Source organism: Dinoroseobacter sp. S124A, from assembly GCF_049801015.1.
Lineage (GTDB): Bacteria > Pseudomonadota > Alphaproteobacteria > Rhodobacterales > Rhodobacteraceae > Dinoroseobacter.
Genome location: NZ_JBNAGD010000001.1, coordinates 110,182 through 956,989 on the forward strand (window position 1 = coordinate 110,182; position 846,808 = coordinate 956,989).

General features: G+C 64.8%; 824 protein-coding genes, 6 tRNA genes, 1 other RNA gene, 6 pseudogenes and 1 riboswitch (1 of these 838 cut by a window edge). Of the genes and pseudogenes, 485 read left to right on the forward strand and 352 right to left on the reverse strand.

The annotated features are described in order from the left end of the window. A protein-coding gene (locus tag ACP15I_RS00555) for a bifunctional metallophosphatase/5'-nucleotidase (protein ID WP_424973439.1) crosses the window boundary here: on the forward strand, positions 1 to 337 show its 3' portion. It extends 1,250 nt beyond the left edge of the window; 337 of the gene's 1,587 nt are visible here — the last part of the coding sequence; its start codon lies beyond the left edge, outside the window; its stop codon occupies positions 335 to 337. Between the two features lie 72 nt (positions 338 to 409). Here ACP15I_RS00555 and ACP15I_RS00560 read toward each other — a convergent pair whose 3' ends face one another. Then, positions 410 to 2,758, reverse strand: coding sequence for a DEAD/DEAH box helicase (locus ACP15I_RS00560; protein ID WP_424973440.1), 2,349 nt, complete (start codon positions 2,756 to 2,758; stop codon positions 410 to 412). Positions 2,759 to 2,915: 157 nt separating this feature from the next. Here ACP15I_RS00560 and ACP15I_RS00565 point away from each other — a divergent pair, with 157 nt between their 5' ends. Further along, positions 2,916 to 3,581 (forward strand): SOS response-associated peptidase, encoded by a 666-nt coding sequence (locus ACP15I_RS00565; RefSeq protein ID WP_424973441.1) that lies wholly within the window; start codon positions 2,916 to 2,918, stop codon positions 3,579 to 3,581. Positions 3,582 to 3,719: 138 nt separating this feature from the next. Beyond that, positions 3,720 to 4,373, forward strand: a complete 654-nt coding sequence (locus ACP15I_RS00570) for a trimeric intracellular cation channel family protein (protein ID WP_424973442.1) — start codon at positions 3,720 to 3,722, stop codon at positions 4,371 to 4,373. A gap of 66 nt (positions 4,374 to 4,439) precedes the next feature. On the opposite strand, the gene ACP15I_RS00575 is transcribed toward ACP15I_RS00570, so the two are convergent. The 10 genes from ACP15I_RS00575 to thiD form a co-directional block, all read right to left on the reverse strand. Beyond that, a complete protein-coding gene (locus ACP15I_RS00575; RefSeq protein ID WP_424973443.1) occupies positions 4,440 to 5,165 on the reverse strand; it encodes an ABC transporter permease in 726 nt (241 codons plus the stop codon). Next, positions 5,162 to 5,893, reverse strand: coding sequence for an ABC transporter ATP-binding protein (locus ACP15I_RS00580; RefSeq protein WP_424973445.1), 732 nt, complete (start codon positions 5,891 to 5,893; stop codon positions 5,162 to 5,164). The genes ACP15I_RS00575 and ACP15I_RS00580 overlap by 4 nt, the downstream gene beginning before the upstream one ends. Next, positions 5,890 to 6,561, reverse strand: coding sequence for a thiaminase II (tenA, locus tag ACP15I_RS00585; RefSeq protein ID WP_424973446.1), 672 nt, complete (start codon positions 6,559 to 6,561; stop codon positions 5,890 to 5,892). The genes ACP15I_RS00580 and tenA overlap by 4 nt, the downstream gene beginning before the upstream one ends. Continuing rightward, on the reverse strand, positions 6,558 to 7,493 hold the full coding sequence (locus tag ACP15I_RS00590) for an ABC transporter substrate-binding protein (protein ID WP_424973447.1): 936 nt from the start codon (positions 7,491 to 7,493) through the stop codon (positions 6,558 to 6,560). The genes tenA and ACP15I_RS00590 overlap by 4 nt, the downstream gene beginning before the upstream one ends. Next, the gene (locus ACP15I_RS00595) at positions 7,490 to 8,455 is read right to left on the reverse strand and encodes a HesA/MoeB/ThiF family protein (RefSeq protein WP_424973448.1); all 966 of its coding nucleotides are present in this window, start codon (positions 8,453 to 8,455) and stop codon (positions 7,490 to 7,492) included. The genes ACP15I_RS00590 and ACP15I_RS00595 overlap by 4 nt, the downstream gene beginning before the upstream one ends. A gap of 118 nt (positions 8,456 to 8,573) precedes the next feature. After that, positions 8,574 to 9,173, reverse strand: a complete 600-nt coding sequence (locus ACP15I_RS00600) for a thiamine phosphate synthase (protein WP_424973449.1) — start codon at positions 9,171 to 9,173, stop codon at positions 8,574 to 8,576. After that, positions 9,170 to 9,964 (reverse strand): thiazole synthase, encoded by a 795-nt coding sequence (locus ACP15I_RS00605; RefSeq protein ID WP_424973450.1) that lies wholly within the window; start codon positions 9,962 to 9,964, stop codon positions 9,170 to 9,172. Before ACP15I_RS00605 ends, ACP15I_RS00600 begins: the two co-directional genes overlap by 4 nt. A 3-nt stretch (positions 9,965 to 9,967) precedes the next feature. Next, positions 9,968 to 10,162 carry a sulfur carrier protein ThiS gene (gene thiS, locus ACP15I_RS00610; RefSeq protein ID WP_424973451.1) on the reverse strand — a complete coding sequence of 65 codons (195 nt, stop codon included), beginning with the start codon at positions 10,160 to 10,162 and terminating at the stop codon, positions 9,968 to 9,970. Next, the gene (locus tag ACP15I_RS00615) at positions 10,146 to 11,123 is read right to left on the reverse strand and encodes an FAD-dependent oxidoreductase (RefSeq protein ID WP_424973452.1); all 978 of its coding nucleotides are present in this window, start codon (positions 11,121 to 11,123) and stop codon (positions 10,146 to 10,148) included. Before ACP15I_RS00615 ends, thiS begins: the two co-directional genes overlap by 17 nt. After that, complete coding sequence (gene thiD, locus ACP15I_RS00620) at positions 11,120 to 11,917, reverse strand: bifunctional hydroxymethylpyrimidine kinase/phosphomethylpyrimidine kinase (RefSeq protein WP_424973453.1); 798 nt, start codon at positions 11,915 to 11,917, stop codon at positions 11,120 to 11,122. The genes ACP15I_RS00615 and thiD overlap by 4 nt, the downstream gene beginning before the upstream one ends. Positions 11,918 to 11,979: 62 nt before the next feature. Then, a riboswitch (TPP riboswitch) is annotated at positions 11,980 to 12,083 on the reverse strand. A 202-nt stretch (positions 12,084 to 12,285) separates the two neighbouring features. Here thiD and ACP15I_RS00625 point away from each other — a divergent pair. After that, on the forward strand, positions 12,286 to 13,320 hold the full coding sequence (locus ACP15I_RS00625; RefSeq protein ID WP_424973454.1) for an efflux RND transporter periplasmic adaptor subunit: 1,035 nt from the start codon (positions 12,286 to 12,288) through the stop codon (positions 13,318 to 13,320). A gap of 13 nt (positions 13,321 to 13,333) precedes the next feature. Further along, the gene (locus ACP15I_RS00630; protein ID WP_424973455.1) at positions 13,334 to 16,504 is read left to right on the forward strand and encodes an efflux RND transporter permease subunit; all 3,171 of its coding nucleotides are present in this window, start codon (positions 13,334 to 13,336) and stop codon (positions 16,502 to 16,504) included. 75 nt (positions 16,505 to 16,579) lie between these two features. On the opposite strand, the gene ACP15I_RS00635 is transcribed toward ACP15I_RS00630, so the two are convergent. Genes ACP15I_RS00635 through ACP15I_RS00665 form a run of 7 tightly spaced genes read right to left on the reverse strand, consistent with a single transcriptional unit; the run spans position 16,580 to position 23,010 of the window. Beyond that, the gene (locus ACP15I_RS00635) at positions 16,580 to 17,512 is read right to left on the reverse strand and encodes an AEC family transporter (RefSeq protein ID WP_424973456.1); all 933 of its coding nucleotides are present in this window, start codon (positions 17,510 to 17,512) and stop codon (positions 16,580 to 16,582) included. Next, positions 17,509 to 18,318 (reverse strand): MBL fold metallo-hydrolase, encoded by an 810-nt coding sequence (locus ACP15I_RS00640; protein ID WP_424973457.1) that lies wholly within the window; start codon positions 18,316 to 18,318, stop codon positions 17,509 to 17,511. The genes ACP15I_RS00635 and ACP15I_RS00640 overlap by 4 nt, the downstream gene beginning before the upstream one ends. Beyond that, positions 18,318 to 19,139, reverse strand: a complete 822-nt coding sequence (locus tag ACP15I_RS00645) for a TatD family hydrolase (protein ID WP_424973458.1) — start codon at positions 19,137 to 19,139, stop codon at positions 18,318 to 18,320. Before ACP15I_RS00645 ends, ACP15I_RS00640 begins: the two co-directional genes overlap by 1 nt. Before the next feature lie 24 nt (positions 19,140 to 19,163). After that, positions 19,164 to 20,333, reverse strand: coding sequence for a DNA polymerase III subunit delta' (locus ACP15I_RS00650; RefSeq protein ID WP_424973459.1), 1,170 nt, complete (start codon positions 20,331 to 20,333; stop codon positions 19,164 to 19,166). Continuing rightward, the gene (tmk, locus tag ACP15I_RS00655) at positions 20,330 to 20,956 is read right to left on the reverse strand and encodes a dTMP kinase (protein WP_424964833.1); all 627 of its coding nucleotides are present in this window, start codon (positions 20,954 to 20,956) and stop codon (positions 20,330 to 20,332) included. Before tmk ends, ACP15I_RS00650 begins: the two co-directional genes overlap by 4 nt. 22 nt (positions 20,957 to 20,978) lie before the next feature. Beyond that, positions 20,979 to 22,175, reverse strand: a complete 1,197-nt coding sequence (locus tag ACP15I_RS00660; protein ID WP_424964832.1) for a D-alanyl-D-alanine carboxypeptidase family protein — start codon at positions 22,173 to 22,175, stop codon at positions 20,979 to 20,981. A gap of 13 nt (positions 22,176 to 22,188) precedes the next feature. Then, the gene (locus tag ACP15I_RS00665; RefSeq protein ID WP_424974099.1) at positions 22,189 to 23,010 is read right to left on the reverse strand and encodes an SPOR domain-containing protein; all 822 of its coding nucleotides are present in this window, start codon (positions 23,008 to 23,010) and stop codon (positions 22,189 to 22,191) included. A gap of 245 nt (positions 23,011 to 23,255) precedes the next feature. Here ACP15I_RS00665 and ACP15I_RS00670 point away from each other — a divergent pair. Further along, positions 23,256 to 23,345: transfer RNA gene (locus ACP15I_RS00670), tRNA-Ser, on the forward strand. Positions 23,346 to 23,624: 279 nt separating this feature from the next. Here the strand turns inward: ACP15I_RS00670 and ACP15I_RS00675 are convergent. The 10 genes from ACP15I_RS00675 to ACP15I_RS00720 all read right to left on the reverse strand — a co-directional run bounded on the left by ACP15I_RS00675 (position 23,625) and on the right by ACP15I_RS00720 (position 35,101). Continuing rightward, positions 23,625 to 27,050 carry a type I restriction endonuclease subunit R gene (locus ACP15I_RS00675; protein WP_424973460.1) on the reverse strand — a complete coding sequence of 1,142 codons (3,426 nt, stop codon included), beginning with the start codon at positions 27,048 to 27,050 and terminating at the stop codon, positions 23,625 to 23,627. 37 nt (positions 27,051 to 27,087) lie between these two features. Further along, on the reverse strand, positions 27,088 to 27,882 hold the full coding sequence (locus ACP15I_RS00680; RefSeq protein WP_424973461.1) for a hypothetical protein: 795 nt from the start codon (positions 27,880 to 27,882) through the stop codon (positions 27,088 to 27,090). Further along, complete coding sequence (locus ACP15I_RS00685) at positions 27,879 to 29,081, reverse strand: restriction endonuclease subunit S (protein WP_424973462.1); 1,203 nt, start codon at positions 29,079 to 29,081, stop codon at positions 27,879 to 27,881. Before ACP15I_RS00685 ends, ACP15I_RS00680 begins: the two co-directional genes overlap by 4 nt. Beyond that, positions 29,078 to 31,192 (reverse strand): N-6 DNA methylase, encoded by a 2,115-nt coding sequence (locus ACP15I_RS00690; RefSeq protein ID WP_424973463.1) that lies wholly within the window; start codon positions 31,190 to 31,192, stop codon positions 29,078 to 29,080. The genes ACP15I_RS00685 and ACP15I_RS00690 overlap by 4 nt, the downstream gene beginning before the upstream one ends. Continuing rightward, the gene (locus tag ACP15I_RS00695) at positions 31,189 to 31,392 is read right to left on the reverse strand and encodes a type II toxin-antitoxin system Phd/YefM family antitoxin (protein ID WP_424973464.1); all 204 of its coding nucleotides are present in this window, start codon (positions 31,390 to 31,392) and stop codon (positions 31,189 to 31,191) included. The genes ACP15I_RS00690 and ACP15I_RS00695 overlap by 4 nt, the downstream gene beginning before the upstream one ends. A 256-nt stretch (positions 31,393 to 31,648) precedes the next feature. Continuing rightward, on the reverse strand, positions 31,649 to 32,413 hold the full coding sequence (locus ACP15I_RS00700) for a hypothetical protein (protein WP_424973465.1): 765 nt from the start codon (positions 32,411 to 32,413) through the stop codon (positions 31,649 to 31,651). Further along, on the reverse strand, positions 32,352 to 32,867 hold the full coding sequence (locus ACP15I_RS00705; RefSeq protein ID WP_424973466.1) for a DUF488 family protein: 516 nt from the start codon (positions 32,865 to 32,867) through the stop codon (positions 32,352 to 32,354). The genes ACP15I_RS00700 and ACP15I_RS00705 overlap by 62 nt, the downstream gene beginning before the upstream one ends. 70 nt (positions 32,868 to 32,937) lie before the next feature. After that, entirely contained in the window at positions 32,938 to 33,345 is a 408-nt protein-coding gene (locus tag ACP15I_RS00710; RefSeq protein WP_424973467.1) for a hypothetical protein, read from the reverse strand. Then, the gene (locus ACP15I_RS00715; protein WP_424973468.1) at positions 33,342 to 34,652 is read right to left on the reverse strand and encodes a recombinase family protein; all 1,311 of its coding nucleotides are present in this window, start codon (positions 34,650 to 34,652) and stop codon (positions 33,342 to 33,344) included. Before ACP15I_RS00715 ends, ACP15I_RS00710 begins: the two co-directional genes overlap by 4 nt. After that, entirely contained in the window at positions 34,649 to 35,101 is a 453-nt protein-coding gene (locus tag ACP15I_RS00720) for a DUF2924 domain-containing protein (RefSeq protein WP_424973469.1), read from the reverse strand. The genes ACP15I_RS00715 and ACP15I_RS00720 overlap by 4 nt, the downstream gene beginning before the upstream one ends. Before the next feature lie 338 nt (positions 35,102 to 35,439). On the opposite strand from ACP15I_RS00720, the gene ACP15I_RS00725 reads away from it, so the two are divergent. The 22 genes and pseudogenes from ACP15I_RS00725 (at position 35,440) to ACP15I_RS00830 (ending at position 54,779) form a co-directional block, all read left to right on the forward strand. Further along, positions 35,440 to 36,681: a hypothetical protein gene (locus ACP15I_RS00725; protein ID WP_424973470.1), complete on the forward strand. Its 1,242-nt coding sequence runs from the start codon at positions 35,440 to 35,442 to the stop codon at positions 36,679 to 36,681. Next, positions 36,641 to 37,579 (forward strand): hypothetical protein, encoded by a 939-nt coding sequence (locus tag ACP15I_RS00730; protein WP_424973471.1) that lies wholly within the window; start codon positions 36,641 to 36,643, stop codon positions 37,577 to 37,579. Before ACP15I_RS00725 ends, ACP15I_RS00730 begins: the two co-directional genes overlap by 41 nt. A gap of 149 nt (positions 37,580 to 37,728) precedes the next feature. Beyond that, positions 37,729 to 39,384 carry a GmrSD restriction endonuclease domain-containing protein gene (locus tag ACP15I_RS00735; RefSeq protein WP_424973472.1) on the forward strand — a complete coding sequence of 552 codons (1,656 nt, stop codon included), beginning with the start codon at positions 37,729 to 37,731 and terminating at the stop codon, positions 39,382 to 39,384. 153 nt (positions 39,385 to 39,537) lie between these two features. Further along, positions 39,538 to 40,134, forward strand: a complete 597-nt coding sequence (locus ACP15I_RS00740; protein ID WP_424973473.1) for a sigma factor — start codon at positions 39,538 to 39,540, stop codon at positions 40,132 to 40,134. A gap of 22 nt (positions 40,135 to 40,156) precedes the next feature. After that, positions 40,157 to 40,510, forward strand: coding sequence for a hypothetical protein (locus tag ACP15I_RS00745; RefSeq protein ID WP_170846693.1), 354 nt, complete (start codon positions 40,157 to 40,159; stop codon positions 40,508 to 40,510). Further along, positions 40,510 to 41,043, forward strand: a complete 534-nt coding sequence (locus ACP15I_RS00750; protein ID WP_424973474.1) for a hypothetical protein — start codon at positions 40,510 to 40,512, stop codon at positions 41,041 to 41,043. The genes ACP15I_RS00745 and ACP15I_RS00750 overlap by 1 nt, the downstream gene beginning before the upstream one ends. After that, on the forward strand, positions 41,040 to 41,915 hold the full coding sequence (locus ACP15I_RS00755; RefSeq protein ID WP_424973476.1) for an ATP-binding protein: 876 nt from the start codon (positions 41,040 to 41,042) through the stop codon (positions 41,913 to 41,915). Before ACP15I_RS00750 ends, ACP15I_RS00755 begins: the two co-directional genes overlap by 4 nt. A gap of 19 nt (positions 41,916 to 41,934) precedes the next feature. Then, on the forward strand, positions 41,935 to 42,546 hold the full coding sequence (locus tag ACP15I_RS00760; protein WP_424973477.1) for a hypothetical protein: 612 nt from the start codon (positions 41,935 to 41,937) through the stop codon (positions 42,544 to 42,546). 13 nt (positions 42,547 to 42,559) lie between these two features. After that, on the forward strand, positions 42,560 to 44,242 hold the full coding sequence (locus ACP15I_RS00765) for a DEAD/DEAH box helicase (protein WP_424973478.1): 1,683 nt from the start codon (positions 42,560 to 42,562) through the stop codon (positions 44,240 to 44,242). Continuing rightward, positions 44,239 to 44,457 carry a hypothetical protein gene (locus ACP15I_RS00770; RefSeq protein WP_424973479.1) on the forward strand — a complete coding sequence of 73 codons (219 nt, stop codon included), beginning with the start codon at positions 44,239 to 44,241 and terminating at the stop codon, positions 44,455 to 44,457. Before ACP15I_RS00765 ends, ACP15I_RS00770 begins: the two co-directional genes overlap by 4 nt. Beyond that, on the forward strand, positions 44,450 to 44,656 hold the full coding sequence (locus ACP15I_RS00775; protein WP_424973480.1) for a DUF6511 domain-containing protein: 207 nt from the start codon (positions 44,450 to 44,452) through the stop codon (positions 44,654 to 44,656). The genes ACP15I_RS00770 and ACP15I_RS00775 overlap by 8 nt, the downstream gene beginning before the upstream one ends. Further along, the gene (locus ACP15I_RS00780; protein ID WP_424973481.1) at positions 44,656 to 45,414 is read left to right on the forward strand and encodes a hypothetical protein; all 759 of its coding nucleotides are present in this window, start codon (positions 44,656 to 44,658) and stop codon (positions 45,412 to 45,414) included. The genes ACP15I_RS00775 and ACP15I_RS00780 overlap by 1 nt, the downstream gene beginning before the upstream one ends. Next, a complete protein-coding gene (locus ACP15I_RS00785; RefSeq protein WP_424973482.1) occupies positions 45,366 to 47,786 on the forward strand; it encodes an AAA family ATPase in 2,421 nt (806 codons plus the stop codon). Before ACP15I_RS00780 ends, ACP15I_RS00785 begins: the two co-directional genes overlap by 49 nt. Positions 47,787 to 48,163: 377 nt before the next feature. Next, positions 48,164 to 48,685, forward strand: a complete 522-nt coding sequence (locus ACP15I_RS00790; protein WP_424974100.1) for a crossover junction endodeoxyribonuclease RuvC — start codon at positions 48,164 to 48,166, stop codon at positions 48,683 to 48,685. 5 nt (positions 48,686 to 48,690) lie between these two features. Next, positions 48,691 to 48,885 (forward strand): hypothetical protein, encoded by a 195-nt coding sequence (locus ACP15I_RS00795; RefSeq protein WP_424974101.1) that lies wholly within the window; start codon positions 48,691 to 48,693, stop codon positions 48,883 to 48,885. Further along, positions 48,878 to 49,300, forward strand: coding sequence for a DUF6362 family protein (locus ACP15I_RS00800; protein ID WP_424973483.1), 423 nt, complete (start codon positions 48,878 to 48,880; stop codon positions 49,298 to 49,300). Before ACP15I_RS00795 ends, ACP15I_RS00800 begins: the two co-directional genes overlap by 8 nt. Positions 49,301 to 49,388: 88 nt before the next feature. Then, positions 49,389 to 50,909, forward strand: a complete 1,521-nt coding sequence (gene dgt / locus ACP15I_RS00805) for a dGTP triphosphohydrolase (RefSeq protein WP_424973484.1) — start codon at positions 49,389 to 49,391, stop codon at positions 50,907 to 50,909. Further along, positions 50,893 to 51,666: a hypothetical protein gene (locus ACP15I_RS00810; protein ID WP_424973486.1), complete on the forward strand. Its 774-nt coding sequence runs from the start codon at positions 50,893 to 50,895 to the stop codon at positions 51,664 to 51,666. Before dgt ends, ACP15I_RS00810 begins: the two co-directional genes overlap by 17 nt. 439 nt (positions 51,667 to 52,105) lie before the next feature. Next, positions 52,106 to 53,359, forward strand: a complete 1,254-nt coding sequence (locus tag ACP15I_RS00815; protein ID WP_424973487.1) for a site-specific DNA-methyltransferase — start codon at positions 52,106 to 52,108, stop codon at positions 53,357 to 53,359. A 115-nt stretch (positions 53,360 to 53,474) separates the two neighbouring features. Continuing rightward, positions 53,475 to 53,867: pseudogene (locus tag ACP15I_RS00820) on the forward strand (DNA cytosine methyltransferase); the annotation flags it as partial. A gap of 112 nt (positions 53,868 to 53,979) precedes the next feature. Continuing rightward, on the forward strand, positions 53,980 to 54,552 hold the full coding sequence (locus ACP15I_RS00825) for a hypothetical protein (RefSeq protein WP_424974123.1): 573 nt from the start codon (positions 53,980 to 53,982) through the stop codon (positions 54,550 to 54,552). A 2-nt stretch (positions 54,553 to 54,554) separates the two neighbouring features. Then, on the forward strand, positions 54,555 to 54,779 hold the full coding sequence (locus ACP15I_RS00830) for a DUF7220 family protein (protein WP_424974102.1): 225 nt from the start codon (positions 54,555 to 54,557) through the stop codon (positions 54,777 to 54,779). 53 nt (positions 54,780 to 54,832) lie between these two features. On the opposite strand, the gene ACP15I_RS00835 is transcribed toward ACP15I_RS00830, so the two are convergent. The 3 genes from ACP15I_RS00835 to ACP15I_RS00845 form a co-directional block, all read right to left on the reverse strand. Beyond that, positions 54,833 to 55,354 carry a DUF3489 domain-containing protein gene (locus ACP15I_RS00835; RefSeq protein ID WP_424973488.1) on the reverse strand — a complete coding sequence of 174 codons (522 nt, stop codon included), beginning with the start codon at positions 55,352 to 55,354 and terminating at the stop codon, positions 54,833 to 54,835. Between the two features lie 90 nt (positions 55,355 to 55,444). Beyond that, the gene (locus ACP15I_RS00840) at positions 55,445 to 55,636 is read right to left on the reverse strand and encodes a hypothetical protein (protein ID WP_424973489.1); all 192 of its coding nucleotides are present in this window, start codon (positions 55,634 to 55,636) and stop codon (positions 55,445 to 55,447) included. A gap of 5 nt (positions 55,637 to 55,641) precedes the next feature. After that, positions 55,642 to 55,911, reverse strand: a complete 270-nt coding sequence (locus ACP15I_RS00845) for a hypothetical protein (protein WP_424973490.1) — start codon at positions 55,909 to 55,911, stop codon at positions 55,642 to 55,644. A 416-nt stretch (positions 55,912 to 56,327) separates the two neighbouring features. Here ACP15I_RS00845 and ACP15I_RS00850 point away from each other — a divergent pair, with 416 nt between their 5' ends. The 27 genes and pseudogenes from ACP15I_RS00850 to ACP15I_RS00980 all read left to right on the forward strand — a co-directional run bounded on the left by ACP15I_RS00850 (position 56,328) and on the right by ACP15I_RS00980 (position 84,206). After that, a complete protein-coding gene (locus tag ACP15I_RS00850) occupies positions 56,328 to 56,582 on the forward strand; it encodes a hypothetical protein (RefSeq protein ID WP_424973491.1) in 255 nt (84 codons plus the stop codon). Next, a complete protein-coding gene (locus tag ACP15I_RS00855) occupies positions 56,530 to 58,521 on the forward strand; it encodes a phage terminase large subunit family protein (RefSeq protein ID WP_424973492.1) in 1,992 nt (663 codons plus the stop codon). The genes ACP15I_RS00850 and ACP15I_RS00855 overlap by 53 nt, the downstream gene beginning before the upstream one ends. Positions 58,522 to 58,523: 2 nt before the next feature. Next, entirely contained in the window at positions 58,524 to 58,733 is a 210-nt protein-coding gene (locus ACP15I_RS00860; protein WP_424973493.1) for a phage head-tail joining protein, read from the forward strand. Between the two features lie 55 nt (positions 58,734 to 58,788). Further along, complete coding sequence (locus ACP15I_RS00865; protein WP_424973494.1) at positions 58,789 to 60,345, forward strand: phage portal protein; 1,557 nt, start codon at positions 58,789 to 58,791, stop codon at positions 60,343 to 60,345. Positions 60,346 to 60,350: 5 nt separating this feature from the next. Continuing rightward, a complete protein-coding gene (locus tag ACP15I_RS00870) occupies positions 60,351 to 61,259 on the forward strand; it encodes a hypothetical protein (protein ID WP_424973495.1) in 909 nt (302 codons plus the stop codon). Between the two features lie 11 nt (positions 61,260 to 61,270). Next, a complete protein-coding gene (locus ACP15I_RS00875) occupies positions 61,271 to 62,404 on the forward strand; it encodes a prohead protease/major capsid protein fusion protein (RefSeq protein ID WP_424973496.1) in 1,134 nt (377 codons plus the stop codon). Positions 62,405 to 62,483: 79 nt separating this feature from the next. Next, positions 62,484 to 62,819, forward strand: a complete 336-nt coding sequence (locus ACP15I_RS00880; RefSeq protein ID WP_424973497.1) for a DUF2190 family protein — start codon at positions 62,484 to 62,486, stop codon at positions 62,817 to 62,819. Positions 62,820 to 62,823: 4 nt separating this feature from the next. After that, positions 62,824 to 63,129 (forward strand): annotated as a pseudogene (locus tag ACP15I_RS00885) (head-tail joining protein); the annotation flags it as partial. After that, positions 63,126 to 63,788 (forward strand): DUF6441 family protein, encoded by a 663-nt coding sequence (locus tag ACP15I_RS00890; protein ID WP_424973498.1) that lies wholly within the window; start codon positions 63,126 to 63,128, stop codon positions 63,786 to 63,788. The pseudogene ACP15I_RS00885 and the gene ACP15I_RS00890, both read left to right, overlap by 4 nt. 69 nt (positions 63,789 to 63,857) lie before the next feature. Continuing rightward, positions 63,858 to 64,058, forward strand: a pseudogene (locus ACP15I_RS00895) (cold-shock protein); the annotation flags it as partial. A gap of 1,136 nt (positions 64,059 to 65,194) precedes the next feature. Continuing rightward, on the forward strand, positions 65,195 to 65,614 hold the full coding sequence (locus ACP15I_RS00900; protein WP_424973499.1) for an acyl-CoA transferase: 420 nt from the start codon (positions 65,195 to 65,197) through the stop codon (positions 65,612 to 65,614). Between the two features lie 24 nt (positions 65,615 to 65,638). Next, positions 65,639 to 66,578 (forward strand): annotated as a pseudogene (locus tag ACP15I_RS00905) (phage tail tube protein). After that, positions 66,578 to 67,015, forward strand: a complete 438-nt coding sequence (locus ACP15I_RS00910) for a hypothetical protein (protein WP_424973500.1) — start codon at positions 66,578 to 66,580, stop codon at positions 67,013 to 67,015. Before ACP15I_RS00905 ends, ACP15I_RS00910 begins: the two are co-directional and overlap by 1 nt. Positions 67,016 to 67,113: 98 nt before the next feature. After that, entirely contained in the window at positions 67,114 to 67,242 is a 129-nt protein-coding gene (locus ACP15I_RS00915) for a DUF7697 family protein (protein ID WP_424973501.1), read from the forward strand. Then, complete coding sequence (locus ACP15I_RS00920) at positions 67,235 to 69,652, forward strand: phage tail tape measure C-terminal domain-containing protein (protein ID WP_424973502.1); 2,418 nt, start codon at positions 67,235 to 67,237, stop codon at positions 69,650 to 69,652. Before ACP15I_RS00915 ends, ACP15I_RS00920 begins: the two co-directional genes overlap by 8 nt. Beyond that, positions 69,652 to 70,275 carry a phage distal tail protein, Rcc01695 family gene (locus ACP15I_RS00925; RefSeq protein WP_424973503.1) on the forward strand — a complete coding sequence of 208 codons (624 nt, stop codon included), beginning with the start codon at positions 69,652 to 69,654 and terminating at the stop codon, positions 70,273 to 70,275. The genes ACP15I_RS00920 and ACP15I_RS00925 overlap by 1 nt, the downstream gene beginning before the upstream one ends. Beyond that, on the forward strand, positions 70,275 to 71,159 hold the full coding sequence (locus tag ACP15I_RS00930) for a DUF2163 domain-containing protein (RefSeq protein ID WP_424973504.1): 885 nt from the start codon (positions 70,275 to 70,277) through the stop codon (positions 71,157 to 71,159). The genes ACP15I_RS00925 and ACP15I_RS00930 overlap by 1 nt, the downstream gene beginning before the upstream one ends. After that, entirely contained in the window at positions 71,156 to 71,587 is a 432-nt protein-coding gene (locus tag ACP15I_RS00935) for an NlpC/P60 family protein (protein ID WP_424973505.1), read from the forward strand. Before ACP15I_RS00930 ends, ACP15I_RS00935 begins: the two co-directional genes overlap by 4 nt. A gap of 9 nt (positions 71,588 to 71,596) precedes the next feature. Continuing rightward, positions 71,597 to 75,565, forward strand: a pseudogene (locus ACP15I_RS00940) (baseplate multidomain protein megatron). A 9-nt stretch (positions 75,566 to 75,574) separates the two neighbouring features. Further along, complete coding sequence (locus ACP15I_RS00945; RefSeq protein WP_424973506.1) at positions 75,575 to 76,651, forward strand: DUF2793 domain-containing protein; 1,077 nt, start codon at positions 75,575 to 75,577, stop codon at positions 76,649 to 76,651. Between the two features lie 55 nt (positions 76,652 to 76,706). After that, positions 76,707 to 76,961 carry a DUF6127 family protein gene (locus ACP15I_RS00950; protein WP_424973507.1) on the forward strand — a complete coding sequence of 85 codons (255 nt, stop codon included), beginning with the start codon at positions 76,707 to 76,709 and terminating at the stop codon, positions 76,959 to 76,961. A 73-nt stretch (positions 76,962 to 77,034) separates the two neighbouring features. Next, positions 77,035 to 77,709 carry a YcbK family protein gene (locus tag ACP15I_RS00955; protein WP_424973508.1) on the forward strand — a complete coding sequence of 225 codons (675 nt, stop codon included), beginning with the start codon at positions 77,035 to 77,037 and terminating at the stop codon, positions 77,707 to 77,709. Then, positions 77,706 to 77,963: a hypothetical protein gene (locus tag ACP15I_RS00960; protein WP_424973509.1), complete on the forward strand. Its 258-nt coding sequence runs from the start codon at positions 77,706 to 77,708 to the stop codon at positions 77,961 to 77,963. The genes ACP15I_RS00955 and ACP15I_RS00960 overlap by 4 nt, the downstream gene beginning before the upstream one ends. 429 nt (positions 77,964 to 78,392) lie before the next feature. After that, the gene (locus ACP15I_RS00965) at positions 78,393 to 80,624 is read left to right on the forward strand and encodes a hypothetical protein (RefSeq protein WP_424973510.1); all 2,232 of its coding nucleotides are present in this window, start codon (positions 78,393 to 78,395) and stop codon (positions 80,622 to 80,624) included. Between the two features lie 35 nt (positions 80,625 to 80,659). Beyond that, entirely contained in the window at positions 80,660 to 81,397 is a 738-nt protein-coding gene (locus tag ACP15I_RS00970) for an alpha/beta hydrolase family protein (RefSeq protein WP_424973511.1), read from the forward strand. Beyond that, entirely contained in the window at positions 81,382 to 83,001 is a 1,620-nt protein-coding gene (locus ACP15I_RS00975; protein ID WP_424973512.1) for a formylglycine-generating enzyme family protein, read from the forward strand. Before ACP15I_RS00970 ends, ACP15I_RS00975 begins: the two co-directional genes overlap by 16 nt. Positions 83,002 to 83,369: 368 nt before the next feature. Then, a complete protein-coding gene (locus ACP15I_RS00980) occupies positions 83,370 to 84,206 on the forward strand; it encodes a DUF3883 domain-containing protein (RefSeq protein ID WP_424973513.1) in 837 nt (278 codons plus the stop codon). Positions 84,207 to 84,337: 131 nt separating this feature from the next. Here the strand turns inward: ACP15I_RS00980 and ACP15I_RS00985 are convergent, their stop codons facing one another. The 7 genes from ACP15I_RS00985 to ACP15I_RS01015 form a co-directional block, all read right to left on the reverse strand. Continuing rightward, positions 84,338 to 85,915 carry an MFS transporter gene (locus tag ACP15I_RS00985; protein WP_424973514.1) on the reverse strand — a complete coding sequence of 526 codons (1,578 nt, stop codon included), beginning with the start codon at positions 85,913 to 85,915 and terminating at the stop codon, positions 84,338 to 84,340. Continuing rightward, a complete protein-coding gene (locus ACP15I_RS00990; RefSeq protein WP_424973515.1) occupies positions 85,902 to 86,198 on the reverse strand; it encodes a GNAT family N-acetyltransferase in 297 nt (98 codons plus the stop codon). The genes ACP15I_RS00985 and ACP15I_RS00990 overlap by 14 nt, the downstream gene beginning before the upstream one ends. Before the next feature lie 89 nt (positions 86,199 to 86,287). Continuing rightward, positions 86,288 to 88,147 (reverse strand): amidohydrolase, encoded by a 1,860-nt coding sequence (locus ACP15I_RS00995; RefSeq protein WP_424973516.1) that lies wholly within the window; start codon positions 88,145 to 88,147, stop codon positions 86,288 to 86,290. A gap of 65 nt (positions 88,148 to 88,212) precedes the next feature. Further along, complete coding sequence (locus ACP15I_RS01000) at positions 88,213 to 88,902, reverse strand: hydrolase (RefSeq protein WP_424973518.1); 690 nt, start codon at positions 88,900 to 88,902, stop codon at positions 88,213 to 88,215. Between the two features lie 70 nt (positions 88,903 to 88,972). Continuing rightward, entirely contained in the window at positions 88,973 to 89,227 is a 255-nt protein-coding gene (locus ACP15I_RS01005) for a DUF1427 family protein (protein ID WP_424973519.1), read from the reverse strand. Beyond that, positions 89,224 to 89,850 (reverse strand): alpha/beta hydrolase, encoded by a 627-nt coding sequence (locus tag ACP15I_RS01010; protein WP_424973520.1) that lies wholly within the window; start codon positions 89,848 to 89,850, stop codon positions 89,224 to 89,226. The genes ACP15I_RS01005 and ACP15I_RS01010 overlap by 4 nt, the downstream gene beginning before the upstream one ends. A 12-nt stretch (positions 89,851 to 89,862) precedes the next feature. Next, complete coding sequence (locus ACP15I_RS01015; protein WP_424973521.1) at positions 89,863 to 90,792, reverse strand: ring-cleaving dioxygenase; 930 nt, start codon at positions 90,790 to 90,792, stop codon at positions 89,863 to 89,865. Positions 90,793 to 90,902: 110 nt separating this feature from the next. Here ACP15I_RS01015 and ACP15I_RS01020 point away from each other — a divergent pair, with 110 nt between their 5' ends. Beyond that, complete coding sequence (locus ACP15I_RS01020; protein ID WP_424973522.1) at positions 90,903 to 91,817, forward strand: LysR family transcriptional regulator; 915 nt, start codon at positions 90,903 to 90,905, stop codon at positions 91,815 to 91,817. On the opposite strand, the gene ACP15I_RS01025 is transcribed toward ACP15I_RS01020, so the two are convergent. Continuing rightward, entirely contained in the window at positions 91,814 to 92,179 is a 366-nt protein-coding gene (locus ACP15I_RS01025) for an ArsR/SmtB family transcription factor (RefSeq protein WP_424973523.1), read from the reverse strand. The genes ACP15I_RS01020 and ACP15I_RS01025 overlap by 4 nt on opposite strands. 89 nt (positions 92,180 to 92,268) lie before the next feature. On the opposite strand from ACP15I_RS01025, the gene ACP15I_RS01030 reads away from it, so the two are divergent. The 4 genes from ACP15I_RS01030 to ACP15I_RS01045 all read left to right on the forward strand — a co-directional run bounded on the left by ACP15I_RS01030 (position 92,269) and on the right by ACP15I_RS01045 (position 95,408). Beyond that, a complete protein-coding gene (locus ACP15I_RS01030) occupies positions 92,269 to 92,964 on the forward strand; it encodes an aspartate/glutamate racemase family protein (protein ID WP_424973524.1) in 696 nt (231 codons plus the stop codon). A gap of 295 nt (positions 92,965 to 93,259) precedes the next feature. Beyond that, on the forward strand, positions 93,260 to 94,087 hold the full coding sequence (locus ACP15I_RS01035) for a winged helix-turn-helix domain-containing protein (protein ID WP_424973525.1): 828 nt from the start codon (positions 93,260 to 93,262) through the stop codon (positions 94,085 to 94,087). Positions 94,088 to 94,188: 101 nt separating this feature from the next. Continuing rightward, a complete protein-coding gene (locus tag ACP15I_RS01040) occupies positions 94,189 to 94,755 on the forward strand; it encodes a tetratricopeptide repeat protein (protein ID WP_424973526.1) in 567 nt (188 codons plus the stop codon). A 101-nt stretch (positions 94,756 to 94,856) separates the two neighbouring features. Beyond that, positions 94,857 to 95,408: a hypothetical protein gene (locus ACP15I_RS01045; protein ID WP_424973528.1), complete on the forward strand. Its 552-nt coding sequence runs from the start codon at positions 94,857 to 94,859 to the stop codon at positions 95,406 to 95,408. 174 nt (positions 95,409 to 95,582) lie between these two features. Here the strand turns inward: ACP15I_RS01045 and ACP15I_RS01050 are convergent, their stop codons facing one another. From ACP15I_RS01050 to ACP15I_RS01075, 6 genes are all read right to left on the reverse strand, one after another. Then, on the reverse strand, positions 95,583 to 96,368 hold the full coding sequence (locus ACP15I_RS01050; RefSeq protein WP_424973529.1) for a heme ABC transporter ATP-binding protein: 786 nt from the start codon (positions 96,366 to 96,368) through the stop codon (positions 95,583 to 95,585). After that, on the reverse strand, positions 96,365 to 97,444 hold the full coding sequence (locus ACP15I_RS01055) for a FecCD family ABC transporter permease (protein ID WP_424973531.1): 1,080 nt from the start codon (positions 97,442 to 97,444) through the stop codon (positions 96,365 to 96,367). The genes ACP15I_RS01050 and ACP15I_RS01055 overlap by 4 nt, the downstream gene beginning before the upstream one ends. Then, the gene (locus tag ACP15I_RS01060) at positions 97,434 to 98,267 is read right to left on the reverse strand and encodes a heme/hemin ABC transporter substrate-binding protein (protein WP_424973532.1); all 834 of its coding nucleotides are present in this window, start codon (positions 98,265 to 98,267) and stop codon (positions 97,434 to 97,436) included. The genes ACP15I_RS01055 and ACP15I_RS01060 overlap by 11 nt, the downstream gene beginning before the upstream one ends. Then, complete coding sequence (locus tag ACP15I_RS01065; RefSeq protein ID WP_424973533.1) at positions 98,264 to 99,295, reverse strand: hemin-degrading factor; 1,032 nt, start codon at positions 99,293 to 99,295, stop codon at positions 98,264 to 98,266. Before ACP15I_RS01065 ends, ACP15I_RS01060 begins: the two co-directional genes overlap by 4 nt. A 48-nt stretch (positions 99,296 to 99,343) precedes the next feature. After that, on the reverse strand, positions 99,344 to 99,841 hold the full coding sequence (locus tag ACP15I_RS01070) for a hypothetical protein (RefSeq protein WP_424973534.1): 498 nt from the start codon (positions 99,839 to 99,841) through the stop codon (positions 99,344 to 99,346). Positions 99,842 to 100,159: 318 nt separating this feature from the next. Next, positions 100,160 to 101,245 (reverse strand): tetratricopeptide repeat protein, encoded by a 1,086-nt coding sequence (locus tag ACP15I_RS01075; RefSeq protein WP_424973535.1) that lies wholly within the window; start codon positions 101,243 to 101,245, stop codon positions 100,160 to 100,162. A 191-nt stretch (positions 101,246 to 101,436) separates the two neighbouring features. On the opposite strand from ACP15I_RS01075, the gene ACP15I_RS01080 reads away from it, so the two are divergent. The 4 genes from ACP15I_RS01080 (at position 101,437) to ACP15I_RS01095 (ending at position 106,494) form a co-directional block, all read left to right on the forward strand. After that, positions 101,437 to 101,847 (forward strand): globin domain-containing protein, encoded by a 411-nt coding sequence (locus ACP15I_RS01080; protein WP_424964811.1) that lies wholly within the window; start codon positions 101,437 to 101,439, stop codon positions 101,845 to 101,847. 92 nt (positions 101,848 to 101,939) lie between these two features. Beyond that, a complete protein-coding gene (locus ACP15I_RS01085; protein ID WP_424973536.1) occupies positions 101,940 to 103,085 on the forward strand; it encodes an FIST signal transduction protein in 1,146 nt (381 codons plus the stop codon). 21 nt (positions 103,086 to 103,106) lie between these two features. Next, positions 103,107 to 105,869 (forward strand): PAS domain S-box protein, encoded by a 2,763-nt coding sequence (locus ACP15I_RS01090; RefSeq protein ID WP_424973537.1) that lies wholly within the window; start codon positions 103,107 to 103,109, stop codon positions 105,867 to 105,869. A gap of 10 nt (positions 105,870 to 105,879) precedes the next feature. Next, positions 105,880 to 106,494, forward strand: coding sequence for a response regulator (locus ACP15I_RS01095; protein WP_424964808.1), 615 nt, complete (start codon positions 105,880 to 105,882; stop codon positions 106,492 to 106,494). A gap of 18 nt (positions 106,495 to 106,512) precedes the next feature. Here ACP15I_RS01095 and ACP15I_RS01100 read toward each other — a convergent pair whose 3' ends face one another. From ACP15I_RS01100 to ACP15I_RS01120, 5 genes are all read right to left on the reverse strand, one after another. Beyond that, complete coding sequence (locus tag ACP15I_RS01100; RefSeq protein WP_424973538.1) at positions 106,513 to 109,065, reverse strand: calcium-binding protein; 2,553 nt, start codon at positions 109,063 to 109,065, stop codon at positions 106,513 to 106,515. A gap of 29 nt (positions 109,066 to 109,094) precedes the next feature. Further along, positions 109,095 to 110,504, reverse strand: a complete 1,410-nt coding sequence (locus ACP15I_RS01105) for a nucleotide sugar dehydrogenase (protein ID WP_424973539.1) — start codon at positions 110,502 to 110,504, stop codon at positions 109,095 to 109,097. Positions 110,505 to 110,724: 220 nt separating this feature from the next. Next, on the reverse strand, positions 110,725 to 112,155 hold the full coding sequence (locus ACP15I_RS01110) for a mannose-1-phosphate guanylyltransferase/mannose-6-phosphate isomerase (RefSeq protein ID WP_424973540.1): 1,431 nt from the start codon (positions 112,153 to 112,155) through the stop codon (positions 110,725 to 110,727). A gap of 157 nt (positions 112,156 to 112,312) precedes the next feature. Beyond that, a complete protein-coding gene (locus ACP15I_RS01115) occupies positions 112,313 to 113,905 on the reverse strand; it encodes a glycosyltransferase (protein WP_424973541.1) in 1,593 nt (530 codons plus the stop codon). Next, on the reverse strand, positions 113,892 to 115,298 hold the full coding sequence (locus ACP15I_RS01120; RefSeq protein WP_424973542.1) for an HlyD family secretion protein: 1,407 nt from the start codon (positions 115,296 to 115,298) through the stop codon (positions 113,892 to 113,894). The genes ACP15I_RS01115 and ACP15I_RS01120 overlap by 14 nt, the downstream gene beginning before the upstream one ends. Positions 115,299 to 115,515: 217 nt before the next feature. Here ACP15I_RS01120 and ACP15I_RS01125 point away from each other — a divergent pair, with 217 nt between their 5' ends. The 9 genes from ACP15I_RS01125 (at position 115,516) to ACP15I_RS01165 (ending at position 126,801) form a co-directional block, all read left to right on the forward strand. Further along, positions 115,516 to 116,886: a phosphomannomutase gene (locus tag ACP15I_RS01125; protein ID WP_424973543.1), complete on the forward strand. Its 1,371-nt coding sequence runs from the start codon at positions 115,516 to 115,518 to the stop codon at positions 116,884 to 116,886. Between the two features lie 188 nt (positions 116,887 to 117,074). After that, positions 117,075 to 117,662 carry an alginate O-acetyltransferase AlgF gene (locus ACP15I_RS01130; RefSeq protein ID WP_424973544.1) on the forward strand — a complete coding sequence of 196 codons (588 nt, stop codon included), beginning with the start codon at positions 117,075 to 117,077 and terminating at the stop codon, positions 117,660 to 117,662. A 3-nt stretch (positions 117,663 to 117,665) separates the two neighbouring features. Then, positions 117,666 to 119,042: an MBOAT family O-acyltransferase gene (locus ACP15I_RS01135; RefSeq protein WP_424973545.1), complete on the forward strand. Its 1,377-nt coding sequence runs from the start codon at positions 117,666 to 117,668 to the stop codon at positions 119,040 to 119,042. Between the two features lie 11 nt (positions 119,043 to 119,053). Then, positions 119,054 to 120,067 carry an alginate O-acetyltransferase AlgX-related protein gene (locus ACP15I_RS01140; protein ID WP_424973547.1) on the forward strand — a complete coding sequence of 338 codons (1,014 nt, stop codon included), beginning with the start codon at positions 119,054 to 119,056 and terminating at the stop codon, positions 120,065 to 120,067. Further along, positions 120,064 to 121,440, forward strand: coding sequence for an alginate O-acetyltransferase AlgX-related protein (locus ACP15I_RS01145; RefSeq protein ID WP_424973548.1), 1,377 nt, complete (start codon positions 120,064 to 120,066; stop codon positions 121,438 to 121,440). Before ACP15I_RS01140 ends, ACP15I_RS01145 begins: the two co-directional genes overlap by 4 nt. A gap of 128 nt (positions 121,441 to 121,568) precedes the next feature. Beyond that, the gene (locus tag ACP15I_RS01150; RefSeq protein WP_424973549.1) at positions 121,569 to 122,990 is read left to right on the forward strand and encodes an FAD/NAD(P)-binding protein; all 1,422 of its coding nucleotides are present in this window, start codon (positions 121,569 to 121,571) and stop codon (positions 122,988 to 122,990) included. A 156-nt stretch (positions 122,991 to 123,146) separates the two neighbouring features. Beyond that, on the forward strand, positions 123,147 to 123,629 hold the full coding sequence (locus ACP15I_RS01155) for a hypothetical protein (RefSeq protein WP_424973550.1): 483 nt from the start codon (positions 123,147 to 123,149) through the stop codon (positions 123,627 to 123,629). A 134-nt stretch (positions 123,630 to 123,763) separates the two neighbouring features. After that, positions 123,764 to 125,803 (forward strand): molybdopterin-containing oxidoreductase family protein, encoded by a 2,040-nt coding sequence (locus ACP15I_RS01160; protein WP_424973551.1) that lies wholly within the window; start codon positions 123,764 to 123,766, stop codon positions 125,801 to 125,803. A 65-nt stretch (positions 125,804 to 125,868) separates the two neighbouring features. Beyond that, on the forward strand, positions 125,869 to 126,801 hold the full coding sequence (locus ACP15I_RS01165) for an aldo/keto reductase (RefSeq protein WP_424973553.1): 933 nt from the start codon (positions 125,869 to 125,871) through the stop codon (positions 126,799 to 126,801). A 46-nt stretch (positions 126,802 to 126,847) separates the two neighbouring features. On the opposite strand, the gene phnF is transcribed toward ACP15I_RS01165, so the two are convergent. Beyond that, positions 126,848 to 127,585: a phosphonate metabolism transcriptional regulator PhnF gene (gene phnF / locus ACP15I_RS01170; protein WP_424973554.1), complete on the reverse strand. Its 738-nt coding sequence runs from the start codon at positions 127,583 to 127,585 to the stop codon at positions 126,848 to 126,850. Between the two features lie 167 nt (positions 127,586 to 127,752). Between phnF and ACP15I_RS01175 the strand changes: the two genes are divergently transcribed. Further along, positions 127,753 to 128,355, forward strand: a complete 603-nt coding sequence (locus ACP15I_RS01175; RefSeq protein WP_424973555.1) for an HAD family hydrolase — start codon at positions 127,753 to 127,755, stop codon at positions 128,353 to 128,355. Positions 128,356 to 128,464: 109 nt separating this feature from the next. Continuing rightward, the gene (gene phnN / locus ACP15I_RS01180; RefSeq protein WP_424973556.1) at positions 128,465 to 129,010 is read left to right on the forward strand and encodes a phosphonate metabolism protein/1,5-bisphosphokinase (PRPP-forming) PhnN; all 546 of its coding nucleotides are present in this window, start codon (positions 128,465 to 128,467) and stop codon (positions 129,008 to 129,010) included. Here the strand turns inward: phnN and ACP15I_RS01185 are convergent. Next, positions 128,992 to 129,708: a DUF1045 domain-containing protein gene (locus ACP15I_RS01185; RefSeq protein WP_424973557.1), complete on the reverse strand. Its 717-nt coding sequence runs from the start codon at positions 129,706 to 129,708 to the stop codon at positions 128,992 to 128,994. The genes phnN and ACP15I_RS01185 overlap by 19 nt on opposite strands. Positions 129,709 to 129,712: 4 nt before the next feature. Here ACP15I_RS01185 and ACP15I_RS01190 point away from each other — a divergent pair, with 4 nt between their 5' ends. Further along, the gene (locus tag ACP15I_RS01190; protein WP_424973558.1) at positions 129,713 to 130,855 is read left to right on the forward strand and encodes an alpha-D-ribose 1-methylphosphonate 5-triphosphate diphosphatase; all 1,143 of its coding nucleotides are present in this window, start codon (positions 129,713 to 129,715) and stop codon (positions 130,853 to 130,855) included. A 15-nt stretch (positions 130,856 to 130,870) separates the two neighbouring features. Here the strand turns inward: ACP15I_RS01190 and ACP15I_RS01195 are convergent, their stop codons facing one another. The 4 genes from ACP15I_RS01195 to ACP15I_RS01210 form a co-directional block, all read right to left on the reverse strand. Further along, positions 130,871 to 131,686, reverse strand: coding sequence for a siderophore-interacting protein (locus tag ACP15I_RS01195; RefSeq protein ID WP_424973559.1), 816 nt, complete (start codon positions 131,684 to 131,686; stop codon positions 130,871 to 130,873). 33 nt (positions 131,687 to 131,719) lie between these two features. Continuing rightward, positions 131,720 to 132,487, reverse strand: coding sequence for a nuclear transport factor 2 family protein (locus ACP15I_RS01200; RefSeq protein WP_424973560.1), 768 nt, complete (start codon positions 132,485 to 132,487; stop codon positions 131,720 to 131,722). Between the two features lie 12 nt (positions 132,488 to 132,499). Beyond that, a complete protein-coding gene (locus ACP15I_RS01205; protein ID WP_424973561.1) occupies positions 132,500 to 132,994 on the reverse strand; it encodes a nuclear transport factor 2 family protein in 495 nt (164 codons plus the stop codon). A 69-nt stretch (positions 132,995 to 133,063) separates the two neighbouring features. Continuing rightward, positions 133,064 to 133,957, reverse strand: a complete 894-nt coding sequence (locus ACP15I_RS01210; protein ID WP_424973562.1) for an MBL fold metallo-hydrolase — start codon at positions 133,955 to 133,957, stop codon at positions 133,064 to 133,066. Between the two features lie 153 nt (positions 133,958 to 134,110). Here ACP15I_RS01210 and ACP15I_RS01215 point away from each other — a divergent pair, with 153 nt between their 5' ends. Then, positions 134,111 to 135,019 (forward strand): LysR family transcriptional regulator, encoded by a 909-nt coding sequence (locus ACP15I_RS01215; protein WP_424973563.1) that lies wholly within the window; start codon positions 134,111 to 134,113, stop codon positions 135,017 to 135,019. On the opposite strand, the gene ACP15I_RS01220 is transcribed toward ACP15I_RS01215, so the two are convergent. The 6 genes from ACP15I_RS01220 to ACP15I_RS01245 form a co-directional block, all read right to left on the reverse strand. Continuing rightward, positions 134,998 to 135,681: a D-lyxose/D-mannose family sugar isomerase gene (locus ACP15I_RS01220; RefSeq protein ID WP_424973564.1), complete on the reverse strand. Its 684-nt coding sequence runs from the start codon at positions 135,679 to 135,681 to the stop codon at positions 134,998 to 135,000. The genes ACP15I_RS01215 and ACP15I_RS01220 overlap by 22 nt on opposite strands. Beyond that, positions 135,678 to 136,958, reverse strand: a complete 1,281-nt coding sequence (locus tag ACP15I_RS01225; RefSeq protein WP_424973565.1) for an amylo-alpha-1,6-glucosidase — start codon at positions 136,956 to 136,958, stop codon at positions 135,678 to 135,680. Before ACP15I_RS01225 ends, ACP15I_RS01220 begins: the two co-directional genes overlap by 4 nt. A gap of 23 nt (positions 136,959 to 136,981) precedes the next feature. Further along, positions 136,982 to 138,025, reverse strand: coding sequence for an ABC transporter ATP-binding protein (locus ACP15I_RS01230; protein ID WP_424973566.1), 1,044 nt, complete (start codon positions 138,023 to 138,025; stop codon positions 136,982 to 136,984). Positions 138,026 to 138,058: 33 nt separating this feature from the next. Then, entirely contained in the window at positions 138,059 to 138,904 is an 846-nt protein-coding gene (locus ACP15I_RS01235) for a carbohydrate ABC transporter permease (RefSeq protein WP_424973567.1), read from the reverse strand. Then, a complete protein-coding gene (locus tag ACP15I_RS01240; protein ID WP_424973568.1) occupies positions 138,901 to 139,746 on the reverse strand; it encodes a carbohydrate ABC transporter permease in 846 nt (281 codons plus the stop codon). Before ACP15I_RS01240 ends, ACP15I_RS01235 begins: the two co-directional genes overlap by 4 nt. Positions 139,747 to 139,868: 122 nt before the next feature. After that, positions 139,869 to 141,134 (reverse strand): ABC transporter substrate-binding protein, encoded by a 1,266-nt coding sequence (locus ACP15I_RS01245; protein ID WP_424973569.1) that lies wholly within the window; start codon positions 141,132 to 141,134, stop codon positions 139,869 to 139,871. Positions 141,135 to 141,494: 360 nt separating this feature from the next. On the opposite strand from ACP15I_RS01245, the gene ACP15I_RS01250 reads away from it, so the two are divergent. Together ACP15I_RS01250 and ACP15I_RS01255 are read left to right on the forward strand one after the other, a co-directional pair. Beyond that, entirely contained in the window at positions 141,495 to 142,526 is a 1,032-nt protein-coding gene (locus ACP15I_RS01250) for a LacI family DNA-binding transcriptional regulator (protein WP_424973570.1), read from the forward strand. A gap of 163 nt (positions 142,527 to 142,689) precedes the next feature. Then, a complete protein-coding gene (locus ACP15I_RS01255; protein ID WP_424973571.1) occupies positions 142,690 to 143,847 on the forward strand; it encodes a hypothetical protein in 1,158 nt (385 codons plus the stop codon). A gap of 66 nt (positions 143,848 to 143,913) precedes the next feature. Here the strand turns inward: ACP15I_RS01255 and ACP15I_RS01260 are convergent, their stop codons facing one another. Beyond that, positions 143,914 to 145,347 (reverse strand): MFS transporter, encoded by a 1,434-nt coding sequence (locus ACP15I_RS01260; protein WP_424973572.1) that lies wholly within the window; start codon positions 145,345 to 145,347, stop codon positions 143,914 to 143,916. A gap of 74 nt (positions 145,348 to 145,421) precedes the next feature. On the opposite strand from ACP15I_RS01260, the gene ACP15I_RS01265 reads away from it, so the two are divergent. After that, positions 145,422 to 145,817 (forward strand): MerR family transcriptional regulator, encoded by a 396-nt coding sequence (locus ACP15I_RS01265; protein WP_424973573.1) that lies wholly within the window; start codon positions 145,422 to 145,424, stop codon positions 145,815 to 145,817. Between the two features lie 180 nt (positions 145,818 to 145,997). On the opposite strand, the gene ACP15I_RS01270 is transcribed toward ACP15I_RS01265, so the two are convergent. The 3 genes from ACP15I_RS01270 to ACP15I_RS01280 all read right to left on the reverse strand — a co-directional run bounded on the left by ACP15I_RS01270 (position 145,998) and on the right by ACP15I_RS01280 (position 147,389). Continuing rightward, positions 145,998 to 146,531, reverse strand: coding sequence for a hypothetical protein (locus ACP15I_RS01270; protein ID WP_424973574.1), 534 nt, complete (start codon positions 146,529 to 146,531; stop codon positions 145,998 to 146,000). Positions 146,532 to 146,624: 93 nt separating this feature from the next. Then, the gene (locus tag ACP15I_RS01275) at positions 146,625 to 146,768 is read right to left on the reverse strand and encodes a hypothetical protein (protein ID WP_424973575.1); all 144 of its coding nucleotides are present in this window, start codon (positions 146,766 to 146,768) and stop codon (positions 146,625 to 146,627) included. Between the two features lie 270 nt (positions 146,769 to 147,038). Next, the gene (locus ACP15I_RS01280) at positions 147,039 to 147,389 is read right to left on the reverse strand and encodes a hypothetical protein (RefSeq protein WP_424973576.1); all 351 of its coding nucleotides are present in this window, start codon (positions 147,387 to 147,389) and stop codon (positions 147,039 to 147,041) included. A 574-nt stretch (positions 147,390 to 147,963) separates the two neighbouring features. Here ACP15I_RS01280 and ACP15I_RS01285 point away from each other — a divergent pair. The 4 genes from ACP15I_RS01285 (at position 147,964) to ACP15I_RS01300 (ending at position 151,597) form a co-directional block, all read left to right on the forward strand. Continuing rightward, positions 147,964 to 148,545, forward strand: a complete 582-nt coding sequence (locus tag ACP15I_RS01285; RefSeq protein ID WP_424973577.1) for a hypothetical protein — start codon at positions 147,964 to 147,966, stop codon at positions 148,543 to 148,545. Between the two features lie 1,085 nt (positions 148,546 to 149,630). Continuing rightward, a complete protein-coding gene (locus ACP15I_RS01290; RefSeq protein ID WP_424973578.1) occupies positions 149,631 to 150,803 on the forward strand; it encodes an ATP-binding protein in 1,173 nt (390 codons plus the stop codon). Between the two features lie 19 nt (positions 150,804 to 150,822). Continuing rightward, positions 150,823 to 151,152 carry an STAS-like domain-containing protein gene (locus ACP15I_RS01295; RefSeq protein WP_424973579.1) on the forward strand — a complete coding sequence of 110 codons (330 nt, stop codon included), beginning with the start codon at positions 150,823 to 150,825 and terminating at the stop codon, positions 151,150 to 151,152. Between the two features lie 4 nt (positions 151,153 to 151,156). Further along, positions 151,157 to 151,597 carry a hypothetical protein gene (locus tag ACP15I_RS01300; RefSeq protein ID WP_424973580.1) on the forward strand — a complete coding sequence of 147 codons (441 nt, stop codon included), beginning with the start codon at positions 151,157 to 151,159 and terminating at the stop codon, positions 151,595 to 151,597. A gap of 311 nt (positions 151,598 to 151,908) precedes the next feature. On the opposite strand, the gene ACP15I_RS01305 is transcribed toward ACP15I_RS01300, so the two are convergent. The 16 genes from ACP15I_RS01305 to ACP15I_RS01380 form a co-directional block, all read right to left on the reverse strand. Beyond that, positions 151,909 to 152,532 (reverse strand): hypothetical protein, encoded by a 624-nt coding sequence (locus ACP15I_RS01305; protein ID WP_424973581.1) that lies wholly within the window; start codon positions 152,530 to 152,532, stop codon positions 151,909 to 151,911. 287 nt (positions 152,533 to 152,819) lie between these two features. Then, complete coding sequence (locus tag ACP15I_RS01310; RefSeq protein ID WP_424973582.1) at positions 152,820 to 153,314, reverse strand: helix-turn-helix domain-containing protein; 495 nt, start codon at positions 153,312 to 153,314, stop codon at positions 152,820 to 152,822. Positions 153,315 to 153,874: 560 nt separating this feature from the next. Then, positions 153,875 to 154,084 (reverse strand): MerR family transcriptional regulator, encoded by a 210-nt coding sequence (locus ACP15I_RS01315; RefSeq protein WP_424973583.1) that lies wholly within the window; start codon positions 154,082 to 154,084, stop codon positions 153,875 to 153,877. Between the two features lie 141 nt (positions 154,085 to 154,225). Continuing rightward, entirely contained in the window at positions 154,226 to 155,107 is an 882-nt protein-coding gene (locus ACP15I_RS01320; protein WP_424973584.1) for a hypothetical protein, read from the reverse strand. Positions 155,108 to 155,124: 17 nt separating this feature from the next. Further along, entirely contained in the window at positions 155,125 to 156,300 is a 1,176-nt protein-coding gene (locus ACP15I_RS01325; RefSeq protein WP_424973585.1) for a tyrosine-type recombinase/integrase, read from the reverse strand. 148 nt (positions 156,301 to 156,448) lie between these two features. Beyond that, a tRNA-Arg gene (locus tag ACP15I_RS01330) sits at positions 156,449 to 156,525 on the reverse strand. A 123-nt stretch (positions 156,526 to 156,648) separates the two neighbouring features. Then, entirely contained in the window at positions 156,649 to 157,881 is a 1,233-nt protein-coding gene (locus ACP15I_RS01335) for an HlyD family secretion protein (RefSeq protein WP_424964768.1), read from the reverse strand. Next, positions 157,882 to 158,298 carry a hypothetical protein gene (locus ACP15I_RS01340; protein WP_424973586.1) on the reverse strand — a complete coding sequence of 139 codons (417 nt, stop codon included), beginning with the start codon at positions 158,296 to 158,298 and terminating at the stop codon, positions 157,882 to 157,884. Positions 158,299 to 158,440: 142 nt separating this feature from the next. Beyond that, a complete protein-coding gene (locus ACP15I_RS01345) occupies positions 158,441 to 158,983 on the reverse strand; it encodes a DUF2478 domain-containing protein (protein ID WP_424964766.1) in 543 nt (180 codons plus the stop codon). Positions 158,984 to 158,998: 15 nt separating this feature from the next. Beyond that, the gene (glp, locus tag ACP15I_RS01350) at positions 158,999 to 160,267 is read right to left on the reverse strand and encodes a gephyrin-like molybdotransferase Glp (protein WP_424973587.1); all 1,269 of its coding nucleotides are present in this window, start codon (positions 160,265 to 160,267) and stop codon (positions 158,999 to 159,001) included. Positions 160,268 to 160,283: 16 nt separating this feature from the next. Further along, on the reverse strand, positions 160,284 to 162,419 hold the full coding sequence (locus tag ACP15I_RS01355) for a HEAT repeat domain-containing protein (protein ID WP_424973588.1): 2,136 nt from the start codon (positions 162,417 to 162,419) through the stop codon (positions 160,284 to 160,286). A 66-nt stretch (positions 162,420 to 162,485) separates the two neighbouring features. Next, a complete protein-coding gene (locus ACP15I_RS01360; RefSeq protein WP_424973589.1) occupies positions 162,486 to 165,161 on the reverse strand; it encodes an arsenate reductase (azurin) large subunit in 2,676 nt (891 codons plus the stop codon). A gap of 12 nt (positions 165,162 to 165,173) precedes the next feature. Next, on the reverse strand, positions 165,174 to 165,761 hold the full coding sequence (locus tag ACP15I_RS01365; protein WP_424973590.1) for an arsenate reductase (azurin) small subunit: 588 nt from the start codon (positions 165,759 to 165,761) through the stop codon (positions 165,174 to 165,176). A 15-nt stretch (positions 165,762 to 165,776) separates the two neighbouring features. Next, positions 165,777 to 166,907, reverse strand: a complete 1,131-nt coding sequence (locus ACP15I_RS01370) for a cytochrome-c peroxidase (RefSeq protein WP_424973591.1) — start codon at positions 166,905 to 166,907, stop codon at positions 165,777 to 165,779. 11 nt (positions 166,908 to 166,918) lie between these two features. Next, the gene (locus tag ACP15I_RS01375; RefSeq protein ID WP_424973592.1) at positions 166,919 to 167,995 is read right to left on the reverse strand and encodes a cytochrome-c peroxidase; all 1,077 of its coding nucleotides are present in this window, start codon (positions 167,993 to 167,995) and stop codon (positions 166,919 to 166,921) included. A 465-nt stretch (positions 167,996 to 168,460) separates the two neighbouring features. Next, positions 168,461 to 170,683: a hybrid sensor histidine kinase/response regulator gene (locus tag ACP15I_RS01380; protein ID WP_424973593.1), complete on the reverse strand. Its 2,223-nt coding sequence runs from the start codon at positions 170,681 to 170,683 to the stop codon at positions 168,461 to 168,463. 81 nt (positions 170,684 to 170,764) lie between these two features. Between ACP15I_RS01380 and ACP15I_RS01385 the strand changes: the two genes are divergently transcribed. Together ACP15I_RS01385 and ACP15I_RS01390 are read left to right on the forward strand one after the other, a co-directional pair. Further along, positions 170,765 to 171,550, forward strand: coding sequence for a response regulator transcription factor (locus ACP15I_RS01385; RefSeq protein ID WP_424973594.1), 786 nt, complete (start codon positions 170,765 to 170,767; stop codon positions 171,548 to 171,550). 81 nt (positions 171,551 to 171,631) lie between these two features. Next, positions 171,632 to 172,312 carry a Crp/Fnr family transcriptional regulator gene (locus ACP15I_RS01390; RefSeq protein ID WP_424973595.1) on the forward strand — a complete coding sequence of 227 codons (681 nt, stop codon included), beginning with the start codon at positions 171,632 to 171,634 and terminating at the stop codon, positions 172,310 to 172,312. 70 nt (positions 172,313 to 172,382) lie between these two features. On the opposite strand, the gene ACP15I_RS01395 is transcribed toward ACP15I_RS01390, so the two are convergent. The 3 genes from ACP15I_RS01395 to ACP15I_RS01405 all read right to left on the reverse strand — a co-directional run bounded on the left by ACP15I_RS01395 (position 172,383) and on the right by ACP15I_RS01405 (position 176,873). After that, positions 172,383 to 174,557: an NADP-dependent isocitrate dehydrogenase gene (locus ACP15I_RS01395; protein ID WP_424973596.1), complete on the reverse strand. Its 2,175-nt coding sequence runs from the start codon at positions 174,555 to 174,557 to the stop codon at positions 172,383 to 172,385. Between the two features lie 220 nt (positions 174,558 to 174,777). Next, positions 174,778 to 176,226, reverse strand: a complete 1,449-nt coding sequence (locus ACP15I_RS01400) for an aldo/keto reductase (protein WP_424973597.1) — start codon at positions 176,224 to 176,226, stop codon at positions 174,778 to 174,780. Further along, positions 176,223 to 176,873: a GntR family transcriptional regulator gene (locus ACP15I_RS01405; RefSeq protein ID WP_424964754.1), complete on the reverse strand. Its 651-nt coding sequence runs from the start codon at positions 176,871 to 176,873 to the stop codon at positions 176,223 to 176,225. Before ACP15I_RS01405 ends, ACP15I_RS01400 begins: the two co-directional genes overlap by 4 nt. Before the next feature lie 113 nt (positions 176,874 to 176,986). On the opposite strand from ACP15I_RS01405, the gene ACP15I_RS01410 reads away from it, so the two are divergent. The 9 genes from ACP15I_RS01410 (at position 176,987) to ACP15I_RS01450 (ending at position 184,883) form a co-directional block, all read left to right on the forward strand. After that, a complete protein-coding gene (locus tag ACP15I_RS01410; protein ID WP_424973598.1) occupies positions 176,987 to 177,367 on the forward strand; it encodes a TIGR04076 family protein in 381 nt (126 codons plus the stop codon). Beyond that, positions 177,364 to 178,446, forward strand: coding sequence for an aldo/keto reductase (locus ACP15I_RS01415; RefSeq protein WP_424973599.1), 1,083 nt, complete (start codon positions 177,364 to 177,366; stop codon positions 178,444 to 178,446). Before ACP15I_RS01410 ends, ACP15I_RS01415 begins: the two co-directional genes overlap by 4 nt. Beyond that, positions 178,443 to 179,216: an ABC transporter ATP-binding protein gene (locus ACP15I_RS01420; protein ID WP_424973600.1), complete on the forward strand. Its 774-nt coding sequence runs from the start codon at positions 178,443 to 178,445 to the stop codon at positions 179,214 to 179,216. The genes ACP15I_RS01415 and ACP15I_RS01420 overlap by 4 nt, the downstream gene beginning before the upstream one ends. Next, positions 179,209 to 179,937 (forward strand): ABC transporter ATP-binding protein, encoded by a 729-nt coding sequence (locus tag ACP15I_RS01425; protein WP_424973601.1) that lies wholly within the window; start codon positions 179,209 to 179,211, stop codon positions 179,935 to 179,937. The genes ACP15I_RS01420 and ACP15I_RS01425 overlap by 8 nt, the downstream gene beginning before the upstream one ends. After that, complete coding sequence (locus tag ACP15I_RS01430; RefSeq protein ID WP_424973602.1) at positions 179,934 to 180,851, forward strand: branched-chain amino acid ABC transporter permease; 918 nt, start codon at positions 179,934 to 179,936, stop codon at positions 180,849 to 180,851. Before ACP15I_RS01425 ends, ACP15I_RS01430 begins: the two co-directional genes overlap by 4 nt. Further along, a complete protein-coding gene (locus ACP15I_RS01435) occupies positions 180,848 to 181,801 on the forward strand; it encodes a branched-chain amino acid ABC transporter permease (RefSeq protein ID WP_424973603.1) in 954 nt (317 codons plus the stop codon). The genes ACP15I_RS01430 and ACP15I_RS01435 overlap by 4 nt, the downstream gene beginning before the upstream one ends. A 17-nt stretch (positions 181,802 to 181,818) precedes the next feature. Beyond that, positions 181,819 to 183,102, forward strand: a complete 1,284-nt coding sequence (locus tag ACP15I_RS01440; protein WP_424973604.1) for an ABC transporter substrate-binding protein — start codon at positions 181,819 to 181,821, stop codon at positions 183,100 to 183,102. Between the two features lie 137 nt (positions 183,103 to 183,239). Then, positions 183,240 to 184,163, forward strand: coding sequence for a ribokinase (locus ACP15I_RS01445; RefSeq protein ID WP_424973605.1), 924 nt, complete (start codon positions 183,240 to 183,242; stop codon positions 184,161 to 184,163). Between the two features lie 24 nt (positions 184,164 to 184,187). Next, complete coding sequence (locus ACP15I_RS01450) at positions 184,188 to 184,883, forward strand: hypothetical protein (RefSeq protein ID WP_424973606.1); 696 nt, start codon at positions 184,188 to 184,190, stop codon at positions 184,881 to 184,883. Here ACP15I_RS01450 and ACP15I_RS01455 read toward each other — a convergent pair. From ACP15I_RS01455 to ACP15I_RS01465, 3 genes are read right to left on the reverse strand one after another with little or no spacing between them, the layout of a single operon-like run. Further along, entirely contained in the window at positions 184,880 to 186,151 is a 1,272-nt protein-coding gene (locus tag ACP15I_RS01455) for a DUF2201 family putative metallopeptidase (protein ID WP_424973607.1), read from the reverse strand. The two genes, ACP15I_RS01450 and ACP15I_RS01455, sit on opposite strands and share 4 nt — an antisense overlap. Positions 186,152 to 186,153: 2 nt before the next feature. Further along, complete coding sequence (locus tag ACP15I_RS01460; protein WP_424973609.1) at positions 186,154 to 187,272, reverse strand: AAA family ATPase; 1,119 nt, start codon at positions 187,270 to 187,272, stop codon at positions 186,154 to 186,156. A 55-nt stretch (positions 187,273 to 187,327) separates the two neighbouring features. Then, on the reverse strand, positions 187,328 to 188,119 hold the full coding sequence (locus ACP15I_RS01465; protein ID WP_424973610.1) for a FadR/GntR family transcriptional regulator: 792 nt from the start codon (positions 188,117 to 188,119) through the stop codon (positions 187,328 to 187,330). 326 nt (positions 188,120 to 188,445) lie between these two features. Between ACP15I_RS01465 and ACP15I_RS01470 the strand changes: the two genes are divergently transcribed. The 19 genes from ACP15I_RS01470 to ACP15I_RS01560 all read left to right on the forward strand — a co-directional run bounded on the left by ACP15I_RS01470 (position 188,446) and on the right by ACP15I_RS01560 (position 226,887). Further along, positions 188,446 to 189,498: a TRAP transporter substrate-binding protein gene (locus tag ACP15I_RS01470; RefSeq protein ID WP_424973612.1), complete on the forward strand. Its 1,053-nt coding sequence runs from the start codon at positions 188,446 to 188,448 to the stop codon at positions 189,496 to 189,498. 144 nt (positions 189,499 to 189,642) lie between these two features. Then, the gene (locus ACP15I_RS01475) at positions 189,643 to 191,709 is read left to right on the forward strand and encodes a TRAP transporter large permease subunit (RefSeq protein WP_424973613.1); all 2,067 of its coding nucleotides are present in this window, start codon (positions 189,643 to 189,645) and stop codon (positions 191,707 to 191,709) included. 14 nt (positions 191,710 to 191,723) lie between these two features. Further along, a complete protein-coding gene (gene dld / locus ACP15I_RS01480; protein WP_424973614.1) occupies positions 191,724 to 193,424 on the forward strand; it encodes a D-lactate dehydrogenase in 1,701 nt (566 codons plus the stop codon). 232 nt (positions 193,425 to 193,656) lie between these two features. Further along, a complete protein-coding gene (gene aceE, locus ACP15I_RS01485) occupies positions 193,657 to 196,314 on the forward strand; it encodes a pyruvate dehydrogenase (acetyl-transferring), homodimeric type (RefSeq protein ID WP_424973615.1) in 2,658 nt (885 codons plus the stop codon). A gap of 26 nt (positions 196,315 to 196,340) precedes the next feature. Continuing rightward, positions 196,341 to 197,606: a dihydrolipoyllysine-residue acetyltransferase gene (gene aceF / locus ACP15I_RS01490; RefSeq protein ID WP_424973616.1), complete on the forward strand. Its 1,266-nt coding sequence runs from the start codon at positions 196,341 to 196,343 to the stop codon at positions 197,604 to 197,606. Positions 197,607 to 197,618: 12 nt separating this feature from the next. Then, complete coding sequence (lpdA, locus tag ACP15I_RS01495) at positions 197,619 to 199,364, forward strand: dihydrolipoyl dehydrogenase (protein ID WP_424973617.1); 1,746 nt, start codon at positions 197,619 to 197,621, stop codon at positions 199,362 to 199,364. A 147-nt stretch (positions 199,365 to 199,511) separates the two neighbouring features. Then, complete coding sequence (locus ACP15I_RS01500; protein WP_424973618.1) at positions 199,512 to 200,519, forward strand: TylF/MycF/NovP-related O-methyltransferase; 1,008 nt, start codon at positions 199,512 to 199,514, stop codon at positions 200,517 to 200,519. 162 nt (positions 200,520 to 200,681) lie between these two features. Continuing rightward, on the forward strand, positions 200,682 to 201,596 hold the full coding sequence (locus ACP15I_RS01505; RefSeq protein ID WP_424973619.1) for a sulfotransferase family protein: 915 nt from the start codon (positions 200,682 to 200,684) through the stop codon (positions 201,594 to 201,596). Between the two features lie 214 nt (positions 201,597 to 201,810). Then, on the forward strand, positions 201,811 to 203,535 hold the full coding sequence (locus ACP15I_RS01510) for an HAD-IIIC family phosphatase (protein WP_424973620.1): 1,725 nt from the start codon (positions 201,811 to 201,813) through the stop codon (positions 203,533 to 203,535). Between the two features lie 35 nt (positions 203,536 to 203,570). Further along, entirely contained in the window at positions 203,571 to 203,906 is a 336-nt protein-coding gene (locus ACP15I_RS01515; protein ID WP_424973621.1) for a hypothetical protein, read from the forward strand. A gap of 183 nt (positions 203,907 to 204,089) precedes the next feature. Continuing rightward, positions 204,090 to 212,129 (forward strand): SDR family NAD(P)-dependent oxidoreductase, encoded by an 8,040-nt coding sequence (locus ACP15I_RS01520; protein WP_424973622.1) that lies wholly within the window; start codon positions 204,090 to 204,092, stop codon positions 212,127 to 212,129. Further along, positions 212,126 to 217,066, forward strand: a complete 4,941-nt coding sequence (locus ACP15I_RS01525) for a beta-ketoacyl synthase N-terminal-like domain-containing protein (RefSeq protein WP_424973623.1) — start codon at positions 212,126 to 212,128, stop codon at positions 217,064 to 217,066. The genes ACP15I_RS01520 and ACP15I_RS01525 overlap by 4 nt, the downstream gene beginning before the upstream one ends. Before the next feature lie 29 nt (positions 217,067 to 217,095). Continuing rightward, the gene (locus ACP15I_RS01530; RefSeq protein WP_424964729.1) at positions 217,096 to 217,386 is read left to right on the forward strand and encodes an acyl carrier protein; all 291 of its coding nucleotides are present in this window, start codon (positions 217,096 to 217,098) and stop codon (positions 217,384 to 217,386) included. A 13-nt stretch (positions 217,387 to 217,399) separates the two neighbouring features. Beyond that, complete coding sequence (locus ACP15I_RS01535; protein WP_424973624.1) at positions 217,400 to 219,004, forward strand: alkaline phosphatase family protein; 1,605 nt, start codon at positions 217,400 to 217,402, stop codon at positions 219,002 to 219,004. Between the two features lie 4 nt (positions 219,005 to 219,008). After that, positions 219,009 to 219,926: an alpha/beta fold hydrolase gene (locus ACP15I_RS01540; RefSeq protein ID WP_424973625.1), complete on the forward strand. Its 918-nt coding sequence runs from the start codon at positions 219,009 to 219,011 to the stop codon at positions 219,924 to 219,926. A 26-nt stretch (positions 219,927 to 219,952) separates the two neighbouring features. Next, the gene (locus tag ACP15I_RS01545) at positions 219,953 to 222,559 is read left to right on the forward strand and encodes an NAD-dependent epimerase/dehydratase family protein (RefSeq protein ID WP_424964726.1); all 2,607 of its coding nucleotides are present in this window, start codon (positions 219,953 to 219,955) and stop codon (positions 222,557 to 222,559) included. A 59-nt stretch (positions 222,560 to 222,618) separates the two neighbouring features. Next, on the forward strand, positions 222,619 to 224,046 hold the full coding sequence (locus ACP15I_RS01550; protein WP_424973626.1) for a tetratricopeptide repeat protein: 1,428 nt from the start codon (positions 222,619 to 222,621) through the stop codon (positions 224,044 to 224,046). An 81-nt stretch (positions 224,047 to 224,127) separates the two neighbouring features. Then, positions 224,128 to 225,078: an NAD-dependent epimerase/dehydratase family protein gene (locus tag ACP15I_RS01555; protein ID WP_424973627.1), complete on the forward strand. Its 951-nt coding sequence runs from the start codon at positions 224,128 to 224,130 to the stop codon at positions 225,076 to 225,078. Positions 225,079 to 225,102: 24 nt separating this feature from the next. Beyond that, the gene (locus ACP15I_RS01560) at positions 225,103 to 226,887 is read left to right on the forward strand and encodes an NAD-dependent epimerase/dehydratase family protein (protein ID WP_424973628.1); all 1,785 of its coding nucleotides are present in this window, start codon (positions 225,103 to 225,105) and stop codon (positions 226,885 to 226,887) included. A gap of 84 nt (positions 226,888 to 226,971) precedes the next feature. Here ACP15I_RS01560 and ACP15I_RS01565 read toward each other — a convergent pair whose 3' ends face one another. Both ACP15I_RS01565 and ACP15I_RS01570 read right to left on the reverse strand, forming a co-directional pair. Beyond that, positions 226,972 to 227,907, reverse strand: a complete 936-nt coding sequence (locus ACP15I_RS01565; RefSeq protein ID WP_424964722.1) for an alpha/beta hydrolase family esterase — start codon at positions 227,905 to 227,907, stop codon at positions 226,972 to 226,974. 65 nt (positions 227,908 to 227,972) lie between these two features. After that, a complete protein-coding gene (locus ACP15I_RS01570; RefSeq protein WP_424964721.1) occupies positions 227,973 to 228,689 on the reverse strand; it encodes a hypothetical protein in 717 nt (238 codons plus the stop codon). Between the two features lie 324 nt (positions 228,690 to 229,013). Here ACP15I_RS01570 and ACP15I_RS01575 point away from each other — a divergent pair, with 324 nt between their 5' ends. After that, entirely contained in the window at positions 229,014 to 232,466 is a 3,453-nt protein-coding gene (locus ACP15I_RS01575; protein ID WP_424973629.1) for an efflux RND transporter periplasmic adaptor subunit, read from the forward strand. Positions 232,467 to 232,635: 169 nt separating this feature from the next. On the opposite strand, the gene ACP15I_RS01580 is transcribed toward ACP15I_RS01575, so the two are convergent. Together ACP15I_RS01580 and ACP15I_RS01585 are read right to left on the reverse strand one after the other, a co-directional pair. Continuing rightward, positions 232,636 to 233,214: a sulfotransferase domain-containing protein gene (locus ACP15I_RS01580; RefSeq protein WP_424973630.1), complete on the reverse strand. Its 579-nt coding sequence runs from the start codon at positions 233,212 to 233,214 to the stop codon at positions 232,636 to 232,638. Positions 233,215 to 233,283: 69 nt separating this feature from the next. Then, the gene (locus tag ACP15I_RS01585) at positions 233,284 to 234,633 is read right to left on the reverse strand and encodes a hypothetical protein (RefSeq protein ID WP_424973631.1); all 1,350 of its coding nucleotides are present in this window, start codon (positions 234,631 to 234,633) and stop codon (positions 233,284 to 233,286) included. Positions 234,634 to 235,033: 400 nt separating this feature from the next. Between ACP15I_RS01585 and ACP15I_RS01590 the strand changes: the two genes are divergently transcribed. The 10 genes from ACP15I_RS01590 (at position 235,034) to ACP15I_RS01635 (ending at position 246,006) form a co-directional block, all read left to right on the forward strand. Then, a complete protein-coding gene (locus tag ACP15I_RS01590; RefSeq protein WP_424973632.1) occupies positions 235,034 to 236,062 on the forward strand; it encodes a BMP family protein in 1,029 nt (342 codons plus the stop codon). Beyond that, a complete protein-coding gene (locus ACP15I_RS01595) occupies positions 236,062 to 237,606 on the forward strand; it encodes an ABC transporter ATP-binding protein (RefSeq protein ID WP_424973633.1) in 1,545 nt (514 codons plus the stop codon). The genes ACP15I_RS01590 and ACP15I_RS01595 overlap by 1 nt, the downstream gene beginning before the upstream one ends. Next, entirely contained in the window at positions 237,596 to 238,645 is a 1,050-nt protein-coding gene (locus ACP15I_RS01600) for an ABC transporter permease (RefSeq protein WP_424973634.1), read from the forward strand. The genes ACP15I_RS01595 and ACP15I_RS01600 overlap by 11 nt, the downstream gene beginning before the upstream one ends. A gap of 1 nt (position 238,646) precedes the next feature. Continuing rightward, a complete protein-coding gene (locus ACP15I_RS01605; protein ID WP_424973635.1) occupies positions 238,647 to 239,594 on the forward strand; it encodes an ABC transporter permease in 948 nt (315 codons plus the stop codon). A 33-nt stretch (positions 239,595 to 239,627) separates the two neighbouring features. Further along, positions 239,628 to 240,374: a class I SAM-dependent methyltransferase gene (locus tag ACP15I_RS01610; RefSeq protein ID WP_424973636.1), complete on the forward strand. Its 747-nt coding sequence runs from the start codon at positions 239,628 to 239,630 to the stop codon at positions 240,372 to 240,374. 6 nt (positions 240,375 to 240,380) lie between these two features. Beyond that, positions 240,381 to 241,649: an amidohydrolase family protein gene (locus ACP15I_RS01615; RefSeq protein WP_424973637.1), complete on the forward strand. Its 1,269-nt coding sequence runs from the start codon at positions 240,381 to 240,383 to the stop codon at positions 241,647 to 241,649. A 169-nt stretch (positions 241,650 to 241,818) separates the two neighbouring features. Next, entirely contained in the window at positions 241,819 to 243,159 is a 1,341-nt protein-coding gene (locus ACP15I_RS01620) for a GSCFA domain-containing protein (protein WP_424973638.1), read from the forward strand. A 208-nt stretch (positions 243,160 to 243,367) separates the two neighbouring features. Further along, entirely contained in the window at positions 243,368 to 244,381 is a 1,014-nt protein-coding gene (locus tag ACP15I_RS01625; protein WP_424973639.1) for an ABC transporter substrate-binding protein, read from the forward strand. A 75-nt stretch (positions 244,382 to 244,456) separates the two neighbouring features. Then, a complete protein-coding gene (locus tag ACP15I_RS01630; RefSeq protein WP_424964709.1) occupies positions 244,457 to 245,245 on the forward strand; it encodes an ABC transporter ATP-binding protein in 789 nt (262 codons plus the stop codon). After that, positions 245,242 to 246,006, forward strand: coding sequence for an ABC transporter permease (locus tag ACP15I_RS01635; protein ID WP_424973640.1), 765 nt, complete (start codon positions 245,242 to 245,244; stop codon positions 246,004 to 246,006). The genes ACP15I_RS01630 and ACP15I_RS01635 overlap by 4 nt, the downstream gene beginning before the upstream one ends. Before the next feature lie 178 nt (positions 246,007 to 246,184). Here the strand turns inward: ACP15I_RS01635 and truA are convergent, their stop codons facing one another. Further along, on the reverse strand, positions 246,185 to 246,952 hold the full coding sequence (truA, locus tag ACP15I_RS01640; protein ID WP_424973641.1) for a tRNA pseudouridine(38-40) synthase TruA: 768 nt from the start codon (positions 246,950 to 246,952) through the stop codon (positions 246,185 to 246,187). Between the two features lie 118 nt (positions 246,953 to 247,070). Between truA and ACP15I_RS01645 the strand changes: the two genes are divergently transcribed. The 6 genes from ACP15I_RS01645 to ACP15I_RS01670 all read left to right on the forward strand — a co-directional run bounded on the left by ACP15I_RS01645 (position 247,071) and on the right by ACP15I_RS01670 (position 255,881). Beyond that, on the forward strand, positions 247,071 to 248,483 hold the full coding sequence (locus ACP15I_RS01645; protein ID WP_424973642.1) for a YcjX family protein: 1,413 nt from the start codon (positions 247,071 to 247,073) through the stop codon (positions 248,481 to 248,483). A gap of 28 nt (positions 248,484 to 248,511) precedes the next feature. Continuing rightward, the gene (locus ACP15I_RS01650; RefSeq protein ID WP_424973643.1) at positions 248,512 to 249,534 is read left to right on the forward strand and encodes a YcjF family protein; all 1,023 of its coding nucleotides are present in this window, start codon (positions 248,512 to 248,514) and stop codon (positions 249,532 to 249,534) included. 18 nt (positions 249,535 to 249,552) lie between these two features. After that, positions 249,553 to 251,172 carry an FAD-dependent oxidoreductase gene (locus ACP15I_RS01655; protein WP_424964705.1) on the forward strand — a complete coding sequence of 540 codons (1,620 nt, stop codon included), beginning with the start codon at positions 249,553 to 249,555 and terminating at the stop codon, positions 251,170 to 251,172. A gap of 382 nt (positions 251,173 to 251,554) precedes the next feature. Then, positions 251,555 to 254,545, forward strand: a complete 2,991-nt coding sequence (ileS, locus tag ACP15I_RS01660) for an isoleucine--tRNA ligase (protein ID WP_424973644.1) — start codon at positions 251,555 to 251,557, stop codon at positions 254,543 to 254,545. 209 nt (positions 254,546 to 254,754) lie between these two features. Continuing rightward, complete coding sequence (gene yghU, locus ACP15I_RS01665) at positions 254,755 to 255,624, forward strand: glutathione-dependent disulfide-bond oxidoreductase (RefSeq protein WP_424973645.1); 870 nt, start codon at positions 254,755 to 254,757, stop codon at positions 255,622 to 255,624. After that, complete coding sequence (locus ACP15I_RS01670; RefSeq protein WP_424973646.1) at positions 255,621 to 255,881, forward strand: DUF3253 domain-containing protein; 261 nt, start codon at positions 255,621 to 255,623, stop codon at positions 255,879 to 255,881. The genes yghU and ACP15I_RS01670 overlap by 4 nt, the downstream gene beginning before the upstream one ends. A gap of 36 nt (positions 255,882 to 255,917) precedes the next feature. Here ACP15I_RS01670 and ACP15I_RS01675 read toward each other — a convergent pair whose 3' ends face one another. The 3 genes from ACP15I_RS01675 to fsa are packed head-to-tail and all read right to left on the reverse strand — an operon-like array spanning position 255,918 to position 258,262. After that, the gene (locus ACP15I_RS01675; protein ID WP_424964701.1) at positions 255,918 to 256,844 is read right to left on the reverse strand and encodes a tyrosine recombinase XerC; all 927 of its coding nucleotides are present in this window, start codon (positions 256,842 to 256,844) and stop codon (positions 255,918 to 255,920) included. 4 nt (positions 256,845 to 256,848) lie between these two features. Continuing rightward, a complete protein-coding gene (locus ACP15I_RS01680; RefSeq protein ID WP_424973647.1) occupies positions 256,849 to 257,550 on the reverse strand; it encodes a DUF484 family protein in 702 nt (233 codons plus the stop codon). 58 nt (positions 257,551 to 257,608) lie between these two features. Continuing rightward, positions 257,609 to 258,262 (reverse strand): fructose-6-phosphate aldolase, encoded by a 654-nt coding sequence (gene fsa / locus ACP15I_RS01685; RefSeq protein ID WP_424973648.1) that lies wholly within the window; start codon positions 258,260 to 258,262, stop codon positions 257,609 to 257,611. A gap of 77 nt (positions 258,263 to 258,339) precedes the next feature. On the opposite strand from fsa, the gene ACP15I_RS01690 reads away from it, so the two are divergent. Beyond that, positions 258,340 to 260,523, forward strand: coding sequence for a primosomal protein N' (locus ACP15I_RS01690; RefSeq protein WP_424973649.1), 2,184 nt, complete (start codon positions 258,340 to 258,342; stop codon positions 260,521 to 260,523). Positions 260,524 to 260,547: 24 nt separating this feature from the next. Here the strand turns inward: ACP15I_RS01690 and ACP15I_RS01695 are convergent, their stop codons facing one another. Both ACP15I_RS01695 and ACP15I_RS01700 read right to left on the reverse strand, forming a co-directional pair. Then, positions 260,548 to 261,168, reverse strand: a complete 621-nt coding sequence (locus ACP15I_RS01695) for a hypothetical protein (RefSeq protein ID WP_424964697.1) — start codon at positions 261,166 to 261,168, stop codon at positions 260,548 to 260,550. Positions 261,169 to 261,311: 143 nt separating this feature from the next. Beyond that, positions 261,312 to 262,379, reverse strand: coding sequence for a YeeE/YedE family protein (locus ACP15I_RS01700; protein ID WP_424973650.1), 1,068 nt, complete (start codon positions 262,377 to 262,379; stop codon positions 261,312 to 261,314). A 126-nt stretch (positions 262,380 to 262,505) separates the two neighbouring features. Here ACP15I_RS01700 and ACP15I_RS01705 point away from each other — a divergent pair, with 126 nt between their 5' ends. Then, a complete protein-coding gene (locus ACP15I_RS01705; RefSeq protein ID WP_424973651.1) occupies positions 262,506 to 263,735 on the forward strand; it encodes an MFS transporter in 1,230 nt (409 codons plus the stop codon). Positions 263,736 to 263,740: 5 nt separating this feature from the next. Here the strand turns inward: ACP15I_RS01705 and ACP15I_RS01710 are convergent, their stop codons facing one another. Continuing rightward, positions 263,741 to 264,178, reverse strand: coding sequence for an ABZJ_00895 family protein (locus ACP15I_RS01710; RefSeq protein WP_424973652.1), 438 nt, complete (start codon positions 264,176 to 264,178; stop codon positions 263,741 to 263,743). Positions 264,179 to 264,356: 178 nt separating this feature from the next. Between ACP15I_RS01710 and msrA the strand changes: the two genes are divergently transcribed. The 3 genes from msrA to ACP15I_RS01725 all read left to right on the forward strand — a co-directional run bounded on the left by msrA (position 264,357) and on the right by ACP15I_RS01725 (position 266,549). Beyond that, positions 264,357 to 265,019, forward strand: coding sequence for a peptide-methionine (S)-S-oxide reductase MsrA (gene msrA, locus ACP15I_RS01715; protein WP_424973653.1), 663 nt, complete (start codon positions 264,357 to 264,359; stop codon positions 265,017 to 265,019). 166 nt (positions 265,020 to 265,185) lie between these two features. Continuing rightward, entirely contained in the window at positions 265,186 to 266,058 is an 873-nt protein-coding gene (locus ACP15I_RS01720; RefSeq protein ID WP_424973654.1) for a 50S ribosomal protein L11 methyltransferase, read from the forward strand. A gap of 167 nt (positions 266,059 to 266,225) precedes the next feature. Further along, positions 266,226 to 266,549: a hypothetical protein gene (locus ACP15I_RS01725; RefSeq protein ID WP_424964691.1), complete on the forward strand. Its 324-nt coding sequence runs from the start codon at positions 266,226 to 266,228 to the stop codon at positions 266,547 to 266,549. Between the two features lie 170 nt (positions 266,550 to 266,719). Here the strand turns inward: ACP15I_RS01725 and ACP15I_RS01730 are convergent, their stop codons facing one another. Next, positions 266,720 to 266,986 (reverse strand): DUF1127 domain-containing protein, encoded by a 267-nt coding sequence (locus ACP15I_RS01730; protein WP_424964690.1) that lies wholly within the window; start codon positions 266,984 to 266,986, stop codon positions 266,720 to 266,722. 267 nt (positions 266,987 to 267,253) lie between these two features. Between ACP15I_RS01730 and ruvC the strand changes: the two genes are divergently transcribed. From ruvC to ACP15I_RS01800, 14 genes are all read left to right on the forward strand, one after another. Beyond that, the gene (gene ruvC, locus ACP15I_RS01735; RefSeq protein WP_424974103.1) at positions 267,254 to 267,760 is read left to right on the forward strand and encodes a crossover junction endodeoxyribonuclease RuvC; all 507 of its coding nucleotides are present in this window, start codon (positions 267,254 to 267,256) and stop codon (positions 267,758 to 267,760) included. Then, a complete protein-coding gene (ruvA, locus tag ACP15I_RS01740; RefSeq protein WP_424973655.1) occupies positions 267,757 to 268,422 on the forward strand; it encodes a Holliday junction branch migration protein RuvA in 666 nt (221 codons plus the stop codon). Before ruvC ends, ruvA begins: the two co-directional genes overlap by 4 nt. Before the next feature lie 3 nt (positions 268,423 to 268,425). Then, a complete protein-coding gene (gene ruvB, locus ACP15I_RS01745; protein WP_424973656.1) occupies positions 268,426 to 269,493 on the forward strand; it encodes a Holliday junction branch migration DNA helicase RuvB in 1,068 nt (355 codons plus the stop codon). A 57-nt stretch (positions 269,494 to 269,550) separates the two neighbouring features. After that, complete coding sequence (locus ACP15I_RS01750; protein ID WP_424973657.1) at positions 269,551 to 270,177, forward strand: hypothetical protein; 627 nt, start codon at positions 269,551 to 269,553, stop codon at positions 270,175 to 270,177. Continuing rightward, the gene (ybgC, locus tag ACP15I_RS01755) at positions 270,174 to 270,584 is read left to right on the forward strand and encodes a tol-pal system-associated acyl-CoA thioesterase (RefSeq protein WP_424973658.1); all 411 of its coding nucleotides are present in this window, start codon (positions 270,174 to 270,176) and stop codon (positions 270,582 to 270,584) included. The genes ACP15I_RS01750 and ybgC overlap by 4 nt, the downstream gene beginning before the upstream one ends. A gap of 95 nt (positions 270,585 to 270,679) precedes the next feature. Then, positions 270,680 to 271,354 carry a protein TolQ gene (tolQ, locus tag ACP15I_RS01760; protein ID WP_424964685.1) on the forward strand — a complete coding sequence of 225 codons (675 nt, stop codon included), beginning with the start codon at positions 270,680 to 270,682 and terminating at the stop codon, positions 271,352 to 271,354. Between the two features lie 84 nt (positions 271,355 to 271,438). Next, positions 271,439 to 271,852: a protein TolR gene (gene tolR, locus ACP15I_RS01765; protein WP_424973659.1), complete on the forward strand. Its 414-nt coding sequence runs from the start codon at positions 271,439 to 271,441 to the stop codon at positions 271,850 to 271,852. A 6-nt stretch (positions 271,853 to 271,858) separates the two neighbouring features. Further along, positions 271,859 to 272,935, forward strand: a complete 1,077-nt coding sequence (locus tag ACP15I_RS01770; protein WP_424973660.1) for an energy transducer TonB — start codon at positions 271,859 to 271,861, stop codon at positions 272,933 to 272,935. Continuing rightward, the gene (gene tolB / locus ACP15I_RS01775; protein WP_424973661.1) at positions 272,932 to 274,272 is read left to right on the forward strand and encodes a Tol-Pal system beta propeller repeat protein TolB; all 1,341 of its coding nucleotides are present in this window, start codon (positions 272,932 to 272,934) and stop codon (positions 274,270 to 274,272) included. The genes ACP15I_RS01770 and tolB overlap by 4 nt, the downstream gene beginning before the upstream one ends. A 74-nt stretch (positions 274,273 to 274,346) precedes the next feature. Next, the gene (gene pal / locus ACP15I_RS01780; RefSeq protein WP_424973662.1) at positions 274,347 to 274,874 is read left to right on the forward strand and encodes a peptidoglycan-associated lipoprotein Pal; all 528 of its coding nucleotides are present in this window, start codon (positions 274,347 to 274,349) and stop codon (positions 274,872 to 274,874) included. A 15-nt stretch (positions 274,875 to 274,889) separates the two neighbouring features. Continuing rightward, a complete protein-coding gene (ybgF, locus tag ACP15I_RS01785) occupies positions 274,890 to 275,717 on the forward strand; it encodes a tol-pal system protein YbgF (protein ID WP_424973663.1) in 828 nt (275 codons plus the stop codon). Next, positions 275,714 to 276,970, forward strand: a complete 1,257-nt coding sequence (gene tilS / locus ACP15I_RS01790; protein WP_424973664.1) for a tRNA lysidine(34) synthetase TilS — start codon at positions 275,714 to 275,716, stop codon at positions 276,968 to 276,970. The genes ybgF and tilS overlap by 4 nt, the downstream gene beginning before the upstream one ends. Positions 276,971 to 277,050: 80 nt before the next feature. Beyond that, positions 277,051 to 278,967: an ATP-dependent zinc metalloprotease FtsH gene (gene ftsH / locus ACP15I_RS01795; RefSeq protein ID WP_424964678.1), complete on the forward strand. Its 1,917-nt coding sequence runs from the start codon at positions 277,051 to 277,053 to the stop codon at positions 278,965 to 278,967. Between the two features lie 122 nt (positions 278,968 to 279,089). Then, a complete protein-coding gene (locus tag ACP15I_RS01800; protein ID WP_424973665.1) occupies positions 279,090 to 279,752 on the forward strand; it encodes a hypothetical protein in 663 nt (220 codons plus the stop codon). Between the two features lie 10 nt (positions 279,753 to 279,762). On the opposite strand, the gene ACP15I_RS01805 is transcribed toward ACP15I_RS01800, so the two are convergent. The 16 genes from ACP15I_RS01805 to ACP15I_RS01880 form a co-directional block, all read right to left on the reverse strand. Beyond that, positions 279,763 to 280,182, reverse strand: coding sequence for a PaaI family thioesterase (locus ACP15I_RS01805; RefSeq protein WP_424973666.1), 420 nt, complete (start codon positions 280,180 to 280,182; stop codon positions 279,763 to 279,765). A 60-nt stretch (positions 280,183 to 280,242) separates the two neighbouring features. Further along, a complete protein-coding gene (gene pdeM, locus ACP15I_RS01810) occupies positions 280,243 to 280,917 on the reverse strand; it encodes a ligase-associated DNA damage response endonuclease PdeM (protein ID WP_424973667.1) in 675 nt (224 codons plus the stop codon). Between the two features lie 43 nt (positions 280,918 to 280,960). Continuing rightward, positions 280,961 to 283,369, reverse strand: coding sequence for a ligase-associated DNA damage response DEXH box helicase (locus tag ACP15I_RS01815; protein WP_424973668.1), 2,409 nt, complete (start codon positions 283,367 to 283,369; stop codon positions 280,961 to 280,963). Positions 283,370 to 283,414: 45 nt separating this feature from the next. After that, positions 283,415 to 284,722, reverse strand: coding sequence for an ATPase (locus ACP15I_RS01820; protein ID WP_424973669.1), 1,308 nt, complete (start codon positions 284,720 to 284,722; stop codon positions 283,415 to 283,417). A gap of 36 nt (positions 284,723 to 284,758) precedes the next feature. Further along, positions 284,759 to 285,268, reverse strand: coding sequence for an A24 family peptidase (locus ACP15I_RS01825; RefSeq protein ID WP_424973670.1), 510 nt, complete (start codon positions 285,266 to 285,268; stop codon positions 284,759 to 284,761). A 7-nt stretch (positions 285,269 to 285,275) separates the two neighbouring features. Beyond that, entirely contained in the window at positions 285,276 to 286,127 is an 852-nt protein-coding gene (locus ACP15I_RS01830) for a tetratricopeptide repeat protein (protein ID WP_424973671.1), read from the reverse strand. Positions 286,128 to 286,172: 45 nt separating this feature from the next. Next, positions 286,173 to 286,775 carry a tetratricopeptide repeat protein gene (locus tag ACP15I_RS01835; protein WP_424973672.1) on the reverse strand — a complete coding sequence of 201 codons (603 nt, stop codon included), beginning with the start codon at positions 286,773 to 286,775 and terminating at the stop codon, positions 286,173 to 286,175. Next, positions 286,744 to 287,733 (reverse strand): type II secretion system F family protein, encoded by a 990-nt coding sequence (locus ACP15I_RS01840; RefSeq protein WP_424973673.1) that lies wholly within the window; start codon positions 287,731 to 287,733, stop codon positions 286,744 to 286,746. Before ACP15I_RS01840 ends, ACP15I_RS01835 begins: the two co-directional genes overlap by 32 nt. Before the next feature lie 10 nt (positions 287,734 to 287,743). Beyond that, positions 287,744 to 288,712: a type II secretion system F family protein gene (locus ACP15I_RS01845; protein ID WP_424964667.1), complete on the reverse strand. Its 969-nt coding sequence runs from the start codon at positions 288,710 to 288,712 to the stop codon at positions 287,744 to 287,746. Between the two features lie 2 nt (positions 288,713 to 288,714). After that, positions 288,715 to 290,163, reverse strand: a complete 1,449-nt coding sequence (locus ACP15I_RS01850; RefSeq protein ID WP_424973674.1) for a CpaF family protein — start codon at positions 290,161 to 290,163, stop codon at positions 288,715 to 288,717. Between the two features lie 19 nt (positions 290,164 to 290,182). After that, on the reverse strand, positions 290,183 to 291,427 hold the full coding sequence (locus ACP15I_RS01855; RefSeq protein WP_424974104.1) for an AAA family ATPase: 1,245 nt from the start codon (positions 291,425 to 291,427) through the stop codon (positions 290,183 to 290,185). 258 nt (positions 291,428 to 291,685) lie between these two features. Beyond that, a complete protein-coding gene (locus tag ACP15I_RS01860; RefSeq protein ID WP_424973675.1) occupies positions 291,686 to 292,330 on the reverse strand; it encodes an OmpA family protein in 645 nt (214 codons plus the stop codon). 4 nt (positions 292,331 to 292,334) lie between these two features. Next, positions 292,335 to 293,759 carry a type II and III secretion system protein family protein gene (locus ACP15I_RS01865; RefSeq protein WP_424964664.1) on the reverse strand — a complete coding sequence of 475 codons (1,425 nt, stop codon included), beginning with the start codon at positions 293,757 to 293,759 and terminating at the stop codon, positions 292,335 to 292,337. Positions 293,760 to 293,937: 178 nt separating this feature from the next. After that, positions 293,938 to 294,780 carry a Flp pilus assembly protein CpaB gene (gene cpaB, locus ACP15I_RS01870; protein ID WP_424964663.1) on the reverse strand — a complete coding sequence of 281 codons (843 nt, stop codon included), beginning with the start codon at positions 294,778 to 294,780 and terminating at the stop codon, positions 293,938 to 293,940. A 194-nt stretch (positions 294,781 to 294,974) separates the two neighbouring features. After that, entirely contained in the window at positions 294,975 to 295,190 is a 216-nt protein-coding gene (locus ACP15I_RS01875) for a pilus assembly protein (protein WP_424964662.1), read from the reverse strand. Positions 295,191 to 295,435: 245 nt separating this feature from the next. Beyond that, the gene (locus ACP15I_RS01880; protein WP_424964660.1) at positions 295,436 to 295,651 is read right to left on the reverse strand and encodes a Flp family type IVb pilin; all 216 of its coding nucleotides are present in this window, start codon (positions 295,649 to 295,651) and stop codon (positions 295,436 to 295,438) included. Positions 295,652 to 296,081: 430 nt separating this feature from the next. On the opposite strand from ACP15I_RS01880, the gene ACP15I_RS01885 reads away from it, so the two are divergent. Then, positions 296,082 to 296,828, forward strand: coding sequence for a lytic transglycosylase domain-containing protein (locus ACP15I_RS01885; protein WP_424973676.1), 747 nt, complete (start codon positions 296,082 to 296,084; stop codon positions 296,826 to 296,828). A gap of 6 nt (positions 296,829 to 296,834) precedes the next feature. Here ACP15I_RS01885 and ACP15I_RS01890 read toward each other — a convergent pair whose 3' ends face one another. The 7 genes from ACP15I_RS01890 to tldD form a co-directional block, all read right to left on the reverse strand. Next, positions 296,835 to 297,125: a GNAT family N-acetyltransferase gene (locus ACP15I_RS01890; RefSeq protein WP_424973677.1), complete on the reverse strand. Its 291-nt coding sequence runs from the start codon at positions 297,123 to 297,125 to the stop codon at positions 296,835 to 296,837. A 5-nt stretch (positions 297,126 to 297,130) separates the two neighbouring features. Further along, entirely contained in the window at positions 297,131 to 297,757 is a 627-nt protein-coding gene (locus ACP15I_RS01895; RefSeq protein WP_424964656.1) for a 3-oxoacid CoA-transferase subunit B, read from the reverse strand. 24 nt (positions 297,758 to 297,781) lie between these two features. Then, entirely contained in the window at positions 297,782 to 298,798 is a 1,017-nt protein-coding gene (locus ACP15I_RS01900; protein ID WP_424964655.1) for a PAS domain-containing protein, read from the reverse strand. 11 nt (positions 298,799 to 298,809) lie between these two features. Continuing rightward, a complete protein-coding gene (locus ACP15I_RS01905) occupies positions 298,810 to 299,505 on the reverse strand; it encodes a CoA transferase subunit A (RefSeq protein WP_424965410.1) in 696 nt (231 codons plus the stop codon). A 124-nt stretch (positions 299,506 to 299,629) separates the two neighbouring features. Next, entirely contained in the window at positions 299,630 to 302,347 is a 2,718-nt protein-coding gene (gene topA / locus ACP15I_RS01910) for a type I DNA topoisomerase (RefSeq protein WP_424973678.1), read from the reverse strand. Positions 302,348 to 302,479: 132 nt separating this feature from the next. Further along, positions 302,480 to 303,628 (reverse strand): DNA-processing protein DprA, encoded by a 1,149-nt coding sequence (dprA, locus tag ACP15I_RS01915; RefSeq protein ID WP_424973679.1) that lies wholly within the window; start codon positions 303,626 to 303,628, stop codon positions 302,480 to 302,482. A gap of 265 nt (positions 303,629 to 303,893) precedes the next feature. Next, entirely contained in the window at positions 303,894 to 305,315 is a 1,422-nt protein-coding gene (gene tldD, locus ACP15I_RS01920; protein ID WP_424964652.1) for a metalloprotease TldD, read from the reverse strand. A gap of 198 nt (positions 305,316 to 305,513) precedes the next feature. On the opposite strand from tldD, the gene coxB reads away from it, so the two are divergent. From coxB to ACP15I_RS01965, 9 genes are all read left to right on the forward strand, one after another. Continuing rightward, positions 305,514 to 306,368, forward strand: coding sequence for a cytochrome c oxidase subunit II (gene coxB, locus ACP15I_RS01925; protein ID WP_424964651.1), 855 nt, complete (start codon positions 305,514 to 305,516; stop codon positions 306,366 to 306,368). 81 nt (positions 306,369 to 306,449) lie between these two features. Then, complete coding sequence (cyoE, locus tag ACP15I_RS01930; protein ID WP_424973681.1) at positions 306,450 to 307,397, forward strand: heme o synthase; 948 nt, start codon at positions 306,450 to 306,452, stop codon at positions 307,395 to 307,397. Between the two features lie 3 nt (positions 307,398 to 307,400). Further along, a complete protein-coding gene (locus tag ACP15I_RS01935; protein ID WP_424973682.1) occupies positions 307,401 to 307,586 on the forward strand; it encodes a hypothetical protein in 186 nt (61 codons plus the stop codon). Continuing rightward, positions 307,583 to 308,197 (forward strand): cytochrome c oxidase assembly protein, encoded by a 615-nt coding sequence (locus ACP15I_RS01940; protein WP_424973683.1) that lies wholly within the window; start codon positions 307,583 to 307,585, stop codon positions 308,195 to 308,197. The genes ACP15I_RS01935 and ACP15I_RS01940 overlap by 4 nt, the downstream gene beginning before the upstream one ends. A gap of 21 nt (positions 308,198 to 308,218) precedes the next feature. Beyond that, positions 308,219 to 309,025: a cytochrome c oxidase subunit 3 gene (locus ACP15I_RS01945; protein WP_424964647.1), complete on the forward strand. Its 807-nt coding sequence runs from the start codon at positions 308,219 to 308,221 to the stop codon at positions 309,023 to 309,025. Positions 309,026 to 309,124: 99 nt separating this feature from the next. Then, positions 309,125 to 309,823: an SURF1 family protein gene (locus ACP15I_RS01950; protein ID WP_424973684.1), complete on the forward strand. Its 699-nt coding sequence runs from the start codon at positions 309,125 to 309,127 to the stop codon at positions 309,821 to 309,823. A gap of 9 nt (positions 309,824 to 309,832) precedes the next feature. Further along, a complete protein-coding gene (gene thrC, locus ACP15I_RS01955) occupies positions 309,833 to 311,224 on the forward strand; it encodes a threonine synthase (RefSeq protein ID WP_424973685.1) in 1,392 nt (463 codons plus the stop codon). Beyond that, a complete protein-coding gene (locus tag ACP15I_RS01960) occupies positions 311,221 to 312,501 on the forward strand; it encodes a M16 family metallopeptidase (protein ID WP_424973686.1) in 1,281 nt (426 codons plus the stop codon). The genes thrC and ACP15I_RS01960 overlap by 4 nt, the downstream gene beginning before the upstream one ends. Beyond that, positions 312,501 to 313,085, forward strand: a complete 585-nt coding sequence (locus ACP15I_RS01965; protein ID WP_424964643.1) for a GNAT family N-acetyltransferase — start codon at positions 312,501 to 312,503, stop codon at positions 313,083 to 313,085. The genes ACP15I_RS01960 and ACP15I_RS01965 overlap by 1 nt, the downstream gene beginning before the upstream one ends. A gap of 70 nt (positions 313,086 to 313,155) precedes the next feature. Here ACP15I_RS01965 and infC read toward each other — a convergent pair whose 3' ends face one another. From infC to cysG, 8 genes are all read right to left on the reverse strand, one after another. Next, positions 313,156 to 313,701, reverse strand: a complete 546-nt coding sequence (gene infC / locus ACP15I_RS01970) for a translation initiation factor IF-3 (protein ID WP_424965409.1) — start codon at positions 313,699 to 313,701, stop codon at positions 313,156 to 313,158. A 167-nt stretch (positions 313,702 to 313,868) separates the two neighbouring features. Further along, positions 313,869 to 314,462, reverse strand: coding sequence for a class IV adenylate cyclase (locus ACP15I_RS01975; RefSeq protein WP_424973687.1), 594 nt, complete (start codon positions 314,460 to 314,462; stop codon positions 313,869 to 313,871). A gap of 289 nt (positions 314,463 to 314,751) precedes the next feature. Beyond that, a complete protein-coding gene (locus ACP15I_RS01980) occupies positions 314,752 to 315,612 on the reverse strand; it encodes a ferredoxin--NADP reductase (RefSeq protein WP_424964641.1) in 861 nt (286 codons plus the stop codon). A gap of 68 nt (positions 315,613 to 315,680) precedes the next feature. Further along, positions 315,681 to 316,103: a DUF934 domain-containing protein gene (locus ACP15I_RS01985; RefSeq protein ID WP_424964640.1), complete on the reverse strand. Its 423-nt coding sequence runs from the start codon at positions 316,101 to 316,103 to the stop codon at positions 315,681 to 315,683. Next, on the reverse strand, positions 316,100 to 316,855 hold the full coding sequence (locus ACP15I_RS01990) for a phosphoadenylyl-sulfate reductase (RefSeq protein WP_424973688.1): 756 nt from the start codon (positions 316,853 to 316,855) through the stop codon (positions 316,100 to 316,102). The genes ACP15I_RS01985 and ACP15I_RS01990 overlap by 4 nt, the downstream gene beginning before the upstream one ends. Next, positions 316,845 to 318,512 carry a nitrite/sulfite reductase gene (locus ACP15I_RS01995; protein ID WP_424973689.1) on the reverse strand — a complete coding sequence of 556 codons (1,668 nt, stop codon included), beginning with the start codon at positions 318,510 to 318,512 and terminating at the stop codon, positions 316,845 to 316,847. Before ACP15I_RS01995 ends, ACP15I_RS01990 begins: the two co-directional genes overlap by 11 nt. 55 nt (positions 318,513 to 318,567) lie before the next feature. Then, positions 318,568 to 318,873 carry a DUF2849 domain-containing protein gene (locus tag ACP15I_RS02000; RefSeq protein WP_424973690.1) on the reverse strand — a complete coding sequence of 102 codons (306 nt, stop codon included), beginning with the start codon at positions 318,871 to 318,873 and terminating at the stop codon, positions 318,568 to 318,570. Then, on the reverse strand, positions 318,873 to 320,258 hold the full coding sequence (gene cysG, locus ACP15I_RS02005; protein ID WP_424973691.1) for a siroheme synthase CysG: 1,386 nt from the start codon (positions 320,256 to 320,258) through the stop codon (positions 318,873 to 318,875). Before cysG ends, ACP15I_RS02000 begins: the two co-directional genes overlap by 1 nt. Positions 320,259 to 320,395: 137 nt before the next feature. On the opposite strand from cysG, the gene ACP15I_RS02010 reads away from it, so the two are divergent. Next, entirely contained in the window at positions 320,396 to 320,863 is a 468-nt protein-coding gene (locus tag ACP15I_RS02010; protein WP_424964635.1) for an Lrp/AsnC family transcriptional regulator, read from the forward strand. 6 nt (positions 320,864 to 320,869) lie between these two features. Here ACP15I_RS02010 and ACP15I_RS02015 read toward each other — a convergent pair whose 3' ends face one another. Together ACP15I_RS02015 and ACP15I_RS02020 are read right to left on the reverse strand one after the other, a co-directional pair. Then, a complete protein-coding gene (locus ACP15I_RS02015) occupies positions 320,870 to 322,315 on the reverse strand; it encodes a protein adenylyltransferase SelO (RefSeq protein ID WP_424973692.1) in 1,446 nt (481 codons plus the stop codon). A gap of 32 nt (positions 322,316 to 322,347) precedes the next feature. After that, entirely contained in the window at positions 322,348 to 323,304 is a 957-nt protein-coding gene (locus tag ACP15I_RS02020) for a nucleoside hydrolase (protein WP_424973693.1), read from the reverse strand. 502 nt (positions 323,305 to 323,806) lie between these two features. On the opposite strand from ACP15I_RS02020, the gene ACP15I_RS02025 reads away from it, so the two are divergent. Continuing rightward, positions 323,807 to 324,301, forward strand: coding sequence for a Hint domain-containing protein (locus ACP15I_RS02025; RefSeq protein WP_424973694.1), 495 nt, complete (start codon positions 323,807 to 323,809; stop codon positions 324,299 to 324,301). Position 324,302: 1 nt separating this feature from the next. Here ACP15I_RS02025 and mazG read toward each other — a convergent pair whose 3' ends face one another. Then, a complete protein-coding gene (mazG, locus tag ACP15I_RS02030; protein ID WP_424973695.1) occupies positions 324,303 to 325,154 on the reverse strand; it encodes a nucleoside triphosphate pyrophosphohydrolase in 852 nt (283 codons plus the stop codon). Positions 325,155 to 325,218: 64 nt separating this feature from the next. Between mazG and ACP15I_RS02035 the strand changes: the two genes are divergently transcribed. Next, entirely contained in the window at positions 325,219 to 326,379 is a 1,161-nt protein-coding gene (locus ACP15I_RS02035) for a M20 aminoacylase family protein (RefSeq protein WP_424973696.1), read from the forward strand. Positions 326,380 to 326,390: 11 nt separating this feature from the next. On the opposite strand, the gene ACP15I_RS02040 is transcribed toward ACP15I_RS02035, so the two are convergent. Both ACP15I_RS02040 and ACP15I_RS02045 read right to left on the reverse strand, forming a co-directional pair. Beyond that, entirely contained in the window at positions 326,391 to 330,044 is a 3,654-nt protein-coding gene (locus ACP15I_RS02040; protein WP_424973697.1) for an efflux RND transporter permease subunit, read from the reverse strand. Further along, positions 330,041 to 331,192 (reverse strand): efflux RND transporter periplasmic adaptor subunit, encoded by a 1,152-nt coding sequence (locus tag ACP15I_RS02045; RefSeq protein WP_424973698.1) that lies wholly within the window; start codon positions 331,190 to 331,192, stop codon positions 330,041 to 330,043. Before ACP15I_RS02045 ends, ACP15I_RS02040 begins: the two co-directional genes overlap by 4 nt. A 228-nt stretch (positions 331,193 to 331,420) precedes the next feature. Between ACP15I_RS02045 and ACP15I_RS02050 the strand changes: the two genes are divergently transcribed. The 3 genes from ACP15I_RS02050 (at position 331,421) to der (ending at position 335,013) form a co-directional block, all read left to right on the forward strand. Next, on the forward strand, positions 331,421 to 332,083 hold the full coding sequence (locus ACP15I_RS02050) for a hypothetical protein (RefSeq protein ID WP_424973699.1): 663 nt from the start codon (positions 331,421 to 331,423) through the stop codon (positions 332,081 to 332,083). Between the two features lie 4 nt (positions 332,084 to 332,087). Next, positions 332,088 to 333,410: a PQQ-binding-like beta-propeller repeat protein gene (locus tag ACP15I_RS02055; protein WP_424973700.1), complete on the forward strand. Its 1,323-nt coding sequence runs from the start codon at positions 332,088 to 332,090 to the stop codon at positions 333,408 to 333,410. A gap of 124 nt (positions 333,411 to 333,534) precedes the next feature. Further along, positions 333,535 to 335,013 carry a ribosome biogenesis GTPase Der gene (gene der / locus ACP15I_RS02060; RefSeq protein ID WP_424964624.1) on the forward strand — a complete coding sequence of 493 codons (1,479 nt, stop codon included), beginning with the start codon at positions 333,535 to 333,537 and terminating at the stop codon, positions 335,011 to 335,013. A gap of 3 nt (positions 335,014 to 335,016) precedes the next feature. Here der and ACP15I_RS02065 read toward each other — a convergent pair whose 3' ends face one another. Then, positions 335,017 to 336,360, reverse strand: a complete 1,344-nt coding sequence (locus ACP15I_RS02065; RefSeq protein ID WP_424973701.1) for a M48 family metalloprotease — start codon at positions 336,358 to 336,360, stop codon at positions 335,017 to 335,019. A 52-nt stretch (positions 336,361 to 336,412) separates the two neighbouring features. Between ACP15I_RS02065 and ACP15I_RS02070 the strand changes: the two genes are divergently transcribed. Both ACP15I_RS02070 and ACP15I_RS02075 read left to right on the forward strand, forming a co-directional pair. Continuing rightward, a complete protein-coding gene (locus tag ACP15I_RS02070; protein WP_424973702.1) occupies positions 336,413 to 337,588 on the forward strand; it encodes a pyridoxal phosphate-dependent aminotransferase in 1,176 nt (391 codons plus the stop codon). Between the two features lie 181 nt (positions 337,589 to 337,769). Continuing rightward, positions 337,770 to 338,912, forward strand: coding sequence for an N-acetylmuramoyl-L-alanine amidase (locus tag ACP15I_RS02075; protein ID WP_424974105.1), 1,143 nt, complete (start codon positions 337,770 to 337,772; stop codon positions 338,910 to 338,912). A 2-nt stretch (positions 338,913 to 338,914) separates the two neighbouring features. Here ACP15I_RS02075 and ACP15I_RS02080 read toward each other — a convergent pair whose 3' ends face one another. Further along, positions 338,915 to 339,529, reverse strand: coding sequence for a class I SAM-dependent DNA methyltransferase (locus ACP15I_RS02080; RefSeq protein ID WP_424973703.1), 615 nt, complete (start codon positions 339,527 to 339,529; stop codon positions 338,915 to 338,917). A gap of 176 nt (positions 339,530 to 339,705) precedes the next feature. Between ACP15I_RS02080 and ACP15I_RS02085 the strand changes: the two genes are divergently transcribed. The 7 genes from ACP15I_RS02085 (at position 339,706) to ACP15I_RS02115 (ending at position 346,669) form a co-directional block, all read left to right on the forward strand. After that, positions 339,706 to 342,231 carry a penicillin-binding protein 1A gene (locus tag ACP15I_RS02085; RefSeq protein WP_424973704.1) on the forward strand — a complete coding sequence of 842 codons (2,526 nt, stop codon included), beginning with the start codon at positions 339,706 to 339,708 and terminating at the stop codon, positions 342,229 to 342,231. Between the two features lie 117 nt (positions 342,232 to 342,348). Beyond that, positions 342,349 to 343,473 carry a peptide chain release factor 2 gene (gene prfB, locus ACP15I_RS02090; protein WP_424973705.1) on the forward strand — a complete coding sequence of 375 codons (1,125 nt, stop codon included), beginning with the start codon at positions 342,349 to 342,351 and terminating at the stop codon, positions 343,471 to 343,473. A 101-nt stretch (positions 343,474 to 343,574) separates the two neighbouring features. After that, entirely contained in the window at positions 343,575 to 344,360 is a 786-nt protein-coding gene (locus ACP15I_RS02095) for a DUF2189 domain-containing protein (protein ID WP_424973706.1), read from the forward strand. A gap of 192 nt (positions 344,361 to 344,552) precedes the next feature. Continuing rightward, a complete protein-coding gene (locus tag ACP15I_RS02100) occupies positions 344,553 to 344,879 on the forward strand; it encodes a hypothetical protein (RefSeq protein ID WP_424964617.1) in 327 nt (108 codons plus the stop codon). A 23-nt stretch (positions 344,880 to 344,902) separates the two neighbouring features. Beyond that, positions 344,903 to 345,703, forward strand: coding sequence for a DUF2145 domain-containing protein (locus ACP15I_RS02105; protein WP_424973707.1), 801 nt, complete (start codon positions 344,903 to 344,905; stop codon positions 345,701 to 345,703). A gap of 39 nt (positions 345,704 to 345,742) precedes the next feature. Next, complete coding sequence (locus ACP15I_RS02110) at positions 345,743 to 346,348, forward strand: TetR/AcrR family transcriptional regulator (RefSeq protein WP_424973708.1); 606 nt, start codon at positions 345,743 to 345,745, stop codon at positions 346,346 to 346,348. 198 nt (positions 346,349 to 346,546) lie between these two features. Beyond that, positions 346,547 to 346,669: an SEC-C metal-binding domain-containing protein gene (locus ACP15I_RS02115; protein ID WP_424964614.1), complete on the forward strand. Its 123-nt coding sequence runs from the start codon at positions 346,547 to 346,549 to the stop codon at positions 346,667 to 346,669. A gap of 121 nt (positions 346,670 to 346,790) precedes the next feature. Here ACP15I_RS02115 and ACP15I_RS02120 read toward each other — a convergent pair whose 3' ends face one another. From ACP15I_RS02120 to bcp, 4 genes are all read right to left on the reverse strand, one after another. Beyond that, positions 346,791 to 347,297 (reverse strand): bactofilin family protein, encoded by a 507-nt coding sequence (locus ACP15I_RS02120; RefSeq protein ID WP_424964613.1) that lies wholly within the window; start codon positions 347,295 to 347,297, stop codon positions 346,791 to 346,793. Continuing rightward, on the reverse strand, positions 347,287 to 348,621 hold the full coding sequence (locus ACP15I_RS02125) for a DUF5930 domain-containing protein (RefSeq protein WP_424964612.1): 1,335 nt from the start codon (positions 348,619 to 348,621) through the stop codon (positions 347,287 to 347,289). The genes ACP15I_RS02120 and ACP15I_RS02125 overlap by 11 nt, the downstream gene beginning before the upstream one ends. A gap of 166 nt (positions 348,622 to 348,787) precedes the next feature. Beyond that, positions 348,788 to 349,645, reverse strand: a complete 858-nt coding sequence (locus tag ACP15I_RS02130; RefSeq protein ID WP_424973709.1) for a ferritin-like domain-containing protein — start codon at positions 349,643 to 349,645, stop codon at positions 348,788 to 348,790. A gap of 38 nt (positions 349,646 to 349,683) precedes the next feature. After that, the gene (gene bcp / locus ACP15I_RS02135) at positions 349,684 to 350,145 is read right to left on the reverse strand and encodes a thioredoxin-dependent thiol peroxidase (RefSeq protein WP_424964610.1); all 462 of its coding nucleotides are present in this window, start codon (positions 350,143 to 350,145) and stop codon (positions 349,684 to 349,686) included. 92 nt (positions 350,146 to 350,237) lie between these two features. Here bcp and ACP15I_RS02140 point away from each other — a divergent pair, with 92 nt between their 5' ends. Together ACP15I_RS02140 and queA are read left to right on the forward strand one after the other, a co-directional pair. Further along, a complete protein-coding gene (locus ACP15I_RS02140) occupies positions 350,238 to 353,561 on the forward strand; it encodes an AsmA-like C-terminal region-containing protein (RefSeq protein ID WP_424973710.1) in 3,324 nt (1,107 codons plus the stop codon). A 29-nt stretch (positions 353,562 to 353,590) separates the two neighbouring features. Then, a complete protein-coding gene (gene queA / locus ACP15I_RS02145; protein ID WP_424973711.1) occupies positions 353,591 to 354,646 on the forward strand; it encodes a tRNA preQ1(34) S-adenosylmethionine ribosyltransferase-isomerase QueA in 1,056 nt (351 codons plus the stop codon). Between the two features lie 68 nt (positions 354,647 to 354,714). On the opposite strand, the gene ACP15I_RS02150 is transcribed toward queA, so the two are convergent. Continuing rightward, positions 354,715 to 355,395, reverse strand: a complete 681-nt coding sequence (locus ACP15I_RS02150) for a VPLPA-CTERM sorting domain-containing protein (protein WP_424973712.1) — start codon at positions 355,393 to 355,395, stop codon at positions 354,715 to 354,717. A gap of 131 nt (positions 355,396 to 355,526) precedes the next feature. After that, positions 355,527 to 356,912, reverse strand: coding sequence for a dipeptidase (locus tag ACP15I_RS02155; RefSeq protein WP_424973713.1), 1,386 nt, complete (start codon positions 356,910 to 356,912; stop codon positions 355,527 to 355,529). Between the two features lie 187 nt (positions 356,913 to 357,099). Here ACP15I_RS02155 and hemA point away from each other — a divergent pair, with 187 nt between their 5' ends. The 3 genes from hemA (at position 357,100) to ispG (ending at position 360,994) form a co-directional block, all read left to right on the forward strand. Beyond that, positions 357,100 to 358,323 (forward strand): 5-aminolevulinate synthase, encoded by a 1,224-nt coding sequence (gene hemA / locus ACP15I_RS02160; RefSeq protein ID WP_424973714.1) that lies wholly within the window; start codon positions 357,100 to 357,102, stop codon positions 358,321 to 358,323. Between the two features lie 216 nt (positions 358,324 to 358,539). Then, on the forward strand, positions 358,540 to 359,778 hold the full coding sequence (locus tag ACP15I_RS02165) for a helix-turn-helix domain-containing protein (protein WP_424973715.1): 1,239 nt from the start codon (positions 358,540 to 358,542) through the stop codon (positions 359,776 to 359,778). Between the two features lie 73 nt (positions 359,779 to 359,851). Beyond that, a complete protein-coding gene (gene ispG, locus ACP15I_RS02170) occupies positions 359,852 to 360,994 on the forward strand; it encodes a flavodoxin-dependent (E)-4-hydroxy-3-methylbut-2-enyl-diphosphate synthase (RefSeq protein ID WP_424964603.1) in 1,143 nt (380 codons plus the stop codon). 3 nt (positions 360,995 to 360,997) lie between these two features. Here the strand turns inward: ispG and ACP15I_RS02175 are convergent, their stop codons facing one another. The 8 genes from ACP15I_RS02175 to ACP15I_RS02210 all read right to left on the reverse strand — a co-directional run bounded on the left by ACP15I_RS02175 (position 360,998) and on the right by ACP15I_RS02210 (position 370,417). Beyond that, complete coding sequence (locus ACP15I_RS02175; protein WP_424973716.1) at positions 360,998 to 362,113, reverse strand: BamA/TamA family outer membrane protein; 1,116 nt, start codon at positions 362,111 to 362,113, stop codon at positions 360,998 to 361,000. 8 nt (positions 362,114 to 362,121) lie between these two features. Continuing rightward, positions 362,122 to 362,883, reverse strand: coding sequence for a hypothetical protein (locus ACP15I_RS02180; RefSeq protein ID WP_424973717.1), 762 nt, complete (start codon positions 362,881 to 362,883; stop codon positions 362,122 to 362,124). A 92-nt stretch (positions 362,884 to 362,975) separates the two neighbouring features. Next, a complete protein-coding gene (rsmA, locus tag ACP15I_RS02185) occupies positions 362,976 to 363,812 on the reverse strand; it encodes a 16S rRNA (adenine(1518)-N(6)/adenine(1519)-N(6))-dimethyltransferase RsmA (RefSeq protein WP_424964600.1) in 837 nt (278 codons plus the stop codon). Positions 363,813 to 363,815: 3 nt separating this feature from the next. Then, entirely contained in the window at positions 363,816 to 364,796 is a 981-nt protein-coding gene (pdxA, locus tag ACP15I_RS02190) for a 4-hydroxythreonine-4-phosphate dehydrogenase PdxA (RefSeq protein WP_424973718.1), read from the reverse strand. After that, positions 364,793 to 365,995 carry a peptidylprolyl isomerase gene (locus ACP15I_RS02195; RefSeq protein WP_424973719.1) on the reverse strand — a complete coding sequence of 401 codons (1,203 nt, stop codon included), beginning with the start codon at positions 365,993 to 365,995 and terminating at the stop codon, positions 364,793 to 364,795. The genes pdxA and ACP15I_RS02195 overlap by 4 nt, the downstream gene beginning before the upstream one ends. Before the next feature lie 14 nt (positions 365,996 to 366,009). Then, entirely contained in the window at positions 366,010 to 368,157 is a 2,148-nt protein-coding gene (locus ACP15I_RS02200) for an LPS-assembly protein LptD (protein WP_424973720.1), read from the reverse strand. Next, positions 368,157 to 369,254 carry an LPS export ABC transporter permease LptG gene (gene lptG / locus ACP15I_RS02205; protein WP_424973721.1) on the reverse strand — a complete coding sequence of 366 codons (1,098 nt, stop codon included), beginning with the start codon at positions 369,252 to 369,254 and terminating at the stop codon, positions 368,157 to 368,159. The genes ACP15I_RS02200 and lptG overlap by 1 nt, the downstream gene beginning before the upstream one ends. Next, a complete protein-coding gene (locus tag ACP15I_RS02210) occupies positions 369,251 to 370,417 on the reverse strand; it encodes an LptF/LptG family permease (RefSeq protein ID WP_424973723.1) in 1,167 nt (388 codons plus the stop codon). The genes lptG and ACP15I_RS02210 overlap by 4 nt, the downstream gene beginning before the upstream one ends. 122 nt (positions 370,418 to 370,539) lie before the next feature. Between ACP15I_RS02210 and ACP15I_RS02215 the strand changes: the two genes are divergently transcribed. Together ACP15I_RS02215 and ACP15I_RS02220 are read left to right on the forward strand one after the other, a co-directional pair. After that, positions 370,540 to 372,009: a leucyl aminopeptidase gene (locus ACP15I_RS02215; protein ID WP_424973724.1), complete on the forward strand. Its 1,470-nt coding sequence runs from the start codon at positions 370,540 to 370,542 to the stop codon at positions 372,007 to 372,009. Between the two features lie 13 nt (positions 372,010 to 372,022). After that, complete coding sequence (locus ACP15I_RS02220) at positions 372,023 to 372,478, forward strand: DNA polymerase III subunit chi (protein WP_424973725.1); 456 nt, start codon at positions 372,023 to 372,025, stop codon at positions 372,476 to 372,478. A 4-nt stretch (positions 372,479 to 372,482) separates the two neighbouring features. On the opposite strand, the gene ACP15I_RS02225 is transcribed toward ACP15I_RS02220, so the two are convergent. The 6 genes from ACP15I_RS02225 to tpiA all read right to left on the reverse strand — a co-directional run bounded on the left by ACP15I_RS02225 (position 372,483) and on the right by tpiA (position 381,301). Beyond that, the gene (locus tag ACP15I_RS02225; RefSeq protein WP_424973726.1) at positions 372,483 to 373,643 is read right to left on the reverse strand and encodes a cytochrome P450; all 1,161 of its coding nucleotides are present in this window, start codon (positions 373,641 to 373,643) and stop codon (positions 372,483 to 372,485) included. Between the two features lie 2 nt (positions 373,644 to 373,645). Next, entirely contained in the window at positions 373,646 to 375,880 is a 2,235-nt protein-coding gene (locus ACP15I_RS02230) for a TRAP transporter permease (protein ID WP_424973727.1), read from the reverse strand. Between the two features lie 97 nt (positions 375,881 to 375,977). Continuing rightward, positions 375,978 to 376,961 (reverse strand): TAXI family TRAP transporter solute-binding subunit, encoded by a 984-nt coding sequence (locus ACP15I_RS02235; protein WP_424973728.1) that lies wholly within the window; start codon positions 376,959 to 376,961, stop codon positions 375,978 to 375,980. Between the two features lie 286 nt (positions 376,962 to 377,247). Then, positions 377,248 to 378,600, reverse strand: a complete 1,353-nt coding sequence (locus ACP15I_RS02240; RefSeq protein ID WP_424964588.1) for a sigma-54-dependent transcriptional regulator — start codon at positions 378,598 to 378,600, stop codon at positions 377,248 to 377,250. After that, a complete protein-coding gene (locus tag ACP15I_RS02245; protein WP_424973729.1) occupies positions 378,597 to 380,474 on the reverse strand; it encodes a sensor histidine kinase in 1,878 nt (625 codons plus the stop codon). The genes ACP15I_RS02240 and ACP15I_RS02245 overlap by 4 nt, the downstream gene beginning before the upstream one ends. An 83-nt stretch (positions 380,475 to 380,557) precedes the next feature. Continuing rightward, complete coding sequence (tpiA, locus tag ACP15I_RS02250) at positions 380,558 to 381,301, reverse strand: triose-phosphate isomerase (RefSeq protein ID WP_424964586.1); 744 nt, start codon at positions 381,299 to 381,301, stop codon at positions 380,558 to 380,560. Positions 381,302 to 381,486: 185 nt separating this feature from the next. On the opposite strand from tpiA, the gene ACP15I_RS02255 reads away from it, so the two are divergent. The 3 genes from ACP15I_RS02255 to ACP15I_RS02265 are packed head-to-tail and all read left to right on the forward strand — an operon-like array spanning position 381,487 to position 384,319. After that, entirely contained in the window at positions 381,487 to 382,347 is an 861-nt protein-coding gene (locus ACP15I_RS02255; protein ID WP_424973730.1) for an MBL fold metallo-hydrolase, read from the forward strand. 29 nt (positions 382,348 to 382,376) lie between these two features. Further along, the gene (locus ACP15I_RS02260) at positions 382,377 to 383,795 is read left to right on the forward strand and encodes an FAD-binding oxidoreductase (protein WP_424973731.1); all 1,419 of its coding nucleotides are present in this window, start codon (positions 382,377 to 382,379) and stop codon (positions 383,793 to 383,795) included. Further along, complete coding sequence (locus ACP15I_RS02265; RefSeq protein WP_424973732.1) at positions 383,792 to 384,319, forward strand: GrpB family protein; 528 nt, start codon at positions 383,792 to 383,794, stop codon at positions 384,317 to 384,319. Before ACP15I_RS02260 ends, ACP15I_RS02265 begins: the two co-directional genes overlap by 4 nt. A 110-nt stretch (positions 384,320 to 384,429) precedes the next feature. On the opposite strand, the gene ACP15I_RS02270 is transcribed toward ACP15I_RS02265, so the two are convergent. From ACP15I_RS02270 to ACP15I_RS02345, 16 genes are all read right to left on the reverse strand, one after another. After that, positions 384,430 to 385,053, reverse strand: coding sequence for a VPLPA-CTERM sorting domain-containing protein (locus tag ACP15I_RS02270; protein ID WP_424964582.1), 624 nt, complete (start codon positions 385,051 to 385,053; stop codon positions 384,430 to 384,432). A gap of 122 nt (positions 385,054 to 385,175) precedes the next feature. Next, on the reverse strand, positions 385,176 to 385,715 hold the full coding sequence (locus ACP15I_RS02275) for an adenine phosphoribosyltransferase (RefSeq protein ID WP_424964581.1): 540 nt from the start codon (positions 385,713 to 385,715) through the stop codon (positions 385,176 to 385,178). 330 nt (positions 385,716 to 386,045) lie between these two features. After that, positions 386,046 to 386,681 (reverse strand): hypothetical protein, encoded by a 636-nt coding sequence (locus ACP15I_RS02280; RefSeq protein WP_424973733.1) that lies wholly within the window; start codon positions 386,679 to 386,681, stop codon positions 386,046 to 386,048. 31 nt (positions 386,682 to 386,712) lie between these two features. Then, positions 386,713 to 387,198, reverse strand: a complete 486-nt coding sequence (locus ACP15I_RS02285; RefSeq protein WP_424973734.1) for a hypothetical protein — start codon at positions 387,196 to 387,198, stop codon at positions 386,713 to 386,715. 213 nt (positions 387,199 to 387,411) lie between these two features. Beyond that, positions 387,412 to 387,861 carry a hypothetical protein gene (locus tag ACP15I_RS02290; protein ID WP_424973735.1) on the reverse strand — a complete coding sequence of 150 codons (450 nt, stop codon included), beginning with the start codon at positions 387,859 to 387,861 and terminating at the stop codon, positions 387,412 to 387,414. Positions 387,862 to 388,162: 301 nt separating this feature from the next. Next, complete coding sequence (locus ACP15I_RS02295; protein WP_424973736.1) at positions 388,163 to 388,423, reverse strand: hypothetical protein; 261 nt, start codon at positions 388,421 to 388,423, stop codon at positions 388,163 to 388,165. A 134-nt stretch (positions 388,424 to 388,557) separates the two neighbouring features. Then, entirely contained in the window at positions 388,558 to 388,722 is a 165-nt protein-coding gene (locus ACP15I_RS02300) for a hypothetical protein (protein WP_424973737.1), read from the reverse strand. A 217-nt stretch (positions 388,723 to 388,939) separates the two neighbouring features. Further along, on the reverse strand, positions 388,940 to 389,299 hold the full coding sequence (locus ACP15I_RS02305) for a response regulator (RefSeq protein WP_424973738.1): 360 nt from the start codon (positions 389,297 to 389,299) through the stop codon (positions 388,940 to 388,942). Positions 389,300 to 389,326: 27 nt separating this feature from the next. Continuing rightward, on the reverse strand, positions 389,327 to 390,397 hold the full coding sequence (locus tag ACP15I_RS02310) for a PAS domain-containing protein (RefSeq protein ID WP_424973739.1): 1,071 nt from the start codon (positions 390,395 to 390,397) through the stop codon (positions 389,327 to 389,329). 438 nt (positions 390,398 to 390,835) lie between these two features. Further along, a complete protein-coding gene (locus tag ACP15I_RS02315) occupies positions 390,836 to 392,404 on the reverse strand; it encodes a GMC family oxidoreductase (RefSeq protein ID WP_424964573.1) in 1,569 nt (522 codons plus the stop codon). Between the two features lie 14 nt (positions 392,405 to 392,418). After that, positions 392,419 to 392,943 (reverse strand): Twin-arginine translocation pathway signal, encoded by a 525-nt coding sequence (locus ACP15I_RS02320; RefSeq protein ID WP_424973740.1) that lies wholly within the window; start codon positions 392,941 to 392,943, stop codon positions 392,419 to 392,421. 54 nt (positions 392,944 to 392,997) lie between these two features. Beyond that, positions 392,998 to 393,393 (reverse strand): VOC family protein, encoded by a 396-nt coding sequence (locus ACP15I_RS02325; protein WP_424964571.1) that lies wholly within the window; start codon positions 393,391 to 393,393, stop codon positions 392,998 to 393,000. Between the two features lie 76 nt (positions 393,394 to 393,469). After that, positions 393,470 to 394,054: a VPLPA-CTERM sorting domain-containing protein gene (locus tag ACP15I_RS02330; protein WP_424973741.1), complete on the reverse strand. Its 585-nt coding sequence runs from the start codon at positions 394,052 to 394,054 to the stop codon at positions 393,470 to 393,472. 140 nt (positions 394,055 to 394,194) lie between these two features. Next, complete coding sequence (locus ACP15I_RS02335; protein ID WP_424964569.1) at positions 394,195 to 394,485, reverse strand: ribbon-helix-helix domain-containing protein; 291 nt, start codon at positions 394,483 to 394,485, stop codon at positions 394,195 to 394,197. Positions 394,486 to 394,693: 208 nt separating this feature from the next. After that, positions 394,694 to 395,569, reverse strand: coding sequence for an S-methyl-5'-thioadenosine phosphorylase (locus ACP15I_RS02340; RefSeq protein WP_424973742.1), 876 nt, complete (start codon positions 395,567 to 395,569; stop codon positions 394,694 to 394,696). Between the two features lie 65 nt (positions 395,570 to 395,634). Further along, on the reverse strand, positions 395,635 to 396,597 hold the full coding sequence (locus ACP15I_RS02345; RefSeq protein WP_424973743.1) for a calcium-binding protein: 963 nt from the start codon (positions 396,595 to 396,597) through the stop codon (positions 395,635 to 395,637). 251 nt (positions 396,598 to 396,848) lie between these two features. Here ACP15I_RS02345 and ACP15I_RS02350 point away from each other — a divergent pair, with 251 nt between their 5' ends. Continuing rightward, positions 396,849 to 398,453: a SulP family inorganic anion transporter gene (locus ACP15I_RS02350; RefSeq protein WP_424973744.1), complete on the forward strand. Its 1,605-nt coding sequence runs from the start codon at positions 396,849 to 396,851 to the stop codon at positions 398,451 to 398,453. A gap of 119 nt (positions 398,454 to 398,572) precedes the next feature. Next, positions 398,573 to 398,848 carry a peptidase gene (locus tag ACP15I_RS02355; RefSeq protein ID WP_424973745.1) on the forward strand — a complete coding sequence of 92 codons (276 nt, stop codon included), beginning with the start codon at positions 398,573 to 398,575 and terminating at the stop codon, positions 398,846 to 398,848. Positions 398,849 to 398,855: 7 nt separating this feature from the next. Here ACP15I_RS02355 and ACP15I_RS02360 read toward each other — a convergent pair whose 3' ends face one another. Beyond that, complete coding sequence (locus tag ACP15I_RS02360; RefSeq protein WP_424973746.1) at positions 398,856 to 399,461, reverse strand: flavin reductase family protein; 606 nt, start codon at positions 399,459 to 399,461, stop codon at positions 398,856 to 398,858. A 76-nt stretch (positions 399,462 to 399,537) separates the two neighbouring features. Between ACP15I_RS02360 and ACP15I_RS02365 the strand changes: the two genes are divergently transcribed. Then, on the forward strand, positions 399,538 to 400,029 hold the full coding sequence (locus tag ACP15I_RS02365; protein WP_424973747.1) for a GNAT family N-acetyltransferase: 492 nt from the start codon (positions 399,538 to 399,540) through the stop codon (positions 400,027 to 400,029). 93 nt (positions 400,030 to 400,122) lie between these two features. Then, positions 400,123 to 400,890 carry a vWA domain-containing protein gene (locus ACP15I_RS02370; RefSeq protein WP_424973748.1) on the forward strand — a complete coding sequence of 256 codons (768 nt, stop codon included), beginning with the start codon at positions 400,123 to 400,125 and terminating at the stop codon, positions 400,888 to 400,890. 6 nt (positions 400,891 to 400,896) lie between these two features. Here ACP15I_RS02370 and ptsP read toward each other — a convergent pair whose 3' ends face one another. From ptsP to ACP15I_RS02400, 6 genes are all read right to left on the reverse strand, one after another. Continuing rightward, positions 400,897 to 403,140, reverse strand: a complete 2,244-nt coding sequence (gene ptsP / locus ACP15I_RS02375; RefSeq protein WP_424964561.1) for a phosphoenolpyruvate--protein phosphotransferase — start codon at positions 403,138 to 403,140, stop codon at positions 400,897 to 400,899. Positions 403,141 to 403,361: 221 nt separating this feature from the next. Next, complete coding sequence (locus ACP15I_RS02380) at positions 403,362 to 404,600, reverse strand: aspartate kinase (protein WP_424964560.1); 1,239 nt, start codon at positions 404,598 to 404,600, stop codon at positions 403,362 to 403,364. Positions 404,601 to 404,896: 296 nt separating this feature from the next. After that, a complete protein-coding gene (locus tag ACP15I_RS02385) occupies positions 404,897 to 405,487 on the reverse strand; it encodes an AAA family ATPase (protein WP_424964559.1) in 591 nt (196 codons plus the stop codon). Then, positions 405,471 to 406,136 (reverse strand): SDR family oxidoreductase, encoded by a 666-nt coding sequence (locus tag ACP15I_RS02390; RefSeq protein WP_424973749.1) that lies wholly within the window; start codon positions 406,134 to 406,136, stop codon positions 405,471 to 405,473. The genes ACP15I_RS02385 and ACP15I_RS02390 overlap by 17 nt, the downstream gene beginning before the upstream one ends. A 2-nt stretch (positions 406,137 to 406,138) precedes the next feature. Then, positions 406,139 to 406,654, reverse strand: a complete 516-nt coding sequence (locus ACP15I_RS02395) for a DUF1178 family protein (RefSeq protein WP_424973750.1) — start codon at positions 406,652 to 406,654, stop codon at positions 406,139 to 406,141. Between the two features lie 202 nt (positions 406,655 to 406,856). After that, the gene (locus ACP15I_RS02400; RefSeq protein ID WP_424973751.1) at positions 406,857 to 407,273 is read right to left on the reverse strand and encodes an NUDIX hydrolase; all 417 of its coding nucleotides are present in this window, start codon (positions 407,271 to 407,273) and stop codon (positions 406,857 to 406,859) included. A 237-nt stretch (positions 407,274 to 407,510) separates the two neighbouring features. On the opposite strand from ACP15I_RS02400, the gene ACP15I_RS02405 reads away from it, so the two are divergent. The 4 genes from ACP15I_RS02405 to pqqB all read left to right on the forward strand — a co-directional run bounded on the left by ACP15I_RS02405 (position 407,511) and on the right by pqqB (position 410,358). Beyond that, positions 407,511 to 408,104 carry a glutathione peroxidase gene (locus tag ACP15I_RS02405; RefSeq protein ID WP_424973752.1) on the forward strand — a complete coding sequence of 198 codons (594 nt, stop codon included), beginning with the start codon at positions 407,511 to 407,513 and terminating at the stop codon, positions 408,102 to 408,104. Continuing rightward, positions 408,101 to 409,249, forward strand: coding sequence for an acetoin utilization protein AcuC (locus ACP15I_RS02410; protein WP_424973753.1), 1,149 nt, complete (start codon positions 408,101 to 408,103; stop codon positions 409,247 to 409,249). Before ACP15I_RS02405 ends, ACP15I_RS02410 begins: the two co-directional genes overlap by 4 nt. An 85-nt stretch (positions 409,250 to 409,334) precedes the next feature. Then, positions 409,335 to 409,439, forward strand: a complete 105-nt coding sequence (pqqA, locus tag ACP15I_RS02415) for a pyrroloquinoline quinone precursor peptide PqqA (protein ID WP_424964553.1) — start codon at positions 409,335 to 409,337, stop codon at positions 409,437 to 409,439. A 22-nt stretch (positions 409,440 to 409,461) separates the two neighbouring features. Then, on the forward strand, positions 409,462 to 410,358 hold the full coding sequence (pqqB, locus tag ACP15I_RS02420) for a pyrroloquinoline quinone biosynthesis protein PqqB (protein ID WP_424973754.1): 897 nt from the start codon (positions 409,462 to 409,464) through the stop codon (positions 410,356 to 410,358). Between the two features lie 21 nt (positions 410,359 to 410,379). On the opposite strand, the gene ACP15I_RS02425 is transcribed toward pqqB, so the two are convergent. After that, the gene (locus tag ACP15I_RS02425) at positions 410,380 to 411,318 is read right to left on the reverse strand and encodes a LysR family transcriptional regulator (protein ID WP_424974106.1); all 939 of its coding nucleotides are present in this window, start codon (positions 411,316 to 411,318) and stop codon (positions 410,380 to 410,382) included. 53 nt (positions 411,319 to 411,371) lie between these two features. Here ACP15I_RS02425 and ACP15I_RS02430 point away from each other — a divergent pair, with 53 nt between their 5' ends. The 3 genes from ACP15I_RS02430 to ACP15I_RS02440 all read left to right on the forward strand — a co-directional run bounded on the left by ACP15I_RS02430 (position 411,372) and on the right by ACP15I_RS02440 (position 416,803). After that, positions 411,372 to 412,355 carry an aldo/keto reductase gene (locus tag ACP15I_RS02430; RefSeq protein ID WP_424973755.1) on the forward strand — a complete coding sequence of 328 codons (984 nt, stop codon included), beginning with the start codon at positions 411,372 to 411,374 and terminating at the stop codon, positions 412,353 to 412,355. Next, the gene (locus ACP15I_RS02435; RefSeq protein ID WP_424973756.1) at positions 412,352 to 412,738 is read left to right on the forward strand and encodes a carboxymuconolactone decarboxylase family protein; all 387 of its coding nucleotides are present in this window, start codon (positions 412,352 to 412,354) and stop codon (positions 412,736 to 412,738) included. Before ACP15I_RS02430 ends, ACP15I_RS02435 begins: the two co-directional genes overlap by 4 nt. 414 nt (positions 412,739 to 413,152) lie before the next feature. After that, positions 413,153 to 416,803, forward strand: coding sequence for an Ig-like domain-containing protein (locus ACP15I_RS02440; protein ID WP_424973757.1), 3,651 nt, complete (start codon positions 413,153 to 413,155; stop codon positions 416,801 to 416,803). A gap of 165 nt (positions 416,804 to 416,968) precedes the next feature. On the opposite strand, the gene ACP15I_RS02445 is transcribed toward ACP15I_RS02440, so the two are convergent. The 5 genes from ACP15I_RS02445 to ACP15I_RS02465 all read right to left on the reverse strand — a co-directional run bounded on the left by ACP15I_RS02445 (position 416,969) and on the right by ACP15I_RS02465 (position 422,153). Then, complete coding sequence (locus ACP15I_RS02445; protein ID WP_424964546.1) at positions 416,969 to 417,553, reverse strand: cupin domain-containing protein; 585 nt, start codon at positions 417,551 to 417,553, stop codon at positions 416,969 to 416,971. Positions 417,554 to 417,557: 4 nt separating this feature from the next. Continuing rightward, on the reverse strand, positions 417,558 to 419,456 hold the full coding sequence (locus tag ACP15I_RS02450) for a TRAP transporter permease (protein WP_424973758.1): 1,899 nt from the start codon (positions 419,454 to 419,456) through the stop codon (positions 417,558 to 417,560). A gap of 5 nt (positions 419,457 to 419,461) precedes the next feature. Next, positions 419,462 to 420,379, reverse strand: a complete 918-nt coding sequence (locus ACP15I_RS02455; protein WP_424964544.1) for a TAXI family TRAP transporter solute-binding subunit — start codon at positions 420,377 to 420,379, stop codon at positions 419,462 to 419,464. Positions 420,380 to 420,595: 216 nt separating this feature from the next. Next, positions 420,596 to 421,279: a fumarylacetoacetate hydrolase family protein gene (locus ACP15I_RS02460; protein WP_424973759.1), complete on the reverse strand. Its 684-nt coding sequence runs from the start codon at positions 421,277 to 421,279 to the stop codon at positions 420,596 to 420,598. Between the two features lie 211 nt (positions 421,280 to 421,490). Next, a complete protein-coding gene (locus tag ACP15I_RS02465; protein ID WP_424964542.1) occupies positions 421,491 to 422,153 on the reverse strand; it encodes a FadR/GntR family transcriptional regulator in 663 nt (220 codons plus the stop codon). 184 nt (positions 422,154 to 422,337) lie between these two features. Here ACP15I_RS02465 and ACP15I_RS02470 point away from each other — a divergent pair, with 184 nt between their 5' ends. The 6 genes from ACP15I_RS02470 to ACP15I_RS02495 all read left to right on the forward strand — a co-directional run bounded on the left by ACP15I_RS02470 (position 422,338) and on the right by ACP15I_RS02495 (position 428,035). After that, complete coding sequence (locus ACP15I_RS02470; RefSeq protein WP_424973760.1) at positions 422,338 to 423,264, forward strand: fumarylacetoacetate hydrolase family protein; 927 nt, start codon at positions 422,338 to 422,340, stop codon at positions 423,262 to 423,264. A 60-nt stretch (positions 423,265 to 423,324) separates the two neighbouring features. Further along, positions 423,325 to 424,353 carry an ABC transporter substrate-binding protein gene (locus ACP15I_RS02475; protein WP_424973761.1) on the forward strand — a complete coding sequence of 343 codons (1,029 nt, stop codon included), beginning with the start codon at positions 423,325 to 423,327 and terminating at the stop codon, positions 424,351 to 424,353. Further along, positions 424,353 to 425,162, forward strand: a complete 810-nt coding sequence (locus ACP15I_RS02480; protein WP_424973762.1) for an ABC transporter ATP-binding protein — start codon at positions 424,353 to 424,355, stop codon at positions 425,160 to 425,162. Before ACP15I_RS02475 ends, ACP15I_RS02480 begins: the two co-directional genes overlap by 1 nt. After that, entirely contained in the window at positions 425,159 to 426,022 is an 864-nt protein-coding gene (locus ACP15I_RS02485) for an ABC transporter permease (protein ID WP_424964538.1), read from the forward strand. Before ACP15I_RS02480 ends, ACP15I_RS02485 begins: the two co-directional genes overlap by 4 nt. Beyond that, on the forward strand, positions 426,015 to 427,088 hold the full coding sequence (locus ACP15I_RS02490; RefSeq protein WP_424973763.1) for an Ldh family oxidoreductase: 1,074 nt from the start codon (positions 426,015 to 426,017) through the stop codon (positions 427,086 to 427,088). The genes ACP15I_RS02485 and ACP15I_RS02490 overlap by 8 nt, the downstream gene beginning before the upstream one ends. Before the next feature lie 122 nt (positions 427,089 to 427,210). Continuing rightward, on the forward strand, positions 427,211 to 428,035 hold the full coding sequence (locus ACP15I_RS02495) for a sulfite exporter TauE/SafE family protein (RefSeq protein WP_424973764.1): 825 nt from the start codon (positions 427,211 to 427,213) through the stop codon (positions 428,033 to 428,035). 20 nt (positions 428,036 to 428,055) lie between these two features. On the opposite strand, the gene ACP15I_RS02500 is transcribed toward ACP15I_RS02495, so the two are convergent. Next, the gene (locus ACP15I_RS02500) at positions 428,056 to 428,922 is read right to left on the reverse strand and encodes a LysR family transcriptional regulator (RefSeq protein ID WP_424973765.1); all 867 of its coding nucleotides are present in this window, start codon (positions 428,920 to 428,922) and stop codon (positions 428,056 to 428,058) included. Between the two features lie 139 nt (positions 428,923 to 429,061). Between ACP15I_RS02500 and ACP15I_RS02505 the strand changes: the two genes are divergently transcribed. The 3 genes from ACP15I_RS02505 to ACP15I_RS02515 all read left to right on the forward strand — a co-directional run bounded on the left by ACP15I_RS02505 (position 429,062) and on the right by ACP15I_RS02515 (position 431,343). Then, positions 429,062 to 429,688 carry an NAD(P)-dependent oxidoreductase gene (locus tag ACP15I_RS02505; protein WP_424973766.1) on the forward strand — a complete coding sequence of 209 codons (627 nt, stop codon included), beginning with the start codon at positions 429,062 to 429,064 and terminating at the stop codon, positions 429,686 to 429,688. A 507-nt stretch (positions 429,689 to 430,195) separates the two neighbouring features. Then, the gene (locus tag ACP15I_RS02510; RefSeq protein WP_424973767.1) at positions 430,196 to 430,972 is read left to right on the forward strand and encodes an alpha/beta fold hydrolase; all 777 of its coding nucleotides are present in this window, start codon (positions 430,196 to 430,198) and stop codon (positions 430,970 to 430,972) included. Beyond that, positions 430,969 to 431,343, forward strand: coding sequence for a nuclear transport factor 2 family protein (locus ACP15I_RS02515; RefSeq protein WP_424973768.1), 375 nt, complete (start codon positions 430,969 to 430,971; stop codon positions 431,341 to 431,343). Before ACP15I_RS02510 ends, ACP15I_RS02515 begins: the two co-directional genes overlap by 4 nt. A 286-nt stretch (positions 431,344 to 431,629) precedes the next feature. Here ACP15I_RS02515 and ACP15I_RS02520 read toward each other — a convergent pair whose 3' ends face one another. The 3 genes from ACP15I_RS02520 to ACP15I_RS02530 all read right to left on the reverse strand — a co-directional run bounded on the left by ACP15I_RS02520 (position 431,630) and on the right by ACP15I_RS02530 (position 433,622). Beyond that, positions 431,630 to 431,866 carry an alpha/beta fold hydrolase gene (locus ACP15I_RS02520; RefSeq protein ID WP_424974108.1) on the reverse strand — a complete coding sequence of 79 codons (237 nt, stop codon included), beginning with the start codon at positions 431,864 to 431,866 and terminating at the stop codon, positions 431,630 to 431,632. A gap of 168 nt (positions 431,867 to 432,034) precedes the next feature. Further along, entirely contained in the window at positions 432,035 to 432,679 is a 645-nt protein-coding gene (locus tag ACP15I_RS02525) for a hypothetical protein (RefSeq protein WP_424973769.1), read from the reverse strand. A 223-nt stretch (positions 432,680 to 432,902) separates the two neighbouring features. After that, positions 432,903 to 433,622, reverse strand: coding sequence for an alpha/beta fold hydrolase (locus ACP15I_RS02530; protein WP_424973770.1), 720 nt, complete (start codon positions 433,620 to 433,622; stop codon positions 432,903 to 432,905). Positions 433,623 to 433,864: 242 nt separating this feature from the next. Here ACP15I_RS02530 and ACP15I_RS02535 point away from each other — a divergent pair, with 242 nt between their 5' ends. Further along, a complete protein-coding gene (locus ACP15I_RS02535) occupies positions 433,865 to 434,455 on the forward strand; it encodes a TetR/AcrR family transcriptional regulator (RefSeq protein ID WP_424973771.1) in 591 nt (196 codons plus the stop codon). A 162-nt stretch (positions 434,456 to 434,617) separates the two neighbouring features. After that, complete coding sequence (locus ACP15I_RS02540; RefSeq protein WP_424973772.1) at positions 434,618 to 436,192, forward strand: ABC-F family ATP-binding cassette domain-containing protein; 1,575 nt, start codon at positions 434,618 to 434,620, stop codon at positions 436,190 to 436,192. Positions 436,193 to 436,269: 77 nt separating this feature from the next. On the opposite strand, the gene ACP15I_RS02545 is transcribed toward ACP15I_RS02540, so the two are convergent. The 5 genes from ACP15I_RS02545 to ACP15I_RS02565 all read right to left on the reverse strand — a co-directional run bounded on the left by ACP15I_RS02545 (position 436,270) and on the right by ACP15I_RS02565 (position 441,891). Then, positions 436,270 to 437,418: a helix-turn-helix transcriptional regulator gene (locus tag ACP15I_RS02545; protein WP_424973773.1), complete on the reverse strand. Its 1,149-nt coding sequence runs from the start codon at positions 437,416 to 437,418 to the stop codon at positions 436,270 to 436,272. 143 nt (positions 437,419 to 437,561) lie between these two features. Then, the gene (locus ACP15I_RS02550) at positions 437,562 to 439,433 is read right to left on the reverse strand and encodes a serine hydrolase (protein WP_424973774.1); all 1,872 of its coding nucleotides are present in this window, start codon (positions 439,431 to 439,433) and stop codon (positions 437,562 to 437,564) included. A 950-nt stretch (positions 439,434 to 440,383) separates the two neighbouring features. Further along, a complete protein-coding gene (locus tag ACP15I_RS02555) occupies positions 440,384 to 440,758 on the reverse strand; it encodes a hypothetical protein (RefSeq protein ID WP_424973775.1) in 375 nt (124 codons plus the stop codon). 83 nt (positions 440,759 to 440,841) lie between these two features. Further along, positions 440,842 to 440,916: transfer RNA gene (locus ACP15I_RS02560), tRNA-Asn, on the reverse strand. A 63-nt stretch (positions 440,917 to 440,979) separates the two neighbouring features. Further along, on the reverse strand, positions 440,980 to 441,891 hold the full coding sequence (locus tag ACP15I_RS02565; RefSeq protein WP_424973776.1) for an MBL fold metallo-hydrolase: 912 nt from the start codon (positions 441,889 to 441,891) through the stop codon (positions 440,980 to 440,982). A 51-nt stretch (positions 441,892 to 441,942) separates the two neighbouring features. Between ACP15I_RS02565 and ACP15I_RS02570 the strand changes: the two genes are divergently transcribed. Continuing rightward, positions 441,943 to 443,259: an ATP-binding protein gene (locus tag ACP15I_RS02570; RefSeq protein ID WP_424973777.1), complete on the forward strand. Its 1,317-nt coding sequence runs from the start codon at positions 441,943 to 441,945 to the stop codon at positions 443,257 to 443,259. Here ACP15I_RS02570 and ACP15I_RS02575 read toward each other — a convergent pair. Next, positions 443,231 to 443,449 (reverse strand): hypothetical protein, encoded by a 219-nt coding sequence (locus ACP15I_RS02575; protein ID WP_424973778.1) that lies wholly within the window; start codon positions 443,447 to 443,449, stop codon positions 443,231 to 443,233. The genes ACP15I_RS02570 and ACP15I_RS02575 overlap by 29 nt on opposite strands. Positions 443,450 to 443,726: 277 nt before the next feature. After that, a tRNA-Ile gene (locus tag ACP15I_RS02580) sits at positions 443,727 to 443,803 on the reverse strand. 107 nt (positions 443,804 to 443,910) lie between these two features. Between ACP15I_RS02580 and ACP15I_RS02585 the strand changes: the two genes are divergently transcribed. The 5 genes from ACP15I_RS02585 (at position 443,911) to xth (ending at position 448,325) form a co-directional block, all read left to right on the forward strand. Then, positions 443,911 to 444,369 carry an ABZJ_00895 family protein gene (locus ACP15I_RS02585; RefSeq protein WP_424974109.1) on the forward strand — a complete coding sequence of 153 codons (459 nt, stop codon included), beginning with the start codon at positions 443,911 to 443,913 and terminating at the stop codon, positions 444,367 to 444,369. Positions 444,370 to 444,452: 83 nt separating this feature from the next. After that, positions 444,453 to 445,508 (forward strand): phosphoribosylformylglycinamidine cyclo-ligase, encoded by a 1,056-nt coding sequence (purM, locus tag ACP15I_RS02590; protein ID WP_424973779.1) that lies wholly within the window; start codon positions 444,453 to 444,455, stop codon positions 445,506 to 445,508. Further along, complete coding sequence (purN, locus tag ACP15I_RS02595) at positions 445,505 to 446,098, forward strand: phosphoribosylglycinamide formyltransferase (RefSeq protein ID WP_424964517.1); 594 nt, start codon at positions 445,505 to 445,507, stop codon at positions 446,096 to 446,098. Before purM ends, purN begins: the two co-directional genes overlap by 4 nt. Positions 446,099 to 446,215: 117 nt before the next feature. After that, the gene (rnd, locus tag ACP15I_RS02600; RefSeq protein WP_424973780.1) at positions 446,216 to 447,373 is read left to right on the forward strand and encodes a ribonuclease D; all 1,158 of its coding nucleotides are present in this window, start codon (positions 446,216 to 446,218) and stop codon (positions 447,371 to 447,373) included. Between the two features lie 172 nt (positions 447,374 to 447,545). Then, positions 447,546 to 448,325 (forward strand): exodeoxyribonuclease III, encoded by a 780-nt coding sequence (xth, locus tag ACP15I_RS02605; RefSeq protein ID WP_424973781.1) that lies wholly within the window; start codon positions 447,546 to 447,548, stop codon positions 448,323 to 448,325. Positions 448,326 to 448,337: 12 nt separating this feature from the next. Here the strand turns inward: xth and ACP15I_RS02610 are convergent, their stop codons facing one another. Both ACP15I_RS02610 and dksA read right to left on the reverse strand, forming a co-directional pair. After that, on the reverse strand, positions 448,338 to 449,507 hold the full coding sequence (locus tag ACP15I_RS02610) for an FAD-dependent monooxygenase (protein WP_424964513.1): 1,170 nt from the start codon (positions 449,505 to 449,507) through the stop codon (positions 448,338 to 448,340). Between the two features lie 132 nt (positions 449,508 to 449,639). Further along, on the reverse strand, positions 449,640 to 450,062 hold the full coding sequence (gene dksA / locus ACP15I_RS02615) for an RNA polymerase-binding protein DksA (RefSeq protein WP_424964512.1): 423 nt from the start codon (positions 450,060 to 450,062) through the stop codon (positions 449,640 to 449,642). Between the two features lie 175 nt (positions 450,063 to 450,237). Here dksA and ACP15I_RS02620 point away from each other — a divergent pair, with 175 nt between their 5' ends. The 7 genes from ACP15I_RS02620 (at position 450,238) to ACP15I_RS02650 (ending at position 455,497) form a co-directional block, all read left to right on the forward strand. Next, positions 450,238 to 451,080, forward strand: a complete 843-nt coding sequence (locus ACP15I_RS02620) for an AAA family ATPase (RefSeq protein ID WP_424973782.1) — start codon at positions 450,238 to 450,240, stop codon at positions 451,078 to 451,080. Between the two features lie 84 nt (positions 451,081 to 451,164). Continuing rightward, a complete protein-coding gene (locus tag ACP15I_RS02625) occupies positions 451,165 to 451,620 on the forward strand; it encodes an N-acetyltransferase family protein (RefSeq protein ID WP_424973783.1) in 456 nt (151 codons plus the stop codon). After that, positions 451,617 to 453,014 carry a DUF2927 domain-containing protein gene (locus ACP15I_RS02630; RefSeq protein WP_424973784.1) on the forward strand — a complete coding sequence of 466 codons (1,398 nt, stop codon included), beginning with the start codon at positions 451,617 to 451,619 and terminating at the stop codon, positions 453,012 to 453,014. Before ACP15I_RS02625 ends, ACP15I_RS02630 begins: the two co-directional genes overlap by 4 nt. Then, positions 453,014 to 453,181: a hypothetical protein gene (locus ACP15I_RS02635; RefSeq protein ID WP_424964508.1), complete on the forward strand. Its 168-nt coding sequence runs from the start codon at positions 453,014 to 453,016 to the stop codon at positions 453,179 to 453,181. Before ACP15I_RS02630 ends, ACP15I_RS02635 begins: the two co-directional genes overlap by 1 nt. 6 nt (positions 453,182 to 453,187) lie before the next feature. Further along, complete coding sequence (locus tag ACP15I_RS02640; RefSeq protein WP_424964507.1) at positions 453,188 to 454,375, forward strand: vWA domain-containing protein; 1,188 nt, start codon at positions 453,188 to 453,190, stop codon at positions 454,373 to 454,375. Between the two features lie 58 nt (positions 454,376 to 454,433). Further along, complete coding sequence (locus ACP15I_RS02645) at positions 454,434 to 454,880, forward strand: MarR family winged helix-turn-helix transcriptional regulator (RefSeq protein ID WP_424973785.1); 447 nt, start codon at positions 454,434 to 454,436, stop codon at positions 454,878 to 454,880. Next, positions 454,877 to 455,497, forward strand: coding sequence for a cysteine hydrolase family protein (locus ACP15I_RS02650; RefSeq protein WP_424973786.1), 621 nt, complete (start codon positions 454,877 to 454,879; stop codon positions 455,495 to 455,497). The genes ACP15I_RS02645 and ACP15I_RS02650 overlap by 4 nt, the downstream gene beginning before the upstream one ends. Before the next feature lie 3 nt (positions 455,498 to 455,500). Here ACP15I_RS02650 and ACP15I_RS02655 read toward each other — a convergent pair whose 3' ends face one another. From ACP15I_RS02655 to ACP15I_RS02670, 4 genes are all read right to left on the reverse strand, one after another. Further along, positions 455,501 to 456,622: a lytic murein transglycosylase gene (locus tag ACP15I_RS02655; protein WP_424973787.1), complete on the reverse strand. Its 1,122-nt coding sequence runs from the start codon at positions 456,620 to 456,622 to the stop codon at positions 455,501 to 455,503. A 94-nt stretch (positions 456,623 to 456,716) separates the two neighbouring features. Beyond that, positions 456,717 to 458,012: a serine--tRNA ligase gene (gene serS / locus ACP15I_RS02660; protein WP_424973788.1), complete on the reverse strand. Its 1,296-nt coding sequence runs from the start codon at positions 458,010 to 458,012 to the stop codon at positions 456,717 to 456,719. 297 nt (positions 458,013 to 458,309) lie between these two features. Beyond that, positions 458,310 to 459,011: a VPLPA-CTERM sorting domain-containing protein gene (locus ACP15I_RS02665; protein WP_424973789.1), complete on the reverse strand. Its 702-nt coding sequence runs from the start codon at positions 459,009 to 459,011 to the stop codon at positions 458,310 to 458,312. A gap of 283 nt (positions 459,012 to 459,294) precedes the next feature. Then, positions 459,295 to 460,956: a pentapeptide repeat-containing protein gene (locus ACP15I_RS02670; protein WP_424973790.1), complete on the reverse strand. Its 1,662-nt coding sequence runs from the start codon at positions 460,954 to 460,956 to the stop codon at positions 459,295 to 459,297. Between the two features lie 266 nt (positions 460,957 to 461,222). On the opposite strand from ACP15I_RS02670, the gene yajC reads away from it, so the two are divergent. From yajC to ACP15I_RS02725, 11 genes are all read left to right on the forward strand, one after another. Next, complete coding sequence (yajC, locus tag ACP15I_RS02675) at positions 461,223 to 461,540, forward strand: preprotein translocase subunit YajC (RefSeq protein ID WP_424964498.1); 318 nt, start codon at positions 461,223 to 461,225, stop codon at positions 461,538 to 461,540. 7 nt (positions 461,541 to 461,547) lie between these two features. After that, a complete protein-coding gene (gene secD, locus ACP15I_RS02680) occupies positions 461,548 to 463,212 on the forward strand; it encodes a protein translocase subunit SecD (protein WP_424964497.1) in 1,665 nt (554 codons plus the stop codon). Positions 463,213 to 463,215: 3 nt separating this feature from the next. Next, positions 463,216 to 464,184, forward strand: coding sequence for a protein translocase subunit SecF (secF, locus tag ACP15I_RS02685; protein WP_424973791.1), 969 nt, complete (start codon positions 463,216 to 463,218; stop codon positions 464,182 to 464,184). Further along, positions 464,177 to 464,929: a TSUP family transporter gene (locus ACP15I_RS02690; protein ID WP_424973792.1), complete on the forward strand. Its 753-nt coding sequence runs from the start codon at positions 464,177 to 464,179 to the stop codon at positions 464,927 to 464,929. The genes secF and ACP15I_RS02690 overlap by 8 nt, the downstream gene beginning before the upstream one ends. A gap of 10 nt (positions 464,930 to 464,939) precedes the next feature. Continuing rightward, positions 464,940 to 465,299 (forward strand): Mth938-like domain-containing protein, encoded by a 360-nt coding sequence (locus tag ACP15I_RS02695; protein WP_424964494.1) that lies wholly within the window; start codon positions 464,940 to 464,942, stop codon positions 465,297 to 465,299. 44 nt (positions 465,300 to 465,343) lie between these two features. Further along, positions 465,344 to 465,961: a heme ABC exporter ATP-binding protein CcmA gene (gene ccmA, locus ACP15I_RS02700; RefSeq protein ID WP_424973793.1), complete on the forward strand. Its 618-nt coding sequence runs from the start codon at positions 465,344 to 465,346 to the stop codon at positions 465,959 to 465,961. Continuing rightward, entirely contained in the window at positions 465,958 to 466,614 is a 657-nt protein-coding gene (ccmB, locus tag ACP15I_RS02705) for a heme exporter protein CcmB (protein WP_424964492.1), read from the forward strand. The genes ccmA and ccmB overlap by 4 nt, the downstream gene beginning before the upstream one ends. 56 nt (positions 466,615 to 466,670) lie before the next feature. Then, a complete protein-coding gene (locus ACP15I_RS02710; protein WP_424964491.1) occupies positions 466,671 to 467,402 on the forward strand; it encodes a heme ABC transporter permease in 732 nt (243 codons plus the stop codon). After that, on the forward strand, positions 467,402 to 467,566 hold the full coding sequence (gene ccmD / locus ACP15I_RS02715) for a heme exporter protein CcmD (RefSeq protein WP_424964490.1): 165 nt from the start codon (positions 467,402 to 467,404) through the stop codon (positions 467,564 to 467,566). Before ACP15I_RS02710 ends, ccmD begins: the two co-directional genes overlap by 1 nt. Then, positions 467,553 to 468,089 carry a redoxin family protein gene (locus ACP15I_RS02720; protein WP_424973795.1) on the forward strand — a complete coding sequence of 179 codons (537 nt, stop codon included), beginning with the start codon at positions 467,553 to 467,555 and terminating at the stop codon, positions 468,087 to 468,089. Before ccmD ends, ACP15I_RS02720 begins: the two co-directional genes overlap by 14 nt. A gap of 88 nt (positions 468,090 to 468,177) precedes the next feature. Further along, the gene (locus tag ACP15I_RS02725; RefSeq protein WP_424973796.1) at positions 468,178 to 468,915 is read left to right on the forward strand and encodes a choice-of-anchor W domain-containing protein; all 738 of its coding nucleotides are present in this window, start codon (positions 468,178 to 468,180) and stop codon (positions 468,913 to 468,915) included. 76 nt (positions 468,916 to 468,991) lie between these two features. Here ACP15I_RS02725 and acnA read toward each other — a convergent pair whose 3' ends face one another. Next, positions 468,992 to 471,688: an aconitate hydratase AcnA gene (gene acnA / locus ACP15I_RS02730; protein ID WP_424973797.1), complete on the reverse strand. Its 2,697-nt coding sequence runs from the start codon at positions 471,686 to 471,688 to the stop codon at positions 468,992 to 468,994. 218 nt (positions 471,689 to 471,906) lie between these two features. Between acnA and ACP15I_RS02735 the strand changes: the two genes are divergently transcribed. Next, a complete protein-coding gene (locus ACP15I_RS02735; RefSeq protein ID WP_424973798.1) occupies positions 471,907 to 472,611 on the forward strand; it encodes a DUF1223 domain-containing protein in 705 nt (234 codons plus the stop codon). Positions 472,612 to 472,633: 22 nt separating this feature from the next. Here the strand turns inward: ACP15I_RS02735 and nthA are convergent, their stop codons facing one another. From nthA to purB, 7 genes are all read right to left on the reverse strand, one after another. After that, positions 472,634 to 473,245 carry a nitrile hydratase subunit alpha gene (gene nthA / locus ACP15I_RS02740; protein WP_424973799.1) on the reverse strand — a complete coding sequence of 204 codons (612 nt, stop codon included), beginning with the start codon at positions 473,243 to 473,245 and terminating at the stop codon, positions 472,634 to 472,636. Beyond that, entirely contained in the window at positions 473,235 to 473,522 is a 288-nt protein-coding gene (locus ACP15I_RS02745) for an SH3-like domain-containing protein (RefSeq protein WP_424964484.1), read from the reverse strand. The genes nthA and ACP15I_RS02745 overlap by 11 nt, the downstream gene beginning before the upstream one ends. Further along, positions 473,515 to 473,880, reverse strand: coding sequence for a ScnB-like protein (locus ACP15I_RS02750; RefSeq protein ID WP_424973800.1), 366 nt, complete (start codon positions 473,878 to 473,880; stop codon positions 473,515 to 473,517). Before ACP15I_RS02750 ends, ACP15I_RS02745 begins: the two co-directional genes overlap by 8 nt. Before the next feature lie 64 nt (positions 473,881 to 473,944). Continuing rightward, a complete protein-coding gene (locus ACP15I_RS02755) occupies positions 473,945 to 474,937 on the reverse strand; it encodes a flagellar motor switch protein FliG (protein WP_424973801.1) in 993 nt (330 codons plus the stop codon). Positions 474,938 to 475,062: 125 nt separating this feature from the next. Continuing rightward, the gene (locus ACP15I_RS02760) at positions 475,063 to 475,596 is read right to left on the reverse strand and encodes a tetratricopeptide repeat protein (protein WP_424973802.1); all 534 of its coding nucleotides are present in this window, start codon (positions 475,594 to 475,596) and stop codon (positions 475,063 to 475,065) included. A gap of 102 nt (positions 475,597 to 475,698) precedes the next feature. Continuing rightward, the gene (locus tag ACP15I_RS02765) at positions 475,699 to 475,866 is read right to left on the reverse strand and encodes a hypothetical protein (protein ID WP_424964480.1); all 168 of its coding nucleotides are present in this window, start codon (positions 475,864 to 475,866) and stop codon (positions 475,699 to 475,701) included. 97 nt (positions 475,867 to 475,963) lie between these two features. Next, positions 475,964 to 477,268: an adenylosuccinate lyase gene (gene purB / locus ACP15I_RS02770; RefSeq protein ID WP_424973803.1), complete on the reverse strand. Its 1,305-nt coding sequence runs from the start codon at positions 477,266 to 477,268 to the stop codon at positions 475,964 to 475,966. Between the two features lie 99 nt (positions 477,269 to 477,367). Between purB and ACP15I_RS02775 the strand changes: the two genes are divergently transcribed. Further along, complete coding sequence (locus ACP15I_RS02775) at positions 477,368 to 477,784, forward strand: DUF6314 family protein (RefSeq protein WP_424973804.1); 417 nt, start codon at positions 477,368 to 477,370, stop codon at positions 477,782 to 477,784. Here the strand turns inward: ACP15I_RS02775 and ACP15I_RS02780 are convergent. From ACP15I_RS02780 to ACP15I_RS02795, 4 genes are all read right to left on the reverse strand, one after another. Continuing rightward, positions 477,781 to 479,010 carry an alpha/beta fold hydrolase gene (locus ACP15I_RS02780; RefSeq protein WP_424973805.1) on the reverse strand — a complete coding sequence of 410 codons (1,230 nt, stop codon included), beginning with the start codon at positions 479,008 to 479,010 and terminating at the stop codon, positions 477,781 to 477,783. The two genes, ACP15I_RS02775 and ACP15I_RS02780, sit on opposite strands and share 4 nt — an antisense overlap. A 154-nt stretch (positions 479,011 to 479,164) precedes the next feature. Further along, the gene (dddP, locus tag ACP15I_RS02785) at positions 479,165 to 480,487 is read right to left on the reverse strand and encodes a dimethylsulfonioproprionate lyase DddP (protein WP_424973806.1); all 1,323 of its coding nucleotides are present in this window, start codon (positions 480,485 to 480,487) and stop codon (positions 479,165 to 479,167) included. Between the two features lie 165 nt (positions 480,488 to 480,652). Next, positions 480,653 to 482,059 (reverse strand): type I glutamate--ammonia ligase, encoded by a 1,407-nt coding sequence (gene glnA, locus ACP15I_RS02790; RefSeq protein ID WP_424964475.1) that lies wholly within the window; start codon positions 482,057 to 482,059, stop codon positions 480,653 to 480,655. 77 nt (positions 482,060 to 482,136) lie between these two features. Next, positions 482,137 to 482,475 carry a P-II family nitrogen regulator gene (locus ACP15I_RS02795; protein WP_424964474.1) on the reverse strand — a complete coding sequence of 113 codons (339 nt, stop codon included), beginning with the start codon at positions 482,473 to 482,475 and terminating at the stop codon, positions 482,137 to 482,139. Positions 482,476 to 482,645: 170 nt separating this feature from the next. Here ACP15I_RS02795 and ACP15I_RS02800 point away from each other — a divergent pair, with 170 nt between their 5' ends. Next, the gene (locus tag ACP15I_RS02800; protein WP_424973807.1) at positions 482,646 to 484,280 is read left to right on the forward strand and encodes an NAD(P)H-hydrate dehydratase; all 1,635 of its coding nucleotides are present in this window, start codon (positions 482,646 to 482,648) and stop codon (positions 484,278 to 484,280) included. Here ACP15I_RS02800 and ACP15I_RS02805 read toward each other — a convergent pair. Further along, positions 484,266 to 485,312, reverse strand: a complete 1,047-nt coding sequence (locus ACP15I_RS02805) for a Hint domain-containing protein (RefSeq protein WP_424973808.1) — start codon at positions 485,310 to 485,312, stop codon at positions 484,266 to 484,268. The two genes, ACP15I_RS02800 and ACP15I_RS02805, sit on opposite strands and share 15 nt — an antisense overlap. A gap of 139 nt (positions 485,313 to 485,451) precedes the next feature. Here ACP15I_RS02805 and ACP15I_RS02810 point away from each other — a divergent pair. Beyond that, positions 485,452 to 485,536 (forward strand) — tRNA-Leu (locus ACP15I_RS02810). A gap of 54 nt (positions 485,537 to 485,590) precedes the next feature. Here ACP15I_RS02810 and ACP15I_RS02815 read toward each other — a convergent pair. After that, a complete protein-coding gene (locus tag ACP15I_RS02815; protein ID WP_424964471.1) occupies positions 485,591 to 485,773 on the reverse strand; it encodes a hypothetical protein in 183 nt (60 codons plus the stop codon). A 440-nt stretch (positions 485,774 to 486,213) separates the two neighbouring features. On the opposite strand from ACP15I_RS02815, the gene ACP15I_RS02820 reads away from it, so the two are divergent. Then, entirely contained in the window at positions 486,214 to 486,396 is a 183-nt protein-coding gene (locus ACP15I_RS02820; protein ID WP_424973809.1) for a hypothetical protein, read from the forward strand. A gap of 44 nt (positions 486,397 to 486,440) precedes the next feature. Here ACP15I_RS02820 and ACP15I_RS02825 read toward each other — a convergent pair whose 3' ends face one another. After that, positions 486,441 to 486,980: a hypothetical protein gene (locus ACP15I_RS02825; protein WP_424973810.1), complete on the reverse strand. Its 540-nt coding sequence runs from the start codon at positions 486,978 to 486,980 to the stop codon at positions 486,441 to 486,443. 419 nt (positions 486,981 to 487,399) lie between these two features. Between ACP15I_RS02825 and tig the strand changes: the two genes are divergently transcribed. Then, on the forward strand, positions 487,400 to 488,728 hold the full coding sequence (gene tig / locus ACP15I_RS02830; RefSeq protein ID WP_424973811.1) for a trigger factor: 1,329 nt from the start codon (positions 487,400 to 487,402) through the stop codon (positions 488,726 to 488,728). A gap of 74 nt (positions 488,729 to 488,802) precedes the next feature. Here tig and ACP15I_RS02835 read toward each other — a convergent pair whose 3' ends face one another. From ACP15I_RS02835 to rpsF, 4 genes are all read right to left on the reverse strand, one after another. Next, on the reverse strand, positions 488,803 to 490,764 hold the full coding sequence (locus tag ACP15I_RS02835) for a bifunctional 2',3'-cyclic-nucleotide 2'-phosphodiesterase/3'-nucleotidase (protein ID WP_424973812.1): 1,962 nt from the start codon (positions 490,762 to 490,764) through the stop codon (positions 488,803 to 488,805). A 168-nt stretch (positions 490,765 to 490,932) separates the two neighbouring features. After that, positions 490,933 to 491,562, reverse strand: a complete 630-nt coding sequence (gene rplI, locus ACP15I_RS02840; protein ID WP_424966949.1) for a 50S ribosomal protein L9 — start codon at positions 491,560 to 491,562, stop codon at positions 490,933 to 490,935. Between the two features lie 12 nt (positions 491,563 to 491,574). Then, entirely contained in the window at positions 491,575 to 491,802 is a 228-nt protein-coding gene (rpsR, locus tag ACP15I_RS02845; RefSeq protein WP_005982441.1) for a 30S ribosomal protein S18, read from the reverse strand. 28 nt (positions 491,803 to 491,830) lie between these two features. Next, on the reverse strand, positions 491,831 to 492,184 hold the full coding sequence (rpsF, locus tag ACP15I_RS02850) for a 30S ribosomal protein S6 (protein ID WP_424966948.1): 354 nt from the start codon (positions 492,182 to 492,184) through the stop codon (positions 491,831 to 491,833). 318 nt (positions 492,185 to 492,502) lie between these two features. Here rpsF and ACP15I_RS02855 point away from each other — a divergent pair, with 318 nt between their 5' ends. After that, positions 492,503 to 493,087 (forward strand): YceI family protein, encoded by a 585-nt coding sequence (locus ACP15I_RS02855; protein ID WP_424973813.1) that lies wholly within the window; start codon positions 492,503 to 492,505, stop codon positions 493,085 to 493,087. Positions 493,088 to 493,141: 54 nt separating this feature from the next. Here the strand turns inward: ACP15I_RS02855 and ACP15I_RS02860 are convergent, their stop codons facing one another. After that, positions 493,142 to 493,843, reverse strand: a complete 702-nt coding sequence (locus tag ACP15I_RS02860) for a cyclic nucleotide-binding domain-containing protein (RefSeq protein WP_424973814.1) — start codon at positions 493,841 to 493,843, stop codon at positions 493,142 to 493,144. 108 nt (positions 493,844 to 493,951) lie between these two features. Continuing rightward, positions 493,952 to 495,172 carry a cytochrome b/b6 domain-containing protein gene (locus tag ACP15I_RS02865; RefSeq protein WP_424973815.1) on the reverse strand — a complete coding sequence of 407 codons (1,221 nt, stop codon included), beginning with the start codon at positions 495,170 to 495,172 and terminating at the stop codon, positions 493,952 to 493,954. A gap of 175 nt (positions 495,173 to 495,347) precedes the next feature. On the opposite strand from ACP15I_RS02865, the gene fabD reads away from it, so the two are divergent. From fabD to cysE, 23 genes are all read left to right on the forward strand, one after another. Next, positions 495,348 to 496,295 (forward strand): ACP S-malonyltransferase, encoded by a 948-nt coding sequence (gene fabD / locus ACP15I_RS02870; RefSeq protein WP_424973816.1) that lies wholly within the window; start codon positions 495,348 to 495,350, stop codon positions 496,293 to 496,295. Then, positions 496,295 to 497,032: a 3-oxoacyl-[acyl-carrier-protein] reductase gene (fabG, locus tag ACP15I_RS02875; protein ID WP_424973817.1), complete on the forward strand. Its 738-nt coding sequence runs from the start codon at positions 496,295 to 496,297 to the stop codon at positions 497,030 to 497,032. The genes fabD and fabG overlap by 1 nt, the downstream gene beginning before the upstream one ends. A gap of 175 nt (positions 497,033 to 497,207) precedes the next feature. After that, positions 497,208 to 497,441: an acyl carrier protein gene (locus tag ACP15I_RS02880; protein WP_424966943.1), complete on the forward strand. Its 234-nt coding sequence runs from the start codon at positions 497,208 to 497,210 to the stop codon at positions 497,439 to 497,441. 182 nt (positions 497,442 to 497,623) lie between these two features. Next, positions 497,624 to 498,886, forward strand: coding sequence for a beta-ketoacyl-ACP synthase II (gene fabF / locus ACP15I_RS02885; protein WP_424973818.1), 1,263 nt, complete (start codon positions 497,624 to 497,626; stop codon positions 498,884 to 498,886). Beyond that, positions 498,886 to 500,040, forward strand: coding sequence for an endolytic transglycosylase MltG (gene mltG, locus ACP15I_RS02890; protein WP_424973819.1), 1,155 nt, complete (start codon positions 498,886 to 498,888; stop codon positions 500,038 to 500,040). Before fabF ends, mltG begins: the two co-directional genes overlap by 1 nt. A gap of 435 nt (positions 500,041 to 500,475) precedes the next feature. Beyond that, a complete protein-coding gene (locus ACP15I_RS02895) occupies positions 500,476 to 501,852 on the forward strand; it encodes a DNA-packaging protein (RefSeq protein ID WP_424974110.1) in 1,377 nt (458 codons plus the stop codon). 109 nt (positions 501,853 to 501,961) lie between these two features. Continuing rightward, positions 501,962 to 503,155: a phage portal protein gene (locus ACP15I_RS02900; protein WP_424973820.1), complete on the forward strand. Its 1,194-nt coding sequence runs from the start codon at positions 501,962 to 501,964 to the stop codon at positions 503,153 to 503,155. Continuing rightward, positions 503,152 to 503,412 carry a GTA head formation protein, RCAP_rcc01685 family gene (locus ACP15I_RS02905; RefSeq protein WP_424966938.1) on the forward strand — a complete coding sequence of 87 codons (261 nt, stop codon included), beginning with the start codon at positions 503,152 to 503,154 and terminating at the stop codon, positions 503,410 to 503,412. Before ACP15I_RS02900 ends, ACP15I_RS02905 begins: the two co-directional genes overlap by 4 nt. Before the next feature lie 56 nt (positions 503,413 to 503,468). Then, positions 503,469 to 504,035 carry an HK97 family phage prohead protease gene (locus tag ACP15I_RS02910; RefSeq protein WP_424966968.1) on the forward strand — a complete coding sequence of 189 codons (567 nt, stop codon included), beginning with the start codon at positions 503,469 to 503,471 and terminating at the stop codon, positions 504,033 to 504,035. A gap of 3 nt (positions 504,036 to 504,038) precedes the next feature. Continuing rightward, positions 504,039 to 505,256 (forward strand): phage major capsid protein, encoded by a 1,218-nt coding sequence (locus tag ACP15I_RS02915; protein WP_424966937.1) that lies wholly within the window; start codon positions 504,039 to 504,041, stop codon positions 505,254 to 505,256. A gap of 158 nt (positions 505,257 to 505,414) precedes the next feature. Then, entirely contained in the window at positions 505,415 to 506,005 is a 591-nt protein-coding gene (locus ACP15I_RS02920; RefSeq protein ID WP_424973822.1) for a head-tail connector protein, read from the forward strand. Continuing rightward, positions 506,002 to 506,340 carry a phage head closure protein gene (locus ACP15I_RS02925; protein ID WP_424966935.1) on the forward strand — a complete coding sequence of 113 codons (339 nt, stop codon included), beginning with the start codon at positions 506,002 to 506,004 and terminating at the stop codon, positions 506,338 to 506,340. Before ACP15I_RS02920 ends, ACP15I_RS02925 begins: the two co-directional genes overlap by 4 nt. Continuing rightward, a complete protein-coding gene (locus tag ACP15I_RS02930) occupies positions 506,337 to 506,747 on the forward strand; it encodes a DUF3168 domain-containing protein (RefSeq protein WP_424973823.1) in 411 nt (136 codons plus the stop codon). The genes ACP15I_RS02925 and ACP15I_RS02930 overlap by 4 nt, the downstream gene beginning before the upstream one ends. 21 nt (positions 506,748 to 506,768) lie before the next feature. Further along, a complete protein-coding gene (locus ACP15I_RS02935) occupies positions 506,769 to 507,182 on the forward strand; it encodes a phage major tail protein, TP901-1 family (protein WP_424966933.1) in 414 nt (137 codons plus the stop codon). A gap of 5 nt (positions 507,183 to 507,187) precedes the next feature. After that, positions 507,188 to 507,517: a gene transfer agent family protein gene (locus tag ACP15I_RS02940; protein ID WP_424966932.1), complete on the forward strand. Its 330-nt coding sequence runs from the start codon at positions 507,188 to 507,190 to the stop codon at positions 507,515 to 507,517. Continuing rightward, a complete protein-coding gene (locus ACP15I_RS02945; protein WP_424973824.1) occupies positions 507,514 to 507,720 on the forward strand; it encodes a rcc01693 family protein in 207 nt (68 codons plus the stop codon). Before ACP15I_RS02940 ends, ACP15I_RS02945 begins: the two co-directional genes overlap by 4 nt. Beyond that, a complete protein-coding gene (locus tag ACP15I_RS02950; protein ID WP_424966930.1) occupies positions 507,713 to 508,381 on the forward strand; it encodes a phage tail tape measure protein in 669 nt (222 codons plus the stop codon). The genes ACP15I_RS02945 and ACP15I_RS02950 overlap by 8 nt, the downstream gene beginning before the upstream one ends. A 9-nt stretch (positions 508,382 to 508,390) precedes the next feature. Next, positions 508,391 to 509,023 (forward strand): phage distal tail protein, Rcc01695 family, encoded by a 633-nt coding sequence (locus ACP15I_RS02955; RefSeq protein ID WP_424973825.1) that lies wholly within the window; start codon positions 508,391 to 508,393, stop codon positions 509,021 to 509,023. After that, positions 509,020 to 509,910 carry a DUF2163 domain-containing protein gene (locus ACP15I_RS02960; protein ID WP_424973826.1) on the forward strand — a complete coding sequence of 297 codons (891 nt, stop codon included), beginning with the start codon at positions 509,020 to 509,022 and terminating at the stop codon, positions 509,908 to 509,910. Before ACP15I_RS02955 ends, ACP15I_RS02960 begins: the two co-directional genes overlap by 4 nt. After that, the gene (locus tag ACP15I_RS02965; RefSeq protein ID WP_424966927.1) at positions 509,907 to 510,347 is read left to right on the forward strand and encodes an NlpC/P60 family protein; all 441 of its coding nucleotides are present in this window, start codon (positions 509,907 to 509,909) and stop codon (positions 510,345 to 510,347) included. The genes ACP15I_RS02960 and ACP15I_RS02965 overlap by 4 nt, the downstream gene beginning before the upstream one ends. Before the next feature lie 2 nt (positions 510,348 to 510,349). Next, positions 510,350 to 514,261: a baseplate multidomain protein megatron gene (locus ACP15I_RS02970; protein ID WP_424973827.1), complete on the forward strand. Its 3,912-nt coding sequence runs from the start codon at positions 510,350 to 510,352 to the stop codon at positions 514,259 to 514,261. Next, a complete protein-coding gene (locus tag ACP15I_RS02975) occupies positions 514,254 to 514,958 on the forward strand; it encodes a DUF2793 domain-containing protein (RefSeq protein ID WP_424973828.1) in 705 nt (234 codons plus the stop codon). The genes ACP15I_RS02970 and ACP15I_RS02975 overlap by 8 nt, the downstream gene beginning before the upstream one ends. 369 nt (positions 514,959 to 515,327) lie before the next feature. Further along, entirely contained in the window at positions 515,328 to 516,134 is an 807-nt protein-coding gene (gene cysE, locus ACP15I_RS02980) for a serine O-acetyltransferase (RefSeq protein WP_424973829.1), read from the forward strand. 1 nt (position 516,135) lies between these two features. Here the strand turns inward: cysE and ACP15I_RS02985 are convergent, their stop codons facing one another. The 6 genes from ACP15I_RS02985 to ACP15I_RS03010 form a co-directional block, all read right to left on the reverse strand. Next, positions 516,136 to 517,419, reverse strand: coding sequence for a pyruvate dehydrogenase complex dihydrolipoamide acetyltransferase (locus ACP15I_RS02985; protein WP_424973830.1), 1,284 nt, complete (start codon positions 517,417 to 517,419; stop codon positions 516,136 to 516,138). A 13-nt stretch (positions 517,420 to 517,432) separates the two neighbouring features. Further along, positions 517,433 to 518,785, reverse strand: coding sequence for a pyruvate dehydrogenase complex E1 component subunit beta (locus tag ACP15I_RS02990; RefSeq protein ID WP_424973831.1), 1,353 nt, complete (start codon positions 518,783 to 518,785; stop codon positions 517,433 to 517,435). A gap of 14 nt (positions 518,786 to 518,799) precedes the next feature. Next, positions 518,800 to 519,795 carry a pyruvate dehydrogenase (acetyl-transferring) E1 component subunit alpha gene (pdhA, locus tag ACP15I_RS02995; protein ID WP_424966921.1) on the reverse strand — a complete coding sequence of 332 codons (996 nt, stop codon included), beginning with the start codon at positions 519,793 to 519,795 and terminating at the stop codon, positions 518,800 to 518,802. Positions 519,796 to 519,888: 93 nt separating this feature from the next. Then, complete coding sequence (locus ACP15I_RS03000; protein ID WP_424973832.1) at positions 519,889 to 520,191, reverse strand: FtsB family cell division protein; 303 nt, start codon at positions 520,189 to 520,191, stop codon at positions 519,889 to 519,891. Between the two features lie 110 nt (positions 520,192 to 520,301). Beyond that, entirely contained in the window at positions 520,302 to 521,186 is an 885-nt protein-coding gene (locus tag ACP15I_RS03005) for a fructose bisphosphate aldolase (protein WP_424973833.1), read from the reverse strand. 102 nt (positions 521,187 to 521,288) lie between these two features. Then, the gene (locus tag ACP15I_RS03010; protein WP_424973834.1) at positions 521,289 to 522,467 is read right to left on the reverse strand and encodes a phosphoglycerate kinase; all 1,179 of its coding nucleotides are present in this window, start codon (positions 522,465 to 522,467) and stop codon (positions 521,289 to 521,291) included. A 189-nt stretch (positions 522,468 to 522,656) separates the two neighbouring features. On the opposite strand from ACP15I_RS03010, the gene ACP15I_RS03015 reads away from it, so the two are divergent. The 4 genes from ACP15I_RS03015 to ACP15I_RS03030 all read left to right on the forward strand — a co-directional run bounded on the left by ACP15I_RS03015 (position 522,657) and on the right by ACP15I_RS03030 (position 526,101). Then, complete coding sequence (locus ACP15I_RS03015; RefSeq protein WP_424966917.1) at positions 522,657 to 523,163, forward strand: peptidylprolyl isomerase; 507 nt, start codon at positions 522,657 to 522,659, stop codon at positions 523,161 to 523,163. Then, entirely contained in the window at positions 523,156 to 523,701 is a 546-nt protein-coding gene (locus tag ACP15I_RS03020; RefSeq protein ID WP_424966916.1) for a peptidylprolyl isomerase, read from the forward strand. The genes ACP15I_RS03015 and ACP15I_RS03020 overlap by 8 nt, the downstream gene beginning before the upstream one ends. 90 nt (positions 523,702 to 523,791) lie before the next feature. Continuing rightward, complete coding sequence (locus tag ACP15I_RS03025; RefSeq protein ID WP_424973835.1) at positions 523,792 to 525,066, forward strand: hypothetical protein; 1,275 nt, start codon at positions 523,792 to 523,794, stop codon at positions 525,064 to 525,066. A 75-nt stretch (positions 525,067 to 525,141) separates the two neighbouring features. Next, complete coding sequence (locus tag ACP15I_RS03030) at positions 525,142 to 526,101, forward strand: DUF3179 domain-containing protein (RefSeq protein ID WP_424974111.1); 960 nt, start codon at positions 525,142 to 525,144, stop codon at positions 526,099 to 526,101. A gap of 255 nt (positions 526,102 to 526,356) precedes the next feature. Here the strand turns inward: ACP15I_RS03030 and tyrS are convergent, their stop codons facing one another. Continuing rightward, complete coding sequence (gene tyrS, locus ACP15I_RS03035) at positions 526,357 to 527,610, reverse strand: tyrosine--tRNA ligase (protein ID WP_424973836.1); 1,254 nt, start codon at positions 527,608 to 527,610, stop codon at positions 526,357 to 526,359. A 51-nt stretch (positions 527,611 to 527,661) separates the two neighbouring features. Between tyrS and ACP15I_RS03040 the strand changes: the two genes are divergently transcribed. After that, positions 527,662 to 528,744 (forward strand): anhydro-N-acetylmuramic acid kinase, encoded by a 1,083-nt coding sequence (locus ACP15I_RS03040; RefSeq protein ID WP_424973837.1) that lies wholly within the window; start codon positions 527,662 to 527,664, stop codon positions 528,742 to 528,744. A 13-nt stretch (positions 528,745 to 528,757) separates the two neighbouring features. Here ACP15I_RS03040 and ACP15I_RS03045 read toward each other — a convergent pair whose 3' ends face one another. Further along, positions 528,758 to 529,186, reverse strand: coding sequence for a cupin domain-containing protein (locus ACP15I_RS03045; RefSeq protein ID WP_424973838.1), 429 nt, complete (start codon positions 529,184 to 529,186; stop codon positions 528,758 to 528,760). Positions 529,187 to 529,595: 409 nt separating this feature from the next. On the opposite strand from ACP15I_RS03045, the gene ACP15I_RS03050 reads away from it, so the two are divergent. Beyond that, complete coding sequence (locus ACP15I_RS03050; RefSeq protein ID WP_424973839.1) at positions 529,596 to 530,333, forward strand: spondin domain-containing protein; 738 nt, start codon at positions 529,596 to 529,598, stop codon at positions 530,331 to 530,333. Between the two features lie 101 nt (positions 530,334 to 530,434). Here the strand turns inward: ACP15I_RS03050 and ACP15I_RS03055 are convergent, their stop codons facing one another. Together ACP15I_RS03055 and eno are read right to left on the reverse strand one after the other, a co-directional pair. Then, positions 530,435 to 531,355 carry a DMT family transporter gene (locus ACP15I_RS03055; protein ID WP_424973840.1) on the reverse strand — a complete coding sequence of 307 codons (921 nt, stop codon included), beginning with the start codon at positions 531,353 to 531,355 and terminating at the stop codon, positions 530,435 to 530,437. Positions 531,356 to 531,511: 156 nt separating this feature from the next. Next, positions 531,512 to 532,786: a phosphopyruvate hydratase gene (gene eno, locus ACP15I_RS03060; protein ID WP_424966909.1), complete on the reverse strand. Its 1,275-nt coding sequence runs from the start codon at positions 532,784 to 532,786 to the stop codon at positions 531,512 to 531,514. Between the two features lie 186 nt (positions 532,787 to 532,972). Here eno and ltaE point away from each other — a divergent pair, with 186 nt between their 5' ends. Beyond that, positions 532,973 to 534,004: a low-specificity L-threonine aldolase gene (gene ltaE / locus ACP15I_RS03065; RefSeq protein WP_424973841.1), complete on the forward strand. Its 1,032-nt coding sequence runs from the start codon at positions 532,973 to 532,975 to the stop codon at positions 534,002 to 534,004. Positions 534,005 to 534,160: 156 nt separating this feature from the next. Here ltaE and ACP15I_RS03070 read toward each other — a convergent pair whose 3' ends face one another. From ACP15I_RS03070 to ACP15I_RS03095, 6 genes are all read right to left on the reverse strand, one after another. Continuing rightward, positions 534,161 to 535,072 carry a pirin family protein gene (locus tag ACP15I_RS03070; RefSeq protein WP_424973842.1) on the reverse strand — a complete coding sequence of 304 codons (912 nt, stop codon included), beginning with the start codon at positions 535,070 to 535,072 and terminating at the stop codon, positions 534,161 to 534,163. An 85-nt stretch (positions 535,073 to 535,157) separates the two neighbouring features. After that, a complete protein-coding gene (locus ACP15I_RS03075) occupies positions 535,158 to 535,571 on the reverse strand; it encodes a Fur family transcriptional regulator (protein WP_424966906.1) in 414 nt (137 codons plus the stop codon). Positions 535,572 to 535,667: 96 nt separating this feature from the next. Further along, positions 535,668 to 535,928, reverse strand: coding sequence for a hypothetical protein (locus ACP15I_RS03080; RefSeq protein ID WP_424973843.1), 261 nt, complete (start codon positions 535,926 to 535,928; stop codon positions 535,668 to 535,670). A 105-nt stretch (positions 535,929 to 536,033) separates the two neighbouring features. Next, positions 536,034 to 536,780: a DUF533 domain-containing protein gene (locus tag ACP15I_RS03085; protein ID WP_424966905.1), complete on the reverse strand. Its 747-nt coding sequence runs from the start codon at positions 536,778 to 536,780 to the stop codon at positions 536,034 to 536,036. An 85-nt stretch (positions 536,781 to 536,865) separates the two neighbouring features. Then, positions 536,866 to 537,621, reverse strand: a complete 756-nt coding sequence (locus ACP15I_RS03090; RefSeq protein WP_424973844.1) for an SDR family NAD(P)-dependent oxidoreductase — start codon at positions 537,619 to 537,621, stop codon at positions 536,866 to 536,868. A 58-nt stretch (positions 537,622 to 537,679) separates the two neighbouring features. Beyond that, complete coding sequence (locus ACP15I_RS03095) at positions 537,680 to 539,008, reverse strand: cation:proton antiporter (protein ID WP_424973845.1); 1,329 nt, start codon at positions 539,006 to 539,008, stop codon at positions 537,680 to 537,682. Positions 539,009 to 539,088: 80 nt separating this feature from the next. On the opposite strand from ACP15I_RS03095, the gene ACP15I_RS03100 reads away from it, so the two are divergent. Next, positions 539,089 to 539,979: a DMT family transporter gene (locus ACP15I_RS03100; RefSeq protein WP_424973846.1), complete on the forward strand. Its 891-nt coding sequence runs from the start codon at positions 539,089 to 539,091 to the stop codon at positions 539,977 to 539,979. Positions 539,980 to 540,138: 159 nt separating this feature from the next. On the opposite strand, the gene ACP15I_RS03105 is transcribed toward ACP15I_RS03100, so the two are convergent. From ACP15I_RS03105 to ACP15I_RS03120, 4 genes are all read right to left on the reverse strand, one after another. Next, positions 540,139 to 541,311: a LysM peptidoglycan-binding domain-containing protein gene (locus tag ACP15I_RS03105; RefSeq protein WP_424973847.1), complete on the reverse strand. Its 1,173-nt coding sequence runs from the start codon at positions 541,309 to 541,311 to the stop codon at positions 540,139 to 540,141. A 127-nt stretch (positions 541,312 to 541,438) separates the two neighbouring features. Further along, on the reverse strand, positions 541,439 to 542,089 hold the full coding sequence (locus ACP15I_RS03110; RefSeq protein ID WP_424966900.1) for a protein-L-isoaspartate(D-aspartate) O-methyltransferase: 651 nt from the start codon (positions 542,087 to 542,089) through the stop codon (positions 541,439 to 541,441). Next, on the reverse strand, positions 542,086 to 542,871 hold the full coding sequence (gene surE, locus ACP15I_RS03115) for a 5'/3'-nucleotidase SurE (protein ID WP_424973848.1): 786 nt from the start codon (positions 542,869 to 542,871) through the stop codon (positions 542,086 to 542,088). The genes ACP15I_RS03110 and surE overlap by 4 nt, the downstream gene beginning before the upstream one ends. A gap of 207 nt (positions 542,872 to 543,078) precedes the next feature. After that, positions 543,079 to 543,747 carry an SDR family NAD(P)-dependent oxidoreductase gene (locus tag ACP15I_RS03120; protein WP_424973849.1) on the reverse strand — a complete coding sequence of 223 codons (669 nt, stop codon included), beginning with the start codon at positions 543,745 to 543,747 and terminating at the stop codon, positions 543,079 to 543,081. Between the two features lie 122 nt (positions 543,748 to 543,869). Here ACP15I_RS03120 and ACP15I_RS03125 point away from each other — a divergent pair, with 122 nt between their 5' ends. Both ACP15I_RS03125 and ACP15I_RS03130 read left to right on the forward strand, forming a co-directional pair. Then, complete coding sequence (locus tag ACP15I_RS03125; protein ID WP_424973850.1) at positions 543,870 to 544,463, forward strand: biotin transporter BioY; 594 nt, start codon at positions 543,870 to 543,872, stop codon at positions 544,461 to 544,463. Between the two features lie 85 nt (positions 544,464 to 544,548). Further along, positions 544,549 to 545,028, forward strand: a complete 480-nt coding sequence (locus ACP15I_RS03130) for a GNAT family N-acetyltransferase (protein WP_424973851.1) — start codon at positions 544,549 to 544,551, stop codon at positions 545,026 to 545,028. A 15-nt stretch (positions 545,029 to 545,043) separates the two neighbouring features. Here the strand turns inward: ACP15I_RS03130 and ACP15I_RS03135 are convergent, their stop codons facing one another. From ACP15I_RS03135 to alr, 10 genes are all read right to left on the reverse strand, one after another. Further along, positions 545,044 to 545,679 carry a MarC family protein gene (locus ACP15I_RS03135; RefSeq protein WP_424966895.1) on the reverse strand — a complete coding sequence of 212 codons (636 nt, stop codon included), beginning with the start codon at positions 545,677 to 545,679 and terminating at the stop codon, positions 545,044 to 545,046. A gap of 48 nt (positions 545,680 to 545,727) precedes the next feature. Further along, positions 545,728 to 546,180, reverse strand: coding sequence for a DUF1284 domain-containing protein (locus ACP15I_RS03140; RefSeq protein ID WP_424973852.1), 453 nt, complete (start codon positions 546,178 to 546,180; stop codon positions 545,728 to 545,730). Beyond that, positions 546,177 to 547,637 (reverse strand): amidophosphoribosyltransferase, encoded by a 1,461-nt coding sequence (gene purF / locus ACP15I_RS03145; protein ID WP_424974112.1) that lies wholly within the window; start codon positions 547,635 to 547,637, stop codon positions 546,177 to 546,179. The genes ACP15I_RS03140 and purF overlap by 4 nt, the downstream gene beginning before the upstream one ends. Before the next feature lie 441 nt (positions 547,638 to 548,078). Next, positions 548,079 to 548,303 carry a hypothetical protein gene (locus ACP15I_RS03150; protein WP_424973853.1) on the reverse strand — a complete coding sequence of 75 codons (225 nt, stop codon included), beginning with the start codon at positions 548,301 to 548,303 and terminating at the stop codon, positions 548,079 to 548,081. Positions 548,304 to 548,402: 99 nt separating this feature from the next. Beyond that, positions 548,403 to 548,963 (reverse strand): CvpA family protein, encoded by a 561-nt coding sequence (locus ACP15I_RS03155; protein WP_424966890.1) that lies wholly within the window; start codon positions 548,961 to 548,963, stop codon positions 548,403 to 548,405. Positions 548,964 to 548,989: 26 nt separating this feature from the next. After that, positions 548,990 to 550,357, reverse strand: a complete 1,368-nt coding sequence (radA, locus tag ACP15I_RS03160) for a DNA repair protein RadA (RefSeq protein ID WP_424973854.1) — start codon at positions 550,355 to 550,357, stop codon at positions 548,990 to 548,992. Between the two features lie 62 nt (positions 550,358 to 550,419). Next, a complete protein-coding gene (locus ACP15I_RS03165; protein WP_424973855.1) occupies positions 550,420 to 550,908 on the reverse strand; it encodes a paraquat-inducible protein A in 489 nt (162 codons plus the stop codon). Positions 550,909 to 551,015: 107 nt separating this feature from the next. Continuing rightward, positions 551,016 to 551,762 (reverse strand): ABC transporter ATP-binding protein, encoded by a 747-nt coding sequence (locus ACP15I_RS03170; RefSeq protein ID WP_424974113.1) that lies wholly within the window; start codon positions 551,760 to 551,762, stop codon positions 551,016 to 551,018. A gap of 20 nt (positions 551,763 to 551,782) precedes the next feature. Further along, positions 551,783 to 552,559, reverse strand: coding sequence for an MlaE family ABC transporter permease (locus tag ACP15I_RS03175; RefSeq protein WP_424973856.1), 777 nt, complete (start codon positions 552,557 to 552,559; stop codon positions 551,783 to 551,785). Further along, positions 552,556 to 553,605 (reverse strand): alanine racemase, encoded by a 1,050-nt coding sequence (gene alr, locus ACP15I_RS03180; protein ID WP_424973857.1) that lies wholly within the window; start codon positions 553,603 to 553,605, stop codon positions 552,556 to 552,558. The genes ACP15I_RS03175 and alr overlap by 4 nt, the downstream gene beginning before the upstream one ends. Before the next feature lie 190 nt (positions 553,606 to 553,795). On the opposite strand from alr, the gene ACP15I_RS03185 reads away from it, so the two are divergent. Next, positions 553,796 to 554,617: a class I SAM-dependent methyltransferase gene (locus ACP15I_RS03185; RefSeq protein WP_424966885.1), complete on the forward strand. Its 822-nt coding sequence runs from the start codon at positions 553,796 to 553,798 to the stop codon at positions 554,615 to 554,617. On the opposite strand, the gene ACP15I_RS03190 is transcribed toward ACP15I_RS03185, so the two are convergent. The 5 genes from ACP15I_RS03190 to pyrC all read right to left on the reverse strand — a co-directional run bounded on the left by ACP15I_RS03190 (position 554,614) and on the right by pyrC (position 560,298). Next, on the reverse strand, positions 554,614 to 555,441 hold the full coding sequence (locus ACP15I_RS03190; protein WP_424973858.1) for a DUF1194 domain-containing protein: 828 nt from the start codon (positions 555,439 to 555,441) through the stop codon (positions 554,614 to 554,616). The two genes, ACP15I_RS03185 and ACP15I_RS03190, sit on opposite strands and share 4 nt — an antisense overlap. A 136-nt stretch (positions 555,442 to 555,577) precedes the next feature. Further along, the gene (locus ACP15I_RS03195) at positions 555,578 to 557,074 is read right to left on the reverse strand and encodes a replicative DNA helicase (protein ID WP_424966882.1); all 1,497 of its coding nucleotides are present in this window, start codon (positions 557,072 to 557,074) and stop codon (positions 555,578 to 555,580) included. Positions 557,075 to 557,320: 246 nt separating this feature from the next. Then, positions 557,321 to 558,001: an orotate phosphoribosyltransferase gene (locus ACP15I_RS03200; RefSeq protein WP_424973859.1), complete on the reverse strand. Its 681-nt coding sequence runs from the start codon at positions 557,999 to 558,001 to the stop codon at positions 557,321 to 557,323. Positions 558,002 to 558,097: 96 nt separating this feature from the next. Further along, a complete protein-coding gene (locus ACP15I_RS03205; RefSeq protein ID WP_424973860.1) occupies positions 558,098 to 559,105 on the reverse strand; it encodes a VPLPA-CTERM sorting domain-containing protein in 1,008 nt (335 codons plus the stop codon). Between the two features lie 155 nt (positions 559,106 to 559,260). Further along, complete coding sequence (pyrC, locus tag ACP15I_RS03210; protein WP_424973861.1) at positions 559,261 to 560,298, reverse strand: dihydroorotase; 1,038 nt, start codon at positions 560,296 to 560,298, stop codon at positions 559,261 to 559,263. Between the two features lie 243 nt (positions 560,299 to 560,541). On the opposite strand from pyrC, the gene ACP15I_RS03215 reads away from it, so the two are divergent. The 8 genes from ACP15I_RS03215 (at position 560,542) to ACP15I_RS03250 (ending at position 565,767) form a co-directional block, all read left to right on the forward strand. After that, complete coding sequence (locus tag ACP15I_RS03215) at positions 560,542 to 561,372, forward strand: urease accessory protein UreD (RefSeq protein WP_424973862.1); 831 nt, start codon at positions 560,542 to 560,544, stop codon at positions 561,370 to 561,372. A 100-nt stretch (positions 561,373 to 561,472) separates the two neighbouring features. After that, on the forward strand, positions 561,473 to 561,775 hold the full coding sequence (locus ACP15I_RS03220; RefSeq protein WP_424966877.1) for an urease subunit gamma: 303 nt from the start codon (positions 561,473 to 561,475) through the stop codon (positions 561,773 to 561,775). Between the two features lie 17 nt (positions 561,776 to 561,792). Further along, the gene (locus ACP15I_RS03225) at positions 561,793 to 561,921 is read left to right on the forward strand and encodes a hypothetical protein (RefSeq protein WP_424973863.1); all 129 of its coding nucleotides are present in this window, start codon (positions 561,793 to 561,795) and stop codon (positions 561,919 to 561,921) included. Next, entirely contained in the window at positions 561,918 to 562,223 is a 306-nt protein-coding gene (locus tag ACP15I_RS03230) for an urease subunit beta (RefSeq protein ID WP_424966875.1), read from the forward strand. Before ACP15I_RS03225 ends, ACP15I_RS03230 begins: the two co-directional genes overlap by 4 nt. Next, the gene (locus ACP15I_RS03235; RefSeq protein WP_424973864.1) at positions 562,223 to 563,053 is read left to right on the forward strand and encodes a hypothetical protein; all 831 of its coding nucleotides are present in this window, start codon (positions 562,223 to 562,225) and stop codon (positions 563,051 to 563,053) included. The genes ACP15I_RS03230 and ACP15I_RS03235 overlap by 1 nt, the downstream gene beginning before the upstream one ends. Before the next feature lie 110 nt (positions 563,054 to 563,163). Beyond that, positions 563,164 to 563,481 carry a hypothetical protein gene (locus ACP15I_RS03240; protein WP_424966873.1) on the forward strand — a complete coding sequence of 106 codons (318 nt, stop codon included), beginning with the start codon at positions 563,164 to 563,166 and terminating at the stop codon, positions 563,479 to 563,481. Between the two features lie 152 nt (positions 563,482 to 563,633). Further along, positions 563,634 to 565,343, forward strand: a complete 1,710-nt coding sequence (ureC, locus tag ACP15I_RS03245) for an urease subunit alpha (RefSeq protein WP_424973865.1) — start codon at positions 563,634 to 563,636, stop codon at positions 565,341 to 565,343. 196 nt (positions 565,344 to 565,539) lie between these two features. Then, positions 565,540 to 565,767 carry a hypothetical protein gene (locus ACP15I_RS03250; protein WP_424966871.1) on the forward strand — a complete coding sequence of 76 codons (228 nt, stop codon included), beginning with the start codon at positions 565,540 to 565,542 and terminating at the stop codon, positions 565,765 to 565,767. Between the two features lie 15 nt (positions 565,768 to 565,782). Here the strand turns inward: ACP15I_RS03250 and ACP15I_RS03255 are convergent, their stop codons facing one another. After that, positions 565,783 to 566,172 (reverse strand): hypothetical protein, encoded by a 390-nt coding sequence (locus ACP15I_RS03255; protein ID WP_424973866.1) that lies wholly within the window; start codon positions 566,170 to 566,172, stop codon positions 565,783 to 565,785. A gap of 206 nt (positions 566,173 to 566,378) precedes the next feature. Between ACP15I_RS03255 and ACP15I_RS03260 the strand changes: the two genes are divergently transcribed. From ACP15I_RS03260 to ACP15I_RS03290, 7 genes are all read left to right on the forward strand, one after another. Further along, the gene (locus ACP15I_RS03260; RefSeq protein WP_424966867.1) at positions 566,379 to 566,585 is read left to right on the forward strand and encodes a hypothetical protein; all 207 of its coding nucleotides are present in this window, start codon (positions 566,379 to 566,381) and stop codon (positions 566,583 to 566,585) included. Positions 566,586 to 566,810: 225 nt separating this feature from the next. Beyond that, a complete protein-coding gene (locus ACP15I_RS03265) occupies positions 566,811 to 566,987 on the forward strand; it encodes a hypothetical protein (protein WP_424973867.1) in 177 nt (58 codons plus the stop codon). Further along, positions 566,950 to 567,486 (forward strand): urease accessory protein UreE, encoded by a 537-nt coding sequence (locus ACP15I_RS03270; RefSeq protein ID WP_424973868.1) that lies wholly within the window; start codon positions 566,950 to 566,952, stop codon positions 567,484 to 567,486. Before ACP15I_RS03265 ends, ACP15I_RS03270 begins: the two co-directional genes overlap by 38 nt. Next, complete coding sequence (locus ACP15I_RS03275; protein WP_424974114.1) at positions 567,479 to 568,132, forward strand: urease accessory protein UreF; 654 nt, start codon at positions 567,479 to 567,481, stop codon at positions 568,130 to 568,132. The genes ACP15I_RS03270 and ACP15I_RS03275 overlap by 8 nt, the downstream gene beginning before the upstream one ends. Next, positions 568,129 to 568,518, forward strand: a complete 390-nt coding sequence (locus ACP15I_RS03280; RefSeq protein ID WP_424973869.1) for a carboxymuconolactone decarboxylase family protein — start codon at positions 568,129 to 568,131, stop codon at positions 568,516 to 568,518. Before ACP15I_RS03275 ends, ACP15I_RS03280 begins: the two co-directional genes overlap by 4 nt. Then, entirely contained in the window at positions 568,511 to 569,119 is a 609-nt protein-coding gene (ureG, locus tag ACP15I_RS03285; protein ID WP_424966863.1) for an urease accessory protein UreG, read from the forward strand. The genes ACP15I_RS03280 and ureG overlap by 8 nt, the downstream gene beginning before the upstream one ends. A gap of 255 nt (positions 569,120 to 569,374) precedes the next feature. After that, positions 569,375 to 569,761: a DUF4345 domain-containing protein gene (locus ACP15I_RS03290; protein WP_424973870.1), complete on the forward strand. Its 387-nt coding sequence runs from the start codon at positions 569,375 to 569,377 to the stop codon at positions 569,759 to 569,761. A 32-nt stretch (positions 569,762 to 569,793) separates the two neighbouring features. Here ACP15I_RS03290 and speB read toward each other — a convergent pair whose 3' ends face one another. The 3 genes from speB to ACP15I_RS03305 all read right to left on the reverse strand — a co-directional run bounded on the left by speB (position 569,794) and on the right by ACP15I_RS03305 (position 572,021). Then, positions 569,794 to 570,753, reverse strand: a complete 960-nt coding sequence (gene speB / locus ACP15I_RS03295; RefSeq protein ID WP_424973871.1) for an agmatinase — start codon at positions 570,751 to 570,753, stop codon at positions 569,794 to 569,796. After that, positions 570,750 to 571,376 (reverse strand): LysE family translocator, encoded by a 627-nt coding sequence (locus ACP15I_RS03300; protein ID WP_424966963.1) that lies wholly within the window; start codon positions 571,374 to 571,376, stop codon positions 570,750 to 570,752. The genes speB and ACP15I_RS03300 overlap by 4 nt, the downstream gene beginning before the upstream one ends. 78 nt (positions 571,377 to 571,454) lie before the next feature. Further along, a complete protein-coding gene (locus tag ACP15I_RS03305) occupies positions 571,455 to 572,021 on the reverse strand; it encodes a carboxymuconolactone decarboxylase family protein (protein WP_424966860.1) in 567 nt (188 codons plus the stop codon). Positions 572,022 to 572,180: 159 nt separating this feature from the next. On the opposite strand from ACP15I_RS03305, the gene ACP15I_RS03310 reads away from it, so the two are divergent. Continuing rightward, positions 572,181 to 572,774, forward strand: coding sequence for a TetR/AcrR family transcriptional regulator (locus ACP15I_RS03310; RefSeq protein ID WP_424973872.1), 594 nt, complete (start codon positions 572,181 to 572,183; stop codon positions 572,772 to 572,774). 93 nt (positions 572,775 to 572,867) lie between these two features. Here the strand turns inward: ACP15I_RS03310 and ACP15I_RS03315 are convergent, their stop codons facing one another. Together ACP15I_RS03315 and ACP15I_RS03320 are read right to left on the reverse strand one after the other, a co-directional pair. Beyond that, positions 572,868 to 573,482: a hypothetical protein gene (locus tag ACP15I_RS03315; protein WP_424973873.1), complete on the reverse strand. Its 615-nt coding sequence runs from the start codon at positions 573,480 to 573,482 to the stop codon at positions 572,868 to 572,870. Continuing rightward, the gene (locus ACP15I_RS03320) at positions 573,483 to 574,703 is read right to left on the reverse strand and encodes an acyl-CoA dehydrogenase (protein ID WP_424974116.1); all 1,221 of its coding nucleotides are present in this window, start codon (positions 574,701 to 574,703) and stop codon (positions 573,483 to 573,485) included. A 157-nt stretch (positions 574,704 to 574,860) separates the two neighbouring features. Between ACP15I_RS03320 and ACP15I_RS03325 the strand changes: the two genes are divergently transcribed. Together ACP15I_RS03325 and ACP15I_RS03330 are read left to right on the forward strand one after the other, a co-directional pair. After that, positions 574,861 to 575,772, forward strand: coding sequence for an AAA family ATPase (locus tag ACP15I_RS03325; protein WP_424973874.1), 912 nt, complete (start codon positions 574,861 to 574,863; stop codon positions 575,770 to 575,772). A gap of 98 nt (positions 575,773 to 575,870) precedes the next feature. Further along, the gene (locus tag ACP15I_RS03330; RefSeq protein WP_424973875.1) at positions 575,871 to 577,133 is read left to right on the forward strand and encodes a vWA domain-containing protein; all 1,263 of its coding nucleotides are present in this window, start codon (positions 575,871 to 575,873) and stop codon (positions 577,131 to 577,133) included. Here the strand turns inward: ACP15I_RS03330 and ACP15I_RS03335 are convergent. The 3 genes from ACP15I_RS03335 to ACP15I_RS03345 all read right to left on the reverse strand — a co-directional run bounded on the left by ACP15I_RS03335 (position 577,130) and on the right by ACP15I_RS03345 (position 580,891). Continuing rightward, the gene (locus tag ACP15I_RS03335) at positions 577,130 to 578,272 is read right to left on the reverse strand and encodes an MFS transporter (RefSeq protein WP_424973876.1); all 1,143 of its coding nucleotides are present in this window, start codon (positions 578,270 to 578,272) and stop codon (positions 577,130 to 577,132) included. The genes ACP15I_RS03330 and ACP15I_RS03335 overlap by 4 nt on opposite strands. Positions 578,273 to 578,361: 89 nt before the next feature. After that, positions 578,362 to 579,531, reverse strand: coding sequence for a DUF1501 domain-containing protein (locus tag ACP15I_RS03340; protein ID WP_424973877.1), 1,170 nt, complete (start codon positions 579,529 to 579,531; stop codon positions 578,362 to 578,364). A gap of 13 nt (positions 579,532 to 579,544) precedes the next feature. Further along, positions 579,545 to 580,891 carry a DUF1800 domain-containing protein gene (locus tag ACP15I_RS03345; protein WP_424973878.1) on the reverse strand — a complete coding sequence of 449 codons (1,347 nt, stop codon included), beginning with the start codon at positions 580,889 to 580,891 and terminating at the stop codon, positions 579,545 to 579,547. A 184-nt stretch (positions 580,892 to 581,075) separates the two neighbouring features. On the opposite strand from ACP15I_RS03345, the gene ACP15I_RS03350 reads away from it, so the two are divergent. Both ACP15I_RS03350 and ACP15I_RS03355 read left to right on the forward strand, forming a co-directional pair. Further along, the gene (locus ACP15I_RS03350) at positions 581,076 to 582,065 is read left to right on the forward strand and encodes an XdhC family protein (RefSeq protein WP_424973879.1); all 990 of its coding nucleotides are present in this window, start codon (positions 581,076 to 581,078) and stop codon (positions 582,063 to 582,065) included. Continuing rightward, entirely contained in the window at positions 582,062 to 583,075 is a 1,014-nt protein-coding gene (locus tag ACP15I_RS03355) for a molybdopterin-binding protein (protein ID WP_424973880.1), read from the forward strand. Before ACP15I_RS03350 ends, ACP15I_RS03355 begins: the two co-directional genes overlap by 4 nt. 9 nt (positions 583,076 to 583,084) lie before the next feature. Here the strand turns inward: ACP15I_RS03355 and ACP15I_RS03360 are convergent, their stop codons facing one another. The 3 genes from ACP15I_RS03360 to ACP15I_RS03370 all read right to left on the reverse strand — a co-directional run bounded on the left by ACP15I_RS03360 (position 583,085) and on the right by ACP15I_RS03370 (position 584,849). Next, positions 583,085 to 583,450, reverse strand: a complete 366-nt coding sequence (locus ACP15I_RS03360; protein ID WP_424966848.1) for a HesB/IscA family protein — start codon at positions 583,448 to 583,450, stop codon at positions 583,085 to 583,087. A gap of 76 nt (positions 583,451 to 583,526) precedes the next feature. Continuing rightward, positions 583,527 to 583,889 carry an SUF system Fe-S cluster assembly protein gene (locus ACP15I_RS03365; RefSeq protein ID WP_424966847.1) on the reverse strand — a complete coding sequence of 121 codons (363 nt, stop codon included), beginning with the start codon at positions 583,887 to 583,889 and terminating at the stop codon, positions 583,527 to 583,529. A 63-nt stretch (positions 583,890 to 583,952) separates the two neighbouring features. Then, positions 583,953 to 584,849, reverse strand: coding sequence for a LysR family transcriptional regulator (locus ACP15I_RS03370; RefSeq protein ID WP_424966846.1), 897 nt, complete (start codon positions 584,847 to 584,849; stop codon positions 583,953 to 583,955). A 277-nt stretch (positions 584,850 to 585,126) separates the two neighbouring features. On the opposite strand from ACP15I_RS03370, the gene ACP15I_RS03375 reads away from it, so the two are divergent. Together ACP15I_RS03375 and tgt are read left to right on the forward strand one after the other, a co-directional pair. Next, a complete protein-coding gene (locus ACP15I_RS03375) occupies positions 585,127 to 585,348 on the forward strand; it encodes a hypothetical protein (RefSeq protein ID WP_424973881.1) in 222 nt (73 codons plus the stop codon). Positions 585,349 to 585,444: 96 nt separating this feature from the next. Further along, positions 585,445 to 586,578 (forward strand): tRNA guanosine(34) transglycosylase Tgt, encoded by a 1,134-nt coding sequence (gene tgt, locus ACP15I_RS03380; protein ID WP_424973882.1) that lies wholly within the window; start codon positions 585,445 to 585,447, stop codon positions 586,576 to 586,578. Between the two features lie 61 nt (positions 586,579 to 586,639). On the opposite strand, the gene ACP15I_RS03385 is transcribed toward tgt, so the two are convergent. Together ACP15I_RS03385 and ACP15I_RS03390 are read right to left on the reverse strand one after the other, a co-directional pair. Then, positions 586,640 to 587,296, reverse strand: coding sequence for a response regulator (locus ACP15I_RS03385; protein ID WP_424966843.1), 657 nt, complete (start codon positions 587,294 to 587,296; stop codon positions 586,640 to 586,642). After that, on the reverse strand, positions 587,293 to 588,753 hold the full coding sequence (locus tag ACP15I_RS03390; protein WP_424973883.1) for a cache domain-containing protein: 1,461 nt from the start codon (positions 588,751 to 588,753) through the stop codon (positions 587,293 to 587,295). Before ACP15I_RS03390 ends, ACP15I_RS03385 begins: the two co-directional genes overlap by 4 nt. A gap of 210 nt (positions 588,754 to 588,963) precedes the next feature. Between ACP15I_RS03390 and ACP15I_RS03395 the strand changes: the two genes are divergently transcribed. The 4 genes from ACP15I_RS03395 (at position 588,964) to ACP15I_RS03410 (ending at position 597,288) form a co-directional block, all read left to right on the forward strand. Further along, entirely contained in the window at positions 588,964 to 590,049 is a 1,086-nt protein-coding gene (locus ACP15I_RS03395) for a TRAP transporter substrate-binding protein (protein ID WP_424966841.1), read from the forward strand. Between the two features lie 115 nt (positions 590,050 to 590,164). Then, positions 590,165 to 591,118, forward strand: coding sequence for a TRAP transporter small permease subunit (locus ACP15I_RS03400; protein ID WP_424966840.1), 954 nt, complete (start codon positions 590,165 to 590,167; stop codon positions 591,116 to 591,118). Between the two features lie 18 nt (positions 591,119 to 591,136). Continuing rightward, entirely contained in the window at positions 591,137 to 593,491 is a 2,355-nt protein-coding gene (locus ACP15I_RS03405) for a TRAP transporter large permease (RefSeq protein ID WP_424973884.1), read from the forward strand. A 515-nt stretch (positions 593,492 to 594,006) separates the two neighbouring features. Next, positions 594,007 to 597,288 carry an Rne/Rng family ribonuclease gene (locus tag ACP15I_RS03410; RefSeq protein ID WP_424973885.1) on the forward strand — a complete coding sequence of 1,094 codons (3,282 nt, stop codon included), beginning with the start codon at positions 594,007 to 594,009 and terminating at the stop codon, positions 597,286 to 597,288. Positions 597,289 to 597,361: 73 nt separating this feature from the next. On the opposite strand, the gene ACP15I_RS03415 is transcribed toward ACP15I_RS03410, so the two are convergent. After that, complete coding sequence (locus ACP15I_RS03415) at positions 597,362 to 597,589, reverse strand: sulfurtransferase TusA family protein (protein ID WP_424973887.1); 228 nt, start codon at positions 597,587 to 597,589, stop codon at positions 597,362 to 597,364. Positions 597,590 to 597,722: 133 nt separating this feature from the next. Here ACP15I_RS03415 and ACP15I_RS03420 point away from each other — a divergent pair, with 133 nt between their 5' ends. Together ACP15I_RS03420 and ACP15I_RS03425 are read left to right on the forward strand one after the other, a co-directional pair. After that, on the forward strand, positions 597,723 to 598,907 hold the full coding sequence (locus ACP15I_RS03420) for a hypothetical protein (protein WP_424973888.1): 1,185 nt from the start codon (positions 597,723 to 597,725) through the stop codon (positions 598,905 to 598,907). Then, a complete protein-coding gene (locus tag ACP15I_RS03425) occupies positions 598,904 to 600,304 on the forward strand; it encodes a cytochrome P450 (RefSeq protein WP_424973889.1) in 1,401 nt (466 codons plus the stop codon). Before ACP15I_RS03420 ends, ACP15I_RS03425 begins: the two co-directional genes overlap by 4 nt. Here ACP15I_RS03425 and ACP15I_RS03430 read toward each other — a convergent pair. The 14 genes from ACP15I_RS03430 to ACP15I_RS03495 all read right to left on the reverse strand — a co-directional run bounded on the left by ACP15I_RS03430 (position 600,271) and on the right by ACP15I_RS03495 (position 610,235). Further along, entirely contained in the window at positions 600,271 to 600,507 is a 237-nt protein-coding gene (locus ACP15I_RS03430; RefSeq protein ID WP_424966834.1) for a ribbon-helix-helix domain-containing protein, read from the reverse strand. The genes ACP15I_RS03425 and ACP15I_RS03430 overlap by 34 nt on opposite strands. Next, on the reverse strand, positions 600,500 to 600,679 hold the full coding sequence (locus ACP15I_RS03435) for a DUF4169 family protein (RefSeq protein ID WP_424966833.1): 180 nt from the start codon (positions 600,677 to 600,679) through the stop codon (positions 600,500 to 600,502). The genes ACP15I_RS03430 and ACP15I_RS03435 overlap by 8 nt, the downstream gene beginning before the upstream one ends. Before the next feature lie 60 nt (positions 600,680 to 600,739). Further along, positions 600,740 to 601,339, reverse strand: a complete 600-nt coding sequence (locus ACP15I_RS03440; RefSeq protein ID WP_424973890.1) for a 2-hydroxychromene-2-carboxylate isomerase — start codon at positions 601,337 to 601,339, stop codon at positions 600,740 to 600,742. 1 nt (position 601,340) lies between these two features. Continuing rightward, the gene (fumC, locus tag ACP15I_RS03445) at positions 601,341 to 602,732 is read right to left on the reverse strand and encodes a class II fumarate hydratase (RefSeq protein ID WP_424973891.1); all 1,392 of its coding nucleotides are present in this window, start codon (positions 602,730 to 602,732) and stop codon (positions 601,341 to 601,343) included. A 127-nt stretch (positions 602,733 to 602,859) separates the two neighbouring features. Further along, complete coding sequence (locus ACP15I_RS03450) at positions 602,860 to 603,390, reverse strand: SspB family protein (protein WP_424973892.1); 531 nt, start codon at positions 603,388 to 603,390, stop codon at positions 602,860 to 602,862. Between the two features lie 96 nt (positions 603,391 to 603,486). Further along, positions 603,487 to 604,746: a chromate efflux transporter gene (gene chrA / locus ACP15I_RS03455; protein WP_424973893.1), complete on the reverse strand. Its 1,260-nt coding sequence runs from the start codon at positions 604,744 to 604,746 to the stop codon at positions 603,487 to 603,489. A 40-nt stretch (positions 604,747 to 604,786) separates the two neighbouring features. Beyond that, a complete protein-coding gene (locus ACP15I_RS03460) occupies positions 604,787 to 605,131 on the reverse strand; it encodes an antibiotic biosynthesis monooxygenase family protein (RefSeq protein ID WP_424973894.1) in 345 nt (114 codons plus the stop codon). A 24-nt stretch (positions 605,132 to 605,155) separates the two neighbouring features. Next, positions 605,156 to 605,818, reverse strand: coding sequence for a DUF1194 domain-containing protein (locus tag ACP15I_RS03465; protein ID WP_424973895.1), 663 nt, complete (start codon positions 605,816 to 605,818; stop codon positions 605,156 to 605,158). A 97-nt stretch (positions 605,819 to 605,915) separates the two neighbouring features. Beyond that, on the reverse strand, positions 605,916 to 606,545 hold the full coding sequence (locus ACP15I_RS03470; protein ID WP_424973897.1) for a phage tail protein: 630 nt from the start codon (positions 606,543 to 606,545) through the stop codon (positions 605,916 to 605,918). Between the two features lie 90 nt (positions 606,546 to 606,635). Beyond that, positions 606,636 to 607,328 carry a VPLPA-CTERM sorting domain-containing protein gene (locus ACP15I_RS03475; RefSeq protein WP_424966824.1) on the reverse strand — a complete coding sequence of 231 codons (693 nt, stop codon included), beginning with the start codon at positions 607,326 to 607,328 and terminating at the stop codon, positions 606,636 to 606,638. A 229-nt stretch (positions 607,329 to 607,557) separates the two neighbouring features. Continuing rightward, positions 607,558 to 607,908, reverse strand: a transfer-messenger RNA (tmRNA) gene (gene ssrA, locus ACP15I_RS03480). Between the two features lie 2 nt (positions 607,909 to 607,910). Further along, complete coding sequence (locus ACP15I_RS03485) at positions 607,911 to 608,261, reverse strand: DUF4345 family protein (RefSeq protein ID WP_424973898.1); 351 nt, start codon at positions 608,259 to 608,261, stop codon at positions 607,911 to 607,913. 103 nt (positions 608,262 to 608,364) lie between these two features. Then, a complete protein-coding gene (locus ACP15I_RS03490) occupies positions 608,365 to 609,411 on the reverse strand; it encodes an extracellular solute-binding protein (protein ID WP_424973900.1) in 1,047 nt (348 codons plus the stop codon). A 95-nt stretch (positions 609,412 to 609,506) separates the two neighbouring features. Continuing rightward, entirely contained in the window at positions 609,507 to 610,235 is a 729-nt protein-coding gene (locus ACP15I_RS03495) for a FadR/GntR family transcriptional regulator (RefSeq protein ID WP_424973901.1), read from the reverse strand. 79 nt (positions 610,236 to 610,314) lie between these two features. On the opposite strand from ACP15I_RS03495, the gene ACP15I_RS03500 reads away from it, so the two are divergent. From ACP15I_RS03500 to ACP15I_RS03550, 11 genes are all read left to right on the forward strand, one after another. Next, positions 610,315 to 611,070, forward strand: a complete 756-nt coding sequence (locus tag ACP15I_RS03500) for a DUF2182 domain-containing protein (RefSeq protein WP_424966820.1) — start codon at positions 610,315 to 610,317, stop codon at positions 611,068 to 611,070. 38 nt (positions 611,071 to 611,108) lie between these two features. Beyond that, positions 611,109 to 611,813 (forward strand): DUF1326 domain-containing protein, encoded by a 705-nt coding sequence (locus ACP15I_RS03505; protein WP_424966819.1) that lies wholly within the window; start codon positions 611,109 to 611,111, stop codon positions 611,811 to 611,813. After that, positions 611,810 to 612,316 (forward strand): DinB family protein, encoded by a 507-nt coding sequence (locus tag ACP15I_RS03510; RefSeq protein ID WP_424973902.1) that lies wholly within the window; start codon positions 611,810 to 611,812, stop codon positions 612,314 to 612,316. Before ACP15I_RS03505 ends, ACP15I_RS03510 begins: the two co-directional genes overlap by 4 nt. Continuing rightward, the gene (locus ACP15I_RS03515) at positions 612,313 to 613,419 is read left to right on the forward strand and encodes a dimethylsulfoniopropionate demethylase (RefSeq protein ID WP_424966817.1); all 1,107 of its coding nucleotides are present in this window, start codon (positions 612,313 to 612,315) and stop codon (positions 613,417 to 613,419) included. Before ACP15I_RS03510 ends, ACP15I_RS03515 begins: the two co-directional genes overlap by 4 nt. A gap of 48 nt (positions 613,420 to 613,467) precedes the next feature. Continuing rightward, positions 613,468 to 614,454, forward strand: a complete 987-nt coding sequence (gene acuI, locus ACP15I_RS03520; RefSeq protein ID WP_424973903.1) for an acryloyl-CoA reductase — start codon at positions 613,468 to 613,470, stop codon at positions 614,452 to 614,454. 193 nt (positions 614,455 to 614,647) lie between these two features. Continuing rightward, entirely contained in the window at positions 614,648 to 616,078 is a 1,431-nt protein-coding gene (locus ACP15I_RS03525; RefSeq protein WP_424973904.1) for a cryptochrome/photolyase family protein, read from the forward strand. Between the two features lie 97 nt (positions 616,079 to 616,175). Further along, the gene (locus tag ACP15I_RS03530; RefSeq protein WP_424973905.1) at positions 616,176 to 617,420 is read left to right on the forward strand and encodes a class I SAM-dependent methyltransferase; all 1,245 of its coding nucleotides are present in this window, start codon (positions 616,176 to 616,178) and stop codon (positions 617,418 to 617,420) included. A gap of 19 nt (positions 617,421 to 617,439) precedes the next feature. After that, positions 617,440 to 617,880: a TrgA family protein gene (locus ACP15I_RS03535; protein WP_424966813.1), complete on the forward strand. Its 441-nt coding sequence runs from the start codon at positions 617,440 to 617,442 to the stop codon at positions 617,878 to 617,880. Between the two features lie 13 nt (positions 617,881 to 617,893). Further along, a complete protein-coding gene (locus ACP15I_RS03540) occupies positions 617,894 to 619,024 on the forward strand; it encodes a gamma-glutamylcyclotransferase (protein ID WP_424973906.1) in 1,131 nt (376 codons plus the stop codon). 134 nt (positions 619,025 to 619,158) lie between these two features. Next, the gene (locus ACP15I_RS03545) at positions 619,159 to 620,196 is read left to right on the forward strand and encodes a cysteine synthase A (protein ID WP_424973907.1); all 1,038 of its coding nucleotides are present in this window, start codon (positions 619,159 to 619,161) and stop codon (positions 620,194 to 620,196) included. Between the two features lie 191 nt (positions 620,197 to 620,387). After that, positions 620,388 to 620,477, forward strand: a tRNA-Ser gene (locus ACP15I_RS03550). Between the two features lie 118 nt (positions 620,478 to 620,595). Here the strand turns inward: ACP15I_RS03550 and ACP15I_RS03555 are convergent. Continuing rightward, positions 620,596 to 620,978, reverse strand: a pseudogene (locus ACP15I_RS03555) (transposase); the annotation flags it as partial. Between the two features lie 119 nt (positions 620,979 to 621,097). Here ACP15I_RS03555 and ACP15I_RS03560 point away from each other — a divergent pair. Both ACP15I_RS03560 and ACP15I_RS03565 read left to right on the forward strand, forming a co-directional pair. Next, positions 621,098 to 621,493 carry a DUF2254 family protein gene (locus ACP15I_RS03560; RefSeq protein WP_424973908.1) on the forward strand — a complete coding sequence of 132 codons (396 nt, stop codon included), beginning with the start codon at positions 621,098 to 621,100 and terminating at the stop codon, positions 621,491 to 621,493. Beyond that, positions 621,397 to 622,032 (forward strand): DUF2254 family protein, encoded by a 636-nt coding sequence (locus ACP15I_RS03565; protein WP_424973909.1) that lies wholly within the window; start codon positions 621,397 to 621,399, stop codon positions 622,030 to 622,032. The genes ACP15I_RS03560 and ACP15I_RS03565 overlap by 97 nt, the downstream gene beginning before the upstream one ends. A gap of 519 nt (positions 622,033 to 622,551) precedes the next feature. Here the strand turns inward: ACP15I_RS03565 and ACP15I_RS03570 are convergent. Beyond that, positions 622,552 to 622,869, reverse strand: a complete 318-nt coding sequence (locus ACP15I_RS03570) for a hypothetical protein (RefSeq protein WP_424973910.1) — start codon at positions 622,867 to 622,869, stop codon at positions 622,552 to 622,554. A 339-nt stretch (positions 622,870 to 623,208) separates the two neighbouring features. On the opposite strand from ACP15I_RS03570, the gene ACP15I_RS03575 reads away from it, so the two are divergent. From ACP15I_RS03575 to ACP15I_RS03605, 7 genes are all read left to right on the forward strand, one after another. Continuing rightward, the gene (locus ACP15I_RS03575; RefSeq protein ID WP_424973911.1) at positions 623,209 to 623,403 is read left to right on the forward strand and encodes a hypothetical protein; all 195 of its coding nucleotides are present in this window, start codon (positions 623,209 to 623,211) and stop codon (positions 623,401 to 623,403) included. Positions 623,404 to 623,726: 323 nt separating this feature from the next. Then, positions 623,727 to 624,215 (forward strand): hypothetical protein, encoded by a 489-nt coding sequence (locus ACP15I_RS03580; RefSeq protein ID WP_424973912.1) that lies wholly within the window; start codon positions 623,727 to 623,729, stop codon positions 624,213 to 624,215. Then, positions 624,208 to 626,775, forward strand: a complete 2,568-nt coding sequence (locus ACP15I_RS03585) for an HWE histidine kinase domain-containing protein (protein WP_424973913.1) — start codon at positions 624,208 to 624,210, stop codon at positions 626,773 to 626,775. The genes ACP15I_RS03580 and ACP15I_RS03585 overlap by 8 nt, the downstream gene beginning before the upstream one ends. Before the next feature lie 232 nt (positions 626,776 to 627,007). Continuing rightward, entirely contained in the window at positions 627,008 to 628,672 is a 1,665-nt protein-coding gene (locus ACP15I_RS03590) for a mechanosensitive ion channel family protein (RefSeq protein WP_424973914.1), read from the forward strand. 86 nt (positions 628,673 to 628,758) lie between these two features. Further along, the gene (locus ACP15I_RS03595; RefSeq protein ID WP_424973915.1) at positions 628,759 to 629,001 is read left to right on the forward strand and encodes a hypothetical protein; all 243 of its coding nucleotides are present in this window, start codon (positions 628,759 to 628,761) and stop codon (positions 628,999 to 629,001) included. Positions 629,002 to 629,018: 17 nt separating this feature from the next. Then, positions 629,019 to 629,159, forward strand: a complete 141-nt coding sequence (locus ACP15I_RS03600) for a hypothetical protein (RefSeq protein WP_424973916.1) — start codon at positions 629,019 to 629,021, stop codon at positions 629,157 to 629,159. A gap of 350 nt (positions 629,160 to 629,509) precedes the next feature. Next, positions 629,510 to 630,385 carry a YihY/virulence factor BrkB family protein gene (locus tag ACP15I_RS03605; protein WP_424966803.1) on the forward strand — a complete coding sequence of 292 codons (876 nt, stop codon included), beginning with the start codon at positions 629,510 to 629,512 and terminating at the stop codon, positions 630,383 to 630,385. Positions 630,386 to 630,481: 96 nt separating this feature from the next. On the opposite strand, the gene ACP15I_RS03610 is transcribed toward ACP15I_RS03605, so the two are convergent. From ACP15I_RS03610 to ACP15I_RS03620, 3 genes are all read right to left on the reverse strand, one after another. Then, the gene (locus tag ACP15I_RS03610; RefSeq protein WP_424966802.1) at positions 630,482 to 630,679 is read right to left on the reverse strand and encodes a CsbD family protein; all 198 of its coding nucleotides are present in this window, start codon (positions 630,677 to 630,679) and stop codon (positions 630,482 to 630,484) included. A 116-nt stretch (positions 630,680 to 630,795) separates the two neighbouring features. Continuing rightward, positions 630,796 to 631,749, reverse strand: coding sequence for a zinc-binding metallopeptidase family protein (locus ACP15I_RS03615; RefSeq protein ID WP_424973917.1), 954 nt, complete (start codon positions 631,747 to 631,749; stop codon positions 630,796 to 630,798). 129 nt (positions 631,750 to 631,878) lie between these two features. Beyond that, on the reverse strand, positions 631,879 to 632,325 hold the full coding sequence (locus tag ACP15I_RS03620) for a hypothetical protein (protein WP_424966800.1): 447 nt from the start codon (positions 632,323 to 632,325) through the stop codon (positions 631,879 to 631,881). A gap of 299 nt (positions 632,326 to 632,624) precedes the next feature. Here ACP15I_RS03620 and ACP15I_RS03625 point away from each other — a divergent pair, with 299 nt between their 5' ends. The 4 genes from ACP15I_RS03625 (at position 632,625) to ACP15I_RS03640 (ending at position 635,336) form a co-directional block, all read left to right on the forward strand. Further along, positions 632,625 to 633,140, forward strand: coding sequence for a hypothetical protein (locus tag ACP15I_RS03625; protein WP_424973918.1), 516 nt, complete (start codon positions 632,625 to 632,627; stop codon positions 633,138 to 633,140). Continuing rightward, positions 633,137 to 633,535, forward strand: a complete 399-nt coding sequence (locus tag ACP15I_RS03630) for a phage holin family protein (RefSeq protein WP_424973919.1) — start codon at positions 633,137 to 633,139, stop codon at positions 633,533 to 633,535. Before ACP15I_RS03625 ends, ACP15I_RS03630 begins: the two co-directional genes overlap by 4 nt. Then, positions 633,528 to 634,301, forward strand: a complete 774-nt coding sequence (locus ACP15I_RS03635; protein WP_424973921.1) for a hypothetical protein — start codon at positions 633,528 to 633,530, stop codon at positions 634,299 to 634,301. Before ACP15I_RS03630 ends, ACP15I_RS03635 begins: the two co-directional genes overlap by 8 nt. 72 nt (positions 634,302 to 634,373) lie before the next feature. Next, on the forward strand, positions 634,374 to 635,336 hold the full coding sequence (locus ACP15I_RS03640) for an AI-2E family transporter (protein WP_424973922.1): 963 nt from the start codon (positions 634,374 to 634,376) through the stop codon (positions 635,334 to 635,336). Between the two features lie 71 nt (positions 635,337 to 635,407). On the opposite strand, the gene ACP15I_RS03645 is transcribed toward ACP15I_RS03640, so the two are convergent. After that, complete coding sequence (locus ACP15I_RS03645; protein ID WP_424966795.1) at positions 635,408 to 635,569, reverse strand: DUF1328 domain-containing protein; 162 nt, start codon at positions 635,567 to 635,569, stop codon at positions 635,408 to 635,410. Between the two features lie 157 nt (positions 635,570 to 635,726). Here ACP15I_RS03645 and ACP15I_RS03650 point away from each other — a divergent pair, with 157 nt between their 5' ends. The 7 genes from ACP15I_RS03650 to ACP15I_RS03680 all read left to right on the forward strand — a co-directional run bounded on the left by ACP15I_RS03650 (position 635,727) and on the right by ACP15I_RS03680 (position 639,705). Then, positions 635,727 to 636,035 (forward strand): hypothetical protein, encoded by a 309-nt coding sequence (locus ACP15I_RS03650; RefSeq protein ID WP_424973923.1) that lies wholly within the window; start codon positions 635,727 to 635,729, stop codon positions 636,033 to 636,035. Between the two features lie 95 nt (positions 636,036 to 636,130). Beyond that, positions 636,131 to 636,412 carry a hypothetical protein gene (locus tag ACP15I_RS03655; RefSeq protein ID WP_424966793.1) on the forward strand — a complete coding sequence of 94 codons (282 nt, stop codon included), beginning with the start codon at positions 636,131 to 636,133 and terminating at the stop codon, positions 636,410 to 636,412. Between the two features lie 153 nt (positions 636,413 to 636,565). Continuing rightward, positions 636,566 to 637,417 carry a mechanosensitive ion channel family protein gene (locus tag ACP15I_RS03660; RefSeq protein WP_424973924.1) on the forward strand — a complete coding sequence of 284 codons (852 nt, stop codon included), beginning with the start codon at positions 636,566 to 636,568 and terminating at the stop codon, positions 637,415 to 637,417. 44 nt (positions 637,418 to 637,461) lie between these two features. Beyond that, positions 637,462 to 638,418, forward strand: a complete 957-nt coding sequence (locus ACP15I_RS03665; RefSeq protein ID WP_424973925.1) for an amidoligase family protein — start codon at positions 637,462 to 637,464, stop codon at positions 638,416 to 638,418. After that, a complete protein-coding gene (locus tag ACP15I_RS03670) occupies positions 638,415 to 639,137 on the forward strand; it encodes a gamma-glutamyl-gamma-aminobutyrate hydrolase family protein (RefSeq protein WP_424973926.1) in 723 nt (240 codons plus the stop codon). Before ACP15I_RS03665 ends, ACP15I_RS03670 begins: the two co-directional genes overlap by 4 nt. A gap of 75 nt (positions 639,138 to 639,212) precedes the next feature. Further along, positions 639,213 to 639,407: a hypothetical protein gene (locus tag ACP15I_RS03675; protein ID WP_424966790.1), complete on the forward strand. Its 195-nt coding sequence runs from the start codon at positions 639,213 to 639,215 to the stop codon at positions 639,405 to 639,407. Between the two features lie 124 nt (positions 639,408 to 639,531). Further along, positions 639,532 to 639,705 (forward strand): hypothetical protein, encoded by a 174-nt coding sequence (locus ACP15I_RS03680; RefSeq protein ID WP_424966789.1) that lies wholly within the window; start codon positions 639,532 to 639,534, stop codon positions 639,703 to 639,705. 81 nt (positions 639,706 to 639,786) lie between these two features. Here the strand turns inward: ACP15I_RS03680 and ACP15I_RS03685 are convergent, their stop codons facing one another. Beyond that, on the reverse strand, positions 639,787 to 640,641 hold the full coding sequence (locus tag ACP15I_RS03685) for a formate/nitrite transporter family protein (RefSeq protein ID WP_424973927.1): 855 nt from the start codon (positions 640,639 to 640,641) through the stop codon (positions 639,787 to 639,789). 152 nt (positions 640,642 to 640,793) lie between these two features. Here ACP15I_RS03685 and ACP15I_RS03690 point away from each other — a divergent pair, with 152 nt between their 5' ends. From ACP15I_RS03690 to ACP15I_RS03710, 5 genes are all read left to right on the forward strand, one after another. Next, a complete protein-coding gene (locus tag ACP15I_RS03690; RefSeq protein ID WP_424973928.1) occupies positions 640,794 to 642,251 on the forward strand; it encodes a TrkH family potassium uptake protein in 1,458 nt (485 codons plus the stop codon). 5 nt (positions 642,252 to 642,256) lie between these two features. Next, positions 642,257 to 642,907 carry a potassium channel family protein gene (locus ACP15I_RS03695; protein WP_424966786.1) on the forward strand — a complete coding sequence of 217 codons (651 nt, stop codon included), beginning with the start codon at positions 642,257 to 642,259 and terminating at the stop codon, positions 642,905 to 642,907. A 77-nt stretch (positions 642,908 to 642,984) separates the two neighbouring features. Next, positions 642,985 to 643,257, forward strand: coding sequence for a DUF7218 family protein (locus ACP15I_RS03700; protein ID WP_424973929.1), 273 nt, complete (start codon positions 642,985 to 642,987; stop codon positions 643,255 to 643,257). Positions 643,258 to 643,264: 7 nt separating this feature from the next. After that, a complete protein-coding gene (locus ACP15I_RS03705; RefSeq protein ID WP_424973930.1) occupies positions 643,265 to 643,477 on the forward strand; it encodes a DUF2945 domain-containing protein in 213 nt (70 codons plus the stop codon). A 21-nt stretch (positions 643,478 to 643,498) separates the two neighbouring features. Then, the gene (locus tag ACP15I_RS03710) at positions 643,499 to 643,693 is read left to right on the forward strand and encodes a PLDc N-terminal domain-containing protein (RefSeq protein ID WP_424966783.1); all 195 of its coding nucleotides are present in this window, start codon (positions 643,499 to 643,501) and stop codon (positions 643,691 to 643,693) included. A 216-nt stretch (positions 643,694 to 643,909) separates the two neighbouring features. Here ACP15I_RS03710 and ACP15I_RS03715 read toward each other — a convergent pair whose 3' ends face one another. Continuing rightward, the gene (locus tag ACP15I_RS03715; protein WP_424966782.1) at positions 643,910 to 644,638 is read right to left on the reverse strand and encodes a Crp/Fnr family transcriptional regulator; all 729 of its coding nucleotides are present in this window, start codon (positions 644,636 to 644,638) and stop codon (positions 643,910 to 643,912) included. 61 nt (positions 644,639 to 644,699) lie between these two features. On the opposite strand from ACP15I_RS03715, the gene ACP15I_RS03720 reads away from it, so the two are divergent. From ACP15I_RS03720 to ACP15I_RS03745, 6 genes are all read left to right on the forward strand, one after another. Then, positions 644,700 to 645,065, forward strand: coding sequence for a hypothetical protein (locus ACP15I_RS03720; protein WP_424973931.1), 366 nt, complete (start codon positions 644,700 to 644,702; stop codon positions 645,063 to 645,065). A 203-nt stretch (positions 645,066 to 645,268) separates the two neighbouring features. Continuing rightward, positions 645,269 to 645,487, forward strand: a complete 219-nt coding sequence (locus tag ACP15I_RS03725; RefSeq protein WP_424966960.1) for a DUF1328 domain-containing protein — start codon at positions 645,269 to 645,271, stop codon at positions 645,485 to 645,487. Then, positions 645,484 to 645,846: a hypothetical protein gene (locus tag ACP15I_RS03730; protein WP_424973932.1), complete on the forward strand. Its 363-nt coding sequence runs from the start codon at positions 645,484 to 645,486 to the stop codon at positions 645,844 to 645,846. The genes ACP15I_RS03725 and ACP15I_RS03730 overlap by 4 nt, the downstream gene beginning before the upstream one ends. A gap of 12 nt (positions 645,847 to 645,858) precedes the next feature. Then, on the forward strand, positions 645,859 to 646,248 hold the full coding sequence (locus tag ACP15I_RS03735; RefSeq protein WP_424974117.1) for a hypothetical protein: 390 nt from the start codon (positions 645,859 to 645,861) through the stop codon (positions 646,246 to 646,248). Beyond that, the gene (locus tag ACP15I_RS03740) at positions 646,248 to 647,903 is read left to right on the forward strand and encodes an acetolactate synthase large subunit (RefSeq protein ID WP_424973933.1); all 1,656 of its coding nucleotides are present in this window, start codon (positions 646,248 to 646,250) and stop codon (positions 647,901 to 647,903) included. Before ACP15I_RS03735 ends, ACP15I_RS03740 begins: the two co-directional genes overlap by 1 nt. 57 nt (positions 647,904 to 647,960) lie before the next feature. Then, entirely contained in the window at positions 647,961 to 648,455 is a 495-nt protein-coding gene (locus ACP15I_RS03745) for a Dps family protein (protein WP_424973934.1), read from the forward strand. A 59-nt stretch (positions 648,456 to 648,514) separates the two neighbouring features. Here the strand turns inward: ACP15I_RS03745 and ACP15I_RS03750 are convergent, their stop codons facing one another. Next, positions 648,515 to 649,330: a response regulator gene (locus tag ACP15I_RS03750; protein ID WP_424966777.1), complete on the reverse strand. Its 816-nt coding sequence runs from the start codon at positions 649,328 to 649,330 to the stop codon at positions 648,515 to 648,517. Positions 649,331 to 649,398: 68 nt separating this feature from the next. On the opposite strand from ACP15I_RS03750, the gene ACP15I_RS03755 reads away from it, so the two are divergent. The 11 genes from ACP15I_RS03755 (at position 649,399) to ACP15I_RS03805 (ending at position 659,783) form a co-directional block, all read left to right on the forward strand. Next, positions 649,399 to 649,623: a NepR family anti-sigma factor gene (locus ACP15I_RS03755; RefSeq protein WP_424973935.1), complete on the forward strand. Its 225-nt coding sequence runs from the start codon at positions 649,399 to 649,401 to the stop codon at positions 649,621 to 649,623. Then, on the forward strand, positions 649,620 to 650,183 hold the full coding sequence (locus tag ACP15I_RS03760) for an RNA polymerase sigma factor (protein WP_424966775.1): 564 nt from the start codon (positions 649,620 to 649,622) through the stop codon (positions 650,181 to 650,183). Before ACP15I_RS03755 ends, ACP15I_RS03760 begins: the two co-directional genes overlap by 4 nt. A 51-nt stretch (positions 650,184 to 650,234) precedes the next feature. Beyond that, positions 650,235 to 651,902: a histidine kinase dimerization/phosphoacceptor domain -containing protein gene (locus tag ACP15I_RS03765; RefSeq protein ID WP_424973936.1), complete on the forward strand. Its 1,668-nt coding sequence runs from the start codon at positions 650,235 to 650,237 to the stop codon at positions 651,900 to 651,902. Further along, positions 651,892 to 653,322, forward strand: coding sequence for a phospholipase D family protein (locus tag ACP15I_RS03770; protein ID WP_424973937.1), 1,431 nt, complete (start codon positions 651,892 to 651,894; stop codon positions 653,320 to 653,322). Before ACP15I_RS03765 ends, ACP15I_RS03770 begins: the two co-directional genes overlap by 11 nt. Before the next feature lie 71 nt (positions 653,323 to 653,393). After that, the gene (locus ACP15I_RS03775) at positions 653,394 to 653,576 is read left to right on the forward strand and encodes a hypothetical protein (RefSeq protein ID WP_424973938.1); all 183 of its coding nucleotides are present in this window, start codon (positions 653,394 to 653,396) and stop codon (positions 653,574 to 653,576) included. Between the two features lie 3 nt (positions 653,577 to 653,579). Continuing rightward, complete coding sequence (locus tag ACP15I_RS03780; RefSeq protein ID WP_424966771.1) at positions 653,580 to 654,095, forward strand: pyridoxamine 5'-phosphate oxidase family protein; 516 nt, start codon at positions 653,580 to 653,582, stop codon at positions 654,093 to 654,095. Positions 654,096 to 654,274: 179 nt separating this feature from the next. Beyond that, positions 654,275 to 654,451, forward strand: coding sequence for a YqaE/Pmp3 family membrane protein (locus tag ACP15I_RS03785; protein ID WP_424966770.1), 177 nt, complete (start codon positions 654,275 to 654,277; stop codon positions 654,449 to 654,451). Further along, positions 654,444 to 654,839 carry a DUF4112 domain-containing protein gene (locus ACP15I_RS03790; RefSeq protein ID WP_424973939.1) on the forward strand — a complete coding sequence of 132 codons (396 nt, stop codon included), beginning with the start codon at positions 654,444 to 654,446 and terminating at the stop codon, positions 654,837 to 654,839. The genes ACP15I_RS03785 and ACP15I_RS03790 overlap by 8 nt, the downstream gene beginning before the upstream one ends. Positions 654,840 to 655,348: 509 nt before the next feature. Continuing rightward, positions 655,349 to 656,554 (forward strand): glycosyltransferase, encoded by a 1,206-nt coding sequence (locus tag ACP15I_RS03795; RefSeq protein ID WP_424973940.1) that lies wholly within the window; start codon positions 655,349 to 655,351, stop codon positions 656,552 to 656,554. A 79-nt stretch (positions 656,555 to 656,633) separates the two neighbouring features. Then, on the forward strand, positions 656,634 to 658,031 hold the full coding sequence (locus tag ACP15I_RS03800) for a mechanosensitive ion channel domain-containing protein (RefSeq protein ID WP_424973941.1): 1,398 nt from the start codon (positions 656,634 to 656,636) through the stop codon (positions 658,029 to 658,031). Between the two features lie 366 nt (positions 658,032 to 658,397). Next, the gene (locus tag ACP15I_RS03805) at positions 658,398 to 659,783 is read left to right on the forward strand and encodes a phosphomannomutase (RefSeq protein ID WP_424973943.1); all 1,386 of its coding nucleotides are present in this window, start codon (positions 658,398 to 658,400) and stop codon (positions 659,781 to 659,783) included. On the opposite strand, the gene ACP15I_RS03810 is transcribed toward ACP15I_RS03805, so the two are convergent. Continuing rightward, positions 659,777 to 660,331 (reverse strand): helix-turn-helix domain-containing protein, encoded by a 555-nt coding sequence (locus ACP15I_RS03810; protein WP_424973944.1) that lies wholly within the window; start codon positions 660,329 to 660,331, stop codon positions 659,777 to 659,779. The genes ACP15I_RS03805 and ACP15I_RS03810 overlap by 7 nt on opposite strands. 378 nt (positions 660,332 to 660,709) lie before the next feature. Between ACP15I_RS03810 and ACP15I_RS03815 the strand changes: the two genes are divergently transcribed. From ACP15I_RS03815 to ACP15I_RS03860, 10 genes are all read left to right on the forward strand, one after another. Further along, positions 660,710 to 663,169: a GcvT family protein gene (locus tag ACP15I_RS03815; RefSeq protein WP_424973945.1), complete on the forward strand. Its 2,460-nt coding sequence runs from the start codon at positions 660,710 to 660,712 to the stop codon at positions 663,167 to 663,169. A gap of 177 nt (positions 663,170 to 663,346) precedes the next feature. Next, complete coding sequence (locus tag ACP15I_RS03820; protein ID WP_424973946.1) at positions 663,347 to 664,669, forward strand: ABC transporter substrate-binding protein; 1,323 nt, start codon at positions 663,347 to 663,349, stop codon at positions 664,667 to 664,669. Positions 664,670 to 664,757: 88 nt separating this feature from the next. Then, positions 664,758 to 665,630, forward strand: a complete 873-nt coding sequence (locus ACP15I_RS03825; RefSeq protein WP_424973947.1) for a carbohydrate ABC transporter permease — start codon at positions 664,758 to 664,760, stop codon at positions 665,628 to 665,630. A 5-nt stretch (positions 665,631 to 665,635) separates the two neighbouring features. Next, complete coding sequence (locus tag ACP15I_RS03830) at positions 665,636 to 666,463, forward strand: carbohydrate ABC transporter permease (RefSeq protein ID WP_424966761.1); 828 nt, start codon at positions 665,636 to 665,638, stop codon at positions 666,461 to 666,463. After that, on the forward strand, positions 666,463 to 667,521 hold the full coding sequence (locus ACP15I_RS03835; protein ID WP_424966760.1) for an ABC transporter ATP-binding protein: 1,059 nt from the start codon (positions 666,463 to 666,465) through the stop codon (positions 667,519 to 667,521). Before ACP15I_RS03830 ends, ACP15I_RS03835 begins: the two co-directional genes overlap by 1 nt. Positions 667,522 to 667,525: 4 nt before the next feature. Then, on the forward strand, positions 667,526 to 668,836 hold the full coding sequence (gene hisD, locus ACP15I_RS03840) for a histidinol dehydrogenase (RefSeq protein WP_424966759.1): 1,311 nt from the start codon (positions 667,526 to 667,528) through the stop codon (positions 668,834 to 668,836). Between the two features lie 5 nt (positions 668,837 to 668,841). Further along, complete coding sequence (locus tag ACP15I_RS03845; protein ID WP_424973948.1) at positions 668,842 to 669,936, forward strand: LacI family DNA-binding transcriptional regulator; 1,095 nt, start codon at positions 668,842 to 668,844, stop codon at positions 669,934 to 669,936. A gap of 12 nt (positions 669,937 to 669,948) precedes the next feature. Beyond that, positions 669,949 to 670,920 carry a cupin gene (locus ACP15I_RS03850; protein ID WP_424966757.1) on the forward strand — a complete coding sequence of 324 codons (972 nt, stop codon included), beginning with the start codon at positions 669,949 to 669,951 and terminating at the stop codon, positions 670,918 to 670,920. Next, entirely contained in the window at positions 670,917 to 671,612 is a 696-nt protein-coding gene (locus ACP15I_RS03855) for an alpha/beta fold hydrolase (RefSeq protein WP_424973949.1), read from the forward strand. The genes ACP15I_RS03850 and ACP15I_RS03855 overlap by 4 nt, the downstream gene beginning before the upstream one ends. Beyond that, on the forward strand, positions 671,597 to 672,307 hold the full coding sequence (locus tag ACP15I_RS03860) for an RraA family protein (RefSeq protein WP_424973950.1): 711 nt from the start codon (positions 671,597 to 671,599) through the stop codon (positions 672,305 to 672,307). The genes ACP15I_RS03855 and ACP15I_RS03860 overlap by 16 nt, the downstream gene beginning before the upstream one ends. Positions 672,308 to 672,449: 142 nt before the next feature. On the opposite strand, the gene ACP15I_RS03865 is transcribed toward ACP15I_RS03860, so the two are convergent. Then, positions 672,450 to 672,836: a YciI family protein gene (locus ACP15I_RS03865; protein ID WP_424973951.1), complete on the reverse strand. Its 387-nt coding sequence runs from the start codon at positions 672,834 to 672,836 to the stop codon at positions 672,450 to 672,452. Positions 672,837 to 672,934: 98 nt separating this feature from the next. Here ACP15I_RS03865 and ACP15I_RS03870 point away from each other — a divergent pair, with 98 nt between their 5' ends. From ACP15I_RS03870 to ACP15I_RS03900, 7 genes are read left to right on the forward strand one after another with little or no spacing between them, the layout of a single operon-like run. Then, the gene (locus tag ACP15I_RS03870) at positions 672,935 to 673,822 is read left to right on the forward strand and encodes a fumarylacetoacetate hydrolase family protein (RefSeq protein ID WP_424973952.1); all 888 of its coding nucleotides are present in this window, start codon (positions 672,935 to 672,937) and stop codon (positions 673,820 to 673,822) included. Then, positions 673,819 to 674,484: a malonic semialdehyde reductase gene (locus ACP15I_RS03875; protein WP_424973953.1), complete on the forward strand. Its 666-nt coding sequence runs from the start codon at positions 673,819 to 673,821 to the stop codon at positions 674,482 to 674,484. The genes ACP15I_RS03870 and ACP15I_RS03875 overlap by 4 nt, the downstream gene beginning before the upstream one ends. A gap of 3 nt (positions 674,485 to 674,487) precedes the next feature. Next, positions 674,488 to 674,943: an OsmC family protein gene (locus tag ACP15I_RS03880; RefSeq protein WP_424973954.1), complete on the forward strand. Its 456-nt coding sequence runs from the start codon at positions 674,488 to 674,490 to the stop codon at positions 674,941 to 674,943. A gap of 26 nt (positions 674,944 to 674,969) precedes the next feature. Continuing rightward, positions 674,970 to 676,058: a C4-dicarboxylate TRAP transporter substrate-binding protein gene (locus tag ACP15I_RS03885; protein ID WP_424966749.1), complete on the forward strand. Its 1,089-nt coding sequence runs from the start codon at positions 674,970 to 674,972 to the stop codon at positions 676,056 to 676,058. 16 nt (positions 676,059 to 676,074) lie between these two features. After that, a complete protein-coding gene (locus ACP15I_RS03890) occupies positions 676,075 to 676,596 on the forward strand; it encodes a TRAP transporter small permease (protein WP_424973955.1) in 522 nt (173 codons plus the stop codon). After that, positions 676,593 to 677,897 (forward strand): TRAP transporter large permease, encoded by a 1,305-nt coding sequence (locus tag ACP15I_RS03895; protein WP_424966747.1) that lies wholly within the window; start codon positions 676,593 to 676,595, stop codon positions 677,895 to 677,897. The genes ACP15I_RS03890 and ACP15I_RS03895 overlap by 4 nt, the downstream gene beginning before the upstream one ends. Before the next feature lie 17 nt (positions 677,898 to 677,914). Further along, positions 677,915 to 678,787 carry a dioxygenase gene (locus tag ACP15I_RS03900; protein WP_424966746.1) on the forward strand — a complete coding sequence of 291 codons (873 nt, stop codon included), beginning with the start codon at positions 677,915 to 677,917 and terminating at the stop codon, positions 678,785 to 678,787. 4 nt (positions 678,788 to 678,791) lie between these two features. On the opposite strand, the gene ACP15I_RS03905 is transcribed toward ACP15I_RS03900, so the two are convergent. The 6 genes from ACP15I_RS03905 to iolD all read right to left on the reverse strand — a co-directional run bounded on the left by ACP15I_RS03905 (position 678,792) and on the right by iolD (position 685,248). Then, positions 678,792 to 679,496: a GntR family transcriptional regulator gene (locus tag ACP15I_RS03905; protein WP_424973956.1), complete on the reverse strand. Its 705-nt coding sequence runs from the start codon at positions 679,494 to 679,496 to the stop codon at positions 678,792 to 678,794. Between the two features lie 217 nt (positions 679,497 to 679,713). Beyond that, entirely contained in the window at positions 679,714 to 680,703 is a 990-nt protein-coding gene (gene iolG, locus ACP15I_RS03910; protein ID WP_424973957.1) for an inositol 2-dehydrogenase, read from the reverse strand. Further along, entirely contained in the window at positions 680,700 to 681,542 is an 843-nt protein-coding gene (locus tag ACP15I_RS03915) for a class II fructose-bisphosphate aldolase (RefSeq protein WP_424973958.1), read from the reverse strand. The genes iolG and ACP15I_RS03915 overlap by 4 nt, the downstream gene beginning before the upstream one ends. After that, positions 681,539 to 682,381 carry a 5-deoxy-glucuronate isomerase gene (locus tag ACP15I_RS03920; protein WP_424973959.1) on the reverse strand — a complete coding sequence of 281 codons (843 nt, stop codon included), beginning with the start codon at positions 682,379 to 682,381 and terminating at the stop codon, positions 681,539 to 681,541. The genes ACP15I_RS03915 and ACP15I_RS03920 overlap by 4 nt, the downstream gene beginning before the upstream one ends. Positions 682,382 to 682,384: 3 nt before the next feature. Continuing rightward, positions 682,385 to 683,383, reverse strand: a complete 999-nt coding sequence (gene iolC, locus ACP15I_RS03925; protein ID WP_424973960.1) for a 5-dehydro-2-deoxygluconokinase — start codon at positions 683,381 to 683,383, stop codon at positions 682,385 to 682,387. After that, on the reverse strand, positions 683,383 to 685,248 hold the full coding sequence (gene iolD, locus ACP15I_RS03930) for a 3D-(3,5/4)-trihydroxycyclohexane-1,2-dione acylhydrolase (decyclizing) (RefSeq protein WP_424973961.1): 1,866 nt from the start codon (positions 685,246 to 685,248) through the stop codon (positions 683,383 to 683,385). The genes iolC and iolD overlap by 1 nt, the downstream gene beginning before the upstream one ends. A 125-nt stretch (positions 685,249 to 685,373) precedes the next feature. Between iolD and ACP15I_RS03935 the strand changes: the two genes are divergently transcribed. The 6 genes from ACP15I_RS03935 to ACP15I_RS03960 all read left to right on the forward strand — a co-directional run bounded on the left by ACP15I_RS03935 (position 685,374) and on the right by ACP15I_RS03960 (position 694,312). Further along, complete coding sequence (locus tag ACP15I_RS03935) at positions 685,374 to 686,492, forward strand: Gfo/Idh/MocA family protein (protein ID WP_424973962.1); 1,119 nt, start codon at positions 685,374 to 685,376, stop codon at positions 686,490 to 686,492. Then, positions 686,489 to 687,385, forward strand: a complete 897-nt coding sequence (locus ACP15I_RS03940) for a TIM barrel protein (protein ID WP_424973963.1) — start codon at positions 686,489 to 686,491, stop codon at positions 687,383 to 687,385. Before ACP15I_RS03935 ends, ACP15I_RS03940 begins: the two co-directional genes overlap by 4 nt. A 10-nt stretch (positions 687,386 to 687,395) precedes the next feature. Next, on the forward strand, positions 687,396 to 688,532 hold the full coding sequence (locus tag ACP15I_RS03945) for a Gfo/Idh/MocA family protein (protein ID WP_424973964.1): 1,137 nt from the start codon (positions 687,396 to 687,398) through the stop codon (positions 688,530 to 688,532). 267 nt (positions 688,533 to 688,799) lie between these two features. After that, positions 688,800 to 690,446: a hypothetical protein gene (locus tag ACP15I_RS03950; RefSeq protein ID WP_424973965.1), complete on the forward strand. Its 1,647-nt coding sequence runs from the start codon at positions 688,800 to 688,802 to the stop codon at positions 690,444 to 690,446. Positions 690,447 to 690,706: 260 nt separating this feature from the next. After that, the gene (locus tag ACP15I_RS03955; RefSeq protein ID WP_424973966.1) at positions 690,707 to 692,353 is read left to right on the forward strand and encodes a hypothetical protein; all 1,647 of its coding nucleotides are present in this window, start codon (positions 690,707 to 690,709) and stop codon (positions 692,351 to 692,353) included. A 282-nt stretch (positions 692,354 to 692,635) separates the two neighbouring features. Next, positions 692,636 to 694,312: a hypothetical protein gene (locus ACP15I_RS03960; RefSeq protein WP_424973967.1), complete on the forward strand. Its 1,677-nt coding sequence runs from the start codon at positions 692,636 to 692,638 to the stop codon at positions 694,310 to 694,312. 18 nt (positions 694,313 to 694,330) lie between these two features. Here ACP15I_RS03960 and ACP15I_RS03965 read toward each other — a convergent pair whose 3' ends face one another. Then, positions 694,331 to 695,338, reverse strand: coding sequence for a LacI family DNA-binding transcriptional regulator (locus ACP15I_RS03965; RefSeq protein ID WP_424973968.1), 1,008 nt, complete (start codon positions 695,336 to 695,338; stop codon positions 694,331 to 694,333). 279 nt (positions 695,339 to 695,617) lie between these two features. On the opposite strand from ACP15I_RS03965, the gene ACP15I_RS03970 reads away from it, so the two are divergent. From ACP15I_RS03970 to iolB, 6 genes are all read left to right on the forward strand, one after another. Further along, the gene (locus ACP15I_RS03970; RefSeq protein ID WP_424973969.1) at positions 695,618 to 696,568 is read left to right on the forward strand and encodes a sugar ABC transporter substrate-binding protein; all 951 of its coding nucleotides are present in this window, start codon (positions 695,618 to 695,620) and stop codon (positions 696,566 to 696,568) included. A 69-nt stretch (positions 696,569 to 696,637) separates the two neighbouring features. Continuing rightward, entirely contained in the window at positions 696,638 to 697,765 is a 1,128-nt protein-coding gene (locus tag ACP15I_RS03975; RefSeq protein ID WP_424973971.1) for an ABC transporter permease, read from the forward strand. A 1-nt stretch (position 697,766) separates the two neighbouring features. Further along, positions 697,767 to 698,561, forward strand: a complete 795-nt coding sequence (locus ACP15I_RS03980; protein WP_424966729.1) for an ATP-binding cassette domain-containing protein — start codon at positions 697,767 to 697,769, stop codon at positions 698,559 to 698,561. Further along, positions 698,548 to 698,835 (forward strand): hypothetical protein, encoded by a 288-nt coding sequence (locus ACP15I_RS03985; RefSeq protein ID WP_424973972.1) that lies wholly within the window; start codon positions 698,548 to 698,550, stop codon positions 698,833 to 698,835. The genes ACP15I_RS03980 and ACP15I_RS03985 overlap by 14 nt, the downstream gene beginning before the upstream one ends. Further along, a complete protein-coding gene (locus ACP15I_RS03990) occupies positions 698,832 to 700,001 on the forward strand; it encodes a phytanoyl-CoA dioxygenase family protein (RefSeq protein ID WP_424973973.1) in 1,170 nt (389 codons plus the stop codon). Before ACP15I_RS03985 ends, ACP15I_RS03990 begins: the two co-directional genes overlap by 4 nt. 10 nt (positions 700,002 to 700,011) lie before the next feature. Beyond that, the gene (gene iolB, locus ACP15I_RS03995) at positions 700,012 to 700,818 is read left to right on the forward strand and encodes a 5-deoxy-glucuronate isomerase (RefSeq protein ID WP_424973974.1); all 807 of its coding nucleotides are present in this window, start codon (positions 700,012 to 700,014) and stop codon (positions 700,816 to 700,818) included. Between the two features lie 175 nt (positions 700,819 to 700,993). Here the strand turns inward: iolB and ACP15I_RS04000 are convergent, their stop codons facing one another. After that, complete coding sequence (locus ACP15I_RS04000; protein ID WP_424973975.1) at positions 700,994 to 702,241, reverse strand: aminotransferase class V-fold PLP-dependent enzyme; 1,248 nt, start codon at positions 702,239 to 702,241, stop codon at positions 700,994 to 700,996. Continuing rightward, positions 702,241 to 702,717, reverse strand: a complete 477-nt coding sequence (locus ACP15I_RS04005; RefSeq protein WP_424973976.1) for a PaaI family thioesterase — start codon at positions 702,715 to 702,717, stop codon at positions 702,241 to 702,243. Before ACP15I_RS04005 ends, ACP15I_RS04000 begins: the two co-directional genes overlap by 1 nt. Before the next feature lie 344 nt (positions 702,718 to 703,061). On the opposite strand from ACP15I_RS04005, the gene ACP15I_RS04010 reads away from it, so the two are divergent. From ACP15I_RS04010 to ACP15I_RS04065, 12 genes are all read left to right on the forward strand, one after another. Next, on the forward strand, positions 703,062 to 704,759 hold the full coding sequence (locus ACP15I_RS04010; RefSeq protein ID WP_424973977.1) for an NAD(P)H-dependent oxidoreductase subunit E: 1,698 nt from the start codon (positions 703,062 to 703,064) through the stop codon (positions 704,757 to 704,759). Next, a complete protein-coding gene (locus tag ACP15I_RS04015; RefSeq protein WP_424973978.1) occupies positions 704,756 to 705,124 on the forward strand; it encodes a VOC family protein in 369 nt (122 codons plus the stop codon). Before ACP15I_RS04010 ends, ACP15I_RS04015 begins: the two co-directional genes overlap by 4 nt. Positions 705,125 to 705,169: 45 nt before the next feature. Next, entirely contained in the window at positions 705,170 to 707,965 is a 2,796-nt protein-coding gene (gene fdhF / locus ACP15I_RS04020) for a formate dehydrogenase subunit alpha (RefSeq protein WP_424973979.1), read from the forward strand. Between the two features lie 363 nt (positions 707,966 to 708,328). Next, entirely contained in the window at positions 708,329 to 709,996 is a 1,668-nt protein-coding gene (locus ACP15I_RS04025; protein ID WP_424966720.1) for a formate--tetrahydrofolate ligase, read from the forward strand. A 91-nt stretch (positions 709,997 to 710,087) separates the two neighbouring features. After that, positions 710,088 to 710,387 (forward strand): chorismate mutase, encoded by a 300-nt coding sequence (locus ACP15I_RS04030; RefSeq protein ID WP_424973980.1) that lies wholly within the window; start codon positions 710,088 to 710,090, stop codon positions 710,385 to 710,387. Then, positions 710,384 to 710,953: a hypothetical protein gene (locus ACP15I_RS04035; RefSeq protein ID WP_424966718.1), complete on the forward strand. Its 570-nt coding sequence runs from the start codon at positions 710,384 to 710,386 to the stop codon at positions 710,951 to 710,953. The genes ACP15I_RS04030 and ACP15I_RS04035 overlap by 4 nt, the downstream gene beginning before the upstream one ends. Continuing rightward, positions 710,950 to 711,843, forward strand: a complete 894-nt coding sequence (folD, locus tag ACP15I_RS04040) for a bifunctional methylenetetrahydrofolate dehydrogenase/methenyltetrahydrofolate cyclohydrolase FolD (RefSeq protein WP_424973981.1) — start codon at positions 710,950 to 710,952, stop codon at positions 711,841 to 711,843. The genes ACP15I_RS04035 and folD overlap by 4 nt, the downstream gene beginning before the upstream one ends. An 89-nt stretch (positions 711,844 to 711,932) precedes the next feature. After that, positions 711,933 to 712,250, forward strand: a complete 318-nt coding sequence (locus tag ACP15I_RS04045; protein WP_424973982.1) for a hypothetical protein — start codon at positions 711,933 to 711,935, stop codon at positions 712,248 to 712,250. A gap of 3 nt (positions 712,251 to 712,253) precedes the next feature. Continuing rightward, a complete protein-coding gene (locus ACP15I_RS04050; RefSeq protein WP_424973983.1) occupies positions 712,254 to 712,937 on the forward strand; it encodes a helix-turn-helix transcriptional regulator in 684 nt (227 codons plus the stop codon). Positions 712,938 to 713,181: 244 nt separating this feature from the next. Beyond that, positions 713,182 to 713,865 carry a GntR family transcriptional regulator gene (locus tag ACP15I_RS04055; protein WP_424966714.1) on the forward strand — a complete coding sequence of 228 codons (684 nt, stop codon included), beginning with the start codon at positions 713,182 to 713,184 and terminating at the stop codon, positions 713,863 to 713,865. Continuing rightward, positions 713,858 to 714,703 (forward strand): HpcH/HpaI aldolase/citrate lyase family protein, encoded by an 846-nt coding sequence (locus tag ACP15I_RS04060; protein ID WP_424973984.1) that lies wholly within the window; start codon positions 713,858 to 713,860, stop codon positions 714,701 to 714,703. Before ACP15I_RS04055 ends, ACP15I_RS04060 begins: the two co-directional genes overlap by 8 nt. Further along, the gene (locus tag ACP15I_RS04065; RefSeq protein ID WP_424973985.1) at positions 714,700 to 715,890 is read left to right on the forward strand and encodes an amidase family protein; all 1,191 of its coding nucleotides are present in this window, start codon (positions 714,700 to 714,702) and stop codon (positions 715,888 to 715,890) included. The genes ACP15I_RS04060 and ACP15I_RS04065 overlap by 4 nt, the downstream gene beginning before the upstream one ends. Here ACP15I_RS04065 and ACP15I_RS04070 read toward each other — a convergent pair. The 5 genes from ACP15I_RS04070 to ACP15I_RS04090 are packed head-to-tail and all read right to left on the reverse strand — an operon-like array spanning position 715,887 to position 720,034. Next, positions 715,887 to 716,729, reverse strand: coding sequence for an FAS1-like dehydratase domain-containing protein (locus ACP15I_RS04070; RefSeq protein WP_424973986.1), 843 nt, complete (start codon positions 716,727 to 716,729; stop codon positions 715,887 to 715,889). The genes ACP15I_RS04065 and ACP15I_RS04070 overlap by 4 nt on opposite strands. Continuing rightward, positions 716,726 to 717,520 (reverse strand): enoyl-CoA hydratase, encoded by a 795-nt coding sequence (locus tag ACP15I_RS04075; protein WP_424973987.1) that lies wholly within the window; start codon positions 717,518 to 717,520, stop codon positions 716,726 to 716,728. The genes ACP15I_RS04070 and ACP15I_RS04075 overlap by 4 nt, the downstream gene beginning before the upstream one ends. After that, positions 717,517 to 718,302, reverse strand: coding sequence for a short-chain dehydrogenase/reductase (locus ACP15I_RS04080; RefSeq protein WP_424973988.1), 786 nt, complete (start codon positions 718,300 to 718,302; stop codon positions 717,517 to 717,519). The genes ACP15I_RS04075 and ACP15I_RS04080 overlap by 4 nt, the downstream gene beginning before the upstream one ends. A 24-nt stretch (positions 718,303 to 718,326) precedes the next feature. Further along, positions 718,327 to 718,710 (reverse strand): cupin domain-containing protein, encoded by a 384-nt coding sequence (locus tag ACP15I_RS04085; RefSeq protein ID WP_424973989.1) that lies wholly within the window; start codon positions 718,708 to 718,710, stop codon positions 718,327 to 718,329. Further along, entirely contained in the window at positions 718,694 to 720,034 is a 1,341-nt protein-coding gene (locus ACP15I_RS04090; RefSeq protein ID WP_424973990.1) for an MmgE/PrpD family protein, read from the reverse strand. The genes ACP15I_RS04085 and ACP15I_RS04090 overlap by 17 nt, the downstream gene beginning before the upstream one ends. Before the next feature lie 365 nt (positions 720,035 to 720,399). Here ACP15I_RS04090 and ACP15I_RS04095 point away from each other — a divergent pair, with 365 nt between their 5' ends. The 8 genes from ACP15I_RS04095 (at position 720,400) to ACP15I_RS04130 (ending at position 729,237) form a co-directional block, all read left to right on the forward strand. Continuing rightward, entirely contained in the window at positions 720,400 to 721,563 is a 1,164-nt protein-coding gene (locus ACP15I_RS04095) for an ABC transporter substrate-binding protein (protein ID WP_424973991.1), read from the forward strand. A gap of 8 nt (positions 721,564 to 721,571) precedes the next feature. After that, complete coding sequence (locus ACP15I_RS04100) at positions 721,572 to 722,486, forward strand: ABC transporter permease (protein ID WP_424973992.1); 915 nt, start codon at positions 721,572 to 721,574, stop codon at positions 722,484 to 722,486. Between the two features lie 9 nt (positions 722,487 to 722,495). After that, positions 722,496 to 723,386 (forward strand): ABC transporter permease, encoded by an 891-nt coding sequence (locus tag ACP15I_RS04105; protein ID WP_424973993.1) that lies wholly within the window; start codon positions 722,496 to 722,498, stop codon positions 723,384 to 723,386. 18 nt (positions 723,387 to 723,404) lie between these two features. After that, entirely contained in the window at positions 723,405 to 724,508 is a 1,104-nt protein-coding gene (locus ACP15I_RS04110; protein WP_424973994.1) for an ABC transporter ATP-binding protein, read from the forward strand. Between the two features lie 8 nt (positions 724,509 to 724,516). Then, positions 724,517 to 725,449, forward strand: a complete 933-nt coding sequence (locus ACP15I_RS04115; RefSeq protein WP_424973995.1) for a polysaccharide deacetylase family protein — start codon at positions 724,517 to 724,519, stop codon at positions 725,447 to 725,449. After that, positions 725,446 to 726,621, forward strand: a complete 1,176-nt coding sequence (locus ACP15I_RS04120) for a CaiB/BaiF CoA transferase family protein (RefSeq protein ID WP_424973996.1) — start codon at positions 725,446 to 725,448, stop codon at positions 726,619 to 726,621. Before ACP15I_RS04115 ends, ACP15I_RS04120 begins: the two co-directional genes overlap by 4 nt. Positions 726,622 to 726,630: 9 nt before the next feature. Then, a complete protein-coding gene (locus ACP15I_RS04125; protein WP_424973997.1) occupies positions 726,631 to 727,821 on the forward strand; it encodes an acyl-CoA dehydrogenase family protein in 1,191 nt (396 codons plus the stop codon). A gap of 132 nt (positions 727,822 to 727,953) precedes the next feature. Further along, complete coding sequence (locus tag ACP15I_RS04130) at positions 727,954 to 729,237, forward strand: DUF3422 family protein (RefSeq protein ID WP_424966699.1); 1,284 nt, start codon at positions 727,954 to 727,956, stop codon at positions 729,235 to 729,237. On the opposite strand, the gene ACP15I_RS04135 is transcribed toward ACP15I_RS04130, so the two are convergent. Then, positions 729,170 to 730,267: a YeeE/YedE family protein gene (locus ACP15I_RS04135; RefSeq protein WP_424973998.1), complete on the reverse strand. Its 1,098-nt coding sequence runs from the start codon at positions 730,265 to 730,267 to the stop codon at positions 729,170 to 729,172. The two genes, ACP15I_RS04130 and ACP15I_RS04135, sit on opposite strands and share 68 nt — an antisense overlap. A gap of 344 nt (positions 730,268 to 730,611) precedes the next feature. On the opposite strand from ACP15I_RS04135, the gene ACP15I_RS04140 reads away from it, so the two are divergent. Continuing rightward, entirely contained in the window at positions 730,612 to 731,778 is a 1,167-nt protein-coding gene (locus ACP15I_RS04140; protein ID WP_424973999.1) for a M20 aminoacylase family protein, read from the forward strand. A gap of 49 nt (positions 731,779 to 731,827) precedes the next feature. Further along, the gene (locus ACP15I_RS04145; protein WP_424974000.1) at positions 731,828 to 732,568 is read left to right on the forward strand and encodes a glutamine amidotransferase; all 741 of its coding nucleotides are present in this window, start codon (positions 731,828 to 731,830) and stop codon (positions 732,566 to 732,568) included. 72 nt (positions 732,569 to 732,640) lie between these two features. Here the strand turns inward: ACP15I_RS04145 and moaA are convergent, their stop codons facing one another. The 6 genes from moaA to glmU all read right to left on the reverse strand — a co-directional run bounded on the left by moaA (position 732,641) and on the right by glmU (position 738,849). After that, entirely contained in the window at positions 732,641 to 733,651 is a 1,011-nt protein-coding gene (moaA, locus tag ACP15I_RS04150; protein WP_424974001.1) for a GTP 3',8-cyclase MoaA, read from the reverse strand. Positions 733,652 to 733,805: 154 nt separating this feature from the next. Continuing rightward, positions 733,806 to 734,501 (reverse strand): DNA alkylation repair protein, encoded by a 696-nt coding sequence (locus ACP15I_RS04155; protein ID WP_424974118.1) that lies wholly within the window; start codon positions 734,499 to 734,501, stop codon positions 733,806 to 733,808. A gap of 8 nt (positions 734,502 to 734,509) precedes the next feature. Beyond that, a complete protein-coding gene (locus tag ACP15I_RS04160) occupies positions 734,510 to 735,100 on the reverse strand; it encodes a GNAT family N-acetyltransferase (RefSeq protein WP_424974003.1) in 591 nt (196 codons plus the stop codon). Then, the gene (locus ACP15I_RS04165; protein WP_424974004.1) at positions 735,097 to 735,645 is read right to left on the reverse strand and encodes a pyridoxamine 5'-phosphate oxidase family protein; all 549 of its coding nucleotides are present in this window, start codon (positions 735,643 to 735,645) and stop codon (positions 735,097 to 735,099) included. Before ACP15I_RS04165 ends, ACP15I_RS04160 begins: the two co-directional genes overlap by 4 nt. A gap of 3 nt (positions 735,646 to 735,648) precedes the next feature. Continuing rightward, a complete protein-coding gene (glmS, locus tag ACP15I_RS04170) occupies positions 735,649 to 737,469 on the reverse strand; it encodes a glutamine--fructose-6-phosphate transaminase (isomerizing) (protein ID WP_424974005.1) in 1,821 nt (606 codons plus the stop codon). After that, the gene (gene glmU / locus ACP15I_RS04175; protein ID WP_424974006.1) at positions 737,470 to 738,849 is read right to left on the reverse strand and encodes a bifunctional UDP-N-acetylglucosamine diphosphorylase/glucosamine-1-phosphate N-acetyltransferase GlmU; all 1,380 of its coding nucleotides are present in this window, start codon (positions 738,847 to 738,849) and stop codon (positions 737,470 to 737,472) included. Positions 738,850 to 738,975: 126 nt separating this feature from the next. On the opposite strand from glmU, the gene ACP15I_RS04180 reads away from it, so the two are divergent. The 4 genes from ACP15I_RS04180 (at position 738,976) to ACP15I_RS04195 (ending at position 742,615) form a co-directional block, all read left to right on the forward strand. Then, on the forward strand, positions 738,976 to 739,650 hold the full coding sequence (locus ACP15I_RS04180; RefSeq protein ID WP_424974007.1) for an HAD-IA family hydrolase: 675 nt from the start codon (positions 738,976 to 738,978) through the stop codon (positions 739,648 to 739,650). A 42-nt stretch (positions 739,651 to 739,692) separates the two neighbouring features. Further along, positions 739,693 to 740,904 carry a DegT/DnrJ/EryC1/StrS family aminotransferase gene (locus tag ACP15I_RS04185; protein ID WP_424974008.1) on the forward strand — a complete coding sequence of 404 codons (1,212 nt, stop codon included), beginning with the start codon at positions 739,693 to 739,695 and terminating at the stop codon, positions 740,902 to 740,904. Between the two features lie 151 nt (positions 740,905 to 741,055). Continuing rightward, entirely contained in the window at positions 741,056 to 742,219 is a 1,164-nt protein-coding gene (locus tag ACP15I_RS04190) for an acyl-CoA dehydrogenase family protein (protein ID WP_424974009.1), read from the forward strand. Between the two features lie 57 nt (positions 742,220 to 742,276). Beyond that, the gene (locus ACP15I_RS04195) at positions 742,277 to 742,615 is read left to right on the forward strand and encodes a hypothetical protein (RefSeq protein ID WP_424974010.1); all 339 of its coding nucleotides are present in this window, start codon (positions 742,277 to 742,279) and stop codon (positions 742,613 to 742,615) included. Positions 742,616 to 742,683: 68 nt separating this feature from the next. On the opposite strand, the gene ACP15I_RS04200 is transcribed toward ACP15I_RS04195, so the two are convergent. Continuing rightward, positions 742,684 to 743,298, reverse strand: coding sequence for an OmpW/AlkL family protein (locus ACP15I_RS04200; protein WP_424974011.1), 615 nt, complete (start codon positions 743,296 to 743,298; stop codon positions 742,684 to 742,686). Positions 743,299 to 743,447: 149 nt separating this feature from the next. Here ACP15I_RS04200 and ACP15I_RS04205 point away from each other — a divergent pair, with 149 nt between their 5' ends. From ACP15I_RS04205 to ACP15I_RS04370, 34 genes are all read left to right on the forward strand, one after another. Continuing rightward, positions 743,448 to 745,052, forward strand: a complete 1,605-nt coding sequence (locus ACP15I_RS04205) for a carboxyl transferase domain-containing protein (RefSeq protein ID WP_424974012.1) — start codon at positions 743,448 to 743,450, stop codon at positions 745,050 to 745,052. Beyond that, positions 745,052 to 745,477 carry an ASCH domain-containing protein gene (locus ACP15I_RS04210; protein ID WP_424974013.1) on the forward strand — a complete coding sequence of 142 codons (426 nt, stop codon included), beginning with the start codon at positions 745,052 to 745,054 and terminating at the stop codon, positions 745,475 to 745,477. Before ACP15I_RS04205 ends, ACP15I_RS04210 begins: the two co-directional genes overlap by 1 nt. Before the next feature lie 81 nt (positions 745,478 to 745,558). Next, positions 745,559 to 747,511, forward strand: coding sequence for a biotin carboxylase N-terminal domain-containing protein (locus ACP15I_RS04215; RefSeq protein WP_424974014.1), 1,953 nt, complete (start codon positions 745,559 to 745,561; stop codon positions 747,509 to 747,511). After that, positions 747,508 to 748,203 carry a glutathione S-transferase family protein gene (locus ACP15I_RS04220; protein ID WP_424974015.1) on the forward strand — a complete coding sequence of 232 codons (696 nt, stop codon included), beginning with the start codon at positions 747,508 to 747,510 and terminating at the stop codon, positions 748,201 to 748,203. Before ACP15I_RS04215 ends, ACP15I_RS04220 begins: the two co-directional genes overlap by 4 nt. Then, positions 748,200 to 749,048: a hydroxymethylglutaryl-CoA lyase gene (locus ACP15I_RS04225; RefSeq protein WP_424974016.1), complete on the forward strand. Its 849-nt coding sequence runs from the start codon at positions 748,200 to 748,202 to the stop codon at positions 749,046 to 749,048. The genes ACP15I_RS04220 and ACP15I_RS04225 overlap by 4 nt, the downstream gene beginning before the upstream one ends. 59 nt (positions 749,049 to 749,107) lie before the next feature. Continuing rightward, positions 749,108 to 749,548 (forward strand): hypothetical protein, encoded by a 441-nt coding sequence (locus tag ACP15I_RS04230; RefSeq protein WP_424974017.1) that lies wholly within the window; start codon positions 749,108 to 749,110, stop codon positions 749,546 to 749,548. Then, positions 749,541 to 750,071: a DUF6653 family protein gene (locus ACP15I_RS04235; RefSeq protein ID WP_424974018.1), complete on the forward strand. Its 531-nt coding sequence runs from the start codon at positions 749,541 to 749,543 to the stop codon at positions 750,069 to 750,071. The genes ACP15I_RS04230 and ACP15I_RS04235 overlap by 8 nt, the downstream gene beginning before the upstream one ends. Next, on the forward strand, positions 750,058 to 750,852 hold the full coding sequence (locus ACP15I_RS04240) for a crotonase/enoyl-CoA hydratase family protein (RefSeq protein WP_424974019.1): 795 nt from the start codon (positions 750,058 to 750,060) through the stop codon (positions 750,850 to 750,852). The genes ACP15I_RS04235 and ACP15I_RS04240 overlap by 14 nt, the downstream gene beginning before the upstream one ends. Before the next feature lie 644 nt (positions 750,853 to 751,496). Further along, a complete protein-coding gene (locus ACP15I_RS04245; protein WP_424966675.1) occupies positions 751,497 to 751,862 on the forward strand; it encodes an NADH-quinone oxidoreductase subunit A in 366 nt (121 codons plus the stop codon). Further along, complete coding sequence (locus ACP15I_RS04250; RefSeq protein ID WP_424966674.1) at positions 751,853 to 752,386, forward strand: NuoB/complex I 20 kDa subunit family protein; 534 nt, start codon at positions 751,853 to 751,855, stop codon at positions 752,384 to 752,386. Before ACP15I_RS04245 ends, ACP15I_RS04250 begins: the two co-directional genes overlap by 10 nt. Positions 752,387 to 752,404: 18 nt before the next feature. Then, positions 752,405 to 753,013 carry an NADH-quinone oxidoreductase subunit C gene (locus ACP15I_RS04255; protein WP_424966673.1) on the forward strand — a complete coding sequence of 203 codons (609 nt, stop codon included), beginning with the start codon at positions 752,405 to 752,407 and terminating at the stop codon, positions 753,011 to 753,013. 3 nt (positions 753,014 to 753,016) lie between these two features. Continuing rightward, positions 753,017 to 753,895: a sulfotransferase family protein gene (locus tag ACP15I_RS04260; protein WP_424974020.1), complete on the forward strand. Its 879-nt coding sequence runs from the start codon at positions 753,017 to 753,019 to the stop codon at positions 753,893 to 753,895. A 7-nt stretch (positions 753,896 to 753,902) separates the two neighbouring features. Beyond that, the gene (locus tag ACP15I_RS04265; protein ID WP_424974119.1) at positions 753,903 to 755,114 is read left to right on the forward strand and encodes an NADH-quinone oxidoreductase subunit D; all 1,212 of its coding nucleotides are present in this window, start codon (positions 753,903 to 753,905) and stop codon (positions 755,112 to 755,114) included. Then, on the forward strand, positions 755,114 to 755,380 hold the full coding sequence (locus tag ACP15I_RS04270) for a hypothetical protein (protein ID WP_424974021.1): 267 nt from the start codon (positions 755,114 to 755,116) through the stop codon (positions 755,378 to 755,380). Before ACP15I_RS04265 ends, ACP15I_RS04270 begins: the two co-directional genes overlap by 1 nt. Further along, positions 755,380 to 756,582: an NADH-quinone oxidoreductase subunit E gene (locus ACP15I_RS04275; protein WP_424974022.1), complete on the forward strand. Its 1,203-nt coding sequence runs from the start codon at positions 755,380 to 755,382 to the stop codon at positions 756,580 to 756,582. The genes ACP15I_RS04270 and ACP15I_RS04275 overlap by 1 nt, the downstream gene beginning before the upstream one ends. Before the next feature lie 31 nt (positions 756,583 to 756,613). Beyond that, positions 756,614 to 757,324, forward strand: a complete 711-nt coding sequence (locus ACP15I_RS04280) for an endonuclease (protein WP_424974023.1) — start codon at positions 756,614 to 756,616, stop codon at positions 757,322 to 757,324. Further along, a complete protein-coding gene (locus ACP15I_RS04285) occupies positions 757,321 to 757,551 on the forward strand; it encodes a DUF5337 family protein (protein ID WP_424974024.1) in 231 nt (76 codons plus the stop codon). Before ACP15I_RS04280 ends, ACP15I_RS04285 begins: the two co-directional genes overlap by 4 nt. Positions 757,552 to 757,554: 3 nt before the next feature. Further along, entirely contained in the window at positions 757,555 to 758,856 is a 1,302-nt protein-coding gene (gene nuoF / locus ACP15I_RS04290) for an NADH-quinone oxidoreductase subunit NuoF (RefSeq protein WP_424966667.1), read from the forward strand. Between the two features lie 27 nt (positions 758,857 to 758,883). Beyond that, positions 758,884 to 759,159, forward strand: a complete 276-nt coding sequence (locus ACP15I_RS04295) for a hypothetical protein (RefSeq protein WP_424974025.1) — start codon at positions 758,884 to 758,886, stop codon at positions 759,157 to 759,159. A gap of 26 nt (positions 759,160 to 759,185) precedes the next feature. Continuing rightward, on the forward strand, positions 759,186 to 759,557 hold the full coding sequence (locus ACP15I_RS04300; protein ID WP_424974026.1) for a DUF5333 family protein: 372 nt from the start codon (positions 759,186 to 759,188) through the stop codon (positions 759,555 to 759,557). Continuing rightward, complete coding sequence (locus ACP15I_RS04305) at positions 759,554 to 760,057, forward strand: DUF3291 domain-containing protein (protein ID WP_424974027.1); 504 nt, start codon at positions 759,554 to 759,556, stop codon at positions 760,055 to 760,057. The genes ACP15I_RS04300 and ACP15I_RS04305 overlap by 4 nt, the downstream gene beginning before the upstream one ends. Before the next feature lie 3 nt (positions 760,058 to 760,060). Then, positions 760,061 to 762,079 carry an NADH-quinone oxidoreductase subunit NuoG gene (nuoG, locus tag ACP15I_RS04310; protein ID WP_424974028.1) on the forward strand — a complete coding sequence of 673 codons (2,019 nt, stop codon included), beginning with the start codon at positions 760,061 to 760,063 and terminating at the stop codon, positions 762,077 to 762,079. A gap of 272 nt (positions 762,080 to 762,351) precedes the next feature. Continuing rightward, positions 762,352 to 763,389, forward strand: coding sequence for an NADH-quinone oxidoreductase subunit NuoH (gene nuoH, locus ACP15I_RS04315; protein ID WP_424966662.1), 1,038 nt, complete (start codon positions 762,352 to 762,354; stop codon positions 763,387 to 763,389). Positions 763,390 to 763,391: 2 nt separating this feature from the next. Continuing rightward, positions 763,392 to 763,886, forward strand: coding sequence for an NADH-quinone oxidoreductase subunit NuoI (gene nuoI, locus ACP15I_RS04320; RefSeq protein ID WP_424966661.1), 495 nt, complete (start codon positions 763,392 to 763,394; stop codon positions 763,884 to 763,886). Further along, positions 763,883 to 764,293 carry a carboxymuconolactone decarboxylase family protein gene (locus ACP15I_RS04325; protein ID WP_424966660.1) on the forward strand — a complete coding sequence of 137 codons (411 nt, stop codon included), beginning with the start codon at positions 763,883 to 763,885 and terminating at the stop codon, positions 764,291 to 764,293. Before nuoI ends, ACP15I_RS04325 begins: the two co-directional genes overlap by 4 nt. Next, positions 764,290 to 764,904 (forward strand): NADH-quinone oxidoreductase subunit J, encoded by a 615-nt coding sequence (locus tag ACP15I_RS04330; protein ID WP_424974029.1) that lies wholly within the window; start codon positions 764,290 to 764,292, stop codon positions 764,902 to 764,904. The genes ACP15I_RS04325 and ACP15I_RS04330 overlap by 4 nt, the downstream gene beginning before the upstream one ends. A gap of 114 nt (positions 764,905 to 765,018) precedes the next feature. Then, complete coding sequence (locus ACP15I_RS04335; protein ID WP_424974030.1) at positions 765,019 to 765,495, forward strand: hypothetical protein; 477 nt, start codon at positions 765,019 to 765,021, stop codon at positions 765,493 to 765,495. 82 nt (positions 765,496 to 765,577) lie between these two features. Further along, on the forward strand, positions 765,578 to 765,883 hold the full coding sequence (gene nuoK, locus ACP15I_RS04340; RefSeq protein WP_012177998.1) for an NADH-quinone oxidoreductase subunit NuoK: 306 nt from the start codon (positions 765,578 to 765,580) through the stop codon (positions 765,881 to 765,883). A gap of 4 nt (positions 765,884 to 765,887) precedes the next feature. Then, positions 765,888 to 767,981: an NADH-quinone oxidoreductase subunit L gene (gene nuoL, locus ACP15I_RS04345; RefSeq protein ID WP_424974031.1), complete on the forward strand. Its 2,094-nt coding sequence runs from the start codon at positions 765,888 to 765,890 to the stop codon at positions 767,979 to 767,981. Next, positions 767,981 to 769,531, forward strand: a complete 1,551-nt coding sequence (locus tag ACP15I_RS04350) for an NADH-quinone oxidoreductase subunit M (RefSeq protein WP_424974032.1) — start codon at positions 767,981 to 767,983, stop codon at positions 769,529 to 769,531. Before nuoL ends, ACP15I_RS04350 begins: the two co-directional genes overlap by 1 nt. A gap of 11 nt (positions 769,532 to 769,542) precedes the next feature. Then, complete coding sequence (gene nuoN / locus ACP15I_RS04355; protein WP_424974033.1) at positions 769,543 to 770,982, forward strand: NADH-quinone oxidoreductase subunit NuoN; 1,440 nt, start codon at positions 769,543 to 769,545, stop codon at positions 770,980 to 770,982. Continuing rightward, entirely contained in the window at positions 770,972 to 771,727 is a 756-nt protein-coding gene (locus ACP15I_RS04360) for a biotin--[acetyl-CoA-carboxylase] ligase (protein WP_424974034.1), read from the forward strand. Before nuoN ends, ACP15I_RS04360 begins: the two co-directional genes overlap by 11 nt. 16 nt (positions 771,728 to 771,743) lie before the next feature. Continuing rightward, positions 771,744 to 772,514 carry a type III pantothenate kinase gene (locus tag ACP15I_RS04365; protein ID WP_424974035.1) on the forward strand — a complete coding sequence of 257 codons (771 nt, stop codon included), beginning with the start codon at positions 771,744 to 771,746 and terminating at the stop codon, positions 772,512 to 772,514. Continuing rightward, complete coding sequence (locus ACP15I_RS04370; RefSeq protein ID WP_424974036.1) at positions 772,514 to 774,184, forward strand: ribonuclease J; 1,671 nt, start codon at positions 772,514 to 772,516, stop codon at positions 774,182 to 774,184. The genes ACP15I_RS04365 and ACP15I_RS04370 overlap by 1 nt, the downstream gene beginning before the upstream one ends. A gap of 197 nt (positions 774,185 to 774,381) precedes the next feature. Here the strand turns inward: ACP15I_RS04370 and ACP15I_RS04375 are convergent, their stop codons facing one another. After that, a complete protein-coding gene (locus ACP15I_RS04375; protein WP_424974037.1) occupies positions 774,382 to 775,854 on the reverse strand; it encodes a DEAD/DEAH box helicase in 1,473 nt (490 codons plus the stop codon). Positions 775,855 to 776,075: 221 nt separating this feature from the next. Between ACP15I_RS04375 and ACP15I_RS04380 the strand changes: the two genes are divergently transcribed. Further along, positions 776,076 to 777,401, forward strand: a complete 1,326-nt coding sequence (locus ACP15I_RS04380; RefSeq protein ID WP_424974038.1) for an esterase-like activity of phytase family protein — start codon at positions 776,076 to 776,078, stop codon at positions 777,399 to 777,401. A 6-nt stretch (positions 777,402 to 777,407) separates the two neighbouring features. On the opposite strand, the gene ACP15I_RS04385 is transcribed toward ACP15I_RS04380, so the two are convergent. From ACP15I_RS04385 to ACP15I_RS04395, 3 genes are read right to left on the reverse strand one after another with little or no spacing between them, the layout of a single operon-like run. Then, positions 777,408 to 777,992, reverse strand: a complete 585-nt coding sequence (locus ACP15I_RS04385; protein ID WP_424974039.1) for an exopolysaccharide biosynthesis protein — start codon at positions 777,990 to 777,992, stop codon at positions 777,408 to 777,410. 22 nt (positions 777,993 to 778,014) lie between these two features. Next, on the reverse strand, positions 778,015 to 779,622 hold the full coding sequence (locus tag ACP15I_RS04390; RefSeq protein ID WP_424974040.1) for a peptide chain release factor 3: 1,608 nt from the start codon (positions 779,620 to 779,622) through the stop codon (positions 778,015 to 778,017). A 42-nt stretch (positions 779,623 to 779,664) separates the two neighbouring features. After that, positions 779,665 to 779,856, reverse strand: a complete 192-nt coding sequence (locus tag ACP15I_RS04395; RefSeq protein ID WP_424974041.1) for a hypothetical protein — start codon at positions 779,854 to 779,856, stop codon at positions 779,665 to 779,667. A 112-nt stretch (positions 779,857 to 779,968) separates the two neighbouring features. Between ACP15I_RS04395 and ACP15I_RS04400 the strand changes: the two genes are divergently transcribed. Next, positions 779,969 to 780,355 (forward strand): SnoaL-like domain-containing protein, encoded by a 387-nt coding sequence (locus ACP15I_RS04400; RefSeq protein ID WP_424974042.1) that lies wholly within the window; start codon positions 779,969 to 779,971, stop codon positions 780,353 to 780,355. Between the two features lie 124 nt (positions 780,356 to 780,479). Here the strand turns inward: ACP15I_RS04400 and ACP15I_RS04405 are convergent, their stop codons facing one another. Continuing rightward, positions 780,480 to 781,322, reverse strand: a complete 843-nt coding sequence (locus ACP15I_RS04405) for a universal stress protein (protein ID WP_424974043.1) — start codon at positions 781,320 to 781,322, stop codon at positions 780,480 to 780,482. Positions 781,323 to 781,460: 138 nt separating this feature from the next. Here ACP15I_RS04405 and ACP15I_RS04410 point away from each other — a divergent pair, with 138 nt between their 5' ends. The 3 genes from ACP15I_RS04410 (at position 781,461) to ACP15I_RS04420 (ending at position 784,881) form a co-directional block, all read left to right on the forward strand. After that, entirely contained in the window at positions 781,461 to 782,240 is a 780-nt protein-coding gene (locus ACP15I_RS04410) for an SDR family oxidoreductase (RefSeq protein ID WP_424974044.1), read from the forward strand. Between the two features lie 117 nt (positions 782,241 to 782,357). Then, on the forward strand, positions 782,358 to 783,740 hold the full coding sequence (locus ACP15I_RS04415; protein ID WP_424974045.1) for a sodium:proline symporter: 1,383 nt from the start codon (positions 782,358 to 782,360) through the stop codon (positions 783,738 to 783,740). 52 nt (positions 783,741 to 783,792) lie between these two features. Then, entirely contained in the window at positions 783,793 to 784,881 is a 1,089-nt protein-coding gene (locus tag ACP15I_RS04420) for an ABC transporter ATP-binding protein (RefSeq protein ID WP_424974046.1), read from the forward strand. Here ACP15I_RS04420 and ACP15I_RS04425 read toward each other — a convergent pair. Further along, positions 784,878 to 785,552 (reverse strand): helix-turn-helix transcriptional regulator, encoded by a 675-nt coding sequence (locus tag ACP15I_RS04425; RefSeq protein ID WP_424974047.1) that lies wholly within the window; start codon positions 785,550 to 785,552, stop codon positions 784,878 to 784,880. The two genes, ACP15I_RS04420 and ACP15I_RS04425, sit on opposite strands and share 4 nt — an antisense overlap. Before the next feature lie 182 nt (positions 785,553 to 785,734). Here ACP15I_RS04425 and ACP15I_RS04430 point away from each other — a divergent pair, with 182 nt between their 5' ends. From ACP15I_RS04430 to ACP15I_RS04445, 4 genes are read left to right on the forward strand one after another with little or no spacing between them, the layout of a single operon-like run. Then, the gene (locus ACP15I_RS04430; protein WP_424966641.1) at positions 785,735 to 785,953 is read left to right on the forward strand and encodes a twin-arginine translocase TatA/TatE family subunit; all 219 of its coding nucleotides are present in this window, start codon (positions 785,735 to 785,737) and stop codon (positions 785,951 to 785,953) included. A gap of 18 nt (positions 785,954 to 785,971) precedes the next feature. Beyond that, entirely contained in the window at positions 785,972 to 786,448 is a 477-nt protein-coding gene (gene tatB / locus ACP15I_RS04435; protein ID WP_424966640.1) for a Sec-independent protein translocase protein TatB, read from the forward strand. A gap of 8 nt (positions 786,449 to 786,456) precedes the next feature. Continuing rightward, complete coding sequence (gene tatC / locus ACP15I_RS04440; protein ID WP_424966639.1) at positions 786,457 to 787,434, forward strand: twin-arginine translocase subunit TatC; 978 nt, start codon at positions 786,457 to 786,459, stop codon at positions 787,432 to 787,434. Continuing rightward, entirely contained in the window at positions 787,431 to 788,279 is an 849-nt protein-coding gene (locus ACP15I_RS04445; protein WP_424974048.1) for an ATP-binding protein, read from the forward strand. Before tatC ends, ACP15I_RS04445 begins: the two co-directional genes overlap by 4 nt. Before the next feature lie 123 nt (positions 788,280 to 788,402). On the opposite strand, the gene ACP15I_RS04450 is transcribed toward ACP15I_RS04445, so the two are convergent. Together ACP15I_RS04450 and ACP15I_RS04455 are read right to left on the reverse strand one after the other, a co-directional pair. Beyond that, on the reverse strand, positions 788,403 to 788,990 hold the full coding sequence (locus tag ACP15I_RS04450) for a retropepsin-like aspartic protease family protein (protein WP_424966638.1): 588 nt from the start codon (positions 788,988 to 788,990) through the stop codon (positions 788,403 to 788,405). Between the two features lie 42 nt (positions 788,991 to 789,032). Then, positions 789,033 to 789,659 (reverse strand): MarC family protein, encoded by a 627-nt coding sequence (locus tag ACP15I_RS04455; RefSeq protein ID WP_424974049.1) that lies wholly within the window; start codon positions 789,657 to 789,659, stop codon positions 789,033 to 789,035. A gap of 103 nt (positions 789,660 to 789,762) precedes the next feature. Between ACP15I_RS04455 and ACP15I_RS04460 the strand changes: the two genes are divergently transcribed. Next, entirely contained in the window at positions 789,763 to 790,470 is a 708-nt protein-coding gene (locus ACP15I_RS04460) for a hypothetical protein (RefSeq protein WP_424974050.1), read from the forward strand. Positions 790,471 to 790,474: 4 nt separating this feature from the next. Here ACP15I_RS04460 and ACP15I_RS04465 read toward each other — a convergent pair whose 3' ends face one another. Further along, a complete protein-coding gene (locus ACP15I_RS04465; RefSeq protein WP_424974051.1) occupies positions 790,475 to 792,331 on the reverse strand; it encodes an ABC-F family ATP-binding cassette domain-containing protein in 1,857 nt (618 codons plus the stop codon). Between the two features lie 243 nt (positions 792,332 to 792,574). Here ACP15I_RS04465 and ndk point away from each other — a divergent pair, with 243 nt between their 5' ends. Together ndk and ACP15I_RS04475 are read left to right on the forward strand one after the other, a co-directional pair. Then, positions 792,575 to 792,997 (forward strand): nucleoside-diphosphate kinase, encoded by a 423-nt coding sequence (gene ndk, locus ACP15I_RS04470; RefSeq protein ID WP_424966634.1) that lies wholly within the window; start codon positions 792,575 to 792,577, stop codon positions 792,995 to 792,997. 130 nt (positions 792,998 to 793,127) lie between these two features. Further along, positions 793,128 to 793,517 (forward strand): hypothetical protein, encoded by a 390-nt coding sequence (locus ACP15I_RS04475; protein ID WP_424974052.1) that lies wholly within the window; start codon positions 793,128 to 793,130, stop codon positions 793,515 to 793,517. On the opposite strand, the gene ACP15I_RS04480 is transcribed toward ACP15I_RS04475, so the two are convergent. Next, a complete protein-coding gene (locus tag ACP15I_RS04480; protein ID WP_424974053.1) occupies positions 793,514 to 793,849 on the reverse strand; it encodes a TfoX/Sxy family DNA transformation protein in 336 nt (111 codons plus the stop codon). The genes ACP15I_RS04475 and ACP15I_RS04480 overlap by 4 nt on opposite strands. A gap of 723 nt (positions 793,850 to 794,572) precedes the next feature. Here ACP15I_RS04480 and ACP15I_RS04485 point away from each other — a divergent pair. The 7 genes from ACP15I_RS04485 to ACP15I_RS04515 all read left to right on the forward strand — a co-directional run bounded on the left by ACP15I_RS04485 (position 794,573) and on the right by ACP15I_RS04515 (position 802,116). Continuing rightward, a complete protein-coding gene (locus ACP15I_RS04485) occupies positions 794,573 to 795,883 on the forward strand; it encodes an ABC transporter substrate-binding protein (protein WP_424966954.1) in 1,311 nt (436 codons plus the stop codon). Between the two features lie 64 nt (positions 795,884 to 795,947). Next, the gene (locus ACP15I_RS04490) at positions 795,948 to 797,198 is read left to right on the forward strand and encodes a carbohydrate ABC transporter permease (RefSeq protein WP_424974054.1); all 1,251 of its coding nucleotides are present in this window, start codon (positions 795,948 to 795,950) and stop codon (positions 797,196 to 797,198) included. 85 nt (positions 797,199 to 797,283) lie between these two features. Further along, entirely contained in the window at positions 797,284 to 798,498 is a 1,215-nt protein-coding gene (locus ACP15I_RS04495; RefSeq protein ID WP_424974055.1) for a carbohydrate ABC transporter permease, read from the forward strand. Continuing rightward, on the forward strand, positions 798,495 to 799,772 hold the full coding sequence (locus ACP15I_RS04500; protein ID WP_424974056.1) for an MGH1-like glycoside hydrolase domain-containing protein: 1,278 nt from the start codon (positions 798,495 to 798,497) through the stop codon (positions 799,770 to 799,772). Before ACP15I_RS04495 ends, ACP15I_RS04500 begins: the two co-directional genes overlap by 4 nt. Further along, entirely contained in the window at positions 799,760 to 800,818 is a 1,059-nt protein-coding gene (locus ACP15I_RS04505) for an ABC transporter ATP-binding protein (RefSeq protein ID WP_424974057.1), read from the forward strand. The genes ACP15I_RS04500 and ACP15I_RS04505 overlap by 13 nt, the downstream gene beginning before the upstream one ends. Continuing rightward, positions 800,815 to 801,588, forward strand: a complete 774-nt coding sequence (locus ACP15I_RS04510) for an SDR family NAD(P)-dependent oxidoreductase (RefSeq protein ID WP_424974058.1) — start codon at positions 800,815 to 800,817, stop codon at positions 801,586 to 801,588. The genes ACP15I_RS04505 and ACP15I_RS04510 overlap by 4 nt, the downstream gene beginning before the upstream one ends. Positions 801,589 to 801,738: 150 nt before the next feature. Further along, positions 801,739 to 802,116 carry a Zn-ribbon domain-containing OB-fold protein gene (locus ACP15I_RS04515; protein ID WP_424966626.1) on the forward strand — a complete coding sequence of 126 codons (378 nt, stop codon included), beginning with the start codon at positions 801,739 to 801,741 and terminating at the stop codon, positions 802,114 to 802,116. Here the strand turns inward: ACP15I_RS04515 and ACP15I_RS04520 are convergent. Beyond that, entirely contained in the window at positions 802,105 to 803,127 is a 1,023-nt protein-coding gene (locus ACP15I_RS04520; protein ID WP_424974059.1) for an ester cyclase, read from the reverse strand. The two genes, ACP15I_RS04515 and ACP15I_RS04520, sit on opposite strands and share 12 nt — an antisense overlap. Before the next feature lie 129 nt (positions 803,128 to 803,256). Between ACP15I_RS04520 and ACP15I_RS04525 the strand changes: the two genes are divergently transcribed. The 3 genes from ACP15I_RS04525 (at position 803,257) to preA (ending at position 807,491) form a co-directional block, all read left to right on the forward strand. After that, positions 803,257 to 804,663, forward strand: coding sequence for an FAD-binding oxidoreductase (locus ACP15I_RS04525; protein ID WP_424974060.1), 1,407 nt, complete (start codon positions 803,257 to 803,259; stop codon positions 804,661 to 804,663). 160 nt (positions 804,664 to 804,823) lie between these two features. Next, positions 804,824 to 806,158: an NAD(P)-dependent oxidoreductase gene (locus ACP15I_RS04530; RefSeq protein ID WP_424974061.1), complete on the forward strand. Its 1,335-nt coding sequence runs from the start codon at positions 804,824 to 804,826 to the stop codon at positions 806,156 to 806,158. 34 nt (positions 806,159 to 806,192) lie between these two features. Next, complete coding sequence (gene preA, locus ACP15I_RS04535; RefSeq protein WP_424974062.1) at positions 806,193 to 807,491, forward strand: NAD-dependent dihydropyrimidine dehydrogenase subunit PreA; 1,299 nt, start codon at positions 806,193 to 806,195, stop codon at positions 807,489 to 807,491. Between the two features lie 16 nt (positions 807,492 to 807,507). Here preA and ACP15I_RS04540 read toward each other — a convergent pair whose 3' ends face one another. Then, a complete protein-coding gene (locus ACP15I_RS04540) occupies positions 807,508 to 807,864 on the reverse strand; it encodes a hypothetical protein (protein WP_424966621.1) in 357 nt (118 codons plus the stop codon). 121 nt (positions 807,865 to 807,985) lie between these two features. Then, positions 807,986 to 808,666: a TetR family transcriptional regulator C-terminal domain-containing protein gene (locus ACP15I_RS04545; RefSeq protein ID WP_424974063.1), complete on the reverse strand. Its 681-nt coding sequence runs from the start codon at positions 808,664 to 808,666 to the stop codon at positions 807,986 to 807,988. A 223-nt stretch (positions 808,667 to 808,889) separates the two neighbouring features. Here ACP15I_RS04545 and ACP15I_RS04550 point away from each other — a divergent pair, with 223 nt between their 5' ends. The 10 genes from ACP15I_RS04550 (at position 808,890) to ACP15I_RS04595 (ending at position 817,825) form a co-directional block, all read left to right on the forward strand. Next, positions 808,890 to 810,215, forward strand: coding sequence for an aspartate aminotransferase family protein (locus tag ACP15I_RS04550; protein WP_424974064.1), 1,326 nt, complete (start codon positions 808,890 to 808,892; stop codon positions 810,213 to 810,215). 4 nt (positions 810,216 to 810,219) lie between these two features. Then, complete coding sequence (locus tag ACP15I_RS04555; protein ID WP_424974065.1) at positions 810,220 to 810,600, forward strand: ACT domain-containing protein; 381 nt, start codon at positions 810,220 to 810,222, stop codon at positions 810,598 to 810,600. A 15-nt stretch (positions 810,601 to 810,615) separates the two neighbouring features. Beyond that, the gene (locus ACP15I_RS04560) at positions 810,616 to 811,890 is read left to right on the forward strand and encodes a Zn-dependent hydrolase (RefSeq protein ID WP_424974066.1); all 1,275 of its coding nucleotides are present in this window, start codon (positions 810,616 to 810,618) and stop codon (positions 811,888 to 811,890) included. Further along, positions 811,887 to 812,138: a hypothetical protein gene (locus ACP15I_RS04565; protein ID WP_424966616.1), complete on the forward strand. Its 252-nt coding sequence runs from the start codon at positions 811,887 to 811,889 to the stop codon at positions 812,136 to 812,138. The genes ACP15I_RS04560 and ACP15I_RS04565 overlap by 4 nt, the downstream gene beginning before the upstream one ends. A 13-nt stretch (positions 812,139 to 812,151) precedes the next feature. Next, positions 812,152 to 812,544: a barstar family protein gene (locus tag ACP15I_RS04570; protein ID WP_424974067.1), complete on the forward strand. Its 393-nt coding sequence runs from the start codon at positions 812,152 to 812,154 to the stop codon at positions 812,542 to 812,544. An 18-nt stretch (positions 812,545 to 812,562) separates the two neighbouring features. Continuing rightward, positions 812,563 to 813,300 (forward strand): class II aldolase/adducin family protein, encoded by a 738-nt coding sequence (locus ACP15I_RS04575; RefSeq protein WP_424974068.1) that lies wholly within the window; start codon positions 812,563 to 812,565, stop codon positions 813,298 to 813,300. Positions 813,301 to 813,368: 68 nt separating this feature from the next. Further along, complete coding sequence (gene hydA, locus ACP15I_RS04580; RefSeq protein WP_424974069.1) at positions 813,369 to 814,820, forward strand: dihydropyrimidinase; 1,452 nt, start codon at positions 813,369 to 813,371, stop codon at positions 814,818 to 814,820. Between the two features lie 186 nt (positions 814,821 to 815,006). After that, positions 815,007 to 815,816, forward strand: coding sequence for an ABC transporter ATP-binding protein (locus ACP15I_RS04585; RefSeq protein ID WP_424974120.1), 810 nt, complete (start codon positions 815,007 to 815,009; stop codon positions 815,814 to 815,816). Between the two features lie 195 nt (positions 815,817 to 816,011). Next, positions 816,012 to 816,929, forward strand: coding sequence for an ABC transporter permease (locus tag ACP15I_RS04590; protein ID WP_424974070.1), 918 nt, complete (start codon positions 816,012 to 816,014; stop codon positions 816,927 to 816,929). After that, positions 816,926 to 817,825 carry an ABC transporter permease gene (locus ACP15I_RS04595; protein WP_424974071.1) on the forward strand — a complete coding sequence of 300 codons (900 nt, stop codon included), beginning with the start codon at positions 816,926 to 816,928 and terminating at the stop codon, positions 817,823 to 817,825. The genes ACP15I_RS04590 and ACP15I_RS04595 overlap by 4 nt, the downstream gene beginning before the upstream one ends. A 61-nt stretch (positions 817,826 to 817,886) precedes the next feature. On the opposite strand, the gene ACP15I_RS04600 is transcribed toward ACP15I_RS04595, so the two are convergent. Continuing rightward, positions 817,887 to 818,501, reverse strand: coding sequence for a VPLPA-CTERM sorting domain-containing protein (locus tag ACP15I_RS04600; RefSeq protein WP_424974072.1), 615 nt, complete (start codon positions 818,499 to 818,501; stop codon positions 817,887 to 817,889). A gap of 249 nt (positions 818,502 to 818,750) precedes the next feature. On the opposite strand from ACP15I_RS04600, the gene ACP15I_RS04605 reads away from it, so the two are divergent. The 4 genes from ACP15I_RS04605 to ACP15I_RS04620 all read left to right on the forward strand — a co-directional run bounded on the left by ACP15I_RS04605 (position 818,751) and on the right by ACP15I_RS04620 (position 822,578). Then, the gene (locus ACP15I_RS04605; protein ID WP_424966608.1) at positions 818,751 to 819,737 is read left to right on the forward strand and encodes an ABC transporter substrate-binding protein; all 987 of its coding nucleotides are present in this window, start codon (positions 818,751 to 818,753) and stop codon (positions 819,735 to 819,737) included. 120 nt (positions 819,738 to 819,857) lie between these two features. Beyond that, entirely contained in the window at positions 819,858 to 820,271 is a 414-nt protein-coding gene (locus ACP15I_RS04610; RefSeq protein ID WP_424974073.1) for a hypothetical protein, read from the forward strand. A 3-nt stretch (positions 820,272 to 820,274) separates the two neighbouring features. After that, a complete protein-coding gene (locus tag ACP15I_RS04615; protein WP_424974074.1) occupies positions 820,275 to 821,105 on the forward strand; it encodes a hypothetical protein in 831 nt (276 codons plus the stop codon). Positions 821,106 to 821,375: 270 nt separating this feature from the next. Continuing rightward, positions 821,376 to 822,578 carry a type III PLP-dependent enzyme gene (locus tag ACP15I_RS04620; protein WP_424974121.1) on the forward strand — a complete coding sequence of 401 codons (1,203 nt, stop codon included), beginning with the start codon at positions 821,376 to 821,378 and terminating at the stop codon, positions 822,576 to 822,578. Between the two features lie 132 nt (positions 822,579 to 822,710). Here the strand turns inward: ACP15I_RS04620 and ACP15I_RS04625 are convergent, their stop codons facing one another. The 9 genes from ACP15I_RS04625 to ACP15I_RS04665 form a co-directional block, all read right to left on the reverse strand. Continuing rightward, positions 822,711 to 823,508 (reverse strand): creatininase family protein, encoded by a 798-nt coding sequence (locus ACP15I_RS04625; protein WP_424974075.1) that lies wholly within the window; start codon positions 823,506 to 823,508, stop codon positions 822,711 to 822,713. Continuing rightward, the gene (locus ACP15I_RS04630) at positions 823,501 to 824,403 is read right to left on the reverse strand and encodes an isopenicillin N synthase family dioxygenase (protein WP_424974076.1); all 903 of its coding nucleotides are present in this window, start codon (positions 824,401 to 824,403) and stop codon (positions 823,501 to 823,503) included. Before ACP15I_RS04630 ends, ACP15I_RS04625 begins: the two co-directional genes overlap by 8 nt. A gap of 3 nt (positions 824,404 to 824,406) precedes the next feature. After that, positions 824,407 to 825,042, reverse strand: coding sequence for an NAD(P)H-dependent oxidoreductase (locus tag ACP15I_RS04635; RefSeq protein WP_424974077.1), 636 nt, complete (start codon positions 825,040 to 825,042; stop codon positions 824,407 to 824,409). Then, positions 825,042 to 825,635, reverse strand: a complete 594-nt coding sequence (locus tag ACP15I_RS04640; RefSeq protein ID WP_424974078.1) for an NAD(P)H-dependent oxidoreductase — start codon at positions 825,633 to 825,635, stop codon at positions 825,042 to 825,044. The genes ACP15I_RS04635 and ACP15I_RS04640 overlap by 1 nt, the downstream gene beginning before the upstream one ends. A 124-nt stretch (positions 825,636 to 825,759) precedes the next feature. Next, entirely contained in the window at positions 825,760 to 827,166 is a 1,407-nt protein-coding gene (locus tag ACP15I_RS04645; RefSeq protein WP_424974079.1) for an FAD-binding oxidoreductase, read from the reverse strand. Then, positions 827,163 to 828,437, reverse strand: a complete 1,275-nt coding sequence (locus tag ACP15I_RS04650) for a cytosine deaminase (protein WP_424974080.1) — start codon at positions 828,435 to 828,437, stop codon at positions 827,163 to 827,165. The genes ACP15I_RS04645 and ACP15I_RS04650 overlap by 4 nt, the downstream gene beginning before the upstream one ends. Continuing rightward, on the reverse strand, positions 828,437 to 829,294 hold the full coding sequence (locus ACP15I_RS04655; protein WP_424966597.1) for an ABC transporter permease: 858 nt from the start codon (positions 829,292 to 829,294) through the stop codon (positions 828,437 to 828,439). The genes ACP15I_RS04650 and ACP15I_RS04655 overlap by 1 nt, the downstream gene beginning before the upstream one ends. Next, entirely contained in the window at positions 829,291 to 830,088 is a 798-nt protein-coding gene (locus ACP15I_RS04660; RefSeq protein ID WP_424966596.1) for an ABC transporter ATP-binding protein, read from the reverse strand. The genes ACP15I_RS04655 and ACP15I_RS04660 overlap by 4 nt, the downstream gene beginning before the upstream one ends. Positions 830,089 to 830,195: 107 nt before the next feature. Beyond that, on the reverse strand, positions 830,196 to 831,194 hold the full coding sequence (locus tag ACP15I_RS04665; protein ID WP_424974082.1) for an ABC transporter substrate-binding protein: 999 nt from the start codon (positions 831,192 to 831,194) through the stop codon (positions 830,196 to 830,198). A gap of 240 nt (positions 831,195 to 831,434) precedes the next feature. Between ACP15I_RS04665 and ACP15I_RS04670 the strand changes: the two genes are divergently transcribed. Next, positions 831,435 to 831,839 carry a RidA family protein gene (locus tag ACP15I_RS04670; RefSeq protein WP_424974083.1) on the forward strand — a complete coding sequence of 135 codons (405 nt, stop codon included), beginning with the start codon at positions 831,435 to 831,437 and terminating at the stop codon, positions 831,837 to 831,839. On the opposite strand, the gene ACP15I_RS04675 is transcribed toward ACP15I_RS04670, so the two are convergent. The 3 genes from ACP15I_RS04675 to ACP15I_RS04685 form a co-directional block, all read right to left on the reverse strand. Further along, positions 831,840 to 833,189 (reverse strand): hypothetical protein, encoded by a 1,350-nt coding sequence (locus ACP15I_RS04675; RefSeq protein ID WP_424974084.1) that lies wholly within the window; start codon positions 833,187 to 833,189, stop codon positions 831,840 to 831,842. A gap of 165 nt (positions 833,190 to 833,354) precedes the next feature. Further along, positions 833,355 to 834,614, reverse strand: coding sequence for an ATP-dependent Clp protease ATP-binding subunit ClpX (gene clpX / locus ACP15I_RS04680; protein ID WP_424966591.1), 1,260 nt, complete (start codon positions 834,612 to 834,614; stop codon positions 833,355 to 833,357). 209 nt (positions 834,615 to 834,823) lie between these two features. Further along, entirely contained in the window at positions 834,824 to 835,450 is a 627-nt protein-coding gene (locus ACP15I_RS04685; RefSeq protein WP_424966590.1) for an ATP-dependent Clp protease proteolytic subunit, read from the reverse strand. 214 nt (positions 835,451 to 835,664) lie between these two features. On the opposite strand from ACP15I_RS04685, the gene ACP15I_RS04690 reads away from it, so the two are divergent. From ACP15I_RS04690 to ACP15I_RS04705, 4 genes are all read left to right on the forward strand, one after another. Further along, the gene (locus ACP15I_RS04690; RefSeq protein WP_424974085.1) at positions 835,665 to 836,891 is read left to right on the forward strand and encodes an FAD-binding domain-containing protein; all 1,227 of its coding nucleotides are present in this window, start codon (positions 835,665 to 835,667) and stop codon (positions 836,889 to 836,891) included. 103 nt (positions 836,892 to 836,994) lie between these two features. Further along, a complete protein-coding gene (locus ACP15I_RS04695; protein WP_424966588.1) occupies positions 836,995 to 837,369 on the forward strand; it encodes an NADH:ubiquinone oxidoreductase subunit NDUFA12 in 375 nt (124 codons plus the stop codon). Positions 837,370 to 837,451: 82 nt separating this feature from the next. Next, entirely contained in the window at positions 837,452 to 837,904 is a 453-nt protein-coding gene (gene mlaD / locus ACP15I_RS04700; RefSeq protein WP_424966587.1) for an outer membrane lipid asymmetry maintenance protein MlaD, read from the forward strand. Then, complete coding sequence (locus ACP15I_RS04705) at positions 837,901 to 838,440, forward strand: DUF2155 domain-containing protein (protein WP_424974086.1); 540 nt, start codon at positions 837,901 to 837,903, stop codon at positions 838,438 to 838,440. Before mlaD ends, ACP15I_RS04705 begins: the two co-directional genes overlap by 4 nt. Positions 838,441 to 838,448: 8 nt before the next feature. Here ACP15I_RS04705 and aat read toward each other — a convergent pair whose 3' ends face one another. From aat to accB, 3 genes are all read right to left on the reverse strand, one after another. Next, positions 838,449 to 839,087 carry a leucyl/phenylalanyl-tRNA--protein transferase gene (aat, locus tag ACP15I_RS04710; protein WP_424974087.1) on the reverse strand — a complete coding sequence of 213 codons (639 nt, stop codon included), beginning with the start codon at positions 839,085 to 839,087 and terminating at the stop codon, positions 838,449 to 838,451. A 169-nt stretch (positions 839,088 to 839,256) separates the two neighbouring features. Next, positions 839,257 to 840,603 carry an acetyl-CoA carboxylase biotin carboxylase subunit gene (gene accC, locus ACP15I_RS04715; RefSeq protein ID WP_424974088.1) on the reverse strand — a complete coding sequence of 449 codons (1,347 nt, stop codon included), beginning with the start codon at positions 840,601 to 840,603 and terminating at the stop codon, positions 839,257 to 839,259. Between the two features lie 9 nt (positions 840,604 to 840,612). Continuing rightward, on the reverse strand, positions 840,613 to 841,110 hold the full coding sequence (gene accB, locus ACP15I_RS04720; protein ID WP_424974089.1) for an acetyl-CoA carboxylase biotin carboxyl carrier protein: 498 nt from the start codon (positions 841,108 to 841,110) through the stop codon (positions 840,613 to 840,615). A 281-nt stretch (positions 841,111 to 841,391) separates the two neighbouring features. Here accB and ACP15I_RS04725 point away from each other — a divergent pair, with 281 nt between their 5' ends. Then, a complete protein-coding gene (locus ACP15I_RS04725; RefSeq protein ID WP_424974090.1) occupies positions 841,392 to 842,933 on the forward strand; it encodes an SGNH/GDSL hydrolase family protein in 1,542 nt (513 codons plus the stop codon). A 385-nt stretch (positions 842,934 to 843,318) separates the two neighbouring features. Then, positions 843,319 to 844,842, forward strand: a complete 1,524-nt coding sequence (locus ACP15I_RS04730; protein WP_424974091.1) for an SGNH/GDSL hydrolase family protein — start codon at positions 843,319 to 843,321, stop codon at positions 844,840 to 844,842. Positions 844,843 to 844,927: 85 nt separating this feature from the next. On the opposite strand, the gene acs is transcribed toward ACP15I_RS04730, so the two are convergent. Continuing rightward, a partial coding sequence (gene acs, locus ACP15I_RS04735; protein WP_424974092.1) for an acetate--CoA ligase occupies positions 844,928 to 846,808 on the reverse strand: 1,881 nt, incomplete at its 5' end.

Consider the following 846,808-nt stretch of genomic DNA (forward strand, 5'->3'; position numbering starts at 1 on the left):
GGAGAACGGTGTGAGCAAGGTCGAGGAAGGCGCTGGGCGCTTCCCGCAAGTGGCCGGCATGAAGTTCACCTGGGATCCGGCATCCGAGCCGGGCAGCCGCGTCTCGGACGTGATGGTCGCCGAAGGGGACGGGTTCGTCGCCATCGACCCGGCCAAGACCTATCTGGTGGTGACCAACAACTACGTGCGCAATGGCGGCGATGGCTATGGCATGTTCGCAGGCGACGACAAGAACGCCTATGACTTTGGCCCCGACCTCGCCGATGTGACCGCGGCCTTCCTTGAGGCGGGCGGCACCTACCAGCCCTATACGGACGGTCGGATCACCTCGAAGTAAGACACCGCTCTTTCAACGCAAAAGGCGCCCTGCGGGGCGCCTTTTTTCATGTCTGTCAGGCTGGTGCCTGTGTCAGGATTTCGGTCCGCGGCGTTTCGGGACCGCGTTGGCGCCCTTGCCGGCAAAGGTCTTGCGCCCGGGCCCGCCAGAGGGCTTGCCGCCGCCCCGGCGCACGGGTTTGCCATCGGGTCCGAGCTTCTGCGAGGGGTCGCTGGCGGCCTTGAACCGGCGCGGAGCGTCAGCGCTGCGCGCCTCTTTCGGTCCGCCCTTGCCGCCGGATTTGTACGGTCCGCCGGGTTTGCCCCTGCCACCCTCGCCCCGGGGCGGTCGCCCGGACCCGTCGCGATCCGTGTCGCGGAAGGCAGGCTTTCCACCGCGATGTCCTTCGGGCTTTCCGCCGGGTTTTCCGCCGGGCTTGCCCGCGTATTTCCCGGCCGGTTTGCCAAAGGGTTTGCCGGATTTGCCCCGATCCGAACCTTCACCGTCGCGCGCCCGCTTGTCATAGGGGGCCTTGCCAGGCCCGCCCTTGGCGGCTGGCCCGTCGCTTTTATGGCGTGGCTTGCGCGGCGCGGGGGCCTCGGCGGTCTCCGCGCTTGGGCTTGGGCTCGGGCCGGGTGCAGGACGGTCGTCGCGCTGGGGCTTGGGGCCGCGTCGTTCAGAGCTGTCGCCATAGGCTTTGCGCGGCGGCTTGCCATGGGCCTTGCGGTCCTCGCGCGGCGGGCGCGGGCTGGGCCGCGGTCCGGGGCCCTTGCCGCGCCCGGGGTGTCCTTCGCGCGGCTTGCGTTGCATGCCCGAGCCATCCCGCTGGGACAGGTCCGGCGCTTGGCTCATCCGCGTCAGCACGGCCTCGTCCTCCAGCTTGATCGAGGCCCCGTCGCCCTGCAGCGTGTCCGGCACGGCGGATTCGAGGATCTCCACATAGGTCTCGGTCTGCTGGATGCGGATCGCGCCGATCTGTTCGCGATCGAACCCGCCGACCCGGCAGAGCAGCGGCAGGATCCAGCGCGGCTCGGCGCGGCTGTTGCGCCCGACCGAAAGGGTGAACCACACGCTTGGCCCGAAGGGCGCACGCGGAGCCGGGGCGGCATCGCCCGCGCTGATGTCCTCGGGTGCCGAACGCTGGGTCGCGCCGGCGCGCAGAACCGCTGCCGCCAGTTGCGTCGGCGTGAACCGGTCGACCATGCGGGCGATCATCTCGGCTTCGGCCTCGGGGATCTCCGCCTCCCAGGCCGGATCCTCCATCAGGCGGGCCTCATCCTGGGCGCGCACCTCGTCGGCGGTGGGGGGCGTGACCCAATCTGGCGTGACCTTGGCCCATTTCAACAGCCGCTCGGCCTTCTTGCGGAACCGCACAGGCACGATCATCGCGCTGACGCCCTTGCGCCCGGCGCGGCCGGTCCGGCCCGAGCGGTGCAAAAGCGTGTCCGAGCTGGTCGGCAGCTCGGCATGGACCACCAGTTCGAGATTGGGCAGGTCGATCCCGCGTGCGGCCACATCCGTGGCCACGCAGACCCGCGCGCGCCCGTCCCGCATCGCCTGCAGGGCATGGGTCCGCTCCGATTGGGTCAGCTCGCCCGACAGGGCCACGACCTGGAAACCCCGGTTCGAGAAGCGTGTCGTTAACCGGTTGACCATGGCGCGGGTGTTGCAGAACACGATGGCATTGGCCGCCTCGTAATACCGCAGCACATTGATGATCGCGTTTTCCTCGTCGCGCGGCCCGACAACCATGGCCCGGTACGAGATATCCGCGTGTTGCCGCGTCTCGGCCCGGGTGGTGATCCGCTGGGCGTTGCGCTGATAAAGCTGCGCGAGGCTGGCGATCGCCGGAGGCACCGTGGCCGAGAAGAGCAGCGTGCGCCGCTCCTCGGGGGCTGCGCCGAGGATAAACTCGAGGTCTTCGCGAAAGCCCAGATCGAGCATTTCATCGGCCTCGTCCAGCACCACTGCCCGCACCGCACTCAGATCGAGATTGCCGCGTTCGATATGGTCACGCAGCCGCCCCGGGGTCGCGACGACCACATGGGCCCCGCGTGCCAGCGCGCGCCGTTCGTCCCGCGCGTCCATCCCACCCACGCAAGAGGTCAGCACCGCGCCCGCAGGCCCATAAAGCCATGTGAGCTCGCGCCGCACCTGCATCGCAAGCTCCCGCGTCGGCGCGATCACAAGGCCCAGCGGCGCATCCGGCTTGCCGAATGTGTCGTCCTCGCCCAGAAGCGTCGGCGCAATGGCCAGCCCGAAGGCCACGGTCTTGCCCGAGCCGGTCTGGGCCGAGACCAGCAGGTCGGCCTCGGTCAGACCCGGATCCGACACCGCGATCTGGACGGGGGTCAGCGTGTCATAGCCCTTTTCCTCCAGCGCCTGCGCAATCGGGCTGGGCAAAGGGGGCAGGGGCGGTGTCTGGCTTTGGTCACTCGGCACGGGTCAGCTTTCGGCAGATGGGGTGGCGCCTCTCCCCAAGCGCCCGATGAACCCGCTGCGTGTAGGGGCTTTGGCGCGCGCCGTCTAGGGGCAACCGCTGCCGGGGGCTGCGGCATGGCGGCTGTACCTCGGTCCGGGCGCGCGCTAGCCTCGGCCCATGTGCGGACGCTTTGCCATCACCCTGCCCACCGACGCCATGGCGCAGCTCTTTGCCGCGACGCCTGCCAATGACCTGCCCGAGGCAGAGCGGTTCAACATCTGCCCCACCAACCCGGTGGCCGCGGTCACCTCGGATGACGGCGCGCGGCACTTGCGGCCCATGCGCTGGGGCTTTCTGCCCCATTGGTACAAAAGCCCGACCGACGGTCCCCTCCTGATCAATGCGCGGGCCGAGACCCTGGCCGAGAAACCGGCCTTTCGGGCGGCCTGTCGCGCGCGGCGCTGCCTGATCCCGGCCACGGGCTTTTATGAATGGACCAAGACGCCCGAGGGCGCGCGCCTGCCCTGGTATATCCACCGAACCGACGGCGCGCCCATCGCCTTTGCAGGGGTCTGGCAGGCCTGGGAGGCGCAGGATCAGGCCTTCGTCACCTGCGCCATCGTCACAACCCGCGCAAACCAGCCCATGTCAAAGATCCACCACCGGATGCCGGTGACGCTGCCACCCGAGGACTGGGCGCTCTGGCTCGGTGAGGCTGGCAAGGGGGCCGCGCGCCTGATGGAGCCTGCCCCGAACGAAACCTTCAACTTCTACCGGGTGGATCCGGCTGTGAACTCCAACCGCGCCACGGGTCCCGGGCTGATCGCCCCGCTGGACGCCTGAGCATTCGCAGATATCCGTTTGACCCCAATGGGGTTCACGCGGATCATGGCGCTCCGGCACCGGGGAGGAGACCACGATGCACCACATGTCAGATCAGGCGAGGGCCCGTTTTCGCAGCCCGCCCGCGGGGGCGGGACCATGGACCCCGCGGCAGGTCCCATGCTGCTGACCTCGCTCGGCCCCATCGTGTTCGCGCTGACCGTGCTGGCCACGGCGGTCATGGCGGCTTCGGCCGCGATCCAGGGCGCGCGCCAGGGGTTTGACCCGTTCGGTGCGACGGTGCTGGCGATTGTCACAGCGGTGGGCGGCGGGACCCTGCGCGACATCCTGATCGGGCGTTTCCCGGTGTTCTGGATCAACGATCTGACCTATCTCGGCACCGCCGTTCCGGTCGCCCTGCTGACCTATCTGGCCGCGACCCGCATGCGGGCCGGCGGGGGGCGGCGGCTCCGGCTGCTGCTCTATCTCGACGCGGTGGGGCTTGCACTTTTCACGCTGGTCGGGGTCCAGATTGCCCTCGGCGCGGGCCTCTCGCCGGTGATCGCGGTGATCCTCGGCTGCACCACGGGCGTGGCGGGCGGGATGATCCGCGATGTGCTCTGCGGGCTGCAACCCTCGATCCTGAAAGAGGATCTCTACGCGACCATCTCTCTCGGCGGTGGCACGGTCTTCGTGATCTGGCGCGAAGCCCTCAGCCCGGAAACCGGTTTGATGACCGCCTTTGCCCTGATGACCGCCGCGCGGTTCTTCGTGGTCTGGCGCACGCGCCCCAAGGACGAACCCCTCGCCTGAGGGCGCGACCCCCAAACTTAAGTCTCCAAATATCCTCGCCGAAGGCTCCCGCAGGGGCCGCCCGCGCTACCGCGCGAGGCGACGCGCCGCCCGGTCCGCCAGCACATAAAGCAGCACCGACATCACCCCGAGGGTCAGCATGGCGGCAAACATCAGGTCGGTCTTGGCCCGGCCATTGGCCAGCAGCATGAGATAGCCCAACCCCTGAGACGACCCGACCCATTCCCCGATCACAGCGCCAATCGGGGCATAAACCGCCGCCAGTTTCAGGCCTGAGCCGAGGCTCGGCAGAGCATTTGGCACCTGGATCCGCCACAGGATCGCGGCGCGGCTGGCCCCCATGGTCTGGGCCAGATCGAGATAGCCTTTCGGCACCCGCATCAGCCCGTCAAAAAACGCCGAGGTGATCGGAAAGAAGATGATCAGCACGGCCATGGCCACCTTGGAGCCCAGCCCATAGCCGAGCCAGAGCGTCAGGATCGGGGCCAGCGCAAAGACCGGCAGGGCCTGAGAGAACACCAGGAGGGGTCGGATCAGCACCCGTGCGGTGGGACTGATGGCGAGGCTCAGCGCGGTGACAATGCCCAAGCCCCCGCCGATCAGGAGACCGAGCGCCACCTCCGTCAGGGTGACCAGCGCATGCTCGCCGATCAGGGCGCGGCTCTCCCACCACGTGTTCCAGACCCGCGCGGGACCGGGCAGGATGAAGGATGGCAGCCCGGTCATGCTGACCACCGTCTGCCACAGGGCCAGCAGGAACAGGGTCGCGGCGAGGGCATGGCCGAGCTTCACGCGACCTCCTCCCGCAACCGCCGCAACAGGGCGCCCTGCATGGCGAGCGTCTCCGGGTCGTCGACCGAGCGGGGCACGGTGCCCGCAGGCGGTGCCACCTCGGTCAACCCATTCGGGCCGAGCACCTCAATCGCATGGCCGAGCCGCGCCGCCTCGCCGGGATCATGGGTCACCAGAAGAACCGTGCGCCCGGCCAGAAGTTCTACCGCCAGATCCTGCATCTCGGACCGGGTCCGCGCGTCCAGCGCCGAGAACGGCTCGTCGAGCAGGATGACAGGGCGATCTTCCATAAGTGTCCGGGCCAGTGCCGCCCGCTGGCGCTGCCCGCCCGACAGGGCATCGGGCCGTTTCCCGGCATGCTCGGCCAGCCCCACGCGTTCCAGCAGGCGCGCGGCTCGGGCGCGGTCCGGACGGGTGCCGCGCAGCCGAGCCCCGAGGCAGAGATTGTCGATCACCTTGCTCCAAGGCAGCAGAAGATCGCTCTGGGCCATATAGGCCACGCGCCCGGCGAGGGGCGCGCCATCCTGCGCAGTGATCTGGCCGTCAAAGGTCACATGGGCGTCGAGCCCCGCGATCATCCGCAGGATGGTGGACTTCCCCGCCCCGGACGCGCCCAGCAGGCAGGTCCAGCGCCCGGCCTCCAGCGTCAGGTCGAGCCCCCGAAACAGCAGGTCGGCCCCGCTCCGCGCATCGCCGGTGATGCGGATGGAGGGGGCCGGGATGCTCATGCGGGCGCGAGCCCCATATCCCAGAACCCGACCTCCAGCGTCGTGGCCTGGGCAAACCGCGTGCCGAGCTGGGCAAACCGGGGCAGGTCCTTGTAATCGGGGCCCAGCCGATGGGTCAGCGCGCCATCGATCAGGGTGCCGACGCTCTCGCAAATCTCCTGATACTCCGACCCGCCATAGGTCGCGATCCAGTCTGCGTAGTCCGGGGCATGATCCTGTGCGAGCCGCTGCCCGATCTCGCCATAGCCCAGCACGCAAGGCGCCAAAGCCGCCAGCAGATCGAGGAAATCGCCGGAATACCCGGCCTCCAGCACGTACCGCGTATAGGCCATGTTGCCGGGCGCTTCGGGCGTGGCCCGCAGCTCCGCCTCGGAGATCCCGGCCGCGCCGCAAATCTCCACATGCAGGCCCATCTCGTGATGCAGCAGCCCGTGTACCGTGGCGGCTGCCGCCTCCATCTCGTCCAGCGTATCGGCCTTGGCAATCGCCAGACCCCAGGCCCGGCTGAAATGCTTCAGGAACACGTAGTCCTGCGCGAGATAATGCAGGAACGCCGCGCGCGGCAGCGTGCCGTCGCGCAACCCCTCGACAAAGGCATGGCGCGTATAGGCGTCCCAATCGGGGGACGCCGCACGCCAGAGGCCAAAGGCCGCGCCATAGCCGGTCATTGCGCGGTCACATCCACGGCGATCTTTGCCACCGGGTTCACGCTGTCGATCAGGCCGGAGTCCTTGAGGAACTCCTCGAACCGCGCATAGCGGCCCTCGTCCAGGGCCGCCGGGCGCAGGGCAAAGCGGGGCAGGGTGTCTTCCCAGGCCATGGCGTTCAACCGGTCATCCAGTTCCGCCGAGGTGCCTGAAAAGATCTCCCACGCGTCCTCGGGGTGGTTGATGATGTACTGCGTGGCCTTTTCGACCGCGCCGAGAAAGCGCGTGATCTTGTCGGTATCCATGGTCTCGGCATGGGCCACATAGATCAGCTCGTCATGGGGCGGCACGCCCTCTTCCTCGATATAGATGCAGTTGCCCGCGATCCCTTCGATCTCCATCTGGTTGAGCTCGAAATTCCGGTAAGCGCCGATCACCGCATCGACCTGCCCGGACATGAGCGAGGGCGAGAGCGAGAAGTTCACGTTCACCAGCTCGACCTCCTCGAAGGCCACGCCGTATTTGCCGAGCACCGCGCGCAGCAGTGCCTCTTCGACCCCAGCGACCGAGAAGCCGATCTTGCCGCCCTTGAGGTCCGCCGGGCTTTTGATCGGGCCGTCTTCGAGCGTCAGCAGGCAGTTCAGCGGCGTCGCCACCAGCGTGCCCACGCGCAAAAGCGGCAGGCCCTCATGGACCTGCAGATGGGTCTGGGCCTGATAACTGACGGCCAGATCCCCCTGACCAGCAGCCACCAGTTTCGGCGGGGCAGAGGGGTCCGCCGGTGCGATCACCTCGACCTCGAGCCCGGCTTCGGCGAAATAGCCGCGCTCCTCGGCGAGAATGATCGGCCCGTGATTGGGGTTCACAAACCAATCCAGCAGCAGGGTCATCTTGTCTGCGGCCAAGGCCGGGGTCGCGGCTGTCAGGGCCGCGGCAAATGCCAGGTATTTCATGGGGTGGTCTCCTGTTGGGGATCGGCCGCGAGGACAATCTCGCCGGGCCAGGTGTCACAAAGAGCGGTGCCCGCGCGCCAGGCCCGCAGGCCGGAGGTGCAGGCGAGAACGGTGCGGTGCCCGGGGCGCAGATCACCCGGGCCCGGGGTCGTGATGCGGCGGGCATGGGGCGCGACCGGGCGCGGGGCCTCGGCCTCGGGGCGCAGCTCGATCACCGTGTCCTCGGGGGTGATCTGACCCGGCGCGATGAAGGGCAGGGCGCGCGCAGGCTCGGGCGCGGTGTCAAAGCGGAAGCTCGCGACGCGCCAGCTCGCGGTATCAAGCGTCACGACCTGCCCGAGCGGCGACGGGTTCAGGTCCAGCAAGACGCTCAACGCCATCTGCGCCTGCAACGCGCCGAGTGCGCCGACCACGGGGCCGAAGACCCCGGCGGTGGCGCAGGAGGCCGCGCTGTCGGGCGGGTCGGGAAAAAGCGCGCGCAAGGAGGGCGCGCTGCCGCAGCACCCGGCCACGTAGCCGGACATGCCGAGGACGGAGGCGGTGATCAGGGGCGTGGCTCCGCAGAGATCCGACGCGCTGTAACTCGCCGCATAGCTATCCGCGCAATCCAGCACGAGATCCGCCGCCGCAAGGGCGGCAGGGCCGGTTGCGGGGCTGAACGCTTCGATAACAGGGGTGACATGGCACTCGGGGTTGAGTGCGCTCAAGCGCGCGGCGGCACTCTCTGCCTTGGGCACGCCGATATCGGTCACCGTGAACAGGGTCTGACGGTGCAGGTTGCTCAGGCTGACCCGGTCCGCATCCATCACCGTGATCCGCCTGATCCCCGCCCCGGCGAGATAGCTCAGAACCGGCGCGCCAAGCCCGCCCGCGCCGATCACCAGAACATGAGCCGCGGCCAGTCGGGCCTGCCCGTCCACCCCCACCTGCGGGAGCTGAAGCTGACGCGCGTAGCGGGTCATGGGGCGGGCTCCCATTGCGTGCAGGGTGCCCCGAACGCAACGCTGGCCATGTCGCGGGTCCGCGCCGCGCGCATGCGTGCGGCGCCTTGGTCCCCAGCGCGCGCTTCGGGCCCAAGGCTCATCCCAGCTGCTCCAACCAGGTGCGCACCCGCGCCTCCGGGTCGTCATTCAGCGTGATATCCGTCACCGCCGAGACCACATCCGCCCCCGCCTGCCGCGCCAGCGCCGCGCGCTCCGGTGTCATGCCCCCGATGGCGATCAGCGGCAGATCCCCGATCCGCCCGCGCCACTCGCTGAGCTTGTCGATGCCCTGCTGTTCCCATTTCATTTTCTTCAGGATCGTCGGATAGATCGGCCCCAGCGCCACGTAATCCGGATCGCAGGCCAGCGCCCGGTCGAGCTCGGCTTCGTCATGGGTCGACAGGCCCAGTTTGATCCCGGCGGCCCTGATCGCGCCCAGATCCGCTGTGTCGAGATCCTCCTGACCCAGATGCACCCAGTCGCAGCCCTCGGCGATGGCGATTTGCCAATGGTCATTCACCACCAATGTGCAGCCATGCTCGCCACACAGCCCCTTGGCGGCCCGGATCTCGGCCCGCACCACCTCGGGCGGTTGGTCCTTGATGCGCAACTGCACAAGCTTGATGCCCAGCGGCAGCAAACGGATGAGCCATTCGGCCCGGTCGAAAATCGGGTAAAACGGATGCAGCGCGCTCATGACAAAAACGCCTGTCCGATGACCGGGGTCGAGGGGGCGGCCATGTCGCGCGCCTCCATCGGGTCGGCTGCACAGGCCAGCGCCCCGGCCTCGGTCGCGCGGGCCATGGCCACGGCCATTGCCACCGGGTCGCCCGCCTTGGCGACGGCCGTGTTCAGCAGCACCGCGTCATAGCCCATCTCCATCGCTGCTGCCGCGTGCGAGGGCAGGCCGATCCCCGCATCCACCACCATGGGCACCTCGGGAAAACGCGCCCGCAGGGTCCGCAGACCGTAAGGGTTATTCAGCCCCAGCCCGGTGCCAATCGGCGCGCCCCAGGGCATCAGGACCTCCGCCCCGGCGGCCAGCAGTTTCTCGGCCACCACCAGATCCTCGGTGCAATAGGGAAAGACCTTGAAGCCCTCCTCGGTCAGGACCCGCGTCGCCTCCACCAGCTCGAACACATCCGGCTGCAGCGTGTCGGTATTGCCGATCACTTCGAGCTTGATCCAGTCGGTCGCGAACACTTCACGGGCCATCTGGGCCGTGGTGATCGCCTCGCGCGCGGAGTGACAGCCGGCGGTATTGGGCAGGACAGCCACCCCGAGATCGCGGATCATCGCCCAGAAGGTCTGGCCCGCCCCGCCCGCGCCCTCGCGCCTGAGCGACACCGTCGCCACCCCCGCGCCAGACGCGCGGAACGCCTCGGCCAGAATGGCGGGCGAGGGGTATTGCGCCGTGCCCAGCATCAGCGGGTGGCTCAGCACCGTGCCATAAAACGGCTTGGTGGTCGGGGTCGGAATATCTGGCATGGCTCAGCCGCCTTGCATCGGGGCGAGGATCTCGATCCGGTCGCCGGGGGACAGGGTTTGGGTTGCCCGCGCGCCCACGGGCACGAAGGTCTCGTTCAGCGCGGTGGCCACGGTGCCGGTATGGCCAAGCTCGGTGAGCAGATCGCCCAGCGTGGTCGCGGTGACCTCCGTGGCGGTGCCGTTAATGACAAGCTGCATCGGCAGTCTCCACGGGACGCGGGCCCAGCAATGCCTCGGCCGCCTGCTGCGCCATGGCGGGTGCGAGCAGATAGCCGTGACGGTAGAGGCCGTTGACATAAGTGACATCACCCTGCCGGGTGACCCGGGGCAGGTTGTCCGGGAAGGCCGGGCGCAGATCCGTGCCGATCTCGAGGATCTCGGCCTCCACAAAGGCGGGGTTGAGCGCGTAGGCCGCGCTCAGAAGTTCCAGCATCGCGCGGGCCGAAATCCGGCCCCGGTCCTCGGCCTCGACCATGGTCGCGCCCAGCATGTAGACCCCATCGCCACGCGGCACGATATAAAGCGGGATCCGCGGGTGCAGAAGGCGCACAGGGCGGCTGAGCGTCAGCTCAGGGGCCCGGATCACGAGCATCTCGCCCTTGACCCCGCGCAGCTCGGGCAGGGCCTCGCGCGCAGCGAGACCGGTGCAATCCACGATCCGCGCGCCGGGCGGGGGCGCGTCATCCCGCACGGGCATGCCCCGTGCGGCCAGGCTGTCCGCGAGGTCCCGCAACGCCCGGCGCGGGTCGAGATGGGCCTCATCTGCGAAATAGAGCCCGGCAGGGAAGCGCGTGCCCAGATCCGGTTCCAGCGCGGCAATCTCTGCGTCCGATACTGGCGAATGCCCATGGGTGCGGCGGGCAAACCGATCCAGATCGGACCGGTCGCGCGCATGGGCCACCACCATCGTACCGCGCGTGGTTACTGCGGTCTTCTCCGCCCACCAACCGAGGGCCGCCTGTCCGTGGACCAGCACCGGCTCTTCGGCATTCTCATACTCGCACCACGGGGCCAGCATGCCGCCCGCCCACCAGGAACACCCATGCCCGCCCGGGCCGCCCGCCGGGTCGTGCAAACTGACCTGCGCCCCGCGCGCGGCCAGTTCGGTCGCCACGCAGAGCCCGGCCACCCCGGCCCCGAGAACCGCGACGCGGCTCATGTCCACATCTCGTGAAAATGGTGGACCGGGCCATGGCCGGATCCGATCTCCAGCGTATCGGCCGCCGCGATCGCGCCTTGCAGATAGCCATGGGCCGTGGTCACGGCGCGGCGCAGATCGGCGCCCTTGGCAAGCTCCGCGGCGATGGACGCCGACAGGGTGCAGCCCGTGCCATGGGTGTTGCGGGTCGCGATGCGCGCGGCCTCCAGGCGCAAGGGGGGCTCATCCCCATCGATCAGCAGATCCACGCAGGTCTCGCCGCGCCCATGCCCGCCCTTCATCAACACCGCCGCCGGGCCCATGGCCCGCAGGGCCTGCCCGGCCTCCAGCATCGCGGCGGGATCATCGCTCTCGTCGCGGCCCAGCAGCCGCGCGGCCTCGGGCAGGTTCGGGGTCAGCACCGTCGCGCGCGGCAAGAGCCGGTCGGCCAGTGCCGCCTCGGCCTCCGCCGCCAGAAGGGCATCGCCGGATTTCGCCACCATCACGGGGTCGAGCACAACGGGCCCGTCGAACCCGGCCAGCCCGTCCGCCACGGCGGCAATCACCTCGGGCGTGCCCAGCATGCCGATCTTGACCGCGTGAACCGCAATGTCATCGAAGACAGCGGCCATTTGCGCCCGGATCATCTCGACCGGTGTGATCTCGACGGCGGTGACGGCCTGGGTGTTCTGCGCTGTCAGGGCAGTGATGACGCTCGCGCCATAGACCCCCCGGGCAGAGAAGGCTTTCAGATCCGCCTGGATCCCCGCGCCGCCGCCGGAATCCGAGCCTGCAATTGTCAATGCGGTCGCCATCGCACGCCTCATTTGGGCGGGCCGTTCCGGCGCGTTCGGGAGTGGGGGCGCCGTGCTCGTTATCGCATGCGCGAACCGTTCCCTCCGCCGGTATTGCCCGGATCAGGTTCCATGGGTTGACGCATCGCGTCTCTCAGCCCGAACCCGGGCACCCCAACGGTAAGTTCCCAAGACCTAGGCGCGAAATTGATCGAGTGCAAGGAGGATCTCCCTTTGCACCTGCAGCAGACGTGCTACCCTCAGCCTCCGGAGTCGTTTGGAAAGTACCGCCCATGTCGTTGTTGAGGTTTTGTGGATATTTATTGGCCACTGTTTCGCTTATCGCGACAGTCGGGTCGGCGCAGGCTCAGGGGCGCCCCGCAGCCGTTGTGACCGAACTGGTGGAGCGGCGCTCGCTGGCCGAAACCCTGCCGGTTTTCGGGCAGATCGTCGCCTCGCGTGACAGCGAGGTCGCCGCACGCGTGGCCGGGATCGTGGACGAGGTGGCCGTGCTGGTGGGCGATACCGTGGTCGCCGGCGCGACCTTGGCCGTGCTGGACACGGAGCTTGCGCAGATCGAGCTGAAACAGGCGTTGGCCGAGATCGAGGAGGCCCGCGCGGGCATCGCCATCGCCGAGGCGCAGCTGCGCCGGGCGCAGGATGCGCTGGACCGGGCCGAAGGGCTGCGCGATACGACCTCGTTCAGCTCGGCGCGGTTTGACGATGCCACCAGCGACCGGGCGGCGGCCACGGGCCAGATCAACCAGGCCCAGGCGCGCTTGCTCAATGCCGAGGCTGCCGAGGCGCGCGCTCGCTATACGCTGGACCGGGCCCGGATCACCGCGCCCTTCGAAGGGGTTGTCCTGTCGGTCGAGGCCGATCCGGGGCAGTTCATCTCGGTCGGCGCGCCGGTCGCACGGCTGATCGATATCAGCGCGCTCGAGGTCGAGGCACAGGTCCCGGCCGAGTTCGCACCGGCCATTCCCGACGGGGTGCAAGTCGTCGCCGAGAGCGAGGCGGGCACGGTGCTCGACCTGCGGGTGCGGGCGATCCTGCCGACCGAGAGCCTGTCGACCCGGACCCGGCCCGTGCGCCTGTCGGGGGATTTCACCGGGCTCGGCGCGACGCTTGCAGTGGGCCAGTCGATCACGCTTCTGGTGCCGGTGAGCCCGCCGCGCGAGGCCCTGAGCGTGCCCAAGGATGCCCTCGTGCAGGGCGCGCAGGGCTGGACCGTGTTCGTCGATGCCGATGGCGTGGCCCAGCCGCGCCCCGTGCAGATCGGGGTGGCCATGGGCGAGCGTTTCGAGGTGCTGAGCGGGCTTGCCGAGGGCGACGCGGTCGTGGTGCGGGGCAACGAGCGCCTGCGCCCGGGCCAGGCCTTGCAGGCTATGGGCGGCGGCGCGCCGCAGCCGCAATCGAATTGAGGAAGGGCCGGTCATGAACCCCATTCGCTTCGCCATCGAGCGGCCCATCGCGGTGATCGCTGCCGTGATCATGGCCGTGCTCTTTGGCGTGATCGCCCTGTCGCGCATCCCGATCCAGCTGGCGCCCGATGTGCGCAAGCCCGTGGTCGTGGTCGAGACCCAGTGGCCGGGCGCCGCGCCCGCCGAGATCGAACGGGAGATCATAAACCCGCAGGAAGAGGCCCTGCGCGGCCTTGAGGGGCTCGACATCATGACCTCTCGCTCGCGCTCGGGCTCTGGCGAGATCACGCTGGAATTTTCGCCGGGCACGGATATGAGCCAGACGCTGCTTCTGGTGTCGAACCGGCTCGACCGGGTGGGGGATTACCCCGACGAGGCGAGCGAGCCGTCGCTGGACACGTCCGGCGATGATGACAGCCCGATCGCCTGGGTGATCGTGACCGATGCGGGCAGCGCCGAGCGTCCCTTGCCGACCTATGGCGATTTCATGGAGGACGTGGTCAAGGACCGGATCGAGCGGATCGAGGGGGTCTCGGCGGTCAATGTCTTTGGCGGGGTCAGTCGCGAGTTGCAGATCGTGGTCGATCCGCGCCGTCTCGCGCGGTTTGGGTTGACCGTGCCCGAGGTGGTCGCGCGGCTGCGGGCCGAGAACATCTCGCTCTCGGCGGGCGATGTCGAAGAGGGCAAACGCCGCTATATCGTGCGCGCCGAGGGGGCCCTCGATACGGTGGACTCTGTGGGTGGCGTCGTGCTGCGCTCGGAGGCGGCGACTGGCACGCTGGGCCGGGTCCTCGTGCGCGATGTGGCGCGGGTGCAATTCTCGTTTGGCGAGCCGCAGGCGCGGCTGCGTTTCAAGGGCGAGTCCGGTCTGGCCTTCAACATCGTGCGCGAACGCGGTGCGAATGTGATCGAAACCATGGGCGAGGTCCGCCGCGTTCTGGGTGAGCTGCAAGCGGGTCCCGTGGCGGCGCAGGGGCTGCTGCTCGAACAGGTCTATGACGAGACGATCTATATCGAGGGTGCCATCGATCTGGTGACCCAGAACATCTGGATCGGCGGGGCCTTGGCGGCGCTGGTCCTCTTGATCTTCCTGCGCAGCCCACGCGCGACGCTGGTGGTGAGCCTAGCGATCCCGGTCTCCATCGTGGCGACTTTCGTGGCCATGGCCGCCACGGGCCGGACCCTCAACGTGGTCAGCCTTGCGGGGATCGCCTTTGCCGTGGGCATGATCGTGGACGCGGCCATCGTGGTGCTCGAGAACATCTACCGTCTGCGCGAGCAGGGCAGATCCCGATCCGAGGCGGCCTATCACGGGGCGCGGCAGGTCTGGGGTGCGATCCTTGTCTCGGCCCTGACCACGGTTCTGGTCTTCGTGCCGATCCTGATCATGGAGCTGGAGGCCGGGCAGCTCTTTCGCGACATCGCCGTGGCGATCTCGGTCTCGGTGCTGCTGTCGCTGGTGGTCGCGGTCACCGTGATCCCGGCGCTGGCCAAGCGGCTTTTGAAGGACGGGCAGCAGACGACGCTGCCGCTCTGGGGGATCGACCATCTGGCGCGTGGCTTCAAGGCGGCGGTGATGTGGTATGTGCGGATGACCGTGCGGGTCCGGCTTCTGGGGATCCTGATGGTTGGCGCGATCGCGGGGACGGCGGCGGTGGCCACGGTGGTGTTCCTCCCGCGGCTCGAATACCTGCCCGAGGGGAACCGCAATCTCGTCTTCGGTCTGATCATTCCGCCGCCGGGCTACAATCTCGACACGACCGAGACCATCGCCGAGCGGATCGAGCGCGCGGCCCAACCCATGTGGGAGGCCGCCCCCGAGCTCGAGACGCCCGAGGGCGGGCCGACCATCGAGAACTTCTTCTTCGTGGCCACCCCGGGGAACTCCTTTGTCGGGGCGACCGCGCTGGACGGGCCCCGGGTGGCCGAGCTCATCCCGCTTCTCTCCGGGCCGATCTTTGCCGAGCCGGGGACGTTCGGTTTCATGACCCAGCCCTCGCTCTTCGGGCGCGGGGTCGGGGGCGGGCGGACCATCGAGCTCAATGTCTCGGGGCAGGATCTGGAGCAGATCCTCGGCGTGGCGGGGCGGGCTGCCGGGCTGGTCTCGGGCCTCTTGCCGCGCGCGGAGGGGCATCAGTTTCGCCCGATCCCGGGGCTAGAGCTAGGCGCGCCGGAGGTGCGGCTGGTGCCGGATCGGCTGCGGCTGGCGGATGCGGGCGTCGATGCGGGCGCGCTGGCGGCCACGGTGGATGCCTATAATGACGGGTTGCGGGTGGCCGAGATCACCGAGGGCGCGGATCGGCTGAACCTCGTTCTCAAGGGCGATACCTCGCTCGCGGCGGGGTTCCGGACGCAGGATGTGGGCGCCTATCCGGTGGTCACGCCCTCGGGGCGGATCGTGCCGGTCTCGGCCCTCGCCGATGTGGTCGTTACGGCTGGGCCCACCGAGATCCGTCACCGGGACCGGTTGCGGACCGTCACCCTTGAGGTGCGGCCCTCGGATGCCCTGCCTCTGGAGACGGCGGTCGAGATGCTGGAGACGCAGGTTGTCGCCGTGCTGGAGGATCAGGGCGTGCCGCCGGGCATCCGGCTCAGCGTGTCCGGGACCGCCGATCAGCTTAGCCAGACCTGGGAGGCGATCCAGATCAACCTCGTGGTGGCGCTGGTCATCGTGTTCCTTGTCATGGCGATCCTGTTCGAGAGCTTTGTGCTGCCGCTGGTGATCCTGATCTCGGTGCCGGTGGCGGCGGCGGGCGGGGTCGGGGGGCTTGCCCTGCTGAACATGTTCCAGACCCAACCGCTCGACATGCTGACCCTGCTGGGGTTCATCATCCTCGTGGGGATTGTGGTGAACAACGCGATCCTGATCGTGCACCAGTCGCTCTATCATTTGCGTGAGGAGGGGATGTCGCCCATTGATGCCATCGAGGAGGCGACCCAGAACCGGATCCGGCCGATCTTCATGTCGACGCTGACCAGCATCATGGGGATGCTGCCGCTGGTGGTGTTTCCGGGCGAGGGGTCCGAGCTCTATCGCGGGCTCGGGGCGGTTGTGGTCGGGGGGCTGTCAATGTCGGCCTTCCTGACGCTGCTCACGGTGCCGCCGCTCTTGCGTTTGTGCCTTGTGGCACCGGAGCCGGAGGAGACGGTGTCGCCGGACCTGCAGGGGCAGCCCGCAGAGTAGGGGATCGCCGTTGCGCGGGATGGCGCGCGGCAGGATTTGAGTATTTGAAGAACAATGAAGGGGGCGGTTTCCCCTTCAGGGCAGGACGCTGAGCCAGAAGGCCGCCGACAGGATCGAGACGGCGGTGCCGGCGAGGACAGCCGTGGCGACCACGCGCTTTGCGACACCGTACATATTGGCGAAGATATAGGTGTTCACGCCGGGCGCCATGGCCGCGGTCAGGGCGGCGGCGCGCAGCATCGGGTCGGAGAGGTCAAACACCCCGTTCCCCAGCCCCCAGGTGATCACCGGATGCACCATGAGCGAGACGAGGCAGACAAAGACGACCTCGCGCAGATTGCCCTCGGGCTTGTAGCGATAGAGCACCCCGCCCAGCCCGAAGAGCGCGGCGGGCAGGCCCGCGCGGGCGATCAGGGTAACCGCCTCTTCCACCACCACCGGTGTCACCAACCCGCTGAGATTGACCGTGAACCCCAGCGCCACCGCGATCATCAGCGCGTTCTGGGACATGGTTTTCGCGATTGACCACATGGTCCTGAACAGGCCCTTGGAGGAGGCGCGCACGATCTCCATCGTGGTGATCCCGACCATGTAGACGAAGGGCGCGTGGATCGAGATGATCGCGAACATCGGCTCTAGGGCGGCCACCCCATGGGCACGTTCCATGATCGGCAGGCCCAGCAGCACCGTATTGGCGAACATGCAGCAGAACCCGATGGCGACCGCATCCTGCATGGGACGGCCAAAGAGCAGCCTTGCGCCCAGGATGCCGATCGCGAAGGAGCAGAGCACCCCGGCATAATAGCTGGTCAGCAGCCGCCAGTCGAAGACCGCCTTCAGATCGAGGGTCGAGATCGCCGCGAAGAGCAGGCAGGGGATCGCGAAATTCTGCGTGAAGCGCATGAGCGCATCCACATTGTCATCCGAGAACACCTTGGCCCAGACCGCCACATAGCCCGCGGCAATAACGAGAAAGACCGGGAGGGTGACCTCCAGCAGCACACTCATGCGGGACGGTCGGGCGCCGGGCGTTCCAGGACCATGCCGTCATAGGCGGGGGTCACATGGGCGGGCGTCTCGGCGGCCACGGTCGCGTAGTCCAGATCGATATGCATATTGGTCAGCACGGCTTGTTTGGGTGCGAACTCGGCGATCCAGTCGAGGGATTGCGCCAGATGGGCATGGGTCGGATGGGGATCCCGGCGCAGGGCGTCGAGGATCAGAACCTCCAGCCCGCGCAGGGCCGCATGGCTCTCGGGCAGCAGTTGGGCCACGTCCGGCAGGTAGGCCAGATCGCCGATCCGGAAGCCGAGGCTGTCGATGCTGCCATGATTGACCGGGAAGGGCGTGAAGGAGATCGGACCGCCGGGCCCGTCAATCGTCACGGGGCCGTCGAGGTCGTTCATCTCCAGAATGGGCGGATAGGGGCTGCCTTCGGGCTGTTCAAACGCGTAGCCGAACCGGGCAAAGAGGCTCTCTTGCGTCGGGGCGTCGGCCCAGACGGGCAGGCGCGCGCGCATGTTGAAGACGATCATCCGCAGATCGTCGAGCCCGTGGGTATGGTCCGCATGGGCATGGGTATAGACCACCCCGTCGAGCCGCCCGATCCCTGCATCCAGAAGCTGGGCGCGCATGTCGGGCGAGGTGTCGATCAGCACGCTGGTGGTGCCCTCGGGCCCGTCCCTCTCGACCAGAAGCGAGCAGCGCCGCCGCCGGTTGCGCGGGTTCTCGGGGTCGCAATCCCCCCAGAGCCCGCCCAGACGCGGCACCCCGCCCGAGGAGCCGCAGCCCAGGATCGTGAAGCGCATGCCCATTACGCAGCAGCCTCCGGCGTCCAGGCAGCGGCCTTGGCGAAGAGCCGGTCGAAATTGGCGCTGGTCTGGGCGGCAAAGGCCTCGGGGCTCAGGCCATAGACCTCGGCCCCGGCGGCGGCCGTATGGGCGACATAGGCGGGCTCGTTGCGCTTGCCGCGATAGGGCGGGGGCGCGAGATAGGGGGCGTCGGTTTCCACCAGTACGCGGTCAATGGGCGCATCGGCGAAAATCGCGCGCAATTCGGTCGACTTCTTGAAGGCGGCGATGCCGGACATGGACAGGTAGAACCCCAGATCCAGCGCGGCCTCGGCCAGCGCGCGGGTCGACGAGAAACAGTGCATCACGCAAGCGTAGGGCGCGGCGCGGTGCTCCTCGGTCAGGATCCGGGCCATGTCCTCATCCGCGTCGCGCGCATGGATGATCAGGGGCAGGCCGGTCTGACGCGCCGCCTCGATATGCAGGCGCAGGCTTTCCTGCTGCACAGCCGCGCTTTCGGCGGTGTAGTGGTAGTCGAGCCCGGTCTCACCGATCCCGACGAATTTCGGATGGGCGGCAAGCGCCACCAGCGCCTCGACCGTCGCCATGGGCTCGGCCGCGACGCTCATCGGATGGGTGCCCGCCGCGTAGAAAACCGGCGCATGGGCCTCGGCAATCGCGCGCACCTGCGGCTCGGTCCGCAGCTTGGTGCAGATCGTGACCATGCGTGCCACCCCTGCCGCCACGGCACGGTCGATCACCTGCGGAAGGGTGTCGGCAAAGTCCGGGAAGTCGAGATGGCAATGGCTGTCAACGAGCGTGGGCTGGGTCGGAATGGAAGCCATGGAATGCCTGAAATCGCTAAGGGATTAGGCAGCGGCGGGTCCGGATGCCACCGACTGCAGTCCGTGGAACATATCCAGCAGAAGCATCGAGGCGTCAAGGTTTACAGCGCGCCCGGCGCGCACGCGCGGGACAAGTTCCGCATGGGCCGTCGCCCAGGCCTGTCCGGCGCGGGGATGGGGGGCGAGGCGGGTCAGAAGCTCGGCCTCCGCCGGGCTGGCCAGCGCCGGGGCCGCACCGGTCGCACCGGTGCGCGCAAGCCGGTGGAGAAAGACCTCCGTCAGGCTCAGGAGCAGGTCAAGCCGCCCCTCGGCACCGCGCGCGCTGGCGCTATCGGCGAGGGCGGCCATGGCCTGCCGGTCGAGCCGGGGCAGATCCCCCAGAAGCCGCAGAAGGCTCTCATAGGCTTCGGGTCCGCCCGCATCCCGCAGGCTGAGGGCCTGGCCGACCGAGCCCTCGGCGAGGGGCAGGAGGCTCTGGATCTCGGCCTCGGGCAGGGGCGCGCCCGTGGCCTGAGCAAGGGCTGCGCCCAGATCCTCGGGACTGAGCGCGGCCATCCGCAAGGTGCGGCACCGGCTGCGGATGGTCGGCAAGAGCTTGGAGGGCGCGTGGCAGATCAGGAACATCACCGTGTCGGCGGGGGGTTCCTCCAGCACTTTCAGGAGCGCGTTGGCGGCGTTCGCGTTCATCTCGTCCGCGGCATCGACGATCACCACCCGGCGCCCGCCATCCATCGCCGCCATCGAGAAGAAGCCCTTGAGCCCGCGCGCCGCATCCACCGGGATGTCCTGCTTGAACCGTCCCAGCTTGGCGTCATAGGGCCGCCGCAAGAGAAACAGGCGCGGCTCGGACAGCGCCGCCACCCGGCGCGCCACCGGGTGGTCGGGATCGAGATCAAGACTGGTCGGAGCCGCCAGCGGTTCAGGATCGCCAAAGAGGCTCGGCCCCGGATCCTCGGTCGGCAAGGCCAGAAGGGCGCGCGCCGCCCGCCAGGCAAAGCTCGCCTTGCCGATCCCCTTGGGACCCGTCAGCAGCCACGCATGGTGCAAACGACCGGAGCCGATCGCGTCGAGCAGCGCGGCCTCAGCCGCGTCGTGGCCAAAGACCTGCTCGGCAAAACGGGGATGGGGCGCACCGGGCAGGGCATCGGCCTCGGGCAGGGCATCGTCCCGGGGCACCTCTGTTGCGCGGCTCATGCGTGCATCCCTTCCCATGCGGTGCGCACATCCCGGGCCACGGCCTCGGGGGCGCGATTGCCATCGACCAGAACGCAGCGCTCCGGCGCGGCCTCGGCCAGGGCGCGGAACCCGGCATGAAGGGCTGTCTGGAAGGGCAGGCCAAACTCCTCGAACCGGTCCTCGCCGCTTTGCCGGGCAAGACCGCGACGCAGGGCCAGCTCGGGCGGCATGTCGATGATCACGGTCAGATCCGGCTCGCGCCCGATCATCAGCGCATGGAGCTCGTCCACAAGCCCGCGCAGATCGCCCCGCGTGGCCCCCTGATAGATCCGAGTGCTGTCCGCGAAGCGGTCGGTGATCACGTCGCGCCCGGCGGCGAGCGCGGGGGCGATCGTCCGCTCCAGATGATCGCGCCGCGCGGCGGTGAACAACAAGAGCTCGGTCTCGGGCGACCAGCGATCCGGATCCCCCTCAACCAGCAGGCGGCGGATTTCCTCGGCCCCGGCAGAGCCGCCGGGCTCGCGGGTCAGGACCGGATCACGGCCCACGGCCCGCAGATGCTCGGCCAGCAGGCGCGCCTGCGTGGACTTGCCACTGCCATCAATGCCTTCGAAGCTGATCAGCCGACCAGGAGCGGTCATCAGGAGAGGTCCGGCGCGGGGGTCACTGGGCCTCGGCGGCACCGCTTTCGGCGGGGTCCTCTTCGGTCAGCTCTCGGTAGAGCACCTTGGCTGCGGCCTGCATCCGGACCCAGGCGCCGCCCTTGGCAACGGCCTGTTCGGCCACGAGGGGGAAGCGCTGCGGCGGCATCTCGGGCCCCGAGATCACCAGCTCGCCCAGCTGCTGCCCGGCGGCGATGGGGGCCTTGATCGGGGTCTCGGCCTCGATCTCGGCGATCAGGCTGCCGGAGGCCACCAGCGGGACAAGCGGGCGTACATCCGTGGGCGAGACCAGTCCCACCATGGCCTGTTCCCCGACCCAGACCGGCAATTCCGCGAGCTGCGTATCGGCGGCGGCGAGGTCTTTCTGGACGAATTGGCGAAAGGCCCAGCTGACGATGCGTTCGGATTCCTCGGCCCGGGCCCGGTCGGTTTCCAGCCCGGTGATCACAAAGACAATGCGCCGTGCCCCTTGCTGGGCGGAGCCGACGAGGCCATAGCCCGCCTCCTGCGTGTGGCCGGTCTTGAGCCCATCGGCCCCGATCCCGAGCTTCAGCAAGGGGTTGCGATTGAACCGGTTCTGCGGCGCGCGCCCGTCATAGCCCCATTCGGACATGGAGAAGTAGCCGTAGTATTCCGGATAATCCTCGATCATCCGCTCGGTCAGGATCGCGAGATCCTTCATGCTCATCCGGTGGAGCGGATGCGGCCAGCCGGACGCATTTGCGAAGGTCGAGTGGGTCATGCCCATGGTCTGGGCCTTTTCGGTCATCAGGCGGGCAAAGGCCTCCTCGGTGCCGGCAAGCCCCTCGGCGACCACCACGGTCGCGTCATTGCCCGACTGCACGATGATGCCCTTGATCAGCTCTTCGGCTGTGGGGCGGTCACGCTCGGTCAGGAACATGGTCGAGCCGCCCTTGGCCATGGCCCGGGCCGAAACCCGGAAGGTCGTGTCCAGCGTCACGGCGGGGTTCTTGTGCAGCGCTTCGAACAGCATGTAGAGCGTCATCAGCTTCGACATGCTGGCCGGGGGCAGCGGGATATCCGCGCTCTTTTCCAGCAGGACCGTCCCCGTGGTCAGATCGACCACATAGGCCGCCGTGGCGCGTGTCTCGAAGGCGGCGCTGGCGGGCTGGCCCAGAAGCAGGCCGAGGGACAGGAGCGTCAGCGCAACAGGGCGCAGGCAAAGCGAAAGGCGCATCGAACAGTCTCCGTCAGTTGGTCACGAAATAGGCGTCGGCAAAGCCCAGAGACTTCGCGCTTTCAAGCGCCGCGGCCCGGGCGCTCTCGTTTTGGGCCGGGCCGACGATCACGCGGTAGAAGGTGCGGCCCTGGCTTTCCTGGGTAAAGGTCTGGGCCGCCAGCCCGGCACCACGCAGCTGCGCCTCTGTCGCCTCGGCGTTGGCCGCAACGTTGAAAATCCCGATCTGGATGTAGGGCCGGTCGAGAGACGAGGTTTGGGGCGCCGGGGTCGGCAGGGGCGCTGCGGCTGCCTCGGTCTCGCCCAGTTCCACCTCGGCAATGGCAGCTGCGGCGAGCGCTGTGGGGTCGACCGGATCCGCCGCAGGCTCAGGTTCTGTTTCGGGCGGCGGAGCGACGGTCTCGCGGCTCAGGGCGATCACCTCGATCTCGGTCGGCGCGCCCGCCAGGATGTTCAGTGCCTCGGCCGCATCCGACGAGATCTGGAAGCGCGGCCCCGGATTGTCCCGCTCGCGCCGGAACAGGGCGCCGATGACAGAGCTGCCGTTCTCGACATTGCGAATGACCACCCGCTCGGGCTCGGGCACGTCCGGATAGGCCACCCAGACCCCGCCCAGAGATGGGCGCCCGTCCCAGAGCCCGGCCTCGGCCTCGGCAAAGATTTCGGGCGCTTCCACATCGCGGGTCTCGCCATCACGCGGCGCGCTGGCCTCGGCGGGGGCAGCGGCCTCGTCGCCGGGCTTGAGGAAGTCGAAGGACGGGACGCTGTCGCACCCCGCCAGTGACACCATGAGGACAAGCCCCAAGGCACTGCGTGTTCCGACCATCCAGCCCATATGTCGCCCCTCATCCTCGACCCGCGCGGGCACGGTCTTGCTCGTGCCGTTTTGCCTGCGCTCTGGGTCCGCTGCTCTGTTTTGTCATACTGCCTCGCCGCTGCAATGAAAAGCGCCTCGACCGGGGGGATCGGTCGGAGGCCGCTGATATGCCCAAGTTTTGATCAGCGCCCGGGCGGGGCCCGGACGGGGCTGTTTTTGCGGCTTTACGCGGGCCGGGTGGCGCAGTACCAACAGGCTGCGCCGGAGAGGTGGCAGAGTGGTCGAATGCGGCGGTCTTGAAAACCGTTGAGCGTGAGAGCGTTCCCAGGGTTCGAATCCCTGTCTCTCCGCCACTTGCCCCAGCGAAAGCGTTCTCCCCATCCGGCAGCGGCCGGATTTTCTCGTTGTTTTCGAGGGTTATGCGGGAGGGGCCGCTAACCGGCCCCGGTGCCAAGTGCCCCGGAAGCGGTCTCTCAGGGCCGATATTCTCCGGACCTGTTAACCGCACGCAATCCGGTTCAGAGCGCCATGTTATTGAAATCATGAGATTTAGATTGCACCAATACTGCGCACAGTTTGCAGTACTGTTCGCCAAGCTGCCGGAACCTGGATCGAACTATCAGCGAACGAGCCTATGCCGCCTGCGCGAAGCCACCATTCACGGCCTGTTGCCACACATGGGCGTAGACGCTTGCCGCAAGTGCTTTCTTTTCATCGGGCGTGAACGGCGGTGACGGTAGACTTGCAAAGACCTCGTCCAAGATGAAGACCTCGACGTCTGCCTTGGTCTGTTCCTTCTCCCAGAAGCGATCGAGTTCAGCCAAGCGCGTCTTTATGGAAGCCAGGAGGTCACGGCTTGCCTGCTTCACCCGCTCACGGGACGTCTTGTCCAGGTTATCCTTGAGCAGCAGGTCGAAGAGCGCGAGCTCATCCTCACCAAGCCCCTCCTTCGTTGCGCGCTTCTGTTCCTCGTCCAGACTGTTCACGAGCTCGACCAGTCGGCGGAAGGTCTCCTCGATGGTGGTTCGGTCTTTCTCCCGATTGTAATCGGCGATGATTGCCTCGTACTTCACCTGATAATCCATCCTTGCGGGATTGCGCGCCAGCATCTCGGCAAGTTTCTGTTCAACGATTTCTCGGATGTCCTGAAGCGCGGTCGCTTTGCGTCTGACCTTCTTTGCGAATTCATCGCGTAGCTTCTCAAGGTCGATCTGACTGAGGTCGAAGGTAAGTCCCTCGGCTTGGTCGTCTCCTGGCGCCTGCGTCCGGATGGCCTCGTTGACGATCCGGTGCAACTCTTTCAGCAGCTCGGTAACGTCAGCCGTGTCGCGCCGCTCGGTCAGTTTTTTGTAGATTGCCTCAATATTGTCGTGTCGTTCGGCGTATGCCCAAGCGCTGGGCTCCATCAGCAGCGCCTTGAAGCGGATGAACACCTGCCGTGCGAGAATCTCGAAGCGCCGCTTGGCCTCGTCCGTCGAATAAACGGCTTCCACGGCGTCCTTCAAACCCTTGATGCGCACAAAGCCCTTCGAACCGAGTAGCACACATGGATCGAATCCGATGCCGCGCAAATGCGCCTCGGTCGCCTCGATAGCTTCAAGCAGGGCCTGCACCCTCTCTTCGATGGGGGCGATGATCTCTTCTCCGCCTGTGCCATCATCGCCCAGCGCGTACTGAGCCAGCGCGGCTCGCAGGCTGGCGAGCATCCCATTGTAGTCGACAATCAGGCCGAAGTCCTTGCCAGGATACACCCTGTTCGCACGCGCTATAGCCTGCATCAGCGTGTGCGCCTTCATCGGCTTGTCGATATAGAGCGTCGACAGACTTTCCACGTCGAAGCCGGTCAGCCACATCGCACAGACGATTGCGACGCGGAACGGGTGCTTGGGGTTCTTGAAGGCCGTCTCGACATCGATGCGCTCGGCATTCCCAGTATCGAAGCCCTGCTTCATCAGGGCACGGTGCGGGATGATGTCGAATCCCCACTTCTTGAAGTCCGCGACCTCGTTCTGCGCTTCGCTGATAATGATCTCGACTATGGTTTCCTCGAGCCACGTTGCCTGCGCATCCAATTCTTGCGCTTCCTCCTCGAGGACAGCGCGCATGCTTTTGTCGGCCGTGGTATCCGCCTGGGATTTCTTGGCATCGGCCGCCGCCCTGACTTCTGCGGCTTTCGCCCGCCATCGCGGGACGATCATCTGGTGCATCCGGGCGCAGGTGATCTTGTCGATGCAAACAAACAGGGATTTTCCGGATTCCCACCTTGTTGCGCAGTGATCCACGAAATCGGCTGCGATCTTGTCGAGCCGCTCGTCGGCGGTGATGACCTCGTAGTCCTTCCCGAGCAGCTTATCGAGGAGCGCCGCCTGATCCGGGTCGAGTTCCGCCTCCTCGATCTTCTCGGCGATCCGGTCGTTCAGATCCGTCTTGGCGACACCCAGCTTCTCGCCTCGGTTCTCGTAGACCAGCTTGACGGTGGCCCCGTCCTCCTCGGACCGCTTGAAGTCGTAGCGCGAGACGTATTCGCCGAAGATGCGCTTGGTGATTTGGTCCTGTTTGAACAGGGGCGTACCAGTAAAGCCGATGAAGGCAGCGTTTGGCAGCGCCAGGCGCATATTACGGGCGAGCCGCCCCGCTTGCGTGCGGTGCGCCTCGTCCGAGATCACGATGATGTCGTCGCGCTCGCTGTAGGGCTTTTTCGGGTCCACGTCCTTGTTGAACTTGTGGATCAGGCTGAAGACGTACTGGTTGTTCTCCTTCAGGATCCGTTCCAGATCATCGCCGGAGGCCGCGCGCGGGGTATCGTTCCCGGCAATGCCGCAGCCGACGAAGGTCTTGTAGATCTGGCTGTCGAGATCATTCCGGTCGGTCATCAGCAGGAAGGTGAAATTGCCCGGAACCTTGCGCCGCACCTTTTCGGCAAAGAACGCCATCGAGTAGGACTTGCCACTGCCCTGCGTGTGCCAGAATACACCCAGACGACCTAAATCGGGATGCGCCCTTTCGATAATGTCGACGGGACCTTCGGGAATGAAGGACGGAAGTGAAGGTTCCGCTTCTAGCAGCGCCTGATCATCCTTTTTGCGCTTGGCTGGCGTTTTTCGTTCCAGCGGCAACTCCACCACGCGGTGGCGCAGGCGTTCATCAGGCGGAATCTCGGCCTTGATCGCCTCTTGCCTAGCGACGGAGGCCACCGCACGGTTCACGCCCAGAACTTGGTGATTTCTGGCAACGACCTTTCGTGTCGTACCTGCCTTGCTTTCGTCGAATAAGATGAAGTTTTCGACCAAATCAAGCAATCGATCATGCGCGAGCATGCCGTTCAACAGCCGCTCCGCAGCCACGCTGCCTTCGTCCGCCTCATCTAGCCGTTTCCACTCGTTGAAATGCTCCCAAGTGCTTGTAATCGAACCATATCGGGCGCCATCACCGTTCGAGACAATGAGGAAGGCGTTGTGATGGAAGGCGTGTGCGATGACGTTTTCGTCCATATAGTCGCGCAGGTTGCTGTCAAATCCGGCTCGGATGTTCTTGTAGACGGCCTTCAGTTCAATAAAGATCAGCGGCAGTCCGTTGACGAAGCAGACCAGATCGGCGCGGCGGTTGTAGTTGGGCGTCCGCAAGCCGGTCAGTTTCAATTCGCGCACAGCAAGGAAGCGGTTGGCACCGGTTGCATTGTCGAAGTCGATCACCTTGGCACGGGCGGATTTCTGTCGTCCTTTTGAATCGCGATAGGTCACCGGTACGCCGCGGCGCAACATGCGATAGAAATCGCGGTTGTGCTGAACCATCGACCGACTGACGTCATAGACGGTAAGGCTTCGGATTGCGTCCTCGATTGCCGGAGCAGGCAAATCTGGGTTTAGACGGTGCAGCGCCGCACGTAGGTCTCGGATCAGGACAGCCTCGTTCGTATCCTTACGTCCAAGCGTGCCGTCAGGCCCAAAGGTCTCTTGGTTCCAGGCATATATGCTGTCCCAGCCAAGCACCGTCTCCAAGTGCTCGGCGAAAGTCGTCTGGACCAAGCGGTCTTCGCTGTTGATGCCGGTGACAGCCATGGAAATCCTCTCAAAAAATCAGACCACGCTCAGTCTGCTAAGCTTCGCGCTTCTCTAAATACTCTCCGACGCCATCAAGAACCTCGTCAATCAACTTCAGGCAGTGCTGAATGAAATCCTCGCTCATGTAATAGATCCAAGGGACATCATTTTTGGATGAGTGATGGAACCAATTTTCTGGCCAATGCTTGTTCTTTACCCTGTTTTGGAACTTTTCGACTTTGTTGGCTGGCCATTCGAAGCCATTGTGAAACATGTTGTTTCTATATGCGAACAACGCCGTCAGCGTCTTTTCATATCCGTCCGGTAGAAACAGTTCCAATCCAGAAAACCTTGCCAACTCTTGGATGCCCCGAATGAGGTCATTCCCGAATTCACCCTTTTTGATGACGAGTTGAGGGTTCCAATACAAATCACGAAAAGCATTTTGTCGTGGGTCCACTTCGTCCGTGGGTTTCTCTACCTTTCGAATAGCCTCGAAGATTGCGACGAAAAGCGACTCGATGAATGGGGCCAGCATACCGACTGCGGACATCGAGTGTGCGGCGTCGGAGTAGACGCTTTCATGGAACATGTCCGTGAGATGGTCGTTTAGATGATCTGCGTTGCGGTGATCTTCCGGGTCAAGAAGATCAATTTGGCTCCGCATGTGCTCGATATTTTCGACGGCCTTTTTCTCTGCCTCCTTGTTCCGAGACAACGCGGCCTTGATGGCATATAGCTGCGCTTCGAAATCGCGCTCATTCTCAATGAAGAATAGCGCGTGATCTTTGCGGCTGAGCCGGAACTTCTCAAAGCCTCTAAGTTCATCAGCTTCCCACTCAATGGTCACACCGCAATCTCCCCGTTCATCAGCCGCGGCAGGAGGAGGTCGCGGGCTTGGGAGAGTGCTCGGTTCTGAAGCGCGAGCGTTTTGCACTGCTGCGTGATGGGCAGCACGGTGTCGTTGAAAACTGAAAGCAGGCCCTCGGGCGGCTTGGGGATCGAATAGCCCTGCAAGACCTTCACATCGGCGCGTGGCATCTTGGAACCTTCGCGCACCGTCTTTGAAGCCACGGCAACAAAATGATCGCTGGATGTCGCGCAGACAACCAGCGGCCAGTCCTCGCTTTCCTTGACCCGCCAGACGATCGCATCGGACGAGGCCAGCCCAGACCGCAGCGTGAAGCCGACTTTGTGGAAATATGGCCTGATCTTGCAGAACAGGATGTCGCCTTCGGAAAATCGGTTCTTTCCGCTCGCCAGATCCTCGGCGGGCTCCCAATTGGCGAGGGTAAATGACCGGCGCGGGATGTGTTCCAAGCCAACGTGGATGTCGTCTTCCGCGAAATCGGCTGGCTTCACCGTGTCTTTGATCACATCAACTACATCACCCAGCGTCCGCCGCTCCCAGCCTTCGGGCACGCCGTCGGTGATCTTGACGTGTTCGTGGCCGGGGAAGCGGAAGTGGACGAACCATTCACGGTAGAGCAGCCGCGCCGCCTCCTCCCACAGCGCAATCCGCCGCCGGTTGTTCTCGATCAGGTCGTCGTAGGCAGAGGCGACTTCAGTGATTCTGCCTTGAACGATTGGCTGCGGAAATGGAACCTCCATCCGCTCCAGAATTGACTGATTCAAGTTATTGATGTTAGTGCCTTTGCCCTGCTGAGAGAGAACACGGCGGAAAAGAGACGTCCGGAAGAACAGAGACAAGAATCTGCTGTTTGTATTTGGGTCACTCGGCCGGAAGCGAATGCAGAACCCGGAAAACGAGACGTCTTCAAGGTCGTCCTCGATCAGCATGGATCGCCCAATCAGCTCCTTGTTTCCATTTGATCGCACAAAGACTATGTCGCCGCGCTGAAGGTTGGAGTTCGCTATGCGCATCCCGGCTGGGCTGATCTCATCGAGTATTGTCAAATCCGGTCGCCACCGGTCCCCAAAATCCTTGACGCTTATGACCTTCAGGCCTGTTCCAAAATTTTCCTTCGAGTAGTTCAAACCGTTGCGGAACTCACCAAGTTCACCCAGCTTCCGTTTCGGAATGGTCACGCCCCCAGCTCCTCGAAGTTCCGGGCGATCCGCGCCGCAAGCTCTGCCGCCTCCTCGTTCAGACCCTTCAGGTCGATGTGAATCGACCGCAGTGCCTCCTCGAAGTCGAAATCCTCGTCCACCTCCTCGGGCGCGACGCCGACATAGCGGCCTGGCGTCAGGCTCCAGTCATGCTCTGCGATCTCGGCCCGATCCACCAGCTTCACCAGCCCTTCGACATCTGCCAAGACCGCGTCCGGGAACCGTTCCTGTAGCCAGTCGGCTTGCTTGACGAAATACCGCGCGCCCCGCAGCGCCTCCACCGCGTCGGCACGGACGCCTTCCAGTGCCTTACGGGCCTTGTTGACCTCTACGTTGACCCAAAGATCTGAGTCTTTCGCCTCCAGTTCCTTCGTCGCCACATCGACAGCGCGCCCCGCCAGCTTCGCCGCTAGATCGATCTGCTTGGTCAGATCCCGGCACCGCTCTGCCATGTCATGCAACCCTTTACGGGCCGCATGGAGCGTATCGTTGTCGCGGCCTTCTCCATTTGCGCTTTCGGCCCAGGCCTTCGCCCGACCGGCAACCTCCGCCGCGAAGCCTGCGATGTCGTCCTTGAGCGTCGCCTGCACGGCGGTCAGTTCCGCCCATGTCTCCGCCAGCGGGTCCGGATCGCGCGCCGCTATGGCAAACGGGGCCATTTGGTCGATCAGTTTGGCGAGCGTGTCTGTAAACCCGCTCAGTGGTTCGGCCGTAGCCTGTCCATGCGCGATGGCCTCAGCAAGGTAACTTGTGACGAGTTCGAGGTATCGGTCGGACTGTCCGCGATAGAGCCAGATGATCGCCGCGATGTTCTTCTGCTGCTCGGGCGAGAAGTCGAAAATGGCGCGCGACACTTTCCGATAGATATTACGTGCGTCGAGCATCAGGACGTGGTCGGCGCGTTCCGGATCGCGTTCCTTCGCCCTGTCAAAAAACCAGAGCTGACACGGCACGGTGCGGGTGTAGAAGAAGTTACCGCGGATATCGATCATCACGTCGACAGCACCGGTCTCGACCAGCTTCTGGCGCACCTTCGCTTCATCTCGCCCCGCGCTGGACGCTTGTGACGACATGACGACGCCGGCACGGCCGCTGTCGTTCAGGTAGCTGTAGAAATAGGACATCCACAGGTAGTTGGCGTTGGAGATCTTCTTGCCCTTGTTCACGCCGGGTAGACCGAAGGGCAGACGCGCGTCGCCTTTCACCTTGTCGGCGTCGACCTCGTCCACGTTGAACGGTGGATTGGCCATCACAAAGTCGCACTTGCCGACAAGTTCGTGCGGATCCTTGTAATAGGTGATGGCCTCGTTCCCGGCTCGGATGGTGCCCTGCAGACCGTGAACAGCAAGGTTGGTCTGGGCGAGCTTGGCGGTCGTCTCGTTCTTCTCGTGACCGTAGAAGGTCACGCGTTTCATCGTGTCTTGGCCTTCTTCCTCGATGAAGTGGCTGGACTGCACGAACATGCCTCCCGAGCCGCAGGCCGGGTCGAAAACGATACCGTGGTCGGGTTCGATGACGTTAACGATGGTCTGAACGATTGAAGGCGGTGTGAAGAACTCTCCGTTGTCGTGGGCGCCCTGCTTGGAAAATTCAGCGAGGAAATACTCGTAGATTCGGCCAAACACGTCGCCCGAGGCATTGCGCAATGCCTCGGTGTCAAACTTGCGCATCATGCTTTCGAGAAGATCGTTGTCGAAGCGCTCGTAGTCCTTGGGAAGTTGACCCGCAAGCGGCGGGAAGTGTTCTTCCACGGCCTCCATGGCTGCAGTCAGCGCCCCGCCGAGCTCACCGTCCTTAGGCATGTCGAGGATCACATCGTAGCGGGCCGCTTCAGGCAACATCATCGCGCGGCGACGCCGGAAGTCTGCATCGACCAGGGGCCGATCTGGCATTTTTCCTGCAGCTTTGTCGGCTTCGATTGAGTCGAGAGCTGCGTAGTAGCGGTTCGTGGCCTGCCGCAGAAAAAGGAGCCCCATGATGGGCATGAAATACTCGTTGGATGCCAGCCCGGAGTTGGCCCGCAGATCATCCGCCATCTTCCAAAGGTCTGCACCGAACTGCTCAATTCCGGTCAGGTGGTCTGCAATCATTCGCTTGTGTTCTTTCCTACGCTATGGCGCTTTGAAGTGACGGTAGCTTCATCCAGCGCTTTCAACCGCTCGTATTCTTCGACTGACATCACGACGACGACAGTGCGACCGTGCTTGGCTACTGCGACCGGCTCTGCTCGGGCGAGATCAATCAACTTCCCAAAACCGTACTTCGCGTCCTTCGCAGTCAAGATCTGCATCTGGCTCTCCGCTTGTGTCCGGCGCATTTTGGCCAATTTGGCTAAAAACACAAGTCGGCGCTTGGGCCGGTTTTGATCGTCAGAGACGCCTCCGGCCCTCAAAATCGCAGCAATGTACGCAACGCTTCCAATCCCCAAAGAGCTCTATCCACGGAAATTCCGGCGTCACGCTAGGCAGATGCTCCCCCTTGGGATGTCCACTTTCGGTCGGGAAGTGTATCGAAGGCTGGGACCGTTGCCGCGATCGCGAAGATGCTTAGAACAATGCTGGTTGATCTGTTTCGTCAACCCGAAGAACGCCGAGCAACTGCCATGTCTGCGGGCGCTTAGCCATGTTGCCGACGCAGAAGAGCATTCCCCGTTCTGCGTATTGTTCGTTGAACGTTGCGCTCATCCAGTCGAGCGTCGCCTTGTCCGATCCTTCACGCCTTCGCCCGTTGAAGAACATGGCATGAGCTTCCCAGTCCCCATTTGCGTAATCATGTGGGCCACTGCCATCTTCAAATTTGAAGCGAAATTCAAAAGGGCTTGGCTCCAGTGCCGCAAGCTGCTTGTCAAAAAAGGATCCCTGGCTTGCGGCTTGTTCATAGATTTTTCGCTCGGCTTCGAGCTCCGCATCTGCCTTTGCCTTGTAATAGAAGCGCGTATTCCTGGGCCGAATTAGTGCGAGAGACTTACCGGCGGCAGCAGCGTCTTTCACCGAGTTTGAAACAAGTGGGTCGAGAAATGCTGAGCGGTCCTTTGCAGGCATTGACCCGTCTACAACGATGGAGTCCTCCATCACATGGCAACTTTCACTTCTGCGGTCGCTTGTTGGTGGCCGATATTTGAAATCGACCCAATCCCATCGCTTAAAAGAAGCACCTTCGCCCAAATGCCGAAAACGAACCGGAAATAACCGTTTGAATTCGCCGTAGGGCGTCACCCCGGCGCAGCAAACTGTTTCCCCATGTGTAGCGCTACGCTGCGGTAACGCTTTCACTAGGATGGAAACGCGGCAATTTTGCAGCGTGACGGACATAGCGCTCTGGATCGTCAGCAAAAAGGTTAAAAATATTGAAGCCGAGTTGATCGGTTACTTCACGAGCAACGATCGTTCGATGGCAAGTTTCTGGGTCGCGCTCGAAACACAGCAAGCACGTGGCCGCAGTGCTGACCGTATCCTTCAGATCCTGAAGTGCATCCTGAGCAGCATCTGTTTCGATGTGGTCGCCATAGATCGAACGAAATAGATCAAATTTGCCTGCACGGGCCGCTTCCCTGCCAGGTTTCGGATCTCCAAGTGCGACGAAATGAAAATACTCAATGCCTTCTTCAGCGAGGCGCTGGGAAAGCTTTTTCTTAGAAAATCCGGGTTTGCGTGAAACTGCAACCGCACGCACATCGGCAAGTTGTTGGACCCCGGCAGCCTTCAGAGTCCGCACGAACCTATCGATATCTGTGCCCTCATACCCAACGGTGAATAGAATGCTCATGCCTGTATCCTTTTCTTGAACCCTAACACGCCTGAATCTTGTCGTGAATCCCCTGAATCGCACAGATTCCTTAAGTTTCATGGTGACGGCAAAGGGCTGCCAAGTGGCTTCTTTGGCGCGCCCACTCAGATGGTAGCGGCTTGCGAAGCGCCTCCAGAGTGAGATCGGCAGGCTGGCAACCACTGAGAATTGCCTCGACGATATCTGGGTCAAGCTGCGCCAACCGCAGAGTTCTGCTGAGATACGGCGCCGCGATTCCTTCATGTGCAGCCAGTTCGGAGATCGTCGGGAAAGCTCCGCCTTCAAGCATTTTCTGCCAGCGAAAGGCACGCGACAGCGCCTTGACCAGCGTGTTGTCCGTTCGTCGTGCCTGCGCCGCGCCCTCCGGCATTTGCATCTCCTTCCGGCCGCCACGTCTAACAATGTGGAACGGGACGTGCAGCGTCACGGTGTCCGGGATCGGCGTCCTTCTGGTCATGCTGCCGCCTCGATACCGCCTGCAAGCATCTCGCGCGCAAGGCCACTGAGGCCGTCGACGCGCAGGCGCACGTTGAGCCCGTCCGTGCCGATGTCGACGCGTTCGACCAGCAGCGCCACGATGCGCGCTTGTTCGGCGGGGAACAGTTCGTCCCACAGCGGGTCGAATTGTTGCAGGGCCGTACAAGCTTCGGCCTCGGTTATCTCGCCCTCCTGCGTGTGTGCCGCTTTCCATGTGCCCGCCACGATTTCGGGTTGGCGGAACACGGCGCGGAGCTGGTCGATGACGGCGGCCTCGATCTCGCCTGCTGGAACCCGGCCAACCGGGCATGACCCCGCACCATGCTTCAGCACTGTCTGGCTGACATAGTAGCGGTAGAGCTTGCCGCCCTTCCGCGTGTGGGTCGGGGAGAACGCCGCGCCATCCGGACCGTAGAGCAGCCCTTTGAGCAGCGCGGGCGTATCGGCGCGGGTGCGGGCGGCGCGCTTGCGGGGGCTTTCGGTCAGGATCGCGTGGACCTTGTCCCAGACCTCCCTGTCGATGATCGCATCGTGCTCGCCCGGATAGCTCTCGCCCTTGTGGACCGCCTCGCCGACATAGGCGCGGTTGTTCAGCATCCGGTAGAGGTATTTCTTGTCGATCCGGTTGCCGCGGGGCGTGCGGATGCCGCGTTTCGCGACTTCGTGGGCCAACTCCGTGCCCGATCCGATCTCGAGAAACGTGGCGAAGATCCAGCGGACATGGTCAGCGCGCTCATCATCGACCACCAGCTTCCGGTTTTCCACCCGATAGCCGTAGGGCGGCACCCCGCCCATCCACATGCCCTTCTTCCGGCTCGCGGCGACCTTGTCGCGGATGCGTTCGGCGGTCACCTCCCGCTCGAACTGCGCGAACGAGAGCAGGATGTTCAGCGTTAGCCTACCCATCGATGTTGTCGTGTTGAAAGACTGCGTCACCGAGACAAAGGTCACGCCGTTCCGATCGAACACCTCGACCAGCTTGGCAAAATCGGCCAGCGAGCGGCTGAGGCGGTCGATTTTGTAAACGACCACCACGTCGACCAGCCCGTCCTCAATGTCTGCCATCAGCTGCTGCAGGCCCGGCCGGTCTAGCGTGCTGCCGGATATGCCGCCATCATCATATTGATCGCGGACCAGCACCCAGCCCTCCGACCGCTGGCTTGCGATGTAGGCTTCACAAGCTTCTCGTTGAGCGTGGAGGCTGTTGAATTCCTGCTCGAGTCCTTCCTCGGAGGATTTGCGGGTGTAGATCGCGCAGCGCAGTTTCCGGACAATCGGTTTGGTCATGCGCCCCTCCGATGGTTTTTCAGGCCGAAGAACACCCAGCCGTTCCAGCGCGTGCCGGTGATGGCGCGAGCAATGGCCGACAGCGATTTGTAAGGGCGACCCTGCCAGTCGAAGCCGTCGGCGGTCACGGTGACGACATGCTTCACGCCCTGCCATTCGCGGATCAATCGCGTGCCGACGATGGGCATTTGGTCGGCGCGTATACGGCTCTTTTTGCGATCACCGCCATCGAGTTGCTCGCCGAGTGCTTCCAGCCGTTTCACCGTTTCCGGCTTCAGGCCGCCGTAGGCCAGTTCCTGGATGCGGTAGGCGAGGCGGCTTTCCAGATAGCGCCGGTTAAACGGCGGCGGTTCGCTGTCGAACAGCTCACGCCATTGCGTCTTCAGGTCTGGTGTCGATGTGGTCTTGAGCGCGGCCAGGCGGGCTGGAATAGGATCTTGTTTGGTCATGCATTTCTCCGTTGAGTTGGAGTTGCATGACGCCATTCTTCGGCCGGATAGTGTAGGCTACTTTCTCCAATTTTATCAGATACTTCCGCCCGATTTCGCAGCCGCAACCGAACCAGCCCGAGAGCCAGCGGGCCGCATAGCTCGGCGCGGCGTTCTGCGGGCGTCATCTGGCAGGGTGGGAGTGGATTGGGTCGTTTCATACGGGCCTCGGGGCGGTTGTCTCCCTGGGCCTCTACTCATCGGCCTCGGGAACCGTCCCAACCGTTCGCCCGACGGTTGCGGCCCTATGGGTGAGAACATATTATGAACATTCAATTCATGGAAAAAGGGGATTCGCGATGGCCGGCAATTTGAAAAAGTTCGTGAATCCTCGGTTCATCAAGACAATTGATCTGAGCCTGATGAAAGCATTGCTTGCCCGTCACGAAGGCAAATTCACTGATTTCTCCATCGATGTGCTCGATCAGGAAGAAGATGTGGCACGGGGCGCGCTACACGACCTCCTGACGGGGGCTGAAGACAGTTATCCAGAAGGTTTGCGGGCCGATCTCCACCGTATCGCCGAACTAGGCGACAAACGCGGCCTTGAAATTATCCAGACCCAGGCTGATCGTCAGGGCATCGATCTATTTCCGGACATTAAAACCGGCGATGAGGATGCGCCTAACAGGGCACATGAGCCGAAACACATCGCCGTCCGGGTATTTCTGGAACATCCCGACCTGTTCGACGCCGCCGCCGATCACATGGCGATGCTCGCAGCTGATCGACTGCACGAGTACGCCGGCAAGGAACGGGGCGTCGCGATCGATCTGACGCCAGAAAAGGTCGAGGCGTTCAAGACGGCTGTCGCTGACCTGTTCCGCGATGCGTTCCTGGGAGATTACTGCCGAGTCGGTGATTACGCCGATGGCGACGAGATCAACCTCGTGGTCAGTCACGGCTCCATGGTCTCGACCATGCCGGTCGTCGAAGGCCTGCAGGAGCGGGTCATCAGTGTTCGGCAGATCGCCCATGCTGTGCTGCGATATTCCGAGAACACTGGGATGCTTCGGCTCGCGCGGATCAGAAAAGCCCACCAACCAGAGATCGCCGAACTCTTCGCTGCGATCATCCTGGGGCGGCCCGGCTTTTTCGATGGTGACGATGCACAAGACCTTTACACGCTAAGACCGATTGAACTCGCAGGCCCCGATTTCGCTTTTGATCATGCCTACGATCCCATGATTGACCGCGTCCTGATCATCGAGGCGGCGGCGGACCTGATGGTGCCTGGCAAGAAGGGTTATCCACGGGTGGCGCGCACGCTTCGGTCGCGCGATCTTGGCGGGGAAGCGCTTCGGCACTATGGCGGCACGCCGGTGTCGTTTGCCGGAGCATGGCGTCTTGGCGAATTTGTTTTTCGGATTTTGTTCAAGGGCGATGGTAAGCGACAACCACAGGTAACCGTCAAACTGCGCCCACCCGGCGTCCTGCAGTTCCGGCGCACTCAGCACGAGGCGCGGGTGATGACCTTGATCGAACGAAACGGGCTGACGAATGACCGAGACGATTTTGCAGTTATTGACGCGGCTGAGTGAGGCAGGCGACGACGCCGTTCTCTCGGGGGCTATCGCTCAATCGCATTACGGATCTGAGTTTGACAGACTTTTGCGCAAGCGCGTCTTGGTTGAAGTAGCACCAATAAGCGAGTGGGATGTCTGCGATCGCTGTGAATGCGAAATGATCTCGCGGCCAATTCGACAGAATGGCGATCGATACCAAGCCGATTGCCCGCTCGATTCTCGAGAAGACGTGGTTCTGAGTGCCGAGGACATCCGGTCTTTTCGAATCAATCTCCACGGTCTTGCCGGAGAGATTTCCACCAAGGCTGCGTTGCGAGGTCACGCTGTAGCTGTCGCGGGAGGTCTCTGGAAATTGGGTGAAACAGAGGCTGGGAGACTTGTTTTCCTGATCTTTCAGACGTCAGTTCTGAAGCTGGAAGGGCTTTTGCCGATTATGCGAAGGTTGTCAGGTTCAGGCTCGGTGACCCTTGTTGCGCCACGACCACCGGCAGAGAGAGCGGCCTATCTGATCGACGCAGGGGTCCACGTCATTGGATTTGAAACCGTCTTTGCCGCGCATTCCGCCAGCCGAGACAACGCGGTTCTCGATCCCCCATCAGAAGAAGCGGAGTTGGTCGTTCACGTGCAATCGGGCGCAGTCGAATGGCGCAATTGCCTCATTTCCTTTCCTCACCAGCTTTTTCCGTCACTTCGACGGCTGGTGGACAAAGCGCTTTCAAGGGATACGCTTGCCTCGAAGGCGTATCTTGAGGACACAACCGGTCGCGCGGCATCAGATCTTGTGCGGGAGATGCGCGACAAGATCGTGGCCTCTGGTTTCTCGCAGGCGGATGCCAAGGATCTGATCAAGACGGTACATGGCAGAGGCTATCGACTGCAGATCGACCCGTTGCGGATCAGGATTATCGAGTAGCCGTCGGCTGCCGGGCATCACGGCCGTGAATAGACTGCGCCGGATCTACAAACCATCGCCGTGTACCACCATCGCTGAAAAAGCGGCTGTCATTCTCTTTGTGGACTGTAGTAGCGTTCAGAAGCAGTAGTTTAACGTAGGAATTTCATATGGAAGCCCGCACGAAGACGGTCGAAGACTGGTTCGCAATGATCCGCGAGGGGCTTTTGACGCTGCCCAGGTTCCAGCGTTTCGAGGCGTGGCGACCAAACCAGATCGAAGGTGTTCTGGAGAACATCCTCCGCGTACCGTCACTGCCGATCGGCGCGCTTCTGCTCTTGGAGGTTGGTGACAAGGAGCTCTTTCATTCGCGACCGCTTTCCGGGGCCCCAAATCCAAAGGGCATGCCGCAAATGAACCTGCTTGATGGGCAGCAGCGCATGACCGCTTTGTGGCGATCATTAATCGATGACTATGACGAGTTCACTGTTTTCGTATCCTTGGAAAACGAAGAGCGCCCTGAAATCGAAATTGTGAAGCGATACATTTCCAAGTCAGGCAAACGCATGCCGCTTTGGGCTGACATTCCGGCCGAGTGTCTGGAGCGCAGTTATTTCCCTGTTTCGATACTTTGTCCTGGTTCCAAAGGCGAGCATGCGATGGACGAATGGACCGAGGCAGCGGAGACGGACAAGGCGACTGACAAAGCCATCATGCGTTTGCGCCAAAGGCTTGCCTCTTATCCCATTCCGTTCTTGTCGCTGCCTGTGACCACGGAACAGGAAACGGCGCTCGACGTCTTCATCAAGATGAACACGTCGGCATCGCCGCTGAAGGATTTCGACATCGTTGTTGCACAGCTTGAGGGCGCTGTCGGCGACTCGTTGCACGACATGATTGCCGAACTCAACGAAAAAGTTCCTGCCGCGGCCGACTATGGAAAGGTAGAAGACGCGGCCTTGGCGATTGGGGCTTTGCTGAACGGCAAGCCGCCACTGAAGCGCACGTACCTTGATCCAGCGTTCGGCAGCGAGCTGGCCAATGTTTGGGATCAGGTTGTGGTTGGATTGAAGCGCGGCGTGTCGTTCTTACGGGACGAAGCGATTTTCAATGAGCGTTTGCTGCCAACTGAGGTGATTGTCTACCTGACTGGTGCGCTATGGGCGTATGTTCCTGTCGACGGTGCGGATCAAGAGGGGCGCGCGCGAACGTTGATCAGGAAAGCAATCTGGCGTGCAAGCTTCACCGATCGCTATCTCAAGACTGCGACCACCCGTGCCTTTGCCGACTACAAGGCGATCCAGGACATGATCGTAAATCCAGACTCGAGCGCCGCGCCGGATCTGTTTGATGAAGCCCAAAATCCGTTGCCTCCGGCTGTCGAACTCATTCGCGGCGGCTGGCCGAGCCGCAAGGACAGACTTGGACGGGCAATCATTGCGGTCTCGCTCTACGGCGGAGGCTATGATTTCGCCGATGGCGCGAAAGCAACCGCAGACAACGTGCGCTTTCGCGAGTACCACCACGTCTACCCGCGTAGCCTTGTGCAGGATCAGTTCCCCGATCACGAGGTCAACTCCGCTCTGAATTGTGCGCTGATCTCTTGGAAGACCAATCGAAAGATCGCGGCCAAAAACCCCAAGCAGTATCTTGAGGAGCGCGGGCAGGATGCCAATGCCACTGAAGAACAGGTTCGGCACAGGCTCGAAAGCCATCGCGTGCCTTACCACGATCTGCTTGACGGTGATTTTCAGAAGTTCATCGAAACGCGCGCCGATCTGATCCACACGTCGATGCAGAAACTCTGCGAAGGCTCCGTCCCTTGAACTGATCGTGCAACGGTCCGGCTGGGATATTGGTAGGTTGTCGCGCTAGCGGCTCCCAGAAACCCACAGAACTTTCCCAGATCGTTCCCACCAAAGCACCAGCTGCATCCGGCAGTTTCGGCTCATCAGAAACGATGACCGAGGCGCACAGCGATGCAGATCGAACTCTCACCCGACGACATTGAAACCATCATCTCCGAGGCCGACTCCGCGGCCTGGAGGCTGCGGCGGCGGCTGGGCTTGCCCGCATGCGATCGTGAGGATCTGGGTCAGGATCTCCTGATCGATCTTCTGCGCCGCTTGCCAGCTTTTGATCCGGCACGCGGCAGCCTCGGCGCATTCGCAGGTCTGGTCCTACGCAATCAATCCTCACGGATCGCGATCCGGATAATGCGTGAACGCAGGGCGCAGGGTGGCGGGTTGCTGTCGCTCGATGCGCCCTCGGGTTCTGAGGACCAGCGTCCGCTCGCCGAGACCATCGGTGAGGACGATGGGCTGTCTGCTTGGCACGGCCAGGCGACCAACGCGTGTGCATTCACTGAGCAGCATCAGGCCGTGCAAACCGCGGTTTCACGGTTGCCGCCGGAGGACCGGCGTCTATGCGCAGCGCTGGCGCATCGCCCGATTTCGGCGCTGGTCTCCGAAGGTTTCGGCAGCCGGTCCACGCTTTACCGCCGCCTTGCCGATCTCCGCCACGTCCTCACCGCTCATGGCATCGGTCTCTCCTGGGACGATGTGGCTGCGGCCTGAGTAGAGGCGAAAGGAGGAGATCATGTTCATGGGAACCACACCCTTTATTACCGTTCGCGCCAGCCGACCGCTGTCCGAGATTGAGTTCTGCGCCTGGGTGGCGCAGGCCGTTCCCGGCGACCGGCTGGAATACCATCGCGGCTTTCTGGTGCTCGACATCTTCCCTGTGTTTTCGGGGCTATCGGATGCGGCGCGGGCCGAATTGAGCAGGCTTGGATCGCGGGCCTTCTGGGCCGCCGAGCAGGGTCTCGTGCATCTCGTGCAGGAACGCGTGGGCCCGGATCAGTTCGCCTACATCGCCGTCGCCCGACCCAAGCCCAAAGCTGCTGCCGTCTCGCTCTCCGAGCTGCTGCTCGCCGAACAGGAGGCCGCGTGATGCCCGCCTTCCAATCCTTTTTCACCGATCACGGAGACCATTTCATGCCATTCCCCGAGAATACCCCCACGCCTGACGATCTGCCATCTCTCAGCGCCGCCGAGATCGCGGCCTTGCCGGTCGAGTTGCTGGCAATCCTGCAGCGCGAGATCGACGAGCACCTGAAGCGTGACAAGGCGGCCAAGACCCGCTTCGATGCCGGACTGGCCATCCGTTATGCCACCCGGGCCGCCGAAGAACGGCAGGTTCAGGCCAAGGACACCGGCTCGGTTCGGTTCGACGATGGTGATTTCACCGTGGTTGCCGACCTGCCGAAGCGGGTGGACTGGGACCAGGGTCGGCTGGCCGACATGGTCTCTCGGATCCGCGATGCAGGCGACGATCCCGCCGAATATGTCGATCTCGCTTACAAGGTGCCCGAACGCAAATACGCGAACTGGCCCGAGGCGATCCGGCAGGGCTTCGAGCCCGCGCGCACTGTCCGTCCCGGAACGCTGAAGGTCGAGATCCTCGCACAGGGGGCAGACCAGTGAGTCTCCCCATCATCAGCGCCGACCAGCGGCTGGCCGAACCGCGCGGCATCAAGGGCTGCATCTTCGGCAAGAGCGGTATTGGCAAAACAAGCCTGCTCTGGACCCTTGATCCCGACCGCACCTTGTTCATGGATCTCGAAGCTGGCGATCTGGCCATCGAGGGCTGGGCCGGTGACAGCATCCGTCCGCGCACATGGACGGAGTGCCGGGATTTCGCGGTGTTCATCGGTGGGCCCAACCCGGCGCTACGCGATGAGCAGCCCTACAGCCCGGCGCACTATGCCGCCGTCTGCGACCGTTTCGGCGATCCGGCAGCACTCGATCGCTACGACACCATCTTCGTGGACTCGATCACCGTAGCGGGGCGGTTGTGCTTCGGCTGGTGCAAGGGCCAGCCCGAGGCGCTGTCGGAGAAGACCGGCAAGCCAGATGTGCGCGGGGCCTACGGGTTGCACGGCCGCGAGATGATCGGCTGGCTCACCCATCTCCAGCACACGCGGGCGAAGAACGTCTGGTTCGTCGGGATCCTCGACGAGAAGCTCGACGACTTCAACCGCAAGGTGTTCCAGCCGCAGATCGACGGCTCAAAGACTGGGTTGGAACTGCCGGGGATCGTCGATGAGGTGATCACCATGGCGGAACTGAAGTCTGAAGGCGGCGATCCGTATCGCGCCTTTGTCTGCCACACGATCAACCCCTGGAGCTTTCCGGCCAAGGATCGCTCCGGCCGCCTGGCTCAAGTCGAAGAACCCCATCTCGGCCGACTGATGGCAAAGATCCGGACGCCTGCAGCCCCAGCGGTGGATCGCCTGACCTACGCCCCGCCGCCCGCCGATCCGGCGGCTGACGACCAATCCCAACCACAATCCTGATCAGAAAAGGAGGTTCCCCATGGGTTCCTGGAACGACTTCAATGACGCGCAGAGCAACACCAATCTCATCCCCAAGGGTACGCTGGCCAAGGTCCGCCTGACCATCCGCCCCGGTGGTTTCGACGATGCCGCGCAGGGCTGGACCGGCGGCTATGCGACGCGCGGCTCCACCGGTGCGGTGTACCTGAACGGCGAGTTCACCGTGACCGAGGGTCCATATGCCCGACGCAAGATTTTCACGCTGATTGGCCTATACAGCCCAAAGGGGCCGGACTGGACCAATATGGGCCGCAGCCTGGTGCGCGGCATGCTGAACTCGGCGCGCGGGATTTCCGACAAGGACATGTCGGCCGAGGCGCAAGCCGCGCGGCGCATCAGCGGCTTTGCCGATTTGGACGGCATCGAGTTCATCGCTCGCATCGACATCGGCACCGATGCAAGCGGTGACGACAAGAACGAGATCCGCAGCGCGGTCACGCCCGATCATCGCGACTATGCGCAGATCATGGGCACGGCGCCCCTGCAGTTCAGCGGCAATGCCCCGCAGCAGAATGCTGCCGCCCCAACGTCCTCGTCAAATCCGCCAGCGGCCAACCCCGGTGCTCCCGGGCGGCCGAGCTGGGCACAGTAAGGGGGGATCGGTCATGCGCCTTCGCCCCCGCCAGAAGACCTTTGTCGAGCGCAGTGTTGCAGCGCTCGCCTCCCGCGGCAACACGCTCGGCGTGGCACCCACCGGCGCGGGCAAGACCATCATGCTCTCGGCGGTCACCGGCGAGATGATCAGCGGCGGTGCCAAGGCCTGTGTTCTGGCCCATCGTGACGAGCTCACGGCGCAGAACCGCGCCAAGTTCCAGCGTGTGGTGCCGGAGGCATCCACCTCGGTGATCGACGCCACCGAGAAATCCTGGAGCGGTGACGTCACCTTCGCCATGGTGCCGACGCTGGCACGGGCGTCGAACCTGGCCGACATGCCGCGCCTTGATCTGCTGGTGATCGACGAGGCGCATCACGCGGTGGCGGACAGCTACCGCCGCATCATCGACCGGGTGCGCGACGCCAATCCTGACGCCCGGGTGTTCGGGGTGACGGCGACACCGACCCGTGGCGATCGCAAAGGTCTGCGAGAGGTCTTTGACAATGTCGCCGACCAGGTGCGTTTGGGCGATTTGATCTCGTCTGGACACCTCGTGCCGCCACGGACCTTCGTGATCGATGTGGGCGTGCAGGAGGAATTGAAATCCGTCCGCAAGACCAGCGCGGATTTCGACATGACCGAGGTGGCGGACATCATGGACCGCGCACCCGTCACCGACGAAGTGATCCGCCACTGGCGTGAGAAGGCGGGAGATCGTCAGACGGTCGTGTTCTGTTCCACCGTCGCCCACGCGGACCATGTGACCGAAGCGTTCAAGGCGGCTGGGATATCCGCCGCGCTGATCCACGGGGATCTCGCGGCCGAGACTCGCAAGGCCATCCTCGCCGATTACGCGGCGGGCAATATCCGCGTGGTCGTTAACGTGGCCGTGTTGACGGAAGGCTGGGATCATCCGCCGACGTCCTGCGTCGTGCTGCTGCGCCCCAGTTCCTACAAATCCACCATGATCCAGATGGTCGGGCGCGGGCTGCGCACAGTCAATCCGGAGGAACACCCGGGGCTGGTCAAGACCGACTGCGTTGTGCTTGATTTCGGGACGTCGAGCCTGATCCACGGCACGCTGGAACAGGATGTCGATCTGGATGGCAAGATCGGCACCGGCGAGGCCCCGACGAAAACTTGCCCGGCGTGCGCGGCAGAGATCCCGCTCGCCGCCACTGAATGCCCGCTCTGCGGCGAGGTATTGCTGCAGGACGAAGGCGAGACCGGCGCGGACGCAGTGCCGCTCTCGGGTTTTGTCATGACCGAGATCGATCTGCTGAAACGGTCCAGTTTCGCATGGGTCGATCTCTTCGGGACGGACGACGCGCTGATGGCCACGGGCTTCACCGCCTGGGGCGGCATCTTCTGGATGGAGGGCGTCTGGTACGCCATCGGCGGGGCCAAGGGCGAGCGGCCACGCTTGTTGGGCGTCGGCGAACGCACCGTCTGCCTCGCGCAGGCCGATGACTGGCTCAACACCCACGAGAGTGATGAAAGCGCCTTTAAGACGCGAGGATGGCTGCGCCAGCCACCGACGGACAAGCAGCTGAAATACCTGCCGCCCGAGTGCCGCCACGACTTCGGTCTGACGCGCTACCGTGCCTCGGCGCTGATGACCTTCGGCTTCAACAAGCGCGCCATCCATGCAGCCGTAAATGCGGTGGCTGGTCCCGAACGGAGGGCGGCATGACCCATGAAATCTTCAGCCCCCATCACGGCCGAGGAACGGCGGCGTCTCTGGCATCCGCGTGGAACGCTCTGTGCTGTCTGCCAGCAACCCACGCGTGGTTTTGGCTGGCGCGATCCGGTCCGGTCGAGGCGGCCCCGGCCATCGGTCTGGTTCTGCTCGATGCACTGCCAAGGCTTGTGGACGCGTTTGGCGCGGGAGCGTTTTGCGATGGTTGACCTGACAGAAGAAGAACGCGCCGCCGTCACCGCCACCATGAAACGCGTCGCGCTGCTGATGGACGAGATCGGCTGGCAGACCGCGTTCGCGGATCTGACCGAGGCACAGGTGCGTGCCCTGATCGAAGAGGCCGTCGAGGGATTCCGTGAGGCCATGTCCGACATCGCCCGGGCCCAGACACCGGAGGTGCCGTTCTGATGCTGGATTTCAATCATCGCCCCTCCATGGCCGAGCGGATCAACAAACTGATCGACGCCGCTCTCATTGCCGAGCGCGAGGCCACGCCACCCCGGATCTATCTCGGCGCATCCCGCTTGGGGCATGCTTGCGAACGCGCGCTTCAGTTCGAGTTCGCCGGTGCACCCAAGGATGAGGGTGCCCACTTCGGCGGGCAGACGCTGCGGATCTTCGCGATTGGTCATCAACTCGAGGATCTGGCGATCCGCTGGCTGCGCGCGGCCGGGATCGATCTGGCGACCCAAAAACGCGATGGCGGCCAGTTCGGCTTTTCCGTCGCGGGTGGTCGCATCCGGGGCCATGTCGACGGGATCATCGCTGATGCCCCGGCAGCGCTTGGCATGCGCGCCCCGGCGCTTTGGGAATGCAAGACCATGAACGCGAAGAACTGGCGCGCCTGCGTCAAGGACGGGGTGACTGTCTCCAAACCCGTCTATGCCGCCCAGATCGCGATCTATCAGGCCTACATGGAGCCCTCGGTGCCGGGAATTTCGGCCGCACCGGCGCTGTTCACCGCGATCAACAAGGACACGGCCGAGCTGCACCATGAGCTCGTCCCCTTCGATGCCGATCTCGCGCAGCGCATTTCCGACCGCGCGGTGCGGATCCTGCAGGCCACAGACGCAGGTGAACTGCTGCCCCGCATCGCCGCCAACCGCGACTTCTTCGAATGCCGGTTCTGCGCCCACGCCGAGCGGTGTTGGAGGCTGGCTGGATGACAGACGACCCCGCCGAACCATCAGACCCCGTCCAGGACACACCCATGCGCGACGACACAACGCCCGACATGCCCGCGGAAAACATCGTCCACTTCAATCCGTGGCGCGACTTCAACGACGCGGCCCCGCAGATTGATGTGTTCGGCGATGAGCCGGACCCTGAGCAGATCGCCCAGTTCATGCAGGTCGTCTTCGGCTACTGCGACGGCCTGATTCCGGTCCGCAGTTTTATCGACAAGGGCCAGGGCATCGATGGCCGCCCGCACAATATCTGGCTCGAGGTGGATCAGGCCGCCCCGGAGAAGATGGCAACCTTCGCCACATGGGCCTCACGCGAGGGCGCAGCGGTCTACGTGATCCCCGGCACTGTGGCTGCGTCAGGCCAGGCCAAGGCTACGGAAATCCAGCAAATGCAAACCGTGGTCGTCGACCTCGACACCGGAGACATTGCCGCAAAGCGTGCCCATCTGGAGCGCCATCTTGGTACGCCGACCATGGTGGTGGAAAGCGGTGGCGTGACGCCGGAGGGACAGCGAAAGTGCCATGTCTGGTGGGCGCTAACCGAGCCCGCCGAGGGGGATGACATAGCGCGCGTCTGCCGTCTGCGCGGCGACATTGCCGCCAAGGTCGGTGGCGACATGCATTTCCGATCCGCCCATCAGCCGATCCGGGTGGCAGGCTCAGTCTACTACAAGAACAGCCTGAAAACGCAGGTGCGCATTGTCGAGCTGAACGCCGCCCACGAGCGTGATCTGGCCGAGTTCATCGAGGCCGTGACCGACATGTCGCCCGCGGCGGGCGTGTCCCTGCAGCCCGAATTCAGCCATCCCGACAAACCCGCCATCGACGAGGTTCTGATCACCCCAGTGCGCGAGGGTGCGCAGGATGATTGGTCCCGTTTCGAGGGCGCATCCGCCGCGATCGGGCATTTCATCCGCATGGTCCACGAGGGCCGGATGTCAAAGGACGAAGGCTGGGAAGGCATCTGTGGCTACAACGCCGCGATGTTGCGGCCCCAGTGGCCAGTCGAACGGCTCAAGCGCGAGTCCGAGCGGCTCTGGGATCGGCATGTCGAGAAATACGGACCGCCGGTTATCCGATTGGACTCCGGCACACCGGGGCCGGTCGAGATGCCCACTTTCACCCTCGGCGCTCTGCTGGACGACCAGAGCCCGATGCCCGAAGACATCATCGCACCCCGCGTCCTGACGCCGGGCGGACTCCTGGTGCTGGGCGGCGCGCCAAAGGTCGGCAAAAGCGACCTGCTGATCTCCTGGCTCGTGCACATGGCGGCAGGTGCGCCGTTCCTCGGCTTCACCCCGCCGCGTCCGCTGCGGATCTTCTATCTGCAAGCGGAGATCCAGTATCATTATCTGCGGGAACGGCTGAAGCAGATTGCCCTGCCGCCAGAGGTATTGGCCGCCGCGCGCGACACCTTTGTAGCGACGCCAAAGCTGAAGATGCTGCTCGATAATGAAGGCAGCGTACGCGTGGCGCGCGCTATCCAGACCGCGTTCCCCGACGAACCGCCCGACATCCTTTGCGTCGACCCGATCCGGAACCTCTTTGACGGCGGTCCCGATGGCGGCGGCGAAAACGACAACACCGCCATGATGTTCTTCCTCAAGGAACGCATCGAAGTCCTGCGCGACCATATCGACCCCGACTGCGGGGTGATCCTGATCCACCACACCAAGAAGCTCAGCAAGCAGCAGGTGAAGGACGATCCCTTCCTCGCGCTCTCCGGCGCCAGCGCCCTGCGGGGCTTCTACACCTCCGGCCTGATCCTGCATCGACCCGACGAGGAGGCCGCTGAACGCAAGCTGGAGATTGAACTTCGGAATGGTCCGGCGCTGCCTTCCAAGCTGATCGACAAGGTCGGCGGCCAATGGGTCGAGATCAACCCGATGAACGAGCGTCTGGTGCGCCAGGACGTTGGGGCGAAGCACGACGCAGAACGGGACCGCAAGGCCGAGGTGATCTGCGGCCTGCTGTACGAAGAGGCCCTTCAGGGTCGGATGTACACGATGACCCATTTCGCTGAGACCTTCGAGAACACCGGGGGTCTTGGCGGGCAATCGATCATCCGCGAACGACTGAACGTGCTGACCACGAAAGGCTACGTGAAGTTCGTCCGCGGGGCCGCTGCGACAGCGCTGGATCTGGCGACAGAGCGGAGCAAATACGGCTATCTCTGCGTCGAGACCATGCGTCTGGCGACCAGCCGGGAGCGTGTCGATCCAGGCACCGGAGAGGTCTCGCCAGAGCTGATCGACGTCCTGCCCAGCCACTACAAATGCCCACAGACCGGTGCCGTTCTGCCCGTCGAAAACCCCTCCGTCTGGGTCTATCGGGAGGTGGAGGACGCATGATGAAACACGCAGTTTCGCCTCCCGAAATCTGGCCGCAAAGTTCCGAAATCTGGCCAGATTTTGCAAAATCTGAAATCCTGGCGAAATCTGGAATCTGGCTTTTTCCATTTGGCTTCAGGGGTTTGGAACGTCCTTTCCAGATTTCGGAAGGGTGTTTCCGAAATCTGCTCCGCAATCTGGATTTTGTCAACAAAATCAGTGCGCTGCGCCAGATTTCAGATTTCAGAAAAGTCCCCCCTAAAGGGGTAGGTGTCCTCCCCGCTACAGGCGGGGAGAGCCACCACCTACCCCTGGGCAATTTCTCGGGTCGCAGTCTGACCCGTTCCACCCCTCGAGCAGCCAATCACAAAAGGAGAAAGCCCATGGCGGACCAGACCATGACCAACCCCAATCAGAACGCCGTCCGAAATGTGCCGCCCGCGTTTACCGGCCAGCGCACATTGCTGGCGCTCGATCTTGGCACAACCACGGGCTGGGCGCTGCATGGCACCGACGGGCTGATCACCAGCGGCACAGCATCGTTCCGCAATGGCCGCTTCGATGGCGGTGGAATGCGGTACTTGCGCTTCAGCAACTGGCTGGGCGAGTTGGACAGGCTGTCCGGTCCCATCGCTGCCATCTGGTTCGAGGAAGTCCGCCGCCACGCGGGCACCGACGCAGCCCACGTCTATGGGGGCCTCATGGCCACCTTGACCGCGTGGGCCGAGATGCGCGGTGTGCCTTACGAGGGCGTGCCCGTCGGCACTATCAAACGGTTCGCAACCGGAAAGGGCAACGCCAACAAGGAGGCCATGATCGCATCCGCCCGGGCACGCGGCTTCAGCCCGGCCGATGACAACGAGGCAGACGCCATCGCGATCCTGCTCTGGGCCATGGAAACCCAAGGAGGTGCACAATGACCGGCATGCGGTTCACGCCGAGGGGTTATGGCGGGCACCGCCGCCAGCCCGAAGAGGTCAAACGGGACGGCTGGAAGGAACAGGGGCTGCTGGCCGTCGCCATTGACGATGACCGGTTGACCTGGCCCGAGCGGGAATTGGTGCGCCAGCTTGGCGAGCGCCTTTACGGCAAGCGGGAACCGGAGGCGCGCCATGGGTGAGTGGACCACAGCGCGCGTGGAGGACCAGCTGGAGAGCGCGGCCGAAGTCTTCCGCACCTTGCCCGGCGTCATGCCTAAGGGCTTCTTTAATGCCTGGCCCGAGTATTTTCACAGCTTCGCGGACAAGGTCGGACAGGAACCCCAGATGCGGCGGCCCCGGCCGGGACCGCGCCAGATCACCGAAGCCGAGGAGGCGTTGCTCTGGCTGCGCTGGCTGGAACGGGATGATGCCCGGATCGTCTGGCTGCGGGCCGAGCGCACGCCGTGGAAGCCGATCTGCTGGCAGATGGGGATTAGTCGGGCGACTGCGAACCGCAGGTGGCAGTACGGCATTGCTGTCATCGTTTGGAGGTTGAACGGAAGGCAGGCACCGCGGAACAGGTCCAGGGATTTCGTTATTGGGAAGGCACGGTAGGTCTAGATGCGGGGTGGCTACTCTGATAAACCCCTACAAATAGTAGGGAGTTCGATCCGGATTCGTCGTGTGAGGAGGCAGTCGAAGCATGTCTGATTGGTCGCTTTTTTTGTGTGACAAGCGATTCGCGGGCTTGCTCAATAGGCCGAAATCCAGCGGAGGCCCCGAGCCCCTCGATTTTGCTGCATCGCAGTTTCGTTTGCCGCAAGAGCGTGATCATGATCGGATCTTGTTCTCTACGCCGTTTCGACGGATGGGGGACAAGACGCAGGTATTCCCGCTTGAAAGCATAGAAAGCATCCGAACCCGGCTGACGCACTCCTACGAGGTCGCAAACCTAGCGCGGTCGCTTGGGGTTGAAATTGCTGTCAGCCTTGCTGACAAATTGCCCGAAGACGCTCTTAGGAAAATTCCAGCATTGCTGGCCGCAGTCGGCCTGGCACACGACATCGGGAACCCGCCGTTCGGCCATCAGGGCGAGTATGCCATTCGGTCTTGGTTCGAACGCAACTCAGACGCCCTGTTTGAACCACCGGACATTGAAAATTATCCTGACATTGCGGCGGATGTCGATCGGCTCACGCAACAACACAAGAACGATTTCCTTCTGTTCGAGGGAAATGCACAGACTCTGCGGGTCGTAACAAAACTCCAGGTTATTGGTGATGACCTTGGTTTGAATTTGACCTTGGGTACGCTGGCAGCCCTGATGAAGTATGTGGCGGCATCTGACGAAATCGATAAGAAGGTTCAGGCACAAAAAAAAGTTGGTTTCTTTGCTTCAGAACAGTCCTTGGTAGCGAAAATTCGCAGTGAAACAGGATTGAAGGGGGATTCTCGCCATCCCTTGGCACTGGTGATGGAGGCGTGTGACGATATTGCCTATTCAGTACTCGATGCTGAAGATGCGATCAAAAAAGGCCTTGTCTCGCTGAATGATCTGCTAGCATCACTTGAGTACCATCCGGACGGTGCAGACGGGCTCGACCCGGTCGTAAAGCACCTCTGCGAATTGTCGCGCTGGGAGTTTGAAAAACTGCGGAAGCAGAAACTGCACCCAAGTGAGCTACAAGATGTGGCAACCCAGAAATTCCGAGTTCATGCAATCCATCTAATGGTTTCAGCTGTCGCTGCCGCCTTCCAAGAAAACTACCAATCCATTTTGAACGGAGAGTTTGCCGGGGAACTCGTGAAGGTTTCCAAGGGTGGGGCTCTTTGCAAAGCTCTGAAGGACTTTGATAGAGAGAACGCCTTTAGCCATAAATCAGTGCTAGAGGTCGAGCTCAATGGCTATAATACGCTCAACCGCCTGATGGACTTTCTCTGGATCGGCATTTGTGAGCGCGAGAAATACGATGACCTCGAAAGCAAGAGAACTTCTCCATTCGCAGCCTATGTTTATAGCAGGATCTCCAAGAATTATCGGCGGATATTTGAGGGTAAGGTTGACCAATACCATGCTGACCCCAACCTCCCTATTCGATATAAAGAGATGCAGTTGCTGACTGACATGGTGTCTGGAATGACGGATCAGTTCTGCATTGATCTGCATGACGATCTTCTGAAACACTATCGCGAGATGCACACAGTTAATGGAACGCCAGCTTGAGAATAGGGTTCGCTATTTCTTGAACTCGCGGTATCGCGGGCGTGAAGACGTGCGACAGACACTTAGCGAGCTTCGTGGATATGGCCGTCTTGTGCTTATTGGCGGAATGCTGCGTGATGTTGCTCTGTTCGGAAATGCGGGGTTCAAATCAGATCTCGACTTCGTAATCGACACATACGATCTGTCGTCTTTCGAGGGCCATATGAGATCAATTGGGGCACGTGTTAATCGATTTGGGGGTTATTCGCTTCCCTCGAGGAAGTGGCAGATTGACATTTGGCCATTGCAGCGTACTTGGGCGCATCTTGCAGGGCACGTTCGGGTCCGAACAGTTGCAGACTTACGAGACGTGACCTTTTTTAAGTGCGACGCGATAATATACGATCTGGCCTATAAAAGACTGCGTGCGAAGTCCGGTTACTTCGATGACTTGGATCGCAAAGTTTTGGAAATTAACCTCCGGCCGAACCCAAACCCGAGAGGAAATGCTGTTCGAGCGTTCCGATACTCGTTGATGAAGGGGTTTCGCTGGGGCCCAAACCTCACGCATTTCATCGCCGAGACGATTGACGAATTTGGTTGGAATGCTCTTCGAGAAAATGAGATGCGTTCATTCAAAACGCAGTACCTTGACATGCTGAGGATAAACGAACTTCAGCGTGAGATTGAAAATCACGCATCGGATCCCAACGATTTGCTGTTTGAACCATCAGCCTTCAAAAGAAATGTCCAATTGGAACTGCCGTACGTCCATTGACGATTTGTCAGGGCAAGTTCCCTTGTTCACTTGTCAAACATTAGCGGCCCCGTGAGACGTTTTTGCGTGAGACATCGCAAGGCGAGACAAATCCGGATCTGGCGGCTACAAATTGGATATGATCGTGAGAGGCGCGTGCATGACGGCCCGCGCCGCTGGACCCCAGAATTCCACGAGGGGTCCAAGCGGCTAGCCCACTGACTTTACGGGTCCTTCCTCGCCCCAAACGTATACGGGCGGGCGAAGCGCGCAATATCGCCAGCGTCAGGGCCGGTTTTTTGGGAAGCCACCCCTAGCAGGCATCCACCCGCGATCCGCTGAAAACCACGACAAAACAAACCTTTGGCACCGGATACGCCTGGTGGCCGCTGGACCCCTCGCGGAGTCCAGGCTGGCTGCCGGTGTCCGGAGTCCACCCGATTGAGGCGAACCGATCCGCATGACCTTGAGCTTTGCCCCGGAGGCGATCGAGACCTGGCCGCTGGCCAAGCTCCAGCCCTATGCGAAGAACGCTAAGCTGCATGGGCCCGACCAGGTCGCGAAGATTGCCGCCAGCATGGCAGAGTTCGGCTGGACCGTTCCCTGTCTGGTCGCGGACGACGGAGAGTTGATTGCGGGCCACGGCCGGGTTTTGGCCGCGACGCAACTCGGGCTGACCGAAGCACCCGTGATCGTGCTGGGGCACCTGACCGAGGCGCAGCGCCGGGCGTACCGGATCGCGGACAACAAGCTGACGGAACTCGGCACCTGGGAGGAGGCGCTGCTGTCGGCCGAGCTGAACGACCTGCTGGCCGAAGACTACGACCTGTCGCTCATCGGTTTCGATGACGCAGAACTCGAAGAGCTCTTGGCCGGAGAGGTCGATCCCGAAACCGCCTCCCGCGAGGGCGAGGACGATGTTCCAGAGGCCCCCGAAACCCCGATCAGCCGTTCCGGCGATCTCTGGGTGCTGGGCAAGCATCGGTTGCTCTGCGGGGACGCGACGATGGCAACAAATGTCGAGCGACTGCTCGGCGACGTGAAACCGCTGCTGATGGTCACCGATCCGCCTTACGGCGTGGAATACGATCCCGGCTGGCGCAACAAGGCGGGAGCGGCCGCGACCAAGCGCACCGGCAAAGTGCTGAATGACGACCGCGCGGATTGGCGCGAGGCCTGGGCGCTGTTTCCAGGCGACGTGGCCTATGTCTGGCACGGCGCGCTGCATGCGACGACGGTTGCCGAGAGCCTCGAAGCCTCCGGCTTCAACATCCGCTCGCAAATCATCTGGGCCAAGGATCGTCTGGTGCTGAGCCGGGGCGATTACCACTGGCAGCACGAACCCTGCCTCTACGCCGTGAAGAAAACCGGCAAGGGCCATTGGGCCGGTGACCGCAAGCAGACCACTCTGTGGCAGATCGCAAACAAGGATCAGGACGCGGAAACCGTGCACGGGACCCAGAAGCCCGTCGAATGCATGCGCAGGCCGATCCTCAACAATTCCAGCCCGGGCCAGGCGGTCTACGAGCCTTTCATGGGGTCTGGCACCACGCTGATCGCAGCGGAAACCACGGGCCGCGTGTGCCTCGGGATCGAGCTGAACCCGGCCTATGTCGATGTCGCCGTGCAGCGCTGGCAACAGTTCACCGGCCAGGCGGCCGTGCTGGACGGGACCGGCGAGACCTTCACCGATCTCACGGCCAATCCACGCTGAGGCGATGCATGACCTGGCTTTACCTTCCTCCGGACGCGCTTCCGGAGCCGGAGACCTGTTCGGCCTCTCGCTCTGTTCCGGCGCGGGCGGGCTCGACCTCGGGCTCACCATCGCCATGCCCGGATATCGAACTGTGGGCCATGTCGAACGGGAAACCTACGCCGCGGCCATTCTCGTGGCCCGGATGGAAGAGGCGGCCCTGGATCCAGCGCCTGTCTGGGACGACGTTGCCAGCTTCGACGGCCGCCCGTGGCGCGGCGCGGTGGACATCGTCACTGCGGGCTATCCGTGCCAGCCGTTCTCCGTCGCGGGCAAACGCCGGGGCTCGGACGACCCGCGCCACCTCTGGCCCCATGTCGCGCGGATCATTGGCGAGGTCGAGCCGCCTTTCGTCTTCCTCGAGAATGTCGCCCATCATCTCCGCCTCGGTTTCCCCGAAGTCGCCGGAGGACTGGTCGGCATGGGCTACCGCCTTGCGGCAGGCCTCTTCACGGCGGCGGAAGTCGGTGCGCCCCATAAACGGGAGCGGCTGTTCATCCTTGCCCACCGAGAAGGACGCGAACTGGCCGACCCCGCGCGCCTGCTCCGGGACCCGCTCGAGCGGTGGGAACCGGACGGAGATGCTGCGGCTCTGGCCGACGCCACGGGCGAGCGCCAACGAAAACCGGCAGACGAAACCGACGCCGTCGCAGGAAGCGGGCAAGCATGGGATGAACCTGGCGACCTCGGCCGCGATGTGGCCAACGCCGCAGACCGACAGCTTCCGCAGCCGGGGCGGTGCCCGGAAACACGAGAAGGGCCTCGACGGGATGGCCCGGGACTGGCCGACACCGATGGCAACCGACGGCAACAAGCCGAGCGCGGGCAATCGCAAATCGGCCGACCTGACCAACGCCAGTCAGCTGTGGATGACGCCGACGGCGCGGGATCACAAGGACGGGGCGACGACATTGGCGAACACGCCGGTGAACGGCCTGCTTGGCCGCCAGGTCCTGGCGACGCCGACGGCTGGGAGCGATACCTCCGAACCGCGCCGGACGCTGAACCCAGCGTTTGTCGAGGCGCTGATGGGCTGGCCCACCGGGTGGACCGCCTTCGGCTCTGCGGCAACGGCGTGGTCCCACTGGTTGCCGCGCATGCGCTTAGAACTCTCGCGGCTCAATTGCTGGCCGACGGATGAGGTGGTCGCATGATCATGAAGCAGTCGCGCCTCATGTCGCTTGTCGAGTCCATCGCCAATGTGGCGGTTGGCTACGGCGTTGCGGTTCTCACGCAAATCATGATCTTCCCGGTTTTTGGCTTGCACACGACGCTGGCGCAGAACCTGAAGATGGGTGCGGTGTTTACCGTGGTGAGCATCGCGCGGTCTTTTGCCCTGCGGCGGGTGTTCGAGGCGATACGGATGCGAAGCGCCAAATGAGCAACCGCCGCCCCAGAGGGACGGCGGCCAGCGAATTGTTGGTGTCCGGTGCGTCAGGCGGCAGGGAGTTTGTACACGCGGCCCCGATCCTCGATCTTCTCCGAGGTTACTTCGAGCCCGAGCTTTTTCTTGAGCGCGCCCGACATCGCGCCGCGCACCGTATGCGACTGCCATCCGGTTGCGGCCATGATTTCTGCGATGGTTGCGCCCAGTGGCGCGCGCAACATGGCGATGAGGGTGGCCTGCTTGGTGCCCTCGCGCGGCGTGCGGGTCTTGGGGGCCGAATCCTCGGTCGGTTTGACCTCCGCGCTGTCAGTCTCGGTGCCGATGGCGGCGAGGCCTGCGTCGGTCGCGACCAGCGTGACGCCGTGACCGTCTCCGGTCTCGCGCCAGACGGGCTCGCCGTTGCGCATATCGGCCTCGACCTCTTCGAGGAAGCCTTTGGCGAGCATCGCGCCGATCACCTTTGCGGCGGCCCCGCCGCGCAGGCTGTCGGGTAGCGGCAAGGCAATCTGACCGTCGCGATTGGCGGCGGTGCTGAGAATGATGGCTTGGGTGTCGGAAAGTTTTGTCATCTGTGCCTCCGTGGATCAGCCGCGCGGAATGCGTGGCTTCTACCGAGGCGAGCCCGCCGCTTGGGCGGGCCGGGACCGACGCGCGAGGGCTCAGTCGTCGCGCGCGATCAGGGCAAGGAGGACGGCCGCCATGCCGCCGAGATATTCGCTGCGGCGAAACACGATCTCGTCGATCTCGCACGCGGTGTTGATGGCCGGTTCGACCTGAAGGTCGCTGCCCATGTGCGGCATCAGGCGGGCGGCCTCGCGGTTGTAGCGCTCTGCAAGGGTGCCGATTTCCATGGTGCTCACTCCGCGTGCTCGCCTTCGCTGAAGGCGCTGTCGGTGATGCGCTTCAGGAGGCTGGCGTAGTGCTCGAGGCTGCCAACCGTGGCCCAGCCGATCTCGTCGGGATGGCAGTTGAAGTGTTCGTCGCTGAGGCCCTGTAGCCGGGCGAGCATCTCGTCGATCTCGGCCTTCTTGCCGATGAAGGCGTTCACAGCCGCCTCTTTGTTGCGACGCGCTTTCTCGTCGCGAAGCTCATGGCGGGGCGTTGTCTGTGGGTTAAGGCGGGTCATCGTGGCGGCTCCGTGGTGAGTTGCATCGTTTTCGTAGGACCACGTTCGCTCTGGTGCGGAGGCTTATCAACTACATAAGCACATGATTTTGAATGATAATCGGAGCGTTCCATGGATGGTCTGAGCGAGCGCCAATACGCCGCCCGCGTCGCTCTCTCACGCGGAGCCATCCAGAAGGCCAAGGCGACGGGAAGGCTGGTTCTGCATTCCGATGGCAGTATCGACGCGGAGGCGAGCGATGCGCTGCGTGCGCAGGCAACCGACCCATCGAAAACCCGCAGAGCGCCGAAGCCGAAGCTCAAGCCTGTATCCGAGGCTGCGGTCTCAGCTGTCGGCGAAACGCTGCGCGAACAGGGAATGTCTGCCCCGCCGGGGGGGGCGGCACCACGTTCCTGCAGGCCAAGACAGCCAACGAAGTGCTGAAAGCGCAAGAGCGCCGCCTCCGCCTGCAGAAGCTGAAAGGCGAACTGATCGACCGCGCCCGCGCGCTGTCGCTGGTTTTCAGGCTGGCGCGGCAGGAACGTGATGTCTGGGTCAACTGGCCCGCACGCGCGGCAGCGTTGATGGCTGCCGACCTCGGCGTCGAGCCCGCCGCGATGCAAAAGGTTCTGGAGAAACATGTCCGTGCCCAGCTCGACGACCTTGCCGAGGTCAAACCCGATCTTCGGTGAAGACGACTTCGAGGGCGCGGTGGAAATCTTGCGCGCCTGGGGCGCGGGCCTCACGCCGGATCCGGATCTGACCGTGTCCGAATGGGCTGATCGGCACCGGATGCTGTCTGGCCGCGCATCGGCCGAACCGGGCCGGTATCGCACGGCGAGGACGCCCTACATGGGCGAGATCATGGATCGGCTGTCGCCCGGTGATCCGACCCAACGGATCGTGTTCATGAAGGCCGCGCAGGTCGGCGCGACCGAGGCGGGTAACAACTGGATCGGCTTTGCCATCCATCAGGCGCCGGGCCCGATGCTCGCGGTCCAGCCGACGGTGGAACTGGCGAAACGCAACTCGCGCCAGCGGATCGATCCGCTGATCGACGAAAGCCCGGAACTGCGGGAGCGGGTCAAACCGGCGCGCTCGCGCGACGCGGGCAACACGATGTTGTCGAAGGAATTCGCGGGCGGCATCCTGATCATGACCGGGGCAAACTCGGCGGTCGGGCTGCGGTCCACCCCGGCGCGGTACATCTTCCTCGATGAGGTCGACGCCTATCCAGCCTCGGCTGACGATGAAGGCGATCCGGTCACGCTGGCCGAAGCCCGGTCGCTGACATTTGCCCATCGGCGCAAGGTGTTCCTGGTCTCGACGCCGACCATACGGGGGATGAGCAGGATCGAACGGGACTATGAAGCCAGCGATCAGCGCAGGTTCTTCGTGCCGTGTCCGCATTGCGGCGCGATGCAATGGCTGAAGTTCGAAAGGCTTCGCTGGGAAAAAGGGCAGCCGGAAACAGCGGAATATCACTGCGAGGGTTGCGAGACCCCCATCGCGGAACATCACAAGACGGCGATGCTGGAGGCTGGTGAATGGCGGGCGACCGCTACGGCAGCGGATCCCAATACCGTCGGCTACCACCTCTCGGCGCTCTATTCGCCCATCGGCTGGCTGAGCTGGGAGCGGATCGTGCGGGCGTGGGATGCGGCTCAAGGGTCGGACGAGGCGATCAAGGCCTTCCGCAACACAATCCTCGGCGAGACTTGGGTTGAGACAGGCGAAGCGCCGGACTGGCAGCGGCTCTACGACCAGCGAGAGCGCTGGAAACCGGGCATTGTACCCGCAGGCGGGTTGTTCCTGACCGCCGGCGCCGACGTGCAGAAGGATCGCATCGAGGTCGACGTCTGGGCCTGGGGCCGTGGCCTCGAGAGTTGGCTGGTCGATCACATCGTGATCGAGGGCGGGCCCGACCGGCATGAGGCGTGGGGCGACCTGACAGACCTGCTTGGTCGAACATGGCCGCATGAACGCGGCGCGCATTTGAACATCGCGCGGCTTGCCATCGACACGGGCTATGAAGCCCCGGCGGTTTATGGCTGGTCGCGGGCACAAGGGTTCGCACAGGTGTCGCCGGTAAAGGGCGTGGAGGGGTTCAACCGGGCGAGCCCGGTGTCGGGGCCCACCTATGTGGACGCGACCGAGGGCGGCAAACGTCTGCGCCGGGGCGCACGGCTCTGGACCGTGGCGGTGTCGACCTTCAAGGCCGAGACCTATCGCTTCCTGCGACTGGAACGGCCGACCGAGGAGGACATCGCAGCCGGAGCGGCGTTCTCACCCGGCACGGTGCATCTGCCGCATTGGGTCGAAAATGAATGGCTGAAGCAATTCGTGGCCGAACAGCTGGTCACCGTGCGCACCAAACGCGGCTTCGCCCGGCTGGAATGGCAGAAGCTGCGCGAACGCAACGAGGCGCTGGATTGCAGGGTCTACGCCCGGGCCGCCGCCTGGATCGCGGGCGCGGACCGCTGGACCGACGAGAAATGGCGCGACCTCGAGGATCAGCTTGGGGTCGCCGACGCTTCTGCTGATCCCGCGGGGCAGATCAACCGGCCGGGACAGGCCCCGCAGGGCAAGCGCCGCTCCGACTGGCTCGGACGGCGCGGAGGATGGTTTTGAACATGACCGACTGGACGGAAACCGAGCTCTCGGCGTTGCGCCGGGCCTATGCCAGCGGCACGACCCGGGTCAGCTATGACGGCAAGTCCGTCGATTATGGCTCGGCCGAGGATCTGCTCGCCCGCATCCGCACCATCGAGCGCGCTATCGCAGGCACGTCCCGGCCGCTGCCGGTCGCTGGTCTCGCGAGCTTCTCGCGCGGGGACAGATGATGAAAGGCATGACCTTGTCCAAAAACCGGTTTCCACTTTTTGGGGTCATGTCGTGATGCCCCCCAACTGGTTTGACCATGCGATTGCCACGGTGGCACCGCGCGCTGCGGCCCGCCGAGTCCTTGCCCGGCAGGCCTTCGAAACCCTGACGCGGGACTACGAAGGTGCCGCGAAGGGGCGACGGACCGAAGGCTGGCGCGCGCCGGGAACTTCCGCCGATACCGAGGTTGGCGTCGCCGGGGCGCTCTTGCGCGATCGCATGCGTGATCTGGTGCGCAACAATCCGCATGCGGCGAAGGCCGTGGCGGTTCTGGTGAACAACATCGTCGGTGCGGGCATCATGCCCCGGGCGGCCAGCGGCAATGACAAGCTGGATCGAAAGGTCGATACGCTCTTCGCTCGTTGGTCGAATGTGGCCGATGCGGACGGTCAGCTCGACTTCTACGGGCTGCAGACACTGATCTGTCGCGAGATGGTCGAAGCGGGCGAGGTCCTGGTGCGCCGCCGCCTGCGGCGCGCCAGCGACGGGCTGCCGGTGCCGCTGCAATTGCAGGTGCTGGAGGCCGACTTCCTCGACGCCACGAAATCCGGCGCACTCGGCGCAGGACGGCTGGTTCAAGGGATTGAGTTCGACCCGGTCGGCAAGCGCCGGGCCTACTGGCTCCATGCCGAGCATCCGGGTGATGCCTATGGCGCGCTGCAGAACGGCCTGCAGAGCCGTCCGGTCCCTGCGACCGAGATAGCCCATGTTTACGAGAAACAGCGGACGCAGGCGCGCGGCGTTCCCTGGGGCGCGCCGGTGATCCGCAGCTTGCGCGACCTCGACGACTACGAAGTCGCCGAACTGGTCCGAAAGAAGACCGAGGCCTGCGTGACCGCCATCGTCTTCGGCGATGACGAGGCGCAGCAGGGCATCGCGCCCTCTGTGGTCGACGCCGATGGCAACCGGGTGGAGCAGTTCGAGCCGGGGCTGATCGCCTATGCCCGCGGTGGCAAGGACATCCGCTTCAACCAGCCGTCGGCCACCGGAGGCTATGCAGAATACAAGCGTGCGAGCCTTCACACGATCTCGGCAGGGTTCCGGGTGCCCTACGAGCTGCTGACCGGCGATCTCAGCCAGGTGAACTATTCCTCGATCCGTGCGGGGCTGGTGGAGTTCCGCCGTCAGATCGACGCTGTCCAGTGGCAGCTGTTCATTCCGATGTTCTGCGCCCCCACCTGGCGCTGGTTCACCGAAGCCGCATGGGCGGCAGGCCAGATCCCGACCCCGGACGTGCCGGTCGAATGGTCGCCGCCGAAGTTCGAGGCGGTCGATCCACAGAAGGACGCGATGGCGAACCTCTTGTCGATCCGCTCTGGCACCATGACCCTGGCGGAGGTGATCGCACGGCAGGGGCGCAACCCAGACGCGGTGCTGACGGAGATCGCTGCCACCAACGCCAAGCTCGACGATCTTGGGCTGGTGCTGGACAGCGACCCGCGCCGCGTCACCAAGACCGGTAGCGCCCAATCCAATAACGGGGTCGGCGATCCTGCCGCCGATGATCCGGATACCGACGAGCCCGCCGTCGACACAGACACCGACCCGGCGCAGGCCGACCAACAGGACTGACCAATATGGACACGATGATCGAAATCCCGGCCTTGCGCCGGATGGCGGAGCTTGCGCCGAACTCAGCCGATACCGACGCTCGGACCGTCGAAGTGATCTGGTCGGCTGGAGCGCGGGTCCGCCGCTCGACCCTGTCCGGCGAGCCCTATGACGAGGAACTGAGCCTCGATCCGACCCATGTGCGGCTGGATCGTCTGAACGCGGGCGCGCCGTTCCTGAAGGTGCACGAGGTCGACACCCTCGACGCCGTGATCGGCTCGGTGGTGCCCGGCTCGGCCCGGATCGAAAACGGTCGCGGCATTGCGCAGGTCAGGATCTCTGAGCGCGCAGATGTCGAACCGATCTGGCACGACATTCAGGCCGGGCACATCCGCGCTGTGTCCATCGGATACCAGGTCCACCGCTTCGAGGTCTCGAAACCCGAAGCAGCCCGCGAGCTTTGGCGCGCGGTCGACTGGACGCCTTTCGAGGTATCCGCCGTTCCCGTTGGCGCGGACCCCGCCGCAGGCTTTCGCGCCCAATCCCCCCTTCACGACTGCGTCCTCCATCGCCGGGACGTCCCACCTACAAACACAGGAGCCATCCCGGTGACGGACAAACCCAATGCCCCGGCCGCAGAGGCCAAAGACCAGCCCAGCGACATCAATGCTGTCGAGGACACCACGATGACTGAACCGAAAACACCCGTGACCGAACCGAAAGCTGTCGCCTGCGAAACCCGGGCCCAGCCCAAGCCTCAGAAACCCGACGCTGCCACCGCACCTGATACCGAAGCGGTCGCAACCCGCGCCCGTGAAACCGAGCGTGACCGCGTCTCCACGATCTACGATCTGGCCGGTCGCCTGAACCTGGAGCGCAGCTTTGCCGAGGATCTGGTGAAACGCGGCACCGACGTCGATGAGGCCGCCGTCTGATCCTCGATCAGGTGGCCGCCAAATCCGAAGAATCCCGCACCTTCAGCCAGGTGTCGATCCCGCTGGGCGGCCGCGATGAGCAGGTCACCCGCCGCGACGCCGTCGCAAACGCGCTGCTGCACCGCTACAGTCCGACGCTGTTCCAGCTGGAGGACGCCGCCCGCCAGTATCGCGGCATGACGCTCATGGAACTGGCCCGGGAAAGCCTCGGCAATGTCGGGGTCAATACGCGTGGCCTGTCGCGCGACGAGGTGGCCACGCGGGCCCTACATTCGACCTCGGACTTCCCCGAGATCCTCTCGGCGGTCACCAACAAGACCCTGCGGCAGGCCTATGAGGCTTATCCCCGGACCTTCATGCTGTTCTGCCGCCAGGTGTTGGCCACCGACTTCAAGGCGATGCACCGGGTCCAGCTTGGCGAGGCACCGCAACTTCTGGAGGTCAGCGAGAGCGGCGAGTTCAAGCGCGGGACGCTCGGTGAGAGCAAGGAAAGCTACAAGGTCAAGACTTATGGCCGGGTGGTCGCCATCACCCGCCAGACGCTGATCAACGACGATCTCGACGCCTTCACGCGGATCCCGGCTATGTACGGCAACTCCATCGCGCAGCTGGAGTCGGACGTTGTCTGGGGCATCATCACCGCCAACCCGGCGATGGCCGATGGCAACGCTCTGTTCCACAACAGCCATAAGAACCTGGCAGGCACCGGTGCGGCGCTCGATGTGACCAGCGTCGGTGCGGCCCGCGCCGCCATGGCCAAGCAGACCGGCCTCGACAAGAAGACGGTGCTGAACGTCCGGCCAGCTTTCCTGATCGTGCCTGCATCGCTCGAACTTAAGGCCGAGCAGATGGTGGCCCAAAACCTTGTACCCGCCGCAACCTCCAACGTCGTGCCGCAATCGATCCGCACGCTCGCGCCCATCAGCGAGCCCCGGCTCGATGCCTCCAGCGAGACCGCCTGGTATCTGGCGGCCAGCCCGAACCAGATCGACACCATCGAGTACGCCTATCTCGAGGGCCAGCAGGGCGCCTATATCGAGACGCGCAACGGCTTCGACGTCGACGGTGTCGAGATCAAGTGCCGCCTCGACTTCGGCGCCAAGGCCATCGATTGGCGCGGCCTCTACAAGAACCCGGGCGCATAATCCGGGCAATCCCTGACATCACACCTCTGACGGGCGGTCCGAACGGGCCGCCCGTTCCTGTTTGCAAAGGAACGTGCACATGAAGAACTACGTCCAGCCCGGCAATACTCTCACCCTGACTGCGCCCTATGCAGTGACATCCGGCGATGGCTTGCTCGTTGGCTCCATCTTCGGCGTCGCCTCCGGGGACGCTGCCCTAAACGATCCAGTTCAGACCGCCCTGACCGGCGTGTTCGACCTCACCAAGGTAGGCTCGCAGGCCTGGACAGTCGGGGCGAAGGTCTATTGGGACGACACCAACAAGCGCACCACGAGCGTGGCTACATCGAACACGTTGATCGGCGTTGCCACTGAACCTGTTGCTGGCGGAGCCGGTGACACGATCGGCCGGGTGCGCCTGAACGCGAGCTTCTGATGACGCGTTTGCCGCTATTCTGGATGCGCTGTTCGCGGATCCCAATATCGGGCGAGAGGCGGTCTACACCTCCGATGGTGGTGCGCCCGTTCTGGTGCGCGTCGTCTCGCGGCAGGCTGATGCAATCACCGACTTTGGCGACGCGCGGCTCTGGTCTGAAACAATCTGGATCGACCTGCGCGTGGCCGATGTCGCGAACCCGCGCCCCGGCGACCGCGTGGAAATCGACGGGGACGCGTTCCTAATCCAGGGGGAGCCTGTCCGCGACCGTGAGCGGCTCGTCTGGACTGTGGATCTGCGCCCGGCATGAAGCTGAAGCTCGACATCACGCCCGATCTCGTCGCCGCCATGGCGGCCGGGGTGAAGGCCGGCGAGAAGGCTGTCACGGCCGCAATGCGCGAGGCCGGGACCGGGTTGAAGTCTTCGTGGCGCATGCAGGTTACTGGCGCAGGTCTCGGGCGACGGCTCGCCAACTCGATCCGTAGTCAGACCTTCCCGCGCTCCGGCGAAAGCCTTGATGCCGCCGCGCTGGTCTGGTCGAAAGCACCGGTCATCGTGGGCGCCCACGACACTGGTCCGCTGATCCGCTCGAAAGATGGGTTCTACCTCGCGATCCCGACCGAAGCAGCAGGTCGAGGCCTGCGCGGTCGCCGGATCACCCCAGGCGAATGGGAGCGGCGGCGCGGTTTGCGCCTGCGCTTCGTCTATCGCCGCCGAGGACCCAGCCTGCTGGTGGCCGAGGGGCGGCTCAACACAAAGGGCCAGGCGGTGGTGTCGCGCTCCAAGACCGGGCGCGGAAAAGTCACGGCGCCGATTTTCTTTCTGGTGCCGCAGGTCAAGCTGCCTAAGCGGCTAAACCTAGACCGCGATGCAGAGAGAGCGATGGACAGTGTGCCGGGGCTGATTGTGGCGAATTGGGCGGCTTCTAAGTCAATAAAATATAGCGATAATATTGCAGTTGGAACGTGAAGGCCGCCGCTGTAACATCTCTAGATAGCCGAAAGCATAAGAATTGGCGCGGGCCGGAGGGACTAGAGGTTGGTCAAGGGGACAGTTAAATGGTTCAACAAGGCCAAAGGATACGGTTTTATTGTGCCTGAAGGTGGAAAAAGAGATGTATTTGTCCACATCTCAGAACTTGAGCGCTCTCGCATCCGTGCACTCAAAGACGGTCAGGCAGTTACCTTTGATATTGAAGCTGGGCGCGACGGACGAGAAAAGGCCGCAAACCTAAGCTTGGACGGTGTTGGTCCTACAAGCCGTATGGGCACGGACAAAGGGACTGGCTCATCTGGTTCTGAGGGTAAAGAGAAAACCAGAAGTGATGTCGCATTCTATTACCCAGGGCACCTTTGGCACGAAGCTGATTGGGTTAAAACGCTTCTTCTTTTCTTCGATGGCGTAGGTTTGTTGGTTCCTGAACGCAAAAAACATGAAATCGAACTCGTTGATCCAGTATTGGCCGAACCGCTAAAGGACAAAGGTCTTCTTCACTACTTGATTGCAGAAGAGATTGTCGACCACGAGGCTACGCAGCGCATGGTAAAGCCTATGCTTGAGCTTGCGTCGTCCGGCGTATTTGACGAATTGGCCAAAGAAGGAACTGCGTTCCATTCAATTTCCATGTCTCGCATGGGGTTTGATGGGAGCAGCGAATTGGCTGAAGAGTTGTATGACGCTCTCAGGTCAAAGGGTCTTGCAGCAGTTTCAGAAGATGGCGTTTCTGTTCCGTTACACCCGCAAATTAGATACCTGATCTTGGTACTGCTTTCTCAAATCCTTCGAGCGAAGGGAACTGCGCTTGGATTTGAACTTTGTCCCGCAACAGACATGCCCAATGTGGTGGACGCACTTATTGAGCTTCTTGATGTTCCTTCGAACGCCTCGACTGGCCACGTCGTTGCCTTCGACCTTCAAACCGTTTCCGTCGACCTGTCTGCCGTTCCCTTGGATGAGGTTCTCGACTTCAAGGAAGCTCACGGCGAGGATTTTCGCAAATACGCTCGGTCTATTAGGCGTTTCACGAGAGACATTGGCCGACTTCCATCTGGGGATAGAGACAAAGCTTTCGAAGATCGGCAAGCTGAGCTCGATGATTTCGCTAGCGATCTAAAGAGAACGGCGAAAACGGCTTGGAAGCGTCCAGCGACTTTCGCGCTTGGTCTTTCCGGGGCAGCGTGGACTTATGGGACCGGTGACTGGATCGGCGCACTCCTTGGAGGGGGGGCGCTTCTTCTTGAGGAAGTGGGATCGCAAGCAGATGAACGATCAGCTTACACCTATTTGTTTCGAGCGCATGAGCGCTTCTCGTAGAATGGCTGCCTGAGACAGCTTCTTCAGTGACGAAGTATCGCTCCACACAGCTCTGAGTCCCGATGCCCAGCCCCCGCGAAACCATCCTCACCGCGCTGCACGCGCGGCTCTCGGCGCTGCCCGCCACTACCCTGCGGGGTGAGGTGCTGCCCGAGCGCGTGCCGGCCGAGGGCCTGCTGATCCTGCGCGATGGCGAGCCGGGCGAGCCCGAGGTGACGCTCTCGCCGCTGGCTTACCACTACCAGCACCGCGCCGAGATCGAGGCGGTCGTCCAAGGCGCAGCGCGTGACGCCGCCTTCGACACGCTGACCGCGAGCATCGGCGCCAGCATCTCCGCCGACCGCACGCTGGGCGGGCTTTGCGACTGGGTCGAGGCCGAAGCCCCGCGGCCGGTCGATCTACCGGTCGAAGGCGCGGCAAGCCTGAAGGCGGCCGTCATCCCGGTAGTGCTGCACTATTCCACGGCTGACCCACTCAGCTGACCCCTACAACCCGAGGAGAACACCATGGCACGAGCCCAGGGGGCGCGGGCGCTGATGGCGCTTGCGTTCGAGACGACCTATGGAACGCCCCCCCGTGGGCGGTTTCACCAAGATGCCCTTTGCCAGCACCTCGCTGGGGGCGGAACAACCACTTCTCAATTCCGAATTGCTGGGTTATGGCCGCGATCCGCTGGCACCGATCAAGGACGCGGTGACGGCCGATGGCGATGTCGTCGTACCGCTTGACGCCGAGGCCTTCGGGTTCTGGCTGAAGGCGGCTTTTGGTGATCCAACCACGACCGGCACCGGCCCCTGGACGCACGAGTTTCAGTCGGGTTCTTGGACACTGCCCAGCATGTCCATCGAGACAGGCATGCCCGAAGTGCCGCGCTATGCGATGTATTCCGGCTGCGTGCTCGACCAGATCACCTGGCAGATGCAGCGCTCGGGGCTCCTGACCGCCACCGCGCGGTTGGTAGCGCAGGGCGAGACGATTGGAACTACGACCAGTGCAGGCACGCCTGCCGCTCTCGAATTGCAGCGCTTCGGCCACTTCAATGGGGCGATCACCCGCAATGGCTCCGCCCTCGGCAACGTCGTCTCGGCCGATATCACCTATGCCAACAACCTTGACCGGATCGAGACCATCCGGTCGGACGGGCGCATCGACGGGGCAGACCCCTCTATCGCCGCGCTGACCGGCTCCATCGAGGTCCGGTTTGCGGATCAAACGCTGGTGACGCAAGCGATCAATGGCGATCCCTGCGAGCTCGAGTTCGCCTATTTGCTGCCCTCTGGCGAGAGCTTCACCTTCACCGTCCACGCCGTCTACCTGCCGCGCCCACGCATCGAGATTTCCGGGCCGCAGGGCGTGCAGGCTACCTTCGACTGGCAGGCCGCTCGCGACAGCGTTGTCGGCCGGATGTGCACGGCCACCCTGATCAACGACATTGAGGTATACTGATGCTGACGCTCGATCTGACGAATACACCGCGCTGGCATGACCTCGCCCCCGGCGTCCGTGTTCACCTGCGCCCGCTGACCACGGCGCTGATGGTGGCGACGCGCAGCGACTCGACCGTCGAGGCAATTCCGGAGAACGCATCGGACGAGGAACGCGCCGTCGCCTTCGGCAAGGCGCTCGCGCGACGGGCGGTGCTCGCCTGGGAGGGCATCGGCGATGCCAGCGGCAATCCCATCGACCCGAGCCCCGAAGCAATCGACGCTCTGCTCGACGTCTGGCCGATCTTTGAGGCCTTCCAGCTAACCTACGTCTCGAAGGGCCTGCTGCTGGAGCAGGAAAAAAACGTCTCCGCGCTCTCGCCGAATGGTCCTTCGGCGGGGGCGAGCGATACTGCCAAGCCTGTGCGCAAGCCTGCCCGGACTGCCCGGCAAGGCTGAACCGGCCCCTTACGCATGAGGGTTGGCAGGTATGGGACCTTGTCGGACGTCTCGGCGGTCAGCTCCGTGTCCTGCCCGGCGCCGTCGTCGGCTGGGACATGTCGGCGGCACTGGCGCTCGGTAACGCCTTCGGCGTGCCGCCGCTCGCCATGGCTGAACTGCTGCCGGTCATCGAAGCGGTGATGGTGGCCAAGCTCAACGAACAGATGGAACGTCCCGATGGCTGAAAAACGCGTCAGCGTCCGCCTCGCTGCGGTCGGCGGGCGACAGGTGCGCGCCGAACTGGAAGGTGTCGGCGAGGCCGGCGCGCGCGGCTTCGGCCGTCTCAGTCGCGAGATGGAGGCGGCCAACGCCCGGCTCGCAGGTTTCGCACGGCGTGTCCGTGTCGCAGCCGCCGCCGCCGTGGCAGCCGCTGCCGCCGCAGGCGTGGCGATGATCCGCTCCGGCCTGCAGACCGTCGACGCTCAAGCCAAGCTCGCGCAGTCCCTCGGGACCACCGTCGCCTCGATCCAGACGCTGGAGCGGGCGGGCGAACTGGCGGGCGTGTCTATGTCCGGGATCGAGCAGGCCACCAAGGATCTGACACGTAGGCTCAGCCAGGCGGCCGCCGGCAGCGGTCCCGCGACGCAGGCGCTTGAGCGGCTGGGGCTCTTGGCGTCCGATCTGTTGACCCTGCCGCTCGACGAACGCGTCGGCGCGATCAACGCCGCCATCGAGGATTTCGTGCCCGCTGCCGAACGCGCTGCCGTCGCGGGGCAGCTCTTCGGCGAGGAAGGCTCCATCGCCATGTCGCGGATCGACACCGCGACGCTGCGCCAGGCGACGGAGGACGTGCTTGCCTTCGGGGTGGTGGTGTCGGAGCAGGATGCCGACCAGATCGAGCGGACGAACGATGCGATCTCCCGGCTCGGGCTGATCTGGCGCGGGCTCTCGAACCAGCTCGCCGTCGCCGCGGCGCCTGCGCTTGAGGCCGTCGCCGACGCCATGGCAGCCGTCGCCAGCCGCACCGGACCGCTGGGCACCTCGATCCGCGGGCTCTTCGACAACATCGGCCGCCTGACCACCTACGCCGCCACCTTCGCGGCCTTTCTCGCGGGCCGCTGGGTGGCGGGAATGGCCGCCGCGGCGCTTTCGGTCCGTGGCCTTGCAACCGCGCTCGTCGTTTTGCGCGGCGCGCTGATCCGGACCGGTATCGGGGCGCTGATCGTCGGCGCTGGCGAACTCGTCTACCAGTTCACCCGGCTTGTGTCGGGAGCTGGCGGCTTTGGCGAGGCAATGTCGCTCCTGAAGGACCTGGCGGTCGAGGTCTGGGACCGCATCAAGATGGGGGCAGCGGCGGCGGGCGCTGCGGCCACGGCGATGTTCTTCGATCTGAAGTCCGATGCGGCGTCTGGTATGCAGAGAGCTATCGAGAGCGTCGTGGCTTTCGGCAATACGGCGGCGAACACGTTTGAGGGTGCCTATGAGGCGATCAAGGCGATCTGGGGAATGCTGCCCGCCGCCATCGGCGATCTCGCGTTTCAGGCGGCGAACAGCCTGATCGACGGTGTCGAAGCGATGCTGAACGGCGTTGTTTCTCGGATCAACACATTCATCGGCGGGATCAATCAGGGGCTGGAAGCGCTCGGGTCGGAGCGACGTATCTCGATCATCCCCGATCTCGAACTGGGCCAGATCGAGAACCGTTTTGAAGGTGCAGCGGCCGCCGCAACCACCGCCGCGCAGACGGCCTTCGACCGGGCCTTCGAGGACAATCCGCTCACCGCGCCCGATCTTGCGCTCACCCAGGCGGCCAATGCTTCACTGGCCACGGCCAACACGTATCGCGGTGCCGCGCGGGATTTGGCCGAAGACGCGCGTGCGCCACTCGCCAGCTGGCAGGCCCTGCGTGACGCGGTGCAGGGCAGCAATGAGGGTGGCGCAGACGCGCTGACCGAGGCCACAGGCGCGGCCGAGCGGCTGGAGACGGCGCTTGGCGATGCCGGACACGCGGCCACGGGTGCGAGCGCAGCGGCCGGGGCTGCAGCGGCGGCCGCCGAACCAAATACCGAAGCCGCAGTTTCCGGCTGGCAGGCAGTCACCGCAGCGCTCAGCGACTATGCCAGCAAGGCGCGCGAGATTGGCGGGGACATCGGCCAGGCGCTGGTTGGTGCATTTCAGTCGGCTGAGAACGCCGTCGGCGAGTTCGTGAAGACCGGCACGCTGGATTTCCGCGATCTGGTCACCTCTCTGCTGGCCGATCTCGCGAAGCTGGTGGCGCGGCGTTTCATCCTCGGGCCGATCGCCAATGCGCTTTCCGGCACGCTTGGCGGCGCGGGTGGTATCTTCGCGAACATCCTGCATGCGGGCGGCATAGTTGGATCGGGCGGGCCTTCGCGCATGGTCCCGGCCATGGCTTTCGCCGCTGCGCCCCGGATGCATGGCGGTGGCATGGCCGGCCTTCGTCACGACGAGGTTCCTGCGATCCTGCAGCGTGGCGAACGTGTCCTGTCGCGGCGGGAGGCGCAGAGCTACGGCACGGGCGACGGCGTCAACGTCACCATCATGGCCCGCGACGCAGAGAGCCTCCGGCAGTCGCGCACGCAGGTTGCGGCCGACATCGCCCGCGCGGTGTCGCTCGGGCGGAGGGGCATGTGATGGCGTTCCACGAGGTCCGGTTTCCCGACAACATCAGCCGCGGCGCGCGTGGCGGACCGGAGCGGCGCACCCAGATCGTCGAACTCGCCTCGGGCGACGAGGAGCGCAACGCCAGCTGGGCCAACTCGCGCCGGCGCTACGACGTCGCCTATGGCATCCGCCGCGCCGACGATCTCGCGGCGGTGGTCGCCTTCTTCGAGGCGCGAAACGGCCGCCTGCATGGATTCCGCTTCAAGGACTGGGGCGACCACAAGTCCTGTCTGCCCTCGGGTACGCCATCGCCGACCGACCAGACCATCGGCACCGGCGACGGGACGACGATGGCGTTCCAGCTTGTGAAACGCTACGCCTCGGGCGCGCAATCGTGGACGCGCGCTATCGCCAAGCCAGTGGTGGGAAGCGTGCGGATTGCGCTTGGCGGGATGGAACAGCCCTCCGGGTGGTCGGTCGATACGACCACCGGCGTCGTCACCTTCGACAGCGCGCCCGCCGAGGGCATCGTCCTCACCGCGGGCTTCGAGTTCGACGTTCCGGTCCGCTTCGACACCGATGCGCTCGATGTGACCCTCGATATTGAGCGGCTCGGCTCGATCACCTCCATCCCTCTGCTGGAACTTCGCTGATGAAAAACATCGCCCCCGACCTTCAGGCCCATCTCGACGAGGGCACGACGAGCCTTGCATGGTGCTGGCGGATCGCCCGTGCCGATGGCACGAGTTTCGGCTTCACCGACCACGATCGGACGCTCAGCTTCGAAGGCACCGATTTCGAGCCGGAAAGCGGGCTGACGGCGTCCGAAGTCCGCTCAGGCTCGGACCTGTCGGTCGATGCGCAGGACGCGGAGGGCGTGCTGACCTCGGACCGGATCACCGAAACCGACATACTCGATGGCCGCTGGGACAACGCTGAGGGCGAGGTCTGGCGGGTGAATTGGGCCGATCCGAGCCAGCGCGTGCTGATGCGACGCGGGGCCATTGGCCAGATCCGACGCGGGCGGTTGGCCTTCGTCGCCGAGGTCCGTTCGCTCGCCCATGTCCTCGGCCAGACGGTTGGGCGGACCTTCCAGGCGACCTGTGACGCGGCCCTTGGTGATGCACGCTGTGGGATCGATCTCGAGGGGTCCACCTTCAAGGGCGCAGGCGCTATCATAGATCTCCTCCGTGATCGGGCTTTCACCGCCTTTGGCCTTGGTTCCTTCACAGCCGGATGGTTCAATTTCGGCACCGTGGAATGGACCAGCGGCGAGAATGCGGGGCGGCGCACCGAGGTGCTGGGCCATGACGTCACCGACGGTATCGCTGTGCTGACCCTGCTCGAAGCACCAGTGCGGCCTATCGCGAGTGGTGATGCTTTCACCATTCGTGCGGGCTGCGACAAGCGGATGGAGACCTGCGGGGCGAAGTTTGCCAATACCGCCAACTTCCGAGGTTTTCCGCACATCCCCGGCCAGGATGCGGTTCTGCGCTACGCCACCAAGGACGGCGGGCACGAGGGTTCTGTGCTGTGAACGCCGATCCCACCGACGTCATCGCCGTTTCTCGGTCTTGGCTCGGCACGCCGTATCACGATCAGGCCAGCCTACGTGGCGTTGGCTGCGACTGCCTCGGGTTGGCCCGCGGCGTCTGGCGCGAGGTCGTTGGGCCAGAGCCGTTCCCGATCCCGCCCTACAGCCGCGACTGGGGCGAGACCGGCCCACGCGAGGTTCTGGCCGATGGCGCGCGGCGCATGATGATCGAGGTGTCGCCCGCCGACGCCGGTCCCGGCGCGCTGGTCCTGTTCCGCATGAAGCCCTGCGCCGTCGCCAAGCATGTCGGGATCCTGATCGGGCCCGCCACCTTCCTTCACGCCTACGAGCGGCTCGGCGTGATCGAGGAACCGCTCACCCCGTCTTGGCGGCGAAGTATCGCCTTCGCTTTCTTGTTCCCGCAACGCTGAGACCCCGACATGGCCACCCTCGTTCTCGGTGCCGCTGGCGCCGCCATTGGCGGTTCGATAGGCGGTGCAATCCTCGGCGTCAGCGCCGCCACAATCGGTGGCTTCATCGGCTCCACCATTGGCTCGGTTGTCGACAGTTGGATCATCTCGTCTCTGGCGCCGACCCAGCGGATCGAAGGCGCGCGGATGGACAATCTGCGCATCACATCGGCGACCGAAGGGGCGGTGATCCCGCGCCTCTATGGCCGCATGCGGATCGGCGGCAATATCATCTGGGCGACGGATTTCCGCGAGGAGACCAAGACCACCACGCAGGGCGGCGGCAAGGGTGGCGGGGGTGGCGGTAAGGCCAAAACTACCGAATACTTCTACTATGCCAGCTTCGCGGTCGCACTGTGCGAGGGGCCGATCACCGGCATTGGCCGTATCTGGGCCGACGGGAAGCTACTGGACACCGCCGGGATCACCCGGCGCTGGTATCCCGGCGACGAAAGCCAGACTGCCGATCCGCTTATGTCCGCGAAGATGGGCGTGGCCAACACGCCAGCATATCGCGGCACGGCCTATGTCGTTTTCGAGGACCTGCCGCTCGGGAATTACGGCAACCGCATCCCGCAGCTGAGTTTCGAGGTGTTCCGCCCGCTGGCTGATCCGGACACGGCGGAAGGGCTGACACAGGCGGTCACCATGATCCCGGCATCAGGTGAGTTCGCCTATGCCACGCAGGGCATCCGGAAGGGCAGTAGCGGGTCGTCCGAGCCCGAGAACCTCAACGCGCTGACCGACACCGCCGACATGGTTGTGGCGCTGGACCGTCTGCAGACCATGGCCCCAAAGGTCGAAAGTGTTTCGCTGGTGGTCGCCTGGTTTGGCGACGATCTGCGCGCTGGAAACTGCGATGTGCGGCCGGGCGTTGAGGTCACCGCGAAATCGACCACGCCGTCGACATGGTCCGTGAATGGCATCAGCCGGGCCAACGCCTTTCTGGTCAGCCGCGATGATCAGGACCGGCCTGTCTATGGCGGCACGCCCGCAGACTTCGCTGTCGTGCAGGCAATCCAGGAGATGAAGGCGCGCGGTCTACGCGTCACTTTCTATCCGTTTATCCTGATGGACGTGCCGCCGGACAACCTGTTGCCGAACCCATATTCGGACAATGCCGCCGAGACCGGACAACCCGCGTTCCCCTGGAGGGGGCGGATCACCTGTTCCCCGGCAGCTGGCTACGCGGGGACCGTAGACAAGACCGCCACGGCCGCCAGTCAGGTCGCCGCGCTGTTCGGCGCGGCGACGCCCGCGAGCTAAAGCGTCTTGGGCGAAAGCGTAAGCTGGACCGGACCATCCGGCGACTGGGGCCTGCGGCGCATGGTACTGCACTACGCCCATCTCTGCGCGGCGGCGGGCGGGGTGGATGCCTTTCTGATCGGCACAGAGATGCCGGGGCTGACGACGATCCGATCGGGCGCGGCAACCTATCCGGCGGTGCAGGCCTATCGGGATCTGCTTGCCGATGTGCGCTCGATCCTCGGATCCGGGACGAAGATCAGCTATGTCGCCGACTGGTCGGAATACTTCGGGCACCAGCCGGGCGACGGCAGCGACGACGTGTTCTTTCACCTCGACCCGCTTTGGGCCGATCCCGAGATCGATTTCGTTGGGATCGACAATTACATGCCTCTGTCAGACTGGCGCGATGGGTTCGAGCATGCGGACGCGGCCGAGGGCTGGCCCGCGATCTACGACCGCGCCTATTTGCAGGAGAACATCGCGGGCGGCGAAGGCTTCGATTGGTTCTATGCCAGCACGGCGGATCGCTCGGCGCAGGTGCGCACCCCGATCACGGACGGCGCGGCGGCCAAGCCATGGGTCTTCCGCTACAAGGATCTGCGCGCCTGGTGGTCGAACCCCCACTACAACCGCCCGGGCGGAGTGGAGAGCGGGACGCCAACGGCCTGGGCGCCGCAGTCCAAGCCGGTCTGGTTCACCGAACTCGGCTGCCCGGCCATCGACCGTGGCACGAACCAGCCGAACGTGTTCTTCGACCCGAAGTCGTCCGAGAGTTTCACGCCGCATTTCTCGCGGGGCCGGCGCGATGACGCGATTCAGCGCGCCTATCTGGAGGCGACGTACCTCTGGTGGGGCGAGGCAGCGAACAACCCTGTGTCCTCGGTCTACGGCGGCCGGATGGTGCATGTGCCCGAATGCGCCGCCTGGACCTGGGACGCGCGGCCGTACCCTTTCTTCCCGGCGCTCACCGATGTCTGGACGGATGGCGCGAATTGGCGCCTCGGACATTGGCTGACCGGGCGGCTCGGCGCGGTGTCGCTGGCGGCACTCGTCCGGCACCTCTGCCTGCGCGCCGGGTTTCCCGAGGAACGGATCGGCGTCACCGGCCTCTGGGGCGCAGTCGAGGGTTACGCCATCGGCGCGCTGGAGAGCCCGCGCGCGTCCATCACCACGCTGTCGCGCCATTTCGGCTTCGATGCTGTCGAGACCGAGGGGGTGATCCGGTTTGTCATGCGGGGGCGCGCCGCAGTCGCAAACGCAACACATGACGATCTGGTGGCTGCCCGCGAAGGCGATGTGCTGGAATTGACACGCGCGCAGGAAACCGAACTGCCACAGGCGCTGAAGTGGCAGGTGGCCCGTGCAGACGAGGATTACGACGCCGCCCTTGTTGAGGCGAGCCGCATCACCGTGGACACGTCCCGGATCGCCTCAGAGAGTTTTCCCATGGCAGTGCCGCCAGAGGAGGCCGAGCGCCGCTGCCGCCGCGCGTTGATGGAAGCCTGGACCGGGCGGGAGACGGCAGCGTTTCGCTTGCCGCCTTCGCGGCTGGCGCTGGATCCGGCCGATGTCGTCACGCTGGCACATGACGGGCGGCACATCCCGTTGCGGCTGGTCTCCATCGCGGATGCCGAGGCACGCGGCATCGAAGCCGTCCGCCAGGATCGCGAGGCCCACGACCTGCCGCCCGGATCGCCACGACAGTCGTCACTTTCAGGAGCCGTGGTGTTCGGCGCACCCGAGGCAGTGTTTCTGGACCTGCCGCAACTGACCGAGGATCAGGCGGCCCATCGCCCGTTTGCCGTAGCTCATGCCGTTCCCTGGCCGGGCGAGATGGCAGTGTTCCGCAGCCCATCGACGGACGGGTTTGAACTGCTGACGACATTTGGTGGCCGGGCCCGGATCGGGGCGCTGGTCTCAGATTTCTATGCGGGGCCGACGTCGCGCTTTGATCTCGGCAACGTCCTCGCGGTCGATCTGCTCTCGGGCACGTTGGAGAGTATCACCGACCTGACGCTCTTCGGCGGTGCCAATGCGCTCGCCATCGAGAGCGCGCCCGGGGTCTGGGAGCTCGTGCAGGCGGGCGTGGCCGAATTGCTGGCGCCGGGCCGCTATCGTCTGACGCGCCTCCTGCGCGGCCAGCGCGGCACCGAGAACGCGATGGGCAATCCGGCTCCGGCAGGCGCCCGGGTCGTGGCGCTCGACGACAGCCTCGCCTCGCTGCCCATCGCCGAGGCCGATCTCGGGCTCCCCTGGAACTGGCGCATCGGCCCCGCGAGCCGCCCGGTGAGCGACGAGATCTATGTCGCGCAGGCCTTCACGCCTTCGGGTGTCGGGCTGCGGCCGTTCTCCGTCGCCCATGTCGAGCAGCCGTGGCGCAGGCCGCGCGCTTCCGGGGACCTGACCATCCGCTGGACGCGCCGGTCGCGCGCGCTCCCGGCCGACAGCTGGGGCGGGTTGGATGTGCCGCTGACCGAAGAGTTGGAGGCCTACGAGGTCGAGATCCTCGATGGCGTTGCCGTGAAACGGGTGCTGAGCGCGACCACAACCAGTGCGAATTATGCGGCCGCCCAGCAAATAGCAGATTGGGGTGCGCCGCTCGGGCCAGGCGACACGCTCGATATCCGCCTCTTCCAGCTCTCCGCCCTCGTGGGGCGGGGCGCGCCCAAGACCGTCACGCTGATACTCTGAGGCCATCCCATGTCCGACGCCACGACCCATCTCCTGCTGCCCTACATCCTCGCGGCGCAGGCCCAGAAGCACGTCACCCACAACGAGGCGCTGCGGCTGCTCGACGGGCTAGTCCATCTCTCAGTCCTCGACCGGGATCTGACGGCGCCGCTTGGCAGCCCGGCCGATGGCGACCGCTACATCGTCGCCTCGGGCGCGACGGGCGACTGGGTGGGCTGGGACCTGAACGTGGCGCTGTTCACGGATGGGGCCTGGCTGCGCCTGCCGCCACGAACAGGCTGGCGGGCATGGGTCGAGGACGAGGGGCTGCTGCTCGTCTACGACGGCGCGAGCTGGGTCGGGACCACGCCTACGGCGCTACAGAACATGGCACTGCTCGGGCTCGGCACGACGGCGGACACGTCGAACCCGTTCTCGGCCAAGCTGAATGCCGCGCTCTGGACGGCGAAGACCGTAGCCGAGGGGGGCACCGGCGATCTGTTCTACACCATGAACAAGGAGGCCGCAGGCGACGATCTCGGGCTGACAATGCAGACCGGTTTCGTGACCAAGGCGCTGGTGGGGCTGTTCGGCTCCGACCGCTTCCGCCTCGCGGTCTCGGCCGACGGCAGCACCTTCTTCGACGGGCTGAGCGTCGACAACGCCACCGGCATCGTCGATCAGCCGCAACTGCCGCGCTTCAAGGCGTACACGAACTACGACAACTATGTCGGCGTCGGGACCTGGACGAAGATCGGCCTCAACAACACCGACTATAACGATCAGAGTGCCTTTGATGCCGGGACCAACCTGTTCACAGCGCCCGTGGACGGCACCTACCTGTTCGGCGCGACGCTGCTCTACAAGGTCAATTCCAGCACCTCAGCCCGGATGCGCGGTCGTCTCGTGCTGAACGGCGCGACCGAAATCCGAGGCTCTTACGGGGAGATTAGTGGCGCGCATGTCTCGGAAGCCACGGTCCTCTGGCTGCAGACGATGGTGCTGCTGACCGCTGGCGATACGGTTGAGCTCCAGGGGTATTTCCGCGCGCAGGATGGGTATTTCGCGGCCGATCACACGTCCCTTTGGGGCTGCAAGATCGGCTGAGCATCGGGAGGACTGACCCATAACACCACCCCGATCCGATCAGGGCTTCGTCCGCATGCCCGACGCCGAGTTCGAGGCCATGCTGGCTCGCGCCGCAGAGGAAGGCGCAAAACGCGCATTGGCCGATGTCGGCCTCGATGGTGAAGAGGCAGCGCTCGATATCCGCGACCTGCGATCATTGCTCGACTGCGTCCGCCTGGTGCGCCGCACCGCGATGCAGACCGCCGTCCGCATGATCACCACCGGCGTAATGCTAGCGCTGCTCGCGGGCATCGCGATCAAGCTCAAAATCTTCGGCGGCGGTCCATAGCTGCTCACGATCCCAAACCGTTAGCCCAACTGACCCGCCCAAGTGGCGGGTCTTTCTGTTTCTGGAGAACACCATGATGACGACGTTTTACCACCATTGGCGAGATGTACCGCAAAGTGCCTGGCGCTGGCCGAATTTCAGCCCCGCCGAGATCGCCTGTCGCGGAACGGGTAAGTTGCTCGTCAATGAGCCGGCGCTGGACAAGCTGCAGGCGCTGCGCGACCGGCTGGGCAAGCCGCTGATCGTACGCTCTGCCTATCGCAGCCCCGAGCACAACCGCGCCGTTGGCGGCGCGGCGCGCTCGAAGCATATGGATGGCGCGGCCTTCGACATCGCCATGTCGAACCACGATCCGTTGGCGTTCGAAGCGGCGGCGCGGGAGGTCGGGCTCCTCGGGTTCGGTTTCTATCCGCGCTCGGGGTTCATGCACATCGACCTCGGCCCAGCCCGCCAGTGGGGCGATCGGTTCCCGATCCGGTCGACGGCCTTCGTCGAGGACACGCCGCCCGCGCGCGAAGTTCTGGCTGCAAGCCGCACCATGAAAGGCGGTGGGGCCGCATGTGTCGCAACTCTGGGCGCAGCCGGCGTGGAGGTGGTTCAGCAGATGCTTGCTGAGACGCAGACCGCCATCCTTCCGCTCGTCCCGTATCTCGACACGCTCCGTTGGGTGTTCATCGCTGTCGCGCTCGGGGGGATTGCGGTCACAATCTACGCGCGGCTCGACGATTGGAAACGGGGTCGGCGGTGATCGGCGGGCTTGTCGCCACGCTCGTCGGATCGTCATGGGCAAGCACAGCGCTCCGCTACGGCGTCACCGCCCTCGCGATCCTTCTGTTCCTGCTGGCCCTGCGCCGTTCTGGCGAGCGCGTCGGTCGCTTGGCCGAGCAGCTCGAGACCTTGGAGAAAACCAATGAGGTTCAGCGAAGGATGCTGGAGGCGGCGGCTCGCCGTCCTCGTAATCGCGACGAGCTTGTTGACCGGTTGCGCGACGGCGGGTTTTGAATCTGGCGGCGTGGCAGCATGTCCGCCGGTCGTGGAATACAGCAGGGAGTTCCAGGAGCGGGCAGGCGAGGAACTGTCTTTGCTACCGGAAAGTTCGCCGATCGCAGAGATGTTGAGCGACTACGCTGTGATGCGGGCGCAAGCTGCCGTCTGTAAGGGCGTTCCCAAATAGCGCCGGCGTCGCTCGCGTACATCTCTTGAAAGAGACTCCTCGCACCAATGCGCGCGCTCGACCAAACGCGTGACATACGCCTTCACTGGCAGCGGCAGGTTTCCTGCTAGCGACAGTAGCCTCCACATGCTACCTCTGAGCGCATAGGGCCAAAACCCTAGCGGAGTGAATCCTATAGGGGAACGAACGTGCCATATGATCTATTGAGTGACGAACGTCTCCAAATGCCACGGTCATCAATTCTGTCCTGATTTCCAATGCTTGATGCCTTTAACGAACCACTTTGCAATGTGCTTGCGATCTGTTCCCAAACTGACCAAGGCGTCTTCTGGGGAGTAACTGCAAGCGTGTTGGCTGGTATCCTACTCAGCATTCTCGTTTTAACACGAAAACTAATCTGGCGCCTTATTGTCACGATTTCTCGCGGCGTAACCCGGTTGTTAAAAACTGTAAGCGGCCTTCTCCGCGGAAATCTCACGATAAAAGAAAGCCATAAATCAAATAGCCATGACAAATTTCCTGCTGTTGAGAGCATTCATTGGCACCCTCAGTTCTCAAGGATTGTTAGGTCCGTCTTGGAGCGCACGTCTGCGATCGTATCTGGACCCTCCGGGTCAGGACGAACGGAGCTTGGGATCGCTGCGTTAAAGGATATCGGCTATCCTGAGAACTCAGAACCATCTGAATGCAGCTTCATCCTAATCGATTGTGCGGCCAAGCAATCCGCAGAGGCGGTGCTCGACAGCATTTTGGAAGCCAACAACGTCTCGGTCTCCACGCAAGAAGGTGTTGACCGGAAACTGGAGCGCATTGCGGTCTTATCGCAATCTCGCTACTGCTCAACTCTATTAGGTAATTTAGATTATCTGCTCGCCTCTGACCAGAATATCATTCTGGCGCTTCCGGGTCGAACGTCTACTAAGTTTCGGTTTGTTTTCACATCGCAACCATCCGTTAGATTCGATGCGCCCGATATTGCGCGTATTTCGCTCCATCCTCTCGAGCGTAGCCAGATCGAACTTATTTGCCAGGCCTCGTCAAGCCAATCAATTCGAGCTTTGAGCGCCTCAGACTTAGACCAAGTGATTGAGGCAACTAAGGGTGCTTTCGTCCCAATAACTGCCGCTGTCCGAAATAGTGAATCTCGAGAGGCTCTATTCCTACTCTTAAGCGAGACAGGCGACGAAGCTGGCATAGTACGCACAGCAATCCTCAAGCCTATCTCGCACATGAACGACAGTAGACGACGCGCACTTGTTTTTGTAGCGCGCTATGGAGGAAAAGCATCCTGGAAACTTCTGTCGCATGTCTTCAATCTTGAGGATCAGGATGTTAAGGAGATCAAGCAGCAACTGGCTCTCACTCCATCAGTGTTCTTTCGAGGCGATGCCGATGCAGGCACTATCGAATTTTCGGGATATGCCGCCGATAACATTTCAGGGGAATACAACAGAAAGTATAGCTATGGGCGATCCGCAGCTATAGCAAATCTGGTTCAGTTTTTTTCAAGCTTCGACGAGATAAAGGGGCTGCATACGCAATACTCAGAGTTTTATGCAGATAGGTCAATCCTGAAGCCCATTTTTGACGACATTTCAGAATCGATCGAAGCTTCACTTCTATTTGATTTATACCAATCATTTTGTGAGCTTCTCTACAACCGTGGGTACTTTGAACAGCGGATTCTGCTTGGGCTTGAGGTGGGAAGATCCCTCGAGAAGAAGGGGAGTCCAGAATTAGCATCTTGGGTTATTTGCTCGGCAGGATCCGTTGCCACGGTGCTTGGGCAAACTGAAATTGCCAGGACCCATATAGATCGGGCGAAGCAGTTGGCGTTGCGTTCATCAAGCACGAACGATGTTTTGCGCGCAGAGAGGGCGCTTGGTTCAACCTTCTACCGCGACGGAAAGAGCAAATTTTTTGAGGCGAACAGATCCGTTGACTTCGTGCTTCAACATCCTGATGTGAAGCACGATCTCACAAACCTGATTGATGCGATCTACCTCAAGATATGCATCCGGCTTCGTGAAGTAACGATGCCACTGACAGAGAGTGACTCACTCTCTGTCAGTGATCTGGTCGATCAAATGAAAAGTGCTTGCGAGCAGGCAGGTTGGCAGCGCGGGCGCGCCTATGCCTCACTTGAAGAAGCAAGGCTATCTGCAGCTTTGGGAAATTTGGATGATGCGCAGAGGATGGCAGATGAGGCGCTCTCGATCGGTGAAGACTATGAAGACGCAAGGCATGTTGCACGCTGCCAAATGTTTGTTGGTCAAGTGGCGTTAGCGAAATCACGGAGGCTGCTTGGAAAGGGGTTTTCTACAGGGCTTGCCAAGATTCGCACAGCCGGTTCAGAGTTCTCGCGGCTTAAAATGGACAATGAATTAGAAGAGGCGAGAGCGCTACTGGCGGCGGGCTCGGCAGTCCGAGTGGGACAAAGATTGCCTTTCCAGCTTTGGCTATCCATTTATCCAATCGGCGGTGATTAAACTGCTGCGGCGCAAATATAAGAGAGGAATCGGTGATGTCGGCTGAAATTGTAAAATCTGCAACAGGCAACCTAAATGTGGTAATCCGCGAGAGCGAGGGAGCGCTTGGTACATTGCTGTGCCTTCACGGCGGCCCCCAAGGCGATCTTCGAGGAAACGAGAATATCTTTGATGAGATAAGTAAATATGCTGTGCAAGACGGCTTCTGGGTATGTCAGTTTGATTTTTTTGGCTCGGGTAGCAGTGACGGCTCACAACGAGATTTTGATCTCGAGACCATGCGGCAAGACTATTCTGCGATGCTGGACTTTGTGCGGCAAAGGTGTCCAAACCCACTAATAGTTGTTGGAGAGAGCATGGGCGCTACAGTTGCTGCGTTGGATTGGTCTCAGCAAGCTGAACGGCACGTATTTCTTTGGCCTGCCTTTGATCTAACCGACACTGATTTGAAGCCATTTCTTTCTGGAGAGCACTACGACATCGCCCAAAAGAACGGCTACGTTGATGTTGATGGAATGGAGATGGGAGGCGCGTTTCTGAGGCAGATAAACGAATGTGACTTTTCTACTTTTTTTAGTCTACCTGCACATGACTGTCTTCTTATCCATGGGAAGGCTGATTCTGCAGTTCCCTTTCAGCAGTCGGTGCGTGGCGCGATCGAAGCTCGTGGGCCGGTCGAACTTCACCTGCACCCCGATGGCGACCACGGGCTGCAATCTTCGAGCGAGCGCCAATACACGCACCAAATCGTCCGCAGATGGTTGAGTTCCTAACCTCAAGGCCATCCGTTACGCTCTTAAGCAACCTCCCCAGCAGCCTAGAAGATAGGCAGCTGGAAGAAGCATCGTTGCGCTTCAAGATCGCTTCTTTCTCGCATGCCACTAGTGGCGCACACTGGAACAAAAGGAACCTTGAAAGGCGACTTCGCCACTTCAACGACCGGTTGGCAATCATGATCTGCGAGCTCCGCGGAACACAGATTCGAATTGGCCGGTGCGAGTTTATGGAAGTCTCAGAATTTCTCGAGCACGTCTCCAATTCCAAAGCGCGCTTCATTATCCTTTTTTGGAGGTCGGGGAAGCCAGGCATTTCAAATTTGAAATTGCCCAAGAATGTCTTGCTATCGTCATACGTTCTCGCTGATGGGGTAATCATCTATGCAATGCTGGCAGAGCTTATATCGCTAAGCTGGGGGACCCTAAGTCTCAGGGAAAATCCGGTCCGATTAGGCGCCATTGTTGACATCGCGGAGCGGCTCCTGGATCTCGGCGTCGAAGCATCGGATATCAAACTTGAGAAGATTGTTGGTGAGCGACCGAGTGAAGTAGCTTGGACGGAGCGAGCTATCTTCAGTGATCGCGTAGACTTTGAAAAATTTATTCATGGGAGCAGAGCTGAGCAGAAGTCTGATACCTTGACGAGAATGTTGGATGCTGAAGCGACGAATATTTCGTACCATAGCTCATCAAATCACAGAAGGACGCGCGTTCAAGCGCTTTTCTGGTTGATGGAAGTTGGTGAAGAATTCGAGCCTGGAATCCTTCGGTCGACTTCTACTTTTCGTTTTCTTTCAAATGGCGAAGACTTGATTGTTGAGGCCGCTCGGAAAACCGTTCGTCCAAGGACGTCGCCAGATAGGAAACGCCTCAGGGAGTTCGTGGACGCCTTTGTCGACGTACCTTCTGGCGAATACTCAATTGGAGAAAACTCAATTGAAAAATTGAGTGAGCCGCCGGCTAGTCCTAGGCTTGTAAGTGTGCCGTCCTTTCGGATCTTAAATAGACCTGTAACCTACAGTGACTGGTTACTCTTCTGTGAGGCTGCTCCGTCGTGGTCGCGTATTAATGATGACCTCTTGTTGCCGGTTGTTAGTATGAACATTGCCGAAGCAATGCTATTTGCAGAGTACGTGACACAAACCCTTACGGAAGAAAGCCTCCTGCCGTGCGGGTCTTCTGTCGAGATTCCACCGGAAGAATTTTGGGAAATCGCGGCGCGGGGACATGAGAGTCGGCAGTATCCGTGGGGAAACGAATTCGACCAGGCTCTCTGTAACGCGGATCAAGTTCTTGGAAGGACAAGCAGAGCATTCGCGTGCTCGCCGGGTGGTGACAGCATCTTCGGTTGCTCCGATATGGCGGGTAACGTTCGTGAGTGGACCAGTTCAAAGGTGCCGCCCTCTTCGTCTTGGGGGGATGAAGTGATCGGGGAAAAGATTGATTTGGCTCATGTTTCCGCCAGCGATAGGTACGTTGTCCGTGGTGGAAGTTACTCGTACGACAGAGAGTGTGTTCGATCTTGGGTTCGCAACACCCAAGTAGCTGCGCGGCCGGGGTACGATCCGCAGACTGGGTTTAGGTTGGTGATCTGCCGGTGATAACAGTATAGATTGGAGAAGGTTCGACGGGGGTCCCATTCCCTCCGCCATTTTCCCTCGCATCCCAAGGTTCTGTGGCCGGGCTTGGTCCTGTTTGTCAGAGGGGGCGTCGCTTGCGCGTTCTGACGCGCTTCTCGGCGCGGAGCGGCGGCCAGATCCCCCCGTTAATGCGCGGAGAGTCGCTTGCGCCGGCATTTGAACGAGCATTCGCTGGCTTTTCAAACCCTGCCCAGTTGAGCTGGCCGTTTCACAAACCCAGGTTCTGCTTGGTTGCGACGGGGCTTCACCCAGCGGGGGGCGCGCCATGAGCTGCTTCAGCGCGCAAAACCTCTGGTGACAGCGCTGCGGTCTCTGCCTAGCCTGGCCCCATGTCAAACGGCCCCTGGACAGATGGCGAGAATGACCTGATCGTTGCGGATTACTTCGCGATGCTGGCCGAGGATATCGCGGGGCGCCCTTATAACAAGGCCGCGCATCGTCGTGCGCTTTTGCCGAGGCTCAATGACCGCTCGGAGGGATCGGTCGAATTCAAGCACCAGAACATCAGTGCGGTTCTGAAAGGGCTCGGCGAGGACTGGATTCCCGGATACAAGCCCGCGTTCAATTTCCAGATGACGCTGGTCGACGCCGTCGCGCGGTGGCTGGCGGCGCACCCGGTCTGGCTCAGTCGCACGCGGAACGGGGCGGTGGCAGGAGGGATGCAGGAGGCTGCGACTCTCTGGGTCGGGCCTGCGCCCACGGTGTCGAACCGCCCGCCGCCGCAGGAGCTGGAGCAGATGCTGCAGATTGCGCGCAAGTTCGACGTGGCCGCGCGCGACGACAGGAACCGCGCACTTGGCGAGGCGGGCGAGGCGCGCGTTCTGGCCCATGAGCAGAGCACTCTGCGATCCGCAGGGCGCGAGGATCTCGCCCGCAAGGTGCGTTGGGTGTCCAAAGAAGATGGCGATGGCGCGGGCTATGATATCGCAAGCTTCGCGCCGGATGGGCGATCTCGCCTGATCGAGGTGAAAACTACCAACGGCTGGGAGCGGACCCCGTTTCACCTGTCGCGCAACGAGTTGGCGGTCGCCGAAAAACGTCGTCGGGAGTGGTGCCTGTTCAGAGTATGGAACTTCGCGCGTGCCCCGAAGGCTTTCGAGCTCCATCCGCCTCTGGAGGCCCATGTGTCCCTCACGGCGACGTCCTTTCAGGCGCGGTTCCACTGAGGTCCGGCCTGCGCGGAGCCCCGTGATCCGGTCACTCAAGCGGTCTTTCTGTGTCTTTCGGCGCGCGGCGCGTCTCTCTGGCCAAGCCCCAGGGGGGCGCTGGCCAAGTGTGGTCGGACCCTTGCGGCGGATCAGGCGACGAAGTGCCTGACCACGGGGCCTCCCTCCCGTTGATCGAACCGTGTGACGCGGGCCTGCAGGTCGGCATCGGTTTGGGTCACACGCTCATGTTGCGCCAGATGCTCCGCCCAACTCGGCAGGTGAAAGCTCTCGATCCAGAGGCCGGGCTCCTCGACGCTTTGGTGGAGGTGCCAGCGCGTTGCGCCATCGCGGTATCGCTCCTTCGAGAACGCCCGGATCGCGGCGGTGAACGCGTCCCGGTCCTGCTCGGCGATCCTGTATTCAACGGTCACCAGGGCGGGGCGGTCCCGGGCTTCGGGATCTGCAAGGGCAGGGGCTTCGGGCCAAAGCGCGGCGGCGGACAGATCCAGCGCCTCGCCCTGTCCAACCTCGAAACGCCGCGTCACCAGCAGACCAAGGATCAGTCCGAGGGCTGCAATCCCAAGCGCAACGGGAACGGAGGTGAGGCTTGCCACCTGCCCCCAGAGGACCGAGCCGAGGGCCATTGCGCCGAAAAATGCCATCAGAAAGACCGCGAGACCCCGCGCACGGACCCAATCGGGCAGGGCCATCTGGGCAGAGACATTGAACGAGGTCAGAACCGCGATCCAGCTCAGCCCCCCCAGAAACGCGGCCAGCATCAGCGCCTCAGGCGTTGTCGCCGCGGCCAGTGTCAGCAGTGCGAGCGCCGTGCCAATGGTTCCGCCCATCACGGTCCGGTCAGAGGTGAACCGGCCCTGCAGCCGGGGAAGCACCAGCGCGCCGGTGACCGCGCCGGCCCCGATCAGGGCCATCAGGCTGCCATAAAGGGCGGACCCGCCGCCCTCGGCCTGCCGGGCGATGAGCGGGAGAAGGGACCAATAGGCCGACGCGAAGAGGAAGAAGGCCAGGGCCCGGATCAGGGTCGCCAGCATCGCCGGGTTGTGGCGCACATGGCGCAGGCCCGTGGCCATCTCGGCGGGGATCGAGCCGCCTGTCCTGCGCGGGGTCGGCGCCTCAGGTCGCCACAGGATGAGCGCTAGAATGATCACCAGATGGCTCAGCGCGTTCAGGGCAAAGGGCGCGGCAAGGCCAATCGCTGCGATCAGCACCCCGGCCAAAGCAGGTCCGATCGCGCGGCTGATATTGATCCCCATGGAGTTCAGCGCGATCGCGGGTTTGAGCGTGTCGCGCGGCACAAGCTGCGGCACGACCGCCTGCCAGGCCGGGGCCATGAAGGCCGCCCCGGTGCCAATCGCAAGGGTGAAGAGGATCAGCAGAAGCGGCGTCATCGCCTCTTGCCAGACCAGCAGCGTCAGAAGGCTGATCACCACCGTCATTGCCACATTGATCAGGATCAGCATCCGTCTTTTGTCGAGCCGGTCCGCCAGCGTGCCCGCGAAGAGCGCAAAGAGGAAGACAGGCAGGGTCGTTGCCGCCTGCACCAGCGTGACGACCGAGGGGCTGGAATTGAGCGTCGTCATCAACCAGCCCGCGCCCACATCATGCATCCAGGTGCCGATGTTCGAGATCAGCGTCGCGGTCCAGAGCAGGGCGAAGGCCCGGTGCCTGAACGGGGTGAAGGCGCCGGGCGTCTCAGGCGATGACATCGGCAGTGTCCTCCCTGTGGCGCGCGACATAGGCCTTGAAGAACGGGCATAGCGGGACGATTTTCTGACCGGCGGCGCGCGCATCCGCGATCACCGCCCGGGCCAGGGCCTTGGCAACGCCCCGCCCGCGCATCGTGTCTGGAACCGCCGTGTGATCGACCACGATCAGGGTCGCGGAGGCTTTCGACAGGGTGAGTTCGCCCGCGCCCTCCAGACCGTCGATGGTCGCAAGGTACCGCGCCTTGCTGTCTGTATCGCTGCGGGTGATGTGCAGGTCGCTCATGGATGTGTCTCTCTTCGAAGGGGGAAGGGGGGGGGCTAGGTGTCAGGATTACTCAGGGCTGACCGGATGGCCGGACCGCCCAAATTGGCTCAGACCGCAAAGCAGGAGCATCCTAGCGCCCCCCAGAAGGCGCCCTTGTCCCACACAGGGATCGGCGAGGCCCACGCGATGCCATGCTGGTGCCCGTGCAATCCGCAGCCCGAGGCGCAGCCGTCATGGCAGGCGCGCATGCTGAGCTGGGCCGGTGCCAGAGGGACATCGCGCTCTGCCGGGCTCGCGAAGAGGGCGTTGGCGGACCAGTCGGGGCTCGCGGGCGGAAGCGGCGGGTTGTGCTCTGCAAACTCGCCCTCGGCAAAGACGATCCGCCCTCCGACAACCGTCATCACGGAGGTGATCGACCGGATCCGGTCATCGGGGACCTGCATCAGATCTGCGGATAGAACCGCAAGATCGGCATACATCCCGGCCCGCAAGCTGCCCTTGACGTCTTGCTCGCCGGAAAACCACGCGGAGCCCGTGGTCCAGATGGCCAGCGCCTCTTCCCGGGTCAGCAGGTTCTCGTCGCCGTAAAGGGTCAGCCCCCCGACGGTCTTGCCCGTGGTGAGCCAGTGCATGGCCACCCAGGGATCATAACTGGCCACCCGGGTGGCATCGGTGCCCCCGCCGACCGGCAAACCGGCATCGAGCATCTCGCGCATCGGCGGCGTGGCGCGCGCCGCCTGCGCCCCGTAGCGATCCACGAAGTACTCCCCCTGAAAGGCCATGCGGTGCTGCGTGGCGATCCCGCCGCCCAGCGCCTTGATGCGCGCGATGTTGCGCGGCGAGATCGTTTCGGCATGGTCGATGATGAAGCGGGTCTTGAAAGGCTGGTTCTGGTTCACGCGCTCGAACACGGTCAGGAACCGGTCGATGGTCTCATCATAGGTGGCATGGATCCGAAACGGCCATTCATGCGTCGCCAGAAGCTCGACGATCCTTTCAAGCTCCGCCTCCATGACCGGTGCCGGATCCGGGCGCGGCTCCAGAAAGTTCTCGAAATCGGCTGCCGACCAGGCAAGGTTTTCCCCGGCACCGTTCATCCGCAGCCAGTGATCGCCTGCGCCGGGCTCGGTCATGGCGACCCATTTTTCATAATCCGTCAGCTCCTGCCCGGGGGTTTGTGCAAAGAGGTTATAGGCAATGCGCAGGGTGAGCTGCCCCTCGTCATGGAGCTTTTGCACCACGTCGTAATCATCTGGATAGTTCTGTCCGCCGCCCCCGGCATCGATCACCGACGTGACCCCGAGCCGGTTCAGCTCGCGCATGAAATGGCGGGTGGAGTTGATCTGGTCTTCCAGCGGGAGTTTCGGCCCCTGGGCCAACATCGCATAGAGGATCAGGGCCGAGGGCCGCGCGATCAGCATCCCCGTGGGATGGCCGTTTGCGTCCCGCGCGATCTCGCCGCCGGGCGGGTTGGGGGTGTCCTTGTCGATCCCCAGCGCCCTGAGCGCGGCCCGGTTCAGCAAAGCACGCGCGTAAAGATGCAGGATGAAGACCGGTGTCTCCGGGGCGGCTGCGTTGATCTCGTCCAGGGTCGGCATCCGCCGCTCGGCGAACTGAAACTCGGACCAGCCGCCGACCACGCGAACCCATTGCGGCGCGGGCGTGTTGTCCGCCTGCTTGCGCAGCATGGCCAGCGCATCGGCGACCGAGGGCACGTTTTCCCAGCGCAGCTCCATGTTATAGCTCAGCCCGCCGCGGATCAGGTGGGTGTGGCTATCGTTCAGGCCGGGAATGACCCGTTTGCCGCCAAGATCGATCACCGTTGTCCCATCCGCGGCCAGTTTCATGATGTCGGCATCCCGCCCGACGGCGGCGATCCGGCCATCCCGGATCGCGATCGCGGTGGCGTCGGGCGTTTCGGGATCGAGCGTCGTCAGACGCCCGTTATGCAAGATGAGATCGGTCAAGGCTGGCCTCCAGTTCGGGTCGGGATCGGAGCGGCGGGGCCCTGCACCCCGCCGCGCACAGGGCGCTAGGTCGCGGGAACGGGCGCGAGGGTTTCCCCGGCATGCGTGCCGCGCCGGGGCGCCTTGTGAACCATGGTGTAGGCGTAATCGACGCCCATCCCGTAGGCGCCGGAATGCTCCTGAACCAGGCCGATCACAGCATCATAGCTGTCCTTGCGGGCCCAATCCCGTTGCCACTCCAGAAGAACCTGCTGCCATGTGACGGGGATCACCCCTGCCTGCAACATCCGGTCCATGGCGTAGTTATGGGCATCGACCGAGGTGCCGCCGGATGCGTCTGCGACCATGTAGATCTCGTAATCTGTGTCGTTCATGCAGCTCAGGGCGAAGGTGAGGTTGCACACTTCGGTCCACAGGCCGGACACGACGATCTTCTTGCGCCCATCCCGCGCGCCCGCAGCCAGCGCATCGCGCACCTTCTGGTCATCCCAGGAATTCATCGAGCTGCGTTCCAGCAGCGGCGCGTCGGGCTGCACCTCCAGAAGTTCGGGATAGGTATGACCGGAAAAGCTCTCGGTTTCGACGGTCGTGATCACGGTGGGAATGTCAAAGATCCTGCCGGCCTTCGCGAGCGCCACCGTGTTGTTCTTGAGGGTCTGGCGGTCGATGGATTGCACGCCGAATGCCATCTGCGGCTGGTGGTCGATAAAGATCAGCTGACTGTTCTGCGGTGTCAGCACTTCGAGGATCGACATGGGGTTTTCCTTTCTCTGTCGGGGAAGGGCATGCGCGCCCGGCTGATCTGCGAGGCGCGTGGGCTCGGGCTCAGCTGTCCTGTTGCTCGCGGTTCGGGCGGGTATCGCTGGTCTCGCCGACCGCGAAGGACTTCAGGTGCAGGGCCTCGGCGGCGGGTTGCGCATGGCCTTTCAGCCATTGCACGCCGGCCTCGCCCGCCAGCATCCCAAGAAGCCCGAGCAGCGCGATGATGGGCGGGGCGGGCGAGCGCACCGCGAGCAGGCCATAGAGCCCGCCCACCGCCACGCCGACAGCGAGGGACAACAGGTACGGGGTCCAGCTCATGCCGCGGCCTCCCGGGCGCGGCCCGAGAACAGGGCGGCGAGGGCCAGAACCTCTTCGCGCCGCAACTCATGCCCACCCTCGTGGATCGAGGTTGCCACATGGGCGCCCTGGGCCTCTGCCCAGCGGATCAGTTCCTCGCTCAGGGGCCAGGGGCAAATGGGGTCATTCCGCCCCGCTGTGATGAGGATCCTGCGCCCGTCAAGCCCCTCGGACGGGCCCGGCGCCCATGGGATCAGCGGATGCAGAAGCCCGATCCGGTCGATCAGGTCGGGCCGCGCCATCATCACCGAGGCCAGGATATTGGCCCCGTTCGAATAGCCAAAGGCGAAGACCGGGCTTTCCGGGAACCGGGATTTCCAGCCTTCCACATAGGCGATCATCTTCGCCGTGGCGCGCCGCAGGTCCGCCATGTCATAGACCCCTTCGCCGCTGCGCCGAAAGAACCGGGCGGCCCCCCGCTCGGAGACATCACCGCGCGGCGAGATCACGCCGCCCTCGGGCACGAGGTCCTGCGCGAGGGCGAAGAACTGGTGCTCGTCCCCGCCGGTGCCGTGCAGGGCGAGCACCAGAGGCGCACCCTGCGCAGGTGGTTTGGTCAACGCGGTATAGGAGGTGTCGGTCATGGGCATGTCTCCTCAGGCGATCTCGGGCAGGGTCCGCTCGATCTGCGCGCGGTAGGGCTGGTAGCGGTCCGGCAGCTTCAACGCCTGACCGAGATGGGCGGTGTCCTCGTCGCGATCAAAGCCGGGCTCGTTGGTGGCGATCTCGAACAGGATCCCGCCCGGTGTCCGGAAATAGATCGCCCAGAAGTAATCCCGGTCGATCACGGGCGTGACCTGATAGCCGGTGTCCATCAGGGCCTTGCGCATGTCGAGCTGCGCGGCGCGATCCTCGACGGCGAAGGCGATGTGATGGACCGATCCGGCGCCTTGGGTCGCGTGCCGGGCGTCGGGCAATTCTTCGAGATCAATCGTTCTCGCGGCGTTGCCCCCGTCGATCCGGTAGCGGGTCACGGAACCCTCAGTGGCCTCTTTCTGGTATCCCATGAAAGACAGAAGCTCGCCGGTCGCAGCCGTGTCCCGCAGGCGGAACCGCGCGCCGTGAAAACCCAGCACGCCGGTCTCTGCCGACAGGGCCCCGCCCGTCCACGGAGTCCGGCCATCGGGATCCGCCTCGACGAGGGCGAAACTGTCCCCGTCGGGCCCGTCAAAGGTCAGGCGGGCCTCACCCAGAAATGTGCTGTCCGTCAGGCCGGTGACGCCCTGCGCCGCCAGATGCGGTTTCCAGAAGGACAGCGCCCCTTTCGGAACGGCGAATTCAGTGACGCCGACCTCGCCCGCCCCCCTTTGGCCACGGGGCATGGGGCCGAAGGGAAAATAGGTCATGACCGAGCCCGGCGTGCCGACCTCGTCGCCGTAATACAGGTGATAGACCTCCGGCGCGTCGAAATTCACGGTTTTCTTGACGCGCCGCAGCCCGAGCGTCTGGGTGAAGAACGCGTTGTTCTGCTGGGCATCCGCAGCCATCGACGTGACGTGATGCAGCCCCTTGATCAGTTTTTCCATGGTCCGCCTCAAAGCTTGTGACATCAGTTGAGACAGAGGTAGACGCTGGATTGAGAAAAACTATATCAATGAAAATTCAGAAACTATACTGATTTGGATCACTAATAACGATGCAACAGGACCTCAAACCCATTCGGGTGTTTCTCGAGGTGGCGCGCCTTCAGGGATTTGCCGCCGCCGCGAAATCCCTTGGGATGACGGCGGCCTCGGCCACCCGGATCGTCGCCAGGCTGGAGGAGGAGTTTGGCCAACAGCTCCTTCTGCGCACGACCCGGCAGGTGTCGCTGACCTCCACCGGGGCGCTGGTCGCGGCGCGCTACAAGCCCATTCTCGAGGCCTTCGATCAGGTGAAACGCGACCTTGATCGCGAGATGCAGCCCCATCGCGGTCGGCTCTCGATCAATGCGCCGATGGCCTTTGGTCTGCGGCTCATGCCCGGGCTGATCGACAGTTTCAAACTGGCCTATCCGAATATCGATCTGAATATCCGGCTCACGGACCGGCTCGTGGATATCGTGGCGGAGGTCAGCGATCTGTCGATCCGGGTGTCCGAGCCCCCGACGGACAAGTCCACGATCTGGCGCAAGCTGTGCGAGATCCCGATGCGCGCCGTGGCGGCACCCTCCCTGTTTGACCGCTACCCCCGACCGCAGACGCCGGAGGATCTGGATCCGAAGATCTGCCTGTCCTATGGCGACACACCGGACCGAGAGGTCTGGCGGTTCGAGAAAGCGGGCGCCAAGCGGCTGGTGACCGCCGGGCAGTCGCTGCATTCCAACAATGGTGATCTGTTGTACCGGGTGGCGCGCAAAGGGCTCGGGATCGCCGTCCTGCCGGAATTTCACGTGGCCGAGGGTGTCGCGCGCGGGGAGGTTGATGTCATCCTCCCGGACTGGGATCTGCCCTCCTTGTGGCTCTCGCTCTACTACCCGCCCTATGAAGCGCTCCCGCCGCTCGTGGCGACCTTCACGGAGTTCTTTGAGGCTTATCTGGCGGATGAAACGGGGTTCGCGTTCGACAGCTAGTCTGGCCGGGCGTCCCCCGCGCGTGGGTCCTGCGATGGTGCGGGGGCATCTGCGTCTGCGAACTTTCCGGCGAGCTGTGCCAGCGTGGCGCGGGCCAGCGCCTTGTTTGGTTTGTAGAACACCCAGTTCTTGATGGATTTTGCGGTGACGAGCCCCGCGGCTTCGAGGATTTTCATGTGGGAGGTGACCGTCGGCTGCGACAACCCGATCTTCTGGGTGATGAAGCCGACGCACACGCCGTCCTCGACGAGGTCTCCGTCCCGCTGCTCGGGAAAATGAGCGCGCGGGGACGAGATCCATTCCATGATCAAGAGCCGCTTCTCGTTCGAGAGCGCCTTGAGGATTTGAAGGTCAGTGGACATCCGGCCCTATCCGTCGGGAGCCGCTATATTGACACATGTAAATATAGATTGCACGGTCCCCGCGACGGGCCCGGGCAAGGACATGGTGGATGCATATCGGACTGATCGGTGGAATAGGCCCGGCTGCGACGGTCCTGTATTACCAGCGCCTCGTGGCGGCGTTCGGCGCTGCGCAGCTGCCGCTTTCATTGACCATATCCCATGCCAGTATCGAGGATCTCGCGGCACATGCCAAAGCCGATGATCGCGCCGGGCAGGCCAGGGTCTTTGCCCGCCATCTCGCAGCGCTCGAAGGGGCGGGGTGTGACATCGCCCTGATCACGGCGCTGACTGGTCATTTCTGCTTTGACGAGACCCAGGCCCTCGCCGGGATCGCCATGCTTGACGGGGTGGAAGTGATCGACCGGTTTTGCGCGGCACAGGGCATTCGGGTTCTGGGGCTGCTGGGGAGTCCGCCCGTGATGTCGACACATCTCTTTGACCGGTTGAATCGGGTGCAGACGGTGGTTCCCGACACCGGATTGGACGGGATCGGCGCGACCTATATGGCGCTGGCCCGCTCCGGGACCTGCAGGGATGACCAGCGGCAGATGTTTCTGGAGACGGCCACGCGCATGGTCGAGGTGCAGGGCGCAGAGGCGATCCTGCTCGCGGGCACCGATCTGGGGTTGGCCTTTGACGGGCACAGCCTGCCTTTCCCGGTGATCGATGCCGTGGAGGTCCATATTCAATCCTTGCTGCAGGAAGCCATCGACCGTGGTGCTGGCGGAGACGCTGGGACCTGACACAAGCCAGTCGCGCGGTGTGCTGGGGGGCTCGGCCCGGTCTTTGCGTGACGCGATGATCTTGGCCTTGCGGCCCGCGCGAACCCGCGGCGCGGCGGCGGCATCGGCGCGCCGGACACAGGACTTCGGCCCCGCATCCGCGCATGGATCTCGCAACGGCGCAGCGCGCCACGCCCCCATGACCGGGTCATCGCCCCATCGCCCCACAAGCCGCCTCCGATCGACGAGATGCGGCGTGGGGACGGCACGAATGTCCACGTTCGACAGGGGTCGGTTTTCCGTTATAACTCCCGCCATGATCCGCTTGCTGGCAATTCTGAGCATGGTTTGCGTCGTCGGCGCCTCAGTCGCGCTTGGTCTTCCGGGCCCCTGGGCCAAGGCCGAGCAACGCGCTGCAGAGGATGCCGAGCGGCTGTCGGCCCTTCTGGTCAGCCCCGATAAAGTCAGCTGGCGTCTGATGGAGGATATCCCGCTTGTCCGCACGATGCTCTGGGATGCGGAGGGCGCGCGCCGCTATCCGCCGCCGGACGGCATGGCCCCTTTGCCCTATGAATTCTCGGATGATGCGGAACGATGGCTGAACGCCTTCATGGCCGAGGTCGACACGGCGGCCTGGGCACCCTTCGACGTCTCGGGCAATGAGCTTGTCTATTGCAGGGCCATGCCTGCGGCCTGCGTGATCTACGAACGCGTGGCCCTGGAAGAGGCGTTGGAGCTGCGCCCCGGGTCTCTGGCCTCGGCGGGGTCCGCGCGGGGCGCGGCGCTCTTGCTGGGGGCGGCGGGTCTCCTGCTGGCCTGTGCCAGTCTCTGGTTGCGACGCCGGGCGAGTTCTCCGCCCGTGGGGTTCAGCCTGATCCGGGACCGACATATGGCTATCCGCGATATGCTCGAGGTGTCGCTGACCCCGCGCGATCTGAAACTGCTGACCCTTCTCGAGGAACGCGGTGGCGCGGTGGTGACCAAGGACGAGCTTTATGATGCCGGGTGGGGGCGGGATTACATGCCGAACTCCCGGGCGCTGGACCAGCATATCGTCAATCTGCGACGCAAGCTCGACCCGGACAAGTCGCGCCCCGTGCTGATCGAGACGGTCCATGGGGTCGGCTACCGGCTCGTCACCTGATCCGGTTTTTGCAGATTTTTTGCAACTCGCTTGCGGAAATCTCACACATCCGGGACCCCGATACGCTCCGCTGAGCCCTGCCAGACCAGATGGAGGGCCCCATGACACCGACCGCAACACCCCTTGTCCTTGCGCTTTGCCTCGCCTCGCTCGCCTCAGGGGCAGCGGCGGAGGTCCCGGTCACCGCCGAGGATGACCACGGCATCCTGAACCCGGATGACACCGGCAAGGACATGATCGTGCGCAAGTTGGAGATGGGGGTCGTCGACAGCGTCACCTGCTCGCTGGGGATCAATGTGACGAAGAAGGACGACCCGGTCCTGTCGCGCAAGCTGATCCGGAAATGCGCCGATGCGGGGATCACCAAGGCGATGACCTGGATGAGCCATCTGGAAAACAACGGGCTCGGCGGACCCTATAATCCCGACGCCTCTGCCGAGTGGGACCGCAAGGCTGCCGAAGCGGGCGATCCGATCGGCAAGTTCAACCACGGGCTCAACCTGATGCGCGGCCATGGCACAACCCAGGACGAGGCGCTGGGCCGGGCCTTCATCGATGAGGCTGCCCGGGACGGGCTGCAGGTCGCCAAGCGGTTGCAGGGGGCGGATTACGATCTCGATGAGGTCACTCCGGACGCGGATAACTGGAAATACGCACCGCTCTTCTGAGCGCGCGGCCCCGCGGCGCGCCCTGCGGGATGCCGCCCGTGCCGGGGCAACGGGACCTGATCCGAACACGCACCAACACCACGATCCAAAGGGAGGACAAGATGAGATCACTGACACGCCGGGACGGTCTGGCAGCCATCGGGACCGCGGTATCCGCCGTGGTTCTCGGGGCGAATGCCAGCGAGGCCGCCACCAAAGTCGCCGCGGCTTTTGACGATCGCAACGTCACATGGAACACCCTCGAGGGGATCGACCATCTCTGGTATCACGTGCTGAACGTGGATCGGGACCAGAAGGTCGTGGACCTGCTGCTGAAATTCGCGGCCAATGAGAAGGTCGTGCTGCACAAGCACCACGCGGATTACAGCACCTTCATCATCCAGGGCGAGCTGCGCCTCTATGACGCCGAAGGCACCCTGACAGAGATCCGTCCCACCGCGAGCTTTGTCCAGAAGCCCGGTGGCGGCGCCCCGCATACGGAAGGGGGCGGTGCGGAGGAATGCATTGCGTGGTTCAGCAACAAGGGCACCGATGGGGTGATCTACGAGATCCTGGGGCCCAACGGGGAAACCCTCGGCACCCTTGGCCTTCCAGAGTTTGAAGCCCTGATGCAAGCCCAGGACGAGCCGGTGCAACCGATCATTCCCGGCTAAATCCCCGCAGGCTGCGGCTGGCATTTGGGTGTGTCAGCCTTGGCTGCCGGGGGGAGGGCGGGCCCTGAACAGGCTCGGGTCGCGGTTTCAGAGCCCCGCGCGCCGCCGTGCGCGCGGGGCGTCTGGCCTTGGCGGCACCGTCGGGCGGTCTCCGGGGCCCAGGGGCCCAGCGGCTCAGGCGTGCCCGGCGGCGTGCGGCAGAAGGAAAGGCGTATCCGTCGGCGGCGCCGTGTTGACCCGCAGCGGGCAATCATAGGCTAGGCTGAGATTTTGATCGGTCAGCACGGCCTGCGGCGCGCCATGGGCCTGCAATGCGCCGTCTTTCAGCAGGGCCACGGTATCGGCGAACATGGCCGTCAGGTTCAGGTCATGCATCACGGCGATCACCCCGCCGCCCCGCGCGGCGTAATCCGCCGCGATCTGCATGATGCCGAGCTGGTGCCCGATATCGAGGCTTGAGACCGGCTCATCGAGAAACAGCCAGCTCGGCACGCCGTCGCAGACCGGCTCCCAGACCTGACAGAGGACCCGGGCCAGTTGCACCCGTTGCTGCTCGCCGCCCGAGAGCTCCTGGTAATAGCGATCCTCATAGCCGCGCAGCCCGACCCGCTGCAGCGCCTGGGCCGGCAGGGTCCGCCGCGCTGCGTGACGTCCGGCCTCGAGCCCCATGGTGACCACCTCGATCACCGAGAAGGGGAAGGCGAGGGCGGCGGCTTGCGGCAGCACCCCGCGTCGGGCGGCCAGGGTCCAGGGCTTGGCGGCGGTGATGTCCGTGCCGTTCAGATGCACCTGGCCTTGCGCCTGGATCTCTCCAACCAATGCGCGCAGGAGCGTGGTCTTGCCCGATCCGTTTGGCCCGACAATGGCGGTAAGCGCACCCGCGCGCGCGGAGAAATCCACCCGCGAGAGGACCTCGCGCCGACCAAGACGCACGGTGATCTGGCGTGCGTCGAGGCTCATAGATCCACCACTCCGCGCGCCCGCAGCAGGATCCACAGGAAGACCGGCGCGCCCAGTACGGCGGTGACGATCCCGATCGGCAGTTCCGCAGGCGCGATGATCGTGCGGCTGATGCAATCGGCCAGCACCAGTAGGCTCGCCCCCAGGACCGCGGCATTGGGCAGAAGCGTCCGGTGATCCGGCCCGACCGCGATCCGCAGCAGATGCGGCACCACGATCCCCACGAAGCCGATCCCGCCCGAGACCGCCACCGCCGCCCCGGTGGCGCTGGCCACGATCAGGATCGCACCGGTCTTCAACCGCTCCAGCGCGACCCCCATATGGGCGGCTGCGGCCTCTCCCAGGGCCAGCCCGTTCAACCCCCGTGCCAGAAGCGGTGCCGACAGGAAGGCCAACGCGATGAGCGGCCCGGCCACCAGCACCTTGGTCCATGTCGCCCCCGCCAGCGAGCCCAGCCCCCAGAAGGTCAGGTCCCGCAGCTGACGGTCATCGGCGATATAGACCAGAATGCCCGACAGCGCCCCGGTCAGGGCCGCCAGCGCGATCCCGGCCAGCAGCATGGTCGCGACCGAGGTCCGCCCGCGCCGGGTTGACACCTTGTAAAGCAGGATCGTGCTGCCCCAGCCCCCGGCGAAGGCGGCGATCGGGACAAGGTAGTCCCCGGCCACATCCAACAGCGCCACAGGCAGCGCCGCACCCAGCACGATCGCGAGGATCGCGCCGAGGCCAGCCCCGGCGCTGACCCCCACAAGGCCCGGGTCCGCCAGCGGGTTGCGAAAGAGCCCCTGCATCACCGCCCCCGAAACCGCGAGAGCCGCCCCCACCAGCAACCCCAATGCGAGGCGGGGCAGGCGGATGTCGAACAGGATCACCTGTGCGCCCGCATCCAGCGTGCCCGTGCGGATCCAGTCGAACAGCGCCAGCCTCACCTGTGTGCCCGCAGCACCGATCCCCAGCGAAAAGAGTGACACGAGGATCAGGAATGCCCAGAGCCAGAGATGCAACCGCATGGCCCGCGCATGGCGGCTGCCACGGGAGGCCTGCACCGCCGGGCTCTGGGTCAGGTCAGCTGCCATAGAGCGCGCCGGAGAGGTCCCGCACCGCCTGTGCCGTGCGGGGCCCGAAACCCAGAAGGAACAGCCCGTCCATCCGCACCACCGCGCGGTTCTGCGCCGCCGGGGTGGCGGCGAAGGCGGGCAGGGCCAGCAGCGCATCGGTGGCCATGCCGTGATCTCCGCCGCGATCCATCATCAGGATCAGGTCGGGGGCCATGGCGGCCACGGCCTCGTCGGTCAGCGGCTTGTAGCCTTCGAACCCGGTATTCGCGTTCACGCCGCCAGCCAGCTCGATCATCGCCGCCGCCGCCGTGTCCGTCCCCGAGGCGAGTATCCGCCCGCCCTGGGTCGACAGCACGAAAAGCACGCGTTTCGGGGCCTCGCCGGAAAGCTGGGCGACCTGGGTGCGCGCAGCCGCAAGATCTGCGCCAACCCGTGCGGCCAGCGCCGCGCCGCGATCCGGCACACCGAGCGCCTCGGCGACCTGAGAAATCTTTGCGATGAGGCCGTCCGCGCTCGGCTCATCGCGCACCATGACAATCGGAACACGCGCGGAAGAAAGAACATCAAGCGCCTCCGCCGGGCCCGCCCCTTCATCGGCAATGATGAGATCGGGGGCGAGGCTGAGGACACCCTCCGGGGACAGGGCGCGCATGTAGCCCACATCGGGCAGGGTCTCTGCCTCGGGCGGGAAGGTCGAGGTCGTGTCCCGCCCCACGAGCCGGGCCTCCTCTTCGAGGGCGTAGACGATCTCGGTCAGGGCACCGCCAATCGTCAGCACCCGGTCCGAGGCCAGCACCGGACCGGCCAGCAGGAACACCAGAAGGGTCAGGCGAAACATCATGACACGGGCTCCTGTCCGGGCAGGCCATGGGCCAGTTCAGCGAAGGCGGCGCGGGTGTCGTTGCCGTCCTTGGGCACGCCGAAGATCTGAAGGATGAGCATGCCCTGGGCGTCAAAGGCCTCGACCGAGATCGCCGCGCCGCGTTGCGTGGGTTTCTCGACCTGCCAGACCTCGGCAATGCGGTCCCGCCGCAGATGCAGGTTGAACCCGGGATCGAGCACATTCTGCCAGGGACCCATGGGCTCCAGCCGGCGGATCGGGCCCGTATGGATCTCGATACACCCGCGATTGCCCACAAAGAGCATGATGTCGAACCCCGCGCTTTGAACGCCCTGCAGCAGGGTGTCGACCGCCTCGGGGGCGAGGGCGCGGACAAAGGGCGCTTCGGCGATGCGGTAGGCCCCGAGCCGGTTCATTTTGAGCTTGGCACAGAGCCGGAGGAACTGGTGCGTGTCCGTCAGCCGGGCCCATTCCTTGAGCAGGATGTCCCGCTTTTCGAGATTGATCTTTGCGGCCTCGGGCGGCTCGCGTTCGGCCAGTGTGACGCTGTCGGTCTGCTCGGGCAGGGCGCAGGCGGTCTTGAACGCCTCCCACCCGGTCAGATCCGCGTCCTGGGGCAGATAGGCCTTGTGAACGGCGTCCCCGGCGGCATCAAAGACCTGCAGGCTGTGACGCAGACCGCTGCGCACCTCCTCGGAGAGGGCAAAGGCGTGGCGCCAGTGACGTGGGAACATGCGCAGATCGATCCCCGCGTTCAGGGTCATCGTTGCATGCTCGCCGCCGTGATAGTCGGTGTATGCGCCGTTTTTCTCGATAACGCAGGCGTCGTTCCGGGTCAGCGCCATCATCGGTCCTAGCGCGCCAAGGGACGGGATCAGCGTGTTGGGATGGGCATGGAGCGCGGTGGCGCCATGCCCGACCTCTGCCGCGACGAGCGCCGCCTCCGAGATCCCCAGCGCATCGGCAATATCCCGGGCCCGCCCGGGACGCTGGGTGCGGGCTTCGCGGATTTCATGGGCATCAAGCATGGGGTCCCCCAAGGGTCAGTGGTGGCTGTGGGCGTTGGGCATGGTGGATCACGGCGTCGGCGCGAGCGTGCGATCCGCTGTGGCATTCACCAGCCGCAGCTGTGCGGCGAGAAAGGAATCCACCGGGTTCATTTCGCACAGCAGCATCGCGTAGGAGAACGCCACCGGACGGCGGTCGTCCCTTAGGGCGACGAAGCTGCGCATGAAAAGCCGCTCATGCTCTGACAGGATCTGCGAGCAGGTCACGCAATGGGGATTGTTGAACCGAAAGCAGGACTGCCGCGACAGTCGCATGGTTTGCACGCTGTCCAGCACAAGCGCGGCGACCCGCGCGCCCTCGGCCTCGCCGTAATGCACGCTGGGGCAATCAAAGCCGAGGATCCAGCTTTGCCCCTGAGGATAGGCGAAACTGTCAAAGAAGTAGCGTGCGGTTTGCAGGATGATCAGCTCGCGCGGGCCGAAATCCGTGTCATCGAGGCGGGTGGCCTGTGTTTCAAGCGCGCGGCTGCAGCAGTCGTCGCCGGCGGGTTTGCGTTTAGCCACCATGGGACACACTCCAGAAATCGCAGGTTTCCGGTGTCCAGAACGCGTCAAATCCCCATCTGGGGCGCGGTGTCTCGGAAAGGGTCAGTAGATACAGCAAGCAGGGCCTCCGCCGGTGCGATGCGCGCGGGGCACATCGGGTCTCGGTACGTGTTCGGACCGGGCTCAGGCAGGTGCTTGGCTGGGTTGCGCTAATCCTGACAGATTTAGTGGGTTAAGACAAGCGCCTTGGGCAGCGCCCGCATGGGGCGGCGTGTCTCGGCCGGGATAGGCTCTGCCGCCGGCCCCAAACGGGCGACGGCAGGGGGCCGGAGGCCGCGCTCATCCGGCCACAGGCGGGGCGCGGCGGGTGGCAAGCTCGGCGGCCACGGCCTTGATGGTGACCGATTTCAGCGGACCAAGGCGACAGCTCTCGCTGATCCCGGTATCGCGGCAGAACTGGTTCACTGCCCGGATCAGTGGCGCGTTGAGATAGGGGCTGGGCCGCCCGGTCCGGTAGCCGAGCGCGGTCAATTCCGCCTGCAGCACGCGGATATAGGCGTTCTTGTTCAGTTTCGAGGTCACGGTCAGCGCCCGGGCAAAGACCGGGTTCGGAGCCTCTTGCAAGAGAACTTCGGAGGCCAGCCAGAAGCGCGCCGGTTCGCGCTCGACCGCCAGGTAGAGCCCTTCCTCGATCCGGATCTTCGCGCGCATCCCGGGCGTCTCCAGCAGGGCGGCGCGGGTCCGCGCGGTCTCGGCACCGAGACCGCGCAACCGGTAATAGCGCAAGAGCCCCTCGGCCGCCTTCGCGTCCCCCTCTGCAGCGCGCGTCTCGAGCCGCGCGAGCACAGCCTCCGTCGCGCCGGGCTCTTGCGGCTGCTTCAAGAGACCCGCCAGCAGGAAGATCTGCGCATCCCGGCTGTCCTGCGCCGCCAATGCGCGCAGCGTGGCCAAGCCCCGCGCGGGATCCGACCGCGCCCCGAGCCGTTCCGTTGCGTGGGCCCAGCCCAGCACCGGTGCCGCGCTGTCCAATCCCTGGGCGATCGCCCGTTCCAGGCTGTCCTCCGCCAGAGCGAGGTCCCCGGTTTTCAGGGCCAGCTTGCCCAGTGAAACGAGGGATCGGTCATAGCCCGCCGCGATCGCCTGCGCATAAAGCGCCTGCGCCGCGCCGAGATCCAGTGGCACGCCATGCCCTTTCGTGTGGAAATAGGCGAGCCGATCCATGGCCCGCGGATAACCGGCCTCGGCCAAGGCGCGTATGGCGGTTGCGGCGGCATCCGGTGCGGTCTCGCGCAGGGCCATCGCCTCGGAATAGCTCGCCTTGTGGAGCTTGCGTGTCTCGGCATCGGTGTCGGCTAGGGCCCCCGCGCCAGACAGCGCCGCGCACAGGGTCAGGGTCAGAAACGGGGTCGTAAACAGCTTTTTCATCATCGGAACCTCATTGTTTGAGCCCAATCTATCGCCGCACGTGTCCCGAATGCGCCTAGCCATCGGGATAGGGGCGCGCGCATTCGCATAACCCCGCCCGGCCATCGCCCGTTCCGGCCATGGACATGCCCGGGCGGCACTGTTTAACTCGCCCAACCCCGATGCTGAGCCACCCAAGGAGCCAGAGCACCGTGACCACATCCCCCACCCACCGCGTTCAAAAGACCTGGGCCCAGGTCGCCCCTCTGTCCGAGGATGTGGCGCGTATCTTCTACGCGAACTTGTTTCGCGGCGATCCGACGACCAAGCCGCTCTTTGTCGGCAATCTGGAGCTTCAGGGGCGCAAGCTCGTGCAAACCCTTGGATTTGTGGTGGATCATCTGGAGGATCCCGACGCGTTGCTGCCCGCGGCGCGGGATCTTGCGATCCGCCATGTGGCTTATGGCGTAACCGCAGACCAATACGCCTCGGTCGGAGCGGCGCTGATCAAGTCGCTCAAACATGTGTTGGGTACCGAGTTCAGTCCCGAGGACGAAGCCGCCTGGGCCGAGATCTATGGCGGGTTGTCCGAGGCGATGGTTCAGGCCGCTTACCCGGCTTAAACTATACGTTGGTATAGGCCGCTATACCGAGTTGATGACCCGCCCGACAGCACCGCGCCGTAGGGTGCGCGGGTGTAGACAGGTTGGCGGATATGAAGATCAGAGTTCTTTCCATCACGGCTCAAGCCGGGGCCGAGGCAGTGCAAGAACTGCGCTCGGCCAGTTTCGTCGCGGTCCATGGCACATGCAGCCTGGATCCCCACGTCCTTGGACTGGTTGAATTGCAGGGCCAGGTGCATGGGGCGACCTCCTGTCTGGGGGCCATGAGCCATGCGGGCGTGACCGACGGGGTCGCGGTCTTTGCGATTGACGATCCGGACGGCGCCTATGGCACGGCCATGCTGCCGTTCGATCCCGACAGCTACAGCGCGGCCCGGGCGGCGACGATGCAGGCGCTGGCGGCTGCGGACCGGCTCGGCGAGAAGCCCGAGCTTGTCTGGGTTTCCAGCACCCCAGGCACGGAGGAGGCGATCCTTGCCGGGATCGAATCCGTGATCGGCACAGATGTTCCGATCATCGGCGGCAGTGCAGCGGACAACGATGTCAGCGGCCAGTGGTTCGTCTTCGACAAGTCCCGGCGCGAGGCGGCGGGCGTGGTCGTGACAGTCATGTTCCCCTCGCGCCCGGTCTCTTTTGCCTATCACAACGGCTACTCGCCCACCGAGAAATCCGGGACCGTCACCCGGATCGAGGGGCGCCGCGTGATCGAGATCGATCATCGCCCGGCCTTCGAGGTCTATCGCGCATGGTGTGAGGGCGCCGTCTCGCTGGACCCGGGCGATCCGGGGATGCAGTCGATCCTGTCGGACAGCACCCTCGCCCCGCTCGGGCGCAGGGTGGCCGAACTCGATGGTCTGCCCTCCTACCTGCTGGCCCATCCGGCGGCGGCCAACACCGCCGGCGCGCTGGAGCTCTTTGCAACGGTGGAAGAGGGCGAGGTTCTGACCTGCATGACCGGCACCCAGGCCGGGCTGATCGACCGGGCCGGCCGGGTGGCCGCCCTTGCGCGCGCCGCGGGCGGCATGGAGACATCGCCGATTGCCGGGGCCCTCATGGTCTATTGCGGGGGCTGCATGCTCTCGGTGCGTGATCGCCTTGAGGAGGTCGTGGCCGGTGTTGCAGGCTCGCTCGGTCCGGCGCCGTTCCTCGGGACCTTCACCTTTGGGGAGCAGGGCCAGATCATCGGGGCCGGAAACCGCCATGGAAACTTAATGATTTCCTGCATAGTGTTCGGATAGCCCAGCTTAAGGGACCCGATCATGGCCGAAGATGAGCGGCTGCGCGAGGCGCTGCTCGAATTGCAGCTCCTGCGCGAACGCGAGGCGAAATCTCTCAACGAGACGCGCAAGCTTCTCGAATGCCTTGAGGCCTATTCCAGTGCGCGCACGCCCGGTGACGCGCTGGGCAGCATCTTTGTTTCTCTGCGCAACAAGATCGGGGCCGACCTTGCCGTTCTGGGCGAGATCGATGGCGATGGCAGCTTCCTGATCTCGGCCAGCGACGAGGCTCGCATGATCGGCAAGCGGCTTGTGCCGCCCTTTGATCTGGCGGCCCGCGCGCGCGACATCATCGATCTGTCCGTGACCGGGGCCTGGGGCGGGGATCTCGACATCTCGGGCTATACGGGCTTTGAATGCGCGCCGCTCCATTCGGATGGGCGGCGCTATGCGCTCGCGGTGTTCAAGGCATCCCCGCCGGCCTTTGCCCGGGGCTCACTCAGCCTTGTGGAACGGCTCGCCGGGCTCGCCCTGCGCGCGCTCCAGGGCAGCAAGATCGCCACGGAAAACAAGCTTCTGGCGGCGGCGATCCAGGGCTCATCCTCGGGCTTTGCCATTGCGGATGCGACGCGACCCGAACGCCCGCTGATCTATGTGAACAGCGCCTTTGAAGAGATTTCCGGCTACACGGCGGAGGAGGTTCTGGGCGAGAACTGTCGCTTTCTCTCGGCCGAACCCGTCGACGGGGCGGAGCGTAGTCGGCTCCGCGCGGCGGTGCGGGACAATGCGCCGGGTCAGTTCCTGCTGCGCAATCGACGCAAGGATGGCAGTCTGTTCTGGAACGAGCTGACCCTCTTTCCGGTGGAAAACGAGGCGGGCAGGATCGTCAACCTCGTGGCGACCCAGAACGATGTGAGCGGGCGGGTCGAGGCGGCGGCTGAGCGCGACAAGACCCGGGCGCAGATGGCCCGTGCGCTGACCGCGACCGAGGATGCCTTCCTCGTGCTCGAACCCGGCCACGTGGTGGCGTTTTCCAATGACGCCACGCGGGATATCTTCTTTGCGCCCAATGTGGACTGGTCCGTTGGCTCGACCTTCGGGGAAAACTGGGCGGCCTATCTGATGGCCTCGGACGATCTGCCGGGGCGGGTCACGACCCTGCTGGCCGAGCCGGATCTGGAAGCGTTGTCACAATTGCCCAACGGGCGCGAGATCGATCTGCCCGACGGCCATACGGTGCTGATCCGTGCCTCGAGCTTTGCCGATGGCGGCATGGTGCTCTCGGCGACGGATGTGACCCCGATGAAATCTGCGCAGCGGCTGCTGTCCCAGCGATTGGCGGCGATCGAGGCCGCTCAGGACGGCATCGCTGTGACCGATGTGGCCGGGCGGCTGACCTTCCTGAACCGTGCGGCCTCCGAACTGTTGGGCTTCGCCTCGCCGACGGCGGCCTTGGGCAAGACCTGGTACACCCGCTATGACAGCCAGACCCAGTCCGCTAACCAGGAGCCCTTCGACATGACGCTGGAGCGTCAGGAGAAGGGCAAGACCCGCACCCATGAGGTCACCGGTACGGTGCTCGACAGCGGCGGGACGGTGATCGTGTTCCGCGACATCACGGACCGGCTGGAATACGAGACCCGCGAGGCGGATCTGAAACAGGGGTTGCAGCAGTTGCAGAGGCAGGAGGCCACCGCCCAGCTCACGGCAGGGATCGCCCATGATTTCAACAACCTGCTTTCGGCGATCAATGGCTCGGCCACGCTGATCGGGCTCGAAGAGCAGCTGACCGACAGCCTCAAGGCCCATGTGAACCGGATCTCGACCGCGGGGACGCAGGCGGCGAAACTGGTCAATCGCCTGCTCGATATCGGCGCCAATAACGACGCGCAGGGCACGTTCGATTTGCGCTCGGCCATCGCGGATATCCCCGCGCTGGTGGAGCCGAGCCTGCCCCAGGGTGTGTCGCTCTCCATGGCAGCGGGGGAGGGGAGCTACGCGCTCTCGGGTGATCCGGGCTCCTTGACCCAGGCGATCGTGAACCTTGTGCTGAATGCCCGCGATGCCATCGGGTCGGGCGATGGGCAGATCGCGCTCGAGGTGTCCTCCCTGTCCGGGCGTCGCATCGATGGCACCCATGTGGGGGAGCTTTTGCCCGCGCGACGCTATGTGCGGATCGACGTCTCCGATACCGGCAGCGGGATCGATCCCGGCCAGCTTGAAGCGGTGTTCGAGCCGTATTTCTCGACCAAGGGCCGCCACGGTACGGGGCTGGGCCTTGCCATGGTGTCGCTACAGGTGCAGGCGATTGGCGGTGCGGTCGGCATCCGATCAGTCAAGGGGACGGGGACAACCGTCTCGGTCTACTGGCCCATCGCCTCGCCGGAGGAGGCGGGGCAGGCGGGGCCAGCGGCCGCCGGGCACCATCTGGGCGGGCAGACCATCATCCTTGTGGATGATGACGAGGATGTGGCGACGGTCGCGGCCGCCTATCTTGAGGCGCAGGGCGCCGAGGTTGCCGTCTGCATCGATCCGCGCGATGCGGTGGAGGCAGTCGAGGATGCGCCCGAGGCGTGGTCTGCCGTGGTCACCGATTACGACATGCCTGAGATGAATGGCGGTGATCTGGCCGAGCGCGTGAAGCGCGCGAACCCGGATATCCCGGTGATCCTTGTGACCGCATTGGCTCGTCGCCTGTCCGATCCGCGTGTCACAAACGGTACGGTCGACATGGTTCTGGCCAAACCGACGGACCTTAACCATTTATCTTCTGTTCTTTCGGAATATCATGGAGACCCCAACTGAGGCTCCTGCCATGCGTGTATTGCTTGCTGACGACCATGATCTCGTTCTGGAAACGCTCGCGTCCTTCCTGAAGGCCGAGGGCGGGTTCGAGGTGGAAACCTGCGGATCGCTGGACGCTGCCTGCGAGAAGATCAGCAATGATATCGCCTATGATCTCGTGCTGCTGGACTACACCATGCCGGGGATGGATGGGCTCAACGGGTTGAAGAAAGCCATTGATGCGTCCTTCGGGCGGCCCGTGGCGATGATGTCCGGGACGGCCTCCAAGGTGATCGCACAGGATGCCATCGATGCGGGGGCGATCGGCTTTCTGCCCAAGACCATGGCGGCGAAATCCATGGTGAACGCGGTGAAATTCATGGCAATGGGGGAAACCTATGTCCCTCTCGATTTCCTCAATGCCGAGGAGGAAACCGCCGAGATCCCCCTGGCCAAGCAGCTCTCGGAGCGGGAGCATCAGGTGCTGGGCGGTTTGTGTCGCGGCCTGTCGAACAAGGAAATCGCACGGGAGCTGGATCTGCAGGAGGTGACGATCAAGCTCCATGTGAAGACCCTCTGCCGCAAGATTGACGCCAAGAACCGGACCCAGGCGGCGATGATCGCGAAGGAGGCGGGCCTCTTTTGAAGCCCGCCCCATAGGGTGTCAGAACAGGATGCCGTCGCAAATCTCGAGATAGAGCGCGTCGGCGGGCCCTCCGTCGCGGGCATCGAAGCTGATCGTGCAGCCGCCCAGATCCACCGAGACGCTGTTATCCTGCTCCTGGGCCACGAAGCTCGCGATCCAGAGATCCTCGGTCATGGCATCGGACAAAAGGTCCAGGGACCGCAGGTCCAGCCGATCGGATTCGCTGCCCGCATTGCGGAAATCGGTGATCTGATCCTGGCTGCCATCGAGGTCATCCGCGCGGAAGATGAACCGGTCACTGCCCGACCCGCCCGAGGCGATATCCGCCCCGGCCCCGAGATAGAGCCGGTCCGCTCCCGCGCCGCCATCGAGGATGTCATCCCCGACATAGCCCGACAGCTTGTCCTTGCCTTCGCCGCCGACCATCAGGTCATTGCCGGAGCCGCCCTTGATATAGTCCGCGCCGTCCCCGCCGAAGACCTCGTCATCGCCGGTGCCGCCATCGAGCTTGTCGTCCCCGGCATCGCCATGGAGGATATCGGCCCCCGAGCCGCCCTTGAGGTCGTCCGCGTCTGCGCCGCCCGAGAGGGTGTCATCCCCGCTGCCGCCGATCATGACGTCCTGTCCGAGCTCGCCATAGAGCGTATCGTGACCCGAGCCGCCATTCATGGTGTCGGCGCCATCGCCGCCCCAGAGCGTGTCCTGATCGCTGCCGCCGTTGAGGATGTCGTCGCCGGCATCGCCATAGAGCTCGTCGAACCCGGTGCCGCCATCCAGCGTGTCATTGCCAACCCCGCCATGGAGCTTGTCGTGACCCGCCGAGCCGCTGAGGTAGTCATCCCCTTCGCCGCCATAGAGCGTGTCGTCATCCTCGGGCAGGATGTTGCCATCGGCGTCGTAGCGCACCCCGTCCGCGTCATAGGTCGAAACCGTTGTCGAGGTGCTGTTCGGGCCTGCACCGCCATAGATCGCGTCGTTCTCGGCCCCACCGCTCAGGGTGTCGCCGCGACCCGCGCCGATGATCGTGTCCTCGCCATAGCCGCCATAGACCGTGTCTGCGTCGGCGCCGGAATGGATCTGATCGTCGTAAGTGGTCGCGTCATCCGGGGTCTCGACCACTTCGGGCGAGCGGATCAGGACCTGGGCGTATTGGTCCTTGTCGGCGAAGGGATCCATGGTGCGCGGATCCACCGCGCCGTCATTGGAACTGGCCTTGGGCGCATCCGAGACAAGCTCCAGCGTGACGACTCCGGTCTCGGTATCGGTGAGAACCTGATAGATCCCGCCCGAGGAGTTCGTGGTGCTGTCCATATCATGGTCGCCGCTATTGCCACCGGCATAGAGGTTGCCATCGCCATCGACCACGAAGGCCCCGAAGGTGATCGCGGGCACCCCGTCCAGCAGAACGCCGTCGATCACCGTGCCGCTTATCGGCGTGGTCGAGAAGATCGGCTCACCGCCGCTTTCAACCTGCGAGATGTCGATCTGGAACAGCTTTGCCGCGTCGCCGGCCACCTCGGGTTTGACGATGCCGTAGAAGGTGTTCGTGGCGGCATCGAAGCCCACATCCCAGACCTTGTCGGTGATCATGTCCTTGGGGAATTTGTAGGTCTCGGTGACCGGGTTGCCCTCCGCGTCGAGCTGGTCGAGATCGATCCGCGTGACGCGGTCCATGCTGGAGTGAAACGCCCAGAGATTGCCGTCATCATCGATATCGGCGGTCCAGCTGCGATAGGGGGTCTCGCCGATCCGGTAGGCCGCGCCCGAGGCGTCATACATCATCAGATCCGCTTCGGCGACCGCGTTGCCGAGCGCGTCCACGCCGGGCTTGACCGCGAGGCCGTAGATCAGGTTGTCCTGCTGGTTGAACCCGATCGCGTTGACCACGACGGTCGCCTCGGCTCCGGCGGGCGTGTAGGTTTCGGTCACCGGATCGAAGATATGCAGCTTGCCGTTGAGCACCTGATAGATGTGGGATTGACCCTCGGCGATGGATTTTACCGTGACGGTCTCGCCGCCAATCTCCTTGTCGGTCTCATAGTAGAAGACCGGCAGATCCGTCAGGATCTCGGGGCCGCTTGATGCGGTGGACTCGACGGATCGGAAGGTCAGCTCCCCCGGGCCGCCCGTGCCTTGAAAGGCCACCATCTGGTCCTGAAACACCGCGCTGTTGGTGTCGAACGTGCTGATGACCTCGCCATTCCACAGAACCTCGACCGCGCCGCTGAGCACGTTGGCCCCGTAATTCGCGGCCAGCTCGAAGCTGATCTCGTAGGTGGCCCCGGCGAGCGTGTCGACGGACTGGGTCATGCTGGAATGGCCATTGCCTTCGTCGCGCACGGTCCAGGCTCCGGTCTCGCCATATTGGGCAAAGCTGGTGGCGGTGTCGGCCCCCTCGAGCAGGTTCTGCCCGATGAAGTCGCCATAGATGACATCCTCGCCTCCGGCGCTTTCGATCACGTCATCGCCGGCCAGGGCCAGGATTTCGTCCGCTCCCGAGGTGCCCTGCAGGGTCTCGGTTTGACCGGTTCCCAGGATTTGGGTGCGGTCAGATGTGGTTGTATCTGGCATGATTATTCCTCTCTTGTTCAATCACAACTTCACCAGCCAATGCCTTGATAGGCTTCGGTTTTCGGGCACTCCTCGAAGAGGCGCACAACATCGATGATCGGGGTTTCGCACCGGGTCGCGGCATCATGGGCGATCTGGGCGTAATGGGGGTTGGACTGAGTCACGATCAGCGCATCCGCCTGTGCGGCCACATCCTCGGGGCACGCCACGAGGAAATCGCGCAGCTCCCCTGCGAGGGCGGCGAGGCCGGGGCTGCCATGTTTGACATAGCCGAGCTGGCTCTCGATGGCGGTGTCAGCGGTGATGGCCGGATCGTGCACGACGATCTCGATCCCTTCGTCGCGCAGGGCGGCAATCACCTCGAGGATCGGGCTTTCGCGCAGGTCATCGGTGCCCGGCTTGAAGGCCAGTCCGAGGATCCCGACGCGGCGCGCTCCGGTCTCGCGGGCCATGCGCACGGCGCTCTCAATCTGCTCGCGGTTGGAGGTGCCGAGATTTTCGATCATCGGCAGCGAGACCCCGGCGGCCTTGGCGATATGGGCCACGGCGCGGACCTCTTTGGGCAGGCAGGAGCCGCCATAGGCAAAGCCCGGCTTGAGGTAGTAGGGCGACAGGTTCAGCTTGGTGTCCTGGCAGAACACATCCATCACCGCGTGGCTGTCCACGCCCTGGGATTTGGCCAGCCGGCCGACCTCATTGGCGAAGCAGACCTTGGTCGCGTGCCAGACATTGTCCACGTATTTGACCATCTCGGCGGTTTCGATCGAGGTCAGGATCGGCTGCTCATCCACCGGCGCATAGATCTCGCGCAGCATCTCCGCCGTCCGCGCACAGGTGGCGCCGATCACGGTCTTGGGCGGGGCATAGAAATCCGCAACCGCCACGCCCTCGCGCAGGAACTCGGGGTTGAAGGCCACGCCGAAATCCTCGCCGAGCCGCTTGCCCGACACCTCTTCGAGGATCGGTGTCATCACCTTCATGGTGGTGCCCGGCGGGATTGAGCAGCGCATGACGAAGACGTGGAAGTCGGATTTCCGTGCGAGCCCGGCGGCCATGGTCCGGGCGGCGGCCTCGATGAAGCGGTAGTCGCAGCCACCATCCGGGGCGGTCGGCGTGCCGACGGAGACGAAGGTCACATCGGTGCCGAACACCGCCTCGGCCAGATCCGCAGTCGCCGAGACGAGCCCGTTTTGAACCCCTTCCTCCAGCAGCTTGCCCAGATCCTTTTCGTGGATCGGCGAGCGGCCCGCGGCGATGTCGGCGACCTTGGCCGCATCGATATCCACGCCCACCACCTTGTGGCCCAGGCTGGACAGGCAGGCGGTCGAGACCGCGCCCACATAGCCCAGTCCGACGACGGAGATGGCCAGTTTGGCGGTGACGGGGAGGGCGGCCTCGAACCCGGCGCGGGCGAAGTCGAAAGATGCGATGTCCAGCATGGTGAAAACCCTTTCACGTAAACTCTTGTTACCGTTGATGAGATTTTAACGTGCTGAATTCGCGAAGTATTTTAACTGAAAGACTAGATTTTTCCGCAAAAGCATCGCCGCCCTGTTCTTTCGGATAGGAGGGGCGCGCGGATGGGATTGGCGCATAAAAAAAGGCCCGCGCCACCGGCAATCCGGTAACGCGGGCCAAGCCTGATGTCCGTGAGTGGGGTCAGGCGACTTGTTGCTCGGGGGCGCGTGCGTAGACGTCCTCGTAGCGAATGATATCGTCCTCGCCGAGATAGGCGCCGGACTGGACCTCGATCAGGTTGAGCGGGACCTTGCCGCGGTTCTCGAGCCGGTGAACGGCGCCGAGCGGGATGTAGACCGACTGGTTCTCGCTCACGAGGGAGACGTCGGTATCCACGGTCACATGGGCGCTGCCCTCGACCACGACCCAATGCTCGGCTCGGTGGAAATGGCTCTGCAGGCTGAGCGCGGCGCCCGGCTTGACCATGATCCGCTTGACCTGGAAGCGTTCGCCCAGCGACAGCGTCTCGTAATAGCCCCAGGGGCGGTGGCACCGGCGGAAGCCCTCGGCCTGCGGCGCGGCCTGGATCTTGAGCTCGGCCACGACCTCCTTGACGCGCTCGCTGTCGTCGAGATTGGCCACGAGGATCGCGTCATCGGTGGCGATGGCGGCGATGTTTTCGAGCCCGAGACCCACGAGTTTGGTATCCGTCGCGTTGGATTTCAGCAGGGTGTTCTTGCAATCGATCTGCAGGGCGTCGCCCTCGACCGTGTTGCCCGCCGCGTCCTGATCCGACGCGCCATGCACCGACCGCCAGGAGCCGAGATCGGTCCAGCCGCAAGACACCGGGATGACCTGCAGGGCTTCGGCGGCTTCCATGATCGCGTAGTCGATCGAGATGTCCTCGCAGCGATCGTAGGCCTGCTCGCCGAGGCGGAAGAAGCACAGATCGTCCTTGCCCGCCGCCAGTGCCGCGCGGACCGGCATGACGAGGCGCGGGGCCAGCACTTCGAAGGCCTCGATGATGGTGCGGACCTTGAACATGAAGATCCCGGCATTCCACATGTGGCGGCCATCCTTGAGCAGCTGCTGCGCCAAGGCCTTCTTGGGCTTCTCGACGAAGGATTTCAGTTCCTGCGGCTTGCCCAGTTCCGGCGCGCCGGTCAGTTCCAGATAGCCATAGCCGGTCTCGGGCGCGGTGGGCTTGATCCCGAAGGTCACGAGATGACCTTCCTGGGCTGCTGCCTCGCCGGCGGCCACGGCCTCGAGAAAGGCCTCGGTGTGGGCGATCTTGTGATCGGAGGGCGACACCAGCAGGACCGCATCCGGGGTCGCCTCGTGGCGCAGGGCGGCGGCGAGGATCGCGGGGGCGGTGTTGCGGCCCGCAGGCTCGAGCAGGATCGACGCGCCCTCGATGCCCGCATCATCCAGCTGTTCAGCGGTGATGAAGCGGAAATCGTTGCCGGTGATGATGGTCGGGGCGGCAAAGGACGCCCCCTGCAGACGGGTCACGGTGTCCTGGAACAGGCTGCGCGCACCCACAAGCTCTGTGAATTGCTTGGGGTAGCTTTTGCGCGACGCGGGCCAAAGACGGGTACCGGAGCCACCAGCGAGGATAACGGGGATGATCATTACGAAAACTCCTTTGCTTGATCTCTTGGAGAGACCATGCCGGTCCGGAGCGACAAAATCGTCTGTCCGAGAGGATCGAACCCGCGCCCTTTCGAGACCGGCGCTATCCTTTGGGATAGGCCGGGTCTCGGGGCGGGGGGGACGGGCACGGGCGCGCTCAAAACCAGCTCGGGGCGGGCAGGGCGCCGATATAGATCGCAAGCCCCGAGACAAAGGCCGCCACGGCGATCACCAGCTGGGCTTTGGCGGTCCAGTTCTGCATCCGCGCCATCAGCCCGCCGCCGCCGCCCGCGCTCTGGTTGCCGCGATTGGACCATTTCTGCTTGGACAGGTGGAAGATCATGAAGATCTTCACCGAGGCGTTGATCACCTGATTGAAATACAGGATGAACGGCCAGCTCAGATCCACGGTCCGGCTGTAGCGGAACAGGAACAGGCACAGCACCACCCGGCTGAAGATCACCCAGATGAGCGCGCTCACCAGATACATCGGGTCGACAAAGGCCGCGAGGATTGCCAGCGTCGGGCTGACCATCATGGTCCACATGGCGATGCGCTGATCCACGATGCACCACCAGATAAACGGCTTCACCCGACGCGGCCCGAGCGCGATGGCGCGCGTCCCGTTGCGCAGCATGTTGCCGGACCAGCGGCGGAAGTTCTGGATCATCCGCTCCAGCCCGTTCTCCTTGATCACCTCGATCGTGTAGACGGTGGCGTCGGGCACATAGGTCATCTTCGAGCCGCAGGTCAGCATGTGATACCAGGTCGACTTGTCGTCCCCGGACAGGAAGCGGAACCGCCCCCAGAGCCAGTGGTCCAGATGGTCCGCCTCGATCGTGCGGATGAACCGCTCGCTCAGCATATGCTGGGCGCGAAAGACGCTCATCCGGCCGGTCAGGGTCAGCACCTTGTCGGACATGGCATGGCTCTGCATGGCGAGGCGGCGCTGGGCAAAGCGCATGTCGAGCCAGTTGGCGATCCATTTCGGGCCATAGCAGATCACCTCTTCATCGGTGGTCAGGGCCTGCAGCTCGGGATCCGCGCCGAACATCGACAGGGTCTTCTCCATGACGTCCTGCCCATAGAGCGCATCGCCATCCATGAAGATCACCAGGTCGTCGGGATCCACCCCGTTGCGATTGATCGCCCGCAGGATCAGGCCAATGGCCATGCGCTTGCCCGGTTGGTTCTGGCGGATGAAGACGAGCTCGGCGAGGTCATCGGGGATGTCCTGCGCGTGGGTTTCGACAAAGGACCGGATGATCAGCTCGTCATAGGCCGAACCTGTGCCGATATAGAGCGTCGTGGGGATCCCCTCGCGCTTGATCTGACCGAGGATCGAGCCGATGACCCGCTTGGTGATCGCCGGTTCCTCGTAATAGGTCGTCATCTGGATATGCAGCCGCCGGGGCCGCCAGCCCGATTGCCAGACCGCATCGGCCTTGGCGCGCATGCGCGGCCATTTCACCCGGCGGTAGATCTCGGCGCGCACCGCATGGGTGAACCACCAGCCGAACCGCCAGCATCCAAGCGTGCCGAGCACGAGCGTCACATGGAGAACATCGGGCTGAAAGAACCGGTTCTGCGTGCTGACCACCAAATAGACCAACCCGGTCATCCCCACAGCAAAGGCAAAGAGCTGACCAAAGGACCATTTGGCGAGACCCCGTTTGGCCGGGCGTTGATAGCCACGCAGCCGTTGGGTCAGATCCTTGTCAAAGGCGTATTCGCTTTCAGGGGCGTACATCGATCAGCTCCTTCAGCGCGGCAAGCCAGGCCGGGTTGCGCGCGAGGCGCAGCTCCATGGGCGCGTCCGGGCGCAAAAGCTCCGGCGCATCCCGCATCACCCAATCCGCAGGCAGGACCGACACCCGCAGCCCGAAGCTGCCGGCGCGGTCGGGATTGGCCATCGCGACCACATCCTCGACGACGCCGCGGATCTGGCGGGTTTCGCCACCGCTGATCGCGGTCAGGTTGGCGACCATGCCGGGATAGACCGCCGCGGCCATGCCCTCATCCAGCCAGCCGATCACCCGGCGCGGGCCGGCCTCTTCCAGCGTCAGGGCCACGTCGCCCCGGGCGAGAAACTGATCCTCGAAGGCGGGGATCTCGGCGATGATGCCATCGGCAAGGGCCACGATATCCGCAGCCCCGCCCACATCCTTTTCGGCGCTCAGTTCGCGCTTGAGCTGGGCAATGTCGTCCTTCTGGGCGCGCAGCATATCCTGCAGGTATTCGCGCCGCGCATGAAAGTCGTCGGCCCGTTGCGAGATTTCGGCGTCGAACAGGGCCAGCGCCTGCTGGGCGCGGCGCATGTCCTGCAGCGTGTGATCCCCGAGGAAATCCCCCACGCGCCGGGCCGCGATGGCCTGAGCCAGAGCCGCCTCGAACGGGCGGCGCGCATCGGCCAGACCTTCCATATGCAGCGCGAGCGCCTTGCGGCTTTGGCGGGCATCGGCCTCGGCCCGGCGCAGATCCGTGCGGATCTCGGTCAGGGTGCCGCCATGGCCCGGGCTCGACAGCACCACGAGGGTCTGACCCTGGCGCACGGCCTCGCCCGGAGCCACGCGGATCTCGTCCACATAAGCCCCGGTGGGGGCGCGATGTTCGACCAGCTCGGCCACGACCCGGGCTTGGCCCACGGGGATCGAGCTGAGCCGTGTCCAGATCTGCTGACCCAGCAGGCCAAAGACCACCACCCCGATCAGGCAATAGACCAGAAGGTTCCAGACCACCCGCAGGCTGCGCGGGGTCTTGCCCTGGGTTGCGACGGTCTTTTCCTCTTCGGTCTCTTCCATGGGGACGAGATCGACCGGGGTGTCGAGGCTGGTGATCACCTCTTCAGTGCTTGCCATCCGACCCGACAGGATCGAGCGATAGAAGACCGCGAGGGTTTCGCGCTGGCGCCCGGTCAGCCCGTCAAAGAGCAGCTCGCGCCCCTCTGCCCCCGGCTTGAATTGCACGGGAAAGCGGATATCCACCCCCTGGAAGGGGATCGACAGGATACCCTTGCTGGGCAGCACATCGCTGTCGCCGGGGAATTGCAGCCCGCTCAGAGACCACTCGGCCACGCCCACGACATCGCCCGTGGCCAGCTCGAGCCCGAGCGGCGCGCGGACCTGAAAGGACAGGTCGGACATGGGTCTTTCGTGGCGGATCTTCACGGAACTGGGCCTCGGAAACTGGAAAACTGAGGGCTGTCTACCCTTTCGACCCGCGCAGATGGCGGGTGCGGAGGGATAGCGGAGGTCTCGAAAGTATAGTCCCGATGCATCGGTATAGAGCGGCGCGAAAAGGCTTCTCAGGGCGCGGATCTACCGTTTATCCCAAGGTCAGTTTCATAAGGAGTGTGAGCCGATGAGTACCCTGACCTGTTTCAAAGCCTATGATGTCCGCGGCCGTGTGGGCGACAATCTGGATGCCGATATTGCCTACCGGATCGGGCGCGCGCTGGCGCAGACCCTCTCGGCGCGCTCGGTGGTGGTGGGCCGCGATATCCGCGAAAGCTCGCCGGTGCTGCTGGCGGCGCTGGTCGAGGGGCTGCGCGATGCGGGGGCGGATGTGCTCGACATCGCGCTGTGCGGCACGGAGGAGGTGTATTTCGCCACCGACCATTTCGGCGCCGATGCCGGGGTGATGGTGACCGCGTCGCACAACCCGATCGACTATAACGGGGTCAAGATGGTCGGGGCGGGCGCGCGCCCCCTCAGTGATACGACCTTCCGCGAGATCGAGCGCGTTGCGGCAACGGCGGCCTTCGCGCCGAAGGCGAGCACACGGGGCGGGCACAGCCCGGTCTCGGCCCGCGCGGCCTATGTGGAACGGGTCTGTGCCTTTGTGGATCCGGCGGCCATCGGGCCGCTGCATCTGGTGGCCAACCCGGGCAATGGCTGTGCCGGGCCGACCTTCGATGCGATCATCGCGCATCTCCGCGCGCGGGGGGCGCAGATCCGCGTCACCCGCCTGCACCATGCGCCGGATGCCCACTTTCCCAACGGCATTCCCAACCCGCTCCTGCCCGAGAACCAGCCGGTCACGGCAGAGGCGGTGACCGCCCATGGCGCGGATCTGGGCGTGGCCTGGGACGGGGATTTCGACCGGTGCTTCTTCTTTGACGAGGCGGGCGGGTTCATCCCCGGCGAATTCGTTGTCGGTCTGCTGGCCGAGGCGGTGCTGGAAAGCGCCCCGGCGGGCAAGATCGTCTATGACCCCCGCGTCGTGTGGAACACACGGCGCATCGTGCGCGATTGCGGCGGCGAGGCGATCATGTCCCGGACCGGCCATGTGCTGGTCAAGGACAAGATGCGGGCCGAGGGCGCGCTCTATGGCGGCGAGATGTCGGCCCATCACTACTTCCGCGACTTCATGTATTGCGACAGCGGCATGATCCCCTGGCTTTTGATGCTGGAGCGTCTGTCGCGCGCCAAGACCTGCTTTTCGAGCCTCGTGGCCGAGATGCGTCAGCGTCACCCCTCCTCGGGCGAGATCAACTTCCGCGTCGAGAGCACCGACGAGGTGACCGCCTGCCTGCGGGCCCGCTATGAGGGCCGCGCCGAAACGGTCGATCGGCTCGACGGGATCAGCATGGAATTCGACAGCTGGCGGTTCAATCTGCGGGCATCGAATACCGAGCCGCTCTTGCGTCTGAATGTCGAGACACTGGATTGTCCCGACCTGCTGCAGGCGCGCGTCCACGAGCTGAGCGAGGCGATCCGCGCCGCCGCCTGACCGGGTCCACATTTCTGAACAGCGCCGTCCGAGGGTCCCCCTCTCGGGCGGCGTTTTCATGTGGGGAAGGGCCTTGCCCGCCTGTCCCAAGGGGCAGTGGCGTAGCCCTCCGAGAGGGGCGGCTATACTTTTGCGCAGCTCGCGCGCACCGCGCCTCCGGTATGCCGGTTCCAACAAAGGAGCCTGTTATGCCAGTTCGATTTTCCCCCGTGTCCCTTGCCCTTGGGGTGTTTCTGTCCACCGCTGCCACCGGTCTTGCCGCGGACAATACGCTCTATGACGCGCCCCGGCCCGAGGATGCTGCCTTTCTGCGCTGGATCGAGCCGGGGCCCGCGCCCGAGATCTATGGCATTGCCGCGCTCGGTGCCGAGGGCGATGTCTTCCACCCGGTCTCTGCTGCCGCCACCAGCGGCGCACAGCCGGGGGTCTATTATACTGCCGCCCGGGATGCCGGGGGCGCCGTGGTCGTCATCGAGGAACCCGCCCGCCCGGATCGCAGCAAGGTGCAGCTCACGCTGGTGAACCTCGCAGATGCGCCGGTCCGGCTCGAAGTTGCCGAGCCTGCCATGGTTGTCGTGGCCGAGACCGAAACGGGGGCCGCCGCCGCCCGCGCCGTGAACCCGGTGGCGGTCACGCTTGCCGTGGTCACGGCCGATGGCGCGGATCTGGGCCGGTTCGAGGTCAGCCTCCGGCGCGGTCAGAACGTGACCTTCGTGGCGCGTCCGGACGGCGCGCAGCTGATCGAGAACCGCTTTGGCCCCACGCTGGCGGACTGATCCATGGTATTCTCCACACCCATCTTCCTCTTCGGGTTCCTGCCGGTCTTTCTGGCGACTTACTACGTCATCCCCAAAGCCGCGCGGAACTGGCTGATCCTGCTGGCCTCGACCCTGTTTTACGCCTGGTGGCGGGCGGATGCGCTGATCGTGCTTTACGCCATTGCCGGGGGCAGCTTCGTCGCCGGTCGCGTCGCGGCCGGGGCCAGCCGGCCCGAGGTTCGGAAATGGGCCGTGCGTCTGGGCGTTGGGTTCAACCTCGCCGTTCTGGGCTGGTTCAAATACACGACCTTCATTCTCGGCAACCTCAACACGGCGCTGGGGGGCGATGCCCTCACTGTGCCCGAGATCATCCTGCCGATTGGCCTGTCCTTCCTGGCGTTCCAGTCGATCAGTTACGTGATCGACGTGGCGCGCGGAGACGCGCCGCCCGCCCGCAAGCTGGTGGATTTCCTCGCCTTCTCGTCGCTCTTCCCGCAGCTGATTGCCGGGCCGGTCCTGCGCTACAAGGACCTCGCCCATCAGTTCGAGGCGCGCAGCCATTCCCTGTCGATCTTCGCCCGGGGCGTGCGCCGCTTCGTTGAAGGGGTGGCGATGAAACTGCTGGTCGCGGACAGTGTCGCGCCGCTTGCGGACCGGATCTTTGCCCTGCCGGACCCCACGGCCGCCGAGGCCTGGCTCGGGGCGCTGGCCTATTCCGTGCAGTTGCTGTTCGACTTCGCGGGCTACTCGGCCATGGCCATCGGGCTTGGCCTGATGATCGGCTTCCGCTTTCCGGAGAATTTCGACGCCCCTTATACCAGCCGCTCGATCACCGAGTTCTGGCGGCGCTGGCATATCAGCCTGTCGCGCTGGCTGCGTGACTATCTCTACGTGCCGCTGGGCGGGAACCGGGGCGGGGCGGTGAAAACCTATCGCAACCTGCTGCTGACCATGGTGCTGGGCGGGATCTGGCACGGGGCAAACTGGACCTTCGTGGTCTGGGGGATCTGGCATGGCGGGCTGATGGCGCTGGAGCGCGCGCTGGGCGCGAAATCCCGCGACACGGTCTGGCCGCGCGCCATTGCATGGCCGCTGACCATGGTCTTCGTGATCCTCGGCTGGGTGGTGTTTCGGGCGGAAACGCTCGCCGATGCGCTGGCCATCTATGGCGGCATGGTCGGGCTGAACGGCGTCGCCCTGCGGCCCGAGCTGATCACCCTGACCGCGCCGACCGAGGCGATCTTCCTGATCATCGGGCTTGGCCTGTCCCTGCGGCGGCCCGGTCGCTGGCAGGTCCCGAGCCTCGCGCAGCGCCTGAAACCGGCGGTTCTGTCCCTCCTGTGCTGCGTCGTGGTGCAGGCCCGGACCGAGAGCCCCTTCCTGTATTTCCAGTTTTGAGGAGACGAGAAATGGATCCCAAATCCGATACCGTCATTCCCCTGGCCCTGACCGCTGGCCTTGCGGCCCTGTCCGTCGCGGCCCTGATCAATGTGGACGCGGGCACGCCGCTGGAGGGCTGGGCCGATGGCAGCTATCAGCGCAGCTTCGAGGCGCGGTTCGAGACCGCCCTGCCGACCCAGTCCGCCGCGGTGGAGCTTTGGGCCGCCCTGCGCTGGCAGCTTTTCCGCGAACCCGCCCAAGGGGCGGTTGCGGGGCAGGGGGGCTGGCTCTTCACGGCTGAGGAATTCGCCGAGCCCGAGGCCCCTCGGGATCTGGCGGCGGAGCTCGCCCATGCCCGGTCAGTACTTGCGGCGCGCGGCATTCAGTTGGCCCCGGTCATCGTGCCCGACAAGGCGCGGATGCAGGCCCACCGCCTGCCGCGCGGGCGCTCCGCCGGGTTTGCCGGACGCTATGACCGGGCGCTGGCCACGGTCGCGGCGGCCGGCCTGCCGGTGATCGACCTGCGGCCCGCGCTCGATTTCGACACATCGTTCCTGCGCAGTGACACCCATTGGAGCCCCGAGGGCGCCCATCGCGCTGCCGAGGCCATCGCCGCCGCGCTCGCCGATACACCGCTCGCCCAAAGCACGGTCGAGACCCGCAAGACCGGGTTCCGCGCCTTCGAGGGGGATCTGGCGGCGTTTGTCGCCACCGGCGCGCTGCGCCCGCATGTCGGCCCCCATCCCGACCTGATCCGGACCTATGACACCGCGGTGGCCTCGGCGGGGGGCCTCTTTGGCGCGGCGGAGATCCCCGTGGCGCTGGTGGGCACGAGCTTCTCCGCCAAGCCTGCCTTCCACTTCGCCGGGTTCCTGAGCCAAGCGCTGCAGGTCGATCTGCTCAATGCCAGTGCCGTGGGGCAGGGCCCCTTTGCCCCCATGGACGCCTTTCTCGCCGAGCTCGACACGCTCAGCACCCCGCCAACCCTTGTGCTCTGGGAGATCCCGGAACGCTACCTCACAGCCAGGAGCCCCCAATCATGAAAACCGCCCTGAAACACATCGCGAAACACACCGCGAAACACGCCTCGCAATACTGCGCCAAACTCGCCTCGGTGATCGGAGCCGCCGCGCTTCTGGCCGCGCCCCACGCGCAGGCCGCGCCCTATTGTTCCGCGCTGCTGGAGGCCGAGAGCCTGCCGAAGCGCTATGCCAAGGTTGCGCCGATCTACAGCGATCAGCAGAGCGGCTGGATGTTTACCCGCGACCAGCTCAAGGACCGCTACGACATGAAACGCAGCGCAGCGACGCTGGTCGGGGAAATCGCCCAAGCCTTCGCGGCGCGGGATGTGGCGCTCGCCATCCTGATCGCGCCGCCGCGTCCGGTCGTGGCGGGGCAGGCGCAGCTCGATGCCGCCATGGGGACCGAGCGCTACGATGTGGCCGCCGCGCAGGCCTCGTTTGCCGCGTTGCTCGCCCAGCTGGCCGAGACCGGCGCGATTGTCCCCGACCTGCAGGGGCTGGCGCTCGGGGATCCGGCGTTGCGCGACCGCTTCTATTTTCGCCGTGATACCCACTGGACCCCCTTGGGGGCTGCGGCGAGCGCGTCCCGCCTCGCGGCGCTGACGGCGACCCAGCGTCCGGGTCTGTTTCCGGCGGCGGCATCCTTTGTCCCTGCGGCCAAGGCTGATGAGAGCTATCGTGAAAAGGGCTCGCTCGCCGAGATCCTGCGCAAGGCCTGTGATCAGGATCCAGGGGTCGAGGAGGTCCAGCTCTACGATCTGACCCGGCCCACGGCGCTGGACCTGCTGGATGACACGCAGGCGGGTCCGTCCATCGCCCTGCTGGGCAGCAGCTTCTCGAACCGCAACAAGTCCGACGATTACCGGTTCGGCGATGCCCTGGCCCGGGCGTTTGACGCGGATGTCGAGAACCTGTCGGTGTCTGGCGGCGGGCCGATCGGCGCGATCGAGGCCTATGTCCTCTCGGGTGCGCTGGAGCGGCGCGACCACGCCATGGTCGTCTGGGAGCTGCCCTATACCGAGAGCTTCAACTCGACCTCCTTCCTGCGCCAGCTTCTGGGGGCGTTGCAGGCCGCCGGGGCGTCGCAACGCGCTGTGCCGGTGGCCGTGACCCCGGGTAAATCGGTCGACATCCCTCTTTCGGGTGGCGCACCGGGCGGGATCGAGATCGTGACCCAGGGCCTCAAGCATCAGGACATGCGGCTCGAGCTGCGCTTTGACGACGGATCCACGGGCAAGGTCTCGCTCCGGCGGCGGCGCGCTGTCCCGGTTGAGATGCGGTCCCACAGCGTCTTTGGCAGTCTCGATCACTTCGGCTCCAAGACGCCGGTGGCCCTGACCCTGACCCCGGCCAAGGACGCGGAGATCGCCGAGATCCGCCTGTTCCCGGGGTGAGTGGGGCGCCGTGTTATCGGTGGCACCTGTCGCGATCCTGCGGCACGGGGCACCGGCGGCACGGCGCCGAGTTGACCAGAGGGGGCGCGCGGGACTAATGCTCGCATGTCCCGAACTCAGAGAAAGCGATGCGCGTGCTGCCCGAAGAGCGACCCCATGTGATTGTTGGCGATGGCATTACGGCGCTGGCCTTCCTGGAAATCTGCGCACCCGCGCCCGGACAGCAGGTGGTGGTTCTGGGGGAGGCCGCTTCGGATCTGGGCCGCGGGTTGGCCTATGCCAAGGGCACTCCGGGCACGCCCTGGCGCTACGCCTATCTGTTGAATTCGCCCGCCGACGATATCGATCCCGATTTCGCGAAATGGCTGGCGGCGCGCTGGGACCAGATCACCGAGACCATGGAGGGGCGCGCGCCGGACTGGCTGGGCGCGGCACAACCGCTGATCGCGCGTGGAGATCTCTACGGTGTAAACGCGCCACGGGAGTTTTACGGGGATTTCATGGCCGAACGGGCCGAGGCCGCCATCGCGCGCCTCGCGGCGCAGGGCGCGACGGTCGAGCTGATCAATGATCAGGCGCTGGCCCTTGAGGTCAGCGGTAAGGGTGTCACCCTGCGCACAAAGGCCGGGCGCGAGATCGTGGCCAGCGGGCTCGACGTGGCGCCGGGCGGTCCGTCGACCATGCGGTTCGCCGGGGATGACAGCGCGTTCAGCGCGCCCTCGGTCTTTGGTCACGAGGACCGGATCGCCGCCCATATTCGGCGCGGGGCCGAGATATTCTGCGTCGGGGGGAACGCGGCCATGCTCGATGTGCTGCGCCTGTGCCAGAGCCTGCGGGATGAGGCGGATCTGCGCTTCGTGGCCTGCACGCCCGATGGCGAGATCCCCGCGCCGCTGGTCCCGCGCCTGCCGCGCAAGCTGACCGAGCCGCGTCTGACCAAGGGCCATGCCCGGGCCGAGACCTTTCTGGCCGAAGTCGCCGCCGAGATTGCCCGTGCTGCGGAGGCAGGCGACGAGATGCGCGAGATCCGGGCCGGGTTCCGGGCGCATTTCCTCGCCAACCCGTTGACCGATTATGTGCCCGACCCGGAAGAGGCGCGCCATGTACCCGGCAAGCTGCGGCTCTGGCTGCGGGGCGGAACGCGCGACACGATCGCGGATATGCACCGCTTCGTCGCGGCGGGCTCGGCGCGGGTGATCAAAGCCATGGTCTCCGCGATCGAACCCGGCGCCGAGGGGGCCACCGTCCTCTTGCGTGACGCGCAGGGGCAGGAGCATCGCCACGAGACCGGCTTTGTCGTGAACTGCGCCGGAGCAGGGCCAAACTCGCGATTCGATCCGCTGTCGGAAGACATGTTGCGCCAGGGGTTGATCACACTTTGCCCGACCACGCGGGGCATCCGCGTAGGACCGGGGTGCCAGACCAACGCCCCGGGTGTCCGCTACCTCTCGCCAGTCACCAGCGAGATCGGCGGGGATGTTGTGGCCATGCCCTTGTTCGACGCCCATATGTTGCGCGCCTATGTGGCCCGGGCGGCCTCCGGCATCTGATTTTGCAAAATTCCTGATGCGCGGCGCAGCGCTTTGGCCTGCGCGCGAATTCGCGTGCGCAAACCTGAAAAGTATACTAGGGTTTAAGCGGGGCGTGGAGTGCAACCTATGCATGCATTTACTGTATGCCGGGGCCAGAACAGGAAGGCGCATGCCATGTCCGATTTCCTCAAGACCGCCGGGGTCGCCTTCGTGGTGATTGGCACCGGTGCGGGCACGGTGAGCGTGATGAACGATGATCTGCCGGATCTGTCCGTTCCTGCATTGCCCTGGGCCCAATCTGGTGCGTTGGATGGTCGTATCTTCGTGACCCGCGATACGATCGATGAGACCGGAGAGGTGGTCTATGACACGCTGCGGTTCTTCGACGGCCGGTTTCAGTCGTCGCGCGCGCAGATCTACTGCGATTTCGGTTGGACCGACTACCAGACATGGCTCGAAGAGGATGTGGTCCATTTCACCACGACGACCGTCTGTGACGAAGCCCCCCACACGGTGGTCTGGTACGGCACGGTGCGGGGCGACGCGATCCTGCTTGAGGGGACATGGACCACCCGGCGCTGGTACTGGACCCAACAAACGCTGGTGATCGGCATCGGGGAATCGGCCCTGACCATCCACGGAAAGCAGAACAGCTAGGCTCGCCGCGCGCCGCTTTGCCGGGTAAAACCGCGCGTAGCCGTTCGGCGCGATGTCGCCTGACCCCTGCGGACTGGCCTGCGCGGGGCTTGCCTGCGTAGACTGGACCCCGCAAGAGCCAGCAGAGAGCCGCCATGACACAGACCTTTCGGACCATGTGCCCCATGAACTGTCACCCGACCCTGTGCGGGATGGAGGTGACCCGGGACGCGGCGGGCGCCGTCACGATCACCGGTGACGAGAGCAATCCCGACAGCGCGGGCTTTCTCTGCATGCGGGGCAAGGCCGCCCATGAGATCGTCGGCAACGACCAACGCCTCTTGCAGCCGATGGCCCGGACGCAGCGCGGCTCGGACACCTGGGAGAGGCTGAGTTGGGACGGGGCGCTGGACCGGATCGCCGCGCAGATGCAGGCCGTGGGCCGCGAGGCGGTGGGCTTCTGGCAGGGGCATGGGAATTGGGGCAATGACTATGCCTTCGGGCTGAAACGGGCCCAGATGGACCGGTTCGCGAACCTTTATGGATGTCAGGCGTGGAACCCGGCGATGATCTGCTGGGGGCTGGGTGCGTTCGGGCTGGGCCTGACCGGTGCGATCGAAACCTCCACCAAGGAGGATCTGAGCGCCCATTCCGAGATGGTGATCCTCTGGGGGGCGAACACGGTCAGTCAGGCCAACACCCTGCGCCATGTGGAGATCGCCAAGCGCCGGGGCGCGCGGGTGGTCGTGGTCGATGTGCGCCGGACCGAGGCCTCGGCACTGGCGGATGAGGTCCTGCTGCTCCGGCCCGGAACGGATACGGCGCTGGCGCTGGCGATGATGCAGGTGATCCTGGCCGAGGGGCTCTGGGATCGCGATTTCGTGGCCGCCCATACCGTGGGCTTCGACGCGCTTGCCGATCACCTGACCCGGAACACCCCGGAATGGGCCGCGGAACGGACCGGCCTGCCCGCCGAGCAGATCGCCGATCTCGCCCGGCGCTACGCGGCCAGCCCGGCGGCGATGATCGTTCTGGGGGGCTCTTCGGTGCATAAGGGCGACAACACATGGCAGGCGGCGCGCGCCATCGGCTGCCTTCCGGCGCTGACCGGGAATTTCGGGCGCGCCGGGGGCGGGATCGGCCCGCGCCATGGCGGGCGCAGCCATGGGGTCGGGTTCGTCGATGTCTCGGCGGCGGATCGTCGGCTGCCGGGCACCTATATCCCTAACCAGATGGAGGCGATCCTCGAAGCGCTGGAAAGCGGCGCGGTCAAGGTCCTCGTCTCGCTTGGCTCGAACCTGCTCTCCTCCTTTCCCGACACCGCCCGGACGCGGGCGGCTCTGGCCCGGGCCGAGCTGGTCGTGACACACGACATCTTTCCCAACCAGACGATCCGGGAGGCGGCGGATATCGTCCTGCCGGGGACGATCTGGCTCGAAGAGATCGGGGCGAAATCCACCAACACCCATGTTCATCTCTGCGACCGGGTGCTGCCCCCCGCCGGAGAGGCCCGCCCCGTGCACGAGATTTATATCGGGCTGGCCGCGCGGCTGGGCGTAGAGGATGTCTACCCCTGGACGGATCAGGAGGCGGCGGTGAACGCGGTGCTCGACCATCCGGCCACGGGCCATGCCACGGTTGACAGCCTGCGGGCGGCGGGCGGGCGCGCGGCGCTCGCGGTCTCCCATGTGGCCTATCCGACCCATTCCTTCACCACGCCCTCGGGCAAGATTGAATTTACCTCCGCCCGCGCCGTCGAAATGGGCTTGCCCGCGCTGCCGGAGATGCCGGACCCGGCGGAGGAGGGGGGGCTCGTGCTCGCCCATGGCCGGACCTTCGCGCATTTCCACTCCTTCTTTGACCACGCGCGCGCCCTGCCGACCCTGGCCGCGCGGGAGGCCGCGCCCGCCCTCTGGATCGCGCCCACGGATGCGGCAGAGCGCGGGATCGAGGATGGCGCGGCGGTCGAGATGCACAACGCACGCGGATGTTTCACGGCGCAGGCCAAGGTCACGCCGCGCATCCCGGCCGGTGTGGTCTGGATCCGCGATGGCTGGCCCGGGCTCAATGCCCTGACCGATGCCAGCGCGGTCCTGCCCGAGGCGGCCCTCGGGGCCTTTCCCTTCTCCGTAGGTCAAAGCCGGTTTGGCGCGCGGGTCGAGCTGCGCCCGGTGCTGGCCGGATCTGGCGCATGATCCATGCCTGACTTGTGGTTCCGCCCGGCCCTGCCATCCGTCCCGCCCCCGCTTGGAGCATTTAGATGACCCGTTTGATGACCTTGGATGGCACGCCCATGTCGCGCCAGTGTTTCGGCTGCATGCAGTTCGGCGGCACCGCGGACCGCGCGGCGAGCCACGCGATGTTCGACGCCGCCTGTGCCGCCGGGATCAACATCTTTGACACGGCGCATCTCTATACCGAGGGGCGGTCCGAGACCTGGCTGGGCGAGGTGATCGGCCCGCGGCGCGACGCCCTGCTGATCGCCACCAAGGTGGGGTACACCGGCGGCAGCGGGCGCGCGAATATCCTGTCGAGCTTCGACGAAAGCCGCGCGCGGCTCGGGCTCGATATGGTCGACATCCTCTACCTGCACCGCTGGGATGGGACGACCCCGCTGGAAGAGACCTTCGAGACGCTCGCGGGCCTGCAATCCTCGGGCCGCATCCGCCATATCGGCGTGTCGAATTTCGCCGCATGGCAGGTGATGAAGGCGCAAGCCGTGGCACAGGCGCTGGGCATGCGGATCGACCTGATCCAACCGATGTATTCTCTGGTCAAGCGTCAGGCGGAGGTAGAGCTTCTGCCTATGGCCGCCGCCGAGGGGATCGCGGTGCTGCCCTATTCACCCTTGGGTGGGGGGCTGCTGACCGGGAAATATGCGCGCGGCGATGTCGGTCGGCTCTCGACCGATCCGCGCTACGCGGCGCGCTATGGTCCGGCCTGGATGCACGAGGCCGCAGCGGGGCTCGCCGCGCTCGGCGATGAACTGGACATGGACCCAGCGACCCTGGCGGTGGCCTGGGTCATGACGCATGAGGCGATCTCGGCCCCGATTGTCAGCGCGCGCTCGGAGGCACAGCTGCGCCCCTCGCTTGCGGCGCTGACCTACCCGCTCTCCGACACGCTCCATGCGCAGATCTCGGCCCTGTCGCCGCGTCCGGCACCGGCCACGGACCGGCTTGAGGAAGCTTAGGAGCGCCCGTGTTCCCCCGATGGGCCTTGGCGCAGGCGCACCGGGCCTAGAGATCCAGCGTCAGGGTCACCCGGTCTCCGGCAAAGAAGGCGCGCCCGAACTCGATGGGCCGGCCTTGGGGATCGACATTGACCCCGGTGGATTTCAGCAGCGGATCGCCCTCGCGCATCTGCAGATGCAGCGCCTGGGTCGCATCCGCGAGCACAGCGGTCAGACGGGTCGAGGCCCGGGTGTAATCCTCGACGCCCACCACGCGCAGGGCATCGGTCACCCCGCGCTCGGCCAGAAGAGCGTTCTGGATCCCGGGCAAGCGCGTGGCGGGAAAGACGCTCTCGAACAGACCAATCGGCTGGGCATCCGCGAGGGAGAGGCCGAAATAGGCGCAGATCTGATCGCCTTCGGGCACCTGAAGGGCCTGCGCCTCGCCCGCGGTGGCGGCCCGCTCTTCGATGTGAAGGATGCGTTTCTCGGGCCGACGGCCCGCAGCGAGCAGGTTCTCGTGAAAACGCACCCGGCTGCTGATCGGGTAATCCGTGGGCCGCGCCGCCACGAAGGCCCCCGCGCCACGCCGGGTCCGCACAAGACCATCCTCGACCAAGGCCGAGAGCGCGTGGCGCACCGTGTGCCGGTTGACCCCGAACCGCTCGGACAGCGCGGCCTCAGTCGGCAGCTTGTCCCCGGTGCCATAGCGCCCCTCGGCAATGTCGCTGCGCAGGGCGCTGGCGATGGCTTTCCAGATCGGTGTGCGCCCGCTGCGGCGCAAAGAGTCTCGCCTGTCCTGCATTTCTGTATTGGGTCTTGGCTCGGTTGCTGATAGGATGTGTCTAGTTGTATAGTAAACTCGAAAGTTGTCGAGATGAAAGACCCCATCGATCCCCAAGGCGCCGGGCGGACCGCGCAGGGTGGCGGCATCGCGCTGTCCTTTCGCGAACCCCCGCAGGCGGGCGCCGCATGAGCGCGACAGAGATCGTCTTTGATATTGGCGGTGTGCTCGTGGACTGGGACCCCCATCTCGCCTGGATCGAGGATCTGGGATCTCGCGGCGCCGTCGCCGAGTTCATCGAACGGACCGATTTCATGGCGCGCAACACGCGGGCCGATGGGGGCGCGTCCTTCGCCGATCTGGCCGCCGAGATTGCGGACCCAACGGACCGCGCGCTCTTTGCCAAATATGTTGCGCAGTATGGACGAACGGTGCCTGAAGTCATTCCGGGGACATGGGATCTGCTCGACCGGCTGGCGGCCAAGGGGCACGGCATTCACGCCATCACCAACTGGTCGGCGGAGACCTGGCCTGAAGGGGTCAGGGCCCATCCCCGGCTGGGGGAGGTCTTTGACACGCTGATCGTGTCCGGGGTCGAGCGGATGCTGAAACCGGGGCCGGAGATCTTTGGCTTGTTCTTTGACCGTGCCGGGGTCGCGGCACGCGCGTGCCTCTTTATCGACAACACCTATGAGAACGTGGCGGGGGCCAGAGCGGCGGGTATGGATGCCGTTCACTTCACCACGCCCGCGGCGCTTGAGGCCGATCTGGTGGCGCGGGGGCTCTTGTGATGCGGGATGCTCTGCGCGTGTGCGACGGTCAGCTGCCCCGCCGACCGGTCCGGATGCCTGATCTGGCTGAGGTCACGTATCCCCGGCGCCCCCGGGAGCGCGGGGCCGCATGAGCGCCGGGCGTCTCATCGCCGTGGTCGGCCCGTCCGGCGTGGGCAAGGACAGCGTGATGGCGGGACTGGTCGCGCAGTGGCCCGAGCTGTCTCTGCTGCGCCGGGTCATCACCCGCGCGCCGGATCTGGGCGGCGAGGCCTATGAGGCGGTCAGCCCCGAGACCTTTGACCAGATGGTGGCAGAGGGTGCGTTCTGCGTCCATTGGGGCGCGCATACCTTGCGCTACGGGATCCCGTCGACGGCCCTTGACCAGGTCCGCGCGGGCCAGTGGTGTCTTGCGAATTTTTCCCGCGATGCTCTGGTCGAGGCGACCCGGATCTTTCCGACGCTCACGGTGCTGAACCTGACCGCGTCCCCCGAAACCCTCGCCGCGCGGCTCGCCACGCGCGGGCGCGAGACGCCGCAGGTGATCGCGCAGCGGCTGGCGCAGGCGGATAAGGCGCTGCCTGCGGGGCTCGACGTGATCACCCTGAGCAATGATGGCGCGCTGACGGAGACTGTGGCCCGCGCGCTGGCGGCTCTTCAACCGGTGAGGGCGTAGCGTTGGATCAGCTCGAACCGCCCATCTGCGCGCTCGCCGACAAGGCCGAGACTGTCGATCACGAAGGGTGCTGGCAACGGGGGCAGGGCGGCGCGGAGGGTGTCCTCCCAGCTTGGAAGGTCGGGTTTGGGAAGCCGTCCGGTCAGGGTCATGTGAAAGCGGAACTGGTCGCGCACATAGGGATAGCCCCACTCCACGAGGTTCGCCTCCTGCGCAGGGCTCAGCCCGGCGCCGCGACGGCGGGCCAGTTCCTCGGCGCTGGGCGGGGCGCGAAAGAGGTCGAGTTCGGTCACGCACGCCTCGGCCAGCGCGGCCAGCGCGCCAGTCTCTCCGACCGGCGTCAGTGCCAGAAACCGGCCAAGGCGGCTGAGCTGCAGCCCGTCGCACCGGGCAGACCCCTGCCGCGCCGCCAGCGTGGCCATGGCGGTCTGCAACGCCGCGAGATCCAAGCCCTCGGCCAGCCGGAAGGGCGGCTTCAGGGTGCCATGGAAGCCATATTTTCGCGGGGTCTCGGTCGCCTCCGCCCGCCCGGCAACGTCCAACGGATCCGCGGGTGTTCCGGTGATCACGTCCCATCCCAACCAACGCGCGCCGAAGCTCGCAAGAGGGCCCTCCGGGGCTATGTAGTAAACTGCAAACCGAGAATAGCCCATGAACTCCCCTTTCGTGCCCAGTCCTGTGCCTGATGGATCCGACATGTCCATGGCAGACTCCGTTTGTCTTGCCAACGCGCAGCTTGTGCTGCCGGACCGCGTGCTTCTTGGTGCGGTTGAGATCACCGATGGGGTGATCACCGCCGTGACCGAAGGGGATCGCGTGCCCGGCGGTGCCGTGGATTGCGGCGGTGATTACGTGCTGCCGGGGCTGGTCGAGTTGCATACGGACAATCTCGAACGGCATATCGAGCCGCGCCCGGGCGTGGGCTGGCCCCATCTGCCCGCGCTAATCGCTCATGATGCCGAGTTGGCCTCGACCGGGATCACCACGGTGTTCGACGCGCTGCGCGTGGGCTCGATCCACAATTCCAAATCGGGCTACAAACCCTATGCGCGCGGCCTCGCCGATGAGCTGCTGCGCGCCCGGGCCGATGGCATGTTCAAGATCAGCCACCTGATCCATTTGCGGGCGGAAATCTGTTCCGAAACCCTGTTGGAGGAACTGGCCGCCTTCGGTCCTGCGGATCGCATCGGGATTGTCAGCCTGATGGATCACACCCCGGGTCAGCGACAGTTCCGCGATGTCTCGGCCCTGCGGACCTATGTCTCAAAAAAGCGGGGCATGACCGAGGCCGATTTCATCGAGCACATGGCCAATCTCAAGGAGTTGCAGAGGCTCTATGGCACCAAGCACGAGGCCGGCGCAGTGGTTGAGGCCGCCCGGCTGGGTGCCGCGCTGGCCAGCCATGACGACACCACCGCCGCGCATGTTGAGACCTCCAAGGACAACGGCGTGCAGTTTGCCGAATTTCCGACCACGGTCGAGGCGGCGGAGGCCTGCCGTGCCCATGGCATCGCGGTGATGATGGGCGCGCCCAATATCATTCGCGGTGGTTCCCATTCGGGCAATGTCTCGGCGCTGGAACTTGCCGAGGCAGGGCTGCTGGATATCGTCTCGTCGGATTACGTGCCCTCGGCACTTTTGCTGTCGACCTTCCGGCTGGCCGCGCTGTGGCAGGATCTGCCTCGGGCGGTGGCCTGTGTGACGCGCACGCCCGCGCGGGCCGCCCGTCTCGCCGATCGCGGCGGGCTTGAGCCGGGCTTGCGCGGCGATGTTCTGCGGGTGCAGGCACCGGGGGGCACGCCCCTGATCCGGGGCGTCTGGTCCCGGGGCGCACGGGTAAGCTGACGGGCGCGCCGGGGCTCAACCCTCGGCGCGTTTGACTTTCTGGTGCTCATCTTCCACGAGGCCGATCTTCCAGTAGCCAGAGATATAGGTGTCCTTGCGCGGCAGCGCTTTCTCCTGCGCGAGAAACGCCCGCAGGGCGCGGATCACGCCACTTTCCCCGGCGATGCAGGTCTGCACCCGCCCGGCGGGCCAATCGAGACTGCGGATCAGATCCTCCTGCGCGGTGGAGGCGCTGTGCGGATCGGGATGGACCAGCCAGTGGGCCTCGATCCCGGCGGGCATGTCGATCTCCTGCCGGTCCTCGGGGGCGGTGATCTCGAAAATCGCCACGCCCTTGGCATCGCGGGGCATGGCCTCCAGCGCGGCCGCGGCCACGGGCAGGGCCGAGGGGTCAGCGGCCACCAGATACCAATCGGCCTCGAAATGGGTGAGTTTGGGTGTGCTCGGCCCGGCAAAGCCGAGGAAATCCCCGGGCTGCGCGTGGCTCGCCCAGCGAGAGGCGGGTCCCTCATCCCCATGGGCGACGAAATCGATGCTGAGTTCCTGACGCGCGGCATCATAGGCGCGCACCGTATAGGTCCGCTTCACCGGCGCCGGTCCTGCGCTGAGACGGGCGGCAAACGCGTCGCGCGTTTCGCCCGGCTCCGGGATCAGCAGCTTGCAATTCGCCCCTTCGCGGCCTTCGGGAAAGTCGTCAAGCTCCGGTCCTGCAAAGACCACGCGGATCATGTTCGGGGTCAGCCGCCCGGCGCGCGTCACCGTGAGGATCCGCGGCCCCGGGCGCTTGGCGACCTGTTGCACTGCCTGTTTCAAACCGCTCAAGACGCCCATCTCCGATCTCCTGCTCTCGTACCTGTTTCGCGGCTAGAATTTGCCGGAATTGCCCCACATCTCCGGGGGGCTGATCTCTTCCTCGTTCATCCAATGCTCGACAATCTGTCCCCCTGCAACGCGGTAGAGGTCGAAGACGGCGATGTCCTTGCCACGGGCGTGGCGCTTGCCATAGGTCACGACGAAATCGCCCTCTCCGAAAATCTGGAACAGCATCTCGTAGCGACCGGCTTGGTCCGAGACGAGCCAGTCCGCGAGCCCGGCGCGCCCGGCACCGATGGTGGGCGCATGCTGGATCAGATCCCCGGCGACGAATTCGGCGATCTTGTCAAAGCCGCGCTCCTGCCGAACCTGCTTGGTGTATTCGAGCACCAGCGCCTTGCTGGCCGCCGTATCCGCCGCCGGATCGACCTCTGTCGCGCCGCCAACCATATCCGCGCCGGAGGCTGTCTTGGATTCATAGGCGGCGATGGTGTCCCAATGCTCGAGGATGCGCCCGTCTGCATCGGTGTAGAACATGTCCATGGTCACCCATTGCGCGGCTCCGTCATTGAGCGACTGATAAGCGGTGCAAAACACCCAGGGCCCGTCTTCGAAGCTGCGCAGGATCCGGATGTCGCGCTTGGGATTGCGGGCGACGAAGGGCTCGAAGAACGCGAGGAACCCCTCGACCCCGTTGCCCACGCCGGTCGAGTGCTGGGTGTAGCGATGCCCGGTATAGGCCTGCACCGCCTCGCGCGCATTGCCGCCCGCGATCCCCTCGAGATAGATCCGATGCACGTTCTCAAGCCCTTTGCCCATGTGCCGCTCTCCTTATTTGCCGTGATAGGCTTGGCTGAGGGCGAAGCTGTCCTCGAACCAGTTCCAGAGCACCACCTGACCGTCGCGCACCTTGGCGCGCAGGGCAAAAGTGAACTCGCCGGTCTCCTGACCCGAATGGGTGGTGATGCCGTTCATGCGGCCAAACACGGCCACCGTATCGCCCGAGGCGAAAGCATCCTGATTTTCCCATTTCGTGACCTGCAGATTGGCCGAGAAGACGCCGAGGAATTCGAAAATCGCTTCCTTGCCAACGGTCTCGCCGATCCAGGGCAGGCTGGTATCGCCTTCGTTATGCCAGACCATGTCATCGGCAATAAGGGCGGACATCGCCTCCATGTCGCCGCTGCCCATGGCGCCCATGAAGGCCATGACGGTGTCGAAGCTGGCCTGCGAGGTGGCATCCATGGACTGGGCGCTCGCATGGGAGGCGAGGCCTAGGGGCAGGGCCGCGCCGAGGGTGGTCTTGATCAGGGTTCTGCGCTGCATGGGGATCTCCGCATCTGGCAGTGGGGGTAAGAGCCGGGGCGGCATCACCTGCCGGCCCCGGCTCGGTTGTTACTTGGTCCAGTAGTCCGCCATGAGCGACAGCAGGAACTCGCCCGCATAGCTCGGGAAGGCGGCCTTCATGCCCGCGATGGCGTCGTCCGGCGTGGCGGCGGCGGTGATCACCTCGTCCATCTTGGTGACAAAGGCGATGGCCGTGTCGAGATCGCCGCGTGTCGTCGGCAGGCCGTGGCCGACCAGCAGCGTGTCGAAGGCCGGATCATCGCGCAGCCCTTCCAGGGTCGCGATCCAGTTTTTGCGATCTATGCCCGGGGCGAAGAACACGCCGTTATAGACGAGGTCCTGCACGATCGCGGCCTTCTGCTCGGGCAGGACGGTGACGACCATATGCGGGGCTTCGTTGTTTTCGTAGTGGCGAAACTCCACGGGCACGCCGCCAATCTCGGTCATCCCGATCTCGAGATCGGGACCGTCGAGCACGCTCGAGGGGGTGCCGAACTGGCCGCCCGCGGCCTCGGCGGCCACGGCTTCGCGGATCTGCGGCAGGGTGGCGAAACTGGCCCCTTCGATCAGGGGCGAGCCGCCCCAGTGGTCCGGATGCTCATGGCTGAGCACGGCCATGGCGATGGGCTTGCCGGTGGACTGGATCAGCGCCGACACCTCTTGCGCGGTGGGGGGCAGCATCGTGCCATCCACCACCAGCAGCCGATCGGCAAATTCCACCACATGGGAGGTGACATGCACCGCTTGCGGTGGCGACACATAGGTGTGGAAGGTCACGCCGCCGGTGGCAAAGCTGTGCACGGTCCCGGGGGGTAGGGCGCCTTGCGCGCGGGCAACCGAGGGGACCAGCGCGCTGCGCAGAAGCGTCGCCGCCCCGAGGGTCAGCGCGGTGCCTTTCAACAGGTCCCGGCGGGACAGGTCAGGGGAAGAGGGCTGTGTCATCGCGGATACTCCGATCTTGTTCGGTTCTGGGTCACAGGTCGAAACGGCGGCGCGGCGGGCCTTGGCCCCTTGCGCCTCGGAGCCAATCTATTGACGGGGGTCGTTCTGGATTAGACAGTAATTGCGGAGGGAACTATTCCGCTGAGGTGAACAATGATCGACAAGCTGCGCAGTATCGCGATTTTCTCGACCGTGGTGCATCAGGGGACGTTCCGCGGCGCGGCGCTGCATCTGGGGCTGGCCCCTTCGCGGGTCAGTGCGGTGGTCTCGGATCTGGAACGGGATCTCGGGGTGACGCTGCTCTATCGCTCGACCCGGCAGTTGTCCCTGACGCAGGAGGGGCGGATCCTCCACGCCAAGGCGCAGGAGATGCTGGCCGCCGCCGAGACCGGGCTCGACGCGATCAACCCGCTCTCGACCGAGCCGAGCGGCGCGCTCCGGGTGTCGGCCCCGGCCTTCGTGACCCAGACCGCGCTGATGGACGACATGGCGGCCTTCGCCAAGACCTATCCCAAGGTCGCGCTGGAGCTCTATTTCACCGACCAACAGCATGACCTGATCAAGGACCGGTTCGACGTGGCGATCCGCGCCGGCTGGCTGTCCGATAGCGAGCATCTGACCCGCAAGATCGGCGATGCCGACCGTCTGCTGGTGGCGAGCCCGGACTACGCGGCCTCGAAACCCGCGCCGACCCATCCCAGCGATCTGGAGAGCTGGGACTGGGTGCGGTTCGCGGTGCGCCCCGACCAGACCGAGCTGACAGGCAAGGATGGGACCGTGGTCTCGGTGACCGGGCAATCCCATGTCACGGTCAGTTCGGCGGATGCGCTTTACGAGTTCTCGGCGCGCGGGTTGGGGGTGACAGCGATCCCCGAGCATCTGGCCTGTCGCGGCTTTGAGCGCGGGGATCTGGTGCATGTCCTGCCGGACTGGTCGCTCAAGGCGCTTGGCATCTTCGCGGTCTGGCCGGACCAGTCGCGCCGCGAGAACCTGACCATGCTGTTCGTGCGCTTTCTGGCCGAGCAGGGGGCCTGCACCGATCAATTGGGCAAGTCGTCGTAATCCGAGACCAGCAGGCGGAGCGGGGCCTCGTCCTCTTCCACCTTGGCAAAACGCCCGATGGGCTCGCGAAAGATATTGTCGGTCAGGTCGTCATTCACGGTCGAAACCTCGCCGATCAGAACCGGTCCGCCCTCGCCCCAGAAGGCGTGCCAGTCGCCCGGTTGCAGGGTAATGCTCTCGCCCGGGGCCAGTTTCAGCACCTCGCCCGGTGCAAAACGACGCGCGATCCCGTCACAGATCACCTCGCCACCGCGATCCTCGGCGAAGTTGCCCTGATCGTCGGAGCCATAGAGCTCGATCGCCAGCGTCGCACCGCCGCGATTGATGATGTCCTCGGTCTTCACGATATGGGTGTGCATCGGCGAGAGCTGATCAGCCTGCGAGATCAGAAGCTTCTCGGCATAGACCATGCCGCGCCCGCGTTCGAGATTGGCCAACTCCCCATTGCGCATGGTGAAGAGAAACAGCCCCATCTCGTCGAACCGGCCCGCACCGTAATCGGTGATGTCCCAGCCGAGCCGGGCCCCGGTGATCCGGCCGATATCGGTGCGGGTGCGGAAGGTCTCGGGCGCCCAGTCGGCAAAGGGAGGCAGGACAACTCCATGGCTGGCCATGAAGGCCGCGCCCTCTGTCAGGACCTCGTTGATACGCGATCGTTTCATGCGGCCAGCTCGTAGGTGTTGAGGATCTCGATCACCATGGCGGCGGTCCATGTGAAATGGGGGCCGCCACAGGGCTCGGCGGTGATCGGATCGTGATATTCCGCAAAGCCGCTGGTCTCGATCAGCCGCAGGCAGTCATTGATGATGCGCGGGATGATCTCGGTCTCGCCCGCCCGGGCAAAGCCATCGGCGACCATGTAATTGACGATCAGCCAGACCGGCCCCCGCCAATACCGCAGCCCGTCAAAGGCTGGATGCGTCGGGTCGTGGCTGGGGATCAGGTAGTTGCAGCTATCGGCCAGTGTCTCGATCCGGCGGACGAGGGCGGCGGCCCGTGCCTTGGGGATCGGGGCGAAGGTGGCGAGGATGCCGCTGATCGAGGGGCTCTGGATCAGCGCGCCCTGACAACGATCATAGCAAAGGTACTGGCCCATCTCGTCGCTCCAGAGCGTCTTCATCGCGGCGACGCCCTTGGCAACCATCGCACGGGACGCCTCGGCGATCTCGTCCATGCCAAGCCGCGCGGCCAGATCGGCCACATCCTCGCAGGACCGGATCAGGATCGCGTTGAAGCCGGGATCCACCACCTTGAAGGGGGAGGCATCATGCAGCTTGGTATTGTCCCAGCCGAGGCTGCGGAATTTCTGCACGAGCCAGATGTAGCGCTTGTATTGCTCATCCGTGGGCCGGTGGGCCGGGTTGGCATGGGTCGTGTCGCGGCGCACGAAGGCGCCGACGCCCTCGGTGGGCACGCGTTCGAACGCGGCGTCCCAGTCCACCGAATTGTCCCGCCCGGATTCCCACGGGTGGAGCAGGGCGACAAGCCCGGTCCCCTCCGGGTCGCGGGCCCGGTAGAACCACTCATGCCAGGCGTGGATCTTGGGCAGCAGGGCGCGGGCCTGCGCGCGGGCCAGCCCCTTGTCGCGGGCCCGGTCATGGATGCGGCGGACCGCAAAGCCCGTGACCGGGGGCTGGGTGATGCCCGTCGTGGGGACCGTGCGACCGGTCCCCCAGACATCCGGGCCGGGGAAGTAGCCATCATCGGGCTGGTGAAAGATGATGTGCGGCACCATCCCGTCTTCCCATTGATGCGCCATGAGCGTCTCGATCTCGCCCCAGGCCCGGGGTTCGTCGAAATGCGCGAACCCCAGGGCGCTGAGCGCGGAATCCCAGTTCCACTGGAACGGGTAGAGCCCGTGGGTGGGCACCGTATAGGTGCCCCTGTCATTGTCGCTCAGCACTTGCCGCGCGTGCTGGAGCATGTCGGTATGGTTCATGCTATTCATGTCACTCTTCAGGGTCAGGCCACCGCGAGGGTGGTTTCCGGGTCGAACCAACGGATCCGGTCCGGCATGGGCGAAAGCTTCAGCGTCTCGCCCGGCTTGACCTGCATCTCGCTGTCGAGGATCGCCCGGAAGAGGTTGCCGTCCAGATCGCAGGTCACCAGCAGATGCGCGCCAAGGGGTTCGACCACCTTCGCCACTGCCGGCAGCCCGTCCTCGGACAGACGCATATCCTCGGGACGGATGGCGAATTGCAGGTTGGCATTCGCCGCCGCAGGCCCGTCAAAGGAATGGCCCGCCACCGAGAACTTGCCACCGCCCTGCGGTGTGGCCGCGAGGAAGTTCATCGGCGGGTTGCCGATGAAACCCGCCACGAACTCGGCGGCCGGGTTGCGGTAAACCTCGATCGGGGAGGCCGCCTGCACGATCCGCCCCTGATGCATGACGCTGATCCGGTCGGCCATGGACATGGCTTCGACCTGATCATGGGTCACGTAGATCGCGGTCGTGTTGCTCTCGGCGAGCACGCCCTTGAGCTCGGCCCGCATCTCCATCCGCAAGAGCGCGTCGAGGTTCGACAGGGGCTCGTCCATCAGGATCACGTCCGGCTCCATCGCCAGCGCACGGGCCACGGCCACTCGCTGCCGCTGACCGCCTGACAGCTCGCCGGAATAGCGGCTCAGAAGCTGGTCGATATGCATCAGACCGGCGGTCCGTTCGACCCGGCGCGTGACCTCGTCATCGGGCAGTTTCTGCATGCGCAGGCCGAACCCGATATTTTCGAACACGGTCAGGTGCGGGAAGACCGCGTAGTTCTGAAACACCATCGAGATCCCGCGATCCTTCGGCGCCAGGTGATCGACCCGGCGCCCCCCGATCCAGATCTCGCCTTCCGAGGCGGTCTCCAGCCCGCAGATGATCCGCAGAAGGGTGGACTTGCCGCAGCCCGAGGCCCCGAGCAGGACCATGAACTCCTGGTCCTGAATGGTGAGGTTGATGTCATGCAGCGCCTGGTAATCCCCAAAGCGTTTCGCGACGTTCTTGATTTCGATAACAGCCATCTCTCTAGGCTCCTTTATCTGGCAACCGCGTAATCAGCGGTTGGCGATGCCCCACATCGCGAAGAGGTATTTCCGCACGGCGAAGATGAAGATCAGCGCCGGCACGACGAGAATGAACCCCCCTGCGAATTTCAGGTGCAGAGGCGAGGTGTCGAGGTTCTGCAGAAGGAACGCGGTCAGCGTTCGGTTCTCGATGGTCAGAACGGCGGCGGCGAAGACCTCGTTCCACGAGATCACGAAGGCGAAGATCGCCGAGGCCGTGATCCCGGGCAGAACCAGTGGCAGGATGACCTTCTGGAAGGCGGTCAACCGGTTGCACCCCAGGGTCCATGCGGCTTCTTCCAGCTCGATCGGGATCCCCGAGAAGAGCGAGAAGGTGATCAGCACCGCGAAGGGAATGGCGAGCGTGGTATGCACGAGCGCGAGCCCGAACACCGTGTCGTCGATGCCAGTGCGGATGAACATCACCGCAAGCGGCAGCGCCAGCAGGGGCAGGGGAAAGGCCCGGGTCAGCAGGATCAGGAGCCGGAACAGCTCCTTGCCGCGAAACTCGAACCGCGAGAGCGCATAGCCCGCCGGGGCCCCGATCACGATGGACATGACCATGGTCATCGCCGCCACCAGGATCGAGTTCTTGAGCGCCGTCAGAATGCCTTCGAAATTGGCAAAGAAGGTCAGGCTGCTGAGGTCGAATTCTGGCACGAAGGATTTCGGGTAGGAGTTCACCGCTTCGGGGGAACTCAGGGTGTTGATCAGCAGAAAGTAGAGCGGAACAAGCACCCAGGCGCAGAGCAGGACCACGGCCGTGATATAGACATAGCGTCCCGCTTTCCTGGAATCTGCCGCCTTTTCGACGACATCTGTGGTTGCAGCGGTCATATCGTGGCTCCTTTCGGAACGCGCAGCGCACGCATGATGATGAGGGTGAAGGCGATGGAAATCACGAGGATGATCAACGCGATGGCCGCCGCCGCGCCGCCATTGAGCAGCTCGAACTGATAGGCATAGGTCTCGCCCATGAGCACGGGGAACAGCGTTCCGCCGAGGGCCTGGACAACTGCGAAGACCTCAAAGGCGAGGATCACGCGCAGGACCAGCGCCGTCTGCAGCGAGGGCCGCAGCATGGGGAGGGTGATCTTCAGGAACCGCTGCCAGGGCGTGGCGCCAAAGACCTCGCCCGCCTCGTAGTATTCCTTGGGGATCAGGCCGATGCCCGCCACGAGGATCACGAGCATGATCGCGGTCGCCCGCCAGATCTCGGCCAGCATGATCGCCACGAAGACCATCACGGGGCTGGTATAGCTGAGGAAGTTCGTCGGACTGTCGATCAGGCCGAGCCCGCCCATCATCGAGTTGAGGAAGCCGGACTGCTCGAAGATCGCGAGCCAGATGATGCCGGCAGCGAGATCCGAGATCCCCAGCGGGATCGTCCAGATATACAGGATCATGTCCCGGCCCTTTTTCATCTTCGTGACCATGGTCGCCATCAGAAGCGACAGGGCCAGCTGCACGGGCACAACGGCCAGGGCCAGCAGGAAGGTGTTCTTGAGCGAGATCGGGAATTTCCAGTGCGTGGTCACATCCCGGAAATTGTCCATGGTGAAGCCGGAGCCGTTGCTGAACGCCTGCTGTGCCACCAGAACGAACGGGTAGAGAAAAAACAGGCAAAGAAAGAGCGTGACCGGCAAGATCAGGAAATAGGGTAGTAGTCGCGGGTTCATGTGCCGCCCCCCGGTTTACGCCTAAGCGCGGTGTATCAATGAGAAGTTGGGCAGTTCGGACCGGTGCGCGATCCGAACTGCGGTGCGGGGGCGCGGCGCGTGGCAGCGCCCCTGCGGGAGGATTACTCGACCGGGCAGGCGCCTTCGGAGGGCGCATCAGGTGCCCAGCAGGGCGCGCCGGTGTCGTTCATGATCCGCACGAGGGTTTTCTTTTGATCCTCAAGCACGCGCTCGATGGGCTGACCGGCCAGCACGATACGCTCGAACGTGTCCACGAAGACCCGGTTGAAGTCCCCGCCTTTGTTGCCGAGACCTGCGGGCAGCAGGCCCGGGTTCGCATCGGGCGAGGCGCTCATGATCGCAACCGCATTGCCCGCAGCCTTTACCGACGGGGGCAGGTCATCGGGCAGGTCCACATCCACGACCGGGAAGAAGTTGGTCGCGCGCAGGGTGGCCACCTGCGTCGCGGGGTCCATCAGATGGGCGATCAGCGCCTTGGATGCCTCCATATCCGGCGCGGTGCGCGGAATGGCGATCCCGGCGATCACCGGCATGAACCCCCGACCCTCGGGCCCTGCGGGCGCGGGGAAGGCCACGAAATCATCCGGGCGCTCGTTGAACGCTGCGGCCAGTCGCGAGGTGTGGTCAAAGGCGATCCAGACATCCTCGTTCAGCAACTGCTCCTGCAGGAACGAGAAGTTGGTGGAGCCGGGATTGGTCACGGCCCAGAGCTCTTTCATCTTCTCCCAGGCCGTCACGGCCTTGTCCGAGGCAAAGGTGCGCACCACACCATCGGTGTAGGACGGGTACAAGTAACCTTGGAAGAAGCGGTGCTTCAGCCCCTTGGGCCCGGCCGGGAAGCCGAACTTGGCGGATCCGGTCGCCTCTTTGACATTGGTCGCCCAGGCGATGAGCTGGTCATAGGTCAGGGTGTTGATATCCGCGCCCTCGGGCAGATGCTCGAGCGCCTTGGTATTGGCCGCCATGATGTAGCTGGCCTGCATCCAGGGGATGTATTGCTTGGCGTCCGTGCCGAGCTGCGCGAGGCTGTTGAACGTGTCGCTCTGCGCCCCGAGGCCGAGCTCGTCCAGATCCACGAGATCATCCGTGCTCATGGCCGAGAAATCGCCGTGCAACGCCCCCAGAAGACCGATCGAGCCCGACCCGGCCTTCAACTCGGCATTCAGGCGGGTCAGCCACGGACCTGCGTCATTGGGCTGGTAATCCACCTCGCCCGCACCATCCAGAACCTGCTCGCGCACAGCCTGGGCTTCTTCCACCGGCTTGGCCTGGGTCGACCAGAACAGAACCTCTGCCTGAGCGGCGGTCGCTGCAACCAGCAGCGCCAAACCCGAAACGGCACCGGCAAACTGAAACTTAAGGGTCATAATCTCCTCCCAATTTGAACCCTAGGGGGACAACTCATGTCGCCTCCCTCCAGCATCGCGGGGCGGCCATGGGCCCGTCCGAGATGCGTCGTGCGTCCCTGCGCGGTCATTCACCTGGGTGAGGGGCCGCCGCGGAATCTGCCCTTAGGGTGGTATAACGTTATACCTCAGGTCAAGAAAAATTCTCGATACACGGAACCGCAGGGCGAGGGAGGATATCTATTGGTTGTTTTAATACGAAAAGTCGCAAAAACTGCGCCAGAGATGTGGTTAAACGATGTATCTGATATATGCTCAGATCGGATGCGGCTATACTTGAGCGTCCCTTGGATCACCGTCAGAACAGGAAGACCCGCGATCATGTCCGTGAAGCCCAAGCTTGAAACCGTGGCGCGCGAAGCTGGCGTTTCGGTGGCGACTGCAAGCCAGGTGATGCGCGGCACCGGGCGGATCTCGGAGAAGACCCGCAAGCGGGTTTTGCAGACCGCCAAGCGGCTGAATTACGTGCCTGACGGACGCGCAGCCTCCATGCGTTCGGGCGAGAGCCGCGAGATCGGATTTGCCATCCATCAGATCGCCAACCCGTTCAATGCCGAGGTGATCAGCGGAGCCAGTGACCTGCTGGAAAGCGAGGGCTACCTGCTCTCGGTGCTGGATGCGCGCGACGATGCGCTGCGCCAGCGTCAGCAGCTGGAGGCCTTCATCCGCAGCTCTCGCGCCGGGTTGCTCTGGGTTCCGGCGCAGGACACGCCGCGAACCACCTATGAGCTGCTGGCGACCCATTCCCTGCCGACGGTGACTTTCCTGCGCCGGGCCGATGTGGACAGCATCGACCATGTGGGGATCCAGAACGCCGCCGCGACCGCCATCGCAACCGAGCATCTCGCCGATCTCGGCCATCGCCACATCGCCTTTCTTGGCGGGACCGCGCAGGTCGAGGTCCGCAACGAGCGGATCGAGGGCTATACCCGTGTTCTGACGGAGCGGGGGCTCGGCGCGCCCATCGTCTGGGACTCGGAGGATGACAAGCCGTCGGGCATGCAGGCGATGATGGATCTGCGCGCCTCCCATCCCGAAATCACGGCGATTGTCTGCAACGGCGACATGGTGGCCATCGGCGCATCTCTGGCGCTGATCCGCATGGGGCTGGAACCCGGCAGGGATGTCTCGATCGTCGGTTTCGACGATATTCAGGACGCCGGCATCGCGACCCCACCGCTCACCACCATGGCAATCTCGCCCTATGATCTGGGCCGCAAGCTGGCCCGGGTCGTGGTTGATCGGATCAAGGAACCGGACATGCCCGCCGCCCTGTCACTTGTCCCGGCGCGCCTCGTGGTGCGGGGCACGACCGTGCCGCCCCGCGACGCCACGGATCCCGCGCGGGGCTGACCCAAGGTCACCCGGACCGACCTTCGCGAGACCTGAGGGCGCGGGCGAAAATCCCGTCCCGCAGGCCGTTGACTTGGTCCGGCCGCTAGGGTTAACGGAACCCAGCTAGCAGCAGCCAGCCTCCCCAAACATCTCAATATGCACACTCAACGGAGGCTCTCTGATGGGACGTTCCCCCTTGGCGATTTTCATCGCCACTACCGCGCTGACCTCACCGGCGGTTGCGGCCACCACCCAGGCGCTGTTTTCCGACCAGACCACGGATCAGGTGATCTATGCCGCTGATCTGAACGGCGATGGCGATACCAATGATGCGGGCGAAACCAAGGTGTTCTTTGACGCCGATGATGCCAGCGGGCTGGTGGCGCCCACAGGCAACGTGATTCAGCTCACCCAGTCCGAAGCGGGCGATGTCTATGTGGGCGATGGCGCCAGCGACACGGTCTACCGCCTGCGCGATCTGAACGGCAATGACACGGCGCAGGACGCAGGCGAGGCTTCGGTCTGGTTCTCGTCCGACAATGCCAATGGCTTTGCCCTGCAAACCGCCAACGGGGTTGCCGTGGGCGGCGATGGGGCGGTCTATATCGTCGAGGCCGATACAGTCGGCAACCCGGCGGGCGACGTGGTCTACCGGACCGAGGACCTCAACGGTGACGGGGATGCGAACGATCCGGGTGAGAGCGCGATCTGGCTCGACCTTGGCGCGCTGGACGCGTCCTCCTCGCCCTTCGAAATCGCGTTTGACGGCGACACGGCCTATATCACCGACACCGCCGGGGGCAGTCCGCGGATCTACCGGGCCGAGGATCTCGACGGCGATGGCACGATCGGCGGGGCCGAGGTGGTCGAATATGTCGCCCAGGGGGATGCGCCCTTTGCGCTGGCCCTCGCGGCGGAGGATGGTGACCTCTTTGCCCAAGACCTCTTCACCGATGGTCTGATCCGCTACACGGATCTCAACGGGGACGGCCTGATCGATGTGAGCACCGAGGCGTTTGAGCTCTGGGATCCGTTGGGCTTTGTCGACGGGGCGATCTTCGATTTCGCCATCGAGGACGGGCGGGGCCTGATCCCGAGCAATGATTTCAACGACAATGACGAGATCCTGTTGCTGACCGATCTGAACGGGGATGGGGATTTCCTCGATGATGGCGAGACGACCAGCCTGCTTCTGGCCAGTGAGCAGGGCAGCCTGCCGCAGCGCCCGCGCTCGGTGCTGTTTTATGACAGCATGGCCCCGGTTCCGCTGCCTGCGTCGGCGTTGCTTCTGATCGGGGCGCTCGGGCTGCTGGGCGCACGGGCTCGGCGCCGGGCATGACCCCTTGGCTGGCGGGGGTGATCCCGCCAGCCTTTTGATTTTTTGCAGTGCTTTACGGGGCGCAGTTCAAGTGGTTTCTGAGGTCATACATGGGCTCGGCCGTTCCATCCTGTGCAGCAGGAGAAGCGCCGTCAGCGCGAGCGCCGTTGCCAGTACAAAGCTGGCGACCATGGCGGCACCGGCCGCACTGTCCATCGGGTAGGTTTCTGCGACCTGTGCGCGGATCCCGAGAAACAGCGCGGTCATTCCGCCCGCACCCAGCACGAAGCCGATATTGCGCGACAGGGTGAAGAGCCCTGCCGTCACCCCTTGCTCAGCGGGTGGGGCCGCTGCCATGACCCCGGTTGTGAGCGCGGCCTGCACCAACTGATACGCCATGGCCAGACCGGCAAAGGCCAGTGCGAAACCCGGAACACCGAAGAGCACTGGCAGGCTCGCCATGGCCAGCGTGGCCGCGCAGAGCGCGCGCGCGCCCCACAGCGCGGCCCGGCGCGGGCCCAGCCGCTCGGTCAGCGCGCCCGCAGGCACTCCGCTCAGGGTCGAGGCAACCGGCCCGATGGCCATGCAGAGCCCCATCTCGCGCGGGGCCAGCGACAGCCCCTGGGTCAGGAAAAACGGGCCCACCACGAGGATCCCCATCATGATCACCGAGAGAAACAGGTTACAGGTCAGGCTCAGCGCCAGATGTGGGTTTCGCAGTCGTGCGAGCGGAAGCAGGGCGTCCGGGATCCGCGCTTCATGGGCAATCAGCAGCGCAAGCCCCGCCGCGATCCCGAGCAGGGCGGGAAGATGCCACAGGGCGGGCCCGGCCGACAGGCTCGAGAGCCAGAGCACGCCGCCCGCAAGCACCAGTGCCAACAGCACCGCGCCCGGCAAGTCAAAGCCAGCACGGGTCGCTGGGCGGGGCATGGCCGGGATGAACATGCGCGTCGCGACCAGCGCCAGTAGCGGCGCGGGGATCTGGACGAGATAGACGGCCTGCCATCCGAAGCTGTCGGTCACCAGCCCTCCGAGGGCGGGGCCCGAGGCGGTGCCGATGGCCGACATCGCGCCCATCACGCCGACCCAGCGCCCGATCTGGGCTTTGGGAACGGTTGCGCGGACGAGGGCGAGCGGCAGCCCGATCATGGCCGCGGCGCCGACCCCCTGGACGCCGCGGGCGGCGATCAGGCCCCACAGGCTGCTGGTGCTGCCGGCCCAGACGGCTCCGATGGCAAACAGGGCAAGCCCGATGGACAGAACCGGGCGTGCACCGAACCGGTCGCCGGCCCGGCCTGCGGGCACCAGAAGCGCCGTGATCGCCAGCAGGTAGAGCGAGACCACGAGGTTCGGGTCCGGTCCGGGCTCCGGAAAGGCCAGGGCGAGGGCGGGCAAGGTCACCGCCGCGAGGCTCATGGCGGAGGCGGCCGAGACAATGGCGAGGGCGGGGCCCATGAGGCGGGTCCAGACCGCGCCTTTGGGCGCCGGGGCGGAGAGGGGAAAATCGGGGGAGGTGTCCATGCTTTCTGCCTGTCTTGAATCATCGGGACAGGCAGTCTACGACTTGAAGTCAGCTTTAGGACAAGGGGGCCGGGATGGATATTGCCGAGGTCGCCGCGCAGAGTGGTGTCGCCCCCTCAGCGCTGCGGTATTACGAGAAAATCGACCTGATCCGTTCGACCGGGCGCAATGGGTTGCGCCGGCAATACGACCCGGATGTGTTGCACCGCCTTGCCCTGATCTCCATGGGCAAGACGGCGGGGTTCGCGCTGGATGAGATCGCGGCGATGTTCCGTCTGACCCCGACGCTGGAGCTGCCCCGGGCCGAGATCGCGGCGCGGGCCGCAGCGCTGGAAGAGGAGATCGCCCGTCTCGAGACCCTCGCGCGGATGATGCGCCACGTGGCCAGCTGCCCGGAGGAGAACCATATGGACTGCCCCCGGTTCCGCACCATGCTGCGTGCGAGCCAGCGCGCCCTCACGCGGAGCTAGCTGCCCGGTGCCCCGTCGGACGGGCCGTAGTACTGCATGATTGTGTCGAACCGCCCATCGACCCGCAGGGCGGTCAGGTCCTGATCCAGCGCGCCTGCATAAACCAAGGCGCTTTCGAGCGCGGGGGAGACGGCGAGGAATAGTCTGATTGGCTTGAGGAATCCTGCGAGTTTCAGGTCCTTAGCTAGCCCCTGTTACTGCATTAGGCAGGGGTTGGTGATGCGGTTGGCCAGAAAGGCGTCGATCCGGCTCTAGGCGACCTTCTCGGGATTGCGCCGGGCGGTCCTGCCCCCCTTGAGCAATTGGACCCGGTTGGCAGGGGCGTCCATCTACGCGCTGAGGACCCTGTATTTGCTCCCCCCCCCCCCTGATCGCCCCGATCGAGATCGCCTTCAGCGAGGCGATCTCGTCAAAGATCCAGTCACTGTTCGTGTAGACGACAAAGCATTGCCGATCCACACCGGTCGAGACGCGGTGCCATCCATAGTCGCGATCCGGCGCTTTCTCGATATGCAGAACCCCGTCCTGCGCGCCCTGAGTGATGTCCTTGAACTGTCCGGCAAAGGGTTGCGGAGCAAAGAGCACATCGTAGACCTGATAGACCAGCCGGTCCCGCACCAGCTCGGTGGCAAAGCCCGGCGCGTCGGGCAACAGCACCGCGATCTCGTCCACCCGCACATTAAGGATGGAGAGGAACTGCGAGACCTGGAACACCAGCCCCGCGACCCTGGAGAACTGCAGGGATCAGCCAGTGGCATCCAGCGATTGCACGATGTAGAGAAAAACCCGGAGCCCGGCACTGGCCACTCAGGTGACCTTGCCCAGAACGATCAGAACATGGGCGGGACCTCTGCTCAGGGCGTCGCTCAGCTCGGCCTCGAAGCTTTCCTGCTGGCCTGGCATTTCGTTGAAGGCGGTGATCTCCCCGCCCTTCTCGTCACGGGTTTGCATCGGGTTGACCATCGAGGCCGCCTCGGTCCGGATCAGAAGCGCCGTGCGTCCCCGAACTGGGTGGTCGCATTACAACGGGTCACTGCTTCGATCACGCTGAGCACCCCATCGCGCTGAGAAACATCAGTATATTGATGATGCCCAAGAAGCCGTGCCGAACGGAGCGGTGGGCGGGCATCACCGCGCTCATGATTGTCATGCTCCGGGGCAGGGCGGCTCAGGCAGCCGCCAGAGTGTGGTAGCCATCGCATGCCTCCCCTGCCAAAAGGATCAGGCGATCGCGATGCGCTGAACCCGCAGGTCGCCATAGACATATCCCGCGCCGGACACCGCGTTCGGCACCATGGTGGCCGGACGGATCTCGAGCGTCAGGAACAGCACCGCAAGACGGGCGGCAACAGTCACCCCGAGCAGGATGGGTTGCGCCTGTTTCAGGCTGAGCATCCCAGCCCGCACGAGACCCGCTACGACGAAATCCGAGACCGGACCGCTCTGGGTGATGGTGATCATCATCGTCCCGAGCTGCATCCCGCGATTGGGCCGGTCGGTGGAACGCGCGATGGCCCGCCGCAGCTGGTGGCTGGCTAGCTGCCTCAGGTTCTGGCTGAGAACGTGCAGCACAAAAGAAGAAGATCCCAGGCCGGCCGAGGATGTCCGCACTCATGCTGATGGAGAACGGCATGGCGCGAAGATCAGGCCAGACGCGCGTGCGTCAACCGGGCCGATCGGGTTCAAAGGGCCCATGGACGCATCGAAGCCATGCGCGGGACCATCGTCGGGCGCTGCTGTCTTGGTCGGATCAAGGTCGCGTCCCCCTATTCCAGAACGCCCGCGTCCATGCGATTGTCGGCTGGAAACTGTTGCGAGCCTAGAATGCTCTACCTCGAGAACAGGCGTCCTCCGGGCGGTTTGCTCAGGTGGGACGCGCCCGCAAACTACGGCGGAGATCCACTGTTGCCATCCCATAAGTACGGGGCAGCTATGGCCAACTCTGGGCCCTAAGCTCGATCGAACGCGTTGATCTTAGAGCAAGCGAAGGGTTTGGTGTGACCGAGTCCATGGTCAACATGATCGTCGCAGAAGACGCCCTCGCGATACTCAGACATGGGTCAAGAGCCTTGCGAACCAACCGCATTTCCACCTTGTGGCCCAATACGCGAGCTTCGCCGAAGCGGCTTCGCAGCGCGCCGATGTGATGATCACCGACCTGAAAACTCCCGATGAGGATGGCTTCGACCTGATCCGGCTCGCGCGCAAGCAATCGCCCGAAATGGAGAATCCGGTGATCTCGGTGCTCGGCGACAAAGAGAGCGTGGTGACGGCGATCTCGTCCTCGCTCTTGGGCTGTTGCCCTTGCCGAGGGAGATTGCCCTGCTGCGGGTGGCGGAGTTCTCCCAGGGTGATGCGGCCTATTCGGTCACATTGCCGAATGACTGGTGCGCTGACCCCTACCGCCCGCGCGCGGTCGGGCAGTATCGCATTCAGCTGCCGCGCCCCCCGTAGGGGAAGCCTGAGCGTTCTACATACCGGCATCCTCGGGGCTTTTCGCTCACGCGCCGAGCAGCAGCTCACCTTGTCCGGGATCACCCTCGACTGGAAGATGGTCGAGATCCCTTCCATGGCCGGTCAGATCCCTTCGCTTGCCCTGCACATTCTGCGGGTCATGCAGCAGGCGGTGACACGTGCGGTGAAGCATTTCCGGGGCGGATCGCGTGACCATCCGTTTCGCCGCCGACAAGGACCCGTCCATGTAGCTGAACATTACGGTCGAGGATAACAGTACGCGTACCGAAGGCGGCAAAGGCGTCGGGCACGGGCTGCGCGCCATGGCTGAGCGTGCCCGGAGCCTCGGTGGCGACCTCAAGCTGTCCTTCACGGAAACGGGGACCGTCATGCGCCTGAGCGCTCCCACCGAGACACAGGGCAAAACCAGCCTCTCGCGCGCCGCGGAATGCTGCATGGCCCGGTCTCGGTCTGGTTGTGATGGAAAGGCAGTGGCGGTCCCTGAATCCGCCGTGAATATCTTATAAGTATCTGATAATTTTTTGATATTTGAGTGCATTACGAGGTTTATACCACAATAAATACCACGCAATGACGCCAAACGGCGCAGCAATTTGCGACAGTGCAGCTGGTCCTTGTCAGCTCTGCGGCCCAACCGTTCCCATCCTGTGTCAGGAGTGGCGGCAATGGTCCGTCTTGGATGCTTAGTCCAGGCCACTTAGCGGCCAAGCCGTTGCATGGCACGTGAAAAGTGGGGCCGTTCTTTCCAGCATTCAGGAAAGCATCTAGACCGAACTGTAACCATTTCTCGGGGTGGTTTGGGCGTGGTAGCGAAGTCACAATCTTTTTTGCTGGGACGTAGGATAGAGCGGCTTCCGCGACGGTCCTTCGAGTGCCTCCCGCAGCGATCAAGGCACCCCCCTTGGGCGGGGTGATCGGCTGCGCCGCGACACCGAAAGAGAAAGGCGAACGGGCGATGCTAGTGTTGTGCACCTAGCGCACGGTTCCTAGCCTACCTCCGCTGCACCTTCAACGTTTGGACGACTGTCCGAGCGTCTGCCATGCGCAGGTTGCGGGCTTTGCAAAATCCTGCAGCGTTGCCCCAGCCGATATAGAAGCCCATAGAAGACGCTTGTAGCATAGTTGAGCGCAGCAATGCCGCTTGCTCATTCCTGACGCGAGCGCGTTGCGCAGGGATTAAGTAAAGGCTACGAGTTTACTGCTCAAGCATCCCATGTTTGGGGTTCTAGCCAGTTCGGCAAACATTCAGTGTTTTGCGCCACTGTTGCCTAGTAGCTGGAGACTCTAAGATGTAGCAAGATTCTTACGCCGACCTTATTCTTTAAAAAGAGTTGGACCATGAAAAAACTCACTAAATCTTACAAAAAATGGTTGTTGCACAGAGCCAGGGTCGAAGCCAAGAAACCAGTTCGAATTAGAGTGCGGGAGAAAAGAAGCCACGTAGTCCGAGCTTGGTATGGCGAGGATATCGAGGAGGTGGTGTCAGAAAATCGCCCAAAAATTCCACCACGCGAAATATGTTTGTCAGAGAACGCTGACGAGACACTGGAATTTATCTCCGAGTGGCGTAACAGTTTCAAATCCTTGTTGTCATCTGCATCAGGGGCGATTTTTAACTGGTTCAAGGATGCGAAATCGCAGCGCGGCCGGCGGCGCATCGAGGGATACACGGATTTTAGTCAGATTTCTCGCTTCTCAACGGCACCGGCGTTAGTTGTGACTGCGGAATATGACAGGCTACGCATTTTAATGGATGATGTGCCGCCAACCATTAACCTTGATGAGTGGAAGGATCCGGTTTTTCGGCGTCTCTATGAAATGGGCTTCTTCGAGATCTTAGGCCTAACCGAGAGTGTATCTGACAGATACTTCACTTTGGGTGACGTAAGGACGATGAAGATTATTTCTGGAACCAACTCTGCAGAGCTGGCTGAGGCAAGTCAGAGTATTTTGGGATTGTGCGACTTCCTTGGCGAAGGGCCACAAATCCAAGAGGATGTGGAGTTAGCACTAAACAATGCTCTGTCTGAAGCTATGATAAACGTGTCGAAACACGCGTACCCGAATAATCACGATTTTAAGTTCAGACATGTTAGTAAATGGTGGGTTACTGCATCGGTCGATAGAGGTAGTAGGGAGTTAACCGTCGTGATCTATGATCAAGGCGCGTCGATTCCAGTGACTTTTTCCCAAAAGAACTGGTCGCAGACGGTGCGCGACTTCTTCAAATCGGTCCTGGCACCGAAGCCGAGCTTTGAATTCGAGAACGATGGAACCTACATAGAAGGTGCGATGAGGCCAAGGAGCAGTCAAACCGGGAAGGCGTACAGAGGCCTGGGGTTGCCTGAAATGAAGGACTTGGTGGACATCTGTGGTCGCGGTTCGCTGCGGATTTTCAGTAGAGGTGGAGAGTGCTACTATGAAGCTGGAAGACAGTTGCAACGAAGATCCCGCGATCACTCTATCGGGGGCACACTCATTGAGTGGACGCTTCATCTTCGTGGGGGATGATAAATTGAAAGAGCCATACATGCTTTCTATTGCCAATGATTTTTGGCCTTTTCCTGCGGGTCGTGTCGCAGCTGACGGCCCCTACAATGGCGAGGAGTTTAGGAAAAAACATCTACTCCCGGCCCTGATAGCCGCAGAGAAAGCGGGTGCCGTTCTTGTTGTTCGTCTCGATGGCCTGAAGAGTTGTGGCTCGTCGTTTTTGGAGTCGGCGTTTGGTGGTTTAGTGCGATATGATGGATACACTGCAAGGAATCTTCAGAAGCTTATCCGGATTGATTTTAATAGTGCGTCGCTCGAAAGATACAAAATTTCCATTGAAAACCATATTAAACGCGCAGTGGCAGAGTAAATAGTTGGAGTTTGCAGTAGCGGTATTTGCTGCGTTCGCAGGCGCGTTGATAACCTACATCGCTCAAAATTATTTAGCGATGCAGTCAGAAGACTCCGCGCATCTGAATGATCATATATCCGAGATAAAACTTATAGAAAGCTACGCAGTAGCGTACTGGTTGGCGGAACCGGACGACGTAGAGCAAAGGCTGTATCAGGCTAAGCTGGAAGGAGCTATTTCGGCGTCAGGTTGTTTCAACAAGGATGCGCAGCGAATTCTCGGAAATAAGTACAACGAATATGTGAAACTGGATCAGGCTATTTATGAAGCGGCCACCGGTGGCCAGTTTGGAACAGCTACAAAAAAAATTGACTATAACAGAGTTGTCGAGATCATGACGCTCTGTAACGAATTGCGATCTTTATTGAGGCAATCGAGAAGAAGTCAATATTGGGCGCACTGAGTTGTTGTCACTGTCCGCTATCACTGGCTGCTGCCATTGACGTTCTCGCTCGCATTACTTGCTTCATAACCTCAAGCCTGCATTCACACGGGCCTCTTGCGTCGGGTGTAGAACACTAGCTGTTCAAGGAAGTTTTAACACCGGGTAAACCCTTTGATTTGTGGATACGCAAATTTCGTTACCCGCGCCGGTCCCTGAGCTTGCAGCCGAGAAGATGTAAACACCCCCCCGTTACCGCGAAATTCATGGATCAAGGGTCAACATTCTTCAACAGGCAGGGCGGCAGGCCAACTGGTCTAAGTCAGCCTATTTTAGAAACGGTATTCGTCTGGCAGGTCGAAGCCGAACTTTTCAGCAAAACCGGCCAGAGCACGGTCTGCGAAGCGGTCATGTTTCCAGCGCAAACGGTCAAAGGTGGCTTGGTGCATCCCTTTGGGTTTGTTCCATGGCTCAGGGCCGTTCAGCACGCCGCCTTCCCAACCCAATTTGTCTCTGATCCTGTCAGCCATGCGGGTCGCTCGATCCCCCGGCCTTTCCCGCTGAGACGGATATGCCAGCCGGTAGCAATGACGGCAGGCAAAGATTGCCCCGCCGTAGAGGATGGCGACCCGGCGACCGCACCCGCGAGCAGGGCAGAGAAACCAATGCCGCTCGCCGCCCATGTGGCAGGGCGTGGTGTCGAGAAAGACGGGATAGCGTGCGGGTTGCCATTCCCCGCTTTGATCCCGGTGGCGATAGTCCAGGATTACGCGCCCCGGCTCTGACTGAATATTGATCGAGCCTGTCACCTCGCCGCCGCGCGACCAGGTAATGCGGCGACTAGTCCCGGATTCCAGAAGCCCCTCGCGTTTCAGCCACCGAATATCAATCGAACGGTAATCGTCCGTCGTGTCTGCCCCGAACTGCCAGTGTCGTCCACTACCAATTCCACCCATGCCTCACCTCAGATTTTGCCGAAATCATTTGGGAAATTTATCGGTATCGGTTTTTTGTGCGGTAGCTTGGCAATGCGACCGGTTATGGTCGTATCGCGGCTAAGGTATGCGTGGTCTCTCCGAAGTCTGGGCAAAAGGCGCGGAAGATGCCTCAGACCCGGAATACGGTACGCTATCAGGCTGGGCCAGCCGAAGGGGGGGCAGACCCGAAGCTTGCAGTAAACCCGCTGCCTGTGGCCAGATGTATATGTGTCTAGTTTCTTGTGCATCGGGCGCACTGGATAAAATTACCCTCCCGTCACAATTTTCAGAACGGTCCCGGGCGGATGGTTCCCGGTACCCAAGTCGGTGTCACAATTCCTGTGGCGGGATGGCTTGTTTTTTGTTCCGGGATTTTGCTTTGCGCGCCAGCTTCGGAAAGCCCATGTCGCGGGCTTCCCGTCCACTGTGGCGACTTCCGACAGCGCCCAGAGCGGTGCCTGCCCGACGCCAGAGGGTCCGAGGTATGCCGCTCGTGTCATGAAGATGAAGCCGCGTTCTTCCAACTCTCGGAACCATGGGCCAACCGTATTGCGGTGCACGTTCAACGCCCGCGCGGCATCGCGTTGGCTGAGCAAGAGCTGGCCATTGTTTGTGCCCACGTAGCGCCGCTTGAGTTCGAGATAGAGCACCTTAGGCCCAGGTTTCAGCGTGGCCCAGGCCTCGGTTACCTGCAAGGCCTCTGACAATTGGACATGCTTTCCACAGCCGCGCTTTCCACGCTTGTAGTGCCGCTTAGCCATGAGTGCCCCTCCACGCGCCGTATAGCGCCTCTGAGAGGGCAGGGGGCAACAAGGCCGCCCCCATATCTCTATCGCGCGCATTACCCATCTTGAGCGTCCTCGGGGCCGTCCGCAGAAAGAGGCCGCGCCGACCGTGGCCACTTTAGCCGTTGCTGGTCGCAGCTCTTGGGCAGGCTGTAGTGGGCGATCCTGTCTGGTCCTCGGTACTCAGTATGAATGGGCCAGCCGTATTTGTGGCGCAGGTTATGGATGATGGCTCCAAGCCGCCATCCGCGCACCTCTCCGATTTCGTCCATGTGGGTTATGGTGCGCCCTTCTCTGAGCGCCTTGCACGTCCAGAACACTTGCGTGCGGTTGCTGTGCCAATGGTCATTCATGTGCGAGGGTCCCCAATTGGAGCGCCCAGCGCTGGACGGAGTGACTGCGGCGGTCCCAGTAGTAACGCGCCTTGGTCGGACTTGCGTGAGCTGCGCCGCGTGTGTCATCTGTTGCACGTACCACCGTGGCATTTGATGTCACACGAAAGGCCCCGGCCCCGCCTGCGGAGTTGGGGTTTTTCATTAGGCGGCCTCCCCATTCGGTTCGACGCGCTGGGCGGCAAGGTAGGCGTTCAGATCGGTCCCGTGGTAGCCGATGCGCCGCCCGATGCGGATGAAGGCTGGCCCGCGATTACGGTGCCGCCATTGGGCCAGTTTTTCCACGCTGCCTAGCACGCGCATTTCCGGGTCTTCAGGGAAGAAAACACGGTCGTGATCGAAGATGTCTGCCATCGTTAATGCCTTTCGTTGCATCGGTTGCGATGACACAGCATTAATCGAGCAGGGTTTTGTTCTAAACCGTTGATTTCAAGTTAATAAGTAACTCTGCCTTGGCGGCTCAGTCACCTATCGGTGTCCACAGATATACAGAGGTTACTCAAGTGAATTTCGGAAAAGCCTGTCGAATCTGGCCTTAAAGGGTTGCTCCGATCGTAGAGCCACGCAGTAGTGATTGAATTGGCCGTGCCCATATTCGCCGGGAGGAATTGCGTTGTTGAAGGCGACACGCAAAACCATGTCTTCGTATTCTCGCAAGTCGTTGTTTTTGTCATAAACGGCTTCTACCTCGTCCATGAATACGCGCAAACGCTCGAACCTTCGGTCTGCCGAGCCGCTCTTCCTTCCCTTGGCAATGTTCTTCTGACGCGTTTCCTGAGCTGCCAGAGCGCTTGGTTCCAATGTCACTATGTTTTGGACAGCGGAGAAGTTTCGTCCTGCTGTAAAACCAACGTCGAACATGAAGTTTAGGACATCGGCAACTTCGGGGTCGCTGCCGATGATTTGGTCTCTGATATCGAACATCTGCAACGTGGCAACGCTGTCGATTTCCGTTCTAGTGTAGTTTCTGTCAGGATCGCAACTGCTAGCGCTTAGCTCCAGATAGTCAGCAAAATCGACAATATGTGCGTACTCAACCTCTGGACCCACTGCGTTATTGCTGAGTAAATGGTTCAAGCAGCCTTGGAAGTTTCCGTACAGGCTGACGAAGGTGTCCTCGGAGATTAAAACTCGCCGCACGTTCAACCCAGATTGGCGCAAGGCAACTATTGAATCTTCAAAGCGACCGGCGGTTCGTATGAACATCACATTCACCCGGTCAGTGCACCACTCCATCGGTCCCCGTTTGTCGATTGCGTCCGCAGCATCCCGGAAGGTCTTCGGGAAATCTGTTATAGGCAGTTTCTCGCGCTCGCTCCACTTTTTTAGAGTAAGCCAATCGATAAGTTCGATGTTCTGAGGTCCGTCACTTGGCATAAGGTTTCCCCTTCGGCTCAATCGGCGCCGGAAACAAATTTACTCCATTGGGCAATCAAAGCGCGTCTGCGTGCAAGCAAATCTGACCGCGCGTAGGCGCGTTCCACCTCAGACCCCACTTGATGCGCGAGTGCCGCCTCCGCGACTTCACGCGGCGCGCCTGCAGCCTCTCCGGCCCAGTCGCGAAAAGAGCTACGAAATCCGTGCACGGTGTATTGGTCGCGCCCCATGCGGCGCAGGAGCATGAGCATGGACATATTGGAAAGGGGTGCGGCGCGTTTCTGACCCCGAAAAACGTAATCGCCGCCCAGCGCCTTCATCGCCTCCAGTATTGCCAGCATTTCCTGTGTGAGCGGCACGCGATGCTCAACGCCACCTTTCATGCGCTCTGCTGGGATAGTCCAGAGCTGGGCGTCCCAGTCGATTTCGCCCCAAGTCATCCCCAGAACTTCGGATGTGCGGCACGCGCTCAGAATGGTGAATTGCAGCGCCCGCGCCGCAGTTGCGGAGCGCTCGCTCAGCTCGGCATAGAAGGCGGGCACGTCCTGCCATGGCATTGCGTCGTGATGGTGCCTCCGAACCTGCACCTTGGGGAGTACGTTGCCTTCCTTGATGGCCGTGACCGGGTTCTCCCCGTCGCGGAAACCTGCGGACCGGGCCACGTCCAGAACTGTCTTTAGGCGCTGGGCGAGCCTCTTGGCGGTCTCATGCTTGGCGGTCCAGATCGGGGACAGGCACATCAGCACCTCGGGTTGCCCGATACTGTCTACCGGCATGCGGCCTATCTTCGGGAATGCGTAGTCCCTCAAGGTGTTCAGCCATTGCTGGCCGTGCTTGGCGTTCTTCCAGGTGGGCAGTCGTTCAATATGTACCTGCCGCGCCATTTCTTCGAAGGTCGGGATTTCGCGCTTGGCGTTGTAGCGAGGGTTCAACCCTGATTTGGCCATGCGGCGGTATTCCAGTGCCCGCTCGCGGGCTTGGTTCAACGTCACCACATCCGCGCCGCCCAGCCCAAAATCAGTTCGGAGTGGCGCGCCTTTTGAGTTACGTTGTCCTTTGACGGTAACCCGGACAATCCAGCGCCGTGCGCCGGACGGGTCCACCACGAGGTAAAGCCCCGCGCCATCGCCGTGCCGCCCCGGTCCGAGATTGTCCACAAGTCGCTTTGTTAGCTTGCCATTGAGTGCCGCCACGTATCATACCACTTTCTGTACCACTTAACGAAAGCGTATCAGTGAAAGTGGGTGAAGGCCAACAAAACCGAACACCTAGCAGTATTCTTTAAAATCAACGATTTATGCGTGATTGTATGGCTCGGTACTGGTGGGGGCTAAGTGGAGGTGGCGGTCCCTGAAGGATTCGAACCCTCGACCGATCGCTTAGAAGGCGATTGCTCTATCCAGCTGAGCTAAGGGACCTCACCGCATTCAGGTATGGCACAGCAAAGTGCTTTGTAAAGACTGTTATCCCGGGCAATCGCGGGGGAGGGGCGTTCCGCGTCGCGGACAGGCAAGAGGGGGCCTTTCTGCCCCCTCGCAAGATCAGTGGCCGGTGAAGACCAGCAGGTTGAACGGCATCAGCAGCGCCCGCAACCGCAGGCCCGCAGCATGGACCACGCCCACCGTGTCGATCACGTGCAGACCGATGAATTGCAGGGTGCTGAGATCCTCGTTCTCAAGCCGGTCGTGGTTGTTGGTATAGGCTGTAGCCAGGCACCGGCTGCCGGGCGGCAGGAGGTCGGTCGTGCCCGCATAGATCGGCTCCATGAACACGGTCACCGTCCCCGGAGCACGCCGCCGCGAGGTATCCAGCAGCTCGTCCGACGGGCGGATCTGCCCGGCGGCGATGACATCCTGTACCTCGGTAATGATCATCGGGATGATCGTGAAGGGTTTGCCGATACAGGTCATCTCTGCGACCGTGCCAGGCTGCACCACCTGGGTGGCGACCTGGTCGAACCCGGCCTGGAACCGACCGCGCCCCGCATCGCTGGGCACGAGGATCCCGGCAGGACGCAGGATCGGGTTCACCACGTCGCCGGGGCGCAGGGTGAACTGTTCTATCGTGCCATCGACACCCGCATAGATCGTCAGCTTCTCGATGGTCGCCTGCGCCTGGGCCAGCGCGGCCTCAGCCGTGGCCCGTTGCGCGGGCAGCAGCACGTCGATCTTCGTGTTCACCGCTTCGAGTTCGGCCTCGGCCGCATCCACCGCGCCCTGGTTCTGGTCGCGCTGGTTGCGCAGGGTGTCAACTTCGCGCTGGGTTACGGCCGATGAGCCCTCGGCGATCAGGGTCTCGCGCCGGTTCAGATCGTCCTCGGTCTGGGTCAGCGCAGCCATGGCCTGTTCCAGCGCGCCGGTGGCCGACGCCCGTTCGGACTGGGCGAGCTGCAGTTGCGCGTCTATCTCTTCGATCTGGCGGCGCGCGGTCTCGGCGGCTGCGTCCTCGCTGGAGCTGTCCATGCGGAACAGCGGATCGCCCGCCGCGACCAGCTGGTTATTGCGCACAAAGACTTCTTCGACGCGCCCGGCCGTGGTGGACACGATGGTCAGGGTGCGGAAAAACGACGTGACATTGCTGGTTGTCGGGTGAAAGTAGAAGACCACGGTGATCAGGCTGATGGTGAGCATGGCGCACATGGTGATGCCCCAGCGCAGCTCGTACCACACTGTGAAGAAGTTGATCTCGGCGCCCCATTTCCGCCCCTGAACGCGGCTGCGGAACAGGTAGTCGGGCAGGATCGTGATCAGCGAGCAAATCGTCAGTTCAAGCATTTACTCTGTCTCGCGCTCTGGCATGGTCTTGGGCTCGGCGGCCTTGCTCGTCAGATCCCTAAGGGAGGACGCAATGGAATTCAGCGGCGTGATCAGATCCGGGGGCCGGAAGGCCGCAATCACCAGCGCACCGACCCAGAAGAGGTTGTTGTGGGTGAACAGGGCGAGCATCGCGAGCACGCTGATCAGTTGCAATTGGGTGCTGTTGGAATGATGCGCCATCTTTTCCGGCATCGCGTGGAGGGTGAAATAGGCGACACCCAGTCCAAGAATGACGAAAATGACAAAGAAGATCATAACAGTCATGAGGTAGTCGCTGCCATCGGCGGCGGCGACGAAGCGGGGCAGGTGCTCGGGCGCCATCGGGTGGGCTTCGGGGGTCATGCGGGTCACGCCTCCATCGGTCAGGGCTTGCATAATCGTCGGGCAGGCTACGCCTGCCACAGCGGCTTGGCCAGCCGGATCTGCCAAAAACAGAGGTTATTCGCGGGCTCAGCCCCCGTATTTCACGCGCGTTCCGTCGCAGGATGGCCCGGCCGGTCGGCATGGCGGGCCGGGATCAGGCGCTTTGGAGCCCTGCGCCCGTTTCGGTCTCGCCAAGCGCGGGGAGGATCGTGCGCAACCAGTGCTCCACATCCTCGACCGTGGGGTCCAGAACCTGGGCAACCCCGCCGGTGAAGGTCTCGAACGCCTCCCGATTGAGGCTGTTCAGACCGACCAGAACCGGGATGTCCCGCGACAGGGCCTCGGCGATCAGAGGGCGGAAGCCGCGACCCCCGGCTTCCTGCTTGCCGAACTTGTTGACCACCAGCAGGTCCGCATCGGGCAGGAAGGATTCCGAGATCCCGATGGCACTCTCCAGCGCCTGCGGATCGAGGCGACAGCCTCGCGATCCGGCGCCAAGGCTTTGCGAGATCCGCACCACAGGCCCGTCGGGCAGGATTTTCACATCCATGTCGCAGGGTTTGTCGTCGCCGCAATCGGTGTTGGTCTGAACGGTACCGCATAGCTTGAGCCCCGCATGTTGCAGGCGCGCTGCGACCTCCCAAAGCAGAAGGTCGGTGCCCCCGCGGGTCGAAGCCATGGTGCAGGCGATATTCATCGGCGATCTCGTTTCTCAGTCTGGCGGGCCAAAGGGCAGAAAGGCAAGTTCGGTTCCCGCCGGTATATCGCCAGTCGGGGCCGGAAGACAAATGAGACCATCGGCCTGTGCCAGCCATGTGATGTGCCCGCTGCTCCGGCTGTCCGGGCAGATCACCGTGATCGCACCGGGCCCGGCGGTTCGGTCGATGCATGCCAGACGGTACTCGGCCCGTCCCGCGCGGTGCTGCAGGGGGTGAGCGCATCGGGCGCGTTCTGTTAATTTCGTATTCTTGTCAATGCCTTGGAGTCGGTTCATCATGTGACGCCCAAAGAGCTGCCAGGTGACAAAGGCCGCGACCGGGTTGCCCGGCAGACCGAGCCAATGCGCCTTGCCAAGCTGGCCGGAACACACCGGCTTGCCTGGCTTGATCGCGACGCCTGCGAACGCCATCCGTGTCCCGAGCGCGTCCATCGCCGGGCGCACATGGTCTTCCTCGCCGACCGAGATACCCCCGGTGGTGACGATCAGATCGACCTCTTCCGCCAGCCCTGCCAGCAAGCTGCGGGTCGCTGCGCGGTCGTCGGGGGCGTGATGGACCGAGACCTCCGCCCCGCTCGCGTTGAGCGCAGTCTGGAGGAGCGGGCCATTCACATCCCAGATCCCGGCGGCATCCCGGGGATCATCCGGGCTGCGGATCTCATCGCCGGTGATCACGAGGGCCGCGCGCGGGCGGCGCGAGACCCGGACCGTGCTATGGCCTGCTGCGGCGATGGAGGCGATCTGCCTTGGTCCCAACCGCTGCCCAGCGGCGGCCAATTCGGTGCCTTGCGCGGCGATCTCGCCCGCGCGGCGTACATGGCTGCCGCAAGGCGGGCGCTCGGGCAGGGTGATCCCGCCGTCCCGGCGCGTGACATCCTCTTGCATGACCACCGTATCGGCCCACGCGGGCAAGGGCGCGCCGGTGAAGATCCGCGCCGCGCCGCCGGAGGGGCCCTCGGGCCACTGACCCGCTGCAATACGCGCGCCCACGGGCAGGTTCCATGGACCGTCGCCAGCCAGATCCGCCGCGCGCAGGGCGTAGCCATCCATGGCGGCGTTGTCGAAGGGGGGCAGGGCAGCCCGGGCTGTCACCGGTGCGGCGAGGACCCGACCCGATGCGTCGGTCAGGCGGAGCTCCTCGTAATCCCGAAGGGGGCGCACCGCCTCCCCAAGCCGCGCAAAGGCGGTTTCGACAGAGATCAGCGCTGCCGTTCGGGCCGGATCATCGCAGGCACAGACCGGGTTGCGCATCGGGCGGTTCATGGCACGCTCCCATCCCTCAGGCGGTCGGGGCCAATTGGCCTGCCGCGTCCAGCAGGATGAAAACCGCGCGATCGCCCAACCCGGGGGTGCCGAGCCGCTGGTAATACCACTGGCGCGCAGGCCCGGACTGAGCCAGCGCATAGGCCAGCGTATCGGCTCGTTCCGCCGCGGCGATCTCATCCGCCATCTGGCGCTGCAGGGCGTCACTTCCTTCGGCGAGCACCACATCCACCGCCGCGTGACGCGCGGGCATCGCGTCATCGACGAGATGGGCCATGGCCACCTCCGGAGGCTGACGGCGGATGGCCGCCGCCCGGATCAGCGCATCCGGATCCCTGAGCGCGGCGGCGAGGCAGGGGCTGTCGGGCGCGCCTGCGGCCAGCACCGCAAAGGCAGCGCCACGAATGACCGGGTCCTCGTGGTCATGGGCGGCATGGGCCGCAGTCAACAGATCCTCGGCACAGGCCGGGTCGGGCGAGGCTTGGCAGAGCGCCGTCCAGATCGCGCGCTGTGCGCTGTCCGGCGCCGCAAGGCGGGCGCCCAGCAGGGCCGGGACCATGCCATCGATCCGGGCGGTGCCGCAGATCTGGATCGCTTCGGCGACCAGCGCCTCGGTCACGGCGGCAGGCCCCTCGACGGCGCGGCGACGGCGACGTTTCGACGGGGCCTCTTCGGGGGTGTCCTCGGCCAGATCCGCGTCCTCTGGCGTGGCCTCCATCGGGGCGAGGATGGACGCAAGGGTCGACTGACCGGTTGCCTTGGGGGCCTCGGCCTGTTCGATGATCTCTCCTTCGGGGGAAATCCGGATCCGGCGCGGGCCGCTCTCGCCCTCCTTGGGCACGGTCATGTCCGGCCCGTCGCCGAGGGCGGTGTCCTCTGCTTGCGTTGCATCTTCGGCCAAAAGCGTGCCGTGAATGGCCGCGCGGACGGCCTCGGCCGCCGCGTCATCCCCGGCCTCGGCCCGGTCGCGCAGGGCGACCAGCGTCGTGGCGCGGATCTGCTGCGCCGGGTTGGCCAGAAGCGCGGTCAGGCACCCGGTCTCGACGGCCGGATCCATCCCGGCCAGTGCTTTGACGGCAGCGATGCGGGCATCGAGCGGGCGCAGAGGATCCGCGATCAATGTCAGCAATGGCGCGCGCGCGCGGTCCGGTGCTCGGCGCGGCAAGTGCCGGGCGACGGCGCGGACAAGCGCCTGCGCGCCCTGATCCAGCCAGGCCAGCATGTTGTCCACCAGCGCTTCGGCCACGTCGGGCGTAAGATCCTCGGCAAGGGTGTCCAGCGCGGCGGCTTGCACCTCGGGCGCGGGATCCCGCAGGGCAGCGATCGGCAGATCCGGCTGCGCGGACGCGGCTTGGTGCAGCGCGGCCACACGCACGGATGCCGCCGGGTCCTCGGCGGCAAGCCGGGCCAAACGCGGATCATCCGGATCCATCTGGCTCAGGGCCCGGGCCCGAAGTGGCGCATCGGGGCTCGTGATCAGCGCGTCCAGATGATCGGCCAGCGCCGCAGGGTCCAGCCGACACAGCATGGACAGCGCCCGACGCCGGGCCGGTCCGCCCTCGGTCTGCAGGATCGCGAGGAGCCAGACGACCCCTTCATTGCCCATCTTCGAGAGCGCCTCGAAGACCGGGATGTCGAGGGTCTGGCCAAGCTCATCATCCCGTGCCGCCATCAGATCGGGAATGGCCGCCGTCACACCCATCTCGCCCAAAGCGTCGATGGCCGCGATCTGGATGTCGAGCCAATCCTCCCAATCGCTGTTCTCATCCTCCCAGGCCACATGGTCCTCGCAGCGCGAGAGGCTCAGCGTGCGGATCCGCGCCAGCGCCGAGGTGTCGCGCAGACGTGCCAGCCCGGAGAGGGCGGCGCGCTTGACCTCGCGCACGGGATCGTTCTCGAGCGAGAAGATCAGCGTCTCGGCATGATCGGGCGCGGCACTAAGGCTCAGCGCCTCCATCGCATCGGTCCGCACATCGGGGTCGGGGTCCATCAGCGCCTCGGTCAGAAGCGGCAGGGACAGGGCAGGGGCGACCCCAAGACCGGCGAGGGCCTTGATCGCCGCGCTGCGAAGAATTTCGTTTTCACTCCGGATGTGAGTGGCCAGCATCGCTGCGGTCTCGGCGGGCATGGGGGCCATGGGCAAGTCACGCATCGGATCTCTCATATGTCTGGAAAGGTCCCTCGGCGCAGGGCGCGCCGAGGGCAGAAGCCTTTGAAATCAGGCGATGTCGCGGCGGGCGAAGGACATCGAGCGGAATTGCGACTTGTAGGGGCTCTCGCCCATCTTGCGCACTTTGCCGACGCCCATCTTGTAGTTGTAATTGCCGCTGATCCAGTCGACGACCCGGCCCGACAGCGCATTCGCAGGCTGCGCGGTATGGAGGAAATCCATATAGCCGAGGTTTTCCTTCACCGCCGGGGTGACGATGGCCACCGCCGTGATCGAGGCGCGGGTCAGTTCGATATGGCCGTTCTTGAGCAGCTCGGCGAAATCGAAATCGGACCCTTCGACGCCCACGATCGTGTCCTTCTGCACCGGGATCCGGTCAGAATAGACCTGCACGTAGTCGCCGTTCTCGATCCCACGGGCCTCGGCCACGCTCGGGTGGATCTCGATCCAGTTCTCCGGCCAGCGCTGCACGATATAAGGGCGGCGGCGGTCGTCATAGCCGGACTGCCAGCGCTCGTTGATCCGGCCCGAGCTGATCCAGATCTCGTCTTCGCGCGGCTTGAGCCATTCCCAATAGCTGGAGAACAGATCCCAAGGCGCTTTCTGGATGTTGCACTTGCCGGTCTGGCTGTTGAAATGGGTGAGCTTCTTGTTGAAGACGTTCTTGCCCACGGGCCCTTCGGCAGGCAACTCGCGGTTCACATCATGCAGACGCTTGGTCCCGACGAGATTGCCCTCGCCATCCATGAGTACCGGTCCCTGGATGCCGTTGGTGCCGAACTCGGCGAACTTCTCATGGAGCGTCTTGCCCTCCTGCCGGGCCTTGACCAGCACCATGTTGAAGTCCTTGCGGCTGCCGCGGGAATGCCGGGCACCTTCCTCGAGCACTTCGTTCGAGGTCTCCCAATCGAAGCCTTCAAAGCCCATCTTCTTGGCGAGGTTCGCGATGATCCACCAATCCGGCTTGGCGTCGCCTGGCGCATCGTAGAACTTGGGATAGAGCCGCAGACGCCGCTCGCCATTGGCGCGGGTGAAGGTGTCCTCGCCCCAACCGCTGGCCGGAAAGACGATGTCCGCATAGCGCGCGCCAATCGGGTCGACCAGATAGATATCCTGGTTCCACACCACCATGCCGCCGCTATCCGCGCGCCGTTTCAGGGTGTCGATGATGTCCTGTTTCTCAAAGGACATGACCTGATGCGGGTTGCGGGTCGTGAGCTCATCGAACTTCGCCTGCAAGCTTTGCGAGCCGCACATGGCCTGCACCCAAGTGGTGCCGATGACATGGGCGAGACGGGTGTGCCCGCTCATGAGATACCGGTCTGTATCCATGGCGCGCCGCCGCCGTCCGGGCAGCTTCTCTGGCGATTTGTTGCGGGGGTATCCGCCGCCGCGCAGGCCGCCACGCTGGTGCCCACCGGCCCGGCCGATGACCTGACCCGGCCGTCCGCCCGCGCCGCAGACGATCCCGAGGGCCGAGATTGCCTGGGTGTTGCCGGTATTGTTGGACCAGTAGAAGCCTTTCTCGATCATCAGGCTGGTCTTGGGCCGCGAGCCGTCTTCCTTGGGCTTGGCCATCCACTCGGCTGCGGTATAGATCTTTTCCACGTCGATCTGGGCCATCTCGGCGGCAACCTCGGGCTTGGAATAGTCCTGCGCCAGCAGCCATTCTTTCCAATCCTCGAAGCCCGCTGTCTGGAACTTGCCCCAAGTCGTGCGCCACTGCCACGGGGTGTTCCGTGTGCCCTGGCCAAAGCCGGACGAGCTTTCCCATTTGTTGTTGACCCAGTTCTGGATCCACTCGGTGTCTTCCCAGCCATTCTCGACGATCACCCGGGCAATCGCGAGCACCACGGGCAGGTCCGTGCCCGGCTGGATGTCGAGCAAGAGCCCGCCGTTCTTGACCGCAAAGGCCACACCGGCGGTCGAACGCGGCAGCATGAAGATCGCCTTCTGGCCGCCCTGGATCGCGGGCATGATGTAATCGGTGAACAGGATCGTCTTGGACTCGTAGGGGTCCGTGCCACACATCAGCAGGGTATCGGCCTCGGCCCAGTCATCATAGCTGGGGCCAAAATTGTCGAAACCCGCATCCCGGAAGCCAGGGGTCGAGGTTACATCCGACGGCGTATCGTGGAAGGTGAAATTCGCGGTCCGCACATGGCGCAGGGCGTATTTCGTGATCGCGTAGGTGTTCTCCATATAGCCATAGGAGAAGGTCTTGACCCCGTAGGCATTCGTCCCGTGCTTTTCGAGCACGTGGTTGCCCACCTCGGCGGCGATATCGAGCGCGAAATCCCAGGTCACGGGCATCAGCACGCCGAACATCCGCACCATGGGCGAGGTCAGACGGTCCCGCGTGGGCGTTTGCGGGTTGTAGACCTTCTGCGCCAGCGCGCCGCCCCGAATGGACGAGTTGCCGGAGTAGTTCACGAATTCCGTATCCTTGTCGGGGATGATCACGATGTGATGCGGCTCGCCGTTATGCAGCACGATGTTGTGCATGTTCGGCGCGATCCACGGGCCCAGCGGGGCCACGGGGAAATCCTCGCCAAAGGCGTTGTCAGCGGCCGCCGGGCCGCCATTGCGACCGCCCCGGACGGGCCAGCGATAGACTTTGTAGCCGCAGGCGACGATGCAATAGTCGCAGGCCGTGCTCAGCACATCCGCGTCGGGCGGCGGCAGGGGGACGGATTCTTCGGGGACGTAATACGGTGTGGACATATCGGTTTCTCCTCAGCCCTGCAGATTGTCGAAGCGGCCATAGATCAGGCCGAACATGCCCACGGCGTAGATGTCGTCGCCGTCGAGCTCGAGAAGCACTTGCGGCAGCGACTGATACGCTTGCCCCGAGATGAAGATCCCGTGCCGGGTCAGATCGAAGGTGGTCAGGTGCAACGGGCAGGGCCCAAGCGCCTTGTCCGCCGCCTGGTAAGTGCCCTGAAGCGGACCGCCCTGGTGGGTGCAGGTATAGTTGAAGGCCACCACGTCCTTTTCGGGGCCGAGGCCACCACCGGCCTCCTTGCCGAGTTTGACAAGGATCGATTCCGCGTATTGCCCCTCATCGGGGTATTCGAAATCGAAGGGCTCATCGACGCTGAGCTCGCTCAGCTTGGCGATGAACTTGCGCGGATAGGTCGAGACCGCCGCGGGGGTCTGCGCCTGAGGCAGGCCGGGGATGCCGACCATCACCACCGTGGTGGCGATCCCGCCCGTGAGCAGGAATTGCCGCCGCGTTTGCAGGCACTTGCGGGTGCCAGCCTTGCTGGCCTCGCCCTCTTCGCCATTGATGGCTGCGAGGATCTTCGGATCTACGTTGCTCATAATCGTGTCTCCTCGTCAGTTCTGCGCGACCGCGGGGAGCGGCTGCATGGAGGGAAGTTCGGGGGGCTCGGGCAGGATCTCGTCGCCCGAAAGGCTGCCCAGGAAGGCCACCAGATCGGCTTTTTCCTCCGCCGTCAGGCCAAGGGGCTGGATCAGCTCGGACTTGTTGGCAGAGAACTCGTTCTCGCCGCCGCCCTGATCGTAGAACTCGACCACGTCCTCGAGGGTCTCGATCATGCCATTATGCATGTAGGGGAAGGTGTAGGCCGTGTAGCGCAGGGACGGCACACGGAACTTGCCCTTGTCGGCCTTCTGCTTGGTGCGGAAATAGAGACCCGGATCGTCCTTGGTCGACCGGTACATCTCCTCCGTGGAGCCCTTGGCATAAAGCTCGAACCGGAAGGTGATCTGGGCCAGCTCGTCCTCTTCCCAGCCGTCATAGGGCGGCACGCCGGTATTGTAGTAACCCTCGTTCGACAAGAGCGGTCCGGAATGGCAGGCGATGCAATTCGCCTTGCCCGCAAAGAGGTCAAGTCCGCGTTTCTGAGCCTCATCAAGGGCTTCGTCATCGCCGTTCATGTAATTGTCGAAGGGCGTATCGGTCTGCACAAGGGTCCGCTGATAGGCGGCGATGGCCATATAGGCATGGCGCACGGACGGCCAGTCATCGCCGAAGACCTCATTGAAGGCCGTGACATATTCCGGCACGAAGGCAAGCCGCGCCTCCATCCCGTCATCCTCGCCATTGCCCGCGACCCCGCCACGGGCGGCCGAGCGGGCCTGATGCTCCAGCGAGCCCGAGGCACCCGCCCAAAAGAGCTTACCGTAATACGCCGAGTTGATGACCGTCTGGCTGTTGCGCCAATGGGTCGTGCCCGGATAGCCGAAGCTGATCCGGTCCTGCACCGCCCAGCCTGCCTCGGGCAGGTGGCAGGCCGAGCAGGGCATCCCGTAGTTGCCCGACAGGATCGGGTCGAAGAACAGCATCTCGCCAAGCGCGACCTTTTCCGGGGTTTGGGGGTTGTCCGCCGGGATCGGCGGCGGCCCGAGCGCGGCGAGTCCTTCGGGGCGCGGGGCGTCCTGAGCCCAGGCACCACTGGCGACGGCCAGGGCGGTGAGGGCGGTGAAAGTGGTTCTGATAGACATCTGGGCCTCCCTCAGTTGTTCACGTTGCGCCAGTCTTCGATCAGCGCGTAATCGAAGTCGTCATCGGGCCAGACATAGGCGTCGGTCTCGAAGCTCTCGCCCGAGAGGGCCTGCAGGAAAGCGACCAGATCGGATTTCTCGGAAGGCACGAGGCCGAGCGGTTCGAGCCGCGGGTCCTTCAAGGCGTCATTGCCGCCCCCGGCGTCGTAGAAATCGACAACCTCTTCGAGGGTCTCGAACACGCCGTTATGCATGTAGGGCGCCGTCCAGGTCAGCTCGCGCAGGGACGGGGTCAGGAAAGAGCGCCGCGTCTCATCCTCATGGGTGCGGATATAGGCGCCGATATCCTCGCGCAGGTTCATGTAATTCGGCACGCCGAAGAACTTGGCATAGGTGACATAGACCGAGTGCCGTTCCGGATCGCTCCAGATGTCGGGATTGTTTGGCACGCCGATATTGTACGGCTGATCATCGGTGTAGCGCACGCCCGCATGGCAGGCGGCGCAGTTGGCCTTGCCCTCGAAAATGTCCTGCCCGCGCAAGGCGGCGGCGGACATCTCGCCGGTATCGATGGGGGCATTGCGCGACTGGATGGTCTTCATGAAATCCATCAGCGCATTGCGCGCCCCGCCATTGGAAGGCTCGGACATGCCGGCGGCTGCGAACATCTCCACATAGACCGGATCCTGCTTCAGCCGCTCCTGCATGATGCGCATGTCCATGTTCATCAGGTAGGTTTCGGTGATCATCTCGCGGGCGACATCGTTGAGGTTCGTCCCCAGCCGCCCGTCATGCATCCACGCATCGCGGAAGCCCACATTGGCGAGCGTCGGCGTGTTGCGGAAATGCGCGCCCCCGGTATAGGCCGCCGAGAGCGGCAGCCCGTCGGTGAAGGCCTTGTCCGGTTGGTGGCACGAGGCGCAGGCCAGCGAGGTGTCGCCCGACAGGCGCGTGTCGTAAAACAGCCTCTTGCCCAGCTCCGCCCGGGCCGCATTGACCTCGAGCGGGGGTTCGGGCGTGGCCGCCTCCTGCGCGGTGGCGGCGCCACCGGCAAGCACAGCTCCTGCCAGTAGGATCCTGAGTATCATCTATGTGCTCCTTGTCCTGGCAAAGGCGGGGCCGGTCCTGTCCCTGACCGGCGGGTCCCGCGCTTTTGTTCAATCTGCTGGGGTGCGGATCCCGACCGGGGTCGGGCTCGCGCTTGGCAAGGGGTCAGACGACGGACGGTTCCGTCGTCTGTATCGGGGCATGATCCGCCATGGATCGCGGAGACGCGGTTGCGGCACGGCGTGGCGCAAACCAGGGGCCTTGCGTGAATGCGCAATGCTGGCAAAGTGTCCTTGGGCGCGTCCCGGTCATGGCTGTCCTCAAAACAGGAGGTCTCACGCCGCAAATCGCAGCGCTTCTGCCGGGCTGGCAGAAGGTCGAAATTCAGGGAGACAAAACCTTGAGTTGAGTGTAGCTCGCGGCGCTCGTGGCGTTGTTTCGCGCCTGCGCCGAGTTGTGACGAAGTGTGACGAGATCTTGCGGCGACCTAATTCAGGTCAAGAAAATCAGGGGGTCGGGATCTTTCCATTATCGATAGCTGTGCGCACTTGTCGCGCAAACAGCACCGGATCTACGGGTTTGCCGAGGATGTTCGGCACCTCGCCGGGCAGATCGATCAGCCGCGGGGGGTATCCGCTGCAAAAGATGACGGGCAATCCGGGGCGGCTGGCTCGAATCGCGGCTGCAAGTTCCAACCCGCTCATATCGGGCATCACCATGTCGGAAATCACCAGATCATAGGCATCCGGGGCGGCGGTGAAGGCCGAGAGCGCCTGACGCGGCGCGGTGAAGGCATCGACCCGGTATCCCAGCCGGAGCAGAAGCCGCCGCAGGGTGCCCGCCACCTCGGCCTCGTCATCCACCAGAAGCACCCTTTCCGAGCCGCGCGGCAGGGTCCGTTCCGCATCCGCCTGCGCGACCGCCACCTCGTTGGCGCGGGGCAGGTAGATGTCGAACCGCGCGCCTGCGCCGGGCGCGGAATCCACGGTAATGACCCCCTCCATCTCTTCGACCAGGCCGAACACCACGGCGAGGCCCAGGCCAGACCCCTTGCCCAGGGGTTTGGTGGTGAAGAACGGATCGAACAGGTGTTTGAGCGTCTGGGGCTGCATGCCCGGTCCGTTGTCGCGGACCTGCAACCGGACCCATGCCACCCGGTCCCGTGCCATATCCTCGGGCGGGGCGTCATCGGTGACGGTGACCTCGACGATGCCTGCCGCGCCGGTCATCGCCTCGGCGGCATTGCGGCACAGGTTCATGATGATCTGATGCAGGTGGGTCGGATCCCCCAGCACCGTCAGCGGCGCGGCGTTGGCCGTGTAGCGCAGCTCCACCAGAGGCGGGATCGAGGCGCGCAGCAGCATCAGCACCTCGGAGACGATCTCGTCCAGCAGCACGGGCTGGCGCTTGCCGGGTTCCCGCCGGGCAAAGGTCAGCAATTCGCGCACGAGGCTTTGCGCCCGACGGGCGGCGATCTCGATCTGGTCGATCTCCTGCGCCAGATCGCTGCCTTCGGGGGCGTCAAGCGCGGCCAGATGGCTCGCCCCGACAATGGTGGTCAGGATGTTGTTGAAATCATGGGCCACGCCCCCGGCGAGCTGGCCCACTGCCTCCAGCTTTTGGGCGCGGACCACGTGATCGCGCGCGCGCCGGGCCTCGGTGATGTCCTCGCCCAGCCCGGCGAAGTTCTGCACCGCGCCCTGTGCATCCAGCAGCGGCAGAAGCGTCGTCTCGGCCCAGTAGCTCGACCCGTCCTTGCGCAGATTGCGGAACACCCCGCGCCAGGTCTCGCCTCGGCCCAGCGTCTCGCGGATCTCGGCATAGGCGTGATCCTCGGTATCGCCCGATTGCAGAAAGGCCGGGGTCTTGCCGTGGATCTCGTCCCGGGACCAGCCGGTCAGGGCTTCGAACTTGGCGTTGGCATACTCGATCCGGCCTTGCGTGTCGGTCATCAGGATCGTCGTCGGGCTCTGCTCTACGATCGTGGTCAAACGCGCCTGCGCCTGCTCCAGCAGGGTGCGCTCCGCCAGTTCCCGGGCGAGCCGGGCGTTCGCCGCGTTCAGATCGCGAAACATCAGATAGAGCAGCCAGCCGATCACCAGAGCGGCCAGAACCAGCGCAGCGATGGACCAGAACCCGATCCAGATCAGCCGGTTGCCCTCGGTGACCGAGGCGAGGATGCGCTGGGTGCTGGCGGCCTGTGCCTCTCGCCAGACCCCTTCGAGCCGGGCGAGGGCGGCCAATGCCTCGGAATCGTCGACCCGAACCAATGCATCCGTGCGCGCCGGGGGCCAGCCGAACCGAGCGGCGGTCTGGGCTTGCGGCAGGGTCTGCTCATAGGCGCTGATCGTGGCGGCGATGGCGTCCAGCGCGTCACGCTCGGACGGGACCAGCGCGAGGGTGCCGTACTCCGCGACCGTCTCGCGGAACTGGGCGATCTGCGCCGTGGTGGCCTGCAGATACACATCCTCCTGCCGCAGCACGAAGTTCTTGAAGTTGTGGATGATGCCGCCATAGCCGAGATAGCCGCGGATCTCGCTGATCAGCGCACCCTTGCGCTCGGCACTCACGGTGTAGCTGTCCCAACTGGCCGAGATTTCGCGGAACTGCGTCCGGGTCTGGAGACCCAGCGTCACCCCGAGCCCGACCGTGACCGAGATCAAGGCGAGCGCCGCCGCGGCGATCCATAAGGGTCGTGTCTGGCGGAGGCTGGGGTCAGGGACACGCATGACGCGAACCATGGCCCTGCCAGACGCCACCGCGCAAGGGTGGAGTGGCAGGCCGCGTCACCACGGAGGGTCAGGGCGCCGATGAAAGAGCATATTGTGATCGTGGATGACGACCAGCAGGTGACGTCCTTCCTCAAGCGGTTCTTCTCGAAACACGGATATCGCGCCACCGGGGTGTCGACCTCGGCGGAGTTGTTCGAGTTGCTGGATCAGCAAGCCGCCGATCTGGTGGTGCTTGACTTGATCCTGCCCGACGAGGATGGGCTCGACGTGGCCCGGCGACTGCAGCAGCACTGGGATGTGCCGATCATCATGCTCTCGGCGCGCGATGAGCTTTATGACCGGATCATCGGGCTGGAGGTCGGGGCCGATGACTATGTGACCAAACCCTATGAGCCGCGTGAGCTTCTGGCGCGGGTGCGCTCGGTCCTGCGCCGGATGCAGCGGCAGGGACACGGGCCGGGCCTCGGGCGCGACGGGATCACCCTCGCCGAGGGGCAGCGCTATCGGTTTGGGCCGGTGGAGTTCGATCTGGTGGCACTGCGGGCGAGCCGGGTCGCGGATGGCCGGAACCTCGAGCTGACAAATACCGAGGCCACGCTGCTCAAGGTCATCATGGCCGGGCAGGGGGATGTGGTCACGCGCAGCGAGATCCTCGATCAGGTCTATGGCAATGCCACCACGATCACCGATCGGGCCATTGATGCCCATATCGTGCGGCTGCGGCGCAAGCTGGCGCTGGCCTCGCCCGATGCGGACCTGATCGTCACCGTCCACGGGGCGGGGTACCGGCTCGCGGCCGCCGTTCTGCCCGCGCCCGCCAAGCCGGCCCCGCGGGTCGAGATGGGCGACGCGCTGCGGACCTGATCCCGGCGCGCTTGCGCTGGTGCCGCGCGCGGGGTTTGCTAGACTTGTCGCGGAGCAGAGCGCCGGCAGAGGAACAGTCAATTGAGCCAAGAGACCGAGAGCTGGATCGCGCGTTTCGCCGGGCTGGCCGCCTTGCCCGCGGATCTGCGCCGTGCGCTGGTGGCGGGCAGCCGGATCCTGTCCGTGCCCGAAGGGACCGAGGTCTTTGCCCCGGGCCAGTCCCCGGATCACCTGCTGCTGCTGCTGGAGGGCTCGGTGCGCGTGCAGCAAGTCTCCGATACCGGGCGGGAGGTGTTTCTCTACCGGGTGCATGCCGGGGAGAGCTGCGTTCTGACAACGGCTTGCATGCTGGCCTTCGAGGAATACGCGGCCTTCGGTGTTGCCGAAACCCCGGTCCGGGCGGTGGCGATCCCGCGCGGTACCTTTGACGATCTGACCGCGCGCTCGGAGGTCTTTCGTCAGTTTGTCTTCAAGGCCTATTCCCGGCGCATCACGGATCTCTTCTCGCTGATCGACAGCATCGTGTTCCAGCGCATGGATGTCCGGCTTGCCGCGCGGCTGCTGGAGCTGGCCGATGGCGACGGGGTCGTGCGCGCAACCCATCAGGTGCTCAGCACCGAGCTTGGCACGGCGCGCGAGGTCATCTCGCGTACCCTGGCGGAGTTTCAGCGCCGGGGCTGGGTCGTGCAACGGCGCGGCGCGGTGGAGCTTGTGGGCGCCGAAGCGCTGGAGCGGATGAGCCGCGCCTCCGGCGCGCGGTAGGAGCGACTGGCGGGCATGAAAAAGCCGCCCGGGATGCGGGCGGCTTTCGCGATGTCGGTCTTCTGCGGCCTTAGCCGATGATGGCGTTCAGCGCCGCGCTCGGGCGCATGACGGCGGCCACCTTGGCCGGGTCGCCATGGTAGTAACCACCCAGATCCGCCGGGCTGCCCGCCCCGGCCGACAGCTCGGCAAGGATGGTCTCTTCCTGAGCGGCCAGTTGCTCGGCCACGGGCGCGAAATGGGCGGCTAGCTCGGCATCGTCGGTTTGCGCGGCCAGCGCCTCGGCCCAGTAGCGGGCGAACCAGTAATGGCTGGCGCGGTTGTCCGGCTGACCGACCTTACGGCCCGGGGAGCGGTCGAATTCCAGCACTTTCTGCGTTGCGGCCTCGATCCCTGCGGCGAGCACGGCGGCCTTGGCATTGTCATGGGTCTGGGCCAGGAAGGCGAAGCTTTCACCCAGGGCACAGAACTCGCCAAGGCTGTCCCAGCGCAGGTGGTTCTCTTCCATCAACTGCTGGACATGCTTGGGGGCCGAGCCGCCCGCACCGGTCTCGAACAACCCGCCGCCCTGCATCAGCTTGACGATGGACAGCATCTTGGCCGAGGTGCCCAGTTCGAGGATCGGGAAAAGGTCGGTGAGATAGTCGCGCAGCACGTTGCCGGTGATCGCGATGGTGTTCTCGCCCTTGGTGATCGTCTCGAGGCTGGCAACGGTGGCCTCTGCCGGGGACATGATCTCGAACTTGTCGGCCACGCCGGCGGCTTCGAGGATCGGGGTGACATACTTGATCAGCTCGGCATCATGGCCACGGGTCGCGTCGAGCCAGAAGATCGCCCGGTAGCCGGTCAGGGCCTGACGCTGGATCGCGACATTCACCCAATCCTCGATCGGTGCTTTCTTCGTGGTGCAGGAGCGCCAGATATCGCCCTTCTGGACTGTGTGGGCGTGTAGGACATCGCCATTGGCCGCGATCATCCGCATGGTGCCGTCAGCCGCCGCCTCGAAGGTGGTCGGGTGGGAGCCGTATTCTTCGGCCTTCTGCGCCATCAGGCCGAGGTTTTGCACGGTTCCGGCGGTGGTGACGTCGAGCTTGCCGTTCTTCTTGAAGAAATTGATCGCCTCGTCATAGACCGGCGCGTAGCTCGAATCCGGGATCACGCAGACCGTATCGGCCTCGCCGCCATCCGGGCCCCAGCCCTTGCCGCCCGCGCGGATCACGGCGGGCATGGAGGCGTCGATGATCACATCCGAAGGGACGTGCAGGTTGGTGATGCCCTTGTCGGAGTTCACCATGTACATCGGGGGCTGCTTGGCCAGAACCGCCTGGTAGTCGGCCAGAACCGCGTCCGAAGCTCCGTCGAGCACGGTACCCATCCCACCGCGCGCGGCGGCGGCCAGATCCGGGTGCTTGGCGAAGAGCTCTTCGAAGAAGATCTCGACCGCATGGCCGAAGAGGATCGGGTCCGAGACCTTCATCATCGTCGCCTTGAGGTGCAGCGACCACAGGACGCCGTCCTCTTTCTGGGTCGCGGCGATGGTTTCGGCGAGGAAGCTGCGCAGGGCGGCGGCGGACATGAAGGTCGCGTCCACAACGGTGCCTTCGGGCAGGGCGATGCCCTCTTTCAGCACGGTTACGCCATCGGGGCCTTCGAATTCGATCCGCGCATCGCCAGCCTGCGCGGCAGTGACGGTGGTCGAGGTCTCGTTGGAGCGGAAGTCATTCTGCCCCATGGTCATGACGGTGGTCTTGCTGTCCGAAGACCATGCGCCCATCCGATGCGGGTTGGCCTGAGCGAAGTTCTTGACCGCCTGCGCGGCGCGGCGGTCCGAGTTGCCCTCGCGCAGCACGGGGTTCACGGCCGAGCCCTTGACCGCGTCATAGGCTGCCTTGATCTTCTCTTCTTCCGGGGTGGACGGGCTGGCCGGGTAGGAGGGCACGTCATGGCCCTGCGCCTGCAGCTCGGCGATGGCCGCATCGAGCTGGGGCTGAGAGGCCGAGATATTCGGCAGCTTGATGACATTCGCTTCGGGCGTCTTCACCAGACCACCGAGCTCTGCCAGTTGGTCCTGTGCGCCGGCAACGGCGGCAAGGATCCGGCCAGCAAGGCTGATGTCCCGGGTGCCCACGGACACGCCCGCAGGTGCGGCGAAGGCCTGGATGATCGGCAGGAGCGACGCGCTCGCCAGCTCGGGTGCCTCGTCAACGGTGGTGTACACGATATCCGGGTTCGTTTGATCGGCCATAGTCAGTTACCTTCCGGCGAAAGTGGATCAGGTCCGCGCCGAGGCCTGCGCCCCGGGCACGCGCATGTGAGCAGTCAGCAATCGTTCCGTACACGACGGTATACGATCGTCACAGACCGCCTAAATCAGCCCTGATGCGAGATCAACCGGACAAACGCGCGCGGGGGGCGGAAATGCGCTTTGCAGGGCGATGGGCGCAGGCGCGCGGGCCCGATCTGCCTCAGCTCTGGGCGATCCGCGCATCCGCGTCGATCTCGACCCGGTAACCGCCGATGAGCCCCGCCACCACCACCAGCGTGTTGGCGGGCTTGATTGCGCCAAAGACCTGGCCATGGGCTTCGGAGATCGCGTCCACATCCGCCGGGTCGGTGATATAGATGCGCGTGCGGATCACATCTTCGATGGATCCGCCCAGAGCGGCAAGGCTCGCCGCGATGCGGTCGAGGATGAAGGTCGTCTGCGCCCCGGCATCCTCGGGCGCGACCACCCGGTCGCTGCCGGCAGTGGCCGTGGTGCCCGAGATCGAGACGATCTCGCCGTCCCGTCGCGCCCGGGCATAGCCGGCGATGTCTTCCCATTTCGTGCCCGTCACCACATGGGGGCCGCGCAGCCCGTCCGAGGCGCGCACGGCCCGGGGCATCTCCGCAAGGTGATGGCTCAGATCCCCGGACGCGGTCAGGAAGGGCGGCACCCGGTATTCATCGCCGCAATCCCCGGGGACCATCTGCGTGCCCTCGAAGGCGGCGTCCAGCACCGCGTGATCCTCCGCGCTCAGTGAAAACCCGAAGAGCTGCGCATTGTCCGCAATATGCGCCCTCTCACCGAGCCGCGCGCCGATGATCACACCGGCCACATGAGGCTGTTCCAGCACCCAGCGCGTGGCGACATTCGGGATCGAGACCCCATGCCGGTCCGCCACGGTCTTGGCCGCGCGCAGGATCCCCTGGAACCCGTCCCAACCCCCGGCCGCATCGATGAAGCGGTGATACTTCATCTTGCTCCAGTCGGTGATTTCCGCAGGTTCGGGCTGGTCCAGCCAGCGTTCGGACAGAAACCCGCCGCAGAGCGTGCCATAGGCCAGCAACCGCACACCGAGATCGGCGCAGGTCGCGGCCAGCGGTCCTGCCGCCCGGCGATCCAGCAGCGAAAAGGAGACCTGATTGCTGATCAGCGGCACGCCATCGGCCACGGCCACGCGCAGATGGGCCGCGTCGAAATTGGTTACCCCGATCTCGGCGATCAGCCCTTCGCGGCGCAGAGCAGCCAGCTGATGCAGCGCGTCGAGCCATGCGGGATGCTCGAAGCTCCACCAGTGAAACTGCAGGAGGTCCACCTGCGCCACGCCCAGCCGCTCCATCCGTTCGAGCACACCCGCGCGCACGATCTCGGCGGTCATCGGGCCCGGGGGCGGGCACCATTTCGTGGCCACCATGGTCGGCGGTTCCGGGGCGCGGGCCAGAAGGCGCCCGGCAATGATCTCGGCGCTGCCATAATGGTCCGCCATGTCGAAACTGGTGAACCCCGCCGCGTGATAGGCGGCCAGATGATCGGCGGCGGTCTCGGGGTCGAGGGTCGTGCCGTCCTTTTCCATATCGGCCACCTGCCACAGGCCGGTAAGGGCGCGGCTGATGCGCAACTGGCCGAGATCGGTTTCGTCGGGGCGGGTCATGTCTTGTCCTCTGGTAGAAGCACCCGGAAACTGCGGGCGATATCCTGGCGCAAGGCCGTTTGCGCGGCGTCCCGTGCGCCCGCGCGCAGGGCGGCGATGATCTCCACATGGTGGGTGTGCTGGGCGATCTGGCGGGCGTCCTCATGCTGCATCACCAGATGCAGGCAGGCCCCGTATTGCAGCCAGAGCGCTTCGATCAGCGGAAGGATCACCGTGCTCTGGGACTGGCGATAGAGCGTCAGGTGGAAGTCGTAATTCTGCTGCAGGTCAGGTTCGGGGCCTTGTGGCGTGGCCAGAATCGCCTCGAGCCGGTCGATCAGGGCCGGGTCCATCCGGTCCATGCTGAGATCCAGCGCAAGGGCCTCGAGCGTTTCGCGCGCGCTCTTCAGCTCGCGGATCCGCGCCGTATCTAGCGGCGGCACCATGAGCGAGCGGTTCGGCATATCCACCAGCGCGCCCTCCGCCACGAGCCGCCGCACGGCCTCGCGCACGGGGGTCATCGAGGTCCCGAGCATATCCGCCAGTGTTCGCAGGCTGACCTGATCCCCGGGCCCGAACTCGCCGCGCGTGAATGCGCCGCGCAGCTCCTGATAGACGGTGTCGCGCAGGCTGGTCGGGTCGATCCGGGCGATGTTGAGCGCGCACATGGGGCGGACCTCTCGGGCACGGGACGGGGCTTCAGGTGGAGCATAGGGCGATTGACACGTCAAGAATAACCTATCTACGATAACATATCACAGTTCGCGACCGGCAGGGGTGGATGCAGGATCACAAGACCGAAGACGGCGTCTGGCTCTACGACCTGCGCGTGGAGACCGTGCTCGACCCGGACCGACCGCCGGTCTGCCGCCATGTGGCGGGGGAGAGTTTCCGCGTCGAAGGCGAAGCACTTGTCTTCGAGGCCGGGCAGCGGGTCTCGATGTATGCGCTCGCCGCGCTCCTGCCGCTCTTGCCCGCCAAGCAGCGCGAGACCGCACCCGGGGACTGGATGTCCACGGATGCCGAAGTGGCCTGCCCGGATCCCCATTGCGGCGGGCGGTTCCGCATTACGCGCGAGGCCAAGCGTTGGTTCGCCCATGCCGAGACCACGGGCCTGCCCGAGGCGCGCGGCTCCCCCTATTGGACAAAGGACAGGCCATGAGCGCGGTTGAAACGATCGCCTTGCGCCCGGATCACGAGATCTCGCGCGTGATCAAGGGCGGCTGGCAGCTTGCCGGGGATCATGGGGCGGTGGACCGCGCCACGGCGATCCGCGACATGGAAGCCTTTCTCGATGCGGGGATCACCACCTTCGATTGCGCCGATATCTATGTGGGCGTCGAAGAGATGATTGGCCAGTTCATCGCCGATCTGCGCCAGCGCCGTGGCGCCTCGGTCGCGGGGCAGGTCAAGGTCCATACCAAGCTCGTGCCCGATCTCGGAAGGTTGGCCGAGCTGCGCCCCGAGGAGGTGATGGCGATCATCGACCGCTCGCTCCGGCGGCTGCAGGTGGAGCGTCTCGATCTGGTGCAGTTCTTCTGGTGGGACATGACGCAAGGCGTGCCGACCGAGGCGCTTGCGGTGCTCAAGGCCGCGCAGGCCGACGGGAAGATCGGCCATCTGGGCGTCACCAACTGGGATATCGCCGAGACCGCGCAATTCGTGGAGGCCGGGTTCGACCTGATCTCGACGCAAGTGCAGTATTCGGTGCTCGACCCGCGCCCGCGCAACGGGTTGACCGAGTGGGCCGCCGCGCAGGACATCCAGCTTTTGTGCTATGGCAGTCTGGCGGGCGGGTTTCTCACCGAGGACTGGTTGGGCGCGCCGGATCCCGGGTTCGAGTTTCAGAACCGCTCGCTCATCAAGTACCGCCTGATCATCGACGAGTTCGGCCCTTGGGCGCGGTTTCAGGATCTTCTGCGCGTGCTGCGCGAGATCGGGGCCAACCATGGGGTCGGGTTGAGCGCGGTCGCCACGCGCTATGTGCTCGACCAGCCGCAGGTCGGCGCGGCCATCGTCGGGGCGCGCTATGCACGGCATCTGCCGCGCACGCTCGAAGTCTTCGGCTGGACGCTGGATGCCGAAGACCGTGCCGCGCTGGACGCGATCCTGTCCCTGGCCAAGGGACCCAAAGGGCCGGTCTACGGGTTGGAGCGGGACCGCTCCGGACGCCATGGCCGGATCATGAAATACAACCTCAACACCAAGCCCGATGACGCGGTGCTGGGGGCAGGCACGTGAGCGCGCCGATCCTCGCCACGCGCGGGCTGTCGCATTTCTTTGGCCCGTTTCAGGCGCTGAATGATGTGTCGCTCGAGATCACGCCAGGCAGCATGACCGGGCTGATCGGGCCGAACGGCGCGGGCAAGTCGACCCTGTTCAACGTGCTCACCGGGGCGTTGCGCCCGAGCGCGGGGCAGGTCCTGCTGGAGGGCGCGGAGGTGACGGGCCATACGCCCGACGCGCTGTTCCGGGCCGGGCTTGCGCGCAGTTTCCAGATCCCGCGCCCCTTTGCGCGGATGACCGTGCTTGAGAATGTCATGCTCGCGCCCATGGCACAGGTGGGCGAGCGGCTCTGGGGCGCGTTTCTGAGCGCCAAGGCCATGCGGCGGCAGGAGGAAGAGATCCGCGCCCGCGCCATGGAGGTGCTGGACTTCGTGACCCTCGCCAAGCTTGCCGATCAGGCCGCCGGGCAGATCTCAGGCGGGCAGATGAAGCTGCTGGAACTGGCGCGGGTGCTGATGGGGGATCCGGCGGTGATCCTGCTGGATGAGCCCGCCGCGGGGGTGAACCCGGTGCTGACCGAGGTGCTCATCGACAAGATCGAGACCCTGAACCGGGCGGGCAAGACCTTTGTCATCATCGAACATGACATGGATTTCGTCATGCGCCACTGCACACCGATCATCGCGCTGGGACAGGGGCGGGTGATCTTCGAGGGCACGCCCGAGGATGCGCTGGCCGATCCGGTGCTGCTCGACGCCTATCTCGGGGCGCAGGCCGATGGCTGACGCTCTGCGGATTACCGGGCTGGTGGCGGGGTATCGCCCGCATCTGCCGATCCTGCACGGGGTCGACCTGCGCGCGGCGGCGGGCAAGGTGACCGTGATCATCGGTCCCAACGGGGCGGGCAAATCCACGCTGATCAAGGCGGTGGCGGGGCTCGTTCCGGTCTCGTACGGGGTGATCACCACCGAGGCGGAGACGATCACCAATCTGCGCCCGGACCTGCTGGCGCGCCATGGCGTGGCCTATGTCCCGCAATCGGACAACATCTTTCGAACTCTGACCGTGCGCGAGAACCTCGACCTCGTCCTGCGCCACGCGGGGCGCGAGACCGGCGACCGGCGCGCGGCCCTGCTGCGTCAATTCCCGGTTCTGGCCGACAAGCTGAGCGACAAGGCCGGCGCCCTTTCGGGCGGGCAGCGTCAGTTCCTCGCCGTGGCCATGGCCTTGGCCACCGAGCCGCGACTGGTGCTGATGGACGAACCCTCCGCCGGGCTGGCCCCAAAGGCCGCGCAGGAAGTACTGGAGCACGCGCGCAGCCTGACCGAGCGCGGGGTCACGATCCTGCTGGTGGAGCAGAACGTGAAACAGGCCCTGCGCCTGTCGGATCACTGCTACATCCTTGCCGATGGCCGAAACCAGCTTGACGGGGCGGCGGCGGATCTGCTGACCGATCCGGTGGTCGGGCAGATTTATCTCGGAGGCAAGCGGGTGGCGGCGTCATGATCCAGCATCTGCTCGACGGTATTCTTGTGGGCGCGATCCTGTCTCTGGGCGCGATCGGTCTGACCATGACCATGCATATGCTGCGCTTTGCCAATTTCGCCCACGCGGAGCTTCTGTCTATCGGGGCCTATGCGGCGGTGGTCTTTGACGGGCTCTTTGCCGCCCTGCTGCCGCAGCTGGATGCGGCGCTGCCGATGCTGAGCCTGACCTGGACGCTGAGCCTCGCCACGGTGCTGAGCATGGTCCTCACCGGCCTGTCAGCCATCGCCATAGACCGGCTGGTCTTTCGCCGGGTGCGCGAGAAGGGCGGCGAGCTATCGATGGTCTTTGCGTCCTTTGGGGTGGCGATGGTGATCCGCAACCTTCTGGGCCTTGGCTTCGGGCTGAACACACGGCTTTACTCGGACGAGATCGTCTTCGCCCAAGTGCTGAGCTATGACCCGCTGGTGCTGGTCAAGCCCGATCAGGTCTTTGCGCTGGTCGCGGCGCTGGTTTTGATGTTCGTGCTGCATCTGGTGCTGTCGCGGACGACCTTCGGGTTTTCCCTGCGCGCGGTGGCCGAGAACCCGAGCCTCGCGCAGGTCTCGGGCATCAATCTGCAGCGCATGGTGGCGCTGATCTGGATCATCGGGGGCAGCCTCGCCGCCGTGGCGGGGATCTTTTACGGGCTCACGAACCAGATCACCCCGGTGATCGGGCGCGATCTGGTGCTGCCGATTTTTGCGGCGACCATCGTCGGCGGGATCGGATCGATCTATGGCGCGGTGCTGGGCGGGTTCCTTGTCGGGATTGCTGCGAACCTCGCATTGGTGATCCTGCCCTCGGGTTACAGCCCCTCGGTGCCTTTTCTCATTCTTGTGCTGGTGCTGGTCCTGCGGCCCCATGGGCTCTTTGGGGAGGCGCGGGAGACATGATCGGCCTGCTATCCTACCTCGTCTTTTTCAGCACGCTGGCGGGCATCCTCGCCATCGCGGTGCTGGGTCTGAACCTGCAATGGGGCAATACGGGGCTCTTTAATGGCGGGGTGGTCGCGTTTTTCGGCGCGGGCGGCTACGCGACGCTGATCCTCGGAGGCGCGCCGCAGACCGCCCATCTGGGGGGCTATGACCTGCCTTATGGGCTGGCCTTGGGCGGCGGCATCCTGATCGCAGGGCTCTTGGCCTGGGGCGTCGGGTTGCTGACCCTCCGCCTGCGCCATGATTATCTGGCGATTGCCACGTTCGGCGTCGCCGTGGCGTTTGAGAACCTCGTGCGCAATGCGCAAGGGCTGGCCGGGGGCGCGTCGGGTGTGCGCGGGTTCGAGCGGCCGCTGAGCGACCTGCTCGGAGCAGGGCTCAGCTATAACATCGCCTTTCTGGCCTTCGTGCTAACGGCGCTGATCCTGACCTATCTCGGGCTGGAGCGGTTGATCCGTGGCCCGTTCGGGCGGCTTCTGCGGGCGATCCGCGAGGATGAAACCGCGGCCCGCGCGCTGGGCAAGACGCCGGACCGCGTGCGCCTCGTCGCGTTCATCGCGGGGTCGGTCATCATGGGGCTGGCCGGGGGGCTCTATGCCACCTTCTATGCCTTCATCAGCCCGCAGGATGTCTTGCCGATCCTGACATTCCAGATCTGGGCGATGCTCATCGTCGGCGGGGCGGGCAACAACCGCGGGGCCATCGCGGGGGCGTTCCTGATCTGGGGTGCCTGGACCGCGAGCGGCTGGGCCCTGTCGCGGTTCGCGCCCGTTGAGGTGCAGCTTTACACCGGGTCGATCCAGTTCGTGCTGATCGGCCTTGTCATCGTCGGCATGTTGCTCTGGCGGCCTCAGGGCCTGTTCCCGGAGCGGCTTGTCGTGTCACAATCGGGACAACCCGACAGATAAAAACCAGGGAGACTTTCATGACCGGATCCAAGACGTTTTCACCTAGATTGACACGGGCCAGCCTGATGCTGGGCGTGACCTTCATCGCCGCCAGCCTCGGCGGCGCGGCGGCGGCGCAATCCTGCACCACCAAGATCGGTGCGGTGCTGCCGACCTCGGTGGACTGGGGCAAGCCGATCGCCGCCACGGCGCAATTCGCTGTGGATCAGATCAACGAAGCCGGTGGCGTGAATGGTTGCCAGATCGAGATGGTCCTGCGCGACAGCCAGGTCGACCCCAAGGTCGGCGTGGATGCAGCCAAGGCGCTGGTGGATCTCGACGGGATCGACGTGCTTCTGGGCGCGGTCTCGTCCGGGGTGTCCATGCCGATCCTAACTTCGGTCACGGTGCCGTCGGGTGTGATGCAGATGTCGTGCTGTTCGTCCTCGACCGTGTTCACCGGGCTCGCCGAAGAGGGCAAGACGGAAGGCCTCTGGTTCCGGACCTTCGCCACCTCGGGCGTACAAGCCGCCATGGGGGCCAAGTTGGCCGCTGATCAGGGCTACAAATCCGTGGCCGTGCTCTACAAGAATGACGATTGGGGGCAGGATATCGGCAAGCTCGTGGCCGAAGATCTGGCCGCGCTCGGGATCGAGGTGACCGGCTCTGTCGCGCTGAATGACGGCCAGCCGTCCTACCGGGCGGAGGTGACCGAAGCCCTGCGCGGCAAGCCCGAGGCGATTTATCTCGCGCTCTATCCCAAGGAAGGGATCGCGGCGGTGCGGGAATGGATCTCGCTCGGTGGGACCCAGAACATGATTGTTGCGAATTCCCTGAAATCCGAGGAGTTTGTCGAGAATGTCGGCCTGCAGTTCCTCGGCAACACGCTCGGCACGGACACGGCCTCGCCCCGTGCGGCCTCGGCGGATGCCTTTGTGGCAAGCTATACCGAGAAGTTCGGCAGCGCCCCCACGGGGCCGGGCCTCGCCAACAGCTATGACGCGGCGATGATCGCGCTTCTGGCCATGCAGGCGGCGGGCGAAGGCGCGTCCGGCGCAGAGATTGCAGCCCAGATCGGGCGCGTCACCAACCCCGAAGGCACGCCGATCACCGCCGATGGGGCGGGCTTCACCGCCGCCGTCGAAGTGCTCGCCGGGGGCGGGGATGTCTTTTACCAGGGCGCCACGGGGAATGTGCAGTTCGACGCCAATGGCGACGTGTCGGCCCCGGCCGTGATCTGGAGCTTCTCGGAAGAGGGCATCACGGAAGAGGAATATGTCTCGCTCGATGATGTGAATGCCTTCATGGCCGATCTGAACTAAGCCGGTTCAACAGCGTCCAGGGCAGGGCCGTCCCGAGGGGCGGCCCTGTCTGCATTCGGGCGCCATCGGACCCGAGGATCATTGCGCCCGCGCCGCGCCGCGCTAGAGTATCCCCAAGCCGGGGAGGGCCGCGCATCATGGGAAAACCGATTGTCATTCTGGGCATCTTCGTTGCCGATTGCGCCTTTCGCGCGGGCCGGATGCCGAAGATGGGCGAGACCATTCTCGGCAACAGCTTTGCCCTCAATCCCGGCGGCAAGGGATCGAACCAGGCGATTGCCTGCGCCCGGGCCGGGGGCGACGCGCATATGATCACGCGGCTCGGGGCGGATGCCTTTGCAGAGATGGCCGACGGGATCTGGCAGGAGGCGGGGGTGACCCCGCATGTTCACCCCATGCCCGAGAGCTATACGGGTGCGGCCCATATCTTCATCGAGGAGGCGACGGGCGACAACGCGATCATCGTGGCCCCGGGCGCGGCGGGTCATATGGATGGCAGCGATCTGGAGGCCGAGGCCGCGCTGATCGTCGGGGCCGGGGTCTTCATGACCCAGCTCGAGCAACCGCTCGTCGCGGCCCATCGCGGGCTTGAGATCGCGCGGGAGGCCGGGGTCATGACGATCCTCAACCCGGCACCTGCCGCGGAGCTGTCCGATGCCATGCTGGGCCTGTGTGACCTCATCACGCCCAACGAGAGCGAGGCCGAGGCCCTGACGGGGCTTCCGGTGACCAATCTGGCCGAGGCCGAGGCCGCCGCCGATGCCCTGCGCGCCCGTGGGGCCGGGGCCGCCATCATCACGCTGGGATCCCAAGGGGTGCTCTACAAAGATGCGACGCAGTGCCTGTACCAACCCGCAAAGGCACCGGGCCCCGTGGTCGAGACCACCGGGGCGGGGGATGCCTTTAACGGTGGGCTCGCCACCGCGCTGGCCGAGGGGCAGAGCATGGCCGACGCGTTGGCATTCGGCTGCGCCACTGCGGGGATCTCGGTCACCCGGCCCGGCGCTGGCCCCTCCATGCCGACGCGCGCCGAGATTGAGGCCTTCCTTGCCGAGGCCTGAGCGTAACTTGTACGGAGGCGGGCGATGATCCTCGTGGTCACGCCCGAGACGGTGCTGGGCAAATCCACGCTGGACACAAGCTACGTGCCGCGACGGCTGATGTCGCTGGGCGTCTGGGTCTATCCGCGAGGTGGTCTCTTTTCCAAGCTGTTCTGGCGGATCGTGTTCGAGAAATCGCTTGCGCGCTACGTGATTGCCCTTCTGCCCTTTCCGCTCCTGATGATCGCGCGGCCCGATTGGGCGCTGGGCCTGAGCCAGGCGCCGCTGGCGATGTTCGGTTTCGTGCTGATCATCGAGACCTATGTCCTGACCGTGTCGGATCGCGACAAGCGCCGCGCGCTGGCGACGGAGGCCGAGGTTGCGCGGGTGCAGGACCTGCTGCAGGTGCGGGCGCGCTCGGTTCTGGCCCGGATCGCAGCCGCACGGGACATGCGCGCGGGCGAGCTGCATTTGATGATCGAGCAATCGGGCCTGATCCGAGTGCCGCAGCTCACATTCCTATCGGTGCAAGAGGGCGGGGAGGATCCGCGTTTCCTGTCCCTGACGCCTGCGGAACGGCAGGACGTGCAAGACACGATCTTTGCCGAGGGCCTGACCGAGGACGCGTTGCAGCGGGTGAACCTGTCTCAGAACAAGCTTGAGGTCAGCGTCCCCTTCGACCCGGCGGAGGTTTCCGCCCATGCGCGCCTTGCCGCCATGGCGCGGGCGCGGCCCTCCTAGCGCTCCATTGTCAGGAGCGTGCCGAACGGGGGGCGCTGGATCGGTGGCTCGGCGCAGGCCCAGATCACGGGCAGGCGTCCGGGCGGGTCGCCGAACGGACCGTCGCAATCGGTGAGCAGGATGAGGACCGAAGGGCTGAGCGACGCGGCCTCGGCGACAACTTCGACATAGGAGGTGCCGCCGTCGCGGGCGAAGTCCCAATCCGCAAGGCTGTCGGACCAGCCTGCGCCGCGCATCTGGCGGTGGCTCTGAACCACCTCGTCAAAGAGCATCACGTGGATCTCGGCCATCACGCGCCGCCCGATCCGGGCGACCTGGGCGGCGAAATGGGCCAGATCCTGCCCCGTGATCGAGCTTGAGCAATCGAGCGCCAGCACGATCCGGGGCTGCATATGATCCCTCTGGCGGGCGGGCTCAAACACCGGGACCGGGCGGCCATTGGCGCGGGCCTCGGTCTCGGCGGCGACCCAGCGCCCGGCCGGGCGGCGAAAGCTAGGGCGGGGCGCGTCACGCAGGGCCCGGTCCAGAAGGCTGCGCAGGGTCTGCTCCCACGGGGTGCGGCTCTCGGGGATATCCGCCAGACGAAAGCCGAGCGCGCCGATCCCGCGCCCGGCAAGCTTGCCCGCCTCCAGCGCGCGGGCCAGATGCTGCCGCCATTCGAAATCCTGCGCCTCTTGGGTGTCGTCCTCTCCGCCTCCATCGTCCTGCTCGGGCGCGAGATCGGCTCTGTAGCCATCGGCTCGGGCGGCCTCGGTCAGCGCCTCGCGCGCCTGTTCGGCCCGGCCTGCGTCGCCCCCATTGCCGCGCAGGGCCATGTAAAGCCGCTCCGCATCATACTGGCCCAGAAGATCGCGCGCGGTCGCTGCCGGGGCCGCGCGGCCCAGGGTTGCGAGGGTCACATGGGGGCGGGGCTGGATGTAGCCCGCAGCCAGCAGGGTCTCGTTGATCAGAACATCGGCGGCAATGCCAAAAAGCTCGGGCGCATAGGCTGGCCCCAGCCGAAGTTCCAGCGCATTGGCGCGGGCGCTGTGGCGCAGGGCGACATGGAGGATGTGATGGGCGCAGAGCCCCATCTGTTCCGACAGGCCAAGCCCTTCGAAGGCCGGGCCATAAGCGATGCGCACGCCCTGGCTTTGTGCAGGTAGCGCGCCGAGATCCCGGTCGCGATGCTGGCACCAGAGGGCCAGTGCGGCAAGGGCCGGGTCCGCCTCCGAGAGCTTCTGCAGCGCCCGTGTCGCCCGTTGGGAATGCGCAGCGGCGCGGGTCATGGTCAGGCCAGCCCGGCCTCTTCGCGCTGGCGCGCGTAGTCGGCATAGGCGGGGGAGTCGAGAAAGCTTTCGGCCAGATCGAGCGCAAGACCCCGCTGGATCAGCAATTCGAACCCATGGGTGCGCAGCTCTTCCAGGGGCAGGGTGCGAAAGACGGGTTCGGGCCGCGCCTCGGCGAGCCGGGTCAGATCCGCCATGCAGGCGATGACCCCGGTTGCAGTCTCGGCGTTCAGCGCGCCGATCAGCCCGTACACCAGCGCATGAAGGCCATGCATGCTGTCCGGGTAGAGGGCGAGGCGCTTGCCGGGCTCGGCCTGCAGCAACTCATCTATGCGCACGGTCGCGGCGACCTCGTCAGCGACGAGTGCGAATTCCGCGCCGATGGCCTCGCCCACCGTGCCCGCCACGAGGATATTGCGCAGCCGCCGGTCCGGTGTGGCGCGCAGGATGGCGCTGACCCGGGCCCATGCGCGCGGGGTGGCGGCGATCAGGTCGTCACGCTCCTGTGCGGCGCGCACCGTGCTGAGCAGATCGCCCCGGCTGCGCAGGAAGGCGATCACCGCCGGGTGGAGGCCATTGGGGATCGCGTAATTCTCGAGCCAGTCCGACGCGCTTGCCACCACATGCAGATGTACCAACCGGTCCGACAGGGCGCTGCCCATCTCGTAGGCGATGGCGCCATCCTCGACCGTGTTGCCCGCGGCCACGAGAAACACGGTATCGGGCAGTCGGTGCTGGCCCACGCGCCGCTCCTGCAGCAGGCCATAGACCGTGGGCTGCAGGGATGGGGCGGCGGCGGTCAGCTCGTCAAGAAACAGCACCGCCGGGCGCGCCGGGTCATCGGGCAGATCCTCTGGGCGGTACCAGACGGTCTTTTGCGCGTCGTGGTCGTAATAGGGCAGCCCGCGCAGATCCTGCGGCTCAATCGTGGTGAGGCGCAGATCGAAGAGCCGCGCGCCGATCTCCTCTGCGAGTTGCTGGATGATCTCGGTCTTGCCCACCCCGGGCGCGCCATGGAGCATGTAAGAGGCGGTGAGCTGCCCGGCCTGCTGCGCGCTCCAGGCCGTGCGCAACACGTCCAGCGCGGTTCCGGCGGACACGGTCATTGCATTCAGTGCCATGGCACCCCCTCTCTCGTCTTCGCAGAGCTAGGGCGCGGGGCGGGGCGGTCGAGCGTCAGTGGGTAGTGACCTTGTTGGCCAGCGCATAGCGTTTCTGGGCGAGGGCCTCGCGGCGCTGTTGCTCTTCGCCCTTGCGGAAGCTGTCGCCCACGAAATCGATATGCTCGCGGGCCGCGGCCTCGGCCGCGTCGGCGTCCCGGCGCAGGATGGCCGCCCCGATCGCCTCATGCTGGGCCAGCAGCATCTCGCCCGTGCCGTCGATCGCGCGCAGGTAGTCGCGGTTGTAGAACACGCCGCGCCGGGTGAGCTCATAGATCGAGGACATCATATGGCTCAGCATGGTGTTGTGCGAGGCGTCCACGATGGAGGAATGGAAGTCGATATCCGCCTCCATGGAGGTGCGGGCATCATGGGCCTCATGGGCGACGCGCATGGTCTCGAGATGCTGGGTGATGACCTTGGCATCGAATTCCGTATGGCGATCCGCGGCGAGACGGGCGGCGAAGGCCTCCTGCTCCTTGCGGTATTCCAGATACTCGAAGAACGCCTCGCCATGGCGCGAGAAGAGATCGAGCAGGGCAGGGGACATCGCCTTGTTTGTCAGCTGGGCGATGAAAGAGCCTTCGCCCTTGAGCGTCTCGATCAGGCCGTGATCCTCCAGCCGGCGCAGGGCCTCGCGCAGCTTGGGCCGCGACACCGAGAGCGCTTCGGCCAGGTCCCGTTCGGGGGGCAGTTTGCTGCCCTGTCGCAGGACGCGGCTGACGATGAGCTCCTCGATGCGCTCAACGACCGCGTCCGCCACCGATTCGTGGTCGATGGGTTGGAATATAGAAGCTTCGACAGGCATGGAGTGATCCTCTGTACTGGCCCACGTGGTAAATAATATTGTCCTGAATCTCGATTTGGCAATACGCCTTTCGTGCCGCAGGAGGCCGAATACCTTTGTATACGGCGGTATTTAGCCAATCCGACATCCCAGATGCCGATTAAAAAACAGTCAATGCCCTGCAGCGCACGCATAGGTGGTATGCGCACAGATTGTCGCGGCTGGTAAATAAAGTTTGCCACACTGCCGTGGTAAAGTTTATGAACCATGGCAGGGTGGCGGAGGACACATCCAGCGCCCCAAACATTGAAATGGCCCCGAGCCACGGTTTTTTGTGGAGGAAACACATGAAAAAGACCCTGACCTGCCTGCTGGCAGCCGCGACCATGTTGACCGCACCGGTTGCGCATGCAGCAGACAAGATGCTGCTGAAGACACCCATCGCCTTCTCGACCGCTCTGCCGGGTCTGGGATCCCCGATCCCCCGTGTGGCCGAAGCGCTCAAGACCATGTCCGGCGGCACCCTGCGCATGAAAGTCTATGAGCCCGGCAAGCTGGTTCCGGCCTTCGAGATCCTCGACGCGGTCTCCTCGGGCAAGATCAACTCCGGCTACACCACTGCCGGATACTGGGCGGGCAAGATCCCGGCTGCGCCGCTCTTCTCGGCTGTGCCCTTCGGCCCCGAGGCCGGCGAGTATATGGCGTGGCTCTATTACGGCAACGGCATGAACCTCTATCAGGAGATGTATGACCAGGCCGGCTACAACGTCAAAGTCCTGCCCTGCGCGATCATCGCGCCCGAGACCTCCGGCTGGTTCGCCAACGAGATCAACTCCGCCGAGGACCTGAACGGCCTGAAGATGCGCTTCTTCGGTCTGGGCGGCAAAGTCATGCAGAAGCTCGGCGTTGCCACGTCGCTGCTGCCTGGTGGCGAGATCTTCCCGGCGCTGGAAAAAGGCGCGATCGACGCGACCGAGTTCTCCATGCCCGCCATCGACGCCCGTCTCGGCTTCCACAAGCTGGTGAAATTCAACTACTTCCCCGGCTGGCACCAGCAGGCGACCGTGTTCGAGCTGATGATCAACAAGGACGTGTGGAACGAAGCTTCCGAGCAGCACCAGGCGATCATCGAAAGCGCCTGTAAAGCCTCCATGGCCGACAGTTTTGCCGAAGGCGAAGCCATCCAGCACGCCGCTCTGATCGACAATATTGAAAACAACGGTGTCGAGATGAAGCAGTGGTCGCCCGAGATGCTCGAGCTGTTCCGGACCACCTGGGACGATGTGGCCGCCGAAGAAGCTGCCAATGACGAGTACTTTGCCAAGGTTCTCGCCGACATGACCGAATTCCGCGAAGGCTATGCCCTTTGGAAGCGGAACGCCTTCCTGCCGCGTCAGTAACGCGTCTGGACCGGGGCGGCGCCCCTCCCCCCTCCCAATTCCCGCGCCGCCCCGACTACCCCCTGATTTTCAGACATTTCAAAACCTTATGCAAAAGCGGCTGGGCAATTGCGCCTGCCATCTGGGGACCCAAGGAGAGGACTAATGGCCGTGCAGCCCAATCAGATCCAAGATCCAATCGAAACGTATGAGCACCTGCTCGAACACGAAGAGCGCGACACGCAATCCTTTGCGATCGCGCTCGACAAGACCGTCAAAGGCGTCGGCCATGTGGTCATGTGGGCCAACATCCTGCTCATCACCGCAATCGTGGCGCAGGTGCTGTTCCGCTATCTTCTGAACCAGAACTTCCCGAAGCTCGACGAGATCCAGTGGCATTTCTATGGGGCTGTCACGATGATCGGGATCTCATACGCGCTCGTCACCGACAGCCATGTGCGCGTTGACCTGCTGCATATGCAGCTGAGCCGCCGGTCGCAGCGGATCATCGAGGTGATCGGGATCCTGACCCTGTTGGTGCCTTTCATCTACCTGATGGTGGATCAGGGCTATGACTATTTCTACGAGAGCTACCGGGTGAACGAGCGCTCCGACAGCCCGACGGGCCTGCCCATGCGCTGGGCGTTCAAGGCGATCATCCCGTTCAGCTTCGTGATGCTGGCAATCGCCGCCCTGGCGCGTCTGGTCCATGACGGGCACGCATTGATGGTCGGCTACGAGGACGAGAAGGCGGGCAAGGGGCTTGGCCTGATCCTCGCGGCGCTGGCAGCCTTTGCCGTCGTGGCCTTTGGCCTGACCTTCCTGGTGGAGACCACCGAGGAGAAGCTGGTCGTGGCGATGTTCATGACCTTCATCGCGCTTCTCTTCACCGGCTATCCGGTGGCCTGGACGCTTGCCGGGGTGGGGGTTGCCTATTGCGGGCTCGCCTTCCTCTTTGACAATGACCTGATGCTTTGGACCGGGCTTGAGGGCACGCTGACCGGGCTCGACTACCTGACCCTGGGTGCCACGGTGAACCGGGTCTACGCGACCATGTCCAACGCGGTGCTTGTCGCCCTGCCGATGTTCATTTTCATGGGCCTCATGCTGGACGAATCCGGTGTGGCCGAGCGGCTGATGACCTCGATGCAGCGTCTGTTCGGCAAGACCCGTGGCGGTCTGGCGATCACGGTGACGATGATCGGGATCATCCTCGCGGCCTCCACCGGCATCATCGGTGCCTCGGTTGTGCTGCTGGGGGTTCTGTCCCTGCCGTCGATGATGGAGCAGAAATACTCGCCCAAACTGGCCGCCGGTGTCGTCTCGGCCTCGGGCACGCTGGGCATCCTGATCCCGCCGTCGATCATGCTGGTGATCATGGCCGACCAGATGGCCCTGTCTGTCGGCGATCTCTTCATGGCCGCGGTCTTCCCGGGCGTCATCATCGGGGGGCTCTACCTCGTCTATATCTTCGTGATCTCTTACCTGAAGCCCGATGTGGCACCGGTGCCCGAAGGGGCCGTCTCGCCGGATTGGGACGCAGTCAAGGACGTGCTGATCGCGGTTCTGCCGACGCTGGGCCTGATCCTTGCGGTGCTGGGTTCGATCTTTGCGGGCATCACCACGCCGACCGAAGCCTCTGGTGTGGGCGCCTTGGGCGCGACGCTGCTGGCGCTGGGCTATCGCAAGCTGACCCTGCAGAAGCTGGTCAATGTGCTGGTCTCTACCTTCAACACGACCGCCTATATCTTTGCGATCTTCCTTGGTGCCACGGTCTTCTCCTATGTCCTGCGTGAATTGGGTGGAGACGAGCTGATCGAGCATATGATCGCCTCGACAGGTCTGGGCCCGAACGGCACCGTGCTCTTCATCCTGTTCATCGTGTTCCTGCTGGGCTTCGTGCTGGACTGGATCGAGATCACCCTGATCGTGCTGCCGCTGATGCGTCCGATCGTGAACGGGCTGGGCATCGACATCCCCGGATTTGACGTCATCGACGAGCCGGCGCTCGTGTGGTTCGTCATTCTTGTCGCAGTCACCCTGCAGACATCATTCTTGACTCCGCCGGTCGGGTTTGCCCTGTTCTATCTGAAGGGGGTATGCCCGCCGGAGATCAAGCTGCTGGACATCTACAAAGGGATCATTCCTTTCGTCCTGCTGCAGCTGACGGGGTTGGCGCTGGTGTTCCTGCTGCCTGCACTTGCAACCTGGCTACCTTCCGTAGCCTACTGAAGGAGGCTGGGCACATGACCGATCAAGAGCTTGTCGAGACCCTGCGCGGCATCGTTGGCAAACGCCACATCCTGACCGATGCCCGCAAGACCGAGCGGTTCCGCAAGGGCTTCCGCTCGGGGGAGGGCGATGCCCTGGCGGTCGTGCAGCCAGCGACAATCCTAGAGCAATGGAAGGTCCTGCAGGCCTGCGTGAAGGCGGACAAGATCGTCATCATGCAGGCGGCCAATACCGGGCTGACCGAAGGCTCCACCCCCAATGGCGGTTATGATCGGGACGTGGTCCTGATCAACACGCGCCGGATGGACAAGCTGATGACGCTCGATGGCGGGCGCCAGGTGATCAGCCTGCCGGGGGCCACGCTGTTTGCGCTGGAAAAGCTGCTGGATCCGCTGGGGCGCCAGCCCCATTCGGTGATCGGCTCCTCCTGCATCGGCGCGTCCATCGTCGGCGGAGTGTGCAACAATTCCGGCGGTTCCCTCATCGAGCGGGGGCCGTCCTATACCGAGCTGTCCCTCTTTGCGCAGATCTCGGCGGATGGCGAGCTGGAGCTGGTCAATCATTTGGGCATCAATCTGGGCGAAACCCCGGAAGAGATCCTGACACGTCTGCAGACGGGCGCGTTCACCGATGCGGATGTGGAGTATTCCAACAAGCAGGCCTCGGATACTGAATATGCGACCCGCGTTCGCGACGTGGATGCGGACACCCCTGCGCGGTTCAACGCGGACAAGCGGCGGCTCTACGAGGCGGCGGGCTGCGCGGGCAAGCTGGCGGTCTTTGCCGTGCGGCTGGATTCCTATCCCAAGAACGAGGCCGAACAGGTTTTCTATATCGGGACCAATGATCCCGAGGAGCTTACGGCGCTGCGCCGCCACATGCTGGCGGAGTTCAAGACGCTGCCGGTCTCGGCAGAATACATGCAGCGCGAGATCTTCGATATCTCGGAGAAATACGGCAAAGACACCGTGATGATGATCAACTGGCTCGGCACGGACAAGCTGCCGATGTTCTTTGCGATCAAGGGCGCGGTGGATGCCAGGCTGAACAAGTTCGCGCTGACCCGCGGGTTTACCGACAAGTTCATGCAATTTGCCAGTCGCTTGGTGCCGCGCCTCATCCCCCCGCGGTTGATGGAGTATCGCGACCGCTACGAGCATCATCTGATCCTCAAGATGCGCGACAGCGGGATCGACGAGGCCCGGCTGTTTTTGAACGGGTTTTTCGCGACGCGGGACGGTGACTATTTCGAATGCACCCCGCAGGAAGGCAAGATTGCCGGTCTGAACCGCTTTGCAGCGGCTGGGGCGGCGATCCGATACCAGAATATCCATTTCAACGAGGTCGAGGACATCCTTGCGCTCGATATTGCGCTCAAGCGCAACGAGCGGGCTTGGCTCGAAGAGCTGCCGCCCTCGATCGCCGACAAGCTCGTGCACAAGCTCTATTACGGGCACTTCATGTGCCATGTTTTGCACCAGGATTACATCGTCAAGAAAGGCGTCGACGTGAAGGCGCTTAAGGCGGAAATGCTTGAATTGCTTGACCAAAGAGGGGCGGAATACCCGGCAGAGCACAATGTCGGCCACCTCTATCCGGCGAAACCGGATCTCGCGGCGTTCTACAAGTCGGTGGATCCGACGAATTCCATGAATCCGGGGATCGGCAAGATGTCGAAAGCCAAGTATTACGGCGAAGAACGGGAGGAAGTTTAATGTTGAACCATTGGTATGCGTCAGATGCGTAGCGCTATGCATCTGGCAGGGGTTCTGACCTAACAGGCCCCGTGTTAACACGGCATCAGAGACATAGGAGCGTCAGTCGCACAGCGTCCCACGGGGCGTGAGCGGAAGGGGGGAGGCATTTTGCCAACCGGACTTTGCGATTGATTTAGTGTTAAACGAATTGGAGCCGGCTCCGAACGGGGCTCCTGAGGGATAGAGGACCATGACTGACACCAAACACGATATTGATCCGGTCGAGTCACAGGAATGGCAGGAAGCCATTGAAGATGTGATCGCACGGGATGGCGCGGATCGCGCGCATTACCTGCTCGACAAGGCCGTGCAACAAGCCCGCGCCGCAGGTGCCACACTGCCGTTCTCGGCGACAACGCCTTACCAGAACACCATTCCCGTGGACGATCAGCTCGAATTCCCGGGCGATATGGACATGGAATGGCGCATCCGCACCATCAACCGCTGGAACGCCATGGCCACGGTCGTGCGCCGCAACAAGGTGTCCTCGGAATATGGCGGGCATATCGCGTCCTTCGCCTCTTCGGCGGTCATGTACGATATCGGTCTGAACCACTTCTGGCGCTCCAAATCCGCAATCCATGGCGGCGATCTGGTCTTCTTCCAGGGTCACGTGATCCCCGGGATCTATGCGCGCTCCTTCATGGAGGGCCGGATTTCCGAAGAACAGCTTGAAAACTTCCGGTCCGAAGTGGACGGCTCGGGCCTGAGCTCTTATCCGCACCCCTGGCTGATGCCGGATTACTGGCAGTTCCCCACGGTTTCCATGGGTCTTGGTCCGCTCATGGCGATCTACCAGGCGCGGTTCATGAAATACATGCACAACCGCGGCCTGATCGACATGGCAGACCGCAAGGTCTGGGTCTTCCTCGGCGATGGCGAGATGGACGAGCCGGAAAGCCGTGGCGCGATTGACCTCGCAGCGCGCGAAGGTCTCGATAACCTGATCTTCGTGATCAACTGCAACCTGCAGCGGCTCGACGGCCCGGTGCGCGGCAACTCCAAGATCGTGCAGGAACTGGAAGGCGACTTCCGGGGCGCGGGCTGGAACGTGATCAAGCTGCTTTGGGGCAAGGGCTGGGACGACCTGCTGGAGAAAGATGTCTCGGGCAAGCTGCGTCAGCTTATGGAAGAGACCGTGGACGGCGACTACCAGACCTTCAAGTCCAAGGACGGCGCCTATATCCGCAAGCATTTCTTCGGCAAGTATCCGGAGACAGCGGCGCTGGTCGAAGACTGGACCGATGATCAGATCTGGGCCCTGCGGCGCGGCGGTCACGATCCGCAAAAAGTCTATACCGCCTTCAAGAAGGCCTCGGACACCAAGGGTCAGCCGAGCTGTCTGCTGGTCAAGACCGTCAAGGGTCACGGGATGGGCTCGGCCGGTGAAGGTCAGAACACCACCCACCAGCAGAAGAAAATGAACGAGGATCAGCTGCGCGCCTTCCGCGATCGGTTCCAGATCCCGGTCAGCGACGAGGATGTGGCCAAGGCGCCCTTCGTGTCGCTCAACAACGCGCAGAAGGCCTATATCCTCGAGCGCCGCAAAGAATTGGGCGGGGAATTCCCCAAGCGCGAATGGCGCGACACGCCCAAGCTTGAGATCCCGGCCCTGTCGAAATTCGACGGGCAGCTCAAGGGCACCGGTGATCGCGAGATCTCGACCACTATGGCCTTTGTCCGGATCCTGACCACGCTTCTGCGGGACAAGAATATCGGCAAGCAGGTCGTTCCGATCGTCCCGGACGAAAGCCGGACCTTCGGGATGGAAGGCCTCTTCCGCTCGGCGGGCATCTACAACCCGATGGGTCAGAACTACACCCCCGAGGATGCCGACCAGATGATGTTCTATAAAGAGAGCATCGACGGGCAGGTTCTCCAGGAGGGTATCAACGAGGCCGGCGCCATGGCCGACTGGATCGCGGCGGCGACGTCCTATTCCAACCACGGCGTCCCGATGATCCCGTTCTTCATCTACTACTCGATGTTCGGGTTCCAGCGGATCGGCGATCTGGCCTGGGCCGCAGGCGACAGCCGCGCACGGGGCTTCATGCTGGGCGGGACCGCCGGGCGGACGACCCTGAACGGCGAAGGTCTGCAGCACGAGGACGGGCATAGCCACATCCTCGCCGGGACCATCCCGAACTGCATCACCTACGATCCGACCTTCAGCTACGAAGTGGCCGTCATCGTCCATAATGGTCTGAAGCGGATGTATGTGGATCAGGAAGATGTCTATTTCTACCTGACGCTGATGAACGAGAATTACAGCCATCCGGACATGCCGATGGGTGTGGAGGATGACATCGTCAAAGGCCTGTACCGGTTCAAGAAAACCGCACGTCCGGGCAAGAAGCATGTCAACCTGATGGGCTCGGGCACGATCCTCGTGCAGGCGATCAAGGCGGCGGAAATGCTCGAGGAAGACTTCGGTGTGACCTCGGATATCTGGTCGGCCACCAGCTTCAACGAGCTGGCCCGCGACGGTCAGGATGCCGCCCGCAACAACCGCCTCAACCCGCTAGGTGAGCCGCAAGTGCCGTTCATCACCCAGCAGCTTGAGGGGGCCAAGGGTCCGATCATCGCCGCCACCGACTACATGAAGAACTATGCCGAGCAGGTCCGCGCCTTTGTGCCCGGGGATTACACCGTGCTCGGGACCGATGGCTTTGGCCGCTCGGACAGCCGCGTGAACCTGCGGCGCTTCTTCGAGGTGGATGCGAACCACATTGCAGCCACGGCGATGGTCCAGCTCTTCAAGGCAGGCAACATCACCGAGAAAGTCCTCAAGGACGCTTTGGCAAAATACGAAATTGACGGCGAGAAGCCGAACCCGCGGCTGGTCTAAGGCTAGGGACGAGAGGAGTTAAGAACATGGCAATCGAAGTCAAAGTGCCTGACATTGGGGATTTCACCGACGTACCTGTGATCAGCATTCTGGTCAGTGTTGGGGATGTGGTGGCCGAAGAAGACCCGCTGGTGGAACTGGAAAGCGACAAGGCCACGATGGAGGTTCCGTCCTCTGCCGCCGGTAAAGTCGCCGAGATCAAAGTGGCCGAGGGGGACAGTGTCTCCGAAGGCACGCTTCTGCTGATCCTCGAAGGGGAGGGGGCTGCCGAAGCGCCCGCTGCGGCTCCGGCTGCAGCGCCCGCCGCGGCACCTGCCGCTGCTCCGGCACCTGCGCCTGCCACTGCTGCCGCTCCGGCGCCCGTCACCGATGCGGGCTTCGGCAAGGCGCATGCCTCGCCCTCCGTCCGGGCCTTTGCCCGGGCATTGGAGATTGACCTGAGCAAAGTGAACGGGTCGGGCCGCAAGGGTCGTATCCTGCGCGAAGACGTCACCGCCTTCTTGAAATCGTCCACCGCTCCGGCTCCGGCCAAGGGGGGCGCTGCCGCCGGTGGCATGGGCATCCCGCCGATCCCGGTTGTGGACTTCTCGAAATTTGGCCCGGTCGAAGACGTGGAAATGCCCCGGATCAAGAAGATCTCGGGCCCGGCGCTGCACCGCTCCTGGCTGAATGTGCCGCATGTCACCCATAATGACGAAGCGGACATCACCGACCTTGATAAGTACCGCAAGGAAATGGACACGATGGCCAAGGAAAACGGCTATCGCGTGACCCTGCTGTCTTTCGTGATCAAGGCCTCGGTCAGCGCGCTGAAAACCCATTGGGAGTTCAACAGCTCGATCCATCCCGATGGCGACAAGCTGATCAAGAAGGACTTCTACAACATCGGCTTTGCGGCGGACACGCCCAACGGTCTGATGGTGCCGGTGATCAAGGATGCGGACCGCAAGGGTCTGGTGGATATCTCCAAGGAACTCATGGAGTTGTCGGCCAAGGCCCGTGCAGGCGAGCTGAAAGGCCCGGACATGCAGGGCGCGACCTTCACCATCTCGTCGCTGGGCGGCATTGGCGGCACGTCCTTTACGCCCATCGTCAACGCACCCGAGGTCGCGATCCTTGGTCTGACCCGGTCCAAGATGGCGCCGGTCTGGAATGGCGAAGAGTTCGTGCCGCGCCTGATGCAGCCGCTCTCGCTCAGCTATGACCACCGCGCCGTGGATGGGGCTCTGGCCGCACGCTTTGTCGTGACGCTCAAGACCCTGCTCGGCGATATGCGCAAGTTGATGTGGTAAGGAGACGGATCGATGGAAGTTAAAGTACCTGATATCGGTGATTTCTCCGATGTACCCGTCATCTCGATCCTGGTTGCGGTCGGAGACACTGTCTCCGCCGAGGACCCGCTGATCGAGCTGGAATCCGACAAGGCGACCATGGAAGTTCCGAGCCCCGCCGATGGCGTGGTCAAGGAGATCAAGGTGGCCGAGGGCGACAGCGTCTCCGAAGGCACTGTGATCATGGTGTTCGACGCGGCAGGGGCGGCTGACGCGCCCGTCGAGGCCGCGCCCGCCGCGGCCGCAGTCGCGGCGCCGAGCGCTGTGGCGGCCACCGGCACCGCAACGGGGCCCGGCGATGTCCATGGCGAGGTCGTCGTTCTGGGCTCGGGCCCGGGCGGCTACACTGCGGCGTTCCGGGCGGCGGATCTGGGCAAGAAGGTCGTTCTGATCGAGCGGTATCCATCGCTCGGCGGGGTGTGCCTCAATGTGGGTTGTATCCCGTCCAAGGCGCTTCTCCATGTGGCCAAGGTCATCACCGAGGCCGAGGAGATGGGCGGTCACGGCGTGAGCTTCGGCAAGCCCAAGATCGATCTGGATGAGCTGCGCAGCTTCAAGAACAGCGTGATCGGTCAGCTGACCGGCGGTCTGGGCGGTTTGGCCAAAGGCCGCAAGGTTCAGGTCGTGAACGGCTACGGCAAGTTCACCGGCCCGAACATGATCGCGGTCGAGGATGACGACGGCAAGGTGACCAATGTCAGCTTTGACCAATGCATCATCGCGGCGGGCTCCGAGCCGGTGAACCTGCCCTTCCTGCCGGAAGATGACCGGATCATCGACAGCACTGGTGCGCTGGAACTGGCTGACATCCCCAAGCGGATGCTGGTGCTGGGCGGCGGGATCATCGGTCTGGAAATGGGCACGGTCTATGACGCGCTCGGCTCCGACATCACTGTGGTTGAGCTGATGGATCAGATCATCCCGGGTGCGGACAAGGATATCGTCAAGCCGCTGCATAAGCGGATTGAGGGGCGCTATGAGGCCATCAAGCTCAAGACCAAGGTCACCGCGGTCGAAGCGCTGAAGAAAGGCCTCAAGGTCTCCTTCGAGGATGACAAGGGCGAGGTCACGACCGACACTTTCGACAAGGTGCTGGTGGCCGTGGGGCGCAAGCCGAACGGCAAGCTGATCGATGCGGACAAGGCTGGTGTGGTCGTGGATGAGCGCGGCTTCATCGCCGTGGACAGCCAGCAGCGCACCGGCGTGCCGCATATCTTCGCTATCGGCGATCTGGTGGGCCAGCCCATGCTGGCGCACAAGGCCGTCCACGAAGGCAAGGTGGCGGCCGAGGTCGCTGCCGGGCACAAGCGGCATTTCGATGCGCGTCTGATCCCGTCGGTCGCCTATACGGACCCCGAAGTCGCCTGGTGCGGCGTCACGGAATCCGACGCCAAGGCCAAGGGTATCAAGTACGAGAAGGGTGTCTTCCCCTGGGCGGCGTCGGGCAAATCCTTGTCCAACGGTCGGTCCGAGGGGATCACCAAGCTGCTCTTTGATCCCGAAGATGATCGCGTGATCGGCGCCTGTATCGTTGGTACCAGTGCCGGGGATCTGATCTCGGAGGTCGCGCTGGCCATCGAGATGGGGGCGGATGCCGTCGATCTCGGCCACACCATTCACCCGCACCCGACCCTGTCGGAGACGGTGAACTTCGCCGCCGAGATGTTCGAAGGCACCATCACGGACCTGATGCCGCCGAAGAAGAAAAAGAAAGCCTGACCTGTCGGTCACTGGCAGCTTTGCGCCCGGCTCGATCCGTTCGAGCCGGGCGCTTGCGTTTGGGCGAGGGCTGTTTACGGTTGGTTTGCAAAGATCGCTTTATACCGGAGTTATTGATTAATCCCGGACCGAGAGGTGAGTATGCCCGTGACCGACCTGACGGACTCCCAGCGCTACGCGGCGTTTCTTCTGGCCAACCTGCACAAGCTCAAGGCCTGCGCCCTCCACGCGCCAGAAAGTGACCGGGTCACCCGCACCACCGTGCTGCCGACCACGATCGATGTGGTCGCGGATCAGCCCGGGCTGGGGCTGGAATTCGGGGTCTGGCGGGGGCGGTCGATCAATCTCTGTGCCGACGCGCAGCCGGACCGAAGCTGGGTCGGCTTCGACAGTTTCGAAGGCTTCCCCGAGGATGGTCGCATCGACTGGCAGAAACCCTTCAAGGTGGTCGACCTGCCCGAGGTGCCCGAGAATGTCCGGCTGGTGAAAGGGTATTTCTCAGACACACTGCCAGGATTTCTGGAGGAAAATGAAGACCCTGTCGCCTTCGTGAATATCGACTGCGATATCTATTCCTCGACCGTGGATGTGTTTACCGCGCTGGAGGCGAAGGGCCATCTGCGCCCGGGCCTGCCGATCTATTTCGATGAACTGGTGAACTACGCTGACGCACTCTGGAACGAGATGCTTGCCCTGTTCCAGATGCTGGAGCGGACCGGGCTGGGCTTTCGCTGGCTGGCGCTGGACAAGAACCTCTGGCTGCCGCGTGAAACGCTTGAGATGATCCGCGACAAGACCTTTCCGACGTGGCGCGAGCAGATGGGGGGCTCCTATTGGCAGCAGGCCTCTCTGGTGCTGACCGAAGACGGGATCGACTACGGCCCGCTGGAGGATCCGGACTACCTCGCCGAGGTGACCTCGCTCGCGGCGCTCTATGACCAGGTGTCCGAGCTGCGGGTGGTCCGCGCCGAAGAGCTGCGTATTCAGAAAGCCAAGGAGCGGGAAGAGTTCGAGGCGCGTCGCGCCGTGATCATGGAAGAGCGCCGGCAGGAGCGTCTGAAACTTCAGAAAGAGCGTCAGGCCGCCAATCTGGCCAAACGCCGCGAAGAACAGGCCCGCCTCCGGACCGAGAAACAGGCGGCTTCGAACGGCTGACGGCACCGTTCCGCCAGCGGGCCTTTGTGCCAAGAGGCCGCGGGGCGGGGCACAGCCTCCATTTGCAACACATCCGGGATCATGGTTCAGTGAGCCCATTCTCGACACGGCGTGCCGGCACGGGCCGGGCGCTGCAAGTCTCTGAGATTTAAGAGGTCATATATGGCGCAGCCCCTCGTCCTTTTGGGCCCCGGTCGCTCTTTCACGACAGTCGCCGCCGGTATGTTGGGGCAGCATCCCGAGCATTACGGCATGCCGGAGCTGAACCTGACGCTGGGCGAGACCATCGGAGAGTTTCTGCGCAACACCGGAGGCGGGCGCAACGGGCTGGCCCATGGCATCGTGCGGGCCATGGCGCAGCTCGAATATGGAGAAGTGACTGCCGAGGGTGTCGACGAGATGCGCGCCTTTCTGTTCAACAATCCCGGCATGACCACTGCAGCGCTCATGGCCGAGTTGCAGGCAGCCGTGGCCCCCAAAGCGATCGTGGAAAAGAGCCCGTCCATCGTGGCGGACCCGCAATATCCTTTCCGCCAGGATCAGATCCTGCCCGGGGCCAATTACCTGCATATCACCCGGCACCCGATGTCGGCGGGCCGCTCGATGATGACCGCGGAATGGTACGCCATGATCCTGGCCTCGCCGCTCGGCGATTCCTGGGACCGGCGGATGACGCCGCCCGTGCTCGACCCGCAGGTACACTGGTTCGTTGCCCATGAGCGGATAATGGATTTCCTCGACACGATCGAACCGGAACGCCATATGCGGATCCGTGGCGAGGACCTGTTGACGGACCCGGATCGCTGGCTCAAGACAATCTGCGATTGGGTCGGGGTGTCCTCGGATGCCGAGGCGATCGAGGCCATGAAGCACCCCGAAACCTCGCCCTTTGCCCAACCCGGCCCCGAGAATGCGCCATGGGGCGGCGACCCGAGTTTTCAGGAAAAGCCGGCGCTGCGGCCCTATACCGCCAAGCCGGAACCGCTGACCGGGGCGCTGCCCTGGCGCGATGACGGTATGCCCTTTGCGGACCACGTGGTCGAAATGGCCAAGTTTTTTGGCTATAAAGACGGCTGAACTGCGCGAGTTTCCGGACTTTTTAGGATCTTGGAAACGATAAATTTGCAATTTGGTGCGATCCAAGGCCTAAGCTGTGAAACGCAGCCAAGGCCGGGGGCGCAGGTCCCACGGCGACCCGCGGGAACACCGCGTGATTTGCGCCAGAAGGCGCGCGGCCTGCCGGGCCCGAACCCGCTCCTGAACGGAGCGTCTGGAGACAGGAGCACGTGACGTGAGCACGACCTTCGAAGCTGTGACGTCTCAGGTCAAACTGGTGATATGGGACCTTGATGAAACCTTCTGGCAGGGGACTCTGTCCGAAGGCGGCATGACAGAGCTGGCGGCCCACACGCAGATGATCAAGGCGCTCGCTGATCGCGGGATCATGTCATCGATCTGCTCCAAGAACGACCTCGAGACAGCGCGCGCTGCGCTCGAAACTCTGGGCGTGTGGGAGTATTTCGTGTTCCCCCATATCGACTGGACCCCGAAGGGACAGGCGATCGCCAGCATCCTGGACCGGGCGCAGCTGCGTGCCCCCAACGTCCTGTTTCTGGACGACAATCATATGAACCTCGAAGAGGCGGGCTTTTTTAACAAAGGGCTCATGTGTGTGCAGGCCCAGGGCGATCTGAGCGGATTGCTCGACCTGCCCCAGCTCAAGGGCAAGGATGATCGCGCGCATTCCAGGCTGGCGCAGTACAAGATGCTGGAGACCAAGCAGGCTGAACAGGCGGCGGGTGCGCTCGACAATATGGAGTTCCTGCGTCAATCGCAGATCCGGGTCGAGATCATCACCGAGATCGAGCCGCATATGGACCGCGTGTTGGAGCTGATCAACCGTACGAACCAGCTCAATTTCACCAAGAAGCGGGTCGAGACCACCGCCGCGCGTGCTGAGCTCGATGCGCTGCTGGCGACCTCCGGGGTTCACGCGGGACTGGTACGTGTCACGGATCGATACGGCGATTACGGCATCGTCGGCTTTTTTGCGGCACGGGTGAAGTTCAACGGCACGACTGTGCACCATTTCTGCTTCTCCTGCCGCACCCTGAACATGGGGGTGGAGCAGTTTGTCTGGCGTCGGATCGGCGCGCCGGAATTCGCTGTGAAGGGGCCCGTGGCCAATCCGCTCGATGAGCATGACGAGATCGACTGGATCGCCGAGGCCTCCTCCTCTGATCAGGTGTTTTCCGAACAGGATGACCGGACCTTGTGCCTCGTCGGTGGCTGTGACCTGCTCCAGGTGTCCTTCTATTGCGGCACCAATCGCCACGAGTTCGTCAACAAGGAGGATCGCGGCTATCTGGTGCGCTATGACGATCCGGGGTTCTTTCTCAATCCGCGCAAGCCGCTCAAGCATGACCAGACGCTGAAGAAGTTTCCCAGCTGGTCACATCAGGATATGGAGGCGCTGGATACCGCTCTGGCCAGTTCGGATGTGGTGCTGCTGTCGCTCTATTACGCTGTGCCCGGGGACACGTTTTTTACGTTTGGGGGCAAGGAATGGGGGGGCGAGTACCTGATCAAGGTGCCGCCGCGCACCCTCAAGAAATTCATCAAGTCCGATCAGGCCCTTTGGTTCGCCAAGAGCTTTTATCACCGTCGATATACGCTTGACGAAAGTCTCGAGCTCACCCGCCGCAGTCTGGAGCGGGTGATGTCATTGGTCGCTCAGAACACGCAGGTGTTCCTGCTGACGGCTGCGACCAAAACCGGCCAGCAGGCAGAGCGGACCGGCGGGATGCGACATGCCTATAATGCCATGTGCCGGACCTTTTGCGATGGGCAGGCGCAGGCCCATCTGGTCGATCTGGATGCGCTCTTGCTGGAAGAGGATTTCCAGGACAGTGACCATTACACCCGGGCCGGCTATTTCAAGATCGCCAGTTGCGTCAATGATTTCATGACGCAAGCGGAGGCGCAGACCGGTCTGTCCGAGGTCGCGGCGGAGTAGGAGACGAGGTCCGGAGCCCCGTCTGGCCAAGGATCTTGCGCCCTTGGCGTGCTGACAATTCAGGCAAGCGCTCAGGGATTGCGCTATTCTCGCGTTTCAAACTCATCATATCGTTGCGTAAAGCGGCGAGTCTGGATACAGTTTTCGCGAGTGATGGTATTGATCGCGCGGATATCGACCGCCGCGACATGAGTAGAAAAATGAGGTTAACTGCGACAAGATCGATCGGCCCGGGTCCTCACCACGATCAACACAACTTGCGAGAAATGCCGCAAAAAGCTAGTCTGGCAGCGCATGCTGCTGTGACATTTGCTGCATTGCAATATTTCGACGGCCACTTACGCTGCGGCTTTGAAATAAGCGAGGATTGAAGGCGGTCCTAACGGTTTTCTAACGTCCGTTTGATTTAGGAGACGGGTCAGGGCCGCGTGTTGAAGCGCTGGGTGCGAGCGCCTTTCATCTTGGCTGTTGACATTGGAAATTTGGGGCATCGCCCCTCTATGCGTGCTGCCTTCGGGCGCCGGTTTGAAAAAGTGCTTTTGGGAGCGCAACCTATGCCACTGTATTCGAGTGACTTTCTGGTGTTGGCATCTTCCGTGCCGAACGTGATCAATCCTGCGATCGCGATTTCGGCCAGCCGATCCGGGCATGGGGGACTTCTCGATCTGGAATACGCGGATCCGGCCTCGGTGGAGACCGGGCGCGCGGTGCAGTTGCTCTCGGAAAAGGCGCGGGGCCTCTGGGGGGTGAAAGCTTCGGAAGCCGATATCTCGGCCCTTATGGCGCGGCACGGTGACGCGCTCGCCGGGGCGACACTGTTTGTGATCGTGCCGGAAGGTGGCGACACCCTGGCGCAGTCGGTTGCCGCGCTGCGCGAGGTTGCGCCTGACGCGCGCTGTCTTGTCGAGGTGCTCGACGATCATCTGTTGCCCGCGCTTGAGGCGGTCGCAATTGATGGCCTTGTTGCGAAAGGGCATGAGGCAGGCGGACGGGTTGGCGATGATACGACCTTCCTTCTGGTGCAGCGTCTGACCAAGCAAACCACTTTTCCGGTCTATGCCCTGGGCGGTGTGGCCACCAATACGGCGGCGGCGCTGAAGGTTGCGGGGGCTGCCGGGGTGGTGCTCGACTGGCCCTTGCTCGGGTTTGAGGAGGCGCAGGCTCTGGAGCCGCTGATGCGCAGCGTGCTCCGCATGGATGGCAGCGAAACAAACTGTCTCGGTCAGGATTTCGGGGCCGGTCACCGTGTGTTCTGGCGCGCCGATCACGCGGCCGCGCGGAAACTCGATGCGCTCGACATCCCCAATAGTGACCCGCAAGCTTTTCGCGCGGCTGTGCGCGCAGCGATCCTCTCGAAGCCCGCTGAGGATGCCCTTTGGCTGGTCGGGCAGGATGCAGCCTTCGCCCAAGGCTTGAAGGCGCGTTTCGGCACGCTGAAATCTGCGCTTGATGGGATCGCCGCCGCTGCTGTCGACCTGGTGGCACAGGCCAAAACCCTGGCGCCGCTGGCCCCCGGCAGTGGGCTGACGGCAACGACCGGCACGCAATACCCGATCATCCAGGGGCCCATGACCCGGGTCAGCGATGTGTCCGGCTTCGCGGTGGCCGTGGCCGAAGGGGGCGCTTTGCCCTTTCTGGCCTTCGCCCTGATGCGCGAGGCAGAATGCGCGTCGCTTCTGGCCGAGACCAAGGCTCAGATCGGTGACAAGCCCCTCGGGGTCGGGATCCTCGGCTTTGTCGACGATGCGCTGCGGGCCGAGCAGACGGCGGTCATCACCCAGCACAAACCGGACTTCGCCCTGATTGCCGGGGGGCGTCCGGATCAGGCGCTGGCGCTCGAGGCCGAGGGCATTCCCACCTATCTCCACGTCCCGTCGCCGGGGCTTCTGGCCTTGTTCCTCGAAAGCGGCGCGCGTCGCTTCATCTTCGAGGGGCGCGAATGCGGCGGGCATGTGGGGCCGCGGTCCAGCGCCGTGCTCTGGCAGCAGGCGATTGACGCGATCGAGGCGGCCTATCCCGATGGTGCCGAGATCGATTGCGAGCTGCTCTTTGCCGGGGGGGTGCATGATGCACAATCCGGCGCCATGGTGTCCGCGCTCGCGGCGGGGCTCGCGGCGCGCGGGGCCAAGATCGGCGTTGTCGTCGGGACCGGCTACATCCTGACCCATGAGGCCGTCGAGACCGGAGCGGTGCTGGAGAAGTACCAGGAGCTTGCTCTGACCTCTGCCAAGACGATGTTGCTGGAATCCGCGCCCGGCCATGCGACCCGGGTGGTCAAAAGCCCGATCGTCGATGAGTTCTTTTCCGAAAAGGCGCGCCTGCGGGCGGCCAGCGTCGATCCGGATGAGATCAAGGACAGGCTGGAGAAATTCAATGTCGGGCGCTCGCGGATCGCCTCCAAGGGGATCGACCGCAACCCGGACTTCGGAAAGGTCGACGGTGCCGAGAAATTCATGTCGGTCGATCCGGCAACGCAGGAGCAACTCGGCGTCTACATGATCGGGCAGGCGGCCAGCCTGCATTCCGACCCGATGAGCATTGCTGAGCTTCACGCGGGGATTTGCGAAGGCGCGGCTGATGTCTTGGCGCAGGCGATGCCGGCCGAGCCCGAGCCGGATGTGCGTCCCATGCCCGAAGGACCTGGCGCGCGGATCGCGATCACAGGCGTCGGGACGATTCTGCCGAAAGCGCGGGATTTCGCCAGCTATTGGGAGAATATTCTGGACGCGGTCGACGCCATCGAAGAGGTGCCCGAGCGCCGCTGGGACTGGCGGCGGTACTTCGACGAAGACCGCGATGCGCCGGACAAGATCTACTCCAAATGGGGTGGGTTCATCGACGAGATCGACTTCAACCCGGTCAAGTACGGCATTCCGCCGAAAACCATGCCGAGCATCGAACCCTTGCAGCTGCTCGCGTTGGAAACGGTGCGCCAGGCGCTGGAGAATGCCGGGTACAAGGATGGGGTGATTGACGACCCCGAGCTGCGGCGCAAGACATCGGTGATTATCGGGGTCGGCGGTGGGGCCGGGCCCTTGGGTCAACGCTATGCGGTGCGGTCCTCCATGCCGGCGATCAACGGTCACATGACCGAAACCGCCGACGCACGTCTGCCCAACTGGACCGAGGACAGCTTCCCCGGGATCCTGCTGAACGTCATCGCGGGCCGGGTGGCCAATAGGTTTGATCTGGGCGGTGTGAATTTCACGGTCGATGCCGCCTGTGGCTCATCCTTGGCCGCGGTTATGATGGCCTCGCGCGAGCTCGAGAATGAAACTTCGGACATGGTGATTGTCGGCGGCGTCGACAGCTTCCAGAACCCGTTTGATTTCGTGGCCTTTTCCAAGACGCGGGCCCTGTCCCCGCGCGGCAAGTGCCGCACTTTCGACGCCAGCGCCGATGGGATCGCGATCTCCGAAGGGCTCGCCATGATGGTGCTGCGCCGTCTGGAGGAGGCCGAGGCCTCCGGAGACCGGATTTACGCGGTCATGCGCGGGGTTGCGGGGTCGTCTGACGGCAAGGACCTGTCTCTGACCGCGCCACGCGCCGAGGGCCAGCAGGAGGCGCTGCGCCGGGCCTATGACCATGCCGGGGTCTCCCCGGGAACGGTCGGCGCGGTTGAGGCGCATGGCACCGGGACGGTTGTCGGGGACCGCACAGAAATCCAGAGCCTATCCAAGGTATTCGCAGAGTCGCGGCCCGAGACCCAGTTCTGCGGGGTTGGTTCGGTCAAATCGATGATCGGCCATACCAAGGCCGCGGCGGGCTGCGCGGGCATGATCAAGATGGCGATGGCTCTCCATCACCGGGTGTTGCCACCGACCCTCAATGTAACGGAACCCAACCCGTCTGCGGACTTCCCCAACAGTCCCTTCTACGTGATGACCGAGACGCGTCCCTGGTTGAACACGGCTCCGACGCCACGGCGCGCGGGCGTCAGTGCCTTTGGCTTTGGGGGCACGAATTTCCACGTGGTTCTCGAGGAGTACACGGGCGGTTACCTGCCCAAGCATCAGGAGCCGTTCCGCAAGAACTGGTCGCATGAGCTGTTCCTGTTCTCGGCGGCATCGCAAACCGATCTGGCGGACAGTCTCAAGCGCGCCTCTGCGGCTTTGGCCCAGGCCTCGCGCGAGATCCGGCCGGCGGATGTGGCCGCCAGTCTGGCAGCGGTGTTCGACCCAACCGCCAAGGCACGTTTCGCCATCGTTGCCGCGTCGCTCGACGATGCCAGCGCGCGCATCTCGCGTGCTGCGGAAGGGCTGCGCGAGGATCAGACCGATCTGCGTTCCATCGATCCCCAAGGCGCATTCTTCTCGGCGGACGCTCCGCTGAAGACGGAGGAGGTTGCTTTCCTCTTCCCGGGGCAGGGGTCGCAATACCCCGGCATGGCCGCAGATCTGGCCATGACCTTCCCGCAGATGCGCGAAGATCTCGAGGCTGCCACGCGCAGTCTGCAGGGTCGGCTGGCGCAACCGCTGTCGGACTACATCTATCCGCGTCCGACACTGGACCCGGCGGAGCATGACGCTCAGATCGAGGCGCTCAAACAGACCTTCGTGGCCCAGCCTGCCATCGGTGCCGTGTCCCAGGCGGTGCTGAAGCTCGTGCGCAGCTTTGGTCTCGAAGCCACTCAGATGGCCGGGCACAGCTTCGGCGAGTACACCGCGCTCCACGCCGCGCAGAGCTTTGACGCGGACACGCTGATGCGCCTCGCGCACGCGCGCGGTGACGCCATCGTCAAGGCGGGCGGTGACGATCTCGGGACCATGGCCGCTGTGAATGCGGGGCCCGAGGCCGTGCGCGCCGCGCTGGGCGATCTCGCAGCGATCACGCTGGCCAACATGAATGCGCCGGATCAAACCGTGATTGCCGGCCCGACCCAGGCCGTGCATGCGGCGCAGCAGCGACTGAGCGATGCGGGGCTGAGCGCCAAGCTCTTGCCCGTGGCCTGTGGCTTCCATTCCGATTGCGTGGCCCCGGCGCGAGACCTGCTCGCATCGGCTTTGTCCGAGGCACAGATTTCTGCGCCGGAGACGGCGGTTTTCGCCAACGCCACCGCGGCCCCCTATGCGACCGCGCCGGAAGAGGTGCGCGCGCAATTGACCGAGCATCTGGTGGATCCGGTCAATTTCGCCGGCAGCGTCGAAGCGATGCATGATGCGGGCGCACGCCTCTTTTTCGAGATCGGACCCGGGGCTGTCCTGTCACGGCTCACGAACCGTATTCTCGATGGAAAGCCCCATCTGGCGCTCACCGCGGATATGAAGGGTCGCTCGGGCATCCAGCAGTTGTTGTGCCTTTTGGCCGGGGCCGCAACGGCCGGTCTGCCTCTAAGACTTGCCGGGCTCTGGGCCGGTCGCGAAACCCGTAGCCTCGATGTAAAGACCTGGAACCTCTCGGTCCCACCGCATCCTCAGCGCGCGATGCTCTGGAAGCTTGACGCCGCCAATGCGCGGCCCATCGATGGTGAGCCACCGCGTCGCGGGTTTGCCGCGCGGATCGAAGAGGACCCGGCGCCCGAGACGGTGGTCTCGGCTCCTGCGACCCCGGTGCCTCCCGTATCTGCACCAACGGCGGTGGCACCCGCGGCGGCTGCGCCGGTTCACCTCACGGCGTCGCCGCCCGAATCTGCTACACAAGGCGGGAACCCGGTCCCCGCGCCTCAAGTGCCTGCTTCAGCGAGAAACGACATGAGTGAGACGGTAATGCGACGCCACCAGGAGCTGATGGCGCAGTTTCTCGACAATAACCGGGCCATCATGATGCATTGGCTCAATTCCGGTGGGATGGATGCGCAAGGCACGAAGCCGGTGCCCACGTCTATGCCGCACCCGGTTCCGGTAGCACCGGCTGCCGCGCTGACCCCGGTTGCGGCACCTGTTGAGGCAGCCGCTGTTATGCCTGTTCCGGAACCCGCCAGCCCCGGACCGACACCAGCGCCCGTGGCGCCGCCGCCGATGCCCGTGGTTGCGTCCGAGCCTGTACCGCAGCCCGGGACTGCGATCACCGAAGATCTGGCGCGCGAGGCGCTACTGGCCCTCATTTCCGATCGCACTGGATATCCGATCGAGATGCTCGACCTGGATCTCAATCTCGAGGCAGATCTGGGGGTCGATTCCATCAAACGGGTCGAGATCCTCGGCGCGCTGCGGACCGAACTGATGCCCGATGCGGGCGACGCAGCCCGCGAACGAATGGGCCCGGTTTCGCGGGAGCGGACCGTCCGCGGCATCGTGGCGAAATTCATGGATGTGGTGGCCGAGTTTGCCGGATCCGCGCCCATGCCGGTTCCGGTTGAGGCGTCTTTCGCCGCACCGGCTGCGGGGCCTGCCCTGACCGAGGATGCCGTCACGGCCGCCCTGCTCGATCTGATTGCGGATCGCACTGGCTATCCGACGGAGATGCTCGATCTGGACCTCAACCTCGAGGCGGATCTTGGCGTTGATTCCATCAAACGTGTTGAGATCCTTGGTGCCTTGCGCGGAGAATTGCTCCCGGATGCCGGGGATGCTGCGCGCGAGAAGATGGGCCCAGTTTCTCGCGAGCGGACCGTCCGTGGTATCGTGTCCAAATTCATGGATGTGGCGTCCGAGTTTGGCCCTGCACCCGTGGCTGCGACCACTGCGCCCGACCTTGGTCCAGCCGAAGCCGCCGCGCCTGTTTTATCGCCCGAGGCTGTGACGACCGCTCTTCTGGATCTGATCTCGGACCGCACCGGTTATCCGACCGAAATGCTCGATCTGGATCTCAATCTCGAGGCGGATCTTGGCGTGGATTCCATCAAGCGCGTGGAAATTCTCGGAGCTTTGCGCGCCGACCTCCTCCCCGATGCGGGCGAAGCTGCCCGGGAAAAGATGGGGCCCGTTTCACGCGAGCGCACCGTCCGTGGCATCGTCGCTCAATTCATGGCGGTCGTGGCAGAGTTCCAGCCCGGCGGGCAGCCTGAGACTCCGGTCCCTGCGGTGGCAGACGCGCGCCCGTCGGTGGATCCCGATACATGGCGGCCGCGCTTCATCATGGCGGCCCGTCCCATCCCGGCGCCACAGCCCAAGACTTGGGTGGTGAGTGGCGCCACTTATGTGATCACAGATGACGAAACCGGCGTCGCCGACACGGTGGCCCGCCATATCGAGGTCCAAGGGGGCAGTGTGCGTCTCCTGAAGCCGAGCACGCTGGATTTCGGGGATGATGCGGCTCTGCGCTCGGCAGTGATCGAGATGGACGGGGCCGTGGCCGGGCTCTTGCATCTGGCGCCATTGGCGAAAACTCCCGCCTTCATGGACATGTCGCGCGCCGAGTGGCGCGCATCTGTCGATACCGCGACACGCGCATTCTATACGCTTCTCAATGCCTTGGGCGAGGGATTGAGTATTCGTGACGACGGCATTGTCCTATGTGCCACGGCCATGGGTGGTGCCTTCGGATTTGATGGCGCTGTCCCGGCGGATCCGTCCGCGGGCGGTGCGCCGGGCCTTTTGAAGACCGTGGCCAAGGAATGGACGACACCCCATTGTCGCGCCGTTGATTTCGCTCCTTCCGCGCCGGTGGATATGCGGGCGGCAGAGATTATTGCCGAGGCCGGGCGCCCCGGACCCGAGGTTGAGATCGGTTGGCTCGATGGTGCGCGCCATGGGTTGTTCGCCGAACCGGCACCCCTGGGTGCGGACTCCGCAATCGTGCAAACGATCGACCCGGGCGCAATTGTCTTGGTCACTGGCGGCGCGCGGGGGATCACTGCAAAGATCGCGCGTCATCTGGCCGAGTTGTACAAGCCGCATTTCATCCTGGCCGGGTCGACGCAGCCGCCCAGCGGGGATGAACCGGCTGCGACAGCGGGGATCAACGATCCGCGTGCCCTGAAGGCGGCGCTGATTGCCCAGACCAAAGCATCTGGCGGTGCGGTAACACCAGCAGCCATCGAAGCGGCCTTCGACGCCGTGCTCAAGGCACGGGATATCCGCGCGGCTTTGGCGAGCATCAAAGAGGCGGGCGCGACGGCGGAGTACATGGCCTGCGATGTGCGCGATCAGGACGCGCTCGAGACCATGGTGTCCGGGATCTATGACCGGTTCGGTCGGATCGATGGCGTGATCCATGGCGCCGGCGTGATCGAGGACAAACTGGTTCTCGACAAGACGGTGGACAGCTTCGACAACGTGACGCGTACCAAGACCGAGAGCGCCTTTGCGCTCAGCCGTGCGCTGCGTCCGGATAGCCTGAAGTTCCTCGTGTTCTTCACCTCGGTCGCTGGACGTTTCGGCAATCGGGGGCAAGGTGACTATGGGGCTGCGAACGAGACGGTCTCAAAGCTGGCCCGGGTGCTTGACGCCCAATGGGCCGGGCGGGTGACCGCGATCAGCTGGGGGCCGTGGGACAGTGGCGGGATGGTCTCGCCCGAGATCAAGGCCCAGTTCGACGCGATGAAGATCGAGCCGATCGATCCCTATCTCGGGGTGCGTGCGCTCGAGTTCGAGATCACACGTGGCGATGACGCTGCATCGGAAGTTGTCTGGGGAAGGGGCCCCTGGGAGGACGATGCAGAATCCTATGCCGCGGCTTATGGTGCGGGTGGTACAAGAGAGGCCGCTGAATGACATCACGTGGTGGGCCATCGCGCCTGCCGGAGAACGAACCGATTGCGATTGTCGGGATTGCCTCAATTTACCCGGAGGCGCCCGATACCTCTACGTTCTGGCGTAATATTACCGACAAGGTAGACGCCGTCGCAGACGCGCCGGATGACTGGTGTGGCGATCTGTTTCTCGATCCGGATAGCAAGGCAAACGATCGGATCTATACCAATCGTGGTGGGTTCCTGCGGGATTTGGCCGTGTTCGACCCCTTGCGCCATGGCGTGATGCCGACCTCCATCGATGGTGGCGAACCGGACCAGTTTCTCGCCCTGCAGGTGGCAGCCGAGGCCGTTCAGGACGCCGGGTTCGACACCCGGCCCGTGCCGGGCGACAGGGTCGCCGTCATCCTCGGGCGGGGCACCTATATCAATCGCGGGTTCACCAGCGTTGTGCAGCACGGGATCATGGTGGACCGGTTTCTATCAATCCTGAAGAAACTGCACCCGGACACATCCGAAGACGAGCTGACCGATGTCAAAGCGCAGCTCAAGGCTTCCTTGCCGCCCTTCAATGCCGAGATGGCGCCGGCACTCGTCCCGAACCTGGTCACGGGCCGGATATCCAACCGGCTCGACTTCAAGGGCGCGAACTACATCGTGGATGCGGCCTGCGCGTCCTCCCTGATCGCCATGGATCGCGGCGTGGCCGATCTGCGGGCGGGGCGCTGCGACATGGCGGTCGTCGGCGGCGTGCACGCCTCCACCCCGGCGCCGATCTATCAGATTTTCTGCCAACTCGAAGCGCTCTCGCGCAAGGGCGCGATCAGGCCGTTCTCGGCCAATGCCGATGGCACCCTGCTGGCTGAGGGTGTGGGCCTGATGTGCATCAAGCGGCTCTCGGATGCGGAGGCTGCGGGCGATCGCATCTATGCGCTGGTGCGTGGGGTTGGCGTGGCCAGCGACGGCAAGGGCCTTGGAATTCTGGCCCCGCGGATCGAGGGGGAGACGCTCGCGCTGGAGCGGGCCTATGAGGATGCCGGGATCGCGCCCGAGACCGTGGGGCTGATCGAGGCGCATGGCACAGCGACAGCCCTCGGCGACGCGACCGAGGTTGAGGCTTTGACCGGACTGATGGGCCCGCGCGAGGGCGAGGCGCCGTCCTGCGCGCTCGGCTCGGTCAAATCGATGATCGGGCATTGCCTCCCGGCGTCCGGCTCGGCAGGGCTGATCAAGTCCGCCATGGCGCTGTATCACAAGACCTTGCCTCCGACGCTTCTGGACGAGGCCAATCCGAAACTCGGCATCGAGGGCTCGCCGTTCTACCTCAATACCGAGACGCGCCCGTGGATCCACGGGGCGGACACCCCGCGCCGCGCGGGCGTCAATGCGTTCGGCTTTGGCGGGATCAACGCCCATGTGGTGCTCGAGGAATATACCGGGGCGCCACAGCCCCAACCGAACCTGACGCGCAGCAGCGAGCTTTTGGTGGCCTCCGCCCCCGATGCGCAAAGCCTGTCCACGCGCCTGAGCGAGATCCGTGCCGCCATCGGCGCGCAGCCGGACCTGGCCGAGGTGGCGCGCACCGCGAACGCCGTGCCGGATACCGGACCCTGGCGGGCGGCGATCGTGGCCCGGGACGCGACCGATGCCATGGCCAAGATCGACAAGATCCTGTCGCGGATCGCTAAGGGCAAGGACCGGCTCAAGGACCGCAAGGGGGCTTATCTCAACGCCAAACCTCTGGCGGCCGAGGGCAAGGTGGCGTTCATGTTCCCGGGCGAGGGGAGCCAGCATATCGGCATGCTGCGCGAGCTTATGCTGCACAGGCCCGAGATGCGGCACTGGTTCGACCTGGTGGATGGGGCCTTTGCCGGGCACAGCCGGAACCTTCTGCCGAGCCAGGTGATTTTCCCGCCCCCCGAGACCGCCGAAGAGGGCGGCGCGCTTTGGCGCATGGATATCGGGCCCGAGGCGATCTTTGCGGCGAACCAGGCCGTCGCCGCGCTTTATGACGGAATCGGGTTGAGTGCCGATATGCTGGTGGGTCATTCCACCGGCGAGTATTCCGCGCTCTATGCGGGCGGGGTCACGCGCCGCTCCGACATGGCCCAGCTGCAGCAGGAGATGCGCGCGCTCAACGATCACTACGAGACACTGTCGTCCGAGGGACTGATTGCCGAGGGCGCGTTGGTTGCCTTGGGGGCGGTGGATGGTGCCGCGCTCGAAGACAAGCTGGCCGGGCGCGAGGACGTTTATCTGGCCATGGATAACTGCCCCAATCAGAAGGTGGTGGCGGCGTTCACCGAGGCCGGGCGCGACTACGCCCTGAGCCTTGCGCCCGCCCTGGGGGGATTTGAAGAGCTGCTGCCTTTCGCCCGTGCCTATCACAGCCCGGCTTTTGCCCCGTTCAGCGCGCGTCTTCTGTCTTTCCTTCAGGGAATGGAAATCGCGCCACCCGAGCGTCCGGTTTATTCCTGCCTCAGCACCGGGATCTTCCCGGATGATCCACAGGCCATTCGGGCCCTGACGGCGGAGCAGTGGTCGGGCCGGGTGCGCTTTGTCGAAACGGTCCGGAAGATGTATGCGGATGGGGCGCGGATCTTTGTGGAATGCGGGCCGCGCAACAACCTCTCTGCTTTTGTGAACGACATTCTGCGCGGGCAGGACCATCTGGCCGTTGCCGTGGATACGCCCTCGGTCAAGGGGCTGGACCAGTTGCATCATCTCGCTGCGCAGCTTTCGGTCGAAGCCGTGCCGATGGATCTTGGCGCGCTGGCCGCGCCCATGGTGGGGGCGGTGGCCTATGACGGTCCGAGCCGTCCGCAGGTCCTGAAAATGGGGGTGCAACCCATGGATGTTGCCGCGCCCCCCAAGCGGGCGGCGCAGACACCGAAAGACACTTCTCGGGGCGCGGCTCCGACATTGGAACCCGGTCCGGTTGCCACGGGCTCCGAAGAGAAGAGCAAGCCGGGGCAACCGTCCGGAGTGGCCAATTCCCCGCAGGCGCCCGCGCCGCTGCAAGGGCGGGTGTCCGAAACCACCCCGCGCGGTGCATCGCCTGTCGCGGCCAGTGCCCCCACGATGCAGCCCGCTACGCAGGCCCCGACCGAGGCGGCTGCGGTGGTTGACGCCTATTTCAATACGCTTGAGACCTTCCTCTCCTCGGAAACGGACATCATGTCCGCCTATCTCGGCGGTGGGATCCCGGCGCCGATCACGGACCCGGCGACCGCGGTCCCTGTCTCAGCAGAGGTGGCTCCGCAACGGTTCCCGATGTTGGCCTCGGTAACACCTGCGTTGGACGGGCGCAGCCTGACCGCGCGGATCGAGATCGACCCGGCCTCGGCGCCCTATCTGAACGATCACAGCTTCGGGCGGGGCCTGTCCCAGCGGGATGCGGGTCTGACGGGCCTGCCGGTCGTGCCGCTGACCTTCTCGATGGAGGCTTTGGCCGAGGCGGCTGCCGCGCTCCGCCCGTCTCTTACTGTGGTCGGGATGACGGAGGTTCGGGCATCACGCTGGTTCGCGCTGGACACGCCGCCCCTCGTGGTCGAGGCGCAGGCCGAGCTGCGCGAGGAGGGGGCAGAGACCCTTGTGCGTGTGCGGATCCGGGCCGCCGATGGTCCGGCTCTGCGTCCGATCCTGATCGAGGCGGATGTGCGTCTCGCGCCGTCTTATGCGCCAGCGCCCCCGGCGGAGGCTCTGAGCTATGGCGCGCCGCGCGATGTGATCTGGTCCCAGTCGGATGTCTATGAGCGGATCATGTTCCATGGTCCCCGGCTCTGGGCCGTGGAGACCATGGATGTGGTCGGCTCCGAGGGTGTCGAGGGCACGCTGGTCGGGCTGCCCCATGACGATCTTTATGCGGGGATCCCCAATCCCGGGTTTGAAACCGACGCGATCACCTTGGACGCGGTGGGTCAGCTGGTGGGCGTCTGGTCTGCCGAGATGCTGCCCGAGGCGTTTCACATTTTCCCCTTCCGGGTGGAGCGTCTGGACGTGTTCCGACCCCGTCTCGCCCCGGGGGAGCGGGCCCGCTGCCGCGCGCAGATCGCGCTGGTCGGGGGCGACGAGATGCGCGCCTATATCGATGTGGTCACGGCCGACAATCGGCTGCAATGCCGGATCGAAGGGTGGTGGGACAAGCGGTTCGAGCTGCCGGAGCGTTTCTTTCGGGCGCGCCTTGCCCCGGCGCAGAACCCGCTTTCGCGCCCCATGGCGCTGCCCGGCGGCGCGGCTCTGCCAGAGGGCGTGGCCCTCATGGCCTGCGATGACATTTCCGATGACCTGTTGGATGGCTCGGGCGGGATCTGGGCCAAGGTGCTGGCCGGGTTGATCCTCTCTGCGCCGGAACGGGCGGAGTTTGCCACCATGGCGCAGGCCACGGACAAGCGCCGCTGGGAATGGCTGCGCGGACGGGCGGCGGCCAAGGATGCGGCGCGCGCCTGCCTCGGGCTGGCGATCGCGCCTGCGGATCTGCCTCTTGTGGTGCCGGGCGAGGATGATGGGCCGGTGATTGACCCGACCTTCCCCGAGGCCTGGGGCCGTGCGCCGCTGATTTCCATTGCCCATAAGGGCGCGCAGGCCATCGCGGTGGCGGCGGATCCGGCGCGCTATGCCGGGGTTGGTGTCGATCTGGAACAGGTCGCACCCCGAACGCCGGCCTTTCTCGACACCGCCTTCACCGCATCCGAGCGCGCGATGATCGCGGCGCAAACCGATCCCGCCGCGCAAGCGCGCATGAGCACCCGTCTCTGGTGCGCAAAGGAAGCAGTCGGGAAAAGCTTTGGGGTTGGCCTCGCCCAAGCCCTTGATCGATTCGAGGTCCAGAGCGATGCACAGGGCGACCGCCCGGCTGTCGTTCGCGACCGGTCTCTAAACCTGAATATTGCGGTGACTGGACTTGCCGAGATTGCCCCTGATCTCATCGCCGCCGTTGTGCTCAGACCGCATGACTGATGACCGCACAAGCGCAGAGGAAATAGGACATGGCTGCCGTAACATATGAAGACGCCTACAAGGTGATGCAGGAGATTTTCGAAGATCTTGCGGATGATCTGGGCGAGGATGAGATCGAGCTCACACCGGAGAGCAAGGTGCTCGACCTCGGCGTGGAATCGATCAGCCTTGTGTACCTGATCTCCGAGCTGCAGCAGAATTATGGCCTGGGCGACCAACTCTTCCGAAAGATGCGGGAAGAGGACCGACTTCTTAAGGATATGTCCGTAGACGATATCCTAAAATCTGTCGTCGAGCTGAGCGCCCGGCAGAACGCCTGAGGAAGGACTGGATATGTCAGAGACGACCATTCAAACCGTCATCATCGGTCTCGACGGCGCGACCTACGATATGCTCGACCATCTGGTGGCGGACGGGATCATGCCAAATCTTGGCCGGATCATGGAGGAGGGCGCGCGCGGCATCCTCGCCTCGACGATCCATCCGCTCACGCCGCCTGCCTGGGCGACGCTGATGACCGGGCGATCGCCTGGCAATCACGGGGTCTTTGACTTCATTCGTGTGGACCGCGAAGGGTCCAAGCCGAGCTATACGCTCGCCACCTCTGCCGATGTGAAGGTCCCCACGATCTGGCAATTGGCCAGTGCGGCGGGCAAGCGGGCGACGACGCTGAACTATCCGGTGATGTTCCCGGCCAAGCCGATCGATGGTGTGGTGATCCCGGGTTATGTGCCCTGGTCCTATCTAGGCCGCGCGATCCATCCGCGCGAGACCTTCAAGATGCTGAAGGCGAAGGGTGTCTTCAAGGCCTCCGAGATGTCCACAGATTGGCAGCATGAGCGCAAGGCGGTGCAGGGTCTCTCCGAGAACCAGCTGACCGATTGGGTGGAATTCCACATCACGCGGGAGCAGCGCTGGCAGGACATCCTCCTGACGCTCATGGAGGAGGAGCCGTCCGAACTGACGGCGGTGCTCTTTGATGGCGTCGACCGGATCCAGCATCTGTGCTGGCATCTCATCGACCCGGTGACCCGAGACGATTACATGACGCCGGACTCCGTGGCCGCGCGGGAGCTTGTCCTGCAGTATTTCCGCAATGTGGATGACTACATCGTGCAGATCATCGACAAGGCCGGGCCGCAAGCGCAGGTGTTTATTGTTTCTGATCATGGCTTTACCCGCTCTGGTACGCGCATCTTCTACGCCAACACCTTCCTCGAACATGCCGGGCTTCTGTCCTGGAATGACGGGACGCCGATGGATGATCAGGGCCGCGTGGCCCTTGATGAGAATACCGAGGCCAGCACGCTGATCGACTGGACCAGCACCAAGGCCTACTCCCTGAGCTCTTCCTCCAATGCGATTTTCATCCGCCGTGCGGCGAACCCGGGCGATCCCGGAGTGACCGATGCGGAGTATGAAGCATTCCGCGATGAGCTGATCGCGCAACTGCTGGATTTCAAGGATCCCGACACGGGCAAGCCGGTGATCAAGTCGGTCTTCAAGCGCGAGGATGCCTTCCCGGGCACGCAGACGGACCGGGCCCCGGATCTGACTCTGCAGCTTCATGATTTCAGCTTCCTGTCCGTGCTGCGCGCGGACCAACCGATCAAGGATCGGCGTGTTCCCTATGCCACCCACCATCCGGACGGCATTTTCGTGGCTACGGGCCCCGGCATCGCGGCCGGCGCGCGGATAGATCCGCTCTTCATCGCCGATGTGGCGCCCACCGCGCTCTATTCCTGCGGGGTCGAAGTGCCGTCGGATATGGAGGGCAAGGTTGCCGTGCAGGCCTTTGCCGAAGGCTACAAATCGGACAACCCGATCCGCTACACCGAAAGCGATGAGGCCGCCGCCGGGGAAACCGATGATGCCGCGCTGACCGGAGATGCCGAGGAGCAGATCCGCGAACGCCTGAAATCCCTGGGGTATCTGTAAAACCATGCCCAGAGCGTCCCTCCGCGGGCAGACCATCCATTATCAGCAGGTCGGGACTGGTCCCGATGTGGTGCTGATCCATGGGTTGTTCTGCAACATCGCGTTTTGGTGGTTCCGCGTGGCCCCGAAACTCGCGGAGACCTGCCGTGTGACCGCGCTCGATCTGCGCGGACATGGGTTCTCGGCCATGTCGGACGAGGGCTATCGCACGGTGGATCTTGCGGGGGACGTCATCGCCTTGATGGAGCATCTGGGTATCCAGGACGCCCATGTGATCGGGCATAGTTTCGGCGGCGCGGTGGCACTGGCGGTTGCGACGCTGGATGACGCCAAGGTCCGGCGCCTCACCCTTGCGGATGCCTGGGTGCCGTCCTTGCAGGCCATGCCGCCGCTGTCGGATACCAGTGCCTGGCCTGCGTTGCAAAAACGCTTGCGGGCCCGTGGTATCGTGATCGAGGGCGAGCTCCCGCGCGTCGCCCATGGGTTTTTCGAGGAACTTCTCGAGACCGATGCCGATGGGGCGAACGGCCAGCCCGGCGGGTTCGGGGATGCGGCTGTTTTGTCTGCCATGCCGGTCAGCACGGGCGCGAAACGACGGCCCTCCCGGGCCATGCGGCGCTGGCGCGAATTGATGGCGCGGACCAATGCCCATGAGGAAATGCATGATCAACGTGGCCTCGAAGAGGAGAAGATCCGCCTCGTCCGCCGCCCGGTGGACCTGATCTACGGCTCCCGCTCCCGCTACCTCAAGACACGCGACGGGCTGGAGCGCTTGATGCCGGACACGACCACCGTCACAGTGCCCAATGCCGGTCATTTCTTTCCCTTGCTGAAGCCCGACGCCCTGTTACACGCCCTCGATACCGGTGAGATCCCGGCCCGCCCCCTCCGCCGCAGACAAACCGAGCGAGCAAGATTTTGACGAAGCCGACGAAAGCTGCTGCACCTGTGACCGATGAGGTTCCCCGCGGACGTCAGCCCCACCCGGATGCGGGCCCGGCGCTGACCGCGGGTAATTTCCGACGTCTGGCCAAGAACGGGATCGGCGATCCGGCCAATGCCTATGTCCACGGGATGGAGTATTTCGAGGGGCGGCTCTATTGCGGGATGACCCGCAACTCTTTCAAACTGCTCAACCTTTTCCCGCCGATCGATCCGCCCGCCCTGGATCCATGGCCGGTGGATGTGCCGCCCAACGTGCGCGACCTGGACATGCAGGGGCAGATCTGGCGCTGGACGCCGGAAGGCGACAGTTGGGAACTGGCCTATCGGTCCCCTCTGATCGAGGGCAAGACCGGAGAGGAAGCGCCGCGCGATCTCGGCTATCGCGGCATGCGCGTCTTTCAGGGCAAATCCGACAGCAAGCCCAACCTCTATGTTTCGACCATGTCCACGGTTCTGCGGGGCTGTGCCGCCCATGTGCTGCGGTCTGAGGACGGGTTGAATTTCGAGCCGGCCTGCGAGCCCGGCATCGGCAATGACAACATTTCGACCTTCCGCGAGCTGGTGGATTTCGACGGCTATCTCTACGCGCCGCCCGCGGGCGAGGGGATCCAGTTCAACTCGAACCGGACCGGGGTGCTGAAGCGGTCGAATGACCCCAAGCCGGGCAATTGGGAAGTCGCCTGCGATCTGGGGTTCGGCGACAAGACCAATAACGGCATCTTCATGATGTCGAAGGCGAATAACCAGCTCTATGCCGGGACCTTCAACCATTACGAGGGCTACCAGGTCTGGACCACGCCCCCTTGCGGCGACGGCCCGCTGAAATGGCGCCGGGTGATCGAGAAGGGGGCCTATCGCGGCCCGCTCTCGGAGATCGCCATGGGCATGGTCGAGTTCAACGGCGCGCTCTATGTGGGCTCGTCGATCCAGAACGGGGGCTATGACCGCACCAATCTGGTGGGCCCGGGCGCGGGGGAGATTATCCGGATCTGGCCCGATGACAGTTGGGATCTGCTGATCGGCATGCCGCGGGACACGCCCGACGGGTTCAAATACCCGCTCTCGGGGATCGCGCCGGGCTTCGACAATATCTTTTCCGGTTACACATGGCGCATGTGCGTCCATGACGGCTGGCTCTATGTGACGACCTTTGACTGGTCGGTCTTCCTGCAATACGCCCACCGTCCGTCGCCGACGGCGAAGCGCTTGGTGGACGCCGTGAGCTTCGAACAGCTGGCAGAGGTTGGCGGCGGCTTTGAGTTGTGGCGGACCAAGGATGGCGTCAACTGGCAGCCGGTGACGATCAACGGTCTGAACAACCCCTATAATTATGGGGGGCGCACCATGGTCTCGACCCCCCATGGCCTCGCGGTCGGCACGGCGAATGTGTTTGGTGGCAAGAGCCCCGCGCGCTTTGCCTCCGGGTGGCAATATGTCGAGAACCCCGATGGCGGGACCGAGATCCTGCTCGGGGATGCGGGGATCGAGCCCTATTCCGCGCCTGAGCGTGCGGCGCCGGTCGCCACCGAAGCGCCGGAGGCGCGCTGCGATGTGGCGATCCTCGGGGCGGATGGCTATCTCGGGCGGCACGTTTTGCCCAAGCTTCTGGCCAAGGGCTATTCGGTGCGCGCGCTCGTTTCCGAGGACCGGGCTGACAAGCTTAAGGCTGAGCCGGGACTGCAGGTCATGGTGGGCGGGCTCGACACGCCCGGCACGCGCGAGGCCTTCGTCAAGGGCGCGCGGATCGTGCTGCACATGTCGGATCAGCAGCCGTCATCGGGGTCCTATGAAACGCTGCGGCAAGTCAATGTGGCCCAGACCCATGAGCTGTTGCGTGCGGTGAATGCCGAAGAGACCTGCGACCGATTCGTATTCTGCAGCTCGGTGGCCTGCTACCAGAGCCAGTTCATCGAAAAGGAATGGCCGATCCATGAGAGCGCGCCCTTGCGCGTGGATGGGGGCAATGATCTGGCCGATTACGGCATGACCAAGATCGCGGGGGAAAATCTCACCCGGTTCTACAGCAAGAAGTTCGGGTACGAGCATGCGATCCTGCGGCTCGCCTTGGTCTATGGGATCGGGGATCCGGTGATCGACCAGATGGTCCGGGCCGAGGCCCCGGATCCTGAGTTCGGGCAGGATGATGCGGGCAAGTTTCCGCGCCAGTTCGTCCATGTGTCGGATGCGGCCGAGGCGATCCTGCGGGCCTGTTTCGAGGCGGATGCAAAGAATGACACGTTTACGGTCGCAGGTCCGGACGTGGTCAGCTATCGTGATATCGGGCGCATGACCCGGATCGCGATCGGGCGGGCGACCAATGACGACATGGATCCGGACCGGACCCGCGTCTGGCGTCGGTATGTGCAGCAATACGATATCTCAAAGGGAAAAACACATTTGAAGTTCTACCCTTCGGTTCCCTTTGCCGAGGGACTTCGTGCTATCGTTGAAGCGGCACAATCCAAGGGCGAGCTGCCACGCCCGGGGCAAAAGCCCCGCTTGGCGGAAACCGGGCCCGTCCCATCTGGGCGGACCGGCACAGATCAGGAGGCGGCGCCGGGGCAATCGGCGCCGAACGAGGACCGAGGCGCGGCCATCAGCGCGCAGTGATTGTTTGAAGTGATAAGGGCGACAGAAGTCGTTCAACGAAACAGGAAGGAGTGAGGACAATGTCCCAAACCCCAGATTGGACCCCGAATGTTCAGCAGGTCGGAGGCGACCAGAACGAAGCGATGAATTACGTGCGCAGCCTGATGAAAGAGGGCCGCAATGACGAGGCCCGCGCCGAGCTGCAGATGATGATGGAAGCGGACCCGTCGGACACTCGAGCGATGCTGGCCTATGGCGTGTCGCTGGTCCGCGAAAAACGCCTGGATGAGGCGGCCCCTTATGTCGAGCGCGTGCAGGAGATCGAGCCGACCAATACCACCGCGGCCCTCATGGCGGCGCAGATCGGTGTGCGCGGCGGCAATTCCGAATATGCCGAGGCGAATTACCACAAGGCCTTGCAGGTCGACCCGCGCAACATGCGCGCGCTGATGGGGCTGGCGCGCCTCCACAGCCAGAACAAGAAACCCGAAGCAGCGATCGAGGTTCTCAAGACCGCCGTGGAAGTGGATCCGCAATCGGCGCGGGTGCGGCGTCAGCTCGCCGCGCTTCTGCGCCAGAACAGCCAGGCGGATGAGGCCAAGGCGCAGCTCGAGCATGCGCTCGCCGCCAATCCGTCGGACACTGGGACCGCGGTGCAACTGGCCAATGTTTGCATGCGCGAAGGCAACAAGGCCGAGGCAATCTCGATCCTCGAGAAGGCGCTTGAAGGGCAGCCGGGCAACCGCCGCCTGACCATGTCCCTGGGCCGTATGAAGCTGCGCGCTGAGGACTACGAAGGCGCCGAAGCGGTACTGCGTCCTCTGGCATCTGCCGAACGGGGGGCACTGGCAAGGATCGCGCTGGTCCAAAGCCTGATCCCGCAGCACAAGCTGAGCGAAGCACGGTCGTTGCTGGCGCGCAGTTCGCGGGGCAACAAGACCACGAGCCTTGTCCATCGCCTCTATGGTGATGCCTTCGTCGAAGAAGAGAAGTGGGAATCCGCGGAACAGTCCTATCGCGCGGCTATTTCCGCCATGCGGCAGGGCGGCGACACGCTTCTGGCCGAGGTCGACGCGGCCAAGGCGGCCAATGCCGGTGCGACCGGCGCGGCGCTGATCCAGATCTACAAGGATGTGTTTGCCGCCAAGCGCGCCGAGCAAGTCGCAGCCCGCAAGGATGAAGATCCGCGCGCCCGTCGCCGCGCCCGTCGCGCCAAGCGTCAGGAGAACCGCGAAGGTCCGAATGCGAACCGTCGCCAGCAGGTGCTGCAGCGGCTCGCCCAGCAGCGCAACGGTAACAACGCGAACGGCCAGGCGCCGGGCGGGTTGCGTGCTCGGATCCAGGAAAGGCGCGCCCAGCAACAAAACGGCGCGGCAGCCGAGACCGCGGGCGGATCGGCCGTCACCGGAGAGGTTCTGCCACCCCAGGGCCAGGGCCGTCGCGGCAATGGCGGTGTGATGCGCAACATCCTCCAGCGCCGCCGCGGCAACCGCGCTCCGCAGAACTAAGCCAGACGAAAACCAACCGTTCCGGGCGCGCGCGTGCCCGGAACGACACCCCACCGGAGAGACCCCAGCGTGCGCATACTCGTGACCGGACCAACCGGTGCCATCGGGCAATACGTGCTCGAAGCCCTGATGCAGACGGACCACGAGGTCCGGGTCCTGTCTCTGCCGGACAGCATGCACCGCATCAATTATCGCGACCGGATCGAGATCGTGATGGGGGAGCTGTCGGACCCGACTGCCATGGCCGAAGCCGTCGACGAAATCGACATTATCTACCATTGCGCTTTGGTCGGTCCGCCCCCGGCGAAATCGGCCAAGCACATGATGCATGTAAACGCAGACGGGACCCAAAACCTCATCGATCATGCCATCGGCAAGGTGAAACGCTTCGTCCTATGTACCTCCAGCGTGGTCTACACGTCCCATGAGAAACCCTGGCAATGGCCGGTGACCGACGAGGCGCATCGCGAACCCTTTGGTGGTGCGCAACAGATTGCCCATTCGGAATCGCTGATGGCCGCCGAGGATGCGGTGACCCGGGCGCATCTGACCCATGGTCTCGAATATGCGATCCTGCGTCCGACGCTTGTGTCAGGGCGCAAGAGCCACTTCATCGAGCAGATGGTCATCGCCGTGTTGCGCCAGCCCGATGGGCTCGACACCCTGCGCCAGGTCTGGGACACGATGCAATGGGTGCATGGCTCGGATGTGGCCTCTGCTGCGTTGCTCGCGGGGGAGCATCCGAAGGCTGCGAACCAGCGCTACCTCGTGGCCAATGACGAGCCGATCACGATTTACGATGTGCAGGCCCTGACCTGGGACATCATGAATGTCGGCAAGACAGATAACCCATTTCGCGATCTGGCCGCGCGTCACAATCTCGGGCTGCGCAAGTATGATCCGGCCAAGCTCCACGCTTTGGGCTGGACGGCGCGAATGGATGTCAAAGCCTGCATTTCTGAGGTTTTGGGCCGTCTAGAATTCTATTCATCGGCGGGCATCAAATTGCCTCCGCATCTGATCGGCGACTGAGCGCGTGAAGGGGAGTGACCAACGATGAACGTGCTTGTCACCGGGGCGGATAGTTTTCTTGGCCAGCAGTTGATCGCGGCGCTGCGCGCGGCCGGGCATGGCGTTACGGCACTGTCCCTGTCCGAGGAGCCGTCGCGCTTTGCCGATGATCCGCGGGTGATCTGGCGGGCCTGGCCGAGCCGCAAGGATGTGTTTGCCAAGCTTCTGGACGGGTGTGAGCTGGTGCTGGCCGTGGATCTTGCCGAGCCGCCCTCTGACCCGGACGCCCTGCGCGACAGGCGGTTGTTCAAGCTGTTTGCTGCGATTGACGCGACACCCGGCATCCGTCTCGTGGTTCTGGGCTCGACGGAAATCTATGCGGCGCCCAAGGGTGTCGCCGGGACCCTCGACGAAGATGCTCCGCTGCGCGAGCCCTCCGAATTGTCCGCGTCAGCGCGGCTGACCCTTGAGGTCGAGGCACGCTTGGCAAAGAGCGAGATGAACTGGGCCATGCTGCGCGCGCCCTTGATCCTCCACGCCGAGAACCCTGCCGCCTTGTCTTTCGTGCGGGGCATCCTCGTGGAGGATGCAGCCGCGCCCGGGCGCTTCCAACCGGTGGAGAGCCGCGATGTCATCGCCGCTCTGACTGCGGTGGCCCGCGCGGATACGACCAAGTGCATGGCCCTCAACGTGGCAGCGCCGGTCGCTTTTTCCGATCGCGTTCTGGATCAGGAACTTGGGCGTCTCGCCCGGATCCTGACCAATGAGGCCGAGGCCCATGACGCATTGCGCCCGGCTCATCAACCGACCGTTGCGGTGATCTCGACCGAGGCTTTGACCGATCAAACCGGGTTCAAACCGAGACACCCCATCTGGCCCGCGTTGTCGCAAACCGTCCAAGCGGTCATTCGCGAATTGGGGGCCGAAGGTCTGCTGGAGGCTTTGCCACGCAAGAGCGGTTTCGTGTCCCGCGCGCTCGAACTTGGGGAAACGCCCCTGGCCGGCAAGGTCGTGGTGATCACGGGCGCAACCCGCGGCGTCGGACGGGCGACGACGCTGCTTCTGGGGCGTCTGGGCGCGACTGTCGCCGCGGTCGACAGCAATGCGCGGAGCGGCAAGGCCCTGATGCAAGAAGTGGAAACCGGGTTTAACGGGGTCGCCGGGACCTTTCTCGAAGCGGATCTCTCAAGTCTCGAGGCGCTGCGCGATGTGGCGATGGATCTCTCCGCGCGCCACCCGAAGATCGACATTCTGATCCATAGCGAAGATCGCCGCTTCAACACACGGCGCGAGACGGAGGAGGGGCTCGAGATGACGGTTGCCCTGCACCATATTGCGCCCTTCCTGTTGTCGAACCTTCTCGCCGCGCCCCTTCAGGCTGCCGATGCGGCGCGGGTTGTCATGGTCAGTTCCGATGAACATCGTGACGCCACGGGCGCCATTGCCGAGGAGGGGGCCTTTCAGGGCACCGATGCCTATGCCGAGGCGAAGTTTCAGAACCTGCAGGCAAGCTATGTGATGGCCCAGTTGCTGGAGGATAGCAGCGTCACGGTCAATGCGATCAACCCCGGCGAGGCGCGGCCGGAGGCGGCCGGTGACGGCGAGATCCCGGACCAGCCGCAACAACGCGCGACATCGGTCAAGGAATCCGCCATGGCCATCGTGACCTTGGCCTCGGCGCCAGACTTCGCTGGAAAGACGGGTCTCTATCTGGAGATGGAGACGATCGCGTCCTCGGCGCCGCGCACCTATGACGAGGACGCGGCCTGGCAGGTCTGGGAAGACGCCGCGCGTCTGACCGGTCTTTCCGCAGTGCAACAAAACGCCTGACCGCGCGCCGTCGCGCCTGCATCGGTCAGGACCGACGCGGGTCTGCGGCGGGCTCGTCAGAGGCCGCCGCCATGGCATCTGGGCTCAGAGCTTCGAGCGGAAAAAGCTGATCGCCGCACCCGCGCCGTTCAGATCCCCGCGCGAGGGCCCGAATGTCTTCTCGCCGCGTTTTCCACCGGCGTGGCCGGGCCACCAATGGCCCATATTCGGAACGGCGCAAACGGTCACCTCGGCCCCGCCAGAGCAGCTCTTGTAGCTTTCGCAGCTGGCCCCTTTCAGGCGCGAGCTGGACGATTTCCCGCCGCAGCCATTGGCGCCCTTCCAGAAACTCGCCATCTGCCCGACCGAGGGAAGCTCTGCGCCGCGTCCGGTTTTATTTAACGAGCTTTTGCCGCCCTGATAGGGGGCAATCGTGTCTTCAAGCCCATGCATGATGAAAACCGAGACAGGCGATCCGCGCCCGCATCCGCCCAGATCCTGTTTGACGGCGCCGCCCCCGGCGATCCCGCGGAACCGGTCCGGCATCTGGCATGCGACCTGCTGGCTCATGACCCAGCCATTGGAAAACCCGGCCGCGAAATTCCGGCTCTTGCTGATCGGTCCGAAGTTTTCCAGATCCTTGAAGATTGCTTTCACGAAACCGAGGTCATCGATATTGCGCCGCTGTGCCGGGCCGCAACAATCGCCGCCATTCCAGGTCCGGCGGAACCCTTCGGGATAGACAATGATGAAGTCTTCCGCCCCGGAGGCCCGGTGCAGATTTGCCTGATCGACGAAGCCCTTGCCGGAGCCAAGCGCGGGGTGGAACGCGATGATCACGGAGGTTTCGCGCCCCGCGCGCACACGGTCGGGAACATAGGCGCGATAACTCCGCTCCCGGTTGCCAACCTTGATCGTCCGCTCGACCACCTCGAATTTCGCCTCTGCCGGCGTTGGTGCGGTGGTGACGGCCACTGCCGCGAGCAGGGCAATGCAACTGAGCTTGAGGGATATGTATCTGAGAAGTGTGGTGCGGAGCATCATCATACCTTGTGTAACGTTGACCAAGGTTACCCTACACCACACCCCCTTGCTATCCGATAGTGTCAGGCCGGCGCGGCGTCGAACTCTTCCACCGGATTGGCGAAATCGTTCCCGATTGTCCCGTCTCTGATCAACATGACGCCAATATAGCGATGGGTCGTGCCGGGGCAGGGAATCGCCTTGATGTTCGGCAGGCGTGCCACGTGGAGGCTCTGCGTCGTATCGATCGCATCCTCCGGCGTGTAATAGAGACGCACGGCCTTCACCTTGTCCGGGTTCGCCTCGATCAGCGGCCAGGCGTCGAGATAGCGCGGCTCCATCCCCTGGCTGGTATAGAACTCGACCATGCCTTCCATGGCACCGGGCACACGCTCACCCGCGCCATTGAGCGCGTCACGGGTATTGGGGTCGACGAAGGTCACCGTGCCAACGGTGATCACGTCATCGCAGCCCACCAGATACCCGTAGATCAGAGCGGCATAGCCACCGATGGAGGCACCGAACATGGTCACCCGCTTGGGCCCCATCTTCTTGATGAAATACTGCAGGAACTCGACGGTTTCGTCGAGATCATTGCTCAGACCGAGGATGCCGTTATGGAATCCGGTGTGAACGCTGGTTTCTCGAAGGAAAAGAAAGGTTTGCGGGAGGTCGCGGGCATAATCCTTGAAGTCGAAGGACTTGCGTCGCACCGCGGCGTTTGAACTGAACATGATGATAAGATGATCGGGATCGCCGTACTGAACGGCGGCGCATTCGGAAATAAATTCGAGACTCATGAGGGACCTGTGTCGCTGAATAGCTCTGGGAGTGTGGACTAGGATGTATCACTACATCGCAAGCCTAGGGTGAATTCTAGCTTAAGATCTACGCATTTGCACGAACTGCGTCGTTTTGCAGGCGAAAAAACACCGCTGCGCACACCAAATAGCAGTATCTTGTTGGCAGTCTTCTTCATGGCCCGGGGTGGCCCTCCCTGACCGGCGATGCGGGTGATCCGCGCAACAATGGTCAATTGCGACACGCTCTGTGATTGAAAAACACATTGTGTTGTGGGATTTAAACCCTAAGGCCGAGTGTGTTTTTTCAGCAGGCGGGACCGTATGCCCCGAGGCAATGCAGCGCTGGTGCCCGACGGGGCGCCCGCGAAACGATACAAGCTCAATCCAGATGCCAAGGTCTCCCGGTCGGAGGGAGGCAAGGGCACCCATGGGTTCTACAAGGACGCGAAGTCCGGTCGGCTGTTTCGTCTTGGCACGGAAGAGTTTTTTCTGCTGTCGCAACTCGGACGGGGGCGCAGCTTTGAACAGGTCGGCGCCGCCTTCAAGACCTCGTTCGGTCAGGCGGTGCGCAAGTCCACCCTCGCGGGGTTTGCTGCGCAGATGGTTGCGGCGGGGGTGCTTCTCGAGGATCCGCGCGCCGGACAGGACCTTGCGCCGGGGGGCGCTATCAAGGGCGCGCCCGGAACAGAGCCCGAGACGGCAAAGTCCGACGAGGTGGCGGCCAAGGCCGAGATGGAGGCAGACCTGCTGGCGTCCGAGCCGGAAACGCTGCCCAATCCGGACGAAGATATCGACGGGCTCGAGGATCTGATCTTTTCGGAAAAGGCCGCAGCGGCATCTGACAACGGCGCGGCTGATGTCGCCCCGGTCCCTCCGCGCGCAGCAGACCCTGCCAAACCGGCCTCCGCGCCCGATGCCGCGCTGGACCCGGGTAAGGGGGCAGAGGCGCCGAAGCCTTCCCCGGGTGCGACACCGCCCAGCTTCCGCGCCGCCGCGCAAGCCGCACGGGCGGCGGCACAGGCCAAAGCGCAGGAGGATAAATCTGCGCAGGCGGCAACCGAACCGGAGCAAACGACCGAAGAAACCGCCGCGCCGACGCCCGACGCGCCGCGTGAGGCAGCGGAGACATCAAAGGACACCGCCGCAACCGAGGAGAACCGCGCGCCCTCCGGCAACGCGGATCGCTCTGATGCCACGCCCGAACCGGATCAACCCGCCGGCAAGATCCCCGGTTTTGATCCCAAATCCTCTCGCTTCTCCGCAGGGCGACAGCCTGCGGCCCCCGCCGCGATCCCGCCGAGCCCGGCAGGGCGTGACACAGGCGGCACGCCAGACGCCGCATCCGCATCAGGGGAGGCGGAGAAACCCGCGCCCAAAAAGCCGGTCTTTCGCAAAACCGGGCTCAGCGATGGGGTCCCGCACAAGCCCAACAGCCCGAAACCCGGGGCGCAGGCCCGGGATCATGCCGACCCCGGCGCAGGTCCAACCCCGTCTTCCGACCCGGACCCGGCGGAAGAGACGCGCGAAGACGCACCCCAGATCGCCAATGCCGCCATTGCCGGGCGCAAGCTCAAGTTCGAGCGTCACGCGGATCTGAAATCCGACAGCGCCGCGAAAAGCATCCGCAAGGTGTTCAACCCCACGGGGCTCTTTGCCGGGGTCAATGCGGTCCTTGGCTGGCTTGGCTGGTTCAAATGGCTGCTCTGGCCATTGACGATCTTTGCCTTCATGGCGGTTTTCACGCGCTTGTCAGAATACGGCACCAGCATCAGCAGCGCGCGAGGGGCAATCGACCTCTTCTGGCGGATCATCGCCTCCACCCTGACGGTGAATTTCTTCACCGCGTTCCTGACCGGGTTGGCGATCCACCGGCAAGGGGGCGAGACCCCGGGCTTCGGCTTCAGGATGCTCCTCTTCGTGATCCCGCGCTTTGCGGTGGATGAGGGCGGTGTGCGCAAGCTTTCGCGCGAGGGCAAGCTTGCGGTTTATGCCACGACCATGCGGACGCGGCTCGCGATTTTCGCCCTGGGCACCGTGTTCTGGGCCTTTGCGCGGTCCTCGCAGACCGTGTTGCCAGATGTCGCGCTGCTGGTTTCGCAGATCGCGCTGATCACGCTGGTGCTGACGGCTTTCCCGCTGTCGTCGGGGGATGGTTACAAGTATCTCACCACCTATTTCCGGCAGGAGATGCTCAAGCAGCGCGCCTATGCGTGGATGTTCAAGGGCAATCAGAGCAAGCTGGGCATCACGCTCCCCGATCCGACCCCGGGGGAGAAGAAGATCTTCGTCTCATATGTGATCGGCTCAATGCTGTTCACCGGCTTGATCCTGAGCTTTCTCGCGGTGTTTGTCTCGACCGCGCTGGTGGGGCGGTTTGGGGGCTCGGGCGTGGCGATCTTCTTTGCGCTGCTTGTGGCGTTCGGCGTCTGGATCCTGTCCATGAAGGCCAAGAAGGAAGAGATGGCCAAGGCCACGATGAAGACCGTGATCGCCGAGAAAATGGCCGAGAAGGCCGCGCAGGGCGGATCCGGTGGCGGGGCGGCCGGCGGGTTTGGCGGCGGTGCCGGGGGCTTCGGGGCGCCGGGTGGTTTCGCGGCTGGCGGCGGGGCGGCGGCCCAGAGCCGCGCGCTGGTGCCCGTCCCGCAGAGCAGTCGCGCCCTGGCCCTTGGACAGAGCCGCGACCTGACCAAGGCCGGGCCGCGCCCCTTGCCGGGGCTTTACGCCGAGAACACCGCAAAATCCCGGCGCAGCAAATGGGTCTTCCGGCTGAGCACGCTGGTCTTGCTGGGGGCGCTGGCCTATGCGGCCTTCCAACCCTACGAGTTCGAAGTGGGCGGGGATTTCGTGATCCTGCCTGACACCCGGTCCGAAGTCGGTGCCCGTGTCGCCGGGGAACTGATCGAGATCTTTGTGGCCGAGGGTGATGTGGTTGCCGAAGGGGATCTGCTGGCGCGGATGTCCGACTGGGAACCGCGGATGGAGGTTGAGGTGCGGCGGGCCAAGCTGGCCCAGGCCGAGGCCCGCCTTGAAGACTTGCTTGACGGGGCCACCCCCGAGGAGATCGCGATTGTCGCGGAAAGCGTCGCCCACGCTCAGGCGGAGCTGCCCTTCCTGCTGTCGCAGGCGGAACGCGCTCAGGAGCTTCTGGATCGCAATGCCATCTCGCAGGTCGAGTATGAGCGGATCCGCATGCAATACGAGACCGGCCAGATCGAGCTGCGCAGTGCCGAGGCGCGCCATGCCGAGATCACCGCGCCTCCCACAACCACCGATGTGGCCGTGGCAGAGGCAGAGATCGAGCGGCTGAAGGCCGAGCTCGTCTATCATCAGGATCAGCTCGACAAGGTGGAGCTGCGCGCCATCGCGCCGGGTCGGATCGTCTCTGAAAACGTGCACCTGCTGCGCGGCAAGTACCTCAATGTCGGGGAGCTGTTTGTCGAGATCGAAGACCATGAGGTCGCCCGGGCGGAGGTCAGCGTCTCGGAGACCGATATCGGACTGGTCCAGCTGGGCGACGTGGTCCGCCTCAAGGCTTGGGCCATCCCTGATCAAGAGCGGTTGGGCACAGTGGTCTCCATTGCCCCCTCGGCAGAGGTCGAGGATTTCGGCCGGGTAGTGCGGGTGAAAACCCAGTTCCCCAATGAAGAGGGGTTCTTCCGCCCGGAGATGACCGGGTTTGCCAAGATCGACGGGGCGGAGATGAAGACATGGGAGGCGTTCACCCGTCTCTTTGTCCGCTTCTTCCTGATCGAAGTCTGGGGCTGGATCCCGTAACGGGCTTGCCCTTACCCGGGGCGCAGTCACCTGCCGGTTATGGGGCCGTCCCCATTGGCGCGGCGCGCGTCGGGAAAGCCCCTCGTCCCACCGGCTGGCGGTGAACCGCACTTCCACAGGCAGTATCGGACTGTGACCAATTGCCCCGCCAAGGGGCAGGTGGGCGCGGTCAGGCGCGGTTGCGATAGAGGGTCGGGTCCACGGCCTCGGCCATGGCCTGCACATCCAGCCCGCAATCGAAGAACTCTGCAATGCGCGCGGCCGAGGAGGCCGGGTCGGTCACGATGGTGCTGTAATCCACGAAGAGGATCTCGATATTGCGCTGGGCGCGCGCCCATTTCTGAAAATCGAAGACCTCGCCCTGGAAGAGCTTGATCATCAGATCCCGGTCCACCGCATTGGGGTCCAGCCCTTCGCGTTCCAGCATCTTCTCCTGGCTCGCGACCACTTCACCCAAGTCCCGTTGGAGGAAAACGATCCGGTAGGGCACGTCGATGGGCAGATCATAGACCAGCTTGTAGATCACCTTGACCACTTGGCCGGTGGATTTCGCGACCCAGCTGTCATCCTCCTTCAGCGCCTTGACCGGTTCGAACTCGAAATAGCCGAGCGGATTGTCGTCATTGGGTTCACGCTCATGGTCGACCACGGGCGGAAATCCCCCGGCGGTCAGCATCCGCATCATCATCGATGTGCCGGACCGGGGCAGGCCGGACACGACGGCTACGAAATCAACAGAGTCGTGCATGAAAGATCCTTCGTCGCAAAAGTCGCGGGGCGAGATGCTGCTGCATCCGCGCAGGGTTCCAAAGAGTGTTTACACACAAACCCCTAACGCGGCATACCGGAGAGGAGGACGGCGCGTCCATGCGCGCTGTGTCACATCAACGCATTCAAATCCCCGGACCCTATTCTCACAGGAGTTTTTGATATGGCAAAAAAACCGGCCAGTCCCAGTAAACCCGCCGCGAAAACCACACGCGCCAAGAGCGCGACGGCGAAAACTCCATCGAAGACCGCAGCCAAAGCGCCTGCAGCCAAGGCACCCGAGACGAAGGCCGCACCAGCGGCCGAGGCGGCTGCGGCTCCGGCGACCGGGTTCGGTGGCGGCGCGGCCCCGGCAGGGGGCCTGCGCGGCCGCTTCGGTCGCGGTCGTTTCGCTGCGCAGAACACCGGCGGTGCGGCGGCCGGCGCGGGGGCTGCGGGCGGGGCAGCCGGCGGCGGCCGGTTCGGCGCCGGGGCCGGCGGCGGCTTTGGCGGTGGTCAGGGCGGATTTGCCGGTGGCGCCGGAGGTCAGGGTGGCGGCTTCGGGGGCCGCTTCGGACAAGGTGGCGGCCTGGCAGGTGGCCAAGGCGGTCAGGCTGGCGGGTTTGGCGGTCGTTTCGGCGGTGGTCAGGCCGGCCAAGGGGCCGGTCAAGCTGCGGCAGGCCAGGGCGGCGGGTTCGGCGGCCGCTTTAGCGGTGGTCAGGCAGCCCAAGGCGGTGCCGGTGGTCAGGGCGGTGGCTTCGGCGGACGGTTTGGCGGTGGCCAGGCTGGTGGACAGGGCGGCGGCCAAGCAGCCGGTCGCTTTGGCGGCGGTCAGGCCGGGCCAGGTGCCGCGGGACAGGGCGGCGGTCGGTTCGGCGGCGGCCAGGGCGGCGGTCGCTTCGGGGCCGGTCAGGGCGCTCAGCAGGGCGGCCCGCAAGGCGGTCAAGGCGGTCAAGGCGGGTTCGGGAACGGACGCCTCGCGGCCTTCCTCGCCAATCGCCAGCAAGGCAATCAGGGCGGCGGCCAACAGGGCGGTGGCTTCGGAGGGCGTTTCGGCGGCGGTCAGGCCGGTCAAGGCGGTGGCTTTGGTCAGGGTGCCCAACAGGGCGGTCCGCAAGGCGGGCAGGGCGGCCAGGGTGGTTTCGGCAATGGGCGTCTCGCGGCTTTCCTCGCCAATCGCCAACAAGGCAACCAAGGCAATCAAGGGGGCCAGCAGGGCGGCGGTTTCGGCGGCGGTCGCTTTGCGGAACGGCTCCGCAATGCGCAGGGTGGCCAGCAGGGCGGCCAGCAGGGCGGAGGGTTCGGCGGCGGACGCTTCGCGGAGCGGCTCCGCAATGCCAAGGGCGGCGGTGATGGCAACGCGGCTCCGGGCAATGTGCAGCCCGGGCGTTTCGCGGGACGGTTCGGCGGTGGCGGCCAAGGCGCCGACGCGGCCCCGGCCCAGGCGGCTCCGGCCCCCGCAGCCGAAGCCCCGGCAGCCTCCAAGGCGCCCGAGGGCGGTTGGACCAACTGGAAGAAAGACGCGGCCAAGGACTGAGCCGCGCTCTGATCAGACCAATGGGCGGCCCCTGCGGAGGCCGCCTTTTTCATGTACGGGCCACGCCCGCCCCATGCTTGGCCTCTGTCCTCGGCGCAGGAAATCCTCCCGCCGGGGGCGCCTGCGTCTTGAGCGTTCCAGCGTTCCGTGCCTATTCTTTCATCGGGCGTGCAAACCGCCCCAGCCCGGGCATGGCCCCGCGCCGGTTTCAGCTTGATGCCGCCCGCGAGCCGATTTTCCGTCAGGGCGGATTACAAAAAAACACCGATAGGGAGCCCACCTCATGACCCAACGCAAGACCTCACTGCCCGGCTCGGGGCTGTCCCGCCGCGCGCTGCTCAGCTCCGCTCTGGCCCTTGTGGCCGCGGGTGCGCTCGTGCCCGGGGCCCGTGCGGCCGAGCCGATCAAGGTCGCCGGGATCTACACCGTGCCGGTCGAACAGCAATGGGTGAGCCGTATCCATATCGCCGCCGAGGCCGCGGCGGCCGCAGGTCAGATCACCTATACCTTCTCGGAGAACGTGGCGAATACGGATTATCCGCGGGTGATGCGCGAATATGCCGAGAGCGGGATCGAGCTGATGATCGGCGAGGTTTTCGCGGTCGAGGCCGAGGCCCGCGAAGTGGCTGCGGACTACCCCGAGGTGGCCTTCCTCATGGGCTCGTCCTTCCTTGAAGATCCGGGCCTCGCGAATTTCGCGGTCTTCGACAATTACATTCAGGATGCCGCCTATCTCACTGGTTTGATTGCCGGTTCCATGTCCGAGGCAGGCAATATCGGCATGGTCGGCGGCTTCCCGATCCCGGAGGTGAACCGCCTGATGCACGCCTTCATGGCCGGTGCGCGCGAGACCAATCCGGATGTCACCTTCCAGGTCAGCTTCATCGGGTCCTGGTTCGATCCGCCCAAGGCCAAGGAGACTGCCTTTGCCATGATCGAAAACGGCGCCGACATGCTCTATGCCGAGCGGTTCGGGGTCTCCGATGCGGCGCAGGAGCGGGGGCTTCTGGCCATCGGCAACGTGATCGACACCCAGGCGGATTACCCCGACACGGTCGTCGCCTCTGCCCTGTGGCATTTCGAGCCGACCCTGCAGGCCGCCATCGCGGCAGTGAATGCAGGCACGTTCGAGGCCGACAATTACGGCGTCTATTCCTACATGAAGGAAGGCGGCAGCAGCCTCGCACCCCTCGGCACCTTCGAGGGCAAGGTCCCCGCAGAGGTCATGGATCTGGTGAAGGCGCGCGACGCGGCGATCCGCGATGGCAGCTTCACGGTGGAGATCAACGACACCGAGCCGAAATCCTCCTGATGACCGGACTTCCCGGGGCGCAGCCTGTGCTGCGCCTCGACAGCATTACCAAACGCTTCGGCGCGCTCACGGCCAATGATCAGATCTCCTTTGATCTGGCCGCGGGCGAGGTGCTGGCCCTGCTCGGTGAGAACGGGGCGGGCAAGACCACGCTGATGAACATTCTGTTTGGCCATTACACGGCCGATGAAGGCGGGGTGGAGGTGTTCGGCCAGCCGCTGCCACCCGGGGAGCCGCGTGCCGCGCTCTCGGCCGGGGTGGGGATGGTGCACCAGCATTTCACGCTGGCCGATAACCTCACGGTGCTGGACAATGTGATCCTCGGGACCCAGTCGATCTGGCGCACCGCACTTGGCACGGGGGCCGCGCGGCGCAAGCTCGCGGATCTGGCGCAGTCCTTTGGGCTTGAGGTGGATCCGGATGCCCGGGTCGGGACCCTGACCGTGGGCGAACGGCAGCGGGTCGAGATCCTCAAGGCACTCTACCGCGATGCGCGGATCCTGATCCTCGACGAGCCCACGGCCGTTCTGACCCCGCAAGAGGCGGACGCGCTGTTCGCGACGTTGCGCAAGGCCGTGGCCCAGGGCATGTCAGTGATTTTCATTTCCCACAAGCTGCACGAGGTCATGGCGATTGCGAACCGCGTCGTGGTCCTGCGCCATGGCAAGGTGGTGGGCCGGGTGGCCACGGACGAGACCGACCGCCACAAGCTGGCCGAGATGATGGTCGGCGCCGAGATCGCGCCGGTGGCCCCGCGCCCGGCGACGCCCGGTCCGGCGCTTCTAAGCCTTGATCAGGTCAGCACACCCAGCGAAGGCGCGGCGCCGGGGTTGGCCAAGGTGACGCTGGATCTGCGCGCGGGCCAGATCACCGGGCTGGCGGGTGTTTCGGGCAACGGGCAGGCGGCCCTTGCGGATCTGATCGGCGGGTTGATCGCGCCGGCCTCGGGCGAGATGCGGCTCGGCAATGCACCGGTCGCGGACTGGTCGCCCCGCGCGGCTCTGGCCCAACGGATCGGGCGGATCCCCGAGGACCGGCACAAGACCGGAACCATTGCCGATTTTTCCCTGACCGAGAACGCGATCCTCGAAGCGTATCCCAGCGCCGGGTTCAGCCGCCGCGGCTGGATGCGCTGGGGCGCAGCGCGGGATTTCGCGCGCGAGGTGATCGACACTTATGACGTGCGCTGCCCGGGGCCCGAGACGCCGATCCGGCTGCTTTCCGGGGGGAACATGCAGAAGCTTATTCTGGGCCGGGTTCTGGAGGATGCGCCGCGCATCGTGCTGGCTAATCAGCCCGTGCGCGGCCTCGATATCGGCGCGGTGACTTACGTGCAGGAGCAGCTGATCAAGGCCCGCGATGGCGGGGCGGCGGTGCTTTTGATTTCCGAGGATCTCGACGAGGTGCTGGCGCTCTCGGATGTGATCCATGTGATGTCCGAGGGGCGGCTGTCGCCCGAATTCGCCCGCGGGACCATGACACCCGCCGAGCTGGGCGTCTGGATGGCGGGCGACGGATTTGCGGAGGCCTCCCATGCGGCTTGAACCGATTGCAGACCCGGGGATGGGCCGCACGCTGGGCCTGCCCGCGATTGCGCTGACACTGACGGTGATCGCGGCCTCGGGGCTGGCACTGCTGGCCGGGGGCGACCCGTTTTCGGTGCTGGGGCTGATCATCCAAGGGGCGGTCGGTTCGAAATTCGCCCTGCTGGAGACGCTAAACCGGGCGACGCCGCTCATTTTCACCGGGTTGGCTGTGGCCGTCGCCTTTCGCGCGAAGCTCTGGAATATCGGGGCGGAGGCGCAGCTTTACGGCGGGGCGGTGATCACGGTGCTTCTGGGGACAGGGTTTCTGCCCTGGCCGGCGGGGCTGCTGCTGCCGACGCTGGTGATCGCGTCGATGGTCACAGGCGCGATCCTGCTGCTGGGCCCGGCGATCCTGAAGACGCGGCTCGGCGTGGACGAGGTGGTCACGACGCTCTTGCTGAATTTCATCGCTCTTCTGTTCGTGTCCATGCTGCTTGAGGGGCCGATGAAGGACCCGATGGGCATGGGCTGGCCGAAATCCGAGCGCCTGATTGCCGAGGCCCGCTTGCCACGCCTGATCGAGGGGCTGCGGCTCCATTGGGGGTTCGGGCTCGCGCTGATCGCGGCGGGGGTGGTCTGGGTGATCCAGACCCGCACCACGCTGGGCTACGAGATGCGCGCCGTGGGCCTGAACGCCCAAGCCGCGCGGTTCGCGGGCATCCCTGTGGGCAAGGTGATCCTCAAGACCGCCTTTCTGTCGGGCGGGCTCGCGGCCTTGGCCGGGTTCTCCGAGGTGGCCGGGCTCAAGGGCTCGCTCACGCTCGATCTGAGCCCGGGCTTTGGCTACACGGGCATCATCGTCGCCATGCTCGCGCTGCTCAACCCGCTGGGCGTGGTGATCTCGGCGCTCTTCGTCGCGGGGATCTTTGTCGGCGCGGACAGCATGAGCCGGGCGGCGGGCGTGCCCACCTATATCGCGGATATCCTGCTGGCGCTGGCACTGCTGAGCATGGTGCTCGCGATCATGCTGACCCGGTTCCGGGTGGTGCGAGGCTGAGATGGCAGAGCTGTTCGATATCCTGCTCTCGGCGAGCTTCTGGGCCGCGGCGATCCGCATTGCGAGCCCGCTGATCTTTGCCACCATGGGCGAGCTGATCTGCGAGCGGGCGGGGGTGCTCAATCTCGGGATCGAGGGGATCATGGTCGCCGGCGCCTTTGCGGGCTGGATGGCGGTCTATTCCGGCACCGATCTCTGGACCGGGGTGGCGATTGCGGCCATGGCCGGGATGCTGTTCGGGCTGGTCCACGCGACGCTGACCGTGCCCTTCGGGCTGAGCCAGCATGTGGTGGGCCTCGGCGTGACCTTGCTGGCAACCTCGGCCACCTATTTCGCCTATCGCGTGGCGCTGCCCGAGGTCTCAAGCCCGCCGCGGATCGAAGCGTTTCAGACCTATGAGGTGCCGGTCCTGTCCGACCTGCCTCTGGTTGGCGAGGCGCTCTTTTCCCAGACGCCGCTGACCTATCTGGCCTTTATCGTCGCGATCCTGACCGCGCTGGTGCTCTACCGCACGCCCCTGGGGCTGGCGGTGCGCGCGGCGGGCGAGAACCCCAGCGCGGTCGAGGCGCAGGGCTTGTCGGTCACGGGCTTGCGCATGGGGGCGGTGATCGTGGGGTCGGGGCTGATGGCTGTGGGCGGGGCGTTCCTGACCATGTCGGCCTTCAACTCCTTCTTTTTTGAGATGGTGAACGGGCGTGGATGGATCTGCATCGCGCTGGTGGTGTTCGGCGCGTGGCGACCGGGCAAGGCCCTGCTGGGGGCGCTGCTCTTTGCGGCGTTTGACGCGCTGCAGGTGCGGCTGCAACAGACGCCGTTGGGGGCGGATATCCCCTATCAGGTCTTCCTGATGCTGCCCTATATTCTGTCCATTCTTGCCCTTGTTGTGATGTCGCGACGCGCAGAGGTTCCCGCAGCGCTCATGGTGCCCTATAACAAGGGCACACGCTGAGGTGGTGCTCGCGCGTAAAAGACAGGCAAGCTCATGAAGTTTCGCGACTATTTCTACACCGAGGACCCCTATGCCGGTTTCGATCTGGACAGTGTTCCGCCCGACCGACAAGGCTGGGGCAGCACGGCGGGCATCTTTGCAAAGCTGCTGACCGAGCTGAAACCCGCCAAGATCGTTGAGGTTGGCACCTGGAAAGGGGCGTCGGCGATCCATATGGCCGAGGCCTGCCGCGATGCCGGGATCGAGACCGATATCCTCTGCATCGACACGTTTCTTGGGGCCAGCGGGCTCTGGCTGCGGGCGGGCTATGCCGAAGAGACTCTGAAGATGCAGGCGGGCCTGCCGACGATCCACGCGACCTTCATGCGCAATGTGATCGATGCGGGGCTCACGGATGTGATCACCGCCCTGCCGCTGCCCTCGCGGGAGGCGGCGACCGTGCTGATCAAGCGCCGGATCAAGGCGGATCTGATCTATATCGACGGCGATCATTCCTATGAGGGCTGTCTCGAGGACATGCGCAGCTATCGCGGTGCGCTGGCGCCCGATGGTCTGATGCTTTGCGATGACTTCACCTTCGACAGCGTGGCCCGGGCGATCACCGAATTTGTCGCCGAGACCGGGTGCGAGATGCTCGAGGTCGGCAACAAGGTCGTGCTGAGCTTCGGGCGGGATATCTCCGGTCTGCGCCAATGGCAGACGGATATGCTGGCGCGTCAGGCGGCGCATCGCGCGAAGAAAGAGGCTCTGGCCGCCGAGGCTCAGGCAAGCGAGGGCTAGGCGAGCATGATCGACATTCTGGTGCGGGGCGGCACGCTGCCCGATGGGCAGGTGGCCGATATCGCGATTGCGGGGGACCGGATTGTAGATATCGCGCCGGGGATCGCGGCCGAGGCGGGTCTGGTGATCGATGCCATGGGCGATCTGGTGAGCCCGCCCTTTGTCGATCCGCATTTCCATATGGATGCCACGCTCAGCTATGGCACGCCGCGGATCAACGCCTCGGGCACGCTGCTGGAGGGGATCGCCCTCTGGGGCGAGCTGAAGGAGCAGGCGACCATTGACGAGATGGTCGCGCGCGCCCTGCGTTATTGCGACTGGGCGGTGTCCTTGGGCTTGCTGGCGATCCGCTCCCATGTGGATACCTGCGATGACAGCCTGAAGGGCGTCGAGGCGATGTTGCAGGTGCGCGAGACGGTGAAGCCCTATCTCGACCTGCAGCTTGTGGCCTTTCCGCAGGACGGCTTCTACCGCGACCCCACGGCCGAGGCGAATACGCTTCGGGCATTGGATATGGGTGTGGATGTGGTCGGCGGCATCCCGCATTTCGAACGGACCATGGCCGATGGTGCAGCCTCGGTACGCGCTTTGTGCGAGATCGCGGCGGAGCGTGGCCTGCCGGTGGATCTGCATTGTGACGAGACCGATGACCCCATGTCCCGCCATATCGAGACGCTGGCCGCCGAGACGATCCGCTGCGGGTTGCAGGGGCGGGTGGCCGGATCGCATCTCACGTCGATGCATTCGATGGACAATTACTACGTCTCGAAACTGCTGCCCATGGTGGCCGAGGCGGGGATCGCGGCGATCCCCAACCCGCTGATCAATATCGTGCTGCAGGGCCGGCATGACACCTATCCCAAGCGGCGCGGGCTGACCCGGGTGAAGGAGATGCAAGGCTTGGGCATCCCGGTGGGCTGGGGGCAGGATTGCGTCCGTGATCCCTGGTATTCGCTGGGCACGGGCGACATGCTCGACGTGGCCTTCATGGGGCTGCATGTGGCGCAGATGACCGCGCCCGAGGAAATGGCCCGCTGCTTCGAGATGGTGACCGAGACCAACGCGGCGATCATGGGGCTTGAGGACTACGGGCTGGCGCCGGGCAAGATGGCCTCGTTGGTGGTGCTGGATGCGGGCAATACGATCGAGGCGGTGCGGCTGCGCCCGGACCGGCTGGCGGTGATTTCAAAGGGAAAGCTCGTGGCGCAGAAGGCGCGCAATGACAGCCGTTTGACCCTGCCCGCGCGCCCGGACAGCGTGCACCGCCGCCATTGATGCAGATGCCTGATCGCCCCACGGACCGGTGGCGCGGTCCCCATGGGGACCGCGCGGACGCGCCATGGGGGCGGGTGTTGCGGCTTTATGGGAAGCCGATTGCCCTGTCGCGGGTCCGCGCGGTCCTGCAAGGACCGCGCCGCCGAGCGCCCGGTTCTGCGAGGGCTGCATGAGCAGGCGCGAGACGGCCCATGAGGTCCTCCGTCGCGCCGGGCGCAACCCGTTTCGCCGCTATCCCATGCCTGACGCCGGGGGCGACCGTCTCTATCCTTTGGCCATGCCAGCTAGCTCGCCCGGGTTCCGGATCTCTGCCGAGGACACGGTGTTCGCCATGGGCTCTTGCTTTGCGCGCGAGATCGAGACGGCCCTCGCGGCCTCGGGCATGACCGTCCTCAGCCGAGATCTCGATCTCGGGCCGATCGGCGCCTCGCTCGAAGATCCGGCCAATTTCTTCAACGCCTACACGGTGCCCGCCATGGCCACCGAGCTGCGCTGGGCCTTGGAGCGCGACAGCTTTCCCGGTGCGCCGCTCTTCTATCCGCTCCGCGAGGATGACAGCGCCTATCGCGACCTGACCCTCGGCTCGGCCAAGCTGGCTTTCCCGCGGGACGAGATCCTCGCCTTTCGGCATCGGGCCCTCGACGTGACCGCGCGGGTGGCCGAGGCGGACCTGATCGTGCTGACCCTCGGCCATGTGGAGAGCTGGCGCGACATCGTGCTCGACATCCCCCTGAACATCGCGCCGCCGCCGGCGGTCTGTGCGCGGTTCCCGGAGCGCTTTGCCTTCGAAGTCCTGGGTTACGACCAGATCCTCGCCGGACTGCGCGAGATCCACGGGTTGCTGAGCCGGGTCCGCACCAAACCCTTGCGCATGTTGCTGACGGTCTCGCCCGTCCCGCTGCGGGCCACGTTTCGCGACATGGATGTGCTGCTGGCCAACAGCTATTCGAAATCCGTCCAGCGGGCGGCGGTGGACGCCTTTGTCGCCGAAGCCGAGGGGGTGGATTACTTTCCATCCTATGAATGCGTCACCCTGAGCGACCCGGCTGCGGCCTGGACCGAAGGGGATTTCCGCCATGTGGCCCCGGATCTGGTGGCGCGGATCATGGCCGAGGTCCGGGCGCGCTACATGACGGGCGAGGATGACGCCCTGCGCCGCGCGGCCCTTGTCACCAATGCCCGGCTCCTGACGCGGATGGAGCGCTATGGCGAACTCATCGATCTGCTCGGGGACGCGCCCGAACGCGCCCGGACCCCGGAGCTGCAGCAGGCCTTTGCGGTGGCCCTGCGCCGGAGCGACCGGATCCCCGAGGCGGTCGCCGCGATCTCGGACGTGGTAGAGCAGGATCCCGAGGATCACCGGGCGCTCGAACGGCTGATCCGATGGCTGGAGCAGCTGGACCGCATGGCCGTGGCGCGCGACTATCTCGACCTCCATGGCACGCGTTTTCCCAAGCGCCGCAAGTTTCGCCGTGGCCGCAAGGCGCGCAAGGCAGCGCGGAAGCGTTAGCCGCGCGCGCGCATGGACCGGGCCGGCCGGACCCGCCTGATCCCGAAACCCTTGCCGGTTTCTTGGGCAGATGCCCCTCCTTGCAGCAAAAAACCACGTCCAGCGCTTGACCTTCCCGCGCCCCTTTCCGAACCTGCGCGCTGATCGGGCCCTCGGGCCATGACCCAATCAGGTCCGCAAATGGGCCGTAACCACAGGGAGACGACGCGTGTTTCAACGCTTTGCACAGATTTGCGCGGCTGGGGCCGTGCTCGCCGCAGCCACGACCGCCGGTGCCGAAACAAAGGTGCCCTTCGCACTGGACTGGAAATTCGAAGGCCCCTCGGCCGCCTATTTCGCCGCCGTGGATAACGGACATTTCGGCGAGGCCGGGCTCGATGTCGAGATCTCGGCCGGGCAGGGCTCGCTGGACGCGATCCCGAAGGTGGCGACCGGGGCTTTCCCCATGGGCTTTGCGGACATCAACAGCCTGATCAAGTTCCTTGACCAGAACCCGGGCGCGCCGGTGATCGCGGTGATGATGGTCTATGACAAACCGCCCTTCGCGGTTGTGGGCCGCAAGAGCCAGGGGGTGATGGCACCCAAGGATCTCGAAGGCCGTGTGCTGGGCGCGCCGCCCCCCGATGGCGCCTGGGCGCAGTTCCCTGCCTTTGCCACTGCAAATGACCTCGACGTGGACGCGATCACGGTTGAGCCGGTGGGCTTCCCGACCCGCGAACCGATGCTGGCCGAGGGCAAGGTGGATGCGGTTACGGGCTTTTCCTTCTCGTCCTATCTGAACCTCGTGCGCCTTGGTGTGCCGGAGGATGACATCTCGACCATTCTGATGGCCGATCACGGGCTCGCGCTCTATGGCAATGCGATCATCGCCAATACCGAGTTCGCTGCAGCAAACCCCGAGCTTGTCACCGGCTTTCTCGGGGCGGTGGCCAAGGGTTGGGCGGACGTGATCGCTGACCCAGCTGCAGGTGCGGCCATGGTTCAGGACCGCAACCCCGCCGCCGATGTCGCGCTGGAGCAGCGCCGCCTGCAACTGGCGATCGACGCCAATGTGGCCACGGACTATGCGCTCGAGAATGGCATGGGCGGCATCGATGCGGCGCGCATGGAGACGGCGCTGGCGCAACTGGCCGAGAATTACGAGTTCCAGACCACGCCGGATATGAGCCTCTATTTCACCGACGCCTATCTGCCCGATGCTGCCATGCGGATGCTCAAGTAAGCACGCGACGTCACTGACACGCCGGGGCGGAGGCCGCCCCGGCCCTATGGGAAAGGGCCGGCGATGTCCGCAGCCATGATCGAAATCGCCGGCGTCACCCACGCCTACAAGACCGAGAGCGGGCCGCTCCCGGTGTTGCGCGACCTTAGCCTCTCGGTGCCCGAGAACGGTTTCGCAGCGGTGGTGGGCCCGTCGGGTTGCGGCAAGTCCACCCTGACGCGCCTGATTGCCGGGCTGATGAAGCCCGATGCGGGCGAGGTGCGCCTGCATGATGCGCCGGTCAAGGGCCCGAAATCCACGGTGGGGATGGCGTTTCAGAACCCGGTTCTGCTGGAATGGCGGACGATCCTCGACAATGTCATCCTGCCGCTGGAGATCGTCGCGCCGCGCATGCCGCGCAAGGATCGGGTGGCACGGGCGGAGCATCTTCTGGGGCTCGTTGGCTTGGCCGGGTTCGAGGACAAGCGGCCCTCGGAGCTGTCGGGCGGGATGCGCCAGCGCGCCTCCTTGTGCCGGGCACTGGTGCATAAGCCGGAGGTCCTGATCCTCGACGAGCCGTTCGGGGCGCTGGATGCCTTCACGCGCGAGGATCTGTGGCAGCTCATGCATACCTTGCGCGCTGAGGAGCCCTTTACCTCGCTCCTGATCACCCATGACCTGCGCGAGAGCATTTTCCTGGCCGATCAGGTGGTTGTCCTCTCCGGACGACCGGCCACGACGCAATACGTTCTGGATGTGACTTTCGAGGGCGACCGCGTGCTCGACGATCTCTACACGCAAAAGGCCACGGACATGCTCGCCATCCTGCGCCACCAGATCCAGGTCGCCCAGGGCCGGGCCGAGACAGCGGAGGCGGCAGAATGAGAACCTTTCAGAAAATCGCGATCCCGCTGGCGGCCATTCTGGCGTTTCTGGTGTTCTGGGAATGGCTGGTCTGGGTGAATGAGTGGCCGAATTACAAGATGGCGTCGCCGAGCGACCTCTGGCCAGCCTTCTGGAAGTTCCGGGGGCTGTTCTTCGAATACGGATGGCAGACCCTGTGGCGCACCGTGGCAGGGCTGCTGCTGGCGGTGGTGTTCGGCGTGGCGCTGGGCATGGTGATGGGGTTCAGCCGGACCATGCGCGATGCGCTCTATCCGTTGCTGGTGGGGTTCAACGCGATCCCCAAGGCCACCGTGGTGCCGGTGATCGCGCTGATGTTCGTGGGCCAACATGACATGAACACCATCCTGATTGCCTTCCTGATCTCGTTCTTCCCGATTGCCGTCTCGGTCTCGATCGGGCTCAGCACGCTGGAGCCGGAATATCGCGACATCCTGCAATCGCTGGGGGCATCGAAGACGACGATCTTCTGGAAGATAGCCCTGCCCAAGACCTTGCCGGAATTCTTTGGCGCGCTGAAGGTCGCGGTGACATTGGCCTTCATTGGGACGAACCTGATGGAGATCGTGGAGCCCCATGGCAAGGGGCTCGGGCATCTCTTTGACAGCGGCAAGATCAGTGCGGATTACCCGCTGATGTTTGCGGTGCTGATCGCCTTGGCGTTTCTGGGGATCGTACTCTATTACATCGTGGTTGCGCTGGAAAAGGTCTTTGCGGGTTGGGCCGAACGGGCGGAGACCTGAGACGTGGGGCTGCCAAGCGCGGCGCGCTTGGCCCGGGCGCGCTCCACATGTGGAGCGCGCGGTCGCACGAGACGATCGGCGTGGGGCGCAGACTGGGCGCCCTCGGTCCGGGCCCTTGGGACCGCGCTCCCAACGGGAGCGCTCAGTGGCCTCGGGCAGGCCGCCGCGGGCATTGCGCCTATTGAAAGGGCGGGTCCGGATAGATCACGTCGCGCAGATACAGCCCCTCTGGCGGGCAGACCGGGCCACAGGCGGCGCGGTCCCGCGCCTCCAGCGCGCGGCGCACATCCTCGGGCATCCAGCTGCCCGCGCCCACGCGTTCCAGCGTGCCAACGATGCTGCGCACCTGATTGTGCAGGAAGGATCGCGCCCGCAGGTAGAACCGTATCTCGGTGCCATGGGCCACGGGCGTTTCCTCGATCGTGATCTCATCGAGTGTTTTGACCGGCGAGGCCGCCTGACACATCACCGAGCGGAAGGTCGTGAAATCATGGTGCCCGATCAGATGGGCCGCCCCGGCGCGCATGGCCTCCACATCCAGGGGGCGCTGCACCCGCCAGACCAGCCCGGCATCATGGGTGGCGGGCGCGCGTCGCGCCAGAAGCCGAAAGAGATAGCGCCGTTCAACGGCCGAGAACCGCGCGTGGAAATCGTCGGATACCTGCGCTGCGGCCAGGATCGCCACGGGCAGGGGACGCAAATGATGGTTCAGCGCCTCGGACAGGCGAAACGGATCCCACGGCTTGTCCAGATCCACATGGGCCACTTGCCCCGTCGCATGCACGCCCGCATCGGTCCGCCCCGCCGCGGCGATCCCGGCATGGTTGGGCTGCAGTTTGCGCAAGGCATCCTCGACGGCTTCCTGCACGGATGGCTGCGCCTTCTGGCGTTGCCAGCCGGAAAACGGCGCGCCGTCATACTCGATCTTGAGGGCAAATCTGGGCATGTCGCGTCGCATACCCCGGGCGCGGCCCCATGACAATTCCGCAAATCCCTGCGCGCAAGGCCTTTGAACCCCGCGCCGTGCATCCTTATGTTAAGCCCCGAGCACGAAGGACGCGATTTTGGTATTCTCCACAATAACCGACGGCATCGAGCGCGGGGTAACCGGGCTCACGGGCGCTGTCTCCGAGACTTTTTTCGAACCGGTGATCCGCCTCGGCGTCACCGGGCTAAGCCGTTCGGGCAAGACGGTGTTCATCACCTCGCTCGTCGCCAACCTGCTGGAGCGCGGGCGCATGCCCCAGTTTCAGGCCGCAGCCACCGGCGCAATCCAGAGCGCCTATCTCCAGCCGCAGCCCGATGACACCGTCCCGCGCTTCGATTTCGAGAACGCGCTGGGCCAGATGACTGGCACCACGCCGCGCTGGCCGGACAGCACGCGCACCATCTCGGAGCTGCGCGTGTCCCTCCGGGTGCAGCCGCAAGGGCTGCTCGGGGCGCTATCGGGCCCAAAAACGGTGCATGTGGACATTGTGGATTATCCGGGCGAATGGCTGCTGGATCTGGCCCTGCTCGACAAGAGCTATGCCGACTGGTCCGCCGAGATGCTCAAACGGTTGTCCAGCCGCCCTGGGGCGGAGGCGTTCCTCGCAGCCCTCGCGGAGGCCGACCCGGGCGCGAAACTGTCCGAACCCGAGGCGCAGCGTCTTGCCGCCAGCTACACCGCCGCGCTGCACACTGCGCGCGAGGCGGGCTTTTCGGATTGCACGCCGGGCCGCTTCATCCTGCCGGGCGAGCTCGAAGGCTCGCCGGTGCTGACCTTTGCGCCGCTGCCGCCGGGCCGTCACGGGCGCGGCACGCTCGGGCGCGAGTTCGAACGCCGGTTCGAAGCCTACAAGACCCAGGTGGCGCGGCCGTTCTTTCGCGACCACTTCGCCCGGATCGACCGGCAGATCGTGCTGGTGGATGCGCTGGGCGCGCTCCATGCAGGGCCGCGCGCGGTCGAGGATCTGCGCAACACGATGGAGGATATCCTCACGGCGTTTCGCCCCGGCAGCAATTCCTGGCTGAGCGCGATCCTCGGCAAGCGGGTGGAGCGGATCCTGTTTGCCGCCACCAAGGCGGACCATCTGCACCACACGCAGCACGGGCAGCTTACCGCCATCATGGAGGCGCTGGTCCGCGACGCCCGCCGCCGCGCGGATTTCGCCGGGGCCGAGACCGGGGCCATGGCGATTGCCGCCCTGCGCACCACCATCGAGGAAACCCGCACCCATCAGGGCCAGCCGCTGGATCTTGTACGCGGCACCCTTTTGGAGACCGGCAAGGAGGCTGCGTTTTTCGCCGGAGAGCTCCCCAAGGATCCCAATGCCATCCTTGCCCCGGCCCGCGAAGGCGCGGCGACCTGGCTGGAGGGCGACTATGCCGCCATGCGCTTTGCCCCCGCCCGCGTGGCGCTTGCCCCGGGGGAGGGGCCGCCCCATATCCGTCTGGATCGTGCGGCGGAGTTTTTGCTGGGGGACCGTCTGCGATGACCGCACCCCGTGACCGGAGGGTCCTGCCATGACCACCAAGAAAGGTGCCGTTCTGATCGAGCTGGAGGAGGAGGCCAAATCCGGCGAGACCTCTGCGCGCGAGACCCCGGCCTCGGCCCCGCCCGTGCCCGATCTGCCCGGCGCGGTTCCGCAGGGGCAGGCCCTGCAAACCGTCGCACAGCTGGCCGCGCGCCCGCCCTCCCGGCTTTTGCGCATGTTCCTCTCTGCGCTGCTGGCGCTGGTGCTCTTCATGGCCGGGGTGGCGGCAACGAATTTCGTCACCGGATTGCTGGCCAGCGCGCCGGTTCTTGGGGCGGTGGCGGCGGGGCTTTTTGGTCTGGTCTGTGTCACGGCCCTGATGATCGCCGGGCGCGAATGGCTGGGGTATCGCCGGCTGGCGCGGCTCGACGGGATCCGGGCGGCGGCGGATGCGGCCCTGGCCGCGGGCACCCTGTCCGAGGCCAAGACCGTGGCGACCCGGATCTCGACACTTTACGCCGACCGGCCCGAGTTGCGCGGCCCGCGTCAGGATCTCGACCGGACGGTGAAAGACCAGTTCGAGGTGGGGGCTGTCTATGAGCTGGTCGAGGCACAGTTGCTCGAACCGCTCGATAGTCGGGCGCAGGCCGAGATCGCCGCGGCAGCCCGGCAGGTAGCAACTGTGACGGCGCTTGTGCCGCTGGCACTTGCGGATGTCATCGCCGCGCTGACCGCAAATCTGCGCATGATCCGGCGGATCGCCGAGATCTATGGCGGGCGCGCGGGCACCCTTGGCAGCTGGCGTCTGACCCGATCGGTTCTGACCCATCTGGTGGCCACGGGCGCGGTCGCCGTGGGCGATGACCTGATCGGCTCGGTGGCCGGGGGGAGTGTTCTGTCCAAGGTGTCGCGCCGTTTCGGCGAAGGCGTGGTCAATGGCGCGCTGACCGCACGGGTCGGGGTGGCCGCGCTTGAGGTTTGTCGGCCGCTGCCCTTCGGTGAAACCCGCCGACCCTCTGTCACCGGATTGGTGAAACAGGCGCTGGGCGGACTATTCTCAAACGGAAGCTAACCCAGCACGGAGCGCGCGATGGACACCCTTGCCCCTGATCTCAACACCATGGTGCGCACGCCGCTCGACCCGGCCCATGTGACGGCCATGCGGCGGATCGGGACCGAGGTCCGCTATGGGGCGGGGGACAAGATCACCCGGCTCGGTGAGACGCAGACCCATTTCCACTATGTGCTCGAGGGGGAGCTTGAGGCGATCGACCCGGTCACCGGCGGACGCTACGGCGATGCCACGCTGGGGCCGTCCCAGTTCACGGGCGAGATCAGCTTTCTCAATGACGGCAAGGTCATGCTCGCCAATCGCGCGGTGCAGGACAGTGTCCTGCTGCAGGTGCCCCGGGCCGAGATGCTGCAGCTGATGTCCGAAGTGCCGGAGATGAGCGATATCATCGTCACCGTTTTCGCCGGGCGGCGGCGGCGTCTGCTCGAGAGCCAGCAGGCGGCGCTCACCCTGCTGGGCGCGGATCAGGACCGGCAGATCCGCCGCATCGCGGCCTTTGCCAGCCGGAACCGGATCCCCTATCGCTCCCTCGAGCTGGAGGATCACGAGGCCGAGGATATTGCCGAGCAATGCGCGATCCTGCCCCGGCACCCGTGCGTGATCTTTGGCAAGAACACGGTGATCGAGGACCCGAACCCGCGCAAGATCGCGCGGCTTCTGGGCATCGATATGCCCCTCGGCGGCACCCATGTCTTCGATGTGCTGATCGTCGGCGGAGGGCCCGCGGGCATCGCGGCGGCGGTCTATGCCGGGGCCGAGGGGCTCAGCGCGCTGGTGGTTGAGGATCTGACCATCGGCGGGCAGGCAGGCACCTCGAGCCGGATCGAGAATTACATGGGCTTTCCCACCGGGATTTCCGGCGCGGATCTCTGCTGGCGCGGCGAGGTTCAGGCGATGAAATTCGGCACCCGCTTTGCCATGCCCCGGCGCGCGGCCCATGTGGACCCGCTCGAGGATGGGAGCTTCTGCGTCCGGCTCGATGACGGCGAAGAGGTCCGCGCCAAATCCATCGTCATCGCCACGGGGGTGCAGTATCGCAAGCTGCCGATCCCGCGGCTCGAAGAGTTCGAGAGCGCGGGCGTCTATTATGCCGCCACGGATGTGGAGGCGCGCTATTGCCGGAACACCGATGTGGTCGTGATCGGCGGGGGCAATTCGGCGGGGCAGGCGGCGATGTTCCTGTCGCGCACGGCCCATCATGTGCATGTGCTGATCCGGGGGGACAGCCTTGCGGCCTCCATGTCGTCCTACCTGTCCGAACGGCTCGACCGCGATCCGTCGATCACCCTGCACCGGCGCACGCAGGTCACGGCGCTCCATGGTGAGGACAAGCTCGACAGCGTGACGATCCGCGACGGTCAGATGGGGCAGGACTGGACGCTCAAGACCGGTGCGGTCTTCGTGATGGTGGGGGCGGCGCCCAATACCGGCTGGCTCGACGGGCATGTGACGCTGGATGAGAAGGGCTTTGTCCGCACGGGCCGCGAGGTGGGCGGGCGCTCCACCTTCGAGACCTCCTGCCCGGGGATCTTTGCCGTGGGCGATGTGCGCGCAGGCTCGGTCAAACGGGTGGCCTCGGGGGTGGGCGAAGGCTCGGTGGTCATTTCCAAAGTGTGGGAACATGTGAACGCGCCTTGACCCTGGCCCGGCGGGGGCGTGGGGTGGTCCGGACAACCACGTGGCCCGCTCTTGCAGTGCCGGACGCACGGATCTGTGCCGCGTGATGCACGCCGTGTCGCCAAGCCGGCTAGGGACTGGCCCTGATCAGCGCTCGAGATCGCAGACACCTTGCGCAGATCTGCCCAATCGCGCCCCATGCCTGCCGATCGGCTCGCGGCGAAATGTTGCGATTGTCCCCATGGGGATAGGGGCCTATAAGCGCCCCATGACATGGTTCGCGGTGATCATTTCCCGAATTAGCAACCCGGCGCTCGCTTGATCCGAGCCGCCGGGCCAAGGCGTATGGGTTTCCGCGCCGCCCCCCTTTTTTGACCGACATGACGATACAGGATGACCGGACATGTGCGCCGACACGCCCAGTGCGAACCAGTACAAAGACACGCTGAACCTTCCGAAGACTTCGTTTCCCATGCGCGCAGGCCTGCCCAAGCGCGAGCCTGATTGGCTGGCCCGCTGGGCCAAGATCGACATCTACGAGCGCCTGCGGGACAAGGCCCGGACCGAGACGCGGCCGGCCTTCACGCTCCATGATGGGCCGCCTTATGCAAACGGGAACCTCCATATCGGCCATGCGCTGAACAAGATCCTCAAGGATATGGTCGTCCGCTCCCAGCAGATGATGGGCAAGGATGCCCGCTACATCCCCGGCTGGGACTGTCACGGCTTGCCGATCGAGTGGAAGATCGAGGAAAAGTACCGCGCCAAGGGCCGGGACAAGGACGAGATCCCCGTGATCGACTTCCGTCAGGAATGCCGGGCCTTTGCCGAGGGCTGGGTGGATATCCAGCGCGAGGAGTTCAAGCGTCTGGGCGTCACCGGCAAGTGGGACGACCCCTACCTGACCATGAACTTCCATGCGGAGCGGGTGATCGCCGAGGAATTCCTGAAATTCCTGATGAATGGAACGCTCTATCAGGGCTCCAAACCCGTCATGTGGTCGCCGGTCGAGAAGACTGCGCTGGCCGAGGCCGAGGTCGAGTATCACGACCGCCAGACGGATGCGATCTGGGTGAAATTTCCGGTCGTCTCGGCGCGCGCGGTGACCTCCTCCATGGAGGGGGCCCATGACACGATGGGCGGCGATGGCGACCTGCTCGCCGAGCAGCTCGAAGAGGCGACTGTCATCATCTGGACCACCACCCCCTGGACGATCCCGCAGAACCGCGCGATCTGCTTTGGGCCGGGGATCTCCTATGGTCTTTACGAAGTGACCGCGACGCCCGAGGAATGCTGGGCCTCCGTAGGGGAGACCTACATCATGGCCGATGCGCTGGCCGAAGGCGCGCTGAGCCAGGCGCGGGTGGAAGGGTTCACCCGGCGTCGCGATGTCTCGCCCGCCGAGCTGAGCCGTTTGACCTGCGCGCATCCCTTCGCCAAGGCGGACGGGGCCGGGGGCGAATGGGATTTCGAGGTTCCGCTCCTGCCCGGGGATCACGTGACCGACGATGCCGGAACGGGCTTTGTGCATACCGCGCCGAGCCATGGTGACGACGACTACGCGATCGGGGTCAAGCATGGCCTGCCGATGACCTATAACGTGCTCGATGACAGCTCCTATCGTGCGGACCTGCCGTTCTTTGGGGGCGAGTGCATCCTCAAGCCCAATGGCAAGCCGGGCGGCGCGAACAAGGCGGTGATCGCCAAGCTGGTCGAGATCGGCGGGCTGCTGGCGCGTCAGCGGATCACGATCTCGGATGCCCATTCCTGGCGCTCCAAGGCGCCGGTCATTCGCCTGAACCGTCCGCAATGGTTTGCCGCAATCGACAAGCCCGTGGGCGACGGCAATGACACCTATGGCGAGACGATCCGTCAGCGGGCGCTGACCTCCATCGACCAGCTCGTGCAATGGACCCCCCAGACCGGGCGCAACCGGCTCTATTCGATGATCGAGGCGCGGCCCGATTGGGTGCTCAGCCGTCAGCGTGCCTGGGGTGTGCCGCTGCCCTGCTTTGTGAAGAAGGGCGCGCAACATTCTGATCCGGATTACCTTTTGCGCGATCCCGCCGTTAATGCGCGGATCGTCGAGGCGTTCGAGGAAGAGGGCGCGGATGCCTGGTATGCCGAGGGGGCCAAGGCCCGGTTCCTCGGCAACGAGCATGATCCAGAGGCCTATGAACAGATCTTCGATATCCTCGATGTGTGGTTCGATTCTGGCTCCACCCATGCCTTCGTGCTGCGGGATCGCGAGGACGGGTCGAGCGACGGGCTCGCCGATCTCTACCTTGAGGGCACGGACCAGCATCGCGGCTGGTTCCATTCCTCGATGCTGCAGGCTTGCGGGACGATCGGGCGCGCGCCCTATCGCGCGGTTCTGACCCATGGGTTCACCCTGGATGCCAAGGGCAACAAGATGTCGAAATCCATCGGCAACACCGTGGCCCCGGAGAAGGTCGTCCAGCAATATGGCGCGGATATCCTGCGGCTTTGGGTGGCGCAGTCCGATTACACCGCCGATCTGCGGATCGGGGACGAGATCCTCAAGAATGTCGCCGACAGCTATCGCCGCTTGCGCAACACGATGCGCTATCTGCTCGGTGCGCTGGAGGGCTTCACCGAGGATATGCGGGTCGATCCGGCGGAGATGCCGGAGATGGAACGCGCCTTTCTCCATATGATGAGCAATCTCGATGAGCAGGTGCGGGTCGGCTACGAGAAATACGACTTCCAGGGCGTGTTCCAGACGGTGTTCCAGTTTGCGACCGTCGCGCTTTCGGCGCAGTATTTCGACATCCGGAAGGACGCTCTGTATTGTGATCGTCCCGACAGCCTGCGGCGCCGCGCGGCGCTGACGGTGATGGATGCGATGTTCCACCGGCTGACCACCTGGCTGGCCCCGATCCTGGTCTTCACCATGGAAGAGGTTTGGCTGGAGCGGTTCCCGGGCGACGAGAGTTCCGTCCACCTGCAGGACTTCCCGGAGACGCCGAAGGAATGGCACCACCCGGAGGCGGTTGGGCGCTGGGACACCCTGCGCGGCGTGCGTCGGGTTGTGACCGGCGGGCTGGAACTGGAACGGCAAGCCAAGACCATCGGCGCGTCGCTGGAGGCCGCCCCCGTGGTCCATGTGCCGGGCCATGTGGCGAGCATGATCAAACCGGAGCTGTTCGCCGATACCTGCATCGTCTCGCAGCTTACGGTCTCCACCGACCCCGTGCCGGAAGGGGCTTTCACCCTGCCGGATGTGCCGGGGGTGGGGATGGTCTTTGCCAAGGCCGAGGGCGAGAAATGCCAGCGCTGCTGGAAGATCCTGCCGGATGTGGGCACCCACAGCCATCCCGGCGTCTGCGCGCGCTGCGATGACGCGCTCAGCGCCTTGGACGCGGCCAGCTGATCCCGGGATCCGGGCGCTCAGGCGTCCGGCGATGGCCCGGTTGACATGTCAACCGGGCGGACCCGCGCCGCGGCAGGCCCTCCGAGTTGAGCCAAGCCCTGTTCACAGCTGCGCGATCTGAGACTTGCAGTCTCATTCTTCGCTTCCGTTTCTGGGCGGGAGGCTGCCAAACTCTACCTCCTGCCGTATCGCGATGAATAGGCCTGACCATGACTGACAGTACGTATACCCCGCCCGCCATCTGGACCTGGGAAGGTCCCTCCGGGGGCAAGTTTGCCTCCACCAACCGGCCCATCGCGGGCCCGACCCATGATGCGGAATTGCCCCGGGGTGCGCATCCGCTCCGGCTTTACTCGCTTGCGACACCGAACGGGGTGAAGGTCACGGTCATGCTCGAAGAGCTGCTCGAGGCCGGGCATGACGGCGCCGAATACGACGCCTGGCCGACCCGGATCGGCGACGGCGATCAGTTCGGCTCGGGCTTTGTCGAGATCAACCCGAATTCCAAGATCCCCGCGCTGCTGGATGAGACCGGCGACACACCGGTGCGGATCTTTGAATCTGGCGCGATCCTGCTGCACCTCGCCGAGAAATTCGGCGCTTTCCTGACCGGCCCCGAGGCCCGGGCCGAGATGCTGTCCTGGCTCTTCTGGCAAATGGGCAGCGCGCCGTATCTCGGCGGCGGGTTCGGACATTTTTACGCCTATGCGCCAGAGAAATGGGAATACCCGATCAACCGTTTCGCCATGGAGACCAAGCGCCAGCTCGACGTGCTCAACCGGCATCTGGCGACGCGCGACTGGATGGCCGGCGACACCTATACGATTGCCGATATCGCGATCTGGCCCTGGTATGGCCAGCTTGTGCTCGGGCGTCTCTATGATGCGGCAGAGTTCCTCGACGTGGCGAGCTACACCCATGTTGTGGAATGGGCCACGCGGATCGATGCCCGCCCGGCCGTGCAGCGCGGGCGCATGGTCAACCGGCTCTTCGGCGAGCCTGCCATGCAGCTCCATGAGCGCCATGCGGCCTCGGATTTTGACACCCAGACCGAGGACAAGCGCGTCGCGGCGGAGTGATCCCGTTGGAGGACGAGCTGCGCGCAGCACTGCTGGACCTCGCCCATCAGCGCGGCACCGCCAAGAGCTTTTGCCCCTCCGAGGTTGCACGCGCATTGACCACGGAGTGGCGCCCGCTCATGGCGCCGATCCGCCGCGTGGCCTCTGACCTCATCCGCGAGGGCCAGCTGATCGCGACGCAGAAAGGCCGCCCGGTCGATCCCGAACAGGCGAAGGGTCCGATCCGACTGGCCCTGCGGCCCTCTCATTGTTCTTGAAATACTCCGGGGGTGCGGGGGCTGGCCCCCGCTGGCTCAGGCCTTGGGATGCGCCGCGTTGTACACCTCGAGCAACCGGGTCGTGTCCACCGCCGTATAGGCCTGGGTGGTGGACAGAGAGGCATGGCCCAACAGCTCCTGTATCGCGCGCAGATCCCCGCCCGCCGCCAGCAGATGGGTGGCAAAGGAGTGGCGCAGGGCGTGGGGCGTCGCCGTCGCGGGCAGGCCGAGCTGCATCCGCGCCTGTTCCATCACCTTGGCTACGAGCCTCGGGTTCAGCCGCCCGCCGCGCACGCCGCGGAACAGCGGATCCTCTGCCTCGCAGGGATGGGGGCTGAGCGCCAGATAGCTGTCCACCGCCTTGCGCGCCGCGGGTAGGACCGGCACGATCCGCTCCTTGTCGCCCTTGCCGCGAATGCGCAGCACCTCGGGCAGGGGGGCGTCCGCGCCGGTCAATCCCAAAGCCTCCGATATCCGCAACCCGCAACCATAAAGCAGCGTCACCACCGCCACATCCCGGGCCGCAACCCAGCCTTCGCCGGCCTGCAATTCCACCTGTGAGATCATCTGCAAGGCGGCATCCTCGGCCAGCGGGCGCGGCAGCTTGCGTTGGTATTTTGGGCTGCGCGCCGCCAGAACGGCGGTCGGTTCGAACCCTTCCCGCTCCCCCAGCCAGCGGAAGAACGACTTCACCGCCGAGAGCGCCCGTGCCAGCGAGCGCGCCGCCAGCCCGCGTCGTCGCTCCGCCGCCATCCAGGCGCGCATATCGGTCTGGGAAATCTCGCGCAGCCGTGCCGCCCCGGAGGCCCCGCCGTCATGCAGCGCAAGAAAGCCTAGGAACCCGGCCACGTCGCGGCGATAGGCGGTCAGGGTGGTGTCCGGTGCATCCTCGAGCCCGCGCAGATGGGTCAGCCACCCCTCCAGCAGCGCGGCGGTCCCGGGCTGCAGCGCGATCTCGGTCATCCGCTCAGGCGATCCAGCGCAGGATCGCGCGCTCGACCACATGGGCGAAGAAGGCCAGCAGGTCCGTGCCCTGATTGGGGTGGAACAGCTCGGGATCCTGCGCGCCCAAGGCCAGCAGGCCGGGCAGGCGGCTCTCGCCGAACTCGAGCCGCAGCAGCGCTTCGGATTGCATTTCCTTACCGTGCGTGCCGTAGAGCGCGCCATCGGAAACATGGCGCAGGGTCACCTTGCGCGCCGGCAGGCCATCGGGCGTGCCGATGATCCGGTCGATCTGGCCCGCGGGCACCACTTGCAGGATCTCGCGCAGGGCGTCGAGGGCCGGGTCCGGCGCGTCCTCATGGCTTTCGAGGACGAGTTGCACCGCATCGACCTTGAGCATCGCGGCCACATCGCCGCCGAGATTGGACAGAAAGGCGGTGAAATCCACCGGCTCTAGCACGCTGAGCACGGCCCGGTGGATCTGGTTCGTCCCCGCCAGATTGTCATAAGCCGCCGCGATCACGCTGCGATGGGTGTCCTCGAGCCGATCAAGCCGCGCCTCGAGCCGTTCCATCGCAACTCCGCGCAGGTCGATGATGTTGCCGCCGAGCCGCCGCTCATTCGCGGCCATCAGGGCCCGCATCACATCGCGGTCTTCGAGAATCACGTCGGGGGCCTCCATGATCTTCGTCTTGAGATCATGGGGCATCAGGGCTGGTTCACTCATGGGCCTGCCGTTCTGTTTTGAATGTCTGCTCGTCTTATTTTCCGAGCAGCTTACACCATCACAGAATCGTCTGGCCAGTTTTTTCCCAATCTGAGAGGAAAGCCGCCAATCCCTTGTCCGTGAGAACATGATTGGCCATCGCCTTGATCACGTTGGGCGGGGCCGTGGCGACATCGGCGCCGATCAATGCGGCCTCTTTCATGTGGTTGGCGCTGCGGATCGAGGCGGCGAGGATCTGCGTCTCGAACCCGTAATTGTCGTAGATCGTCCGGATATCCTCGATCAGTTCCATCCCGTCGAGATTGATATCGTCGAGCCGCCCGATGAAGGGCGAGATGAAAGTCGCCCCCGCCTTGGCCGCCAGCAGCGCCTGATTGGCCGAAAAACAGAGCGTGACATTCACCATCCGCCCCTCATCGGTCAGGGTCTTGCAGGCCTTCAGCCCGTCCCAGGTGAGCGGCAGCTTGATGGTGATGTTCTCGGCGATCTCGGCCAGCTTGCGCCCCTCGGCGATCATGGCGTCGGCTTGGGTGGCGACGACCTCGGCGCTGACGGGGCCTGAGACCAAGGCGCAGATTTCCCGGGTAACCTCGGTGATGTCGCGTCCGGATTTCAGGATGATCGATGGGTTTGTGGTCACCCCGTCGACCATGCCAAGATCGTTCAACTCTGCGATCGCAGCGACATCGGCGCTATCTACAAAAAACTTCATGGGCTCGGTTCCCTCGGGGTTGCAGCACTGTTACCGCTCTCATATCGCAGGCATCAGGACGGGGAAAGGGGCGCAGGGTGCGGTTTGAGACAGGAGATCTGATCGCGGTCCTGACCACTCAGCCCCTCGACCGGACGCTGGATTACAAGGCCCCGGAGGGGGGCTGCGAGATCGGTGATTTCCTCGAAGTGCCGCTGGGTCCGCGCAAGGTTCTGGGGGTGGTCTGGGGCGCGGGACAGGGCGGCTGGGACCCGGCCAAAATCCGCGCGGCCCTGCGCGTGCTCGACACCCCACCCATGCGCGACGAGATGCGGGCCTTCCTGACCCGTGCCGCCCGCTACACCCTGACGCCGCTGCCCGCGATGCTGCGCCTGGCCACCCGGGCGCCGGGGCTGGGGGATGCGATGTCCATGCGCAAGGTGCTGGTGCCCGGGCAGGGGGAGCCGTCGCGGATGACCGATGCGCGCCTGCGCGTGATGGATGCGCTGGCCGAATATGGGGGCGCGCCGGTCACTCAGGCCGAGCTGGTCTCGGCGGCGGGGGTAAGTGCCTCGGTGGTCAAGGGCCTCGTGGCGGCGGGCGCGATCTACGAACAGGACACGCCCCGCGATCTGCCCTATCCGCCGCTGGATGTGGCGCGGCCCGGCAAGCCGCTCACCGAGGAACAGGAACGCGCGGCGGGCCAGCTCCAGCATGGGATCGAAAGCGAGAGCTATGGCACGACCCTCCTGAAGGGGGTGACCGGCTCGGGCAAGACCGAGGTCTATCTCGAGGCGGTGGCGGCCTGCCTGGCCAAGGGGCGTCAGGCGCTGGTGCTCTTGCCCGAGATCGCACTGACCTCGGAATTCCTCACCCGGGTGGAGGCCCGGTTCGGCGCGCGCCCGGCGGAATGGCATTCCGGGGTGACCATGACCGAGCGGCGGCGCTGCTGGCGGATGGTGGCCGAGGGTGGGGCCAAGCTGGTGGTGGGGGCGCGATCCTCGCTCTTCCTGCCGTTCCAGAATCTCGGCCTGATCGTGGTCGATGAGGAACACGACACCTCCTACAAGCAGGAGGAGGGCGTGCTCTACAACGCGCGCGACATGGCCGTGCTGCGCGCCTCGTTTGCCACGGCGCAGGTGGTGCTGGCCTCGGCCACGCCCAGCCTCGAAAGCTGGGCCAATGCGGAAGCGGGCAAGTACCAGCGCGTGGATCTCGGCGCGCGGTTCGGCGATGCGGAACTGCCGGAGATGCGCGCCATCGACATGCGCGCCGAGGATCTGCCCTTTGGCCGATGGGTCTCGCCCAGCCTCAAGCGCGCGATCACCGCGCGGATCGAGGCCGCGGAGCAGTCGCTGCTCTTCATCAACCGCCGGGGCTATGCGCCGGTGACGCTCTGCCGGGCCTGCGGGCATCAGATTGGCTGCGAGATGTGCGACGCCCGGATGGTCGAGCACCGCTTTCAGAAGCGCCTGATGTGCCACCAATGCGGCGCGACACGGGCGATCCCCGAGGCCTGCCCGTCCTGCGAGGCCGAGGGCAAGCTGGCCGCCGTGGGTCCGGGGGTGGAGCGTCTGGCCGAGGAAGCCGCCGAGGCCTTTCCGGAGGCGCGGATCGCGGTGCTGTCCTCGGATCTCTTCGGGTCGGCCCGGGCGCTCAAGGCGCAGATCGCCGAGATCGCCGAAGGGGCGGCAGATATCATCATCGGCACGCAGCTGGTGGCCAAGGGCCACAACTTTCCGCTGCTGACGCTGGTGGGGGTGATCGATGCGGATCTCGGGTTGCAGGGCTCGGACCTGCGCGCGGCCGAGCGGACGTTCCAGCTCATGCGGCAGGTGGCGGGCCGGGCCGGACGGGCCGAGCGTCGCGGCGAGGCTTTGTTGCAGACCTATCAGCCCGAGCACCCGGTGATCCGCGCGATCCTGACCGGCGACGAGGAGGCGTTCTGGCGCGCCGAGGCGTCCGAGAGGCAGGCCGCCGGGATGCCGCCCTATGGTCGGATGGCGGGGATCATCCTGAGCTCACCGGACCTGCAGGAGGTGTTCGACACGGGCAACATGCTGGCGCGGATGACGGGACCGATCACGGGCGTGGGCGCCTCGGTTTACGGCCCTGCGCCCGCGCCTATCGCGCGGATCCGCGGACGGCACCGGGTGCGGCTGCTGGTGACGGCGCCCAAGGGCGTGGCCCTGCAAGACGCACTGGCGCAGTGGACGGGTCAGATCAAGCCCGGCCCAAATCTGCGCCTGTCGATCGATATCGACCCGCAGAGCTTTTTCTGAGCTGTTGGGAAGGGGTCTGCGCAATCAGACCTGCGCGCGGCGGCGGGTCAGACCCAACGCCCCAAGACCGGCCAGCCCAAGCCACAGCGCGCCGGGCAGGGGCACCGGGGCGACATTGGTCACCATCAACTGCCCGGTCATCGCGATGTCATGGGGCGCGCGGGCATCCACGGCGAAAAAGCTCGTGCTGACAGCGCTCGAGAAGTCGAGCGCGGCCACGGCCTCCAGGCTGGCATCCATGCTGTCGGAGGCGAACTCCCAGCCCAGCGTGAAGCTGCTCAGGGGCGCGTCGCTGACGAAATTGCCCGGGTTGAGATAGATCTGCACCGAGTTCAGCGCATCCTTGCGGTTCACCACCACCAGATAGATCAAGGCGTCCGGGCGGCTCTGATCCACCTGCACCCCGCCGATCTGCGCCTGAAACGCCTCGACCTGATAGAGCTTCTGGACGAAATGCGGATAGACGCTCGACATGATTTCAGGGCCAGACACCGTCGCGGTGAAGCTCAGCATGTCCTTCTCGTCCACGCCGACACCCTGTTCGGCGCTCTCGACCTGACCGGTTCCCGAGATCTGGATGGTTGCGGCAGGGGCGCTGAGCGCGCCCAGCAAAAGCAGGGCAGTCGAAATCAGGAAAAGGCGCATAACGAATCCGGTTTGAGAATGTCTATTAAGACTTTCTTAACACAGATTAACGCCGTAATTCCTGAGACATAACGCCCATGATTAATCGCCCGCATGTGCTGCGCCGCAGCGCGCGCCTTGTGGGACAGGCGGTCGGGGGCGCGCTATTCGGCCGGAACTCCGCGCGGGCCCTTTTGATCCACCAGATGATCCGCGATCACCGCGCCGATCCACATGCAGGTCAGCGCGAGGCAGGCAGTTCCGGCAAAGATCGAGCCGCCGGTCACACCGGCCCCGATGGCGCAGCCCCCCGCGAGCATTCCGCCAAAGCCCATCAGCGCTGCGCCGATCATCGAGCGGCCCATGGGGCCCGCCCCGTCAAAGCCCTGCAAGCGCAGATCGCGGCTGAGCCATGCGGCAAGAAACGCGCCGAGAAACACGCCGGGCACGAGCCCGATATCGAATTCCAGTACCGGGTCGGGGATCAGAAAGAACATGAGCATATTCGCCGAAGGCCCCGTAAAGGTGGCGCTTTCGATCTGAACTGGGTCAAAGGCGACCGTGCTGAGCGCAAAGGTCAGCACCCAGCCAAGCGCCACGGCAAAGCCCACGCCCGAGGCCATGACCAGCACCCGCGCGCCGATCCGGTTGCGGCGCGCGATCTCGAGCGCCAGCAGCGCGAGCACAAGGCCGAGGACCAGACCGGTCTCCCGTGGGAGATGGGCCGCGTCGAGGAGGTTCACATTGCGCCCGCCGCCGGTCATCCAGAGCGAGGCGATCCAGTTGCGCGCGGGCGCCAGCGCCCCCTGCAGGGCCATGATCGCCACCACCGCAAAGATCAGCCCCGACACCACCGAGCGCAGATTGCCCGTCGCCGCCAGCACCAGCAGCCGCCCGGAGCAGCCCCGCGCCAGAACCATACCGACCCCGAACAGCAACCCGCCGACAATCGCCCCGGACCAGGAGCCGGTCACGGCCATCATCCGGGCATCCTCGATCCGCATCAGACCGGCGAGGGCCGCGCCCTGCACCCAGACAAGGGCGGTGGAAAAGCACAAAAGCCAGACCGCCATGCGGTGGCCGAACTGGCCGCGGGCAAACTCGACGCAGGCCGCGCGCAGGCAAAATGAAGAGCGTTGCGCCGCGATCCCGAACACCATTCCGGTGATCAGACCGAACACCGCCGCGGTTGGACCTTCGCCGATCCGCTCCACCAGTGGCAGAATATCCATGGTCCCCTCCCGGACGAAATCTGGCATTCGAAAACTGGAATATGTTTGCCATGCCTGCGACCACGCGGCTTTGACACAGATCAGTTTTTTCTCGCCAGCGCGGGGCCACGGGCGTAGACCACGCCCATGCGACTCGTGCCCCTCGCTCAAGCCCCGGATCTGCCCCGCTGGCGGCAACCGGTGACGCTGCTCTTTCTGATGGCCTTTGCGATGCCCATCGCCTTCGCCACCTGGAGCGCGCTTCTGAACAATTTCGTCATCGAGATGGCCGGGTTTGACGGGGTCAATATCGGCTGGCTGCATACGGTGCGTGAGATCCCGGGCTTTCTGGCCGTGGGCGTGATCGCCCTGATCATGATCATCCGCGAACAGGTGCTGGGCCTCGCCTCGCTCTGTCTTCTGGGGATCGGGACGGCGCTGACCGGTTTCTTCCCGAGCTATTACGGCATTCTCGCGCTCACCCTGCTGAGCTCGATCGGGTTTCACTATTACGAGACGGTCAACCAGTCCCTGCAATTGCAATGGATCGCCAAGGACCGCGCGCCCGAGACGCTGGGCTGGATCGTGGCGGCGGGTTCGGCGGCCTCACTGGTCAGCTATGGCACTCTGGTGGTGAGCTGGAAGGCTTTCGATCTGAGCTACAGCTTTGTCTACATGACCTCCGGCGGGATCACGGCGGCCATCGCGATCTTTTGCATGATCGCCTACCCGCAATTCGAATCCCCCAATCCCCAGAACAAGCGGATGGTGCTGCGGCGGCGCTACTGGCTCTATTATGCGCTGCAATTCATGTCCGGCGCGCGGCGGCAGATCTTCGTGGTCTTTGCCGCCTTCATGATGGTCGAGCGGTTCGGCTTCGAGGTGCATGAGGTCACGGCGCTCTTCCTGATCAATTTCGTTGCCAACATGCTCTGCGCGCCGCTCATGGGCAAAGCTGTGGCGCGTTTCGGCGAGCGCAACGCGCTGGCCTTCGAATATGTCGGGCTGATCTGCGTCTTTCTCGCCTATGGCGGGATTTACTGGCTGGGCTGGGGCATGCTGGTGGCGGCCGGGCTCTATGTGCTGGACCACCTGTTCTTCGCGCTGGCCTTCGCGCTCAAGACCTATTTTCAGAAGATCGCGGATCCTGCGGATATCGCCCCCACGGCGGCGGTGGCCTTCACGATCAACCATATCGCGGCGGTGTTTCTGCCCGCCTCGCTCGGCTATCTCTGGGTGGTGTCGCCGGGCGGCGTCTTCTGGCTGGCGGCGGGCATGGCGGCCACGTCGCTCTGTCTTGCCTTGCTGATCCCGCGCCATCCGGCGCCGGGGCATGAGACGATCTTTCAGTCGCGTCTGGCCGCGCCCGCCGAGTAACCGGCTCAGAGGGTTTGCGGCGGGGCGTCCGGCTTGGCTCCGAACCACAGGCCCAGCACTACCACCCCGTATTGCAGCACCAGCGCGACCATGAAGACCAGCGTCGTGAGCCAAGTCACCGTGCCCAGGCTTGTTTCGGCGGCGACCATGCTGAACTCGTTGCGCCCGCCCGCATACATGTAGAGCCACAGGAAGGTGAGACTGGCGATCCCCATGATCACGGTGGCGACCATGGCAAAGTGCCGACGCTCGCGCGGGACCAGACTGCGCCCGTTGAGGCGGGTGAAAAGGCTGGACACCACCATGGCCGCAAGCATCGCACCAAGGAACGGTAGGGCCGCATTGGGCGCGATGCCCAGCAAGGTCGCGGCGACGGACAGCCCGTAGCTCAGAAGCGCGCTCAATACGAAGAAGATGATCTGTAGCAGCCCGGTTTGCGTCATCGGGTCCTCCTTGGTCGGGGCGGTGCCGTCATGGCCTCGTCCGACCCTCGCGCCGAAGCGGGGCGGGGTCAGGGCAGGGGCAGGGCAGGGTGGTGACCCTTCCGTGACCCCCTGCCTGGTGGAATCTGGCCCCCGGCTTCCTATATTGTGAGCACCCCCCAGACACAGGAGACCGCCAATGTTCTTCATGAGCCGCAAGAAAGCCGAAATGGTCAGCGCCGCCGACGCCCTCCCCGGGCGCAGCGTTGCGATCCCGACGGCTGAGACCCACCACATCTCGGGGCGTCCGCTGACGCTTGAGGTGCCGGACGGGCTCGAGGTGGCGATGTTCGGCATGGGCTGCTTCTGGGGGGTGGAGCGGATGTTCTGGAAGCTCGACGGGGTCTACCTGACCATGGTCGGCTATGCCGGAGGCTTTACGCAGAACCCCACCTATCAGGAGGTCTGTACCGGACAGACCGGCCATAACGAGGTGGTCCGCGTGGTCTATGACCCGGAGGTGATCTCTTTCGAGGCGCTGTTGCAGGTCTTCTGGGAAGGGCATGATCCGACCCAAGGCATGCGTCAGGGCAATGATGTGGGCACCCAGTATCGCTCGGGCATTTACACGACTACCGAGGCACAGGCCGAGACCGCCCGGACCAGCAAGGCCGCCTTTGCGCCGCGCCTGATCTCGGCGGGCTACGGGGCGGTCACGACCGAGATCCTGCCCGCGCCGGAGTTCTTCTTTGCCGAGGACTATCACCAGCAATACCTGTCGAAGAACCCCAATGGCTATTGCGGGATCGGCGGAACGGGCGTGACCTGTCCGATCGGCACCGGGGTCGCGCAGGCGGGCTGATCCGCCCGCCCCCCGGGCAATCCGACCCGCCTGAGCAGTGCGACGGGCACTGCACGAGACATCGCGGGGCAGGGGGCGACCCTTGCCCCCCATCGCGGCGCGTGGAATACCAACGGCTCAACCCCGCGCCCGACCCTCACCGGGCCCACGTCCCGGAGCCCTCATCATGCCCACCTTCACCGCCCTCACCACCTTGCCCGGCAAGGCGGCTGCCGAACGCCTTGGCGACGCCCTCGAGACCATGACGCCGGAGCCCACCGGGGTCGGCGTGTTCGAGATCGAGGATGGCTCGGGCCTGTGGGAGGTGGGCGCCTATTTCATCGAAGCGCCCGACGTGGCCGGGCTTGCGCTCCTTGCGGCGGCTTTCGAGGCCAAGCCCTTCTCGGTTTCGGAGCTGCCGGAAACCGATTGGGTGGCCAAGGTCAAACGCGAGCTTTCGCCGGTCACGGCGGGGCGCTTCTTTCTCTATGGCAGCCATGATGCCGATGCCGTGCCGGTCGAGGCTGTCCCGCTTCTGATCGAGGCGGCGATGGCCTTTGGCACGGGCCATCACGGCACAACCCAGGGCTGCCTGCGGGCCTTTGACGACCTGCTGACCCAAGGCGCGCCCATGGGGCCGGTGCTTGATGTGGGCTGCGGGACGGCGGTGCTGGCCATGGCGGCGGCGCGGGTGCTGGAGGACGCGCCGATCGTGGCCAGCGATATCGACCCGGTGGCGGTCGAGGTGGCCGAGGCCAATCTGGCGGCCAACGGGTTGGCGATGCGGGTCCATTGCCTTGAGGCGACCGGGCTCGATCACCCCGAGATTGTCGGCCACGGGCCCTATATGCTGGTCTTTGCCAATATCCTCAAAGGGCCGCTGATCGATCTGGCCCCGTCCATTGCCGGGGCCATGGCCTCGGGCGGGCATGTGATCCTGTCGGGGCTGCTGAACGAGCAGGCGCAGGATGTGATTGACGCCTATGGCGCGGCAGGGCTGGACCTGCAGGCGCAATGGGCCATCGGGGAATGGACAACCCTGACCCTGTCGCGCCCCTGAGCCCGGAAACCGAACCCGTCGCTGAACCGCCGCCGAGCGGGCGAAAGCCCGCCTCGCGCCGGGGGTGAGGGCGCCGGGCGGGGTTTAACCTTAACGAAAGGTTACCCTATCCCAAGGGCGTCTTCGAAAAGTATCTTCAAATTCGAATTGAATCGTGGAGATACCCGATGTCACAGGATGACAATCTGGCTCTGTTCGGAGACCGGGTGGAAAAGATCACCGCAGCCCATGAGGCCGGGCGGAGCCGCAAGACCGCTCAGGTCAATCGCGGGTATCGTGGCGAAGGCTCGATGCTGCCGCTGGGCAAGATCCTTCTGGCCTGTGTTCTCTATGTGGTGTTCAAGAGCCTCGCGATTGCCGTGATGTCCGAGGGAACCTACCGCACCCATGTCATGTATCTCGAGACCGGGACCATGACCGAACGTTTCGTCGGGGCCGCGCTCGCGCCTGACCGCCTCTCGCTTGAGCTGGCCCGACGCCTGTCGCTGTGATCGGTGACCGGGACTTGCGGGCATAGCGCCCCGCGGGTCCTGCGTGGCACCCATCCAGGACGACAGCAAAAAGCGCGCCTCTCGGGGCGCGCTTTTTGAGTATCATGGTGCCGGACAATCTGGTGGATTGCCCGGCGTCATGACCTGGCCGGACAGGGAGGATGCCCGGATCAGTGACCGCGCCGCGACACCGCGTCGATATCGCCGCGGATCAGGCCGACATCACTCAACTCGCGTTCCGACAGACGGCTCAGCTCGTTGCGGGTGACGCGCGCGTCATTCCACGCGATCAGCGTGCCGAAAAAGCGGGCCAGACCTGCCTCGAAACGGGGAAGGACGACATGGGGGCGGGAGGTGTCAAAAGCTGCCATCGGGCGAAACCTTATCTGCGGCGCACGGCCGGTTTGAGTTGCATTGCGTTTCGTTGTGAACTGCATCTAGACCCGGCACTTTGCCTATACAATGGGCAAAAAATGCATGGCGCACATGCGTTTTCGGAATGCCTCGGAACTGGTGATAGGCGTCTGATAAAAGGGTGGAAATTCGACCTGTCCCATGTCGCATTCAGACAGCTTTTCGGTCGCAGGGGACCATTTTCGACAGATCCGTGTCGGGTTTGAACCCGGTCTGCCTGGATCAAGAGTGTTGGCAGATGTTCGCGTTTCGTGCTAGTTGAAGAAAAACGAGCAGAAAAAGAGACAATGATGCGCGTTCTGGGGATTGATCCCGGCCTGCGAAACCTTGGTTGGGGGGTAATCTCCTCCGAAGGGAGCCGCTTGCGCCATATCGAGAATGGGCAGATTCGCTCGGAGGGCACGGATCTTGCGGATCGCCTGCTCAGCCTGCACCAGCAACTGACAGAGGTGGTGGCCCGGCTCGCGCCCGATGCGGCGGCGGTGGAGCATACCTTTGTCAACAAGGACGCGACCGGGACCCTGAAGCTGGGCCAGGCGCGGGGGATCGCCCTCGTGGTGCCGGCGGCGGCGGGTTTGAAGGTTGCGGAATACGCGCCGAACCATGTGAAGAAATCCGTGGTGGGCGTGGGCCATGCGGGCAAGGAGCAGATTCAGCATATGGTGCGTTTGCAGCTGCCGGGGGCGACCCTCGCAGGGCCGGATGCGGCGGATGCGCTGGCGGTCGCGATCTGTCATGCGCATCACTTGCAATCCCAGGGCAGCCTGGCCCGGGTCACGGCGATGTCCGCCTCATGATCGGGCGGTTGTCGGGCGTGCTGGTCTACCGGGCGAAGGATCACATCCTGCTGGATGTGCGCGGGGTCGGTTACGTGGTCTATTGTTCGGAGCGCACTCTGGCCGCCCTGCCCGGGCCGGGGGAGGCTGTGACGCTTTTTACCGAACTGCTGGTGCGCGAGGATCTGTTGCAGCTCTTTGGGTTTCCGACGCTTCTGGACAAGGAATGGCACCGGCTGTTGATGTCGGTGCAGGGGATCGGTGCGAAGGCGTCGATGTCGATCCTGTCGGCGCTCGGGGCCGAGGGCGTCGGCCGGGCGATCGCGCTGGGGGACTGGTCCGCGGTGCAAAAGGCGCAGGGGGTTGGCCCCAAGATTGCGCAGCGCGTGGTCAATGAGCTGAAAGACAAGGGGCCGGATGTGATGGCCATGGGCGCGGTGCTGGAAACCGGGGAGGCCTCGGTCGGAATGGCCGACACCGGGGGCATCGAGCCCCCGGCGCCGGCGCGGACGGCTGCGCCATCCGCCGCCTCGGATCAGGCCGCAGCCCTGTCGGCCCTGGTCAATCTGGGCTACGGGCAGGGGGATGCGGCCAGCGCCGTGGCCACGGCCTCGGGCGAGGGGGCCACGGGCGAGGCGGCGCTGATCCGCGCCGCCCTGCGCCTTCTGGCGCCGAAAGGGTAAGCGATGGCCACGGATCCCAATCTGCGACCCGAACCGATGCCCGATGAGCGGGATGGGGCGGATCGTGCCCTGCGCCCGCAATCGCTCGAGGCGTTTATCGGCCAGGCAGAGGCGCGGGCCAATCTGCGGGTTTTTGTCGAGAGCGCCCGGCGGCGGGGTGAGGCCATGGATCATGTGCTGTTCCACGGCCCACCGGGGCTGGGCAAGACCACGCTGGCGCAGATCACGGCGCGCGAGCTGGGCGTGAACTTCCGCATGACCTCGGGGCCTGTGCTGGCCAAGGCGGGGGACCTTGCGGCGCTCCTGACCAATCTCGAGGCGCGCGATGTCCTGTTCATCGATGAGATCCACCGCCTGAACCCGGTGGTGGAGGAGGTGCTCTACCCGGCGCTGGAAGACTTCGAGCTGGATCTGGTGATCGGCGAGGGGCCCGCGGCGCGCACGGTGCGGATCGAGCTGCAGCCCTTCACGCTTGTGGGGGCCACCACCCGGCTGGGATTGCTGACGACGCCCCTGCGCGACCGGTTCGGGATCCCGGTCCGGTTGCAGTTCTACAGTGCGCCCGAGTTGGAACAGATCGTTGCCCGGGGCGCGCGGCTGCTGGACGTGCCCGCCGAGCCCGACGGGATCGCCGAGATCGCCCGCCGGGCGCGGGGCACGCCTCGCATTGCCGGGCGGCTTCTGCGCCGCGTGGTGGATTTCGCGCTGGTCGAGGGCGATGGGCGCATCACCCGCGCGGTGGCCGATGGTGCGCTGACGCGGCTTGGCGTGGACCGCGCCGGGTTGGATGGCGGAGACCGGCGCTACCTGTCGCTGGTGGCCGAGAATTACGGCGGCGGGCCGGTGGGGATCGAGACGATCTCGGCGGCCCTGTCGGAGGCGCGCGACGCGGTGGAGGAGGTGATCGAGCCCTACCTGTTGCAGCAGGGCTTCATCCAGCGGACCCCGCGGGGCCGGATGCTGGCGCGCAAGGCCTGGGATCATCTGGGCCTGCCCATGCCCCGCCCGGCGGATGCGCCGAGCCAGACCGACCTCTTCCCCGGCGGGGCCCCGGACGATCCGCCCGTTTGAGCCTGGTGGCGAAAGCGGTTATGTCCCGCCCGAGCGAGACCAGACGAGGACGACCCGGTGCAACCAGACGAGATCGAAGCGCTGTTCACCCGCAGTGACGCCACCTATCTTTGCGCGCGCTGGGGGCGGCCCCAGGCCCCCGTGGTCTTTGGCGTGGATGACGCGACCCTGAGCGTTGTGAAAGGCGCGTTCGAGGCCGTGGCCCAGCTTGCCGGGGTCGAGATTGCCGAGACCGATCCGGAGCTTGGCGCCAATATCATGGTCTTTTTCTTCGAGGACTGGTCCGAACTGACGGAGACCCCGAATATGGACCGGCTGGTGCCCGATCTCGGCCCGCTTGTGGCGCGGCTCGAGGCGCAGGAGGCCAACCAGTACCGGTTCTTCCGCTTCGATCCGGATGGCGGGATCAAGGCTGCCTTCGTTTTTATCCGTATGGACGCCCATCTGCGCGATGTGCCGGCCGAGACCCTCGCGCTGAGCCAGGCGGTGCAGACCATCCTGCTCTGGTCCGATACTGCGTTTCTCGGCCAATCGCCCCTCGCCAGGACCGAAGATGGCGCGACCCTGTTGAAGCCCGAGATCGCGCAGGTGATCCGCGCGGCCTACGACCCGATCCTGCCCGTGGCCGCCACCGATGCGAGCCATGCCCTGCGCCTGTCAGCCCGGATCGGGGCGCTGCAATGAGCGCGCATCGCTTCGATCTGCGGGTCTATTACGAGGACACGGATCTCGCGGGCATCGTCTATTACGCGAATTACCTGAAATTCATCGAGCGCGGGCGCAGTGAATACCTGCGGGATCTGGGGGTGGACCAGGGTGCGCTCAAGGCCGAGGCCGGCCTCGTTTTTGCCGTGCGCCGGGTCGAGGCGGACTATCTGATCCCAGCAAAATTCGACGATCACCTGTCCGTGACCACGCAAGTGGCCGAGGTGTCCGGCGCGCGGATCACACTCGATCAGGCGGTCCTGCGGGGGGCGGAGGTGCTCTTTTCTGCAAGGGTCACAATCGTTTGCCTGTCTGACACCGGGCGTCCGGCCCGGGTTCCGCCCGAGGTGCGCACAGCCTTCGAGGCCACGGCAAAAACACGCTAGAGGTCCTGCGACACCTTCCAAAGAAGCCGCTTTGCGCGTATCTTGGGGGGATAACACACGGCCCACGAAGGCCGGAGAGCAGGATTGAGCAGGCCATGACACCCGAGATAGACTTCTCGTTTCTCGCGCTTTTCGCGCGCGCCACCCTGACCGTGCAGCTTGTGATGATCCTGTTGATCGGGATGTCCTTCTGGTCGTGGTCGATCATCATTCAGAAATGGATCACCTTCCGGCGCGCCCGCACCGAGGCCGAGGCCTTCGACGCGGCCTTCTGGTCCGGCGAGCCGCTCGATGACCTGTTCGACCAGATCGGGCCAGCGCCCGAGGGGGCCGCGCAAAAGGTCTTTGCCTCCGGGATGACCGAATGGCGGCGGTCACACCGCGAGACGGGGGATCTGATCCCCGGTGCGCAGCAGCGGATCGATCGGTCCATGGATGTGGCCATCGCCAAGGCGAGCGAGCGGTTGCAGAACGGGCTGAGCTTTCTGGCCACGACCGGGGCCACTGCGCCCTTCATCGGACTTTTCGGCACGGTCTGGGGCATCAAGCACAGTTTCGAGCAGATCGCGATCCAGCAGAACACCAACCTTGCCGTGGTGGCCCCGGGCATTGCCGAGGCGCTTTTGGCGACGGGGCTGGGCCTGCTGGCGGCGATCCCGGCGGTGGTGGCCTATAACAAGCTCTCGGCGGATGCGGATCGTATCGTTGGCGGTTACGAGGCCTTCGCCGATGAGTTCGCCACGCTTCTGTCGCGGCAGTTGGACGCCTGAGCCGTGAAGGCCGGGGTCTCATCCGGGGCGGGCGGCGGCGGGCGCCGGCGCGGTCGGCGCAGCGGGCGCGGCGGTGCCAAGCCCATGTCCGAGATCAACGTCACGCCCTTCGTGGATGTGATGCTCGTGCTTCTTATCATCTTCATGGTGGCCGCGCCGCTTCTGACCGTGGGCGTGCCGGTGGAACTGCCGGAAACCTCGGCCAATGCCTTGCCGGGCAGTGAGGAAGAACCCCTGACCGTCACGGTCGCCGCCGATGGCCGGGTGCTGATCCAGACCACCGAGGTGCCGCGCGACACGCTGATCCCGCGCCTGCGCGCCGTGGCCGCCGAGCGCGAGGGCGACAAGATCTTCCTGCGGGCCGATGGCGGCATCAGCTATGCCGAGGTGATGCAGGTGATGGGCGCGCTCAACGCAGCGGGCTTCAACAATATCGGCCTTGTTACCGAGACCGGTGGGCCGTCGCTGGGCGGAGCGGATGCCGGGTCCGAGGGCTGAGGGCGCGTGCTGCGTCTGCCCCATATCGACACCGGGACCGCGATTTCCGGGGCGGGCCATCTGGGCCTGCTGGCCTGGCTCGCGCTGGGGGGGCTGTTTTACTCTGCGCCCGAATTGCCGCTGCCCTCGGCGACCGATGTGACGCTTCTGTCCGAAGCCGAGTTCGCGGCGCTGACAAGCGCGCCGGAGGTGCCCGAGGTCGTCGAGCTGCCGCAGCCCCCGGCGCCCGAGACGCCGCCCGCACCCGCACCGGTGCAATCTGCGCCGGCCCCTGTCGTGTCGGCGCCGCCGCCTGAACCAGAACCGGACCCTGTGCCCGCACCACCCCCGGCCCCGGCAGCGCCCGCCCCGCCGCCCCCGGCACCGCGCGTGGCCCCCGAACCCGTGCCGACCCCCGCGCCCGAGGCAGAGATCGCGCCCGAGCGGTCCGAGCCCGTGACCTCCGAGGCCGAGGGGGAGACCACGACAGAGGCCGAGCGCGAAACCGCGCCCGAGGCCGCCACAACCCGCATCATTACCGAGGCCACCGAGACCGATCCGGACAGTCAGGCCGCCGATCCCACGCCCGAGCTGACGGCGAGCCCACGCCCGCCTTCGCGCCCTGCACGCCCGCGCCCGACGCCTCCGGTGGCGGAGACGCCGCCTGAACCCGCCTCGGACCCGGTGGCCGATGCGGTCGCCGCCGCCGTGGCCGAGGCCACCGAGAGCGCGCCGGACCCTGCGCCCAGCACGCCCGCGCGCCCCGAGATCCCCGTGGGTCCGCCCATGACCTCGGGCGAGCGCGAAGGGCTGCGGGTTGCGGTGCAGCAATGCTGGAATGTGGGCTTGCTGTCCTCCGAGGCCCTGCGCACCACCGTGGTGGTCGGGGTCGAAATGGAACAATCGGGGCGGCCCATTGCCGGGTCGATCCGGATGCTGAGCTCCGAAGGGGGCTCCGAGGCCGCCGCGCGTCAGGCGTTCGAGGCCGCAAGGCGGGCAATCATCCGCTGCGGCAGCGCCGGATTTGATCTGCCGGTTGAGAAATACGGCCAGTGGCGCGATATCGAAATGACATTTAATCCCGAAAGGATGCGGATCCGATGAGACGAGCCTTTTTGAGTGCCCTGATTGCTGGTTTGGCGAGTATTGGTCTCGCCGCCGCTGTGTCCGCCCAATCCAGTCCGGGGCCCCTCCGCATCGAGATCACCGAAGGGGTGATCGAACCCTTGCCCGTGGCGGTGCCACCCTTCGTGGCCGAAACTCCGCAAGCCACCGAGCTGGCCCGCCAGATCGCCGAGGTTGTGGCCGCCGATCTCGAAGGGTCGGGCCTCTTCCGGGTGATCCCCGAGAGCGCCTATATCAGCCCGATCACCAGCTTTGCCTCCCCGGTGCAATATGCAGACTGGAAGGCGATCAATGCCCAGGCGCTGGTCACGGGCTCTGTCTCCGTCGCCGGAGATGGGCGGCTTGTGGTCAAATTCCGCCTGTTCGACGTGTTCTCTGACGCGCCCCTCGGCAAGGGGCTGCAATTCGTGGCCAGCCAGTCCAGTTGGCGGCGCATGGGGCACAAGGTGGCGGATGCAGTCTATAGCCGGATCACCGGCGAGGGTGGCTATTTCGACAGCCGCGTTGTCTTTGTGTCGGAGCAGGGTCCGAAGAATGCCCGTCAGAAACGCCTTGCGATCATGGATTATGATGGCGCGAATGTGCAGTTCCTGACCGATAGCAGCGCGATCGTGCTCGCGCCGCGTTTCTCGCCCACCGGGGACCGGGTGCTTTATACCTCCTATGCGACCGGGCGGCCGCAGATCACGCTGCTCGATGTGGCGCAGGTGCGCAGCCAGTCCATCGGGTCGGCCACGGGCGGGCAGATGAGCTTTGCACCGCGCTTTGCCCCGGATGGCCGCTCGGTGGTGTTCTCGCTGACCAATGGCGGCAATAGCGACATCTATCGCCGCGACCTGTCCAGCGGGTCGCAAACCCGGCTGACGGCGACACCGGCCATCGAGACCGCGCCCAGCTTTTCGCCCGATGGCCGCCAGATCGTGTTCGAAAGCGACCGCAGCGGCTCGCAACAGCTTTATGTCATGTCGGCCACGGGCGGCGAGGCACGCCGGATCAGCTTTGGCGCAGGGCGCTACGGCACGCCGGTCTGGTCGCCGCGCGGAGACCTCATTGCCTTCACCAAGCAGAACCAGGGCCGGTTCCATATCGGTGTGATGCGGGTCGATGGCTCGGAGGAGCGTCTGCTGACCTCGTCGTTCCTGGATGAAAGCCCCACCTGGTCGCCCAATGGCCGCGTGATCATGTTCACCCGGGAGACTGCAGGCGCACGCGGGGCCCCCGCGCTCTATTCGGTGGATATCTCCGGGCGCAACCTGCGCCGCGTGCCCACGCCGGGGGCGGCCTCGGACCCGGCCTGGTCGCCGCTCCTGCCCTGAGATCGGCCGGTGCGGGCGCTGACGAACCATGTTAACACTCCCTTCAAGAACACTGAGCAGATGAGGAACGGGCCATGGAATTTGCAAAGACGTCTTCGCGCGCGAGGCTGAGCCTCGCGCTGGTCGCGGCCCTCGCCGTATCGGGCTGTGCCGGATCGGGCGGGCTTTTCGGCAGTGCCGGGGGCGCGGGCGGCGGCAGCGGGCCGACCACCGCTGGGGCCTTCGGCGATCCGAGCTCGCCGCAGTATTTCCAGCAGGCCATCGGCGACCGGGTGCTCTTTGCCGTGGATCAGAGCACGCTCTCGCCCGAGGCGCAGCAGCTTGTCTCACAACAAGCTGAATGGCTCATGAGCAACGGGGCCTATACGGCGGTGATCGAGGGCCATGCGGATGAGCAGGGCACGCGGGAATACAACCTCGCCCTCGGCGCGCGCCGGGCCAGTGCCGTGCGGGATTTCATGGTCGCCCAAGGGGTTGCCGATAGCCGCCTGACCACCGTGACCTTCGGCAAGGAACGCCCGATCGAGATCTGTTCGGACGAATCCTGCTACGCCCAGAACCGCCGCTCTGTCACGGTTCTGTCGGCGGGGCCGAGTTCCTAAGCGCCGGAGCCAGCCATGACACGACCTCTCCTCGTTCTCGCGGCCACGGGCCTGTTCGCGCTGGCCGCCCCGCTGGCGGCGCAGGATCGCGCGCAGACCCTGGCGGATATCCGACAGGAGCTGTCGATGCTCTATGTCGAGTTGCAGACACTCAAGCGTGAGCAATCGACGACGGGCGCGCCGCAGATCGCCTTGCCGTCGAGTGCGCTCGACCGGCTCAACACACTGGAGAGCGAGCTGTCGCGGCTGACGGCGAAGACCGAGGAGCTCGAATTCCGCATCGACAGCATCGTCAAGGACGGTACGAACCGGATCGGGGATCTGGAATTCCGGCTGGTCGAGCTGGAGGGCGGCGATCTCTCGACCCTGGGCGAGACCACGACCCTCGGCGGCACGGCTGCGGAACCCAACACGCCCGTCGCGCCGGTGGTGCCGCCGGCGGCGGGTGGACCCGAGCTCGCCGTGGCCGAGCAGGAAGATTTCGACGCGGCCAAGGCGCTGCTCGAAGGCGGGCAGGCGACAGCGGCGGCTGAGGCGTTCTCGGCCTATGCCACGACCTATCCCGGCAGCCCGCTGGTGCAGGAAGCCCATTACCTTCGCGGAGAGGCGCGCGCCTCGGACGGGTCCTGGACCCTGGCGGCCCGCGCCTATCTCGATGCGTTTTCCGGCGCTCCGGACGGCACGCTCGCGCCGCTCGCGCTCTATCGTTTGGGGATCAGCCTCGCGGAGCTGGGACAACGCGAGGAGGCCTGCCTGACCCTGCGCGAGGTGAGCCTGCGCTATCCCGGTGGGACGGCGGCGGTGGATGCCAACACGGCGCGCTCGGAACTGACCTGCCCGTGACCGCGCCCGCCGCTCTGGCCCGCGCCTTTGCGGATCAGATGGCGCAACTCGCCCCCGGGGCGCAGCGGATCGGCGTGGCGGTGTCCGGCGGCGGGGATTCCATGGCCCTTTTGCAGCTTGCCCATGCCTGGGGCGCGTCGCGGGATGTCACCATCTTGGCGGCCACCGTGGAACACGGCCTGCGGCCCGAGGCGGCAGAGGAACAGGCGGTGGTGGCCGCGCTCTGTGCACGGCTGGGCGTTGCCCATCAGGTGCTGCGCTGGACCGGCTGGGACGGACAAGGCAACCTGCAGGCCGCCGCACGGGAGGCGCGGCTTGGCTTGCTCGCAAGCTGGGCGCGGGCCGAAGCCCTCGACGCGGTTTGTCTTGGACATACGGAGGACGATCAGGCCGAAACGGTTCTGCTGCGCTTGATGCGCGGCTCGGGGGTGGACGGGCTCGCGGCCATGTCCGCGCGCCGCGCGGGGCAGGGGACCCTCTGGCTGCGCCCGCTGCTGGAGCAGCGCCGCGAGACCTTGCGCGCCCATCTGCGGGCCGAGGGAATTGCCTGGTGCGAGGACCCGAGCAACGCGGATCCGCGGTTTGACAGGGTTCGGATGCGCCGCGCGATTGACACGCTGGATCTGGACACCGGCCGTCTGGCCCAGACCGCACGTGCCATGGCCCGGGCGCAGGAGGCGCTGGGTCTGCGCGCCGCAGACGAGGTCAGCGCGGGCCATGTGCGTTTTGAGTGGGGCGATGTCCTGCTGGACCGTGCGCGCCTCGACGCGCTCGACGCGGAAACGCGATTGCGGCTGCTGGCCGAGGCGGTGCGCTGGGTGTCCGGTGCGCCCTACAGGCCCCGGCTCAGCTCGCTCGAAACCACTTGGGGGCGCTTGGGCACGGGGGCTGCACCCTTGCAGGGCTGCCTTTTCACGCCCGAACGCGGACGCATTCGCGTCTCACGCGAACTTGCTGCTGTGGCCGCAGAGGTCGCCCCGCTGGGCGCGCTGTGGGATGGGCGCTGGCAGATCTCGCTGCGCGATCCCGTGCCGGACGCAACCACGCCTGAGCTGCGTGTCCTCGGCGCGGAGGGCGTGACACAGGTCGGCCGCCCCGAGACAGGCCCGCCTTTCGCCAGCCTCTGCGCCAGTGTTGCGGTCTGGGATCGGGACCGGGTTTTGGCCGTTCCGCGCCTGAATTGGGGGCTGTCAACGCGAATTGACACTCAACCTGACCCGTCTTCGTTCATATCAAGCCTGATTCCACATTGAACTGCGCCGTTCCGTAGCTATTTTAAACACAAGTCCGCAGAGCGCGCCCGAGCGCTTTGCCACCTTGAGGAGAATTATCCGTGGGCAATTTGCGTAATGTCGCGTTCTGGGTTGTGCTGTTTTTGCTCATCCTGGCCCTGTTCAACCTGTTCAGCGGGGGGCAATCGACGGTCAACGCACGCTCGATCACCTATTCCGACTTTGTCGAGCGCGTGGAGCAGGGCGATGTGGCCAGTGTCATCCTGGATGGCGAGCAGGTCATGATCCGCACCGGCGACGGCCAGCAATACACCACCGTCAAGCCCGAGGGCGTGGATGTCACGCAGCTCCTGCTTGACGAGAACGTCCAGATCGAAGCCCGCGCGCAAGAGCAGAGCGGGATCCTGTCCTATATCGGGACGCTGCTGCCCTTCCTGATCCTGATCGGGATCTGGATCTTCTTCATGAACCGGATGCAGGGCGGTGGACGCGGCGGGGCCATGGGCTTTGGCAAGTCCAAGGCGAAACTGCTGACCGAGAAGCATGGCCGCGTCACCTTCGACGATGTGGCAGGGATCGACGAGGCCAAGGAAGAGCTCGAAGAGATCGTCGAATTCCTGCGCAACCCGCAGAAATTCTCGCGGCTCGGGGGCAAGATCCCCAAAGGCGCGCTGCTGGTGGGCCCTCCGGGTACCGGTAAGACCCTGCTGGCCCGCGCGATTGCGGGGGAGGCGGGCGTGCCCTTCTTCACCATCTCGGGTTCGGACTTCGTTGAAATGTTCGTGGGTGTCGGCGCGAGCCGGGTCCGCGACATGTTCGAGCAGGCCAAGAAAAACGCGCCTTGTATCGTGTTCATCGACGAGATCGATGCCGTGGGCCGGTCCCGTGGTGTCGGCTATGGCGGCGGCAATGACGAACGCGAGCAGACCCTGAACCAGCTTCTGGTGGAAATGGACGGGTTCGAGGCCAATGAAGGCATCATCATCGTGGCGGCGACCAACCGTCCCGACGTGCTCGACCCTGCGCTGCTGCGTCCGGGCCGGTTTGACCGTCAGGTGCAGGTACCGAACCCGGACATCAAGGGACGCGAGCGCATCCTGGGCGTCCATGCCCGCAAGGTGCCGCTGGGCCCCGATGTGGATCTGCGCATCATCGCGCGCGGTACGCCGGGCTTCTCTGGTGCGGATCTGGCGAACCTCGTGAACGAAAGCGCGCTGATGGCGGCCCGCGTGGGGCGTCGCTTCGTGACCATGGAAGATTTCGAGAGCGCCAAGGACAAGGTCATGATGGGGGCCGAGCGGCGTTCCATGGTGATGTCCGAGGAAGAGAAGATGCTGACGGCCTATCACGAGGCCGGCCATGCCATCGTGGGTCTCAACGTGCCGCAGCATGATCCGATCCACAAGGCGACGATCATCCCGCGCGGCCGCGCATTGGGTCTGGTCATGTCCCTGCCGGAACGCGATCAGTTGAGCGTGACGCGCACCAAGTATACCTCCAAGATCGCCATGGCGATGGGGGGCAAGGTCGCCGAAGAGCTCAAGTTCGGGCCCGAGAACGTGACCTCGGGGGCGACCTCGGACATCCAGCAGGTCTCCAAGATCGCGCGGGCCATGGTGACGCAATTCGGCTTTGCCGAAGAGCTGGGCCATGTGGATTACGCCAATGAACAGCAATCCTATCTCGGCAGCTATGGCGGTGGCACCAATCACAGCCAGGAGACCCAGAAGATCATCGACCAGAAGGTCAAGGAGATCATCGACGAAGGGTACGAGACCGCCAAGCGGATCCTCACCGAGCAGAACGAAGGCTGGGAGCGTCTGGCCCAGGGTCTGCTGGAATATGAAACCCTGACCGGGGCCGAGATCCAGAAGGTGATCAATGGCGAGCCGCTCAACCGCGGCGATGACGAGGACGACACGCCGACCTCGGGCACGCCGTCCCTGACGGCCGTTCCCAAGTCCAAATCCCGCTCCAAGCCGCGGGATGGCGGGATGGAGCCTGAGCCGACAGCCTGATCCTGTATCAAACCAGTGACACAGCGCCGCCCCCCGGGGCGGCGTTTTACATTTCGGTTGCAGGACTCAGGATGCCTCCGCTACGCAATGCGCTCTTTTTGCGGGATCTTCAGGAGGCAGCTGTGGCACAAATCGACGATGGCCCCGGGGCAAAGCGGGTGCTTTGGCCGTTCTACCTGGCTCTGGCGATCTTCGTGGCGCTGGTCGTGCAGGCCACGATCCAGGGGCACGGGCTGGACTATTACAAGACCGAGGCCGGCCCGTTCGAGATCGGCGCTTTCGTGGCCATGGGCTGCGCGCTGATCGGGTTTGTCGCGCTCGCCCCGCGGGTCGTGTTCGGCCCCGGCTGGCATGTCGCAGTGCTGATGGCGCTCTTGATGATGCGCGAGCTCGATTTCGACAAGCGGTTCACCGAGAAGGGCGTGCTGCAGCTGCGGCTCTATTCCGGGGATTATCCGCTCCTCCACAAGCTGATCGGGGTTTTCGTGCTGATCGTGATTGTCGTGACGCTCTATCGTCTCGTCCGGCATGGGGCGGGCCCGTTCCTGCGCGGGCTGCGGGATCGTGCGGCCTGGGCCTGGTGGCTGGCCGGGGCGATTGTGCTGGTGGTGATCGCCAAGAGCCTCGACGGTCTCGCCCGCAAGCTGGAGCCCTTCGGCATCGCCGTCTCCGCCGAAACCGATTGGTGGGCCAGCTTCATCGAGGAAGGGCTCGAATGGATCTTTCCGATGATGATCATCCTCGCGATCACCAGCTGGGTGCAGCAGGACCGCGCGCGCCGCTAAACGAGCGGGGCTAGCCCATGGGCGTCCTGGGCACAGGCACCATGGTCCCTTGCAAAAGCGCGACGCAGGTGCCGTCCTCGCGCGCGACCTCGGCTGTGACCACGACCAGCCGCTTGCCGGGTTTGACCACCCGCCCGGTGGCAATCAGGGCCGGACCGCTGCCCGGGGCGAGCAGGTTGATCTTGATCTCGGCCGTTACAACCTCCGCCTCCTCGGGCATCAGGGTCAGCGCGGCGTAGCCCGCCGCCGAGTCCCCGATGGCGAAGGTCAGCCCCGCATGGGCGACCCCATGCTGCTGCCCGGTCTCGGGGGTCACGGGGGCGCGGATCACCACCTCGCCCGGCTTGACCGAGACCAGCTCTGCGCCGAGCGTGCCCATTAATCCCTGACGCGCGAAACTGCGCGCCACCTTGTCCTGAAGATCGCTCATCTGCCCCCCGGTCCTTGTCTGCGCGCAGTGTGCGGTGGATGGGCGGGCGGGTAAACCACCCTAGCCGCGCGGCATGGGCACCATGCAGGGCTGCGGTCCGATCAGGATCGCGCGCGCATCGGCACCCATGAGCGTCGAGAGCGGTGCGCTATGACAGTGCAGGCCCCCCGTATACGCGCCATAGGCCGGCAGGATCAGCCGGGTCGCATCCAGCAGGAAGCAGGCCCGGGAGACCCGCCGCCCCCCGCGCAATTGCAGGCTGCATTTCGGGTGGTAATGGCCCGAGACCTCGCCGGGGCTGGGCGTGCCGTCTTCGGCGATATGGCGAAACCGCAGGGGGCCACTGCGCCACTCGGTCGCCTGTTGGCCCGCCAGGTCGAGCGGGCCGGGATCGTGGTTCCCCTCGACCCAGATCCAGCGCCGCCCGGATTGCGCCAGCGCGATCCGCTCCCGCAGGGGGGCGGGCAGGGCGCGGCTCGCCGCCGGGTCGTCGAAACTGTCCCCGAGGCAGATCACCTCATCGGGCCCGGTCGCGGCCAGATCGGCCTCCAGTCGGGACAGGGTTTCGGTGGTCTCATAGGGCGGCAGAAGCGCCCCGTTTCGCCGTGCGATCCGCTCGGACTTGCCCAGATGCAGGTCCGAGACCACGAGCACCTGCCGCTCCGGCCACCAGAGCGCACCGCTGGGAAGCGCGCGCAGCGCGGCACCGGCAAAGCTGAAATCCTGCGTGTTCATGCTTTGGTCCAACACCATTTCATCGGGCGGTGCAAGCGCGATCTCAGGTCAGACCCGCCTCGGTCATCAGGGCAGCCGCCGCTTCGGCGACCATCCGGTCCTCGGCCGCCCCGGCGATCGGCACCCGTCCGCGTTCGAGCATCATCGGCGCGGCAAGCGGGCTCAGCCGGTCGAGCCGGTAGTGATCGATCCGCCCGGTGGTCCGTTCCAGCAGCTCTTCGATGCGCGCGAAATCCACGAGCCCCCGGCGGGCCTCCTCGCGGGTGATCTGCATCAGCACATGGTCCGGGTCGTATTTCAGCAAAGTGTCATAGAGGATATCCGATGAGAAGGTCGCCTGCCGCCCGGTCTTGCGCCGTCCCGGCGTGTTCCGCTCGATCAGCCCGGCGATGATCGCCGAGGCGCGGAAGGTCCGCTTCATCACCGCATTGCCCGACAGCCAATGGTCGAACCCGTCGCGGATCCCGTCAGGGCGCACGAGGGCGGCGGGATCCGTGACCTCGCTCAGCCCCCAGAGCATGGTGGCGTAATCGGTCGCGACGAAGCCCACCGGGTCGAGCCCTGCGGCCTCCATCCGCTGGCTGAGCAACAGGCCGAGCGTCTGCTGCGCGTTGCGGCCAGCGAAGCCGTAGCAGACGAGGTAGTTGCGATCCTCGAAGGGAAAGGTCTCGATCAGCATCCGCTCGGCCTCGGGCAGTTTCGAGACCCGCCGTTGCAGGTGCAGCCAGTCGCGCGTGGCCTCGGGCAACTCGGGCCAATCGTCCTGCTGGAACATCTCGAGGATGGTCTGGCTGAGCTGGGTTGAGGTGGCGAATTTCGTCCCCATGAAGGTCGCGATCTTGGGCTGCTTGTCGGCGCGGCGCGTGACCTCGACCGTGAGTTCGTTGAGCCCCTCATAGCGCACGATCTGCCCGCCGATCAGAAAGGTATCGCCCTGGGTCAGCGTGGCGGCGAAGCCCTCCTCGACCTCGCCGAGCGGGGTGCCGCCGCGCCGGTTCTTGAGCCGGACCTTGAGGGTTTCGGTGTCGATGATCGTGCCGATATTCATCCGGATCGCCCGGGCGCTGCGGGGATCGCGGAGCTGCCATTGCCCATCCGGGCGCTGCAACAGCCGTTGCCAGCGGTCATAGGCGCGCAGGGCATACCCGCCCGTGGCGCAGAAGTTCAGGCAATCGTCGAAGGCCGCGCGCGTCAGGCTCTGGTAGGCGCCCGCGCTGGTCACCTCGTCAAAGAGGTGATCGGCGTCGAACGGGCCCGCCGCCGCTACGTTCAGGATATGCTGACACAGCACATCGCGGGGGCCCTCGTCGCGCGCCTCGCCATCGAGCTTGCCCTCGGCCATGGTCTTGAGTGCCGCATGGCATTCCACCACCTCGAAGCGGTTCGCAGGCACAAGCAGGGCCTTGGACGGCGCATTATAGCGGTGGTTGGCGCGTCCGATCCGCTGGACCAGTCGCTTGACGTTCTTGGGGGCACCAACCTGGATGACCAGATCCACATCCCCCCAGTCGATGCCGAGATCGAGCGAACCGGTGCAGACGATGGCGCGCAGGCTGCCCTCTGCCATGGCGGCCTCGACCTTCTGGCGCTGCTCCCGCGCGAGGGAGCCGTGGTGGATCCCGATGGGCAGGGCGTCCTCATTGGCGAGCCAGAGCGCATGGAAGAACAGCTCGGCCTGGGCGCGGGTGTTGTGGAAGATCAGGGTGGTCTTGTGGCTGCGCACAGCGTCGAGGATCGCGGGGATCGCGTAACGCCCGCCGCCGCCGGTCCAGGGCGGGGGGGCGTCGGTCTGCAGCATGGTGATATCCGGCGCCGGGCCGGGATCCGCATGGAGGATGGCGCAAGGATCCGGGTGACGGGCGAGAAACTGGGCGATGGCCTCCGGATCCTCGACCGTGGCCGAGAGCCCAACGCGGCGGAGTTCGGGCACAAGGCTTTGCAAGCGGGCGAGCCCGAGCATGAGCTGATCCCCCCGCTTGGATTCCGCCAGCGCATGGATCTCGTCCACGATCACCCGTTTGACCCCGGCAAAGGTCCGGGCGGCGTCCTCATAGCTGAGCATCAGCGCAAGGCTTTCCGGTGTGGTCAGCAGGATATGGGGCGGGTCCGCGCGCTGACGCTTGCGCTGGCTTTGGGAGGTATCTCCGGTCCGGTCCTCGATCCGGATCGCCAGGCCTGCCTCCTCGACCGGGCGGCGCAGGTTGCGCTTGATATCCGCCGCCAGCGCCTTGAGCGGCGAGATATAGAGCGTATGCAAACCGGCCTCGGGCGTCGGGCCCAGCTCGGCCAGCGTCGGCAGAAACCCGGCCAGCGTCTTGCCGCCGCCCGTGGGCGCGATCAACAGCAGTGCGGGGTCCGCCGCACGGTCCAGCATGTCACGCTGATGGGGGTGGAGCGACCAGCCCTGATCGGTGATCCAGCGGGCAAGCTCCGGGGGCAATTGCAGGTCCATCCTCCGGAAATAGGCCAGCGCGGGCGGCGGGCCAAGCCGGATTGATCAATGGGCGATTTCGCCCTCATCCACATAGAGGTTCGACCAGGCCCGGTCGATCAGATCGGGCGACATGTGGTTTGGCACGCCTTCGTAGCGGCAGACCGCAATCATTTGATCCAAAAGGAAATTCGCGTGGAAATTGGCATAGACATGATCCACCTCCGGGTATTTCCGGGTCATGAGATGCACAAGGCTCGCCTCATCCAGCGGCACGTTCTTTGCCTTGGCGACAAGGCCGAAGATCTTGAGAAACTCCTCCTTGGTCGGCCCGTCGATCTTGAGCTTGAAGAACACGCGGCGCAGGGCGGCGTTGTCGAAAATCTCGTTCGGGTGAAAGTTGGTCGAGAACACCACCAGCGTGTCGAAGGGCACGATGAATTTTTCACCCGATTGCAGCGCGAGGATGTCATAGCCCGCCTCCATCGGGACGATCCATCGGTTGATCAGGGCCTGGGGCGGCTCCGCCTGACGGCCCAGATCGTCGACGATGAAGATCCCACCCGTCGCCTTCATCTGCAACGGCGCGGTATAGGTCCGCGCGACCGGGTTGTAGTTGAGATCCAGCATCGCCAGCTCAAGCTCACCCCCGGTGATCACCGCAGGGCGTTTGCAGCAGACATAGCGCTGGTCATGGCCGATGCTGCGCCGCAGGCTCGAGCGCGACTGGGTCGGGGAGGCCACGGGCGTGTGGACGACCGGATCGAAGACGGTGATGATCTGGCCACCATAGCTGATGGCGCGCGGGACATAGACATGGTCCCCCATGGCGTCTCGGATCCCGTTGGAGATCGAGGATTTCCCGTTCCCGGGCGGCCCGTAGAGCAGCACCGAGCGCCCCGATGTGACCGCGGGACCAAGCTGCTGCAGCAGGCCCTTGGGAAGTACCAGATGCCCCATGGATTGCGCCAGCTTCTCGGGCGTGAGCACGACATTCTTGATCGACTGGCGCTCGGCCTGTTCGGCGAAATGCTCCATCGGGACGGGGACAGCGCCGTAATATTCCGATTGCGTCAGCGCATCGAGGGCACGGGCCTTGCCCTGATCCGCGATGGCAAAGCGCATCTCCTCGGCCCCTTCGGAGGTCAGCGAGCCAAGCGCCTCGACCATCTTGAGCTGCCGCGCGGTGTCGATCAGGTCCTGCACCACGGGCACGGGGATGGCCATCGCCTCAGACAATTCGGTCGCGCGGGTCAGGGACCGACGAAACATCGTCTTGAGCAACAGATCCTGCAACATGGTGGCAGGCAGCCCCAGATCCGCGACGCTGCGCGGACTGGTCGGGGCAATGGACGGCGTGCTGTGATGAGTCATCCCGGGTCTCCCACGGGCAGTCTAGATCCCGGGCCCCTAACGGAGTGTTACCGCCGGCAGGATCAGCGGCATCGCCAGGTAAAGCATGAGCGTTCCGCTCAGCGCGAGGCCCATGGGGAAATCGCGATCCCGCGTCCAGCTTTCCCAATCTGGGGTCAGGCTGCGCAGGGCCGGGACCCTGCGCGCGGCGCGATGGGTGGCAAAGGCTGCCAGCAATACCGCAGAGAACAGCACCAAGACCAGCGCAGCATCCTGCAGGGCGACGAAGGGCGCCATGGCGGCGGCGAACTTGGCATCCCCGGCCCCGACCATCCGCAGCGACGAGACCACAAAGCCGATCCCGAGGATCACCAGCCCATGGACCCAGCGCCAGCCATACTCGGCCAGAGGCATCAGGAAGGGACCGGCACAGGCAAATACCGCGAGAAGGGTCAGCACGGTCCAATTCGGGATGCGCATGAATTTCATGTCGCTCCAGGCGATAAAGAGGCAGATCGGCGACACGAACAGCAGGAACAGGAATGTGCCGGTCGCCGGGTCTGTCATCGGGGCCTCAGGCTTCGCTGTCCAGCGTCCTCAGCGCGCGCACGGCGGCTTCAAAATGCTGGGGATGGGTGTCAATCGCTTCGCGCAGCAGGCCGCGCCCGGTTGCAATATCCCCCTGTTTGATCGCCGATAGGGCAAGAGTGTGCAACAACTGTGCCCGTTCGATCTGGGTCACGGGGACGGGGGGCAGGGCATAGTTGCGCTGCGCCCCGCGGGCGAGAACGAGGTTGTTCTTGGCGATGAACAGATCCGGGTCATAGCCGATCGCTTCGTTGAAAAGCTTCTCCGCCCCGCGGAAATCGCCGCGCGACAGCTTGGAATAGCCCCAGTTGTTGAGCACGCCGGAGGGCCGCGTGGTCAGGCCCACGGCGATCTCGTAAAAGCTGTCGGCCGCGCGCCAGTCTTTCTCGCTATCGGCGACCATGGCCTCCAGCCGATACCGTTTGAAGGTCTCGAAAGTGGGGGGAACGGAATCCAGTTGCGCCTGCGCCCGGTCCCACTCGCCGGCCCGGATCAGGGCATCCGCGAAATCGACGCGATCCTCGTCGGTGACCTCGTCGCTGTCGATCACGGTTTGCCAGGCGGAGACCGCGGAGGTCGCATTCCCGCTGCGGGTCATGGACTTGGCCAGACCACGCTGAAGATCGATACGCTCCGGCATGTCCTGGGTCGCGCGCTGGAAATAGGCGACCGCCTCTTCCGGGTCGGCCGAATTCAGCATCAGGTTGTTGAGATTGTTCTCATCGATGACATTCACCGCGTCCAACTCGCGGGTCACATCGATCTCCTCTGAAGGCGCGCAGGCTCCAAGAACCAGCAACGCCAGGCCCGCGGGGGCCAAAGCCTGCGAATAACGCATGTGTCGCGTCCTTTTTTGCTCGATGTCGGTACGATCCCAATGCGGTCAGGGCGCGATCAGCAGGTAGCTGCCATTGCCTTGCCAAACCAGGTCGAACTCGTTGTTATCGCTGGCGCCAGCGTAGCTCACCTGGTCGCGTTTTGCGATAGCGAGGCGGAGGTTGTTGCGAATGTCGTCCGAATTGCCACTGTCGAGGGCGAAGGCTTTTTGAAAGACGCGCGAGGCCTCGCCATATTCGCCCCGTTCCATGAGCACCGCGCCAAGATTGTTCCAGGCCGGGACAAAGGCGGGATCCTCCTCGACCGCTTGCCGCAGCAGGCTTTCAGACTGCTCCAGCCGGCCAAGTTTCAGATTGGCCGACCCGATCGCGCTGAGCACATCGGCGGTCATGCCCTGTTCCGCCCCGGCCCGGAAGAATGCGCGCAACGCGAGATCATATTCCCCGGCCTCCATCAGCCGATTGCCGACCACGAGCCCATCGACAGCTTCGCCATCCACCGCGAGCGCGCTGGGCGGGAAGGGGTTGTCGCCGAGATCGTCGAGGCTGGGGGTGGAGGGGCTGCACCCGATCAACAGGCCCGCCGCGCCACACAGAAGTGCGATCCGGGTTGGAGCGCTAGGGGCCACCGCGTTGAGACAAGCTTTCATAGATGCTCCACATGGACGGCCCGATCAGGATGATCAGGAGTGGCGGCACCGTAAACATCATTGTCCCGAGTGTCAGCTTTGTCGGAAGGACATTGGCCTTTTCTTCGGCGCGCATGACCCGTTTGTCACGCATCTCGCTGGCATAGACCCGCAGCGCATCGGCGATGGAGGTACCGAAGGATTGCGATTGGATCAGCACCGTGACGAAGGAGGTGACATCGCCCACCCCGCAGCGTTCGGACATGTCCTTCAGCACCGTGATCTTGTCCTTGCCGGCCTTAATCTCGAAGGCGACCATCTCGAATTCGTCCGCGAGCGCGGGGAAGCCGGCCCGGATTTCATGGGCCACGCGGATGATGGCCTGGTCGAGCCCCTGGCCCGCCTCGACACAGACCAGCATCAGATCGAGGCTGTCGGGGAAGCCGTTGGTAATCTCCTCCTGGCGTTTTTCGATCCGCTTATCGACCCAGTATTTCGGCAGGTAGTAGCCGCACAGGCCTGGCACCAACGTGGTCAGGGCTGCTTTGGTGACATCCGGTTCCTCGCCGCCGCCGAACAGAAAGGTATAGACCACCCCAACAAAGAGCAGGCCGAGCCCCAGGGCGAATTGCGCGAAATGGAAGATCTTGACCGAGGATTTCTGCCGATAGCCCGCCTGGATCAGCTTGAGGCGAATGGCAGACAATTCCGCGTTGTCCTGCGGTTCGAGATATTGCGAGAACCGTTCCAGCTTCTTGCCCGGATCATCCTGCCGCAAGGCTGTGGCGCGCTCATCTCCGCGATCCGCGGAGCTTTTGCCCAGACGCTCTTCCTTGAGCTTCAGCAGCGGATCCTGTTCCTTTCGGAGCAGGATCGGCAGCGTGACGAGGATGAGGATCGCGCCCAGGAACCCGACCGAGAGGACCGGACCCAGCGGGCCGAGATACTGCACCAGCAACGCGTTGACGGCTTCGAACACGGGCGCGCTCCTAGACTTTGATATTCACCATCATCTTCATGAAGATGATGTTGATGGTCAGGAACACCGCGACTATCACACAGGCGGGAATGAAGGCGGGGGTGTCCTTCACATCCGCATAATAGTCCGGTTCCATCAGGTTGATGCCGACAAGCGCGAGAAAGGGGAAGCCGGACAGGAACATCCCGGACCATTTCGCCTCGGCGGTGATCGCCTTGACCCGGCGAAACAATTTGAACCGCGCCCGGATCACTTTTGCTAGGCCGTCAAGGATCTCGGCCAGATTGCCCCCGGATTGGGACTGGATCGAGACCGCAACCGCCAGAAAGCGCAAATCCTGCATATCCATCCGCTCGGCCAGTTCCTTGAGCGCTTCGGTGACATCCCGGCCATAGGCGGCTTCATCCGCGATCATGCCAAACTCTGTTCCCAGGGGGTCGGCAACCTCCTTGGCGACGATGTTGATCGCCGAGGAAAAGGGGTGCCCCACGCGCAGGGACCGCACCATCAGCTCGACCGCGTCGGGCAACTGCTCCTCGATCATCGCGAGGCGCTGCTTGGCCTTCTTGTTCACCCACATGTACACGGCGCCCACGCCGATCGCGACCGCCGCCACGCAGCGCACGGGCATGGAGGCCTGCGTGCCGATGGACAGCCCGACAAAGGAGACCACCGTCAGCAGAAGCATGATCATCATGAGGGCCGCGGGTGAGAAGGCGACATTGCCCTTCTTCGCCTTGTCCGCGAGCATGGCATAGAGCGGCAGGATCGACGTAGTCTTGTGCTGCGACATTTCCTTGCGGAGTTGGTCGAGCACGGCGTCCCGCGTGGCGCCTTTGTCGAGCATGTCGAGGCGGCGATTGACCTTGCTGTTCAGGCTGATCGACTTGCCGAAGGCGACGAGATAGATCCCCTCGACCAAAAACAGGACGCCTACGAAAATCCCAATATAGATAAGGGGTTCGATGCTCAGTTGCATGGTTAGCCCTTCGTTGGTTCATAGATGGAGGCGGGAATGTCGTAGCCCCATTGCTTGAAGCGGTCCGAGTAGTGGGAGCGCACGCCGGTGGCGGTGAAATGACCCTTGATCTTGCCATCGGGCAGCAGGCCTGTCCGCTGGTAGCGGAAGACCTCCTGCATGGAGATGATATCGCCCTCCATCCCGGTGATCTCGGTGATCGACACCATCCGGCGGGAGCCGTCCTGGAGACGCGATGCCTGCACGATCAGGTTCACGGCCGAGGAGATCTGGGCCCGCAAGGCACGGATCGGCATCTCGATCCCGGCCATGGCGACCATGTTCTCTAGACGGCTCACCCCGTCGCGGGCGGAGTTGGCATGGATCGTGGTCATGGAGCCGTCATGGCCGGTGTTCATCGCCTGAAGCATGTCGATCACCTCTTCGCCGCGGGTCTCGCCGACGATGATCCGATCCGGGCGCATCCGCAGGGCGTTGCGCAGGCAATCGCGCTGGGTCACCGCGCCCTTGCCCTCCACATTGGCGGGGCGGCTTTCCATACGGCCCACATGGACCTGCTGCAATTGCAGCTCGGCGGTATCCTCGATGGTCAGGATCCGTTCCGAATTGTCGATGAAAGAACTGAGTGCATTCAGCGTCGTCGTCTTGCCCGAGCCCGTACCGCCGGAGACGATGACATTCAGACGGCAGGCCACGGCGGCCTGCAGATAGACCGCCATTTCCTCGGAGAACGCACCGAAATTGACCAGATCGTCGATGCCCAGCTTGTCTTTCTTGAACTTCCGAATGGATACGAGGCTGCCATCGCAGGCAATCGGGCCAACCATGGCATTGAAACGCGAGCCATCGGCGAGCCGCGCATCCACATAGGGGTTCTGCTCGTCGACGCGGCGGCCCACCGCCGAGACGATCTTGTCGATGATGCGCAGCAGGTGTTTCTCATCCCGAAACTTCACATCCGAGAGCTGCAATTTGCCGGCCCGCTCGACAAACACCCTTTGCGGGCCATTGACGAGGATATCGTTGACATCGTCATCCTTGAGCAGGGGTTCCAGAGGTCCGAGGCCGCGCACCTCGTCATAAAGCTCCTCGTAGAGGGCGCGCCGTTCATCCTTGTTCAGGGCCACGCTCATACTGGCGAGCGACTCGTTGGCGATCTGGGCGATTTCGGCGCGCAGCTCCTTTTCGCTGGCGCTTTCGAGGGCGGCAAGGTTCAGCTCCTCAAGGAGTTGCTTGTGCAGCGAAACCTTGAGCTCGTTGAGCTTCTGCTCGCGCCGGGCTTCCTTTTCGGACACCTCGCCGGTTGCGGGCTTGGTCGATGGTTGCGCGGCTTTGGCCGGGGCAGGCTTGGGCGCCGACTTGACCGGCGCGGCAGGTGTTTGTGCGGCCGCCGGGACCGGGGGGCGCGCGCCGGGTTTGGCGGGGGCGTCTTTTCGGTATTTTGCAAACATGTCTCGCCCTTTCCCGACCTCAGCCGCCTGCGGCCGCCGACCCTGCGCTGATCTCGTGCAGAGACTTGGCAAGCTTCGCGATCTCTTTGCGCAAGGGGTTCTTGGCGGCGCGCTGGGCCAGCGGTGACCCGTGATCATTGGATTCCGCCACGGCCTTGCCGCCATCGGGGAGTTTCTCGCCAAAGGAGATGTCGAGGCTTTCGGCCATGCGTTTCACCCGCGCCTTGCCCGACAGATCGGTCATCTTGGGCGCGCGGTTGAGCACGAAGCGCAGCTTTTCCACGGGCAGATCCTCGAACCTCAGGGTTCGAACAAAGCGCAGCGCGTTTTGGGCCGAACGCAGGTCCAGTTCGATCACCGGGAAAAAGACATCCGACATCCGCAGAGCGGTCTCAGTCCAGTTCACCAGGGCGCTGGGCATGTCGATCACGAGATAGTCGAACATGCCGGCGGCGGTCGCGATCAGCTTTTCCATATCCTCCGGCGGCAGAAGATCCAGTGGCAGGATCTCGGTCGGTGACGTGAAGACGCTGAGCTTGCCATCCACCGTCTGCAGCGCCTGCCGGAACACATCCTCGTCGAGGCTTTCGATATCCGACATCAGCTCAAAGATCATGTCCTTGCGGGGCAGATCGAGATAGGTCGCGACAGAGCCAAACTGCTGATCCATGTCCAGCAAGCCGACCCGCGGCGTCTCTCCCTTCAGAGTGGCGAGTTCCCAGGCGAGGTTGACCGCAAGGCTCGTCGCACCGACGCCCCCCGCCAAGCCCTGGATCGCAAAGATCGTGCAGCCGGTCGTGGTCCGCGAGGGCAGGATCGCCTCGGTTGCAGGCGTCTGTTCGGTATGTACGGCGTTCGGCGCGGCAAGGGGCGGACGATCCGCCTTCGAGAGCCGCTCCACCGCTTCGGACAGGCCCGCCTCGGGCATCGGATAGGGCAAAAACTCCCGCGCGCCGGCCTGCAACACCTGATGCAGGATGATCGGGTCCAGTTCATCGGCGATCAGCAGAACCGCGATCGACAGATCCGTTGCCTTATGCACGATGGACAGAATGGTTTCGATATCCGCCTCATCCTCGATATCGAGGGCCAGCGCGATCACCTTGAGCAGGGCAGCATCCGGCTGGTCGAGAAAGGACATCGTGTCAGAGATCCGCAGATCGCCCCAGCCATCCTTGAACTCGGCTTCCATCTCGTCGATCAGGATTTCGAAATTCTGAACGTCGCGCGACACGGTACAGGCGAGAATGGGCGCCCCGTGCATCGGATCGCCCGCATCGCCCTTCGGATTGCTCCCATTCAGCTGCGCTGCCGCTGTCATTCCTGCCACCTCGGTCGGGTCCGTTCCAACACCGACCTCTACAGTTCGTCACAGCGAGTATCGTTATCGAAGGTAAACAGGGCAGTAATGGCGCCGCTCTTGCCGGCATTTGAGCCGGAGAAGAACAGACAATTCTAAGAAAAAGCCCCGCACGTGAGGTGCGGGGCGAGCCTGTGATGGATGTGACGTGTATGTGCCGGTCTAGCCGCCGTCTCCGCCAGCGGCTTCGGTTTTTTCGAAGCGCGTTTCGTAGGTTGCGCCCTCAACGAACTCTCGGTTGATGACCGCGGCATACTTGCCGTTGAGCTTGATCGGGTCGGTTTCGAGAAAGCCGCTGACCTCGGTGACCGTGCGACGGTTGCGCAACTCGCGCCCCTGGGTCACGATCAGCGGCTGCGTCTCACCCAGTGAGACAAGCGCCTGCAGCTGACGCCGGTCCACGCCTTGGGACACCAGATAGTTCACCGCTCGATTCGCGCGTGCGCGACCGAGCCGCTGGTTATAGGCCGCCGAGCCCACAAGATCCGTGTGGCCAAAGACCGAGAAGCGCAACTCGGGGAATTGTCGGATGAAGCGCGCCTGCACATCCAATGCAGCGCGGGCCTCGGCACTGAGCGTGGATTGGTTGAAGGCGAAATTGATCGTGCTGGGCACCTCGCGCGCGAAGCGCTGAGCCAGGCTGACCGTGGCCGAGATCTCACCGGTCTGGACAAGCGTGTTGTTCAGGGTCGGGGTGCCGAAGCCCCCTTCATCGATCTGGCTGCCGACCTCGGCATCGGGGTTGGCGCAGGCGGCGAGGGCGAGCAGGGCGGCGGCCCCGAGAAGCTGGGTCTGGCGCAGGGTCATCGGATCACTCCATCACGTAGCCATAGGACCCCGAGAAGTCCTGTTGCGCGACCTCCCCAGCCGCCCCGCGCCGCGGGGTGCGGTCGCTCACGAGCTTGCCGTTGAGGAAGAACTCCCGTTCCGAGGGGATGCGGATCCGGTCCGTGGGCAGGACCAGCGCCTCGCCCCGGGTCGGGCTGACGAGATGGGCGGTGACGATGATCACCAGTTCGGACTGGCTGCGCGCATAATCCGCACTGCGGAAGAGGGCGCCGAGCACGGGGATGTCGCCGAGCCAAGGCACCTGTCCGGCAAAGTCCCGGAAGTCATCTTCGAGCAGACCGGCGATCGCGAAACTGTCCCCGTCGCGCAGCTGTACGGTGGTGTTGGTCTCGCGGCGGCTGAAGCCCTGAACCGTCAGAGAGTCGGTGATGATCGAGGCCGACGAGTCGAGCGCCGAGACCGCCGCGGCCAGCTCCAGGTTGATCACCTTGTCTTCAAGCACCGTCGGAATGAAATCGAGCTCCACACCGAAGGGCTTGTAGTCGACCGAGATCCCGCCATCGCCATCGGCCACGGGGATCGGATACTCGCCACCGGCCAGGAAGCTCGCGCTCTGACCCGAAAGTGCGGTCAGGTTCGGTTCGGCCAGCGTGCGGACAACGCCCTTGTTTTCAAGCGCTTCGAGCAGAATGCCCAGGCTGACATTGCCCAGGTTGAAGCCAAGGCCGATGCTGCCTGCGGCCTCGGGATTGAGGTTCAGGATCGTGCTGTTGGCGCCGCCAATCGGCTCCCCCGAGGCGATGGCCCCGGACCCGAGCCCGATGGAGAACGCGCCATCGCTGCCATTGAACACCGCGGTCATGCCGTTGGACAGCTGCTTGCTGACCGAGCGCTGCATCTCGGCAAAGCGGACCTTGAGCATCACCTGCTGGGTGCCGCCCACGGTCATCAGGTTCGAGACCCGGTCCGGGGCGTAGCGCTGAGCGAGATCGAGCGCCCGGTCGAGGGCGGTCAGGCTGGAGGCGGTACCGCTCAGGACGATCCCGTCATTGGCGGTGCGCACCTCGATCGCCTCATTGGGCAGGATCTGCTGCAGGCGTTCCTTGAACTCGGCGATGTCCGGGGTGACCTGCACATCCACATTGGTGATCAGGCGGCCATCGGCCCCGAGCAGGGTCATGGTGGTGCGCCCGGCGGATTTGCCGAGGACATAGATGCTGCGATCTGAGAGTGTGGCGATATCGGCAATGCCGGGATTGGCGATGGAGAGTTCCGCGAAGGGAATCTCGCTCTCGACCACGACGGCGCGATTGAGAGGCACCTGCAATGTCGAGGTGGCCTGACCCTCCTGAACGCGGAGGACCTGTGACATCGCCGGGGCGCTGCCGAATGAAATGCCAAGAGAGAGGCCCAGAAGCCCCGCGCTGACCCAGTTTCTCAACGTCATGTGATCCTGCCTCTATGACCACTCTATATACGGGGTCTATCGCCCCTTATCCCGCCACCATGACGGATCCTGCGCTTTTTGGCAAGAATCATGCGGTTAGAGGTCGCTGCTGACAAAAACACCGGAGCGAGGCGCCCCGGTGGTGACTATTTTGCAACTGTTAACCTTTCTAAAGGCGTCAGTTGGTGCAGGGGATCGGGATTTCCACAACCTCGGAGCCGCGGCGGGTGCGGATCGTGCACACCTTCTCGATCTCCGCGCGTTCGACGACCTTTTCTTCCTCGATGATGCCCAGCAGTTCGTTCTGGTCGATCTCGATCGAGCCGGTATAGGCCTCATCAGCGGCGCCGACGAGGGACAGAGACAGGCTGCCGGTGCGCTGCGCCTGGGCGAGGCCAGCCACCTGTTTCGGATCCGCCTCGACGGTCACGGTGCGCGCGATGGTCGGGGCGTTGCGGTCCATATCGGCATTCTGGTCGATGCCGATGATCTGCATGCTGGACTGGATCAGTTTGGTCACATCCTGCCCCTTGGAGGCCCCGCTCCAATAGACGTCGATCCGGTCTCCGGGGCGCAGGAAGCCCGAGACGCCGGAGGTGACATTCACGCTGATCGCGAAGGCGCGCATGCCCTTGCTGAGCCGCGACGACACGCCGGCATCCTCGCCGGGTTCCGTGACCTTGACCGCGAGCACGGGCTCATTGGCCTCCATCGCGCGGGTGGCGGTGCGCAGGCGCCCTTTCTCGTCAGGAAAGAGGTCGGCTTCGGTCAGATAGGCGCCCTCGGGCACGGCGTCCTTGGGCCAGCTGACCTTGCGCACATCATCCTTGGTGATCTTCTCGCCATAGCGGATGGGCTTGCCCATCACATAGACCTCGACCACATCGACGGCCTTGGCGAGCTTTTGTTGCTGTTTGGCGACCACGGTCTGGTACTGGTCGAACCGGTCTTTGGCCATCATCACGGCAAAGCCGGCGAGACCGACCCCCAGGATCAGGACGAGTCCGAAAATCAATCGCATGATACGCCTCCGCTGTGGTCAGGCCGCATGGGCGGACCGGGTGTTCTTGTGCCTCAGGCGGTGCCTTGGACCGCAGCGAGGCCGGAATGCGGCCAATTTGTGGCCACGGGGCCGCCCGCGCGGAGAGGGCAGGGCCGGAGTGAGTGGCAAAGGCCGCGCCACTGGCGCGGCCCGCTACAGGCGTCCGACAGGACTTAGTCGGCCGGAGCCGCCGCCGGGAAGGAGGTGTTGATCTGGTCGGTCTCAAGCTGGGTGTCGATATCGCCGGACAGGTTGGCAATACCGCCGGAAACAACGCCGTAGACGGCGATTCCGAGGCCCACGATGGCTGCGGTCAGCACGACCCAGTCCACGGTCACGGCACCGTCTTCTTCGGTGCGGAAAGTCTTGGCAAGCTTGAACAGTTTCATGGTTTTGTTCCTTAGGTTCTTCGGTGTCAAACCGTCACGACGCCCGTATGGTGTTCGTTTCGATGGGATCAGTGTCCGTTTCAAACAGGGCGGCAATGTGGTGGGTTTCGGGTGATTGCCGGTACGTTTTCGAGCAATTGCAAATGAAATATGCAGAGTTTGACGGGGGCACGTGTCGGACTCCGGGGCCCGAAAGCGCAAACGACCGCGCGTCCCTGCGCGGTCGCTTGAGGGTTGTGACCGGATCAGTCGGCCGGGGCCGCCGCCGGGAAGGAGGTGTTGATCTGGTCGGTTTCGAGCTGTGTGTCGATGTCGCCGGACAGGTTGGAGATGCCGCCGGACACCACGCCATAGACGGCGATGCCCAGACCCACGATGGCCGCGGTCAGCACGACCCAGTCCACGGTGACAGCACCATCTTCTTCGGTGCGAAAGCGATGTGCGAGCTTGAAGAGTTTCATCTTTTCAGTCCTCCAAAGGATCCATGTGTCTTCAGTACCGAACCTTTTGGGGCGGGATTGCCCATGGGGCCGACCGGGGCTCCGTCTCGGTATGGAAACACTCTGTTCTCAAATTCGGGCCAAATTTGGTCCGAGCTTCGACCCAAGCGGGACTGTTTTGCGCGCTCGGCGCGGCAGACCTCTGCGAGTATCCCGGGCAATGCGTGCCCCAAATCCCCTATGTTTTGTGTGTTTGCCGCCACAAGCCTCGCCTCACATGCCGCCGAAGTGCCATTTTCCGAGGCCAAGGATCGCGCGGACGGGTTAACACTTTGGAAAAACACGAGCGGTGAAAATGCGAGGATTTGACGAAACCCGACGGTGGATTCCGGCGCTTTGTGCGGTGCTGTGCCTCGCGACTGTGCCTGCATCGGCACAGGATGCTGCGGCTGTGACACCGCCGGGCGGCTTCACCTTCAAGAAGATCGCGCCGCCACCACCGGGCACCACCCGCCGCATCAACATCCAGATCGCGCCGCGCCCGGATCCGGCACTCCCGGTGCCGCCTGCCAGCGTCGCGCAAGATGCTCTGCCCGAGGAACTGCCCTATCAGCGCGCCTTCTGGGAGGCGACGGGCACGGATCTGGCCGGGGCGGGGCCTGCGCGGTTCCTCGATGCCGCCGAGTTCGTGGCGCGACCGGACAATATCGGTCCCGCGGCCCCCAGCCTTGGGGCGCTGCAGGCTCTGGCGGCACAGCATGGCCGGACCATCCTGGCTGAAACCATCGGCACCCGGGTCTCTCCGGCGCTGGTCCTCTCGGTGATGGTGACGGAATCCTCCGGTCGGAGCGAAGTCGTCAGCTCTGCAGGGGCTCAGGGCCTGATGCAGCTCATCCCCGCCACGGCGGCGCGCTTTGATGTGGCGGATCCGTTCGACCCGGCCCAGAACATCGCCGGGGGCGTGCGCTATCTCGACTGGCTGATCGGCACCTTCGACGGCGACGCGATCCTCGCGCTGGCGGGGTATAACGCGGGGGAGAACGCGGTCAAACGGGCCGGGGGCGTGCCGGCCTATCCCGAGACGCGCGCCTATGTGCCCAAGGTGCTCGCGGCCTGGCAGGTGGCGCGGAGCCTCTGCGCCACGCCGCCGGATCTGGCGTCGGATGGGTGCGTGTTCACGACCATGGCCGCGAACTAGCCCCGGCTAGACCTGAAACGCGTCGGCCCAATCCGGGTGCTTGCGCCGCTCGGCATTCACGAAGGGGCAAAGCGGCACGATCTTGATGCCCTGCGCGCGGACATCCTCCACCATGAAGGCCACAAGGGCATGGCCCGCGCCGGTGCCGCGCAGGGCCTCGGGCACGCCGGTATGGTCCGCGATGATGGTCTGCGGCGAGGCCACGGAAAACGTGACCTCGGCCTCTTCCCCGTCGCGACGCAACACATAGCGGCCCTTAGAGCCGTCCAGTTCCTTGGAAATCACCGCGCCGGACACGTGGCTCAGACCAGCGTGGCCTCGGTGGCCGCGCGCAGCTCGTCCTCGGACACACCCTCGGCGCATTCCACGATCTTGAGCCCGCCATCGACCACGTCGAGCACACCGAGATTGGTGATGATCCGGTCGACCACGCCCTTGCCGGTCAGCGGCAGGGTGCATTCCTTGAGAAGCTTGGTCTCGCCACGCTTGTTGGTGTGATCCATCACGACGACCACGCGGCCCACGCCGGCCACGAGATCCATCGCGCCGCCCATGCCCTTGATCAGCTTGCCCGGGATCATCCAGTTGGCCAGATCGCCATTCTCGGCAACCTCCATCGCGCCAAGGATCGCCATGGCGATCTTGCCGCCGCGGATCATGCCAAAGCTCTGGGCGCTGTCGAAATAGGCGGTCTGGGGCAGTTCGGTGATAGTCTGCTTGCCCGCGTTGATCAGGTCGGCATCCTCATCGCCCTCAACCGGGAAGGGGCCCATGCCGAGCATCCCGTTTTCCGACTGCAGGGTGACGGTGACGCCCTCGGGGATGTAGTTGGACACCAGGGTCGGAATGCCGATCCCGAGGTTCACATACATTCCGTCCTGAAGCTCCTGCGCAGCGCGCGCCGCCATTTGGTTGCGGTCCCATGCCATCGTCGGCCTATCCTTTTCTAGTCGTCACGCACCCGCAGGCACGTCAATAATTACCACTGTCCCGGCCGCGCCGCGGACATAGGTCAGCGTGCCTTCGAGACTGTCAATCAGTTCGGTGGCGATGCGCCCGCCCAAGGTCTGCGTGCTCGGGATCGGCAGGTCGCTGGGAATGCCCACGCCATCATCCGAGACCACCACGCGGAAGCCGCCCTCGGTCAGCGCGATCACCTCCATCCGAACCGTGCCCGCATCAAGCCCGATAAAGGCATGCTGGAACGCGTTGGTCAGCACCTCGGAGACAATCAGCCCGGTGCGCGTCGCGGTTTCCAGCGAGGCCTCGAACCGGCCCACATCGATCGAGAAGGCCACCCCCGGACGTCCGTCCGAATGGGCGATGGCATTGGCCACACGGGTCAGGAAGCTGCCCATGCTGATGCCTTCCTTATAGGCGTCGCGATCGGCCAGTCGCATCTCTTCATAAAGAAGCTGCAGACACTCGATCCGGCGGGCGAGGGCGGCGAAGCCTTCCTCGGAGCCCATCTTGTTGGACTGGTCGCGGATGATGTCGATCAGCATCGACAGATCCTGACGCACCCGGCGCTGCACCGCGTTAAGCTGCTTTTCGATGCTCAGGGTCGAGCTGTCGATATCCCGGTCCGACATCGCCTTCTGAATGCCGATGAAATAGTGGCAATGCCCGTCCTCGGACTTCACCGGCGCGATGATCAGCCGGTTCAGAAACGGCTCGCCACTGGCGCGGTAGTTGAGGATATCAACCGTGACATCCTCCTCGCGTTCGATGGCGCGGCGCAGCTTGGCCACATCGGCCTCATCGGTCATGCTGCCTTGCAGGAACCGGCAGTTCCGTCCGATGGCCGCAGTGCGCGAATACCCCGTCACCCGTTCAAACGCGTCGTTCACATAAACGATCGGGTTGTCATGGATGTTGGGATTCGTCAGCACCATGGCCACACGCGCACGCGAAAAGCCCGCGAGGGCCTCGCGGTCGTCCAGAACAGTTCCCAGTGTGCGTGGCTTCATGTTTACCCCCCTCAGGCGGCGCGCGTTGTCCGTTGTTCGATCCGCTTTTCGTGCTCGCCCTGGATCAGGCGGTGCACGTAAATGCCCGGAAGATGGATCGAATCCGGATCAAGCGTACCGGTCGGCACAATTTCCTCAACCTCGACAACGCAGACCTTACCACACATTGCGGCGGGTGGGTTGAAATTGCGCGCCGTCTTGCGAAAGACAAGATTTCCGGTCTCGTCGGCCTTCCACGCCTTCACGATGGACAGGTCGGCAAAGATGCCTTCCTCCATGATGTAGGTCTCGCCGTTGAAGTCCTTGTGCTCCTTGCCCTCGGCAATCACGGTGCCCACGCCGGTCTTGGTGTAAAAGCCCGGGATGCCGCAGCCACCGGCCCGCATCCGCTCGGCCAAGGTGCCTTGCGGGTTGAACTCGATCTCCAGCTCGCCGGACAGGTATTGCTGCATGAAGAGGTCGTTTTCCCCCACATAGGAGGACATCATCTTTGCCACCTGCTTGGTTTGCAACAACAGTCCCAGCCCGAACTCGTCCACGCCGGCATTGTTGCTGGCAATGGTCAGACCCTTGATGCCGCTGTCGCGGACCGCCGCAATGAGAAGTTCGGGGATCCCGCAGAGGCCAAAGCCCCCCGCAGCAATCAGCATGTTGTCAGACAGGAGCCCATCGAGCGCTTCCGCGGCCGACCCGTAAATTTTCTGCATTGGTGCATCCTTCGAAAAACTTGCCCATGTTCTGCCGCTGCAGGGCAGCAGTGTCAATCAGACGGACCGGCAGAATCGGGGATTCTGTCCGTTCGGGCTGACGCGTGGGCCACAGGCCCCTGCGCTACTTGGCAGATGCCTTCTTGGTAGTCGTTTTCTTCTTGGCTGCGGGCTTCTTGGCGGTCTTCTTCTTGGCCGGAGCCTTCTTTCCGGATTTGGCCAGACGCTCTGCGATCAACTCGACCGCCTTTTCCATGGTGACGTCATCGGGCTCGATCGTGTCGGGAATGGTCGCGTTGACCTTTTCCCATTTCACATAAGGCCCGTATTTGCCCTTCATGATGTTGACCGGGCCGCCAGCCTCCGGATGCTCGCCCAACTCCCGCAAGGGTTTGGCGGCGGCGCCACGGCCACCGCGCGAGGCGACCTTCTCCGCCAACAGCTGCACCGCGCGGTTCATGCCAACGGTCCAGACCTCGTCGATCCCTTCGAGATTGGCGTTGGTGCCGCCCCGGTTCGACGTGCTGTCCGCGTGTTTGAGGTAGGGCCCATACCGACCGATATTGGCCCAGACCGGCACGCCGTCCTCCGGGTGCAATCCGATCTGCCGGGGCAGGGAGAGCAGCATGACCGCCCGCTCCAGCTCCAGCTCCTCGGGCGCCCAATCCTTGGGGATCGACTGGCGCGGAGGCTTCTTGTTCTCTTCGGTCACGGCGCCGCGCTGGACGTAAGGTCCGAACCGGCCCTTGAAGACGCGGATCTCGTCGCCATTATCCTCGCCCAGCAATTTGCCCTCGGGCGGGATCGAGCTGGCCTCCTCCATGCCCGGCGGGCCGAAGGGGCGCGTGTAGCGACATTCGGGATAGTTCGAGCAGCCGATAAAGGCCCCGCCCGACCGCGCCGTGCGCATCGACAGCTGCCCCATGCCGCAATTCGGGCATTGCCGGGGCGGACTGCCATCCTCGCGCGGCGGGAAGAGATGGGGGGCCAGAACCTCGTTGATCTTCTCGAGCACATCGGTGATCCGCAGCTCGGCAGTTTCTGCAATGGCCGCCGAGAAGTCGCGCCAGAACCGGTCGAGCACGTCCTTGTAGTTACGATCTCCGGCGGACACCTCGTCGAGCTGGTTTTCCAGATCGGCGGTGAAGTCATAGCCGACATATTTGCGGAAATAATTGCTCAGGAACACGGTCACCAGACGGCCCTTGTCCTCGGGCTTCAGCCGGTTCTTGTCCTTGATGACATAGCCGCGATCCTGGATCGTGGTGACGATGGAGGCATAGGTTGAGGGTCGCCCGATTCCGAGCTCTTCCATCTTCTTGACCAGCGTCGCCTCGGTATAGCGGGGCGGGGGCTGGGTGAAATGCTGCTGTCCGAAGACCGCGCCGTTTTCCGACAGGATGCCGCCCGCGTTGCGCTGCATCCCCGCGCCGGGCGCGGTGGCCTCGATCACCTCGGCGCCGGTTTCGCCCGCCTTGGCGAAAACCCCGTTCAGCCCGCCCGTATGGAGCGGGGCCGCATCCCCCTGGGTGATCTGGGGCAGGCGCTTGTCGTCATCGCTGGTGCTGTCCTCGTCCTGGCCCTCGGTATAGATCTTCATGAAACCGTCGAACACGATCACCTGACCGGTGGCCCGCAGCTCGACCTGGCCATCGGGCGCGCCGATCTCCACCGTGGTCCGTTCCAGCTTGGCGGCGGCCATCTGGCTCGCCAGGGTCCGCTTCCAGATCAGGTCATAGAGCTTGCGCTGATCCGGCTCGGTGACCTTGAGGTCATCGGGCGCACGGCCCATCTCGGTGGGCCGGATGCATTCATGGGCTTCCTGGGCGTTCTTGGCCTTGTTCTTGTAGATCCGCGGGCTGCCGGGCAGGTATTCCGCGCCGTAGCGGGTCTTGATCGTGTCGCGGGCATCGGTGACCGCCTCTGGGGCCATGTCGATCCCGTCGGTCCGCATATAAGTAATGTAGCCCGCCTCGTAGAGCCGCTGCGCCGTGGACATGGTCTGGCGCGCGCCGAAGCCGAACTTTCGGCTCGCCTCCTGCTGCAGGGTCGAGGTCATGAAGGGGGCAGAGGGGTTGCGTGTCCCCGGCTTGGCTTCGACCGAGGTCACGCTGAGATTGCGGGAGGTCACGGCCTGCACCGCGAGCTCGGCCGCCTCGGCCGTGGCCAGATCGAACCGGTCGAGCTTCTTGCCGCCAAGCGATGTGAGCCGCGCCTCGTAGGTCTGGCCGCGGGGCGTTTCGAACACGGCCCGCACGGACCAGTATTCTCTGGGATCGAAGACCTCGATCTCCATCTCGCGCTCGACGATCAGGCGCAGGCAGACCGATTGCACCCGGCCTGCCGATTTCGCGCCCGGCAGCTTCCGCCAGAGCACGGGAGAGAGGTTGAACCCCACGAGATAATCGAGCGCGCGGCGGGCGAGATAGGCCTCGACCAGCTCCATATCCACGTCACGCGGGGCTTTCATCGCCTCGGTGACGGCGGTCTCGGTGATGGCGTTGAACACCACGCGGCTGACATCGGTGGTCTTCTTGATCGCCTTGCGCTTGGTGAGCGCTTCCTGAAGGTGCCAGCTGATCGCCTCGCCCTCGCGATCAGGGTCGGTCGCGAGGATCAGCGTGTCGTCATCCTTGAGCGCATCGGCGATCGCCTTGACGTGTTTCTTGCTGTCGCTGGCGATCTCCCAGAGCATCTCGAACCCGTGCTCGGTATCCACCGATCCGTCCTTGGGCGGCAGGTCACGCACATGGCCATAAGAGGCCAGAACGGTGTAGTCGTTCCCGAGATATTTGTTGATTGTCTTGGCCTTGGCGGGCGACTCGACGACGACAACGGGCATGCGATTTCCTGAAAATTCGGTCTGGGCGGTTGCGCGCAAGATGTGGAGGCTTGCGAATGAATGTCAATGCCGGGCGGGCTGCGCAAGGGTCGCATGGGCGGTCCGCTGCCGCGAAAGCACAGCCCGTCAGGCTCAGCCCCGCAGGCTCAGAAAGCCGCCCGGCGCCCGGGTAATCGTGCCCGACATCTCCAGTTCGACCAGTGCGGCATTGACCGGTGCCGCGGGCAGGCCGAGGGCGCGGATGACCTGATCCTCGGGCAGGGGAGCCGCGCCGAGATGGGCGAGGATCCGGCCCCGCAGCTCGTCCATGGGCGGGGTCTTTTGCGGCATGGGGGGCGCGGTCTCGGGGGGCTCCAGCGGCAGAAGGCCCTGGGGCAGGCTGGGCGGCAGGGCCAGCAAAATGTCCTCGGCATTGCGCACCAGCGTCGCGCCTTCGCGCAAAAGCTGGTTGCAGCCTGCCGCGCGCCCGTCGAACGGGTGGCCCGGCGCGGCCATCACCTCGCGCCCTTGGTCGGCCGCGTCCCGCGCGGTCAGCAGGCTACCCGACTTAATCGCCGCCTCGACCACGACCACGGCGCGGGACAGGCCCGAGATCAGCCGGTTGCGCCGGGGAAAGTGCCGCGCCTGGGGCTGCATCCCCATGGGCTGCTCTGACACGATCAGGCCCTTCTGGGCGATCTGCTTGTAAAGTTTCAGGTTTTCCTGTGGGTAGATGACATCGACCCCGCCGGCCACGACGGCTATCGTCCCGGTCTCGAGCGAGGCGTCATGGACCGCGGTGTCGATGCCGCGCGCGAGACCGGACACGGTCAGCAACCCCTCCGTCCCGACCCCCTTGGCAAAGGCGCGGGCGAGCCGCTGTCCCAGGGCAGAGGCATTGCGCGCGCCCACAAGCGCGAGGCAGGGCCGTTTGAGAAAGTCGAGATCCCCGAGACACCACAGGAGCGGCGGCGCATCCTCGATCTCCGCCAGCACCGGCGAATAGAGCGCCCCGCCAAAGGCCGCGAGCCGCGCGCCCTTCTTGCGCCCGGCGGCATATTCCCGTTCCACCCGGTCGCGAGGAATGAGCTGATAATCCTTCAGGCCAGCCGACGCGGTCACCTGGGGCAATGCCTCCATCGCGGCGCGGGCCGTGCCGTGTTCGCTCAGCAGTTTGTGGAAGGTCACCGGGCCGATCCGCGGGCTGCGCAGCAATTGCAGCCAGTCCAGCGCTTCATCGACAGAGGTGGGGGCGGCGTAATCCGTGCGAACCGGCTGATCCGGTGCGATATCCTTGGCCATGGCTCAAGCGTCCTCTTGGCAGATGGTCTGCCCGACGCCTGTTTCACGGGAAGACTGGATCAGACGAATGCCGGGAGGGGTTGCCTGCGCCCCAAGTCTGAGGTGGTGCGAGGGTGGGTGGGTCGACAGAGACACAAGGCACCCGACATCCGCCTGATCTGGAGACAGATTGCCCTTAAGAATCTTAACGTTGAGTAAAAACTTTCCAAAAATCTGCTTTGAAAGTCACTTTTTCGCCCGATTGAATTCCGGGCCTCGCGGCGGCTCAGGTAGCTGAGCCGCCGACGGTCAATCCGCCGATCATCAGGGTCGGCTGGCCGACCCCGACAGGCACCCATTGGCCCGCCTTGCCGCAATTGCCCATGCCCGGATCGAGGGCCATGTCATTGCCGATTCCGCGCACCTGTTGCATGGCCGTGGGACCGTCGCCGATCAGGGTCGCGCCTTTGACCGGCGCACCGACCTTGCCGTTGCGAACCCGGTAGGCCTCGGTGCAGGAGAAGACGAACTTGCCGCTGGTGATATCCACCTGACCGCCGCCGAAGCCGACCGCATAGATCCCATCCTTGAGGTCCGCCACGATATCCGCCGGGGCCGCATCACCGCCCAGCATATAGGTGTTGGTCATCCGGGGCATCGGGATATGGGCGTAGCTTTCGCGCCGTCCATTACCGGTGGGCGACACCCCCATGAGCCGGGCGTTCTGGCGATCCTGCATGTAGCCCACAAGGATGCCATCCTCGATCAGCACGGTCTTGCCCGAGGGCGTGCCCTCGTCATCCACTGTGAGCGAGCCGCGCCGGTCCGGGATGGTGCCGTCATCGAGTACGGTGACCCCGGGCGCGGCCACGCGCTGGCCCATGAGCCCGGCAAAGGCCGAGGATTCCTTGCGGTTGAAATCCCCTTCGAGCCCGTGGCCCACGGCCTCGTGCAGCAGGATCCCCGGCCAGCCCGGGCCCAGCACCACATCCATCACGCCCGCCGGCGCAGGCTCGGCCGAGAGGTTCACCACGGCAACCCGCAACGCCTCGCGCGCGGTGTCCTGCCAATGATCGGCGCTCATCAGGCTGGTCAGGCCGTAGCGCCCGCCACCCCCGGCCGAGCCGCTCTCGCGGCGGCCATCCTGCTCGACGATGACCGAGATGTTGAGCCGGGTCATGGGGCGGACATCGCGGACCCAATGCCCCTCGGGGCGCAGGATCTCGACCTCCTGGATCGAGGCCGCGAGGGAGGCTGAAACCTGCACCACACGCGGATCGAGCGCGCGGGCAAAGGCATCGATTTCGCGCAGGGTGTCGATCTTGACCCCGAAGGCGGCGCCGTCCATCGGGTTTTCATCGGTATAGAGCTTCTGGTTGGTGGCCTGGGGCGGGGCGGCCATCACGCCGCCGCCATCACCCACGGCCAGCCGCGCGGTGGTCGAGGCCCGGCGCAGGGCCTGTTCCGAAAGCTCGGTGGAATGGGCGTAGCCCGCCGTCTCGCCCCGCACCGCACGCAGGCCGAATCCCTCGGATGCGTCGTAATTCGCGGTCTTGATACGACCATCGTCTAAGAGCAGGGATTCGGAGCGCCGGCGTTCGAGGAAAAGCTCGCCATCATCGGCGCCAGCCACCGCTTCGCGCAGGATCGACAGCGCGATCTCGCGATCCAGTGCCGTATCGAAAGGTCGGAATGCAGTGTCAGGCATCGCAGGATTTCCTTGATCCATGTCAAATCGCGACAGGAGAACGCAGGGCAGGTTCTTGTCTGGGCCATTCATATATGGTTCACACGGATGCAGGACACAACGGCATACCAGAGCAGCTGCTCGTGATGCTGGCGCGCTGAGGCGCATCGACCAGACCAATAGGAGCGGCAGCGGCCGCGACAAGACAGGAAACGACCAATGGCAAACATGACCCGGATCACCGGCGTTCTGGCGGCTGCGATGGCCGCAATTGGCGCGCCCGCCCTGGCAGATAACCGCGAAGGCATGGAGATTATCGGCCAGCCGCTGCCCGGTGGGGTCGGCTTTCAGCCCGCCGCAACCGAGCTGGCGCGCGAGCTGCAATGGCTCGACGGCATGCTGCTGGTGCTGATCACCGTGATCGTGCTCTTCGTGACGGCGCTGATCGCCTGGACGATCATCCGCCACAACGCCAAGGCGAACCCGACGCCGGCGCGCTTCAGCCACAACACCCCGATCGAGGTGACCTGGACCGTGGTGCCGATCCTGATCCTCGTCTTCATCGGCGCGTTCTCCCTGCCGGTGCTGTTCAAGCAGCAGGAGATCCCGGAAGCCGAGGTCACCATCAAGGCGACCGGCTACCAGTGGTACTGGGGCTACGAGTATCCCGAGCATGATTTCGGCTTCGAAAGCTTCATGCTGGATCGTGCCGCACTTGAGGAATACGGCTATTCGGACGAGCAGTACCTGCTGGCCACGGACACCGCCGTTGTCGTCCCCGTGGACACGACTGTCGTGATCCAGGTGACCGCTGCGGACGTGATCCACTCCTGGACCATTCCGGCCTTCGGCGTGAAGCAGGACGGTGTTCCGGGCCGCCTCGCGGAGCTGTGGTTCTCTGCCGAGAAGGAAGGCATCTATTTTGGTCAGTGCTCCGAGCTTTGCGGCAAGGACCATGCCTATATGCCGATCACCGTGAAAGTCGTCAGCAAAGAGGCCTATGCCGAGTGGCTCGAGACCGCTGTCGCCGAGTATAACGGCACGCCGCGCAGCGTAGAGTACGCAGCGCGCTGATCCTTCCTGCCGGGGCGGTCTGCGCCCCGGTCCTCCGGCCCCCAGGCCGGTTCATGACATGCCAGTGGATGACTCGAACCCATGAGTGACGCCAGCTTTGACAGATCCGCCCCCCTGAGCGGCGAAGGCAGTTTCGGAGACTATTTCGCGTTGCTGAAACCGCGGGTGATGTCGCTCGTGGTGTTCACCGCGCTGGTCGGCCTGCTGGTCGCGCCGGTTTCGGTGAACCCGATTGTCGGCTTCTGCGCGATCCTTTTCATCGCCATCGGGGCAGGGGCTTCCGGGGCCCTGAACATGTGGTGGGACGCGGATATCGACGTCATCATGAAGCGAACCGCGCGCCGTCCCGTCCCGGCGGGCAAGGTGCAGGCCGGTGAGGCGCTGGCCCTGGGCCTCGGGCTCTCGGGTCTGTCGGTGGTGATGCTGGCGCTGGCCACGAACCTGCTGGCGGCGGCGCTGCTGGCCTTCACGATCTTCTTTTACGCCGTGGTCTATTCAATGTGGCTCAAACGCTCGACGCCGCAGAACATCGTGATCGGGGGCGCTGCGGGTGCCTTCCCTCCGATGATCGGCTGGGTCGCAGCCACAGGCTCGATCAGTGTTGAGGCCGTGCTGATGTTCTCGCTGATCTTCATGTGGACGCCGCCCCACTTCTGGGCGCTGGCGCTGTTCATGAAGGCCGATTACCACAATGCGGGGGTGCCGATGCTGACGGTCACCCATGGCCGCAAGGTCACCCGGACCCATATCCTCGTCTATACGATCCTGCTGGCCCCCGTGGCGCTGGGCCTCGCGCTCACCCCCGTGGCCGGGCCGCTGTATCTGGCGACGGCCGTGGTTCTGAACGCGATCTTCCTCAAGGGCGCGCTGGACATCTGGCGCCGCGACGAGACCGCCGCCGAGGCGGATAACTACGCGACCGAGAAAAAGTTCTTCAAATTCTCGCTTCTGTATCTGGCACTGCATTTCGGGGCCCTGCTGGTCGAGGGCATCCTCACCCGCAGCGGGCTCTGGACCATGGGAGGGTAAGGCATGTCATTCGGGAAAGACCACGAGCTGCACACGCGGCGCGCGGGACGGAATTTCGGGGTGGCGGGCCTGCTGATCGGGTTTGCGGCCATCGTGTTCGGTCTGACGGTTGCCAAGGTGACCGAGGACGGCCCGGTCGAAGGGTTCGATCACGTCGCCCGCCCGGCTCTGGTGGAGCGCGTCGAATGAGTGACGCACAGATCCCCCAGCCGAACCACGGCAAGACCGCGCTCAAGCTGGTCGGCGTGGTTGTCACCATGGGCGCGCTGGCCTGGGCCGCGGTGCCGTTCTACGACTGGTTCTGCCGTGTCACCGGGTTTGGCGGCACGACGAACACCGCCGAGACCGGGTCGGAAGTGATCCTGGACCGGACCATCAAGATCAAGTTCGATGCGTCGCTCGAGCGTGACATGCCTTGGAGCTTCAAGCCCACGGTGCACGAGGTCGAGATCCGTATCGGCGAGACCGGGCTGGCCTTCTACGAGGCCCACAACCCCACCGATGAGCCCGTGGCCGGTTCGGCCAGCTACAACGTGGCGCCCTTCAATGCGGGCGGGTATTTCACCAAGATCGACTGCTTCTGCTTCGAAGAGCAGGTGCTGCAGCCCGGCGAGACCGTGCTCATGCCCGTTACCTTCTTCGTGGATCCCGAGATCATCGAGGATGACGAGGCCGCCGCAAACAGCCACATCACCCTGTCTTACACGTTCTACCAGATCGATCTGCCCGAGCGGGTGGAGGACACCGCCGCCATGACGCCCGACGCCGCCCCGGCACCGACGCGTACGAGCTATAACTGACCTGCCTGAGGAGAGCCCCCTATGGCACATGAAAAAAATCACGATTATCACATTCTGCCACCTTCGGTCTGGCCCTTTGTCGGCGCGGTTGGCGGCTTCATCATGCTGTTCGGGGCCACGCTCTGGATGAAGGGCATGCCTCCGTTCATGTTCATCGCGGGCCTTCTGACCGTGCTGGTGACCATGTTCGGCTGGTGGACCGAGGTGGTCCGCGAGAGCCATGCGGGCGACCACACCCCGGTGGTGCGCATCGGCCTGCGCTATGGCTTCATCTTCTTCATCATGTCCGAGGTCATGTTCTTCGCGGCGTGGTTCTGGAGCTTCTTCAAGCACGCGCTCTACCCGATGGATCCCGGTGGCATGAGCCCGGCCATCGATGGTGTCTGGCCGCCGGCCGGGATCGAGACCTTTGATCCCTGGCACCTGCCGCTGATCAACACGCTGATCCTGCTCTGCTCTGGCGCGGCCGCCACCTGGGCGCACCACGCGCTGGTCCATGAGGACAACAAGCAGGACATGAAGACGGGCCTCTTGCTGGCCATCGGCCTCGGCGTGATCTTCACCGCCTTCCAGGCCTATGAGTATGGCCATGCAGCTTTCAGCTTCTCCGGCAACATCTATGGCGCGAACTTCTTCATGGCGACGGGCTTCCACGGCGCGCATGTGATCATCGGGACCATCTTCCTGTTCGTCTGCTACCTGCGGGTGCGGCGCGACCACTTCACCGCCGACAAGCATATCGGCTTCGAGGCGGCGGCCTGGTACTGGCACTTCGTGGACGTGGTCTGGCTGTTCCTCTTTGCAGCCGTCTATGTCTGGGGCGGCTGACGCCCGGCTCTGAGTTGTTTGTGCGGCCGGGACTTGTCCCGGCCGTTTCTCTTTTGGCGACCGGCCCCGTGTGATCCAGGCCGGGGGTGAGGAAATCCGATGCGGCGTATGGCCATTCCGTTGGCGTTTGGGGTGATCGGCACGCTGATCCTGTTGGCGCTGGGCAATTGGCAGGTGAACCGGCTGGCCGAGAAAGAGGCCTTTCTCGCCGAGATCGACGCCCGGATTGCCGACCTGCCGGTGGAGCTTCCGGCGTCGCCGGACCCGGAGGCGGACCGCTTTCTCGCGGTGGAACTGCGCGGCACCTATACGGGCGAAGAGATCGACGTGCTGGCCAGCGCCAAGGGCATCGGCGCGGCCTACCGGGTGATCTCGGTCTTCGAGACGGAGGAGGGGCGCCGGGTGCTGGTCGATCGCGGCTTCCTGCCCGTGGCCCGACGGGAGACCCTCCGCGACTTCCCCGAGGCCCGACTGCAGGGCAACCTGCACTGGCCCGATGAGGTGGACGGGTTCACCCCCGAGCCCGATGCCGCCAGCAACACCTGGTTCGCCCGCGAGGTGCCGGCCCTGGCCGCCACCCTGAACACCGAGCCGGTCCTGCTCATCCTGCGCGCCACCTCCGAGCCTGCGCCTTTCGCGACACCCTATCCGCTGGACAGCAGCGGGATCCCCAATGACCATCTCGAATACGCCGTAACGTGGTTTTCCCTCGCAGCGGTCTGGTTCGGGATGACTCTCTATTTCCTGTGGCGTATGAGGCGCTCGGAACGACGTAACGACAGCCCTGAGGCTGAGTAAGGCACGGTGATGCGGTATATCTCTACCCGGGGGCAGGCCCCGGCGATGGCTTTTCACGAGGCGATGCTGGCGGGGCTCGCCAGTGACGGGGGGCTATACGTGCCCGAGACCGTCCCGACGCTGAGCCCGGACGAGATCCGCGCCATGGCCGGTCTGTCCTATGAAGAGATCGCCTTTCGCGTGATGCGCCCCTTTATCGGCGACAGCTTCACCGATGAAGAGTTCCGCACGGATATCGCCACCGCCTATGCGGGCTTCGGCCATGATGCGCGCGCGCCGCTCAAGCAGCTCGGGCCGAACCACTTCCTGCTGGAGCTGTTCCACGGTCCGACGCTGGCCTTCAAGGACTTCGCGATGCAGCTCATCGGGCAGCTCTTCCAGCGCGAGCTCGCGCGCCGGGGCAGCCGGGTGACCATCGTGGGCGCCACCTCGGGCGATACCGGCTCGGCGGCCATCGAGGCGTTCCGCGGCATTCCGGCGGTGGATGTGTTCATCCTCTATCCCCATGGCCGGGTCTCGGAGGTGCAGCGCCGCCAGATGACGACCCCCAGTGAGGACAATGTCCACGCGCTGGCCCTGCACGGGCATTTCGACGATTGCCAGGCGCGGCTGAAGGACATGTTCAACGACCACGATTTCCGCGATGGCGTGCGGCTGGCAGGGGTGAACTCGATCAACTGGGCACGGGTCCTGGCGCAGGTCGTCTATTACTTCTCGGCGGCCACCAGCCTGGGCGCGCCGGATCGCGAGATCAGCTTCACCGTGCCCACGGGCAATTTCGGGGACATCTTCGCGGGCTATATCGCCAAGCGAATGGGCCTGCCCATCGGACAGCTGGTGATTGCGACCAACCAGAACGACATCCTGCACCGCTGCCTGACAACCGGGGCCTACCAGACCGACGAGGTGATCCCCTCGATCAGCCCGTCCATGGACATTCAGGTCAGCTCGAATTTCGAACGGCTGCTCTTTGATATCTATGACCGGGACGGGGCGGCGATTGCTCAACTGATGGACGAGCTCAAGACCGCAGGCGGCTTCACCCTGTCCCAGGGGGCGCTGTCGCGTCTGCGCGAGGAGTTCGCCTCGGGCCGCGCCTCGGAGGAGGAGACCTCCGCGACGATCACCCGGGCGCGCGCCACCATGAACGAGCTGCTCTGCCCTCATTCCGCCGTGGGCGTCCATGTGGCCGAGCAGCTTGCAGCGCCCGCAACCCCCATGGTGACGCTGGCCACGGCGCATCCCGCAAAGTTCCCCGCGGCGGTCGAGGCGGCCACCGGTGTGCATCCCCCCCTTCCGCCGCGCATGGAAACCCTCTATGAGCGATCCGAGCGGGTCACCGAGGTTCCCAACGACCTGACCGCGCTGCAGACCCTGATCCGGGAGCGGATAACGACATGACCCAGACGCCTGACACGGACACCCAGCTGACCACGCTGTCCAACGGATTTCGCATCGTCTCCGAGCATATGCCCGGGTTGAAATCCGCAGCGGTCGGGATCTGGGTGCTCGCCGGAGGGCGCCATGAACGGATCGAGCAGAATGGCATTGCCCATTTCCTCGAACACATGGCCTTCAAGGGCACAGAGAAACGCTCGACCCTGGCCATCGCCGAGGCCATCGAGGATGTGGGCGGCTATATCAACGCCTATACCTCGCGCGAGGTGACCGCCTATTACGCCCGGATCCTTGAGCCGGACGTGGCGCTGGCGGTGGATGTGATCGCCGATATCCTGCGCAACCCGATTTTCGATCCGAACGAGATCGAGGTGGAGCGGGGCGTGATCCTGCAGGAGATCGGTCAGGCCCTCGACACGCCCGATGACGTGGTCTTCGACTGGCTGCAGGAACGGGCCTTTGCCGACCAGCCCATGGGGCGCACCATCCTCGGCCCGGCGGACCGGGTGCAGGGCTTTGCGCGGCAGGATTTCTATGATTTCGTGGGCGAGCATTACCGGCCCGAGACGATGATCCTTTCGGCGGCGGGTGCGGTGGACCATGCGGCCCTCGTGGCGCAGGCCGAGGCGCTCTTTGGCGATATGGGGCAGGGGCGGCGAGCCGAGGCCCAGCCGGCGACCTTTACATGCGGCGAGGCGCGCGTGATCAAGCCGCTGGAGCAGGTGCATTTCGCCATGGCCCTGCCGGGACCGGGCTATCGCGATCCGGCGATCTACACTGCGCAGCTCCATGCGACGGCGCTCGGCGGGGGCATGTCCTCGCGCCTCTTTCAGGAGATCCGCGAGAAGCGGGGCCTGTGCTATTCCATCTTCGCCCAGCCCGGCGCCTATGCGGATACGGGCATGACCACGATCTATGCGGGCACCTCCGCAGGCCAGATCGCCGAATTGTCGGACATCACCCTGCGCGAGATCCAGCGCGCCGCCGAAGACATGTCGACCCATGAGGTCGCGCGCGCCCGGGCGCAGATGAAGGCGGGTCTGCTCATGGGGCTCGAAAGCCCGTCCTCGCGGGCCGAACGTCTGGCCCGGCTGGTCGGAATCTGGGACCGGGTCCCGCCCATCGACGAGACCATCGCGCGGATCGACGCGGTCACCACCGGCGACGTCAAGGATTACGCCGCCGCCCTGTGCGAGAAGGGGGAGGTGGCCATGGCGCTCTATGGTCCGGCCGATGCCGCGCCTGATCTCGATGCAATCCGGGAGCGGCTGGCCGCCTGATGCTCCTGCGACGACCGGCAGTCAAGATCGAGACGGAGCGCATGACGCTCCGCCCGCCGGTCCATGCCGATTTCCGGGACTGGACGGCCCTGCGCGATACGAGCCGGGCGTTCCTGACCCCGTGGGAGCCCACATGGTCGCCGGACCATCTGAGCCGCAAGTCCTTCACCAATCGGGTCTATTGGGCCAACCGCTCGATCAAGGGGGGGACGGCCTATCCGCTGTTCCTGATTGACCGGAGCACGCAACGCCTGCTGGGGGCGATCACGCTGGACAATGTGAAACGGGGGCCTGCCCAATCCGCGACCCTGGGCTACTGGATCGGCGCGCCCCATGCCCGGCAGGGGTTCATGCGCGAGGCGATCACGGCCCTGACCCATTACGCCCAGAAGGAAATGGATCTCAGCCGGATCGAGGCGGCCTGCCTGCCGGAAAACACCGCGTCGCGCGGGGCGCTCGAGAAATGCGGGTTCAAGTATGAGGGCGTCGCCCAAAGCTATCTGCAAATCGCGGGCCGCTGGCGGAACCATGTGCTCTATGCGAACCTGCGGCTCGACCGCCGGGGCCGCACGGATGTGGGCTAGCACGCGCGCCTTGCGCCCATAAAAAACGCCGCCTCGGGGGGCGGCGCTTTGCGTCTCGATCAGGGGCGGCTTACTTGGTCAGCGGCCCGATCATCATGACCATCTGACGGCCTTCCATCTTGGGCATGTTCTCGACCTTGCCGGTCTCCTTGGTGTCCTCGGCCACCCGTTCCAGAAGTTCCCGGCCCAGATTCTGGTGTGCCATCTCGCGGCCCCGGAAGCGCAGGGTGACTTTCACCTTGTCGCCATTCTCGAGGAATTTGAACACGTTGCGCATCTTGACCTCGTAGTCATGCGTGTCGGTGTTCGGGCGGAATTTGACTTCCTTGACCTCGATGGTCTTCTGCTTCTTGCGGGCTTCGCTCTCGCGTTTCTGCTGTTCGTATTTGAACTTGCCGAAATCCATGATCTTGCAGACCGGCGGATTTGCGTTTGGCGAGATCTCCACCAGATCGAGACCGGCCTCTTCGGCCATCCGCATGGCTTCGCGGGGGCTGACCACGCCGACATTCTCACCGTCAGCATCAATCAGTCGAATTTCAGGGGCGCGGATGCGCCCGTTTACGCGGGGGCCAGTGTCACGTTGCGGCGGAGCGTTATGGGGTCTGCGGGCTATCGGTTTGGTCCTTGTATCGTTCACCGTTTGAGTGGGCGAAGGTAAGCGCTAAGCGGCGCGCGATCAAGCGGGTAATGCAGGGCGCGTTTCGCAGCTGGGGCGGGGTCCTGCGCGCGATATGGGCCGGAATGCCCGCGTCCAGAGGATCCGGGAACCGGCGTCGCGCCTCAGTCGGGATGCTGCTGCAGCGCGCGATAGGACTGCGTGACCAGCGCCTCGTCCTCCAGACCGAGGGACCGGGCGGCGGCGCGCACATCCCGGCGCATCGTCTCCAGCGCTTCGGTGTCATCGGTCATCGCGGCGACTTCGACAAAGGTGCCGAGCCCCTCAACACGGTCCAGCGTCACATGCTGCGCGCCCAGAAAGTAGATGTCGCGCTGTTTGGTGATCGACAGCGTCTGCTCGAAACCAAGCGACTGCAGCATCGCCAGCGCGGGTGCAAAGGCCGGAAGGTCCATGGCCAGGCAGGCATCCGGTGCCGGACCCTTGGAGATCCAGAGCACCCGCCCGGAGGGCCGCATCTCGCGCAGCACCTGGGTCTGGGCATTGGCGGCAAGCCGTCCATCACCGAGATCGAGAAAGACATCGGTCTCTTCATTTCCCAGCACGAAGGGCACCGCATACAGTTGCGCCAACCGGCGGCGCAGCGGGGCCAGATCCGGCACCTCGAACTTTAACTCCACCTCGTGCCGCCCTTTGAAGTGATCGCCCGGGTCGGCGAGCATGCCCTTTCTGGCGAGGTCTGCGCTGTGATTGGTCATCGCGGTGGCGTCCTTGGTTCGTGTGAGATCCGTCTAGCAATGCGCAGGGCGAACACAAGCGCTGAGCAGGCATTGCCGCGCGCCGCGGGCCGGTTGTCGCGCGATGCCGAACATCCAGAGCAAGGCGCCTAGATACGCAGCATCCGGTGGATTTCGCTCGGACGCGCTATCGCCCCGACGGACACGCAGCTCCGCAGGCCGGGGGTTTGCATAGGGTGCGGGGAGGGCAAACAAGAACGCCCACCGAACATGTCGGTGGGCGCTCTTGCGTTTCGAATGGAGGAGAGGCTCAGTCGAGGAAGGCCTTCTCGACCACGTAATGGGCAGGCTTGGAGTTTGCCCCTTCCTCGAGCCCGTAGCTTTCCAGCATCGCCTTGAGCTCCAGGTTGAAGGCGAGGTTGCCGCAGATCATCGCCCGGTCCGTTTCGGGGCTGAGCACCGGCACATCCAGATCCTCGAAGCACTCGCCCGAGTTCATCAGGTCGGTGATCCGGCCCATCTTGGGGCTCTCTTCGCGGGTGGTGGTCGGGTAGTATTTGATCTTCTTCCAGAAGCCCTCGCCGATCACCTCGTTCAGCAGCTCGTCTTCCTTGAGGGCCTCGATCAGCTCGCGCCCATAGGTCAGCTCGCCCGCCTCACGGCAGGTATGGGTGATGATGACCTCGTCGTAATCCTCGTAGGTCTGCGGCTCGCGCAGCAGGCTCGCAAAGGGCGCAAAGCCGGTGCCCGTGGCAAAGAACCAGATCCGCTTGCCGGGGATCAGCGCGTCATGGACGAGCGTGCCCACGGGCTTAGGCCGCAGGATGATCTCTTCGCCGGGCTGGATATGTTGCAGCCGCGAGGTCAGCGGGCCGTCGGGCACCTTGATCGAGTAGAACTCCAGCTCCTCATCCCAGGACGGGGAGGCGATGGAATAGGCCCGCAGCAGCGGTTTCTGCTTGCCGGTTTTCGGGTCCGGATCGCCCATCAGGCCGATCATCACGAACTCGCCCGACCGGAACCGCAGGGTCTGCGGCCGGGTCACACGGAAGGAAAACAGACGGTCTGTATAGTGCTGAACGGCGGTGACGGTCTGCGCATCGGGCAGCGTGGGAACTTTGATCGGAGTTGCGTCGGTCACGGTACGGGCCACATCGGTTGGTTTATTCATGCTGTCTACTGAGGTTGACACCTCGGTCCCACTGTTAAACGGAATTGGACACTCTGCAAAGAGGACAATCAGGCGCGCAGGCGGGCCTGATAGTTGTGCTCCTGCCAGGCGGCGCGGGCGCGCCATTGCTCTTCGGGCTGGCGCGTGGCGAGGGCGGCGTCGATCTCGACCTCGTCAAAGCCCGAGCGACGCGCCATCGCGTATTGATCGGCCAGGACATGGCCGCGCGCGCGCAGACGCCCGGTATAGCCCGCATTGCGCAGACGACGCGCCAGCGAGAAGCCGCGCCCATCGGCAAAGCTCGGGAAGTCGATGCGGATCATGGCGATCCCGTCGAGCCGTGTCAGCAGGGGGGCGACATCCGCGTCGCTGGGCAGGTCGAGGCTGATCACGTCATTGGCCGGGGCCTCGTCGAGCGGGGTAAAGCCGCCATTCCAGGTCTCGGGGCCGAAGCCCGCATCGGTGACAATCGTTGCTGCGGTCTGGGTCATGCCGCGTCTCCTTTGGGCAGGGGGCCGCGCACGACCTTGCCATTGATGAAATGAATGCCGCATTCTTCCTTGTCGGCGTCCCGCCAGCGGCCCGCGCGCGGGTCTTCGCCGGGCTTGACCGGCGAGGTGCAGGGCGCGCAACCGATGGAGGGGTAGCCCTTGGCCACCAGCGGGTGGCGCGGCAGGCGGTTGTTGATCATGTAGTCCTGAACATCCGCCGGGTCCCAATGGGCCAGCGGATTGACCTTGATGCGGGCGGGGCCATCGGCCTCAAAGAACTCGAGCGCGGCACGGGTCCCCGCCTGAAAGCGTTTGCGCCCGGTGATCCAGGCGTCATACCCCTCCAGCGCGGTCTCCAGCGGTCGCGTCTTGCGCAGATCGCAGCAGGCATCCGTATCGCGCGTGTGCAGAAGCCCGTCCGGATCCTCGGCCGCCAGTGCTGCCGGGGCGGCGCGGATCACCTCGATCCGGTGCAGGCCGAGCTTGCGCGCCACCTTTTCCTGATAGGCGAGGGTCTCGGGAAAGAGCATCTGCGTGTCGATGAAGAGCACCGGCGTCTTCGGCGCCTTCTTCGCGATCATATGCAACAACACCACGGATTCCGCCCCGAAAGAGCTGACCAGCGCGATCCGCCCCACGGTCGGATCCCCAAGCGCCCGTTCGACCACCGAGGTGGCCGAATGGTGTCGGTAGCGCTGGTTCAGATGGGCGACCCGCTCGCCCACCGGAGGGAGAGGCGCCTCAAGCGGCATCTTTCCGCGCGGCCTCCGGGTAGAGGGCGGCCTTGAACGGCACGGCGCCCAGACGGCGATAGGCCTCAAGGAAGGTCTCGTCTGCGCTGTCGCGCACATCCAGATAGGCGTAGATCAGACGTTCGATGGCGGGCACGATCTCGTCATAGGCAAAACCCGGACCGGCCCGCTCGCCAATGGCGGCGGTTTCGGTGCCGTCCCCGCCCAGGGTGATCTGGTAGTTCTCGACGCCTGCGCGATCCAGACCGAGGATCCCGATATGGCCCACATGGTGGTGCCCGCAGGCATTGATGCAGCCCGAGATCTTGATCTTCAGCGCACCGATATCATGCTCCAGCTTCAGCTCGTCGAACCGCGTGGCGATCTGCTGGGCCACGGGGATCGAGCGGGCCGTGGCCAGCGCGCAGTAATCCATGCCCGGGCAGGCAATGATGTCCGAGATCAGGCCCACATTCGCCGTGGCCAGCCCTGCGGATTTGAGCTCCGCATGGATCTTGGGCAGATCGGCGCGGTGCACATGGGGCAGGATCACGTTCTGCTCATGGCTGATGCGCAGCTCATCATGGCCGTAGGCCTCGGCGAGATCCGCCATCAGGCGCATCTGGTCCGAGCTGGCATCCCCCGGCGTCGCGCCATGAGATTTGAGCGAGATCGTCACGATGGCATAGCCCTCGGCCCGGTGCGCCGCGATATTCGTATCCACCCAGGAGCGGAAGACCGGATCGGCCTCATAGGCGGCTTCATAGGCCGCAACGGAGCCGGTCTCGAATGCGGGCGGGGCGAATTGCGGGGCGATGGCGCGCAGCAACTCCTGATCCGCGCCACCGAAGGCCGCGCGGGTGATCGCGAATTCCGCCTCGACCAGATCGCGGATCGTGTCGATGCCGTTCTCGTGGACGGTGATCTTGATGCGCGCCTTGTACTTGTTGTCCCGGCGGCCAAGCTGGTTGTAGACCCGCACGATGGCCTCGGCATAGGGCAGCAGATCCGCCATGGGCAGGAACTCCCGCACCACCTTACCGATCATCGGGGTCCGGCCCAGACCGCCGCCGATGATGACTTTCACGCCAATCTCGCCATCCTGCCGAACGATCTGCAGCCCGATATCATGGGCCTTGATCACCGCCCGGTCGGCCTCGGCCCCGGTCACGGCAATCTTGAACTTGCGCGGCAGGAACTGGAACTCCGGGTGATCCGTGGACCACTGGCGCAAAAGCTCGGCGATGGGGCGCGGATCGGCGATCTCATCGGCGGCGGCCCCGGCGAAATGGTCCGCGGTCACGTTGCGGATCGTGTTGCCCGAGGTCTGGATCGCATGCATGCCCACATCGGCCAGCGCGTCGATCATGTCCGGCACGTCGCGCAGTTTGGGCCAGTTGTACTGGATGTTCTGGCGCGTGGTAAAATGGCCATAGCCGCGATCCCAGCGATCCGCGATCATCGCAAGCTGGCGCATCTGGCGACTGTTCAGGGTGCCGTAAGGGATCGCCACCCGCAGCATATAGGCGTGCAGTTGAAGGTAGAGCCCGTTCATCAGGCGCAGGGGCTTGAACTCGTCCTCGGTCAGCGACCCGTCGATGCGACGCTCGACCTGGGCGCGGAACTGGGCGGCGCGTTCGCGCACGAAGGCTTCGTCGAAATCGGTATAGCTGTACATGTTGGCTGTCTCCGGTTGCGCCCATGGGGGAGGGGCGGGCGCGCTGTCTCTGGGGTCAGGGGCGCTGCAGTTCCTGCTTGCCATGGGCGTAGTTCGAAGGACCCTTGGCGCGGAAGGCTTCGCGGAAATGCACGGGGGCCGCGCCCTCGGGCGTGGGGCTTACATCGGCGAGATAGACGCCGACCACGCGGTCGACCTGTGCCTCGGCGTCCAGCAGGCGGATCTGGGCATGGGCCTCGTCATCGAGCACTTCGGCCTCGTCCAGATGCCGGGTCCAGCTGTCATTCGGGGCCAGATAGATCACATCGCCTTCGAGCAGGTCGTTGGCGGTGATGACTTTCGGGGTGAAGTTGCGAGGCATCAGGCGAATTCCTTCAGGTCGGTGAGGGCGGCACGAGCCTCGCGTGGGGCGAGGCCGTACATCAGGATGGCCGGACCGGAGAGCCGCTGGGCGACCTCTCCGAGGGCGTTGAGGTCGGTGGCATGGATGCGCTGGTCGGCGCGGCTGACATTCTCGATCAGGGTGACCGGCGTAGCCGGGGCCGCGCCATGCATCAGGAGACGCCCCTGCAAAAACCGCGCGGCCTTCTTGGCCATGTAGATCGCGGCCACCTGTCCCGGCTCGGCCAGCGCGCGCCAGTCATGATCGGCAAAGCCTTGCGTGTCATGCCCGGTCAGGAAGCGCAGGGAGGAGTTGCGCCCCCGCTTGGTCAAGCTCTGTCCCAGCCCTGCGGCAGCCGCCGACGCGGTGGTGATCCCCGGTACGATCCGCCAGGGGATCTGCGCGGCCTCCAGCGCGTCGATCTCTTCGTCGAGACGGCCATAGACCGCCGGGTCGCCGGATTTCAGACGCACGACCTGCGCGCCCGCTTTGGCATGGGTCACGATCAGCGCGTTGATGTCTGCCTGTGCGGTGGAGGCGCCAAAGCCCTCCTTGCCCGCATAGACCAGCACGGCCTCGCGGCGCGCGAGCTCGAGGATTTCGGGCGTGACCAGCCGGTCATAGATCACGACATCGGCTTCATCGAGCGCCTTGCGCGCCTTGAGGGTCAGCAGCTCCGGGTCGCCCGGACCTGCGCCGACCAGCGCCACGCTGCCCGCGCGGGCCTCGGTGTTCAGATGCCGCTCAAGCAGGCGATCGAGGGCGGCCTTGGCCCCTTGCGGACCCTCCGCCTCTGCCGCTGCGGGCCCCGCGCCGAAATAGTAGTCGCGCCAGAAGTCCCGGCGCGCGCGGCCCATGGGCAGGGCCTCGGCCTTGGGACGGAAAGATTTGCCGACCCGCGCGAGAATGCCGAGCAGGGGCGAGAGCTTCGCCTCCAGATCCGCCTTGATCGAGCGGGCAAGCACCGGGGCCGCGCCCTCGGTGCCAATCGCGATGGTCACCGGGTCGCGATCGACAATGGCCGGGGTGATGAACTGGCTGTCGCCCAGATTGTCGACGATATTGACCAGCGCGCCATCGGCCTGCGCCAGCTTGCGCACGCGCGCATCTTCCTCGGGATCCTCGCTGGCCGCATAGACGAGGCTGGCGCACATCCCGTCCCCGGGCTCGAACGCCCGCAAGGTCAGGGTCAAACGCCCTTCGGCCGCCCAATCGTGGATTTCCGGGGCGGCCTCGGGGGCCACCACGGTCAGGCGCGCTTCGGTCTTCAGAAGCAGACGCAGCTTGGCCAACGCGGCGTCACCGCCACCGGCGAGGACGATGCGGCGACCGGCCACCGCGAGGAAAATGGGAAAATGCTGCATAGGGCATCCTGGGTTTGTCTCTGCTGTATATAGAAATTTTTCCCGTAAAATTGCTAGACGAGGGAAAATATAAGGAATAAATAGTCTCCAGAACGCCAGCGGGCGTCAGAAAGTTCTAAAATGCGAGGGCGCATAGGATGTCGGTTTCACTGGATGCGACGGATCGGAAAATTCTCAAGGCGTTGCAGCGCGATGCGAGCCAATCGCTCGAGGAAATCGCCCGTCAGGTGGGCGCGTCAAAGACCCCGGTTTGGAACCGGATCCGCAAATTGCGCGAGGCCGGGGTCATCCGACAGCAGACCGCCGTTCTGGATCCGGAGGCGCTGGGGCTGGAGGCGTGCTTCTTTGTTCTGATCCGTACGTCCGAGCATGAGGCCGATTGGCAGCAGCGGTTCCTCAAGGCGCTTCTGGACCGGGATGAGGTGCTGGAGGCGCACCGGCTCGCGGGGGATATCGACTATATCCTCAAGGTCCGGGTTGAGAATGCCCGGGCCTATGATCAGTTCTACCAGGCGCTGATCCAGGAGGTGCGGATCTACAACGTGACCGCGCTGCTCTCCATGGAAGAGATCAAATCCACTTTCGCGCTGCCGATCCGCGACTAGCGCGTCTCAGGTTCCGCAAAACGTCTCGCGCACGGCTTCTTCAGGCCGGGCCGGGGCCTGATAGGCGGCGTGCTCGGGCTGGTCAGCAAAGGGCTGCTGCAGCACGGTGTTCAGCGCATGAAACGGCGCGAAATCCCCGGTGAGCCCGGCCTGAATGGCCTCCTCCACCCGGTGGTTGCGCGGGATATAGGCGGGGTTTGCCGCCTTGAGCCGTGCGGACAATGTCTCGGCGGGACCGGCATCCTCAGCCAGCCGCGCGCGCCAGCCTTCGGCCCAGCCATCGAACCGCTCCGGCTCAGGATAGAGGGCGCGGACCACGTCCACCCCTTCGGCGAGCCCCCGGAAGGCCAGTGTGAAATCGACCCCGGCCCCGGCCATATGTCCAAGCAGGTCATGGGCCAGTGCGGCATCCCCGGGCTTGTCCGAGATCAGCCCCAGCTTGGCACGGAACACCTCCGCCCAGGCGGCCTGATAGAGATCGGCAAAGCCCTGCACCGCCTCGGTCGCCACGTCTATGGCGCGGTCCTTGTCCGGATCGATCAGCGGCAGCATCGCCGTGGCCAGCTGCGCCAGGTTCCAAACCGCAATTTCCGGTTGTTTGCCATAGGCATAGCGCCCGAACTGGTCGATCGAGGAATAGACCGTCTCGGGATGATAGGCCTCCATGAAGGCGCAGGGGCCGTAATCGATCGTCTCGCCGGAGATGGTCATGTTGTCAGTGTTCATCACCCCATGGATGAACCCCAACCCCATCCATTGGGCGATCAACCGGGCCTGCCGGGCGATCACGCCCTTGAGCAGGTCAAGCGCGGTTTCGGCCCCGGGATCGTGGCGGGCGCGGGCGAAGGCGACAAGCTGCTCCACCGCCTCCAGATCGCCGCGCGCGGCGAAAAACTGGAAGGTGCCCACGCGCAGATGACTGGACGCGACGCGGGTGAAGACGGCACCGGGCATGGGCTGCTCGCGCAGCACCCGCTCGCCCGTGGTGACAGCGGCCAGAGCGCGCGTGGTGGGCACGCCGAGCGCATGCATCGCCTCCGACAGGATGTATTCGCGCAGGACCGGACCCAGTGCGGCGCGCCCGTCGCCCCGCCGCGAGAAGGGCGTGGGCCCGGAGCCCTTGAGCTGGATGTCGCGCAGATGGCCATCCGCATGGCGCAGCTCCCCCAGCAGGATCGCCCGACCATCGCCCAGCTGCGGATTGAACCCGCCGAACTGATGCCCGGCATAGGCCTGCGCCAGGGGTGACGAGCCCTCAGCCACCGCATTCCCGGCGAGCATCGCGACGCCCTCGGCGCTTTCCAGTACCTCCGGGTCCAGTCCCAGCTCCCGTGCCAGCCGGTGGTTCACGGCGATCAGCGCCGGGGCGGCCACGGGGGTCGGCGCCATACGCGCATGGAAACGGTCGGGCAGGGCGGCGTAATGCGCCTCGAAGGGGATGTGCATGCTCATGGCTCGCATGTAGGCGGGCGGGGGCGGGAAAGCTAGAGGCGACCGATCCGCTCGGTCAGGAGGGCGAAGAACCCCTCCGCATCCACATCGCCGATAAAGAGCGCGTTGGGGGCACGGTCCGTGACACCCCACCAGTCCGCAACGGTCATGCCACGGGTCAGGGGGCTGTCGACCTCGATCTCCACATTGATGAGCCGCCCGGAAAAGAGCTCGGGCTGCAGCAGATAGGCAATCACGCAAGGATCATGGAGCGGCGCACCCTCGGAGCCGTATTTTTCCTTGTCGAACCGCTCGAAGAAATCGGTCCAGGCGGCGACCATATCGCCCACACGGGTGCCAAGCGCGCGAAACCCCGCGATATGGGGCGCGGTGGTCAGCGCCTTGTGGGTCACATCGAGCGGCATGACCACCAACGGCACCCCTGCGGCAAAGACAGCCTTGGCGGCCTCCGGGTCCACGTAGATGTTGAACTCTGCCGCCGGGGTGATGTTGCCCACCTCGAAATAGGCCCCGCCCATCAACACGATCTCGGCCACGCGCGGGATGATGTCGGGGGCCTCGGCAAAGGCCGTCGCGATATTGGTCAGCGGTCCCAGCGGGCAGAGGGTCACCGTGCCTTCGGGCTCGCGGCGCAGGGTTTCGATGATGAAGGCCACGGCATGCTGATCGGCCAGCGGCATGGTCGGATCCGGCAGGACCGGCCCGTCGAGCCCGGTCTTGCCATGGACATGCTCGGCCGTGACCAAGGTGCGGGCGATGGGGCGGTCACAGCCCGCATGGACCGGGATCTCCGGGTGCCCGGCCAGCTCGCAGACGATGCGCGCGTTTTTCGCCGTCAGCTCCAGCGGCACATTGCCCGCCACCGCCGTGATCCCCAGCACGTTGACCTCGTTGGGGGAGGCCAGCGCCAACAGGATGGCGACCGCATCGTCCTGTCCGGGGTCGGTGTCGATGATGATATTGCGGGGCGTGGCGGAGCCGTCTTGCATGGGAGCCTCCTGAAGGGATGGGAGAGGGTCGCAACTCGCCCCCGCGCTGTCCAGACGATTCTGGCCCGGCTCGGAGGCAGGCCGCGCGCGGCGCAGGGGCGCCGGAAACACTCTATCCTCAAGGCGGAAACGCAAATAAGGCAGGAGGTTGTCAGGCGCCGCGCGCGGATTGACCTTGGGTCAGCGGTAATCCCGAGCCAAAGGCCGCCGGTGTTCCGAGTTGCGCGACAGCGGTCCGCCAGACTGCCCGTTTGCGGGGCAATTCCGGGTATCCTGCCCGTCAAACCGGCGAGATCCCGCCGCGTCCAGCCCCATGAAATCGTCACAGTTCGGCCTGTTACCGCCCGGCTGGTGCCGCAGTTCTCCTGTCTAACGAAACTGTAACGCCTCAGGGGCCGACCTTGGGCGCAGTAACGAGTATCTGAGTAGCCTGTGGCGCCCTCTTCGGAGGGCGTCACTTGCCCCAGACGGGAGATACCGCGTGCGGGACGCCGGAAAAATCTTGGAATTCAAAGGACCTGCGGAGGCAGGGGGCGCCGGGGCCCCAGTGCATGCCGAACCCTGGAGCGTACCGGGCTTTGGTCCGGATGTGCGGATCGAAACCAATCTCGGGCCCGTGCCGGCTGCGCTGTTGCGGCGGGGGGATCTGGTGGTGGCCCCGTCCGGGCAATATGTGCCGATCGAGTGGATCGACCGGTTCGGCTTGGATGTCCCCTTTCTGCAGACCCGCCCGGCGGCGCGGCCCCGGGTCCTGCCTAAGGGCAGTGGGCCCGATGGCGTGCCCCATGCGGATCTCTTGCTCTCCGGAGCGCAGACCTTGCGCTGGGAAGCGGGGCAGATGGTGTCCTGCGCCGCGCTGAGCATCGGTGCGCAGCATCCGCTCGAGGCGATCCAATACACCGTCTTTCATTGCGACGGGCCTGTGCTCGTCTGTGCCGAAGGCATGTGGTGCCTCGTGGACCCGGCCACCAGTACCGAAGGCCGCGCGGCGGGCTGAGCTAGAGCCCCTTGGCCTTCGCCTCCTGCCAGAGCGCTTCCATTTCGTCGAGACTGGCCGCATCCGGACTGCGCCCCTGCTCGGACAGGCGCGCCTGGATATGGGCGAAGCGGCGGGTGAACTTGGCATTGGCATCGCGCAGGGCGTGTTCGGGGTCGAGATCCAGATGCCGCCCGAGATTGACCGCCACGAAAAGCAGATCGCCAAATTCCTCGTGCAGCTCTGCCGGGCTGCCGCTCTCGCGGGCGGCGGCAAGCTCTTGTGCCTCTTCCTCGAACTTGGCCAGAACCTGATCCACATCGTCCCAGTCGAACCCGACCCGGCCTGCGCGCTTCTGCAGCTTCAGCGCGCGCATCAGGGCGGGCAGGCCGAGCGCGACGCCGTCGAGCACACCGGTCTCGGCCTTGGCGGCGCGTTCCTTGGCCTTTTGGACCTCCCAGTCCCGGGTCTGCTGCGCGGCGGATTTCGCGTTGCTCTCGGTCCCAAAGACATGGGGATGCCGGTCGAGCATCTTCTGCGCGATCCCGTTGGCAACCTCGTGGAAATCGAACAGATCGCGCTCGGCGCCGATCTGGGTCTGGTACACCGTCTGCAACAGCAGATCGCCCAACTCAGCCTTCAACTCGGTCCAGTCCTGCCGGTCGATGGCATCCGAGACTTCATAGGCTTCCTCGATCGTGTAGGGTGCGATGGTCTCGAAGCTCTGTTCCACATCCCAGGGGCAGCCTGTCTCGGGGTCGCGCAACCGGCGCATGATTTCGAGCAGTCGCGGCAGCCCGCCCTCCGGATCAAAACAGAGCGCGTCGCTCTGGTCTCGGGGCAGGGCCTGTGCCTTGGGCTTGGGATGTGCCATCGCGCCCTCCCTTTTACAGTCGGCAAAGAAGGTTACATACTCGATGTAACAAGGAGAGCAGCACATGGCGGTTGTCAATCGCATCGCGGAATACGGGCCGGATATGACGGCCTGGCGGCGCAATCTTCACCGTCACCCGGAGTTGGGGTTCGAGTGTCACCGCACTGCGCGCTACGTCATCGCCCGACTGCGGAGCTTTGGCGTCGATGCCGTCCATGACAAGATTGCCACGAGCGGGGTTGTGGCCCTGATCAAGGGGCGCGCACCGGGGCCGGTGATCGGCCTGCGGGCGGATATGGACGCGCTGCCCATCGCCGAGGAAACCGGGCTCGACTATGCCTCCGAGGTGCCGGGCGTGATGCATGCCTGCGGCCATGACGGGCATATGACCATGCTTCTGGGGGCCGCGCGCTATCTCGCCGAAACGCGCAATTTCGCGGGCACGGTCGCGGTGATCTTTCAGCCCGCCGAAGAGAATGGCGGCGGCGCGCAGGTGATGTGCGAGGAAGGGCTGATGGAGCAGTTCGACATCGCCAAGGTCTATGCGCTGCACAATGCGCCGGGCCTGCCCGAGGGGTTTTTCCTGACCAAGGACGGCCCGATCATGGCGGCGGTCGATACGTTCCACATCCATGTGAAGGGACGGGGCGGGCATGCGGCCATGCCCCATGAGACCGCCGATCCGATCATCGCCGCGCTGGGCATCGCACAGGCGATCCAGACCATTGTCAGCCGGAACCACGTGGCCACCGAAGAGCTTGTGGTCTCGATCACCCAGATCCATGCGGGCACGGCCGATAACGTCATCCCCGACACCGCCTATATCTGCGGCACCGTGCGCAGCTTTGACCCGGTGGTTCAGGGCATGGTGATCGACCGGATGCGCAAGATTGTCGAGGGGCAGGCCGCCAGCTACGACGTGGAGGCGGCTTTGGACTATGAGCGGGGCTATCCCCAGACCGTGAACTCCGCCGAGGAGGTTGCGCAAGCCGCGCAGGCCGCCGAGGACGTCTCGGGCGCGCAACTTGTGGACACCCGGTCCGCGCGGCAGATGGGGGCCGAGGATTTCGCCTATATGCTGCAGGCCCGGCCGGGCGCGTATCTGTTCATCGGCCAGGGGAGCAGCGCGACGCTGCACCACCCGGCCTATGACTTCAACGACAGGATCGCGCCGATCGGGGCGAGCTTTTTTGCCCGCCTCGTGGAGCAGGCGCAGCCGCTCTGATCACGCGATGATCACTCGGCGGCGCGCAGGGGCGGCTTGATCGTCCCATCGGGGGGCGTGGGGTCATCTCCCTCGTCACCACGCGCGGTGCTGTCCACGATCCGCTCTGCCAGGGTGCGGGCCTCGGCAGGGGCCCCGCCGGTCTCAGCGTCGGTTTGGGGCTGATCATCCTCGATCCAGAGGATCTCGGGTGATTTCACCGCGCGGGCGGCACGCTTCAGTGCGAGGTCACGGGCCACCCGGCTCGATTTGCCGAGCGACATGGCACGCAACTGCCGGACCGAGCTATAGGCCCCGACCGTCAGCCAGACCCGCAGCGCCAGAAGCGACGGGGTCAGCACTAGCGTCAGCACCGTCGCCACGCCGAGGCCGAAGACCACCGCCGTCGCCAGCTGCTTCCACCACAGGGCTGTGGGGCTGTCCACGGTGTAGCCCCCGCCGAAAAAGTCGAGGCTGAGCCCGAACATCATCGGCGCCAGACCGGCCATGGTCGTGATCGTCGTCAGCAGAACCGGACGGATGCGGACCTGCGCGGTGCGGGCAATCGCTTCGAGCCGCGGCATGTAGCGCGCATATTCCTGATAGGTGTCGATGAGCACAATGTTATTGTTCACCACGATCCCGGCCAGCGCCACGATCCCCGTACCGGTCATGATCACCGAGAAGGGCTGTTCCATCACGATCATCCCGATCAGCACGCCCGTGGTCGAGAGCACCACCGCAAGCAGCACGAGGAACGCGTTATAGAAGCTGTTGAACTGGGCCAGCAGGATGATGAACATCAACCCCAGCGCGCCAGCAAAGGCGTTCATGAGGAAGGCCTGGCTCTCGGCCTCGTCCTCCTGCTCGCCAGTCCATTCCCAGCTCACCCCCTCGGGCAGCTCGACCTCGGTCTCCATCCATGTGGTCAGCAATGCGATCCGCTCTGCGGCATTGATCACCGCGCCATCCTTGTTCAGGAGCCCGGCCCGCACACCTGCCTTCACATCGTAGTAGCGATGGCCGTCCACCCGGTCGATCTGGCCCAGCTTGGGCACCGGCGCGCGGGTGATGAAGTTCGACAGCGGCACGAGGCCCTGGGCCGTGCGCACCCGCAAGGTGTCCAGCGTCGACAGGACCCGGTCCTCTTCGGGCAGGCGCACGCGGATCTCGATCTCTTCATCCGAACTGGGCACGCGCATCGTGTCGAGCAGGATGCCCCGCGTCACCAGCTGGACCATCGCGCCCACGGTGGCCACATCCGCGCCATAGCGTCCGGCGGCGGCCACATCCACGTCGATCTGCCAGTCGATGCCGGGCAGGGGGCGGGTGTCTTCCACATCGCGCAACCCTTCGGTGGCCTCGAACCCGGCGCGCACGGTGGCGGCGGCCTCGGCCAGCGCGTCGAAATCATCCCCGGTCAGGCGCATATGCACGGGTTTGGCCCCGGCCGGACCCTGGCTCATCTCCAGGATCTCGGTCTGCACCCCGGGGATTGTTTTCAGCTCCGCCTCCAGCGCGTCGAGAATATCGTTGCCATCGGCCCAGTCGCTGCCCTGCCGGTCCTCCCACGGGGCGAGCTCGATCTGGATCGTGCCCACAGTGTCGAGCGGCGCTGCGGCCCCGCCCGTGTTCTGGTTCAGCCCGCCTTCACCGGCAAAGGCAAAGACCGATTCGATCCCTGGCCTGGCCATGGTGATCTCCTCGGCCTGACGCAGCAGGGCGTCCTTCTCTTCGAGAGAGTGATTGCCCCGCGCCCGGACATAGACGATGGCCTGCTCGGGTTCGGAGGCGACAAAGAACTCGACCCCGCGATTGTTCTCCTGGAACACTCCGAAGGTGGTGACCACCAGAAAGATGACCGTGCCGATGGCCACCAGCGGCATGATCGGATTGCCGGTCAGGAACCGGATGAACCAGCCAAAGGGCGAGCGACGGAAGCCGGCGCGCACCCGGCGGCGGCTGCGGCGGAACCGGATCGAGGTCAGCGTCACCGACAGCGACAGCGCCGCCAGCAGCATCATCCCGGCACCGGGCAGATAGGCTTGCCAGCCCTGATCCGCCGAGGCCGGTCCCAACAGATAGGTCGGGTTCAGGAATTGCAGCACGGCCGTGTACATGAACCCGGCCGAGGCCAGCGCGAGCGCCGCGCGCACGAGCCAGGGCAGCCCCATCAGCCCCTTGGCCATGTTGTCCAGGGTGCGGCTGATGCGTCCGGCCACCCCGCCCACCACGGGCAGGTAGATCAGTGCCACCACAAGGCTCGCGGTCAGCACGAAGATCAGCGTGACCGGCAGCATCCCCATGAACTGCCCGGCCACCCCGGGCCAGAAGAGCATGGGCAGAAACGCGCAGAGCGTCGTCGCGGTGGAACTGACGATGGGCCAGAACATCCGCTTGGCGGCTTCGGTATAGGCGGCCATGGGCCCCGAGCCCTCGCTGATGCGCCGGTCGGCATACTCCACCACCACGATGGCGCCATCCACCAGCATCCCCACAGCGAGGATCAGGCCGAACATCACGATATTCGACACGGTGATCCCCATCACGGCGAGCAGGGCAAAGCACAAGAGGAAGGAGGTCGGGATCGCAAATCCTACCAGCAGCGCCGAGCGGGTGCCAAGCGCGGCCAGCACGACGATCATCACCAGCGCGATCGCCGTGAGGACCGAGCCTTCGAGCTGCCGGACCATGGAATCCACGATCCGCGACTGGTCCATGGACACGTTGATCTCGATTGATTCCCGCAACTCGCGGGGCCAGCTTTGCCGTTCGGCCTCGACGGTTTCGCGCACAAGGGTCGCGGTGTCGATCAGGTTGAAGCCCTTGCGCTTGACCACCTGCAGGGCGACCGTGTCGTCGCCGTTATAGCGCGCAGTGCCTGTGCGATCCTCGAAGGTCAGGCGGATATCGGCGATATCGCCCAGGGTCACGACCCGGTCGCCGCTGACCTTCACGGGCAGGGACAGAACATCCGTCTGCTCGTCAAAGGCCGAGGGGATCTTGACCGCAAAGGCGCCCTGGGCGGTTTCCACCTCGCCCGCGGCGATCAGCTGGTTGTTGTTCTGTACGACAGAGAGCAGCTCACCCGCGGTGACGTTGTAGCTCTCGAGGCGCAGGGGATCGATCACCACCTCGAGCATCTCGTCCCGGTGGCCTGCAAGACCGGCCTCCAGAACGGGTTCAAGCCCTTCAAGCGTGTCCTGCAAGTCATTGGCCACACGCAACAATGTGCGCTCGGGCAATGCGCCCGACAGGTTCACGACGATGATCGGGAACTGGCTGAAATTGATCTCGTTGATCGAGTATTTCTCATAGCCGGAGGGGAACTTGGCCTCGGCCGTGTTCATCCGGTCGCGCACATCGGCGATGATCTTGGTCTTGTCCCAGCCGAACTCGAACTCCAGCACCACGCCCGCGTAATTGTCCGAGGCGGTCGAGGACATCCGGTCGAGCCCGTCAAGATCGCTGAGCTCGGTCTCCATGACCTGCACGACCAGCTTCTCGGAATCCTCTGCCGAGATGCCCGGGAAGGGCACCGACACAAAGAGCGCTGGGATTTCGATATCCGGCTCACCCTCCTTGGGCAGACCGATATAGGCCATGGTCCCCGCCAGCAGGGACAAGGCCACAAAGGCAATCACCATCCGCGCGCGGGAGGCGGCCCAATCGACGAGACCTGTCACGCTTCGGGCTCCCGCAGGGTGACCTCAAGCGGGGTGCCCGCGGTCACGAAATCCTGTCCCACGACGATCACCTTGACCTCGCTGGGCAGCCCGCTCAGCCATACACCGTCGATGGTGTCGCGCACGACGCTGACTTCGGCAAAGGCGGCCTCTGCGCCCTGATCGGTCTCGACCACGTGGCGCACGCCCAAGCGGCCCTCGTCATCGAGGGTCAGGGCGGATGCCGGCAAGAGATGGGCAACCGCGCCCTCGGCGGCCACGCCGACACCGGCGGTCTGGCCCGCGCGGATGCTCAGGTCCGGATTGGCGATCTCGATCTCGACGCGGAAGGTGCGGGTCGTTTCCTCGGCGGAGCGCGACAGGAAGGTCACCGTCCCGGTGAATTCCCGCCCATCCGACAGCTCGGCCCGGGCCAGCGCGCCGGTGGTAATTTTGGCGACCTGCAACTCGGGCACAAAGCCCACGATCTTGATCGGATCGAGCTGAAGGATGGTCGCGCAATGGGATCCTGACGCGCTGTTCGGCCCGAGATAGGCGCCAAGCTCGGCGGTGTCTTCTTCCAGCACGCCGTCGAACGGGGCGCTAATCATCGTATCGGCCAGCGATTCCTCGGCCCGTTCCACCCCGGCGCGCGCTGCTTCCAGAGCGGCCTCGGCGGCCACCCGCCGGGTCACGGAGCCAAATCCGCCATCGGCCAGTTCCGACGCGGCGCGGGCATTGATCTCGGCCTCCACCAGCCGGGCCCGGGCCTCGACCAGCGAAATCTCCATCGTGCCGCGATCCAGCTCGCACAGGGCCATGCCCTCGGTCACCTGCGCGCCGCGGCGCAGCGGGGTCGAGATCACCTTGCCAGACACTTCGGCCGAGACCGCGACCTGCCGAGACGCCTCGGTCCGGCCGCGCAAGATCACAGCGCTGTCAATGGTTTGCGCCGAAGAGGGCAGGGCCACCACGGAGACGCGGCGCAGCCCGTCCGCCGGAGCGTCGGTCTCGGGGGGCGGGGCCGCCGCCGATGTGTTAGGGGCCACATCCTCCATTTCGGGCGCGCTGCCGACCCCTGCAAAGGTCAGCACACGGTCCCGTTCAAACACCAATGCGTAAAGTGCACCCACGACCACAAGTGCCGTGAGGATCGAAAACAGTTTCATTCTAGCCTCCGGAATGTTCGACGCGGAGCCGCGCTCCCGGGCTTGGGTGCACTGTCCAAAAGGCTCGATCCGGTCGAACTAAACCATCCAGTTCAGAAATAGGCCTTCGCTGGTTTTTGCTCAAGACCCAAACGGTCGCAGAATTGGCCATCGGCAAGGGCTTGCAGGGCTTGGCTTTGCGCGGTCGGACGGTGTATGAGGACGCGACGTGGTGGAAGAGGCAAGCGCGTGAGCAATCCCGACAGTTTTATCGAAGAAGTCTCCGAAGAGGTCCGGCGCGACCGGATGAACCGCCTGCTGCGCAAGTATGGCTGGATCGGTGTCGTGGCCGTGATCGTGATCGTCGGGGGCGCGGCCTTCAACGAGTATCGCAAGGCCCAGGCCGCTGCCGAGGCGCAGGCGCTGGGGGATGCGATCTATCAGGCGCTGGAGGGGACGAGCGAACAGACCCGTGTGCTCGCGCTCGAGGAAATCACGCCGGATCCGGCCAGTGCCGCGGTGCTCGGCCTGCTCACGGCGGCGGAATCGGTGACCGGAACCGAGACGGCCATCGCGGCCCTCGAGGCGGTGATCGCAGGACCCGAGACGCCGGATCTCTACAAGGATCTTGCGCGTCTGCGACTGGTTCTCATGGGCGATTCCGGCCCCGCGCGCAGTGAGCGCCGCGCCATGATCGACATGCTGACCCTCGGGGCCGGACCGTTCCGCCTGCTGGCGCTGGAACAGCGCGCGCTGCTCGAGATCGAAGAGGGCGCGTCCGACGCGGCCATCAGCACCTTGCAGGATGTGATCCGCTCCGCCGGGGCCAGCGCCGCGCAGCAACAGCGCGCGGCCCAGCTGATCGTGGCGCTGGGCGGGGATGTGGCGTCGCTTCTGCCGGAACAGGGGTAAGCCCATGATCCGCAACGCGGCGCTGTGTTTCGCGGCCACCCTGGTCCTGGCCTCTTGCGCGCAAGAGGAACTGATCCTGCCCGGTGAGCGGCTGGATATCCGTGCTTCTGTCGATCCGGAGGCCGAAGCGCCCGAGGCGGTGGATCGCACGCCGCGCGAGGTCGCTGTGTCCCTGCCGGGGCAGGTGGTCAATACGGATTGGACCCATCGCAACGGCTCGGTGCGCCATACGATCACCCATCCGGCGCTGGGCGACGGGCTGCAACTGGCCTGGTCCGCCGAAATCGGCGAAGGCAACAGCCGCGGCAACCGCATCGCCAACCCGCCGGTCGTGGCCGATGGCCGGATCTTCACCATCGACAGCCTGGCGACCGTCTCGGCGTTTTCCATTGGGGGCGCGCTTTTGTGGCAGCGTGACCTGACCCCGCCCACGGACCGCCCGGACGAGGGTGCGGGCGGGGGTGTCTCGGTTGCGGGGGACACACTTTATGCCTCCTCGGGCTTTGGCACGCTCACGGCCATGGATGTCGCAACGGGCGAGACGCGCTGGGTGCAGCGCCTTGATGCGCCGGTCAGCGGCAGTGCCACGGTCGATGGCAATATTGCCTATATCGTCACCCGCGACAGCGTTGCCTGGGCCATCGACACGCGGAATGGCCGCGTGCTCTGGACCCTGCCGGGCGCACCGTCCGGGACCGGCATCGTCGGCGGCGGGGCCCCCGCGATCAGTGACCGGCTCGTGATCCTGCCCTTCCCGTCTTCCGAAATCAGCGGCGCGCTGCGCCAATCCGGTGTGCGGGTCTGGGGCGGCGCGGTCTCCGGCTCCCGCATTGGCAGCGCCTATACGGGCTTTTCCGACATCAACAGCGACCCGGTCGTGGTGGGCCGCACGATCTTTGCGGGCAACGCGGCGGGCCGTGTGGCAGCACTGGACGCGATCACGGGCGAGCGGACCTGGACCGCCCGCGAGGGCGCGTTCGATGTGATCTGGCCCGTGGGCAATGCGCTCTTCTTCGTGTCGGACCGCAATGAGCTGATCCGGCTGGATGCGGCCACGGGGGCCGTGACCTGGGCCGTGCAACTTCCCTATTACACCGACGACCGGGAGCGTCGGCGCAAGGCGATCTTTGCCCATTACGGCCCGGTACTGGCCGGTGGGCGGCTCTATATCGCGTCGGGCGATGGCCAGTTGCGGGCCTTCGATCCGGCGTCGGGTCAGCAGATCAGCCAGATCACCATGCCCGACGGCGCGGCTGCGGCGCCTGTCGTGGCGAACCGGACCATGTATATCGTGACCGAGGCGGGCGAGCTGCGCGCCTATCGCTGAGCGGATCCGGGGTCCGCGCCGGGCCCGGGATGCGGAGTTTCCGCAAAATCTCCATTGCCGAGGCGGCGGTCGCGCGATAAAGCCCGGGCTTCTCATCGCCCGCCCTGTCTCGTGGAGAGCGCCCATGTCTTTCACTTTGGCCATTGTTGGTCGCCCCAATGTGGGCAAGTCCACGCTGTTCAACCGGCTGGTGGGCAAGCGTCTGGCCCTGGTCGATGACCAGCCCGGCGTGACGCGCGATCTGCGCGAGGGTGCGGCCCGGCTCGGCGATCTGCGGTTTACGGTGATCGACACTGCGGGGCTCGAAGAGGCCACGGATGACAGCCTGCAGGGCCGGATGCGGCGGCTGACCGAGCGCGCCGTGAGCATGGCCGATGCCTGCCTGTTCCTGATCGATGCACGGGTGGGGGTGACGCCCACGGATGAGGTCTTTGCCGATATTCTGCGCAAGGCCAACGCCCATGTCCTGCTGGGCGCGAACAAGGCCGAGGGCCGCGCCGCCGAGGCCGGTCTGATCGAGGCCTATGCGCTGGGTCTGGGCGAGCCTCTGGCGATCAGTGCCGAGCATGGCGAGGGGATGGCCGACCTGACCGCGGCGCTGATGCCCCTGATCGACGCCTATGAGGAAGAGGCCGAGGCGGCCCGGGACGAGGATCCGGAAACCGATGTCAGCCTGAGCACCGAAGAGGCCGAGCTGGGCGCAGATGCGCCGCGCGTTCCCACCACGTCGAAGCCGCTGCAGGTGGCCGTGGTGGGCCGTCCGAATGCCGGGAAATCCACGCTGATCAACCAGCTTCTGGGCGAGGAACGCCTGCTCACCGGGCCAGAGGCCGGGATCACCCGCGACGCGATCTCGCTGGCGCTGGACTGGGACGGCCTCCCGGTGCGGATCTTTGACACCGCCGGAATGCGCAAGAAGGCCAAGGTGCAGGAGAAGCTCGAGAAGCTCAGCGTCTCGGACGGGTTGCGCGCGGTGAAGTTTGCCGAGGTGGTCGTGGTCCTGCTCGATGCGGGGATCCCGTTCGAACAGCAGGATCTGCGCATCGCCGATCTCGCCGAACGCGAGGGCCGCGCCGTGGTCATCGCGGTGAACAAATGGGATCTTGAGGATGACAAGCAGGCCAAGCTGCGGGACCTGAAGGAGGCGTTCAACCGCTTGCTCCCGCAGCTCAAGGGCGCGCCGCTGATCACCGTCTCGGCCAAGACCGGGCGGGGCATGGACAGGCTGCGCGAGGCGATCCTGCGGGCCCATGCGGTCTGGAACCGGCGGGTGCCCACGGCCGCACTCAACCGCTGGCTTTCGGCCATGGTCGAGGCCCATCCGCCCCCCGCACCGGGCGGGCGCCGCATCCGCATGCGCTACATGACCCAGGTGAAGACCCGGCCCCCGGGCTTCGTCGTCATGTGCTCCTATCCCGACAAGATGCCCGAGAGCTATACCCGCTATCTCGTCAATGGCTTGCGCGAGGATTTTGACATGCCGGGCACGCCGATCCGGCTGACTCTGCGCAGCCAGTCCGACGCGAACCCCTACAAGGACAAGAAGAAGTCCACACCCTCGCGCCTGCGCAAGCATCTGGGCAAGCCGTCGCTCAAGGGCTGAGGCTCAGCGTTTGGCGGCGCGTTCAGCGGTGCGGGCGATGTCCTGTGCCCGGGCAAAGCCCGGCGAGCCCTGGGGCAGCAGCCCCAGCGCCCGGCGCGCATGCAGCCCCGCATCCCGCAGCCGTCCCGACAGCGCATAGCGCTCGGCGGTGGTGACCGAGGCCATGCCGTTCTGCCCCGCGCGGGCATAGGCCTGGGCCAGATCCCGCAGCATCGAAGGGTTGCCCGGATCCTTGCTATAGGCCGATTGCAGGATCTGCAGCGCCTTGCGGTCACTCGCGCTGGATTTCTGGGCCAGCAGGGCGCGCCCGAGATGGGCCTGGATCAGCGGTTCGCGCGGGGCCAGCGCCACGGCCCGTTCATAGGCGCGCACGGCATCCGCGTAGCGCCGGGTCTCGAAGGCGATCTGCCCCTGCAACTCTTGGTAATACGGGTCGTTCGGGCGCATCTGCACCAGTTTGGCCACTTCGCGCGCGGCCCGGGCCGGGTCCGGTTTCTCGTGATAGGCAATCGCTCGGCGCATGGTCGCGATCTCGGACCCATCGGACGCCTTGACCCGGCGCAGGGTCCAGTTCGGATTGCGCAGAAAGGCCGTCAGCTTGCCCTGCATCCGGGCGAACCAATAGGCCTCCGATTGCCGCGAGAGCTCGTTGACCTTGTAGGCCGCCGCATAGCCCTGAGCCGCGCGCAGCCGGTCCCGCGTGAGGGGGTGGGTGCGCACATAGGGATCCTGCCGGTTGGTGGTCAGCGCTTCCTGTCCGCGAAAGATCTCGAGCACTTCGACCATCGCCACGGGGGAAATCCCGGCATTGGCGAGAAACCGCGCAGAGGACTGGTCTGCGGCGGCCTCTTCGGCCCGGGTATGGCTGAAAAAGCCCCGGCGGGCGAATTCCGCCGCGCCAAAGCCGACCACCGCACCGACGCCCGGATCCCCCGCTGCCGCGCCGGCCGCTGCGGCCAGAACGAGGCCAAGCTGCGCCAGCCGGTTCGACGCTTTGAAATTCGCCATGCGCCGCGCAATATGCCCGTTTGAAATATGCGCGATTTCATGGGCGATGACCGCCTGGACCTGCTCGGGGGTCTCTAGCGTCATCAATAACCCTGAATGCAGTACCATTGTTCGGTTATCGGCAACAAAGGCGTTCAGTTTGCTGTCATCGATCACCCAGATATCCACCTGAGACGGGTTGATCCCCGCCGCCGCCATCAATGGCCGGGCCAGTTCGCGCAGGGAGCGTTCGATCTCTGCATCGCGAATGATCGTCACCGCGCTGGCGGGCAGGGCGGTGATCGCCAGGGTCAGGGCGAGAAGGAAACCTGCGAGACGGCTGTGCCAGAGGCTTGTCATTGACCTTACTCCACCGGGTTGCGACATACGCCTGCACCCTAGGGAGGCTGTGATGCAAAACTCAACCCGTGCCGACGTGGATCCGTTTATCGTGATGGATGTCATGGAGGCCGCGCGCCGCGCCGAGGCGGCGGGCCGGGACATCATCCATATGGAAGTGGGTCAGCCCGGCACCGCCGCACCCGCCCCCGCAAGGCAGGCCGTGGCTGCCGCGCTCGAACAGGATGCGCTGGGCTATACGGTGGCGCTGGGCCTGCCGGAATTGCGCGCGGCGATCGCACAGCTCTACGGGCGCTGGTACGATGTGGATCTTGCGCCGGACCGGGTCATCGTCACGGCGGGGTCCTCGGCGGCGTTTCTGCTGGCCTTCACCGCGCTCTTTGATGCGGGCGACCGGGTGGGCGTGGCCGAGCCGGGCTATCCGTCCTATCGCCAGATCCTCAAGGCGCTGTCGTTGACGCCGGTGGGCCTGCCGACCCATGCAGAGCAGGGACATCGCCTGCCGCCCGCAGCCCTCGCCGAGGCGGATATCCGGGGCGCCATCGTGGCCTCGCCGAACAATCCCACGGGCACCATGCTGGATCACGCAGAACTCGGCGGGCTGATCGAGGCCTGCCAGTCCCGGGGCCGCTCCTTCATCTCGGACGAGATCTATCACGGGCTCCATTACGGGGCGCGGGCGGTCTCGGCGCTGGAGATCTCGGAGGATGTCTGTGTCATCAACTCCTTTTCGAAATACTTCTCCATGACCGGCTGGCGGATCGGCTGGATGGTGGTGCCCGAACCGCAGGTCCGCGTGATCGAGCGGCTGGCCCAGAACATGTTCATCTGTGCGCCCCATGCGGCGCAGGTCGCGGCCCTCGGCGCGCTCCAGCCCGAGGCCGAGGCCGAGCTGGAGGCCAATCGCGCGGTCTATGCGGCCAATCGCAAGCTTGTGATCGACGGGCTCACGGCGGCGGGGCTGACCGCCTTCGCGCCGCCCGACGGAGCCTTCTATGTCTATGCGGATGTGGCACATCTGAGTGCTGACAGCCGTGCGCTGGCCGCGGAAATCCTTGCAGAGGCAGGGGTGGCCCTGACCCCGGGGCTCGATTTCGATCCCCATCGCGGGCACCGCACGATTCGTCTGTCCTATGCCCGGGCGACCGGGGATATTGCCGAGGGAATGGCCCGTTTGGCCCGGTTTTTTGCCTCGCGGGCGGTCTCGGCCCCGATGAATGGTTCCTGACACCGGCAGACTTGCCTATACTGCGCCGAAAAAGACTGGCAGGCACAATATGCGTGGGCAGAGCCCCCATCACGGCGGCAGATCGATCCTTGCGACGTGGACAGAGTGTCTTCTCGTTGGGCTGATCTGCCTTCTCTTTGCATCTCCTCTGATCGCGCAAGAGCTTCGGGCTTTGGCGCGGGTGGATCCCGCGACCTCGGCGATCTCAGGCGGATCCGAGCAACTTCAGATCACGCTGGGCCTCTCCCAGGCTGTGCCCTATCGGATCGAGGCGCGGGCCGAGCCGGATCGCATCGTGGTGGAGTTTCGCGAGGTGGATTTCAGCGGGGCCGAGCCGGGCAGCTACCTGACATCGGACGCGTTGCGCGGGGTGATCGCGGGGCCGGCCCAGCCGGGCTGGTCGCGGCTGGAGTTTCTGCTGAGCGCGCCTATGGGGCTCGAGACCGCGGCGATGACCGTCGATGACGCGATCGGGACCGCCCTGCTGGACATCACCCTCGGCGCGGTCTCTCCCGAGGCCTTCGCCGCGACAGCGGTCAAGGGCGATCTGGGTGTCGTGCGGCCCGAGCCGAGGGATTTGCCGGATGAGGCGCAGACCCCGCAGCGACAGCGCGGCGACCGCCCGCTGGTGATCGTGCTCGATCCCGGCCATGGCGGCTTTGACCCCGGGGCCGAGCGGGACGGGGTCTCGGAAGCGGAGCTGATGCTGATCTTTGCCCGCGAGCTGCAGGAGGCGATCATCCGCGAGAGCGGGCACACGGTGCTGCTCACCCGGACCGAGGATGAGTTCATCCCGCTGCCCGACCGGGTGCGTATCGCCCGCGAGGCGTCGGCGGATCTCTTCATCTCGCTCCATGCGGATGCGCTGATCTCCGGGCGCGCCTCGGGTGCGACGGTCTACACGCTCTCCGAGGTCGCCTCGACCGAAGCCTCGGCCAAGCTCGCCGAACGGATGGACCGGGCGTCGCTGCTGGCGGGGATGGACCTGACCGCGCAGGATGACACGCTGGCAGGTGCGCTCATGGATATCGCCCGGCTCGAAGTGATGCCGCGGGCCAACAGCCTTGCGGATAACCTGGTCGCGACCCTGACCGAGACCGTCGGCGATCTGCATAAACGCCCCCGGCAATCGGCGGATTTCTCGGTGCTGCGTGCGCCGGATATCCCTTCGGTTCTGGTCGAGCTGGGCTTTCTCAGCAATGACAATGATCTTGCGCGCCTTCTGTCCTCGGACTGGCGGACGCAGGCCGCCGAGGGGATCCGCCTTGGCATCGATGCCTGGGCCGTGTCCGACGCGGCAGAGGCCAATCTCGTCCGGCAATAGGCTCAGGCCCGGCGGCAGAGCCACCAGCTATGGCGGGTCAGCGCCGGATCATTGGGCCGAAAGCGCAGCACCCGGAACCCGGCCCGTGTCAGCATGGTCCGGTAGCAGAGCGGGTCATGGCTTGCATGATAGACCGGCGCGCCATCCACGGCGCCATAGGCTTCGTCCCGCGCAGGCCCGCTGGAAAAGACCAGCACGCCACCGGGGCGCGTATGGGCGGCAAAGACCGGGAACATCCGGCTCTGCGCCACGGGGTCGAGGTGAAAGAAACTGTCCCAGGCCAGCACCGCGTCAAAGCACCGCCCGAGGGCCAGCCCGCGCATGTCCCGGTGGACCCGGCCCGCGCCGGGCACGTTGCGCCGGTAATGGGCGAGCATCTCGGCGGCGCCATCCACGCCGGTGATCCGGAACCCGCGCCGCCGCAGGTCCTGCGCCAGGGGACGTCCGGTGCCGCATCCCAGATCCAGCAAGTCCCGCCCGGGGGCCGCGCGGTCGAGCGCGTCGAGCATCGGGCGTTCGAACAGCGACGTGTTGCGAATGACCGCATAGCGCGCGGCCTTCCGGCGATAGGTCGGCAGGATGTCGCCGGGCAGGGGACGGGGCGGCTCGGACGGCATGGCTCTCTTCGGGCAAAGTCTCGCTGATCCGCGCAGATTGGCAGGGTTCGGGGTTTAAATCGCCCCCTGACGTCACGACGTTTTGTGTGCTGCGCCACGAACGCGCGCCGAGGGCTTTTGACCGGGGCCGGCTTGGCGCGTATACCGGGCGCGTAACCCTCCGCAGGAGATCGCGTGTGATCCGTTTTGTTGCTGGCTTCTTTGGGGCCCTGTTCTCGACCTTCACCCTTGGGCTGTTTGCCGTGGCGCTCAGCATTGGGGCGGTTTTGTGGATGTATGGGCGGGATCTGCCGGATACCGAGGCGCTGGCCCAATATGCCCCGCCGACGATCAGCCGAATCTATTCCGGCGAAGGGGCACTGATGGACGAGTTCGCGCGCGAGCGCCGGATCTTCGCGCCCGCCGACGAGATCCCCGATCTGGTGAAACAGGCATTCATCTCGGCAGAGGACAAGAATTTCTATTCCCATCGCGGCTATGACCCGCGCGGCATGGCCGCGGCGGCGGTGGACGCGGCCACGGGCGGACCCCTGCGCGGGGCCTCGACCATCACCCAGCAGGTGATGAAGAACTTCCTTCTGGGCGGCGAACGCTCGGCGGAGCGCAAGATCAAGGAGCTGATCCTGTCCTCCCGCATCGAGGAGACCCTGACCAAGGAAGACATCCTCGAGCTTTACATGAACGAGATCTTCCTCGGGCAGAACAGCTTTGGCGTGGCGGCTGCGGCCCAGACCTATTTCAACAAGCCTTTGGCCGAGCTGGAGGCCCATGAGGCGGCGTATCTTGCGGCGCTGCCCAAGGCGCCTTCGACCTACCATCCGGTCCGGGCCTATGACCGCGCGGTGCAGCGGCGCAATTTCGTGCTGCGCGAGATGAACGAGAACGGCTATCTCGACGACGCGGCCTACGAGACCGCGCGCAATGCCCCGCTCGAAACCGTGCAGACCGGCGATATCGCGTCATTCCGCCGGGCCCTGCCGAAGCGGGACTATTTCACGGATGAGATCCGCCGACAGCTCTCGGGTCGGTTCGGCGAGGAAGAGTTCTTCACCGGCGGGTTGTCGATCCGCGCAACCGTGGATCCCACCCTGCAATCGGAAGCGGCCAGCGCGCTGCAGACAGGGCTTGAGAAATACGACCGCAGCCGGGGCGTCTATCGCGGCGCGACCGATCAGATCGATCCGGCGGTGGCCGCCGAGGGCGACTGGGCGGCGGCCCTGGGCGATCTGCGCGTGCCGCGCGATATCGAGGGCTGGCGCCCGGCCGTGGTGCGCGGCTTCCGCGACAGCGGGGCGTTGCTGGGCGTCGAGGATGTCTCGGGCGAGCGCGACCAGATCCTGCCCAACACGGATGTGCGCTGGGCCCGTCCGCGCCGCGCGGATGGCAGCGTCGGCGGCACCGCCAGCCGCGCCAGCGATCTGCTGGAAATCGGCGATGTGATCCATGTGCGGGCGGGCGATGCGGCAAACACGTGGTCCCTGCGCCAGATCCCCGAGGTACAGGGCGGCTTCATGGCCATGGATGTGAACACGGGCCGGGTGCTGGCCATGCAGGGCGGGTTCTCTTACCAGTCCTCGGTGTTCAACCGCGCCACGCAGGCCACGCGTCAGCCGGGCTCCAGCTTCAAGCCGCTGGTCTATGCCGCGGCACTCGACACCGGATATTCGCCGGCCACCATCGTGATCGACGCGCCGATCGAGATCGACACGGGCGGCTCGATCTGGCGCCCGAAGAATGCCTCCAACAAGTTCTATGGGCCTACCCCTCTGCGGACGGGGATCGAACGGTCGCGGAACCTCATGACCGTCCGTCTGGCCCAGGAGGTGGGCATGGATACGGTGGCCCAGTATGCCGAGAGCTTCGGGGTCTATGACACGCTGGAGCCCTATCTCGCCAACGCGCTCGGCAGCCAGGAGACGACCCTGTTCAACATGGTTGCGGCCTACGCGATGTTTGCCAATGGCGGCGAGCGGGTGGAGCCGACCCTCGTGGACCGGGTGCAGGATCGGTGGGGCAAGACCGTCTATCGCCACGACCAGCGGTCCTGCCTCGATTGCGATGCTGACAGCCTTGCCGAGGGCGCCGCCCCGCGGATCATGGCGAACCGGACCCGGGTGATCGACCCGATCACGGCCTATCAGCTGACCTCGATGATGCGCGGCGTGGTGGACCGGGGCACGGCGGCGCGCACGGTCAACCTGCCGGTGCCGATCGCGGGCAAGACGGGCACCACCAATGACGCCAAGGATGTCTGGTTCGTGGGCTTTTCGTCGAACATCGTGGCGGGGTGCTATATCGGCTATGACCGTCCCCGCACGCTGGGGCGCGGCGCCTCCGGGGGCGGCATGTGCGGCCCGGTCTTCAACCAGTTCATGGAGACGGCCATCGCCTCCTATGGCGGCGGGCGTTTCACGGTGCCCGAGGGCGGCCGGTTCGTGAAAATCGACCGGTTCTCCGGCGGGCGGCTCGAAGACAGTGCGAGCGGTGCCAATGTGGTGGCCGAGTATTTCCGCGAGGGCGAAGAGCCGTTTTACGGCGTGGGCGCGATCCTCGATGGCGGCTTTGCCATGGGCACCAACCTGCCGATGTATGCCCCGGGCGAGGACGACAACGCGCGCGAGGTGGTCACCTCCACCGGGCGCACGGCGGTCGTGCCCAATACCGCCAATGTAAGCACTGTGACCGCAGGCGGGCTTTACTGACACCCCCCGCAAGCCGGGCACAACCGGGCAGGGCGGTGCAGCCCTTGCCCGCCCGCGGCCCTTATTCTACACCCGGGATCCGAGGGGGCATCCCTCGCCAAGGGAAAGACCGAACCGATGCGCGCAGAGATACAGAACACCGTCGAGGCCATCCGCAAATCGCTGGAGCTTCTGGCGCAGCGGCTCGATTACGAGACTGCGCCCCATCGGCTCGAGGAATTCAACGCGATGATCGAGGATCCGGACCTGTGGAATGATCAGGCCCGCGCGCAGAAGCTCATGCGCGACCGCCAGATGCTGGTCGATGCCATCGGCACCTATGAGGGGATCCGGCAGGAGCTCGACGACAATATCGAACTCATCGAGCTGGGCGAGATGGAGGACGATGCCGAGGTTGTGGCCGAGGCCGAGGGGGCGCTCAAGGCGCTGACCGAGACCGCCGCCAAGAAAGAGATCGAAGCCCTGCTCGACGGCGAGGCCGACAGCAATGACACCTTCCTCGAGATCAATTCCGGCGCGGGCGGCACCGAAAGCTGTGACTGGGCCTCGATGCTGGCGCGGATGTATGTGCGCTGGGCCGAGGCCAAGGGCTATTCGGTCGAGCTGCAATCCGAGAGTGCGGGAGAAGAGGCGGGCATCAAGTCCGCGGCCTACAAGATCAGCGGCCATAACGCCTACGGCTGGCTGAAATCTGAATCCGGGGTCCATCGGCTCGTCCGGATCAGCCCCTATGATAGTGCGGCGCGGCGGCATACCTCCTTCAGCTCGGTCTGGGTCTATCCGGTGGTGGACGACAATATCGAGATCGAGGTGAACCCGGCGGATATCCGGATTGACACCTATCGTTCCTCCGGGGCCGGGGGGCAGCACGTGAATACGACCGATTCCGCGGTGCGGATCACCCACAACCCCACGGGCATCGTGGTGACCAGCTCCGAGAAGTCGCAGCACCAGAACCGCGATATCGCCATGAAGGCCCTGAAATCCCGGCTCTACCAGCTTGAGCTGGACCGCCGGAACGCCGCGATCAACGAAGCCCATGAGAGCAAGGGTGACGCGGGCTGGGGCAACCAGATCCGGTCCTATGTGTTGCAGCCCTACCAGATGGTGAAGGACCTGCGCACCGGGTTCGAGACTTCGGACACCCAAGGCGTGCTCGACGGGGATCTCGACGGGCTCATGGCGGCGACCTTGGCGCTGCAGGTGTCCGGCAAGAGCCGCGCCGAGGCGCAGGAGGGCTGACACCCTCACGCCGCCCATGCGCGGCATAACTGAGCGGTCCGCCGAACCCACCTTTTCGCATGGGGTGCCCCTTGCTAGGTTTTCGGCAAGGAGGACCCGAGATGTCAGACACAAGCGCCGAGGCCCCGGCGGCCTTTCGTCCCCAAGTGCGTTCGATCACGCGCGAAGACCTGCGCGCGAGCCTGTCGCTCGGCTGGGCGGATTTCAGGAAAGCGCCGGCTTTCGGTTTGTTCTTCAGCGCGGTCTACGTGCTGGGCGGTCTGGCGATGGTGTATATCCTGCTCGCCACTGGCAAGAGCTGGGCGACCCTGCCGATCATCGTGGGCTTTCCACTGATCGGACCCTTTGCGGCGGTGGGGCTCTACGAGGTGAGCCGACGCTTGCAGACCGGCGAGCCGCTGGACTGGGGCGCGGTGCTGGGCGTGGTGGTGGCCGAAAAGAACCGGCAGATGCCCTCGATCGCGGCGGTGATCCTGATCTTCTTTTTGTTCTGGAACTTCCTCGCCCATATGATCTTTGCGCTGTTTCTCGGCCTGGCGGTGATGACCAACATCACCTCCTCCTTCGCGGTGTTCCTGACGCCCAATGGCCTCTTGATGCTGCTGGTGGGCTCTGCGGTGGGGGGCGTGCTGGCCTTCATCCTCTACGCGATCACGGTGGTGAGCCTGCCGCTGCTTCTGGACAAGGAGGTGGATTTCGTGACCGCGATGATCACCTCCTTCTCGGCGGTGACCGAGAACCTGCAGGTGATGCTGGTCTGGGGCGTGCTCGTGGCGGCCCTTCTGGTGATCGGGATGATCCCGGCCTTCGTCGGGTTGCTCGTCGTTCTGCCCCTGCTGGGCCATGCGACGTGGCATCTCTATCAACGCTTGATCACCGAGGCCTGAGCGGCGCAGACCGTCCCGGGTTGCGCTGCCGTAAGGTCATCCAAGACCATCTTTCTTGCAAGAACAGCGGCTTAGGTCGCTGTTTGCCTATTTGCGCAGAAAAAACGTGAACGGCGTTCATGGAAAGCCTTGAAGCCGGCATGGGGCGCTTCCATCTGTTGTGAACATTGTTCACGAAAGAGGAGTAACACCATGCTGACCAAAGCCATGATCCTTGCCACCCTGACCACCCTCGCGGTTGCGCCGGCCTATGCCGGTGCCAGCGAACGCCATTCTGCCGAGGCCTCGACCCATAGCGGGCAGGCGGCCAGCCACGGCTCCGCCGCGGTGGCCAGCGGCGCGGCCAGCGTCACTGCCGTTCCGATCATCGCCGTGGGCAGCGCCATCGCGGTCACCGGCTCCGCCCTTGCGGAAGTGGGGGACAGCACGCTCGAACTGGGCAGCGAGCTCAGCACGCTCGACACCTATGCCGAGCCCGTGATGATCCCGGCGCCGAATGGCCCGCCGAGCCTGGACTGAGCGCAAGAGAGGGGAGAGTTCTGATGCGACGTTTCTTCATGATGTTCTGGCTGGCCCTCGCGGTTGCCTTTCCGACCCTCGCCCCGGCGGGCAGCAGTGAGGCGGGCACCCCCCGTCTCCCTGCGGCCGAAGTCGCGGCGTTTTCCAACAAGCTGCAACAGGATCTGGCGGCGCGCGGGGCCAATGTGGCCATCGTAGCGCGGATGGGGCGGGATCCGTCCGCGTTGCCAGCCGGGGTGCGCTACACCCATGTGGGGTTCTGGGTCTATTCCCGGATCACCCAGTCGGATGGCACGACGGGCCTCGGCTACCGGGTCTACAACCTCTACCAGCAGAGCGATGACCCGACCCGCAGCCAGCTGATCCAGGACAGCCCGGCGGATTTCTTTGCCGGGGCGCATCGGCTGGATGCCGGTGTGATCATCCCCGAGCCGCAGTTGCAGCGCAAACTGCTGGGCACGATCAACAGCCCGCGCTACGCCCAGTTGCACAACCCGCACTACGCCGTGCTGGCCAACCCGCGCACGATCCGGTTCCAGAACTGCACCGAGCATACGCTCGATGTGCTGATGGCGAGCCTCTATGGCACCAGCGATGTGGGGCAGATCAAGGCAAATATCGCGGCCTATTTTGAGCCGCAGCCGATCGTACTTGGGGGGCTCAAGCGGACCCTGGCCCCGATGGCTTCAGGGGCGCTGACCACGCAGGACCATGGCCGCCACGTGGCGACGACCACCTTTGGCGCGCTGGCCCGGTTCATGGAGGGGCATGACCTCGCCATGACCGTCTACCGCATGACGCCCGATCATGTGGCCCGGTTCTAGGATTTGACATGGGCGGGGGATTGTCCCAACTACGCGGACATGGCTGAGCAGCGCACCATGTCGAAACGGGACCAGAACCTCGCCCAGATCCGCGAGAAGGCGACCGAAATTGCCGAGCGCATCGTCCTCGAACAGGGGCGCGATGCGCTCAGCGCGCGGGGGCTGGCCGCCGAGATCGGGGTCTCTGTCGGCTCGCTCTATAATGCGGTCGGGGATCTGGAAACGCTGCTACGCACCGTGATCGCGAAATCCGCGGGGATCCTGTCGCGGGCCCTCGAAACCGCCGTCGCCTCGGCACCGCAGGACAAGCGGGCCCGGCTCGTGGCACTGGGGGAGGCCTATTTCGACTTCGCCCTGACCGAGCCGCAGCGCTGGTGGCTGTTGTTCGAGTACCGCGCCCATGCCGTGCCCGATCAGAAGATGCAGGATTTTCAGGCCCGGCTGCTCGAGATGCTGATCCGCGCGGGCGAGGGGGATGTGAGTTCGGACCGCCACCGGCAGGTCTTCCTGCAGCTTTGGGCGTCCGTGCATGGGTTGGTGACGCTCGCCTGTCGACCCACCATCGTCACCGTCGATCCGGTCGAGGCGCGCACCTATATCGGCGAGCTCGTCGATACCGGCCTGCATGTGGTGGCGGAAAGCTGACGCCCCCGGCGTTGCCTTGCAGTCTGGGGGAAACAGCGTATACGCGCTCTCTCGCAAACCACAGATGATGGAGGATCCCATGGCAAAACGCATGACCCCCGAAGATCGCGCCTCCTTTCGAGGTGATGTCCAAGCGGCGTAAATCCTTCCCGTCCGAAACGCGCGTCAAAACCGGCGTGCAAATGGTGCGCGGGCGATGTGGAACTGCTGGAGAAGCTCGGGCGCAATGATCCCTGTCCCTGCGGCTCGGGCAAGCGCTTCAAGCGTTGCTGCCTCAAGGGCGGCCGGTTCGATGGCAGTCTCCGGGACCACTACTTTTAGAGAGCGTGGATGACACCGCCCCTCGGCCCGTGCGGGCAGGGGGCAAAAGGAAACCGCCGAAAGCGATGCTCTCGGCGGCTCCGAATTCTGAACTGAGGGCCCTGCGGCCCCGGCTTGGCGCTCAGCCGTTCTGTGCCGGGGGCTGCTTGGGCGCTTTCTGCTTGCCGCCGCCGCCGCCGAGCGGATCGTCCTGCCGCTGCACGGAGCCTTCGAAATGCGCACCGCTCTCGATGGCGATGGTCTTGTGGATGATGTCACCCTCAACCCGCGCAGTGGAGGTCAGGCGGACCTTCAGGCCCCGCACGCGGCCGATGACGCGGCCATTCACGATCACGTCGTCCGCCACAACCTCGCCATTCACGGTGGCGCCTTCGCCCACGGTCAGCAGATGGGCATGGATATCCCCCTCGACCTGACCTTCGATCTGGATGTCACCGGAGGTGCGCAGGTTGCCCACGACCTTGAGGTCCGAAGACAGGATCGACGGGGCCGGTTTCGGCTTTGCCGAAGCAACGGGCTTGCTGTCGGACATGGAGGCGCGCGGCACGGCCGGAGCGGGGGCGCCGTCTGCGCCTTCGGCGTCGCCAGCCTTTGGTCCGGGCTCGTTGATTCGGGATTTAGAGAACATTCTTGCCTGCCTTGATAAAGCTCATCGGATTAACGGGTTTGCCAGACTGATGCACCTCGTAGTGGAGGTGCACACCGGTGGACCGGCCCGTGCTTCCCATATCACCGATCCGCTCACCACGCGAGACCCGTTGACCTTCTTTTACACGCAGTTTCGACATGTGCGCGTAGACTGTTTCATACCCGAAGGCGTGGCGGATCTTGACCATCCGCCCGAAGCCGCGATTCCAGCCCGCCTTGACCACGACGCCCTCGGCGGTCGAATAGATCGGCGTGCCCAGAGAGGCGGCGAAATCTGTGCCCTTGTGCATCCGCGTGCCACCGCCCTTGGGGTCCCGGCGATAGCCGAACGGGCTGGTGAAGCGGAACGAGGATTTGACCGGCATGGCAAAGGGCAGCTGGTCCACGGCCATGCGGTGCAGGTTCAACCGGTCGAGCCCGGCGAGGATCTGCTCGGTGCGGTAGCTCAGCTCATCCTGAGGCAGGCTGCGGGTCGAGAAGCTCATGGGCACGAGCGGGCCGCCCTGACCCGAGGTGGAGCGACGGATCTCTTCGAGGATGCGGTCGGCGGGGACACCGGCCTCTTCGAACATCCGCTCCAGCGGGGCGACCGAAACGGTCACGGCATCCTCGAGGATCTCGAAGACGCGGTTGTTGCGCTCGGCCGTCAATTGCTGGGTCAGCAGCAGTTCTTCGATCTCGGCGGTCGCGGCGCTGTGGGCGCCCTCCAGACCGTCCCGCTCGGCGGCGGTGCCGGTCAGGGCATCTGTGAGGAAGGCGAGGGTCATTTCGAGATCGCGCATCTGCGCGGCCTCGGTCGTGCCTGTGCCGGTCAGGGCGGCCAGCTCGCGGGCGGCCTCTTCCTGTGCGGCGCGGGCGGCATCCCGTTCGGCCATGGCCGTGCGCAGGGTCGACTGAACCACGGCAACGCCGGTCTCAAGCTCGCTACGCTGTTCTTCCGAGGCCAGTAGCTGCGACTGCATGCGGCTGACCTGCTCCAGCGCCAGCGTGAACCGCTCCTGCGCGGCGCGAGCCTCCTCGGCGCGGGCGTCCCGCTCCACGGACAGGGCGTTGAGCCGCTCGGCATACATCTGCTGGTCGCGCGCGGCCTGATCCCGGGCCTCACCCGCGCCCAGGCTGGTGATCAGCACCATCGCCGAGGCGAAGGCCGTCCATGTCAGCAGAGCCGCCCCGCCCACGGCCATGGCCGCTTGCGTGCCGCTCGACAAGCGCACGAAGCGCGTCGCATCGTCGGATTTCAGAAAGAGACGTTTTTCGGGGAAGATCCCCTCCAGACGCTTCGAGAAACGCGTGTGTACTGCCAATGCCCCAGTTCCCCAACCTTTGTGCGCCTTGTTCGCACCCTATAGGGCAACAGCGCTTACGTGTTGGTAGGCCATCTGGTGTCGCAGATGCAAGTTACACGGGCAGTTCGGCGCGCAAGCGCCTTGTTTTGCTGGATATGGGCAAATTTCCGCCGATTTTCCTGCTCTATTTTTCAGCTTTCGGTGAAACCTGATCGGCTGGCTCGGTCAGGGGCCAGTAGAAATCCGGCGGCAAACCGGCCTCGGCGCGCTTTTCCTCATTGAACGGCGGTTTGAGCGGGCCGTGGAAATAGGTGCGCACCAGTCGGTGGAAGGCGTCCTTGGGGTCAAGGTCATGGCGGCCGCAGAGGAAGTGGAACCACTTCGCGCCGTAAGCCACATGCCCGACCTCTTCGCCATAGATCACCTCGAGCGCCTCGACCGCCCGGTCATCCTTGGCGCGGCGAAAGATCTCGATCATCCCCGGCGTGACGTCGAGCCCGCGCGCCTCGAGCACCATGGGCACCACCGCGAGGCGCCCCATGAAATCGTCGATGGTATCCTCGGCCGCCCGCCACATGCCCGCATGGGCCGCAAGCGCACCATAATGGCTGCCGGTGGCTTCAAGGCAGTCGGACACGAGGTCGAAATGTTTGGATTCTTCGTCCGCGGCCTTGACCCAGTCATCGTAGAACCCGATCGGCATGGGCGTGTCCGTGAACCGCGCGATGATATCCCAGTGCAGGTCCACCGCATTCAGCTCGATATGCGCCACCGCGTGGAGGATCGCCTGCCGACCCTCCAGGGTGCCGGGCTTGCGGCGCGGTACATCCCGAGGGGATAAAAGCTCGGGTTTCTCTGGTCTTGCGGGCCGAAGTGGAGGTTGCGCCACACCGACCGGCATGGGGGTGCCACTGCTGCGTGCGGTGAACCAGGCCTCGGCACAGGCCCGGCTCAGGGCCGTTTTCGCGCGCCCGTCGGCCGTGCGCAGAACAGCATCGGCGCAGGCGGCCAGGGTTTGCGGCAAAGGGTCAGGGCGGGTCATCGGGCAGCGCTCCGTTACGGGGGGACCCGCCCCTTGGATCACAGGGCCTTGACGGCCTCAAGCACCTCTTCGACATGGCCGGGGACCTTCACCTTGCGCCAGATATTGCGCACGACGCCCTCGCCATCGACCAGAAACGTGGCCCGCTCGATGCCCATATAGGTCTTGCCGTACATCTTCTTTTCGACCCAGGTGCCCCAATCCTCGCAGACCGAGCCTTCCTCGTCGCTGACCAGCGCCACGCTCAGCCCGTGCTTGTCGCGGAACTTGTCATGCTTCTTCACGCTATCTTTGGACACACCGATCACCGTGGCCCCGGCGGCGGTGAAGGCGTCCAGATGCTCGGAAAAGCCGATCGCCTCTTTCGTGCAGCCGGGCGTGTCATCCTTGGGGTAGAAATAGAGCACGACCTTCTGCGGTTTCTGGGCCGACAGGGTCAGCGTGTCGCCGCCGTCTCGGGGCAGGGTGAAGTCAGGGGCGGTTTGGCCTGTTTCGATCATGGTATCCTCGCTGTACACTCCGCCCAAGGGTAGCCGCCAAAGACCGGAAAGAAAGGCCCCGATCCAAGAACACCGTTGAGGAAACCACGCAGGTGAGCATCGATCCCAGCGACAGAGCCGCGCCCGCGCGCTCGGCAGAGCGGTCCGGGCCGCGCCGCAGGCGTGCGCGGTCGGGGCTCGTGGTTCTGCTGGCGGCGGCGGTGCTTCTGGTGGCGTTCGGGGGATTGGCGGCACTGGCCCTGCGCGGCAGCGTTGCGGTGCCCGCCGTCGTCGTGGACCGGATCGAAGCCCGGCTCGACACCCTGCTTGACGGGGTGGCCGCCGCGGATCTCGGCGCGATGGAGCTGTCGCTCAGTGCTGCCGGGCGCCCGCGTCTCCGGCTTCGCGATGTGACCCTGCGCGCCACGCGCAGCGGCGAGACTGTGACCTTGCCCGAGCTTGAGGTGTCCTTCGCCCGACGCGCGCTGATGCGGGCCGAGATCCAGCCCGAGCGTATCCGGCTCGAGGGGGCGCGCCTGCGGCTGAGCCGGGACGAGACTGGCCTTCTGAGCCTTGCCCTGCCGTCGCAGGGGGCCCAGACGCCTGCGCTCGCACTGCCGGATCTGGTGGCGCAGGTGACGGATGCGTTTCAGGCGCCGGTCCTGAGCTCGCTGCGGGATGTCGAGCTGTCGGGCCTAACGCTGGATGTCACGGCGGCGGGGGCCGGCGCGCCGGTGACGCTGAGCGACGGGGTGGCGCGGCTCGATGTCGGGCGCGGGGGGCTCGAGCTTTCGGCCGCGTTCGAGCTGCCCGAGGCCGGGGCGACGGCGCAGTTCGGCCTGCGTAGCCCTGCATCCGCACCCGGGATCGCCTTCGAGCTTGCGGTTGCCACATTGCCCGTGCCGCTTCTGGCCGAGCAAGTGCCCGCCCTCGCCCCGCTGGCCCGCTATGGCGGGAGCCTCTCGGGCCGGGTCGCGGGCGCACTCAGCGCCGAAGGGCAGCTCTCCACGCTGTCGGGTCAGCTTTCGATGGGTCCCGGACGGGTGGATCTGGGCACACGTCTGGGCCGCGCGGTGGTGGAGCATGGGGCGGCGACCTGGATATACGATCCGGCACAGCGGCGCGTGCATGTGGATGACATGATCCTCGTGTCGGACCGGCTCCGCGCCAGGGGGGCGGCCTATGTCGAGGCGCGCCCAAGCCCGGGGCCGTCCCCGGCCAATGCGGTTTTTCAGCTGGATCTGACCGAGATCTGGGCCGATGCGGATCCGTTTCTCGCCGGCCCGGTCGCGGTCGCGCGGGTGCTGACCTCCGGCTGGTGGCAAGGCGCGACGCGCGAGGTGGATTTCGGCCAGATCCTCGTGTCGGATATCGATGGCGCGGCCAGCATCACCGGCCATGGCGCGGCGCGGATCCCGGCGGAGGCGCCCTTCACCGCCGAGTTCGCCTTCGCCAGTGCCGCGCTCCCGGCGGAGCGTATCCTGGAATTCTGGCCCGCGACCGGCCGGGCCGTGCGCCCGGGCACATGGCTGCGCCAGAACCTCGCGGCCGGGCAGCTCGAGAATATCACCGCCCATCTGCGCCTGACCCAGGGGGAGCGGCCCAAGCTCGCCGCGAGCTTTGACTTCGATCAGGCGGAGGTGCGGGTGCTGCCTGCCTTTCCGCCCGTGCGCGGTGGGCGCGGGCACGGGGTGATCTTCGACCATACGCTCACGATCACCGCCAGCGCCGGACAGATGGACAGCGACGCGAACGGGCCGGTGGACCTGACGGGCACGACCTTTCAGATCTCCGATACGCGGGTGCGGGGCGGCCCGGCGGACCTGCATCTGCGGGCCTCGGGCAGCATTCCGGCGGCTTTCGACGTGCTCGACCGGCACCCGGTTCTGCTGTCCGAGAAACTGCGTCTGCCGGCGGATCGGCTCAGTGGGACGGCCCGGGCCGAGGGGGATCTGCGCGTGCCTCTGCGCAAGGGGGCGAAGATGGACCTCAACACGCTGGCGCTGACGGCGCAGCTATCGGATGTGGTCTTCGACGAGGTTGCGCCGGATCGCGACCTTGCCGAGGGCGAAGTGACGATCCGCATCTCCGACGGGGCGGTGACCCTGAACGGGGCCGGTGCGCTTGAGGACGTACCGCTCGATATCGGCCTGGTCCGGCAGCTGGCCACCCCCGGCGCCGAGGGAACCGAGGTGACCGGCACTGCCATGGTCAGCGATGCCGGGTTGCAGGCTCTGGGCGTCCGTCTGCCGCCGGGCACGCTCAGCGGGCGGACCGAGGCGGACTACCGCCTGACCCTGATGCCCGGGCGCGCTCCGCGTCTGACGCTGGAGACCGATATGCGCGGGCTTGGGGTGCGGATCCCGGCGCTTGGCTGGCAAAAGGCCGAGGGCATCGAGGGCGCGCTCTCCATGGCGCTGGAGCTTGGGCCCGACCCGGCGGTCGAGGCGTTTCGCCTCGCGGCCCCCGGTTTTCTCGCCGAAGGCGCGATCAGCCTGCGGCCCGAAGGGGCAGGGGTGGACCGGATGACCCTGGACCGGGTGCGGATCGGGTCCTGGCTGGACGCACAGGGCGTGCTGACCGGGCGCGGGGCGAATGTGCCGCCCGCCGTGGCCCTGGCCGGCGGGGTGCTCGACCTGCGCGCGCTGCCCAAGGGGAGTACCCGACCGGGCAGCGGCGCTGCGGGGCGGCCGAGCGAGATCCCGCTCCGGCTTGATCGGGTCATTGTATCGGACACGCTCAGCCTGCAATCGGTGCAGGGCGCGATCCTGACCGATGATGTGATCGGCGGGCGGCTGACCGCAAGGGCCAACGGGGGCGCACCGGTGGAGATCACCCTGACCCGTGGCGCGCGCAACACCCAGCTGGTGCGGGTGACCAGCGCCGATGCGGGCGCGGTGCTGCGCGATGCGGGCGTGCTGCGCACCCTGCAGGGCGGCGCGCTCGACCTGCGGCTCGAGGCCCGTCCCGGCACGCCGATCTATGATGGCACGCTTGAGATTGCGGATGGCCGATTGATCGAAACCCCGGGTGCGATGCAGTTCCTCTCGGCGATCAGCGTCGTCGGCCTGCTGGACCAGATGGCCAATGGCGGGATCGCCTTCAGCACCATCGCGACCGGGCTGAGCTTCTCGCCGGAGGGGATCACCCTGCGCGAGGGGCGGGCCAATGGTCCGGCCATCGGGATCACCTTCGAGGGGGCGGTGATGCCCGCCCAGAACGCGCTGGACCTGCAGGGGGTGGTGTCGCCGATCTACATGCTCAACGGGTTGGGGGGCGCGCTCATGGCGCGGCGCGGCGAGGGGCTCTTGGGCGTGAGCTACCGTGTGAGCGGCTCGCCCCAGCAGCCCGAGCTGCAGGTCAATCCGCTGTCGCTCTTGACACCGGGCGTGTTTCGCGACCTTTTCCGCCGCGCGCCCCCTGACCTGACGCAATAGCGTCTCTGCCAAACGGAGCGGATCTGCCCGTGCATCTGAGTGATTTCGATTTCGATCTGCCTGACACGCTGATCGCCACCCGCCCGGTGCGCCCGCGCTCTTCTGCGCGGCTTCTGGTGGCCGAGGGGGCGGCAGCCCTGCGCGATCGCCACGTGACCGACCTGGTCTCGGAACTGGGGCCGGGGGACCGGCTGGTGCTGAACAACACCAAGGTGATCCCGGCGCGGCTTTTCGGGACCCGGACCCGCAACTCGGCTCAGGGGAGGGTGACCGCGAAGGTCGAGATCACCCTGCTGGAGCCGGCCGCCGAGGGCTGGATGGCGCTTGCCAAACCCCTGCGCAAGCTGGCCGAGGGAGAAGAGATCGTGTTCTCCGACGCCCTGCGCGCCACGGTCGCCGAAAAGATCGACGGCCATGTGCGCCTGATCTTTGGCCTGACGGGGGAGGATTTCGACGCCGCCCTGGCCGAGGCCGGGGCGATGCCCCTGCCGCCCTATATCGCCGCCAAGCGCCCGGCGGATGCCCGCGATCACGAGGATTACCAGACGGTCTTTGCCGAGCGCTCGGGGGCGGTGGCCGCGCCCACGGCCTCGCTCCATTTCGACGCGCCGCTTCTGGAGGCCCTGCGTGCGCGCGGGGTGCAATTCTCCCATGTCACGCTGCATGTGGGGGCCGGGACTTTCCTGCCGGTGAAGGTCGAGGACGTGACCACCCACAAGATGCACGCGGAATGGGGCGAGATCAGTGCCGAGGCCGCTGCCGAGATTTCGGCCACGCGCGCTGCTGGCGGGCGGGTGATCCCCGTGGGCACCACGGCCCTGCGCCTGATCGAGACCGCCGCGGCGGAGGACGGCAGCCTGAGCGCCTGGGAAGGGGACACGGATATCTTCATCTATCCCGGCTACCGGTTCAAGATCACCGATGGGCTGATGACCAATTTCCACCTGCCGAAATCGACTCTGATGATGCTGGTCAGCGCCCTGATGGGGGCCGAGCGGATCCGCGAGATCTATGCCCACGCCATTGCCGAGCGCTACAGGTTCTTTTCCTACGGTGACAGTTCGCTGCTCTTGCCCGCCCGCTGAGGCGCGCGTAAAAAAGCCGCCCGGGTTACCGGACGGCTCTGCAGGCCGAGGCCATATATCTGTTCGGGTCAGGCGCTGCGCTTGCGCAAGCGTGCGACACCCAATCCGCCCATCGCCGACAGCAGCAGCCACGCCCCTGCGGGCAACGGAATGGGCGTCGTTGCAACGAGTTCATTCGGAACCGTGTTGATGTCCTTGGAGCTGCCGCCACCGCCATTGGGCGCGGCGCCGAGGCTTTGGGACCGGATGCCCACCCGCGTCAGGGTCGACGTGGACAGCATGAAGGTGTCCGACACATCGAGGTCGAAGCTCAGGCTCGTGATCGAGCCATTCGCGCTGCCCTGGGCGCCGACGCGCAGGATGTAGTCGAAATCGTCGCTGGTCGCGCCATTCCAGTTGCACCCGCCATTGCCGCAGCTGGTGCTGTCGGTAAAGAACCCGGTAATGCCCTCACCCGTCGACGAGGTGAAGTTGCTGATATCGGATTGGGTCAGGCCGGTATCGGCCAGATCGAAGGCAAAGCCCAGAATGTCACCGGTTGCCGACGACCCTGCATCGATGCTCACATCGAAGGACAGGATGCCGGCGGTGTCATCATTGACCGAGACGCGCCAATCGACTTGTTCATTCGCGCCTGGGTTGTTGTAGGTCCATCCCGGGGATGCAAACTCGACCGTCGTGGCCTGTGCAATCCCTGCGCTTAATCCAAGCGTGGTGGCGATGGCCACCAGAGTTGTTTTGTAGTCCATTACTCGTTCCCTCTTCACACATACATGCAAATGCAAAATGTTAAACTGCGTGTATTTTAATCTCAAAAGCGCCTAAAAGGCAATCGTTTTGAAATGGAGCACAATCAACCCTTTCGGGATGTATAGGCCGTTCATCCCGCGACTTTCCCGAGGAAACGTGCCCAACTCCGCGTCCCTTTGCGGAAGCTTTCCACGTCGTATTTCTCATTAGGCGAGTGCAGGCCGTCATCGGATTTTCCGAACCCGGCCAGCAGCGAATCGATCCCGAGGATTGTCTGGAAATAGCCCGCCACGGGGATCGACCCGCCAGCCCCGGTAAAGGCAGCGGGGGTTTCCCATTCCTCCGTCAGCGCTTCGCGGGCCAGTTCAAAGGCCGGATGTGTTGTGTTCATGTGAGAGGCCGGGCCCGCGCCGTGATTGGTGAATGCCACGGTGACATCGGCGGGCAGGGCGGCCTCCACATAGGAGCGCAGTGCGTCGAGGATCGCCTGCGGGTCCTGCTGCCCCACGAGGCGGAAGCTGATCTTGGCGCTGGCCTGGCTCGGCAGCACGGTCTTGAACCCCGCGCCGGTGTAGCCGCCGGTGATCCCGTTGATCTCGCAGGTCGGGCGGGACCACAGCATCTCGAGCGCCGAAAACCCGTCCTCGCCCGCCAGCTCCGACAAGTCGACTTCGCCGAGAAAGCCCGCCGCATCGAACCCGAGCGCCTCCCAGGAGGCGAGCTGCTCTGCCGGAACCTCGGGCACGCCTTCGTAGAAACCGGGCAGGGTCACGCGCCCGGTCTCGTCATGGAGCCCGGCGAGGATCCGGCTCAGGATGCGGATCGGGTTGGCCGCCGGGCCGCCAAAGCCACCGGAATGCAGGTCGCGATCCGCGCCGGTCAGGGTGATCTCGATCCCCGCCAACCCGCGCAGGGAGGTGATGATCGACGGCGCCCGGTCGTCAAAGAGCCCGGTGTCGCAGATCAGGGCGAGATCGGCCTTCAGCAGGTCCTTGTTGCCTTCGAGGAAGGGGATGAGGGAGGGCGAGCCGCTCTCCTCCTCGCCCTCGAAGAAAAAGACCACTTCCATGGGCAGGGTCTCGTGATGGGCCAACCAGGCGCGGCAGGCGGCGATGAAGGTCATCAGCTGCCCCTTGTCGTCACACGCGCCACGTCCGCGAATGACCTGCCCCTTGGGCGTGTCCTGCAGCTCGGGCTCGAAGGGCGGTCTGTCCCACAGGTCGAGCGGGTCGACAGGCTGCACGTCGTAATGGCCGTAAAACAGCATGCGGGGCCCGTCGCCCGGCAGGTGCCCGACCACCATCGGATGGCCCGGGGTTGGGTGCTTGGCGGCCGTGGCCCCCAGCGAGGCAAGCTCCGCCACCAGCCAGTCGGCCGCAGCGTCGCAATCCCGGGCATGGGCCGGATCGGTGGAGATCGAGGGGATGCGCAGCAGGGCCATCAACCGGTCCAGTTCCTGCGGCAATTCGGCATCGATATGGTGGAGAACGGCGCTCAAATCGGGGGTCGGGGACATCTGGCCTCAGCATATTCAAAGGTGTATTCGCGGCGCAGGGTATCCCAACCGACCCGGGTGTCCAGTCGATCTGCCACGCCCAGAGGTTGATCTTGGTCAATGCAGCGTCATTTTGCGCCTTGTTAAACATCGTCAACGCCGCCTAGCTATGCGGTGTCAGCGATACTCAAAGCCCTAGGAGAGCCCCTTGGACTATACCGGCCATCTCGACACCGCCCTGCAACGCCTGCATGACGAAGGCCGTTATCGCACCTTCATCGATATCGCCCGCAAGAAAGACGCCTTCCCCCATGCGGTCTGGACCCGGCCCGACGGGACCGAGCAGGACATCACCGTGTGGTGCGGGAACGACTATCTGGGCATGGGCCAGCACCCGGTCGTGCTCGACGCCATGCACGAAGCCCTTGACGCCACCGGCGCGGGCTCGGGCGGGACGCGCAACATTTCCGGCACCACGGTCTTTCACAATGCGCTGGAGGACGAGCTCGCCGACCTGCACCAGAAAGAGGCGGCGCTGCTCTTTACCTCGGCCTATATCGCCAATGACGCGACGCTTTCGACCCTGCCGATCCTGTTCCCGGGGCTGCACATCATCTCGGATGAGCTGAACCACGCCTCGATGATCCAGGGCATTCGTCACGGCAACTGCCCCAAGCATATCTTCCGCCACAACGATCTGGCGCATCTGCGCGAGATCCTCGAAGGTCTGCCCAAGGACGCGCCCAAGGTGATCGCCTTTGAATCGGTCTATTCCATGGATGGCGATTTCGGCCCGATCGCGGCGATCTGTGATCTCGCGGATGAGTTCGGCGCGCTGACCTATATCGATGAGGTTCACGCGGTTGGCATGTATGGTGCGCGCGGGGCAGGGGTCTGCGAAGAGCTGGGCCTGATGGACCGGATCGACATCATCAACGGCACGCTGGGCAAGGCCTTTGGCGTGATGGGGGGCTATATCGCCGCCTCGGCCAAGATGGTGGATGCGGTACGCTCCTATGCGCCGGGCTTCATCTTCACGACGTCGATCCCGCCGACCATTGCCGCCGGTGCTGCGGCCTCCGTGCGACACCTCAAGGGCGACACGGCCCGTCGCGAGGCCCATCAGATGGGCGCCAAGATCCTCAAGATGCGGCTCAAGGCGCTGGGCCTGCCGATCATCGATCATGGCAGCCATATCGTGCCCGTGCATGTGGGCGATCCGGTGAAATGCAAGATGATCTCGGACCGTCTGCTGGCGGATCACGGCATCTATGTGCAGCCGATCAACTTCCCCACCGTACCGCGGGGGACCGAGCGCCTGCGCTTCACCCCGTCGCCCGTGCATACGCCCGAGATGATCTCGAAACTGGTGCATGCGATGGACGAGCTGTGGAGCCATTGTGCCCTGTCGCGGCAGGAGATGAGCGCCTGACAGCGTTCTGGCCTCGCAGCGGGTCGCCTAAAAAACAGGATCAAGCCGCGGAAATCCCGCGGCTTTTTGCTTATGTGACGTGCGGTTTCGGCAGGAATCGCCCCGGTCCCAATTTTAACTGCCCCTTGAAAGGGGATATGGTACCGTCTCAATCAGGCAGACAGCACTCGAATCGGTCAAACCCGGTGAACAGGTGCGACATCAAGGGCAGGTGGCATGATCGGGCGCAAGACACCGCGCACGGAAGAAGAGACGTCTAACCTGAAGGGGTTCGACGACTACGCCCTGTCGCTTGGCGATGTGATGCGCGGCGAACGCGCGACCCTCAACAAATCCCTGCTCGATGTGCAGCGCGAATTGCGCATCAAGGCCCCGTATATTGTCGCGATCGAGAATGCGGATCCGGCGGTGTTCGACACGCCGGGCTTCATCGCGGGCTATGTTCGCTCCTATTCGCGCTATCTCGGGCTCGATCCCGACTGGGCGTTCCAGAAGTTCTGCGAAGAGAGCGGGTTTTCCGGCGTCCATGGCATGCAGCCCGAGGCAAGCAGCCCGCGACCGGGGGCGAGTGCGGAGCCTGCCAAGCGTGGACGTCGCCGCGCGAAAGTCGAAGAGGACCCGCTTCTGGCCTCGGCCACCGCCCTGATGCCCCAGCGACCCTCACCCTTTGAGGGGATGAATGCAGGCGCGCTTGGCTCTTTCGTGGTGCTCGCCGGTTTGATCGGGATGCTCGGCTATGGCGGCTACTCGATCCTGCAGGAGGTGCAGCGCGTGACCGTCGCCCCGGTGGACACGGCCCCCGTGCTGGAGCCGGAGCTCGATCCCCTGTCCACCCGCAACATTGCCCAGCAAGCGACCGTGACCACCGATGTGGTAACCCCCTCGCAAGAGGCGCTGGGCCGGCTCTATCGTCCCAAGGCGCTGGATGCGCCGATCCTCGTGGCCCGCGACGGGCCGATCGGGATCATCGATCCCGAGACCGTGGGGGTCTGGCGCGCGCCTGCGGCGCCCAGCTCCATGGACATCGCCATTGCCGAGGCGACCGCCAAAACCGCAGACCCCGTGCCGCCGGTGCAGGTCGTCGCCCCGCCGCCGCCCGTCGTTGCCATCGTTGCCCAGCGTCCGGCCTGGGTGCGCGTGCGCGCAGCCGATAACACGATCCTGCTGGAGAAGATCCTAGATGCCGGGGAGAGCTTCGTCCTTCCGAATTCCGAGGAGCCTGCGACCTTGCGCGCGGGCAATTCCGGCGACGTCTATTTCCTCGTGGATGGGGACACGTTCGGTCCCGCCGGGGCACCGGGGGCCGTGGCGTCCAACGTGGTTCTGTCCCGTGAGACCCTGAGCACGGATTACGCCCTCGCCGATCTCGACGGCGATGCCGCCCTGCGCGAGGTGATCGCCACAGCCGAAGCCCGCATCCTCGACCTGCCCCCGGATCCCGAAGGGGCCGAATAGGACGCGCGCCCGTTGCCAGCGGGCGACTGTGTCCTTAAGTTGACACTGAACACTGTCTACCGGAAGCACTCCCATGTCGCTCAATGCCGTTCGTCCCTGGCGCAACATCTATCGGCGCAAGTCCCGTCAGATCCATGTGGGTAATGTGCCGGTGGGCGGGGATGCACCGATCGCGGTGCAGACCATGACGAACACGCTGACCACGGATATCCCGGGCACGATCGCCCAGGTGCAGGCCGCTGCCGAGGCGGGTGCGGATATCGTGCGCATCTCGGTGCCCGATCAGGACAGCTCCCGCGCGCTCAAAGAGATCGTGCGCGAAAGCCCGGTGCCCATCGTCGCGGATATCCACTTCCACTATAAGCGCGGTATCGAGGCGGCTGAGGCAGGCGCGGCCTGCCTGCGGATCAACCCGGGCAATATCGGCGACGAAAGCCGGGTCAAGGAGGTCATCAAGGCCGCGCGCGACCACAATTGTTCGATCCGGATCGGGGTGAATGCAGGCAGCCTGGAAAAGCACCTGCTGGACAAATACGCCGAGCCCTGTCCGGAGGCGATGGTCGAAAGCGGTCTCGATCACATCAAGATCCTGCAGGACAACGATTTTCACGAGTTCAAGATCTCCTGCAAGGCGTCGGACGTGTTCCTTTCGGCCGCCGCCTATCAGGCGCTGGCGGATGTGACGGACGCGCCCATCCATCTCGGCATCACCGAGGCCGGCGGGCTGGTTTCGGGCACGATCAAATCGGCCATCGGACTGGGCAACCTCCTTTGGATGGGGATTGGCGACACGATCCGCGTCAGCCTCTCGGCGGATCCGGTCGAAGAGGTCAAGGTCGGCTACGAAATCTTGAAGTCCCTCGGTTTGCGCCACCGCGGCGTGAACATCATCTCTTGCCCGTCCTGTGCACGGCAGGGCTTTGACGTCATCAAGACCGTCGAGGCGCTGGAGCATCGGCTGGAGCATATCAAGACGCCCATGAGCCTCTCGATCATCGGCTGCGTCGTGAATGGCCCGGGTGAGGCGTTGATGACGGATGTGGGCTTTACCGGCGGCGGTGCGGGTTCGGGCATGGTCTATCTCGCGGGCAAGACCAGCCACAAGATGTCGAACGAGCATATGATCGACCACATCGTGGAGCAGGTCGAGAAGAAGGCCGCCGAGCTTGAGGCACAGGCCGCCGAGGAGGCGCCGGCGACGGAGCCTGCCGAGTAACGCTCAGAAGCGCTGCCCGACATAGACATAGAGCAACCCGTCCCCGTCGCTGTTGCGCGACAGGTCGATGGCATAGTCGACAGGGAAGGAGTTCGACAGGCGGATGCGTGCGCCCAACCCGGCTGCACCGCGCAGCCCCGCGTCGAAGACGGAGCCCAGCCTTGATCCGCTGCCGCCGAGCCCGGCGAAGGCCACATAGCCCAAGCGCCCGACAAGCCGGCCCCGATACTCGATCTGTCCCGACATCAGGGCGCTGTCGATGAATTCCGTCGCGCCATAGCCCCGGAACGCGTCGGTCCCCCCGAGCGAGCAGGCATCGAAGAACGGCGCGTCCTCCGTGGCGCTGCAGCCAGTCACGGTCCAGGCCAGAACACCCCGGTCAAAGACCGGATGGTAGCCCGACAGGCTGCCCACGCCCTTCCAATAGTCGCGCCCCCGCGCGTTGAGCAGATGCCCGTAGCTCAGCTCGGCACGGGCCAACCGGCCTGCGGTCGGATAATCGGTATTGTCGCGCGTGTCCCAGTCGGTCGAGAAGCTGATCTTGGCCAATTCGAGCCTGGCATCCGGCTGCAGGCGCGGTGGCAGGATCGCGCCGTTCCCCGCGGCCAGATCCGAGCGCAGATAGCTGAGCCCGGCCCCGAGCGATACGGTATCGCTCAGGCTGCGCGCGAATTTCAGTTTCGCGCCCGTGCCGGTCTGGCGCACGGGCAGGGGGGTGCCATTGACGAAAAGATCGTAGTTCAGGCTCAGATCCCCGAGCAGCAATGTGCTCTGCCATCCGGTCAGCCCGAAGTTCAGATCCACGCCCAGCCCATAGCCTTCGCTGCCCTCTTCGGTGCGGAAATAGGCAAGTCCAAGGGTCGAGGTATCCGCCCCGAGCGTATCCTTGAACAGGTAGGCGCCGCCGACCGCCACGCCGGATCCGAGGACCGGGTTCCGAAAGGGCACTGGCGCGAGGATGAAGGACCCGCGCGAGAACCCGATCTTCTCGGTCGGGGTGGCATTGGCAGCCTCGGCTGGCTCTTCGAGCGCCACAGGCTGCGCCGCCCCCGGTTGGGGGCTCAGGGCCAGAAACAGGGCGCAAAGCCCCGCACGCAGTGCCATAGCTCGCGTCGTCATGTCGGGGCTCAGAACCGGGCGGTCAGCCCGACCACGGGGCCTGCTTGTTCCACATCCCAGATGAAGTCCCGGTTGGTCCGGTCCACGGATTGGTAGCGGATCCCCCCCACCAGCGCGACAGTCTCGGTGATGTCGTATCCTGCGCCGAGAAAGAGGTCGGTCATGGAATCCGAGCCCGTGCCAAAGCCGCCGAGATAGGCCCAGCCCGTCACGTAGCTCGAGGCGCCCAGCGGCATCCGCCCGCGCAGTCCGACCACCGGGTCCCACCAGCTGTCACTGCCGCGCGCGCGGACCTGTCCGGGATCGCCTGCGCCCAGGGTCAGTGTCGTCTCGACATTCCAGTAGCGCAGGCCCCCGGTCACCCAGAGCTCGACGCCATCGCCCTCATAGGCGAGATAGTCGAGCTGCGCGGTTGCGCTCTGGATCGTGGCATCGACCTTGGCGGCCACGACGCCCGCCCCGCCGACCGACCCCTCGGACCGCGTGCGCACATGTTGCAGATCCAGTTGCAGGGCCCAATCGCCCCTGCGGGCCTGACCAACCACCATGGCCGCGACTTCAAGATCTTCGAGGATATCGCTGAAGGACAGGTCCACCTCGGCCGGGGGCAGGCCCGGGATCACACCCGCATCCCCCTCAAGGCTCGCGCCCCAGAGATAGGGGGAGATCTGATAGCGCCACGTATCCGGCTCGGCGTCTTGCGCCACAGCGCTCAGCGGCAGCAATGCAACGAGGGTCGCGCGGGTCAGGATTGGGGCTGGGAAGGGCATCTTGGGGCTCCGGGTATTACGGGATTGCCGTTCAACCCTAAGATGTCCGTGCCGAGGACGCACGCAAAAAGGCCCAGGCTGATCACGAGGGCTCAGGCCAGGTGTCGGGCGAGCGCGCAGAATTCCTCGAGGCTGAGGGTTTCGGCCCGCCGCGTGGGGTCGATGCCAATCTGTGTCAACCGGGCCTCGATATCCGGTGCGAGACCCTTGAGGCTGGCGCGCAGCATCTTGCGCCGTTGGTTGAACGCCGCGGCGACGACCCGGCTCAGGACCGCCGGATCCGCCGGAAAGCGCGGTGCGGGCAAGGCCTTGAGGTGGACGACAGCGGAATGGACCTTGGGCGCGGGGATGAAGGCCTGCGGCGGCAGGGTCAGCGCGATGCGCGCCTCGGTCCGCCACTGGGCCAGGATCGCGAGGCGGCCATAGGCCTTACTGCCCGGCTGCGCGACGATCCGTTCGGCCACCTCGCGCTGGAACATCAAGGTCAGACTGTCCCAGAAAGGCGGCCAGTCCGGGGGCGTGAGCCAGCGCACCAGCAATTCCGTCCCGACATTATAGGGCAGGTTCGCCGCGATATGGATCGGCGGGCGCAGATGGCTGGTCGGATCCACCTCCAGCGCATCGCCATTTACCACCTCAAGCCGTCCGGGATAGGCGTCGGCGATCTCGGCCAGCGCCGGCAGGCACCGCGCATCCTTTTCGATGGCCAGCACCTTGCGCGCGCCCTCGGCCAGAAGCCCGCGGGTCAGACCGCCCGGTCCGGGCCCGACCTCGAGCACGTCTGCGCCGCTCAGATCACCCGGCACCCGGGCGATCCGCGCCGTGAGGTTGAGATCTAGCAGGAAATTCTGGCCGAGGGATTTCTTGGCCGAGAGCTGATGCGCCGCGATCACCTCGCGCAGGGGGGGCAGGTCGTCGATCCGGGCCATGGCTCAGCCTCGCCGCCGGGCCATGTCATCGGCCATGCGCAGGGCCGCGATCAAGCTGGTCGCATCGGCGCGCCCCTGTCCCGCGATGTCGAGCGCCGTGCCATGGTCGGGCGAGGTGCGGATGAAGGGCAGGCCGAGGGTGACATTGACCCCGCCCGCGAAATCGATGGTCTTGATCGGGATAAGGGCCTGATCGTGATACATGGCGATGGCCGCGTCATAGCCCGCCCGCGCGCCCGCATGGAACATCGTGTCCGCCGAGAGCGGTCCGCGCAGATCGTAGCCCCCCTCGCGCATCCGCGCGAGCAGGGGGATGATCCAGTCGAGCTCTTCGGAGCCCATCGCGCCGCCTTCGCCCGCATGGGGGTTGAGCCCGGCAATGGCAATCCGGGGGGCGGCAATGCCGAAATCCCGGCGCAACCCGTCGCGGGTGACGCGGATGACCTCCTCCAGCAGGGCGGGCGTCAGGGCCTCGGGCACCTGAGCGATCGCGATATGGATCGTGGCGGGCACCACGCGCAGCTCGGGACAGGCGAGCATCATGACCACGGGCACGTCACCGCCGAGATGGGCGAGAAACTCCGTATGGCCGGGAAAGGCGAACCCGGCCCCGTCCTGCAGGGCCTTCTTGTGGATCGGCGCGGTGCAAAGCGCCCGGGCCGCGCCGCTGCGGGTCAGGGCAACGCCCGTGGCGATTGCGTCGATCACGCCCTTGGCATGGGTGGGGTTCGGTCTGCCGAGGGTCAGGGGACCCTCATAGGGCTGCGCCAGAACCGGGAGGCCGCGCTGCGCGGCCAAGGCCGTTTCTGCAGGGTCGGTGATCGCGACGAGGGGGGTGTCTGGGGCGTGGGCCGCGACATGCTCTGGCGCGCCCAGAAGGCAAAAGGGCAGCTCCGCGCCCAGCTCAGCCCAGGCCTTGGCAGCAATTTCGGGGCCTACGCCTGCGGGTTCGCCACAGCTCAGCGCGATGGGGGCAAGGCTCATTTGATGGTGGCGTCGGCGCGCAGTTCTTCGAGGTAGTTCTCTGCGTAGGACGCAAGGCGGCGGTTCACGAGCTGCCGCTCGATGGTGCCTTCGGCATCCTCGGTCAGCGCCGTGGTGCGCGCGCAGAGCATGACATGGATCGGTCCGGTCGCCCCGAGGATCTCGGTCGTTTCCTGATTGTCCAGATCGGCGATCGCCACTGCCAGGTCGCGGGGAATATCCTCTGCGGCATAGACCGCGCGCTGCAGAACGCCTTCGGGCAGGTTGCGCGCCAGACCATAGAGGTCGTCACAGACGTCGATCTCGCGCGCCAGCTGCGCGCGCAACCGGGCGGCGGCTTCGGGATCCGTCGAAAGCGGCAGGGTCGCGATATCCGCGGCAATCGTGGGCTGGGTCTGCAGAGCGGTTTCCTGAAATCCGCGAACCTGAAACAGGGCCAGCGCCTGACCGCCCAGCGGAATGACGGGCGAGACTTCGCCCGGGGCCAGGGTCAGGATCGTCTGTGCCAGGGGCCCGGGCAGCTCTGCGAGGGCGATCCAATCGCGCAACCCGTTGGTGTTGCGCGACGGGGCTGCCGAAAACCGTTGGACCGCAGAAGTGAAATCGGCCTCAGTGCGGATGCGCTCCCGCAGGTCCTCGATGAAGCCTTCGGCCTCGATGCGCTGCTCGGGCGGGGCGGGGATGATGATCTCGGCCAGACGCACCCGGGCGCCGGATTGCGTTCCGGCCAGGGCAAGGGCGCGTTCGACCTCGGCGGGCGAGACCCGCGCCCGGGGCCCGAAGCGCTGCTGCACGAGGGCCCGCCAGAGCAGGCCGCTGCGCACGAAGTCGCGGAAGGTTTCGGGCGCCACCCCTTCGTCGTCCAGTGCGCGGATGAACTCTTCGGTGGTCAGGTTCGCGCGCCCGGCAAATTCGGCCAGGCCTTGCTCGATCTCATCGGGGCCTGCGGTCAGGCCCGCCGCGGCGGCCGCCTGGTTCTTGAGGCGATCCTCGATCAGGGCATTGCGGGCAAGGCTCGCCGGGTCCCCGGGCAGACGCAGCGCCCGGATGAATTTCTCGCGCTGGTCAAGCTCGAACCCGGTGATCGCGGTGCCATTGACGGTGATCACGGGCCCAAAGGTCTGGGCCATGCCCCCTCCGGTCAGGAAGGTGTAGAGCACGGCACAGGCGAGAAGCGGTCGCAGGTGTGGAAGTCGCATATCTGGAAGGTATCCTATCCCCGGCATCCCCGGCTGCGTTGTGCGCCGGACTGTCCGGCGCCGAAGCCGATCAGCGAGACCTTGATGCCAAAATCCGTGGTGGAGCGCAAATCCTCAACCGTGTCGAAATCCTGCGACAGGGACAAATCCACGCGAATGCACTCGTTCTGGTATTGCAGGGTCAGTTCGGCCTCGCGCGAGCTGGAGGCATCGAAGTCATAGCTGTATTCGAGCCCTCCTGCCCAGGTGTCGTTGAATTGTCGTCCCGCGGTGAGGACGACCTCATTGGTGTCCGACGGGCGGGATTCCGCCTCCGAAGCGCGCAGCCACGTATAGGTCAGCCCGAGCCGGCTACGCGGATCGCTCCATGCCAGGCGCAGGGCATTCTTGTTGATCGAGAAATCCGAGGCGAATTGCGCCCGGTTGATCAGTTGCAACCCACCGGGACTGTCGAGCTGCACGGTGGCGAGCCAGTCTGAGGCGCGCTCGGTATCCGAGGCCCCCGGCGCGAGCGCCGTATTCTGATTCTCGCGAAACACGCGCCCCACGGTCACGCCGCTGATCCAGCCGCTATTGTCGAACCGGGTCCAGGTGACACCGACATTGGCGCGCCAGCCGCTTTCGAGCTGGTCGCGCCCGGCAAAGCGGTTCAGGTCGAACAGGCTCGCCTCGTCGAACTCGGCCACGGTGCTGTCCTCGTTGGGCACGTCGTCGCCGTTCACTTCGGACCAGACCAGCTGCACCACAGGTTCGAGCACGCTATGCGAGGTCGCATCCGTGCGCGAGAAGGGCCAGCGCAGCTCGGCCGCCACGGTCGGGGTCACACGGGTCACCGTGTCGGGGAAGGCCTCGTCATGCCGGGTGTCGAACACGTCAAAGGCCAGCTCGCCTATCGCCGTGCCCACCATGCCGAGGTCGTTGGTCCAGCTCCGCCGCCAGTCGGTCACGAGGCTCAACCGCCGCGTATCGCGCCCGATTTCGTCCTCGTCGGATTCCCGTTGCAGCCCGAGAAAGCTGAGCGTGGTTTCGGAATAGCCGCCGATCACGGGCACATCATAGCGCCGCGTGTATTCGCCATCGAGAACGAAGCGGGGGATGGTCTCGTTATCCTCATCCGCGCGGAACGTGGTGAAATAGGACGCCGTCCCCCGTTGCAGGCTGTCGCGGCGCACACGCGAGACCTCGATCGTGCTGTCGATCCGGTCTTCATCATCAAAGCCGTAATCGCGGTAATACTGGTCGTCCGACACGGTCTCGAGGTCGAAATCCAGCACAAAGTCCCGCCCCAGATCAAAGGTGCCAACCAGCGTGGCATAGCCGCGATCGCCCTCTTCCAGCTCGTCGCGGGTCAGCGCCCCTGCAAAGGTCAGCTCGCCCCGCGCGAAGGCCTGACGGTAACGCACCCCGAGGGTGCGCGAGTTCCGCGTGGTGAGCTGCGGGCTGAGGGTGAGATCCTTGTCCGGCCCGAGCTCGATGAAGTACGGCACCTCGATCCCGACACCGAGCGCGCTGGTGGTGCGTGCCGAGGGAAAGAGAAAGCCCGTGGCCCGTTCCAGCGTTGGATCCGGCACGCGCATCTGCGGCAGGTAAAAGATCGGCACACCGGCGACCTCGAAGACGGCGTTCTCGAAATAGAGCTGACGCTCAAGCTCGTCATGGACGATGCGCTTGGCCCGGATCTGCCACAGGGGGACGGGGCGGTCGGCGCAGACCTCGCAACTGGAGGCGACCGAGCGGTAGAGCTGCGTATAGCGCCCGTTCACCCGCTGGATCTCGGAGGCGGCAATCTGCACCTGCTGGTCCAGCACAAGGCGCGCGCTGCGCAGGATGCCGTCGCGCAACGCGCCGTCGATTTCGGCCTCCGAGGCAAGCAGTACGAAGCCCGGACCGGAGCTGAGCTGGATCGGGCCGACCACCCGGAGGCTTTCGTCGCGCGTGTCATAGATGATCGTATCGGCGCGCAGCCGCCGCCCGTCATAGATCACCTCAACCGAGCCGCTGGCGGTGAGCACTCCGTTCGGATCCGCGGTGATCTGATCGGCCAGCAGGGTCGCGGGGGCAGGCGTCTCTTGCGCGGGCGCGCCCGTGCTCAGCAGGGCCAGACCGGCCACCCCCAGACATAGCCGCGCAAATGTCCCGGCGCGGGACAGGCCTCCGGGCATCAACCGTCCTCCTGATGCAACAGAAGCGCCAGCGCGAGGCAGATCCCGGCCAGGGGCGGAAACCACGCAGCGATCAGCACCGGGATCTTGCCAGTTTCACCGAGCACCAATGCGAAGCTTTTGAGGAAATACATCGAGAAGCCCAGAAGCACGGCAAAGAGCACCATCAGCCCGGTCCGTCCAAACCGGGTATGCCGCATGGTGAAGGCCGCGCCGATCAGCACCATCGAGATCAGGAACACCGGCGAGGCCAGCTCGGAATGGAGCCAGACCCGGTGGCTGAGCGCGGCGAAGCCCGCCGCCTCGAGCTGGGTGATGAAGGCGGGCAATTGCCAGATCGGGATGGCCGAGGGCTCGCCAAAGCTGTCGCGGATCTGGTTCAGGGTCAGGTCCGAGGGCAGCCGCATCCAGGCCTGCTCCACGGCAGAGGCCTCGGGATTGGTCCGCCCCGAAAGATCCCAGGTCTTGACGCCGGTCATGTCCCAGGCCCCGGGGACCAGCTCGGCCCGGGCGGCCGCGATCCGCTGTTTGGGTAGGGCAGCTCGGTCAAACCGCAGGAAGGTCACATCATAGAGCGCCGTGCCCCCCGGGCTGACCCCCGCGGCATGGATCACGATCTGCCCGTCCGGCGCGGCTTGACGCAGCCAGAGCCCGTTGCGGCTCAGGGAGAGGACGCTGGTCACCCGCCCGCGCACCGTATCCCGGGTCTCATCGGCAATGCGCGAGGTGGCGGCAACAATGGGGTTGATTGCGCTGATCCCGATCCCCCCGATCAGGGCCGCGACCAGCACGGGCGCGATCAGGCTGCGGATCGCCGAGCGTCCGGCGGCGCGGGTCACGATCAGCTCCGAGGTGCGGGCCATCTTGAGAAACAGCGTGATCGTGGCCAGCACCATGATCAGCGGGATGACCTCATAGATCGTGCCGGGCAGCTGCAACAGGGCGAGCCCGGTGGCCTCCTGAATGCCGAACTCATCGCTTGCGAGACTGCGCAGGGTTTCCACCATGTCGGTCATCCAGATCAGACCGGCAAAGATCGACAGCATGGACAGAAAGCTCACGGCGAAGCGGCGGGCGAAATACCATTGCAGGGTCATGTGGCCCCCTCCGCCGGATCGCGCCGTCGTCGCTTGAGCGGGTGATCTGCGAGGTAAAGCAACATACCCACCGCCGTGGCCGCAAACACCACCGGCGCATAGAGGATCGGCCAGGCCTCGTCGCTTTGCAGGGCGAGATCCTCGGCGAAATTGGCAAAGAGCTGGATCGCGACGATCAGCACGATCGCCCCTGCCACCTGTTGCCAGAAGCCAAAGCGGCTGAACCCGCCGACCAGCAATGCGGCAAAGCCCAGCACGGCAGTGCAGACCGCCAGGGCCGGGGTGGCAAAACGGCGATGGGCCTCGTGCAGGAACTCGGCCTTGGATTTGCGCACCAATTCCAGCGTTTCGGGCTCGGCGCGCAGCAGGCTGAGCGTGTCCCAGCCCCGCAGATCGCGCAGCACACGCTCTTCGGGCATTCTGGCCGTGCCGAGGCTGAGTGCGAAATCCTCGAAGTGCAGAATGCTCAGTGTCCCATCGGCGCGCAGGGATTGCGCGAGCCCGGAGATCATCACGAGCTGCGGACCCGTCTCGGCCTGCAGCAGCAGCGCCTGGTTCGCGGTATAGAGAACCTCGGTCGCCTCATCGCGTTGATCCGACAACAGAACCTTGGACAGCACGCCTTCATCGGTGATCTCGCTGACAAACACGGTCACGCCCTCCACCGGCGACTGAAACTTGCCCGGCTCCAGCAGGCGCGCGCCCACCGCATCGGCCAGTCGGTCCTCGAGATCGACAACGGTCACCCGGGCGAGCGGAACCAGCAGATGCGCCAGCAACAGCATCAGGGCGGCGGCCATCAGCCCGAGGTAGAAGGCCGGGCGCACGATCCGGAAGGCACTGATCCCCGCGGCCTGCAGCGCGACGGTCTCGCTGTCCGATCCCATGCGGTTGCCCGTGCTCACGGAGGCGGCAAAGGCCGAAAGCGGCAGCATCAGGTAGATCAGGTAGGGCAGGCTCAGCAGCGACAGCTGCGCAAAGAGCGCGAGGCTCTGGCCATCGCCGATCAGCCGGTCGAACAGCCGGATCGACCGGTTTATCCAATAGATCAACACGATGATCAGGGTGAAAAACCCGAAGGTGACCATCAGGCGGCCGAGGATATATCGGTCATAGCGGGCGAGCATGATCGGCGGTCGCGCGAGGCCTTCCAACAGGTTCACCGGCAGCCTAGATCATTCGGACCGCCGGGAAAAGCGCACAAGCCGCTCTGACGCGCCCATCGGCTGGTCATCGCGCCGCACCCGGTCTACGTATGGCGGGACATCATATCAAGAGAGAGCCCATGACCGAGCTTGTCCCCGTCTCCTTCGTCGAAACCGATCTCGATGCTCTGGCCGCCGAAACGGCCCGCATCGCGGTGTTTGTGCCCGCCGAAGGCACGCTCAACCCGGGCGCCAAACGGATCAACAAGCTTACCAAGGGCGCCTTGGCCCGCGCGGTCGAGAGCGAGGCTTTCGAGAAACTGAAATCCGGTGACAGCCTGACGCTTGGGTATCCTGCCGGCATGGCGACGGATCAGGTCATCATCGTCAAGCTCGCGCGCACGGCCAAGGGGCTGGAGGCGCGCAAGGCGGGCGCTGCGCTGGGCCCGAAGGTCGGCAAGGGCGGTCTGGCGATCTGGGCGGGCACGCAAGTGGCGGCGGAGGAAATCGCCTTCGGGGCCACCTTGCGGGTCTATACCTTCGATGCGCGCAAATCCAAGCAAGAGGGCGAGACAGGCGGCATCACGGTCATGGCCGCGAAACCGGCCGAGGTCGAAGCCGCCTATGCGGATCACCGGGCCGTGGCCGAAGGCGTGTTCTTCACCCGCGATCTGGTGAACGAGCCCGCCAATGTGCTGACCACCACCGAGTTCGCTGATCGGCTCATCGCGATGCAGGACCTCGGGCTCGAGGTTTCCGTGCTCGAAGAGGCCGAGATGGCCGAGCTTGGCATGGACGCGCTGCTCGGGGTTGGGCAGGGCTCGGAAAGCCCCTCGAAGATCGTCATCATGAAATGGATGGGCGGTGGCGACGAGGCCCCGTTTGCGCTGGTCGGCAAGGGCGTGGTCTTTGACACCGGGGGCATCTCGCTGAAACCGGCGGGCGGCATGGAAGACATGACCATGGATATGGGCGGCGCGGGCGTCGTGGCGGGCGTCATGCGCACGCTGGCCCTGCGCAAGGCCAAGGCCAATGTCGTGGGCCTCGTGGGCCTCGTCGAGAACATGCCCGACGGCAAGGCCCAGCGGCCCGGCGACGTGGTGACCTCGATGAAGGGCGACACGATCGAGGTGATCAACACCGATGCCGAGGGTCGGCTCGTTCTGGCCGATGTGCTGTGGTACACGCAAGAGACCTTCAACCCCACGGGCATGATCAACCTCGCGACCCTGACCGGGGCGATCATCATCGGGCTCGGCCATGAAAATGCCGGGGTGTTCTCAAATTCCGACGCGCTGAGCGGGGCCTTCATCAAGGCCGCCGGAGCCGAGGGGGAGGGCGCGTGGCGGATGCCCATGGGCCCGGCCTATGACAAGCTGATCAAGTCCCGCGTCGCGGATATCAAGAACACCGGCGGGCGTCCGGCGGGCTCGATCACAGCCGCGCAGTTCCTGGGCCGGTTCGTCAAGGACGAAACCCCCTGGTGCCATCTGGATATCGCGGGCACGGCCTCGGTCAAATCGGCGACCGACTACGCGCCCGCGGGTGCGACCGGCTGGGGCGTGCGCGCACTCGACCGGTTGATCCGCGACGACTACGAGCAGTCCTGATCGGTCCGGCACCATGGGCGCGGTCTATTTCTACCACATGACCCGGACGCCGCTCGACGCGACCTTGCCGGTGTTGTTGGAGAAATCCCTGGCCGCTGGTTGGCGCGTCGCCCTGCGCGGCAGCAACCAGGCGGGGCTGGAGCGGCTCGACGAGTTGCTCTGGCTCAAGCCCGAGGAGGGGTTCCTGCCCCATGGTCTCGCCGGGGGACCCCATGATGCGGACCAGCCCGTTTTGATGGGGATCGATCTGCCGGTGGCGGATCGGACCGCCCTGATCTGCGTGGAGGGCGCAAAACTTGACCCGGGCGAGGTGGGCGGGCTCGAACGGGCCTCGATCCTCTTTGACGGGGGCGATCCTGAGGCGGTGCAAGCCGCCCGCGCCCAGTGGCGCGAGGTCACCGGGGCGGGGCTTTCGGCGCAATACTGGAGCCAGGAAAGCGGCCGCTGGGAGAAGAAGGCCGAAGCCTGACCCCCTAGCGCGCGACCTCCAAGGTCTCGAGACCGTGGAAATGATAGATCGGCGCGTAGCGCGGTGGGGTCGTCAGCCGCAGCGCCGGGCATCGATCAAACAGGACCCTGAGCGCAATCTCGATCTCCAGCCGGGCCAACGGCGCGCCCACGCAGAAATGCAGCCCCGCGCCAAAGGCCATGTTCTGTCCCTTGATCTGACGCGCCGGGTCGAACCGGTGGGGACCTGAGGCAAAGGCCGGATCCCGGTTCGCCGCTGCCAGCAGGCAGCCGATGGTCTCGCCCGGGGCGAACCGGTGGCCGAAGAGCTCGACCTCCTCCCGCGCGATCCGGGTGAAAACATGGAGCGGCGGGTCAAAGCGCAGTACCTCCTCCACGAGCCCCGGGGTGATGTCGCGATGCCCGGTTTCCAGCAAGGTCTTCACCCCGTTGCCCAACGTGTGGACCGTCGCCTCATGCCCGGCATTGAGCAGCAGGATCACAGTCGTGATCAGCTCCTCGCGGTTGAGCCGCGCGCCATCCTCTTCGGCGGCGATCAGCGCGCTCATCAAGTCCTCGCCCGGGCTTCGGCGGCGGGCGGTGATCAGGTCACTGACCCAATCCGTGAAGGCCCGCGCGGCGTCATTGGCGGCAACCTCCATCGCGTGGGTGCGGCTTGCCTGATACATGCCCACCATGGCGTGGGACCAGGCCAGAAGCTGCGGCGCCTCGGCCTCGGGGACGCCGAGCATCCGGGCGATGATCCGCACCGGGACCGGGGTGCAGTAGGCGGGCAACAGGTCGAAGGGCCCTTCGGGGAACGCATCGATGAGTTCCTGACAGAGCGCCTCGATTTCGGGGGCGAGGGCCGCCACGCGGCGCGAGGTGAAGGCGCGTGTCACCAGCCCGCGCAGCCGCGTGTGGCGCGGCGGCTCAAGCTCGAGCATGGAATGGGCCTCGACCCCGTAGAAATCGGTCAGATGGGCGGGCACCGGGATCGGATCCACTGGTTCACGACCAAAACGGCGATCCTTGAGGATCGCCGCCGTGGCCTTGTAGCTGGGAGAGACGACCATGCCGTAGGCCTCCCACCAGATCAGGTCTCCGAGGTCCCGCATCCGATCATAGACCGGATACGGGTTCTGGACGAAGGTCGGATCCCCGGGATCCTGCGTGACCTTCTCCATGGTCAGTCCGCGCCGCGTACGGGGATGGTCGCGCCCGGGGCGGGGCGGATCACCTTCTGGACGAAATAGACCGCGGCGATCAGGCCGATCCCGGCAAGGTCGGTCACGATCCCGCCTTCGATCAGCAGGAGCGCTGCGACCACCAGACCGATCCGCAGGAACCAGACCGCGCGCCCGCCCATGAACCAGCCCTGTACGCCAGAGCTGAGCAGGAAGACCCCGACCACGGCGGTGCCACCGGCCCGCAGCACTTCCAGCCAGGTGCCATCCATCAGGAGCGCGCCGTTGTAGAAGAACATGAAGGGCACCACGAAGGCGGCGATCCCGATCTTGAAGGAGGCCACGGAGGTCTCCATCGGGTTGGCCCCGGATATCCCCGCCGCCGCGTAACTCGCCAGCGCCACAGGGGGCGTGATGGCCGAGAGCACCGCGAAGTAGAAGACGAAGAAATGCGCCGTCAGCTGCGGGATGCCCAGTTGCACAAGGCCCGGGGCAACCACACTGGCGGCCACCGCATAGGCGGCCGTCGTCGGCATTCCCATGCCCAGCAGGATCGCGATGCACATGGCAAAGAACAGCGCCAGAAGCTGGCTCGTATCCGCAATGCCCAGCAGGACCGCCGAGAAGCGCGCGCCCACACCGGTCAGGCTGATCACGCCCACGATGATGCCCGCACAGGCGCAGACCGCGATGATCTGCACGGACATGGTGCCCGCAATCTCAAAGGCCTTCACGATGGAGCGGGGCCCCATGCGGAACGGGGTGAACCACGACACCACGGCGGCGGCGATGGTTGCGAGCGTGCCCGCCCGGATCACCGAGTATCCCATGAAGAGCGCGTAGATCAGGATGATGATCGGCAGGAAAAGATAGATCTGGCGCACCATCTTGTTGAACTTCGGCAGCTCGTCCTTGGACATGCCGCGCATGCCGAGCTTGGCCGCTTCCATGTCGACCATGAAATAGACCGACACGAAGTAGAGGATCGCCGGGATCACCGCCGCGAGGGCGATGTCGGTATAGGGAATGCCCGTGATCTCGGCCATGATGAAGGCACCGGCCCCCATGATCGGCGGCATGATCTGGCCCCCGGTGGAGGCAGCAGCCTCGACCGCGCCGGCGGTTTTCTTGTGATAGCCCACCTTCTTCATGAGCGGGATCGTCAGCGACCCCGTGGCAACCACATTGCCCGCCGATGTGCCGTTGATCATCCCCATCAGGCCGGAGGCGAAGATCGCCACCTTGGCCGGACCCCCGCGAGACTGGCCAGCGGCGGCGAAGGCGAAGTTCACGAAGTAATCGCCCACCTTGGAGGCCTGCAGGAAGGCCGCGAAGATGATGAAGAGAATGATATAGGTCGAGCTCACAGCCGTGGTCGGCCCGAGGATGCCCGCATCCGTGTAGACCTGGCTGAAGAAACGTTGCCAGCTGATGGCCGGGGCATTCAGGAAGCCCGGCATGTATTGACCGACAAAGACATAGGTCAGGAAGATCGCCGCGATCACGATCAGAGCCATGCCCGCCACCCGGCGGGTCAGCTCCATGATCAGGGCCGTGCCCGCCACGGCGGCAATCGAGATCCCGATCGGGGCAAAGGGCGTGCCCGTCGAGTTGCGCATGAGCGTGCCATAGATGGTGATCAGATAGGTCGCCACGGCCAGCCCACAGACCGCCAGCACCAGATCCGGGGCCGCAAAGCCGCCGCGCGTGCGCCGGTGAAACCAGCTCAGCACGATCGCGCCCGCGGTCGCGATGATCAGGGGCAGACCAAAGAGGTAGGTCTCGTTGAACTTGATGCCCTCATCGATGCCGTTCCACATGGTGCCATTCGCGATCTCCATCGCGAAGCTCGCCGCCATGCCGAGCGAAAACAGCGCCGGGATCATCAGGGCATAGGCCACATAGCCCAGCATCGGGGTTTCCTTGCCCGGGCCGGGGAAATCCGTGCGCGCCGAAAACAGCAGGAAGCCAAGCGCCAGCGCGCCCGCGATATGGACGATCCGGAAATTCCAGGTCTCCAGCGGAAAGGTTGGCAGGAAGGGGATCGTCACCCCGGTCCATTCCGAGATCGACAACCCGTTCAGCGCAGCCATGTGAAAGGCCGCGTACAGCGCTGCAAACGCGCTGATCAGGATAAAATTGCGCCCCTCGAACAGGCGACGGTTCGCCTCCGTGGGTTCCTCGTCGACGCCATCAGCAATCAGATGGTCGTCTTCGGTCTTGGTTTGATCTGTCATTCCCTCACTCCGGTTTGGACGTCGTTGCGCCCAAGCACGGCTCCCTCCGCGCGTAAAAGAAGGGCCGCTGTGGCGCGGCCCTTCCAACTCTGTCGGCTTACATGCCGTGGATCATGCTATCGGGGATATCGGCCCCGGCATTTTCCTTGAACCAGGCCGCGGCACCCGGGTGCCATTGCAGCACGCCGTTCTTGTCCCAGTTCTCGGGCAGGGTGGAGCGGGCTGCCTTGTGGATGCCGACCATGCGCGCATTGTCGGACATCACCACGTCCACGACCGCTTCGACGAAGGAGGCGGGCAGGTCGCAATTGGCGATGGCGAAGTTCCACATGGAAACCGAGGTCGCGTCCTTGGTCAGGGTGGAATAGGTGTCTGCGCCGATCATGAACTCGGAAACCGGGAAGGCTTCAAGGATCTTGGCCTGCTCTTCCCCGGTGAACTCGATGATGTTCACATCCGTCTGCACTTCGAGCTGGCTGACCGCGGGCACCGGCACACCGGCGGCAAAGGCGATCACGTCCAGCAGACCGTCCTGCAGCTGACCGCCCAGGTCGGACCAGCCACCATTGCGGCGCTCAAAGTTCACGCCAAGCGTTTCCATCATGCGCGGGAAATAGGTGTCCGAGGTGGAACCTGCAGGGCCGAAGCCGATCTTGGCGCCGTCCGGGATATCCGCGATCGAGCTGATGCCCGAAGAGCTCAGCGCCGTCACGGAGAAGGGCGTCTGGTACATCGGGAACATCGCGCAGGCGCCGGTCATCTGCAGGCCCGGGGCGATGGGGTTGGTGCCGCCGAGGGATTCCGCGGCCGGGCCCATGGTGGTCATGCCGAACTGCGCGTCGCCCGTATGGACCAGCGCCATGTTCTGCATCGGGCCGCCGGTGACTTCGCCGCCACCCGACAGGCCCAGCTCTTCGGCGACAAGGTTCGCCCAGCCAGAGCCATAGGCGAAATAGGTCCCGCCCTGGGACGCAGTGCCCACGGTGAAGCTCTCGGGCCAGCCGTCGCGATCCATCGCGGTGGCCATGCTTGCGCCCAGGGCCACGATCATCGCGGTGCCGGTCATCAAAGTGAATTTCATTGTCTTCCTCCAGTTTGCGCCGCCTGCCGGGGGACCCGTTATCGGGCCGGGCTGGTGCGGCTCTCGCTCGCAAAGCGCGTGGCTTTGCAGACACCTCCCATTCGGTGCTGGGCGCAGTAGGGGGATGGCATGTGTTTTTGGCAAGGTCGCCATGCGGTCAGGACATGGGCTGCGCGAAAAAATTGCGCGCTTTGGGTCGGGACGGGGACATGGGCTGGAAATCATGTTCCCAAGTTGACCCAAGACGACCCAAGCGGGCCGGCTGCGGGCGGCAATGCGGGGGCGCTCAGCTCTCGGGCGCGAAGGTCTCGCGGGACAGACCGTGCTTCTGCATTTTCTCGTAGAGCGCTTTGCGCGAGAGATTCAGCGCCTCGTAAGTGTCCTTGAGCCGCCCCTGATGGGCGGCAAGGCTCGCGGTGATCAGGGCCTTTTCATAGGCGGCCATCTGATCGGCCAGCGCCTCGGGCGCGGGGGGCGGGGCGTCGGGGCCCGATGGCGCAAGATCGAGATCGAGCCCCAGCACATAGCGCTCGGCGGCATTGCGCAGCTCGCGCACATTGCCGGGCCAGTCCCGTGCGGCCATGCGCGACAGGACCCCGCCTGAGACCTCGGGCGCGGCCTGTTGCAGCCGCGCGGCGGTTTCGCTGACCAGTTGCGCAAAGAGCAGGGGGATATCCTCGCGCCGCTCGGACAGGGGCAAAAGCCGCAGGGTCACCACATTCAGCCGATAGAGCAGATCGGCCCGGAACCGCTCGGCCTGGGCCTCGGCCTCAAGATCCTTCTTGCTGGCGGCGACAAAGCGCACATCAAGGCTCACCGGCTCGTTCGAGCCCAGTCGCGTGACCGTCCGGTTCTGGATCGCGTGGAGAAGCTTGGCCTGCAGCGGCAGGGGCAGGCTGTCGATCTCGTCAAGGAAGACCGTACCGCCGCGCGCGGCCTCGAACTTGCCGTAGCGCGCGCGCATGGCCCCGGCAAAGGCTCCGGCCTCATGGCCAAATAGCTCGCTTTCGATCAGATCCGCCGGCAGGGCGGCGCAGTTGATCTGCAGGAACGGGCCGTCCTTACGCCCGCTGGCCCGGTGCAGGGCGCGGGCCGTGACCTCCTTGCCGGTGCCGGTCGCGCCGATGATCAGGACATCCGCATCGGTCTGGGCCACCGCGCGCACCTGCTGGCGCAGGGCGATCAGCGCGGGACTGCGCCCGGTCAGGCGCGCCTCGATCGGATCGCGGCGGCCGACGGCCGCGCGCAGGCGACGGTTCTCAAGCGTGAGGCGGCGCTTGTCCAGCGCCCGCCGGATCGTCGCCACAAGGCGGCTCGGGGCATAGGGCTTTTCGAGGAAATCATAGGCCCCGTCCCGCATGGACTGCACCGCGAGCTCGATATCCCCATGCCCGGTCACCAGGATCACCGGAAATTCCGGGTCGATCTCGAGACAGCGCGCCATGAGGTCGGTACCGCTCAGGCCCGGCATCCGGATATCGGTCACAAGGATGCCGGGAAAGTCGCGGGCGATCCGGGGCAGGGCGCTCTCGGCCTTGGCAAAGCAGGTCACGTCGAAATCCGCCAGCTGGAGAGTCTGCGCCGCCGCATGGCGCAGGGGTTCCTCGTCATCGACGAAGAGGATCATCTCCGAACTCATGATCGGGCCCCCTCCGGTTCGGGGCACAGGCTCAGGGTCAGCCGGAATTCCGCGCCCGTGCCCTCGCGGTTATGGGCGCTGAGCGTGCCGCCGAAATCGCGCACGATATTATACGAGATCGACAGGCCCAGCCCGAGCCCGCCACCCGGCCCCTTGGTGGTGAAGAACGGATCGAACAGCGTCTCTTCCGCGCCCGGCGCGATGCCGGGGCCCGTGTCGCAGACGCTGAGGATAGCCTGATCGGCGGTTTGCGTGACCTCGAGGGTGATCACCGGGGCCTCGGTCTCGGCGGTGGCATCCAGCGCGTTGCTCAGCAGGTTCACCACCACCTGTTGCAGGCGCACATGGCCACCGCGCACCCAGACCGGATCCGTCGGCGGATCATAGCGGATCTCGGCCTCCGCATGCTTGATCCGGGCCTGCATCACTGCCAGCGCATCATGGATCACTGTCGCGAGCTGCACCCGGTCCACGGCATCCTGCGGGCGGCGGGCGAAGTTGCGCAGATGCTTCGAGATCTCGGCCATCCGGTCCGTGAGGGCCGAGATCCGTCCGACATTCTCGCGCGCCTCCTGCGGGCGGTCCCGCTCGAGGAAGATCGCGGCGTTCTCGGCATAGGATTTCACGGCGGCCAGGGGCTGGTTGAACTCGTGGCTCAGGGCGGCTGACATTTGGCCGAGGGCGGCGAGCTTGCCTGCCTGCACCAGCTCGGCCTGGGTCTTGCGCAGCTGTTGTTCCGCCTGACGCCGCTCGATCACCTCCTGCTGGAGCTGGGCATTGGCCTCGTTGAGGTCCGTCGTGCGCTGGATGACCCGCGCCTCCAGCTCGGTCCGGGCGGCGGTTTGCGCCGCCATCAACGCGCGCTGCTGGGCGCGCCGTTGCAGAAAGACCATTCCGGCCAGCGCCAGAAGCAGGGTCAGCAGCGTCCCGATCGCCACCATTTGCAGGGCCTGCTGGCGCGCCGGCCCGGTCGAGACCAGCACGGTCACATCCCAGCCAGCCTCGGCGATGCGGCTGGTCTGGGCGACATAGCCCGCGCTGGGCGCGCCCGGATCATCAATGGTCCAGAGCTCGGCCCCCGCGCCGAGGGCGCGGCGCTCGGTCGACAAAGGTGTCACCTGCGACAGGGGATACTGCCGGGCCGCCTCGATCCCGGCGCGGGCAGCGGGGGTCAGGGGGCGCAGGGCGCGGAAATGCCAGTCCTCGCGGTCGGACATGAAAACCACGCCGCGCAGATCGCTGACCAGCACCGTGGCCGGGCCCGCGCGCCAGGTTTCCTCGAAACCGTCCACGGTGAATTTTACCGCCACCACGCCGGTGATGCGCTGATCCTCCTCGACGGGTGCGGCGTAGAAATACCCCCGCTCGCCCGAGGTGGTGCCCAGGGCAAAGAACCGCCCCAGACCACCATCGAGCGCCTGGGTGAAATAGGGCCGGTAGGCAAAGCTGCGGCCCACGAAGCTCAGGGTCTTGCGGTAATTGCTCGCCGCCAGCGTATGGCCGGAGATGTCGAGCAGATAGACATCCGAGGCCCTGAGCGCATAGGCGGTCTGGCGCAGGCTCTCATTGACCTGAGCGATCAGGGCGGTGTTGTCCGGCTCCTGCAGAAGCTGCGCGAGCTCGGGCCGTTCGGCCACCAGCGCGGGCAGGGGGGCATAGCGGTTGAGCGCGCCGGTCAGCCCCTCGACAGTCAGGCTGAGGGTCGCGGCGGCCTGCTCGGCCGCGTCGCGCTGAAAGAACCGCTCCAGCCGGGGGAAGCTGACCAGCGCCACAAGCCCGGCAAGGCACAGGGCCAGCGCCAGCGCCGTGCCGGACCTGATCGGCCGCCGGGCCGGGGTGCGGGGCCGCGCCGCGCTGTGACTTGCATCCGCCATGGGGGAATTATGCCGCGCGGGGCATGGATTGCCCATGGCGCGGGATGTCTCGGCCTCCGCGCCGCGCGTGCCGCATCATCGGCTCAGCCAAGTGCCGCGATGATCGCCGTGAAGTCGGACGCTTTGAGGGAGGCTCCGCCCACCAGCGCGCCATCTACATTGGAGACGCCGAAGATCTCGTCGGCATTGCCCGGCTTGACGGACCCACCATAGAGCAGGCGCACCGAGCGACCGACCCCCTCGCCAAAGCGCTGCTCCAGCTTGCCGCGGATGAAATCATGCACCTCGCCGATCTGGTCGAGGCTGGGCACGCGCCCGGTGCCAATGGCCCAGACCGGTTCGTAGGCGATCACGAGGTTGTGGCCCGTGGCCTGATCCGGCACCGACCCGGCCAGCTGGCCCCCAATGATGCCCAGCGTGTTCGAGGCGTCGCGCTCGGCTTCGGTCTCGCCGACGCAGACCACCGCCGTCAGACCGGCCTCCCATGCGGCGAGGGTCTGGGCGCGTACGGCGGCATCATCCTCGCCATCATCCTGACGGCGCTCGGAATGGCCGGTGATCACGTAGGACGCCCCGGCATCGCCCAGCATCTCGGCCGAGACATGGCCCGTATGCGCACCAGAGACCTTGGCATGGCAATACTGCCCGCCGACCTGCAGCGCGCCATCCCCGGCCATCGCCGCCATGGGCGCCACCAGCGTCGCGGGCGGGCAGAGCAGCACCTCGGCAGGGCTCGCCGCCGCGGCCTCGGCAATCGCGCCCGCCTCGGCGAGGGCCGCGGTGAGGCCGTTCATCTTCCAGTTTCCTGCTGCCAGTTTGCGCCGCATGCCCATATCCTTTCAAAACGCGTTGCCCAAGAGATACGCGTCTGGCGCAGGCTGTGCATCTGGTTTTTGCGCCTGAGGCCGCGCGCGTGCCCTCGGGCGCAGTATCGGTGCAGAAAGACCAGACTTGCGCGCCCGGCGCCCTATACTCTTGGCCAACCCGCACCCTGTCGCACGGAGGTCCGTCCATGTCCCGTTTTCCCCTGACCCTGTCGGCGCTGGCGGTTGGCCTCGCGACAGCTTTGGCCGCGCCCGCCGCTCTGGCGCAGGAGCAGACCCGCAAGCCCAGCCATTGCATCGCCATCGCAGATGCCGCGCCGGAGCTGTCCTATGTGCAGACCGCGAGCTTTGGCGCCCCGCTTGAGGATTTCACCGTCCGGCTGAGCTATATCGCCCATGCGAGCTTTCTGATCGAAGGACCCGAAGGTTTCACGGCGGTGACGGATTACACCGGGTTTCTCGGCAATACCTCGTTCTTTCCGGATGTGGTGACGATGAACAACGCCCATTCGACCCATTGGACGGCCAATCCCGACCCGCGCATCCCCCATGTCCTGCCGGGCTGGAACACCTCGGGCCCCAACCCGGTGGAGCATTACCTGGATCTGGGCGAGGTGCTGGTGCGCAATGTGCCAACGGATGTCCGCTCGGGCTTTGGCACGGTGAGCGCGCCGCTCGGCAATTCGATCTTCGTCTTCGAGATTGCCGGGCTCTGCATCGGGCATCTCGGGCATCTCCACCATGAGCCCAATGACATGCAATATGCGGCCCTCGGGCGGCTCGATGTGGTCATGGCCCCGGTGGATGGCGGCTATACGGTGCCACAGGACGTGATGATCTCGATCCTGCGGCGCTTGCGCTCCTCGGTGATTGTGCCCATGCACTGGTTCGGGGATTTCACGCTCCAGAGCTTCCTGACGGGCATGGCCTCGGAATTCCGGGTCGAGCACCGCGATACGAACTATCTGGAGGTGTCCCTGCGCACGCTGCCTTCCGAGCCCACGGTCGTGGTGCTGCGACCGGCCTGGCTGCGCGACGACGACTTGTAAGGCGCGGCCCCCGCGTCGGAGGACAGACCATGCTCGACACCGTTCCCGCCGATCTCGAGACGGCCCTGCGCGCAGAGCTGCCCGCATCCGCCTTCCCCGAACTGGGGGCGCAATATCTCGAAGAGCCCCGGGGCCGCTATGCGGGATCCGGCGGGCTGCTGGTGGCACCGGGTTCCGCCGCAGAGGTCGCGACGGTGCTGCGGCTGGCCAATGGGCACCGGGTGGGCGTGGTGCCCTATAGCGGTGGCACGGGTCTGGTGGGTGGGCAGATCGCCCCCGAAGGGCCGCCCCCGGTGATCCTGTCCCTGCAGCGGATAAACGCGATCCGGGCCGTACATGCGCGCGAGAACGTGCTGGTGGCCGAGGCGGGCGCGATCCTCGCGGATGTGCAGGACGCTGCTGCCGGGGTGGACCGGCTCTTTCCGCTGTCCCTGGCCTCCGAAGGGTCGGCCCGGGTCGGCGGGGTGCTGGGGACCAATGCGGGCGGGGTGAATGTGCTGCGCTACGGGAATGCGCGCGATCTCTGCCTCGGGGTCGAGGCAGTGCTGGCCAATGGCGAGATCTGGCACGGCCTGACCCGCCTGCGGAAGAACAACATGGGCTACGACCTGCGCAATCTGCTGATCGGGGCCGAGGGCACGCTGGGCGTGATCACGGCCGCGGCCCTGCGGCTTTATCCGCGTCCCAACCGGCACGGTGTGGCCATGTTGCAGGTGACCGGTCCCGAGGCTGCGCTCGATCTGCTGAGCCTTGCCGGCGAGGTCGCAGGCGACGCGATCTCGGCCTTCGAGCTGATCTCCGGCATGGGGATGCGGTTTCTGGCCGAGACCATGGCGGATCTGCGCCTGCCCTTTGCCGAGGCCCCGGATTGGTGCGTGCTGATCGATCTGGCCGGGGCCAGCGGGTTCGACCCCGAAGGCGCGCTCGAGACGCTTTACACCCGCGCGGCGGAGGCCGGTCTGGTCCAGGACGGGATCATCGCCCAATCCGAGGCGCAGGCGGCTGCGCTTTGGGCCGTGCGCGAGAACATCCCTGAGGCGAACCGCCGGATCGGCTCGGTCTCGTCCCACGACATCTCGGTGCCGCTCTCGCAGATCCCGGACTTCATCACCCGGGCGACCGCCGCCCTGAGCGCCATCGGCACCTACCGGATCAACTGCTTCGGCCATGTGGGCGATGGCAACCTGCATTACAACGTCTTCCCCATGCCCGGCGAGACCCGGGCCGATCACGAGGAGGCGCGCCCCGCGATCAAGCGCTGCGTGCATGACATCGTCCATGCCATGGGCGGGTCGGTCTCGGCGGAACACGGGGTCGGGCGGCTCAAGGTCGAGGATCTGGAACGCTATGGCGATCCGGTGAAGCTTGCCGCCATGCGGGCGATCAAGGACGCGCTGGACCCCAACGGGATCCTCAACCCGGGCGCGGTCCTGCGCCAGAGGGCATGACCGGCGGTATCCAGCTCGCGCCCCATGATCCCGATTGGGCCCGTGCGGCTGCGGCGGAGGGTGCTGCGATCACCGGCGCCCTGCAAGGACTTGCCGTCACGGTCCATCACATCGGCAGCACCTCGGTCCCCGGGCTGATCGCCAAGCCGATCCTTGATATCTTGCTCGAGGTCGGGGATCTCGCGGCGCTGGATGCCCGCGACGGGGATCTGATCGCGCTGGGCTATGAGGCGATGGGCGCTTTCGGGATCCCCGGGCGGCGCTATTTCCGCAAGGACAGCGCGGCGGGGCGACGGACCCATCAGCTCCATGCTTTTGCCGCCGGCTCCGAGGGGGCGCGCCGTCATCTCGCCTTTCGCGACTACTTGCGCGCGCATCCTGAGATCGCGGGGGAGTATGGCAAGCTGAAACAGCGCCTTGTCGCCCGCACGCGGGATGCGGAGCATTACATGGACGGCAAGGAGGGGTGGGTGCAGGCGACCGAGGCTGCCTCCCTGCGCTGGACCGCCGCGCGTTTGGGCTAAAAAAGACCCGGCGCGGTGGCGTACACCGGCCGGGGTCAGTCTACCTTAGGGAAACCTGTCGATCGCTGCATCGACAGGCCCCAGATTACGACTGAGTCGTTAGCAATTCGTTAGGATTTGAAAGATTTCCGGCGGCGCAGGGCCGCGGCCCCCAGCAATCCGCCCGCCAGAAGCGGCAGCGAGGCCGGCAGCGGGACCGGCGACGGGGGGGCTGTGTTTCCCACTAGCTTGACGTTGTCGATGATGATCCCGCCATTATCTGCGCCTTCATGGGCAAAGAAGATCGAACCGGTGGAGCCATCGCCGACAAAGCTGAAGCTCAGCTCGGCAAAATCCGACGCGCGCGGGCCTCCGGGAATGCTGAGCGTGTCGCTGACACCGCCGACGCCGAAGGTCATGACGTTGGTGTTCTGCTGCTGAAAGTAGTTCTTCGAGTAATCGAAGCTCAGGGTGTAGCTCTGACCTGCGGTGAGCGTAAAGCTCTGCACGGTCTGGATCGTGCCTGCGGCCCCGATCGAGCCATCGAGATCCACACAGGTGTCGATATTGTAGCAGACATCCGGGAAATATCCGGGGCCGGTGATGTCCACGGCACCGGCCGTGGTGGACCATCCGGCTGGTGTGCGGTTCGCACCGGCAGTGTTGGTTTCGAAATCATCGAAAAAGAGCGTGTTGGCGGCGGCGAGGCCGGGGGTCACGAGGCAAAGGCACAGGGCGAGGGGAAGAGCTTTCATCAAAGGTCACTCACTAGGCTTGGGACGGTTAATCCCAATTCCCTAGCCGCAGCGCGACCTTTACGTCAAATTTTCCGCGTTTCCGGTGCGTTTTTGTTGCCGGTCCGAGAACAGTTCTGCGCTCAATCCCCGTCAAAGGCGGTGAGGGCGTGGACAGCCATGTCCATCTCCTCCAGCAATTTGCGCCCGCCCAGATCCGGCAGGTCGATCACGAAGGCGCAGCCCACCACCTGCGCGCCGAGCCGTTCGATGAGCTGGATCCCCGCCCGGGCCGTGCCGCCCGTGGCCAGCAGGTCATCCACCAGCAGCACCCGCTCGCCCGGTTGCAGGGCGTCGTCATGGATCTCGACCGTGGCCTCGCCATATTCCAGCGCGTAATCCTGCTCGATCGTCTTGCCGGGCAACTTGCCCTTCTTGCGGATCGGCAGGAAGCCGACGCTCAGCTGATGCGCAACGGCCCCGCCCAGAATGAAGCCCCGCGCCTCGAGCCCGGCCACCTTGTCGATCTTCACGCCTACAAACGGGTCGAGCAACTGGTCCACCGCGATCCGAAACCCCCGTGGGTCGAGAAAGAGCGTGGTGACATCCCGGAACATGATCCCCTCATGGGGAAAGTCGGGAATGGTCCGGATATACTCGCGCAGGGTCTTTTGCGGCGTCATGGGAAAACTGTCCTTGGATTGCAGGCAGGGGCATCCTTGGCAATGTCCGCGCGCCGGTCAAGCAAGCGTATGGGTCCGTTCGGAAAAGACGCCGCATGCGTCACGCTTGCCTTTCCCATGGCCTGTGTCGCGGGGACCTGCAGGAATGCCCGGATCGCTCGCAGCACTGTAGTGCCGAGCCTTCAGCCGGGCGGCGATCCTTGGCTGCGGGAGCGGGCCATTCTGGCTGTTCCCGCGCGCCTGCCGAGGGCATCCCGGATCACCCGACCAACCCGCTCAAGGCTCGGGTGAGGGCCTAACCATAAACGTCCTCGTCCATCGCGGCACGTGTCAGAACTCCAAACCGAAAAACACCATCGCCAGCGGAACCGGCGAGACGGCAAGCGCGATGGTCGCCACCGTTGCCAGCGGTGAAAAGATGCCGCTCAGGCCCGCCATCAGCATGATGCCACCGCCCCCACCGATGACCGAGTTTCCGGGCGTGTTCATAGCCAGAGCCGGCGGGACATAGCGATACCGTATGGCCAGTTGCAGCGCGCGCGCCGATTGTCCGTCCAGCAGCATCGCCACACGGTCATCACCGGAAAGGGGCGCGGCGCGGGCGACGAGGTCCGCGGCGCGGCGCATCCGCGGGAGGGACAAGGACCTCCGCAACACGTCGATGGGCAGGAAGCGACCGGCGGTATAGGCAAGGATCATGGAGGCCACGGTGCAGACATAGATCAGCGGCGCGATAGCTGCACCAAAGGCCGCGAGCATGGCCAGCCCGATCTCGGCCCCCGGAACGAATGGGAGCGCCAGCAGCCCGATATAGGCCACCGCACCGAACATGATCATGCGGTGCACCTGTTGCTCGTTATCAGGCCGGATCTGCAGGTTCAGGGCATCGCGCACCTCATGCGCGCCCCGGGTGGCCAGCACCAGCACGGCGATCAGGATCGCGACGCGAAGCGCAATACCACCCATCGAAAGGCCAGACGATCGCACCTCGGCGATCTCAGCTGGAGATCGCGGTCGCGGTGTCGAAATCGGTGGCGGTGCCGGACCCTTCCAAGACGATCTGATTGGTCCAGTACCAGCGGCGCGTGGTCCATGTGACGTCGAATGTGATCGTATCGCCGGTGACCTGACCGTACCAGACCACGGTGTGCGGCGCGTCAGGGCAAAGGGTTGTGGTCGTGAAATGGATCACGCCATCGATCTCTTTCGTCTGGTAATCGGACCAACCGAAATCGCAGTAGATCTGGCAATCAGCGGATTGGAAGGTGCCATCGCGGAACAACAGCTCATCTTCCAGGACAGCGCCGCTTTCCATGTCGATCCCGCGGACCGTGAACGCACGGCCATCCAGCGCGCCGGGCGCGCCCCAGGCGCCCTCGGGCACTTCCAGGTCCGGAATGTCCTCGTTCATCACGGACATGGTGGCCGCGCCGGTTCCGGCTGTCGCGAGCACAATTGCGGCCACTTGAATGATCTGGGTCACAGTGATCTTCGTTCTCGTAAAATCGAACGCCCGTAAACTGCGTTTTTTCTGATGCAGGTTGCGGCCAAGGCAAATGCGATGGACGCAGACAAATTTTGTATCTCTGAGCACAGTGAGACAGGTCGGGCCATCTGAGCCCATCGACACGTTTTCTTTTGAGCCGACCTGCCTTGCACCTCTGCGAGCCGCTGGGTCAGCGCCCTGCACCGGGTGTCATTCGATGCCCAGCACCTCAGTGAACATCTCGGCATAAGCGGGCCGCGCGAGGGCCACGCCTTCTTCGAGGGAAGGGTGGGGCGACAGGGTCGTGATGTACCCGACATCGAGCATCGACAGGTAGGCCTGACCATCCTCCTGATAAAACGCGATATTCCCACATGGCATAAGGGCGAGATTGTGCAAACCCGCGGCCCCGACATACCCGCGCATGGCATTGAAGCAGATCTTCATGCCGACGGCGGCCCCGCCCATCATCTCGAACTCGCCATTGAGCGACCAGTCGTCGTTCATCGCGATGAAGTCGCGAATAAGCGTGGCGGCCTCCTGCAGTGGCTGGTCCAGCTGATGGATGATGAAATGCTCGGACGGCTCTGCCATCGCGATGGGGGCCCATACCAGACCGACACATGTCGCGGCGCTCAGTGCTCGTGGGATTGCTTTCATTGGTGTCCTCCTCCTCGTTTGGACTGGGTGCGTGGGCCTGGAACGGCCTCTCGTGAAGCGGGAGCTGGGGGCGTCAGTGGCCCGGGCGATCATGGTGCCCCGGAATGCCTCGCGCGTACCGGGTTGGGGGGTCGGATGGCCAAGGCGGGGCCTGCCAAGTCGCCCATCCGGGGGCGTGGCGTCCGCCCGCTGGGTTTGCTCCTCTCGCGGGTCGCCAATCGCACCTTGCGCGCCGGAGAGTGCGAGCATCCTTGGTGCGATCTGTAGCCTCCGGGGCGGGCGGTCTCGAGGGCAATCCGGGTCACACTGTGGCGATCAGGTAGCGGGCCCGCGCGCCGAGCTCGCTGACCGGCTTACCCAGCTCCGCCGAGAAGGCGGTCGCCATGCCCGCGCCGCATCCCGCGTCCAGATGGCGGATGCCGGAGGCAACCTTCGCATGGGCGAGAACCACGCGGAACTCGGCGGCGAACTGCCCTTCTTGCACCTCGGCCCAGTCCCGGGCGCGGGCGCCCCAAAGTGGCCCGTTGATCCCTGCGGTGCCGGTTTCAAGCGTCTGGCTCATGGCGTCTTCCTTTGATGCGCGCGTGCCAGCAAGGGCGGCAAGCGCGCCTGTGTCGTGGCGTCGGTTCCGCACCGTCCTGCGGCGCGCGGGATCGCGCCATAAGCTTGACTAAAAACATCTAAAAATCGGGCTGGTCACCGGATCGCATCGACCGCTTCAGGAGGGGCCAGACTCGCAGCCACCTTGAAGAACGTGCGCGCGCGGGACAGGTCGTCGGGGTCTGAACTCAGCCATTTGCCGGACAGGCGGGCCTCGACCAGCTTGGGCGCGATCCGCTCGACCTTTCGGAAGGTCTCCATGGCCTTGTCGATACGGCCCTAACCGACATAGCCGATGGTGCCGAGGACGGGCGGTGTCGCGCTCTGGGCGGCTTCCATCAGTGCGGCCTCAGCCGCCTCTGCCGTGGCCGCATAATTGCCAGCGGCGAACTGCCCGCAGCCGTCGCGCCTGGTGATCGGTCTTGCTGATGGCCATGGCGCGCGTTGTCCGCAGTCGCGATCGACGGCAGCCCTCAGATCAGCGCGCGGATGTCACCAAGGCGCTCAGGTGCTTCATATCGAATGGTTTTTCGATAACCGCACGGGGTGAGATGTCACGGGGGACCATACTCGGCGCCGTGACGGTGACGATCGCATAGGGAATTGAATGAGCTTCGAGTTGCTCGGCAACGATATCGCACGAGCTATCCTTCAAATGGAGATCGAGCACGGCAATGTCCGGTTTGGTCTCGCGCAACGCATCCATCGCGCGGCTCACACGATCAAAAGGCCCCATCACGATATAGCCCTCGTGGACAAACTGATCCTTCAGATCAAGCGCAACGATAGGATCATCTTCCAACAGCAGAATCGTCTTGGACGGCGCAGAATCCCTCATGACCCGATCATCCGAAGGGCAACATGGCTAAGCATGTTCTTCTTCGTCCTCTTCGATGGAAACGAGGGCCTTCGGCACGTCCAACGTCACCGTGGTGCCTTGAACATCCCCAGCGGCGACATCGAGCTTTCCTTCGAGCCCTTCGACAAGGCTATTAATGATACGCCCCCCAAGGTTGCCCTCCTTCGGCCAGTCGACATCGTCTGGGATGCCGACCCCATCGTCCGAGATAACAAGACGAAACACGCCATTGCTCAGCGTTTTGGCTTCGATTTCAAGCAAACCTTCGTTGCGCCCTTCAAACGCATGTTGCAGAGCGTTGGTTGTCAACTCTGACAAGATCAGACCAAGCTGTGTCGCTGTTTGGAAGGGAACCCGCAACTTTTCCGCATCGATATTCACTCTGACGCCGCTTCGGCCATCCAGATAGGCAACAGCGTTCGCAACGCGCGACAGATACGCCCCGAGCGCGACGGTATCTTTGGCCCCAGTCTCGTCCTCGTCATCCCGTCCAGAAAGCTCTTCATACAGCAGCTGCAGTGTTTCGACCCGTCTGGCCAACATGTCAAAGTCCTGGTCCGGACGCGGCCCTTTCGCGCCGGACTGCAGCCGGATCATCGACACCACCATCGCGAGGTGGTTCTTCACACGGTGCTGAATCTCTTCGAGGGCGTTCTGAATATCCGAGTCATACTGGCTTTGTCGCCCAGTTCCCGGCACTTCGATCTCGAGCTGCAGGCCGACAAAGTACAACACGTTGCCATCTTCGCCGATAAGCGGTGAAATCATAAGCCGGTTCAAAAACTGCTCGCCGTCAGGACGGTAGTTGCGCAGATCGACGATGATTTCCTCTTCGTTTTCGATCGCTGCGCGTAATTTTGCGATGTTCTCCTGGTCTTTGTCGTCCTTCTGGAGAAAGCGACAATTGCGACCAATTGCAAAGTCCCGCGCATAGCCCGTAATCGTCGTGAAGGTGTCGTTGACATAGACAATTGGGTTATCTTCCGCACGCGGATCGGTCAGCACGAGTGAGAAGGGGGCTTTGGACAAAGCCGCCAGGAAGTCTGCACCCGAGATTGAAGAAGCATCCACTGCCATTGCCGTACTCCTGTCACATCATCACTTCGAGACGCTGACTACAGGCCGTTTTCGAGTTTAATTGAGGGTGGACATGCATTGGCAGCAGGTTGAGAGTAGCGTCAGGAAGCATGGACAGTCAAGGTGTAATGCTGAGTTTACATTTATTCGGTCTCGACCTCTTGGCGCTCTAATTTTGACATCGCCGTTGCGTTGCCGGGACCTGCCGCTGCCCTGGGCCGCCCTTGGATCTCCTCGTCATTGCAGAGGTTCGTGTCGTCGCAACCAAGGGGCCCTTGCTCCCCCCGAAGACGACTGCGAGCGCGTTGTCCGAGGCGCATGTCTGCAACCTCATGGATATCTGTGGACGCGGTCAGGCGTCGTGCTGCCTGCTTTACCCGCAATCAAAAAGGGCCACCCGTTGCCAGGTGGCCCGTCTTGTTTGCAAAACCGAATGGCTCAGATGTTCTGAGCGGCCATTTCCTTGGCGATGTGATCCGCCTGCCGCATGGCCAGCGCCACGATGGTCAGGGTCGGGTTTTCCGCGGCTCCGGTGGTGAATTGCGAGCCGTCCGAGATGAACAGGTTCGCGATGTCATGGGTCTGACCCCACTTGTTCACCACCCCGTCGCGCGCATTCTCGGACATCCGGTTGGTGCCGAGGTTATGCGTGCTGGGATAGGGCGGGGTCGGGAAGGTACGCGTGGCGCCCACCGCCTCGTAGACCGCTTGCCCCTGCTGCCAGGCGTGGTTGCGCATGGCGATGTCATTGGGGTGATCATCGAAATGCACGTTCGGCGCGGGCAGGCCGTACTGGTCGAGCACATCGGTGTTCAGGGTCACGCGGTTGGTCTCCTGCGGCATGTCCTCGCCCACGAGCCACATGCCGGCCATGTTCTCATAGGCATCCAGTGCGCTGGTGAACTCGCGGCCCCAGGCACCCGGATCGAGGAAGGCGGCCATGAAGGGCAGGCCGAGGCTCAGCGTCTCCATCTCGTAGCCGCCGACAAAGCCACGCGACGGATCGTGGCGGGCCTCGTCAGTGATGATCCCGGCCATGGTCGTGCCGCGCCACATGCGCACGGGCTTGTCGAAGACCGCATAGACCGAGGCCGTCATGTGCCGCATGTAGTTGCGCCCGACCTGGCCCGAGCTGTTGGCGAGCCCGTCGGGGTACATCGACGAGGCCGAGTTCAGCAGCAGGCGCGGACTCTCGATCGAGTTCCCGGCCACGGCCACCACGCGGGCCTTTTGCAGATGCTGGTTGCCCTCGGCATCCGCATAGAGCACGCCCGTCACCTTGCCCGTATCGTCATGCTCGATCTTGAGAACATGGGCTTGCGTGCGCAGCTCATAATTGCCGGTGTCGAGCGCGTTCGGGATCTCGTCATAGCTGGGCGACCACTTGGCCGCGACCTTGCAGCCCTGAAAACAGAAACCCATCTGCTGGCACGGGGTGCCATCGGCGCTGTCGGAGCTCTTGATCGCCATCCGGCCCGTATGCACGTCCTCGTAGCCAAGTTGCTTGGCACCTGCCTCGAAGACCTTGAAGTTGTTGTTGCCTGGCAGGCCCGGACGGTCGCCCGTGCGGGTGACATGCATCTTGTCCTCGGCGGCCGCGTACCACGGGGCCATTTCCTCGGCATCGATGGGCCAGTCCAGCAGGGACGCGCCGGGCACATTACCATAGGTCGTGCGCGCCTTCCATTCATGGTCCTGAAACCGCAAGGAGGCACCCGCCCAGTGCACGGTCGAGCCGCCCACGGATTTCACGATCCAGGCGGGCAGTCCCGAGAAATCGTCGCTCACTCGCCAGTCGCCGGAGGTCGTGCGCGCATCGAGCCAGGCGAGTTGGCCGAAGCTGGCCCATTCATCCTGCAGGAAATCCTGCGGCTCGTGGAAGGCACCAGCCTCCAGCGAGACAACCTTGACGCCCTTCTTGGCCAGCTCATTGGCCAGCGTTCCGCCACCGGCACCGGTGCCGATGATGACGACCACGGAGTCGTCGTTCAGATCAAATGTAGTCATGCTCAGATCCTCCCTCAGACCCAGTCCACGTCATCAAAACCGCGATCGATATAGCCGCCCTTGGAGAAGCTCTCGCCCTCATAGCCAAAGAGGGGCCAGACATCTTTCTGGTTATAAAGACCGGTGACGAGTCCGCCGCGGATCTGTTGGAAGAAGGGGCTGTTTTCCATCCCGCGCAGCACGTCCACCCTGTCGCGCTCCCAGCCCATGGCAAGGTAGCTGCCATGCCCGGCATTGCGCGCCGCAGCGTTGAGATCCGAGATCCCGAGCTCGATCGTGCCCGCATCATCATCGGTGTCATAGCCCTTCACGGCAGCGGCGTAGAACTTGTCGCCCACGTGGTCGTGGGGATAGATGTCGCGCGCCATCTGCACGAGGGTTGCGAAGGTCTCGGGCTTGAGCGCCGACAATTCGGTCGCCCAGGCGGCATCCTTTGCGGCGACAAAGCCGCTCCCGACGACAAAGCTGGCACTTGCTGCGGTTGCCCGCGCCAAGAGCTGGCGCCGTGTCAGGCCTTTGGGGCCTTTGGTGTCAATCATGTCTTTCCTCCCATTTCGCGCCGCTGCGGCCTCCCTGCCGCGCGGCTGTCTGTTTTATTGAAAGCGTCCGCTGCGCTCGAGCACCTCGATCTGATAGCCATCGGGGTCGGCCACGAAGAAAAAGCGCCCGACGAGCTTGCCGTCCGGCGCGAATTCCACCAGCTTTCTTGGGTTCAGTCCCTCGGCCTCGAACCGGGCGTGTTCCGCCTTCAGGTCCTCGACGGATACGGCAAAATGCCCGTAGCCATTGCCCAGATCATAGGGCTCCGTGGTGCCTTTATTGACCGTCAGCTCCAGCTCGAAGCCACTTTCAGCATTGCTGAGATAGACCAGCGTGAAGTCTGAAAAGTCGAGTCGATCCGCGACCTCCAGTCCGAAGGCCCGCTTGTAGAAATCGCAGGACCGCGCCTCATCGAGAACGCGGATCATGCTGTGGATTGCCTTGGCCAATCCAACCTCCCTGTTTTGGTATTGTTGGGAGGTCAGGCTAGCGCGGGCTCAAACAGGGCAGGGTAGTAAGGTTTTACTACTGCCTAAAGTTTGTGCAGATCGCCGTCCGTGTCGCGCCTCGGTCCCGGCGCCACCGGCGCGCGGCGCCCAGCCCACCAAGCGCGCTCAGCGTCAGGAGAAGACCCGCGGGCAGGGGGATGGCCGTCGGCGTGAAGGTGACGCCCGCGAACCCACCATCGGTCCCGACGAGAGCAAACGGAACAGCGAAGAACGCCGTGCCGTAGAGTGTTTCTGCGCCAATGGGTGCGCAGGCGGGATCGCCAAGGCAGAAGAATTCAAAGACCGGCGCAGCTTCGAGGACCGCCGAAAACATGAAATCGGTGATCTGACCGTTGGTCACCGTGAAGCTGTTGACGTCAATGGCGGTCCACTGAACCACGTCACTGGTGTTGGGGTTGGTCTGGCCACCGGTCGCGGCTGGTACGGATGTGAGTATCAGGGACGTCGCCGCGCCGGTGGCATTGTCCGCCAGACCGGAGACCGTTCCGGTCACGGTGCCCGCGACGTTGCCAACTGTGTTCGAAAAAGAAAAGTCGAAGCTCAGCGCGTTGGCTGAGGGGGCTGCGAGAAGAAAAGCACAAACAAGAGAAAAAAACCGCATCGGATTGCTCCTTTCAGGGCCAAAGACCAACCTTGGACCCAAGGGTGACCTAGGGTCAAAGCAATTCCGCAGATCTCTTTGCTTCGCGTGATTTGGGGATGTCGCTGCACGACGCGCTGTCCCGACCGGGGCCTGTTCCGTTACTCTGCGGCGATCCCGGCCTCCGGCGCCTTTTGCGTTTCGATATAGAGCAGTGCCGTGCACCGCAGCAGCGAGGTGAAGTTCGACGGCTCGCCGCGCGCCTCCAGAACCTCGGAATGCAGGGTCGAGATGAAGGCCGGGGTGCTGGTCCCCTCAGCCTCGGCAATCGTGTCGAGAATGGCCCAGAAACTGTTCTCCAGCCGGATCGACGTGCTTTGCCCGTTCAGTCTGAGCCGTCGCGTGGTGCACGCGTATCGGTTCGGATCCTGATGGGAGAATATCTGGCACATGCTGGCCCCCCTCACAGTTTTTGTCCTCAAGCTCGAAGCTAGCGTTCCCTCCAAAGCCTGTCCATTGTGCAGTCGCAGCAGAAGCACTCCTGCCGCAGCCCAGCATGTCTTGCTCTCTTAAGTCTCTAAATATCCCGGGGGAACGGTCCGCAGGACCGTGGGGGCTGGCCCCCGACCCGGTCCGGCACCCGCACTGCCCTGCGACGGCTCACGCCGACAGAACCCGTCCCGCCACCGCATCCAACTTGGCCACAAGCGCCGGGTCGCGCTTGTCCGGCGCGGTCATCACCGCGTATTCCAGCGCCCGGTCGCAGCCATGCGCGCAGAGGTCCCGCTCGGCTCCGAGAAGCCGGGGGAGACGCGCGACCAGCCCCTTGGCCTTTTCCGAATTGCCCATGAGTGTCTTGATGATCTCGGTCACATCGACCTCGCCGTGATCCGGATGCCAGCTGTCGTAATCGGTGATCATCGCCACGCTGGCATAGCAAAGCTCCGCCTCGCGGGCGAGCTTGGCCTCGGGCATGTTGGTCATGCCGATCACGTCGCAGCCCCAGCTCTCGCGGTACATCTTGCTTTCGGCGAGGCTCGAGAATTGCGGGCCCTCCATGGCCAGATAGGTGCCGCCGTCATGGACAGTGATGCCACCTGCCTTGGCCGCCTCGAGACAGGCCGCGCCGAGCCGGGGGCAGGTCGGGTGCGCGACGCTCACATGGGCAACGCAGCCCGTGCCGAAGAAGGACTTCTCACGTGCAAAGGTCCGGTCGATGAACTGATCCACGATCACGAAATCGCCGGGCGCCATGTCTTCGCGAAACGACCCGCATGCGCTGACGGAGATCACATCCGTCACGCCCAGCCGCTTCAGCGCATCGATATTGGCGCGGTAGGGCACCGTGGTTGGAGAATGGACATGGCCGCGCCCGTGCCGGGGCAGAAACGCCATTCGCACCCCGTCCAGCGTCCCGGTCAGGATCGCGTCCGAAGGCGCGCCCCAAGGGCTCTCGACCTCCTGCCAGGAGGGGTTCTCCAGCCCCTCGATCTCATAAAGCCCGGATCCGCCGATGATGCCCAGAAACGTCTGCATAAGTGCCCCCTGTTGTCTCTGCCTTCATGGCTAGGCAGCGCATTCGGGCGCGTCAATGGCTGTGGCTACAGCAAGAGCAGATTGCTGTCATCGAGGCTGTCTGCGGTCGTGTTCAGAACGAGGACCGTGACATCATCGCCGCGCAGGAGCGCGCCCGCCAGCGTGTTGGTCACCGTCACCTGATCGCTGTCTCTGGCGAGCTGGATCAGGTCCGCCTCGGCGTCGAAATCCACGATCACGTCGAACCCGTCCCCGGCCAGAAAGCGGAACGTGTCTTCGCCCGACCCGCCCAGAAGCCGGTCGTTTCCGGTGCCTCCCACCAGAACATCGACCCCGTCCTCTCCGACGAGGCGGTCATTCCCGGACCCGCCCTTGAGCAAATCGCCCTCTGCGCCGCCGATCAAGATGTCATCACCCGCATCCCCCTCCAGCGCGTCCGCGCCGTCCTCGCCAAAGAGGATGTCGTTGCCATCGCCCCCCGCGAGCCCGTCATCGCCGCCGCCGCCCCGGGCCAGATCGCGTCCGTCGCCGAGCCAGAAGATATCCGCGCCATCCTCGAAGATCGCGACGTCATTGCCGCGCATGTTCAGGACGACCCCGTCATCATTGACCGCATCCCGGGGTTGGAACGTCCCCGGCGGGGCCCCGCGATAGGACCAGTCGAGCCCGAGGACGATGTCGTCCACCGCCCCCGGATCGCTGCCGGAGCGATCCTCTTCGGCTGCGGCTGTCAGGGGGGCGAGGGGCAGAAAGAGCCGGTCGATCTCCACCAGAGGCCCGCCTGGGGTGTCGACGCGCAACCCGGTCAGGGTGCCCGTCAGGCGGGTTCCGCCCTCCCCATCCGGCACGGTGCCGAGGTTCAGCCCGCTCGCGGTATAGGTCAGATCCGTGCTGCCGGGGCGAAAGGTCAGCACGGCCTCCCGGTCCGACAGGGATTGCAGGCTGGCATCGAGGACGAGCGCCTCGAGATGGAACTGAACCGCATCGATCGTGCCGGCGACATTCGAGGCAAACCGTAATCTGGGCATTGGCGATGTCCTCCCTCAGGGGGGAACGATACCGCAAATCGGCGCGTGGCGATACGGGCGGGCGCGTTTGCAGTCATGGCGCGCGCTGTCCCTCGACCCGGATGCGGGGCGGGCGGGTCCCGGGGGGCAGTCCGAGCCGGCAACGTCCGCCTTGCATCCGGTGCAGTGCGGCATTGCATCTCAGGGCTAGGCAGAGCGCCCCAAACCGGCTATCCCGCGCGCAGCCCCCATCCCCATCCCGAGGTTTCCCCGTGGCCCGAGCTTTGCTGGCGTCCTTCGCCAATCGTATCGCCTTTTCCAGCCCGACCGAGGACGAGACGCTCAGCCCCGCCCGCTGGCGGATCGAGATCCTGTCCGGTCTGACCGTAGCCCTGGCCCTGGTGCCCGAGGCCGTGGCCTTTGCCTTTGTCGCCGGGGTGCACCCGCTGGTGGGGCTCTATGCGGCCTTTATCGTCGGGTTGATCACCGCGCTGATCGGTGGACGGCCAGGGATGATCTCGGGCGCGACGGGCGCGCTGGCGGTGGTCATGGTGGCGCTGGTGGCCGAACACGGGGTCGAATACCTCTTTGCCACTGTGGTGCTGATGGGGATCCTGCAGATCCTCTCGGGGATCTTCAAACTGGGCAAGTTCATCCGGCTCGTACCCCATCCGGTGATGCTGGGCTTCGTGAACGGGCTGGCCATCGTGATTTTCCTTGCGCAGCTCACGCAGTTCCGGGTGCCCAATGAGGCGGGCGAGCTGACCTGGATGACCGGCTGGCCGCTGGTCATGATGCTGGGCCTTGTGGCGCTGACCATGGTGATCATCTGGGGCATGCCCAAGCTGACCAAGGTGGTTCCGGCGCCGCTGGCGGGTATCGGGATCGTTGCGATCCTCGTGATCGTCTTCGGCATTGATGTGCCGCGCGTGGGCGACATGGCTTCGATCCAGGGCGGGCTGCCGGGCTTCCACATTCCCATGGTGCCGTTGACCCTCGAGACGCTGCAGATCATCGCGCCCTATGCCTTCATCCTCGCGGCGATCGGCCTGATCGAAAGCCTGCTGACCCTGAACCTTGTGGGCGAGATCACCGGCAAGCGCGGGGGCGCGAGCCAGGAATGCATCGCGCAGGGCGTGGCCAACACCGTCACCGGCTTTTTCGGGGGCATGGGCGGCTGCGCCATGATCGGCCAGTCGATGATCAACGTGAAATCCGGCGGGCGCACGCGGATCGCCGGGGTGGCGGCGGCGCTTTTCCTGCTGATCTTCATCGTTGCGGCCTCGCCCCTGATCGAACAGATTCCGCTGGCCGCGCTGGTGGGCGTGATGTTCATGGTGGTGATCGGCACCTTTGCCTGGCAGTCGCTGACGATCCTGCGCCGGGTGCCGCTGACCGATGCGCTGGTCATCGTGCTGGTCACGGTCGTCACCGTGCTCACCGACCTTGCCATCGCGGTGGTCGTGGGTGTGATTGTCTCGGCGCTGGCCTATGCCTGGAACAACGCCTCGCGGATCCATGCCAAGACCTATGACACGCCCGAAGGGGCCAAGGTCTATCAGGTGCAGGGGCCGCTCTTCTTCGGCTCCTCCGCCGGGTTCGTCGAGCTCTTTGACGTCTCCAATGACCCCGGCGTGGTGATCGTTGATTTCGCCGATAGCCGCGTGGTGGATCAGTCCGCCCTCACGGCGATCGAGGCCATGGCCGCGAAGTATGCCGAGGCGGGCAAAACCCTGCAGCTGCGCCATCTGAGCAAGGATTGTCACCAGCTGCTGAGCAAGGCCGGGCAGCTGATGATCGACAGTGATGACGACCCCGATTACGCGATTGCCGCCGATTACTCGGTCAAGACCGGCATTCTCGGGGCAGGGCACTAGCGCCGCAGACGCGGGCTCTTGCCAGAGGGGCGAGGTCCGGGCTAGAGCGTTGGGTGACGGGTGGCAGTGAGGACCCGTCCCCCCACATCTCTGGTCATTTCGGAAAGGTGTCGCGCGCCATGATTGTGCGTCCCCCGCTCTCGGCTCTGGTGGAGGCCTGGCTGCTCCGCCACGAACAATGTCTCAAATGGCTCGCCCTGCTCTTGGGCGTGAGCAGCACGGTCGCCATCGTGCAGAACTGGCATCCCTGGCCGATGGTCCTCGGGCTGCCGTTCTGCCTGATCTGGATCCTCTGTGCATGGCTCCACGGCGAGCGGCAGCTGAAATACATCAACATCCTGTTCACCGCGCTTTATATCTACGGCCTCGCGCGCTACGCGGTGCTGGGGTCCTGAGGCCGGCTCAGTCGTCGGGCCGCGCCAGAGAGAACAGGTTGTCGACGCAGGCATAGTCCCGGTAGCCAAGCCTGGAGAGCGGGCGGAAGGTGCTCACATCAAAGCGTCCATCGATGATGTGCTCGTCGCGCATGTGGACGCCGGTGACCTCGCCAAAGACCACGAAATTCGCCGCGCCGGGCAGCTGCACGACCTGGGTGAGCTTGCATTCGAGGTTGGCAGGTGCGGCGAGGACGCGGGAACAGGCCACGGTCTCGCACGGCGCCTTCTCTATTCCGGCCTTTTCGAACTCATCCACATCCGCGCCATAGGCGCTGGAGCTGACATTCATCACATCGCGCATCGCGTAGGACACGATATTGACGCAGAACACCCCGGTCTCGCGGATATTGGCGACGCTGTCCTTGGTGTCGCCGCGATCCTCCTTGGCGGAGGTCGAGGCGAACATCACCTGCGGCGGGACATAGGCGACGGCGTTGAAGAAGGAATAGGGCGCGAGATTGTCCCGGCCATCCGTGCCCCGGCTCGAGATCCAGCCGATGGGGCGGGGCGTGACGATGGCGTTGAACGGGTTATGGGGCAGATCATGGCCCTCTTCGGGACGGTAAAACATGTGTCCTCCTCGCTGTTTGCGCATCACCTAACGCCTGTGTTAGGCGCGAGGCCAGCGAAAAACGGAACCAGGCCACGTGCAACTGAGGCAGGAACAGACCGGCGATTGGTGGGAGGTCGAGGCGCTCTTCGATCTCTGCTTCGCGCCGGGGCGGGAGGCGCTTTCGTCCTACCGGCTGCGCGATGGGGTGCCGCCCGTGGCCGAGCTCTGCCTTGTTGCGCCCAGCATCGACAATGTGCTGGGCGGGATCGGCGGGGCGATCCGGTTCTGGCCGATCCGCGTGGGCGGACAAGAGGCGCTGTTGCTGGGCCCCGTTGCGGTCCACCCGACACGGCAGGGGGAGGGGTTGGGCGCGCTGCTCATTCAGGCCGGACTCGAGAAGGCCGCTTCACTGGGCTGGACCCGTGTCCTGCTGGTCGGGGATGCGCCCTATTACAGCCGCTTCGGGTTTGCTCGGGCCGAAGGCGTCCAGATGCCGCCGCCCACGAACCCCGACCGGGTGCTCGTCCATGCCCTGAGCCCGGGGGCCTGGGACGGGGTGCAGGGGGTGGTGACCGCCGCCACCTGATCGCCGCCGCCTGACCGCAGGGCGCGCGACCCGCGCCCACCCAAGACCCCAGTCGCATAGACAGGGCAGGGGCCGCCATGGCAGGCTCGCCCCATGATGATCCCCTTTGCCCCCTCCCGGATCCGCTCGAGCCTCTTTGCCTCCATCGCCCTTCTGGGCGTGAGCCTTGTGGGCGCGCCCCCTGCATTGCACGCGGCGCAGGGCTGTTCCGAGGATGCGATCGTGGTCTTTGACGGCTCCGGATCGATGTCGGAGATGGGGTTCAACCTGATGGATGAACCCCGGATCTTTGCCGCCCGGCGCGCGATCCGACGGGCCATGCCGCAAGTGGCCCCGTTTCGCAATCTCGGCCTGCTGATCTACGGGCCTGGTCCGCGCGAAGCCTGCAGCAATATCGATCTGCGTTTTGCCCCGATCCCGGACGCCGCCCCGCGCATGATCGCCGAGATCGACGCGCTGGCCCCCTCGGGCAACACGCCCCTGACCGACTCTGTGGCCCGCGCGGCCGAGGCGCTGGATTTCCGCCAGCGGGCGGGGGTCGTGGTGCTGGTCACCGATGGCAAAGAGACCTGCGGCGGCGCCCCGTGCCAGTTGGCCGCCAGTCTCTCGGCAGAAGCCCATGACCTGACCGTGCATGTGATCGGCTTCAAGCTGCGCGGCGAGCATTTCAGTTGGGACAGCCAGAACCAGCATGACTACCGCGAAGGGCAGACCGTGGCGCGCTGCCTTGCGGATCAGACCGGCGGGCTGTACCTGACCACCGAGACGGTGGATGAGCTGATCACCGCGCTGCAAACCACGCTGGGCTGTCCGATCTTCGGCCGAGCGCCCGCGCCGTCGGGGCGGCTGCTGCCCGGGTGAGCAGGCTCAGCTCTGCTGGCGCAACCAATCCATCACCGCCGGGCGTACGGTCATCGCGCCCGAGGCGCGGGCCTCGGTGATCACGCCGCGGGCCTCGCGCAGATCGCAGCGGCGCAAGAGATGCTTGACCGGCCCGATGGAAGCCGGGCGCATGGACAGCGCCCGCAGACCCATCGCGGCAAAGCACAGCGCCTCGATCGGGCGGCCCGCATCCTCGCCACAGAAGCTGACCGGGGTGCCCACATCGCGGCACCGGCTGACGATCAACTCGATCAGGCTCAGGAAAGAGACGTTCAGCGTGTCGTAGCGGCGGCGCACCCGCTCGTTCTCGCGGTCGGCGGCAAAGAAGAACTGCTTGAGGTCGTTGCCCCCGATGGAGATGAAATCCGCCATCTCGAAGAAGGAGTTCGGCGAGAAGGCGAGGCTCGGGGTTTCGAGCATGGCGCCTACCTCGACCTTTTCCGGCAGGACCCGCCCGAGGGAGGCCTCGCGGTCAAGTTCCCGCATCAGGTAGTCGCGGGCGCGGGTGAATTCCTCAAGCTGGGCCACGAAGGGAAACATCAGCGTCAGAGGCCGCCCATTCGCGCCCCGGATCAGCGCCTGCAGCTGCATCCGCATGACGCCGGGCTTGTCGAGCCCGACCCGGATCGCGCGCCAGCCCAGGGCCGGGTTCGGCTCATCCTGGGGCTTCATATAGGGCAGGACCTTGTCCGACCCGATATCCAGCGTGCGAAAGACCACGCGCTTGCCCCCGGCCGCGTCCAGCACGCGGGCATAGTGCTGCGCAAGCTCGGACCGCGCCGGAACCTTGGGTCGGGTCAGGAATTGCAGCTCGGTCCGGAACAGCCCCACGCCCTCGGCACCCGAGGTGGGCAGCGATGGCAGGTCGGCCATCAGGCCCGCATTCATGTTCAGGGAAATCTCGGTCCCGCATTGGGTGATCGCGGGCTTGTCGCGCAGGGAGGCATAGCGCTCCTGCGCCTTGGCCTGCATCGCGCTCTTGTCGCGGAAGGCGGCCTGCACGGTCTCATCCGGGCGCAGATGGACAATCCCTTGTTCGCCATCGATCAGCACCAGATCGCCATTCAGCGCCTCGGTCGTGATCCGCTTGGCATTGACGATCAGCGGGATGGCAAGCGCGCGGGCGACGATTGCCGCATGGCTGCCGACGGAGCCTTCCTCCAGCACGATCCCCTTCAGCGCGCGTCCGTAATCCAGCAGCTCGCCGGGCCCGATATTGCGCGCCACGAGGATCGGATCCACCGGGATCTCGGCCCCGGTCTCGGAGCCTTGCCCGGTCAAGAGCCGCAGCAACCGGTTCGACAGGTCATCCAGATCATGCAGCCGCTCGCGCAGATAGGCGTCGGGGACCTGCTCCATCCGGGTGCGGGCGGCGGATTGCTCTTTCTCGACGGCCGCCTCGGCGGACAGGCCGCTCACAAGGCTTTCCTCCATGCGCCGCATCCAGCCCCGGGAATTGGCGAACATCCGGTAAGCCTCAAGGATCTGCAGCTGTTCCTTGTCCTGGGTCGACGCCGTGTCGAGCATTTCGTCCACGGAAACGCGCAGCTGGTCCACCGCCTCGCGCAGGCGGGCCAGTTCGGCCTCGGGATCATCGGAGACGAGATTGGTGATCACCACCCGCGGTTCATGCAGATAGACCCGGCCCGTGGCGATGCCTTCCTGCGCGACCCCGCCCTTGACCATGATCGCGTTCTGATGCGGGGCGGCCAGCGCGGCACCCTCGCCGGTGAAGGCGCCCAGTTCCTTCATCTCGGCCAGCACCATGGCCACCACCTCGAGGGCATAGACCTCGTCGGTGGAGTATTCCCGTTGCGCGCGAGATTGCACCACAAGCACGCCGAGCGTCTCGCCCAGCCGCTGGACGGGCACGCCGAGGAAGCTCGAATAGACCTCCTCGCCGGTCTCGGGCATGTAGCGGAACCCTTCGGTGCCGGGCGCGTCGGCGGTGTTCAGGGGGCGGTTCTTGCGCGCGACGCGCCCCACCAGACCTTCGCCGATCCGCATGCGCGTCTGGTGGACGGCTTCGGGGTTCAGACCCTCGGTCGCGCAGAGCTCCAGCGTGTCCGCATCGCGAAACAGATAGATCGAACAGACCTCGGTCCGCATGCTGTCCGCGATCAGATGCGTGATCCGGTCCAGGCGTTCCTGACCCGCGCCCGCCTCGGCAAGCGTAGCCTGCAAGCGTCTGAGAAGCTTGCGGCTTTCGGTTTCCATGGTGTCGGGCATTGCTGCGCCTTGATCCCTCGTCTGGACCCCCGGAGCCGGTGTCCTCGGATCGGTTAGACCATATTCGTCAGAGCATGGGAACGGAAATTGCACCGCGCCTCAAGGGGCGCGGCATGCTGCGTGGTCCGGGCGCGAAATTGACACGCCCCGGCTCATTTTTGCGCCGGATGCGCAGGCGCGGGCCGTCAAAGCGGCCCGGGCGGCCGAGCTGCAGGGCGCGTTCAGGCGGCCTTGTCGAGGCCGAACACGTCATGCAGCGCCTGCACCGCGAGCTCCATGTATTTGCGCTCGATCAGCACCGAGATCTTGATCTCGGAGGTGGTGATCACGCGGATATTGATGCCCTCGTCGCGCAGCGCCTGGAACATCTGGGCGGCAACGCCGGCATGGCTGCGCATGCCGATGCCGACCACGGAGACCTTGGCCACATCCGTGTCGGCCACCAGTTCCTGGAAGTTGATCTCACCCAGTTCCTTGGCTTCCTTGATTGCCCGCTCGGCCCGCATCACCTGATCCGTCGGGCAGGAGAAGGTCATGTCCGTGCGGCCATCTTCCGAGATGTTCTGCACGATCATGTCCACATTCACCCCCGCCTCGGAGAGCGGCCCAAAGATCGCCGCCGCAATCCCGGGCCGGTCGGCCACGGAGATCAGGGTCATTTTCGCTTCATCGCGGGAATAGGCGACGCCGGAGACAACATTGCTTTCCATAATCTCTTCCTCATCGCAGACCAGAGTGCCGGAATTCTCGGTGTTTTCTTCAAAGCTCGACAGCACCCGCAGGGGCACCTTGAACCGCATGGCCAGCTCGACCGAGCGGGTCTGGAGCACCTTGGCCCCCAGGGAGGCGAGCTCGAGCATCTCCTCATAGGCGATCTTCTCGAGCTTGCAGGCCTTGTCCTCGATCCGCGGATCGGTCGTGTAGACGCCGTCCACATCCGTATAGATGTCGCAGCGCGTTGCCTCGAAAGCGGCGGCAAAGGCCACGGCGGTGGTGTCCGAGCCGCCCCGGCCCAGCGTGGTGATCCGGCCTTCGGGGCTCAGCCCCTGAAATCCCGCGATCACGGCGACCTGCATCCCCTCGTCGAATTTCGCATCGAGGTTCTCGCGCGGGATCTCTTCGATCCGGGCAGCGGCATGGGCGGAATTGGTCTTGAGCGGTACCTGCCAGCCCTGCCAGGAGCGTGCGGGCACCTCCATCTCCTGCAAGGTCAGGGCCATGAGCCCCGCAGTCACATTCTCGCCCGAAGAGACCACGGCGTCATACTCGCGCGCATCATAGAGCGGCGATGTCTGGTTCACCCAGCCCACCAGCTCGTTGGTCTTGCCCGACATGGCCGAGACGATCACGATGACCTTGTGGCCCCGCTCCACCTCGCGTTTGACCTTGGTCGCCGCGTTCTTGATCTTGTCGAGATCGGCCACCGAAGTGCCGCCGAATTTCATCACCAGAATGGACATATGCGTCTTCCGTCCTCACGTTCCGCCGCCGTGTAGGGGAAAGGCGGGGCAGGAGCAAGGGACCGGGAGGTCGCGGGGCAGCGCCGTCGCCCTAAGGCCGCGTTGCGCTGCGCGATTGATAGGGGACGTACTGCGCCGGGGTAGGCGCCTCCTTGGTCGAGATGTCGCGCGGTGGTGCAGAGCGGTGCCCTCGCCTTTGTCGTGCCCTCAGCGCCGATGGGGGACGGGTCAGAGCACGGGATCGGAGCGCTCGCCGGGCCCGACCCACGAGGACGTCGGACGCGGATTGCCCCGGATCAGCCCGAGCCGAGGACACCGCGGACGAGCGCGTCGGCGCCAAAGCGGCTGGGGACGAGGCGGCGCAGGGCGCTCATGATCGATGAGACGGATTCGTCGACCGAGAGCATATAGGTGTCGAGGTTCAGATCCGCCTCGGCCCATTCATCCACTTGCCGCGCCTGCACGCTGTTCCAGTCCGGCAGGCCCTGCATCGGGAACTCGGTCAACCTTTTTTCGACGCGGCGGCGGTGCTCTTGCGGGTTCGAGCACTGTACATTGACTTGCACCATGGTGGCCTGACAGCCCATGGCAACGCTCATCCACGCATTGCGGGTCATGGCGATCGGGTTCACGCAATCGGCGATCACCACATGGCCGAGATCGAGGTTCGAGGTGGCCACCTGGTAGGCCACATTGTAGCCCAGCGGGCCCACATCCGGACCCAGCTTTGCCTTCAGCGGGGCCTCGATCCGGTCGAGCACCAGATGCACCGCACTGAGCTGCGCGCTCAGCGCCTGGGCAATGGTGGATTTGCCGGTTCCCGGCAGGCCACCAAACACAATCAGGACGCCGTTTTCGGCGAGGTCGGGTTCAGTAAGGGTGCGCATGTCCATCCCAGGTTTCAAAACAACCAGTTGTCTTCAATGAAAGGGCCTCGAAACGATCCATCAGCCCGGAGGCGGCTTCCGCAGGGGTGAGCGATGCCGTAGGCCCGCCCATATCCGTCTGCACCCAGCCCGGGTGATAAATCCCAACCGCAATGCCCAATCCCTCCAGATCGGTCGCGAGATTACGCCCGAGATTGAGAACGGCGGCCTTTGAAGCGCGATAAATGTAAGAGCGTCCCGGCGCGCGGGTATGCGACGCCATTTGGGACGAGATAATTACGATTTTGCCATGGCCCGATTGCTGCAATTGCGGCAGCAGCGATTGCACCGACAGGAATACGCCGGTCACATTGGTCTCGAACATCTCTGCCCACATGGCCGGGGGATAGCCCTCGGCCAGGTTTTCGAACTTGTCGAGATAGATCCCCGCATTGCAGACCAGCAGATCCACGGCCGTGCCGTCCAGATGTTGGCTCAGCGCCGCGTGGCTCTCCGGCGAGGCGACGTCGAGCGGATGCCAGTCCACGCCCGGCAGATCCGCAGGTACGGCACCGCGATGGGTGCCCAGAACGCGGCTGTTCCGGGCCGCCATCTGGCGCGCCAGCTCGAGGCCAATGCCGCGCGAGGCTCCTGTGATCACCGCCACCATGGTCAGTTCGACTTTGTCCGGTTCGAGAAGGGCAGGGGCAGGATCGGTACCCCCTCTTCGGCGAGGGCTTTGGCCTCTTCGGCGGAGGCCTCGCCATGGATCGCGCGTTCGGGCGCATCCCCAACAAACATCGAGCGCGCCTCGGAGGCAAATTCCGTACCCACATAATCCGAGGACGCTTCCACCTCGTCGCGCAGGCGGGCGATGGCCTTGGCGAGCGCCGTGTCCGGGGTGCTGAGAGAGGGATGCTCGGGCGTTGTGTCTGTGCCGGGCTTCGTGACGGCGCCGCCGGACTGGGGTGCTGGGCTCTCCATCGGCATGTCGTCCGGGGCGGGCAGGGCGGCGCGATCGCGAGCCGGACGCACCTGCGGTGCCATCAGGGTCTTGTCCACCTCGGTCGACCCACAGATCGCACAGCTCGCCAGGCCCGCGGCGCGCAATCGGTCATATCCTTCGGCTGAGGGAAACCAGCTTTCGAAGACGTGGTCATTCTCGCATTTCAGCGTGTAGCGGATCATGAAGTCAGGGCCTACAGGACGGATGTCAGTCGTACAATTCTGCAACTCTATGCGTTAAGGTCCCCATAGCAAAGCAGGATTCTCTATTCGGGTTTTTGACGCGGCGTCCCGCCCATTTCCGGGGGGGAGGGCGACAGATCCAGCAAAGCAGCGCACGCGGATGCGTGGGGCACTGCCCGGTCGGGGCGTCGCGCGCGGCAGATCAATCGCGCAGATGGGTCGGGTCGAAATCGCGGATCATGTGGCGCAGCTCGGGCTCATCCACCCGCGCGGCGGCCTTTTTGCGCGAGAACCACTTGCGCTTGCGCTCGCCCTTTTCCGGGAAATCCTCGATCAGTTTGCGCACCTTGACCGGGAAGACCGCGACCACGATGGGCAACCGATCCTGGCGGTCCAGCACCTTGAGATAGGAGTAGATCCCCAGGCAGTTGAGCGAGATCCGCCCCTCGACCCCGGCCTCTTCCCAGGCTTCGCGCGCGGCACTCTCCGGGGCGGTCAGGCCATCCTCGGGCCATCCCTTGGGAATGATCCAGCGCCCGGTTTCCCGGCTGGTAATCAGCAAAATCTCGGGTTTTCCCCGCACGACGCGATAGGGCAGCGCCGCGAACTGTGTGCGCACATCTCGTTTTCCGAGCCCGTTGAGTTGCAACGGGTGTTGGTTTTTTCGAACCGCAACAACCATTTATGTCTCACTTGCCTCTCACTGCTCGCATCACCCGCGTGCGATCCACGCATGTTATACCCCCAGTATAACCCCTCATGGGGTATTTCACCACAGTCCTTTTCCCGACAGCGTAACGGCTTTGTGAAATTCGATTTGAAAAACCGGGTGTTCTGGCTATTTCGCGCAGGAGGAATGGGTGGTGGCCACCTGCCGGAAACGAGGGAATTGACCATGGTGAATGCGACGGTGCGATACGGTATCTTCGGAGCGGTGCTGAGCCTGTGTCTGGGGCTGGGGTGCGCTCTGGCCTCCCCCCCGCCCGAAGATGCGGGGCGGTTCATGTCCATCGATGGCGGGCCGCTCGATCTAAGCACTTGGCGCGGGCGTCCGGTTCTGGTGGTCAACACCGCCTCCCATTGCGGGTTCACCGACCAGTACGAGGGGTTGCAGGCGCTGCAGGACCGCTACGGCGCAGAGCAACTGGTCGTACTGACCGTGCCTTCGGACAGCTTCAATCAGGAGCTCGACAGCGCCGCCGAAGTCGCCGAGTTCTGCGAGATCAATTACGGGCTCGACCTGCCCATGACCGATATCACCCCGGTGCGCGGACCTGATGCCCATCCGTTCTACAGCTGGCTGCAGCAGAGCGAGGGGGTCGCGCCGCGCTGGAACTTCACCAAGGTGCTTCTGGATGGCGAGGGGGGCTATGTCGCCCATTGGGGCTCGACCACCCGCCCGCTCGCCCCGCGGATCACCCGGGAAATCGATGCGCTGCTGACCCGGTGACGACCCTCCGGAGCTTGCCTGCGCCGGTCTTCATTGGCGCAGAGATCTATCGCAATTCGACCTATGGCGGCTGGCACCCGCTGCGGATCCCGCGGGTCTCGACCGCGATGGACCTGTCCAAAGCGCTGGGCTGGCTGCCGCGGTCGCAGTTCCGTGTCTCGCCCCGGGCCAAGCCCGCGGCGCTGCATCTCTGGCATGATCCGGCCTATGTGGCCGCTCTGGTGGCGGCCGAGGCGGCCGGGGATGTGAGCTCGGAGATCCGCAGTCGCCACAATCTGGGCACCCCGTCAAATCCTGTCTTTCCAGAGGTTTATCGCCGTCCGGCCACGGCGGCCGGCGGGTCCATGCTTGCCGCCGCGATCCTCGGGGCAGGACCGGGCGTGGTCTATCACCCGGCGGGCGGGACCCATCATGGCCTGCCGGATCGGGCCAACGGGTTTTGCTATCTCAACGACCCGGTGCTTGCGATCCTGTCCCTGCGCCGGGCAGGGCTGCGGCGCATCGCCTATGTGGATATCGACGCCCATCATTGTGACGGGGTGGCCGTGGCCTTTCGCGGCGATCCCGAGACGCTGATGCTCTCGGTCCATGAGGAAAAGCGCTGGCCCTTCACCGGCGGGCTCGACGAGACCGAGGCGGGGGCGGCAGTGAACCTGCCCGTGCCGCGCGGCCTCAATGACAGCGAGATGACGGTGATCCTCGAGGATCTCATCCTGCCCGTGGTGGCACGGTTCGCGCCCGAGGCGATCGTGCTGCAATGCGGGGCCGATGCGGTGGACGAGGATCCGCTGTCTCGTCTTGCGCTGTCGAACAATGCCCATTGGGACGTGGTCGGCGCGTTGGCCGGATTGACTGAGCGCTACCTCGTGCTGGGCGGGGGCGGGTACAATCCCTGGACGGTCGGGCGGCTCTGGGCCGGGGTCTGGGCGACCCTGAACGGGCATGAGATCCCCGATCATCTGCCCGCCGAGGCACAAGCGGTGCAGCGCGGGCTCAGCTGGGCCGGGACCAAGATGTCCCGGGTGCCCGCCGAGACCCTGTTCACCACCCTGCGCGACGCGCCACGCCCCGGTCCGGTGCGCGCCGAGATCACCGAACGGGTCGCCCTTCTGCGCGCCCGGCGACTGCGCCCGCAGGCGGTCTGACCGCTCCGCGACCATGGTCCTATGTACGCATGGGGGTGTTTTGCGGAAGGTATGTCGCGAACATGAAGGCCCTGGAGGACACATTATGGCTTGGACGAAACCCACATTGCGCGAGATCGAATGCGGCATGGAAATCAACATGTACGGCCCGGACAATGATCGTGACGACGAAGGCCGCGATCTGTTCTGAGTAATGGACTGCGAGCTCGGACATGACGTTCCGCGCGAAGATCTTGGGGGCGGCTGCCGGCGGCGGCCTCCCCCAGTGGAATTGCGGGTGTGAGAATTGCAACCTCGCCCGTGCAGGCGACATCCCCTCTCAGACACAATCCTCGATTGCCGTCAGCGCGACCGGTCGCGACTGGGCGATCCTGAACGCATCCCCTGATATCCGCACGCAACTGGCGACCACGCCGGAGCTGCATCCCACCGACCTGCGCGCGCTGCCTCTGCGCTCGGTGCTGGTGACCAATGGCGATATCGACCATGTGGCGGGCCTGCTCACCCTGCGGGAGCAGCAGCCCTTCGACCTTTTTGCGAGCGCCGAGATCCATGGCGTGCTCGATGACAACCCGATCTTCTCGGCGGTGAACCCTGCCGTGGTGCCGCGCCGCGTGATCCGGCTGGGCGAGACCTTCGCGCTGGTCGAGGGGATCGAAGCGACGGTCTTTGCGGTGCCGGGCAAGGTGCCGCTCTATCTCGAGGGCGAGGAAGTCGCCACCGACCTGGAGGGCGAACAGACCGTGGGCGTGCATCTGCGCTGCGGTGCGCAATCGGTATTCTACATCCCCGGCTGCGCCCTGATCCGTCCGGACCTCGCCGACCGGCTGCGCGGGGCGGATATCGTCTTTTTCGATGGAACCCTGTGGCGCGATGACGAGATGCTCCTGCAGGGGCTCAGCCAGAAGACCGGACAGCGAATGGGGCATATGTCCATGGCCGGGACCGAAGGGTCGATGGCGGCCTTTGCCGGGCTCGGGGTGAAGACCAAGGTCTATGTCCACATGAACAACTCGAACCCGGTCCTGCGCCCGGACAGCGCCGAACGCGCCGCGGCCAAGGCCGCAGGCTGGACCGTGGCTGCCGATGGGATGGAGTTCCGGCTCTAGCCCTCGGGCGATGGGGCGGGATCACCCGCTCAGATCGCCGCGACGATCCTCGACCAGAGCGCGCAGAAAATCCGCCACGGCCCGGACCCGGCGCGTTTGCAGCAGGTCGGAATGGGTCACCAGCCAGATCGTCTGGTCCAGACCGAGATCCCCGTCGAGACAGACGAGCCCCCGGGGGCGGGCGAGGAAATGCGGCAGGATGGCGAGACCGAGCCCGGTTGCGCAGGCCGTCAGTTGCGTGGCAAGCGACGTGGTCGCGAGGGCCGGGGCCCGTCCCTTCAACACCCGCTCGACCCATTGCGCGGCGGGCAGATGGGCATAGGCATCCGTCCAGCCGATCAACGCGTCCTGATCGAACCGGCTGGCATCGGCGGGGGCGGGGCGCGTCGCCATATACGCCGGTGCGCCATAAAGCCCGAAGCCCAGACGCCCGAGCCGCTGCAACGAGACATTGCCGCGATCCGGTTTCACCATGCGCAGGGCGATATCCGCATCGCGCCGATGCAGGTTCACCGTGGCCACATCGGTCACGATCTCCAGCGACAGGAGCGGGTAGTCCGCCCGCAAGCGCCCCAGCGCCGGCAGGATGAGCCCGGTCGCGAGGTTCTCTGCCGTGGCCAGCCGCACCACGCCCGAGACCGCGGTGTCCCGCCCGAGACCGGAGGTCAGCGCGAGGGCGCTCGCCTCCATCTCTTCGGCACGGGGGATCAGGGCCGCGCCATCCTCGGTCAGCCGATACCCCGACTGGTGCCGGGCAAAGAGAGGGTGCCCCACCGCCGCCTCCAGCCGTTCGATCCGACGCGAGACAGTGGCGATGCCAACCTCCATCTGTTGGACCGCGCCGCTCAGCGTGCCGGCGCGCGCCACGGCGAGAAAGGCGCGGATGTCGTCCCAGACCAGATCCTCTGTGCCGTGTTTTCCGATTTTGGAAACTCCCTTGCCGGTTTCGTCGATATGTATCGCATTCCGGAAATGCCATCTCTCAACCGGGACGGCAAGAGAAGGAGACCACCATGAAGAGACGCACACTCGGACACGGGTTTGACGTATCGGCCATCGGCCTCGGTTGCATGGGCATGAGCGAATTCTATGGCCCGCGCGACGATGCCCGGGCCCTGCGGGTGCTGCATGAGGCCGTCGCGCTGGGGATCGACTTTTTCGACACGGCGGACATGTACGGCCCGCACCACAACGAGGAGCTGTTGGGCAGATTCCTCGCCCAAACCCAGAGCCGCCCGAAGATCGCGACCAAGTTCGGCATCGTCCGGCGGCCCGGGGAATATCGCCGAAGCCTCGACAACCATCCGGATTATGCCCGCGCCGCCTGCGAAGGCTCGCTCAGGCGGCTCGGCATCGAGCGGATCGATCTCTATTACGTGCACCGGGTCGACCGTAGCCAGCCGATCGAAGAGACCATGGGCGGCCTCGCCCGGCTGGTCGAGGAGGGGAAGATCGACCGGATCGGGCTCTGCGAAGTGAGCCCCGATACTCTGCGCCGGGCCCATGCGGTGCATCCGGTCACGGCGGTGCAGACCGAGTACTCGCTTTGGTCCCGGGGGCCCGAGGCGGAGGTGCTGCCCACCTGCCGGGAGCTGGGGATCGGGTTTGTGCCCTATTCGCCGCTGGGGCGCGGCTTCCTGACCGGGCGGTTCCAGAGCGATGCAGAGTTTGCGGACGGGGATTTCCGCAGCGCGCTGCCGCGGTTTCAGAGTGACGCGGTGCGCACGAACAAGCGCATTGCGGACCTTGTCGGCCAGATGGCCAGCCGGATCGGGTGCAGCCCGGCGCAGCTGTCGCTGGCCTGGCTTTTGGCGCAAGGGGAGGATCTCGTGCCCATCCCGGGAACCAGAACGCTGGATTACCTGCGCGACAACGCAGCCGCCGGGGCGATCACTCTGGACCCGGCCGATCTCGCGGCGCTGGAAACCGGCCTCGCCGCTCTGCCCATCATGGGCGCGCGCTATACCGACGAAGGCATGAAAGGCGTCGACGCATGAGCCGCGAGGCTGCGCCTTTGCCGCGGGCGATGGACGTGCTGGGCCAACTGGACGCCACCGCGCCCGAGGCCGTGCGGGCTCGGTTGGAGGCTCTGGCGCCCGAGGCCGCCGAGATCATCATGGGCTACGCCTTCACCGATGTGCTCGGTCGCGCGGGGCTGGACCTGCGGACCCGCGAGATGCTGACCGTGGCGATGCTGTCTGCCATGGGCACCGCTCCGGATCAGCTGGCGTTTCATATGCGCGCGGCCCGCGCGACCGGCGTGCGCCGGGACGAGATCGTTGAAATCGTGTTGCAGGTCTCGGTCTATGCCGGAGTGCCCGCCGCGATGAATGCGGTGACGGCGGCGCTCGCGGCCTTCGACGATCCGGGCGAGAGCTAGAGGTCCCTCTTCCCGCCCCGGTGGGCCGCTGGATCGCGGCCCGCTGCACCGCTTCTGCCCCCCTGATGCGGGGGGCAGTCACGCAGGCCAAAACCCTGCGAAAGGCCCTCGGTTCCGCGCCGCAATGCAGGTTCGACGCGCTGCGTCAAGGACCCGAAATGCATCAAACCAGCAGGTTAACGCCACGGATTTGGCGAAGCTTTGCCCAAAAAAAGTCCCAACCTCCACAGAGATGATTAAGCGAATACAGTGCCCCTCCATACCGGGTTCTGGATGCGTCAGGATGGGGTTTGTCCGTCACACCCCAGCATTCGAGCTCACGCGAAACACCAGGCACTCGACTGAAAAGAGGCGTTGATGTCCTATACCGATCCGAGACAAAACTCTGAAAATTTTGATGCAAATTCAGAGGATTTGTCCACGCATCTCTCCACCTGCACCTGTCCCGCCTGTATGGCGGAGGATCGGTTTCAGGACGATCTGGAACGCGCGGGCAATCCCACGGATGGCACCACCGGCTCGGCCGGAGAGACCGCGACGCTGCAGGAAATGGCGGACTTTCTCGAGGTTGGCTATTGGGGCAACGGGACAGGTCTTCGCCACAATGTTGGCACAACTGGTCCCGATGCCAATAACGGGGTGCTCTATTACAACGTGACCGGCTACGGCCCGCTGACCTATGGCGGCGGGAGCGATGCGGACGGTGTCTCGGAGGAGCGCGCAGAGCTGATCCGCGATGTCTTCGACGTTTACGAACAGGTGCTGGGCATCCAGTTCATCGAAACCACGAGCACCGATGACAGCGTCGTCGATTTCTTCTTCTCGGACAATCAGAGCGGTGCCTTTGCGGGCTCCACCCGCTTTAGCGACGGCACAATCTATTACTCCTATATCAACATCGCCGAGAGCTGGTCCGGCGGCACCTCGACCTATGACGACTACACGCTGCAGACGATCTTTCACGAGGTCGGCCACGCGCTCGGCCTCGGGCACCAGGGCCCCTATAACGGCAGCGCGAATTACAGCGACGACGCGATCTTCGAGCTTGATAGCTGGCAAGCCTCGATGATGTCCTACTTTTCGCAGACCGAGAACTCGGCGGTTTCGGCCAATGGCGAGTTCCTGCAGACCCCCATGGCGGTGGACTGGCTCGCGCTGGACAGCATCTATGGCGCGCAGGGCTACGGGGTGTCGAACGCCTTCACCGGCGACACGGTCTACGGGTTCAACACCAATATCTCGGCCAGCGAGAGCCGGATCTGGAATGACTATGCCAGCTATGCCAACCGCACGGCCTCGACGATCATAGATGCGGGCGGGATCGATACGCTGGATTTCAGTGGCTACAGCGCCAACCAGAAGATCGACCTGACGGTCCAGACCGCGGACCAGACCTATCAGAACAGCTCGGATATCGGTGGCCGCACCGGCAACCTGACCCTCGCGATCGGCACGGTGATCGAGAACGCGATCGGGGGCGCGGGCAATGACCGCTTCATCGGCAATGACGCCGACAATGTGTTCGAAGGGGGCGCGGGCGACGATAGCTTCATCGGTCAGCTCGGCAATGACGTCTTCCACGGCGATGCCGGCTTTGACACGGTGATCTACAATTTCGGGTTCAGCTTCTATAGCTTCTCGCTGATCGAGGACGCGATCCAGGTGATCGGCGAGGGGATCGATTTTGTCTATGACACGATCGAAAGCTTTGAATTCGTGGATATCACCTACAGTTTCTCGGACATCTTCGATCTGTTCGGCAATCAGGCCCCCATGCCCGCGGATGACAGCGCGACCGTGGACGAAGACGCGCCGCTCATCCTTGCGGTGCTGGGCAATGACGTGGATCCCGAAGGGGATGCCCTGACCATCACCGAGATCAATGGCGCGGCCATCGCCACCGGCGAGAGCGTTGATCTGGCCTCCGGCGCGTCGGTAACGCTGAATGCGGACGGCACGCTGAGCTATGCCCAGAACGGCGCCTTTGATGCCCTGAACACCGGCGAGACCGGGAGCGAGAGCTTCACCTACACGGTCTCCGACGGCAATGGCGGCGCGGCCAGCGCGACCGTGGATATCACGATCGAAGGGGCGGATGACGACCTGCCGGATGGCCCCATCGGTCAAAGCGGCACCGTCGCGGTGGCGCAGAGCGGCTCGGGCCAGTGGCACAGCGTGACCTTCGACACGGCGATCAGCAATGCGGTTGTCGTCATGGGACCGCTCTCGGCCAATGACGCCGAGGCCGCGACCACCCGGGTGCGCAATGTGACCGAGACCGGGTTCGAGTTCCAGATCGACGAGTGGAACTACCTCGACGGTGTGCACGGCGCGGAAACCGTCAGCTGGCTGGCCGTGTCCGAGGGCACCCATACCCTGAGCAATGGCAAGACCCTCGTGGCGGGCACGCAGAGTGTTGGTACGGGCTTTGCCTCCGTGTCTTTCGGGGCGACCCTGGACACATCGGTCGTGCTGGCGGAGGTTACCAGCGTCAACGAAGCGGATGCGGTGACCAGCCGGATCCGGAATGTGGACGAGACGGGTTTCCAGGTGCAGATCGAAGAGGAAGAGGCGCTCGGCTCCCATGGGAGCGAAACCCTCTCCTGGATCGCGGTGGAAACCGGGGTCGGGGCAGGGCTCGACGTGGTGCGCACCGCCGATCAGCTGGACCACCAGATCGACAGTTTCCAGTTCAGCGCAAGCTTCAGCGATGCGCCGGTGCTTCTGGCCGATATGCAATCGGTGGATGGGGGCGATACCGCAACCCTGCGCTTGGCCGGGCTCGACGCGGAGGGCGTCTCGCTCTTTGTCGAGGAGGAGCAATCGGGGGATGCGGAGGTCCGCCACACCACCGAAACCGCAGGCTATGTGGCGCTGGAGGGGGGGCTGCTCTATGCGGCACCCAGCGACAACACTGCGCCTGTGGCGGTGGACGACACGGCCCGCGTGGCCGAGGATGCGCCGCTGGTCCTGACGGTGCTGGCAAATGACGGTGATGCGGATCTCGACGGTCTCACCATCACCGAAATCGAGGGCCAGTCGATCGGGGTCGATGGCTCGGTCGCCCTCGCCTCGGGCGCGACCGTGACCCTGAATGCCGATGGCACCCTGAGCTACGTGCAGAACGGCGCATTTGATGTGCTCAATTCCGGCCAAACCGGCGCAGAAAGCTTCACTTACACGGTCACGGATGGCCGGGGTGGGGTGGCCTCCGCAAAGGTGGACATCACCATCGACGGGTCGGGCGGCACGGGCGAGGATGGCCTGATCGGGCAGAGCGGGACGGTCACCGTCGCGCAATCGGGATCCGAGCAATGGCACAGCGTGACCTTCGATGCCGAGATCGCCGACGCGGTCGTGGTCATGGGGCCGGTCTCTTTCAACGGGGGGGACCCGGCGGTGACGCGGGTGCGCAATGTCACGGAAACGGGGTTCGAGTTCCAGATCGACGAATGGAACTATCTCGACGAGACCCATACGACCGAGTCGGTCAGCTGGCTCGCGGTCTCCGAGGGCACCCATACCCTGTCCACCGGGCAGACCATCGTGGCCGGGTCGCAAAATGTCGGGACGAATTTCACCGATGTGAGCTTTGGCACCGGGCTGGGCGAGGCCGTGGTGCTGGCCGAGGTGACCAGCGTCAACGAGGACGATCCCGTCACCACCCGCATCCGCAACGTGGACGGGTCCGGCTTCGAAGTGCAGATCGAAGAAGAGGAGGCGCTCGGCCCCCATGTGCCGGAAACCGTGTCGTGGATTGCCATCGAAACCGGCACTGCCAGCGGGCTCGACGTGCTCCGCACTCCGGATCAGCTGGACGAGACTGTCGACACCTTCGCGTTCAACACAAGCTTTGACGCGGCCCCCGTTCTGCTGGCGGATATGCAGACCACCGATGGCGGGGACACGGCTGCCTTGCGGATGACCGCGCTGGATGGCGACAGCGTGTCCCTCTTCGTCGAAGAGGAGCGGTCCGCCAATTCCGAGGTCGGACATACGGATGAGATCGCGGGCATCGTGGCGCTTGAGGCCGGGCTGATCTACGAGGATGCCTTCCTCGCATAGGGCGGCTGCGCCAGATGCGGCGCAACCATTCGGGATCCCTGGTGTCGCTTGGCCCGAGCCGCATGGCCCGGGCGCATCTTCCGACCCGCGCCATGGTGCCGGACCAGCCCCTCGGAAGGGTCCGGTTTCGCCCTCTGAGTTCTCCGCATGCGGGGAGGGGCCCTACTAGCCGCGCGCCGGTTTGCCCTTGGCTTGTGCGGCGGGCGCATCGCGCTGGGTCACCCCATCGATCAGGACAAAGGCGATCACACAGGGCTCCGTCCCGCGGTTGGACCAGGCGTGGTTGTTGCCGCGCTGGATCAGGACATCCCCGGCCTTGAGCAGGAGGTCGTCCTCCTCCTCATCCATCATCATCCAGATCTCGCCGGACAGAACGATGGCGTAGTCGAGACTGTCGGTGCGGTGCATGAAGGGATGCCGTGAATCCTCTACGATATTCGCGCTGGCCCCCATCTCGCCAAAGGCGGATTTGCCGTCGAGCGTGGCCAGCACCTCGGGATCCTCGGGCAGGAACTCCACGCAGCGAAAGGTGGATCCCATCGGGGGCGGGTGCAGGACGAAATCCCCAGTGCAGGTCTCGGTCGGGCCGTCATATTCTGCCGGGCTGCCGCGCTCGATCCAGAAATTCGTCAACCGCACGCCGGGCCGGTTCGGGCGCTCCAGGTACTGGGTCGCGGTCTCGTCGCTGACCACCACTGCCTTGCCGGTGGCATCATGACCGGTGACCACCCGGCGGAACTCTCGTGCCATGGTTCTAGATCCTTTGAACATGTGAAGGGGCGCGGCGATCCAGAACGATCACCGCAGCGATCAGGCACAGGCCGAGCGCGGCTGTGGCCCAGCCCTGAAACAGCAGGCAGCCGCCTGCGAGCCCGGCCAGAAGGCGCGGCACCGGCCCGAGGGGCCGGGACAGGCAACCGATCACGGCCACCGCCACCGCGCCGATCCCGGCAAATCCGGTGACGATCGCGGCGAGATTGTCGACCAGCCCGCCCTGCAGGGTCAGCGCGGGCGCAAAGACGAAGGCGAAGGGCAGCACGAAGCTGGTGATCGCATAGGCCGCCGCCGTCCAGCCGACCTTGTTGATATCGGCACCCGCAATCCCCCCCGCCACATAGGCGGCCAGCGCCACGGGCGGTGTGATCGTCGAGATGCAGCCGTAGTAGAAGACGAAGAAATGCGCCGTCAGCACGGGCACGCCGAGCTTGACCAGTGCCGGGGCCACGACCGTCGCAAGGATCAGGTAGGCCGCCGTGGTGGGCAGCCCCATGCCGAGGATGATCGAGGTGATCATGGTGAACACCAGGGCGAGAAAGAGCCAGCCGTTCGAGCCGGTCTCGATCAGCAGCGCGATTTTCGATCCCAGCCCGGTGATCCCCAGGGTCCCGGCGATGATCCCCGCCGCCGCGCAGGCCGCCGAGATCGTGATCACCCCTTTCGCGCCCTCCGAGATGCCCCCGGCAATGCGCGCGACAAAGTCCGCATCGAGCCGCCGCCGCACAAGGATGTCCCCGATCAGCAATGCGCCCATGGCCCAAAGCGATGCCTTGAAGGGCGTATAGCCCCAGAGCATCAGCGCGATCAGCGTGCCGAAAGCCGCCATGAAGGGCAGCCCGTCCCAGAGCACGCGGCCAAGGCTGCGCCCGTCGCCGGTGCCCTCGCTCGACGGGGCCAACCCGGATTTCACGGCCTGCAGGTGCACGATGAAGAAGGCAGAGGTGAAAAACAGCAGCGCGGGCAGGATCGCCACCGCCATGATCGACGTGTAGGGCACGCCCACGATCTCGGCCATGATGAAGGCCGCTGCCCCCATCACGGGGGGCATCAGCTGCCCGCCGGTGGAGGCGACCGCCTCGACTGCCCCGGCCTGATGGGGTTTGTAGCCTTCGCGCTTCATGATCGGGATCGTGACGACCCCGGTCACCGCCACATTGCCTGCCGCCGAGCCCGAGACCATCCCGATCAGTGTCGAGAAGAGGACCGCGGATTTCGCCGAGGCCGCGCGCAGCCCCCGGGTCAGGCGCATCGAGATCTCGAAGAAGAAATCACCCGCCCCGAACCGCGAGAGCAGCGCGCCGAAGATCGTGAACACGATGATATAGGTCGCCGCCACCCCGACCGGAATGCCGTAGATCCCCGCCGTATCCGTGGTCAGGAAGATCACCATCCGTTCGAGCGAATAGCCGCGCCCGTTCAGCACACCGGGCAGGTAGGGGCTGAGAAAGGCGTAGGAGAAGAAGGCCAGGGCGATCCCCGCAAGGATCAGTCCGATCCCCCGCCGCGCGGCCTCGAACACCACGATCAGCAGGACGAGCCCGGCCCAGAAATCCCCCGGCTCGGTCAGCCCGCCGCTGAAGGCAATCGCCTTCCAGCGGGTCAGCATCCACCAGGAGGCCGCGAGAGTGGCAGCGATCAGCACCCCCGAGAGCACCGTGTTCCAGCGCGTCCCTGCCAGACGCGCGGTCATAGGTTTGGTGGCAAAGAGCAGCGAGAAGGCGAGCGCCACATGAATGATGCGCATCGGCAGGGTCGAGAGGGAGATCAGTCCCGCCACCACCGCCAGATGAAAGACACCGAGCCCGAACGCCGCGACCAGCAACACGCTGTTCCCGGTCAGCGCGCCTTTCCAGCCCGGTGCATGCGCCTGCGTCACGCCGGTTACTGCCCGAAGTAGCGCGCCGCGCCTTCATGCAGGTCGATGGCCAGCGATGTGGACATGGCAGGATCGATCTGCCGGGCATTTGCGTTCTCGGCCTTGAACTCGTCGAGATGCTCGAAAACCGCGCGGGCGATGGCCTCGACCACATCCGCATCCGTGTCCGAGGGCACGACCAGCATGTTGTTCACGCCCAGAACCGCGCCATCGGACGGGGTGCCATAGACATCTGCCGGAACCGTGACGGCGCTGTAGGCGGCGTTCTTGCTGATCGCCTCGTCCAGCTTGCCCTCCGAGAAGCGAATGAACTTGAGGTCCGCCCCGGCCGTGGCCTGCATCACCGCGCCTGCGGGATAACCCGACAGCGCCAGGGCCGCATCCACATTGCCGTCGGTCAGCTGGCTGAACCCGTCGGAATAGCTCAGAAAACTCGGCGTGAAATCGTCAACGCTCATGCCATGCATCGGCAAGAGGAAGTTCAGGAAGCCGAGCGTCCCGCCGCCCGCCGGGCCTACGGCGACCCGTTTGCCCTTGAGATCCTCGAAGGTCTCGATATCCGAGCCCTCCAGCGTGATCATGTGCAGGATCGACGGGTGCAGGGCCGCAACGGCCTTGAGGTCGATCGCGCCCGAGCTGTAGGGGCCTTTGCCCGCCACGGCGAGCTTGGCCAAGTTGTTGTTCGTGATGGCGATTTCGACCTCGCCGCTGTCGATCAGCCGCGGGTTCTGGACCGAGCCACCGGTCACGACCGGCACCATCGAGATGTCACCCCCGGCATATTTGTTGACGAGGTTCGAAATGGATTGGCCCATCGGGTAGAACGCGCCGCCGAGGCTGGCCGTCCCGATCCGCATCTCTTCTGCCGCGCCTGGCAGGGCTGTCACCGCCGACAGCGCCGCTGCAAGAATAAGCTTTCGCATGATCTCCTCCTCCCTATGGATGTGATCAAAAGTATCGGTGAAAATAGGCCGCGTCTATATTTTATCGATTTTTTAGCACTGAAATTGCAAAATCGATTATATGTGTACAGCCGCTGGGGCAGGGGCGGTGTCGCCCCGTACGGAGTTCGGTGGTTGCGCGCGGATGCTCCAGCGCGCCCGATCACAGGGGATCGGACGCGGAGGCGCGCGGATGTCTTACACCACGGTGACGGTCAGCGATCCGACACCATCGATGGTCGCTTCCATCACGTCGCCCTTGACCACGGCATTCACGCCGGAGGGGGTCCCGGCCATGATGACATCGCCCGCCTGAAGCTCGAAATACTCCGAGAGATACGAGATCATTTCCGGCACCTTCCAGATCATCTGGTTCAGGTCGCCTTCCTGACGGATCTCTCCGTTGACGACCAGCGCCACGCGCCCCTGATCCGGGTGCCCCACCTCGGAGACCGGCAGGAGCGGGCCGACCGGTCCGGACCGCTCAAAGGCTTTGCCGATTTCCCAGGGGCGGCCCATCTTCTTCATCTGGCCCTGCAGATCGCGACGGGTCATGTCGAGCGACACCCCGTAGCCCCAGACATGATCCAGCGCTTCCTCCAGCGCGATATTCGTGCCGCCGGATTTCAGCCCGACCAGAAGCTCGACCTCATGATGCACATCAGAGGTGTGGGGCGGATAGGGGAACTCGCCGGACGCGTCGAGATTGTTGGGGTTCTTTTGAAAGAAGAAGGGCGGCTCGCGATCCGGATCATGCCCCATCTCGACAGCATGGGCCGCGAAGTTGCGGCCGATGCAATAGACCCGCCGAACCGGGAAACGGCCCCCATCGCTGGTCGGGATGGTATGCACCTGGGGTGCAGGGATGACATGATCGGACATTGCTTTCCTCCTGAGCAAGAACAAGAAACGCGCCCGGGCTGCTCGAGCCGGTCCGGGACGATCCCGACCGCCGCCAGGGCGATGGGGCGCGTGGACCCCGGGGACGCGCCCCGGTGTCTAAGCCTGATATGTAGAAGAACAGAAGCGTCCCTAGCCCAACCATTTCCTGAATTGGTTGACGGTCGCCGCTGGCCGGATCCGCGCCATCGCCCTAGTCGTGCGGAAAGCGCGAATAGACCGACTTGAGATGCACGGTCATGGCGCGCGCGGCGAAATCGCCATCGCCCGAGACAATCGCCGAGACGATGGCGTCATGCTCGCGGAAGCTGGAATAGCCCGGATGCGGCTTGTCCGTATCCCGTTTCTGGCCCCAGACGATAGAGCGTCGCACGGAGTTAAGAGTTTCGAAGAAGTAGAGAAAAAGCTGGTTGCGCGCGGCGCGGGCAATCGCGTGATGCAGGTTGTTGTCCCAAGCCTCATAGGTCCGCCAGTCTTCGGATGTGCGGCAGCGATCGGCGCAGAGCTCCATGCGCTCCTGATCGGCGGCTGTTGCATGGCGCGCGGCCAGGCGGCTCAGCTCCGGCTCGATGGTGAAGCGCACCGCCACGACCTGTTCCGGCGTGACCAGATCGCGCAGGAAGAGAACATCGTCGAGATTGAGGATCGGGCGGGGCCCCACATAGGTGCCGCGTCCCACATGGCGCCAGATCAACCCGCTTTTTTCCATCTCTGACAGGGCGTTACGCAAAGAATGCCGCGATACGTCCAGCGTCTCGCACAGATCCCGTTCCGGCGGGAGACGGTCGCTCAGCGTGTAGCCCTTGTCCGTGATCAGGTCTCGTATCCGGCCGACGAGTTCCTTGGATTGCGTCACTCAATTTCACCCAATTGCCATATTGGTTGGTTGCGCGAGAGCATATCTGCGCTCCTTATCAATGCACGGAAGTTGTTCTGCGGCCCAGAGGAAAACCGCGTTTTGGGGGCCCGATCCGACCATGGATGGGGCAGGGGAAACGCGTAGGAAACACCGCAGACCCGTTCTTTGGGAGGAGAATGGCATGAAACTCGCGACCCTCGCCATGGGCGAGACCCCTTTGGCTGTTGTCTTGTTGTCCAATGGGTCGGCCCTGCAGATTGCAGCCACCACCCGGGATATTCCGGGGGCCGTCGGCGCAGCCTTGCGCAGTGGCAACCTGCAGGCCCTGATTGATGCCGGACCCGAGGCGCTGGCCGAACTCAAGCGCATCGTGGATGAGGCGGAGGCTGGTGGCCATACAGAGGCGGTCGTCTCGGCGGATCACCCGTTCCTCGCGCCGCTTCATGCGCCGCGCAAGAACATCTTCTGCGTCGGTCGGAACTATGCCGAACATATCGCCGAGGGCGAGCGGGCGCAGAAGGCCAAGATCGGGATCACCGATCATCCGGTCTATTTCACCAAGCCTGCCACGGCGGTTGTGGGCCATGGCGGTGATGTGCTGATCTTTCCGGCGGTCTCGGAGAAGATCGATTACGAGGTCGAGCTGGCCGTCGTGATCGGCAAGGCCGGGCGCGACATCCCCAAGGAGCGCGCCTTTGAGCATGTCTTCGGCTACACGATCCTGAATGACATCACGGCCCGCGACGTGCAGCGGCGCCATGGGGGGCAGTATTTCAAGGGCAAATCCCTGGATGGCTCTTGCCCGATTGGTCCGTGGATCGTCACCGCCGACGAGATCAGCGACCCGCAGAACCTCTCGATCAGCCTGTCGGTCAATGGCGAGGTGCGTCAGGACGGGCGCACCCATGACATGATTTTCGACATCCCGACCCTGATCGCCTCTCTGTCCGAGGGGCTGACGCTGGAGCCGGGGGACATCATCGCGACGGGTACCCCGTCGGGCGTGGGCTACGCGATGGACCCGCCGCAATACCTCAAACCAGGCGACACCGTGGTCTGTCAGATCACCGATATCGGGCAATTGAAGAACACAGTGCGCGTTGCATGACGCACTGACACGGCCGTTGGGCATGACGGCCATATCTGGACCAACTTGGAGGAGACGAACATGATCAACAGAAGAGCACTCTCGGCGGCACTGGTGGCGAGCTTGCCCCTTGTGGCGACCCTTGGCGCGCCGGCATTCGCATCGGATGACCTGCGCAAGATCACCTTTGTGCAACCGAGCCCCTCGGCCATCAACTCGTTCCCGGTTTTCGTGGCGATTGGCGAAGGGTTCTTCGAGGAAGAAGGCCTTGAGGTCACGGTCGAGGCGATCAACGGCTCCGGTGCCGTTCTGCAGGCGCTCTCGGCGGGGCAGGCCCATTTCGGACGCCCGGGCCCGGGCCCGCTGATCGCGGCGCGGACCCGCGGTGTGGACGCAGTGCATATCTATAACGTGGCTGCACGCTCCAATTTCGGCATCGCGGTGCAGGAAGGCTCGGACTATCAGAGCGTTGAGGAGCTGCGCGGCAAGGTGATCGGCACCGGCACCGCGGATGGCGCCGAGGTCGGCTTTGCCCGCAATGTGATGACCGGCGCAGGCATGAAGGATGGCGAGGATTACGAATTCCTCACCGTCGGGGATGGCGGCCCGGCAACGGCGGCCTTCCTGAATGGCGAGATCGAGGCCTATTCCGCCTCCACCGCCGATACGGCCATCCTGAACCAGCGCGGCATGGCCGTGCGCGACATCACCCCGGCGGAGTTCGGGCGTTTCTTCGGCAACGGGATCGCCACGCTGGGGGACACCATCCGCAACGACCGCGCGCTCGTCGAAGCGTGGAGCCGGGCCTTCGCCAAGGGCCATGCCTTTGCGCTCGATGATGCGAACCGCGAGGCGGTGCTGGCCCATCTCGCTGCGGGCAACCCGCAAGAGGGCGAGGACAAGGAGTTCCAGGCCGCCCTGTTTGACGCCGTGCGCTCCAAGACGATCCCGGCTGAGGGCGGCGAAGGTCTCGGCTGGTACCCGGCAGAGGTCTGGCAGGAATGGCAGGACGCTCTCGTGGCCGGTGGCGAAGTTGACGGGCCGCTCGAAGATCTGAGCGCCGCCTGGACCAACGAGTTCGCCAAGATCGGACGTGAGGCGGTCAACTGATGACCGCGGTCTTGGCCCATGACTATTCCGGCGCACCCTTGGGTGCGCCGGTCTATGAGCTGACCCATGTCAGCAAGACTTACGCGCGCAACAGCGTTGTCGCGCTTGAGGATGTCAGCCTGACCCTGCGCAAGGGCAGTTTTACTTCCGTGATCGGATCCAGTGGCTGCGGGAAATCCACCCTGCTGAAGATCATGGCGGGCCTCATTCCCCCCTCGAAGGGGCGGGTAATCCTGCAGGACAAACCGGTGATCGGGCCGCGCCGCGACATCGGCATGATGTTCCAGCAGGCAACGCTCTTTCCCTGGAAAACCGCCGTTGAGAACATCGTCCTGCCGATCGAGATCCGCGATGGCAAGGCCGCCGCCAAGAAGGCGCTCGACAAGGCCTATGAGCTGCTCGAGATTGTCGGTCTCAAGGGGTTCGAGAATGTCTATCCCAACGAGCTGTCGGGCGGGATGGCCCAGCGGGCCTCGATCTGCCGGATGCTGATCACCGAGCCGGCGGTCCTGTTGCTCGACGAGCCGTTCAGCGCGCTGGATGAGCTGTCGCGCGACATGATGAACATGGAATTGCAGCGGATCTGCCGCGAGCAGGACGCCACGGCCTTTCTCGTGACGCACTCGATTCAGGAAGCGGTGATCCTGTCGGACGAGATCGTCGTGATGAAACCACGCCCCGGACGCCTGGCGGAAATCGTCGAGGTCGACCTGCCGCGTCCGCGCACGCTGGACATGATGACGACGCCCAAATTCGGCGAGATCGTCGATCATATTCGCGGCCTTCTGGACAAGGGAGAGAACATGTGAGCGACGTGCAAAGCAACCTGTCTTTCAAGGCCAATGACGAGGATACCGTCTGGGTCCAGGAAGTGGCCTTCATCGATTCCGTCCCGCGCTGGATCGCGATGAGTTTCGTGTTCCTCGTCTTTATCGGGACCTGGCAACTGGTGACGGGCCTCGGGCTCGTCTCGCCGATCATCCTGCCGACCCCTTGGGAGACGCTGGAGGATATGGTCTTTGTCGGGAAGAACCTGCTCTCGGGCGGGTACATGCTCGGCTCGCTCTGGATCACGATCAAGGAAGTGATCTACGGGTTTGCGCTGGCCATCGCCATCGGGTTCTCGCTCGGGGTTCTGGTGGGCGAGACGGCCTTCGGCGAGAAAGCCGTGATGCCCTATCTGGTGGCCATCGATACGATGCCCAAGGTCGCCTTCGCGCCGCTCTTCGTCGCGTGGCTCGGGTTTGGCATTGAATCGAAAGTGGCCCTGGCCGCGTTCATCGCAACCTTCCCGATCGTGGTGGGTACTGCCGCCGGTCTGCACTCGGCGGATGAGAACGCCCGGATGCTGTTCAAGACCATGGGGGCCAGCCGGATGCAGACGCTCATAAAGATGAAGCTGCCCACCGGGTTGCCGCAGATCTTCACCGGGCTCAAGATCGGGGCCGTCGGCGTCATGGCCGGGGCAATCACCGGCGAGTTTCTCGGCGGGGGCAAGGGCTTTGGCGAGCTGATCCGCGTCGCCGCCTCGCAGCTGGATACGCCGCGCGTGTTCTCGCTGATCCTCTATCTCAGCCTCGTGGGGCTCACGCTCTACCTGATCGTGCAATGGACCCAGCGCAAGGTGGTGTTCTGGCAGAAGGAAACCGTGGGGTCCCATGATGGCTGAGACGGACCCGATCCCGGTCGACGCCCTGCAGGGCTTCGTGGCTCAGGCCCTGCGGAGCAGGGGCGTGCCGCAGGGCGACGCAACCAAGGTGGCCGCCCTGATGGTCGAGGCGGATGTGTTCGGCTATGGCACCCATGGGGTGTTCCGGCTGCGCCAATACATGGCGCGGCTGGCCGGGGGCGGCTGCAACCCCACGCCACAGATCTCTGTCGTCCATGAAACCGTGGCCACGGCCGTGATCGACGGCGATGATGGTTTGGGGCATCTGGCCATGGCCGCCGCCCGCGATCTGGCCATGGAAAAGGCCCGCGCCGCAGGCATCGGTTGGGTCGGTGTGCGCGGGGGCAACCATGCGGGGCCGCTCGCGCTCTATGTCCGTCCGCAGGCCGAGGCCGGTCTGCTCGGCATGGCCGCTGCGGTGGGCAGTGCAAACCACGTGCCGCCCTATGGGGGCAGCGACCTGTTGCTGGGCACCAATCCCATCGCCTTTTCCGCACCCGCCGCCGGGGCGGATCCCTTTGTCTTCGACATGGCGACCACCGTGGCCGCGATGGGCAAGATCAAGACCCTGCTGCAACAGGGGGCGCCCATGCCCGAAGGCTGGATGGTGGGCCGGGATGGCAAACCCCTGACCGACCCGGCGCGCAAATCCGAGGGCTTCCTGCTGCCAATAGGCGGGCCCAAGGGCTTCGGCCTCTCGGTGGCGATCGGTCTGATGGCCGGGGTGCTCAACGGGGCGGCCTTTGGCGGGGATGTGGTGGATTTCACCTCCGATACCAGTTCTTCGACCAATACCGGGCAATGCGTCATGGCGCTGGATCCCGCAGCCTTTGGCATGGCGGAGGAGTTCGCGGCGACTGCGACCCGCATCTTTGACGAGATGCGCGCGTCGGAGCCTCTGCCGGGCCATGACCCGGTACGACTGCCCGGCGAGGGCAAGACCGCCCAGGCCGAGGCCCGCCGCAAGACGGGACTGACCCTGAACCCGGCCTTGCAAAAAGAGCTGAACAAGATCGCCGCCGAATGCGATATCGACGCGCCGTTTCCAATGGGCGAGGCCGCCTAGAGCGCGCCGCCCGCGCCCCGGGGCCCCCGCACGGGCCCCGGGCGCACCCCCGCATGCCCCGCTTGCGCTGAGCGCGGCCTGAACCGCACGCCAAGCCCGAGCCCCCCCCGGAGACTTCACCAATGGATATGACGACCTGGGTCACGGTTGGGCCAATCCTGCTGGGGGTTGGGGCCATGGCCGGCACCCTCGCGGGGCTCCTCGGGGTCGGCGGTGGGATCGTGATCGTGCCGGTGCTCTACTGGCTGACCGAAGCCGGTTTGTTGGACGTCGCCCCGGATGTGGCCATGCATTTCGCGGTGGCCACATCGCTTTGCACGATCATTCCGACCTCGATCTCGTCTGCGCTGGCCCACCGGCGTAAGGGCTCCATCGATATGGCGCTGGTCCGCGCCTGGGCGCCGTTTCTCGTGCTCGGGGCCATTCTCGGGGGTGGGCTGGCGGCGCAGGCCGATGCGCGGGTCCTTGCACTGGTCTTTGGCGTCATCGCCCTGATCGTCGCGCTCAGCATGCTGAACCCAAAGCCGGTCACCCTTGCCGAGGCGCCGCCATCAGCGCTCTGGCAGCGCGCGGCCATCGCGGGACCCATCGGCGCGCTTTCGGCGATGATGGGCATCGGCGGGGGGACCCTGGCCGTGCCGGTCCTCACCCTGCTGTCCTGTCCGGTCCACAAGGCGGTGGGCACGGCCGCAGTTTTTGGCCTGGCGATTTCGGTGCTGGGCAGTCTCGGCTACGCCACGGCGGGGTCCGCGATCCCGGGTCTGCTGCCGTTTTCGCTCGGCTATATCAACCTGCCTGCCGCGCTTGCCATTTCCATTGCCACGGTCCTCTTCGCGCCCCTCGGGGCGCGGATCGCCCATCGCCTCGTGGCGCAGCGGCTGCGAGCGGTTTTCGCCCTGTTCCTGAGCATCAGCGCCACGAAAATGCTGTGGGAGGCGCTGTCCTGACCCGCCGAGCGCGCCCGCGCTCAGGACAGCCTCTCGGCCAGATGGTCGAACACCAGCCGGATCCGGCGACTGGTCTTCATCTCCTGATGGGTGACCAGCCAGGTCGGCACCTCGAAGGGCGCCATGTCGCCGAGAACTTCGCGCAGATCGGGAAGCGTCGCGGCCATCCGGACCGGCAGGATGATCACCCCCAAACCCGCCCGCGCCAATTCAAGTGCTGTGTATTGCGATGAGGTGGTGAACCGGACATTCGCCCGAGTGAGGTCAAAGCCCGCCGGGCGCAGGTAGCCGAGCATTCGGTCCGCCTCCACATAGCTGATGATCTGATGATCGCCGGGACTGGCCATGTCCGGCATGCCATGCGCGTCCAGATAGCTGTGGCTGGCATAGAACCGCATGGTTTCCGCGCGCAGGCGTCGGGTCAGCAGGTTGGGCTGCTCCGGCCGCACATGCCGGATCGCGATATCGGCCTCGCGTCGCGCAAGGTCTCTGATCCCGTTATCGGCCACGATGTCGACCTCCAGCAGCGGGGCGAGGTCGCGGATCTCTCGCAGGATCGGCGGCAGCACGAAGGCCGAGAGCAGCTCGGAGGCCGTGATCCGCACCTGACCCGCCACCGATTGAGACTGACCCATCGCGGCGAGCGAGACCCTATCCGCCCCCTCCGCCATGGCGCGCACATGGTCCAGCAACTCGACCCCGAAGGGCGTCAGGGCGACCGAGCGTCCCGTCCGCTCGAACAGGGTCGCGTCCAGCGCGGTTTCGAAGGCGGCGATCTGTCGGCTGATGGTCGGTTGCGTCTGGCCAAGCGCCCGCGCCGCCGCCGAGAGAGAGCCCTCATCCGCAACGGTCAGGAATGTGCGCGCCAGATCCCAGTCAAAACCCATGGCTCGCATATATACGATTTTTGCATGCTGAGAATGCGTATTTGGTCAATTCACCTTTGAAAAATGCATGGGCAATCACGGCGCAAGTCGCTGATGGCACATCATGGGGGTGGGCCCGGTCCCCTCGGAGCCGCGCGAGATGAGACTTGTTGTCCTTGGGGCGAATGGGCGAACCGGGCGGCGCGTGGTGCAGGCTGCTCTGGACCGGGGGCATTGGGTGACGGCGGTAGTACGCAGGCCAGACAAGCGTCTTGCGCTGCGCCATGACCGGCTGCGTATGGAGGTCGCAGATCCCTGCGCGCGCGGGGCTCTGGTCGAGATCCTGCGCGAACAGGATGCGGTGGTTTCCACGCTTGGTGGGCGCCGTCCGACCCGGAGCGCCGCATCGGTCTATTGGCGATCCGCCGAGGCCCTCGTCGCCGCCGCCACTGAGGCAAGGGTGAACAGGGTCGTGGTGACCTCCAGCGCGCTGCTCTTTCCGCGCCGGAGCCTGCGTAACAAGCTCCTGGCCGCGATGGTCCGGCCCGTGGTGCACAGCGCAGAGCGCATGGAGCATGTCTTGCACGCGTCGGGGTTGCAGGTGACTGTCGCGCGCTGCGGGTTTCTGACCGACCACGAGGTGCTGGGCTACCGCGCGACCCTCGGGGCCCTGCCGACCGGTGGCAGCTCGGTGTCGCGATCCAGCCTTGCGCAATTCCTCGTGGACGCTCTGGCAGAGGAGGGGGCAGGCCACCGGGTCTATGGCGTCGCCGGACCGGCCCCTTGATGCATGCATCGCCGCATCCGGGAGCGGCCAGCAAGTCACCGCCTGAAGGAGCACTAAACAGATCCGTCGCGGCACGTGGCGCCGCCAATGTCACCGGCAAGCGCATGTTTTCGCGCGTTGCGAGGCCTCAAGCTGCCTCGGTCCGGGGCGTTCAAACGAGACCCCCGCGAGTCATCCTTGCGCGGGCCATGACCACTCCGCGCATCGGGCTGTCCTGGGGAAGGGGCTGCCCGGCATGGGGCTCCGGACGCCGTCTTCGGCAGATCATTGCCCAGGCTTTCTTCTGATTTCTGGCGGCAAGGGCTGCGGGCTTGACATAGAGCTTCGCGCTGAGCACATGCTCAGTTGAGCGGTTGCTCAGGTGGGTAGACGCCATACGCCACGGGTCGCTGGATGCGACCTCCGGGCGGATCGCGCGTGGTGGCTGTCGGGGCAAAACCGGCTCAAAAACCGTATCGAGGCCTGCGCGTTTGGACATCCGCAGGCACCCAAGGGAAGGGGCGAGGAATGACCCGAAACCGACAGGTATTGGTGATGCTCCATGGCGGAGCGATGTCATCTCGATCTCTTCACCCCATCGCGCAACGCTTGCCGCAGTATCGCTGCCTGACGCCGGATCTGCGCGGGCATGGGGCAAACCGCGGACAGACGTTTTCCAGCTTGGCGCGCTGCGCCGAGGATATTGCGACGCGCCTTGAGGGCGAGGACGCGCCGGTGCATCTGTTCGGGCTGTCCTTGGGGGGCTATGTGGCGATGACCTTGCTCGCCCAGCACATGATCCCGATCCGGTCGGCTGTGATCTCGGGCGTTGTCCTGCGCGCGCTGCGCCATCCCCGGGCCATGGAGGCAGCGGTGCAGCTTGTCTACCCGCTTCTCGGGGTCCGTGCCTTGCGCCGCGTCGCGGGGCGGCTGGCGGGCATTTCGGATCCCGGAGCCCTGAGCGATCCGCAGGGCCAGGGCTGGGCCACACCCGCGACGGTCCGGGATCTGGCGCGGGCTGTCCTGCGGGCCAATCCGGAGCAGTTGATGGCGGCGCATTCCGTACGCAGCCTGTATCTTGCCGGGTCGCAGGAACCGGCGGCCGTTGTCAAAAGCCTCTCTGGCGTCGCGGCCCTAGGCGCCCACGCAAGGGCCGGGATCATCGGGGATGCTGGCCATGGCTGGTGTCTCAATGATCCCGACCTCGCCGCCCGGATCGTTGCGGCCTGGATCTCTGCCCAGCCGCTTCCGTCCGACGTCACCCTCCTTCATCCCGAACAGGTCAACCAAAGAGGTATTCCATGACCCTCGAGCACGCCAATATCGACCTTATCTCGTCCATAAACATCGCGGAGATGGGCGCGGATACGGCGCATTTTCATCCCGACGTGACATGGCATTTCTTCAACCCGAACGCTCCGGAACTGGCGGGCGCCTATCAGGGCCTGAGCGGGATTGCCGAGTTCTTTGGCAAGGTCCGGAGCTATGGGCAGGGCGTCTTCAACGTGAGCCCGAAGGGCGCCTGGGCTGTGGGAGACGAGCTGGTTGTGGTGCAAACCCGCAACCGGCTGGGCGACGGGGCCACGGCTATGGAATTCGATGTGGTTCTGGTCTGGCGGATCATCGACGGCAAGGTGCGCGAGGTCTGGGACATTCCTGCCGTTCACGCCGTCTGAACGGACCGCCCAGTCCGAGGGGGCAGAGCCCAAGGCATCGGGGAGAGGGCGGCACAAGCGCGAGCCGTCCCCTTCAGCAAGCCCCGGCGGTGCGCGTTTCAGGCGCGGCGCGGGCAGGCGGCGCGCGTCCTCTTCCCAAAGACAGGGCGCGACCCCTTGCGCCTGTCCGCATGGTGAACCGGCTTCGGCTATGCGCCGATGACGGCCTATTCTGCGCGCGCCGCGAAGCTCGGGCCGATGGCCATCTCGCCGGTCATCCGGGTCTGCGCAGGATCGGCGGGTGCGATCACGCCGCCCCGTCCGAGGTCAGAAACCGCAGCGCAAGCTCGGCAAAGGGCTGGGCCTGATCGCCGAAGATGGGGCAATGGCCGCCGCCGGGGAGGATCCAAAGCTGCGCATCCGGCAGACCGGTATTAAGCTCCATCGCGCTGACCACGGGATAGAGCGGATCCGCATCTCCGTGGACAACGAGGCATCGCCCTGCGACGGGGCGCGGCTTGTGATCCGTGGCGTTGGCATGGATCCCTTACGTGTCGCGTGCGTGTCCAGCACCCCGTTGGGTCAGAGGGCGCAGGGCCGGGGTCCTGCCATACCGCGCAGCCTCGCGCAGGCGATCCGCGTCGCCGGCCCGGTGCTAGAGGCCGGCCTCGATCCAGTCCAGCAGCGGTGTCATCCAGACGGGGTCCGCGGCCTAAAACAGACCATGACCGGACCCCTCGTGGAACACCACGGAGACCGGGCTCGCAAGATGGGTGTTGCGCGCAAAGAGTGGCGTGCAGGGAAAGCCAAGGGTATCCGCGCTATTGGCCATGGACAGAAGGCGTCCGTCCAGACCATCGCCCGACAGGTCCTCCCCAGAGATCGCCTCGGCGATGCAGCCCGCAAGGATCGCGAAATTCACTTCCGGATCCTGCAGCGCCTGCGCCACCCGGAGCGCCATGTATCCCCCTTTGGAGAACCCGACGACGGTGATGTTGCGCGCCGGAACACCCGCGCCCTGCATCCCGCGGATATGGGCCGCGAGCGTGTCGACATAGTCCAGCCCGCCGGGGGCGCGCAGCTCGGCAATGACGGTCTGCCCACGGGAGGCCAGACCCTCGGTGATCCCCTTGAAATCATAGGGCCCGAACCGCTCCGAGACTGCTTCGGGCCCTTCGGTCTCAATGATGCGCCCATGGACATAGAAGATGTAGTGCCGGGCGCGATCGACCTGCTCCGGCATCTCGCGCAGGACGGTCTGGGCTTGTGCGCCTGCGGTCACCGCGGCAAGCGAGAGCGCGAGAATGGCGATGAGACGCGCAGCGCGCGCGATGCCGAGACAGGGGGAGGGGGTCATTTTGGGGTCCGTTTCTTGATGCGCGCCGTCGAATGCGGCGCGGGCTGGGAAGGGGGCCGCGTGGTGCCGAATGCGCCGGATGGGGCGGCTGCAGATGACGTCGTCAGCCGCCTTGGGTGATGGCCACCAGGATCGCGACCGCGATCGCGATGATGATGGCGAAGGTGGAGCGTTGCTTTCGGTTCATGGGGTACCTCTCGGTCTGGGGAGACGGCCCGCGACATCACGTGGCCGGGATGCCCGCAAGGAACGCCGCGATCGCATGGCGCAGCCCCTGCGGGTTGTCGATATGAAGCATGTGCCCTCCGGGCAGGCTCTCGAATTCGGCGCGATCCATCCCGTCGGCCATCAAGCGCGCACCACGATGGGTGGCGCGGTTCTGCCGGCCCACAATCACGAGTGTCGGGAGCTTTACGCGCGCAAGGTGACGGCGTCCGTCATAGGTTCGGGCGGCGTCGAAAGCGTCCAGAAGGCGCGCGCGGGGCATCTGCGCAAGCCAGCGCCGGGCCTCGCGCGCGGCATCTTCGGATTGGCCCGCCCCGGCCATCTTTGCGAGAACGGGGCGCGGCAGGAGTTTCAGCAAAGGACGCGCCAGACGTGGCCCCACCCGTCCGGTCCAGCGGTCGGTGACGGTCGGCACCGCTTCGATCAGGACCAAGGCCCGAAGCCCGCGCCCGTGGCGCGCCGCCATCTCGAGCGCGACCATTCCGCCAAGGGAATGCCCGATCAGAACCATGTCGTCTTCGACCCGCGGAGATAGCTGGTCAGCGAAGCCCTCGACACGGGGTGGCGTGATCGGACGGGCCGCACCATGCCCCGGCAGATCCGGTGTCACGGCCCGGGGCAGGTCGGCCGTCACCCCGCGCCAGGTTGCACCGGACAGCCCCGCGCCGTGAATCCACAGGCTCTTGGCCTGCCGCAGGGAGGAGGTCCTATCGGTCACGGGGTGCCTCCCGTGGGGCACGTCTGGCGCGGCTGACCGGCGTGGCACCTAGGCGCGGCTGTCCGATTTCGCCCTCGGATGCGTCCGGGGCGGGCGCGCCCGACGCGATGCGGGCGCGGGGCTGAGACCCGGCTGCCGCCACCGGGCGCTTGACTTCACGGACCATGGCACTCTCTCATACTTCTGAGCATATGCTCAGTTGAGCAGGTGCTCAGTATGCCGACGGATGTCAAGGGGGGCCCATGGCAAGATTGTCAGGACAGGAACGCCGGTCGCAGATTGTCGAGGGCGCCTATGCGGTCATCCTCGAGAAAGGTCTGGCAGCCACCGCGACCCGGGATGTGACGCGCCATCTCGGGGTGGGGTCGGGCCTGTTGCACCATTACTTCGCGACGTGGAAGGACCTGCGCGCGGAGGTTGTCGAGACATTCATCCACCGGGAGATCTGCGCGCTGCAGGCGGTTCTGTCCGAGGCCCCGCCGGACGCGATGATTGCGCGCTTCATCGACTGGATGATCTCTGACCCGGAGTTGCGGTTTTGGAAGCTCTGGCTCGATGCCATCGAAGAGGCGCGCCGGGATCCTGATCTCGCGGCCATCATCCAGGCGGGGCATCTGCGGTGGCATGACACGATTGTCGAGTTGCTCCGACAATGCGCGGCGGATGGCGCGGCGGAATGCGACAGCCCGCAGCATGCCGCGTGGCGGATTTCGGCGCAGATCGATGGGCTGATGGGGGTTTTTGCTCTCGGACAATCCTCTCTGACGCCGGATCTGATCAAGACGCTCCTGCACGAGCAATTCTCCATGGAGCTGGGACGCCCTGCGCCCTGAGCATTACCCTCCAGCCCCGGGGCGAGACCCCCGCGGGTGGTTCTCCTTGCACGGACCGGAGGGCGGGACTACCTGTGAGGGAGGCCAAGACCGGAGACAGAGATCATGGATACCGCACGCACTGACTGAGCATTCTTCGGTTCTTTCCTGCGAGCATACACCATGTCTACCATCTCTATTGCCGGTCTGGGCTGGCATACTCCGACTTCCGAACCTCTCTTTTCCGATCTGACGCTGACCTTCGGTCCTGTTCGCACGGGCCTTGTCGGTCGCAACGGCACCGGAAAAACGACCCTCTTGCGTCTGATCGCCGGGGAGCTGACCCCGGATCAGGGCAGCATCGCCGCCCCTCCGGCAATCGGGTTCCTGCGCCAGACCCCGGAACGGATGGAGGGGGCGCGCCTTGCCGATTTGTTCGGCATGGCGGATCAACTTGCCCTTCTGCGCCGCGCCGAGGCTGGGCAGGCCACCGCCGAGGATCTCGCAACGGCGGATTGGACCCTTGAGGCGCGGCTGCAGAGCGCGCTGGGCCGTCTGGGCCTCGATCAACCGCTGGAGACCCGGCTGGATCGGCTGTCGGGCGGCCAACGGACGCGGGCGAGCCTCGCCGCGTTGCTCTTTGCAAAGCCGGATGCGCTGCTGCTGGACGAGCCGACGAACCATCTCGACCGCGCGGGCCGCCAGTCGGTCATCGCGGCGTTGCGGGACTGGCGCGGATGCGCGGTCATTGCCAGCCATGACCGGACGCTGCTGGGCGAGATGGACGCGATTGTCGAGCTGACCCGCCTTGGGGCACGCACATATGGCGGCCCTTATGCGGAGTATGCTGCGGCCAAGGCAGCGGAACTGGCAGCCGCCGCGCAGGATCTGACCCGCGCGGAACAGGCGTTGAAAGAGACCCATGCCCAGACGCAGCAGGCGGCGGAACGCAAGGCCCGCACGGACCGGCAGGGCAGGCAGTTGCGCGCCTCGGGCAGTCAATCGAAGCTCGTGCTGGACGCGGCAAAGGAGCGGAGCGAAGGCTCGTCCCGCTCCGCTGCGCGGCTGCACACCCGCCAGACCGAGGCCGCAGAGACCGCCGTTCAGGCCGCACGCGCGGCGGTGGAGCTGCTTGAGCCCCTGTTGATGGCGGTGCCATCCTGCGCGCTCGGGCGCGGGCGCGCGGTTGTGACGGTCGACAGCCTCCGGTTCCGATACCACCCCGACCGGCCGCTGCTGGAAGGGGTGTCGCTTGCCATCCATGGACCGGAGCGGGTCGCGATCCACGGGGCGAACGGCGCGGGCAAGTCGACCTTGCTGGCCTGCATCGACGGGCAGCTTGACCCTCAGGGCGGGACCGTCGCCTTGCATGTCCCCGCCGCCCGGATCGATCAGGACCTGAGCCTGCTGCGCCCGGACGAGACCGTCCGGGAGGCTTTTGCCCGGCTCGATCCGGAGGCCAGCGAGAACGCCCGCCGCGCCGTGCTGGCGCGGTTCCTGTTTCGTGGGGCCGATGCGGACCAGACCATCGGTGCGCTCAGCGGCGGGCAGCGGATGCGCGCGGCCCTGGTCTGCACGCTGGGGCATAGCCAGCCAAGGCAGCTCCTGATCCTCGACGAGCCGAGCAATCATCTGGATATCGACGCGGTGGAAACCCTCGAGGCTGCGCTGAACGCCTATGACGGCGCGATCCTCGTGGTCAGCCACGACCCGGCCTTTCTCGACCGGATCGGGGTGGCCCGCCGCGTGATGCTCTGACCGCCCCCCGGGTGCGGATCCTGCGTGTTCGCACCGGCGGTCCCGCGGCCCGAGTGCTGCGCTCAGGCGAGCCGAGGCTAGGCGGCGCTGCGGTATTGCGAGGGGGTCATGCCGATCTCGCGCTTGAACGCGGTGTAGAAGGAGGACCGGGAGTTGAACCCCACATCATAGGCGATGGCCAGAATGGTCGCGTCCGTGCTGCGCAACCTGTCGGCGGCCTCACGCACACGCCAGCCATTCACATAGTCGAAGAAGCGCAAGCCGATCTTCTCGTTTAAGGCTTGCGACGCGTAATGGGTGGTCACCCCGATCCGTTCCGCTAGATCCCAGAGCGACAGATCGGGTTCGAGATAGAGCTTCCCGTCCTGCATCAGGGCGTCGATCTTCGATGCGATCCGGTCGAGGCGGTCGTCGCTCAGCCCGGAATGGCCGTATTTCCGCAGGGGGCCGGGCGGTGGCGGGGGCGGGTCCCGGGTCTCCGGCGCCCGCGCGGGCGGTGGCACGAGCCCGGGCCGCTGGCGCGTCCCCCAGAGGGCGACGCTCCAGATCAGACCGAAGCGGACGAGAATCGCGGCTGTCAGGGAGTCGAGCAGACCCACGCCCGGAAAACTCAGCGCGAGTTCCGTGGCCAGGATCGCCATCAGATTGAACAGCCAGAACACACAGACCGCCGCCGTCAGCCACCAGGCCCAGGCGAGCTCGCGCCCTTCGGTGCTGGCGAACAGATCCTTCAGCCGAGTTCGGTACCGCCGGAGCCTGCCCAGGATCAGCACGGCATAGATCGGGATCAGCACATAGAACACCGCCGTCGCCCCATAGAACCCCGCAAAGGCGATGATCTGCCAGATCCCAAGGCTCTGCGCGCCGGGATACAGACCCGCCTGCAGCGCCGGGGGGAGGAGGAGCACGTAAACATACACAACACAGGCAAACCCGATGGGCAGCAGATGCCACAGGAGCCGCTGGGGCTGCGCCGGTTGCGTCCTGTCCGCGGTCAGGCGGTGAACATAGAGCCATAGCAGAAAGGGCTGCGCCATTGTCAGCGGGATCTCGGCCAGTTCGAGCGCAAGCGTCGCAAAGCTCGGGGGGCTTGCGGGAAACAGGACGGAGACCGGCAGCGCCAGAAGCTCGCCCGCGCTGGCCATGAAGAACAACGCCAGCGGCATCCGGCTGTCGCGGTCCCGATCCGGAAGCAGCAGTACGTTGCAGCAAAACAGCGACAGCACCAGAAAGCCGACGGCAGCCGTCAGGCGCAGGGTTTCCTGATCGAAATCGAGCGGTGGCGGGGTAATGCGAATACCGGAATGGGGGGATGCGGGGCAGGGCGCAGGCCGTCAGAGCCTGCGCCCCGTCTCCTAGTGTTTTTTGCTCAGAAGAGGAAACAGTCTTCGGTCAACGTCTCGCAGGAGGTGCCAAAGAGGATGATCTCCCCTTCGCCATAGCTGATCGTGGTGATGGCACCGCGCGTGTCGATCGCCAGATCGTCGAACTGCAGGCCGGTCTGCGAGAAATCCAGCAGGTCCTCTGCGGCGTCAAAGCCGAAAATGCGATCCTGCCCGGCGCTGATCTGAAAGACGAAGGTGTCGGCGCCGCTGCCGCCCCACAAGGTGTTGCGCCCGGCGCCGCCCTCCAGCACGTCGTCGCCCGCACCCCCGCGCAGCAGGTCATTGCCATCGCCACCGGACAGGACGTCATCGCCTGCGCCACCACTCAGCCGGTCGCGGCCCTCGCCGCCCGTCAGGCGGTCATCCCCGTGATCCCCCCGCAGGGTGTCATCCCCGGCCCCGCCATCGAGCACGTCGTCGCCGTCCCGCCCCCGGAGGTGATCGCGCCCCGCGCCGCCTTCGATCCGGTCATTGCCATGGCCGCCGCGCAGGTGGTCGTTGCCGTCCAGACCAAGCAGCTGGTTGGCGGCCTCGGCGGCCTCCGGCGCGTCCCGCAGAATGTCGACCCGGTCGATGCCATCGCTCCCGATCCAAAGGGTGGAGCCATCGGAGAAACTGAACCGCCCCGGGTCAAGCTCTCCGATCCCCCCTTCGAAGGTCAGGCTGACTCCGTCTAGGGTCAGTACGGTCTCCGGGTTGCCCTCGGCACTGCTGTCCTCGGACAGGGTGATCTCCGCCGCCGTTCCGGAGATGGCGAAGCTTTCATCCGTCGGGTCGAAACTGGCCCAGGACGCGTCATCGAAGATCGCGGTGAAGGCGTCGACCAGCAGTTCAATAGGCTCGCCATTGGAATGGGTCGTCGCCACCGAGAAGATCGTCCCGCTCTCGACATGCAGAAAGGTCGCCGTATTGGTGCCCAGCGTCCCGCCCTGAAACCCGATGAACTGCTGCCCGAAGATCGTTCCGGAGGACAGGCCGAGGCTTTCCCCTTCCTTGCCGGGCGTACCGTCCGGCGCGCGGAAATCCAGCATCTCTTCCATCTGCTCGGGCGAGAGCAGGGTGCCGGAGACCAGCAGCGCCTCGAAGAAACGGATCATGTCCGCGGTGGTCGACACCACGCCGCCCGCCGCGCCCAGATCAAGCGGCGCCTCGGTCACATCGATCTCCTGTCCCGGGGCCAGCGACGCGTAGGAATGCAGCAGGTTGTCGGACCCGATCTCCGATCTCAGGGCGCTGTCCTCCATCCCGGTGACCGAGAAGATGCGTTCGGACAGCAACTCGCCGAAGCTGGCCCCGGTGACTTGCTCAGCCAGTTTCTGCAGCAGCAGGAAATTGGTGTTCGAATAGGCATAGGCCTCTCCCGGCGCGAAAATGGCCGGTTGCCCGGACGCCAGCGCGAGCAGCCCGTCCGGGCCAAGGGGCTGATCCGGGTTCGCCATCAGCATCTCGATGAAGGCGGGCATGCCGGTCTCGCCGGGCACCGTGTCGAAATCGGGAATGCCGGAGCGGTTGGCCAAAAGCTCCCGCACGGTCACCTCTTCGATGTTCGGGATACCTTCCAGTCCGGTCAGATCCATCTGCGCGGCGAGCGGCGCGTCGAACGTGATCAGACCCTCACCCACCAGCTGCTGAATGATGACCGAGGTCATCATCTTGGTCTGGGATCCGACCTCGAACTGATTGCTGATGCTGGCGGTCTGGTCGCCGTCCCGCGTGACGCTTCCGGCAACCTCATGTAGGGAGAGCCCGCCACGGGCGATCTCGATCAGCACGGCCGGGGCGGGACTGTTTTGCGCGAAGTCCTGCACTGCACGCGAAGGCGCCTCTTTGAGGGCGCTTGGGTCGAAAATGGACATATCTGGATCCTTGTAGACATCGGTAACATGGCGGGCCTCGGGGCCCGTCCAGCCCCCCATGCCAACAAGGTCGGAAAGATGCGTCCGGATCGGTCGGGACGGACATATTCACCCCCATCGCGCCCTGCGGCAGGGGCAAACCGGGATCAGCGCCGATCGGATCGGACAGTGCTGACGGAGGCGGGCAATGTCGGATGCCGGTGCGTGTGACCAGAGCCCCGGATGCTGCGGTGTGCGTTGCCCAGGCGCGCTGGGGGCCCTGGCCGCTGAGGGCGGGGGAGACTCCTGCGACCAGTCACCCCGTTGGACTCGGCACGCGCTGTAGCGGACCGTGACCCAACCCCTCCGGGACCAGAACCGGACGGCCCCTAGGCGCGCCTTGAAGTGCGGGTCGGTCTGAGATTTTCGGGGCGTTCGAAAATGCGGGCTGAGAAGATACGCCGCCCGTATCTGCAAGACCCAAGCGCGGCGGTCTGCGCAGGCCCAGCACTGGACGGGCGACATACCAAAACAGGCGCCAGATGCTCTGACGCCCTTGTAACTCACGAACCTCGTTGAGAGATTTTGGCTCCGGCGGTAGGGATCGAACCTACGACCAATCGATTAACAGAGCGGTGGTGCTTGCATAAAAACAGAGAGTTACGGCGACCAATTGATTTTCAATCAACTGGTCGTTTGCCTTTAACCGACTGCTCTCAAGAAGAAAAAGATAGCATCGTCAGCAACCGAAAAAGGTAGCTAGACAGTGGCTAGTTTTGGAGGCTCTGTGGTAGACTAACTTGGGAGGCGTGCTTTGTGCAGGTGTAACGGAGAACTCCGCCAACCAAAGCACCCAAGCGGGGTGACTATACGAGTAGAAACATGCAAAAATCGAGGTAGTGGTGCGCAGGACGGTAATCCAACTAATGGCTCCCCATCTCGGCAAACCCTTGCCTCCTGCACAGAAGACATCAAAAGAGCGAACCAAGAAGGTCACCGTAGCCCCAGATCAGTGTTCCTGATATCGCGGCATACGCGGCAAACCTGTATTCGGACGATGCCCGTTTCATGTTGTCGATGGCTTCTAGTGTTTCGGTTGGATCAGGGTCGCCTGGCCTCAGTCCGTGTATCGCCACCCTTTGGTCGAGCAGGTACGCCATAGCGAACATCCAAATGGATAGTGCAACCATTGCCGAACCTGACCTGGCAAACCAAGTCCAATCACCACTTTTGTAGCTGTTGAAAGCACTGACCAAAGGAAACGCGTACATAGCCACGCGTGTTAGGACGTCATGGGCTCTACGCAGGAGGCTTAGATTGAGGATTTTCCTGTCATCTTTGGCCACCTATTCCTCCAAATCTGCGTAGCTAAAACGAAGCTAAACAACAAAAAAGGGCTTGCTGTCTCCAGCTAAGCCCTTGTTTTATTTGGCTCCGGCGGTAGGGATCGAACCTACGACCAATTGATTAACAGTCAACTGCTCTACCGCTGAGCTACGCCGGAACTGGCGCGGGATTTAGCAACTCCGGGAATGGCTGTCCAGAGGCCCGAGCGAAAAAAGCGCAACTATTCTTGCGGGGCCGAGAAAACACTGTCCGCGCGCAGCTCGGCATCGAAGGCGGCTTCGTTTTTCGATGCCATTTCAATAAGATGAGCGAGGACGTTCCGCGCCGCGGCAGGCAGCAGGGCGGCAGGTGTCTCGACATAGATCCTCTGGGCGAGCTCCGCAGCGGAACCGGGCGCGCTGCGCAATGCGTCGGCGATCTGGCGCCCGCGCATCTCGCGATGGGCCCTGAGCTCGGCGAGACGGCGTGCGGGCGCGGCAATCACCTCCCCATGGCCGGGATAAAAGACCTGATCCTCCCGCGTTGCGAGCCGGGCGAGCGATGCCATGAAAGCGGCCAGATCCCCGTCCGGCGGCGAGACCAGCGAACTGGCCCAGCCCATGACCAGATCGCCGCAGAACAGACCGCGCCTCGCGGGCAGGGCAAAGGCGAGATGGTTGCCGAAATGTCCCGGCGTCCAGAGCGCCTCGAGCTGCCAATCGCCATGGGCGGTGATCTCGCTATCCGCCAGTGTTCGGTCGGGCGTAAACCCCGCATCCACCCCTTCGCCCCCCGCTAGCCCGCCGCGCGCGGCCAGCGCCGTCATCTGGGCCGAACGCCCGGCCTGCGCATCGCCGTAGGCCAGCACAGGCGCGCCGGTCGCCGCCGCCAGCAAAGCCGCGCCGGGGCTGTGATCGAGATGGGCATGGGTGACAAAGATATGGCTGACCGTCTCGCCGGGCGACAGCGCGCCGAGGATCGCGGCGATCTGGTCCGGATCGGCGGGGCCGGGATCGATCACCGCCACCTCGCCGGAGCCCACCACATAGCTGTTGGTGCCCCAATAGGTCATGGGCGAGGGGTTCTCGGCCAGCACCCGGCGCACGGCCGGGGCCAGCGTGGCGACGCGGGCGGGGCGGGGGGGCAGGGCCATCAGGCGTGGTCTCCCTTCCGCCCGGCGCATCCCCGGTCTAGGCTGCGCGCCATGTTCCGCTTTCTCAAGAACTCTCTCCCTCGTCGGCTCTATGCGCGGGCTGCGCTGATCCTGATCGTGCCGATTGTCACCATTCAGCTTGTGGTGTCGATCACCTTTCTGCAGCGGCATTTCGAGGATGTGACCCGCCAGATGACCATGACGGTGATCACCGAGGCGCGGCTGCTGCAGGACACGGTGGCCGAGCAGGGGTTGGCCGAGGCCGCGCGGCTGGCAACCGGTCTGCGGATCCGGCTCAGCGCGCTCGATGCGCCCGAGGCCGTGCGGAACAGGCGGGTGTTCTACGACATTTCGGGGCTGACCGTGATCGACACCCTACGCAAGGAGCTGACCGGGATCGGGCTGATCGATCTGGCCAGTGACGACCGGCAGCTGGCCTTTTCGCTCGCGACCCAGAAGGGCCCCGTCCTGCTGCAGCTGGAGCGGCGCCGGGTGTCGGCCTCCAACCCGCATCAGCTGCTGGTGCTGATGATCTTTGTGGGCGGGCTAATGACGCTGGTCGCCTATATCTTTCTACGCAACCAGTTGCGGCCCATCGCGCGGCTCTCCCAGGCGGCGGAGGCTTTCGGCAAGGGGCGCACCACGCCCTACAAGCCCAGCGGCGCACTGGAGGTGCGGGCGGCGGGCCAGTCCTTTCTCGACATGCGCACCCGGATCGAACGCCAGATGGAGCAGCGCACGATGATGCTCTCGGGGGTGAGCCATGACCTGCGCACGCCCCTGACGCGGATGCAGCTGGAGCTGTCCATGCTGCCGCCCTCGCCGGAGGTCGACGCGCTGGAACGCGATGTGCAGGACATGTCGCGGCTGCTGAACACCTTCCTCGATTTCGCCCGGGCCGATGCGCTGGAGGATCCCGAGCTGGTGGATCCGTTCGGGCTGGCCGAGGCGGTGGTGGATCAGCACCGCCGCACCGGGGGGAATGTGGCGCTGGTCCTCAAGGGGGTGGATCCGGAGGCAGAGTGCCTCGTGCCCCTGCGGGCCATGGCCATCGAGCGGGCGTTGGACAACCTGGTGGGCAATGGCCTGCGCTATGGCAACCGGGCGCAGGTCACGGTCGAGGTCTTCCGCTCAGCCGTGCGGTTCACGGTCGAGGATGACGGGCCGGGCATTCCCGAGGACCTGCGGGACACCGCGCTCAAGCCCTTTGCGCGCCTCGATGCGGCGCGCAACCAGAATGCCGGCAGCGGCGTGGGGCTGGGGCTCGCCATCGCCTCCGATATCGCCAGGAGCCATGGCGGATCCTTGCGCCTCGGGATTTCCGAGACGTTGGGCGGGCTTAAAGCTGATCTTGCGATTGCACGGTGAAGCGCTGACCCCGGGAGATCGCCTCCATCACCTGCATGCGGACCACGCCGCCGGTCATGTTGCTCAGGTTGCGATAGGCATCGGCCTTGGCGCGCCGTTCGCTGCCGCCACACATCTCCGCCCCCGCGTGGTAGTAGCCCATGCGCGAGAGGTTATACACGGCAAAGCCCAGTGTTTTGAGAAATGTCATCTTCCACTCCTTGTCTCCTCACCAGAGAAGGATGGGGCAGAATGTCGCAGTTTCCAGTAAATCCGACGTGAAAGCCCGCGGGACCGCCAGTTCCGGGGGAGCAGGGGGCAGGGCATTCGCGTACCGCGGGAACGGATCCGTCGGAGCGGCTCAACCGCAGGCATGGCGCTGAATTCTTGGGCGAAGCCCGGGCTGTGCAAGCCCCTCGCGCCGGGTGAGCGCGCCAAAGACCTGTCCCCAACGGTCTGGGGTTCGGATCTGCGCGACGGAAAGAGGATGGTAGGCCCGGCAGGACTTGAACCCGCAACCAAAGCGTTATGAGCGCTCTGCTCTAACCAATTGAGCTACAGGCCCGCCGCACCCGATGGCTACCAGAGTGCAGCCTCGCGTCAAGCCCGATGGCAGGATCGCCCGCAAACGACCCCGAAACGAAGCCAAACCGAGCAGGGAAGCGCGTTTCCATGTCCATATCCTCCCTTCTGCTGCGTCACGCGCTCTACACGCAGATCTGCATGGTCATTGTGCTGGCTCTGGCGTGCGGACTGATTTTCTTTTTTGATTTCGGCATTGGGGTCGGCGTCAATGGCGTCACGCATTTCGTCCCGGCATGGTATACTGGTGCCATCTACACGCGCCGGACCAAGGTGGCGCCGAGCTCAGGCACGATGTGGAAGCTGTCCTGGATCATGTCGCTGATCAATATCGTGGTTGGCTTCCTGCTCGTTTTTGCGGTCGCACTGGTGTTTGGGATCGAGGACGAGATGATCTCAGATTTGTCTTTCTTCGGCCCTGGGGGCTGGGCGCTCATGGTGGGTGTCGTGTTTCTGTTTGGCGCGGTGGTCGCGCGGTTTTCCTTTGGCTTTGGCGTGAAGGCCGAGCAGCGCCGCCAGGAAGAGCTTGCGGCAAAGGATGCCATGTAAGGCCGGACCAGGGACAGGCCATGGACAGGCCGGTGCGGTCTTGTTAGGTCGGCGCCAACGTTAGCTGCTGCCGGAATCCTGCTATGAATGACACCCCCAAGACGGGTCTGACCTATGCCGAAGCCGGGGTCGATATCGATGCTGGCAACGCGCTGGTCGACCGGATCAAACCTGCGGCCAAGGCCACGGCCCGGCCCGGCGTGATGAGTGGTCTGGGCGGGTTCGGCGCGCTCTTTGACCTCAAGGGCGCGGGCTATTCCGACCCGGTGCTGGTGGCGGCCACGGATGGGGTGGGCACCAAGCTGCGCATCGCCATCGACACGGGCCATTTCGACACGATCGGGATCGATTTGGTGGCCATGTGCGTCAATGATCTGGTCTGTCAGGGGGCCGAGCCGCTCTTCTTTCTCGACTATTTCGCCACCGGCAAGCTGGAGGTCGAGGCCGCCGCCACGATCATCGAAGGCATCGCCAAGGGCTGCTCGGGTTCGGGCTGTGCGCTGATCGGGGGCGAGACCGCCGAGATGCCGGGCATGTATGACGCGGGCGATTTTGATCTCGCGGGCTTTGCCGTCGGCGCGATGGAGCGGGGCGCGGATCTGCCCGCCGGTGTCACCGCGGGCGATGTGGTGCTGGGGCTCGCCTCGGACGGGGTGCATTCCAACGGCTATTCGCTGGTGCGCCGGGTGGTCGAGCGCTCGGGGCTGGGCTGGGCCGATCCGGCGCCCTTTGCCGAAACCAGCCTGGGCGCGGCCCTGCTGACGCCCACGCGGCTCTATGTCAAACCGGCCCTCGCGGCGGTTGCGGCGGGTGGCGTCCATGCGCTGGCCCATATCACCGGCGGGGGGCTGACTGAGAACCTGCCCCGGGTGCTGCCCGAGGGGCTGGGGATTGCCATCGATCTGGATGCCTGGGACCTGCCGCCGGTCTTTGCCTGGCTGGCCGCCGAGGGCGGGCTGGACGAGGCCGAGCTGCTCAAGACCTTCAATGCCGGGATCGGCATGGCGCTCGTGGTGGCGGCGGATCGCGCCGAGGCGCTGACCGAAGCCCTGCGCGCGGCGGGCGAAACCGTCCATGTGATCGGCAAGGTGCAGGCCGACGCGGCAGGCGCCGTCACCTATTCCGGAACCCTTCTGTGACACAACGGGTCGCCATTCTGATTTCCGGCGGCGGCTCGAACATGCTGCGACTGGTGGAAAGCATGGTCGAGGATCATCCTGCCCGCCCGGTGCTGGTGGCCAGCAATGATCCGGAGGCGGGCGGGCTCAAACGCGCCGCCGCACTGGGCATTCCGACCGCCGCCGTGGATCACCGCCCCTTCAAGGGCGACCGTGCCGGGTTCGAGGCCGCGCTGTCCGAGCCTCTGTCGGCTGCGGCCCCGGATATCCTGTGTCTGGCGGGCTTCATGCGGGTGTTGACCCCGGGCTTCGTGACCCGCTGGCAGGGGCGGATGCTCAATATCCATCCGTCGCTCCTGCCGAAATACAAGGGGCTGAACACCCATGCCCGCGCGCTCGAGGCCGGGGACGCCGCCCATGGCTGCACGGTCCACGAAGTCACGCCCGAGCTCGACGATGGCCCGATCCTCGGTCAGGCCCGGCTGGACATCGCGCCCGACGACACGCCCGAGACCCTCGCGAACCGGGTGCTGACCCTCGAACACCGGCTCTATCCGGCGGTCCTGCGCCGCTTTGCCGAAGGCGACCGCAGCCGCCTCGATCTGACCTGATCCACCCCCGTGACGCGACGTCTCGGTCTGGGGCACAAAGCCGCTCTTTTCCAACTGGTCAAAACCGCGTAGGATCAAGTTGGCGAGGCCAAAAAAGAAATAAACTGTAAGGCCCAGATGGACATACTGACTGATACGGACGCACTTTCCGAGTTCTGCGCCCGTGCCGCCGAACATCCCTATGTCACCGTAGATACGGAGTTTCTCCGAGAACGCACCTATTATGCCAAGCTCTGCCTTGTGCAGCTCGCCTATCCGGGCGAGGGGCCCGAGAGCGCGGTGCTGGTCGATCCTCTGGCCGAGGGCATGTCCCTGGAGCCGATGCTCGACCTCTTCCGCGATCCCGGCGTGGTCAAGGTGTTCCATGCGGCGCGGCAGGATCTCGAGATTTTCTACGTGGAACATGGGGTCTTTCCCATTCCGCTCTTTGACACGCAGGTCGCGGCCATGGTCTGCGGCTTTGGTGAGCAGGTCGGCTACGAGACCCTCGTGCGCAAGATCGCGCGCGAGAGCCTCGACAAGACCTCGCGCTTCACGGACTGGTCCCACCGGCCCCTGTCCAAGGCGCAAAAGACCTATGCCCTGGCGGATGTCACCCATTTGCGAGTGATCTACGAGCATCTGTCTGCACAGATCGACCAGAACAATCGCCGCCCCTGGGTTGAGGAGGAGTTGCAGGTCCTGCTGCAGCCCGAGACCTATGTGGTCGAGCCCGCCAATGCCTGGCGGCGGATCAAGACCCGGACCAATTCCGGCAAGTTCCTCGCCACGGTGCGGGAGCTTGCGGAATTCCGCGAGACCTATGCCCAGACCCGCAACGTGCCACGCAGCCGGGTGTTCAAGGATGACGCCCTGCTCGAGCTGGCCTCGACCCGGCCCAAGAGCATGCAGGATCTGAGCCGCTCGCGGCTGCTGCTGCGCGAGGCGCGCCGGGGCGAGATTGCCGATGGCATCCTCGCCGCGATCGAGGCCGGGCAGAGCGCGGATCCCGCGACCTATCCCAAGGTCGACCGGAGCCGCGACAAGATGCAGGTGAACTCCGCGCTGGCGGATCTTTTGCGGGTGCTGCTCAAGGCGAAATCCGAGGATGCGGGGGTCGCCTCGCGGATGATCGCCACCACGGCCGAGCTCGACAGCATGGCCGCAGGGCAGCTCGACGGGCCCGCGCTCAAGGGTTGGCGGGCGCAGGTTTTCGGGCGCGATGCGCTGCGTCTCTGCGATGGCGAGATCGCCCTGACGACCAAGGGCAGCAAGGTCCGCATCGTCGAGCTCTAGCGGGGGACAGGGCCGCATGCCTGACAGCATGCGGCGGACCCGCCTTGCCCCTGCCGTGGGGCGGGGTGAGGGCGCGCGCAAGGCGCGAAACGGACCGCCGCCACGGGCGCGGCGGCTCTGGACTTTCCCGGTCCCCTCGGGCTCTATCGGGCAAAACCGAGAGGGCAGGGACATGCAGGTTGCGACCTTCAACATCAATGGCATCAAGGCCCGGATCAACGCCTTTCCGGAATGGCTCCGCGAGGCCGCGCCCGACGTGGTCGTCCTGCAGGAGATCAAGTCGATCGACGCGAATTTCCCGCGCGAGCTCTTCGAGGATATGGGCTATATCGTCGAGACCCATGGTCAGAAGAGCTTCAACGGCGTCGCCATCCTGTCCAAGCTGCCGCTGGAGGATGTGACCCGCGGCCTGCCCGGGGATGACGACGACGAACAGGCCCGCTGGATCGAAGCGACGGTCATGGGCGAGGTGCCCGTGCGGGTCTGCGGGCTCTATCTGCCCAATGGCAACCCGGCGCCGGGGCCGAAATACGACTACAAGCTCGCCTGGATGGCCCGGCTCGAGGCCCGCGCGCGGGACCTGCTGGCGGCGGAGGAGCCCGCGCTCATGGCCGGGGATTACAACATCATTCCGCAGGATGAGGATGCCGCCCGGCCCGAGGCCTGGCACAAGGATGCGCTGGCCTTGCCCGCCTCGCGCGCCGCCTTTCGGCGGATCCTCAATCTCGGCTTCACCGAGGCGTTCCGCGCCCGCCATCAGGGGGCCGGGCATTATTCCTTCTGGGATTATCAGGCGGGCGCCTGGCAGCGGAATGACGGGATCCGGATCGACCATGTGCTGATGACACCCGATTGTGCCGACCTCATGCGCGATTGCCGGATCGATGCCGCCGTGCGCGGGGGCGAGAAACCCTCGGACCATGTGCCGGTGATCGTGGATCTGGCCGCCTGAGCCGCTGCCCGCCTAGCCCCGGGTGACATCCTCGTTATAGAGCCAGTCGAATTTGTGCAGCGGCAGTTGCGGTGCAAATCGGTTCAGCAGGGACAGCCCCGCATGGGCCATGCTGCGCACGGGCCCCTGTTGCAGGTGATAAGCGCGCGCATTGGTATTGGCGGCCTGCACGGTCTTGGTGACCCGCGCCGCGCGCCGCGCCTCGTAAAGCGCAAATCCCGCCTCGGGGCTGTCTTCGCGCGCCAGACTGTCGGTCAGCACCCAGGCATCCTCCAGCGCCATATTCGCACCCTGGGCCAGGAAGGGCAGGGTGGGATGCGCCGCATCCCCGAGGATCACCGCCCCATCGCGATGCCAGCTCTGGGCGACCTCGTGCCGGAAGAGGCCCCAGACATGGACCTCCTGCGCGGCCTTCATCCAGTTGCGGACCTGCGGCGCGAAACTGGCAAAGGCCCGGGCCACGCGCATGGGGTCATCGGGCTGGGTCCAGCCCTCGGCGGTCCAGCGGTCCCGCTCTTCGACGGCCACGATGTTGCGGACCGTGCCCTCGCGGAGCGGATAGCTCACCACATGCCGGCCGGGCCCCATGAAGACCGAGGCCTCCGGGTCCGGCGCATGGGTCTGGGGCAGGATCATCCGCCAGGCGACCTGGCCGGTGAAGAAGGGCTTGGCGGGCTTGTCCACGGCCTTGCGCACCTGCGAGTGCAGACCATCTGCACCTACGAGGATCTCTGCGCTGCGGGTCTGCCCGCCTGCAAGCTTGAGCGTGGGCGCGATGCCCGGCGACAGGGTCACCCCGTCGACCTTGCAGCCCAGCTCGATCTGAACCTCCAGCTCCCGCGCGGCCTCGGCCAGCAGGGCGATCAGGTCCGCGCGATGGGTCAGGCGAAAGCCCGGCGTCTCGGGCAGGGGCATCCGCAGCACCTCGCGCCCATCGGCAAAGTCGCGCAGCACCACCGCCTCCGAGCGCATGCTCATCTCTGACAGGCGCGCGCCCAGTCCCAGCGCGTTCAGAACGCAGAGGCCGTTGGGGCTGATCTGGATCCCGGCGCCAACTTCGCGGATCTCATCGGCCTGTTCGAGAACGGTGACCCGCGCGCCACGCGCGGCAAGGCAGATCGCGGCGCACAACCCCCCGATCCCGGCCCCAAGGACAGTTATCTCTCGTCCGACCAACACCATATGTGGGGAGTAGCCGCAAAATATTCTGTTTCAAAGCTGGAAACGAAAAACACCGGAGGTTGCCCCCCGGTGCTGTCATAGGTGTGGCCGCTCTGCATCGCGTCCGGGGCTTGCCCGGCGCAATGGGCGGGCTCAGTCGTCGCGGTGGACCTTCTCGCGGCGCTCGTGACGTTCCTGCGCCTCAAGGCTCAGGGTCGCGATCGGACGGGCGTCCAGCCGCTTGAGCGAGATCGGTTCCCCGGTCGCTTCGCAATAGCCATACTCACCCTCGTCGATCCGGCGCAGGGCCGCGTCGATCTTGGTGATCAGCTTGCGCTGACGGTCGCGGGTCCGAAGTTCCAGCGCGCGATCGGTCTCTTCCGAGGCCCGGTCCGCCACGTCAGGAATATTCCGGGCCGCACCCTGCAATTCGGAAATGGTGTTCTGGCTTTCTTCGAGCAGCTCGGTCTTCCACGCCAGCAGTTTGCGGCGGAAATACTCGGTCTGCTTGTCGTTCATAAACGGTTCGTCCTCAGCAGGACGGTAATCGTCTGGCAAAAACGTCTCAGCGCGCATGTTTGCTCCCTCATACAGGCCGGATAGTTCAGCGTCTGGTTCACCTGACATCCGTTGCCCTCCCTGTCTGCGTCATACTCAGATTCCCACACGTTGTCACGCGAATATAGGGGGTTGCCGGGCGAAATCGAAGCTGGTGTAACGTCGCAAGAGATCCCTTTTTCCAGGAGCCCCCATGCGCTTTGACGGCACCGAGGACTATGTCGCCACCGATGATCTGAAGGTCGCGGTCAACGCCGCCGTGACGCTGGAACGCCCGCTTCTGGTGAAGGGAGAGCCCGGCACGGGCAAGACCGAACTGGCCCGCCAGGTGGCCGCCGCCCTCGGGCTGCCGATGATCGAATGGTCGATCAAATCCACCACCCGGGCGCAGCAGGGCCTTTATGAATATGACGCGGTGAGCCGTCTGCGCGACAGCCAGCTCGGTGAAGAACGTGTCCACGACGTCGCCAATTACATCAAGAAGGGCAAGCTCTGGCAGGCCTTCGAGGCCGAGGGCAAGGTCGTGTTGCTGATCGACGAGATCGACAAGGCCGATATCGAGTTCCCGAACGACCTGCTTCAGGAACTCGACCGGATGGAGTTCTTCGTCTACGAAACCGGCGAGACGATCCGCGCCCGAACTCGCCCGATTGTGATCATCACCTCGAACAACGAAAAGGAACTGCCGGATGCGTTCCTGCGCCGTTGTTTCTTCCACTACATCTCGTTCCCCGAGGAAGAGACCCTGCGCAAGATCGTCGAGGTCCATCATCCCGGCCTCAAGGGCGCGCTGCTCGGCACGGCGCTGACCCAGTTCTACGAGATCCGCGAGACCCCGGGGCTCAAGAAGAAGCCCTCCACTTCCGAGGTGCTGGACTGGCTCAAGCTGCTGCTGGCCGAGGATCTGACGGCGGAGGATCTCAAGCGCGACGGGGCCAATGCCCTGCCGAAACTCCACGGCGCGCTGCTGAAGAACGAGCAGGATGTGGCGCTCTTTGAGCGGCTCGCCTTTCTGGCCCGCTCAGGGCGGCGCTAGGCGGCACTGCCCTGTGGCAACGCTTCGCCTTTCCGGCCCGGATGCAGGCTTGCGCCCCTGCCATGCAACTCGCATTCTGCGGCCATGACCGCGCCCCTCACCCTCCGCCCGATAGGCCCTGACGACCAGACGCGCTGGCGTGCGCTGTGGCGCGCCTATCTGGCTTTCTACGAGACCGAGCTGGGCGACGAGATCTACGCGACGAGCTTTGCGCGGCTCTGCGATCCCGAGGTCACCGATTACCACGGGCTGCTGGCCGAACGGGACGGGCAGGTGCTGGGCCTCGTGCATTACATCTATCACCGCCATGGCTGGCATATCGCCCCGGTCTGCTACCTGCAGGACCTCTACACCGTGCCCGAGGCGCGGGGGCAGGGGGTGGCCCGCGCCCTGATCGAAGCCGTCTACGCGGCCGCCGACCGCGACGGGGCGGCCTCGGTCTATTGGACGACGCAATCGGGGAATGCCACGGCGCGCGCGCTCTATGATCAGGTGGCCGAGGTCACGGATTTCATCAAATACGCCCGGGTGACCGCGTGAGGTGGCTGGCCTGGCTCGTGCCGCTGGCATTGCTGGCGGGCTGTGCCTCGGGGCCGCCTGCACCGCAGACCGCGCCACCCAGCCGCCTGCAGCCCAGCGACGAGCTGCCGCCGATGAAGACCTTCGGCACCTATGAACCCGCACCCGTGGGCCGCTCCAACGGGCAGCTCGCGGCGGATTTCGTGGAGCTCAGCTTCCAGATGGAGAGCGGGCGCGCCCTGACGCGCTTCACCCGGTTCGAGGGCCCCGTGCGCGTGGCGGTGATCGGCGACGCGCCGCTGACACTCGGCCCGGACCTTGCCCGGCTGCTCGACCGGCTCCGGCGCGAGGCAGGGCTCGATATCGCCCGGGCGGGCCAGAACGAGGCGGCCCAGATCGTGGTCGAGGCCCTCCCACGCCGCGAGATCCAGCGTTATGTGCCCCAAGCGGCCTGCTTCGTGGTGCCCAATGTGGCGGGCTGGTCCGAGTTTCTGCGCAACCGGCGCTCGGCGGTCGTGGACTGGACCCGGCTGCAGACCCGCACCCGCGCCTCGGTCTTCGTGCCCAATGATGTCAGCCCGCAAGAGGTCCGCGATTGCCTGCATGAGGAAATCGCCCAGGCCCTCGGCCCGCTCAACGATCTCTACCGGCTCGAGAATTCGGTCTTCAACGATGACAATTTCCACCCGGTCCTGACCAGCTTCGACATGCTCATGCTGCGGGTGACCTACGCGCCCGAGCTGCGCTCAGGCATGCTGCCGGCGCAGGTGGCCGAGAAACTGCCATCGATCCTGTCCCGGCTGAACCCCGCCGGGCGCCCGGCGGGGCGGGCACAGCCCAGCGTGCCCCGGCGCGACTGGATCAACGCGGTCGAGGCCGCTCTGGGCCCCGGAACCTCGCCCCGCAAGCGCGAGGAAACCGCCGTCGAGGCCGTGCGCATCGCCCGCGATGCACAGTTCCCCGATGTGCGCAGCGCCTTCAGCTATTACGTGCTGGGCCGCCTCGCGCTCGGCTCGGATCCCGAATTGTCGCTGGCCTCCTTCCTGCAGGCGGGCGGGCTTTATGGCGCGGCCGAGGGCACCGAGGTCCAGCAGGCCCATGTCACCATGCAGATCGTCGCCTTCGCCCTGATCAACGGGCAGGCCAACACTGCCCTGCGTCTGGCCAATAACGCGCTGCCCGCCGTGCAACGCTCGGAAAACGCGGCGCTGCTGGCGACGCTCCTGATGATGAAGGCCGAGGCGCTCGATCTTCTGGGGCGCGCCTCCGAGGCGGAAACCGTGCGTCTCGACAGTCTCGGCTGGGCAAGATATGGCATCGGCTCGGACGCACGGGTCCGGGCCCGGCTGGCGGAAATCGCCGCCCTGCCGCCCCCCGTCAGAGCGCCCGAAGAGACCACAGATCGGGGAAGCTGATGCTGATTGTTGCAGGACTACTGGGCGGGGCCGGCTGGGGCGCATGGCTGGCCAAATCGCGAAACGGGCTGAAGCGCGATATGGCGCAATACGCCGCCGGCTTCGCGATCTTCTGGGGGCTGATCGGCCTCATCGCCACCATCGTTCTGGAACGCATGGCGGCCTGAACCCCCATGTTCCTGCCCTTCTTCACCCAGCTTCGGACCGGCGGCGTGCCGGTCTCCTTGCGGGAATACCTGACCTTCCTCGAAGGTCTGGGCAAGGGCATGGCGGTCTACGACCCCGAGGCGTTCTACTATCTCGCGCGCTGCGCAATGGTGAAGGACGAGCGGCATCTGGACCGGTTCGACCGGGCCTTCGCCGCCGCCTTCAAGGGGCTGGAGCAGATCACGGTGGAGCAGGTGCTCGAGTCCGTGGACCTGCCGCGCGAATGGCTCGAAAAGCTCGCCGAAAAGCACCTGACCGACGAAGAGCGCGCCGAGATCGAAGCGCTCGGTGGCTTCGACAAGCTGATGGAGACCCTCAAGGAGCGCCTCAAGGAGCAGCAGGGCCGCCATCAGGGGGGCAACAAGTGGATCGGCACCGCCGGGACCTCGCCCTTCGGCGCCTATGGCTACAATCCCGAAGGCGTGCGCATCGGGCAGGAGGGCAGCCGCCACCAGCGCGCGGTCAAGGTCTGGGACAAGCGCGCCTTCAAGAACCTCGACGACACGGTTGAGCTCGGCACGCGCAACATCAAGGTCGCCCTGAAACGCCTGCGCCAATGGGCGCGCGACGGGGCCGCCGATGAGCTCGACCTCGACGGCACAATCCGCTCTACGGCCGAGCATGGCTATCTCGACGTCCAGACCCGGCCCGAGCGGCGCAACGCGGTCAAGGTCCTCCTGTTTCTCGATGTGGGCGGCTCCATGGACCCCCATATCAAGCTCGTCGAGGAGCTCTTCTCCGCCGCCCGCGCCGAGTTCAAGCATCTGGAGTATTTCTACTTCCACAACTGCATCTATGAGGGTGTCTGGCGCGACAACCGCCGCCGCTGGTCCGAGCAGATGTCCACCTTCGAGATCCTGCGCACCTACGGGTCGGACTACAAATGCATCATCGTCGGCGACGCCTCCATGTCGCCCTATGAGATCGCTCATCCCGGCGGCGCGAATGAGCACTGGAATGCCGAAGCGGGCTATGTCTGGCTCGAACGGCTGCGCGACCAATGGCCGAACCATCTCTGGCTGAACCCGGTGCCCGAGCGGCACTGGCGCTACACCCAGTCCATCGAGATGATCCAGCAGGTCTTCGGGCCCGAGCGCATGGTGCCTATGACCCTCGACGGGATCGATCGCGGGATGCGCGTGTTGGGGCGCTGAGCGCGCAGTCGGTTCACCTTGACATCCTGCATGTCATAATGACATCTGTATTGTCATTATGACTGACTCCTCTCTCTATTCCCTGATCTGGATGTCCCGCCCCCTGATGCAGGCGGCGGAGGCATCGGTCGAGGCGGGGCTTTCCGGCACGGGCCTCACCGTGCGGATGCGCGCCGTTCTGGAAATGCTCCATGCCCATGGCGATCAGACCGTGCCCGAGATCGCCCAACGGCTTGAGATCAAACGCCAATACGTGCAGCTCATGGTGAACGAGACCGGCGCCGCCGGGCTGACCGAGCCGCGCGCGAACCCGCGCCACAAACGTTCGCCCCTGCTAAGCCTGACCGAGACCGGGCGCGCCCTGATCGATGGGGTTGTCGCGCGCGAGCGCGCGCTGGTCGACCGGATCGGCGCGGATCTCGACCCGGCCGAGGTCGACGCCGCCCTGCGCATCGTGCAGACCCTGACCACCCGTCTCAAATCCCACGCAAAGGACATGCCATGACGCTGGTATATCTCCTCCTCGGCCTGCTCCTCGCGGGCTTTCTCTGGCTTTGCTACGGCACCTGGCGCATCGGACGGCTCAGCACCGGCGCGCCTATCGGCCCGCGCCCGGGCATAGCGCTCTTGCTGGTCGATCTGCAGACCGTGTTCTGGGAGGGTGGCGCCTATGCCGAGGCCGACAAGACCCGCGCCGCGGCGGCCATCGAGCAGGAAATCGCGGAAGCCAAGGCCCGAAACCGCCCCATCATCGCGGTCCGGCAGGAATGGTCCCAGCCCGAGACCAAGACCCTCGCGCGGCTCTTCATGAAGGGGCAGGCGCTTCCCGGCTCCCCCGGAACCGAGATCGCCGCGCCCTTTGCCGGGGCCGCCCAGCACGCGCTCGTCAAACGGGTGCAGGACGGGTTCGAGACCGGGGCGCTGGATCCGCTCCTGTCCGAGCTCGACGTGGGGGCCCTGCGGATCGTCGGGCTCGACTTCAACTACTGTGTGCTCAAGACCGCGCTCGCCGCGCGGCAGCGGGGCTATGACGTCACCGTGGTGACCGCCGGAACGCTGGCCGCCGGAGCGCGCGCGACATCCGAAGCGCGGCTGAGCGGGGCCGGGGTGCGGCTGGCCTGAGCCTCAGCCGAGCATCCGCAGCAGCTCCAGCGACGGCACGCCGGTCACCGGCAGGCCCCGGCTGGCCTGATAGGCGCGGATCGCGGCCTCGCTGTTCGGGCCGATTACCCCATCCGCGCCGCCCGTATCAAACCCGCGCGCCGTCAACCTCTCCTGCAGGGCAACCCGGTCGGCCTTGGTCAGCCCGTTCGCGTCGGGCGGAAAGGGCTGGCGCAGGGGCGGTCCGCCCAGAATCCGATCCGACAGGTGCCCGACGCCGATCGCATAGGCATCCGAGTTGTTGTAGCGCTTGATCACCGCGAAGTTGCGCGTTGTGGCAAAGCGCGGCCCGCCCGGCTGCGGCTGCAGGCTGCCGCTCGGATCCTCGCGACCCCAGGACTGCCCGCTGACCCAGCCATTGCGGTCGAGATAGGCCGCCGCCGAGGCCAGCGCATCGCTCGGATCTTCGGCCCAGATGTCCCGCCGCCCATCGCCGGTAAAATCCACCGCAAAGGCCTCGTAAGAGGTCGGAATGAACTGCGTGTGCCCCATGGCCCCCGCCCAGCTGCCCACCAGATTGCCGGGTGTGGTGTCACCATTCTCGAGGATCCGCAGCGCCGCGACGAGCTGCTGTTCAAAGAACGCGCCCCGCCGCCCGTCAAAGGCCAGCGTCGAGGTGGCCGAGATCACCGGGACATCGCCGCGCCGGTCACCGTAGAAGCTCTCGAGCCCCCAGATCGCCGTGACCACATGGGCGGGCACGCCGTAGCGCGCGGCGATCGCCTCCAGCGTGTCGCGATGGGTGGCATAGGCCGCTTGCCCCTTGCTGACGCGCTCCTCCGAGACGGCGATGGCGAGGTAATCCTCCAGCGTGCGGGTGAACTCGGTCTGGTTGCGGTCCCGGCGCACGACCCCGGGCAGATAGCCCGTGCCCGCAAAGGCCCGCCGCAGCAGGTCTTGCGAGAACCCCTGATCCGCCGCACGGGCGCGAAACCGGCTGACCCAGGCATCATAGCTGGCATTGGGGGCGGGGCGCAGATCGTCGGGCAAGCCGCCGGCCTGCGTCACCCGTGTCGCGGGCGGCGGCCCGCCGCATCCTGCAAGCGCAAAGGCCGCAAGACCCGCTGCGAAAATCCGTCTGTCCATGCCATGCCCGCCTGTGCTGCCCTATCTTTGGCCAAAGCCTAGGGGTGCGCGCGGGAATGGCAATGGGGCAGGGGCTCAGCAGCCCCCGCCCGGCTCAGACCAGCGTACCGGTCGCGTCGATCCGCGTCTTGCCGCGCAGATAGGGGTGCAGCGCCTCGGGCAGATCCACGGAGCCGTCCGCCTGCTGCCCGTTTTCCAGCACCGCGATCAGGCAGCGCCCGACCGCCAGCCCGGATCCGTTCAGCGTATGGACAAATTCCGGCTTGCCTCCGCCCTGCGGCTTGAACCGCGCATTCATCCGCCGCGCCTGAAAATCGCCGCAGACCGAGACCGAGCTGATCTCGCGATAGGTGTCCTGCCCGGGCAGCCAGACCTCGATGTCATGGGTGCGCCGCGCGCCGAACCCCATATCGCCGGTGCAGAGCACGATGGTGCGATAGGGCAGGCCGAGCGCCTCGAGGATCCCCTCGGCGCAGCCGGTCATCCGGTCGAGCTCGGCCCGGCTCTCTTCGGGCTTGGTGATCGACACCATCTCGACCTTCTCGAACTGGTGCTGGCGCAGCATCCCCGCCGTGTCCCGCCCCGCCGAGCCCGCCTCGGACCGGAAACACTGGGTATGGGCCACATAGCGGCGCGGCAGATAGCCTTCGTCGACGATCGCGCCGTTCACGATATTGGTCAGCGTCACTTCCGCCGTCGGCACCAGCCACCAGCCCTCGCGGGTCTGATAGCTGTCCTCGCCGAATTTCGGCAGTTGCCCGGTGCCGAGCATCATCTCCTCGCGGACCAGTACCGGCGTCCAAGTTTCGGTTAGCCCGTTCTCTTCCACATGGGTGTCGACCATGAACTGCGCGAGCGCCCGATGCACCCGTGCCACGGCCCCCGACAGAACCACGAAACGCGAGCCTGCAAGCTTCGCCGCCAGCTCGAAATCCATCCCCGGCGTGACCGAGGGCAGCTCGTAATGCTCTTTCGGGGCGAAATCGAACGCACGCGGATCGCCCCAGCGCTTGACCTCGACATTGTCCTCTTCATCCGCGCCCTCGGGCGTGTCGTCGAAGGGCAGGTTCGGGATCTCCATCAACCGCGCCGCCAGGGCGGCATCATCCTGCGCCGCCTCAGCCTTGAGGGCCGCCACCTCGGCCTTCTTGGCGCCCACCAGCGCGCGCAGCCGCTCAAACTCTGCCTCGTCGCCCTTGGCCTTGGCCGCGCCCACCTGCTTGGAGGCCGCGTTCTGCTCCGCCTGCGCGGTCTCCGCGGCGAGGATCTTGGCCCGCCGCGCCGCATCCAGCGCGAGGATCTCGGACGAGACCGCAGACACACCGGGCCGGCGGGTCAAAGCGGCGTCAAACGCCTCCGGGGTCTCGCGGATCAGGCGGATATCATGCATGGCGGGCAGTCCTCAATTGGCCGTGGCGGTCCCGGAATGGGCCGTCGCCGGGTATATGGCCGAGATTTCCGCCGAGGGCTAGGGGCAGGGTGCGCGCGGCGCCGCCGCCGGAGGGCGCTGGAGGCCACCAGTAAGGCTCAGCGCCCCAGCCAAGGCGCGCCCGGACAGGACCACGCCAGGCCCAAACGACAACAGCGCGCCGCTCGAGGCGGCACGCTGCATTTTCACTCACGCATTCAGAGCGTTCATGCCCCCGGACCGCTCCCCATGGAGAAGCGCTTGCCCGGGGGGCGACGATCAGGCCTTGCGGCGCTTCCGCGTCAGACCCAGAGCGCCGAGACCGGCCAGGATGAGCGGGAAGGACGCCGGCAGCGGGATTGCCGGAACAACCGAGGACCCGGCAGCGGCATTGTCGGTATCTGCGCGGAAGGCGAGGGTCTGCGTGCTGGACAGACCGCCCCCGGCGAGCCCCGACAGGTCGATGAACAGCGACTCGTAGAGATCGCCCACGGGCGCGTCCCCGGTCAGAGCGACGTTGTTCGAGTAGGTCGCCACGATCGCCCCGGACAGATTGGACGTCTCTTCAAACGTCCATCCGTTTGCGCTGTTTTCGGTGCTGCCGCCCGCGAGGGAGGTCGCCACGTCGAAGATCGTGTCGCCCGGCGCGCCCTGCAGCTGCAGAGAGGTCAGAAGGCCCGAGGAGACGTTGACGGACCAGCTTTCGGTGAAGCTGTTGCCGTTCAGAGCGACGCTGAAGCTGCCCGCACCGGTCGATCCGGCGGTCCCGCCCGTGCCGTTGAAGGTCAGTGTCTCGCTGGCGCCGCCCGCGAAGGTGCCCGTGACGAGCATGCCGTCCATGTCACCGCCTGTGGTCGCGAACGCGCCGATTTGATCGGTCGTGAACAGCGTCCCCGGGGTCAGGTTCACAGTGACGCTGGCAGCATGAGCGCCGAGCGGCAGGACAAAGCATGCGGCCGCAGCCGCGAGAAGATTTCGCATGGGATTTTCCTCAAAAAATCGTTACAAGACACAATCGATGCTTAATTGGGCATCGCGGCCCTGTCAAAGAATTGCCTAACAAATGGTTAACGTCCCCGGGCGCTCCGCTGGCCCGTCACTGCCGCGCTGAACCCGGTCACCCGGGTCGGTCAGCCGCCGGTCTCGGTCGATATATGGCGGGGCGCGACCGCCCGGTCAGCCAATCGTTGGACAGGGGAAAATGCGGACGCGATGCCATGCTCCGCGGCGTGGCTGGGCTCAGGGCGCGGTGTCCCGTTGAGGGCTAGGGGGAAGTGTCGTCCCTGTCCTCTGGAAGAGACGCGAGCCAGTCTTGGTAAGCGTCCCAGGCCGCCTTAAGATGCGCGTCGCTGTCTTCCTGCGCATCTTCGCCGATGTGCCAATGCTCGGGGGGCGTGACCCCGTCCGGCAAGACCGTCTGCCCAATCCCTGACGCGACACCAAAAGCCGAATTGACAGACTCCTGTGACAGGTTTTGACTGTCTGTGAACTCTGCCGATCTGAGAAACGTGCGCGCAATTGTCCAGTTTCTCAGATTGGCAGAGTTGAGCTTCGCGTCCCAGAGCTTGGCCCACTGCAGGTTCGTTCGCCCGAGGCTGGCCTCCTGCAAGTTCGCGGACCAGAGGTTGGCCTCCTGCAGGTTCGCGCCCCCGAGCTTGGCCTCCTGCAGGTTCGCGTGCCCGAGGCTGGCCTCCTGCAGGTTCGCGCGCCCGAGGTTGGCCTCCTGCAAGTTCGCGCCTCCGAGATTGGCCTCCTGCAAGTTCGCGGCCCAGAGGTTGGCCTGCTGCAAGTTCGCGCCCCCGAGCTTGGCCTCCTGCAAGTTCGCGCCCCCGAGCTTGGCCTGCTGCAAGTTCGCGCCCCCGAGCTTGGCCTCCTGCAAGTTCGCGCCCCCGAGCTTGGCCTCCTGCAGGTTCGCGTCCCCGAGCTTGGCCTCCTGCAAGTTCGCGCCCCCGAGGTCGGCCTCCTGCAAGTTCGCGCCCCCGAGGTCGGCCTCCTGCAAGTTCGCGTCCCAGAGGCCGGCCTCCTGCAAGTTCGCGCCCCCGAGCTTGGCCTCCTGCAAGTTCGCGTCCCAGAGGTTGGCCTGCTGCAAGTTCGCGTCCCAGAGGTTGGCCTCCTGCAAGTTCGCGTTGAAAAGGAGGGCGCGCGCCATCACGGCATCGGACAGGCGGGCTTTTTGCCATGCCCCTTCTGACATATCCGCAAGCTGCACATCCGCCCCGCGCAGGTCGAGTGCGTAGCCTCTGGCCTGCTCCAGAGTGATCTTGTCCGGCCCGCGCCGCCCGATCACGGTCAGGGCCATTTGCGTATCGGTGCGCTGTTTCCAGTCCTCAGGCTTCTTGGGGTTCTCTTTGACCGGGACAATGCAAGCATTCTCCCGCACATAGGCACACAGGATCTCCATGATCCGCACATGGTCCGGTGGGCTGGAGATGGAGATCCGTTCAAGCGACAGGATAGCGCCCACGCGCACCTCGATATTCGGTGCGCTCCGCTCGACGACCCGGGCCTCGCCATCGGCGCCTTGAGTCAGGACCTTGACGACCTTCTCCGCGCCCAGCCCCGCCACAGCCTGATTGATCCGGTCGGTAATCAGGTTCTGCTCCGCCGCCACGGTCTGGCGCTGGGTGTAGCGGGTTTTCAGGATGGTCATGGGCAGGGCGATGGCCGCCCCGAGGGTGGCGGTCAGCGTCGCGATGGTCAGGAGGGACCATCGATATCCCTCCCAAGACGTTTTGACCTCGACGAAATGCGCGAGGGTCGCGGCGACGACGACAATCAGCCCCGTCGCGAGCAGCAGAACAATCGTTCCATAGAGCCCAACCGCGCCCCAGCCTAGGATCCTGCCCAAGGGGCGTCCGGTGGCGAAGTTGAACTCGGTGGGCAGGCCGAGCCACGTCATCACATCGTTCTTGCGTTTGTCACTCACGGGCGCGGATCACCTCAACCAATGCGCCCAACCTCGCGGATTGTCGGTCAAAACACAACATTTGGGGGTCCGACATTTTGCCCGACACATGTCCGACAGATGTCCGACAAAAAGCCGACGGATCGCAGACGCCGGATTTCGGTGCTTGCTGCGGCCCCGCGCGCGCCTTATCTGCCTTGAATGCCGGTGGGCCCGTCTATACGGTGCGCGCCGATTGACCGGGCGGGGGGCCGCCCTAAACAGAGCTTCTGACCGAGGGGACATTCATGTTCGTCACACCTGCCTACGCCCAAGCCGCGGGCGCCGGAGGGGCCTTTACCTCCTTCATTCCGCTGATCCTGATTTTTGCCATCATGTATTTCCTGCTGATCCGTCCGCAGCAGAAAAAAGTGAAGGAACACAAGGCGATGGTAGAGGCGCTGCGGCGCGGGGACCAGATCGTGACCCAAGGCGGCCTGATCGCCAAGGTGACCAAGGTTGTCGATGACAACGAGGTCAAGGTCGAGATCGCGTCCGGCACCGAGGTGCGCGTGGTGCGCCACACGATCCAGCAGGTTCTGACCAAGACCGAACCGGCGAGCTGATCCAGAGATGCTGCAAATTCCCCTTTGGAAACGGGTTGTTATCTGGGGGCTAGTCCTTTTGGGACTGTCCTTTGCGATGCCCAACGCGTTCTACAGCCGGGTCGAGACCCATAATGACGCCGCCAAGCTGGTCGAGGCCGGCGCGGCCGAGACGGGGGAAATCGCAGCGGATCTGGGCCAGTGGCCCGATATCCTGCCGTCGAGCCTTGTGAATCTCGGGCTCGACCTGCGCGGCGGCGCGCATCTGCTGGCCGAGGTGCAGGTGGCCGATGTCTATGCGGACCGGATGGACGGGCTCTGGCCCGATGTCCGCGACGCCCTGCGCGAGGCCCGCGCGACGATCGGGACCATCCGGCGTCAGGACAGCCCGCCCGACCAGCTCCGCGTGCGGATCTCGGAACCAGCCGAGATCACCCGCGCCGTCGCCATCGTGCGCGGTCTGGCACAGCCGGTGACCTCGCTTACGGGGGTCGGGTCCACGGACATTGAGGTCTCCTTCGAAGGTGCTGATCTCATTGTGCAATTATCCGAAGCCGAGCGGCAGGCGACCGATGACCGGACCCTGCAGCAGAGCCTCGAGATCATCCGCCGCCGCGTGGACGAGGTCGGCACCCGCGAGCCCACGATCCAGCGTCAGGGCGAGGACCGGGTCCTGATCCAGGTGCCGGGGATCGGCTCGGCCGCCGAGCTCAAGGAAATCATCGGCACCACCGCGCGCCTGACCTTCCACCCGGTGGTCAACCGGACCGGCGACGCCGACGCCGCGCCGGGGCCGCGCAACATGCTGCTGCCCTCGATCGACGAGCCGAACACCTATTACATCCTCGAACAGACGCCGGTCGTCTCCGGCGACCAGCTGACCGATGCGCAGCCGGCCTTTGACCAGAACGGCCGCCCGGCGGTGAACTTCCGGTTCAACCCCACGGGCGCGCGGCTTTTCGGCGATTACACGGCCGAGAATATCGGCCTGCCCTTTGCCATCGTGCTGGATAGCGAGGTCATCTCGGCCCCGGTCATCCAGTCCCATATCCCCGGCGGCTCGGGGATCATCACGGGGAGTTTCTCTGTCGAGGAAAGCACCCAGCTCGCGGTTCTGCTACGGGCCGGGGCACTGCCCGCCGAGATGATCTTTCTCGAGGAACGGACCATCGGCCCAGAGCTCGGTCAGGACAGCATCGATGCAGGCACCATCGCCTGTCTCGTGGCCTTTGCGGGTGTGCTGCTCTTCATGTTCCTGAGTTACGGCCTGTTCGGGGTTTTCGCCAATATCGCGCTCATCATCAATGTCGGCCTGATCTTTGGCCTGCTGAGCATGATCGGCGCGACCCTGACCCTGCCGGGGATCGCGGGGATCGTGCTGACCATCGGGATGGCGGTGGATGCCAACGTCCTGATCTTCGAGCGGATCCGCGAAGAGCTCAAGACCGCGCGTGGCCCGGCCCGGGCGATCGAGCTCGGCTATGAGAAGGCCCTGAGCGCGATCCTCGACGCGAACATCACCACATTCATCACAGCGGTGATCCTGTTCGTGATGGGCTCCGGTCCGGTGCGCGGTTTCTCGATCACGCTGGGGCTCGGCATCCTCACCTCGGTCTTCACGGCCATCTTCGTCACCCGTCTGCTCGTGATCATGTGGTTCGAGCGCAAACGCCCCAAAACGATCGAGGTCTGAGCCATGCGTCTCAAGCTAGTTCCCACCGAGACCTCCTATGATTTCTTCCGCTACTGGAAGGTCACTTTCGGGGCGTCCGTCGCCGCCGTCATCGCGGCCATCGTGATCTTCGCCGTGGTCGGCCTGAATTTCGGGATCGACTTCCGGGGCGGGACGACCATCCGGACCGAGAGCACGCAAGCGGTCGATGTGGGCGCCTATCGCGACGCTATCGGCTCGTTGGATCTGGGGGATATCTCGATCACCGAGGTGTTCGATCCGACCTTCGGGCCCGAGCGCAATGTGGCCATGGTCCGCATCCAGGCTCAGGAAGGGCAGGAGAGCGTGACACCGGAGACCATCCTCGCCATCGAGGGCGCGCTCCAGTCGGTCTATCCGGACATGACCTTTCCCAGCGTCGAGAGCGTGGGGCCCAAGGTCTCGGGCGAGCTGATCCAGTCGGCGATCATCGCCGTGGTGCTCGCGATCGGGGCGGTGCTGCTCTACATCTGGTTGCGCTTCGAATGGCAGTTCTCGGTCGGGGCGGTGGCGGCGCTGGTCCATGACGTGCTCTTGACCATCGGGGTGTTCAGCCTGCTGCAGATCCGGTTTGACCTCGCGATCATCGCGGCGCTGCTGACCATCGTGGGCTATTCGCTGAACGACACGGTGGTCGTGTTCGACCGGGTGCGCGAGAACCTGATCAAGTACAAGAAAAAGACCCTGATGGAGGTGCTCAACCAGTCCATCAACGAGACGCTCAGCCGGACGGTCATGACCTCCGTGACCACGCTGCTGGCGCTGATCTCGCTCTATATCCTCGGCGGGGATGTGATCCGGGGCTTTGTCTTTGCCATGATTTGGGGTGTCATCATCGGGACCTATTCCTCGGTCTTCGTGGCCTCGGCGATCCTGCTCTATCTCGGGGTGAAGCGGGACTGGTCGAAGCCCGATGCCAACAAGGGCAACCAATACGCCAATATCGATGCCTGAGATGCTGGCGGCCGGGCTGGCAACGCCCGGCCTTTTCTGGCTCTGCGGGATTTCGGCGCTGGCGGGCCTGATCTACGGGTTTGCCGGGTTTGGCGCAGCGCTGATCTTCATGCCGCTGGCGACGATCTTCATCGCCCCCTCCCTCGCGGTGGGGGCGTTTTCTTTATCGGCCCTGTCATCGGTGTTCACGGTTGTGCCCGGGGCGCTGCGCGCCGCTGATCTGAAGGCGGCGGGGACGATGCTGGCCGCGGCAGTGCTGGCGGTGTTTCCCGGGGTCTGGGTGTTGAACCACAGCTCGGGCGCGGTGTTGCAATGGGCGGTTTCGGGTGTGGTGATCGCGACGCTCATCGCGCTGATCGCGGGGCTGCGCTACACCCGTGCGCCGGGGCCGCGCACATGGTTGTCGGTGGGTACGGGTGTCGGGTTTCTCGGCGGAGCGACGGGGCTCAACGGGCCGGTGGTGGTGCTCTTTCAGCTCGGCGGGCAGGACGAGGCCGCCCGCAGTCGGGCCAATACGATCCTCGTGCTGACCTTCAGCTCGCTCGCCTTCCTGCCGGTCATGGCGCTGCAGGGCGCGGTCCCGCCGGGCGCGGTGAGCCTCGGGCTGCTCTTGCTGATCCCCTATGCCATCGGGACCACACTGGGGCGGATGCTGTTCACCCCGGGCCGGGCCGGACTATACCGCGTCACCGCCTATGTTATCATCGCAGCCGCCGCGATCCTCGGCCTGCCGATCGAATTCTGAAGGAGCCGCCATGCGCTTGAACGAAGTTGTCTATTCCGACGCCCAGCCGGTCGAGGGCTATGGCCCCGGCTTCTTTCGTGTGGGCGGTGAGGTGCATCAGGGCGCGCTCTATCTCTCGCCCGCCGGGGTGCAGCGCTGGGGCGGGCTGGAGGATCTGGGCCCGGTCAACGCCGAAGAGATCGACGTGCTCTTTCTCGGCATGGGGGCCGAGATCGCCCATGCGCCCGCCGGGTTTCGCGACGCGGTGGAGGGACAGGGGATCGGGCTCGAGGTGATGTCGAGCCCGGCGGCCTGCCGGACCTATAACGTGCTTTTGTCCGAGGGACGCCGGGTCGGTCTCGCGCTGCTGCCCGTGGTCGAGACGCCCTGAGGAAATCGCTTTCCCGGAATGCGTGCATCCGCTAAGCCCAAGCCGTGGAATTGCGTGTCGAAAACCTGAGCTGCCAGCGCGGCGGCCTGACCGTCATCGAAGGGGTGAGCTTTGTGCTGGCCCCCGGCGAGGCGGTGGTGCTGCGCGGCCCGAACGGGATCGGCAAGACGACCCTTCTGCGCACGATTGCCGGGCTGCAGCCACCCGTGGCCGGGCAGGTGGACGCGCCCGAGGATGCCATGGCCTATGCGGGCCATGCGGACGGGTTGAAAGGGCCGCTCACCGTGACCCAGAACCTCGCCTTCTGGGCGCAGGTCTACGGGGTGGCCGATATCGCCCCCGCGCTGGACCTCTATGCGCTTGGCCCGCTCGCGGACCGGCAGGCGCAGGACCTTTCGGCGGGGCAGAAACGCCGGCTGGGTCTGGCGCGAATGATGGTCACCGGGCGCCCGATCTGGATCCTTGACGAGCCGACGGTCTCGCTGGATGCGGCCAATGTGGCGCTCTTCGGCGAGATGATCTCAGGGCATCTGGCCACGGGGGGCATGGCGCTGATGGCGACCCATATCGAGCTGGGGATCGAGGCGCGGGTGCTGGATCTCGCGCCCTACAAGGCTGCGGCCCCCGCCGAGGAAGCCGAGATCGACGAGGCCTTCCTGTGAAGGCGCTCCTGCTCCGGGATCTGGCCCTAGCGGTCAAGGCGGGCGGAGGCTTTGGCCTGAGCCTTGCCTTTTTCCTGATCGTGACGGTGCTGGTGCCGTTCGGGGTCGGCCCGGATACGGGGATCCTGAGCGAAGTGGCGAGCGGGGTGCTCTGGGTCGGGGCGTTGTTGGCGTGCCTTTTGTCCCTCGACCGGATCTTTCAACTCGACTTCGAGGATGGCTCGCTCGACCTGCTGGTCACGGCTCCGCTGCCGCTGGAGGGTCTGGTGGCGGTCAAGGCGCTGGCCCATTGGCTGACCACGGGGCTGCCGCTCACGCTGCTGGCGCCGGTGTTGGCGGTGCTGCTGAACCTCGACCCTGCGGGGTTCCCCTGGCTGGTGATCTCGCTGGCCGTCGGGACCCCGGCCCTGAGCATGATCGGCACCTTCGGCGCGGCCCTGACCGTAGGGCTGAAACGCGGCGGGCTTCTCTTGTCGCTGCTGGTGCTGCCGCTCTATGTGCCGACGCTGATCTTCGGGGCCGAAACCGTGCGTCGGGCGGTGGACGGTTTCGACATCTCGACCCCGCTTCTCATGCTGGCGGGGATCACCCTCGGCACCATCGCGCTGCTGCCCTTCGCGGCGGCTGCGGCAATCCGTATCAACCTGCGCTAGGCAACGCGGCTTTTGTCGCGTTGCGACCCTCGCGCCAGCACCCTACCTTCGAGCTCATGTCACTCTGGGAATACGCCAATCCGAAGAAGTTCATGCAGACCTCGGCTGCAATCCTGCCCTACACGGCGGGCCTGACGGCGATCTGCCTGCTGGTCGGTCTTGTCTGGGGCTTCTTCTTCACGCCCGATGATTTCCGTCAGGGATCCACCGTGAAGATCATCTATCTCCACGTGCCCTCGGCGATGATGGCGATCAACATCTGGGTGATGATGCTGGTCACCTCGCTGATCTGGCTGATCCGGCGACACCATGTCTCGGTTCTGGCCGCCAAGGCCGCAGCGCCCATCGGCGTGGTGATGACGCTGATCGCGCTCTTTACCGGGGCGATCTGGGGCCAACCGATGTGGGGCACATGGTGGGAATGGGATCCGCGCCTGACCTCCTTCCTGATCCTGTTTCTCTTTTATCTGGGCTATATCGCGCTCTGGTCCGCGATCGAAAACTCTGACACGGCGGCCGATCTGACCTCGATCCTGTGCCTGGTGGGCTCGGTCTTTGCGGTGCTCAGCCGCTACGCGGCGAATTTCTGGAACCAGGGCCTGCATCAGGGCGCGTCCCTGTCGCTGGACAAGGAAAAGAACGTGGCGGACGTGTTCTATCAGCCGCTGCTCTTCTGCCTGGCCGGGTTTGTCCTGCTCTTTGTGACGCTGCTGCTGCTGCGCACCCGGACCGAGATCCGCACCCGGCGTCTGTCGGCGCTGCGCCTGCGGGAACGGCAGTCCGCGTGATGCCGGATCTCGGGAAATACGCGTTCGAGGTCTCCATGGCCTATCTGGTGTCGCTGACCCTTCTGGGGATCCTCGTGGCGCTGACCATCGCCAAAGGACGCAAAGTCCGCGCGCAGTTGCGGGCGTTCGAGAAGGCGCGCAAAGAGGCGAATGAAAAGGCGTAACCTCCTGCTCTTTGGCGGCGCGGTCACGCTCAGCGCCGGAGCAGGCTACCTCTCATCGTCATTGCTGATGCAGCCAGCGCCCCCGGAGCCGGAGCCCGGTGCGCGGGCAGGGCGTCTGGCACCGCCGCTGACCCTGGGGCCCCTGCGGGATCAAGCCTTTCTGACCTATCCCGACCTCAAGGCGCCAGGACCCAAGCTGGTCAATTGGTGGGCGAGCTGGTGCGCGCCGTGCCGGGCAGAGCATCCGGCCCTGATGGGGTTGGCCGCCGAGGGGATCCCGATCCACGGGATCACCCATCGCGATCTTGAGGCTGACAGTCTCGCCTTTCTGGCCGAGCTGGGCTCCCCCTTCACCAAGCTCGGGTCCGATGGCACGATGGCGACCTATCGGGACTGGAACCTGACCGGCTTGCCCGAGACCTATGTGCTCGATGGCGAAGGTCGGATCCTGCTGCGATATGCGGGACCTGTGCTGTCCGACACCGTGCGCGACTACATCCGGCCCGCTTTGGCCGAGGCCTGATCCGCGCGGGTTAACCACGCCCTCTGTCAGAATTGACTCAAATCCCTCCTTTTATTAACCAGAGGGGTGTTAAGTATCAGAGAGTGTGATGATGTATATAAAGATTGCCGCGACCACCGCGGCCCTTCTGCTTGGATCCAGCCTGGGTCAGGCAGCCACCACCAGCAGTTTTGTCGGCGACAGCACCTTCAATGCCCAGTGCAATCAGGGCGTGTCGAATACCGATTGTGAGGCCGCCGTCGGCGAGATCCGGGGCGGGACCGCCGGTCTGGGCGGCGATTGGGAAGTCGGTGTTCAGAACCCGCCGGGTAGCCCGCAGGATGTCCAGCAGTGGGCGTGGACCAGTGGCGAGGCGGTGGATTTCACCTTTGCCTATGACGCCCTGACCGACAGCCTGTCGCTCAGTCTGACCACCCAGACCGCCTCGGCGAGCTCGACCACGATGGTGGCACCGGATGCGTTCGATGCGATCGATACGCTGTTCATCCGTGCCCGCAGCGAGGATGACACCAACACGATCACCCTGAGCAACATGCTCATCAACGGCATGGCGATCCCGGATCTGGGCTATGTGGGCGGCGGCTCGGCCAATGCCAACTATCTCGCCGTGACCGATCTGGCCTTTGATGACAGCTGGACCCTGACCGGCGACGTGACGGCCGTATTTGACGGGGCGCTGCCGCCCGAGCGCTCGCGGCTTGATGTAAACTTCAAGATCGCATCGGTCGACGTCGCGCCGATCCCGCTGCCGGCTGCGGCCTGGCTGATGCTGGCCGGGCTCGGCCTGCTGGGCGGCGCTGGGATGCGCCGGTCGCGCCGCGTCTGAGCCCCGCAGGGGCCCCGGGCCGAACTACACCGGGAACCGGGCAGGGCGCGCATGCGGGCGCCCTGCCCAAGCGGTGTCAGGCTGCGGATTTGGCGAGGTTGCGCAGCACATAGTGCAGCACGCCGCCATTCTCGATATATTCGATCTCCACCTCCGTATCGATCCGGCATTTCAACTGGATCTCGCGCGTGGTTCCATCTGCATAGGTGATGGTGCAGGGCATTTCCGACTGGGGTACGATCTCGCCTTCGAGCCCGGTGATGGTCACCGTCTCATCGCCTTTCAGGCCGAGGCTTTTGCGGGTGTCGTCGCCAGTGAACTCGAAGGGGATCACGCCCATCCCCACTAGGTTGGAGCGGTGGATCCGCTCGAAGCTTTCGGCGATCACCGCCTTCACACCCAAGAGGCTAGTACCTTTGGCCGCCCAGTCCCGGCTGGAGCCCGCGCCATATTGCTCGCCGCCGAAGATCACGAGGGGCGTGCCGGCTTCCTGATAGGCCATGGCGGCTTCGAAGATCGAGGTCTGGTCCCCGTCCGGCCCGCGCGTATAGCCGCCCTCGACCCCGTCCAGCATCTCGTTCTTGATGCGGATATTGGCGAAGGTGCCGCGCATCATGATCTCGTGATTGCCGCGCCGGGAGCCATAGGAGTTGAACTCGCGCGGCTGCACCTGCCGCTCGGTGAGGTAGCGCCCGGCGGGTGTGCTTTCCTTGAACGAGCCCGCGGGCGAGATGTGGTCGGTGGTGATCATGTCGCCGAGAATGGCCAGAACCTTGGCCCCTTCGATGTTGCGGATCGTCCCGGCCTCGGCACCCATGCCCTGGAAATACGGCGGGTTCTGCACATAGGTCGAGCTGGCGGGCCAGTCATAGGTCAGGCTGTCCGTGGTCTCGACGCTCTGCCATTTCTCGTCACCCTTGAAGACATCGGCGTATTTCGTCTGGAACGCCTCGCGGGTGACGGTCTGTTCGACCAGTTCGGCGATCTCTTGTGTGCTGGGCCAGATGTCCTTGAGGAACACGTCCTGCCCGTCCTTGCCCGTGCCGATCGGCTCGGAGGTCAGGTCAATATCCATCGTCCCGGCGAGCGCATAGGCCACCACCAGCGGCGGGGAGGCGAGGTAGTTCGCGCGCACATCCGGGCTGATCCGGCCCTCGAAGTTCCGGTTGCCCGAGAGCACGGCAGTGGCCACCAGATCGCCCTCGGCAATCGCCTCGGAAATCTCGGACTGGATCGGCCCCGAATTGCCGATGCAGGTGGTGCAGCCATAACCCACGAGGTTGAAGCCGATCTTGTCGAAATCCTCCTGCAGGCCCGCGGCCTCCAGATATTGCGACACCACTTGCGAGCCCGGTGCCAGCGAGGTTTTCACCCAAGGCTTGCGGTCGAGCCCCAGCTCCACCGCCTTGCGCGCCACAAGACCCGCGCCGATCATCACATAGGGGTTCGACGTGTTGGTACAGGATGTGATCGAGGCGATCACGACCTTGCCCGAGGCCATGGTGTAGTCCTCGCCCTTGACCGGGACGGTCTTGTCCATGGGGCGATCAAAGGTCTCGGCCATCTCGCGGGCAAAGGCGGTCTTGGCATCGGTCAGCGCCACGAAATCCTGCGGCCGCTTCGGGCCCGAGATTGCGGGCACGATGGTCCCCATGTCGAGATGCAGGGTATCGGTATAGACCGGCGCGTAATCCGCCCCGCGCCACAGCCCGTTCTCCTTGGCATAGGCTTCGACCAGCGCGATCCGCGCCTCGTCCCGGCCCGTGGTGCGCATGTAGCGCAGGGTCTCGCCATCGATCGGAAAGAAGCCGCAGGTTGCGCCGTATTCCGGGGCCATGTTGGCGATGGTGGCGCGGTCCGCGAGGGGCAGCGTGTCGAGCCCGGCGCCGTAGAATTCGACGAACTTGCCGACCACACCCTTGGCGCGGAGCATCTCGACCACCTTCAGCACAAGATCGGTGCCCGTGGTCCCCTCCATCATCTGGCCGGTCAGCTCGAAGCCCACCACCTCGGGGATCAGCATCGAGATCGGCTGGCCGAGCATGGCCGCCTCGGCCTCGATCCCGCCAACGCCCCAACCGAGCACTGCCATTCCGTTGACCATGGTCGTGTGGCTGTCCGTCCCCACCAGCGTGTCGGGATAGGCCACCTCGGCCCCGTCCTGATCCGTATCGGTCCAGACGGTCTGGGCGAGGTATTCCAGGTTTACCTGGTGGCAGATCCCGGTGCCCGGCGGGACCACGCGGAAATTGTTGAAGGCCGATTGCCCCCATTTGAGGAAGGTATACCGCTCCAGATTGCGCTCATACTCACGGTCCACATTCATCTGAAACGCGCGTGGATTGCCGAATTCGTCGATCATTACCGAGTGGTCGATGACCAGATCCACCGGGTTGAGCGGGTTGATCTTCTCGGCATCGCCGCCGAGCCCGACTATCCCGTCCCGCATCGCGGCAAGGTCGACCACGGCGGGCACGCCGGTAAAGTCCTGCATCAGGACCCGGGCCGGGCGGTAGGCGATCTCGCGCGGGTTCTGCCCGCCCTGCGACGCCCAGTCGGCAAAAGCCTTGATGTCCTCGACCGAGACGGTCCGCCCGCCATCCTCGAACCGCAGCATGTTCTCCAACACCACTTTCAGCGCTGCGGGCAGGTTCGAGAAATCCCCGAGGCCGGCCTCCTGCGCGGCGGGAATGGAATAGTAAGAGACCGACTGGTCCCCGACCTGCAGCGTCTTGCGGGTCTTGGCGGTATCCTGGCCGACGGAAATAGGCATGACATGGCTCCCGGGTTGTGAAGATGAGGTGGCGTGTTGATCTAGATATAAGGGGGCTGCGAGCGGGTTCAATGCGAGTGTATACTATGGTATGCATATTTGCCCACCGCGCGCCCCCGATCCCAAGCATTTCAGAAAGCTCTCGAAATCTCGCAATTCCTTGATTGGTGATGTCAGGGGGGCTGGTCTAAATACTGAGACAGAATCGAGGACATGACATGCGCATTACGAGCACGCTATTCGCCCTGTGGACTGCCTTTGCTGTGACGACAGCCGCGCCTGCGGTTGCGGCGGAAAAAACCGTGGTTGTTGAGCTCTTTACCTCGCAAGGCTGCTCGTCCTGCCCGCCGGCGGATGCGCTTCTGGCCAAGCTCGACGAGAATGCGGATGTGATCGCCCTCGCGCTCCATGTGGATTACTGGGACTATATCGGCTGGAAGGACATCTTCGCCGACCCGGCCTATACGGCGCGGCAAAAGGGCTATGCCCGGGCCGCGGGCGCGCGCAGCATCTATACCCCGCAAATGGTGATCGGAGGGCTGGATCATGTGGTCGGATTCAAGCCCATGGATGTCGCCAACACCGTGCAGAAGCATCGCGACGTGCCGGACGGGGCCGAGATTGCCGCGCGTCTGGCGAATAACACCGTGGTCGTAACGCTGGAACCGGGGCGCAAGCGCGGACAGATGACCGTCAGCCTGATCGGCTATGAGCCCAAGGAAACCGTCAAGATCAAGCGCGGCGAGAATGCCGGGCGGACCATCACCTATACCAATACGGTGCGCGAGATGGTGAACCTGGGCAAGTGGGACGGACGCAGCAAGAAGACCTTTCGGCATCCCAAGCCCGAAGGCGGTCTGGCCGTTGTGATCGTGCAGGAAGACAAGCACGGGCCCATGGTGGCCGCCGCACGGGTCAGGTAATCCGGCGGCCGCTGGCTGCGCGTCAGAGGCGCGTCACCCCGATCATGCCGTCCCGCGTCACAAGCGCGGCGAGACCCTCCGCATCCAGATCCTCAGTCCCTGCGGGACGCTCCGGCACGACGATGTAGCGCATATCGGCGGTGGAATCGTGCACGCGCACGGTGACGCCCTCGGGCAGGGTGGTGCCGAACTCCGCCAGCACACCGCGCGGATCCCGGACCGTCCGCGAGCGATAGGCGCGGCTTTTGTACCAATCCGGCGGCAGCCCCAGCAGGTTGCGCGGATAGCAGGAGCACAAGGTGCAGACGATGACGTTATGGGTCTCGGGCGTGTTCTCGACCGCGATCAGGTTCAGCGTCCCGATATCATAGCCCATCTCGCGGCAGGCGGCAGAGCCATCGCTGAGCAGCCGGTCGCGAAAGTCGGGATCGGTCCAGGCCCGGGCGACCACGGCGGCGCCATTGGCCGGGCTGCGGGCGTCCATCTCGGTGACCTGCGCGGTCACTTCCGCCGGGGTCAGCACACCCTTTTCGATCAGCAACTCGCGAAGAGCGATCTCCGTCAGCTGGGCCTCGGTCAGCGGGCCGTCCTGATCCGGGCGATGCGGGTGCGGGTGGGCGTGATCATGGGGCATCGGCGGGCTCCAACCAATGGGCGTAAATCTCGGCATCGAGCGTGTCATCCGGGTGCGGTGCGTCCGCCCCCCAGATCTCGGCCATGGTGAAGCGCACCCGCAAGAGCGGCACCTCCGGCGCGGGCAGGCGATAGGCCAAGAGCTCGGGGTTCGGGAAGGCGGGCAGGCGGCGCTCGATCTCGCCGGTCTTGCCGCGCAGGTAGCCCGGCGTGCGGATATGGCCCGGCGGGGCCCATGTCTTGACGCGCACGCGCTGGGGCAGGGCGGTGTCAGTCACGGCCGGTCACCTCGCCATAGCTCAGCCCACGGGCGCGGATCTCGTCGATCTTGGCGGCGATCTCGGTCGGGGTGACGGCCCCGGATTCGATCAGGTTCCGGCGGAGCGAGGCGACCCAGCGCTCGTAATAGCTCATGGTTTCGAACGCCTCCGGTCCCATATCCTCCAGCGCGCGGCGCAGCCCGTCCACGGTGAAGAGCCCCTTGCCCTGGCACAGGATCACCAGCGCATCGACGCGCTTTTCCCAGAGCGCGAAATCATGTTCCTCGGGTAGAACGGGGCCAGCCTCCGCGCCGCCCATGTCGAACCAGCTGCGCGCGGTGAGAGGTGTGTCGGGGGGAGGGGACGTATCATGCATGACCGCAGCCTAGTCCCGGGATCCCCCATGGACAATGCCCCCCGAGCGTCAGGCGAAAGCCGCGCTATTCTTCCTGCGCGATCAGGGTGATCTCGCCGTCGGATTCCAGCTTGCGGATGGCCATGACCACATCGGTCATGGCGATTTCGCCGTCGCGTTCGGGCACGGCTCCCATTTCAGACATGCTGTCGCGAAGCTGGTCAGCCATGCGTTTGGACATGTTTTCGAGGATGAAGCTGACCACATCCGGATAGGTCTCGCTGCCCGCAGCGAGCGCGCGCACAAGTACGTCGCCGTCAACTTCGCGGGTGATGGCCGGGATATCGCGGGCCGAGACCCGCTCGGTGATATGGGCGAAGGTGAAGATCGCCTTGCGGACCTGATTGGCGAAGCCCTCATCGGTTTCGTCGAGGCTGCTGAGCAGGTCGTCCCGCGTCGCGGCCGCCGTGGAATTCAGGATATCCCCAAGCCGCGCCACCGGGTCCTTGGTAAAGGCGCTGACCGGTGTGTTCTCGATCCGCACCCGCAGGCTTTCCCCGATCTGGTCCACCAGAACCGGGCTGATCCCGCTTGTCTGGGAAATCGCGAAGGTGATCCGCCGCGCCCGCGCCCCGGGCAGAAGCCCGAGCACATCGGCGGCCTTGCCCACCTTGATCTTGGACAGGATCACCGCGCAAATCTCGGCGCTCTCGCCGTCGATCAGCGGGACGATCGCCTCCGGCTCCATCTCCGAGAGCAGATCCCAGATCGAGGTCTGGCCATTGAGACCGGCCTCCTGCCGGAGGTTCTGGGCCACTTCGTCCGAGATATGTCCCGAAAGCTTCTCAAGCGCGTCGCCAAGCCCCTTGGGGAAGGACAGGCCCAGCTCCTCAAGCTCGCCCAGAAACTCGCCAACCACTGATTGCAGCTCGTCGCGCGTGATCGGTTTCAGCTGCCCCATCTCCTGGGCGAGGGTTGCCTGCTGATGGGCGCTCAGCCCGGTGAGGTCCGGGGCCAGCCCATCCTCGAGAAGAAGACGCAGCACGACAGCCGCTTTCTGCCGCCGTGTCAGCGTCACAAGCGCCCCTCCAGAGGGCGCCTTGGGTTTAGATACAGTGGTCGTGCTCACCCGAAACTCCGCCTGCGCTGTTTCCCACAGGTGTCGCAGGCGAAGCTTAACGCCCGGTTAGGGCAAACAAGATTTTAATAGGCGTAACCGGAGTTTGAGCGCAGCGCCTGCGCCAGCGAGAAGGCCGCCCAGGTCTCGCGCCCACCGCGCGCCTTGATTTCGCGCAGCTCGGCCTCGGCCTCGGCCCGCTGGCCGATTTCGAGATAGCCCTGCGCGCGGTAGGAGCGCGCCGGGTGATAATCCGGGTCCTGCGCCAGCGCCGCCGCATAATAGGTCATGGCCCCGTCTAGATCGCCGGTCTTACGGGCGACGAAGCCCTGATAGGTCAGGGCGCGGGGATCTTGCGGGTTGTCATAGCTCGCCAACACCTGCAGCGCGCGATCATAGGCCCCGGCATAGGCCAGCTCGCGGACTGCCTCATGGCGCTGGTCATCGCCCAGACTGCTCTGGCTGGAGCTTACGCAGCTGCGGGTTTTCTCGTCCCAGACCGTGCTGCCGCTGCAGCTTGTGGTCGTTTCGGATTTCACCGGCGGGGCGAAATCATCACCTCCGGCGGCTAAACCGGCCGCGGGGGTCAGGCAGAGGCCAACGAGTAGGATCCAGCGCATCGGGTCGCTCCTGTTCATGGGTTTTCCAACAGATAGGCCCGGGGGCGCAAAAGAAAACGGCCCGCCTGGGCGCGCCGTTTTCAAAACTCTCACCCGGTCAGATCAGCCCGAAAGCTGGTCTACACAGGCCTGCGTGGTCGCGTCCCAAGTCTTGCCTTCGGCACAGCTTGCGACGGTCTGTTCCATCTTGTGACCCCAGTTGCACTCGGCCATGGCGAGGCCCGGTGTCAGTGCGAGGATCGCAACCGTAAAAATCGCGGGTAGGCGCATATCGTCTCTCCGTGTTTGAACGGGGAAACGGTAGCACGGAAACCCACCCTGCAAAGCCTTTTTTCGGATATGGCTTTGCGGGGCGCCTATTTCCCCGTCATTCGCCGAAAACGCGGGCGAAAATCGTGTCCACATGCTTGGTGTGATACCCCAGATCGAATTTCTCCTCGATCTCGGCGGGGCTCAGGGCGGCGGTCACATCCGCATCAGCGAGCAGCTCCTCCTTGAAGTCGGTCCGATGCTCCCAAACCTTCAGCGCGTTGCGCTGCACATAGGTATAGGCGTCCTCGCGGCTGACACCGGCCTGTGTCAGGGCCAGAAGCACGCGCTGGCTCATGACGAGGCCGGGGAACTTGTTCATGTTGTCGAGCATGTTCTCGGGGAAGATCAGCATCTTGTCGACCACCGAGGTCAGGCGGGCGAGGGCGAAATCGAGGGTGATGGTCGCGTCCGGCCCGATCATCCGCTCGACCGAGGAATGCGAGATGTCGCGCTCATGCCAGAGGGCGACATTCTCCATCGCCGGAATCACCGCCGAGCGCACCATGCGCGCGAGCCCCGTCAGGTTCTCGGTCAGAACCGGGTTCTTCTTATGCGGCATGGCCGAGGAGCCTTTCTGCCCCATGGAAAAGAACTCCGCCCCTTCCAGAACCTCGGTCCGCTGCATGTGCCGGATCTCGACCGCGATATTCTCGATCGAGGAGGCCACGACGCCCATGGTCGCGAAGAACGCCGCATGACGGTCGCGCGGAATCACCTGAGTCGAGATCGGTTCGGGCACGAGGCCGAGCTGGTCGCAGACATGCTCTTCAACCGCCGGGTCGATATTGGCGAAGGTGCCCACCGCGCCCGAGATGGCGCCCGTGGCGATCTCGGCGCGGGCATCGCGCATCCGGGTCAGGTTGCGGTCCATCTCGGCATAGAAGCGCGCGAAGGTCAGGCCCATGGTGGTGGGTTCCGCATGGATCCCGTGGGACCGCCCGATCCGCACCGTATCCTTGTGTTCGATCGCCCGGCGCTTGAGCGCGGCCAGAAGCCCTTCGAGATCCTTGATCAGGATATCGGCGGCGCGGGTGAGCTGCACGTTGAAACAGGTGTCGAGCACATCCGACGAGGTCATGCCCTGATGCACGAAGCGCGCCTCTTCCGAGCCCACATGTTCGGCCAGATGGGTCAGGAAGGCGATGACGTCATGCTTGGTGACGGCCTCGATCTCGTCGATCCGGGCCACGTCAAATTCGACATCCTTGGCTTTCCAGACGGCCTCGGCGTTCTCCTTGGGGATCACGCCCAGCTCAGCCATCGCATCGCAGGCATGGGCCTCGATCTCGTACCAGATGCGGAACTTGGTCTCGGGCGACCAGATGGCAACCATATCGGGACGGGAATAGCGAGGGATCATGTCTGGGCCTTGCGTTTTGAACAGGTTTGCGCGCGTCATACGGGGCATGAGCAGGACGAACAAGGTTGCGGGCCGTCGCAGGCGCGCCAAAGGCGGGACATGATCTCATTTGCAGCATTTGAAGGGGTCTGGCAGATCCAGCGCGAGATTGCCGATGCCCTGAGCGGGCCGGGGCGGTTTACCGGACGGGCGCAGATTTCGCTCATGGGGCCGGGCGCGTTGCGCTATGCCGAGGAGGGGCGGCTGACCCTCGCCCAGGGCACCAGTTTCACCGCCGCGCGCCAGTATCACTGGACCGAGGAGCCCGAGGAGGGCGGCGTCGCGGTGCATTTCGCAGATGGCCGGTTCTTTCACCGCTTCTCGCTGGGCGCGCAGGCAGAGGCGGCGCATTTCTGCGATCCGGACCAGTATGACGTGACCTACGACTTTGCCGACTGGCCCCGCTGGCAGGCGCGCTGGCGGGTGACGGGGCCGCGCAAGGACTATGTCATGACGAGCCGTTACGCCCGCGCCTAGGCGGTGACCTTTGCCGGCTCGGCCAGCTCTGTCACGATCTGGGCGCCGGCCTCCAACGTGCGGTGGACCGGGCATTTATCTGCGATCTCAAGCAGGCGCGTTCTCTGGGCCTCATCCAGATCGCCCTCCAGATGGATGCGCCGCTTGAAGCTGTCGATCCGGTCGTATTCGCCCTTGGCGTCCTGGCCATGGACCTTGTCATGCATCACGTCGACCGACACATGGGTCAGCGGCCAGCCCTTCTGTCGGGCATACATCCGCAAGGTCATCGAGGTGCAGGCTCCAAGCCCCGCCGCCACCAGCTGATACGGGGTCATGCCGCGATTGGTGCCGCCATAGGCGAAGGGCTCATCGGCCTGGATGTGGTGGATCGGGCCCGCATTCACATCCTGCAGAAAACCAGCCGGATCGGCCTCGGCCACCCGGGTGATGCCCTCGGGCGCGCCGGGCGGCGGGGCGGGCGGGCGCAGGTCGAGATAGCGTCCGACCCAGGCCGCGATCACTTCGGCGGCGTATTCGGCATCCTCGGCGCGGGTGATCAGGTGATCCGCGTCATCGAGGGTGACAAAGCTCTTGGGGTGCTTGGCGGCGCTGAAGATCTGCGTCGCGTTTTCGATCCCCACCTGCGCGTCGAGCGGTGCATGCAGCACCAGAAGCGCGGCCTTGAGCGCGCCGATCTCGGGGGCGAGCTGTTCGGCGGCCACATCCTCGACAAAGGCTTTCTTGATGTGGAAAGGCCGTCCGCCCAGCTTGACCTCGGCCTCGCCGGTCTGGGCGATCTCTTCGAGGGCATCGGTGAAGTTATGGGTGACATGCTCAGGATCAAAGGGCGCGCCGATCGTGGCCACGGCCTTGATGCCGGTGATGCCCCGTGCCGCCTTGAGCACCGCCGCACCCCCGAGGCTGTGCCCGATGAGCAGGCTCGGCGCCATGCCCTTCTCGGCCAGCGCTTCGGCGGCCCGATGCAGATCACCGACATTGGAGCTGAAGGTGGTGTTCTTGAACTCGCCGCCGGAATGCCCGAGCCCGGTGAAGTCAAAGCGCAGCACCGCGATCCCCATGGCCGCCAACCGCTGGGCAATGCGCCGCGCCGCCGGGATATCCTTGGAGCAGGTGAAGCAATGGGCAAAGAGTGCTGTGGCCAGATGCGGACCCTCGGGCAGATCGAGGCGCGCGGCGAGGGTGTCGCCAGCGTGACCTGTGAATGTGAGTTTTTCCGTCGGCATGGGGCAGCTCCGTGGTTGGAGCCTGAGAATGGGGCCCGGCGCGGCCTGCGGCAACCCATGTGTCAGCCCCGTCACGCAAGGGTGACGAGGCGTTGGTGGTCTGAAACATATGGGCGGAAGGGCCAGCGCGCCCTGCGCGACGGCCCCCGGGGGATCACAGCCCCAACAGCGCCGGATCGAAGGGATAGCTGGTCAGGTTCTCGGGCCCGTCCTCGGTGACCAAGACCTGATCCTCCAGCTTGATGCAAAAATCGCCATCCTCCTCGCCCACCACGGCCTCGACGCAGAACACCATGCCGGGCTCGACGACGGCGTCAAAGGCGCCGGGGGTGAACTCTTGCTTGTAGGTGATCAGGGGCCATTCATCGCAGAGACCAACCCCGTGGAACCGGCAGGAATAGCGCCGCGCCTCGTAGCGCGGAGCGAGTTGATGCCCGCCAAAGGTCAGCGCGTCGAAATGGGTCCCGGGCTGCAACAGCGCCATGTTGGTCCGGATATGCTCCACCCCATGCTGCATCGCTGCGATCATGTCCGGGCGGGGGCGGGCGTCTCCGATCCACCAGGTGCGGCTGATGTCGATGCAGATGCCGTAGCTGCCGATCAGGTCGGTGTCGAAGGCGAGGATCTCGTTCTTCTGCAACGCGCGCGGCCCGCATTCCTGGAACCAGGGGTTGGTCCGTGGCCCGCTGGCCAGCAACCGGGTCTCGATCCATTCGCCGCCGCGCTTGATGTTCTCGGCATGCAGCACCGCCCAGATCTCATCCTCGCTCAGCCCCGGGCGGGCGGCGGCGTGCATCTGCGCCACGGCGGTCTCGCAGGCATGCATGGCGCAGCGCATGGCGAGGATCTCGTCCGGTCCCTTGATAGCGCGGGCGCGCTCGGTGAGGGGTTCGCCCTCATGCACGTCGAACCCCGCCGCTTCGAGCGCCCGCAACCCGCGGATCATGATCTTGTCGACCGCCAATCGCGATCCGAGCCCGCGCGCGGTCAGAACATCGCTGACCTGCGCCGCAAATGCCCGTGCGGCCTCGGGACCTGCCTCCCCATGGGCGAAGTAATACATGGAGGCGCCAGAGCGGATCTCGGCCACCAGAGAATTGTGCTCGGCCAGAAAGGGCGCGTTCTTGTAATCCCACAGGACCATATGCCCATCCGCGCAGACCAGCACGGCCCGAAACGGGTTATGGGTGTTCCAGAGCTGCATGTTCGTGCTGTCGGTCGCATAGCGGATGTTGAGCGGGTCGAACATCAAGAGGCCGTCCATGGCGCGCGCCTGAAGCTGGGCGACCAGCCGGTCCAGCCTGTAGCGACGCATGGTCGGCAGGTCGGGCAGGGTCAACCCGGCTTCCTCCCATTCATCATAGGCCAGCCGCGTCGGCCCGATCTCGATGCGGTCCTGATCATTCGCCGTGCCATCCGCCAGCCGAGCCCCGCGTCCCGGATCGATCTTTCGCGTTTCGGCAAAATGCTGGTGCATGGCGGACCTCCTGCCATCGCAGGGTTCCGCCGGCGGGCCGGGTTGTCCGACAGGATTGCGACCTGTTCCGATGTCGTTTTTGCATGTCCGACGGGCGGGGCGGGCGTGCGGACAAAAAAAAGGGCGCCCCGGGGCGCCCTTTCGTATCTGGTCCGGATCCGTGGATCAGCAGCTGTAGTACAGCTTGTATTCCATCGGATGCGGCGTGTGCTCGTAGGCGTAGATCTCTTCCCACTTGAGCTCCATGTAGCCTTCGATCTGGTCCTTGGTGAACACGTCACCGGCCAGCAGGAACTCGTGATCCTTCTCGAGCTCGTCCATGGCTTCGCGGAGCGAGGCACAGACGGTCGGGATGCCGGCCAGCTCTTCCGGCGGCAGATCGTAGAGATCCTTGTCGGAGGCTTCGCCCGGATCGATCTTGTTGTTGATCCCGTCGAGGCCAGCCATGAGCAGGGCCGCGAAGCACAGATAGGGGTTCGCCGCCGGGTCGGGGAAGCGGGCCTCGACGCGCTTGGCCTTGGGGTTCTCGGCCCACGGGATCCGCACGCAGCCGGAGCGGTTCCGGGCGGAGTACGCGCGCAGAACGGGGGCTTCGAAGCCCGGGATCAAACGCTTGTAGGAGTTGGTCGAGGGGTTGGTGAAGGCGTTCAGGGCCTTGGCGTGCTTCAGGATGCCACCGATGAACCACAGCGCTTCCTGAGACAGGTCCGCGTATTTGTCGCCCGCAAAGATCGGCTTGCCGTCCTTGAAGATGGACATGTTCACGTGCATGCCGGTGCCGTTATCGCCTGCGATGGGCTTGGGCATGAAGGTCGCCGATTTGCCATAGGCGTGGGCGACGTTGTGGATCACGTATTTGTACTTCTGCAGCTCATCCGCCTGATGGGTCAGCGAGCCGAAGATCAGGCCAAGCTCGTGCTGGCAGGAGGCCACTTCGTGGTGGTGCTTGTCGACCTTCATGCCCATGCGCTTCATGGTCGAGAGCATTTCCGAGCGCAGATCCTGCGCCGCGTCGGTCGGGTTGACCGGGAAATAGCCGCCCTTGACGCCCGGGCGGTGGCCCATGTTGCCCATCTCGTACTCGGCATCGCCATTCCAGGCTGCGTCCTGAGCGTCGACCTCGAAGGAGACCTTGTTCATCTCGACGGACATGCGCACGTCGTCAAACAGGAAGAATTCCGCCTCGGGCCCGAAATAGGACACGTCACCAATGCCGGAGGACTTCAGGTATGCCTCGGCCTTCTCGGCGGTGCCGCGCGGGTCACGGGCATAGGCCTCGCCCGTGTCGGGCTCGACGATGGAGCAGTGCAGGCAGAGGGTCTTCTCGGCATAGAACGGGTCGATATACGCGCTCTCGGTGTCGGGCATCAGTTTCATGTCCGACTCGTCGATGGATTTCCAGCCAGCAATGGAGGAGCCATCGAACATGAACCCTTCGTCGAGGAAGTCCGCGTCCACCTGGTCGGACATCACCGTCACGTGCTGCAGCTTGCCGCGCGGGTCCGTGAAGCGGATGTCGACATATTCGACGTCCTCGTCCTTGATGGTCTTGAGAACAGCGTCTTTGCTCATGTGACCTTTCCCTTTCAATCGGTTGTGTGGGTTGTTTGTTGTGCTGCGCGGGCGCTGGGCGCGGCCGCGCCGTGCTATCAGAGCGCGTCTTCGCCGGTCTCGCCGGTTCGGATGCGGATGGCTTGTTCGACCGCCGAGACGAAGATCTTGCCGTCCCCGATCTTGTCGGTCTTGGCCGCAGCGACGATGGCGTCAATCGCGCCCTCGGCCTGATCATCGGACAGAACGACTTCGATTTTCACCTTGGGCAGAAAATCCACGACATATTCAGCGCCCCGGTAGAGCTCTGTATGTCCTTTCTGGCGTCCGAAGCCTTTGACCTCGACGACGGAAAGCCCCTGAACACCAATCTCCTGGAGCGCTTCCTTCACTTCATCGAGCTTGAACGGCTTGATGACAGCCTCGATTTTCTTCATCCCCCGACTCCCTCTAATTCCGTGGCCTTTTGCAGAACACTTTCATTTACCCTCCACAATTCGGTAGCGTGGCGGGACTAGGCCGTGTCTTGCGAAAAGACAGACGCTGTCTGCGATTTGTGCAGCATGCCTCAGAAATGGGCAACTGAAAAACAACTGGAAGGGGCGAGATGCCGGACCTCCTCACAGCGGCGCAAATGCGGGCCATCGAGCAGGCCGCGATCGACAGCGGTGCGGTCACCGGGCTGGAGCTGATGGAGCGCGCCGGGCGCGGCGTCGTCGCGGCGATTTTCGAGGAATGGCCTGAGTTGGCGGGATCGCAGCGGGGGCCAGCCCCCGCACCCCCGGAGTATTTCGAGAACAATGAAGAGGGTCGGCAGTGCTTGCGTGCCATGGTGCTGTGTGGCCCTGGCAATAATGGCGGCGACGGGTTTGTGGTGGCGCGGCTGCTGAAGGAGAAGGGCTGGGAGGTCGAGGTCTTTCTATATGGTGACCCGGAGAAGCTGCCCCCGGATGCGCGGACCAATTACGACCGCTGGAGGGCTCTGGGTCAGGTTGCGCCACTGGATGATCAGGTTTTTGATGGAGTGGTCGACGAAGTCAGGAGCGCGGCGCTGTGCATCGATGCGCTGTTCGGAACCGGGCTTGCGCGTCCTTTTCTACCATTTCGGCGTATGTCGATGGCTTTGACCTCCGGGCCATCGCGTGGCTTGACGGGCAGCCGGTCGAAGGTCGTTGCGGTGGATATCCCCAGTGGCCTCTGCGCGGATAGCGGGCGTTGGCTGGAGGGCGACGCGCCGCCGGGCGTCGCGGGGCGGGCCGATCTGACGGTTTCTTTCCACAGGCAAAAGCTCGGGCATTGCCTTGAGGACGGGCCCGCCAGTTGCCGGAAAACGGTTGTGGTGGATATTGGTCTGACGGGCGGCCCTGCGGGGGAGGTCGCCCATCTGGCTGAGCCTTCCGGGGGCGCCATCGCCAAGGGTTTGGGGCGCCACAAATACAGCCATGGGCATGCCCTTGTCCTGTCCGGTCCCATGGGGCGGTCCGGGGCTGCGCGTCTTGCGGCGCGGGGGGCGCTCCGGGTCGGGGCGGGGCTGGTGACGGTGGGCGCGCCGGGATCGGCGATGATGGAATGCGCGACACAGCTGACGGCGATCATGCTGCGGCGGTGCAATGGGGCCGAGGATCTGGCGGCGTCGCTGGAGGATGCGCGCCTGAACGCGCTTTGTCTCGGGCCGGGTTTGGGCGTGGGGGAGAATACCCGCGCGCTGGTCCTCGCTGCCCTTGCCGCGAAGCGGGCAACGGTGCTGGACGCGGATGCGCTCACCTCCTTCGCGGATGACCCGCAGGACCTGTTCGACACGCTCCACCCGGATGTGGTTCTGACGCCCCATGGTGGAGAGTTCGCGCGGCTGTTTCCGGATATCGCGGCACAGCTTGCGGCCCCGCCCATCACGGGGCCCGCCTTTTCCAAGGTCGATGCCACGCGGGCGGCGGCGGCGCGCGCGGGCTGCACGGTGCTTTTCAAGGGCCCAGATACGGTCATCGCATCCCCGGACGGGCGATGTGCCGTCAACGCCGCTGTCTACGAACGCGCGGCACCCTGGCTCGCGACTGCGGGGTCGGGGGATGTGCTGGCCGGGATTATCACGGGGTTGCTCGCGCGCGGGTTTGATCCGCAATCCGCCGCGGAGACGGGCGCATGGCTCCATGTGGACGCCGCGCGCGCGTTTGGTCCGGGGCTGATCGCGGAAGATCTGCCCGAAATGCTGCCGCAGGTGTTTCGCGATCTAGGCCTGGAGTAGTACTGCCGTTTCCCAATCCCTCAGCAGGGGGCGCGCGGCGGGGAAGGGAGCCTCCTCAGCCTCGCGCAGCTCAGGGAAGATCTCGAACAGCTCTTCCTGCGCGGCGCGCCCGAGGGTCGAGACCACCGCGGGTCCGGGCCGCAGGCTCTCGGCCCAGATCCCGTCGGCGCGGACAATCTGATGGGCGTCGAACATGAAGTGGTAATAGGTAACGGGGGTCAGGTCGTAGACATGCTGGACCGTGTCGTCATTGACCAGATGCACGGCCGCCGCGAGCACCTCGGTGCTGCCAAAGAGCAGATCGGCGCGCCAATCCTCCATCAGCACCCGGTGTTGCCGTGACACCTGCATGTCCCGGATGGGCAGGCCCGGCGCCAGCGCGCCCGCGCGGATCAGAACCGGGCGGAAGCGCGCATTCCCGGCCAGACGCGCGCTGTCGATATGGGCTGCCCCGGCCCAGCGGATGATCTGGGCGCCCGCATCGCGCGTCAGCACCGCATCCCCCTCGCGCAGGACCTCGACCGGCACAAGACCGTCCGGCGTCTCGATCAGCGTGCCTGCGGTGAAACAGGGGGGCTGGGCATAGGTCTCGTGATGCTGTGCGCTCTTGCCCGGACCTTCGGAGGCGCTGACCACCTTGAGCGGTGTCCCCACGGGCGGGAACTTGTCGATGAAGGCGAGCCCCTCAACCGTGCCATAGGCGTTCTTGGCCCCCGGTTCGTTGATGTTGAACCCGATGACCGTATAGGTCTCGTTCCCGTCGGTGACCTGAAGCGTATACTCGGCCTCGACCTTCTGGTTGCCGGAATAGGAGCCACCGTTGAAGTCGAGCGGTTCTGCCAGACGCTGGCTGCCATCGGAATCGGCGAAATGATCATCGTTGTCCGAAATCGACACCGGCACCCAGTCCCCGGTGTCGAGCGTGATCTCTTTACCGACAAGGTGCTTGCCATTGCCCTGATTGCCCCCGGAGAGCTGGCCTCCGGTGACGGTCACATGGGTCTCTTCCAAGGCGTAGATTTTGTAGGACAATGCCTGTCGCGCCAAGTTGTTTCAACGTCGTGACCCCGGCCTTACACCAGAGTTCTGAACGTCGCGTTAGTGTCATGAATATCTCCGCGCGACAATTCCCTCTCGCCACCACGGCAAGGCTTTGCTAATCGGGGCGCGTGCGGGTGTGGCGGAACTGGTAGACGCACCAGATTTAGGTTCTGGCGCCGCAAGGCGTGGGGGTTCGAGTCCCTTCACCCGCACCAGCTCCCGTTGATTTTATTGCGAAGATCCCGGATAGGCGGTTTTGAACCCACCTTCTATCCCACACCCTGTTCGATGTAGAACGGCACTTCGTCTACCTTAACGAAGCTCATGGGGCCTTTTTTGTAGATGTTGATGTGGCCGTCCTTCGCCCAGCGGTAGAGGGTCGCGCGGTTGATGCCGAACGCCTCTTGGGAGTGCACTGGACGGCACGTCACTGGCTTGGGTGCGGCGGGCAAGGTCTATCCTTTCTCCTGCTGCACGGCGCGAGTGGCATCCCGCGCGATTGCCAAAAATGTAGCAGCGGCGACGTCCATCCCATTCGAACATGCAAAGACCTTGCGGAATGCTTCCCACTTGACGTTGTATCCTTGGCTTGAGGAGCTTGACCTGCGCTCCGGCGGTGCGCCCGCGTTTTCTTGTGCGGCTCGCTGACTGCTGTTCTACGGTGTTGGCCCATCGCCTCAGCCATGTGCCCCCCCAATGCAAACAAGTGCTAGAGGGAGCGGGATGGTCCCGCCCCGCACAGGAGGCAAAAGGATGAAACTTCAAATCATCTCTATTGCTCTCCAGATCTCTACAGTGGTGGCCCTTGTCACCAACATCGTCCACCACTGGTGATCGGAGTGGTCGTCCCCCGGAAACAGAGGGCGGCGACCCTGGATGTGGAGTTATAGCTATGAAAGCTCAAGACTTTCTTGCATGGACCGAGGTGACCGGCCTCACCTCTGCACGTCAAGCCGCCCTCGCTCTGGATGCGTCGCGGAACAAAATGCAGTCGTGGTTTGCTGATGCCAAGGCTGGCCGGGATGTTCCAGTGAACCGTGTGACCCGCCTTGCTATGACGGCGCTGGCTAATTAACTGAAACCCTGGGACGAATACGAAAGATAGGAGAAACGCTATGTCTAAACGCTTGCACCCTGTCTCTGTCGTGCTGAAGGGCGTTGTCTGTCCCGGGATCTTGTTGGTGGTTCCAAGGCGCAGCACGGCGCCGCGATACAGGCTGTCCAGGTCGAGCCGCCCGGTCCGCAGGTTGCCCAACTGCTCCACCACCACGGCGCGTGGCAGGGGGCCAGATCTTCGGTGTCGATCTTCGAAACCGAAACGGCGCTATCGGTTCCGGCCGTGATGTCGTGATCCACAAACTGCCCGAAATAGGTATAGGCAGCCGGGATGTCGCTGTTTGATACCTCGGGCGGATCCTGATCGATCATGTCCGACGCAACATGCGGCAGCGCATGCAGGACCGCCGCGCCGTGGGGGGCATCTTCGTCGGACAGGCAGAGATAGCCAAACTTTCCAAGATTTGCATCGGTCCAGTCCGGGTAGCTTTGAGCGACGCCAAAACCGCAGACGGATCTGGCTTCCGACGCGTGGGACATTGAATAGCCCGTGCTCGGATCGTCATAGATTGCGTGACCACCATGGCCTTTCAAGAATAACATACTGTCCTCCATACGAGTTCTGCGCGACGTACAAATCCGACACGTCGCCCCCGCAGGATCCCGCTGCGTTGTGATGTGGTCGTGAGGAGGGCGTTAGGTTGCGTCCGGGCTCTCTCGGGCGCTCTCGGACGGCCTGCTCGGCTCGGACCCTTGGCGAGGCGCGCGCCAAACCCCGCGTGAGGCGCAGCGCAGTGGCCCGGGGCCGCGCGATCGGGGGACCGAAGACGCCTCGCTGGCGGTGGCCTGACCGGCTCAGAGGCACCCGGTTCGCCCCTGTGCCGCGCTTGTCCCCCGGATCACGCCGCTTCGGGGCCGATTCCCCCCTTGCACCCTTGCCGCTGCGCACATAGAAGATCGGCTGATTTACCTGCTGGCGGAGGTCGTTTCCGCCTTTCCGAACTGAACCGATAGGGGATGACATGAACGTCACCGAGACCCTCAATGAAGGCCTCAAGCGCGGCTATTCGATCACTGTGACCGCCGATGAGCTCGATGCCAAGGTCAATGAAAAGCTCGCAGAAGCTCAGCCCGAAATCGAGATGAAGGGCTTCCGCAAGGGCAAGGTCCCGATGGCGCTGCTGAAAAAGCAGTTCGGGCCCAAGCTGCTCGGCGAAGCGATGCAGGAATCCATCGATGGCGCCATGTCCAAGCATTTCGAGGATAGCGGTGACCGTCCGGCCCTGCAGCCCGAGGTCAAGATGACCAACGAGGACTGGAAGGAAGGCGACGATATCGAGGTTGCCATGAGCTATGAGGCTCTGCCCGATGTCCCCGACACCGATTTCAGCACCGTATCGCTCGAGAAGCTGGTGGTGAAGGCCGATGACGAAGCCGTGGCCGAGGCCCTGTCGAACCTGGCCGAGAACGCCAAGTCCTTCGAGACCAAGGAAGGTGCTGCCGAAGATGGCGACCAGGTCGTGATCGACTTCCTCGGCAAGGTCGATGGCGAAGCCTTTGATGGCGGTGCCGCCGAAGACTATCCGCTGACCCTTGGGTCGAACTCCTTCATCCCGGGCTTCGAAGAGCAGCTCGTCGGCACCTCTGCCGGTGAAGAGAAGAATGTCGAGGTCAGCTTCCCCGAGCAGTACCAGGCCGAGCATCTGGCCGGGAAAGCCGCCGTGTTCGAGTGCAAGATCAAGGAAGTGAAGGCACCGAAAGCCGCCGAGGTGGATGATGAGATGGCCAAGCAGTTCGGGGCCGAAGACCTCGACGCGCTGAAGGGCCAGATCACCGAGCGCCTTGAGGCCGAGTATGCCGGTGCCGCCCGGGCCGTGATGAAGCGCAAGCTGCTGGACGAGCTGGACACGCTGGTGCAGTTCGAGCTGCCGCCGAGCCTTGTTGAGGCCGAAGCGGGTCAGATCGCGCATCAGCTGTGGCACGAAGAGAACCCCGAGGTTCAGGGCCATGATCACCCCGAGATCGAAGCCACCGAAGAGCACACCAAGCTCGCCGAGCGCCGTGTGCGTCTGGGCCTGCTGCTGGCCGAGCTGGGCCAGAAGAACGACATTCAGGTCACTGAATCCGAGATGACCCAGGCGATCATGGCGCAGGCGCGTCAGTATCCGGGCCAAGAGCGTCAGTTCTTTGAATTCATCCAGCAGAACCAGCAGATGCAGCAGCAGCTGCGCGCGCCGATCTTTGAAGACAAGGTCGTGGATTACGTGTTCGAGCTGGCCACGCTGACCGAGAAAGAGGTCACCAAGGACGAGCTGCAAGCGGCTGTCGAGGCGCTCGAAGACGACATCTGAGCCGAGCGCTCACATCAATGACAGAGGCCGCCCCTAGGGGCGGCCTTTTGCGTTTCTGAGCGGGTGCCGATGGATCAGAGCGAGATGCGGAACTGGGCGAACCCTTCGGGGCCTTCGCCCGCGGGCGAGATCTCGAGCCCCGTGATGTCATCGATATAGCCCGCCGCCTTTGGCCCGGTTTCGAACAGGACCGAGGTGTCGGCCATCGGCGCAAAGCGCCAGTTGCCATCGGCGCGCGGGCTGATCGTGCCTTGCTCGACGATGTAGCGGACGATCACGTCGCGATTGGTGTCCGGCCCCTCGAAGATGATCGTGTCGCCCGTGCCCGGGAAGCTGCCGCCCCCCGAGGCGCGGTAGTTGTTTGTCGCGATGACGAACTTGGCCTCTGGATCCAGTGGCGCGCCCTGATAGGTCAGGTTGACGATCCGGCTCGCGGTCGGGTTGAGCGGCCCACCCTTGGCGTCAAAGCGCGAGGGTTGGCTCAGGTCGATCTCGTAGCTGACCCCGTCGATCACGTCGAAATTGTAGCTCGGGAAATCGGGGTTCAGAAGGGGCTGGTCGGCGGCGCCGGGCGTGATCTGGTTGAACATCCCCGCCGAGCGTTCCAGCCAATCCTTGACCTGTGCCCCGGTGACCAGCACCGCGCGGGCGGTGTTGGGATAGAGATAGAGGTCAGCCACGTTCTTGATCGCCACATCCCCAGCGGGGACGTCGGTGTAATACTCCGGCCCGCCTCGGCCCCCGGCCTTGAAGGGGGCGGCTGCCGAAAGGATCGGCAGGCCTTCATACTCGGTACCCTTGAGCATCTCGGCGATATACCAGCTCTGCGCGATCGAGACGATCTGCACCGAGGGGTCATCGGCCACGAGCGCAAAGTAGGAATGCAGCGGCGCATCGGTCTTGCCCACGGCGCGCCGGACATAGGCGAGCGTGTCGTCATGGTCCTGTTGCACCGCATCGAGCACATATTGCTGGCTCTCCACCAGCGGCGTGATCGAGCGGTCCTCGTTGCGCTTGGAGATCGGGCGCGCCTCGGTCTCGGACGAGACCACGCGCCAGACACCGCCCTCATGCTCAAGCATCAGGTCGATCAGACCCATATGGGAGCCCCAGAACCCGCCCATGGTGGCGGGCTTGCCGTGTATCGTTCCGGCCTCGGCATCCACGGCGGCGTAATCCGCATAGGTGGGCGAGGGGAAGACCAAGTGGCTGTGCCCGGTGGCGATCGCGTCGATCCCGACCAGCGCGGCCAGCGGCACCGAGGCGTTCTCCATCCCGTCGGTCTCACGTGCGGAGCCGATGCCGGAATGGCTCAGCGCGATGATGATATCGGCGCCTTGCTCGCGCATCTGCGGGACATAGGCCCGCGCAGTCTCGAGGATATCGCGCGCCTGCACATTGCCCTCCAGATGCTTGCGGTCCCAGTTCATGATCTGGGGCGGCACGAAGCCGATCAGCCCGATCTTGATCGCGTGCTCTTCGCCCGCGCCGTCGGTCACCATCCGATCCAGGATCACGTAAGGCGGGATCAGCGTCTTGTCGGCGGTCGGGCTCGCGCCCATCTCGCGCACCACATTGGCTGAGATCACCGGGAAGTCTGCACCGGCGAGGGATTTCATGAGGAAATCGAGCCCGTAATTGAACTCGTGATTGCCCAGGGTCGAGGCGTCAAAACCCACCGCATTCATGGCGGCGATGACCGGGTGCATGTCGCCTTCCTTCATGCCGCGCTCATAGGCAATGTAGTCGCCCATCGGGTTGCCCTGCAGGAAGTCGCCATTATCAACCAGCAGCGCATTCGTCGCCTCGGCCCTTATTCCGTCGATCAGCGCCGCCGTCCGGGCGAGGCCCACCGTGTCGCGCGGGCGGTCCGCGTAATAGTCGTAGGGAAACACATGCACGTGCAGGTCAGTGGTTTCCATAATCCGCAGATGCGCCTGATTTGCGGCGGCGCGGGCGGAATAGGGGTGCAAGGCGATCAAGCTGGCTCCAGCGGCTGTGCCGAGAAAACTCCGGCGGGAAAGTCGAGCAATCATAAGGTCGATCCTTTGGCTGTACTCGCCTGATGGTTGCACGAATTAACCCTTTGCCGTCATCAAAAAAGAGCCTCCTTCGGGAAAACTGTTACCAATGTGGCATTTATTCGCCCAAAAAAAACGCCGCCCGGAGACCGGACGGCGCGAATGCCTCGGAGGAGCGCCCGATCAGGGCTGCTCGTCCTCGCTCTCGTCGGCGGCCTTGTCCTCGACCGTCTCCACGAGATCGCTGTCCTCGGACGCGGCAGAGCCGATATCGTCGAAGAGTTCCGCGATCTCGAACTCGGCTTCGGCTTCCGCTTCGGCGGCGAGTTCCTGGATGGATTTGCCGGAGGCTTGCAGCTCGGCTTCCTCGGTGGAGCGGGCCACGTTCAGAACGATGTCCGCAGTCACTTCGGGGTGCAGGGTCACGTGCACGGTGTGCAGACCCAGATCCTTGATCGGGCGGGCCAGAGCGACCTGCTTGCGATCGAGGGAGAACCCGTCCGCGGTGGCGGCGTCGGCGGCGTCACGGGTGGTGACGGAGCCATAGAGCGCGCCGGAGTCGGAGGCGGAGCGAATCACGATGAACTGCTGTCCATCGAGCTTCTCGGCCAGATCCTCGGCTTCTTTCTTCGTCTCGAGATTCCGGGCCTCGAGCTGGGCTTTCTGGGCTTCGAACTGCTTGATGTTGGCGTCCGACGCGTTCAGCGCCTTGCCCTGGGGCAGCAGAAAGTTGCGCGCATAGCCGGGCTTGACGTCGACGACTTCGCCCATCTGACCAAGCTTGGCCACGCGTTCAAGAAGGATGACTTGCATGTGCTCGGCTCCTTATTTCACGGCGTAGGGCAGCAGGGCGAGGAAGCGGGCGCGTTTGATGGCACGGGCCAGTTCACGCTGCTTCTTGGCCGAGACGGCGGTGATACGGGACGGGACGATCTTGCCGCGCTCGGAGATGTAGCGCTGCAGAAGACGGGTGTCCTTGTAGTCGATCTTGGGTGCATTGTCGCCAGAGAACGGGCAGACTTTGCGACGGCGGAAAAATGGTTTTGCAGCCATGGGTTAGCGTCCTTTTCTCAAGCGTTGATCAGCGGCGTTCGCGACGGTTGTCACGCTCTTCGCGCTTCTGCATCTGGATCGAGGGACCCTCGGGATGCTCGTCGACCTTGATCGTCATGACGCGCATCACGTCATCATGCAGACGCATCAGGCGCTCCATTTCCTGCACGGCCGGCGCCGGGGCGTCGGTCTTGAGGAAGGCGTAGTGGCCCTTGCGGTTCTTGTTGATCTTGTAGGCCATGGTCTTGAGGCCCCAGTACTCGCTGTCGACGACCTTGCCGCCATTGTCTGCGAGGACGGTTCCGAAATGCTCAACCAGGCTTTCGGCTTGCGCGTTGGACAGGTCCTGACGCGAGATAAAGACATGCTCATAAAACGGCATGCGCTCTCCAGTTCTGATACGCGTGTTTCATAGTGCGGCTTGCGACGGTCCCGGGCCGCACACGAGAGGCCACGCAGGGTCATGTGATCGGGACCCGCGCCTTATAAGCCTTGTGCCTGTGAACGCAAGGGTCCGCTACGCCGCTCGGCCCCGCGTCGCGCGGGCAGACATCCACATGGTCCTTACACGGGCCAAGCCCGGCTGTCCGTCGCGAGATCTCTGCGCGCTGGTGCAGAGAAACTGTTGAGGTGGTTGGAATTGTCCCCGGGGCCGGGCGGGGCCATTTTCTGCGCATAACTCCATATCAAGGTGCTCACCATGAAACTCCTTTCCTCCACAATCGCCGCTGCCGCACTCGCCCTGACCGCAGGGGCCGCCCATGCCGAGGCGCAGAAATACGTGCTCGACGCCAGCCACAGCCAGATCGTCTTCAGCTATAACCACCTGGGCTATTCGACGACCTATGGCATGTTCTCCGGGTTTGAGGGCGAGATCTCCTTTGACAAGGAAAGCCCCGAGAATTCGACGGTGAATGTGGCCATGCCCGTGCGCTCGATGATCACGGGCTGGGAGAAGCGGTTCGACCATTTCATGGCCGAGGATTTCTTCGGGGCGGATGATGACAGCGAGCTGGTGACCTTTGCCTCCACGGGCATCGAGGTGACGGGCGAGGATACGGCGCTGATCACCGGTGATCTCACCCTGAACGGGGTCACCCAGTCGGTCGTGCTCGATGCCAAGCTGAACGCCATGGGCGAGCATCCGATGGCCAAGACCGATTGGGCCGGGTTTGACGCGACCACCACGCTGGTGCGGTCCGATTTCAATGTCGGCGCCTTTGCGCCCTTCGTTAGTGATGAGGTTGAGGTTCTGATCTCGATCGAGGCGATGATCGCCCAGTAAGACCGGCTCTGCCGCAGGATCACAGGCGCGCCCCTCGGGGCGCGTCTTTGCGTTTCAGAGGTCCAGAGCCGCGCGGGCCCGGTTCGCCTCCAGCAGCTTGTCGCGGATTTCATGGGAGAAGCTTAGCGACAGCATATGGTCGAGCCCCTGGGTCCGGCGGCAGAGCTGGCGCAGCCCGCGCGCATCGATCTGCATGACCCGCGCCGGGCCCCGCAGCACCACCGTGGCCGAGGCCGGGCTGTCGCGCAGGCAGCTGATCTCGCCGATCAAGGCGCCGGGCCCGAGCTCTGCGATGGGTTTGCCGTCAAGAAAGACGTCCGCCGTGCCGTCGACGAGATAGGTCAGGTGCGAAACCGGCTCGGCCTGGTGGGACAGGGTCGTGCCCGCCGCCATGTCGCGCCACTTGGCGAGGTTGAGCACGCGCCGGGCCCAATGGGGCGGAAAGCCGGGCAGCTTGCGGTCGAGAAACCCGCGCTCCTGCTCGGAGAAGCGCGTGTTATGCGCGATTACGTAGAGCCGGGTGATCCCCAAAAGGCTGATCGCGATCCAGCTGAGCTGAACCAGGGCGGAGGCGAGGTTGAAATGGGTTTGCAGGCTGTAGAGCACGCATCCGGCCGCCAGCAGGTTGAGCACCGGATAGGTGTAGCGGTCGCTGGCCAGCACGCCGATCTGCAACAGGAAATAGGACAGGATATAGAAGAAGACGCCAGCCAACCCGGCCATGTCCGCGACAGCGAAAGTGGTAAAGTCATTCATGCCGATATGGCCAAGCCCCGAAAAATCGATTTTCGGAGTTTGGCGGGTCGGGTTCGGCGACGCTATCCAGTTTGCGACATGTCCAGCCGGGGGCGGAGGCGGGCGGGGTCAGCCCTCCTGCCGCCGTGCGGTCAGGGTCACGTCGATTTCGACCGCGAAGCCGACGCTGGCCTCATCCGGATAGCTGGGCCCGATCCCGAAATCGAGGCGCTGCACCGTGGCTCGGCCCGTCATCTCGGCCAGCCCCTCGGTCACGCTCAGATCGAAGGGCAGGGCGAGGGGCAGTTCGACCCCTTTGAGCGTCAGAAGCCCCGTGGCCATAAGCGGTGCATCGGAGCCCTCCGGTGCCGGGGCGATGGTGGCCGTGTAGGTCGCGGTCGGATGGGCCGTCGCGTCGAAGAACTCTGCCTCCAGCGCCTGTCCCGTGACCGAGCCGAGCGTCAGGCTGGGAATGGCCACGGTCACAGTTGTCTCGCCGGTCCGGGTCTCGGGGTCATAGGCGATCTCGGCGGTCCAATCCTCGAACGCGCCGGTGACCGGGGCGCTCAGCTGCGACACGGTGATGGACAGGGTGCCCGTCTCGACCTGCCAATCCGACGCCACCGCGGCCAGCTCCGCCCGGGCCACGGGCGCGGCGTCCTTGCCGTGATAGATCCCGAGCAGGCTGCCGACCCAAATCGCGAGGGCAAAGCCGGCGATCGCGCCGAGCGGCGGCAGGATATGGGTTGCGCGGTGGCTCGGCGCGGTCGGGGCCGGTGCCACAGCGCCGCCGCCAGGCAGCATCCGCGCCAGCGTGCCGTCCTTGTCGATGATCCGATGCTTCAGCGCCCCGGCAATATGGAGGGCCAGCGCGATCACCAGCACCCGTTCGAACACGACATGCAGCCCGGCGAAGAGATGCGCGACAGTTTCGGATTTCGGCACCATCGGCAGGTTTTGCCCAAAGGGCCACCAGATCGGCGCAAAGCCCGTGGTGGCCGCGTGGTGGATCCAGCCCGAGAGCGGGACCAGCACCAGCGCGCCATAGAGCGCCCAATGGACCATCTCGGCGGCAAAGGTCTCCAGCCGCCGTTCGGGATGCAGCGGGGCGGGCTTGGGCTGCCGGATCATCCAGGCGATCCGCACAAGGGCGAGGAAGAACACCGTGACGCCCAGTGTCTTGTGCACCGAAAAGAGCAGCGCCTTGCGGGCCAGCTGTTCACTGGTGTCGAAGGGCAGACCATTGGCGATGATGCCCAGGGGGATCAGGGCGAGGATCGACAGCGCGGTCGCCCAATGGAGGGCTTTGGAAAGGCTGCCGTAGCTCTGGGCGGTGTTGCTGAGGGCCATGGTCCGTGCTCCGTTTCTGACTTGGCGGCAACCTAGTGGCTGCGCGGCGCGGGATAAACGCCGGTCAGGCACAGACATTGTGCGGCGATAGCGACCTGTCGCCACCGATTGCACCAGCGCACGGGCTCGGGTAAGAGGCGGGACGCCAAATTCAGGGCCACATTCAGGAGTTCCCATGAGCCGAGCCTTCGTTTTCCCCGGACAAGGGGCGCAGACAATTGGGATGGGCCGCGACCTCGCGGAGGCCTATCCAGCCGCCAAGGCGGTGTTTGAGGAGGTGGATGACGCGCTGGGCGAGGCGCTCAGCACGTTGATCTGGGAAGGTGAGGCCGAGACGCTGACCCTGACGGCCAATGCCCAGCCCGCGCTGATGGCGACCTCGCTGGCCGCGCTGCGAGCGCTGGAGGCCGAGGGGCTCGATTGGGCTGAGACCGGGTTTGTCGCGGGGCATTCGCTGGGCGAGTATTCCGCGCTGGCCGCGGCGGGCGCGCTGAGCGTGGGCGACACGGCCAAGCTGCTGCGCACCCGCGGTCAGGCCATGCAGGAGGCCGTGCCCGTGGGCGTCGGCGCCATGGCGGCCCTGCTCGGGCTCGATTTCGAGGCGGTGACAGAGGTGGCCGCCGAGGCCGCTCAGGGCGAAATTTGCGAAGCAGCCAATGACAATGACCCGGGCCAGGTTGTGGTCTCGGGCCACAAGGCCGCCGTGGAACGCGCGGTGGAGCTGGCCAAGGCCAAGGGCGCCCGGCGCGCGGTTCTGTTGCCCGTGAGCGCACCGTTCCATTGCGCCCTCATGGGGCCGGCGGCCGAAGTGATGGCGGAGGCGTTGACCGCGGTTGATATTCAGGCCCCCCGCGTGCCGGTCGTGGCCAATGTCCGCGCGTCGGGCGTGGCCGATCCGGCCGAGATCCGCGCGCTGCTGGTTGAGCAGATCACCGGCTCGGTCCGCTGGCGCGAAAGCGTGAGCTGGATGGCCGGACAGGGCGTGTCCGAGATCTGGGAGATCGGGGCAGGCAAGGCCCTGATCGGGATGGTCCGGCGGATCGATCGCGCCGTGGCCACCAAGGCGATTGGCACCTCGGCGGATGTCGTGGCCGCCCTCGGCGACAAGAAGGAAGACGCATGATGTTTGATCTGACCGGAAAAGCGGCGCTGGTGACCGGCGCGTCCGGGGGTATCGGCGGCGCGATTGCGCGGGCGCTGCACGGGCAGGGCGCGGTGGTTGGCCTGAGCGGGACACGCACCGAACCGCTCGAGGCGCTGGCCGCCGAGCTGGGCGAGCGCGCCCATGTGCTGCCTTGCAACCTGAGCGATGCCGAGGCGGTCGAAGCACTGCCCAAGGCGGCGGTGGCGGCCATGGGGTCGGTCGATATTCTCGTCAACAATGCCGGGATCACGCGGGATAACCTGTTCATGCGCATGTCCGACGAGGAATGGACGACCGTGCTCGAGGTGAACCTGACCTCGACCATGCGCCTGTGCCGGGGCGTGATGCGCGGCATGATGAAGGCCCGCTGGGGCCGGATCGTGAATGTGAGCTCGGTGGTGGGCGCCACGGGCAATCCGGGGCAGGCGAATTACGCGGCCTCCAAGGCGGGGATGGTGGGGATGTCGAAATCCCTCGCCTATGAGGTGGCCAGCCGCGGGATCACCGTGAATGCCATCGCGCCGGGCTTTGTCACCACGGCCATGACCGACAAGTTGACCGATGACCAGAAGCAGAAATTGCTGGTGCAGGTGCCCTCTGCGCGGATGGGCGATGTGGACGAGATTGCGGCCGCGGCCGTCTATCTCGCAAGCCCCGAAGCAGGCTATGTGACGGGCACGACCCTGCATGTGAATGGCGGTCTCGCGATGCTCTGACGCGGGCTGCCGGTCTCCTGCGAAAGCGTTTGCCTTTGCCAAGTCATGTGTTATAGGCGGCGCAGTTTCGGAGCGGGGAACCGATCCAGCCGCTCGCGCGGGCTACCATCGTCGCCGATCGAGCGACATTGACGACACCGGGCAAAGACCCAAGAACACGAATGAGGACTAGGACATGAGCGACGTTGCGGATCGCGTGAAGAAGATCGTTGTTGAGCATCTGGGCGTGGAAGAAGGCAAAGTTGTCGAGAACGCTTCCTTTATCGACGATCTGGGCGCAGACAGCCTGGACACCGTTGAGCTGGTCATGGCCTTCGAAGAAGAGTTCGGCATCGAGATCCCGGACGACGCAGCCGAGACGATCCAGACCTTTGGCGACGCTGTCGGCTTCATCAGCAAAGCCAGCTGATCCTGTCAGCACACCGAGTTTTTCGAAACGGCGCCCTTCGAGGCGCCGTTTTCCATTTTTGAAGCGGGCTCGGGGCCCGGTTTCGTTCGCGTGATACCGCTGTTGCGGCGGCTTGCGCCTTGCCCCTCGGGGGGCGGCACGTGTATCAGGTGGCGAAACGAGAACACCTTTGAGGAATGCGCATGCGTCGGGTCGTCGTCACTGGATTGGGAATGGTTTCACCGCTGGCCAGCGGGGTCGAAGAGACATGGACACGTCTTCTGGCCGGGCAGTCGGGGGCGGGCACGATCACGCGCTTTGACGCGAGCCATCTGGCCACCACCTATGCTTGTGAAGTCCCCCGGGGCGATGGCAGCGACGGCACCTTCAACCCCGACGACTGGATGGCGCCGAAAGAGCAGCGCAAGGTCGATGAGTTCATCCTCTATGGGATGGCCGCCGCGGATCAGGCCGTGGCCGATAGCGGCTGGGCCCCCGAGGACGAAGAGGGCAAGCTGCGCACGGGTGTGATGATCGGCTCGGGGATTGGCGGGTTGCAGAGCATTGCCGAGACGGCGGTTCTGTTGAAAGAGCGCGGTCCGCGCCGGGTGTCGCCCTTCTTTATCCCGGGCGCGCTGATCAACCTCGTCTCCGGGCAGGTTTCGATCCGGCACGGGTTCAAGGGGCCGAACCATGCAGTGGTCACGGCCTGTTCCACGGGCGCCCATGCGATCGGAGACGCGGCGCGGCTGATCATGCTGGACGATGCGGATGTCATGGTCGCGGGCGGCGCGGAAAGCCCGATCAGCGAGATCGGGATTGCCGGCTTCAACGCCTGCAAGGCGCTGAGCACCAAGCGCGGGGACAGCCCCGAGACCGCCAGCCGCCCCTATGACGCGGATCGCGACGGGTTCGTGATGGGCGAAGGCGCGGGTGTGGTGGTTCTGGAAGAATACGAGCACGCCAAGGCGCGCGGGGCCAAGATTTATGCCGAGATCGTGGGCTATGGCCTGTCGGGCGATGCTTATCACATCACGGCCCCGTCCGAAGACGGTGAGGGCGGTGAGCGGGCCATGCGCGCAGCACTTGCGCGGGCCGGGATCGACGGCGCGCAGATCGACTATATCAACGCCCATGGCACCTCGACCATGGCGGATGTGATCGAGCTGGGCGCGGTGGAACGTGTGCTCGGCGATGCGGTTGGTTCGGCGACCATGAGCTCGACCAAATCCGCCGTGGGTCATCTGCTGGGCGCGGCGGGGGCCGTTGAGGCGATCTTCTCGATCCTGGCGATCCGCGATCAGGTGGTGCCGCCGACCATCAACCTCGACACCCCTGCGGTGGAGAGCGCGCTGGATCTGGCCCCGAACGTCAAGCGGGAGCGCAAGGTGGATTACGCCCTGTCGAACTCCTTTGGCTTCGGGGGCACGAACGCTTCGCTTGTGATGGCGCGGGTCACAGACTGATGTGGCGCGCCCTCGCGTCCAACATGATGACGCTGCTGATCGTGGCGGCGGTCATGCTGATTGCAGTGATCGGGTGGGGGCAGCGGAGCTATGTAAGCACCGGGCCTCTGGACGCGCCGATCTTCTTCGAAGTGCCGCGCGGCGCGTCCCTGACCCGTGTGGCGGATGCGCTGGAGGCGGAGGGGGTGATTTCCTCGGCCACGATCTTTCGCCTCGGGGCGCAATATACCGAGCAGGCCGGGGATCTGAAATTCGGGAATTATGAATTGCCAGCGGGGGCCTCCATGGCGGAGGTTCTGGATATCCTGACCACCGGCGGGGCGGCGTCGTTCCGCTATGTGGCGACCTATTTCATCCGGGTGGATAGCGCCGAGACGCGCTTGACCGAGCGCAGCGCCGGAGACGGGCGCGCGGAGGTGGTTGCCAGTTTCGCGCCCGAGGACCCCTTGCCGGAGCCCTATGCGGCGCTGGTCGCGGCGGGCACGCCCATGGCGCACCGGATCTCGATCGCGGAAGGGGTCACCAGCTGGCAGATCATGGATGCGCTGCAGAAGGCGGATTTCCTGACCGGTGAGATTAGCGCGGTCCCGGCGGAAGGCAGCCTTGCACCGGACACCTATGAGGTGGAGCGCGGCGCATCGCGGAGCGCAATTGTTGCACGTATGGCTGAGGCGCAGACACGGATCCTCGCCGCGGCCTGGGAGGCGCGCGACCCGGAGATTCCGCTGGACAGCGCGGAGGAGGCGCTGATCCTCGCCTCGATCATCGAGAAGGAAACCTCGGTGCCCGAAGAGCGCGATGTGGTCTCATCGGTCTTCGTGAACCGGCTCAATCGCGGTATGCGCCTGCAGACGGATCCGACCGTGATTTATGGGATCACAAACGGTGTCGGCACGCTTGGCCGGGGCTTGCGGCGGAGCGAGCTGCGTGGGGCAACGCCTTACAATACTTATGTAATTCCCGCGTTGCCGCCGACCCCCATTGCCAATCCGGGGCGCGATGCGATCCTGGCCGCAGTGCAACCGGCGGAGACCGATTACATCTTTTTTGTTGCCGATGGGACTGGCGGCCACGCCTTTGCCCGGACCCTTGTGGAGCACAATGAAAACGTTGCCCGGTGGCGGGAAATCGAGCGGAGCCGTCAGGCAAACTAGGGGTGTTGCGCCCGGATGCGTTCGGTGGTGTTGCTACAACCTAAAGCAGAGTGCTTGACTTTGCGAACGCTCGAAAGTATACATTGTGTCAAGCTAGAAAAAGTGGGTAAGCGATCGGAGCCATCTCCGGTCGCTTTTTCTTTTACTCGTGCGGAAAGCCTGAGAGGCCTTTCAGCATGTACCAAGACTCCGAAAGCGGAGCATGCCGACCCGGCAGCTTTCTTGACGCGGCAGCAGACGAAGTCGTCTACCTGCGAAACTGTGTTCAATGCGCGATCGCGAAGGTCGAGCAGATGACACATACCGGTGAGCCGGATGGGACAGTCACAAAAGAGCTGCGCATCGTCCTCAAGGACCTGCGCGAGATATCCAGGATTGCCCTGAAAGAGGAGGATCGTCTTGCAGACGAACTCGCAAAGACAAACGGTGGCCTCCATGCAGGTGCCCTCGATCTCGAAGCAGCCAACGCTGAGATTGGGCGCCGACTGGCTGAGCTCCGAAGAGCCCGAAGTTACGGAGACGTTCCTGTCGAGCCTGAGTGAGCATGCCATTGCGGCCTTGCCCTATCTGTTCGAATTCTGGGCGTTGCCCCATCAGTTGCCGCCAGCCGATGTCTGGCGGACTTGGGTCGTGCTTGGGGGGCGCGGCGCGGGCAAGACCCGCGCAGGCGCCGAGTGGGTGCGCCGCGAGGTGGAGGGTCCGCGTCCGCTGGACCCGGGCCGCTCGCGGCGCATTGCCCTGGTGGGGGAAACCTATGACCAGGTGCGCGACGTGATGGTGCAGGGGGAGAGCGGGATCCTCGCCTGCTGCCCGCCGGACCGGAAACCGACCTGGGTTGCCACCAAGCGCCAGCTGGAATGGCCCAACGGCGCCACGGCGAAATGCTATTCGGCCAATGATCCGGAGGCCTTGCGCGGGCCGCAATTCGATGCGGCCTGGGTTGATGAGCTGGCAAAATGGCCCAAGCCCGATGAGACCTGGGACATGTTGCAGTTTGCCCTGCGGCTGGGGGAGCGGCCGCGTCAGGTCGTGACCACCACGCCGCGGGCGGTGGCTCTGCTCAAGCAGATCATCAACCTGACCTCGACGGTGATGACCACCGCACCGACGGAAGCCAACCGCGCCTATCTGGCGGCGAGTTTCCTCGAAGAGATCCGGTTGCGCTATGCAGGCACGCGTCTGGGGCGTCAGGAGTTGGACGGGGTGCTGCTCGACGATGTGGAGGGCGCGCTCTGGACCAGCGAGGCGATCGAGGCCAACCGGGTCGAGACCGTCCCGGTTCTCGACCGGATCGTGGTCGCGGTGGACCCGCCGGTCACCGGTCACAAGGGCTCGGATGATTGCGGGATCGTGGTTGCGGGCCTGATGGCCCAGGGCGATCCGCGCAATTGGAAGGCCTATGTCCTGGAGGACGCGACCGTGTCTGCCAAGACCCCGCTGCAATGGGCCGAGGCCGCCGTTGAGGCCGCTGCGCGCCATCAGGCGGAGCGGGTCGTGGCCGAGGTCAATCAGGGCGGCGATCTCGTCGAGACCGTCCTGCGTCAGGTCGATGACCTGATGCCTTACCGCGCTGTGCGCGCCACCCGTGGCAAGGCCGTGCGCGCCGAGCCCGTTGCCGCGCTCTATGAGCAAGGGCGGGTGAAACATGTTCGGGGGCTGGGGGATCTGGAAGACCAGATGTGCCAGATGACCAATCACGGGTTCAAGGGCAAGGGCAGCCCGGACCGGGTCGACGCGCTGGTTTGGGCGCTGACCGAATTGCTGCTGGATGCGCCCAAGCCGAAAGCAGACCCGCAGATCCGCACGCTGTAGCCGCCTGTCGCGGCGCGGTCGCACTTCATAAATCCCGCTCGGCCTCGGCCCGATCCCCGCTTGGGGGCCGGGGTGTCGCCCTGCGCGCTCGTAAAAGGGAGCATCCTCGATGGTGTTCAATCTGTTTCGACAAAAGCAAGGCGTTCCGGCGACGGACGTCGTTCCCGAGACCAAGGCCTCGGCCACCGGCCGTGTCGTGGCCATGGGCAATTCCGGGCGCGTGGCCTGGACGCCCCGGGATTCCGGGTCGCTGACACGAAACGGATTTGCCGGGAACCCGGTCGGGTTTCGCGCGGTCAAGATGATCGCCGAGGCGGCGGCAGCCTTGCCGCTGAGCTTTCAGGATGCGGAGCGCCGTTATGAGCAGCATCCGCTGGTCTCGCTGCTGGCCCGCCCGAATACCGGGCAGGGGCGTGCGGAATTCTTCGAGGCGCTTTACGCCCAATTGCTGCTGAGCGGTGACGGGTTTGCCGAGGCCGTGTTCGGCAGCGCGGAGCTTCCGGCGGAGTTGCATGTGTTGCGCTCGGACCGGGTGCGGATCGTTCCCGGCGCCGATGGCTGGCCGGCGGCCTATGACTATAGCGTGGGCGCGCATAAGCACCGCTTCAAGGTGGAAGAGGGGCGCACGCCGATCTGCCATCTGCGCGCCTTTCACCCGCTGGACGATCACTATGGTCTCTCGCCGATGCAGGCTGCCGCCAGCGCGCTGGACGTGCATAATGCGGCGACCGCCTGGTCCAAGGCGCTGCTCGACAATGCGGCGCGACCCTCGGGCGCGCTGGTCTACAAGGGCGTCGATGGCGACACGACCCTGTCGCCGGAGCAGTATTCCCGCCTCGTCGACGAGATGGACAGCTACCACATGGGCGCGCGCAATGCCGGGCGACCGATGCTGCTGGAAGGCGGGCTCGACTGGAAACCCATGGGGTTCAGCCCGTCGGATATGGAATTCCAGAAGACCAAGGAGGCTGCCGCGCGTGAGATCGCGCTGGCCTTCGGCGTGCCGCCCATGCTTCTGGGGATCCCCGGCGATGCGACCTATGCCAATTACCAGGAGGCGCACCGGGCCTTTTATCGCCTGACGGTTCTGCCCCTGGCGCAGAAGGTCACGGCTGGGCTGGCGAACTGGTTGTCGGATCTGTCCGGTGAGGCGATCGCGGTGGCGCCGGATCTCGACAAGATCCCCGCGCTGTCCGCCGAGCGCGACGCCCAATGGGCGCGCATCGGCAACGCGGATTTCCTGAGCGACGCGGAAAAGCGCGTCCTGCTGGGCCTGCCGGCGGAAACGGATAGCGCGTCATGACGGACCGGCCCAAATCCTTTTCGGGGTCGCGGTTTCTCTATGACGCTTTTGATTGCCGGGCGACCAATTGCGCGCCCTCGCACAAGATCGAGGCCAATGAGCGCGTCGCCCAGGAGCGTTGGGACGCGCTGGAATACCGGCTCAACGCCATGAACGCGCTGCTTGCGCGTCTCGAGAAACGGCTTTGGCTGACGATTGTGGGGGTGGCGAGCGCAGTTCTCGCGGATGCCGTGCAGTCGATCCTGAGCACGCAATAGGAGCACTCCATATGACGCATGCGGAAAACGGGCCGGAGCTGTGCTCCGGGCTGGAGATGAAGTTTTGCCAGTTCGGTGACAACCCGCAGGACGGGGCGGTTGCCGAGGGCTACGCGATCGAGGGCTATGCGAGCCTGTTCGGGGCCGTGGATCAGGGCAATGACATCGTCGAGCGGGGGGCCTATGCGGCCTCGCTCAAGAAGCTCGCGGCGGGTGGTCGGCAGGTCAAGATGCTCTGGCAGCATGACCCGGCCCAACCCATCGGGATCTGGGACGAGGTCCATGAGGACGAGACCGGGCTGTATGTCAAAGGTCGTCTTCTGCCCGAGATTGCCCGGGGGCGCGAAGCGGCCGAGCTGATCTCGGCCGGGGCCCTGGATGGTTTGTCGATCGGCTATCGCACCAAGCGCGCCAGCAAGGACGCGCAGGGGCGACGCCATCTGACGGAGGTGGAGCTTTGGGAGGTGTCTCTGGTGACCTTCCCGATGCTTCCGGAGGCGCGGGTCGGCCAGAAAGCGGATGAGCTTTCTGGCGACTGGCGGTCTTTGGCGAGCGCGCTGCGTGCCGCTCGTGTGGCGCTGGGTGATCCGATCCTGGCGGATACCGACTTCGAAAAGGAGTGAAGAATGAGCGACAGCAATCCTACTGCCGTTCGCGCAGGACAAGCGGCTTCGGACGCCGTGGCGGACGGGACTACTCCGATCGCTGAAGTCACCGCAGAACTGACCGCCTTTGTGCGCGAAGTGACGGCCCAGAAAGCCGAGTTGAAATCCCGACTGAAACAACAAGAAGAGCGTCTTCTCATGCTTGATCGCAAATCCATTTCGCCTGCGCGTCCCGCGCTGTCCGGTGCCATCGAAGAGGCGGCCCCCCATCAGAAGGCGTTCGACGCCTATCTGCGCTCCGGCGACGACGACGCGCTGCGCGGGCTCGACCTGGAAGGCAAGGCCATGTCCACGGCCGTGTCGGCCGATGGTGGCTACCTCGTCGACCCGCAGACCGCAGACACGGTGAAGGCCGTTCTGAAGTCTCAGGCATCGATCCGCAGCATCGCGCAGATCGTGACCGTCGAGGCCACCTCCTATGACGTGCTGGTCGACCAGACCGAGGTTGGCACCGGCTGGGCCAGCGAGACCGCGAACCTGACCGAAACCGACACCCCGCAGATCGACCGGATCTCGATCCCGCTCCACGAGCTGGCCGCATTGCCGAAGGTCAGCCAGCGTCTGCTGGACGATGCCGCCTTCGACATCGAAGCCTGGCTAGCAGAGCGCATCGCCGACAAGTTCGCCCGGTCCGAGGCCGCGGCCTTTGTCACCGGTGACGGTCAGGACAAGCCGCGCGGCTTCCTCGATCACACCAGCATCGACAATGATGTCTGGGCCTGGGGCAATCTCGGCTACGTGGTCACCGGTCAGGATGGCGAATTCGATGCGGTCAATCCCGCAGATGCCATCGTGGATCTGGTCTACTCGCTCGGTGCGCGCTACCGCGCCAACGCGTCTTTCGTGATGAACTCCAAGACCGCCGGTGTGGTCCGCAAGATCAAGGATGCGGATGGTCGCTTCCTGTGGTCCGACGGTCTGGCCGCGGCAGAGCCGGCGCGTCTGCTGGGCTATCCGGTTCTGATCTCGGAGGACATGCCCGACATCGCAGCGGATTCCACCGCCATCGCCTTTGGTGACTTCGCGGCTGGCTACACCATCGCGGAGCGTCCGGACCTGCGCATCCTGCGTGATCCGTTCTCGGCCAAGCCCCATGTCCTGTTCTATGCCACCAAGCGCGTGGGCGGGGATGTGAGCGATTTCGCCGCCATCAAGCTTCTCAAGTTTGCGGTCAGCTAAGGCCCTGCGGCCAGCACCGTAGTTCAGTTCCGCCTCTTGGGGCGGATCGGTGGGCGTGCGTGAAAGAGGCGGCGTTGTCTAGCTTTTTTCCTCCGTCCGAGTAGCGCCGTCGCGCACGTCCACTACCGACACTTGAAGCCCTGATGGGAGCGCGGAAAATGAATTTGACAGAAGTATCGCCAGTGCCTCTCGCGGCCCTGCCGCTCGAGGCTTACAGGGACCACCTGCGTCTCGGGCGCGGGTTCTCCGACGACGAGCTTCAGGATGCCGTTCTGGAAAGCACGCTGCTTGCGGCGGTCTCAGCGATTGAGACGAGAACCGGGAAGGCCTTGCTGCGGCGATCGTTTCGCCTGCGGCTCGACGACTGGGAGGCGCCGGGCGTTCAGTCCTTTCCGCGCGGGCCTTTGCAGTCAGTTGCCAAGGTCGCGCTGGTTCAGGCGGACGGATCGGAGACCATCCTGGCGGACGGGTCGTACTATGTGCTGGCTGACACGTTTCGGCCGGGGATCAAGGCGGTCACCAGCTTTCCTAAAGTGCCCACGGGCGCTTTCGTGGAGATCCGGTTTGACGCCGGATACGGCGCCCAGTGGGACGCGATTCCGGACAGTCTGGCGCAAGCCGTTCTGATCCTCGCGGCTCATTTCTATGAGACACGGGACGGGCTCGGGACCCGCGGCCTGCCGCGCATGGTGCGCTCGCTGATCGAGATGTTCCGGGATATCCGCATGTTCGGAGGGCGTCCGAGATGACGCCGAAACTGACCCGGAAGCTCACGCTTGAGGCGCGGGTGCAGACCTCTGACGGCGCGGGTGGATTCACCGAGAGCTGGGAAGAACGCGGCACGCTCTGGGCCGAGGTCAAGCACCGGACGGGACGTCAGGTGCGGGGCCGTCCGGCGGCGTCGGTCTCGCTGACCTCCTATCGGATCCTGGTGCGTGCGGCGCCCTTTGACAGCCCGAGCCGCCCCAAGCCCGAGCAGCGCTTTCGCGAGGGGGCCCGGATCTACCGCATCCTTGCGGTGGCCGAGGCGGATCCGCAGGCGCGGTTCCTGACATGTTTCGCAGATGAGGAGGTTCCGGGATGAGTTATGCCTTGTCCAGCGCCCTGCAGGCGGCGGTCTATGGCGCGCTGATTGCGGATCCGGCTCTGCAAGCGCTTGTGGGAGACGCGGTTTATGACGCGGTGCCCAAGGGCACGCTGCCGGCGACCTACATCACGCTGGGACCGGAGAATGCCGTGGCCCGCGCCGATCGCAGTTCGGCGGCCACGCGCCATGATTTCGTGGTGAGCGTCCACACGGAAGCGGACGGTTTCCAGACCATCAAGGATGTGGCGGCCAGTGTCAGCGACATTCTGGTCGATGCGCCGCTGGCCCTGAGCCGTGGATCCCTCAGCACGCTCGAGTTTCTGCGCGCCAAGGCGCGCCTCAGTACCAACGGTCAGATGCGCCAGGTGGACCTGTGGTTCCGCGCGCGTCTCGAAGATGACTAACCCCCAGATTTGGAGAGCCCAATGGCTGTGCAAAAAGGCAAAGACCTTCTGATCAAACTCGACATGACCGGAACGGGTCAGTTCGAGACCATCGCCGGTCTGCGGGCCACGCGGATCACCTTCAACACCGAGACGGTGGATGTCACCTCGCTGGAGAGCGCGGGCGGCTGGCGCGAGCTTTTGGGCGGCGCGGGCGTCAAAAGCGCGTCGATCTCGGGCTCGGGCGTGTTCCGCGACGAGAACACCGATGAACGCGCGCGGCAGATCTTTTTCGACGGTGAGGTGCCCAATTTCCAGGTGATCATCCCCGATTTCGGCATCGTCGAAGGCGCGTTCATGATCACGGCGATCGAATATGCGGGCAGCCAGAATGGCGAGGCCACCTATGAGATGACCATCGCCTCTGCCGGTCAGCTGACCTTCAACGCGATCTGATCCCCATGGCCAATCCCTATGCCGGAGAGGTGACGCTGACCGTGGATGGTGAGCGTCACGCCATGAAATTGACGCTCGGGGCTTTGGCCGAGCTGGAAGCGGATCTGGGTGCGGAATCCCTGATTGCGGTCGTGGACCGCTTCGAGGCAGGCCGCTACCGGGTACGCGACGTGCTGCTCTTGCTGAATGCAGGTCTGCGCGGCGGTGGCTGGACAGGTCAGCTCGAGGATCTCGCCAATGCCGAGATCGAGGGCGGTCCGGTGCATGCGGCGCGCAGCGCGGCCCTTCTGCTCGCGCGGGCCTTTGCGGTCCCGCAAGGGACGGGCGCGCCATGACCGAGTTCGACTGGCCTGGATTGCTGCGGCTCGGTCTGTCCGGGCTCAAGCTGAAACCGGATGAGTTTTGGGCGCTGACGCCAGTCGAACTCCTTCTGATGCTTGGAGCCGAGGGGGGCGGGGACGCACCGCTCGGACGCGCGCGTCTGGAAGAATTGGTCCGGGAGTTCCCGGACAGGACGGAGGACACCAAAGATGACTGATTTTGACGAGATCGAGGGCTTTGACGCGCGGATGGCCGAGCTGGAGCAGACGCTGGGCGATGCCACGGCAGTTGCCAGTGCCTTTGACGCGGAGATGACCCGGGTGCGCGACAGCATGCTCTATACCGAGCGTGAAGCCGCTTCGCTGGGCACCAGTATCGGCGGTGGCCTGCGCCGGGCCTTTGACGGTCTGGCTTTTGATGGCCTGAAGCTGTCCGACGCGCTGAAGACCGTGGCGCAATCCATGGTGGACGCGGCCTATAACACCGCGATGAAGCCCGTCCAGCAAGCGCTGGGCAACAGCCTGTCCTCAGGCATCAACAGTGTCTTGTCGGGGGTTTTGGGGTTCTCCCATGGCGGCAGCTTCTCGCAAGGGCGGGTGATGCCCTTCGCCAAGGGCGGTGTCGTGACCTCGCCTACGACCTTTCCGATGAAGGGCGCGACCGGCCTGATGGGCGAAGCGGGGCCAGAGGCGATCATGCCCCTGGCACGCGGTGCGGATGGCCGTCTTGGCGTGCGCGCCAGCGGCACCAGCAACACCCGCCCGGTGCAGGTGGTGATGAACATCTCCACGCCCGATGTGGATGGGTTCCGTCGCTCGCGCAGCCAGCTTGCCGCCGATATGGGCCGCGCGCTGACCCTTGGCCAGCGGAACCGATAGGAGCCCGACATGCAGTTTCATGAAGTGAGATTTCCCGCCAATCTGAGCTTTGGCTCCACCGGTGGACCGGAACGGCGCACCGAGATCGTTGCGCTGGCCAATGGATTTGAAGAGCGCAATACGCCGTGGTCCCAGTCCCGTCGCCGCTACGATGCGGGGGTGGGGATGCGGTCCCTGGACGATATCGAGCAGCTCATCGGGTTTTTCGAAGCGCGCCAGGGTCAGATGTATGGCTTTCGCTGGAAAGACTGGTCCGATTTCAAAAGCTGTGCTCCTTCGCAGGAGGTGCAGTTCGACGATCAGGTCATCGGCAGCGGCGATGGCGAGACCCAAGCCTTCCAGCTTGTTAAGAATTACCGCTCCGGGAGCCAGTCCTATGGGCGGGTGGTCACCAAGCCGGTGATCGGCTCGGTCCGGGCCGGGGTGGACGGTGTCGCCCTCTCGGAGGGGGTGCATTACGAGATCGATACGGCGCGGGGGCTGGTGATGTTTGCCGAGGCCCCGGCCACGGGCGCTGCGGTGACCGCCGGGTTCGAGTTTGACGTGCCGGTGCGGTTTGACACTGACCGGATCCAGACCTCGGTCGCGTCGTTTCAGGCGGGGGATATCCCGTCTGTGCCGGTTGTGGAGTTGCGGGTATGAGCGGCGCGGACAGCGCGCTGCTCGCGCATCTGGCCACGGGGCTGACGACGGTGTGCCGTTGCTGGCGCGTGGCGCGTCAGGATGGTGTGGTCTTTGGCTTCACCGATCATGACCTGCCCCTGAGCTTTGAGGGCACCACCTTTGTGGCCGATTCCGGTCTTTCCGCGGCGGCACTGCAGCAATCCACAGGGCTGTCGGTGGACAATTCCGAGGCGATTGGAGCGCTGTCGGATGCTGCGATTTCAGAGGAAGATATCCGGGCCGGTCGTTTTGATGGAGCCGGGGTCGAGATCTGGCTGGTCAACTGGACCAATCCCGAAGAGCGCGCGGTGCAGTTTCGCGGGATCCTTGGCGAGGTGCAGCAGATCGATGGCGCGTTTCGTGCCGAACTGCGCGGCTTGACCGAGCTGCTGAACAAGCCCCATGGGCGGGTTTATCAGCGAGACTGTACCGCTGTGCTCGGCGATGCGGCCTGTGCGCTGGATGTGAGCGACCCCAAATTCTCTGTCGAGGCGGAGGTCACGGCCCAAAGCGAGGGCCGGGTGTTCTCCTTTGATCCGCTTGAGGCTTTTGACCTGAGCTGGTTCGAGCGCGGACGCTTCATCGTGCTCAGCGGGGCAGCGGCAGGTTTGCATGCGCTGATCAAGAACGACCGGTGGCTTGATGGGCGACGGGATATCGAAGTCTGGGAAGCGATCGGGCAATCCATTGTGCCGGGGGATCGTGTTCGGTTGATCGCCGGATGCGACAAGCGGCACGACACGTGCCGGTTCAAGTTCCAGAACTCCGAGAACTTTCAGGGCTTTCCCTACATTCCTGGGGATGACTGGCTTCTCAGCTACCCGGTCCAGGGTGGTCAGAATGACGGCGGGAGCCTGCGCGGATGAGCAATTCCGATCGCATCGTGGCGGAGGCCCGGCTTTGGCTCGGCACGCCCTATATCCATCAGGGATCCGTGCGCGGGGCCGGGGCCGATTGCCTGGGCCTGCTGCGCGGTGTCTGGCGCGAGGTTTACGGTGCGGAGCCCGAAGCTGTCCCGCCCTATACGGCCGACTGGTCCGAACCCCAGCGAGAAGAGATCTTGTGGGAAGGGGCCAAACGGCATCTGCGCCCGAAGCCTCTGGCGGATGCCGCCCCGGGCGACGTGCTGCTGTTTCGCATGCGCGCAGCGGGGGTGGCCAAGCATCTGGGTATTCAATCCCGGGCCGGGGCCGCGCCGCGTTTTATCCACGCATATTCCGGGCATGGCGTGACTGAAAGCCCGCTCTCGGCGCCTTGGGCGCGCCGGATCGCGGCGCGATTTGCCTTTCCCGAAGGAGACTGAACATGGCCACACTTGTCTTATCCGCAGCCGGTGCCGCGATCGGGTCGTCGATTGGCGGGGCCGCGTTCGGCCTGTCAGCGACGGTGATCGGTCGTGCCATCGGGGCGACCATTGGTCAGGCCATCGATCAACGCCTGCTCGGCAGCGGCTCTGCTGCGATCGAGACCGGCCGGATCGACCGCTTCCGGCTCTCGAATGCCAGCGAAGGTGATGTGATCCCGGTGATCCATGGCAAGATGCGGGTGGCAGGTCAGATCATCTGGGCGTCGCGTTTCCAGGAGACGTCCACCTCGCGCGGGGGCGGTAAAGGCTCGCCCGCGCGTCCCAAAGTGACCAACTATACCTATACAGTCAGCCTTGCGATTGGTCTGTGTGAAGGCGAAATCCAGAGCGTGGGCCGGATCTGGGCCGACGGGGTCGAGATCTCGCAGAGTGACCTGAACCTGCAGGTTTACTACGGCACCCGCGATCAGGCCGTTGATCCGAAGATCGAAGCGGTGGAAGGCGAAGGGGCTCCGGCGTTCCGTGGCACGGCTTATGTCCTGATCGAGGATCTGGATCTTGGCCAATACGGCAACCGTGTGCCGCAGTTCAGTTTTGAGGTTCATCGCCCGGCGCAGCCGGACGATGCCGAGTTGCCGCTGGCCGCGCGTGTGCCCGGCGTTGCGATGATCCCCGGAACCGGTGAATACGCGCTGGCCACGACTCCGGTGCATTGGAGCGAGGGGCCGGGTGCCAACAGCTCGATCAACATCAATTCACCGGGCGGGGAGACGGATTTCAACGTCTCGCTACAAAATCTCGAGCGGGATCTGCCTGCGTGTGACTCCGTCTCGCTGGTGGTGAGCTGGTTCGGGGATGACCTGCGCTGCGATACCTGCGAGCTGCGCCCCAAGGTCGATCAGAAGCGTTATGACGGGGTGCAGATGCCCTATCGCGTGGGCAATCGCTCGCGCTATGACCTTGAAGAGATCGTGCGGATTGATGACGCGCAGATCTATGGTGGGACGCCTTGCGATCAGTCCGTGATCCAAGCCATTCGAGGCTTGCGGACTGCGGGCAAGAGCGTGGTTTTCTACCCGTTCATTCTCATGGATCAGGTGCCGGGCAATACGCTCCCGGATCCCTATAGCGGTGAGGACGGACAGCCTGTTCTGCCTTGGCGGGGGCGGATCACGACCTCTCGCGCACCGGGTGTCGAGGGCTCACCAGACGGCACTGCGGTTGCGGAGGACGAGGTGGACGCGTTCTTCGGAACGGCGTCGGTCTCGAGCCTGTCGGTTGCCGACAATGGGGTGAATTGGAACGCGGTCGACTGGAAGTACCGTCACTTCATCCTGCACTACGCGACGCTGTGCAAGGCAGCGGGCGGTGTGGATGCGTTCTGTATCGGGTCGGAAATGCGTGCCCTCACGCAGATCCGCGGCGCCGACAATTCCTTTCCGGCGGTCGAGGCATTGCGCGCTCTGGCGGCAGATGTGCGCGCGATCCTCGGTCCAGAGACCAAGATCGGCTACGCGGCCGATTGGTCCGAGTATTTCGGGTATCACCCGCAGGACGGGTCGGGAGACGTGTTCTTTCATCTTGATCCGCTTTGGGCGGATGAGGATATCGATTTCATCGGGATCGACAATTACATGCCGCTGTCGGATTGGCGGGCGGGGATCGATCACCTCGATGCGGTTTACGGCAGCATCTACGATCAGGATTACTTGCGGGCAGGGGTCGCCGGTGGCGAGGGCTATGACTGGTATTACGCCTCGGAGTCGGACCGCAACGCGCAGATCCGGACCCCGATCGAGGATGGTCTGGCCGACGAACCGTGGGTCTTTCGGTACAAGGATCTGGAGGGGTGGTGGTCGAACACACACCATAACCGCGTGGCGGGCGTGCGGTCCGCGACCCCAACGGCGTGGGAGCCGCAAAGCAAGCCTTTCTGGTTCACCGAGATCGGCTGTGCTGCCATCGACAAGGGCACCAACCAGCCCAACAAGTTCATCGACCTGCGGTCATCGGAATCCGCAAGGCCGCGCTATTCTGACGGACGTCGGGACGACATGGTGCAGTACGCCTATTACGATGCGATCCTGAGCTACTGGAACCAGCCGGAGAACAACCCCAGTTCGACCCAGTATGACGGGCAGATGCTGGATACATCCCGGATCCACGCATGGGCCTGGGACGCACGGCCTTGGCCCGCCTTTCCGAACAACAGCACGCTGTGGGCCGACTCGCCGAACTATGCCCGCGGTCACTGGATCGGGGGGCGGATCACGGCGCAAACTCTGGCCGAAGTCGTGCGGGAGATCTGCAATACCTCCGGCGTGACCGAGGTGGATACCTCTGAGCTCTTCGGGCTCGTTCGGGGATACATCGTCGACAACATCTCGACGGCGCGGGCGGCCTTGCAGCCACTGATGCTGGCCCATGGGTTCGAAGTGGTCGAGAAAGCGGGCAAGCTCGTGTTCCGTAGTCGGCGCGAGGAAGAACCGGCGGAGATCGATCCGGACCGTCTGGCGCTCGAAGGGGATGCGGAAGGCGTCTTGCAGCTGACGCGTGCACCGGATGCCGAGCTCGCTGGGCGGGTGCAGCTGCGCTACGTGGAAGAGGGGGGCGACTATGCCACTCGGTCTGCCGAAGCGGTCTTTCCCGATGACACTTTGCAGACGGTGTCCCAGTCGAGTTTCCCGATGTCGCTGACCTATTCCGAGGGCAAGGCGATCGTGGAGCGATGGCTGGCAGAGTCGCGCGTGGCCCGGGATACGGCGCGCTTTGCCTTGCCCATGTCACGGTCCGACATTGCGGCGGGGGATACGGTCGAGTTGATGGGGGCCGAAGGCGCCCCGGCACTGTACCGGGTGGACCGGCTGGAAGAGGGCATCGTTCGCAGTCTCGATGCGGTGCGGGTCTCTGGCGCGGTTTACACACCCAGCGACTCGGTCGAGGAACTGCCGCCGGCGCGGAGTTTTGCCGCGCCTGTGCCAGTTTTCCCGGTCTTCATGGACCTGCCCCTGATCACGGGGGATGAGGTGGAACATGCTCCGCGTCTGGCGATCACCGCCAAACCCTGGCCAGGCAGTGTCGCGGTTTATAGCTCGCCGGAAGATGCAGGCTATGAGCTGGAGCGTTTCATGGGGGATCCGGCGATGCTCGGGGTTACCCAAACGGTTCTGGAGCGGGCGGAGCCCGGCGTCTGGGATCGGGGACCGGCGCTGCGGGTGAAGCTGACCACGGGCCAGCTTTCTTCGGTGAGCCCGGAAGCCGTGCTGCGCGGTGCGAACCTGATGGCGATCGGCTCCGGTGAGTCCGGGGGGTGGGAGTTGTTCCAGTTCGCCGAAGTGGATCCGGTTGACCCGGGGGTTTATGATCTGACCATGCGGTTGCGTGGGCAGCAGGGTACGGATGCGGACATGCCCGATGCCTGGCCCGAGGGCAGTCTGGTCGTTTTGTTGACGGAAGCGGTAGAGCAGATCACGCTCTCTTCGCAATCCCTTGGTTTGCCGCGTCATTATCGGATCGGTCCGGCACAGAGGCCCATCGATGACCCGAGCTATGTCTATCTCGCGCCGACCTTTGCGGGGATCGGACAGCGGCCCTATGCACCTGCTCATCTGAAAGCGACCCAAGGGGCATCCGGCGTCGAGGTGAGCTTTATCCGTCGAACGCGGGTCGATGGCGACCGCTGGGATCTCAACGAGGTGCCTTTGGGCGAGAACCGCGAGCAATATGTCCTGCGGGTCAAATCGATGGACGAGGCGGTGCAGCGCGAGGTGACCCTGAGCGACCCGAGCTGGGTCTACACAACGGAAATGCAGGCTTCGGACGGGCTCTCGGCGCCCTTCATCATCGAAGTCGCACAGGTTTCGGACCGCTTTGGGCCGGGCGCAATTGGAAGGATGATCTTCGATGGTTAAGAGCGCAAATCTCGAACTGCCGCTCGTGGAAGCGGCGCAGGCGCAGAAGCACGTCACGGTGAACGAAAGCCTGATCCGGCTGGATGCGGTGGCACAGCTTGTTCTGCAGTCGATCAGCGAGATCACACCGCCGAGCGATGCGTCCGACGGGGAGGTCTATGCCATTCCCGCCGGGGCGGAGCCGCCCTGGAACGCAGCGACAGGGCAACTGGCTCTGCGCAGCAATGGCGGCTGGGAATACATCACCCCGCGCGCCGGCTGGCAGGCCTGGGTCGTGCAGGAGCAGGCGATGTACCGCTTCGATGGTACCGATTGGGTCGCTCTCAGCCTCGGGAGCGCGGTGGGACCGCAGCTCAAGACGCTGAGCTTCGATCATGTGGTCACCGCGGGACCGAGCCAGCTGACCAGTGCACAGATCCCGGCCAATGCATCAGTGATCGGTGTTACAGGACGTGTGATCTCCGAAATCACCGGGGATCTGACGTCTTGGCGTCTGGGGGTGAGTGCGTCGGACAATCGGTATGGCTCGGGTCTTAGCACGGGTCTGAATGGCTATGTTCATGGGCTCACCGGGCAGCCGCAGACTTACTATAGCGCGACACCCTTGCAGCTGACCGCAGAAGGGGGGGATTTCGCGGGAGGGACCGTGCGGCTCGTGGTGCATATGATCGAGCTGGGCATTCCTGCGCCGGTCTGATGCCTCCGGTAAGTCTTGAAGATCTGGTCGGGATGGCCATGCGATTGCCTGCGCTGTCCCGGCCGTCCCGCCATGCGCTGTGTCTCAACCTGTTTGAGGCACGCCATATCCGGCACAAGATCCGCAAGAAACTGGGGCCGCGCGCCGCTACGAGGGTGTCCTTGCCGGTTTTGCCTATCGGGACTGTTGTGCCAGTTCAGCATGGGATGACAGAACCAGTTCTTGAAAATCTATCTATTGTGATCAATACCTTGTCGCACTGGCGTGCGGCCCAGGCTGCGCGCGGAAACCCGCGCTGTTCTTTGGGGTCCTTGTATGAGCAGGGCAAAATCCCTAAACCATTAGGGAGACAGACCCGGAGATCGCGTCATGCCAGAAACGTCGAAAACCCTGAAAGCCATCGATCCGGTTTGGGATCGCATTGGGGATGAAGCCCGCCTTGCGGTGCAGGACGAACCGCTTTTGGGCGGGTTGGTGCATTCGAGCATTCTCCACCACAAAACATTTGAGGACGCGTTGTCCTTTCGGATCGCGCTGAAGCTGTCCTCGGGTGAGATGTCCGAGCAGATGATGCGCGAGTTGGCCGATGCGGCGTATCGGGACGACCCGAGCTTGGGGGCTGCGGCGCGTGCGGATGTGGTGGCGGTGTATGAGCGTGACCCTGCATGCCATCGCTTTTTGCAGCCGCTGCTTTTTTACAAGGGGTTCCAGGCGGTGCAGGCGTATCGGGTGGGCCATTGGCTTTACCGGCAGGGGCGTCGCGACCTGGCCTATTTCGTGCAGATGCGCGTGAGCGAAGTGTTTGGTGTCGATATTCACCCGGCGGCTCGGATCGGGCAGGGGATCATGATCGACCATGCCCATTCCATCGTGATCGGGGAGACGGCCGTGGTCGGCGATAATGTCTCCATGCTGCACTCGGTGACGCTAGGCGGAACCGGCAAAGAAGATGACGACCGTCACCCGAAAATCGGCGATGGTGTTCTGATCGGCGCCGGAGCCCATGTGCTGGGCAATATCTCTATCGGCTATTGCTCGCGGATTGCCGCGGGATCGGTTGTGCTGCGCGACGTGCCCCCTTGCAAAACCGTAGCGGGTGTTCCGGCGAAGATCGTCGGGGAGGCCGGGTGTTCCCAGCCTTCCGTGACGATGGATCAATTGATCGGAGCGTCCTGACTCAGGCGAGCAGCAGGAGCGGGGCCTCGAGGCCCTGCACGATTGCGCCGAGCAGATCCGCACCGACGGATCCGTCAATGACACGGTGATCCACGGAGAGTGTCAGATCCATGATCGTTGCCGTGCCCAAAGCGCCGTCCTCGGCGATGATGGGTCGCTTCGTGCCTGCACCCACGGCCAAGATCGCACTGTGGGGCGGGTTGATGACCGCGTCGAAATTCTCGATCCCGAACATGCCGAGATTGGAAATCGCGAAAGAGCCCCCACTGTATTCCGCAGGCGCGAGCTTGCGGTCGCGGGCACGGCTGGCGAGGTCCTTCATTTGCTCTGAAAGCGCCGAGATCGATTTCTGATCCGCGTTCTGGATCACGGGCGTAAAGAGACCGCCCTCAATCGCGACAGCCACCGCCACATCGGAACGCTCGAACTGCAGAACCCGGTCCTGAGCCCAGATCGCGTTGGCGCTTGGCACGGATTGCAGGGCGTTGGCGCAGGCCTTGATCACGAAATCATTCACGCTGAGCTTGCGACCGGAGGCAGCGAGTTCTCCATTGAGCTGGCTGCGCAGGGACAGGAGCGCGTCGAGACGAACGGAGCGGCGCAAGTAGAAATGCGGGATGCTCTGTTTGGCTTCGGTCAGACGGGCCGCAATGGTTTTGCGCATGCCATCTAGTGCGACCTCGGTGAAGGGGCGGTCGGCATAGGCTGCCGCCACATCGGATTTCGGTGAAGGCGTGACAGGGGCAGCCGCAGTCGCCGCTGCGGGGGCGGTCAGTGCGGGTGCGGGGCTGGAGGCTGGACCTGCCGCTTCGGCGGCGAGGATATCAGCCTTCACAATCCGCCCATGGGGGCCTGTCCCGGTGATCTGCGCGAGATCGAGCCCCGCTTGAGCGGCGAGGCGCTTGGCGAGCGGGCTGGCGAAGACGCGGCTCCCTGATTTCGGGGGCGGCGCGCTGGCCGTGACCGGAGCGGCGGTGGCGGTTTCGACCGGCGCGCTTACGGGGGCCGGAGCTGCGCTGGCGGGACTGTCCGACAGCTCTTCGCCGTCTTCCAGAAGGATCGCGATAGGGGTGTTTACGCGCACCTCGTCGGTTCCGGCGGCGACGAGCAGCTTGCCCACGACACCTTCATCGACCGCTTCGAACTCCATCGTGGCCTTGTCGGTCTCGATCTCGGCCAGCAGGTCTCCGGCAGAGACCTGATCCCCTTCTTTCACGAGCCATTTGGCGAGGGTGCCTTCCTCCATCGTGGGGGACAGGGCCGGCATCAAAATCTCGGTCGCCATGATCTCTCTCCGGTTAGCGGTAGGTGACGGCATGAACCGCGGCGACCACCTCGTCAGTGGTCACCAGCGCCAGCTTCTCAAGATTGGCGGCGTAGGGCATGGGCACATCCTTCCCCGTCAAATTAATGACCGGTGCGTCGAGATAGTCGAACGCCTCCTGCATCAGGACGGCGGAGATGTGGTTGCCGATGGAAGCGACGGGGAAGCCCTCTTCGATGGTCACACAGCGGTTCGTTTTCTGGACAGAGGCGATCACCGTGTCCGTATCGAGCGGACGCAGGGTTCGCAGGTCGATCACCTCGGCGCTGATCCCATCCTTTGCAAGACGGTCGGCGGCCTCCAATGCGTAGGTCATGCCGATCCCGAAGCTCACCAGCGTCACGTCAGACCCTTCGCGCCAGACACGTGCCTTGCCAAAGGGCACGGTGTAGTCGTCCAGCATCGGCACCTCGAAGGAGCGGCCATAGAGGATCTCATTTTCGAGGAAGATCACCGGGTTCGGGTCGCGGATCGCGGATTTCAGCAGGCCCTTCGCGTCAGAGGCCGAATAGGGCATCGCGACCTTCAGGCCCGGGATATGCGCGTACCATGCGGCATAGTCCTGGCTATGCTGCGCGGCCACACGGGCAGCCGCCCCGTTCGGTCCGCGAAAGACGATGGGACAGCCCATCTGACCGCCGGACATGTAGAGAGTCTTGGCTGCGGAGTTGATAATCTGATCAATGGCTTGCATGGCAAAGTTGAACGTCATGAATTCAACGATCGGGTTCAAGCCGCCAAAGGCTGCGCCCACGGCGAGCCCGGCAAACCCGTGCTCGGTGATCGGCGTGTCGATCACGCGGCGCGAGCCGAACTCCTCCAGCAGGCCCTGACTGATTTTGTAGGCGCCCTGGTACTCGGCCACCTCTTCCCCCATCAGAAACACGTTCTCATTGCCGCGCATCTCTTCGGCCATGGCATCGCGCAGCGCTTCGCGGACGGTCATCGATTTCATCTGCGTGCCGGGCGGCAGGTCGGGCTCATCCGGTATGACGATCTTGGCCGGTGTGACAGGCGCAGCCGGTGCCTCGGACGGGGCGTCTGGCGTCGCAGCAGCGGCGACCGGTAGATCCGTCAGCGTCTCACCATCCTCGATCAGCACCGCGATGGGCGTGTTGACGGCCACATTGTCGGTGCCGGCCGCGACCAGCAATTTGCCGACAATCCCCTCATCCACGGCTTCGAACTCCATGGTGGCCTTATCGGTTTCGATCTCCGCGAGGATATCACCCGAAGCGACCGCGTCGCCCTCTTTCACGAGCCATTTCGCGAGCGTGCCTTCTTCCATGGTGGGCGAAAGGGCGGGCATCAGAATTTCAGTGGACATGCGTTACTCCCCTCTCACAGCTCTGCGTAGATATCGGTCCAGAGCTCGGAGACATCCGGCTCGGGACTGGTCTTGGAGAACTCGGCCGAGGCGTTCACGATGGCCTTGATGTCCTTGTCGATCGCCTTGAGGTCATCCTCGGCCGCGTGACCTCCGCTCAGCAGCATCTCGCGCACATGCTCGATGGCATCGCGCTGTTCGCGCATCTTCTGCACCTCTTCCCGGGTCCGATACTTGGCGGGATCGGACATGGAGTGGCCGCGATAGCGGTAGGTTTTGACCTCGAGGATATAGGGGCCCTTGCCCGCGCGGCAGTGGGCGACGGCCTTCTCGCCAGCTGCTTTCACAGCCAGCACATCCATGCCGTCCACTTCCTCGCCGGGAATACCGTAGGCCGCGCCCCGTTCCCAAAGGGAAGGGGACTTGGTGGAGCGCGCCACGGAGGTGCCCATGGCGTATTGGTTGTTTTCAATGACAAACACCACCGGCAGCATCCAGAGCTCGGCCATGTTGTAGGTCTCGTAGACCTGGCCCTGGTTGGCGGCGCCATCGCCGAAATAGGCGAAGGTCACCCGGTCGTTGCCCTTGTACTTGTCAGAAAAGGCGAGACCCGCGCCAATGGGCACCTGCGCGCCCACGATGCCATGGCCACCATAGAAATGCTTCTCTTTCGAGAACATGTGCATGGAGCCGCCTTTGCCCTTGGAATAGCCGCCCTCGCGCCCCGTAAGCTCGGCCATCACGCCGTTGGGATCCATCCCGCAGGCCAGCATATGACCATGGTCGCGGTAGCTGGTGACGCGCTTGTCCCCTTCGCTGGCGGCGGCTTCGAGCCCGACGACCACGGCTTCCTGACCGATATAGAGATGGCAGAACCCACCGATCAGACCCATGCCATAGAGCTGACCGGCCTTCTCTTCGAAGCGGCGGATCAGCAGCATCTGGCGGTAGTATTCCAGAAGCTCTTCTTTAGAGACGTTGGATTTCTTTGCAGCACGGCGTGCAGCCATGGTCGCTCCTCCCAGATGCGGCCTCGGATAGTTTAGAGTTAAACTAAGCCAGACTCTCCCAGCGGTCAATCAAGCCCGCACGGGACCATGGGATCAGCGGATAATGACCTCGTTCGGGCGGGCATAGCCGAGGATCTTGCGCGCCTGCTCGTCCAGCAGATCAAGGTCGAGATAGCCATCGGACAGGCGCTGTGTCCGGTTCTTCAGATCGTCGAGCTCATGCTGCAACAGCGCCAGCTCGGCGCGCAGCCGGGTTTCCTCGGCTTCGATCTGCACGCGGTTGAACAGACCGTAATCGCCCTGCACCGCGTGAAACACGAAATAGGTGCCCACCAGAAAGGCCCCCAATGTTACGAGGGCGCCATGGATGGCGGATCGTTTCTGGTGGTTGGTCATTGCTGCCTCATCTCCGCGTCTGACGCGCGGTAGCAGCATCATGACACAAGCGCGACTCCCTGTGAATCCCCCAAAGGCAAAAAGCCGCGCTCAAGTCAAGGTTTGGGTGTCTAGCCCGCGATGGAGGCGGAATAGATCCCGTCGATGGTCTCGGCGATGGTGGCGTTGAAGTCTTCATCGCTCTGCTGGGCGGACAGCCCCTCGGTCAGTGCGCGCGAGAACGAGGCGATCACGCCGGCATTCTGCGACAAAAGCCCGTTCGCCTCTTCGCGGCTATACCCCCCGGAGAGGGCGACGACCTTCATCACCTTGGGATGCGCCACCAGCGACGCGTACTGGTTGGCCTTGGTCGGCAGGCTCAGCTTCAGCATGATCTGCTGGCCCTCGGGGACATTGTCGAGATGGGCGGTGATCTCGGCCAGCAGCATATCCTCGGCCTCGGCCTTGTCGGCGATGGTGATGGTCACTTCGGGCTCGAGGATCGGGATCAGCCCGTGGGACAGAACCTGTGCGCCGATCTCGAATTGCTGGGCGACGATTGCCTTGATGCCCTCGGCATTGGCCGCAGAGATCACCGAACGCTCCTTGGTGCCGAAAATGCCCTTCTTGGCCGCGCGGGCCAGCAGGTCGTCGAGACCGGGCATCGGCTTCATCAGCTGGACGCCATTGGCCTCAGCTTCAAGCCCCTTGTCGATCTTCAGGAAGGGCACAACGCCCTTGTCTTCCCACAGAAAGCTCGGGGCAGGCTTGCCGCCGAACTCGCGATCCATGGTCATCTCGAACAGGATCGCGCCGATCACCTTCTCGCCGGTAAAGGCCGGGGCGGCCACGATCCGGGCGCGCATCCCGTGGATCAGGTCGAACATCTCGGCCTCGGAGCCATAGGCATCCTCTTCGACACCATAGAGCCGCAGGGCCTTGGGGGTGGAACCGCCCGACTGGTCGAGGGCAGCGATAAAGCCTTGGCCGGAACGAATCTGGTCAGCTTGGGACATGGGGGAACTCCGCGGAAATCAGGATGCTTGATCCGGATCTATCCGAGCCCGGATCAAGCTGCAATTCTGCTCGCGCTAACAGTGGCGCAATAGCTCAGGCTGTTAACCTTCCAGAGCGGCGACGCCGGGCAGGGTCTTGCCCTCCATCCATTCGAGAAACGCGCCCCCGGCGGTGGAGATATAGGTGAACTTCTCGGCCGCACCCGCCTGGTTCAGGGCCGCGACCGTGTCGCCCCCGCCGGCCACGGTGACCAGCGTGCCCGCTTCGGTCGCATCGGCCGCGGCCTTGGCGGCCGCATTGGTCGCCATGTCGAAGGGCGTGATCTCGAACGCGCCGAGCGGACCGTTCCAGATCAGCGTCTTGGCCTTGGCAAAGACCTCGGCCACCGCCGCGACGGTCTCGGGGCCCGCATCGAGGATCATCGCATCGCTCGGACAGGCATTCGCAGGCAGGGTCTCGGACGCGGCCCCGGCCTTGAATTCCCGCGCGACCACGATGTCCTTGGGCAGATGGATGGTGCAGCCCGCCGCCTCGGCCTTGGCGAGGATCTCCCGCGCGGTATCGGTCATGTCATGCTCGGCCAGGGACGCGCCCACATCAATGCCTTGCGCGGCGAGGAAGGTATTGGCCATCCCTCCGCCGATCACCAGATCATCGACCTTCTCCACCAGATTGCCCAGAAGCTCGAGCTTGGTCGACACTTTCGCCCCGCCGACCACGGCCACGACCGGACGGACCGGATCGCCGAGCGCCGATTGCAGCGCCTCAAGCTCGGCCTGCATCAGCCGACCGGCACAGGAGGGCAGGCGGCGCGCAACCCCTTCGGTCGAGGCATGGGCCCGGTGGGCCGCCGAGAAGGCGTCGTTGCAATAGACATCGCCGAGGCTCGCGAGGAAATCCGCCATCTGCGGGTCGTTCTTCTCTTCGCCAGCCGCAAAGCGCGTGTTTTCGACCAGCACGACACTGCCCTTGGGCAGGGCCGCCAAAGCGTCCCGCGAAGGGCGCTCGACGAAGGTCACGGGCTGGCCGAGCGCCGCTTCGAGCGCGGGCTGCACGATCCGCAGAGACATCTCGGGCACGACCTGCCCCTTGGGGCGCCCGAAATGCGCCAGCAGCACCGGCAGGCCGCCCTTGGCCACGATATCCTGAACGGTCGGGATGATCCGAGTGATCCGCGTGGCATCGGTGACCTGGCCATCGGCCACGGGTACGTTGATATCCACCCGGGTCAGAACGATCTTTCCGTCCAGATCCATGTCATCGAGGGTTTTCCAGCTCATATCGGCCTCCATCTGCGCGTGGGCTCGTTCTGCCAGAGCCATGGCAAAGGTCAACCTGTCGCCGCGTCGCGCAGGGCAGGCAGCCGGACAGGTGTGCCTTTGCCGTTCCGCGCCGCTCATGCGTTTGTGGGGTTTCCCATCCGGCACGCGCCGCCTAGGTTGCGCGGGACAGATGCAGGAGGATGCCAGATGGCTGAGATCAAAGACCCCGAAAACACCATTCTGATGGAACTCAAGGATGGCACCGTCACCATCGAGCTGTTGCCCGATGTGGCCCCCAAACATGCCGAGCGCATGAAAGAGCTGGCCCGCGCCGGCGCTTATGACACCGTGATCTTCCACCGGGTGATCGACGGCTTCATGGCTCAGACCGGCGATGTGGCCAATGGCAATGCCTCCAAGGATCTCGACATCCGCCGCGCAGGCACCGGCGGGTCGGACCTGCCGAACCTTCCGGCGGAGTTCTCGTCGCTGCCCCATGACCGTGGCACGCTGGGCGCTGCGCGCTCGGCCAATCCCGACAGCGCGAATTCGCAGTTCTTCATCAATTTCACGGATAACCACTTCCTGAACGGGCAATACACGGTCTATGGCCGCGTCATCGACGGGATGGAGCATGTGGACAAGATCGTCCGGGGCGAGCCGCCGATGAACCCCGACCAGATGATCTCCGTCAAGGTGGCCGCCGATGCGTAAGCTTGCGCTTGCCCTGAGCCTGCTGGCCAGCCCCGCGCTGGCCACCGGCCTGCAGATCGAGGTGGCGGGCGAAGCCAATGGCACGATCACGATCGACCTGCGTGAGGATCTCGCCCCGCAGCATGTCGAACAGATTGCAGCTCTGGCCGCCGAAGGCGCCTATGATGGCGTGGTGTTCCACCGCGTGATCGAGGGCTTCATGGCCCAGACCGGGGATGTGGAACATGGCAAGCTCGGGTCTGACCTGCGCCGCGCGGGCACGGGGGGCTCCAGCCGTCCGGACTTGCCGGCGGAGTTCAGCGACGTGCCCTATGACCGCGGTGTCGTCGGCATGGCCCGGAGCCAGAACCCGAACTCGGCCAACTCCCAGTTCTTCATCATGTTCGATGCAGGCCATTTCCTGAACGGTCAGTATACGGTCGTCGGTGTGGTCACCGACGGCATGGATGTGGTCGACGCGATCAAGCGCGGCACGGGCCGCAATGGTGCCGTGATCGGCGAGCCGGATCGTATGGTGAAGGTCACCGTCACCGAGTGATCGCACCGGCGGCCTGTCTTTATCAAACTGTTACAACGTCCCCGTACCCCGGGGGCGTTAACTTTTTGAAGGACAGAGCCCATGCTTCGGATGTCATTGATCGCCCTCTTGGCCACGGGGGCCCTGAGCAGCGCCGCCCATGCGGATTGCTCCGCTGTTTCGGGGATCTCCGCTGGCGATACCGTAACCTGCGATGCGGTCTCGGTGGTCGATGGCCCCGATGCGACCGAAACCCGCGGCATCGAGGACGGCAGCGACCAGATCACGATCAACGTGCTCAGCGGGGCGACGCTCGACACCACGCTCAGCGGCGAGCGGACCATCAACCTCAAGGACAGTGTAGACAGTGTCGTGACCAATGACGGGGCGATCCTGTCCGGCGATGAGGGGATCCAGGGCGGCGACGGGCTGAAGGTCACGAATGGCGGCACGATCGAGGCGGTTGAGAAGGCCATCGATGCCAATGGCGACGGGGTCGAGGTGACCAACGCGCTTGGTGCGCGCATCAGCTCGAGCGCCAATGAAGGGATCGAGACCGGCGACGACGCCAAGATCCTCAATTTCGGAACGGTCGAGGCCTTTGATGACGCCATTCAGGTGGGCGAAGGCGCGGTGATCGAGAATTACGGGATCATCCGGAACACGCAGACGGCGGCCGATCTGGTCGGCACTGTCGAAGCGCAGGACGCCATCGACATCGATTCCGGGACGGTGCGGAACGCCGCCGGGGCCGAGATCACCTCGGGGACAAATGCGGCCATCGATTTCGATCCGGGCGCGGGGCCGTCGCTGATCGAGAATGCGGGCCTTATCGCGGGCACGCTGGCGGTCACCGTGGATGCGGATGATGCTGCGGACCAGCAGGTGGTGAATTCCGGCACGCTCAAGGGCAGCTCCGGCGTCGCGCTCAATCTCGGCAAGGGGGCAGATCGCGTCACGCTGGCCGCGTCCAGCATCGTGATGGGCGACATCCTTCTGGGCGAGGATGCGGATCTGTTGATCTTCGACGGGACCGGGTTTGCCGGGCTCTCGCCCTCGGGTCTCTATGCCGGTGGGGATGGGGTCGATAAGGTGATCTTCGCCGATTTCGCCGAGACGGACATCTTTGACGTCGTGCTGTCCGGCCTGAATGTGGAGCTTTCCCTGATGCGCGGTGGGGACAGCCTCGCCGTGACCCTGAGCGGCTTCGAGCAGGTCCTGTTCGGCACCGGCAGCACCCAGACCACGCTGAGTTTTGACGCGCTCGCAGAGCTTGCGGCGATCCCGCTTCCGGCGGCAGGCTTGCTGATGCTAGGTGGCCTGGGGCTCCTCGCGGGGACGCGGGCGCGGCGTCGACGCCGCTCGCTCTGCGTCACCTTGCCGTGAGGCGGGCTAGCGCGATCCGGTTTCCCTTGGCAGTTTGGGGTCCAACCGACAGGAGGGCCCAAGGTGTTCAAACACATGATGACCGCGATGGTTGCGACCTGCCTTTGGGGCGGGGCAGCCGCTGCGGATCCGCAATTCTGGAAACATGAATGGCCCAACACGGATTTCTCGATCAGTGCGGTGCCCTTTGTCGAGATCCTCTCTGGCGGGCCACCCAAGGATGGCATTCCCGCCCTGAGCGACCCGAGCTTCATTCCAGTCGATGCCGAGAGCCGTCTGGGCGCGATGGAGCCGGTGATCGCGGTGGAGCTTGGGGATGCCACGCCCCGGGCCTATCCGGTGCGCTACCTGACCTGGCACGAGATCGTAAATGACGAGGTGGAAGGTCTGCCCATCGCGGTGACCTTCTGTCCGCTGTGCAATTCCGCGATCACCTTTGACCGGCGCGTGAACGGGCAGGTCCTGACCCTCGGGGTCAGCGGCAAGCTGCGCAAATCGGACATGGTGATGTATGACCGCGAAACCGAAAGCTGGTGGCAGCAGGCCATCGGCGAGGCCATCGTCGGGGTGCAGACCGGGCAGATGCTGACCCAATTGCCGACCTGGATGGAAAGCTGGGAGGCGTTCTCGACCCGCAATCCCGATGGTCTGGTCATGGATGAGCCCGCCTGGCGGCGCGATTACGGACGCAATCCTTATGAGAATTACGACAGCTCGCATCGGCCGTTCCTCTATTCCGGCGACCCGCCGCCCCATGGCATTCCGGCTCTGGCCCGGGTGATCCGGGTGGGCGACAGGGCTTGGCCGCTGGAGCGGTTGCGCCTGGCCGAAGAGGTGACGGAGGCGGGCGTGACGATTACCTGGAAGGCGGGCAAGGCCTCGGCGCTGGACACGGCGCGCATCGCGGACGGGCGGGATGTCGGTGCGATCCGGGTGCGCGATGCCAATGGTGCGGATCTGCCCCATGACGTGATGTTCGCCTTTGCCTATGACGCGTTCTGGCCCGAGGGCGCATGGATGCTCGGCGACGGGTGATCCAAAGGCGCGGGCTGACGCCCGCAAGACATGTTTGGGGGCGCGGGCCGAGAGGTCAGCGCCCTTTTTGCGGGCCGGGCTGCAATGTGGCTATGGGAGGGGAGAGAGCGGAAGTGCTGTGCCTCCGGCACTGCGGCGTTCCCGGCGTTTCTGAGCGGGCAGGTCGCGCGGGGTGATCTTGCCGAGACAGCAATCCGGGGAGGTTGCGCGAATGCGGCTGCGGCGCGCCCGTGGATGGGGCGCGCGGGATGGGGGTTAGGGGGCGAGCTTGATCAGAGCGTGGCGTTTCTTGCCCGCGCTGAGCTTGAGCGGTTCGGCAAGGCGTGCGGCATCCACCATCAGCCCGGCATCGGTCAGCGGCGCGTCGTCGATCCTGGCGCCGTTCTCGGCGATCAGGCGCTTGGCTTCCTTGCCGGATTTCGCAAGCCCCGAGCGGGTGATGAGCTGCACGATGGAGATACCGTCGCCGATCTCGTCGGCACTCAGGGTCAGGGTCGGCAAGTCATCGCCCGTGCCACCTTTCTCGAAGACCTCGCGGGCCGTGGCCTCGGCGGCGGCAGCGGCCTCGGCCCCGTGGGCGAGGGTGGTGACGGCATTGGCCAAGGCGATCTTGGCCGCGTTGATCTCGGCCCCGTCCAGCGCGCCGAGCCGGGCGCAGTCATCCAGGGGCAGCTCCGTGTAGAGCTTGAGGAAGCGTTCCACATCCGCATCCGCCGTGTTGCGCCAGAACTGCCAGAATTCATAGGGCGAGAGCATATCCGCATTCAGCCAGATCGCACCGGACTGGGATTTGCCCATCTTCTTGCCATCCGCCGTGGTCAGCAGCGGCGAGGTCAGGCCGAACACCTCGTGGTCGAGGATCCGTCGTGTCAGATCGATCCCGTTGACGATATTGCCCCATTGATCCGAGCCGCCCATCTGCAACCGGCAGCCATAGCGGCGGTTCAGCTCCATGAAGTCATAGGCCTGCAGGATCATGTAGTTGAACTCGAGAAAGCTCAGGGATTGCTCGCGGTCGAGCCGGGATTTCACGCTCTCGAAGCTGAGCATCCGGTTGACGCTGAAATGGCGGCCCACATCGCGCAGAAAGTCGAGATAGTTCAGCCCGTCCAGCCATTCGGCATTGTTCAGCATCAGCGCGTCCGTGGGCGCCTCGCCGAAGCTGACATAGGCCGAGAAAACCTGCTTGATGCCCGCGATATTCGCGTCGATCTGGTCCGGCGTCAGCAGCGGGCGCTCATCGGCGCGAAAGCTCGGATCGCCTACCTTGGTGGTGCCGCCGCCCATCAACACGATGGGTTTGTGCCCGGTCTTTTGCAGCCAGCGCAGCATCATGATCTGGATCAGCGACCCCACATGGAGCGAGCTGGCAGTGGCGTCAAACCCGATATAGGCCGGGACCACGCCGGTGCTCAGGGCCTCGTCCAGCGCCTGGTAATCCGTGCAGTCGGCGAGGAAGCCGCGCTCCATCATCACGCGCATGAAGTCGGATTTGGGCTGGTAGGTCATTGCCGGATCGGTCCATCTTGAAGTGTCGCGAGGTCTATATCGGGGACGGGAATGAAGGGAAAGCCGCTTTGGGCGCTGGGCTGCATGTCGGGCACCTCTCTGGACGGGGTGGATGCCGCCCTGATCCGCACGGATGGGATCCGGGTGCTGGAGCAGGGCCCCGCCACCTATCGCCCTTATACCGAGACCGAGCGCGAGGCCTTGCGCGCGGTGCTCGGGCGCTGGCCGGGGCCGGGGCTGGAGGCGGCGGCCGAGGTCGTGGCGCGCGCCCATGCAGAGGTGATTGCCCGGTTCGACACGCCGGATGTCGTCGGTTTCCACGGCCAGACCCTCGCCCATGCCCCGCGCGCAGAGGGCACGCATCAGCTGGGCGATGGGGCGGCGCTCGCCCGGGCGGTCGGCTGTCCCGTGGTCTGGGATTTCCGCAGCGTGGATGTCTCGCTGGGCGGAGAGGGGGCGCCACTCGCGCCGATCTATCACTGGGCCGTGGCACAGGGCGCGGGGCTCACGCGGCCTGCCTGTTTTCTCAATCTCGGCGGGGTCGGGAACGTCACCTATGTGGACCCGGAGGCCGGGCCCGAAGCGCTGGTGGCCTTTGACACCGGGCCCGCGAATGCCCCGATCGATGATCTGGTGCGCATCCGCACCGGTGCGCGGTTCGACGAGGGCGGCGCGCTGGCGCAGGCGGGCCAGGTCGCGCAACCCGTGCTCGACCGCTTGCTCAGCGACCCGTATTTCCTGCGCCCGGCGCCGAAATCCCTCGACCGGGATGCTTTTGACTGGCTGGCCGGGGCGGTGGCCGATCTCGAAACCGCCGATGCGGTGGCCACTCTGACCGCGGCCTCGGCAGCCTCGGTGGCGGCGGGGCTCGCGCTCTTGCCCGGGGCGGTCGATCAGGTCATTCTTTGCGGGGGTGGTCGTAAGAATACCACTTTGAAACAATTCATTGAGAGGTTTTCCTCATGTCGCGTCGCGCCTGTGGAAACCCTCGGCTTCGATGGGGACATGATCGAGGCACAGGCCTTTGCCTATATGGCGGTGCGGGTGCTCAACGGTCTGCCGACCTCCTTTCCCGGAACGACCGGGGTCTCGACCCCCGTGGGCGGTGGTGTGACCAGCGCGCCGGGGGGCTGACCCTGTCCGGGGCCTAGCCTGCGCGGGGGATGTCGAAGCCGTCGGGGGCCAGCTCGAACCCTTCGAAGCGGAAGGCGGGCGAGACCGTGCAGCCCACGAGTGTCCAGTCGCCGGTGCTCTCGGCGGCCTGCCAATGGCCCTTGGGCACGATCACCTGCGGGACGGCCCGGCTGAGATCAGGTCCCAGCGGATGCCGGCTTGCGGGACCGGCCTCGGTTTCCGCCATCCACAGGTCGAGCGGCGCGCCACCGTACCAGTGCCAGATCTCCGCCGCGTCGACCCGGTGCCAGTGGCTACGCTCCCCGGCTTTCAGGAGGAAATAGATCGCGGTCCCCGCAGGGCGCGTGTCGCCCTCTGCCTCGGCGATCCAGGTTTGGCGGAACCAGCCGCCCTCGGGATGAGGGGCCAGATCGAGCCGGGCAATGATGTCATCTGCGGTCATTCTGTCCTTTCCGGCACGCGTGGGCGGCCCTCGGTGCAGCACCCCCAGGACAGCTCTCCGGGCGGCGCATCTTCGATATCCGGCAGGCTAGCCTCCCGATGCCGGCAGGTCACGCGCCCTTAGATGGCCCGGGGGGACTACCACGCGCCAAAGGCGCTGCTCACGCGATGTCACGGCCCTTTGCCAAGAACGTGATGGGCAGAAAATCAAGGGGTTACGCGCCGCTCGCGCGGAGGTGAGCGGCCGTGTGCTTGTGCGGTTTACCAAACTGCTCCTCCGTGAAGGCGGCACCGATTGGGTGGTGCCGCACTTTCAGGAGACTAGAATTATGAAGACAATGATCAGAGCAGCGTTGTTGGCCAGCGCATGCAGTCTGACAGCAGGGATGGTGCACGCGACGTCAGTGCAGGTGACCATTGAGAACCTGAGTGACGAGAACGGTCTGTATCTCACGCCGTTCCTCAACGTGTTCCACGATGGCAGCTATGCCGGCTTCCAGGAAGGCTCCGCCGCCTCGACGCAGCTTGAGGCGATTGCCGAGGAAGGCCAGGTCGGGGCCGAGATCGAGCGGATCAACGGGCTGGGCATCGGCGCACAGACCGCCGTGGCGACGGGGCCGCAGGGGTTCGGGTCGCAGCCGGGGCAGCCGCCGGTTCTGGACGCGGGCGAGGTGACGACCTTCGTGATCGAGCTCGACCCGTCGGACAACCGGTATTACTCGTTCCTGTCCATGGTGATCCCGTCCAATGACACCTTTGTCGGCAACGGCAACCCGCTGGCCTATGAGCTGTTCGACGATCAGGGCGCCTTCACGAACCTGTCCGAGATCCTGGTCGATGCCAACGACATCTGGGATGGCGGCACCGAGGAAAATGACGGGCTGGGCGCGGCCTTCTCCGCGGCGGGCGGCACGGCGACCGACACGGTCGGTGGCGTCGTGACCCAGAGCGGTGTGGATTTCCTCTTTGGTCAGCCCACCGCGGCGGGCTTTGTGGTCGATGGCAACGATGTGGGCCGGGCCCTGGCCTCGATCAGCTTCGAGGAAGTGGCACCCATTCCCCTGCCGGCGGCGCTGCCGCTGCTGCTCGCGGGTCTCGGGGCGATGGGCCTGACATCCCGTCGTCGCTCTCAGCGCGCCAAGGGCTGAGCTTGCGCGTCCGCGCGGCCTGCCTTGGCAGGTCGCGCCATGGCTCACCAAAGGGTCTCGTGGGGCACACCCTCGCGCCGCGGGACCTGCGCGGGGGCGCATCAGAGCGGCGGCGGCACCGGGGTCGGGGCCTGCGCCGTGCGGCGCTCCCGCCAGATGACATAGAGCCCGGTGGCCACGGTCACGGCGATCCCCAAAACGGCAATCCCATTGGGCAGGTCCCGGAACATCATCCAGCCGAGCAGGGTGGCAATGGGGATCTCGAGATATTGCATCGGTGCCAACGTCGCCGAGGGCGCCAGCCGCAAGGCCCATGTCATGGCCAGATGCGCCAGAGTTCCGACCACGCCGAGCACCCCCATCAGGAGCAGGCTCTCCCGGTCCGGCCAGAAGGTCCGCAGCCCAAGCGCATCCCCCCAGAACAGCAGCGCCGCCCCCAATACGATGCTCGCCATGATCCCCGACAGGGCCTGCAACCGCAGCGGCGAGACCTCCTGCGCCAGCTGCCGCGTCACCAGCATGAAGAGCGCGAAGCACACGGCCACCCCCACGGGCAGCAGGGCGGGCCACCCCACCTCGGCAAAGCTCGGCTGCATCACAAGCAAGGTGCCCAGAAACCCAAAGGCGCAGGCGACCATGCGATGGGGGCCCACGGCCTCGCCCAGCACGAAATGCCCCAAGAGCAGCATGATGAAGGGCATCACGAAGGCGATCGCCACCGCGTCGGCCAGGGGCAGGAAGCGCAGCGCCGTGAACATCAAGCCGATGCCCGCCATGTGCAGGCCCGTGCGCAAGGCGATCAACCGCCATTGCCGGGGGCTGAGCCGCGGGGCAGGGCGGCTCAACACCGGGCTCAGCAGAACGGCCTGCGCCCCAAAGCGCACCAGCAGCAGGATCACCAGCGGCACGACCCCGCCCAGCAGCTTGGCCAGACCATCGCCCAGAGGGGCGAGGGCGCAAAAGAGCAGCATCAGCCCCATCCCCGCAAGCGGGCGGTCGGCATATGAGGCGGGCTTGTCCATGGGGGCAGTCTAGGAAGAGTGCCGGGTCAGGTCTATCGCGACCGCACCCCTGCGTCACGGGGCGGTCCGTGCCGGCCCCTGACCGCAAGGCCGGCATCAAAAAACCCGCCGCAGGATCCTGCGGCGGGTGACTGTCATCCGGGGATGGGGCGTCGCTTAGCGCAGGATCGACTTGCCCGCATAGATCGCCGTCTCGCCCAGCTCGTCCTCGATCCGGATCAGCTGGTTGTATTTCGCCAGCCGGTCGGAACGCGCCAGAGAGCCGGTCTTGATCTGCCCGCAATTGGTGGCCACCGCGAGATCGGCAATGGTCGCGTCCTCGGTCTCGCCCGAGCGGTGCGACATCACACAGGCCATGCGGTTGCGATGGGCCAGATCCACGGCGGCCAGAGTCTCGGTCAGGGTGCCGATCTGGTTCACCTTCACCAGAAGTGCGTTGCCGCAGCCCTTCTGGATCCCCTCGGCCAGACGCTCGGGATTGGTGACAAAGAGATCATCGCCCACCAGCTGCACCCGGTCGCCCAGACGTTCGGTCAGCAGGGCCCAGCCCTCCCAGTCGTCTTCCGAGCAGCCATCCTCGATGGACAGGATCGGGTAGTCATTCACCAGCGCCTCGAGATAGTCGACATTGGCCTCCGGCGTGAGGGTCTTGCCCTCGCCCTTCATCTCGTAGCGGCCATTCTCGAAATACTCGGTCGCGGCGCAATCGAGGGCGAGATAGATGTCCTCGCCGGGCACATAACCGGCCTTCTCGACCGCCTTCAGCACGAAATCCAGCGCATCGCGAGTGGAGCTGAGGTTCGGGGCAAACCCGCCCTCATCGCCGATCCCGGTGCTGAGCCCGGCCGCAGAGAGCTCTTTTTTCAGGGTGTGGAACACCTCCGCGCCCATGCGCACCGCCTCGGCGATGCTGTCGGCGGAGACGGGCATGATCATGAATTCCTGAATGTCGATCGGGTTGTCCGCATGCTCGCCACCATTGATGATGTTCATCATCGGCACCGGCAACACGCGCGCGGAGGTCCCGCCCACATAGCGATAGAGCGGCTGGCCCGTGGCTTCGGCCGCCGCCTTGGAGACCGCGAGGGACACACCCAGGATCGCATTCGCGCCGAGACGGCCTTTGTTCGGCGTCCCGTCAAGCTCGATCATCGCGGCATCGATGCCCACCTGATCCGTGGCATCCGTGCCTACGAGCGCTTCGGCGATCTCGCCATTCACGAAGGCCACGGCGTTGCGCACGCCCTTGCCGAAATAGCGCGCCGTATCCTTGTCGCGCAGCTCGACCGCCTCATAGGCGCCGGTGGAGGCACCGGAGGGCACAGCCGCCCGCCCCAGCGTGCCGTCATCGAGGGTGACATCGACCTCGACCGTCGGGTTGCCCCGGCTGTCGAGAATTTCGCGGGCATAGACATCAACGATCATGGACATGGGGTCGTTTCCTTTGGTGCGTCGGACTTGGGGCCGTGCTTAGCAGGGGGGCGGCGGGGATTGAACTGCTGAAATACCTTGTGAGCCGGCCCGGACGGCGCATTTTCTGTCGCAGATGGCCTTTCGGCGACAGTTCGGACGGGGATAGAAGGGGGCAACACCCCAGAACAGGCAGGGAGGCGCGTCATGGTGCTCTATTCGGGATCCTTCGCGGCACAGGATGTGCTGTGCGATTTGCGCTCGGACACGGTCACGAAACCCTGTGCAGAGATGCGCGCGGCCATGGCCGGGGCCGAGCTGGGCGATGACTGCTATGGCGATGATCCGACCGTCGCCCGCCTCGAGGCGCAGCTGGCCGACCGCATGGGCAAGGATGCGGGGGTCTTCTTTCCCACGGGCTGCATGAGCAATCTCGCCTGCCTGATGGCCCAATGCGCCCGGGGCGACGAGGTGATCACCGGGCGGGACTACCACGTCTACGCGGATGAGGCGGGCTCGCCCAGCGTGCTGGGCGGGCTCTCGCTCGAGCCGCTGCCCGTGGCCGAAGACGGCGCGCTGGAGCCCGGCGACATTCGTGCCGCACTCAAGCCCGATGACCAGCATTACGCGGTCTCGCGCCTGCTCAGCCTTGAGAACACCGTGGGCGGGCGCGCGATCCCGCTGCCCCGGATGCAGGCGGCGGCGGAGGCCGGGCGCGAGGCTGGCCTCGCCCTCCATCTCGACGGCGCGCGGTTTTTCAACGCCATCACCGCCCTTGGCTGCACGGATACGGATCTGGCCGGGCTGGCGGACACGGTCTCGCTCTGTCTGTCCAAGGGTGTGGGCGCACCGGCAGGGACGGTCCTCGTGGGACCGGCGCCGGTCCTGGCCAAGGCCCGGCGCGCGCGCAAGCTTCTGGGCGGAGGGATGCGTCAATCCGGAGTGCTGGCCGCAGCGGCGCTCTGGGGGCTGGAGCATGTGGTGCCGCGCATGGCCGAGGACCATGCCCGCGCGGTCGACCTGGCCGAGGCATTGCGCCCGCTGGGGCAGGTGCGCCAGGCAACCAATATGGTGTTCTTCACCCCGGCAGACGCCGTGGCCGCTGAGATCGGCCCACGCCTCGCCGCGCAGGGCATCCGGATCAGCGCGGGCAGCCCCGAGATCCGCCTCGTGCTCCACCGCGATGTGGATGATGCGGCCTTGGCAAGCGCCATCGCAGCCTTCCAAAGCCTCGGCTAGCGGCATACCGCGCGACTGCCTTCGGCGAGGATATTTGGAGACTTAAGACAGACAGGACGCGCCCAAGCTCCGACCGAAGGAGGGCGGCTGGCCCTTCTTAAGTCCGGAAATATCCCCGCCGGAGGCACAAAATCTCTTTTGGGGGTCGGGTGCCGCCTAGACCGCCGGTTTGATAAAGGTCCCGTTATTCAAGTCCTGCATCGCCTGCTGCAACTCGGCCCGGGTGTTCATCACGATGGGGCCATGCCAGGCCACGGGCTCCTGGATCGGACGACCTGAGACCAGCAGGAACCGCGCGCCTTCGGGGCCGGAGGTCACCGAGATCTCGTCGCCCGTATCAAACCGCACCAGCGTGCGGTTGCCGGACATGTCCCGGATGTTCAGCTCCTCGCCCGCGAGCTCTTTCTCGACCCGCACTCCAATCGGGGCCGAGGCATCGCGGAAACTGGCGGAGCCGGCAAAAACATAGGCGAAGGTGTTGGCATAGGTGTCCACCGGCAGGCTGCGCCGCGTGTTGGGGGGCATCGAGATGTCGAGATATTGCGGCTCGGCTGCGATGCCGTCCACCGGCCCCCGCACGCCCCAGAACGCGCCGGTGATCACCCGTGCCTTTGTGCCGTCATCCTCGATCACCTCGGGAATGTCGTGGCCCGTGATGTCCTGATAGCGCGGCGCGGTCATTTTCTGCGCCGCGGGCAGGTTCGCCCAGAGCTGGAAACCGTGCATCTGCCCGGCAGCATTGCCGCGCGGCATCTCCTGATGCAGGATCCCGGATCCGGCGGTCATCCATTGCACCGATCCCGCGCCGAGCGTGCCCTGATTGCCGAGACTGTCGCCGTGATCAACTTCCCCTTCGAGCACATAGGTGATCGTCTCGATCCCGCGATGGGGATGCCAGGGAAAACCCTTTTCATAGGCGCGCGGATCGTCATTCCGGAAATCATCGAGCAGCAGGAACGGATCGCTCTCGCCCGGATCGCCAAAACCAAACACCCGGTGCAGATGCACGCCTGCGCCCTCCATCGTGGGTTGGGCCATCTGGGTGGATGTCACGGGACGGAAGGTCATCTGTGCTCTCCTCTGATTTCACCCGAGGATGCCGGTCTCAGCCGGCGCACACAACGGCCTGCGCCGCACAGGATCTGTGCGGGGATCAGCCCTTCTTGATCGGCACGCCGTACAGCTCGAGCTTGTGCCCCTTCAGGCGGTACCCCAGCTTTTCGGCGATTTTTTCCTGCAGGGCTTCGATCTCGGGGGAGACGAACTCGATCACATGGCCGGAATTCAGGTCGATCAGGTGGTCGTGATGGTCCCGTTCCGCATCTTCATAGCGGGCGCGGCCATCGCCGAAATCGACCTTCTCGAGGATACCGGCCTCTTCGAAGAGCTTGACCGTGCGATAGACCGTGGCGAGCGAGATGCTGGGATCGACCGCCGTGGCCCGGGCATAGAGCTCTTCCACATCCGGGTGGTCCTTACTCGAGTCGAGCACAGTGGCGATCACCCGGCGCGGACCGGTGATGCGCAGGCCTTTGGCCTCGCAGCGGCTCAGGATCGTGTCGGGCATGGTCCCCCCAGAAGTCGTGTCCCGACTGATACGCAATCAGGACGGACAGATCCAGAGCCAAGGGGGCGCGGATCGAGGCAGGGAATGCCGCAGGGATCAGACGAGGACGGCGTCGCTTGCCGGTCCGGGCGGTGTCTCGCGGAGCGTCGCGTCTGTCAGGGGCACGGCGTCGGAATGCGCCGCCTTGCCGGCGGCATCCGAGGCACTGGTGCCCGAGGAATAAGACGGGATCATCACGGATTTGAGCTCGATCTTCCGCGCGGCACCGTCCGCGCCCAGAGGGACGGTTTTCCAGACGTCGAGCTCATCATTCCAGGTGGGGGTGCTACAGGCCCCAAACAGCGCTTCTGTCGGCATGATCTCGGTTCCGCCGTGGGGTGCGGATCCGGCGTCGCACTCTGCATATGCGACGCGCCCCGGATCCGCCCGCTGCGGTCTGTCACTTGGACCAACAAGCCCGCCTCAGGAATAGAGCGTCGGGGCCCCCATCTGCCGGTGCAGATCATCGATCTGGGACGGGGCCAGACCCAGCGCCTGACCGAGCTCGGCGAGAAACTGCGCCTCGGCCTCATTGTCGAGCTTGATGGTCATCAGCGCGGTCGAATAGACCTGATCGCGCAGGGAGGCGGGCGTATCCGCGGCCAGACCTTCGGGGTCGAGCGGGGCCTGCATCTCGGCGGTGACAAAGCTGATCTCGCCGGGCGTGGCTTCGCCGACCGTGTCCAGGATGCGCTGCTTTTCCTGCATGTCGATCCCGCCATCGGATTTCGCCGCCTGGATCATCGTCCGCAGCAGCAGCTTGGCCTTTTCCTCCTCTTCGAGCGGCTCCGCGCCGTCATTGATATTGCCCGACAGGATGTCACCAAGGCTTGTGGTCGCCGCCGCAGCGCCTCCGGCAAGACCCAGCGCGCCCGCGATGCCAGCAAGGCCGAGCATGCTGCCATCCCCATCGCCGCCCGCGCCATCGCCGAGATTGCCCAGCAGCGCGCCAAGCCCGCCGCCCGTCTCGCCATCGCCCGTGATGTTGCCCAGAAGCCCGTCGAGCCCGCCGCCCTCGGCCCCGCCCAGATCGCCCAGCATGGATTGCAGACCTTCGCCCTCGGCACCGCCCAGAAGCCCGGCGATCCCTTCGCCGCCCGACAGCTTGTCGACGCCCCGCGCCGCCGCATATCCGATGGCCACCTTGGCCAGGGTTCCCATGAAACTCATCTTGTCCTCCCAAATCATACGGCGCGAGCCTGCCACAGCCCAGAAGGCGGGTCACCCCGCATACAAGCCGGGCGCGGTTTTGTGCTCAGATCCGCGCGAGCCAGCGCATGAGCGGCGGGGCCAGCGCGCCCGAGCTCAGAAGGAGGCGGAGCATCACCGGATAGACCGCCTCGTAGCGCGGCTGGCGCGCGAGCCGGACAAGCCGCGCAGCACAGGCCTCGGGGGTCAGCGTCGGCAGAATCCGGTCAAGGCCGGGCATCCGCTCGGCGACGCCGGGATTGTGGTCGAAATACTCCGAGCTGATCTTGCCAAAGATCACATGGCAGCTGTGCAGCCCCGCGCCATGCAGGTCCTGGGACAGCGCGGCATGGAACCCGCGCAGGGCCGCGCGGGCCGCCGCGTAGCCCACGCTGGAGGGCCAGGGCGCGATGCAGGCCGGGGAGTTGACGTGCAGAAACGTGCCGCGACCCTTCTCCAGCATGCTGGGCAGAAACGCCTTGGTGGTATGCAGCGCGGCGAAATAAGGCGCGCCCATCATCGTGGCGGCCTCCTCGGCAGAGGTGTCGGGCAGGGTCTTCCACTGGCCCGCACCCGCGCAATTGATCACGACATCGGGGGTGCCGTAATTGTCGAAAACATCGCCTGCCATGCGGTCCACGGCCTGCCAGTTGCTGGCGTCGCAGGGCTCGACAACGGCGGCCTTGCCGATCTGCCCGGCGATCCGGCGCAAGGCCTCGGCATTGCGCGCCACAAGAACAACCTGCGCGCCGGTCTCGGCCACGGCCCGGGCCGTGGCAGCGCCGACGCCGCTGGAGGCCCCTGTAATGACGACAAGTTCCATCTTCCCCCCGTTTTGACCTGAGCGTCGCGTGGGGGCGCGCGTTCTGTCAAGCGTGGGCTCAGTCCCGTGGGGGCGTAGGGGCGTCCGGGCTGTCCTCTGCGTGAGGGGGCATTGGGGGCTGTTGCGCTGCCACCGGCGCGGGATGTGCGGGATGGTGGCGGCTCAGCCAGCGGGCCAGCGGTGCCACGGTCAGCCCCTGCACGATGATCGAGAAGACCACGACCACATAGGTCGCCGTCAGCAGAAGCGTGGACCACTCGCTCTCGGGCAGGGACAGGACCAGCGCGACCGAGATCCCGCCCTTCAGCCCGCCCCATGTCATGATCGGGATCACCTCCGGGGTGATCGGTTCGGACTTGCGCATCATCAGGCTCGGCAGGATGACCGCCGCCAGCCGCGCCACCAGCGACAGCCCCACGGCGATGATTGCGATCTCGATCGAGGCCTGGGTGAAGGTGACGGCAAAGATTTCGAACCCGATCATCAGGAAGAGGATCGCGTTCAGTACCTGATCGATGATGTGCCAGAAGGTATCCACATGAAGGCGGGTCTCTTCGGACATCACGTGCTCGGTCATGGCCTCGCCGATCATCAGCCCGGCCACCACCGCCATGATGGGCGCGGACACACCGAGGGTTTCGGCCAGCGAGTAGCCCCCCAGCGCCAGCGCCAACGTCAGCAACACCGCCACCGAAGTGTCATCGACCCGGGCCATGAGCTTGAAGACCAGCCATCCCAGCACACCACCAATCAGCGCACCGCCCCCGGCCTCGCGCACAAAGAGCAGAAGGGCGTTGAGGATGCCGCTTTCGGTATGGGCCTCGGCCGGGAAGGCCAGCCCCACGAGCAGCAGGAAGACCACATAGCCCACCCCATCATTGAACAGGCTCTCGCCGGCGATCTTGGTCTCGAGACTGCGCGGCAGGTTCGTGCTGTGCAGGATGCCCAGCACCGCCACCGGATCCGTCGGCGAGATCAGCGCGCCGAAGACCAGCGCGATCAGGAGCGGCGCGCCCACCAGCCACCACAGGCCCAGCCCGGCCACGAGGGTCGAGATCAGCACGCCCAGCGTGGCCATGAGAAAAACAATCCGCCCCTCGACCCGCAGATCCGAGATCTTCACATGAAGCGCCCCGGCAAAGAGCAGCAGCCCCAGCATTCCGTCGAGCAGCGCATCCGAGAAGTTGAAGGCCGTGACCGCGCCGCGCATGGTCTCGGCCATCACGCTCTGTGGCAGCAGGGCATCCACCCCCAGCACCGCCATGGAGGCCAGCAGCGCCACCACGAGCACCCCGATCGCGGGGGGCAGCCGCAGGAACATGTAGTTCAACGTGCTGAACAGTGCCGCAAGCACGATCAGAAGAGAGGTGATCTCGACAAAATCCATAGGGTTTCTCGCAGCTTGGTCCGGGTTGCGTGCAGCCTATCATGGGAGTACCGAGGGCGGTAGCAACCCCGGAGAGCCTCATGCCCAGCCGCGACAGTGTAGACGCCCTCGGCGCGGTGGCCCTGATCGGCTTCGCGCTCTTGATGGGGATCAATCAGGTGGCGATCAAGGTCGTGGGCGAGGGGCTGCAACCGGTCTTTGCCGCGGGGCTGCGCTCGCTCGGGGCGGTGGTCTGCATCCTGATCTGGATGCGGTTGCGGGGTCTCAAGCTCGAGATTGCGCCGGGCACGGTCAAGGCGGGGCTCGGGATCGGGGCGCTGTTTGCGCTGGAATTCGTGTTCCTGTTCAACGCGCTGGATCTGGGGAATGTCACCCGGGTGAGCGTGATCTTCTACTCGATGCCGGTCTGGCTGGCGCTGATCGGGCATTGGGTGCTGCCGGGGGAGCGGATGAGCTCGGTGAAACTGGTCGGGCTGGCCCTGGCCTTTGGCGGTGTAGCGCTGGCCTTTGCCCTGCGCGGCGATGGCATCGGGGCCGGGACCCTGCTGGGCGATCTGCTGTCTCTGGGGGCGGCGATCTGCTGGGCGGGGATCGGGCTGATGGCCAAGGCCTCGGCCCTGCGGCGGGTGCGGCCCGAGATCCAGCTGCTCTGGCAGGTGGCGGTGTCGGCGGTCGTGCTGCTGGCCATAGCGCCCCTTTTCGGGCCACTGGTGCGCGAGCTGGCCCCGATCCACCTGTGGAGCCTCGCGTTCCAGATCGTGGTGATCGTGACGATGGGCTATATCTTCTGGCTTTGGCTTCTGTCGATCTATCCGGCCAACGGGGTGGCGAGCTTCGGGTTCCTGATGCCGTTGAGTGGGTTCGGATTCGGCTGGCTCTTGCTCGACGAGCCCTTGGATGCAGGCCTCTGGGTCTCCATGGGGATGCTCTTGGTGGGATTGGTGTTGATCAATCGGCCAAGCCGGCGGTGACACGGGATAAGGGCGCGGTTCGCATGCGAACCGCGCGGACGCGCCCTGCGGCCCGCGCGAGGACATGAGGGCGAGGGTCAGGGCGATGCGGGTCCGCGCCGTTCACATGTGAACGGCGCTTGGTCGCAAGCTGGCTCCTGGACGGCCTCAAGACTGTGGTCAGTTCAGATAGGGCACCGGATCGACGCTCTCGATCCCCTCGCGGATCTCAAAATGCAGGAAGGACGGATCCCCGGGCGCGACGGCCGCGACTTGCTGCCCGCGTCTGATCGTGTCGCCCTTTTCCACAGCGATGTCGCCCACATTGGCATAGACCGTCAGCAGGTTGCCCGGGTGCCGCAGCACCAGGATCGGCACCTGATCCGTGTCCCGCGTGATCGCCGCGACCTCGCCATCTCCCGCGGCGACAACCGGTGTTCCGGGATTGGCGGCGATGCCGATCCCGTCATTCTTGCCCTTGTCGTAATCGCGAATGATTCGCCCTGCCACCGGGAAGGCAAAGCTCGCCGTATCCGAGGCGCCGGTCTGGAACTGTCCAAGCTCTGGGGCGTCTGGCACGGCGGCCACGGGCTCCGGCTCCGGCAGGGCCGTGCTGGAGCTCGGGGGCAGGGGCGCCACGCTGCCCTCGCCGGGCGCGGTGGTCGCCGCGGCCGGGGCCACGGCGGCAGCCTGGGTCTCGGCGGCCAGCGGCACCAGCAGGACCTGACCCTCGCGCACGACCAGATCCGGCCCGAGCCCGTTCCAGTCCGCGAGGGCGCGAACCGAGACATCATAGAGCCGCGCCACGGAATAGGCGGTCTCGCCGCGCTGCACCTTGTGCTGCTGAGGCGTGGCGCCGGGCAGGGGCGCAGACGGGGTGGCTTGCGCGACCGGGGCGGCATCGCTGGCGGTGTCGGGCAGCTCCGCGCGGTCGATCGCGCCGGTGGCGATGGCGGCAATATCCACGCTGCCCGGGGCCTCGGCGACGCGGGTCGGCAGGGCCAGCACCTCACCCTCCCGCAGGACCGTGTCCGGGGACAAGCCATTGAACCGGGCCAAGGCTCCGGCATCCACGCCGAGCCGGGCCGCGATGCTGGCGGCCGTGTCGCCATTGCGCGAGACCACCACCTGATAATCCGTGTAGGAGATCACACCCCGGTCATCGGCCGCCGGTCGGGCCGCGCTGGCATTGCGCGCCGCCTCGCTGGTCGAGAAGGGGCCGCCAAAGGCATCCCGCATGTCGAAATCGAGATTGGTATCGGCGCAGCCAGCCAAAGCCAGCGCGCTGCACAAGAGGAGCGTCGCTCCGCGGGGTCGCCCCAAGGGGGGCGCATATTTCGGAAATGGGGTCATGACATTCGCCTCTGCTCTGGGCCGGGGCGCCTCTTGTCGGGTCGCATCCTCCGGCAATCGATCCTCGGACCGGGGTCCTCGGCCTGTCTCTCTCAATCTCCCGGCGGCGCTGCGCCCGGGACCGCGTTCAGGTCCCGCCCTCGCTGGCGATGCCTTCGACCAGTGGCACGAAGCGGACGCTGCGCAGTTCCTCATATTCGAACCCATCGCCGGTCCGTGTCACCTTGATCAGGCTCTGGACCGCATCCGACTGCCCCACGGGCACCACCATGATACCCCCGTCGCGCAGTTGCGCCAAGAGCGGACCGGGCGGATCTTCGGCGGCGGCGGTCACGACGATCCGGTCGAAGGGCGCCTGATCGGGCAGACCGAAGCTGCCATCGCCGCTGATCACGGTCACATTGGTCAGATCCAGGGTCTTGAAGCGCCTCTCTGCGGCCCGGCTCAGGGGGCGGTGACGCTCCACCGTCCAGACGCGGCGCGCGAGCTGGCTGAGGATCGCGGCCTGATAGCCTGCGCCGGTTCCGACCTCGAGCACGTGGTGCCGCGGTCCGATCTCGGCGGCCTGGGTCATCAGCCCCACGATGGAGGGCTGGCTGATGGTCTGGCCGCAGGCGATGGGCAAAGGCACATCCTCATAGGCGCGGTCCGAGAAGACGCCTTCGACGAACAAGCCCCGGTCGACCTTTTCCATCGCTGTCAGGACAGCACGATCCCGCACCCCGCGCGAGCGCAGGGCGTAGAGGAACTGCATGACCTGCTCCGGCGTCGGGCTCATGCCAGGGCGGCCTCCAGCGGGGCGAGCAGGTCGTGAGCGGTCAGATCCGCGCGCATGGGCGTGACCGAGATGTATCCGTCGAGATTGACCGTGACATCCGTGTCGGGTTGCGAGGGGACGTTCTGCGGGCTGCCCTTGACCCAGAGAAACCGCCGCCCGGCGGGGGAGAGCTGCGCCTCCATCTGGAACCGGGCGTGGGAGCGCAGGCCCTGAGCCGCGATCTTTGTGCCCTTGACCGCGCCTGCTAGAACCGGCGGGAAGTTCACATTGTAGAAGGTCCGGTAATCGGGGCCGGTCCATTGGTCGGCCTCCAGCAATTTGCGAACCACCGCGGCGCCGTGCTGGCGCGCAGCGGAAAACGGATCCTCGGCGCCCGCCATGGCCGGACCGTAATACTGCGACAGGGCGATGGCCTTGTGGCCCTGCAGCGCGCCTTCCATCGCACCGCCCAAGGTGCCGGAATAGAGCGCGTTCTCGCCGGAATTGTTGCCCCGGTTGACGCCGGAGAGGATCAGATCCGGCGCGCTGTCCGTCAGGACGTCATAGAGCCCGGCCATCACGCAATCGGCCGGGCTGCCCTCGGCGGCAAAGCGGCGCGGGCCCAGCTCGGCGATCATGGTGGGCTGGGTGTAGCTGATGCAATGGCCGACGCCGGATTGCTCGAAGGCTGGGGCGACGGTCCAGACCTCGCCGCCGGGGCCGGCGATCTCGGTCGCAATCTCTTCGAGCACTTGCAGTCCCGGCGCATTGATGCCGTCGTCATTGGTGATGAGAATGCGCATTTCCGCCCCTGTATCCTGCTTTCAACCCTGTTAGCGGCGAGGCGCGCCGGGGTAAAGCGCAGAGGAAGGCGGCCAGGGGGCGAGGCCGCATCCACATGTGGATGCGGCGGACGCGCGTGGCCTGACCGGGGTCTTTGCGGACAAACGGTCGGATCAGGGCGGGTCCGCGCCGGTCGCGTGCGACCGGCGCCTCTGGGCGGCATCGGTTTATTCTGCGTCCAGAAGCGCCAGAAGCCGCTTGGCCTGATCCGCCGGGGTGCTCAGCGCCGCGCGATCCTCGCCGGGAAAGAACCGGGCCCGCGTGGCCGTGGGCATCGGCTCGGGCGTGAAACTGGCCACGCGCAGGCCCGTCCGCGCGGTTTCGGCCGCCCAGCTGGCCACGAGTGCTGCTTCGGCGGCCTTGGAGGCCCCGTAGAGCCCGAAGAACTTCTCGCCGGCGCGCGGGTCCGTGCAAAACACCGCCCGGCCTTCGGGGGCGGCATGCAAGAGCGGCGCGACCATGCGGATCACCCGCTGGGTGCCTTCCACATTCGTCGCAAAGGTCTTGGCATAATCCTTGGGGTCCGCGTGATCCACGGGCGACAGGGCGGGCGCATGTACCGCCGTATGCACCAACAGATCGATCCGCCCCCAGCGATCAAAGATTGCCCGACAGATCCCGGCAACCGCGTCATCCTTTGTCAGATCAATCGGCGCCAGCGTCGCCTGACCGCCCTGCGCCTGGATCCGGTCATCGAGCTCTTCGAGCCCGCCCACGGTCCGCGCCAGTGCGATCACATGGGCGCCGCGCGCCGCCAAAGCCTCGGCGACCGCATGTCCCAGCCCCCGCGATGCGCCCGTCACAAGCGCGATTTTGTCTTGCAAATCATATGCCATGGCGCGGGGTGTAGGCCCGAGACCGGGGGCAGCGCAAGGGGGTGCGCATCTGCGTCGCGCTTGACTTTATGCCGCGCGAGCGAAAAAACCGGAGCAATCTTTGCAACACGAGGACGAACCTGATGAGCTCCCTGACCCTGTCCCAAGCCGCGCTTGGCGAAACCTCCCTTCTGCGCAAGGCCCTTCTGGTCCTCGGCGGATCGGCCTTCATCGCTGTGGCCGCCCAGATCAGCGTCCCGATGATCCCGGTCCCGATGACGCTGCAGATGCTGGCCATCCTGCTGGTGGGCTTCGCCTATGGCTCGCGTCTGGGCGCGGTCACGCTGCTGGCCTATCTCGGTCAGGGCCTCGCCGGTCTGCCGGTTTTTGCCAATGGCATGAACGGCGTTGCCTTCGCGGGCCCGACCGCAGGCTTCCTGATCGGCTTCGTCCTCGTGGCCTTCGCCGCTGGCCTCGCCGCTGAGCGCGGGCTGGCCAAGGGCTTCCTCGGCACCGCAGTCGCGGCGCTCGTCGCCTCCGCGCTCGTCTATATCCCCGGCGTGATCTGGCCCATGGCCGTCGCCTCCTCCTTCGGCATCGAGGGCGGCTGGGTCGGTATCGGCTGGGACAAGATCTGGGCCTGGTTCATGGGGCCGTTCCTGTTGGGTGATGCGGTCAAGGCGCTGATCGCAGCGCTGATCGTCTCCGGCGCGTGGAAAGTCCTGCGCAAGGCCTGATCGGCCACATCCGTTCAAGAACTCGGTGAAACGCCGCCCCGGACCGGGGCGGCGTTTTGCGTCTCTCAGGCGCGAGGGTGCTCCCATGTCCGACCTTGTCTTGCGCGATTTTCGCCCCGAGGATGCCGCCGCCGTGGCGCAGGTCTTCTTTGATGCGGTGCATCTCGGGACCGGCGCGCATTACACGCCGGAGCAGCAGACCGCCTGGGCGGGGGCAGCGCCGCGCCCGCCCGAGATCTGGGCCGCGCGGTTGAGCGGCCAGACCTGCAAGCTCGCGTTGCAGCAGGGCGCTGTCGTCGGCTTCATGTCGCTAGAGCCCCGGGGCCGGATTGATCTCGCCTATGTCGCCCCGCAGGTGGCGGGCCGCGGCGTGGCATGGCGGCTCTATCAGGCCCTTGAGGCGGAGGCGCGGCGTCATGGCCTGAGCGCGTTGCACACCGAAGCCAGCCTGAGCGCGCGCCCGTTTTTCGAACGACAGGGATGGCAGGTGGATGCGGCGCAAGAGGTCGTGCGAGAGGGCATCACCTTGCGCAATTTCCGGATGTCGAAGCCGCTCAAGGCCTGACCTGAGCGCGCAGCCTCAGCTGACCTGCCCGAGCACAAAGATGTTCACCAGACCGCGCAGAACCGTGTCCGCCGCGACCGAGGCGAGGATCATCCCCATGACGCGGCTCACAATCGCCGAGCCCTCATTGCCGATCAGGCGGATGATCGGATCCGCCAGCCGCATGCAGAGATAGGCAAAGAAGATCACCACCACCATCAGGCCCGCCGTGATGGCCTGGGATGCGATCTCGGTCTCGCCCTTATCCGTCAACAGCACCACCGCCAGCATGGCCCCCGGCGAGGCGAGCGAGGGTACGGCAAGCGGGAAGACCGCCGGAGAGACATCGCCTGTCCCGCCGCAGGTTTCGCTGAAATTCTGGTCGGTCTTCTGCTTGGGCTCGCCGAAGATCATGGTCAGCGCAAAGAGGAACAGGACAATCCCGCCCGCGACCTTGAAGGCGTTGAGGTTGATCCCCAGCCCCTCGATCAGGAATTGGCCCAGCACGAGAAAGAACAGCAAGATACCGATGGCAAAGAGGCTGGCATCCCGGGCCACTTTCTTGCGCAATTCCGGGGCCACCATGGCCGTCACGGCGATGAAAACGGGGATCGTCCCCACCGGGTCGATCACCACCCAAAGCGTCACAAACTGAGTGAATATCGCGTCCATCCTGCGCCGCTCCCGATCCTTCGGCGGGCGCGCGGAGGATCCGCCGTCTTACCCTGCACGAAGGGTAGCGGGCGTCTGCTGCCTGTCCAGAGCCGGGCGGGTCTCTTTCAGCCGCGCCAGGGCGGTCTTGCACATCCCCATCTCGAGCCACGCGCAGCCCGCGCAGATCCGGTCGAGATCCTCGGGCTCCAACGCGGCCATCCGGTCCTGGGCGGCGCCCCAGGTGATGCGGTCGCCGGCGGCAAGGTCCAGCGCGTCCCCATGGGCCCGGTCCAGCCGTGCAATCTTGCCCTGATCGACGCAGAGCCTGCCGCGTCGCTTGGGGCAGGGCGCGCAGATATCGTCGGTGATCGCGGTCACTTCGATCTCGACCGCATCGCCGCCGGGCGCGCGGAGCTGGCCCACCACGATGCTATGCATATTCGCGGTGAACCCGTCGGAATAGCCCTTACCCTCGAACCCGAGGGAGCACAGGAAATGGTGCGGGCGGTAGCGGATCATTCCGCCGCGGTGCGCAGCTGGAACCCTTTCTCGAGCATGTCGGAAGGGGCCACCGGGTACTCGCCGGAGAAGCAGGCATCGCAATAGCGCGGCGCGCCGGGGTCGCGGCCCTCGGCCACACCGGCGGCGCGGTAGAGCCCGTCGAGCGAGATGAATTTCAGGCTGTTGACGCCCAGATGGTCGCGCATTTCCTCTTCGGACATGGTCGCGGCCAGCAGCTTCTCGCGCTCCGGCGTGTCCACCCCGTAGAAACACGGCCAGGAGGTGGGCGGCGAGGCGATGCGGAAATGGACCTCGGCCGCGCCGGCATCGAGGATCATCTCCTTGATCTTGCGCGAGGTCGTGCCGCGCACCACCGAGTCGTCCACCAGGATCACCCGCTTGCCCTTGATCAGCGCGCGATTGACGTTGAGCTTCAGGCGCACGCCCATGTTGCGGATCTGCTCGGTCGGCTCGATGAAGGTCCGGCCCATATACTGGTTGCGGATGATCCCCATCGCATAGGGAATGCCGCTTTCCTGACTGAACCCGATGGCCGCGGGGGTGCCGCTATCGGGGACGGGGCAGACGAGATCGGCGTCGACCGGGCTTTCCTTGGCGAGCTCTACCCCGATCATCCGGCGCGTGTCATAGACCGAGCGGCCATCGATGATGCTGTCAGGGCGCGAGAAATACACATGCTCGAAGATGCAGAAGCGGCTGGCGCGGCGCTCGAAGGGGAAATAGCTCTGAACGCCGTCCTCTTCGGTGACCACGACCATCTCGCCGGGTGCGATCTCGCGCACGAAATCGGCGCCGATGATGTCCAGGGCACAGGTCTCTGAGGCCAGCGCCCAGCCATCGCCGAGCTGGCCCAGAACGAGCGGACGCACGCCCAGCGGATCGCGCACCCCGATCAGCTTGGTGCGGGTCATCGCCACAACGGAAAACGCGCCCTCGCATCGGCGGAGCGCGTCTTTCATCCGTTCGGGGATGGATTTCTGCAGGGACCGGGCCATCAGATGGATGATGCACTCGCTGTCCGAGGAGCTCTGGAAGATCGAGCCGCGCTCAATCAGCTCGCGGCGCAGGGCATCGGCATTGGTGATGTTGCCGTTATGGGCAATCGCCGCCCCACCCATGGAAAACTCGCCGAAAAAGGGCTGCACGTCGCGGATCGCCGTGTTGCCCTTGGAGCCGGCCGTGGAGTAGCGCACATGGCCGATGGCGAGGGGGCCGGGCAAGGTCTCCATCAGGGAGGCCTTGGTGAAGTTGTCGCGCACATAGCCGAAGCGGCGCGCGGAGTTGAACCCCACCTTGGGCGCGTGGGAGACGATGCCCCCCGCTTCCTGTCCGCGGTGCTGCAGCGCGTGCAGGCCGAGGGCCACGAAATTCGCTGCGTCCGAGACGCCGATCACACCGAAAACGCCACACTCCTCGCGGAGCTTGTCGTCATCGAACGGATGGGCAGGGGGCATCTCGGGGGCTTGCGTGTCAGAGTGGGACAAGGGGCGCTCCGAATCCATTTGGGGTCGCGGCGAGGTGTAATCGCTGAAGCTGCATCTGTCACGAAACTATCACATGTGTGGATGTCGCAGCCGCAACGGTCCCCTGCCGAGAGGTTCGCCGCGCCAGATAGGCCGGATTGCCTCGGAGGCGAGCGTTCGGCGGTCGATTTGCACCGGTCCTGTGCGGAACGCCAACGCCCGCCCAGGATCTGGGCGGGCGGCAGCCCTGCAGCGCAGGGAAGAGGCGGGGGCGCGGGTCTTGGGGAAACTCCACGCAGCGCTGGGGGGCGCTCGCCTCGGATCGGACCCTTGCGGGAGGGAGGGGCCGGGGCCCCAGGGTCCGATATGTAAGGCTTGCGACCCGACCCGAGAGGGGCGGGCAGGGCCGCAAGGCGGGTACTCAGCCACTCACTAGAAAAGACTATCGACGGACATATCGAGCATGGGCTCGGCGGTCCCGGGGATCACCGGGTCGATATGCATGCCCGTCAGGGCGGGGGACTGCAGGCTCGCACCATCCGAGCCCCAGACCCCGAGAACGCGGGGCATGGTGAGGACATCGGGGTTGAATTGGCTCTCGCCGGGGATCTCTTCGATCCGGTCGAACGCGTCGGTGTTGAAAATGAACCTGTCCATCACGGCCTCCTGCAAATCGGTGCTGAGGAGAGGATGGATGACGTTGCGTCAGTGCAGCGTTAGCGCTGTGTCAGAGGGTCCGCCGGGCGCGAAACGTGATCAGCTCGGTGCGCCGCAATTGCCGACCAGCTCTTCGTAGCGGCCCACGACCCAGCCGGTGGCATCCTCGGGGATCTGCGCTTCGAGACGGGCGGAGAACGCGCCGAACACCGAGGCCGAGCGGCTTTCCTCGATCATCGGGATGGTCTCGGTGGTCATGATGCGGTCATAGGCCAGCAGCCCCACAGCCACGAGCAGGATTCCCCGCACCGCGCCAAAGAAGAAGCCAAGGCCCTGATCAATCCCGCCCAAAGCCGAGCGCTGGATCAGTCCGGAAAAGAGCGGGGTGAAGACCGACACCACCACCAGCGTGATCGCGAACACCGCCGCGAAGGCCGCGATGATCGCCAGCTCGCAACTGTCCTGCAGGATGGGGCCGACATAGGGCAGCTCCTTCAGGAGCGGCTCGGCCTGACCGGCAAAGAGGAAGGCCACGATCGCGGCGGCGATCCATCCGGCAATGGCCATGACCTCGCGCACGAGCCCGCGCGAAAAGGCCAGCAGGGCCGAGACCAAGATGACACCCGCCACGATGCCGTCAACCAGGGTAAATCCGTCCATAGCCGCGCTCACTCTTTCAAGGGCGATCAACCGGCCCCGAACATGTCTCCAACCACCGTGGCCAGATCCGGCATCTGTTGCACCGAAAGTCCCGCGGTCGTTCCTGTTTTGCTGCCCGCCGGGGCAAGCGCCTTGGTGAAACCAAGTTTCGCCGCTTCTTTCAACCTGTTTTCCGTCTGACCCACCGGTCGCAGGGCGCCAGAGAGGCTGATCTCGCCAAAGATTGCCATATCTGGCGGTAATGCCACATCTTCGCGGGCCGAGAGCAGCGCCGCCGCCACGGCCAGATCCGCCGCCGGTTCGCTGATCCGCAAGCCCCCGGCGATGTTGAGATAGACATCGAGCCCGATGAAGGGGATGCCGCAGCGCGCCTCGAGCACAGCGAGGATCATCGACAACCGGCTGCTGTCCCAGCCCACCACCGTGCGCCGCGCATTGGCCAGGGCCGAGGGCGCCACAAGCGCCTGCACCTCGCAGAGCACGGGCCGGGTGCCCTCGATCCCGGCAAAGACCACCGCCCCGGGCGCGGGTGCATCACGCCCGGACAGGAACAGGGCCGAGGGGTTGGCGACCTCGGCCAGCCCCGCGCCCGTCATCTCGAACACCCCGATCTCATCGGCAGCGCCGAAGCGGTTCTTGACCGCGCGCAGGATGCGGAACTGGTGCCCGCGCTCGCCCTCGAAATAGAGCACCGTGTCGACCATATGCTCGACCACGCGGGGGCCGGCGATCTGGCCCTCCTTGGTCACGTGCCCCACGAGGATCACGCTGGTCCCGCTGCGCTTGGCGAAGGTCGTCAGCTCGTGACAGCAGGCGCGCACCTGCGAGACCGAGCCCGGGGCGCTGTCCACGGTGTCGGACCACAGGGTCTGGATCGAATCGAGGATTGCGACCTCGGGGGCCTCGGCCTCCAGCGTGGTGAGGATGTTGCGCAGGTTGGTCTCGGCCCCCAGCTGCACCGGCGCATCCGCAAGGTCCAGACGGCGGGCACGCATGCGCACCTGGCTCGTGGCCTCTTCGCCCGAGATATAGATCGCCTTGGCCCCGGCCTTGGCAAAGCTCGCCGCCGCTTGCAGAAGCAGTGTGGATTTCCCGATCCCCGGATCGCCGCCCACCAGCACCGCCGAGGCCTCGACCAGCCCGTCGCCCAGCACCCGGTCGAGCTCTTCCATCCCCGAGGTCATACGGGGGGGCGGGGCATCCTCGGTCGCCAGATCCCCCAGCGGAACCGTGCGCCCGCGCGCCGCCCCAAGGCTCTTTTTGCCCGGGCCCGCGCTCAGGGGGGCTTCCTCCGAGATGGTGTTCCACGCCCCGCAGCCATCACAGCGCCCCGACCATTTCGAATGGGTCGCCCCGCATTCGGCGCAGACAAATCGGATCGCGGGTTTGGCCATGGCAGTCTCCTCGTGCGGCAGGGATAGTGGGCGCGGGCCCACCTGCCGCAAAATATTGCGGATCAGGCTTGTGTCTTGCCCGATCCCGCGTCCGGCGTCAAACCGCCGCGCGGCGTTGCGAGATAGCTCAGAACCAGCGAGGCAAACACGCAAGCGGTGAACAGCGCCAGCCCCCAGGCAACCTCGACCCGCCCGAGCCCGATGCCTTTGACGATCACCACATAGAGCGCGATCAGAAAGATATCCGCCATGGCCAGCCGCCCGAGCCAGATCAGCCAGGCCGGTTTGCGCGCGAGATAGCCGAACTGCACCGCGGCGAGGGTCAGGGTCTTGGCATAGGGGGCCACCACGGCCAGCAACGCCACGAGCACCGCCAGAGCCGGCGCTGTGCCCCAGAGGCTCGCGATGCCCGACAGGACGGAGATTTCCGACAGGCCAAAGAGCGGCAGTAGCCCGGCCCGGATCAGCGGCGCCATCCATGCGATGGGAAAGAGCACCAGCAGCGACAGGTTCGCCCAGGCGAGCGCCCGCGCGCTCACGACCCGGCGCATCCGCGTGGCCCGGGCAGGGCAGGGGCCGGTCGACCCGCGGCGATCTGTCTGATGGCGCGCTTACGCATGCGCAGACCCTAATCCCTGCCCGACAGGCGCGCAAACGCTCAGCACACCGCCTCGATCGGGCCCTCGGCCGAGCCGGTGATGAACTGGGTCAGGTAGGGATCACCGCTGTCATCCATCTGCGAGACCGGGCCGCTCCAGCGGATCTTGCCGCCATGGAGCATGGCCACGTCATCGGCAATCGCCCGCACCGAGGTCATGTCATGGGTGATCGTCATGGCCGTGGCGCCCATTTCGACCACGATCTCGCGGATCAGGTCGTTGATCACGCCGGACATGATCGGGTCGAGCCCGGTGGTGGGCTCGTCAAAGAAGATGATCTCGGGCTCGGCGGCGATGGCGCGGGCCAGGCCCACCCGTTTCTGCATGCCCCCCGACAGCTCCGCCGGGAGCTGGTCGGCCACATCTGGGGTCAGCCCCACGCGGCGCAGTTTCTCGATGGCGATTTCCCGGGCCTCGTCGCGCGGGCGCTTGAGCGAGCCGCGCAGCAGGCGGAAGGCGACGTTCTGCCAGACCGGCAGGCTGTCAAACAGTGCCGCCCCCTGAAACAGCATCCCGAACCGGGCGAGAAACGCGTCGCGCTCGACCTTGGTGACATCCTCGCCATCCACGAGGATCTGGCCCGCATCCGGCGTGATCAGCCCCAGCACGCTTTTCAGGGTCACGGATTTGCCGGTCCCCGAGCCGCCGATGATCACCATGCTCTCGCCCTTGGGGATCACCAGATCGACGCCGCGCAGGATCTCCTTGGACCCGAAGGCCTTGGTCACGCCGCGCAGCTCGATCATCGGGGTGGAAGGGGCTTCTGTCATCCGGAGAAAAACACCTCTGTCAGCACATAGTTCGCCGCGAGGATCAGCACGGCGGCCGCCACCACCGAGGATTTCGTCGCCGCGCCAACCCCCTGCGCACCGCGCCCGGAATTCATCCCGAAATAGCAGCCCATCAGTGCCGCGATCCCCCCAAAGGCCGCGCCCTTGGCCAGGGACGAGACGATGTCGCGCATCTCGAGGAAATCGACCGTGTTCTGCAGATAGCTCGCCGGGTTGAAGCCGAGGCGGCTGGTCGAGACCACATAGCCCCCCATCACGCCGATCGTGTCGCCCACCGCAACCAGCAGCGGCACCACCAGAATGGCGGCCAGCACGCGCGGGGCCGTGAGGTATTTCATCGGATGGGTCGAGAGCGTGACCAGCGCGTCGATCTGCTCGGTCACTTTCATGGTCGCGATCTCGGCGGCAATCGAGGAGGTGACCCGCGCTGCGATCATCAAACCGCCCAGCACCGGGCCCAGCTCGCGCACCATGCCGATGGCCACGATCTGCGGCACGACTGCCTCCGCCGAGAAGCGCGAGCCCCCGGCATAGATCTGCAGGGCCAGGGCGCCGCCAGTGAAAAAGGCCGTCAGGCCGACAACGGGCAGGCTGAAAAACCCAATGTTCAAAGCGGCCTGCCAGAACTCCTTCATGTAGAAGGGTGGGCGCACCATATGGCTGAAGGCCGACCCGGTGAAGATCGCAAACCGTCCGGTGCTCGCCAGAAGGCCAAGAAAGGCCGCGCCAATCGCGCCGAGGAAGGCTCTCATCCCGCGTCTCCGGCATAATGGCGGGCATAGCGGCCACCAAGCGAGGTCAGGATCTCGTAGCCGATCGTGCCTGCGGCATCGGCCAGCCGGTCCACGCCTTGCGCGGGGCAGAGCAGATCGAGACTGTCGGGGACGTGGTCCAGATGGCCGACATCCACCGTCAGCAGGTCCATCGAGACACGCCCGGCCAGCGGGCAGGCCACATCGCCCGCGTAAAGCATGGCGCGGTTGCTCATGGCGCGGATCAGCCCGTCGGCATAGCCCGCCGAGAGCGTGGCGATCGCGCCGTCCTGCTGCGCCACCCAAGAGCAGCCATAGCCCACGCTTTCGCCCTCCGCGACCGCGCGGACCTGCACCACCGGGATCGACAGGCGCACCACGGGCTGTGCTGCCGCGAAGGGCGCGCCGCCATAGAGCCCGATGCCCGGCCGGGTCAGGTCGAAATGATAGGGCGCGCCGAGCAGGATGCCCCCGGTCGCCGCCAGGCTGCGCGGCACCGAGATCCCGTCGGTCAGCCGGTGAAACTCCGCCAGTTGCGCCGCATTGGCCGGGTGCCCGGGTTCATCGGCGCAGGCCAGATGCGACATCACCACGCGAGGCGACTGGCTGAGCGCGAACTCGGCCACGGCGGCCCATTCATCCGCCTCCATGCCGAGCCGGTTCATGCCGGTATCAAGCTGGATCCCGAACGGGTGGCCCGGCAGGGCCTCCAGATGGCGGGCAAGCTGATCGGCGGAGTTGAGCATCGGCGTCAGGCGCGCGCCGGCAATCGCCTGTGTGTCGCCCGCCATATGGCCGGAAAAGACATTGATCGCGGGCCCCGGGCCCAGGGCCTCGCGCACGGCGACGCCTTCTTCGACGACGGCGACAAAAAACTGCCGCGCACCGGCCCGGGCGAGGGTGCGGGCCACGCGCCCGGCCTCCAGCCCGTAGCCATCCGCCTTGACCACGGCCCCGGTCGCGACCGCGCGGTCCGAAGCCCGGTCGAGGGCGCGCCAATTGGCGGCGATTGCGTCAAGGTCGATGGAAAGCGATGCGGTGGCCATACCCGGGTTTTGACAGCCCCGCGCGCCGCGTCAAGACCTATCCGGGGCGCACGCGCCCCGCCGCCCACCGACGCCGATCCGGCACCCCGCCCGCAATGGGCAAAAGGCTTAGGCGGATCGGGCCGCCACGTGCCAAGCTGCGCGGATGGATTTCGCGAACCGGTTTTAGATTGATCACAAGGATATGCCCATGGCGCAGATTGAAAACTCCGACGGTTACGTCATTGCCCGCACGGAAGGAGAGTATGAGCGCCTGAAGATCCAGGCCAAGGTGTGGGAGCCGCTGACCGAGCGGGTCCTGAAGGCTGCGGGGCTGGGGCCGGGCATGGCGACACTCGATGCGGGCTGCGGGCCCGGCGAGGTGATGCGCCTGATGGGGCGGATGGTCGGCCCCGAGGGACAGGTCACCGGGGTCGATATCGACCCGGATGTCGGCGCCTATGGCGTCTCCCGGCTGCGCGAGGAGGAGGGGCGCGACTTCACCTTCCACGCGGCCAACCTGCTCGATGGCGACCCGGTGCCCGGCGCGCCCTTCGATCTGGTCTATTGCCGGTTCCTGCTCATCCATATGGACGACCCGGTGGCCATGGTGCGGCGGCTGGCCTCGCTGCTCAAACCCGGGGGCACGCTGATCGCGATGGATTACGTCATGGAAACAATGCTTTGCGCCCCATCCCATCCGGTGCTAGATCGCGGGATGGAGGTCGTCAACGGCACGCTCAAGGCCGCGGGGCGGTCGCTCAGGGCCGGGGTGCAGCTGGGCGAGTGGTTCACGGCGGCGGGCCTGCCCATGCCCGTGGGGACGGATATGCAGGGGCGGTTCGAGGTCGGATCCGAGCATACCATGCTGGCCATGGCGGTGTCGGGCTTCGCGCCCATGGGCGTCCAACTCGGAGTTCTAACCGAGCAGGAGCGTGAAACCCTGCCGGGCCAGATCCGCGCGGTGATGGCCGAAGGTCAGAACTGCCTGCACTGGCCCACGGTCACCGCCGCCTGGACCAAGGTCGGCTAGGGCGCGCCCCAATAGCCGCGATTGCGCTGCCAGATCTTCTCGCCGATCTGGCAATCCGTGGCGTCATCCGGGCCGGGAATATACTGCACCGGTCGTGGGCGCGGCGCAGCATCGGGGCCGGGGGTGAGCCCCACCAGCTCCAGCACCAGTTTGCGGCGCACCGCATCGGCGAATTGCGCCCAATCCGTCACCGGAATGACGAAACTGCCCGGACCGCCAATCACGCAGGTCCGGTAGTAGACGTCGAGATTGTCCAGGTGCCAGGGCGAGCGGGGGACCTCCTCGGTCATCAAGGGCAGGCCGTTGATCACGATCCCGTCCGCCACCGCCCGGTCGCGGGCATAGGTCACGAGACCGCCGTGATTGTTCGGCCCATCGCCAGAAATATCGATCACCCGGCGCAGCCCGACAAACTGATTATCCCGCAGGCTTTCCCAGCCGAAGGACAGCGCGCTCGAGATCGAGGTGCGCCGCAGGGCCGGGTTGTAATTGGCGCTGAGCTGGGCGGCGAAGGCCTCGGCGCCGGCGCGATCCTCGACCAGGGTCCAGTCCACCACGATCCGTTGCGCCCCGGCGCCCGCCCATTCCACATAGGACAGGGCCACTTGCCCCAGGAGCCCGCTTTGCAGGGCGGCGATCACCTCGTCCGAGCGCAGAGCCTCGGCATAGCCCCGGCGCTGGATCTCAAGCTCGGCGGGCGACATGGAGCGCGAGACATCGACCGCAAGCAACAGCTCCACATCCACTTCGATCTCCTCGGCGGAGGGGAGGGTGGGCGAGAGGGTGGACCAGAGGGCGAGACAGACAGGGATCAACCAACGCATGGTCCCAGCCTAGCCAAGCCCGGCGGGAATGGGAGAGGGGAAATGGCCGCTCACGAGGCTTTGACGGCAAAGCGCATGTCCCCCGGGCGGGGTGCCGCATTTCCGGGCGTGTGCGAGGGTCGCAGGGGCCGCAGGCTCAGCCGAAGCTGCCGTCGCTGCCCTGCTGATAGGTTTTCACCAGATTGCCGAAGCGCGTGAACTGCCCTTCGAAGCTCAGATCCACGGTGCCAATCGGGCCATGGCGCTGCTTGCCGATGATCACTTCAGCACGTCCGTGCAAGCGTTCCATCTGCTCTTGCCACTGCGCCATGGCCTCTAGGTTGTCGTCGCCCGGCTTCTCGCGCTCTTTGTAGTATTCTTCGCGGAACACGAACATCACGACATCGGCGTCCTGCTCGATGGAGCCTGATTCTCGCAGATCCGACAGCTGGGGCCGCTTGTCTTCGCGGTTCTCCACCTGACGGCTGAGCTGTGACAGGGCGATGACCGGAATGTCGAGTTCCTTGGCAATCGCCTTGAGACCTTGTGTAATTTCAGAGACTTCGTTGACGCGGCTGTCCTTGGCCGTGGCCGGGCGGACAAGCTGCAGATAGTCGATGATCAGCACATCGAGCCCGCTGGTCCGCTTGAGCCGCCGGGCCCGGGCGGCCAGCTGGCTGATCGGCAAGGCGGGCGTGTCGTCGATATAGAGCGGGCAGCTCTCGAGCGATTTCGCGGCTTCGACGAAACGGCGGAACTCGGTCTCGTTCATGTCGCCCCGGCGGATCTGTTCCGAGGGGACCTCGGCCGCTTCGGACAGGATCCGCGCCGCAAGCTGCTCGGCGCTCATTTCAAGGCTGTAGAACCCGACCACGCCGCCATTGATCGTGCCCTCGGTACCATCGGCGCGGCGGCCGCGCTGATAGGCCTTGGCGATGTTGAAGGCGATATTCGTGGCGAGCGAGGTTTTCCCCATGGAGGGGCGACCCGCGAGGATCAGAAGGTCCGAGCGGTGCAGCCCGCCGAGCTTCTTGTCCATGTCGATCAGCCCGGTCGAGACCCCGGCCAGCCCGCCATCCCGCTGGTAGGCGGCATTGGCCACGTCCACGGCGGCGGTCACCGCGCGCAGGAAGGATTGGAAGCCGCTGTCGGACTTGCCCTGTTCACCAAGCGCATAGAGCGCCTGCTCGGCCTCGACGATCTGTTCCTTGGGCTCGGAGGCCACATCGACCTCGGCGGCCTTGCTGGCAATCTCGCGGCCCAGCTCGATCAGCTCGCGCCGGATCGCCAGATCGTAGATCATCTGGGCATAATCCTTGGCCGCAAAGGCACTGATCGCGGCCCCGGCCAGCCGCACGAGATAGGCCGGACCGCCCAATTCGGCGAGCCCGGGGTCGTCTTCCAAAAACGCTTTGAGCGTTACGGGCGAGGCAAGGGCGTTCTTCTGGATGCGCGTGGCCGCGACTTCGTAGATCCGCCGGTGCACCGGGTCGAAAAAGTGCTCGGGCTGGATGACCATCGCCACCCGGTCGAAGATGTCGTTATTGGTCAGGATCGCGCCCAGAAGCTGCTGTTCGGCCTCGATGTTGTGGGGCAGTCCGGTGCCCGCGCCATCCAGTGCCAGCGCCGCTACAGCCTCCGGCAAATTCGCCACCTCGTTCACGCGTCAGCCCCCCATTGCGTTGGACATCTCCTATGGCCCAACGGGTCCGCCAGAGCAATTGTTGGTAACTCTGTGCATAACTAAAAACGTCGGGATTGCCCCCGCATCTTGCGGTTGCAGGGTAGCTCGGGTCAACCGGTTGTGCGATTTCGCCACGTCACCGGGCGAAGTTTTTTCCCTGCCCGGAAATTGTCCACAGGCGGCGAAACCCTGCTTGCGACCCGCCGTCGCAGGGTGTCAGGCGGGTGTGTTGGCCTCTTGCCAGGCGCGCGGCGCGTTCAAAAATGTTTCAACCTCGCCAAGCGTTTCGGCATCAAAGCTGCCGCGCTCTCGGGCCTCGGCAAGCACATCCCACCACGTGCATAAATGGTGCAGTTTCACGCCATGGGCGGCCAGATTGGCCTCGGTGTCGGGGAAGATTCCATAGCTGAAAATCACCGCCGTATGCCCGCATTCCGCACCCGTTTTGCGAATCGCGTCGACGAATTTCAACTTGGAGCCGCCATCGGTGGTCAGGTCCTCGACCAGCAGCACCCGCTGGCCTTCGGTCATCACGCCCTCGATCTGGGCGTCGCGTCCATAGCCCTTTGGCTTCTTGCGGACATAGGTCATGGGCAGGGCCATGCGTTCGGCCACCAGCGCGCCGAAGGGGATGCCCGCAGTCTCGCCACCGGCGACGTTGTCGAACGCCTCGAACCCGGCCTCGCGCATCACGGTCACCGTCAGGAAATCCATCAGCGTGGTGCGGATCCGCGGAAAGGAGATCAGCTTGCGGCAGTCGATATAGGTCGGCGAAGGCAGGCCCGAGGCCAGGATGAAAGGCTCGCGCGCGTTGAAATGCACCGCTTCGATCTCGAGCAGCATCGACGCGGTCAGACGGGCGATTTCGGCTTTGTCGGGAAAGCTGGTGGGGATCATGGCGGCCTCGCGAATGTGGATCGCCTCCCCCTAAAACAATCCGCGCCCGGATTGAACCCCTGCGGCGGTGCTGCGCGCGGTGCCGCAGGGCAGGGCCTAGCGGCTTCGGCGGCGCAGGGCGGCGACGCCCCCCACACCCGCCAGCAGCAGCGGCAGGCTCGCCGGCAGGGGGACGGGCGGGATGTCGGGGATGGCGACCTGCACGGCGTTGACCTGCGAGAACGCGGTTTCGAGCATCATCGACGCGCCGCCCTCCAGCGTGACGCCGAAGACGTAGCGGCTCTGGGCGCTCAGGCTTGCGACGACCTCCGTGCCATCGGCGATGGCCGAGGCCCCGCCGGAAAAGGTCACGCCCGCGACCGCGCCATCATCGGCAAAGAACATCTCCGCGACGGAGGCATTGGGGTCGTCCTCGTCCACGGTGATCAGGTAGGGCGCGACGGGAAAGTAGGTGATGTCGACGCCGGGCCCGGTCTCAAACAGCACCTCGAAGCTGCCGGAGGTGCGGGCGAACCCCTCGGGCCCCTGATGCTCCGCCCGCATCTCGGCCTCGAACTGCCCGACGATGTTGAAGGAGATCGTGTCGTTCGTGATATTGGTGAAGCGGTAGTCCCGCGTGTTGTTGAAGTCCGATATGGCCGAGCCGTTGATCGGATCGGCCGCATTGGACACAGCCGCGATCCCGAACTGTTCGATCTCGCGCCGGGTCGGGGCGTTCGCGGAATTGCCGAGATCCGGGTCGTTTACCACCAGGATGGACACGTCATAGCCTGCGGTGGCCACGTCCCCGTTGCCAAGATTGACCTGGGTTTGCGACCGCTGCGCCTCGAAGGGGAGCGGCGGATCGGAGAAGGAGTTTCCGACCTGAACGTCACTGGACTCGGTGGTGGTGAAACCCGCCCCATCCACCTGGCTCTCTGCCTGTCCTTCCAAGGTCAGCGAATCCGGCGCGGTCTCGATCTCGATCCCGGTCGGCCGACTGCCGCTGTTGATGATGAAGGAATGGCTCATCGAGAGTTCGGAGATCGCCGTGACCGGGGCGGCCTGCGCCATGACGGCGCTGAGGGCGAGGGCGGAGCTTGCGAGGCAAACGGATCGGAGCATGAAATTTCCTTTGTGTTCAAACACAGGACACGGCACTCGGCAAAAACGCCGAGCATGTCCAACACCGCACGGGCGGCGTCAGGAGAACGTTAACCGATCTTGCGCGCCCGGTCACCTCGCGGGCCCGGCAACGCCGCGCGCTGGCGCGAAGATGCTCAGTCGCGCACGTGCCAATGCAGCGGGTGACCCGGGTCGAACAGGGTCACGGGGCCCGCACCGGTCTCGATCCGCGCCGGGTAGGGCACCGGGGTCTCGCTGCGCTCCAGGGTGATCGTGGCCTCGTTCGGTGCCAGCCCGTAATGGGCCGGGCCGTGCAGGCTGGCAAACCCTTCGAGCTTGTCGAGCGCGTCCTCTTCTTCGAACACATGGGCAAGACAGGCCATCGTGTTGGAGGCCGAGAAAACGCCCGCGCAACCGCAGGAGGTTTCCTTGTTGTCATCGGTATGGGGCGCACTGTCGGTCCCGAGGAAAAAGCGCGGATTGCCCGAAATGGTGGCCTTGCGCAAAGCCTCCTGATGGGAGGCGCGCTTGACCACAGGCAGGCAGTAGTAATGGGGCCGGATCCCGCCCACCAGCATGTGGTTACGATTGATCATCAGGTGATGGGTCGTGATCGTGGCGCCGATATGGCCCGCCGTCTCGGTGACATAGGTGACCGCATCGGCGGTGGTGATATGCTCCATCGTCACCTTGAGGCCCGGCGTCGCGCGGCGCAACGGGTCGAGCACCGTGTCGATGAACACAGCCTCGCGGTCGAAGATATCCACCTCGGGCGTGGTGACCTCGCCATGAAAACACAGCGGCAGGCCGATCTCGGCCATCTTTTCCAGCACCGGGCGCACCTTGTCGAAATCCCGCACGCCGGAGGCTGAATTCGTTGTCGCCCCAGCCGGGTAAAGCTTTACCGCTGTCACAAGGCCCGAGGCATGGGCGGCGGCCACATCCTGCGGATCGGTCTCCTCGGTCAGATAGAGCGTCATCAGCGGCGCAAAGGTCATCCCCTCGGGCAGGGCTTGCAGGATCCGGTCGCGATAGGCCGCCGCATCGTCCCCGCGCACCACCGGCGGCACGAGGTTCGGCATGATGATCGCGCGGGCGAAGTGACGGGCCGTCTCGGGCAGCACGCCCTTGAGCATCTCGCCGTCGCGCAGGTGAAGATGCCAGTCATCCGGGCGGCGCAGGGTCAGACGCATGTGATTTCCTCTCGGCTCGTAACTCTCCCGCCGCAGCGGTGCGTTTGGGTCCTACCCGATGGGACCGCCCAGAGCCAGAGGGCCAGGGGCCCGGGTGCTGCACATTTATTGAGCGCTTCGCCCGGCAATCGCGCGGCGCACGAAGGCGGATCTGCCACAGGGCGGGATCTTTCTGCACTGCGGCATAGCGTGGAATTGCAGCCCGGCGGCTGGCGGGGCAGGGTGCGCGGGAAAGGAGCCTTCATGCTCGACCATATTCCCGCGACGTCCTCGTCCCCCCGCCTGCAACGCAGTGTCGGTGTGGCCCGTGTGGCGTTGGGCGTGAATGGGGCCGGACAGACACGGCTGCGGGATCTGGCTCAGCAGGGCTGCGCCAAGGCGATGCTGCCGCGCACCCATTCCATCGACCCCGAGGTGGTGTTTCTGAACACCGCGGGCGGGATCACCGGTGGCGACCGGCTGTCCTACGGGCTCGACCTGGCGCCGGGCGCGCGGGCCACCGCGGCGACCCAGACCGCCGAGCGCGCCTATCGCGCGGCGGAGGGGGCGGGCGAGATCCGCGTGGATCTGAGCGTCGGTGCGGGCGGTCGGCTGGACTGGCTGCCGCAGGAGACGATCCTCTTTGACGGCAGCGCGACGCGCCGCGAGACCCGGATCGCCCTGGCGGGGGATGCCTCGCTGCTCTGGGTCGAGACGCTGGTCTTCGGTCGCGCGGCCATGGGCGAGGCTTTGGCCGAGGTGGCCCTGCGCGATGACCGGAAGGTTCGCCGTGATGGCCGGCTTGTTCTGTGGGAGCCCTTTGCCCTCGGCCCCGATGCGCTCGACCACCCGGTCTGCATGGACGGGGCGCGGGCGATCTCGACGGTTGTGTTTCTGGCCCCTGCGGCGGAAACTGCCCGCGATGCGGTCCGCCGGCTGGCACCCGAGGGTGTGGACTGGGCCGCCTCGGCCTGGGATGGCAAGCTGGTTGTCCGGGCCATGGCGGCCGATGCGCAGCCCTTGAAACAGGCGCTTGTGCCGCTGCTGGAGCTGTTGCGGGACGGGCGCGCCATGCCCCGGGTGTGGCAGGTATGAGCGGCGTGTGGCCACAGGGGACCGCTTCGCGCCGGGACGGGCTTGAGAGGCGCAGGCCGCGCCTCCATGTGAAAAGACGACAGACGAGAGAGGAGAGGACATGAACCTCACCCCTAGGGAGAAAGACAAGCTGCTGATCAGCCTCGCCGCCATGGTGGCGCGCGGGCGACTGGAGCGTGGCGTCAAGCTGAACCACCCCGAGGCGATCGCGCTGATCACGGATTACGTGGTCGAAGGCGCACGCGATGGGCGCAGTGTCGCCGACCTGATGCAGGCCGGGGCCAGCGTGGTGCGGGCCGATCAATGCATGCCAGGCATCGCCGAGATGATCCATGACGTGCAGGTCGAGGCGACCTTTCCCGATGGCACCAAGCTCGTGACTGTCCACCACCCCATTCGATGACCCGAGGAGACGAGACCATGCAAGATCTGATCGACCGCCTGCGCGCCGCCCTCGACCGCCTGTTTCCGGCCCCTGCCACCCGGCCCGTACCCGTGCGCGTGCGGCCCGAACCGCCGCACCGTCGCGGCGGGGGGACAGGCCAGTGATTCCGGGGGAAATCATGCCCGCCGAGGGCGAGATCACGCTGAATGCCGAGGCCGAGGCGCTGACCCTCACCGTGGCCAATACCGGTGACCGCCCCGTGCAGGTGGGCAGCCATTACCATTTTGCCGAGACCAACGCGGCGCTTTCCTTTGATCGGGATGCGGCGCGGGGGATGCGGCTCGATATCGCTGCGGGAACGGCGGTCCGGTTTGAGCCCGGACAAACCCGCGACATCACGCTTGTGCCGTTCGGGGGGGCGCGCAAGATCTACGGATTCAATCAGGGGATTATGGGAGCACTGTAATGACCAACCTTAGGACGCCGATGGACTTCTGGGCCAGCGGCATGAAATTCTGGCAGATGTCTGTCGAGATGCAGATGCAGATGGCCGAGAGCGCCTTCAAACTGGCCAATGTCTATTCGCCGAACTCGGTGAGCCTGCGCACGCAGATCCTCAAGTCCTCGGCACCGGTCGCAAAGACCGGCACGCAGGCCGCTGCCAAGACCGCAGCAGCCGCCATGGCGGCGACAGCGCTGGAGATGCCCGCGAAAGCGTCCGCCAAAAGCGCCACGGTGACCAAGCTGAAGCCAGCACCGAAGCCTGCCGCGAAGGCCGCGCCGAAGCCTGCCGCGAAAGCCGCGCCGAAGCCCGCCGCGAAGGCTGCACCGAAGCCTGCCGCGAAGGCCGCGCCGAAGCCTGCTGCGAAGGCCGCGCCGAAGCCTGCTGCGAAGGCCGCGCCGAAGCCGGCTGCCAAGGCCGCACCGAAGACTGCTGCCGAAGCCGCGCCGAAGCCCGCTGCGAAGGCCGCGCCGAAGCCTGCTGCGAAAGCCGCGCCGAAGCCCGCTGCGAAAGCCGCGCCGAAGCCCGCTGCGAAAGCCGCGCCGAAGCCCGCTGCGAAAGCTGCGCCGAAACCGGCGGCGAAACCCGCCGCCAAGGCCGCTCCTGCCGCCGCCGAGGCCAGCGCCGCGCCGAAGCCCACCCGTCGCCGGACGCCGCGCAAGAAGACCGTGAGCCTCGCGCCCATGCCGGAAACGGTGGCCGAAGCCACGCCCAAGCCCGAGGCCAAGGCAGCCCCTGCCAAGACGCCGGCGGCGAAGGCCAAGACGACCAAACCCGCGCCCAGCAAGGCGTAATCCCGGGGCGCAGCCCCGTTCCAAGATCGGCATGGGCCCCCGGGGCCCGCGCCTTGCCCCACCAGAGACCGTGATTGTCAGTGCCTCTGCCCCAAGTGAAAGCAGCCCCCATGAAGCATACCTCCAACATGTTCGACTATCTCAGCACCGGCGCGAATGTCTGGCGTCTGGGGTTCGAGACCAACTCGGTCATCATGCTCCGCATGATGGGCATGGCGGGGTTCTGGAACACGCCCTTTGACGAGAACTGGCGGATGGTGGCCGAGAAACCCAAGGTCTTCATCAAGTCCGGCAGTGATGGCCTCGTGGCCGCGATGCAGGGCAAGGACCCGGCACAGGTCATGGATGCCTCGATCAAGCGGTTGAACAAGGCGACCAATGCGAACCGCAAGCGTCTGGTCAAGCGCGGCCCCCGCAAGATGCAGTGAATTCGCTGAGTGCGCTGCCTGATTTTTGGGCGGCGCGCGGCCTCCGGGGCGGTTGGATTGCCTGAAAATGCGCTTCCTTGCTGCATTTCCGGGCCGGGGGCCTAAACTGCCGCAGAACAGATATCCAAGACCGACTGACCCAAGGACTGCCCATGCCCGCCAAGATCTCTCGCGCCGCTTATGCTGACATGTATGGTCCCACGACGGGCGACAAGGTGCGGCTCGCGGATACGGACCTGATCATTGAGGTCGAGCGGGACCTGACCACCTATGGGGAAGAGGTGAAGTTCGGCGGCGGCAAGGTGATCCGCGACGGGATGGGTCAGGCCCAGACCACCCGCGCCGAGGGCGCAGTGGATACCGTCATCACCAATGCGCTGATTGTGGATCATACGGGCATCTACAAGGCCGATGTGGGCCTGCGCGACGGCGTCATCGCGGCCATCGGCAAGGCCGGAAATCCCGACACGCAGAGCGGCGTCGACATCATCGTCGGCCCGGGCACCGAGGCGATTGCGGGCGAGGGACGGATCCTCACTGCGGGCGGGTTTGACAGCCATATCCATTTCATCTGCCCGCAGCAGATCGAGGATGCGCTCCATTCCGGCGTCACCACCATGCTCGGCGGCGGCACCGGTCCGGCCCATGGCACGTTGGCCACGACCTGCACGCCCGGGTCATTCCATATCGGGCGGATGCTGCAGTCGCTCGACGCCTTCCCGATGAATTTCGGCCTGTCCTGCAAGGGCAATGCGAGCCTGCCCGGCGCGCTGGTCGAGATGGTGGAGGCCGGGGCCTGCGCCATGAAGCTGCACGAGGATTGGGGTACCACGCCCGGGGCCATCGATTGCTGCCTGAGCGTGGCCGATGACATGGATGTGCAGGTGATGATCCACACGGACACCCTGAACGAGAGCGGCTTTGTGGAGAACACGATCGGCGCCATGAAAGGCCGCACGATCCATGCCTTCCACACCGAAGGTGCGGGCGGCGGACATGCGCCCGACATCATGAAGGTCGTGGGCGAGGAGCATGTCCTGCCGAGCTCCACCAACCCGACCATGCCCTACACGGTGAACACCCTCGAAGAGCATCTCGATATGCTCATGGTCTGCCACCATCTGGACAAGGCCATCCCCGAGGATGTGGCCTTCGCCGAGAGCCGGATCCGCAAGGAGACCATCGCCGCCGAGGATATCCTCCATGATATGGGGGCGTTTTCGATTATCGCTTCGGACAGTCAGGCCATGGGCCGGGTGGGTGAGGTGATCATTCGCACCTGGCAGACCGCCGACAAGATGAAGAAGCAGCGCGGGCGTCTGTCGGATGAGACCGGCGACAATGACAACCTGCGCGTGCGCCGCTACGTGGCAAAATATACGATCAACCCGGCCATCGCCCATGGGATCAGCAGCCATATCGGCTCGATTGAGGTGGGCAAGCGCGCCGATCTGTGTCTCTGGAGTTCGGCTTTTTTCGGCGTGAAGCCCGAGATGGTCCTGATGGGCGGCACGATCGTCTGCGCCCAAATGGGCGATCCGAATGCCTCCATCCCGACGCCGCAGCCGGTCTATACCCGACCGATGTTCGGCGCCTATGGCCGCTCGGTCGAAAACTCGGCCGTGCTCTTTGTCAGCCAAGCGGCGCAGGCCGCCGGGATCGGCGGGGGGCTCGGGCTGGCCAAGCAGACGCTTGCGGTCGAGAACTGCCGCGAGATCGGGAAGTCCTCCATGGTGTTGAACAACGCCACGCCCGAGGTCGAGGTGCATCCCGAGACCTATGAGGTGCGCGCGGATGGCGAGTTGCTGACCTGCGAGCCTGCGACGGAACTGCCGCTGGCCCAGCGGTATTTCATGTTCTGATCCATGCGCCACGCGCGCAGAAGCGGGGACCATAAGCGCGTCGGGAACGGGCGTAGCACGGGCCCGGTGCCGGATTACCGGGCAGTCCCCGGCAGACGATCCAGGAAACAGACCGGAGAGACGGGATCCATGACAGGATTGCGCTATATTGTCGCAGGAAGGGGGCGTGTTACGGCCCCCAACCAAGAGGCTGACAATGACCGTATATCTTTCAATCCCCGGGGTGCGCCCCGATCCCGTGCAGAGCCAGATCGATCTTTTCTTTGCAGAGCTTGGTTTGGGGGTGAACCCCGAACGCGCGGTGGCCCCGCGACTGGGCGAGCTCAAGCGACTCCATGCCTTGTCCGATGCGCGGCTGGCCGAGCTTGGGGTGGCACGGGATCAGATCACCGCCCATGTCTTCCGCGACCGGTTTCACCGCTAGAGACCTGCGCGGTTGCTAGCGCGGTGGCGCAGTCCGGCAAGCCGGACTGCGCGGACCCGCGTGCACAGGCCGCTGGTGGCCCAGGGACCCGGACGGTTTGGCATCTCGCGCGTCCGCAGCGGGCACATGTGCCCGCTGCACCAGACGGACCTGCGCAATCTCGGACCGGCGAAAGAAGCGTGGATTGCTCTGGATCTCGAGGGGGAGCCGCTCTTTCAGCATGCTGCGCTGGGTGCTGTGGACGATGCGGATGTCATAGGCCAACCCGCGCAGCGCCCCGGTGCCCTGGGCAGCCAGGATCTGCGCGCGCATCGCGGCCTCTTCGGCCTTCAACGCCCGCAGCCTTGCGCGCAGCATGGCAAGCTGGTCGGGCAGGGGCAGTCCATCGAAAAGGGATCGTGTCATCTCGGTCTCACGGGCGGCGGCTCCCGCCCAATCTGCGCCGCCGCGCTGAAGATCGCGTTAACCACGATCGCCGCGCCACCGCCCGCGCGGGGCATGCTCCGAACGCAACCCGGGCTTGCCGAGACAGGCCTACCCAAGCGCCGTCCACCATTGCATATCATGGGATACAGGGAGGAAACACGTGACCCTTTCCACGGAGGTTTCCAATGACAAGTCTCGTTCTCGACCGCCCGGCCGTCTCGCGCCTGGCCACCACCATCTTCGACGCCGTGATGGCCGCGCCCAACCGGCTGGCCCATGCGCACGAGTTGCAGCTCGAAGCCGAGCGCATCTTTGCGCTGACCCCGGCAGAGCTCGAGGATATGGACACGACCCGCGACGCGTTACTGCGCGCGCTGGCTGCCCGGGCCTGAGCCCGCGTCACGCCGACAGCTCTGCACCCGGTGCAATCCCGGGTTGCGGGGCGTCTGCTTGCTGTCCGAATGGGTTGTATGCAATAGCATACGCCCGGGAGGAAAGATCGAACACGAAAGATCCCCAATCCTATGGTTTCGAATTTCCTGATATCTCTGCACCCGACGCGCGGGATTTTTTCGCGCCTTCGGGAGGCCTGGTCCGAGCTGCGCGCGGCGCACGCCATGGCGACCGAGTTTGCCGCCCTGAACGCGCTGACGGATACCGGTCTTGCGCGGATGGGTCTGACCCGCGCCTGTCTGAAGCGGCATTTGCGGCAGAAAGCCAGTGCCAGGGTGCTCAGCGGACCCCATGGGGGCTGGCATGAGCGCGCCCCGGATCACACGCCTGAGCAGCGCTGAGGGGGCCACCGATCGCCTGAGCCTCGATTACGAGGGCAGGTTCCTGCGGCGCAAGCGGCTCGTCTCCGAGGGGGGACGGGCCTTTGTGCTCGACCTGCCCGAAGTGGTGAGCCTTGGTCCCGAGCACGGGTTCGATCACCCCGATGGCACCCGGATCGCCGTGCAGGCCGCGCCCGAGGCGCTGCTGCGCGTGACAGGCGATCTCACCCGGCTGGCCTGGCATATCGGCAACCGCCACACACCCTGTCAGATCGCCGAGGATGCGCTGTTCATTCGCCATGACCATGTGCTGGCGGGGATGTTGCAGGGCCTGGGGGCGGAGGTCACCGAGGTGACCGCGCCCTTCACGCCCGAGGGCGGCGCCTATGGCCATGGCCGGACCATGGGCCATGATCATGGACCGGCGGAGACGCATAGCCACAGTCACACCCATGAACACGGGCACAGCCACGACCACGGCCACAGCCATGGCCACTCCCACGGGCACAGCCATGACTGATGGCACGGCGCGCGCCCTGCAAAGCCGGTTGAGCCTTGCCCAATGGCTCTCCCCCGGTTTTCCGGTGAGCGCTTACGCCTATTCCCACGGGCTCGAACACGCGATCACCGCCGGGCAGATCCACGATGTGGACAGCCTGCGGATCTGGCTCGAAGGCCTGCTCATGGCCGGAAGCTGCCAGACCGACGGCCTGCTGGTGGCCCGCGCGGCAGCAGGGGATCCGTTGGAGGTCTTGGCCGAAGCGGCCGAGGCGCTCGCGACCTCGGCAGAGCGTTGGTCCGAGACCCGGGATCAGGGCGCGGCCTTCGTGCAGACGACCAACGCGTTATGCCCCGAGCAGCTCTCGCCGCTGCCCTATCCCGTCGCGGTCGGGGCGCGGGCCCGGTCCCTCGGCCTGCCGCCCGAGGAGGTCGTCGCGCTCTACCTGCAGGCGTTTCTGGGGGGGCTGATTTCCGGGGCCGTGCGTCTCATCCCGCTCGGGCAAACCGAGGGGCAGCGCGTGTCGCAGGCGCTGCATGACGCGATTTCTGCCGAAGCGACCCGTCTCGCGGCGCTGCCTCTGGAAGAGGTCGCCACAAGCGCCCTGCGCGGGGATCTCGCCGCCATGGGCCATGAAACACAAGAAGTCAGGATTTTCCGCACATGACCACGACCGAGACAGGACGCACACTCTCAGAAGAGCTGAACCCGGGCATGGAGGCCGCGCTCGAGGCCCGCTATGGCCATCTGGTGCCCGGGCTGGCCGAGGGCGTGGTGGATTTTGCCTATGGTCGGCAATATGCCCGACCCGGGTTGCCCCTGCGCGAGCGCTACATCGCGACCATCGCGGCGCTGACCGCTCTGGGCGGGCAGACCAAGCCGCAGCTCAAGGTGAACATCGCGGGTGGGCGCAAGGCCGGTCTGAGCCAGCAGGAGATCGGCGAGGTGATCTGGCAGATGGCGCTTTATGGCGGTTTTCCAAGTGCGATCAATGCGCTGAACGCGGCACTTGAAGTCTTTTCCGAAGAAGAGGAGGCCGAGGCGGATGTCTGAGAACGGACCGCTGCGGGTCGGGATCGGGGGGCCGGTCGGGGCGGGCAAGACCACGCTGACCGAACAGCTTTGCCGGGCGCTGCGTGACCGGTATTCGGTCGCGGTGATCACCAATGATATCTACACTTCCGAGGATGCGGAGTATCTGATGCGCGCGCAGGCCCTGCCGCTGGAGCGGATCCGCGGGGTCGAGACCGGGGGTTGCCCGCACACGGCGATCCGCGAGGATGCCTCGATCAATCTCGCGGCGGTGGCCGATCTCAGGGCGCGGTTTGCGGATCTGGACGTGATCCTGATCGAAAGCGGTGGAGACAATCTCGCCGCGACCTTCAGCCCCGAGCTGGCCGATCTGACGATCTATGTGATCGACACGGCGGCGGGGCAGGACATCCCGCGCAAGAAAGGACCGGGGCTGACGCGCTCGGATCTGCTTGTGATCAACAAGACGGATCTCGCGCCCTATGTGGGGGTGGACCGGAACCTGCTGCAGAGCGACGCACAGGCGGCGCGCGGGCCGCGACCCTTCGTGATGGCCGCGCTGAAATCCGGGCAGGGCGTGCCCGAGATCGTCTCCTTTCTTGAGACCGAGGGCGGGCTCTAACCGGCCCGGAGGGCGCGCCAGACGGGTTGCAGGTCGGGGGCTGACGTGCGGCGATCGCGACAATCCGCGTTGGCCCCACCTGCGCGGCTTGATTGCTGCGCAGCGTCCTAAACCCGCCGCGTGATCCGCCGAGAGCGGGTCGGTTGGGGGCAAGACGCGCGTTTACGGGCCCGGCCCCCGTGATGTAGGGCTGGACGGGTGGTGCATTGGCGCAAGGCTACGTCACGGGATCCCGCACCAGAACGGAGTTGACCCATGAGCACCCTCGCGCGATTTCAACCGGCTTTCCTGACATTGGCCGCGGTGGGGCTCACCCCAATTGCCTTGGGCTACGGCGCCGCACCCAATGTCACGCTGCCGTGGATGTTCGGGATCGACGCCTCGGCCGTGAACACGCGGCATATCTTTCGCGCGGTGATGGGCCTTTATCTGGCATTGGCGCTCTTCTGGCTCATGGGCGCTCGCAAGCCGGACCTGCGCATCCCCGCGCTCTGGAGCCTTGTGATCTTCATGGGCGGGCTGGCGGCGGGCCGGGCGCTCAGCCTCTTGCTGGATGGTCTGCCGCACCCGCTTCTGCTGATCTATCTGTTTCTGGAACTGGGCTTTTGCGCCTTGGGATGGAAGCTGCTGACCGCCCGCTGAGCCCGGCGCAGGCGCGCCGGGATCGCAATGGGTCAAAGCGGCCCTTCGGCCATGTGGCACAGCATCTCGAACATCAGCGACGCACCGAGATAGGCCGTCGCCCCGCTCGCATCAAAGGGCGGCGCCACCTCGACAAGATCCGCGCCGATGATGTTCAGCCCGCGCAAAGCCCGCGCCACTTGCAACGCCTGATAAGAGGTCGGCCCACCCACCTCGGGCGTCCCGGTTCCGGGCGCAAAGGCCGGGTCCACGAAATCGATGTCATAGGTGACATAGGTCGGGGCCGCGCCGACGATCTCGCGCGCCTCATCCATCACATGGGCGATGCCCCGCTCGAAAAACGCCTCGATCGGGATGATGGTGATCCCGACATCGCGGGCATAGTCGCGATCCTCGGTGCCATAGGCCGTGCCTCGGATTCCGATCTGCACCGTGCGCACCGGATCGATCAGCCCCTCTTCAATGGCGCGCCGGAACGGGGTGCCATGGGTGAATTTCGTCCCGCCGAAATACGTGTCAAAGAGATCCGTATGGCTGTCGAACTGGATCAGGCCCAGCGGACCCTCCGCCCCCAGCGCCCGCAGGATCGGCAGGGTGCACAGGTGATCGCCGCCCCCGGTCAGGGGGCGGATCCCGGCGGCCACAACATCACGGTAAAAGGCCGTGATCCGCGCCATGCTGTCTTCGAGCCCGGCGGGGTTCGGGGCCACATCCCCCAGATCGGCGCAATTTGCCAGACGGAACGGGGCCACGCCCGTCGCCCCGTGCTGGGCCCGGATCATCGTCGACATGTCGCGGATCTGTCGCGGCCCGTGTCGCGCGCCGGGGCGGTTCGTGGTGCCGCCATCCCAGGGCGTGCCGATCAGGCCGATCTCGACCTCGGCAAAGCGCGGATGATCCGGTGTCACCACCGGCAGGCGCATGAAGCTCGGCGCCCCCGCATAGCGCGGCAGCTCGGTCCCCGAGACCGGATGAAAGAACGGATCGCTCATGCGGCACGCTGCGCGGTTGCCGTCAGCGCCCCCATCCCGATCAGCGTGCCACCCCCGGCACGGGTCAGCCAGCGCAGGGTCGAGGGGCGCCGGATCTGCGCCCGCAGACGGTCAGCCAAAAGTGCATAGGCCAGTGCGTTCAGCGTCGCGAGGGTCACGAATGTCCCGGTCAGCAGCGCGAATTGCGGCAGGAGCGGCGCCTGAGCATTCACGAATTGCGGCACGAAGGCGATGAAGAACGCGATGCTCTTGGGGTTCAGCGCGGTGACCGTGGTCGCGTGCAGGAAGGTCTCTCGCGGGCTGGCCTGTGCCGGTACCCCGGCCTCGAGCCCTGCGGAGGGCGGGCTGCGCAGGAGCTTGATGCCGAGCCAGACGAGATAGAGCGCGCCGACCCATTTCAGGGCCGTGAAGAGCGTGGCAGAGGTCATCACCAGCGTGCCGAGCCCGGCGAGCGAGGCGCTCATGGCAATCAGATCGCCGAGGGCGACCCCGGCCGCGGTGCTCACGGCCACGCGGCGGCCCTGGCTCAGGGCATAGCTCAGCACCAGCAGGATGGTCGGGCCGGGGATCAGCAGCAGAAGGGTCGAGGCGACCACGAAGGCCAACCAGGTTTCGACCGGCATGATAGAGAGGAACATGGGGGGCGGCTCTCCGAAAGTGTCTGCACACCCTAGGAGGCCCGCCCCGGCAGGATCAAGGGCTTAGGCGGCTTCGGGCGAGGCCTTGGTCCAGGCGAATTTCTGCATCACCTGATCCACCGGCGTGTCGGCCAGATGGTTGATGTAGTTGGACATCACCTTTTGCGCGATCCCCAGCACAACCTCGAGCACCTGCTCGCGGGTGAAGCCGGCATCGAGGAAGGCCTGCACCTCGGCCTCGGTCGCGTTGCCCCGGCTGCGCACCATGGTCAGGGTGAAGTCCCGCAGCGCCTCGAGCCGCGGCGTCGGCAGGGGCGTCTCATTGCGCAGGGCCTCGGTGATCGCGTCATCGACCTTCATCATCTTGGCGATGCCCGTATGGGCGGGCACGCAGTAATGGCAGGCATGCTCTACATTGATGCTCTGCCAGATCACCGTCAGCTCATCCGCGTCGAAGGTAGTCTCTGTGAAGAGCTTGTGGAGCAGCTGGTACGCTTCGAAGGTCTTGGGGCTTTCGGACATGACCGCGTGCAGGCCGGGGATCCGCCCGAAATTCTTCAGGGAGGTTTCCAGCAGTGGTTTGCTGGCATCCGGGGCGGTGTCCAGGTCGTGCAGGGTGAAATCGGTCATGGCAGCCTCTCTCGTGGCGATATGGGTTGATGCGACAAGACATACCTTTCTTGAGTGATCGTTCAAGAATATATTTGAGCGATCACTCAAACGTCATCTGGCCTCGCCCCGAGGCTGGGCTAGAACGTAACCGGACCCGCTTTGCACAAAGGACCTGACATGGCCCGCCGCCCTTCCCATGACCGCGCCGCGACCCTTGACCGGGCGCGCGATCTTTTCTGGGCCAAGGGCTATCACGGGACCTCGCTCAAGGATCTTGAGGCCGCGCTGGATATGCGCCCGGGCTCGATCTATGCCGCGTTTCAGAACAAGGAGACCCTCTATGGGCTCACGCTGGAGCGGTATGCCGAGAGCGGGCAGGGCGGCTTTGCCGAGTTGCGCGCCGAGATGGGGCCGCTGGCCGCGCTCGAGACCCATATGCGCAACTTCGCGGATCTGTGCAGTCGCACAGGACCGGCCCGGGCCTGCATGCTGGTCAAGACCATCCTCGAGACCGCGGATGTGCCGGGGCTGCGCGCCCAGGCCGAGACGCTGATGGCCGAGACCGAGGCGATGTTCATCACCGCCTTTGCCGAGGCGCGGGATCTGGGCGAGATCGCAGGCGAAAGCGATCCGACCACCCTCGGGCAACGTTATCAGGCCGAGATCGTGGGCCTGCGCGCCTATGCGCAGCGCTCTGACAGTGCCAAGGCGGTCGCGCAGCTCGCCCATGCCTTTGCCGACCGGATCGCCGAGTTGCGGGTGCGCGCCTGACCCCTTCGGGCACCTCGTGACGCGCGCTTGGCCGGTCCCGATCCGCTGGACCCGCGCCGACCGAAGGCGCGGATCCGGGCCGGGCGGCGCGCGTCAGCCTTTCAGAACATCACGGGGGGACAGCATCTCGCGCCGCAAAAGGCCCTGCAGGCCGCGGGCGATGCATGTGGCGGTATCTGCGTCCGTCGGGGCCGGCGGCACATCGCAGAGCTCGGCGATCCCGCGCGGCTCGGTCCCATGGATCCGCTCCAGCGCAATCCCGGCCTTGTGCAGCAACGCGGCCGCGCTGCCGAACCGCCCCACCGGAATCGGAGGTTTGAACCCCGCCGCATAGCACCCGATGGCCATCAGGTGCAGCTCATCCTTGCCCCAGGACAAGAGCCGCCCGCCACCGCTCAGCCGGTCGAGGGCCAAGAGCGCCTCGGGCACATTCATGCTCTGACGGGCGATCATCGTCTCGGTGATCCCGGTGCGCGCAGTGAATTCCGGATCCAGCGCGATCGGCTGGCCCGTGCGGTCCAGCGGGCGCAGCAGGTACTGCGCGCCCGTGCCCAGCTCGAAGGGCGATGTCAGAAAGAGCGGCACCGCCGTGATCCGCACCACGACCGGGTCCGGATCGAGGGGGCCCCGCCACAGGCGCGCGCGCGCTTCCCCGGTCTCGAGCAGCGCGCAGTCGAAAATGGTGACGTAACGGGCGTCCGGATCCACCTAGAAGAACGCCTGCAGGCCCGTCTGGGCCCGACCGAGGATCAGCGCATGCACGTCATGGGTGCCTTCATAGGTGTTCACCGTCTCGAGGTTCACCATATGGCGCATGACCTGAAACTCTTCCGAGATCCCGTTGCCGCCATGCATGTCCCGGGCCATCCGCGCCATCTCCAGCGCCTTGCCGCAATTGTTGCGCTTCAGCAGGCTGATCATCTCGGGCGCGGCACGCCCCTCATCCATCAGGCGGCCGACGCGCAGGGCCGTTTGCAGGCCAAGGGCGATCTCGGTCTGCATATCGGCAAGCTTCTTCTGGAATAGCTGGGTCTGGGCGAGGGGGCGCTTGAACTGGTGCCGGTCGAGCCCGTATTGCCGCGCCGCGTGCCAGCAGAATTCCGACGCGCCCATCACGCCCCAGCCGATGCCGTAACGCGCGCGGTTCAGACAGCCGAACGGCCCCTTGAGGCCCTCGACCCCGGGCAGGAGCGCATCTTCGCCCAGCTCGACTCCGTCCATCACGATCTCGCCGGTCACTGAGGCGCGCAAGCTCAGCTTGCCGCCCACCTTGGGCGCGCTCAGCCCCGTCATGCCCTTTTCGAGTACAAAGCCCCGGATCTTGCCGCCATGGGCCTCGGACTTGGCCCAGACCACGAAAACATCGGCGATGGGCGCGTTCGAGATCCACATCTTGGACCCGGTCAGCTTGTATCCCGTGGCGGTCTTTTCCGCGCGGGTCTTCATGCCCGCCGGGTCCGAGCCCGCATCGGGCTCGGTCAGCCCGAAGCAGCCGATCAGCTTGCCCGCGGCCAGCCCGGGCAGATATTTCTGCCGCTGCTCTTCCGTGCCATAGGCATAGATCGGGTACATCACGAGCGAGGATTGCACGGACATCATCGAGCGATAGCCGCTGTCGATCCGTTCGATCTCGCGCGCGACAAGGCCGTAGGCCACATAGGACCCGCCGAGCCCGCCATAGGCCTCGGGCACAGTCACACCGAGCAGGCCCGCCGCGCCCATTTCGGCAAAAATCTCGGGCGCCACCGTGGCCTCGCGATAGGCGTCGATGATGCGCGGTGCGAGCTTGTCCGCCGCAAAGGCCGCGGCCCCGTCGCGCAGCATACGCTCCTCTTCGCTGAGCTGATCTTCCAGCCGCAACGGGTCTGCCCAATCGAACTGCGACAGGTCCGGGGCGTCCTTCTGAGTGATCGGGGTCGTGACGTTCATTGCATCCTCCTGCGCCTCGGCGGGAACATAGCGCGCCGGGGCGCGGGCGTCCATCAAGGCGCGGCGCGGCGCCGCAGCGCGCGTCGGGCCATCTCCGCCTTTAGGCGGGCTTGACCCCGGGGGGCGGCCATGCAGGGTGAGGGCAACGGAGGAGCCGATGAGCAACGCATTCACCAGTATCGACCATGTGCAGGAGGTGCTGGGCACCCAGAACTATGTCTGTGGCCGCCCTCTCGCGACCGTGGTCTTTCTGGCCACCACCCTGGGCCGCCCGATATTTCTCGAGGGCGAGGCGGGCGTGGGCAAGACCGAAATCGCCAAGGCCATGGCCGCAGCCCTCGGCAAGCGGCTGATCCGGCTGCAATGCTATGAGGGGCTCGATGCCTCCTCGGCGGTCTACGAATGGAACTTCCCGGCCCAGATGGTCGCGATCCGCACAGCGGAGGCTGCGGGTGGCGCAGACCGACAAGCGCTCCAGACCGAGCTTTTTTCCGACGAATACCTCATCGAGCGCCCGCTGCTCGAAGCCATGCGCCCCCAGGAGGGCGGCGCGCCGGTCCTGCTGATCGACGAGATTGACCGCACGGATGAACCCTTCGAGGCCTTTCTGCTCGAAGCGCTCTCGGATTACCAGGTGACCATCCCCGAACTCGGCACCGTGGCCGCCGCCGAGCCGCCCCTCGTGGTGCTCACCTCGAACCGCACGCGGGAGGTCCATGACGCCCTGAAGCGCCGCTGCCTCTATCACTGGGTGGATTACCCGGAATTCGAACGCGAGATCGCCATCCTGCAGGCCCGCGCCCCCGAGGCCGCCGAAGCGCTCAGCCGTGAAGTCGTGGCCTTTGTCCAGCGCCTGCGCACCGAGGATCTCTTCAAGAAACCCGGCGTGGCCGAAACCATCGACTGGGCGAAATGCCTGCTGGCCCTCGACGTGCTGGAACTCAGCCCCGAGGTCATCGCCGACACACTGGGTGCGATCCTGAAATACCAGGACGACATTCAGAAACTCGAAGGCTCCGCCGCCAAGCAGATCCTCGAAGAGGTCCGCGCCGAACTGTCCCCCGCATGACAGACCTGCGCCCTGCCCATCTTAAGTCCGGAAATATCCCCGGGGGGCACGGGGGGCAGGCAGCCCCCCGCCGTGCCGCGCGGACGGACCCCTGATCCATGGCGGAATTCCTCGATCTCGACCTGCCCGACGATCCCAAGCTGGGCCATAACATCACCTATTTCGCCCGGGCCCTGCGGGCGGCGGGGCTCCCGGTAGGGCCGGGGCGGGTGATCGACGCGGTCAAGGCGGTGCAGGCGGCGGGCTTCACCAACCAGCGGGATTTCTACTTCACCCTGCAGGCCTGCTTCGTCTCGCGCCCCGAGCAGCGCGCGGTCTTCCACCAGGTCTTTCGGCTCTACTGGCGCGACCCGCGTTATATGGAGCAGATGATGTCCTTCCTGACGCCCATGGTGCGCGGCGTCGCCGAGGAACGCAAAGCCAAGGCCGCCGAGAAACGCGCGGCCGAGGCCTTGCTCGACGGGGTGGATCGCGACCTGCCGGACATGCCCGAGATGGAAGACGAAGGCACCGAGATCGAGATCGATGCCTCCCGCACCATGTCGAGTCAGGAACGGCTCCAGACCCTCGATTTCGAGCAGATGTCGAACTCGGAAATGACCGAGGCCAAGCGCCTGATCGCCCAGCTCAGCCTGCCGGTGAAGCCCCTGCGGTCGCGCCGGACCAAGGCCGACCCGTTCGGTGCGCGCGCCGATTGGCAACGCACCATGCGCGAGGCCATGCGCAAGGGTGGCGAGATCCACCATCTGGCCACCAAGGCCCCGCGCATCCGCTGGCCCAATCTGGTCTGTCTCTGCGATATCTCGGGCTCCATGTCCCAGTATTCCCGGGCCGTGCTGCATTTCCTGCACGCGGTCAGCAATGCCAAGGGGGCGGGCTGGGCCAAGGTCCATGCCTTCACCTTCGGCACGCGGCTGACCAACATCACCCGCCACCTGCATCAGCGCGACGTGGATGCAGCCCTCGCCGCCGCCGGGGCCGAGGCGCAGGATTGGGAAGGGGGCACGCGGATCGGCGCCTGCCTCAAGGAGTTCAACCACGACTGGTCGCGCCGGGTGCTGGGCACGGGCTCGGTGGTGCTTCTGATCACCGATGGGCTCGACCGGGACGATCCGGGCGCGCTTGAATTCGAGATGACGCGCCTGCATCTCTCGGCGCGCAAGCTCATCTGGATCAACCCGCTGCTGCGCTGGGACGGCTTCGCGCCCAAGGCGGCGGGGATCATGGCGATGCTGCCCCATGTGGACAGCTTCCGGGCGGGCCATAACATCGCCTCGTTGCAAGCGCTGTCGGAAGCGATCTCGCGCGAGGATGATCAGGGCGAGAAGGCGCGCCTCATGGCGATGATGCGCGCGGCCTAAGCCGGGCGCAGCGCTGCCGCCCTGAGGGACAGGCCCAGAGCCACCAGAACCACCAGCCCGCCCACCAGCGGCAGCACGGCCAGCCCGCCCCAGGCCACCACGACCCCGCCCAGAGCCGCCCCGAGCGCTTGCCCGGCAAAGAGGATCGAGGAATTCGCCGGCAGGATCACCGTCGCATAGTCCGGGGCCGCCTCCACCAGTCTGGCCTGCTGGGCCGTGTTGATGCCAAAGACCGTCGCCCCCCAGAGAATGATCGCCAGCCCCGCTGCCACGGGCTGACCCGCCGTGCCCATGAGCGCCAGCAGACTCAGCGCCGTCAGCGCCACCGCCCCATGGGTCACGCGGCCCGCGCCGAACCGGTCCACCGCCCAGCCTGCGGCGAAATTCCCGATCAGGCTGGCCAGTCCGAAGACAAAGAGCATTCCGGCGATCCCCTCGGTCGCCAGTCCGGTCACCCCGCCCAGATAAGGTCCGAAAAAGGCGAAGAGCACGAAGCATCCCCCGATCTGGAAGGCGGTCACGCCAAGGAGCAGTCCAACACCGGGTTGGCGCAGCGCCGCGCCCCACCGCGCAAGGCTCGCCGGCGGCAGCATCAGGCCCTTGGGCACGCCCCACCACAGCGCCAGAACGGCCCCGAGGCTCGCAACGCTCAGCCCCGCAAGCATCTCGCGCCAGCCAAGCGCCAGCCCGACCCATGTGCCCAAGGGCACGCCAAAGACGCTGGCGATGGTCATGCCGCCAAAGACAAGCGCGATGGCGCGGCCGCGCTGTGCGGGCGGCACAAGACTTGCCGCGACGGCCACCGCCGTGGGCGAAAAGATCGCCGCCGCCAGCCCGCCCAGCATCCGCGCCGCCATCAGCACCTCGTAAGACGGGGCCAGCGCGCTGAGAAGGCTCGCCACCGCAAAGAGCAACAAGCCCGCGGCCAGCACCTTGGCCCGGTCAAACCTCCCGGTCAGCGTGGCCATCACCGGCGCGCCGAGCGCGAAGGCCAGGGCATAGACCGTAGTGACCTGTCCCGCGGCGGAGACGGTGATCCCCAGATCCGCGGCGATCGGGTCGAGAATGCCGGACATCACCATCGTGCCGGTGCCGATCACCACATTGCCGAGGGTCAGGTAGAAAAGTCGGGGATCCATTGCGCTACTCGTTCCGGGGATCCGGCGATCATCCCCGCTTTCGCGCCCGGGGGGAAGACGGCTATGGTCTTAAAGGCGCAGATCCCGGGTCAGGCGATCAGGCGGGGTGCCGCGCCCATGTCGAGCCCGGGAAAGACCAGCGTCTCCAGCGCCGAGCGCGGCAGGTTCATGTGATCGCGCAGGACCCAGGCGGCCATGGCCCGCAGATCCCGCGTGGGCATCAGGTCACGATCCTGAAAGAGCGCGCCCTCGCGCAGGCCGGGCCAGTCGCTCAGGACCCGTCCACCCGCCAGCGCCCCACCGGCAAAGAGCGCGGCTCCGCCCGTCCCGTGATCGGTTCCGCCGGACCCGTTGAGCCGGGCCGTGCGCCCGAACTCGGTCACCGCCATGACCACGGTCCGGGACCAGTCCGGGCCGAGCGTGTCGCGCAGGACGGTGATCGCGGTGACCAGTTCGGACAGGGCCCGGGGCAGGGTGCGGTCCTGCCGGGCATGGGTGTCCCAGCCGCCCAGCGAAAAGGCCGCGATCCGGGTGTCCTCGCGCAGGCGCTGGGCGGTGAAACGGGCCAGCGCCTCTGCCCGCCGGGCCTTGTTGGCCGAGATCGGGCCGTCGCCTTCGAGGGCGGCGAGGGCCTCGGCCTCCGCATGGGCCTGGGCAAAGAGCGGGTCCTGGGCATAGATTCGCTGCAGCAGCAGATCCGCCTGCGGTGTCAGGTCGAGCGCGGCATCGGGGGCCCAGGTCGAGATCTCCTGTTGCCCCCGCAAAAGCATCAGCGTCGTGTAGCCCACGGCGAAGGCCGTCTCGGCCCGCGCGCCCTGCATCTGCGCCACGGCCCGGTTCAGCCAGCCGTCTCCGGCGGCGGTCAGTTGCCCCTCGGCATCATTGCCGCCGTTTTCCAGCACGTCCTGCCCGTCGAAATGGCTGCGCCGGTCGCGATACGGGGTCGAGACCGCATGGGCCGCGGCGAACCCGCCCGCCTGCCAGAGCGGCAGCAACGGCGCGAGCGCCGGGTGCAGGGCGAACATCCCGTCCAGCGCCAGACCCTCCTGCGCCAGATCGGGGCGCAGGGCCTTGAGCCCCGGATCGCCCAGGGGCCGTATCGCGTCGAGCCCATCCATCCCACCGCGCAGCACGATCACCACCAGCCGCGCATCGCCGGGCGTCGCGGCAAAGGTCACCGGCGTCATCAACGGGGTCGCTGCGAGCGAGCAGCCCAGGGCAAGGCCAGAGCGCAGAACCTGTCGGCGGTGGATCGTCATGGCATGCTCCTTCTCAACGGCGGTTGAACTCGGGACTGGCCAGAACCAGTGTCAGCCCGTCCCGGCGGCTCTCGGCACCGGCGACGGCGCTGCGCAGAACTGCCGAGGCGCGCGGACCCAGGGCTGAATTCAGAAAGGCGCGGGGGTCATGGTCGCCCAGATGCCGCGCGCTGAAATCTTGCGCCCATCGCAATCGCGCGGCGAGCCCCACGGGCGTGATCCATGTCTCGGGATCCTCGGCCCAGCCATCGGGGCCATCGGGCCGCCAGGGCAGTTGCCCCATGCGCGCCTGCTGGTTCAGCAGGTCCCGCGCGATCACACCGGGCCGTTGCGCCATGATCTGCGCGGCATCGAACCCCGCACTCCGGCAAGCCGCCGCGATCAACTCGAAGGGTTGGCGCACCTTGGCAAAGGCCGGGGCCCAGGCCCGCTTGTCCTGCAGCATCGTCTCATAAAGCGCCATGAGCGATGTGTCCGCGCTGAGATAGGCCTCGGCCATGGCCCCCACCAGATCCGCAGGCGCAGGCGCGCCGATGAAATGCACGACCAGTTTGCGGGCCAGATGCCGGGCCGTGTCGGGATGGGCGGCCAGATCGTCCAGCGCCGCCAGAACCGGGGCGAGATCTGCATCATCGCCCCCATAGCGCTGGCCGAGCACCGTCTCTGCGCCCGGCTCGGCCCGCAGGGGGCGAAAGCGGAACCCCTCCGCATCCCAATGCAGCCCGGTCAGAAGCTCGGCAAACTCGCGCACATCGGTTTGGGCATAGCTGGCATCCACCCCCAGCGTGTGCAGTTCGAGGATCTCGCGGGCAAGGTTTTCGTTCAGCCCCAGCCCGCGCTGCCAACCCGCGCGACTATTGGGCCCGAAACTGCGGGTCTGATCCAGATAGAGCAGCATGGCGGGATGGGTGCTCGCCGCGCGCAGCATGTCGCGGAACCGCCCGGTGATATGGGGGGCGATGGCCTGAGTGTGAAAATGCGGCAGGAGGAGCTTGAGCGTCGCGTCCTGCGCCTGGATCGTGAAATGGTCGTCCCAGAACGCCCGCAGCCGCTGGTCGAACCCGACCGGGGCGCCGACCGCCGCGCTCAGCCGGATCTTGTGATCGCGCAGCCGAAGTTCCCGATAGGCAGTGTTGATCTTGCGATTGCGGGCCTCGGCCCCCGCGACCTGCGCGCGGCGGTCCTTGCGTGCGGCGCGGCGCTCGCGCAGCAGGGCATGGCGGTCGTCCCAGTCATCCCGCGCCGCCGGGCCGGTCTCGGCAAGCGAGGCCAAAAGCCCCGCTGCATCCCCGGGTCCCGCGCCATCGGGGGCAGGGCCATAGCCGAAACGAAAGGCAGCAAGGGTCGCGGGGGGGATCATCTCGGGCTCCGGCGGTCACGGCGTGGTCCTAGTCTACCACGTCAGATGGGGGTTGTCGGGCCGGGATGCCAGTCGCGCCGCGCGCCCGTGCAAGAATTCGCCCAGCCCGGGACCGCCCCGCGCCGCCCGCCGCCTCTGGTCCCCCGCACGGCTTTGGGTCATAGTCGGCACCGGGAGGAGTAACATGCCGATTTCACATGATGATATGCCGGAACAGGCGCTCGCATGGCACCGCGCGGGCAAGGGGGCCGTGATCGCCACCGTGGTCGAGACCTGGGGCTCGGCCCCGCGCCCGGTGGGCAGCCAGCTTGTGATCTCGGGCGAGGCGGAGCTTGCGGGCTCGGTCTCGGGCGGATGTGTCGAAGGGGCCGTGGTCGCCGAGGCGCTCGACGCGCTGGAAAGCGGCAAGGCCAGCTCCATGCGCTTTGGTGTCAGTGATGACGAAGCCTTTGCCGTGGGCCTCGCCTGCGGCGGGGAGATTCGGGTGATCGTGGAACCTGTGGGCCCCCATATCGACCCCGCGATGCTGGCCGAGCTGGTCGAGGCCCGTGCCGCGCGCGCGCCCATCGCTTTGGCCGTGGCCCCCGAGACATGGGAGCGGCGCCTCGTGCGCCCGGGCACCGAAGACCCGCTGGCCGAGGCGCTGGCGGTCCGGGCGCGGGCCGACAAGTCGGGGTTCGAGGGCGCGTGGTTTCTGGGCCTGCACAACCCGCCCTTGCGCATGGTTGTGGTGGGGGCGGTGCATATCGCCCAACCGCTCCTGATCATGGCGCGGCTGGCGGGCTATGACCCGGTGCTGATCGACCCGCGCGCCGCCTTCGGATCCGAGAGCCGCTTTCCCGGCGAGACGATCCTCGATGACTGGCCCGATGCGGCGCTTGAGGCCCATGGGCTGGATGCGCGCACGGCGGTCGTGACCCTGACCCATGACCCCAAGCTGGACGATCCGGCGATCCGCGTGGCGCTGGCGTCCGAGTGTTTCTACCTCGGCTGCCTCGGCTCGACCCGGACCCATGGCAAGCGGGTGACACGGCTGGAGGAGGCCGGGTTCTCCGAAGCTCAGATCGGGCGCATCCACGCGCCGGTGGGGCTGGATATCGGGGCGAAATCCCCCGCCGAGATCGCCATTTCGATCATGGCTGAGATTACTAACCGTCTGCGGAAAGCACCATGAAATTCGGATCCGTCCCGCTGTCGGACGCGGAGGGCGGGCTGCTTGCCCATGCCCAGAAACTTCCCTCGGGCAAGATCGCCAAGGGCACCGTGCTGAGCGCCGGGATGCTGGCGGACATGGCCGCTGCCGGGCTGAGCGAGGTGATCGTCGCCCGGATGGAGCCAGGGGATGTGGACGAGAACACTGCCGCGGCCGGGGTGGCCGATACCCTGCGCGCAGCGGATCAACAGGCCGCGCTGCGGCTGACCGCGCCCTTCACCGGGCGGGTGAATATCGTCGCGGAAGCCTCTGGTATTGTTGAGATAGATGTAAGCGCCATCGCGGCGCTGAACTCGGTCAATCCGATGATCACCCTGGCGACGGTGCCGCAATATGCCCGTGTGACGCCCGGCATGCTGGTGGGGACAGTCAAGATCATCGCCTATGGCGTGGCCGAGGCGGATATGCTGGCTGCGGCGCGCGCCGGTACAGGGGCCCTGCGCCTGCGCCCGGCGGTGCATGGCAGTGCGGGGCTGGTTCTGACCGAGCTCGGGCCCGAGGATGCGCGCCTGCGCGACAAGAGCATCGCGGCGATCGAGACGCGGCTGACCCAGCTTGGCATGACCCTGAGCGAGACCCGCAGCGTGCCCCATCGCGCCGACGAGATCGGCGCGGCCATGGCCGGGATTTCCGGGGATATGGCGCTGCTGCTCACGGCCTCGGCCACCTCGGATCCGGCGGATGTGGGGCCCGAGGGGGTGCGCGCGGCAGGCGGCACCGTGACCCGGTTCGGCATGCCGGTGGATCCGGGCAACCTGCTTTTTTTGGGGGAGATCGGGGCCCGGCCCGTGATCGGCCTGCCGGGCTGCGCGCGCTCACCCGCGCTCAACGGGGCGGATTGGGTGCTGGAACGGGTCGCCTGTGGCGTGCCCGTCAGCGGCGCGGATATCGCGGCAATGGGGGTCGGGGGGCTTCTGAAGGAGATCCCGTCGCGGCCGCAACCGCGCCGGGCGCGTCACCCAAAGGCCTAGCGCAAGGCGCTAGCGGTCGGCGGCGATGCTCTCGTCGAACTTGATCGACTCGCCGCATCCGCAGGCATCGACCACATTCGGGTTGCGGAACTTGAAGCCGCTCTCGAGCAGGGAGGTCTCGTAATCGATCTCGGTCCCGAACAGGAACATCTGCGCCATGGGCGCGATCAGAACGCGGGCCTCGCCAACCTCGACCACCTCGTCATTGGGATCGACCTCGTCCACGTAATCCATGGTGTATTCCATGCCCGCGCAGCCGCCCTTTTTGACCCCGATGCGCAGACCTTGCTTGTCGCCCTTGGCCATCAGGCGGGCGATGTGACCGGCGGCGCGCTCGGTGATCGTGACAGGAGGTTGGCCCGGAATGCCGAACATGGCGAAGGTCCTTCTAGCGGTTCTATCCAGATGTAGGGGCGGCACGGCCTCGGCTCAAGCCACCCCGGATCGGCGATTACATGAAGCCCAGCTCGAGACGGGCTTCGTCGGACATCATTTCCATGCCCCAGGGCGGCTCCCAGGTGAGCGCGACATTGACCTGCTTGACCCCGGGCAGGGGTTCGACCGCCTCGGCGATCCAGCCGGGCATCTCGCCCGCCACCGGACAGCCCGGTGCGGTCAGGGTCATGATGATATCGACTTCGGACGCCTCGTTGATCTCGATCGTGTAAACCAGCCCGAGGTCGTAGATGTTGACCGGAATTTCCGGGTCAAACACCGTGCGACAGGCCTCGACGATCTGCTCGTGCAAAGGATGGTCCGTGGAAGAGGGCCGGATCATCGGCGTCCCTTCCATGGGAGAGGTTTCAACACTCATTTCAGATCTCACAGTAATGTTGACCAAAGATATAAGGATTTAGCCGGTCGGCGTAAAGGTGTGCTAACGCGTCGAACGCACCACGCTGCGCAGCCACTGGTTCCGGGCGGTGTTATCGTTACGCACATGCCAGATCATGTCATGGGTGATTGCCGGCAGGGTGACCGGCGGCACGCTGTACTCAAACTCTTTGAACACAGTGGCATGGAGCCGTTGCGGCATGGTCGCCACATAGTCCGATCCGCGCATCAGCTCGGCCAGCGCATAGGAATTCGGCGCTGTCATGTAAATCCGCCGGATCACACCTTGTTTCTCCAGGGCGATCTCGACGGCACTTTTCATGGAAGCGCCGAAATCGAGGGCCGCGTGCTTGGCCTCGGCAAAGGCCATCTCGGTCGTGACCGGGCCACGTTTGTCCGGGCTGTAATAGCAGACCGACCGATCCGCATAGAGCCGTTCGGCCATCAGGAGCGACGGGTAGTTCGCCATGCTCACCGCCAGCACCAGATCGGCCGCCCCCGAGGACAGCATCTCGGCCGAGTTCGAGCGCGAGCCCATGTCCAGGAAGTGGATGCTGGCATGGGGGGCCGCGGCGCGGATCCGGGTTTTGATGTCGCTGAGCTTGGGCATGATCTCGGTGACATTGGTGGCAATCCGGATCTCGCCCGTGTCCTGGGCGGGGTCGTATTTTGCCGAGGTGCGCAGCCCCTCAAGCCCGATCAGCACCGCGCGGACCCGCGGGGCGAGGTCCTTGGCGGCGTCCGTGGGCGTGATTCCACGGCCCGATTTGACAAAAAGAGGATCGCCCAACGCCTTGCGCAATCGCTCCAGCCCGTGGCTCGCCGTCGATTGGGTGATGCCAAGCTGATCGGCGGCGCGACTGACCGACACCGTGTCGAACACCGATAGAAACAGCTTTAGCTGTCGCCCATCGAGCCCGTAAATATCCTGTTCTTTCATAGCCCTAGCTCGCAAGCTCCCTCTCGCAGAGACACCTGATCCCAGCAAGGATCAAGCGTCAAAGGTTGATCTTGTTACCTGGGCGGTGCGTCCGTGAGTGTGTGATGGAACAGCGGAGCCCAATCAGTCGTATCGATGAATGCAATACATCTATGATCATGCATCAATTGATCTGATCTAACAAGAGTGAGAAGGTCAGGAACGAGGATTCTGCCAAAGCGCGTGCCCCAAGCGCACAACCCGGAACAATCGGGACGGCAGACAGGAGGAGAGACGGATGACACAGAACCATCACGCGCCCCAAGCCTATCGACGCGACGTGGCCGAGCCCCCGGCGCCCCCGGGCGCGGATCTGAACTGGCTGCCCGATGAATTGCGCAATCTGCTCTATCTGGCGGAGCGGTCCGGCTTGCGCTCCACGGCGCGGGATCTGCGCTTTGCCGTGCGCAGCGCCGAGGTCGAACTGCGCCAGACCGCGGGTCTGCCCCCGCTGGATTAGCGCACGGGCAGGGTTGGGCGGCGGATTGCGCCCTGCGGTGGCGCGCGATGTCAGTTTTCGCGTGACGCCCCCGCGGCGGGGTCGTAACAGCAGCCCATGACCACTGACCGTTTTCGCTATACCAAACTGGCCCAGGATGGCCGCGCCCGGCTCGGGCGGATCGACACCCCGCGCGGCGAGATCCGCACACCGGCTTTCATGCCCGTGGGCACCGCTGCCACCGTCAAGGCCATGCGCCCCGAGAGCGTGCGCGAGACCGGGGCGGATATCCTGCTGGGCAATACCTATCACCTGATGCTGCGCCCCACGGCGGAGCGGATCGACCGGCTGGGCGGGTTGCATGCCTTCATGAACTGGGACCGTCCGATCCTGACGGATTCCGGCGGGTTTCAGGTCATGAGCCTGACCGGGCTGCGCAAGCTCACCGAGGAGGGCGTGACCTTCAAGAGCCATATCGATGGTTCCAAGCATATGCTGAGCCCGGAACGCTCCATGGAGATCCAGAAGCTGCTCGGCTCGGATATCGTGATGTGTTTCGACGAATGCCCCGCCTTGCCCGCGGATCGCAAGCGCATCGCCGAGAGCATGCAGCTTTCGATGCGGTGGGCGGCCCGATCGCGGGACGCGTTCGGGGACCGACCGGGTCATGCGCTGTTCGGGATCCAGCAGGGCGGGCTCGAGGAAGACCTGCGCGGTGAGAGCGCCGAAGCCCTGCGCGCCATCGAGTTTGATGGCTACGCGGTGGGCGGGCTCGCGGTGGGCGAGGGGCAGGAGGCGATGTTCGGCGTGCTGGATTACGCGCCCGGCATGCTGCCGGAGGACAAGCCGCGCTATCTGATGGGTGTAGGCAAGCCCGATGATCTGGTGGGCGGTGTGAAGCGCGGGATCGACATGTTTGACTGCGTGCTGCCATCCCGGTCCGGGCGGACGGGGCAGGTCTTTACCCGCAACGGCGTGGTGAACATCAAGAATGCCCGTCATGCGGATGACCCACGCCCGCTGGACGAGGCCTGCAGCTGTCCGGCCTGCACGAGCTATAGCCGGGCCTATCTGCACCACGTGTTCCGGGCGGGCGAGATCCTGTCCTCGATGCTGCTGACCTGGCACAACCTGCACTACTATCAGGAGCTGATGGCAGAGATGCGGGCCGCAATCGAGGCCGGGGATTTCGATGGGTTCGAGGCGCGGTTTCACGCGCAGCGCGCCGATGGGGACATCCCGCCGCTGTGAGGTCCTGGGGCTCTGCCCCAGACCCCGGAGTATTTCAGGAACAATGAAGTGGGGAGGGGCGCTAGAAGTTCACACCCGTGCCCTGCAGCACCCCGTGTTCCATCGCGTAGCGGGTCAGCCCGGCGGTGGAGGAGATCCCGAGCTTGCGCTTGATGTTCTTGCGGTGGGTTTCCACCGTGCGCACCGAGATATCGAGGGCCGCGGCGACCTCCTTGTTTGACTTGCCCGAGGCCAGTTGCAGCAGCACGGTCTGTTCGCGGGAGGTCAGGGGTTCGCGCCCATCGGCGGTGTCCGGGGTGATCGAGGCCGTGGCCCCGGTGCAGAGATAGGTCTCGCCGCGCATGACCGCATCGATGGCCAGACGGATTTCCTCGGTCGGCACATCCTTGAGGATATAGCCGCGCGCCCCGTGGTTCATGGCGCTGGAGATGTATTCCGGGCTGTCATGCATGGACAGCACGAGGATCCGCGTGTCGGGGCGTTTTTCCAGCACCATCTCGGTTGCGCTCAGCCCGTTGATCTCGGGCATGTTCAGGTCGAGCAGGATCACGTCCGGGTTCAGGCGTTCCACCTGCTCGATCAGCTCGCGCCCGTTGCAGAGGCGGCCGACCACCTGCAGGTCGTCATAGGTTTCGAGGATCGCTTCGATGCCTTCGGCCACCATCGGGTGGTCATCGACGATCACGACACGGGTGCGGGGCGGGGTCTGGGTCGTCATGCGCGCGCCTTTCGCGGTTGCGGTTGCGGCTGGGGGCCGGCGGCCCGGTCCGGGTCGGGCGGCAGGATATGGCTGAGCGGCACGGTGGCGTCGATCCGCGTGCCGCGTTCGGAGGAGAACACCCGCAGGGTGCCATCCAGCTGTTCCACGCGTTCTTGCATATTGCGCAGGCCGAGACCACCGGCCGCCGGGCCGAGATCCGGGCTGCTGGCGAGGCCGCGCCCGTTATCGGCCACGCGCAGGGTGGCGCCGGTCTTGTGCCCGAACAGGTCCACATGGACCTCGGTGGCCTGGGCGTGGCGCTCGATATTGGTCAGCGCCTCCTGAGCGATGCGGTAAAGCGCGATCTTGGCATCGGGCGCGAGCCGGTTGCGGAAGACCACGGTTTTCAGATCGGCCTTGATCCCTGTGCGTTTGGTGAACTCTTCGGTCAGGGCGTGGATGGCCGGGCCGAGACCCAGATCGTCGAGCTGGCCGGGACGCAGGTCGCGGCTGATCCGGCGCACCTCCTGGATCGCGCCGTTCAGCCCGTCGATCCCCTTGCCGATATTGTCCTCGGCGCGGGGGTCCCCGGCCTGGACACGGCGGCGGGCCAGCTCCAGCGCGTAGCGGATCCCCACCAGAAGCTGGCTGATACTGTCATGGAGCTCGCGCGCGACGCGGCCGCGCTCTTCTTCCTGGGTGTCGAGGACCCGTTGGGTCAGGGCCTTGAGCTTGGCATCCGCGAGCCGCCGTTCGCGGATATTGATGATCAGGCCCGAACCGAACACCGCCAGCAGGGCGGCCAGCGTGATCGCTCCGATCCAGAAGAAGGTCCGGGCCACCCGTTCCTCGGTCACCGCGCGGGCCGCGGCCACATTGGCCAGCACGTCATCGATGAAAATCCCCGTGCCGAGCGCCCATTGCCAGTCCTGCAGGCCCACCACATAGGTGATCATGCGCTCTGCCTCGCCGGTCGAGGGCTTTTCCCAGTCATAGGTGTGATACCCGCCGCCCGAGCGGGCGATGCGGATCAGCTCATCGACCACCGGCACCCCGTTGCGGTCCAGACGCCCGGCCCAGTTCCGCCCGATCAGATCGGTCTGGCGCGGGCTCACCAGATTGGTGCCATCGTAATGATAGACAAAGAAAAATCCGTCCCGGTCATAGATCATTGCCGCGAGGATCTGGGTCACCCGCTCTTTGGCGACGGCATCATCCGGGGCGGCGCGACCGTATTCGGCAAAGAACGCCGTGCGGGCGAGTTGAATATAGTTGTTGAGCTCGCGCTTCTTGGCTTCGATCAGCTGGGTTTCGAGCACCGAGATCTCGCGTTCGGCCAGTTGCCGCGCCTGATTGGCCACCACCAGCGAGATCGCCGCCACCGCAAGGACCAGCGGAATGGTCGCCAGAAAGAAGAGTTTCTGGGCATAATTCAGCTGCAAGCGCGCGCGCAGGAAGGCGAAAAGCCGGGCCATGCCCTGTGTTAGCGCCTTCGATGGCTGCAAGCCAAGCCGGGTGGCGAAATGAGTGACGTAACGGAAACTCGGTGTCCTGATATTATTTTCCTGAATACGTAGTGGTGGGTATTCCGCCGCGCCCGACCTGCGGCTAGGGTCCGCGCACTCTTAACGATCCGCCCGTCACGTAATGGGATGGGCAATTAGACACTCTAGGGGAGGATATTTATGGATCGTCGTTCTTTCTTGCGGAACTCGGCGCTGGGTGGGACAGCCGCCGTTGCGAGCGCGGGCCTTGCGGCCCCGGCCATCGCGCAAGGGTCCCGCACACTGACCATGGTGACATCCTGGCCGCGCGGCTTCGCGGTTCTCGATGACGCGGCAACCTATTTCAACGAAGCGGTCAACGCGATGTCCGGCGGCAGCCTGATCATCGAGAAGAAGGCCCCGGGCGAGCTTGTGGGCGCGTTCGAGGTGTTCGATGCCGTGACCTCCGGTCAGGCCGACCTCTACCACTCCGCCGACTACTATTTCGGGGGCCAGCACCCGGGCTACAACTTCTTCACGGCCGTGCCCTTTGGCGCCACCGCGCAGGAGCTGACCAACTGGTACTACCATGATGGTGGTCAGGACCTGCATAACGAGCTGGGCGAGATCTTTGGCCTGCACTCCATGCAGTGCGGCAACTCCGGCTCCCAGTCTGGTGGCTGGTTCCGCAACGAGATCACCTCGGCCGAAGACTTCAACGGCCTGCGCTTCCGCATGCCCGGCCTTGGCGGTCAGGTGCTCGGCAAGCTCGGCGCTTCGGTCCAGAACATTCCGGGCGGCGAGCTCTATCAAGCGCTGTCCTCGGGCGCGCTGGACGGTCTGGAGTGGGTTGGTCCCGCGGCGGACGAGAAGGCCGGTTTCCAGGAAGTGGCAAAGGTCTACTACACTGCGGGCTTCCACGAGCCGGGCTCGGGCCTGATCGCGGCCATGAACCTCGATGTGTGGAACGAGCTGTCCCCGGCCCATCAGGCCATCGTCAGCAACGCCGCCATCGCCACCACCCAGTACCAGCTGAGCCAAACGCTCGCCATGAACGGCGCGGCCCTGGCCCGTCTGCAGGCGCAAGGCGTGCGCGCGCTGCAATTCCCGGATGATGTCTGGGATGCGTTCGGCGCTGCCTCGAAAGAGGTGCTCGACGAGAACATGGATGACGAGCTCTACGCCCGCATCCGCAACAGCTTCGACGCCTCGCTCGCCAAGTCCTCGGACTGGCTGCTCAAGTCGGACGCTAATTTCGTCGCACAGCGCAACCGCGTTCTGGGCTGACACAACCCGATACGATCCGCAAAGGCCCCCCGGTGGGGCCTTTGCCACATAGACAGCACCGCGCAGCAGATCGGATAACCGACAGACGCGCAGCATGACGACCGGGGGACCGCCGATGGAGACCGAAGCAGATCCGAACCTTCTTGCCAGTCTTGCCGGGGGCATCTGGTGGGTGATCCAGAACATAGGCCAGGCCATCGTGAACACGGGCTGGGCCATCGCGAACCCAAGCCAGTGGCTGGGCTGGATCGGCGGGCTGGAGACGACCGAGGACAAGCAGGCGCTCATGCGTTTTGCCTATTACGGCGCCTCGGTGGAGTTCTTCTTCTTTATCTTCACGCTCTTCCTGATCGCCATCGGGATCGGCATCGCCAAGCCGCGCGCCATGTGGGGCATGGTGATCGGGCTCGAAGGGTTTGCCAATATCGTCGGGCGTTTCGCGGCCTGGGCCGGGCTCTTGATGGTGCTGCAACAGATCCTGATCGTGCTTTTGCAGCGCTTCTTTCTGGTCAGCCAGATCTCGATCGGGCCCTTCGGCTATACCTTTACCAAGGATCTGAGCTGGTTCGGCGAAGAGCTGAAGCTCTATAACGCCATCGTCGTATGCCTGTGTTGCGCCTATACCTTTGTGCAGGGCGGGCATGTGCGCGTCGATCTGGTCTATTCCGTGGTCCGCCACCGCACCAAGAAGATCATCGACATGGTCGGCAGCGTCATCTTCATGATGCCCGCCATGGTGCTGATCTGGCTCTATTCTTGGTTCTTCATGTGGCGCCACCTGATCACGCCGAAAATCTCGGCCTCCGACCCGTTCGACCGGATGCTGCTCAAGGCGCGGGCCGTGCGCTGGAATGTCGAGACCGTCGGCTTCAGCCCCCAGGGCTTCAACGGCTACTTCCTGTTCAAGATCCTGATCTGCCTCTTCGTGGCCATGGTCTTTTTGCAGGCGGTCGCGTTCTTCCTGCGCTCCTTCATGGAGCTGCGCGAGGGCGAGAAGAGCCTGGGCAAATATCACGACAAGGATGCCTTGGGTGATGAAGACGCCGAGCGCGTCGCAGAAATCCACTAGGGCACGGGACATCACATCATGATTTTTGGACTGGATGGCATCGAAGTTGGCCTGATCATCGTGTTCCTGTGCCTGTTTGGCGGGATCATGTCGGGCTTCCCCGTGGCCTTTGCAATCGGCGGGGCGGGGGTGATCTCCTTCGGGATCATCGCCGCGCTCGACAGTGCGGGCCTGCTCATACATCAGGCGATCAACACCCAGAGCCCGGAATACGCGGCCCTGATTGCCGAGGGCGTGGCGCGCGAGGCGATCAGCGTCTTCAGGTACCCCGAACTCCCACGGATCGAGGAACATCTCTTCCCCGGCGGCTGGGAACAGGCGATGGACCGCAACCTGTCCTTCATCGTGAACCGGCTGAACGAGCGGGTGATCGCGGGCCAGAGCATCGAGACCCTGCTCGCCGTGCTGATGTTCGTGATGATGGGCATCACGCTGGAACGCTCGAAGATCGCCAATGATCTGCTGACCACCATGGCGCGCGTCTTTGGCCCGCTGCCCGGTGGTCTGGCGGTGTCGATTGTCGTCGTGGGCGCGTTCCTCGCGGCCTCCACCGGGATCGTGGGCGCGACCGTGGTGACCATGGGCCTGCTAGCCCTGCCGACCATGCTGCGCAATGGTTATTCCAAGGAGCTTTCGACCGGGGTCATCGCGGCCTCGGGCACGCTGGGGCAGATCATTCCGCCCTCGATCGTGATCGTTCTGCTCGGCACGCTTGCGGGGGATATGTACGCCACGGGGCAGGAGAAACGCGCCCAGATCGCCGGCTGCACCGATGCGCTGACCTTCCTCGGGGAGCCTGCGGTGCTCTCGGTTGGCACGCTCTTTCAGGCGGCGGTGCTGCCGGGGGTGATGCTGGCGCTGCTCTATGCGCTCTATGCTTTCGGCTTTGCGGCCTTCAACCCGTCCAAGGCGCCGCCGGTGATCAGTGACCGTCCGACGGGCGAGATCATCACCCGCAACGAGGCGCTGACCTGGTTCCTCTTTGCGCCCTTCGGCCTGATCGCGGCGATCCTGCTGGCGATGAATGTCGGGCTGATCGGGTCGCAATCGACCACGGTCTCGACCGTGACCGAGGTCGGCGCCTCGGCCGAGCTGCGCACCAATGTCAGCCCCATCTGTCAGGCCTCGATGATCGAGCTCCACGGGCAAGAGAAATGGGACCGCGCCGTCGCTCAGGCCGAAGAGATCGCCAGCTCTGGCGGGGCGACCGAGCGGCGCGACCTGACGCCCGAGGAGCTTGAGGCCGCCAAGGCCGAGCGTCTGGCCAATATCGCGCCCATCGGCAGCGGCATGACCATCTTCTTCCTGCTCTTTGCCCTGACGCTAATCGTGGCGCGGGGTGTGGCCCCCTCGGCCAATCCGCTGCCGCTGATCATTGGCGGGGCCGGGGTGGTTCTGGCCTTTGCGGTGGATGCGGTGCTGATCCCGGCGACCATGTCTGCCGGGGGCAGCTTCATGCTGATGGCGATCCCGTTCCTGATGGTGCTCTACGGCTGCCGCACGGCGGTGGCGCGGCTCGGCAAGAACGATCTGATCCGCGTGGTCTTTCCGCCGCTCGTCCTGATCGTGGCCGTGCTGGGCTCGATCCTGGGCGGGATCACCAACCCGACCCCGGCCGCCGCGCTGGGGGCAGGGGGGGCGATCATGCTCGCGGCCTATCGCAAGCTGCGCGAGGACGAGCAATCGGCCAAGCTGATCATCGGCGCCTCCTTCGCGCTGGTCATCATGATCGTGATCGGGATCAATTTCGACCTGCGCACGGGGGTGGCGAATGTCGCCTTTGAGGACTGGGTCGCGATCATCATCGCCCAGGCCGCTTATCACGTGGCGGTGCTCGGCCTGCTCTATTCCTGCTGGGTGCTTTTTACGCGGGGCGTGCTGAGCCCGGTGGTGCGCGAGACCGCCAAGGTCACGAGCATGGTCTTCACGATCCTGATCGGCTCGCAGCTGCTGAACCTCGTGGTGATCTCCTTTGGCGGCGAGCACTACATCCAGCAGTTCCTGCGCAGCTTCGACAACGAGCTCGTGGTCTTCCTGATTGTGATGCTGGTGCTGTTCATCCTCGGCTTTGTGCTCGACTTCCTTGAGATCATCTACATCGTCATCCCGATCGTGGGGCCGGTGATCTATGGCGGCACGATGGACCCGAAATGGGTGACGATCATGATCGCCGTGAACCTGCAGACCTCGTTCCTGACCCCGCCCTTCGGATTCGCGCTCTTCTACCTGCGCGGGGTGGCGCCGCCCTCGGTGACCACGGGCCATATCTATCGCGGTGTTTTGCCCTTCGTGGTGATCCAGGTGGCGGCACTGGCGATGCTCTGGCTATTCCCCGGTGTGGTGACGATTGTCCCCAACCTGCTCGGAAATTGAGGACAAAATTGTTAACGCGAACATGGGGCGGCCTTCGGGTCGCCCTTTTGCGTCTCATTGCCCGGCGGATCGCGCAAAACAATCATTGTGTTTTGGTGCCTACTGGACTTATCTAGGCGAACGGGCGCCCGCCGACAGTGTGGCGGTGCCGTCCGGTTTCAGGTTTACCTGCACCCTCGTCCAGATCGCGGCAACCAAGCCGATTTGCACAAGGCGCAGTGTTTTCAGGGGTCTGGCACATGCGCGCACCCATGCCGCAGTAGCCGGTCCCGGTTCATGCCGCATGACGTACCGTGCGGAGTTAGATTGGCCCGCAAGGGCCGGAGAAACGCGATGTACCGCGACGAGGCGAGCAGACCGGCTTTGCAATTCGATTTGCAACCACAAGCCAAGGTGAACGGGACACTCCCCGTTGCTGCCCTGCGCCGCGCGGCCCCCATTGCACAACGATCCACGAACAGCATGTCATCGGGCCTCGCGCCCCCTGGCGCAAGCCGTTCGTGCAGAAAGACACCATGGCTAAGAAGATGCTTATCGACGCCACCCACGCGGAGGAGACCCGCGTCGTGGTGGTTGACGGAACGAAGGTCGAGGAATTCGACTTTGAATCCGTAAACAAACGGCAGCTCGCCGGAAATATCTATCTCGCAAAAGTCACACGGGTGGAGCCGTCCTTGCAGGCGGCCTTCGTGGACTATGGCGGCAACCGCCACGGCTTCCTTGCCTTTTCCGAGATCCATCCGGATTACTACCAGATCCCGGTCGCGGATCGCGAGGCCCTGCTGGCCGAGGAAATGGCCTTTGCCGAGGCCGACGCGGAGGAAGAGGAAAAGCCCAAGAAGCGCCGCTCCCGCCGCCGCAAGAAATCCGACACAGCCGCCGAGGCTGCAACCGAGGAGGCCAAGGCCGACACCGCGGCAGCTGACGACGCCGCTGAGGCCGAGGCAGATACGGCTGCGGCAGACGCCCCTGCCGAGGCCGAGACGGCCGAGACCGAGGCCGTAGAGAAGGACGCAGCCCCCGCCGAGGAGGCTGCGGCTGAGGAGGCCGTCGCGGATGAGGCCGAAGCGCCTGCCGCTGAGAACGCTGAGGATGCTCCGGCAGAGGATGCCGAAGCCGAAGCTGCAGCGCCGGAAGACGAAACCGCCGAGGCCGCCGCAGAGGGCGAGACCACCGAGGGCGATGACAGCGACGAGGGGGATGACACCCCGCGTGCCCCCATGGCCCATGCCATCGAGGGCGAAGACCCGGTCGTAACCTCCGACGCCGAGGTCAAGGACCCCGACGAGGCGGAAGCTGACGCTGCATCCGACGCGCCCGCAGACGCGGCGCGGGAGGCCGTGGCCGAAGACGCACCGGTCGAAGAGGCTCCGGTCGCGGAGCCCGCTGCAGAAGAGGCCGCCGCCGAAGAGGCGCCCGCCACGGAGGCCGAAGCAGATGCGCCGGCCGAGCCGGTTGCCGAAGACGCCGCCGAGACCCGCTCGATCCCCGGTATGGATCTGGTGGATTCCTCTGAGGAGGATGGCCCGCTGCCCGTTCTGGGCAGTGGATCCGACGAGGACGAGACCGCCGAAGACCCGGCGCCCGATGAAAAGCCCAAGCGTCGCCGTTCGCGTCGCCGGAGCAAATCGAAGGCCGCCGAGACCGAGAGCGATGCCGAGACCGAAACCTCGGCGGACAGCGCCGAGAGCGAAGGCGATGACGGCATCGAAGATGTCGCCGACGAGGATGTGGCCGAGGAAATCCGCCGCCCCCGTCAGCGTCGCGAACGCCGCTACAAGATCCAGGAAGTCATCAAGGTCCGTCAGGTCCTTCTGGTGCAGGTCGTCAAGGAAGAGCGTGGCAACAAGGGCGCGGCCCTGACCACCTATCTGAGCCTTGCGGGCCGCTACTGCGTGCTCATGCCCAACACCGCGCGCGGGGGCGGGATCAGCCGCAAGATCACCAATGCCGCCGACCGCAAGAAGCTCAAGGAGATCGCCTCCGAGATCGAAGTGCCGCGCGGCGCGGGTCTCATCGTGCGAACAGCCGGGGCCAAGCGCACCAAGACCGAGATCAAGCGCGACTATGACTACCTCAAACGCTTGTGGGAACAGATCCGCGATCTGACCCTGAAATCCATCGCGCCCGCGCCGATCTATGAAGAGGGCAATCTCGTCAAGCGCTCGATCCGCGACCTCTACAGCCGCGATATCGACGAGGTGCTGGTCGAGGGCGAGGCGGGCTACCGCGTGGCCAAGGACTTCATGAAGATGCTCATGCCGTCCCACGCCAAGAACGTTAAGCTCTACGAGGACAACCTGCCGCTTTTCGCCCGCTACCAGGTCGAAAGCTATCTCGCGGGGATGTTCAACCCGACCGTTCAGCTCAAGTCCGGCGGCTATCTGGTGATCGGCGTGACCGAAGCGCTGGTGGCGATCGACGTGAACTCGGGCCGGGCGACGAAAGAGGGCTCCATCGAGGAGACCGCGCTCAAGACCAATCTCGAGGCCGCCGAGGAAGTGGCCCGTCAGGTCCGCCTGCGCGACCTGGCCGGTCTGATCGTGATCGATTTCATCGATATGGAAGAGCGGCGCAACAACACCGCCGTCGAGAAGCGTCTCAAGGACAAGCTCAAGACCGACCGCGCCCGCATTCAGGTGGGCCGGATCTCGGGCTTCGGCCTGTTGGAGATGTCGCGTCAGCGTCTGCGCCCGGGCATGCTCGAGATCACGACGCAACCCTGTAACCACTGCCATGGCACCGGCCTGATCCGGTCGGACAACTCGCTGGCCCTGTCGATCATCCGCGCGCTCGAGGAAGAGGGCATGCGCCGCCGGGTCCGCGAAGTGCTGGTCAAGGCGCCGATCAATGTCATCAACTACCTGTTCAACGAGAAACGCGAGCATATCGCGCTGATCGAGGGGCGTTACGGCATGGCCGTACGGCTCGAGGCGTCCACGGATCTGTCCGGGGCGGATTTCACCATCGACAAGTTCAAGACCGCCACCCGCAAGGTGGTCGAGATCGAAGCGCCGGTGATTTCCATCGATACCTCCGCCGCCGATGAGGTCGAAGAGGCCGAGATCGTCGAAGTGGCCGAGGTCGAGGCGGAGGCTGAAGCCGCCCCCGCACCTGAGGAGGCCTCGGAGGATGGTGCGCCGCGCAAGCGTCGTCGCCGCCGGCGTCGGCGTCGGGGCAATGGCGGTGAAGGATCGGACGGGTCGTCCGCATCGGATGAGGCCACCAATTCGGATGATGCACCGTCCGAGGCAGCCGCTGCCGAGACCGAGACCTCTGCGGATCCCGAGGCCGAGACCGACACGGACAGCACCGAAGAGGCCAAGCCCAAGCGGCGGCGTCGTCGCCGTCGGAAATCCGCGAGCACCGAGGCCGAAAGCGCGACCGAGGCACCGGCAGAAGATGCCGAGGCCGCACCGGAGACCAAATCCGCCGCGCCCGAAGCGCCTGCAGAGGATGCACCGGTCCCAGAAGATGCGGCTGCCGAAGACGCGCCTGCGGCGGAAGCAGCGCCCGAGATTGCAGACACCGAGGTGGAGGAGGCTGTCGCCGAGCCCGCCGAGGAGACAGCCGAGCCGGTTGCGGAGGATACGGTCGCGGAAGCGCCCTTGGCGGAGGAAACTCCCGAGCCTGAGCCCGAACCCGAGGCCGAGCCTGAGGCGGAAACGGCATCTGATGTCGCGCCGGAACCCGAAGCCGAACCTGCACCCGTGGCAGAAGAGGTCGCCGCCGCGCCCGAGCCGGAACCCGCCTCGGACAAGCCAAAACGCCGGGGCTGGTGGTCCATGTCCCGCTGATCTTGAGAACGCGCCTTCGGGCGCGTTTTTCAATTGTGGGGCAGGGCCGCAAGGCGGATTTGGTTCTCGGGGATCAGGACTTCCGGATCACGTAGAGCTGCGCGTCGCCCTCATCGCTCTGGCGGAGCAGGGCATGCCCGCTCTCGGCGCAGTAATGGGGCACATCCACGATGGCCGCCGGATCATCCGCCAAAAGGTGCAGCTCCGTCCCACTGGGTACGGATTTCAGCCGCTTGCGGACCTTGAGAACGGGGAGGGGGCAGAGCAGCCCCCGGGCGTCGAGTTCAATTGGATTGCTCATGGCCCTGTTCTAGCCAAGCCCGCCGGGAACCGCACGCGAAAACCTGTGCCGCGGCTATGTGTTAATCTGCCGTTTACCTGTTCAAAGGATAGTCCGGCGGCTAGTCTCAGGACAGACGCGGAACAGGCAGAGCATGACGGACCCAAACCCCGGCCCCCCGGTGCGACGGCGCAAGGTGTTCTACCTGCCGGGCTATGACCCGTTTCCGCCCCGGCGCTACCGCGAGCTCTATCGTCGCGAAGGGGCCGCACAAGCCAGGATCAGCGGCTATGATCTCAGCCTGCAGGGGCAGCCGGGCGGCACGGGCTGGACCGTGCAGTTTGCCGAAGACGGGGCCGAGGTTCACAGCACAGTCACGGTGCTTGTCTGGTCCGATCTGGTGCAGGCCTCGATGCAGGGCGGTGTGACCGCGTCATATCTCGCACTTCTCCGCACGGCCTGGATCTATCTTGCCTCCGGTGCGCTCTGGCGACTGGCGCGATTGCGCAAGGGGCCTGTGATCGCGGCGCTTTATCCAGTGGTGGCCTTGCTCGGGCAGCTCGCCGTGGCCTTGGGGCTGGGCCTGGCCCTTTGGGGGGCGATTGGCGGTGTGTTTGGCGGGCTGAGCGGGCTCGTTCTGGGGCTTGCGGTGCTGCAGGGGGCCTACCGGGCGGATCGCTGGCTCTATGCCCATTACCTGATGCGCGACTATGCCTATTCCGCACGCGACGGCGGGGCATATCCGGCGCCGCTCGCCGCCCGTTTGACCGAATTCGCCGAGACCATTGCGGCGGCGGCAGAGGAGGGGGCGGATGAGGTGCTCGTCGTGGGGCATTCCTCCGGCGCGTATCTGGCGATCAGCGTGCTGGCGGAGCTGAGCCGGCAGAACCGGGTGGCGGTGACGGTGCCGCTCGGGCTGCTGACCCTCGGGCAGGTGGTGCCTATGGTTTCGGCCCTGCCGCGCGCCGATCAACTGCGCGCGGATCTGGCCGAATTGGGCGCGCAGGACCGGATCTTCTGGCTGGATGTGACCGCGCCGGGGGATGGCTGCGCCTTTGCGCTCTGCGATCCCGTGGCCGTGAGCGGTGTGGCGGGGGCGGATCAGCGCGCGCCCGTGGTCATCTCGGCCCGGTTCACCCAAACCCTCGCGCCCGAAACCTGGGCCCGGCTGCGCTGGCGCTACTTTCGCCTGCATTTCCAGTATCTCTGCGCCTTCGACCGGCCCGGCGACTATGACTATTTTCGCATCACAGCAGGTCCGCTGAGCCTGCGCGACCGCTTCGCGGGCCGGGCGTCCTCGCCCAGCGTATTGCGCCGCAACGTGGCGCCGCGCCCGTGACCCTGCAGGCCCCGAAACCGGCCGCACGGGCTGAGAAGGTCTCGCTCTGGCGCTACCTGCAACTCTTTCGCCGAGATATCCTCTCGGCGCAGCCCGCGCGGCTCTACCGGGCCTGGATGGCGGAGTTTCGCACGCCCTTTTTCCGCTCCTACCTCGTCAATGACCCCGAGATCCTGCGCGAGGTCCTGTCGGATCGCCCGGAGGATTTCCCGAAATCGGATCGGATCGGAGAGGGGCTGCGCCCCCTGCTGGGCGACAGCGTGTTTCTGACCAACGGCGCGGATTGGGCGCGGCAACGTCGGATCATCGATCCGGCATTCGAGCGCGGGCGGGTCAAGGACAGCTTTGCCGATATGCAGGCTTCCGCCGGGACCGCGCTCGCGCGGCTCGCCCCCCGTGCCGCCGCCGATCTGGTCGAGATCGAGGAGGTCTGCGCCCATGCCGCCGCCGACGTGATCTTTCGGACGCTCTTCTCTGTGCCGATCGAGGACGAGGTCGCGGGGCAGGTCTTTGCCGCCTTTCGCGCCCATCAACGCAGCCAGCCGATCCTCAATCTCGGGGCGTTCCTGCCCCTGCCGCGCTGGCTGCCCCGGGGGCACCGGCGCGCCACGCAAGATACCGCCCGCCACCTGCGCCGCCTGATCACCGAGCTGACCGAGGCCCGCGCGGCTGAAATCGCCACCGGGCGGGCGCCACGGGATCTGGCGACCAAGATCATGACCACGCCAGACCCCGAGACCGGCGCACGTTTTTCCACCGACGAGATGGTCGATCAGGTCGCGATTTTCTTTCTGGCGGGCCATGAGACGAGTGGCAGTGCGCTGGCCTGGGCGCTCTATCTGTTGGCCGCCGCACCGGAGATACAGGACCGGGTGCGCGCCGAACTGGCCGATCTCGACCCTTGCACCATGGCCTTCGCGGATCTGTCGCGGCTGCGCCTGACGCGGGATGTCTATCGCGAGGCGCTGCGGCTCTATCCGCCGGTGCCGATGATGGTGCGAGAGGCGCAAAAGTCGCGGCGCTGGCGGGACCGGGCGATCCGAAAGGGGGCGCAGGTCGTGCTCAGCCCTTGGCATCTGCATCGGCATACGCGGCTCTGGTCGGATCCGGATGGGTTCGACCCCGACCGCTGGCAACGTGAGGAAACGCGTGAGAGCCAGCGTCAGGCCTATATGCCCTTTTCCGCGGGGCCGCGCGTCTGCCCGGGGGCGGGATTTGCGATGGCGGAGGGGACGCTGCTCCTTGCGGCGCTGGTCAAGCGGTTTGCCTTCACCGCCGACCCGGCCCATGTGCCGGTGCCCGAGGCGCATCTGACCGTGCGGGCGCGCCATGGGATCTGGCTCCGGGTTGAGGACTGCGCGGCTCAGCCGGGCGCGGGGCCGGACCCGTCCCGGTAGTGGCGCAGCACGGCGAGGCGGATGGCCGAGGCGAGCCCCATGTCCGTGCCGCGCGCCGTGTCGATCTCGGCGGCCAGGGCGTTGATCGGCAAACCGCGCGCTGCGGCCATCTCGCGGAAGCCCGCCCAGAACTCATCTTCGAGCGAGACGCTGGTGCGGTGCCCGCGCAGGGTCAGCGAGCGTTTGACGGGCCGCTTACTCATCCTCGGTATAGTGTTGATCCAGATGGCGTTTTTCCTGCGCGTCCCGGGTCAGGCGCAACAGGCGATCCGCCTTGGTTTCCCCATGAACAGCGGCGGTTTGCGCGCTCGCGCTGCGCTTGTCGTCGCGGGCTTTCTGCTTGCGATGGGTGCGGAGATTCGTGATCTGGGCCATGGCGACAGGATGCGCTCTGCGCTGCAGCGAAGCAAGCGCGGATCGCGGGTTTCGCGGCCTTTACGCGGGCTGCGCGGCGGCAAAGTCCAGCGCGTCGCCGAGCCGGTCATCGCCCCAGTAAAGCTCATCGCCGACGGTGAAGCTCGGCGCCCCGAAAAGCCCCAGCTCTGCTGCCGCATCGCTGCAGGCCTTGAGCTCGGCCTTGCGGGCGGGATCGGCGGCGGCTTCGACCATTTCCACCGGCAAGCCGACATCGCGCAGCGCCGTCTCGAGGGTCGCGCGCTCGGCGATATGCGCCCCCCGGGCGAATTGCGCGGTGTAGAGCGCCTTGCAAAAGGCGCGGCCCTGCGGCGTCTCAAGCGCGGCCAGCGCCACGCGCGCGGCGTGGATCGAGTTCTGCGGGAACGGGTCGGGCTTGGCAAAGGGCAGGCCGCGCGCCTCGCAGAGCCGCTCCATATCGCGCCACATATAGCGCCCCTTGGCCGGGTAGATCGTGAATGGCGACGTGTCCCAGCCCTGGCTGCCGAAGATCGGGCCGAGGGGCACCGGGCGCCAGATTACCGCGACGCCTGCCGCCTCGGCCATGGCGTCGATCCGCATGGCCGAGAGGTAGGAATAGCTGGAGGCAAGCTCGAACCAGAAGGTCAGCTTGCCCGCCATCTTACTTGGGGCCGATCATCTGCTCGGGACGAACGACCTTTTCGAAGGTCTCTTCGTCCACGAAGCCCAGTTTGATCGCCTCTTCCTTGAGGGTCGTGCCGTTCTTATGGGCGGTCTTGGCCACGGTCGTCGCGTTGTCATAGCCGATGGTCGGTGCGAGGGCCGTGACCAGCATCAGGCTCTCGCGCATCAGCTTCTCGATCCTGTCGGTGTTGGCCTGAATGCCCACGACACAATTGTCAGTGAAGGCCACGCAGGCATCGCCAATGAGCTGCATGGATTGCAGCACGTTATAGGCCATCATCGGCTTGTAGACGTTCAGCTCGAAATGCCCCTGCGTGCCGGCGAACCCGACGGCGGCGTCATTCCCGATCACATGGGCGCAGACCTGGGTCATGGCTTCGCATTGGGTCGGGTTGACCTTGCCCGGCATGATCGACGAGCCGGGCTCGTTTTCCGGCAGCATCAGCTCACCGAGACCGCAGCGCGGGCCGGAGCCCAGCAGGCGGATGTCATTGGCGATCTTGAAGAGGCTTGCCGCCACGGTCTTCAAAGCGCCGGACATCTCGACCATGGCGTCATGGGCGGCGAGCGCTTCGAACTTGTTCGGGGCGGTGACGAAGGGCAGGCCGGTGATCTCGGCCATGTTCGCCGCAACCTGTTCGCCCCAGCCCTTGGGCGTGTTGAGTCCGGTGCCCACGGCGGTGCCGCCTTGCGCCAGCTCATAGATCCGGCCAAGCGCGCCCTCGACCCGGGCGATGCCCATGGCGACCTGATGGCTGTAGCCCGAGAATTCCTGCGCAAGCGTCAGCGGCGTGGCGTCCATGGTGTGGGTGCGGCCGATCTTGATGATGCCGTCGAACTCGGCGACTTTTGCTTCCAGCGCGGCGTGCAGCTTTTTCAGGCCGGGCAGGGTGACGTCCCGGGCGGTCATCGCGGTGGCGATATGCATGGCCGTGGGGAAGGTGTCGTTGGACGACTGGCCCATGTTGCAGTGGTCGTTCGGGTGCACCGGCTCCTTGGACCCGATCACGCCGCCGAGGATCTCGATCGCGCGGTTGGCGATCACTTCGTTGGAATTCATGTTCGACTGGGTGCCGGAGCCGGTCTGCCAGACCACCAGCGGGAAGTTGTCGTCGAACTTGCCCTCGACCACTTCGCCCGCCGCCTGGATGATCGCCGGGGCAATGTCATCGCCGAGCTTGCCATTGGCGTGGTTGGCCTGGGCGCAGGCCTTCTTGATCACGCCAAGCGCGCGAACAATCGCGATGGGCTGCTTTTCCCAGCCAATCGGGAAGTTGATGATCGAGCGCTGCGTCTGCGCGCCCCAATACTTGTCTGAGGGGACCTCAAGCGGGCCAAAGCTATCGGTTTCGGTGCGGGTCTCGGTCATGGGGCGCTCCCTTCCGTATACGTTCGCATGCCGTTTACCGGGCGCATGCATGCGGGGCAATCGGTGATTGCGCAAACAGGTCAGGGCCAATTGGCGCAGGGATCACGCCGGGCCGGGTGGTGGGTCGTTACTTGCGGAAGGAATCGAGGCTGACGATCTCGGCCTCGCCGGTTTTGGCGGGCTTCTCGGCGTCTTCGGCGGCGTCGCTGGGCGGGGTGCTCCGGCTTTCGGCGGCGGGGACGAGGGTGCGGACCTCGTGGGGGCCGTCCTCGGTGGCGTCCTCCTCGGCCTCGTCATCGCTGTCCTCGTGGTTTTCAAACCGCAGGCCAAACTCGACCGAGGGGTCCACGAAGGTGCGGATCGCGTCCAGCGGCACGGTCAGCGCTTCGGGCTGATCGCCGAAATTCAGGATCACCGAGAAATCGGCGTCGCGCACTTCGAGCCCGTCGAACCAGTGCTGCAGCACGATGGTCATCTCATCGGGATAGCGCTCGCGCAACCAATCCGACAGCTCGACCTCCGGATGCTGGGTGTCGAAGGTGATGAAGAAGTGGTGATCCCCCGGCAATCCGCCATCCGCGACTTCGCGCAGGACGTCCTGTATCAGGGACCGCATGGCGCGGTGCATCATGTTTCCATAGTCCAGGCGGTCAGCCATCCATGGGCTCCTCATCATCTGCGGGGTCAGGGTAAGTTGAGTCGCAGACAATGGAAAGGTCCGCTCTGGAAAAAGGGTGTTTCTGCGAAGCCCGGCTCAGACCAGCGCGAGCCCCCCGGCAAGAACCGCGCAATAGCCAAGCACCCAGGGCAGGGAAAGGCGCAGACGCAGCGAGAGATAGGCCGCAACCAGCGTCAAGGCCACCGCGCGCCCGTTGATACTGCCAAGCTCGGGCAGGATCAGCGCCAGACCGGGTAGGGGCACTTGGTAAAGCTCGGCAAAAAGCACATGGAGCGCGAACCACAGCGCCAGGTTCAGGATCACCCCGACCACCGCGGCGGTGATCCCCTGCAGCGCGCCGGTCAGACGGGGCCGCGTGGCGATCCAGTCCACGTAAGGTGCGAAGGTGAAGATCCACAGGAAGCAGGGCACGAAGGTCACCCAGAGCGTGACCAGAGCCGCCGCCAATGCGAGCCCCGGCCCGCCTTGCAGGAACCCGGCGAGAAAGCCCACGAATTGGGTCACGAGGATCAGCGGTCCGGGCGTGGTCTCGGCCAGCCCCAGCGCGTCAATCATCTGGGCCGGGTCGAGCCAGCCGCGCTCGGCGACGACCTCCTGGGTCATATAGGCCAGCACCGCATAGGCCCCGCCGAAGGTCACCACCGCGAGCTTGGCGAAAAAGAGCGCGATCTGGGTCAGAAAGCTCGCCCCCATGGCCCAGAGAAGGGCGATCGGGGCCAGCCAAGCGCTCAGCCACAGGGCGATCCGTCCCCAGGCCGGGCGCGGTGGACGGGCGGCGGGGTCGGGCGGCTCCAGCGGCGTGACGCGGATCCGCAGCGCGCCATAGCCCGCCGCCAGCGCGATGATCAGCGGAAAGGGCAGGCCAAAGACGAAGATCGCGGCAAAGCTCAGCCCGGCCAGCGCCCAGCGATCCGGCGCGGTCAGGGTGCGCCGGGCCAGACCGAGCAGCGCCTTGAGCACGATCACCACCACCGCTGCCTGCACGCCGAGAAACACCGCCTGTACCAAGGGCACGGTGCCGAGCAGGGCATAGGCAAAGGCCAGCGCCAGGATCACGCAGGCCCCGGGCAGCACGAAAAGCCCGCCCGCGATCAGCCCGCCCGCCGTGCCGCGTAGCCGCCAGCCCGCATAAGTGGCAAGCTGCATCGCCTCGGGCCCCGGCAAGAGCATGCAAAAGGACAGCGCGTTGAGGAATTGCGGCTGGGTCAGCCAGGGGCGCGCCTCGACCAGCTCCTCCTGCATCAGGGCGATCTGGGCGGCGGGTCCGCCAAAGGACAGAAGACCGATCCGTCCGAAGACGCGGGTCAGCTCGGCAAGGGAGGGGGCAGGGGCCATGGGCCGGATCTAGCGCCGCAGGGTCACGGGCGCATGACGATCAGCCATGGAGCGCGACACTGTCATCCGGGGCCTGGTCCCGCTCGGTCATCCCGTAGTCGCGCAGCACATGGGCCACGCGCAGGCGGTAATCGCTGAACATGGTTTCGCGCCCGGCCTTCTGGGCCTGCCGGTGCTTGGTCAGGCGGCGCCAATCGGCCAGCGCCTCTTCATCCCGAAAGAACGACACCGACAGGAGCTTGCCCGGCGTGGTCAGGCTCTCGAACCTTTCGACTGAAAGAAAGCCGTCGATCTCCTCGACGAGCGGGCGCATCTCGGCGGCCATGGCGAGATAGGCGTCGGTCTTCCCTTCGGCGGGATAGACCTCAAAAATCACTGCGATCATCGGAGCTCCTGTAAGGTGGCGGGCCTAGAACATGATCTGCGCGGTCTCGCGGCGGATCTTCTCGCGCAGGGTCCGGGCATAGTCGCGATAGCCCCGCGCGGTCATCACGAAACCGCCCCGGGTGATGACCGAGCGCTTGAAATAGGTGGTGATCGACAGACCGAGGGATTCGATGGCCAGCCCGTTGATCTCGATGCCGGCGCGCTCGGCGGCGCGACGGGCGCCGCGCGGATCCGTGCCCGCATTGTCCGGCCCGTCGCCGGAGACATCGATCACCTTGCGCGCGCAATCGGGCACCTGCGTGAATTGGGCCATGGCTGTGCTGAGCGCCTCGCCCACGGCGGTGTTCGACATGATATAGGCGCGGGGCATCATCCGGGCCTGTTGGGCGAACCGTTCGAGATCCGACTTGGTCTGCATCCGGGTCCACGGGATCGAGATCTGCTGGGCACCGCGGCCCGACCATTGCATGACCGCCAGCGCCATCTGCCCCTGCACCAGCGCATCGGCAATCTCGGCATCGCCAAGCGCGTCGGCCAGCCCCTCGGTCTGGAACCGGTATTCGGCGGCATCGATGGATTGCGAGACGTCGATGGCCAGTAGCAGCGCGGTCTGACAGGCGCGCGCCGGAAGGGCGACGGCAAGCAGGATCGAGGCGAAGGCAAGTGGGCGCAGAAGAGCGATCATGTCCCCAGACTGCACGCCGCGCGGGCAACGTGCAATCATGCAGTGATCCGGGCTGCGCCGGGCAACGTGGGTCCCGTTGCGCGACGCGAGGCCGCAATCAGTTGCGGGACGGAAAAATACCCTGCAGCGCCACGCAGTAGCGCAGCACAAGTGTCGGCTGCATGTTGTTCACGGCTGTCCCGCTGCCCACGGTGGTCTCGGTCACACTCGCCATGTCACTGTTCATCAGCGTGTTCGGCGCCGTGCTATAGATGGGGGCGTTCGTGGACAGGGCCGGCACCCCGCCCGCAGGAGACGGCGACGAGCCCGGAGCCGCGTTGCCTTGAATGGCGACGGCGACCCCATGGTTGTGAGCCGGCATATTGTCTGTGGTCAAGGTGTTGGTTTCGATTCCGATTTTCTGACCCAGGGCACGGTAGCTCAGGCCAGCGCTTTGGCCAAGGGACACCGGCACGCGGCCCCGCAGATCCGGCAGTCCAAAGGTGGTGCGGCCATCGCCGCCATAGATCGTGCCATAGAGCGCGAACAGCGCGGAGAATCGCGAGACCTCGAGCAACTTTCCGTCGGCTTCGGTCCATCCACGGGGGCAGAAGTTGTAACCCACGAGCATGATCTCTCCGATGAACGGTTCCGCGCCGGCATTGGCCTTGCTCGCGGGCATGGGGCCGATCAGGGCTGCGGTGAGTACTGCAAACAGCGAGGCTTTAAGTGATTTAGAAGTGGACATGGTTTCTCCCGAACAGGTTTTGAAATGCCTGTCGCGCTGTGCGACAGGCGGGTTGGTAATGGGGCGAGTTAGGGTTTCGGCGGGGCCGGATCAGGTCTTTCTGTGCCTGGCATACCCAAGCAGTCCGAGCGCGCCCAGCAAGAGCGGCAGTCCGGCCGGCAGGGGAACCGGCGGCGGGGGCGGAGCTGTTGCTTCGGTCTCGAATGTCAGGCTCACGAAGTCGATGGCGTAAGCATCTTGTCCAGAGAATCCCGGCGCGGCGAACTGAAGAAAATCTTGTTCCGGTATAATGGTCAGGGTGTTCGTTCCGTCCAGAATCAGGTCAGTGGCCACGTCGAACATCACCGTCTCGATCCGGTTCGGCCCGTTCCCATCCGGGGTGGCCGCGGAGAAATACGTGCCGACATCCGTACCATTGACCTGGAACCGGGCCCCTTCGAACGCATCGCCGAACAAGCCGCCATTTGCCGGGCTGTCTGCCTTCAGATCGAGCCCCCAGACCTTTGCGGTGAATGTCGCACTGGTGACCGTGGTTCCGGTCAGATCGATGACCGCCGAGAACGAAGCTGTCCCGATTTCGCCAAAAACATCCGTATTCAGCGGATCCAAGGCGGTGCTGTTGTCCTGCGGCAGCACTGTCGGGGCGGTCTGTACGCCTGGGCAGGCGCCGCCGAGCCCGAAGCAGTCGTCATCTCCGAATTGTATCGATGTGGTCGCGGCCAGCGCCGGGCTGGTAGTCACAGCGAGTGCCGTCACCAATCGTAAAATGAATCTGCGTCGCATTGAGAGCGCTCCCAAACTGGATAAGTTGAAAAAACAACGAAGAAAAATCCGTTAGGGGGTCATTGTTGACGATTTTGAATTATTTGGGAACGAAAATCTGCTGGCGCGTGCGTCACGCCTCGGACGGCTTTGCGGATCAACGCAGTCCGGATATTGGTTCCGCACGCAACTGAGGACCCTGAGCGGGGGGCTCATTTGGGCCGAAAAGACAGCTATGATTTGTGGGGGAAATGCAGGCTTCTGTTGCCAGGTGCCTGCGAACCCCGCCTTACGCGGCTAGGCGCAAGGGCTTAAGTTTCGGTGTTGTTACTGCTTACGCAGCAACGGCCACCGGAGCACGGTTGTCGTTTGCAACTGTACAATTTAGGCCGATAACGGTGGCACCCAGCCGAGACAAAGCTAACCCCTTTAGACGTTCGTCGATCCTGTTTCGGCCCCATCTGCCCGCAAACGACGGGGATGTTGGTGGAGCCGCCGGGTACCGCCCCCGGGTCCGATCCGCTTATTACGAGCGCGTTTATGTCCATAGTCCCGAAGGACAGATCCCAACATAAGCACAGCGGCGGGAAGTTGAAAGAGGGATCAGAGGTTGATCGCAAGCGCGAGGACCGCCACGACCGCCTCGGTCGCGAAAAAGCCCCAGGTCCGGCGCGTCGGGGCCTCGTCCCGCAAAAGCGATGTGAGGCGCCCGATGGCGGCCCCGCCCCAGGCAAAGCCCACCATGGCATAGGCGGTGGGGCTGCCAAGGATCAGCGCGCCGACCCCCAGCCCGACGAAGAGGGCGCCTGCCGAGGCGCGGATCTCGGAGACGCCCATGGTGGTCTCGCCGCGCTGCAGGTCGAGCGTCTCCATGGTGAATTTCGGGGCGAGCCAGCCGAAGCAGCCGAGGCCGATGCTCATGAGGGCGATGAGGATGTTAAGAATGTCGATCATGGGGTCCGGGTCTCTCTGATGTCTCTGCGGTAGCTAGGGCGCACTGAAACGAAAACACCGCGCCGAGGCGCGGTGTTCCCGAAAAATCTCGTGATCGCCCGGATCAGAACCCGGCCTTGATCCGCTCGAAGGTTTCGGATTGCTTCTGGCGCAGCTCCATATCCATGGGCAGCTGGGCCAGCACCGGGGCATTCACCACGCCCAGACCCACCTCGGCCAGCGCATCCGCCCCGACCTCGGTCATGGCAGCGGCGTTGGAATGCCCATAGCCCGCCTCGAGCAGGGGTTGGGTCGAACTGGGGTCGAGCACCGCGTTGAGGAAATCATAGGCCTTGTCCTCGGACCCCTGACCCTCGGCCAGGTTCACATAGCCACAGAGCCACAGGGACGAGCCCTCGGTCGCCTCCTGCTGATAGCCGATGGGGAAGCCTTCTTCGGCCATGGTGGGCAGGGTCTCGTTCCAAGCCCAAGCCGCCACGACCTCGCCCGTGGCCAGAAGCTGCGCCAGCTCACCGGGATCGGTCCAGTAGGTGCGCAGGTTCGGATGCACCTCGCGCAGCCAGGCGGAGGCGGCGTCGAACTCCGCGTCGGTGGCGGTGGTCCAGTTCGTGGTGCCCGTGGCCAGATAGGCCAGCGCATAGGCGTCATCCACATTGTCCGGCAAGGTCAGCATCTGGCTATAGGCCGGATTGCGGAAGATCTCGAGCGTGGCGACATCTTCGGCGGGCACCTTGTCGGTGTTATAGGCGATCGCCGTAGAGCCGAAATCGACCGGGATGAAATAGACATCGCTGATGCCCTCGGTCACGTCCTGCCCGGTGAGGTTCGCGTTCAGATCGCCGTAAGCGGGGATGCGCGAGATGTCCCAGGGCTCCAGGATGCCGCTCTCGACCCATTTGGTCACCGAGCCGGCGCAGACATGGCTGACATCGGGTTTGAAGCCCGAGACGATCTTCTGGAATGCCTCTTCCTCGTCGCCGAAGAAGGTGAATTCCGGGCTCGCCCCATGGGCAGCGGTATAGCTCGTGTGAAAGGCGGGATCTTCGAACCCGGCGTAATCAAAGACGATCAGATCACCATCGGCGGCCCCGACCGGGGCAGCGAGCGCAACAAGCGCGGTGGTGGCGGTCAGGCGAAAGGCTGCGGTCATCAGGGTCCCAAGCTCCAAGGTCAACACTACGGGCGCGACGTTAGAAAGAACCCCGCGCAGGTGCAATACGCCGCGTTCCGGACGCGGCGGGGTGGTCAGCGCGCCGCCCGTTTCGCGCGCATCTGGCTGCCGAGATCGGCGGTATAGTCGGCAAGATCCGACAAGGCCGCTGTGACGCCCGCGCCATCGCGCGCCGCCATAGCGTCACGGATCCGCTGGTGCAGCGTCGCGATCCGTGCGCGCGAGCGCTCGGTGTAGGTGATCATGTTCATCAGGGGCTGCATCCCCTCGACCGCGCCCGCCAGTTGGTAGCTCAGCACCGGATTGCCCGCCGCCTCCACCAGCACCCGGTGAAAGGCCACATCGGAGGCGCAGAAATCCGTGTCGCTCAATCCTGGGTCCGCCTGTCGCGTGACCTCGGCGCTCATGGCCGCGAGATGCGCGTCTTCGCGCCGGGCCGCGGCCAGGGGGGCCACGGCCCGTTCTAGGGCAAAGCGCGCCTCGCAGGCGGTCTCGAAATCCACCGCGTTCATGCTCAGCACAAGCGTGGCGGTCGTTTCCTGCTGCGCGGCGGCCTCGGCAAAGCTCAGCCGGTTGACGAAGGCCCCACCCGTCGCCCCGCGCTGGGTCCGGATCAGGTTCTGGGCGGCCAGCCGTTTCAGCGCCTCGCGCACCGTGGGGCGCGAGACCTCGAACCGCTCGGAAAGCTCTGCCTCCGAGGGCAGGCGATCATCCACCAGAAGGTCCTCGCGCAGGATCGCATCCTTGATCGCGTCGGCGATCTGAACGGCGAGATCCCGCCCTGGGTCGAGTTGATAGTCCATGCCCGCTCCATATGTCAGACATTAATTGTTTGACATTTAGTCTGCGCCGATAAATCCTTCGCTGCAAGAGGGAGGATTCATGACATATCTGCGCGCATCCATGAGGAGCCTGTCCTGGCTCACGGTGTTTGTCATCATCCTTCTGGCGTGGTGGGTCATGTTCGACATGGCCCGGATGAGCGGCGTCGATGTCTGGGGCCGTCCGGTGGGCATGAACATGATGCCCATGGAAAGCTTCGGCACGCTCTTTGCCATGTGGGCGATCATGATGGCGGCGATGATGCTGCCCACCATGGTGCCAACCATGGGCACCTATGACGCGCTGATCAAATCCGCCGATGGCACGCGGCTCGGCTGGGTCGGAGTGCTGCTTGGGTATTTCGCGGTCTGGATCGGGATGGCCGCCGCGCTGGCGGGACTGCAACTGGTGGCGCTGCGGGTCGGGCTTGTGGACGGGCTCGGCGCGTTCCACTCGCTCTGGGCCGCGGGCGCGCTTCTGCTGGTTGTCGGTGCCTTTCAGTTCAGCCGCCTTAAGGCGACCTGCCACGGGGTCTGTCATGCGCCGATGCAGTATTTCCTCGGCCATTGGCGCACGGGCTTTGTCGGCGGGCTGCGCATGGGGGCGGGGCTGGGCGTCTTCTGTGCGGTCTGCTGCTGGGGCCTGATGGCGCTGGGCTTTGTCGGGGGCACCATGAGCCTTGTGTGGATGGGCCTCGCGACCCTGTTCATGGTGCTCGAAAAACTGCCCCAGATCGGGGATTACGTGATCCGCCCCATGGGTGCGGCACTCATCGTGGCCGGGCTGGCCGTCATCGGCCTCGCGGCTGTCGGATAAACGTCGGGTCTGAGACCCGGCAACAGGGAGGGAGAGGCATGGCTGTGAAGAAAGCGCGCAAGAGCGACCGGCTGCAGGTGATGGAGCGGATCGACGCCCGCATGAACCCGCGACGGCGCAGGATGGAGCCAACGAACTGGGCGCTCAAGGGGGAGCTGTTCATGAACTGCTCCTGTACGGTCTTCTGCCCTTGTGTTGTGAGCTTGGGCAAGCACCCGCCGACCAATGGCTATTGTCAAACCTGGTTCGGTGTTTCCATCGATAGCGGACATTTCGAAGGTGAACCTCTGGACGGCATAAACGCGGCCCTTCTCGTGGATATCCCAGGCAAAATGGCCGAGGGCGGTTGGAAGGTGGCGGTCTATATCGATGAGAGCGCGACCCAAAAAGCGTATAACGGTTTGCTGAAGATCTTCTCGGGCGCTGCGGGTGGGACCACGGGGGTCTTTCACTTCCTCGTCTCCGAGATCCTCGGCGCCGAGCGCGAGCGCGTGATCATCGAGAAGGATGGCGGGCGTCGGAAAATCACCGTTGGGCGCAAGATCCAGGGCGAGATCGAGTTGATCGGGGGCAAGGATACGAACCATCCGGTGATGGTCTCGAACTCAAAATACTGGATGGGTCCGGACGTTCTGGTGGCCCAAGGGCTGCGTTCGAAGGTTCGCGATTACGGTCGGGTTTGGGATTTTGACGGGAAATCGGCGGATATCACCCCGATCGACTGGAAAGGACCCAAGCCGTGATCACCCCTGAGTTCTGCCGCACCATGGCGCGTTATAACGCCTGGCAGAACGGCGCGCTGATCGCGGCGGCCGATGGTCTGGGCGAGGCGGAGCTGGTCAAGTATCGCGGCAGTTTCTTCGGCTCGATCCTGCAGACGTTTTCCCACCTGCTCTGGGGGGATACGCTCTGGATGAGCCGGTTCGACGGGTGGGACACGCCCAAGGGCGGGATCACCGAGAGTGTCCGCTTCGTCGAGGACTGGGGCAGGCTGACCGATCTGCGCGCGGATGCGGATGCGATGATCCGCGACTGGGCGGACGGGCTGGACGAGGCCGCGCTGGGCGGCAGTCTGAGCTGGTATTCCGGCGCGCTGAAGGCGGATGTGACACGTCCGCTGGCGCTTTGTGTGGCTCATTTCTTCAACCATCAGACTCACCACCGGGGTCAAATCCACGCCATGCTGACAGCAGCCGGTGCGCGCCCCGGGGATACGGATCTCTTTGTCATGCCGGAGGGTATATGACGCATCTTCTTTCGCCGTCACGCCGGTTGCGGCGCACGCCGTTTTCCGACGGGGTCGAGGCCGCCGGGGTGCGGGCCTATACGATCTACAATCACATGCTGCTGCCCACGGTGTTCGAGAGTGTCGAGGCGGATTACCACCACCTGAAATCCAAGGTGCAGCTCTGGGATGTGTCCTGCGAGCGTCAGGTGGAGCTGCGCGGACCGGATGCGGGCAAGCTGATGCAGCTGCTCACGCCGCGCGACCTGCGGGGCATGCTGCCGGGGCAGTGCCTGTACGTACCGATGGTTGACGAGACCGGCGGGATGCTCAACGACCCGGTGGCGCTCAAGCTGGCCGAGGACCGGTTCTGGATCTCCATCGCCGACAGCGATCTGCTGCTCTGGGTCAAGGCGCTGGCCAATGCGCGTCAGCTCGAAGTGCTGGTCGAAGAGCCCGATGTTTCGCCCCTGGCCTTGCAGGGACCGCTGGCCGATACGCTGATCTCGCGGGTCTTTGGCCCCGATGCCGTGGCGCTGCGCTTCTTCCGCTTCGGGTTTTTCCAGTTCGAGGGGCGCGATCTCGTGGTCGCGCGCTCGGGCTATTCCCGTCAGGGCGGGTTCGAGATCTACGTCGAAGGCAGCGATCTGGGCATGCCCCTCTGGCAGGCCTTCATGGAGGCGGGCGAGGATCTGGGCGTGCGCGCGGGCTGTCCCAACGGGATCGAGCGGATCGAGGGCGGGTTGCTGAGCTATGGCAATGACATGACCCGCGCCAACACCCCCTATGAATGCGGGCTGGAGCGGTTCTGCAACGTGCAGACGGCCATTGGCTGCCTCGGGCGTGATGCGCTCCTGCGGGTGGCCATGGATGGCCCCAACCGCCAGATCCGTCCGATCGAGATCCGCGGCGAGGCAGTGCCGCTCTGTGACCGGGCCTGGCCGATCCTCGCGCAGGGGCGGCCCGTGGGGCAGGTGACCTCGGCGGCCTGGTCCCCGGATTTCTCGACCAACGTGGCGATTGGCATGGTGCGGATGACCCATTGGGATCCGGGCACCGAGTTGATCGTTGAAACCCAGGACGGGGCCCGCGAGGCCATCGTCCATGACACATTCTGGCACTAAGCGACGCCCTCTCGGGACGCGTCGCGGAACGACTCAAGGAGAGTTCAGATGAAAGCATTGGTGGTCCGCAAGGAGGGCGACGAGAAACCCGTCGCCGCCGTCGAGGAGATCGGGATCGACGATCTGCCCGCGGGCGAGGTGACGGTGGATGTCGAGTACTCCACCGTGAACTACAAGGACGGGCTCTGCATCGGGCCGGGCGGCGGGCTGGTGCGCAAGTACCCCCATGTGCCGGGGATCGACTTTGCCGGGACCGTCTCGGCCTCTGACGATGACCGCTACAAGCCGGGCGACAAGGTCGTGCTGACCGGCTGGCGCGTGGGCGAGGCCTATTGGGGCGGCTATGCGGAAAAGGCGCGGGTCAAGGCCGATTGGCTGGTGCCGCTGCCTGAGGGGCTGAGCACCAAGCAGGCCATGGCCGTGGGCACGGCGGGCTTCACCTCGATGCTGGCGGTCATGGCGCTGGAGGATCACGGGCTCGTCCCCGGGCAGGGGCCGGTGCTGGTCACGGGCGCTGCGGGCGGTGTGGGCTCGGTCGCCACGGCGATCCTTGCGGCCAAGGGCTATGAGGTGGCGGGTGTCACGGGCCGCCCCGAGACCGCCGACTACCTCAAGAGCCTCGGCGCGACCCAGATCGTCGCCCGCGAGGATGTCGCCGAAACGGTCAAGCGTCCGCTGGAATCCGAGACCTGGTCGGGCTGCGTCGATGCCGTGGGCGGGGCCATGCTTGCGCGGGTGCTCGGCCAGATGAATTACGGGGCCTCGGTGGCCGCCGTGGGTCTCGCCGGGGGCGCGGGCCTGCCGGCGACGGTCATTCCCTTCCTTCTGCGCGGGGTGAACCTGCTGGGGATCGACAGCGTCATGCAGCCCTATGACAACCGCGTCCGCGCCTGGGGCGAGATCGCGGCCCATCTGCCCATGGACAAGCTCGAAGCGATGGTCAATCCGGCGACCCTGTCGGATCTGCCGCAGCTTGGGCGCGATATCCTCAAGGGGCAGGTCAAGGGCCGTGTGGTCGTGGATGTGCGTGCCTGATCCACACGGATCATCGTGATTTAATCCTTGCAAGCCCGGGCCTTGAGGTCCGGGCTTCATCTTTTGCGCGAGCATTGGCCTGGGCCACCGCTTGGTGGCGCGGCGGCTCAGCCCCCTCCGCGCGCGGCAATGCTTGACCTCCGTTCGCGCCGCGCCATGTCACGCTCAGGGCGGATGGCGCGTGAGGGGCGATATGAGCGATACGGACAAGACGGCACCGGTTCTGTGGTGGGTGCGGCGGGATCTGCGCCTGTCGGACAATGCCGCGCTGCTGGCGGCCTGTGCCACGGGCGCGCCGGTCATCCCCGTCTTCCTCTGCGATGACCTGATCGACAGTCTGGGGGCGGCGCCGAAATGGCGGTTCGGGCTCGGCATCGCGGCCTTGCAGACGCGGCTGCGCGCGCTGGGATCGGAGTTGATCCTGCGCCGAGGGTCCGCGCTGGATGGGCTGCGCGCGCTCTGCGCCGAGACAGGCGCGCAGGCCGTCCATTGGAGCCGCGCCTATGACCCCGCCCAGGTCGCCCGCGATACTGAGGTGAAGGCCGGTCTGAAATCCGACGGGATCGACGGTCAGAGCCATGGCGGCCACCTGTTGATCGAGCCGTGGACGGTCGAGACCGGGACGGGCGGGTTCTACAAGGTCTACACGCCCTTCTGGAAATCCGTGCGGACCCGCGAGATGCATGTGCCGCGCCCGCAACCCAAGGCGATCCCGGCTCCGGACCAGTGGCCCGAGAGCGACAGCCTTGCGACGTGGGATCTGGGCGCTGCCATGAACCGCGGTGCCGAGGTCGTCGCGCCGCATCTGGCCGTGGGCGAGGAGGCCGCGCGCGACCGTCTGGACCGCTTCATCGAGGATCGCGTTGCCGCGTACGGCACGGCCCGGGACATTCCCGGCATCGAGGGCACCTCGCGCCTGTCCGAGAACCTGACCTATGGCGAGATCAGCCCCGCCACCTGCTGGCAGGCCGGGCAGCGCGCGCTCCATGACGGCAAGCCGGGGGCTGAGATCTTCCTCAAGGAGTTGGTCTGGCGCGAGTTCGCCTATCACCTTGTCTGGCATACGCCGCGCCTTTTGGATCGCAACTGGCGCGAGGACTGGGATGGCTTCCCTTGGCGCGACGACAACCCGGAGGCTGAGGCCTGGCGGCAGGGCCGTACGGGCATCCGCTTTGTCGATGCGGCCATGCGCGAGATGTATGTGACCGGGACCATGCACAATCGCGGACGGATGATCGTGGCCTCGTACCTGACCAAGCACCTGATGACCCATTGGCGGGTCGGGCAGCTTTGGTTCGAAGACTGTCTGGTGGACTGGGACCCGGCGTCGAACGCCATGGGCTGGCAATGGGCGGCGGGCTCGGGCCCCGATGCCGCGCCCTATTTCCGCGTCTTCAACCCCGATACGCAGCTCGACAAGTTCGACCGGGACCAGAGCTATCAGCGCCGCTTCATCGCCGAGGGGCAGGGCTCGCCGGAGCCCGATGCGCTGTCCTTCTTTGCGGCGGTGCCGCGCAGCTGGGGCCTGTCGCCCAATCACCCCTATCCCGACCCCATTGTCGCCCTGGACGCAGGGCGCAAACGCGCCCTCGACGCGTATCAGGCGCGCAAGGACGCCGCATAATTGACACCGTTGGTGTAAACCCCCTACGACAAGGGAACACGTCCTTGAATCAGGGGCGTTTTTGACTGCCCCGCTCGGGCCATAGCCGAGGACACGAATGACACTGCTTGCCGGAACCAAAGGCGCTGCCGAAACGATCCTGACCAGCCCCAAGGGGCAAACCAATCTGCCGCGCTATTTCCAGGCGGCCTTCGACACGGCGTCGAAAATCGAGCATGGCAGGCTGGACTTCATCCTGTCCGACGGCCGGCGGTTTCGGGTCGAGGGGCCCCATCCCGGCCCCGTGGGCGAGCTGGTGATCCATAATGACGATGTCTTCGGCCGTCTGATCCGCGAGGGCGAGCTTGGCTTTTGCGACGCCTATCTCGATGGCTGGTGGAGCACGCCGGACCTGCAGGCGTTCATGGACCTGATCAGTGCCGATAATGAGGCGCTGTTTGATGGCTATACCGGCTTTGCCGTGGTGCGTGCGGTGGAAAAGCTGCGCTTCTGGCTGCAATCGAACAGCAAGAAACAGGCCAAGAAGAACATCTCGGCCCATTACGATCTGGGCAACGAGTTTTACGGGCTCTGGCTCGACGACACGATGACCTATTCCTCGGCCATGTTCGAAACCGGGCAGGAAAGCACCGAGGCCGCTCAGCAGCGCAAATACGCCTCCATGGTGGATGAGATGGGCGCCCAGCCCGGCGATCATGTGCTCGAGATCGGCTGCGGCTGGGGCGGGTTCGCGGAATATGCCGCCAAGGAGCGGGGGCTCAAGGTCACGGGCCTGACCATCAGTCAGGCGCAATATGACTACGCGGTTGCCCGGATTGCCAAGGCGGGCCTGTCCGATCAGGTCGAGATCAAGCTGCAGGATTACCGCGACGAGCGCGGGCTCTATGACGGGATCGCCTCGATCGAGATGTTCGAGGCTGTGGGCGAGAAATACTGGCCGGTCTATTTCGACACCCTGCGCGACCGTCTGCGCCCGGGCCGCCACGCGACGCTGCAGATCATCACCGTCAAGGACGCGAAGTTCGAAACCTATCGCAAGGGCGTGGATTTCATCCAGAAATACATCTTCCCTGGCGGGATGCTGCCGGGGCCGACCGTCCTGCGTGAGCAAATCCGCCGCGCGGGGCTCGAGGTCAAGCGGTCCATCGAGTTCGGCGAAAGCTACAGCCAGACCCTGCGCCGCTGGCACGAAACCTTCAACGAACGTTGGGACGATGTCGCGTCCCTCGGCTTCGATGACAGATTTCGCCGCATGTGGAACTTTTATCTGACATCTTGTGCTGCCACCTTCCATTACGGGAACTGCGATGTGACGCAGATTACCGTGACCAAACCGGGGTGAGGGCAGACAAGAGGGCGTCATGCCGACAGGCGCAAAACTGATCGGGGCAATCATTTTCGGACTGACCGGCGCACTGGCCGCGTGGATCGGCATCCCGGGCCTGCCTGACGGGCGGCAAGCCGGGGCGCTGATGCCGCTTGCGACCCTGTCGGGGATCTGGTTCGGCTGGCGGTTGGCGGGCACCCATGTGGGATCGACCCTGCGGCAGGCCTTCGTGCTGTCGGTGCGGACCGTGGCGATGATGCTGGTGGCGACGCTCTTTCTGATCGCCGGCGAAGAGGCCTATCAACGCTCCATCAAGCTGCGCTATGACGGGCCCATCGAGGCGGTGACGGATGTGGCGAACCTGATGCTTTATTTCGGTCAGATGGCCATTCAGGGGCCCGTGCTGACGGTGCTGGCCCTGGGCATCGTCACCGGCGCGGTCTTTGTCCGCTGGGCGGGATACGCGTTTGAATGAGGCGTCCTTCTGAATGACCCGACTGTTCGTGTTCGGCACCCTGCGCGATCCGGCGCTGCTCGCGCTGGTTCTGGGGCGACACCCCGTGACCCAGCCCGCCTTTCTGCCCGGCGCGGCGGTGTGGCAGGCCGCGGGACATGACTTCCCGATCTGCCTGCCTGCCGATCCCGAGGCGCGGGCCGAGGGTCTGGTGATCGAGGGGCTTACCGAAGCGGATCTGTCGCGTCTGGATTTCTATGAGTTGGGGTTCGGCTATGCCCGCGAGACCGCTGAGCTGCATCTGGCGGACGGGGGCAGGGTGGCGGCCGCGCTCTACCGTCCGAGCGGGCCGGCCCTTGCGCCAGGCGGGGCCTGGGATCTGGCGGCGTGGCAGAGTGCCTATGGCGCGATCACCCGAGAGACCGCCATCGAGGCCATGAGCTATCACGGCAGCCTGTCACCGGACGAGATGGCGGCGCTCTGGCCGGTGATGGAGGCGCGCGCGCAATCCCGCATCGCGGCCCGGGACCGCCCTGCGCCCGTGCGCGGCGGCCTGCCGGACCGGGCCGGGATCCGAACCGAGCGGGTCGAGATCGGCTATAACGGCTTTTTCCGCCTCGAAGAGCATCACCTGAGCTATCCCAGCTTCAATGGCGGGCAGAGCCCGGTGGTCAGCCGCGTGGCCTTCGTGTCGGTCGATGCGGTCACGCTTCTGCCCTATGACCCGGTGCGCGACCGCGTGTTGCTGGTCGATCAGTTCCGGGTCGGGCCTTTTGTCCGGGGCGATGCGCAGCCATGGACGCTGGAGGCCGTGGCGGGCCGGGTCGATGGCAATGAGACCTGGGAAGAGGCCGTCCATCGCGAGGCGCGGGAGGAGGCGGGGCTGACCCTGTGGCATCTGGCCCATATCGGCTCCTACTACCCGTCGCCCGGTGCGGTGACGGAATACCTGGCCTCCTATATCGGCCTGACCGATCTGCCGGACAGTGCGGCCGGCCTCTTCGGTGTGGCCGAAGAGGCCGAGGATATCCGCGCGATCCTGGTCGAATTCGAGGATCTGATGGCGATGACCCGGGATGGCCGGATCCAGAATGGCCCGCTGATGATCTCGGCGCTGCGGCTCGCGGCGGATCGCGAGGTCCTGCGCGCCATTCAGCGCCCCTGAGGACCCTCCGGAACAGACCCGCACGGGCGCTCGGGACGCACCCGACCGGGGGTGGTCGCCCGCAGGCGCGCGCACCCTTGAGGTCCGCCCGGCCCGAGCGTATCACTCGGGCACCGCGCGAAAGGGAGATCGCCATGCAGACCTACAAGGACCTTGCGGAGGCCATTGGCCACACTCCGTTGATCCGGCTGAATGCCGCAAGCGCCGCGACCGGCTGCGAGATCTTGGGCAAGGCGGAATTCCTCAACCCGGGCCAGTCCGTCAAGGACCGGGCCGCGCTGTATATCATCCGCGATGCGGTGGCGCGGGGCGCGCTGAAGCCGGGCGGCACGATCGTCGAGGGGACGGCGGGCAATACAGGGATCGGGCTGGCACTGGTGGGGGCCTCCATGGGCTTCAAGACCGTGATCGTGATCCCCGAGACCCAGTCCGAAGAGAAAAAGGACATGCTGCGTCTGGCGGGCGCGGAACTGGTGCAGGTACCGGCGGCACCCTATCGGAACCCGAACAATTACGTGCATTACTCGCGCCGTCTGGCCGAGCAGCTGGCCAAGACCGAGCCCAATGGGGCGGTTTGGGCAAACCAGTTCGACAACACGGCCAACCGACAGGCCCATGTGGAGACCACCGGCCCCGAGATCTGGGAACAGACGGGCGGCAAGGTGGATGGCTTCATCTGCGCGGCGGGTTCTGGCGGCACGGTCGCCGGTGTCGGCATGGCGCTGCAGCCCAAAGGTGTGAAGGTCGGGCTGGCCGATCCCGATGGCGCGGCGCTCTATCACTACTACGCCCATGGATCGCTCAAATCCGAAGGCTCGTCGATTTCCGAGGGGATCGGGCAGGGGCGGATCACCGCGAATCTCGAGGGGTTCACTCCGGATTACAGCTATAACATCCCCGATAGCGAGGCGCTGCCGCTGGTCTTTGACCTGCTGCGGGAGGAGGGGATCTGCCTTGGCGGATCCTCGGGCATCAACATCGCGGGCGCGATCCGGATGGCCCGGGATATGGGGCCGGGTCATACGATCGTGACGATCCTGTGCGATTATGGGACACGCTATCAGTCCAAGCTCTACAATCCCGAGTTCCTACGGGAAAAGGGCCTGCCTGTGCCCGATTGGCTCGACGCGCTGCCCCGCAGCCTGCCGGCGGTCTTCGAAGAGGTCTCCTGACGGGATCGGAGGCGGCATCGCCCAAGGACGATGCCGCGGACCCGCGCCGCCCGGGCCGCTGGAATATCGGCGCGCGGGCGGGGGGCCGGCAGCACGGGCGAGGGGAAGTCCCGAGGCGCGACATGCTGGCCAAAATCCCCCCATTTCTGCCCTTGCAACCGCCCCGGCTTTGGCGCTAAGACGCCCCTCACGGAGAGGTGGCCGAGTGGTCGAAGGCGCACGCCTGGAAAGTGTGTAGGCGGGAAACCGTCTCCAGGGTTCGAATCCCTGTCTCTCCGCCACTCCTTCCTTCTCCGCGTTACGTTGCTCTCTCTTAGGACGTCGTTGCCCTTGGGGCTCCAATCAACGAACACGCGGCTTCGCTTTCGTTGACTTTGCCCCAATATCACCCCAGTCGTGTCTTTGGGTGGATCGGTGCTGTCTCAGAACACGACATGCCCGGTGTTCCGAGACCTTCAACTCACCGCGAACACGATCAGTGCAAGCGCGGCGGCGAGTGGGGCTCAGAAGTTTTCCTTTGCAGCCTAGGCCAAGATCGGTTTGTCCAGCATCAGATCTGAAACAGCCTTTCGAAGCCGTTCGTTCTCTTTCTGGAGGCGCCTGAGCTCCTTCAATTGGTCCGTGCCCATTCCACCGTACTTCTTCTTCCAACGGTAGTAGGTCCGTTCAGTCACGCCGATCTGCCGGATCGCGTCCAGACGCGGTATAGCTTGCCCCTTCAGGACCTCAACCTGCCGTAACGTCGTGACAATCTCCTCGGGATTTGGACGCTTCTGTGCCATGTGTTTTCTGCGTTTTCCTAAATAGAGCGGAGGATAACTTCAGTGGGGGAGGACCACATGGACGACGTCTCAAACGGTCCGGCTTGTGCGAGGAGTGGGACGCTTGTGACGAAACTGAAGTGGATAAAACTCGTGTTCCTTCACTACTATCAGTGCGTGGGGTTGCGCGTCTTTCTGTATGCGCTCTTGTCCTTTGGAGCGACGTTCGTAAATCCTCGCGCAAGCGCAGCAATCGGTTCCGAGATTGCCACGGATATCTATTTCTTTCGGTTACGCCGGTGCTCACAATTGTTGCGAGTAGCATGCTGGCCGTCTCTACGTTGTCGTTGAGCATCATGGTTTCGGTCCACCGCACTGTAGCCGAAACTGCGACACCAAGGATGCACCGAATTCTGCTTGAGGATATGACGCCCAGTCGATGCTCTCGGTATTCATTGGGGCATTTGTCTACTCTCTTGGTTCGCTGGTGCTCTACAGGGTGGGTTTCTACCCAGAGGATGCGGCCCATCTGGTGATAGGTGTAGCTGCTTTCGTTGTGGTGGCCGTGGTTTTCTCGCAGCTGGGGTGGAGCGACCACCTGACGGCCTTGGGAAGCCTCGACGACAGCACAGCTTCGCGCGCAGAGGCTCTGTTTTCCCATGGGCGGCACCCCCTTTTCGGCGCGTCTGAGCTGACGGAAAACACCGTTATGCCGTCTGAAACACGGGCATTGCGCGCGTCGCTATCCGGGTATCTGCAGTTGATGGACGTGGCTCACCTGCAAACCTATCTTGCCAGGGAATCGACACTTCATCTCACTGCGCGACCGGGAAAACACATACTCACCGGAGATATCACGGAGCACGTGTCCGGTCCCGTTGATGCTCAGTGTGCGACAAGCTTAAGAGCGCCTTCACCTTGGCCCTGTAAGGACCCATGGGCAGAACGCCGAACTTGGTCTCATGGTGACTTAAGAGATCACGTCATTGACACTTTCTCCGGGATTGAACGATCCCGGAACGGCGGTCGAAGTGCTCATGGTGCTGAAAACGCTTCTTTGGGATTGTGCTTTTGAATAGTCGACTGACGATGCGCCCGAGGCCTAAAATGTCGTCGCGCATCTTCCGGGCGGGTCCGAATTCGCCGAGGCCTCCTTTGCAAAACTCTTGCGCGATTGCAGCGGCAATTTTGTGGTCTTGCGAAAGCTGGTACAGCGCTTGGAGGTCTTGTAGACCGCCGACCTTCAGGAGCTGTCACAAGCCGCACGTGATCTGGCCGATCGATCCATCTTGATGGCAGGGACCTCCGGCATGTCGGAACAGGACCTCGCACAACTGAGATCAGAGGCAGTCGCTGCGTCTGCGTCTGCGTCTGCGCCCGTTAATAGCGTGCCTCCTGCTCTGATGGTTCACAACAGAGGAAGGCAGGTCTGGTGCGCGGGGACCTTTATGCTTTGCGATATTGGGAGGGTGCAGTCTCTCTCGCGACTGCTATAATTGTCGAAACCAAGCCCGCGGTAGCTTAAGATGTAGCGGGCGACAGCCATGGAAGCGAGGCCATAGCGATGTAATCGCCCACCCAGGCCAGCGATCCTTTACACGGCCGCCGGATAGCACTTCAGTGCGAGGCTGTGTAATAGATTAAGATCTCCCACGAGTGTCCAGCCCCCTGTTTCCGGGCTGATGATTTGGGCTTTCTCTAATTTGGTTTCTGGAACAGGCAGGCGCATGTTGAGGGCTTGATGCGGGAGCGGGTGTTGCCGACCGGGGTTGCCGACATCATTCGCGAGGCTTTGGTGATCCTGTACGAGCGCTTCGCTGCGATTTCGGCAAGCCCTTCGTACTTCAATGCCTTCCACGGGAACGAGCGAGAGACCCTTGGGCGGCGTCTGGATGATCTCGGCAATGGTCAAGGGGCGATCCCGGACCCTCTCGCGCTTCTTATCCATATCGCTCCTGACACTATCACAGTTTAGGATTTCGAGGTACACCACGTCTTTCCGAAGATCGGGGAGCGGACGAACCTTCTTCACGCGCGCAGGAGGTGATCCTTCTCAACGCGCGCATGATGTATTCGCTTAGAAACCAAACTCATACGCTTCTCCTTGCGATGCGGGGGCTCACAGGTTGGCGGCGGCCTGAGGCAGAGCGCGAACAGGGCTGCATGCAAATCGCTTGCTCGAAGAGCTGAACCATCGCGCCATGAACAGCCTCGCTATGATTCGTGGGATGATTTCCAGTAGTCGCGCAGGGTGAGCGAGGAAGCCGCGCAGGCGGCGTTTACCCCGATGCGCGCAAGCCCAACCGAAGTCGGACCCCTCTGTAAAACACTGTCGCGCTCCGGGGCGGTGGGCCGTGTCGATGCCGGGATTTATCTGAGTACCCTTGCGGAAGATCTGATCTTTCCGATCCATGCCGATGACGCATTCCTCGAAGCTGATCTGTAACTCCTGACAATCCTGCCTCGGGCGGATGCGGCGATGAGGACGTCTCTGGGGGTCATGTGATGCGCGGGGTCACTGCGCATCCGGGCATATGCGCTCGTATACCGATTTGCCTGGTTTCATCACCGCTCAACCAAAACGCGAAGCCATGGATATTTTTTTGGGGCGAACTATGTCCTAGTTTATAGCGGCGCGCTGGTGTTCGCCTATAGAGAGAACTTCCTTCCGACGGACCGACTGGAGCAATGGGGCGTCCTTCATCTGAAAATCTGCGAGAGCGGCTCCGCCGGGAGACGCTCCGGTCACATATTGCGCTCGACGTGATCGTGTCTGAGTTCGATCTACGGAGGCGCGACGGCCTTGCCGGCTTTCTCGGTATGCAAACCGCTGCGCTGAGCGTACTCACGGGGTTCGAAAGCTCACAGGACTGCCGGCGCGTGATGGATGACATCTTGGCGCGCGCAAAATCGGACCTGCGTGTTCTCGGGGTTCGACCCAATCACATGACGTGCGACGCACTCCGAGCCCCGCATCCGCTCGCGCTGGATTACGTGATCGCCGGATCACGGCTCGGAACGCAGGTTTTGAAGCGGCGCTGGACTGCTGCGACCGACCCGTTGACGCAGCGCGCGAGCGCGTATTTTTCAGCACCGACCTATATCGAGTTCTGGCGCGGGTTCTGTCAGCAGACCGAGACTATCCCCGGCACGGACCCTGTTGCGAAGGTTGTCCTGAAAGATGCAGACCGCATCTTCAAATTCTACAACGCTTGCGCGAAGTCTGCGCGAAAGTCGCTTGGAGTCCTGCATGTCTGACACTCAGAACGCCCGCCAAGAACCCACTTACGACCTGACGAATTGTGACCGGGAACCGATTCACATCCTCGGCAACGTTCAGAGCTATGGGTGTCTCATCGCTGTGTCATCGGATTGGATGATCACCCATGCATCGGAGAACTGTGGCGATCTCATTGGGTATGATGCGCGCACGTTGGTAGGTGCGCGGTTCATCGATATTCTCCCGGAAGAGACGGTTCATTTTCTGCGGACCAAGATGCAGGTCCTCAGCTATCAAAACGGGGCGGCCCGGGTTTTTGCGCATGCTGCCTTCGGGGATTCTCGGCTCTTTGATATCTCGATCAGTCAGAACGACCACAACCTCATCTTCGAGTTCGAGCCCCGTTCAGAACACCCAAAGCCGCAGGATGACGGGGCGACGGTCCAGGCCTTGATTGCACGCGTGCAGCGGCACTCCACGATCGACAAGATGGCAAAAGAGGCGGTGCGGGCGATCAAGATCCTCTCCGGGTTCGATCGGGTCATGGCCTATCGGTTCAACGAAGATGACAGCGGAACCGTGATTGCCGAAGAGCGAGAGCCGCAGCAGGAACCCTTTCTGGGTTTGCGATACCCGGCGAGCGATATTCCGAAGCAGGCGCGCGCGCTCTACGTTCGCAATCCCCTTCGGATCATCTCGGATGTGAATGCGCCGGTTTACGGAATCTATCCCAGCACGGATCCGAATGGCCGTGCGCTCGATCTGTCACTGGCCGTTACCCGCGCGGTGTCGCCGATCCATCTGGAATACCTGCGCAACATGGGTGTGGCTGCGTCCATGTCGGTGTCTATCTTGCGCAACGGGAAGCTCTGGGGACTCTTTGCGTGTCATCACAGGTCCGCGCATCACGTCGGCTACGACCTGCGGAGCGCGATCGAGCTTTTTGCGCAGCTGTTCAACTATGAGCTGGCGCAAGTGGAACTGAGCACCGAGCTTGAGGAAATTGATCGGGCGCGGTCTTTGCATGACAGGCTCATGTCGCAGCTTTCGGGGGGCAAAAGCGTTTCCGAAACCTTTGATGTTTTCTCGGAGAGCATCAATGAAGTCGTCCCGTTTGACGGCGCCGCGATTTACACCGAAGGCACCTACAAAGCGCGTGGATCCGCGCCGACCGCTGAAGAGTTTGCAGGGCTTGCGAGGTTTCTGAACACCACGCCATCCGGGCAGGTTTACCAGACCCACGCTTTGGTAGAGCGCTACCCCGAAGCCGAAGGGTTTTCGGACCGGGTCGCTGGAATCCTTGTCCTGCCGATCTCCCGTACGCCGCGAGATTACCTCGTCCTGTTCCGTCGGGAGATTGCAACATCTGTCAACTGGGCGGGCAATCCGGACAAACCGGTCGAGGCGGGGCCGAACGGGATCCGGTTGACCCCGCGAAAGAGCTTCGAGGCGTGGAAACAAGTCGTGCGCGGGCAATGTGCCCCGTGGCGGGGCTCAGAGCTGCGCGCGGCGGATGCGTTGCGCGTGACGCTTCTCGAGGTTGTCTTGAAAATGGCGGATGAGCGCAACGACATGCGCAAGCAGGCGCAGGACCAACAGGAACTGCTTATTGCCGAACTCAACCACCGGGTCAGAAACATCCTGAACCTGATCCGGGGTCTGGTCTCGCAGGGGCAGGAAGAGGCGCAGACGGTGGACGATTACCGAACCGTTCTGGATGCCCGGGTCTTTGCGCTCGCGCGGGCCCATGACCAACTCACGGAGACCGAGTGGGGGTGGGTGCCGCTGCGCAATCTGGTGGATACCGAGGTGAAGGCGTTTCTGACCGGCAAGGAGCAGCGCGTCCGGATCACCGGGGACGAGATCGCATTGTCGCCGACGGCCTTTACCACCCTCGCACTGGTTCTGCACGAGATGGTGACGAATTCCGCCAAGTACGGGGCGCTCAACGACTCGTCGGGATCGGTGTCGATCGATGTCGCCCTGCAAAAAGACGGCGTTGCCAAGCTTTCATGGCGCGAGATGGATGGTCCGGCGGTTCAGGCGCCCACCCGGCGCGGGTTCGGCACGACCATCATCGAACGCTCCATTCCCTTCGAATTGAAGGGGCAGGCGGAGGTGCGATATCGGATGACCGGCCTCGAAGCGGATTTTGTTCTGCCCTCGGCTCATGTGCGCAAGGCTGAGATCACGCCGGTGTCGTCGGACGCGCCCGAGGTTGAACACGTCGCCAAGGTGCAGGTCGCCGGACATTGCCTCGTGCTCGAGGACAACATGGTGATCGCATTGGACGCGTCGGACATGCTCTCCGATCTCGGGGCGGATTACGTGCACACGAGCGGCTCCGTGGCGGGCGGGCTGGAAATCATCGAGAAGAACGCGATTGCCTTGGCCGTTCTCGACGTGAATCTCGGTGATGAAACCTCGCTGCCCGTTCTCAGGAAATGTCTGGAGCTCGAGATCCCGGTCATGCTCGCCACGGGCTATGGCGCCAATGAGGACCTGGTCAGCAAGTTCCCGAATGTCCCGATCCTGAAGAAGCCGTACAATTCGGATAGCCTCAAGCGGAAATTGGCCGAGCTGGGAGCCATCGGCTGAGCACGCGATCCCAAGGGCGGGCCCGGCGTCTTGTTTGCGATCAGGCTGAAATCATGCCGGGTTTGCCAGCCACGCTTGGCAGGACCGCAATCCCCCGGCACATCCGAGCCTGAGCTTCTAAGACGCGTGGAGCCCGAGCCGGGCGCGCGGCCGAGTAGTGCGTTTTCGCGTCAGCAGAGGCTCGGGTAGCAGCAAAAGCGGAACAAATACGCGGTTTGCGCGTTCTTTTGGCATGACTTTGATTTTTCGCTGTTTGCTGCTGACTTTTATTCTAATCTCCGGCGTCGCCTCGGCGCAGGTGTCGTCGAGCGCTTGCGACAGCGAGACGGTTTACTGCATCGACGAGCTGAACATTGGTCTCGCGCCTTCGGGGCCGGAGGTAGATCGCGCCACGCCGCGCGCCACGTTGGAGACGTTTCTCTTTCATGCGCGTCAGGAAAACTGGGCAACGGCGGCGCAAACGCTGAACGTCAACGGTTTCGATACGAGTGTGCAGCCGCAGGTCGGCGCGGATCTGGCGCGCAAGCTCTATACCGTGATTTCCCGCAAGGCGGTGATCGACTGGGACCGGGTAATCGATCGCCCTGATGCGATGCAGACCGTGGGCAACTCCTCGGAACCCATGCTCGGACAACCCCGGAAATCCATCCTGCTCTGGACCTTGGAAGTGCAGGGGCATCCGGCCTCGATACGGCTGGATCGCGTGCAGGTGCCCGGGACAGATGCGGTCTGGATCTTCTCGCGCCGGACAGTCGGCGATGTGCCGGCCCTCTATGCCGCCTACGGTCCGACGCAGCTCGAGCGCATGCTGCCCGATCCTCTCAAACAGAATGCCGGGTTCGGGTTCATGTGGTGGGAGATCATTGGCCTTCCGATGCTTCTCGGGCTGGCGCTGGCGTGCGCAATGCTGGTCTGGCGCGGGCTAGGGCGCGTCCGGGATCGGATGGATAGCGAGCTTACCCGACGCGCCGTGTCGGCCGCGCGGGGGCCTGCGGCAACGGCCGTGGCAACCGGCGTTGCCCTGTTCTCGGGGGTCAACCTGTTGGTGTTTTCGGGTCAGATCAGCACAATCCTGACCCCGATTGCATGGCTGGGCCTCTTGGCGTCCGGGCTGTGGCTTGTGGTGAATGTGGCGGATGTCGTCCTAGACGGGCTGACCCGGTTCGATGAGACGGACCTGACCCAACGGCAACAGATGCATATGCGTTCGATGGCGACCCGTGTCGCGGCCGCCCGGCGTGCCTTCACGGTCGCGATCGTTCTGATCGGGGGCGGCGTCTTTCTGTCGCAAACCAACCTCTTTCAGAACCTCGGACTGACCCTGCTCGGCACGGCCGGGGCGCTGACACTTGTGTTGGGTTTCGCGGCGCGCCGCGTTCTGGGCAACATCATGGCCAGCCTGCAGATTGCATTGAACCAGTCGGCCCGTATCGGGGACCGGATCGTTTTCAACGAGGCGCTCTGCCACGTGGAGCGGATCAACTTCACCTATGTGCAACTGAAGGACTGGGATGGCACCCGGCTCATTGTGCCGGTCGAAGAATTCGTGTCCACGCCGTTCGAGAATTGGACCATGAAGGATCCCGAGATGCTCCGGGTCATCAAGATCAAATGTGCCCATGATGCCGATGTGGATCGGCTACGCAGCGTGTTCGAAAGGGTCGTTGACGAGCTGGAAGAGGATGATCTCGGGTCTCTGGACAAGATGACCGTGCGTGTGGCCGAGCAGGATGTGTTCGGCAAGGAGGTCTGGTTCGGTCTGCCGTGTGCGGATCCCAATACGTCCTGGGATATCGCCTGCATGGCGCGTGAGAAAATCCTCGCCGAGATCGCCCAGCTCGAGCGCGCCGAAAAGGTCGAGATCCTGCCCGTGCCGCCTGCTGCGGAGGCGGCGTGATGCGGCGCGGGGCCGGGCGCCTGCCCAAGTGAACCTTGGACCTCGCAACGCGTTTTAGCGTCACGCGCACCACAGGGCGGGCCCAGATGACCCAGTTCCAAACCAGTACGATCACCCAGAGAGACATCATCTCGCCGGAGCTCTACGCGGTCCGGGTTGCCGGGCATGTGGAGAATGATGCCGCCGAGGCGCTGGTGGAGTTCATGCGCGCAGCCTTTGACCGTCATGATGACAAGATCGACATGCGGCTCGATCTGACTGCTTTCACCGGAAACGACTGGGACAGCCTGTTTGACGGGGATGTGACCATTTCCGTTTCCGCGCCCTGACCGACGTGAATCGCCATGTGGTCATCGCTGCGCTGTCCAAGGCCGAGAAGCTCATCGACCTTATGGACAAGGTCACCCTGGTCGATGCCAGGGCGGTCTCCACCGACGAGGCGGCAAAGGCATGGGCCTGTCTTGGCGAAGTGCCCCCGGCGGCCTAGACCGTTTGACTCCCGAAGATCCTGAGGTGGCGTTCGCGCTGCCTTTGTTGCCGTTTGGGCGTGTCTGTTCGACTTGCGCGGCACGTCAACCGCACCTGATATGCCCGGATCTCGGCCGCTCGCAACGCGGTCGCAAACCCGGACGGGAACAGAGTCCCCCTGTCGCGCGTTGTCACGTCAGAAGTTTGTTTCTTTTTGTTGCGTGAGGCTCCCTGTGACCGCGGTGTCGGGTGATGTCGCATTCCGCACAAGGACCCGAAATCGCCCAGAAAACGGAGAACACTGTGACCAGAGGTAGAGACGCCAGACGCCCATCAGACATTCCCGTGGCGGGGTGGTACGACATTGCAATGCGGATCAAGACCCGCGTGGCCGAAGAGCGTTTGAGCCTCGTGGCCGCCGGGGTTGCCTTCTTTTCGATGCTGGCGCTTTTTCCGGCGGTCACGGCCATGCTCGCGATCGGTGGCCTTCTTCTCGAGCCCGGAACGATCCTGGCGCAGATGGAACAGTTGCGCGGGATCGTACCGCCAGAGGTTCTCGATATCGTCATCGGTCAGGCGACCGAAGTGTCGACATCCGACGGGTTGGGCTGGGCTCTGCTCATTTCCATCGGGCTGGCATTGTGGTCTGCATCGCGCGGGGTCAACACGCTGTTTGTCGGGTTGAACATTGCCTATGACGAGGAGGAGAAGCGCGGGTTTGCCATCAAGACCCTTCAGGTGATCGGCGTCACCGTGCTTGCGATCATCGGCGCGATCCTGGCCAGTCTGGTGCTCGCCATCCTGCCAGCGGTGCTGACCATCTTCTCGAAGGGCGGTGTTGCGTTCTGGGGCACACAGATTCTCGCGTGGATGGTCATGTTGGGGAGCCTTACCCTGGGCCTCGCCATCGTCTACAGGTTCGGTCCGTCGCGCACCAATGCTCAATGGCGCTGGCTGTCGCCGGGCTCGATCTTCGCCAGTATCGGATGGGTGCTCGCATCCATCGGGTTCACGCTCTACGTGGCCAATTTTGCCAGCTACAACGAAAGTTTCGGGGCGCTCGCCGGCGTGATCATCCTGTTGCTGTGGCTATGGTTGACCTCCTTCGTCATTCTGGTGGGCGGCCAGCTCAACGCAGAGATCGAACATCAAACGAAGGTGGACACCACTGTCGGAGATCCCAAGCCGATGGGCGAGCGGGGCGCGACCATGGCCGACACGCTTGGCGAGGCACAGGCCTCCTGACGAAAAAACCCGTGGAGACATCTGGTCTCCACGGGCTTATCACACGGGTCGAAAAAAGAGCCGGATCTTGCGATCCGGCTTTTTTGATGTGACGGATCAGGCGTCTTCGAGCCAGCGATCCACCTCTTCCTTCGCTTCTTCCTTGGTCTTGCCGTATTTGGACTGGATCGTCCCTTCGAGACGGGTGCGGTTGCCCTCGATCTGGTCGATCTCGTCATCGGTGAGCTCGCCCCATTTGTCCTGGACCTTGCCCTTGAACTGCTTCCATTCGCCTTCGATTTGATCCCAATTCATCGTGATCTCCTTCTCTGCGTTCGTTGCGTTTCGAACCGCGTTGCGGCTGAAAGGTTAACGCACAACCCGGGTCGTTGTTCCGCGTCGTGCATGGCTTCGGCGCGCATCAGCCTGTTTCAGCCCGGCACTGCGGGGCCTTCTGTCAGAAGAGCGTCCGCCACGCGCAGCTTGGCCCGCACCGCCGGGGTCACAACAAACGGGTAGAGGTCGCCGAGCCCCATGGCGCGGTTCACGTGGTTCAGTGCCATGGTCAGCTCCAGAGAGGCGCTCAGCGCCTCTCCGGCATCATCGGGCACCTCGGCGGGGGCAAGTCCGACTGCCCGCGCGCTTTCGGTCACGTCCCGCAGGTGCAGGGCATGCGCCGCCGTCTCGGCCCAATCCTCGTGGGGGTGGCTGGAGGCGTAAGCGGTAATATGCGCCGCGCGCCAACCGGGGTCCGCACCCGCATCATGATACTGCGCGAGCGCCGCGCCGTAATCCGTACGCTCATCGCCGAAGACGCCACGGAACTGGTCTGCAAACCCGGGATCCTCGGCGAGGCGCAAGAACAGAAAATGCGCGATCTCATGACGGAAATGTCCGATCATGGTGCGATAGGGTTCATCCATCTGCTCGCGGCGGGCGATGATCTCGGCCGGATCGGCCTCCGCGACGTTGATGGTGATATGGCCGTCAAGATGTCCCATCATCGGTTGCACCGGGCCGCGTCGGGTCTGCTCGCTGAGCAGATCGAAACTTGGCCGCGCGCCGGGATCGTCAGCAGCAAACCAACCAAGCCCCATCAGTTGCGCAAACACCCAACGCTTGGCAGCTTCGGCCCGGCGCCAGAGCGCGGCGTTGCCCTCGACCGCCAGATCCGGATGGGTCCGGGTGGTTGCACATGCCGCACAGGCGGCGCCTGCCTCGGAGGCCTGCCAGTTGCAGACGATCTCGTCGCGAAAGGCGCATGGGCGCGCAAGCCGCGTAATCGTGCCGAGGTCGGCATCAAAGCCGAGCTCGACGCCACAGCCGCATTGCAGATTTTCGAAGTAGACTTGTTCGCCGCAACTGGGGCATTGGAACACGCGCATGGTTGTCCTTTCGGGGACGGGTCATTCTTCACAAAAAGAAGGGGCGCCCCAATGGGACGCCCCCGCGTACTGAATTTGAAACTCGCACGCTTTCCGGGGGCCACACACTACACTCCCCCGAACATCGGTTTACCCGAAGACGATCTGCTCAAGACGTTCCTTGGTGAAGTTCTCTTCACTGGTGTCCAGTGCAAGGATCTCGGCTTTCTTCTCGTTGGACAGGCTGTCGGCGTCCACGGCAATGTCGTACTCGTCAAGAATACCCTGGACCACGTCGCTTTCCGGGATGTTCACTTCGAGCTCGACGTCGGGCGTCGCCACATAACCGTCAACGGCGGTGTCGGACGCACTCACACCCACGATCTGCTCCAGACGCTGCTGCGTAAAGTTCTCTTCGGTCAGGTCGAGAGCTTTGATCTCGGCCAGCTGCTCCATGCTCAGGGCGTCGGCATCAAAGGCAATGTTGTACTCATTCAGGGTCGTCTGCGCCTCGCGCACCAGGTCCATCTTGGCGTCGGCGAGAACCGGAGCGGCCAGAAGGGTCAGGGCGGTGGTGTAGGTCAGAATGCGTTTCACGGTGAAACTCCTATGGTAGTTACGTTTATGTGGCGCGGTCTCACCGTGCCACTTGCATCCACAACACGCCCCCCCGACCGATAGTTCCGAGAAAGTTCGAACCTTTTCGCAAAAGACCGGCGCCAGCGCGCCTCGCCGGCTCGGGGCATACTTCTGTTATAAGGGCACCTGAATCGCATCTGAATTTCTGCGATTTTTGTCGGAGCCAGCACTGTCGTCCCGGTTGTTTCGGCGAGCCATGGAACCGGCTGGTGCGGCGCGGCGTTACCTCTCCAACTGTCAAACCGCAGGAGGATGCGATGGCGCATTGTGATACAGACACGTCCAAGACACTTTCCGAAACCGCTCGTGAGCAGGTTCGCCGGACCGCTGACGACGCAAAGGACACGGTCAAGCGCGAACTGAAGAGCCACGCGGAGGACATGCGTGACAAGGCTGCGACCGAGACGCAGAAAGTGGCGAATGCAGCCGATGCGGCGGCTCAGGAGTTCGATGCGGGCACGTTGCAGGCACAGGCCGCCAGCCAGGTGGCTGACGCGCTGGAGCAGGTCGCCGCCCAGGTTCGCACGACCGATCTCGACCGTCTGGCCCGGACGGCCAGCAGGTTCGCCCGTGAAAACCCGGCGCTGTTTGTCGGCGGTGCTGCCTTGCTTGGTCTGGCGGCCACGCGGTTCCTCAAGGCCCGCGCTCCTCAGGCGGAGCGTCCGGTCGCCGCTGCGGCTCCCGCGTATCATGACGCGTCCACATGGCAGGATGACGATGATCCCTGGGGTGCCCACGGATCTGCGAACCTGACCGGGCGGGGTGCGGTATGAGCCATCCTGATGATATCAAGCAGGCGCCGTCGCATTTCGTGAATGCGCTGCGCCAGTTCACGACGCTGGTTCAGGACGAGATCGCCCTGATGCGCGTCGAGCTGTCCACGTCGCTGTCAAAGGCGGGCACTGGCCTTGCCATGATCGGCGTGGCCGCGCTGACCGCGCTGGTTGCGCTCAACACGCTGGCCGCGGCCTTCGTCGACTATCTTGCCATGTCGGGCATGAGCATCGGCACGGCGGCCCTCATCGTAGCGGGTGTATTGTTCACTGTGGCGATCGGGCTCGTGATGGTCGGCAAATCGCGGCTGAAGCCCGAGGCGCTGATGCCCGAGCGGACGGCGGAGAACATCAAGCGCGATGTCGCGCATATCAAGGAGGCCACCGATGTCTGAAGAACGACTTGATCATATCGAACGTCGCGTGGCGCGGGACCGGGCCGCACTGACCCAGTCGCTGGACGCCCTCGCCAATACCTTTGCGCCAGAGCGCATGTCGCAAACAGCCGAGGGCTACGCCGTGGAAATCGGTCAGCAGGTCTGGGGTGAGGCGAAGAAGAACCCGGCCGCCTTTGCACTGGTCGGTGCAGGGCTCGCTCTGCTGATGAGTGGTGCCGGGAGCCGGGACCGCGTTGCATCTCCGACGCCTGCGGCGGATCCGGTCGATGCCATGGACGGCTTCGACGCGCGCGTTGCCGCCGCCGATGCGCAGATCCGGCAGGATGCGACGGGCGAACGACGCCCGAAAGTCTCGTCGCGCCGGTTGCGTGCTGCGGTGAATAGCGGGCTTGAGCGTCTCAACCCCGAAACCCGGGCGCGTGTTCTGAAGCTGCGCCATCAGGCGATCGCCACCCAGATGGAGATCGAGTCCCGAGCCGAACGCACCGCGCGTAAAGCAGGGGCCGCCTATGGCCGCCAGCCGCTGGCCTTCGGGGCCGCCGCGTTCGGGATTGGCGCATTGATCGCCTCGGCTCTGCCGAGCTCGCGACGTGAAGATGAGCTGCTCGGCGCGCATCGCGACCGTCTGATGGGGGCTGCCTCCGATATGCTGCAGTCAGAGCTTGCTGCCCTCCGTGCGACAGACGCCACGGCTCCGACGGCGCCTGCAGCCACGAGCGCCGATGCGAGCCATGTGACGGGCAATGCCTATGCGCGTCACTGATCTTACGACCCGTTTTCGGTTGCACGGCCTCTGATGTTGTCCGTGCTTCTATCCGAGCGAAGTGCTCGGCTCATGCTGCTCCTCCTGACGATCATCGGAGGGGCAGCTGCCCTGTATCTGGCCAAGCCCATTCTCGCCCCCGTTGTGCTGGGGCTGGTGGTTGGGGTCGTGGTTTCCCCGATTGCCGATCGGCTGAGCCGATATGGTGTGCCTCGCGTGATCGTTGCCGTATCGGCCTTGATCACGGCCTGTCTGGGCATCACCGGTTTTTTCCTGATGCTCGAGCCATTGATCTCGGCCCTGGTGTCGAAACTTCCCAAAATTCGCGCTGAGATTCAGAACTGGGCAGAAACCATGTCGAATGCCCTGCGCGGGATCGAGGAGCTGAGCGCCGAAATCGAACGCACGGTCGGCAGCGATGCCGAGGTGGATTTGGGCGAAAGCATTCCCACGGTCATGGACGCCCTGCTGCTGGCACCGAATTTCGGAGCGCAGATCCTGATATTCGTTGGAACTCTGTTTTTCTTCATTCTCGCGCGCAATGACATCTACAATCAGGCCGGTGCATTCCGGAACAATCTCTTTCGTGCGGATCGGGCTGTCTCGCGGTATTTCGCGATGGTGATGCTGGTCAATGCCGGGCTGGGCTTGGCAACTGCGGTGGTTCTGACCGTAGTCGGGGTCAACAACGCCATACTCTGGGGGTTCACGGCGGCTGTCTTGAACTTCGTGATCTACTTGGGGCCGATCATTGTGATGTTCGGGTTGCTGGTTGCGGGGCTGATGCAGTTTTCGGGGGCGATGACCCTGTTGCCGGTTGTCGCATTCCTGTGCCTCAACCTCGTGGAGGCGCAGTTCGTCACGCCGGCTTTCGTTGGCCAGCAATTGCAGATAAGCCCGCTGGTCATCTTTATCGCGATTGTCTTCGGGCTCTGGCTCTGGGGACCGATCGGGGCGATCGTGGCGCTTCCGGTCTTGCTGTGGATGTATGCCGCGATGTCGGCGGAGCGTGAATCGCAGCTCATTACCACATAAAAAAAGCCCCATCTGGTTCAACCAAATGGGGCTTTTAATCAGACCGCCCTGCGGTCTCGGGTCGTTCCATGTCAGCTCCGTACGGCGCGCAGCACCAGAGTGGCAATCGCGAGCACAACGAAGACGATGAAGAGAACCTGAGCGATGCCAGCACTGGCAGACGCGATACCGCCAAAGCCGAAAACGGCGGCGATGATGGCGACGACGAAGAAGGTAACAGCCCAACCTAACATGATTTATTCCTTTCAGACGATTTCAGACTTGTATCCTCCCAACGCTGCGCTAGCGAAAAAGGTTCCATCCTGAACCGGCAGGGTTGTGACGGGAAAAGGGGAACAAAAACTGCGGAAGCGACGTTGATCCACGGAAAGCAATCCAAAGGAGCACACGATGTCCTTCGCCGAGTACAATACTGACGCGACACCCGAATCCGCGACCCCCGAGACCAAGGCGCAGGAGATCCGGGCAGAAGCTGCAGAGCAGATTTCCGAGATGACCGAGCGCACCAAGGCGCAGGTCAATGCCGGTCTGCAGGACCTGCAACGTATGAGCGACGAGTTGAGCACCGAAGTGTCCCGCGCCGTAACCTCGGCCACCGAAGAGGGGACGCGTTTCGTGCGCGAGCATCCGGGTGCTGCACTTGCCGGCGCTGTCGGCCTCGGCGTGCTCGTCGGTCTCGCGCTGCGTCCGCGCAGCTAATCCGCCGCGCGCTTCGATCTAAGATCCCGAAAAGTTGGGAACAATTTCCGAAGCGCCGCGTTGACACCCCAGAACACAAGTAAAGGAATTCAACCATGAAAACCCCGTATATTGTCGTCGCCGCCGTGGCCGCTGTCATCCTGATCGCCGGGACCACCTACATGGTCGATGTTGAGCAGACCGAAGAAGCAGCCCTGCCTGAAGTGTCCATCGAAGGCGGCAACATGCCCGAGTTTGACGCCGAAGTGGGTGATGTCTCTGTGGGTGAAACCACTGTGACCGTGCCGACCCTCGAAATCGAGAGCCCTGAGGAAGAGCGTCGCGCGGAATCCGGTTTTGCCGACACGGATAGCAGCAATACCGTGACCGCGAACTGATCCACCCCAGGATCTTTTGCCAAGAGCCCGGACCTTGTGTCCGGGCTTTTTCATGTCCGCTCTGTCGAGGCGGAACCCGGATGCGGGGAAGGGCGTTTTGACCGTATGGAAGATCTCATGCAGACACTGCCCGACGACGCCCTTGCCCCCCTCATGGACCAGCTTCAAAGCTGGGCCGAAGCCAGCCTCGCCGCGCTGCCCCGGCTGGGCATTGCCCTTCTCCTCCTCTTGTTCACGGCCCTGGCGGTCAAGATTGCCCATAGCCTTGTGCGCCGGATCGGAGGGCGCGCAAGGATGCGGCGCAATCTGATCGACGTCCTGCAGCTGCTGAGCTCGGTCACCTTCTGGCTGATCGGCGGGTTGATCGCACTGACGGTTGTCTTCCCGACGGTGACGCCCGCGCGGGCTTTGACCACGCTCGGTCTCGGGTCGGTTGCGATCGGGTTCGCCTTCAAGGACACGTTCGAGAACTTCCTCGCCGGGATCCTGATCCTTCTGCGCGAACCGTTCCAGATCGAGGATTACATTGAGTGTGATGGTGTCGAAGGCCAGGTCGAGGCGATCACAATCCGCGACACCCATATCCGTCAGACCGACGGTCAGCTGGTGGTCGTCCCGAATGCCGAGCTGTTTCACAACCCGGTCACCGTGCGCACGGATCGCGATGTGCGCCGCGCGACGCTCATCTGCGGGGTCGCCTATGCCGAGAATGTCGACGAGGCGCGCGAAGTGATCGAAAAGGCCGTGCGCAAGGTCGATCTGGTGCGCGATGATGTGCGGGACATCCAGGTATTTGCGCAGGCCTTTGGCGCAAGTTCGATCGACTTCGAGATCACGTGGTGGACAGGCTCTCGGCCCGTCGATATCCGCGCGAGCCGAGATCAGGTCGTGGCATCGGTGAAAGCGGCGCTGGACGATGCCGGGATCGAAATCCCGTTCCCCTATCGCACGCTGACGGTCAACGGGCCGATCCCGGTCGAGCCCGTATCACCCTCATCCGGATAAGCCGCCGCTAGGGAACCATTTCCGCATGTGGGCGTTGAGCGTTCATGACCCATTTCATTCCGCTCCCGTTTCCCGACCTCGCCAGTGGCAGGCCGCGCCGTTGTGGCGTCGAGATTGAATTTGCCGGCCTGACCGAAGCACAGGTCGTGGCCTTGATCCTCAACGAATTGGGGGGGGAGCTGGGACAACATTCGCGCCACGCGGCGACGGTCACAGGAACCGAACTGGGCGATATCCGAGTGGAGCTCGATTTCTCGCTCGCCCATGACCATCCGTCCGAGTTGCTGGAGACGGGGATCGGGCTTGCACGTCCCCTGATCCCCGTAGAGGTGATCACCGAGCCGCTGGATCCGGCCCAGTTGCCCATTCTCGACGCGCTTTGCGCGGCCTTGCGGCGCGAAGGGGGCGAGGGAACCGGCCAAAGCATGTTGCGCGGATTTGGCGTCCATTTGAATGTGGAGGCGCATGACCCGGACGAGGCGTTTACCCGCCGTACCATTCTCGCCTTTGCACTGCTGGAGCCTTGGCTGCGTGCGACCCTCCCGCCGGATAACACCCGTCGGGTGCTGCCCTTCGTGAACCCCTGGCCGGTTGGGCTGGTCGATGCGCTGGTTGCCGACCCCGATGCGCCGTTCTCGATCCAATGCGCGCATTACGCAGCCCATGTGAAGACGCGCAACCACGGGCTCGATCTCTTGCCCCTGTTCAAGTTTCACGCGCCGCAGGCCTATGCGCGCGCCTTCCCCGATGCATTCAAAGTGGCCGCACGCCCGGCATTCCATTTCCGGCTGCCCGATTGTCGCCTGAATGATGCGGATTGGTCTCTGTCTGAGGCGTGGAGCATGTGGCGCGCGGTGGAAACCCTGGCTGCGGCGCCGGACTTGCTGACGACCCTGTGTTCCGCCTGGACGCAGCATCGAAAGCAACTGTTTGGTGGGTCGCGCAAATGGGCGCGGACGGTCTCTGATCTCACGATCCCGCAATCCCGGGAAGCGTCATGACACGCCCTGTCATTGGCGTGACCACGTCCAACCGCTCGGGCTGGCGTGTCTTTCCCATCATCAATTTGAACCTCTGGGTGACCGGTGGGCGTGGCCTGCGCTGGGGTGCCGGGCGACCGGTGGATCTCGACGCGGTTGATGGCATCGTCATTGGCGGCGGGGATGATATCTCGCCAGAGCTTTACAGCATGGACATCAAGACGACCGCACGGCTCGACCCCGCGCGGGACGCTCTTGAACATGAGTTGGCGCAGGACGCCCTGTCCCGGCATATCCCGGTGCTCGGTATCTGCCGGGGCGCGCAGATGCTGAACGTCGCTGCCGGGGGATCGCTGCATCAGGATGCGTGGACAGTCTATCCGGACGCCAAGCCGATCACGACGGTGATGCCCAAACGCAAGGTTCAGATCTGCGACAAGACCCGGCTGAGTTTCATCGCCGGTACAGACACCATGCGTGTCAACGCGCTGCATAGCCAGTCGGTCGACCGCGTGGGGCAGGGGATGCGCATCGCCGCGCAGGATAGCGCCGGAATGGTGCAGGCCATTGAGGGGGTGACCGATCCGTTCACGCTCGGCGTTCAATGGCATCCGGAGTATCTCATCTATGCCAAGCGACAACGCGCCCTGTTTCGCGCGCTTGTCGTGGCGGCGCGCGCACGCGCTGCGCAGCGGTTGCAGACGCCGGAGGTGACGCAGGACGCGCTCGCATCTTTCTGAGCCTCCCCGGTTGGAACCCGGCCTGCCATCCGCGCGTTGGGCCTGTAACTACATGCAGTTTGCAAAGGAGACATCATGTCCGCGCCGAACACGAACCTCGAAACGCAGAGAAAACGCCATATCGGGCCCCTTGTCGGGATTGCCTTGGCCGTAGGCTTCGCCGCGTTTCTGTTTCTGGCGTATCTCTTCTTTCTGGCGGATGAGGGCACACCGCCGGTGGAACCCGAAACCCAGATCGATGGACGAACGGGCGCCGTGATCGAGAACTGACGCCCCCAACAGGTGAGATCGCAAAGGCCGGAGCACAGCACTCCGGCCTTTTTTCGTGGTGGAAAGGAACCGGTCTGAGGGCGGGGCGTTAACCTTTCATCTTCCAAACACAAGGAAACGTCCCATGGATATGACCCAGCTCGTTGTCATTCTGTTTCTGGTCACCGCCTTTGCCGTGATCGCCTTCGCGCTCAGCAGCAAGTACAAGGTTGAAAAGCGCATGGAGGACCCCAACGCGCCGAAATCCAGCCTCGCCAAGGATGGTCCGGATCATCGCAACGCGGAAACCACAAACTGACGCCCGGCCAAGATCGCCGCGCAAGGAAAAACCCTCCCGCCGCAAGGCAGGAGGGTTTTTTGTTGGTCAGAGCTCAGTCTGCTAGTCGGCAGGCTTGGCAACCTCGGCGCGGGTCTGGGCCCAAGCGAGCATCGTGAAGACGACTGTTCCGCCCACGACGTTGCCAAGCAGGACCGGCAGGAAGAACCAGAACACCGCCCGCAGGGGCCCGAGATCACCGCCGAGCATGGCATAGGCCATTTCGACCGAGCCCGCGATGATATGCGTGAAGTCCCCGAGCGCGATGAGCCATGTGATCAGCAGGATCAGCCACAACTCACCACCGCGGGCCATTGGCATCATCCAGACCAGAGCGGCGATCAGAACACCGGCGGGAATACCGCGGGCGAAGCCTTCGATCATGCCCATCCCAGTCGCGTGGGCGCTGAGTTCTGCCACGGCGGTCGCCACCTCGTCGCTCAGGACAGGGGCCACCTGCAGAAAACCCCCGGCGATGAACGCGCCGACCACATTCGCCAGCAGAACGATGCCCCAGAGTTCTGCCGTGCGCTTGTAAAGGTTGTCGCAAGGATTGATGAGCACCGGCACGACCGTCGTGATCGTGTTCTCGGTGAACAGCTGCATCCGTCCCAGAATAACCAGCACGAAGCCCAGCGAATAACCGAAATTCTCGATGATATAGGCCCATTCCGCATCCGGCAGATGGGACCGGAGCAGCGCCTCCCCCAACACGGAAAACGAGATCAGGATGCCGGCGGCGATCCCGGAAAACCACAGCGCCACGTTGGGGCGGCTCAGCTCCTCCTCGCCGCTTTGTCGGATCGTTTCGAACAAAAGCCGCGAGGGCATCGCGGAAGCTTCTTCCACCAGCCGCTGCTCGTGCGGCGTTTCCGTCAGTGGCTCGGCCGTCGTGGTCGGGTCAACGCTTTGGGACATATACGTGGCTCCTGCATGGTGGATGTCACAGGACAAACCAACCAAAGCGCCACTTCGTTCCAAGATATAGGGAACCCGGGGTAACCGCCGCGCGTTGCAGGTGCAATGCTGAACCCCCCTTTCCCTGTTTCACCGGCCCGCGAGGCCCGGTCATGAGCACGATCACCCGCGACGGGTCCTCGGGGAGCGACACGCTCATACAGCGGGCGCGCCCGGCGATCGTTCTCATCACGATTTCCAAGCATGCCCCGGCCTGCGCTGTCGTGTTCCTCCCACCCGCGATCTGGGCGGGGGTCGAAGGGTCATGGGACCTTGCGGCCTGGATGTTGCTGGCCGCGACCCTTTCGATGCTGGGCTGGATTGCCAGCTATAGCCGCGCGCTGCCTCGCGATCTGCGCAAGGTGGAGGCGATGGTCAGTGTCGCGCTCTTGTTCGCGCTGGTGCCGGTGTTGGCGATCCCGTCCTTCATCACGCTTGGAATGCCCCCGGTGGACGCCCTGTTCGAAGGCATGAGCGCGATCACGACCACGGGCCTGTCCGTCGCGCGCGACCCGGACAGCTGGCCGTTTTCGGCTCATGTCCTGCGATCCTGGATGCAGTGGTGCGGGGGGCTCGCCATGGCCACGGCGGTACTGGCGCTGCTAGTCTCGCCGGGGCTTCCGGCGCGAAAACTGGGCGATGCGGGGATGGACAGCGACGATCGGATCGCCTCCACCCGGACACAGGCGCGCCAACTCCTCGGAGTGTATTTCGGTCTGACCCTGGTCCTGAGTGCCCTGACCGCACTCGTGATCCCTGACGCCAAGGAGGCGTTGGTCCTGACCTTGTCGGCGATTTCAACCGGCGGGTTCGCCCCCCGATCCGACAGTCTGGCAAGCTACAGCCTGCTAGGGCAATCGATGGTCATTCTGTCCTGCACGGTGGGGGCGGTCTCCCTTCTGTTCTACGTCTATCTTCTGCGCGGGCGTGTTGGTGAGGCGTGGCGTCTGGGCGCGGCGCAACGGATGCTGCGCGCGCTTCTCTTTCTGGGTGCTTCGGCACTCGTTCTGCAGCTGCCATGGGGCGGGTCGATATCGGCCGATGCCTTCCTCGATCTGGTGTCCGGGGCCACGACGGCCGGATTTTCGACCGGACCCATGCCTATGGGCGGGCCTTTCCTGATCTTGCTGCTCATCGCGATGGTGATGGGGGGGGACGTGGGCTCGACCGGCGGCGGGATAAAGCTGATGCGCGTCGGTCTGTTGCTGCGCGGCGTGCGCCACAGTCTGAGCACCGCGCGGCTTCCGGATCGGGCGGTGGCGCCCCTGCGGCGCCGGGGGAGGCCAGTATCGGATGCGGTGCTGATCAGCCTGCTCGCGCTGCTCGTCCTCTATTTCGGGACGATGCTGGCGGTGTGGAGCCTGTTTCTCGCGCATGGTCACCCTGGCTTGCCCGCCTTGTTCGACACGATCTCGACCTTGTCGACGGTGGGCCTGTCCACCGGGATCGTCGGGGCGGATCTCAGTCCGGATCTCAAACTTGCCCTGACCCTGGCCATGTGGCTCGGGCGGCTCGAATTCATCGCGGTGCTCGTCCTCGTTCTGCCGCGCACGTGGTTCAGAAAGAGGTAGTCATCATGCGTATCGTCATCGTCGGCGGCTCCAAGTTCGGGGTCGCCACCGCCGAAAGACTGATCGAGCTCAACCACGAGGTTGTGCTGATCGACCGCGACCGGGAACGGCTCGAACGCCTGGCCGAGCGGCTCGATTGCGGGATGATCGAAGGGGACGGTACCCTGCCGACCACCCTGCGGGAGGCGTTTTCCAGCGAGAAGGACAATCTGATCGCGCTGACCAACGCCTCGGACGATAACATCCTCGCGTCACTGGTGGCACGGTCCATCGGATATGGTCGGGTCGTCCCGCAGATCGTCTCGCCCGAACTGCTCGATGTGTGCCACGAATTGCAGCTCGATGATGTGATTACCCCCCATGCAACCGTGGCGGAGAGCATCTGCCACGGGCTTGAGGAACGCGCCGAGATCGTCGAGGAGACCAGCCTGCAGGCCGAGTTGCGCTTGCGGCGGATGACCCTTCCGGACAGGACGGAGGACACGATCCTCGCGGACCTGCCCCTTCCGGAGGACGTGAGGGCCGTGGCGCGGATCCGGGAAGGCCACGAAAAACTGGCATCGGCAGAAACGGCCCTGACTGCGGGCGATTGCCTGCTTCTGGCGGGTCCGCCGGTTACGCTGGATACCCTCGCGGACAGTATTTTTGCACCGTAACCGGGAACCCTCGCGTTAATGGCGCGTTCATCTTTCAACACACCGAAGTTCCGCCCATAGCCGAAAGCTGAGACCCGATGCCCGATCATGGCAGCCAGATCAAGGATGGTGACACCTACGACGCGCTTCGGCGCGAGGGTGCCTCCAAGGAAAAGGCCGCGCGGATCGCGAATGCACAGGCCGCCAGTCGGCAGGGCGACACGGAAAACCCCGCGTCCAAAGGCGGGAAGGCCCCTCCTTATGAGGAGTGGCATAAAACCGAGCTCTATGACCGGGCAAAGGCGCTCGGCATTCCAGGCCGCTCGGACATGTCCAAGGCAGAGCTGATCGACGCCCTGCGCAACCATTGAGGAGACAATGAGTTTTCAAGTCGGACAGAAAGTCGCCTGGGACTGGGGGAATGGCACTGCCGAAGGCAAGGTCACCCAGATCTATACCCGCAAGGTCAAGCGAACGATCAAGGGCACCGAGGTTACGCGCAACGGCTCCTCGGATGACCCGGCCTTGCTCATCAAGCAATCCGACGGCGACGAGGTGCTCAAGAGCAGCGCCGAAGTGCGCGCGGCCTGAATTCAGCAAAAGGAGGCCCCCATGGGCATTGAAATTACCGGACTCGGAGGACTGATCCTCCTTGCACTCAACATCTGGGCGTTTGTCTCGATCATCGGCTCTACCGCGAGCACGGGGTCCAAGGTGCTGTGGTGCCTGCTGGTGCTGGTTCTGCCGCTGCTCGGCTTCCTGATCTGGTTGTTTTTCGGCCCCCGCAACGCCCGGGGTCCTGCCTGATACCTGAGGTTCTCGCGCCAGAGCTGCCCATCGCGCGCGAGCCGGCAAGCCGACGTCCCCTTCCTGTTGCTTGCCAAATACCTGACCTCCCCTTCGGGGGAGGTTTTTTTATGCGATTTGGTTGGGAGCAGGTCGGGTACGAGGCGCTCACCGTCAAAGCCCGGCCGCGGAAGAGCCCGCCACATGGGGTGCGGCGGGCCGTCTCGTTAAGTGGTGTCAGATTAGCGGTCGTCGCTGGACTTCCGGCTCGTCGACCATGCCGCACGCGGCCAGCGCCTCGGCATCCTGGATCTTCAACAGACCATCGCGCCAATCAGCGAGCCCGCGTTGGCGCAGAACGGCAAGCGTCTTGTTCGTATGCACCAGAGACAGACCCAGCGCATCCGCAAGATCCTGCTGCTTGTAGGGCAGGGGGCATTCATGTTCCTTCGCAAGCCCAATCGCCTTGGCCCGCGAGAAGAAGCGGTAAAGCGCCCAAGCAATTTTCTCCAACGCACCCTTCTGGCCCACACTGGCCAGAGCTTCGCCCAGGAACCGCTCTTCGACGGCGGCGAGGAAGGTCAGATCATAAGCCCGCTCGGGATGGGACTTGAACAGGTTCCAGATCTCGGTGCGATTGAAGACGCACAGGGTCATGTCCGTGGTGCTCTCCACAGAGTGGTGCATCTGGCCCATGACGCTGGCCTGAAGACCGATAAAGTCCCCGGGCAGAACGAAACTTACGACCTGCCGGCTGCCATCGGCCAATGTCTTGTAGCGTAGCCCGTGGCCCGAGAGACATGTATAAAGCTGTGCCGCGTTCGACCCTTCGATCAGAAGTTGAGTCCCTGCGGAAACCTTCATCTCACCCGTCTTGAACTTGCGCATGAAGGCGATTTCGTCATCGTTGATCTGCGTGAACAGAGGTTTCTTGCGCAACGGGCATGCGGAGCAATCAACTGTCATTTTCGTGTTCCTGTATGTCGTAGATTAATGCGCGGTCGAGTGGGGCATGCGATGGTGTCACGTGTCGGCGATCTGGAGAGTCTATATGCAACCTGCGCCGCGCGCTTTGATTTTGTCGACCAATGCGGTCGAAGCTCAGGACCTGGCGGAGATGCTGGACACATTCTTCGGAATGACCAGTGCCGTATGCCGCTCCTTGGATGCAGCACATGACATTGCGCGGACCCATCTGGCGACGCTCGAAGTCGCCTTTGTCGCCGCGTCGCTCAGGGCCGCAGATCAGGGCAACCTGGTGGCCAAACTGAAGGCGGCGCAAAGCAAGGTCGTCCTGATCGATGCCGATCCCGGACTGGCTGACAGGCTGGGCTTCAACGCGCTGTTGCGCCCCTTTCTCGCCGAGGATGTACGCGCCGCCCTAGAAGACTAGGCGCATAGGCTTGCTCGGGGCCCCGAAGGGCGCGCGAACTGTTCGGCGGAGCGTCCGCGCTCTTGCGAGCGACGTCGGGATGAACGACGATCATATCTATCTCCTTTAAAGATACTACGCGTAGTCCGGATGAGAGTTCCCGGAACCTTTCCGTTTTTCGGACGTTTCGTCGTCGGAGACACGAGGGTGTGAAAGGAACTGTGATGTCAGCTTGGGCCCTTGTGTTTTTCTGTGCGGCGACTGTCTCCGCAGTTTTCGGATTTACGGAAATCGCCGAAGCCTCTACCGGGATCGCCAGGATCTTGTTCGGCGCGTTCGCGGTGCTCTGCGTGCTGTCGCTGGTCGCACATGTCCTTGTCGGGGATCAGAAAAAGCGACCGAGGGCCGGAAACCGGCTCCTTTCCAAGCAGGAGAAACCATGAACCGCAGAGATGCGCTGACAGACGTTTTCATGACTGGGATCCACCGACCGACCGACGAGACATCGAATTTTCGACAGGCGGTTGAAGGCGTCGCGCGGGACGTGTTGACGATCAAGAAGAACGCCCGTGCCTCCGCTTCGGCGCGGGTTCTATCACGCCTGGCTGAACCCGATCGCGTTCTGTCCTTTCGCGTCACCTGGGAGGGAGACACGGGCGGGACGCTTTACGCGCCCGATGGCCTGTCTGCCGAGGCGGTGGGCTGGGTGCAGGCGCGCAAGGCGGCGGGCGAGAATATGGCTTCGCCGCCCCCGGGCTTTGGCGCCAGCTATCTGGAGGGAGCCTCTCCTTGGGAGATCTAAGCCGACATCGCACTGCCGTATGCCAAGCAAAACGAGATCGATGCCGCCGAGGCGCAGACCTTTTTGGCCTCGGGCGTAGCACTGGTCGCGGAGGGCGCCGACATGCCGTTGACCCATGAGGCCGAGGAAGTGTTGAGCGACAAGGGCCTCCTGATCTCGCCCGGCAAGGCCGCAAATGCGGGAGGGGTCGCCGTCAGTGGCCTCGAGATGAGTCAGAACGCCATCCGGCGCAGCAGGACAGCAGAGCGGGTCGACCGAGACCTGCGAGACATCATGCAAAGCATTCACGATCAGATTGCCGCGGAAGGCCGCTCTGGCGCGGTGATCGATTACAGGCGCGGTGCAAGTATCGCCGGCTATCGCAGGCTGGCCAAAGCCATGTCGGCACAAGGAGTTATCTGATGGAAACCACCGCGCAACAGACCCGCCAGGGGGCCGAGCTTTTGATCGATGCGCTTGAGGCTGCCGGGATCGACACAGTGTTCGGTGTTCCGGGCGAGGAAACCACGGCGCTGATGAGCGCCGTGTCGGCCAGTGACCTGAACTTCGTTCTGTGCCGGCACGAGCAAGCCGCTGCCTTCATGGCGGGCGTCCATGGCCGCCTGACAGGGCAGCCAGCCGTCTGCCTCGCCACACTCGGGCCGGGCGCGACCAATCTCGTGACCGGCGTTGCTGATGCGACGCTCGATTTCGTGCCGATGATCGTGATCACCGGGCAGGGGGCGTTGGACCGGCTGGGCCGCGAAAGCCACCAGATCATCGATCTCGAGGCCTTGTTCGCGCCCGTCACGAAGCAGAGCAAGACCCTGCTGAATGCAGAGAGTATTCCCGGCGCGGTTGCCGAGGCCGTTCGGATTGCGCGGGCGGAGAAGCCCGGCGCCGTGCATCTGTGCCTGCCCGAAGACGTCGCCAGCGCGCAGAGCTCGGCCCCCATTGTGATGACGCCGCCGCCTGGCTCCCCGTTGCCGGACGAGACCGCGCTGCAACAGGCGTGTGATCGGATCCGTCAGGCGGACCGGCCGGTACTGCTTGTCGGGGCAGGGGCGCTGCGGGCGCAGGCCGCCGCAGCCACGCGCCAGTTTGCCGAGGCGACCGGGATTGCCGTGGTCACAAGTTTCATGGCGAAAGGTATCCTGCCGCCGGATCATCCGCTTTCCCTGTTCTCCGTGGGACAGCCCGAGGGCGATTATATCGACATGGGGCTCGAGGCCGCCGATCTGATCCTGTCGGTCGGGTTTGACCCCGTCGAGTACCCCTTGTCGGACCTCACGCGAGACGGGGTGACGCCCGTGGTCCATCTGGGCGAGACCGACGCCCCGGCCGATGCAGGATGGCAGGTGACCGCGCAGGCAACCGGGTCTCTGACCGCAAGCCTGGAGGCGCTCTGTGATCTGCTGGACGGGCACCGCTGGGAGATGCCGAGCACCTTTGCGGCGGTGCGGGACGGCATGCAGAAAACCATGGCCCGCTCTCATACGGTCTCGCCGAAGGGTCCCATCGCTCCGCAGGATATCTGTGCCGAGATCACCGCACAGCTGTCGCCCGATGATACGGTTCTGTCCGGGGTCGGGTTGCACAAGCTCTGGGTGGCGCGGCACCTGCTGCCCAAACGGCCGGGTCAGGTCATCATTCCCAACGGCTTGGCCGGTATGGGGCTGGCCCTCCCCGGCGCGATGGCTGCTGCGCGCCTTCAGTCCAAGGGGCGGGTGCTGGCAATTTGTGGCGATGGCGATGTTCTGATGAATGTGCAGGACATGGAAACCGCCGCGCGTCTCGGGCTCGATCTGACCGTGTTGGTCTGGGAAGATGGCGGTTACGCCCTGATCGACGAACATCAGGACAAAGAGGAGGGCGAGACACCCGAATTCCGGTTCGGCCGTCCCGATTGGGGGCGGCTTGCCAAAGCGTTCGGCTGGAGCCACGGCGCGGTCACTGGATTGGCGGATCTGGCGGAGGTCTTGCGTGCGGCACAGGACTGCGCGGGACCCACGCTGATCTCGTTGCAGGTCGATTACGACGCGGGGGGCGGCCTTCCCGGGATCAGAAAGGCGGCCTGATGGGGAACTCGTTCCGGGTTCGGACGTTGGTTTTCTGAACAAATAAAGGAGACACCCATGTCCGAAGCGTTGAAAGTCATTCCCTCTAGCGATGATGTCTCGACCGGTGTGCGCGACACGCAAACCATTGCGAGTGGTCTCGCGGATGTCCTGTCGGACACGTACCGACTGATCTTCAAGACCCATGCAATCCACTGGAACGTCGAAGGCCCGCTCTTCTACTCTGTCCACAAGCTGACCGAAGAGCAGTATGAGAACATGTTCTCGGCCGCCGATGAACTGGCGGAGCGGATGCGGTCGCTGGGCGAGTTTGCCCCGATGCAATTGGATGCTTTGATGGAGCGTTCGCGCGTCAAGGACGCTCATCAGGAGATGTCGGCCCAGCAGATGGTCGAAAGCCTTGCCGCGGATCACGAGCTGATTGCGCACCGCCTGCACGCGCTGATCCAGTTGGTCGGCGAGCGCCACGACCCGGTGACGGAAGACCTCGCCACCGAGCGGAGCGCCTTCCACGAGCAGGCCGCCTGGATGCTGCGCGCGCTCAGCAAGTAACAGAGCCAACGAAAAAAGCCCCGCTTAATGGCGGGGCTTTTGACGATCTTGGGTCAGGATCAGGCTTTCAAGGTCTCTGTCGAGGCAAAGAACATCGCCTGACTGACGGCGGAGCGCACCTGCTCTTCGGAATATGGTTTGGAGATGAGAAATGCTGGCTCCGGGCCTTCGCCGGTCAAGAGCCGCTCGGGGAAGGCGGTGATGAAGATCACAGGCATGTCGCCGTCGCGTTCAAGGATGCGGTTGACCGCGTCGATGCCACTGGATTTGTCCGCGAGTTGGATGTCGGACAGGATGAGATCGGGTTTGTCTTCGGCCGCCAGATCAAGCGCACGACTCTCGGTCCGCGCAACCCCCGTGACCTGGTGCCCCATCTCAGAGACGATCCCTTCGAGATCTGTAGAGATGATGACCTCGTCCTCGATGATCATGACCTTGCCACTGATCAGCTTGGCCATTTCGGCATAGGCGATATTGACCAGTTCACTGACTTCGCCTTCCGAGCGGCCCATGATGGAGGCAAGCTCGGGCATGTCGAACCCTTCTACCGTGTGCAACAACAGCGCTTCACGGGTGTTTGGTGTCAGATGCGTCAAATGCGCCGAAGCGGTTCCGGCTGGTCCGCTGTCCAGGGTGGGGTCTTCGATCTGAGCGCTGCTGCTTGACCAAATGGCGTGAAACACTCTGAAAAGGCCCGCCTTGGCGCCATGACCGGCGTCATAGAGCGTTGGGTCCGTCAGAATTGTCTCGAGTGTCACTGCCGCATAGGTGTCCCCGGAGTTTGTGCTTCCTGTCAAAGCGCGGGCATAGCGTCGCAAGTAAGGCAAGTTTGCACCGATTTGTTCTGACAGCGAAGTGTCTGCGGTTTGAGACATTGATCCCTCTTATTTTGAAAGCGCACGGTCACGTGCTATTTTTTTGACGTGAGTCGGGAACCAAACGCGTGGTCCAGCGTTTAGGTTCCACACAAACGCGCATGGGCCCAATAAAAGTGACACATCCAAATCTGATGCCAAAACGAAATTCAACACTCGACGACCAGATCGATGAGAACCTCAAAAAAGCATACAGCGATGTGCTGAATGAAGAGGTTCCGGATCGGTTGATGCAATTGCTTGAGCAGCTCAAGTCGCAAGACAAGAAGACTCCCTCCGGAGACGTCTCATGAGCGGGGCGCCGGAGATGGATCCGCGCGACGAGCTCGTCGAACATCTTTCCGCCATGCGCGCCTTCGCCTACAGCCTGACGCGAAACTCGGCGACGGCGGATGACCTGGTGCAGGATACGCTCGTGAAGGCGTGGACGAATATCGAAAAATTTCAGGTCGGGACGAACATGCGCGCGTGGCTGTTCACGATCCTTCGGAATACGTTTTATTCGATGCGGCGCAAGCGCAAGCGCGAGGTCGAGGATGGCGAAGGCGAACTGGCTGGTGCATTGGCGCAAAAGCCCGATCATGACGGGCGACTGCAAATGCGCGAGTTCAACCGGGCATTTGCGAAACTTCCCGACGAGCAGCGCGAGGTTCTGATCCTCGTAGGGGCCGGTGGCTTTTCCTACGAAGAAGCCGCCGATATGTGCGGGGTCCGGGTGGGCACCGTGAAAAGCCGGGTCAACCGTGCACGCAATCGCCTCGCCGAGATGCTGGACATCTCGGAAACCGACGCAATGGAAATGACCGACAGCGTCACCCATGGCATCGTGGCGGAGAACCAAAGCGCAGCCTGAATGTCACTGTCCTCTTTTTTCGGCGCTCTGCCCACGCGTTTGATCGCGCTCATGACGCTTGCGTTGTTCCCACTCGGAATGATCTCGCTCTACCAGACACGCAGTGTGGTGGAGCGGGCCGACGACCTTGCCCGCTCGGCTCTGATCGCCGAGACCGAGCGGGCCGTCGATGCAGAGCGACGGATCCTGCTTCAGGCTGTTGGGGCGGGGGCCGGGTTGGGCGCCGCGATCGGACCTTTGTCGGAAGACCCCGCGCGTTGCAGCGAAATCCTGAGTGACTTCATCGTGCAGAACCCCCACGTGGCCTTTGTTGGCTACCTGCCGCTGGATGGCTTCATGGAGTGCTCTAGCACGGGGGATCCCTTCGACTTCTCGGAATTTCCGGGCTTCGCGACGGCGATTGCGAGCCAGAGGTTGAATTTTGAGGTCAACGAATCCGGCGCTGTGAGCGGACAATCCGTGATGATCGCCAACGTCCCGGTCTATTGGGCCGGAGCGTTCAGTGGGTTCATTTCAATGTCGATCCCGCACAAGATCGTCGACAACGAGCCTGCCGGCGCCGCGAGCCAGGAAGATGCGCGCACCTTGGTTCTCAACCGCGATGACGAGATCATTTCCGCCAGCGGTGGTCTGGATGGCGCGGAGAGGTACTTGCCCGTGGGCTACTCGTTGACGGAACTGCGGTCCAAGGCTGGAACGACATTTCGCGCGGAGACGGTCGAGGGCGATCCACGAGTATTTGCCACCTTTACGGTTCTCGAGGACGAAGTCGTCGTGCTGGGGAGCTGGCCCGAGGAGGCGCTGGGTGTTGGCCAAGGCGCGAACCAAGGGCTTTTGACCATTCTGTTCCCCATCCTGATGTGGTGCGCGGGCATCGTGGTCGCCTTCTTTGGCTTGCACCGGATGGTGATCCGAAACATTCACGCCCTGCGGGATGCGACGCGCCGGTTTGCTTTGGGCGAGCGGGGGCGGAATTTGCTCACGATGGAAAACCCGTCTCAGGAGTTCGAAGAGGTGCAGCGCGCCTTTAACCGGATGACGCGCATTATCGGCGATGCCGAAGCGCGCCGGGAGCAAGATCTCCATGACAAGGAAGTGCTGCTGCGCGAGGTACATCATCGCGTTAAGAACAACCTGCAACTGATTGCATCCATGATGAATATGCAAACCCGTACGGTGAAGACCGCCGAGGCCAAGCGCGTGCTGCAGGGGCTGCAGCGGCGGGTGCAGGGGCTCGCAGCGATCCACCGGACCCTCTACACGACGCCCGATATGACAACGGTCGATGTGGCCAGTTTGGCAGAGGAGATGGTGACCGAGGTCACAGGGCTCGCCGGGGCAAGCAATGAGCGGCTGAAGATTACCCGCAATCTCGAACCCATGCAGCTCTACCCGGATCAGGCTGTGCCTTTGTCGATGGTGCTGTCAGAGATGCTGACCAATGCGGTGAAATATACCGGGTCCAAAGAGGGGCAAAATCCGGAGATCGAAATCGGCCTGGCTCGGGATCCTGTGGGCGACGTCATCCTCTCCGTGGAAAACACCAAGGGGGACCGCTTTGACGCGGAAGATCCCAGCGAGAATACTGGTATCGGGTCCCGCCTCATGCGGGCTTTCGTGACCCAGCTTGAGGGGAAACAGGACGTCACCGAAGACGACACGCGGTACTGCATGACGGTGCGGTTCCACCCGACGGGGTTTGCTCAGGATGCCGCCTAGCCCGGAGGCGAATCCCGCCCCATTTCAGGTTCTCATCACCGCCGCGCAGGCGTGGCCGGCCTTCGAGCAGGCGATCCTGTCCGCCGAGCGCGAGATCCTGATGGGGTTTCGGATCTTCGATCTTGCTACCAAACTGCGGAGCGACGCGGCCCGGGCCATCGGCGAGGACTGGTTCGATTTGCTGGCGCATAAGCTCGGCCAGGGCGTGCGCATCCGTCTGGTCGTCAGCGATTTCGATCCGGTGATGGGGGAAGAACTTCACCACCTGTCGATGTCCACGCTGCGGCAGGGCGCGGCCCTGCGGGAGGTGGCTGGGCCAGCCGCAGACCTGCATGTTGCGGCCGCGCTTCACCCCGCGCGTGCGGGGCAGGTCTGGCGCTCGGTCCTCGGTCCTCTGGCGCGGAAGCAACGCAAGAAAACGCCTCCCTTTGCCACCGTGACCCAGCACCAGAAGCTCGCGACCATTGATCGCGATTGGCTCTATATTGGCGGTCTCGATCTCAACGAGCGGCGCTTCGACACGCAGGCCCATGATCGACCATCCGACGAGACCTGGACGGATGTGCAGCTCTTGTTGCGGGGGCCAGAAGCCATCGAGGCGGCGGAGCATCTGGAAAGCTTCGTGGCGCAAACCCATGGAGCCCCGCCGCTGCGCGAGATGCAGTATCTCCGGCGAACGCTGTCCCGGCCCCGCGACCTGCAAACCTTTCACCTGTCGCCCAAAACGGTTCTGAGCGAGATCGAGACCGCGCATCTGGCGGGGATCCGAGACGCGCAGCATCTGATTTATATCGAGACGCAATTCCTGCGCTCGAGCCGCATCGCGCGCGCACTGGCCCGCGCGGCCATGGAAAAGCCGCTGCTGCGTTTGATTCTGGTCTTGCCGGCCATGCCCGACGATGTGGCGTTCGAGCATAATCGGGATCTGGATGCTCGCTATGGGCTCTGGTTAAGCCATCAGGCGCTCAAAAGGGTGAAGGAAGCCTTCGGCCCTCGGCTCAGCATTCTCAGCCCGGTTCGACCGCGCACAGCGCCGGGGGAGGGGCTCAACACATTGGCAGATGCCCCGATCATCTACGTGCATTCCAAGGTGTTCATCGCCGATGACAGGTTCGCTCTGGTCGGGTCGGCCAATCTCAACGGACGGTCCCTGCGTTGGGATACGGAGGCCGCAGTCGCCGTGCGGGATCCTGCCCGTGTGGACATGCTGCGCAGCGCGATTTGCGCACATTGGTGGCGGGGGGCTGCCCCGGCGGAGGCACTGGATCTGCACGCGGCGCAGGGTTGGTGGCGGGATGCGGCGCAGGACAATCTGCGCACCGCTCCGAGCCAGCGATACGGGTTTCTCGTACCCCATGATCGCGACCGTGCGCCGGACCTCCGGGTGCCGCTGCCCGGGATCACCGAAGACATCGTCTAGGACGGGCGACGGAACCGACCACGCTCCGCACCCGTTAACACTCTGACACGTGCAACGAAGAGGAGCGTATGATGAATTGGGACCAGATCCAGGGCAATTGGCAAAAGATCAAGAACCGCATCAACGCCGGGACACAGGATGCAACGGGCCAGACGCCTGACCGCAACCAGTTGCAAACCCTGCTTGAGCCGGAGTACGGCGCGGGAAAGCCCGCAGCCGAAGACACGCTGCAGGCGTGGAAAGACAAGGCCTGAGCCATGTCAGAGAGTTATGAAACATCCCATGAAGCCATGACCGAGCTTTGGTCCGAGCTGGACGCATGTCGCATCGGTATGCTCTGGATGCCCGATAGCGGACAGCATCCTCAACCCATGACCCATTTCGCGGATCCCGAGGCCCAGGCGCTCTGGTTCATCACGTCGGCGGACACGGATCTGGTGGCCGCGGTCAGTCACGGCGGACAGGCGCGCTATACGATGCAATCCGGCAAGGGCAATTACCACGCGAGCCTCACAGGCAGCCTCGTCGTCTATGACAGCGACGAGAAGATCGATGCGCTGTGGTCCATCGCCATGGCCGCGCGCTTTGAGCAGGGGCGCGAGGATCCGAAGGTCACGCTGCTGAAGTTCAGCCCGCGCGAAGCCGCAATCTGGGCGAGCGACGCCAACCCGGTCGTGGTCGGTGCCAGAATGGTGCAGGCGGCATTTTCGACCGATTGCGCCAGCCCGGAGATCGGACATCACCGTGTTCTGGATCTAGTCGTCCCGGCCTGATCCCGTCGCGATCGCTTGCACGCAGACAACGGCTTGGGCGGGCAGGAGGCCTCTGCTCACCACAAAGCAGCCCTCTTGCAAGCGTGGAAACACTGCCCGGTCACGGCGCGCTGCGGTGGAACGTTTTAACGGTTCCGGACGTTGAGCTTTTAACGAAACCAATCACCGAAGGAGTTACCATGGACATCATCCGCATCATCCTCGCCCTGCTCTTGCCGCCTCTGGGCGTGTTCATGCAGGTGGGACTGGGTAAGCACTTCTGGTTGAATATCCTGCTGACACTGCTGGGCTACATCCCCGGCATCGTGCATGCCGTCTGGATCATCGCCCGAACCGGTGAGCGTGGCCGTGCCTGATCTTACCGCAGACCAGATCGCCCGCCTCGACCGGTTGGCCCATGGGCTGGATGCCCGGTTCCGGCTTCCGGTGCTGGGCTGGCGGTTCGGCTGGGATAGTGTGGTCGGGCTCATCCCCGGCCTCGGCGATATCGTGACCTTCGGCCCGGCGCTGTACCTCATCTATCAGGGGCACAAGCTGGGCGCGCAGAAGTCGACACTTGCCCGTATGGGGGTCAATAGCGGCCTCGACTTTGTCGTGGGAGGCGTTCCGATTTTCGGCGATATTTTCGATGCGAGCTTCAAGGCCAATATGCGGAACGTCAGGCTCCTGAAAGAAGACCTGTCGGAGCAATTGCAAGCGCAGGAACGACGCGAGGCCCTGTACCCGTCCTCGATCCGGGCCTGAGAAATTTGGCGACGCGCGCCCCGACTGGACGCGAGGGCTTCGACGGCGCGGGAGGTTCGCCAAGCGGCCCTTGGTTGTCGCAGCGCGCTACTCGCGTTCGCATAGGGCGGTTCACGCCTGTCCTGCGTCCCGGGCTTGCGGTACACAGACCCGTGCGACGCGCATCTCGGCAAGGCGGCTGGACTGCCCGCCGCCGCGACCAACTTTCAAAAAATTTTCTTATCTCGGGAACTATCCCCGGCACCTTGGGCGTTGTCTTTTCACAACAATCGGAGGCGCGGTCGGTGCCATCCGGTGGATCACGGGAGCCAGTTTCATGCCTAGCCTGACCAACATGCGTGATAGATCATGAGCGACGGAATGCGCACCGAGCGCCGGGGCGCTCACGCGGACGTCGCGCACGTGCTAGGTGCCGCCGTCGGGCGGTCAGTTACAACGCGGCGAGATCATCGGTCCCCGACACTACCCCACCTCCCATCAGTTTCAGGTTCTAGCGGCGGAGCATAATCATGCGCGATCTTCATCTCGAACTGGAGGAGTATGGCGCCTCCGACATGCGGCCCATCGGCTTTTTTGTTCAAGACGGTCTGTCCGACCATGCCTTGCGGGTCACGCGTATCATTGACGCACTTCCTCCGAGCCGCTCCGTGACCGTCTTCTGCCCCGACCCCACGCTGATTGCCGAGGTTGCGGGGCGCGCAGAGGTGATAGCCCTTCCATCGTTTTCGGTCAGCACTGGCAAGCACGTCGGTCATGCCGTTATGCCCGGGGTCGATGCGGGGTTCTCACTGGGGCAGGGGCCGATGATGGCATCGCTCATTCGCGCCGACTTGAATGCCCTGACCCGCTGGTTCGACCGGGCACATCCTGCCCTTTTGATGATCGATGAGAGCGCCGAGATCGCCCGGCTTGCCCGCCGCTGCGACGTCCCGCATGTGGTGGCTTTAAAGCACGGGATGCGGCAGGATGAGGCCCATGACGAGATGTTCTCGGGGGCCGAAGGACTGCTGGCGCCGTTCCACAAGGCCCTTGCGCAACCGGATTGGTCCCATGGCTGGACCGGCAAGACCCATTTCGCGGCAGGTCTCGAGCGTCTGCAACGCGTGCCAGAGCGGCAAGCCGCCCGGCGCCGCCTGAACCTGCCGGAGGATGCAACGGTCATTCTTGCCCTGACAGACCCGACCACGCAGCCGATGCAGCACGCAGCGGTGATTGCAGGTGCAAGGGCAGTGTCCGACTGTGTGTGGCTGCTGGCCGGTGATGAGGCTGCGGCGGGCGATCCGTCCAATCTGCGCCGGATGTCCGGAGATGTGACGCATGAGACGCAGATCGCTGCGGCAGATCTGGTTATCTCCAATGCTGGTGATGTGATTTCGGCAGAGATCCTGTCGGCGCGGAGGCCATGGATCGTGGTCCCGGAATGGAGCCTTTGTGATGCGCAGATCGAAAAGGCGCGCGCCCTGTCGAAGGCTGGCGCGGCGCATATGCGGCATCAACTCCCGGGCTATGAGGCTGGCTGGCGGCAGACACTCGACATCGCCACGCAGCTCCACGATCCCGCTCGGCAAGCCGCATTGGACCATGCCGGTGCCGCGGCGGGCGTCGCCGCCTGGCTGGAAGGGCTGGCCGCCGAGCGAAATGCACCAGTGCATCCCATGCTGCCCGCGATCGATCACATGACCCCAGGGCAGCAGGTCGCGGACGCGCTTGCCTGAGACCGACTGCGCGCCCCGCGGCGCCCCGTGGCAGCTTATCCCCGCACGGCGGGGCTGCCCATAGAATGAAAGTTTACCCATGATCCGCGTTGTCTTTGGCGCCCTGCTCGCCCTGCTTGTCGCCACGTTCGCCTATACGGCCGCAGCCCAGGCCGTGCCCGAGACCGAACAGACCGGCGGCACGATCGAGGTCGGGGAAACCGCGCCAAGCGACGGCGAGATCCGGACACGGATCATCAACCTGCTCGCGCAGATCGACGCGTTCGAAAATGTGCGCGTGAATGTGACCGAAGGGGTCGTACGCCTGAACGGCGATGTCATCGACAACGCAGCGCAGGACCAGCTGACATCGCTGGTCAATCGCGTGTCCGGCGTTGTTGCCATCGAGAACCGGGTGACCGTCAGCGGCTCGCTGGAAGAGCGGCTGGCCCCGGCCGCGGAGCGGATCATTGAGCGTAGCCAGAACCTGCTGGCATCGGCACCGATCTTTCTCGTCGCGGTAACGGCCTTTCTGGTCGTGGCGGCGGGCGGTTGGCTGCTGACAACGCGCATCCCGATCTGGACCTGGCTCGCACCGAACCGCTTCATCGCAGATGTCTACCGAGCCGTTGCGCGGATCGGCTTCATCCTGTTGGGGGTGGTGCTGGCGCTCGACATTTTGAATGCCACGGCGCTGATCGGGGCGGTGCTCGGCGCGGCGGGTGTGGTTGGGCTCGCGCTGGGTTTCGCCGTGCGCGACACGGTGGAGAACTTCATCGCCTCGATCTTGCTGAGCCTGCGCCAGCCGTTTCGCCCGAACGATTTTGTGGATATTCAGGGGGATATGGGCACTGTGGCGCGGCTTACCTCCCGGGCGACGATCCTGATCTCGCCGGAGGGCAACCATATCCGCATTCCCAACGCGACCGTGTTCAAGGGGCGGATCGTGAACTTCACGCGCGATCCGCAACGGCGGTTCAGCTTCGATCTCGGGGTGGATGCGGATGCAGATCAGGCGGGCGCCCTTGCAACCGCCGTCGGGGCGCTTCAGGGGCTGCCCTTCATCCTGCGCGATCCGGAGGTCAGCGCCTGGGTGAGCGAAGTGGGCGACTCAAACGTGATCCTCACCTTCACTGGCTGGGTCGATCAGAATGCCGTCAGCTTCGCCAAGGCGCGCGGCGAGGCGATCCGCACGGCCAAGTCCGCCCTGGAATCCGCGGGCTTCGGGCTGCCGGAGCCGATCTACCGCGTGCGCCTTGACGGCGCCGGACAGCTTGGCGGCGCGCTTGCCGAGGAGTCGCGCGAGGTGGGCACCCCAGCGCCCACAACAGACAGAGGTTCGCGCGCCCAAGCCACACCGGCCACAACGCCAGCGCAGCTTCCGCAAGCGGCCGATCCCACTCGCAAGGAGGATGCCAGCACCGAGGCGGCAGAGCGCGAACGGGCTGGCCAGAAGACCGAAGACAACCTTCTGGATGCAACGCGGCAAGCCGAATAGCGGTCCCTGGCCTTGCTCCCGTCGAAAGGAATCTGACTTAACAACTGAGTCTGTCACGGCATCGGGGGCTGACCCGTGGGAACCATCCGGGCAGCTAACAAGCCATCATTGCGAGTGAACCAACAGAGTCTTCCTCGACAGTGGCTGAAATCCGGTACAATCGGAAGATACTTAATTGTAATCATCGAGATTCAGAATCTGTGCAGGGAGATGATGGCGGGCTGTCTCTCCGCCATCCCCCCCCAGATCCCCCAGCTTCATTTTTTGTTACCGCCCTGTTGCGGGGCAGCCTTCCGCGCGCGTGGGCTCTTGCGCTGGTTCTGTCGCTCGGCGCACCATGACCGCTCTGGAGCAGGAGCGTGCCGCGTGGGCCGACTGAAGTGTTTCAAGGCGTATGATATTCGGGGGCAGGTCGGAGAGGATCTGACCGAGGCGTTTGCCTATGGGCTGGGCCGGGCCGCGGCGGCGGAGCTGTCGGCGGCGCAGGTCGTGATCGGACGCGACGTGCGCGCCTCTTCGCCCGCCTTGTCCGAGGCGCTGGCCCGGGGTCTGCAAAGTGCGGGCTGCGGGGTTCTCGATCTCGGGCTTTGCGGCACGGAAGAGGTCTACTTCGCCACGGATCACTACCGGGCCCAGGGCGGGATCATAGTCACGGCGTCCCATAATCCGATTGGCGATAACGGGTTCAAGCTGGTCGGGGCCGGTGCCGCCCCGCTGCCCGAGGCGCAGTTCCGCGCCATCGAGGCCAGGCTTGCCGAGGGGACGGGCCGGGCTGCGAGCGCGCCCGGGTCCTACCGGGCCGTGGACTGCCGCGCGGCCTATGTCGCCCGGGTTCTGTCCTTTGTCGAGCCGGCGACGCTTGCGCCGCTGCACCTTTTTGCCAATGGCGGGCATGGGGCGGCGGGCCCGACCTTGGACGCGGTGGTGGCGGGGCTGGAGGCGCAGGGCGCGCCCTTGCGGGTGACGCGCGGCCATCACGCGCCCGATCCGGCCTTTCCGGCGGGGATCCCGAACCCGATGCTGCCGGAGAACCAGCCGCTGACCGGGGCACCGACCCGCGCCGCCGGGGCGGATCTGGGCGTGGCCTGGGACGGAGATTTCGACCGGTGCTTCTTCTTTGACCACACCGGGGCCTTTGTCCCCGGGGAGTATGTCGTGGCCGTGCTTGCCCAGGCCATGCTGGCCCGGACGCCCCGGGCGCGGATCGTCCATGATGCACGGGTGGCGTGGAACACCCAGCGCGTCGTGCGGACCGCCGGGGGAGTGCCCGTGATGGGGCAGACCGGTCATGCCCTGATGAAGGCGTTGATGCGCGCGCAGGGGGCGGTCTATGGCGGGGAGCTGTCGGCGCATCACTATTTCCGCGACTTCATGTATTGCGACAGCGGCATGATCCCCTGGCTTTTGATGCTGGCGCAGATCTCGGCCTCGGGTCAGAGCCTGCAACAGAGCTGCGCCGAGATGCGCGCGCGGCACCCGTCGTCGGGCGAGATCAATTTTCGCGTCGCCGATGCGGATAGGGCGGTGGCAGAGGTGCTGGCGCGGCTCGGCCCGGACGCGGTCGGGATCGACCAGACCGACGGGCTGAGCCTGAGCTTTGCAGAGTGGCGCGCCAATCTGCGCCGGTCCAATACTGAGGCGCTGTTGCGGTTGAACGTCGAGGCGCGGGATGACGCGGATCTCGTGGCCGCGCAGGTGGCCCGGATCACCGAGATCCTGCGCCCCTTTGCGGCGCAAGATGCGGCTCAGTAGACCGGCGGCGAGACGATCCAGATCACCGTGGCCGGGGCGTCATAGGGGTTGCGCCAGAGATAGGCGTCATCGGAGAACTGAAAGCTGTCACCCGTCGCGAGGGTGAACCACGTGCCCCCCAGTTGCAGATCGAGCTGACCGTCGATCACCACGCCGCCATCCTCGCGGCCCTTGGTGCTGATCAGGGTTTCGCAGGCGGAATGGGCCGAGAAGGTCGAGTGGATCATCTCGAAATTGCCATTCAGGTTCGGCGAGAGCAGCCGTTCGCGCAGCCCGCTTTCCTCGGACCCGATGGGCTCGGCCATGTCGCCCCGCACGATCAGGCCGCGCTCTTCCTCGGATTGCGAGGCCGAGCGGAAGAAGAAGCTGATCGGAACCTCAAACTCTGCTGCCAGTGCCGAGAGATCCTGAATCGACGGGGCGGTCTGTCCGCGTTCCACCTGGCTGAGCCAGCCGACGGAGCGCCCGACCGAATTGCACAGCGCCTGAAGGGTCCAGTTCCGGGATTTCCGCAGGGCGCGGATGTCTTCTCCGATATGCGGTGTCATGCTGAGGACCGGTTCCGTGTCTGGATGAAATTTGGGCTGTAGAGGGTCTCTAGCGCAGGCGCAGTGAAGGAATCCAGAATTTTCCACGCCGATGTGAAAAAATGATTTGAAATTTCATTTCGGTCTGTGGCAACGAATGCGCAAGCAACGGGCATTTGCACCGCAGAGCGCAGTGCAGGACCCGGCACACCGATTGGGAGATCGCCCCGTGCACAGAGCACCGCATCTGACAGCCAGACCGCCCGGCGCTGCGCCAGCCCCGGCCCAGCCTCAGGGCAGGGCGGCGCGCGCCGGGGCGATCTCCCGCTTCCGGACTTTCCATCGGCCCAAGACCCCAGCCTGCGCGGCGGGGCTTCTGAAAACAGGATCGCTGCTGTCATGACCCAATTACCTACGTCCGCGCGCGTCGTCATTATCGGTGGGGGTGTCTCCGGGTGTTCGGTCGCCTACCACCTCGCCAAGCTTGGCTGGACGGATATCGTCCTGCTGGAGCGCAAGCAGCTGACCTGTGGCACCACATGGCATGCCGCGGGCCTGATCGGTCAGCTGCGTCCGAGCCAGAACCTGACCCGTCTGGCGAAATACTCCACCGAGCTCTATGGCCAGCTCGAGGCCGAGACCGGCGTGTCCACCGGCTTTCGCGAAACGGGCTCGATCACCGTGGCACTGACCGAGCACCGCAAGGAAGAGATCCTGCGGCAGGCCGGTCTGGCGCGGGTCTTTGGGGTCGAGGTCGAGGAGCTGTCCCCGACCGAAGTGCTCCAGCGGTATCCGCATCTGAACATCGATGGCGTGACCGCGGGCGTGTATCTGCCCCATGATGGCCAGTCCGACCCGAGCAACGTGGCCCTGTCGCTGGCCAAGGGCGCGCGGAACCGCGGTGCCAAGATCGTCGAGGGCGTCAAGGTCACCGAAGTTACCAAGGCGGGCGGCCGCGTCACGGGCGTCAGCTGGCAGCAGGGCGAAGAGCAGGGCCATATCGCCGCTGATATGGTGGTGAACTGTGCGGGCATGTGGGCGCGCGAGCTCGGCAAGATGTCCGGGGTGAACGTGCCGCTCCATGCCTGCGAGCATTTCTACATCGTCACCGAGGGCATTGACGGGCTCAAGCCGCAGCCGGTGCTGCGCGTGCCGGATGAATGCGCCTATTACAAGGAAGACGCGGGCAAGATCCTGCTCGGCGCGTTCGAGCCCAAGGCCAAGCCCTGGGGGATGAACGGGATCTCCGAGGATTTCTGTTTTGACCAGTTGCCCGAGGATTTCGACCATTTCGAGCCGATCCTCGAGGCGGCGGTGAACCGCCTTCCGATGCTGGCCGAGGCGGGGATCCATACCTTCTTCAACGGGCCCGAGAGCTTCACCCCCGATGATCGCTACTATCTCGGCGAGGCACCGGAGCTGGGCGGGTACTGGGTCGCGGCGGGGTATAACTCCATCGGGATCGTGTCGTCCGGGGGCGCAGGCATGGCGCTGGCCCAGTGGATGAATGATGGCGAGCCGCCCTTTGATCTCTGGGATGTGGATATTCGCCGGACCCAGCCCTTCCAGGGCAATCGCCACTACCTGCAGGAGCGGGTCTCGGAAAGCCTCGGCTGGCTCTTTGCCGACCATTACCCGTTCCGCCAGCCGGTGACCGCGCGCGGCATCCGGCGCTCGCCCCTGCACGAACACCTCAAGGCCAAAGGCGCTGTCTTCGGCGAGACCGCCGGTTGGGAGCGCGCGAACTGGTTCGCCAATGAGGGGCAGGAGCGCGACTACAAATACGACTGGGCCGGTCAGAACTGGTTCGAGAACCGCGCAGCCGAGCATATGGCGATCCGCGAGGGGGTGGGCATGCTCGACATGTCCTCCTTCGGCAAGATCCGGGTGGAGGGGCGCGATGCCTGCGCTTTCCTGCAGAAGATGTGCGGCGCGCAGATGGACGTGCCTGAGGGCAAGATCGTCTATACCCAGATGCTCAACCAGCGCGGCGGGATCGAGTGCGATCTGACCGTGACGCGCCTGTCCGAGACGGCCTATTTCCTCGTGGTGCCTGCCGCCACCGTGCAGCGCGATCTGGCCTGGCTGCGCCGCCATGTGGGCGACCAATTCGTGGTCATCACCGATGTCACCACCTCCGAGGCGGTTCTGCCGCTTATGGGGCCGAAGGCCCGCGATGTGCTCATGGCCTGCTCGCCCAATGACTTCTCGAACGCGCACCACCCGTTCGGCATGGCGCGCGAGATCGAGATCGGCATGGGGATCGCAAGGGCGCACCGGGTGACCTATGTGGGCGAGCTCGGCTGGGAAATCTACATCTCCACCGATATGGCCGCCCATGTCTGGGAAACCCTCGTGGAGGCCGGGGCCGATCACGGGCTGAAGCTCTGCGGGCTTCATGCGATGGACACCCTGCGGCTCGAAAAGGCGTTCCGCCATTATGGGCACGACATCACCGATGAGGATCACGTGCTGGAGGCCGGGCTCGGCTTTGCCGTCAAGACCGACCTGCCCGGCAAGGAGGACTTCCTTGGGCGCGAGGCCGTGCTCCGCAAGCGCGAGACCGGGCTCGAACGGCGCCTCATGCAGTTCAAGCTGGAGGATCCCAGCGCCCATCTGCACCATAACGAACCGCTGGTGCGGGATGGCAAGATCGTCGGCTTCCTGACCTCGGGCGGCTACGGCCATGCCCTGGGCGGGGCGATGGGGCTGGGCTATGTGCCCTGCGCCTATGAGCGCGAGCCTGCGGCCGAGATGAAAGCGGCGCGGTACGAGATCGAGATCGCCGGGCGGCGTTACGCGGCGCAGGCCAGCCTCGCGCCCATGTACGACCCGAAATCCGAGCGCACCAAGGCGTAAGCCGGGGCAGGGCCCCAAGCCTGCCATGGCACGGAACGAGGCCGGGTCGCCACCAGCGCCCGGCCTTTTTCATGCGCCGTCAACAGATCGAGAATACGCATTCACGATAATCCTTGAATACGCATTCAGCCTCGCCTAGGGTGACGCCACACGTTGCCATTGACCTGGGAGGAGTACATGCGCAAACGGACTTTCCTGAAAGCCGGGGTCGCTGCGGCGAGCCTGATGCTGGCCCCGCTAACCGCTGCGGCAGAGGACATGCCCTATAACCTGCTGGAGGGGAAACCCTTTGACGGCACCAAGCTGAACATCCTCAGCGTTGTGACCCCGCAATTCGACGGGCTGCGCCTGCGGGATGGCGAATTCACCGAGCTGACGGGCATCGAAACCGAGTGGACTTTCATCCCCTTCGGCTCGCTGCAGGAGAAGATCAATGCCGAGGGGATCGCCGCCAACGGCACCTTCGACGTGGTCAACTACCTCGATAGCTGGGGCCCGCCCAACGCCCATTGGCTGATGGCGATTGACGAGATGATGGCGCGGGACGGAATCTCGATGGACCGCTACCCGGCGGCCTTTGCCCGTTCGGCCCAGTTCGAGGGCCAGACCCTGGGCTTCCCGCTGCGGGCCCATCCGCAGTTGATGTTCTATCGCAAGGACCTGATCCCCGAGCCGCCCGAGAGCTGGGAGGACGTGGTGCGCATCGGCAAGGAGCTGAAAGAGAGCAACCCGGAGATCGCGCCGCTTGCGCTCTATTACAACAATGACGGCAACCGTCAGAACCTGTTCATCTGGATCAACTTCCTCTGGGCGGCCGGGGCCGACATCTTCAACGAGGATGGCACGGCGGCCTGGGCGTCCGAAGCCGGGATCCAGGCGACGAAGGATTACATCGCGCTCCATACCGAGCACGAGGTGACCAACCCGAACTCGCTGGCCTTTGTCGAGCAGGATGCGCGCCAGTCCTTCATGCAGGGCAATTCCGCGATGATCCCGGTCTGGTGGTGGGCCTATTCGGGCTTTTACAACCCAGACAGCTCGACCCTCACCAAGGATCAGGTGGGGTTTGTCGGCATGCCCTCCTATCAGGGGCAAACCAAGACCTACGCGATCTCCATGCCCTTCTCGATCTCGCAATATTCCGAGAATCAAGGCGCGGCCTGGGAGTTCCTCAAATGGCTGTCGAACCCGGAGATGGACAAGGCCAACGCCACCGAGCGTGAGGTGGGCGGCAAGTCGATCGTCAACAACGTGGTGACCCATATCGCCTCGTTGCAGGACCCGGATGTGAATGCCGCGAATGACGGGATTCAGGCGGCGGCCTGGGAAAGCCTGAAGCAGTCTGACATCATGCCGCAAATCCCGGAATGGCCGGAAGTGGGCGATATCCTCTCTGCCGCGATTGCCGAAGCGGCGGCGGGCGGCGATGTCGCCGAGCTGATGACCGCCGCGGCGGAGCGGTCCGACAAGGTGCTGCGCCGCGCAGGCCGCATCAAGTAACGCGCAACATGGATCGGGGCGCGCTGCGTGCCGCGCCCCAATCCTGACCTCATGTGACCCTGCTGCCCGAGGGCTCCGGATCTGACTGATGCGAGATAACACACTCAAATACCTGCTCGTTCTGCCGGCCATCCTCGTGGTGTTCGCCACGGCGATCTGGCCGCTGCTCGAGAGCTTTCGGCTGTCCTTCACCGTGGGCCGCCTGAACCGCCCGGGCTCGCTGGAGCAATATCTGGGCTGGGAGAATTACAGCTGGGCCTTCCTCGAAGAGCCTGCCTTCTGGAACTCGGTGCAGGTCACGGCGATCTACACGGTGCTGACCGTGGCGCTGACCACGGTCCTTGCGCTCGGGCTCGCGATGTTGCTCGCGCCGGGAGGGCGGTTGCGCTCGGGGGTACAGACCCTGCTGATCCTGCCCTTTGCCATGTCGCCCGCGCTGATCGGGGTGTCGTTCCGGTTCATGTTCAACCCGGAATTTGGCCTGTTCGATGCGTTTTTCGGGGTGATGATCCCGCCACTGGCGGATGTCTCCTGGCTGGCCGATCCGGTGCTGGCCTTTGCGGTCTGCGTGATGGCCGATGTCTGGGGCTGGATCCCGTTCCTGACGCTGGTTCTGATCGGCGGTCTGGCCAGCGTGCCGCAGGATACGATCGAGGCCGCGCAGGTGGACGGCGCCTCGGGCTGGCGGGTGTTTCGCGACGTGACCCTGCCGCAGCTTGCGCCGGTGCTCGCCGTGGTTGTGATCCTGAAATCGATCTTCAGCCTCAAGACCTTCGACCAGATCTTCATGCTGACCAATGGCGGGCCGGGCACGGCGACCCAGACCCTGTCCCATTACATCTATTTCAACGGCATGAAATACGGGCAGATCGGCTACGCCGCCTCGGTCGCCTGGTTGATGGTGATCCCGATGATCTTCCTCACCTATGCCTATGCCAAATACGTGTTCCAGAAGCGGTGAGCGCGATGACCGGGAAACAAAGAAAACAGATCGTCAACGGCATTCAGATCATCCTAATCCTGATGGCGACCTTCGTGATGCTGGTCCCGATCCTCTGGATCTTTCTGGCCGCGTTCAAAACCCATCTCGACGTGTTCCAACTCAAGCTGTTCTTCACGCCTACGCTGGAGAATTTCGCCACAGTCTTCGAGCCGCCCTATGATCTGGGCGAGAAGCTGGTGAACTCGACGCTTGTGGCTTTTGTCACGGTCCTGTTCGCGATCCCGATTGCGACCATGGCGGCCTATTCGTTCAGCCGGTTCAGCCTGCGGGGCGAGACCACCATGCTGGTGATCATTCTGGCCACGCAATTCGTTCCGGCGGTGGTGATCATCCTGCCGTTTTTCGTGATGTTCCGGGATGTGGGGTTGCTGGACACGCGGGTCGGGCTGATCCTTGTGAACCTCGCCATCGTGATGCCCTTCGCGATCTGGATGATCAAAGGCTTCATCGACGGGATCCCCATGGACACCGAAGAGGCCGCCATGGTCGATGGCTCGTCCCGGGTGCAGGTGATGCGCAATATCGTGCTGCCCATGGCGGCGCCGGGGCTTCTGACAGCGGGGATCTTCTGCTTCATCATCGCGTGGAACGAGTTCCTGTTTGCGCTGATCCTGACCAACAAGGATGCGGTGACGCTGCCCATCGGGCTCGCGCTCTTCAAGGCGGAGGAGGGGGATTTGTGGAACCTCCTGAGTGCCGCCGGGATCATCATCATGCTGCCGATGTTCGTGCTGGCGCTGCTGATCCGGAAGTATTTCGTACAAGGCATGACCATGGGAGCGGTACGCTGATGGCTGAGGTGGTTCTCAAGGATTTGACCAAGCGCTGGGGCGACTTCATCGGGGTCGACAACCAGTCCCTGACCGTGGCCGACAAGGAGTTCCTCGTGTTGCTGGGGCCCTCGGGCTGCGGCAAGACCACGACCATGCGGATGATCGCGGGGCTTGAGGATCCGACCGATGGCGAGATCTGGATCGGCGACCGGATGGTCAATGACGACCTGCCCAAGGATCGCGACGTGGCCATGGTGTTCCAGAATTACGGCCTCTACCCGCATATGACGATCCACGACAATATCGCCTATCCGCTCAAGGTCCGCGGCACCCCGAAGGACGAGATCGGTCCCAAGGTCCGCCGCGCCGCCGAGCAGGTGGAGCTGACCGAGTTTCTCGACCGCAAGCCCAAGGCGCTCTCGGGCGGCCAAAGGCAGCGCGTGGCGCTCGCGCGGGCCATCGTGCGCACGCCCAAGGTCTTTTTGATGGATGAGCCGCTGTCGAATCTCGACGCCAAGCTGCGCGTGACCATGCGTGCCGAGCTCAAGCATCTGAGCCGCGAGCTCAAGATCACGACGGTCTATGTCACCCATGACCAGATCGAGGCGATGACGCTGGCGGACCGGGTGGCGGTGATGAAACATGGCGTGATCCAGCAGCTCGGCACCCCGGACGAGATCTATAACGATCCGGCGAATATCTTTGTGGCGGGGTTCATCGGCTCGCCCGCGATGAACCTGATCAACGGCTCGATCTCGGACGGCATGTTCGTCACCACGGGCGGCACGCGCCTCGTTGCGGTGCCCGCCGCCGACCGCGCCAGCGTGATCCTCGGGGTGCGGGCCGATGACATGGCCGTGGCCGAGGAAGGGCAGGGCGAGATCGATGTGCGCATCTACGCCTTCGAGAATACGGGCGAGGCGACGCTTCTGACCGTGCAATGGGGCCAGCAACGGGTTATCGCCAAGGGCGACCGGCACCTGCGCAAGGAGCAGGACGACATGGTCAGCATCTCGCTGAACCCCGACCACCTCTATCTTTTTGACCCCGAAACCGGAAACCGGATCAGGACTTAGACCCATGACCATCGAGTATCTCAAGCGCTCCAAGCCCGAGGCGGAGCGTGCCGAAGACGACGCCAAGGTCCGCAAGGTCGTCGAGACGACGCTGGCCGATATTCAGACCCGCGGTGACGCGGCCATTCGTGATCTCAGCCAGAAATTCGACGGCTATGCGCCCGAACGTTTTCGCTTGAACACCTCCGAGATCGAGGCCGCCATGCAAAAGGTCTCAACCCGGGATATGGAGGATATCCGTTTCGCGCAGGACCAGATCCGCGCCTTTGCTGAGGCGCAGCGGGCCTCGATGACGGATATCGAGGTCGAGACCCGGCCCGGGGTCATCCTCGGGCATCGCAACATCCCGGTGCAATCCGTGGGCTGCTATGTGCCGGGCGGCAAGTTTCCCATGGTTGCCTCGGCCCATATGTCCGTGCTGACGGCTGCGGTGGCGGGCGTGCCGCGGATCGTGGCCTCGGCCCCGCCGGTGGATGGCGCGCCCCATCCGGCGATTGTCGCGGCGATGCATCTGGGCGGTGCCCATGAGATCTATGTGCTCGGCGGAATCCAGGCCGTGGGCGCCATGGCCATCGGGACCGAAACCATCGAGCCGGTGCATATGCTGGTGGGCCCGGGCAACGCCTTTGTCGCCGAGGCCAAGCGGCAGCTTTACGGCCGGGTGGGGATCGACCTCTTTGCCGGGCCGACCGAGACCATGGTCATTGCCGATGACACCGTGGATGCCGAGATGTGCGCCACGGATCTGCTGGGACAGGCCGAGCATGGTTATAACTCACCCGCCTGCCTGATCACCAATTCGCGCAAGCTCGCCGAGGACACCCTGACCGAGATCGACCGGATCCTCGCGATCCTGCCCACCGCCGAGACCGCCGCCACAAGCTGGCGTGATTATGGCGATGTGATCCTCTGCGAGAGTTATGACGAGATGCTGCAGGTCGCCAATGACATGGCCTATGAGCATGTGCAGGTGATGACCGACCGGGATGACTGGTTCCTGGCCGAGATGCATTCCTATGGCGCGCTCTTCCTCGGGCCGCGCACCAATGTGGCCAATGGCGACAAGGTGATCGGTACGAACCACACCCTGCCCACCAAGAAGGCCGGACGGTATACGGGCGGGCTCTGGGTTGGCAAGTTTCTCAAGACCCATTCCTACCAGAAGATCACCAGCGACGCGGCAGCGGCCGAGATCGGCGCCTATGGCTCGCGGCTCTGCATGCTCGAGGGCTTTGTCGGCCATGCCGAGCAGTGCAACGTCCGGGTCCGCCGCTATGGCGGGCGCAACGTGCCCTACGGGGAAGCGGCGGAGTAGGCCCCATGCCCGAGGCGCGGATCACGGCGGCGGATGTGGCACGGCGGGCGGGCGTAAGCCAGCCCACGGTCAGCCGTGTCTTCACGCCCGGCTCCCGCGTCTCGCCCGACAAGATCCAGCGCGTGCAGGAGGCCGCCCGCGAGCTGGGCTACCGGCCCAATACGCTCGCGCGCTCGCTCAATACCGGGCGCAGCTACACGATCGGGATCGTGCTCGCCTATCTCACCAATCCCTTCTACCCCGAAGCGCTGCAGATCCTGTCGGAACGCTTCAGCGCACGCGGCTACCACATGATGGTGATCTTCGCCCAGAACCTCGAGGAGGAGGTGGACGGCGTGGTCGAGAACCTGATGGCCCATCAGGTGGACGGCATCATCCTCGCCTCGGTCAGCATGTCGAACTCTCTGACCGAGCGGTTGCGCGACCTGAACATGCCCTTCGTGCTGTTCAACCGCGGGCAGGAGGATCGCACCCTGCCATCGGTGACGGCGGCGAATTACGCGGGCGGCTATCTGGCCGGGCAGTTCCTCGTGGCCGGCGGGCACAGGCGCATCGCCCATGTGGCAGGCTGGCGCAAATCACTGAACGGGCGGGACCGGCAGGCGGGCTTCGTGGCGGCCCTGGCCGAGGCTGGGCAGGCGCCCGTGGCCACTATCGACAGTCATTTCCGCCGCGAGGTGGCGGCGGAGGCAACGCGGAGCCTCTTTGCGCGGCCCGACCCGCCCGACGCGATTTTCGTGGGCAATGACCATATGGCCTTTGCCGTGCTCGAAACCCTGCGGACCGAGTTGGGCCGCGCGGTCCCCGAGGATGTCTCGGTGGTGGGCTATGACGATGTCGCCATGGCCGCCTGGCCGACCTATGACCTCACCACCCTGCGCCAGCCCGCGCGACGTATGGCCGACGAAACCGTCACCATGCTGCTCGGCATGATCGAGGATGGCGTGACCCCTATGGGGCGGCTCGAGATCGAGAGCCCGCTGATCCTGCGCGGCTCGGCCCGCATTCCCGAAAGCTGGCCCCGGACAGATCCGCCTTCGGACCAGAGCCCCGACACAGTCCCGACCCCAACCCCAGACCCGTCCCACGGTCAGACCTAAGGAGACCCCCCCATGACATCGCCCGATCTGGAGCCCCGCATCGTGCGCTATGGCGAGCTTGTGCCCTGCAAGACCGCCTTTATCGACGCCCATACGCCGGGGTCCGACCAGAAGGAAAACTTCACCATCATTGGCGGCGGCGTGTCGGAAAGCCCGGACCAGCATGTCCATCTGCGCGACGCGATCGGCTTCAATATCGGGGCTGCGGGTCAGCCGCCGAAATGCCGCAACTCGCTGCATGACCACAACACCGCCGAGGTCTTCTTCGTTCTCAAGGGCCGCTGGCGGTTCTTCTGGGGGCGACATGGCGATGCGGGTGAGGTCGTGCTGGAGGAGGGGGATATCTTCAACATCCCCACGGGGATCTTTCGCGGGTTCGAGAATATCGGGCTCGATTACGGAATGATCATGGCCGTGCTCGGTGGCGATGATGCGGGAGGCGGCGTGCATTGGGCCCCGCAGGTCGTCGAGGATGCCGGCTCCCACGGGCTGGTTCTGGGCGACAATGGCAAGCTCTATGACAGCGCCAAGGGCGAGCGTCTGCCCGAGGGGGTCACGCCAATGCCGCTTATGCCCGCCGACGAGCTCGCCAAGCGCGGCGAGCCCAGCACGGCGGATGTGGTGCCCCATTACGTGGCCCGCTACTGGGATCTGATGGCGCTCGCGGACAGGGCGCCGGTGAGCGTGATTGGTGCCGAGGCAGTGATCCGGGACCGGCCCGGTTTCGAGGTCGAGTTCCTGACCCGGGGCTCTGCCACATCGGATGAGCACGCCAGCGACATGCCCGAGGTTCTGATGCCCGTGCGCGGGCATTGGCGGCTCGGCTGGGCCGGTGGAGAGACCGTGCTCAACCCGGGCGACACCTGTCTGATCCCGGCCGGACTGTCCCATACGCTGTCCCCGGCCATGACGGGCGAGGTCAGCCTCTACCGCGTGCGCCGCACCAGTGATCCGGCGGGCAAGACCCTGCCGCTGGCCGGATGAGAGAGCCTCTCGTCTTTTTGCCGGGGATGATGTGCGATGCGCGGCTCTTTGCGCCGCAGATCGCGGATCTGTCCCATGCGCGGCCCATTCTCGTAGCCCCCCTGATCGGGGCTGACAGCATGGCGGCGCTTGCGGCGTCGGTGCTGAAGATCGCGCCACCGCGGTTTGCGCTGGCCGGGCTCTCCATGGGCGGGATCGTCGCGATGGAGGTGATCCGGCAGGCCCCCGAGCGGGTCACGCGGCTCGCACTGCTCGACACGAACCCCAAGGCGGATCCGCCCGGCAAGGCGCCCGATCGCGCGGCGCAGGTCGCGCGCGTGCTGGATGGTGGGCTCCTGCAGGTGATGCGCGAGGAGGTGATGCCCTATTACATCGCCTCCGATGATCCGACGGATCCAATCCTCGATCTGTGCCAATCCATGGCCGAGGATCTCGGCCCGCAGGTCTTTGCCGCGCAGTCACATGCGGTGCAGACCCGGCCCGACCAGCAAGAGAGCCTTGGCCGCGTGCAAGTGCCGACGCTCGTGCTCTGCGGGGCCGAGGACCGGATGTGCCCGCCCGCGCGCCACGAGTTGATGCGGGATCTGATCCCCGGCGCGCGGCTGGCGCAGATCCCGGAGGCTGGGCATCTGCCGACGCTGGAGACCCCAGAGGCCGTAACCAGGGAGCTTGCCCAATGGCTGAACGTATGATCGATCCGTCCCTTCTGGCGCTGTTGCGCGCCGTGGACACGCCGACCGTCTGCAACGCGATCGAGGTCGCCCAGGGCCAGCGCGGGTTCGACCGCTATACCCGCGGCACGATGCAGCATTCGCGTCCCGGGGATCCGGCGATTGTCGGGTTTGCGCGCACGGCCAGGATCTCGGGACTGGCACCGCCAACCGAGCCGCCCGAGGTTATTCGGGCGCGGCGGATGGAGTACTTCCGCTCCATGGCTGCGGGGCCGTCGCCCAGTGTCGCGGTGATCGAGGATGTGGATGCGCCCGATTGCGTGGCCGGCTGGTGGGGCGAGGTTCATGTGGCGGTCCATAAGGGGCTCGGGCTCGCCGGGGCGGTGACCAATGGAGTGATGCGCGATCTTGATGTTATGGATGAGGGGTTTCCCGTGCTCGCCGGCAGCATCGGGGTCAGCCATGCCTTCGTGCATGTGACCGAGATCGGGACCCCGGTGACGGTGCATGGCCTGCGCGTGGCCCAAGGCGAGTTGATCCATGCGGATCGCCACGGGGCGCTGGTCATCCCGACCGAGGTGTTCGACACGCTCAAGGCCGCGATCCGGACCGTGATGGCGAGCGAGGCGATTGTCCTGGGGCCCGCCCGTGCGCCGGGGTTTGACATCGCCAAGCTGGAAGAGGTCTGGGCGGCCTTCGAAGCCGCACGCACCTGAGCCAGGGCACCCGCGATCCGTGGCTCTGTCCGGTCCCCGGACAGAGCGGACCCGCGTCGCCCCGGCCGGGGCCGGAGTAGAGAGAGCAGGCACTGACGCCGACACGCAGCGACCGCCTTGGCGGGCGCTGCCATGCTCCGCCCTAGCTGAGCGAGACGGTCTTGCCCGACAGGCCCACAGACAGGGTCAGCGACCCTTCATTGATCAGCCATTTGCGCAGCACGTAGCTGCGCGCGCCGCATTTATGCATGGGATCGGCCTCGGCCAGGGCCTGCGCGTCTTCAAAGGATGCGACACGATAGACGATCATGCCGATCCCTTCCATCAATGCCCCGGTTTCATCCGACATCGGTCCGGCAAAGGCGAGCGCGCCGCGCGCCTCCAGCTCGGCCTGGTAGGCCAGATGGTCGGGCAGGGCGGCCTTCACCGCCTCGGGGGCACCGCTGGGTGTGGATTGGGCCACGTACAACTCCAGCGCGAGCGCGCCCCGTGCCTTGGCCTCAGCCTTGTAGCTCTCCCATGGCGGCATCAGACCCCTCCCTCTTTCCGTGATTTAAAAATATCGATTTTATTTGACTTGGGGTTTTTTTATCGCCAAAAATGCCCGCAAGCAAGAGGGAGGCTCGGATGCGATTTCTAGTTGGGCGCGTTGAAGGCGCACAAAGCGTATTTGCCGTCAGCGGCGATCAGGCGATCAATCTGAGTGCGGCTGTGCCGGGCATCGGGACGGACCTGTCCGCCTTGATCGAGGACGCGGATATTCGCGCGGCGGCCGAGGCAGCCCTCGCCGCGGCCGGGACCTCGGTGCCGGTGTCCGACATCGTGCCGGCACTGCCCGTCACGGCACCGCCGACGATCATCTGCCTTGGCCTGAACTACGTCGAGCATATCAAGGAGGGCGGCTACGACATCCCGGACTATCCGGCGCTCTTCATGCGGGGACGCAAGTCGATCATGGCCGCAGGCGCGCCCATGGTGCGGCCCAGCTGTTCGGAGCAGCTTGACTACGAGGCCGAGCTGATGGTGGTGATCGGCAAGGAAGGGCGTCACATCTCCGAGGCCGACGCCCTGTCGCATGTCTTTGGCTACACGGTCTTCAATGACGGTTCGGTGCGGGATTATCAGCGCAAGACCCATCAATGGACGCCGGGCAAAAATTTCGACGCGACCGGCGCGATCGGTCCTGTCGTCGTCACGCCCGACGAGCTCCCCGAAGGCGCCACGGGGCTCAAGATCGAGAGCCGTGTGGGCGACGAGATCCTGCAATCCTCGAACACCTCCAACATGCTCTGGGGGGCGGCCAAGGCGATTTCGATCATCTCGGGCTACACGACCCTGATGCCCGGCGATCACATCGCCCTCGGCACCCCGCCCGGTGTGGGCCACGCCAAGAAGCCCAACCCGCGCTGGCTGCGCCCGGGCGAGACCGTCGAGATCGAGATCGAAGGCATCGGCATCTGCGCCAGCCCGATCCTCGACGAGGCGGATCTGTCCCAGAAGACGGCGGCCGAATGATGGGGGAGGGCGATCAATCCCTCGACGCGCTGCGAGCGCAGGCGCAGGAGGCCGTGCGGTCCCTGCGCGCGCGCAAACCACGGCTCGATGATGACGCGATCGACCTGATTCTACGCGACGCGCGCTCGCATTACGCCTGGACCGACAAGCCGGTCAGCGAAGAGATGCTGCGCACGCTTTACGAGATCACGATCAACGGCCCGACCAGCATGAACACCTGCCCGGCGCGGTTCATTTTCGTGACGACCGATGCGGCTAAGACCCGGCTGGCCAAGTCGCTCAAGCCCAAGAATGTCGAGAAGATGCGCGCGGCTCCGGTCACGGCGATCATCGCCTGGGACCCGGATTACTGGCGCAAGCTCGACTTTCTGTTCCCTCATGAAGATCGCAAGCCGCTCTTTGACGGCAAGCCGGGCTATGCCCATGACACGGCCTATCGCAACTCCACCCTACAGGGCGCGTATTTCATGATCGCGGCCCGAGCCATGGGGCTGGACGTGGGGGCGATGTCGGGCTTCTCGAATGCCATTGTGGATGAAGAGTTCTTTGCCGAGAACGGTTGGAAGTCCAACTTCCTGTGCAATATCGGCTATGCGGATGAAACCGCCCTGTTCCAGAAACTGCCGCGCTTTGGCTTTGACGATATCTGCGAGATCATCTGAGCGATGGCGCTGCGTCCGAAACCCACGGTCACGCTCAAGGCCGAAGCGCAGTGCCCCAGCCACTCACGGGCGGATGTCACCATCCGCGATCTGGCCTTTGCGATCGACGAGCCGACCGAGCGGGGCGGGACCAATGCAGGGCCCACCCCCACGGACACGGCCCTTGGCGCGCTGATCGGCTGTACCAATGTGATTGGGCATAAATGCGCGACGCGGCTCGGGGTGGATATCGGCCATCTGGCCATCAGCGTCACCTGCCGCTTTGACCGGCGGGGCGTGACGCTCGCCGAAGAAATCGATGTGCCTTTCGAGGCCATCACCCAGACCGTCCTCAGCGATGGCACTGCAACGGATCAAGAATTGCAGACCGTCGCCCGCGAGGTCGAGAAATTCTGTCCCCTCGCCAAGCTGTTTGCCGGGGCGGGGACCGAACTGACAACGATTTGGAGGAAGGCCTGACCAAAGGGCCATCAAGGGAGGATACCATGTTCAGCAAACTGACACGCCGCGCCACGTTGGCGGCACTTCTGATCGGGGCCACCGCGCTTCCGACCATGGCACAGGAAAAGATCCGCGTGAGCGTGATCGACGGCTACCCGGCCCGTGCGCTCTGGGTGAAGGAGTTCACCAACTTCTTCATCCCCGAGGTCGACAAGCGCCTCGCCATGTCCGGCAATTACGAGATGGACTGGATGGAGAGCTATGGCGGCACCATCGTCAAGCCGAAGGGCGTGCTCGAAGGGGTGAAGCTGGGCCTGGGCGATATCGGCATCGTCACCACCATCTTCCACAGCTCGAAACTGCCGAGCCAGGGGCTCGCGGCGGTCACGCCCTTCGTGTCCTCCGATGCGCGGGCCGTGGCCAAGGCGGTGGATGAGATCGCCAAGGAATACCCGGCCATGCAGGCCGAGTTCGATGCGCAGAACCAGGTCTATCTGGCCACGGGCGTGGTGCTCGACACTTATCAGGTCTTCTCGCGCGAGCCGGTGAATGCGTTGTCGGATCTCGAAGGGACCAAGGTCGCCGGTGCGGGCATGAACCTTCGCTATCTGGAGGGGATCGAGAATGCCGCCGGCGTGCGGGGCGGTCTGACCGATTTTTACAACATGGTGCAGACCGGTCTGGCCGACAGCGCGATGCTCTGGCCCGAGGCCGCCGCGACCTTCAAGATCGCCGAGGTGGCACCCTATATGCTCAAGGCCGATCTGGGCGCGGTGAACTCCAAGACGATCACCGTGAACAAGGATTACTGGGAGAAGCTCCCGGATGAGGTGAAGGAGGTCCTGCAGGAGGTCGCCGTGGCCTATCGCGACCATGTGGCAGGCATCGCCATGGACCGCGCGCAAGCCAGCCGCGACGCCTATGTCGCCGCAGGGGGCACCATCGTCGAGATGGACCCGGAGCAGCGCGCCGCCTGGGCCAATGCCATGCCGAATATCGCGGCCGAATGGGCGGCGAGCCTGGATGCGGCCGGGCAGCCGGGCACGCAGATGCTCAACACCTATATGGGCAAGTTGCAGGCGGCGGGCTTCACCCCGGTGCGCGACTGGTCCGATGACGACGCCGTCAACTGAGCTCTGAAGGCCCCGGATGAGCTTGTTCGCCAAAATCGCCAGCGGCGTGGCCATGGCCGCCAATGCCGCTGGCACCTTCGTGGTCATCGCCCTGATCGCCGTGGTCAATTATGACATCATCGCGCGCGGGATCTTCTCGCAGCCCTTTCTGGGCGCGGTGGAGGTCGTGCAGTTCTCCATGGTGCTGATCGTGTTCCTGCAATTGCCGGACGTGATCCGCGTGGGGCGGCTGACCCGGTCGGACGGGTTCCTGATGCTTATGCGGCGGCGCAAGCCCCCGGTGGGCCGGGCCCTGAGCCGGGTGATCGATGGGATCAGCGCGCTTTTCATGGTGCTGGTCGCCGTCGCGATCTGGCCCGAATTCCTCGAGATGTGGAACACCAAGGACTTCTTTGGCGTGCCTGGCGTCTTCACCGCGCCCTGGTGGCCGGTGAAGCTGGTGATTTTCCTGAGCGCCTGCCTCTGCACGGTGCATTTCATCCTGCACATCTTCACGCAGACCGGGGATAGCGCCCCGCATCAGGAAAGCGGCTCATGACCCCCGTCGATATCGGTCTCATCTCGATCGGTGCGATCATCGTGCTGATCTATCTGGGGATGTATATTCCCATCGCGCTCGGCCTCGTGAGCTTCCTTGCGATCTGGATCATGCGCGACAACATGGATCTGTCCTTCGCGCTGCTGAAGATCGCCATCGGCGACAGCGCGATGGAATACACCTTTGCGACGATCCCGCTCTTTACCTTCATGGGGCTGATCGTGTCCAAGGCCGGGCTGGGCGCGGATATCTACTCGGTCATGAACCAGGGCTTCCGGCGCATCACCGGCGGGATCGGCATGGCCACTGTCGGCGCCAATGCGGTCTTTGCCGCCGTGACGGGGTCGTCCATCGCCTCGGCCTCGGTCTTTTCCAAGATGTCCGTCCCCGAGATGCTGCGCCACAAGTACAACCCGCGCTTTGCCGTGGGGGTCGTCGCGGGCAGCTCGGTTCTCGGCATGATCATTCCGCCCTCGGCGATGCTGATCATCTACTCCTTCGTGGCCGAGCAATCCGTGGGCGAGATGTTCCTCGCCGGTGTGATCCCGGGTCTCTTGCTGGCCGTGGCCTATGTGGCGGCGATCTGGTTCATGGGGCGCTTCACCCCCGGCTTTGTCGGCGGCGAGATGGTGGAGGAGGGCGACCTGATGCCCTGGTCCGAGATCGCCGTGAAGACCCTGCCGATCCTCGGCCTGATCATCGTCGTGCTGGGCGGGATCTATACGGGCTGGACCACGCCGGTGGAGGCGGGGGCGGCGGGCTCGCTTTTGGGGATCATCATCGCGGCTGTTCGCGGCCGGATCAATCTGCGCAGCTTCTGGGAAACGGTGATCGAGACCGGGCATATCACCGCCGCGATCCTCTTCCTGATCACGGCGGCCTCCATGTATGCCCGGATGCTGGGGCTCGCCGGGCTGCCCAACGAGTTGCAAAACATCCTTGCGGCGAACGACTTCTCGTTCTTCTGGATCATGGTCCTGCTGGTGGTGCTGATGCTGTTTCTCGGCACCATTCTCGACACGGCCTCGATCATCCTGATCGTCGTGCCGCTCTTTTTGCCGCTGATCGACGATATGGGGCTGAGCCTCGTGTGGTTCGGGATCGTGGCCGTGGTGGCCGCCGAGATCGGGCTGCTGACGCCGCCATTGGGGCTCAGTTGCTTTGTCATCAAGGCCACGCTCGATGATGACCGGATCAAGCTCAAGGACGTGTTCCTGGGGGCGCTGCCCTTTGCCTTCGTGATGCTGCTGGTGCTGATCTTGCTGATCCGCTTCCCCGGCCTCAGCCTCGCCCTTCTCTGACGACAGGAGACCGCCCCATGCGGAATGTGACCAAAGACAATATCACCGATGTGTTCATGGGCTATCTGGGCGCCGACACGGACCCGCGCCTGCGCGAGGTGATGGGCAGCCTTGTCCGGCACCTGCACGCCTTTGCCCGCGAGACGAACCTGACCCATGCGGAGTGGAACACGGGCATCCAGTTCCTCGAACGCGCTGGCGAGATCTCGGACAAGGAGCGGCACGAGTTCGTGCTGCTCTCGGATGTGCTGGGGCTCTCATCGCTGGTGGATATGCTGCACAACTCTTCCGAGGGGACATCGTCCTCGGTGCTGGGGCCGTTCCACATCACCGGATCGCCGCCGCTCGCCGTGGGCGGGGATATGCGCAAGGATTTCGATGCGCCGGTCCTTTTGGCCGAGGGGGTGGTGCGCGCGCCCGATGGCACGCCCATTCCGGGGGCCACGCTCGATATCTGGCAGACCGCGCCCAACGGGCTCTATTCCAGCCAGGATCCGGATCAGGACACCTATTCCTTCCACGGGCTGCAGACCGTGGGCGAAGACGGCCGCTATGCCTTCACCACCGTGCGCCCTGTGGAATACACCGTGCCGTCGGACGGGCCCGTGGGGGATATCCTGCGCGCCTGCGGGCGTCACCCGTGGCGGCCCTCGCACCTGCATTACATCGTCGAGGCCGAGGGCTACAAACCGCTCGTGACCGAGGTCTTCCCCGAGGATGACCCCTATCTCGATCAGGATACGGTGTTCGGGGTGCGCGAGGATCTCGTCATGCGCTACGAGACCCGGCCCGCGGGCAGCTTCCCGCGCGAGGGGTTCGCCTTGTCCGGCAAGGTGGCCGATGCGTATCTCGCCGTGACCTTCGACCTGACCCTCGTGCCGCTGGCCTGAGGGGCTACTCGGCGACCTTGGGGGCTGCGCTGTCCCCAAGGCTCTCGGCGAGAAATGCGCCGGTATTGCGATAGTGATCCAGAAGCCGCGTGCTCGCCGCCTCCACATCCCGCGCGACCACGGCGGCCAGAATGCCCGCATGTTCGTCGCCCACATCGCGCCGCCCATAGCTGAGCGCGCTGCCCGCCAGATAGCGGTAGCGAATGTTTAGGTCGTAAAGCTGAGAGCAGAATTTCAGAAGGATCGGCGAGCGCGCATTGGACAGCAGCGCCATGTGAAACCCCTTGTGGAAGGATTCGTAATCCGGGTCCTGCGCCGCCTTGGCGCGCTTCATCCGGTGATGGGCCAGCACCACCTCTTCCTCCCAGGCTTCGCTGGCCTCGGCGAGGCTTTCGCGCAGGGCCAGATCCTCCAACGTGCAGCGCAGGGTCAGGATCTCGTCGAAATTCTCGGCGCTGACATCTGCGGTGCGAAAGCCGCGCTGGTCGATCCGCTCCACGAGGTAGTCCGAGGTCAGCAGGCTCAGGGCCTCGCGGATCGGCGAGGCGCCGGTATCGAGCCGCTTGCGTAGCCCGTCGATCTTGAGCTTCTCGCCCGGCTGCAAAGCGCCGGTCACGATCATCTTGCGCAAGGTGTGATAGGCGCGCTGCGTGGCCGAGCCATCGCTCGGAGACGGAACCGAAGCCGAAAGAGGATCTTGCGCGTGCATCTGGTGGTCTCCGCAAACATGCATAGGTGAGTCAGCTTAACCGTCCGGCCAGCGTGCCCCAATGGAAACCGCCGGCCAGGGCCCCGCATCATGAATATGGTGGCCCGATAGCGGCATTTTTGCCGATATAGGCCAGATATTCAACATAAAATCGATAAAATGGCCCGGAGGTCGTCCGGATGCGAAGGGCGCGCGCGGCGCGCCCCCGCCTGAGCGTCTACGCCGTGAGCCGGATCGGCGCGCCGGAGGCCATGGCGCGGGCCGCGCTGTCGGCGAGCCTTTGGGCCGCCACTCCGTCTTCGATCGTGGCGCTGAGGGGCGCACCAGAGCTCACCGCCTCGACGAAATGGGTCATCTCGGCGAGATAGGCGGCCTCATACCGTTCGAGGAAGAAATCCATGGTCCGCGCGCTGTTGAACCCATCGCCCCCGGCGCGGGTCACGAGATGGCTCGGCTGGTTCGCGGCCTGCAGCATGCCCTCCGCGCCATGGACCTCGATCCGCTGGTCATAGCCATAGGTCGCCCGGCGCGAATTGGTGATCTGACAGATCTTGCCGCTCGCCGTGGTCAGGGTCACGGCGGCGGTGTCCACATCGCCCGCCGCGCCGATCTCGGGATCCACAAGGCAAGAGCCCACGGCATAGAGCTCCACCGGCTCTTCGCCCAGAAGGAAGCGCGCCATGTCGAGGTCATGGACCATCATGTCCCGAAACAGTCCGCCCGAGCTCTCGATATACGAGATCGGGGGCGGGGCAGGGTCGCGTGAGGTGATGATCACCTGCTCGATATTGCCGATGGCCCCGGCGCGGAGCTGGGCCTGCAAATGGGCAAAGCTCGGGTCGAAACGCCGGTTGAACGCGGTCAGAAACGGCACGCCCGCGGCGGCCACGGCCTCGCGGCACTCGGCGGCGCGCTCCGCGCTCAGATCGATGGGTTTCTCGCAAAAGATCGCCTTGCCCGCCGCGGCACAGGCGTGGATCTGGTCGTAATGCAGGGTGGTGGGCGTGGCGATGATCACCGCGTCGATATCCGCGCCGGCGATGATGGCCTCTGGCGCACGAATCTCGGCCCGGCTGGACGCGGCCAGTGCCTCGGCGGCGGCGGGCATCGCGTCGGCCACGGCCACGAGATCCGCCCCGGCCATGCGTGACAGGCTGCGGGCATGGACCTGTCCGATCCGGCCACATCCCAAAAGTCCCAGTTTCATGCGATTTCCTTTTCTGGCGCGAGGGCGCGGAGGGCGCTCCGCGCGGCGGCCTCAAGAGGGGCTTCGACCTCGCGCAGGATCTGCACCCGGTCGAACCGGTCCGGGTCGGCGGCCACGGCGCTGCGCAGGGCGCTGCCGAAGGCCGTGCGCAGCTCGGTTCCGATATTGAACTTGCAGATGGACGTGCCGCGCGCGAGCCGGGCGCGCTGCTCAATCGGCACGCCGGATCCGCCATGGATCACAAGGGGCACTTCGGTCCGGGCGTCGATCTCGGCGATCCGCGCCTCGTCCAGCCCGCCCTCGCGGTTCTGCTGCAGGTGGACATTGCCCACGGAGATCGCCATGGCATCGACGCCGGTCTCAAAGGCAAAGCGTTCCGCCTCGGCCGGGTGCGTGCCTTGGCTGGCGGCGCCGTCGGAATAGCCGACAAAGCCGATCTCGCCCTCGCAAGAGACCCCGGCCCGATGCGCCATCTCGGCGATCAGCGCGGTCTGGGCGATATTCTCGCTCAGCGGCAGTTTCGAGCCATCGAACATCAGCGAGGTGAAGCCGCTATCGAGCGCCTCGCGGCATTCGTCAAAGCTGTAGCCATGGTCGAGATGGGCCACCACAGGGACCGAAACGCTCTCGGCGAGGTGGCGGAACATCCGGCCCAGAACGGGCAGGGGCGTGTGGGCCCGGCAGGAGGGCCCGGCCTGCAGGATCACCGGCAGCCGCTCGGCCTCGGCGGCGGCCACATAGGCGCGCATATCCTCCCAACCGAGGCAGACGAGCCCGCCCACCGCATAGCCGCCCTTGAGCGCGGGTTGCAGAACATCGGAAAGCGTCGCGAGGGTCATTTGAACTTCGCCACCATGTCCATGATGCCCGGGATCGTGTGCAGCTGTTCTGCATGGGTGGGCTGGAAATATTGCTTCAGGCTGCGCTGGCTGAGCCCGCCGAGGATGGTGAAGTAATACATCTCGTAGCCCGGCAGCGCGGCGCAGGGGTGATAGCCCTTGTCGATGCAGATCGTGGAGCCATCCATGATGTGATAGGCGTCGCCGGGCTTGTTGTCCTCGCGCTGAAGCATCTGCAGACCCGAGCCGTAATTCGGCTTGAACCGGAAATTGTAGGTCTCGTCATGGCGGGTCTCGTCCGGCAGACGATCCGTGTCATGCTTGTGGCTCGGAAAGCCCGACCAGCCGCCCGCACCCACGGTGAAGAGCTCGGACACCAGCAACCGCCCGACGCGCTCATGCTGGTTGGCCCCGAGGATATGCTTGATCTTGCGATGGGTCTTGGTGTCATCCGAGCCGTATTGCACAAGGTCGAGCTCGTCGGCGCGCACGGCAAAAGGCTCGAGCACCTTGTCGAACTTGGCCCCGGCGATGAAGACCTCGGCGCTGTCCGAGAGGCAGGTGAAGCGCGCCTCCATCCCGGTGGGGACATAGACGCCCTCGGGCTCGCCGTCCCAGACATCGACGCCGCGCCCGCCGAGCTTGGCGGCGCTGAACCCGCACGCGCTCACATCGATCAGGCCGGTGGCCGGGACGATGCAGGTCTCGTAGCCCGGAACCGCATAGCCGAAGCTTTCGCCTTTCTTGAGCTTGACGATGTTGAAGTAGTTCAGCGGAACCAATGCATCATCTACGTCGACGATCGGTTTGTTTTCATTGTCAAATGGTGCGATATGCATAGCTTATCCTTCCGCGCGGCTCTGGGGCGCGCTTGGTCCGGGATGGCGTGCGAGAAACGCCTCCAATTCATCCGTATCGGGCATGGCGGGGGCGCAGCCGGGCTTGGCCACCACGATGGCTGCACATGCCGAGCCGCGCAGGACGGCCTCATCCATGGGGCGGCCCTCGGCGAGACTGGCGAGGAACCCGGCCATGAAACTGTCGCCTGCGCCCGTGGGTTTCAGCGCCTCGACCTCGTAGATGCCCGTGCGGGTCTCGGTGCCGAGCGCGAAGGTGATCGCGCCCAGATGGCCCATCTTGTAGACGACGATGCTGGCGCTGGTCTCGGCGAGCGCGCGGGCCTTGGCGAGGCCCTTGTCGATGCCGCCCGCCATGAAGCCGAACTCCTCGTCATTGGCGACGATGACATCCGAGAGCGCACCGGCCCGGGACAGGACGTCCTCGGCGACGGCGGGGCTGGGCCAGCTATAGGGGCGGTAATCCACGTCGAAGATCACCGGCAGTCCGGCGGCGCGGGCGAGCTCGAAGGCGCGAAAGGCCGCGCTGCGCGAGGGTTCAGCGGCAAAGACCGTCCCGGCGGTGATCAGCGCGCCATATTGCTCGTAATCCACGGCCTCCACATCGGCGATGGACATCTGAAAATCCGCGGCCCCGTTGCGGTAAATGACCGAGTTATGGTCTTCGACCCGGGTCTCATAGAGCGCGAGCGAATTGCGATACTCCCCCGCGATGGGGTGCACATGGCGGGCATCGACGCCATAAGCGCCAAGCTGCGCGACACAGTAGCGCCCCACCGCATCATCCGAGACCCGGGTGACCAGCGCCGCCTCGGCGCCGAACTTCACCAGACCGGCGGCGATATTGGCCGAGGAGCCGCCCATGGCCACCGTCATGCTGGTCGATTGCTCGATCCCGGTGCCCGGCGGTTCGGGTGACAGGTCCATACCCACCCGCCCGATCACCAGAAACCGCTTTTGCGCGATGCCGCTGAGAACGTCCATCAGACGCCCTTCCGCTGGCGGGCGCGGGCCGCTTCGATCTCTTCATGGGCGGCGCGGACCTTGGGGTTGTCGGTGATATGGGGCGTGCCCACCTCCCACCAGGTGTGGCCCTCGGTGGTCCAGCCCTCATAGGCGTCCACATTCATCACGATCACGCTGGTCTTGTCCGAGGCCTTGGCGGCCTTGAACGCCTCGGCCAGCGCCTCGGCGTTTTCGGCATAGACCGCATCCGCCCCCATGGAGGCCGCATGGGCCACGAAGTCGACGCCAAAGGCCTCGGGCACGGTGGGGGTGTCCGCGATCAGGTTGTTGAAGCTCTCGTTCCCGGTGTTGTTCTGCAGCTTGTTGATGACTGCAAAGCCGCCATTGTCGAGCACCAGCACGATCATCTTCTTGCGGGTCAGGACCGAGGAATAAATGTCGGAATTCAGCAGCAGATAGCTGCCATCCCCGGCGAAGACGATGGTGTCAGCCTCGGGCTCGACCTCGGCCTGCGCGATGCGCGCGCCCCAGCCACCGGCGATCTCGTAGCCCATGCAAGAGAAGCCGAATTCAACATCAACCGTGCCGATATCCAGCGTGCGCCAATTCGCGGTCACCTCCGCCGGAAGGCCGCCCGCCGCGGCCACCACCCGGTCACGCGGATCGCAGAGCGCGTTCACCACGCCGATCGCCTGCGCGTAGGAGTTCGGGCGGTTCCCCGGGCGCACATTCTCGGCCACATAGGCCATCCAGTTGCGGCGTTCCTCCTGCGCATAGGCGGTCCATTGGGCCGGGCAGCGATAGTTCGTCATCTCGGCGGCAAGCGCCTCCAGCCCGAGCTTGGCATCGCCGACAATCGGCAGGGCGCGGTGCTTGCCCGCATCGTGCCGCGCGGCGTTGAGCGAGATGAACTGCGCCTCCTTGGCGAAGGCCGTCCAGGAGCCGGTGGTGAAATCCTGCAACCGGCAGCCCACCGACAGAATCACATCCGCCTGTTCGGCCACCGCATTGGCGCTGTCCGAGCCGGTCACGCCCACGGGGCCGATATTCAGCGCGTGGTCGTTGAGCAGGTTGGCCCGCCCGGCAATGGTCTCGATCACGGGGATGTTGTGGTCCTCGGCGAAAGCCGTCAGCTCGGCCACCGCGTCAGAATATTGCACACCGCCCCCGGCAATGATCACGGGCCGCTCGGCGTCGCGCAGCAGGGCCGCCGCATCGGCGACCTCGCGGGCATCGGGCGTGATCCGGCGAATGCGGTGGGTCTTTTCCTCAAACATCTCAATCGGATAGTCAAAGGTCCAGCCCTGCACATCCTGCGGCAGCGCGATGAAGGCCGGGCCACAATCGGCCGGATCCAGCATGGTCGCGAGGGCTGCGGGCAGGGATTGGATGATCTGGGCGGGATGGGTGATCCGGTCCCAGTAGCGTGTGACCGCCTGAAACGCATCGTTCAGCCCGAGCGCGGGATTGCCGTAATGCTCCAGCTGCTGGAGCACCGGGTCGGGCAGGCGGGTCAGGAAGGCATCCCCGCAGAGCATCAGCATCGGCAGGCGGTTCGCATGGGCCAGCGCCGCCGCCGTCAGCAGGTTCGCCGTGCCGGGGCCCGCACTCGCCGTGCAGAACATGAACCGGCGACGCAGGTGATACTTGGCATAGGCCGCGGCGGCGAATCCCATGCTCTGCTCGTTCTGCCCACGATAGAGCGGCAGCGTCTCGCGGTGATCATAGAGCGCCTCGCCGAGACAGGTCACATTGCCATGCCCGAAGATCCCAAAACCGCCACCGCAGACCCTCTGTCGTGTGCCGTCGATCTCGATGAATTGTGCGTTCAGATAGCGAATAATCGCCTGAGCCGTCGTCAGACGGACCGTGTCCCCAGCCATCTCTCGTGTCTCCTCCCAGAGCGCGCGACTGTCGCGCAGATCTGCGATCAGGTTCTGACTTGACCGCGTTCTGAGTTAGACGATACTCACGTTGCAACCGGTTGCAAGGGTTTTTGGGAGGGCTCATGTCGGAGATCGGAATCGGCATCATCGGCGGTGGCTATATGGGCAAGGCCCATGCGGTCGCCTATGCCTGCGTGGGGGCCTTGTTTGACACCCGCCTGAAACCGCGACTCGAAATGGTGGCGGCCTCGTCGCCCGCCTCTGCCGAGCGGTATCGCAAGGCGTTCGGCTTTGCCCGGGCGGCGCAGGACTGGACTGAGCTCGTGGCGGATCCAAAGGTCGAGGCGGTGGTGATCGCCTCGCCGCAGGAGACCCACCGCGCCATCGTCGAGGCGGCGGCAGCCCTGGGCAAACCCGTGTTCTGCGAGAAGCCTCTGGGCGCTTCGCTGGCAGAGGCGCAGGCCATCACGGCGGCAGCCGAATCGGCGGGCATCGTCAACATGATCGGCTTCAACTATATCCGCACGCCCGCCTCGCAATATGCCCGGCGGCTCGTGGCAGAAGGCGAGATCGGCGAGGTGACCTGGTTTCGTGGCGAGCATACGGAGGATTTCTATGCGGATCCCGAGATGCCCGCGAGCTGGCGCACCGAGGGCGAGGCGAATGGCACCATGGGGGATCTGGCCCCCCATATGATTAACGCAGCACTCGCGCTGATCGGGCCGATCACGTCGCTGATGGCCGAGATCGAAACCGTGCACCCTGACCGGGGCGGGGTGGCCGTGACCAATGACGACCACGCCCAGATGATGTGTCGCTTTGCGGGCGGGGCCATGGGGCATCTCTATTTCAGCCGCATCGCGACTGGTCGCAAGATGGGCTATATCTATGAAATCACGGGGACAAAGGGCGCGATCCGCTTCAACCAGGAAGACCAGAACAGCCTCTGGCTCTACCGGGCCGAGGGGCCCGAGGCCGAGCGCGGGTTCCGGCAGATCCTAACCGGCCCGGCCCATCCGGACTATCTGCCCTTTTGCCAAGGGCCGGGCCACGGGACCGGCTATCAGGATCAGATCGCGATCGAGGCGCGCGATTTCCTCGAGGCCATCGCCGATGGCGCGCCGCGCTGGCCCACCTTCCGTGACGGGCTCTCCGTCAGCCAGGTGGTGGCTGCCGCGCAGAAATCTCAGGCCACGCGACAGTGGCAGGATGTGGTTCAAGTGAAGGACATGCCCCAATGACCATCCGTATCGGCAATGCCCCCTGTTCCTGGGGGGTGGAATTCGCAGGTGATCCCCGCAACCCGGGCTGGCGCGACGTGCTGCGCGAGAACGCAGAGGCGGGCTATACGGGGATTGAGCTGGGGCCCGTGGGCTTCATGCCCGAGGACCCGCCGCAGGTGGCCGAGGCGCTGGATGAGCATGGGCTCGAGCTCATCGGGGGTGTTGTCTTTCGTCCGTTCCACGATGCGGGCGCATGGGATGAGGTGCTGGATGCCTCGGTGCGCACCTGTCAGGCGCTGACGGCCCATGGGGCGCAGCATCTTGTACTGATCGACTCGATCTCGCCTCGTCGGGCCCCCACCGCAGGTCGCGCCGAGGCCGCCGAGCAGATGGATTCCGCTGAGTGGAGCGCCTATCGCGACCGCATCGCACATGTGGCCAAGATGGGGGCCGAGGAATACGGGCTGACGGTCGGGATCCACGCCCATGCGGCAGGCTTCATGGATTTCGAGCCCGAGCTTGAGCGGCTGCTGAGCGAGGTCGATGAGAGCATCCTCAAGATCTGTTTCGACACCGGCCACCATTCCTATGCCGGGTTCGACCCGGTGGCCTTCATGGAACGGCACCTGCCGCGCATCAGCTACATGCATTTCAAGGATATCGATCCGGTGGTGAAGGCCGACGTCATCGCCAAGCGCACCGGCTTCTATGATGCCTGCGGGCAGGGGATCTTCTGCAATCTTGGAGATGGCGACGTGGATTTCCCACGCGTTCGCCAATTGCTTGAGGAGGGTGGCTTTACCGGCTGGTGCACGGTGGAGCAGGATTGTGACCCGACCCTGCCGGATACGGACCCGCTGGGCGATGCCAAGCTGAACCGCGCCTATCTGCGCTCCATCGGATTTGAGTGAGGATCGCGCGATGAACAGACTGACCTGGGGTATGATCGGCGGTGGTGAAGGCAGCCAGATCGGCCCGGCCCACCGTCTCGGCGCCATGGCCGATGGCAATTTCACCCTGACCGCAGGGGCGCTCGACGTGGATGCCGCCAAGGGCAAGGCCTATGCCGAGCGGCTCGGCGTGGCCTCGGACCGGGCCTATGGCAACTGGCAGGAGATGCTGGAGGGCGAGAAGGGCCGCGCCGACAAGCTCGATCTCGTGACAGTGGCCACGCCGAACAACACCCATTTCGAGATCACCAAGGCGTTTCTCGAGGCCGGGTTCCATGTGCTGTGCGAAAAGCCCATGACCATGACCGTGGAAGAGGGCGAGGAGATCGTCCGCATCGCCGAGGCCACGGGCAAGATCTGTGCGGTGAACTACTGCTATTCGGCCTATCCCATGGTGCGCGAGATGCGCGAGATGGTCCGGCGCGGGGATCTGGGCAAGATCCGCACGGTGGTCACCAATTTCTCGCACGGGCATCACGCCACGGGGGATGACGCCGACAATCCCCGGGTGCGCTGGCGCTATGATCCCAAGATGGCCGGGGTGTCGGGCCAGATGGCCGATTGCGGCATCCACGCGCTGCATCTGGCCTCGTTCATCACCGGCGACGAGGTGCGGACACTGTCGGCGGATTTCGCCTCCACGGTCTCGGCGCGGGTGCTCGAAGACGACGCCATGGTGAACTTCCGGATGGAAGGCGGCACGGTCGGGCGGCTCTGGTCCTCGACCATCGCGATCGGGCGGATGCACGGGCTCGACATTCAGGTCTTTGGCGAGCTGGGTGGAATGCGGTGGGCCTCGGAGCAACCGAACCAGATCCACTACACGCGCCTGAATGGTCGGACGGAGATCATCGAGAAGGGCGAGGCGGGTCTCTCGGATGAGGCCGGTCGGCTGAGCCGCGTGGCCATTGCCCATCCCGAGGGCTTTCCGCTGGCCGTGGCGAACATCTACGTGGATCTGGCGGCACGCATTCGCGGCGCGGCGGCCGGGGACCTGCCCCTCGCGGTGGACGGGCTGCGCTCCATGGCGGCGGTGTACGCAGCGGTGGATTCGGCGTCGAAGGACGGCGCTTGGGTCGATGCGCGCCCGCCCTCCTTGCGAGGCTGAGCGCGCGCCGAGATCCATGGAGTGCCATTTGACGGGCCGTCCCTTCGGGGGCGGCCCGTTTTGCGTTAGGCGCAGACCCAACAGGTCCGGCACATGTTCCTCTGGCGCACCAAAGGTGGCCGCGGGGCAAGATTATTGACGTAAGGATAACGGCTGGGGAATAGTTCTGGTCGAACCAACCGTGGCCCTGGGTTGCTCTTTTTACCGTCACTGGCGGCCCAAGGCATTTTCAGCCGAGGCATGACCCTTGGGTAAAGGATTAAAATCATGAGAGATTCTTCCTATCTCCGCCTGCTGGGCGGCGACCGTTCTGTCGATATCGAGATTGAAGCCGCCGGGAAGCCGGGGGATCTGGGCACCGTCAAGATCATTGGCGATCTGGTGAAGTTCGAAGCCGGGAGTGGCCTTACGAGCAAACCGTTCGGCCAGGTCACGGAGTTTGTGCTGCCCATTCGTGCGGTGATCGACGAGACGCAAACCGTGGCGTTCCGGGTGCCGATCTCGGCGGTCAACACGCCGGACGGTGTGGAACTGACCCTGCCTGGCGGGCGCACGGTCACGGACACCGCCTATGTTTCGCCGATCTCGGTTGCCGATCAGCTCGACACTCCGCTGAGCTTTTCCAGCCCGGGCTTCGCACCGATCACCGTGGACGACTCGATCATCGTCGACATCTTCAACACGCAGAACCCGCAGTTTCTTGCCGCGATCAGTCAGGCCCAAGGGCGGGTGAACGCCGCGCAATCGAATGTGGAGGACGCCCAGGACCGGCTCTTTGAGCTGGAGGATGCGGCCTTTGTCCTCGGCGAGGCGTTTCTGGCTCGCGAGGGGGCAACGGCGCTGCGCCAGCTTGCCAATATCGCCGAGGATGCGGTCGTCGGCGCGGCCTCGGCCGTGAACGCGGCAACATCCGCGTTCAACGCGGCGCTGTTCGACCTCAACATCGCCCAGACCGCGGTGTCCGTCGCACAATCCACGGCCAATTCAGCCTCGGCGGTCGTCAACAGTCTCAACAGCGCGCTTTCAAGCGCCTTGAGCGATCTGAATGGCTTTCTGAATGACGCCTTCGGCTTCCTTGCGGATTTCGGGTTCGCTGCGAGCCGCGCCGTTCTTGAGACCGTGCTGAATGTGCCGATCCTCGGGGGGCTGGTGCGTCCGCTCTATGATGAAATCGTTGATCTGGAGGATGAGGTCGACGACCTCCGGATCGACCTTTCCGCAGCGGACGCCGCGCTGAGCAATGCCCTGAATGCGCTCAGCACCGAGTTGGCGCAGCTCGGACAGGCGCAGGTGGATTTTGCAGCGGCGGAGCAGGCACTCAACGATGCGCTCTCCATCGATATCGACGCCTTGGAAGACGCGTTTGACGAGGCCGATGTCCTGGCGCGCCAGGCAGAGGCCGACGCCGAGCGACTGGAAAAACAGGTTGAGGAGCTGGGCTATTCTACGCCGGTGAAACTGGGCGATCTCGATGATGTGGCCTTTGATGTGGCCGAGGCGCTGGCCGCGCTTGGCCTGGCCGAGGGGGCGAAGCTGCTGGCTGAGGGCGAGCTGCTGGCCGCGAACTTGGCCTATGAGGCACAGCTTGCCCTGCTGCCGGATGCGGATTTCGAATTCACCCTCTCCGATCTGGGCTTCGATGTGGATTTGCAGGCGGGGCTGGAGTTCAATTGGAACCGGGCCACGGATGATGCGCCGCGCGAGAGCCTTCTGTCGCTGGTCTATGAGGTTGAGATCGCCTTGGCGGTCGACGCCACCAGCGAGGTCAATGGCGAGGTCAATACCATCGACATCGACCGCGGCTTCGAGCTGTCTGGCCGTGTGCCCTTCGAAGGGGGCGGGCGGGACCGGGCCGACCGCTTCGAACCCGGAGAACGCTGGGCCGAGCTCACGGACAGTTTCGACTTCGTCTGAACGGTCAGCTCCTGACTGCGGCGCCACCCGCACCACCACCACGCCGCCCCCATGTTGGGCGGCGTTTTAGGTAAATAAGTCAGGTATTTAAGGTATCTCGCCCACCGGCGAGCCGTGCGGCACAGCTTGACCAAACGTAAACAGCCGCTTAAAAAATGACGTTAATATGTGTGTCCTCGGAAAGGCAGGGGTGGAGACATGCCTTCGGAGACGCATGAACGTATTGGTCATGACCGACGTGTTTCCCGGAGGATCCCATTATGCGCAATTCATTGTACTTTCCGCTGCTCGGCGGTGATCGGATCCGCGATGTGGAGATTTTGGCAACAGGCCTGTCGAGTGCCAATGGCAGTTTGAACATCGTTGGCGATCTGGTGCGGTTTGAGGCAGGACCCGCGCTGACCAACGCGGCTTTCGGGGTCCCGGTCAGCATCGTGGTGCCCATCAGGGCAACAATAGATGGCAAACTCGGAGAGTTTAAGATTCCTCTACTGGCTGAGAACACACCGGATGGCGTGGAGATCACCCTGCCGGGCGGGCGGGTCGTGACCGACACGGCATATATCTCGCCGGTCTCGGTCGCCGATCAACTCGATGATCCGCTGAGCTTTTCCTCTCCGGACATCACACCGGTCTCGGTGGACGAGTCCATCCTTGTCGACCGGTTCAATGAAGAGAACCCGGAGTTTCTGGCGGCGGTCACTGCGGCGCAATCCGATGTGGATGCCGCGCAGCAGTCCTTTGCAGCAGCACAAGAGGCTCTGGAGGACGCCGAGGCGCTGGTCGCTCTGGTCTACGAGACCGCTCCCGCGCGCGCTGCTGCAGATGCGGCCAACGAGGCTGCACTCTTGTTGGAAGCCGCGGCGCGCGGGGCCGTCGCCGCGGTGAATGCAGCATCTGAGCTCGTTCAGGGGACAGCCGCGGCCATTGCGGCCGCGCAAGACCTGGTGAACAGTACGCAGGCTGCGGCTGCATCTGCCTCCAGTGCGGTCACGGCGGCCTCCAATGCTGTGGCAGTCGCCGCAAATGCGGCGGAGGATTTTCTCAACGACGCGTTCAAGATCCTGCGGGATGGCGGGTTTGACGCCACGCGGTCGGTTCTGGAATTTGCCCTGGACATCCCTGGCATCGGCGCGCTGTTGCAGCCGGTTTATGACGACCTTGTGGATGCCGAGGATGATCTCGCCGATGCAAGGGTCGATCTGAGCGGGGCGCAAGCGGCGCTGACCTCGGCGCTCAACGCTGTTTCGGACGCATTGGACGATCTCAGCCAGGCTGAGATCGATTTCTCCGACGCGGAAGAGGCGCTCAGCAATGCACAATTCGAATTGCCCTTCGCGCTGGAGGCTGCAAGCGAGGCGCGGCAGGTGGCAGACGCGGCCGAAGCGGCAGCGCGCGCTCTGGAGGCAGAGGTGTCGCAAAACGGGTTGACGGTGCCGGTAGACCTGCTGAGCTTTGAGGTTTTAGCGCTTGAAATCGGCGTCACTGCGGCAGCGGGCGCAGTGGGCTTGGCAGCGACCGAGTTGGGCGCGGCAGAGGCGGCGCTTCTGGCCGCAACCACAGCTTACGAGGCGCAGCTTGCGTTCTTGCCGGATGTGGAGTTCGAATTCGAGCTGTCCGATATCAGCCTCGATCTGGATGTGCAGGCCGGGTTGGAGTTCAACTGGAACCGCGCAAATGACGACGCCCCGCGTGAGAGCCTGCTGTCGCTGGTCTATGAGGTGGAGCTCGCCCTGGCGGTGGATGCGTCCAGCGAGGTCAATGGCGAGGTCAACGTCATCGATATCGACCGTGGCGTTGAGCTTTCGGGCCGAGTGCCCTTCGAGGGGGGCGGTCGGGATCGGGCCGAACGGTTCGAGCCGGGCGAGCGATGGGCGGAGTTTGCCGACGGTTTCGACTTCCTCTGACCGGTTGCTGCGCGGGGGCGGACTTCGCCTCTTGCGTGTGCAATCGCTGCATCTTTCATCACCGTACCACCTGAGCGGTTTTCTGTACGCGAAACAATCGCTTGCGAAGCCTGGAATCCTCCCCGCGCAGCTCAGCAACGAGTTGACCAAAGGTAAACACCCTCCCTAGAGTAACCTTGTTGTGCAAAAATGAATTTTCGAGCCGAGGGACGGGAACACCCCTGCGGTACCGCACATCAGGAACAGGTCACAGACCACAGCATTTCTGCGGAGGATCCCCCCATGCGCAACTCTTTTTATCTGCCTCTCTTGGGCGGGCCTCGCCGTGAGGATATCGAGATCATCGATGTCTCGGTGCCCGATGGGCAGGGGAGTGTCGAGATCATCGGCGATGTGTTCCGCTTCACGGCCGGGCCGGAGCTGCAGCAGTTCCCAATCGGTGTTCCGCTGCCCGTTATCGTCTCTGCGCGCTATCTGGATGGCGATGGCAAGGACGTCACGACGGCAATTCCGGTCATTGCGATCAACACCCCTGTGGGCGTGTCCCTGCAACTGCCCGGTGGGCAGCAGGTGCTCGACTCGGGTCTGATGTCTCCGATCGCGCCGAACCAGATGTTCGACGCGCCCTTTACCACCGGAACCCCCGACATCAGCACGACCTTGGACGAGTCCATTTTTGTCGACATCTTCAACGCGGCCAATCCCCAGTTTTTGGAGGCCTTCCTCGCGGCACAGGACGGAGTGGTGGCCAAGACGAACGCCTTTACCGAAGCTGTCGCCGCGTTCGAAGAGGCGGAAAATGCGCTGGAGCTGGTTCAAGGCGCACGGGACAGCCGTCTGGCGACGGATGCGCTCCAGCTGCAGGCCGATACCTTCGCGCAAGTCCTTCAGGATGCTCTGGACGAGTTCGCGGCAGCACAGATCGCCTTCACCAATGCCGCCCTTGCCGTGGCACAGGCGGACGCCGAAATTGCCTCTCTTGCCGATCAGGTCAATGCGCTGAACGCACAAGTTGAGATCTTCTCGGTCCAGTTCGCTTCGTTCAACACAAGTTTCGTACAAAAGACGGCCGAAATCTCAATTCTTCTGGCGCAATTGGGGCTGCCCGCCCCGGTGGAACAGCACCTGGACACGCCCGTCGGGGCCGTCCTGCAGCCGTTGGTCGATCAGCGCGACGCGTTCAAAAATCTGTCCGATACGGCGCTCGCCTCTTTCGAACAGGCAGAGCAGGAGCTTGAGCAGGTGGCCGCGGCGTTTACCGAGGCGCAAAACGACTTTGTCGAGGCAACGCTCGCGCAGGCTCAGGCGCAGGCCCGTCTGGAGGAGGCCGGTGAGGTCGACTTTCAGGCGCTGGAGGATGCCGTCGATCAGCTCGAAGCGCAGGTCCTGGCCAATGACTCGGTTGCCACGCAGCTTGAGACCGTTGTGAAGAACGAGTTTGGTGTCGAGGTCCCGGTCAGCCAGAACACGGTCCAAGAGTTCGAAGCCGCGTTTGTCGAAGCGGTGAACGGCAAGGTCTCTGCGGAGCTTGAGCTGGCACAGGCCCAAGCGACGTTTCAGGTCGCGGCCGCGAGCTACCAAGCGCAGCTGGATGAGTTGCCGGATGTGGAATTCACCTGGGATATCTTCTCGGCCAAGCTGTCGCTCGGGGCCAATCTGGGCTTCGAGTTCAGCTTCAACCGGGCAACCGATGACGACCCGTTCGAGGCCGCTCTCGCGCTGGTCTATGATGTCGAGATCGGACTGGCGCTCGACAGCCGGCTTACGATCAAGGACTTGTTCCTCGGGATCGATGAGGATGTCGATGTGGACGTGAATGACAGCATCACCATCGCCGGGCGCTATGAGTTCGACGGTGCCAACCGACCTTCGGGCGAACGGTTCGCGGATCTGGGGGATCGGTTCTCGGAGAGAGGCGAGCGTCTGGCCGACTGGTCCGACAGCTTCGACTTCCTCTGAACGGGATCAGGACCGAGATCAGGACTGGGGCAGGGCGCGCAAGGTGCCCCGCTCGACAATCTCGCACTCGAACAGGCGCGCCTCGGGCGCGCGGGTCGGATCCTCAAGCATGGCCACGACCAGCTCGATCGAGCTGCGGATGATCGCGTCGATGGGCTGACGGATCGTGGTCAGGTCGATCGTGTCCCAACCTGCCATCTGCATGTCGTTCAACCCGATCAGGCCGACATCGCCGGGCACCGTGCGGCCAGCCCGGTGCAGGGCGGCCAGCGCGCCGATGGACAGCACGTCATCGCCACAGAAATACGCCTCGGCCATGCCGCCATCCTGCAGAAGGCGGGCCATCTCGGCCTTGCCCGCGGCAAAGGAATAGGCGTCGGCAAAGCTCTCGGTGAGGGTGATCCCCTGACGACGGGCCATGACCTGCAGGAAACCGGCGCGCCGGTCGATGGTCGAGGTGGCTTCGCGCGGCCCTCCGAGGAACCCGATTTTCGTATAGCCCCGCGCCAGCAGGGTGCGCGCCGCCATGCGCCCGCATTCGATATTGTCGATCCCGACCACGTCCACATCCGGCGCGCTGGCAAAGCGCCCGAAGGAGTGGACCACCGGGATATGGGCCTGCCGAAACGCTTTGGAAAACTCCGGCGGCAGGGTCGAGGAGGCCACGATCACCCCATCCACCGAGTATTGCCGGAGCATCTGCAACGAGCTCTCGGGATCGTCCTCATCGCTGAGATTGACCAGCAGCGGACGCAGCCCCCGATCCTGCAGAGAGCGGGTGAAGAGGTCAAAGACCTCGAGAAAGAGAGGGTTGTGAAAGTTGTTGGAAATCAGCCCGATAAGCTTGGTTCTTCCGGTAGTGAGCGAAGAAGCGAGCGCATTCGGGCGATAGCCCAACTCGCTCGCAGCCGCCTCGACCTTCTGGCGGGTTTTGGGCGAGACCGACGCGCCTTCGGTGAAGGTGCGCGAGACCGCAGACCGGGACACCCCGGCGCGCTCAGCAACTTCTCGTAGCGTTATCGGCATTCTCTCTCCTGACGGGCAGACATGTAGGACATGACGCTCAAAAAGTGAACATGGCAACCGGAAATCGCGCAGGGGACGCCGGGGCAGTCCGGCGCGATATCCTGATGCGCCGCGCCCGCCAGAGCGGGATGCGCGGGGCGCGGGGCAAAATCCGCATCCGGGTTTTGCAACCGGTTGCATTGTGGGTTGGCATATGCTTCTCTGAGTCGCGAGGCGGGACAACCGTCTGACATGATCTGCGCGCTCGAGACGCGCTGTGACATAGTCTGGGAGGACGACATGAAAACCATCCTACAGTCGGTGGCGCTCGGTGCGGCACTGGTAACTTCCCCGTTCGCGGCCCAAGCAGACGGCCACGGTCAGGATCTGAGCTATGTTCTGGTCAGCCACGCACCGGACAGCGACACGTGGTGGAACACGATCAAGAACGGCATCGCGCTCGCGGGCGAGCAGATGGGCGTCAACGTCGAGTATCGCAACCCGCCGACCGGTGACATCGCCGACATGGCGCGCATCATCGAGCAGGCCGCGGCCTCCAGCCCCGATGGCATCATCACCACGCTGGCCGATTTCGACGTGCTCAAGGGCCCGATCATGAATGCCGTGGATCAGGGTATCGACGTCATCATCATGAACACCGGCACCCCGGATCAGGCCCGCGAGATCGGCGCCCTGATGTATGTGGGCCAGCCCGAGTATGACGCAGGCTTTGCCGCCGGTGTCCGCGCCAAGGGCGAGGGGGTCACGAACTTCCTCTGCGTGAACCACGCGATCCAGCAGCCCACCGTGGGCGAGCGCTGCCGCGGCTACGCGGATGGTCTGGGCATCGAGCTTGGCGACGCGATGATGGACAGCGGCACCGACCCGGCCGAAGTCAAGAACAAGGTCATGGCCTTCCTGTCCGCCAATGAGGACGTGGACGGCATCCTGACCCTCGGCCCGGTCTCTGCCGATCCGACCATCGCGGCCCTGAACGAGATGGGTCTGGCTGGTGAGCTGCATTTCGGCACTTTCGATCTCGGCGAAGAGATCGTGAAGGGCATCAAGGACGGCACCATCAACTGGGGGATCGACCAGCAGCCGTTCCTGCAGGCCTATATGCCGGTCGTCATCCTGACCAACTGGGACCGTTACGGCGTGCTTCCGGGCAACAACATCAACTCCGGCCCGGGCTTCGTGACCGCCTCCGGACTTGAGAAGGTCGAGGCCTTCGCGGGCGAGTTCCGCTAATCCACATCAAGGGCGGTAAGGAAACTTGCCGCCCTTTTTGTCTCTAGAGCAGACCATGGGGGGGAAATCATGTCTGAGGCAACGTCATCACCGCCACCCGCAGCGGACGAGCGGATCAAGGAAACGTCGAAACTCCGACAGGCCCTGATCCGACCCGAACTGGGCGGGATTTGCGGCACCATTATCGTCTTTGTCTTCTTTTTACTTTTCGCATTCGACAGCGGCATGTTCGCCCCGCAGGGGATCATGAACTGGACCGTTGTCTCGGCGCAATTCATGATCATTGCCGTGGGCGCCTGTCTGCTGATGATCGCCGGAGAATTCGACCTCAGCGTGGGCTCGATGATCGGCTTTGCGGGCATGATGATCGCCGTGTTCGGCGTCGTGATGGGTTGGCCCATGTGGATCGCCATTCTCATCACCTTTGCCATCTGCATCGCAATTGGCGCACTCAACGGGATCATCGTGATCCGCACCGGCCTGCCGAGCTTCATCGTGACGCTGGCCTTCCTCTTCATCCTGCGCGGCTTCACGATCTTCATTCCGCAGACACTTGAGAGCAAGACCATCATCGGCGGGATCCGCGATGCGGCCGAGGGCGATTGGCTGGCCCCTCTCTTTGGCAGCAAGATCGGCGGACCGGTCTTCCAGATGCTCGCGGATATCGGCCTGATCGAGACCTTCTCGCGCGGCAACCGCGCCGGTCAGCCGGTGATCGACGGGCTGCCCATGCTGGTGGTCTGGGCCATCGTGATCATCATTTTCGGGCATATCCTTCTGACGCGCACGCGCTTCGGCAACTGGATCTTCGCCTCTGGCGGTGATGCGGAAGCGGCGCGCAATTCCGGTGTGCCCGTGAACAAGGTCAAAATCCTGATGTTCATGTTCACCGCCTTCTGCGCGACGGTCTTCGCGCTGTGTCAGGTGATGGAGTTCGGCTCGGCGGGCGCGGATCGCGGCCTTTTGAAAGAGTTCGAGGCCATCATCGCCGTGGTGATCGGCGGCGCGCTTCTGACCGGGGGCTACGGCTCGGTGATCGGGGCCGCGCTGGGAGCACTGATCTTCGGGGTGGTCCAGCAGGGCCTCTTCTTTGCCGGTGTGGAAAGCTCGCTCTTCCGGGTCTTCCTCGGTCTGATCCTGCTCGGGGCTGTGATCCTGAACACCTATATTCGCCGCATGATCACGGGGGAACGTTGAGATGACCACGCAAACCAACCAGACCCCGATCATTCAGATGAAGAATATCGAGAAGCATTTCGGCGCGGTCATCGCGCTGGCCGGGGTGTCCATCGATGTCTTCCCGGGGGAATGCCACTGCCTTCTGGGCGATAACGGCGCGGGCAAGTCGACCTTCATCAAGACCATGTCCGGGGTGCATAAACCCACCAAGGGCGAGATCGTCTTCGAGGGTCAGCCGATGAATTTCGAGGACCCGCGCGACGCCATGGAGGCGGGCATCGCCACCGTGCACCAACATCTCGCGATGATCCCGATGATGTCGGTTGCGCGCAACTTCTTCATGGGCAACGAGCCGGTGAAGAAGGTTGCGGGCATCAACTTCCTGGATCGCGGTTTCGCTGACCGCGTCACCATGGAGGAGATGCGCAAGATGGGCATCAACCTGCGCGGCCCGGATCAGGCCGTGGGCACCCTCTCGGGCGGGGAGCGTCAGACCGTTGCGATTTCCCGGGCCGTCTATTTCGGGGCGAAGGTCCTGATCCTCGACGAGCCGACCTCGGCGCTCGGCGTGCGCCAGACCTCCAACGTGCTGGCCACCATCGACAAGGTGCGCAAGCAGGGGGTCGCGGTGGTCTTCATCACCCACAATGTGCGCCATGCGCTGGCGGTGGGGGACCGGTTCACGGTGCTGAACCGGGGCCGGACGCTGGGCACGGCTGTGCGCGGCGAGATCACGCCTGACGAGTTGCAGGACATGATGGCTGGCGGGCAAGAGCTTGCCACCCTCGACGGTGCGCTCGGTGGCACCGTCTGATCCCAAACCCGCACGGGGACGGCGCAAAGCCGTCCTCGAGCTGCGCGTGCCGTTCTTCCGGCCCATGTGGCGCCGGGTGGCCACGGTGATCGTGATCGCGCTCTGGACCGGGGTCGAGATCGCCATGGGCAACCCCTATTGGGCGCTGCTTGCGGGCGGGATCGGGGTCTACTCGGCCTATGTCTTCTTCTTTGCCTTCGATCTGCCTGAGCCCGCCGGGACCTCTGAGGTCCCCGAGGCCCCCGCAGCCAAGGATCCGGAGGCCGGGCCATGACACGGCCGGGCGTCTATCTCGATCGCAGCGATTGTGATCTGGCGGCCTTCGAGGCGCTGATCGCGCAACCGCTCCTGCCCGAGGCGGTGCCGCGCGCGGCGGAGGTTCTGGGCAAGGTGCCGGTCTATGACATGGCGGAGTGCGGGGCGGATCTCGAGGATCCGGTAGCGCGCCGGGGGCTGCTCGCCGAATGGGCCTGGGTGCTGGGCGATGGGCCCGGTGTCTTCGTCCAACGCGCTGCGGTGCCGGAGCCCGAGGTCATCGACGCGGTCACCGCGCTCTACCTGCGCGTCATCGAACAGGAGCGCGCCGCAGGGGCGGGTGGTGCGGATCATTTCGCGGCCTCCGGGGCCAATGACCGGATCTGGAATTCCCTGCAGAAGCTTTGCCTCGCGGAGCCTGCGCTCTTTGTTCGGTATTTCGGCGCGCCGGCCATCGCCGGCGCGGCAGAGGCCTGGCTCGGCCCGGGCTTTCAGATGACCGCGCAGGTCAATCTGGTGCGGCCCGGTGGTGCTGCGCAGGAGGCCCATCGCGACTACCATCTCGGCTTCCAGACCGAGGAGAGCGCGCTGCGCTACCCGGTCCATGTTCACACCCTCTCGCCCTATCTCACGCTGCAGGGGGGGATCGCCCATGGTCCAACCCCGGTGGAGAGCGGGCCGACCCAGCTTTTGCCCTGGTCCCAGCAGTTTGCAGCGGGCTATCTCGCCTATCGCGATCCGGCCTTCCGGGCGGTGTTCGAGGCGTCCTGTGTGCAGATCCCGCTGGAAAAGGGCGATGCTCTCTTTTTCAACCCGGCCCTGTTTCACGCCGCCGGGGCCAATCGCAGCCCGGATATCCAGCGGCTCGTGAACCTGATGCAGGTCTCCTCGGCGTTTGGCCGCGCGATGGAGGCGCTGGACCGGGACGCCATGGCCCGCGCGGTCTATCCGCATCTGCAGCGCATGGCGGCCGAGGGCCAGCTGCGCCCGGCGCAGGTCGCCGCCGCAATTGCATGCAGCGCCGAGGGCTATCCCTTTCCGAGCAATCTCGATACCGATCCGCCCCGGGGCGGGCTGGCTCCGGAGAGCCAGGCGGCCCTGATGACCCGCGCGCTGGCCGAAGGGCAGTCGCCCGAGGCCTTTGCCGCTGCCCTTGATGCCCATGGCGCGCGCCGCGCCCCCTGAAGGAGAGCCAATGCCCGATCTTCTGCGCCGTCCCACCGCCCGACAGGGCAAGGTTCACGCGATCACCCCCGAGAGCGCGGGATGGTCCTATGTGGGGTTCGATCTCTACCATCTGGCACCGGGTGAGGCGGCGACCGAAACCACCGGGGACCGCGAGGCGATCCTCGTGCTGGTGGAGGGCAAGGCTGAGGTCACGGCGGCCGGGCAGGGCTTTGGCGAGATGGGCGACCGGATGAACGTGTTCGACAAGCGCCCGCCCCACTGCCTCTATGTGCCGGGAGGGGCCGATTGGGCGGCGGTGGCGACGACGGAGTGTACGCTTGCGGTCTGTACGGCACCGGCCATGGGGACCTACCCGGTGCAGCGGCTCGGGCCGGAGGGCATCCGGATGGTGCCGCGCGGGCAAGGGAGCAATCTGCGCCACATTCACAACATCGCCATGGAAGAGCGGGACGTGGCGGGCTCGCTTCTGGTGACCGAGGTCTATACCCCTGCGGGGAACTGGTCGTCCTATCCCAGCCACCGGCATGACGAGGATGACTTTCCGCGCATCACCTATCTGGAAGAGACCTATTATCACCGGCTGAACCCGGCCAACGGGTTCGGGATGCAGCGGGTCTATACCGATGACCTGTCACTGGACGCGCCCATGGCGGTACAGGATGGCGATGTGGTACTGGTGCCGAAGGGGCACCATCCTTGCGCTGCGCCTTACGGGGTGGAGATGTATTACCTCAACGTGATGGCGGGGCCGCGCCGGAACTGGCGGTTCGAGATGGATCCCAATCTCGCCTGGATCGCCGAGCGCGACGGCTAAGGCGCGGACCGGTGGCGCTGAGGACATGTCCTCAGCGCGCAACGCGCCCTGTTGAACCGCCGGAAAAGACTTGTAACGCATGTGTTCTCAGGGCGTCCGCGCGGTGCACATGTGCACCGCGCCCGGTGCCCTGCCGCGGGCAGGGCATGCCTTCCGAGCACCCGGCGTGGCGCTTCTAGATGCACTCATCCAAGGCCGAGAGGAACTGCGCCACCTCCGTATGCGTGTTGTAGTGACATAGCGATACCCGCACGCTGGTCGTGATCCCCAACGGGTCGAGGACCGTCCCGGAATAGTGGTCCGCCTTGCGCAGATGCGTCCGGATCCCGGCTGCGTTGAGCGCGGCCACGATCTCGGCATTGTCACGCCCGGTCTGGGCAAAGGTCACGAGCCCCTCGCGGTGGGCATTCGCCCCGCCACCGACGACTGTGATCCCGGGCATCTCGGCCACACCCCGTAGCCCGTCCACCCCCTGCAACATCGCTTTGCACAAGGCCGCTTCATGGGATCGGATCGCCTCTGCCGCGGCGCTGATCCGCGCGCGGCGCCCGGTCTCGGCGCTGACCTGCGTCCCGAGCCAGTCCAGATAGGCCACCACATCCGAGAAGGTCGCGTAGGCCGCCGTGTCGCGCGTGCCCATCTCCCAGGGTGCGCCGGGCGCGCCGCGCAGATGCTCGTGGGGCAGGGCGGCCAGCCTGTCCGACAGCCAGGCCACGCCATAGCCGTGGCGGGCAAACATCTTGTAAGCCGAGACCACATAGCCATCGACCCTCGCCGCCGCCACATCCACGCCCCCATGGGCTGCGTGCTGGATCCCGTCGACGATGATCAGACAATCATGCGCCACTTCGCGGATCGCGGCGGCAATCCCGGGCAGGTCCATGCCGATCCCGCTGACTGGCGAGGTATGGACCACGGTCGCCACCCGTGTCGTCGCCGTCACCGCCTCGCCATAGGCGCGGGCCTCGATCCGTCCGGTATCGGGGTCATGGGGGATCAGCACATGATCCATTCCGGCCATCTCGGCCCAATGGGCCGCGGCACTCCGGCTCGCGGGATGCTCCAGCGTGCTGCCCAGCACCACGCCCGTCCCCGTCCCGAGACAGGCGGCGCGGATCAGCCGGAAGAGGAGCTCGGTCCCGCTCTCTCCGACGATCACCTCTCCCTCTGCCGCGTTGAAAAACAAGCGCATATCCGCACGGCCTTGGGCGATCATGGCCACCAGGGCCTCGGATGCGCCATTGGCGCGCCCCTGATTGTCGGGGATCGCCGCCAACCGCGCCGAGGTCTCGACCACCGAATTCAGGGTCAGCGCACCGCCAGCGTTTTCGAAAAACACCCTCGGTCCGGTGAAGGGACAGCTGTCCACATGGGCAAACCGCGCGCGGATCGCCTCCATCAGGCTCGGGATATCCTCCAGCATCACGCCGCCCCCGCGGGCATCTTCCAGGTTGCGCTGGCCTGAGCGACCAGCCGCTCCTGCGCGTCAAAGACCCGGCTTTCCATGAAGGACAGGGACCGCCCGCGCTTGGTGAAGGATCCGATGCAGCGCGCGGGCCCGTCGGTCAGGGGGCGCATATACTGCACCTTCATCTCGATGGTCGCTGCGGGCCCGGCGACCTTGGCCACCAGATGCCCCATGGAGATGTCCATCACCGTCGCGAGGACCCCGCCATGGACGACGCCCTGCGGGTTCATGATCCGGTCGGTGACCGGAAAGCGGATCTCGCAGCCGGTCTTGTCCGCCGCGCCTGCCGTCTCGGGCAGGTAGGCGAAGCCGAGGTCGAGAAACCGGGCAAGGAAGAAGCGCTCGAACGCCTGTTCATGGTCGTCAAAGACCTGCTCCAGATGGGCGCGGGCCTCGGCGATATCGATCTTGGGAGGTTTGGGGTCTGTCATCGCGTCCTGAGCTGTCGGGCGAAAGGTGTCCCGCGATTAGAGGGGGCTTTCGGAGCGAAGACAAGCCGCGCGCTGCAACGGGAATCCCGGGCGCGGGCCCGTGGGTGAGTCGCCGCGCAGGGGGGCGCAATTGGGCTCACACCCCCCGCGCAGAGCCGCTCCGGCCAGCGGACCGATACCTAAGTATCGGCGCGGGTTTCCTTTCGGCAACCTGCGAACATCTTTGGCGTGCCGCCGCCCGTTCGAAGTTTGCGCAGTGTTCGGAATACGACGTAGAGTGACGATTATGGCGTTGCAAACGGTTTCAAAAAGCGGACCCTGCGCCATAACGGAGGCATGTGCACATGGCGCTTGATGACAAAACCGATCACGACAAAGGCGTATGGAAATCCGCCAAGGGCAAGGGGCGCAAGACGCCCAAGGGCCGTCAGGTCGAGGACCAGCCCTGGGCCGAGGTGCGCGCATTGCTGGGCGAGCGCCCGCGGGACCGGGACCTGCTGATCGAGTTTCTGCACCTCATTCAGGACGCCCATGGTCATCTCTCGGCGGCCCATTTGCGGGCGCTGGCCGAAGAGATGCGCCTGTCTCAGGCCGAGGTGTACGAGGTGGCAAGCTTCTATGCGCATTTCGACATCGTGAAGGAAGGCGAGACGCCGCCGCCCGCGCTGACGATCCGGGTCTGTGACAGCCTGTCATGCGAGATGGCCGGGGCGCAGGCGCTCAAAACCGCGCTGGAGGATGGTCTCGATCCGGCAGAGGTCCGCGTGCTGCGCGCGCCCTGCATGGGCCGCTGCGCCACGGCGCCGGTGCTGGAGCTGGGCCATAACCATATCGATCACGCCACGCCGGAAAAGGTCCACGCGGCCATCGCGGCGGATCACACCCATCCCACCATTCCCGTTTACGAGGATCTGGCGGCCTACCGGGCCGAGGGCGGTTATTGCGCCCTGAACGATCTGCGCGAGAGCGGCGATTGGGAAGAGGTGCAGGGAAAGATCAAGGAGAGCGGTCTGCGCGGCCTTGGCGGTGCGGGCTTTCCGTCGGGCACAAAATGGGGCTCCGTGCGGGGCAATCCCGGTCCGCGTTATCTGGCCGTGAACGGCGATGAGGGCGAGCCCGGGACCTTCAAGGACCGCTACTATCTGGAGCGGACGCCCCATCTCTTCCTCGAGGGGATGCTGATTGCCGCCTGGGCGGTCGAGGCGGATCGCTGCTACATCTACATGCGCGACGAATACCCCGCCGTGCTCGAGATCCTGCGCCGCGAGATCGCCGCGCTTGAGGAGGCCAAGCTGGTCGCGCCGGGCTATGTCGACCTGCGCCGCGGGGCGGGGGCCTATATCTGCGGCGAAGAAAGCGCGATGATCGAGAGCATCGAGGGCAAGCGCGGCATGCCCCGGCACCGCCCGCCTTACGTGGCGCAGGTGGGGATCTTTGGTCAGCCGACCCTCGTGCACAACGTCGAGACCCTGCACTGGATCGCCAAGATCTGTCGCGAGGGGCCAGAAGTGCTCAACACCACGACCCATAACGGCCGCACAGGCCTGCGCAGCTACTCGGTCTCGGGCCGGGTCGCCACTCCGGGCGTCTACCTTCTGCCGGCGGGCTCGACCATTCTCGACATCATCGAGGCGGCGGGCGGCATGGCCGAGGGCCATGTGTTCAAGGCCTATCAGCCGGGCGGTCCGTCCTCGGGCCTGCTCCCGGCCTCGACGGCCGATGTGCCGCTTGATTTCGACACGTTGCAGCCGCTGGGGACCTTCATCGGGTCGGCGGCGGTGGTGATCCTGTCCGATCAGGACCGCGCCCGGGATGCCGCGCTCAACATGCTGCGGTTCTTCGAGGATGAGAGCTGCGGGCAATGCACCCCTTGCCGGGTCGGCTGTGAAAAGGCGGTCAAGCTGATGCAGGGCGAGAGCTGGGATGCAGATCTTCTGACGGAGCTTTGCACCGCGATGGCCGATGCCTCGATCTGCGGACTTGGGCAGGCGGCACCGAACCCGATCCTGTCGACGCTCAAGCATTTCGGCGACGAGATATGAGTGACCTTGGCGCCTTCTCCATCAGCCTCGCGGTCAAGGACCTCGACGCCTCGATCGCCTTCTATGAAAAGCTCGGCTTTGAGGCGATGGGCGGCGGCGAGGGCTGGCGGATGATGAAGATGGGCGACAAGGTCATCGGCCTCTTTCAGGGCATGTTCGAAAAGAACATGCTGACCTTCAATCCCGGCTGGACCCAGGACGCCGCGCCCCTCGCGCAGTTCACCGATATCCGCGCTTTGCAAGCCGCGCTGAAGGCGCGCGGCCTGACACCCAAGACCGAGATCGACCCCGAGAGCACCGGTCCGGCCTCGATCATGCTGGAGGATCCGGATGGCAATCCCATCCTGATCGACCAACACCGATGACCACCCCTTCCGCAACGCCCCCACGCATCTGCAAGGATCTGACCCATGGCTGACGGCACCCAACTTCAGACCGTGACATTTACGCTTGATGGCGAAACCGTCACGGCCGAGGCAGGCACCACCATCTGGGAGGTCGCCCATGGGCGCGGCCTCAAGATCCCGCATCTGTGCCACAAGCCCGCGCCGGGCTACCGGCCCGATGGCAATTGCCGGGCCTGCATGGTCGAGATCGAGGGTGAGCGTGTTTTGGCGGCCTCCTGCATCCGCGAGCCCTCGGACGGGATGGTTGTCACGACCAACTCGGCGCGCGCCGAGAATGCGCGCAAGATGGTGGTCGAGATGCTGGTCACGGACCAGCCCGCCCGGGACGAGGCCCATGACAAGTCCTCCCACTTGTGGGACATGGCCGATGCGACCGGCGTCGCCGACAGCCGCTTTCCCAAGCTGGAAACCCCGCGCATTCCCCTGCTGGATGACAGCCATGTGGCGATGTCGGTCAATCTGGATGCCTGCATCCAATGCGGTCTCTGCGTGCGCGCCTGCCGCGAAGTGCAGGTCAATGACGTGATCGGCATGGCCGGGCGCGGGCATGATGCCTATCCGGTCTTCGATCTGAACGATCCCATGGGCGGAAGCTCCTGCGTGGCCTGCGGCGAATGCGTGCAGGCCTGCCCCACGGGCGCGCTGATGGAATCCAAGCTGCTCGATGACGCGCAGCAGGGCGACAGCAAGGCCCATGATGACGAGGTCACCTCGGTCTGCCCGTTCTGCGGTGTCGGCTGCCAAGTCTCGCTCAAGGTCAAGGATGGCAAGATCATCAAGGCCGACGGGATCAATGGGCCGGCCAATGAAGGGCGGCTCTGCGTCAAGGGGCGGTTCGGCTTCGACTACATCCACCACCCGCACCGGCTGACCAAGCCGCTGATCCGCCGGGACGATGCGCCGGAAAAGGGGCTGAACGTGGATCCGGCCAACCCCTGGACCCATTTCCGCGAAGCCACCTGGGAAGAGGCGCTGGACAAGGCCGCCCACGGTCTCGTGGATCTGCGCAGCTTCTATGGCGGCAAGTCCATCGCCGGGTTCGGCTCGGCAAAATGCACCAATGAAGAGGCCTATCTTTTTCAGAAACTGATCCGTCAGGGCTTTGGCCACAACAACGTGGATCACTGCACGCGGCTTTGCCACGCCTCCTCGGTCGCGGCACTGATGGAGAATGTGGGCTCCGGCGCCGTCACGGCGACCTTCAACGAGATCGAGAATGCAGATCTGGCCATTGTCATTGGCTCGAACCCGACCGAGAACCATCCGGTCGCCGCGACCTTCTTCAAGCAATTTGCTAAGCGTGGTGGCGAACTGATCGTGATGGACCCGCGTGGTCAAGCGCTCAAGCGGCATGCCTCGCATATGATGCAATTCCGCCCGGGCACAGATGTGGCGCTGCTCAACGGGATCATGAATGTAATCGTCGAAGAGAAGCTTTATGACCGGCAGTATATCGAGGGCTTCACCGAGGGGTTCTTTGAATTCCGCGAGCATATCCGGGCCTTTACGCCCGAGCGTATGGCCGAGCTTTGCGGGATCGAGGCCGAGACGATCCGCACCGTGGCGCGCAAGTTTGCCGCTGCCAAGGCGGCGATGATTTTCTGGGGGATGGGCGTCAGCCAGCATATCCACGGCACCGACAATGCACGCTGCCTGATTTCGCTGGCGCTGCTCTGCGGTCAGGTGGGGCGCCCGGGCTCGGGGCTGCATCCGCTGCGCGGTCAGAACAATGTGCAGGGGGCCTCGGATGCTGGGCTCATCCCGCAGGTCCTGCCGGATTATCAGAGCGTGACCGACCCGGAGGTGCGCGAGCTTTTCCGCCATATCTGGAAAGGCACCCAGATCGAGGAGGCGCCCGGCCTCACCGTGGTCGAGATCATGGACCGCGTCTATCGCGGCGAGATCCGGGGGATGTATATCCTCGGCGAGAACCCGGCCATGTCCGACCCGGATGTGGAACACGCGCGCAAGGCGCTGGCCCATCTCGACCATCTGGTCGTGCAGGACATCTTCCTGACCGAGACCGCGAATTATGCGGATGTGATCCTGCCCGCCAGTGCCTTTCCGGAAAAGGACGGCACCGTCACCAACACCAACCGTCAGGTGCAGATGGGCCGCAAGGCCGTGGACGCGCCGGGCGAGGCGCGCGAGGACTGGAAGGTCATCGTGGATCTGGCCAACCGCATCGGGCTCGACTGGGATTACGACACGCCGCGCATGGTCTTCAACGAGATGAAGATGTCCATGCGATCGCTCCACCACATCACCTGGTCGCGGCTGGAGGATGAGGGGGCTGTGACCTATCCGTCGCTGTCCAACACCGATCCGGGGCAGTCCATCGTCTTCGGTGACGGCTTCCCGCGAAGGGCCGGGCGCGCCATGTTCACGCCCGCGCGGGTGACCCCGCCCGCCGAGGTGCCAGATGAGCGCTATCCGATGATCCTGACCACGGGCCGACAGCTCGAACATTGGCATACAGGCTCCATGACCCGGCGCGCCACGGTGCTCGACGCGGTGGAGCCGGAGGCGAACTGTTCCCTGCATCCCAAAACCCTGCGCAAGCTGGGGGTGGAGCCGGGAGGGCATGTCCGTCTGACCACGCGGCGCGGCTCGATCGAGGTGATGGCCCGCGCAGATCGCGCGGTGGCCGAGGACATGGTGTTCCTGCCCTTCGCCTATGTGGAGGCGGCGGCGAACATCCTGACCAACGCGGCACTCGATCCTTATGGCAAGATCCCGGAGTTCAAATTCTCCGCCGTGCGGGTCGAAAACCCGGCGCAGGTCGTCGCCGCGGAATAGGGCCAGCGGCGGGGGCTGCCCCGCGCTTTTACCCCCGCGCAGAGACACAGCCGCCCCGGGCCCGAACCTGGGGCGGCTGCGATGTTTTTGACGAATTTGCCAAGTATTGAGACGTACAGTCTCACTTCTCGGGTCAAAATGCTGCACTGCCGCAAAATGCGACTCACTGTTTTCGCCCAGACACCCCAACCCGGTCTCGGCCATCACCCAACAGGTCGCGCTGACGCGGATCGGAAACGCAGGTGCGCAAGCGGTCCGTTTCCGCCGTAGAAGAGAGAGAAAATGTCGGCCTGAGAACATTGCGGGATGCGTATCCAAGGTGCATTCAGGACAGAGACCTTTTGTTGAGAAAGACCGCCGACCATGTCCGACATCGAGATCGCCCGCGCCGCCACCAAGAAGCCGATCCAGGAGATCGGCGCCACGCTTGGCATCAGCAGCGATGACCTGCTGCCCTATGGCCATGACAAGGCCAAGGTCAGCCAGAGCTTTATCAACTCGGTGCAGGACCGCCCCGATGGCAAGCTGATCCTCGTGACCGCGATCAACCCGACCCCGGCGGGCGAGGGCAAGACCACCACCACCGTGGGGCTCGGCGACGGTCTGAACCGGATCGGAAAGAAGGCTTGCGTGTGTATCCGCGAAGCCTCCCTCGGGCCGAATTTCGGGATGAAGGGCGGCGCGGCCGGGGGTGGCTACGCGCAGGTCGTGCCGATGGAGGACATGAACCTCCATTTTACCGGCGACTTCCATGCGATCACCTCGGCGCACTCGCTGCTCTCGGCGATGATCGACAACCATATCTATTGGGGCAACGCGCTGGAGATCGACATCCGCCGCGTCACCTGGCGCCGCGTCGTCGACATGAATGACCGCGCCCTGCGCCAGATCACGGCCTCGCTCGGCGGGGTGGCCAATGGCTTCCCGCGTGAGGCGGGCTTTGACATCACCGTGGCCTCCGAGGTCATGGCGATCCTTTGTCTCGCCAAGGATCTGCAGGATCTCGAGAAGCGTCTGGGCGATATGATCGTCGCCTATCGCCGCGACCGCTCGCCGGTCTTCTGCCGCGACATCAAGGCCGAGGGCGCGATGACGGTCCTGCTGAAGGACGCGATGCAGCCGAACCTCGTGCAGACACTCGAGAACAACCCGGCCTTCGTCCATGGCGGGCCCTTCGCGAATATCGCCCATGGTTGCAACTCGGTGATTGCGACCACCACCGCGCTCAAGGTCGCCGATTACGTGGTGACCGAGGCGGGCTTTGGCGCGGATCTGGGCGCCGAGAAGTTCATGAACATCAAGTGCCGCAAGGCGGGCCTCGCCCCCGATTGCGTGGTGCTGGTGGCGACCGTACGCGCCATGAAGATGAATGGCGGCGTGGCCAAGGCCGATCTCGGGGCCGAGAATGTGGCGGCGGTCGAGGCGGGCTGTGCGAACCTCGGACGCCATATCGGCAACCTCAAGAGCTTTGGCGTGCCGGTGGTCGTGGCGATCAACCACTTCGTCACCGATACCGAGGCCGAGATCCAGGCGGTCAAGGATTACGTCGCCGGGCAGGGCGCCGAGGCGATCCTGTCGCGCCACTGGGAGCTTGGCTCCGAAGGCTCCGCCGAGCTGGCCACCCGCGTGGCCGAAATTGCCGAGAGCGGCAGCTCGCAATTCTCGCCGATCTACCGGGATGAGATGCCCCTGCTGGAGAAGATCGAGACCATCTCCAAGCGGATCTACCGGGCCGACAAGGTCATCGCCGACAAGAAGATCGTCGATCAGCTCAAGCTCTGGGAAGAGCAGGGCTATGGCCATCTGCCGGTCTGCATGGCCAAGACCCAGTATTCCTTCTCGACCGATCCGAACGAGCGCGGCGCGCCCGTGGGCCATTCGATCCCGGTGCGCGAAGTGCGGTTGTCGGCTGGGGCGGGCTTCATCGTTGTGGTCTGCGGCGAGATCATGACCATGCCCGGTCTGCCGCGCGTCCCCTCGGCCGAGCATATCCGGCTGAATGACGCAGGGGAGGTCGAAGGCCTGTTCTAGGACTGGCCGCAGCCCCGCCGCCGCGCTAGGCAGGCGGGGCAACAGCCCGGGAAAGGAAGAGATGATGCGCGCGCCCCAAGAGTGTCAGAGCATGCAGGAGCTTCGCGTCGAGATTGACGCGCTGGATACCGAACTGGTCACCCTGCTGGCCCGGCGCGCGGGCTATATCGACCGGGCGATCACACTCAAGCAGCGCGAGAACCTGCCCGCCCGCACCAAGGACCGGGTGGCCGAGGTGCTCGACAATGTGCGCGCGCTGGCCGCGTCCCGCGATCTCGACCCGGAGCTGGCGGCGGATCTCTGGCATCAGCTCATCGAGTGGTCCATTGCCCGCGAGGAGGTCGTGCTCGGCGATGCCGAGACCCCGCGCGGAGCCGAGGTGCGCCCATGAGCCGGGCGCGAGCCCTGACCCTCGCGCTTGCGACGGGGCTCGCGGTGGTGCCGTTTGCCCCGGCGCTGGCCGATCTCGACTGGTTTCAGCATCCGTTCGGCGAACGCCGGGCCTATGTGCAGGACTGGCTCGCGGTCTGCGCGGATAGTGGCGCGGGGCCGTGCCGGCTTGTGCGGTCGAACCAGGACTCCCGGGGGCCGGCCTTTGACAGCCGTGTCTCGCTGCATCTCGCGCCCGGTGGCTGGACGATGGAGGTCATGGATCGCGGCATGCCTTCCGAGACTCTGAGCGAGCTGCGCTTTTTCTTCGATGAGACCTTGCTGATCGTCGCAACCCGGCAGGATTTTATCCCCGGTGAGCGCGATTTTCCGAATATCCTTGAAACCGTGACGCTCACCAATCCCGACCTGACCGACCGCTTGCTGTCGGCCATGCGGGCAGGGGGGGAGCTCGTCATTACCTATCGCCCCGAGGGCTCGGGCGATGCCACGGTGATCATTCCCCTGCGGGGCGTGACCGCGGGGCTCGATGCCCTGACCCAGATCGAAACGGAAAGACAACCATGACCGCCACCCGTATCGACGGCAAAGCCTTTGCCGCCACTGTTCGTGCCAAAGTTGCCACCCATGTCTCGCACCTGAAGGAGACCCATGACCTGACCCCGGGACTGGCCGTGGTGCTGGTTGGCGAGGATCCGGCGAGCCAGGTCTATGTCCGCTCCAAGGGCAAGCAGACGGTCGAGGTTGGCATGCATAGCGTCGAGCACAAGCTCGACGCGGACACGCCAGAGGCCGATCTGCTCGCCCTGGTCGAGACGTTGAACCAGGACCCGGCGATCCATGGGATCCTCGTGCAGCTGCCGCTGCCCGACCATGTGAATGCGGATAAGGTCATCAATGCCATCGATCCCGCCAAGGACGTGGACGGCTTCCATATCTCGAATGTGGGCCTTCTGGGCACCGGGCAGAAATCCATGGTGCCTTGCACGCCGCTCGGCTGTCTGATGATGCTGCGCGACCACCATGGCAGCCTTTCCGGGCTGAACGCCGTGGTGCTCGGGCGGTCGAACATCGTCGGCAAGCCCATGGCGCAGCTGCTGCTCGGGGATAGCTGCACCGTCACCATCGCCCATTCCCGCACCAAGGACCTGCCGGAGGTCGTGCGCGGCGCGGATATCGTCGTCGCCGCCGTGGGCCGCCCGCAGATGGTGCCCGGAGACTGGATCAAGCCCGGTGCCACGGTGATCGATGTGGGCATCAACCGCATCGAGAAACCCGAGGGCGGCACACGGCTGGTGGGCGATTGCGATTTCGACAGTTGCGCCGAGGTGGCTGGCGCCATCACCCCCGTGCCCGGCGGGGTCGGGCCGATGACCATCGCCTGTCTTCTGGCCAACACCCTGACCGCCTGTTGCCGGGCCCATGGTCTGCCGGAGCCTGAGGGGCTCACGGCCTGATCCGTCCGGGCCTGCGTCTCTCCTGACAGTCTTTGTCAGGAGGGCGGTGTTACGACCAGGGCTCCATGTCGTAACAGGAAAGATGACCCATGACGGACACCCCGACCTCCCGCACCATTGAAACCGTGCTCTTCAAGCTCGTGCCCGGCGCCGATCCGCAGGCGTTTCGCGACGCCTCCGCAGGTGTGACCCGCTTTGTCGAGCAGCGCCCGGGCTTCATCGCCCGGCGCCTGTCCCATACCGAGGATGGCACCTGGATCGAGCATATTGAATGGGCCGGCCTCGCCGAGGCGCGGGCCGCCGCAGCGGAGATCGGCAAGGACCCATCCCTTGCAGAGTTCATGAAGGCGATTGACGGGCCCAGTGTTCAGCTCTTTCACAGCACGCTCGCCATCTCGGTGAACTAGCCCATGCGGCGCAGCGAACGTCTGGCCGAAATCATCGAGATCCTGCGCGACGGGCGGCTGCACCGGGCGCAGGACATGGCAGAGAGGCTGGAGGTGTCGCTACGCACCATCTACCGCGACCTGGAGACCCTGATCGCCACGGGGATCCCGGTCGAAGGGGCGCGGGGGCTGGGCTACATGCTGCGCGAGCCGGTGTTGTTCTCGGCCCTGAACCTGTCCCTGACCGAGCTTGAAGCGCTGCATCTGGGGATGGCCATCGTCGCCGAGGGCGCGGATCCCGAACTGCAGGAGGCCGCCCAGAGCCTTGCGCGCAAAGTCGCGCAGGCCGCCCCCATCGCGCGGGAGGCGCCGCCGCGTTGGGGCCACGGGGTCTATCCCTTCACCCGCGCGCGGGCAGGCTTTGCCCATATGCCGCTGTTGCGGCGGGCGATCCGGGGGCGCGAGCTGGTCGAGATCACCTATCACGCGCTGGAGGGCACCGTTACCACGCGCGAGATCCAGCCCTTGCAGATGGAATACTGGGGCGCGGTCTGGACGCTGACCTCATGGTGCAGACTGCGCACCGGATTTCGCGTTTTTCGCACCGACCGGATTGTGGCCTGCCGGGGCACGGGCCAGCACTTTGAGGTCGTGGCCGGGCAAAGCCTTGCCGATTACCTTGCGATGCTTCCCGAAGAGTCCCCTTAGGATTTTCCCTGAAAAACAAGGCCCTGCTGTGCTCTGCGCCCAGCTGCATGGCGGGCGGGGCATATCCCCTCCGCTCGTGATCGCGCTGGGATGCCGCGCGCGGCCATGGCGTTTTCCGCCGTGCCGGGGGTGTACCTGCGCGGCTCTATCCAGCTTATCCGTTACAAAACCGTCGCCGGATTGCTGGATTTGGTATACAAAAAACATAGATACAGCGTAACGCCCGACCATTCAGGACACCGCCATGAACGACGCCTCGCCGCGGATCAACGCCGCCGAACACGCTTATCGCACGATCCGCGCGAATATCGTGTCCGGGCTGTTGCAGGAGGGCGAGCGTCTGACGGAAAAGCGCCTGAGCGAGGATCTCGGCCTCAGCCGCACGCCCGTGCGCGAGGCGATCGGGCGCCTCATCCTCGAGGGCTTCGTCGAGCGGCAATCGGGCTACACCACGCGGGTCGCGAAATTCCCCGAGGACGAGATCGAGCAGATCTTTCAGATCCGCAAACTGCTGGAGACCTATTCCGCCCAGCGGGCCGCGCGCCATGCCAGCGACGAGGACATCGCCGCTCTCAAGGAGATCCTGACTGATATGCGCGCGCATACGCCGCCGCGCACGGACGAGGATTACCATATCCTGACCGAGGCGAATGAACGCTTCCACAGGCGGATCGTCATGGCCGCGCGCTCGCCCCGGCTGACGGCGTTGATGACCATGGCCTTCGATGTGGGCATGGTGACCCGGACCTATCGGATCTATTCGGACGCGGATCTCATCCGCAGCCTGCATCACCATGCGGAGCTGATCGATGCCATCGAGGCGCGCGCCCCGGAATGGGCCGAGAGCCTGATGGCGACCCATCTGCTGGCCGGCGCGTCGAAGGTGTTCGAGATGACAAAGGCCTTGGGGCGCAAAGCCGATGAGTGATCCGGCGCGGCCTGTCCGGCGCGCCTTGCTCTTCACCCCGGCCACCCGGATCTCTGCGGTGCCCAAGGGGCTGGCCAGCGGTGTCGATTGCCTCTGCCTCGACCTTGAGGATGCCGTGCCCCCGGATCAGAAGGCTGCGGCGCGCCCCGATGCCATCGGGTTTCTCGATGGCGATCCGCGCAAGGCGCTGCGGATCAACGGGCTGCGCACCCGCGCGGGGCTCGAGGATCTTGTGGCGCTGGCCCGGGCCGCGCCCCAAGGGGGGATGCTTTTGTTGCCCAAGGTGGAATCTGCGGCCGAGATTGCGCAGGCCGATGCCGTGTTGGGCGAGGCCGGGGCACGGATGGCGCTCGGCGCGCTGATCGAAAGCGCGGCAGGGCTCGAAGAGGTTTTCGCCATTGCCCGCGCCACGCCCCGGCTTGAGATGCTGCTCTTCGGGGCGGTGGATCTTGCGGCGGATCTGGGGCTGGGTCCCGGCGAAGCGCCGCTGGCCTATGCGCGCGCCCGGGTGGTCCATGCGGGCAAGGGGGCGGGGCTGCAGGTGCTCGACGTGCCGGAACTGGCCTTTCGCGATCTCGATCATGTGGCCGCGCGCGCGCGATCGGCGCGCGACCTCGGGTTCACGGGCAAGGCCGCGATCCATCCGTCGAATGTCGCGCCCATTCAATCGGCCTTTACGCCCAGTGCCGCCGAGATCGCCGAGGCGCGCGCGGTGGTGACCGCCCATGCGGCGGCGCCTTCGGGCCTTGTGGTGATCGATGGGCGCCTGATCGAGGCGCCGGTGATCCGCGCCATGCAGGCCCGGCTGGAGGTGGCCGCGGCTGCGGGCGTGCTGTGACGGATCCGTGGGATCAGATCGCCCGCGCGGATGCGACGTACCGCTTTCTCGAGGCCGGGGCGCGGTCGCTGCCGCGCGACAGGGAGCATGCGGGCGGGGCGGGCCCCCTCGCTGGCCAGATCATCGGGGTCAAATCGAACATCGCCGTGGCGGGACAGGCCTGGACGGCCGGGATTGCCGCCCGCCGGGACCGCCTCGCGCCGCAGGACGCGCCGATCGTGGCGCAATTGCGGGCCGCCGGGGCGCAGATCCTGTCGCGGCTGATCATGGACGAGGCGGCCCTTGGGGCGGCCAGTGACAACCCCCATTTCGGCCGGGTCGAGAACCCCGCGCAACCGGGTCAAAGCGCGGGGGGCAGCTCCGGTGGTTCTGCGGCGGCGGTGGCGAGCGGTGCGCTCCGCCTGGCCTTGGGCAGTGACACGCTGGGATCTGTGCGGATCCCGGCCGCCTATTGCGGCATCGTTGGGCTGAAACCCGCGCGGGGGGCCATGCCGCTGGACGGTGTTCTTCCACTGGCGCCGGGGTTTGATGCGCTCGGCCTTCTGGGGGCAACGCTGCCAGAGGTCTCGGCGCTCTATGCCCTGTTCGACCAGACCCCGGCGAAAGGGGGATTGCGGGTGATGATCCCGGATCAGCTGGCCGGGATCCCCTGCGCGCCCGAGGCGCTGGCGGCGGTGGCGCGGGTCGCGGCGGCGGCCGACCGCCTCGGTCTGCGCGCGCCCGCAGGTCTGGTGCCCGGCTGGGAACCGGAAGAGACCCGCAGAGCCGCGTTTTCCGAGCTCTGCGCCCGGGCATCCGAGACCCTGGCGGCAGAGCCGGGACTGAGCCAATCCGTACGGCGCAGTCTCGATTTCGGCGCGCAGCTCCCGCCGGATCAACGGGCCGCGGGCGCGCGGCATCTGGCGGATCTGCGGGATGGCCTGGGGGCGTGTTTCGATGCGGGGTTTGTCCTGCTGACGCCGACCACGCCTTCGGGATCTTTCCCCCATGGCACGCGCCCGCCCCGGGATCAGGCGAGCTTCACCGCGCTGGCCAATATCGCAGGGGGGGCGTCTTTGTCGGTGCCGCTGCCCGATGATCCGCTCAGCTCGGTGATGCTGACGGGGGCTGCGGGGACAGAGACCGCGTTGCTCGCCTTGGCGCGGGAGCTGATGGACGCGCTGATGGCCCCCGAGACGAGCCCCTAGTCGTCCAGAAACAGGGTCACCTTCATGGCAGAGCCCCCGGCTTCGGTCCGCGCCCAGAGCGACAGGGTCTCCCCCTCGGCCCGGCCTTCAAGCCAGAAGGGCGCGGGGGCAAAGAGGGGGCTCATGGCGCGGATCTCGTATCGGCGCAGGGCGCGCCCGCCGGCCTGTTCCATCCCGAAGGCGATCAGAAGCGTGGCCGTCAGCGGCCCGTGCACGATCAGACCGGGATACCCCTCGACCTCGCGCGTATACTCCGCGTCGTAATGGATCCGGTGTCCGTAAAAGATCAGCGCCGAGTATCGAAAGAGCAGCACCGGGTCGGGCGTCACCTTGCGCGAGAAGGTCGCGCCTTCGGGGGCGGGCGGCGGCGCGGGCGGGGTGCTCCCCGGGGCCGGGGGCGCGCGGTAGACGATGTTCTGCACCTCCGTCATGCAATGCTGTCCGCCATGGGAAAAGTCATGGGCCACGGTGACAAAGCCGAGCGCGCCCGATCGACCGTTCTTGCGGCTCACGTCGCGGATCGTGGTGGTCTTGGTGACCTCCGCCCCGAGGGGGAGCGGCGCGTGGAGCGTCACACTGCCCCCGGCCCACATGCGCCGGGGCAGGCCGAGATCGGGCAGGAAGCGGCCCAGACGCTCATGCCCGTCGGTCGCGAGGTCCGAGGCTTTGATCTGCGGGTTGAAATAGAGGTAGTGCCAGAAGGGCGGCAGCGGGTCTCCCGGGCCGAGGGTCGGGTCCTGATCCAGCGTGAGCTGCATGTGCCGGGCCTGTCGCAGGTCGAGCGTGTCGGTCACGGTCTCGCTGCGACCAATGGCGGGGTGCGGGGCGGTCATCGTCATGTCCCTGTAAACACCGGCGCGCGCTTTTCGGCAAAGGCGGCCTGACCCTCGGCGTAATCCGCGCTGGCAAAGCAGGCGGCGACCTGGGCCTCCACGGCGGCGCGGGTCGCCATGTCCGGGTCGGGACCCGCCCTCAGCGCAGCCTTCACCGCGCGCAGGGTGAGGGGGGCATTTCGGGCGATCTGGGTGGCGAGCGCGTCGGTGGCCGCCTCCAGAGACGCGCCGGGAACCAGCCGTGCGATCAGGCCCCAGCGCAGGGCCTCCTCCGCCGGAACCTGCCGCGCGGTAAAGAGCAGATCTGCCGTGGCCGCAGGGCCAATCAGGCGCGCCAGCGCGTTGACCTCATCCGCCGCCACCGCAAGGCCCAGCTTGGCCGGGGTGAAGGCAAACCGCGCGTCGTCTGAGGCGAGGCGCAGATCGCAGCGCGTCGCGATCTCCAGCCCGCCCCCGATGCAATAGCCACGGACCTGCGCGATCACCGGCATGGGCAGATCCGCCACCGCGCTCAGCGCTCGGTGCACCGTGGCGTTATAGGCTGCGACCTGCTCCGGCGTGCGGCGGAGGGTTGGAAACTCCGAGATATCCGCGCCCGAGACGAAGGCTTTGTCGCCCGTTCCGGTCAGCACCACGACCCGCGTGCGCTCGGGCAGATCGCGCGCCACATCGCCGAGCGCCTGCCACATGGCCAGCGTCATCGCGTTGCGCCGCGCGGGGTTGTTGAACCGGATCCTGGCGATCCCGTCATCCTGGCTCAGGACAAGCTGGCCGTCGGCAAGCGGGGTCTCGGTCATGACCTGCCGCTCCACTGGCCGCCGCCATCCATATCGACCACGGTGCCGTTGAGATAGGCGATGCGGGGCGAGGCCATCATGACCGCGAGATCGGCCACTTCCTCCGGCGCGGCCGGGCGGCCAAACGGGAAAGCATCCGGTGCGATCAGCTCCTGCCAGCGGCTTTCATCGCCGAATTCGGCCTGCGCCTTGCCCTTGAAGAAGGTGGTCATCCGGTCGGTCAAAGTGGGCGAGGGGTTGATGCCGAGCACGCGCACGCCCGCGCTCTGGGCTTCGGCCCCCAGCGCCTGAGTGAAGCCGATCAGGGCCGCATTCCCCGCCGCGCCGCAGATATAAGCGGGCCGGACCGCGCGTCCGCCCATGCCGATGATGTTGAGGATCACACCGCTGCCGCGCGTGGCCATCTCGGGGTAGAGCCTCTGGCAGAGATGGATATAGCCGAAGACCTTGAGCTCCCAGCCGCTGCGCCAGTCCTCCATGCTCAGGTCGCGCAGGCCCCCGGCCTTGATCGCCCCGGCATTGTTGACGAGGATATCGGGCGTCTCGATCTGGTCGCACAGGGCAGCGCGCCCAGCATCGGAGCCGAGATCGGCCGCGATCACCGCAGGGCGCGACCCGGTGGCTTCGGCCACGGTGCGTTGGGCGTCGGTCAGGGCGGTTTTATCCCGCGCCACGAGCGTGACCGCGACCCCTTGGGCGGCGAGCGCCGTTCCGATCGCAAGGCCGATCCCCTTGGAGCCGCCCGTGACCAGCGCCGTTTTTCCGTTCAGTTTCATGTCCATCTGCGGGGATCCTCTGGTCTGAGCTCAGACATAGTATTGTATTTCGAAAAACATACAGCCCTCGGGCGCGGCGAAGGGGCCATGGACGGTGCCGGGCGGGCGGCAGGCATAGGCGGGCGCGGCTTGCGCGCTGCCGCCCGCACCGCTGGGATCGCAGCCCGAGATCAGGGTGCCGGAGAGAAGATAGACCTCCTCCCAATAGTCATGGACGAACTCCATGGGCGCGACCGTCCCCGGCTCGAACCGGATCAGGCGGGTGCGCACGCCGATCTTGGCCTCTTCATCCAGCGCGCCGGATAGAAGTTTCTGGCACACACCGGGGGCCCCGCCGGGCACTTGGGCCCAGCCGGTGGTGAGGTCGACGCCGTCAAAGGGAAGGGCGGGTTTCATGTCAGCAAAGGGGGGCATCGGCAGCTCCGTGGGTGAGGGCGCGGGTCAGCGCCCGGCGCAGGGGTGTCAGGTCGCGCGCTTCGGGCAGCGCGTGACAGGCCTCGATCAGACCTGTCGCCGCCTCGGGCGACGCGCCGCCATGGCAGAGGTTGCGATGGGCCTTGGCATTGATCGCCGCGGTGGACAGCGGATCTTCCGGGTCGCCCGGCGCGGTGGCCCGGTTGCGGCTGCGCGCGGCGCCATCGGGGGACCAGAGGGTCAGCCGGGCGCCCATCTGGCCGGGAAAGGCTGCGGTCATGCCCGCGTCTTCGCACAAGGTGATCCGCGCGCGCAGATCCGCGAGGACCGGATCGGCACGGGCCGCCGCCTCGAAATCCGCAAGCCCGGGCGCGCCGCGGGTCAGGGCGACGGCCAGACAATGCTGCAGGCTGAACCGCGCCTCATGGGCGGTCTCGGGGGCCGGGTTGTCGCAAAAGGTCAGGGCCGCGCCATAGGTTGCCACCTCAACCCGCGCGGGTGGCGGTCCGGCGAGATCCAGTGCGGCGGCGATGGCCGCATGGGTGTGGCGGCAGGCGGGATAGGGCTTGAAGCTGACTTCATGGATCGCGAAATCCGCGTCAGGCTGCGCGGTCACCACGTGGGGATCTGCGTTCGGGTAATAGATCGCGAAGAACCCAAGTTCCCCCTCGAGAATGCGGTTTGGACCGGTGAACCCGGCCTCCACGAGCTGGGCTGCGACGAGGCCGCTGCGGGCGGCCTGAGCCGTGGCGAGCTGCTTGCCGGTGCCGGGATCCAGTCGGCATTGCCAGATCCCGCTGGCGCTCATCCCCGCCTGGGCGAGCGCATCGGCCGGGTGGGCGAGCCCCGCGATCTCGGCACTGGCCATGGCCGCGCCGAACACGCCGCATGTGGCCGAGTTGTACCAGGGCGCATAGCCCTGCGCCGCCGCAGCAGAGCCGATCCGGATCGCGACTTCATAGCCCGAGACCAGCGCAGAGAGCAGTGCAGGGCCCGAAACGCCCCGCGTCAGCGCGGCTGCGAGCGTGGCGGCACAGACCACATCCCCCACATGCAGAAGCGATGCGCGATGCAGATCGTCCATCTCAAGCACATTGCCCAGAGCGCCCGTGACAAAGGCGGTCTCTTCGGCGCGTGCGTCGGGTGCGACGCCCTCTGCAAGCTGCGACCAGCCTGCAAATCGCAGCGCAGATTGCCCCGCCGGACTGCCCTGTGCGGCTGCGATACAGCCCAGCCAATCCAGCAGATGCAGCGCCGCGCGCGCCAGATCCGCCTCGGATTTAGGCCGTTGCGCGATCCCTACAAGCTGCTCTGCGAGGGTCAAACCCGCTCTCCTCCGGTCGTTTCGTATACATTTATATCGGTTTTTGGCGCGCAAAGACGACCGGAAAAGCGCGGATACCCGGAGAATTTCATGGCCGGAGCGGACTTTTGTCTAAGAGCTGTGTGTTTATTGGTATTAAAAACAATGGTCTAGCAGGGCCGTGCGTCAGGCGGTTCGCTCGAACCTCGGGAATCTCGATTTTGTCGACAAAAATCGCCTTTTCTTTTTGGAATGCAAATCTACCTCGTTTTAGGTGGGAATGGGATGTGAGGAGACGTGCGCGCGGGCGCACCGGGGTCACGCGGAATTTTCACGATAAAAAACGACGCCGCCGCGATGTGGCTTCAACAGGAGAGTATTCTGCAATGCGACAGACGGAATTCAATCGCCGCCAGATGATGGCACTGATGGGGGCGGGGGCTGCCGCCTCGGCCATGGGCGCGCGCGCCACGGCCATGGAGGCCCTGAAGCTTTGGGCGCCGGGTATCGCCAAGGTGGGCGGAAGCGACTGGACGGCCATGGAAGCGCAATCGGGGATCGCGATTGCCAATATCGCCAAGAGCGCCCGGGCCGATGAAGCCATCCAGAAGATGGTCGTGGGCGATGGCAATGCGCTCTATGATGCGATGACCGACAATGGCGGCGGGATGGAAGATGCGCTGGCCTCCCAGGGCGCGATTGTCGAGCTCGACCCGAGCCGCATCCCCAACTGGTCCAACATGCTCGCCACCTATCAGGAGGGCGGCGATAACGCCTCGACGATCCGCCATGACGGCAAGGTCGTGGCGGTGCCCTACATTTCGAACGCCGACAGCCTCGCGTTCAACCATGGTGTGATCGGCGAAGAGCTCACCTCGTGGGAGGCGCTGTTTGACAGCCAGTTCCGTGGCCGCGCGGCCATGCAGAACGATTACGGTCCGACCCTGACCAACACGGCGATCTACCTCAAGCAATCCGGCAAGGGCAGCATCGACAACCCGTCGGACATGTCCGAGGACGAGGTGCGTCAGGTCGCCGAGTTCCTGATCGACCTCAAGAAGAAGGGCCATTTCCGCACCTTCTGGGATGGGGTCCAGAACGGCTCGGACCTGCTGAGCTCCGAAGAAGTGCTGGTCTCCTCCTGCTGGGAGGTCATCCAGATCTTCGCGGCGCGCAAGAATGGCGACGACATCCGCTATGGCTCCATGAAAGAGGGGCACCAGTCCTGGAACAACGTGGTGATGCTGACCAAGGGCGGTCAGGATCGCGGCATGGAGGATGCGTTCTACAAGCTTGCGAACCTCTATCTCGACCCGTGGTTCGGATCGCGCACTTTGGCCGGGCTCGGCTTTACGCCGCAGATGAACGGTGTGGGCGAGTATATCGAAGCCAATCCCGGCGATTTCGACGATGACACCAAGGCGGTGCTGGCCGAGCGCCTGATGCGCAAGGAAGAGCGTCTGGCGAACCCGGGCAATGCCTGGCAGAACGTCTTCCCGACCAATATTCGCGCTTACCAGGACTGGTGGGCCCGGGTTCAGGCCGCCTGAGGCGCGTCATGAGCGTGATGTCCCCGCAGGGCTTTAACGGGGTCGCCCCCGTCAAGGCCTCATCCCCCCCGCTGCGCGAGCGCCTCGCGCGCGGGGTGTTTTACCTGCCCATTGTCTTCATGGTTCTGTTTTTCGCCTTGCCCATGGCCCTGACGGTCGTGTTCTCGGTGTTCGAGCGGACCATGTTCTGGATGGAGCCGGGCTTCACGCTCTTTTCCTACGAGAACTTTTTCTTCTCGGCACGGCTGACCAATTTCCTCGACTCGATGAAATACTCGGCCATCGCCGTGGCGATCTGTTTCGTGCTGGGCTTTCCGATCGCGGTGTTCATCCGCAAATCCCTGCCGCAGGTGGCGCAGCACCGGGTGATCCTGCTGTTCATCCTGCCCTTCATGGTGTCCGAGATCATCCGGGTCTTTGCCCTGCGCCCCGTGTTGCAGCGCAACGGGCTGATCAACACCACCTTGCAGGATTGGGGGATCATCAACGAGCCCATCACGGCGCTGCTGTATACCCATACCGGGGTGGTGATCGGCGAGGTGCTGAGCTTTCTGCCGTTCATCGTCTTCTCGGGGTTCCTCGCGATGGAGGCCGTGCCCAAGCACATCTTCGAGATCTGCGATGATCTGGGCGTGGGAACGTGGCGCAAGTTTCGCGATGTGATCCTGCCGCTGGCAGCACCGGGCATCTTTGCTGGCAGCGTGTTCATCTTCGTCAACGGGCTGGGCGTGGCACTCTTGCCGAACATCCTTGGCGGGGCGGGGGCGGTGAATGCCGGGCTGATCGCGACCCAAGCGATCACGGCGCTCGACTTCCCGCTGGCCATGGCGGTGAGCGCGATCATGATGGCGACGCTGATGGGGCTGCTCTATCTCGGGCACCGGCTCTTCGACCTCACCAAGATCCTGACACCGTTGAATTGAGGGCGCGCCATGACCGATGATTTCGCCAATCCGTGGCTCTATCGCCTGAAATGGGCCTACATGCTGCTGATCGTTCTGACGCTGATGGCGCCGGTGATGTATGTCATGTATATCTCGTTCAATGCCAATGGCTTCGGCGCGAATGAGTATGTCTTCACGTGGGAGTGGTATGGCCTGATCTTTCAGGATCAGCTCCTGCTGGGGGCCCTGCGCTGGACCCTGTCGCTGGCCGTGGTGGTGACGCTGATCGCGGTGCCGATGGCGCTGATCTCGGCCAAGCTCTACAAGCAGAGCACCAACAAGCTGCCCATCGTGTTCCTGATGCTGGCACCGCTTTTCGTACCGCCGGACATCCTTGGCTCCGCCCTGCTGGTATTTTTCAAGAACCTCAACCTGACCTTTGTCTGGCTCGGCGATCTGATCGGTGTCAGCTTCATGGATGGCTGGGGGCAGCTTGGCTTTTCCACCGCCGTGATCGGGCTGATCATCTACACGATCCCCTATTCCTTCATCGTGATCCTGATCACCATGGGCCGCTACCGGTCCGAGCAGACCGAGGCAGCGCGGGCCTGCGGCGCCGATGGCTGGCGCGCGTTTTGGGATATCGAGTTTCCGCAGATCCGTGCGGGGGTCTTCAGCGCGTGTTCCTTCACGGTGATCCTGTGTTTCAACGAATATACGCGCACGAGCCTGCTCAAAGGCGGGTTCGACACCTTCACCACCGTTCTGATCAGCCAGATGCTCAACACCGGCATGTCCCCGCAAAGCTATGCCATGTCGAGCATGGTGAGCTTCATCGCCATCGCCGTGATCGGCTCCATCATCGTTTTCACCATGATCCGCTCCGACAGCCTGTCGCGCACCGCGCGCGCCAAGGCCGCACCGGTCATGTCCACTTAAAGCCACGGGAGCTTGACCATGACGTCTCAGCCCAAACCGCCCGCCGTCGAAGTCCGGAACCTGTGCAAGAATTACGGCTCTGTCCAGGCGTTGAAGAATGTGGATCTGACCATCGAGGCCGGGGAGTATTTCGTGCTGCTCGGGCCGTCTGGCGGGGGTAAGACCACGCTCCTGCGGACCATCGGGGGCTTTCACAAGGCGACCTCGGGCGATGTCCTGCTCAATGGGCGCGATGTGGGGCATCTGCCGCCGGATCAGCGGTCCACGACCATGGTGTTTCAGGCCTATGCGCTGTTTCCGCATATGACCGTGCTGGCCAATGTGGGCTACGGGCTAACGGTGGCCGGGTTGCCCAAGGCACAGGTGGCCGAGAAATCGGCCGCGATGCTCGACATGGTTGGGCTGACCGGGTTCGCGGACCGCAAACCCCATGAGCTGAGCGGTGGACAGCAGCAGCGGGTGCAGCTGGCGCGCGCCATGGTGCTCGACCGGGATATCCTGTTGCTGGATGAGCCTCTGGCCGCGCTCGACGCGCAGTTGCGCAAGGATATGTGCCTTGAGCTCAAGCATCTGCAGGAAAAGGTGGGCATCACCTTCATCCACGTCACCCACAACCAGGAAGAGGCCATGACCGTCGCTGACCGCATCGCGCTGGTCGCCGAGGGGGAGCTGGTCGAGCATGGCCGTGCGCGCGACATCTACCGCGCGCCCGAGCGGCGCTTCACCGCGAGCTTTGTGGGGGAAAACAACCTGCTGACCGGGCATGTGTCCGATGTGAACGGTGTGAGCTGCACCGTCGATGTGGCGGGCGCGCAATTGCAGGTGCCCAAGCGCGGCAAGGAGGTCAGCGGCGGCCAATGCGTGGATCTGTCGATCCGCTCCGAGCTGGTCGGGCTCAGCCGGGCCAGCGATGCCAATGCGGGCATGGACGGGCATTCGATCCTCGGCAGCTATGACGAGAGCGTTTATCTCGGCCTGACCACATCGCATCTGGTGCGCCTGCCGAACGGGACCGAGATGATCTCGCGTTCGATCTCGGATCAGCTCGACGATCTGCCCGAGCCCGGCGAGCCCGTGCGTCTGCACTGGCTGCCCGAGGCGATCCGCCTGCATGTGAACTGAGCGCTCCCATGCTGCCCAACTGGTCCAACCCCCGGATCCCCTATCAGATGGCCTCGGCGCGCAAGCCGCTTTCCCCCCTGCGGGGCAAGCCGCTGATCGTGCATGTGGTCATGAATATCGAATATTGGCCCTTTGACCGGCCCATGCCGCGCGGGATCATCCCGGCGCCCCACGGGGCCACGCCTGCGCCGCCTGATGTGCCGAATTACGCCTGGGTCGAGTATGGCATGCGCTGCGGCATGCCCCGGATCATGGATATGCTGGCCGCGCGGAACCTGCCGGCCTCGGCCTTTCTCAATGCGCAGGTGGGCGAGATCTATCCCGACCTGACCGATGCGGTGATCGCCGCCGGGTGGGAGCTGGTGGGTCATGGCTGGTTCCAACAGAGCCTCAAGGCCGTCGAGGATGAGCGCGCGGTGATCCGCCAGAGCCTCGCCAAGCTCGAAGAGCTCGGTGGGCGGCGCGCCCGGGCCTGGCTCGGCTGCGGGCTGGGGGAGACCTATCAGACGCCGGATATCCTGGCCGAGGAGGGGGTCGAATTCCTCCATGACTGGACGCTGGACGATCTCCCTAGCTGGATGCGCACGGCTCATGGGCCCATGGTGGCGCTGCCCTACACGTTCGAGCTCAACGATGTGCCGGTCTACGCGATCCAGTCCGGCAGCTCCGATGAGTATCTCAAACGGGTAGAGGCCACGCTGGCAATCTATGAGCGCGAGATGGCGCGCACGGGTCAGCCGCGCATCATCACCCTGGCCCTGCATCCCCATATCATCGGCGTGCCCCATATCGCCTATCACTTTGAAAAAGCTCTGGATCTCTTGGTGTCGCGCGATGACACGGTCTTCGTCACCTCGAGCGAGATGGGCGATTGGTTCGTCGCCGCCGATGGCACGGGCGGACGCGATCTGGAGCCCTTCATCGGGGGAGGTTCGCGATGACGGCCCTATCTCATCTCAAGGTGCTGGACCTGACCCGGGTGCGGGCGGGGCCGACCTGTTGCCGGGTGCTGGCGGACTTCGGGGCGGATGTGATCAAGATCGAAGCGCCCCAGGGCGTGGACCCCAATGCAGGGATAAGCGGCGCGCGGCACGGCTATGACATGCTCAACCTGCATCGCAACAAGCGCTCTCTCACCTTGAATCTGAAGAAACCCGAGGGATTGTCGGTGTTCCGCAAGATGGTCGAGACGGCGGATGTGGTGGTCGAGAACTTCCGCCCGGATGTGAAGGACCGGCTCGGCATCGGCTATGAGGACCTGGCCGAGATCAACCCGCGGATCATTCTCGCCTCGATCTCGGGCTTTGGCCAGGACGGGCCCTATGCCAAGCGCGCCGGGTTCGATCAGATTGCCCAGGGGATGGGCGGCATGATGGGGGTCACCGGCATGCCCGGCGAAGGCCCCATGCGCGCGGGCGCCGCCGTCGCCGACAGCACCTCCGGCATCTATGCGGCCACCGGGATTCTCGTGGCGCTGGCTGAGCGCGAACGCTCCGGGCGTGGGCAATGGGTGGCGACCTCGCTTCTGGAGGCGCAGATCGCGCTCATGGACTTTCAGGCCGCGCGCTATCTGGTCGAGGGGGAGGTGCCGCCGCAATCGGGCAATGACCATCCTTACGTGACGCCCATGGGGGTGATCGCGACCGCCGATGGCTATCTCAATCTCGGGGTCGGCGGGGACAGCCAGTGGCGTGCGTTCTGCGCGGCGATCGGGGTGCCGAATTGGGCCGATCAGCCGGAGTATGCGACGGCGGAGGCCCGCTTTGCCCATCGCCCGCAGCTTTGGGCTGCGCTCCAGCCGATCTTTGCCGAAAAGACGACCACAGACTGGGTCGAGCTTTTGGAAGCTGCTGGCGTGCCCGCAGGCCCGATCTACACCATGGATGAGGTCTTTGCCGATCCGCAGGTGCAGCATCTGCGCATGGCCGCGCCGGTTGAACACCCGGTGCGCGGCGAGACCAAACTGGTGGCGCAGCCCGTGACCCTGTCGCGGACCCCGGCAGCCATCACCGCCAGCGCCCCGGATGCGGGTGCCCATACGGATGAGATACTCGGCGAATACGGGCTGAGCGCGGCGGAGATCGCCGATCTGCGCGCCTGCAACGCCGTCTAGGAGGATAAGATGAACCAGATCGATACCGACGCCATTGCCATGCCCGTGGGCCCGCAATGGGGCGATATCCGTGAGGCGGTCGCGCGGCTCTGCGAGGACTTCCCGGACGCCTATTGGAATGATCTCGATGCGCGGGATGCCTACCCGAAAGAGTTCGTGCGCACCCTGACCGAGAGCGGTTTTCTCGGCGCGCTGATCCCCGAGGCCTATGGCGGCTCGGGCCTGCCGCTCGCCGCGGCGGGCGCAGTGCTGGAGACGATCCACGAGCGCGGCGCGAATGCAGCGGCCTGCCACGCGCAAATGTATACGATGGGCACGGTGCTCAAGCATGGCTCCGACGCGCAGAAGGCGCGCTACCTGCCGGGGATTGCCAGTGGCGAGCTGCGCCTACAGGCTTTTGGTGTCACCGAGCCGACAACGGGCTCGGACACCACCCAGCTCAAGACCCGGGCCGAGAAGACCGACCGGGGCACTTACGTGATCAACGGGCAAAAAGTCTGGACCTCCCGCGCGATGGAGAGCGACCTGATGCTGCTCCTTGCGCGGACCACACCTGCTGATCAATGCGCCAAGCGCAGCGATGGAATGTCGGTGTTCTTGGTGGATATGCGCGCGGCCCTGAGCAACGGGCTGAGCCTCTCCAAGATCGACGCGATGATCAATCACAACACCTGCGAGGTGTTCTTCGACAATCTCGAGATTCCCGCCGACACCCTGATCGGGGAGGAGGGCAAGGGCTTCCGCTATATCGTCGACAGCATGAATGCCGAGCGGATCCTCATCGCCTATGAGTGTATCGGGGATGCCAAGTATTTCATCCGCCGCGCGACCGAATACGCCAATGACCGCGTGGTCTTCGGCAAGCCCATCGGGACCAATCAGGGCATCCAGTTTCCCATCGCCCAGGCCTATGCCCAGGCGCAGGCCGCCGAGCTGATGGTGAACAAGGCCGCGACCCTCTTCGACAGTGGCGCGAAGGCCGCCGAAGAGGCGAATATGGCCAAGCTTCTCGCGGCGGATGCCAGCTGGGCGGCGGCGGAAACCTGCATGCAGGTCTTTGGCGGCTTTGCCTTTGCCAAGGAGTACGGGATCGAGCGAAAATGGCGCGAGGCGCGGCTTTATCAGACCGCGCCGATCTCAAAGAACATGATTTTTGCCTATTTGGGTCAACATGTTCTGGGACTTCCGCGCAGTTACTAGCACCCGGCATACGGGTTTCCGATGGGCGGCACCGCATACACAGGTGTACCGCTAAACCGTTCAACGCAGGGGTTTTTCCCTTTTCTCTGCGCTGCAGCGGCCCTATCTTGCGGGCAAAGAAGGAATGCCCGCATGACCGCCATCCAAGATCACCCGCTGCGCTATGCACTGGCCAACGAGCTGCATGCGCGCCCGTTTCCCGAGCTTTCCGCACCGTGTCATGCGGTGTTTCTGGCCATCAAGCAGCCCAAGGAGGCCGCCGCCCGCGACCGGGGGCTGGACCGCGCGCATCTGCTGGAACTTCTGGATCGCTACGGCGCGCCGCACCCGTCGCCCGGGGCCACGCATTTCTTCGGCAAGATCGGCAAGCACACCCTGAAATGGGAAAGCCATACGGAGTTCGTGACCTTCACGATCTTTGCCGAGGGCGTGGCCGAGAAACCCTTTGATCCCGACAGCTTCGATGTCTTCCCCGAGGACTGGCTCAAGCGCGCGCCGGGCGTCCGGATGGTCTCGTCCCTGATCCGGGTTGAGGCGCGTCCCAGCGTTGAGGAGATCCAGACCAAGCTAGAGGACTGGTTTGTCCCCGAAAGTCTGGCGGTCAGCTCGGTTCTGGACGATTCCGCCGTGGTGGCCGGGGATTTCCGGATCGATGCGGCGGGGCATACGCGCTTTGCGCTGTTCATTTCTGACGGGATCGGCAAGCGCCGGGTGGGCCGTGTCCTGCAGCGCGTGACCGAGATCGAAACCTACAAGACCATCTCGATGCTGGGCCTCGCCCGGGTGCGCGGGCTCAGCAAGGAGCTGGGCGAGATCGACGGCAAGCTCTCCAGCATGGTCGGCGACATGGGCGGTGACGGCACCGAGGCCGAGGAGACGCTGAAGGCGCTGCTCGAAGTGTCGGCGGATCTCGAGAACCTCATGGCGCAGAGCTCCTTCCGCTTTGGCGCGACCGGGGCCTATGAGGCGCTGGTGAACCAGCGGATCGAAGTGCTGCGCGAGGAACGGTTTGACGGGCGTCAGACCTTCGCCGAGTTCATGATGCGCCGCTTCGACCCGGCCATGCGCACGGTCAAGGCCACGGAACGTCGGCTACAGCAGTTGGCGGGGCGGGCAACGCGGGCGGCGGAACTGCTCCGGACCCGCGTGGATGTGGAACGCCAGACCCAGAACCAGGCCCTCTTGGAAAGCATGGACCGGCGCGCGGATCTGCAGCTGCGTCTCCAGAAGACGGTCGAGGGGCTCTCGGTCGTCGCGATCAGCTATTACGCGGTGAACCTGGCGATCTATCTGATCGGACCGCTGGCCTATACCTCGGGGATCTCCAAGACCGTGCTGACGGCTGCGGCTACTCCGCTGGTAGTGCTCGGGGTTTGGATGCTTGTGCACCGGATCCGCCAAGGGATGGAGAAGTAGCGCCCCCCTCGGGAAAGAGCCGCCCGGTCAGCGCTCCGCCCACCGCGATCGACACCAGCGCCAGCGTTGCCGCAAAGCTCAGCGTCGGGATGCCTGCAAGACCTGCCCCCACGGTGCAGCCCCCGGCCAGCACGCCTCCCACGCCCATCATCGCCGCACCGGCCATGTAGCGCCCGGTCTGGGTCGGGCTGTCAAAGCTGGCCCATTTGAACTCGCGCGAGATCAGGGATGCCACCAGCGCCCCGAGCAACGTGCCGCCAACCAGCCCCGTGCCAAAGCCCGCCGGGATGGCCGAGGAGGCGATCACGAAGAACAGGCTTTCGGATGCGGGGGAGGTGAACGACAGGCTTTCGAGCGCGATCGGGTCGAAATCGTCATACAGCACATAGCCCGTCCCGGCCCAGCCGAGCGGCACCAGCGCGCCAAGCAAAGCGGCGAGCACCAGCGTGCCGGGCGTGTTGCCCGAGCGGATGACCACGGCACCGGCCACGATCACCAGAACCGCCGTCCAGCCCCAGGCCCCGCCGGGCAGAGCGGCAAAGCCCGTCAGATCGCCCAGATTGACGGTCGCACTCCCGAGAGAGGTGCGCAGGGGCGCCAGCACGCCCTTGAGCGTCGCATGGGCCACCACGGCAAAGACCAGAAGGACCGTCAGGGCGCGCAGGTTGCCCGACGCCCCCAGCACGGTCAGCCGCGAGACACAGCCGCGCGTCAGCACCATGCCCGCGCCGAACAGAAGCCCGCCCGCGACGATCGCCAACACCGGCAGATCCGCCACAAAGAAGCGATGCTCCGAGAAATCCACATAGCCGAGCGCAATCACCGTCTGGGTGCCGAGAACGGCCACGGCCAGCGCGGTCAGCCAGACCCCGGCAGCACTGCGCCGTTCCTCGGGCGCACCCGCCACCGACCGGCGCAGACAGAACCGCGTGCGCTGCGCGAGCACACCGAAGAGCACGCCAAGCGCCAGGCCAAACAGGGCCGAGGCCAGCCGCACATCGAGAAAGTCCAATCCAAGGTCAGCGTACATGTCGCCCTCCGGGGTCACGGTTAACCCGTCGCAAATAGGGGAGGGGGCAGGTCGAAATCAAGGGAATGTGAGGTGGCCGCATGCCCCGTGGGCGAAACGTAAATCCAGCATCCACCCACCGTTTGGACCGGAACTGTGGGTTTTGGTCTGAGACGGGTCTCTGTTCTGCGAATGTCGGGTTTGGCAGTCATTTCTTCCCTTTCTGCAGCTCTGCGCGCTCAGTCGCGAAACGAGCGTTCCTGTGGTGCCATGGGCGCGCTTGGTGAAAAAACAGCCCGGACTTGACCCCTTGCCCCTTTCGGCGCACCTAACAGGGCAGAGCCGGACCCCGTCGGGAGAGAGACATGCCGATCAAGAACCGTTTTGCCGAATTGCTGCCCGAGATCACCGCCTGGCGCCGGGATCTGCACGAGAACCCCGAGCTGTTGTTCGACACCCATCGGACCGCTGCCATGGTGGCGGAGAAACTGCGCGCCTTCGGCTGTGACGAGGTGGTCGAGGGGCTTGGGCGCACGGGCGTGGTCGGCGTGATCAAGGGGCGGGGCACGGGATCGGGCCGGGTGATCGGGCTGCGGGCTGATATGGATGCGCTGCCCATCGCCGAGGCGACCGGGCTGCCCTATGCCTCCCGGACACCGGGCAAGATGCATGCCTGCGGCCATGACGGGCATACGGCCATGCTGCTCGGCGCAGCGCGCTACCTGACCGAGACCCGGAATTTCGACGGCACTTGCGTGGTGATCTTCCAACCCGCCGAAGAGGGCGGCGGCGGCGGGCGCGAGATGGTCGAGGACGGGTTGATGGAGCGGTTCGGGATCGAAGAGGTCTACGGCATGCATAACTGGCCCGGCGTGCCCACGGGCACCTTCGCGATCCGCCCGGGGGCGTTCTTTGCCGCCACGGACCAGTTCGAGATCACCGTGGCCGGGCGCGGTGGCCACGCGGCCAAACCCCATGAGACCATCGACCCGACCGTGATCGCCAGTCAGATCGTCCTTGCCCTGCAGACCATCGCCAGCCGCAATGCAAACCCGGTGGAGCAGATCGTCGTCTCCGTCACCTCGTTCCAGACCGCGAGCACGGCCTTCAACGTCATCCCGCCCGAGGTCACGCTCAAGGGCACGATCCGCACGCTGGACGAGGATATCCGCGCTCTGGCCGAAACGCGCCTGACCGAGATCGCGTCCGGTGTGGCCACCGCCATGGGGGCCGCGGCGCAGGTCAGCTATTACAAGGGCTATCCGGTCATGGTGAATTCCGAGGCTGAGACCGCCTTTGCTGCCGATGTGGCGCGCTCGGTGGCGGGGGATTGCGCCGATGCGCCGCTGGTCATGGGGGGCGAGGATTTCGCCTATCTGCTCAACGCGCGCCCCGGGGCCTATATCCTTGTGGGCAATGGCGACACCGCCGATGTTCACCACCCGGAATACGACTTCAATGATGAGGCGATCCCCGCGGGCTGCTCCTGGTGGGCCGAGATCGTGGAACAGCGCCTGCCGCTGGCCTCCTGAGACAGCGCGCTGTCTTGCGCGACGGCGCGGGCTTCGCTAACCCGCCCCCATGAAACCGTTCCTGATCCTGCAGCTGCGTCCCGAACGGGACGTCTCCGATGATGAATACGCGGCGATCCTCGCGAAATCCGGGCTCGCCGAAGGCGACGCGATCCGGGTCTGCCTCGATCATCAGGACCTGCCCGAGGGGCTCGATCTCAACCAGCTCTCCGGCGTGATCGTCGGTGGCGGTCCGGGCTGTTTCAGCGACGCGCCCGAGACGAAATCCCCGGTCGAGGCGCGGATCGAAGCCGCCATTCTTGCGCTGATGCCCGAGGTGACAGCGCGCGACATCCCCTTCATGGGCTGCTGCTACGGCATGGGCGCGCTGGGACAGCATCTGGGCGCCGAGGTCTCGAAACGCCGCTATGGCGAAAGCGTCGCCGCCGTGCCCTGCACCAAAACCGAGGCCGGGCGGGCGGATCCGCTGCTTGCGGACCTGCCGGAGCGGTTCGACGCCTTTGTGGGCCATAAGGAAGCGCTGCAGGCACTGCCCGAGGGCGCGGTGCACCTGATGTCTGGCGAGGCCTGCCCGTTTCAGATGATCCGCTACGGTGCCAATGTCTACGCGACCCAGTTCCACCCCGAGGCCGATGGCGATGGCGTGGCCGTGCGCATCCGCGCCTATCGCGAAAAGGGCTACTTCCCGCCCGAGGAAGCCGACAGCCTGATCGCCGAGGTCGCGAAGGCCGATGTGGATGACAGCGCCCGGATCCTCGCCAATTTCGTCCGGCATTACGCGCGGGACTGATCCCGCCTCATTGTTCGCGAAATACTCCGGGGGGCGGCCCCGCAGGGCCGCGGGGGCAGCGCCCCCTCCGACCTATCCGCCCGTATGGCTCATATGCCGGGGCATCTGCCCGTCGAGCTTCTGCCGGGAATAGTCGAAATCATGGCCCTTGGGCTTAAGCGCGATGGCCGCCCGGATCGCGTTCTCCAGCGCCCGGTCATCCTCGGGGTAATCCCGCAGGGGCTTGCGCAGATCGGCCATATCCTCCTGCCCGAGGCACATATAGAGCTCTCCGGTGCAGGTCAGGCGCACCCGGTTGCAGCTTTCGCAGAAATTATGGGTCAGCGGCGTGATGAAGCCGAGCTTCTGGCCCGTCTCCTCCAGCCGCACATAGCGCGCGGGCCCGCCCGTGCGCTCGGCCAGATCCGTCAGCGTGAACCGTTCGCGCAAGCTATCGCGCAGATCCGACAGCGCCCAATACTGGCCCAGCCGGTTTTCATTGCCGATATCGCCCATGGGCATGACCTCGATGAAGGTCAGGTCCATATCGCGCTCGGCGCACCAGTCGACCATGGTAAAGAGCTCGTCCTCGTTGAAGCCTTTCAGGGCGACCGCATTGATCTTGATCCGCAGCCCGGCCTTCTGCGCTGCATCGATCCCGCGCATCACCTGGGGTAGGCGGCCCCAGCGGGTGATGTCGGCGAATTTCTGGTCATCCAGCGTATCCAGCGACACGTTGATCCGCCGGACCCCCGCCGCAAAGAGATCATCGGCATATTTCTCAAGCTGGGAGCCATTGGTCGTCAGCGTCAGCTCGCGTAGCGCGCCGCTGTCCAGATGGCGGGACATGCGATGAAAAAACGTCATGATATCGCGCCGCACCAGAGGTTCGCCGCCCGTGATCCGAAGCTTCTTCACGCCGAGCCCGACAAAGGTCGAGCACATGCGGTCCAGCTCCTCCAGCGTTAGCAACTCTTTCTTCGGCAGAAAGGTCATGTTCTCGGACATGCAATAGACGCAGCGGAAATCGCAGCGGTCGGTGACCGACACCCGCAGATAGTCGATGGCGCGCTGGAACGGGTCGATGAGTGGCGTGGCTGTCATGGCTTCTCCCCCAATGGGAGGAGCGTATCGGCGGCGCGGCAGAGGCGCAAGGGCAGGGCTGCCGCGCTAAGCTCATGATCTCGTGATGTTTTCCCGCTATGCTTCACTTTGCCGAAGCGCGGGGTGGCGCGCAAAGGTGATTCTGCGCTGCGGGTTATCCTGCGGCCTCCTCCGGCGGCAGAAGCCGCCCGGCCTCTTTCCGGGCAAAGGGTTTCATCCCGGCTCCGTGTTCCGCCAGAAAGGCGCGCACCCGGTCCGGGTCACGCCGGGACAGGTCTCGCAGCCACCAGGCGATGGCCTTCTGGATGAACCAGGCCCGATCGGGGACATAGCCTGCGGCCCAGCCCAGCACCCGGTCGCGGACCGCAAGCTCATCGGGTTTCGGGTCCCGCTGCTTGGTCCAGGGTAGGGTGATCACCAGCGCCGCGCGCCGGGTCCAGAGGTGATCGCTCCGGGTCCAGTTCTCGACCGTGTCGATGCGGGACGGATCCGCGATCAGCCGTTTCTGCCCGGCAATGCAGGCATGATCCGCGATGGCCCAGGCGTCGAATTCGGGCACCCAGCTCTGGATCCGGTCCCATGTGGCCGTGTCGTCCCTCTGGCGCGCCTGGGTCAGCAGCTTGGCGGCCGCGATCCGCGCCTCGTGGATGTTGCTGTCCCACAGCGCCCCGGCCAGATCCGCGCGCGCCGGAGCCTCCAGCGCGCGCCGCCAGTCTCGCGCCAGCGCGTCCAGATCCCCGTTCGCGACCCCGAGATAAGGCCGATCCACCTTGTGATAGGCGGCCATCTGAGCGGCCTTCCCGGCGGTCCCGAGGGCGCGCAAAGCCTCCAGCGCGGCCTCGGCAGTCAGGGTGTCGCTCACCTTGGACGCTCCAGCTGCCAGTCGAGATGGGCACGGATCGCGGGCCATTCCGGTGCGGTGATCGAGTAGACCGCCGTATCCCGGATCGTGCCATTGGGCATGATGCGATGGGCCCGGCGGATCCCGTCGAGCTTGGCACCCAGCCGCTCGATCGCCCGGCGGCTCGGCGTGTTCAGCACATGGGTGCAGAACTCTACCGCGATGCAGTCCAGCGTCTCGAAGGCGTGACCGAGCAGCATCCGCTTGCAGGCGGTGTTGACCGCACTGCGCTGCACCCGCTTGGCGTACCAGGTATAGCCGATCTCGACCCGGCGGTTCTCGGCATCCGGGCTGCAATAGGTGGTGCTGCCGGCGGGGCGTCCTTCGGCATCCAGCACGCAGAACGGGGTCATCTCGCCCTGCGCCTGCTTGGCCAGATGGCTCTCGATGCCGGCGACCATCTCCTCGGGGGCGGGGACATAGGTGAACCATAGCTTGTGGAGCCCGCCCGCCGCGCTCTCGGCGGCCAGGGCCGCGGCATGGTCGCGGCTCAGGGGTACGAGCGCGGCCTCCTCCCGGTGCAGCGAGATCGGGGCGGGCCAGCTCATAGGTTGTCTTCGATCCCCGTGGGCGCGCCGTCGATGGTCGTGCGGTTGCGCTCGGCCCAATAGGCGCGGATCCCGTCCTCGCCCTTGTCCGCGGCCCAGTCCTTGAGAACCGGACGCTCGGTCATGCCGTCGGCGGTGGGCACCGCATAGCCGCAGGAGGTCTGGACCATCTCGACGCTCAGATCATAGACCTGCCGTTTCTCGGGCCCACCGGGAAAGAGGTCGGCCAGCTCTGCCCAATCGGCGCTGTCGCGCTGCACGGTCCGCGCGGTGCCATAGGCGCGCAGGATCATGGGCGTCGCATCGAAGCTGCACCACATCAGCGTCATGCGCGGCGATTGCTTCAGATGCCCTGCGGTTTCATTGCCCGACCCGGTGACATTGAGCCAGGCGATCCGGTTGGGCCCGAGCACGCGCAGGCTGTCCATCCCCTTGGGGCTGAGATTGACGCGGCCTTCCGGGGCGGCGGTCGCGACGAAGAAGATCTGCTGCGCTTCGATGAAATTCTGATGGCCGAGGCCGATCCGGGGGAATTGCTTGGCCATGTCTCACTCCACGGTGACGGATTTCGCAAGGTTGCGCGGCTGGTCCACATCCGTGCCCTTGGCCACCGCCGTATGGTACGCCAAAAGCTGCGCGGGCACAGCGTAAAGGATGGGCGCGAAGGCGGGCGCGATCTTGGGCATCTGGACCTGCGCCCAGGTGCCCTCGGCCGCCGTGGCCAGACCGGCACTGTCACTGACCAGAAGGACCTTGCCCTGGCGTGCCATGACCTCCTGCATGTTCGAGACGGTCTTGTCGAAGAGCCGGTCATTGGGGGCAAAGACGATCACCGGAACCGCCGGATCCACAAGGGCGATGGGGCCGTGTTTCAGCTCGCCCGATGCATAGCCTTCGGCGTGGATATAACTGATTTCCTTGAGCTTCAGGGCGCCTTCCAGGGCGATCGGATACATCGGGCCGCGCCCCAGGAACAGAATATCGCGCGCCTCGGCCAGCTCGCGCGAGACCGCTTCGATCTCGGGCTCCCGGCTCAGGGCGAGGTTCATGACGCTGGGCAGGCTGCGCAGCTCGTCGATCAGGGTCTGGTGTTCGCCATCGGTTTGCGCGCCGCGCTGCCGGGCCGCGTGCAGGGCCAGCACCGCCAGCACCGCAAGCTGGCAGGTAAAGGCCTTGGTCGAAGCGACCCCGATCTCGACCCCGGCCAGCGTTGGCAGCGCCACCGCACTTTCCCGCGCGATGGAGCTTTCGGGGACATTGCAGATCGACAGGATATGCTCCGCCTTGCCCGCGCAATAGCGCAGCGCCGCGAGCGTATCGGCGGTCTCGCCCGACTGGCTGACGAAAAGTGCGGCGGTGCGCGGCCCGATGGGCGGCTCGCGATAGCGGAATTCCGAGGCAATATCGATCTCGACCGGCAGGCCCGCGATCTGCTCGAACCAGTATTTCGCGGTCTGGCAAGCGTAGAAGGCCGTGCCGCAGGCCACGAGGACCAGCCGGTCGATCTGCGCGAAATCGGGCAGGGCCTCGGGCATCCGGATCTCGCCCGTACTGCCGATGTAATGGGCGAGGCAATCGGCCAGCACCGTGGGCTGCTCGGCGATTTCCTTGGCCATGAAATGCCGGTGCCCGCCCTTGCCGACCTGCGCCCCGTCGATCCGGGTGCGGGTTTCGGGGCGCTGCACGGGATGCCCCATGGCATCCGTGATCTCCAGCGATGAGCGGGTCACCAGCGCCATATCACCCTCTTCGAGATAGGTGATCCGGTCGGTCATGGGATGCAGGGCAATGGCGTCGGAGCCGACGAACATCTCGCCATCTCCATGTCCGATGGCCAGCGGCGAGCCCTTGCGAGCGGCCACGATCAGGTCATCTTCGCCCTCGAAGAGAAAGCAGAGCGCGAAGGCCCCTTCGAGCTGGGCGATGGTCCGGCGCGCGGCTTCGGCGGGGCCAGCGCCCTTGGCCAAAGCCTGCGCGCAGAGCTGTGCGACGGTCTCGGTATCGGTCTCGGATTCGAACTCGGCCCCATGCGATTGCAGGGCGGCGCGCAGCTCGCGGAAATTCTCGATGATCCCGTTATGGACCACGGCCACAGCCCCCGTGCGATGGGGGTGGGCATTGGCCACCGAGGGCACGCCATGGGTGGCCCAGCGGGTATGGCCGATGCCGGATTTGCCCGCGAGCGGCTGTTCCACCAGCAGGTCGCTCAGATTCACCAGCTTGCCGAGCGCGCGGCGGCGGTCCAGCGCGCCGTCCTGCACCGTGGCAATGCCCGCGCTGTCATAGCCGCGATACTCCAGCCGCTTCAGGGCCTCGACCATCAGGGGGGCGGCTTGGTTCCGCCCCAAGACACCTACGATCCCGCACATCTATTTCGCCCCCGGTTTGGTGTCGCCTGCATCGCCTGCCAGCACCGCCTTGCGGGTGCGCAGCATATCCATGAAGCGGCGGGCAAAGCCCGGCTTGTTGGTCTGGCGCGAGCGCGCCACGGCCAGCGCGCCCTCGGGCACATCGCTGGTCACGATGGTGCCCGTTGCGGTCATCGCCTCGTCGCCGACCTTCACCGGGGCCACAAGACAGGTGTTCGAGCCGACAAAGACCCGCGCGCCGATCTCCGTGTGATGCTTGAAGACCCCGTCGTAGTTGCAGGTGATCGTGCCCGCGCCGATATTGCTCGCCGCGCCAATGCTGGCATCACCGATATAGCTCAGATGGTTGACCTTCGCGCCCTCATCGAGCGTGGCGTTCTTGATCTCGACGAAATTGCCCACATGGGTGTGCTCGGCGAGTTCTGCACCCGGGCGCAGCCGGGCAAAGGGCCCGACCAGGGCGCCGCGGCTCACATGGCAGCCCTCCAGATGGCAGAAGGCTCGGATCTCGGCGCCGGATTCCACGGTCACGCCGGGGCCAAAGACAACCTGCGGCCCGATCAGCGCATCGCGCCCGATCACCGTGTCGAGCGCGAAATAGGTGGTGTCCGGATCGGCCAGCGATACGCCTTCTTCCAGTGCGGTGGCGCGGGCGCGGGCCTGAAAGGCCTGCTCGGCGGCGGCGAGCTCCGCACGGGTGTTGATGCCCAGCGTTTCCGCCTCCGGGCAGGTTACGACCCGGGCCGATAGCCCCTCGGCCGCCCCAAGCGCCACCACATCCGTCAGGTAATACTCGCCCGCCGCATTGTCGTTGCCGAGCCCGGCGACCAGCCGCAACAGGGTGCTGGCATCGGCCATCATCACCCCGGAATTGCAGAGTTTGACCGCGAGCTCTTCGGCACTGGCATCCTTCGCCTCGACGATCCGGGTCAGCCGGTCATCCGCCGTCAGCAACCGCCCATAACGTCCGGGATCGGCGGCCTTAAAGCCCAGCACCACCAGATCCGCCCCCGCAGCGCGCTTGTCCTGCATGGCCTCGAGCGTTTCGGACGAGATGAACGGCGTGTCGCCATAGAGCACCACCGCATCGCCCTCAAACCCCCTCAGCGCTTCTCCGGCCTGGGCGACCGCATGGCCCGTGCCCAGCTGTTCGGTCTGGCGCGCGCAGACAGCCTCGGGGTCGAGACCGGCCAGCGCCGCCTCGACCGCGTCGGCCCCATGCCCTGTCACCACCACCGTGCGGTCCGGGTCGAGACGCGCGCCCGCGCGCAGGGCATGGGCCAGCAGCGGCGCACCCGCCAGCCGGTGCAGCACCTTGGGCAGGTCCGAGTTCATCCGCGAGCCCTGGCCCGCCGCCAATACGATCAACGCAACCGACATGCATCATCCCTTCACCTTGCGCCCTCGTTCTATTACGCATCGGCGCAGGCCCCGCAACCGGGCCCGCTGTCACTTGGTGTTTCGGCCCTTTTCACCCCCTCACGCCCATTGGCGGAAAGATGCGCAATGACGGTCACGGTGATCTTTGATCTCGACGGCACGCTTGCCGATACCAGCGCCGACCTGATCGCGGCCGCCAATGCCTGTTTCGAGGCGCGCGGGCAGGGCGCGCCGCTCGACCCGGTGGCCGATGCCGCCACGGCCTTTGCGGGCGGGCGCGCCATGCTGCGGCTGGGCATGACCCGGCGTGGTCTCGACTGGACCGAGGCGGAGGTGGATCGCGACTATCCCGTGCTGCTCGCGGCCTATGCCGAGAAGATCGACGCGCATACCCGGCTTTATCCTGGTGCGCTGGCGGCGGTCGAGCGGCTGCGCGCGCGCGGCTGCCCGGTGGGGATCTGCACCAACAAGCCCGAGGGGCTGGCCGAGACCCTGATGACCCGGCTGGGCGTGCGCGACCGGTTCGGCGCGCTGATCGGGGCCGATACGCTGCCCGTGCGCAAGCCCGATCCCGCGCCGCTGCTGGAAACCATCGCCCGGGTCGGCGGCGACCCGGCGCGCGCGGTGCTGGTGGGCGACACGGTGACCGATCGCGAAACCGCGCGGGCTGCGGGGATCCCCGCCATGCTGGTGACCTTTGGCCCCGAAGGCGAGGGCGTCTCGCGCCTCGCCCCCGAGGCGCTGCTGCCCCATTACGACCAGTTCGACGCGGTTCTGCGGAGCCTCTTTCCCGACCATTGACCTGCGCCTTGCAAGGCGGCACATCTATCGCAGGAGGCGCTCATGACTGACGAGATCTTCACCGGCACATTCACCCAGCAGGAGCCGATCCCCGAGGCCGCCATCGCCGCCGCGGTCGAGGTCATGCGCTCGGGCCGTCTGCATCGTTACAATCTCGACCCGGGCGAGCTGGGCGAGGTCGGCGCGCTGGAACAGGAATTCGCGGCCCAAACCGGGGCACGGTACTGCGTGGCCGTGGCCTCGGGCGGCTATGCCATGGGCACGGCGATGCGGGCTCTGGGGATCGGCGCCGGTGACAAGGTGCTGAGCAATGCCTTCACGCTCGCGCCCGTGCCCGGGGCCATCGCCGCCGTCGGGGCCGAGCCGGTGCTGGTCGAGGTGACCGAGGATCTGACCCTTGATCTCGATGACCTTGCCGCCAAGGCCGAAACCAGCGGCGCGCGGGTGCTGCTGCTCAGCCATATGCGCGGGCATATCTGCGACATGGATGCGCTCAGCGCGATTTGCGATGCCCATGACCTGACCCTGATCGAGGATTGTGCCCATACGATGGGCGCGTCCTGGGGCGATACGCCCACGGGCCGGTTCGGGGCCTTCGGCTGTTTCTCGACCCAGACCTACAAGCATATCAATTCCGGCGAGGGCGGGTTGCTGATCTCTGACGATGCAGAACTCATGGCCCGTGCGATCCTCTTGTCGGGCAGCTACATGCTCTATGCCCGCCACGGGGCCGCCCCGGAGGCCGAGGTGTTCGAGCGTGTGAAATACGACACGCCCAATGTCTCGGGTCGGATGGACCATCTGCGCGCCGCGATCCTGCGCCCGCAACTGGCCGATCTGCCGCGTCAGGCGGCCCGTTGGAACGCGCTTTACCGGGTGCTTGAGGCCGGGCTCGCCGGCGCGCCGGGCATCGCCCTGACCCATCGCCCGGAGCAGGAGCATTTCGTCGCCTCCTCTTTCCAGCTGCGCCTGCCCGAGGCTGATCCCGGGGCGGTCGCGGCCTATGTGGCGCGCTGCGCGGCCCGCGGGGTCGAGCTGAAATGGTTCGGCGCGCCCGAACCCCATGGCTTCACCTCGCGCTATGACAGCTGGCGCTATGCCCCGACGCCAGTGCTGCCGCAAACCGACCGTGTGCTTGCGACGTTGCTCGATCTGCGCCTGCCGCTCACTTTCTCCGAGGCCGATTGCGCCCAGATCGCCCGCATCCTGCGCGCCGAGGCCGAGGTGCTCCCCCGGTCCATGGCCGCCGAATAGCCCCTCCCTTAAGTCCCGAAATATCCCGGGGGAGGCGGCCGTAGGGCCGCCGGGGGCAGCGCCCCCACTCCGCGCGCGAAATCTCTGGACAGGGACGACGCGCGCGCCTATAAATGAACAAGCGTTCAATTTTTGGGAGGAGGGAGCGCCCATGTTCACCGCATCCATGCGGTTCGATCTCGGCGAAGAGGTCGAAGCCCTGCGCGAGATGGTCCATCGCTGGGCGCAGGAACGGGTCAAGCCGCTGGCGGCTGCGACCGATTCCGAAAACCTCTTTCCGGCCGAGCTTTGGACCGAGATGGGGGAGTTGGGCCTTCTGGGCATCACCGTGGACGAGGAAGATGGCGGTGCGGGCATGGGCTATCTCGCCCATACGGTCGCGGTCGAGGAAATCTCCCGCGTGTCGGCCTCCATCGGGCTCAGCTACGGCGCGCATTCCAATCTTTGCGTCAACCAGATCAAGCTCAACGGCACGCCGGAGCAGAAGGCCCGCTACCTGCCGGGCCTGATCGACGGCACCCATGTGGGCGCGCTGGCCATGTCCGAAGCCTCTGCCGGATCCGACGTGGTGGGCATGAAGCTGCGCGCGGAAAAGCGCAACGATCACTATCGCCTGAATGGCACGAAATACTGGATCACCAACGGCCCGGACGCCGAAACCCTTGTGGTCTACGCTAAGACCGATCCGGAGGCGGGCTCCAAGGGCATCACGGCCTTCATCATCGAGAAATCCATGACCGGGTTCTCTACTTCGCCCCATTTCGACAAGCTCGGCATGCGCGGCTCGAACACTGCCGAGCTGATCTTCGAGGATGTGGAAGTGCCCTTCGAAAACGTTCTCGGCGAGGAGGGGCGCGGGGTTGCGGTCCTGATGAGCGGTCTCGATTACGAGCGTGTCGTCCTCTCGGGCGTCAATATCGGCATCATGGCGGGCTGCCTCGACGAGATCATGCCGTATATGGTCGAGCGCAAGCAATTCGGTCAGAGCATCGGAAACTTTCAGCTCATGCAGGGCAAGATCGCTGACATGTATGCGGGGCTGAACACGTCGCGCGCCTATGCCTATGAGGTCGCCAAGGCCTGCGATCGCGGCGAGGTCACCCGACAGGATGCGGCGGCCTGTGTGCTTTATGCCTCAGAGGAGGGGATGAAAGTCGCCCATCAGGCCGTTCAGGCCATGGGCGGGGCAGGCTTTCTGAACGATGCGCCCGTGGCCCGGATGTTCCGCGATGCCAAGCTGATGGAGATTGGCGCGGGCACCTCCGAGATCCGGCGCATGCTCGTCGGGCGCGAGTTGATGGCGGCCATGGCATGACCCGGACCACTGTCACCGAGCGCTCTGTCGCCCCTTTGGGCAAAGGGGGATGAGCCCATGGCCTGGCCGCGCTGGCTCTGGTTTCTGCCCTTGGGCATCATCGTGCTGATCCTCGCAGCCAATGGCGTGCGGCTGGGCTCGCAACGGGCGGCGCTGGATGAGAGCGCGGTGATCGACCATTACGCGGCGCAATATCTCAAGGATCACGCGGCTCTCGATGGCACGGGCTCGGCGGATCTGACCGATTGCGCGGCGGTGCCCGGGACGGATCCCGGCATCTGGGTCGTGGTGCGCTGCCGTCCCGAAGGGGCGGCGCAGGGCTGGGACTACTATGTGCGGCGCGATGGCGGGCTGGCCTTCACCGGTCGTGACCGGGATCAGAGGCCTGAGACATGATGGCGGCTCTGCATCGGCAAAAGGCGCGCCACTCGGGCGCGCCTCGCTTGGCTGCGATGGATCGCGGTTCAGAAGGTCATCACGTACGCGATGCCCAGAACCACCGGATCGATCTCGGCGGTGCCGATCTTGTCGCCGTTCAGCTTCACGTCGGTATCGATGTCGATATAGCGCGCATTCAGGCGCAGCGCCCCGGTCTCGGTGACCGGAATGTCCACGCCGATTTGGGCGGCAAGGCCGAAGCTGTCCTCCAGCTCCAGTTTGCCGAGCGGCGAGCTTTCCTGGAAGAAGTTGGTGTAGTTCAGGCCGAGGCCGATATAGGGCTTGAAGCCCTCGAAATTGGTGAAGTGGTAGTTCACCGAGATGGTGGGCGGCAGGTGCTTGGTATCCCCGGCATCCCCAACCCCGTCAATCGAGATGTCATGGCTGAAGGGCGTCGCGGCGAGGATTTCGAGACCGATATTCGGCGTGAAGAAATACTCGGCGGTGAAGGACAGCTGCGTGTCCGAGTCGACGTCGATGCCGGCGCCCGGGACGATGGCATCCAGTTCGCCATTGCCGGATTTCGGGTTCACATTGGCGATCCCGATGCCGATGGTCCAGTCTCCGGCCTCCTGGGCGAAAGCCGGGGCCGCGGCCGTTGCCGCCAGAACAGCGAGTGCGGACAGGGTGATATGTTTCATGGGTCGTTCCCTCGTTTGGTCTCCGCCGCTGTCATCGCGCAGGCCGATTGTGCCAGCTTTGATACAGGTCAACCGGAGGCTGCGCTGCCCTGCGGCATAACGGCCCTTCGCCCGGCAGGGGCATATCCATCAGGCAGGAGGCAGGCCGCGTGAAGCTGATATCTCAATGGGATAGCGGATCGGAGGCGGCGAAGGCCAATCGCGCCGCGCATCTGGCCGCGCTCGAACACGTCGCGGATGCAGCATCGCAGGCGGCTGCGGGGGGGGGTGCTGCCGCACGGGACCGCCATCTGAGTCGCGGCAAGATGCTGCCGCGGGACCGCGTGGCCAATCTGCTCGACCCCGGCAGTCCGTTTCTTGAGGTCGGGGCCACGGCGGGCCATGGCCTCTATGGGGGGGCGGCACCCTGTGGCGGGGCGATCGCGGGCGTGGGTCAGATCCACGGGCAGGACGTGATGGTCATCTGCAATGATGCCACCGTGAAGGGCGGCACCTATTACCCGATCACCGTCAAGAAACACCTGCGCGCGCAAGAGATTGCCGCGGAATGCCATCTGCCCTGCATCTACCTTGTGGATAGCGGTGGGGCGAACCTGCCCAATCAGGACGAGGTCTTTCCCGACCGGGATCATTTCGGGCGGATCTTTTACAATCAGGCGCAGATGTCGGCGGCGGGTATCCCGCAGATCGCCGTGGTCATGGGCTCCTGCACGGCAGGGGGGGCCTATGTGCCCGCCATGTCCGATGTGACGATCATCGTGAAGGAGCAGGGCACGATCTTTCTCGCGGGCCCGCCGCTGGTCAAGGCCGCCACGGGCGAGGTGGTCACCGCCGAGGATCTCGGCGGGGGCGATGTGCATACACGCCTTTCGGGCGTGGCGGATTACCTGGCCGAGGACGATGCCCATGCGCTGGCGCTCGCGCGCCGCGCGGTGGCGGGGCTGAACCGGCGCGTGCCGGTCTCGGTGGCGATGCTGGCCCCTGAGCCGCCCGCCTACGACCCCGAAGAGCTGCTGGATCTGGTTCCGGCGAGCCTCTCGGTGCCCTACGACATCACCGAAGTCATTGCCCGGATCGTCGATGGCTCGCGCTTTGACGCGTTCAAGCCGCGCTTCGGCGAGACGCTGGTGACGGGGTTCGCTTATATCGAGGGCTGCCCAGTGGGGATCATCGCCAATAATGGCGTCCTGTTCTCCGAGGCGGCCCAGAAGGGCGCGCATTTCGTCGAGCTTTGCAGCCAGCGCAAGATCCCGCTTGTGTTTCTGCAGAACATCACGGGCTTCATGGTGGGCCGGAAATACGAGAATGAGGGGATCGCGCGGCACGGGGCCAAGATGGTGACGGCGGTGGCGACGACCTCGGTGCCGAAGGTGACCATGGTGGTGGGCGGATCCTTTGGCGCGGGGAATTACGGCATGGCCGGGCGGGCCTATCAGCCGCGCTTCATGTGGTCCTGGCCCAATTCCCGGATCTCGGTCATGGGTGGCGCGCAAGCCGCAGGGGTGCTCGCCACGGTCAAGCGCGACGCGATTGAGCGCAAGGGCGGCAGCTGGTCGCCCGAGGAGGAGGCCGCCTTCAAACAGCCCACGATCGACATGTTCGAGGAACAATCCCACCCGCTTTATGCCTCGGCCCGGCTCTGGGATGACGGGATCATCGATCCGCGCAAGAGCCGCGCCGTGCTCAGCCTCTCCCTCCGCGCGGCCCTGAACGCCCCCATAGAGGAGACACGCTTCGGCGTGTTCCGGATGTGATGACTCGGACCGTGGCAGAATTGCAGGCACAGTATCCCGGGGCCGTGACCTACAAGTTTGGAAACGCGCCGGGCTTGAGCCGGGTCCTCGTGGATCTCGTGCGCACAGGCAAGAAGCGTGCGACCTGCCTGTCGCAATGGTCGGTCGACAAGGGGGAGGCGCTTCCGGTGGTCGGGCGCTGCGACATCGTTGTGGATTTTGACGAGGTGCCGCAATTGGTGACCCGCACGCTGGAGCTTGTGCCGGTTCGGTTCTGCGACATGACCGAAGAGATGGCCCTGATGGAGGGCGAGGACGAGACCCTCGAAGGCTGGCGTCGACAGCACGAGGGCTACTACCGCGACATGGGCATCTTCGAGCCGGACATGCTGCTCCATTGGGAGCGGTTCGAGGTGGTCGAAGACCTGAGCGAGGGCACGCGATGAGGTGGGGATCACAAAAGCCCAAGGGTTGGCGATGCGTCACGCTGGGTCGCTTGGTGTTCCAATGGGCATGGAGGCCGGTCGGTGTTTAACAGGATCCTGATTGCCAATCGCGGCGAGATTGCCTGCCGGGTGATCGAGACGTGCCGTCGCCTCGGGGTGCAGACCGTGGCGGTCTATTCCGAGGTCGATGCAGGCGCGCGCCATGTCGCCATGGCCGATGCCGCATGCGCCATCGGCGGACCCGCGCCGCGGGACAGTTATCTGCGCGGCGATGCGATCATCGAAGCGGCACTGGCCACGGGGGCGCAGGCCATTCACCCGGGCTATGGCTTTCTGTCGGAGAACCCGGATTTCGTCGAAGCGGTCGAGGCCGCCGGTCTGGTGTTCATCGGTCCCTCGGCCGAGGCGATCCGCGCCATGGGGCTCAAGGATGCGGCAAAGACCCTTATGTCCGAGGCCGGTGTCCCCGTGGTGCCGGGCTATCAGGGCGCTGATCAGGACCCCGCTCATCTGGCCGCGCAAGCCGGGACCATCGGATACCCGGTGCTGATCAAGGCCGTGGCCGGGGGCGGCGGCAAGGGGATGCGCCGGGTCGATGCGCCCGAGGCCTTCCTGCCTGCGCTTGAGGCGGCCAAGGCCGAGGCGCTTGGGGCGTTCGGAAACGACGCCGTTCTGATCGAGAAATACGTGGCCACGCCGCGGCATATCGAGGTTCAGGTCTTTGGCGACGGCACCCGCGCGGTGCATCTGTTCGAGCGGGATTGTTCGCTCCAGCGCCGCCATCAGAAGGTGATCGAGGAGGCCCCGGCTCCCGGCATGACGCCCGAGATGCGCACCGCCATGGGGGCCGCCGCCGTTCGCGCCGCCGAGGCGATCGGCTATGCGGGTGCTGGCACCGTGGAGTTCATCGTCGATGCCAGTGACGGTCTGCGCGCGGACGGGTTCTGGTTCATGGAAATGAACACCCGCCTGCAGGTCGAGCATCCGGTGACCGAGGCCGTCACAGGCGTCGATCTGGTGGAATGGCAGCTGCGCGTCGCCGCGGGGGAGGACCTGCCCGCCGCTCAGCAGGACCTGTCGATCACGGGCCATGCCTTCGAAGCGCGGCTCTATGCCGAGGACGTGCCCAAGGGCTTTCTGCCCGCCACCGGGACCCTGACCCATCTGGCCTTCCCCGATGGCGCGCGGATCGAGACCGGCGTGCGCGCGGGCGACACAATCAGCCCCTGGTATGATCCGATGATCGCCAAGCTGGTGGTCGCCGGGCCCACGCGGCAGGCGGCCCTGCGCAAGCTCGACCGGGTACTCGCGACCACCCAAGTGGCGGGCAGCGTCACCAACCTTGCCTTCCTGCGGGCTTTGGCGCGGCATGAGGGCTTTTTCGCCGGAGAGGTGGATACCGGCCTGATCGACCGGGAGGTCGCGACGCTCTCGCCCGCGCCGGTGCCCTGTACGCGGGCGCGGTCGCTGGCAGGGCTCGGTGCGGCGGGGCTGCATCTGGGGATGCCAGATCACGCGGGGCTCACGCTCTGGGCGCCGCTGGCGCAAAGCCAGATGCTGCTCTTTGGCGAGGAGGAGGTCGCAACCCGGATCGAAACGCTTGGCGCGGACCGGTTCCGCGTCCATATCGGCGAGGCGACCCATGAGATCGCGCGCCATGATGGCGTCTGGTGGGTGGATGGCGCGCCGACCCCGGCCGAGATCGTCACCCATGCGGCGGGTGTCAGCGTGTTCTGGTCGAACAATTACCATTTCACAGTGCCCGATCCGCTGCAGCGCGGGGCCGCGGCGGGCCCGGGGGCAGGACATGTCGAGGCGCCAATGCCGGGGCTCGTCAAGGCGGTCTTTGTGTCCACCGGAGAGCGGGTGCGCCAGGGCGCGCGGCTCGCCATTCTCGAGGCGATGAAGATGGAGCATACCCTGACCGCCGGGCGGGACGGGACCGTGTCCGAGATCCGCGTGCAAACCGGAGATCAGGTCACGGCAGGCACGCCGCTCATCCTGCTGGAGCCGGATGAAGAGGCACCGACATGAGCGCACCGGCACCCGCCCGCACACCGGCGATCCGCCTGCACCACTGTCCGCAGACCCGGTCCATGCGCTCGCTCTGGCTGATCCGCGAGCTGGGGCTCGAGGCCGAGGTGATCACGCACCCGTTCGACCGCGCCCTGCGCGATCCGGCCTATCTGGCTCTGTCCCCGGCGGGGCGGGTGCCCGCGCTGGAGCTTGACGGGGAGACCCTGTTCGAGACGGGCGCGATCACGGAACTGCTCTGCGAGCGGTTCTCGCCCGATGGTCTGGGGCGGGACCCGGGCCATCCGGAGCGCGGCGCCTTCCTCGTCTGGATCCATTTCGCCGAGACCCTGAGCCAACACGTGGCGGCGCTCACCCAGCAGCATGTGATGCTCTACGAGGATGCCATGCGCTCGCCGGTCGTGATGCGACTCGAGGCCAAGCGGCTCGCCAAGTGCTACGAGGCGATCGAGGCGCGGCTGAGCGAAACCGGCTGCGACAGCCTGCTGGCGGGTGGGTTCTCGGCGGCGGATATCAGCGTCGGGCAGGCGGTCTATATGGGGCAGTATTTCGTGACGCTGGACGGATTTCCACGCAGCGCGGCCTGGTATGCCGCCATCTCCGCGCGCCCGGGTTTTCAGGCTGCACTGCCCGCGCCGGGTGAGGGGATCTACGACCGGGCGTTCTATCCCCCCTGGGAGGCCACGCCATGAGCGAGACGGTCGAGATCGTCGAGGTCGGCCCCCGGGACGGGCTGCAGAATGAAAAGCGGCAGATCCCCACGGCCCAGAAGATCGCCCTGATCTCGGCACTGGCCGAGGTCGGGTTCGCCCGGATCGAAGTCGCCAGTTTCGTCAGCCCGAAATGGGTGCCGCAAATGGCCGATGGGGCCGAGGTGCTGGCGGGGATCCCGCGCCGGGACGGGCTGCGCTATGCCGCGCTGACGCCTAATATGCGCGGTTTCCAAGGGGCGCTGGCGGCGCGCGCCGACGAGATCGCGATCTTCGGGGCGGCCAGTGAGGGGTTCAGCAAGGCCAATCTTAATTGCACCATCAAGGAAAGCTTCGACCGCTTCGCGCCGATCTGCGCTGCGGCGGCAGAGGCGGGGCTGCCCGTGCGGGGCTATGTCTCCTGCGTGACCGACTGCCCGTTTGATGGCGCCACCCCGCCCGAGGCCGTGGCGCGTGTCGCCGCCCGTCTGGCCGATCTGGGCTGCTACGAGATTTCCCTGGGCGAGACCTTGGGGCGGGGCGAGCCCGTCCGCGTAGCGCGGATGCTGGAAGCCGTGCGCGCCGAGGTGCCGGTGACGCAGCTGGCCGGGCATTTCCACGATACGGGCGGGCGGGCGCTCGACAATATCGATGTGGCGCTGGATCAGGGGCTGCGGGTGTTCGATGCCTCCGCCGGAGGGTTGGGTGGCTGTCCCTATGCCCCCGGTGCGGCGGGCAATGTGGCCACCGAGGCCGTGGCCGATCATCTCGCCGCCTTGGGCTATGAGACCGGGCTTGATCGCGCGGCGCTGGCCGTGGCGGCCTCCATGGCCCGGGGCCTGCGCTAGTCCGGTGCCCTGGCGCGTCTGCCAGAGCGGGGTGTCCGCAAGCGCAGGATCGCCCGCGCGTGGGCGGCAGAGACCGGGGCGCTTTGGCTGCGCGTCGACCGGGGGAGGCGGCCCTGCGCGAAAGCCTTGTGGAGACAGGCGACCCCGCCGTTGGGGGCTATGCGGTGTCGGCTGTGGCGCTGGAACAGGGGTTTGACATGACCGCCAACAGTGCGAACCCGATCCTGCGCACTCGCAGGGTTTGGCAGACCGCCAGCGCAAAGGGGGGACTGCACTTGGATGTTGAGCTGAGCTGCGCGGACCCTGCGGCCCATCCTCACACTCTCGCGACCCGCGCGCCGAGGGCTCCGGGGCTCGTGCTGCCGGGTTGGGAGGCCCTCTGCGCCCGGCGCTCCGAGGCCTTCCCCGAGGCAGACCTGCATCTGGATACGGGCGCGCTCTCGGTCCCCGAAGCCGTTGGTGCGATCCCTGATGCCTTGGGGGCGCGGCCCCATGGCTGATCTTTTTGACCGGGCCGAGCGCCTCATGGGGATGGATGACCGGGTCTGGCGGTGCCATGCCAACCCGCTCTCGGTGGCGACCCGGTTTTCGGTGTTGCCGCTTCTGGCGCTCGCGATCTGGAGCCGGATCTGGCTCGGCTGGGGGGCGCTGCTCCCGGTGGCGCTGGTGCTGGTCTGGACATGGGCCAACCCGCGCGCCTTTGCTGAGCCGCGCAGCTTTGCCTCCTGGGGCAGTCGCGCCGTGCTGGGGGAGCGGATCTTTCTGAACCACCGCGCCGAGATCCCGGCCCATCACCGCCGGGTTGCCCTGTGTCTCGGATATGCCGCGGCACTCGGGGCGCTGGTGCTGGGGCTGGGCCTGTGCATGCTCTGGGCCGATTGGGTGGTGTTCGGGATTGTCCTGACGGCGCTGCCGAAGACGTGGTTTTGCGACCGGATGGTCTGGATACATGATGATTGGGTGCGCGCGGGCAAGGCCGTGCCCGGGCTGACAGCGAAGGAGATCGCCTATGACCGCCTATGACACGCTCGATCTGGCGCGGGACACGCGCGGCGTGGTGACCGTGACCCTGAACCGGCCGGACAAGCACAACGCCATGGATGCCGCGATGATCGGTGAACTCAAGGCTTGCGCCGAGACACTGGGCGCGGACCCAAAGGTGCGCGCGGTGATCCTGACCGGGCAGGGGCGAAGCTTCTGCGCCGGGGGGGATCTGGGCTGGATGCGGACGCAAATGACCGCCGACGCGGCGACCCGCGCCCGGGAGGCACGCGCGCTGGCCGAGATGCTCGGGGTCTGGAACCGACTGCCCAAGCCGGTGATCGGGCGCATCCAGGGGCAGGCGCTCGGCGGCGGTGTCGGTCTGATGTCGGTCTGCGACGTGGCCATCGCAAGCGCGTCCGCGCGGTTCGGCTTGACCGAAACGCGCCTGGGCCTGATCCCGGCGACCATCGGCCCTTACGTGATCGCCCGCATGGGCGCGGCCTGTGTGCGCCGGGTCTTCATGTCTGCGCGGATCTTCGGGGCCGAGGAGGCCGTCGCGCTTGGCCTTGCGGCCCGCGCCGTGGCCCCGGAGGATCTGGATGCCGCTATCGAGGCCGAGGTCGTGCCCTATCTCGCCACGGCCCCGGGCGCTGTGGCCGAAGCCAAGGCCCTCGCGCTGCGCCTCGGGGGGGGCGTCAGCGAGGCCGAGATCGACAGCACGATAGACGCGCTCATTGCCCGCTGGGAAAGCGACGAGGCCGCAGAAGGGATCGACGCGTTCTTCGCCAAGCGACCCGCCCCCTGGATGTCCGAGACCTGACCACCTGAATCGCATAGGGCCGGGTCGGGGCGCGGGACGCCGGCCATCCCGACACGCCCGCGCGAAACCGGCACGCGCGACCCGGGACAGACGCAGCGTGCGGTGATGCGCGTGCTCCCACGCGCTATGCCTGCCCATCGCGCCTGTGACATGCGTCTTCTCAAACACCGCCATAAAAAGCGGCTCCAAGCCCGGCATTTGCTTGTCCCGGGGTCTCGGCGGTCACGGCCCTTCTGACAAGGAGGGTTGTTGCGCAAGTGTTCCCGCGCTGGACCTGCCCGCAGGCCGTTCTACGCCCTCGGCTTGGAGCGCTCTGCGTCACAAACGGCCAACCCGGCCTTGGCCGAGGGCCCCATGAAATTCGGGCGCGGGGTGCAAAACCTGCTCAGGAGTTAAACCTGTATTCAATATGTGGTTAGATGCTATGCTCGTTATGCGGGAAAACCGGGGGCGGATCATGCCCTGCGTCACACCGCCTCTGGCAGAGCCCCGGGACACGCGTACACTGCGCGCGTTGGGGCGTGTTTGCCGCAGGCGGCTCGGTTGACCACCTTGGTATGCAAAGGTAGACCCGCCACGACCGGACCGACACTATCGGGACCGCGCTGAGCTGGTCCCCGGTACCACGCAGGAAGGAGCCCCACGTGGAAGATTTGCTTCGAGAATACCTTCCGATCCTAGTATTTTTGGCAATTGCCATTGGCCTTGGCCTGGTGCTCATCCTGGCTGCGGTGATCCTGGCGGTGCGCAATCCGGATCCGGAAAAAGTCTCGGCCTATGAGTGTGGCTTCAACGCCTTCGACGATGCCCGGATGAAGTTCGATGTACGCTTCTACCTGGTATCGATTCTCTTCATCATCTTCGATCTCGAGGTCGCGTTCCTCTTCCCCTGGGCGGTTGCCTTCAAGGATGTGGGGATCGTGGGTTTCTGGAGCATGATGATCTTCCTTGCGATCCTGACCATCGGGTTCGCCTATGAGTGGAAAAAAGGAGCCCTCGAATGGGAGTGAGCACCGCCGCCTATGACGCGGGTCCCGACAAGGAACACGCGACACAGCTCCTCAATGCCGAGTTGCAGGACAAGGGCTTTCTGCTGACCTCGACCGAGGACATCATCAATTGGGCCCGCACCGGCTCGCTGCATTGGATGACCTTTGGTCTGGCCTGCTGCGCGGTCGAGATGATGCACACCTCCATGCCGCGCTACGATGCCGAACGGTTCGGGATCGCGCCGCGCGCGTCTCCGCGCCAGTCCGATGTGATGATCGTGGCCGGCACGCTGACCAACAAGATGGCGCCCGCCCTGCGCAAGGTCTATGACCAGATGCCCGAGCCGCGCTACGTGATCTCGATGGGGTCCTGCGCCAATGGCGGCGGGTACTACCATTACAGCTATTCCGTCGTGCGCGGTTGCGACCGCGTGGTGCCCGTGGACATCTATGTCCCCGGCTGCCCGCCCACGGCCGAGGCGCTGCTCTATGGCCTGTTGCAGCTGCAACGCAAGATCCGCCGGACGGGAACGATTGTGCGCTAAGGCGCAGGAGACACACCAATGACCGCAGCCCTTCAGGAACTGGCCGCCCATATCGAGCTCAAGCGCCCGGATTGCGTGATTTCGACCGAGATCGCCCATGACGAGCTGACCGTTGTGGCCACGCCGCAATCGATCGTCGGCCTCGTGGCCTTCCTCAAGACCGACGCGACCTGCAAGTTCTCGACCCTGATCGACATCACGGCCGTGGATTACCCCGAGCGGGCGCAGCGGTTCGACGTGGTCTATCACTTCCTGTCCATGTACCAGAACCACCGGATCCGCCTGCGGGTTCCGGTGCGGGCCGATGACATCGTGCCCTCGATCATCTCGGAACACCCCTCGGCCAACTGGTTCGAGCGCGAGGTGTTCGACATGTTCGGCATCCTGTTCTCGGGCCACCCGGACCTGCGCCGGATCCTCACGGATTACGGCTTCCGCGGCTATCCGCTGCGCAAGGACTTCCCGACCACGGGCTATACCGAGGTGCGCTATGACGACGAGAAAAAGCGCGTCGTTTATGAGCCGGTGAAGCTCGTGCAGGAATACCGGCAGTTCGACTTCATGTCCCCCTGGGAGGGTGCCGAGTACATCCTGCCCGGCGACGAGAAAGAAGAGGCCAAGGGCTGAGCCATGGCCGACGTCACGCTCCTTTTCGGGATCGGTGCCACGAAGGCGGGCACGAGTTGGCTCCAGTACTACCTGGATCGCCACCCGGAGGTGCATTTGTGGACCCATAAGGAGCTGCATTACTTCGACGCGCTGGATCGCGGGCAGGTGATGGAGCAGATCGACGGGCTCTGCGAGAAACGCATGGGGCTGCGCGCCAAGATGCGCCAGGCCGAGGGCGCGGCGCGTGAGAAACTGCGCTTCGAGGTGGCCGAGATCGACCGGTATCTGGGGCTGCTGGCGCAGGGGGTCGAACGGCCCCGGGCCTATGTCAGCTTCCTCAAGAAGGGCCGCAAGGGCGCGCGCGTCGTGGGCGATATCACCCCGGCCTATGCGCTGCTCAGCGAGGACCGTCTGCGCAAGATGGCCGGGCTCGGTCCCGTGACCAAGTTCATCTACCTGCTGCGCGACCCGATTGACCGGCTCTGGTCCAATATCCGCATGATGGCGGGCTGGAAGGGTGGCTCCGACAAGGACATCGCTGACCGCGCCAACTGGATCTTCGACCGCTGGACCAGGGGCGAGGAACGCGCGCTGGCCGAGCGCTGCGATTACGAGGGCCCGCTCAGCCGGATCCGCGCCGCGATCCCCGAAGGGGACCGGTTTCTGGGCTTCTACGAAGAGCTCTTCCGGGCCGAGACCGTCTCGCGCCTCTGCGCCTTTCTCGGGATCAAGGACCACGCAGCCCCGTTGGACACCCGCGTGCACCAGAGCGCCCCTATCGAGATGGAACCGGGCCGCCGCGCCCAGGCCGCCAAAGCGCTGGCCCCGCAATATGACCATGTACACCGCCTGATGGGCCGCATTCCTGCGGGCTGGCACGCGGCAGAAGTTGGAGTTTGAGACCATGATGGACGGCACGAATTTCGACGACGCCCTCACCGGCGAACAGAAGATCCGCAATTTCAACATCAATTTCGGGCCCCAGCACCCGGCCGCCCACGGCGTGCTGCGACTGGTGCTGGAACTGGATGGCGAGATTGTCGAGCGCTGCGATCCCCATATCGGCCTGCTGCATCGCGGGACGGAAAAGCTCATGGAGAGCCGGACCTACCTGCAGAACCTGCCTTATTTCGATCGGCTCGACTACGTGGCGCCGATGAATCAGGAACATGCCTGGTGTCTGGCCATCGAGAAGTTGACCGGGACCGAAGTGCCCCGGCGTGGGTCCCTGATCCGGGTGCTCTATTCCGAGATCGGGCGGATCCTGAACCACCTGCTGAACGTCACGACCCAGGCCATGGATGTGGGCGCGCTGACGCCGCCGCTCTGGGGCTTTGAAGAGCGTGAAAAGCTCATGGTCTTCTACGAGCGGGCCTGCGGCGCGCGTCTCCACGCGGCCTATTTCCGGCCCGGCGGCGTGCATCAGGACCTGCCGCCCGAGCTGCTCGATGATATCGAGACCTGGAGCCACGAATTCCCCGCCGTGCTCGACGATATTGACGGGCTGCTGACCGAGAACCGGATCTTCAAGCAGCGCAATTGCGATATCGGCGTTGTCACCGAAGAAGAGATCCTCGAATGGGGCTATTCCGGCGTGATGGTGCGGGGCTCGGGCCTGGCATGGGATCTGCGCCGCGCGCAGCCCTATGAATGCTACGACGAGTTCGAGTTCCAGATCCCCATCGGCAAGAATGGCGACTGCTATGACCGCTATCTCTGCCGGATGCAGGAGATGCGCGAGAGCCTCGGGATCATCCAGCAGGCCATCGTCAAACTGCGCGAATGCCCCGGCGATGTCCTCGCGCGCGGCAAGCTGACCCCGCCCAAGCGCGGCGACATGAAAACCTCGATGGAGAGCCTGATCCACCACTTCAAGCTCTACACCGAAGGCTTCCACGTGCCCGAGGGCGAGGTCTATGCCGCGGTCGAGGCGCCTAAGGGCGAGTTTGGCGTCTTCCTGAAATCGGATGGGACGAACAAGCCTTACCGCTCCAAGATCCGCGCGCCGGGCTATCTGCACCTGCAGAGCATGGATCACGTGGCCAAGGGTCACCAGCTGGCCGATGTGGCCGCGATCATCGGGACCATGGACGTGGTGTTCGGAGAGATTGACCGCTGATGCTGTGGGTTGCGATCGGGTTCGGGGCGGTCTTCGTGCTGTCCTTCTGGCTGAGCGCCGGGATGGGGAAGGCCTCGCGGTCTTCCGTTGTCGGGCTGTTCGCCGGGCTGATCGCCTTTGCCGGTCTGATGGCCGCTTATCTGGCCGGACTGGCCATCTGGCTGCGCGCCACGCTGCGCAGCTTTGTCGAGACGTATTTGCCGCAACTGCTGGAACAGCTTCTGCTGATCCTTGAACAGGTTGCGCCACTGAGGGAAACGATCTGATGCTGCGTCGTCTTCACGCTGACCAACCCGCAAGCTTTGCCTTCACGCCCGAGAACGAGGCCTGGGCGCTGACGCAGATGACCAAGTATCCCGAGGGTCGTCAGGCGTCCGCGATCATTCCGATCCTGTGGCGCGCGCAAGAACAAGAGGGCTGGCTGACCCGTCCGGCCATCGAATACGTGGCCGAGATGCTGGATATGGCCTATATCCGGGCACTCGAAGTGGCGACGTTCTACTTCATGTTTCAACTGCAACCTGTTGGTTCCGTTGCGCATATCCAGATTTGCGGGACGACATCCTGCATGATTTGCGGGGCCGAGGATCTGGTCGCGGTTTGCAAGGACAAGATCGCGCCCAAGGCCCATCAGCTCAGCGCCGACGGCAAGTTCAGCTGGGAGGAGGTCGAGTGTCTCGGCTCCTGCGCGAACGCGCCCATGGCTCAGATCGGCAAGGATTATTACGAGGACCTGACGGTTGAGGGCTTCTCGGCGCTGCTGGACAAGATGGCGGCGGGCGAGGTGCCCGTGCCCGGTCCGCAGAACGGGCGCTACACCTCCGAGCCGGCGGGCGGGCTGACCAGCCTCACCGAATACGAAGCGGGCAAGGATGCCTATAACGCCTCCGCGCGGCTCGCGGTGGATCTTGGCGACACGATCAAGCGCATCGACGGGACCGAAGTCCCCCTGACGGCGCCGTGGCTCGGCAAGGACGCCGAGCTGCCCAAGCCTGCAAACACTGCAAAAGCGCCGACACCCGAGGCACCGGCAACGACGGCGGAGCTGGCGCCGGAGCCGGTCGTCGCGCCTGCACCCACCGAGACAACGAAGGTCAAGCCAAGCGCCGCACTGCCCGGACAGGCGGAATTGGCCACGCGGAAGGGCACGTGGAAATACGGAGCGGCTTCGACGCAAACAGGGTCCAAGCCCGCGATGCTGAGCGCCGCGCGCGATGAGGGCGCCGATGATCTCAAGAAGATCAAGGGCGTCGGGCCCAAGCTCGAGACCATGCTGAACGGCATGGGGATCTACCATTTCGACCAGATCGCCGGCTGGTCCGAGGCCGAGCTGGCTTGGGTGGATGACAATCTCGAAGGCTTCAAGGGACGCGCTTCCCGCGATGAATGGGTGGCCCAGGCCAAGACCCTCGCATCAGGAGGCGAGACAGAATTTTCTTCCCGCGTTACAAAAGGGGACGTTTACTAACGAACGGCTCTGAAAAAGGGGGAGAACTGGAATGACGACACAAAACAACGACATGACCTGCACCATCATCTGCTGGGCGATCGGCATATTACTGGGCGCGCTGACGGCGGCTGGGCTGATGGTTGTAGGCTGGTCATTCCTGCAAGGTGCGTTCATGGGCGCGATTGCCTGGCTCATTGTCGGCGGCGCGCTGAGCATCATGGTCTGTGGCCAGGGCGGACGCCCGCAAGGTCGGGTCGAGGCGCTGCAAGCCGAGATGGACGCGGCGCGTGCCCGTGTGCAGGGCGGTGCGCCGACCCCGAGCGCGGAGCCCGCGCCGACCGTGCCCGCCATGGCAACCGGTGTCGTGAAACCGTCGACCCCGCTGGCGGGGGAGGCTGAACTGGCCAGCCGCAAGGGCTCCTGGACCTATTCCAATGGGGCCACCGAGACTGCGTCGGCCGAGGCGGAGGGCAAGCCTGCAACCCTATCGGCAGCCCGAGACGGCAAGGCGGATGACCTCAAGAAGATCAAGGGCGTCGGACCCAAGCTCGAAGGCGTGCTGAATTCCATGGGGTTCTACCATTTCGATCAGGTCGCGGCCTGGTCTGAGGCCGAGCTGGCCTGGGTGGATGAGAACCTCGAAGGCTTCAAGGGGCGCGCCTCGCGCGATGAATGGGTGGCGCAGGCCAAACTGCTCGCCGGTGGCGGCGAGACGGAGTTTTCCAAACGGGTCGATGAGGGCGACGTGTACGACACATGACCCAAGGCCCGGATCCCGAAGAGCAGGCCCGCGTCATGCAGGCCCGCACCGCCGCCATCGTGGTCGCTGCCACGATGGTGCTGTGGATCGGGGCGAACTTTGCGGGAAGGGAATTGGGCCTGCCGGTCCGGTTTGTCTTCCTATTCGATTTTGCCGCACTGGCAGCGTTCTTCTGGGCGCTGGTGGTGGGGTTCAGGCTCTGGCGATCGCGCCAGGCGAAGGAGTGACAGATGCTGCAAGATCAGGACCGGATCTTTACCAATATCTACGGAATGCATGACCGCACTCTGGCCGGTGCCCGCAAGCGCGGGCATTGGGACGGCACGGACAAGCTGGTTCAGATGGGTCGCGATGACATCATCAAGATCATGAAGGATAGCGGGCTGCGCGGTCGCGGCGGCGCGGGCTTTCCGACGGGTCTGAAATGGTCCTTCATGCCCAAGGGCAGTGACGGGCGGCCCCATTACCTTGTGGTGAATGCCGACGAGTCCGAGCCGGGCACCTGCAAGGACCGGGAGATCATGCGCCATGATCCCCATACCCTGATCGAGGGCTGCCTGATCGCGAGCTTCGCGATGGGCGCCCATGCCTCCTATATCTATATCCGCGGCGAGTATATCCGCGAGCGCGAGGCGCTGCAGGCGGCGATTGACGAGGCCTATGACGCGGGCCTTCTGGGCAAGAATGCCGCCGGGTCCGGCTGGGATTTCGACCTCTATCTCGCCCATGGGGCGGGGGCCTATATCTGTGGCGAGGAAACCGCGCTGATCGAGAGCCTCGAAGGCAAGAAGGGCATGCCCCGGATGAAGCCGCCCTTCCCGGCGGGCGCGGGTCTCTATGGCTGCCCGACCACGGTGAACAACGTGGAATCTATCGCCGTTGTGCCGACCATCCTGCGCCGTGGCGCGGACTGGTTCGCGCAGTTCGGCCGTCCGAACAACGCGGGCACCAAGCTCTTTGCGATCTCGGGCCATGTGAACAACCCCTGTGTGGTCGAAGAGGCCATGTCGATTTCCTTTGAGGAGCTGATCGACAAGCATTGTGGCGGCATCCGTGGCGGCTGGGACAACCTCAAGGCGGTGATCCCCGGCGGGTCTTCGGTTCCCTGTGTGCGCGGCGAGAACATGCGCGACGCGATCATGGATTTCGACTACCTGCGCGGCGAGCTGGGCTCCGGCCTTGGCACGGCGGCGGTGATCGTGATGGACAAGGATACCGACATCATCAAGGCGATCTGGCGTCTGTCCAAGTTCTACAAGCATGAGAGCTGCGGCCAGTGCACACCCTGCCGCGAAGGCACGGGTTGGATGATGCGCGTGATGGACCGTCTGGTGCGCGGCGAGGCCGAGGTCGAAGAGATCGACATGCTGTTCGACGTCACCAAGCAGGTCGAGGGCCACACCATCTGCGCGCTTGGCGATGCTGCCGCTTGGCCGATCCAGGGTCTCATCCGCAACTTCCGCGACGAGATCGAAGACCGCATCAAGGCCCAGAAATCCGGGCGCGTCTCTGCAGCAATGGCGGCGGAGTAAGGTCGCGGATGGGTTCCGTCATTCAACATGTATGGGCTCGGTGGCCTCGACCCGAATGGTGGGCTGTGCCATCTGTGCAGCGCGCGGAACACACCCGGGTTCGGCGTGATAACCTGTGCGCAATGCGGAACGGAGCTGGCTCCGGACCGGCAGCGGGACCTGAAACAACCGAAACCGTGGCACTGGAAGGTGTTCTGGGGGCTCTCCGCGCTGATCCTTTGCGCGGCCATGGCGTCCAACCCGGAGGTTCGACAGGCCGTCAAGGAATTCTGCATTCCTCTGTCGCAAAGCTCCGGACCGTGATCCGTGTCGGTCTGATATCGGCTTTGATGGCGGGTCCTGCAGTCGCGGAAACGCTGCGCCCGGCGCCGAGCTATTACACCAATACGGTCTTTGCCGTGACCATGGCCGAGGCTCTGGCCCAGGGGTGTGGCGCGTTGGGCCTGAACTTCTTTGCCGTTCAGAGCCAGCTCGAGATGCTGGAGGCGCGGCTGGGCGAGGATGGGTTCGACACGGACGAGCCGTTCGATCAGATGATCGATCCGACCCCGATCTTTACCAGCATGCAGCAGGATTTCCTGACCCAGTATCCGATCGAAGGGGCCTCTCGGTCGGAGGTCTGTGCGGCGGGTCGTACCGAGATCGGCGAAGATACCCTGATCGGGATGCTTCTGATCGATGAAAAGGCGCTTTCCGAATGACCGCGCCTGCCGGATATCACCTGGCGCAGGTCAATGTCGGTCGGCTCAGGTCCGACACGAACGATCCGCGCGTGGCCGAATTCATGGCCAATCTCGACCGGGTGAACGGGTTGGGCAAGCGGATGCCGGGCTTTGTCTGGATGATGGAAGGCTCAGGCGAGCCGGGCACGGGCAATACCGAAGCCAAGATCGATGGCGATCCGCGTTTCGTGTCCAACCTGACCGTCTGGGAGGATGTGGAAAGCCTCGAACGCTTTGTCTGGGGCACGATCCACAAGCAATTCTACGAAAAGCGCGCCGAGTGGTTCGAAACCCTCGGTGAGATGCATTTCGCAATGTGGTGGGTCCCAGAAGGTCACCGCCCGAGCCTGGATGAGGCTCTGGCGCGGCTCGACCATCTCAAGACCCATGGAGACAGCGACCACGCCTTTGGCTGGTCTTATCTGAAAGAGGCGCGCATGTGGCAGACCCATGCTTGCGCGCCCGTAGCGGCGGAGTAACCCATGTCTGACCTGCGCAAGATCGAGATCGACGGGATTGAGATTGAAGTGGACGGGGCGATGACCCTGATCCAGGCCTGCGAGGAAGCGGGGATCGAGATCCCGCGCTTTTGCTATCACGAGCGCCTGACCATCGCCGGCAACTGCCGGATGTGCCTTGTCGAGGTTGTCGGCGGCCCGCCCAAGCCCGCGGCCTCTTGTGCGATGCAGGTCAAGGACCTGCGCCCGGGGCCCGAAGGGCAGCCGCCCGTGGTCAAGACGAACTCGCCCATGGTCAAGAAGGCCCGCGAAGGGGTGATGGAGTTCCTGCTGATCAACCACCCGCTGGATTGCCCGATCTGCGATCAGGGCGGCGAATGCGACCTGCAGGATCAGGCGATGGCTTACGGTGTGGATTTCAGCCGCTTCCGCGAGGCCAAGCGCGCGGTCGATGATCTGGATCTCGGCCCGCTCGTGGGCACCGCGATGACGCGCTGCATCTCCTGCACGCGCTGCGTGCGTTTCACGACCGAGGTCGCGGGCATCACCCAGATGGGCCAGACCGGCCGGGGCGAAGATGCCGAGATTACCAGCTATCTCAACCAGACGCTCGACAGCAATTTGCAGGGCAATATCATCGACTTGTGCCCGGTGGGCGCGCTGACTTCCAAGCCCTATGCCTTCACCGCCCGCCCGTGGGAGCTGACCAAGACCGAGACCATCGACGTGATGGACGCGCTTGGCTCGAACATCCGCGTGGACACCAAGGGCCGCGAAGTGATGCGGATCATGCCGCGCAACCATGACGGCGTGAATGAGGAGTGGATCTCCGACAAGACGCGTTTCATCTGGGATGGCCTGCGTCGGCAGCGGCTTGATACGCCCTATATCCGCGAGAATGGCAAGCTGCGCCGGGCGAGCTGGCCCGAGGCGCTCTCGGCGGCAGCGGCGGCCATGAAGGGCAAAAAGGTTGCCGGGATCGTCGGCGATCTCGTCTCGGTTGAGGCGGCCTACGCGCTCAAGCAACTGGTCGAGGGGCAGGGCGGCGTGGTCGAGTGCCGGACCGATGGCGCCAAGCTGCCGGCGGATAATCGTGCGGCCTATGCCGGGACCGCCACCATCGAAGATATCGACACGGCAGAGATGATCCTGCTCGTGGGCACCAATCCGCGGCTCGAAGCGCCGGTGCTAAACGCACGGATCCGCAAGGCCTGGGCGGCCGGGGCCGATGTGGGCCTGATCGGCGAAGCCGTTGATCTGACGTATGATTACGTCCATATGGGCACGGATCGCGCGACGCTTTCCGCCGCTCTGGAGAAGGGGGTTTCCGAGGACACCCGCGAGAAGGACTCCATCGTCATCATCGGGCAAGGCGCCCTGAACGAGGCCGATGGGGCCGCAGTTCTCGGTCACGCCATGGCCTTCGCCGAGGCATCAAATTCCAAGCTGCTCGTTCTGCACACGGCGGCCGGTCGGGTGGGCGCGCTGGATGCGGGCTGCGCCAATGACCGGGGTATGGAGGCCGTGTCCGAGGCCGAGGTGATCTACAATCTCGGGGCCGATGAGGTGGAAATCGCACCGGGTGCTTTCGTGATCTATCAGGGCAGCCATGGCGATCGGGGCGCGCATCGCGCGGATCTCATTCTGCCCGGCGCCGCCTATACCGAGGAGCAGGGGCTCTTCGTGAACACCGAGGGCCGTCCGCAACTGGCCCTGCGCGCGAATTTCGCACCGGGTGACGCGAAAGAGAACTGGGCGATCTTGCGCGCGCTGTCGGCGGAGATGGGCGCGACCTTGCCCTTCGACAGCCTGGCGCAACTGCGCAAGGCACTGATCGCTGATGTGCCCCACTTGGCGCAGATCGACGAAGTGCCGGAAAACACATGGCAGGCGCTACCCACGGGCACGCTCGGCAAGGCCGAGTTCCGCAACGTGATCCGCGATTTCTATCTGACGAACCCGATTGCGCGCGCCAGCGCCCTGATGGGCGAATTGACGGCCATGGCCAAAGCCCGCGCCGAGGCCCCGATGGCCGCAGAATAAGGGCGTAGGCCGGGCTTGGACCCGGCCACGCAGGCCCCCGGGATCCTTTGTGATCACAGGGCAAACCATCTCGGCGGAAAAGTGCGCGACAAGTCCGCACAACCCGGGTCTGAGGGATGGTCAAGGCAGGCGGGATACGGTTTACACCCGTATACCGACGCTGCACCGCAACGAGGGATTTTGGCCGGTTCGACCGTCCTGATCCGACGCAATGAAGGGGATCAGGCGGGGCCCCGAACCCCGTCCGGACCAAAAGGGCGATGTGAGGAAACATGGCTGATTTCTTTTCCACTGGACCGGGCATTGCCGTGCTCATAATTGCACAATGCCTTGCTGTGCTGGGCTTTGTGATGGTCTCGCTGCTGTTCCTCGTCTATGGCGACCGCAAGATCTGGGCGGCTGTTCAGATGCGCAAGGGCCCGAACGTGGTCGGCGCCTTCGGCCTGTTGCAGACCGTGGCGGATGCGCTGAAATACGTGGTCAAGGAAGTGGTCGTGCCCGCGGGGGCCGACAAGCCGGTCTTCATGCTGGCGCCGATGACCTCCTTCGTGCTGGCGATGATCGCCTGGGCGGTGATCCCGTTCAACGATGGCTGGGTGCTGGCGGATATCAACGTCGCGATCCTTTATGTCTTCGCCGTCTCCTCGCTTGAGGTGTACGGCGTCATCATGGGCGGCTGGGCGTCGAACTCTAAATACCCGTTCCTCGGCTCCCTGCGCTCGGCGGCGCAGATGATCTCTTACGAGGTGTCGATCGGCCTGATCATCATCGGCGTGATCCTCTCGACCGGGTCGCTGAATTTCGGCGATATCGTCGCGGCGCAGGATGGCTCCTTCGGGTTCTTCAGCTGGTACTGGCTGCCGCATCTGCCGATGGTCTTCCTGTTCTTCATCTCGGCGCTGGCCGAAACCAACCGCCCGCCCTTTGACCTTCCGGAAGCGGAATCCGAGCTCGTGGCCGGTTATCAGGTGGAGTATTCCTCAACGCCCTTCCTGCTCTTCATGGCGGGCGAGTACATTGCGATCTTCCTGATGTGCGCGCTGATGACGCTGCTCTTCTTCGGCGGCTGGCTGTCCCCGATCCCGTTCCTGCCGGACGGTCCGATCTGGATGGTGGGCAAGATGGCGATCTTCTTCTTCCTCTTCGCGATGGTGAAGGCCATCGTCCCGCGCTACCGCTACGACCAGCTGATGCGGCTGGGCTGGAAGGTCTTCCTGCCTTTCTCCCTCGCATGGGTCGTGTTCGTGGCCTTCGCGGCACAGTTTGAACTCTTCGGCGGGGCCTATGCCCGCTGGGCAATCGGAGGCTGACCATGGCGCAGATGGACTACACCCGCGCGGCCAAGTACTTCCTGCTGATGGACATTTTCGCGGGCTTCAAGCTCGGGTTTAAGTACTTCTTCAAACCCAAGGCGACGCTTGCCTATCCGCATGAAAAAGGCCCGCTCAGCCCGCGGTTCCGCGGCGAGCATGCCCTGCGCCGCTACCCGAACGGGGAAGAGCGCTGCATTGCCTGCAAACTGTGCGAGGCGATCTGCCCGGCCCAGGCGATCACCATTGATGCCGAGCCGCGCGATGACGGATCCCGCCGCACGACCCGCTACGACATAGACATGACCAAGTGCATCTATTGCGGCTTCTGTCAGGAAGCCTGCCCGGTGGATGCGATTGTCGAGGGCCCGAATTTCGAATTCGCCACCGAGACCCGCGAAGAGCTGTTCTACGACAAGGACAAGCTGCTGGAGAATGGCGCCCGCTGGGAAGCCGAGATCGCCCGTAACCTAGAAATGGATGCGCCCTACCGATGACCGATAGCTCAAATCCATTCGCGGCGCTCATGGAACAGTCCCAGGCCTGGGCCAAGGCCATGAACCCGGCCCTCGAAAGCTTCACCCCCAAAGGGTTCGAAAAGCTCTGGCCGACCGTGCCGGCCGAAGTCATGGAAGCCATGATGGGCCAGACCTTCAATCCCGGGGGGCTCGACAGCAAGACCCGTCTGCTGCTGACCCTGGGCGGGCTGACCGTCCATGGCGCGCAGGCCGAGGCACAGATCCGCATGACCGTGCGCCATGCCGTCGAGGCGGGCGCCACCAAGCAGGAGATCGCCGAGACCATTGGCCAGATGGCCATGTTCAGCGGCATCCCCGCCATGACCAAGGCCATGGAGCTTGCGACCGAGGTACTGGACGAGACCAGCGAGGAGGAGCAGGAATGACCGTCGCGGATATCACCTTTTATCTCTTTGCGCTGACCGTTGTGACCGCCGGGCTTTTTGTGACGCTCGCGCGCAACCCGGTGCATTCGGTGCTCTGGCTGATCCTCGCCTTCCTGTCTTCCGCGGGGCTGTTCGTGCTTCTGGGCGCGGAATTCGTCGCGATGCTGCTCATCATCGTCTATGTGGGCGCGGTCGCGGTGCTGTTCCTCTTTGTGGTGATGATGCTCGACGTGGACTTCGCCGAGCTCAAGGCCGAGATGGCGAATTACATTCCCATGGCAGCCCTGATCGGGATCATTCTGCTCATGCAGCTGGTCATGGTCTTCGGGAACTGGACCTTCTCGCCCGAGGCGCTGGCCCAGCGGGGCGCTGTGGCGCCGGACCTCAACGAGGTGCAGAACACCGCCGCCCTCGGTCAACTGATCTACGACGATTACATCCTTCTCTTTCAGGCTTCGGGTCTGATCCTGCTGGTGGCGATGGTGGGGGCGATCGTGCTGACCCTGCGGCACCGGGTGGACGTCAAGCGCCAGAACGTGATTGCCCAGATGCACCGCGATCCGGCCAAGGCGATGGAGCTCAAGGATGTGAAGCCGGGGCAGGGGCTCTAACCCGCCCAAAGGACTTGCGCTGATCCCGGCCAACCGGGGCGGCGCGCGAGACGAACGGGGCCGAACTGGCCCAGAGAGCAACGACCGAGGGACAAAATGGTCGAAGGACACCAGATGCTGCGCCAAGCCGGGGCCGCCATGGCCCTGTTCGGAGCCAGCGTTCCCATGGCGAACGCGCTCGATCTGGCCGCGTGCACCCGGACGACGCATATCTCCCATGGGGGCGAGGACGGGCACCGGGATCTGGGCGCAGGCCGGGTGATGTACCGGGTCTGGTGGTCTCAGGAGGGCACGTTCTCGGATTACGTCGTCGCGGAATGCGACACCGGCCGGGCCCTGGTGACCCGCGCCGCCGAGGAACGCATGAGCGCCCGCGCGCCCTTTGACCGGACCCCGGCCGTGACCCGCGTTCTGGACACCCATACACGCCGCGACCCGATCTTCTTTGATCTGGACCGGCTTGCAGGCGCACTGCGCCACACCGGACGAGATACCCGGATCGAGACCCTGAGCGACGAGCCCTGCGCCTGCGCAGTGGCCTACCCGCAGGCCCGGTCCGGCTGGGCGCCGTTCTCGGAGGGCGCGCAATGAGCGACAGAATTTGGATGCAAACGGCGCGCTCGGCGCGCCATCGGACCGGGGCACCGCATGTCCGCGGGACGGGAGAGAAGATATGATCGGACTTGAGCATTACCTGACGGTGGCCGCAGCGCTGTTCGTCATCGGCATTTTCGGCATTTTCCTGAACCGCAAGAACGTCATCGTCATCCTGATGTCGATCGAACTCATGCTTCTGGCGGTGAACATCAACCTCGTGGCCTTCTCGGCCTTTCTCGGGGATCTGGTGGGGCAGGTCTTCACCCTGTTCGTGCTGACCGTTGCCGCTGCGGAGGCCGCGATCGGCCTCGCCATCCTCGTCTGCTTCTTCCGCAACCGCGGAACGATCGCGGTCGAAGACGTTTCGAACATGAAGGGCTGAGCACATGGAAACGATTATCCTCTTTGCCCCTCTGGTCGGCGCGCTGATCTGCGGGTTCGGCTGGAAGTTCATCGGCGAGAAACCGGCGATGATGGTCTCGACAGGCTTCGTCTTTCTCTCGGCGCTTCTGAGCTGGGTCGTCTTTTTCACCTTTGACGGCACAACCGAGCAGGTGCAGATCCTGCGTTGGATCGACAGCGGCTCGCTGGCCGCGGATTGGTCCATCCGGCTCGACCGGCTGACGGCGATCATGCTGATCGTGGTCAACACGGTCTCGGCGCTCGTGCATCTCTATTCCTTCGGCTACATGGATCACGATCCGCAATGGCGCGAGGGCGAGACCTATAAACCGCGTTTCTTCGCCTATCTGAGCTTCTTCACCTTCGCGATGCTGATGCTCGTGACCTCCGACAACCTGGTGCAGATGTTCTTCGGATGGGAGGGCGTGGGCGTCGCCTCTTACCTCCTGATCGGGTTCTACTGGCGCAAGCCTTCGGCCGGGGCTGCAGCGATGAAGGCCTTCATCGTCAACCGGGTCGGGGATTTCGGCTTCGCGCTTGGCATTTTCGGGCTGTTCTACCTGACCGACAGCGTGAACTTCTCGGATATCTTTGCCGCCGCGCCGGAACTGGCCGAGACGCAGATCCACTTCCTATGGACCGAGTGGAACGCGGCGAACCTGCTGGCCTTCCTGCTGTTTGTCGGGGCCATGGGGAAATCGGCGCAGCTCTTCCTGCACACCTGGCTGCCGGACGCGATGGAAGGCCCGACGCCCGTATCGGCCCTGATCCACGCGGCGACCATGGTGACCGCGGGCGTCTTTCTGGTCTGCCGCATGTCGCCGGTGATGGAATTCGCGCCCCAGGCCATGACCTTCGTCACCTTCATCGGCGCCACAACCGCGTTTTTCGCGGCGACCGTGGGCCTCGTGCAGAACGACATCAAGCGCGTGATCGCCTATTCGACCTGTTCGCAGCTGGGCTACATGTTCGTGGCGGCCGGTGTGGGGGCCTATTCGGTGGCGATGTTCCACCTCTTCACCCACGCCTTCTTCAAGGCGATGCTCTTCCTCGGCGCGGGCTCGGTGATCCATGCCATGCACCACGAGCAGGACATGCGAAACTATGGCGGGCTGCGCAAGAAGATCCCTTATACCTTCGCGGCGATGATGATCGGCACGCTGGCCATCACCGGCGTTGGCATTCCGCTCACGGGCTGGATTGGGTTTGCGGGCTTTGCCTCCAAGGATGCCGTGATCGAGAGTGCGTTTGCAGGCACCAACCCGGCGCATATGTACGCCTTCTGGATGCTGGTGATCGCGGCCCTCATGACCAGTTTCTACAGCTGGCGTCTGATCTTCCTGACCTTCTACGGCACGCCGCGCGGGGACAAGCACACCCACGAGCATGCCCATGAGAGCCCCAAGGTCATGCTGATCCCGCTGGGCGTTCTGGCCCTCGGGGCGGTGTTCGCCGGGGCGATCTGGTATGGCAGCTTCTTCGGCCACACGGATCAGGTCGGCAAGTTCTACGGCGTGCCTTACGCCGAAGAGCAGAGCGAAGAGGGTCATGGGGACAGCCACGGCGAAGATCATGCCGAGGACCACGGCCATGGCGAGCATCACTATGTGTTTGCGGGCCAGCCGGGTGAGGGCGCGCTCTATATGGGGCCCGAGAACACGGTCATGGCCGATGCCCATGAGGTGCCGAAATGGGTCAAGCTGAGCCCCTTCGTGGCCATGCTGATCGGTCTCGGTTTGAGCTTCCTGTTCTACATCCACAAGCCGAGCCTGCCCAAGACCTTCGCGGAGGCGCTCTGGCCGGTCTACAACTTCATCTACAACAAGTGGTATTTCGACGAGATCTATGACGCGGTCTTCGTGAAACCAGCCAAGGCCATCGGCCGGTTCCTCTGGACCAAGGGCGATGGGGCCACCATCGATGGTGGGATCAACGGGCTGGCGATGGGGATCATTCCCTTCATCACCAGGCTCGCGGGCCGGGCGCAGTCGGGATACCTCTTTCACTATGCCTTCGCCATGGTGCTGGGCATCACGATCCTGGTCACCTGGATGATGATCGGGGGCGGAGCAGAGTAATGGACAACCTCCTTTCCATCATCACCTTCATTCCGGCGGTCGCGGCCCTGATCCTTGCGGTCTTCCTGCGCGGCAATGACGCCGCCGCACAGCGCAACGCCAAGTGGCTGGCGCTGATCGCGACCTCGGCGACCTTCGTGCTGTCGCTCTTCCTGCTGGCCGGGTTCGATCCGCAGAACACCGGGTTCCAGTTCGTCGAAGAGCGTCCCTGGGTGCTCGGCCTGACCTACAAGATGGGCGTCGACGGGATCTCGATCCTCTTCGTGATGCTCACCACCTTCCTGATGCCGATCACCATCGCGTCCTGCTGGACCGTCGAGACGCGGGTGAAGGAATACATGATCGCCTTCCTCGTGCTCGAGACGCTGATGATCGGCGTGTTCTGCGCGCTGGACATGGTGCTCTTCTACCTCTTCTTCGAGGCGGGCCTGATCCCGATGTTCCTGATCATCGGCATCTGGGGCGGGGCGAACCGGATCTATGCCAGCTTCAAGTTCTTCCTCTACACGCTGCTCGGCTCGGTGCTGATGCTGGTCGCAATGATCGCGATGTATGTGGATGCCGGCACCACGGATATTCCGACCTTGCTGAACCACCAGTTCTCGACCGGGACGATCGACGTGCTGGGCGTCCACATCATCGGCGGGATGCAGGTGCTGCTCTGGCTGGCCTTCTTCGCGAGCTTCGCGGTGAAGATGCCCATGTGGCCGGTCCATACCTGGCTGCCGGATGCCCACGTGCAGGCCCCGACCGCGGGCTCCGTGGTGCTGGCGGCGATCCTGCTGAAGATGGGGGGCTACGGCTTCCTGCGCTTCTCGCTGCCGATGTTCCCGGTGGGCTCCGAGATCATGGCGCCGCTGGTCCTGTGGATGTCGGCCATCGCGATTGTCTACACCTCGCTCGTGGCGCTGGTGCAGTCGGACATGAAAAAGCTGATCGCCTATTCCTCGGTCGCCCATATGGGTTTCGTGACCATGGGGATTTTCGCGGCGAACCAGCAGGGCGTGGATGGCGCGATCTTCCAGATGATCAGCCACGGCTTTATCTCCGGCGCGCTCTTTCTCTGCGTCGGCGTGATCTATGACCGGATGCACACGCGCGAGATCGACGCTTATGGCGGCCTCGTGAACCGCATGCCCGCCTATGCGCTGGTCTTCATGCTGTTTACGATGGCCAATGTGGGCCTTCCGGGCACCTCGGGCTTCGTGGGTGAATTCCTGACCTTGGTCGGCGTGTTCCAGGTCAACACCTGGGTGGCCTTCGTGGCGACCTCGGGCGTGATCCTGTCGGCGGGCTATGCCCTGTGGCTCTACCGTCGGGTGGTCTTTGGCGATCTGATCAAGGAGAGCCTCAAGACGATCTCCGACATGACCCTGCGGGAGCGCGCAATCTTCGCCCCGCTGATCGTGATGACCATCCTGCTGGGGGTCTATCCGAGCCTGGTCACCGACATCATCGGCCCCTCCGTCGAGGGGATGCTGACCCAATACACCGCGCAGGTGGAGGCGTTCGAGCCGGCCACCATGGTCGCGGGCAGTGCTGCACATTGAGGATCTGAGCCATGATTTCCCAAGATATCTCGGTCGTCATGCCGGAAATTGCCCTGGCGATCTTCGCCATGGGGGCGCTGATGTTCGGCGTCTACACGGGCAAGGACCGCACGGCACCTTTCCTGACCTGGCTCACCTCGGCGGTCTTCGTCGCACTTGCCTTCTGGATCGCGCTCTCGGGAGCGGGGGACCGGACGGCCTTTGGCGGCATGTTCGTGGATGACAGTTTTGCGCGCTTTGCCAAGGTGACGATCCTGCTCTCGGCGTCGGCCATTCTGCTCATGAGCCAGGACCACATGACCAAGCTCGGGATCCTCAAGTTCGAGTATCCGATCCTGATTGCCCTGTCGGTCATCGGGATGATGATGATGGTGTCGGCGGGCGATCTGATGGCGCTCTATATGGGGCTCGAGCTGCAATCGCTCTCGCTTTATGTGGTGGCCTCGCTGCATCGCGACGACACGCGCTCCACCGAGGCGGGTTTGAAATACTTCGTGCTGGGCGCGCTCAGCTCGGGGATGCTTCTTTATGGGGCGAGCCTGACCTATGGCTACGCGGGCACGACGCTCTTCTCGGGCATCATCGCCACGGCGGGCGAGGACGGGATCTCTCTCGGGCTGCTCTTTGGCCTCGTCTTTCTGACGGCGGGTCTGGCCTTCAAGGTCTCTGCCGCGCCGTTCCACATGTGGACGCCCGACGTCTATGAGGGCTCGCCCACACCGATCACCGCGCTCTTCGCCACTGCGCCCAAAGTTGCGGCGATGGCTCTCTTTGCGCGGGTCGTGCATGACGCCTTTGGCGGCTATGTGGGCGACTGGCAGCAGATCGTGGCCTTCCTCGCCGTGATCTCGATGTTCCTCGGCGCGATTGCCGCGATCGGACAGACGGATATCAAGCGCCTGATGGCCTATTCCTCGATCGCCCATATGGGCTTTGCCCTGATGGGGCTCGCGGCGGGTACCGTCGAGGGCGTGCAGGCGATGCTGATCTACATGGCGATCTACGTGACCATGAATATCGGCACCTTTGCCTTCATCCTGTCGATGGAGAAAGACGGCGTCGCGGTCACTTCCATTGCCTCTCTGAACCAGTTCGCCAGCAAGGAGCCGACCAAGGCGATGGCGCTCCTGCTCTTGATGTTCAGCCTCGCGGGGATCCCGCCGCTGCTGGGCTTTTTCGGCAAGTATACCGTGCTGCTCGCGGCTGTGGATGGCGGCCTGACATGGCTGGCCATTGCCGGTGTGATCGCCTCGGTGATCGGGGCGTTCTACTACCTGCGGATCGTCTACTTCATGTATTTCGGCAAGGAGACCGACGCGCTGGAGGGCGGGATGCCCATGGTGCAATACGGGTTCCTGATGGCCTCGGCGATCATCATGCTTGCGGGCATCGTAAACTTCTTCGGGGTCGAAGGCATGGCGCTGGCGGCAGCGGAATCGCTTGTCCGCTGACCTGAGCTGGCCGCACGGGGTCGCCAAGCGCGTCCTCGAGGAGGTCGACAGCACAAACGCCGAAGCGATGCGGATCGCTTCGGAGATCACCGGTCCGACCTGGATCCTCGCCAAGCGCCAGACTGCGGCACGCGGGCGGCGCGGCCGGGCCTGGGCCAATCCCGAGGGCAATTTTGCTGGCACGCTGGTGATGCGCCCGATCGAGAGCCCCGATCAGGTTGCCCTGCGGTCCTTCGTGACGGCGCTGGCCCTGCGCGACGCGCTGGTGCTGGCCACCGGACGGCCCGAGGCCTTTGCTTTGAAATGGCCCAATGACGTGCTGCTGAATGGCGGCAAGCTTGCTGGTATCCTGCTCGAGACAACGGGGCATGTCGGGGCGCTGACCCTCGCCATAGGGATTGGTGTGAACCTCGCCGAAGCCCCGCCGCCCGGGGATGTGGAGCCGGGTGCGCTCGCCCCGGTTTCGGTCGCCGGTGAAACCGGCATCCGCATCGCCCCCGAAGAGTTTCTCGACCTGCTCGCCGCCTGCTACGCCACGCGCGAGGCAAGCTTCACCACCCATGGCTTCGCACCCATCCGCACCGCCTGGCTTGCCTCGGCGGCCCATCTCGGCGCGCCGATCCGCGCGCGCACGCTGACGGATGAGTATCACGGCACATTCGAAGGGATCGGCCCCGATGGCGCCTTGATCCTGACCACAGGCTCCGGCCCGCTGCACCTGCCAGCGGCGGATGTCTATTTCTGAGACAAGGGGGCAGCCCATGCTTCTGGCAATCGATTGCGGCAATACCAACACGGTGTTTGCCATCCATGACGGCACCGAGTTCATCGCGGTTTGGCGCACGGCCACCGAACACCAGCGGACCGCCGATCAGTATTACGTCTGGCTCTCAAGCCTGATGCAGATGCAAAAGCTCGAGGTGGAGATCACCGAGGTGATCATCTCGTCAACCGTGCCTCGGGTGGTGTTCAACCTGCGGGTCCTGTGTGATCGCTATTTCAACTGCCGCCCGCTGGTGGTGGGCAAGGCCGGCTGCACCTTGCCGGTGGATGTGCGCGTGGATGAGGGCACGCAGGTGGGGCCGGACCGACTGGTCAACACCGTGGCGGGCTACACGCAGTTCGGCGGCGACCTGATCGTGGTGGATTTCGGCACGGCCACGACCTTTGACGTGGTGGCCAAGGATGGCGCCTATATCGGCGGGGTGATCGCGCCCGGGGTCAATCTGAGCCTCGAAGCGCTGCATAATGCGGCGGCGGCGCTGCCCCATGTGGATGTCTCCAAGCCGGAGGCGGTGATTGGCACGAATACGGTTGCATGTATGCAATCGGGTGTGTTCTGGGGCTATGTGGGGTTGGTTCGCGAGATCTGTGCGCAGATCCGGGCCGAGCGGGATCGTCCGATGCGGGTCATCTCGACCGGCGGGCTCGCCCCGCTCTTTGCGCAGGGCGCAGATTTGTTTGATGCGTGGGTGGATGATCTGACGATGCAAGGGCTCGTCACGATCAACGCCCACAATAGAGAGGCGTAATGGCAGAGCGATTGATCTATCTCCCCCTCGGTGGCGCGGGTGAGATCGGGATGAATGCCTATGTGTATGGGTATGGTGAAGCGGGGCGCGAGCGGCTGATCCTGGTGGATATTGGCGTCGCGTTCCCGGATATGGACAGCACACCCGGCGTGGACCTGATCACGGCGGATGTGTCCTGGCTGGCCGAGCGGGCCGATCAGCTCGAAGCGATCTTCATCACCCACGCCCATGAGGACCATGTGGGCGGCCTCGGCCTGCTGCATCCCAAGCTCAAGGCGCCGGTCTATGCGCGCCCCTTCACCGGCGCGATCGCGCAGCGCAAGATGGACGAGAAAGGGCTCGATCCCGAGCTCGTCAAGATCGTCGGCGCCTATCCGGAGGTGGTCGAGGCCGGACCCTTCAAGGTGTCCTACCTGCCGGTGTCGCACTCGATCCCCGAGGCGGCGGGCCTCGTGATCGACAGCCCGGCGGGCCGCGTGATCCATACGGGCGATTTCAAGCTCGACCCGACGCCGATTGTCGGCGAGGCCTTTGACCCCCAGCTGTGGGGCGATGTCTCCAAGGATGGGGTGCTGGCGCTGATCTGCGACAGTACGAATGTCTTCTCGCCCAAGCCGGGCCGTTCCGAGGCGGATGTGGCACCCGAGCTCAAGCCGCTGGTCGCCGAGGCCGGGGGCATGGTCGTGGCAACGACTTTCGCGTCCAATATCGCGCGCCTTCAATCCCTGGCCGAGGCCGGGCGCGATGCGGGCCGCTCGGTGGTTCTGCTGGGCCGGGCCATGAAGCGCATGGTCACCGCCGGGGTCGAGAGCGGTGTGCTCACCGATTTCCCACCCACGGTCGCGCCCGAGGCGGCCTCCGAGATCCCGCGCGAGAACCTGATGCTGATCGTCACCGGCAGCCAGGGGGAACGGCGCGCGGCCTCGGCCCAGCTGGCCCGTGGCAAGTATCTGGGCTTTGAGCTGGCCGAGGGGGATCTGTTTGTCTTTTCGTCCAAGACGATCCCGGGCAATGAAAAGGGCGTGGCCCGGATCATGAACGCGCTCAGCGAGAAGGGCGTCGATCTCGTCGATGACGAGGGCGGGCGCTACCACGTCTCGGGCCATGCGAACCGGCCCGACCTGTTGGAGCTGCACCGCATCGTGAACCCGAAACTGGTCGTGCCCATGCATGGCGAGCATCGCCATCTGCGCGCCCATGCGCGTCTGGCCGAGGGCAATGGCCGCACGGGGATCCTTGCGCCCAATGGCTCGATGGTCGTGCTGAGCGGCAACAAGCCCGGCGTGACGGAGTATGTCGATACGGGGCGGACCTATCTCGACGGATCGGTGCTGGTCGGGGCGTTTGACGGCGTGGTGCGCGACCGGATTAAGCTGGCGCTCAACGGGCATGTGGTCGTGGCGATCATCATCGATGAGGGCGATGACCCGATCGAGGATGCCTGGGCCGAACTGCGCGGCTTGCCCGAGGTCGGGGCGAGCAAGGCGGATATGCAGGAGCTTGTCGAATACGAGGTCGGGCAGACCCTGATCCGCGCCAACCGCAAGACCCTCGATGATGACGGCAAACTCGAAGAGGCGGTCACCCGCGCGGTCCGGCAGATCTGTCAGACTGAACTGGGCCGTCGGCCAGAGGTGAGCGTTCTCATCTCACGCCTGATGGCGGAGTAATCCGGTTGCGCAGCGCAGGTGACGGGGACCTCCCGGCGCCTGCGCGCGCCCCGCGCCAGACCAAGCCGACACTGGCATGAAACTCCGCGTGACTTGCGCGGCGTAACCCAACCAACATGAAGAAAAACTCCGCGCCGCGATCCGCGCGCGCACCGGTCATGCGGGATCAAAAAAGGGCTCCGGAAGGAGCCCTCTGATCAGCTGCCGCTGCGTTCGCTGAAACTGCGGAGCAGGAAATCCGGAACGTGATCGCCCATGCCCACCTGGCCCGGGCCTGCGTCGCGCCCACGGCCCTTGCGGCCACGGCGGGGCGCGTCGGCGGGTTTGGCCGCTGGAAGAACCGCGTCCGGGATGGGCGGTTCGATTACCTCGACTTCCTCTGCGACGGCGGTCTCGACCACCTCTGGCGCGGGCTTGGCCCGGCTGCGCGAGCGGCGGGGACGCTTGGGCGCCTCGTCGGTATTCGCGCTTTCGCTGTCACTCGAGCGGCGGCGGCTCGTCGGTTCGCGGCGCTCGATCTCGGGGGCCTCGACCCGCGGGATTTCCAGCTTCACCAGATCCTCGATCGCCGTCAGCAACTTGTCATCCGCCGGCACTGCCAGCATCAGGGCCGTGCCCTTGCGGCCCGCGCGGCCCGTGCGCCCGATCCGGTGCACGTAATCCTCGGAATGGCTGGGCACGTCGAAGTTGAACACGTGGCTCACATTGGGAATGTCGAGCCCGCGTGCGGCCACATCCGAGGCCACCAGAAAACGCAGGGAGCCATCGCGGAACCCATCCAGGGTCCGCATCCGCTGGCTCTGTTCCAGATCGCCATGGATCGGCGCGGCGTTATAGCCATGCTTGATCAGCGACTTGGCGACCACATCCACATCCATCTTGCGATTGCAGAAGATGATCGCGTTCCGGCACTCTTCGCCCTCGCGCTCGATCAGCGCCCGCAGCATGTCGCGCTTTTCCTTGAAGGCCGTAGCCCGGTCGCGGCGCGACGGTTTGAACTGCACGAGCCCCTGGGTGATCGTGTCCGAGGTCGTGGATTGCCGCGCCACCTCGACCCGGGCCGGGTTGCTGAGGAAGGTGTTGGTGATCCGCTCGATCTCGGGCGCCATGGTGGCGGAGAAGAACAGGGTCTGCCGGGTGAAGGGGGTGAGCTGAAAGATTTTCTCGATATCGGGGATGAAGCCCATGTCGAGCATCCGGTCCGCCTCATCGACAACCATGACCTTCACATCCGTGAGGATCAGCTTGCCGCGCTCGAAATGGTCGAGCAGCCGCCCGGGCGTCGCGATCAGGACGTCCACGCCCTTGTCGATCAGCAGGTCCTGCTCCTTGAAGGAGACCCCCCCGATCAGCAGCGCCTTGGTCAGCTTGGTATGCTTGGCATAGATGTCGAAATTCTCGGCGACCTGCGCGGCCAGCTCCCGGGTGGGGGCCAGCACGAGGCTGCGCGGCATGCGCGCCCGGGCCCGGCCCTTGCGCAGCATGGTGATCATCGGCAGCGTGAAGCTCGCCGTCTTGCCGGTCCCGGTCTGGGCAATTCCCAGAACGTCACGGCCCACCAGCGCGGGCGGGATCGCCTCGGCCTGGATCGGGGTCGGGGTGTCGTACCCGGCTTCGGATATGGCTTTGAGTACCTTAGGATCGAGGTCCAGGTCAGAAAATTTCGTCATGTGCGTCCATGGTTTACGGCATCGGACCGTAGGGGGTGAGGACGCAATCTCTGAGCGTCCGCGGGCGGTTATCCACAAGGATGACGGGGACATAGCTCAATTCGGCGGGGGGGTCAAATGCTGCGCTGCCGCAGGGTGTCGTGCAAGTGTTACCGGATCGACAAGGGAGTGTCGCAGAGCGCCGGCAGGGTGCCGTCATCTCGCCATAGGGAGACACGAGAATGACACGCTTCACGACCTCAGCCGCCTTTGCCGCCCTGATCGCGGCCACGCCTGCCGTTGCGCAGGATATGGTGGGCGCGACCCTTGCCGGACATGCGGTTCTGCCGGCCTTCACCTTTTCCGCGCCACCTGCGGATGCCCCGGCCGAAACCTGGATCTCGGGGCGCTATACGGCCGGTGCCACGCCGGTGCGCGCGCCGCAAAGCCTCGCGCCGCGCAACGGGCTGGCACGGCCCTTTTTTGGCCAGCCGGTGCAGGGATTCTCGGGCTATGCCCAGACCCGCGCCGAGGATGGCAGCCTCTATGCGCTGATCGACAATGGCTATGGCTCCAAGGCCAACAGCGCGGACATCCTGCTGTCCTTCACCCGCATCGCCCCGGATTTCGAGAGCGGCGAGATCGCCCTGTTGGAGCGCGTCTGGCTGCGCGACCCTGAGGGCCGCGTGCCGTTCCGGATCATCCATGAGGCGACTGAGGAACGCTATCTGACCGGCGCGGATTTCGACCTCGAAGGGATGCAGGTCGTCGGCGACCGGGTCTATATTGGCGAGGAGTTCGGGCCCTATCTGATCGAGGCGACCCTGGACGGCGTCGTAACCGGCGTGTTCCCGACGATGTTGGAGGGGCAGGAGGTCCGCTCTCCGGATCATCCGGCCCTGCGCATTCCGGCGCAGGCGGGGGTCGATTGGACCCTGCCGCGCTCAGGCGGTTACGAGGGGCTGGCGCTTGCGCCCGACGGCACGCTCTGGGGCATGCTGGAAAAGCCGCTTCTGGCCGAGACCGGCGAGAGCGAGGGAGACTTCCTTCGGGTGCTGGCTTTTGATCCCGAGGCCCGCGACTGGACCGGGCGGAGTTTCAAATTTGCGCTCACCGAAGGGGCCGTGGCGATCGGGGATTTCAACTTCATCGACGAGACCCGCGCACTGGTGATCGAGCGCGATGGCGGGCAGGGGCATCCGAGCCTGGCTTGCGCCGAGGGACAGAGCGAGGGCTGTTTCCCCCGCCCGGCCGGGGTCAAGCGCATCACGCTGATCGACACGTCCGAAATAGGCGATGACGGCTTTGTCGCCCGGATTGCCCAGATCGACCTGATGGACATCGCGGATCCGGATGGGTTGGCGCGGCTCGAGACCGATGGCGACATCCCAGAGGGCCGGTTTGCCTTCCCCTTCGTGACCATCGAGAGCGTGATCCGCGACGGCGACGAGCACATCCTTGTCTCCAACGACAACAACCTGCCCTTCTCGGCGGGGCGCAAGCTGGGCGTGGCCGACAGCAACGAGATCATCCGCCTGCACGTGCCCGAACTGCTCTCGGCGCGCTAGATCCCGCTACCAGATCACGCTGGCCGCGGTTCCAAGGATCGCGGTCACCGCAAGGGCCGTGACCCAGCCATCTCCGGCGGTCATCCCCAGCCCGAGCAAAAGAACGGGCAGGCAGAGCAAGAACGGCAGCCCCGGGATCGCGCCAAACACGATGATGACCCCGCCCACCAGCGCCAGACAAAGCGCGATGGCAAACTCCACCAGCCAAATCTCGAGGATCCACAGCCCCCGGGGCCGGATGATCCGGGACAGACGGTCGGCCGCGCGCCGCAGGGCGGGCAGGGCCTTGAGGACAGGACCAGGAGGCAGGCGCACCCGTCGCAACCAGCCGGGCAGCGAGACGCGCGCGTCCCCGATGGCCAGCGCAAAGCCCGACAGGGCCAGCGCGACCCCGGCGACGGCAGGCAAGAACGGGATCATCCCCAAGGGCAGGATCATGAGTGTCGCAAGTAGCGCGATGATCGGTCCGTGACCGCGCACGCCCAGCACATCGACGATGGTCCCCACCGTCGGAGCCTCCTGCCGGAGCACATGTTCCAGCGCGTCGAGCAGGCTCAGGAAGGGCGCGTCCTGCGCCGGGCGGTCGCTCATCCCGGCGGCCCGCCCGCCGGGATCACACCATCATTTCCTTGGTCGCCGTCAGGGTCAGGTCCGGGTAGTCGCGTTCGATCCGGTCGATATCCCATTGCAAACGCGTCAGAAAGACCGGGTCGCCGTCATGGTCGAAGGCGATATGCTGGGTGTTGGCGGCCTGCACCTTGTCAACCGCATCCTTGTCGCCATTGATCCAGCGGGCCGAGGTGAATTGCGACGGCTCGAACCGCACGGGCAGGCCGTATTCCAGCTCGATCCGGCTGGCGAGCACTTCGAACTGCAACTGTCCGACCACGCCCACGATGAAGCCCGACCCGATCGCCGGTTTGAACACCTTGGCAGCACCTTCCTCGGCAAACTGCATGAGCGCCTTTTCCAGATGCTTGGCCTTGAGCGGATCGCCTGCGCGCGCGGTCTGCAACAGCTCTGGCGCGAAAGAGGGGATGCCGGTGATCCGGATCGCCTCGCCCTCGGTCAGGGCATCGCCGATCCGCAGCTGGCCGTGGTTCGGGATGCCGATGATATCGCCGGCCCAGGCTTCTTCGGCGAGCTCGCGGTCCGAGGCGAGAAACAGCACCGGGTTCGAGATCGCCATGGGCTTTTTCGAGCGCACATGGGTCAGCTTCATCCCCCGCTTGAAATGGCCCGAGACCATGCGGACGAAGGCCACCCGGTCCCGGTGCTTGGGATCCATATTCGCCTGCACCTTGAAGACGAAGCCCGTGACTTTCTTTTCGTCCGGGCTGACCTGCCGGGGCTCGGCGGGCTGGATCTGCGGCTCGGGGCCGTATTCGCCGATCCCGTCCATCAGCTCCTTGACGCCGAAAGAGTTAATCGCCGAGCCGAACCAGATCGGCGTCAGCGTCCCGTCGCGCAGCGCCTGCGCATCCAGCGGCGGCAGCAGCTCGCGCGCCATCTCGACCTCTTCGAGGAACTTCTCGAGCAGTTCGGGCGGCACGTTTTCGGCCAGTTTCGGATCGTCCAGCCCGTTGATCTCGATGCTTTCGGCGACCTTGTTGCGGTCGGCCCGGTCCATCAGCTCCAGCCGGTCATGGAGCAGGTCATAACAGCCTAGAAACTCGCGGCCCATCCCGATGGGCCAGCTGGCCGGGGTGACGTCAATCGCGAGGTTCTCTTGAATCTCGTCGATGATATCGAACACGTCCCGGCTCTCGCGGTCCATCTTGTTACAGAAGGTCAGGATCGGCAGGTCCCGCAACCGGCAGACCTCGAACAGCTTCTGGGTCTGGCTCTCGACGCCCTTGGCGCCATCGATCACCATCACGGCGGCGTCTACCGCCGTCAGCGTGCGATAGGTGTCTTCGGAGAAATCCGAGTGGCCCGGCGTGTCCACCAGATTGAACCGGAAGTCCTTGTAATCAAAAGACATCGCCGAGGCCGAGACCGAGATGCCCCGGTCCTTTTCCATGGCGAGGAAGTCCGAGCGCGTGCGCCGGGCCTCGCCCTTGGCGCGGACCTGTCCGGCCATCTGGATCGCGCCCCCATAAAGGAGGAACTTCTCCGTCAGCGTGGTCTTGCCCGCATCCGGGTGCGAGATGATCGCAAAGGTGCGGCGGCGCCCGATCTCGGGCGGCAGGTCGGGGGCGTTATGGGTGCGGTCGAGCATGGGGCGGATATAGCGAGCCGCCCGCATGAAGGGAAGACGCGCCTAGCAGGAGTTGCCAGTATTGCGCCAGCGCCCGTCCAGACACTGGTAGACCCGGCCATTGCGGCAGGTCTTGTACCACTCCGGATAGGTCTCGCCATTCCATGTGCAGCTTGAGGTGACGACCTCGTCCACGATCGGGCTGGTGGTGGCGGGGTCGGGCGCATCGGCCTGCGGCAGTGTATCATCCGTCATTTCAGTCCTCCTCCGGATCAGCCTAGCGCAGGACCGCTGATCCGAGAAGAAGGTTAATGGCGACCTTGACCGGGGTGCGCGACTCGGGCCATGGTGAGAACATTAATAGAACATGAAGGGGTTTCAAATGGACCTGAAAGAGATTGCCATGGCCGTCAAAACGGCCAATGAAACGAATGAGACGGGTGCATTGCTGGACAACCATTACGCCGAGGATTGCGTCTCGGTTGAGGCGGCAACGATGCCCGGCACGGACAGCCCCGAGACCGTGGGGCTCGACGGGATCCGCGCAAAGCACGCCTGGTGGGAATCGGAGATGGAGTTCATCTCCGGCACGATCGAGGGGCCGCATCTGCATGGGGAGGATCGCTTTGCACTGGTGTTCAAATCCCTGATCCGGGAAAAGGCCAGTGGCAACGAGATCCCCATGGAAGAGGTCGCGATCTACACGGTCACCGACGGCAAGATCTCGCGCGAAGAGTTCTTCTACACCATGTGATCGCGCCCCGGGCGCGCTGTGCACCCTTCGGGTGTGTGCTCTTGTCATGCAGGGTAACACCCAGCGTCCCGATTGTGAGCGGCGCTGGGTGTTGTGCGCTGTGTAGGCCCTCGGCGGCCCCGGCCTAGCCCGCCGCGGGCGCGATCAGCAGATCGCAGGGCGGCTTGCGGATCATATCGGCGGTGAAACTGCCAAGCATCCGATCTAGAATGCCTTGCTTTGTATGCCCCCCGAGGCAGATCAGGTCTGCCGGTTGCGCAGCCATGGCCAGCTCCACCAGACGGGGCAGGGCGACCGTGTCGGGCTCTGGCGCGCTCAGCCCCCGCAGGGCGGGGTTGGCCGCCAGCCAGTCCTGCGCCTGGGTCACGGCATCATCCACAAAGGGTTTCGGATCGACCATCTGGGTGATTTCCCCCACCGCGCCCGGGGCGGCGACCACGGTCTGATAGGGGACCCCCACCGCATGGAGAAGCCGGATCTCGGCCGTCGGGGCCAAGGCGCGCGCGGCCGTGACGGCGGCGGCGCAGGCCGCAGAGAAATCCACGGGGGCCAGAACCTCGCGGTACTCCGCCTCGACCGGTGCGGTCACCAGAAGGACCGGCCGCGGGGCCGCCTGCACCAGTTTCTCCAGCGTGGTCAGGCGCATGCTGTCCAGCAATCCGCCCTGGTGATGCGGCCCGACCACCACCAGATCCGCGCCACAGCGCGTTGCGGCGTGGTGCACCTCGCTCACCGGATCACCGCAGGCCACTACGATCTCGACCGTCAGGGACGGGTATTCCGGGCGCTGGCTGATCATCGCCTTCAGCGTGGCCTCCCGCGCCGAGATCTCCGCATCCTGCGCCGTGCCCGGCAGCACCGAGACCACGCAGAGCCGCGCCCCATGCCGTTGGGCCAGCCGCGCCGCCCGGGCCAGGGCCCGGTCCGCATCGCCATGCAGGTCTGTTGCAACACAGATGGAATCCATCGCGTCCTCCGCTGTTTTGGATGTCATCATTCTAACCCGGTTCCCGCCCTCTGAGGTTGACCGGGATCAAAACCGCGCTTGGCTAGGTCGCTTTTGGCGGCTAGGTCTGCGGCAGAAATGGCCAAGGGAGGGCATGAGATGGATCTGGGGTTGAAGGGCAAGCGGGCACTGGTCTGTGCGGCTTCCAAGGGTTTGGGGCGCGGCTGTGCCGAGGCGCTGGCCGAGGCCGGTGTGGCCCTGACGATCAATGCGCGTGGGGTCGACGCGCTGGAGGCGACGGCACAGCATCTGCGCGACACCTATGGCGTTCCGGTGACGGCCGTTGCCGGGGATATCACCGACGAGGCCGCCCGGGCCGAGGTTCTGGCCGCCGCAGGGGAGGTGGACATCCTCGTGACGAATGCGGGCGGTCCCCCTCCGGGGCTCTGGTCCGACTGGGACCGCGAGCATTTCATCGCAGCGCTCGACGCCAATATGCTGACCCCGATCGCGCTGATGAAGGCGCTCTTGCCGGGGATGATGGACCGGGGCTGGGGCCGGGTGGTCAACATCACCTCCTCCTCGGTGAAATCGCCGATCCCGCAACTGGGCCTGTCCAATGCGGCGCGCACCGGGCTGACCGGCTATGTGGCCGGCACCTCCCGGCAGGTCGCGTCCAAGGGCGTGACGATCAACAATCTTTGCCCGGGGATCCACGCCACGGACCGCGCTGACGCGCTCGATACGGCTGTTACCCAAAGCACTGGCGTGACGCTGGACGAGGCCCGCGCGACGCGCGCGGCGACTATCCCGGCGCGCCGCTACGGCACGAGTGCGGAGTTCGGCGCAACCTGCGCATTTCTCTGCTCGCAGCATGCGGGGTACATCGTCGGTCAGAACATCGTGCTGGATGGCGGGGCGATCGTCGCAACGATCTGACCTGCGGCCCTGTCACGTTTGGCTCACTTTCCCGTGGCCGCCCGCGCTTGACACTTTTGTCCGGGCGCGGGCGCTGCTAGCCCTGAGACAAGGGCTGACAGACAGGGAACATCCGGAATGATGACAATCTATGTGGCGCTCGCCTTCGTGCTGGTCGCGGCGGCGAGCGTGGCGGTCGCCCCGCGGCGCGCCAGTGTCGAGGGCTTTTTCGGCGGGGCCAGTGCCTCGGGCACGGCGCCGGGCCTCTGGACCCTCGTGCTGAGCCAAGTGACCACTTGGATTTTCGCGCGCTCGCTGATGAACGCGGCGATCCTGGGCTATTTCTACGGCATGCCCGGCACCCTGGCCTATGCCGCCTATTACGGCTCCTTCCTGTCGGGGGGCTTCATCGTGGCGCGGATCCGCGCGCGGGGCGGGCGGTCGATCCAGGACTGGCTCGGCCAGCGCTTCGGGCGCACCGGGCAGGGCACCTATAACGTCGTGATCGCCCTGCGGCTTCTTTCCGAAGTGTTTGCCAACCTGCTGGTCGTCGGTCTGATCTTTGACGCGCTCCTGCCCGAGGCCGGGGCCGGAACCGTGGCGGTGATCGCGGTGGCGGTGCTGGGTCTGGCCTATTCCGCTTGGGGCGGGCTGTCGGCGGCGCTGCGGACGGATGTTGTGCAGATGCTGCTGTTCCTTGTGGTCTTCGGCATCGCCTTTCTGGCGCTGGTGATGAGCCCGGACTTCTCGTTCAGTGCGGTAGTGACCGCCGAGGGCACGTCCGGCGCGCGGCAGGGCTGGATCCTGCTGGCGGTGGCAGCGTTGCAAGTCTTTTCCTACCCGGCCCATGATCCGGTGATGATGGATCGCGGGTTTCTGGCCGATGAGAAGACGACCAAATGGTCCTTTCTCCATGCTTTCTGGATCTCGGTGCTGTGCATTCTGGGTTTTGGAATGTTCGGCATTCAGGCCAGCCTCGTCGGGGCGGAATATGAGGGCCAGCTGCTGGGCACTTGGGCGACCATGTTCCCGGGCTGGGTCTGGGCGGCGCTGATGCTGTCGCTGCTGATCTCGGCGCTGAGCACGCTCGATTCCGCGCTCAGCTCGGCGGCCCGCGTCACCGTCGAAGAGCTGGGCCTCCTGCCGCGCAGCCTGACCGGCGGGCGCATCGCCATGGTGGCCTTCATGGTGCTGGGCGCGGGGCTGACCCTTTGGGGCAACAGCTCGCTCTTTGATGCGGTGGCGGTCAGCGGCACGGCTTCGATGTTCCTGACGCCGGTGCTGGTGGTCGGGCTCGTGATGCAACGGCAGATCCCGCTCTGGTCCTATCTCGTGGCGTTTGGCGCGGCGATCCTCGGGGCGGCGGCGTATTTCCTGCGCGCGACCGAGTTTTTCGCGGCGATCCTGCCCGAGGCCCATAAATACGACCAACTGCTGGTGATCTGCATTGCCGTGCTGGTCGTCGGCTTTGCCGCGGTGCTTTACGGTGCGCGCGTCCGTCCGCTTGCGGCGGCGGAGTAACGCTGTTACGCCTCAATCCCGATAAAAATCTTCGGGATTGAGGCGCCCCCCTTTGCAAAACGATACTGTCCCCAGGCTGCAGGTCTCGAACCTTGTGCGGGAGTTCCAAGGTCAGCGCGTCGTGGATGACGTCTCGCTGGAGGTCATGCCGGGGCAGGTGACCTGCCTCCTGGGTCCGTCCGGATGCGGCAAATCCACCACATTGCGGATCATCGCCGGGGTCGACCGGCAGACCGAAGGCACGCTGGTGGTGGATGGCGAGACGGTCTCCTCCGACCGGGTCCATCTGCCCCCGGAAGAGCGCTCCATCGGGCTGATGTTTCAGGATTTCGCGCTTTTTCCCCATCTTAGCGTCGTGGACAATGTGGGCTTCGGGCTGCAGGGCAGCCGCAAGGCCAAACGCGGGCGCGCCCTCGAACTGCTGGAGCGGGTCGGACTGGCCCCGGATGCCGAGAAATACCCGCATCAGCTTTCTGGCGGCGAGCAACAGCGCGTGGCGCTGGCCCGGTCGCTCGCACCGCGTCCCCGGGTGATGCTGATGGACGAGCCGTTCTCGGGGCTCGACAATCGGTTGCGCGACGGGATCCGGGACGACACGCTCGAGGTGCTCAAGGACGAGGGGACCGCCGTGCTGCTCGTCACCCATGAGCCCGAAGAGGCCATGCGTATGGCCGATAGCATCGCGTTGATGCGCGGCGGGCGGATCGTGCAGCAGGGCGCGCCCTACAATGTCTATAACGCGCCGGTGGACAAGGCGGCCGCGGCGTTCTTCAGCGATATCAACGTGATCTCCGGCGTTGTGGAAGGCGCGCTGACCGCGACGCCCTTTGGTCAGTTCCTCGCCCCCGGTGTGCCCAATGGCCAGCGGGTCGAGATCGCGATCCGGCCCCAGCATCTGCGCATCGATTTCGACCGCAGCGGCAAGGGCCCGCTGCCCACTCCGCAGGATGGCACGCCCGCGCGGGGCACGGTGCAGCGGTCGCGCTTCATGGGGGCCGAAAGCCTCGTAGAGTTCCGCATGGATTTCGACGATGTCATGCTCAAGGCCAAGGTGCCGGGGGTGTTCATGCCCAAGCCGGGCACAGTGCTGTGGCTCTCGCTGCGGCGGGATCGCTGCTTCGTGTTTCCGGCGGTGGATTAACGGGCCGCGCGTAGGGCGGCGACGTCCTTGCCCGGCTCTTCGACGAAGAGCGCGCGCAGCACCTCCACCTCGGTGATCTCGTCGAGCCGGATGTCGTGGAACCGGTTGCAGGTTTCGCACCAAGCACCACAAACCCAGATCCGCCCCCAATACTCCAGGGCCAGGGGCCGGATCCGGTGGGGCATCCCGTCCCGGACGACCGAGAGCTTCTGTCGCCCGCGCAAGGCCGCGCGCAGGGTGGGCAGAAACTCCAGATGTCGGGCCTGCATGCCCGTGGGGGTCGGGGTGAAGCCCCAGACCGCCCCGGCGGTGCGACCATCCTCGGGCAACACCGCATCGAGCCGCTGCGACAGGCTTTCGGCGGCGGCGCGCAGGCCCGGGTCGCCGGCCTCGCCGATGATCGACAAACCGAGATGGAGCGCTTCGAGCTCGCTGCGCGACAGGGCCAGCGGGGGCAGGGTGATCTCGGCGGTCATGGCATAGCCCTTGCCCGGACGGCCCGCCACCGGCACGCCTTCGGCCTGCAACCGTTCCATATCCCGATAGATTGTCCGTTCGGTCACGCCAAAGCGCGCGGCGAGATCCGTCGCCACATGGGTGCGACCATCGCGGAGCGTCAGGATCAGGTCCTGGAGCCGGGCCGCGCGGGACGAAGGGGCAGGATCGGGCATATCCTGACATTAACTTGTCAGGGTGTGTGCGGCAATGCCCGTTGCCCGGATCTCTGGCCCGCAAATCATGGGCCTTGTCCGGGCCGCAGGCATTTGGCGCTTTTCATCCCCGGCGGGCTTGCCTAGCTCTGGGGATAACAGGCGGCCCGGTCCCGGGGCGCGACGCTAACGGAGTCAGACACATGCTCAACAATATTGGTCTTCCCGGCCTTCTCCTCATCGCTGTCGTGGTGCTCGTGCTTTTCGGGCGCGGCAAGATCAGCTCGCTCATGGGCGAGGTCGGCAAGGGCATCACCTCCTTCAAGAAGGGCGTGGCCGAGGGCAAGGAAGAGCTGGAAGACACGGCCGAAGTGGCGCGCGATGTGACGCCCGAGACCGAGACCGAAAAAGACAAAGTCTGATCCGGATCGGATCGCAGGATGTTTGACCTCGGCTGGACTGAGCTGTTGGTGGTTGGCGTTGTCGCGCTGATCGTCGTGGGGCCCAAGGATTTGCCCAAGCTGTTCCGCACGCTCGGGCGGTTCACGGGCAAGATGCGGGGCATGGCGCGCGAATTCAGCCGGGCCATGGATGACGCGGCCAACGAGTCCGGCGTCAAGGACATGGCCCAGGACCTGAAGGATGCGGCGAACCCCAAGAAGATGGGGATCGACCGGCTGGAGGACGCGGCCTCGTCCTTTGAGAAATGGCAGCCCGGCTCGAACACCTCGAAACTCTCCAAGGACCGGGCCGAAGCCGCGCGCAAGATCCACGAGGTCAGCGCCAAGCACGCGCAGGAGCGGCTCGACAAGGAAGCCGCCGCCAAGGCAGCCGACACAGCCGCGACCGCCGCCGCCGAGCCGGCCGAGAGCCCGGCCCCGGCGCCCTCTGCGCCGCCCACAACTGACAAAGCCTGAGCGCCCCCATGTCCAAATCCGATGACGATATCGAAGAGTCCAGCGCCCCGCTGATCGAGCATCTGGCCGAGCTGCGCACGCGGCTCATCCGCTCGGTTGCAGCCTTCATCGTGGGGATCGTGCTGGCCTTCACCGTGGCCGAGCCGATTCTGCAATTCCTGCTGGTGCCGATCGAGGAAACCTTGCGCGAGCTGGGCGACCCGTCGCCGACCTTGCAGTATACCTCGCCGCAGGAATACCTGTTCACGCTGTTCCGGATCTCGATGGTCTTCGGCTTTGCGCTGGCCTTCCCGGTCATCGCGCATCAGCTCTGGCGTTTCGTGGCGCCAGGCCTCTATCGCACGGAAAAAGCGGCGTTTTTGCCTTTCATCATTGCCTCGCCCTTCATGTTCCTGCTCGGTGCGTCTTTCGCGCATTTCGTGGTGACACCGCTGGCGATGGCATTCTTTCTGGGCTTTGCCGATGTCAGCTCGATCTTCGCCAACCTGATGTCCCGCGCGGTCACCGAGGTCGAGATCCCCGTGGACACACTGGTCGTGCCGGAAACAGCAGAGGGCGTGCGCATCACCTTCTTTGGCAAGGTGAACGAGAGCCTTGATATCACGCTGAAATTCATCATGGCCTTTGGCTTGTGCTTTCAGTTGCCGGTGATGCTGACGCTCATGGGTAAGGCGGGACTTGTCTCTGCGCCCGGTCTCGCCTCAGTGCGCAAATATGCGATGGTGGGCATCCTGCTGCTGGCCGCGCTGGTGACGCCGCCGGATGTGGTGACCCAGCTCATTCTCTTCGTGGTGGTTTACGGCCTTTACGAGGTGTCGATCTTCCTCGTGCGGCGCGTTGAGAAAAAGCGCGAAAAGGAGCTGCGGGCGCAGGGCCTTTGGGACGAGGATGACGCGGAGCCGGATCTCGAGAACGATCCTCTCTATGACGAGTTTCGGGACGAGGATGACCCGACCACCCCGACCACCGGAGGCGGCAAGGCGTGAGTGACGACATGATGCTGCGGATTGCCGAGGCGCTCGAGCGCCTCGCCCCGCCGCCCCTGGCCGCGCCGGATTTCACCGCCGCCGATGCCTTTCTGTGGCAGGAGCGGCCCGAAGCGGTCCTGCCGGTGGAGAATGTGAACCGGGTGGATATCGCGCTGCTGGTCGGGATCGCCCGGGCACGGGATACGCTGCTGGAAAACACGCTGCAGTTTGCGCGCGGGATGGCGGCGAATAATGCGCTGCTCTGGGGCTCGCGCGGGATGGGGAAGTCCTCGCTGGTCAAGGCCGTCCATGCGGAGGTGCTGCGCCAGGGCTTGCCGCTGAAGCTGGTGGAGGTCCCGCGCGAGGATCTGGCCAGTATCGGACGGCTGCTCGACCATCTGAGGGCCGCGCCGAACCATCGCTTCGTGCTCTATTGCGATGATCTGAGCTTCAGCCATGACGATCAGCATTACAAATCGCTGAAGGCGGTGCTCGATGGCGGGATCGCCGGGCGGCCGGAGAACGTGGTGTTCTATGCCACATCGAACCGGCGCCACCTGATGCCGCGGGACATGATCGAGAATGAACGCTCGAGCGCCATCAACCCCTCCGAAGCGGTGGAAGAGAAGGTGTCCCTATCGGACCGGTTCGGTCTGTGGCTGGGCTTCCATGCCTGTGATCAGGACCAGTATCTGAGCATGATCGACGGCTATTGCGCGGCCTATGGCGTCAAGATCGCGCCAGAGACCCTGCGCGCCGAGGCCATCGAATGGCAGGCAACACGGGGCGGTCGGTCCGGGCGTGTGGCGTGGCAATTCTTCACGGATCTGGCTGGCCGACACGGCGTGTCCCTCAGCGGCTGATGCCGGGCCATGGCGTCATCCGCATGCGGATGACGCGGACCCGCGTCGCATGGACCGGTTCTCTCATGTCAGATAAGGGACGGTGCGACCGCGCTGTCCGCATGCGGACAGCGCCCGGGCATCTTACGCGCCGCGTTCGAGGATCAGGCGGCCTTCGTTGATCTCGATCCGGTCGAAACTGTTCAGATAGCTCATCCCCAGAAGCGATTTCCGCATCTCGCCGCCATTGACCACGGCGCGCACATTCTCGTCCTCAATCGCGCCGAGCCGAACCTCCCGCAGCCTGACCGGCGCGGTTTCCACGCGGCCATTGGCGGTTTGTGCAAGCCCCGAGAACATCAGGTTCTCCGGGTTGATCCCGGCCCGCAGAGCATCTGCGCGGCTCAGGACAACCTCGCTCGCGCCCGTATCCACGATGAACTCGATCGGCGTGCCGTTCACGTCCAGCACCACATGGTAATGGCCATCGCGGCTGCGTGGGATCTCGACCCGTCCGGCCTCGGCAAACACTGCCTGCTGCGGCAGACCGATGCTGCGCTGATCGTTGAACATGCCATAGCCGATCACCACCAGGGCAAAGAGCAACGCCCAGACCCCCACGGTACGCAGCATCGCCCCCAACTGCCCGCGAAACGCCATCAGCGTTCCGCCGCCCACCAGGGCCAGCAGCAACAAAAGGTATATCACATTGCCAATCGCGTTTTCATCCATGCCCTATATATAGGACAGCCTGACGCAGGGGGGAGGGGGAGGTTACAAAACTCCCAGGTCGATCATCCCATTGAGCACGAATTGCACGGAAAGTGCCGACAGAAGCATGCCCAGCAGGCGGGTGATGACATTGATCCCGACCTGACCTAACAGCCGCTCCAGCACCCCGGCCAGAAGAAACATGCCCAGAACGCAGAACAGGACCACCGCCATGACCCCATGGACCGCCGCACTGTGGACCCAATCGGATTCGGCCTCTCCGGTCAGCAGGATCATCGTCGCGATGGAACCCGGCCCCGCGATCAGCGGCGTGGCGAGCGGAAAGACCGACGGATCATCCGTGGCGCTGTCTTCGTTGCTGGCCGCCTGATCCTCGCGTCGCTTCGTACGGCGCTCGAACAGCATGTCGAGCGCGGTCAGAAACAGCAAAATCCCCCCGGCGATCCGGAATGCCGGCATGGAGATGCCCAGAAAACCCAGCACGGCTTCGCCGGCAACACCGAACAAGGTCAGCAGGCCGAGCGCGACCCCGCAGGATCGCAGCGCGATGGCCCGCCTTGCTTTGGCGTCCATGCCCTGGGTCAAGGCCACGAAGAGCGGCGCGAGACCGATGGGATCGATCACGACGAACAGGGCAACAAAGGCAGTGATGGCTTCGGGGCTGGTCATAGCCGGAGCGATAGGCGCTTCGGGCTGATCCCGCAACCCCAGCCTTGCGCTCTGGATGGGGCGGGGCCAGTCTGGCCGGGATCATGCGGTGGAGCAGGGCGTCATGTCGGACTGTCGGTTCTGTAAACATCCCTTGCGGGACAAGGCCCGCGTCTGTGCCGAGTGCGGGCGCCACCAGAAATGGGGGACCTTGCAATCGGCCAACGCGCTGGTGGCGCTGCTTGTGGCGCTCCTTTCGGTGGCCACGCTGGCCTGGGACCGGATCTACCCGGTGCTCTATCCTGATCGCGCCGTTCTGCAGATCGAGATCCGGGATCAACCGGCGCCCGAAACCCTCACCTTTGATCTGACAAACCTGTCCTCGGTGCTCGCGGCGGTGCCCCGCTTTGCCTGGTGTCGACCGGTTGCGCCGGTGCGGTTTGTCCAACGCCTCGGCTATGTGTCCAGCGACGGATATGTCGCCCTGGAGCTCACGCCGCAGGCGCCGCGGTCGCTCGGGCTCGGGGATGCGGTCGTCACGATGGCCCTGGCGCAAGATCTCTTTCCCGAGGCTGCGGTGATGCCGGGCCTCAAAGGGGCGTTTGACTGTGCCATCACGCCCTCGGATGCCCATGACAGCGTGGCCCCCCTCGAAAGCTTCCACTTTCGGCTCTTTTTCCAATATGTGCGCGGTCTACGACTTGTCAGCGCCCGCGAAGGGACGCCGGACACGTTCGGAACAAGCCTCGACCCCAATCTGTTTTTCGCAAGGGCGCAGTTCTTCGGCTGCGGCCCGGTCAATCCAGATCCCGTGCTGCCCGCCTGCGAATAGCCGCTCAGGCTGCCTTTTCGGCTCGCTCGAGTTTTTCGAGCGCGGCCATCCACATGGCCTCCGCCCGGTCGAGCCCGTCCATGACCTCGGCGTATTTCTTGTTCCAGGTTTCGAGCTCCCCGGCCTTGGCATCCTCATAGAGCGCAGGATCGGCGAGCTTGGTCGAGAGCTTCTCTTGCATCGCCGTGATCTTTTGCACCCGCTCCTCGCATTTGCGCACCTCGGCCCGTAGGGCGAGGATCGCGTCGCGCGAGGGGCGCTTGGCGGCAGGGGTGGCGGCGGGTTTGGGCTTGCGCGGCTTGTCCGGGGTCAGGAGCATCTTGCGATAGGCCTCCAGATCCTCCTCATAGGGCGCCACATGGCCGTCCTTGACCAGCCAGAGTCGGTCCGCCACGAGGCTCAGCAGATGCATGTCGTGGCTCACGAGGATCACTGCACCTGTATAGGCGGTCAGGGCCTCGACCAGCGCTTCGCGACTTTCAATATCGAGGTGGTTGGTCGGCTCATCAAGGATCAGGAGATGCGGCGCATCCAGCGTGGCCAGCAGCAGCGAGAGCCGCGCCTTTTGCCCGCCGGACAGTCGCCCGACCTCGGTTTCGGCCTGCGCCGCCATCAACCCGAACCCGGCCAGCCGGGCGCGCAGCTTGGCCTGACCCTCGGCGGGGCGGACACGCAGCAGATGCTGGAGGGGCGTCTCCTCGACCCGCAGCTCATCGACCTGATGCTGGGCAAAGAACCCGATGCGCAGCTTGTTGGAGGAGGTCATCCGCCCCTCCATCGCCTGAAGCCGTCCGGCCAGCAGTTTCGACAGGGTTGATTTGCCCTCGCCATTGCGGCCCAGCAGGGCGATCCGGTCATCCTGGTCGATCCGCAGAGACAGTTTGCGCAGCACCGGCGTGCCGTCATAGCCCACCATCGCGCCCTCTGTGGCGACGATGGGGGGGCTCAACTCTTCGGGGGTGGGAAAGCTGAACACGGTGCGGGCCGCGTCTTCGGGGGCGCGGATCGTCTCCATCTTCTCGAGCATCTTGACCCGGGACTGGGCCTGTTTCGCCTTGGAGGCCTTGGCCTTGAACCGGGTGACGAAGCTTTGCAGATGGGCGCGCTTGGCCTCTTGCTTGCGGGCGGCGGCGGCTTGCAGGGCGCGCTTTTCCGCGCGCTGGCGGGCGAACTGGTCATAGGGGCCGGAATAGAAGGTGAGCTTGCGGTCCTCGAGATGGAGGATCCCGCCCACCGCCCGGTTCAGCAAGCCCCGGTCATGGCTGACGATCAGAACCGTATGGGGATAGCGCGCCAGATAGGCCTCGAGCCAGAGCGCGCCTTCGAGATCGAGATAGTTGGTCGGCTCGTCGAGCAGCAACAGGTCGGGCTGCGAAAAGAGCACGGCCGCCAGTGCCACGCGCATCCGCCAACCGCCCGAGAAGGCCGAGCAGGGCTGGTGCGTTTCGGCCTCGGTAAAGCCCAGACCGCGCAGGATCGACGAGGCCCGCGCCTCTGCCGACCAGGCGTCGATATCCGCGAGCCGGGTCTGGATATCGGCGATCCGCCCGGGGTCGGTCGCGGTCTCGGCCTCGGCCAGCAGGGTGGCTCGTTCGGTATCGGCCGCCAGAACCGTGTTCAGCAGCGAGACCTCGTTGCCCGGCACCTCCTGGCTGACCCCGCCGATCCGCGCGCCCATGGGCAGGGAAATCTCGCCCGTATCGAGGGTCAGCTCCCCCCGGATCAGGCGAAACAGGGTGGTTTTGCCCGTGCCGTTGCGGCCCACGAGGCCGACCTTGTGGCCCGTGGGGATGACGGCGGAGGCATGCTCGAGCAGGGGGCGACCCTCGACCGAGTAGGAGATGTCTTCGATACGCAGCATGGGGGGGATGTGGCGGGGTTTGCGCGCCCTGTCAACGGCTGCGCGTGGGGCACGGACGGGACGCCTCCGGCGGGAGTATTTGGGGAACAATGAGGAGGGGTGGAGCGTGCGGGTCCGGGCCGGGCAAGGGCTGCTGCGCAAGAACGTCTTTTCAACCTGCCCGGGCCGTGTTACGCGGCGCGCGAGTTTCCGGCGGCGTGCCCGCCAGGACGACCTTCAAAAGACACCCAAGGAGCGAAGCCCATGGCCATCCAGCGCACATTTTCGATCATCAAACCCGACGCCACCAAGCGGAACCTGACCGGCAAGATCAATGCCAAGTTCGAAGAGGCCGGGCTGCGGATCGTTGCGCAGAAGCGCATCCACATGACCAAGGCGCAGGCCGGCGTGTTCTACGGTGTGCACAAGGAGCGTCCCTTCTATGACGAGCTGTGCGAGTTCATGGCCTCCGAGCCGGTGATCGTTCAGGTGCTGGAAGGCGAGGACGCCATCGCCAAGAACCGCGAAGTCATGGGCGCGACCAACCCCGCCGACGCCGCACCCGGCACGATCCGCGCCGAGTTCGCCCAGAGCGTGGGCGAGAACTCTGTCCACGGTTCCGACGCGCCGGAAACCGCAGCCGAAGAGATCGCGTATTTCTTTGCCGGGATCGAACTGGTCGGCTAAGCGCCGCCCCTTTCATGCGTATCAGAGGCCGCCTTCGGGCGGCCTTTTTTCATGGGGTTGCCCCGGCTGTGTCGCGTTCGGGCCGTATTTCCATGGTGTGGTTCGGTCCAATCGGAGCAAAGAGGTCGAGATGTGCAGATCAGCAGTCCTAGTACTTGGCGCGGCCCTTGGGCTTGCGGCCTGTGGCGGCGGCAGCCCGGACATTCTCGCGCGGCAGGTGCCCCTGGACAATGCCACGCGGCTGCAGGCGCAGGCGCTGGTGGATGCGGGGTTGCATGACCCAGACTCGTCTTTCTATCGGATGGACCGCGCGTATCTGACCGCCGAGGGCGACACGGTGATCTGCGGCTCAGTGAACGCGTTGGCTCCCAAGGGCAGTTTTTCGGGGTTCACGCCGTTTTACGTGCGCTTCGAGATGAAGGGGAAGCGGAGCAAGACCAAGCAGCTTCTGATCGACACGCAAATCGCGCCGCTGCATTGCGCGCAGATTGCTGGCGGGGTCGTGCCGCGCGCGGGCTAGCCGCTGCGGGCGGGACGCACGCCGATCTCGTCCAGAATGCGTTCGATGCCGGGGATGCCATCGGGCTGGCTCTGGGCCTTCAACCCGTCAAAACGGCCGCGCAGCGCGTCCTTCTCGGCGCCCTTCGCGTCATTCCATGGACGGCCCTGCATCCCCATCACCAGCGCATAATAGGCGATGAAATGGGGGCGGGATCCCCCGTTGAGCAACCGCAGATAGGCCGCATCCGGACCCAGATCATGCAGCATGTCGGCATCCGCGATCCCGACCGCACTCAGGGCGTCGGCCATGGCGGGGCCAATGTTTCGAACAGACGTCAGGGGCTGTGGCATGGTGCCAGACTAGTCGCGCCAGACGCGCGAGAAAAGCCCGATCCGTGAAAGCCCGATCCGTGCGGGGAGCGGCACATTTTGCGGCCCAACCGGACCCCGCAAAATGGCAGTCGCGCACGCCCGGGAACAGGGGCGCGCGCGCTGCCTGCGGGGGATCGGGGTTAGATGCTCGCCCAGTCCGTAAAGCGGAAGGGGGGCTTCTCGGCCGAGGCGCCAGAGGCTGGCTGCGGGCTCGGAACCGGGTTGGTTGTCGGTGTCGGGGTTTGATCTTGATTTTGCATTTTACTCTCCACTCACACACGCGGGGTCTTTAAAAACTCTAGCCCTGCAGAGATATGTTACCACAATCGATGCGAAATCTTTTCAAAAATTTCGCAAATTAACCTCAAATTGCGCGGAACGCCGCGCGAGGCCCGCAAGGCCGCCCAAAAAACGGGCATCTCTCCGGCGCCTTTCCCGCCGAAAAAACCCTTGCCCAAAACGGTTTGGACGGACAGTGTGTCGCACAGGAGGCATGATTGTGATCGGGAGGGGAGCCCGGGCCGTTTCTCAGACAAGTTGAAGTCTGCAACAGGCTTGCAACGGTTTTGATCAACAATGGCCCGCTCAACGCGCTTCTTTTTCCAGATTGGACCGTGTCTCGAGACAAAAAACGATCCATGGGAGGATACATTGTCTTATCACGCGACCACAAAGACCGGACGTCTGCTGCTGGGGGCTGCCATGGGGCTGGCCCTGACAGCCGGGGCGGTGCAGGCGGACACCATTCGGTTCTGGACCACCGAAGAGCAGCCCGAGCGCCTCGCCAAGCAGCAGGAGATGGCCGCGCAGTTCGAAGCGCAGACCGGCACCGCCGTCGAGGTGATCCCGGTCACCGAGAGCGATCTGGGCACCCGCGCCACGGCGGCCTTCGCGGCGGGCGATCTGCCGGATGTGATCTATCACACCCTGCAATACGCGCTGCCTTGGGCCGAGGCGGGCATTCTCGACACGGATGCGGCCAGCGAAGTGGTCGAGGATCTGGGCGAGGGGACCTTTGCGCCGGGTGCGCTGGCCATGGCTTCGACCGGGGATGGTGTGGCCTCGGTGCCCGTGGATGGCTGGACCCAGATGGTGGTCTACCGCAAGGACAAGTTCGAAGAGATGGGGCTGGAGGCGCCGACCTCCTTTGCCAATGTGACCGCCGCGCTGGAAAAGCTGCACAACCCGCCCGAGATGTATGGCTTCGTGGCCGCCACCAAGGTGGACGAGAATTTCATGTCTCAGGTGCTGGAGCATGTTTTCCTCGCCAATGGCGTGAGCCCTGTGGATGACGACGGTTTTGCGCCGCTGGACGAGGCGGCGACCACAGAGGTGCTCGACTTCTACAAGGCGATTGCCGAGGCGTCGCCCCCGGGGGAGCTCTACTGGAAGCAGTCGCGCGAGCTCTATTTCGCGGGGCAGGCGGCGATGATCATCTGGTCGCCCTTCATCCTCGACGAGCTGGCCGGTCTGCGTGACAGCGCGCCGCCCACGATCAATGATGACCCGACCAGCTCGGAGCTGGCGAGCCTGACGGGGATTGTCACCAATTTCTCGGGCCCCTCGAACCCTGATGGCGCGGCTTGGGGCGATATCCGCTATTTCGGCATCACCAATGACGCGGATACGGATGCGGCCATGGAGTTCGTGAAGTTCTCGGTCGATGAGGGCTACACCCAGACGCTCAGCATTGCGCCCGAGGGCAAGTTCCCGGTGCGCAAGGGCACGGCCGAAGAGCCGAGCAAGTTCACCGATGCCTGGTCGCAGCTGCCTGTGGGCGTGGACCGCAAGGCGCCGCTCGGGGATCTTTATGATCCGCGCATGATCGCCGAGATCGTCGGCGGGCTGGATGTGGCGCAGCGCTGGGGCGTGGCCGAGGGGCAGCTCTCGCTGGCGTCCAAGATGATCAACAGCCAGGCGATCAACCGCATCGTGCGCCAGTATATCGATGGCGAGGTGGATGCCTCGGCTGCGGTTGCGGCGATGAACGACGCGCTGTCCCAGATCAACTGATCTGAGCGGCCCATGGCGTCCCGCACAGTCGGGGCGCCCTGACTTTGCCTCGGAGCGGAATCACATGACGGATACGCCCACTCCCACACCGCCCACCGGGCGGGGTGCCTTGCAGCGACGCGAGGCGCGCCTGGCCTGGGGGCTGTTGCTGCCCACGGTGATCAGTGTGTCGCTGGTGGTGATCCTGCCCTTGCTGGCGATCTTCTGGATCAGTTTCAAACCCGTGCGCCTCGCCGATCTGCGCCCGACGGCCCCGATCGTGCGCGAGAGCCTGCGCGGTTCCGGGGATAATCTGCGGATCGAATACCGGGTTCGGAATTCAAGCCAGGACAAGACCGTGGCCGATGTGGTCCTGACCGATACGCTGCCGCCTCAGGTGCAGCTCATTGGCCCGCCGCCCGAGCCCTGCACGCTGGACGGGCGCGCGTTGCGCTGCGTTTTCGGGGATATTCCCGGCGGGTTCAACGAGCGGATCCGCCTGCCGGTGACCCTCGCGACCGGGGTGGATGAGGACGGCGCCGAGGAGGCTGTCGAGGGTGGCGCACCGGTCATCACCGGCACCGGCGACAGCATTTTGACCAATGCCGAGTTCACGCTGGAAAACTTCGCCCGGGTCTTTGACGGCGACGAGTTCCTCGAGGTGCTGTGGGTGACGCTCTTTTACACGGTGTTCGGGACGCTGGGGGCGCTGCTCTTCGGGCTTTTTGCGGCGATGCTGCTCAACAAGTCGTTCAAGGGGCAGGGGATCCTGCGAGGGCTCTACCTTTTTCCCTATGTCGCGCCGGTCATCGCTGTGGCCTTCACCTGGGTGACGCTGTTTGATCCCTTTTCGGGCTCGGCCAATGCGCTGCTCATTCAGATGGGGGTGACCGATGAGGCGATCAATTTCTTCGGCCAGCGCCCGCTCGCGCTGATCATGGTGACGGTGTTCGAGATCTGGCGGTACTTTCCGCTCTCGTTCCTGTTCATCCTCGCGCGGATGCAGAGCATCGACACGGATATGTATGAGGCCGCCGATATGGACGGGGCCTCGCCGTTCCAGAAGTTCTGGTATCTCAGCCTGCCCATGCTGGTGGGGATCCTGTCGGTGCTGTTCCTGCTGCGCTTCATCTGGACCTTCAACAAGTTCGACGACATTTTCCTGCTGACCGGGGGCAATGCGGGGACGCGGACCCTGACGGTGAATGTCTATGAGCAGGCGTTCGCCGTGAGCAATATCGGGGCGGGTGCGGCGGTGGCCGTGGTCATCTTCGGCTGTCTTTTGCTGTTTTCGGTGCTGTTTTTCCGCTTCATCAGTCGGGAGGAAGGGCTGTGACCGCGCGCCTGTGGCCGTCGGGAGGACGCGTCTGCAACGCGGGCCTCCGGCGGGAGTATTTTGGGAACAATGAGGAGGGCCGGGCGTGAAGATGTTCTGGCATGGCCTTGTGACCGGGCCGGTTCTGGGCGCGCTCTGGATGGTGGTTCTGTCGACTACCGTGGCGGTGACCATGTCCTTTGCCACGGGCGATCCGTTCAAGCCGGCGACCCTGCTATCGCTGATCTGGGGGGCGGCGATCGGGGCGCTTTTGCCCCTGCGCGCGGGCGACCGGATTGTGCAGGCGGGCGCGGCGGTGGCGCTGGCCGCGCTGGTGCTGGTCGGGATCGGACCGCTGGTGATGGGCGAGGGCGTGAGCCTTGTGGCGCGCGGGGTTGCGGCGCTGGCCCTTGCCGGGATCTTCGTCTGGTCCATGAGCGCGATCCTGCATGAGATGCCCGCGGGCGCGCTCAATCGCCATGAATTCGAGGCCGCGGTGATCCGGTTTCTGACCGGGTTCGGCTATATCTTCTTCACGGCCATCGTGATCATCCCCTTTTACGTGATGGTGATGACCAGCCTGAAATCCCAGCAGGCGCTGTTGCAGAACCCGCTCGATTTCTCGCTGGATCTGAGCCAGGGCTGGGACCTGTTCCGGTCCTATACCGAGCTCTTCGGTCAGTTCAATTTCGGCACCTATCTCTGGACCTCGTTCCTGGTCTCGGTGCTGACGGTTCTGATCACGCTCGCCTTCTCGATCCCCGGGGCCTATGCAGTGGCGCGGCTGCGCTTTGCCGGGCGGGCGGCGTTTTCGCGCTCGATCCTGCTGATCTACATGGTGCCGATGATCGTGCTGGCCCTGCCGATCTATATCGCCTTTTCCGTCACCGGGCTGCGCAACACCATCTTTGGCATCGTGCTGATCTATCCGGTCACGACGATCCCCGTGGCTTTGTACATGTTGCAGGGCTATTTCCGGGGCCTGCCGGCGGAGGTCGAGGAGGCGGGCCTCATGGACGGGCTCAACCGGTTGCAGGTGATCTGGAAGATCACCCTGCCGCTCGCACTGCCCGCGCTGGCCTCGGTGAGCCTGTATGTGTTCATGATCGCCTGGAACGAGTTCCTCTTGGCCTTCATGTTGCTCGACGACCCGTCGAAATTCACGCTCACACGGGGCATTGCCAGCCTCAACAGCTCGGAGATCCCGCGCCAGCACCTGATGGCGGGGGCGGTGATCGCGACCGTGCCGATCATGGCGATCTTCCTCGGGCTGGAGCGGTTCATGACCAAGGGCCTGACGGCCGGATCGGTGAAGGGATGAAGGATCTATCAATGGATGTGGATGCGCTGGACGCGGAGGCCGAGCGCATCCTGCGGATGAATGACCGGGGCGGGTATTCCGTGCCCACCGCCGGGCTTTATCCCTATCAGTGGAACTGGGACAGCGCCTTTGCAGCCTATGGCTACGCGATGTTCGATCTCGATCGCGGATGGCGCGAGCTTGAGGTGCTCATGGCCGGGCAATGGCCCGACGGGATGGTGCCGCATATCCAGTTCCACAAGGTCGATCCGAGCTATTTCCCCGGCCCCGACATCTGGGGCGGTGTGGGGCCGGTGCCGTCCTCGGGGATCAGCCAGCCCGCGATTGCGGCGACCATGGCCCGGCTGGTCTATGAGCTCGACCCGGGTGCGGGGGCCGAACGGATGCGCGCGCTCTATCCGAAATTCATTGCCTGGCATCGCTGGTTCATGGAGTGGCGGCTGGACCGGGACGCGGTCTGCTTGACCCATCCCTGGGAGGCCGGGCGCGACAATGCCCCGGACTGGGACGGACCGCTTGCGCGGATCGACCCGAGCGGCATCGCCCCCTATGAGCGGCGCGATACAGGCCATGTGGACCCGAGCATGCGCCCGAAAAAGGCCGATTACGACCGTTATCTCTGGCTCGTGAAGCAGGGCCATGACTGCGGTTGGGATCAGGCCCATCTGCGCGATGTGAACCCGTTCCGCATGGCCGATCCGACCATGCATTTCACGCTGCTGCGGGGCCACCGGGACCTGATGTGGCTTGGCGCGGAGCTGGGGCTCGACACGGGCCCGCTGCCAGACTGGATCGCGCAGTTGGAGGCCGGGGCCGAGACGCTCTGGAACGCGCAGCTGGGCGCCTATGATTGCCGCGATGCGGTGACCGGGGACTGGGCCGATGCTGTCAGCAACGCCGCCTTTCTGTGCTGGTATGCCCGGGTCGATCCCAAGACCACCGCCGCGGTCTATGCCCGCGTCCAGTCCAAGGTGCAGTTCGGCGTGGCGAGCCATGATCCCGACAGCCCGGCCTTTGAGCCCAAGCGGTATTGGCGGGGGCCGACCTGGGCGATGATGAACATGCTGATCGCCATGGGTCTGGATGAGGCCGGCCGGCCCGAGGGCGCGGCCCTGCGCGCCTCCACCGTGCGGCTGATCGCGGGCAACGGCTTTGCCGAGTATTTCGACCCGCTGACCGGGGCACCGGCAGGGGGCAAGGATTTCACCTGGACAGCGGCCATCTGGCTCGGCTGGGCCAGCCCGAAGGCGCGGAGGGGACGATGGGCGGCATAACTCTCAACAAGGTCGAGAAATGGTTCGGCGATGTGCAGGTCATCAAGGGGGTCGACCTGCAGATCAAGGATGGGGAGTTCGTGGTCTTTGTCGGCCCGTCCGGCTGCGGGAAATCCACCCTGCTGCGGATGATCGGCGGGCTGGAGGACACCTCGCGCGGGGCGATCCTGATCGATGGCGAGGATGTCACGGACCACCCGCCTGCCAAGCGCGGGCTGACCATGGTGTTCCAGTCCTACGCGCTCTATCCGCATATGTCCGTGCGCGACAATATGGGGTTCTCGCTGAAAACAGCCGGGGCACCCGAGGCCGAGATCCGCGAGAAGGTCGATGCCGCCGCCGCCGTGCTCAAGCTTGAGGCCTATCTCGACCGCCGTCCCAAGGATCTGAGCGGCGGGCAGCGTCAGCGGGTCGCCATTGGCCGGTCCATCGTGCGCGCGCCCACGGCGTTTCTCTTCGACGAGCCGCTCTCGAACCTCGATGCGGCCCTGCGGGTCGAGATGCGGTACGAGATCGCCAAGCTGCATCAGAGCCTCGATACCACGATGATCTATGTCACCCATGACCAGGTGGAGGCGATGACGCTCGCCGACCGGATCGTGGTGCTGGAGTTTGGCAAGATCGCGCAGGTGGGCACGCCGCGCGAGCTTTATGAGAACCCCGCCAACCTCTTCGTGGCCCAGTTCATCGGCAGCCCGAAAATGAACGTGATGCCCTGCAGCACGGGCGGCGGCGCGTTCCAGCTTGAGGGCGGGCGCGGCGGTGACTTCGCGGGCCCGCATCCCGCGACCCATCTGGGCATCCGGCCCGAACATATCACGCTGGGTTCCGCCGGGACCGGGGCCTGTGACGGGCGCGTGGATGTGGTCGAGTATCTCGGCGCGGACACGCTTCTGGTGCTCGATTGCGGCCCCTTGGGCCGGGTGACGGCGCGGGTGATCGGCGACACGGCTCTGACGCCGGGGGCCGATGTGGGGCTGAGCTTTGATCCTGAAAAACTGTCCTTTTTCGGCGCTGATGGGCTTGCGATCCGGACGGGGGCATGAGCGCGTCTCAGACCGCGCTCTTCCGGCGGCTCTTTGACCTGACGGGCAAGCGGGCGCTGATCACCGGCGCGTCCAGCGGGATCGGCGCGCATCTGGCGCGGACCCTTGGCCAGGCCGGGGCGGATGTCGTGCTGGCCGCGCGCAGTCAGGGCACGCTCGAACGCTACTGCGCGCAGCTCCGGTCGGAACAGATCGGCACAGAGATTGCCGTGATGGACGTGACCGATCCGGGCTCGGTGCAGGCAGCGGCAGAGGCCGTGGGCGCGGTCGACATCCTGATCAACAATTCCGGCGTCTCGGGGCAGAGGATGTTGATGGAGACAGAGGAGGAGGATTGGGACCGGGTGCTCGACACCAATCTCAAGGGGGCATGGCGTGTCTCCAAGGCGTTTGCGCCGGGGCTCGTGGCGCGGCAGGGCTGTATCCTCAATGTCGCGTCGATTCTCGGGCTCGGTCTGCTAAAGACGGTCGGGCCTTACGCGGCCTCCAAGGCTGGGCTGATCCAGCTGACCAAGGCGATGGCGCTGGAGATGGCCCGCGACGGGGTGCGGGTGAACGCGCTCGCCCCGGGCTATACCGAGACCCCGATCAATGCCGCCTTCTTTGCGACCCCGGCGGGAGAAAAGATGATCCGCGGCATCCCGCAGCGACGGCTCGCCCAGCCCGAGGATCTGGACGCCGCCGTGCTCGGCCTTGTGGGGCCCGGCGCGCGTGCCACGACCGGGGCGGTCTTCGTGGTCGATGGGGGCCATTTGCTCAGCCTCGGCTGACTGCCCCTGCGGTACCTTGTTGCAGGTGCAATAACTTCTTCCCAGAGCCGATGTCAGCCGTTAACACTTGGCTTGGGATATGCGCCGCCAGAAGGCAGCCGCATGGGAGCGATCCGATCAACTGCCGCCGCCACAGGCTTCGGAGACGCAATGAGTTTTGATTTTCTATCCGACCCCACACGGCCCTTCTATGACGGGCTCGCCGAAGGGCGTCTCATGATCCAGACCTGTCTGGCATGCGGCACCAGTTGGGCCCCCCCAACGACTCGCTGCGAAAACTGTAACGAGACGCAGCTGGAATGGCGCGCCTCGGCCTGTCTCGGCACGTTGGAACGGGTGATCCCGCTGGGCGATGAGGCGGCCTTTGGCGATGATCCCGATGCCACTCGCGCGATCGGCGCGGTCAGCCTACGCGAGGGGCCGGTGGTTTCGGTGCGCATCGCGGGGGCAGTGCCGCCCGTGGGCTCGGTGGTCGAGATCCAGGTCCTGGCCGGTTCGCTGATCGCCCGCGCCCCGTCAGGGGTGTGAGATCCGCCGCAGCTGCCGGTTGCGCTCCAGCACGTCGAGCCCCTGCATCTGCAGGTAGTGCAGCATGTCGATGAAGACCCAGTTCTCCGCCAGCTTGTCGCCCTCGCGGCGATAGACATCGACCACGCGCATATCCGCCGGAGAGCCCGCGCCCGGAAGCCCCATGAACCCGCCCTTGGTCGTATTTGTCAGGTTGGGCCAGCCGAAAAACGCGCCGTAATTGCCCTCGGCCAAGCGGGCCACATGGCCGTTGAAGGTCTTGTCGCCGAGGCTCAGCCGGAAGGGGAAGGTGTGCTGCTCCTGATAGCGGCGCAGGGTCTGGGTCGCCCCGATCCCGTAAGGCCCGTACCAGCTCATATCGTCATGCCAGCTTTTCCGGAGCATCTCGATCCCGGCCCGGTCATTGCCTGACTGGTTGAGCGCGCTCAGATCCGCCACCATCCGTTCGATCAGTTCCAGTGTGGCGATGCCCTCTGCCGGATCGTGGGGCCCGGTGAGCAGCCCGTCATGGGTGCGCGGACCCGGATAGATCGCCATGGACCCCGTGGCCGGGGGCAGGGGATAGACCCCCGCCTGATGCATCAGCGAAAGGATGTCGATGAAGGTCGCGCTCTCGGTGATCCGGTCGCCCTCGACCCTGTGGAACTCCGCATAGCGCAGCCATGTCAGCCGCCCGGTGGCCGGGATGTCGAGAAAGTCATGGTCGAACAGCCCGGTCAGATGCCCCATGGAGCAGACCCAGATCCCCGGGGCTGCCGCCCGATCGCTCTGGCCCGCAAAGAACACATCCTGACGGCGATGGAGGGTCGGCATCGCCTCGGCCAAGGGGGTCCAGAAGGCCGCGCTGACGGCCTCGGGACCAGTCTGCTCGTGAAAGGGCGCGACCCCGCGCCAGTGCCAGTCCGGGGTCACATGACGCGCCAGCGCGGCGGTCATGCCTGCAGCCCCGGCGGCGTCGAGATCTGCGAAAAGGGCCTGTGCCCGGGCCTTGGCGGTTTGAAGCTGTGTCATGACAATGCGGGAATCGGGGATATCGTCGCGACCTTGCGGCGCGGGGGCAGGGACCGCAAGCGCGATCTGCCTGCAGTTGCATGGGGGCGGGATGCGGGGCATTCTGGTCCCACCCGGAGGAGAGTTTCGATGAACGACCAGACCCCCTTGCGCCGAAATGCCGAAGGGATTGCCACCGCGCTCGACGTCATGCGTCAGAGCTTTGGCGACCGGCTGCAGACCGGCGCGGCCCTGCGGGCCCAGCACGCCCATACGACCACATGGCTCGAAACCCAGCCCCCCGATGCGGTGTTCTTCCCGCGCGAGACGGCGGAGGTTCAAGAGGTGCTGCGGATCTGTTCGGCCTATGGCATGCCGCTTGTGCCTTTTGGGACCGGCACGTCTCTGGAGGGGCATGTGAACGCGCCGCTGGGGGGGCTGTCGCTGGATTTCTCCGAGATGAACAAGGTGCTGGCAGTGAATCCCGAGGATATGGATTGCGTCGTCCAGCCCGGCATCACCCGCAAGGCCCTGAACGAAGAGTTGCGCGCGACGGGCCTCTTTTTTCCGGTCGATCCCGGCGCGGATGCCTCGATCGGCGGGATGGCCGCGACCCGGGCCTCGGGCACCAATGCGGTGCGCTATGGCACCATGCGCGACGCGGTGATGGCGATCGAGGCCGTGACCGCCGATGGCCGGGTCATGCGCACGGCGCAGCGGGCGCGCAAGACCTCTGCGGGCTACGACCTGACCCGACTGCTTGTGGGGTCCGAGGGCACGCTTGCGGTGATCACCGAGCTGACCCTGCGGCTGCACGGGATCCCCGAGGCGGTGGCGGCGGCGACTTGCAGCTTTCCGAGCGTGGCCGAGGCCTGCAACGCGGTGATCGAGACGATCCAGTACGGCGTGCCCGTGGCGCGGATCGAGTTTCTCGACGTCGTGTCGATCCGGGGGATCAACGCCTATTCCGGACTGTCCCTGCCCGAAGCGCCGCTGCTGTTGCTGGAGTTCCACGGCTCCGAGGCGGGCGTGGCCGAGCAATCCGAGACCTTTGGCGAGATCGCCGCCGAGCATGGCGCGCTGGCCTTTGACTGGACCGCCGATGCCGAGGCGCGCACGGCCATGTGGCAGGCCCGCCATGATGCCTATTGGGCGATGAAATCCCTGCGGCCCGGGGCGGATGTCTTTGTCACGGATGTCTGCGTGCCGGTCTCGAAACTGGCCGAAGCGGTCACCGCCTCGGCGGAGAAGGCCGAAGCCGAAGGGTTCATCGCGCCCACCGTGGGCCATGTGGGGGACGGGAATTTCCATGTCGCGCTCCTCATCGATCCGGAGGATCCCTCCGCGCGCGCCCGGGCCGAGGCTTATGTGGGCTGGCTGAACGATCTGGCGATCTCGCTGGGCGGGACCTGCACCGGCGAGCATGGGATCGGGCAGGGCAAGGCGAAATACCTCGGGCGCGAACTGGGTCAGACCTCGCTCGACATGATGGCGGCGGTGAAACAGTCGATGGATCCGGACAATATTCTGAACCCCGGCAAGCTGTTTCAGGCCTGAAACCGGAGGGATCCATGCAAAAACCGCCGGATTTCCCGGCAAACCCGCAGAATTCGCGATCACGGCGCCGCCGAATGCGGGTCATAAAAAATTTACCAGTTGATAAAATTTTCGCGCCGTGTAGCGTTTTCTTCAGTCACCCGCGTCAAAGGTAGCCAACATGTCTGCAAACCCGCACACTCCCGGTGTCGTGAAGGCCCGCTTGTCCGAGGATGAGCTTGAGGCGAATTTTACCGACCTGCATGCCCCTTACGAGGTGCACGAAGCGCGCGTCGCGGCGGATCGGTGCTATTTCTGCCATGATGCGCCCTGCATCACCGCCTGTCCGACCAGCATCGATATTCCGCTCTTCATTCGGCAGATCGCCACGGACACGCCCGAGGCGGCGGCCCGGACGATCTTTGACCAGAACATTCTGGGCGGCATGTGCGCCCGGGTCTGCCCGACCGAGACCCTCTGCGAGGAGGCCTGCGTCCGTGAGGCGGCCGAGGGCAAACCGGTGGAGATCGGCCGTTTGCAGCGCCATGCGACCGACACGCTCATGGCGCAGGGCGATCACCCCTATACCCGCGCGGCTGAGACCGGCAAGCGCATCGCGGTGCTGGGGGCAGGGCCGGCGGGGCTTGCCTGTGCGCACCGTCTCGCGCTCAAGGGCCATGCGGTCGACCTCTATGACGCCAATACCAAGCCCGGCGGGCTCAACGAATATGGCATCGCGACCTACAAGACCGTGGATGATTTCGCCCAGGCCGAGGTCGACTGGCTGCTCCGGATTGGCGGGATCACCCTCCATCAGGGCAAGGCGCTGGGGCGCGATCTGGATCTGACCGCGCTGGCCGACGAGTATGACGCGGTCTTCCTCGGGATCGGCCTTGCGGGCGTGAACGCGCTCGCCATCGAAGGAGCTGACAAGGACAATGTCGCCGACGCGGTGGAGTTCATCGCCGCCCTGCGTCAGGCCGATAACAAGGCCGACATGCCCGTGGGCCGCCGCGTCGTGGTGATCGGGGGCGGGATGACCGCGGTCGATGCCGCCGTGCAATCGCGGCTTCTGGGGGCCGAGGATGTCACCATCGCCTACCGGCGGGACAAATCCGCCATGAGCGCGAGCCTGTTCGAGCAGGAGCTGGCCACCGCCAAAGGCGTCCGCATCCTCTATAACGCGCAGCCCAAGCGGATCCTCGGCAACGGGGCCTGCGACGGGGTCGAGTTTGCCTATACCGAGAGCGGCCCGGACGGGCTGCGCGAGACCGGCGAGACCCGCGTGGTGGCCGCTGATCAGGTGCTGCGCGCCATTGGCCAGACCCTCGAAGGGGCGCCCGAGGCGCTGACGATCACGGGCGGCAAGATCGCCGTCTCCGAGACCGGGCGCACGGACATGCCATCGGTCTGGGCCGGGGGCGATTGCGCGACCGGAGGCGAGGACCTGACGGTCACTGCCGTGGCCGAAGGGCGCGACGCTGCCGAAGACATTCACGCCAGCCTGATGGGCTAACCGGAGGCGCTGCCTTCAGAAAGGACGACTGGACATGGCTGATCTGCGATCTGAATTTGTCGGGGTGAAATCGCCCAACCCGTTCTGGCTGGCCTCCGCGCCGCCGACGGACAAGGAATACAACGTCCGCCGCGCCTTTGAGGCTGGCTGGGGCGGTGTCGTGTGGAAGACGCTGGGCTTTGACCCCCATGTGGTGAACGTGAACGGCCCGCGCTATGGCGCGGTCTGGGGGGCGGATCGCCGACTGCTGGGCCTCAACAATATCGAGCTGATCACCGACCGCCCGTTGGAGGTGAACCTGCGCGAGATCAAGCAGGTCAAGCGTGACTACCCGGACCGGGCGATGATCGTCAGCCTCATGGTGCCCTGCGAAGAGGAACCCTGGAAGAAGATCCTGCCTTTGGTCGAGGATACCGGCGCCGACGCGATCGAGCTGAATTTCGGCTGCCCCCACGGGATGAGCGAGCGCGGCATGGGCTCTGCCGTGGGGCAGGTGCCCGAGTATATCGAGATGGTGGCGCGCTGGTGCAAGCAGCACACGCGCATGCCGGTGATCGTCAAGCTCACGCCGAACATCACCGATATCCGCTATCCGGCGCGAGCGGCGAAATCCGGCGGGGCGGATGCAGTCAGCCTGATCAACACCATCAGTTCGATCACTTCGGTCAATCTCGACAGTTTCAGCCCGGAGCCGAGCATCGACGGCAAGGGCTCCCATGGCGGCTATTGCGGCCCGGCGGTCAAGCCGATCGCCCTCAACATGGTCGCCGAGATTGCCCGCGATGCGGAGACGGCGGGCCTGCCGATCTCGGGGATCGGCGGGGTGACGACCTGGCGCGACGCGGCGGAATTCCTCGCCCTCGGGGCCGGCAATGTGCAGGTCTGCACGGCGGCCATGACCTATGGGTTCAAGGTCGTCGAGGAGATGATCACCGGCCTGTCCCAGTATCTCGACGAGCGAGAGATGGGACTGTCCGACCTCATCGGGCGGGCCACGCCGAATGTGACCGATTGGCAGTATCTGAACCTGAACTACGTGGCCAAGGCCAAGATCGATCAGGACGCCTGCATCAAATGCGGGCGCTGCTACGCGGCCTGTGAGGACACGTCACATCAGGCGATCTCCATGAGCGAAGACCGCGTGTTCGAAGTGATCGACGCGGAATGCGTCGCCTGCAACCTCTGCGTCAATGTCTGCCCCGTGGAGGACTGCATCAGCATGATCGAGATGACCCCGGGCGAGGTGGACCCACGCACGGGTAAGGTGGTCGAAAAGACATACGCCAACTGGACCACGCATCCGAACAATCCGTCGGCACAGGCCGCGGAATGACAGGCCGGCGTCAGGACTACTCGTCCTGCGCCGCCATGTCTGCCGGAAGCACGCGCGGCACCATCGCCTTGTCCGGTTCCGCCGTCATCAGGGCGGTGGCCAGAGCCTCGGCGCTGAGCCTGGGCAGGGTCGGCTCGCGATAGGACAGCGCATTGCGCGCCTGTGCCTCGTCCAGAGGATCCCGTGGCGCCTCGGCACCGGTGACATCCGTGGACTTGGCCTCCTTGTCGGCCTTCTGCTTGAGCTCGGTGAGTGTCGCCGCTTCGCCCGCCTGACGGCTATGGGACGATGCGGAGCCGCTCGCCTTGGCAACACGCGTGACCGCATCCGGGATCCTTTGGCCCGATTGCGGCAGAGATTGCTGTGGACCCATGGGGGAGACCCCCGGGCCGGTATCGAAATATGGTCTGTGCCCCTCGATCTTCATGACACGCCTCGCGGTTCATAACGCCGCCCACCGCATTCAGACCTATCACCGAAGTCTTACCGGGGCGTTAAGAGGGGCCGCTCGCGGGGCCGGATGCGCCCTCCGGCGCCGGGGCAAGAAGTCGCGCGAACATATGATCGAGGAATTGTGCGGCATCGGGGAACGGGTCCTCGCCCGTGCCGAGCACCATGTCGATCTGGGTCCGGAAATCCGCGTAGTGCTGGGTCGTGGCCCAGATCGAGAAGATCAGGTGCTTGGGGTGCACTGGCGCGATCTTGCCCGCCGCGCTCCAACCGGCAATGACCTTGGCCTTCTCATCCACAAGGCGGCGCAGATCGCCGCTCAGAAGGCCTTCGATCTCTGGCGCGCCTTGCAGGATTTCCGTTGCAAACAAACGGCTTTCACGGGGAAATTCACGTGCCATCTCAAGCTTGCGACCCACATAGGCGCGCAGCTCCTGCATGGGGTCGCCCTCAGCATCCATGCTGATCAGCGGATCGAGCCATGTCTCGAGGATCTGCGACAGGACCTGCGTATAGATCGCTTCCTTGCCCGCGAAATAGTAGAGCACATTCGGCTTCGAGAGCCCGGCCCGGGTGGCGATCATGTCGAGCGTCGCGCCGCGAAATCCGTGCTGCGAAAAGACATCCAGCGCGGCGTCGAGGATCGCCTCGCGCTTGGCTTTCTGGATCCGGGTTTGTCGGAGCGGCGGCTTGTCCTGGGCGGCGTTGGAAGGGGCGCGGGGCATTGAAGGGGGCCTTCTGAAAATAGTGCACGTCGAAACACACGAGCTGGCATAGGATCAGTACACGTTAACCGCGCTTGATTCACAAGCGAAACGCGGAACAGATGTGCGGATCGGCGATCTGTGGGCTGTCTGGGGCGGGCTAAGCTTGACTGGCTCCTGCGCTTTGATAGCCTGAATTGGACCATTTGGTCAAACTGTGTGAGCGACGCGAAGGGAGACTGCCATGGCCTTGGATTCCAAGTCCCGACCGAACGATCTGAGTGCGTTCTGGATGCCGTTCACGGCAAACCGACAGTTCAAGTCGAACCCGCGCATGTTCGTGGCCGCCGAGGGCATGCATTACACGACCGCCGAAGGGCGGCAGGTGCTGGACGGGACAGCGGGGCTCTGGTGTTGCAATGCGGGGCACAAGCGCCCCAGGATTGTCGAGGCGATTCAGGCCCAGGCGGCGGAGCTTGATTACGCGCCCGCCTTCCAGATGGGCCACCCCAAGGCGTTCGAGCTTGCCAATCGTCTGGTCGAGATCGCGCCAGAGGGTATGGATCATGTCTTTTACACGAATTCCGGATCCGAGGCCGTTGAATCGGCTCTGAAAATTGCGATTGCCTATCACCGGGCGCGTGGCGAGGCGGGCCGGACCCGGCTAATCGGGCGGGAGCGGGGCTATCACGGGGTCAATTTCGGTGGGATCTCGGTTGGGGGTATCGTCAATAATCGCAAGCATTTCGGTGCGTTGCTGACCGGTGTTGATCACCTTCCCCATACGCATATCCCGGAAAACCAATGGTCCAAGGGCATGCCGGCGCATGGGGCGCATCTGGCCGATGAGCTGGAGCGGATCATCGCCCTGCACGGGCCCGAGACAGTTGCGGCGGTCATTGTCGAGCCCATGGCGGGCTCGACCGGCGTGCTCCTGCCGCCAAAGGGCTATTTGGAGCGCTTGAGGAAGATCACGCAAGATCATGGGATCTTGTTGATTTTTGATGAGGTCATTACCGGGTTCGGCCGCGTGGGGGCGGCCTTTGGCGCGCAACGCTTCGGGGTGACGCCGGATCTGATCACCTGCGCCAAGGGCTTGACCAATGGGGTGATCCCCATGGGTGCCGTGCTCTGCGCCAGCCATATCCATGACGCCTTCATGCAGGGGCCCGAAAACCTGATCGAGCTTTTCCATGGCTACACCTATTCGGGCAATCCCATGGCGGCGGCGGCGGGGCTCGCCACGCTGGAGACCTATCGCGAGGACGGGTTGTTCGCGCGTGCGCTGGAGCTGGAGCCCTATTGGCAGGAGGCGCTGCACTCCCTGCGGGATGCGCGCCATGTGATCGATATCCGCAATCTTGGCCTGATCGGCGCGGTGGAGCTTGAGCCCATCGCGGGCGCGCCGACCAAGCGCGCGTTTCAGGCGTTTCTCGATGCCTATGAAAAGGGGATCCTGATCCGCACCACGGGCGATATCATCGCCATGTCGCCTCCCTTGATTATCGAGAAGCCGCAGATCGACCAGCTGGTCGAGACCCTGCGCGACGTCCTCATGGCGCTGGACTGACGCCATGGTGGTGCGCGACGGGGCAGAGATGGTGCGACTGATGTCGCCGCGCTTGTGCGACGGGGTTTATGGCTTCGTAGCCGCGACCGACCTAGCGGTCGCGGAGGACGCGCTCGGCTGGTTCCGGGAGGAGGAGGGTGTCTCGGTCATCCGGCCTGTTCCCGCCGGCACTCCGGATGCCATGCGGCAGATCACCCTTGACGTGCATTCGGCTCTGGATGGCGTGGGCCTGACGGCGGCTGTCTCGACCGCGCTCGCGGCTGCAAATATCCCTTGCAACATGGTGGCCGCTTTGCACCATGACCATGTATTCGTCCCCGAGGCGGACGCCCCGCGCGCGCTGCAGATCCTGCAGCAGCTGAGCGCGGGTGAAGACCAGACCTAAGACCAGGAGAGAGCGATGCCAGCCGACACAGACGCCGCCAGCGCAGCACCGGGAGAGAACCTCAAGATCGATGGCGCTCGTCTCTGGGACAGCCTGATGGAAATGGCCAAGATCGGCCCGGGGATCGCGGGTGGGAACAACCGCCAGACCCTGACCGACGAGGATGCCGAGGGCCGCGCCCTGTTCCAGCGCTGGTGCGAGGCGGCGGGCTGCACCATGGGTGTGGACACGATGGGCAATATGTTCGCGCGGCGCGAGGGGACGGACCCGGACGCACTGCCGGTCTATGTGGGCTCCCATCTCGATACGCAGCCCACGGGCGGCAAGTATGACGGGGTGCTCGGCGTGCTGGGTGGGCTGGAAATCATCCGTTCGCTCAACGATCTGGGCATCAAGACCAAGCATCCCATCGTGGTGACCAACTGGACCAATGAGGAGGGCACCCGCTACGCCCCCGCCATGCTGGCCTCGGGCGTCTTTGCCGGCAAACACACGCAGGACTGGGCCTACGACCGTGTGGATGCAGAGGGCAAGCGGTTCGGAGATGAGCTCGAGCGCATCGGCTGGGTCGGGGATGAGCCCGTGGGCGAGCGCAAGATGCACGCCTTTTTCGAGCTGCATATCGAGCAGGGCCCGATCCTCGAGGCGGAGAACAAGGAAATCGGTGTCGTCACCCACGGCCAGGGCCTGCGCTGGATCGAATGCACCGTGACCGGCAAGGAGAGCCATACGGGCTCCACCCCCATGCATATGCGGCGCAATGCCGGGCGCGGCCTCGCACGGATCACCGAGCTGGTCCACGAGATCGCCATGAAAAACCAGCCCAACGCCGTCGGCGCGATCGGCCATATCGACGTCTATCCCAACTCGCGCAACATCATCCCGGGCAAGGTCGTTTTCACGGTGGATATGCGCACCCATCTTCTGGACAAGCTCAAAGCCATGGTCGCCGAGTTCGACGAGAAAGCGCCCAAGCTCTGCGAGGAGATCGGGGTCGAGTTCTCGTCCGAGATCGTCGGCCAGTTCGATCCGCCCGCCTTTGACGCGGGCTGCGTGACGGCCGTGCGCAACGCGGCGGAGCGGCTCGGGTATTCTCATATGGATATCGTTTCCGGCGCGGGGCATGACGCCTGCTGGATCAATGACCTTTACCCGACCTCCATGGTGATGTGCCCCTGCGTGGACGGGCTCAGCCATAACGAGGCCGAAGAGATCAGCCCGGAATGGGCCACGGCGGGCACGAATGTGCTGTTCCATGCGGTGGTCGAGACGGCGGAGATCGTGGCATGACGCGGATTGTTGCATTCGGCGCGCTGATGCTGGGCCTCGCGGCCTGTGAGCCGCTGACCGACGAGGCGGGCGTGCCGCTTCTGGAGGATATCTCGCCCCGCGCGCTCGCAGCCTTGCCCGAGGGCGTGCCGCCTTCGCTGCTCATCCGGGACAAGAATGGTTGCTACGGCATCGCTATCGAGGCGACAGAGCCGCAAACCGGCGCGCCGCTCATGGATGCTGATCAGCAGCTGATCTGCGATCCTTGAGAAACTTGAGTAAATGGAAGCGGGCCCGAAAGCAGAGAGAACTGGAAAGGTGCCGACCGAGGAACTCGGACCGGCCTTTGTTGTCGTTGAGATTGATGGAAAGCGATGCCTGACCGATGAAGCCGTTCACACCACCTTCTCGGAGGCATTTGGCTTTCCCTATTTCTATGGGCGAAGCTGGGATGCTTGGATTGATCTCATGAGTCGATTGAACGACGAATCTAATGACTGTGATTTCGTCGTTCCAGACAAGGCGGTAGTTTGCATGTCCGTTAAGTCGGCTAAGGTGATCAAGGAGAAAGCGCCGAAAATCTGGGAAGACCTCAATGAGTGTACTGCATTTGTGAATTGGAGGTTGGTGACAAACAACGAGGCTCCTTTTCTGGCACTTTCGTTTTATGACTGAGTTCGAATGATGACCCGCGTGGCCCTTGACTTGGATGAGACCCAACTGCGGATCGATCTGGCCGCGGCCCTGCGCCTGTCGTGCCGCGAGGGCTGGCATGAGGGGGTGGCGAACCATTTCTCGGCGGCGGTTTCGGCGGATGGCAGACGCTTTTTGGTCAACCCGCGCTGGATGCATTGGAGCCGGGTCCGCGCGTCCGATCTGGTCCTCTGCGACGCCGACGATCCCGCGACGATGGAGCGGCCCGATGCGCCGGACCCCTCTGCCTGGTCGATCCATTCGGCGCTGCATCGCGAGGTGCCTCAGGCGCGGGTCGCGTTGCACCTGCATCCGCCCCATGCCACGGCGCTGGCGGCGCTCAAGGATCCGACGATCCACCCGATCGATCAGGTCACCGCGCGCTGGTACAAGCGCATTGCCTATGACCTGTCCTTTGGCGGCATTGCCAGCGAGGCGGAGGAGGGCGCGCGCATCGCCCGCTCCGTGGGGCAGCACCACGCCGTGATGATGCAGAACCACGGGGTCACCACCTTTGGCGCCACCGTGGCCGAGGCCTGGGACGCGCTCTATCACCTGGAGCGTGCCGCGCGGACCCTCGTGCTGGCCTATTCCACCGGGCAACCGCTCGCCGTTTTGCCGGATGCGCTGGCCGAGGCCACCGCCGCCGAATGGCAGACCTACAAGCAGGCGGAGTTTGCCCATTTCGCCGAGATGAAGCGCCTCCTCGACAGGGACGCGCCGGATTACAAAGACTGACACGAGCCAAGACCCCGCCCTGCACCGAGCAAGTGCCCGGGGTCGCCAAACCGAGACGGAGAAAACCCATGTCGACAGTCATCAAGAACGGAACAGTGGTCACCGCCGACCTGACCTATGCGGCCGATGTGCTGGTCGAGGGCGGCAAGATCGTCGAGATCGGGCAGGGGCTCTCGGGGGATACAGAGCTCGACGCGACCGGTTGCTATGTCATGCCCGGCGGGATCGACCCGCATACCCATCTGGAGATGCCCTTCATGGGCACCTATTCCTCCGATGATTTCGAAAGCGGCACGCGCGCCGCGCTTTCGGGTGGCACGACCATGGTCGTCGATTTCGCGCTGCCGAGCCCGGGGCAGGGACTGCTCGACGCGATCCAGATGTGGGACAACAAGTCGACCCGCGCCAATTGCGATTACTCCTTCCACATGGCGATCACCTGGTGGGGCGAGCAGGTCTTCAACGAGATGGACGCGGTCACCAAGCGCGGCATCAACACCTTCAAGCATTTCATGGCCTATAAGGGCGCGCTGATGGTGAATGATGACGAGATGTTCGCGTCCTTCCGGCGCTGCGCCGAACTGGGGGCGCTGCCGCTTGTGCATGCAGAGAATGGCGATATCGTTGCCGATCTGCAGGCCAAGCTGATGGCCGAAGGCAATAACGGCCCCGAGGCCCATGCCTATTCCCGCCCCCCTGCGGTGGAGGGCGAGGCCACCAACCGCGCGATCATGATCGCCGATATGGCGGGCGTGCCGGTCTATATCGTCCACACCTCCTGCGAAGAGGCCCATGAGGCGATCCGCCGGGCGCGGATGCAGGGCAAGCGCGTCTATGGCGAGCCGCTGATCCAGCACCTGACCCTGGATGAGAGCGAATATGCCCATCCCGATTGGGACCATGCCGCGCGCCGGGTGATGTCGCCGCCCTTCCGGGATCAGAAGCATCAGGACAGCCTTTGGGCCGGGTTGCAGTCGGGCTCGCTGTCGGTGGTGGCGACGGATCACTGTGCCTTCACCACCGCGCAGAAGCGCAATGGCGTGGGCGATTTCACCCAGATCCCGAACGGGACCGGCGGGCTGGAGGATCGGATGCCCATGCTCTGGACCCAAGGCGTGGCCACCGGGCGGTTGACCCCGAATGAGTTTGTCGCCGTGACCTCGACCAATATCGCCAAGATCCTGAACTGCTATCCCACGAAGGGCGCGATCCTTGTGGGGGCGGATGCCGATATCGTGGTCTGGGATCCGGAGAAGTCCAAGACGATCACGGCCGAGAGCCAGCAATCAGCCATTGATTACAATGTCTTCGAAGGCAAGGAGGTCAAGGGGCTGCCGCGTCACACCCTGACCCGCGGTCAGGTCGCCGTGATGGATGGCGCCGTCACGACCCAGGAAGGCCATGGCAAGTTTGTCGAGCGTCCGCCGGTCACCCCCGTGGCCAAGGCGCTCAGCACCTGGAAGGAGCTGACCGCCCCCCGCAAGGTTGAACGCACCGGCATTCCGGCGAGCGGGGTCTAAGCGCGCTCCATGCTCAGTCGAGAAGAGATTGACGGGTTCGACCACGACCCCGAAGCCCCCAAACAGGGGCAGACCGCAGCTGCGAAAGTGACCCCCTCGACACCGCTGGCCGGGGAGTCGGAGCTGGCCGAGCGCAAGGGCGCGTGGCGGTATGAGCCCCCGGAGCAAGGCAGTGCGACCGACCCGGTGGCGCCGCCCGCTGCGCGCGCGGCGCAGACCCGCGAGGCGGTGATCTCGGCGCGGGATGTGGATCTGGTCTTCGAGACGAATGATGGCCCGGTCCATGCCCTGTCGGGCGTGAACCTTGAGATCGGCAAGGGCGAGTTCGTGTCGTTCATCGGTCCTTCGGGCTGTGGGAAGACGACCTTCCTGCGCGCGGTGGCGGGGCTCGAGCATCCGACGGGCGGCACGCTCAGCGTCAACGGCATGAGCCCGGACGCCGCGCGGCAGGCGCGGGCCTATGGCTATGTGTTTCAGGCAGCCGGGCTCTATCCCTGGCGAACGATAGCGCGGAATGTGTCCCTGCCGCTGGAAATCATGGGCTATTCCAAGTCCGAGCAGGCCGAGCGCGTGGCGCGCGTGCTGGAGCTGGTCGATCTGGCTGGGTTTGCCAAGAAGTTCCCCTGGCAGCTCTCGGGCGGGATGCAGCAGCGCGCCTCAATCGCGCGGGCTCTGGCCTTTGACGCGGATATCCTGCTCATGGATGAGCCCTTCGGCGCGCTGGACGAGATCGTGCGGGATCATCTGAACGAACAGCTGCTCGCCCTCTGGGCGCGCACGGAAAAGACCATTGGCTTTGTCACCCATTCGATCCCCGAGGCGGTCTATCTCAGCACCAAGATCGTCGTGATGTCACCGCGCCCGGGGCGGATCACGGATGTGATTGACAGTTCCCTGCCGAGGGAGCGCCCCTTGGAGATCCGCGATACGCCCGAGTTCATCGAGATCGCGAACCGGGTGCGCGACGGATTGCGGGCGGGGCATATCGATGAGTAAGGCGGATGGGATGAACCGCTTGCCCCAGCCAAGGCGCAAGCGGCCCTCATCGTTCACGGTCATCGGCTCTCCAGTCTGTACCGTGGTGTCAGACAACACCGGATTGGTTTCATTGTTCCTAAAATACTCAAAAAACATCGCTACGGGCTGGCGGTGCGTCGTGAGTATTTGCGGAACAATGAAGGGGGGACGGTCATGCGTTTGATCCTGCCGGTTCTCACGGTGATCGCGGCTTTGGTGACGCTCTGGTATGCGGCGGCTGTGCCCATGAACATCAAGGGTGTTCTGGTCGAGGCCGAGCGGGCTGGCGCGGTGGTGACGCCCGAAACCCCGGCGGCGCGGCGGGATATGAGTGCGCTGCTGCTGGTGGCGACCAACAGCTTTGCCATCCCCGATACATGGGCGCAGGACCGGCCCCGTCTGCCCGCGCCCCATCAGGTGGCGATCGAGCTGTGGGAGACCACGGTCGAGAAGAAGATCACGTCGAAACGCAGCCTTGTCTTCCATGGCTGGGTGACCCTGAGCGCGACCTTGCTCGGGTTTCTGATCGGCTCTGCGGCGGGTGTGCTGCTGGCGATCGGGATCCTTTATAACCGAGCGATGGATCTGAGCGTGATGCCTTGGGCGATCGCCTCCCAGACCATTCCGATCCTCGCCATCGCGCCGATGATCATCGTGGTTTTGAACTCGGTGGGTGTGCAGGGGTTGCTGCCCAAGGCAATGATCTCGGCCTATCTCAGTTTCTTTCCGGTGGTGGTCGGCATGGTCAAGGGGCTGCGCAGCCCGGATGCGATGCAGACCGACCTGTTGCGGACCTATAATGCGAGCCCGGCGCAGGCCCTTTGGATGCTGCGCCTGCCGGCCTCGCTGCCCTATCTCTTCACCTCGCTGAAGGTGGCCGTGGCGGCGAGCCTTGTGGGCGCGATTGTCGGCGAGCTGCCGACGGGAGCGGTTGCGGGGCTTGGCGCGCGCCTTTTGGCGGGGAGCTATTACGGTCAGACAATCCAGATCTGGTCTGCGCTCTTCGGGGCGGCGATCCTTGCGGCGTTGTTGGTCGGGCTGATCGGGCTGATCCAGCGCGTGACCCTGTCGCGCATGGGGCTGAGCCAATGACCGGGGTTATGCGCAGCTATGGCGCGTTCCTGGCGGTGCCCGTGCTGGCAGCGCTGATCGATCCGCGTCTTGGGCTGGTGCTGGTGCTCTGGGCGGCGGCCTGGGCACTCAATGTCTGGCTGTCGCGCAGGTCTGCCAAGGCGGCGCGGGCGGCGGTGCCGGTGGTATTCGGGCTCACCATTCTCGCGCTCTGGGAGGCGACGGTGCGGCTTTATGCGGTGCCCGGGGTCATCCTGCCGCCGCCCACGGCGATCGGGGCGCGGATTGCCACGAGCCTGCCGATCCTGTGGGAGGACTTTGTCCAGACCTTCATCAAAGGGGCGCTGTCGGGCTATGCGATGGGGGCGCTGGCGGCCTTTGCCGTGGCGCTGCTGGTGGATCGCTATGACTTCCTGCGGCGCGGGCTCTTGCCGGTGGGCAATTTCATGGCGGCGCTGCCGATCATCGGCACGGCGCCGATCCTCGTGATGTGGTTCGGCTTTGATTGGCAGTCCAAGGCGGCCGTTGTCGTGGTGATGGTCTTTTTCCCGATCCTCGTGAACACGGTCGAGGGTCTGCGCAGCGCGGACCGCATGCAGCGCGATCTGATGCACACCTATGCGGCAAGCCATTGGCAGAGCCTGATCTTTTTGCGCTTGCCGGCGGCGATGCCCTTCATCTTCAACGGGCTCAAGATCGCCACGACCCTCGCGCTGATCGGCGCGATCGTGGCGGAGTTCTTCGGCTCGCCGATCCGGGGGATGGGGTTCCGCATCTCGACCAGCGTCGGGCAATTGGCGCTCGACATGGTCTGGGCCGAGATCACCGTGGCCGCGCTGGCCGGGTCGGCCTTTTACGGCGCGGTGGCGCTGATCGAGCGGCGGGTGACCTTCTGGCACCCTTCCATGTGGCGCTAGGCGAAGTGAAAACGGGCGGTCCCGAAGGGCCGCCCGCGCAGGTTTCAAAGATCCCAGAGGTTCAGACCGCCTTGCGCTTGCGGCTGCGCGCGATGCCTAATGCGCCAAGACCCAGCGCCATCAACGGCAGGGCCGCAGGCAGGGGGATCGGCGTTGCGTTGACGTCGTAATAGAAGAACCCACCGGTTGCCGGGGTGTTCTGGTCGGCGATCCTGATCTCCGAGATCGTGCCGAAGCCGCTCAGATCAACGGTGAACTGCGAGATCCCACTCGAATCCGTCCCACCGGCAGCAAGATCCGCCGATGTCACCTCCACCGTGCCAAGCAGCATGCTCAAGCTGTCAAAAGCCGAGACTTCAATCGTTTCGATGGCGCCCGCCGGGAGCTGGTCCCCAACGGAAAAGCTCACATTGCTCGACGGTGTGGTAAAGGTCAGTGTCACATCATTGTCGCAGTTGCTACCGAGGGCGCAGAAGATGACTTCCTGGCTGCCGAAGATCGGAGCGCCGCCCACGAATATCTCCGCGGCGTCAGGCGTCGAAATGGACAGCTCAGGCACCGAGACCGGGTTGCCGGAGGTGTCGATCAGCGATGTGAGATCAATCGGGGCGGCCTGCGCGGAAATTGCAGAGGCTGCCAGTGTGGCCAGAGCGAGGGCCGATACGCGACGCAACATGTTCATTTACTCCCATTAGAACAATTAACCCTATCGTAACATATTTTGCGCGTTCCGGAGACCGCGTCGGGACGGGTGGCTGAGTTCTGCTCAGTTCAGGACAATCGCGCCGAAACCTGCTTGGAAATGGGGTGTTTTTTCTGATTGGCGGCAGGGTTCGCTGGTGTTTCCTGACACTTTGGTCAGAATATCGTCAGGCACACGGGACAACGTGGCCAGGGAACACGAATCACAGCGGGAGTTATCGGTATGAAATCAGCCATGATCGGGTTTGGAGTTGCAGCACTCATGGGGGCCTCGGCGGCGCAGGCGGCGGATGAGGTGAAGCTTCAGTTGCAATGGGTCACGCAAGCCCAATTCGCTGGCTATTATGTGGCGTTGGACAAGGGGTTCTACGAGGAAGAGGATCTCGATGTGACGATCCTGCCCGGGGGCCCGGATATCGCCCCGCCGCAGGTCCTCGCAGGGGGCGGCGCGGATGTGATGCTCAACTGGATGCCCTCGGCTCTGGCCGCGCGGGAAAAGGGCCTGCCGGTGGTGAATATCGCCCAGCCGTTCAAAAGCTCGGGGCTGATGCTGACCTGCTGGAAGGATACCGGGATCACGGGGCCGGAGGATTTCAAGGGCAAGACCATCGGCGTGTGGTTCTTCGGCAATGAGTATCCGTTCCTGAGCTGGATGAGCCAGCTCGGCATTCCGACCGATGGCGGGGAGGATGGGATCACGGTGCTCAAGCAGGGCTTCAATGTCGACCCGCTGCTGCAGCGTCAGGCCGATTGCATCTCGACCATGACCTATAACGAGTATTGGCAGGTGATCGACGCCGGGGTCAGCCCGGATGAGCTGGTGACCTTCAAATACGAGGAGCAGGGCGTCGCCACGCTCGAGGACGGGATCTACGCGCTCGAAGAGAACCTCTCGGATCCGGCCTTTGTCGAAAAGATGGTTCGGTTCGTGCGGGCCTCGATGAAGGGCTGGAAATATGCCGAGGCGAACCCGGACGAGGCCGCCGAAATCGTGCTCGACAATGACGCCACGGGCGCGCAGACCGAGACCCACCAGAAGCGGATGATGGGCGAGATCGCCAAGCTGACCGCAGGCTCCAATGGTGCGCTGGACCCGGCCGATTTCGACCGGACGGTCGCAACCTTGCTGGGCGGCGGCTCGGATCCGGTGATCACCAAGGAGCCCGAGGGCGCCTGGACCCACGCCATCACGGACGCGGCGCTGAACTAAACCGCCTTTAAACCAAGCGTTTCCCCGCAGCCGATCCCCGGCTGCGGGGTTTTTTGTGAATAAAGTTGCCGTTACGTCAACTTTACGCGAAACTATCCTCTCATTAGCGGAGGATTGTTTATGAGATTCACTTTGTTGTCGGGGGCGGCTGCGGGGCTGTGTCTCGCCCTCGCCGGGGGGGCGCTGGCGCAATCCGCGCTACCCAGCGGTATGGTCTTCTTCGTGGAGGATCAGAACTGTCCGACCGGATCACTGCCGGTGGATGATGCGAAAGGTCGCCTGCTTCTGGCGACGAAAAACCCGACCGAATGGGGACAGACTTTTGGGGCTCCGGCCATTACGGGGCTGAACGAGCGCGACCATACCCATGAGGTGACCCTGTCTCTTACCCTGGAGGAAAAAGGCATCTCGGGGGCGAGCAGCTGCTGCAACAATCGCGCAACCAGCAAGGGCAAGCATTCAAAAACTGTGACAACCGGGGGCGCGACCTCGGATCTTCCCTTCGTGTCCCTCCTCGTTTGCAAGGCGAATTGACCCATGGACCACGCAACACTGACCCATATCTCGCGGTTCCGCCGCGCGCTTTTCTGCGGGCTTGCCGCCTTTGGACTGGCCCCGGGCCTGGCCACCGCCGATGATGCGATGCCAAAGGATACGGTGGCTTTCTTCGATGGGGCCTGTCCAACAGGTTGGGGGCCGGCCACGGACAAGGTCTATGGTCGCTTCCTGGTCTCAAGCCAGCAGGGCCGACCGGTCGACGCGGTTGGCGGGGGCGATGCCATCACCGACATCACGGATGCCAGTCAGCTGGACCATGATCACACGGCCAAGACGGCGATCACGATTGGTGCGACGAACTTCATTCTGATTGGGTCGGGGCCGAACAAGAACCTCGGCAAAGCCGGTGCCGTCGCGGTCTCGGGCACCACCGATGCGGGGGGCGCCATGCCCGGGATTGCCTTCAACCTGTGTCAGAAGACGGCGAGGCGCACCCGTGGTCTCGACGTGCCCAGCGGCGTGATCACCGCGGCGTCGAACAGTTGTCCGGTGCTGTTCTCGACCCTCTATGACCGGGCTGAAGGTCGTTACGTTCTCGGTTGGAATGGCGCGGGCAGTGTGGGGCGGCTTTTTGGGGGCAAGCCCTTGTCCTTCCGCGAAACCCGCCGTCATCAGCACGAGGTGAAGGGGGCATTCGATCTGCCGGAACATGCCATTGCAGGCGGGCAGGGCTGCTGCGCGGACAACTACGCCAAATCGGGCCGGGCCTCGTTCAATTTCGAGACCAGGCTCGTCGAGGAATTGAAGCCTGTTGATAATGCGGCGACCCGCGCGCCCTATATGAACGTGAATTTCTGCCGTTCGAACTAGCGTTTGAGGGGCAGCGAGCGGGTCTGCCGCTGCCCCTTGCCAGTCCGCGCGCCCGGGTCAAATGCGGTCGGGGGCGCGGCGGGAAAAAAGTTCTGCGGCGCGTCAGAAAACTATTGATCCGACTCAGCATTGGTTCCATATGCGCGGATATTGACGCCAACGCACGCGCCTCTGCCGGGGCGGATCCGATCGGATCCAAATAGGTTATGTAGCGACGGTAACGTCTTCTTTGGTACTGGTCGGGACCTCACGGGCCCGGGTCTGATGGAGATGACCATGAACGCTTACGTAACCGGCTTGGCCCGTGTGGCCTCTGCTGCGCCTGTCGCTCTCACCGATACATCCGTCGAGGACCGCCTGCGTGCGTTCATTAATGGGCGCGTGTTCGACCGCCCGACCCTCGTGCTGGACTGTGACGCGGTGGTGGCCAAGTACCACGCGCTGGCGCGTGGGCTCGGGCATGGCACGCTGATCCATTACGCCATGAAGGCCAACCCGGCGCCCGAGGTTCTGCGCGCGCTGGCGGCAGAGGGCTGCGGGTTCGATGCGGCGTCGCGCGGCGAGATCGAACTGGCCTTGGCCGCCGGTGCGGTGCCGGAGAAAATCTCCTTCGGGAACACGATCAAGCGCGGCTCGGACATTGCCTACGCCCATGCCCATGGGATCGATCTTTTTGCGGCCGATGCCGAGGCGGAGCTCGACAAGATCGCGGCCCATGCCCCCGGCGCGCGGGTGTTTCTGCGCGTGCTCGTCGGGGCGACCGGGGCGGATTGGCCGCTGTCGCGGAAGTTTGGCTGCGCGCCTGAGATGGCGCTGCGCCTGATGCACCGGGCTGCCTATCTCGGGCTGCGGCCCGTGGGGCTAAGCTTCCATGTGGGCTCGCAAACCCGCGATCCTGGGATGTGGACCGAGACGCTGGATGCGATGGCCGAGATCTGGCAGGCCGGGCGCGCGCAGGGCCATGACCTTACGCTGATCAATATCGGAGGCGGCTTCCCGGCCTTCTATGGCGATCCGGTGCTGGAGGCCGAGACCTATGCGGCGCGCGTGGCCGCCTTGGTTCAGGCGCGGTTTGGGGCGGCGACGGTGATGGCGGAACCCGGGCGCGGGCTGGTGGCCGAAGCCGGGATGATCGTGGCCGAGGTGCTGCTTGTGTCGCGGAAATCCGAGGATGATCTGTGCCGCTGGGTCTATCTCGACATCGGCAAGTTCTCGGGGCTGGCCGAAACCATGGAAGAGGCGATCCGCTACCAGTTCGAGACGCCCCATGATGGCGGCGAGCTTGGGCCCTGCATCATCGCGGGACCGTCTTGCGACAGTGCGGATGTGCTCTACGAGACGCGGCCCATGCAGTTGCCCATGGCGCTGGCAGCGGGGGACCGGGTGCTGATCAAGGCGACCGGGGCCTACACCACCACCTATTCCAGCGTGGGCTTCAACGGGTTTCCGCCGCTGGATCTGGTTGTCATCTGAGCGAATGCCCGGCGGCGCCGACCGCATGCGGTCGGCGCGGACGCGCCCCGATCCTGCCTTTTGACAGGGGCCACCGCGATGGTGCGACGCGGGTCCGCGCCCTGCGCATGCGCAGGGCGCCACGGTGCAGGATCACATCTCGGGATAGGTGGCCGTCACGCCATCCAGCGGCAGATCCCGCAATTTGCGCAGCAGCCCGATCATCCCTGCCACCTGATGGGCGCAGGTCGCGTGGCCCTTCTCGGCGCTCCCGGCGCTGGCATTGCCGACGGTCCCTGCGGGGTTCAGATCAGACGACACCCAACCCAGGCTCAGCGGCCCGATGGGCGAGATCGGCGCACTCTCGGCGGCAGACCGAAAGTCCTGCGCCTGGGCCATATCCACGGTCTCGGGGCGAAAGGCCAGCATCAGCGATGTCTCCACATCGCCACCATGGATCCCAAAGGCCCGCTCGTGCTCGGAATACATCCCCTCCGGCGTCCCGAAACTCATCCACTGCGCCTTGACCGCCAGCATGCCCGCGCGCACGCGTAGCTCCCGGCTCAGGATCGACACCAGATCCAGGTTTCCGCCATGGGAGTTGATGCAAACCACCTTGCGCAGTCCCGCCCGCGCCACGGAGAGCCCGATCTCGCGCCACGCCCCGAGGGCAGTCTCAGCCTCCAGCGTCAGCGTGCCCGGCGCATGGATATGCTCGTTCGACTTGCCCACCGACTGGATCGGCAGGATCCGGATGTCCAGATCATCGGGCAGGGCGGCGCAGAGCGCGTCCAGCATGCCCTGCATGATCATCGTATCCGTGCCCGTGGGCAGATGCGGCCCGTGTTGCTCGATCGCCGCCGTGGGCAGGATCGCGATGACCCGTTCGGGATCCATGGCGGCAAACTCGGTCGTGCGGTACTCGGACCACCAGTGTCGACGCTCAGCCATAGGTCGCCTCCAGACGGCTGCGCAGGTAATCCGCGCCAGAGATCGGCGGGTATTTCGCATCGCCCAGACCCGGAAGGCAGGCCACCATCGCCTCCGGGTTCGGATCGAGGAAGAACGCGATGGACCGGCGCGGGCGCGGCGGCGGCAGCACCCGGTGCGGTGTCGAGACATAGGTGTCATTGGACCAGCGCATCAGGCAATCGCCGATATTGATGATATAGGCCCCGGCAACATCCGGCACATCGATCCAGTCGGATTGACCGCGCGGGCGCACTTGCAGCCCGGGCACTCCATCGGTCAGCAGAAAGGTCAGCGCGCCATAATCCGTATGCGCCCCGGCCCCGATCCCGTCTTCGGGCGAGCCCGCCGGATAGCTGAGCAGCCGCAGCGTCGCCATGGGCGCGTCAAACGCACTCTCGAAATGGTCGGGCGGCAGATCCAGATCCCGCGCGACGGCCTGCATCACGCGCTGGCCCAGCCCATGCACTGCATCGAAATACGCCCGAACGGTCTCTGCAAACCCCGGCAGGTCCGGCCAGCGATTGACGCCGCGAAACGGCTCTCCGGCCAGAATGCGCGGATCGTCCGCGGCCAGATCAAGCCCCATGTTGAAGGCCTCTTTCCGGTCCACCTGACCGCTGTCCGGATCGAGCTTCTCGCTGCCTTCCCAGGCCCAGCCGCGATTGCCCGCATCAATGGCAATCCGCGCTTTGGCGTCATGGGGCAGGGCGAAGAACGCATCCCCCTGGGCCAGAACCCCGTCGATCAGGTCCTGAGGCACATCGTGATGGGCCAGCAGGAAAAACCCCGATCCCCGCGCCGCCCGGCCGAGGTCCCGGGCAAACCCCGCCGGGTCCTCGCCCATGCGGCGCGCATCCAGAAGCGGGATCTCCATGGCTCAGGCCACCGCGGTCGAAGGCGCCCGCGCGCCCGGTGCCTTGCCGATCAGCCTGTCCATGACCTTGCCGACCTTGCCCAGATGGGCGGCGCGGCTCTCGGGGGTGGAGCTGTCCATCAGGTAATGGGCCGCGAAATGCACCTTGCAACCCTTGGCGCAGATCAGCCGCACGCCCCGCGTGAGCGTCCGTCGCCCGGGCGCACCGATCAGGCTGGTGAGCCAGCGGCTCGCCCCACAGGTGGTAAACACACCGAGCGAGGTGATATTGGTCAATCCCGGCCGGATATCCTTGTTCTCCGCATCGGGCATCAGGAAGGCCACATCAGGCAAGAGCACCCGGTCCAGCCACCCCTTCAACATCGCGGGCAACCCGTACCACCATGTCGGATAGACAAAGATCAACGTATCCGCCCATCGCAGATCGGCCACATCCCGGGCCACGGGTTCCACATTGTCCGGACAGTCCAGATAGGCATCCAGCTCACAGGCCGGCAGGACCGGCGCGAACTCTCTCTCATACAGATCGATCAACCGCACTTCCGCCCCCCCGCGGCGCAGTTTGTCGAGAACCGTATCTTTCACGGCAGCATTGAAGCTGCCCTTTTTCGGGTGGCAATACACGACCAAGGCGCGCATCAGAAAGCCTCCATCTCCCGGGTGACTTTCTCCAGAAAGGCAGCCCGCTTGGCATCTGTCGCGCGGTTCATGTCATAAAGCGCGAGATACCGCATCTTGAAGGGACGACAAACGTGCCAGACGGCGCGCTTGACGCAGTGACGGGGCGGGTCCCCTGCGAGAAACGCACGGGTACGCGTACCCCCATAGGTTGTCACAGCTGCAAGCCTTTTAATATGCGTCAGATTGGGCTTTACCTTGCCATCCACCAGTTTGAAGGACACGCCCGGCAGAAAAACCCGGTCGAGAAATCCCTTGAGGATGGCCGGATAGCCGAAATTCCACACCGGAAAGACCATGACCATGGCATCAGCCGCCCGCAGGCGCGCCACATACTCGGCCACGGGCGCGATATTCGCGGGCTCCTCGTGATAGCCGCGCCGCCCGGTCTCGGACAGAACCGGGTCGAACCCCTCGGCATAGAGATCGCAATCATCCACGTCCCAGCCCTGCGCTGTCAGGGTCTCCACCACGCGCGCATGCAGCGCCTGGGAAAAACTCTCGGGGCAGGGATGCGCGGCCAGAACCAGCACGCGCCCTTTCTCAGTCGTCATCGCAGATCCATCTTAAGTCCGGAAATATCCCGGGGGGAGGCTGCGGCGCAGCCGGGGGGCAGAGCCCCCCACACGCGGGCATTGGTTTGGGCGCAGCCCACAATTGGATCCCGCCCCATGCCGGTCACTCGGCCGCGGTCATCTTGGGATAGGCATACATGCGCGAGAAATCGAAATCCGGGTCATCCCAGGCGATCATCTTGCCGGGGTTGAGCAACCCTTTGGGATCGGCCTCGCGCTTGAAGGCCAATTGCCGGTCATCCACGGTCTGGCGCCCGCCTTCTTCAAGCGTGTAGCGATGGGGGTTGAAGATCATCGCCCCGGCCTCCTCATGGATCCGGATGATCTCATCCAGACGCTCCTCGGAGGTGAACTTCACAAGGCTCAGCCCGGCAAACATCACCTTGCCGTTCTCGCGCAGCACCTCCAGATGCTGCAGAACCTCGGGGCTGAACGTGTCGCGCATCTTTTCGATCAGGCCCAGATGCTCGGGAAAGCCATAGCGCACCTGCAGATAGGTGATGCTCGGATCGACCTTCAGCGCGCGCAGGGTCGTGTGGTTCCAGCCATATTCAAAGACCGGGCCGGGGCCACGCTCCCAATCGCTGGCGTCCGAGCGATAGACAATCCGCGCCTGCGGACGCCGCCCGAGGAAGGTCTCGAACCCGTCCATGGAATGGGGCGCGACCATGAGCCCGATCAGGGTCTCCTTGTCCGAGATATGTGGCTTGACCCGCTGAAAATAGTCAAACGGCGCCGGGGCCTCATAGACGCTGGCGAGCTTGATCAGGATCCCGTCCTCATTGGCCAGCTCCTCGGCAAAGCGGGCCGCGTCCATAAAATCCTCGCAGGCCACGAACATCTCGACCCAGTCATAGGCCGGGGCCAGCGGCATCTCGATCTCGGTGATGATCCCGTTCGTGCCATAGGCATGGGAGACGCGCGCAAGTTCCTCGCCGCGGAACTCCAGCATCCGGGGCTCTTCTTCCATGGTCACCACCCGCAGGCGGATGATGTTCCCCAGATCCCGCAGGGATCCCCATGTGCAGGAACCGACACCACCCGAGCCACCCGCGATGAACCCGCCGATCGTGGCTGTGGCCCATGTCGACGAGAACATCCGGATCTCTTGCCCCGAGTCGGCCTTGCAGGCCGCGTCCAGATCCTTGAGCAGGATCCCCGGCTCGCAGACCACCCGACCCGGCGCGATCTCTTTCACCGCCGTCATATGGCGCAGATGCATGACGCAGCCGCCGCGCATGGGCATAGCCTGACCGTAGTTCCCCGTACCCGCGCCGCGCGTGGTCACCGGCACGTCATGGGCGTAGCAGACCCGCAGGATCTCGATCACCTCGGCCTCGCTGCGGGGGCTGACCACGAAATCCGCGATCAGGTGGTCCATCCGCGCCTTGAGCACGGGCGAATACCAGAAGAAATCCCGGCTCTTGGATTTGATCGCATTGTCGTTCTGCTCGATATCGAGATGGGACAGGGCCGCCTTCGCAGCGGCCACATTGTCGGGCAGGGTCATGTCGGCGTCTCCATCAGGGCGTCCAGTTCAGCATAATCGGGCAGGGTGCGGTCGATCGGCTCGCCTCCGCGCAGCACGATGCGGTCCGATTGCGGGCGGGCAAAGAACTCGTTCCAGCTCCGCGCCTTGGTGATCACCAGATCCGCAGGGGCGCCCCTGTCAAAGCTCGAGGCATCGAACCCGCAGATCTCGGCCGGGGTGGCCGTAAAGGCGCGCACCCAGTCATCGCGGCCATGGTCCAGATGACCGATCCGCGTCGCCTCGCGCATCACTTCGACCATGTCCATATCGCCATAGGCGTAGAACGGATCGCGGGTGTTGTCCGAGGCGAAGGCCACCGGGATCCCGCGAGCGACCATCTCATGCACAAGTGTGATGCCGCGCCCGCGCGGGGTGCGGCTCGCATGGCGGTCCTGCAGATACAGGTTGCAGAGCGGCAGGGAGACCACATTGATCCCCTGTTTCGCCACCAGATCCAGCGTATCCAGCGCGCGGGCCTCTTCCTGGGTGCTGAGCGAGCAGCAATGGCCCACGGTGATCGGTGCGTCGAACCCGACCTCGGCGGCAATCGTCGCGATGCTGCGCAAGGTCTCCGAGCTCGGATCCATGGTCTCATCCACGTGGAAATCGGCCGCCAGACCCCGCTCGGCGGCGAGCGCGAAGAAGCCCCGCAACCGGTCATCGAGATCGGGCACCGGGTAGGTGACCATCCCCAGCACACCCCCCTTGGTGCGCGCCACGATATCGGAGGTCGCCTTGAAGGGTCCATCGCTTGAGAAGTGATCGCAGCCGATCAGGCAGACCGCCTGCAGATCGATCCGCCCGGCCCAGTCGGCCTGCAGCTCTGAGAAGACTGGAAAGCTGATCCCGTCCTGGGGCGGGATGCTGTCGAGATGGGTGCGGATCGCCCGGGTGCCATGGGCATAGGCGCAGCGCAGCGAGAACTCCATCCGCGCGCGCACATCCTCCGCGCTCCAGCTTGCGACCCGGTCCGCGCCAACCGTGGTCAGCGCCCCCATGAAGGTGCCGTCCGGATTGGGGGAGCGGGGCCAGATATGCCCCTTGTCCAGATGGGTGTGCATATCCGTGAAACACGGCAGCACAAGCGCGCCTTCCATGTCGATGGCGATGGGCTGAGGCTCGGACAGGGCGCCCTGGGCGTCTATGGAAAGCTCGGTCAGGACAAGGTCGCCGTCTTGTCCCAAGAGGCATGCCGGAACATGCACATTCGATAAGGTGTAAGCGCCGCTGGGCAAAGCGCGGTAGTCCATCAGCCCTCCCGGGTTAAGGCACTCTCGTGCCATTTATGGAGCAGAGCATGACTGAGGATCGAGAGGGCCGCAAAGATAAACACACCCATCGCCGCGATCAGTGACAGAGCGGCGAACATCCGCGCGATGTTGAGCCGGTAGCCCGCCTCCTGGATCCGCGCGGCCAGACCCGCACCGACCCCGCCCGTGCCCGCGACCAGTTCGGCGACCACGGCCCCGATCAGGCTGAGACCGCCCGCGATCTTGAGCCCGCCCAGAAAGTAGGGCAGCGCCGAGGGCAGTTGCAGCATGGTGAGCTTCTGCCACCGGCTGGCTTTGTAGATCCGGAACAGATCGCGCAGGTTGTGATCCACCGAGTTCAGGCCCAGTGTCGTCGAGCTGAGCACTGGAAAGAACGCCACGATCCAGGCGCAGAGGAGCATTCCGGCGGTCTTGCTGTCCACATAGATGAAGATCAGCGGCGCGATCGACACCACGGGCGTCACCTGCAGGATCACCGCATAGGGATAAAAGCTCATCTCAACCATCTTCGACTGGTTGAAGAGGATGGCGAGCCCGGCCCCGCCCAGCACCGCCAGCAACAGCGCGAGGATGGTCGTCCGCGCCGTCAGAAGCGATGCCTCATAGAGGATCCCCCAATCGGCGATCAGCGTGTCGAGCACCCGCCCGGGTCCGGGCAGGATATAATGGGGGATCTCGTTCCAGACCACGACCCGGTCCCAGAAGAAGATGCCGAGCGCCATGACGATGACGGGCAGGGACCATTTGCCGATCTTTTCCAAACGGCGGGCGCGCAGGCGGGCCAGCTCATCCGCATCGGGGGCCTCGGTCAGGGAAGTCGGGTCGGCGATGCTCATGCGGCCACTCCAATCGCTTCGTGCAAGGCATCCGAGGCGGCCCGGCAATGGGCGGCATACTCGGCGCTGGTGCGGAATTCCTCGGTGCGCGGATAGGGGGCGTCCACCTGCACTTCGCGCAGCACGCGACCGGGGCGCGCGGCCATCACCACGATGCGGTCGGACAGGAACACGCTTTCGAACACGGAATGGGTCACGAAGATCACCGTGCAGCCGATCTTCTCTTTCAGGGCCAGAAGGTCGTTGTTCAGCTTGAACCGGGTGATCTCGTCAAGTGCCGCAAAGGGTTCGTCCATCAGGATCAGGCGAGGGCGGGTGACCATGGCCCGCGCGATGGAGACGCGCATCTTCATCCCGCCCGAAAGCTCGCGGGGATAGGCATTCTGGAACTTGTCGAGCCCGACCAGCTTGAGCGCCTCAAGGACCTCGTCCTTGACCGCGCCATAGGATTTCCCGCGCAACCGGTAGGGCAGATAGACATTCTGCGCGACGGTGGCCCATGGCATCAGGGTCGGTTCCTGAAACACCACGCCCAGATCGCCCGTGTCATGGCCCCCGGCCCAAGTGACACTGCCGCGGGTTGGGTGCAGCAGGTCGGCGATGATCCGCAGCGCCGTGGATTTGCCGCAGCCCGACGGGCCGAGCAGGGACATGAAATCCCCCTGATTGATCTGCAGGTTCAGGTCGCGCAGGGCGACCACATCGCCGTTGAACACCTTGTCGACCCCCGACAGGGTCAGGACCGGCGGGCGCGCATCCAGCGGGACGGTCGGAGCAGGGGCAGCGAGAGACATGCCTATCCTTTACAGTCAAATGCCGGCACGCGTGAACGTGCCGGCCAGGTCTTTCCCACCGTCCGCGCTCAGGAGGAGGAATTGGGCGCGGACGGTGCCAGACGGCCTTAGCCGCCGGGTTTCAGATCCATGCCGAGGCCCTGACCCACGAACTCGGTCGTGTAGGCGGCCTTGATGTCGAGACCATCATCGATGACGCCCGCGTCCACCATCTTGGCGTAGAAATCCTCGACCACCGCGTCGGTCATCACGCCAATGCCCATGGTCTCGGCATCGCCGGAATCCACGATGCCCTCGGTCAGCATCTTGTCGATGGCGAAGGCGATCTTGTCGTCGGACATATCCGGGTTGGCCGCCTTGATAAGCTCATTCGCGGCCGCGTTGTCACCATAGAGATAATTGTACCAGCCCTTGATCGAGCCTTCGACGAAGCATTTCACCTGCTCGGGCTTTTCTTCGATCGTGGCCGCCATGGTCTCGATCGTGGTGGCGTAGCTGGAATAGCCGTTATCCGCGATCAGGAAGATGTTGGGTTTGAACCCGCCTTCCTTTTCAACCACATAAGGCTCGGAGCTCAGGTAGCCCTGCATCCCGAGACTGGTATCCGCAAGGAAGGGCGCGGGGTTGAACGTATAGGGCTGTCGCTGCTCCACTGTGAAGCCATGGGCCGAAATCATCCACTGGTAGTAGGAGGTGAAGCCATTGTCCCCGATCAGCAGGGTCTTGTCCTTGAGCTGATCCCAGCTCGTCACATCCGGATGGGCCACGATGACCTGCGGGTGCTTCTGGAAGATCCCCGCGATGGCGACCACCGGGATGCCCTCCTTCACCGCGTTGAACGCCTGCAGCAGGTCGCCGCCCATGTGGTAATCGATCCGCCCGGCCAGCATCAGCGCGCGGTTGTTCACCTGCGGGCCGCCCGAGATGATCTCGACGTCGAGACCGCAGGCCGCATAGGTGCCATCGGCCACGGATTGGTAGAAACCGCCATGTTCAGCCTGCGCCAGCCAGTTCGTGCCGAACACAACCTTGGCATTTTCGGCAGAGGCGGCACTCGCGCCAAGCACGGCGGCCAGAGCCACCAGAGAAGGGGTGAGACGGGTCATGAACTCTCCTGTCGGTTTTTGGTTTTTGTTGCTTCAAAGTTAACGTGTCGGGGCAAAATGGCAGGGTCACAGCCTCGAGAGCCTGCGCGTCTGCTCAATTTTCCGGCGGCTTGGGTTAAGTGTTGAGCGTGGTGCTGAAAAAGCAAGCGGTTTTTGACGAACGCGTGCCAAGCGCTCTGCGGGCTGGCCTCTGCCTGACAGGGCTGGCACCCTCTCAGGCAGCAAAGACAGGAGATCCAGATGCTGCGCCCGCTTATCCCCGAAACGATCCGTCCGCCCTTTGCGCGCTATGCCCATGGGGTCGAGGTGCCCGCGGGTGCGCGGCTTGTGGTCTGCTCGGGGCAGCTGGGCATCGGGCCGGATGACATCGCGCCGGATAGCGCCGAGGCGCAGGCGGCGCTGTGTTTCGCCAATCTCGACGCAGTGCTGGCCGAGGGCGGTATGGGGCGCGGGGATGTGGTGCGGATCAATGCGTATGTCACGGACCGTGCCCATATGGCGGGGTATATGGCGGCGCGGGATGCCTGGTTGGCCGCAGTCCCGGATCATCTGCCGGCCTCGACCCTGATGATCGTGTCGGGCTTCACGCGCGCCGAATTCAAGGTCGAGATCGAGCTACTGGCGGCGCAGATCTCTCAAGACTGATCACAAAAGATCGAAGGTCAGCTTGCTGAGCTCTTCGGTCAGTTCCGCATCCAGAAGCGGCGGCGGCGTGGTCCCGGCCAGGTCTGACAGACGCTTATAGACGGTGTTGTGGCGATGGGCCCGGCGCAGGATCTCGCGGGTAAAAGGACCCGCCTGCGGATCCTCGGCGCAGACCCGTTCGAGCCGCTCGGTCATCAGGGTGATCATCTCGCCCTTTTCGACCCAATAGGTGATCATCCCGTCAAACAGCGCGCCGCCCCCCGCGAGCCGCCGCTGCGGCGGCCAGGGACGGGGCACAGCATAAAGCCGCCGCTCGGTCTCTGACAGTTTCAGCGTATTGGCGAGCAGGCTGCCCGCGATCCCCATGGCGCGCTGACCCTGGTTTCGTCCGAGATCCGCGAAGGTGTCGGTGACAGAGACCAGCCAGCGCAGCTTCATTTCGGATGCAAGCTGCAGGCTGTAGTCCTCTGTAATCTCATGGAAAAGTTCGGCAGCCTCCCGGCACTCCGGATCACGCCGCAGGATCACGACGGTCGCCGCCAGAAGATGCGCGAGCCGGGACTGGTCGGCAAATTCGGGCTGGAGCTTGCGGAAATGGCGGATCAGGTTCGGCTCCCGCCCGGCCCAGGTATTGCCCCGTCTCCCGCCGACCACCGCCGTGGCGAAAGGAGCAAGGTCCACACCCGGCGCCGGGAGCGCCTGCGCCGCCGCCGAGATCCGCACGTCATGCTGGTCGAAAAAGGCGGGCCACAAATCCCAGACCTGTGGCGCGGGCGGCGCAAGCGGGGCGACTTCCCCAATGGGCATTGGCTGATCCGGGCTGTAGCCCAGCAGTGCGAAATCCCCGGCATAGATCTTGCTCATGCGTTTGACGATGCTGCTCGGCCAGTCCGGCAAGGCGGTCACCTCGGGCAGTGTGACTTTGGGCAAGCTGTCCGGTGGCGCGCTCTGCAGGGTCTCGCTCCGCAGGATCCGTGTCGCAGTGTGCAGGTGCCGGATCGGATGGGTCTGCGGGGCGAGCGCGGCTTTCAGCTGCGCCTGAGGATAGGCGCGACTGTGATCCAGCGGCGCGCGCGGGTTTTCAAGGATGTCCAGCGCCCCCTCGAGCGTCAGTCCGGGCAGGCGCGCGGCCGAGGCACCGTCCTGCGGCGTGGCGAACTCCGTAATGATCCGAAGCGCCCGCGAAAAAGGGTGCGCAATCAGAGCGATGCAGGGCAGCTCGGGTGCGTCCATCCGCGTGACGGGGCGCATCTCTTCGGGCGGACCCAACGCGTGGCGCAGGGCCTCCGCCCCCGTGCCGGGGATCTCCAGCAGGATGAGGTCCGGGCTGGCAAAGCGGTAGCTGGTCACGGGCAGTTCCTCAGGTGGCGTGGCCGGAGTTTAACGCTGGCGGCAGCGCGGTACGAGAGGCCCCGTGTGGATGGTTCGAATTGCGCAGAGATTTCGCCGGTGCCTGCCCAAAGAAAAACGCCGCGCTCAGGGGCGCGGCGTTCTCTGTCTCGCATTGGTTCGGGATTAGCCCACGGTCGCCGGCTCATCCTTGCGCTCGGCATAGATCAGCAGCGGCTTGGCATCGCCCGAGACGACCTCCTCGTTGACCACCACCTCATCGACGCTGTCGAGGCTCGGCAGGTCAAACATGGTGTCGAGCAGGATGTCCTCGAGGATCGAGCGCAGGCCCCGTGCGCCGGTCTTGCGCTGGATCGCGCGCCCGGCAATGGCGCTCAGCGCGTCATCGGTAAAGGTCAGCTGAGCCTCTTCGAGCTCGAACAGACGCTGGTACTGCTTCACCAGCGCGTTCTTCGGCGCGGTCAGAATGGTGACCAGCGCGTCCTCGTCGAGATCGGTGAGCGTCGCGATCACCGGCAAACGGCCCACGAATTCCGGGATCAGACCGAATTTTAGCAGATCCTCAGGCTCGAGTTCTGTGAACATCTCGCCCACGCCGCGGTCGTCATTGTTCCGCACATCGGCACCGAAGCCCATGGCCGAGCCCTTGCCGCGCTGCGCGATGATCTTCTCGAGACCGGCAAAGGCGCCGCCACAGATGAACAGGATGTTCGTCGTGTCGACCTGCAGGAATTCCTGCTGCGGATGCTTGCGCCCGCCCTGGGGCGGCACAGAGGCAACGGTGCCTTCCATGATCTTCAGCAGGGCCTGCTGCACGCCTTCGCCCGACACATCGCGGGTGATCGACGGGTTGTCGGACTTGCGGGTGATCTTGTCGACCTCGTCAATATAGACGATGCCGCGCTGCGCCCGCTCCACATTGTATTCCGAGGCCTGCAGCAGCTTGAGGATGATGTTTTCCACATCCTCGCCCACGTAACCGGCTTCGGTCAGGGTGGTCGCATCGGCCATGGTGAAGGGCACATCGAGGATCCGCGCCAGCGTCTGCGCCAGCAGGGTCTTGCCGCAGCCCGTGGGCCCGATCAGCAGGATGTTCGACTTCGCCAGTTCGATATCGGTTTTGCCAGCGTGGTTCAGGCGTTTGTAGTGGTTATGCACCGCCACAGAGAGCACGCGCTTGGCGTGGCTCTGCCCGATCACGTAATCGTCGAGGACATCGCAAATCTCCTGCGGGGAGGGGACCCCTTCTGAAGATTTCAGACCGGACGATTTCGTCTCTTCGCGAATGATGTCCATGCAGAGCTCGACGCATTCATCACAGATGAAGACGGTCGGACCCGCGATGAGTTTGCGGACCTCATGCTGGCTCTTGCCGCAGAAGGAGCAGTAGAGGGTGTTCTTACTATCGCCGGAGTTATTCGCCATCGGGTACCTCGTCGATTGCACCCCCAACCTCTGATCCGGTCAAATCGACCCGATCTTCGGGCCGGCGGGGAGCGCGTTTCGGCCATGCTAGGGCAGGGCCTATTCCTTCACAATGCCAAAATTTGGCGCATCGGGTGCCGGCGATGTCACATCATCGGGACCGGTTCGGGGCAGGGGGAACGGGGCAAGCGGACTCGCCCCGTGCAGGCTTAGCTGTCGGCGTCGTCACGGGGGCGGTTTTCGACGATTTCGTCGATCAGGCCCCAGTCTTTTGCCTGTTCGGCATCCATGAAATTGTCCCGCTCCAGAGCGTCGACAACTTTCTTCATCGGCTGGCCGGTATGCTTGACGTAGATCGAGTTCAGGCGATCCTTGAGCTTCTGGGTCTCTTGGGCGTGGATCATGATATCCGTCGCCTGGCCCTGATACCCGCCAGAGGGCTGGTGCACCATGATCCGGCTGTTGGGCAGCGAGAAGCGCATGCCCGGCTCACCCGCCGTCAGCAGGAGCGAGCCCATGGAGGCCGCCTGGCCGATCACCAGGGTCGAGACCTTGGGCTTGATGTACTGCATCGTGTCATAGATCGACAGACCGGAGGTCACGACACCGCCGGGGCTGTTGATATACATGGAGATTTCCTTGCTCGGGTTCTCAGCCTCCAGATGCAGGAGCTGGGCCACCACGAGCTGGCTCATCCCGTCATGGACGGGACCATTCAGGAACACGATCCGTTCTTTCAGCAGGCGCGAGAAGATATCATAGGCGCGCTCGCCGCGGCTGGTCTGTTCGACCACCATCGGAACGAGATTCATGTAGGTGTCTACGGGATCGTGCATGCGGAGCCTCGAGTCTGTGCGGGGGTGTTGTAGGACTGAACTGTCAACAAGATGTTAGGTCCGCGAACGGGGAGGTACAAGGGCATCTCGCCGCATCTGTGGCCGACGGGTCGCGGCGCGGGTCTTGGGCCGCTCTGGACCGATGGCACCGAGGCACTGGCCCGGTGGCGCATGGCCCCCTTGACCCCGGTCCGCGCCAGCTTAGCTCCGCTCCATGGAAGCCCGGACCCTCTTTCCACCCAGCCGTGACGCGGCGCTCGAACGCCTGCGGGACTTCCTGCCCAAGGCCGGGGCGGAGTATGCGCGCAAGCGCAATTACAGCCTGCCCGAACAGGGCCACCCGCACGTTTCGATCCTGTCGCCCTACCTGCGTCACCGGATGCTGACCGAGGAAGAGGTCGTGCAGGCCACACTCGGGCGGCACTCGGCCTCGGCTGCCGAGAAATTCGTGCAGGAGGTGTTCTGGCGCACCTATTGGAAGGGCTGGCTGGAGCGGCGACCGCAGGTCTGGACCGCCTACAAGGCCGGGCTGGCTCAGGCGCTCAACCGGGTGCAAAGCGAGAGCGGGCTGCGCCGGGGCTGGGAAGAGGCCTGCGCCGGGCGCACCGGCATCGACGGGTTCGACGCCTGGGCGCAGGAACTGGTACAGACCGGCTACATGCACAACCATGCGCGTATGTGGTTCGCCTCGATCTGGATCTTCACCCTGCGCCTGCCATGGGAGCTGGGCGCGGATTTCTTCCTGCGGCACCTGCTCGACGGGGATCAGGCCTCCAACACGCTGAGCTGGCGCTGGGTCGCGGGGCTGCAGACCCAAGGCAAGCACTACGTGGCGCGGGTGGCCAATATCTCGAAATACACCGAAGGGCGACACCGTCCGTTGCATCAGCTGACCGCTGAGCCGGAGCCCTTGAGCGGGGTGCCCCATCCGCCGCTCGGGCCGATGCCCGCGCCGCCCCCGCCGCGGCGGGAGGCGCCATGGGCGCTGCTGCTCACCGAGGATGACCTGTCTCCGGGCTATCTGCGCAAGGCGCTGGACCATCCGCCGGTGGCCACCGCCGTGATCACCGGAACGGCCCACCGCTCGCCGCTTGCCACCGCGCCGCAGGTCACCGAGTGGTGCGCCGCCGCAATCGCGGAAACGATCGCGCGGCACGGGGCATGGACAGGTCCGGTGACGCAAGAGCCGCAGGATCTGGCGGCATGGGCGCAGGGGCTTGGCGTGTCGCAGATCGTGATGCCCTACACGCCCGTGGGCCCTGCCGCGGACCGGCTGACAGCGCAGCGCGCCGGGCTGGATCAGGCCGGGATCGCCCTGACCCCGGTGTTGCGCGCCTGGGACGCGGCGGCCTGGCCCCATGCCACGGCCGGGTTCTTCAAGCTGAAGACAAAAATCCCCACCATCCTTGCCGAATTGCGGGGGCTGTCGCTCGCCTCCTGATCCGGCGCCGAAGGGGCCGGTTTCCCGCGCCCCCGCGTCCGCATGTCGCTGGACGCCGCCCGCGCAATCGGCCATATCTGGGCCACCCGGACCGGAGACCGTTATGAAGTTCCTGCTGCAACTGATCACCTGGTGGAATAACGAGACCTTGGGCATGCGCCTGTGGACCAAACGCAATGGCGAGAAGGTCGGCGAGGACGAGGCCGGGAATATCTTTTACCAGTCGGGCGACGGCAAACGTCGCTGGGTCATCTATAACGGCGAGGTCGAGGCGAGCCGCGTCTCTCCCGATTGGCATGGCTGGCTGCATTTCACCTGGGCCGAGCCGCCCACGGACAACCCGCTGCCGCACAAGCCTTGGGAAAAGCCCCATGAGGAGAACCTCACCGGGACACCTTTGGCCTATGCGCCCTCGGGCTCTCTGCGGCGCGCCGCTCCTGCGGAGCGTGCCGACTATGAGGCATGGCAGCCGGAATAAACTGCCTGTAAGATGCGCCCAGACCGCAACCGCGTCACGCTCCGCTCGGGGCGCACGCATCGCAACGGGATCGCAGGCAGGCATGTCGCATACACCATCTGAAGTGCTCGTGGGCGGGGCCGTTCTGGCCGTCGCCATTGGGTTTTTGGCCTTTGTCGGCAGCTCGACCGGCGTGTCGGGCGGGGGCGGAGGCTATCCGCTGACCGCGAGCTTCCGTACTGCGGACGGCATCTCCGTCGGCACCGATGTCCGGCTCGCAGGCGTGAAGGTCGGCACCGTCACGGGCATCGACCTGAACCCCGAAACCTTCCGCGCCGACACGACCATCTCAGTCGCCTCCGATATCGAGATCCCCGATGACAGCGCGATCTCGGTTTCCTCCGAAGGCCTGCTCGGCGGCAATTTCGTCGAGATCCTGCCCGGGGGCTCGCCCTTCGTGCTGGCCGAGGGCGATGAGTTCACCTCGACCCAGGGCTCTGTCAGCCTCGTGTCGCTTCTGATGAAATTCGTGGGATCGGGCGGGGACGACTCGTGATCCGCCTCGCGCTGCCTCTGGCTTTGCTCTGGGTGGGCTGCGCGGCGGCGGCCCAACAGGACGCGATCATCATTTCGCCCCTGGATGAGCTCGAAGAGCGCGCCGAGGATGGCGGCTTTGGTGCCCCGTTGCAGCTGCGTGACGAGGAGTTCCAGACCTTCGAACAGGAGTTGCGTGTCACCGCGGCCGAGGCCGGGTTTGTTCGGGTGCTCGACAAGACCACGGGCCGGGTTGAAACGCTGGAGCTTCAGACCGGCCAGACCCTGGCCAGCGGGCGGCTGCAGGTCGCGATGATCGAATGCCGCTACCCGGAGGAGAACCCCTCTTCGGATGCCTTCGTGCAGGTGCGGATCTCGGAACAGGGGCGTCCCGGGCTGCTCTATGATGGTTGGATGATCGCCTCGTCGCCCGCTTTGGCCGCGCTCGATCACCACCGCTATGACGTCTGGGCGATCCGCTGTCGTCTGCCCGGGGGCGTGCAAACGCCCGAGGTGCAGGCGGGGCTGCAATCACCGCGTCCGCCCGCGCGGCCCTGAGACGCCGCTTAGCCTTGCAGGTGATCCCCGGGATGAGCTGCGAGGGTCTGCCCCGTGATATCTGCCTCGACCAACAACGCGTCCCGCAAGCGGGCACGATAGGTCTCGCGCGGGATCTCCATCGCGCCCATGCTGGCCAGATGGGGGGTGACGAATTGCGTGTCAAACAGGGCAAACCCGCAGGACCGCAGATGCGCCGACAGCGCCACCAGCGCAACTTTTGAGGCGCTTGGCGCGCGCGAGAACATGCTCTCGCCAAAGAACGCACCACCAATGGCCACGCCATAAACGCCGCCGATCAGCTGGCCCTCGTCCCACAGCTCCAGCGCGTGCGCATGACCCATGTCATGCAGATCCGCATAGGCCTCGAAAATCTGGTCATTGATCCAGGTCTCGTCCCGATCCGCGCAGCCTTCGACAACGCCGATGAAATCCTGATCCAGGGTCACGCGCCAATTCGTGCGCCGCATCAGCCGCGCGAGCTTGCGCGACACATGCACCCCATCCAGCGGAAGCACCCCCCGTTGCCGGGGATCGACCCAGAAGACCTCGTCATCCGCGCGCCCCTCGGCCATGGGAAAGATCCCCGCCATATAGCCACGCAGGAGCAGGTCCGGCGTCAGCGGTGGCGGAGGAGGGGGAAACATGTCGTGGGCCATGGTGTCTACAACCTAGGCTTGTGGCGCGCGCGGGTCCAGCGCTCTGCGCGCATCCGCCCGAGAGGCAGGTGCCCGCGGGCCACACCCGCCCACGTTGCGGGCGGTTTTCCGGGATGGGGAGATCCGTGCCACGGCCCCAAGCCGTGGCGCTTGGGGATCAGAGCTCGGCCGTCTCCAGCCATTCCTCGAGCCAATGGATCGTGTAATCGCCCGTCAGCACGGCCTCTTCGCGCAACAGCGCATGAAAGAGCGGCACGGTCGTGTCGATGCCATCCACGATCAGCTCGCCCAACGCGCGGTTGAGGCGCGCAAGGGCCGCAGGCCGGTCCTGGGACAGAACGATCAGCTTGCCGATCAGGCTGTCGTAGTAGGGCGGGATCGAATACCCGCCATAGAGCGCGGAATCCATCCGCACCCCAAGGCCACCCGGCGTGTGGAAGGTCGTGACCTTGCCCGGGCAGGGGGTGAAGGCCGGAATCTTCTCGGCATTGATCCGAACCTCGATCGCATGGCCCCGCACCGTCAGGTTTTCCTGCTGGAAGGTCATGGGATAGCCCGCGGCGACACGGATCTGCTCTTTGACAAGATCGACGCCAAAGATCGCCTCCGTTACCGGATGCTCGACCTGCAGGCGGGTGTTCATCTCGATGAAATAGAACTCGCCATTCTCATAGAGAAACTCGATGGTGCCGGCCCCGGCATAGTTGATGCGAGAGACCGCCTCGGCGCAGGTCTGGCCAATCCGCGCACGGGTCTCGGCGTCGATCACCGGACTCGGGGCTTCTTCGAACACCTTCTGGTGGCGGCGCTGCAGCGAGCAATCGCGCTCGCCCAGATGGACCGCGCGGCCTTTGCCGTCGCCGAACACCTGCACCTCGATATGGCGCGGCGTACCGAGATACTTCTCGATATAGACTTCGTCATTGCCGAAGGCGGCCTTGCCCTCGGCCCGGGCGGTTTGAAACGCCTCGTCGAGATCCTCGGCGGTCTTCGCGAGCTTCATGCCGCGCCCGCCACCGCCAGCCGTGGCCTTGATGATGACCGGATAGCCCATCTCGCCTGCGATCTTGCGGGCACTGACCAGATCGGGCACCCCGCCATCGGAGCCGGGCACGCACGGCACCCCGAGATCGATCATTGTCTTCTTGGCGGTGATCTTGTCGCCCATGACCCGGATGTGATCCGCGGTCGGGCCGATGAAGGTGAGGTCGTGATCCTGCACGATCTGCACGAAATTCGCGTTCTCCGACAGAAAGCCGTAGCCCGGGTGGATCGCTTCGGCGCCGGTGATTTCGCAGGCCGAGATGATGGCCGGGATCGACAGATAGCTCTGGGGGCTCGGTGCCGGTCCGATACAGACCGCCTCATCGGCCATGCGCACATGCATCGCGTCGCTGTCGGCGGTGGAATGCACGGCCACCGATTGAATGCCCAGCTCGCGGCAGGCGCGGATCACACGCAGGGCGATCTCGCCCCGATTGGCAATCAGGATCTTGGAGAACATCGCTGCGCCTTACTCGATGATCATCAGGGGGGCACCGTATTCCACCGGCGAGCCGTCCTCGACGAAGATCCGGGTGACCTTGCCGGATTTCGGCGCGGAGATCTGGTTCATGGTCTTCATCGCCTCGATGATCAGGACCGTCTGGCCTTCCTTGACCGTGTCGCCCGGGCTCACGAAGGAGGCGGCGCCGGGCTCGGGCTGCAGATAGGCGGTGCCCACCATGGGCGAGGTCAGGGCGTTGGGGTCCTGGGCCGGATCGGCGGCAGGTCCGGCTTCGGGCGCGGCGGCCTCGGCGGCGGGCGCCGGGATCGCGGCAGGCGCGGCCGCAGCCACCTGTGTGGCGACCGGGGCGGCCACGGTCATGGTCTGGCGCGACACCCGCACATTCAGGCTGTCATCCTCGCCATAGTCCCGTTTGACCTGCAATTCGGTGAGATCATTGTCGCGCAGCAACTCTGCAAGCGCCTTGATGAAGGCCACATCATCGTCATGGGACTTGTTCGTCATGCCGTCCTCGGTTCTTCGAAATACCCGTCCGGAGAGGTCTGAAAACGCGTCCCTCCGGCGCTCTGACCCTCCCTATACGTGAGCCCCGCGCCCGAGGAAAGGGCCGGACCGGTGTTTTCGCGACCGGGCCCGGGCGATCAAGGGGGCGGATGTGACCTTGCGGCAGTCCGAAGGGCGGGCCGGGGTTAATTATTGGCACAACGGGGTCGGGAAGGGTATGTCAGAGGCGTGAGAGCTGGCCCGCAGAGGCTGCGCCAAACGACAGGGAGAGACCCGAGACTATGAGTTTTGATTTCAATACCACCGTGTTTTTCGGGGACAGCCTGACCGATGACGGCAATCTGTTCGAACTGACATCGGCGATCGCCACGGTTGGCGTTCCGGTCGAGGCCGCCGGCTACAACCAGCGGTTCAGTAATGGGCTGGTCTATGCGGAATATTCCGCCGACCTTCTGGGGGTCGCGACCGAGCTGAATTTCGGGATCGGGGCTGCCCGGGCGCTTGATGAGCTGACCTTGCGGGATCTGGTCGACGGCAATGGCGTCGAAGACTTCCTGACCGTTCCGCTGGACGATCCGGCGCTGGATTTCGACATCAATCTGGCCGCGCAGATCGACCGGTACTTGGCCGAGACCGCCAATCAGGACCGCGCGACCAGCAGTGCCACCCTGTTCATCGGCGCGAATGACTATCTGAACTTCGATCCCTCCTCGCCGGATGCGCTGGTGATCGAAGGTCTGGCCCTGATGCGGCAGATCACCGATGCGATCGAGGTCGCGGCCCGTCGCCTTGTGGATGCAGGCGTCGGTCAGGTCGTGATCAATGCGCTGCCGTCGGGCGAGTATTTCCCGGCTGTGCGCACGAACCCCTTGCTGGCGCCTGTGGCGGATCTGGTTCTGTCGCTGCACAATAACCGCCTGCAGGCCACGGTCGAAGAGCTGCAATCCGAAGGCGTGAACGCGGTCTTTATCGACATTCAAGCCATGACCCAGTCCATCGTGGACGATCCGCAGAATTTCGGCATCACCGCGCCGATCGATGAATTCCTCGTTCTGGATGACGATCCGGACAACCCGGTGCTCAACCCGGCGCTGGACGGTGTCTCGCTCAATCAGGTGGCCTTCATCGACGCGGTCCACCCGACGGATACGATCCACGGCGTGCTCGGAAGCTTCCACGCGGCCTCGCTGACCCATGACGTGACCATCGGATCGGGGATCGGCAGCCTGCGGTTCCTCGGCGAGGCCGAGGATCTCGCGCTGGCGGGCGGTGGCGCGGATATCCTGGCGCTGCGCGGCGGCGACGATATCGCCTTTGGCGAGGCGGGGGATGACCGGGTGATCGGGGGGCAGGGGATGGATATCCTGTCCGGCGGGGCGGATAATGATCAGGTGATCGGCGGTGCGGATGACGATGTTCTGACCGGTGGGACCGGCGATGACGTCACGCGCGGCGGTCGCGGCGATGATGTCCATATCGACCATCTGGGCTCGGACACCCATCTCGGCGGGTTCGGCAACGACACTTTCATCTGGCGACAGGAAACCCTGCTGGGCGGTGAGACCGGCGTGGACAGCAATGCCTTCGATGGCGGGTTCGGGGATGACCTCTTTGTCATGCTCTTCGAGACCCAGTCGGATCTCGATGCCTTCAATACCTCCAGCGGGCAGCTTGGCCAGACCCAGGCACTCGCGGATCTGGGCATCGCACTCGACAGCATCGAGGATATCGCGGCTGTGGTCGATCCCGAGGCGGAGCTGCTCATGGCGCAGCTCGGAGATCTCGCCCGCCTGCAAGAGGCCGACCTCTGGGCGCTGGTTTGATCCGGCCCAGCTCCAGACTGTGGCCGCAAAGCAACCGGCTAAAAACCGGATAAAATAAGGCGGATTTTTCTGCCCGAACCCTCTGACCGGTCGTGCCAAGGCGCGGCCGGTCTTCCTTTGCAGGGGGCGCGGGTGACAACCTCCTGCATCGTCATCCTTTTTTAAGACGCGGCTGTCATCACGCAGCGCATGACGGTGAAAACGCGGGGCAACTTGCCCTTGCGTCATCTCGCACGCGTCCCGCTCCGGCGGGCTTTGGCATTTACGAATTCGCAAGCTTCTCGGCGCACCCCCTCAGTGTCGGGCCAATGGTCCGTGTGACCGGGCCCGCGCCGCGTCCTCACCGCAGGCGCCCGGCCCAAGCGGGAAGCGTGGAAGGAGCATCATGCCAGAGGAATTTCAATTCGACACGGTCGCGTATTTCGGGGACAGCCTGACCGACAATGGCAACTTGCACGATCTGAGTGTCGCCGCGCTGTCTTTCAGCCTGCCGCGGGGGCCGCTGGGCTATAACCAGCGCTATTCGGACGGGCTGGTCTATGCCGAGCACGCGACGGGCTTTCTCGGCGCGGAGACCGAGCTGAACTACGCGATCTCCGGGGCGCGCGCGGTTGGAAACCGGAATGTCGGCGACCTCGTTGAGGACCTCAATCTGGATTACTTCCTGATCGTTCCCGATGACGATCCCTTGCTGTCTCTGGGCATAGACCTGTCGGCCCAGGTCGGCCGGTTTCTGGCGGATATGGAGGGGCAGGATCTGTCCGGTGTCAGTGCGTCCCTCCTGATCGGCACAAATGATTACGGCACGTTCAAACCGTGGAAGGTCACGAATTGGCTGTCCGAGAGCAAAGCCTTCGTGGCCGATGTGATCGATGGCATTCTTGAGAATGCCCGCGCCCTGCACGAGGCAGGTGTCGGGCAGATCGTGATCAATGGCCTGCCGGGATCGAGCTTCTCTTTCGGGCCGTATATCTCGCCCTTCGCGGGATATTCCTTTTTCTACCACAACAACCAGGTCGAAAAGGCGGTGGCCCAGTTGCAGGCCGAAGGGATCAACGCGGTCTTTGTCGATACCGAAGCGATGGCCAAGGCAATCTCGAGGGATCCGTTCAATTTCGGCATCACCGCGCCGATGAACGAACCTTACCTGCTGGAGGTGTATGGCGGGGACCCGATCCTGAACCCGGCGCTCGCAGGCGTGCCGCTGGACCAGATCGCCTTTCTCGACAGCGTGCATCCTACGGATGTGGTGCATGCCATGCTTGGGGCGTTCCACGCGGCCAGCCTGACCAGCACGGTCTATGTTGGCAACGAGTTCGGCAATCGAAAGACCTTCGGGGATGAGCAGAACCTCGTCATGGCGAGCGGCGGATCGGACCGGATGGTGCTGGCTGGCGGGGATGACATCGCGTTTGGCGAGCATGGGACGGACGAGCTGTCCGGTGGGGCCGGGATGGACATCCTGTCAGGTGGTTCCGAGACCGATGTCCTGTGGGGAGGCGCGGATGCCGATGTCCTGCATGGCGGGTCGGGCAATGACCTGATCTATGGCGAAGATGGCGCAGATGTCCTGCTGGACGGAACGGGTTCGGATGTGGCCGATGGCGGCGCGGGGGACGATCTGTTCATCTTTACCCAGGCGTCGCTGGCAGGCGGCACCGATGGCGTGGATGCGGATGTGTTCATCGGCGGGGAGGGGAGCGATCTTTTGGTTCTGCTGTTGACCGAAGCCAATGCCGCGGCCTTCGCCGCGGATCTCGGCACCGCCGGAGAGGTGGTGGCCCTGTCCAATCAGGGTATCACCACCAGCGGCATCGAAGAGATCCGCGTGATCACCGACCGGTCGGAGCTGGACGTCTTCAATGACCACGCAAGGCTTGAAGAGGCGGATGCTTGGGGGCTTGTCTGACCCGGGACCCAGCCGGGCCCGGGCGTCACACGTAAAAAAGGCCGGTCAAAGACCGGCCTTTTGAGCTTTTACAGGGCCCGCAGGCTCACCCTTTATTCATTCTGTTTTCGATGAGGTCGTCGACGACGGAGGGGTCTGCGAGGGTTGATGTGTCTCCGAGGGCGCCGAAGTCGTCTTCGGCGATTTTGCGCAGGATGCGGCGCATGATCTTGCCGGAGCGGGTTTTCGGCAGGCCCGGGGCCCATTGGATCAGGTCCGGCGCGGCGATCGGGCCGATCTCGGTGCGGACCCAGGTGCGCAGCTCCTTGCGGAGCTCCTCGGAGGGCTCTTCGCCATTCATCAGGGTCACGTAGCAATAGATGCCCTGGCCCTTGATCTCGTGCGGGTAGCCGACCACGGCGGCCTCGGCGACCTTGGCATGGGCCACGAGCGCGCTTTCGACCTCGGCGGTGCCCATCCGGTGGCCCGAGACGTTGATCACGTCATCGACCCGGCCGGTGATCCAGTAATAGCCATCCGCGTCCCGGCGGCAGCCATCGCCCGAGAAGTAGTAGCCCTTGTAGTCCGAGAAGTAGGTCTTCACGAAGCGCTCATGGTCGCCGTAAACCGTGCGCATCTGGCCCGGCCAGCTGTCCTTGAGGCAGAGCACGCCCTCGCATTCGGTCGCGGTGATCTCTTCGCCCGTGGTGGGCTCGAGCACGACGGGCTGGACGCCGAAGAAGGGCGTCGTGGCCGAGCCGGGCTTCAGGGCCGTGGCCCCGGGCAGCGGCGTCAGCAGGTGCCCACCGGTCTCGGTCTGCCACCAGGTGTCGACGATCGGGCATTTGCCCTTGCCCACATGGTCATTGTACCAGTTCCAGGCCTCGGGGTTGATCGGCTCGCCCACGGTGCCCAGCACCTTGAGCGTGCTCAGATCGCATTTCTCGACAAACTCCGGCCCCTTCGCCATCAGCGCGCGGATCGCGGTGGGGGCGGTGTAGAACTGGGTGACCTTGTGCTTGTCGCAGACCTCCCAGAAGCGGGACGCGTCCGGATAGGTCGGCACGCCCTCGAACATCACCGTGGTGCCGCCATTGGCGAGCGGGCCATAGACGATGTAGCTGTGGCCGGTGACCCAGCCCACATCGGCCGTGCACCAGTAGATGTCGCCCTCATGCACGTCGAAGACGTATTTCTGGGTCATCGCCGCATAGAGAAGATACCCGCCCGAGCTGTGCACCACGCCCTTGGGCTGACCGGTGGAGCCGGAGGTATAGAGGATGAACAGCGGATGCTCGGCCTCGACCTCGACGGGCATGTGGTGGTCCGAGGCCTCCAGCGCCATCTCGTTATAGTCGAAATCGCGCCCGTCGACCCAGGTGGTCTGACCGCCGGTGCGCTTGACCACCAGCATCTTGACGCTGTCCTTGGTGTGCAGCAGGGCCGCATCCGCATTGGACTTGAGCGGGGTCTGACGGCCGCCACGGGGGGCGTAATCGGCCGTGATGACAATCTTGGCATCGGCGCCGTTCACACGGGCGGCCAGGGCATCGGGGGAGAAGCCCGCAAAGACGATCGAATGGATCGCGCCGATCCGCGCGCAGGCGAGCATCGCATAGGCCGCCTCGGGGATCATCGGGAGATAGAGGATGACCCGGTCGCCCTTGCGCACGCCCATCTCTTCAAGAACATTGGCCATCTTGCAGACCGAAGCGTGCAGCGCCTTGTAGGTGATGTGCTGGGCCGGCTCGGCAGGATCATCGGGCTCGAAGATGATCGCGGTCTGATCCCCGCGCGTGGCCAGATGCCGGTCGATGCAATTGGCCGCCACGTTCAGCGTGCCATCCTCGAACCACTTCACATGCACATCATCATGCGCAAAGGACGTGTCCTTCACCTTCGTATAGGGCTTGATCCAGTCCAAAGACCGACCATGCTCCCCCCAAAACCCCTCAGGATCAGAAACCGACGCAGAATACATCGCGTC

Coding starts and splice junctions, on each gene's coding strand:
- ACP15I_RS00565 (WP_424973441.1), top strand. CDS start 2,916: ATGTGCGGACGCTTTGCCATCACCCTGCCCACCGACGCCATGGCGCAG.
- ACP15I_RS00570 (WP_424973442.1), top strand. CDS start 3,720: ATGGACCCCGCGGCAGGTCCCATGCTGCTGACCTCGCTCGGCCCCATC.
- ACP15I_RS00580 (WP_424973445.1), bottom strand. CDS start 5,893: ATGAGCATCCCGGCCCCCTCCATCCGCATCACCGGCGATGCGCGGAGC.
- tenA (WP_424973446.1), bottom strand. CDS start 6,561: ATGACCGGCTATGGCGCGGCCTTTGGCCTCTGGCGTGCGGCGTCCCCC.
- ACP15I_RS00590 (WP_424973447.1), bottom strand. CDS start 7,493: ATGAAATACCTGGCATTTGCCGCGGCCCTGACAGCCGCGACCCCGGCC.
- ACP15I_RS00595 (WP_424973448.1), bottom strand. CDS start 8,455: ATGACCCGCTACGCGCGTCAGCTTCAGCTCCCGCAGGTGGGGGTGGAC.
- ACP15I_RS00600 (WP_424973449.1), bottom strand. CDS start 9,173: ATGAGCGCGCTGCATCCGTTTTACCCGATTTTCGACCGGGCCGAATGG.
- ACP15I_RS00605 (WP_424973450.1), bottom strand. CDS start 9,964: ATGCCAGATATTCCGACCCCGACCACCAAGCCGTTTTATGGCACGGTG.
- thiS (WP_424973451.1), bottom strand. CDS start 10,162: ATGCAGCTTGTCATTAACGGCACCGCCACGGAGGTCACCGCGACCACG.
- ACP15I_RS00615 (WP_424973452.1), bottom strand. CDS start 11,123: ATGAGCCGCGTCGCGGTTCTCGGGGCCGGGGTGGCCGGGCTCTGCGTG.
- thiD (WP_424973453.1), bottom strand. CDS start 11,917: ATGGCGACCGCATTGACAATTGCAGGCTCGGATTCCGGCGGCGGCGCG.
- ACP15I_RS00630 (WP_424973455.1), top strand. CDS start 13,334: ATGAACCCCATTCGCTTCGCCATCGAGCGGCCCATCGCGGTGATCGCT.
- ACP15I_RS00635 (WP_424973456.1), bottom strand. CDS start 17,512: ATGAGTGTGCTGCTGGAGGTCACCCTCCCGGTCTTTCTCGTTATTGCC.
- ACP15I_RS00640 (WP_424973457.1), bottom strand. CDS start 18,318: ATGGGCATGCGCTTCACGATCCTGGGCTGCGGCTCCTCGGGCGGGGTG.
- ACP15I_RS00645 (WP_424973458.1), bottom strand. CDS start 19,139: ATGGCTTCCATTCCGACCCAGCCCACGCTCGTTGACAGCCATTGCCAT.
- ACP15I_RS00650 (WP_424973459.1), bottom strand. CDS start 20,333: ATGAGCCGCGCAACAGAGGTGCCCCGGGACGATGCCCTGCCCGAGGCC.
- tmk (WP_424964833.1), bottom strand. CDS start 20,956: ATGACCGCTCCTGGTCGGCTGATCAGCTTCGAAGGCATTGATGGCAGT.
- ACP15I_RS00660 (WP_424964832.1), bottom strand. CDS start 22,175: ATGCGCCTTTCGCTTTGCCTGCGCCCTGTTGCGCTGACGCTCCTGTCC.
- ACP15I_RS00665 (WP_424974099.1), bottom strand. CDS start 23,010: ATGGGCTGGATGGTCGGAACACGCAGTGCCTTGGGGCTTGTCCTCATG.
- ACP15I_RS00675 (WP_424973460.1), bottom strand. CDS start 27,050: ATGGCTGTCACCGGCATCAACAGCGAAGACCGCTTGGTCCAGACGACT.
- ACP15I_RS00690 (WP_424973463.1), bottom strand. CDS start 31,192: ATGATTGCAGACCACCTGACCGGAATTGAGCAGTTCGGTGCAGACCTT.
- ACP15I_RS00695 (WP_424973464.1), bottom strand. CDS start 31,392: ATGCAGATCTTGACTGCGAAGGACGCGAAGTACGGTTTTGGGAAGTTG.
- ACP15I_RS00700 (WP_424973465.1), bottom strand. CDS start 32,413: ATGTCCGTCACGCTGCAAAATTGCCGCGTTTCCATCCTAGTGAAAGCG.
- ACP15I_RS00705 (WP_424973466.1), bottom strand. CDS start 32,867: ATGAGCATTCTATTCACCGTTGGGTATGAGGGCACAGATATCGATAGG.
- ACP15I_RS00710 (WP_424973467.1), bottom strand. CDS start 33,345: ATGACCAGAAGGACGCCGATCCCGGACACCGTGACGCTGCACGTCCCG.
- ACP15I_RS00715 (WP_424973468.1), bottom strand. CDS start 34,652: ATGACCAAACCGATTGTCCGGAAACTGCGCTGCGCGATCTACACCCGC.
- ACP15I_RS00720 (WP_424973469.1), bottom strand. CDS start 35,101: ATGACCAAACAAGATCCTATTCCAGCCCGCCTGGCCGCGCTCAAGACC.
- ACP15I_RS00725 (WP_424973470.1), top strand. CDS start 35,440: ATGGCCGGCAATTTGAAAAAGTTCGTGAATCCTCGGTTCATCAAGACA.
- ACP15I_RS00730 (WP_424973471.1), top strand. CDS start 36,641: ATGACCGAGACGATTTTGCAGTTATTGACGCGGCTGAGTGAGGCAGGC.
- ACP15I_RS00735 (WP_424973472.1), top strand. CDS start 37,729: ATGGAAGCCCGCACGAAGACGGTCGAAGACTGGTTCGCAATGATCCGC.
- ACP15I_RS00740 (WP_424973473.1), top strand. CDS start 39,538: ATGCAGATCGAACTCTCACCCGACGACATTGAAACCATCATCTCCGAG.
- ACP15I_RS00745 (WP_170846693.1), top strand. CDS start 40,157: ATGTTCATGGGAACCACACCCTTTATTACCGTTCGCGCCAGCCGACCG.
- ACP15I_RS00750 (WP_424973474.1), top strand. CDS start 40,510: ATGCCCGCCTTCCAATCCTTTTTCACCGATCACGGAGACCATTTCATG.
- ACP15I_RS00760 (WP_424973477.1), top strand. CDS start 41,935: ATGGGTTCCTGGAACGACTTCAATGACGCGCAGAGCAACACCAATCTC.
- ACP15I_RS00765 (WP_424973478.1), top strand. CDS start 42,560: ATGCGCCTTCGCCCCCGCCAGAAGACCTTTGTCGAGCGCAGTGTTGCA.
- ACP15I_RS00770 (WP_424973479.1), top strand. CDS start 44,239: ATGACCCATGAAATCTTCAGCCCCCATCACGGCCGAGGAACGGCGGCG.
- ACP15I_RS00775 (WP_424973480.1), top strand. CDS start 44,450: ATGGTTGACCTGACAGAAGAAGAACGCGCCGCCGTCACCGCCACCATG.
- ACP15I_RS00780 (WP_424973481.1), top strand. CDS start 44,656: ATGCTGGATTTCAATCATCGCCCCTCCATGGCCGAGCGGATCAACAAA.
- ACP15I_RS00785 (WP_424973482.1), top strand. CDS start 45,366: ATGCCGGTTCTGCGCCCACGCCGAGCGGTGTTGGAGGCTGGCTGGATG.
- ACP15I_RS00790 (WP_424974100.1), top strand. CDS start 48,164: ATGACCAACCCCAATCAGAACGCCGTCCGAAATGTGCCGCCCGCGTTT.
- ACP15I_RS00795 (WP_424974101.1), top strand. CDS start 48,691: ATGCGGTTCACGCCGAGGGGTTATGGCGGGCACCGCCGCCAGCCCGAA.
- ACP15I_RS00800 (WP_424973483.1), top strand. CDS start 48,878: ATGGGTGAGTGGACCACAGCGCGCGTGGAGGACCAGCTGGAGAGCGCG.
- dgt (WP_424973484.1), top strand. CDS start 49,389: ATGTCTGATTGGTCGCTTTTTTTGTGTGACAAGCGATTCGCGGGCTTG.
- ACP15I_RS00810 (WP_424973486.1), top strand. CDS start 50,893: ATGGAACGCCAGCTTGAGAATAGGGTTCGCTATTTCTTGAACTCGCGG.
- ACP15I_RS00815 (WP_424973487.1), top strand. CDS start 52,106: ATGACCTTGAGCTTTGCCCCGGAGGCGATCGAGACCTGGCCGCTGGCC.
- ACP15I_RS00825 (WP_424974123.1), top strand. CDS start 53,980: ATGCTGCGGCTCTGGCCGACGCCACGGGCGAGCGCCAACGAAAACCGG.
- ACP15I_RS00830 (WP_424974102.1), top strand. CDS start 54,555: ATGAAGCAGTCGCGCCTCATGTCGCTTGTCGAGTCCATCGCCAATGTG.
- ACP15I_RS00835 (WP_424973488.1), bottom strand. CDS start 55,354: ATGACAAAACTTTCCGACACCCAAGCCATCATTCTCAGCACCGCCGCC.
- ACP15I_RS00840 (WP_424973489.1), bottom strand. CDS start 55,636: ATGGAAATCGGCACCCTTGCAGAGCGCTACAACCGCGAGGCCGCCCGC.
- ACP15I_RS00845 (WP_424973490.1), bottom strand. CDS start 55,911: ATGACCCGCCTTAACCCACAGACAACGCCCCGCCATGAGCTTCGCGAC.
- ACP15I_RS00855 (WP_424973492.1), top strand. CDS start 56,530: ATGTCCGTGCCCAGCTCGACGACCTTGCCGAGGTCAAACCCGATCTTC.
- ACP15I_RS00860 (WP_424973493.1), top strand. CDS start 58,524: ATGACCGACTGGACGGAAACCGAGCTCTCGGCGTTGCGCCGGGCCTAT.
- ACP15I_RS00865 (WP_424973494.1), top strand. CDS start 58,789: ATGCCCCCCAACTGGTTTGACCATGCGATTGCCACGGTGGCACCGCGC.
- ACP15I_RS00870 (WP_424973495.1), top strand. CDS start 60,351: ATGGACACGATGATCGAAATCCCGGCCTTGCGCCGGATGGCGGAGCTT.
- ACP15I_RS00880 (WP_424973497.1), top strand. CDS start 62,484: ATGAAGAACTACGTCCAGCCCGGCAATACTCTCACCCTGACTGCGCCC.
- ACP15I_RS00890 (WP_424973498.1), top strand. CDS start 63,126: ATGAAGCTGAAGCTCGACATCACGCCCGATCTCGTCGCCGCCATGGCG.
- ACP15I_RS00900 (WP_424973499.1), top strand. CDS start 65,195: ATGCCCAGCCCCCGCGAAACCATCCTCACCGCGCTGCACGCGCGGCTC.
- ACP15I_RS00910 (WP_424973500.1), top strand. CDS start 66,578: ATGCTGACGCTCGATCTGACGAATACACCGCGCTGGCATGACCTCGCC.
- ACP15I_RS00915 (WP_424973501.1), top strand. CDS start 67,114: ATGTCGGCGGCACTGGCGCTCGGTAACGCCTTCGGCGTGCCGCCGCTC.
- ACP15I_RS00920 (WP_424973502.1), top strand. CDS start 67,235: ATGGCTGAAAAACGCGTCAGCGTCCGCCTCGCTGCGGTCGGCGGGCGA.
- ACP15I_RS00925 (WP_424973503.1), top strand. CDS start 69,652: ATGGCGTTCCACGAGGTCCGGTTTCCCGACAACATCAGCCGCGGCGCG.
- ACP15I_RS00930 (WP_424973504.1), top strand. CDS start 70,275: ATGAAAAACATCGCCCCCGACCTTCAGGCCCATCTCGACGAGGGCACG.
- ACP15I_RS00945 (WP_424973506.1), top strand. CDS start 75,575: ATGTCCGACGCCACGACCCATCTCCTGCTGCCCTACATCCTCGCGGCG.
- ACP15I_RS00950 (WP_424973507.1), top strand. CDS start 76,707: ATGCCCGACGCCGAGTTCGAGGCCATGCTGGCTCGCGCCGCAGAGGAA.
- ACP15I_RS00955 (WP_424973508.1), top strand. CDS start 77,035: ATGATGACGACGTTTTACCACCATTGGCGAGATGTACCGCAAAGTGCC.
- ACP15I_RS00965 (WP_424973510.1), top strand. CDS start 78,393: ATGCTTGATGCCTTTAACGAACCACTTTGCAATGTGCTTGCGATCTGT.
- ACP15I_RS00970 (WP_424973511.1), top strand. CDS start 80,660: ATGTCGGCTGAAATTGTAAAATCTGCAACAGGCAACCTAAATGTGGTA.
- ACP15I_RS00975 (WP_424973512.1), top strand. CDS start 81,382: ATGGTTGAGTTCCTAACCTCAAGGCCATCCGTTACGCTCTTAAGCAAC.
- ACP15I_RS00980 (WP_424973513.1), top strand. CDS start 83,370: ATGTCAAACGGCCCCTGGACAGATGGCGAGAATGACCTGATCGTTGCG.
- ACP15I_RS00985 (WP_424973514.1), bottom strand. CDS start 85,915: ATGTCATCGCCTGAGACGCCCGGCGCCTTCACCCCGTTCAGGCACCGG.
- ACP15I_RS00990 (WP_424973515.1), bottom strand. CDS start 86,198: ATGAGCGACCTGCACATCACCCGCAGCGATACAGACAGCAAGGCGCGG.
- ACP15I_RS01000 (WP_424973518.1), bottom strand. CDS start 88,902: ATGTCGATCCTCGAAGTGCTGACACCGCAGAACAGTCAGCTGATCTTT.
- ACP15I_RS01005 (WP_424973519.1), bottom strand. CDS start 89,227: ATGAGCTGGACCCCGTACCTGTTGTCCCTCGCTGTCGGCGTGGCGGTG.
- ACP15I_RS01010 (WP_424973520.1), bottom strand. CDS start 89,850: ATGACCGACACCTCCTATACCGCGTTGACCAAACCACCTGCGCAGGGT.
- ACP15I_RS01015 (WP_424973521.1), bottom strand. CDS start 90,792: ATGGAAAAACTGATCAAGGGGCTGCATCACGTCACGTCGATGGCTGCG.
- ACP15I_RS01020 (WP_424973522.1), top strand. CDS start 90,903: ATGCAACAGGACCTCAAACCCATTCGGGTGTTTCTCGAGGTGGCGCGC.
- ACP15I_RS01025 (WP_424973523.1), bottom strand. CDS start 92,179: ATGTCCACTGACCTTCAAATCCTCAAGGCGCTCTCGAACGAGAAGCGG.
- ACP15I_RS01030 (WP_424973524.1), top strand. CDS start 92,269: ATGCATATCGGACTGATCGGTGGAATAGGCCCGGCTGCGACGGTCCTG.
- ACP15I_RS01035 (WP_424973525.1), top strand. CDS start 93,260: ATGATCCGCTTGCTGGCAATTCTGAGCATGGTTTGCGTCGTCGGCGCC.
- ACP15I_RS01040 (WP_424973526.1), top strand. CDS start 94,189: ATGACACCGACCGCAACACCCCTTGTCCTTGCGCTTTGCCTCGCCTCG.
- ACP15I_RS01045 (WP_424973528.1), top strand. CDS start 94,857: ATGAGATCACTGACACGCCGGGACGGTCTGGCAGCCATCGGGACCGCG.
- ACP15I_RS01050 (WP_424973529.1), bottom strand. CDS start 96,368: ATGAGCCTCGACGCACGCCAGATCACCGTGCGTCTTGGTCGGCGCGAG.
- ACP15I_RS01055 (WP_424973531.1), bottom strand. CDS start 97,444: ATGGCAGCTGACCTGACCCAGAGCCCGGCGGTGCAGGCCTCCCGTGGC.
- ACP15I_RS01060 (WP_424973532.1), bottom strand. CDS start 98,267: ATGATGTTTCGCCTGACCCTTCTGGTGTTCCTGCTGGCCGGTCCGGTG.
- ACP15I_RS01065 (WP_424973533.1), bottom strand. CDS start 99,295: ATGCTTGATGCCCATGAAATCCGCGAAGCCCGCACCCAGCGTCCCGGG.
- ACP15I_RS01070 (WP_424973534.1), bottom strand. CDS start 99,841: ATGGTGGCTAAACGCAAACCCGCCGGCGACGACTGCTGCAGCCGCGCG.
- ACP15I_RS01075 (WP_424973535.1), bottom strand. CDS start 101,245: ATGAAAAAGCTGTTTACGACCCCGTTTCTGACCCTGACCCTGTGCGCG.
- ACP15I_RS01085 (WP_424973536.1), top strand. CDS start 101,940: ATGAAGATCAGAGTTCTTTCCATCACGGCTCAAGCCGGGGCCGAGGCA.
- ACP15I_RS01090 (WP_424973537.1), top strand. CDS start 103,107: ATGGCCGAAGATGAGCGGCTGCGCGAGGCGCTGCTCGAATTGCAGCTC.
- ACP15I_RS01095 (WP_424964808.1), top strand. CDS start 105,880: ATGCGTGTATTGCTTGCTGACGACCATGATCTCGTTCTGGAAACGCTC.
- ACP15I_RS01100 (WP_424973538.1), bottom strand. CDS start 109,065: ATGCCAGATACAACCACATCTGACCGCACCCAAATCCTGGGAACCGGT.
- ACP15I_RS01105 (WP_424973539.1), bottom strand. CDS start 110,504: ATGCTGGACATCGCATCTTTCGACTTCGCCCGCGCCGGGTTCGAGGCC.
- ACP15I_RS01110 (WP_424973540.1), bottom strand. CDS start 112,155: ATGATCATCCCCGTTATCCTCGCTGGTGGCTCCGGTACCCGTCTTTGG.
- ACP15I_RS01115 (WP_424973541.1), bottom strand. CDS start 113,905: ATGTACGCCCCTGAAAGCGAATACGCCTTTGACAAGGATCTGACCCAA.
- ACP15I_RS01120 (WP_424973542.1), bottom strand. CDS start 115,298: ATGTCCGACCTGTCCTTTCAGGTCCGCGCGCCGCTCGGGCTCGAGCTG.
- ACP15I_RS01125 (WP_424973543.1), top strand. CDS start 115,516: ATGAGTACCCTGACCTGTTTCAAAGCCTATGATGTCCGCGGCCGTGTG.
- ACP15I_RS01130 (WP_424973544.1), top strand. CDS start 117,075: ATGCCAGTTCGATTTTCCCCCGTGTCCCTTGCCCTTGGGGTGTTTCTG.
- ACP15I_RS01135 (WP_424973545.1), top strand. CDS start 117,666: ATGGTATTCTCCACACCCATCTTCCTCTTCGGGTTCCTGCCGGTCTTT.
- ACP15I_RS01140 (WP_424973547.1), top strand. CDS start 119,054: ATGGATCCCAAATCCGATACCGTCATTCCCCTGGCCCTGACCGCTGGC.
- ACP15I_RS01145 (WP_424973548.1), top strand. CDS start 120,064: ATGAAAACCGCCCTGAAACACATCGCGAAACACACCGCGAAACACGCC.
- ACP15I_RS01150 (WP_424973549.1), top strand. CDS start 121,569: ATGCGCGTGCTGCCCGAAGAGCGACCCCATGTGATTGTTGGCGATGGC.
- ACP15I_RS01155 (WP_424973550.1), top strand. CDS start 123,147: ATGTCCGATTTCCTCAAGACCGCCGGGGTCGCCTTCGTGGTGATTGGC.
- ACP15I_RS01160 (WP_424973551.1), top strand. CDS start 123,764: ATGACACAGACCTTTCGGACCATGTGCCCCATGAACTGTCACCCGACC.
- ACP15I_RS01165 (WP_424973553.1), top strand. CDS start 125,869: ATGACCCGTTTGATGACCTTGGATGGCACGCCCATGTCGCGCCAGTGT.
- phnF (WP_424973554.1), bottom strand. CDS start 127,585: ATGCAGGACAGGCGAGACTCTTTGCGCCGCAGCGGGCGCACACCGATC.
- ACP15I_RS01175 (WP_424973555.1), top strand. CDS start 127,753: ATGAGCGCGACAGAGATCGTCTTTGATATTGGCGGTGTGCTCGTGGAC.
- phnN (WP_424973556.1), top strand. CDS start 128,465: ATGAGCGCCGGGCGTCTCATCGCCGTGGTCGGCCCGTCCGGCGTGGGC.
- ACP15I_RS01185 (WP_424973557.1), bottom strand. CDS start 129,708: ATGTCGGATCCATCAGGCACAGGACTGGGCACGAAAGGGGAGTTCATG.
- ACP15I_RS01190 (WP_424973558.1), top strand. CDS start 129,713: ATGGCAGACTCCGTTTGTCTTGCCAACGCGCAGCTTGTGCTGCCGGAC.
- ACP15I_RS01195 (WP_424973559.1), bottom strand. CDS start 131,686: ATGGGCGTCTTGAGCGGTTTGAAACAGGCAGTGCAACAGGTCGCCAAG.
- ACP15I_RS01200 (WP_424973560.1), bottom strand. CDS start 132,487: ATGGGCAAAGGGCTTGAGAACGTGCATCGGATCTATCTCGAGGGGATC.
- ACP15I_RS01205 (WP_424973561.1), bottom strand. CDS start 132,994: ATGCAGCGCAGAACCCTGATCAAGACCACCCTCGGCGCGGCCCTGCCC.
- ACP15I_RS01210 (WP_424973562.1), bottom strand. CDS start 133,957: ATGACACAGCCCTCTTCCCCTGACCTGTCCCGCCGGGACCTGTTGAAA.
- ACP15I_RS01215 (WP_424973563.1), top strand. CDS start 134,111: ATGATCGACAAGCTGCGCAGTATCGCGATTTTCTCGACCGTGGTGCAT.
- ACP15I_RS01220 (WP_424973564.1), bottom strand. CDS start 135,681: ATGAAACGATCGCGTATCAACGAGGTCCTGACAGAGGGCGCGGCCTTC.
- ACP15I_RS01225 (WP_424973565.1), bottom strand. CDS start 136,958: ATGAACCATACCGACATGCTCCAGCACGCGCGGCAAGTGCTGAGCGAC.
- ACP15I_RS01230 (WP_424973566.1), bottom strand. CDS start 138,025: ATGGCTGTTATCGAAATCAAGAACGTCGCGAAACGCTTTGGGGATTAC.
- ACP15I_RS01235 (WP_424973567.1), bottom strand. CDS start 138,904: ATGACCGCTGCAACCACAGATGTCGTCGAAAAGGCGGCAGATTCCAGG.
- ACP15I_RS01240 (WP_424973568.1), bottom strand. CDS start 139,746: ATGAACCCGCGACTACTACCCTATTTCCTGATCTTGCCGGTCACGCTC.
- ACP15I_RS01245 (WP_424973569.1), bottom strand. CDS start 141,134: ATGACCCTTAAGTTTCAGTTTGCCGGTGCCGTTTCGGGTTTGGCGCTG.
- ACP15I_RS01250 (WP_424973570.1), top strand. CDS start 141,495: ATGTCCGTGAAGCCCAAGCTTGAAACCGTGGCGCGCGAAGCTGGCGTT.
- ACP15I_RS01255 (WP_424973571.1), top strand. CDS start 142,690: ATGGGACGTTCCCCCTTGGCGATTTTCATCGCCACTACCGCGCTGACC.
- ACP15I_RS01260 (WP_424973572.1), bottom strand. CDS start 145,347: ATGGACACCTCCCCCGATTTTCCCCTCTCCGCCCCGGCGCCCAAAGGC.
- ACP15I_RS01265 (WP_424973573.1), top strand. CDS start 145,422: ATGGATATTGCCGAGGTCGCCGCGCAGAGTGGTGTCGCCCCCTCAGCG.
- ACP15I_RS01275 (WP_424973575.1), bottom strand. CDS start 146,768: ATGCAAACCCGTGACGAGAAGGGCGGGGAGATCACCGCCTTCAACGAA.
- ACP15I_RS01285 (WP_424973577.1), top strand. CDS start 147,964: ATGATCACCGACCTGAAAACTCCCGATGAGGATGGCTTCGACCTGATC.
- ACP15I_RS01290 (WP_424973578.1), top strand. CDS start 149,631: ATGAAAAAACTCACTAAATCTTACAAAAAATGGTTGTTGCACAGAGCC.
- ACP15I_RS01295 (WP_424973579.1), top strand. CDS start 150,823: ATGCTTTCTATTGCCAATGATTTTTGGCCTTTTCCTGCGGGTCGTGTC.
- ACP15I_RS01305 (WP_424973581.1), bottom strand. CDS start 152,532: ATGGGTGGAATTGGTAGTGGACGACACTGGCAGTTCGGGGCAGACACG.
- ACP15I_RS01310 (WP_424973582.1), bottom strand. CDS start 153,314: ATGGCTAAGCGGCACTACAAGCGTGGAAAGCGCGGCTGTGGAAAGCAT.
- ACP15I_RS01315 (WP_424973583.1), bottom strand. CDS start 154,084: ATGGCAGACATCTTCGATCACGACCGTGTTTTCTTCCCTGAAGACCCG.
- ACP15I_RS01320 (WP_424973584.1), bottom strand. CDS start 155,107: ATGCCAAGTGACGGACCTCAGAACATCGAACTTATCGATTGGCTTACT.
- ACP15I_RS01335 (WP_424964768.1), bottom strand. CDS start 157,881: ATGCTTGAACTGACGATTTGCTCGCTGATCACGATCCTGCCCGACTAC.
- ACP15I_RS01340 (WP_424973586.1), bottom strand. CDS start 158,298: ATGCAAGCCCTGACCGATGGAGGCGTGACCCGCATGACCCCCGAAGCC.
- ACP15I_RS01345 (WP_424964766.1), bottom strand. CDS start 158,983: ATGAATATCGCCTGCACCATGGCTTCGACCCGCGGGGGCACCGACCTT.
- glp (WP_424973587.1), bottom strand. CDS start 160,267: ATGAACCGCCCGATGCGCAACCCGGTCTGTGCCTGCGATGATCCGGCC.
- ACP15I_RS01355 (WP_424973588.1), bottom strand. CDS start 162,419: ATGCGTGACTTGCCCATGGCCCCCATGCCCGCCGAGACCGCAGCGATG.
- ACP15I_RS01360 (WP_424973589.1), bottom strand. CDS start 165,161: ATGTCCACACCGTATTACGTCCCCGAAGAATCCGTCCCCCTGCCGCCG.
- ACP15I_RS01365 (WP_424973590.1), bottom strand. CDS start 165,761: ATGAGCAACGTAGATCCGAAGATCCTCGCAGCCATCAATGGCGAAGAG.
- ACP15I_RS01370 (WP_424973591.1), bottom strand. CDS start 166,907: ATGTCTATCAGAACCACTTTCACCGCCCTCACCGCCCTGGCCGTCGCC.
- ACP15I_RS01375 (WP_424973592.1), bottom strand. CDS start 167,995: ATGATACTCAGGATCCTACTGGCAGGAGCTGTGCTTGCCGGTGGCGCC.
- ACP15I_RS01380 (WP_424973593.1), bottom strand. CDS start 170,683: ATGCGTGTCCCTGACCCCAGCCTCCGCCAGACACGACCCTTATGGATC.
- ACP15I_RS01385 (WP_424973594.1), top strand. CDS start 170,765: ATGAAAGAGCATATTGTGATCGTGGATGACGACCAGCAGGTGACGTCC.
- ACP15I_RS01395 (WP_424973596.1), bottom strand. CDS start 174,557: ATGGCCGATCAAACGAACCCGGATATCGTGTACACCACCGTTGACGAG.
- ACP15I_RS01400 (WP_424973597.1), bottom strand. CDS start 176,226: ATGACCCGCCCCGACGAAACCGATCTCGGCCAGTTGCGCATCAGCCGC.
- ACP15I_RS01405 (WP_424964754.1), bottom strand. CDS start 176,873: ATGTGCGCGCTCAACATCGCCCGGATCGACCCGACCAGCCTGCGCGAC.
- ACP15I_RS01410 (WP_424973598.1), top strand. CDS start 176,987: ATGCAGGATCACAAGACCGAAGACGGCGTCTGGCTCTACGACCTGCGC.
- ACP15I_RS01415 (WP_424973599.1), top strand. CDS start 177,364: ATGAGCGCGGTTGAAACGATCGCCTTGCGCCCGGATCACGAGATCTCG.
- ACP15I_RS01425 (WP_424973601.1), top strand. CDS start 179,209: ATGGCTGACGCTCTGCGGATTACCGGGCTGGTGGCGGGGTATCGCCCG.
- ACP15I_RS01430 (WP_424973602.1), top strand. CDS start 179,934: ATGATCCAGCATCTGCTCGACGGTATTCTTGTGGGCGCGATCCTGTCT.
- ACP15I_RS01435 (WP_424973603.1), top strand. CDS start 180,848: ATGATCGGCCTGCTATCCTACCTCGTCTTTTTCAGCACGCTGGCGGGC.
- ACP15I_RS01440 (WP_424973604.1), top strand. CDS start 181,819: ATGACCGGATCCAAGACGTTTTCACCTAGATTGACACGGGCCAGCCTG.
- ACP15I_RS01445 (WP_424973605.1), top strand. CDS start 183,240: ATGGGAAAACCGATTGTCATTCTGGGCATCTTCGTTGCCGATTGCGCC.
- ACP15I_RS01450 (WP_424973606.1), top strand. CDS start 184,188: ATGATCCTCGTGGTCACGCCCGAGACGGTGCTGGGCAAATCCACGCTG.
- ACP15I_RS01455 (WP_424973607.1), bottom strand. CDS start 186,151: ATGACCCGCGCCGCTGCGCATTCCCAACGGGCGACACGGGCGCTGCAG.
- ACP15I_RS01460 (WP_424973609.1), bottom strand. CDS start 187,272: ATGGCACTGAATGCAATGACCGTGTCCGCCGGAACCGCGCTGGACGTG.
- ACP15I_RS01465 (WP_424973610.1), bottom strand. CDS start 188,119: ATGCCTGTCGAAGCTTCTATATTCCAACCCATCGACCACGAATCGGTG.
- ACP15I_RS01470 (WP_424973612.1), top strand. CDS start 188,446: ATGAAAAAGACCCTGACCTGCCTGCTGGCAGCCGCGACCATGTTGACC.
- ACP15I_RS01475 (WP_424973613.1), top strand. CDS start 189,643: ATGGCCGTGCAGCCCAATCAGATCCAAGATCCAATCGAAACGTATGAG.
- dld (WP_424973614.1), top strand. CDS start 191,724: ATGACCGATCAAGAGCTTGTCGAGACCCTGCGCGGCATCGTTGGCAAA.
- aceE (WP_424973615.1), top strand. CDS start 193,657: ATGACTGACACCAAACACGATATTGATCCGGTCGAGTCACAGGAATGG.
- aceF (WP_424973616.1), top strand. CDS start 196,341: ATGGCAATCGAAGTCAAAGTGCCTGACATTGGGGATTTCACCGACGTA.
- lpdA (WP_424973617.1), top strand. CDS start 197,619: ATGGAAGTTAAAGTACCTGATATCGGTGATTTCTCCGATGTACCCGTC.
- ACP15I_RS01505 (WP_424973619.1), top strand. CDS start 200,682: ATGGCGCAGCCCCTCGTCCTTTTGGGCCCCGGTCGCTCTTTCACGACA.
- ACP15I_RS01520 (WP_424973622.1), top strand. CDS start 204,090: ATGCCACTGTATTCGAGTGACTTTCTGGTGTTGGCATCTTCCGTGCCG.
- ACP15I_RS01525 (WP_424973623.1), top strand. CDS start 212,126: ATGACATCACGTGGTGGGCCATCGCGCCTGCCGGAGAACGAACCGATT.
- ACP15I_RS01530 (WP_424964729.1), top strand. CDS start 217,096: ATGGCTGCCGTAACATATGAAGACGCCTACAAGGTGATGCAGGAGATT.
- ACP15I_RS01535 (WP_424973624.1), top strand. CDS start 217,400: ATGTCAGAGACGACCATTCAAACCGTCATCATCGGTCTCGACGGCGCG.
- ACP15I_RS01540 (WP_424973625.1), top strand. CDS start 219,009: ATGCCCAGAGCGTCCCTCCGCGGGCAGACCATCCATTATCAGCAGGTC.
- ACP15I_RS01550 (WP_424973626.1), top strand. CDS start 222,619: ATGTCCCAAACCCCAGATTGGACCCCGAATGTTCAGCAGGTCGGAGGC.
- ACP15I_RS01560 (WP_424973628.1), top strand. CDS start 225,103: ATGAACGTGCTTGTCACCGGGGCGGATAGTTTTCTTGGCCAGCAGTTG.
- ACP15I_RS01565 (WP_424964722.1), bottom strand. CDS start 227,907: ATGCTCCGCACCACACTTCTCAGATACATATCCCTCAAGCTCAGTTGC.
- ACP15I_RS01570 (WP_424964721.1), bottom strand. CDS start 228,689: ATGAGTCTCGAATTTATTTCCGAATGCGCCGCCGTTCAGTACGGCGAT.
- ACP15I_RS01575 (WP_424973629.1), top strand. CDS start 229,014: ATGCCCCGAGGCAATGCAGCGCTGGTGCCCGACGGGGCGCCCGCGAAA.
- ACP15I_RS01580 (WP_424973630.1), bottom strand. CDS start 233,214: ATGCACGACTCTGTTGATTTCGTAGCCGTCGTGTCCGGCCTGCCCCGG.
- ACP15I_RS01590 (WP_424973632.1), top strand. CDS start 235,034: ATGACCCAACGCAAGACCTCACTGCCCGGCTCGGGGCTGTCCCGCCGC.
- ACP15I_RS01595 (WP_424973633.1), top strand. CDS start 236,062: ATGACCGGACTTCCCGGGGCGCAGCCTGTGCTGCGCCTCGACAGCATT.
- ACP15I_RS01600 (WP_424973634.1), top strand. CDS start 237,596: ATGCGGCTTGAACCGATTGCAGACCCGGGGATGGGCCGCACGCTGGGC.
- ACP15I_RS01605 (WP_424973635.1), top strand. CDS start 238,647: ATGGCAGAGCTGTTCGATATCCTGCTCTCGGCGAGCTTCTGGGCCGCG.
- ACP15I_RS01610 (WP_424973636.1), top strand. CDS start 239,628: ATGAAGTTTCGCGACTATTTCTACACCGAGGACCCCTATGCCGGTTTC.
- ACP15I_RS01615 (WP_424973637.1), top strand. CDS start 240,381: ATGATCGACATTCTGGTGCGGGGCGGCACGCTGCCCGATGGGCAGGTG.
- ACP15I_RS01620 (WP_424973638.1), top strand. CDS start 241,819: ATGAGCAGGCGCGAGACGGCCCATGAGGTCCTCCGTCGCGCCGGGCGC.
- ACP15I_RS01630 (WP_424964709.1), top strand. CDS start 244,457: ATGATCGAAATCGCCGGCGTCACCCACGCCTACAAGACCGAGAGCGGG.
- ACP15I_RS01635 (WP_424973640.1), top strand. CDS start 245,242: ATGAGAACCTTTCAGAAAATCGCGATCCCGCTGGCGGCCATTCTGGCG.
- truA (WP_424973641.1), bottom strand. CDS start 246,952: ATGCCCAGATTTGCCCTCAAGATCGAGTATGACGGCGCGCCGTTTTCC.
- ACP15I_RS01650 (WP_424973643.1), top strand. CDS start 248,512: ATGACCACCAAGAAAGGTGCCGTTCTGATCGAGCTGGAGGAGGAGGCC.
- ACP15I_RS01655 (WP_424964705.1), top strand. CDS start 249,553: ATGGACACCCTTGCCCCTGATCTCAACACCATGGTGCGCACGCCGCTC.
- ileS (WP_424973644.1), top strand. CDS start 251,555: ATGTGCGCCGACACGCCCAGTGCGAACCAGTACAAAGACACGCTGAAC.
- yghU (WP_424973645.1), top strand. CDS start 254,755: ATGACTGACAGTACGTATACCCCGCCCGCCATCTGGACCTGGGAAGGT.
- ACP15I_RS01675 (WP_424964701.1), bottom strand. CDS start 256,844: ATGACCGAGATCGCGCTGCAGCCCGGGACCGCCGCGCTGCTGGAGGGG.
- ACP15I_RS01680 (WP_424973647.1), bottom strand. CDS start 257,550: ATGAGTGAACCAGCCCTGATGCCCCATGATCTCAAGACGAAGATCATG.
- fsa (WP_424973648.1), bottom strand. CDS start 258,262: ATGAAGTTTTTTGTAGATAGCGCCGATGTCGCTGCGATCGCAGAGTTG.
- ACP15I_RS01695 (WP_424964697.1), bottom strand. CDS start 261,168: ATGCGCCTTTTCCTGATTTCGACTGCCCTGCTTTTGCTGGGCGCGCTC.
- ACP15I_RS01700 (WP_424973650.1), bottom strand. CDS start 262,379: ATGGATATTCTGCCACTGGTGGAGCGGATCGGCGAAGGTCCAACCGCG.
- ACP15I_RS01705 (WP_424973651.1), top strand. CDS start 262,506: ATGCGACTCGTGCCCCTCGCTCAAGCCCCGGATCTGCCCCGCTGGCGG.
- ACP15I_RS01710 (WP_424973652.1), bottom strand. CDS start 264,178: ATGACGCAAACCGGGCTGCTACAGATCATCTTCTTCGTATTGAGCGCG.
- msrA (WP_424973653.1), top strand. CDS start 264,357: ATGTTCTTCATGAGCCGCAAGAAAGCCGAAATGGTCAGCGCCGCCGAC.
- ACP15I_RS01720 (WP_424973654.1), top strand. CDS start 265,186: ATGCCCACCTTCACCGCCCTCACCACCTTGCCCGGCAAGGCGGCTGCC.
- ACP15I_RS01725 (WP_424964691.1), top strand. CDS start 266,226: ATGTCACAGGATGACAATCTGGCTCTGTTCGGAGACCGGGTGGAAAAG.
- ACP15I_RS01730 (WP_424964690.1), bottom strand. CDS start 266,986: ATGCAGTTCACAACGAAACGCAATGCAACTCAAACCGGCCGTGCGCCG.
- ruvC (WP_424974103.1), top strand. CDS start 267,254: ATGCGCGTTCTGGGGATTGATCCCGGCCTGCGAAACCTTGGTTGGGGG.
- ruvA (WP_424973655.1), top strand. CDS start 267,757: ATGATCGGGCGGTTGTCGGGCGTGCTGGTCTACCGGGCGAAGGATCAC.
- ruvB (WP_424973656.1), top strand. CDS start 268,426: ATGGCCACGGATCCCAATCTGCGACCCGAACCGATGCCCGATGAGCGG.
- ybgC (WP_424973658.1), top strand. CDS start 270,174: ATGAGCGCGCATCGCTTCGATCTGCGGGTCTATTACGAGGACACGGAT.
- tolQ (WP_424964685.1), top strand. CDS start 270,680: ATGACACCCGAGATAGACTTCTCGTTTCTCGCGCTTTTCGCGCGCGCC.
- tolR (WP_424973659.1), top strand. CDS start 271,439: ATGTCCGAGATCAACGTCACGCCCTTCGTGGATGTGATGCTCGTGCTT.
- tolB (WP_424973661.1), top strand. CDS start 272,932: ATGAGACGAGCCTTTTTGAGTGCCCTGATTGCTGGTTTGGCGAGTATT.
- pal (WP_424973662.1), top strand. CDS start 274,347: ATGGAATTTGCAAAGACGTCTTCGCGCGCGAGGCTGAGCCTCGCGCTG.
- ybgF (WP_424973663.1), top strand. CDS start 274,890: ATGACACGACCTCTCCTCGTTCTCGCGGCCACGGGCCTGTTCGCGCTG.
- ACP15I_RS01805 (WP_424973666.1), bottom strand. CDS start 280,182: ATGAGCGATCTTCAGGACAAGGTGGCGCGCAGTTTCGCGCGTCAGGGA.
- pdeM (WP_424973667.1), bottom strand. CDS start 280,917: ATGAACACGCAGGATTTCAGCTTTGCCGGTGCCGCGCTGCGCGCGCTT.
- ACP15I_RS01815 (WP_424973668.1), bottom strand. CDS start 283,369: ATGGACCTGCAATTGCCCCCGGAGCTTGCCCGCTGGATCACCGATCAG.
- ACP15I_RS01820 (WP_424973669.1), bottom strand. CDS start 284,722: ATGACTCATCACAGCACGCCGTCCATTGCCCCGACCAGTCCGCGCAGC.
- ACP15I_RS01825 (WP_424973670.1), bottom strand. CDS start 285,268: ATGACAGACCCGGCGACCGGCACATTCCTGTTCCTGCTGTTCGTGTCG.
- ACP15I_RS01830 (WP_424973671.1), bottom strand. CDS start 286,127: ATGCGTTATTCGCAGGCTTTGGCCCCCGCGGGCCTGGCGTTGCTGGTT.
- ACP15I_RS01835 (WP_424973672.1), bottom strand. CDS start 286,775: ATGAAAGCTTGTCTCAACGCGGTGGCCCCTAGCGCTCCAACCCGGATC.
- ACP15I_RS01845 (WP_424964667.1), bottom strand. CDS start 288,712: ATGCAACTGAGCATCGAACCCCTTATCTATATTGGGATTTTCGTAGGC.
- ACP15I_RS01850 (WP_424973674.1), bottom strand. CDS start 290,163: ATGTTTGCAAAATACCGAAAAGACGCCCCCGCCAAACCCGGCGCGCGC.
- ACP15I_RS01855 (WP_424974104.1), bottom strand. CDS start 291,427: ATGCACGGGGCGCCCATTCTCGCCTGTACCGTGTCGCGCGACGTTCAG.
- ACP15I_RS01860 (WP_424973675.1), bottom strand. CDS start 292,330: ATGACCCTGCGCCAGACCCAGCTTCTCGGGGCCGCCGCCCTGCTCGCC.
- ACP15I_RS01865 (WP_424964664.1), bottom strand. CDS start 293,759: ATGACGTTGAGAAACTGGGTCAGCGCGGGGCTTCTGGGCCTCTCTCTT.
- cpaB (WP_424964663.1), bottom strand. CDS start 294,780: ATGCGATTGATTTTCGGACTCGTCCTGATCCTGGGGGTCGGTCTCGCC.
- ACP15I_RS01875 (WP_424964662.1), bottom strand. CDS start 295,190: ATGAAACTGTTCAAGCTTGCCAAGACTTTCCGCACCGAAGAAGACGGT.
- ACP15I_RS01880 (WP_424964660.1), bottom strand. CDS start 295,651: ATGAAACTCTTCAAGCTCGCACATCGCTTTCGCACCGAAGAAGATGGT.
- ACP15I_RS01895 (WP_424964656.1), bottom strand. CDS start 297,757: ATGGCATGGGACCGCAACCAAATGGCGGCGCGCGCTGCGCAGGAGCTT.
- ACP15I_RS01900 (WP_424964655.1), bottom strand. CDS start 298,798: ATGAAGCCACGCACACTGGGAACTGTTCTGGACGACCGCGAGGCCCTC.
- ACP15I_RS01905 (WP_424965410.1), bottom strand. CDS start 299,505: ATGCAGAAAATTTACGGGTCGGCCGCGGAAGCGCTCGATGGGCTCCTG.
- topA (WP_424973678.1), bottom strand. CDS start 302,347: ATGCCCGTTGTCGTCGTCGAGTCGCCCGCCAAGGCCAAGACAATCAAC.
- dprA (WP_424973679.1), bottom strand. CDS start 303,628: ATGGCCAAGGATATCGCACCGGATCAGCCGGTTCGCACGGATTACGCC.
- tldD (WP_424964652.1), bottom strand. CDS start 305,315: ATGCCTGACACTGCATTCCGACCTTTCGATACGGCACTGGATCGCGAG.
- coxB (WP_424964651.1), top strand. CDS start 305,514: ATGGCAAACATGACCCGGATCACCGGCGTTCTGGCGGCTGCGATGGCC.
- cyoE (WP_424973681.1), top strand. CDS start 306,450: ATGAGTGACGCCAGCTTTGACAGATCCGCCCCCCTGAGCGGCGAAGGC.
- ACP15I_RS01935 (WP_424973682.1), top strand. CDS start 307,401: ATGTCATTCGGGAAAGACCACGAGCTGCACACGCGGCGCGCGGGACGG.
- ACP15I_RS01940 (WP_424973683.1), top strand. CDS start 307,583: ATGAGTGACGCACAGATCCCCCAGCCGAACCACGGCAAGACCGCGCTC.
- ACP15I_RS01945 (WP_424964647.1), top strand. CDS start 308,219: ATGGCACATGAAAAAAATCACGATTATCACATTCTGCCACCTTCGGTC.
- ACP15I_RS01950 (WP_424973684.1), top strand. CDS start 309,125: ATGCGGCGTATGGCCATTCCGTTGGCGTTTGGGGTGATCGGCACGCTG.
- thrC (WP_424973685.1), top strand. CDS start 309,833: ATGCGGTATATCTCTACCCGGGGGCAGGCCCCGGCGATGGCTTTTCAC.
- ACP15I_RS01960 (WP_424973686.1), top strand. CDS start 311,221: ATGACCCAGACGCCTGACACGGACACCCAGCTGACCACGCTGTCCAAC.
- ACP15I_RS01965 (WP_424964643.1), top strand. CDS start 312,501: ATGCTCCTGCGACGACCGGCAGTCAAGATCGAGACGGAGCGCATGACG.
- ACP15I_RS01975 (WP_424973687.1), bottom strand. CDS start 314,462: ATGACCAATCACAGCGCAGACCTCGCCAGAAAGGGCATGCTCGCCGAC.
- ACP15I_RS01980 (WP_424964641.1), bottom strand. CDS start 315,612: ATGAATAAACCAACCGATGTGGCCCGTACCGTGACCGACGCAACTCCG.
- ACP15I_RS01985 (WP_424964640.1), bottom strand. CDS start 316,103: ATGACCCAGACCGCAGCAACGATTGTCACCGATGCGGGCTTCGGCCCC.
- ACP15I_RS01990 (WP_424973688.1), bottom strand. CDS start 316,855: ATGCCGCTTGAGGCGCCTCTCCCTCCGGTGGGCGAGCGGGTCGCCCAT.
- ACP15I_RS01995 (WP_424973689.1), bottom strand. CDS start 318,512: ATGTACAGCTATACCGATTTCGACGAAGCCTTCGTGCGCGAACGCGCC.
- ACP15I_RS02000 (WP_424973690.1), bottom strand. CDS start 318,873: ATGCCTCGCAACTTCACCCCGAAAGTCATCACCGCCAACGACCTGCTC.
- cysG (WP_424973691.1), bottom strand. CDS start 320,258: ATGCAGCATTTTCCCATTTTCCTCGCGGTGGCCGGTCGCCGCATCGTC.
- ACP15I_RS02010 (WP_424964635.1), top strand. CDS start 320,396: ATGTCGGTTTCACTGGATGCGACGGATCGGAAAATTCTCAAGGCGTTG.
- ACP15I_RS02015 (WP_424973692.1), bottom strand. CDS start 322,315: ATGAGCATGCACATCCCCTTCGAGGCGCATTACGCCGCCCTGCCCGAC.
- ACP15I_RS02020 (WP_424973693.1), bottom strand. CDS start 323,304: ATGCAAGACGGCTCCGCCACGCCCCGCAATATCATCATCGACACCGAC.
- mazG (WP_424973695.1), bottom strand. CDS start 325,154: ATGGCACATCCCAAGCCCAAGGCACAGGCCCTGCCCCGAGACCAGAGC.
- ACP15I_RS02035 (WP_424973696.1), top strand. CDS start 325,219: ATGGCGGTTGTCAATCGCATCGCGGAATACGGGCCGGATATGACGGCC.
- ACP15I_RS02045 (WP_424973698.1), bottom strand. CDS start 331,192: ATGAAACTGTTTTCGATCCTCACGGCACTTGTGGTCGTGGGTGCACTT.
- ACP15I_RS02055 (WP_424973700.1), top strand. CDS start 332,088: ATGATCCGCAACGCGGCGCTGTGTTTCGCGGCCACCCTGGTCCTGGCC.
- der (WP_424964624.1), top strand. CDS start 333,535: ATGTCTTTCACTTTGGCCATTGTTGGTCGCCCCAATGTGGGCAAGTCC.
- ACP15I_RS02065 (WP_424973701.1), bottom strand. CDS start 336,360: ATGACAAGCCTCTGGCACAGCCGTCTCGCAGGTTTCCTTCTCGCCCTG.
- ACP15I_RS02070 (WP_424973702.1), top strand. CDS start 336,413: ATGCAAAACTCAACCCGTGCCGACGTGGATCCGTTTATCGTGATGGAT.
- ACP15I_RS02080 (WP_424973703.1), bottom strand. CDS start 339,529: ATGCCGTCCGAGCCGCCCCGTCCCCTGCCCGGCGACATCCTGCCGACC.
- prfB (WP_424973705.1), top strand. CDS start 342,349: ATGCGCGCAGAGATACAGAACACCGTCGAGGCCATCCGCAAATCGCTG.
- ACP15I_RS02095 (WP_424973706.1), top strand. CDS start 343,575: ATGTCAGACACAAGCGCCGAGGCCCCGGCGGCCTTTCGTCCCCAAGTG.
- ACP15I_RS02100 (WP_424964617.1), top strand. CDS start 344,553: ATGCTGACCAAAGCCATGATCCTTGCCACCCTGACCACCCTCGCGGTT.
- ACP15I_RS02105 (WP_424973707.1), top strand. CDS start 344,903: ATGCGACGTTTCTTCATGATGTTCTGGCTGGCCCTCGCGGTTGCCTTT.
- ACP15I_RS02110 (WP_424973708.1), top strand. CDS start 345,743: ATGGCTGAGCAGCGCACCATGTCGAAACGGGACCAGAACCTCGCCCAG.
- ACP15I_RS02120 (WP_424964613.1), bottom strand. CDS start 347,297: ATGTTCTCTAAATCCCGAATCAACGAGCCCGGACCAAAGGCTGGCGAC.
- ACP15I_RS02130 (WP_424973709.1), bottom strand. CDS start 349,645: ATGACCCGCCCTGACCCTTTGCCGCAAACCCTGGCCGCCTGCGCCGAT.
- bcp (WP_424964610.1), bottom strand. CDS start 350,145: ATGATCGAAACAGGCCAAACCGCCCCTGACTTCACCCTGCCCCGAGAC.
- ACP15I_RS02150 (WP_424973712.1), bottom strand. CDS start 355,395: ATGGACTACAAAACAACTCTGGTGGCCATCGCCACCACGCTTGGATTA.
- ACP15I_RS02155 (WP_424973713.1), bottom strand. CDS start 356,912: ATGTCCCCGACCCCCGATTTGAGCGCCGTTCTCCACCATATCGATGCC.
- ACP15I_RS02165 (WP_424973715.1), top strand. CDS start 358,540: ATGATCGGGCGCAAGACACCGCGCACGGAAGAAGAGACGTCTAACCTG.
- ispG (WP_424964603.1), top strand. CDS start 359,852: ATGTCGCTCAATGCCGTTCGTCCCTGGCGCAACATCTATCGGCGCAAG.
- ACP15I_RS02175 (WP_424973716.1), bottom strand. CDS start 362,113: ATGACGACGCGAGCTATGGCACTGCGTGCGGGGCTTTGCGCCCTGTTT.
- ACP15I_RS02180 (WP_424973717.1), bottom strand. CDS start 362,883: ATGCCCTTCCCAGCCCCAATCCTGACCCGCGCGACCCTCGTTGCATTG.
- rsmA (WP_424964600.1), bottom strand. CDS start 363,812: ATGGCCCGGATCGACGACCTGCCCCCCCTGCGCGAGGTGATCGCGGCG.
- pdxA (WP_424973718.1), bottom strand. CDS start 364,796: ATGAGCCTTGCCCCCATCGCGCTGAGCTGTGGCGAACCCGCAGGCGTA.
- ACP15I_RS02195 (WP_424973719.1), bottom strand. CDS start 365,995: ATGCGACTTCCACACCTGCGACCGCTTCTCGCCTGTGCCGTGCTCTAC.
- ACP15I_RS02200 (WP_424973720.1), bottom strand. CDS start 368,157: ATGCCCGGAGGCCTGTCCCGCGCCGGGACATTTGCGCGGCTATGTCTG.
- lptG (WP_424973721.1), bottom strand. CDS start 369,254: ATGACCCTGCAATGGTATTTCGCCCGCCGCTTCGCCGTGAGCTTTCTG.
- ACP15I_RS02215 (WP_424973724.1), top strand. CDS start 370,540: ATGACCGAGCTTGTCCCCGTCTCCTTCGTCGAAACCGATCTCGATGCT.
- ACP15I_RS02220 (WP_424973725.1), top strand. CDS start 372,023: ATGGGCGCGGTCTATTTCTACCACATGACCCGGACGCCGCTCGACGCG.
- ACP15I_RS02225 (WP_424973726.1), bottom strand. CDS start 373,643: ATGGAGAAGGTCACGCAGGATCCCGGGGATCCGACCTTCGTCCAGAAC.
- ACP15I_RS02230 (WP_424973727.1), bottom strand. CDS start 375,880: ATGACAGATCAAACCAAGACCGAAGACGACCATCTGATTGCTGATGGC.
- ACP15I_RS02235 (WP_424973728.1), bottom strand. CDS start 376,961: ATGAAATTCACTTTGATGACCGGCACCGCGATGATCGTGGCCCTGGGC.
- ACP15I_RS02240 (WP_424964588.1), bottom strand. CDS start 378,600: ATGAGTTCGGAGATGATCCTCTTCGTCGATGACGAGGAACCCCTGCGC.
- ACP15I_RS02245 (WP_424973729.1), bottom strand. CDS start 380,474: ATGGCGGATGCAAGTCACAGCGCGGCGCGGCCCCGCACCCCGGCCCGG.
- tpiA (WP_424964586.1), bottom strand. CDS start 381,301: ATGCGGCGCAAACTGGCAGCAGGAAACTGGAAGATGAACGGCCTCACC.
- ACP15I_RS02255 (WP_424973730.1), top strand. CDS start 381,487: ATGTCCCGTTTTCCCCTGACCCTGTCGGCGCTGGCGGTTGGCCTCGCG.
- ACP15I_RS02260 (WP_424973731.1), top strand. CDS start 382,377: ATGCTCGACACCGTTCCCGCCGATCTCGAGACGGCCCTGCGCGCAGAG.
- ACP15I_RS02265 (WP_424973732.1), top strand. CDS start 383,792: ATGACCGGCGGTATCCAGCTCGCGCCCCATGATCCCGATTGGGCCCGT.
- ACP15I_RS02270 (WP_424964582.1), bottom strand. CDS start 385,053: ATGAAAGCTCTTCCCCTCGCCCTGTGCCTTTGCCTCGTGACCCCCGGC.
- ACP15I_RS02275 (WP_424964581.1), bottom strand. CDS start 385,715: ATGACGCCGCAAAAGACCCTGCGCGAGTATATCCGGACCATTCCCGAC.
- ACP15I_RS02280 (WP_424973733.1), bottom strand. CDS start 386,681: ATGGGTGGTATTGCGCTTCGCGTCGCGATCCTGATCGCCGTGCTGGTG.
- ACP15I_RS02290 (WP_424973735.1), bottom strand. CDS start 387,861: ATGAAAGCAATCCCACGAGCACTGAGCGCCGCGACATGTGTCGGTCTG.
- ACP15I_RS02295 (WP_424973736.1), bottom strand. CDS start 388,423: ATGAGCCAGACGCTTGAAACCGGCACCGCAGGGATCAACGGGCCACTT.
- ACP15I_RS02300 (WP_424973737.1), bottom strand. CDS start 388,722: ATGGAGACCTTCCGAAAGGTCGAGCGGATCGCGCCCAAGCTGGTCGAG.
- ACP15I_RS02305 (WP_424973738.1), bottom strand. CDS start 389,299: ATGAGGGATTCTGCGCCGTCCAAGACGATTCTGCTGTTGGAAGATGAT.
- ACP15I_RS02310 (WP_424973739.1), bottom strand. CDS start 390,397: ATGGCAGTGGATGCTTCTTCAATCTCGGGTGCAGACTTCCTGGCGGCT.
- ACP15I_RS02315 (WP_424964573.1), bottom strand. CDS start 392,404: ATGACTACATTTGATCTGAACGACGACTCCGTGGTCGTCATCATCGGC.
- ACP15I_RS02320 (WP_424973740.1), bottom strand. CDS start 392,943: ATGATTGACACCAAAGGCCCCAAAGGCCTGACACGGCGCCAGCTCTTG.
- ACP15I_RS02330 (WP_424973741.1), bottom strand. CDS start 394,054: ATGCGGTTTTTTTCTCTTGTTTGTGCTTTTCTTCTCGCAGCCCCCTCA.
- ACP15I_RS02335 (WP_424964569.1), bottom strand. CDS start 394,485: ATGTGCCAGATATTCTCCCATCAGGATCCGAACCGATACGCGTGCACC.
- ACP15I_RS02340 (WP_424973742.1), bottom strand. CDS start 395,569: ATGCAGACGTTTCTGGGCATCATCGGCGGATCCGGGCTTTATGAGATC.
- ACP15I_RS02345 (WP_424973743.1), bottom strand. CDS start 396,597: ATGCCCAGATTACGGTTTGCCTCGAATGTCGCCGGCACGATCGATGCG.
- ACP15I_RS02355 (WP_424973745.1), top strand. CDS start 398,573: ATGATTGTGCGTCCCCCGCTCTCGGCTCTGGTGGAGGCCTGGCTGCTC.
- ACP15I_RS02360 (WP_424973746.1), bottom strand. CDS start 399,461: ATGTTTTACCGTCCCGAAGAGGGCCATGATCTGCCCCATAACCCGTTC.
- ACP15I_RS02370 (WP_424973748.1), top strand. CDS start 400,123: ATGATGATCCCCTTTGCCCCCTCCCGGATCCGCTCGAGCCTCTTTGCC.
- ptsP (WP_424964561.1), bottom strand. CDS start 403,140: ATGCCCGACACCATGGAAACCGAAAGCCGCAAGCTTCTCAGACGCTTG.
- ACP15I_RS02380 (WP_424964560.1), bottom strand. CDS start 404,600: ATGTCCATTCTGGTGATGAAATTCGGCGGCACTTCGGTGGCCGATCTC.
- ACP15I_RS02385 (WP_424964559.1), bottom strand. CDS start 405,487: ATGCGCACCCTTACTGAACCCGACCTCGCCGAAAACGGCGTCCTGATT.
- ACP15I_RS02390 (WP_424973749.1), bottom strand. CDS start 406,136: ATGGTGGCGGTGATCACAGGAGCCTCGCGCGGCATTGGCCTCGAGCTG.
- ACP15I_RS02395 (WP_424973750.1), bottom strand. CDS start 406,654: ATGATCCGCTACACGCTGAAATGCGAGAATGACCACGTCTTCGAAAGC.
- ACP15I_RS02405 (WP_424973752.1), top strand. CDS start 407,511: ATGGGTGGTGGCCACCTGCCGGAAACGAGGGAATTGACCATGGTGAAT.
- pqqA (WP_424964553.1), top strand. CDS start 409,335: ATGGCTTGGACGAAACCCACATTGCGCGAGATCGAATGCGGCATGGAA.
- pqqB (WP_424973754.1), top strand. CDS start 409,462: ATGACGTTCCGCGCGAAGATCTTGGGGGCGGCTGCCGGCGGCGGCCTC.
- ACP15I_RS02430 (WP_424973755.1), top strand. CDS start 411,372: ATGAAGAGACGCACACTCGGACACGGGTTTGACGTATCGGCCATCGGC.
- ACP15I_RS02435 (WP_424973756.1), top strand. CDS start 412,352: ATGAGCCGCGAGGCTGCGCCTTTGCCGCGGGCGATGGACGTGCTGGGC.
- ACP15I_RS02445 (WP_424964546.1), bottom strand. CDS start 417,553: ATGGCACGAGAGTTCCGCCGGGTGGTCACCGGTCATGATGCCACCGGC.
- ACP15I_RS02455 (WP_424964544.1), bottom strand. CDS start 420,379: ATGCGAAAGCTTATTCTTGCAGCGGCGCTGTCGGCGGTGACAGCCCTG.
- ACP15I_RS02460 (WP_424973759.1), bottom strand. CDS start 421,279: ATGTCCGATCATGTCATCCCTGCACCCCAGGTGCATACCATCCCGACC.
- ACP15I_RS02470 (WP_424973760.1), top strand. CDS start 422,338: ATGAAACTCGCGACCCTCGCCATGGGCGAGACCCCTTTGGCTGTTGTC.
- ACP15I_RS02475 (WP_424973761.1), top strand. CDS start 423,325: ATGATCAACAGAAGAGCACTCTCGGCGGCACTGGTGGCGAGCTTGCCC.
- ACP15I_RS02480 (WP_424973762.1), top strand. CDS start 424,353: ATGACCGCGGTCTTGGCCCATGACTATTCCGGCGCACCCTTGGGTGCG.
- ACP15I_RS02490 (WP_424973763.1), top strand. CDS start 426,015: ATGGCTGAGACGGACCCGATCCCGGTCGACGCCCTGCAGGGCTTCGTG.
- ACP15I_RS02495 (WP_424973764.1), top strand. CDS start 427,211: ATGGATATGACGACCTGGGTCACGGTTGGGCCAATCCTGCTGGGGGTT.
- ACP15I_RS02500 (WP_424973765.1), bottom strand. CDS start 428,922: ATGGGTTTTGACTGGGATCTGGCGCGCACATTCCTGACCGTTGCGGAT.
- ACP15I_RS02505 (WP_424973766.1), top strand. CDS start 429,062: ATGAGACTTGTTGTCCTTGGGGCGAATGGGCGAACCGGGCGGCGCGTG.
- ACP15I_RS02510 (WP_424973767.1), top strand. CDS start 430,196: ATGACCCGAAACCGACAGGTATTGGTGATGCTCCATGGCGGAGCGATG.
- ACP15I_RS02515 (WP_424973768.1), top strand. CDS start 430,969: ATGACCCTCGAGCACGCCAATATCGACCTTATCTCGTCCATAAACATC.
- ACP15I_RS02525 (WP_424973769.1), bottom strand. CDS start 432,679: ATGACCCCCTCCCCCTGTCTCGGCATCGCGCGCGCTGCGCGTCTCATC.
- ACP15I_RS02535 (WP_424973771.1), top strand. CDS start 433,865: ATGGCAAGATTGTCAGGACAGGAACGCCGGTCGCAGATTGTCGAGGGC.
- ACP15I_RS02540 (WP_424973772.1), top strand. CDS start 434,618: ATGTCTACCATCTCTATTGCCGGTCTGGGCTGGCATACTCCGACTTCC.
- ACP15I_RS02550 (WP_424973774.1), bottom strand. CDS start 439,433: ATGTCCATTTTCGACCCAAGCGCCCTCAAAGAGGCGCCTTCGCGTGCA.
- ACP15I_RS02565 (WP_424973776.1), bottom strand. CDS start 441,891: ATGGCCCTGCCCCCCCGCCCCGCCCGCGTCGCCACGCTGGCCCCGGCC.
- ACP15I_RS02570 (WP_424973777.1), top strand. CDS start 441,943: ATGTTCCGCTTTCTCAAGAACTCTCTCCCTCGTCGGCTCTATGCGCGG.
- ACP15I_RS02575 (WP_424973778.1), bottom strand. CDS start 443,449: ATGACATTTCTCAAAACACTGGGCTTTGCCGTGTATAACCTCTCGCGC.
- ACP15I_RS02585 (WP_424974109.1), top strand. CDS start 443,911: ATGTCCATATCCTCCCTTCTGCTGCGTCACGCGCTCTACACGCAGATC.
- purM (WP_424973779.1), top strand. CDS start 444,453: ATGAATGACACCCCCAAGACGGGTCTGACCTATGCCGAAGCCGGGGTC.
- rnd (WP_424973780.1), top strand. CDS start 446,216: ATGGACATACTGACTGATACGGACGCACTTTCCGAGTTCTGCGCCCGT.
- xth (WP_424973781.1), top strand. CDS start 447,546: ATGCAGGTTGCGACCTTCAACATCAATGGCATCAAGGCCCGGATCAAC.
- ACP15I_RS02610 (WP_424964513.1), bottom strand. CDS start 449,507: ATGGTGTTGGTCGGACGAGAGATAACTGTCCTTGGGGCCGGGATCGGG.
- dksA (WP_424964512.1), bottom strand. CDS start 450,062: ATGCGCGCTGAGACGTTTTTGCCAGACGATTACCGTCCTGCTGAGGAC.
- ACP15I_RS02620 (WP_424973782.1), top strand. CDS start 450,238: ATGCGCTTTGACGGCACCGAGGACTATGTCGCCACCGATGATCTGAAG.
- ACP15I_RS02625 (WP_424973783.1), top strand. CDS start 451,165: ATGACCGCGCCCCTCACCCTCCGCCCGATAGGCCCTGACGACCAGACG.
- ACP15I_RS02635 (WP_424964508.1), top strand. CDS start 453,014: ATGCTGATTGTTGCAGGACTACTGGGCGGGGCCGGCTGGGGCGCATGG.
- ACP15I_RS02640 (WP_424964507.1), top strand. CDS start 453,188: ATGTTCCTGCCCTTCTTCACCCAGCTTCGGACCGGCGGCGTGCCGGTC.
- ACP15I_RS02645 (WP_424973785.1), top strand. CDS start 454,434: ATGACTGACTCCTCTCTCTATTCCCTGATCTGGATGTCCCGCCCCCTG.
- ACP15I_RS02650 (WP_424973786.1), top strand. CDS start 454,877: ATGACGCTGGTATATCTCCTCCTCGGCCTGCTCCTCGCGGGCTTTCTC.
- ACP15I_RS02655 (WP_424973787.1), bottom strand. CDS start 456,622: ATGGACAGACGGATTTTCGCAGCGGGTCTTGCGGCCTTTGCGCTTGCA.
- serS (WP_424973788.1), bottom strand. CDS start 458,012: ATGCATGATATCCGCCTGATCCGCGAGACCCCGGAGGCGTTTGACGCC.
- ACP15I_RS02665 (WP_424973789.1), bottom strand. CDS start 459,011: ATGCGAAATCTTCTCGCGGCTGCGGCCGCATGCTTTGTCCTGCCGCTC.
- yajC (WP_424964498.1), top strand. CDS start 461,223: ATGTTCGTCACACCTGCCTACGCCCAAGCCGCGGGCGCCGGAGGGGCC.
- secD (WP_424964497.1), top strand. CDS start 461,548: ATGCTGCAAATTCCCCTTTGGAAACGGGTTGTTATCTGGGGGCTAGTC.
- secF (WP_424973791.1), top strand. CDS start 463,216: ATGCGTCTCAAGCTAGTTCCCACCGAGACCTCCTATGATTTCTTCCGC.
- ACP15I_RS02690 (WP_424973792.1), top strand. CDS start 464,177: ATGCCTGAGATGCTGGCGGCCGGGCTGGCAACGCCCGGCCTTTTCTGG.
- ACP15I_RS02695 (WP_424964494.1), top strand. CDS start 464,940: ATGCGCTTGAACGAAGTTGTCTATTCCGACGCCCAGCCGGTCGAGGGC.
- ACP15I_RS02710 (WP_424964491.1), top strand. CDS start 466,671: ATGTCACTCTGGGAATACGCCAATCCGAAGAAGTTCATGCAGACCTCG.
- ccmD (WP_424964490.1), top strand. CDS start 467,402: ATGCCGGATCTCGGGAAATACGCGTTCGAGGTCTCCATGGCCTATCTG.
- ACP15I_RS02720 (WP_424973795.1), top strand. CDS start 467,553: ATGAAAAGGCGTAACCTCCTGCTCTTTGGCGGCGCGGTCACGCTCAGC.
- ACP15I_RS02725 (WP_424973796.1), top strand. CDS start 468,178: ATGATGTATATAAAGATTGCCGCGACCACCGCGGCCCTTCTGCTTGGA.
- acnA (WP_424973797.1), bottom strand. CDS start 471,688: ATGCCTATTTCCGTCGGCCAGGATACCGCCAAGACCCGCAAGACGCTG.
- ACP15I_RS02735 (WP_424973798.1), top strand. CDS start 471,907: ATGCGCATTACGAGCACGCTATTCGCCCTGTGGACTGCCTTTGCTGTG.
- nthA (WP_424973799.1), bottom strand. CDS start 473,245: ATGCCCCATGATCACGCCCACCCGCACCCGCATCGCCCGGATCAGGAC.
- ACP15I_RS02750 (WP_424973800.1), bottom strand. CDS start 473,880: ATGCATGATACGTCCCCTCCCCCCGACACACCTCTCACCGCGCGCAGC.
- ACP15I_RS02760 (WP_424973802.1), bottom strand. CDS start 475,596: ATGCGCTGGATCCTACTCGTTGGCCTCTGCCTGACCCCCGCGGCCGGT.
- ACP15I_RS02765 (WP_424964480.1), bottom strand. CDS start 475,866: ATGCGCCTACCCGCGATTTTTACGGTTGCGATCCTCGCACTGACACCG.
- purB (WP_424973803.1), bottom strand. CDS start 477,268: ATGATCCCTCGCTATTCCCGTCCCGATATGGTTGCCATCTGGTCGCCC.
- ACP15I_RS02775 (WP_424973804.1), top strand. CDS start 477,368: ATGATCTCATTTGCAGCATTTGAAGGGGTCTGGCAGATCCAGCGCGAG.
- ACP15I_RS02780 (WP_424973805.1), bottom strand. CDS start 479,010: ATGCCGACGGAAAAACTCACATTCACAGGTCACGCTGGCGACACCCTC.
- dddP (WP_424973806.1), bottom strand. CDS start 480,487: ATGCACCAGCATTTTGCCGAAACGCGAAAGATCGATCCGGGACGCGGG.
- glnA (WP_424964475.1), bottom strand. CDS start 482,059: ATGAGCAAAGACGCTGTTCTCAAGACCATCAAGGACGAGGACGTCGAA.
- ACP15I_RS02795 (WP_424964474.1), bottom strand. CDS start 482,475: ATGAAGAAAATCGAGGCTGTCATCAAGCCGTTCAAGCTCGATGAAGTG.
- ACP15I_RS02800 (WP_424973807.1), top strand. CDS start 482,646: ATGCCGGACCTCCTCACAGCGGCGCAAATGCGGGCCATCGAGCAGGCC.
- ACP15I_RS02820 (WP_424973809.1), top strand. CDS start 486,214: ATGAAAGCTCAAGACTTTCTTGCATGGACCGAGGTGACCGGCCTCACC.
- ACP15I_RS02825 (WP_424973810.1), bottom strand. CDS start 486,980: ATGTTATTCTTGAAAGGCCATGGTGGTCACGCAATCTATGACGATCCG.
- tig (WP_424973811.1), top strand. CDS start 487,400: ATGAACGTCACCGAGACCCTCAATGAAGGCCTCAAGCGCGGCTATTCG.
- ACP15I_RS02835 (WP_424973812.1), bottom strand. CDS start 490,764: ATGATTGCTCGACTTTCCCGCCGGAGTTTTCTCGGCACAGCCGCTGGA.
- rplI (WP_424966949.1), bottom strand. CDS start 491,562: ATGCAAGTCATCCTTCTTGAACGCGTGGCCAAGCTTGGTCAGATGGGC.
- rpsR (WP_005982441.1), bottom strand. CDS start 491,802: ATGGCTGCAAAACCATTTTTCCGCCGTCGCAAAGTCTGCCCGTTCTCT.
- rpsF (WP_424966948.1), bottom strand. CDS start 492,184: ATGCCGTTTTATGAGCATGTCTTTATCTCGCGTCAGGACCTGTCCAAC.
- ACP15I_RS02855 (WP_424973813.1), top strand. CDS start 492,503: ATGAAACTCCTTTCCTCCACAATCGCCGCTGCCGCACTCGCCCTGACC.
- ACP15I_RS02860 (WP_424973814.1), bottom strand. CDS start 493,843: ATGAATGACTTTACCACTTTCGCTGTCGCGGACATGGCCGGGTTGGCT.
- ACP15I_RS02865 (WP_424973815.1), bottom strand. CDS start 495,172: ATGGCCCTCAGCAACACCGCCCAGAGCTACGGCAGCCTTTCCAAAGCC.
- fabD (WP_424973816.1), top strand. CDS start 495,348: ATGAGCCGAGCCTTCGTTTTCCCCGGACAAGGGGCGCAGACAATTGGG.
- fabG (WP_424973817.1), top strand. CDS start 496,295: ATGTTTGATCTGACCGGAAAAGCGGCGCTGGTGACCGGCGCGTCCGGG.
- ACP15I_RS02880 (WP_424966943.1), top strand. CDS start 497,208: ATGAGCGACGTTGCGGATCGCGTGAAGAAGATCGTTGTTGAGCATCTG.
- fabF (WP_424973818.1), top strand. CDS start 497,624: ATGCGTCGGGTCGTCGTCACTGGATTGGGAATGGTTTCACCGCTGGCC.
- mltG (WP_424973819.1), top strand. CDS start 498,886: ATGTGGCGCGCCCTCGCGTCCAACATGATGACGCTGCTGATCGTGGCG.
- ACP15I_RS02895 (WP_424974110.1), top strand. CDS start 500,476: ATGCAGGTGCCCTCGATCTCGAAGCAGCCAACGCTGAGATTGGGCGCC.
- ACP15I_RS02900 (WP_424973820.1), top strand. CDS start 501,962: ATGGTGTTCAATCTGTTTCGACAAAAGCAAGGCGTTCCGGCGACGGAC.
- ACP15I_RS02905 (WP_424966938.1), top strand. CDS start 503,152: ATGACGGACCGGCCCAAATCCTTTTCGGGGTCGCGGTTTCTCTATGAC.
- ACP15I_RS02910 (WP_424966968.1), top strand. CDS start 503,469: ATGAAGTTTTGCCAGTTCGGTGACAACCCGCAGGACGGGGCGGTTGCC.
- ACP15I_RS02915 (WP_424966937.1), top strand. CDS start 504,039: ATGAGCGACAGCAATCCTACTGCCGTTCGCGCAGGACAAGCGGCTTCG.
- ACP15I_RS02920 (WP_424973822.1), top strand. CDS start 505,415: ATGAATTTGACAGAAGTATCGCCAGTGCCTCTCGCGGCCCTGCCGCTC.
- ACP15I_RS02925 (WP_424966935.1), top strand. CDS start 506,002: ATGACGCCGAAACTGACCCGGAAGCTCACGCTTGAGGCGCGGGTGCAG.
- ACP15I_RS02930 (WP_424973823.1), top strand. CDS start 506,337: ATGAGTTATGCCTTGTCCAGCGCCCTGCAGGCGGCGGTCTATGGCGCG.
- ACP15I_RS02935 (WP_424966933.1), top strand. CDS start 506,769: ATGGCTGTGCAAAAAGGCAAAGACCTTCTGATCAAACTCGACATGACC.
- ACP15I_RS02940 (WP_424966932.1), top strand. CDS start 507,188: ATGGCCAATCCCTATGCCGGAGAGGTGACGCTGACCGTGGATGGTGAG.
- ACP15I_RS02945 (WP_424973824.1), top strand. CDS start 507,514: ATGACCGAGTTCGACTGGCCTGGATTGCTGCGGCTCGGTCTGTCCGGG.
- ACP15I_RS02950 (WP_424966930.1), top strand. CDS start 507,713: ATGACTGATTTTGACGAGATCGAGGGCTTTGACGCGCGGATGGCCGAG.
- ACP15I_RS02955 (WP_424973825.1), top strand. CDS start 508,391: ATGCAGTTTCATGAAGTGAGATTTCCCGCCAATCTGAGCTTTGGCTCC.
- ACP15I_RS02960 (WP_424973826.1), top strand. CDS start 509,020: ATGAGCGGCGCGGACAGCGCGCTGCTCGCGCATCTGGCCACGGGGCTG.
- ACP15I_RS02965 (WP_424966927.1), top strand. CDS start 509,907: ATGAGCAATTCCGATCGCATCGTGGCGGAGGCCCGGCTTTGGCTCGGC.
- ACP15I_RS02970 (WP_424973827.1), top strand. CDS start 510,350: ATGGCCACACTTGTCTTATCCGCAGCCGGTGCCGCGATCGGGTCGTCG.
- ACP15I_RS02975 (WP_424973828.1), top strand. CDS start 514,254: ATGGTTAAGAGCGCAAATCTCGAACTGCCGCTCGTGGAAGCGGCGCAG.
- cysE (WP_424973829.1), top strand. CDS start 515,328: ATGCCAGAAACGTCGAAAACCCTGAAAGCCATCGATCCGGTTTGGGAT.
- ACP15I_RS02985 (WP_424973830.1), bottom strand. CDS start 517,419: ATGGCGACCGAGATTTTGATGCCGGCCCTGTCCCCCACGATGGAGGAA.
- ACP15I_RS02990 (WP_424973831.1), bottom strand. CDS start 518,785: ATGTCCACTGAAATTCTGATGCCCGCCCTTTCGCCCACCATGGAAGAA.
- pdhA (WP_424966921.1), bottom strand. CDS start 519,795: ATGGCTGCACGCCGTGCTGCAAAGAAATCCAACGTCTCTAAAGAAGAG.
- ACP15I_RS03000 (WP_424973832.1), bottom strand. CDS start 520,191: ATGACCAACCACCAGAAACGATCCGCCATCCATGGCGCCCTCGTAACA.
- ACP15I_RS03005 (WP_424973833.1), bottom strand. CDS start 521,186: ATGTCCCAAGCTGACCAGATTCGTTCCGGCCAAGGCTTTATCGCTGCC.
- ACP15I_RS03010 (WP_424973834.1), bottom strand. CDS start 522,467: ATGAGCTGGAAAACCCTCGATGACATGGATCTGGACGGAAAGATCGTT.
- ACP15I_RS03015 (WP_424966917.1), top strand. CDS start 522,657: ATGGCTGAGATCAAAGACCCCGAAAACACCATTCTGATGGAACTCAAG.
- ACP15I_RS03020 (WP_424966916.1), top strand. CDS start 523,156: ATGCGTAAGCTTGCGCTTGCCCTGAGCCTGCTGGCCAGCCCCGCGCTG.
- ACP15I_RS03025 (WP_424973835.1), top strand. CDS start 523,792: ATGTCATTGATCGCCCTCTTGGCCACGGGGGCCCTGAGCAGCGCCGCC.
- ACP15I_RS03030 (WP_424974111.1), top strand. CDS start 525,142: ATGATGACCGCGATGGTTGCGACCTGCCTTTGGGGCGGGGCAGCCGCT.
- tyrS (WP_424973836.1), bottom strand. CDS start 527,610: ATGACCTACCAGCCCAAATCCGACTTCATGCGCGTGATGATGGAGCGC.
- ACP15I_RS03040 (WP_424973837.1), top strand. CDS start 527,662: ATGAAGGGAAAGCCGCTTTGGGCGCTGGGCTGCATGTCGGGCACCTCT.
- ACP15I_RS03045 (WP_424973838.1), bottom strand. CDS start 529,186: ATGACCGCAGATGACATCATTGCCCGGCTCGATCTGGCCCCTCATCCC.
- ACP15I_RS03055 (WP_424973840.1), bottom strand. CDS start 531,355: ATGGACAAGCCCGCCTCATATGCCGACCGCCCGCTTGCGGGGATGGGG.
- eno (WP_424966909.1), bottom strand. CDS start 532,786: ATGTCCATGATCGTTGATGTCTATGCCCGCGAAATTCTCGACAGCCGG.
- ltaE (WP_424973841.1), top strand. CDS start 532,973: ATGGTGCTCTATTCGGGATCCTTCGCGGCACAGGATGTGCTGTGCGAT.
- ACP15I_RS03070 (WP_424973842.1), bottom strand. CDS start 535,072: ATGACCTTCCGTCCCGTGACATCCACCCAGATGGCCCAACCCACGATG.
- ACP15I_RS03075 (WP_424966906.1), bottom strand. CDS start 535,571: ATGCCCGACACGATCCTGAGCCGCTGCGAGGCCAAAGGCCTGCGCATC.
- ACP15I_RS03080 (WP_424973843.1), bottom strand. CDS start 535,928: ATGCCGACAGAAGCGCTGTTTGGGGCCTGTAGCACCCCCACCTGGAAT.
- ACP15I_RS03085 (WP_424966905.1), bottom strand. CDS start 536,780: ATGAGTTTCATGGGAACCCTGGCCAAGGTGGCCATCGGATATGCGGCG.
- ACP15I_RS03090 (WP_424973844.1), bottom strand. CDS start 537,621: ATGGAACTTGTCGTCATTACAGGGGCCTCCAGCGGCGTCGGCGCTGCC.
- ACP15I_RS03095 (WP_424973845.1), bottom strand. CDS start 539,008: ATGGATTTTGTCGAGATCACCTCTCTTCTGATCGTGCTTGCGGCACTG.
- ACP15I_RS03100 (WP_424973846.1), top strand. CDS start 539,089: ATGCCCAGCCGCGACAGTGTAGACGCCCTCGGCGCGGTGGCCCTGATC.
- ACP15I_RS03105 (WP_424973847.1), bottom strand. CDS start 541,311: ATGACCCCATTTCCGAAATATGCGCCCCCCTTGGGGCGACCCCGCGGA.
- ACP15I_RS03110 (WP_424966900.1), bottom strand. CDS start 542,089: ATGAGCCCGACGCCGGAGCAGGTCATGCAGTTCCTCTACGCCCTGCGC.
- surE (WP_424973848.1), bottom strand. CDS start 542,871: ATGCGCATTCTCATCACCAATGACGACGGCATCAATGCGCCGGGACTG.
- ACP15I_RS03120 (WP_424973849.1), bottom strand. CDS start 543,747: ATGGCATATGATTTGCAAGACAAAATCGCGCTTGTGACGGGCGCATCG.
- ACP15I_RS03125 (WP_424973850.1), top strand. CDS start 543,870: ATGAGCTCCCTGACCCTGTCCCAAGCCGCGCTTGGCGAAACCTCCCTT.
- ACP15I_RS03130 (WP_424973851.1), top strand. CDS start 544,549: ATGTCCGACCTTGTCTTGCGCGATTTTCGCCCCGAGGATGCCGCCGCC.
- ACP15I_RS03135 (WP_424966895.1), bottom strand. CDS start 545,679: ATGGACGCGATATTCACTCAGTTTGTGACGCTTTGGGTGGTGATCGAC.
- ACP15I_RS03140 (WP_424973852.1), bottom strand. CDS start 546,180: ATGATCCGCTACCGCCCGCACCATTTCCTGTGCTCCCTCGGGTTCGAG.
- purF (WP_424974112.1), bottom strand. CDS start 547,637: ATGCCCCCTGCCCATCCGTTCGATGACGACAAGCTCCGCGAGGAGTGT.
- ACP15I_RS03150 (WP_424973853.1), bottom strand. CDS start 548,303: ATGGACAGGTTCATTTTCAACACCGACGCGTTCGACCGGATCGAAGAG.
- ACP15I_RS03155 (WP_424966890.1), bottom strand. CDS start 548,963: ATGGACGGATTTACCCTGGTTGACGGCATCGTGGCGGGTGTCATCTTG.
- radA (WP_424973854.1), bottom strand. CDS start 550,357: ATGGCCAAACCCGCGATCCGATTTGTCTGCGCCGAATGCGGGGCGACC.
- ACP15I_RS03165 (WP_424973855.1), bottom strand. CDS start 550,908: ATGCGCCGGGTCGTGAGCGCGCGGGCGCTCGCCTGGGCGAACCTGTCG.
- ACP15I_RS03170 (WP_424974113.1), bottom strand. CDS start 551,762: ATGATCGAGCTGCGCGGCGTGACCAAGGCCTTCGGGTCCAAGGAGATC.
- ACP15I_RS03175 (WP_424973856.1), bottom strand. CDS start 552,559: ATGAGAGCCTTCCTCGGCGCGATTGGCGCGGCCTTTCTTGGCCTTCTG.
- alr (WP_424973857.1), bottom strand. CDS start 553,605: ATGGCCACCGCATCGCTTTCCATCGACCTTGACGCAATCGCCGCCAAT.
- ACP15I_RS03185 (WP_424966885.1), top strand. CDS start 553,796: ATGGCGCAGATTGAAAACTCCGACGGTTACGTCATTGCCCGCACGGAA.
- ACP15I_RS03190 (WP_424973858.1), bottom strand. CDS start 555,441: ATGCGTTGGTTGATCCCTGTCTGTCTCGCCCTCTGGTCCACCCTCTCG.
- ACP15I_RS03200 (WP_424973859.1), bottom strand. CDS start 558,001: ATGATCCCCACCAGCTTTCCCGACAAAGCCGAAATCGCCCGTCTGACC.
- ACP15I_RS03205 (WP_424973860.1), bottom strand. CDS start 559,105: ATGCTCCGATCCGTTTGCCTCGCAAGCTCCGCCCTCGCCCTCAGCGCC.
- pyrC (WP_424973861.1), bottom strand. CDS start 560,298: ATGCGTCTGACCCTGCGCCGCCCGGATGACTGGCATCTTCACCTGCGC.
- ACP15I_RS03215 (WP_424973862.1), top strand. CDS start 560,542: ATGCTCGACCATATTCCCGCGACGTCCTCGTCCCCCCGCCTGCAACGC.
- ACP15I_RS03220 (WP_424966877.1), top strand. CDS start 561,473: ATGAACCTCACCCCTAGGGAGAAAGACAAGCTGCTGATCAGCCTCGCC.
- ACP15I_RS03225 (WP_424973863.1), top strand. CDS start 561,793: ATGCAAGATCTGATCGACCGCCTGCGCGCCGCCCTCGACCGCCTGTTT.
- ACP15I_RS03235 (WP_424973864.1), top strand. CDS start 562,223: ATGACCAACCTTAGGACGCCGATGGACTTCTGGGCCAGCGGCATGAAA.
- ACP15I_RS03240 (WP_424966873.1), top strand. CDS start 563,164: ATGAAGCATACCTCCAACATGTTCGACTATCTCAGCACCGGCGCGAAT.
- ureC (WP_424973865.1), top strand. CDS start 563,634: ATGCCCGCCAAGATCTCTCGCGCCGCTTATGCTGACATGTATGGTCCC.
- ACP15I_RS03250 (WP_424966871.1), top strand. CDS start 565,540: ATGACCGTATATCTTTCAATCCCCGGGGTGCGCCCCGATCCCGTGCAG.
- ACP15I_RS03255 (WP_424973866.1), bottom strand. CDS start 566,172: ATGACACGATCCCTTTTCGATGGACTGCCCCTGCCCGACCAGCTTGCC.
- ACP15I_RS03260 (WP_424966867.1), top strand. CDS start 566,379: ATGACAAGTCTCGTTCTCGACCGCCCGGCCGTCTCGCGCCTGGCCACC.
- ACP15I_RS03265 (WP_424973867.1), top strand. CDS start 566,811: ATGGCGACCGAGTTTGCCGCCCTGAACGCGCTGACGGATACCGGTCTT.
- ACP15I_RS03270 (WP_424973868.1), top strand. CDS start 566,950: ATGAGCGCGCCCCGGATCACACGCCTGAGCAGCGCTGAGGGGGCCACC.
- ACP15I_RS03275 (WP_424974114.1), top strand. CDS start 567,479: ATGACTGATGGCACGGCGCGCGCCCTGCAAAGCCGGTTGAGCCTTGCC.
- ACP15I_RS03280 (WP_424973869.1), top strand. CDS start 568,129: ATGACCACGACCGAGACAGGACGCACACTCTCAGAAGAGCTGAACCCG.
- ureG (WP_424966863.1), top strand. CDS start 568,511: ATGTCTGAGAACGGACCGCTGCGGGTCGGGATCGGGGGGCCGGTCGGG.
- ACP15I_RS03290 (WP_424973870.1), top strand. CDS start 569,375: ATGAGCACCCTCGCGCGATTTCAACCGGCTTTCCTGACATTGGCCGCG.
- speB (WP_424973871.1), bottom strand. CDS start 570,753: ATGAGCGATCCGTTCTTTCATCCGGTCTCGGGGACCGAGCTGCCGCGC.
- ACP15I_RS03300 (WP_424966963.1), bottom strand. CDS start 571,376: ATGCCGGTCGAAACCTGGTTGGCCTTCGTGGTCGCCTCGACCCTTCTG.
- ACP15I_RS03305 (WP_424966860.1), bottom strand. CDS start 572,021: ATGACCGATTTCACCCTGCACGACCTGGACACCGCCCCGGATGCCAGC.
- ACP15I_RS03310 (WP_424973872.1), top strand. CDS start 572,181: ATGGCCCGCCGCCCTTCCCATGACCGCGCCGCGACCCTTGACCGGGCG.
- ACP15I_RS03320 (WP_424974116.1), bottom strand. CDS start 574,703: ATGAACGTCACGACCCCGATCACTCAGAAGGACGCCCCGGACCTGTCG.
- ACP15I_RS03325 (WP_424973874.1), top strand. CDS start 574,861: ATGAGCAACGCATTCACCAGTATCGACCATGTGCAGGAGGTGCTGGGC.
- ACP15I_RS03330 (WP_424973875.1), top strand. CDS start 575,871: ATGGCGGAATTCCTCGATCTCGACCTGCCCGACGATCCCAAGCTGGGC.
- ACP15I_RS03335 (WP_424973876.1), bottom strand. CDS start 578,272: ATGGATCCCCGACTTTTCTACCTGACCCTCGGCAATGTGGTGATCGGC.
- ACP15I_RS03340 (WP_424973877.1), bottom strand. CDS start 579,531: ATGACGATCCACCGCCGACAGGTTCTGCGCTCTGGCCTTGCCCTGGGC.
- ACP15I_RS03345 (WP_424973878.1), bottom strand. CDS start 580,891: ATGATCCCCCCCGCGACCCTTGCTGCCTTTCGTTTCGGCTATGGCCCT.
- ACP15I_RS03350 (WP_424973879.1), top strand. CDS start 581,076: ATGCCGATTTCACATGATGATATGCCGGAACAGGCGCTCGCATGGCAC.
- ACP15I_RS03355 (WP_424973880.1), top strand. CDS start 582,062: ATGAAATTCGGATCCGTCCCGCTGTCGGACGCGGAGGGCGGGCTGCTT.
- ACP15I_RS03360 (WP_424966848.1), bottom strand. CDS start 583,450: ATGTTCGGCATTCCGGGCCAACCTCCTGTCACGATCACCGAGCGCGCC.
- ACP15I_RS03365 (WP_424966847.1), bottom strand. CDS start 583,889: ATGAGTGTTGAAACCTCTCCCATGGAAGGGACGCCGATGATCCGGCCC.
- ACP15I_RS03370 (WP_424966846.1), bottom strand. CDS start 584,849: ATGAAAGAACAGGATATTTACGGGCTCGATGGGCGACAGCTAAAGCTG.
- ACP15I_RS03375 (WP_424973881.1), top strand. CDS start 585,127: ATGACACAGAACCATCACGCGCCCCAAGCCTATCGACGCGACGTGGCC.
- tgt (WP_424973882.1), top strand. CDS start 585,445: ATGACCACTGACCGTTTTCGCTATACCAAACTGGCCCAGGATGGCCGC.
- ACP15I_RS03385 (WP_424966843.1), bottom strand. CDS start 587,296: ATGACGACCCAGACCCCGCCCCGCACCCGTGTCGTGATCGTCGATGAC.
- ACP15I_RS03390 (WP_424973883.1), bottom strand. CDS start 588,753: ATGGCCCGGCTTTTCGCCTTCCTGCGCGCGCGCTTGCAGCTGAATTAT.
- ACP15I_RS03395 (WP_424966841.1), top strand. CDS start 588,964: ATGGATCGTCGTTCTTTCTTGCGGAACTCGGCGCTGGGTGGGACAGCC.
- ACP15I_RS03400 (WP_424966840.1), top strand. CDS start 590,165: ATGGAGACCGAAGCAGATCCGAACCTTCTTGCCAGTCTTGCCGGGGGC.
- ACP15I_RS03405 (WP_424973884.1), top strand. CDS start 591,137: ATGATTTTTGGACTGGATGGCATCGAAGTTGGCCTGATCATCGTGTTC.
- ACP15I_RS03410 (WP_424973885.1), top strand. CDS start 594,007: ATGGCTAAGAAGATGCTTATCGACGCCACCCACGCGGAGGAGACCCGC.
- ACP15I_RS03415 (WP_424973887.1), bottom strand. CDS start 597,589: ATGAGCAATCCAATTGAACTCGACGCCCGGGGGCTGCTCTGCCCCCTC.
- ACP15I_RS03420 (WP_424973888.1), top strand. CDS start 597,723: ATGACGGACCCAAACCCCGGCCCCCCGGTGCGACGGCGCAAGGTGTTC.
- ACP15I_RS03430 (WP_424966834.1), bottom strand. CDS start 600,507: ATGAGTAAGCGGCCCGTCAAACGCTCGCTGACCCTGCGCGGGCACCGC.
- ACP15I_RS03435 (WP_424966833.1), bottom strand. CDS start 600,679: ATGGCCCAGATCACGAATCTCCGCACCCATCGCAAGCAGAAAGCCCGC.
- ACP15I_RS03440 (WP_424973890.1), bottom strand. CDS start 601,339: ATGGCGGGCAAGCTGACCTTCTGGTTCGAGCTTGCCTCCAGCTATTCC.
- fumC (WP_424973891.1), bottom strand. CDS start 602,732: ATGACCGAGACCCGCACCGAAACCGATAGCTTTGGCCCGCTTGAGGTC.
- ACP15I_RS03450 (WP_424973892.1), bottom strand. CDS start 603,390: ATGGCTGACCGCCTGGACTATGGAAACATGATGCACCGCGCCATGCGG.
- chrA (WP_424973893.1), bottom strand. CDS start 604,746: ATGGCCCCTGCCCCCTCCCTTGCCGAGCTGACCCGCGTCTTCGGACGG.
- ACP15I_RS03460 (WP_424973894.1), bottom strand. CDS start 605,131: ATGATCGCAGTGATTTTTGAGGTCTATCCCGCCGAAGGGAAGACCGAC.
- ACP15I_RS03465 (WP_424973895.1), bottom strand. CDS start 605,818: ATGATCGCTCTTCTGCGCCCACTTGCCTTCGCCTCGATCCTGCTTGCC.
- ACP15I_RS03470 (WP_424973897.1), bottom strand. CDS start 606,545: ATGTCCACTTCTAAATCACTTAAAGCCTCGCTGTTTGCAGTACTCACC.
- ACP15I_RS03475 (WP_424966824.1), bottom strand. CDS start 607,328: ATGCGACGCAGATTCATTTTACGATTGGTGACGGCACTCGCTGTGACT.
- ACP15I_RS03485 (WP_424973898.1), bottom strand. CDS start 608,261: ATGATCGACATTCTTAACATCCTCATCGCCCTCATGAGCATCGGCCTC.
- ACP15I_RS03490 (WP_424973900.1), bottom strand. CDS start 609,411: ATGACCGCAGCCTTTCGCCTGACCGCCACCACCGCGCTTGTTGCGCTC.
- ACP15I_RS03495 (WP_424973901.1), bottom strand. CDS start 610,235: ATGGACTATCAACTCGACCCAGGGCGGGATCTCGCCGTTCAGATCGCC.
- ACP15I_RS03500 (WP_424966820.1), top strand. CDS start 610,315: ATGACATATCTGCGCGCATCCATGAGGAGCCTGTCCTGGCTCACGGTG.
- ACP15I_RS03505 (WP_424966819.1), top strand. CDS start 611,109: ATGGCTGTGAAGAAAGCGCGCAAGAGCGACCGGCTGCAGGTGATGGAG.
- ACP15I_RS03515 (WP_424966817.1), top strand. CDS start 612,313: ATGACGCATCTTCTTTCGCCGTCACGCCGGTTGCGGCGCACGCCGTTT.
- acuI (WP_424973903.1), top strand. CDS start 613,468: ATGAAAGCATTGGTGGTCCGCAAGGAGGGCGACGAGAAACCCGTCGCC.
- ACP15I_RS03525 (WP_424973904.1), top strand. CDS start 614,648: ATGAGCGATACGGACAAGACGGCACCGGTTCTGTGGTGGGTGCGGCGG.
- ACP15I_RS03530 (WP_424973905.1), top strand. CDS start 616,176: ATGACACTGCTTGCCGGAACCAAAGGCGCTGCCGAAACGATCCTGACC.
- ACP15I_RS03535 (WP_424966813.1), top strand. CDS start 617,440: ATGCCGACAGGCGCAAAACTGATCGGGGCAATCATTTTCGGACTGACC.
- ACP15I_RS03540 (WP_424973906.1), top strand. CDS start 617,894: ATGACCCGACTGTTCGTGTTCGGCACCCTGCGCGATCCGGCGCTGCTC.
- ACP15I_RS03545 (WP_424973907.1), top strand. CDS start 619,159: ATGCAGACCTACAAGGACCTTGCGGAGGCCATTGGCCACACTCCGTTG.
- ACP15I_RS03565 (WP_424973909.1), top strand. CDS start 621,397: ATGCTCTCGGTATTCATTGGGGCATTTGTCTACTCTCTTGGTTCGCTG.
- ACP15I_RS03585 (WP_424973913.1), top strand. CDS start 624,208: ATGTCTGACACTCAGAACGCCCGCCAAGAACCCACTTACGACCTGACG.
- ACP15I_RS03590 (WP_424973914.1), top strand. CDS start 627,008: ATGACTTTGATTTTTCGCTGTTTGCTGCTGACTTTTATTCTAATCTCC.
- ACP15I_RS03595 (WP_424973915.1), top strand. CDS start 628,759: ATGACCCAGTTCCAAACCAGTACGATCACCCAGAGAGACATCATCTCG.
- ACP15I_RS03605 (WP_424966803.1), top strand. CDS start 629,510: ATGCGGATCAAGACCCGCGTGGCCGAAGAGCGTTTGAGCCTCGTGGCC.
- ACP15I_RS03610 (WP_424966802.1), bottom strand. CDS start 630,679: ATGAATTGGGATCAAATCGAAGGCGAATGGAAGCAGTTCAAGGGCAAG.
- ACP15I_RS03615 (WP_424973917.1), bottom strand. CDS start 631,749: ATGCGCGTGTTCCAATGCCCCAGTTGCGGCGAACAAGTCTACTTCGAA.
- ACP15I_RS03625 (WP_424973918.1), top strand. CDS start 632,625: ATGGCGCATTGTGATACAGACACGTCCAAGACACTTTCCGAAACCGCT.
- ACP15I_RS03630 (WP_424973919.1), top strand. CDS start 633,137: ATGAGCCATCCTGATGATATCAAGCAGGCGCCGTCGCATTTCGTGAAT.
- ACP15I_RS03635 (WP_424973921.1), top strand. CDS start 633,528: ATGTCTGAAGAACGACTTGATCATATCGAACGTCGCGTGGCGCGGGAC.
- ACP15I_RS03640 (WP_424973922.1), top strand. CDS start 634,374: ATGCTGCTCCTCCTGACGATCATCGGAGGGGCAGCTGCCCTGTATCTG.
- ACP15I_RS03645 (WP_424966795.1), bottom strand. CDS start 635,569: ATGTTAGGTTGGGCTGTTACCTTCTTCGTCGTCGCCATCATCGCCGCC.
- ACP15I_RS03650 (WP_424973923.1), top strand. CDS start 635,727: ATGTCCTTCGCCGAGTACAATACTGACGCGACACCCGAATCCGCGACC.
- ACP15I_RS03655 (WP_424966793.1), top strand. CDS start 636,131: ATGAAAACCCCGTATATTGTCGTCGCCGCCGTGGCCGCTGTCATCCTG.
- ACP15I_RS03660 (WP_424973924.1), top strand. CDS start 636,566: ATGGACCAGCTTCAAAGCTGGGCCGAAGCCAGCCTCGCCGCGCTGCCC.
- ACP15I_RS03665 (WP_424973925.1), top strand. CDS start 637,462: ATGACCCATTTCATTCCGCTCCCGTTTCCCGACCTCGCCAGTGGCAGG.
- ACP15I_RS03670 (WP_424973926.1), top strand. CDS start 638,415: ATGACACGCCCTGTCATTGGCGTGACCACGTCCAACCGCTCGGGCTGG.
- ACP15I_RS03675 (WP_424966790.1), top strand. CDS start 639,213: ATGTCCGCGCCGAACACGAACCTCGAAACGCAGAGAAAACGCCATATC.
- ACP15I_RS03680 (WP_424966789.1), top strand. CDS start 639,532: ATGGATATGACCCAGCTCGTTGTCATTCTGTTTCTGGTCACCGCCTTT.
- ACP15I_RS03685 (WP_424973927.1), bottom strand. CDS start 640,641: ATGTCCCAAAGCGTTGACCCGACCACGACGGCCGAGCCACTGACGGAA.
- ACP15I_RS03690 (WP_424973928.1), top strand. CDS start 640,794: ATGAGCACGATCACCCGCGACGGGTCCTCGGGGAGCGACACGCTCATA.
- ACP15I_RS03695 (WP_424966786.1), top strand. CDS start 642,257: ATGCGTATCGTCATCGTCGGCGGCTCCAAGTTCGGGGTCGCCACCGCC.
- ACP15I_RS03700 (WP_424973929.1), top strand. CDS start 642,985: ATGCCCGATCATGGCAGCCAGATCAAGGATGGTGACACCTACGACGCG.
- ACP15I_RS03705 (WP_424973930.1), top strand. CDS start 643,265: ATGAGTTTTCAAGTCGGACAGAAAGTCGCCTGGGACTGGGGGAATGGC.
- ACP15I_RS03710 (WP_424966783.1), top strand. CDS start 643,499: ATGGGCATTGAAATTACCGGACTCGGAGGACTGATCCTCCTTGCACTC.
- ACP15I_RS03715 (WP_424966782.1), bottom strand. CDS start 644,638: ATGACAGTTGATTGCTCCGCATGCCCGTTGCGCAAGAAACCTCTGTTC.
- ACP15I_RS03725 (WP_424966960.1), top strand. CDS start 645,269: ATGTCAGCTTGGGCCCTTGTGTTTTTCTGTGCGGCGACTGTCTCCGCA.
- ACP15I_RS03730 (WP_424973932.1), top strand. CDS start 645,484: ATGAACCGCAGAGATGCGCTGACAGACGTTTTCATGACTGGGATCCAC.
- ACP15I_RS03740 (WP_424973933.1), top strand. CDS start 646,248: ATGGAAACCACCGCGCAACAGACCCGCCAGGGGGCCGAGCTTTTGATC.
- ACP15I_RS03745 (WP_424973934.1), top strand. CDS start 647,961: ATGTCCGAAGCGTTGAAAGTCATTCCCTCTAGCGATGATGTCTCGACC.
- ACP15I_RS03750 (WP_424966777.1), bottom strand. CDS start 649,330: ATGTCTCAAACCGCAGACACTTCGCTGTCAGAACAAATCGGTGCAAAC.
- ACP15I_RS03760 (WP_424966775.1), top strand. CDS start 649,620: ATGAGCGGGGCGCCGGAGATGGATCCGCGCGACGAGCTCGTCGAACAT.
- ACP15I_RS03765 (WP_424973936.1), top strand. CDS start 650,235: ATGACGCTTGCGTTGTTCCCACTCGGAATGATCTCGCTCTACCAGACA.
- ACP15I_RS03770 (WP_424973937.1), top strand. CDS start 651,892: ATGCCGCCTAGCCCGGAGGCGAATCCCGCCCCATTTCAGGTTCTCATC.
- ACP15I_RS03775 (WP_424973938.1), top strand. CDS start 653,394: ATGAATTGGGACCAGATCCAGGGCAATTGGCAAAAGATCAAGAACCGC.
- ACP15I_RS03780 (WP_424966771.1), top strand. CDS start 653,580: ATGTCAGAGAGTTATGAAACATCCCATGAAGCCATGACCGAGCTTTGG.
- ACP15I_RS03785 (WP_424966770.1), top strand. CDS start 654,275: ATGGACATCATCCGCATCATCCTCGCCCTGCTCTTGCCGCCTCTGGGC.
- ACP15I_RS03795 (WP_424973940.1), top strand. CDS start 655,349: ATGCGCGATCTTCATCTCGAACTGGAGGAGTATGGCGCCTCCGACATG.
- ACP15I_RS03800 (WP_424973941.1), top strand. CDS start 656,634: ATGATCCGCGTTGTCTTTGGCGCCCTGCTCGCCCTGCTTGTCGCCACG.
- ACP15I_RS03810 (WP_424973944.1), bottom strand. CDS start 660,331: ATGACACCGCATATCGGAGAAGACATCCGCGCCCTGCGGAAATCCCGG.
- ACP15I_RS03815 (WP_424973945.1), top strand. CDS start 660,710: ATGACCCAATTACCTACGTCCGCGCGCGTCGTCATTATCGGTGGGGGT.
- ACP15I_RS03820 (WP_424973946.1), top strand. CDS start 663,347: ATGCGCAAACGGACTTTCCTGAAAGCCGGGGTCGCTGCGGCGAGCCTG.
- ACP15I_RS03825 (WP_424973947.1), top strand. CDS start 664,758: ATGCGAGATAACACACTCAAATACCTGCTCGTTCTGCCGGCCATCCTC.
- ACP15I_RS03830 (WP_424966761.1), top strand. CDS start 665,636: ATGACCGGGAAACAAAGAAAACAGATCGTCAACGGCATTCAGATCATC.
- ACP15I_RS03835 (WP_424966760.1), top strand. CDS start 666,463: ATGGCTGAGGTGGTTCTCAAGGATTTGACCAAGCGCTGGGGCGACTTC.
- hisD (WP_424966759.1), top strand. CDS start 667,526: ATGACCATCGAGTATCTCAAGCGCTCCAAGCCCGAGGCGGAGCGTGCC.
- ACP15I_RS03845 (WP_424973948.1), top strand. CDS start 668,842: ATGCCCGAGGCGCGGATCACGGCGGCGGATGTGGCACGGCGGGCGGGC.
- ACP15I_RS03850 (WP_424966757.1), top strand. CDS start 669,949: ATGACATCGCCCGATCTGGAGCCCCGCATCGTGCGCTATGGCGAGCTT.
- ACP15I_RS03855 (WP_424973949.1), top strand. CDS start 670,917: ATGAGAGAGCCTCTCGTCTTTTTGCCGGGGATGATGTGCGATGCGCGG.
- ACP15I_RS03860 (WP_424973950.1), top strand. CDS start 671,597: ATGGCTGAACGTATGATCGATCCGTCCCTTCTGGCGCTGTTGCGCGCC.
- ACP15I_RS03865 (WP_424973951.1), bottom strand. CDS start 672,836: ATGCCGCCATGGGAGAGCTACAAGGCTGAGGCCAAGGCACGGGGCGCG.
- ACP15I_RS03870 (WP_424973952.1), top strand. CDS start 672,935: ATGCGATTTCTAGTTGGGCGCGTTGAAGGCGCACAAAGCGTATTTGCC.
- ACP15I_RS03875 (WP_424973953.1), top strand. CDS start 673,819: ATGATGGGGGAGGGCGATCAATCCCTCGACGCGCTGCGAGCGCAGGCG.
- ACP15I_RS03880 (WP_424973954.1), top strand. CDS start 674,488: ATGGCGCTGCGTCCGAAACCCACGGTCACGCTCAAGGCCGAAGCGCAG.
- ACP15I_RS03885 (WP_424966749.1), top strand. CDS start 674,970: ATGTTCAGCAAACTGACACGCCGCGCCACGTTGGCGGCACTTCTGATC.
- ACP15I_RS03890 (WP_424973955.1), top strand. CDS start 676,075: ATGAGCTTGTTCGCCAAAATCGCCAGCGGCGTGGCCATGGCCGCCAAT.
- ACP15I_RS03895 (WP_424966747.1), top strand. CDS start 676,593: ATGACCCCCGTCGATATCGGTCTCATCTCGATCGGTGCGATCATCGTG.
- ACP15I_RS03900 (WP_424966746.1), top strand. CDS start 677,915: ATGCGGAATGTGACCAAAGACAATATCACCGATGTGTTCATGGGCTAT.
- ACP15I_RS03905 (WP_424973956.1), bottom strand. CDS start 679,496: ATGCACGCGCAAGATCCTCTTTCGGCTTCGGTTCCGTCTCCGAGCGAT.
- iolG (WP_424973957.1), bottom strand. CDS start 680,703: ATGAAACTGGGACTTTTGGGATGTGGCCGGATCGGACAGGTCCATGCC.
- ACP15I_RS03915 (WP_424973958.1), bottom strand. CDS start 681,542: ATGACCCTCGCGACGCTTTCCGATGTTCTGCAACCCGCGCTCAAGGGC.
- ACP15I_RS03920 (WP_424973959.1), bottom strand. CDS start 682,381: ATGCATATCGCACCATTTGACAATGAAAACAAACCGATCGTCGACGTA.
- iolC (WP_424973960.1), bottom strand. CDS start 683,383: ATGGACGTTCTCAGCGGCATCGCGCAAAAGCGGTTTCTGGTGATCGGG.
- iolD (WP_424973961.1), bottom strand. CDS start 685,248: ATGGCTGGGGACACGGTCCGTCTGACGACGGCTCAGGCGATTATTCGC.
- ACP15I_RS03935 (WP_424973962.1), top strand. CDS start 685,374: ATGTCGGAGATCGGAATCGGCATCATCGGCGGTGGCTATATGGGCAAG.
- ACP15I_RS03940 (WP_424973963.1), top strand. CDS start 686,489: ATGACCATCCGTATCGGCAATGCCCCCTGTTCCTGGGGGGTGGAATTC.
- ACP15I_RS03945 (WP_424973964.1), top strand. CDS start 687,396: ATGAACAGACTGACCTGGGGTATGATCGGCGGTGGTGAAGGCAGCCAG.
- ACP15I_RS03950 (WP_424973965.1), top strand. CDS start 688,800: ATGAGAGATTCTTCCTATCTCCGCCTGCTGGGCGGCGACCGTTCTGTC.
- ACP15I_RS03955 (WP_424973966.1), top strand. CDS start 690,707: ATGCGCAATTCATTGTACTTTCCGCTGCTCGGCGGTGATCGGATCCGC.
- ACP15I_RS03960 (WP_424973967.1), top strand. CDS start 692,636: ATGCGCAACTCTTTTTATCTGCCTCTCTTGGGCGGGCCTCGCCGTGAG.
- ACP15I_RS03965 (WP_424973968.1), bottom strand. CDS start 695,338: ATGCCGATAACGCTACGAGAAGTTGCTGAGCGCGCCGGGGTGTCCCGG.
- ACP15I_RS03970 (WP_424973969.1), top strand. CDS start 695,618: ATGAAAACCATCCTACAGTCGGTGGCGCTCGGTGCGGCACTGGTAACT.
- ACP15I_RS03975 (WP_424973971.1), top strand. CDS start 696,638: ATGTCTGAGGCAACGTCATCACCGCCACCCGCAGCGGACGAGCGGATC.
- ACP15I_RS03980 (WP_424966729.1), top strand. CDS start 697,767: ATGACCACGCAAACCAACCAGACCCCGATCATTCAGATGAAGAATATC.
- ACP15I_RS03990 (WP_424973973.1), top strand. CDS start 698,832: ATGACACGGCCGGGCGTCTATCTCGATCGCAGCGATTGTGATCTGGCG.
- iolB (WP_424973974.1), top strand. CDS start 700,012: ATGCCCGATCTTCTGCGCCGTCCCACCGCCCGACAGGGCAAGGTTCAC.
- ACP15I_RS04000 (WP_424973975.1), bottom strand. CDS start 702,241: ATGCTGGAGGATATCCCGAGCCTGATGGAGGCGATCCGCGCGCGGTTT.
- ACP15I_RS04005 (WP_424973976.1), bottom strand. CDS start 702,717: ATGACAGACCCCAAACCTCCCAAGATCGATATCGCCGAGGCCCGCGCC.
- ACP15I_RS04010 (WP_424973977.1), top strand. CDS start 703,062: ATGGCGCTTGATGACAAAACCGATCACGACAAAGGCGTATGGAAATCC.
- ACP15I_RS04015 (WP_424973978.1), top strand. CDS start 704,756: ATGAGTGACCTTGGCGCCTTCTCCATCAGCCTCGCGGTCAAGGACCTC.
- fdhF (WP_424973979.1), top strand. CDS start 705,170: ATGGCTGACGGCACCCAACTTCAGACCGTGACATTTACGCTTGATGGC.
- ACP15I_RS04025 (WP_424966720.1), top strand. CDS start 708,329: ATGTCCGACATCGAGATCGCCCGCGCCGCCACCAAGAAGCCGATCCAG.
- ACP15I_RS04030 (WP_424973980.1), top strand. CDS start 710,088: ATGCAGGAGCTTCGCGTCGAGATTGACGCGCTGGATACCGAACTGGTC.
- ACP15I_RS04035 (WP_424966718.1), top strand. CDS start 710,384: ATGAGCCGGGCGCGAGCCCTGACCCTCGCGCTTGCGACGGGGCTCGCG.
- folD (WP_424973981.1), top strand. CDS start 710,950: ATGACCGCCACCCGTATCGACGGCAAAGCCTTTGCCGCCACTGTTCGT.
- ACP15I_RS04045 (WP_424973982.1), top strand. CDS start 711,933: ATGACGGACACCCCGACCTCCCGCACCATTGAAACCGTGCTCTTCAAG.
- ACP15I_RS04050 (WP_424973983.1), top strand. CDS start 712,254: ATGCGGCGCAGCGAACGTCTGGCCGAAATCATCGAGATCCTGCGCGAC.
- ACP15I_RS04055 (WP_424966714.1), top strand. CDS start 713,182: ATGAACGACGCCTCGCCGCGGATCAACGCCGCCGAACACGCTTATCGC.
- ACP15I_RS04060 (WP_424973984.1), top strand. CDS start 713,858: ATGAGTGATCCGGCGCGGCCTGTCCGGCGCGCCTTGCTCTTCACCCCG.
- ACP15I_RS04070 (WP_424973986.1), bottom strand. CDS start 716,729: ATGACGATGACCGCCCCGCACCCCGCCATTGGTCGCAGCGAGACCGTG.
- ACP15I_RS04075 (WP_424973987.1), bottom strand. CDS start 717,520: ATGACCGAGACCCCGCTTGCCGACGGCCAGCTTGTCCTGAGCCAGGAT.
- ACP15I_RS04080 (WP_424973988.1), bottom strand. CDS start 718,302: ATGGACATGAAACTGAACGGAAAAACGGCGCTGGTCACGGGCGGCTCC.
- ACP15I_RS04085 (WP_424973989.1), bottom strand. CDS start 718,710: ATGCCCCCCTTTGCTGACATGAAACCCGCCCTTCCCTTTGACGGCGTC.
- ACP15I_RS04095 (WP_424973991.1), top strand. CDS start 720,400: ATGCGACAGACGGAATTCAATCGCCGCCAGATGATGGCACTGATGGGG.
- ACP15I_RS04100 (WP_424973992.1), top strand. CDS start 721,572: ATGAGCGTGATGTCCCCGCAGGGCTTTAACGGGGTCGCCCCCGTCAAG.
- ACP15I_RS04105 (WP_424973993.1), top strand. CDS start 722,496: ATGACCGATGATTTCGCCAATCCGTGGCTCTATCGCCTGAAATGGGCC.
- ACP15I_RS04110 (WP_424973994.1), top strand. CDS start 723,405: ATGACGTCTCAGCCCAAACCGCCCGCCGTCGAAGTCCGGAACCTGTGC.
- ACP15I_RS04115 (WP_424973995.1), top strand. CDS start 724,517: ATGCTGCCCAACTGGTCCAACCCCCGGATCCCCTATCAGATGGCCTCG.
- ACP15I_RS04120 (WP_424973996.1), top strand. CDS start 725,446: ATGACGGCCCTATCTCATCTCAAGGTGCTGGACCTGACCCGGGTGCGG.
- ACP15I_RS04125 (WP_424973997.1), top strand. CDS start 726,631: ATGAACCAGATCGATACCGACGCCATTGCCATGCCCGTGGGCCCGCAA.
- ACP15I_RS04130 (WP_424966699.1), top strand. CDS start 727,954: ATGACCGCCATCCAAGATCACCCGCTGCGCTATGCACTGGCCAACGAG.
- ACP15I_RS04135 (WP_424973998.1), bottom strand. CDS start 730,267: ATGTACGCTGACCTTGGATTGGACTTTCTCGATGTGCGGCTGGCCTCG.
- ACP15I_RS04140 (WP_424973999.1), top strand. CDS start 730,612: ATGCCGATCAAGAACCGTTTTGCCGAATTGCTGCCCGAGATCACCGCC.
- ACP15I_RS04145 (WP_424974000.1), top strand. CDS start 731,828: ATGAAACCGTTCCTGATCCTGCAGCTGCGTCCCGAACGGGACGTCTCC.
- moaA (WP_424974001.1), bottom strand. CDS start 733,651: ATGACAGCCACGCCACTCATCGACCCGTTCCAGCGCGCCATCGACTAT.
- ACP15I_RS04160 (WP_424974003.1), bottom strand. CDS start 735,100: ATGAGCTGGCCCGCCCCGATCTCGCTGCACCGGGAGGAGGCCGCGCTC.
- ACP15I_RS04165 (WP_424974004.1), bottom strand. CDS start 735,645: ATGGCCAAGCAATTCCCCCGGATCGGCCTCGGCCATCAGAATTTCATC.
- glmS (WP_424974005.1), bottom strand. CDS start 737,469: ATGTGCGGGATCGTAGGTGTCTTGGGGCGGAACCAAGCCGCCCCCCTG.
- glmU (WP_424974006.1), bottom strand. CDS start 738,849: ATGTCGGTTGCGTTGATCGTATTGGCGGCGGGCCAGGGCTCGCGGATG.
- ACP15I_RS04180 (WP_424974007.1), top strand. CDS start 738,976: ATGACGGTCACGGTGATCTTTGATCTCGACGGCACGCTTGCCGATACC.
- ACP15I_RS04185 (WP_424974008.1), top strand. CDS start 739,693: ATGACTGACGAGATCTTCACCGGCACATTCACCCAGCAGGAGCCGATC.
- ACP15I_RS04190 (WP_424974009.1), top strand. CDS start 741,056: ATGTTCACCGCATCCATGCGGTTCGATCTCGGCGAAGAGGTCGAAGCC.
- ACP15I_RS04195 (WP_424974010.1), top strand. CDS start 742,277: ATGGCCTGGCCGCGCTGGCTCTGGTTTCTGCCCTTGGGCATCATCGTG.
- ACP15I_RS04200 (WP_424974011.1), bottom strand. CDS start 743,298: ATGAAACATATCACCCTGTCCGCACTCGCTGTTCTGGCGGCAACGGCC.
- ACP15I_RS04210 (WP_424974013.1), top strand. CDS start 745,052: ATGACTCGGACCGTGGCAGAATTGCAGGCACAGTATCCCGGGGCCGTG.
- ACP15I_RS04220 (WP_424974015.1), top strand. CDS start 747,508: ATGAGCGCACCGGCACCCGCCCGCACACCGGCGATCCGCCTGCACCAC.
- ACP15I_RS04225 (WP_424974016.1), top strand. CDS start 748,200: ATGAGCGAGACGGTCGAGATCGTCGAGGTCGGCCCCCGGGACGGGCTG.
- ACP15I_RS04235 (WP_424974018.1), top strand. CDS start 749,541: ATGGCTGATCTTTTTGACCGGGCCGAGCGCCTCATGGGGATGGATGAC.
- ACP15I_RS04240 (WP_424974019.1), top strand. CDS start 750,058: ATGACCGCCTATGACACGCTCGATCTGGCGCGGGACACGCGCGGCGTG.
- ACP15I_RS04250 (WP_424966674.1), top strand. CDS start 751,853: ATGGGAGTGAGCACCGCCGCCTATGACGCGGGTCCCGACAAGGAACAC.
- ACP15I_RS04255 (WP_424966673.1), top strand. CDS start 752,405: ATGACCGCAGCCCTTCAGGAACTGGCCGCCCATATCGAGCTCAAGCGC.
- ACP15I_RS04260 (WP_424974020.1), top strand. CDS start 753,017: ATGGCCGACGTCACGCTCCTTTTCGGGATCGGTGCCACGAAGGCGGGC.
- ACP15I_RS04265 (WP_424974119.1), top strand. CDS start 753,903: ATGGACGGCACGAATTTCGACGACGCCCTCACCGGCGAACAGAAGATC.
- ACP15I_RS04270 (WP_424974021.1), top strand. CDS start 755,114: ATGCTGTGGGTTGCGATCGGGTTCGGGGCGGTCTTCGTGCTGTCCTTC.
- ACP15I_RS04275 (WP_424974022.1), top strand. CDS start 755,380: ATGCTGCGTCGTCTTCACGCTGACCAACCCGCAAGCTTTGCCTTCACG.
- ACP15I_RS04280 (WP_424974023.1), top strand. CDS start 756,614: ATGACGACACAAAACAACGACATGACCTGCACCATCATCTGCTGGGCG.
- ACP15I_RS04285 (WP_424974024.1), top strand. CDS start 757,321: ATGACCCAAGGCCCGGATCCCGAAGAGCAGGCCCGCGTCATGCAGGCC.
- nuoF (WP_424966667.1), top strand. CDS start 757,555: ATGCTGCAAGATCAGGACCGGATCTTTACCAATATCTACGGAATGCAT.
- ACP15I_RS04295 (WP_424974025.1), top strand. CDS start 758,884: ATGTATGGGCTCGGTGGCCTCGACCCGAATGGTGGGCTGTGCCATCTG.
- ACP15I_RS04300 (WP_424974026.1), top strand. CDS start 759,186: ATGGCGGGTCCTGCAGTCGCGGAAACGCTGCGCCCGGCGCCGAGCTAT.
- ACP15I_RS04305 (WP_424974027.1), top strand. CDS start 759,554: ATGACCGCGCCTGCCGGATATCACCTGGCGCAGGTCAATGTCGGTCGG.
- nuoG (WP_424974028.1), top strand. CDS start 760,061: ATGTCTGACCTGCGCAAGATCGAGATCGACGGGATTGAGATTGAAGTG.
- nuoH (WP_424966662.1), top strand. CDS start 762,352: ATGGCTGATTTCTTTTCCACTGGACCGGGCATTGCCGTGCTCATAATT.
- nuoI (WP_424966661.1), top strand. CDS start 763,392: ATGGCGCAGATGGACTACACCCGCGCGGCCAAGTACTTCCTGCTGATG.
- ACP15I_RS04325 (WP_424966660.1), top strand. CDS start 763,883: ATGACCGATAGCTCAAATCCATTCGCGGCGCTCATGGAACAGTCCCAG.
- ACP15I_RS04330 (WP_424974029.1), top strand. CDS start 764,290: ATGACCGTCGCGGATATCACCTTTTATCTCTTTGCGCTGACCGTTGTG.
- ACP15I_RS04335 (WP_424974030.1), top strand. CDS start 765,019: ATGCTGCGCCAAGCCGGGGCCGCCATGGCCCTGTTCGGAGCCAGCGTT.
- nuoK (WP_012177998.1), top strand. CDS start 765,578: ATGATCGGACTTGAGCATTACCTGACGGTGGCCGCAGCGCTGTTCGTC.
- nuoL (WP_424974031.1), top strand. CDS start 765,888: ATGGAAACGATTATCCTCTTTGCCCCTCTGGTCGGCGCGCTGATCTGC.
- ACP15I_RS04350 (WP_424974032.1), top strand. CDS start 767,981: ATGGACAACCTCCTTTCCATCATCACCTTCATTCCGGCGGTCGCGGCC.
- nuoN (WP_424974033.1), top strand. CDS start 769,543: ATGATTTCCCAAGATATCTCGGTCGTCATGCCGGAAATTGCCCTGGCG.
- ACP15I_RS04365 (WP_424974035.1), top strand. CDS start 771,744: ATGCTTCTGGCAATCGATTGCGGCAATACCAACACGGTGTTTGCCATC.
- ACP15I_RS04370 (WP_424974036.1), top strand. CDS start 772,514: ATGGCAGAGCGATTGATCTATCTCCCCCTCGGTGGCGCGGGTGAGATC.
- ACP15I_RS04375 (WP_424974037.1), bottom strand. CDS start 775,854: ATGACGAAATTTTCTGACCTGGACCTCGATCCTAAGGTACTCAAAGCC.
- ACP15I_RS04380 (WP_424974038.1), top strand. CDS start 776,076: ATGACACGCTTCACGACCTCAGCCGCCTTTGCCGCCCTGATCGCGGCC.
- ACP15I_RS04385 (WP_424974039.1), bottom strand. CDS start 777,992: ATGAGCGACCGCCCGGCGCAGGACGCGCCCTTCCTGAGCCTGCTCGAC.
- ACP15I_RS04390 (WP_424974040.1), bottom strand. CDS start 779,622: ATGCTCGACCGCACCCATAACGCCCCCGACCTGCCGCCCGAGATCGGG.
- ACP15I_RS04395 (WP_424974041.1), bottom strand. CDS start 779,856: ATGACGGATGATACACTGCCGCAGGCCGATGCGCCCGACCCCGCCACC.
- ACP15I_RS04400 (WP_424974042.1), top strand. CDS start 779,969: ATGAAGGGGTTTCAAATGGACCTGAAAGAGATTGCCATGGCCGTCAAA.
- ACP15I_RS04405 (WP_424974043.1), bottom strand. CDS start 781,322: ATGGATTCCATCTGTGTTGCAACAGACCTGCATGGCGATGCGGACCGG.
- ACP15I_RS04410 (WP_424974044.1), top strand. CDS start 781,461: ATGGATCTGGGGTTGAAGGGCAAGCGGGCACTGGTCTGTGCGGCTTCC.
- ACP15I_RS04415 (WP_424974045.1), top strand. CDS start 782,358: ATGATGACAATCTATGTGGCGCTCGCCTTCGTGCTGGTCGCGGCGGCG.
- ACP15I_RS04425 (WP_424974047.1), bottom strand. CDS start 785,552: ATGCCCGATCCTGCCCCTTCGTCCCGCGCGGCCCGGCTCCAGGACCTG.
- ACP15I_RS04430 (WP_424966641.1), top strand. CDS start 785,735: ATGCTCAACAATATTGGTCTTCCCGGCCTTCTCCTCATCGCTGTCGTG.
- tatB (WP_424966640.1), top strand. CDS start 785,972: ATGTTTGACCTCGGCTGGACTGAGCTGTTGGTGGTTGGCGTTGTCGCG.
- tatC (WP_424966639.1), top strand. CDS start 786,457: ATGTCCAAATCCGATGACGATATCGAAGAGTCCAGCGCCCCGCTGATC.
- ACP15I_RS04450 (WP_424966638.1), bottom strand. CDS start 788,990: ATGGATGAAAACGCGATTGGCAATGTGATATACCTTTTGTTGCTGCTG.
- ACP15I_RS04455 (WP_424974049.1), bottom strand. CDS start 789,659: ATGACCAGCCCCGAAGCCATCACTGCCTTTGTTGCCCTGTTCGTCGTG.
- ACP15I_RS04460 (WP_424974050.1), top strand. CDS start 789,763: ATGTCGGACTGTCGGTTCTGTAAACATCCCTTGCGGGACAAGGCCCGC.
- ACP15I_RS04465 (WP_424974051.1), bottom strand. CDS start 792,331: ATGCTGCGTATCGAAGACATCTCCTACTCGGTCGAGGGTCGCCCCCTG.
- ndk (WP_424966634.1), top strand. CDS start 792,575: ATGGCCATCCAGCGCACATTTTCGATCATCAAACCCGACGCCACCAAG.
- ACP15I_RS04475 (WP_424974052.1), top strand. CDS start 793,128: ATGTGCAGATCAGCAGTCCTAGTACTTGGCGCGGCCCTTGGGCTTGCG.
- ACP15I_RS04480 (WP_424974053.1), bottom strand. CDS start 793,849: ATGCCACAGCCCCTGACGTCTGTTCGAAACATTGGCCCCGCCATGGCC.
- ACP15I_RS04485 (WP_424966954.1), top strand. CDS start 794,573: ATGGGGCTGGCCCTGACAGCCGGGGCGGTGCAGGCGGACACCATTCGG.
- ACP15I_RS04490 (WP_424974054.1), top strand. CDS start 795,948: ATGACGGATACGCCCACTCCCACACCGCCCACCGGGCGGGGTGCCTTG.
- ACP15I_RS04500 (WP_424974056.1), top strand. CDS start 798,495: ATGAAGGATCTATCAATGGATGTGGATGCGCTGGACGCGGAGGCCGAG.
- ACP15I_RS04505 (WP_424974057.1), top strand. CDS start 799,760: ATGGGCGGCATAACTCTCAACAAGGTCGAGAAATGGTTCGGCGATGTG.
- ACP15I_RS04510 (WP_424974058.1), top strand. CDS start 800,815: ATGAGCGCGTCTCAGACCGCGCTCTTCCGGCGGCTCTTTGACCTGACG.
- ACP15I_RS04515 (WP_424966626.1), top strand. CDS start 801,739: ATGAGTTTTGATTTTCTATCCGACCCCACACGGCCCTTCTATGACGGG.
- ACP15I_RS04520 (WP_424974059.1), bottom strand. CDS start 803,127: ATGACACAGCTTCAAACCGCCAAGGCCCGGGCACAGGCCCTTTTCGCA.
- ACP15I_RS04525 (WP_424974060.1), top strand. CDS start 803,257: ATGAACGACCAGACCCCCTTGCGCCGAAATGCCGAAGGGATTGCCACC.
- ACP15I_RS04530 (WP_424974061.1), top strand. CDS start 804,824: ATGTCTGCAAACCCGCACACTCCCGGTGTCGTGAAGGCCCGCTTGTCC.
- preA (WP_424974062.1), top strand. CDS start 806,193: ATGGCTGATCTGCGATCTGAATTTGTCGGGGTGAAATCGCCCAACCCG.
- ACP15I_RS04540 (WP_424966621.1), bottom strand. CDS start 807,864: ATGGGTCCACAGCAATCTCTGCCGCAATCGGGCCAAAGGATCCCGGAT.
- ACP15I_RS04545 (WP_424974063.1), bottom strand. CDS start 808,666: ATGCCCCGCGCCCCTTCCAACGCCGCCCAGGACAAGCCGCCGCTCCGA.
- ACP15I_RS04550 (WP_424974064.1), top strand. CDS start 808,890: ATGGCCTTGGATTCCAAGTCCCGACCGAACGATCTGAGTGCGTTCTGG.
- ACP15I_RS04555 (WP_424974065.1), top strand. CDS start 810,220: ATGGTGGTGCGCGACGGGGCAGAGATGGTGCGACTGATGTCGCCGCGC.
- ACP15I_RS04560 (WP_424974066.1), top strand. CDS start 810,616: ATGCCAGCCGACACAGACGCCGCCAGCGCAGCACCGGGAGAGAACCTC.
- ACP15I_RS04565 (WP_424966616.1), top strand. CDS start 811,887: ATGACGCGGATTGTTGCATTCGGCGCGCTGATGCTGGGCCTCGCGGCC.
- ACP15I_RS04570 (WP_424974067.1), top strand. CDS start 812,152: ATGGAAGCGGGCCCGAAAGCAGAGAGAACTGGAAAGGTGCCGACCGAG.
- hydA (WP_424974069.1), top strand. CDS start 813,369: ATGTCGACAGTCATCAAGAACGGAACAGTGGTCACCGCCGACCTGACC.
- ACP15I_RS04590 (WP_424974070.1), top strand. CDS start 816,012: ATGCGTTTGATCCTGCCGGTTCTCACGGTGATCGCGGCTTTGGTGACG.
- ACP15I_RS04595 (WP_424974071.1), top strand. CDS start 816,926: ATGACCGGGGTTATGCGCAGCTATGGCGCGTTCCTGGCGGTGCCCGTG.
- ACP15I_RS04600 (WP_424974072.1), bottom strand. CDS start 818,501: ATGTTGCGTCGCGTATCGGCCCTCGCTCTGGCCACACTGGCAGCCTCT.
- ACP15I_RS04605 (WP_424966608.1), top strand. CDS start 818,751: ATGAAATCAGCCATGATCGGGTTTGGAGTTGCAGCACTCATGGGGGCC.
- ACP15I_RS04610 (WP_424974073.1), top strand. CDS start 819,858: ATGAGATTCACTTTGTTGTCGGGGGCGGCTGCGGGGCTGTGTCTCGCC.
- ACP15I_RS04615 (WP_424974074.1), top strand. CDS start 820,275: ATGGACCACGCAACACTGACCCATATCTCGCGGTTCCGCCGCGCGCTT.
- ACP15I_RS04620 (WP_424974121.1), top strand. CDS start 821,376: ATGACCATGAACGCTTACGTAACCGGCTTGGCCCGTGTGGCCTCTGCT.
- ACP15I_RS04625 (WP_424974075.1), bottom strand. CDS start 823,508: ATGGCTGAGCGTCGACACTGGTGGTCCGAGTACCGCACGACCGAGTTT.
- ACP15I_RS04630 (WP_424974076.1), bottom strand. CDS start 824,403: ATGGAGATCCCGCTTCTGGATGCGCGCCGCATGGGCGAGGACCCGGCG.
- ACP15I_RS04635 (WP_424974077.1), bottom strand. CDS start 825,042: ATGCGCGCCTTGGTCGTGTATTGCCACCCGAAAAAGGGCAGCTTCAAT.
- ACP15I_RS04640 (WP_424974078.1), bottom strand. CDS start 825,635: ATGACGACTGAGAAAGGGCGCGTGCTGGTTCTGGCCGCGCATCCCTGC.
- ACP15I_RS04645 (WP_424974079.1), bottom strand. CDS start 827,166: ATGACCCTGCCCGACAATGTGGCCGCTGCGAAGGCGGCCCTGTCCCAT.
- ACP15I_RS04650 (WP_424974080.1), bottom strand. CDS start 828,437: ATGGACTACCGCGCTTTGCCCAGCGGCGCTTACACCTTATCGAATGTG.
- ACP15I_RS04655 (WP_424966597.1), bottom strand. CDS start 829,294: ATGAGCATCGCCGACCCGACTTCCCTGACCGAGGCCCCCGATGCGGAT.
- ACP15I_RS04660 (WP_424966596.1), bottom strand. CDS start 830,088: ATGTCTCTCGCTGCCCCTGCTCCGACCGTCCCGCTGGATGCGCGCCCG.
- ACP15I_RS04665 (WP_424974082.1), bottom strand. CDS start 831,194: ATGACCCGTCTCACCCCTTCTCTGGTGGCTCTGGCCGCCGTGCTTGGC.
- ACP15I_RS04670 (WP_424974083.1), top strand. CDS start 831,435: ATGCTGCGCCCGCTTATCCCCGAAACGATCCGTCCGCCCTTTGCGCGC.
- clpX (WP_424966591.1), bottom strand. CDS start 834,614: ATGGCGAATAACTCCGGCGATAGTAAGAACACCCTCTACTGCTCCTTC.
- ACP15I_RS04685 (WP_424966590.1), bottom strand. CDS start 835,450: ATGCACGATCCCGTAGACACCTACATGAATCTCGTTCCGATGGTGGTC.
- ACP15I_RS04690 (WP_424974085.1), top strand. CDS start 835,665: ATGGAAGCCCGGACCCTCTTTCCACCCAGCCGTGACGCGGCGCTCGAA.
- ACP15I_RS04695 (WP_424966588.1), top strand. CDS start 836,995: ATGAAGTTCCTGCTGCAACTGATCACCTGGTGGAATAACGAGACCTTG.
- mlaD (WP_424966587.1), top strand. CDS start 837,452: ATGTCGCATACACCATCTGAAGTGCTCGTGGGCGGGGCCGTTCTGGCC.
- aat (WP_424974087.1), bottom strand. CDS start 839,087: ATGTTTCCCCCTCCTCCGCCACCGCTGACGCCGGACCTGCTCCTGCGT.
- accC (WP_424974088.1), bottom strand. CDS start 840,603: ATGTTCTCCAAGATCCTGATTGCCAATCGGGGCGAGATCGCCCTGCGT.
- accB (WP_424974089.1), bottom strand. CDS start 841,110: ATGACGAACAAGTCCCATGACGATGATGTGGCCTTCATCAAGGCGCTT.
- ACP15I_RS04725 (WP_424974090.1), top strand. CDS start 841,392: ATGAGTTTTGATTTCAATACCACCGTGTTTTTCGGGGACAGCCTGACC.
- ACP15I_RS04730 (WP_424974091.1), top strand. CDS start 843,319: ATGCCAGAGGAATTTCAATTCGACACGGTCGCGTATTTCGGGGACAGC.